Consider the following 922746-nt stretch of genomic DNA (forward strand, 5'->3'; position numbering starts at 1 on the left):
GCCGTCCACATCGCCACCCACGGCTCCTCCAAGGTGTGCGGCCAGGCCGCGGCCGAGGTGCTGGCGGGGGACGCCTGATCCAGCGTGTTCCGCCGCCCCCGGGCCGCGGGAACGGCGGAACACGCTCACAGGCCGGGCAGCCGGCCGTTGCGGAACAGGTCGACGAACAGCTGGTGGTCGGCCCTGGCCCGCGCGCCGTAGGCGTGGGCGAAGTCGACGAGCACACGGGTGAACCCGGCGGCGTCGGCACCGATCACGTTCACGATCGCGTCCTCGGTCGAGAAGTCGACCAGGTCGTGGCTGGACTCGTCGTCGGCGACGGAGTGCATGCGGGCCACGGCCCTGCCGAGGTCGCCGATCACCGAGGCGAGCTCCTCCGGCTCGTTGACGTCGCCCCAGTCGAGGTCGGCCGAGTAGGGGGAGACCTCGGCGACGAGCTGGCCGACGCCGTTCAGCGTCGTGTGGCCGAGCCAGGGATCGGCGTAGGCCTGCAGGGCCCGCTGTGACTCCGCCGTACGGTGCCCCTGGTGCCTGAAGTAGCCGCGTACCTTCTCGTCGGTGATGTACCGGGCGACGGCCGGGACCTGGGCCTGCTTCATGTAGAGGATGACGTCGTTCTCCAGGGCCTGGGTGTGGCCCTCAAGGAGCATGTTGTAGGACGGCAGGCCCGCCGAGCCGATGCCGACGCCCATGCGGAGCGCGAAGTCCTTGATCCTGTGCTCGACCGCGGGGACCGACGAGGGGAGCGTGGTGAGGTACTCCGCGAAGGCGGCCTCGACGGCGTGCCTGGTCTCCTCGTCGACCGGATAACGGCCGTCCATGATGGCGAACCTGCGCTCGAAGTTGTCGATCGTGGTCTCGACGTCGAGCAGCGCGACCCGGGTGTTGAGCCGGGCGACCTGGAGCACCCGGTGCAGCACACCGGTGGTCGTCTCCAGCGTCAGTGAGCCGATCGCCTCGTCCCCGCCCTCGGAGATGCCGGTCAGCTCGGTGAGGTAGGCCTTGGCGAACCCCGAGACCAGGTCGGTGATCACCTCGTCCGACAGCGCCTTGGCGTAGCCGATGAGCGCGACGCTGGCCACGAACCGCTTGAGGTCCCAGATGTAGGGGCCGACGTAGGCCTCGTCGAAGTCGTTGACGTTGAAGACCAGGACGCCGGAGGCGTTCATGTAGGTGCCGAAGTTCTCCGCGTGCAGGTCGCCGTGTATCCACACCCGGCTCGTCTGGTCGTCGAGGAAGGCCGTGTCGGCGAAGGAGCCGGCCATGTCCGCGTAGAACAGGCAGGCGCTGCCGCGGTAGAAGGCGAACGGGGAGGCGGCCATCTTCCTGAACTTGCGCCGGAAGGCCGGGGGGTCACGCCTGATCGACTCGCCGAACTCGGTGATCAGGACGTCGAGAATGTGCGCCGAGCGCCCATCTGTGGTCATGGTGCGCACGTTAGGGCCCACCGGCCCGGCTCCGCCAGGCGAAGACGTCACAGGGCCGTCACAGCGGCGGCTTCCCGGCAGAAGCGATGTCCGGGGAAACAAGGGGACATGCCATGGAATGAGGCGTTCGCCCGCGTCTGTTGGGGAGAGAGGACTCCGACCACGGTGTCCTCACGGGGAGAGACGGTGACGCGGCTGTGACACGACGGGGACCGGTGGTGGCCGGGCTCATGCTCAGCACGGCCCTGGCCGCGATGGACGCCACGATCGTGGCCACCGCGGTCCCGGCGATCGTGCGCGACCTGGGGGCCTTCTCCCTCTTCCCCTGGGTCATCGCGGTCTACATGCTGGCCCAGGCGGTGTGCACCCCGATCTACGGCGGGCTCGCCGACGTCTACGGCCGCAAACCCATGCTGCTCGTGGGCGCGGCGACCTTCCTGGCCGGGTCGCTGCTGGCGGGTGTGGCCTGGAGCATGCCCGTCCTCATCGTGGCGCGGGCGGTGCAGGGAATTGGGGCGGGAGCGATCCTGCCGATCACCCAGACGATCGCGGGCGACCTCTACCCACTGGCCCAGCGGGGACGCATCTCGGCGCTGATGTCCACGGTGTGGGGAGGCTCCGCGCTGCTCGGCCCGGCCCTGGGCGGCCTGCTGTCGGAGTTCGGGCTGTGGCGCTGGGTCTTCCTGCTGAACCTCCCGATCGGGGTGGCCGCGCTGGCCATGGTCACCGTGTTCCTGCGCGAGTCGGTCGAACGCCGTCCGCACCGCCTCGACCTGTTCGGCACCGCCCTGCTCGCGGCGGGCGTCGTCACCGTGATGATCGGGCTCCAGGAGACCGTCTGGTGGCTGATCGCGCCCGGTCTGGCGTTGCTCGCGGCCTTTCTGCGCTGGGAGCGGCACGCGGCCGAGCCGGTCGTGCCGCCGTGGGTCTGGCGTGACCGGATGCTGCTCGGCTCGTTCCTCGGCAGCGCGCTCGTCGGCGTGGTGCTGATCGCCCCCGCCCTCTACCTGCCCACCTACGCCCAGGGAGTGCTCGGGGTCGGCGCGGTCGCCGCCGGGTTCGCACTCGCCACGCAGTCCATCGGCTGGCCGCTGGCCGCGGGACTGGCCGACCGCCTCTATCTGAGGTACGGCTTCCGCGCCACGGCCCTGGCCGGGATGGTGCTCGTCGTCGTCTCGGCGGTGATGTTCACGCTGCTGGGCCCGGCCTCGCCGCTCGTCTACGCGGGCCTGTGCGCGTTCGTCAACGGCGCCGGGCTCGGCCTGGTCTCGGTCTCCTGCCTCGTCGGCGCGCAGTCCGTGGTCGGCTGGGAACGGCGTGGCGTCGTCACGGGCGGGGTGGTGTTCTTCCGCAGCGCGGGAAGCGCGGTGGGCACGGCGGTCTTCGCGGCGGTCGCGAGCCTGTCCCTGCTGTCGTCCGGTTCCGTCGGCTCGGTCGACGACGTCGCCGCCGCGCTGGACGGTCCAGGGGCGCAGGCCGCCCGTTCGGCCCTGGCCTTCGCCGTGCACCACGTCTTCCTGGCGATGACGGTCGTCGTGGTGCTCGGCGTGCCGGCCGTGCTGGTGATGCCGAGAAGGGGACGGCCGTTGTCCGAAACCCTTTCCAAGGCCGAGCCGGAAACCGTTTCCGAGGGCGGGGAGGACGGTGGGCGGACCCGCGCGGACCGCTGAGCCGTACGGGAGCGTTCCATTTTCCGAGAACGGTTTTCATAAGGGAGGCCGCCCAGGGCCGGGGCGGCCTCCCGCCGTTTTTACAACCATTTTGGGTCTTGTAGAGCCCGGGGGTCAGGGTTACGATCCGCATAATTATTAGGAAACTTTCCTAAAGGAAAGAGCATCAACATGCGCCGATTAGCTTCTGTGCTGGTGGTGTTCGCCATGGCGGCCGCGATGGCCGCATTGTCGATCCCCGCCCACGCAGCCGCTCGCCTGACAGCCGCCTTCACCCTCACCGGCAACCAGGGCAAGTTCGTGGTGAGCAACCCCAACAGCACCGCTGTGACCGGTTGGTCGATCACTTTCGAACTCCCCTCCGGGGTGACGGCGAGCGGTGCCCAGAATGCGACCATCTCGCAGACTGGCACCAAGGTGAAGCTGACCCCCGCCTTCTACATCAACACCGTGAAGGCGAACGGCAACACCGAGCCCTACAGCCCGACCTTCACGCTCAGCTCGGCCGTCCAGCCGACCAAGTGCACCATCAACAACGCCAACTGTGACGGCAGCGGCGACCCGCCCCCGCCGGACGCGCCCGTCACCGCGACCTACTCGGCCAGCGGGTCGCGTGGCAAGTTCGTGGTCAACAACAACACCGACGCCGCGCTCAACGGCTGGACGATCACCTTCGACCTGCCCGCCGGTGTCACCGCCAGCTCCGCCGACAACGGCTCGATCAGCCAGAGCGGCCGTTCGGTCACGCTGAGCCCGGCCCACTACAACACCAACGTCGCGGCCCACGGCTCGACCGAGCCCTACAGCCCGACCTTCACGCTCAGCAGCGCCTCCGCCGAGCCGGACAACTGCCGGATCAACGACGTCAGGTGTGACGGCGCCGCCGACACCCCGCCCGGCGTCCCCGGCAACCTGCGCTCGCCGGTCAAGACCACCAAGACCGTGACCCTGGCCTGGGACGCGGCCACCCAGGGCAGCCTGCCCATCGTCGGCTACCAGGTCTACAAGGGCAGCGACGTGGCGGCCACGGTCACCGGGACGACCGCGACCGTCTCGGGCCTGACCCCGAACACCGAGTACACCTTCACCGTCAAGACCAAGGACAGGAAGGGCACGCTCTCCGCGGCCACTCCTCCGCTGAAGGTCACGACCAACAACGCCGGTGACGACACCCAGCCGCCCACCGCGCCCACCAACCTGCGCAGCACCGGCAAGTCCTCCTCGACCGTGAACCTCACCTGGGGTGCCTCCACGGACAACAAGGAGGTCGCGAACTACGAGATCTACAGCGGCTCGACCCTGCTGACCACCTCGACCTCGACCTCGACCACGGTGACCGGCCTCTCGCCGTCCACCGAGTACACCTTCACGGTCAAGGCCCGCGACACCTACGACAACGTCTCCGACGCCAGCAACGCGGTGAAGGTCACCACCGACGACATCATCGGCAGTGGCTACGCCCGGGTCGGTTACTTCGTGCAGTGGGGCATCTACGGCCGTCAGTACTTCGTCCGCAACCTCGACACCACCGGCGTCGCGGCGAAGCTGACCCACCTCAACTACGCCTTCGGCAACATCGACCCGGTCAACCTGACCTGTCTGCAGGGTGTGACCAAGGGCACCAGCGGCAACCCGCAGGACCCGAACCAGGGTGACGGCTCCGGCGACGCGGACGCCGACTACGCCAGGCCGATGAGCGCCGGTCAGTCGGTCGACGGTGTCGGCGACACCGGCTGGGAGAAGCTGCGCGGCAACTTCAACCAGCTCAAGAAGCTCAAGGCGAAGTACCCGAACCTGAAGATCCTGATCTCGCTCGGCGGCTGGACCTACTCCAAGTACTTCTCGGACGTGGCCGCCACCGACGCCGCCAGGAAGAAGTTCGTCTCCTCCTGCATCGACACCTACATCAAGGGCAACCTGCCCACCTACAACGCCGCCGGCGGCCCGGGCAGCGCTGCCGGGATCTTCGACGGCATCGACCTCGACTGGGAGTGGCCGGGCGCGGAGGGCCACCCGGGCAACCACATCGGCGCCAACGACAAGCAGAACAACACCCTGCTGATCGCCGAGTTCCGCAAGCAGCTCGACGCCCTGACCGTCGAGACCGGTAAGCGCTACCAGCTCACCGCCTTCACCCCCGCCGACCCCGCCAAGATCGAGGCCGGCTGGGAGCTCGCCGAGGTCGCCAAGTCGCTGGACATCTTCAACGTCCAGGGCTACGACTTCCACGGATCGGGCAGCGACAACTCGTGGGAGCCCAACGTCGCCGGCCACCAGGCCAACCTGTACGCCGACAACGACGACCCGTACAACTTCCACTTCAGCGTGGAGAACGCCGTCAACGCCTACCTGCAGGCCGGGGTGAACCCCCGCAAGATCGCCATCGGTCTCGCCTACTACGGGCGTGGCTGGCAGGGGGTCGCCGACGGCGGCAAGTCCGGTGAGTGGCAGTCGGCGACCGGCGCCGCGCCCGGCCAGTTCCAGGACGAGGCCGGTACCCGTGGATACAGCAACCTGCTGGCCAGCGTCCCCGGGTGCACCATCAAGCACGACGAGCAGTCGGTCGCGACCTACTGCTACACCGGCAACGGCGGCCAGTGGTGGACCTTCGACGACACGTGGACGATCGCGAAGAAGACCGCATGGCTCCGCAGCAAGAACCTGCTCGGCGTGATGATCTGGGAGATGTCCGGTGACCCCGGCACCCTGACCAACGCCGTGGACGCGGGCCTGAAGTAATCGATCGGGGGTAATCCCCATCAGAACGGGCTGTCCCCGCGACCTGCGACGCCGCGAGGACAGCCCGTTTCGCGTGCCGGCCTGTCAGGCGTCACGGCGCCTGAACAGGGGAACGGCGACGACGAGCGGGAGCGCGATCCAGGCCAGGTAGACGGCGAAGCCGGTCCAGGGCCCCATCCCGACGGGACTGACCAGGGCGATCCGGCTGCCCGCGTTCGAGGGGGTGAGCTCCACCAGCCTCCTGCCCAGCTCGCCGGGCACGAACGCGACCAGCGTCGGCAGCACCATGAGCAGCGCGCAGGCCGCCACGATCGCGCCCGGGGTGTGCCTGATCAACGTGCCGAGCGCCAGCCCGAGCAGCCCGCCCGCGGCCAGGTAGAGCCCGGCGCCGACGATGGCCCGCAACACGCCGGGATCGGCCAGGGAGACCGCCGCCGCCCGCCCGGCGAACACGGCCTGACCGGCGAGGAAGGCGGCGAAGGAGGCGACGACGCCCACGACGAACGTGACCCCGGTGAGCACGGCGGCCTTGGCGGCCAGGAACCTCAGCCTGTCCGGCACCGCGACCAGGGAGGCGCGGATCGAGCCCGTGCGGTACTCGCCGCAGACGACGATCACCCCCAGCGTCGCCGTCACCGGAGCCGCGAGCATGATGCCCATCAGGCTGACGGAGACCGGGTCGGACAGGCGCCCGCCGTCCCCGGCGCTCACGGCGACCAGCGCCCCGGCCGCGCCGAGCGCGACCATCAGCGCCGTCACGGCGCCCAGGGTCCACACGGTCGAGCGCACCGAGCGCACCTTGGTCCACTCGGACCGCATCACGTCGATCATGAGGAGTACTCCAGACTGTCCTTGGTCAGTTCCATGTAGGCGGCCTCCAGGGTCGGCCTGACGAGGGTCAGTTCCTCGACCGCCAGCCCCCGCGCGGCGACGACGGTCCCGACCTCAAGGGGAGAGCGCCCGGTGACGCGCAGGTGGTCCCCGTGCATCTCGGCGCCGGGCAGCAACCCGGCCACCTCCGCCAGGTACGGCGAGCGCACCCGGACGTACCCCTGCGAGCTGCGCCCGATGAACTCCTCCATCCCGGCGTCGGCGATCAGCCTCCCCCTGCCGATGACGACGAGACGGTCGGCGGTCTGGGCCATCTCGCTCATGAGGTGGCTGGAGACGAAGACGGTGCGCCCCTCGGCGGCCAGGTCACGCATCAGCGTGCGGATCCACAGGATCCCGTCGGGGTCGAGCCCGTTGACCGGCTCGTCGAACAGCAGGATCTCCGGGTCTCCCAGCAGCGCCGCGGCGATCCCGAGCCGCTGCGACATGCCCAGCGAGAACCCTCCGATCCGCCGCCCGGCCACCCCGCCGAGCCCGACCGTCTCCAGCACCTCCCCGACCCGGGAGGCGGGGATCGCGTTGCTCCGCGCGATGGCCAGCAGGTGGTCGCGGGCGCTGCGCCCGCCGTGCACGGCCTTGGCGTCCAGCAGCGCGCCGACCTTGCGCAGCGGGTGCCTGAGCTCGCCGTACGGCACCCCGCCGACCGTCACCGTCCCCGAGGTCGGCCGGTCGAGGCCGAGGGTCATGCGCATCGTGGTCGACTTGCCCGCTCCGTTCGGCCCCAGGAAACCGGTCACCAGACCGGGTCTGACGTCGAAGGACAGGCCCGCGACGGCCGTGGTTCCGCCGTACTCCTTGGTGAGGCCGATGGCCCGTATCGCTGTCATGCCCCAAGGCTCTCCGGCAGGGGCGGGCGTTTCCTCCTGCCACGGGACCGTCCGCGGCGGCCCGGACCGGGAGCCGGGTCCTACTCTCCTGGTCTGACCAGGCCCCGTTCGTAGGCGACGATCACGGCCTGCGCCCGGTCCCGTGCGCCGATCTTGGCGAACAACGCCGTCACGTGGTTCTTCACGGTGTTCGGTGAGATCGCGAGCGCGTCGGCGATCTCGGCGTTCGAGCGGCCCCCGCCGATGAGCGTCAGCACCTCCAGCTCCCTCGCGGTGAGCCCGTCGAGAGGGGTCCGGCCCCGGATCCGGGCGGGCGCCTGGGACGGGGCGCCTCTGACGTGGGTGCGGATGAGGCCGAGGAGCAGACGCGGCGCCACGGCCGCCGTGCCCTCGTGCACGGTCCTGACCGCATCGACCAGTTCCTCGGGGGAGACGTCCTTGGGCAGGAAGCCGTTGGCCCCGGCCCGGAGCGCGGCCACGACGTTCTCGTCCAGGTCGAAGGTGCTGAGCACGAGCACCCTGGTCTCCGGCAGCTCCGCGGTGACGCGTTCGGTCGCGGCGACCCCGTCCAGCCCGGGCATGTGCAGATCCATGATCACGATGTCGGGCCGCAGCTCGTGGCAGCGGGTCACGGCCTCCAGGCCGTCGGCGGCCTCGCCGACCACGGTGATGCCCGGCTGGGCGTTCAGCATGAGCCGGTATCCGGTCCTGACCAGGGCGTGGTCGTCGGCCAGCAGCACGGTGATCACAGCGGCAGCCTCGCGTGGACCCGGAAGCCGCCCGCCGGTCCCGGTCCGGCGTCCAGGCTTCCCCCGCACAGCGCGACCCGCTCGGCCATCCCCACCAGGCCGAAGCCGCCGGGGGAGGGCGGGACGGTCACGGGCCCGTCGTCCAGCACCTCGATCTCGACCCCCTGTTCTCCGTAGCCGATCCGCACGAGGGAGCGCGACCCCGGGGCGTGTTTGCGCGTGTTGGTGAGCGCCTCCTGCACGATCCGGTAGACCGCCCGGTCGACTGCGGCGGGCAGCGGCACGGGCTCACCCTCGACCACCAGCTCCGCGGGCGCTCCCGCCGCGCCCGCCTGTTCGACCAGGGTGGGCAGCTCGGCCGTGCCGACCCCCGTGGCCTCCCCGCCTCCGGAGCCGTCGGCCCGTAGCACTTTCAGCAGGTGCCGCATCTCGGTGAGGGCCTGCCTGGCGCTCTGCTCAGCGGCCAGCAGCGCCTGCGTGGCCTCGGGCGGCTCCGTGGGCAGGTTCACTCTGGCCCCGCCGACCAGCGCGCTGACCACGGTGATGTGGTGGGCGACGACGTCGTGCAGTTCACGGGCGATGCGGCGGCGTTCGGCCTGCACCGCCTCCTCGGTCCGGATGCTCTCCTTGAGCCGTCGTGTCTCCGCCCTCGATCGCGCCAGCAGACCGGCGCCGGTGAGGACCAGCGGGAAGAGGGCACCGAAGGCGAACGCGCCGGAGGACTGGGGGCCCGCCGTGAGGGACGCGGAGGACGTGACGGCGTAGGCGGCCGTCACCGGGAGGAGGGAGGCGGCCAGCGCCCTCCTGGTCGTGGTGTGGCGGCCGAGGCCGTACAGGGCGATCGCCGCGAGGATCGAGAGGGAAGGAGTGATCGTCAGGCGCCCCGCGATGTCGAGCGCCGCGATCACGACGGCGACCGGGACCGGGTGGCGGCGCCGCGCCAGAAGGGGCGGGACGGCGAGCAGGAACAGCCCCGCCCTCATGGCCGTGTCCGGATCGTCGTCCAGCAGGGTGAAGGGCAGGACGATCAGCGAGGGCAGGCAGAGGAGCACGACCAGCGTCACGTCGAAGATCTGGGGACGACCCAGGAGCAGCCCGACTTTCCGCCCCGACCGCATGGGGTGATCTTAGTCGCCGGAGCCGCCGGACGGGCGGGAGAGCGGAGACGCGTCCTGGCGGGCGTGGGGGACCCGCCAGGACGCGCTCCTGCCCGGCGCGGCGATGCGAGGACCCCGGCGAGGGTTGGGGTCCTCGAACCGGTTACCCGCGCCGGGGGCCGGTGACAGGGGAGACGCGGACCTGAGGAACCCGCGCCTCCCCGGAGGGGGTGTCGCCGAAGACCGGACCCTGGTGGCGCCGGAAGAGAGGGCGGATGCCGCCTTTCTCATTTCGGACAAAAAACCTATTTCTCCACCAAAGGGTCAGATCTGTCGGTACCGAAAGCACTCGTGTGCCGTCCCCATCGCTCTGGTAGGTGTGGGGGAATCCGTGGCGGGGCGACGCGCAGCGCAGTAGGCGCGTCGGACCGCCGAGGTCGCGCCGGGACGGGCGTGGCGCGCCCACGCGGACCGATGGCACCGGCGTTCACCCCCTTGCCGACCTTTCGATGGATTTGTACCAACGATTGGATGATGCGGGTAACGAGAGGTTGGGTCAAGAGGCTGTTCCCCGGTAAAACCAAATCGTCTAGTTTTGTTGGCACAAAGGGGACTTAATGCCGCGGTCAACGCTGTATCAGCTGGTGGCCTCCGAACTCCGGAGGGCCATCTACTCCGGTGCGCTCCGGCCGGGCGATCAGCTGCCGACCGAGGTCGAGCTCATGGGCATCCACCAGGTGAGCCGCAACACCGTACGGCTCGCCCTCGGAGAGCTGGTCAACGAGGGCCTGATCACCCGCACCCCCCGCAGGGGAACCGTCGTCAGGGAACGCAGGCCGCTGCTCATCCACCCCCAGCGGGAGCTCCAGCCGCAGCCGGAGGAGACCAAGGAGGCCTTCGCCTGGGCGGTCTCCCAGGAGGGGCGCGTGCCGAGCCAGCACATCGAGGTCGCGATCGTGCAGCCCGCCGAGGAGATCGCCAGCAGGCTGGAACTGGCCGACGACGAGTTCGCCGTGGTCCGCCGCAGGCTGCGTTTCGTCGACGGCCAGCCGTACAACACCAACGACTCCTACTTCCCGCTGTCCCTGGTCGCCGACTCCGAGATCGCCCGTCCCGGCGACATCACGCGCGGCGCCAACAGGGTGCTGACCGAGCTGGGCCACCGTCAGGTCCGCATGGTCGACGACATCTGGGCCAGGATGCCGAACACCTCGGAGACCCACCGCCTGCAGCTCCAGTCGGGCACGCCGGTCGTCGTCTACATCAGGGTCGGCTACGACGAGGGCGACACCCCCGTCCGGGTCGCCGTCTCCGTGCTCCCCGCGGACAAGCACCTGATCAGGTACGAGCTGGAAAGCCGCTGACATCTCCGTGACCGCCCGGCCGGGCCGGCTCCCAGCACGCCCGCGCCGCGGGCGCCTGCCGGGCCGCCCGCCCAAGGCGGCAGGGCGCGGGCCGCTGCCCCCGCCCTCCCTGGACCCCTAGGCATTCGCCTGGGCCGGCATGGACACCGTGCGTCATCGAACGGTTACTCTCCGTGCCTCTTCACGCACCCTGTGCAACGAAGGGATCAATCATGCACTCCAACACCGTCGGTACCGTCACCGCGCGTCCGCTCGCGCTGCGCACCGCGACCGCCGCCGACCTCGGGGAGGTCCTCACCCTCCTGGCGGAGACCGCCGACTGGCTGAACGGCAGAGGCGTACGGCAGTGGCCCGCCGGAGGCTTCCCCGCCGCGCGCATAGCCCCGCTGATCGAGACGGGTGACATGTATCTGGTGGAGGGCGAGCGGGGCGTGGTGGCCACCATCGCCCTCGACGGCAACGCCGACCCCGAGTTCTGGCAGGCGGAGGACCTCCCCGGCGCCGCGCTGTACGTCCACAAGCTGTCGGTCGCCCGCTCCTGCTCCGGTCTCGGTCTGGGGCGGGCCCTGCTCGACTGGGCGGGCCTGCGGGTGGTGGCCGCCGGAGGGCGCTGGCTCAGGCTCGACTGCTCCAAGGACAATATGAGGCTCCAGGACTACTACCGGGGCCAGCGCTTCACCCACCTGCGCACCGTGGACCTCCCGCACCGCGCCTCGGGAGCGCTGTTCCAGCGGCCCGGAGGCGTGCGCGGCGGCCTCGGCACGGCGCTGCCGTTCACCGACCGGCGCGGGCTCGGCGGACGCCGTGGACCGCTTGTGAGCAGCCACGACTCCTCCCTCGCCGAACATGTCTGAACCACGGCGATCCCAGGACAAAGTCATCCGATAGCCTCACCCCATGACCGGTTCCTTGCTTGAGGTGATCGCGCTCGACGTCCGCGACGCCGTCGCGGCTGAGGAGGGCGGTGCCGACCGTCTTGAGGTCGTCGCCGACATCGCGTCCGACGGGCTCACCCCGGCGGTGGAGACGGTCGCGGCGATCTCCAAGGAGTGCGCGCTGCCGCAGATGGTGATGCTGCGCGGCGAGGCCTCCTTCCTGGCCGGGCCCGAGACTCTGGAGAGCCTGCGGCGTGACGCCAAGGCCCTCGCGGAGGCGGGCGCGGCCGGGTTCGTCTTCGGCTTCCTCGACCAGGCGGGGACGGTCGACCTCGCCGCGACCGAGGCGCTCATCCACGCCGTCGCCCCGCTGCCCTGGACCTTCCACCGGGCCGTCGACCACGCGGCCGACGTCCAGGCGGGGTGGCGGGCCGTACGGCTGCTGCCCAACCTCGCGACCGTGCTCACCTCGGGCGCGCCCAGCGGCGTCGGGGACGGCCTGCGGGTGCTCAGGACCCGCTGCGAGGCGGGGGACGGGCCACTGATCATGGCCGGTGGCGGGCTCAAGCCCACACACGTCCCGGCGCTGCTCGAATACGGCGTGCGCGCCTTCCACGTCGGAGGTGCCGTACGGGCCTCGTGGGCACACCCGGTCGAGGCGCGCAGGGTCCGTGAGTGGCGGGCCCTGATCGACTGACGTCGCCCTCCTCGTCGCGGCCCACGCGCCGGGGAGGGCCCGCCGAGCCGGGTGAGGTCACCGGCCGCCGGCGTCGAGCATGGCGTCCAGGCCCAGGAGTTTGACGCGTTCGCCCCGGCCCAGCGTCCTGGCCAGGGCGATCTCCGCGGCCTCGATGGCCAGCCAGCGGTCGTAGGTGACGGGGGAGACGCCCCGTGAGGCGAGCAGGGCGTCCAGGCCGCCGCGCGGTACGGGCGCACGGCCGGCGAGATCGGCCAGAAGCGTGCGGACGGTCTCCGCGGCGTCGGACTTGTTGGTGCCGATCACACCGGTCGGGCCGCGCTTGAGCCAGCCCGCGACGTACTCGCGGTCACGGACCCGGCCGGCCTCGTTCGGCACGGTCGAGGTCCGCTCGGAGAAGGGCACGCCGGGCAGCGGGAGGCTGCGGTAGCCGACCGAGCGCAGCACCATCCCGACGGGAAGGGTCTCGAACTCACCCGTCCCGACGATCCCGTCCTCGGTCCGCCTGGTCCGTTCGAGCCTGAGCCCCTCGACCCGGTCCCGGCCGACGATCTCCACGGGCCGCATCCAGAACCGGACCTCAAGCCGCCGGGGACGACCGGCGGGGGTGCGGGCCGCCCAGCCGCGTAGCACCTCGACGTTCCCCCTGACCTGGCGCGAAGCCCGGGACAGGTCGGCCGCCGACTCGTCCGGACGCACGTGCACGTCCGCGTTCGTCAGCTCGCCGAGCTCCCGCAGCTCCTTCAGGGTGAACTTGGCGTGCTCCGGCCCCCGGCGGCCGATCATGTGGATGACCCGCACCCGGCTGGCCGCCAGGCGGGCGAGCACCTCCTCGGGCACGTCCGTGGCGCGCAGCTCCCGCGCGGACTTGGCCAGGACACGCACCACGTCCACCGCGACGTTGCCGACGCCGACCACCGCGACCTCGGGACTGTCGAGGGTGAACCGGTCGGCCGGCACCTCGGGATGGCCGCAGTACCAGTTCACGAAGTCCGTGGCCGCCGCGCTTCCCGGCAGGTCCTCGCCCGGCACGCCCATCCGCCGGTCAACCGGCGCACCGGTGCAGTAGACCACGGCGTCGTAGCAGGCCAGCAGGTCGGCGACCGAGACGTCCCGGCCGAGTTCCACACCGCCGAGGAAGCGGACGTTCGGCAGTTCGAGGACCCGTCGCAGGTAGTCGGCGATCGACCTGATCGAGGTGTGGTCCGGGGCGACGCCGTAGCGCACCAGTCCGTACGGCGTCGGCAGCCGTTCGAGCACGTCCACCTCGACGGCTCCGGGGGCCTGCCTCGTCAGGGCCTCCGCCGTGTAGAGACCGGCCGGTCCCGAGCCGACGACCGCGACCCTCAACGGCCTGTTCTCCGGTGCCATGTCGCCTCCCAAGCGGTGACCGCCCCTGAGGGTGATTCTGTCCCACCACGGCGCCGGGCGGCCAGGGTGACGCGGCCGTTGCGCGGGCTGGGTTCCCGGCGCTCCTCTTGACCATCTCTTGGGGTATTTGGGTCATTCTTGCAGGTCAGATATGCTTTGCATGGTTATGGGGGCAATGCGATCGGGGGATCACTGACCTTGGCGGGATCGGACCATACGCTCGAATACGACTACCTCGCCGGAGACCGGCAGGAGCGGGCAATCCTTCTGCACATGGTGCTCTCCCTCCTGGTCGGCATGATCCTCGGCGCGGCCGGAGCGCTGCTCTCCTACGGGCCACAACTGATCCACTCGCTCTACGAGCCGTACGCGTACGTCCTGTTCGTCGTGATCGTGGGACGCACCGCCGCGGGATTCGGCTGGGCCGCCCTGACCAGCGCGCTGGCGAGCTTCGGCCCCCTCATCGCACTGCTGGCCGCCACGATCTTCGAGTCGGGCGCGAACCTGCTCAACTTCACCGCCAGAGGGCCGGGAATGGTCCTCGGCAGCAACGGCCCGACGGTGAACCTCACCGTCGCCACCCTCGCGACCTTCGGAGTACTCGCCTACTTCAGCGGACGACGTGACGTGTGGGGCGACCTGGCCAGCGGCGCGCTCGTTGGAATCGTCGCGATCGACGGGCTCGACAAAACCCTCCGGGGAGGCCCCGAGTACGTCCGGGGATTCTGGCCCTGGGACACCCTCCTCGTGGCCGTGTTCGTGATCGGACTGCTCCTGGCACTACGCAGGGGCCGCTCCCTGAGCCGCTGCGCCGTGGTGGCCCTGACCGTCCTCTCAGCGGCGTTCGTGTTCGCGATCGGTATGTAGTTGTGCCCTGCCTTTTTGCGCCGCCTGCGGCGGCGCGGGCTTGGGCGCCCTGAGTCGGTGTCTTCCCTCGTCGTTCGTCCGCTGCGCTCCCTCACTCCTCAGTCCAGACACCGACGCGCCCAAGCCGACACCCCTCACGCACGGCACCGGTAAGGCCCAAGCCGACACCCCTCACGCACGGCACCGGTAGGGCCCAAGCCGAAACTCCTCACGCTTGGGGCCGATTGAGTCGATCGAGCTTTCCGACGCCCGGAGTGAGGGTTTGACCTTGTGCTTTACCGGCGCCGTGTGGGAAGGGTTTCGGCTTGGGCGCGTCGGTGCTTGGACTGAGGAACGCAGGAGCGAAGCGACGGAGTGACGAGGGAAAGCGCCGACTCAGAGGCGCCCAAGCCCGCGACGCCGCCAGGCGTCGCAAAAATAATAGATAGCCTGTGGTTCATCGATCCCTGCTAGCTAGGAGTAGCCGTGCTGCTGCGCATGTCGTCGTTGTTTCTTCGAACCCTGAGGGACGACCCGGCAGACGCGGAGGTCCCGAGCCACAAACTGCTCGTCCGCGCCGGTTATGTTCGTCGTGTCGCACCCGGCGTCTACTCCTGGCTGCCGCTCGGCAAGAGAGTCCTGGAGAACGTCACGCGCATCGTGCGCGAGGAGATGGACCGGATGGGCGGCCAGGAGGTCCTCTTCCCCGCCCTGCTGCCCCGGGAGTACTACGAGGCCACCGGCCGCTGGACGGAGTACGGCGACACGCTCTTCCGTCTCAAGGACCGCAAGGGCGCCGACTACCTGCTCGGCCCCACCCATGAGGAGATGTTCACCGACATGGTGAAGGGGGAGTACTCCTCCTACAAGGACTATCCGGTGACGCTGTACCAGATCCAGACGAAGTACCGCGACGAGGCCCGTCCCCGGGCAGGCATCCTGCGCGGCAGGGAGTTCGTCATGAAGGACTCCTACTCCTTCGACCTGGACGACGACGGTCTCAAGCGCTCCTACGAGCAGCACCGTGAGACCTACATCAGGACCTTCGACCGGCTCGGCATCACCTACAAGATCTGTTTCGCCACCTCGGGCGCCATGGGCGGCTCGGCCTCGGAGGAGTTCCTCGCCCCGGCGGAGACCGGTGAGGACACCTTCGTGGCCTGCCACCACTGCGGCTACGCCGCGAACGCCGAGGCCGTCACCACGCCCGCACCCGCCGCGATCTCCGGGGAACGGCCCGCGCAGCGGGTGCTGGACACCCCGGACACGCCGACCATCGAGTCGCTGGTCGCCTACGTCAACGAGCACCACGGTCTGGACGTCACCGCCGCACAGACGCTCAAGAACATCGTGGTCAAGGTCGTCACGCCCGGTTCGGACAAGGTGGAGACGCTGGTCGTCGGCGTCCCCGGGGACCGCGAGGTCGACTTCAAGCGTCTTGAGGCCGCCCTGGCCCCCGGCGAGCCCGCCATCTTCGAGGCCGAGGACTTCGCCAAGCACCCCGGCCTGGTCCGCGGCTACATCGGCCCCCAGGTGCTCAAGGACCTCGGCATCCGCTACCTCGTCGACCCCCGCGTGGTCGAGGGCACCTCCTGGGTGACCGGTGCGAACGAGCCGGGCAAGCACGCGGTCGACGTGGTCGCCGGGCGTGACTTCGTTCCCGACGGCACCATCGAGGCCGCCGAGGTCCGTGAGGGCGACTCCTGTCCCGTCTGCGGGGCAGGCCTGTCCATCGACCGGGGTATCGAGATCGGCCACATCTTCCAGCTCGGCCGCAAGTACGCGGACGCCGCCAAGCTCGACGCCCTCGGCCCCGACGGCAAGCCGATCCGCGTCACCATGGGTTCCTACGGAATCGGCGTCTCCAGGGCCGTGGCCGTACTGGTCGAGCAGCGGCACGACGAGCTGGGCCTGGTCTGGCCCCGCGAGGTCGCCCCCGCCGACGTCCACATCGTGGGCACCGGCAAGGAGGACCAGATCGAGGTCGCCACCAGGATCGCCGAGGAACTCGACGCCAGGGGCCTGCGCGTGCTGCTCGACGACCGCCCCTCCGTCTCCCCCGGCGTCAAGTTCAAGGACGCCGAACTGCTCGGCATGCCGACGATTCTGATCATCGGCCGCGGGCTCTCCCAGGGGGTCGCCGAGCTGCGTGACCGCGCCGGAGGCGTCAAGGAGGAGATCCCCGTCGACGAGGCCGTCGAACGTGTTCTGGCGGCCTGCGGCGCCTGACCGGAAGGCTTGGACGAGGCGGGTCACCCGTGGGGTGGCCCGCCTCTTCGGCGTGCCCGCGAGGCCGTGCCGTACGGGGCGTGTGTCTAGGACGGCGGGACGGAGGAGGACGGTGCGCCGGGGGTGCCCGAGACGGTCGGGGCCGGGGCCGGGGCGGCGGGCATGCCGGGGAAGGCCTCGATCTCCGGGCGCAGTCCGTAGGAGCGGGTGACGCACTCCTGCATGGCCAGCGCGGCCATCCGCCGGACGGCGGTGTCGGAGGAGGCGGTGAGCTCCAGGTAGGCGGCCGTGACGCCCCGCTCGACCAGCGTGGCCAGCTCGACGGCCTGGGCGGGCGTCGAGGGGGTGACCGGAAGCCGGTAGGCGGGGTCGGGCTCGACCGGGACGCCACCGGACGCCGTGATCAAAGCGCGCAGCTGGTCCCTGCGGGCGCGGTGCGCGTTGAAGGCGGCGGTCGCGGTCGCGCGCAGGGAGCCGGTGGTCCTGGCGCCGATGACCCCGTAGGCGTAGACGGCCGCGTGCTCGGCGGCCAGGGCCGTCTCAAGGTCCTGGCTCCTCACAGCGGCCTCGAAAGGGCCAGGGCGTGCGCGGCCTCACAGGCGCCCATGGAGGCGATCAGCTGGGCCAGCGCGGGGGAGACCCCGTCGAGCTGACGTGGTCGCAGGGCCGCCGACTCACGCTCCATGTCACGCAGGCTCCTGACGGAGACCGCCTTCCTGGAGTCCGGCCCGGCGGTTTCCGAGACTCCCGGGGACGCCGAGGCGGCCGGAGTCGCCGGGGCCCCCGAGGGGGAGGGAGAGACCGGCGCGCTCTCGCGGGGCAGCCGGCGGCGGAGCTCGGCGAGGTGGGCCTCGTGCCGTCGTCTGAAGGGCGTCAGCCTGTCGGAGGCGGCCGAGGAGTAGAGCGCGATCGTCCGCTCCTTGCCCGTGATGAGCTGCCTGATCAGCATGATCTCCGGGTCCGGCTGCTCGACGGTGGGCGAGGGTGAGGACACGGGCCTGCCGGTGGCGCATCCGGCCACGGTCACGGCGGCCACTCCGAGAGCGCCGCCCCGCAGCAGGGAGCGCCGGGAGACGGAACGCACGGACGACCTCCGGTTATGGATGTGGCTGCTGACGCATCTAGCATCGTACGGGCTTGGAATCACAATCACCGCGCTTCTCGGACGGCTTCGCCACACCGAGTGGCGCTCTTTCCACGCCCCGGTGTGGATAGGCTGGTGAACCGCAAGGGCGAGGTCCGCCCGCTTAGATCGTGACAATGGGAGGTCGGCATGGGCAGCGCCACATCCCGCGACCGCCTGATGAAGCTGCTGGAACCTGTCGCCTGCTCCTTCGGGCTCGACCTGGAGGACGTCACGGTCACACCGGCGGGCAAGCGGCGTCTGCTGCGTGTCATCGTCGACCGTGACGGCGGCGTGAGCCTGGACGACGTCGCCGAGGTCAGCCTCGCCGTCTCCACGGCGCTGGACGACGGTGACGCGATGGGCGCGACGCCGTACGTGCTTGAGGTCTCCTCTCCCGGGGTCGACCGGCCGCTCACCGAGCCGCGTCACTGGCGCCGCGCGGTGCGCAGGCTGGTCAAGGTCGACCTGCGGGACGGCACGCTGGTTGAGGGCCGGATCGTCGCCACGGACGACACCGGCGTAGAGATCGACGTCGACGGCGTGACCCGCCGCATCGACTATCAGGACCTGACCCGAGGACGGGTGCAGGTGGAATTCCGCCGGTTTGACGACGCCGAAGACGACGGCGAAGACGGCGACGAAGGCTAAGGGGGAGCCTCGTGGACATCGACATGAGCGTCCTGCGCAGCCTGGAGCGGGAGAAGGACATCTCCTTCGACCTGGTCGTCAAGGCGATCGAGGACGCACTGCTGATCGCGTACTTCCGGAGCGAGGGGGCCGCGGCCAAGGCCCGTGCCGAGCTCGACAGGCAGTCAGGGCACGTGACCATCTTCGCCGCGGAGCTCGACGACGAGAGCGGGGAGGTGCTCAGGGAGTTCGACGACACCCCGGGCAACTTCAGCCGCATCGCCGCGACCACCGCCAAGCAGGTCATCCTCCAGCAGCTGAGGGACGCCGAGGACGAGATCAACTTCGGCGAGTTCGCCAGCCGTGAGGGTGAGCTCGTCGCGGGCGTCATCCAGCAGGGCAAGGACCCCAGGGTCGTCCTGGTCGACCTCGGCAAGATCGAGGCGGTGCTGCCGCACAACGAGCAGGTGCCCGGCGAGGAGTACGTCCACGGCGAGCGCATCCGCTGCTACGTGGTCCAGGTCAAGAAGGGCCACAAGGGACCGTCGGTGACGCTGTCGCGGACCCACCCCGGGCTGGTGAAGAAGCTTTTCGCCCTGGAGGTTCCGGAGATCGCCGACGGTACGGTCGAGATCGCGGCGATCGCCCGCGAGGCGGGTCACCGCACCAAGATCGCGGTCCGTTCCCGGCGCCCCGGCGTCAACGCCAAGGGTGCCTGCATCGGCCCGATGGGTTCGCGCGTGCGCAACGTCATGGCCGAGCTGCACGGCGAGAAGATCGACATCATCGACTGGTCGGAGGACCCGGCGGAGTTCGTGGGCAACGCCCTCTCGCCTGCCCGTGTCTCCCACGTCGAGGTGATCGACCCCGAGGGGCGCGCGGCCCGTGTGATCGTTCCCGACTACCAGCTCTCCCTCGCCATCGGCAAGGAGGGGCAGAACGCCCGGCTGGCCAATCGCCTGACCGGATGGCGCATCGACATCCGTCCCGATACACAAGCGGGGGATGCGGCCGGTTCCGCAGATGCGTCCACACGGTAAGCTGGAATATGGTGACCGGGCGGCCCCACTGAGAACCTGTGTGGGCTGTCGGGTTCGCACGGTTTCCTCCGAGCTGCTCCGCCTGGTGGTGGTCGAGGGCGTCATCGTCCCTGACCTGCGACGACGGCTCCAAGGGCGTGGTGCTTCACTGCATCCCTCCCTGAGCTGTCTCGATCTCGCCGAGCGTCGCCGAGCGTTTCCGCGCGCGTTTCGTGCCGCGGCCCCGCTTGACGTCTCGCGAGTGCGAGAACACCTGGAAGGGCTCCACTCCGAAAGGAACGGGTGAAATGGTTGCCAACTGTCATGTAGGACGCCGAGTTGATGGGCTGGTCAGATAGCTATGAGCGCCTGATGAGCATGCGGCGATGAGTACGTCTACGTAACGACGGTCCGGCGGCACAGCCTCCCGGGCCGAGTAAGGGAGTGCAGTGGCGAAGGTCCGGGTATACGAGCTCGCCAAGGAGTTCGGTGTGGAGAGCAAGGTCGTCATGGCCAAGCTCCAGGAGATGGGCGAGTTCGTGCGTTCGGCGTCCTCGACTATCGAAGCACCGGTAGTCCGCAGGCTCACGGAAGCTTTGGGCGGTCCCCCCAAGGGTTCGTCCGACAGGGGCGGCAACAGGTCGCCCAGGCCGCCGCAGGCGGCACCCCGGCCGGCCGGAGGCCAGGCCGGAAACGGCGCTCCGTCGCCGGCATCGATTCCCAAGCCGGGACCGGTTCCCAAGCCGGGCCCCAGGCCGGGTCCCGCCGCGGCACGTCCCGCGGCCCCCGCGCCTCAGGCCCCGCCGGTTCCCCAGCCCCAGCAGGCACAGCCTCAGCAGCAGGCGCAGCCTCAGCAGCCGCCCTCGCCGGTCCAGCCGCCGAGGTTCGAGGCACCCCGTCCCGCCGCCCCCGGCCCCAAGCCGGGTCCGCGTCCGGGACCGCGTCCGGGACCCGCCCCCCGTACCGAGGGCCGTCCTTCCGGCGGTCCCGGTGGCGGTCAGGGCGCTCGTCCCGGTCAGGGTGCCCCCGCTGCGGGTGGCCCCAAGCCGGGCCCGCGTCCCGGCCCGCGTCCGGGGCCGCGCCCCGGCAACAACCCGTTCTCCTCGAACGCCAGCGGCATGGGCCAGGCCCGTCCGCCGCGTCCCGGTCGTGAGGGCGGCGGCCCCGAAAGGGGTCCGCGTCCCGGCGGTCCGCGTGAGGACCGCGGGCCCCGCGAGCAGCAGGGTCAGCGTGACGGCGGGCCTCGTCCCGGCGCTCCGCGCGCGGGTCAGGCCGGTCCCGGCGGTCCGCGTCCCGGGCCTCCTTCGGGTGGCCCCCGTCCCGGTGGCGGCGCGGGCGCGGGTGGTCCGCGTCCCGGCGGCCCCCGGCCCAGCCCGATGATGATGCCCCAGGGCCGTCCGGCTCCCGCCGGCGGCGGGCGTCCCGGTGCTCCCGGCGGCGGTCGTCCCGGCGGCGCCGGTCGTCCCGGTGGCGGCGGCGGTCGTCCCGGTGGCGGCGGCTTCGCCGGTCGTCCCGGTGGCGGCGGCGGCGCGGGTCGTCCCGGCACCGGAACCGGTGGTCCCGGTGGTGGCGGTGGCGGCGGCTTCGCCGGTCGTCCCGGTGGCGGCGGTGGCCGTGGCCGTGGCGGCGGTACGGCGGGCGCCTTCGGCCGTCCCGGCGGACGTCCGACCCGTGGTCGCAAGTCCAAGCGCCAGAGGCGTCAGGAGTTCGACAACATGCAGGCCCCGGCGATCGGCGGCGTGCAGGCTCCCCGTGGTGGCGGTCAGACGATCCGTCTGTCGCGTGGCGCCTCCCTGGCGGACTTCGCCGACAAGATCGGCGCGAACCCGGCGTCCCTGGTGCAGATCATGCTGCACCTCGGCGAGATGGTGACCGCCACGCAGTCGGTCAACGAGGAGACGCTGCAGCTGCTGGCCGCCGAGCTGGACTACAACCTGCTCGTCGTCAGCCCGGAGGAGGAGGACCGCGAGCTTCTCGAGTCCTTCGACATCGAGTTCGGCGAGGACGAGGGCGACGAGGGCGACCTGGTCGCGCGTCCGCCGGTGGTGACCGTCATGGGTCACGTCGACCACGGTAAGACCAAGCTGCTCGACGCGATCCGGCACACCAACGAGGTCGCGCGGGAGGCCGGTGGCATCACCCAGCACATCGGTGCCTACCAGATCTCCACCGAGCACGAGGGCGAGGACCGGAGGATCACCTTCATCGACACCCCGGGTCACGAGGCGTTCACCGCCATGCGTGCCCGTGGTGCCAAGGTGACCGACATCGCCGTCCTGGTCGTCGCGGCGGACGACGGTGTGAAGCCGCAGACGATCGAGGCTCTGAACCACGCGCAGGCGGCCGACGTGCCGATCGTGGTCGCGGTCAACAAGGTGGACAAGGAGGGCGCCGACCCCAACAAGGTCAGGGCCCAGCTCACCGAGTACGGCCTGGTCGCCGAGGAGTACGGCGGCACCACGATGTTCGTCAACATCTCCGCCAAGAACGGGACCGGCATCGACGAGCTGCTCGAGGCCATCCTGCTCACCGCGGACGCCGAGCTCGACCTGCGGGCCAACCCGACGATGGACGCCCAGGGCGTCGCCATCGAGGCGCACCTCGACAAGGGCCGCGGCCCGGTCGCGACCGTGCTGGTCCAGCGCGGCACGCTCCGCGTCGGTGACTCGATCGTCTGTGGCGAGGCCTTCGGCCGCGTCCGGGCGATGGTCGCCGACAACGGCAAGCTGATCGACGAGGCCGACCCGTCCCGTCCGGTCCAGGTGCTCGGTCTGACCGCGGTGCCGGGGGCCGGTGACAACTTCATCGTCGTCACCGACGACCGGATGGCCCGGCAGATCGCCCAGCAGCGGGCGGCTCGCAAGCGCATCGCGGACATGGCCAGGTCCGGCCGTCGCCGTACGCTCGAAGAGCTCTTCAGCGAGATGGAGAAGGGCCAGGTCGACGAGCTCAAGCTCATCATCAAGGGTGACGTCTCCGGTTCGGTCGAGGCCCTTGAGGACGCGCTGCTCAAGATCGACGTCGGCGACGAGGTCCGCCTGCGGGTGCTCCACCGCGCCGTCGGTGCGATCACCGAGTACGACGTCAACCTGGCGGTCGCGGACGACAACGCCGTCATCATCGGCTTCAACGTGCGCCCGGAGGTCCGGGCACGCGACCTGGCCGAGCGCGAGGGCGTCGACATCCGCTACTACTCGGTCATCTACCAGGCGATCGAGGAGATCGAGGCGGCCCTGAAGGGCATGCTCAAGCCCGAGTACGAAGAGGTCCAGATGGGCACCGCCGAAGTCCGCGAGGTCTTCAAGGTGCCGAAGATCGGCAACATCGCCGGTGCGCTGGTCCGTTCGGGCACGATCGTCCGGAACAGCAAGGCGCGGATCATCCGTGGCGGTGTCGTCATCTCCGACAACCTCACGGTCAGCTCGCTGCGCCGGTTCAAGGACGACGCGACCGAGGTCCGTGAGGGCTACGAGTGCGGTATCGGTGTCGGCTACAACGACATCAAGATCGACGACGTCATCGAGACGTTCGAGATGCGGGAGAAGCCGCGCGTCTGACGCCACCGGTCCGGCACGGGCACCGTAACGGCCGAGGGAGCCGCCCACAGCGTGGGCGGCTCCCGGAGCCGCGGCGGCCCCGGGCCGGACGGCGTGCGTCAGAGCCGCGGCTGGTGACTGACCAATGTATGTAGGTGCCCTGACACTGGACATCCTGCTCGGCGACGTCCGTTCGCTGAAGCAGAAGCGCTCCGTGGTGCGTCCCATCATCGCCGAGGTGCAGCGACGGTTCCCGGGTGTGGCCGTCGCGGAGACCGGACATCTGGATCTGCACCGCCGTACCGAGATCGGGATCGCCGTCGTTTCCGCGACCGCGTCCAACTGCGGTGCGGTGCTGGACGACTGCGAGCGACTGATCGCCTTCCACCCGGAGATCGAGCTGTTGTCGGCGAGACAACGGCTCTACAACGAGGACGAGGACTAGCACGGAGCGACCGGTCGCGGAGTTGTCGTGCCCGGTCGTTACTGTGAGAAGGGGGGAGCGAATATGGACGCCGCACGCGCACGTAAGATCGCCGACCGCATCCAGCAGGTGGTCGCGGAGATGCTGGAGCGTCGGATCAAGGACCCGAGGCTGGGCTTCGTGACCGTCACCGACGCTCGGATCACCAACGACCTGAGCGAGGCCACGGTGTTCTACACCGTGTTCGGCTCCGAGGCGGAGCGGGCTGACTCGGCGGCCGCCCTGGAGAGCGCCAAGGGGCTCATCCGGTCCGAGGTCGGGCGTCAGACCGGTCTGCGTCACACGCCGACGCTGACGTTCACCCACGACCCGCTCCCTGACAGCGCCCGCCACCTGGACGGGCTGTTCGCCGAGGCGAAGGTCAGGGACGCCGAGATCGCCAAGCAGGCCGCCGGAGCACGGCACGCGGGGGAGGCGGACCCGTACCGCAAGCCCGCCGAGGAGAGCGACCTTTCCGAGGAGGACGAGGACGAGCCGGCCGAGCAGGCGGGACGCCCCGCGACGTGACCTCCGACCCGCGTGAGAGCGACCCGGTGCCGGAGCGCGACTGGGACCGGGCCGTCGAGCTTGTCTCGGCCGCGGACGAGGTGGCGCTGGCCTGCCACATCTCGCCCGACGCGGACGCGCTCGGTTCGATGCTCGCCGTCGGCATGGCGCTGCGCGCGGAGGGCAAGCGGGTCACGGCCTCCTTCGGGGAGCGCAGGTTCCGGGTTCCCCGGCTGCTGCGCTTCCTGCCCGGCCAGGAGTTGCTGGTCGAGCCGGCGGCCTACCCGGCGGTGCCCGAGCTGATGATGACGTTCGACGTCCCCGTCGCCGACCGGCTCGGCACGCTGGCCGCCAACGCGGGCAAGGCCAGGGAACTGGTCGTGGTCGACCACCACGCCTCCAACACCGGGTTCGGCACGCTCAACCTGGTCGATCCCGAGGCGGCGGCGACCGCCGTGCTCGCCGAGGAGCTGCTCGTACGGCTTGGCCTGCCGATCGGCAGGCAGGTTGCGACCTGTCTGTACGCCGGGCTGGTCACCGACACCGGATCGTTCAGGCACTCCTCGACCACGCCGCGGGCGCACGCCATGGCCGCCAGGCTGCTGGCCACCGGCCTGAACCCCGAGAAGATCGCCAGGGAGCTGTGGGACCGCTCGCCGTTCGGCTATCTCCGGGTGCTCGGCGCCGCGCTCGACCGGGCGGTGCTCGAACCCTCGACGGGGCCGGGGCTGGTCTGGACGTTCGTCACCAGGCAGGACCGGGCCGCCCAGGACCTGCCCTACGACGAGGTCGAGGGGATCATCGACGTGGTCAGGCGGACCGACGAGGCTGACGTGGCCGTGATCCTCAAGGAGGACGACGACGGGGCCTGGCAGGTCTCGACCCGTTCGAAGGGGGCCGTCGACGTCGCGCGGGTCTGCGCCGCGCTCGGCGGGGGCGGGCACGCGCGGGCGGCCGGGTTCACCTCCCACCTGCCGGTCGAGCAGACCATGGAGAGCCTGCGCGCCCTCCTGTAGTTCCCGGGCCGTGCCGCCGGCGCGGCCTCTTCGCACACAGCTCTTCTCCTGATGAGGACTCCCATGAGCACGGCTCGCGTCAAGCGCACCCCGCCGCCGAGCGGACTGATCATCGTGGACAAGCCCGCCGGGTGGACCTCGCACGACGTGGTCGGCAAGATGCGCGGCGTCGCGGGCACCAGGAAGGTCGGGCACGCGGGCACCCTCGATCCGATGGCGACCGGGGTGCTGGTGATCGGGGTGGAGAAGGCGACCAGGCTGCTCGGGCACCTGGCGCTGACCGAGAAGGGCTACGACGGCACGATCAGGCTCGGTCAGTCGACCAACACCGACGACGCCGAGGGGGAGATCGTCGCCTCGGCCTCGGCCGCCGGGATCGCCGCCGAGGAGGTCGGCAAGGGCGTCGCGGCCCTCACCGGGCGCATCATGCAGGTCCCGCCGCAGGTCAGCGCCATCAAGGTGAACGGCGAACGGGCCTACAAGCGGGCGCGGGCGGGCGAGGAGGTCGAACTGGAGGCCCGGCCGGTCACCGTCTCCGCCTTCGAGATCCTCGACATCCGGCGCGAGGGGGACCTGCTCGACGTGGACGTCTCCGTGACCTGTTCCAGCGGCACCTACATCAGGGCACTCGCCCGCGACCTGGGGACCGCGCTCGGCGTCGGCGGCCACCTGACCGCCCTGCGGCGCACCCGGGTCGGGCCGTACGACCTGTCGGCGGCCCGCACGATCGAACGGCTCGCGGCAGACTGCGTCATCCTGCCGATGGCGGAGGCGGTCGCGGCGGCCTTCCCGCGTCGTGACGTGACCGAGCAGGAGGCCGGTCTCGTCGCGCACGGTGGCAGGCTGCCCGCGGCGGGGCTGGGCGACGGGCCGATCGGGGTCTTCGGGCCGGACGGCACGCTGCTGGCCCTGGTCGAGGAGCGGGGGAGGCTGACCAGGTCGTTGGCGGTCTTCGTGCCCTGATCCCCGCGGGCTCACCCGGACGCGACCGCGACCGGCCCGGGCTTCGAGGAGATCACGGTCCACACCCCCGGAGTCACGCTCCGCGGCCGGGCACACGCCGGGTCCAGGGCCTGTTCCCGCGTCACACGACCCGGCGGCCGGTAAAAGGATCTTCTGTTCGCTCCACCGGGCTCCCCGATTGGAGCGAAGCCGGGGCGGCATGGCAGGCTTTAGGGATCGATCCGCTACAACGGGAAGAGGTCACGGTGCGAGCCTGGCACGGATTGGACGACGTGCCCGAAGACTGGGGCAGGTCCGTCGTCACGATCGGCGTCTTCGACGGGGTTCACCTGGGGCACCAGCAGATGGTCGCCCGCGCCGTGGCGCTGGCGGGGAGGCTCGGCCTTCCCTCGGTGGTGGTGACCTTCGACCCGCATCCCGAGGAGGTCGTGCGCCCCGGCACGCATCCCCCGAGGCTGACCACGGGCAGGCACCGCACCGAGCTGCTCGCCGGTCTCGGTGTCGACGCGGTCTGCGTGCTGCCGTTCACACTCGACTTCTCCCACATGAGCCCGGACGAGTTCGTGCAGACCGTGCTGGTCGACCGGCTGCACGCGGCGGGCGTCGTGGTCGGGGAGAACTTCCGTTTCGGTCACAAGGCCTCGGGCGACGTCGAGACGCTGCAGACCCTCGGTGAGAAGTACGACTTCGTCGCGGAGGCGGTCCCGCTGGTGAGCAACGGGGAGGCGATCTCCTCCACCCTCATCCGCGAACGGCTCGCCGCGGGCGACATGGAGGCCGTGGCCGTCGCGCTCGGCCGTCCGCACCGGGTCGAGGGAGTGGTCGTGCGCGGCTACCAGCGGGGCAGGCAGCTCGGCTTCCCGACGGCGAACGTCGAGTCGCCCGAGCACACCGCGATCCCCGCCGACGGCGTCTACGCGGGCTGGCTGCAGGGGGTCTCCAACGGCAACCTGCCCGCCGTCTACGGCGGGGAGCGCTGGCCCGCCGCGATCTCCGTGGGCACCAACCCCACCTTCGAGGGGGTGCCGCGCACGGTCGAGGCCTACGCGCTCGACCGTGACGACCTCGATCTCTACGGCGCCCACGTGGCCGTCGACTTCGGGCGGCGGCTGCGCGCCAACCTCAGGTTCGACTCGGTCGAGGCGCTCATCGAGCAGATGCGCGCCGACGTGGACGAGGCCCGCCGCATCACCCGCGAAACGCCGTAAAGGCTCCGGTGTCCCGCCGGGCGCGTGGGATGTGCGCGTCCGTCCGGCCCGGTGGTAATCTGGCGTGTCAGCTCTGTAACCGGTGGTATCGCACCCCGGGCGCTGGCCCGCCACGGCGACTGTAGGCACGCACGGTCGTTCGGGCACCTGTATACCCGCGTGCCCGCAGAGTCCGAGGAGAGACGTGTCGCTCGACACCGCCGCCAAGAAGCAGATCATCGGAGAGTACGCCAAGGGTGAGGCCGACACCGGCTCCCCCGAGGTGCAGATCGCGCTGCTGAGCAAGCGCATCAGCGAGCTCACCGAGCACCTGAAGCTGCACAAGCACGACCACCACAGCCGCCGCGGCCTGCTGCTGCTCGTCGGCCGTCGCCGCCGGCTGCTGAAGTACCTGCAGAACAAGGACATCGAGCGTTACCGCTCGCTCATCGAGCGGCTCGGCCTGCGCCGATAGGTTCACCGGGGAGCGGCGCTCGCGCCGCTCCCTTCATCTCATACGGGGGGTGTCGGCGCGTCGCGCCGTAAAGACACCCCCGGTGTGAGCAAACTGAATAGCCGAGACAGTGCCCCGCGTCCGCACAGCAAGCGCGCCCCACGGCGTCGGAGGGCCGGTCCTCGGTAGTGGCCCCCGGTCATCATGGCATCAGCCGTACGGAACCGGGCGCTTCAATCGAAGACCGGCGCTGCACCTACGGGGAGCCGGCAGGAAAAGACGACCCAGGCGCGAGACGCGTGCCTGGGGGACGCGGGCGACCGATCAAAGGAGGTCCCCGTGGAGGGTGTCCACAGCAGTGAAGCCGTAATCGACAACGGCTCCTTCGGCACGCGTACCATCCGGTTCGAGACCGGCAGGCTCGCGCGCCAGGCGGCAGGCTCCGCCGTCGTCTACCTCGACGAGGAGACGATGGTCCTGTCCGCGACCACGGCGTCCAAGTCGCCCAAGGAGAACTTCGACTTCTTCCCGCTCACGGTCGACGTCGAGGAGCGGATGTACGCCGCGGGCCGCATCCCCGGCTCGTTCTTCCGGCGTGAGGGCCGTCCCTCCGAGGACGCCATCCTCACCTGCCGTCTGATCGACCGGCCGCTGCGCCCGTCGTTCGTCAAGGGTCTGCGCAACGAGGTCCAGGTGGTCGCCACCGTCATGGCGCTCGACCCCAACCACCTCTACGACGTGGTCGCGATCAACGCCGCGTCCCTGTCCACCCAGCTCGCCGGGCTGCCCTTCTCCGGGCCGATCGGCGGCGTGCGGGTGGCGCTGATCGAGGGCCAGTGGGTGGCCTTCCCCACGCACTCCGAGCTGGAGAACGCCACCTTCGACATGGTCGTCGCGGGCCGGGTCCTCGACGACGGCGACGTCGCCATCATGATGGTCGAGGCCGAGTCCACCCGTGACACGCTCAAGCTCGTCGCGGAGGGCGCCGTCGCGCCGACCGAGGAGACCGTGGCGCAGGGCCTCGACGCCTCCAAGCCGTTCATCAAGGTGCTCTGCGAGGCCCAGGCCAAGATCGCCAAGGTGGCGGCCAAGGAGGTCAGCGAGTACCCCGTCTTCCTCGACTACCAGGACGACGTCCTGGAGGCCGTGACCAACGCGGTCAGGAGCGAACTGGCCGCCGCGCTGACCATCGCGGGCAAGCAGGAGCGCGAGGTCGAGCTCGACCGGGTCAAGGCGCTGGCCCTGGAGAAGGTCGCCCCCGACTTCGAGGGCCGCGAGAAGGAGATCGGCCCGGCGTTCCGGTCGCTGACCAAGAAGCTCATGCGCGAGCGGGTCATCGCCGAGGGCGTCCGCATCGACGGCCGCGGCGTCAAGGACATCCGGCAGCTCAGCGCCGAGGTCCACGTCGTGCCCCGGGTGCACGGTTCGGCCCTGTTCGAGCGCGGTGAGACCCAGATCCTGGGCATCACCACCCTCAACATGCTCCGCATGGAGCAGATGATCGACACGCTCAACCCGGAGCGCACCAAGCGCTACATGCACAACTACAACTTCCCGCCCTACTCCACGGGTGAGACGGGCCGCGTCGGTTCTCCCAAGCGCCGCGAGATCGGCCACGGCGCGCTCGCCGAGCGGGCGCTGCTGCCGGTCCTGCCGACCCGCGAGGAGTTCCCCTACGCGATCCGTCAGGTCTCCGAGGCGCTCGGCTCCAACGGTTCGACCTCCATGGGTTCGGTCTGCGCCTCGACCATGTCGCTGCTCGACGCGGGTGTCCCGCTCAAGGGCATCGTCGCGGGCATCGCGATGGGCCTGATCAACGAGGGCGACCAGTACGTCACGCTGACCGACATCCTCGGTGCCGAGGACGCCATGGGCGACATGGACTTCAAGGTCGCCGGCACCAAGGACGTCATCACGGCCCTGCAGCTCGACACCAAGCTCGACGGCATCCCCGCCTCGGTCCTGGGCGCGGCGCTGAAGCAGGCCAAGGGCGCCCGTCTGGCCATCATCGACGTGATGCAGGAGGCGATCGACTCCCCGGCGGAGATGAACGCCACCGCTCCGCGCATCATCACGATCAAGGTCCCGGTCGACAAGATCGGCGAGGTCATCGGCCCGAAGGGCAAGATGATCAACCAGATCCAGGACGACACCGGCGCCGAGATCACGATCGAGGACGACGGAACCATCTACATCGGCGCCACCGACGGCCCGTCCGCCGAGGCGGCCAGGTCGGCGATCAACGCCATCGCCAACCCGCACATGCCGGAGGTCGGCGAGCGCTACTTGGGCACGGTCGTCAAGATCGCCGCCTTCGGCGCCTTCATCTCCCTCATGCCGGGCAAGGACGGTCTTCTGCACGTCTCCCAGATCCGCAAGCTGCACGGCGGCAAGCGCATCGAGAACGTCGAGGACGTCATGAACGTCGGGGAGAAGATCCAGGTGGAGATCGCCGAGATCGACTCGCGCGGCAAGCTCTCCCTGGTCCCGGTCGAGGTCATCGAGAAGGAGGCCGCGGCCAAGGCCGAGTCCGGAGCCGACGGGGACGAGTCCCCGGCGCCCGCCGAGGACAGGCCCCGCGAGGACGCCGCCCCGCGCCGCCGTACCCGCACCCGCAGCAGCGGTGCGAGCCGTGGAGGGGAAGACCGCAACTCGTGACGACCACCACTCTGCACCCCGGCAAAGACGGTGCCGGGGTCGTGCGGCGCACCGTCCTCCCCGGTGGGCTCCGGGTGGTGACCGAGTCCATGCCGACCGTGCGTTCCGTCGCGGTCGGCATGTGGGTCGGCATCGGATCGAGGGACGAGGCCCCCGAGCACACGGGGGCCTCCCACTTCCTTGAGCACCTGCTGTTCAAGGGAACCCCAACGCGGGACGCCCTGGAGATCTCCGCGGCGATCGAGGGCATCGGCGGTGAGATCAACGCCTTCACCGCCAAGGAGTACACCTGCTACTACGCGCGGGTCCTCGACGAGGACCTGCCGCTGGCGGTGGACGTCCTCGCCGACGTGATCACCTCCTCGCTCATCACCCCGGAGGACGTCGAGGCCGAGCGTGGTGTGATCCTGGAGGAGATCGCCATGCACGACGACGACCCCTCGGACGTGGTGCACGAGCAGTTCTCCGCCGCCCTGTACGGCGACACGCCCGTCGGCCGCCCGATCCTCGGGACGGTCGAGTCGATCAAGGCGCTGTCGCGTGACCGGATCGCGGAGTACTACCACCGCTACTACCTGCCCTCGCACACGGTCGTCGCGGTCGCGGGCAACGTCAGCCACGAGTACGTCGTCGAACTGGTCGCGGCCGCCTACGAGCGGGCGGGCGCGCTCGGCGGTGAGGAGTGGCACGCCCCGCCCCGCGTGGGCGGCGCGGAGGTCCCCTACCGTTCCGGCGTCACGGTCCTCGACCGGACGACGGAGCAGGCGAACCTCGTGCTGGGCACCGCGGCCCTGGCCCGCAACGACGAGCGCCGCTTCGCCCTGGGCGTGCTCAACGCCGTGCTCGGCGGCGGCATGTCGTCGCGACTGTTCCAGGAGATCAGGGAGAAGCGGGGCCTGGCCTACTCCGCCTACAGCTACACCTCCGCCTACGCCGACACCGGCCAGTTCGGTGTCTACGTCGGCTGCCTGCCGCCCAAGATCGACGAGGTCCTCAAGGTGGCGCAGGCCGAGGTGGCGCAGGTGGTCGCGCACGGCATCACCGAGGAGGAGCTCGTCCTCGGCAAGGGGCAGATGCGCGGCGGCCTCGTGCTCGGCCTTGAGGACACCGGGTCGCGAATGTCCAGGCTGGGCAAGAGCGAGCTGGTGCACGACCGCCTGATGTCCGTCGACGAGGTGCTCGGCCGCATCGAGGCCGTCACCCTCGACGACATCCAGGCCGTGGCCCAGGAGATCCTGCGGCGTCCGATGACCCTGGCGGTCGTCGGACCCTACGCAGGCCGGGACTTCTCCCCGCTCCTGGTCTGAGCTTCCACCGGTGTGACCGGCCGCCCTGCGCGACGGCCGGTCACACCGGTGGAGATAGGCTGACCGGGTGATCAGGGTAGGAGTTCTCGGCGCCAGAGGGCGCGTGGGCATCGAAGTGTGCAAGGCCGTCGAGGCGGCCGACGATCTGGAACTCGTCGCGGCCGTCGACAAGGACGACCCCATCGAGGAGCTTGAGGGCGCCCAGGTGGTGGTCGACTTCACCCACCCGGCCGTCGTCATGGACAATCTGGCCTGGTGCGTCTCCCACGGCATCCACGCCGTGGTCGGCACCACCGGGTTCGACGCCGAGCGTCTGGCCCGGGTGCGCGGCCTGCTCGACGACAACCCCGGCGTGAACGTGCTGATCGCCCCCAACTTCGGCATCGCGGCCGTCCTGATGATGCGCTTCGCCCAGCAGGCGGCCCGCTACTTCGACTCCGCCGAGATCGTCGAGCTGCACCACCCCAACAAGGCGGACGCCCCCTCGGGCACGGCCCGCCGTACGGCGGAGCTGATCGCCGAGGCGCGTCGCAAGGCCGGGATGGGGTCGATGCCCGACGCCACCAGCGCGGAGCTCGACGGCGCCCGCGGAGCCGACGTGGACGGCGTCCACGTCCACGCGGTACGGCTGGCCGGGCTGATCGCCCACCAGGAGGTGATCCTCGGCGGTGACGGCGAGATCCTCACCATCCGCCACGACACGATGAACCGCGCCTCCTTCACCCCGGGTGTGCTGCTCGGTGTGCGCCGGGTCGGTGAGACGCCGGGCCTCACCGTCGGCCTCGAACACCTTCTGGACCTCTAGCCGGATGACGGACGTCCGCTGGGCGAGCGCCGCCGAACTGCCGGGCCTGGCCGAGGTCGAGATCGCGGCCGACGGGGTGTTCGCCCAGGTCGGCATCACCTTTCCGCCGGGGACCACGATGGTCGAGGAGGCCGGTGACCCGGCACGGGTGCTGGTCGCCGGAGACCCGCCGTTCGGGTTCGCGATGATCGGCTGGGTGGACGGCCAGGTCCACCTGGACCAGCTGGCGGTCCATCCGGCCCACGGGCGGCGGGGCGCCGGCGGGAGCCTTCTCGAAGCCGTCTGCGAGCACGCGCTCGCCGAGGGGGCGGCCGCGGTGACGCTGACGACCTTCAGGGACGTGCCGTGGAACGCGCCGTGGTACGCCCGGCGGGGCTTCGCCGTACTGGGACAGGAGGAGTGGGGGCCGGAGCTGGCAGCCCTGGTGGCCCACGAACGGGAACTGGGCATCGAGCTGGCGCCCCGGGTCGTGATGCGCAGGCTCCTGTGAGGGCGCGCCGTGCCGGGCGGGCCTCTGTGACGGTGGCACGCCCTCGCCGGGCCGGGCGGATAGCATCGCTGGTGTGAGCCGGTTTCGCGATGAGCTGTGGCGGGTGGTCGACGGTGTCTACGGACGCATCCTGGCTCATCCCTTCCTCACCGGGCTGACCGACGGGACACTCCCGCGCGAGGTCTTCCGGCACTTCGTGGTGCAGGAGACCCACTTCCTGCCCGACTACGCGCGGGCGCTGGCGGCGTGCGGGGTCAAGGCGGCCGATCCGGCGGCGGTGCAGCGTTTCGCCGCCGACTGCGCGCGTACGGTCGAGGTCGAGCACAGCCTGCACGTCGAACTGCTGACCGCCTTCGGTCTCGACCGGGACGAGGCGCGCCGGGCGGGGGCCGCCCCGACGACCGTCGGCTACGCCTCCTACCTGCTGCGCGTCTGTCACCTCGGGACCTTCCCCGAGGCGCTGGGCGCGATCGTGCCCTGCTACTGGATCTACGCCAGGGTCGGTGAGGCGCTGTTGAAGCAGTCTTCGCCGGATCCGCTCTACGCCTGGTGGATCGAGACCTACGGCGGCGAGCACTACCAGGAGACCGTCGCCGGGGTGCTCGACCTGCTCGACGAGGTCGCCGCGACGCTGCCCGAGGCCGACCGGGCGCGACTGTGCGAGCACGCGCTGACCACCGCGCGCTACGAGTGGCTGTTCTGGGACGCCGCGTGGCGGCGGGAGTCGTGGCCGATCTGAGCGGCGGTTAACCTACAGGTATGCGCCTGCGGGACCTGTGCCAGGTCGATCACCTGGGGCTGAAGGTCCTCACCGGTCACGACCTGCTCGACCGCAGGGTCCGTGGCGTCACGACCACCGACCTCATCGATCCGGGCCGCTTCCTCAAGCCCGCGGAACTGGTCCTCACCGAGCTGACCTGGCATGACGGGCCCGGCTCCGCCAGGCGGTTCGTGGCCGCCCTGGTCGAGGCCAGGGTCGCCGCGCTCTGCTCGGGCACCGCCCTCAAGGTGCCGCCCGCCGATCTCGTCGACGCCTGCGCCGAGGCGGGGCTGCCGCTGCTGGCCCTCGGCGTCGAGGTCTCCTTCGGCGCGCTCACCGAGTACGTGCTGCGTGCCCTGATCGAGGAGTACGGCGCCGCCGCCCCCAGCAGGCCGTACGGCCCGCGCAGGAGGCTGGCCAGCACGCTCGTCGACGGCGGCAGCCTGAGCAAGGTCGTCACCACGGTCGCCGGGGAGCTGGACGTGCCCTGCTGGGTACTCTCGGCGACGGGCCGGGTGGTCGTCGGCTCGCAGCCGCTGCCCGAGGGGGCCGGTGGGCGGCTGGCGCAGGCGTTCCTGTCCGCCCGTTTCCTGCCCGGTACGGCACCGCAGCCGGACGGCACCGTGCTGTCGGTCTTCCCGGTCAGCAAGGGGGCCCCGCACCGGATCGCCAACTGGTTCCTGGCCTACGCGGGTGAGCAGGTGCGGGCGGGCGGTGAGCACGAGGACCTGGTCGTCGAGCTGGCAGCCCTGGTGGCGCTCGAACGCTCCCGCCTTGAGGCGGCCCACCGCATCGAGCGCCGGGTCCTCGACCAGCTGCTGGACCTGCTGGCCTCCGGCGACGCGAACCTGCCCGGGGTGGTCTCCCGGCTGCACACCCTGCACATCGAGACCGAGCACGGCCTGCTGGCCGTCGCGCTGGCCGTGGAGGGGATCGACCGGGCGGACGAGGTGGGGGTCGCGGTGCTCGACGAGCTGCTGCGCCCGCTGGCGCCCGGCGTGGCGACCGCCGCGGACCGGCACGCCGTAGCGCTGGTGCCGCTGGCGGGCAACACCGCGGACGAGCTGACCGCGCACCTGCTGGCCGGGGCGGCCACGCTTGAGGCCGGGCTCGGCGAGGCCAGGATCACGATCGGCGTCAGCAGCGTGACCAACGGCCCGGCCACGCTGAGCGGCCTGATCGAGGAGGCCAGGCACGCCCGCACGCTGGCCGAGCTGGGTGAGGGCCGGGTCTCGGCGATCACCGGGGCCGACGTCAGCTCCCACCGCTCCCTGATCGCCGCCATCCCCGGGGAGCTGCGGCGCTCGTTCAGGACCCGGCTGCTCGGCCCGCTTGAGGAGTACGACGCAGCCCACCAGACGGACCTGCTGGAGACGCTGGAGACCTTCCTTGAGGAGTCGGGCGCGTGGGCGGCGACCGCCGACCGGCTCCACGTCCACGTCAACACGCTGCGCTACCGGCTCAAGCGCATCGAGGAGCTGACCGGTAGGTCGCTGACCTCCCTGGACGAGCGGGTGGACTTCCTGCTGGCCCTGCGGATGCGCTGATCCCACGGGCCTCACCGGGGTTACCCTGTGTCCGCATCGCAATGCGTCCTCATCCACCCCCCTTTCAGCCTGAAGGACGTGAAAGACCACATGAGACACCGACTCATCGGGGCTCTGGCCGTCGTGGGAACCCTGCTGATCCCGCTGGGAGCCGCCGTCCAGGCGGACGCCACGGTCGCCCTCCCGATCCGGATCGACGCCAACGGGCCCGGCCTCACCGACTCCTCGGGAAACCTCTGGGAGGCCGACCGGGGATACGACATCCGCTACGGCGGCGGCCGGATCCCCTCTCCCATCGAGGGCACCGTCGACGACGCGCTGTACCAGACCTACAACGCCTTCGGCGGCGGGGCTGGCTACGCCCTCGACCTGCCCAACGGCACCTACCGGGTCACCCTGAAGATGGTGGAGGACTGGGCCACGGCGGCGGGGCAGCGCCGCTTCGACGTCAGGGCCGAGGGGGTGACCGCGCTCGGCGCCTTCGACGTCTACGCGAACTGCGGCAGGCTCACGGCGTGCGACCGCTCCTTCACCGTCGCGGTCACCGACGGCCGATTGAACCTGCAGTTCAGCGCGAACGGCGGAGCCAACCACGCCACGGTCTCCGCCGTCGAGATAACCGCCGCCACGGCCACTCCCTCGCCGTCGCCCACAGCGTCGCCCACTGTGTCCCCTACAGGGTCGCCCACCCCGTCCCCCACTGTGTCACCCACAGCGTCCCCTACAGGGTCGCCCACGCCGTCTCCCGGGGGCGGCCGGGTTGTCGCGGTGTCAACGGCCTCGGGGCTCAAGACGGCGTTGAGCACGGCCCTGCCCGGTGACACGATCCGGCTCGCCGACGGGAGATACACGGGCAACTTCAAGGCCACCGTGGCCGCCAGGCCCGACGCCCGCATCACGATCACCGGCTCCTCCGGGGCGGTCCTCACCGCAGGCGGCGGCTACGGCCTGCACCTCAACGGAGCCTCCTACTGGACCGTCACCGGCGTCACCATAACCGGCGGCCAGAAAGGGATCATGATCGACGCGGCGAAGGGCGTCGTCATCGACGGCGTCACCGTGCACGACCTCGACATGGAGGGCGTGCACTTCCGCAACTCCAGCACCGACGGCGTCATCAGGAACTCCACCATCTACGACACCGGTAACGACGGCCGGGGCATGGGGGAGGGCGTGTACGTGGGCACGGCCAACACCCTGTCCGACAACAGCGACCGCATCGAGATCGCCGGCAACACGATCGGTCCGGACGTCGGCGGTGAGAACGTCGACATCAAGGAGGGCACGACGGGCGCCAGGATCGTCGGCAACACCTTCGACGGCGGCGGGCTCACCGGCGCCAACTACGACGACTCCTGGGTCGACGTGAAGGGCAACGACGTCCTCGTCCAGGGCAACGTGGGCAGGAACACCACCAACAACGGGTACGAGACCCACACCCAGCGGCCCGGATGGGGCTGCGGCACCGTCTTCCGCGACAACGTCTCGGACCTGACGGGCGCGACCGGTGACCGGCGGCTGGCGATCAACGTCACCAACCATGCCCCCGGCTGTGAGACGACGGTCCACGCGAGCAACACGGTGACGGGCGGCAACGGCCTGACGAACGTCCCGGTGACCCCGTGAGACGGCTGGAGGCCGCCGCCCGGACTCGGGCGGCGGCCTCCAGCGGGTTGGTTCAGCGGGCGGCGTAGGCGTCCAGCTCGGCGAGGTAGGCGTCCTTCAGATGGCGGGGCAGCCAGGTGATCTCGAAGGCGTTGCGTTCGAGCTGGACGAGGTCCTCCTCGGTCAGCGAGAGCTCCTCGGCCAGGACGGCCAGGTTCTCCTGGACGTAACCGGCGAAGTAGGCCGGGTCGTCGGAGTTGACCGTGACGCGCAGGCCGAGGTCGAGCATCCTGCGGATGGCGTCGGCCTTCGTCGAGTCCGTCACGTAGCCGTTGGAGATCGGGCACACGGTCAGCCCGAGCCCCCGCTCGCGGAGCGTCTCGACCAGCGCCGGGTCCTCAAGGACGTTGACGCCGTGGTCGACGCGGTCCACGCCGATCTCCTCGACGGCCTGGCGGATGTGCTCGACCGAGTTCTCCTGGTCGACGTCGCAGTGCATGGTCAGCAGGTAGCCCTCCTGCCTGGCCCGCTCGTAGACGGCCTTGAACTTGACCGGGGGGTTGCCCTTCTCGTCGGAGTCGAGGCCGACACCCACGATCCACTCCCGGTAGGGCAGCGACTCCAGCAGCGTCGCCATGGCGTACTCGGCCTGGAAGTCGCGCAGGAAGCACATGATGAGCTGCGCCCTGATCCCGAGCTGCCGCTCGGCGTCGATCAGCGCGCGGCGCAGGCCGCGGATCACGAGGTCGAAGGGCACACCGCGCGAGGTGTGGGCCTGCGGGTCGAAGAAGATCTCCGCGTAGCGGACGTTCTGCGAGGCGGCCTTGCGCAGGTAGGCCATGGCCAGGTCGTAGAAGTCGGGCTCGGTGCGCAGCACCTCCATGCCCTCGTAGTAGATCTTGAGGAAGGAGGGAAGGTCGTCGAAGGAGTAGGCGGCCCTGATGTCCTCGACCGAGGAGTAGGGCAGCTCGATGCCGTTGCGCTCGGCGAGCGCGAACTTGAGCTCGGGTTCGAGGGTGCCCTCGATGTGCAGGTGGAGCTCGCACTTGGGCAGCCCCGCGATGAAGTCGGTCATGCTCTAGCTCCAGGAGAGGATCGGGTCGACGACCTTGAGTTCGACGCAGTCCACCAGGCCGAGATCGGTGATGGCGTAGTCGGGGATCGCGGTGATCGACAGGAAGAAGAGATACATCATCGGTGAGGGCAGCGCGCAGCCCAGTTCGCGGGCCAGATCGTCCAGCTCGCTCTCCGCCTCGGCCATCTCCCGCGCGGGCAGGTCGGAGACGATGCCGCCGACCGGCAGCGGCAGCAGCCGCAGGACCTCGCCGTCCACGACGACGGCCTGGCCGCCGCCCGCCCGGACGACCTCGTTGACCGCCAGGGCCATGTCGGAGCGGGAGGCGCCGACGCAGATGATGTTGTTGTCGTCGGGGGCGGCGCTGGTGGCGATGGCGCCCCTGGTGATGCCGAAGCCGTTGACCAGGGCGACCGGCCGGTTGGCGGTCTTGCCGTACCGCTCGACGACCGTGATGTAGAGCGCGTCGTGCTCGACGGACGGTTCGACGACGCCGCCGGTCACGGGGAGCGTGACGTCGTGCCGCTTGCGGACGAAGACCTGCTCGGGGCTCATCCGCATGGCCAGCGCGGTGACCGAGGCGGCCCCTTCGGGGGCGCGCAGCACGATGTCGTCCGCGGTCAGCTCGGCGACGGGGAAGGGCCGCACCGGCGGGCGGGCGGGCGGCGCCGTGGGCGTGATCATGGCGTTGTCCCTGGCCACGAGCCTGCCACCGGCCACGACCTCACGCACCTGGAAGTCGGCCAGGTCGTCCACGATCAGCACGTCGGCGAAGCGTCCCGGGGCGATGCTGCCGACCAGGTGGTCGATCCGGTACATCTCCGCGCAGTTGATCGTGGCCATCTGGACCGCCGTCACCGGGTCGACGCCCGCCTTGACGGCCATCCGGACCAGCTTGTCCATGTGCCCGGCGGCGAGCACGTCGGCGGCGTGCACGTCGTCGGTGCAGAAGGCCACCCGGCGCGCGCCGACCTGGGAGACCACCTGGATGTTCTCCTGCAGGAAGTGGGCGACGCTGGACTCACGCACGATGGCGTAGATACCCAGGCGGAGCTTCTCCAGTGTCTCCTGCGCCGAGTACGACTCGTGGTCCAGGCGGATTCCGGCCGCGGCCAGGCCGCTGATCCGGCGCGTGTCGGACATCGGGGCGCAGCCGAAGACCGGGAGCCGGTGCCGTTCGGCCAGGTCGAGGGCCTCCATGACGGCCTCGTCGCCGTGCTCGACGAACTCCTGCACGGTCTCCCAGATGCCGACGCACTCGGGCCACTCGTGGGCCAGCCGGTGCTCGGCGGGGCCGAAGGTGTGCCCGACGGTCGACTCGGGAACGGTGTAGGGGGCCTTGGCGGGTGCCCCCCACCACACGCGCATGCCGGTGGCCGCGGCCTCGTCCAGGCAGCTCCGGACCCCGGGCAGGCCCTCGGCCACCAGGATCTGGTCCAGGCCGGAGACGACGCTGGTCGTGCCGTAGGGGACCACCAGGTCGGCGAAGCCGGTCACGGAGAGCTTGCTGCACTCGATGTGCAGGTGGCCGTCGATCAGGCCGGGGACGAGATGGCCGCCCCGGGCATCGATGATCTTCGTCTCGGGGCCACGGGGCAGGTCGGGACCGACCAGGGCGATCCGGGAGCCGCTGATCCCGATCTCCGCGGGATAGGTCTCGCCGGTCAGCACGTTGACCAGGACACCGTTGGTGATGATCGTGTCGGCGGGACGTCGTCCGTACGCGACGTCGAGCAGGGCGCGGTCGGGCATTTCGCTGCGGCCTTTCTGCGGGTCAGGCGGGGACGGGGACGGGGGCGGGGCGGCGTTCCAGCACGGCGTAGACCAGACCGGCCACGGCCACGCCCGCGAAGATGCTCAGGTCGGAGCCGCCGGTCGCCTGGGAGAGCGGTCCGGTGAAGGCCGCCGAGTTGATCCACAGCGCCGCCGCGACCATGCCCGCGGCCTGCGCGATGATCCCGTTCCAGCGGACGCCCCCACGCCCGTGGTACGGCCCGGCCTCGGCGAACAGGCCCTCGGCGTCGTAGGAACCCCTGCGCCGCAGCCAGTCGGTCAGATAGACGCCGGCCCACGGGGCCAGCCAGAGGATCAGCAGCCCGAGGAAGGTGTTGAGCATCGTGTTGAAGGAGTCGGAGAACACCGCCACACAGGTGATGGCCACGCAGATCACCAGGTCGAGCACGACCGCGGCCGAACGGTTCAGCCTGATCCCCGAGGCCTGCAGGTTCAGGCCGGAGGAGTAGAGGTCGGTGGTGTTCACCGCGAACAGCGTGACGATCGCCAGCAGCAGGTAGGGCACGACGAACCAGGAGGGCAGCGCGCCGGGCAGCCCGGAGACGGGGTCGCCCGCGTCCTTGACCACGGTGGCGACGGCCGCGCCGAGCGTCATCAGCAGCACGTACGGCACCAGCCCGCCGAGCGCGGCGTAACCGAAGACGGCCTTCCTGCTGGAGGAGGCGGGCAGGTAGCGCGAGTAGTCGCTGCCCAGCGGAGCCCAGGACAGGCCGCCGCACGACATGACCAGTGCGACCGCGACGGTGAACGTGGCGAAGTCGGCCCCGCCCCCGGCGGTGGCCTGTACCTTCGGGCCGACGAGAACGGCCATGACGGCGAACATCGCGACGAACACCCAGGTGAAGTACTTCTGGGCCTTCATGACGGCGGCGTGCCCGACGAGCGGCAGGACGAGCTGGATCAGCGCCGCGACGACGATCACGCCGACCTTCAGGGCCGCGCTCTGGGAGGCGATCCCGGCCTGGTCGAGCAGGGCCAGCGAGGCGAAGGTGATCAGCACCATGCCGCCCGCCTCGAAGCCGACCATGTTGATCCAGCCGAAGAAGCTGAGCACCCGGGCGCCCTTGGGGCCGAACGCGGCGCGGGAGACCGCCATCGTCGAGGTCCCGACGGCCGGTCCCTGAAGACTGGTCAGGCCGACCAGCGGGAAGGACAGCAGGTTGCCGATCACGATGGCCAGCACGGCCTGCGGAAAGCTGAGCCCGAGGGAGACGACGACGGTCCCGTAGACCAGGGTGAAGACTCCCATGGTGGTCCCGGTCCACAGGAACAGCAGGTCACGTGGCCTGCCGTACCTCTCGGACGGCGAGACCAGCTCGATCCCGCGTTGCTCGACGGCCACTACGCCTCCACCTGGTGCCTTGGACATTCACCTTCAGTGAACCAGGGCATGCGGCGTGCTCCCGTTGTCGGAGAACACGAGGTCAGGGGGTCCGGACTGTACCGGTCTCCAAGGTGATCGCCGGGCGGGAGGGGAGTCCTACAGGGCGTGCAGGGCCAGGCCCGCGGTGAACAGCAGGCCGAAGACGAGCTGGAAACGGCCGGTCTGCTGCAGCGTCGCGATCAGCGCCCGGCCGGTGGCACCCTGGGCGACCGCCCTGACGGGGGCGACGGCCAGCGGGGCGGCGAGCAGGGTGAGCGCGGCGAACGGCTGCCAGGGGACCAGCGCCAGCGCGAGGACCAGCGGCAGCACCAGGCACACCGAGTAGAGCGTGCGGGTACGGCCGTCGCCGAGCACGACGGCCAGGGTGCGCTTGCCCGCGGGGCCGTCGGTCGCGATGTCGCGCAGGTTGTTGACCACCAGCAGCGCGCAGGCCAGCAGGCCGACGGGGACCGCGGCGGCGACCGCGGTCCACGGCAGTGACTCGGTCTGGACGAACGTGGTGCCCGAGACCGCGAACAGGCCGAAGAACACGAACACCGAGATCTCGCCCATCGCGCGGTAGCCGTACGGCCGCGAGCCCCCGGTGTAGAACCAGGCCGCCGCGATCGACAGCGCGCCGATCAGGACAAGCCACCACGCGCGGGTCACCACGACCAGGGCCAGCCCGGCGACCGAGGCGGCCAGGAAGCAGCCGAAGGCCGCGAAGAGCACCTCGCGAGGGGTGGCCGCTCCCGAGCCGACCAGCCGCATCGGGCCGACCCTGCCGTCGTCGGTGCCGCGCACACCGTCGCTGTAGTCGTTGGCGTAGTTCACGCCGATCTGCAGGGCGAGCCCGACGAACAGGGCGAGCAGGGCCCGCCACCACACCGCGCCGTCGTAGCCGAAGGCGACGCCGGTGCCGACGGCGACCGGGACGACGGCGGCGGGCAGGGTGCGCGGGCGGGCTCCGGCGATCCACTGGCTCGGGGTGGCCATGGCTGCGAACGTCCTCTCGAAGGTCAGCTGATGTCGGTGGCCAGGCGGACCATCCGCACGGAGCGACCGATGTGCAGCACCCGTTCGGCGCCGTCCTCGCCCCAGCCGGCCGACTCAAGGAAGCCGAGCACCGCGTGGTTGTCGGCGAACGCCCACGTCACGATGGTGCGGTAGCCGTCCTCCCTGAAGTGGTCGACCGTGGCGTTCAGCAGGCGGCTGCCGTGGCCGCGCCGTATGTGGTCGGGGTCGACCAGGAAGGTCAACAGCTCCCCGGTCGTGGTCGGATCGAGGTCGGGGTCCTCCGCCGGGGCGTGCGAGGCCAGCCCGACGACACGCTCGGGACCCAGGGCCGCCGCCGCGGCCGCGATGCCGCCGGGACCGAGCGCGGGGAACGCGTCGGTGTCCAGGACGACCTTCTCGACCGCCACGAGCACCCGGTGCCGTCTGCTGGGCGGGGAGACGATCGCCTCGTCCCACTGCCGTCGCCAGAGGTCCTCGGCCGCCGTGCCGGTCATCTGCTCAAGCGGCCCCTCGGGAAGGAAGTCCCGGTAGCCGTATCTCCAGGCGCGAATCTGGGTGCTCGCCACCGCGGCGACATCATCGTGCCGAGCCGCCCGCACGCCTACGTCTGCCATTCGGCCCGCTCCCTCTCTGCCGTCTGCCGTCGCCCATGACACGCCGCCTCGCGGGTCTCGTGCCACGCGAGCGGGCATCAGGCGGGTGGAACCGTGAGGCAGCCCCTACACCGTATCGGGGAATCAGACTCAGAGATGACGCGGCTGCGTCTCGGTCTGGCGCCGTGCCCGATATGCCCGAGTCTTGGTGCGGTTGCCGCACACCTTCATGGAACACCACGAGCGCGAGCGGTTCTTTGAGGAGTCGACGAAGGCCCACTGACAGGTGCTCTCCGTGCAGACCTTCAACCTGGGCCACATGCCCTCGGCGTGCGCCTCCATCACGGCCGCCGCGATCCTGGCGAGCCCGCCGGGGACGCCGGAGGCGGCCGGTTCGAGGACCGGCCCCGCCTCGGTCAGAACGACCCGCAGCGCGAGATCGGGGAACGACCTGGGCGGGGCCGCCTCCTGGTCGCGGTCGTGGTTGTGCCGCAGCGCGGCGCGCAGGGACTCGCGCAGGTCCACGGCGGCGCTCACGTCGGTCTCGTCCGCCGTGTCGGCGGGCCTGATCAACTCGTGCCTGCCGAGCCAGGCGGTCAGCGCGGCGGGGGACGGGATCGAGTCGGTCGCGCTCTCGACGTCGTAGGTGTTCACGAAGTCGCACACCAGGTCGGCGGCGTTGCCCATGGTCAGTCACCTCTTCGAACCGCTGTTGAAACCACTGTATGTCAATAGGAGGTTTTTCTCTCCTCGACACCCGCATAATGATTTCAATGGTGTCGGCTCTCGTCTCGGCGGGCACGGGCGGCGGCGCTCAGGCCTCCTCGACCGCCGTCGCCAGCCGCCTGACCCCCTCGGTCAGCTCCGCCGTGTGCGCCGCCGCCGAGTGGCTGACCCTGATCCGGGGGCCGGGTGGCTCGGCCGGGTAGTAGATGCGTCCCGGGCTCACCAGGACGCCCGCCCGCCTGGCCCGCTCGACCACGGCCTCCTCGTCCAGATGGCGCGGGAGCCGTACCCACAGGTGCAGGCCGCCACGGGGGAGGAGGTGGATCTCCGCGGCCGGGGCGAAGGCGGCGAGCGCGCCCGCTAGGGCGTTCCTGCGGGCCGTCAGCTCGCTCTCCAGCGTGTCCAGGTGGCGGCGCCAGGCCGGTGAGCCGACGAACTCCAGAGCGGTCTCCTGCAGCGGCCTGGCGACGAAGAACGACTCGACGATCTGGCTCGCCCGCAGCCGCCGCGCCGCGGGTCCCCTGGCGACGAGGCCCGCCACGCGCATGTTGGGGGACAGGACCTTGGTGAGCGAGTTGATGTGCACCACGGTCCCGTGCTCGTCGAGCGCGGCCAGCGGCGGCGGGACCGGGGAGGTCGCGAAGTATCTGGCGTAGTCGTCCTCGACGACGAACGCCCCGGCGGCCCGCGCGACCGCGAGCACCTGCCTGCGCCGGTCGAGGGGGAGCGTCGCGCCGGTCGGGTTGTGCAGCGTCGGCTGACACAGGAAGACCCGCGCGCCCGTGACGGCGAACGCCTCGGCCAGCAGGTCGGGCCGCACCCCGTCCCCGTCCATCGGTACGGCCGTCGCCCGCAGCCCGGCGGCCCGCGCCGCGGCGAGCGCCCCCGGGTAGGTGGGTGTCTCGACCAGCAGGGGGGTGCCGGGGGCGGCCAGAGCACGCAGCGCGTGGGTGAGGGCGGCCTGCCCGCCGCTGACCACGAGGACGTCGGCGGCGGTCACGTCGCCGCCCAGTTCGCAGGCGAACCACCCGCGCAGCTCGGGCAGGCCGCCCAGCGGCGGCACCTCCCAGACGCCGGGACGTCGCATCGCCCGTGCCCCGGCCGCCGACAGGGCCCGCGCGGGGCGGATCGACGGGTTGAGGTAGCCCCCGGTGAGCGGGACGACGCCCTCGGGTGGCGGGGTGAGCAGCCCGACCACGTCGGTGTCGTCGACCACCCGGTCGCCGAGCGCGACCGTCTGCCAGGACAGGTCGGGGGCGTTCTCCACCCGCGCCTGCGCGGGGGCCACGTAGGTCCCGCTGCCCGGCCTGACGATCACCCGGCCCTCGGTGGCGAGCCTGCTGAGCGCCCTGGAGACGGTCACCGGACTCACACCGTGGACCCGCATCAGTTCGCGGCTCGACGGCAGCCTGTCGCCCGGCCGCAACCGCCCGGCCTCCTCCCTGAGGATGGCGGCCAATCGGACGATACTGCTATCGTCATTCATGAGAGATAAGAGTAGCGCTACGCTCGCCAGCCCGATAGCGGTCGGCCGGGAGACCCCGGCACCGGCACCGGCGGAGGGAGGCGCCTCGTGGCGCGGGACCCTGCTCGCGGGGCTGGGGGTGTTGACCTTCTCCGGCTCATTCCCCGGCACGGTCTTCGCGATGGAGGGGTTCGACCCCTACCTCGTCGCGATCGGGCGCGCCGTGGTCGCCGTCGTCGCGGCGGTCGTGTTCCTGCTGGTGGCCAGGGCGCCCTTACTGCCGCCCAGAGAGCACCTGTGGTCGTACCTGGTCATCGCCGCCGGGGTGGTCTTCGGCTTCCCGATTCTCAGCGGGCTGGCCCTGGACGCCGGAGCCGACACCTCCCACGCCGCCGTCGTGGTCGGCCTGCTGCCCGCCGCGACCGCCGTCTGCGCCGTCCTGCGGGGCGGGGAACGGCCGAGGCCGCTGTTCTGGGCCGCCTGCGCGCTCGGCGCCCTGTCGATCACGGTCTTCACCGTCGGCAGAGGCGGCGGCCACGTCACCGGCGCCGACCTGCTGCTGGTCGGGGCGCTGCTGTCGGCCGCCGCCGGCTACACCGAGGGAGGGCGCCTGGCCAGGCGGACCCCCGGCTGGCGGGTGATCTCCTACGCCCTCGTCGTCGCGGCCCCGCTCACGGTCCCCCTGACGGTCGCGCTGGCGCTGACCACGCAGGTGCGGCCGAGCGCGGTCTCGCTGGCCGGGTTCGCCTACGTCGGGCTGATCTCGATGTTCCTGGGCTTCATCCCCTGGTACGCGGGTCTGGCCAAGGGTGGCATCGCCAGGGCCGGGCAGACCCAGCTCGCCCAGCCGCTGCTCACCCTGCTGTGGGCCTGGCTCCTGCTCGGCGAGCCGTTCGACCCGGTGACGGTCGCCGCGGCACTGGCCGTGCTCGTGTGCGTCGCGGTGAGCCAGCGGGCGCGCTCCTGAGGAATTCCCCGAATTATCGTGGTGCTTTGTTGGGGAATGTGGCCATTCTCGGATTGCGATGTCCCGGACGGGTGCCGCGCATGCTGAAAGGACGGGGGAAAACGCCTGACGCCTGCCGATCGGAAAGTGATCCGTTTCCCCCGGCGTCGTTCGTGGGGGCCGTTCACTGTTCCGGAGGGCAACATTGTTCCCACCGTCTCTTCCCGGCACGGGAGGAGCGGTTATACGGTCAGCGAGACCGGTGCCCACGGGCAGGGGGTGGTTCCCCCACGGTCACGGGCGGGCGGGCGACGCAGGCCCTTCGGCGACAGATGGAGGACGGTCATGGCTGGAAGCCCCAAAGTCGGGGACGTGGTCGAGGACTTCGAGCTCCTCGACGAGACCGGTACGGCACGGCGGCTCGTTGATCTGGTGGCCAAGGGGCCGGTGGTGCTGTTCTTCTACCCCGCGGCCATGACCACGGGGTGCACCGCGGAGAGCTGCCACTTCCGCGACCTGGCGGAGGAGTTCGAGGAGGTCGGCGCGAACCCGGTCGGCATCAGCCGCGACGCCGTCACCCGGCAGAAGAAGTTCGCCGACACCTACGACCTGGGCTTTCCCCTGCTGTCCGACCCCGACGGGGTCGTGGCCCGCAAGCTCGGCGCACGCCGTAACTTCGCGGTCGGGCCGTTTCTCACCCGCAGGATGACCTTCGTCATCGACGTCGACCGTCGCCTGCTCGAAGTGATCCACAGCGAGACCAGCATGCTGTCCCACGCCGACCGGGCGCTTGAGGTTCTGCGGGCCCGCGCGCAGGAGTGACGGGACCGGCCGGGCGTGATTTTAGAGGTCCCGGGTGATCACACGGTGTAGCCGTGGTCATGGGGTGGAGACGCTGGGGGGGAGACGGCGAAACCTTCGCTGGACCGGCGGGAGGATAAATGGTCACCCTGGGGCTGTTCGTGCTGATCGAAGCCAAGCCCGGCAAAGAGGACGAGGTCGAGAGCTTCCTCAAGGAGGCGATCGCGCTCGCCGAGATGGAGGAGGGGACACCGGTGTGGTTCTCCATCCGCCTGGGACCGACGACCTTCGCCGTGTTCGACGCCTTCGCCGACGAGGCGGGCAGGGAAGCCCATCTGTCGGGCCAGATCGCCAAGGCGCTTGAGGACCAGGCCTCGCGCCTGTTCGCCAAGCCCCCCGCGGTCAACAAACTGAACATCCTGGCGGCCAAGCTGCCCGGCCGGTGACTCTCAGTGGGTTTCCGTGGGAGCCAGGAGATCCGCCGCGTGCCGTAACTCCGCCACGAGATACTCGGTGCCGCCCCGTCCGTCGGACTTCTCGATGATCGCGGCCAGCGCCCTGGCCGCGCCGGGCGAGAGCCGTACGGCGGGCTTGGTGCCGGCGTAGGGGATCGTCAGCAGGATCGAGGGGCCGTCCTGCTCGCCGGGTGAGTGGGGGCGCACGGTCTGGCTGGCCGTGATCGTGAGGTGCAGGCCTTTCCAGACAGTCGTGCGATGGGTCGTCGTGAGAGCGTCGCGGTTGCCGTGGTTACCGTCACACCAAGCGGGACATTCCACCGCAGAATTATTATTCATCACCGAACCATGGCTGTCGGCTGTGGGCTTCCCCGTCAGCATCTTAGGCGGGGAAGCGAGGTGTCAAGAAAGTGAATACGTGGAATTCCCCCGGATCGGAGAAAAGGCGGGATTTTTCGTTATCGGTCAGCCGTATGCGTCGTCCCGCGGCGGCGGATTCCTCCGAGGCCGGTTTCGGTCCCCGTCCGGGAAAAGGTCAGGCGCACATGCCGTACGGCCGTGCCGAAAACGGGGCGCACGGGATGGGGGAGCGCGATGCATCATGGGAGGCGCGGGCCTTTCGGGTACGCCAGGACATAAGGTGTGCCGATACAAGGAGGCCTGATCGTGATCGACCCGCACATCGCCGAGCTGCTCGGGATCGATCCCGAGGCTCCTGAGACGCGGCGCGAACTGCGGGCCGCTGAGCGCGACGTGCGGCTCATCGAGGAACTCGTCAGGTTGCGCAGGGCGCGGGGCCTCACCCAGGCTCAGGTCGCCGAGCGCATGCGCCGCACCCAGCCCGCGGTCTCCGACTTCGAGCGTCTCGGCGGCGACCCTCACCTGTCCACGATCAGGCGTTACGCCCTGGCCATCGGAGCCGAGGTCACCTACGTCGTGCGGGAGCTGGACGACCCGCCCTCGGAGCCGCTGGAGCACGTCGTCGAGCGGTAGCGGCCGTCAGGAGGGGGCCAGAGCTCGTTCGAGGCAGTCGAAGACGCGATCGAGCAGGGCGGCGTGTTCCTCGACCACCTTCTGGATGGGCTCGCCGGCGAAGACCTTGTCCACGGTGGTGACGTAGACCGTGCGGTAGGCCGAGACGATCATCGCTGCGGAGACCCGTGACCACGGGTCGTCGGAAGGTGCCCCCGCGGCCTCGGCCAGCAGTGAGCCGAGCAACTCCTCGAACTCGGCCGCCCGTTCCCTGGCCCGCGCCTGCAGCGACGGGGAGTCGATCACGACCTGCCAGAAGAACCGGTAACCGTCGGTGAACGCGCCGAAGGGGTGATTGTCCCGCAGGAGCTCCCGCTGCAGGCGCCGTAGCGCGGTCAGCGGCTCCTCACCCTCAGGGCGTTCCCTGATGGCCCTGGTGATCAGCTCGGCGGCCTCGGGGAACCGGTCGAGGAAGAGGTCCTCCTTGCGCGGGAAGTAGTTGAAGACCGTCTTCGCCGAGACGCCCGCCGCCTCGGCCACCTCGGCGACCGTGACGTTGTCGAACCCGCGCCTGAGGAAGAGCCCGGAGGCGATGTCCGAGATCGTCTGGCGTGTCCGCTGCTTCTTCCGCTCACGGAGTCCTGGCTCGCTGCTCATGCGCTGACTATAGTTGATAAAAGTTTTTAGTCGTAGTAACTTTCTAGTGGCAGTAAGAATTTTCGTGGAGGTGTGGTGTGTCGTACGACGTCGTGGTGGCCGGAGGCGGCCCTGTCGGGCTGATGCTGGCCTGTGAGCTGGCGGTCGGAGGCGTCTCGGTCGTGGTGATCGAACGGCTGACCGAGATCGACCAGACCGTCAAGGCGGGTTCGCTCAACACGCCCAGTGTCGAGGCGCTCCACCGGCGCGGCCTGCTTCCCGCGCTCCGCGCGGCGGAGGAGGAGAACCTCGCCGCCTTCATGAGGGGGAACGCCCCCAAGGGCAGGCCCCAGGGCGGGCCGAAGTTCGCGGGGCACTTCGCGGGGATCGTGCTCAGGGGGGACCTGCTCGACCCCACCGACCCCGACCTGGGCGGGAACGGCCCCGGCGACAACGTCAAGCTGGTCGGCCAGCAGCAGCTTGAGTGGATTCTGGCCGAACGCGCCGCCGAACTCGGGATCGAGGTACGCAAGGGAGTCGAGCTGACCGGCTTCGAGGCCGACGAGGACGGGGTGACCGTCACCACCACCGAGGGCACGGTCCGCGGCGGCTGGCTGGTCGGCTGCGACGGGGGAAGGAGCCTGGTGCGCAAGCTCGCGGGTTTCGACTTCCCCGGCACCGACCCCGAGATCACCGCCCACCAGGCCATGGCCGCGATGGAGGGCACGGAGGAACTGCGGCTGGGCTGGAACGCGACTCCGACCGGCGTCTACGCCTACGGTCCCATGCCCGGCCGGATCCTGACCGTGGAGTTCGGCGGCGTGCCCAAGGACCGGGACGCCCCCGTCACCACCGAGGAACTGCAGGACTCGATCAGGCGGGTCACCGGGGCGCCCGTCGTCGTGACCGGCATCAAGACCGCGACCCGGTTCACCGACAACGCCAGGCAGGCGAGCACCTACCGGAAGGGGCGGGTGCTGCTCGCCGGGGACGCCGCCCACGTCCACTCACCCTTCGGCGGACAGGGGCTCAACCTCGGTCTCGGCGACGCGATGAACCTCGGCTGGAAACTCGCAGCGACCGTGCGCGGTGACGCCCCCCAGGACCTGCTCGACACCTACACCGCGGAACGTCACCCGATCGGCGCCTGGGTGCTCGAATGGACCCGCGCCCAGATCGCGGTGATGCGTCCCGACCGCCACGCCAGGGCGTTGCGCGCGGTGGTCACCAACCTCGCGGAGACCGTGGCCGGAACCACCTACCTCGTCAAGCAGCTCTCCGGGGTCTGGCAGCGCTACGACATCCCCGGTGACCACCCGCTGCTCGGCAGGAGCGCCCCCGACCTGGAGCTGGCCGACGGTTCCAGGCTCGCCGACCACATGCACACCGGCCGCGCGCTGCTGCTCGACCCGTCAGGGGAACTCGCCGCCTCGGCGTACGGCTACCGCGACCGTGTCGAGGTCGTCGGGAGCGCGATCGTGGAAAGGCCGCAGCTCGCCGGACTGCTCGTCAGGCCCGACGGATTCGTCGCCTGGGCGGCTGACGAGGGGCACCCGAGCCCGGTCCCGCTCGGGGCGGCCCTGTCCACCTGGTTCGGAGCACCCGCCGTCACGGGCGCGGGCGGGAGCGCCGAAGCGGAGACGAGGGCCGTGGGAACGGCCTCCTGAGCGTCCGCCGGGCCCGCGCCGGACCCGGCGGACGCGGCTCATCACAGGGGGTGGTTGTAGATCAGGCGGAAACGGTCGCCGGGGATGACGATGTCGCTGGTCTCCACCGGACGGTCGCCCGCCCAGTGGGTGCGCTCCACATGCAGGACGTGGACCCCCGCGGGCAGGGCGAGGACGTCGCTCTCGGCGGGCTGGGGCACACGCGTGTAGACCTGTTCGACGATCTCGGTGACCTTGACGCCGAAGGAGGAGAGCCTCGATATCAGACCCCGGGGGTTCTCCTCGGCCGCGGGCTCGCCGAACCCGGTCGGCTCATAGGAGGTGGCCAGCTGAACCGGTCTGCCGTCGCCGCGGAAGACGTAGCGGACACGGGTCACGGGGGCCGACTCGTCCAGGCGCAGTCGCTGGGCGATGCCGGGCGGGGCCTCGGTGTGCTCGGCCCGCCACTCCCAGGTGGCGCGGGTGCCCTGCGACTGGATGTCCGCGCCGAAGGGGGCGTGGTGATCGTGGAAGCGCCAGCGGTGCAGCGGCAGCAGCACCGGCCTGGCCCTCACGTAGTGGCCGGAGCCGACCCGGCCGATGATCAGCCCCTCGGCGGCGAGCACCCGCAGCGCGTGACGTGCGGCCGTCTCGCCCACGCCGTACTTTCTGGTCAGCTGGGCGCGGGAGGGGATCGGCGCGCCGGGGGGAAGGGAGCCGTCGACGATCTGGCGGCGGATATCGGCGACGACGCGCAGGTAGACCGGATCGGAGCTTGCCACGTGTTCATCCCTGGGTTCGACAGCGTCGCCCCATCCTGACGTATTCGGTGGACAACTCACGGTAATGGCGGCGATTTGGAGTTCCAACTTTGCGGCCTCCCGGAGAGCGCGTGAAAATCTCTCAGAGACTGTGTAACGCCCGCGTAAGGAGCCTCGATTCACCTACAGAGGCCGTCGATGTGTGTACCCCCGAGCACATATCGGCGGCCTCTGTGTCTCTTTGCTCCGCCTGGCGGCGTCGCGGGTCCGGGCGCTTTCGAGCCAACGCTTTCCCTCGTCGTTCGTCCGCTGCGCTCCCTCACTCCTCAGTCCAAGCGTCGGCGCGCCCGAACCGTGTCTCTTCGCGACGCCTTCGGCGTCGCGGGCTTGGGCACCCTGAGTCGGTGCTTTCCCTCGTCACTCCGTCGCTGCGCTCCTGCGTTCCTCAGTCCAAGCACCGACGCGCCCAAGCCGACACTCCTCACACACGGCACCGGTAAAGCACGGGCTGCGCCTTCTTGCTCCGCCTTCGGCGTCGCGGGGGCTTGGGCGCTTCGGGACGGTGTCTTCCCTCGTCACTGCGTCGCTGCGCTCCTGCGTTCCTCGGTCCAAGCATCGACGGCCCAAGTCGGCACTCCTCACGTGGGGCGCCGGGGGCCTTGGGCCGGGAGGCCCTCGGGTGGGGCACCGGGGGAGGGCTTGGAGAGAATTTCTGCCTTCTGGGGTGGTGATGTTCGGGGCGTTTCCGGCTGGCGGAGGGGGCTTCTGGGGGGTTTGTCTTATTTGGTGGTTTGTTTGGAGTTCGGGGGCGGTGGGGGCTTCAACGGGGGGTTTCCGGGAGGAGGAAGCGGGGCCATGTGGGGGTTGACGAGGCAGGGAAGGGGGAAGAGGGCTTAGGCGGGGTGGCGGGGTCTACCGTTTGCGTGGTTCCGGGTAGCGTTCGGTCTATGGCAGCGCCAACTGGAACCTCTGACGCCCCCTTCGGCCGCATGCTGACCGCGATGGTCACACCGTTCACCGCGGACGGCTCGGTCGACTACGAGGGAGTGCGGCGCCTTGCCGCCTACCTGGTGGACGAACAGCGCAACGACGGCATCATCGTGAGCGGCACCACGGGTGAGTCCCCGACGACCACGGACGAGGAGAAGGAGCGCATCCTGCGCGCCGTCGTCGAGGAGGTCGGCGACCGCGCCACGGTCGTGGCGGGGGCGGGCACCAACGACACCCGCCACAGCGTCGAGCTGGCCACGGCCGCCGAGCGCGCCGGGGCCCACGGTCTCCTGGTGGTGACGCCCTACTACAGCAAGCCCCCGCAGGAGGGGCTCTACCGGCACTTCACCGCCGTGGCCGACGCCACCGGCCTGCCGGTCATGCTCTACGACATCCCGGGCCGCAGCGGCGTGCCCATCGAGACCGCCACCCTGCTGCGGCTGGCCGCGCACGAGCGGATCGTCGCGGTCAAGGACGCCAAGGCCGACCTGTTCGCCGGGTCCCAGGTGATGGCGGCGACCGACCTCGCCTTCTACTCCGGCGACGACACGCTCAACCTGCCGTGGATCTCGGTCGGAGCCGCGGGATGCGTCAGTGTTATCGGGCACGTCGTGGGCGCCGAGATCGCCACGATGATGAGCCTGTACCGCTCCGGCGACGTCGCGGGAGCGCTCGCCGTACACCGTGCGATCCTGCCGGTGGTCGAGGGCGTCATGACGCGGGCGGGCGGTGCGATCATGACGAAGGCGGCGCTGACCCTGATGGGGCGCTCCGCGGGACCGGTGCGGGCACCGTTGGCCGACGCCACGGCGGAGCAGGTCGCGCGGCTGAGAGAAGACTTGATCGCGGGTGGCGTGAAGCTGCCCGACGGAGATGTGTCATGAGAAGGAACGCGGCGGCCGGTGACGGCCGCAGAGGGGAGAAACGGAAGTTTGAGTGACAGAGGACACAGTGGCCGGCCGGTGACCGGAGTGCTCGGCGAGGGAGCAGTCCCGCCGGCGGAGAGGGCCGCCTCCACCTACCAGAGAGGCGTGGCCGGATGAGTCATCCCCACCCGGAGCTCGGGCCGCCTCCCGAGCTTCCCGAAGGCGCGCTGCGCATCGTCGCGCTGGGCGGCCTGGGCGAGATCGGCCGCAACATGGCGGTCTTCGAGTACGACGGCCGTCTGCTGATCGTCGACTGCGGGGTGCTGTTCCCCGAGCCCGACCAGCCCGGCGTCGACCTGATCCTGCCCGACTTCGAGTACATCAGAGACCGCCTCGACGACGTCGAGGCGCTGGTGCTGACGCACGCGCACGAGGACCACATCGGTGCCGTGCCGTACCTGCTGCGGGAGCGGCGTGACATCCCGATCGTCGGCTCGAAGCTGACGCTGGCGCTGATCGAGGCCAAGCTCACCGAGCACCGCATCCAGCCGGTCAAGGTCGAGGTCGTCGAGGGCGAGCGGCGCGTGTTCGGGCCGTTCGAGACCGAGTTCTTCGCGGTCAACCACTCGATCCCGGACGCGCTGGCCGTGGCGATCAGGACGCCCGCGGGCATCGTGCTGCACACCGGTGACTTCCGGATGGACCAGCTGCCCAGCGACGGGCGGCTGACCGACCTCGGCGGGTTCGCCAGGCTCGGCGCCGAGGGCGTCGACCTGCTGATGTCGGACTCGACGAACGCGGAGGTCCCGGGCTTCGTCACCAGCGAGCGGGAGATCGGCCCGGTCATCGACGAGGTGATCCGCACAGCGGAGAAGCGGGTGATCGTGGCGAGCTTCGCCTCCCACATCCACCGCGTCCAGCAGGTCATCGACTCCGCGGAGAAGCACGGCCGCAAGGTCGCGCTGGTCGGCCGCTCCATGGTCCGCAACATGGGCGTCGCCAGGGACCTGGGCTACCTGAGGGTGTCGTCCGACGTCATCGTCGACGCCAAGGAGATCGAGGGCCGGCCTCCAGAGGACGTCGTGCTGATCTGTACCGGATCCCAGGGCGAGCCGATGGCGGCGCTGTCGCGCATGGCCAACCGCGACCACCCGATCAGGGTGGCCGAGGGCGACACCGTCCTGCTGGCCTCCTCCCTGGTCCCGGGCAACGAGACCGCCGTCAACAAGGTGATCAACGGGCTGAGCCGCTGGGGCGCCCGCGTGGTGCACAAGGGCAACGCCAAGGTGCACGTCTCCGGGCACGCCGCCGCGGGCGAACTGCTCTACGTGCTCAACCTGACCAGGCCGTCGAACTTCATGCCGGTGCACGGAGAATGGCGTCACCTGCGGGCGCACGCCAAGCTCGCCGCGCTGACCGGGGTTCCCGACGACCACATCGTGATCGCCGAGGACGGCGTCGTGGTCGATCTGCTCGACGGCCGCGCGCGGATCGTGGGAGCGGTCCCCGCGGGCTACGTCTACGTGGACGGCACCTCGGTCGGCGACGTCACCGACTTCGCCCTCAAGGACCGTCGCATCCTGGGCGAGGAGGGCTTCATCTCCATCGTCGTGGTGGTCGACACCGGCACGGGCAAGCTGACCGGAGGGCCGGAGATCCACGCCCGGGGGTCGGGCATCGACCCCGACCGGCTCACGGAGGTCCTCCCGCAGATCGAGAGGGCGATCGAGGAGAACGCCGCCGACGGCGTCGTGGACATCCAGCAGGTCCGCAGGGTGGTCCGCAGGACCGTCGGGCGCTGGGTGAGCGACACCTACCGCCGCCGCCCGATGATCGTCCCCGTGGTGATCGAGGTCTGACCCGTCTCCGCCGTACGGCCAGCTCAGGCGGGCCGTACGGCATGTCGGTGGGGGCGGATCCATGGGGCTTTTGTTCCGTATGGTGAGGCTGGTACCGGCGAGCCTGCGCGTGATCGACGGTGTCGCTCGATAGCCTCGCTAGCATGGCCACCGGTACGTCTAAAGGCGCCTCAGGCAAGACTCCCGCCAAGGGGTCGGGCCGGTCCGGGTCCTCCGCGCCCCGCACGGCTCCCGTCAGGCGGGCCGCCACCACCCGGGCGAAGCCCGCCCCGCGTTCCAGAAGACCCCCGGGCCCCCAGCACGACCCGCTCGGCTGGGTGTTCACCATGATCGGCAAGCTGTTCATGGGGGTCTGGATGCTGCTGGCGGGCGGCATCGGCACCGCGGCGCGCGCCCTCGGGCAGAACGCCAGGGAGCTCGACCCGGTGCACCGCCGTGACGGGCTCGGCCTGGCGGTGTTCTCCGGGGCCGTCGCGCTGGCCGCCATCCTCTGGCGGGACACGACGGGCACGGTCTCCCAGGTGGTCAACGGGGTGATGCGCGGGACCTTCGGGTCTCTGGCCTGGCTGATCCCCATCCTGCTCGCGCTGCTGGCCTGGCGGCTGCTGCGCCACCCCGACCAGAACGCCGACACGGGCCGGATGGGCATCGGGTGGTCGGCCCTCATGATCGGCCTGCTCGGCGTCGTGCACGTGGTGCACGACACGCCGTATCCGTCGGGAGGACCAACCGACGGGATGGACAAGGTCTCGGCCGCCGGCGGCATGGTCGGCTTCATCGTCTCGGCGCCGCCCGCGAGCATCCTGCCTGCCTTCGTGACGATTCCGCTGCTGCTGATCCTGTCCGGGTTCGGCGTCCTGGTGATCACCGCGACACCGGTCCACCGGGTCCCCGAGCGGCTGGCCGAGATCAGGCACATGCTCTTCGACCGGGAGGCGCCCCCCAAGGCCAGGCCCGCCAGGAAACCCGCGCGCAAGCGTCCCGCCGAGGAGCGCGAGGGCGGCGAGACCGTCAAGCCGTACGACACGCCGGTCGTCACCGAGATGCGGGCGGGGACCGGGCAGGACCACTCCCCGGAGATCGTCCCCGGGCTCACCGAGGAGCAGCCGGAGGAGGAGGCCGTCGCCGCCACCAGGGCGGAGCCGCCTGCCCCGACCCCGGCGCCGCGCAAGGTCGAGCAGCTCGTCCTGTCGCCGCAGGCGGGCCCCTACACGCTGCCGGACATCCAGCTCCTGCGCCCGGGCAGCGCTCCCAAACCGCAGACCAAGGCCAACACCGTCGTGGTCAACGCGCTGACCAGCGTGATGGAGCAGTTCTCCATCGACGCCCAGGTGATCGGGTTCACCCGGGGGCCGACGGTGACGCGCTACGAGATCGAGCTGGGTCCCGCGGTCAAGGTCGAGAAGGTGACCGCCCTCACCAGGAACATCGCCTACGCCGTCAAGTCCGCCGACGTACGCATCCTGTCGCCCATCCCCGGCAAGTCGGCGATCGGCGTGGAGATCCCCAACACCGACAAGGACCTGGTCTCCCTCGGCGACATCCTGCGCTCGCAGGTGGCCCAGGCCGACCACCACCCGATGATCGTCGGCCTGGGCAAGGACGTCGAGGGCCGCACCATCGTGGCCAACCTCGCCAAGATGCCGCACCTGCTCATCGCGGGCGCGACCGGCGCGGGCAAGTCGGTCTGCGTCAACGGTCTGATCTCCTCGATCCTGATGCGCGCCACGCCCGACGAGGTGCGGATGGTGCTGGTCGACCCAAAACGGGTCGAGCTGAGTGTCTACGAGGGCATCCCGCACCTGATCACGCCGATCATCACCAACCCCAAGAAGGCGGCCGAGGCCCTGGAGTGGGTGGTCGGTGAGATGGACCGCCGCTACGACGACCTGGCCGCCAGTGGTTTCCGGCACGTCGACGACTTCAACAAGGCGGTGCGCACGGGCAAGCTCGTGCCGCCGCCGGGCAGCGAGCGTGTCTACCAGCCCTACCCGTACCTCCTGGTGATCGTGGACGAGCTGGCCGACCTGATGATGGTCGCCCCGCGCGACGTCGAGGACTCCATCGTCCGCATCACCCAGCTCGCCCGCGCCGCGGGCATCCACCTGGTCATCGCGACCCAGCGGCCGAGCGTGGACGTGGTCACCGGCCTGATCAAGGCCAACGTGCCCTCCAGACTGGCCTTCGCCACCTCCTCGCTGGCCGACTCGCGCGTCATCCTGGACCAGCCGGGCGCCGAGAAGCTGGTCGGGCAGGGCGACGCGCTGTTCCTGCCGATGGGCGCGAGCAAGCCGATGCGGCTGCAGAACGCCTTCATCTCGGAGAAGGAGATCGGCGACGTCGTCGCGCACTGCAAGGAGCAGATGCAGGTCGAGTACCGCGACGACGTGGCCGCCTCGGCGACCGCCAAGAAGGAGATCGACGAGGACATCGGCGACGACCTCGACCTGCTGGTCCAGGCCGCGGAGCTGATCGTGACCACCCAGTTCGGCTCGACCTCGATGCTTCAGCGCAAGCTGCGGGTCGGCTTCGCCAAGGCGGGCCGTCTGATGGACCTGCTGGAGAGCAGGAACGTCGTGGGGCCGAGCGAGGGCTCCAAGGCGCGCGAGGTCATGGTCAAGCCCGACGAACTGCCCGGACTCCTGGCCGACCTGCGGGGTCAATGACGCCCCCGACGTACGGGAGCAGCCCGATTACTGGTTGAATAGGACTCACTACGCAGCGTCGGGTGCTTTGGGGGCGTGCGGCTATGAGCATTGGTAGTGGTTTGGCGCAGGCGCGCCGGTCGGCGGGGCTGACCGTGGCGGAGCTGAGCGCGCACACGCGCATTCGTGAGGCGTTGATCCACGCGATCGAGCGTGACGACTTCTCCCAGTGCGGAGGGGACTTCTACGCGCGGGGCCACGTCCGGAACATGGCCAAGGCCCTCGGGCTCGATCCGGAGGCCGTGGTGCACGAGTACGACGAGCTGCACGGGGGCGTGCCGCTGCCGGTCAGGGCCGCCAGCGTGTTCCAGGCCGACACGCCCATCAAGATCCGTGAGAGCCGCTCGCCCAACTGGACCATGGCCATGGGTGTCGCGCTGGCCATCGTGGTGGTCTTCGGCGTGGTCAAGACCATGGGCGGGCGGGGGGAGACGCCGACGGCCGAGGTGCGGCCCGCCGTGCCCGCGCACTCCGAGGCGGGCAGGGCGTTCGACACGCCCGGGCCGACACGCAGGCCCAACTCGCTGGCCGCGGGCACGGTGAGCGGGCCCGTGGTCCTCAAGATCAGCGCGAAGCGCTCCTCGTGGCTCGACGTGAAGGACGTCAGTGGCAAAAAACTCTTCTCCGGCACGCTGGAGGCGGGTAAAACCTCCGTCTGGCGGGCGGAGAAAGGGATGAAGGTCACTTTCAGCGACGGCGGGGCCGTCTCGTTGCAGCTCAACGGCAAGAACCTCGGCGCTCCCGGGCGCCGTGGGCAGGTCGTCAACCGCTCCTACGGCCTGCGGGACTCCACACCGAGCTGACCCGGGGCCATCTGGGAACGGGGGAGGTGCATCGGTGGCCGTCAACTCCCGATACCGTAGTGTCCACCATGTCATCCCGCCGAACCGCATCGCTGATCACGCTGGGCTGCGCGCGCAACGAGGTCGACTCAGAAGAGCTCGCCGCGCGTCTTGAGGCTGCCGGTTGGCAGGTGGGCGACGACGACCCCGAGGTCATCGTCGTCAACACCTGCGGCTTCATCGACTCAGCGAAAAAGGACTCCATCGACACCCTGCTCGCCGCGGCCGACTCCGGGGCCAAGGTGGTCGCCGCGGGCTGCATGGCCGAAAGGTACGGTGACCAGCTCGCCGACGCCCTGCCCGAGGCCGCGGCCGTCATCTCCTTCGACGACTACACCCAGATCGGCGCGCGTCTCGACGACGTGCTCGCCGGCAAGTCGCTCGTCCCGCACAGTCCGCGTGACCGCAGGACCCTGCTGCCGATCTCCCCGGTCGAGCGCGCCTCGGCCCCCAAGACCAACATCCCCGGCCACGGAGAGCTGCCCGAGGGGCTGGCCCCGGCCAGCGGTCCCAGGCCGCTGCGCAAGCGCCTGGGGGACGGCCCCGTCGCCTCGCTGAAGCTGGCCTCCGGGTGCGACAGGCGCTGTACGTTCTGCGCCATCCCCGCCTTCCGCGGCGCCTACGTCTCACGTGATCCCGCCGAGCTCATCGGTGAGGCCGCGTGGCTGGCGGGTGAGGGCGTCAAGGAGCTCGTGCTGGTCAGCGAGAACTCCACCTCCTACGGCAAGGACCTGGGCGACCTGCGGGCGCTGGAGAAGCTGCTGCCCTCCCTGGCGGCCGTCGAGGGCGTCGAGCGGGTGCGGGTCAGCTACCTGCAGCCCGCCGAGCTACGTCCCGGTCTGCTGGAGGTGATCTCCTCGACCGAGGGCATCGCCCCCTACTTCGACCTGTCCTTCCAGCACGCCAGCGGCTCCGTGCTGCGGCGGATGCGCCGTTTCGGTGACCCGAGGCGCTTCCTCGACCTGCTGGAGATGATCAGGGCCAAGGCTCCCGAGGCCGGGGTCCGCTCCAACTTCATCGTGGGCTTCCCCGGCGAGACCGAGGAGGAGTTCGGCGAGCTCGTCTCCTTCCTTGAGCTGGCCAGGCTCGACGTGATCGGCGTCTTCGGCTACTCCGACGAGGAGGGCACCGAGGCGGCCTCGCTGCCGGGCAAGCTGGAGCAGGAGGTCATCGACGCACGGGTGGCCACGCTGACCGAGCTGGCCGACGAGCTCATGGCCCAGCGGGCCGAGGAGCGCATCGGCACCGAGGTCGACATCCTCATCGAGGAGGATCTCGGCGACGGCGGCTACGAGGGACGTGCGGCGCACCAGGGCCCCGAGGTGGACGGGTCCGTCACGGTCCAGGGCATCGGCCTGGTGCCCGGGCAGATCGTCAGGGCCGTCGTGGTCGACTCAGAGGGAGTGGACCTGATCGCCCGCATCAAGGCCGCGCCGTGAGCGCGCCACCGGGCCGGGGGACCGTATGACCAATTCGCCAGAGACCGGTACCGGCACGACGCCGGCGACCACGCGCCCGAAGGTGAGCGCGTGGAACATCGCCAATGTCGTGACGGTGATACGGCTGGCGATGGTCCCCTTCTTCGCGGCCTGCCTGTTCCTGCCCGGCGCGGGCTGGCGGGTCACCGCGCTGGTGGTCTTCCTGGTCGCCTCGCTGACGGACCTGCTCGACGGCGAGCTGGCCCGGCGTTACGGCCTGATCACCGACTTCGGCAAGATCGCCGACCCGATCGCGGACAAGGCGCTGATCGGTGCGGCGCTCATCAGTCTCTCGCTGCTCGACGAGCTGCCCTGGTGGGTCACGATCGTGATCCTCGGCAGGGAGCTCGGCATCACCCTGATGCGATTCGCGGTCATCAGGCACGGTGTGATCCCCGCCAGCTACGGGGGCAAGGTCAAGACCGTCCTGCAGATCGCCGCGATCGTCTCCTACATGTGGCCCGGGGTCCCCGAGCCGGTCCGTCTGGTCGTCATGGGCGCGGCCGTCGTCGTGACGGTGGGCACCGGCCTCGACTACGTGATCCGCGCGGTCAGGCTGCGGCAGGTGGCCAGGAAGGCGCGGGGCGAATGAGTCACCGTCTGCTCGCCGCGACCAGCGTGCTGTCCCTTCTCATCCGCAGAGGGGAGACGGTCGCGGTCGCCGAGTCGATGACCGCGGGGCTGATCGGCGCGGTCCTCACCGCTCCTCCGGGGGCCTCGACGGCCTTCGTCGGGGGTGTGCTGTCCTACGCGACCGAGCTCAAGCACCGGTTGCTCGGCGTTCCCGCCGACCTGCTCGACCGGGAGGGGGCGGTCCATCCGGACGTCGCGGCCGCGATGGCCGAGGGCGTCCGTGAACTCACCGGCGCCTCGTACGGCCTGGCCGTGACCGGTGTCGCCGGTCCCGAGCCGCAGGACGGCAAACCGGTCGGCACCGTGCACCTGGCTGTTAGTGGTCCTGATGGGCGGGTATGGCACCGGGATCTCCACCTCGCAGGTGCCCGTGAGGAAATTCGCCAATCGACAGTCAAGGAGGCCGTAGACCTGCTTTTAGGTGTGCTGGAGTCGAACTTGGGGGAACATTCCGGGTGATTACCGCGTTACGTCCCCAGCGAACATGCTCACCACGGTCTGCCGCAGGGTTGGTGGATACAGGTACGGTGGAGCTGTGAGTGAGGTAAAGGTCAAGCGATGATGACGGCGAGGAGTATGTACGAAGGGTCGCGTTCGAAGAACGGGCGGCACGAACCGATCGCGCGGAGTGTCGTGAAGGCGCCCGCGCCGGGGAGGGAGCGACAGATGGTCCTGCTGCGTCAGCTGCTCGGTGACGTGCTGCGGCGGCTGCGGGTGCGGCAGAGTCGCACCTTGCGTGAGGTGTCCACACTGGCTCGTGTTTCTCTCGGATATCTGTCCGAGGTGGAGCGTGGCCAGAAGGAGGCCTCCTCCGAATTGCTCGCGTCGATCTGCGGTGCCCTCGGTGTGCCGCTCTCACAGGTGCTGCGTGAGGTCTCAGACCAGTTCGCGCTGGCCGAGCTTCAGCACGCCCCGGTGCTCGCCGGTGACGTGCCCGAGCGTGAACGCCTGCCGATCGCCGAGACCGTGGTCTCCGGTGCTCTTCCGGATTCCGTCTTTCCCGAAGTCAACGACATGGTCGCTGCCTAACCGGTCACTCGTTCCGGCTGGCAGTGACGACACCAGACGATCAGCCGTTCCTGCGGCCCTCTCCCCATCTCACCGCGACTGATCCGGTTCCCACAGCGCAGGCAGGCCCGTCCGGCCCTGCCGTAGACCCAGGTGTTCCGGCCGGGGCGTGCGTCTCCTGTCGTCACCCTGTTGGGACGCTCCCTGTTCGCGTGCAGTAGCCGCTGCGCGATTCTCACCACCTTGTCCAGGTCCTCGACCGCGCCGACGGGCCGCCACGGCCACAGACCGGCCAGGAACAGCGTCTCGGCCCGGTAGATGGTCCCGATTCCCGCAAGGTTGCGCTGATCCAGCAGCGCCTCTCCGATCGTCGTCTCCGGGACGGCGGACAGCCGCCGTACGGCCTCGCCCGGATCCCAGTCCGCCCCGAGCAGGTCGGGGCCGAGATGCCCGACGACTCTCGCCTCGTGCCCGGTGGGCAGCAGATCGACCATGCCCAGCCGTACGCCTGTGGCCTGCCACTCCTCGTTGGCCAGCAGCAGGCGCACGACGTCTCCCGGGGGCGTGCCCCGTCCCGGTCTGGAGATCCGCCAGCTTCCCTCCATCCGCAGATGGGTGTGCACGGTCAGACCGCCCTCGACCCGGGTGAGCAGGTGCTTGCCCCGGGACCGGGTCTCCAGGACGGCCCGGCCGGTCAGATCCGCGGTCGCGTGGGCGGGCACGCGGAAGTCGGAGCGGGTGAGCACCCGTCCGTCGAGCGCGAGACCGAGCCGTTTCGCGGTGAGGTGGACGACGTCACCCTCGGGCACGGCGGTCTCCCGGCTGGTGCCGGCGACTCAGTCCCACGCCGAGGGGTCGGCGGCGAGCTGGCGGACCCGTTCGGGGAGCACACCGGTGGCCACGCTGTCGAGCGTGACCTCCTCCAGGATGGCCCGCTCACTGGCCCGCAGCGCGATCCAGACCTGCTGCAGCGCCTCGGCGGGGCCCCGGTAGCCGACGTGCTCGGGGCGCTCGCCCCGCACGTTGGCCAGCGGCCCGTCAACGGCGCGGATCACGTCCGCCAGGGTGATCTCAGAGGCGGCGCGAGCCAGCACGTAGCCGCCCTCGGGCCCTCTCTGACCCCGGACCAGACCGGCTCGCCGCATCTGCAGGAGGATGTTCTCTAGGTATTTGGGCGGCATGTCCTGCTCCTTGGCCAGCTCACCCACGGTGGTAGGTCCGTCACCCGCGGCGGCGAGTTCGGCGGCGGCACGTAGGGCATAGTCGACACGAGCGGATAGACGCATGTAATCGATTATCCCGCCTGCTATTGACTGCTTACGCGCGAGGTGGCGGAAAAAACGAACTCACGTCCGCAGCCTTCGGTGACGACAGGGGCTCGCAGCCACGCCTCCGCCGGCGCGGGCTGGTGGATCACGTAGTGGTGAGGGGCGATCGCGGAGGTGCGTCCCGGGAGCAGGGCCATGCACGCGGCGTGGGCCTCCTGGGGGGTTCCTCCGGAGACATGGCAGGTCAGACGTCCGTCCGCGTCGTGGGTCACCAGGTGCGGACGATCTCCGAGGGCCGCGTCGACCAGCCGTTCCACGGCCTCCAGGTTCACCCAGCACGAGTCGGTGTGGACCCAGCCCGGGCCGTACTCGACGGGCGGGACCCCGCACAGGTCCGCCACCTCCGGCAGCGGGACCACCCGCCCCGCCGCCTCGATCAGCAGTCTGACCAGGCCGGTGCCGAAGCTCTCCGCCTCGGCGCGGGACATGACGCGGGGGTCGATCCAGAACGTCAGGTCGACCTCGTCCTCAAGGCGGTTGGTCCACAGCGCCAGGTGCGCGGGGAAGGAGGCCTCGGGCAGCCACCGGCACTCGATGTCCTCCGCCGGGGGAGGCTCCCGCTCGGCCAGGGCGACCCCGCTCATGTCGCTGAAGACGCAGTCACGGGCGAAGTCGATCCCCCGCTCGGTGTTGACGGCCCCGATCAGGTTCCAGAGCGCGATCGAGTCGAACCTGGTGTGCTGGTAGCCGGTGAGGGAGGCGGTGCGGAAGCGGCGGACGGCCTCGTCGAAGGTGGGGACCTCCAGATCGGCGGTGATCAGCGCGTCCTGGGCGATCGGGCCGACGTAGTCACGCACCTCGGGGCGGATCCTGTTGCTGGTCAGCGAGGCGATCACGCAGGTCCGCTGGACGGTCCGCGCCCCGATCAGCGTCCCGAGCGCGGCGAGGGTGACCACGGACCTGCTGGCTCCCGTACGGCGCGCCACGGCGCCGAGCGCCTCGGCCGCGACGGTGGAGCGGACCCGCAGCCGGGGCCGGAGCGCCTCGGGGTCGGCGGTCTCGTCGACGGCGAACATCGACTGGGGCACCCGGCCGAGCTGGGTGCCCCAGTGCCGCAGGGCGGCGGCGGTGCGCAGCCGGGTGGGCGGGGCCTTCTCCTCCAGGGCCAGGTCGAGCGGCTGGGTCGGGCACGGCTCGGGCACGGCCTCGCCTCTGATCAGCCGTTCCCAGTCGCGCATCACGGTGGCCAGGCCGACCTCGTCGACCGAGGTGTGCGTCAGCACGAAGACCATCCTGAGGGGGACGTCCCCCTCGGTGATCACCGCGACCCGGATCGGCAGCTCGTTCTCCACGTCGAACCGGTCGCCCTGCAGGCGCAGGCCGACCTCCTCGGCCAGCCGGTCGACGGCGTCCGGTTCCGGCTCGTCCTCGACGACGTGGACCTCGACGGGCAGGGTGCCGGACCCGGAGACCAGCTGGGTGTCCCCGCGGATCGTGGCCCGCAGACTCTCGTGCCTGGCCAGCAGCAGCCCGACCGCCTCGACGACGGCGGCCAGGGTCGTCCCGTGGGGAAGGGGCGTGGTCTCACGGAAGTTCATGTGCAGAGGGGGGTCACGCAGCACGCAGCGGGCCATGTTCGCCTGGCCCATCGTGACGGGGCCGTGCCGGGTCGGTCGTCCCGCGTAGCAGGCCGAGATCCTGATGACGGTTTCCATGTCGAGACCTGCCTCGCCACACGCCGCAAGAGTCTTACTGAAAAGAATCTTTACCATTTCCCGTTTCCCGGAGTGTTCCACGCGACGGGCGGGCGTCGCAAGCCCTGATTTCACGGCGATCCCGTGCTGTGAGGGGGCGGTGGAGGCGGGTAAGTCCGGGGAAGGAGGGGGAAGGACATGCCGGAAGAGGCCCTCCTGGCCTCCCCGCACCCCCCTTCGGGGCTAAACTATCAGGAAGCTTTATTAATGAATAGAACCGCTATTCTTACCTGAATGTAATTGCGACGGGGAAACGGCGAACAAGAGAGCATGCGTATGGAGCGACGTCCTGGCGTGCCCAGGCTGCTGAGGGAGATCAACGACCGGGCCGCCCTGGAGCTGTTGCTGGATTCGGGACCGCTGACGCGGGGCCAGATCGGAGAGCTCACCGGCCTTTCCAAGGTGACGGCGTCCCAGACGCTCGCGCGCCTTGAGGAGCGCGGTCTGGTCGAGGTGGCAGGGGAGCAGGCGGGAGGAAGAGGGCCAAATGCCGCGCTTTACGGCATCATTCCCTCCTCCGCTTATGTGGCGGGTCTGGATGTGGGCCCGGAATTCGTGACCACCGCCATCGCGGATATCCACGGGGACATCGTGGCCGAGGTGACGGTCGCGCCGAACGGGCACGACGACCCGGTGGCGCTGGTGCACAGCGCGGTCGTCAAGGCGTGCCGGTCGGCGAAGGTCGCCCTGTCCAAGCTGAGGGCGGTCGTGATCGGCACCCCGGGCGTCGTCGACCCCAGGACCGGGGACGTGCGTTTCTCCTTCGACCTGCCCGGCTGGCACGAGGGAATCCACGAGGCGCTCGCCCGTGACCTGCGGCGCGACGTCAGGATCGAGAACGACGTCAACCTCGTCGCGGTCGCCGAGCGCGCCCGTGGCGCGGCGCACGGGGCCGACGACTTCGTGCTGCTGTGGGTCGGCCGCGGCATCGGTCTCGGCGTCGTGCTCGGCGGCAGGCTGCACCGGGGCCTGTCCGGCAGCGCGGGTGAGATCGGCTACCTGCCGGTACCCGGCGTGCCGCTGGCCGAGGACATCCGGGCGGTGCCCGGACGGCTGCCCTCGCTGGCGGGTGGTCTGCAGTCGCTGGTCAGCGCGGAGGCAGTGATGGAACTCGCCGCGACCTACGGCTTCAGCGGCGAGAGCGCGACCGAGTGCGTGGCCGCCGCGGTCGGGGCGGGAGAGCGGGGGGAACCCCTGCTCGACGAGATCGCCGGGCGTCTGGCGCTGGGCGTGGCCTCGGTGTGCGTGGTGCTCGACCCCGGGCTCGTGGTGCTCGCCGGGGAGATCAGCCAGGCGGGCGGAGCCGTGCTCACCTCCAGGATCGAGGAGGCGGTCGCCAGGATCTGCCCGGTCCGCCCGCAGGTCGTGCCCAGTCAGGTGATCGGGAACCCGGTTCTGCGCGGGGCCGTCCTGGCCGCACTCGACCAGGCACGCGAGGAGATCTTCGCCTCCTGAGCCGCGCGCGGGGGGTGCTCCGGGATGCCGGAGCACCCCCCGCGCGTAATGGAACGTGCCATTTTCCCGACTTGCCGGTTTCTTCTTGATCGCCCGTTGCGGTGTGAGGAAGATCGTCTATGCTGGCGCGGAAATGTCATAAAACTGACATTCTTCCGTGATCGGGGAGCGAAGCACTATGACAGCCGTCATCGCCGTGCTGCATGCCGAGGACGTGGCACTTGAGTTCCTGTCCGTCCTGAGACGGCACGCGGAGGACGACATCGGGGTCGTCATCGGGCGCCCCGGCACCCGGGTGACCCTCCCCGGTGGCCTGTCGCTGCGGGAACGCCTGGAGCTGCTCGCGCCGTTCGTCGAGCCGGGGGGCAACACCGCGGCCCTGCCGGGACCCGAGGAGGTCGCGGGCCTGCTGGGTGAGGCGACGGGGGAGGTCTGGACCCACTCCCCGGCCGACCACCGCATCCGCAGGGCCAGGTTCGGCTGGATCGTCTCCAGGGCGCTGGCGGGCCGGGCCGTGACGTACTCGGTGGGGGACAACCTGTTCCTGCAGACGGTTCCCGGCCAGGTGGCGGGGCTCACCGGAGCCGAGGCCGCCGCGAAGATCGACTTCATCAACCGGCACGCGGGGGAGCTGCTGCGCAGCCGTGTGCCCGACCGGCTCGTCACCACCGACCGGGTGCCGGTGGTCGAACGCTTCTTCACCGTCGACACCGAGCGGGCGAACCGGCTCTACGCCCTCATCTCCAGCCTGGGGGAGGACGCGGCCGTCGCCGACGACCCGTGGGAGTTCGGGCGCTCGCCGTACGAGGCGGACCGGCTGGACGTCACGGCGGCCTGGATCGGCCGATGGTGCTCTCCGGACGACGGGCCGCTGGTCGAGGTGGGGGCCTGCCAGGGTGAGCTGACCCGCAGGCTGGTCGGCAAGGGGTACGCCGTCCAGGCGACCGAGCCGAACGCCTCCTTCCTGGCCAGGCTGGGGGAACGGGACCTGGGGGCCGAGCTCTCCGCGGAGAGCCTGGAGGAGCTGGCCGCCGGGCGCTCCCGGCCTGCGGCGGCCTACCTGCTGATCGAGATGCTCTACTACGACCAGGACCTGACGCTGCTGGACGCCCTGCCGACCGACCGGATCCTGCTGGCGCTGGAGACCGAACGGCTCAACGACGTGGTCTGGCCCTGGCTCAGGGAACAGTCGGTCTGGCGGGTGGCCGAACGGGTCGAACTGGCCCCGCCGACCCTTGAGTTCGTCTGCGACGACCTGGCCTACCTGCGTAAGCGGGGCAGCCGGGGACTCGTGCTGACCAGGAACGGACAGGTGTGATGAGCTGGCGGACGATCGTGGTCTCCCCGCACTTCGACGACGCGGCCATGTCGGTCGCGGGGGTCCTCGCCAGGAGCGAGGGGCCCTCGGTGATCGTCACGGTGCTCGGCGGCGCCGCGGCGGAGCGGGAGTCGTCCTGGGACCGGCTGTGCGGGTTCGCCTCCGCGGAGGAGACGGCCCGTGAACGGCTGGCGGAGGACGCCAGGGCGTGTGAGGTCCTCGGCGCCGAGCAGGTGGCGCTCGACTATCCCGACGTGCCCGCACAGGCGCTGAGACTGGACGGGCTGGCGGACTTCCTGACCGCCGGCGTCACACCGGACACCCGGGTGCTGGTCCCGATGGGCATCGGCAACGCCGACCACGAGACCGTCCGTGACCGGGCGCTCGACGCGCTGAGCGGGCTCGGGGCGGGGGAGGTCCTGGCCTACGCGGACCTGCCTTACGCCTCGGCGGCCCGCGAGTGGGGCACCCCGGAGGCCGCGCGGGCCCTGGCGGAGCGGCAGCCGGTGCTGACGCTGGCCGGGCGGCACCGGCTGCGTCCCGAGCCGCCGGTACGGCTCGACGAGCGGGAGTGGGCGCTCAAACGGCGCGCCGTCCTGTCCTACGCCTCGCAGATCGCACCCCTGGCCTGCGAGTACGGGGAGTTCGTCGCGATGCCGGGGCCGCTGCAGCACGAACTTCTGTGGGCCCTCGAAAGCGAGTCCGCCGCGAGTCCGGCGTGATGTTCGCGGTGAACTCACGCCGGACTCGCGGCGGGCTCACAGGGTCCCGTACGGCCCGCGCGCTCAGGCCGGGGTCAGGTCCGTCACGGCGGTCCTGCCCGTGAGCAACTCGGCCACGGCCTGCCCCGAGGCGGTCGTCGCGCCGTGGGTGGTGATGTGCGTGCCCCCCGGTGTCAGCGGGCCGGGCAGGCCCATCTCGACCACGATCGCGTCGGGCCGTCCGGCCAGCAGGGTGTCGAGGCCGGCCGAGACCCAGGTGTGACGGTGCGCGTCGCGTACCACGACCACCAGGGGGCGTCCCTCGGCGGGCACCGGGAGCGGGTCCTCGGGGCCGAGCCGTACGCCGTCAGTGCCGGGGAGCAGCGCGGCCAGCGGCTCGGCCACGCCCCACGGGGTGACCCGGTCGATGGCGATGTTGGTCTCGGAGACGAACTCGACCACCTGCGGGGCCGTGACGAGAGGGAACCCCTCACCGCGGACCCGCAGGGCGCGCCTGGCCGCGGCGAGGCCGGAGGGGTCGGCTTCGGTGCCTCCGGTGACCCAGGTCGCCCGGCGCTGTTCGGCCGACCACGCGGCCAGGCGGCGCACCCGCTCCGCGGCCTCGGCCAGGCGCTCCTCGGGAAGCGTGCCGTCGATCACCGCGGCCATGATGGCGTTGCGCATGAAACCGACGACGCCCGCGCCCTTGCGTTCGCCGCCGACACAGATGGCGTCGGCACCCGCGGCCAGGGCGCGCACTGCGGCGCCGGTCACGCCGTAGCGCTCGGCGACCGAGGGCATCTCGACGGCGTCGGTCACGATCAGGCCGTCGAAGCCGAGTTCCTCCCGCAGGAGCCCGACCAGCAGCCGGTGGCTCAGCGTCGCCGGGAGTTCGGCGTCGTAGGCGGGCACCAGCAGGTGACCGGTCATCACGGCCCGCACTCCCGCCTCGATGGCGGTCCGGTACGGCGGAAGCGTGGTCGCGGCGAGTTCCTCGACCGAGTAGGAGACCGTCGGCAGGTCGTTGTGGGAGTCGACGGCGGTCGCGCCGTGCCCGGGGAAGTGCTTGGCGCAGGCGGCGACCCCGGCGGCCTGCAGGCCGGTGACCCACGCCGCGGCGTGCCTGGCGACCAGCCACGGGTCGGAGCCGAAGGCGCGGGTGCCGACGACGGGGTTGTCCAGGTCGGAGTTGACGTCGATCACGGGGGCGTAGTTGAGGGTGACACCCGCCCGCGCCAGGTCGGCGCCGATCTCGCGGGCCACCCGCTCGGTCAGCTCGGGGTCGTCCACCGCGCCGAGGGCGAGGTTGCCGGGACGGGAACTGCCGGTGAGGGCCTCAAGCCGGGTGACGTCCCCGCCCTCCTCGTCGGTGGCGATCACCACGTCCGGGTTCTCCGCGCGCAGGGCGGCCGTCAGGGCTCTGATCTGGGGGCCGTCCACGAGGTTCCTGGAGTAGAGCGCGACCCCGCCGAGCCCGTCGGCGAGCCGTCTGCGCAGCCAGTCGGGCACCTCGGTCCCCACGAAGCCCGGCTGCAGCACGGTGTCCGCAAGCCTGGCCAGCTCGGGACTCGCGCCACTCAGGCCCCCGCGAACGCTCATAACGCCTCCGTTTTTTCAACATCGTCTTTTGCTTGTTTCAGACGTACCACATGTGTAGCATTCGGATTGCGTTAATAGACAGGAAACTTTACTAATTAAAGGTTTCCTGGCGGTCCCATGCCCGTGTCGCCCGCCCGAAGACAAGTCACCCATGAGGGAGACGGACCGGATGTCGCACACCCGGCTAATCGCGCCGGTCCCTCCGCACCGTCGCCTCCCACCGCCGTCATGTCCTCGGGCCGCGTCCCAGGACGAGCCACGGAACGTGCCCGTCCTCGCGGGATCCGGGCCACAAGAGCCGGTCAAAACCGAACCAGATGAGGAGTCCCCGTGACCGACCTGTTCTCCCCGGCCAAGGAAACCGAGCCCTTAGGCCTGGAGGACCCGGTGACCGCCCAGATACGCGAGATCTGGCAGGAGGTGCTCCGTGTCGACGACATCGGTCCCGACGAGGACCTCTACGATCTCGGCGGCCACTCGCTGACCATCACCCAGATCATCGCCAGGACCCGTCGCAGACTCGGCGTCGAGGTCTCCCTGGACGTCTTCTTCGACAATCCCACCGTCGCCGGCATGGCCGAGGAGGTCACCCGGCTGCGGGGAGAGCAGGCGTGAACGCGCTTCCCTCCGCACGAGAGCTCTTCCCCGCGCCGGGGCTGTCTCCCGCGCAGGAACGCATGTGGTTCCTCGACCGGCTCTCCCCCGGCGACGGGGCCAACAACATGGTCGTCTGCGAGAGGCTGACCGGGCCGCTCGACACCGGGGCCCTGGAACGGGCGCTGAGTGAGATCGTCGCCAGGCACGAGGCGCTGCGCACCGTCTTCCCCGACCGGGAGGGCGTCCCGGAGGCCAGGGTGCTCGACCCGGAACCGGTGGTCGTCGAACACCTCACCCCGGTGGGCGAGCCGTCCCCGGAGACCCTCGCCGAACTCAGCAACCGGCCCTTCGACCTGGCCTCGGGACCGCTGCTGCGCGCGGCCCTGGCCCGCGTCGGCCCCGAGGAGCACATCCTCCACCTGGTCGTGCACCACATCGCCGGGGACGCCTGGTCGATCGAGCAGATCCTCTATCCCGAACTGGCCGTTCTCTACTCGGCCTTCGCCTCGGGACGGCCGTCACCGCTGGCACCGCCACGGCGAGGCTACTCCGACCACGTGCGGGAGCGGCGCGAACGCCCGGCCGACGTCACGAGCCCGGCGAGGGAGCTCGACGGCGTCCCGGCGCTCGAACTGCCGACCGACAGGCCCCGCCCCGCCGTACGGACGACCGAGGGGGACCTGGTGATCCACCGGGTCCCGATCGGGCTGTGGCGGCGCGTCACCGAGCTGGCCAGGACCGAGCGGTGCACCCCGTTCATGGTGCTGCTGGCCGCATACCAGGTCCTGCTGTCCCGCTACAGCGGTCAGGAGGACTTCTGCGTCGGCACCCCCGTCGCCGGGCGTGACCGGGAGGAGGACGAGGAGGTCTTCGGGCTCTTCGTCAACACCCTGGCCCTGCGCGCCGACCTCGGGGGCGACCCGGCCTTCCGCGACCTCCTCAAACGCGTACGGCGCCGCGCCTTCACCATGTACGGCCACGCCGCGGTGCCGTTCGAGCGGCTGGTCGCCGAGCTGCGGCTGGGCGGGGACCCGGCCAGGACCCCGCTGGTCCAGACGTTGCTGACACTCGGCAACCCCGAGGCCGGCTCCCTCGAACTCGACGGGCTGCGCGTCGAGCCGGTGCTGTCCGGGCTGGTCTCGGCCAAGTTCGACCTGTCGCTGAACGTGGTCGTCTACCCCGAGCACCTGCAGCTCATGTTCGACTACAGCACGGCCCTGTACGACCGGGCGAGCGTCGAACGGATGGCCGTGCACCTGGAGACGCTGCTCGGCTCCGTCACCGCGACCCCGGGCGGCCGGTTGTCCGAGCTGGAGATCCTGCCGGAGGCCGAACGCGCGGCCCTGCTCGGCGAGCCTCCCGAGGAACTGGCCTGGGAGGAGGGAGCCCTCCTGCTGGACCACCTGGTCGCCAGGCAGGCCGCCCGCACCCCGGAGGCGCCCGCCGTCGTCACCGCGGAGGCGACGCTCACCTACGGCGACCTCGACCGGGCCGCCGACGCCGTCGCCGCCGGGTTGCGTCCCCTGCTGGATTCGGGGCCGGTCGAACCGAGGGTCGGGCTCGCCCTGACCGCGAGCCCCGAGGCGATCGTCGCGCTGCTCGGCGTCCTCAAGGCGGGGGCCGCGTACGTGCCGCTGGACCCGGCCCAGCCCGTGGAACGGCTGACCGCGCTGCTGCGGGACGCGGGCGTGGCCGCGGTGATCGCGGACGAGGCCGGGTTCGCCGGGTTCATCGGGGGGCCGGTCGTCACCCGCGCCGACCTCGCCGCCTGGACCTCCCGGATCGCGCCGGCCAGAGAGCCGGCCAGAGAGCTGGCCAGGGAGCCGGTCAGGGGCAGGTCCGTGCCCAGGCACCCGGACCAGGCCGCCTACGTGATCTACACCTCCGGTTCGACCGGGAGCCCCAAGGGGGTGGTCGTCGGGCACCGGACCCTGTCCCATCTGGCCAGGTCCTTCCGCGACCTGCACGGCTTCGGGCCGGGGGAACGGGTGCTCATGGTCCCGCCGCTCAGCTTCGACGCCTCGGCCGGGGACGTCTTCCCCGCGCTGATCAGCGGCGCCGCCCTGGTGCTGCACCCCGACCCCGCCTCGCTGACCGGGCCCGGCCTCGCCGAACTGTGCGACGACCTCTCGGTCACCATGGTCGACACCGCCTGCGCCCTGTGGCAGCAGTGGGTCGAGGAGCTGGACCGGGCGGGCCTGCGGCTGCGCGGGCCGCTCACCACGATGATGGTCGGCGGCGAGAGCGTCCCGGTCGCACGGCTGCGGACCTGGGCGGGGCTGACCGGCGGGCGGGTCGCCTTCCACAACCACTACGGGCCGACCGAGGCGACCGTCTGCGCCACCTCCTACCGCACGACGGACGGCGCCGAGGTGAACGCCCCCCACCTGCCGATCGGCACGGCGCTGGCGCACACCCGCGTCTACGTGCTCGACCGGCACGGCAACCCGGCCCCGACGGGTGTGCCCGGCGAGGTGCACATCGGCGGGGAGTGCCTGGCCCACGGCTACCTCGGCCGCCCCGGCCTGACCGCCGAGCGTTTCCTGCCCGACCCGTTCTCGCCCCGGGCGGGGGCCAGGATGTACGCCACCGGGGACCTGGCCAGATGGCTGCCCGGCGGCGACCTGGAGTTCCTCGGCAGGACCGACCGGCAGGTCAAGGTCAACGGCGTCAGGATCGAGCCCGGTGAGGTCGAGGCCGCCTGCCTGGCCCACCCAGGGGTCCGCGAGGCCGTCGTCGTCGCGAGAGAGGGGCGGCTGGTCGCCTACCTCGTCGGGGAACCGGTCGGCCTGGCGCGGCTGCGGGCCTTCCTGGCCTCCAGGCTGCCCGGCTCCATGCTGCCCGGGGCCGTCGTCATGCTGCCCGCGCTGCCGCTCACCCCGCACGGCAAGATCGACCACCGGGCGCTTCCGGAACCGGACACGCGCTCCGCGCCGCCGTACGAGGCGCCGAGGGAGGGCACGGAACGGGAGCTCGCCGCGATCTGGGCGGGGCTGCTCGGCGGAGAGCCGGGACGCGGGGACAACTTCTTCGACCTGGGCGGCACCTCGCTGCTCGTGCCCCGGGTCGTCTCCGGGATCTCGGCCAGGCTCGGGGTCACGGTGCCGATGAGCGAGGTGTTCACCGCCTCCGACCTGGCCGACCTGGCCGGGATCGTGGACGGCGGGCCCGCCGAGACCGTGGACCTGCGGGCGGAGGCGGTCCTGCCGCCGGATGTCGTCCCCGGCGGGCCGGTCGTCACGGGGCCGCCCCGGCGGGTGCTGCTCACCGGCGCGACCGGCTTCCTCGGCGCCTACCTGCTGGCCGAACTGCTGCGCCGTACCGAGGCGACCGTGCACTGCCTGGTCAGGGGGAGCGAGCCGGAGGAACGGCTGCGCGCGGGCCTGGAACGCTACGGGCTGTGGGAGGAGGACCTGGCCGGGCGGATCGTCGCCGAGCCCGGTGACCTCGGCGTCCCCGGCCTCGGCCTGCCCGGCGGGCGCTTCGCGGAGCTGGCCGGGACGGCCGACCTCATCGTGCACAACGGGGCCGTGGTCAACTTCGCCTGGCCGTACCGGAGACTGCGGGCGGCCAACGTGGACGGCCTCGTCGAGGTGCTGCGCCTGGCCACGAGCGGCGGCAGGACCGTCCCGGTCCACCTGGTCTCGACCCTCGGCGTCCACCTGACCCCCGGCGAGCGCACGGTCAGGGAGAAGGACCCGCTGCCCGACCCGGAGCCGCTCACCCTCGGCTACGACCGGAGCAAGTGGGTCGCCGACCGGATCGCCGGGCTGGCGCGCCACGCCGGGCTGCCGGTCTCCGTCCACCGGCCCGCCAGGATCTCCGCCGACAGCGGGACTGGCACGGCCGCGCCGGACGACTTCCTCGGCCGGTTCTTCGAGACCTGCGCGCGCCTCGGCTCGGTGCCCGAAGGGGAACGGCTGGACATGGCGCCGGTCGACCACGTCGCGGCGGCGATCGTCCACCTGGCGCTGAGCGGGGCCGTCGGCGACTTCCACCACCACAACCCCGGCCTGCTGCGCCCCGCCGTGCTGGCGGAGGGACTGGCCGAGCGCGGCTTCCCCGTACGGCTCATGCCGAGCGAGGAGTGGCGCAGGCTCGCCCGTGACCGCGTCGCGGTCGGCGACGACCTGCCCATCGCCCTCTACCCGGCCTTCATCGCCGAGTACGGCGGGCAGGCCGGTCCCTCCTTCGACTGCTCGGCGACCGAGGAGATGCTCGCGCCCGCCGGGCTGGTCTGCCCGCCCGCCGACGCGGCGCTGCTCGGCCGCTACCTGGACCACTACGTGGCCTCAGGAGTGCTCGTGGGGGGCCGCCGTGACTGACGGTGCGGACGCCGGCGTGCGCAGGTTCGCCGTCATCTGGGCCGCGCAGCTGCTGTCGATCATCGGTTCGAGCCTGACCGGGTTCGTGCTCGGGGTCTGGGTGTACCAGCGCACCGGATCGGCGACCCAGTTCACGCTGATCATGCTCTGCGCGGTGCTGCCCGAGGTGCTGCTCTCGCAGCTCGCGGGCACGGCGGCCGACCGGCTCGACCGCAGGCGGCTGCTGATGGCGGCGGACGCCGGGGCGGCCGTGGTGACCGTCGCGCTGGCCGTACTGCTGGCCACCGGCTCGCTGCAGGTCTGGCACGTCTACGTGGTCACCGCGGCGGGGGCCGTCTTCGGCACCTTCCACATGGCCGCCTACCACTCGATGATGCCGCTGATCATGCCGAGCAGGCACCTGGGCCGCGCCAACGGCCTGATGCAGGTCGCCGACGCGGTCAACATCGCGGCCCCGCTGCTGGCGGGCACGCTGCTGGTGACGGTGGGGATCACCGGCGTCGTGGTGGCCGACCTGGCGACCTTCCTGGTCACCATGGCCGTCATGTTCGCCGTACGGCTGCCGCCCGAGGTGACCCGGCCCGGCGCGGTCACCGCCCCGGAGCCGCTCCGCGGCGACCTGGCCTTCGGCTGGCGTCACCTGCGGGCCAGGCCGGGACTGCTCCTGCTGGTCGCGCTGCTGGCCGCGCACAACCTGCTCTTCGGCGCCGCGGGAGTGCTGGTCCAGCCGCTCATCCTGTCGTTCGGCTCCCCGGCCGTGCTGGGCGCGCTGATGTTCGCCGGAGGCGCGGGCGTCTTCGCCGGGGGACTGGTGCTGAGCGCCTGGGGCGGGCCCCGGCGCAGGGTGCGGGGCGTCGTGCTGTTCACGGCGCTCGGCGGGGTGCTGCTGGCCCTGCACAGCCTCGCGCCCTCGCCGTGGCTGATCGCGGTCGTGGCGCCCGCCTTCCTGTTCACGCTGCCGTTCGTGCAGGGCACGGCGATGACCGTGGTGCAGGCCAAGACGGAACCCGCCGCGCTCGGCCGGGTGCTCAGCACCGTGCGGACCCTCACCCAGACGGCGACGGTGCTCGCCTACCTGGCCGCGGGCCCCCTCGCCGACCGCGTCCTGGAACCCGCGATGGCTCCCGGAGGGGCGCTGGCGGGAGTCCTCGGCGGCGTGATCGGCACCGGCCCCGGCCGGGGTGTGGCGGCCGTCTTCCTCATCTCCGGCCTGGGCCTGCTGGTCCTGGCCCCGCTGCTCTACCTTCAGCCCCGCCTGCGCGGGGTCGAGGCCGAGCTTCCGGACGCGCGTCCGGAGCCCGACCCCACGCGGGCCGCCCAGACCGTGTGATCCGACAGGCGTCGTGTGCTCAGCGAGGAGCCACGCGCGGAGAAGTCATGCGCGGAGAAGAGCAAGGAAGCCACGTGAACCGTGCAGATCATGCAAACCATGCAAGTCGCGCAAGGAGATAGCGATGCCGCTCTACCTCGACCCCGAGGAACTCCGCTACCAGGCACCGGGACCACACCTCGACCTGATCGGGGCGATGGCCTTCCGCGCCGCCGGGGCCGCCCAGCGATTAGGGATCTTCGAGGCGCTCACGGCCGGGCCGTCGTCCGCCGCCGAACTGGCGGCCAGGACGGGCACGGACCCCGGCACACTGCCCGTCCTGCTGGACGGTCTCGTCGGTTTCGGCTACCTCGACAGGGGGGCGCGGGGAACCTACGCCAACAGCCCGATGACGGCGAACTCCCTCGACCGGCGCGACCCGTGGAGCTACGCCCCGGCGCTGGCCTTCTGGCACGACCTGCTGGGCGAGCTGTGGGACGGCCTTGAGGAGACCGTCAGGACCGGCAGGCCACAGGCCGACTTCTACACCTGGCTTGAGGGCCGCCCGCGCACGTTGCGCGACTTCCAGACCATGCTGGACGGGATGGCCGCGGGCATGGCCCCCCTCATCGCCGAGACCGCGCCCGACCCGGGGGAGCGGCTGCTCGACGTCGGCGGCGGCCACGCCCGCCACAGCATCGCCCTCTGCCAGGTCCACCCGCGCCTGACCGCGACGGTCGTGGACCTGCCCGGCGCGATCGAGGGCGGCAGGACCCGGGTCGAGGAGGCGGGACTCGGCGACCGTGTCACCCTCGTCCCCGGCGACGTGACCACGGCCGACCTCGGCACCGGCTACGACACCGCGCTGCTGTTCAACGTCTGCCACGGCTTCGACGCGGCGGCCAACCGCGCGCTGCTCGGCAGGGTCGCCGCCGCGCTGCGGCCCGGCGGCGCGCTGCTCGTCCTGGAGACCTTCGCCGACCTGCCTGAGGGGACCTCCCCGGTCGCCGAGGCCTTCCTGCGCTCCTTCAGCCTCAACCTCGCCGTCACCCAGGGCGGCCGCCTCCACTCCTTCGCGGACGTGGCCGGATGGCTGGCCGAGGCGGGGTTCGAACACCTGGAACGTCGCGGCCTCGACGGCCCCGACGAACTGCTCGTCGCCCGTCTGGCCGGCGCCGTACGGACGACAGGGGAGGGACGATGAAACGCCGGATCCTCATCATCGGAGCGGGGCCCGCGGGCACGCTCCTGGCCTGCTACCTCGTACGGCGGGGCTTCCAGGTCGACGTCTACGAACAGCGTCCCGACCCCCGGCTCCTCGACGAGGACGAGAGCAGGTCGATCAACCTCGGCCTGTCGGCCAGGGGCATCAAGGCGCTCGACGACATCGGCCTGATGGAGAGGCTGCGGCCGCTCATCGTGCCGATGCGCGGCAGGGCCATCCACCTGCCCGGCGGCGCGCTCCCCTTCCAGCCGTACGGCGCGCACGAGGGCGAGATCCTCCACTCGGTGCTGCGCCGCGACCTCATCACCACCCTGGTCGACCACGCCGAGGCCCAGCCGGGGGTGCGCTTCCACTTCGGGCACCGGCTGGTCGACCTCGACCGCGAGGCGGCGGCCGTACGGCTCGTCGGGCCCGAGGGGGAGGAGGTCGGCGCGGCCGCGGACGCGGTGATCGGCGCCGACGGCGCGTTCTCCCGGGTGCGGGCCCGGATGCAGCACGGGCTGCGGGCCGACCTCCACCTGGAGTTCCTGGAATGGGGCTACAAGGAGCTGACCATCCCCGCGGCCGACGACGGCTCGGCCAGGACCAGGCTTGAGGCGCTGCACGTCTGGCCGGGGGAGGACGCCCTCATCGTCGCCCACCCCAACCGGGACAACTCGCTGACCGGCACCCTCTTCCTGCCCTTCGAGCGGTTCGGCGAGATCACCGACCCCGAGACGTTCCTGGCCGCGCGCTTCCCGGACACCCGGGAGCTCATGCCGTACCTCGCCAAGGAGTACGCCGAGCATCCGGTCGGGCACCTGGTCTCGGTCCGCACCTCGCACTGGCACCACAGGGACAAGGTGGCGCTGATCGGCGACGCCTGCCACGCGGTCTACCCCTTCTACGGCCAGGGGATGAACTCGGCGCTTGAGGACTGCACGGTCCTGGACCGGTGTCTCGGCGACCATCCGGACGACCTGGGCGCGGCCTTCGCCGCCTACCAGCGGCTGCGCAAACCGCACACCGACGTGCTGGACGAGCTGTCGAAGCAGAACTTCGTCGAGCTGCGCGACCGGCTCCGCTCCCCGCTCCACCTGGCCCGCAAGAAGGCCGACCTGCTGCTGGCCAGGCTGCTGCCCGGCAGATGGGTGCCGCTGTACACGATGGTCTCGCACACCACGATCCCCTACGCCGACGCGCTGGCCCGCGCCAGGCGCCAGGACGCGTCGCTGAAGGCCGGGAGTGCCGCGCTCGGGGCGGTGCTGGCGGCCACGCTCGCGTTCGCCGTGCGACGGGGGAGGGGCGGACGGCGATGCTGACCGATCCGGCAGACCCCACGCGCGCGCTCATCGAGCTCTCCGACCTGGACGGCGAGCACGAACTGGTCCGCGGGTACGGCGTGCCGCTCAAGGAGACCGTCGTGTGGGCCAGGGAGTACCTGTGCCGGCCCCACCCCGACCTGGGCAGGAAGGGACCCGTCTGCCCCTACGCCCAGACCTCGCTCGACCGGGGGGTCTTCTATCTGGCGGTGCAGCCGGGGACGCCGGACGGCGACGCGGTGGCCGGGGCTTTGGACGGCTACCGCGACTGGTTCCGCGCGCTGGTCTCCCCGCCGGGGACCTCCCCGCAGTACCGCACGATCCTGGTGCTCTTCCCCGACCTGCCGGAGGCGGAGGCGGCGCGGACGATCGACGCCGCGCAGCGGCTGCTCAAGCCGCGCTACGTCAGGGAGGGGCTGATGGTCGGGGAGTTCTACCCGGGGCCGCCGCCGAAGGCGGGGCTGTGGAACCCGGACTTCCTGCCGTTGGGCAGCCCGGTCCCGATGCTGGTGATCAGGCACATGGTGGCGACGGACTTCGCGTTCCTGCGTGAGGACCGGGAACAGCTCGCGGCCTATCTGGAGCGCTTCGGCGACCGGCCGCCCGCGGCGCTGCGCGCGGAGGTGGAGGAGGCGGCCAGGCTGCACGGGTTCACCGTCAGGGTGCCGTAACGCGGAGTTCGTGACGCTTCGGGACGAGGGGTCCGTCCCGAAGCGTGACGTACCGGGGGGCGGGCGCAGACCCGGGTGAGGGGGCCGCGAGGCTCAGATGCTGAGCAGCTCGGCGGCGGCCTGGGCGTTGGCGCGGGCGGCGCCGTACGTGGCGAGGTAGGTAGCCCCCTTGGGACGCCAGATCGGCAGCCCCATCTCAACGACCGTCGTGTCGGGACGGGCGGCCAGCACCGCGGAGACAACCGACTGGCTGATCTCGTAGCGGTGGGCGTCCTTGACCACGACGACCAGGGAACGGCCGCTGGCACGCTCCAGGATGTTCGGCACGTCCGCCTCCTCCGGCTTGACCCGGACGACCTCGGCCTGCGGCATCAGCGGGGCGAAACCCCACGGCACGTCGCCGACGGCGATGGTCGGGGGGGTCTCCATCTCGACCACCAGCGGGTCGACCAGCGGGGAGGTGGAGCCGGTGAGGGTCACGGCGCGGCGGGCGGCGGTGAGGCCGATCATGCTCTCCTCGGCGCGCTCCGGCTGGGACGAGCCGAACCAGGAACGCAGCTTGGCCACGCGCGCGGCGGAGGCCTCCAGCCGCTCGGCGGGCAGCCGTCCGTCGAGCACGGCGGCGACGATCTCGTCGACGATCGCGCGGACGTCCTGCTGGGTGGGCAGCGGGCCGAGGCAGAGCAGGTCCGCCCCCGCGGCGAGGGAGAGCACCGCGCCGCCGGCCAGGCCGACGCTCTCGGTGATGGCGTGCATGTCGAGGGCGTCGGTGACGATCACGCCGTCGTAACCGAGCTCACCGCGCAGCAGACCGCCCAGGGCGGCGGCCGACAGGGTGGCGGGCTCGGTGCCGGTCACCGAGGGCACCCGGACGTGCGCGGTCATGATGGACATGGTCCCGGCCTCGATCGCGGCGCGGAAGGGCACGAGCTCGCGCTCGCGCAGCAACTCGGCCGAGGCGTCGACGAGCGGGATCTCCAGGTGGGAGTCCTGCCTGGTCGCGCCGTGGCCGGGGAAGTGCTTGACGCAGGCGGCCACGCGGGCCGACTGCAGACCGTGCACGGCCGCGACGGTGTGCCGGGAGACCAGGGCGGTGTCCGACCCGAAGGACCGGGTGCCGATGACGGGGTTGTCGTCGGCGGTGTTGACGTCGGCGGACGGGGCCATGTCCAGGTTGATACCGCAGCGGGCGAGGTCGTCGCCGATGGAGCGGTAGACACGCCGGGTCAGTTCGACGTCGTCGACGGCGCCGAGGGCGGCGTTGCCCGGGTAGGGGCTGCCCACGTGGTAGGCGAGCCGGGTGACGTCGCCCCCCTCCTCGTCGAGTGAGATGACGGGGTCACCGGCATCGCGCAGGCGGGAGGTGAGCGCCGAGAGCTGGGCGGGGTCGGCGACGTTGAAGCCGAACAGGGTGACCCCGCCGAGACCGTTCTCCAGGTCGTGGAGAACCCAGTCGGGGGCGGTGGTGCCCTGGAACGCGACGAGCAGCGTTCCGGCTGCGAGACGTCGCAGTACCTGATCGCTGGGAGCCGCGATGAGCTCAGACATGGCGGTAGATGCTCCTTACCTGAGGTGAGTAGGGGACAAACGAGGACAGGGCTGGTACGGCCAGCTCCTTGTGGGGGCGTGGCCGTACCAGCACCGCGGGGTTAGCCCTTGACAGCGCCGGCGACGAGGCCGGAGACCATTCGCCGTTGCACCAGGAGAAAGAAGATGATCACCGGGATCGTCATCAGGGTCGAGGCGGCCATGATTCCGCCCCAGTCGACCGATCGCTGGCTGACGAAGTAGCGCAGTGCCACGGGCATGGTGTAACTGCCCTGATCGCTGATGAGGGTCAGCGCGAACACGAACTCGTTCCACGCGGTGATGAACGTGAAGATGCTCGTGGCCACGAGACCGGGGGCCACCAGGGGGAAGAGCACCTTCCAGAAGGTCGTGAAGCGGCTCGCGCCGTCGATCCAGGCGGCCTCCTCAAGAGACCTGGGCACCGCGGCGACGAAGGTGCGCAGCATCCAGATGCCGAACGGCAGCGTCAGCGCGACGTTCACCACGATGAGGCCGATCAGCTGGTCGTAGAGACCGGCTCGCCTGACCATCAGGAACAGCGGGATGAGCAGGGCCTCGGCCGGGACCATCTGCACGATGAGCAGCAGGATCAGGAACGAGGTGCGCCCGCGGAACCTGAAGCGGGCCACGGCGGTCGCCGACAGCAGGGAGAAGACGGCGCCGATGAGGACGGTGCCGATCGCGACGATGGCGCTGTTGAGCATGTAGCGCCAGATCGAGTGGCCGGCGACGCCCTCGCTGAAGACCCTCTCGACGTGCTCGATGGTCGGGTCCGTCGGGAAGGGGATGAACCGCGTCGTGAAGATCTCCTCGTTGCTCTTGAACGCGGTGGAGATCATCCAGTAGACGGGGAACACCGCGAACAGGAACACCAGGACGGCCGCGGTGTTGAGGCCGATCTTGCCGAGCAGCTTCCTGGTCTTGGGAGTCATCGCACGTCCTCCGTCTTCACGATCTGGCGGACGTAGAAGAAGGTGATGATGAGCAGGATCAGCGTCAGCACCACCGCGATCGCCGCGCCCAGGCCCATCTTGGGCGGGGAGCTGAACGCCTGGGTGAAGGCGTACAGCGACAGGTTGAAGGCGTCACGGTTGGAGGTTCCGCCCGCCAGCACGAACAACTGGGTGAAGACCTTGAAGTCCCAGATGACCGACAGCACGGTCAGCACGGAGAAGACCGGCTTGAGCAGCGGGAAGGTGATCTTCCAGAAGATGCGCCAGGCGGAGGCCCCGTCGACCTTGGCCGCCTCGTACAGTTCGGCGGCGATGCTGCGCAGACCCGCGAGCACCGAGACGGCGATGAAGGGGAAGCCGGCCCAGACCACGACCAGGATGAGCACCAGGTAGATGGTCACCGGGTCGTTGAGCCACGGCTCACCCGTCCAGTCGGCCCTGCCGAACAGGAGGTTGGACAGCCAGTCGGGCAGCGCGTTGAGCGCCCAGTTGATGACGCCGGACTCGGCGTCGAAGAGCCAGCGCCAGATGATGGCACTGGCGATCGCCGGGGTCGCCCAGGCGGCCATGATGCCGATGACCAGGAAGGTCGACATCTTCCTGCCGAGCTTGTTCAGCAGCAGGCCGACCAGGGTGCCCAGTCCCAGCGTGCAGGCGACCGTGACGACGGCGAACACGACGGTGTTGCGGAGCGAGGTCCAGAACAGCTCCGACTCGAACAGCTTCAGATAGTTGTCGAACCCGACGGACTTGGCGGGCACACCCCGGATCTGCCGCAGTCCCACGTCCTGGAAGGACATGACGACCATCTGGTACAGCGGGTAGAGCAGCAGTCCGGCGATGACCACCAGACCGGGGATGAGCAGCGCGTAAGGGACCACCCCTTCGGGCAGTCCTCTGGAGCCGCGCGGGGGCTTCGTGCCTCTGCGCCCCCGCGCCGGGACGGGGGAGGAGCCCCCGTCCCGGGCGATGGTTGAGGTGTTGGCCATGATTACTGGTTCAGGATCTCTTCGAGTTCCTTGTTGGCGTCGGCCAGGGCGGTGTCAATGTTCTTCTTGCCCTCGATGACCGAACGGGCCGCGTTCTGCAGAACGGCCTTGGTGTCGTTGGCCTCGGCCCAGTTGGTGTCGTTCGGGAAGCCCTTGGCGACCTTGAAGGTCTCCGCGAACGGCGCCTGCAGCGGGTCGGAGGCGAACTCGGCCAGCGCCTCCGGGTACAGCGGCAGCAGGCCGCCTTCCTTGGCGTAGCGGGTGCCGAACTCCTTGCCCGCGGCGACCTTCAGGTACTCGGCGGCGAGCTCCTGGTTCTTGGTGTCCTTCCAGATGGCGATGTCGTTGCCACCCTGGAAGGCGGGCGCCGGGCCGCTGCCGTCCTTGGCCGGCAGGGAGAAGAACGCCATCTGGTCGTCGCCGACCTTGTTCTTGCTCTGCTCCTTGATGGTGGTGATGTCCCAGCCACCGGTCACGAACATGCCGACCTTGTTGTTGGCGAAGCGGGTGCGGATGTCGATCGAGTTCTGGCTCAGGGCCGACTTACGCGACGCGCCGTGCTTGACGACCAGGTCGGTGTAGTACTGGAAGCCCTCCTTGAAGCCGGGCTCGGTCAGCTTGCCGACCCACTTGCCGCCCTCGAAGGCGGCGAAGTCGCCGCCCGCGGACCACACGAACGGCGAGAGCGACATGTTGGCGTCGGAGCCGCCGTTGAAGGCGAAGCCGTCGACGTCCTTGCCCTTCTTCTCCACGATCTTCTTGGCGGCGGCGACGAGGTCGTCCCAGTTCTTGGGAACCTCGATGCCCAGCTCCTTGAACCAGTCCTTGCGGTAGAGGACGGCCCGGGTGCCACCACCCCACGGCGCGGCGTAGATCTTGCCGTCGACCGTCTCGTAGCCCCACAGGTTCTGCGGGATCTGCTGGAAGTCGGGGTTGCTCTTGGCGAGGTCGGTGATGTCGGCCAGCGCGTCCTGCGCGACCCACGCCGCCACCTGGTCGTTGCCGAACTCGGTGACGTCGGGGCCCTCACCGCCGGCGAGAGCGGCGGTCCACTTGGCCTGGGCGTCCGGCCACGGCACCCACTGGAGGTTGACGTCGGCGCCGGTGACCTCCTTGAACTTGGCGTTCATGTCGGCCATGAGCTTGTTCTGCACTTCGTCCGGAGCGCCCAGGCGCCAGACGGTCAGGGTCTGGCCGGCGAACTTGGGGCCGGAGGCGGCGGAAGGCGCCTCGGACGCACCAGCGCTGTTCGAGGTGGTGGGCTCGCTACTGCTGCCGCACGCGGCAAGGCCCAGGGCGAGGGCGGCGGTGGTTGCCGTCGTGGTGGCGATTCTCGCGAACTTCACTTGAGTTCTCCCTTTCCGGCTTTCGACGGGGTAGGCGCTCAGCTGCTTTTTGGCTTGGGTCCCCGCGACCCTCTTACTCACGATCAGTGATCGGAGTTGTCGTAACCCGCGGCTCGGTCGCTCTTGCCTGCGGGCTGACTAGGGCTAAACTAACAAGAAACTTTCTTAAAAGAAACGATCGTTAGCGGATCGTGACGGGGGGAAGCCGATCTTGTCCAGACGTCCGGGAACCCCTCGGCTGCTGCGTCAGCTCAATGACCGCGCAGCCCTGGAGCTCCTGCTGTCCAGTGGGCCTCTCACCCGGGCTGAGCTGGGAGAACTCACCGGTCTCTCCAAGGTGACCGCCGGTCAGTTGCTCGCCAGACTGGAGGAGCGCAGGCTCGTCGCCATGGTCGGGGAGCAGGCGGGCGGGCGGGGGCCGAACGCGGCGCTCTACGGCGTCGTTCCCTCTTGTGCGTACGTCGCGGGACTCGACGTGCTGCCCGACCGGATCAGTGCGGGGGTGGCCGACATAACCGGCGAGACGGTCGCCGAGGTCTGCGTCGACCCCAGCGGTCATAACGATCCGGTACGCCTGGTGCGCGGCGCCGTGCAGAAGGCGTGCGAGTCGGCGGGCATCGGCATGGACCGGCTGCGCGCCTTCGTGATCGGGACCAGGGGCGTCGTCGACCCCCGCACCGGTGACGTCCGCTTCTCCTTCGACCTGCCCTCCTGGCACGAGGGCGTGCTCGCCCAGCTGCGCCGGGACCTCAACGTCTCGGTGACCATAGAGAACGACGTGAACCTGGCGGCGCTCGCCGAGCGCTTCTGCGGCGCGGCCCTGGACGTCGAGGACTTCGTGCTCGTCTGGGCGGGCGTCGGCCAGGGACTCGGGGTCATGCTCGGCGGGCGCCTGCACCGCGGCTTCACCGGCGGCGCGGGTGAGATCGGCTGGCTGCCCGTGCCCGGGGAGCCGCTGCCGACCGAGGTGACCGAACCCCAGTCGGGCTCGTTCCAGCGACTGGTCGGCGGCGACGCCCTGGCCAGCCTGGCGGACGCGCACGGCATCCGGGGGGAGTCGCTGGCCGATCACGTCAGCCAGGCCGTCACGAACGACTCCGGAGGCTTCCTGGACGAGCTGGCCGGGCGTCTGGCGGTCGGTGTCGCCGCGGTGGCCGTGGTGCTCGACCCCGGGCTGATCGTGCTCAGCGGCGACATCGGCAGGGCGGGCGGGAAGGTGCTCGCGGCCAGGGTCGAGGAGGCGGTGGCCAGGGTCTGCCCGAGCCAGCCCAGGGTCGTCGTCTCGGAGGTCATGGGCAACTCCGTGTTACGCGGGGCCCTGGTCTCGGCCCTGAACCAGGCCCGGGAGCAGGTCTTCTCCGAGACGGTGTGACAATTGCGGCTATGCACGACATCGTTCTGATCTCCGATCCCCGGGTGGCCGCGATTCCGGTCGAGGAGTCCGGGGAGCGGCTGGTCGACGTCCGGGGGCGGCTGCGGGTCGACGGGCGGATGGCCGACCGTGACGGGGCCTTCGCCCACCTCAGGCAGGGGCTGGTGGCCAGGCTTGAGGAGGCGCAGCGGCACCTCCCCGAGGGGTACCGGCTGCTGATCGTCGAGGGATACCGGCCGCCGTCGACGCAGCAGCAGATCTTCGACGAGTACTCGGCGGAACTCCGGGCGACATTTCCGGAAATGTCGCCCGAGGAGATCGTTTCGGCGGCCAGCCGCTACGTCTCACCGGTCGAGGTCGCCCCGCACACCGCGGGCGCGGCCGTCGACCTGACCCTGTGCACCGAGGACGGCGTCGAGGTCGACATGGGCAGCCCGCTCAACGCCACCCCCGAGCAGAGCGAGGGCGCCTGCTACACCGCCGCCCCCGGCATCTCCCCGCAGGCGCGCCGCAACCGCGAGCTCATGGGAGCCGCCCTCGACGCGGCGGGCCTGGTCAACTACCCCACCGAGTGGTGGCACTGGTCCTACGGCGACCGCTACTGGGCCATGACCACCGGAGCCCCCTCCGCCCTCTACGGTCCCCGCGCCCTCTGAGAGCCGGGGACAATCGACCCCATGCGGTTCGGCATCCTCGGCCCTCTGGACGTGCGCTCCCCGGCCGGTGAGGCGATCGCCGTACCCGGGCCGAGACCGCGCGCCCTGCTCGTGATGCTCCTGCTGGAACCGGGCCGGGTGGTGACCGTCGAGCGCCTGATCGACGGCCAGTACGGCGACGCCCCTCCCTCGGGCGCGGCCAACGCGGTGCAGGCCCAGGTGTCCAGGCTCCGCCGGGTCCTGCCCGCCGAGCTGGTCGAGTTCCACGGGACCGGCTACCGGCTGGCGGCCGACCCCGAGGACGTCGACGTCCACCGCTTCGAACGGCTCACCCGCCAGGGGCGGCTGCTGCTGACCTCCGGCCGCCACGCCGCCGCCGCGGACGTCCTGCGTGAGGCGCTCGGCCTGTGGCGGGGGCCCGCCCTGCAGGACCTGCCCTTCGGCGGGGCGCAGGTGGCGCGCCTTGAGGAGCTGAGGCTGACCGCGGCCGAGGACCTCGCCGAGGCCGAGCTCGCGCTCCCCGAGGCCGACCCGGTGGCCGAACTGCGGCGGCTGACGGCCGCCAACCCGCTGCGGGAACGCCCCAGGGGCCAGCTGATGCGCGCGCTGAGCGCCGCGGGACGCCAGGCGGAGGCGCTTGAGGTCTTCGAGGAGACACGGAGACTGCTGGCCGGGGAACTCGGCGCCGACCCCTCACCCGAACTGGCCGCGATCCACCTGGCCGTCCTGCGCGCCGAACGCCCGGCCCCGCCCAGGGGGAACGGCCTGCCCGTGCAGCTGACCGGCTTCGTCGGGCGGGAGAAGGAGCTGGAACGGCTCGCCTCGCTACGCGGGCACCGGCTGGTCACGATCGTCGGCCCCGGCGGCACGGGCAAGACCCGGCTGGCGGTCGAGGCGGCCGGGCGCACCCGGGACGCCCGGGGCACCCAGGGTGAGGTGTGCTTCGTCGACCTGTCCCCGCTCGCCGACCCGGCCCCGCAGGGCGGCCGGGCACCGGCCGTCACAACGACCGTCACGGCCCCCCAGGTGGCCCAGACGGTGCTCGGCGCCCTCGGGCTGCGTGAGACGGGCCTGCACTCGCTCCACGCCCCCGACCCGGTGGCGCACCTGGCCTCGGCCCTGGCCGGGCGGGAGCTGCTGCTGATCCTCGACAACTGCGAGCACGTGGTCGAGGCCGCCGCGACCCTGGTCCGCGAACTGCTCGGCGCCTGCCCCGGGCTGTCGATCTTGGCCACCGGCCGCGAACCCCTGGGCATCACCGGCGAGACGCTCGTGCCGCTGGCGCCGCTTGCCGTCCCGCCCCCTGACGCCACCCCCGCGCAGGCCGCGGCCTACCCCGTCGTCCGGCTGTTCGCCGACCGGGCGGCGGCCGTACGGCCCGGGTTCGAGACGGATGAGGGCAACGTGGCGGCGGTCGCCGGGATCTGCGCGGCGCTGGACGGGCTGCCGCTCGCGGTCGAACTGGCGGCGGCGAGGCTGCGCTCCTTCACCGTCGAGGAGATCGCCGTCCGGCTGGCCGAGCACGGCCGCTTCCGGCTGCTGTCCAGGGGCGACCGTACGGCCGCCGCCCGGCACCGGACCCTGCGCGCGGTCGTCGAGTGGAGCTGGGACCTGCTCACCCCCGGCGAGCGGGTGCTGGCCAGGCGGCTGGCCGTCTTCTCCGCGGGCGCCTGCCTGGAGGCGGTCGAGGCGGTCTGCGACGTCGAGGACGCCGCGGGCCTGCTGGCCGACCTGGTGGACAGGTCACTGGTCGAGACCGACGGCGACCGCTACCGGATGCTCGACACGATCCGGCTGTTCTGCGCGGAACGGCTGGCCGAGGCCGAGGAGCGGGAGCGGATGGACCGCGCCCACGCCCGCCACTTCCTCGCCCTGGCCCGGCGCGCGGACCCGCACCTGCGCGGGGCCGAGCAGCTGACGTGGCTGGCCAGGCTGTCGGCCGACCACGGCAACCTGACGGCCGCGCTGCGCAGGTCCGTGGCCGCGGCGAAGACGGGCGACGAGGACGGCAGGCGGACGGCGCTGCGGCTGGTCACCGCGCTCGCGGCCTACTGGTGGCTGAGCGGGCGGCGCGGCCAGGTCGGGGAGATCGCCGCCGAACTCCTCGAAACGGCCCCCGAGCCCGCGGAGGGGTTCGAGGAGGAGTACGTCATGTGCGTGGTGCACGCCGTACCCCGGGCGCTGCCCGAGCACTGGCGGCGGGCGGAGGCGACCGTGGCCGGGCTTGAGCGGCTGCGCCACCCCTTCACCGTCGCGCTGTGGGGCATGGCCGCCGGGCCCCCGCCCAAGGCCGACCTGCGCACGCTGGCGGGGTCCGACCCCTGGCTGCGGGCCCTGGAGAGGCTGAGCGTCTCGTTGCTCGCGATGCTGTGGGGCGACCCGGTCTCGGCGGAACGGGGACTTCAGGAGACGCTGACCCACTTCGACGCCATCGGGGAGCGGTGGGGGACGGCCCAGGCGCTGGACGGGCTGGCCCTGATCGCGGCCGGGCGCGGCGAGTGGGCGCGCGCCCATGACATGTGGGCCCGGGCCCTGGAGCTGTTCGAACGGCTCGGCGCCGCCGAGGAGACCGCCGACGTGCTGACGCGCAGAGCCGAAGGACTGGTGCGCCAGGGCGAGACCGCCGCGGCCGTCGCCGACTACCGGCGCGCCGGGGAACTGGCCCGCACCACCGGCAGGCCGGGCGCGGCGGCCACGGTCCACCTGGGACTGGCGGAGATCGCCAGGCACGACGGCGACCTCGCCGAGGCGGAACGCCTGCTCGGTCTCGCCCTCGACGCCTCGCAGGACGGCGACTTCGGCATCGAGGGGACACAGGCCCGCGTGCTGGTGGCGCTCGGCAGGCTGGCCGAGGCCGGGGGAGACCGGGAACAGGCCCGTCTCATGCACCGCCGGGCACTCGCCGTGGTCCACGGGTCCCCGATGGCCGCCGACCTCGCCGACGTCGCCGAGGGGCTGGCGGGGGCCGTGCTGCTCGACGGGGCGGGGCGGCAGGCGGCGGCGCTGCTCGGCACGGCGGTCGCGCTGCGCGGCATGGCCGTCGCCGGAGACCGCGACGTCGCCGGGATCGCCGGAGCCGCCCGCGACCTCATCGGCGCCGAGGCCTTCGCCGAGGCGTTCGCCCGAGGCGCCGCCATGAGCCAGGAGGAGGCCCGGCAGGAGGTGCTGACAGCGCCCGGCGCGTGGGACGGGTGACTGTCAACGCGGTGTCGGCGGGCTGTCAGCGCCCGCGCCGAAGCTCCTCACATGAAGAACACCACGGTCCTCATCTCCGGCGCGAGCGTCGCCGGGCCCGCCCTCGCCCTCTGGCTCGGCCGCATGGGCTGCACCGTCACCGTCGTGGAGAAGGCGCCCGCCCTCCGGCTCGGCGGCCAGGCCGTCGACTTCAAGGGGGCGACCCACCTCACCGTGCTCGAACGCATGGGCGTCCTCGACGAGGTACGGCGGCGCCAGACGGGCGGAACCGACCAGGAGGTCGTCGACGCGGACGGCAGGCGCCTGGCGGTCATACCCGGGGCGTTCACCGGCGGCGACATCGAGATCCGCCGCGGCGACCTGGCCGCCCTGCTGTACGAGCGGACCAGGCGGAACTGCGAGTACGTCTTCGGCGACTCCATCACCTCGCTGACCGAGACGGCGGGCGGCGTGCACGTCACCTTCGAGCGCGGCGCGCCGCGCACCTTCGACCTGGTCGTCGGCGCCGACGGCATCCACTCCAACGTGCGGCGCCTGGCCTTCGGCCCCGAGTCCGGCTACGTGAACTTCACCGGCCACTACTACGCGCTGGCCGACCTGGGCCTCGACCACCCGCCCGCGATGTACAACGAGCCGGGCAGGATGGCCGCGCTCGGCGGCCCCAAGGCTCCCGCGTTCTTCGTCTTCGCCTCCAGGCGGCTCGACTACGACCGCTACGACGCCGGACAGCAGAAGCGCCTGCTGATCGACGCCTACCGGGGCATGGGCTGGAAGGTCCCGGAGCTGATGGCCAGGCTGCGCGACGCAGAGGAGGTCTACCTCGACTCGATCAGCAAGGTGAGGATGGACCACTACGCGAAGGGGCGGGTCGTGCTGCTCGGCGACGCCGCCTACGGCAACACCCTGGGCGGCTTCGGCAGCGGCCTGGCGATCGTCGGCGCCCACGTGCTGGCCGGGGAACTGGCCGAGGCGGACGGCGACCACGTGACCGCGTTCGCGAGGTATGAGGAGATCATGCACCGCTACGCCACGGTGACCGGGCAGAGCAGCGCGGGCCCCTTCCTCGCCCCGCCCTCGCCGCTGCGCATCACCATGCGCAACTGGATGTTCAAGCGGAGCCTCCTGCTCCGGGTGATGCTGAAGGCGACCGACAGGTTCGCCAGGTCCGTCGAGCTCAAGGACTACCCGGCTCTCGCCCCTGCCGGAGGTTCCACCAGGTGACAGGGGCGGGTCAGCGGTCGGGCAGGGGGGTGCGCCAGAACAGCGGGCGGTCGGGGCCGGTGCCGATCAGCAGGCCCGCGTGCGCCGTCAGGACGGTGCAGCCGCCCGCGTCGCACAGGTCCTCCCACCCGGCGGGGCCGACGACCGGCGGGCGGGTGCGGATCCTGCCCTCGGCGTCGGCGATGTAGAGGCGGCCGTTCATCGCGGTGAGGCTCACGGCGCCGCCGGAGGGGCCCGCCAGGACCCAGTCGGAGGTCTCCGGGCGCAGCTTCCACAGCCCCTCGGCGTTCACCGCGAAGAACTCCCCGTTCACCATGCCCAGGCCGACCGGCTCGGCCGGCGCCTCGGCGAGGGTCGTCCAGCCGTCCTCCTGGTCGTCGAAGACGAGCCGCCCGTCCGCGGTGAGGCCGTACAGGCCGATGGGATGCGCGGTGGTCGCCTCCCTGGGGGTGGCCATGGCGACGACCCCGGGGGCGGTTCCCGCGTGCCGCCAGCGCAGGTTCTGGGCCGAGACGTCACGCACGAGCAGTGAGCCGTCGGGGGCGACGCCGTACAGGCGGGAGCCGAAGACCGTCAGCGCGCGCAGCGAACCGGCGCCGCCGACGATCTGCCAGCCGCCGACGGGCTCCGACAGGCGGTCGAGCACGTTGCGGGTGATCCGGTCGACCATGGGGTCGTGCAGGGCGTTGCCCCAGTTCACGGTCGAGGCGGTGAACACCGTCCCGGCGCCGAGACCGAAGACGCCCATGGTCGCCATGCCGCCCTGGCCGTAGCGGTGCCAGTGGCGCAGGTCGGCGGTGGCGAGGATGACGAAGGAGGGCGGGGTGCCGTCCCTGCCGGTCGCCAGCGGGACACCGTCCACCTCGACGAAGTCGCAGGCGTCGGTCTCGTAGCCGATGGCGCCCTGGCCGAACTTGTCGCCCTCGCCGAGCCCGGTCCCCTCGAACACCCAGTGCTCGGGGAACCTGACCGTGTAGGACTCCTCGTGCATCAGCCGCATGTACGGCCCCCACGTCCCGGCGCCGCGTCTGAAGCTGACGCCGGTCAGCGTGTTCTCCGGCCGGTTCACCGGGGCGCTCGACCACTCGACCGTGGTCAGGCCCGGTTCGACCGTGGCCATCGGGTCCATGGCCGCGTCGCGGTAGCAGACCATGGTCCGGCCGTCGTCCTCAAGACGGAACTGCCACCAGCAGGTGTTGCCGGAGAACACCGCGAGGTTGCCGCCGCGGGCGACGAACGCCTCGACGTTGTCGCGCATCCCGGCCGTCCAGTACTCGTCGTGACCGTTGACGACCAGCAGCCGGTAACCGGCCAGCAGTTCGGCGCCGTCGTGCAGGTCGAGCCCCGAGCAGTAGTCGACGTCGTAGCCCGCCGGGCCGAGCCAGCGGAGCATGCCCTCCTCCCAGCGCTCGGGCGGCGGCCCCCCGCCGGGCCGGGTGAAGGAGACCTTCGCGGCGCGGGTCGGCTCCTCGGTCCAGTAGATCGACTCCCCGGGGATGCCCGCCCGGTTGTAGGCCTGCCAGGTCGGGAACGGGATCGACAGCAGGACCCGGGAGGAGGGCCTGGCCGCCCTGACGACGAAGTAGACGTCGGAGAGCCCGTCGGAGGAGTCCTCCTCCGAGGTGAAGACCGCGCGGTAGAGCGAGCTGGGCCAGTCGCCGGGGACGTCGAGCGTCCAGACGGGGCCGTCGAACCTCGCCTGGAGCACCGGCCGGTCGGCGGCGACGTCCTCGACCGTGACCGAACCGCGCGCCGGGGCGCGTGAGGTGCGGGTCAGGTGGAAGCGCAGCGACCCCTCCTGGACGCACGAGGTGGACTCGGCGTAGGCGTAGACCGTCATCCGACCGGCTCCAGCGTCTCGTGGAAGGCCGCCTCGACCAGCAGCGACTCCAGGTCGCGCAGGTAGCGTTCCATGGCCTCCTTCGGCAGGTAACGGGTGTCGGCGGTCAGCGAGACACCCAGGCCGCCGCCCTCCCCGGTCACGTGCAGGCAGAAGCGGCAGTTGAGCTGGTCCTGGCTGAGCGGCCAGGTCAGCGTGGTCTCCTCCATCGCCAGCCGTACGGTCCGCTCGTCGTGGGAGGCGTCGACCCGGTCGATGAAGCGCATGTCGTTGAAGCAGCAGTAGGGGTGGACCCGGGTGCCCCGTTCGCGGCTGACCCGTTCGGTCAGCCGGTCCCTGTCCCCGGGGTCGTGGTAGGCGGAGCGGTAGGCGCGCAGCGCCGCGGGCTTGGCGGCCCTGAGCACCTCGGCGAAGGAGCGCCCGCCCACGTCGAGCACGAACAGGCCCTCCTGGGAGAGGGTGGTGACGGCCTGCGCGGCGTCCTGGCGGAAGCGGTTGCCGACGATGGGCAGCATCGCGCACACCTCGTGCCCGGTCACCGCGCAGACCAGCACGCTGGAGGCGGCCAGCAGCACGGTCGAGGTGCTGGTGCCGTACACGGCCGCGATCCGTTGCACGGCCAGGTCGAGCGCCCTGGAGACCAGCTGCGCGCGCCAGATCGGCGGCCCCTCGGGGGCGGCGACCCGGCGGTCGAACATGGTCGGCGGGATGCGCCGGTACTCCCGCTCCCAGTGCTCGGCGGCGAGGCGGGCGACCCGCAGGCCGGGTTCGGAGCGCTGCCAGCGGGCCAGGTCGAGCGGGGAGGGCGGCGTCGGTCCCGGTACGGCCCCGCGCAACAGCAGCAGCCGCAGGTCGGTGATCGCGACCTCGGCGCCGAGCCCGTCCGCGGCCAGGTGGCAGAAGACGAGCACGATGTGGGTCACCGTTTCGTCCTCGGCGACCACCAGCCCGACTCTGAGCGGCCACTCGCCGGCGTAGTCGAACGGCGTCGCGGACAGCTCCTCCATCAGCCGTTCCGGATCGTCACGGGAGACGGTCAGCGGGATGCTCCCGGCGGTTCCGAGGACCTGCGCCGGTTCGGCGCCCCCGTCCTGCCCGCCGGTCTGCGCCGGTACCCGTGGGGAGGGGGCCGCCCCTGGCCCCGTCCCCACGGACGTCTCAAGCCCTGTGCTCAGCCCGGCGCTCAGTCTCGTCCGCAGCGACTCGTGCCGTTCGACCAGGACGCCCAGGACCTCCGCGGCCCGCGCCACGGTGAGCGGCCTGGCCCGTCTCGGCACCGCGAGCACGCGGCCGAAGTTGAAGTAGTGGTCGTCCGGCGCCGTCTTCCTGATCGCGTCCCAGATGGCCCGCTGTCCCCAGGTCAGCGGAGCCGTACCCGATCGGCTCCCCGAGAACCGGATGTCCATGTTTTCTCTCCCCCGTTCGAAAAACGCCTCCCGACCGCTCTGTCAGGGGTGCCTCAGGGGCCGGAGTCTCCGGCCTGCGCGATGTGGCGTTCGAGCGCCCCCAGGTCGTCCAGCAGGTCGAGGCCGTCGCCGGACAGGTCGATCTCGATGCCGAACTCCGTCTCGACCGCGTCGATCAGCCGCATCTGGGCCAGGGAGGTGACCCCCAGGGCGGACAGCGGGACCGTGGCGTTCAGCGCCTCCTCGGCGGTGACGGCGCCGTCCGACGCCGAGGCCACCATCGCGGCCAGCCGTTCCCTAACCATTGACGCTCCTCCTCAGATGACGGCCACGGACGTCGTCCAGCGAGCCCCAGATCCACTCGTCGGACATGTCAGGACTTCCTTGCGCTGAGCGGGCGCAGGTCGGTCCACACCTGGTCGATGTGGGCCAGGCACTCCTCCTTGGGGCCGGAGAAGCCCTCAAGACGCCAGCCGTCCGGCAGCCGCCTGCCGTCGGGCCAGATCGAGTACTGCTCCTCGTGGTTGACCACGACGTGGTGACTCATCACGCTTCCCCGTTTCCTTGGGAGGTCTGCACGAGACCCTCGGCCTCGTCGTCGGACAGTTCCGCCAGTTCGGCGATCAGCATCTCCTCGATCGAGGCGGCGAGCCCGGCCACGGTGCCGCGCGCGAACAGCACGCGGATCGGCACGTCGATCTCGACGAGGGCGCGGATCCTGGCGATGACGCGGGTGGCGAGCAGCGAGTGCCCGCCGAGGGCGAAGAAGTCGTCGAAGGCGCCGACGTCCTCGATCCCCAGCACCTCGCCGAACACGTCGGCGACCAGCTGCTCGGCGTCGCCGCGCGGGGCGACCCGCTCCCTGGGGGCCGCCTGCGGCGCGGGCAGCGCGGCACGGTCGATCTTGCCGTTGCGGTTGAGCGGCAGCGCGTCGAGCCGCACCCACAGGGAGGGCACCATGTAGGCGGGCAGCGTCGCCCCGAGCAGCCTGGCGAGATCCTCCCCCTCGGGGGCGCCGACGGTGTAGCCGACCAGGATCCCGTCCCGTACGGCGACGGCCGCCTGGCCGACTCCGGGGCAGGCCAGCAGCCGCGCCTCGACCTCGCCGAGCTCGACGCGGAAGCCCCTGACCTTGACCTGGTCGTCGTCGCGGCCGAGGAACTCCAGCCGCCCGTCGTTGCGCCAGCGCACCCGGTCGCCGGTGCGGTAGACACGTGAGCCGCCGGGGCCGGGCACGAACCGCTCGGCGGTCAGCGCGGGCCTGCCCAGATAGCCCTGGGCGACGCCCGCCCCGGTGACGCACAGCTCACCGGGCACACCCGGCGGCACCGGCTGACCGTTCCGGTCCAGGACCAGGACGCGGGTGCCGCCGACGGGCGTGCCGATGGGCGGGCGTCCCGGGGAGCCGTCCAGCTCGGCCGTGGTCGCGATGATCGTCGTCTCGGTCGGGCCGTAGGTGTTGACCAGCCGCACCCGGTCGCCGAAGCGCTCCCGCCAGCGGGCGACCGCGGCCTCGTGCACCTGCTCGCCGCCCAGGATGACCAGCCGCAGCGTGTCCGGCCACGGGACGTCGTCGATCTGGTCGACCAGCGCGTGCCAGTAGGCCGTCGGCAGGTCGAGGACCGTGACCCCGGCCAGGTGGTCGGGCAGGGTGACGCCGCCGTCGGGAAGCAGTTCGACACGCGCCCCCGCGGCCAGAGCCGGGTAGATCTCCTCGGCGTGCGTGTCGAAACTCAGTGAGGCGAACTGCACCACCCGGTCACCGGGGTGCAGGCCGTACGCCTGGCGCATCCACGCCACCCGCGCGGCGAGCCCGTCGTGCCCGACCACCACGCCCTTGGGGGTGCCGGTCGAACCGGAGGTGTAGATCACGTAGGCGGCGGCGCCGTCCGGCACCGGCCCGGCCTGGAGCGCCTGCGGCACGGACTCGGGAACCGTGTCGAGCACGAAGGACGCCCCGCTGTCCTCGACCAGGAAGGCGAGCCGTTCGGCCGGGTAGTCGGGGTCGAGCGGCAGGTAGGCGGCCCCGGCGCGCCAGACGGCCAGCAGCGCGGCGATCGTGTCCGGGGTCCTGCCGAGCCGTACGCCGACCACGTCCCCGGGGGTGACGCCCCGCGAGCGCAGCAGCCCGGCCAGCTCACCGGCCCTGGCGTCAAGCTCGGCGTAGGTCAGCGCGCGCGTCCCGCAGCCGACCGCGACGGCGTCCGGCCGCTCCCGTACGGCCGCCGCGACCAGTTCGGGGACGGAGGGCGTCGCGGGCAGGGCGGGTCCCTCACCCAGCCGGGCCAGCAGCGCCTCGTCCTCCTCGGTGCGCAGCGGCAGCGCGGAGATCCGCTCGTCCGCGGCGCCGGGCAGCGCGGTGAGCAGCAGCCGCAGCCGCGCGCCCAGCGCCTCGACCGTCGCCCGGTCGAACAGCGCGGTGTCGTAGACCAGGGTGAGCAGCAGTTCGTGCTCGTCCTGCCAGGCCTCAAGGGCGAGTTCGAGCTTGGCCTGGCGCATGCCGTGCTCGAACGCCGACGCGGTCAGCCCGGCGAAGGCGCCGCCGTCCTGCCCGCCGTCCTGGGTGTGCAGGATGAACATCGTCTGGAACAGCGGGGTGCGGGTGAGGTCGCGTTCGGCCCGCAGCGCCGTGACCAGTTCCTCGAAGGGGACACCCTGGTGGGAGAAGGCGTCCAGGACGCCGATCTGGGTGCGTTCGAGCAGTTCGGTGAAGGCGGGGTCGCCGGACAGGTCGCCGCGCAGCACCAGCGTGTCGCTGAGGTAGCCGACGACGGGTTCGAGCTGGACCCGGTCCCTGCCCGCGGTGGCGGTGCCGACCAGGACGTCGTCCTGGCCGGTGTGCCTGGCCAGCAGCACCTGGTAGGCGGCCAGCAGCACCATGAACATGGTCGCGCCGTGCCGCCTGCCGAGCAGCGCCAGCTCACGGGCCTGCGCCGCGGTCAGCCTGACCTCGACCACGTCGCCGTCCCTGGTGCCGGCGGCGGTGCGCGGCCGGTCCAGCGGCAGGTCGAGCGGGGTGGGGTCGGCGAGCCGTTCACGCCAGTGGTCGAGCAGCGCCGAGGTGTCGCGCTCCCGCTGCCAGTGGGCGACGTCGCCGAACTGCAGCGGCACCGGGGGCAGTTCGGCGCCCCCCGAGTAGAGGTGACCCAGCTCCTCGAAGATGAGGTTGAGCGACCAGCCGTCGCCGAGGATGTGGTGGATCACCACGCACAGCACGTGGTCGTCCTCGCCGATCTCGATGAGGACGGCCCGCAGCGGCGGCCGGTCGGCCAGGTCGGCGAAGGGCCGGTTGGTCAGGCCCGCGACGAGGTCGAGCGCCTCGGCCTCCCCGGCGGCGGAGATCTCCTCGACGGGCACCGGGCCCGGCGGGTCGACGACGGCCGAGGGCGCCCCGTCCACCTCGGGGAAGCGGGTGCGCAGGCTCTCGTGCCTGGCGGTGACACCCTCGAACGCCCTGGCCAGGGCTGTCCTGTCGAGCGGTCCCCGCAGCCGCCTGACCAGGCACATGTTGTAGGAGGCGTCGTCCGGGTCGAGCCGGTTGAGGAACCAGAGCCGTTCCTGGCCGAAGGACAGCGGCTGACCGGCTCCCTCCGGCCGCGGCAGGGGCCCCTCGTCGTCCCGCCCGTCACGCGCGGGCTCGGCACCGGTGAGCAGTTCGGCCAGCGCGGCGACACCGGGCCGCAGGAAGACCTCCCTGACCGGAACCTCGATCCCGGACAGTACGGCCAGCCGCGAGGTGACCATGGTCGCCAGCAGCGAGTGGCCGCCGAGGGAGAAGAAGTCGTCGTGCGCCCCGACCGAGGGCACGTCGAGCACCTCGGAGAAGACCTGGGCGACCAGCCGTTCCGCGGGGGTTCGGGGCGCGGTCGCGCCCGTCCGCGGAGCCGCCTCGACGTCGGGCAGCGCCTTGCGGTCGATCTTCCCGTTGGGGGTGAGCGGGAGCGTGGCGACCTCGACGAGCACGCCGGGCACCATGTAGGCGGGCAGCTGCCCGCCCGCGTGCTCCCTGACGGCGTCGAGGAGTCCGGGGTCGCCCGGTTCGACGGGCACGACGAAGGCGGCGAGCCGTTCGCCGCGCACCGCGACGACGGCCTGCGCGACGCCGGGGCAGGTGTCGAGGACCGCCTCGATCTCGCCGAGCTCGATGCGGTGGCCGCGCAGCTTGACCTGGTTGTCGGTGCGGCCGAGGAACTCAAGGGTGCCGTCGCCCCGCCAGCGGGCCAGGTCCCCGGTGCGGTAGACACGTGAGCCGCCGGGGCCGGGCACGAACCGCTCTGCGGTCAGCGCGGGACGGCCGAGGTAGCCGGTGGCCACCCCGTCGCCGCCGATGAGCAGCTCGCCGGGCACGCCGATCGGGGCGGGTGAGCCCGCCGGGTCCAGCACGTGCACGACGGTGTTGGCGATCGGGCCGCCGATGACGATCTCGCCGGGCTCCTCGGGGACCTCCCAGGCCGTGGACCAGATCGTGGTCTCGGTCGGGCCGTAGACGTTGACGAGCCTTTCGACCCTGGGCCGCAGTTCCCTGGCCAGCTGGGGCGCGAGCGGCTCACCGCCGGTCAGCGCGGTCACCCTCGGCAGGTCCCCGCTGAGCAGCACCCGCCAGCCGGACGGCGTCGCCTGCACGTGGGTGACGCCCTCGTCCTGGACGAGGCGGGCGAGCGCGGCGCCGTCGCGGGCGGTTTCGGCGTCGGCGACGACGATCCTGCCGCCGGTCACCAGCGGGAGGTACAGCTCAAGGGCGGAGATGTCGAACGACAGGGAGGTCAGCGCGAGCCACACGTCCCGCGACGTCGAGCCGACCAGCGTCCGCATGGCGAGCAGGAAGTTGGTCAGCGCCCGGTGGGGCACGACGACGCCCTTCGGCCGCCCGGTCGAGCCCGAGGTGTAGAGCACGTAGGCGGTGTCGCGGGGACGGGGCCGTGTGTGCGAAACCGCCTGCGCGGGCGGCAGGTCGTCCAGGCTCGTCAGGACCAGGGCGGCGCCGGAGTCCTCGATGACGTAGGAGACGCGGGCCTGCGGGTACTCGGGGTCGACGGGCAGGTAGGCCGCACCGCTCATCGCCACGCCGAGCAGCGCGACGACCATGTCCGTCCCGCGTTCCATCCGGACGGCGACGAGCGAGTCCCGCCCGATGCCCGCGGCGGCCAGCCGCCCGGCCAGGTCGGCGGCGCGGGCGGTCAGCTCGGCGTAGGTCAGCGTGCCGACGGCCACGGCGCCGGGGGAGGCGGCGGCCTGGTCGAGCACGAGGTCGACCAGGGTCACCTCGGGCAGTTCCGCCGAGGTCTCGTTCCACTCGCCCAGCAGGGCCAGCTCGGCCTCGGGCAGCATGGGCAGCGCGCCGATCGGCGTCTCCGGGGCGGCGATCGCCGCCTCAAGCAGCCTGACGAACCTGGCGACCATCCGTTCGGCGGTCCGCTGTTCGAACAGGTCCGTGCTGTAGAGCACGGTGCCGAGCACGTGGCCGTCGGGGGTGGGGGTGAGGTCCATGGACAGGTCGACCCTGGCCCTGGTCCAGCCGTGCGGGAAGGGCTCGGCGTCGAGACCAGGCAACGGGTCGCCGGTCTCGCCGTGGGTGTGGAAGGCGAACAGGGTCTGGAACAGCGGCGTGCGGCTGAGGTCCCGTTCGACGTCCAGTTCGGCGACGAGCCGTTCGAAGGGCACGTCCTGGCGGGAGAGCGCGTTGAGCACGACCTTGCGGGTGCGCTTGAGCAGGTCGGCGAAGGAGGGGTCGCCGGACAGGTCGCAGCGCAGCGCCAGGGTGGTCGACAGGAAACCGATCATGGTCTCCAGGTCGGTGCTGTCCCGTCCCGCGGACGGTGTGCCGACGCAGAAGTCGTCCTGTCCCGTGTGCCTGGCCAGCAGCACCTGGTAGGCGGACAGCAGCACCATGTACGGCGTGCAGCGCGAGCGCCTGGCCAGTTCCGCGATCCCGGCGGCCAGTTCCCCGCCGATCTGGAAGTGCACCTCCCCGCCCTCACCGCTGCGCTGGGCGGGACGGGGCCGGTCGGCGGGCAGGTCGAGGGGCGAGACCCCGGTCAGGTGCTCGACCCACCAGCGAAGCTCGGTGTTCTCGGCGGCGCGCTGCGCGCGGGCGTGCTCGCCGTACTGCAGGGGGAGGGCCGGCAGGTCGGCGACGCCGCCGCCCGCGTAGTGGGCGGCGACCTCCGAGCACAGCACGTTCAGCGACCAGCCGTCGCCGTTGATGTGGTGCAGGACGACGCAGAGCACGTGTTCGAGCGGGCCGAGCTCGATCAGCGCCACCCGGAACGGCGGCGCGGCGGCCAGGTCGAAGGAGGTGTTGGTGACCGTGGAGACCAGCGTGCGCGCCTGTTCCTCGTCCGCCGCGGTCAGCCGCTCGACGACGATCGGAGCCGGGGGCTCGACGACCGCGACCGGTTCCCCGGCCACCTCGCGGAAACGGGTGCGCAGGCTTTCGTGCCGGGCCGCGACCGCGGTGAACGAGGCTTCGAGGGCGGCGGTGTCAAGTCGACCTTTCAACCTGTAAACATAGGATGTGTTGTAGGTTGAGTCGCCGGAGTCGAGGCGGTGAAGAAACCATAACCGCTGCTGGCCGTACGACAGCGGATACTCCGTCCAGGGCTGGCCGGGGGAAATGGTCTCTGGCTGAAGCACGCAGAGCTCCTTCGGCGGCCGCGGGATCGCACGCACATGAGCACGCCTCGTAAATGGGTATGCGAAAGCCCGCTCCGCGCATATTTGCCGAGTTGAGCACAGAAGACGAAGGGCTTCTTTCTGGAAAGAAACCTTTCAGTTAGGTCTGGGTCGTTAGTGTTACACCTCTTCCCCAGCTTCGCAAGGCCCGCCATCTCTGGGGGATCCAGGCCTATCCTGACAACCTTCCCAAAGGACTTGCGTGGCCGTGGCGATCATGTAAGACTGGCGCTCGTTTTACAATAGTAAAGATTCTTTCCTGTAGAGACCTCGGGCGCTCTTTATGCGCCGGGTTCATACATCCGATCTTTTGTGGGAGGTTCACTTGGTGAACCTGACCGTTCCCCAGTTGCTCAGAGACCGGGCCGCAGCCGACCCGGACGGGGTCGCGTTGATCGTGCACGGCTCAGCGCCGCTCACCTATCTCCAGTGGCACCAGAGGGCGACCGTGATCGCGAACGGCCTGGTAGCCCGGGGTGTGAGCAGGGGCGACAGGGTCGGTCTCGTCTTCGGGAACGCGGACTGGGCGGACTACGCGGCCGCCTTCTGCGGCGTGCTCGCGGCCGGAGCGGTCGCCGTGCCGCTCTCCGACCGCCTGGCCCCCGCCGACCTGCGCTTCATGCTGGAGCACTGCGGCGCGAGCGGCGCCGTCCACGCCGCGGGCCTCGACGCGCCCGGAGTCGGCTGGAGCGCGACCCCCGACGAGCTGCGTGCGGAAACGTCCTATGAGATCGCCGATCCCGCGCCCGGAGACCTCGCGCAGATCCTCTACACCTCCGGTACGACGGGCCGTCCCAAGGGCGTCTCGGCCACCCACGCCAACCTGGCGTACGGCTGCGGCGCGAAGCGACGCCCCTTCGCGCACTCGCGCCACCTGGTGCACGCCTTCCCGATCGGCACGAACGCCGGCCAGGCCATGCTGATCAACGCCCTCGACGCCCACCCCGCCGTGGTGACGCTGCCGCGCTTCACCCCGGGCCGCTTCGCGACGCTGATCGAGTCCTACCGGGCGGGCACCGTCTTCCTGGTGCCCGCGATGGCCATCGAACTGCTCAACGCCGGGATCGGCGACCGCCACGACCTGTCCAGCGTGCTGCTGCTCGGCTCGGCCGCCGCGCCGCTGCCCTCCGCCGTCGCCGAGGCGCTCACCGCCGCCTTCCCCAACGCGACGATCACCAACTACTACACCTCGACCGAGGCCGCCCCCGCGCAGACGGTCATGATGTTCGACCCCGAGCGTCCGGGCAGCGTCGGCCGCGCCATCGCCGGGGGCCGGGTCAGGATCGCCACCGCCGACGGCCACCCGCTGCCGCCGGGCGAGACCGGCGAGGTGTGGATGCGCTCCCCGGCCGCCCCGCGTTCCTACTACGGCGACCCGGACAGCTCCACCTTCCGCGACGGCTGGGTACGGATGGGCGACCTGGGCCGTATCGACGCCGAGGGCTACCTCTATCTCGTCGACCGCGAGGGCGACGTCGTGAAGTCCGGCGCCTACAAGGTCTCCACGATCCACGTCGAGGAGGCCGTCTACCAGCACCCCGCCGTGGTCGAGGCCGCCGCCTTCGGCGTTCCGCACCCCGTGCTCGGCACCGTCGTCGCCGTCGCGATGGCCACCAAGGTCCCGCTCGCCCCCGAGGAGCTGCGCGTCTTCCTCAAGGACAGGCTGGCCCCGCACGAGCTGCCCGCGCACGTGACCACCCTCGACGCCCTGCCGCGCAACAACGGCGGCAAGGTCGACAAGCGCGCCCTGCGCGCGAGCATGGAGCGGGTGCCGTGAACGCCGGGCACGAGGTCACGTTCACCCAGCAGGGGATGTGGGTGACCGAGCAGCTCGTCGGCGCGGGCACCGCCTACCACATGCCGTTGCTGATCGGCCTGGACGGCGACCTCGACGCGGACGCGCTGCTCGCGGCGTGCGCCGCGCTCGTCGAACGCCACCCCATGCTCGGCCAGGTGGCCGCCGAGGCCGAGGGCGGGCTGCGGCTCGTCCCCGGCGCCGACGTCCCGGTGCGCCGCCTGCGGGTGACCGAGGGTGTGGAGGCCGCGGTACGGGAGGAGATCCTGCGCGGCTTCGACCTGGAGAAGGGGCCGCTGGCCAGGTTCACCCTCCTGGAGACGGGGCCGGGCCGTCACGTGCTCGTCTTCGTCGCCCACCACCTGGTCTTCGACGGCCACTCCAAGGACGTGCTGGCCGGTGACCTGGCCGCCCTGTACAACGGGGAACCGCTCACTCCGCTGGAGTCCCTCGACCACGGCGCCCTGGAGCGGGAGCGGGTCGCCGCCCTGCTGCCCGAGGCGCGGGACTTCTGGAAGTCCCGCTGGCGGGAGCAGGGCGAGACCGTGCTGCTCGGGCGGACGCTGCGCTCCCGGCGCGCCGGCGAGGGGCGGGAGCTGAGCTTCACCGCCGCCCCCTCGGCGGTCCCCGGGCTGACCCGCTTCGAGACGTTACTGGCCGCCCTGCACGTCCTGCTCAGGGGATACGGCAACGACCGGGTGACCACCGCCGTCGACCTGTCCACCCGGCCGAAGGAGGCGGCGGGCCACATCGGCCTGTTCGTCAACGAACTGCCTGTCTCCTCGGAACCCTCCGTCGAGGAGGACTTCGGGTCCTTCGCGACCGCACTACGCGCGGGGCTGCGCGAGGTCTACCGGTTCCGTCAGGTTCCGCTGGTCCGCGCGATGCCCCGCATCCGGCCGCACGCCGCGCTGGTTCCCGTCTCCGTCAGCTACCGCACCCGCCGCGACGCCGACCCGGTCTTCACCGGTCTCGACGCCTCGGTCGAGTGGACGGTCTTCAACCACGCGGTGAGAGGCGCGCTGCACCTGCAGTGCGTCGACGGCCCCGGTGGGCTCACGGTCAGCCTTCGCTATGACCCAGAGGTGGTTTCGGACGCCCGAAAAGTGGCCGACGACCTGCGTCTTCTTCTGGAACGCGCCACCTCCGCCCCCGAAAAACCGATCAACACGCTACTGAACGACACTCTGGAGAAGAGATGGGTTCCGTCACCACCCTGACCGACCAGGTACGCGAGATCTGGGAAGAAGTCCTGGGCATCTCGCCGATCGACGAAAACGACGACATCTTCGACCTGGGCGGCCACTCGCTGACCATCACCCAGATCATCGCCCGGATGCGCAAGCGGCTCGACGTCGAGGTCTCCCTTGACGACTTCTTCGACAACCCGACCATCTCGGGGATCGTGGAGTCCCTCGGAGATGACTGAGACCCTCGACCGGCTCAGGCTGTCGCGCCTCGGCGACGACGACCTGGAACTGCTGCTCCTGGTCAGGCACTTCGAACTGAAGCTCTTGGAGCTGTACGGCAAGGGTGACCTGAACGGCACGACCCACACCTGCCTCGGGCAGGAGTACGTCCCCGTCTCGCTGACCCCGCTGCTCGGCGAACACGACCACGTCTTCAGCAACCACCGGGGCCACGGCCACTACCTGGCCAGGTTCCGCGACCCGCACGGCCTGCTCGCCGAGATCATGGGCAGGCAGGGCGCGGTCTGCGGGGGAGTCGGCGGCAGCCAGCACATCCACCGCGACCGCTACATGTCCACCGGCGTCCAGGGCGAGAGCATGCCCGTCGCCGCGGGCGTCGCCCTGCACCTCAAGCGCGCCGAACCGGGCACGCTCGCCTGCGTCTACATCGGCGACGGCACCTGGGGGGAGGGCGCCGTCTACGAGGCGCTGAACCTCGCCGCCCTCTGGCGGCTGCCGCTGATGGTCGTCGTGGAAAACAACGGCATCGCCCAGTCCACCCCGACCACGGCGCAGATGGCCGGGAGCGTGGCGAGCAGGGCGGCGGCCTTCGGCATCACCCACCACCTGGTCGTCTCCACCGACGTCAACGAGATCAGGGCCTCCCTTGAGGCGCCGGTCGCCGCGGTGCGGGCGGGCAGGCCCCTGATCGTCGAGTTCGCCACCCACCGGCTCGGCCCGCACAGCAAGGGCGACGACATCCGCCCGGCAGACGCCGTACAGGCGGCCAAGGACAACGACTGGTACGTCCGCTACGCCAACGACCACCCCGACCAGTTCCACCGGCTCGACGGAACGGTCAGGGCCCAGGTCGAGGCCATCGCGGAGGAGATCGCCGCGCGTCCGCCCTCCCGCTGGGAGGCGTCGTCTTCTCGGGGGACGTCGTGAGAGTCGGGGAGAACCTCAACGAGGCCCTGCACGGGCTGCTCGACGACGACCCCACCGCCTACGTGATCGGTGAGGACGTCCTCGACCCCTACGGCGGAGCCTTCAAGATCACCAAGGGTCTCTCGATGCGCTTCCCGGGACGGGTGATCGGCACCCCGATCAGCGAGGGCGCCCTGACCGGCGTCGCCGCGGGCCTGGCCCTCACCGGCAACACGGCCGTCGCGGAGATCATGTTCGGTGACTTCGTCGCGCTCGCCTTCGACCAGATCTGCAACTTCGCCAGCAAGTCGGTCTCCATGTACGGCAGCCGCCTGCCACTGCGGATGATCGTGCGCTGCCCCACCGGCGGCGGCAGGGGGTACGGCCCCACGCACAGCCAGAGCATGCAGAAGCACTTCATCGGCATGCCCGGCCTGTCGCTGTACGAGATGTCGCCCTTCCACGACAACCGTGAGGCCCTCGCCTCGATGCTGGGACGCGGCGAACCCTGCCTGTTCTTCGAGGACAAGGTTCTCTACACCCGGCAGATGGGCCAGACCGACCCGATGTTCCCGGTACGCCGCGACGGCGAACTGGCCATCGCCGAGGCCGACGGCAGACCCGACTGCGTGATCATCGCACCGGGCGGCATGGCGCACCGGGCACTGGCCGCGATGCGGACCCTGCTGCTCCAGGACGAGATCTCCTGCCGCCTGCTCGTCCCCTCCCGCCTCTACCCGCTGGACGTCGAGGCGCTGCTGCCGTACGTGGGCGGCGTCGTCCTCGTCGCCGAGGAGAGCACGGCGGGCGGCACCTGGGGCAGCGAGGTCGCGCACCTCCTGCACGAGCGCGTGTGGGACCGCCTGCGAGGCCCCGTCCGCCTCGTCCACTCGCGGGACAGCGTCATCCCCACCGCTGCCCACCTGGAGAGCGAGGTCCTGGCCGGGGAGTCCACGATCCACCACGCCGTACGAGAGGCCCTGCGTGGCTGACATCCGCGTCCCCAAGCTCAACAACAACGACAGCGAGTACCTCGTCGTGGCGTGGCTCGTCGAGGACGGCAAGCCGGTCAGGGCCGGTGAGCCCGTCGTGGTCCTGGAGACCTCGAAGGCGGCCGACGAGCTGGAGGCCGAGGAGTCCGGCTACCTGCACCACGGCGCCGCGCTCAACACCTGGGTCACCCCCGGCGCGCTGCTGGCCAGGATCACCGAGGAACCCCAGGCCCCGCCCGCCGAGGTCGTTCCCGACGCCGTCCCGGCGCCTGTCGTGGCGGCCCCCGCGGTTGTCACGGTCGCCCCGGCGGCTGTTCCGGCAGCCGCCTCGACGGCCGTTCCCGTCAGTGTCCCCAGCAGCGCTCCCGTCGACGCCCCGGCGCCGCGCGACCCCGTCATCACCGACCCCGCCCGCGCCCTCATCGCCGAACTCGGCATCACCCCGGAGCAGATCGCCTCCCTCGGCCTCGGCGTCATCCGCCGCGCCGACGTGGAACGCCTCGCCGGCCTCACCCAGGAACCGCCCGCCCCGCCGGTCGTACCCGAGGAGCTCGACGAGGCCGCGCGGCACACCCTCTCCCGGGTGCAACGGGCCGTCGCCAGGGCCGTCACCACCTCGCACAGCACGATCCCGGCCGCCTACACCGTCGTGAAGTTCGACGTCGGCCCCGCCCTGGAGCGCACCAAGGACCTCAGCAGGCAGGTCCGCAGGCCGGTCGGGCTCACCGAACTGTTCGTGCGGGCCGTGGCCGCCCTGCACCCCGAGTTCCCGCTGTTCTTCGCCGCGGTGGAAGGCGACGGCGCCAGGCTCTCCGACGCCCCGCGCATCGGCGTCACCTTCGACATGGGGGAGGGGCTCTACGTCCCGGTGGTCCGCGAGACCGGGACGCTCAAGGAGATCGCCGACACGCTGATGCGCTACCGCCTGGCGGCGGCCGAAGGCGACTTCAAGGAGAGGGACCTCACCGGCGCCAACATCGCCGTCACCCTCCACACCGACGCCGACGTCGTCCTCGCGGTCCCCCTTGTCTTCCCGGGGACGGTCTGTGCGCTCGCGATCACCTCGCCACAACCGGAACTCGTCCTCGGGGAGGACGGCGCGGTGACGACGAGGACCGTCGCCAACATCGGCCTCGCCTACGACCACCGACTGATCAACGGCCGGGACGCCGCACACTTCCTGGCCGCCCTCCGGACGGAGCTGCAATGACCGAGACAACGCTGTCGGACGCCAAAAGGGCACTGCTCGCCCAGCGGCTCCGGCGCCGGGAGGAGTCCCGGACCATCACGGCCCGGGACCCCTCAGTCACCCCACCCCTGTCCCACGCCCAGGAACGCCTGTGGTTCCTTGAGCAGTACCGGCCGGGGACCACCACCTACACCGTTCCCGTCGCGGTGCGCCTGCGCGGCGAACTCGACGAGGAGGCGCTGCGCCGCGCCCTCGACGAGATCGTCGTCCGCCACGAGGCGCTGCGGATGCGCTTCCTCACCACCGAGGACGGCACGCCGGAACTGGTCGTCGACGGCCCCCGCCCCGCCGAACTGCGCGTCACCGAGGCCGCCGACCTGGACGCCGCCGTCGAACTCCTCGACGACGAGGTCGCGACGCCGTTCGACCTGGAGACCGGGCCGCTGCTGCGGACCCTCCTGGTACGGCTCGCCCCCGACGACCACGTCCTGCTGCTGGCCGCCCACCACACCGTCGTCGACGGCTGGTCCGTGGACCTCATCATCCGTGAGCTGCTCGCCCTGCACGACGGCAAGACCCTCAAGCCCGCCCAGGTCGGCTACGGCGACTACGCCCTCTGGCAGCGCGGACGCGACCACCGCCGCGAGGTCGACCACTGGCGCGAGAAGCTCGCCGGGCTGCCCGCCATCGAACTGCCGACCGACCGGCCGCGCCCCGCCGAGCAGGGCTACGAGGGCGCCTCCCTCGACTTCGCCGTCGACGCCGACCTCACCGCGCGCCTGACCGAACTGGCCAAGTCCTCCGGCGCGACGCCGTACATGACGTTGATGGCGGCCTTCCAGGTGCTGCTGGCGCGCTACTCCGGGCAGACGGACTTCGCGGTCGGCTCCCCGGTCGCCGGGCGGGGCCTGCCCGAGCTGGACGACGTCGTCGGCATGTTCGTCAACACGCTGGTGCTCCGCGCCGACCTGGCCGACGACCCGGCCTTCACCGACTTCCTGGCCCGCACCAAGGAGACCGCGCTCGACGCCTTCGCCCACCAGGAACTGCCGTTCGACCAGCTCGTCAACGAGCTCAACGTCGTCCGCGACGTCAGCAGGTCACCCCTGGTGCAGGTCACCTTCGCGCTGCAGAACTACAAGGCGGGCCAGGAGGACGGGCGTATCTCCTACGTCTCCATGCCCGTCAGGACCACCCGCTACGACCTGGCCCTCTACCTCTTCGAGAGCCCCGACGGCCTGGTCGGCAACTTCACCTACAACACGGCGCTGTTCGACCCGGAGACCGTCGAACTGCTCGGTTCCCGCTTCATCACCCTGCTGAGCTCCATCGTCGACTCCCCGGACACCCGGGTCGGCGAGTTGTCGCTGCTGTCGGAGCAGGAGCGGGAACTCGTCCTGGGCTTCGGGTCGAGCACCGACCTCGTGCCGACCGGTCACGACCTGCTCCACGAGATCGTCACCGCGCAGGCCGGGCTCACCCCCGACGCCCCTGCGGTGACCCACGAGGACGACACCTACACCTACGCCCAGCTCGACGAGCGCTCCGGCCGGATCGCCGCGCTCCTGCGCAACCGGCACGGCATCGGCCCGGACAGCAGGGTCGGGGTGCTGCTCGACCAGTCCGCGGACGTGGCCGCCGCCCTGCTCGGCGTGCTGAAGTCCGGCGGCGCCTACGTGCCCCTGGACCCCAAGCAGCCCCGCGACCGCCTCGCCTACATGCTTGAGGACTCCGGGGCCGCCGTGGTGATCACCACCACGGACCTGGCCGACCTGGTCTCCGGCCCCCGGCTCGTCCTGCTCGACGCCGAGGCGCTTGAGGAGACCGCGTTCGACGATCCCGGTGTCATCCCGGGCAACCTGGCCTACGTCATCTACACCTCCGGCACCACCGGGCGCCCCAAGGGCGTCGGCGTGCAGCACCGGCAGGTGCTGAACTACCTGGCCGGGGTCAGGGAACGCTTCGCCGTCGAGCCCGCGGGCGTCTACACCCTGCTGCAGTCGCTGTCGTTCGACTTCGGTGTGACGATCTTCTACCTGTCGCTGATGACCGGTGGCGAACTGCACCTGGTCGACCCGCAGGCGCCGGTCGAGGACCTGGCCGAGCAGCTCGGCCGTACCGACTACATCAAGATGACCCCCTCCCACCTCGCGTCGCTGCTCGCCGACCCCGACGTGAACCCCGCCGAGCTGCTGCCGCGCAAGCTGCTCGTCCTCGGCGGCGAGGCCTCCAAGTGGAGCTGGGCCCGCGAGCTGACCGAGCACACCAGGGTCGTCAACCACTACGGCCCGACCGAGGCGACGGTCGGCATCTCCACCCACGCCGTCACCGACGAGGCCGAACGCGCGCTGAACCTGCCCATCGGCAGGCCGCTGCCCGGCGCCAGGGTCTACGTGCTCGACGAGCACCTGCGGCTCGTCCCGCCCGGCATGACCGGTGAGATCTACCTCGGCGGCGACCGGCTCGCCCGCGGCTACCTCGGTCAGCCCGGCCTGACCGCCGACCGTTTCCTGCCCGACCCGTACGGCGAGCCCGGCGCCCGCATGTACAAGACGGGCGACCTGGGCCGCTGGCTGCCCTCGGGGGACCTGTGCTTCCTCGGCCGCCGTGACCTGCAGGTCAAGGTCCGCGGCTACCGCGTCGAACTGTCGGAGATCGAGTCCGTCCTCACCGACCAGCCCGGTGTCGCCCACGCCGTGGTGGACCTGCGCGAGGACCGTCTCGTCGCCTACCTCGTGGGAGAGAAGACGACCGTCGGCGAACTGCGCGCCTCACTCGGCGAGCGGCTCCCCGAATACATGATCCCGGCACGCTTCGTCTGGCTGGACGAGCTGCCGCTGAAGTCGCACGGCAAGGTCGACCGGGCCAGGCTGCCCGAACCCGACGAGGAACGCCCCGATCAGGAGGCGGGTTTCGTCCCGCCGGCGACACCGATCGAAGAGGCGATCGCCTCGGTGTGGGCCGCGGTGCTCGGCCTGGTCCAGGTCGGCGTGCTGGACGACTTCTTCGACCTGGGCGGACATTCGCTGCTCGCCGCACAGGTGGTGGCCCGCCTGCGGAAGGCTCTCCCCGCAGGCGGGCGCCAGGTCAGCATCCTGGACCTGTTCAAGTACCGGACCGTGCGCGAACTGGCCGAGGTCGTCGAGGCGGGCGAGAGCGGCCCCCGGCTGCTGCTGCACCGCCTCACCCCCGCCAGGGCCACGACCTCCAACCTCGTCTGCGTGCCGTACGGCGGCGGCAGCGCGGCCATCTACCAGCCGCTGGCCGACGCGATGCCCAAGAAGTGGGCGCTGCACGCGGTCGCGGTACCCGGCCAGGAGATGGGCCTGATCGAGGAGACCCGGCCGGTGGCCGAGGTCGCCGAGGGCTGTGTCGAGGAGATCCTCAAGGGGATCAAGGGCCCGCTGACGCTCTACGGCCACTGCGGTCTCGGCGTCATGCTGACCGTGGAGATCGCCAGGCGCCTTGAGGCGGCCGGCCGCCAGGTCGACGCCATCTACCTCGGCGGCGTCTTCCCCTTCGCCAGGCCGCAGTCGGCGCTGGCGTGGATGGCGAACCTGACCGACAAGCTCCGCAGCGACCAGGTCTGGGCCAACGCCCTGCAGGCCGCGGGCCTCGACGTCGAGGACCTCGGCCGCGAGGAGCTCAAGCTGGTCATCGACAACCGGCGCAAGGGCACCAGGGAGGCCGAACGCTACTTCACCCGCCTGTTCGAGGAGGGGGTCGAGCCGCTCAAGGCGCCGATCATCTCCGTGGCGGGCGAACGCGACCCGGCGACCGAGTTCTACCAGGAACGCTTCCGCGAGTGGCACCTGCTGACCGACTCGACCGCGGCGGTCGTGCTCGACGAGGCGGGCCACTTCTTCCTCAAGTACCGCGCCGAGGAACTGTCGGTCATCCTCACCGGCACCCACAAGGCCATCGCCTCCGGCGAGACCGAGGAGTTGCGCCGTACGGCACGCTCCACCTGGTGGCTCGAAGGTGTCTCCAACCGCTCGGAGGGCGCCCCGGCTCCCGCCCCGGACGGCCAGGCCGTACCGGAGAGCGGGCCGAGGACCGGGCCGAAGCCGAGCATGCGGCGCTTCGCCGCGGTGGCGGCGGGCCAGCTCATCTCGATCGTCGGATCGTCCCTGACCGAGTTCGCCATCCCGCTGTGGATCTACATCCACACCGGCTCGCTCGTCAGGTTCGCCCTGTTCTCGGTGCTGGCGCTGGTGCCCGGCATGCTGGTCGCCCCGCTCGCGGGCACCCTCGTCGACCGCTACGACCGGCGAAAGATCATGCTCGCCGGTGACATCGGGGCCTTCAGCACCCAGCTGATCATGGGCGTGCTGCTGTGGACCGGCAATCTGGACGTCTGGCAGATATATCCGCTGCTCGTGGTGCTGTCGGTGGCGCTCACCTTCCAACGCCTCGCCTACAACTCGGCGATCCCACAGCTGGTCCCCAAGCGCTTCCTCGGTCACGCCAACGGCGTCGTACAGATGATCACCGGTACCGCCCAGCTGATCGTCCCGCTGGTCGCCGTCGGCCTGATGGCGGTGATCGGCCTGGAGGGCATCCTCGCCCTCGACGTCGCCTCCTACGTCTTCGCCATCGGGGTCCTGCTGTTCGTCCGCTTCCCCAAGACCATGGCCTGGAAGCGCAGGGAGACCCTCCTCGCCGAGATGGTCGAGGGCTGGAAGTTCTCCTGGGGCGTCAAGGGCTTCCGCGCGATGCTGTTCTTCTTCGCCTTCCTCAACGTCTTCCTGTCCCCGCTGTTCCTGCTCATCTCCCCGCTGGTGCTGGGCTTCGCCACCCTTGAGGACGTCGGCCGGGTCTCCTTCTTCGGCGGCCTGGGCGTCTTCATCGCGGGCCTGGCCATGACGATCTGGGGTGGCCCCAGGCGGCAGAGGCTGCGCGGCGTGATGCTCTCCACCCTCATCCTGTCGGTCTTCTGCCTGGTCGTCGGCTTCCAGCGCGACCTCGTCATCGTCTCCATCGGTGTCTTCGGGATGTCGTTCTGGCTGACCATGCTCAACGGCGTCTACGCCACGATCATCCAGGTCAAGGTGCCGCAGCGCTTCCACGGCCGGGTCATCGCGCTGAACACCCTCATCGCGTGGTCCACGCTGCCCATCGGCTTCGGCCTGGTCGCGCCGTACGGCAGCGCGATCTTCGACCCGCTGATGATGCCGGGCGGCGCGCTCGCCGACACCTTCGGCGCCGTGATCGGCACCGGCCCGGGACGCGGCGTCGGCCTGATGTACGTCCTGTTCGCCTTCGCCATCGCCGCCATCGCGGTGGCCGGACTGCGGATCAAGACACTGGCCAGGTTCGACGAGGAGGTGCCGGACGCGCTCCCCGACGACCTGGTCGGTTTCCAGACCGTCCAGCGGCGCCAGGAGGAACTCGCCGAGGTCGTCCCCATCACCGCCAAGAAGCAGCCAACCGGAGTGTGACCCTCTGTTCTTCTGATGCCTTTCCTGCTCTTCTGATGTTTTTCGACCGGGTTCGGGCGTGTTCCGCTGCGGTACACGACCTTCCGGTGCGTGACTTCTGAGCACGTGCCGGGGAGCCCGGGTCGCTGACCGGACTCCCGCCGGTCGGTTCCCAGCGGAAGTACCTCCCCACTGGGAACCGGCCGACGGGTCCTCCCCGCCGAGCGCCCGGCGGGGAGAAGCCCCGGCGGACGGCGAGGACGACGCGGTGTGGGGTACCCGCACTCGTCCCCGCTCCGTCCGCACCGGGGCGAAGACAGGCACGGCGGGGTGAGGTTCTCCCCGGACCCCCTTGCCGGGACACCCACCCCGCCGCGCCCGTCTCACCCGCCCTCGTCACCGAACCAGACGAGGTCGGAGTGCAGCCGCCTGGCGGCGCTCTGCGCGCTGTTCCACAACCCGTGCCCACGGCCGTCGGCCCCGATGGTCGCCGCCTGCCCACAGGGCAACGTCAGCCCGTAGGCCACCACCTCGGCCTGTTCGCCCTCCCAGCCTTCCTGAACCAGCGCGAACACGCGGGGCACGTGCTCCTCGTTGACGTTCTCCATGCCGGTACTCCTTGTTGTCGGTGCTGCGCTCTCGCCGAACTTCTTTGGACGGCTCTACTGCGCTGCAGGCAGTGGCCTTTGAGGAAGGGCAGCTCTATAGTGTTCTAGAGCAGTAGTGAAGTCAATCAGGTGATCTAGAGTGCACTAGAACAGGTGGTTAGTGATGGGTGACGGTTTTGAGGGGCTGGCCCCGTACAGGCGGATCGCCGCGCAGATCAGAGCCAGGATCGAGAGCGGTGAGATCCAGCCGGGCGACCGCGTCCCCTCGGTGAGAACGATCATGCGTGAGGAGGGTGTGTCCACCGCGACCGCCACCCGGGTCGCCGCCGTGCTGAGGGCGGAAGGGTACGCCACGTCGGTTCCCGGCATCGGGACGATCGCCGTACTGCCCAAGAAGCTCACCACGGGACCGGACCGGCTTCAGATGCTGCGGGCCACCGGAAGCGGCTACCGTCCTGGAGAACGGGTCGAGATCCTGGGTGCCGACCTCGTTCCCGCTCCCGAGGAGGTCGCCGACGCGCTGGGCGTCGAGGCCGAGACTCCCGTGATCCGGCGTCGCCGGATGTACCAGGACGACGCGGGCGCCGTGGCGTTGTCGACGTCGTGGCTTCCCGGCGAACTGGCCGAGGTGATCCCCGAACTGCTGGCCGCCGAACCGCTGCCCTCCATGACCTTCGGCCTGGTCGAGGAGCGGACCGGCCGCCGTGCCGTACGGCGGCGCGACGTCATCTCCATCAGGCCGGTGCCCGTGGACGCGGCAGAACTGCTCGGGGTGGAGGAGGGGACACTCGCGCTGACCATGACCAACCACTACTGGGACCAGCACGAGGAGACGACCGAATACGCCGTCGACTTCCTCGCCCCCGGCCGAGACCTCTCCGCCGACCACGACCTGAACTAGAGAATCGGGACTTTCAGGATGGAAGGAAGGTTTGACCGCTTCGGCTCCAGACGGCATCTCCGTTCCCGGCGTCCCGAAGGAACCAGTCCGCTCCAGGCCGAGGCCGCTGACCAGGGAATTCATCGTGAACTGGTCCTCAGGGAGGTCGCTGTGACAGCCCCTCCACCGGATGTCGCGGACGTGCTTCAGGTCACAGTGGACACCCCGCTCGTCGTACGGCGTCACCTCGTCGTGCTGGACGGTCATCCGGCGGCGACCGCTGACTCCTACATTCCGGCTCATCTGGTCGAGGGAACCCGGATCGTCCGTTCGGAGAAGATTCCCGGGGGTGTGCACGCGGCTCTCACCGAGGTTCTCGGAACGCCGCTGACCCACGCGGTGGAGGCGCTCGTGGCCCGGATGCCGGCTCCGGTCGAGGCGGAGACGCTGGAACTCCCGCCGGGTACACCCGTGGTCGAACTCGTCCGCACGATCCACGCCGACGACCGGCCGGTCGAGGTGACGGTCTGGATGTTCGACGCGAGCCGTCATCGGTTCGTCTACGACGTACCGGTGGACTGACGCCGATCTCCTGTAGAGATCCCAACGGAGGGAAGCTGTGAAGCCCGATACCCGAGACCAGTCCGAGCGGATCGCCGCCGACCTTCGTGCTCAGATCATGGCCGGGCAGATTCCGCCCGGCGCGCAGCTTCCGTCCATTCCGGCGCTGGCCGCCAAGCGTGGCGTCTCGACGACCGCCGTGCAGACCGCCTGGCGCATCCTCAAGGCGGAGGGGTACCTCGTCAGTGAGACGGGCAAGGGGGTGTTCGTGCGTGATCGTCACCAGTTCACGGTGAACGCCGCCGCGTACTTCGACCCGGCCGAACGAGGGGTCAAATACAAACTGCTCGATGTCGCCGAGGTCACGGCACCCGCCGATGTCGCCGCCGCTCTCGGTGAGGAACGAGCCGTGCTGCGGCGCCGGCTGACACTTCGCCAGGACGAGCCGGTGGAGCTGTCCTGGTCCTACTACCCGGTCAGCCTGGCCGCGGGGACTCCTTTGGCGGGACGGGGCAAAATCCGGGGAGGCGCGCCGCAGGTTCTGCACGACCTCGGTTACCCGGAGCGTGAGTTCGTGGACCGCCTGTCGGTTCGTCCGCCGACGACCGAGGAGGCGGAGGCCCTCGACATCCCGCAGGGGGTTCCCGTTCTCCGGCAGTTCCGCACGGTGTACTCCGCCGACGAACGACCGGTGGAGGTAAGCGTGATCATCAAGCCGGGACACCTCTACGAGCTGTCCTACCGTCAGTCGGTCTCCATGGACGACCGGAAGTAATTGCCACTCCGGGTCAGGACGAGGCCTGGCGTAGTTCTCGGGTGGCGGTTCGGTAGGCGTGGCCTATGTGGGTGAGCAGGCCCAGCAGTAGGGGGATCTGTTCCGGGGTGTAGTGCGCGCCGATCGCGTCCAGGTGGCGTCTCGCGGAGTCGCGGGTGGCCTCGTAGTCGCCCAAGCCGTCTTCGAGCAGTTCCACGGTGACCGTACGGCGGTCGCGTTCGCCGCGCACCCGCCGTACGTAACCCGCCTTCTCCAGGCGGTCGATCAGCCGGGTCGTCGAGGCCGACGGCAGGCCGAGTTCCTCGGCGATGGCTCCGACGGAGAGGGGGCCGCGCATCTCCAGCAGGATGACGGCGGCGACGTCGGCCGGTTGCAGGCCGAGCCGGTTGGCCACCGCCTCGTTGTGCTGCACGACCGCGATCAGGAACTCGCGGTAGATGTCCTCTTCCGGATGTTTGTGGGCCACTCAGCCAACCTACTCCAGCTTGGTATATCTTCATATCGGAGATACTCCGATTTGGAGGAAATATGGACATCCTTGTCGTTGGTGCCGGCGTGGGCGGTCTGGCCGTGGCGCGTCACCTGCTGGCCGCCGGTCATCGGGTGCGGGTTTTCGAGCGGGCCGCCGCCAGGCGGACGGGCGGGGCGGGATTGACCATGTTCAGCAACGGCGTCGCCGTACTGAACGATCTCGGTGTCAGCCTGGACGGTGTGGGAGGGCGCATCGACAGGATCGACGCGCTCACCTCCGGTGGCCGGTTGCGCACCACCATGGACCTGGTTCACACCGCCGCCCGGTTCGGGTTCGAGAACAAGTCGGTCTCCCGGAACATCCTGCTGGACCGTCTCGCCGAAGGGCTGCCCGAGGGACTCGTCCGCTACGGGACGGGCTTCCAGAGCGTGACGCAGGACGACGAGAAGGTCACCGTGACCTTCGACGACGGCACGACCGCCACCGGAGACCTGCTCATCGGGGCCGACGGCCATCACTCGGCGGTACGGCGGCAGCTCTGGGGCGAGGAGGTCGTCCGTACGGCGACCTTCGGCACCTGGCAGGCGCTCAGCCCGATCGACATCGACCTCACCCACACCAACCTCCACCTGATGATCACCGGGAAGGAGGGGGCGTGCGGGCTGATTCCCGGGGGCGACGGGCTGCTGCAGTGGTGGTTCGACGTGCGCTGGTCGCCCTCCGACCCACGGCCCGCGGAACCGCTGGCCGAGCTGAGGCGTCGCTTCGGGCACTGGGCCTCACCCGTCCCCGAGGTGCTGGCCGCCGCGCGGGAGGAGGACCTCGGGTTCTTCGGCCACCACTGGAACAGGGTCCGGACCGTCTGGGGGCAGGGCCGCGTCACCCTGATCGGCGACGCCGCCCACACCATGCCGCCGACCCTGGGCCAGGGCGCCAACCAGACCCTTGAGGACGTGTGGGTGCTCGGCCGCGAACTCGCCAAGGGTGGAGACCTTCCGGTACGGCTGCGCGCCTACGAGCGGGCCCGCTACCCGAAGGTCTCGCTGGTCTCCCGGCTGGCCAGGCGCAGTCCCGCGAACTGGCGCATCCCGCCGACGGTCGGCCGCCTGTTCCCCGAGACCTCCCAGACCACCATGCTCACCCGCTTCAGCAACCGCCTGACGGCCCTGGCGGGATGACCTACCCGCTTCCCGGGTGTCAGCGGGGGACGAACATCACCGCCGAGATGGGCTCGTCGAAGTCCCGCCGCTCCCCGGGGGCGACGGGGATGGGTGCTCCCGTGCAGTTGCGGTTGACGTACATGTTCGCGACCTCGTCGGTGCCGTTGGACACGAGCAGGACGGTTTGCCCGAACGCGGACAGGCCGATGCACCTGAGGCTCTGTGGATTGACCAGAAGGTTGGGCCGCCCGGCCTGAAGCCGGTAGACGAAGCGACCCGTCGCGGCGTAGGCCGGAAGCGCCGCGCCGGCGAGCATCGCGACGGCGCATGCGGTGGAGACGGCGGCTTTGGTGATCTGTCGCCTCATAGGAGGCACCTCCCGTGAACCTGGGGCCACTGTTTCTTCGTTTGATAACTCTCCGTAGTCGTCAATGGTCACCCGTGTCCCGTGAGTGACGGTCCGGTGTGCCCCGAAGGGCTCTTATGTCTTCCGTGGAGCTCGCTACCGGGAATCCGTGGGTCCCCGCTTCTCCGGAATTGAACGGGAGCCGGCCTCACGCCCGGTCGCGCGGAATCTCTGGACGGGTGCTTGACGCTCGAAAGGCGAGGAGAATTTCGTTTCCGCTGTTTCACCCTGGTCAACGAGCTGAGCGATCCCCCATAAAGGCCGTGGCGGGAAAAGAGGCCTTTTTCCTGAGAATGACGGAACCCCCGGTGGCCGGGGGTTCCGTTTGGGGTCCTGTGTCGGGCGGCTCACGCCGTACGCGCGCCGGTGGATCCGTACCGGGTCCGGTCCGGCCGGGCACGATCCGGGGTCAGCAGAGCTTGATGAACCAGACCGGGTCCCAGTTCGTGATGAACTTGGCTCCGGGCTCGAAGTACCTGATGGGGTTGTGCTGCTGGTCGCGGAGCTCCACACGGACGTTCTGGTTGTTGAAATAGGGCGTCGTGCCACCCCACCTCGTCAGCGCGTACTCCGCGCAGGTGTAGAACCGGAACAGAACGTACCTGTCGCCGTTGCCGGCGTTGTACCTGATCCAGGTGCAGAGCCTCTCCGGCCCGCAACTGTTGACCCAGTCGGTGGCCTGCTGCTGGCTCCAGTCGGACTTCGTGTCCCAGACCTCCGGGGCGGGGCTGACCACAGGCCAGGGGATTATGTCCTTCGTCGCGGCCGGTACGCCCTTCACGCTCGCGACATCCGCCCCGGCTGGACTGACAAGGCCCGCGAGGGCCGCGACGACAAGGGTCAGCGCTGCCAGGACGCGTTTGATAGCTGACACGTGCACTCCATCCTTGGGCGATTACCTCATCACCGATCAAATCAGAAGCAGGAGAGCGATATAGGCCGGGAAAATGCCATTTTTCGCTGGTTTACTGCCAACATTGGATCGATGAAAGGAAGGCCCTTTTCCGTGACGGCCCCCTCACGTGTCGCCATCAGGGGTCAGGCCAGGTCCCACAGCAGGCGGTAGTATGCGATGCGCTCCTCGTCAGGGGCGACACCGTAGGCCTCGTACACCAGGTGGTCGTAGCCGGGGCCGTGGTTCCACTCGGTGCTCCAGGCCGCGACCGCGAGGTCGGCCCACCGGTCGGCCACCCCGAGCGAGCCGAGGTCGACGTGCGCGGCGAACGTGCCGTCGTCGTGCACCAGGGTGTTGGGGGCGCAGGCGTCCCCGTGGCAGACGACCAGCCGGTCGATCGGCGGAGGGTCGCCGATGATCGCCCGGGCTTCGGCGAGGCCGAGATGGCGGTGTTCGGGGGACCAGTCCTGCGGCCCCTCACCGTCGGCGACGCGCTCGTCAGCGCGGGCGAGCCGCCGCTCGACGCTCCAGTCGAACGGGCACTCCGCGACGGGCAGGGCGTCGTGGAGGACGCGCAGTCCCCGGCCGATCGCGGCCGCCGCGGCTGCGGAGGCCTCCGGGCCGTCACGCCAGCGGTCGTCCACCGCGGAACGGCCGACCAGCCCGGCCGTGACCAGCCAGGAGCCGTCGGCGTCGTCGCCGTGTTCGAGGACCTGAGGGACGTTCACCCAGTGTCGCGCCCAGGTCAGGCGTTCCGCCTCGGCGGCCAGGTCGATCTCCGGGGTGCCGACGGCGATCCACTTGGCGTATCTGACGCCGCCACGCCCGTCGTCGAGCCGGAACGTCAGGCCGCCGAGCTCGTTGCGCCACACCGGGGTGATGTCGTCGTCACCGGCGAGTGTCGCGATGACGTCGGGTACGGGCACCGGGCCGGTCGGGATCTCGTCGATGTCGATAAGGCTCATGGGCCGTGATGCTTCCAGGCACGCCGTACCGGGAACAAAGGGTTTTCAGCCACGGTCACATGTCGGCCCGGGTCGTGAGCCCGCGGTCCGTGAGCACCAGGGCCAGCCCGGCCACCGAGGCGGCGACCATGATCAGGGCGAGGACGTGCAGGCGGTCGTCGTTCACCTGGGTGTGGAAGGCGAGGGAGATCAGCGCGGTCGAGGCGATCGAACCGAGGAATCCGGAGGTGCGCAGCAGCCCCGAGGCGGTGCCGAGCTGGGCGGCCGGAGCCTGGGCGTACAGGGTGGTCTGGTTGGCGCTTGAGGTCGCGGCCAGGGTGACCCCGACGGCGAGCGTGATGCCGACGACCCAGAGGATCGGGGTGTCCCTGGTCAGCGAGAGGACCCCGATCGAGGCGGCCAGGCAGCAGAACGCCGAGACGAGGAGCGGGGCGCGGACGAGGTTGCGCCGTGAGATGGGCTGCACGATCAGGACGGGAAGCGCGCTCATGGGCAGCAGGAGCAGGCCCGCCTCCTTTGAGGAGACGCCGCGTTCGGCCTGCAACCACTGGGTGAGGCCGTACAGGACGGTGTAGACGCACAGTGACGCCACGGCCCAGCGCAGGTAGGTGCGGGTGAGCGCCGGATTGGCGCGCAGCAGGCGCATGTCGATGAAGGGACGGCTCGCCCGCAGCTCCCACCACACGAGCCCGGCCCCGAGCAGTACGGCCAGGCAGAGGGCGGTCCAGTTGGGACGCGGCAGCTCCATCAGGAAGACCAGCAGGGCGGCCATCGCCCCGCCGAACCCGGCGATGCCCGCCACGTCGACGCGGGCCGCGAGCTGCCGGGGCGTCACCGGCCCCTCGACCGGCGGGTCGGCGGGAATCCACAGCAGGGCCATGACCAGGGCCGCGAGCGCGACGGGCAGGTTGACCAGGAACGTGGTCCGCCAGCCCCAGGCGTCGACCAGGACGCCGCCGATGGGAAGACCGAGGGCCGCGGTGGCGGAACCGGCGAGCATCAGGCCGCCGAGCACGCCACCGGGCGGCGCGGTCAGGCCCGCCGCCTCCGCGCGGCGCCGGACGAGCAGCATCGCCGAGGGGTAGACGGCCGAGCTGCCCACACCGATCAGGGTCCTGGCCACAACCAGGGCGGTCAGGCTCCGCCCCGTCCCGCCGACGACGCCGCCCGCCAGGACGATCAGCAGGCCGGTCAGGAAGACACGGCGGGCCCCGAACTCCTCGGCGAGCTTCCCGCCGGTCGGCTGGGCGATGGCGCCCGCCAGATAGAGCGCGGAGACCAGCACCGCGGTCCGCCCGACCGGGACGCGCACGGCGGCGGCGACCGGGACCAGCGCGGTCGCGATGAGGGAGGTGTTGACCGCGTTGATCGTCGATCCGGTGAACAACGGCGCCACGAACCGCCAGGAGAAGGCGGAGTCCCGCGTCACAGGCGCTCGACCGGGGGCGGTGCGGCCATCAGGGTCTCCGGTTGGGCGAGGACGAACCCGCCGCCGGTGCGCGCCCGTTCCGGGTGGGCCGCCTCCGGGAACCGCCTGCGGACAGCGCGACGTAGCCGCCCAGGAGCGCCAGGCCGGTCAGCGTCTGCGCCACCAGGAAGGGCAGCGGGTCGGCGGGCCGTACGGCCAGGGCCAGCAGGGCGGGCGCGCAACCGGGCAGGGCGAGGTCGACGCCGGTCAGCCCCCACAGCAGCGGCCCCGTGGGAATCGCGCCGCCCGGAGTGTCGATGACCGGCATGGAGTGGTCGATCGGGCGCCTCCTGGCCATCCGCAGCGCCGCGACCGCCAGGACGGGGCCGCAGGCCGGACCGAGCAGCGGCCACCACGTGCCCGTGCCGAGGGCACCCGAGACGCTCAGCCCGGCCAGGGCCGCCCCCAGCCAGCAGGCGCCGAACAGGGCGGGCGGCAGAGCCCGTACGGCCAGCGCGGTACGGGGACCGACGGCGAGCGCCCGCAGCAGGGCGGGATTGTCACCGTCACGGCGGGCACCGGAGGTGACGGAGACCGCCGCGGCGAGCGTGCCCATGGCCGTCAGCGCGACGGCCACCTGGGATAACCCGGCGGTCACGGCCAGGGCGGGCAGCGCGGCGGCACCGGCCAGCACCGCGAGCCGTACCGGACGGCGTCCGGCGCGGCGGGCCTCCTGCCAGGCCAGCGCCCAGGCGCCCGGCACCGGCCAGCGGCGCGAGCGCAGCGCCCGGCCCCGCCAGTGGTTGTCCTCGACCGACCAGGTCAGCGCGCCCGGGTCCAGGGTCACGGTCGCCTGGGCCACCCTTCCCGACCGGGCGGAGGCGGCCAGGATCGCACGGGCGGGGACACGGTCGAGCGCCGTCCAGGCCCGCCGTACCAGGAACGCGGCCACCGCCGCCGTACAGCAGGCGACCGCGCCGACCACCCCGGCGGGGAGAGCGGCCGCCACCCGGCCGGGCCCCGGACCCGACACGGCCATCAGTACGGCCGCCGCCACGGTGAGGGCGATCAGAGCCTGCAACCAGGCGTCCCAGGTGGGGAAGGCCTGACCGAGGACCCCCATCGCCATGCCGCCGAGCCCGGCGCCGAGGCCGATCACCAGCGCGGCCGCCAGCCGCAGGGGGAGCAGGTCGGGGGCGCCGAGCACGGCGACCAGCGTCGTGCCCAGCACCAGCCCGCCCAGGATCGAGACCACGAGCAACGTCCGCGCCGTCCCGCCCAGGACGGTACGGCGCGGCAGCGGGGAGAGCAGGCGCCAGGAGGCGTCGGCGGCGCCGAGCACCACCGGCCCGGCCGCCCTGACGACGGCCAGGTAGCCCGCGTAGGCCACGGCGACCAGCGCCAGCCCGGCTCCCACCTGCCGGGGATCGGCCGGGTGGACGAGGTTCTCCAGCACGGAGGCGACCGGCCTGCCGAGGACCGCGAGCGCCATGGCGACGCCGAACAACGTCGTGTACCGGTCCTGCCAGCGTCTCATCGCGCCGCCTCCAGCCTGACCAGGCGGGCGCCGCAGGCCTCGGCGAGGGCGAGGTCGTGGGTGGCCATGACGACGGCGCCGCCCCGCGTGGCGTACTCACGCAGGAGGTCCGCCAGGCGGTCGCGGAAGGCGGCGTCAAGGCCGCGTTCCGGCTCGTCGAGCAGCAGCAGGCGGCTCGGCCTGACCAGTGTCGCGGCCAGTGAGACCCGCTGGCGCTGCCCGGTCGACAGGGTCAGCGGGTGCAGGTCGGCGCGGCCCTCAAGGTCGAACGCGGCGAGGGCCGTCCCGGTGTCCATCCGCCCGCCACCGTGTACGGTCGCCACCAGCTCCAGGTGCTCCCGGACGCTCAGCCCCGGATACCAGGCGGGCTCGTCGCCGGCCAGCGCCACCTCGCGCCAGAATCCCGCGGTGTCCGCCGGAGGTTCGCCCAGCACCAGGACCCGGCCGTCCGCCGGGATCTCCAGTCCGGCCAGGCAGCGCAGCAGCGTCGACTTGCCCGCGCCGTTCTCCCCGATGACGGCCACGATCTCCCCGGGGCCCGCCGTCAGGCCGACTCCGCGCAGCACCGCCTGCCCGCCCAGGTCCACCCGCACGTCACACGCGGTCAGGGTCGCTTCCACGGTCACGAGTCCGGGGCGGTTTCGGTCACGCCGGAAGGGCCGGCCCAGGCCCACGGTCCTGAGGTCGTGCCGGGCGTGACGCCGCCGGGCGGGCAGGAGAGGGCGCGGGTGGTCGGACGGCTCCCGGGGAGCTCGAACCGCTGGTTTCGCGGGTCGACGCTCCAGCTGTGGGCGCCGACGATCCCAGCCGAGTGCGGCTGGCGTTGGAGGGGGTTCGTCAAGATCGGTGATTCCGGCACGCCCACAGACTAGGGCGTGTCCTCCCGCCATGAGCGGGGCCCGGCGGCGCGTGCGGTTGCGGTGGGCGGCGGAGCGAACGTAACCTTCCGGCAACGCGTTGACGGAGACGAGTAGTCCCCGGGCACGGACAGGTCGGAGAGAGCCGCCGGAAGCTGCGAAGGCGGACCTGTCCCCGGGGGTGAAGACCCTCCCGAGTGCGGGGAGAAACGGCGTGCGCGCCCAATGCCCCGCCGGCCGGCCCCCGTGATCGGGCCGTCGAGGCCGTCGTGACGGCGGCGAAAGTGCGGTGGCACCGCGAGTTCCCTTCTCGCCCGCACTCCCAAGGGATCACCACTCACTGAGTTGAGGTTTGTGATGATCTCCACATCCACTCGTACCCTGGCCGCCGAGCTTCCACGGCGAATCGGCGACCGGGTCACCGTCCAGGGCTGGCTGCACCGGGGACGGACCCTGAAATCGGTGGTCTTCCTCATCCTGCGGGACCGGTCAGGCCTGGCCCAGGCCGTCTTCACCGGCCCCGAGGCCATGGCCGAGGCCGACGGCCACCCCGAGGAGACGGTCCTGAGCGTCACCGGGACCGTGACCGCCAACCCACAGGCTCCCGGAGGGGTCGAGCTGACCTCCCCGGAGGTCGTCGCCCTGTCGGGGCCCGCCGAGGCCCCGCCGTTCGACCTCTACCGGCCCGGGGTGCCCGCGACACTGCCGACCATCCTCGACCACGCCCCGGTCACGCTGCGCCACCCGGCGCTGCGCGCGCCGCACGTCATCTCGGCCGCCTCGGTCGCGGGCTTCAGGGCGGCGCTCGACGGTCTCGGCTTCACCGAGATCCACACGCCGAAGGTGGTGGCCTCGGCGACCGAGTCGGGCGCCAACGTCTTCGCGATCGACTGGTTCGGCACCCCCGCCTACCTGGCGCAGTCTCCGCAGTTCTTCAAGCAGGCCATGGTCGGGGTCTTCGAACGGGTCTACGAGACCGGCCCGGTCTTCCGGGCCGAGCCGCACGACACCGCGCGGCACCTGGCCCAGTACACCTCGCTGGACGCGGAGCTCGGGTTCGTCACCGACCACCGGGACGTGATGGCGGTGCTGCGCGAGGTGCTGGCGGGCATGACGGAGGCCGTCGCGCGTCAGGCGGGCGAGGAGTGCGCGCTGCTGGACGTCGCGCTGCCCAAGGTGCCCGAGCGCATCCCGGAGATCCACTTCGCCGAGGCGCAGGAGCTCATCGCCGCCCACACCGCCGAGGACCCCAGGGGGGAGCCGGACCTCGCCCCGGCCCACGAGCGCTGGCTGTCGGAGTGGGCGCTGAACGAGCACGGCAGCGAGTTCCTGTTCGTCTCCGGCTACCCGATGGTCAAGCGGCCGTTCTACACCCATCCCCAGCCGGGCAGGCCGGAGTACTCCAACAGCTTCGACCTGCTCTTCCGGGGCCTCGAACTGGTCACCGGAGGTCAGCGTCTGCACCGGTACGAGGACTATCTCGCCGTCCTGGCCGCCAAGGGCGAGTCCGCCGAGCCGTACGAGGGGTATCTGTCGGCCTTCCGGCACGGCATGCCGCCGCACGGCGGGTTCGCCCTGGGGCTCGAACGGTGGACCGCCAGGCTGACCGGCGCCGACAACGTCCGCCGCGCGACGCTGTTCCCCCGTGACCTGCACCGCCTGAACCCCTGACGTCTCCCTCCCGTACGGCCCGCCCCGGTTCCCGCTGGGGCCGGGCCGTACGGCGTGGCCGCCTGGTCAGGAGGCCCGCTCGGCGCTCTCCTCCGCACCGCCGAGCAGGTGCTCCCTGCCCCAGGCGCCCAGCGGGCCCAGCGCCGCGTTGAGCGAGGCGCCCAGCGGGGTCAGGGAGTACTCGACCCTGGGCGGCACCTCGGCGTACACCTCACGGTGCACGATGCCGTCCCCCTCAAGCTCGCGCAGGTGGGAGGCGAGCACCTTCTCGGTCACCCCCGGCACCAGCCTGCGCAGCTCGCCGAAGCGGCACGGCCGTTTGTCGAGCGCCCAGAGGATCAGGACCTTCCACTTGCCGCCGATCACGTCCATCGCCGCGTCGATCCCGCAGACGTACGCCCCCGGCCTGGGTACGGTCGCCATCTCCAGCCCTCCTGCCTGCTCACTCACCCCGGGGTAAGCACCCACTTCGAAGTGCGTACTTGATCGTTCCGGGGACCGGGATCCAGCCTAGTAGGCATGAACGACAACACTTCCGGACTCACTCTGCTCGGCCTCGGCGCCATGGGCACCGCGCTGGCCCAGGCCTGGCTGACCGCCGGTCACCGGCTGACCGTCTGGAACCGTACCCCGGGCAGGGCCGAGGCGCTCGCCGGGCGGGGCGCGCGGATCGCAGGGAGCGCGGCGGAGGCGGTGGCCGCCAACCGCCTCGTGGTGACCTGCCTGCTCGACGACGCCTCGGTCGGGGAGGCCCTGGACGGCGCCGACCTGACGGGCAAGGACCTGGTCAACCTCACCACCGGCACCCCCGGGCAGGGACGCGCCCGCGCCGCCTGGGCCGCCGAACGCGGCGCCCGTTTCCTGGACGGCGGCGTCATGGCGGTCCCCCCGATGATCGGCGCCCCGGAGTCGGGGGCCTTCATCTTCTACAGCGGCTCCCGCGACCTCCTCGACGAGCACCGGGACACGCTGGCCGTACCGGCGCGGCCCGTTCACGTCGGGGAGGACGCCGGGTACGCCGCGCTGCAGGACGTGGCGCTGCTGAGCGCGATGACCGGGATGTTCGCCGGGGTCACGCACGCCTTCGCCCTGCTGCGCCGGGAGAAGGACATCTCGCCGAAGGAGTTCGCCCCCACGCTGGTGGCCTGGCTCACCGCCATGGCCTCCTACACCTACGGCATCGCCGACCATCTGGAGAGCGGCGACTACACCAGGAACGTGACCTCCAACCTCGCCATGATGGTCGAGGGCAACGCGACGATGCTGCGGACGGCCGAGGAGCAGGGGATCAGCGCCGAACTGATCACCCCGTTCACGACCTTGATGGAACGCCGCCTGGCCGACGGCCACGGCGACGAGGGCACCGCGGGGGTGGTCGATCTGCTCCTCCGCTGACCCTGGGCGGTTTGTGGGGTTTTGGTGCGGGTAACCCGGCGGAACGGAGGGGTTCCCGCGCGAAGGAGCGGACATGTCAGCGACGAAGAGAATCCTGGTCGTCGTCACCAACGTCGGCGAGTACGAGAAGGCGGGCATGCGGACGGGCCTGTGGCTGGGGGAGCTGACGCACTTCTGGGACCACGCCGAGCGGGCCGGGTTCTCCCTGGACATCGCGAGCCCGTCCGGCGGCACGATCCCGATCGACCCGGAGAGCCTGGCCCACGACGTGCTGGCGGAACTGGGCACGGAACGGCGCTATCGGGACAGGAGGTTCATGAACCTCCTCGACGACACCAGGAAGGTGGCCGACGTCGACGTCGAGGACTACGACGCGATCTATCTCACCGGCGGGCACGGGGTCATGTTCGACTTCCCGCGCAGTGACGACCTGGAGTCGCTGGTCGCCAGGTTCCACGAGAGCGGACGCGTGGTCTCGGCCGTCTGCCACGGCCCCTGCGGGCTGCTGAACGTCACGCTCTCGAACGGGGAGCCGCTGGTCAGGGACAGGGACGTCACCGGCTTCTCCTGGCCGGAGGAGGAGGCGGCCGGCCGCGACGACGCCGTCCCCTACAGCCTCCAGGAGGAGCTGAAGAGGCTCGGAGCCCACTACAGCGTCGCCGGCAGGCCGTTCGAGGCCCACGTCGTCGAGGACGACCGGCTGATCACCGGCCAGAACCCCGGCAGCGCCAGAGGGGTCGCCGAGGCCGTCGTCAGACGGCTCCAGCCCGCCTGAGCACGCCGTACGGGCTCACACGGGTGCGTTCACCGGGGCAGCAGCCGGTCGAAGAAGCGGTCGAGCGGCGCCACGTGCCGCTCCGGGTCCCGCCACCGGGCGGCCACGCTGTCGGGCAGGTGCAACTCGCCGGTCAGCACGCCGTTCCTGAAGACCCGTACCGCCGGATGGATGGCCCCGCCTCCGGCGCCGCGGGTCACCCCCTCGGGCAGCGGGAGCCGCTCGGCCCCCAGCGCGACGGCCTCCAGGTCGTCGGGGCCGGGCTCCCTGCTCTGCCACAGGCCGATGGTCACCAGATCTCCGAAGCGCTCGACGGCGTAGTCCTCGGGAAGCTCCTCGTAGCACTCGATGCCGTGCTCGGTGATCACCAGGGCGTCGACCAGGTAGCCCGCCTGCGCCCACAGGGCCGAACTGCGGTTGACCCGGTCGAGGACCGTCCCGGTCAGCGCGGGCCGGGGGACGGGGGTGCGCGGCAGCCGTACCCCGTCGTAGCGCTCGGCGAGCAGGCGGCTGAGCGTGCGCAGGTTGTAGCGGAAACCGTAGATGAACGCCGAGGAACCCCGCCTGGCGTCCCGGGCCTGCATCATGGTGCCCGCCACGTAGAGCCCGGGGAGACCGGCCGACTCCCAGTCGGAGGTGAGCGCGGGCAGCCTCCCGCCGGGGAGGGTCCGCAGCTCGTCGGCGAACACCTCGGTGTCCATCCGGAAGCCGGTGCAGCGCAGCACCGCGTCGTACTCCAGCCTCTCCGGGCCGCCGCCCGCGTGGTTGTGGACGACGTCGGCGGTGTAGACCGCGCCGTCGAAGGAGATCCGCTCGACCGAGCAGTCGAGCAGCGCGTGCAGCGAGCTGAAGTGGTGGCTGTCGAGCAGCGTGCCGTGACAGCCGCGCACGTCCCCCGGATGCCGGGAGTTCCAGGCGAGCCTGACCGGTCTCGGGCTGGCCAGATGGATCACCGAGGCGTGGTCGCGCAGCGCGTGCGCCGTCTCGAAGGCCGCGTTGCCCTTGCCCAGGATCAGCACCCGTTTGCCGAGGAACGACTCGGGATCGACCGTCATGTCCTCATACCCCTCGGCGTGCTCGATGCCGGGGATGTCGGGAACGTACGGCCCGCCCCATCCGCAGGCCCAGATCAGGCACTCGGCCTGGAACTGGCCGCCGCCCTCCGTTTCGAGCCGGAACCCCTCCTCCTTGCAGGTCACCCGGCTGATCCCGGTGCCGAAGGCGACCCGCAGGTCGTGGGTGGTGTGGAAGTCGGCGAGATAGCGCCGCAGATCGTCGGGGGAGGGGAAGTAGTCGTCGCTGTAGGCGGGGAACAGCAGGGACGGATCGTCGCTCAGCAGCGAGTTCCAGTCCCAGCGCAGCCTGAGCTCCGGATCGTCTGACCAGTCCCGGGCCCTGTTGATCGAGATCAGCCGCCGGTGCCGGGGAAAGCGGGCGAAGAAGTCACCCGCGGACCGCTCCCGCTCGACGATCACGTAGTCGGCGCCCCGTTCCTGCAGGAAGTAGCCGATCTGCAACCCCGCGGGCCCGGCGCCGACCACGACGTAACGATGTTCCTGGATCACGGGGCCGGCCTTTCTGGAGGTTGTACGGGCCCATGTGGGATACCCACCTCCGGCGAGGAGTCATCCCCGTGTGTCTCGTCCCGGCGCGTACGGCTCAGGCGAGCAGGGCGACCAGCGCCTCGCCCTTCGCGGTCGCCCTGACGCGTACGTGGCGGCCGTGTCGCTCGCGGTCCAGCAGTCCCGCGGCCTCAAGCTGGGCACAGTGGTAGGTCGCCGCGGCGGGGGTCGAGCGCAGCAGGGAGGCGACCTCGCTCATGGTGAGCGAGGCCCCGGCGGCCCGCAGGATGGCGGCACGGGCCTGCCCCAGGGTGAGGGCCAGGGAGTCGGGCGGGGCGTCCTTCTGGTCGCCGTCGTCCCACAGCACCCCCAGCGCGGGCAGCGGGTAGCCGATCCACACCATCCCGGGATCGTCGAAGGCGAAGATGCTCGCGCCGTTGCCCGACACGATCGGCACCAGGGCGAGCCGACGTCCGGCCAGGTCGAACCGCTTGGCCTGCTGGTCGGGAAGGCCGAGCGTGGTGCCGGAGAAGTGGAAGCGCGGGCTGAGGTTGCCCATGACCGTCTCAAGGCGGTCGGTGACCGTGGCGGCCCCGATCCGCTCCCGCTCCCGCTTGAGCAGGCTGTCCGCCCGGCGCCAGACCGGCCTGAACTCCTGCCACAGCACGCGCATGAGGTGCGAGTAGGCGTGGATCCACGCGCCGGGGCGTTCGACGACGGGCCGCCACTGGGCGGGGACGGCAGGCTGGAACTCCGTTTCGAGTTCGGCGAGCAGGGTGTCGGGGGAGAGGTCGGCCAGCCGCTCCAGATGGGTGTCGGCGTCGGGTTCCGACATCGAGACCGCCGGGCTGACGCAGTCGGGGATGACCGAGAAGGACGGGGCGAACAGCGGGCGCAGCACCTCGGCCGCGTTGCGCGGGGCGGCGGACATGACCGCCTTCTGCCAGTGCCGTGGGACGCCGTGTGGACGGCCCCCCAGGGTCCCGGCCGTCAGCGACAGCAGCGTGGCCCCGGGATGGAGCACGACCGAAACCTTGACCTCGTCCAGGCGCCCGAGGCGGAGTTCGGAAAACCCCTGCATAGGGTGCTCCCCTTTCGGTGCTTCCGCGGTGGATGTCCCGTCCCGCTGAAGCCATATTTTTGTCCCGATCCCGGGAGTGCGCACCTTTTAAGGATCATTTTAATGATTGTGGTTGATTTTGCCGTTCGCGATGCTTGTTCTGCGCGGCTCGAACGGGGGTGCCTCCCGTCCGGTCCGTGCGCGGGGCAGGAGGGGATCATGCGTTTCACGGGGGTTCGTACGGTTTCCTGAGCTCCGGGGGTGCTCGCCGGGGGATGACGGTGAGCGCCGTCCGGTGCCGGAGGTGACCGTCCCGCTCGACGTACCGGTACAGCCATGCCGGTACGGCCGCGCAGGTCGCGGCGAGTGGCGGGACGGGCGGGGCGCCGGTCGCCGAGGCCCGGCGAGCGCGTGGCTCCATCGCGCGCCCGAACACGGCACCGGCGCCGCAGGGGGCGGCGGACGGCTCGCCCATGAGGGATGCGGCGGGCCCAACACCGCCGTCCGCGGCCGTGTCAGCCGCCTGACGGCGTGAGCCCGAAGGGAGCCGTCAGCAGGACACGGCCGAGCGGTACGACCCCGCGGGGGCGTGGGGGCCGTACCGCCTGAACGGCGTCGCTCAACGGAGCGACGCCGTTCAGCCGTTCTTCGGGGCTCCCGGGGGTTCCTGGGTAACCAGACTTTCAGGGATATATCCCGAAAATACGTATTAAAAGCCACAGGGTGGCGGCGGTGGCTCGGGGGAAAAATCCCTAGATCGCTTTTCTGGGATGCATGTACCCCACAAAAGATCACGAATACCCTTACGTCAATATATAAAAGCGATCATGAAGGCTGTCAGTCCGGAACGGAAGAATGCCCGCGTTCGCCCACAGGTCCCTTCGCCCAGGCGGCACCGGCTCTTCCTGGCCGTCCTGCTGGTCGCGGTGGCGCTGCGTGTTCTCACCGTCATGGGCTACTCGCCGGTCGTGTGGTTCGAGGACTCCTTCGACTACGTGGGCGTCGCCGAACGGCCGCAGCCCTACGAGGTCCGTCCCAGCGGCTACTCCCTGCTGCTGTGGCTCCTGCGACCGCTGCACAGCTTCGCCGCCGTCGCGATCCTCCAGCATCTGATGGGGCTGGCGACCGGGACGGCGATCTACGCGCTCGTCCGCCGCAGGGCGGCCGGGACACGGGCGGGGTGGGCGGTGCTCGCAGCCACCCCCGTCCTTCTCGACGCCTACCAGATCTTCTTCGAGCACACGATCCTGAGCGACGTCCCCTTCACGTTCCTGGTGGTCGTCGCCGTCGCGGTCGTGCTCTGGACGCCAGGGGTCACCCCCGGCCGCGCGGCCACGGCCGGGCTGCTGCTGGCCGTCGCGGCGCTCACCCGCTCGATCGGGCTCGTGCTGCTCCCGCTGCTCGCCGCCTACCTCCTGGTCGCCCGCGCGGGCGCCCGAGCCCTGCTCACGGCGCTGGTCGCGGTCGCGGTCCCGCTCGGCGGCTACGCCGCGTGGTACGGCGCCTGGCACGGCACCCCCGCGCTCAACGGGGGCAACGGCGTGTGGCTGTGGGCCAGGACCATGCCGTTCGCCGACTGCCGGAGGATCAGGCCGCCGCAGGAGGAGGCCGTCCTGTGCCCGTCCCAGCCGGTCGGTTCGCGCCCGGCCTCGCCGTACTTCATCTGGTCGGACTGGTCGCCCCTGCGCCGGGTGCCCGGCCACCCCGTCGTCACCCGCGCGGACCTGTTCCAGCCGAGGATCGACGCCCTGGCGGGAGACCTGGCCCGGCGCGCCGTCCTCGCCCAGCCGCTGGACTATCTCCGGGTGGTCGGTGAGGATCTGCGCAGGACGCTGAGCTGGCGAAGAGGACCGGTGCCGGGTGCGGCGCCGGTCGTCTACAACCGTTACGTCCTGCCCAACACCGAAGGTCCGTTGCCCGACGGGGTCAGGATCCCCGGTGGAGGCATCAGGGCCGACCTGCTGGCCTACGGGCACGGACGGCCGGAGACCCGGGTCGTCGAGCCCGCGGCGGGGGTGATGCGTGCCTACCAGTCCTTCGGCTTCCTGCCCGGACCGCTGTTCGGCGCCCTCGCGGCGGGAGCCCTCCTGGCCTGCGCGACCCGTCTCATCCCGAACACCCGAGCCCGGAGCGCCCGAACCTGGCGAGCCCGGATCCGAGGCGTCGGAATCCAGGGCGTTCGAACCCGGAGCGCCGAAAGCCAGGGTGCCGAAAGCCGGTTCGCCCAGAGCTCGGACGCCCCGGGCTCGGGCACCCGGGATCCGGAGGCTCAAGATTCGGAGACCCGGGGTTCGGAGACCCGGGGTTCGAAGGTGCAGGGTTCGGAGACGGGCAGGAGAGCCACACCGGCCGGGGCGTTGCCGTTGGCCATGGCATTCGCCCTCATCGTGTGCCCGGTGGCCGTCACCGCCTACGACAGCAGGTACTGGCTGCCCGCCGTCCCGCTGCTCTGCCTGGCGTTGAGCCTCGCCCTCACCGAACGCCGCCCCGAACCGTCCCGGTGAAGGCCACGAAGGCCATGACGGCCCATGACCCACACCTTCGTCCGTGACGTCTCAGGGTGCCTCTCGGACCTCCGGGGGCGGACGCGATCCGCGCCGCACGCACTCCGCCGCACGGGACGGCGCCGGGTCAGGCGCGCAGACGCAACCCCCTGGGGGTCGGGTGGAATCCGGCGGATTCGAGGGCGGCACCCAGCGGGGAGTCGTTGATGGCGGTGCCGTCGGCCCGTTCGACGGTCAGTTTGCCCAGCGCCCCGTCGCGTACGGCCAGCGCGAGGGCGTCGACCGCGGGCTGCAGGACGTCGCCGTCGGCGAAGGACAGCAGGGTCCTGCCACCGCGTTCCACATAGAGAACCAGGTGCCCGTCGACCAGCACCACCAGGGAACCCGCCTTCCTGCCCGGTTTGTGAGACACCTCTCCCGGGTGCGCGGGCCACGGCAGGGCGGCGCCGTACGGGTTGGCCGGGTCGGTCGCCGCCAACACGACCGCCCGCCGCGAGGCCTCACCCCGTGGCACCGCACCCTGTGACATCGCACCCCTCGGCCCTCCGCCCCGAGCTCCCCAGGACCCTCCGCCCCACTCGCTCTCACCCCCGGGGTCCATGACCGGCGGGCCGGTCCGCCACGGGTCCGAAGACACCCCGGCGGCCGGATCGTCGAGCGAGGTGGCGGGCGGGACGGCGGATGGGGAGACGGGCGGGCGGACGGGCGGTGCCGAGGTCGCGCGCATCCGGTCGACCGCGCCGGCCAGCGCGAACTGCGCCCCGCCGAGCCCCTCGACGAAGTAACCCCTGCGGCACCGGCCGCTCTCCTCGAAGGCGCGCAGCACGGGATAGACCGCGGCGAACCCACCGGGCAGCCGTTCGGCGGCGACCGCGCCACGGGTCACCACGCCGTGCCGTTCCAGCAGGACCTCCGCCTGGGCGTGCGCGCGCTGGGTCGCGTCCTGCGACGGGGCGGGCAACGACCACCAGCGCCCGCCGACGGTCGGCGGGCCGCTCCGGCTGGGAAGCACCGCGCGCCTGCTGCGCGAAGGCGCCCTGCGGTGGGCGGGACGCCCGGTGCCGAGCGTGGCGCGCAGCGGCGCGAGCGTGTCACCGGTGATCCGCCCCGCCCACACCAGGTCCCACAGCGCGGCGGCGAGCGCGCCGTCGTCCGGGACCGCGCCCGGCATCAGGGAGCCGACCCGGCCGGACAGGTCGCGGAAGAACAACGCGCCCCCGCCGTTCAGGACGTCGAGCACCCGCTCGTGCACCGGTGTCATGGTGATCTCCACCGGATCGGGCATCAGCAGCGGGGCGGTGTCGGCGAAGTACAGCGCGACCCAGCCGTCTCCACCGGGCAGCGACCCCTGACCCGCCCAGACGACCTCGCCGGAGGAGGTCAGCTCGTCGAGCATCGAGGGGTCGTATCCGGGCACCCGCGAGGGCAGGATCAGCGTCTCCAGCGCGGAGGCGGGCACCGCCGCCCCCTGCAACTGCTCGATGGCCCCGGCCAGCGCGTCGATGGGCGGCCTGCCCCGCTGCTGACCGCCGGTGATGCCGTGCCAGGCGGGGGAGAAGGCGGCCAGGGCCTCCGGGGGAACCGGCTCGACCTCCTTGCGGAGCCTGGCCAGCGACCTGCGGCGCAGGGTCCGCAGCACCCCGCCGTCGCACCACTCCTCACCCCGGCCCCCGGGCCTGAACTCCCCGTTCACCACCCTGCCGTGGACGGCCAGGCGGCGCAGCGCGTCGGTGACGACGGCGGGCCCGAGACCGAACCTCGCGGCGGCGGTGTCCGCCGAGAACGGCCCGCGCGTACGGGCGTGCCTGGAGACGAGATCGCCGAGGGGGTCCTCGACCGGTTCGAGGAACACGTGCGGCACCCCGACGGGCAACGGCGCGCCGAGCGCGTCACGCAGCCGGGCGGCGTCCTCGATCGCCGCCCACTGCTCCTGCCCGGCGATCCGCACCCTGATCGCCCGCCTGGCGGCCTCAAGCGCGCCGAGCCAGGCCGGGTCGCCCTCACGCAGGCTCACATCCGCCGCGACCAGCGGGCCGTGTGAGCGGAGCAGGTCGGCCAGGTCCTCGGCGTCGCGCAACGGCCGGTCGAGCCGTGCGAGCTCCCGCTCGGTGTCGGCGATCACGTCGGGGTCGAGCAGCTCACGCAGGTCGGCCTGGCCGAGCAACTCGGCCAGCAGGCTCGTGTCGAGGGCGAGCGCCTGGGCCCGGCGCTCCGCCAGCGGGGCGTCCCCCTCGTACATGAACGCGCCCACGTAGTTGAACATCAGCGACGCCGCGAACGGCGACGCCTGCCCGGTCTCGACCTCGACCAGCCGCACCCGCCTGGCCGCGATGTCGCGCATGAGCCCGGCCAGCCCGGGGACGTCGAACACGTCCTGCAGGCACTCGCGCATCGTCTCGAGCACCACGGGGAAGGAGGCGTATCTTCCGGCGACGTCGAGCAGGTGCGAGGCCCGCTGCCGCTGCTGCCACAGCGGGGTGCGCCTGCCAGGCGTGCGCTTGGGCAGCAGCAGCGACCGGCCCGCGCACTCGCGGAAACGCGCCGCGAACAGCGCCGAACCGCCGAGCTCCTCGGTGACGATCCGTTCGATCTCGTCGGGGTCGAAGACCGCGATGTCCGAGGGAGGCCCGGAGAGCGTGTCGGGAACGCGCAGCACGATGCCGTCGTCGGAGTGCACCGCCTGGACGTCGGTGCCGTAGCGCTCCCGCAGCCGTCGCCCGATCGCCAGGGCCCACGGCGCGTGCACCCTGGCGCCGTACGGCGAGTGCACCACGACCCGCCAGTCGCCGAGCTCGTCGTGGAACCGCTCGACCAGCAACGTCCGGTCATCCGGCACGTAACCGGTCGCCTCCCGCTGCTCGGCCAGGTAGGACAGCAGGTTCGCGGCGGCGAGCTCGTCGAGCCCGGCCGCCCGGATGCGGGACAGGGCGGCCTCGCGCGCCGCGTCGCCGCCCCCCTCCGAACCCCGCCCCGGCCTCCGCCGCCTCCGCGTCGTGTCGGCCGGGTCCGGGCCGCCGGAGGCGGACGACTCCGTGGTCTTCCCGCCGCCCGAGTCCGCGCCCGCGGCGGACATCTCACGCAGGAACTCGCCGATCGCCCTGCCCAGCTCGGCAGGGCGGCCCGCGCTGTCACCGTGCCAGAAGGGCAGCTTGCCCGGCCGGCCCGGGGCGGGGGAGACCAGGACCCGGTCGGCCGTGATGTCCTCGATCCGCCACGAGGTCGCGCCCAGCACGAACACGTCCCCGGCGCGGGACTCGTAGACCATCTCCTCGTCCAGCTCGCCCACCCGGGAGGACTTCTCCCCGGCGAGGAACACGCCGAACAGCCCCCGGTCCGGGATCGTGCCCCCGTTGGTCACCGCCAGCCGCTGGGAGCCGGGGCGCCCGCTCAGCGTGCCCGTGACCCGGTCCCACACGACACGCGGCCGCAGCTCGGCGAACTCCTCGCTGGGGTAACGCCCGGCGAGCATGTCGAGCGTCGCCTCAAGCGCGCTGCGGGGCAGCCCGTGGTACGGCGCGGCACGCCGTACCACCGTCTCCAGCTCGTCGACCGTCCAGTCGTCGAGCGCCGTCATCGCCACGATCTGCTGGGCCAGCACGTCGAGCGGGTTGCGCGGGTAGCGCAGCTCCTCGATCCGCCCGTCGCGCATCCGCTCGGCGACCACGGCGGTCTGGACCAGGTCGCCCCGGTATTTGGGGAAGATCACGCCACGGGAGACGGCCCCGACCTGGTGACCGGCCCTGCCGATGCGCTGCAGGCCGCTGGCCACGCTCGGCGGCGACTCGACGCAGGCGACCAGGTCGACCGAGCCCATGTCGATGCCGAGCTCCAGGCTGGAGGTCGCCACCACCGCGGGCAGCCGCCCCGACTTCAGAGCCTCCTCGATCTGGGAACGCTCCTGCTTGGAGACCGAGCCGTGGTGGGCCCGCACGATCTCAGGGAGGGCTCCCTTCGAGGCACCGGCCTGCGCCATCATCGCCGCCGGGGTCGCCAGGGAGGCCGGGGGCGCGGGGGCGCCGGGGGGAGTGGGGAAGCCCTCGGCCCAGTGGGCGGGCTCCCCGGCCTCCGGCTCCGGCTGGGAGCCCGCCCCGTGCTGCCAGGCCAGCTCGTTGAGGCGGGTGCACAGCCGTTCGGCCAGCCGCCGCGAGTTGGCGAACACGATCGTCGAGCGGTGCCGCCCGATCAGGTCGAACAACCGCTCCTCGACGTGTGGCCAGATGGAGCGTCTGGGCGCGGGACCGGCCGGCCACCGCTCCTCGTCGGCGGGGTCGGCCGGCCGTACCGGGGCGTCGAGCTCGGTCATGTCCTCGACGGGGACGACGACCTCGACCTCGATCACCTTGTCCGAGGGCGGCTGGACCACCACGGCGGGCTTCCCGCCGCCGAGGAAGGTGGCGACCTCGCTCACCGGGCGCACCGTCGCCGACAGCCCGACGCGCTGGGCGCGGCGGGCGAGCAGGGCGTCGAGCCGTTCGAGGCTGAGGGCCAGGTGCGCGCCGCGCTTGGTCGCCGCGACCGCGTGCACCTCGTCGAGGATGACGGTCTCGACCCCGCGCAGCGCCTCACGGGCCTTGCTGGTCAGCAGCAGGAACAGCGACTCCGGGGTGGTGATGAGGATGTCGGACGGTTTGGCGGCGAAACGTCTGCGCTCCTCGGCGGAGGTGTCGCCCGAGCGGATCGCCACCGAGATCTCCGGCACCGGGAGCCCGAGCCGCCGGGCGGTCTGCCGCAACCCGGCCAGCGGTGCCCTGAGGTTGCGCTCGACGTCGACCGCCAGCGCCTTGAGCGGGGACACGTAGAGCACCCGGCACCGCCGGGAGGGCTCCTCCTCCGTCCGTTCCTCCGCCCGCGCCGCCAACCGGTCGAGTGACCACAGGAACGCGGCCAGGGTCTTGCCCGACCCCGTCGGCGCGACCACGAGAGTGTCGTCGCCCCGGGCGATGGACGCCCACGCGCCCTCCTGCGCGGCGGTCGGGGCGGAGAAGGCTCCGGTGAACCACTGCCTGGTCACGGGGGTGAAGAGACTGAGCGCCCCGCCCATGGGATCGGTGTCCGCCTCACGCACGTGAGATCGCCCCCTCGTCTCGTCCCGGCCGGACGGCCCGGCCACCGCTCCATGGTGCACGGCGCCACCGACAGAATCCGTCCCACTCCCTCACCCCACTGATAGGGGGAAAGATCACAATAAGTCGTCCTTAATAGCTTTTATCCAAATTTGTGATGCCAGCCGGGGCCCGGAAGTGGGGCATGAGTCAGAAAAGGTTCATCCACCATCAAGGCGGAGATAGATCCCAGGTGAGCAACCAAGCCGGTGAGCGTGCGCGATGAGCATCGACCACCCCGCCATCGAGGCGGCACGTGAACGAATCAGGGCGGAGCACCTCAGGGATCACCGTCCGCCGAGCAGCGTCAGAGGCCTGCACCACGTCGCGCTGCTCTGTTCGGACGTCGAGACCACGATCGCCTTCTATCAGGACCTGCTGGAGTTCCCCCTCACCGAGATCGTCGAGAACCGCGACTACCGAGGCTCGAACCACTTCTTCTTCGACGTGGGAAACGGCAACCTGCTGGCCTTCTTCGATTTTCCCGGCCTGGACGTCGGCCCCTACCGGGAGGTGCTCGGCGGCCTGCACCACATCGCCCTGTCCGTCGATCCGGCCACCTGGGAACGACTGCGCGGCAAGCTGGAGGCCGCCGGGGTACCGCACCAGATCGAGAGCGGCGCCTCCATCTACTTCCGGGACCCCGACGGCACCCGCCTGGAACTGCTCGCCGACCCCCTCGGCGAGATGTACGGCTCACACGTCCTGTGACGGGGGCCTTCCCGGGTGGGAAGGCCCTTGCGCCCTGACAGGTCGTGGATCCGCGCCCCCGTCGGACACCGGACGGTCGCGGCCCTGGGAATGCCGTGAAACACGGGAAACCGCCTGCTCTCCCGTCTTCGGTTCGGAAAGGCCGCACCTGAGAGGAGTTTTCGCGTGACGCGTCCTCGTTTCCATGCTCCCGGTGTGAAGTCCGGAGAAACGCCCGGATAGTACGGCCGTCGCGTTGATCTGGAGGAATGCGTATCTCGGAAGAACGTGGTCTTCGGTAGCATGGCGTGCGCTCTGTCATTCGGTCATGTCATGACCAAAAGCGCGGATAGGGTGAACTGAATCGCCGCCGAAGGTCCTTGGCCGGTCCTTTCGCGCGCCGGAAACCGCCGAAGGGGAAACCATGGTCGAGCGCGTCCCATGGATTCCCGTGACATATGCGGATCTCGTTCCGGTTTCCCGTCCGCCTGACCGCGCAGGCGACCGCGGAGTCCAAGGTCCCGCACCTGGCCGCGCACCTTTCCCGAAAGGCCCAGCCCGGCCCCCTCATCCTTCTCTCCGGGACACCGATGTCGTTCTCCTCCTCCTTGTTCCTGTGGTTCTTCATGCCGGTCACGCTGCTGGCCTACTGGGTGCTCCCCTCGCACTGGCGCAACTCCCTCGTCGCGGTGGTCAGCCTGGTCTTCTACACCTGGGGGGCGGGGCCGTACACGGCGTTGCTGCTGTCGGTGATCGCCGTGAACTACGCCATGGGCCTCGCCCTGGACTCGGAGCGGCTCAGGGAACGTCCGCGGACACGCAGGGGCCTGCTGGTCACGACGATCGTGTGGGACCTCACGATCCTGGGGGTGTGGAAGTACGCCGGGTTCGCCAGCCGTCAGATCGACGCCCTGTCGAGCGCCCTGGGACTGGGGCACAGCCCGATCGTGAGCCTCGCCCTGCCGATCGGCATATCGTTCTTCACCTTCCACCACCTGTCCTACGTGGTGGACGTCTACCGGCGCAGCAGGCCAGCCCAGCGGAGTCCGGTGCGGTTCGTCACCTACATCGCGATGTTCCCCCAGCTCATCGCCGGGCCGATCGTCCGGTACCACGAGATCTCCGAGCAGCTCTCCGACACCCGGCGTGACCGGTACGCCGACTTCGCCGCGGGCTTCCCCCGGTTCGCCCTCGGGCTGGCCAAGAAGGTGATCGTCGCCGACACGATCGCCCCGGTCGCGGACGCCGCGTTCGCCCACGCCGGAGGCCAGATCACCACCCCGACCGCCTGGCTGGGGGCCGTGGCCTACACGCTCCAGATCTACTTCGACTTCTCCGGATACTCCGACATGGCCATCGGCCTGGGCATGATGCTGGGCTTCCGGCTTCCGGAGAACTTCGACCGGCCGTACTCGGCGTACTCGGTGACGGACTTCTGGCGGCGCTGGCACATGTCCCTGTCCCGCTGGTTCCGCGACTACGTCTACATCCCGCTCGGCGGCAACCGCCGGGGCACCCTGGTCACCTACCGCAACCTGCTGGTCATCTTCGTGCTCTGCGGCTTCTGGCACGGCGCCAACTGGACATTCCTCGTCTGGGGTCTGTACCACGGAGGCCTGCTGGTCGCCGAGCGGCTGCTGGGCTGGGACCGCCCGCCGGGCACCGTCACGACCGCGGTGCTGCGTCGTGCCGTGACCTTCCTGCTGGTCGTGGTCGGCTGGGTGTTCTTCCGGGCGGAGACGATGACCGGGGCGGTCGACGTCCTCCAGGCGATGTTCGGCTGGCGGCCCGGCGGCCTGGACGAGTTCACGGCCTTCGCGCTCAACCACCAGCGGACGCTCACCCTCGCGCTGGCGCTGGGCGTGGTGCTGCTGCCGGCCTCGTTCACACTCGGCCGCCTGGTCGAGGCGGGGCGGGGCCGTACGGCGGTGGCGGCGCGCGTCGTGGTGACGTGGGTGGCCGCCCCCTACTCCGCCGTCCTGGTCGCCGCGGGCACCTTCAGCCCGTTCCTGTACTACCAGTTCTGAGAGAGAGGCCGTCGATGACCGCAGTCGAGACCGAACCGGCGACCTCGGGGACCCGGCCCCGTCGCCTCCGGGGGCGGCTGCCGACGCTGCTTGCGGCGGGGCTGTTCTTCTTCGGGCCCGCGCTGGCCTTCGCCCTGGGAGACCGGGCCGTCGAGATCGAGAACCGGAGACTGCCGGAGTTCCCCTCACTGTCGGAGGGCTGGGACCTCATCCCGAAGGCCGAGTCCTGGGCGGTGGCCCACCTGCCGCTGCGGCAGTACGCCATCCGTGGCAACGCCGCCCTGTCGGAGGGGGTGTTCGGCCAGCTCCCGTCGTACAACACCGGCAGGAAACCGACCTATCCCCGGGCGATCGAGGGCCGTAACGGCTGGCTCTACTTCGGGGACGACGTGATCGAGGCGTGCGGGCCGCGCTGGAGCGTCGCCGAGACCCTGGAGCGGACACGAAGGCTGGCCGAGATCGTGCGGAGATCGGGCAGGAGGTTCGTGCTCACCGTCGCGCCGGACAAGACCACCGCCTATCCCGACGAGCTCCCGGAGCGCTTCCTCGGCCAGGGATGCCTGCAGAGGCGCAAGAAGGAGTTCTGGGCGGCGCTTGAGGCGGCCCGCCCGCCCGGCTACATGGACCTGCGGGGCCCGCTCCAACGACTGCGCGTGGAGACCGGCGCGCCGACCTACTGGCGGACCGACAGCCACTGGAACGAGCGTTCGTGCGGACTGTACGGCACGACACTGGCCCAGACGCTCGACCCCCGGCTGGCGCGGGGAACGAGCCTGGTCAAGGTCGGGCAGGAGCCCAGGGTCGGCGACCTCGGGCCGATGCTGGGCACGCCACGCGAGGAGGTCATCGACCGGTGGTCCCTGGTCAGGCAGGGGGTACGGCGGACCAAGCAGGACGACACGCAGCTGCCCACCTCCTTCAGCACGGCCAACGCCTCCTCCGGGGCGCCGCTGTACGAGCCGAGGACCCTGCTCGTCGGTGACTCGTTCACCCGTAACTCGCTGCCGTGGATCACGCCGTACTTCGCGGACCTGACCTATCTGCGCAGTGACGCGCCCGCCAAGGCGGGACCCGGGTACGTCGCGGAGAAGGTCGCCGGGAGCGAGACGGTGGTGTTCGAGATGGTGGAGCGCTACTTCGTCGGCGGGCACGGGGAGATGCTGGACGACGCGACCCTCGCCGCGATCGAGAAAGCGCTGCGCTAGCCTCTCCGTCCTCGCGATTCGATCAGGATCCGAACATCCGTAAAGGAGTGCCGAAAGCGTTTTTGTATATGGCGTCATGTCGCCCGTGCGGCGGGCGGCCCTTTCCCGTTCGGAGGGTGATGGCTTTATCACGGCTCGTGATGAATGTTCGGTCGTCGCCTCCGTGGAATCGGATTTCTCTCGTGGGACGGGGGGACGGGCGCGGGCCACGGCGGGGCTCCTCGATCCATGGCGTCCGGCACCCGTGGCCGGGGTCATACTTGGGGGATGCGCCTGTCGGATTTCTGGGACCGGATGAAACTGCACTTCGGTGACGCCTACGCCGAGTCGTGGGCTCGCGACTACATCCTGGCCGAGCTGGGCGGCAGGACGGTGGACCAGGCGCTCGCCGACGGTTTCGCGGCCAAGGACGTCTGGCGGGCGGTGTGCGGGGTGATCGACGTCGCCCCCCGCCTGCGCTGAGGGCCCCGCCCCGGCCTCCGGGGTGCCTTCGTTCCCGGGCCGTGGGTTTCGCGCGAAACGCCGCCGGATATGGCCGCCCCTTTCCCTGCACCGATCTTGAAGCGTGTTCCCCGGGCGGACGGGCCGGTCACCGGAAAATTTCCGGGACGTGTCAACTAGCTGGGTAAATAAGCGCTTCGTGATCGTCCCGCCCATCACATGGGTGAGCGGGCCTCGCCGGCCATGCCGAACTTCGTATGGTTCCTCGTGTTGATCGACTTTTCTCGTAAGGCCGCCACCTGGCCGAATATCGTTCCGGTCGCAAATAGCGAGGGTTAAGTCACAAAAATTGGTAGATACATTGCGATCGCACTGTTGTATACCCGAGGTATGCGTATCCGGATAGTGGGGGTCTGTCCGCTGTGTCTCTTGTCGACCGCGAGCCGACCCGCCCCATGACCCATGGTCCGCCCGTCAGGGACGGGCCCGCCGGGAGGGCGCCCCGGCCGACACACGCGCGCGGCCTCCGCGTGCGGCGGCCGTACCTCGTGATCTGGAACCTTCGCGATCTCCTGACGGCCCGTGCGCGGGCCGTGCCCTCAGGCACGCAGGACGAGAGCCGCCGAAACCGCGATTTCCCAGGCCAGATACGGTGACGATGAAGAATGCCACCCAGAAGAAGACGGTCCTTCTGGCCGAGAGCCGCACGCTTCTCCGGATCGGACTGAGGGAGATCCTCGACGAGACCGGAGACATGGCGGTGACCGGTGAGACGACCGACTCGACGGACACCATCCGCAGCATCCGCGATCTGTGCCCCGAGGTCGTCGTGATGGGACCGCTCAGCGACTGCGCCGACTCCGTCGAGGCGACCAGGAAGATCGTGGCGGAGCTCCCCGGCGAGACCCCTCGCTTCCTCGCGCTCGTCGACGCCTGGGACGCCCGCTCCCTCGACATGGCCGAGCCCGAGGTGGGAGGTCTGCTGTTCACCAACGCCTCGGCCGAGGAACTGCGTGCCGCGATCAGGATGCTGTCCGCCGGATACTCCTTCCTGGCCCCCGAGGCGTGCCAGCGGACCGTCAGGACCGCCGCGACGGGATCGCCCAGGACGCCGCCGGTGACCGACATGACCAGCAGGGAACTGGACGTATTGCGCCTGCTGGCCCGTGGCTACACCAACGCGGAGATCTCCAGGGACCTGTCACTCAGCGAGAGCACCGTCAAGTCCCACGTCCAGAACGTGCTGCACAAGAAACACCTGCGCAACAGGGCGGGCGCGGTGATCTACGCCTACGAGACGGGCCTGATGAAGGTCGGGGAGAACCCCGTCCACCTGTCCCGCAGGAGGTATCCGCAGGAGGAACGCAGCCGGGCGGCCAACGCGTAACGGGAGGTCAGTCCACTTGCCCGCCCATTGGCACTTTCGCGAGATCATGCCGCTTGCCACGATGACACCCCGTGACGTTCATACGAGACAAGGCCGACAGGCGGCGCGGCATGATCGGTGCGGCGACCGCGATGTTCTGCGTCGGCACACTGACGGGGGTCTCTCCCGCGCTCCACGGCTATCCCGTGTACGGCGGGCAGGCGGTGCGCTACGCCGTCGGCGCGGTCCTGCTGTTCGCCGTCGTCAAAGCCAGGCGGCTGCCACCGGTCAGGCTGACCCGCCGCGAGATCCTTCTCGTCGCCGCCCTGGCCCTGGTCGGGCTGGCGGCGTTCAACGTGTTCGTGGTCGAGTCGACCCGCTACGCCGACCCGGCGATGGTCGGCACGATCGTGGCCACCGTCCCCATCGTCTTCGCGGTCGCCACACCGCTCATGGAGGGCAGGAGGCCGACCCCGCACGTCGTGGTCGCGGCGGTCGTGGTCGCCACGGGGGCGGCCGTCACGATCGGCCTGGGCGGCGCGACGCTCGTCGGGGTGCTGCTCGCGCTCGGCGCGCTCGGCGGGGAGGTCGGCTTCTCACTGCTGGCGATCCCGCTCCTGCCGAAACTCGGCGCCGTCAGGGTCGCCGCCTACTCGGCCGCCGCCTCCGTGCCGCTGCTGCTGATCGCCGGGGCCGTCGTCGACGGACCGCGAATGCTGCGGACGCCCACGCCCTCGGAGGCGGGGGCGCTGGCCTACCTCGCCGTCGTGGTCACCGCCTTCGCGTTCTTCTGCTGGTACGACGCGCTGCCCCGGCTCGGCGCGGAACGGGCCGGCCTGTTCTCCGGCTTCCTGCCGCTGGGCACCATCGTCGCCGCCGTCGTCCTGGGGACGGGCCACCCCGGCTGGCCGGAGTTCGCCGGGGCCGCCCTCGTCGTCGTGGGCCTGCTGATCGGGCTACAGCCGACGGGCCCCTCCATCTCGACGGCGGGCCGTCAGCCGGTCGAGCAGCGAGAGTAACGGGGCCGTCGCGGCGGTCGTCACCAGCGCCATGACCACCAGCACGACGAACAGCCGTTCGCTGAGCATCCCCAGGGCGAGCCCGAGGTTGAGCACCACCAGCTCCGTCAGGCCCCTGGCGTTGAGAAGCACTCCGAGCGAGGCCGAGTCGGGCCAGCTCAGCCCGGTCGAGCGGGCCATCAGCATCGGACCGGCCAGCTTGCCCAGCATCGAGACCACCACGACGAGCACGGTCACGCCGAGCAGTGAGGCGTCGAGCCCGCTGCGCCAGACGTCCGTGCGCAGCCCCGTGCCCACGAAGAAGAACGGCAGCAGCAGAAGCCCCGAGACGGAGTTGATCCGCTCGGTCAGCCGGGACAGGGATCCGGAGGGACAGCACAGGCCGTACAGGAACGCGCCGAAGATGGCGTGAATCCCGATCGCCGAGGTCACCGCGGAGGAGGCGAGCAGGCCCGCCAGCAGCACCAGCAGGCGTATCTCCGGCCGGTCCTCAAGCGCGGTGAGAATCCTGGCCAGCCAGGGACGGACCAGCCAGGTCATCACGACGCCGTAGGCGAGCACCAGCGTCACGGTGAGCGCCGCCCTGACCGGGGTGTCCCGGCCCGCGACCGCGGTCATCACGGCGATCAGGCACCAGGCGACCACGTCGGCGATCGCCGCGCACAACATGCTCAGCCTGCCCAGCGGGGTACGGAACATGTCCCGTTCGACCAGGATGCGGGCGAGCACCGGGAAGGCGGTGATCGACAGGGCGGAGCCGAGGAACATCGCGAAGACCACCGGGCTGGCCTGAGGGCCGGCCCAGTCGCGATACAGCAGGCTCGCCAGGAGCGCGCCGCCGAGGAAGGGACCCGCGATGCCCGCGTGGGCGATCGTCACGGCGGCCCCGCCCTGACCGCGGAAGGAGGTCTGCCTCGTCTCCTGGCCGACCACGAACATCAGGGCGATCAGCCCAAGGTCGGCCAGGCCCTGCAGGACGGGACGCACCTCGGCGGGGAAGAGCCAGGCGCTCACGCCGGGCAGCAGCGCGCCGAGCACCGAGGGCCCGAGGCAGAGCCCGGCGAAGATCTCCCCGACGACGGGCGGCTGCCCCACGCCCCTGGCCAGCCGTCCGAAGAGCCTGGCGGCCAGGATGACCACGGCTATCGCGGCGAACAGCTGGACGCTGTGCTCGACGGGACCGGAGGCGGAGGGCACCGGCCGCGCCGTGCCCGCCGAGGTCCCCAGCATCACCAGCAGGCCCACGGCCGCCAGCGCGGGCAGGATCGCGGTCAGGACGTAGACGGCGGCGCCCGCCCCGCGGCGTGAGACGGGGGCCCCCGACGGGCGGGGATCGAGCTCGACCGTGCCCGTGGGCGTCGGCGTCATCGTGCCTCCGAGGTGAGCAGACGGCGGTGGATCTTGCCGTTCGGTGTCCTGGGCAGCTCGTCGACGTGCCGGACGGCGTCGACGATCATGTGCCGGGGCAGCGAGGCCGCGCAGTGGCGCTTGATCTCCAGCAGGTTCGGGCGCTCGGCCCCAGAGGGCACCAGGTAGGCGACCAGCCTGGCGTCGATGCCGCTGCCGGTCAGCACGACCGCCGCGTCGCCGACGGCGGGATGGGCCTGCAACACCGCCTCGATCTCGCCGATCTCGACCCGGTACCCCCGGATCTTGACCTGTCCGTCACGCCTGCCGAGGAAGCGGTAGTCGCCGTCGTCCTGCAGCAGCACCAGGTCACCCGTCGCGTACGGCCCGGCCTGCGGCGCGGAGCCCCAGTACCCCAGCATCACCGTCGGCCCGTCGACGACCAGCTCACCCTCCTCGCCGGGACCTGCCACGCCCCCGTCCTGCCTGACCGCCCACACCCGGTCACCGGAACAGGCCCGCCCGATGGGGACCGGCGTGGTCCTGTCCCCGGCCACCTCGCCGACCTCGTGGAAGGTGCACACGTTGGTCTCCGTCGGTCCGTACAGATTGAGCATGCGCACCCCGGGCAGGTGCTCACGGAGCCTGCGCAGATGCGTCACCGGGTACGGCTCGCCGGCGAACAGCAGCGCGCGCAGCGCCGAGGGGCGCGCGTCGAGCAGCCCGCCGTCGCGGGCCATCAGGATCAGCGCCGAGGGCACCGAGTACCACACGGTGATCCGCCGGTCCAGCAGGAAGTCGACCAGCAGGCGCGGGGCGTAGGCCGTCTCCTGCGGGATCAGGTGCACCGAGGCCCCCGCGTGGAAGGCGACGTACAGGTCCAGCACCGACAGGTCGAAGTGGAAGGGGGCGTGGTTGGCGAAGCGGTCTGCGGGGACGGCCCCGAGCTCGGCGGCGGCCCAGCCGACGAAGGCCAGCGCGTTGCGGTGTGACAGGCAGACGCCCTTCGGCACGCCGGTCGAGCCCGAGGTGTACAGGATGTAGGCCAGGTCGTCGGCCGTCCCGTCCGGCTCCGGCAGCGGCGGCGGGGTGCCCTCGGGTCCCGGGCCGGGCGCCGGGACGTCCACGCCGTTGAGCTCCAGCGTCCGCAGGCGCTCGGGGGAGGTGACCACGGCGCGCGGCGCGCAGTCCCGCACCAGGTGGACGGCCCGCTCGACCGGGCTGAGCGGATCGACGGGCACGTAGGCGGCCCCCAGACGCAGCACCGCCTGGGTCGCGACCACGGCCCGCGCCGACTTGTCGAGCCAGAGCGCCACCCGGTCGCCCCGCCGTACGCCGGTCGCGGCCAGCGCGTGCGCCAGGCGGTCGGCCTCGGCGTCCAGCTCGCCGTAGGTCAGGGCGGCGTCCGGCCCGGCGACGGCGAGCGCCTGCGGGGCGCGGCGGGCGCTCCGGCGGACGAGTTCGTGCAGTCTCACAGCCCCAGCTCCTTGACGATCTGTTCGAGCTGGATCTCCGTGGTGCCGGAGAAGACGGTCGAGGGCAGCGCGTCCCGCAGCGCGCGCTCCACCCCCGCCTCGCCGCGGATGCCCGCCCCGCCGAAGATCTGCACGGCGTCGAGACCGGCCTGCACCGCGCCCTCGCTGACCGCGAGCTTGGCCATCGCGACGTCGAGTACGGCGCGCTCGCCCCGGTCGAGCCGCCAGCAGGCCCGCCACAGCAGCAGCCGTGCCGCCTCAAGGCGCAGCCGCAGCCGCGCGATGCGGTGCGAGACCGCCTGGTTGTCGGAGACACGGCGGCCGAACTGCCTGCGCTCCCCGGAGTGCTCGACGACCGCGTCGAGCAGCCGTTCGGTCAGGCCCAGGTAGCCGGCGAACAGGCAGGTGCGCTCCCAGCGCATCGAGGACTGGAAGATCGCCGCCCCCTGCCCCCGCACACCGAGCATGGCGTCCGCCGGGACACGGCACCCGTCGAGCCGGACCCGCGCGGCGGGGACGCTCTCCAGCCCCACCTTGCGGAACGGCTCACCGACGGTCAGTCCCGGCGTGCCGCGTGACACGGCGAACGCGCTGACCCCCATGTGCCCGAAGGCCGGGTCGGTCGAGGCGTAGACCGTGAAGACGTCCGCGATCGGCGCGTTGCTCACGAAGGACTTGACCCCGGTGATGACGTAGTCGTCGCCGTCGCGGACCGCGCGCGTCGTCATCGCGGTGACGTCCGAGCCCGCCTCGTCCTCGGTGATCGCGTTGGCGCCGACCAGTTCGCCGGAGCACAGGCCGGGGAGCGTCGCCGCACGCAGCTCCGCGCCGCCGTGCTCGGCGATGGGCATCGCGCAGGCGAACAGGTGCGCCATGGTGGCGAAGACCAGCCCCATGTCCTGGCAGCCCCGGCCGAACGCCTCCACGGTCAGCGCCGTGTCCAGGAAGCCGAGTCCGCCGCCGCCGTACTCGGCGGGCACGGACAGGCCCGTCAGGCCCAGCGCCGCGCACCGCCCCCAGTCCTCACGGGTGAGGAACCCGTTCTCGGTCACCGGCCATGTACGTGTCTTTTCCCGGACCAGCTCGTATCGCTCCCGCTGGTCGGAATCCCAGGCGAAATCCACGCTCGGAAGCTTAGGATCGGCCGCTTTCCGCTGTCCTCATCATTCCAGCGGAAGCTTCTGTCCCGGAAACGGGAAAACGTGGGGAACAAGTCTGCCCACTCGTCCTTTCCACCCCCCTACCAAATGAGGAGTCCACCTGTCCTCAGGGTGGCCGGGGAGAGGTGAAGTTCAATATTTGTCAGGAGGACAGTCAGAGCACCGCTTCGTAGTCTCATGCCGGTGGTCGTGCCCGGAGCGACGGCCACGGCGGTGTGATCGCCCGATGGGTCACCCATGAGACGGGAGCTGCGAATGAACGAGTCGGAGGTCTCCGACGTACTCCGCAAATACCTGCAGGAGAGAATCCTTGACACCTCGGACGTGGAGATCGAGCCGGAGACCCCGTTGCTCGAATGGGGAATTCTCAATTCGCTCACGACCACCCGGCTCGTCGGATTCATCAGGGAACAGTACGGGATCGAGATTCCCATGGAGGAGATGGTCGGCGGGAACTTCAAGGACCTGCGGAGCATCAGCGGTCTCGTCGTACGGCTCGGCAGCGAGTGAACGTGTACCGGTGTGCCCGTGAACGTGTCCACGAGGGGAAGGCCAATCATGTCTGACGTTGACTTCGACATCGCGATCATCGGAGGCGGTCCCGCGGGATCCACGATGGCCTCCTACCTGTCGCAGGCCGGGCTGTCCTGCGGCGTGTTCGAGGGCGCGATCTTCCCGCGCGAGCACGTGGGGGAGTCCCTGATCCCCGCGACCACCCCCGTGCTGTCCGACATCGGCGCGCTGCCGAAGATCGAGGCCGCGGGCTTCCCCAGGAAGTACGGCGCCGCCTGGACCTCGGCGATCGACGCGAAGATCCCCACCCTGGGATTCGAGGTCTCCCACGGGTTCGGGACGGCCGAGATCGACTTCAGCGAGCGTGACCAGGCCGGGGTCAACCAGGACTACACCTACCACGTGGACCGCGGGCGGTTCGACCTGATCCTGCTGCAGCACGCCGAGTCGCTCGGCGCCAAGGTCTACGAGGGCATCCGGGTGCGCCGGGTCGACTTCTCCGAGCCCGAGCCCAAGCTGGTCTTCAGCATGGGCCGCAGGGAGACGGACGTGCGGGCGAGGATGGTGATCGACGCCAGCGGGCGCAACACCTTCCTCGGCAGGCAGCTCAAACTCAAGGTCTCCGACCCGGTGTTCAACCAGTACGCGATCCACACCTGGTTCGACGGGCTCGACCGCGGCGCGCTGTCGGTCGACAAGGAGCAGAGCGACTACATCTTCGTCCACTTCCTGCCCATCACCGACACCTGGGTGTGGCAGATCCCCATCACCGAGACGATCACCAGCATCGGGGTCGTCACGCAGAAGAAGCACTTCAGCGAGGCCGGATCCGACTGGGAGACCTTCTTCTGGAGGTGCGTGGAGAGCCGCCCCGAACTGGCCGAGGCGCTGCGCGCGAGCAAGCAGGTCAAGCCGTTCAAGCCGGAGGGCGACTACAGCTACGCCATGCGGGAGATCTGCGGCGACGGCTGGCTGATGATCGGCGACGCGGCCCGCTTCGTCGACCCGATCTTCTCCAGCGGCGTCAGCGTGGCCATGAACAGCGCCAGGATCGCCTCCTACGACATTCTCGCGGCGGCGGAGCGGGGTGACTTCACCAAGCCCTCCTTCGCGAACTACGAGGGCAAACTACGCAACGCCGTGAGCAACTGGTACGAGTTCATCTCCATCTACTACCGGCTCAACATCCTGTTCACGGCCTTCGTCGCCGACCCGAGATACCGCCTCGACGTGCTGAAGATGCTCCAGGGAGACGTCTACGACGGCGGCGAGCCGGTGGCTTTGACCAAAATGCGAGAGATCACCCGCCAGGTCGAGGAGAATCCTGATCATCTCTGGCACAAGCACCTCGGCACGCTGCGCGCCCCCAGCGCGGCGCCGCAGTTCTAGCCGCAGTTCCGAACGGAAGGACCGGGAGATCCGTGAAGAAGTTCATCCTGGCGGAGAACGACCTGCCCCAGCAGTGGTACAATATCCTGCCCGACCTGCCCGCCCCGCTGCCGCCGTACCTCAACCCCGTCACGCACGAGCCGCTGCGCCCTGAGGACCTCGCGCCGCTGCTGCCGCAGGCGGTGATCGAGCAGGAGTTCTCCCCGGAGCGCTGGATCGACATCCCCGAGCAGGTGCGGGACATCTACCGGATGTGGCGGCCGAGCCCCCTGGTGCGGGCCGACCGCCTGGAGAAGGCGCTGGACACCCCGGCGAAGATCTACTTCAAGTACGAGGGCGTCTCGCCCGCGGGATCGCACAAGCCCAACACCGCGATCCCGCAGGTCTACTACAACGCCAACGAGGGTGTGCGGCGGCTGACGACGGAGACCGGCGCGGGACAGTGGGGCTCGGCGCTGTCCTTCGCGGGCAGCCTGTTCGGCGTCGCCGTCACGGTCTACATGGTGCGCGCCTCCTACGAGCAGAAGCCCTACCGCCGCTCGCTCATGCACACCTGGGGCGCCGAGGTGTTCCCCTCCCCGACCAGCCGCACCCAGGCGGGCCGCGACATCCTGGCCAAGGACCCCGACTCGCCCGGCAGCCTGGGCATCGCCATCAGCGAGGCCGTCGAGGACGCCCTGGCCCACGACGACACGAAGTTCGCGCTCGGCTCGGCCATGAACCACGTGGTGCTGCACCAGACCGTCATCGGTCTTGAGGCCAAGCGCCAGCTGGAGATGGCGGGCGACTACCCCGACGTCGTGGTCGGGTGCGTCGGCGGGGGCTCCAACTTCTCCGGGCTGGTCTTCCCCTTCATGGCCGACCGGCTCTCCGGGGAACGGCCGGGGACCAGGTTCATCGCGGCCGAGCCGACCGCCTGCCCGACGCTCACCCGGGGCGCCTACACCTACGACTACCCCGACTCGGCTGGGCTCGGGCCGCTGCTGCCCATGCGCACCGTCGGCCACGACTTCATGCCCGCGCCCATCCACGCGGGCGGCCTGCGCTTCCACGGGGACGCCCCGACCCTGTGCGCGCTGCACGAGCAGGGCTACATCGAGGCCCGCGCCTACGAGCAGAACGAGGTGTTCGCCGAGGCCGTGCGGTTCGCCAGGAGCGAGGGGTTCATCATGGCGCCCGAGTCGTCGCACGCGCTGCGCGGCGCCGTGCAGGAGGCGCTCGCGGCCAAGGAGGAGGGGAGCGAGCGCACGATCCTGTTCGGTCTGTCCGGGCACGGCCACTTCGACCTGGGCGCCTTCGACGCCTACCTGGCGGGCCAGCTTGAGGACTACGCGATCCCCCAGGCCCAGCTGGACGAGGCGCTGAGCCAGCTGCCGAAGATCGCGACGACCTGAGATGGGCGGCGGCTGGATCGACGTGCACCACCACAGCTACCACCCGCCGCTGATCGCCGAGCTGCGCCGGAGAGGGGTGACGCACATGGCACCGGGCGTCCCCCTCCCCGAGTGGACGGTCGAGGACTCCCTCAGTGTGATGGACGCCAACGACGTCCGGGCGGCGATCCTGTCGATCCTGCTGCCGGACGCCGCGCTCGGCCAGGGCGCCGCCTCCCTGGTACGGCAGGCGAACGAGTGGTCGGCCGAGCTGGTGCGCGACTTCCCCGGCAGGTTCGGCGCCCTGGCCGTCCTGCCCATGCCCGACGTCGAGACGACCCTGGCGGAGATCGAGTACGCGCTCGACGTGCTCGGCCTCGACGGGGTCGTCATGAGCGCGAGCCTGGCCGACGGCCGTTACCTGGGCGATCCGGCGTTCGCCCCGGTCTTCGACGAACTCGACCGGCGCGGGGCCGTGGTCTTCGTCCATCCGAACCCGGCCTACCGGTGCGACTGCGCCGGCGGGCCCGGGTTCGCCGCCAAGGTCCCGCCGCCGCTGGTCGACTTCGTCATGGACACCACGCGGGCGGTCGCCGACCTGCTCTTCGGCGGCACCCTCGGCCGCTGCCGCGACATCCGGTTCGTCCTGGCCCACGCGGGCGGCACGGTGCCGTTCCTGGCCTGGCGGCTGGAACTGGCGGCGACCTGGGTACTGCCGGGGGCGGGCGGGCTGGACGTGGCGGGAGAACTGCGGCGGCTGTACTACGAGACGGCCCAGGCGGCCTCGCCCGCGACACTGGCCTGCCTGGCCGAGGTGACCGGCAGGGAGAACGTCCTGTTCGGCACGGACTTCCCGTTCATGCGGGACGCGGTCGTCTCCGGGACCCTGCGTCACCTGGCGGACGCCGGGGACATCCCCTTCCTGGACAACGCCCTGGCCCTGTTCCCCCGCCTGGCGGACAGGCTCGCGGCGGGAAGGGAAGGGGCCGCCGATGCCGCGCGCCTTTGAGGACTTCCACGTCGGAGACGTCTTCGAGCTGGGCAGCCGGAAGATCACCCACGAGGAGATCGTACGGTTCGCCCAGGCGTACGATCCGCAGCCCCGTCACCTCGACCACGAGGACCTCATCGCCAGCGGCTGGCACGTGACGGCGACGTTCATGAGGCTCTACACGGAGGGGGTACTGCTGCACGCCGAGGCGGAGGTCTCCCCGGGCGTGGACGAGCTGCGCTGGCTGCGGCCGGTCAGACCGGGGGACGTCCTGACCGGCCGGGTGACGGTCGTCGGGCTCGCGGCCTCCCTGTCCAGGCCCGACTGCGGGATCCTCCAGCAGCGCGGGGAGTTCCTCGACGACCGGGAACGGCCCGTCATGCGGATCATGATCTACGGCCTGATGCGCAGACGCCAGGCCGCGAACCCCTAGCCGTCTCAGACCACGACCTGTACGGCGGGCGCGGGCCCGTGCCTGGCGATCTCCGACCAGGCACGGGCGAGCCGGTGGACGAGTTCGTCGAGGACCTCGGGGGAGAAGGTGAAGGGCAGCCTGATGTGGTTGGTGTGCCCGCCGTCCGGGTCCATCACGGCTCCGGGCACCACGTCGACGCCGTGCCGTACGGCGACCTGGGCGAAGGCCATGGCGTCGACACCGGGCAGCTCGACCCACAGGGCGCCGCCGCCGTCGGGGCGCCGCCAGCGCCAGCTCGGCAGCCGGTCCCGTAGCAGGGCGTCGATGTGGTCGAGCTGCAGGCCGAGCTCCTTGGCCCGTTCGGCGAGGATCCGGTCGAGGCGGGGCATCAGCCTGGCCGCGAGGGCCTGGTCGATCACCGGGCTGCCGATGTCGGCGAGGACCTTGCGCCGGGAGAGCCGCTGCACGATCTCGGCGGGCCCGCGGACCCACCCGATGCGCAGGCCGCCCCAGACGGCCTTGGCGAGCGAGCCGAGCGAGAGCATCTCAGTGCCGGGCGGCGCGTAGGCCGCGAGCGGCGCGGGTACGGCCCCCGGTTCCGCGTGGTAGGTCATGTAGGCGTTGTCTTCAAGGACGGGCACCTCGTGCTCGGCGGCCAGCTCCGCGATCCTGCGCCTGCGCGCCGCCGACATGAGCACCCCGGTCGGGTTGTGGTAGGTCGGCATGAGATAGAGGAGCGAGGGTTTGCGCTCCCGCAACATGGCGCCGAGCGTGTGGATCTCAGGCCCCTCCTCGTCGAGCGGTACGGTCACCAGGCGCGCCCCGGCGGAGCGGAACACGTCCAGGCAACCGGGCCAGTTGGGCGACTCGACCAGCACCGTCGCCCCCTGGCTGACGTACAGCTCGGTCACCAGGACCAGGCCCTGGTGCGCGCCCGTCGTCACCACGATCTCGTCGTGCGCGGTCGGCAGGCCGTTCCTCGTCAGGTAACCCGCGATCGCCTCACGCAGCTCAGGAAGCCCGGAGGGGTGGTAGCCGGGCCCGGAAAGCAGGTCGTCCAGGTCGTCGCGGACCAGCTCGCGCAGCGCGACGGCCAGCTCGGGCGCCGCCCCGCCCGCCGCGACCGCGACGGAGATCAGCTCGCCGGGGCCGTCGATCAGCCGCTGGAAGATGGTCATCGCGGTGCCACCGGGCACCCGCCCGTCGGCGGTCGGCCTGCGCACCTTGACGTCCGAGGCGATCCTGGTGCCGCTTCCCTGCCGGCTCGACAGCAGGCCCGCGCCCCGCAGCTCCTGGTAGGCCGCGACCACGGTCGCCCTGCTCACCTGGAGCGCGTCGGCCAGCCCGCGCTCGGAGGGCAGCCGGTCGTCGGGGAGGAGCAGGCCGTCCTCGACGGCCTGCGCCAGCGCGTCCGCGAGCTTGCGATAGAGAGGGCCTCGGCCCGACGCCCAGTCACCGAGGAGCGCGACGATGTCACGCTCGGTGGAAATACGGTCCATTTTTCCCTCTACTGGATCTGGCCACTTGTGCCAAGGGTGCCTTGGAATGGACGCAGTGGGCAATGGAAGTGGACTGGAAAATGACCAATTTTCTCTTTTTCCTGGCCGCGGCCGTGTTCCTGGCCGTGGTTGTGCCGCGTTTCGGCGCGGACACCCGTGACGGCCGGGACTGGAAACCCGCCGATCCCTATCCGCCGGAGCGCGCGGTCGTCACCGCCGTAACCGGCAGGCAGACCGGGCGGGCGCGGGCCGGACGACGTACGCCACGGCGGAGGGCGACGGAGGTAAGGGCGTCCGGCCCGCGCGGGACGGTCGGCGTGCGTCACCCGTAGGTTCCCCGGCCCCCCGGGCGGCGGCGTTTCGCCGTGCGCGGATCAGGGGCCGGGGTCGGGGGCGCTCAGCAGCCGGTCGAGGGACTCCGCGGTCCCTCGGGGGTCCCCTGCCTTCTCCCGGCCGTCGGGGGACCACAGGAAGAGCCATCCGTCTCCGGCCGGGGTGGCGAAGACGATCGTCTGTCTCAGGCTCTCCGGATGCCACACCCACAGCACCGGGTCGTCCCCGCCGACCATGCGGCTGGCCAGCCCCTGCCGCGACAGCTCGGCGGACAGGGACCCAAGGTAGGTCAGGCGTTGCTGGCTGAACGTGCTGGTCACGTCGGCACCTCAGAGTCGGCTGCCCTCAGGATCGCCCCAGGTCAGCCCCCTGACAACAGGCATGGGGGAATTCTCGGAAATATCGCCTTCCGGATGGGGTGGGTCGTCCCGCACGCCCCGGAACATGCGCTGTCGTCCGGCCTCGCTCGAACAGTCGTTCGGCTATATTGGACGCGCTGACGCTCCTCGGCGTGCTCTCCGGAAAATGTCGGTGGCACCCCGTAGCTTTCTGGCAACCGATCCAACCCGCGACCCTCCAGGGGGGCTCCCATGGCAGCTAACGACCGCGAGAAGGCGCTTGAGACCGCCCTCGCCCAGATCGAGCGGCAGTTCGGCAAGGGCTCCGTCATGCGACTCGGTGACGAGGCACGTGCGCCCATCGAGGTGATCCCGACCAGTTCCATCGCGCTCGACGTCGCCCTCGGCATCGGCGGTTTCCCGAGGGGCCGCATCATCGAGGTCTACGGTCCCGAGTCCTCCGGTAAGACCACGGTCGCCCTGCACGCCGTGGCCAACGCCCAGCGGGCCGGCGGCATCGCGGCCTTCATCGACGCCGAGCACGCCCTCGACCCCGAGTACGCCAAGAAGCTCGGCGTCGACACCGACGCGCTGCTGGTCTCCCAGCCCGACACCGGTGAGCAGGCGCTCGAGATCGCCGACATGCTGATCCGTTCCGGCGCCATCGACCTGCTGGTCATCGACTCGGTCGCGGCCCTGGTGCCGAAGGCCGAGATCGAGGGCGAGATGGGCGACAGCCACGTCGGCCTCCAGGCCCGCCTGATGTCCCAGGCGCTGCGCAAGGTCGCGGGCGCGCTCAACAACACCGGCACCACCGCGATCTTCATCAACCAGCTCCGCGAGAAGATCGGCGTCATGTTCGGCTCGCCCGAGACCACGACCGGTGGAAAGGCGCTGAAGTTCTACGCCTCGGTCCGTCTCGACATCCGCCGCATCGAGACGCTGAAGGACGGCACCGAGGCGGTCGGCAACCGCACCCGGGTGAAGGTCGTCAAGAACAAGATGGCTCCGCCCTTCCGCGTGGCCGACTTCGACATCCTCTACGGCGTCGGCATCTCCCGCGAGGGCGGCCTGATCGACATGGGTGTCGAGCACGGCTTCGTCCGCAAGTCCGGCGCTTGGTACACCTACGAGGGCGACCAGCTCGGCCAGGGTAAGGAGAACGCCCGTAACTTCCTGAAGAACCACCCCGACATCGCCAACGAGATCGAGAAGAAGATCAAGGAGAAGCTCGGCATCGGCCCCCGCCTGGACAGCCCGGCCACCCCGCCGCCCGCCGCTCCGGCCCCCGCTGCCTCCTCCGGCCGTGGCTCCAAGGCCTCGACCCCCAAGCCGGGCGACGCCTGATCCGGGCTGACCGATGACGACGGGACCTGATTCCGGTCCGGCCGGTGAGGCCGGGCCGCGAGACTGGGGTGCCTGGCCCGACTCGGAGGACACCCGGCGGGACCGGCGCGGCCGGGGCTCCTCCCGGGGCACGCGTGCCCCGGGGAGGCGCGCCGGGCGCGCGGGGGAGGGGGACGGTCTCCTGCCCGACGGTCCGGCCGAGGGGTCGGTGGCGGCCCGGGGGCCCGACGCCGATCCGCAGGCGGTGGCGCGGGCGATCTGCCTGCGGCTGCTGACCATGGCGCCACGCACCCGGGCCCAGCTCGCCGAGGCGCTCCAGCGGCGCGAGGTGCCGCAGGAGGCCGCCGAGGCGGTGCTGGAGCGTTTCTCCGAGGTCGGTCTCATCGACGACGAGGCGTTCGCCGAGGCCTGGGTGAGCTCCCGTCACACGGGGCGGGGGCTGGCCAGGAAGGCGCTCGCCTCGGAGCTGCGCCACCGAGGGGTCGACGAGGACATCGTCAAGGACGCGGTCGAACGGCTCGACCCCGAGCGGGAGGCCGAGACGGCACGCGCCCTGGTCACACGCAGGCTGTCCTCGACCCGTGGTCTGGATCCCGCGGTCAGGACCCGCAGGCTGGCGGGCATGCTCGCCAGAAAGGGCTACGGCCCCGGGCTGGCCTTCCGGGTGATCCGTGAGGCTTTGGAGAGCGAGGAGGCGGACAATTTCCCCTCCTCACCCTCTTCCATGGACGAACACGACTATTCAGAGGATTGACCCGGGAGCCGGTGGCCCCAGGCGCCCCTCCCCATTCCGTACGGCCGCCGCCCCGGTCCTGACGGGTGTCGTCGCCGTCGGCGAAACCTGAGCGGCCGGCGAGCCGGTGCGTCCTGCGGCCGTGCCGTACGGGGGAAAGGGGGGTCGCTTCACGTTCGAGTCTTTCCCGGTGCGCCTTTGCTTGCCCGTTACCTCTTTGACGCTTAACCTCGACGGCAGTGAGGAGTTACTCCGCGCAGCGCGGATTGTCATAACGGTAAATTGCGGACGAACAAGCTTCATGGATGCGGGCAGGCGACAGAGCCGGTGGGATGGGCTGATGCGGCGTCGCTCCCGGATCAACATATGTCCTGGTGATACCACCATGTGGACTTTCCGTGCCGTGCGTGTGACGCCTCGTGTCTTGCTATTGGCAACGCGAGGAGGGCGGGGCGCGCATGAATTCGGTTGTGGTCGTCACTTTGACGGTCGCGGTCGCGGTTCTCGCCGTGGCGATGATAGCCGCGCTGATCGTGTTGCTACGCCGTACCGGCGGAGCACTGGGACGGCCGAGCGGTCCCTCACCCGAGCAGCTTGAGGAGATCCAGACCGAACTTGAGGTGGCCAGGCAGGAGGCCGCCGAGATTCGCGCCAAGGCGGAGAACGACGCCGGAGACCTTCTACGCAGGTCGGAGGCCGCCGTGGAGGCCGCCGCCGGGCTGCGCAAGGAGGCGGAGGCCGAGAGCAGGCTCCTGAAGCAGGAGCTCAAGGAGTTCCGCTCCGACCTCGAACGCAGGGAGAAGCGGCTCGCCGAACGGGAGCAGCGGCTCGACGAGGAGGCCAGGCGCCAGGCCGAGCGGGCTCGCAAACTGGCCGAGACGGAGACCGAGCTCGCCGACCGCCGCGAGGACCTCGACCGGGCCGCCCAGGAACGCAGGGCCGTCCTGGAGCGGGTGGCCGGGCTCACCGGCGAGCAGGCCAAGACCGAACTGGTCAAAGAGATCGAGAACCAGGCCAAACGTGAGGCCGCCCTGATCGTCAGAGAGATCGAGGGCCAGGCCCGCAAAGAGGGGGAGAAGCGCGCCACCAAGATCGTGACACTGGCGGTCCAGCGGGTGGCCACCGAGCAGACCGCCGAGTCCGTCGTCAGCGTCCTGCACCTGCCCGGCGACGAGATGAAGGGCCGCATCATCGGTCGTGAGGGCCGCAACATCCGTGCCTTCGAGTCGACCACCGGGGTCAATCTGATCATCGACGACACCCCCGAGGCGGTCCTGCTGTCGTGCTTCGACCCGGTCCGCAGAGAGACCGCCAGGCTGACGCTGGAGAAGCTCGTCCTCGACGGGCGCATCCATCCGCAGCGCATCGAGGAGGCCCACGAGCGCAGCAGGGCCGAGGTCCAGGACCTGTGCGTGCGCGCCGGTGAGGACGCGCTGGTCGAGCTCGGCATCACCGAGATGCACCCCGAACTCGTCACCCTCCTCGGCCAGCTCCGCTACCGCACCTCCTACGGGCAGAACGTGCTCGGCCACCTGGTCGAGTCCGCCCACATCGCCGGGATCATGGCGGCCGAACTCCGGCTCGACCCTCTACTGCTCAAGCGCTGCACACTCCTGCACGACATCGGCAAGGCGCTCACCCACGAGGTGGAGGGCAGCCACGCGCTCATCGGCGCCGAGATCGCCAGACGGTACGGCGAGCACGAGGACGTGGTCCACGCGATCGAGGCCCACCACAACGAGGTCGAGGTCAGGACCGTCGAGGCCGTGCTCACCCAGGCCGCGGACGCGATCAGCGGTGGCAGGCCGGGGGCCAGGCGGGAGTCCCTCGAAGCGTACGTCAAGCGCCTTGAGCGGCTGGAGGAGATCGCCACCTCCTACGACGGCGTCGAGAAGGTCTTCGCCATGCAGGCGGGCCGAGAGATCAGGGTCATGGTCAAACCCGACGCGATCGACGACATCCAGGCCCAGGTGATCGCCCGGGACGTGGCCAAGCAGGTCGAGGAGGAGCTGACCTACCCCGGTCAGATCCGCATCACCGTGGTCCGGGAGTCCCGCGCCACGGAGTTCGCCCGATAGGGGTCGTCCAGGCGCGGGGTCACCCGGGGTGCCGGAGCCGTCAGGAGTGGAAGATCTGCTGGTAGAAGGCCAGCTCGGTGGCCAGGGCCGTGCTTCGGGTCTCGGCGCGGCGGAAGCCGTGTGACTCTCCCTCGAAGGTGAGGTAGGTGCACGGGATACCGCGCTCGGCCAGGGCGTCGGCGAAGGCCTGCGACTGCTCCGGAGGCACCACCGGGTCGGACAATCCCTGCAGCAGGAGCATCGGGCAGGTCACCTTGGAGACCATGCCCAGCGGTTCGCGGGGGCCGTACAGCGCGGGGTCCGCACCGATCAGCCAGTCGATGTAGCGGGACTCGAAGTCGTGGGTGGTGGTCACGAACGAGGCGAGCGCGCTCACCCCGTAGTAGGAGACGCCGCCCGCGAACGCGTCGGAGGCGCAGCAGGCGGCCATGACCGTCCAGCCGCCCGCGCTGCCGCCCCTGATCGCGATCCGCCGTGAGTCGGCGAGCCCCTCGGCCGCCAGCCACTCGGCCGCGGAGACCGCGTCCTCGACGTCGACGATCCCCCACTGCTCGTGCAGCAGGTCGCGGTAGGCGCGGCCGTACCCGGTGGAGCCGCCGTAGTTGAGGTCGAGCACGCCGATGCCCCTGCTGGTGAAGAAGGCCTTCTCCAGGTCGAGCGCGCTGATGCTGTGCGCGGTCGGACCGCCGTGCACGAACACCACGTACGGCGCGGGCCCCTCGCCCCTGGCCTCGGGGCTGACGGGCGGGTAGACGATCGCGTGCACCCGGCGCCCGGCTTTGCCGTCGAACTCGACGGCCCGGGGAACGGGCAGGTAGGCGGGGTCGGGCAGTTCGGTGGCGTCGCGCCGGAACTCCTCGGCGTTCCCCGTCGCGGGGTCGAGCCGGACGACGGCGCGGGGAATCGCCGGGCCGTAGGCGATCGCGGCCACCGCCCGCCCGTCGCACGACAGGGACGGGTGCCAGCCGTCGTAGGGGGTTTCGAGGTCGGTCAGTGTGCCGTCCTCGGGGTCGAGCACGCCCAGGCGCAGGTCTCCCCGGCCGTGCAGCAGGACGATCCGCCCGTCGGCCAGCGGAGCGTAGGGTGCTCCGCCGAGCTGCCACAGCGGTCCTGCGCACTCCTCCTGGAGGGGGTGGAGCGCCCGCGCGGGGGCGCCGCCGACGCCGCTCAGGTAGAGGTTCCACCAGCCGGAGCGGTCGGAGATGAAGTAAAGGCTCAGGTCGTCGCGCCAGGAGGGAGCCAGGACCGACTCCTCAAGGCCTCCGGCCACCGTCCTGGTCAGGCCGTCGGAGAGCCGGGTGACCCGTATCTCGGTGCCGTTCCACGGCATGCGGGGGTGGTCCCAGCAGACGTAGGCCAGGTGTTCGCCGTCGGGCGACAGGGCGGGGAAGGCGTAGAAGTCGCTCCCGCCGACGAGCTCGCGCGTCTCGGCCCCGCCGTCCAGCGGGATGGAGACGATCGAGCGGCTCACCCGTCCTTCGGCGTCGTGCCGCTCGCGCACGCACAGGATCCGCCCTTCGTGGACGGTCATCTCGGCGTAGCGCAGGCCGCACTCGTGCTCGGGTTCCGGCGTGAGGGGCTCGGGCTCGGAGCCGGGGGACAGAAGGTAGAGGCGCTGGTCGGCGAAGTTGGCGAACACCAGCCCCCCGCCGGGGACCAGGGCGTACGGCCGCCCGCCGTACTCGTGGACGCGGGTCCTGGCGTTCCACGGAGCCGCCAGGAGCTGCGTGCGTGTGCCGTCGGCCTCCTGCCGCACGATCGTGGTGCGGCCGCCCTCAAGGGGGCGGTCCTCGGTCCACCACATCTGGGTTCCCGACACCGTCGGGAACCCCAGGCGCAGCCCCGACCGGGCGACACCCGTGGTCGAGATGGGAGAGGGCCAGGTGGCATACGGCCGGACGACCTGCTCGGGGGACATGGCGCCATCCTGCCCGATAACCCGTCCCGTGTCGCCGGTATGGTCCTCATCCCTCGCGGCGTGCGGAAATTCGTTTCCCATGCTCACCTGATGCAGCCTCCCAAACAGTGATGATCAGCTTGTCCTGGACTCCGTCAGTCGACCGCGGAGACGCCGGGGGTCGTTCCGGACACCACGATCGCCCCGGGGGGTTCGACCGGAGCGGCCGTGGTCCTGCGGCTTCGGCGGCTGCGTCTCTCCAGCCAGGTGGCGACGGCGCCGACGGCCAGGTTGATGATGATGTAGACGATCGCGATGACGATCACGGAGGGGATGAGGTTGTTGAAGTTGGACGGCAGCACACGCGCCCCCGCGTTCAACAGGTCCTCGAAGGAGACGATGAACCCCAGCGCGGTGTCCTTCAGGAGCACCACGAGCTGAGAGACGATCGCCGGCATCATGGCCGTGACCGCCTGCGGCAGCAGGATCATCCGCATGACCTGGCCCTTGCGCAGGCCGACGGCGTAGGCCGCCTCCGACTGGCCGCGCGGCACGGCCTGGATGCCCGCCCGCACGATCTCCGCCAGCACCGACCCGTTGTACAGGACCAGGCCGACGACCACGGCGGCGAACGGGGTCACGGTGAGCCCGAAGACCGCGCTCCCGCCGTACATCACCGCGAAGATCATGATGAGCAGCGGGATCGCCCTGAAGAACTCCACCACCACACCCGCGGGGACGCGGATCACGGCGTGGTCGGACAGCCGTCCGATGCCCAGGACGAACCCGAACGGCACCGCGATCAGTGAGGCGACCAGTGCCGCGCTCAGGGTGTTCAGCAGGCCGGGCACGATCAGGTTGAGCCACACGTCGCCCCGCAGGAACGGCGTCCACAGGGCCGGGTCGAGCTGGTTCTTCTCACCCAGCTTGGCCACCATCAGGTAGGCGGCCAGCAGCGCCGCCACGACGACCAGCACCGTGAGCACGGTGTTGCGCGTCCGGGCGCGTGGCCCGGGGGCGTCGTAGAGGACGTCGGCCGAGCGCGCGTTCACCGGACCACCGCCAGCCGCCTGGACAGCCAGGTGAACAGCAGCCCGGTCGGCAGGGTCAGGACCAGGAAGCCGAGGGCGAACCCGAAGAAGATCGGGACGACCGAGTCACCGTGTGCCTCGAAGAGGGTCTTCATCGTCAGCGAGGCCTCGGTCACGCCGATGGCCGCGGCGATCGTGGTGTTCTTGGTCAGCGCGATCAGGATGCTGCCCAGCGGGGCGACCACCGCGCGCAGCGCCTGGGGCAGCACGATCAGCCTGAGGTTCTGGGAGAAGGTCAGGCCGATGGCGCGGGCCGCCTCGGCCTGGCCGACCGGCACGGTGTTGATCCCGGACCTGATCGCCTCGCAGACGAACGCGGCCGTGTAGGCGGACAGCCCGATGATCGACAGCCAGAGGTAGTTCGTGGACAGGCTCGTGGAGAAGGAGATGTCCAGCACCAGGCCCAGGCCGAGCCCGCAGAAGACGATCACCAGGGTCAGCGGCGTGTTCCGCAGGGTGTTGACGTAGACCGTGCCGATGCCGCGCAGCACGGGCAGCGGGCTGACCCGCATCGCGGCCAGGATCGTCCCGAGGACCAGGGCCGCGGCCCCGCTGGCGAGCGTGAGCCGTATCGTCAGCCAGAAGGCGCTCAGGATGGCCGGGAATTCGTCGAGGAGTGCCTGCACTCGTTCCCTCCAGGGAACCCGGGCCGGGACGCGCCCCGGCCCGGGGACGGGTCAGTAGCGCTCGATGGTCGGCGGCGTGGTGAAGAACTTACCGAACTCACCGAAGTTGGCGTCCACGGCCTTCTTCCAGCTTCCGTCGGCGAACATCTTCTCCAGAGCCTTGTTGATCTTCTCGCGGGTGTCCTTGTCCTCCAGCTTCAGGCCGATGCCGTACTTCTCCTCGGAGAAGGGCTTGCCGACGAGGCGGAACTTGCCCGGCGACCGGGCGGCGAACCCGGCCAGGATCGTCGCGTCGGTGGAGATCGCGTCCACCTGCTTGTTCTCCAGCAGCGGCAGGCAGGCGCCGTAGCCCTGCTGCTCGGTGAGGTACTGGCTCTTCCACGCCTCGCCGAACTTGTCGACCAGGCGCTTGGGCGAGGAGGAACCCTGGGCGCCGCACACCTTCTTGTTCCTCAGGTCCTCCTCACCGTTGATCGTCGTGTCGTCGGCGCGGGTCAGGATGTCCTGCCCGGTGACGAGGTACGGCCCGGCGAAGGAGATCTTCTTCTTGCGGTCGTCGGTGATCGAGTAGGTCGCGGCGACGATGTTGACCTGGCCCTGCTGGATGAACGGCTCCCGGTTGGCCGAGATGGCCTCCTTGAACTCGATCTGGTCGTCCCGGTAGCCGAGCTGCTTGGCGACGTATCTCGCCACGTCCACGTCGAAGCCCTTGAACGAGCCGTCCGGCTGTTTCTGGCCGAGCCCGGGCTGGTCGAACTTGATGCCCACGACGAACTTGCCGCCGCCGCTGCCGCCACCGCACGCGGTGAGTCCGGCCACCATGGCGGCCACCGCGACCAACACGGTTCCGGCACGCTGTACACGCATCCTGCTACCTCGTCTTCCCTTGAGAGATACCGGCGGCCCTAGTGCGTAAGGATCTTGGAGAGGAAGTCCCTGGCCCTGTCGGTCCTGGCGGAGGTGAAGAACTCCTCGGGAGTGCTCTCCTCGACGATGCGGCCCTCGGCCATGAACACCACCCGGTCGGCCGCGCGGCGGGCGAACCCCATCTCGTGGGTGACGACCATCATCGTCATGCCGTCGGCGGCCAGGCCGATCATGACGTCGAGGACCTCCTGGACCATCTCCGGGTCCAGCGCCGAGGTCGGCTCGTCGAACAGGATCATCTTGGGGTTCATGGCCAGGGCGCGGGCGATGGCCACGCGCTGCTGCTGGCCGCCGGAGAGCTGGGCGGGGTACTTCGCCGCCTGGGCGCCGATGCCGACCCGCTCCAGCAGCTCCATGCCCAGCGCGCGGGCCTCGGCCTTGCCCAGGCGGCGCACCTTGACCGGGCCGAGGGTGACGTTCTCCAGGATCGTCTTGTGCGCGAACAGGTTGAAGGACTGGAACACCATGCCGACCTCGGCCCTGAGCATGGCCAGCGCCCTGCCCTCCGCGGGGAGCGGGCGCCCGTCGAAGGTGACCGTGCCGTCGTCGACGGTCTCCAGCCTGTTGATCGTCCGGCACAGGGTCGACTTCCCGCCTCCCGAGGGGCCGATGACCACGACGACCTCCCCCCTGGAGATCGTCAGGTCGATGTCACGCAGGACGTGCAGGTTGCCGAAATGCTTGTTCACGTTCGTGAGGACGACCAGAGGAGTCGCTTCCCCGTTCTCCGTCATGAAACACAACGTAAATCCGTGATCGGCACCTCGGGCTAACCCTGAGGTACCGATCAGATCACATCCCCCTTACTCCGGGTAAAGGTTTGTTGTTTTCTGTCATATCTCGATGAGATCCACAGGCATAAAGGGCTGTTCGAGTGGTTCGGCGGGATCCTGCCCGGTGATCCCCGGCGCGGTGCCCATGGGAGGCGGGGCGGCTCGGGCCGTACCTTGGGGTCGGCGGAGCGCCTACCCTTGTCTTGAGATGACTGCCACCGTGGAGAGCGCCCGCACGTACGAGGTTCGTACCTACGGGTGCCAGATGAACGTGCACGACTCCGAGCGCCTTTCCGGCCTTCTTGAGGACGCGGGCTACGTCCCCGTGCCCGAGGGGCAGGTCGCCGACGTGGTCGTGTTCAACACCTGCGCCGTGCGAGAGAACGCCGACAACCGGCTCTACGGCAACCTCGGGCACCTGCGCCCCTCGAAGGTCGGCAACCCCGGCATGCAGATCGCCGTCGGTGGCTGCCTGGCGCAGAAGGACCAGGGGGAGATCGTCCGCAGGGCGCCCTGGGTCGACGTGGTCTTCGGCACGCACAACATCGGCTCGCTGCCGGTGCTGCTTGAGCGGGCGCGCGTCCAGCAGGAGGCGCAGGTCGAGATCAAGGAGTCGCTGGAGACCTTCCCGAGCACGCTGCCGACCAAGCGCGAGTCGGCCTACGCCGCCTGGGTCTCGATCTCCGTCGGGTGCAACAACACCTGCACCTTCTGCATCGTGCCCTCGCTGCGCGGCAAGGAGAAGGACCGCCGTCCCGGCGACGTCCTCAGCGAGGTGCGGACCCTCGTCGGCCAGGGGGTGCTGGAGATCACCCTGCTCGGTCAGAACGTCAACACCTACGGCGTCGAGTTCGGCGACAAGCTGGCCTTCGGCAAGCTCCTGAGGGCCTGTGGCGACGTCGAGGGCCTGGAGCGGGTCCGTTTCACCAGCCCGCACCCGGCCGCGTTCACCGACGACGTCATCGCGGCCATGGCCGAGACGCCCAACGTGATGCACCAGCTCCACATGCCCCTGCAGTCCGGCTCCGACCGGGTCCTGAAGGCCATGCGCCGCTCCTACCGGGCCGAGCGCTACCTGGGCATCATCGAGCGGGTCCGCGCCGCCATGCCCGACGCGGCCATCTCCACCGACATCATCGTCGGCTTCCCCGGCGAGACCGAGGAGGACTTCCAGGAGACCCTGGAGGTCGTGCGCCGTTCCCGCTTCGTCAACGCCTTCACCTTCCAGTACTCCATCCGTCCGGGCACGCCCGCGGCGACCATGGACGGGCAGGTGCCCAAGGAGGTCGTGCAGGAGCGCTACGAGCGTCTCGTGGCCCTGCAGAACGAGATCTCCTGGGAGGAGAACCGCAAGCAGGTCGGCCGGACGCTGGAGGTGCTGGTCGCCGAGGGCGAGGGCCGCAAGGACGAGGCGACCAACCGCCTGTCCGGCCGCGCCCCCGACAACCGTCTGGTCCACTTCACCCCGGGGGACGAGACGCCCAGGCCCGGTGACATGGTTCGCGTCGAGGTCACCTACGCCGCGCCGCACCACCTGGTGGCCGACGGGCCCGCTCTCGAACTGCGCCGTACCCGCGCGGGGGACGCCTGGCAGGCCAGGCAGGGCGCTGCGGCGACCGGTGGCTCCGGCGTCATGCTCGGCATGCCGTCGATCGGCCGTCCCGCCGCCCCCATGGTCCAGGACTCCGGCTGCTCCGTCCGTTCCTGAACGCCGTTCAGCGGCCCTCAAGGCCGTCGAGCACGGCGTCGCAGTAGGCGCGGCGGATGCCGTCCAGCATGTCGCAGAAGCTCTGCCGCCTGGGCTTCCTCGCGGGGGCCTCGGGCCGTCTGATCGGTTTCTTGACCTTCGGGTGCCGCGGGAGCTGACGCGGAGCCGGGTGTGTACGACCCCACGCGGTGCGCCCCTGCGGATGCGCGGGCGGCCGCAGGTGCGGACGCGCGGGCAGGTGCGCGGGCAGGCGCTCCGCCCGGTGTCCCGTCTTACGGGCCACCGGCGGCACGAGCACGGCCGCGGGCCCAGGGGGAAGCGGCGGAGGGTACGGCGCGGCCACCGGCGTCCGCGTGACGACCCGGGTGAGGCCGGGGTCCGGCCCGGGGACGGGAGGCTCGGGCGAGCCGGTGACGATCGCGACGCTGATCCCCGCCACCCCGGCGGCCACGACCACGCTCGCCAGAGCGTACGGCCACGCGTAGGGCGCCCTCCCGGAGTATGACAAGCCGCACTTCCTTCCTGAGGGCCGAAGAGCCCGGGAACCCTGAGGGCCACAGGAGCCCGGAGAGTTCGGGGCCGTCGGAGACTGGGGGACGTTTCGTGTTCCGTCCAGTTTGGCGCGCCACCCGGGGGTCCTGTGCGTGTTTTCCCTGGAGAACAGGTATTTCCGGCTCTTTCCCCGGACAGGCTTCCCGATGGGCGTGGAAACCCGGCGCGGGCGGAACGGCAAATATGGATCGATCCATTTTGCGCGCCCTATACAAAGCAACAGCGTGAAAAATCAGGAAAATGTGAGAACCGCAGTGTTGTCTCCGAGGCCGGAGGAGTGCGGGACGGTCAAAGCGCTCCGTTACTCTGACGAGGTGCTTGTCGCCGCGGCGGTCTGCCCGCATCCTCCGTTGCTGTTCCCCGAGCTGGCCGGTGAGGCCGCCCCCGAGCTCGACGGGCTGAGGGACGCCTGCGCGGTCGCGGTCGGCGGCCTGCGCGAGGCCGGGCCCGAGGCGGTCCTGGTCGTCGGCGGCGCGACCCGCGCCGGGGCGTACGGCCCGCACGCCGCAGGGAGCCTGGCCCCCTGGGGGGCCGACGTCCTGGTCGGCGCCGGGCAGCCCGTGCTGCCGCTCTCCCTGACGGCGGGCCGGTGGCTGCTCGACCGGGAGGGGATGGCCGCGACCGCCTTCCACGCCGTGCCGTTCGACGCCTCCGAGGAGGAGTGCGCACGGCTGGGGGCGCGGCTTGCCGAGGAGCACGACAGGGTCGCGCTGCTGGTCATGGCCGACGGCTCCGCCCGGCTGACCGAGAAGTCACCGGGATATCTGGACCCGCGGGCGCTGCCGTACGACGCGGAGATCGTCGAGGCGCTGGGGCGGGGCGAGGTGCCGGAGCTCGACCGGGGACAGGCCGAGGAGCTGTGGGTCCAGGGCAGGGCCGCGCTACGGGTCCTGGCGGGGGCGGGCGGTCGCCTCGACGGGAGGGTCCTGTACGCCGACGCCCCCTACGGGGTCGGCTACTTCGTCGCCGCCCTCGCGTCCAGGGCCTCCACGGCCCCCTGAGGGGTCGTCAGCCCACGACGCGGTGGGGCACGGCGATCCGTTCCAGGTCGTGTGCCAGGACGACGTCGCCGCCGAAGTGACGCCGGGCCTCGTCGAGGAAGCGGGGCTCGTCGCCGGCTCCGTAGCGTTCCGACAGGTGCGTCAGGACGAGACGGCGCACCCCGGACTCGGCGGCGACCAGGCCGGCCTGCTCCGCGGTCAGATGGCCGTAACGGGAGGCGAGCGCGGCCTCCCCGGAGAGGAACGTGGACTCGACCACCAGCAGGTCGACCCCCTCCGCGAGGGCGAACACCCCGTCGCACAGCCGGGTGTCCATCACGAAGGCGGCGCTCTGACCGGGGCGTGGCCTTGAGCACTCCGCGAGCCCGACCGTCGTGCCGTCGGGGGCGACGACCGTGCCCGTGCGCTGCAACTCCCCGATCGCGGGGCCGTGAAGACCTCGCGCGGCCAGCAGTTCGGGAACCATCCGGTGGCCGTCCGGCTCGTCGAGACGGTAGCCGTAGGAGTCCACGGGATGGGACAGCGGGCGGGCGGTGAGGGTCACCGGCCCCGCGTCGAGGCGCGTCTCGTCCCCGGAGACGGGGTGTTCGGCGATGACCGAGGTGTCGGCGAAGGCGGTGGCGTGACGCAGGCGCCGCCAGTAGACCTCCCCGCTCGCGGGGAAGACCGCCGAGACCCGGTGGGCGACCCCGTCCCTGGCGATGCGCTGGACGATGCCGGGGACCCCCAGGCAGTGGTCACCGTGGAAGTGCGTGACGCAGATCCACGTGACGTCGTGCGAGCCGACTCCCGCGTACAGCATCTGACGCTGGGTGCCCTCCCCGGGGTCGAACAGGAAGCCCTGGCCGTCCCAGCGCAGGAGGTAGCCGTTGTGGTTGCGGTGCCGGGTGGGAACCGCGCTTGAGGTGCCGAGGACGACGAGTTCGCGATGGGACACGAGCCGATGCTAGGGCCTGTTGATCGCGATCATCGGTGGGGAATACGGCTCCATGCGGCGCTCTTTCATGAAGAATGCCGTTACCTGCCGCGGCCGGCGGGGATCGGGGACGCACTTACAAGGGGGACACATGGCGGCAACCGTGGCGTTCGGGACGGTCCAGACGCCCCTGGGGGAGATGCTCGCCGCCGTCACCGAGGACGGGGTCGCCGGGGTCGGCTGGACCCACCGTAGCGGGAACCTCAGGGCACGCATGCTGGCGGGCCTCGGCCTGGCCGAGGCCGACGACCGGGACAGGACGGCCGCGGTGCTCGGCGAGCTCGCCGAGTACTACGCGGGCAGACTGCGGATCTTCCGCGTCCCCGTCGACTGGCGGCTGACCTCGCCCGTCCAGCGCAGGGTGCTCGGCACGCTGTACGAGACGGTCGGCTACGGCAGGGCCGTGACGTACGGCGAGCTGGCCACGCGCAGTGGCACGGGTGTCCCGGCGAGGGCCATCGGGTCGATCATGGGGGCCAACCCCATCCCGATCATCGTCCCCTGCCACCGGGTGGTCGCGGGAAACGGGCTCGGCGGGTTCAGCGGGGGAGAGGGCGTGGAGTCCAAGCGCTGGCTGCTCACCCTTGAGGGCTATCTGCAGCCGACCCTCGACTGGGACTGAAAGGCCCTCTCACCTCCGCGCCCACCGAGCCTGGAACCCGTCAGACGGCGGGCGGGTCGATCCTGCCCTCGTCGGAGCGGCCCTGACCCGGGTACCCCGGGGAGGCGTCCTGCCCGGGAGGCCGTGGTGTGCCGTCCGGTTCGTCGATTCTGTCGGCCATCTCCTTCGCCTTGGCGGCCGCGGTGTCGATGTGCCGGTCGTACTTGCCGCCCGTCTTCTCCTTGGCCATCCGCGCCGCCTGATCCACGCCCTGCTTGGCGAGTTCCTCGGCCTTGGCGCTGTGGTCGCCGAGCATGCTCTTGACCTTGTCGAAGATCGACATGGGTGAATCCCCCGATCCGATGTGACGAATCATCGTCATCCCATGCATACCCAGGGAGTTGACACACTTATCACCGTGCGCCAGCTACCAGTCATCGCCGTCGTGGGTCCCACCGCCGCGGGCAAGTCCGACCTCGCCGTCGACCTCGCCCTCGAACTGGGAGGTGAGGTGATCAACACCGACTCCATGCAGTTCTACCGGGGAATGGACATCGGGACGGCCAAGCTGACCCTCGGGGAACGGCGCGGGGTCCCGCACCACCTGCTCGACATCTGGGAGGTGACCAGGACCGCGAGCGTCGCGGAGTACCAGTCGCTGGCCAGGCCGCTGATCGACGACATGCTTGCCAGGGGGGTCGTGCCCATCCTGGCCGGGGGGTCGGGGCTCTACGTGCGGGCCGCGCTCGACGACCTGGAGTTCCCCGGCACCGATCCCGGCATCCGCGCCAGGCTGGAGGCCGAGCTCGAACGTGTGGGAACCGCTCCCCTGTACGAACGGCTCCGCGAGCTAGACCCGAAGGCCGCCGGGGCGATCCTGCCGGGAAACGGCCGCAGGATCGTCCGCGCGCTGGAGGTCATCGAACTGTCCGGGAGACCGTTCTCGGCCACCATGCCCTCCTACGACGCGATCTACCACAGCGTCCAGCTGGGGGTCGAGGTGCCCAGGGAGGTCCTCGACGAGCGGGTCGCCGTACGGGTCGAGCGGATGTGGGAGGCCGGGCTGGTGGAGGAGGTCGGACGGCTGGCCGCGCACGGCCTCGCCGAGGGCCGTACGGCCAGCCGGGCGCTCGGCTACGCCCAGGTTCTGCGCTTCCTGGACGGCGAGTGGACCGAGGATCAGGCGAAACAGGAGACGATCCGGGCCACCCGCAGGTTCGTCCGCCGTCAGGAGTCGTGGTTCCGGCGCGACCCACGGGTGCTCTGGCTGCCCCAGCAGGAGCCCGATCTGCTGGGCAGGGCGCTCGCGCTGATACCCCGGTAGGGCGCCGATAGAGTTGGAACATGCGATTCGTCAAGGGCCACGGCACAGAGAACGACTTCGTGATCATCCCCGACCTCGACGGCGAGCTGGAGCTCTCCGCGGCGTTCGTCGCCGCGGTGTGCGACCGGCGCGCGGGGATCGGGGCGGACGGAGTGCTGCACGTGATGCCCACCAAGCTCAGCCCAGAGGTCGCCGACCAGGCGGGCCGGGCCGAGTGGTTCATGGACTACCGCAACGCCGACGGCAGCGTCGCGCAGATGTGCGGCAACGGTGTGCGGGTCTTCGCCCGCTACCTGGTCGACTCGTGCCTGGCGGACGCCGGCGAGTTCGGGGTCGCCACCAGGGGAGGCGTCAAGCGCGTACGGCTGGCCGAGACCGGCGACGTGACCGTGGAGATGGGGCGGCCGAAGACGTTCGGCGAGAGTGCGACGACCGTTTCGGGAAAGCGCTACGAGGGGCTCCACGTCGACATGGGCAACCCCCACCTGGCATGTGTCATCGGCGACCCGGTCGCCCAGCTCGACCTGTCCCGTCAGCCCGGCTTCGACCCCGCCGTGTTCCCCGAGGGGGTGAACATCGAGCTGCTCAACCCGGTCGGGGAGCGCCGCGTGGTGATGCGGGTCTTCGAGCGGGGCTCCGGCGAGACGCGTTCCTGCGGGACCGGCGCCGTCGCCTCGGCCGTCGCCGCGGCCCGGCTGGCAGGGGAGAACACGGGCACCTGGGCGGTCGAGGTGCTCGGCGGCACGGTGACCGTCACCCTCGAGGAGGACACCAGCTACCTGGCCGGGCCCGCCGTGATGGTCGCCTCGGGGGAGCTGAACCTGTGAGCTCGCGGGAGCGCTCTCACGGCCCGGCACGGCGAACTCCACCGAACCGGGTGAATCACATGGCCAATCGGGATGGCGCAGTCGTTTGGGGCATGGTCGCCGACCTGGCAGACTGACGTCCCATGGACGTGGACATCTGGGCCTGGGTGGGCGACACCCAGCGGCAACTGCACGAAGCCGGGAACACCGGCCTGGCCATGGCGATCGGCGACGTGCCCGCGCAGGCGCTGGAGGGCCGGTACGCGCAGCTCGACGTGCTCGCGCCGGCCATCGCACAGCAGGCGCAGAACCTGGGGCTGCCCTGGCTGGAGTTCTACGCCCGCTACTGGCACCTGATCGGCCGCGTCGGCGACCGCGCCCAGGGGGCCGTCGCCCTCGCCGACGCCGAGACGCTGGTCGAACTCGCCCAGCGGGAGGACATCCGTGACTGCCCCGGAGCGCCCGGGGCCGTGACGGCGCTGGCCCTCACCCAGGCGAACACCGACGGTCCCGGCTACGCCGACGAGCGGCTGGCCGCCCTCGGCGCCCTCGGGGTCGAGCCGGACTCGCTGGCCTTCTCCTCCGTCGCGGAGCAGTACGTCTCGGCTCTGCTGGACGCGGGCCGCGTCGAGGAGGCGGTCACCTACGCCGAGTCCGCGGTCGGCAGGCTCGGCGCCGCAGACAGGCAGGCGAGCTGGGAGCTCGGTGCCGCCTCCGCCCGCGCCCTGCTGGCCGCGGGGCGCGCCCAGGACGCGCTCACCGCGCTCGACGCGGCGACCGGGTTCAAGCCCGACGACCCCGTGGCCAAGGAGCACCGCGAGGGCGTGCTGCGCTCGCTCGTGCTCGCCGTGCTCGGCAAGCCGCAGGAGTCCGTCGACGCGCTGCCCGACCTGGACGTGGTCGGCGACCACCCGCGGGTCTGGGCCGAGTGGGCGCGGGCCATCCGTGAGCTCGCCGGATTCGCGAAGATCACCAACACCTGGCAGCTCGGCCGGGTGCTCAAGCAGTGGATCGACTACTTCGCCATGATGGGCGGCTACCGCACGCGGGTCGAGCTGGCGCTGGTCGCCGGGGACCTGGCGGTGAGCAGGCAGAGCGTCTGGCAGGCCAGGCAGCTGGCCGACATCGCCGAGTCCGCGGTGGGCGAGCTGAAGTCCGCCGGGGACGCCGCCGGGAGCATCGCCGAGCGGATCGCCGCGCTGCGCACCGCCGCGGACGCGGTCGTCGAGCCGGAGGCGCCGGGTCCCGAGGCTGAGCTGGTCGAGTACTTCGACGCGGCCGACGGCTTCAACGCCGACCCCGAGCGCTGGGTCGGCTGGCTGGCCCCGCTCTCCGGCCGTGACCTGCCCGCCACCCGCAGGCACACCACCACGCTGGGCTTCCTCGGCTACCCGGCCAGGGGCGCCGACATCTACTGGACCATGCTGGTCGAGTCGGGCGACATCGAGACCGCCGACCAGCAGGACGTCTCCTACCTCACCGGTCTGCTGATCGAGGCCCGTCAGGACGAGCGCCTCGAACAGATGGCGCAGCGGCTTCCCGAGGCTCAGCGTCACCTGTCCCTGGGCCGTCTGCACCGCGCGCGGGAGCGCTGGGAGCAGGCCGCCGCCGAGGGCGAGGCCGCCGTCGCCGCGGGCGCGGGCATGGAGGCGAGCCGTCTGTGGGCCGCCGCCGTGCAGCAGAGCGGCGACAACGCCAAGGGCGCCGCGATCCTGCGTGACGCGCTCGACTCGGAGGAGATCGAGCCGGAGGACATCTGGCGGATGATCACCATGGCCACGGCCGCCGAGGACTGGGAGACCGTCCGCGCGGGCACCACCAAGCTCGGCATGCCGCTGCAGTCGACGGAGGGACCGATCGAGGAGGAGATGGGCCTGGTGCGCATCGTCCTGCCCGCTCCCGACGGCAGCCAGCGCGTGGTCATCAGCCTGCGCACCGGCCCCGCCACGGCCAGGCTGGCCATCCCGCAGCCGACCGGCATGGACTACAACGCCGGTGACCTGGTCGTCTTCGACCCGCAGCTGCTGGAGCCGATCCCGGAGAGCCAGGAGGAGCAGGAGGGTTTCATCCCGCCGTTCGCCGCGGTCAGCATGCTCCGCCCGGGTGGGTACACCAGCTGGTTCTTCGACGGCGCCGCTCCGAGCGAGGCCGACTGGACCGAGTTCAACGAGGTCATGGCCGAGCGCGGCTGGCCGATGTGGGTCTACAGCGACGACAGCTACACGGTCGCGCACCCGACCTCCGGCGAGCGGCTGCCCGGCGTCTTCGGCTGGATCGCGATCCCGCCGGACGTCACGCCGGTCGAGCTCGACGCGGTGCTCGACGACGCCACCGAGCGCTGGGTGCATCCGCTGGCCTGGCTCGACCTCGCCAAGGCCGTCGACGTCGAGGTCGAGCGGCACGAGCGCATCGTCAAGGAGTACGGCCTGTAGCCGTACCCGTATCCGTGCCCGCCCGGAGCCATCTCCTCCGGGCGGGTACGTACTCCCTGCCCGTGGGTCGCGAGGCCGTGGCGGCGGGTTCCGCGTGGCGAGTGCGGTGATCCCGGTGAATTCTCGTAACGTGAGGTAATCGTCTCACCTGAGTTAAGCATCCAGTTTCATGGAACATGCGCGCTCGTTACGTGGACATGTCACAGTTCCTGTACTCAGGTGAGTGGATGGAGGCATCTTGCAGGACATCGACCGGCTCGGCGCGGTGATCCGGGACGAGCGCCCGTGGGGTGCTTTCGAACGGTACACACTCAACGAGACGTCCACGGTGAAGATCATCGAAGTGGCGCCGGGGCAGCGGCTCAGCCTGCAGCGGCACGAGCACCGTGACGAGCTCTGGGTCGCCCTCGACCCCGGCGCGGTGTTCGAGATCGACGGTGAGCGGATCGAGCCCGCCGTCGGCGACCGGGTGCTCATCAGGGCGGGGCAGACCCACCGGCTCAGCTCGTCGGGCAAGGCGACCCGGATCCTGGAGATCGCCTTCGGATACTTCGACGAGGACGACATCGAGCGGCTTGAGGACTCCTACGGTCGCGTCTGAGGGGTTACTTACCATCGCGTCCTGAAACAGGTAATGAGGGTTACGGCGTGTGACCTTATGATTGATGACGGTGGATGCGGGTAGTTGGCCGCTTCGTCATCGCTGAAGTCGTAATTCGTCATAAGGGGTGCCATGCTGCGGTCGGCGCTTGGTCGGGGAGCGGTCGCCGCGGCGGTCGCGTTCACTCTGGCGGGATGCGGTCTCACCGGGCAGGCGGGCGGGGGGTCGTCGGCCGTCCAGGGGAAGTCCGCCGCCGAGGCCCTCGGCGAGCTGGACAGGCTGCAGGTCAAGGGGCGTGCCCCGATGACCGGTTTCGACCGCGGGGAGTTCGGCCCCGCCTGGTCCGACGTCGACCACAACGGCTGTGACACCCGCAACGACATCCTCAAGCGCGACCTGAAGGACGAGACCTTCAAGTCGGGCACTCACGACTGCATCGTGCTGACCGGGGTCCTCGACGACCCCTACAGCGGCAAGACCATCAGGTTCGAGCGCGGCCAGAAGACCAGTTCCGCGGTGCAGATCGACCATGTGGTCGCGCTGGCCGACGCCTGGCAGAAGGGCGCGCAGCAGTGGCCGGAGAACAAGCGCAAGGAACTGGCCAACGACCCGCTGAACCTGCTGGCCGTCGACGGGCCGCTGAACAGTCAGAAGGGCGCCGGTGACGCGGCCACCTGGCTCCCGCCGCGCGGCGCCTACCGGTGCACCTATGTCTCACGCCAGATCCAGGTGAAGGCCAAGTACGGTCTGTGGGTGACGTCCGCGGAGAAGGACGCCATGCGGAAGATCCTCAACTCCTGCTGACGGCCGCCCACGGTCGCATCCGGTCACGTCGCTCGCTCGTGATGTGACGGTAATAGGATCCGCCTTTGACAAATGGATATAAGGCGGACGTAAAGGATGGGCGATGGGCACTAAGGGACCGGTCGGCAAACGGAGATCGCTGCGGATCTACCTGATCGCGGTGCCCCTGCTGGTGGTGTGCGCGGTGATCCTCAGCGGCTGTTCGCGGGTGAGCACCCAGCCCGACGAGATGGTCCTGCACTACGCCGGCGGCCTCTTCGAGCCGATCAAGTTCGAGCGTTGTATCAACCCATCGAGCGGCGCGACGCTGCTCGGCCCCGGCGACACCCCCTACTCCTACCCGTTCGGGCAGCGGACCTTCGACTTCTCCGAGGCCAAGGACGCCGAGTCCAAGCCGTTGTCCGTCGTGTCCAAGGACAACGTCGAGATGACGGTGTCCGGGGTCGCGACGTTCACGCTCAACACCGAGTGCAAGACGCTGCAGCGCTTCCACGAGAAGATCGGGCTGAAGTTCCGCGCCTACTACGAGGACGGCCAGTCCGAGGGCTGGGGGCGGATGCTCAACCTGTACATGCGGGTGCCGCTCGACCGTGCGATGGACGCCGCCTCCCAGGAGTTCGAGTGGCGGGGGCTGTTCAACGACCCGAAGGTGAAGCAGGCCTGGGAGGCCCGGGTCGGTGTGCTGGCCAGGCAGTTCATCGAGGAGACGGGCGGCGCCGACTACTTCTGCAACCCCAACTACACCGGCAGCGGCCAGTGCGGTGACATCTCCCTGACCATCCAGAAGCCCGAGCCGCCCGAGGCGCTGGTGAACGCCCTGGCCGACGAGCAGGCCGCCAAGACCGAGAACATCGCCCAGGCGCAGCGCAACGCGAAGGTCCGCACCGAGATGGAGTCCATCAAGGACCTCGTCAAGGTCCTGGGGCCGCAGGGCGCCGTGCTCTGGCAGGCCATCCAGAAGGGCCAGGTCTCGGTGGTCCCGGTTCCCCAGGGCAGCAATCTCAACATCACCCCGCCCGCCCGGTAACCGGCGGGGTCACGCGCCCAGCGCGGTGCCGAAGTCGCGGGCGATCCCCCGCATGCCCTCCGCGAGCTCCTCCCGGTCGAGCGCCTCGATCCGCCCGGCCGGGCCGGAGATCGACATCGCGGCGACCGTGCGCGAGCCGTCGCGCACCCCGACGGCGAGGCAGTGCACGCCGAGTTCCTCCTCGCCCAGGTCCATGGCGTAGCCCCGCTCACGCACCCGCCGCAGCTCCTCCAGCATGCCGGGCAGGTCGACGACCGTGTTGGCGGTGCGCCTGGGCATGCCGGTGCGCCCGACCAGCGCCGCCACCTCGTCGTCGGCGCGGTCGGCCATCAGGACCTTCCCCACCGCCGTGCTGTGCGGCAGCACCCGCCTGCCGACCTCGGCGAACATCCGCAGCCTCCGGGGAGAGGGCACCTGGGCGACGTAGACGACGAAGTCACCTTCGAGCACCGCCAGGTTGGCCGTCTCACCGGACAGTTCGACCATCCTCGTGAGGTACGGCTGCGCCAGCGTCGCGACCATGCGCTCGGCGACCCCGCCGAGCCGTACCAGGGCGCCGCCGAGCGCGTAGCGGCGGTCGGACTCCTGACGTACGTAACCGCGCGCCAGCAGGGTGCGCAGCAACCGGTGGATCGTCCCGTACGGCAGGCCGGTCCCGGCCGCGATCTCGGAGAGCCCGGCCTCCCCACCCCGTTCGGCGAGCGCCTCAAGCACGTCGAGCGCCCGGTCGACCGACTGCACGGTGCCGCCAGGGGAGGCCGGGGCGGCGGCTCCGTGTCGTGCGTCGCTCATATCCGTTTTGTCCATGCGGTCCGTTCCTGTTCCTTGTTCCCGCGTTCACCACGCCCGGTCCAGTCCGCGCAGGGAGGCGTCAAGCACCTGGGCGACGTGCGCGACGGGGATCGGGTCCATGCCGCGGCGGCGGACGGCCGAGGTGATCTGCAGGGTGCAGCCGGGGTTGGCCGAGACCAGCAGGTCGGCGCCGGTGGCCAGCACCCGTTCCGCCTTGCGGTCGCCGAGGTCGCGCGCGGCCTCGGGCTGCAGGAGATTGTAGGTCCCCGCGGAGCCACAGCAGATGGACGATTCGGCGATCTCCACCAGCCTGAGCCCGGGCACGGCCGACAGCAGCGCCCTGGGCTGGGCACGGATTCCCTGGGCGTGCGCCAGATGACAGGCGTCGTGATAGGCCACGGTCAGCGGCAGCGGGTGCCGCCGGGCCACGGGGCCGAGCTCGGCGAGGTACTCCGACAGGTCCACGACCCTGACGGCCCCGGCCCGTTCCGGCCCGAGCAGGTCGCCGTACTCCTTCATGGTCGATCCGCAGCCCGCGGCGTTGACCACGACCGTGTCCACTCCCGCGCGCTCGAAGGCCGCCATCGTCCGATCCGCGAGCCGTCCGGCCTGTTCCTGCCGTCCCGAGTGCAGGGACAGGGCCCCGCAGCAGCCCTGCGCGGGCGGGATCACCACCTCGCAGCCCTCCATCGCCAGCACCCTGGCGGTGGCCGCGTTGACCTGGGGGAAGAAGGCGCCCTGGACACAACCGGTGAGCATGCCGACCGTGGCCCTGCGCGGCCCGACCGGCCTGACCCTGTGCGGCAGCCGTACCCGGGCGGGGACCGGGGGCGCCAGCTCGGCCATCGCGGACAGGGCCGGACTGATCCGCCCCAGCCTCGGGGCGAGTCTGCGGCGCACGCCCTCGGTGAGCCGTAGCGGCAGCCGCATCGCCCGCAGCCGCCGGGGATAGGGGAACAGCCGGAAGACCAGGGCACGCAGCGCCCGATCCTGGAGCGGCCTGCGGTGGACCCGTTCGACCTCGGCCCTGGTCTGTTCGATCAGCCGGTCGTACCTCACCCCGGACGGGCAGGCCGTCACGCACGCCATGCACCCGAGGCAGGCGTCGAAGTGCCCGGCCATCTCCGGGGTCAGGGGCGTGCCCTCCACGTGCTGGCCCATGAGGTGGATCCGGCCACGGGGGGAGTCCATCTCCTCGCCCCACAGCACGTAGGTCGGGCACGTCGGCAGGCAGAACCCGCAGTGCACGCAGTCGCCGATCAGCTCAGGGTCCATCTCAGATCCCTCCGACGAACCGGCCGGGGGACATCCTCCGGTCCGGGTCGAACCGCTCCTTGACCCGCCGCATCAACGGCAGCGCGCCGCTCGGCCCCCACCTGTCGATCCCCTCGTCCCGTCCGTACGGCGCGGCGAGGACGACCAGGTGGCCGCCGAGCACGCCGAGCCGGTCGCGTACGGCCGGGACGAACGCCGGGAGCGCCTCCGGCGGTGGGGCGGCCCACAGGACCCCCGAGGCGGCCGAGCCCCGGATCCGGACGGACGGCTCACACGCCGTGACCGCCCGCAGCGCGCGGCCGACCTCGGCGGGAGGCAGACGCAGCTCGCACAGCGCCCCGCCGGGGTCACCGGGCAGGGTGTTCCACCAGCCGGGCGCGCCGTTCCCGGTCCACGCAGGACGTCCACGCGCCAGTTCCCGTACGGCCGTCGCCCGCTCCCCGGCCGCCGTCCCCTCGACGAGGGCCGTGACGAGCGGCCCGTCCCCGTCTCCCGGCCAGTCGACCTCGACGGCGCAGGGTTCGGCCTGCGAGGCGGTCAGGTCGGCCACGAGCCCGTCGAGGGCCGTGAACGGGTCCGGCTCCCGGCCGAGCCCGACGGTGATCCAGCGGCGCTCCGGCGGGGACGGATGGAGGCGGAAGACGGCCTCGGTGACGACCCCGAGCGTGCCGTAGGAGCCACACAGGAGCTTGCCGAGGTCGTAGCCCGCGACGTTCTTGACGACCCGGCCGCCGGAGGTCGCGGCCGTGCCGTCGGCCAGGACCACGGTGACGCCGATCAGCAGGTCGCGGGCGGTGCCGTACCTGAACCTTCGGGGGCCCGCGACGCCGGTGGCGAGCGTGCCGCCGACGGTTCCCGCGCCGAGCGGGTTGTCCAGGGCAAGTTCCTGGGCGACGCCGGGGAAGGAGGCCAGCGCGCCGAGGGGGAGGCCGGCGCAGACCCTGACGACCAGGTCGCCGGGGGAGTGCTCGACGGTCGTCTCACCGTCGAGGGTCAGACGGCCGGTGCGGAGCAGCAGGTCGCAACGCTCGGGAGGGTTCCCCCAGGCCAGCTTCGTGCCGTCCCCGGCGGGGACGACGGCGAGGTCGTGCCCGGCCGAGACCCGCATCAGCGCAGAGACCTCGGCGGTGGTCCTCGGCAGCGCGACCCAGCGGGGCATGACCCCGGCGACGGCGTCCCCGGGCTCTGCGGGCCGGACCGTCACGCCCGTTCCGCGCAGCGCCTCGAACGGGGCCGTCATCAGAACTGCTCCGCCTGGCCGGACTCGACCAGCGGGTGCGCGCCTTTGCGCACCCCGGGGACCTCGCCGCACAGCCGTGGGGTCGGGAAGATCTTTCCCGGGTTCGACAGGCCCGCCGGATCGAAGGCACAACGCACCAGCTGCATGGTCGCGAGATCCTCGTCAGAGAACATTTTCGTCATATATCGGGACTTGTCGACGCCTACGCCGTGCTCCCCGGTGATCGAGCCGCCATGCTCGACGCAGAGGTCGAGAATCCTGCCGGAGACCAGCTCGGCACGCTCGGCCGCCCCGGGCTCACCGTCGTCGAACAGCACCAGCGGATGCAGGTTGCCGTCCCCGGCGTGGAAGACGTTGGCCACCCGGATGCCGTGCTCCAGGGAGATGCGGTCGATGGCAGCCAGCACCTCCGGCAGCGCGGTCCTGGGAACCACCCCGTCCTGCACGATGTAGGCCGGGCTGATCCGGCCGACCGCCGCGAAGGCCGACTTGCGGCCCTTCCAGACGGCCGCCCGCTCCGCCGGGTCCGCCGCCGTGCGCAGCTCGAAGGCACCGTTCTCCTCGCAGATCCGCCGCACCTCGGCGAACTGGTGCGCGACCTCGGGGGCGGGGCCGTCCAGCTCGACGATGAGCACGGCCCCGGCGCCCTCGGGGTAGGCGCAGGCGACCGCCGCCTCCGCGGCCTCGATCGCCAGGGCGTCCATCATCTCGATCGCCGCTGGCAGGATGCCGCCGCCGATGATCGCCGAGACCGCCCGGCCGCCCCCCTCGACGTCGTCGAAGGCCGCCAGCAGCGTCGTCACGGCCTGCGGGGCCCGTGTCAGCCGGACGGTGACCTTGGTGGTGACGCCCAGCGTGCCCTCCGAGCCGACGAAGGCACCCAGCAGGTCGTAGCCGGGATCGGTGTTCGACAGCTCGACGATGTCGCCGTCCGGGGTGACGACCTCCAGGGCGAGCACGTGGTTGACCGTGAAGCCGTACTTCAGGCAGTGGGCGCCGCCGGAGTTCTCCGCGACGTTGCCGCCGATGGAGCAGACCTGCTGGCTTGAGGGGTCGGGCGCGTAGTAGTAACCCAGGTCGCGGACCGCCTCGGTGATCGCCAGGTTGGTGACCCCGGGCTCGACGACGGCACGCCGGTTCGGCAGGTCGACCGACAGGATCCGCCGCATCCTGGAGGTGACGACGAGCACCCCGTCCGTCCTCGGCAACGCCCCGCCGGACAGGCCGGTCCCCGCGCCCCTGGCCACGAACGGCACGCCGTGGCGGACGCAGACCCGCACCACGGCCGCGACCTGCTCGGCGGTCTCCGGCAGCACGACGACGCCGGGACTCGCGCGATGGTGGGTCAGGCCGTCGCACTCGTAGGTGCGCAGCCGTACGGGATCGGTGATCACCGAGCCGGGGCCGAGGATCTCCAGGAACCGCCGGACCGGTTCGTCGAGGGTCTTCTCCGGCATCGCGCCTCCCTTCCCCTGCGGGGCCCGCCGGTCCCGGGCCCCGCGGTCGCGGTCGCCTCAGGGCATGCGGGCGTAGGCGGGCAGCGTCAGGAACTCGGCGAAGTCGTCGTCGAGGGCGACCTCCTTGAACAGGGCGGTCGCCTGGGCGTAGCGCTCGGCGTCGTAGCCGGGCTGCGCGGCGATCCCGGCGAGCTCCTCCTCGATGATCCGCTCGACGAGTTCCCTTGTCACCTGGGCACCGGTGTCGGCGAGCCGGATGTCGTTGTGGATCCACTGCCAGACCTGGGAACGGGAGATCTCCGCGGTCGCCGCGTCCTCCATCAGGTTGTGGATGGCCACCGCGCCCTGGCCGCCCATCCAGGCCGCGAGGTAGCGCAGCGCCACGTCGACGTTGTTGCGCAACCCGGCCTCGGTGATCTCACCCGGGGTCTTGGAGACCGCGAGCAGGTCGGCGGCCGAGACCGAGACGTCCTCGCGCAGCCGGTCGAGCTGGTTGGGCCGCTCGCCGAGGACGGAGTCGAAGACCTCGCGGCAGACCGGGACCAGGTCGGGGTGGGCCACCCACGAGCCGTCGAACCCGTCGCCCGACTCACGGGTCTTGTCCGCGGTGACCTTCTCCAGCGCGACCTTGTTGACCTCGGGGTCACGGCGGGAGGGGATGAACGCGGCCATGCCGCCGATGGCGTGGGCGCCGCGCCGGTGGCAGGTGCTCACGAGCAGCTCGGTGTAGGCGCGCATGAAGGGGGCGGTCATGGTCACCGCGTTGCGCTCGGGCAGCAGGAACTCCCTGCCCCGGGTGCGGAACTTCTTGATCACGCTGAACAGGTAGTCCCAGCGGCCCGCGTTGAGCCCCGCGGAGTGCTCGCGCAGCTCGTAGAGGATCTCCTCCATCTCGAAGGCGGCCGGGTAGGTCTCGATCAGGACGGTCGCGCGGATCGTGCCCCGCGGGATGCCGAGCAGCTCCTGGGCCCTGACGAAGACGTCGTTCCAGAGGCGGGCCTCCTGGTGCGACTCCATCTTCGGCAGGTAGAAGTAGGGGCCCCTGCCCTTGTCGATCTGCCGCCGCGCCGAGTGGAAGAAGTACAGGCCGAAGTCGACCAGCGAGCCGGAGAACGGCTCACCGTCGAGGGTGAGGTGTTTCTCCTCCAGGTGCCAGCCACGCGGGCGGACCACGATCGTCGCGAGTTCCTCGTCGGGCCTGAGCGCGTAGTCCTTGCCGCCGGCGGAGAAGTCGATGGTCCTGTCGAGCGCGTCACGCAGGTTGAGCTGGCCGTTGACCGTGTTCTCCCAGGTGGGGGCGTTGGCGTCCTCGAAGTCCGCCAGCCAGACCTTGGCCCCCGAGTTCAGCGCGTTGATCGTCATCTTGCGGTCGACGGGGCCGGTGATCTCCACCCTGCGGTCCTCAAGGCCGGGGGCGGGCGGGGCGACCCGCCACTCGGACTCGCGCACGTGCCGCGTCTCCGGCAGGAAGTCGAGGGTGCCGCCCGCGGACAGCTCCGCCTGGCGCGCCTGGCGGGCGCCCAGCAGCTCAAGGCGCCTGGCGCCGAACTCTCGCTGGAGTGTGGCCGTGAAGGCCAGCGCCTCCGGCGTGAGGATCTCGTCGAACCGGTCCGCCGACGGGCCGTGGATCTCAACGCCGTCCATGAGCGTCCTTTCCATAGGGTGGAAAAATACTTCTGAATTGTGGAATAGACGCTACTCGATGGTCACCCAGGGGGCAAAGACCGGGGTCCCCGGAGGGACTTGTCGGGGGCTTCCCCGATGGAGAGCGGGCCGTCCTCCCGGGAGAGTTGGACACGTCCCGAACAGGGGTGAACGAGGAAGGTCGGAGATGCTGTCCAAGAGGAAGAACCTGGTCGCCGCGGGGGCGCTCGCCGGGGCGGTCCTGCTGCTGTCCGGCTGCAGGCTGAACGTCGACTTCGGCGACCGGAAGCAGTCCGTCGCCACCTACACCGTCGGTGGCGGCGTCACCGCCCTTGAGGCGTACGCGGAGGTGGGGGACATCGTGATCTCCGAGAGCGGGCAGCAGGAGGTCCGGGTGACCGAGACCCGCCACTGGGGCGGGGACGACAGGAACAGCCCGAAGACCGAGCACCCCGTCGCGGGCGGCACGCTCACCCTGCGCTACGACTGCCCGGGCTCCTCGAACTGCTCGGTCGACTACCGGATCGACATCCCCAAGGGGCTCGCCGTCACCCTGGAGTCGACCGCGGGTGACATCACGATGCGCTCACTGACCGGCGAGGTGAACGCGAGCGCGGGCGCCGGCGACATCGAGGGCAACGACCTGGGAGGAAAGAGCCTCGTCGCGACCACCGGGGCGGGTGAGGTCAGGGTCAGGTTCGCCGCGGCCCCCGGCCGCGTGGAGGTCGAGACCGGCACCGGCGACGCGACCGTACGGCTGCCGCAGGGCAGCTACAACGTCACGGCGGGCACCGGGGTCGGCGAGGAGGTCGTCAAGGTCACCAACGACCCGGCCTCGCCCAACGGCGTCTCGGTGCGGACCGGCGCCGGGGACGCCAAGGTGCTGCCCGTGTGAGCCACACCGGATAACGGGATGAATACCCAGCCGTCCGCGTGGCACCATCATGGGAAGAGACACCGAGGTTCGGGCGTTCTCCCAGGAGATGACGCATACGAACCACGCACCTGAACGGAGCGACAACATAGACATTCGTGAGCCGCTGGAGATCGACCGATTCGACGACCTGCCGGAGATCGGCGAGATGGACCTGGCAGAGCGCCAGGCACTGCGCAGGGTCGCGGGGCTCTCGACGGAGCTTGAGGACGTCACCGAGGTCGAGTACCGCCGGCTGCGACTTGAACGAGTCGTCCTGGTCGGCGTCTGGACCTCGGGCACGGCGGCCGACGCCGAGAACTCCCTCCTGGAGCTGAAGCTCCTGGCCGAGACCGCCGGGTCGGAGGTCCTGGAAGGGCTGATCCAGCGCCGCCAGAAGCCCGACACCGCCACCTACATCGGCTCGGGCAAGGCGCAGGAGCTCGCCGACATCGTCGCGGCGACCGGAGCCGACACCGTGGTGTGCGACGGAGAGCTGAGCCCCGGCCAGCTCCGTCAGCTTGAGGAGGTCGTCAAGGTCAAGGTCATCGACCGGACCATGCTGATCCTCGACATCTTCGCCCAGCACGCCAAGAGCCGCGAGGGCAAGGCGCAGGTCGAGCTGGCCCAGCTCAACTACCTGCTGCCGCGCCTGCGAGGCTGGGGTGGCAACCTGTCCCGCCAGGTCGGCGGACGCGCCGCGGGCGGCGTCGGCATCGGCGGCCGAGGCCCCGGTGAGACCAAGATCGAACTGGACCGCAGGCGCATCCGCGAGCGGATGGCCAAACTGCGCCGTCAGATCGCGGAGATGACCACCGCCAGAGAGACCAAGCGGGCGCGGAGGCTGTCGCGCGAGGTGCCCGCGGTGGCCATCGCCGGATACACCAACGCGGGCAAGTCCTCGCTGCTGAACCGGCTCACCAGCGCCGGTGTGCTGGTCGAGGACGCCCTGTTCGCCACGCTGGACCCGACGGTCCGCAGGGCGCACACGCCGGACGGCAGGCTGTTCACGCTGGCCGACACCGTCGGGTTCGTCCGGCACCTGCCGCACCAGCTGGTCGAGGCCTTCCGCTCGACGCTTGAGGAGATCGGCGACGCCGACCTGATCCTGCACGTGGTCGACGGCTCGCACCCCGACCCGGAGTCGCAGCTGGCGGCCGTGCGGGAGGTGGTCTCCGAGATCGAGGGCGCCCGCGACATCCCGGAGATCGTCGTCGTCAACAAGGCCGACGTCGCCGACCCCGTGGTGCTGGCCCAGCTGGAGGCCAGGGAGAAGCCCATCGTCGTGGTCTCGGCCCGCACCGGCGCCGGGATCGACGAGCTGATGGCGCTGATCGAGCGGGAGATGCCCCGTTTCGACCAGGAGGTCAGACTGCTGGTGCCGTACCAGCGGGGAGACCTGATCTCCAGGGCGCACAAGGAGGGCGAGGTGCTGGGCATCGAGCACACCGGTGACGGCACGATCCTGCACGCCAGGGTCCTGCCCTCGCTCTTCGCCGAGCTGGAGCGGACCGCCAAGCCGGTCGAGACCGTCTGAGAGAGACCCTGAGCCCCGTCCCGCCGTTTCCCGGCGGGGCGGGGCTCTCTCACTCCGTGCCGCGCCGGAAGACCACCAGCGCCACGTCGTCCTCCCGGGCGCCGAACCGCCTGATCAGCCGTTCGCAGAACAGTTCGAGGTCGTCCTCGACCGTGTCCGCCAGCTGCCGTACGATCTCCAGGCTCTCGTCGAGGAGCTTGTCGCGGTCCTCGACCAGGCCGTCGGTGAACATCAGCACCGCCCCGCCCTCGGGAACGACCAGCCGGTCGACCCGGTAGGTCTCCTCGGCCACGCCGAGCAGGAGATTGCCCAGGCGGTCGTAGCGGGCCCGGCCGTCACCGATGAGCAACGGGGGGATGTGGCCCGCGTTGGCGACCTCCATGCACCCGGTCGCCGGGTCGATCAGCGTCAGGCACACGGTCGCGGTCATGCCCGGGTGATAACGCCGTAGCACGTCGTTGAGCAGTCCCATGGACGCGCCCAGGTCGACGGTGCCGATGAGCGAGGCCCGCAGCGCGTGACGCAGCTCCGCCATGACCGTCGCGGCCAGCAGGGAGTGCCCCTGGACGTCCCCGATCGCGATGAGCACGCGTTCACCGAGCCGCAGGACCTCGTAGAAGTCGCCGCCGACCTCCACGTTGTCCACCGCGGGCTGGTAACGCCAGCTGATCTCCAGACCGGGAACCTCGGGAATCCTGGCGGGCAGCAGGCTGCGCTGCAGGGTGAGGGCTATCGCGTGCTCCTCGGCGTAGGCGCGCAGCGCGTCGAGCGCCAGGGCCAGCGCCTGGCCGAGCTGCCGCAGGACGTTCGACTCGTCCTGGCCCAGCTCCGGCGTCGCCTCGACGCCGAGGAAGACCGGCGGCCTGCCCCCCTTCGTACGGCAGAGCACCCCCCGCACGTCGCCCTTGAGGTCCGCGTCGGGGATCAGCCGCAGCCAGTCGCTCGCCAGGACGGTGAAGACCCGGGTTCCCGCCGCGTTGCCCAGCGACATGGCGTCCAGCGCGGGCAGGGTCGTCGCGGTCACGTTCCGGGAGACGGCGCTGCCAGGAGGCAGCGCGGTGTATCTGCGGACGCGCCCGTCGGGCGGCAACGCCAGAGCGCCCGCCTGCCTGCCGAGGATCCTTGAGGTGCCCTCGACGGCCGTGACGAGGAGTTCGTCGAAGGTGTCCGCCGAGTTCATCGCGAGGGTGACCTCGGTGAGCGCGGCCAGCCGTTCGGCGATCCGCTCGGCCCGCTGCCTGGCCCGGTAGTAGCGCAGCGTCGCCTCGACCGTCGCGGCGAACTCGTCGGGTTCGACCGGTTCGGCCAGATAGGCGTCCGCCCCCCGTTCGAGCCCGTGCGCCCGGTCGGCCGGGGTGATCGCCGCCCCGGAGATCTGGACGACCGGGATCGAGGCGGTCACCGGATCGGCCTTGATCTGCTCGCACACCTCGTGCCCGCTGATGTCGGGCAGCCGTACGTCGAGGACGACCAGGTCGGGCCGAAGCTCCCTGACCTTGGCGAGCGCCTCGACGCCGCCCGTCGCCTGCAGTACCTCGTGTCCCGCGCGCCGCAGCCAGCTCGACAGGATGTACAGCTTGGTCGGGGTGTCGTCGACGACGAGCACCCTCGCCTGCGCCTGGTTCACCGTGCCTCCGCCTGCTCCAGGGCGCGGCGCAGGGCCGCGAGCAGGCTGTCCCTGCGCAGACCCTGCTTGGGGACGACCGCGCTCGCCTCCTGCGGGTACTGGTGCGAGCCCGCCGCGGTGACCACGACGACCGGCACCCGCCGCAGCCGCTCGTCCCGCGCCATCCGCTGCAGCAGGGCCCCGCCGTCCAGCCTGGGCATGAGGAGGTCGACCAGGGCGATGTCCGGCGGGTTCGCCGCCATCGTCTCCAACGCCACCAGGCCGTCGGCGGCCTCGTCGACGTGCGCGGCGACCCCGGAGAGCATCCGCCGTACGGTCGCGCGGAACTCCGCGTCGTCGTCGGCGACGAGCACCCGCCCGACGGAGGGCATTGCGTCGTCGCGGCTGGGCAGTCTGAGCGTGACCGTCGTCCCCGCACCCGCCACACTGGACAGCCTGAGCGTGCCGCCCATCGCCTCGACCAGCCTGCGGGCGTACGGCAGGCCGAGCCCGGTGCCCTTCGTCCTGACCTGGATCGGCCCCGGCACCTGGTAGAACTCCTCGAAGACACGCTCCTGGTGCTCCTCGGGAACGCCGATCCCGGTGTCGGTGACCAGCAGGACGACCTCGTGGGTCGCGGCGTCGAAGCTCACATCGAGCGTGACCTCGCCCTCCTCGGTGAACTTCAGCGCGTTGGACAGCAGGTTGCGCAGCACCCGGGTGAGCATCGTCTCGTCGACGAGCATCTCCCGCGCGTCGTGCGCGATCCGCGTCGTCAGGCGCACCCGGTTGCCGCCGGTCGGGCGCAGTGACATGCGCAGCCGTTCGGCCAGGGCGACCAGGTCCACCTGGGACGGTTGCGGGTCCAGCCGTCCCGCCTGCGCCTTGGCCATGTCGAGCAGCTCGCTCACCAGGTTGAGGAGCGTCTCCGCCGAGGAGCCGATGAGCTGGATCTGGTGGAGCTGCTCGTCGGCCAGTGGCTCCCCGCCGGGGCCTACCAGGAGCCGCACCAGGCCGATGATCGAGTTGAGCGGGGTGCGCAGTTCGTGGCTGACCGTGGCCCAGAACCGGTCCTTGGCGGCGCTCGCCTCCCTGAGCTGGGCGGACTTCTCATCCAGCTCGGCGTAGAGCGCGACGACGCCGCGGTTGGTCTCCTCAAGCTCCTCGGAGAGCTGGTTGTACAGCGCGAGCACACCCTGGTTGGTCTCCTGCAGCTCGGCGTTGAGCTGGATGACCTCCTCCAGGGTCGCGGCCAGCTCGTGGTTCTGCTGGCGCAGCTCGTCCAGGGCGGTCGTGGGGGTCAGCTTCGCGAGCCTGGCGCGTATCTCCTCGACCGACGGCCTCGGCCGGCCCGGAGGAAGCCGTTTGAGCATGCTTATCGTTCCCCTGGCGGGACTCAGCTCGATCGCGTCGACGAGACGCCCCGCCAGCGCCACACCGTCCGCCGTCTGGACGGCGGCCTGCTCGGGCAGGCCGATCCTGACGACCAGGCTGTCCTGCCCCAGAAGGAAGGTGGCGAACGTCTCCGTCGTCTCGCCCAGCACCTCGCGGCCGATCTCACTCAGCGCCGTGGCCATGCGGATCTGGTCCTGGGTCTCAAGGCCCACGGCCTCGGCGACGTCGCGGCCGAGCTTGCGCATGGCGAACACGTCCCGCTCGTCGCGGACGGGGACGCTGATCAGCTCCTCGCCGTCGGGTACCGAGCCCCCGCGGTTCACAGAGCGGGCCTCACGGCCACCACGCAGGCGTCGTCCCTGCGCGTGCCCGCGTCCCTCAGCAGCGTGGCGGCGACCACCGAGGGGGCCCGGGTGGCGAGCCCCGGGTAGGCGGAGATGTCCCAGCGGTCGGACAGGCCGTCCGAGTGGAGCACGACCACGCTGTGCGGCGGCGCGGTGTACTCGTACTGGCGCAGGGTCCTGGCCTGGTGGCCCGCGATCCCCGGCACCGAGATCATGCCCTGCCTGCCGTCGTGACCCGCGATCCAGGCGGAGACGTTGCCCAGGCCCGCGAAGCCGACCGTGCCCGTGACCCGGTCGACGCGGGCGACGGCGACGGCGCCGCCCCTGGTCTGGCCGAGCCCCCGGTGGAGGCGTTCCAGGATGTCCCCGGGCGCCAGGGCGGCGTGTTCCGTGAACAGCCGTACGGCCTTCCGCGAGGCGTGGGCGGCGGCGGGGCCGTGGCCGAGGCCGTCGCAGAGCATCACGGTCACCGAGGTGCCCGAGTCCGAGGCCGCGAACGCGTCACCGCAGACGCTCTCCTCGCCGATCGGGCGCGTCACGCCGCTGACCCGGCAGGCAGGCTTGGGGCTCTGACGTGCGGTGAAGTACATGCCGAGCACAGTGCCCCGTCCCGGTACCGAGTGAACCTCGTAGCCGGTGGCCATCCGCGCGATGCCGCCCATGCCGATGCCGAGGGTTCCCGCCGTCGAGTAGCCGTCGCGCAGGGCGCGGGCGACGTCGCGCATCCCCGGCCCCCGGTCCACGGCGACGACCTCGACCGCCGAGCCGAGCTCGGGGTGGGGACGGATCAGCATGGTGCCCTCGACCGCGTGCTTGACCAGGTTGGAGGCCGCCTCGCTCACGGCCACGGCGACCCGTCCGGTGTCCTCCTCGTCGAACCCCCGGTTCTCGGCGAGCACGACCGCGGCGCGGCGCAGGGAACCGATGGCGCTGGCGTCCTCGGCCCTGGCCCACACGTCGTCCTGGGAGACGATCACCTCGCCCATTTCGTCACCGTGATGAGCGTGCCCTCTCCTGGAGCCGACTTCAGGTCGAACTCGTCGACCAGCCTGCGGGAGCCGCTGAGCCCGAGCCCGAGGCCGCCGCCGGTGGTCCATCCGTCGGTGAGGGCCTGCTCGATGTCCGGAATGCCGGGCCCCTCGTCGCTGAAGGTCAGGCGCAGCCCCTTACGCAGACCGTTGTGCACGATCTCGACGCGGACCCGGCCGCCGCCCGCGTAGACCAGCGCGTTGCGGGCCAGCTCGCTGGCCGCGGTCACGACCTTGGTCTGGTCGACGAGGGACAACCCCACGTCCACGGCCACGGTCCTGACGTGCTGGCGTACCAGGACGACGTCGCTGTTGCCGTTGACGGGCAGCTCTGCGGGGGTGGTCACCGGGCGGCCGTGGCGATCTGGGCGCCTTCGAGATGGTTCAGCAGTGCGACACCCTTCTCAAGGTTCAGTGCGGTGCGCACGCCACCGAGGGAGAGCCCGAGCTCCACGAGGGTGATCGCCACCGCGGGACGCATCCCGACGACCACCGTCTCGGCGTCGAGCATGCGGGAGATCGCCGCGATGGTCGCCAGCATGCGCCCGATGAACGAGTCGACGATCTCGACGGCGGTGATGTCGATGATCACTCCTCGGGCCCCCGTCGCGACGACCTTGTCGGCCAGGTCCTCCTGCAGGGCCAGGACGCCCTGGTCCTGCAGGTCGATCTGGATGGAGACGATCAGGATGTCTCCGAGCTTGAGGATGGGGACGCGGTCCATCATCCCTCCTCGGTCCGTACGGCGACGCGGGTCTTCCTGCTGGCGAACTCCACGCCACTGCGCCGCAGCGCGTGCGCCAGGGCGTCGGCGAGGGAGGCCTTGGTCACGATGTCACCGAACTCGATGCCCAGGGTGACGATGGTGTGGGCGATCTGTGGGCGGATGCCGGAGATCACACACTCCGCGCCCATCAACCGCGCCGCGACCACGGTCTTGAGGAGGTGCTGGGCGACCTGGGTGTCCACCGCGGGCACACCGGTGATGTCGATGACGGCGTGTTCGGAGCCGGTGTCGACCAGCGTCTGCAGCAGCTTCTCCATCACCACCTGGGTCCTGGCCGAGTCGAGCGTGCCGACCAGCGGCACCGCGACGATGCCCTCCCAGAGCTTGACCACCGGGGTGGACAGTTCGAGGAGCTGCTCCGCCTGGTCGACGATCACCTTCTCCCTGGCGGCGGCGTAGTTCTCTATGGTGAACAACCCCAGGTCGTCGATGAGCCGGGAGAACCAGATGAACCCCCGCAGGGCCTCGGGGGAACCGTCCGTCTCCACGCTCTCGTAGACCGCCTCCTTCAGGCCGAACACCACGACGGCGGTCTCCGAGGGCGTGAAGCCCTGGCGGGCGCGGCTGCGGGACAGCTCGGCGAGCAGGCCGTGCAGGTCGCTGGAGCCGCCCTCCTCACCGAGTGACCGCCGTAGCGCCTGGAGCAACTCGTGCAGCTGTCCCCTCAGGGCGGCACGGTCCACGTTGCCCGCCGAGGAGGAACCCGCTATTTCCTGCCAGCGCCGGAGGACGTCCTCCTCGTTGTCCTGCAGCAGCTGTTCTATGCGACGCCGACCGGCGTCTGCGGAGACGGACAAGATGACTCCCATGCGTACGGCTGACAGACGGCTCGCACGAAAGGCTACATGGCATGTCCGTTTTGGAAGCCGGGCAGAGGTTCCCCCGGCATGGTCCGCCGGTCCGGCGAGGGGCTTCGCGCCGGTGCGTGACTCGCGGACGTTCGAGAGGTGTGATACCGAGACCTGGTTCCAACAGCCTAGATAGATGGCTTGTCCTATTTCAATGGAAAAGCTTGCCTTGATGGGGCTTTGTGGGATGCACTATTGGTCTCTGAAAATCGTACAAAAGCCCCAAAAGCGACAGTGGTCGGGCAAGGTTTGGATTGCTACCATAAGGCAAATCCAGCGGAGAGCTGGGGTGCAAGTTGCCTCGGTGACCGCTGTTACGGATGGATGAGAAGTGGCTTGAGCTGCGCAGATGCGTTCAGGTCGCACGGGGCCGTGCAGCCGGTGGTTCGGGTGTGGCCACGGTGAAGCGGTGGTTCTTCCCAATTAGCCTGTACAGCGAGCTCACTTGTGAAATAACGTAACTGAACTGAAATCGCCTGATCATGATCTCGGCGATACTGTCGCCGCACAACGATATGCGGATGAGAGCAGGAGACCCCCGATGTCGTCCGGACTCACAGCGAACCCAGCAGGCATGACGCTCCGCGTCCGCCAGGCCGGTTTGCCGTCTCCGGAAACGGCGTCCCTCCCGATGTCCTTCCCTGCGTGCAAGGCTGTGATGCGATGACGGTCCGCCTTCTGACCAACATCGGCCGGCTCTGGACCGGTAACGATGTGTGCAGCAATGCCGCGATCCTGGTGCACAACGACCGGATCGCCTGGGTCGGGCGAGCCGCGGACCTGCCACAGAGCGTTCCCGGGGTGGTCGACGACATCGTCGACGTCGACCACGTCGAGAACCTTGGCGGTGCGCTGGTCACACCCGGCTTGATCGACGCCCACACCCACCCGGTGTACGCGGGCAACCGCTACGCCGAGATGGCCATGCGCTCCGGCGGCTCCAGCTCCTCGGCGATCACCGCGGCCGGCGGCGGCATCGGCTCGACCGTCACGGTGACCCGCGGCACCGACCCCTGGACCCTGTGCAACGGCGTCCGCGAACGCCTGCGCGAGTGGCTGCTCGCCGGCACCACGACCGTCGAGGCCAAGACCGGTTACCACCTCACCCGCGACGGCGAGCTCGCCGACGTGCGGCTGCTGCGCGAGCTTGAGAAGGAACCGATGATGCCGCGCGTGCACGTCACCTTCCTCGCCGCGCACGTCGTCCCGCCGGAGTACTTCGGCCGTCAGCGTGACTACGTCGAAGCGGTGGGCGCCTGGTGCGCCGACGCGGCGGCGGCCGGTGCCGACAGCGTCGACGTCTACTGCGACGAGGGGCACTTCACCACCGACGAGGCCCGCTGGGTCCTGGCGTCCGGCCGCAACGTCGGTCTGCTGCCGCGCGTGCACGCCGGGGCCTACAGCCGTCGCGGCGCGGTCCAGCTCGCCGCCGAACTCGGCTGCGCCTCGGCCGACCTGCTGCACCACACCTCCGACGAGGACATCTCGATCCTGTCCCGCTACGGTGTCCCCGCCGTGGTCTGCCCGGGAACCGCGCTCCAGCGCGGCAGCCTGCCGCCGGTCAGGCGCATGCTCGCCCAGGGCGTCACCGTCGCGCTCGGCAGCGACCACAACCCGGGGCACTGTGGGATCACCTCGATGGCCCTGGTCATCAGTCTCGCGGTGGCGGCCTTCGGGATGAGCGTCAACGACGCGCTGCGCGCGGCGACGCTCGGTGGCGCGACCGTGCTCGGCGTCCCCGACCGCGGCGTCCTCGCCCCCGGCAGACTGGCCGACATCGTCCAGTGGGACGCCGACCACGAGGGTGCCTTCGCCTGGGCGTTCGGCCTCAAGCCGCGCCGGGTCTGGCGCGGCGGCACCCCCGTCCAGTAGGTCTTCCCCCGGTCCCCGGCACCTGCCGGGTGGCCGGGGTCACCGGTGACCTCCCGCGCCTCTTCCCATGGGGCGTGTTTCCCGTGCTCCGCCCCGTAGACCCCCACGGGGGACGGCGTCACGCGACTCAAGGGTTTTCCACAGGCGGTTCGTGAGACGTGGGGTTTTCCCCAGAACCGCGTTCGGTGGCCGGAGGGGCCACGGCGTCGCCGTACCGTCCTGGGCGTGCGGACAACAGATCAGGCCACCGAGCGGTTCACGGCCGGGGCACGGCTACGGCTTCTGACGGTCTCGGGCCCTCGCGAACCGGCCACCTTCCCCTCGCTTGCGGGGCGTCCCGGGGGCCGTGAGGCCCTGTTCCCCGAAGCCGGGGGCGGGACGGGGCCGTCATACGCCGGGGTGGCCTTCGGGGACGACCCGCCTTCCGCGGGCGGAGACGGCGAAGCCGCTCCGGACGGCGGTCCCAGGGGCGGAGGCGGTCCTGCGAGCTGGTTGCGGTCGGCCCCGGTGCCGCCGTTCCCGCCCTCCTTCGAGGCCCTCCGTACGGCCGTCGCAGCCCAGGGGCCGGTGCTCGGGCTCAGCCGTTCCGGGCTGCGAGCCCTCGTGCTCGTCGCGATCGTCGCCGCCGCGGTCGCGGGCGTCCACCTGTGGCTGTCCCGGCCGGAGTCTGAGCCCCTCGCGCCGCCCGCACCGATCGCCGGTCCGTCCCCGGCCTCCCAGGAAACGGTGTCCCGTCCGCCCTCCGCACCGCTCACGACGGCGGTCCGGGCCGCGACCGGCCCTCCGGGGGTCCCCGAGGTCACCGTTCATGTCACCGGCAAGGTCCGTCGCCCCGGAGTGGTCACCCTGCCCGGCGGCTCCCGCGTCACCGACGCGCTCCGGGCTGTGGGAGGTGTGCGCGGAGGCGCTTCCTCGGGCTCCCTCAACCTCGCGCGCAGGCTGGTCGACGGAGAGCAGATCGTCGTCGGAGCGCCCAGGGCTCCGGGGGCCGTCGGCGCGATCACGCCCGTCCCCGCCGACCCGGCGGCCGTCGTCCTCGACCTCAACTCCGCGACCCCGCAGCAACTGGAACAGCTACCCGGGGTCGGTGAGGTGCTGGCCCAGCGCATCGTCGAGTACCGCGACGGCCACGGGGGTTTCCGGGGGATCGAGCAACTACGCGAGATCAGCGGCATCGGCGATCGGAAGTACGCCGACCTGAAGGACAGGGTCCACGTATGACCTGGTTGACCGGGCAGGCCGCGAACCCCGGCCAGGACACAGGCCAGGACACACCTGCGCGGGCGCACACCCTGCATCTGGTCCTGCCCGCCCTCGCCTCGTGGATGGCCGCTCTCGTGCTCGTGGGCTGCCCCGCGTCCATCGGGGCCTGCGCGGCTCTGACCGCCCTCGGTGGCGCGCTCCTGACGGCGGTGGCGATCCGCGCCCGGGGTCGTACGGCCTGGCGTGGGGTGGCACTCGCCGTGCTGGTGTGCGTGGCGGCAGCAGCCGGTGTGGTCGCCTTCCACGTGCACGCGGCCGATACGGGGCCGGTGGCCGAGCTGGCCCGGCGGCGGGTCTCGGCGACGTTCGAGGCGGTGGTGACGGACGACCCCCGGGAACGCGCCCAGCGTGGCGGCCTCTCCCGCAGGAGCGGCTTCGTGGTGCCCGCACGCGTCGAGGTGGTCAGGCAGACGTCCGGCACGGCGGGAGAACCGGGAGGTGCGGTGAGGCTGCGGGCCTCGGTGATCTTGCTGGCCACGGGAGAGGAGTGGCGTTCCCTGTTGCCCAGCCAGCGCGTAGCCGTACAAGGGCGGTTCGGGCCCGCGGAGCCCGGAGAACTGCTCGCCGCGGTGGTGCTGGTGCGGGGGCCGCCCCGGGTGCTGAGCGGGCCGTCGTGGGTCCAGCGCGTCGCCGGAGCGCTCCGTGCGGGGTTGCGTGAGGCCTCCGCGGTGCTTCCTCAGGGCCAGCGCGGCCTGCTGCCCGCACTGGTCGTCGGGGACATGTCCCAGATGGACGAACAGGTGAAGGCCGACTTCAAGCAGGCCGGTCTCAGCCATCTGACGGCCGTGTCCGGGGCCAACCTCGCAGTCGTGGCCGGGGCGGCCGTCGCGCTGGCCAGGATCATGGGCCTGCGTCTTCCGCTCAGGGCGGCGCTCGCCGTTCTCGCCATGGTCTTCTTCGCCGTCGTCGCCCGTCCTTCGCCCAGTGTGCTCCGTGCGCTGCTCATGGGCGGCGTCACCGCCCTGGCGCTCGGCACGGGCCGCGCACGCGACGGCTTCGCGGCCCTGTCGGTGACCGTTCTGGGGCTGATCCTCTTCGACCCCGGCCTCGCGCGCTCCTACGGCTTCGCCCTGTCGGTCTTCGCGACCGGCGGCATCCTGGTGCTCGCGCCGCGCTGGCGGGACCGGCTCGCCGGGCGACTGCCCCGCTGGGCCGCGGAGGCGGTCGCCGTGCCCGCGGCGGCACAGGTGGCGGTCACCCCGGTGCTGGTCCTGATGTCAGGGCAGATCGCCCCGGTCGCCGTCCCCGCGAACCTGCTCGCGGGGCCCGCCGTGGCACCCGCGACGCTGCTCGGGTTCGCCGCCTCGCTGACCGCGCCGCTGCACATGGGCGCCGCGCGGTTACTGGCCCGTCCCGCGGGTCTGGCCACCGGGTGGATCGTCGGTGTGGCGGAACGCGCGGCGGGCCTTCCCCTGGCGGTGTTCCCATGGCCCGGTGGCCTCGCCGGACTGGCCGCGCTGCTGGTGGCCGCGCCGCTCGCCGTGCTGGCGCTGCGGCGCCGGTGGTCACGCCGGGTGGTCGCCGCGGTGGCCGTCGGGGTGCTCCTCGCCGTCGTCGTGGCCGGATCGGTCGTGACCCGTCGTTCCTCCGGAGGCTGGCTGCTGGTCGCGTGCGATGTGGGCCAGGGTGACGCGCTGCTGGTCGCCGCGGGTCCCGGTCGCGCCGTGGTGGTCGACACGGGGCCGGATCCCGTGCGGATGGACCGCTGCCTGAGGTCCATGGGGGTCAGGCAGGTCCCGCTCGTCGTCCTCACCCACCCGCACTTCGACCACGTGGGCGGCCTGGACGGGGTCTTCCGCGGCCGGCCGGTCGGAGCGGTCGTGGTCACCCCGCGCGATGTGGCCGAGCGCGAGAGCGTCCGGCTGAGCGCGGACCTGACCCGCCGGGGAGTCGCCGAGTGGACGGCGCAGCCGGGGACGCGGTGGCGCTTCGGCCCCTCGGAGCTCACGGTCCTCGCACCGTGGGACGGGACGTCCCCGCCAGGGGGAGGGGAGGGCACGACCATAAACAACGCCAGCGTCGTGCTGCACGTGCGCTGGGCGGCCGGTACCGCGTTGCTCAGCGGGGACGTCGAGACCGAGGCGCAGGCCGAGCTGCTCAGGAGAGGTCTGCCGCGGGCTGACATCCTCAAGGTCCCCCACCATGGTTCGGCGAGATATGACCCCGGCTTTCTCGCGGCCACCGGTGCTCGCGCGGCACTGATCAGCGTGGGTGCGGGCAACGACTACGGCCACCCGGCTCCCTCCACCGTCACCGGGCTGCTGGCGCTCGGTATGCGGGTCTATCGGACGGACCTGTCAGGCACGCTGACCGTGGTCGCACGGGAGGCGGGGCTGGCCGTCGTCAGAGAGAGGTGACGTCTCTGGACGACCTTCGGCCCGGATACTCCCGGAGGAGCCGGGCGCCTTCGGGCGGATGCCGACGTCTTCGAGGAATCCCGGTGCTCTGGGACGTTCCCCGAGGCCTCGGCCGCCCTGGGACGGCCTGGACGCCGTCGGGTGACTCGGACGCCGTCGGGTGACTCGGACGCCGTCGGGCGGCCCGGCGTCTTGGGCGGCCTGAGTGCTCTCGGTGTCTGTGGACGCCGATCGACGTGCCCGGCGGAGAGTTAGGCTTTGCTTCATGATCAAAACATGGGACGCCACAGCACCGGGGGTGATGAGGCTGCCGTCGGGGCGGCTCGTCCGGGGCCGGGGCCTTCGGTACCCGCTTCCCGAAGGGGAAAGACCCGTCTTCGCGCTCTACCTTCTGGGACGACGGCCTCCCGTCGTCAGCTGGGAGCACCGCTGGCTCCGCTGGCCCGACTTCTGGCTTCCGTCCGACCGGACGGAGGCCGTCGAGGCGCTGCGTGAGGTCTGGGAGCGTGCCGGAAGCGAGCGGGTCGAGGTCGCCTGCGGCGGTGGGCGTGGCCGTACGGGCACGGCTCTGGCCTGTGTCGCGGTGCTGGACGGGGTTCCGGCCGCGGAGGCGGTCGCCTACGTTCGTGAGCACTACGCCGCAGGGGCCGTCGAGACGCCCTGGCAACGCCGCTACGTGGCCCGATTTCCATGACGACGGCGAACGACGGTCTTCCGGCCTGGCCGCTACCGGACGCGCCTGAGGACCTTGTCGTCCACGAAGGGCAGTTCCACCGGGTGATCGTCGGCGCGGACCGGGTCGTGTGCCTGCCGCGCACCAGGGCGGCGGCCTCCCGGCTGCCCCGGCGCGTGGAGGTGCTGCGGCTGCTCGCGGAACTCGACCTCGGGTTCGCCACGCCCTCACCTCTGTTCGAACACGGCACCCGGGACACGGACGGGCGATCGGCCCCCGGGGACGCGCTTCTCGGATACGGCACCGGAGACGTGGACGGATGGCCTTTTCTCGTCCTCAGCCGTGTTCCCGGGGCTCCGCTCGAGGTGGACACGCTCAAGGACCCAGCCGTGGCCGAGGCCGTGGCGGCACGGTACGTCACGCTGCTGGCCTCACTGGCCGGGGCGGGTTCGGACGAGAGGGCGCGGGCCGCCCTGACGGCGCCCCGGGACCGCTGGCGGTGTTTCGCACAGGATGTCAGGAGTGAGCTGTTCGGGCTCATGTCGCAGGACGGGCGGCGGCGGGCCGACCGGGAACTCGTGGCCCTCGACGACCTTCCGCATCTCACCGACGCGCTGGTGCACGGCGACCTCGGTGTGGAGAACGTCCTGTGGGAGATCGTCGATGGACGGCCCCGGCTCGGCGGGGTGGTCGACTGGGACGAGGTCACGATCGGAGACCAGGCCGAGGACCTGGCGGCGATCGGCGCCGGTCACGGCGGGGCCTTCCTGAGACGGGTGTTCGCCCTCGGTGGCTGGTCCGGTGACACGGCGGCCCGTGTCACCGTGATCGGCCGGACCTTCGCCCTGCAGCAGGCCCTGTCCGCCTTCCGGGACGAGGACGAGGAAGAACTGGCGGACGGCCTGTCCGCCTACCGTTGAGTCCGCCGGGGTCTCCGGGTCAGACCGGGACCGCGGTCTCAAGGGGACGGTGGAACTCGGTGTCGATGTCGGCGGCGTAGAGGGAACGGCCGCAGGGGGAGCAGCGATACATGATCGGCCCCTCGTCGAGGGCCGTGCCGCAGTGCGGACAGGTGTGACGGCTGACGGTGGAATTCATTGGGAATCTCTCCTCTGTTCACCTGGAGTGTGCCGCACGCCGCCTGCGGATCGGTTGCGAATCGCTTGTCGATCGATACTCGGGTTTGTTCGCCTCGGGCGGCGCGGGTCGCCGGAGCGGGGCCGAGGAGACGCCGCACACGTGGCACAGGCCGAATCTCCGGCACTCATGCCGGGGAGCGCGTCAATCGACTGGCCGCACGTGGCATGCTGCTGGACATGGCGGCGACCAACCCAGCACCGGTGACCCTGGTAGTCGGAGACGAGGAACTCCTCGCGGACCGCGCGGTCGGCGAGGTGGTCGCCGCGGCGCGGGCGTCCGACGCGGGGGCCGAGGTCCACGACCTGGTCGGCGGGAAGGTACAGCCGGGGGAGCTGACCCAGCTGACCTCGCCGTCACTGTTCGGTGACAGGTCGGTGGTGGTGATCCGCTCCGCGCAGGACCTCGTCAAGGAGGTGATCGCGGAGATCGTCTCCTACACCGCGAACCCGTCTGAGGACACCGTGCTGGTCCTGGTCCACCCCGGCGGGGTCAAGGGCAAGGCACTGGTCGACGGCGTCAAGAAGGCCGGTGCCCACATGGTCACCGTGGCCAAGGTCACCAAGCCGGCGGAACGGCTCGCCTTCGTCAAGGCGGAGCTGAGGCGGGCGGGGCGCACCATCGGCGGTGACGCGGCGGCCGCGCTGCTCGACGCGGTGGGGAACGATCTGCGGGAACTCGCCGCAGCCTGCAACCAACTCGCCTTCGACACGCCGGGCAAGACCATCGACGAGGCGGCCGTCGCCCGCTACCACCGGGGGCGGGCCGAGGTCAGCGGATTCACCGTCGCGGACTCCGCCGTCGAGGGGCGACTGGGTGACGCCCTTGAGCAGTTGCGCTGGGCGCTGGCCACCGGCACGGCGCCCGTTCTGCTGGTGAGCGCGCTCGCCGGAGGCCTGCGTTCGCTGGCGAAGGTCGGCGGGGCGCCGCGCAACATGCGTGGCGGGCAGCTCGCCAGTCACCTCGGCATGCCTCCCTGGAAGGTCGACCGGGTACAGCGGCAGCTGAACGGCTGGGGTCCTGAGGGGATCGCCCGCGCCCTTCAGGCGACCGCGACGGCCGACGAACAGGTCAAGGGTGGCGGCGCCGATCCCGCCTACGCGCTTGAGCACATGGTGCAGATCGTCGTCGCCAGCCGTACCGGCCGTTAGCCCGCGTCGGGGGTCGAGGAGAGGCGGGCGCGGCGGAACGCCGGGAGCTGGCCCGCGACCGTCGCGGCCAGCGCCAGGAAGAAACCGGTCAGCTGGAGCGGGCTCAACGACTGGTTCAAGACGATCCAACCGGCCAGGGCGGCGGTGAGCGGGCTGAGGGTGCCCAGCAGGGAGACCTGCGGGGGCGCCAGACGGCCGACCCCGCGAAACCACAGACTGTAGGCGGCGGCCGTACCGACGAGGCCCAGCCAGGCGTAGCCGGCGACGGCGGCGCCGTCCAGCGTGGGAGGCGGCCCCTCGACGGCGAAGGCGACCGGGGCGATCATGAGGCCGCCCGCGGTGAGCTGCCAGCCGGTGAGGGCCAGGTCTCCGACGCCGGGTGGTTTGCCCCACGCACGGGTGAGGACGACCCCGGCGGCCATGCCGGTCGCGCCGAGCAGACCCGCGGCGACTCCCGTGACGTCGAGGGCGGCGTTGGCCCTCAGCACCACGAGGGAGACGCCCACGGTGGCCGCGATCGCGGCGGCGACACGGTGGAGCGAGACGGTCTCGCGGAGCACGGCGCGGGTGAGCCCGGCGACGATGAGCGGCTGGATGGAGCCGAGGACGGCCGCGACCCCGCCGGGCAGCCGGTAGGCGGACAGGAACAGCAGCGGGAAGAACAGGCCGATGTTGAGCCCGCCGAGCACCGCCGCTCGCCACCACCAGTCGCCGCGGGGCAGCGTGCGTGTCACGGCCACCAGGAGCAGCCCGGCGGGGAGCGCGCGCATCAGGGCGGTGAACAGCGGGCGCTCCGGAGGGAGCAGCACGGTGGTCACGACGTAGGTCGTGCCCCAGACCGCCGGGGCGAGTGCGGTGACGGCCACCAGGGCGGCACGGGGGGAGGGCACGGAATCTCCTTCAGAAGCCTCGACGTCAATTAACTTAGTATTGAGTTAATCGACATCAAGCTATGTGATCGCGCGGACCCTCCGAGCCGCCCAAAGGGGACAAAACAAGAACGCCGCGCCCCGTAGGGCGCGGCGTTCCGAAGAACCCTGGACTACTTGGCGGCCGCGAGGGCGGCGGCGCGCTGGGCGATCGCCGACTTGCGGTTGGCAGCCTGGTTCTTGTGGATGACGCCCTTGCTGGCGGCCTTGTCCAGCTGGCGGGAAGCGGCGCGCATGAGCACGACGGCCTCGTCGACGTTGCCCTGGTCGGCGGCCTCGCGGAACTTGCGGACGGCCGTCTTCAGGGAAGACTTGACAGCCTTGTTACGCAGCCGGGCCTTCTCGTTCTGCCGGTTGCGCTTGATCTGGGACTTGATGTTCGCCACGAAGAAGCCTCGGTGAATGTCGTCGGAGTGGGGCGCGCGGGCAGAGAGGGCGCGCCACACGCAGTTGAATAGGCTACCAATCACCCGGGTGGTCGCTCAAATCGACAACCTGGGCGTAGGAGTGTTCACCCAGCTTACCGTGTCCGCCTCCGGCCGCGTGCGCGCATCGCCGCCGGAGAGTCGTCGGAGAGCCGTCAGGGGGCCGCCGGTCTGGAAGGAGGGCTTCGGTGGCGTCAGGGGTTGAACCAGGAGTCCTCATACTCCTTCCAGTCCTCGGGTGTGGCGGCGAAGTCCACGTAGAGCGCCAGCCCGAACAGCTCCCGGCGGGTCCCGTGCGAGGTCAGTGCCAGTCTGGCGCCCTCGGCCGCCGTCGCGACGCTCTCCGCCGCGTCCCCCCAGACCACGCCGTGGTCGTGGTAGGCGGGTGCGCCGATCAGCACCGTCTTGTCGTCCGGCACGAGGCCGAGCGCCAGGGTGCCCTGCCGTACGACGTGGCCGCCGTAGAGGATCGTGGAGGGGTAGTAGGAGTCGTAGGTCATGATGGCCACCTGGTCGGTACGGGAGGCCACATCCCTGAAGTAGTCCGGGGACCAGTACTTGTCGTGGCCGATGGCCAGACGCGCGACGGGCCGGGTGAACGGGAACGGCTCGATCTGGGGCGTCGAGACGGAGAGCAGGTCCTTGCCGACGATCTGGCGGGTCCGGTCGAGCAGGTCGAGGAAGCCGGCGTCGCCGTCCCCGACCGGTTCGAAGTCGTAGTGCACGCCGTCGTAGCCCACGGCCATGACCGCGCGGGCGCCGTCGAGCACCCGCTGGCGCGCGGCCGCGTCGCCGAGGCTGAGGCGGCCGTTCACCTTCTGCCCCAGCCACGCCGAGACCCGGACGCCGGGAAGCCGCGCGTGGATCTCCTTGAGGAAGGCGGCGGCCCCGGAGTACTTCTCGGGGGAAAGCGCGCCGTCGAGGCCGAACGGGCCCGAATGGACGTACAGGTCCTTGATCCCGGTGCCGCGCAGCCGTACGGCCAGGGCCTTGACGTCGGCGGCGTCCTTGCGGCCGTCCACCCACATGTGACCGAGCCACAGGGCGTCATGGCCCGTGCTCTTCGCCCACGGGGCGGGCGTCCCGGTAAACTGGATCGTGAGGGTGGCCGCTGCCACCCCGGGCAGCACAAGGAGCACGGCCGCGACCGCCACGAGAAGGCGCAGGCCGCGTCGTGCTCTGGTCCGGGTAATCACCCGGACATGTCACCATGGAGAACGGCTGGTATGCCAGCCGTAGATCGTCGTCAATCCCGTCGAAACGGACACCGGTGCGCATTCAGCCTGGCCAGACCGATCCCGCGGTGATCCGCAACTTCTGCATCATCGCGCACATCGACCATGGCAAGTCAACGCTTGCCGACCGCATGTTGCAGATCACCGGCGTGGTCGACGACCGCTCCATGCGCGCCCAGTATCTCGACCGGATGGACATCGAGCGCGAGCGCGGCATCACGATCAAGTCGCAGGCGGTCAGGCTGCCGTGGCAGGTCGACGGCGCCGACTACGTCCTCAACATGATCGACACCCCCGGGCACGTCGACTTCACCTACGAGGTCTCCCGCTCCCTGCAGGCGTGCGAGGGCGCGATCCTGCTGGTCGACGCCGCGCAGGGCATCGAGGCGCAGACGCTGGCCAACCTCTACCTGGCCATGAACAACGACATGACGATCATCCCGGTGCTCAACAAGATCGACCTCCCGGCCGCCCAGCCGGAGAAGTACGCCGCGGAGATCGCCCACCTCATCGGCTGTGAGCCCGAGGACGTCCTGAAGGTGTCCGGCAAGACCGGCGTCGGCGTCAGGGAGCTGCTCGACCACGTCGTCGAGCGGGTCCCCGCCCCGGTCGGCGAGGCCGCCGCCCCCGCCCGCGCGCTGATCTTCGACTCCGTCTACGACACCTACCGCGGCGTGGTCACCTACGTCCGGGTCATGGACGGCCACCTGGGCAAGCGTGAGCGCATCCTGATGATGTCCAGCGGCGCCACCCACGAGACCCTGGAGATCGGCGTCATCTCCCCCGAGCCCAAGATCGCGGACAAGGGCCTCGGCGTCGGTGAGGTGGGCTACCTGATCACCGGCGTGAAGGACGTGCGCCAGTCGCGGGTGGGTGACACCGTCACCTCGGGCGCGCAGCCCGCCGCGAAGCCGCTCAGCGGTTACGAGCACCCCAAGCCGATGGTGTTCTCCGGCCTCTACCCGATCGACGGCGACGACTACCCCGAGCTCCGCGAGGCGCTGGACAAGCTGCAGCTCAACGACGCGGCCCTGGTCTACGAGCCGGAGACCTCGGCGGCGCTCGGCTTCGGCTTCCGCTGCGGCTTCCTCGGCCTGCTCCACATGGAGATCGTCAGAGAGCGCCTTGAGCGGGAGTTCAACCTCTCCCTCATCTCCACCGCGCCCAACGTGATCTACCGGGTGATCATGGAGGACGCCAAGGAGTTCACGGTCACCAACCCCTCGGAGTTCCCCACGGGCAAGGTGGACAAGGTCTTCGAGCCGATGGTCAAGGCGACCGTGCTGGTCCCCTCCGAGTTCATCGGCGCCATCATGGAGCTGTGCCAGAACCGCAGAGGCAATCTGCAGGGCATGGACTACCTGTCCGAGGACCGGGTCGAGATCCGTTACACCATGCCGCTCGGCGAGATCATCTTCGACTTCTTCGACCAGCTCAAGTCCCGCACGCGCGGCTACGCCTCGCTCGACTACGAGCCCTCCGGCGAGCAGGAGTCCGAGCTGGTCAAGGTCGACATCCTGCTCCAGGGCGAGGCGGTCGACGCCTTCAGCGCCATCGTCCACAAGGACAAGGCCTACTCCTACGGCGTCGAGATGGCCAAGAAGCTTCGCGAGCTCATCCCGAGGCAGCAGTTCGAGGTGCCGATCCAGGCCGCCATCGGCGCCCGGGTCATCGCCAGGGAGAACATCCGCGCCATCCGCAAGGACGTGCTCGCCAAGTGCTACGGCGGCGACATCTCCCGTAAGCGCAAGCTGCTGGAGAAGCAGAAGGAGGGCAAGAAGCGGATGAAGATGGTCGGCCGTGTCGAGGTCCCCCAGGAGGCCTTCGTCGCCGCACTGTCCACCGAGTCCTCCTCGGCGGACAAGCCGAAGAAGTGAGATGCGACGCCCCCGCCCGCGAGGAGCGCGGACGGGGGCGTCGGGGTGGTGCGGGCGGGGCGGCCGATGACCCAGGATCGCCGGCCCCGCCCGGTCTCAGGGGAGACTCAGCGCAGGACCTTGTAGAGCGCCGAGGTGAGGGACGCCTTGTCGTCGTCCTGGTCGATGGACCACATCATCGAGCCGCCCAGGCCCCGCAGGCGGATGTAGGCCGCCTTCTGGAGCACCGTGGCCGGGTCGTCGTAGGACCAGAACTCGTTGCCGTCGTAGAGCCAGTTGGCGCCGGTCAGCACGTCGCGGTAGCGCTTTCCTGGCTTCTTGACCAGGTTCTTGTAGTCGTCGGTGCCCGCCGCCCAGGTGCCCTGCGCGGGGCCGGTCGCGGGCTTGAACAGGCCGTTGCCGCCCGCGGTCACACCGGTCCAGCCCTGGCCGTACGCCGGGATGCCGACCACGATCTTCTTCGCCGAGGCGCCGCGGTTCAGGTAGTCGCGCACGGTCTGCTCGACGCTGTACTTCACCGTGTTGGGGTCGCGCCGGTCGGTGAACAGGTTGCCGTTGTGACCGGTGATCGGGTCCCACGAGCCGCGCAGGTCGTAGCCCTGGATGGTGGCGAAGGTGAGGTTCTTGAAGACGTCGCGGACCTCGAAGCCCGCGTCGATCTTCGGTCCGCCCGCGGGCAGGAAGGCCGTCAGCTCACTGCGCCGGTCGTACTGGTTGAGCTGGCGGCGCAGCTCGGTGGTGAACAACGTGAAGTTGTGCTTGTCCTCGGGCCTGACGACGTTGCCCTCGTTGCCCTCGCTGCCGGGCCACTCCCAGTCGAGGTCGATGCCGTCGAACACGCCCGCCCCGGTGCCGGCCGCGGTGTCGGGCAGGTTGCCGCGAAGCCACAGGTCGATGCAGGAGGCGGCCAGCTTGGCGCGGCTCTCCTCGGTGAGGACGGCGTCGGAGAAGTACTTCGAGCCGCTCCAGCCGCCGAGGGAGATCAGGGCCTTGAGGCCGGGGTGCTTGGCCTTGAGCTTCTTGAGCTGGTTCAGGTTGCCGTTCAGAGCCTGGCCTGGGGCGTCGGCGACGCCGTCCACGCTCTGCTCGGCGGGTACCGGTCGCTGCCAGTCGGCCCAGGCGTCCGAGGAGACGCACGTACCCTCGGCGCTGACGGACCCGAAGGCGTAGTTGATGTGGGTCAGTTTCGCCGCCGCGCCGCTGGTCTCCATGTCCTTGACGTGGTAGTTGCGTCCGTAGACGCCCCACTGGATGAAGTAGGCGACCCGCTTGAAGCGGTCACCGTGGCCGGTGTTGGTCTGGGCCTGGGCGGGCGCCGGGGCGGCGGTGGCCGCGAGACCGGCGGCCAGGGCCGCGGCGAGCGTGTTCCGGAGGAGTCTCTGCACGGGCTTCTCCACGTTGCCTGGGGGGCCTTGGGGGGTGGAACTTATAGGAAACTTTCCTTTAAGTTTTCCCGGATCGTAGACCTGGGCGATCTACCCGTCAACGGTCTGGCCGGATCCGGCGTACCGGGCACCGCGTCCGGGGCGGCAGACTTGGTCACGTGCCATCCACACTTCCCGACGGCGATCCGGTACCCCCCTCGGGTGACCTGCCGGAGAGCGCGCTCCACGGCCTGGGGGAGCGGCCCTTCGGCTTCTACGTCCACGTCCCCTTCTGCGTGACCCGGTGCGGCTACTGCGACTTCAACACCTACACCGCCTCGGAGCTGGGCCCCGGCGCCTCCCGCGAGGACTACGCGCGCACCGCGATCAGAGAGGTACGGCGAGCACGTGCCAACCTCGGCGAGGCCGACCTGCCGGTCCGGACCGTCTTCTTCGGCGGGGGCACCCCCACCCTGCTGCCCGCGGCCGACCTGGTCGCAATCCTGAAGGTGATCGGGGAGGAGTTCGGCCTCGCGCCGGGCGCCGAGGTGACCACCGAGGCCAATCCCGAGTCGGTCGGTCCGGCCTACCTTGAGGAGCTGCGCGACGGCGGGTTCACCCGGATGAGCTTCGGCATGCAGAGCGCCCGCGAGCACGTGCTGCGGGTCCTCGAACGGGCGCACACCCCCGGCCGCCCGGCCCAGGCCGTCGCGGAGGCCCGTGCGGCGGGGTTCGAGCACGTCAACCTGGATCTGATCTACAGCACGCCGGGGGAGAGCGACGACGACTGGCGGGCCTCACTGGCCGCCGCGATCGAGGCGGGGCCCGATCATGTGTCGGCCTACTCGCTGATCGTGGAGGACGGCACCAGGCTGGCGGCCAGGATCCGGCGAGGCGAGCTGCCGATGCCGGACGACGACGTGGCCGCCGACCGCTATCTCATCGCCGACGGCATGCTCGCCGAGGCCGAGTTCGAGTGGTACGAGGTGTCCAACTGGGCCACCTCGGAGGCGGCGCGCTGCAGGCACAACCTGCTGTACTGGACCGGCGGCGACTGGTGGGGGGTCGGTCCCGGAGCGCACAGCCACGTCGGGGGCACCCGGTGGTGGAACGTCAAGCATCCGGCGGCCTACGCCCAGCGCCTGACCTCCGGTGCCTCGCCCGCGCACGCCCGCGAGGTGCTCACCTCGCAGGACAGGGCGGTCGAGCGCCTGATGCTGGAGCTGAGACTCTCCGCGGGCTTCCCGCTTCGCGAGCTGGACAGGCCGAGGGTCGTCGCCAGAGCCCTGGCGGACGGCCTGCTCGAAGTGGAGCCGTTCAAGACCGGGCGGGCGGTGCTCACGCTGCGGGGCCGCCTGCTGGCCGACGCCCTGGTGCGCGACCTGACCTGACCGGTACGGGACTCAGCTCACGAACCGGATGTTCAGCGGGTAACGGTAGCTCTCTCCGCGGTTGGCCGCGACGGCGGCGATGATCATCAGGATGAGTGAGCCGATCCAGACCAGCGGCATCAGCAGGAAGCCGATCAGCACGAAGGCCAGCACCCAGGAGACCAGATAGGCGATCATCAGGGTGAGCTGGAAGTTCAGCGCCTCGGCCGCCTGGGCCCGCACGTAGGGGGCCTCGTCCCGCTTGGCGAGGTAGAGCACCAGCGGACCGACGAACGAGGTCAGCAGGCCCAGCAGGTGGGCGAGCATCGCCATGGTCGTGTCGTCGGTGCCCGGACGCGGGCCCTGCCCGCCGTAACCGCCGTAACCGGGCACGCCGTACCCCTGGTGACCGTACGGCCAGCCGCCCTGGGGCGGGTACCCCTGGTATCCCTGCCCGGGAGGAGGCCCGGGGTAGGGCCCGGGGGGAGGGCCTGGAGGGGGGCCGGGCTGAGGGCCGGGCCACGCTCCGTACCCAGGCCGGGGGTGCTCCTCGTGCGGGAACCGCTCGGGATTGTCGCTCATGGCCATCTCCTCGATGGGGTGGGTCAGTCGTCCTGGGCGGGGTCGGTCACGAAGTCGATCAGCCGCTCGACCGGGCCGAGGAGCTCCGGTTCGAGATCGGCGTAGGTGGTGACCGATCCGAGGATGCGGCGCCAGGCCTCCGCGGGATCGACGCCCCATCCGAGGGCGGCGATGACGCCCTCCTTCCACGGCAGGCCACGCGGCACCCGGGGCCAGGCGTCGATCCTCAGCGCCGACGGTTTGACGGCCTGCCAGACGTCCACGAACGGGTGCCCGGCGACCAGCACGTGGGGCGAGGAGACCTCGGCCGCTATCCGGCTCTCCTTGGACCCGGCGACCAGATGGTCGACGAGCACACCGAGACGACGCTCAGGGCCGGGCCCGAACTCCGCGACGATCTCGGGGAGGTGGTCGACGCCCTCGAGGTACTCGACCACGACGCCCTCGACGCGCAGGTCGTGTCCCCAGACCTTCTCGACCAGCGCGGCGTCGTGCACGCCCTCCACGTAGATCCGGCTCTCCCTGGCGACCCGGGCCCGCAGGCCCTCGACCGCGATGGAGCCGGAGGCGCTGCGCCGTGGCCCCTGGGGCCCCTGGGGTCCCCGGGAGCCCGGAGACGCGGCGGCGGGCCGTACCAGGGTCACCGTCCTGCCTTCGAGGAGGAACGCGGCCGGGTCGAGCGGGAACAGGCGCCGCCGCCCGAAGCGGTCCTCCAGGGTGACGGCCTCCTTGTCGCAGGCGACCACGGCGCCGCAGAAGCCGCTCTCGGCGTCCTCGACGACCAGGTCGGGCTCGGCGGGGACCTGGGGGATCCTCCCCTTGAGGGGACGACGCCAGTTTCCCGCCAGCACGTCACGCTCGTACATCACCGGCCGTCAGCCACCTCTCGCAGGGGATCACGTGGGACGGTAGCAAAGAGCGGGCCTCACCTGCCGTAGGCTCCGGGCTGTCCCCACTGGGCCGCCGCGGCCGCGGCCTGGCGCTTGCGGGCGCCGCTGCGCTTGACCAGCACGACGATCGTCACGATGACGGCCAGCAGGAACCCGATCCCCGGCACGCCGAACAGCATCAGCGTGCCGCTGATCACCGAGTCGGCCACGATCTCCTTGCCCACGCCGAACTTGGCGTCGACCCCGCCCGAGGTGGTGCAGGTGATCGGGTAGTCGCCCGCCTTGTCCACCCCGATCCGCAGGGCGAGCTCCCACAGCTGCCCGTCGGCGGTGACGGTCTGCTGGAAGCTCGGCCGCTGGAGCTTGACGGTTCCCGGGGCGCCCTCGATCTGGCACTCGAAGTTCGTGCCCTTGGCCGCGGCGACGTAGATGGCGGGCTTGTTCGCCGGGTCGATGCTGACGGTCGTCTTCTGGTCGGGGCCGAAGGAGGAGGTCGGGGCGGCTTCGGTGACCGCGTTGAAGAGACCGCCCGCGAAACCGACGAAGCCAATGATCACGCTCAGCACGAAGAGCAGCCACACGCCGACGATCCAGCCGACGCTGGGCTTCACCTTCGGCGGCGGGCCCTGGGGGGCGCCGTATCCCGGGGGCGGGTAGCCGAAGGAGGGGCCGCCCTGCTGGTACTGCTGTTGCTGCTGGTGGGGCTGGCCGTACGGCTGCTGGGGGGTGCCGTAACCCGAAGGGGATCCGAAATCATTGGACATATACCTAATTGTGGCCCTTACCACTTGGATAGCGATAGCAGCTGACTTGACAATGGCTTGCTCCAGGACCCGCTCCCGCCCATCCTGGTGCCGTGTTATCGCACCCCCCGGGCTGGAGCCGTACACTTGGCACTCGGGAACACCGAGTGCCAGACCTGGCGTTTCCCGTCCGAGCGCAGGTAGGAGGTGAGCACGTTGGTTGACGACCGCAAGCTGGCGGTCCTACGCGCCATCGTCGAGGACTACGTGTCCACCAATGAGCCGGTCGGCTCGAAGGCTCTCGCGGAGCGTCACAACCTGGGTGTGTCCCCCGCGACCATCCGCAACGACATGGCGGTGCTGGAGGAGCAGGGCTACATCGCCCAGCCCCACACCAGCGCGGGCCGGGTGCCGACGGACAAGGGCTACCGGCTGTTCGTCGACCGCCTCTCCCAGGTGAAGCCGCTGTCCGGCGCGGAGAGGAGGGCCATCGAGAGCTTCCTCGCGGGCGCCGTCGACCTCGACGACGTCGTGATGCGCACGGTACGGCTGCTGGCCCAGCTGACCCGTCAGGTCGCCGTGGTCCAGTACCCCACGATCTCCAACTCCAAGGTCCGCCACGTCGAGCTGGTCCCGCTGAACGAGCACCGCCTGATGTTCGTGCTCATCACCAACACCGGGCGGGTCGAGCAGCGCGTGGTGGAGCTGCAGGAGGTCATCGACGACAACCGCGTGGCGCACCTGCGCGCGGTGCTCAACGCCTGCCTGGACGGCTGCGGGCTGGCCAGTGTTCCCGACATGGTCGCCGACCTGCCAGAACGGCTGCCAGCCGAGGACAGGCCCGTCGCGGCCACCATCCTTTCGGTCCTGCTTGAGTCCCTTGTGGACCGGCATGATGAGAAGATCGTTTTCGCCGGGGCCGCCAATCTCGCGGGGGCCGACTTCACCGTCGGGCTCCGCGACGTGCTGGAGGCCCTGGAGGAGCAGGTGGTGCTCATGCGCCTGCTCGGTGAGACCTCGGACCTGTCGGCGCTGACGGTGCGCATCGGCTCGGAGAACCCCTACACGGGTCTCCAGGGCACATCCATCGTCGCCGCCGGATACGGTTCGGGTGGCAAGCAACTGGCCCGGCTCGGTGTGCTGGGTCCGACACGTATGGACTACCCGGTCACGATGGGCGCGGTGCGCGCGGTGGCACGCTACGTCAGCCAGATCCTGGCTGCATCCTAAGAGGTCAACTAAGTGGCTACTAAGAGTGACTACTACGGCACCCTGGGGGTGCGGCGCGACGCCAGCGCGGAGGAGATCAAGAAGGCCTACCGCCGCCTGGCCAGGGAACTGCATCCCGATGTGAACCCCGACCCTGAGACCCAGGAGCGGTTCAAGGACATCACCCAGGCCTACGAGGTGCTGTCCGACCCCAACAAGCGTCAGATGTACGACATGGGCGCCGACCCGTTCTCCTCGGGCGGCGCGGGCGCCGGAGGCTTCGGCGCCGGCTTCCCCTTCAGCGACATCATGGACGCCTTCTTCGGCGCGGCGGGCGGTGGCGCGGGGCGCGGTCCCCGCTCGCGGGCCCGCAGGGGCCGCAACGCCACCATCAGGGTCGAACTCGACCTGCGGGAGGCGGCCTTCGGCACGACCCGCGAGCTGGTGGTCGACACCGCGATCCTGTGCGAGGTCTGCACCGGCTCCGGCGCGGCGGCGGGCACCCACCCCGACACCTGTGACGTCTGCCACGGGCGCGGCGAGGTCTCCCAGGTCACCCGGTCCTTCCTCGGCCAGGTCATGACCTCCCGTCCCTGCCCGCAGTGCGGCGGGTTCGGTTCGATCATCCGCAACCCCTGCCAGGAGTGCTCCGGCGACGGCCGGGTCCGCACCCGGCGGACCATCAAGGTCCGCATCCCCGCGGGAGTCGAGGACGGCACCCACATCCAGCTCGCCGGCGAGGGCGAGATCGGTCCCGGCGGCGGCCCGCCCGGTGACCTGTTCCTGGAGATCGTCGAGCGCCCCCACGAGACGTTCGAGCGCCGCGGCGACGACCTGCACTGCACCGTGCAGATCCCGATGACCGCCGCCGCGCTCGGCACGATCCTGACGCTGGAGACACTCGACGGCGCCGAGGAGCTGGACGTCCGCCCCGGCACCCAGTCCGGGCAGACCATCCCGCTGTACGGCAAGGGCATCCAGCGCCTCAACGAGACCGGCAGGGGAGACCTGCTGATCCACGTCAACGTCGAGACTCCCGCCCGTCTCGACCAGGCTCAGGAGGAGCTCCTGCGCGAGCTGGCCAGGCTCCGCGGCGAGGAACGCCCGCCCGGCAAGTTCGCCCCCGGCCAGCAGGGCTTCTTCTCCCGCCTGCGGGACGCCTTCAATGGCCGCTGATCCGGCGGGCGCCCGCGGGGCCTGTGAGGGCCGATGACGGTTCCGGTCTTCCTGGCGGAGCCGGGTGACCTGGCCCGGCGGGAGTTCGTCTTCGGCGGCCCCGAGGGCCGCCACGCGGCTGCCGTACGGCGGCTGCGGGCGGGGGAGCGGCTCGACCTCACCGACGGCGCGGGGGCGGTCGCCGAGTGCGTCGTGCTCGACGCGGGCAAGGACTCGCTCCGGGTGGAGGTGCTGCGCCGCTACGAGGTCGTGCCGCCGCGCCCCCGCCTGGTCGTCGTGCAGGGCCTGCCCAAGGGCGACAGGGGAGAGCTGGCCGTCGAGATGATGACCGAGGCCGGGGTCGACGTGATCGTCCCCTGGTCCGCCGCCAGGTGCGTCACCCAGTGGAAGGGCGAGCGCGCGGCCAAGTCCCTGGCCCGCTGGCGCTCGACCGCGCGGGAGGCGGGCAAGCAGTCCCGACGCTTCCTGCTGCCCGAGGTGACCGAACCCGCGACGACCTCCCGGGTCGCCGCCCTGCTGGCGGAGGCCGCGCTCGGCGTCGTGCTGCACGAGGAGGCCGCCACGCCGCTGTCCACCCTTCCCCTGCCCGCAGGGGACGACAGCGACATCGGAGACGTCGTCGTGGTCGTCGGTCCCGAGGGCGGCGTCACCGATGAGGAGATCGCCGCCTTCCGTGAGGCGGGGGCGGTGGCCGCGCTGCTCGGGCCCACGGTGTTGCGCACCTCGACGGCGGGCGTCGCCGCCGCGGCAGTGCTACAGGCCCGTACCGGCCGCTGGTGACGGGGCTCGCCGGGGCGCGAACGCCTCAGGGACGGGCCGCGGGGGCGGGAGAGGAGTCCGTCTGCACCGGGGTCCGCTGGGGGTCCTGAGGGCACTCGCCGGCCGCGCAGGGAGCCTCGGAGGGGCCACCCGTCTCCGAGGGCTCCGGCGGGGCCGGGGTCTCGGTCGGCTCCCCACACCCCTTCTGCGTCTCCTCGGGCTCGACCGTGGTGCCGGGAGAGGTCGTCCCGCAGGTCGGCGACGGTGACGGCTTGGGAGTCCTGGACGGCTTCGCCGACGGCTTCGGACTCGGCGTCCCCGACTTCGAGGCCACCGGAGGCGCGGGAGGCGTGACGCCGGGCCTGGCCGGGGCGGGGGACGGCCCGGTGGTCCGCAGCGGAGGCCGCGACGTCGCGGACATCTCCGGGCTCGTCGGCACGGTGAAGTTGACCTCGTTGCTGTGGACCTGCTTCGTGTCGTGACGGAACTGCGGCACGACCACCACGACCGCCGCCGCGACGAGGACGGCCCCGGCGACGGAGGCTCCGGCGCGCCACCACATCAGCCCGCGGAGCCCGCGTCGCTCTATGCGGGCGCGGATGATCTCCAGACCGTCAGGGGAGGGAACGACCGAGTTCGCCTCCGCGCTCAGGGCACGGCGGAGAAGCTCGCCGTACTCGTCGTCGGGGGAGTCGGTCATGACAGTTGCTCCAGTGAGGTTCGTAGGGCGGCCATGCCGCGAGCCGTGTGACTCTTGACCGCGCCTTTGCTGATGCCCATCGCGTGGGCGATCTGCGCTTCCGACAGGTCACCGTAGTACCGCAGGACCAGGGCCTCCCGCTGCCGGGCGGGCAGGCCGCGAAGCGCCTCGATGACGGCGGACCTCTCCAGTTCGCCGATGGCGCCGTTCTCGGCGCTCGGCGCGTCGGGCAGGCCCTTCGGGGCGTACTTCTCAACGACCGCCCGGTGCCGCAGCACGGAGCGTGATCTGTTGACGACCGATTGGCGCAGGTAGGCGAGTGCCTTGTCGGTGTCACGCAGGCGGCGCCAGGCGCCGTGGATGGCGACGAACGCGTCCTGCACGACTTCCTCCGCGGTTGCCATGTCGCGGACGAGCAAAACTGCGAGACGCACAAGAGACCGATAGTGCGCGCTGTAGAGCGCGGTCACGGCCATGTCGGCGTCCCAACCGACGGGCACCGCCCCCAGCGACCTGTCGGCCACGAGGGTCTCGGTGGTCACATCAGTGGGACGCTCGGCCTTCCCAGAGGGTTTACGCTCTGCCGGTTCATTAGGGGGCATGACCCAGTCGTGTCCTCGCCAGGCGGCCACATCGTGCTAATCGCATGGGCTGTCGTTGTTGAAGTTTTGCACACTTACCTTAGCTGGGCGGATCTTTGTTCGCTGACGATGTGCCATCACCGATTGACAACGGCGCGGGGAGTGGGGAAGGGGCTTCACGGGACGGCAGGGGGATAGGGTGCCCGCATGGTGAGTGAAGCCGACTGCCTGTTCTGCAGGATCGTGGCCGGGGAGATTCCCGCGGACGTCGTCCACGAGACCGAGCGGACCCTGGCCTTCAGAGACGTCAACCCCCAGGCGCCGACCCATGTCCTGGTGGTTCCCAAGGACCACTACCAGGACGCGGCGGCGCTGGCCGCGGCCGACCACGGGCTCGCCGACGAGGTGCTCAGGACGGCGCACACGGTGGCCGAGCAGGAGGGGGTCGCGGAGCCCGGATACCGCATCGTGTTCAACACCGGTCCCGGGGCGGGACAGACCGTTTTCCACGTACACGGGCACGTGCTCGGCGGACGCGGCCTGACCTGGCCGCCCGGGTGAAAACGGGAAAGCGCGATCGGGTCGAACACGGATACGATGGCGGGGAAGTCTGAACCCGATATCTGGAGGCGAACAGGCCGAAAGGCCCGCCTATGTCCGAGACAAACGATTCCAGCAGAACGTCCCAGCCCAAGGCCAAGGGCCCCAGTAGGACCCAGGCAAAGGTGGTGATTCCGGACGACCATTCGATGGTGAGCCTGCTGGGCTCGCGTGACGAGCTGCTGCGGGTCGTCGAGGGCGCCTTCCGCGCCGACATCCACGTCCGGGGCAACGAGATCACCATCACCGGCAGCCCCGAGGAGAGCAGCGTCGTGGTGCGCCTGTTCGAGGAGCTGGCCGAACTCGTCCGAGGGGGCGCGGAACTCACACCCGACGCGGTCGAGCGCAGCATCGCGATGCTGCGCATGAGCTCGGACCGCCCGGCGGAGGTGCTCTCCCTCGACATCATCTCCTCGCGGGGCCGGACGATCCGTCCCAAGACGGTGAACCAGAAGCGCTACGTCGACGCGATCGACCGGCACACCATCGTCTTCGGCATCGGCCCCGCCGGCACCGGCAAGACCTACCTGGCGATGGCCAAGGCGGTCAGGGCGCTGCAGGAGAAGAAGGTCAACCGGATCATCCTCACCCGTCCGGCGGTCGAGGCGGGCGAACGGCTCGGCTTCCTGCCCGGCACGCTCTACGAGAAGATCGACCCCTACCTGCGCCCGCTCTACGACGCGCTGCACGACATGGTCGACCCCGACTCGATCCCCCGGCTGATGGCCGCGGGCACGATCGAGGTCGCCCCGCTGGCCTACATGCGCGGCCGTACGCTCAACGACGCCTTCATCATCCTCGACGAGGCGCAGAACACCTCGCCCGAGCAGATGAAGATGTTCCTGACGCGTCTGGGGTTCAACTCGAAGATCGTCGTCACGGGTGACGTCACCCAGGTCGACCTGCCCGGCGGCACGCAGAGCGGCCTGAAGGTGGTCCAGGAGATCCTCGACGGCATCCCCGACATCCACTTCAGCCGTCTGACCAGCTCCGACGTCGTACGGCACAGGCTGGTCAGCGACATCGTCGACGCCTACGGGCGTTACGACGAGCTGCGACGTGACGAGCCGCAGCCGATCAAGGGCGTGGTGAAGCGTCCCAGGGGAAGAACGGTGAGCGACCGATGAGCATCGAGGTCAACAACGAGTCCGGTGTCGAGATCGACGAGGGGCTCATCGTCTCGCTGGCCGGGCACGTGCTGGAGCGGATGGACATCAACCCGCTCGCCGAGCTGTCCATCCTCGTCGTGGACGAGGAGGCCATGTCGGTGCTGCACGAGCAGTGGATGGGCGAGCCCGGGCCGACGGACGTGCTCGCCTTCCCGATGGACGAGCTGCGTCCCGGTCCCGGCAGCGGCGCCCGCCAGGAGGGCGACGCCCCGGCCGACCCGGCGCTCCTGGGCGATGTGGTGCTGTGCCCGCAGGTGGCGGCCAAGCAGGCCGCCGAGGCGGGGCACAGCACGGAGGCCGAGCTTGAGCTGCTGTGCACGCACGGCATCCTCCACCTGCTCGGCTACGACCACGCCGAGCCCGAGGAGCACAAGGAGATGTTCGGCCTGCAGGGCGAGCTTCTCGAATCGTGGCGGAAGGTGCGCCCCCAGCGGTGAACTTCGCCAACGGGTGGTTGCTCTCGGCCGTCGTCCTCGTCGTGGTCGGCGGCCTGATCGCCAGTGCGGAGACGGCTCTCACCCGCATCTCGCGGGTGCGGGCCGAGGAGTTCGTGCGTGAGGGCCGCCGGGGCGCGAAGCGCCTGCAGGCGATCGTCGCCGACCCGCCGCGCTACCTCAACCTGCTGCTCCTGCTGCGCCTGAGCTGCGAACTGGTCGCCACGGTGATCGCCACGCTGCTCTTCATCGATCTGCTCGGCGACGAGGGCGGGGCGTACGCCGCCGCGGCGGCCGTCATGATCGTGATCAGCTACGTGATCGTCGGGGTCTCCCCGCGCACCCTCGGCCGTCAGCACGCCGAACCGATCGCCCTGGCCAGCGCCCCTCTCGTGTACGGCCTGACCAGGATCTTCGGTCCCCTGCCCAAGCTGCTCATCCTGATCGGCAACGCCGTGACGCCCGGCAAGGGCTTCAGGGAGGGGCCGTTCACCTCAGAGGCCGAGCTGCGCGACCTGGTCGACCTGGCCGAGGAGCGCAGGGTCATCGAGCCGGACGAGCGGGAGATGATCCACTCGGTCTTCGAGCTCGGCGACACCCTGGTGCGCGAGGTCATGGTGCCCCGTACCGACATGGTCTTCATCGAGCGCGCCAAGACCCTGAACCAGGCGCTTTCGCTCGCCCTGCGCAGCGGTTTCTCCCGCATCCCCGTCGTCGGGGAGAACGAGGACGACGTCATCGGGATCGCCTACCTCAAGGACGTCGTGCGCCGCCTGCAGGAGACCGGGGAGCAGAGCCGCTCGGAGCAGATCGACACGATCATGCGCCAGGCCTCCTACGTGCCGGAGAGCAAGCCGATCGACGAGCTCCTGCGCGAGATGCAGGCCCGCCAGATCCACCAGGCCATCGTCATCGACGAGTACGGCGGGACGGCCGGTCTGGTCACCATCGAGGACATCCTGGAGGAGATCGTCGGCGAGATAACCGACGAGTACGACCAGGAGGCGCCCAGGATCGAGTCACTGGACGACGGCTCCGTGCGGGTGACCGCCCGGCTGCCCGTGGGTGACCTGGCCGACCTGTTCGACGTCGAACTTGAGGTGGACGACGTCGAGACCGTGGGCGGCCTGCTGGCGCACGCCCTCGGCCGGGTGCCGATCGCGGGCTCGGAGGCCGTGGTCGAGGGGCTCAGCCTGACGGCCGAGAGCCTCGCGGGCCGTCGCAACCGGATCGGCACGGTCCTCGTCCGGCGGGTCGCCCCCGCCGAGCCCGACTCCGTGGAGGCCTCGGCGGGACACGACTGACCCCGCGGAAAGCGGCTTTCAAGCGGGCCGCAAGCGTCCTGCAACCGGGGCCGGGCACTGTGTTCTCACGGCGCCGCTCACGCGGAGCCGATGGGGGCCGGCACCGTGAGGGGTTCGCGGGGCCGGGACGAAAAACACGGGGGAAAGGCACGAGAGGCTCCGGCAGACAGTCTCTCGTCGCTCGCTGAAGGGTGTTCTCAACCGCATGGGGTGGTTGAGGGCACCCTTAGGCGTTTCTTGGCGATTGCCGCTTTTGGTGACAGGGAAGAAAGCGGATCGGCGGGGACAAGACATCTCGCATGTGACATCGGGGGATGAGTCATGACGCGGGGGATTCAGGTTGTTATTGCGGTCACTATCTGCGGAGCGCTGGCCGTGGGGGCGGCCGCGTGCGGTGGCGGGGCGGCGCGGGACGCCTCAGCGGGGGGCGACTCCCGGGCCGAGCTCACAAGGCTGCGGGGACTGCTGCGGGAAGGAGCGTCGCACCTTCCCGACGGCTTCTCCGCCAGGCCACGCGACGGGTGGGTGCCACCGTTCAGGGCGGTCAACCAGGACTGCAGACTCCTGCTCGACGCGGCAGCAGGCGCAGGAGCCGGTCCCGGCGGGGCACGGGTGGCCGCGACCTACCCGGGCGACAGGCTGGGCGAGCTGGCGGGGGTCAGCATGGCCTCCTACGCCGGGCAGGGCGCCGGACTGCGCTTCGCGGAGCTGACCCGGGCACTGGACGGCTGCCGGGTGGCCAGGAACTCCCTGGCGGGCAGAGGAACCGTGCTCCGGGTCTCCCGGTTGCGGCTGGGCGACACCGGGGCCGAGGTCCAGGCCAGGCGGCTGCGGGGCAGGCTCAACGGCTACCCCTACGAGATGCACGTCGTCTTCGCCCTCACGGGAAACACCCTGGTCTCCCTGGTGCACACCGGCGTCGCGGGCGTCGACGCGGGCCGTACCGGGCAGCTCACCCGGTCGCTCGTCGGCGGCGCGGCCTCGTGAACGGTCCCGCCGGGCGCGCGGGCCGGTCGTGCCTCGCCTCCCGGGGCTGAATACCCTTGTGCCGTGAGTGACACGACCCTCGACCCAGAGGACAACAAGATCATCGTGCTGGCCCGCTCCATCCGCGCCCGTAACGGCGCGGCCGAGGGGGCGGCCGTACGCGACGAGACGGGACGGACCTACTCGGCGACCAACGTGGCGCTGCCGTCACTGCGGTTGTCGGCGCTCCAGGTGGCCGTGGCGATGGCCGTCTCCAGCGGGGCCGAGGCCCTGGAGGCGGCGGCTCTGGTCACGGCGGCGGACGCCCCGGCGGAGGCGGACGTGCTCGTGGTCCGCGATCTGGGCGGGGAACGGCTCCTGGTCGCCGGTCCCGACGGAACGTTGCGTCAGAGCTGACCGTTCCATCGGGGACAATGGTTGGCGTGAGTTCCTCAGCTGCTGATTTCCGTGCCGGTTTCGCCTGCTTCGTCGGCAGGCCCAATGTCGGCAAATCCACGCTGATGAACGCGTTGGTCGGCACGAAGGTGGCGATCACCTCCTCCAAGCCGCAGACCACTCGCAGGGCCATCAGGGGCATCGTGCACCGGCCCGACGCCCAGCTCGTCATCGTGGACACCCCCGGCCTGCACCGGCCCAGGACGCTGCTGGGCGAGCGGCTGGACAGCCTGGTGCTGTCCACCCTCACCGAGGTCGACGTGATCGGCTTCTGTGTGCCCGCCAACGAGCCCGTCGGCAAGGGAGACCGGTTCATCGCCGAGAAGCTCGCCGCCGTCAGGAAGACCCCGGTCGTCGCCGTGGTGACCAAGTGCGACCTGGCCACCCGCGAGCAGATCGCCGCCCAGCTGCTCGCGGTCTCCCAGCTCGCCGAGTTCGCGGAGATCGTCCCGGTCTCCGCGGCGTCGGGCGAGCAGCTGGACGTGGTCGCGGACGTGCTGATCGACCGGCTTCCCGAGAGCCCGCCGCTGTACGAGGGGGGGCAGCTCACCGACGAGCCGGAGCAGGTGCTCGTGGGCGAGCTGATCCGGGAGGCCGCGCTTGAGGGGGTCAGGGACGAGCTGCCGCACTCGATCGCGGTCGTCGTCGACGAGATGCTGCCCCGTGAGGGCCGTGACGACCTGCTCGACATCTACGCGCACATGTTCGTCGAGCGCCCGTCGCAGAAGGCCATCGTGATCGGCCACAAGGGGACGCGCCTGAAGGAGGTCGGCAGCCGGGCCCGTAAGCAGATCGAGGCGTTGCTCGGCAGCCGGGTCTACCTCGACCTGCGCATCAGCGTCGCCAAGGACTGGCAGCGCGACCCCAAACAGCTGCGCCGTCTCGGCTTCTACGACTGAGCGTCTTCTTCACGGTCCGGAGTACGGCCGGTTTTCCCGGCCCGCGGGCCTCTCCCGGGTTTCGCCGTGCGCCGGACGCCGTCGGAAACGCCTGCGGGCGAAAGGGCGGCCGGGAGAGCCAAAAAGGGTTTTCCACGGCCGATGACCTGGTCTTGTGGTGTTTTTTCGGGACCACTGATTCGGCGATCCTGACCGGCCGGCGGGCCTTCCTGAAACCGGGGGGCATTGCCGGAGGTTTTCGCCGGTGTTTTCCCGGTACTCCGTTCGATCTCGTCTTGGTGAAGGCCCTCCTGAATCCGGGAACCCCGGCGTAGCCTTCGGGGTAAAGAGGAGGTCAAGGGCGCAGTGACCGAGAAACCCGCGCGGGGGCAGGAGCCACCCGAGCCCGAGCCCGAGCTCGATCGGCCCGAGCCGGAACGGCCGGCGGAGCCCGAACCGCCCGGGACGCCCGAGCCGTTCGAGGAACCGCCCCCCGCCACGGAGCGCTACGTTCCCCAGCCCGTCCCGCCGGAGCTCGGCGGCTCGACGGGCAGAGGGCGCAGGGTGCGGCGCTTCCGGCTGACCGCCTGGATCGCGCTGGTCCTGGCGGCCGTCGTGGTCGGCGCCTCGGTCCTGTGGGTCAACGGACCGCCGACGGAGGCCGAGCTGCGGGAGAAGGCGGGCCTGTTCGGCAAGGAGACCCTGCGGATCGGCGTCAAGGACGACACCCCGGGCATCGCGCTGCAGGACAGGAGCGGCGCACGCGTCTTCAGGGGCTTCGACATCGACATCGCGTACATGATCGCCGCGGATTTGGGCTATCCGAAGGACAGGGTCGCCTTCATGGCCATCGAGACCGAGGACAGGGCCCGTATGCAGGCCCGTGACAAGGACGGCCTGTTCGTCAGGGTCGACCTCGTGGTCGCCACCTTCAGCGTGACGCCCGAGCGGCAGAGGGACCCCTCAGTCGGCTTCTCCACCCCCTACCTCTACACCGAGCAGTCCGTGGTGACCAGGTCCGACTACGAGGGGAAGGTCACCTCGCTGGGGCAGTTGAGGGGCAAGAAGGTCTGCACGCTCGGCACCTCGACCTCGGAGGTCGAACTGGAGCGGGCGACCAGGGCGGACGTCACCGCGAAGAACCGGATCAGCGACTGCATCGAGGGACTGAAGAACGGGGAGTACGACGCGGTGACGACCGACGCGGCCATCCTGGCGGGGTTCGTCAAGGAGTCGGCCGGAGAGCTGGTCCACCACGACATCGCGCTGGAGAAGACCGAGATGTGGGCGGTCAACGCGGGCCCGAACGCCGCGCTGCGCGACCTGGTCAACCTCGCCCTCTACCGGTCCTACGCCGACCCGCAGAACCACGGCTGGGAGGACGCCTACAAGGACAACATCGAACCGATGCTCGCCGCCAGCCGCGACGTCAACGTGGCCCAGTCCGAGCAGCCGTGTGTACTTCCCCCGCCGATCCGCAGGTGGCCGTGGGAGCGGGGCCTGGCCGCGGCCCAGGAGTGTCTCTCCCGGTGAAACGCCCCCGGCGAGTCATGGCCACGCCGAGGAACCAGGAATGGCTGCTCGCGCTGCTGCCGGTCTTCCCCGTCGTCCTGCTGGTGCTGCGGCTGTGGTATGCCAGCAGGCAGGACACCCAGACGCTGCTCCTCCTCGTGCAGAGCATCAGTCCACTGGGCATGCTGACCGCCGTCCTGCTCACGAGCGTGTGGGTGCTGCCCGCGCTCATCCTGGGCGGCAGGGTGCTGGGCACCCTCTACTGGATCAGCGCGCGCCGTTCCTCGTGGCTGGTGCGCACCGCGCAGCGGCTTCCCAGCTGGGTGGTCGTCCTGGCCGTCGTGGTCGGCCTGTTCTCCTGGCAGCTGCGCTTCCTGCCGACGCTGGTGATGCTGGCACTGGCCGCGGCGGGTCTCACGGTCCGCGACCGGTTCCCGCACCACGAGGGGTTGCGCACCGCCTTCTGCTACGCGCTGCCGCTGATGATCGCGCTGCTGTCCTACGTGGTGCTGTGGCCTGCGATCGTCACGGCCTTCACCATCCACGACGTGCCGACCGCGATCCTGCTGACGCTTCCGCCGGGGGTCTCGGTGCTGCTCACCGGGCCCGTCCCCCTGATCGCCGCGCGGACGCTCACCCACGGCATCGCCATCGCCATCGCGGTCTTCGCGCCGTTCCTGATCGGGGTGGTCGTGATGCGGGCGCCGATCCTGCCGCTGACCGCGCTGCAGATCGAGGAGGAGGGCAAGCCCCGGGTGCTCGTCGGCTACCTGGTCGCGGGCGACGACCGGATGTTCACCGTCCTCGGGCGGGAGGGCGCCGTGAGCTTCGTCCGCAACGACGAGCTCAAGTCCAGGGTGCTGTGCCCCGATCCGGGCGAGGTGCCCAGGACCCAGGTCAACCTGTACGGCTGGTACGTGGAGCAGAACATGGCCTCCTGGATCGCCCCGTCCCGGCCCATGCTCCCCGTCGACTCCCGCTGCCAGGGAAGGCCACTCGGCTGAGGACCCTTGGGCCGGTCCGCGCTACTGGCGGTACTCCTCGACCTCCCGCACCGGGCGCGGGGCCGCCGAGTCGGGGTCCTCGCCGAACTCCCTGTGCGCCCTGCGCTGCCTGAGCAGGTCCCACGCCTGGTCGAGGGCCTCCTCAAGCTCCCTGATCCGGTTGTTCTCCTCGTGTGAGGAGATGCCGCCGGAGGCCAGCCGCCGCCGCAGGCCGTGTTCCTCCGCGATCAGCTCGTGGATGTGGGCGAGGATGTCGTCGTCCTTCATGGTCGATCCCCCTGTCGTCGACAGCAGCGCCACGGTAACGCCACTGTAACCCGCGACCCTCCGCGAGCCTCCCGCCGGGCGCCGCCCAGGGGACGGGCACGGCACACGCGCCGCTCACACCCCACACGTCCCGCGATGTGAGACCGCGTCTCAGGTATTCGCAACCGTCTGCTAACGTGCTAGGCATGCTGCGCGGGCTGCTTCTTAGCTGCCGCGACGAGGGCCTGTAACAGGCCGGCTCCCTCGTCGCGGAGCGAGCCATGCGTGTCGGCCGTGATCGTCTTTCCAGCCGAGGAGCCTCATGTATCCGCAGCAGCAGCCCAGTTCCATGCCCTTCGCGCGCTATCAGCCCTTCGACGCCGTACGACTGGACGACCGCACCTGGCCGGGGAAGGTCATCGAGCGCGCCCCCCAGTGGTGCGCCGTGGACCTGCGTGACGGCAACCAGGCGCTGATCGACCCGATGGACTCCCACCGCAAGCTCAAGATGTTCGAGCTGCTGGTGGGAATGGGCTACAAGGAGATCGAGGTCGGCTTCCCCTCCGCCTCGCAGACCGACTTCGACTTCGTCCGGCAGATCATCGAAGAGGGCCGGATCCCCGACGACGTGGTGATCCAGGTCCTCACCCAGGCCAGGGCCGAGCTGATCGAGCGGACCTTCGAGTCGCTGCGCGGCGCCAAGCAGGCCATCGTCCACCTGTACAACTCGACCTCGACGCTGCAGCGCAGGGTCGTCTTCGGCCAGGACAGGGAGGGCATCACCGCGATCGCGGTCGAGGGCGCCAAGCTGTGCAAGAAGCTCGCCGCCGAGCTGGAGGGCACCGAGATCTACTTCCAGTACTCGCCCGAGTCCTTCACCGGGACCGAGCTGGAGTACGCCGTCGAGGTCTGCAACGCCGTCAACGACGTCTGGCAGCCGACCCCGGAGCGCAAGGTCATCGTCAACCTGCCCGCGACGGTGGAGATGGCCACGCCGAACGTCTACGCCGACCAGATCGAGTGGATGCACCGCAACCTGGCCTACCGCGACTCGATCGTGCTGTCGCTGCACCCGCACAACGACCGGGGCACCGCCGTGGCCGCCGCCGAGCTGGGCTACATGGCCGGGGCCGACCGCATCGAGGGCTGCCTGTTCGGCAACGGCGAGCGCACCGGCAACGTGTGCCTGGTCACGCTGGGCATGAACCTGTTCTCGCAGGGCGTCGACCCGCAGATCGACTTCTCCGACATCGACGAGGTCCGCCGGGTCACCGAGTACTGCAACCAGCTGCCTGTCCACCCGCGCCACCCCTGGGGCGGCGAGCTGGTCTACACCGCCTTCTCCGGCTCCCACCAGGACGCCATCAAGAAGGGCCTGGAGCACATGGAGCGCGACGCCGCCGCCGCGGGCGTGCCGGTGGACGACTTCACCTGGGCGGTGCCGTACCTGCCGATCGACCCCAAGGACATCGGCCGGACCTACGAGGCGGTCATCCGGGTCAACAGCCAGTCGGGCAAGGGCGGGGTCGCCTACATCATGAAGGCCGACCACCATCTGGACCTGCCGCGCCGCCTGCAGATCGAGTTCTCCCGCGTCGTGCAGGGCCGTACCGACGAGATGGGGGGAGAGGTGAGCCCGGCCCAGATGTGGGAGGTCTTCACCGACGAGTACCTCCCCAACCCGGCCAGCCCGTGGGGGCGCCTGGGCCTGCTGGCCCACCGTACGGTCTCCAGGGGGGACGACAAGGACGCCATCGGTGCCGACCTGCGCGTCGACGGTGAGATCCGTGAGGTCGAGGGCGTCGGCAACGGCCCCATCTCGGCCTTCTGCGACGCCCTGAGCGGGATCGGAGTCCAGGTCCGTGTCCTGGACTACGCCGAGCACGCGATGAGCGCGGGAACCGACGCCAAGGCGGCCTCCTACATCGAGTGTGAGGTCGATGGACAGGCCCTGTGGGGTGTCGGCATCGACGCCAACACCACGACCGCGTCCCTGAAGGCCATCATCTCCGCGGTCAACCGCGCCGGTCGTTAGGACCTGTCCCGGGGTTTCCCGTTCGAAGAAGGACGCCCGCCCGGCGTGATCCGCCGGGCGGCGCACCCGGGAGGCCGCCGATCGGGCGGTCGCGCCCCCGTTGTTCCCGGTGTCCTCAACCTGGCCGCGTCCACGGCGAGATCCGCCCGTGGCGCGGCCGAGTCATGTCCGGTCCGCCTCCTCGCAGGCCCCGGATTCCGGCTTCCGTTCACAGTCCCTGTCGCAGCCCCTGTCGGCGGGCAGCCGTTCGAGCTCCTGCTCCGCCCACAGCGCCCAGTCCCGCTGCATGGCACTGAAACGCATCCCCCATTCGAGCGCGAGCCTGCCGTACACCGACAGGCCGTCGTCCATCGCGCTGATCATCTCCCGCAGGGGGGCCAGTTTGCCGATTCGCTCCTCGCCGAGTTCCGCCTGCCGTCGCAGGTAGGCGCCGGCCTGTTCGTGGGAGACCTCGCCGAGGAAGAAGACACGCAGGAGCATCTCGCTGCGCCTGGCCAGGGGGCCGGGGTCGGTCTCCGTCAGCCAGCGCCGCAGCTCGGCGCGCCCCGCCTCGGTGACGGCGTACTCCTTGCGGCCCCGCGGGCCTTCCGAGGTCACCTCGACCAGGCCTGTGCTCGCCAGACGGCCGAGCTCGGCGTAGACCTGGCTCTGCGTGGCGGGCCACACGTTGGCGAGGGAGATGTCGAAGGTCTTCAGCAGGTCGTAGCCGCTCGCGGGTCCCTGGCTCAGCAGGCCGAGCAGTGCGTGTCGGAGGCTCATGCCTCGATCCTACATTCCTGTGTTGACATGTCATTACAGGAAGTTCTACCTTTGACCTGTCTGCATAGGAATGTCGAGCGCGAAGAGAGCGAGTCATGGTCCGCAGTTTTCTTGGGTTCCTCCCGTGGATCGTCTACGCCGTGATCGCCACCGGTGACGAGTGGCGTTGGGGGGCCCTGGCCGGGCTGGTGATCGCACTCGGGCTCATCGTCGTGGACCGCCGTTCCGGCAAGGACTGGGACCAGATGGTGATCGAGACCAGTGCCGCGATCTTCTTCGTCCTGAGCGCGGCCGTCTCCTTCGCCGGTCCCTCCTCCTCGCTCATCCCGTACGGCCCGGCCCTCGTCAACGCCTGGCTGGCGCTCACCGCCTGGGGGTCGCTGGCCATCCGCAAGCCCTTCACCCTCGGCATCGCCAGGAGCATGGCCCCTGAGGAGATCTGGCGGACTCCCCAGTTCTACCGGGTCAACGCGGTCATCACCGCGGTGTGGGGTGCCGCCTTCGTCGTTGCCGCGGTGCTGCTGGCCGTACTGCTGAGCGTCGCTCCGCACGCCACCACCGCCGTCATCGCCGTCAAGATCGTCACCTTCGTGGTGCCCATGGTCTTCACCGCCCGTTATCCCAAGATCGCCGCGGCCCGGTTCCGGGGCCAGGCGGCCTGACCGTCCTCGCGATTCCCACCGAGTCATCTGGAGCAGAACGTGACCACCACTCCCGGGATCTCCGGAACCCCCGCCTACCTCAGCGGTGACCTCGCCCCGGTCCCCGACGAGATCGGCGCCTTCGACCTGCCGGTCACCGGCACCCTGCCTCCCGAGCTGACGGGCCGTTACCTCCGCAACGGGCCCAACCCGCTGCCCGGCCAGGACTCGGGGCACTGGTTCGCCGGGGCGGGCATGATCCACGGTGTCAGGCTGCGCGACGGCCGCGCGGAGTGGTACCGCAACCGCTGGGTCCGTACCCGCTCCTTCACCGAGGGCGCCAGGCTCCTCGGCCCGGACGGCCTCGACAGGACCGCCGTCAGCGCCAACACCTCGGTCATCCGGCACGCGGACAGGATCCTCGCGCTGGTCGAGAGCGGCTTCCCGTACGAGATGACGCCCGAGCTCGACACGGTCGGGCCGTGCGACTTCGGCGGGAGGCTGACCACGGGGATGACCGCCCACCCCAAGCTGGACCCGGTGACCGGTGAGCTGCACTTCTTCGGGTACGGCTTCATGCCGCCCTACCTGACCTACCACCGCCTGTCGGCGGCCGGGGAACTGGTGGAGAGCCGTGAGGTCGAGGTGCCCGGGCCGACGATGATCCACGACTTCGCGATCACCGAGAACCATGTGATCTGGCTCGACCTGCCGGTCGTCTTCGACATGGAACTGATCGGGAAGAGCCTGCCGTTCCAGTGGAGCGACTCCTACGGGGCCAGGATCGGCGTGATGGACCGCGCGGGGAAGGTGACGTGGTTCGATGTCGACCCGTGCTACGTCTTCCACGTGGGCAACGCCCGTGAGGACGCCTCGGGGCGGGTGGTGCTCGACGCGATCCGCTACACGCGTGAGTCCTTCGTCTCCATCTGGGGCAGGATCGGTGGCGCCGCCAATCCCGCGGCCGAGACCGGGGGAGCGGTGCTGCACCGCTGGGTGCTCGACCCGGCGACCGGCGGGGTGACCGAGGAACAGCGCGACGACCGCGCGGTGGAGTTCCCCACGTTCAACGAGGACCTGCTGGGCCGTGACAGCCGCCTGCTGTACACCGTCTCCGACGACGCGGTCGTGAAGTACGACACCGAGACCGGTGCGACCCTGGTCAGGGACACCGAGGGGCGCCCCGGTGAGGCGATCTTCGTGCCCGCGGCGGACACGGCGGCCGAGGACGGCGGCTGGCTGATGTCGATCGTCACCGACCACTCGGGGGAGGGCTCCCGGCTGCTCGTCCTGGACGCGGCGGATCTGGAGTTCGTCGCCTCGGTCCGGCTTCCCCGCCGCGTCCCGGCGGGTTTCCACGGCTCCTGGCTGCCGGACCTGTAAGCCGGACGGCGTTTCCAAGGTTGACCCGGGAAGGGGCCTGCGGGGGCGGGTCCCTTCCCGCTTTGCGGGTGAAGCGCTGTTTACCGCCGAGGGCTATGAGGACCTCGCAGAACCGGGAATTTGGCGGGCCCCATGGTATTGCGTAGGAAAGTTTCCTATCCAATACTTCGTCTAGATGCTCTGTCGTCGACGCGAGTCCCGCTATCGGTGGCGGACCGTTGAGGTCAAATGGTCCTGCGGGAATATCGGCACAGCTGGGAACGAAAAGCCGAAGGCCTTTTCCCTATGGAGACAGTCATGCCTGGACGTGTTCTCACTTTGCTTTCCGGTGCCGTGCTGGCCGCCTCGGCGGTGCTCACGGTCGCCGCCCCCGCACAGGCCGCCGTCGTCGAGCGCGGCGAGAGTCCGATCACCACGGGTGAGTACTGCATCGCCCGGATCGACTCCCGCTCCGTCGTCGGTCTCTACGAACGCGGCTCCCTCAACTGCTACGGCTACGTCGGGGGGCGGTTCGCCTACCTGGGGACGGGAAACGCCTACGACGCCTGCCGGTCGAGCAACCCGGGCCGGGTGATCGTCGGTGTCAAGGAAGGCCTGCCGTCCCACTACCTGATCTGCCTGGTCGAGGTCTGAAGTCTTTCCGGCGGTCCTTCGGGATCAGCGGAGAACGGGAAACACCAGCCATTTCCTTTCTGATTGGAGACAGCTATGTCCCGACGTGTTCTCACTTTGCTCTCCGGTGCCGTGCTGGCCGCCTCGGCGGCGTTGTCGGTGGCCGCCCCCGCGCAGGCCGCCGTCGTCGAGCAGGGGCAGGGGCCCATGAACACCGGTGAGTACTGCGCCGCGAAGGTCAGCTACGGCTCAGAACTGGGTTTCTACGAGTACGGCTCCATCAGGTGTTACTCCACCGACAGGAATGGGCGGCTCGTCTACAAGGGGTCGGGTGACCCGGTCGCCGCCTGCCGGTACAGCCACCCCACCAAGGTGGTCGTCGGGGCCAAGGAGGGTCTGCCCGGTCACTACCTGATCTGCCTGATCCAGGAGTGACATGGTTGTGAGGGCCGCCCGGACGCCTGTCCGGGCGGCCCTCACAGGCGGGGGTGCGCGCCCCCGCCCGTCGTGACCGCTAGCAGCTCAGCTTGTCACCCGGGTCGACCCCGAGGATCGCGGCGAAGCGCTTGTAGGCGTCGATGCGGCTCTGCACCTGCCTGGGGTTGCCGCCGTCGCACTCCAGGCGGCCGTTGATGCTGCGGATCGTCTCACCGAACCCGGCGCCGTTGACCATGGCGTTGTGCGGGGTCATCGTGCCGGGGCCGTTCTGGGTCATCCAGTACCAGATGCCGGTCATCCAGGCGACGGAGGCCTCGGTCTGCACCAGGTTGGGGTTGTTGAGCAGGTCGATGCCCAGGGCGTCGCCGGCGGCCTTGTAGTTGAAGTTCCAGCTCAGCTGGATCGGGCCCCGGCCGTAGTAGGAGGAGATGCCCGCGGGGCAGCCGAAGGGCTGGTCGGTGTCGCAGTAGTGGGGGTAGTTGGCGGTGTTCACCTCGACGATGTGGACCAGGCCGCCGGTCTCGTGGTTGATGTTGGCCAGGAAGGCCGCGGCCTCCTGCTTCTTGACCGTGTCACCGCCGGTGCCCGCGAATGCGGGGTAGGCGCTCAGTGCCGTGACCAGGCCGTTGTAGGTGTAGAAGGGGTTGCGCTTGGGGAACATCTCGTTGAACTGCGCCTCGGTGACGACGAAGTTGCCCTCGCTCGCCTCACAGGCGCCCTGGTCGGTCCAGATGCCCGACGGGCCGCCGGGGGTGTTGCCGCGCGTCCACCACTTCGCCCGCCAGTTGTGGCCCTGGTAGGAGGCGGTCAGGCCACCGGCGTAGCCCTTGGCGGAATCCCAATCACTCGCGCAGATGGGCGCGGCGGAGGCGGTGGAGGCCGAGGCGGGGGAGGCCAGGGGAACGGCGGCCAGCACGCCGGCGACCGCCATTGAGAAAAGGGATGACGTGAGGCGGTTTCTCGGCATTCTTTCACTTCCTTGCATGACGGAAAAAACGAGCACGAAACGACAAGAGACCGGCCCCGGGGTGGACGGTGACACCGCGGACGGGCTCCACAGGAGGTCGCCGTCGCGGGATTGACGACAATTAACAGGAATTTGAATTCTTGCGTCAATAGGTAGGACGCAAAGTTCCGCATAGTGCGCACCCGCCGCCCTCCCCGGGGGTCGCGCGGGCCGTACCGCGGGGTCGGGAGGAGGGGCGTGCCCCCTCTACGCCGAGTTGACCGGGGCGGTTGGTGGCCGATTCGGGATTCGGGGTAGCTGACCATAGGAGGGGCCGGAGGAGCCGGGGGAGGAGTGAGCCGTGGAGTACGAGGAGTTCATCGGCACCCTGAGGCGGTACGCCGGTCTGGGCGAGGACGAGGCCGAACGCGCGGTGCGCGCGACACTCGGGACGCTGGGTGAGCGGCTCTCGGTCGGCGAGGGGCTGCTCGGGCGGTTACCGGAGCGGGTGCGCGCGTGGATGCGCACCGGCAGGGCTCCCGAGCCCTTCGACGTGGACGAGTTCCTGCGCCGGGTCGCCGAGCGTGAGGGGGTCGACGTCGAGGTGGCGGCGCGGCACGCGCGGGAGGTCTTCTGGCTGCTCGGCGAGGTGACCGCGCCCGGGGCGATCGACGGCGTGGCCGCCTGCCTGCCGGAGGACTTCGACTCCCTGGTGGCCGAGGCCCGGCGGCGCGGCGTCCGGGTGATGCCCGCGGAGGAGTTCCTCGCCAGGGTCGCGAGCCGCGCCGGGCTTGAGGCCGCCGACGCCCACCGCGCGACCGAGGCGGTGCTGGAGACGCTCGCCGAGTGCGTCGCCGAGGGCAGGGCGGAGAACCTGATCGGCGAACTGGCCGTGCCGCTGCACGAGCCGCTCAAGCGGGGGGCGGCGGAGGGACGCGCGGAGAGCGTGCGGATGCCGCTTGAGGACTTCGTGCTGCGGGTGGCCGAGCGGCAGCGGGCGGACGGTCAGGACGTGCGGGGGCACGCCAGGGCCGTCTTCACCACGCTGCGCGAGGCCACCACGGAGCGGGGCTTCCTCGACGTCATGGCGGGCCTGCCCGACGAGTATCGGACACTGCTCACCGGCCGGTGACTCAGACGGGCAGTCCGAGCAGGGCCGCGTGGCAGCGCATGGTGTGTTCGAAGGCCGTCGCGGGGTCCAGGACCGCGTTGTTGAACTGGCCGAAGATCTCGAAGCTGACCCAGCCGAACAGCCCGGTCCAGGCGAGCAGGGCGCGGGAGATGACGTCGTCGGGGACCTCGGGGATGACGTCCCGCACCCGGCCCGCGTCGTCGCCGAAGGACGCGGGCGGGGCGGGAAGGCCGCCCGGCGGGTTCAGGACCCCGGCGCCGTGGGCGTCGGAGACGATCCGCCCGTAGACCACGGTGTCGCGGATCGCCGCGGCGACGGTGTCGACCGGCGCCTTGTAGCCGGGCACCGGCGAGCCGTACAGCAGCGCGTACTCGTGCGGGTGGGCCAGCGCCCAGTCCCGTACGGCGTGGCAGACCGCCAGCCACCGGCCGGTGTGGTCCTCGCGCGGGACGGCGGCGTCCGCCCGCTCCACGGCCTCTCCGAGGGCGTTGTAGCCGTCGATGATCAGAGCCGTGAGCAGGTCGTCCCGGGACGGGAAGTAGCGGTAGATCGCGGAGGAGACCATGCCCATCTCCCGGGCGACGGCGCGTAGTGACAGGCCCGTCGCCCCATCCGTGGCCAGCTGGCCTCGTGCGATGTCGGTGATCTCCCTGGTCAGTTCGGCGCGGACACGTTCGCGCGCCGTGCGGCTTGAGCTCATGTCCGGACCATATCAGAGCGATGCAAGAAAAAGAGAGCACTGCTCTTGACTGGCGTGACCGATCTGAGAGAGCATTGCTCTCGAAACGGAATGGCAATCTGCAAGGAGTCCCCCGATGCTGTCCCTGGCCAAGAACGTCAACCTCCTCGTCATGTTCCTGCTTGAACTGGGCGTTCTCGGTTCGACCGCCTACTGGGGCTTCACCGTGGGGTCGAACTGGCCGCTGCGGCTGCTGCTCGGACTCGGCGCGCCCGCCCTGTTCATCGCGGTCTGGGCGGTCTTCGGCGCCGCCAACGGCGCGATGATCCCGCTCACCGGGTTCGCCAGGGTGGCCCTTGAGGTCCTGTGGTTCGGCGGCGGCGCCGCGGCGCTGGTCATGGCGGGCCGCGTGGCCCCCGGCGTCGTCTTCGCCGCCGTCTACGTCGTCAACGCCGTGCTGCGGCTGGTGTGGAACCAGTGACCGCGCACAACGAGGGAAAGGGAACGGACATGGGCAAGCACGTCGTCGCGGGAGCCGGACAGGTCGGCTCGCAGGTCGCCGGACTCCTGGCCGGGCAGGGACACGAGGTCGTCCTCGTCAGCCGCTCGGGATCGGGCCCCGACCTGCCGGGCGTCACCCGGGTCGCCGCCGACGCGGCCGACGGGAGGCGGATGACCGGCCTGGCCAGGGGCGCCGACGCCCTCTACAACTGCGTCAACCCGCCCTACCACCGCTGGGCGCAGGATTGGCCGCCGCTGGCGGAGTCGCTGCTCTGCGCGGCACGGGAGAGCGGGGCGGGATACGTCATCCTCGGCAACCTCTACGTCTACGCCGCTCCCGGACGGCCCATGCGGGAGGACGACCCGCTCACCCCGCCCAGCGCCAAGGGGGAGATCAGGGCGCGGATGTGGCGGCAGGCGCTGGAGGCCCACCGGGCGGGCCAGGTCCGGGTGACCGAGGTGCGGGGGTCGGACTACTTCGGACCCGGCTGCCTCGACCAGTCACATCTGGGGGAACGGCTGGTGCCCCGGCTGCTCGGCGGGAAGACGGTGCGTATGATCGGCGACCCCGACCAGCCGCACAGCTGGACCTACGTGCCCGACGTGGCCGCCGCCCTGGTGACGGCCGCCACCGACGACCGCTCCTGGGGCCGCGCCTGGCACGTCCCGACGACGGAGCCGATCACGGCGCGCCAGGTCGCCGAGCGGATGTGCGAGATCGCGGGCGTCAGGAACCCCGGCGTCAGGTCAATGCCCCACTGGATGATCCGCGCAGGAGGGCTCGTGTCCCCCATGCTCGCCGAGCTTGAGGAACTGCGTTACCAGTTTGTCCGGCCCTTCGTCATGGACTCGGCCGACTTCCAGACGACCTTCGGCGTGACGCCGACCCCGATGGACGAGGCGCTGGCCGCGACGATCGCCTGGTGGCGCGACCGGCCGGCCAGGGCGGCGTGAGCCGTACGCTCTGAGCATGAAGATCGCCATGATCGGCCTCGGGGACATCGCGCGCAAGGCCTACCTGCCGGTGCTGACCGCGCTCCCCGGCCTCGACCTGCACCTGTGCACCCGTGACCGCGCCACCCTCGACCGCCTCGGCGACGCCCACCGGATCGGAGGCCGCCTCACCTCGGTCGGCGAGGTGATCGACGCCGGGGTCGAGGCGGCCTTCGTGCACGCGGCGACCGAGGCCCACGTGGAGATCGCCGAACCGCTGATCGAGGCCGGGGTGCACGTCTACCTGGACAAGCCGATCGCCTACACGCTGGCCGAGTCCGAGCGCCTGGTACGGCTCGCGCGCGACCGGGGGGTTTCGCTCTTCGTGGGGTTCAACCGCCGCTGGGCGCCGCCGTACACGGACCTGCTCGGCCTGCCCCGCCAGCTGGTCGTGATGCAGAAGAACCGGGCCGACCTCGCCGAGGACCCCCGGGTGGTCGTCCTCGACGACTTCATCCACGTCGTGGACACCCTCAGGTTCCTGGTGCCCGGACGGGTCGACCACACCGGGATCAGGACCAGGGTCAGGGACGGCCTGCTCGAACACGTGACGCTCGAACTGTCCGGAGACGGCTTCACGGCCTTCGGGATCATGAGCAGGGTGAGCGGCGCCGCCGAGGAGACGGTCGAGGTGATGGGCGGGGGAGTCAAGCGGCGGGTGGTCAACCTCGCCGACGTGATCGACCACGCCGGCGCGGAGACCCTGACCCGGCGCGGAGACTGGACCCCCGTCTCCCGCCAGCGTGGCATCGAACGTTCCTGCCTGGAGTTCCTCGGCGCGGTCCGCGCCGGCACGCCGGTGGACGCGCGGGACGCCCTGGCCACCCACGCCCTGTGCGAGGAGATCGTGACCGCCTGCGTGGGGTGAGTCGTCCCCTGGGTGTGTCGATGCCGGTTTTCTGGCCGAAGGTGGGAGACGATGCCATGGGCGGTGAGAAGCCGTCTCATCCTGTCTGTGGCGGTTGCCGGGCATCCATGATCCCCCCGTGCGGAAACCGGCCGTGACGTCACGGATTTCCAGCGAGGGGGAGAAGTGACTGAGCGGAGTGCTCGATCGGGCGCCGCGCTGACCGCGGTGTTCCTGGCGGTGATGTTGCTCGGCGGCTGCGGCACCGGCGCGCCCTCGGCCATGGCGCCTCCGGCGAGTAAGGCTCCGGCGGCCGGGGCGCCGGCGGGCGGGCAGGCCAACGGGCCGGTCGGCGCGCAGGGGGCGGGGGTCGCGCCGTCGCCGACGGTCTCCGGCGACAACTCACCCTGCCCGACGACGGGCAACACCAAGCGGTTCGCCAAGACGCGCTTCGCCCTGCACGCCGGGCTCGCGCTGGGCGCCTTCCACCGCTACATCTACAAGCCGCTGCGGGCGGGCGGGTTCAAGGAGGGCGCGGACAAGCGCAAGCGCACCTTCGTCAAGGCCGCCATAGCCGGGCTGTTCGCCCTCCACGAGCTCAAGGTGGCCAAGAGGTTCGCCGAGGCCAACCCGGCGCTGTGCCACGCGGTGCAGAGCGTGACCAACAGCTTCGCCGCCCTGACCAGCAAACTGAAGGGCGGGACGGCGACCGAGAAGGACCTCGACGCCAGCAAGGACGTCTTCGGCGAACTGCAGCGGCAGGCCACCGGCAGCGGCTTCGGCTTCAAGGAGAAGAACGTCACGGTCCCGGGCGCGGGCTGAGCCGGGGCGGAACGACGACGGGGCCGGTCCTCTCAGATCCGAGAGGACCGGCCCCGTGGCGTTCTCCGGTCTTTTCCGGCCTTTTCCGGGAGGCCCCGCGCCCCGTACCCCGGCGGTACGCGGCGCGGGACGTCTCTTCCCCGCAGGCCCGCGCCGTCAGCGCTGGGCGAGGTACCGCCGGCCCAGGTCGCGCAGACGCTCGTGGGCCGACTCGTAGACGCCGCCCCCGCCGAGGTAGGCCTTGGGGAGCTTGGCGACCATCGTGTAGTTGCTGTCGCAGACGTTGCCGACCGGAGCCTCGCCGATCTGGCTGACCAGCTGGTAGGCGTCCAGCGTCTCCAGGCCGGTGACCTCCGAGGTCCAGGTGACCAGGTCGTGCTGACTGATCCGGTAGGCGTCCTCAAGCGGACGGGCCGAACCGGTCGACATCAGGCTGTGGTCGTCCTCCAGGCGCGGCCACGGGGTGGTGACGCCCTTGATCAGCTCGACCGCGACCACGGTGTTCATCGCCGACTCGATGGCCGTGCCGCACACCTCGCCGTGGCCCTGGCGGGCGTGCCCGTCGCCGACGGCGAACAGGCCGCCCGGCACGTTGACGCCGAGGTAGACGGTCACCCCGGCACGCAGCTCCGGGGTGTCCATGTTGCCGCCGTGGGCGTCCGGGGTGATGGTCATCCGGGCCTCGGACGCGCCGGGCGCGACGCCGACCGTGCCGTGCATCGGGTCGAGCGGCAGGTCCACGGTGAAGTCGCTGTTGCGGGCGTGGTAACGCGCCACACCCGCGGCCACGTCGATGTCGTAACGCCAGACGACCTCGTCGAGCGGCGGGGTCAGCATGGCGGTGGTGTGCGTGCCGGTCAGCGCCCCGAAGTGCGGGAACGTCGCCGACACGGCCCAGTCCCTGGCGGGCTCGATGGAGACGAAGTGCAGCGCCAGCGTGTCTCCGGGCTCGGCGCCCTCGACGTGGAAGGGGCCGGTCACCGGGTTCAGGTAGGGGAACTCGCAGACCTGCGAGGGCAGGTCGTCGACGGAGCGGACCCGGCCGCCGAAGCAGTCCTCGGTGTAGAGCTCGAGGATCGTGCCGGGCTTGACCGTGCCGACGGCGGGCCTGCCGCCGAAGGTGTAGCTGAGTTCCTCGGGGGAGGGACGGTAGGAGACGACGTTCACCGCACACCCGCCTGGCTGAGGCGCGTCACCGAACCGGGGAGGGCACAGGTGGAACCCTCCTCCACCTCAAGAAAGATCTCGTGCATCTACTGTCCTTGTGTGAATCGGAAGGGGGCGTGACGCGGGGGGTGTGCGGCGACGTCGCGGGGGACCTACTTCAGGGGGGCGTCGTGCGACTCGCCGAGGGCGGCCAGCAGGGGGCGGCGGCCGTAGGCGAAGAAGGTGGCGAGCACCAGCAGGCCGATGGCGAGCCAGACGATGCCCACGACCTGCGCGGCGATGCTGGCGTTGATCACCACGTAGACCAGGATGCCGAAGCCGATCAGCGGGGCGAGCAGGTGCCGCCACAGGTCACGGCTGCGCTTCTTGAAGAAGTAGTGCACGATCACCGACAGGTGCAGCGCCAGGAAGGCGGTCATCGCGCCGAAGTTCACCAGGCCGCTGATCAGGGCGACGCCGTCCTCGCGGTTGGCCAGGAAGATGCCGACCGCCAGGGAGACCAGAGCCACCAGGATGGTGGCGTTGACCGGCACCTTGGTCTTGGGGTGGATCTTGGAGAGGAAGGCGGGCAGCTGGCGGTCACGGGCCATGGCGTACAGCAGACGCGAGGTGGCGGCCTGGGCGACCAGGGAGTTGGCGAAGCCCCAGGCGATGGCGGTGGAGATCGCGGTCAGGATGCTCAGCCAGTGGCCACCGGCGAACTCGGCCATGTCGTAGAAGGCGGTGCCGTTGGGGTCGCCACCGCTCAGCAGCTGGCTGCGGTTGGGGGTGAGCAGCGCGCCGATCCAGGTCTGCACGATGAACAGGGCACCGGCCAGGCCCAGGGCGGCGATCATCGAGCGGCCGATCTTGGCGCTGTCGACCTTGCTCTCCTCGGCCAGCATGGAGATACCGTCGAAACCGAGGAAGGAGAGCACCGCGACGGAGACCGCACCGAAGGCCAGCGGCCAGGAGAAGGTGTCGGGGTTGAACAACGGAGTCAACGCGCCGGTCTGCGCCTTGCCCTGAAGGAGCGCGAACAGACCGATGATGATGAAGATCGCGAGCACGACGAGCTCGGCGATCAGCATGTACCTCGTGATCCGCGCGGTCATCTGGATGCCGGTGTAGTTGACGACCGTGTTGAGGACGACGAACACCAGCAGCCAGGCCCATACCGGCAGCGGTACGAACGACGCCATCGCCAGGCTGGCGATGAGGTACAGCAGCGCGGGCACCAGCACGTAGTCGAGCAGCATCGCCCAGCCGGCGATGAATCCGACGGGACCGACGATTCCCCGGCCCGCGTAGGTGTAGACCGAACCGGCCATCGGGAAGGCCTTGGCCATCTGCGCGTAGGAGAACGCGGTGAAGGCCATGGCGACCATACCGATGATGTACGCGAGTGCGACCATGCCACCGGACGCCTGGAAGACGCTTCCGAAGATCCCGAAGGGCGCGATCGGGACCATGAAGATCAGTCCGTAGATCAGCAGGTCATTGAAGCTCAGCGTCCTTCGGAGCTCCTGCCGGTAACCGAACTGTTCCAGGGAGGGGTCAGTAGTCATGGAACTACTCCTAAAAGAGATGTTGCAAGCGTCACTTTAGGACGAATCCTTGAAAAGGAAAAGTTTGCAGAGGCAACTTTTTATCGAACGATGTCGAAATCGAGACCGTCCGCTCTGCCGATGTGGGCGCCACGCCGTACCCCGTGGTCCTGGAGGGTCAGGCGTCCCCGCGCGGTGACGATCGAGGTGCCGTCGGCGACCTCGTCAAGCGCGGGCACGTGGAGGGTTCCCGCGCGTCTCGCGAGTGCCGCGAGCATCAGCACCGCCTCATAGCAGCCCTGGCCGTGCCCGTTGAGCAACGGCGCATTTGATCCGAAACGGCGAGTGTAACGCTCTCCCAGACTCAAGCTGTCATCGGTGACGAGACTGGAGAAATACCCCATAGCGCCGTATAGCTCGCCGGTGTCGTCGCCGCCGATGCCGAGCAGGCCGTGCTCCTCCAGCGCCCCGCAGAGACGGGGGAAGCCGAGGCCTGCCGCGGTGAAGGCGCGGTTGAAGTCGACCAGGTCACTGCCGATCAGACTGAGAAGCACGGCATCCGGCCTGCTGGCCACCAGGTGGTCCAGAATCCTGCTCAGGTCGGGCTTGCCGTACGGGACGTAGCGTTCGCCGACCACCGACGCCCCGCGCGAGGCGAGGTAGCGCCGGGTGGCCCCGTGAACCAGGCGCGGCCAGATGTAGTCGTTGCCCAGCAGGAACCACCGCTTGGCCCGCCGCAGCTCGATCAGCCAGTCGAGCCCCGGCTTGAGCTGCCGTTCCGGTGTCTCCCCGAGGAAGTAGACGCCGGGGGAGTGGCCGCCTCCCTCGTAGGGAGGGGCGTAGACGAACGGCAGGCGCCCGGCGAGCGCCCGCACGATCGAGATCCGGACGTCACTGCCACAGGTGCCGACGACCGCGTCGATCACCTTGCCGCGCGCCAGTTCCCCGACCTCGGCGGCCACCTCCTCCGCGGGTCTCCCTCCGTCGATGAGGACCAGCTCGACCGGTCTGCCGAGAATGCCGCCTGTGAGGTTCACCTCGTCGGAGGCGAGGACGGCGCAGTTGATCGCGCATGGACCTACAAGCCCGAGGACCCCGGAGATGGGGACCACGAGCCCGACACGTAGGGCGACCCCTTGGAGGAGCTGAGCTTCCAGGGGTTCGATCACGGGTGTGATGGCTTCTGCCACATTGCAGAGTATCCTCCTGAAAGGACGGGTATGGGAGGCCCGTTACTCACCCGGGATACAGACGGGAGCTTCACATGGTGACGACCGGGCTGGGATCCTCGCTGGCCTACCTGCTCAGCCGAGCTGAGCGTAGTGTCAACCGGGGTCTCGCCGCCGCGCTCACCGCTGAGGACGTCAGCGTCGAGCAGTGGCGCATACTTCGTGCCCTCGCCGACGATTGCGGTCACTCGATGGGGGATCTGGCCGAGACGGTTCTGATGCCGCATCCGACGCTCACCAAGGCGATCGACCGGCTCATCGACCGCGCGTTCGTCTATCGCGGTCACGACCCCGCCGACCGCCGCAGGGTCGCGGTGTTCCTCGCCGACCGTGGTGCCGAGCTGCTCAACCGCGTCGAGGGATCGGTCGCGGAGCACCACAGGGAGATCGAGGCCGCCTACGGCACCGAACGCACCGAACAACTCATGAGCGAGCTCGAACGACTGGTCAGGGCCCTGAACGAGGCCCCCGCGGAGCGGCCGTCGGACCGGCTCGCCGAGCGGCCTGCGGGCAGGCTCGCCGAGCGAGACGGCACCGCCGTTCCCGCGCTGCGCTCCTGAGCGTTCCCCCGCCGCCCCGAGGGCGGCGGGAGGTCTCACGGCCCGGCCCCTAGGGGGACCGGGCCTTCGCCCTGCCTCGGGGCGGGACACGGAAGGCTTACGGCAGGGGGTCTTGGAGCCGTGCCCCGTGCGCCCGGGCGACCCGCCCGACGGCGACGGCCCAGGCGGCCTGACGCAGGGTGATCCCGCGCTCGGCGGCCGTCGCCGCGATCGTGTCGAAGCACCGCCGGGCCAGGTCGGGACGGGCGGCGAGCACCTCGCCCGCACCCGTCAGGACGTCGGGGACCACGACGGTCCCCGCCTCGGCGAGGACCGCGTCGGCCCCGGGGGACAGCAGGCCGTCGGCCGCCTCGACCACGACAGAGGCCCTGACGTCGCGGGCCAGATCCGCGGTGACCGGGGCGGCCAGGACGAGCGCGTCCACCCCGAGCCCGAGAGGCTCACCGCCGGAGGGCGTGACCACCCGGAAGCCCTCCTCGGCCAGGCGCAACGCGGCCAGCCGGGCGGTTTCGCCCGGGCCGTGCACCGCGACCGTACGGACGCCTTCTCCCAGGACCCCCAGCACGGCCGCCGCCACGGCCTCGCCGGCCGCTGTGCCGGTCACCGTGCCGACCGCTGTGCCGACCGCTGTGCCGGGTGCCGAACGGCTGTCGGCCATCCAGGCGGCGATCCGCTCGTCGGCGTCCGGGTCGGGCGTGGGGACCTCCCCGTCGGAACCGGCGATCGTCATGATCTCGTTGACGTATCGCCTGGTCACCCGCTCCAGCTCCCGGGCGTCCAGCCCCGCGGGGTCGACGCGGACACCTCCCCTGGCCCCGCCGTACGGCACGCCCGCGAGCGCGTGCTTCCAGGTCGTGACCATGGCCAGCGCGGTGACCTCCTGGAGGCCTGCCGAGGGGGCGAAGCGCGTGCCGCCCCTGGCCGGGCCGAGGACGGTGCTGTGCTGCACCCGGAAGCCCTGGACGACGTCCATCCGGCCGTCCTCGCGGCGGACCGGCACCGAGACGGTCAGGGAGCGGCGGGGGGAGGCGAGCATCGCGCGCAGGCCGTCGTCCAGCCCGAGCAGGAGCGCCGTCTCGTCGAGACGGCGCAGGGCGGCTTCGAGGGGATCGTGGTCGGTGAGGGCGGTCGCCGGCGTCTTTGACGGCACCATGAGGGTCATGAGGGTCAGGCCTCCATGCGGTGAGCGGAGCGCCATTGCTCCACCCTTGATGGTTTGTGGTGATCACACTATTTATGGGTTCTTTGCCATGTCATGATGGATATGTTGCGGACTGATGGCCGTTTTTTGTGCGTTTCCCCAATGGGATGGGACAGTCGTTATCCGAACGGTCCGCCGGGCAGAGGCACACCTCGAAACGGCGGGAACCAACCGTTCCGCGATGGCCTGAGGGGATGAACGTGCCGGAACTTGTGGTCGGTCCGCTGCTGCGTCATGTGGACGCGACGAGCGCCTCGATCTGGGTCGAGACCAGCGTGCCGTGCGAGGTGACCGTCGAGGCGGACGGGGCCCGGGCGAGTTCGCCGACCTTCTCCGTCCACGGCCACCACTACGCCGTCGTGGACGTCGAGGGCGAGGGGGACTACCGGGTCCGTCTCGACGGGGAGGTCGTGTGGCCGCCGCCCGGCCGCCCGGCCGGTCACATCCGGTTCCTGGATCCGGGCGGCCCGAAAAGGGTGATGTTCGGCTCGTGCCGGACCAGTGTGCCGCACGACGCCCCGCACACCCTCTCCCACGGCGTGGACGTGCTGCGCGCCTACGCCCGCGTCCTGGCCGGCAGGCCCCCAGGGGAGTGGCCCGACCTGCTCCTGCTGCTCGGCGACCAGGTCTACGCCGACGAGCCGTCCGCCGAGATGCTCGAGTTCATCGCCGCGCGCAGGGACAGCGAGCCCAGGACCGAGATCGCCGACTTCGAGGAGTACGCCGAGCTGTACCGGATCGCCTGGACCGATCCGGAGATCCGCTGGATCCTCTCGTCCGTGCCCACCGCGATGATCTTCGACGACCACGACCTGCGGGACGACTTCAACACCTCCGCCGACTGGCGGGAGAAGATGGCCGGGGTCCCCTGGTGGCACAGGCGGGTGGTCTCCGGCCTCGGCGCCTACTGGATCTACCAGCACCTGGGCAACATGTCACCGGCCGAGCGCGCCGCCGACGGGCTGTTCCGTGAGCTGCGCGCGACCGAGGGCGACGGGGGAAAGCTGCTCGACGCCTTCGCCGAGCACGCCTACGAGGTCCCGGTGGACAGCAGGTGGAGCTACTGCCGCGATCTCGGCGACACCCGTCTGATCATGCTCGACTCCCGCTGCGCCAGGCAGCTCACCCCCGGAGACCGGCGCATGATCGACCCGGTCGAGTGGGAGTGGCTCGTCGAGCAGCTCGACAGGGACGGCGCGGAGCGCTTCGTGATCGGCACCTCGGTGCCGTTCCTGCTGCCCGCGGGCATCCACCACGTCCAGAACTGGAACGAGGCCCTCGCCCAGGGAGCCTGGGGAAGATTGGTCGCCCGCTGGTCGGAGGCCCTGCGCCAGGCCTTCGACCTCGAACACTGGGCGGCCTTCCGCCGTTCCTTCGAGGACCTGTCCCGGCTGCTGGCGAAGGTCGGCAAACCGGTCATCCTGCTCTCCGGTGACGTGCACTACTCCTACGTGGCCAAGGTGGACGGGCTGCCCGTCCACCAGCTCGTCTGCTCGCCGATCCGCAACCCGCTGAGCCGTACGCTCAGACTGGCCAACATCGTCGCGCAGTTCGGCCTGGCCACCCTGGTCGGCGGCTGGCTCGCACGCCTGGCGCGCATTCCCAGGCCGCCGTTCGCCTGGCGGGTGACCAACGGTCCGTGGTTCTCCAACGCGCTGGCCACCCTGTCCCTGGACACCACGCCGCCCTCGGCCCGCTGGGACACCGCGACCATCTCCGGGGACGACGTCTCCGAGATCACCACCGTGCGCCTCACCTGACGGCTCACCCGGTGTGGACCGGCTCCCGTTCGGGTACGGCGGCCCGCCGTACCACGGGCAGGGCGCGCAGGCCCAGGGCACCGGCCAGGGCGAGCACGACGACGTACAGGATGACGGCGTCCGAGACCAGCGGGGCGATCCACGGCCGGTAGACCTCGGCGATCCACCGGGTCAACGGTGTCGGCTGCAACCGCAGCAGGGCGGTCGCGCCCGGCAGGTAGACCAGCCCGGTGACGACGCCCCTGACGAGCAGCGGCCCGTCGAGCCGGGAGGCGGGCATCAGGGCGAGCAGCGGGAACAGCATCGCGTCGTACCAGGGGTGCTGCACCGGCGAGGTGAGCAGCCAGCCCAGGCACCACGCCAGCGCGGGCCGTACGGCGGGCAGGCCGGGCGGTCCCTGCGGCAGCCGCCAGCACAGCAGGAGCGCGGCGATCAACGCCGCGCCCAGGGCGAGCCGCCCTTCGAGCTCCACGGCCTCGGGCCCCAGGTTCTTGACGAGCACCTGCCACGGGTCGGCCAGCGAACGGTCGCCGACCTTGCCCGCCACGTTCGCCAGCGCCTCGGGACCCTGCGTCGCGTACAGCGTGACCAGCGCGGTGAACGCGCCCATCCCCAGGGTCAGGAACGGTCCCGCCCGGTGGCGGGCGGCCCAGGCGAGCCCGGCCCCGGCCAGCACGAACGGCGCCTTGACGGCCGCCGCGGCGCCCAGCAGCGCCCCGGAGACCAGGCCGGAGCCCATCCCCGGCCTGCGCAGCGCGAACAGGGCGGCCACCAGCAGGAACGCGCCCAGACCGTCCATGTGGCCGCCGAGCACCACGTGCCACAGCATCAGCGGGTTGAGGCTCCACAGCAGGTGCGCCCTGACCCGCCGGTCGCGTTCCGGACCGGCGAGCCGGTCGAGCATGACCGCCGACAGCAGGAACGCCAGGGCGAGGATGACCTTGAAGGCGAAAACGGTCGCCGCCATGGAGTCTCCGCCGAGCCGGGAGGCCGCGAGCTGCGCCCAGGTGGCCAGCGGGCCGTAAACCGAGGGGGTGTTCCGCCAGGCGAGCGGGGTCAGGTCGCCGACCGGGTCGCCGATCCCGTGCAGCCAGGCCGGGGGAGTCACGTACGGGTCGTGCCCCAGGGCGGCGATCCGCCCGTAGACCGCGTAGTTGAGCACGTCCGTCGACCCGGCGGGCGGTACGAGCGTCAGGAGGACGACGACGAGCGGCGTGCCGACCGCGAACAGGCCCCGCACGGGGAGCCACCCGCGGCGCAGCGCGTACAGCGCGGCGCACGTCCCCAGGCCCCCGATGAGCAGGGCCACCCAGCCGAGCTGGATCACCGGCGTCTGCGGCGGGTCCAGGCGCAGGGACCAGGGCGGCGCACCGGCGCCCAGCTCGGGAACCGTCGCGGACGGCCCGAGCAGGGAGACGGCGAGCATGGCCGCGACGGAGATCGCGACCATGAGAAGCCCCGCGGGGCCGGTGAGCCGCGCGCGCAGGGGCGGCCTGACGCCGGGGCCCGGCCCGGTCAGGAGAGAACGCCGACCAAGCCCACCCGACGCCGCCACCTGCCGACCCCCCCGAGTCACCGCCCGCGCCGCGTCCGCCGGGGTGGCCTGTACGGCGGCTTCCACGGCGGCGGCGTGATGTCCACTCCAGCCTAGATCGCCTGGAACGTAACCGAGGCCGGTGATCTCCTACTTCGCGAACTCCGTCAGGGCCTCGGCGAGCCGGTCGACGGCCCACAGGAGGTCCTCCTCGGAGACGACGATGGGTGGGGCGAGACGGATCGTCGAGCCATGGGTGTCCTTGGCCAGCACCCCCAGGCGCATCAGCGCCTCGGAGACCTGCCTGCCGGTGGCCAGGGAGGGGTCGATGTCGACGCCCGCCCACAGGCCACGGCCGCGTACGGTGACCACGCCCCGGCCGACGAGGGCGCGCAGCCTCTCGTGCAGCACCGCGCCGAGTTCCCTGGCCCGCGCCTGGTACTCGCCGGTGCGGAGCATCTCGACGACCGCGTTCGCGACCGCGCAGGCCAGCGGGTTGCCGCCGAAGGTCGAGCCGTGCTGGCCGGGCTTGATGACGCCGAGCACGTCCTGGTCGGCGGTGATCGCCGAGACCGGGACGACACCGCCGCCCAGGGCCTTGCCCAGCACGTAGACGTCGGGCACGACGCCCTCGTGCTCACAGGCGAAGGTCTCACCGGTACGGCCGAGCCCCGACTGGATCTCGTCGGCGATCATCAGGATGTTCTCCGCCGAGCAGAGCTCGCGGACCTGGGTGAGGTAGCCGTCCGGCGGGACGAGCACGCCCGCCTCCCCCTGGATGGGTTCGAGCAGCACCGCAACCGTGTTGGGGCCCACGGCCTCGCGGATCGCCTCGATCGAGCCGTACTTCACGATCCTGAAGCCGGGGGTGTACGGGCCGAAGCCGTCGTGGGCGTCGGGGTCGGTGGAGAAGCTGACGATCGTGGTGGTACGGCCGTGGAAGTTGTCCTCCATCACGATGATCTCGGCCTGGCCGTCCGGCACGCCCTTGACCTCGTAGCCCCACTTGCGGGCCACCTTGATCGCGGTCTCCACGGCCTCCGCGCCGGTGTTCATCGGCAGGACCATGTCCTTGCCGGTGAGGTCGCCGAGACCGGCGGCGAAGGCGGCGAACTGGTCGTGGAAGAAGGCACGGCTGGTCAGGGTGAGCCTGGCCAGCTGCTCCTGGGCCGCTTCGATGATCCTCGGGTTGCCGTGGCCGAAGTTCAGTGAGGAGTAGCCGGACAGGCAGTCCAGGTAGCGCCTGCCCTCGACGTCGGTGACCCAGGCGCCCTGAGCCTCGTGGATCACGACGGGGAGGGGGTGGTAGTTGTGCGCGCTGCGGCGCTCGCTGAGCTCGATGAACTCTTCTGTGCTCGTCATCGGTCCGTTCGCCGTTCCTTGCCTTTTGTTGCGTTCTGTCTGCTTTATCCCCGAATTTCCAGGGTGCAGCACTTGGGTCCTCCGCCCGCCTTGCGCAGTTCGGCCAGCTCGACCGGCACGACCTCGAAGCCGCGCCGCTTGAGTTCCAGCTGCAGGCCGGTCGCCTCGGCGTTGATCACCACGTGGGTGCCGTCGCTGACCGCGTTGAGGCCGAGCACCACGGCGTCGTCCTCGGTGGCGACGACGGCGTCGGGGAACAGGTTCCTGAGCACCTCCTGGCTCCCCGGGGAGAAGGCCTCGGGGAAGTACGCCACGTTGTGCCCGTTCAGCGGGAAGAGCGCGGTGTCGAGGTGGTAGAAGCGGGGATCGACCAGCCGCAGCGAGACCACCGGGCGGCCGAGGAACTCCTGCGCCTCCCCGTGCGCCGCCACCTCCGTGCGGAACCCGGTCCCCGCGAGCACCAGATGGTCGAGGGTGAGGAAGTCGCCCTCACCCTCGTTGGTGAACTCGGCCTCACGCGCGGCGGTGTAGCCGTTGGAGGTGAACCACTCCAGATAGGCGGGGCCCTCCGCGGCCCGCTCGGGATGCGTGAAGCGCGCGCCGTACACCCGGCCGCCCACGACCAGGGCGCCGTTGGCGGCGAAGACCATGTCGGGCAGGCCCTCCACCGGGTCGATCAGGCTGACCCGGTGGCCGAGCTCCTCGTAGACACCCCTGAGCCCCTCCCACTGGCGGATCGCGACCTCACGGTCCGCGCCCGCCTCCGGGTCCATCCACGGGTTGATCGCGTACTCGACGGCGAAGTGGTCGGGCCGACACATGAGGTAGTGCCTCGTCATTGAGAACCCCGTAAAGGATGTTGTGGTGGGAGACGGCACCAGCCTAGAAACGGGGCATATTCGGGGCCAATAGCCTGATCTTGCGCGTTGCCGCAGGTCTCTTGCGTGATTCAGGCGAGGAACGGCGATTCGTTGCGCGATGTCAGCAAAGGGGCGTCGATCAGCCGGGAGAGCACGATGGAACTCTTCGTACGGACCACGAAGGGCTCGGCGGCGATGCGCTCGATCACCTGCTCCACATGGCGCACGTCGGTGGCCCTGATGTGCAGCAGCGCGTCCGCCTCACCGGTGATGGTGCACGCCGAGACGACCTCGGGATGCCGGGTGACGGCGACCCCGATCTCCGACGGCGAGGTCTTGCCCGCGCAGAACAGCTCGACATAGGCCTCGGTGGTCCAGCCGAGCGCCGTGGGCTCGACCCTGGCGGTGAACCCGGTGATCGCCCCCACCTCGCGCAACCGGTCGACCCGGCGCTTGACCGCCGAGGCGGACAGGCCCACCCGCTGCCCGATCTCGGCATAGGTTGCGCGGGCGTCCTCGACGAGAGCCCCGATGATGTCACGATCCAACCGGTCCAGTTCCACGCTGCTTTCTAACACAGCACGAGGGCCGCGACGCGCGTCGCGGCCCTCGCTGGAGAAGCGGGATCAGGCGGGTTCGGCCTCGCCCGTCGTCTGCTCAAGGGCCTCCTCAGGGGAGGCCTCAAGGTCGTCGGAGGCCTGGGCCAGCGCGGAGGCCTTGTCCAGACGCACCCAGCTCGTCACGCTCTCCACGGCGAACAGCACGCCGAGGTACAGCGTGAGCACGGCGACGACCCAGGTGGCGGCGCCGAACGCGGCACCCGCGCCGATCGCCAGCAGCCGCAGCTCCCAGCCGAGACCGGCCTTGAACACCCAGTCGGGCGGCCAGATGCTCTGCCGCGTCCGGTAGACCGTGTCGTAGGTGTGATAGCCGACCACGTAGAGCAGCACGAACAGCAGCCACTTGGGCACGTCGGCGGCCAGGCCGACGAGGATGATCGTCAGGAACTCGGCCGCCCTGATCAGCGGGGGAACCAGCCAGTCGAGCTTGCCCAGGTGGTCACGGGCGGCCGTCGGCAGCACCAGGACCAGCATGACCAGGGCGGGCAGGAGCAGGATCGGCCCCTGGGTCAGCACCCCGGCGACCGCGACCGCGACGATCACCACGAGCGCGGCGAGCGCCCCGGGCACCGGGGGCAGCCCGGGCCCGATCCGGCCGCGCAGCGCGGCGACGAGCGGGCCGTCGTCGCGGTAGGCGAGCAGCCGGGCGGTCTGGACGCGCAGCCGCTCCAGATAGGGGTCGGGGGCGGGGGTTGTCTGCGGCTGGGTGATCATGCGAGCGACCTCATCAGGCGTCCGGTGAGCGTGTAGGCGGTGGCGACGCCGCCCCAGATGATCAGGGTGATGAAGGTGATCCTGGCGTCGAAGAAGGCGCTGACGAGCGCGATGGCGGCGAAGCGCTCGCCGATCGGGAAGACGACCATCTTGCGGGCCCAGTAGACGGCCCTGTTCCTGCCGGCCTTGCTCCACATCTTCAGCAGGCCGCGGATGCCGCCGCTACGGGCGATCTTGCGCTGCTCCAGCGCCGCGCGCAGCTCGGTGTCCGGGCTGATCGACAGCGGCATCGAGGGCAGCGGGGCGGGAGGCCTGCGCCGGTTGGCCGCGCCGAAGGAGAAGTCGAGCAGGTGCTTGACGGACTGCAGGGCGATCGCGGTCAGCGCCAGCGTCCACACGTCGCCGACCCCGGAGACGGCCGCGCCGATCGCGAGCCCGGCGAAGACCACGTACTCCTTGAACCGGTCGAAGGTGGCGTCGAGCCAGGCACCGAGCACGCCGAACTTGCGGGCGTAACGCGCGACCTGGCCGTCCACGCAGTCGAAGACGAACGCGAAGTAGATCAGGATGGCACCCGCGATCATGCCGGGCCGCGCGCCGGTCGCGAAACACGCCGCGGACGCGACGCCGAGCGCGATCGAGATCAGTGTGACCTGGTTCGGGGTGAGCCCGCGCCTGGCCGCCCAGCGGGCGATGAAGCGCGAGTAGGTGCTGACGAAGTAGGTGGTGAAGAAGCCGTCGGCGCCCTTGACCGCGTTGTTCAGGCGGGCCCTGTCCTCGTCGAACCCCGCCATCTCGGCGACCGCCTGCACGGCCTCCTCCGGGGTGTTCAGCCGGCGGAAGAACAGGTCACGCCTGCCCCGGATGCCGACCGAGACGCCACGCCGTACCAGGCCGAGGACGAGGAGCTGGACCAGGTCGTCCTCGGGGCCGAACAGGTGGGCCATGTCGGCCAGCTCACGGGCCGCCTCGGCCAGCGTGGCCGCGTGTTTGTGGTGCAGGTGCAGCGGGCCGAGCAGGACGGAGTTCGGACGGGTCACCGCGTGGAAGGCGGAGCCGACCGAGATCACCCGGGACTTGCTCGCCCGCACCCTGACCGGCAGGCCCTCCAGGCTCCGGTCGCCGATCTCCGGCAGCGCCTCGTCGATCGGGACGTCGGGGACGATGAAGTCGCCGTTCTCGTCCTCCTCACGGGGCTCCTTGGTGATCAGAGCGAGCGCGCCGCGTTTCGACTTGGTGATCTGGTAGATCAGCTCGTCGTGGATCAGCGAGTTCGCGGGGAGGATGAGCAGGTTCTCCGTCGCGTCCTCGACCGCGTCGGCGACGGCGCGCAGGTCGTCCGCGAGATTCGCGGTCTCGACGAGGCGGCCGGGAAGACCCCGGTGGACCGCGGCCTCGCCGGAACGGACGATCGTCACCGGCGCGGGATCAAGGGAGGCGATCTGTCCGTGCAGCTTGCCGATCACCGTGGGGGAGCCGGGGAGCGCGGGCAGGGTCAGCGCGGCGGGCGGCGTCGGCTGGCCGAAAGCGGTTGAGGTGCCGGGTGAAGAACCCAGCAGGACCACGCGGGGCATGGCACCCTTTCGTACAGGGATGGGGTGAAACATGGCATGGGGAACTCGCCAGGGGCCAAAGTTTAATGAGTTTTAGGTGAACAACACGCACTCGTGATCCTTCCGTTCCCGTTGATCATGGTTGGACCGGCATGCCGCCATGCCATCTAGACTGATCCGGTGAGCCTGTACCGTGACGAGGGCATCGTGCTGCGCACGCACAAGCTGGGCGAGGCAGACCGCATCGTCACCGTCCTGACCAGGCGAACCGGAAAGATCCGGGGCGTCGCCAAGGGTGTGCGGCGGACCATGTCGCGCTTCGGCGCCCGCCTTGAGCCCTTCACCCACGTGGACCTCCAGCTCCACACCGGCCGCACGCTCGACGTGATCACCCAGGCCGAGACCATCCGCCCGTACGGCGAGGCCTTCGTGGCCGACTATCCGCGCTACACGGCGGGCAGCGCGATGCTGGAGACCGCCGACCGGCTGATCATGGCGGAGAAGGAACCGGCCCTGCGGCAGTTCCTGCTGCTGGTCGGAGGCCTGCGCACGCTGGGCTCCGGAGAGCACGAGGCCAGGCTCGTGCTCGACGCCTACTTCCTGCGCTCACTGGCCGTCGCGGGCTACGCTCCCGCCCTGGAGGAGTGCGCCCGGTGCAGGACGACCTCGGTCAGGGCGTTCGCCATCGTGGCCGGGGGAGTGGTGTGCGGGGCCTGCCGCCCGGCGGGCGCCGCCGTACCGGCGGGGGAGACCATCGCGTTGATGGTCGCCCTGCTCAAGGGCGACTGGCGGAGTGCGGACGCCTCGGAGAGCAGGCACCGCACCGAGTGCAGCGGCCTGGTCGCCGCCTACCTTCAATGGCACCTCGAACACGGCATACGCTCGCTCCGGCATGTGGAGCGGGAGCGCGCAGAAAGGGAACCCGCCACGTGAACGTCCGTCCCCCGGTGCCTCATCCGTCCGGAGCGACCCCGCCGCCCATCCCCCGCGACCTCGTGCCCCGGCACGTGGCGATCGTGATGGACGGCAACGGCAGGTGGGCCAAGCAGCGCGGCCTGCCGCGCACCGAGGGGCACAAGGCCGGTGAGTCGTCGCTGTTCGACGTGATCGAGGGCGCGATCGAGCTGGGCATCCCCTACCTGTCCGCCTACGCCTTCTCCACGGAGAACTGGAAGCGCTCGCCGGACGAGATCCGGTTCCTGATGGGCTTCAACCGCGACGTGATCCGCCGCCGCAGGGACGAGCTCAACGCGATGGGGGTGCGGGTGCGCTGGGCGGGCCGTCCGGGACGGCTCTGGAAGAGCGTCATCAAGGAGCTGCAGGACGCCGAACGGATGACCGAGGGCAACTCGACGCTGACCCTGCAGTTCTGCGTCAACTACGGAGGCCGGGCCGAGATCGTGGACGCGGCGCTGCGCCTGGCGGAGGACATCGCCGCGGGCAGGGTCAAGCCGGGCAAGGTCAAAGAGGAGACCTTCGCCAGATATCTCGACGAGCCGGACATCCCCGACGTCGACCTGTTCGTGCGTTCCTCCGGCGAGCAGCGCACCTCCAACTACCTGATCTGGCAGATGGCCTACGCGGAGATGGTCTTCCTGAACCGCCTGTGGCCCGACTTCGACCGCCGCGACCTCTGGGAGGCGTGCGAGCTGTTCGCCAAGCGTGACAGAAGGTACGGCGGAGCCGTGCCGAACCCCGTGGCGCAGGCCCCACTCCCCTGAGACCGGCGTTCCGGGGCCGCCCCCTTCCGGGTCAGGGGCGGGCGACCCGGTCCTGTCAGGCCTTGACCTCGCGCAGCCGTCCCGTCTCGACCTCGTAGACGAAGCCGCGGACCGAGTCGGTGTGCGGGATGAAGGGGTCGTTCCTGATCCGGCTGATGGACTGCAGGACGTCCTCCTCCAGGTCGGGGAAGGCCTCGGGCGCCCAGTCGGGCTTCGTCCCGACCTCGGCCTGGATCTGCCGCTTGAACTCGTCGTCGGTGAAGGTGAGCATGCCGCAGTCGGTGTGGTGGATGAGGATGATCTCCCGCGTGCCGAGCAGGCGCTGGCTGATGGCCAGGCTGCGCCGCTCGTCCGCGGTCACCACACCGCCCGCGTTGCGGATGACGTGCGCGTCGCCCTCGGTGAGGCCCAGCAGGCCGTAGGGGTTCAGCCTGGCGTCCATGCAGGCCAGCACGGCGACACCGCGTGCCGGGGGCAACGGCAGGTCTCCCTTGTCGAACGCCGCGGCATAACGCTCCGCGTTGGCGAGAAGCTCGTCGGTGACGCTCATGAAATCTCCTGTCATTCCTCAGGGAAACGCCACAGGCAAACCTACCTTTATTTCCTACTGAGTCAATAGGTAATTACGGAGAGTGCCTCCTCCGCCGGGAGGCCCGGGCGGCGCGGGTGGCACGGGCGCCCAGGGCGCGCAGATACGCGACCAGCTCCGGCGGTTCGCACACCTCGAACTCGCAGCCGAGCATGAGCAGACGTGCCGCGGTCCACTCCAGCGTGTCGGCCGGCCCGCGCAGGCGGCAACGGCCCTCGTCGACCGGCTCGACGCGCCCCACCGTGCCGCCGAGCCGCCGGGCCACCTCCTCGGCGGGAAGACGCAGGATCGCCACCACCTCGTACGTGGGCGCGGACGAGTGCAGTTTGTCGGTGACGAACGCGGCCGCGTCCTGCTCGGGCGGCACCCGGGCCGGGACCCGCACGCCGGTCGCCAGCGGGTCACCGATCCGGTCCACACGGAAGCTCCGCCAGTCGTCGCGGTCGTTGTCGTAGGCCAGCAGGTACCACCGGCGCCCGGCCGTCACCAGGCGGTACGGCTCGGCCAGGCGCCTGCTCTCCGTGCCGTCCGCCGACCGGTAGGCGAAGCGCAGCCGCTCATGGTTGGCGGCGGCCCCGGCGAGCACCACCAGGGTCCGCGGATCGACGGGCGGGCCGTCTCCGGCGCCCATCGGTACGGTCGCCGCGGCGAGCGTGCCGACCCGGTGCCGCAGCCGGGACGGCAGCACCCGCTCCAGCTTGGCCAGGGCCCGTACGGACGCCTCCTCGATGCCCTCCACCGGATGTGAGGCCGCGGTGCGCAGGCCCACGGCGATGGCCACCGCCTCCTCGTCGTCGACCAGCAGCGGCGGCATGGCCGTGCCCGCGGCGAGCCGGTAACCGCCGGCCGCGCCCATCGTCGCCTGGACCGGATATCCCAGCTCGCGCAGGCGGTCGATGTCGCGGCGGACGGTCCTGGGACTGACCCCGAGGCGTCCGGCCAGCTCACTGCCGGGCCAGTCACGGGGGGTTTGGAGCAACGACAGCAGTTCGAGCAGCCGCGCGGACGTGTCACCCATGGCCCCCAGCATGCCCGACCATGTAGGACAGATCCCGACCTACATGGCTCCTATCGTCGTCCTGTCGCCACGACCTGTCGGGAGAACCATGAACACCGAGATCCGCCCCTTCCTGATCGACATCGCCCAGGCCGACCTGGACGACCTGAACGACCGCCTCGGTCGCGCCCGCTGGCCCCGGCCGCTGCCCGGCGAAGGATGGACCCGAGGGGTTCCCACCGGCTACCTCAGGGAACTCGCCGCCCACTGGCGCGACACATACGACTGGCGTGCGCACGAGGCGCGGCTGAACGCGTTCCCGCAGTTCATGACCGAGATCGACGGCCAGGAGATCCACTTCCTGCACGTGCGCTCGGCCGAGCCCGGCGCCCTGCCCCTCGTCCTCACCCACGGCTGGCCGAACACGTTCGCGGAGTTCGCCCGGCTCATCGACCGCCTCACCGACCCCCGCGCCCACGGCGGCGACCCCTCGGAGGCGTTCCACGTCGTCGTCCCCTCCGTGCCCGGCTTCGGGTTCTCCGCGCCACCACGCGGGACCGGCTGGAACGCGGCGCGTGTGGCGCGGCTCTGGGCGGGGCTGATGCGCCGCCTCGGCTACGAGCGGTACGGCGCGCAGGGCGGGGACTTCGGGGCCTACGTCGCGCCGGAGGTCGCCAGGGCCGCACCGGGCCACGTGGCCGGTGTGTATGTCCTCGCCGGCCTCGGCTTCCCCACGGAGAAGGACCTGCCGGAGATGACGGAGGAGGAACGGGCGGCCTTCGCCCGGCTCCAGGAGCAGGACTGGATGAACGGCGTCGACCACCACGCGCTGTTGCGCGCGGCGCCGCAGACCTTCGCCTACGGATGGCACGACTCACCGGTCGCGGCGCTGGCCTGGACGACGCAGAAGTTCCACGAGTTCAACGCCTCGGGCAGGCCGCTGGAGCAGGTGATCGACCGGGACCAACTGCTGACCAACGTGAGCCTGTACTGGTTCACCGGAACCTTCGGCAGCTCGGCCTGGCCGTACTACGAGAGCACCGGCTTCGGCTGGCCGCAGGGCCAGGCCGCCGTGCCGACCGGCGTCTACAGCGGCCCGCCCGGCATCCGCCGCCTGGCCGAGCGCCACAACACCATCCTCCACTGGCCGGAGGACAATCCGCCCGGTCACCACTTCATCGCCATGGACCGCCCGGCCGACCTGGCCGCCGACCTCCGGGCCTTCTTCGCCAAAGTTCGCTGACCCCAACGCTCTCCGGGTGCACCGGCGCCGTGCGTGAGGGGTTTCGGCTTGGGCGCGTCGGTGCCTGGACCGAGGAACGAAGGAGCGCAGCGGATGAGCGACGAGGGAGGACACCGACCCGAAAGCGCCCAAGCCCGCGCCGCCGCCAGGCGGCGCAAAGAGACACAGCGGACTACGCCCGGCGCCGCGCCCGGTAGGCCGCCACATGCATCCGGTTCCCGCAGGTGCGGCTGTCGCAGTACACGCGGGAGCGGTTGCGTGACTCGTCCACGAAGACGTTGTCGCAGTCGGGCGCGGAGCAGGTGCGCAGCCGTTCCCACTCGCCTTCGACGAGCAGGTGGGCCAGCGCGACCCCCAGGTCGGCCGACAGGTGCTCGCCGACGGAGGCGCCGGGGGCGAAGTAGTGGACGTGCAGGGGGTGTCCGTCGTGCTCGGTCAGCCGCGGGGTGATGCGGGTCCCGCTCAGCAGCGTGTTCAGCCGGATGACCGCCGTCGCCTGGTCGGGGGCGGTGAAGACCTTGTGGAAGGCCTCTCGTGCCGCGCGCACCTGGTTCAGGTCGGAGGAGCAGAGCTCACCGACACCGCTGACCTGGTGGCGCTCCACGAACTCACCGAGCTCCCGCAGGTCGGTCAGCCTGTCGGGGCCTCCGGTGGCGGGGGAGGTGTTGATGAGGTCGACCACGGTCGCGAGTGAGTGCACCATGTCATGTCCGAATGGCATGTTGACTCCTGAGGATGGCGGTTTCGGCGTGGGAGGGCGCGTCCGGCGACTCGCCGTCTCGGACGATTATCCCCCGTAACGCGGGCGTGAGGGGCTTTTCACGGTACGTCAGCCACGCCGTGGCCGGGGCGGTCGTCAGGAGTGACTCACCGCCGCGTGCGTCCTGGCGGCGGTCGAGCAGGAGGCACAGGTGCCGAAGACCTCGACCGTGTGCGTGACGTCGGTGAAGCCGTGCTCGGCCCCGACCGTCTCGGCCCAGCGCTCGACCGCGGGCCCGGCGACCTCGACGGTCCTGCCGCAGCGGCGGCAGACGAGGTGGTGGTGGTGGTCGCCGCTGGCGCAGGCGCGGTAGACGGACTCACCGTCGTCGGTCCTGAGCATGTCGACGTGGCCGCTGTCGGCCAGAGCCTGCAACGCCCGGTAGACGGTCGTCAGGCCTATCTTGGCGCCCTCGGCGCGCATCTCGGCGTAGACGTCCTGCGCGCTTCGGAAGCCCTCGCTGTGGCGGAGGACGTCATGGACGGCATCGCGTCTGCTGCTCATGGATTGGACTCCTGTGGTCGGCTTCGGCGTACGAATCTACCGAGCGCGAGGGCCAGGACGAACCCTCCGAGCGCTATGACAACAATGATGGCGCCCGATGGCACCTTGACATAAAAGGAGGAAGTAAGCCCGCTGACCGTGGAAACCATCCCGAAGACCATGGACAGCAGCATCGTGCTCCTGAAGCCCCGGGTGAGTTGCTGGCTGGTGGCGACCGGGACCACCATCAGGGCGCTGACCAGGAGCAGGCCGACCACGCGCATCGCGATGACCACGGTCAGCGCCGCGGTGACGGCGATCAGCAGGCTCAGGAAACGCACCGGCAGGCCCGACGTCCTGGCGACCTCCTCGTCCTGGCAGAGCACGTACAGCTCGCGGCCGAAGAAGACGACGACGCCCAGGACGGCGACCGCGAGCAGGGCGATCACCCAGACGTCCTCGACGCTGACGCTGCTGATCGAGCCGAACAGGTAGTACAGCAGGCTGGAGTTGCTGCCTCCCGGGGCGAGTGAGATGAGCAGCACGCCTCCGGCGATGCCGCCGTAGAACAGCAGGGCGAGCGCCACGTCGCCGCCCGTCCTGCCACGCTCACGGACCAGCTCGATGGCCACCGCGCCGAGCACCGAGACCACGACGGCGGTCAGCACGGGGGCGGTGCCGGTCAGGAAGCCGAGCGCGACACCGGTGAGGGCGACGTGCCCGATGCCGTCGCCGAGCAGGGCCAGCCTGCGCTGCACGATGAAGGTGCCGATGGCCGGGGCGGCGAGGCCGACCAGCAGCGCGGCGATCAGTGCCCGCTGCATGAACTCGTACTGCAGAAGGTCCATCACGACGTCGGTCTCCAGTCGAGCGAGCTCAGCGGTTTGCCCGCCTCATGCGGGTGGACGTGGTCGTGACCGGGCAGCGCGTGCGCGCCGACCGCGTGGGGCGGCGCGCCGTCGTGGCACACGAATCCGTTCCTGAGCACGACGGCCCGGGTGATGAGCGGTTCGAGCGGGCCGAGTTCGTGGGCGACGAGCAGGACCGTCTTGCCCTGGGCGACCAGGGAGGTCAGGGTGTCGGCCAGCAGCTGCTGGCTCTGGGCGTCGACACCCGCGGTCGGCTCGTCCATGACGAAGGTGTCGGGCTCGCCCGCCAGGGCGCGGGCGATGAGCACCCGCTGCTGCTGCCCGCCGGACAGCGCCTGGACCGGGTCGCCCGCCCTGTCGGCCATGCCGACGGCCTGTAGCGCCCTGGAGGTCGCCTCCTTGTCGGCGGCGCCGGTCAGGCGCAGGCGCCGCTGCCTGGCGATCCTGCCGGAGGCGACGACCTCGCGGATGGTGGTGGGCACGCCGCCGCCGACCGAGAGCCGCTGGGGCACGTACCCGATCCGCCACCACTGCCTGAACCGGGCGGGCGGCGTGCCGTACAGCAGGGTGGTGCCGCCGGACAGGGGGGCGAGGCCGAGCAGGGCGCGGATGAGGGTGGACTTGCCCGAGCCGTTCGCGCCCAGCACGGCCACCACCTCACCGGCTCCGATGGTCAGGTCGACGCCCCGGAGCACCGGGCGGCGGTCCAGGCTGACCTGGCCGCCGCTCATGCTGAAAACCGTTTCGATGGATGTCACGTGTCGCCTTTACGAGCAGCCGAGCGCCGTCTGGAGCGCACTGAGGTTCTGGCGCATGGCGGACAGGTAGTCGCCGTTCGCCGGCTGGCTTTCGACCGGGTCCAGGACGGCCGTCTTGGCGCCGATCTCCGTGGAGAGGACCTCGGCGACCTTCGGGCTGACGAGGGCCTCACTGAAAATCGTAGTCACTTTCTCCTGCTTGGCCACTTTCGCCACCTCGGCGAGCCGGGCGGGGGAGGGCTCGGCCTCCGGGTCGATGCCGTTGATCCCGATCTGGCGGAGCTTGTAGCGGTCGGCGAGGTAGCCGAACGCGGCGTGACTGGTGACGATCGCCGTCGAGGAGCACCCGCTCAGGCCCCGTGACATCTCACCGTCCAGGGTGGTGAGGTCGGCGACGGTCGCGGCGGCCCGGTCCCGGTAGCCTTTGGCGTGGGCCGGGTCGGCCTCGGCGAGCCTGTCGCCGAGCTTGGTGGCGATCATGGCCATCCGGGAGGGGTCGAGCCAGACGTGCGGGTCGTGGGCGGCGTCGCCCGTCTCACCCTCGCCCTGCTCCCCGGCCGAGGAGGGGATGGTCTTGACCAGGGAGGCGACGTCGAGGCCCCGGCCGGCCGCGTGCTGTTCGACGGCCTCGTCCACCGCGGGCTGCACGTCCTTGACGTAGACGACGAGACCGGTCGCCTCGATGCCGGCGACCTGGGCGGGGGACAGTTCGAGGTCGTGCGGTTCGACTCCGGGTTTGGTCAGGGTGGTGACGGTGGCGTCGGGGCCGCCGATCCGCTCCGCCAGCCACTGCAGGGGGTACATGGCCGCGGTGATGTCGGTCTTGCCTCCCTGTGCTCCGGCCGGTCCTGCCTGGCCGGAGCCGCAGGCGGTGGTGACGGTGAGGACGGCGGTGAGAGCGGCGAGCAGACTTGCTGTGCGCATGTGCATACGTCGGGAGGAGCCGGACATCATGCTCACCAGTATGCGCGTAAATGAAAATGGTTGTCAAAATCGTCTAGAACGCCCCGAATCTGTCGGCGACCAGCAGGAGCAGGAAGGTCAGCAGGGCGACGCGCAGGACGCGCCCCCTGACGCCGAGCGAGGGCCACGACATGTAGGCCAGCCAGCCGACGAACCCGATCACCGGCAACACCGCGATCCCGCCGAGGAAGGACGGCACGGCGAACCCGGCCAGCAGCAACGCCACCAGGACCACCGGCAGGATCCAGCGGGGAAGCTGGAAGAGGAAGACGAGCGGGGCCGCGCTGCGCCGTTCGACCTCGCGCCGCAGCCCCGTGGCTCCGGGCGTGAAGAACTGCTCGCCGGGCGGCAGCGGACGGGGGCCTCTCGCCGCGCCCCGGGTGGGGCGGGGCCTGGCCATCGGGTGTGCGGGGCGCTCACGGCGTTTTTCGGCCACGGCCCGAGCCTAACGCCGTGACCCCTCCCGGCGGCAGCTCCCGCACCGGTGCGCGGCGGCGGGCCGGGCTCTGGCATTCTGGGCGGATGCTCGCTCTCATCCGCTACTCGGTGCCCGCAGGCCGTACCGGGGAGTTCCTCGCCCAGGCGCACGACATCGTCGACACCCTGGCGGGGCAGCCGGGATACGTGCGCGGGCGCGTGGTCAGGTCGGTGGACGAGCCCGAGTTGTGGGCGCTGGTCAGCGAGTGGGAGGGGGCGGGGTTCTACCGGCGCGCGCTCGGCGCGGCCAGGATGGCGATGTACCCGCTGATGCCCCTGATGCTCAACGAGCCCAGCGCCTTCGAGGACGCCGAACGTCCGTAGGACCCGCCGCACGGGCGGCGAGGGGGCAATGCGCGTCTGGCGCAGGTGCGGCTCCCCTAAGCTGGGGTCTCGACCAATTCCTCGCCGACCTCCAGCCGGATGGAGATTTTCCCTTATGGCACGCCGTACGGACATCATGGACACCATCGTCAGCCTCGCCAAGCGACGTGGGCTCGTCTACCCCTCCAGCGAGATCTACGGTGGCCTCCGGGCCTCCTGGGACTACGGCCCACTGGGGGTGGAGCTCAAGAACAACGTGAAGCGGCAGTGGTGGAAGACCATGGTGCAGGGCCGCGACGACGTCGTCGGTCTTGACTCCTGCGTGATCCTCGCCCGCGAGGTGTGGCAGGCCAGCGGCCACGTGGAGACCTTCACCGACCCGCTGACCGAGTGCCAGTCGTGCCACAAGCGCTACCGGGCCGACCACCTTGAGGAGGCCTACGCCGACAAGCACGGCAAGCAGCCCGCCGAGGGCCTGGCCGACATCACCTGCCCCAACTGCGGCAACAAGGGCGCCTTCACCCAGCCCAAGCAGTTCAGCGGCCTGCTGAAGACCTACCTCGGCGCCGTCGAGGACGAGTCCGGCCTGGCCTACCTGCGCCCGGAGACCGCGCAGGGCATCTTCATCAACTACCTCAACGTGCAGCAGTCGGCGCGCAGGAAGATCCCGTTCGGCATCGGCCAGATCGGCAAGTCGTTCCGCAACGAGATCACTCCCGGCAACTTCATCTTCCGCACCCGCGAGTTCGAGCAGATGGAGATGGAGTTCTTCGTCAAGCCGGGCAGCGACGAGGAGTGGCACCAGTACTGGATCGACGAGCGTTTCCGCTGGTACACCGACCTGGGCATCACCCCGGAGAACCTGCGTCTGTACGAGCACCCCAAGGAGAAGCTCTCCCACTACTCCAAGCGGACCGTCGACATCGAGTACCGCTTCAACTTCACCGGTGGCGAGTGGGGTGAGCTGGAGGGCATCGCCAACCGCACCGACTTCGACCTGACGGCCCACGGCAAGGCCTCCGGCACCGACCTGAGCTTCTTCGAGCAGGAGACCGGCGAGCGCTACGTCCCCTACGTGATCGAGCCCGCCGCCGGTGTCGACCGCGCCACGCTCACCTTCCTGATCGACGCCTACACCGAGGACGAGGCGCCCAACGCCAAGGGCGTCATGGAGAAGCGCACGGTCATGCGGCTCGACCACCGCCTCGCGCCGGTCAAGGTCGCGGTGCTGCCGCTGTCGCGCAACGCCGACCTGTCGCCGAAGGCGAAGGACCTGGCCGCCCAGCTGCGCCGCCGGTGGAACGTCGAGTTCGACGACGCGGGCGCCATCGGCCGTCGCTACCGTCGTCAGGACGAGATCGGCACGCCGTTCTGCGTCACGGTCGACTTCGACACCCTTGAGGACCACGCGGTGACCATCCGCGAGCGCGACTCGATGACCCAGGAGCGCGTGGCCCTCGACAAGGTCGACGCCTACCTCCGTCAGCACCTCAACGACTGACCCACCCGGCCCCCGCCCCGGCGACCACGGGAGCGGGGGCCGTCTGTGTCCGCGGGGGGTCGGCGTCCTGAGGCCCGGAGCCGCCCGGGACGACCGGCCCGACCAGAGGCGCGACCCCCTGATGCACGGCGACGCAGACCACGAGCCGGTCCTCCGGCCACTCCTCCCGTAACGGGACGAAGGCCAGCGTGGCCAGCCGGTCTCCGGCGGGACTGTTCTCGAAGAGCGGCTCAAGCCGTCCCCGGCACCCCCGCGCGGCCGTCTCCCGCACCTTCGCCTCGCCCGGCCAGATCCCGGGGGGTAACAGGAACCTGGCCAGCACCTCGCCGTCGTGCGGTGCCGAACAGCTCACCAGGGGCAGGATTCCGCTGTTCTTGTCGGAGGTCGTGCTGTCGGAGACCTCGTTGACGCAGGTGCCGAGCCGGACGTCGTCGATGTAGGTGACGGCGCCGGGCTCCTGTGACCGTTCGGCGGAGGCCGGGCCCGAGGAGGCCAGGACGCCCGGCCCGGGGCGTGACAGCAGACGCGGCACGAGAACGGCCAGGCCGGCGAGCAGGGCGGCCAGCGCGAGCGTCCCCGTCAGAACCCAGGCGAGGACCCTTCTCGTACGGCGTCCCGTCCGCACGGCCCGCTTCGGAGGGCCGGCCTGCTCCCCGGCGCGGGCCGCCCAGCCGGGCCGTCCCGCCTCCCACGGCGGCCTGGCCGTCTGTCGTTCCTCCTCGCGGCTGTCCGGCCTGGCCCAGGGGTGGTCGTTCCTCGCTTCGCCACTACTCATCACAAAGGTGACAATCCCATGCGAAGCCGGGGTGAGCCAGGAGATCTTCGACAATCGGGACCCGGTCGTTTCCCGTGTGGCCCCGGGAGCGTGTGTGACGCGCGTTACATCGGATGCGCGGGAGGGCCGTTCCGTACCCCATACAGCATGGGTTGAACCCTCCGTGAACGCGTTTGAATGCTGAGACAATTGGTTTATACCAATTGGTTTATACCAATTCTTGGGGTGGTCCATATCACTGCGGCTTTGCTGCTCATTTAAATTGGATTAGACCGCTATGTAGCCTTCTACCTGGGCAAACGCTCTTTCGTGGGGTGGGTGGCGTTTCGTCTTCTTCTGCGTCGGTAGAGTCCAACCAAGGCGGGACCACACGTCATTTGAAGTCGCAGAAGGAGCAACCGTGCCCAAGTACGTTTACGACTTCACCGAGGGCAACAAAGATCTCAAGGATCTGCTCGGCGGTAAGGGGGCCAATCTGGCCGAGATGACCAATCTCGGGTTGCCGGTGCCCCCCGGCTTCACCATCACCACCGACGCGTGCCGCCGTTTCCTTGAGGACGGCGGGCTCCCCGAGGGGCTGGAGGAGGAGATCTCCCGGCACCTGGCCGCGCTGGAGGGCCGGATGGGCAGGCGTCTCGGCCAGGCCGACGACCCCCTGCTGGTCAGTGTGCGCTCCGGGGCCAAGTTCTCCATGCCGGGCATGATGGAGACCGTCCTGAACATCGGGCTCAACGACCAGTCCGTGCACGGCCTGGTCAAGCAGGCGGGGGGCAACGAGCGTTTCGCCTGGGACTCCTACCGGCGCCTCATCCAGATGTTCGGCAAGACCGTCCAGGGCATCGACGGTGAACTGTTCGACGAGGCCCTGGAGGAGCTCAAGAACGGCCGTGACGACCTGGAGCTTGAGGCCGCCGACTTCCAGCGCCTGGTCGAGACCTACAAGGGCATCGTCCGCGAGCAGACCGGCCAGGACTTCCCCGCCGACCCGCACGAGCAGATGCGCATGGCCGTGATGGCGGTCTTCGAGTCGTGGAACGCCCCGCGCGCCGTCCTCTACCGCCGTCAGGAGCGCATCCCCGCCGACCTGGGCACGGCCGTCAACGTGTGCTCGATGGTGTTCGGCAACTGCGGCATGGACTCGGGCACCGGCGTCGCCTTCACCCGCGACCCCGGCAGCGGCCACCAGGGCGTCTACGGCGACTACCTGCAGAACGCCCAGGGTGAGGACGTGGTCGCGGGCATCCGCAACACCATGCCGCTGCAGGATCTGGAGCGCATCGACAAGTCCGTCTACGACGAGCTCATGAAGATCATGGAGACGCTGGAGAACCACTACCGCGACCTGTGCGACATCGAGTTCACGGTCGAGCGCGGCAAGCTGTGGATGCTGCAGACCCGGGTGGGCAAGCGGACGGCGGGGGCGGCCTTCCGCATCGCCGTACAGCTGGTCGACCAGGGCCTGATCGACCTCGACGAGGCCGTGACCCGGGTGAACGGCGCCCAGCTGGCCCAGCTGATGTTCCCGCGCTTCGACGGCGACGCGAAGAGCGCCAGGATCACCACCGGGATGAACGCCTCGCCCGGCGCCGCCGTCGGCAAGGCCGTCTTCTCCTCCGCGCGGGCCGTCGAGCTGGCCGCGGCGGGAGAGGCCGTCATCCTGGTCCGCCGCGAGACCAACCCCGACGACCTGGCGGGCATGATCGCCGCCCAGGGCGTGCTCACCAGCCGGGGAGGCAAGACCTCCCACGCCGCGGTCGTCGCCCGGGGCATGGGCAAGACCTGCGTGTGCGGCGCGGAGGAGCTTGAGGTCTCCACCAAGGAGCGCAGGTTCACCGCCCCCGGCGGCGTCGTGGTCTCCGAGGGGGACGTCATCTCCATCGACGGATCGAGCGGCGCGGTCTACCTCGGCGAGGTGCCCGTCGTCCCCTCCCCGGTCGTCGAGTACTTCGAGGGCGCGACCGACCAGGACGACGAGCTGGTCGCGGCGGTGCACCGCATCATGACCCACGCCGACGCCGCCAGGCGGCTGAAGGTGCGGGCCAACGCCGACAACGCCGAGGACGCCTCCCGTGCCCGCAGGTTCGGCGCCGAGGGCATCGGGCTGTGCCGTACCGAGCACATGTTCCTCGGGGACCGCAGGCAGCTGGTCGAGGACCTCGTCCTGGCCTCCTCGGAGGAGGAGCGCGACCGGGCGCTGGCGGCCCTTGAACCGCTGCAGAAGGCGGACTTCGTGGAGATCTTCCAGGCGATGGCGGGCCTGCCCGTCACGATCCGGCTGATCGACCCGCCGCTGCACGAGTTCCTGCCCGACTACACCGAGCTGTCGGTCAAGGTGGCCCTCGCCGGGGACCAGGCCGAGGAGAAGGACCGCAGGGTGCTGGCCGCCGTCAAGCGCCTGCACGAGCAGAACCCCATGCTCGGCCTGCGCGGTGTACGGCTCGGCCTGGTCATCCCCGGCCTGTTCGCCATGCAGGTCAGGGCGATCGCCGAGGCCGCCAAGGCCGTGGAGGGCGCCCGCGCCGAGATCATGATCCCGCTGGTCGGCGCGGTCCAGGAGCTGGAGCACGTCAGGGACGAGGCGCGGCGGATCCTGGCCGAGGTCGGTGTCGAGGCGCTGGTCGGCACGATGATCGAGGTGCCCAGGGCGGCGCTGACCGCGGCGCAGATCGCCGAGGCCGCGGAGTTCTTCTCCTTCGGCACCAACGACCTGACCCAGATGACCTGGGCCTTCTCCCGGGACGACGTGGAGGCGGCGTTCTTCTCCAAGTACCTGGAGCTCGGCGTCTTCGGCGTCTCGCCGTTCGAGTCGCTGGACCGCGACGGAGTCGGCAGGCTCGTGCGGATCGCGGCGGAGGAGGGACGCGCGACCAGGCCCGACCTCAAGCTCGGCATCTGCGGCGAGCACGGCGGCGACCCGGACTCCATCCACTTCTGCCACCAGGTGGGGCTCGACTACGTGTCCTGCTCGCCGTTCCGCATCCCCGTCGCCCGTCTTGAGGCGGGCCGCGCGGCCCTGGTGAGCACGGGTTCGGACACCCGCTGACGGATCGTGCGCCCCGGCCTCCTCCCCGGAGGAGGCCGGGGTTTCCAGGAGTCACCAGGTGTTTCCACGACGTTTCGCATAGGTGGCACCTTTCCTGGATAAAATCACTGCACTTATGCACGCTTATGACGAGCATGACCAGGCCAGATGGGTGCCGGAACCGCCCGGCAACCCCGAACGAAGCCCGTTCGAACGCGATCGGGCGCGGGTGCTGCACAGCGCGGGGCTGCGCAGGCTCGCCGCCAAGACCCAGGTGGTCGGACCGGCGGAGACGCTCGGCAGCGGGCAGCACATCCCGCGCACCCGGCTGACCCACTCCCTGGAGTGCGCGCAGATCGGCAGGGAGATGGGCCAGGCCCTGCGCAGGGACCCCGACCTGGTCGAGACCGCGTGCCTGGCCCACGACCTGGGGCATCCGCCGTTCGGGCACAACGGGGAGACCGCCCTCAACGAACTGGCCGCCGGGTGCGGCGGGTTCGAGGGGAACGCGCAGAGCCTGCGCCTGCTGACCCGTCTTGAGGCCAAGGTCCTCACCGAGGACGGCCGCAGCGCCGGGCTCAACCTCACCCGGGCCTGCCTGGACGCCGCGACCAAGTATCCCTGGACCAGGGAGCGAAGCCCCAAGTACTGCGCCTATCCCGAGGACATGGCGGTCTTCGAGTGGATCAGGCGGGGCGCCCCCGAGGGCAGCGTCAGCTTCGAGGCCCAGATCATGGACTGGGCCGACGACGTCGCCTACTCGGTGCACGACCTGGAGGACGCCCTGCACTCCGGCGCCGTCATGCCGCAGGTGCTGCGCGACCCGGCGGAGCGCGGGGGCGTCTGCGCGACGACCCGTGCCTGGTACGCCCCCGACGCCGAGCCCGCGGAGCTCGACGACGTCCTCGGCGGGCTGTTCGCCCTGCCGCTGTGGCCCCGGCACTTCGACGGCACGCTCGCCGACCTCGTCGCGACCAAGGCGCTCACCAGCTCCCTCATCGGTCACCTGTGCCGCTCCGCGCAGGAGGCGACCCGCGAGGCGTACGGCGAGGCCGCGGGGCGCCACGGCGCCAACCTGGTCGTCCCCCGGCGCACCCGCCTCGAATGCGCCCTGCTGAAGGGGCTGACCGCGCACTACGTGATGACCAGCGACGCGCACAGCGCCAACCAGGCCAGGCAGCGTGAGATCGTCCGTGACCTCGCCCACCTGATCATGCTCGGCGCGCCGCTCACCCTGGAGCCCGCGCTGCGTCCCGCCTTCACCAGGGCGGAGACCGACGCCGGGCGGCTGCGGGTGGTCGTCGACCAGATCGCCTCGCTCACCGACACCTCCGCGCTCACCTGGCACCGGCGCCTGTCCGGCGGCTGAGCCCCGGCCCGTGGTTCAGTGGTGGAACCCCGGCCTGTGCTCCGCCCCGCCGCCCCGGTGGAGCCGGTCCAGGCAGCGCCGGATGTCCTCGGCGAGCAGGGAGGCCTCGTCACGGCCGATGCCGTGCCTGATCAGCACCCGCTGGACGACCGTCTCCTGCCGGTCGGGCGGCAGCGGGTATGAGGGAACCTGCCAGCCCCTGGCGCGCAGCTGTTCGGACAGGTCGTAGAGGGTGAAGCCGGGGTCGGGACCGGCCAGGGTGTAGGAGACCGCGGGCAGGGCGCCCCGGCCGTCGTAGAGCAGTTCGAACGGCCCCATCTTGGCGATCCGGTCGGCCAGGAACCGCGCGGTGTCCAGGCACGCCTGCTGGACCCTGCGGTATCCCTCCCGGCCCAGCCGCAGCATCGTGTAGTACTGGGCGACGATCTCGCCGCCGGGACGGGAGAAGTTGAGGGCGAACGTCGGCATCTCACCGCCCAGATAGCTGACGTCGAAGATCAGGTCCTTCGGCAGCAGGTCGGCGGAGCGCCACACGATCCATCCGACGCCGAGCGGCGCCAGGCCGTACTTGTGGCCGGAGGCGTTGATGGAGGCGACCCGTTCGAGCCGGAAGTCCCACGGCAGGTCGGGCTGGACGAACGGGGCGACGAACCCGCCGCTGGCGGCGTCCACGTGGATCGGCACGTCCAGTCCCGTCTCGGTGTGGATCGCGTCGAGTTCCCCGGCGATGCCGGCGACCGGTTCGAAGTCGCAGGTGTAGGTGACGCCCAGGATCGCCACGACGCCGATCGTGTTCTCGTCGACGTAGTCGCGTAGCTGGTGCGGGCGCAGACCGGTCGCGTCACGTTCGAGCGGCACCTGCCGCAGCTCGACGTCGAAGTAGCGGGCGAACTTCTCCCAGCAGACCTGCACCGGGCCGCAGACCAGGTTGGGGCGGTCGGCCGGCTTGCCGTCCTCCTGGCGGCGACGGCGCCATCTCCACTTGAGCGCCAGCCCCCCGAGCATCGCCGCCTCACTCGACCCGGTCGTCGAGCAGCCCATCGTGCCCATGCCGTCGGGGGAGTTCCACAGGTCGGCCAGGATGTGCACGCACCGGGACTCGATCTCGGCCGTCTGCGGGTACTCGTCCTTGTCGATCATGTTCTTGCCGAGGCAGAGATCCATCAGACGATGGGTCTCCTCGTCGCTCCAGGTGGTGCAGAACGTCGCCAGGTTCTGCGCGGAGTTCCCGTCGAGCAGGAGTTCCGAGCTGACGAGGTCGTAGACCGCGCGTGGTTCGGCGGGGGAGTCGGGAAGGCGGCGTTTCGGCAGCGGCCGTTCGCTCAGCGGCGAGGTGTACACGTCGTCCCAGGAGGTGACCTTGTGCAGGGGCATGTGGATCTCCTGTTCGCCGGGTCAGGCCCGGTCGGCGGTACGGTGCCGGGGTCCATCGGCTACCTACCCGACCGGCAAACGCCACAAAGTCCGACGAAATTCACGAAAGGTCCAAGAGGGGTTGCGGCGCTCGTTCGCGGCTGGCGTTCCGATATGTCGGGAAACCTGTGGTTTATGGCCGGATCAAGGATTGTCGGGGTTTCCCGGTCATGATTACGTGAACCCATCGGGGACGGGCGCGCGTTCCGGTGACGCGCACGGGACGCGACGCCCTTCAACCAGTGAGGGGAACCCATGCGAGTCTTCAGCGGGCTGCTCGTCGGTGTGCTCGTCGCCACCGCCCTGGCCCTGTTACCCACCTCCGCCGCTCAGGCCCAGGTGTGTCAGCACCGTACGGGCGTCAGCCATGGCGGCGGGATCTTCCCGAACACGTTCACCGAGGACTCCGTCTGCGGCAACCAGACGGGAGCCCCGGTCCACGCCACCCCGGACGGCTCGTCGCCGCAGGTGGGGGTCATGGACACCGCCCAGAGCTGGTTCCTGTGCTGGACGCGCGGCCAGCAGCACGGCGGTGGCAACAACGTGTGGTACTACACCCAGGGCGACCGGGTGGTGAGCAACCCGGAGCGGCACGGCTACGGCTTCGTGCCCGCGCTCTACCTGAACACCTCACTGGACCCGGACGACGCCAGGCTCGCCCAGTGCCCGTCGCTGCCCGCCGATCGCTCGACCGCCTACATGGTCTACGACCGCGTCACCGGCACGTCCGTGCGCAGCGAGGAGCACAAGAGGTTCCGCTCCGCCTCGCTGGTGAAACTGCTCATCGCCCTCGACTACCTCGAAACCCTCGGCCCGGGTACGGCGGTGCCCACCGCCGACGCCCAGCTGCTGCAGAGCATGCTGCGTTCGAGTAAGGACAACGCCGCGAGCACCCTGTGGGAGCGTGGCGGCTGGGAGACGATCGTGAGCCGGATGGTGACCAAGATCGGCCTGACCGACACGGCGCCACCGGCCGACCGGGGGATGTGGGGCTACACCGAGATCAGCGCCGCCGACGTGGTGAAGATCTACCGCTACATCCTGGAGAGAGCGGACCCGTCCTTCAGGAACCTCATCATGGGACACCTGCGCCAGGCCACCCGGTGCGCGGACGACGGCTGGGACCAGTACTTCGGCATCCCGAGCGCCGTCTCCGCCCCCTGGGCCGTCAAGCAGGGCTGGTCAGCCTTCGACGAGGACCCGCGGTGCCCGGTGGCGGCCGGTACGCGGAGCCCGTCCGCCCGTACGGCGAGCGTCGACCTGGCCAGCCCCGCGATGCACACCTCCGGGACCCTCTGTGCGAACGACCGGAAGATCATGGTGGTGCTGACCCTCAACCCCCTGGGCACCACCTGGGCCGACGCCGCCTCCCGCATCACCACCCAGGCGGGGACCCTCTACGCGGCGGCACCCTGCTGACAGGGCGAACGCGGAAGCCCGGCCTGTGGACCGAAACGGCCCACAGGCCGGGAAGGTGCGCGCCCGGATCTCATCCGGATGAGACCGGTGGAGCGGGCCTGGGAGAGGCGCTCGTCAGACCGGGGAGAGAATCCTCCCCGGAACGGGCTCACCATACTTTGTAAAGGCGGTTTCCGGTGACCGCCGTCGAGGCCCGGAACCTCCCACGCCGTGGCTCCCCGACCGGGACGGCCGGGGGGCGAGGACGGCTCCGGGGTCCGTTGATCGCGTATCTTCGCGCACATGCCGCAGGACACCGCGTTGGCATACGGTGAGGCCCGCGCTCTCGTCCGCCGGGCGGCGGGAGAGGTTCCGGACCCTCGCGCCTGCGCCGTCATCGACGACAGGGTCGGAGCCGTCCGGTGGGTTCGCCAGGAGGATGACTCAGGTTCAGGGTCCGAACCCCCCGGGCCCCCGGACCTGTCACCGGATGACCCGTACCGGGGACGAACGTGCCGACATCACCCGGTGGCTGCGGCGTGAGGTGCCCGCCGAACCGGCTGCGGCCAAGGAGCGGCTGGAGCGAACCGGTGCCTGAACGGCGTTCCCGAGGCCGCCCCGTACGGGCTACCAGCCCACGGGGAAGGCGCGGGTGCCGAAGACCACCCCGTCGTAGTCGAAGGGCAGGTCGTCGTCGTCTCCGATGACGTGGAGAGCGGGCAGGCGGTCGAAGAGGGCGCGGTAGGCGATCTCCAGTTCTGCGCGGGCGAGGTTCTGGCCGAGGCACTGGTGGACGCCGTAGCCGAAGGCCAGGTGGTTGCGGGCGCCCCGGCGGATGTCGAAGTCGTCGGGCCGGTCGAAGACCCGGGGGTCGCGGTTGGCCGATGCGCCGAGCACGAACATGCCCTCCCCGGCCCGTACGGCCTGGCCCCCGATCTCCATGTCCCGGGTGGCGACCCGGTCGAAGCCCACCCAGTCGACGATCGAGTGGTAGCGCAGCAACTCCTCGACGGCCAGGGGCCAGCCGGTGGGGTCGGCGCGCAGGGCGGCGAGCTGGTCCGGGTGACGCAGCAGGGTGTGCACGCCCAGCGGGATCATGTTCGCGGTCGTCTCGTGCCCGGCGATGAGCAGCAGGAAGACCATGCCGACCATGGCGTCGTGGGTCAGCTCGCCGGTCTCCCGCCGCGCGGTGACCAGGCGTCCGATGAGGTCGTCGCCCGGCTCGCTCTCCGCCTCGGTGATCAGCTTGTCGAGGTAGTGCCAGACCTCGATGGCGGCGGCGATCCCGTCGGCGGAGGAGCCGACGCCGGTGTCCATCATCTTGCGGGTCCTGGCCCGGAAGAAGTCGCGGTCGGCGTAGGGGACGCCGAGGAGCGCGCAGGTCACCATGGACGGCAGGGCGAAGCCGAAGGCGTCGACGAGGTCGGTCGGGGAGCCCGCCTTCAGCATGTCGTCGATGAGCAGGTCGGTGGCCTCCTGGATGGCCGGGCGCATCTCCTTGACCCGTCGCACGGTGAACTCGGGGATCAGCATTCGCCGGTAGAGACTGTGCTCCGGCGGATCCATGTCGATGAACTGGCCGGCCTGGAACCTCCTGCGGATCTCCAGCTCCTCCTCGGAGGGGTCGTCGGGCCGCATCGCGGGCATCGGATGGCCGGGGGACGCCGGATCGGTGCTGACCGTGGGATCGCTGAGCACCTGCTGCGCCTCGGCGTGCCGGGTCACCAGCCAGACCTCGCCTCTGGCGATCCTGGCTCTGACGAGTGGGGCCTGTTCGCGGAGCCGTTCGTACTCGTCCGGCGGAGAAAAAGGACAAGTGCGAGAAATTGGGAAATCTGTCGTCATTTGATCTTGCTCCCAAAGGGCCGCCACATTTGTTCTTTTCGGAGAACGTAGCAAAAGTTACCTGTCTGTCAAGGTGTCGCTTTTGGGTGGCCGAAAAGATGATATTTATTTATTAGAGTGGTTTTTCGGATTTGGGATGAGGGTGATGATCAATCGGCCGGCGGCGCGGTGAATGAGCCGGTCACAGGGGTCATTCCGCTCAATGGAAGGCCGTTCCTGAATGCCGGAAGGCCACGGCGGGTCGCCGTACTCATGGAAACCGTGATATCCCGGCGCGGCTCTTGCGGTCCGCGCCGGCCGTGTGAACGGTGAAAGGCGCCGGAAACCCCGTCCCCGGCGGAGAGGATCCGCGGGAACGGGGTCAGTTGCCCAGGGGAATCTTCTCTTCGGGCGTCGGGGACGGCTTCTCCGGCTTGTCCGTCGAACCGGGCTTGGCGGCGCACAGGGTCGAGCACTTGGGGGAGGCGCCGACCCGGTTCATCACGGCCCGCGACTCCTCGGCGGGCGAGAGCGTGCGGTTGCCGTCCAGCCAGGCGTCCAGGTAGTTCCACGGCGGGACCATGCCGCGCCGTACCCACCAGAGGGAGTGGTCGGTCTTCCAGGAGATCGCGAAGTAGAGGTTGCTCGCGGTCGAGCGGGCGTTGCCCGAGTTGCCGACCTGGCCGAGGACCTGACCTGCGGAGACCCTGACGCCGGGCTTGATCCCCGGGGTGATCCTGTCCAGGTGGCCGCCGAGGTAGCGCACGCCGTCGTCGCCGATGACCGTGACGAAACGGCCCTCCCGGTCGGGGCCCCGGTCGGTCGAGGGCTTCCACCGGTTCTTGGCGTTGACCTCGTCGACCACTCCGTTCACCGGGGAGACGAACGAGCAGCCCTTCCCGGTCCAGATCGTGGTCTTCGGCAGCACGAGAAGCCTGCTCTCGTAGCTCACCCTGCAGTCCTTGACCGGGAAGACGTAGCTGAAGTTCGACAGCTTCGGCGGTGGGACCCGCACCGGGTCGTCACCCGCCGGCCGGGTCACGCTCGCCTGCGCGGCGGGCGTCGGGGACGGGGTGGGAATCGTCGCCGTGACCTTGCCCGGCCCCGTGGCCGCGACCTCCGCCGCGGGGGGAAGGGTGCTGACACCCGCGACCCCTCCCGGGGACGCGCAGGCCCCGGTGGCGAGCAGAACGCCCACCGTCACACTCAGTCGAGCTATGTGCCCCGATCGCATGATCTCCACCAGGCTAACGTTATCGATAACCAGCCTTTACCTTTGTAGCCGACCTTCCGTTTGGTCACGACCTGTTCGGGAAAGTCGGCGTCCCAGCCGAGGCCGCTCCGGGGCGCCCCGGGATGTCGGAGGACCGCACTAGACTCACGGCGTGGCAGGCCGGATCAGTGACGAGGACATCGCGCTCGTGCGGGAGCGCTCGCCGATCGCGGACATCGTGGGTGAGCACATCCAGCTCCGCAACGCGGGCGGCGGCAACATGAAGGGACTGTGTCCCTTCCACGACGAGAAGAGTCCCTCCTTCAACGTCACCCCCGCCCGCGGCTACTGGTACTGCTTCGGCTGCGCCGAGGGCGGCGACGTCATCACCTTCGTCCGCCGTCTTGAGCACCTGTCGTTCGGCGAGGCCGTCGAACGGCTGGCCAACCGGGCCGGCATCCAGCTGCGCTACGAGCAGGGCGGCTACGTCCCCGGGCGCGAGCAGGGGGAGCGCAGCCGCCTCATCGAGGCGCACCGGGCGGCGGCGGAGTTCTACGCCGAGCGGCTCTCCTCCCCGGAGGCCGCGGCCGGGCGCAGGTTCCTGTCCGAGCGCGGGTTCGAGCGGGCCGACGCGGAGCACTTCGGGGTCGGCTACGCGCCCGCCGAGTGGGAGGCCCTCTCCCGGCACCTGATGGCCAGGGGCTTCACCGCCGCGGAGCTGATCAAGGGCGGCCTGGCGAAGGAGGGACGGCGAGGGCCGATGGACCGCTTCCGCGGCAGGCTCGTCTGGCCGATCCGCGACATCACCGGCGACGTCATCGGATTCGGCGCCCGCAAGCTGAACGACGCCGAGGACGGCCCGAAATACCTCAACACCCCCGAGAGCCCGCTCTACAAGAAGAGCGAGGTCCTCTACGGCGTCGACCTGGCCAAACGGGAGATCTCCAAGCGGTCCCAGGCGGTGATCGTCGAGGGATACACCGACGTGATGGCCTGCCACCTGTCGGGGGTGCCGACGGCGGTCGCCACCTGTGGCACCGCCTTCGGCCAGGAGCACATCAAGGTGCTGCGGCGGCTGCTGCTCGACCAGTCGGGCTCGCAGGGCGAGGTGATCTTCACCTTCGACGGCGACGCCGCGGGGCAGAAGGCGGCGCTGCGGGCCTTCGCCGACGAGCAGAAGTTCGTCACGCAGACCTTCGTCGCGGTCCAGGGTGACGGGCTCGACCCGTGTGACCTGCGCGTCACCCGTGGCGAGGCCGCGGTCCGCGACCTGGTCGCCAGCCGGGAGCCGCTGTTCGCCTTCGCCATCCGCAGCGTGATCCTCCGCCACGACGTGAGCACGAACGAGGGCAGGCTGTCCGCGCTGGACGCCGCGGCCCCGATCGTGGCCGGCATCAAGGACAGGGCGCTGCGCCAGCTGTACGCCGTCGACCTCGACCGCTGGCTGGGCTTCAACAACGAGCAGTTCGTCGTGGACCGCATCGCCGAGATCTCCGTCGCCGCCCAGGGGGCGCCGCAGCGCCCGCAGCGGCCCGCCGGGCCGCGCAAGGTCGCCGAGCTGACCGACCCCGCGGTGCGGACCGAGGCCGAGGTGCTGAAGCTGGCCGTGCAGCGGCCCGCGTTGCTGGGGCCCGGTTACGACACGATCGGCGCCGAGGCGTTCACGTTGCCCGAGCACGTCGCCCTGCACAAGCTGATCCTGGAGGCGGGCGGTACGGCCACGGCGGGCCCCGGCGGGCGGGAGTGGGTCGACCGGCTGCTCGGCCTGGCCACCGAGGCGCTGCGCCCGCTGGTCACCCGGCTCGCGGTCGAGGGGCTGCGCGTCGACCTGGACGACGAGGAGAGATACGCCTCGGGGATGCTCACCGCGCTCGAACTGATCTCGGTCGAGCGAGCCGTCGAGCAGCTCAAGTCGCAGATGCAGCGGACCAATCCCGTCGAGGAGCAGGAGGGGTTCAACCGGCTGTTCGCCGAGCTCGTCGCGCTCGAACAGCAGCGCCGGGTGCTGAAGGATCGTGCCTCGGGCAGCTGATCACGTAATGTGCTTTGATTTCCATACGGCGATTCGACCAAACCCCAATAAGGTCTCGGTTCGATAATGATCGCCGCCTTACCTTCGGTGACAAAAATAGGTCTGCCATTTAGGGGACCGAATACAGCAGACTGTCTCCCGTGGGTGCATCGGTGCTGCCAAGTGGGCCGCCATCGGTAGACCAGGTGGCCGACCTCGTCGCGAAGGGAAGAGAGCGCGGAAGCGTCACGGTCGATGACGTAGCCGCCGCCCTCGACAAATCCGAGCTGCCGTCGGACGCGCTTGAACGCGTCGTGCGCATGCTCGCCGAACACGGAGTGGAGGTCCTCGAACCACAGGGCGACGAGGACGCCGTCCGGTCCGATGAGGAGGATGTCGGTAAGAGAGCCCCGACCAGCGATCTGGTCCGCATCTACCTGCGGGAGATCGGCCGGGTGCCCCTGCTCACGGCGGAGGAGGAGGTGGAGCTCGCCAAGTCCATCGAGGCGGGACTGTTCGCCGAGGACAAGCTGACCAATCTCGTCTCAAGAATGTCCTTCCCCGAGTTCAGGGAGCTCGTGTGGGAGGGCACACGGGCCAAGCAACGGTTGATCGAGGCCAATCTGCGGCTCGTCGTCTCGATCGCCAAAAGGTACGTCGGGCGCGGGATGTTGTTCCTGGACCTCATCCAGGAGGGCAACCTCGGGCTCATCAGAGCGGTCGAGAAATTCGACTACACCAAGGGATACAAGTTCTCCACGTACGCCACGTGGTGGATTCGCCAGGCGATCACACGGGCCATCGCCGACCAGGCGCGCACCATTCGCATTCCGGTGCACATGGTCGAGACCATCAACAAACTGGTCCGTGTTCAGCGCCAGCTCCACCAGGACCTCGGCCGGGAGCCCGCGCCCGAGGAGATCGCGCTGGAGATGGACCTGCCGATCGAGCGTGTGATCGAGATCCAGCGCATCGCGCAGGAACCGGTCTCACTGCAGTCGCCCATCGGCGAGGAGGACTCCGACCTCGGCGACTTCATCGAGGACGCCGACGCCGTCGTGCCGATGGAGGCCGCGGCCTTCATCATGCTCCAGGACCAGCTCGACGACATTCTCGCGACGCTGTCCGAACGGGAGCAGCGCATCATCCAGCTGCGCTTCGGCCTGGCGGACGGGCACCCCAGGACGCTGGAGGAGGTCGGCAGGGAGTTCGGCGTGACGCGGGAGCGCATCCGGCAGATCGAGTCGAAGACGCTGGCGAAGCTGCGTCACCCGACCCGCGCCCAGATGTTGCGCGACTACCTGGACTGAACGTCCCGTACGGCGGAGGCCCCCGGGGAACCCGTTCCGGGGGCCTCCGCCGTACCTCGTGAGGCGTTGGTCCTTTGCCGGGAAACGAGCGGGTTCGAGGGGTTCCTCCCTGCCGTTCCTGATGAGGATCGCCGGGTGCTTCGGCACGTCGCCGAGGCTGTGACGTGCGGTTACAGGATTATGGATGCTTCGGGAAAGATCTTCGGGGAGCCGTCCATGTCCGTTGTCCTTCGTCCGGCCGCGGCCTGCGGCCTGCTCGCCCTCGTCCTGACCGCGTGCGGCACGGCCGGCACCGGCACCGGCGGCGCCCCGGTCGTCCCGGCCGTTCCCGCCGCCGCGCCGCCGGGCGAACACGCCGGCCAGGAGGTGCTGGAGGCCGCGCGCGTGGTCGGGGAGTACCGGACCTACGCGGAGAAGCGGATCTACGACGCCATCGCCAAGACCGCCAAGTTCGTCAACGCGGTCAAGAAGGGCGACGTGGAGAAGGCGAAGGCCCTCTACGCGCCGAGCAGGGTCGGCTGGGAGAGCGTCGAGCCGGTCGTGGGGGCCTTCCCCGAGATCGACACCAGGGTGGACTCGCGGGAGGCCGACCTCAGCCAGGGCGAGGAGTGGATGGGCTGGCACCGGCTGGAGAAGGCGCTGTGGCGGGCACCGCAGACCCTCAGCAGGGAGGCCGCGTACGGCGACACCCTGCTGGCCGATCTCAGCAGGCTCAGGGCCCTGCTGCCGCAGGCGGAGATCACCGTGGCCTCCATGGCGGCGGGGGCGAAGGAACTGCTCGACGAGGTGGCGATCGGCAAGGTGACCGGTGAGGAGGAGACCTTCTCGCACACCGACCTGTGGGACTTCAAGGCCAACGTGGACGGCGCCTTCGAGGTCTACCGGCTGCTGCGGCCGATGGTGTTCCGGCGTGACCCCAAGCTCTCGGCCACCCTGGACACCGAGTTCGCCGACATGCGGGCCCTGCTCGCCAAGCACGCCAAGGGCGACGGGTTCGCCGCCTACAACGACCTGTCGAAGGAGCAGATCAAGGAGCTCTCCGACGGGCTCAACGCGCTGGCCGAGCCGTTGTCCAATCTGGCCGCGGTGATCGCGGGCTGAGCTGGGCCGGTCTCAGCGGCCTCTCAGCGGCCTTTCGGTGGCCTTTCGGTGGCCTTTCAGGGGCCTTTCAGGGGCCACCGTCCCCTCCGTCTCCCCCCATCCCGTCCCCGCCGGTTCCCCCCGCGCCGCCCTGGCCTCCTGAGCCTCCGGCGCCCCCTGAGCCCCCTGGGCCCCCTGAGCCGCCGTCAGCGCCCCCACCGTCGCCGCCCCGGCCCTCTCGTCCATCCTGGCCGTCCCGGCCGTTCTGGCCGCTGTGTGGCGCCTCGCCGGGCGGGGTGGTCGCGCGTCCGGTGCCGGGCGTCCCCGACATCCCGGGCGTCCCGGGTGCTTCCGGTACCGCCGGTGTCCCTGGTGTTCCGGAAGGGGGGACGTCGGCGAGGGCGGACGACGGCTGGAGGAACGCCGGGGAGGGCACGCCCGCGGCGCCGGTGACCGCCAAAGACAACCTCCCGATCATGATTTTCCGCTTTATATCCATAAATGCCCCCTTTTTAGTCTTCTGCCCGATAGATGTGTGTCGTACGCCGAATGGCCGATAGGGCGGGCCGATGGGAAACGGTCCTCGGGGACGCGTGGACGGTCGGGTAGAGACATGCCAGAAGCATGCAGAAGGGGCGAAGGGCTGTTCTCCCGGCGAATACTGGCCCAGACTGGGCGAATGGAGGGGCGGACAGCGGTGGACGATGTCGCACTCGGACGCGAGGCGTGGTCCGTACTCGACGCCAATCGCGCGGGCGCCGTGACCGTGCCCGCGCCCGGCCTCTATCCGCACCAGTGGAACTGGGACTCGACCTTCGTCGCGATCGGCGTCTCCCGCTGCGACACCCGCAGAGCGGGCACGGAACTGCTCAGCCTCCTGGCCGGGCAGTGGCACACCGGGATGGTGCCCCACATCGTCTTCAACCGGGGTCTCGCCGACGCCTACTTCCCCGGTCCCTCCGTCTGGCGGTCCGGGGAGCATCCCGCCGCCCCCAACGGGGTGCCGACCTCCGGGCTGACCCAGCCGCCCCTGCACGCCCTGGCCACCTGGTGGATGTGGCGGCACGCGAGGAACCGCGAGGAGGCGCGCGGCCTGGTCCGCAGGCTGTACCCCATGCTTGTGGCCCAGCACGACTACCTCGCCACGGCCAGGGACCTGGGAGGGGGAGGACTGGCCGCGATCGTCCACCCCTGGGAGTCGGGGATGGACGACAGCCCGGTGTGGGACGCCCCGCTGGACGCCGTGACCCAGGCCTCCGGCGCCCACGGGGAGGAACCGTTCCCCGACCGCTACGTCTGGCTGGCCCAGCGCTACCGCGACTCCGGCTACGACCCGGCCTACCTGCGCGCGGAGCATCCCTTCGCGGTCGAGGACCCGCTGTTCAACGGGATCTGGCTGGCCTCCTGCCAGGCGCTCGCCGAGCTGGCCCCGCTGGCCGGGGCCGATCCCGCGCCGCACCGGGAGGCGGCCGAGCGGATCCGCGCCGGGCTGCTCGAACGGCTCTGGGGCGGTGAGGCCTTCCACGCCCTCGACCTGCGCTCGGGACGGCTCAGCCCGATGTGCACCGTGGGCGCCTTCGGGCCGATGCTCGACCCCGGCCTGCCCGCCGACCGGGTGGCCAAGCTGGTCGGGGTGCTCGAATCGGCCCGGTTCATGGGGGCCGCCGGATATCCCGTGCCCAGCTGTGAGATCCGCGCCACCCAGTTCGACCGGTCGCGCTACTGGCGAGGGCCGTCCTGGGTGAACACCAACTGGCTGCTGCGGCGGGCGGCGGCCGTGCACGGGCTGGACGGCCTGGCGCGGCTGCTCGGCGTCTGCACCCTGCGCCTGGTACGGCAGGCGGGCTTCAGGGAGTGCTTCGACCCCTTCGACGGCAGCGGCAGGGGCAGCAGGGACTTCTCCTGGTCCGCCGCGCTCACCCTCGATCTGCTCGCCGATAACGTGGAGGGATGAAGCTCTTCAATCGGACGCCCGCGGGGGTCCGCGCGGCCGTGGCGCCGACCGACCGGGTGCTCACCTACGCCGAGGGGCCCGAAGGCTACGTGGTCGCGACCGACAAGGCGCTCTATCTGGGTGAGACCAGGCTGCCGTGGTTCCGGATCGACCGGGGGGTGTGGGACGAGGAGGGGCTGACGGTCGTCACCACGGAGGGGCGGACGCTCCGGGCGCCGCTGCCCGAGCCGGGGCGGGTGCCGGAGGCCGTGCGGGAGCGGGTCATGGCCTCGATCGTGGTCAGTCAGTACGCCCCGCTGGACGCCAGAGGGGGAGTGCGGCTGGTGGCGAGGAGGACCGACGACGACCAGATGATCTGGGAGTTCGTCTTCGACGCCGGGATGGACCCGCAGGACCCCGGTCTGCGCGCTCTCGCCGAGCAGGCCCTGGAGGAGACGCGCCGCAGTTTCGGCGTCTGAGGGCGTCCCACGACCGGCTTTTCTCGGTACGGAACGCGAAAGGAGCCCGCGCGGGTCCGGTGGGCGCCGTGACCCGCGCGGGCGGCGGGGTCAGTGGGGGGTGACGGCCTTCTCCTCCCGTGGCCATCCGGTGCCCGTTTCGTCGTGCTCTTCCGGCCCCCTGCCGTCGCGCGGCTGCAGGAACGGCAGTTTGTCCCTGGCCACGTCACTCACCTTCGTCCTGGCCACGTCGGTGGCCCTGGAAACCTGGGCGCCGACCAGCCCCGCGGCCTCCTGGACGGCGGGGTTGTCCGAGACCCGGCGCGCCATCCGCTTGAGCTGCTCATAGCGCTCCCGGCCTGCGCGGCTCCCAAGGATGTAGCCGACCGCGAGGCCTACACCGAACATCAGTCGGTAACGCATCTCCACCTCCACAAGCGTCCTGGGCGGGACCCTACCCGCGGATCGTGAGTTGTCTCGGCCCTACCCCGGAGCATCGATGCGACACACACTCCCGGAGTGCGCTAATCTATTCCTGCGCCGCAAGGAGCGGGGGAAAACCCCAGGTCCGAACAGCGCGAAGCACGATCCCGTGTAGCTCAATCGGCAGAGCAGCCGGCTGTTAACCGGCAGGTTATAGGTTCGAGTCCTATCGCGGGAGCCATCAGGAAGGCCCCGGGAGCACAGCTCCCGGGGCCTTCGCCGTTTCGTGTCCTATTTCGCGGACAAATCCCGGTGAATCACGGAAAATAGGGGGCGCATCGCCTCGTGTCCTTCCGCTCGCACTCGGTGACCGGGCCGTGGGCGCCGTACCGCAGTGGGATCACCGCCGGGCCGGAGACATCACGCGGGACATCACGCCGAGGGAACCGTGCCGCCCGGAACGGCATGCCGTACCCGTTAGACGTATACAGGTGGTTTTTCTGTGCCGACTTGGCCGAAACCCCGGCGCCAGACGCCGGTGAGGGAACAGGGAGCACGCGCGCAGGGCTATGCGGGGGCCCACCGGGACGACGGGAGGGCGCCGTGGCAGCCGCCTTCCCAACCGGTGGCCCCGCCGGTGGACGTGACGGCCGCCGAGGAGTTCCTGACGCTGTTCCACGAGGAGAACCCGGACGCGGGCCCTGTGAAGCCCAGGCTGCGCGAGGTGCGCGCCGAGATCGCCGCGACGGGGACCTACACCCACACGCCGAAGGAACTCGTCTTCGGCGCCCGGGTGGCCTGGCGCAACAGCGACAGGTGTATCGGGCGGTTGTACTGGAAGTCGCTGCGGGTACGCGACCGGCGCCGGGTGAACACGGTCGAGGGGGTCGCCGTCGAGTGCGTCGACCATCTCCGTGAGGCCGTCTCCGACGGCCGGATCCGGCCGATGATCACGATCTTCGCCCAGGACCGGCCGGGGGCGCCAGGGCCGAGGATCTGGAACGAGCAGCTCATCCGTTACGCGGGGTACGCGATGGACGACGGTTCGGTCGTCGGTGATCCGCGCAACGCCGGGTTCACCACGATGGCCCGTAAACTCGGCTGGCCGGGCGGCCGGGGCACGCCCTTCGACGTGCTTCCCCTGGCGGTCTCGATGGGCGACGGGCCGCCTGTGCTGTCCACGATCCCCGGGGACGCGGTGCTCGAGGTGCCGCTGTCCCACCCGGCCTATCCGTGGTTCGAGCGGCTGGGGCTGCGCTGGCACGCCGTACCGGCGATCTCGAACATGTGCCTGGAGATCGGCGGGGTCTGCTACCGGGCCGCGCCGTTCAACGGCTGGTACATGGGGACCGAGATCGGGGCGCGCAACCTCGCGGACCCCGACCGCTACAACCTGGTGCCCCTGGTCGCCGCGCGGCTCGGCCTGGACACCCGTAACGAGCGTTCGCTGTGGCGCGACCACGCGCTGGTCGAGCTGAACGTGGCGGTCCTGTACTCCTTCGACAGGGCGGGGGTCACCATGACCGACCACCACGCCGAGTCCAGGCGCTTCCTGACGCACGTGGCGCGGGAGGAGAGCGCGGGCAGGACCTGCCCGGCCGACTGGAGCTGGATCGTCCCGCCCATCTCGGGGGCCGCGACCCCGGTCTTCCACCGGTACTACGACCAGGAGCGGCTCTCGCCGAACTTCGTCACCCACCCCGACTCCAGGGAGCGGTCGGCGGGCCGGTGGAGCCCGGGGCGGTGACGTCCTTCTCAGCGGTTCCCGGAGACCAGGGAGAGCCAGTGCGGAGGTGAGGCGAAGGGGGCCGTCCTGGCGGTGACGGCCTCCATCAGCGCGGCGGCCGAGGCGCGGGCGCCCTCCACGATCTCCCTGGGGTAGGCGTAGCGGACCTGGTGCTCCTCGAACTCGTCCTCGTCGTCCAGGAGCACCCGGCCGTCCTTGCGCATGCGGATCACGTCGAGGTCGAGGTCGACCATGGTCACCTCGTCGCCGTCCCAGCGCGGCACGGTCGAGACGTCACAGTAGATCTCGGCCTTGTACGGCGCCGCGTTGAAGGTGGCCGTCCACCAGGCGTCACGGGGGAAGAGGATCACGAACGGCTCGTCCCAGACGACGGGCGGCTCCTGCCCCCGCCTGCCGCTGCTGCCGGGCGGGCAGCCGACCCACACGCCGTGTTCGTCCTCGCCGAGGAGCAGGGCCGGGTGGTTCCAGTGCAGCGAGCCGTCGTACTTGCGGTAGACCACGCGGACGATCTCATGAGACATCCCCCGACTTTAAGGGTTGACAGAGATCTATGTATTTCCTACCGTCTAACTAGGTTAAGAGTGTCAGTGCAAAGCCCCGGCTCGCTGACCGGCAACCCTCGCACCGCGGCGGGGTGCCCCCGGGGAGGACCGGGTGGCACGGTCGGCGTGCCGCAAGCGCGGACCCGCACGGGTCACCGAGGCATGCCCTGGGAGTGTCACATGTCCGAGATCACACTCAACTACGCCAGCCCAGTGGACCTGGACACCCACGGCCGCTACCGGCCCGGTGGCAGGCCCGGCCCCCGCTACCCCTTCCAGGGACGGATCACCGACGACGGCACGGGGGAGTTCCCCGCCGAGGCCGGGCGCTACCACCTCTACGTCGCGGCGGTCTGCCCCTACGCGCAGCGTACGGCGATCGTGCGTTCCCTCAAAGGGCTGCAGGACGTCGTCTCGCTGTCCTACGTGGACGACGAGCGGGACGGCAGGGGGTGGGCGTTCCGCGAGCGGCGCGGCGCCGACCCGGTCAACGGCTTCGCGACCCTCAGGCAGGCCTACGAGGCGACCGAACCCGGATTCGACGGACACGTCTCCGTGCCGGTGCTGTGGGACCGGCACGGGGGGCGCATCGTCAGCAACAACTTCCCGGACATCACCATCGACCTGGGCACACGCTTCGGCGGCGATCCCGAGGCCGACCTCTACCCCGAGGAACTGCGGCCCGAGATCGACGCGCTCAACGCGCGCGTCTACGAGTACGCCAACACCGCCGCGGGCCGGGTCTCCGCCGCCACGACCGAACCGGAGTACCACCGGGCGAGGAAGGCCGTGATCGGCTTCCTCGACGAACTCGACGCCAGGCTCGCCGGCCGCAGGTTCCTGTTCGGCTCCGCGATCACCGAGTCCGACGTACGGCTCTGGCCCACCCTGGTCAGGTTCGACGTGAGCGACAACCCGTCGGCCAGGATCAGCGAGCGCCCGCTGACCGCCTTCCCCAACCTGTGGGACTACGCCAGGGACCTCTACCAGCACCCCGCCTTCCGCGAGAACACCGACCTCACCGTGCTCGCCTCCCCCATGGGGGAGACCGACCCGTGGCGGGTGCCGGTCGAGCCCGCCACCCCCGACTGGGACCTGCCCCATCGAAGAGCAGCGCTGTGACGGACCGTACGAGAGGGGAGTGGTCGGCGTGAGCGCCTCCATCGCGATCGTCGGCGCCGGGCCGACCGGCACCTGCCTGGTCGAGCGGATCTGCGCCAACGCCGCCGAACTGCTCAGCTGGCCGTCGCTCGACGTCCACGTGATCGACCCCTACCCGCCGGGCGGCGGCAGGGTCTGGCGCGAGCGGCAACCCGACCTGCTCTGGATGAACTCCGCCGCCGCCGACGTGACGCTCTTCACCGACGAGTCCGTCCGGTGCGTCGGCCCGATCCGCCCCGGCCCCTCGCTGGCCGAGTGGCTCGGCTGCGACCCCGGACGCTTCGTCCCCCGGCCCGTGCAGAACGCCTACCTCACCCACGCCTTCCGGCGAGCCGTGGACACCGCCCCCCGCGGTGTCCGGGTGCACGTGCACCGGACCCGGGCACTCGACCTGACCGACGTCCCGGGAGGCCAGGCCGTACGGCTTGAGGACGGGACGACCCTTGAGGTGGGCGCCGTGATCCTCGCGCAGGGACACGGCGACGTCACCCCGGCGGCGGAGGAACGCGGGCTGACGGCCCTGGCAAGGGAGAGCGGCCTGCGCTACCTGCCGACCGGCTACACCGCGGACCTCGACCTCGGCCTGGACCGGCTGCCCGCCGGTGAACCGGTGATCGTGCGCGGCCTGGGACTGGCCTTCGTCGACCTGATGGTGCTGCTCACCTCGGGAAGGGGCGGCCGGTTCGTCAGGGAACACGACGGGGAGCTCGTCTACCTGCCCAGCGGGCGGGAACCGCTGCTGCACGTGGGGTCACGGCGCGGTGTGCCGTACCACGCCAAGACCGCCTACCGCTTCCAGGGGCTCCGGCCGCCCGCGCCGCGCTTCCTGACGGCGGGGGCGCTGGGGGAGGGGCCGTGGAACTTCCGGCGGGACGTGTGGCCCCTGGCCGCCAAGGAACTCGCCTTCGCCTACTACCACGAACTCCTCAACAGCCATCCGAAACGGGTCAGGACCGGTTGGCCGGAGTTCGCCGAACGGTTCGCCGCAGAGGAATGGCGCAGCCCCGGGATGCGGCTGCTGATCCGCAAGGCCGTACCCCGGCACGCCGACCGGCTCGACCTGGACCGGCTCGACCGGCCGCTGGAGCGGATCCGCTTCGGCGACCAGGCGGGACTGCGGCGGTGGATGGACGGCTACATGGCCGCCGACCTGCAACGACGCTCCGACTCCGCGTACAGTGCCGACCACGCCCTGATCCTCGGATTACTGTCCGTCAACGGTGTCCTCGCCGAACGGGGAATCTCCGACCGGTGGTTCGAGGGCTTCTTCAGCTACGTCGCCAGCGGTCCGCCCGGCCCCCGGCTTGAGGAGCTCAAGGCCCTGGCCAGGGCGGGCGTGGTCACCTTCCTCGGCGCCGACGTCAGGGTCGAGCACCGCGGCGGGCGATGGGTCGCGCAGAGCCCCACCCTGCCCGGCGCCGTCACCGCCAGGTCCCTCGTCGAGGCCAGGCTGCCCGCACCCAGCGTGAGCCGCTCGACCGACCCGCTGATCTCCGCGCTGCGCGACCGCGGCGAGATCGACGAGTCGTCGGGCCTGCTGAGGGTACGGCCCGCCGACCGCCGCCTGCTCGACCGCCTCGACACCCCGCACCCCCGCAGGTTCGCCTTCGGCCCCTGGGTCGTCGGCGGACGGGTCACCGGCGGCTTCGCCAGACCCGGCCTCGACGCCCCGCTCTTCCGCCACGCCGACGCCCTGGCCCGGATCGTGCTGTCCGAGGCCGTCACCACCGAGATCAGACATGTCGCCTGAGGCGGCGCACGACTCCCCGAGGAGAAGGTAAGTGAAAGCGCAACGGGGCGTCCTGGCTCTGGCCGGGGTGCTGACGCTCGCCGCGTGCGGAACCGAGACCGGGGCCGCGAACCCGGCCTCAGGCGGCGGCACCGAGGGGGACTCGCTGGTGTGGGCGATCGAGACGCAGCCCATCACGTTCAACCCCCAGCAGTGGGGCCAGAACAAGGCCAGGCTGCTGGTGCACAACCAGTTCGACGCGCTCGTCGCCAGGGGCAGGGACGGTGAGTTCCTGCCGTGGCTGGCCACCTCGTGGGAGGTCTCCAAGGACGGCCTCACCTACACCTTCAAGCTCAGAAGGGACGTGACCTTCCACGACGGGGAGAAGTTCGACGCGGCCTCGGTCAAGGCCAACCTCGACCAGCTCGTCGCGCCCGGGTACAACCCCGCCGTCGCCGGCATCCAGCTGCGTGAGTACTCCTCGGCCGAGGTGACGGACCCCTACACGCTGAAGATCACACTCAAGGCGCCCGACGCCCTGTTCCTGGACTTCCTGGCCTCGCCGTACGCCGGACAGGTCTCCCCGAAGTCGCTGAGGAACGCCAAGGACCTCAAGGCGGGCGGTCCCGACCTCGTCGGCACGGGACCGTTCATCCTCGACCGGTTCACCCCCGGCCAGGAGGCCCACTACCGGCGCAACCCCGCCTACAACTGGGCGCCGCCCAACGCCGCGCACCAGGGACCCGCCTACCTGGCGGAGATCACCTACCGGTTCCTGCCGGAGGCGGCGGTCCGGGTCGGCGCGCTCACCTCGGGACAGGTCCAGGTGATCGAGGGAGTGCCCGCCACCGAACTCGGCCTGCTCAAGGCCGACCCCGGTGTGAGGGTGGAGACCAGCCTCAACTCGGGCAGCGCGTTCTCCTACTACTTCAACGTCTCGCACCCGCCCTTCGACGACAAACGGGTGCGAGAGGCCTTCAGGGACGCCGTGGACGTGGACACCGTGCTCAACTCGGTCTACCAGGGCACGGCCAGGCGAGCCTGGAGCATCGTCGGCCAGGGCAGCCCGCAGTTCTACGACGCCTCCCTGGAGAACACCTACGGCAACGACACGCGACGGGCCAACGAACTGCTCGACGAGGCGGGCTGGACCGAACGCGACGCCGAGGGCTTCCGGGTCAAGGACGGCAAGCGGCTGACCGTCCGATCCGTCGAGTCGGCCCCCTACGTCAGGGACCGCCGCGACGTCCTCGCGCAGGCCGTACAGGCCGCGGTCAAACAGAGCGCGGGCATCGACTTCCAGCCCAAGGTGGTCGACCAGGGCACCCAGCAGAAGGCCCTGGAGGACGACCAGTACGAACTGTTCCAGAACTCGCGCGGCGACACCGACGCGGGGGCCGCGCTCAACCTGATCCTGCCGAAGGGCGCCGCGATCAACCGCACCCACTTCGAGAACGCGGACCTGGACAAGCTGCTCGCCGAGGCCTCGACCACCTCCGACCAGGCCAGACGCAAGGAGCTCTACGCGAGGGCACAGCGGACCGTCGTCGCGGAGGAGGCGCTGCTGCTGCCGCTCTACGTCCCGGCGGACCAGGTCGCCTACGGCGCCGGGGTCACCGGGATCACCTTCGAGCCGGTCTCCGGCACCCCCAACAGTGCTTACGACGTCCGGACAGGCACGTGAGCACCCTCACACTCACCCGGCGGCGGGGGCTGGCCGCCGCCGGGTGGACCGGCCCGGTGGTCAGGCGGCTCGGAGCAGGACTCGTCGTGCTCTGGGTCGCCGCCACCGCGGCCTACGCCGCGCTGTTGCTCGTCCCCGGCGACACCGTGGACGTCCTCATCGCCGACGGCCTCGACACCCCGCAGCGGCGGGCCGCGATCGTCGCCGAATGGGGGCTCGACCGCCCCGTCCCGCAGCAGTACGCCGACTACCTGCTGCGGCTGCTGCACGGAGACCTCGGCCGCTCCTACGTCCTGCAGCGCGACGTCGCCGAGATCCTGTCCTCGCAGGTCTGGCCGACCGTCAGGCTCGCGCTCACCGCGGCGGCCTTCGGCGTCGCGATCGCCCTGGTACTCGCGCTGACCACCGCGGGGCGCCGCTCCTGGGCCGGCGGGCTCGCCGGACTCTCCGAGCTGACCGCCGCCTCGGTCCCGCCGTTCCTGGCCGGTCTCCTGCTCCTGGCCGTCTTCTCCTTCACCCTCGGCTGGTTCCCCGTCTCCGGCGACCGCGGCTTCGCCTCCCTCGTGCTGCCCGCCCTGGCCCTCGGCCTGCAGATCGCCGGAACACTCGGCCAGGTGCTGCGCGAAGGCCTGGAACGGGCGCTTGAGGAACCGTTCGCGGTGACCGCCCGCTCGCGCGGCATCACCGAGTGGCGACTCGTCGCCAGGCACGCCCTGCGGCACGCGCTGCTGCCCGCCGTGACCCTCACCGGCTGGTTCGTCGGCGTCCTGCTCGGTGGGGCGATCGTCGTCGAGGCCGTCTTCGGCAGGCCCGGCCTGGGCCAGATCACCCTCGTCGCGGTCACCGGCAAGGACATGCCGGTGGTCATGGCGGTCATCATGCTGGCCGCCGCGGTCTACGTGACGGTCAGCACCCTCGTGGACCTCGCCTACCTCGTGATCGACCCCCGGTTGAGGAAGGGCCGATGACCGTCTCCGACAGGGAACAGGCCACGGCGCCGCCGCCGACCGGCGACGGGCCGGCTCCCGCCGTCGTCCCACGCCGGTACGGCGTGCGCCCCGGACAGGCGGTCTCACTGCTCATCCTCGCCGTCGTCGCGGTCGCCGCCCTGGCCCCGGGCCTGCTGAGCGACGCCGACCCGCTGGCCGCCGACCCACTGCACGCGCTCGCCCCGCCGAGCGCGCCGCACTGGTTCGGCACCGACCACCTCGGCCGCGACGTGTTCTCCCGGGTCGTCCACGGCGCGGGGTACTCGCTCGGCATCGGCGCCGCGGCCATCCTGTTCGCCACCGTCCTGGGCACCGTCCTCGGCGCGCTGGCCGGGCTGTCCCCCCGCTACGTCGACGAGCCGCTCAGCCGGCTGTTCGACGTGCTGGCCAGCTTCCCCGAACTGCTGCTCGCCATGCTCGTCATCAGCGTCACCGGCCCCGGCGCGGGCAACGTGATCATCGCGATCGGACTGGTCCAGCTGCCCAACTACGCCCGCGTCATCAGAGGGCAGACCTTCGTCGTACGCCGCTCCGGCTACGTGGAACAGGCCGTCACCCTCGGACTGCGCCGGCCGGTCCTGGTCGCACGGCACGTGCTGCCCAACATCCTGGGGCCGCTGCCGGTACTCGCCACCATCGGCATGGGCACCGCCATCATCGCCACCTCGGGACTCAGCTTCCTCGGCATGGGCCCCCAGCCACCCGACCCCGAATGGGGCTCGATGCTGGCCGAGGCACGCAACTACCTGCGTGTGGCCTGGTGGACCGTGCTCTTCCCCGGCCTGTCCGTCACGCTGACCGTCGTCAGCCTGACCGTGGTCGGACGACGCCTCCAACGCCGTTTCGAGGGGAGACTCCCGTGAACCTCATCGAGATCGAGGACCTGCGTGTGACCTTCCCCAGGGCGGGGGTCGAGGCCGTCAGGGGAGTGAACCTGTCGATCGCCGAAGGCGAGTGCGTGGCGATCGTGGGGGAGTCCGGATCGGGCAAGAGCGTGACCGCCAGGACCCTGGTCGGGCTGACCGGACAGGGCGCGACCGTGACGGCGGGAAGGTTCGACGTCAGGGGAAGGGACGCCCGCCGGTTCGGGCCACGTGACTGGCGCAGGCTGCGCGGGCGCTTCGCCGGGCTCGTACTCCAGGACGCCCTCGTCTCCCTCGACCCGCTGCGCACCGTCGGCGCCGAGATCGCCGAGGTGCTCGCCGCCCACGACGTCGTGCCCCGGGCGGGCCGTAGGGAAAGGGTGCTCGAACTGCTCGACGCGGTCGGCGTCCCGGAACCTGGGCTGCGGGCCGGGCAGTACCCCCACCAGCTGTCCGGCGGGCTGCGCCAGCGAGCGCTGATCGCCTCGGCCATCGCGGCGGGCCCGCCGCTGCTCATCGCGGACGAGCCGACCACCGCCCTCGACGTCACCGTACAGGCCCAGATCCTGCGCCTGCTGGCCGCGCGCAGGGCCGAGGGCACCGCGCTGCTGATGATCAGCCACGACCTGGCAGTCGTCTCCTCCATCGCCGACCGGGTGCTCGTCATGAAGGACGGCGTGGTCGTCGAGGAGGGACCGACCGGCCGGGTGCTCTCCGCCCCGGAGCGGGACTACACCAGACTGCTGCTGGCCGCCGTACCGTCCGCCGCCTCAAGGGGAACCCGCCTGTCGGCCATCGCCACCGGCGGCGTCCCGCTGCGCACCCCGCTGCCGGAACGGAAGGTCGACCACGGCTCACCGGTCGTCGAGGTCAGAGGCCTGTCGGCCGAGTACGGCTCCCGCCGGGTGGTCGACGACGTCTCCTTCGAGGTCCACGCGGGAGAGACCGTCGGTGTCGTGGGGGAGTCGGGGTCGGGCAAGACGACCGTCGCCCGGCTCGTGATGGGCCTGATGAGGCCCGTCGCCGGGCGGGTACGGCTGGACGGCTCCCCCTGGTCGGAGCTGTCCGAACGGGAACGCCGCCCCCGCCGCTCCGTCATCCAGGTGATCTCGCAGAACCCGCTGGACTCCTTCGACCCCCGATACACCGTCGGCCGCCTCGTCGCCGAGCCTCTCGGCGGGCCGGGACGGGAACGCGCCGCCGGGGTCGCCGAACTGCTCGAACGGGTCGGGCTGCCCGCGGACATCGCGGGACGTCACCCTCGGGCGCTGTCCGGCGGCCAGCGGCAGCGGGTCGCCATCGCCAGAGCCCTGGCCCCCCGGCCACGGGTGCTCGTCTGCGACGAACCGGTCTCCGCGCTGGACGTCTCCGTACAGGCCCAGGTGCTCGACCTGCTCGGCGAGATCCAGGCGGCCGACGGGACCGCCCTGATCTTCATCTCGCACGACCTGGGGGTCGTCCACCACATCAGCGACCGGGTCGTGGTCATGCGCGAGGGACGGGTCGTCGAGGACGGGCACGTGGACGAGGTGTTCTTCCTGCCCAGGCACGACTACACGAGGGAACTGCTCGGCGCGGTGCCCAAACTCGCGCCCACCTCCTGAGACGTTTCGGCGCTGTCGCGTTCTCGGAGCGCCACGTTGTCCTCCGCCGGTCCACCGGCGGCCGTCTCGCTTCCTGGTCGCTGTCGTGTTCCCGGGTGGCCGTCTTGCTTATGTTCTCGGAGGCGGCCGTGTCGTCTTTTGATGTCCGCGGGGTTTTGGGACGCTTCGAGAGCGCCGTTCCGGTTCCCGGACCGGTCGTCCTCAGGCCAGGCGGCGGGCACCCGCCGACGGGACCGCCGGGTGGATCCCGGGGGCGGCCCAGCCGCGCTCGGCGTAGGCGGCGCTCACCGACTCCCGTACGGCCTCCACCCGCTCGTCGGGGACCAGTGCGATGACCGAGCCGCCGAAGCCGCCACCGGTCATCCTGGCACCTCTGGCCCCGCCCCTGACCGACGCCTCGACGGCCACGTCCAGCTCCGGGCACGAGACCTGGAACTGGTCGCGCAACGACAGGTGGGAGGCGTTCAGCAGCGCGCCGATCTCCCGCACCGCCCCGGCCCTCAGCAACCCGATCAGCGCCTCGACCCGGTGATTCTCCGTCACGACGTGCTGGACCCGCCTGCGTTCGTCGCCGTCGAGCCTGCCGAGCGCGCCCGCCAGATCCGTGACGTCGCGCAGGGAGGCCACCCCGAGGCGCTTGGCGGCGTTCTCACACTCCTGGCGACGGCGGGCGTACTGGCCGTCGGCCAGCGCGTGACGCACTCCGGTGTTGACGATCAGCAGCCGCAGGCCGTGCCCGGCAGGGTCGAAGGGGACGTTCCTGGTGGCCAGGCTCCGGCAGTCCATGAACAGCGCCCGGCCCTCCTGCGCGAGCGCGGAGGCGGCCTGGTCCATGATCCCGCACGGCATGCCGACGAAGTCGTTCTCCGCCCGCCGCGCGGCCAGCGCCACCCGCATCCCCTCCAGGCCGAGGCCGTACAGGTCGTTGAGGGCCACGCAGACGGCCACCTCCAGCGCCGCGCTCGACGAGAGCCCCGCGCCCTGTGGCACGTCCCCGTCGACGACCAGGTCCGCCCCCCGCACCGGATGCCCGGCCTCGCGCAGCGCCCAGAACACTCCCGCGACGTAACGCGCCCACCCCTCGGCCTCGTCCGGACTCCCGAGGGTCACGACCCCGTCGGCCTGCAGCGAGCGGAGCCTGATGAGGTCGTCCCGTCTGGGGGAGACCGCCGCGGTGACCCCCCACGGGACGGCGAACGGCAGTACGAACCCGTCGTTGTAGTCGGTGTGCTCACCGATGAGGTTCACCCGCCCCGGGGCGTGCCACACCCCCTCGGGCTCCGCCTGGAAGGTCTCACGAAAAGCCTCAACAACGCGCATGATCGAACATCCTCCAACAAGGTCCCCCCGTAGGGTAGCGACTCCACCGAAACCCGGCGTCGCCGTTCAAGGTCACATCTTGGCCCCGTCCCGCTCGGCCGATGTGCGAACGGCGCCGACCTTTGGTTGAATGCGGCAGTACGGCGTGCGCGAGGGGCGGTAGCTCAGCCGGTTAGAGCAGGGGACTCATAATCCCTGGGTCGCGGGTTCGAGTCCCGCCCGCCCTACCCTCATGAACTCCTCGGAATAGCCCCTCTGAACTGGCAATATGCAGATGGTCCGGCACCGAACGGCGCCGGACCATCGCCGGTCCACCCTTGAAATGATCTCCTGCCGGACCATCCGAGTTGATCATGAAGCCTCTGGAGTCCAATCCGGCCCGCCGGTGGCGTACAGTTCACCTCCCGGCCGCCCTGGTACCCACCTGCCAACGGCGGCCGGGTTGCGCTCCGAACGCATGCATGCCCCAGGCCGGAGCCGGGGCCTGCGCTGAAGAACTACGAATGCATCAGGAGCGCGAGCGGGTCTTCGCGACCGTAGATGGCCGCGAAGACCACCACCAGGATGGTGATGATGATGACCCGTACCTGCCGCCCCCAGCTCTCGGGGACGGACACGCTGATGGAGAAGTTCTTGCTGTCGGACACAGGGGCTTCCTCGCTGTCGTGGGACGCGGACGGTTGCCGGACCTGGGGACCGCTCAGCGGAAGAGCGCTACACTGGACAGCGTTGACATGCCAGAACAGCACTTGGACCCAGGTCCGGTTGTTCTACGAGGGCCCGACTCCTTTGCTGAGGAGTCGGGCTTTCTGGTTGTTGAGGGCAACAATACAGCCTCTCCGGAGATATGGTGCATCTAGTCATTCATCATGACTCGGACCTGCGGAAATGTTCTATTTTCATTTCTGAAACAGTTTCATCGCCAACGCGAATCCTCTGGATCTGCTTGGCCAGCTTTAATTGGCTGTAGTTTCCTGTAGTTTCCTGTAGTTTCCTGTAGTTTCGGTGGAGCCCGGTGGAGTTGGGTGGAAGTCGGCGAGCTTGGCGAGCGGGCGAAGTGGCAGTTACTGAGATTGAACTCGTGGTGTCGTAGGTTCTGACGTGCCTTGATTACCGGGTACATCGGCATCATGAGGTACGCGCAAGGCGGAGGACTGTCCGCCGACGGAGGGCGTCCCGCGAACGACTACGGCTTCAGGCAGCCGAGAGGTTCGCGCGGGATGAACCCAGCATGACCATCGCCCGGGACCTGCGGATCAGCGTCCGCTCCGTTCAGCGATGGAAAGGGACTGGCAAACCGGAGGGACCGGAGCGTTGCGCTCGCACGGGCTGACCTCCCTGCCTCGGCTCGGTGAGCGGCAACTCGCCGTCTTGGAGCAGGAACTGGTCAAAGGGCCCGTCTGGCACGGCTGGCCGGACCAGCGCTGAACCCTGACACGCATCAAGACCGTGATCAGCCAGCGTTTCCGTCTGACCTACCCCCTCCAAGGCATGCGCAAGCTGCTGATCCGTAACGGCTACTCCTGCCGGGTGCCGGCCCGCCGCGCCTTGGAGGGCGATGAGGTGGCGGTGACCGGGTGGGTGAAGGAGATCTGGCCGGACGTGGAAGATCCGCGGCAGCGCTCGGCGCCTCGAACGTCTTCGAAGACGAGACCGGCCTGTCGATGACGCCGCCCATCGTGCGTACCTGGAGTCCGCGCGGTCAGACCACGGTCATCACCGTGCGCAGCCGTTCCCGCCGCCGGATCTCGATCGCGGCGCTGGCCTGCTACAAACCCGGGCAGTGCTCCCGGCTGATCTACCGGCCTCGGCTGGACACCCGCCCTGACGGGCGCAAATCCTTCGCCTGGAGCGACTACCGCGACCTGCTGATCGCCGCCCACCGGCAACTCGGCGGCCTGATCGTGCTCGTCTGGGACAACCTCAACACCCGCCTGATCGCCGGGATGCGTGCCTTCATCGCTGATCAGGACTGGCTGACCGTCGTCCAACTGCCCACCTACGCCCTCGATCTGAATCCGGTCGAGGGCATCTGGTCACTGCTGCGGCGCTGCTTCCTGGCCAATATCGCCTTCACCAGCCCAGAGCACCTCATCCGCACTGTCCGGCAAGGACTGCGCACCATCCAATACCGCAGCGACCTCATCGACGGCTGCCTCGCGGAAACCGGCCTGTCCCTCACATCGGCATAGCCGCACACGACATCACGAGTTCAACCTCAATAACGCTTCCATCACGGCCTCAGCCTTGGGGCTACCAGTGCGCCTATATGTGGGCCCATCCACGTTGTCCACAGCTGCCCCTCAAAATCGTGCAACGATTTTCGTCGGCGACTCGCGGAAGCATGACCGAAATCACGCCAGGAGCTTATCTACGTTAGAGGGCGAACCACCGGCCCGCGATCATTCCGTGATTCTAGGCCAAGAGCCGAGGATAAAGGTTTAAGGTGTGCTAAACGATCCTGTATGGCCACCGAGTTCAGATCGGTCAGCACAACCGACGAGGATCCCGGTGACCGTTTCCCACAGGTTGCCATATCGCCGCAGTCTCGTGATTTTCCTAAATCACAGTGGAGCTACAGCCAGATAGCATTATCCCAGGAGCCGCAGGAGTAGTCGCCACCGGCTTCGGTAAGGCACTCTTTGACCTGAATCATATCAGAACCGATACTGAGGTTTACTCGGGGATAGCTAACGGCCTTTTCCTGGTATGCGCTAGTGCCGGAGGCGCTGACGCTATAGGGAGACGTAGTTCCACCAGCAGCAAGGCCAAATCGGATATAGAGACGGGCGCCGTGGCTGTCGCTGGCAGTGTCGGTGACCGCGATGATGACCTGAGCATTGTTGTTACTGTCAGTAACAAAGGTCCCACGCCCGTAAACGCCAACTACATCTCCCGCCGTCCCACTTGCAGTCCAGTCGGGGGTGATCACGGCGGCAGCCGGTGTGGCACTTACGACAACAGCGCCGAAAGCTAATGCTCCTGCAGTTAAGGCAAGGGCTGATTTCTTCATCGAGAGTCCTTTCATGTACGCCAGACTAAGCAGACTTAAGCAATGCCTAGTACGCGGTGGCCGCCACGGGGAATGGGTGCCACGCGGCGAAGGTCGAGTGAATCCTTAGGTCATCACCTCATGAACGTATTCCTTCGGCCTGATCCTCAGCATGCCAAAGAGATGTCAAGAAAATCAAGAGGTATGTTATGACCACATGCAAGCTTTCCACATTCGAACTGACAGGATGCCCTTGCCACCGTGACGCCGCCCTCGTCGACGAGACCGTCTCGGGCAAGCCAGATCAACTGGCTAGTCTTCGGGAAACCTTGCGGAATGCATACTTCCCCGGCCTCTTGGGCAGGCGAGACGGAAGGGGCCAGCACCGCCTCGGACCACCTGGCTCACCCAACAACATCGCGACGGCTATCACGTGGCTCGACGTCGCTCGCTGTGGGGCCTCAGCAGCTGGGCGGCGGCATTGCCCTGCTGCCGTCTAGACGAGACGCGGGAGAGCCGGAAATGGGAAGGTGATCGTTTCTGATTTATTTCGAAAATCCCGGAGCGATTCCGGACGCCGTTTATTCAAATTAAGGATATCCGTGTTATTCCTATGATTCAGGAACTCTTAGAGCACCTACTGAGGTTGAACTCATGGTGTCGTAGGTCCTGACGTGCCTTGTTTGCCGGGTACATCGGCATGATGAGGTACGCACAAGGCCGGAGGACTGTCCGCCGAGCGAAGAGCGTTCCGCGAAAAGCTGCGACTGCAGGCTGCCGAGAGGTTCGCCCGCGATGAACCCAGCACGACCGTTGCCCGGGACTTGCGGATCAGCCTCCGGTCCGTTCAGCGATGGAAAGGGACTGGCAAACCGGAGGGACCGGAGCGTTACGCTCGCACGGGCCTGCCTCCCTGCCCCGGCTCGGTGAGCGGCAACTCGCCGTCTTGGAGCAGGAACTGGTCAAAGGGCCCGTCTGGCACGGCTGGCCGGACCAGCGCTGGACCCTGTCCCGGGTCAAGACCGTGATCGGCCGGCGCTTCCATCTGACCTACACCCTGCAAAGGGCGCGCAAGCTGCTGATCCGCAACGGCTACTCCTGCCAGGTCCCGGCCCGCCGCGCTCTGGAGCGAGATCAGGCGGCGGTGACCGGGTGGTGACGGATCTGAACGGAGATGATCTTGCTGTGGATCAGAAGGTGGCACGGTGGCTGAGGCCGTGACGATCGCGGACTTCGGTGCGCGGCATACGGGCCGGGACGGTCGCTGGCAAGGCTCTCCTCCGTCGAGCCTTGCCACCGGGCGACCATGGCTGAGGTGACAGCAACATCCCCATATACCGACCAACCCGCGTCACCATCCACACACGCCTGATCCCAGGCCCGACCTGCCGAGGGGAGGTGGTTGTCCCGCCTGAAAGTGAACGGTTAGGCTGCCGCGCCGCTCTCGGTGCTCGGGCCTGGCGGTCCTGAGCCCCGGGTCGGCTTGCCGCCGGATGACGTGATGACTGGCTGGCCTTGGGGGCGGGACATTCGCGGGATGATCTTGCAAAAGATGCGGGCTGTTCGTAGCGTTCGCGCAGATCACACCATGCGAACTGGCCGTACGGCCGCTGCTCTCCTAAAGCGGGTGTCCTGGACGAAGGTTGCTCGGAGCGTTTAACGCTCTGGATGCACCTGGAGAAGACTCAGGCGCCTTGTAGCGATGGCTCTTCCCAATGCCTTCCCCGGCCGGGCACGTCAGTTCGGCAGAAGAGGTGTTTATGCAGGTAGAAGGTATGCCCTGTTGAGGGCGCGTGGGTGTCTCATAATCCCTGGGTCGCGGGTTCGAGTCCCGCCTGCCCTACCTCTTGCGACCATCAGGAAAGCGCCTCTGACCTGGTGTTTCCCGGCCAGGGTTCTCGGTCGTGCGTGGCTGTGCCGAATACGTGCCGGAGTTTCTAGGAGGCCGTCGGTTCACACGGTGGCCCGGTTTATGGCGTGAGGTTCTGCCGGTGCTGCCAGGCGAGGTCCAGTACGGCCGCGCCCGCGGCCTGTATCGGCTCGTGGTGGACGTATCGGCTCACCTGGTCGGCCTGGAACGGGATGCCGGCGACCTCGACGACCCGCCCCTCGTCGTTGTCGTTGACGATGTCCTCGAAGAGCTCGTCGAACACCTCCGCCTCGATCACGGTGACGGCCAGGATGTCCGCCGCGAACGTCAGCGGGTCGATCCCCAGGCCAAGGACGAAGGAGCGGAGGCGACCGTCGGCCTTCACCTGCTCCATCCGCCGGTAGAAGGGCCAGGACCCGTAGGAGAAGGCCTCGCCGTACACCTCGGAGCGCCCCAGGAACTCCTCGCTGTACTCCCGCGCCATGCCTTTCCAGAGGTCGAAGTCCTGGCTGGACGACGCGGCGCTGATCTGCTGGAAGACGCCCACCGGCATGACCTGGTAGAGGCCACCCGCGTGCGCGACCTTGGCGGGGTCGCGCCAGTGCAGGACGAATGTCATGTCTCCGGTCCGGTCCTGCCGCAAGGTCAGCATTGAGACGGCGGGGAGCACGACGCGTCTACTCAGGTCGGTGGGGTCTCCGACGAGGGACCGGAAAGGGAGCCGTTCTTCATGGAGAAGCCGGGCCGACGCCAGTTCGTGCGCCGCGGTCTCCCCGACGTTGACACCGTCGAAGTAGGAACCGCCGGTGAAGCTCAACGTCGGCCACGACACGTCAAGCAACCGGTAGCACGGCCGGTTCTCGAACAGGGCGGGTCTGTCGTGACGGGCGATGGCCTCGGAGTAGTTCGCGCTGTCCTCAGGAAGGGCCGGACGGGCTTCCGGCTCCTCGCCCGTCACCACCGGGGAAGGAGCCTGATCGCTCCACTTCAGGGTGACCCGGTCGAGGGGGAGCGGCTCGTTCAGCAGCCAGTCCTCACGGGTCAGCAGGGGCGTCGCCCCCACCCGCCGGTAGCCGTCATGGAATCGACCGGCGACGCGAGCGAGGTCGTGGCGGTGACCGTTCATGTAGCCACGTACGTCCCGCCAGGCCGGGCGGGAACCGGTCGGCCGCTCATTCACACTCATCGTGCCTCCGGGGCAGAGGTGGCGTCGGCCACCAACTCTAGGCAATGCCTGATAAATGATCATCTCGGACGCGGTTGGGTGATCGTCCGTGGCGCGACGAGTGAGCTGACCGACAGGGCCTGGCAACGGATCGAGCTCCCGCCGGCCGCGAGGGACTCCAGGGGAGACGCCCCCTGGCGTGACCTGCCGTGAGGTCGTCAACGGGCTCCTGTGGCCGGAGCCCCTGGTTGAAGGTATCCCCGAGCGCTACGGTCCCTGGCAGATCCGTTACGAACGATTCAAGCGCTGGGACGAGGACGTCGCCTGGGCCAGGGGACTGGAAGAACCGCAGGTTAAGGGCGGCATCGGCTCGACCATCGCCTGCCTCACCAGCACGCCGTCGGAGCCAGAGAAGGGGAAGACGCGGAACAATCGCAAAGACGACAGGCCCTCGGACGCTCCCGCAGCGGACTGACCACCAGGCCCCACCTGACCGGCGGCGACATCGCCGGCGGCACCGTCTTCGACGCGGTCACGGCCGCCTTCCGGCTGCGCCGCGTCGACCGGCCCCGCACCCGCCCGGATCGTGTGCCGGGCGGCAAGGGCCACTCCTTCAGGAAAACCCGGCGGCACGGTATCGAGGCGGTCGTCCTTGAGCGCGGGAAGCAGGTCGCCAACCGCAAACGCAAGGGCAGACGGCATGCCGTGTCACAGGGGCGCGGGTGCCTCATGGTCTCCGGACCGTGGGTTCGAGTCTGCCTCTCCTGCCTCTCACGACCACCGGGAAAGAGCCCCTGGCCTGGTGTTCCACGGCCAGGGGCTTCGCCGACCTTCCGGTTGTGCCGGTCCTCCGCAGAGATCTATGCCGCTCGGGGTCGCATCAGTCGTACAGGGTGGTGCTTCGGTACCACACCGTGCCCGGGAAGTTGACCGAGGACACCTCGCCCACCCCCACCCGGGGGCCGGTCATGGCGACCCATCCCACCGCGGGGTTCACGTGCACGCCGCTCACGTAAACCGCTTGTGTGCCTGTGCCGCCCGTGCACTTGCTGTGGACGACGTACCCCTCCTGCCAGGTGGTGCAGCCCGTCAGGGTGGCGTGGGCGGGGGACGCGGTGCCCACCAGCAGCGACGCGGTGAGCAAGGCGGTGGCGGACATGGCCGTAAATCGACTTCTCATGTGTGCTTCCTCCGGTTTCAACGGCAAAGCCACTTCCGGTATGAAATTGTCCTAAATGGACAATACGGACCAGGAGGAGCCAGGCAAGCGCTTTCTGTGCCTTCACCAGGCTGAGAACGCCCTGCGGTGACGCCTTGTCGTTTCTGACAATCCGTTTTGACTTCGCCGCCCACGAAATCGTCGGGATGGTCAAGGGCCGGCTCGAATGACCCGGCCTGCTGAACGGTTTTCTCTGCGGGGCCGGACCGGCGATCCCTGACCTGGCCTTCCGGCTCTCTCGTGAGAACGGGAGCGGCGGGGTCCGAGACCGGACGGCCTCGGACGGTTCGCGTGGATGCCCGTGTCCTCGCCGTGGTGTGGGATGGCGATATGTGACGGATCGGGAGGGATGACTATTGGCAGTTGTCTTTGTGAAAATTACCGTCAGTTCATGATGCGACGGATATCTCTTCTGTTGATCTTCGGCCTTCTTCTGTCCACTCCTGGAGTGGCCTTCGCCGAGACGGGCACCCCCATCTACGTCGGCGACTCCTTCGGGACCAACGGCCGCTGCACGGTCGGAGCGGCCGTTCCCGGCGGGTTCGTCACCTCCGGGACCTGCGGCTCTCCGGGCGAGACCGTGCGCGCGGCGAACGGGGCGGTCGTGGGGACCGTCCGTGCCTCGACCCACCCCATCCCCTCCAGTGCCTGGGTCAGCGTGACCTCCGCCTGGGAACCGGTCGGCGTCCTCAGAGTCCCCGGCGGCCGTGACCTGCCGGTTCGTGGCAGCACCCCGGTTCCCGTCGGCTCCCAGGTCTGCGGCTTCGGCGGTACGACCGGGTGGCGGTGCGGCACCCTGCTCGGCAGGAACGCCTCGCTGAGCCTGCCCCAGGGAACGGTGACCGGCCTGCTCGTGACCAGCATCTGCTTCGAGCCCGGCACCCCGCCGGGATCTCCCCTCTACGCGAACGGCCAGCTGCAGGGAATCCTGCTCGGCTTCTCCGGCAACTGCAGCGCGGGAGGCCGTTCCTACTACGTGCCCATCAACGAGATCCTGCGGCGGTACGGACTGACCCTGCTCACCTCCCCCTGACCTCCGGACACCGGAGCACGCGTGACCGGCCATGATGAGGGGCCGTCCAACGGGAACCCGGGGGGCGGCCTCTCGTCATGGGGAGCGGGCGAGAACCCGGAGCCCGGGATCGGGTGAAGGAGGGTGACCAGTTCTCACGAACGGAGCCCACGTTTGATCGCCCAAACCGAACCGGACGACGCGGAGGTGATCGCCCGCGCCCGGCGTGATCCCGCAGTGTTCTCCGTGTTGTTCGACAGGCACGCTCCCGCGCTCCATCGATACGTGACCCGCAGGCTGGGCGAGTCGCTGGCCGACGACGTCGTGGCCGACACCTTCCTCGCGGCCTTCCGCAGGCTTGGGCGTTATGACACCGCCCACCGAGACGCCCGCCCGTGGCTGTACGGGATCGCCGCCAACCTCATCGGTAAACACCGCCGCGCCGAGGTCAGGGCGTACCGGGCGCTGGCCAGGACCGGGACGGACACGGTGGCGGAGAGCTACGCGGACCGGGTGGAGGCTCGCGTCTCGGCCTCGGCGGCACACCGGGAGCTGGCCGAGGCGCTCGCGGTGCTCTCACCGCAGGACCGCGAGGTGCTGCTGATGGTGGCCTGGGCCGACTTCAGCTACCAGGAGGTGGCGTTGGCCCTCGGCGTACCGGTCGGCACGGTGCGTTCGCGGCTGCACCGAGCCAGGAGGAAGACCCGTGCGGCGCTGGGTGCCGATCCGTCAGCCGTCGTTGAGGAGGACACCCGTGGATGACCTGAAGTTGCTGAACGGCATGCGAGCGGACGCGCCCGAGCCCGGCGCGGACCGGCTGGACGCCCTGCGCGCCCGTGTGCTGAGGCCTCGCCGCCGGTTCCGGCTCGTACCGTCCCTGCTCGTGACGGTCAGTGCGGCGGCCGGCGCGGTGGCCGTCGCGGTGGTGGTCAACGGCGCCGTCCCGCCGCCTCAGGGAGTACGCCCCTCGGTCGCCGTCGAGACGAGGCCCATGAACGCGGCGGTCGTGCTGGTACGGGCCGCCCAGGTGTCCGAACGGCGCGCGCTCACCCCGGAACCACGCGCCGACCAGTGGCTGTACCGGAAGAACATGGTCAAACAGCCGAACGACGCGGCGCCCGAGACGCAGGAGTCCTGGACCCGTTACGACGGCACGCGGCGGGCCGTACGGTGGGGGCGGGGACCACTGGAGCAGTTCGGTTCCACGCCGGACCCGGACGACGACGACCTGACCCCGCGTGAGTACGTGGCCAGGCTGGCCGGACTGCCCACCGACCCCGACCGGCTGCTTGCACACGTCAGGAGCGACCGGCACTGGGAGACCAAGCCCAGGTGGGACACCGGCGAACCCCCGGACGCGCGGGCCTTCCGGGTGCTGTCGGTCTACCTCGACCAGGAGGTGCCGGTGCCGCCCAGGCTGCGTGGGGCGATCTTCCGGGCCCTCGCCAGGATTCCGGGCGTGCGGGTGGACTCCGGCGTGCGCGACGCGGCGGGCAGGGCGGGCATCGGGATCGCCTACGAGCGGGGTGCCCCGGGAGTCGGCACCGAGCACGACACGGACGGTCAGGTGATCTCCAGGTCGTACCTCGTCCTTGACGCCACGACGTACGAGTTCCTCGGCACGCGGGTGGACTACGTACGGGACGAACTCATCAACGGTGAGATCGCCTTCCCGGCGGGCAGCTTCTACGCCACCGCCGAACTCGCCAAAGGCATTGTGGACAAACCAGGCAAACTTCCCGGTTCGTAGGTGTGAACGGACAACCTTGCCCGCCGAGGCCTGCTGGACGTGCTTTCGCGTCGTCTCGGCCATGGCCTCTGGCCGGAAAGCGGATGGCCGTGACATCCGAGCCGCGGGAGCCAGGCTGTGTCCCGGCGGATGGTACGGCGGAGCCGGGTGGTCCACGGCGGTGGGACGTCGACCAGATGCGGCGGTTCCATCCGAGCCGGCGAACCGGGAGGGTCGGCTACTCGGGAAAGCACATCGGGCCGACGCCGGGAGAGTCGGCGTTCCGGTATCCCGTGTTCAAGGCCCGAATCGACGACTATCTCGGCGCGATGGTCCCGGAGGCGCTGGGCGTGGACGAACGGCTCGTCGACAAGTACTCGGCCGTGGAACTCCGTACCCGGGACGCGGAGCGGCCGTTCGGGCCGGAGGCCATCTCCGTGGGGACCCTGCACGCGGCCGGTGTGCCGGCCGCGTTGTTCCAGCCGGCCGTACTCGACGGGCAGGCGGAACTGGTGGCCGTCGAGGAACCGGAGACCGCGCTCCACCCCGCTGCGGCGGGGGCGTTGTTCGACGCGTTGACGGAGGCGAGTGAGTTCGTCCAGGTCGTGATCACCACTCAGAGCGCCGAACTGCTCGACCGGGACGGCATCGATCCGGCCTCCGTCCGGGTCGTGGCGATGGAGAACGGGGTGACCGTGGTCGGCGAGATCGACGGGGTCAGCCGCACCCTTCTCGAAGAGGGGCACGCCATCCTTGGCGAACTGTTGCGCGACGGTCAGCTCCGGCCGGAGACAGGCGCATGAGCGGCCCGGTCACGATCGCCTCCATCGTGGAGGGCGACGGTGAGGTGTCCGCGCTTCCTGTCCTGCTTCGCAGGATCGCCGGGGCGCTTTCGCGTTGGGACGTACGGATCTCTCCGCTCCGCCGTGTCCCCCGCAGCGGACTTGTCGCCCGTGGCGGGGTCGAGAACGCGGTCCTCCGGGCGTCCTACCAGCTCACCGGTGCGGGGGAGGAATCCTGCTGCTGATCGACTCAGATGACGACTGTCCGGCCGCTCTCGGTCCCAGGCTTCTTGAGACGTCGAACGGCTTCTGCTGGGAAGGCCGTGATCTCCCGGAAGCGTCGAACTCCGTGCCCTGTGCCGGAGTCTTAGTCGGTATGAGGTCCTGGGGTTCTCTTGGGTGGTTGGTCGTGGTGGCGGTGTTGCTCGGATTGCTGGTGGCGGGGGGCGTGTGGTGGGCGCTGACCGCGGTGGGGGAGGCGTTGTGGAGCGACATACCGATATTTCACCCCTTCCCTGATGGCGGCCTCTGACGTTCCCCGGGTGCGGCGCGTCCCAGGGGACGCGCCGCACGGAGGTCAGGCGACCTTGGGGGAGGGAGCCTTCCAGGTGTTGCAGGCGCCGGGCTTCCCCGATCCGTAGCCGGTCTTGAACCAGGCGAGACGGTTGGCGGGCTTGCCGTACCACTTGGGGATGAACTTGCCGTACTCCTTGGGCGTTCCCGCGGAGAGCAGACGCCCCCAGTCGCGGGCCGTACGGCCGAGGCTCCTGACGGACACTCCGGCCAGGCAGTCGGCCTGCTGGTAGAAGCGGTGGGTCTGCTCGTTCATCTCGGCCTCCTCGCCGTCGTAGCGCAGTGCCCACCAGGCCTCGCTGATGCCCGTCTGCGTCTGGACGAACCCGGCGTAGGCGCGGGCGACCCCGACGAGGACGGGCAGTTCGGACTTGGCCTTGATCCAGTCGGAGCGCAGTTGCACCTCGACGGAGCGGTTGCAGCCGGCGGCGAGGGAGCCGGACACCTTGATGCCGGTGTAGCAGGGGCTGTGCTCGTAGGTGTCCTTGATCGTCACCTCGGCCGGGACGAAGTCCTTCACCCGCTTGCCCCAGGCGGTGTTCAGGCAGCCGACGACCTTCTTGAGGTAGGCCGTCGTTGAGGCCTTGGTGGTGCCCTTGACCGCCTTGCAGGAGATCGAGGGCAGGGCGGGCACCGTGTAGAGCGGGTTCTGGGTCAGCTCGGGCGCGCCGACGACGGGGTACGCGGACGCGGTGACCGGGGTGGAGAACAGCAGAGCCAGGACTCCGGCGGAGACCGTCAAAACACGGCGAGTTGTCATAGATCATGATCGTAGGGAGCGGTAATCCCGCACGGACACGTCGTGATCATGTCGTGCTCCAAGGTCTCCAAGGACCCCAGGCCTCCGAGAACCCCAAGCATCCTAAGCACCCCAAGGACTCCAGGGCTCTCAAGGCCCCGGTCTCCAGACTTCGGTCTCCAGGCTTCGGGGTCCTCGGGGCTCCAAGATCCCAAAGCCCCGAGGACCCCGAGGCTTCAAGACCCCCGGGGTTCCCGCCGGTGGGATGTCACTGCCTGCGGCGGAGGTTGCCGTCGTCGAGGCGGGCGTTGACCAGTTTGCCGATAAGACCGATGAGCTGGTCGCGCTCGGCGCGGGTCAGCGTCTCCGCCCAGTAACGCTCCCTGGCGTTGTACACGGTGAACGCCTCGACGAAGGCGGTCCTGCCCTTCTCCGACAGGGTGACGACGTGGGTCCTGCGGTCGCGTTCCGACAGGCGGCGCTCGATCATCTCCTGGCCGACGATCTTGTCGAGCAGGGCGGAGGCCGCGGCCCTGCTCATCCCGGAGAGCCTGATCAGGTCCCGGGACTCCATCTCCCCGTACATGTAGAGGATCAGCAGCAGTTTGAGCGTGGGGGCGGCGACGGCGTCGGCGCGCCTGAGGGTGGCGGACAGGTCGTAGAACACGAGGCTCGTCGCGCAGTGCAGCGTCATGCACAGCCGCATGGCCTCGTCGTCGACCCCGGGGATCTGCGGGGGGACGGACTCGACCGCCTGGCCGATCAGGGACCACATGGTGGTGTCCTCCACGGCGTCGGGCGCGGTCTCGGCGTTCGGTGCGCGGTCACTGGGCAACGGCACGGCTCCGCTTGTCTGGGTGGTGGGAACGATCAGGACATTCAACCATCATGATGACTGCCAATGTATTGACGGTCAATCTATTGACAAATTTTGCGGCGCTGCCCACGCTGGTCGAACCCAACCGAGAGTACGGAGACACCGCCGCATGATGAGGTATCACTCCCTGGGCGTTAACGGTCCCAAGGTGTCCGCGCTGAGCATCGGCTCCTACCACACCTACGACCGGATGCGTCACGAGGACATCGTCGAGTTCCTGACGACCGCGAGGAACGCGGGGGTCACGTGGTTCGACGTGGGCCACTACACCTCGGCCGCCCGGCCGGACGATCCGGTCTCCGAGACCGACATGCGGTTCGCGGCGGCGCGGGACGCGGCGGGCATCGCCAGGGAGGACTACTTCCACACCGAGAAGCTCTGGTACGGCGGGCCGCGCCCCTCCTTCCGCGACCAGCTCGCGGAGTCCCTGCCCCGGGCCAGGGTGGACGCGGCCGACTGCGTCATCTACAACCCGGACACGGCCTACTACTTCCAGACCGTCGTGGACATGAAGGACATCGTCCGTCAGATGGCCGGGCTGGTGGAGGCCGGGCTGACCAGGTACTGGGGCATCAACCACGCGACCCCCGCCGAGATCGACGAGGCCTGCGCCTACGCGCACCAGGAGGGCATGCCGCTGCCCAGCGTGCTGCAGCTGCCGTACTCGGCCATCGCCAGGAAGATGGGCGAGGACAGTGAGCTGGCCGAGGTCATGGAGCGCTGGGACCTGGTCATCCAGACGACGAACGTGCTGGCCGTCGGTGTGCTGGCCGGGCGGCGCGCCGCCGGCAGCGAGCGCCCGCTCGGCCCCACGGGCATGACCAGGCACGCCGAGAAGGTCCGCGACGCGTTCGCCGCACGGGCGGAGGCGCTGGGCGCGACCGCCGCGCAGCTCGCGATCGCCTTCGCCCTCACCCACCCGCGTACGGCCTCGGTGCTCTTCGGAGCCAGCAGCGTCGGACAGCTCAAGGCCAACCTCGGCGCGCTCGACCTGGTGAACAGGCTGGGCACGGAGGGCGTGCGCGCCGCCGTCGCCGACCTGCCACAGAACCCGGACGAGCTGCGGGTCGGAGAGATCGACACCGAGCCCGCCGTGGGCTGACCCGCGCGCGAGCGCACCCGTCGGGGGACAAGCTCCAACCATCTGTTTTGAAGAAAGGCCGACCCGTGAGCCCAACCACCACGCGCATCCGACGCCTGATCGCAGTCGCCGGTGCCACCGGTCTCGCGCTGGCGATCACCTCCTGTTCCAGCGAACGCGGCACGCAGAAGACGGCCGCGGGCGGCGACAAGGCGGGGACGTTCGTCTTCGCCGCCGCCTCAGAGCCGGTCGCGCTGGACCCGGCGTTCGTCGCCGACAGCGAGAGCACACGGGTCGCCAACCAGATCTTCGAAGGTCTGGTGTCGATCAAGCCCGGCACGGCCGAGCCCGCGCCGGGCCTGGCGACCTCCTGGTCGCAGACCGACGACGGCCTGAACTACACCTTCCAGCTCCGCAAGGGTGTGAAGTTCTCCGACGGCACACCCTTCGACGCCGAGGCCGTCTGCTTCAACTTCGAGCGCTGGTACAACTGGAACGGTCCTTTGCAGGCCGAGAACATCAGCAACCTGTACCAACTGGTCTTCGCCGGCTTCAAGACCAGCGACAACCCGGCGCTCACCAAGAGCATCTACAAGAGCTGCGCCGCCGAGGGCGACGCGGTCACCATCACGCTGACCCGCCCCTACGGCAGCCTCATCCCCGCGCTGGCCATCTCGTCGTTCGCCATGCAGAGCCCGGCCGCCCTGAAGCAGTACAAGGCCGACGACCCCGGCGCCTCCGGCGACGTCCGGCGCAACGAGTACTCATCCGCCCACCCCACCGGCACGGGACCGTACCTGTTCGAGTCATGGGAGAAGGGACAGCGGCTGACGCTGCGCGCCAACCCCGGCTACTGGGGCGGGAAGCCGAAGATCGACAAGATCGTCGTACGGATCATCCCGGACGGCACCGCCCGGCTGCAGGCGCTGCAGAGCGGTGAGATCGACGGCTACGACCTGGTCGCGCCCGCGGACGTGCAGGGGCTGTCCGGCGCGGGCTTCCAGGTCCTGCCCAGGGAACCGCTCAACATCCTCTACCTCGGCATGAACCAGGCCGACCCGCTGCTGGCCGACATCAGGGTCCGCAAGGCGATCGCCCACGCCCTGGACAAGCAGGCGATCGTCTCCCAGACGCTGCCCGCGGGAACCAAGCCCGCCGAGCAGTTCATCCCGCCGCCGGTCAACGGCTACGCCGACAGCGTCGCCACCTACGACCACGACCCGGCCAAGGCGAAGAAGCTCCTCGAAGAGGCGGGCGCGGTCGGCAAGACGGTCACCTTCAACTACCCGACCGGTACGTCGAGGCCGTACATGCCGAGTCCGGAGGACACCTTCGTGGCGATCCGCACCCAGCTTGAGGCCGTCGGGCTGAAGGTCAACGCCGTACCGGAGAAGTGGAGTCCCGAGTACCTGGAGAGGATCAAGGCCAAGACCGACCACGGCCTGTACCTCCTCGGCGGGACGGGCATCATGAACAGCGCCGACACCTTCCTCGGCATCTTCTTCGGCCGCAAGACCGTCGAGTGGGGCTTCGAGGACAAGAAGCTGTTCGAGTCGGTCGCCGCGGCGCGCAGCGCGCGCAACCTCACCGAGCAGGGCGAGAAGTACGCCACGGTGAGCAAGGAGCTCATGGACCTGCTGCCGGGCATCCCGGTGGCCCACCCGGTCCCCTCGCTCGCGCTCTCGCCCAGGATCTCCGGTTACGTCACCAGCCCGCTCGCGGCCGAGGTGTGGAACAACCTCCAGATCAAGGGCTAGGGAACAGACGACATGATCGCCTTCGTCGCCCGGCGCCTGGCCCTGGTCGTGCCGGTGCTGTTGGGCCTCAGCCTGCTGCTGTTCGTGTGGCTGCGGCTGCTGCCCGGGGACCCGGCGCGGGCACTGCTCGGCGAGCGGGCCACCCAGGAGGGGATCGACCGGGTCAACCACCTGTACGGGTTCGACCGGTCGCTTCCCGAGCAGTTCCTGCTCTTCCTCGGGCGGCTCGCGCGGGGCGACCTCGGTTCCTCCATCAGGACGGGCCAGAGCGTGGTGGACAGCTTCCTTGAGCGTTTCCCGGCGACCGTCGAACTGGCGGTCGCCGGGCTCGGCCTCGCGGTCGTGGCCGGCATCCCGCTCGGCTACCTCGCCGCCCGCCGCAGGGGCGGTCCGCTGGACCACCTGTCCGTCGGGGCGTCCCTGCTGGGGGTCGTGGTCCCGGTGTTCTTCCTGGCCTACCTCCTGAAGTACGTCTTCGCGATCCGGCTCGGCTGGCTGCCGACGGCGGGACGCCAGGACGTCAGGCTCGACGCGACCCACCCGACCGGCCTGTACGTGCTGGACGGGGTGCTGACCGGGGAGTGGGACGCCGCCTGGGACGCCCTGCGCCACCTGATCCTGCCCGCGATGGCCCTCGGGGCGATCCCGCTGGCGATCATCGTGCGGATCACCAGGGCCTCGGTGCTGGAAGTGATGAACGAGGACTTCGTCCGCACCGCGCGCGCCAAGGGCCTGACCCGGGCCGTGATCCGGCGCAGGCACGTCATGCGCAACGCGCTGCTGCCCGTCTCCACCACGATCGGCCTGCAGGCCGGTGCCCTGCTGGCCGGGGCGGTGCTCACCGAGACGGTGTTCGCGCTCAACGGGGTCGGGGAGTTCCTGTTCACCGCCGTCAACCATCTGGACTATCCGGTGCTCCAAGGATTCGTGCTGTTCATCGCGGTCATCTACGCGATCGTCAACCTGCTGGTCGACGTGTCGTACGCGGTCATCGACCCCAGGGCGAGGCAGCGATGAGCGCCCCGACCGCCGCAGCCGTCCCGGCGCGGGCCGGCGGGACGTGGGGGGTCGCGCTGCGCCGCCTGCTCCGACGCAGGTCCGCGGTCGCCGGAGGCGTCATCGTGCTGTTGTTCACGGTGATCGCGCTCGCCGCGCCGCTGCTGACGCCGTACGAGCCGGGCAGCGCCGAGTGGGCGGGGAGGATCACCCCGTCGTCGGTGCCGGGGCCGGGCCCCGGCCACCTGCTCGGCCTCGACAGCTTCGGCTCCGACCTGTTCACCCAGCTCGTGTACGGCGCGCGGCAGTCGCTGGTGATCGGTGTCACCGCGACCGGGCTCGGCCTGCTCGTCGGGGCGCTGGTCGGCCTGCTCGCCGGAGGGCTCGGCGGCTGGGTCGACACGTTGGCGATGCGGGTGACCGACGTGATGCTGTCGATCCCCGCGCTGCTGCTGGCGGTGAGCGTCGCCGCCGTGATGGGCCGCAGTCCGGTCGCCGTGATGATCGCCATCGCGGCGGCGCAGGTTCCGGTCTTCGCCCGCCTGCTCAGAGGGTCGATGCTGGCCCAGCGAGGCCTGGACTACGTGGTCGCGGCCCGCTCGGTGGGCGTGCCGACGAGCCGGATCGTGTTCGGCCAGATGCTGCCCAACTCGGTCGGTCCGGTGATCGTGCAGGCCACCCTCGTCCTGGCGACGGCGACGATCGAGGTGGCCGCGCTGTCGTTCCTCGGCCTCGGGCAGGCCGACCCGACGGTCGCCGAGTGGGGCCGCATGCTGGTCAAGGCACAGGCCAGGCTGGAGAGCGCCCCCCATCTGGCGCTGCTGCCCGGCGCCTGCATCGCCGTCACGGCGCTCGGCTTCACCCTCGTCGGTGAGGCCCTGCGCGAAGTCCTCGACCCGAAGACCACGAGGTGACCATGTCCCTGCTCGACGTACGGAACCTCCGGGTACGGTTCGCCTCCGCCCAGCCCGCGATCGCCGCCGTGGACGGCGTCAGCCTCACCGTCGAGGCCGGGGAGGTCGTGGCGCTGGTCGGCGAGTCCGGCTGCGGCAAGTCCGCGACCGCGCTGGCGCTGCTCGGGCTGCTGCCCGCCTCGGCGCGGGTCGAGGGCGAGATCGTGTTCGACGGCGAGGACCTGACCACGCTGAACGACCGGCAGCTGTCGGCCAGGCGCGGCCGTGACCTGGCGATGGTCTTCCAGGACCCGATGACCTCGCTCAACCCGGTCGTGCCGATCGGCGTGCAGATCACCGAGGTCCTGCTGCGGCACACCGACCTGTCGAAGGCGGCGGCCGGGGCCCGCGCGGAGGAGCTGCTGCGCGAGGTCGGCATCCCCGACCCGCGCCGCAGGATGCGGCAGTACCCGCACCAGCTCTCCGGCGGCATGCGCCAGCGTGTCATGATCGCCACAGCGATCGCGTGCGGCCCCAAGCTGCTCATCGCCGACGAGCCGACCACGGCGCTCGACGTCACGATCCAGGCCCAGGTCCTCGAACTGCTGGCCAGGCTGGCCCGGGACCACGGCGCGGCCCTGCTGATGATCACCCACGACCTGGGCGTCGTCGCGGGCCTGGCCGACCGGGTCAGCGTGATGTACGGCGGGCGGGTCGTCGAGACGGCCTCGGCGGAGGAGCTGTTCCGCAGGCCCATGCACCGCTACACCCGTGGCCTGCTCGCCTCGATCCCGGCTCTCGACTCCCCGCGGGACACGCCGCTCACCCCGATCCCCGGCTCGCCGTTCGACCGGCTGCCCTGGGAGTCTGGGTGCTCGTTCGCGTCCCGGTGCGCGGTGGCCGACGAGGCCTGCATGGTCCCCGGCCTGCCCATGACCGAAGACTCTCCCGGCCACCGGTTCCGGTGCGTCCACCCGGCGGGCGACGCCCCCGTCCCCGTCTCCGCCGCTGTCACGGCGCGGGAGTCCGCCGCCCCCGCCGAGGGGGAGAGCCCCGAGCCGCTGGTGCGGATCAGCGACCTGCGGGTGCGCTACCCGGCCAGGCGCGCCGCGGTCACCAACCGCCCCGTCGAGTACGTCCGCGCCGTGGACGGGGTCAGCCTGGACCTGCCGAAGGGGCGGACGTACGGGCTGGTCGGGGAGTCGGGCTGCGGCAAGTCAAGCCTCGGCCGCGCGCTGCTGCGTCTCGAACCGGTCGCCTCGGGCAGAGTGCTCTTCGACGGCGTCGACCTGGCCGGGATGCGGGAACGCGCGCTGCGCCCGATGCGCCGCCGGATGCAGATGGTCTTCCAGGATCCGATGGCCAGCCTCAACCCGCGCCAGAGCGTCGGCGACATCCTGGAGCTGTCGCTGCGTGTGCACGGCGTGCCCGGCGGGCGCGGGGAGCGGCGCGCCAAGGTGCTGAACACGCTGGACCAGGTCGGGCTGCCACGCACGGCCGAGCACCGCTACCCGCACGAGTTCTCCGGCGGCCAGCGCCAGCGGGTCGGCATCGCCAGGGCGATCATCCTCGAACCCGACCTGCTGATCGCCGACGAACCGGTCTCCGCGCTCGACGTCTCGGTCCAGGCGCAGATCGTCAACCTGCTCCAGGAGGTCAAGCGGACGCTGTCGCTGACGACGCTGCTGATCGCCCACGACCTGGCCGTGGTGCGGCACATGAGCGACACGGTCGGCGTGATGTACCTCGGCAGGCTGGTCGAGGAGGCGGACTCGGGGGAGCTGTTCGAACGCCCGCTGCACCCCTACACCGTGTCGCTGATGTCGGCGGTTCCGCTGCCCGACCCGGTGGCCGAGGCGCGGCGGGAGCGGATCATCCTCAGCGGGGACCTGCCGAGCCCGGCCGCCCCGCCGAGCGGCTGCCCCTTCCACACCCGCTGCCCCTTCCGCAGGCAGACCCGCTGCGCTGAGGAGGTCCCGCAGGTCAGGGAGGTCGTTCCGGGGCACCGCGTGGCCTGCCACTGGGCGGAGGACATCGCGGGCCTGGCGTGAGGACCGCGCCGTACGGACGGCGCCCCCACCGCCCGACGGGGCTTCGGCCGGTGGGGGCGCCGCCCTCTCCCGCCACGGCCTCCGCCGGGCTCCGCGGGCGTAAACCATGTGCGAACTGTCGGTGGGGCAGGCAAGAATGCGGAGCATCATGGTTATCTCCCCAACGCTTCCGTTCACCGCCACGACGTCGCTCAACGGCGACATCGTGGTCTTCTACGTCGGCCCCGAGCCCCGCATGACGGCCGAGCAGGCGCTCGCCTTCGCCGACCTGCTCCGCGACCTGGCGACCGAGCCCGCCTGTCTCAGCTGACCGGGAGGGCGGGGACGGCCGGTCTTCCGGTCGTCCAGCCCGCCTCAAGGACCACCTCGACCTGGTCGTCCCCGTTGCCCGGCTTGCCGGTGACGGTCGAGGACAGCACCTGTGAGGAGACGGGGTCGATGACGAGGGTCCGCCGCACGGCCACCGGGAGCCGTGTGGCGCCTGCGGTCTGCAGGGTGAAGGAGAAGGCCGCCCCGGCCCTGCCCCTTTCGTCCTTCGTCTCACCGAGATAACGCACCTCGGGCAGGTCGGCGAGCGCCCGGTAGGCGGCGGCGCGCACCTTCGGCGGCGACGGCTTGCTCCACAGCAGGCCGCTGAGCGCGTCCGCGACGACGCCGTCGAGAGAGCCGCCCGGCGCGTCCCTGACCAGTTCGGCGACCTGTTCCCGCAGGGCGCCGGGGTCGGTGGGCAGCGCCCTGATCTGTTCGAGGGTCATCGGCTTTCCCGCCATGCTGAACGCCGTCCCGTCGGTCACGGCCCTGAGCCGGCCCCGGTCGGGTGCGGCGGACAACGTCCCGCCGGGCACCGGCCACGTGGCGGGGGAGCCGTCACGACGCCAGGCCTCCTCGTCGGCCTCGCCCGCCGGGCGCGCGCCCAGGGAGCGGGTCCCGACCCAGATCCCGTCGCCGTCCTCGGCGACCCACTGCTCGGTGAGCCGTGACTCGACGACCCGGTAACGGTCGCCGTCGCGGCCGAACGACTCCGGGTAGGTCCGCCGGTTCAGCTTGCTGACGTGCCAGTACGGGCCGTCGGCGGCGATGTCCGCCTCGGCGGTCACCGCGGCGGCCAGCAGGATCGACCGCCCGGAGCCGGTCGCGCTCTCCGTGACGTACGGCGACGCCGCCGAGGAGGGCGCCCGCCCCGGTCCGGCGGTCGTGGCCCCCGTGACCACGACCGCCACCGCCACCGCCGTGGCCACCACCGTGCCCACCGTCGCCGTGGCGGCGAGCACCCCGGTGATCCCCTTGACGAACCTCAGGCGTGGCCGCCTGGCCTCGGCGTCCAGGGCCTGGCGCACTTTGGCCTTGAGGATCGGGTCGGGCCGTGGCTCGCCGTACAGCTCGCGGAGTGTCTCCAGCTCATCCACGGCGGGTCTCCTCGGGGTCGAGCATCGGATTGGTCTCACCCAGGACGGCGCGCAGCTTCCGCCTGGCCCGGTTCAGGCGTGATCCCACGGTTCCGTAGGGGATGCCCAGGGCCGCCGCGACCTCCTCGTGGCTGAGGTCGGCGAGGGCGACCAGGAGCAGCACGTCGCGGTCACGCTGGTGGAGTTCGGCGACGGCGGCGGCGAGACTCGGCCGCAGGCTCTCCGCGCTGACCCGCGCCGCGACGCGATCCTCGTGCCCGGGGGCGTCGGGGGCGGGGCCGTGCCGGCCGAGCGCGCGCAGCGTGCGCACCTCGACGCGGCGCTGCCTGCCGATGAGGTTGGTCGCGATGCCGTACAGCCAGGCGCGGACCCCGGCGCGGGACGGGTCGTAACGCGACCGTTTGCGGAACGCCGTGAGAAAGGTCTCCGAGACGATGTCCTCCGCGACGTCGTCGCCCAGCCGCTGGGCGGCGTAGCGGTGGATCTCGGCGAAGTGGGCGTCGAAGATCGCGCCGAACCATTCGGCCTCGTCGAGGGAGTGAGGCACGGCCTCGGGGCTCCCCGTACGGACGGCCCATGAGATCGAGGTCACGAAGGTCTCCCGTTTCCAACGCGGTCGGCGGTCACCCCTTCTCACCCGATCCACCGGATCGCTTTCACGGACTCGCCCTCAGCGGGTTCCCGCAAGGATGTCGCGGGCGTCCATGAGGGCGAAGCCGAGCAGGTTCAGACCCCGCCAGGTGGCCGGGGAGGCGGCGCGTTCGTCGTCGGCGGTCAGTCCGATGCCCCAGATCGGGTCGACGGGACTGGCCTCGACCAGGACCCGGTCCCGGGTGCCGAGCAGGAAGTCCCCCAGCTCCGGGTGCGCGCCGAACTTGGCGGCGTTGCCGCGCACGACGGTCGCATACCGGTGCTCTGCCCACACGGCCTCGTCGAAGCCGCGGACCTCGCGGCCGAGTCTTTTGGCCTCGCCGGGGTGCGTGGCCGTGAGGATCGCCGCCGCCGTCTCGTCGTCGCCGAACAGCCACGCCTTGTGCGCCATCATGTGGTGCTCCGCCGAGGGGAAGAGGTGCTCGCCGCCGCCGAAGGCGTTCTCCGCCGGGAAGGGCGCCCGCCACCACTGGCTGAGGCATCCGGCACCGGCGCCGCCCCCGCGCGGCGGCCGGTGGCCCCAGAAGAACAGGTAACGCAGCCGTCCGCCGTCACGCTCGGCGGCGACGGCCTCGGCGATGGAACGCGGCAGTCCGGTCAGGTCGGGCACCGTCACACCCTGCCACGCAGGGTCGGCACGCGGCCAGCGGTTATCCGCGCGGGCGACCGGCCGGGTAGGGCGACGGCCTCCGCCCGTGCCGCGCCGTGTCACGGCCGCAGGCCCCGTACGCCGAGGGGCCGGCGCGGTGCCTCAGCGTACGGCGACGGCGTAGGCGAGCAGCCACTCGACGCACTCGGTGACGTGCCTGGCGTGCGTCAGGTCCCGGCCCCAGGCGTACAGGCCGTGCCGGGCCACGATCACCGCCGGGACGGCCGCGTCGTGGGCCTCCTCGAAACGGTCTCCGAGCTCGGCCATGTCCTGGCTGTTGGCGATCACCGGGACGACCACCTCGTCGTCGTGCGCCAGCCGTCCGATGCCCTTGAGCATCTCGATGTCGCGCAGCGGCACGCCTGCGGGCCAGTGGTGCCCGGCGACGACGGCGTTGACGGTGTGGACGTGCACGACCGCGCCCGCGCCGGTCAGCGCCGCGACCCGGGCGTGCAGGCCCGCCTCGGCCGAGGGCCTGCGCGGTTCGACGCCCTCGACCGGCACCGTCTCACCCGAGGGGCCGACGACCGAGACGTCGGCGGCGGTCAGCTCACCCTTGTCCAGGCCGCTGGCGGTGACCGCCAGCCGCAGCGGCTCACGGCTGACGACCTCGGAGAGGTTGCCCGAGGTGCCGCGCATCCAGCCGAGCCCGGCGAAGCGCGCCGCCTCGGCCGCCAGCCGGGCACCGGCCCCGAGGACCAGCTCCGCCGTACGGAAGTCCCGCCCGGCGCTCATCGCGACCCCCCGAAGCCCGGCTCCCCGAAGCCCAGCTCTCCGAAGGACGCGACGACCGGGTGCGGGCCGAAGTCGGCGTTCTCACTTGGTTCGCCAGGACGGCGCAGGCCCGTGGTCCGCCAGCCCGCGGCGGCGGCCGCGTCCAGTTCGGCGGGCACGTCGGACAGGAAGAGCAGGTCCGTCCCGCCGAGTTCGGCGGCGATGCGCCGGTAGGACGACGCCTCCCGTTTCGGCCCCGCGTTCACCGTGTCGAACCACCCCTCGACGAGGACGGACAGGTCCCCGTCCCCGGTGTGCGCGAACCACGGGCGCTGGGCGGAGACCGAGCCGGAGGAGAAGACCGCCAGACGCCTCCCCTCGGCGTGCCAGGCGCGCAGGGCCGGGGCCACGTCGGGGAAGAAGTGCGCGGTCAGCTCGCCCGCCGCGAACCCCTCCGCCCAGATCCGCCCCTGCAGCGTCTTCAACGGCGTCGCCTTGACGTCGTGGTCCATCCAGTCGTGCAGCACCTTCACGACCTCCTCGGTCGTGGCGCCGCCGATCTCCTCGACGGCGGCACGGACCTCGGGGTCGTCCCGGTTCGCCTCGATCCACGGCCCGAGCCTGGGCCTGGCGAAGGCGTAGAGCCCCACGTGTACGGACTCGGTGGAACTCGTCGTCCCCTCGATGTCGAGCACGGTCCATCCGGTCATCGGGCGAGCACCTCCACGAGGTCGGGGGCGTGCGACGGGGCGTCGGTTTCGATGCCGTGAACCATCAGCTCTCCTCGGTGTGGCCGGAAACGGCGAAGTGGTCGCGGACACGGGACGGCTCGTAGACGCCGTGCTCGGTCACGATTCTGGTCACCAGGCGCGGCGGGGTGGCGTCGAAGGCCGGGTAGTAGCCGACGACCCCCTCCGCCGCGGTGCGCCGCCCCAGCACGTGCAGCACCTCGTCGCCGTCACGCCGTTCGATCACGACGTCGTCGATCGTGCGAGCCTGCGGGTCCGGCGCGTCGATCAGCGCGTGGTACGGCACGCCGAAGGCGTTCGCGGCCAGGGCGACCCCCAGTGTGCCGACCTTGTTGACCACGTGACCGTCGAGCGTGACCCGGTCGGCCGCGGTCAGCGTCACGTCGGCGAGCCCGTCGGCCAGCGCGGCCGCGACCATCCCGTCGGTGATCAGGGTCGGCCGGTAGCCCATCTCGACGAGCGTGGCCGCGGTGAGCCTGGCCCCCTGCAGGTAGGGGCGGGTCTCGGTGCAGACGAACTCCAGGTGCTTGCCCGCGGACCGCGCCGCCCGCACGGTCGCGATGAGGAAGGCGTCGGCCCAGCAGTGGGTGAGCACCCGCGCGCCGTCACCGAGCAGGCTCGCCGCGTGACGGCCCAGGGCGGCGCTGCGCTCCCGGTAGGCGGCGTCGTGCGCGTGGGCGGCCCGGGTGACCGCCTCGACCAGCTCCGTGCCCGAGGCCGCCTCCGGCCCGTCGAGCACCACCCCGAGCACTCCCTGTACGGCGTCGCGGATGTGGTTGTTCGTCGGCCGCGTCGCGATGAGCCTGGCACCCGCCCGGCGCAGGTGGGCGACGGCCTCCTCGGGCGGTTCCCGCCGGGCCTCGCGGGCGGCCAGGACGAGTCCGGCGGTCGCCGCGAACAACGGTCCCGAGCTCTGCGTGACCATCCGTTCGATGGCCGTCGCGACCTCCTCGCTGGTCGTGCAGCGCACCCAGCGCACCTCGAACGGGTAGACGCGCCGGTCGAGGATCTCCACCGCGTCGTCGGTGATCCTGACGGAGTCGGCCAGGACGGGGGTGTCACTCATTGAGGCCTCCATGAGACGTCGCCGTCCACGGGCGGCCGGGTACCGCCCGGCGTCATCACGACGACGGCGACCCGGCCCCTGCCCGCGCTCATGCCCTCACTGAACAACGTCACGCCGCCCGGCGCCAGCCGTGCCCCGCCGGGCATCCGTGTGTTCCCGGCCTCCGGAAGGTACGGCCGCACAGCGGTGCCGGCGCACGGGTGAGCGTCCCGCGGGACGCGGGGTCAGACCGCCGCGGGCGCCCGCATCAGCTCGGCGCGGTAGCGGGCCAGGGCCGAGGGCAGGCCGATCACGACCACACCGACGAGTCCGCCGCCGTCGTGGTAACCGACCGCGACCTCCCCGCCGAGGTCGCCTTCCAGCACCCGGATGTCGTCGCCGAGCCCCGGGGCGCCGAAGGACTGGATGCGCAGGTCGTACTGGTCGCTCCAGAAGGTCGGCAGCGGCGTGAACGGGGCCGGATCGTGCCCGGCCTGCCCGAGGTCGGCCAGCAGGGTCGGCACCGCGCGCTTGGCCGTGTCCGTAGGAACGCTCCAGTGCTCGACCCGCCGGGCGACGTCGTCGTAGCGGGGGTTGGGGAAGCGCGCCACGTCGCCGACCGCGACCACGCCGGGACGGCCCTCGACCCGCAGCGCGTTGTCACAGAGCACACCGTCGGACAGGTCCAGGCCGTTGCCCCCGAGCCACTCGGTGTTGGCCGTGGAGCCGACCGCCTCGACGACCACGTCGGCCTCGGCCACGGTCCCGTCGGACAACTCGGCCCCCGCGGGGGAACCCTCCCCGAGGAAGCGCCTGACCGTACGGCCCAGCAGGAACCGCACCCCCTCCTCCTCGTGACGGCGCCGGAGCGCGGCCCCCAACCCGGCGCCGAGCGGGCGGAGCATCGGCTCGGCCTCGGGGGCGACCACGGTGACCCGGCAGCCGAGCACGCGGGCGGTCGCCGCGACCTCACAGCCGATGAACCCGGCTCCGACGACCAGCACCCTGGTCCCCGGCAGCAGCCGCGCGCGCAGCGCCGCCGCGTCCTCAAGCGTCCGCACCACGTGCCGCCCCTCGGGGCCGGGCACGGGCAGCCGCCTCGGACGCATCCCGGTCGCCACCACCAGCCCGTCGTAGCCGATCTCGGTGCCGTCGGCGAGCCGTACGGCGCGCGCGGCCAGGTCGGCCGAGGCGATCGGGACGCCGAGCCGCCATATCACGTCGGCCACCGCCGGGCGGAGCCTGAAGGCGACCGCCTCGTGCGTGACCTCCGAGGCCAGCGCCTCCTTCGACAGCGGCGGCCGGTTGTACGGCAGGTGCCGCTCGTCGCCGACCGCGACGATCTCCCCGGTGAAACCGCCCGCCCGCAGTCGTTCCGCCGCTCGCAGGCCGCCCATGGAGGCGCCCGCGATCACGATCCGGCTCGCTGCCACCGTCACCCCTCGACCGTGATGGCCTGCAGCGGGCACACGTCGGCGGCCTCCTCGACGGCGTCGCGCAGCGCCTCGTCCACGTCGGGCTCGTAGGCCAGCCGGCCGTTCTCGTCGAGCCGGAAGACCTCGGGCGCGGAGAAGACGCACTGCCCGTGGTCCTTGCAGACGCCCATGTCGACGATGACCTTCATTTCACTACTCCTGGTGATACGGGGAGGGACAGGGGTCGGTGCGGCGCCGGGAAACCGCCCGCACGGCAGGCCCCGGGCTTCGGCGATCCGCCGATCGGCGCCTTGAGACCCCGCACGGAGAGGTGGTCCACCCACACCGTCCCCGCCGTCGGGCGGGCACCGACCCGCTCGCCGCCGATCCGGTGGTCGTTGCGGACGGGGACACCGGCGACAGTGGCCATCCGCTTCTCCTAACCGTTTGACTCCAAACAAACTAGGACCTGCCAATGGCGACGGTCAAGGCCGGCGACAGTTCGTTTGGAGTCAAACGAACTGCTCGAACAATGTCGCGATTTTTCGTGGCATGTCGGTGAACTCGCAGGTCGGCGGGAGGGGTAGGGGGAGGTTCCGCCGTTCGCCCTGGTTTCACCGGCGGCATGCGGGCCGGGTTTTCGATCCGTGGGAATGGGCTCTTGCGTCAACTTCATTTGAGCACATACGATCCCGGCCACGTGGTTCGTACGGGTACGAACGAAACATGTCTCCGTGCCGCCCCATGCTTCTGTTCTGTCCCAATGGAGGGTCGCCATGGCCGTCAACGAATCGGCAGCCACCCCGGCCACGCTGTCACGCCGACGGATCGGCGTGCCGGACATCGTGTTCTTCGTGGTTGCCGCGTCCTCCCCGCTGACCGTCGCGGCGGGTGGAACCCCACAGAACTTCGCGACCACCGGTGTGCTCGGCGTGCCGTTGATGTTCCTCATCCTGGCCGCCGTGCTCGCCCTCTTCTCGGCGGGATACGCCGCGATGAGCCGTCACATCTCCAACGCGGGCGCCTTCTACGCCTACATCACCCACGGTCTCGGCCGTGTCCCCGGTGTCGGCGCCGCCTTCGTGGCGCTGGTGGCCTACAACGCCATGCAGGTCGGGCTGTACGGCCTGCTCGGCTTCAGCACCTCGGGATTCCTCTCCGGCACCCTGGGTGTCGAGGTGCCCTGGTGGATCGTCTCGCTCGTCTTCCTGGCGGTCATCGCCCTCCTCGGCTACCGCAGGATCGACCTCAACGCCAGGGTGCTCGCCGTCCTGCTGGTGTGCGAGGGCCTGCTCGTCCTGGTCTTCGACATCTCCCAGATCTCCACCGCCCCACAGGGGCTGTCGCTGGAGCCGTTCGGCTGGAGCGCGCTGACCACGGGAGCGGTCGGCGCCGCGTTCCTGTGGACGATGGCGGCCTTCATGGGTTTCGAGTCCGGGGCGATCTACAGCGAGGAGTGCCGGGACCCGCGCAGGACCGTCAGCCGGGCCACCTACATCGCCGTCGCCGTGATCGGTGTCTTCTACGCCTTCACCGCCTGGGCGACCGCGATGGGAGCCGGGCCGGGCGACGTCATCGCCGCCTCCCGCGAACACGGCCCCGAACTGGTCTTCGTGCTCGGTGAACGGGCGCTCGGCCCGGCCTTCTCCACCCTCGGCCAGGTCTTCCTGATCACGGCGGTGTTCGCCGCCACGCTCTCCTTCCACAACGCGGTCGCGCGGTACTTCTTCGCGCTCGGCCGTGAGGGCGTGCTGCCGCAGAAGCTGGGACTGTCGCACCCCAGGCACGGCTCGCCGTACATGGGGTCGGTCAGCCAGACCGTCTTCGCGGCGGTCGTCGTGATCGCCTTCGGCCTGTTCGGCGGGGACCCGATGGGCACGCTGTTCAACTGGTTCACCAACCTCGGCGCGCTGGGCGTGATCCTGCTGCTGGTCGCCACCTCGGTCGCGGTCGTCGGCTTCTTCCGCAGGGAACGACGGGGGGAGAGCGCCTGGAACGTGGCGATCGCCCCGGTGCTGGCCGGGCTGGCGCTGTTCGCCGTCCTGTACGTCGCGTTCACCAACTTCTCCGCCCTGCTCGGCACCCCGCCGGACTCGGCGCTCAACTGGGCGCTGCCCGCCGTCGTGGTGCTGGTCGGCGTCGTCGGCCTGGTCTACGGCGCCTACCTGCGGTCCGCCGATCCGCGGGCCTACGCGCGGATCGGGCAGGGGGCGCCCGTGCGGGACTGACGGCCGTGTGCGGCGGCGCCGATCGGGGGATCGGGGCTCCGGCAAGGGTGACCTATACTTGTTCGGACCCATACGATCCATCCTGAGCTGCGAAAAGTCCGCTCAGAGGTGGTTTTTTCCTGGCCTTTGCGTCCTTTTCGGGACTGACGTCGAACATATGGTTCGAGGCCAAATGAGGCGAGTCGAGGGAGACACCGTGAGCATGGATTCCGTGGAAGGCGCCGCCGGCCATCCGGGGGAGCGGGACGCCGCCGTCCTCAACAGCTTCCCGACCGGCGCCGAGCTCGACAGCTACCTGCTCGGCGCGGGTCCCTACTACCTGCTCGAAACCGACCCCGTCCAGGAGTGACGGGACGTCATCCGAACACCATCCGGAGGAGATCCATGCGCCTCGACGAGGTCGACCTGGCGGACAACGACAAGTTCCTGGACGGCGACACCCCCTGGCGCATGTTCGACGTGCTCAGGGCCGAGGCGCCGGTGCACTGGCAGGACGAGGGCGAGTACGGCAGCGGCTTCTGGTCGGTGACCCGGCACGCCGACATCGTGGCCGTCGACCGCGACGCCGAGACCTTCACCTCGACGAAGTTCACCAACCTCGAAGAGGTGGACGAGCGCCAGGCGACCATCCGGCGCTCCCTGCTGGAGACCGACGGCCCCCGGCACGGCGTGCTCCGCCGGATCCTGCAGCGCCAGTTCACGCCCCGCGCGATCGCCGGATACGAGGTGTTCCTGCGCGGCCTGACCGCCAGGACCCTGGACGCCGCCCTGGCCAAGGGCACCTTCGACTTCGTGAAGGAGGTCTCGGCGGACTTCCCGATCAACGTGCTCGCCAAGATGCTCGACGTCCCCGAGGACGACACCCAGCAGCTCATCGACTGGGGCAACCGCATCATCGGCAACACCGACCCCGACTACGCCGACGTGCTGCTGCACAGCCAGGAGAGCGAGAAGTACCGCGACCTGCCCTTCCGCAGCCCCGCCTCCCTTGAGGTCTTCGAGTACGGCCGGGAGCTGGCCCGCAAGCGCCGGGGCGGCGACGGCACCGACCTGGTCAGCAAGCTCGTCAACGAACCGACCGCGGACGGGGTCCCCCTGTCGGAGCGCGACTTCGACAACTACTTCCTGCTGCTGGTGGTCGCGGGCAACGAGACCACCAGGCACGCGATCACGCACTCCATGCGCGCGCTGATCGACAACCCGGGCGAGGCCGAGCGGCTCCGCCGGGACCCGTCGCTGATGCCGGGCGCCGTCGAGGAGTTCCTGCGCTGGGCCTCCCCGGTCTACCACTTCCGCCGTACGGCCACGCGTGAGGTGGAGATGCACGGCAGGCGGATTCGCGAGGGGGACAAGGTCGTCATGTGGTTCGCCTCGGGCAACCGGGACGAGCGGGTCTTCGACGACCCCTACCGGTTCGACGTCACCCGCGCCGACAACGACCACATCACCTTCGGCAAGGGCAGCCCGCACTTCTGCCTGGGCAACGCGCTCGCCAGGCTGGAGATGCGGGTCATGTTCGAGGAACTGCTGCCCCGGATCTCCGACATCAGGCCGGCCGGCGAGTCGCGCCGCGTCCGCTCGAACTTCGTCAACGGCATCAAGACCCTGCCGGTCACGGTCACCCTGGCCTGACGACCACTCCGTGAGGCCCGGATCCACCGGGCCTCACGGAGTGGGTCCTGCAGCGGACCCTTCAGCGGACCTTCAGCGGACAGGGTCGAAGTCCCGCAGGGCGGCGGGCTGCCTGCCCGTGACGATCTGCTCGGCGAGCAGACGCCCGGTGACCGGGCCGTGGGTGAGCCCCCACATGCCGTGCCCGCCCGCGACGAACCTGCCGGGCGCGTTCGTCGCCCCGACGAGGGGACGGCCGTCGGGGGTGACGGGACGCGGGCCGACCCACGCGTCGGTGAGCCCGTCCCACGAGACGCCGGACAGCAGCGGCTTGGCCGAGGCGATGATCGCGTCGATGCGTGCCCGGTCGAGCGGGGCGTCCGCGTCACGGAACTCCATCGTCCCCGCGACCCGCAGCTTGTCCTGGTACGGCGTGCACGCCACCCGGACGGCGGGCAGGTAGACCGGCCCGGGGACGGGCTTGTCGGTGGGGACGGTGAAGGAGTAGCCGCGTCCCGCGCGCACCGGGACCCGGACCCCCCAGGCGGCGCCGAGATCGTTCAGCCAGGCGCCGGTCGCCAGGACAACGGCGTCCGCGACGACCGTCTCCCCGGCCCCCGACCGTACGGCCAGGCCGCCCGCCTCCTCGTGCACCCCGGTCACCCGGAAGCCGGAGCGGATGACGGCGCCCTTGGCGACGACCGACTCGGCCAGCGAGTGGGTGAACCGTCCCGGGTCGACGTAACGCTGGTCGTCGAGCCGGATGCCCGCCCGTACCTTGGAGGACAGCTGCGGCATCTGCTCGCGCAGGGCGTCGCCGTCGAGCGCGGTGTAGTCGATCTTCAGGCCGGAGCCGTCGATACGCCTGAGCTCGTGCAGCAGGCCGGTGGCCTGCCGTACGTTCTCGAAGGCCGCGGTGATGGGGGCCTTGATGGTCGGGGCCTCGACACCGTTGGAGGTCAGGGTGTCGAACGCCGCGAGGCACTCCTCGTTGAAGGCGAGGTTGGCGCGAACGGCGCGGTTCCACGACCTCCAGGTGCAGTTCGCCGCGAACCGGGTGAGGAAGGTCCACAGCCTGACGTCGGGGGTGGCGGGCACGTGCAGCGGCGCGCCGGGGTCGAGCAGGGAGCGCAGGCCGTACTTCAGGACGCCGGGCTCGTTCAACGGGATCGCCAGGCCGGGGGAGAGCCAGCCCGCGTTGCCCCACGAGGCGCCCGCCGCGACGCCGTCGCGGTCGACCACGGTGACCTCGACCCCGTGCTCCCGCAGGAACCACGCGGTGGACAGGCCCACCACACCGGCACCGATCACCACGACCGAGCGCGGCCCACCGTCGACACCCATGACCACTTCTTTCGCTTCTTGAGGGGTTCCTACCATTCGAGCATCGTTGGAACAGAGGAAAAATGAACTGTATGCCGCGGACAAGTGGATCGGGGAGGTTTGACGGACAACGACAAAGACCGAAGATCAGGGGCGGCCGACGGCCAGGGCGATGATCATCGCCAGCCGCTTCTCCGGCACGTCGAGCCGCAGATCGGTGATCTCGGCCATCCTCCTGAGCCGGTATCTCACGGTGTTCGGGTGCACACCGAGACGTTCGGCGGCGGCGGCCAGGTCCCCCTGCGCCTCAAGCCAGGCGCGCAGCGTCGCGATGTGGCGGGTGCCGTGCTCGGCGTCGTGCCTGGTCAGGTCGGCGACGGGGCCCCGGGAGGGGACGCGCCCCGCAGAGGCCGCGGCCCGTAGCCGCTGCAGCAGGATCTCATCCCACGACTCGTCGTAGACGACCGCGACGCCGCCGCCGGGCCGGGCCGCCCGCAGGGCGAGGCTCTCGTCGGCCTCCTGCCTGCAGGAGGGCAGCTGCGCCGGGTCCGCGGTGCCGCCGACGCCCGCGAGCACGGTGACCTGCCGGGGCAGCACCCGCACCATCGCGGCCAGCCAGTCCAGGGCGGGGGTCACGTCGTTGCCGCAGGGCAGCAGCGTGTACAGGGTGTTGCCGAACAGCGTGCTGCGCCCGGGCCGTGACCAGCCGAAACCGGTGGTGGCCCGCTCGAACGCCAGCAGCACCGCGGCGTGCCGCTCCTCGGCGATGTGCGCCTGGAGCGCGATCACCCGGAACCGTCCCCTCGGCAGGCCGAGCCTGGTGATCACCGCGTGGGCGTCGGCCGTACCCTCCAGCAGGCGGATGACCAGGTCGGACTCTACCTGGCGCTCCAGGTCGGCGCTGACCCGGGAGCGCAGCAGGTGCAGCGCCACCGCCCGGGCCCCGTCACCGAGGACCGTCCTGTGCCGTTCCGGCAGGGGCCGTTCACACTCGACCCAGATCGACCCCAGCAGCTCACGCCCCGCCCGCACGGCGACCACCATGCGGCCCCTGAGGCCGTGCTCGGGGGAGGGGCCGACGAACAGGGGCTCGTCGGAGGTCGCCAGGTGCGCGAAGACCCCCTTGCCCTCGAACAGCCGTCGTACGGCATCCGGCACCCGCCTGCCCAGGATGGTCTCAAGCCGGGCCGGGTCCGCGGTCTGCTGCGAGCCCGAGTAGGCCAGGACGCGGGACATCTGGTCCTCGATCGTCACCGCGGAGCCGACCTCGTCGGCGAGGGTGTCGGCGAAGGCGAACAGGTCGGTTGGCCCCCGCCCGGCGTCGGTCTCGCGCCCTTCGAGCACCAGGCCGTAGACCACCCCGGACAGCTGGCTCCAGGAGACCTCGGGCTCGACCAGCAGCACGGCGATGCCGGCGCCCACGGCCTCGGCGAGCACGGCCTCGTCGAGCGGCGGGCTCACCCGCACCAGCATGGCGACGGCGCGCGCCGCCCGCGCCAGGCGGACCGCCTCGGCCGCCGAGTCCACGCCGACGGCCAGGAACACCTCACCCGTCGCGGGACGGGCGTCGGTCGGGTCGTGCACGACCACACTGCGCAGCTCGACGTCCCGGGATGCCGGGGCGCAGCACAGCCGGGCGCCGTACCCGCCGAGCACGTTGACCAGCCGGTCCAGCCTCAGCATCCGGTGCGTCCGGGAATGCGGCCTCTGGTGCGTTCCACACCCCGATTCTCCCCCGTCCCCGCCGTTCCCCGGTCGTGTCGGGGGAACGGGTCCGCAGACCTCCCGAAGGCCTACGGTGAGGACATGCGCCTGACCGCCTTCACCGACATATCACTTCGTATCGTGATGCGGTTGGCCGTGGCACGGGAAGAGGACCTGCTCACCACCCGTACGGTCGCGCTGGGGCTGGCGGTGCCGTACTCACACGCGGCGAAGGCGGTGGCGCGCCTGGTCGAGCTCGGCCTGGTCGAGACCAGGCGGGGACGCGGAGGCGGGCTCCGGCTCACCGGTGCGGGCCGGGACGCCTCGATCGGCGGCATCGCCCGCGCGCTGGAGAGCGGGGGAGACCTGGCCGGATGCGAGGACGACCCGCCGTGCCCGCTGCGGGCGGCGTGCAGGCTCCGTACGGCGCTGGCCGAGGCCAGGGAGGCGTTCTTCGCCTCGCTCGACCGGATCACCGTCGAGTCCCTGGTGGCCTCCCCGACCGGCCCCGCGCTCGTCCTACTCGGACGGGGTCCGGGGCAGGAAGGGCGGGAGGGGGACCTTCGTCCCTAGAGGAGATGGCTTTCGGCCCCAGTGGCCGGTGGAGATGACGGGCTTTAATTTGTATGTCAGATGAATATTTAACTTCCTCCCGTTCTCTCCCATCCCCTCCCCTGGAGGCCACGTGCTTTCCCCGGAGTCCGCCGAGACCGTCCGCGCCACGCTTCCCGTCATCGGAGCCTCGCTCGACGCGATCACCACGCGGTTCTACGCCACGATGTTCGCCGACCGTCCCGAGTTGCTCGACGGCCTGTTCAACCGCGGCAACCAGGCCAGCGGTGAGCAGCGAAGGGCACTGGCCGGGTCCATCGCCTCCTTCGCGACCGCGCTGCTCGACCACCCCGACGAGCGCCCCGACCGGCTGCTCGCCAGGATCGCGCACAAGCACGCCGCGGTCGGGGTGACCCAGGACCAGTACGTCATCGTGCACAAATACCTCTTCGGGGCGATCGCCGACGTGCTCGGCGACGCGGTGACCCCCGAGGTCGCGCAGGCGTGGGACGAGGTCTACTGGTTGATGGCGGGCGCGTTGATCGCCATGGAGGCCCGCCTGTACGCCGAGGCCGGAGCCGGCGAGGGGGAGAGGACCTGGCGGCGCTGGAGCGTCGTCGAACGCCGCGAGGAGACACCCGACGTGGCCTCCTTCCTGCTGAGGCCGCTCGACGGGGAACCGGTGCCGCCCGCGCGGCCGGGACAGTACGTCAGCGTCCGGGTGCTGATGCCGGACGGCGTCCATCAGCTCCGTCAGTACACCCTGTCCGGTGGGCGGGACGGCCTGCGGCGGATCACGGTCAAGCGGGTGCGCGGTGACGGCTCGCCCGCGGGCGAGGTGTCCGGTCTGCTGCACGAGACGGTGCGAGCCGGTGACGAGCTGACGCTGTCCGCGCCGTTCGGGGAGGTCACGCTTGAGGACGGCGACCGCCCGCTCGTGCTCGCCTCGGCGGGCATCGGGTGCACCCCGATCGCCGCGATGCTGGGGCACCTGGCCGAGACCGGTTCCGAGCGTCAGGTCATGCTGCTGCACGCCGACCGCTCCCCGGCCGACCACGCGCTGCGCGAGGAGACGGCCGAGCACCTCGGGTCGCTGTCCCGCACCGAGAGCCTCCTGTGGTACGAGGACGGGGCACCGGAGGGGGCCAGGACCGGGCTGATGGACCTGGCCGGAGTCGAGGTGCCCGAGGGCGCGGTCGCCTACCTGTGCGGGCCGCTGCCCTTCATGCGCCGGGCGCGTACCCAGCTCATCCACGCCGGGGTGGCGGCGCGTGACGTCCACTACGAGGTCTTCGGTCCCGACCTCTGGCTGGCGGACGAGGACGCCTAGGACGACAGAACGGCCACCCGGTGGCCGTCCGGCGGGTGCCGGGCGGCCGCGGGTGGCCGTCCCTTTCTCTATGTGGTGTCCCGGCTGGCGGGATCGTGATGGTCCAGGGGGTGCGTCAGCCGTGTGGACAGCGGGTCAGCGCTTCTCGGTCCTGAGGGAGACGATGGTCCCCGGCGGGAGGTAGGCCGTCGAGGTGGCGCCCGCGGAGACCCACGGCCCCACGCTGTAGACGTAACCGACGGAGGGGTTGGCGTGCAGGATGGTGACGCCGACCCGGTGCTGACCGGTGCCCGAGGCGCAGTAACTGGAGGCGTAGGACCCCGAGGTGGAGACGTTGCAGCTTTCGGGGGCCGCGCTGGCGCCGGAGGCCCCGCCGATCAGGAGCGCGCCGGTGAGCAGGGTCGCCGCGGACAGGGACAGTGCCCGGATACGGGGTTTCAAGAGCGTTTCCTCCGGGGGGTGGAGAGAGGTGGGGGGTGATTCGCGGGTACGGCGGAGCCGCCCGCGTGGCGGCCGGAGCGTGTGCTCCGGTGTCCGCTCTCCTGGGGTGGCACACACCAGGGAACGGAGGCTGGAGGGTCAGCGCGCGGGCGCGCCGACGAAGACGGCCGTGCTGGAGTTCGTGGTGGAGGAGATCCGCCCGGCGGGCTTCAGGGGAGCGATCGCCCATGTTCTGGCTTTCACGTCTTCTTCCTCCGCGGGGGGACTTGGAGTGTCGGAAGCGCCGATCGGGCCTTTCCTTTAGGAAAGTTTCCTAAATAGGAAGATACTTGCCTGGGAAGATGAGTCAAGGGCCGACGGCACAGTAGTTTCGGCCGACCGTGAATCCCCCCGGAACCGGCTATCGGACGTGTTCCCTCGGCCGCTGCCCGGAGAGCGTGGGAAGCGGTGAGGCGGAGTCCAGCGGGACCTGCTGCCCGCGTACCAGGTCGAGCTGGACCGTCTGGCGCGGCAGCAACGCGTCCAGCAGCCAGTCGCCCGCGATGCGCGTCCTGCCCCCGGGGATCGCCAGCAGGTGATACCCCCTGGCGACCACCTTTGCGGGCAGCCCGGAAAGGGGCACCCCCAGTGGGTCGGCGGCGGCCTTGACCCCGCCGAGATCGACGACGAACCCGAGGTCGTGGTGCCGGTACGGCTCCCGCTCCGCCCTGCCGTAGGAGGCGGCCAGGTTGAGCGCGGCCCGCGCGCCCTGCCGTACGGCGTGCTGGGCGGTCATCGCGGTGTACTCGCCCGGCCTGGTCAGATCGGGTACGGCCGCCGCGTCCCCGCAGGCGAGGATCTCGGGATGGCCGGGGACGCCGAGATACTCGTCGACCAGCAGCCTGCCCCGCTCCGTCGGCAGCCCGAGCGACTCGACCAGCGGGTCCGGCCGGACGCCGACGCACCAGATCAGCGAGCGGGTCGGCACGAACTCCCCGTCGGAGAGCCTGACCCCGTCCGAGGTCGCCTCGGCCACGCTGGTGCCGGTGCGGATCTCGACGCCGCGTTCGGCCAGGGTGTGGTGGGCGACCCGGGAGAGCCGCTCGTCCAGGTCGGGCAGGATGCGCGGGGCGAGATCGGCCAGAATCCAGCGGACCGGCTGTTCGCGCAGCCCGGGGCGGCGCCGCCAGGTGTCCAGCGCCAGCAGCTGCCCCTGGGCGGCGACCTCGGTCCCGGTGTATCCGGCGCCGACGACGACGAACGTGCACCGCGCCCGGCGCTCCTCCCGGTCGTCGGAGGCGTCGGCGAGCTCGATCTGCCGGATGAGATGGTCACGCAGGTAGAGGGCCTCGGCGAGGCTGCGGAAACCGTGGGCGTGCTCGGCCACCCCGGGAACGGGCAGCAGCTTGTTGACGCTGCCGACCGAGAGCACCAGGCGGTCGTAGCCGATCTCACGGCTTCGCCCCTCGGGGTCGACGCACCGCACCCGCCTGCCCGCCACGTCGATCGCCTCGACCGAGGCGAGCAGGTGCCGTACCCCGGGGCAGACGCTCGTCAGGGGAATCGCGATCTTGCGTGGGTCGAGGATCCCGGCCGCGACCTCCGGCAGCAGCGGGAGATAGAGGAAGTAGTCGGTCGGGTTGATCAGGACGATCTCGATCGCGCCGCGCGCCATCCGGGAGAGGGTCCGGGCCGCGCTGAAGCCCGCGAAGCCCCCTCCCACCACGACGATCCGTTGCCGCTTGCCCATGTCCGGCCTCCTCCGGTGGTGAATCCCGCCCTATCGGCCCTGCCCGCCACACGCGGCGTCAAGCGTCGGAGGGGCGTAACGCCCGTGTGAAAAACGGTGAACGTCGTCCGGCAAGGCTCACCTCGGATCGGGCTTTACCCGTGAACGACATGCCATCCCTTGTTCATGAAACTTATGCCTGATAGAACGGACGGGCCGTGGCCAGGAAGGCCCGGCGACGGAAAGGACGGCCGATGGGCGACCTCGTCATCGTCAACTGCACCGTGGTCGACAGCAGGGCGGACGGCACGACCGCCGAGGGCGCGCGAGTGCTCACCGACGCGGCCGTGCTGGTCAGGGGAGAGCGCATCGTGCTCACCGGCCCCCGGGAGGAGGTCCTGCCCCACGCCGAGGGGGCGAGGGTGATCGACCTGGACGGCGCCCACCTCACGCCGGGCCTGGTCAACATGCACACCCACTTCTCGCTGTCGCTGCCTGGCGGCGCCGGGGAGGGCGTCAAGAACCTCAACCCCCACGAACTGGCCCTGCACATGGCCGACGGGGCCCGGCGCACCCTGCGCTGCGGCGTCACCACCGTGCGGTGCGTGGCGGAGAAGGACCACGCCGACTTCGCCCTGCGCCGCGCCATCGAGGCGGGCACCGCGACGGGACCGCGCATCTTCACCGCGGGGCAGGCGCTGGTCTGCACCGGCGGCCACGGCCACGAGGGCTCGGACACCCTGGAGTGCGACGGCGCCGACGGGTTCAGGCGTGGCGTCCGCACGCAGCTCAGGGCGGGCGCCGACCTGATCAAGGTGATGATCTCCGGCGGGATCGCCGGGGAGCACGAGCGCATCGACACCCCGCAGCTGTTCTCCGACGAGATGGCCGCGGTGCTCGCCACCGCCCACGCCTGGGGGCGCAAGGTCACCGCGCACGCCGGCCCCGCCCCGGTGATCGCCGAGGCCGTGGAACTCGGCCTCGACTGCGTCGAACACGGCTACCAGCTCACTCCGGAGGTCGCGGCGGCGATGGCGGCGCGCGGCACCGCCCTGGTGCCGACCCTCATCGTCACCAGGTGCAAGGAGTTCTTCGACGAACTCGGCGTGCCCGAGTGGATGCAGTGCCGCTCCCTGGGGGCCGGCCCGCGCCACCTGGAGAGCTACGCCATGGCCCTGGAGGCGGGCGTCGAGATGCTGCTGGGCAGCGACATGCCGCCCTTCTGGAACTTCGAGGGCACCAACGCGACGGTGCGGGAGCTTGAGCACATGTCGGAGGGAGGCCTCGGCCCGGCCCGCGCGCTGTACGCGGCCACGCTGGGCCCCGCCCGCTGGCTCGGCGCCGCGCAGGACATCGGCACCGTCGAGGAGGGCCGCTACGCCGACCTCGTCGCCATGGACGCCGACCCGCTGGACTCGGCGTCGGCCTTCCGCACGATCCGCTGGGTGATGAAGGGAGGCCGGGTCGTCCGCGACGACCGGGCCGGAGAGGCGAACCATGTCTGAGAGCGCGTCCGGGACCGCGAGCGCCGACGTCGAGGCGATCTCGACGGGCATCGACGACATGTACGAGGCGTTCCTGCGGGGTGACCGGGCGCGCTTCGACGCCCACCTGCACGCCGAGGTCACCGTCTGGGAGACCCATCTGCCGGGGCCGCTGCGCACCCGCGCCGAGCTGGATGCATATCGTGAAGAAAGGGACCAATCGGGCGCCCGGCCCGTCCTCGACGGGCTGCGCGCGCAGGACAGACGGATCGACGTGTGGGGGGACACCGGCGTCGCCCGCTACGTGCTCGTCGCCGAACCGCCGGGCGCCCCCGCCGAGTACAGCAGGGTGACCGACGTGCTGCGCCGTACCGGTGACACGTGGCTCATCGTCCACCACCACGCCGAACTGCTCGGACCCTGAGGCCCTGAAAGGAGACGTCACCGTGGAGAACCCCGTGGAGAACACGGAAGACGGCGACATGGAGCTCTACGACCTGCGGGTCGTGGTCGACCGCATCGAGGGCAGGTCCGTCTGCGGGATGGAGGTCGGCGACTGTTTCACCCTGGAGAACAGCGCGCACCTGCGGCTGCCCGACGGAGGGCACTTCTGCGTGTACGCGCTCGCCTCGGTGCTGCCCTTCCTCGCGGCCAAGCAGCGTGACCTCGCCTCGGGGGACTGGCTGGCCCAGGACTCCCTGTTCGCCTGTCCCGACCCCGAGGAACGGCTGGTGATGCGGGTCGAGCGCACCGGCCGCCGCAGGATGAACTCCGCCGACCTGACCTGAAGGAGCCCCCATGACCGTCGCCGAGATCGGCCTCGGCCTGCAGAGCGACAAGAGGGCGGGCGACTACGCCAGGCTCGCCCGCCGCGCGGAGGAGCACGGCTTCGACGTGCTGAGCGTGTTCGGCGACCTGATGTACCAGCCCCCGATCTTCCCGCTGCTTGAGATGGCCGCCGCCACCCGCCGGGTACGGCTCGGCCCGGCCTGCCTCAACCCCTACTCGGCGGCGCCGTACGAGATCGCGGGGCAGGTGGCGGCGCTCGACCTGGCCTCGCACGGCCGGGCCTACCTGGGACTGGCCAGGGGCACCTGGCTCGGTGCCGTCGGCATCGCCCAGCCCAGACCGCTGACCGCGCTCGACGAGGCGGTGAAGGTGGTCCACCTGCTGCTCGCGGGCGACCGGGAGGGGTTCGAGGGGGAGATGTTCCGCCTGGCCCCGGGCACCGCGCTGCGCTACGCCGTGCACAGGCCGCGCCCGCCCCTGCTGCTGGGCGCGTGGGGGCCGAAGGGGGCCGCCCTGGCCGGGCGGATCGCCGACGAGCTGAAGGTCGGCGGCAGCGCCAACCCGGCGATGGTCCCGGTGATGCGCGAGCGGGTCGCGCGCGGCGCGGCGGATGCGGGGCGCGACCCCGCCGACGTCGGGCTGGTGTTCGGCGCGGTGACCGTCGTCGACCGGGACGGGGCGGCGGCCAGGGCCAGGGCCCGCACCGAGGTCGCCATGTACCTCGCGGTCGTCGCGGACCTCGACCCGACCGCGAACGTCCCCGCCGACCTGCTGGCCCGGGTCAAGGAGCTGGTCGACGCCGGGCGGCACGAGGAGGCCGGGCGGCTGATCCCCGGCGACCTGCTCGACCTGTTCGCCTTCTCCGGCGATCCCGAGCACGTCGCCGCGCAGGCGCAGGCGCTCATCGACGCCGGGGTGCGGCGCGTGGAGTTCGGCACCCCGCACGGCCTCACCGACGACGGCGGCGTCGATCTGCTCGGCGGCGCGGTGCTTCCGCTGCTCGACCGTTCCCCGCGTGTCGTGGCCGGTTGAGCACGAGGGGGTCACGTTCCGTCATGTCGAAACCCGATCCGCCGATAACCTTCGGTGCATAAGGCGAAAGGCGCTAATCACCTCACAGTCCTGATTTCAGGAACGTTCAGCAAGCGTGAACATATAGCTGAACGAAGGAGGCCACATGACGACGAGGCGCACCAGAGGCCCGGGGGCAGGCCGGGTCGGGGTGATGGACAAACGCGGGCGCGCCGACCGGGCGGCGGCCAACGCGGGCGCGCCCACACTGGAGTTCACGGCACGGACCCCCTACGACGAGTACGTCGGCACCGAGGTCCTGCACGGCCTGCAGCGGACGGTCACCGACGTGCCCGAGGAACTGGCGTTCCTGGTGACCACCCAGGTCATGGAGCTCTACTTCGGCCTGCTGCGCGCGGAGTGGACCCTGGCCAGGGGGCTGCTCGACGAGGACGACGTGACCGGGGCCACCACGGTGATCGTCAGGAGCGTGCGCCACTTCGAGGCGCTCAACGCGGCCTGGACGGCGCTCGGCTGGATGACCCCCGCCCAGTTCAACTCCTTCCGCGACGAGCTTGGCGAGGCCTCGGGATTCCAGTCGGCGATGTACCGGCACCTGGAGTTCCTGCTGGGCAACAAGTCGGAGTCGCTGATCCGCCCGCACCGCCGGGACCCGAAGGTCCACCAGGAGCTGCTCGACGCCCTGCGGGCCCCGAGCCTCTACGACAGCACGCTGGCCCTGCTGGCCAGGAGGGGCTTCGACATCCCCGTGCGGCACGACCTCGCCGCGGAGTACGTCCCCAGCCCGCTGGTCGAGGCGGCCTGGGTCAGGGTCTACGCCGAGCGGGGGCCGGGCGATGAGCTGTGGGCCCTGGGCGAGGCGCTCACCGACCTGTCCGAGCGCTTCTCCGACTGGCGTTACCGTCACCTCATGGCGGTGCGCAGGTCCATGGGGGCCAAGCCGGGCTCGGGCGGTTCGAGCGGGCTGAGCTGGCTTGAGCGCAGCCTGCGCCGGGAGGTCTTCCCCGAGCTGTGGTCGGCCAGGACGGCGATGTAGCGGTTCAGAAGAGCCGGGGGGTGACCACCGAGACCACGGTGGTGACCCGGTCGGTGTCGTTGTACATGCTGTGCGGGACCGCGGACCTCAGGTGCACGCTGTCACCCGGGTACAGGCGGTGCTCGACGCCGTCGACCTCGTAGATCAGCTCGCCCTCCAGCACGAAGGCGAACTCCTCACCCGGGTGGCCGTAGGCGTCCTCGCGCCGCCCGCCGGGGGCGATGCGCACCAGCAGCGGTTCGAGGACGAGGTTGCGGCCACGGGCGGAGAGCATGCGGTAGGTCTGCTGTCCCGAGATGTACTCGGTGGCCCCGGCCTGCGCCCGGGTCAGGGTGAAGTGGCCGGGCGGCTGCGGGGCCTGCGGCTCCTCCTGCCGGGGCTCCTCGCCGAAGAAGTCCCCGACGCTGCGGCCGAGCGCCGCCGCGACGCCGTTCAGGGCGGTCAGGCCGATGGCGGAGATGCCCCGTTCGACCTGGGACAGGAACCCGATCGAGAGGCCGGAGGCGGCGGCGAGCCCGCGCAGCGTCAGGCCGCGCTCCTTGCGGAAGCGCCGCATCCTGGCGCCGACGTCGCCGTGGACCCCCGCTCTCGCGTCGCCCTGGTGCTCCGGCACGGCCACCGGCTCTCCTCCTCCGCCTTGTTCGCTCCCGCCAAACATAGTTCACGGAGCACGGCGGTACGGCCCGCGGGCTCAGACCCGCAGCATCGCCGCCATCGGCGGTTCCTTGCCGGTGAGGTACCAGTCGCCGATCCAGACCTCCTTGGCGTCGGTCGGGTCGTGGGTGGCGAAGGTGCGGGCGTTACGCCAGAAACGGTCGAAGCGGTACTTGTTGGCCGTGCTGCGCGCGCCCGTGAGATCGAAGATCTCCTGGGTCACGCTCAGCGCCGCCCGGATGCAGGCGACCTTGACGCCGAACGCCTCCACGAACAGCTCCGTCGGGTCCTCGTCGAGGTCGCACCGCTCGATCCTGCGGGCGGTGTCCAGGAGGAAGGCGCGGGCGGCGCGCAGGTCGACCGCGCAACCGCCGATACGGCGGCGGACGAGGACGTCCTCCGTCGCGCTCTCGAACTCGGGGAAGCTCGGACGGTCCAGCTTGCGCACGTAGTCGAGGGCGGCGTCGAACGCGCCGAGACCGGGCCCGAGCATGATCGCCGCGTGCATCAGGAAGACGTAGGACAGGAAGGACGGGGAGGCGCCGTTGCCGTTGAAGTGGTAGCCGTCGGGGACGAACACCTCGTCGTAGACGATGGTCTGGCTGTGGGTGCCCCGCTGGCCCATGGTGTCCCAGTCGTGCTTCATGGTCACGCCCGGCTGGTCGAGGGGGAGCAGCGCGTTGTAGCGGCCCCTCCTTCCCTCAAGGGTGAGGCCGACGGAGGCCCACCCGCCCCCGCCGCTGTTGGTGTTGAACGCCTTCGTGCCGTTGACGACGAGACCGCCCTCGACGCGCCTGGCCGTCACGGGTCCCGGCGCCCCCGCCTCGGAGTTCGAGGCGCAGAGCCTGACACCCTCGTCGCGGATCAGGCGGGCCATCTCCACCTTCGTCGACTCGGGCAGCGTGTTGCCCTCCCGGAAGATCTCGAAGGTCACGAGCGCCTGGACCACGAAGTTCATCCCGGCCGAGGAGTCGCCCGCCATGATGTCCAGGGCGATCCTGAAGAAGTCCTCGGTGTACAGCTCGGGCCTGGCGTCGTTGATCCCGCCGAACCTGTGGGGCAGGCAGAAGGCGAACAGGCCCTCCTCCCAGATCCGCCGCATTGCGAACGTGGTGTCGACGTTGGCCGCGTCCACCTCGGCGGCGCTCTCCGGCAGTTCCTTGCGCAGGAGCGCGGCTCTGCGGGTGAGGTCGGTTATCCGTTGTCTGACGGTGTCCTCACCATTCATAGCGGAAGTCGCCCCGTTTTCCTGAAAAGTCATGACCTCTCCCGTCTTGCGGTCGTATACCCGACGAGCAGCTGGAACCCGGGCCTTCGACCTGCGCGCACCGCCGCGCCGGGACGTCCGTCAACCGGCCGGGCCGCGCCGCCCGGTGGGGTCCGGACCGGACGTCGAGGCGACCGTCCGCCGGACCTGCCGCGCGAGAGCCGTACCCGCGCTTCGAATTAAGTAAAATCCGTATTCGGATTCTAAGTCAAGGCTTGACCGAAGTGCCCGGCTGTCGGTTGCGCGGTATTGACGGAGCGAGGAGAGCGCCGGATACTCGAAAAAGAATACTGATTCGGATTGACCGATGTCGTCGGTCCGGGTCCCCGCCCGCACGACCGGCCGAACCCCCTCCCCACAGAGGAGACAGTGGAATGCAGCCCTTCGTCGTCGGACTCGGGGGCACGACACGCGCCTCCTCAAGCAGCGAGAACGCCCTGCGCCTCGCCCTCGACGCCGCGGCCTCCGCCGGGGCCAGGACCGAGCTGTTCGGCGCCGACTACCTGTCCGGCCTGCCGATGTACGACCCGGCGCGCCCACCGGGAGGCCCGGGGAGGCGCCTGGTCGAGGCGCTGCGCTCGGCGGACGGTGTGATCGTCTGCTCTCCCGGCTACCACGGGTCGGTCTCCGGTCTGGTCAAGAACGCCCTCGACTACGCCGAGGACCTCAGGGACGACGCCCGCCCCTACCTGACGGGCCGCGCGGTCGGCTGCGTCACCACCGCGTACGGCTGGCAGGCGGCCGTCACGACGCTGCAGGCACTGCGCACCATCGTGCACGCGCTGCGGGGCTGGCCCACCCCCCTCGGTGCGGCCCTCAACGTCGCCGAGGGTCGTGACGGGCGCGGCTGGAGGCCCGACGAGCGGGTGCTCACCCAGCTGCGCACCGTGGGACTCGAGGTCTGCGGGCGCGGCGTCGTCCCCCCGCCGCGGGGGGTACGCGGCGCACATCAGAACGGATCTTCGGATACTGCTACGGTGGGAACGCGCTGACAACCGGACCGAGGGGCGACGGCACCGCTGACGGCGACACCGACGGCAACACTGTCGGCAGCACCGACGGGGCCCCTCGCGCGTCCACGCTGGGCGGAGGGAATGGCATGTCGGGAGGCCCGGCGACCGCCCCCGGGAAGGGCGGCCCCGAGGACCACGCGGGGGGCAGCTGGCTGCCCGGCCTGCACGAGGGTCTGCTTGAGGAGCCCCAGCAGCGCCGCAGCCGCCGCTCCGCCCTGCAGATCCTCGACGCCGCCAGAACGGTGCTGGCGCGCGACGGCGTCGACGGCTTCACGATGGCCGCGGTCTCCGAGGCCTCGGGCATCTCCATCGGCGGGATCTACGGCCGCTTCGACGGCAAGCAGGGCCTGATGCGGGCGGTCGGGGACATGATCCTCACCCGCCTTGAGGACGACCTCACCGAACGGCTGGGGCGGGCCGAGACGACCCTGGCGGACGTGGTGCTCGCGTTCGTCACCTGCCTGTCCGAGGACGTCGCCTCCCAGGCCGTGCACCCCCTCGCCGAGCACTCGACGGACGACGAGCCGCTCAGGGCGCGCAAACTCCGCGCCCGTGAGCGCATGTTCGCCTCCTTCAGGCTGGCGGTGCTGCGCCACGAGGACGAGATCAGGCACGAAGACCCGGAGGCGGCCCTGCTGACGGTCTTCCACATGTGCCTGAGCAGCTTCCTGACCGCCTACGACCTCGGCGGCGGGCCGGGGCTGCCGAAGTCGGCGGCGCACCTGCGCGACGAACTGGCCCGAGCCGGTCTCGCCCACCTCACCTCCCCGGCTCCCCGGTCGTAGACCACGTCATCGGGCCCGCGACCGGAGCGCCGGCGAGCCGGGCCGTGTCACCGCCGAGGGCCGGATCGGGGAGCGTCCGGCTGAGGCCGCCGAACCCCACGGGCCCGGCGGCGCGGTCCGGGTCGCGACGGGGTCCCAAGCCCTGGCACGGAACCGGGCACCCGGCCGTGAGCGGCGTGACCACAGGCATCACCACAGGTGCTGACCTGCGGTGATGCCGCCTGTTGCCCCTCGCGCCGGGCGGGGTATCGCTCATGACATGAGCTCATCACCCAAGGATCCCCTGCCGGATCTCGACCCCTTCGACATCTTCGACACCGAGGCGGCCCGCCTCGACCGGTACTTCTCCGGACTCGACGAGGAGGGCTGGAACCGCCCCTCCCGCGCGGCGGGCTGGTCGGTGCGCGACGTCCTCGGGCACCTGGCGGGGGAGGAGCTGTACAACCACGCCTGCCTCGACGACGACCTCGACGGGTTCTCGGCGATGCTCAGGCGCGAGGGGGTCGAGGGCGGGTTCAACGCCTTCAACGACTGGTGCGTGCGCCGCCGCAGGGACCTGCCCGTCGAGGAGGTGCTCCAGGAGTGGCGCGAGGCCAACGGCGAGACCCGCGCGCGCATGCGGGCACTCGGCCGGGAGGCGTCGCTGCCGACCCTGGCCGGGCCGTACCCCGTCGGGCTGCAGACCTTCCACTACGACTCCGAGTACGCCACCCACGCCGACGACGTCGGGGCGCCCGTCTCGGAGGAGGAGGCCGACGACCGGGCCTGGTGGCGGGCCAGGGTCGCGGTCTTCGTGCTCGCCGAGCAGGGCTCGCAGGCCCAGGTCGAGCCGACCGCGGAACGGATCTGGGTGTACGCCTACGGCACGGCCACCCAGCTGCCCGTACCGATCTTCGTCGAGGCGACCGTCGGCAGGCTCCCCGACGACTACCCGATCGACCGCAAGGTCAGAGCCGCCCTGCGCTGCCTGGCCTGACCCCGCGGCCCCTCCGGCAGGCCGTACGGCTCGCCCGTCCTCAGGACGCCAGGAGGTGCGCGTTCGGCCTGCGCGCGGCCTCGGCCAGCCCCGGGATCTCCAGCACCGTGACGCCCGCCGCGGTGAGTTCCTCGGCGCCGCGGCAGTCGACGAACAGCAGGGGCTCCCGCCAGGCCAGCACGACCCGCCGCACCCCGCTGCCGATGATCAGCGTGCTGCAGGGCACCGGGCGGGAGTGGCGCACGCTGCACGGCTCCAGGCTGCTGTAGACGGTCGCGCCGGGCAGCCGGGGGTCACCGGGGGAGACCCTGGAGAGCGCGACCTCCTCGGCGTGCAGGTGGGGGCCGGTCTCCCGGGAGTGCCCCCTGGCGATCTCCACGCCGTCCGCGCCGACCACCACGGCGCCGACCGAGAAGGCGGTCGAGGAGGGCGGGCAGAGCCCGGCCAGGTCACACGCGAGCCGCAGCCACTCGTGGTCGTCCAACTCTCCCCCTCCGGTGGAACCCGTCCCCGCAACGCTACCGGCCCTGTCCGTGGTGCTCAGGTTCCCGGGTGGTCCTCCTGGCTCCTGAGGTAGGCCAGCACCGCGAGGACCCTGCGGTTGGTCCCCTCGTCCGGCGGGAGTGAGAGCTTGGCGAGGATGTTGCCGACGTGTTTGCCCACGCCCGTCTCCGAGATGGACATCATCCTGGCGATCGCGGTGTTCGAGTGGCCCTCCGCGACGAGCGCCAGGACCTCGCGCTCACGCTCGGACAGTGCCGAGAGCGGGTCGTGGTGGCGGCGCAACAACCTGCGCACGACGTACGGATCGACCACGGTGCCGCCGTCGGCCACCTGGCGCAGTACGGCGGCGAACTCCTCGACGTCGACGATCCGGTCCTTCAGCAGGTAGCCGATCCCCCTGCCCTCCCCGGAGTCGATGAGCTCGTAGGCGTAACTCTGCTCGACGTACTGGCTGAGCGCGACCACCGCCAGCCCGGGACGGGCGCGGCGCAGCTCGACGGCGGCGCGCAGCCCCTCGTCGGTGAAGCCGGGAGGCATCCGGATGTCGGTCACCACCAGGTCGGGGGAGTGCTCGGCGACGGCGGCCACGAGCGCCTCGGCGTCGCCGACCCCGGCGACGACCTCGAAGCCGAACCTGGCGAGCAGCCCGGCGAGCCCCTCCCGCAGGAGCACGGCGTCCTCGGCGACGACTACTCGGACGGGTCGTTCTGACCGCAAGGGATCTCCACACGTAGCAGGGTCGGTCCGCCGGGCGGGCTGGACATCAGCATTCTGCCGCCGGCGACGGAGACCCGGTCCGCCAGGCCGGTCAGACCGGTTCCCTCCTGCGGGTCCGCCCCGCCCCGGCCGTCGTCGGAGATCTCGACCACGAGGAGGCCGCCCGGCGCGCTCGCGGTGAGGGCGGCGCGCGTGGCGCCGCTGTGCCTGGCGATGTTGGTCAGCGCCTCCGCCGCCACGAAGTAGGCCGTCCCCTCGACGTGGGCGGGCAGCCGTTCCGGAAGGTCGGCGCGGACGGTCACCGGCACCGGGCAGCGGTCGGCGAGTTCGTCGAAGGCGGCGGCGAGCCCCTGGTCGGACAGTACCCGGGGGTGGATGCCGTGGATGAGCTCCCGCAACTCGGCCATGAACTGTTTCGCCTGGCCGTGGGCCTGCGCCATGGCCTCGGCGGCGGGGGAGCCGGGCGGGACGTCGAGCCTGGCCATGCCGATCTGCAGGGTGAGGCCGACGAGCCGTTGCTGGGCGCCGTCGTGCAGGTCGCGCTCGATGCGCCGCCGTTCGGCCTCGAAGGCGTCGACCAGCCGCGCGCGGGAGCGTGAGACCTGCACCAGCTGGGCGCGCAGCCGTTCGCCGGGGCCGCCCTGGAGCAGCGCCCGCGCGAGCGCCGCCTGCGCGCCCGCGAGCACCGCGATCGGGTAGGGCAGCAGCGGCAGCAGCACCAGGCCGGCCAACGCGTACGGCAGCGCCTCACCGAGGCCGCCGACCTCGGTGAAGCCCAGGGAGACCGGGTCCATCTCCCCGGCCACCAGGAAGGGGGCGGTCAGGAACGAGACCGTCAGCAGCGCCAGCAGCAGTACGACGGCGTAGACCACGGGCCCGGCCGTGGCGAGCAGGAGGGCGTAACCCAGCTCGCGCCAGGTCGCCGCCTCGGTGTAACGGGTCCGCAGCCACGGCCACGCCCCCGGCGCGGGCGGCGCGCGGTGCCCGGAGACCAGCGGCGGGGAGCCGACCATGCGTGTGCGCAGCCGTTCGACCCTGGCCAGGGCGGTCGCCACGACCGGCCAGAGGGCCACGAGCCCGGCGCCGAGCAGGATGAGCGCGACGGCGGAACCGGGGGACAGCGGCCGCCCGCGCGCCTGCCGCAGCAGCACCAGGCCCCACGGCCACGCGAGCGCCCCCAGCGCCAGCACGGCCCCCGCCGTCAGCGGAATCCCGGTCAGCAGGTAGCCCGCGGAGCGCCACGGCCAGCCCGTGGCCAGGAAACGGCGGTCGGTGACCGCCTCAAGCGGGGTTCTCGGTTCTCGGGACGGCACGCGCCCCACGCTAGCCCGCTGGCTCGTCCCGTCCCATCCGTCTGGCGGTAGTTCCCGGGTACGGCCGGCCACCCCCGGATCGGGTGTTCCGGCGTAGTGACCGTGGCCCGGGGCGGGTGATGTGCTGACGCGGCGTCCGGGACGGTCCCGGATGTGAACGGAAACGAGAGAAAGGCGGAACGGCGGTGGCGTGGAAGGACAGGGGCGTGCTCGCCTACCTGCTCATCACCTTCGGGGTCTCCTGGGCGGGGATGTTCGCCGTACGGCTGCTGCTGGGGATGTCCCTGGCAGACCCGCTGGCGCAGTTGTCGATGGCCTTCGTCCCGGCGATCGCGGCGTTCGTCGTACGCCGCTGGGTGACAGGGGAGGGGTTCGGCGACGCGGGCCTGGCGCTCCGGCTGCGAAGTGCCTGGCCCTACTACCTGGCCGCCTGGTTCGGCCCGCCCGCGCTGGTGGTCATGTCCGCCGGGATCGCCGCGGCCACGGGACTGGCCGACCCGAGCCTGGCGTCGTTCGACGACGTGCTTCCCGGCCTGCCGGGGTGGGCCTTCCTGCTGCTGCTGGTCGGCCTGATCCCCCTGCTGTCCCCCCTGTACTGGGGGGAGGAGTTCGGCTGGACCGGCTACCTGCGGCTGCGCCTTTTTCCCGGCCGCCCGGTGCTGGCCTCCGTCGTGACCGGCCTCATCTGGGGCGCCTGGCACTACCCCCTGGCCTTCCTCGGGTACGTCGAGTACGCCGACGTCGTGGCCGGGCTGCTGATCTGGACCGTCTCCTTCCAGTTCCAGGAGATCCTTCTCGGCTGGCTCCGCCAGCGCAGCGGCAGCATCTGGCCGTCGAGCCTGGCGCACGCGGGCAACAACATGGTCCTGTTCCTGCTGGTCGGCATGTTGCTGGGGAAGGAGGGCGCGCGGTTCGGCGGTTCGGCGACCGACCTGATCGTGATGGGCCCGCTCGTCCTGGCCTCGATCCTGGTCGTCGTCGGCGGGCGGGGGAGGCGCTCCCCGAGGAACGCCGTCACCGGGAGCGGCAGGGCCGCAGGAGCCGTCGGGGCCGGCTGACCGGACGGCGGTTCACGGCGGCCCCAGCCGGTGTCTCACGCCCCGGAAGTGTTCTTTGCCATGCGCCCGTTACTGTGGATTGAGAGCTGGTCACAGAGGGATGTCATGACTGGTCACAGGGGGGCGCCATGAAACGCATCATCGCCGTCACGGCTCTTGTCATGGTCACCACGGTCGGGCTCGTCGTCACCGGGACCGGCACCGGGACCGCGGCGCGGGCGCTGCCGAAGGACAACGGCAGGACACCGGTGAGCCGGTCACAGTACGAGACGCTCCTCAACCAGTGCTCCTACGCCGCGACGGCGCGGCGCAGGGCCGAGTGCCGGGACACGGTCAGGCAGGACTACCGGGCGGGCGGCGAGGAGAACCCGGACCTGGACTGCCGTGAGTACTCCGGGGTCTCCGTGTGCGGCAGGTTGCGGCTGAGCCCCGCCGAGCGGGCGTGCGTGCGGGACTCGGTCGCCAAGGGGTTGACCTACCGCCGCGCCGAGGTCGAGTGCTACGCGTTCACCTGACGGGCGGCCGGGGCCCGGTCAGGGCTTCCACTCCTCCTTCCAGCCGGGACGCAGGCGGTAGCCGTACGCCGTCTCGGTGAGCGCCTCGGTGAGCACCTCGTCGCGGATGGCGGCGACGGCCAGGGCGTGCGCCTCACCCGCGGTGAGGCTCTCGCCCTCGCGGATGCGGCCTTCGAGCCCGTCGAGGACGGCCCGGTTCCTGGTGAACATCTCGACGATCCTGATCTTCGCCTCGCTGTTCGAGCGGATGTGGTCGATGAACCCTCGGCCGCTTCCCGGGCCGAGGGTCCTCTCCCCGAGGGTGGCGACGAGGTCGGTCTCCGCGGCGAGGGCTTCGGCTCCGGCGACCTCGCGCCTGATGGTGTGGAACAGCCAGCCCGCGATCTCGGCGGTCACGTCATCTCCTTGGACATGCGCTGCCCCGGCGGCAGTCGCGATTATTTACGATCATTAATCGCAATTCCGGTCCTGTCGACAGGGGGCGGGTCGCCCACCGTCACGGCAGGACGGGCCCGGCGGGACGGGCCGATGGCCGGTCTTCGCCACCCGCCCGTCCGGACTCGCTCACGAGGCGGTAGCGTAACGACCAGATGTAGTGATTTTTCGGTGATTCGCCTGATGGTTGGGCATTTTGGGCTCGGGGGGAACTCCTCTGTCGTCCCACGCGTCATTCCGGTGTGAATCCCCCGACACCGAGAGGCATCGCCTGTGCGTAGCTCGTTCTTCGGAAACCTCGACCAGGGGCAGGTTCCCGGTCACTTCGCCCTGCAGAACGCCAAGATGCTGCGGGTGCACCTGAACGGGGAGGTTCTGGCCCGGCAGGGGTCGATGGTCGCCTTCCAGGGGCAGATGGACTTCGACTACGAGGGCGGCGGCGTGGGCCGCCTGCTGAAGAAGATGGTCACCGGGGAGGGCGCGCCCCTGATGCGCGTGCGGGGCCAGGGCCTGCTCTTCCTGGCCGACAACGCCGACGACGTCCACCTGTTCTACCTGGAGAACGAGGCGATCACCGTCAACGGCAGGAACCTGCTGGCCTTCGATCCGCAACTCACCTGGGACATCCAGCGGGTGCAGGGCGCGGGCATCGCCACCGGCGGTCTGTTCAACACCACCGTCCAGGGCACCGGGTGGGTGGCCGTGACCGCGCACGGGGCTCCGGTCCTGCTCGACGCCTCCCGTATGCCCACCTACGCCGACAGCCAGTCCGCGGTGTGCTGGAGCACGGGTCTGCGCGTCGGCGTCAACCGCACCTTCAAGGCCTCGGCGCTCATCGGGCGCGGCAGCGGCGAGGCGGTCCAGCTCGCCTTCCAGGGGCAGGGGTTCGTCCTGGTCCAGGCGAGCGAGGGCCCGATCGTCCCGCAGAACGGCGGCTGACACCCCGGCGGGAGATCCCGGCCGGGGTCACCGGGGCGGCGCGGGACGGGCGGCGCGCCGGAAGAAGGCCGCGATCGCGTAGGGGTCGACCGGGTCGGTGAGCAGGGCGAGCATCTCCTCCCGGCGTGCCGGGTCCACCTTGAAGGGATGGCCGAACACGTGCGGCCCGGTCCCGTCGTCCAGCAGCCTGGTCAGCATCAGGTCGCCCGGACGCGCCTGGGAGGGCAGCAGTTCGTCGGCCAGCGTGACCGGCCGCCCGGCCTCGTCCGCCGCGTCGCGCAGGGTGATCCGGTCGTCGTGGACGCCCAGCACCTCCCACAGGCGCAGCGGCGTCCCGCGCCACGAATCGAGCAGCCGGACCTCGTCCTCGCGCAGCCACTCGCCCCGCGCGTCGAGGAACTCGCCGACGACGTCGTTCTCGAACAGCGCCAGGTCGGCCAGGGCGGGCTCGGCGACCCGGACGCTCAACCCGACCAGGTCGTCGATCAGGCGGCGCCTGGCCGGGCGGTCTCCGTAGGCCAGCAGGCCGCGGAACAGGTGCGCGGCCCGCGCGGGCAGCGGATCACCCGGGTCGGTACGGCACGCGGCGTACTCGGCCGCGTCCCGCTCGGCGGGAGCCAGCCCCGGCGACAGCGCCAGCACCTCGGCGATGATCCCGGACGCCTCGAACGAGCGGCCCTCGCCCTCGGCCGATCTGGCGGCCAGCAGCAGCGCCGCGGGGTCGGTGCGCGGCAGGGCCTCGACGAGCCGCGCGGGCAGCGGCTCCCGTTCGACCTCGTCGGCGATCCTGGTGAGCACCGCCGCCGAGCGGCCCAGGTAGGTCAGCGCCCGCGACAGGTCGGCGCCCTCCCCGTAGGTGCGCAGCGCGCTGCGCACCAGGGCCAGCCTGACGACGTCGAGCGGGGCGAGGTCGGCGACGGAGTCAGGCTCCCACGGCGCGCCCACGATGCCGACCCGGCCGCCCCGGACCTCCAGCGAGGCGCCGTTCAGCAGCGGGGCGAGCGGCGGCAGCGGATCGGCGAACGTCTCGGGGTCCTTGGCCAGCAGACCGAGGACCGCGACGTCGATCGAGACCCCGGGGCTCGGCTCAAGTCCCTCGGCGAAGGCGCGAAGCGCCTCGAAGGCCCGCTGGGCGAACTCCTCGGTGACCCGGACCGCCCGCTCGGCGGAGAACCCGGCCAGCGTCGTGGTGGACAGCTCGAACCCGCCCCCGCGCAGACGCAGCGCGACCACCTCCTCCGGCCGCACCGCCGAGAGCCAGCCCTCAGGCCCGGTGAGGTACGGCTCGCCGGCCTCGACCACGGTGCGCACCGTGCCGCCCCCCGCGAGCGGCAGCCCGTCGCCGTCGGCGAGACGGGCCCACAGCCGCAGGTCGTCCACGGCCCGCAGCGTGCCGTCCGTCAGCTCGGCCCTGGTGGCCAGGTGCGTCAGCACCGCGCCCTCGCTCAGCGTAAGAAGCTCACTCACCCGTCCATTGTTCTCGACGTTCCCGATCCGCCGCACCGGGCCCCGGCCGGGGCCGGAACGTCAGGACGCCGCCGTCCCTTCGGAAAGGGGCGGCGGCGTTCGGGGACGGGGGGTCGGGACCCGGCCGTTCTGGCCGGGCGGGTGGTGAACGCGGGGGGTACGGGTTCTCCGCGGGCTCCGCGCCGGATGTCTCATCGTCGCGTCACGGAGAGGTGCCGAAACGCGGGTTGTCGGCGAGCCACGCGGCGTAGCGGACGCTCTGCCGTACCGCGTCGGCGTGGGCCGCCTTGGCGTGCTCGACGATCGAGGCGGCGGCTCGCGCACCCGGGCCTTCCGGATGCCAGCCGAGCAGTTGCCGCCACCGCAGCGGCGCGTCCACGAGCGGTACCAGCGCCACTCCCGGTGTCGGCTGGAAGGTCGCCTGGCACAGCACGACCGCGCGGCCGACCTTGGCCAGGTGCATGCATGTCGCCACGTCCGTCTCGTAGATGGTCTGCGGCGTGAAGCCCGCGCGGGCGCACGCCGTGGCGAAGCAGTCCCCGAAGCAACTGTCACCCGGGGTGACCGCCCAGCTCTCGCCTGCCAGTTCGGCCAGTGTCACCTCCTTCCGATCCACGAGGGGATGGTCCTCGTTGAGCAGGACGAAGACCGGGTCCATGCCCACGGTCAGCCACACCACCGGTCCCTCGACCGGCGGGGCGCTCTCCCCGCAGGCGCCGATGAGCGCGAAGTCGATCCGGCCGAGCATCACCATCGTGGTCAGCTCCCTGGCCGACCACGAGGTGTACGTGCTGACCGGTGTCGACGGCCACGCCCTGGCGAGCCGGTCGACCAGCCCGCCGAGAATGGGACCGTTGGTGGCTCCCAGCCGGTAACGGGGGATGTCACCGGTGGCGTTGGCGAAGCGGACCGCCTCCTCCTGGAGTTCCCTGGCGGCCGGCAACAAGACCATCGCCCTGGACAACACCAGTTCCCCGAGAGGTGTGGGCCGCGCACCGTTGTGGTCGCGTTCGAAAAGAGCTCCCCCGAGCACTCGCTCAATCCGTTTGAGCTGCGCGGTCAGCGCGGGCTGTGCCAGCCCGAGATGGCTGGCAGCTTTGGTGACGCTCCCGGCCTCTGCGACCGCGCGCACGATCCTGAGGTGTCGGAGCTCGAGATCCATACCGGGAAGGTAAGGCTAAGACGTTATGGCCGCAATGCAAACCGTGTCACGAAATCTGACTCAATTTCGTGAAAGCGCTCCAATGAGAAGGGAACAAGGAATGCCGAGAGGTGCGGCGCAGGCGGGACGGGGCAGGTGGAGGCCCGTGACAACGGGAGCCGATCCACGCGGTCCCACCGGGGAAGACCTGCTCCGAGAGCCCTGTCATCCGCACGTTACTCGCAATGGGACGTTTATGCACGCATCGGGCGAAGTGTCGATAGATCACACCAGAGAAACACGAACATGAATATCTCCGTCGCCATACGGGCCGGGGCGTAGGCCGTACACGACGCCGCGGGTCCCGGCCAGGGCTCCTGGAAGGCCCGCAGGGGGCCCGCAGGGGGCCGTGGAAAGGCTTTCGGGGATCACCCGGAGTAACACGCCCGAAAGGGGTGAGACAAGGTCCTGGGGCCGTAAGCCGATCCGGGAAGGAGAGCGGAGCATGAGCGAGGAACGACAGGCGGACGTCCAGGCGCTGTCCACGACCGACACCCGCGTCTACGAGGCGGTGGCCGTGCTCGCGGTCGACACCAGGACCGCGAGCGTCGAGGAGATCGTCCACGCCACCGGCCTGCCGGAGCAGGCCGTACGGCACAGCGTCGAGACCCTCACCAGGGCGGGCTGGCTGACGGCCGACGGCGGGTCCTACGCCATCGGCCGTCACGACTGGAGCGTCGAGCGCTGACCTCCCGGACGGGTCCGCGCCCGCCGGGCCGTACGGTCAGGACCGCCAGACCTTGGCCACGACCTCGGCGACGTCGGGGGCCTGGGCGAGGCCCGCGGCGAAGGCCGGTCGCCACAGGGTGGGGTTGAGGATGTCGATCCCGAAGACGGAGATCGCCGCCTGGTCGGGTGCCACGTGGGCGACCGCCGCGTCCCCGAGCGTGGTGACCTCCGCCTCGAAGCGCTCCCTGGTCTCCAGATGCGCCAGCGGCTCGACGACGACCACCGCGGAGCTGCCCGCGGCCAGGTCGGCGTTGGTCACCGAGCGGACTCCGCCGTCCATGTAGTGGCGCCCGCCGATCTCCACGGGCGGGAACACGCACGGCACGGCGCAGCTCGACGCGACGGCCGAGGACAGCGGGACACCCGAGTGACGGTCCCAGACCACGAACCCGCCGGTCGCGGTGTCGACCGCGGTGACCAGCAGCCGGCGCTCCGGCCACTCCTGCACGGGCAGCCGCCTGCCGATCTCCTCGGTCCTGGCCCCGGTGTCCCCGGTGCCGAGGGCGAGCGCGCCGACCCGCCGCCTGGCCTCCTCCGGGTCGAGGGAGGAGTCGTGGAGCAGGCCGAAGACGGTCATCACCGCCTCGGGGTCGACCTGCGGGGACGCGGCGGGCTCGGCCTCCGCCTGCGCGACGACCGCCTCCTCCAGGTCGACGCCGGTGGTCATGAGGGTCCCCACGACCGATCCGGCGGACGTGCCGATCACGAGATCGGCCTCACCCAGGTCAAGGCCCGCCCGCCGCAGGCCGGTCACGATGCCCGCCTCCCACGCGATTCCCGCGATTCCTCCGCCGCCAAGCACCAGTGCTCTCGTCATGTCCCCATTGTCGCGGTCGCGGGGAGTGTCCGCCCGAGTCGCGCATCCCCGACCGGTTCGAGCCCCCGGGAGGACGATCCACGCCGGATGGGGAAAGGTCGTGATTCCAGCGCGCAACCTCAATCAAGGTGAAGGTCGCGTTAGAGTGGAATGTGTCCGCGAACATGGAGCTCACCGTCGGCCAGCTCGCCTCGCGCAGCGGGGTCGCCGTCTCCGCCCTTCACTTCTACGAGGCCAGAGGCCTGATCAGCAGCCGCCGTACGGCCGGCAACCAGCGCCGTTTCAGCCGTGACACGCTGCGCAGGATCGCCTTCATCCGGGTCTCGCAGCGGGTCGGCATCCCGCTGAGGACGATCCAGGACGCGTTGTCGGCCCTGCCGGACGAGCGCACCCCGACCCGCGACGACTGGGCCAGGCTCTCGGCGGCCTGGCAGAGCGAGCTGGACGACCGCATCAGGCAGCTGCAGTTGCTCAGGGACGGCCTGACCGACTGCATCGGCTGCGGCTGCCTGTCCCTCGACCGCTGCGCGCTGATCAACCCCGACGACAAGGCGGCGGCCGGCGGCCCCGGCTCACGGCTGATGCTGCGCCCACGGGAGTGCCCGGTGGACTGCGACCCGCCGAAGGCCGGGGTCGCCTGAGGACCGTCCTCAGAGGCCGTGCGCGCTCAGCCAGAGCCGGTTGGCGCGCTGGTCGGCCATGGCGCGTCCGACGTCCTGGCCGGGGCCGGGCGCGTCCTGCTCGACGACCAGCCAGCCCTCGTAGTCGCGCAGCTCGCGCAGGACACCCGCGAGGTCGACCTCGCCCGCCCCGAGCGGGGGGAAGGCGTCGCCCGCGATGACCGCGGCCAGGTCGCCGCCTGCGGCCCGCGCCCGGTCGCGGGCCCGCCTGCTGGCGTCCTTCAGGTGGACCTGCCTGATCCGGTCGCCCCACAGCCGCAGCGCGGTCACGGGGTCACCTCCGGCGAGCCAGAAGTGGCCGGTGTCCAGGCAGATCGAGACGTCGGTGAGGTCGAGCAGCCTCTCGACCTCCTCGGGGGTCTCCACGAGAGTGCCCAGGTGGTGGTGGAAGACGGGTTCGAGACCGCGGTCCCGGCAGCGGTCGGCGGCCTCCTGCACCCGTGAGGCGAAGTCGGCCCACGCCTCGCCGGGCAGGCCGGGGGCGACACCCTGGGCGAACCGCCTGCGGTGCGGCGGACAGGCCAGGGTCAGGCGGGGGGCGAAGCGCGGGTCGGCCACCGGAACGCTCGCGAAGATCGCCAGCGCCGTGTACAGCCCGGCCAGTCCGGCGGCGAAGGCGTCCTCGTCGTCGTAACGCAGGTCCACCTGGCCGCCCGCCAGGCCCATCCCGGTCCTGGCCAGCCGGTCGAGCAGTCCGCCGCCGGTGCCCAGGTAGCCGATCGGCCCCGAGTCGATTCCCTCGTAACCGGCCTCAGCCAGCCCGTCGAGCAGGAGGTCGGGGCTCGGTGTACCGCCCCCTGCCCGGTTGATCCCGAAGTTGACGGGCGCGTTCGCGACCTTGATCGACATGGCCTATGTCGTGCAGGTCAGCCAGCGGAGGGGGTTGTCATGGGTGATCATGCGGATGGCGCCCTCACCGATGCCCGCCTCGCGGAGCCTGGGCAGGAGGGTGCGGAACAGGTGGCTGTAGCCGGCGCCGCCGTACCGCTCGATCTCGGAGACCCTGGACAGGCCGCTGCTGAGCAGCAGCCTGGAGGCGTAGCCGTCCTCGATGAGGTCGAGGGCGTCCCGCAGCCGGTCGCCGCCCATGGAGGTGAGACAGACGTAACCGCCCGACTCGACGACCTTGTGCGCGGTCATGGGGTCGGTGCCCGCGTCGGCGACGCTGATCCGGTGCGCGGGGACCCCCTCGGACAGGAGGATCTCCAGCAGGGGCAGGCCACCGCGCTCGGAGACGGCCAGGGGCAGGCCGGAGGCCAGGGAGGCCCTGGCGGCGGCGACCGCGAACCGCTCCTCGGCGGGGGTCGGCTCCTCGTCCCAGGAGCCGATCTCGCCGATCACCCCGGGACGGGAACCGGTCCCGTCGAGGCCGTTGTCGATCTCGTCCATCAGGTGGGCGGTGAGCGTGTCCACGTCGGCGGTCAACGCCCACGGCGGGCTGAACGGCCCGGCGAAGAAGCCGGTTCCGGCGATCACGGACACCCGGCTGCACGCCGAGATCCTGGACAGGGTCGCGGCGTCGCGACCGGTTCCGATGGAACTGAGCTCGACCACCAGGCCGAGCCCGTCGGACCTGCGCAGTTCGCGCAGCTCCACGGAGGCCGCGTCCTCCTCGTCCAGCCAGCGGTGCGGGTCGGACGGGACACCCGCCGCCCAACGCAGGTCGGCACGAAGGCGCTCGCGGGGCAGGACCGAACCGGTGATGGCGGACACGGCGCAGGGGCCGCTCACGGTCCTCACACTGACGGTCTTGACAAGGGGAGCCTCAGACATGGACGGACATTAACCCACTTTTGGGGCTAAAATCACCCAATTCACCAGGGTTTTTACCTTTGACTTGTCAGGGCCGTTTCGGGGTCTCGTCATCCCCAAGGGCGCGTAACGCCCGGTCGCGGCCGGAAAACGTCGGTCACCCCGGCTAGGGTCCCTCCCATGATCGCGACCTCACCGGAAACCCCGCTCTCCGCCGTCGGCCGGATGGTCCTGCCCGTCGGCGACCTCGACGTGGCGCTCTCCTTCTATCGCGACGTCCTCGGCTTCGCCGTGCTCCACGACCGGACCGACGACGGCTACCGCTACCTGCACGTCGGGCTGCCGGGGCAGGAGCCGGTCGGGGTGTGGCTCATGCCCGCCGCCGGCCGGGAGCGGGCACCCGGCGGCAGGCCGTCGCTCGTGCTCTACACCACCGACCTCGGTCGCCTCTCCCGGCGCCTGGGTGAGTACGGCGTGCGGGTGTGGAACGAGCGGGAGGACGCCGAGAGCCGTTCGCTGCACCTGGCCGATCCTGACGGCAACACGCTGATCGTCGCCGAGCTCAAGAACTGAGGATTGAGCGCGATCCACTCGAAGGCGCCTATTCTTTGACGAAACCAACGTCCAGGGGATCGAGTGGCCACTTCCAACGGGATGCATGACGAACGCGACGCCTCCGGGCGTCCGTCCGAGACCGGAGACGCCGACGTCCTGAAGGACGAGGCGGCCCGGCGTTCGGGCATTCACGGCTGGCTCGACGGTGTCAGGTCCACCAGAACCGGCCGCCTCACCCTCAAGATCGTCATCGGGGTCATCGGATCGGTGCTGGTCGTCGCCGGCCTCATCATGGTGCCCTTCCCCGGGCCCGGCTGGCTGGTCGTCTTCGCGGGCCTGGCCGTGCTGGCGACGGAGTTCCACTGGGCGCACCGCCTGCTGCAGTTCGGCAGGCGGACGCTGGCCGCCTGGACCGCCTGGCTCGGGCGCCAGGGCTGGACGGTCAAGATCCTGGTGGTCCTGGCCGCCGCCGTGACCGCGACGGTGATCGTCTACTACGGTCTGAGGCTCAGCCTTCACATCGACCTGATCGCCGAGGCGCGCGCCTTCCTGAGCCGCTGACCTCCGGCCACGCTCACGGTACACGCCCGGCCGGACGGGGATGGCGACGATCAGCCCCGCCCGGCCCGCGTGTCTCCGATTTCTCCCGTTCCCCATTGGAATCACCCCCAACCATCCTCTTCTTGGTCCTCTTTGGGCGAATCCCAGCAGTCCGTTCCCGAAGGCCGCCCTTGTCAGGGAAACCGATTCGGTATAGATCACAAACTATGAGTAGCTCCCGCCCTAGGCTGCGCCCGTGCCTGTGACTCCTGGAATCAACAAAACGCTCGGTGGCGCTGTCATCGCGGCATGCCTGACCGTGCTCGCCCCGTCCGCGGCCCACGCCGCCCTGCCGGCGGACGTCACCCTGCCCGACACCGGGGTGACCGTCAGGGAGAGCTCCGCGGACCCGCTAACGGTTTCCTCCTACACCCTCGGCAATCTCGCCTACCTGCGCAGAGGTGAGGCGTTCGCCAAGCAGAAGGGGTACCAGGAGATCACGGTGGCGCCGGGCGGGACCAAGGCGCTCGCGGTGCCCAGCTCCTACAGCTCGGGGCACGACTCGGTGCTGCTGGCCGACCTGGTCTCGGAGAAGGCCGTCAAGATCCAGACGGTGCAGAAGCCGTTCGTCGCCCACTTCGCCCACTGGTCCCGCGACGGCCGCAAGGTGGTCCTGACCGTCCAGCGCAAGGCGGCCGGAGGCTGGACGACGACCGGGTTCGTGATCGTCGACGTGGCCGCGAAGACCGCCCGCACCGTGACCGTCTCCGGGGTCGACCCCGCCGCCACGTTCCGCTGGACCCCGGACAACGCCCAGCTGGTCGCCGCCCACCAGGGTGGCGTCCGCTTCTACGGCCAGGACGGCACGGCCAGGCGCACCCTGGCCAAGACCGGCGCCCCGGGCGGAGGAGAGGACGTCTTCTCCCCCTCAGGCAAGGGGCTGATGACCTGGTGCCCGGCGAGCTACGCCGAGGACGTCTGCGTCTGGGACCGCAGCTCGGGCAAGATCGCGGTCAAGGTGAAGGGCGTCAAGCCGAAGGCCCTGCTCGGCTGGTGGGACGAGCGCAGCTTCGTGGCCGTCCTGCCCGGCTCCGGCGTCTACAAGGTCGTGGTCGTGGACGTCAAGGGCAAGGGCCTGCGGGTCCTGGCCGACGTCTCGGCGCGCGACTGGAACAGGAAGATCTATCTGAGCTACACCCGTAGCTGACCGCTCCGCCGGGCGCCGCCTCGCGGTGCCCGGCCGTACGGGACCGTCCCGGGACGCATGGGCGCCGTCCGGCGGGTCATGGAGGCGCGGCGCGCCTGATGGCTCAGAGGTACAGGCCGGTGCCGTTGTCGGTCTGCGGAGTGGCGATGGCGTGCAGGTCGCGCTCGCGCATGACGAGATAGAGCTGCCCGTGCACCTCGACCTCGTACTGCTCCTCGGGGTTGAACAGGACCTTGTCGCCGACCTTGACGGAACGGGCGTTCGCCCCCGCGCCGCAGACCTCACCCCAGACCAGCCGGTTGGCCATCTTCACCGTCGCGGGAATGACGATGCCCGCGGTGCTGCGGCGCTCCTCTGACTCCTGCTCGATCTTGACCATGACACGGTCGTGGAGCATCTGAATCTCGAATTTCGGGTCACCCACAGTAGAAGCTTATGGGAACGGCGCCCCCGGGCCACCGGTGATCCGGCGGACCCGTCAGGCGCAGGGCCCAGGCGAGCCTTGAAGTTCCCCGAGGGGCCGAAAGTAGGATTTTCCGCTATGACGTCCTCTGAGCTCGTGAACGACTTCGTCGCCTGGCACCTGGAGAGCAACCCCGTCCAGGCCACCCTGCTGGGGGCCGAGGGCTACGACCGGACCCTCGGCGACCTCTCCGAGGCGGGCTTCCTGGCCAGGGAGGGAGAGTCCCGGCGCTGGCTCGAACGCCTCGCCAGGGCCCCCCAGGAGGAGGGGTTCGAGGAGGAGATCGACCGCGAACTCGTCGTCTCGACGCTGCGGGGCGCCCTGGCGTACGAGGACTGGCCGACCTGGCGGCGTGACCCCGCGGTCTACGTGGGCACGGTCTTCGGCTCGATGTTCAGCCCGTTCCTGCAGCGCCTGGCGCCCGAGGCCGAGCTGGTCGAGGCGGCGGTGGCCCGGCTGGCCGAGGTCCCCGGCGTCCTGGCCGCCTGCCGGGCCAACCTCGACCCGGCGCTGGCCTCCGAGCTGCTGGTCAGGCGGGGGCTCGGTCAGGCGCGCACCGCGCGTAACTTCCTCACCGTGACGGTCCCCGGCCTGGTCGAGGACGAACGGCTGCGCGCCCGCCTGGCCGAGGCGGCGGAGCCCGCCGCCGCGGCCTTCGACGACCTGGTCGTCTTCCTTGAGGGCTTCCGGGCGGGCGGCACCTGGCGGATGGGGGAGGAGCTGTACTCCAGGCTGCTGTACGAGCGGGAGACACTGGGGTACGGCGCGGCCGAACTGCTCAAGCGCGGTCAGGAGGCCTACGAGGAACTGGACGCGCAGATGCGGGAGGTCGCGCTTCGGCTGCCCGGCGGCACCGAAGACTGGCACGCGGCCGTCACCGCGCTCCAGGACGACCACGCGCCGACCCTTGAGGACATGCGGGCCGAGTACGAGGCCGAGACCGAGCGGGCCAGGCGGTTCGTGCGCGAACGCGGCCTGGTGACGTTCGCGGAGGGGGAGGAGTGCCGCGTCGTGCCCTCTCCGGAGTTCCAGCGGCCCATCCTCGCCGTCGCCTCCTATCTGCAGCCTCCGCCGCTGTCCGCCTCCCGGATCGGGCACTTCTTCGTGCCCTTCACCCCCGACTCCTTCACCGGGGAGCAGGTCCGCCAGCGGCTGCGCACGAACGCCAGGGCGCAGATGCCCTCCATCGCCGTCCACGAGGCCTACCCCGGTCACCACTGGCACCTGTCCTGGGTGGCGGGCAGCCCCCGCCGGGTCCGCAAGCTGTTCCGCACGCCGTACTTCGTCGAGGGCTGGGGCCTGTACGTGGAGAAGGTCATGCGGGAGCAGGGCTACTTCACCACGGCGGCCCAGGAGCTCGCCCATCTGGACTTCCGGCTCTTCAGGGCGGCCCGCATCATCGTGGACACCTCGCTGCACTGCGGTGACATGACCGTCGAGGAGGCCGAGGAGTTCATGACGACGAGGTCCACGCTCACCCCGGGGACCGCCAAGGGCGAGGTGGACCGCTACTGCGCCTGGCCCACCCAGGCGCCGTCCTACCTGACGGGCGCCCTGGAGATCGACCGCATCCGGGACGACTACCTGGCCGCGGGACGGGGTGACCTGCGCGCCTTCCACGACAGGCTGGCGGGTTCCGGCGGCCTCCCCCTCGGCCTGGCCCGCAGGGTCGCCCTGGAGGGGTAGGACGTCGGCCGGGTCCTCGGCGAGGCAGGGGATCCGGCCGACGTGGGTGTCAGGCGGGCAGGCCGGACTCGATGGGCAGGCCCGCCTCGGCCCAGTCCTGGATGCCCTCGCGGTACTTGCGGACGTGGGTGTAGCCGAGCGCGGTCAGTCGCCTGGCCACCGCCTCGCTGTTGCCGCAGGAGGGGTTGGAGCAGTAGGTGACGATGGCGGCGTCCTTGTCGGGGAGCAGCCCGGCGGCGCGCTCGGCGACCTCGCTCTCGACCAGGGCGATCGCCCCCGGCAGGTGCTGCTGCGCGTAGTACTCGCCGCCGAGGGTGTCCAGAACGATTACGGAACCCGCCTCGATCGCGGTCCTCAGCTCGTCGCGGGTGATCAACTGGGTCATGACCGGCCTCTCGAAGGATAAATGGACTATAGTCCGTTTGTGTGAACAGGAGAGAAATTAGCGGACCGCAGTCCGCTTCGTCAAACGAGCCGCTGCGCGTGCTGATGGGCGAGCCGCCCAGGGAACGCGCCGACGCCGCGCGCAACCGTACGAAGGTGCTGGCCGCCGCGGCGCGGCTGTTCCGCGAACGAGGTGTGGACGGCGTCTCGATGGACGCGGTCGCGGCCGAGGCGGGCGTGGGCAAGGGGACGCTGTTCCGCAGGTTCGGCGACAGGTCGGGCCTGGCCGTCGCGCTCCTCGACGAACGGGAACGCGAACTGCAGGAGGCGATCCTGGCCGGTCCCGCACCCCTCGGGCCCGGCGCGCGGGCCGCCGAACGGCTGACCGCGTTCGTCGAGGCCTACCTCGACTATCTGCTGGCCCACCTCGACCTGGTCAGGATGTCGGAGACCGCGAGTCCCGGCGCCCGCTACCGCATCGGCGCCTACCGGTTCTGGCACCGGCACGTGGCGATCCTGCTCGCCGAGGCCCGTCCCGGCTGCGACGCCGACCCCCTGGCCCACGCCCTGCTCGCGCCGCTGGCCGCCGAGCACATGACGGCCCTGGTCGCCGAGTACGGCCCGGCGCGCGCCAGAAAGGCCGTGCGCGCGCTCGTCACGGGGTGAGAATCGTGCAGCCGAACGTGCAGGCGAACGTGCAGATGCCCGATTCGCCCTGGACTGTCGGAGAAGCGGTGTCAGACGTAGGTGCCGCGGACCTCGACGATGTCGGCGAGCGGGAACTCCAGATAGTCGCCGGCCTCCTCGCACCAGGCGTCCAGTGTCCCACCGCGCAGCTCACCGTGGCTGATGGTCGCGGTCAGTCCGTCGGCCAGCGTGATCGCGGCCCGCACGCCCCGGTCGACCACGAAACCGAGCAGCGACTGCTGGGCGGTGGGCAGGCGGGAGGCCATGCGGCCGATCACCGCCCACGTCCTGCCGTTGCCCCGGGCGCCGTCCCCGGTGGCCAGCAGCCGTCTGGCGTGCTCACCCGGGTCCGGCGGGGTGTCGAGGACCGGGTAGGGCGGTTGCTCGAACTCGGCCACCCGCCCCCCGGGCAGCAGGATCAGCCGCCCGCCCTGGGGCTCCTCGATCCGGGCACGGCGGACGGTGATCTCCCCGGTGTCCTCGACCGGGACCGGGGCGTAACCGTTCTCCCGCAGCGCGGCCAGGGTCTTGGCCGCGGGCACGGAGCTGGCGAGCACGGTCGGCGCGAGCAGCCTGAGCCCCAGCCTGCCCAGCCGCCGGTGACCGGCGATCTCGGCCAGCAGCACCGGGTCGGAGGCCTGGACGATGCAGGCGACCGTGGTCACGGTGACCTCGCCGTGCCGCCTGGCGATGTCGCGCACGAGATAGTCGAGCGGCTGCGGCACCGTGCCGACCTCGGCGAGATCGGCCAGCAGGTCGTCGGCGGAACATCCGGCGTCCATCGCCCGCCGTATGCTCGCCGGGCTGAAGCGCCACACGGAGGCGGCGCCCCTGGACTCGCGGTCGGCGGTCCGGTCGAGCAGTTCGGCCAGTTCGGCGGAGGGGGGACCCGTCACCACGGCGGTCAGGTCGGCGCCGAACAGCGCGCTGCGCCGTACGCTGGCCAGGGCCCTGATCGAGCACTCGGCCAGGAGCGGGTCGTTCTCGACGAGCGGCACCGAGTCGTCGTTCTCGTCACCGGCCGTCTGCAACGCGGCCAGCGCGCGCCCCAGGTCGGTGATCGTGTCGTAGGCGACCAGGCCGAGCATCCTGGCCTCCTCAAGCGCGGCGGGGGCGCACTCACCCAGCAGCGGGCGTTCGAGCAGCGGGGCGTGCCAATGGGCCGCCTCGACGAGCCCGGCCTGGTCTGCGCACGCCGTACTGGCGGGCAGGCGGGCCAGCACGCCCAGCACCGCCCGTCTGGCGCGGGCGACCATGATCCCCGCGGGGTCGTCGCCGAGCACCGTGCCGTATCTGCCGTCGATCCGGCGCAGCGACGAGCGTTCCATGCGCCACCAGGCGGCGAGCAGCACCCGGAGCCTGGCCGCCGCGTCGTCCAGCCGCCAGCGGTCGAACTTCTCGGTCGGCACCAGGCCGCCCGCCGTGTCGTCCCAGGCCAGCAGCCGGGCGACCGCGCAGATCTCCAGCAGCAGCCGGGTCTCGTCCTCGTCGCAGCCGATGTCCTTGGCCAGCCTGCGCACCTCGCGTACGCCGACCCCGCCCGCCTTCAGCAGCGGCAACGGGATCTTCGCGGTGTTCTCCAGCATCGCGGCGCAGCGTTCGACCACGTGGGGCGCCGCCAGGGTCATCAGGTGGTCGACGGCCTCGGGGTCGACGGGGACGGTCGCCAGGTCGGGCGGGACGGGGGTGAACGGGGGGTGGTAGTCGGCCCCGCGCAGCGCGAGCGCCACCTCTCTGGGCATCTCGGCGGTGTTCCAGCTCGGCCGGAAGAGCAGGCCGTGGTCGCCCGCCCACTTCTCCGGGGAGCCGGGGACCACGAACCGGCCGCCGTCGACGCCACGGGACGGGCCGTCCCAGGCGAACTCGTCGAGCAGTCTCCTGGCTCCCTCGGGAGCCCGTTCCAGCAGGGCGGCGAGGCGGCCCGGGTCGGAGAGCACCTCGATGATCTTGATGACCGTCTGGCGCTTCTGGCCGTTGGGCAGGCCGAGGGCCCTGGCCAGCGCGCGCAGGGCGTCGGCGCTGACGGTCCACGAGTTCAGGTAGTGGGCCAGCGATTCGCCGAGGCCGCACGGGGCCGTCCAGCAGCGGGCCAGGCCCCCGGCGAGCCGGATGCGTCCCTCGTCGTCGGGCCAGGCCAGGGCGTGGTCGGACAGCAGGTCGATCCAGGGGGCGGTCTCGGCCTCCGAGACGCCCATGAACCCGGCCAGTGTCTCAAGGTCGACGCGGTCGCCCAGGGCCAGGGCCGCCTGCGCGACCTCGAAGGAGGGCAGTGGAAGAGCGCGCATGACCGCGGAGATCGCGGATCCGTTGCCCAGCCGCTGCGCCAGGGTGTCGAGGCGCCGCGGCCACGGTGCGGCGATGGCGTCCGGCCGGTTGGCCAGGATTCGGGTGAGCCGTTCTTCGTCGAGGGTCTTCAACCAGCCGAGCAGGTGATCGTCCATCTCGCAGCTCTCTGCAGGAATCTCACACGGGGACTCTCCGTGAGCCATGAACATCCACGGTAATGCAGAGGGCGTCGCCAGGGGACGCACCGCGCAGAATGCGACAGGTTCACAGGATGTTCACCGTGTCACCGCCAGGTCAGCACATGGTCACCGCCAGGTCACCGTCGGGCCGGCGGTGGATCGGCGACGGGCGGGAGGCCGGGATCGGCACGGGTTTGGCCGGTCCCGGGGCCGCTCGCGGGGGTGCGTCACGGGCCCGGGACCGGCCGGCGCCAATGAGGGAAGAGGCGGCGCCGTCCGGGATGGTCTTGGCGGGGGTACGACGGGGGCGTCAGCCGAGGACGGCCCAGACGATCTTGCCGTAGGGGGCCAGGGGAGCCCAGCCCCAGCGCACGCTCAGCGACTCGACGATGTGCAGTCCGAGCCCGCCGATGTCCAGGGGTGACGGATCGCGCAGCGCGGGAAAACCCGATCCCGGGTCGTTGAGCGCACAGGTGACCAGACCTCCCCGGCGTAGCAACGAGAGCCTGATGGGTTCCTTGGCGCGTGACTCGGCCAGGCGCAGGCCGTGTCTGAAGGCGTTGGTGGCCAGCTCGGAGACGATGAGCTCCATGTTCTCGACCAGGTCGGTGAGCTTCCAGCCGGTGAGTGTCCCCGTGGCGAAGCTGCGGGCGGAGTGCACCGACTCCGCCTGCGGGGGAAGCACGAAGGTGGCGCTCGCCATGGCCGCTGATCCGGAGAGGAGATCGCGTGCCGTATCGGGCCACCAGCCGACGGGGGGCCACCAGTCGAGCGCCGTCCAGGAGGTCCGGGAGAGCGCGGTGTGGGCGGACTGCACAGCGATCATCATGGTGCAAACTCCCGTGCAGGTGCAAGAGCGAATGCACGTGCATAAGGTGCGTGCAACCGCTACGGTTACCCATGAAATCGGCAATCGGACAGAAAGGGGATCTTGTCCGCGGCTGGGAAATCTTGGGCCGCGAAGTGACAGACTGTCGATCAGGAAAGCGAGCGAGGAGCAACCACGTGTCCATGGACCCGCCCGGTACCGGTTCCACCGTTCGGCGCATCATGCTCGGCGCAAGCCTGCGTCGCCTGCGTGAGGAGAAGGGGCTTCCCCGTGAGGTGGCCGGATTCCACATCCGGGCCTCGGAGTCCAAGATCAGCCGGATGGAACTGGGTCGCGTCGGTTTCAAGACACGAGACGTGGAAGACCTGCTCACCCTGTACGGCGTGCTCGACGACGCAGAACGGCGCGGCCTGCTGGAGATGGTCCGCGAGGCGAACACCCCCGGCTGGTGGCACAAGTACGGCGATCTCCTGCCGAACTGGTTCACCACCTACGTGGGGCTGGAGGAGGCGGCGAACGTGATCCGCACCTACGAGGTGCAGTTCGTTCCCGGCCTGCTGCAGACGGCGGCCTACGCGCGCACCGTGATCCGGTTGGGCTACCCGGACGTGCCGGAGGCGGAGATCGAGCGTCGTGTGCATATGCGCATGCAGCGTCAGGAGCGCCTGACGAAGAAGGACGGCCCCCGCCTGTGGGCCGTCATCGACGAGGCGGCCCTGAAGCGCCCTATCGGAGGACGGGAGATCATGCGCGAACAGCTCCAGCACCTGCTGGAGGTGGCCGCGCTGACCAACATCACCATCCAGGTGATGCCCTTCCGCTTCGGCATGCACGCGGCCGAGGGTGGTGCGTTCAGCATCTTGCGGTTTCCCGAGTCCGACCTGTCGGACGTCGTTTATGTCGAGCAGCTCTGGGGTGCCCTCTACCTGGACAAACGTGAGGACATTGATCCATACCTCACGGCCATGGAGCAGCTGTGCGTGGAAAGCACCACGCCTGGGGGCACCGCCGAGATCCTCGGCGACCTTCTCAGAGAGATCTAAATGAACCACACCTACAACGGCATGCCCGCCACGGACCTGGCCGGGGCGAGTTGGCGTAAGAGTCGTCACAGCAACTCGACGGGCAACTGCGTCGAGCTGGCGGAACTGCCCGACGGCAGTATCGCGGTCCGGAACTCCCGCTTTCCCGGGGGTCCGGCACTGATTTACACCCGCGACGAGATCCGTGCGCTGGTGCTCGGGGTGAAAGACGGGGAGTTCGACAGCCTTACGGTGTAACGCCGTTTTCACATCGGGGCGAGTGGTTAACCTCGCCGTGTCGATGACGTAACCCGGGGAGCGGGTCGGCGGGGAAGAGTGTGAGCCAACAGCGAATGGGGGCTCAAGCCATGCTCGACCGGATGACCCTGTATCCCGTGGCCGACGACGTGCTGTTCGCACCAGGCGGTCGCGTCGTGATCCGCACATATGGTGTCGCCTCGCAGGCCACAGGCGACGGTGCGACCACTCCGGTGTCCTACCGCACATGGGTCACCGGAGTACGCGACCAGCCCTGCCACTGGAGATGGAGGCACTGCGAGGAGGCCCGCGCGGGCCACCAGGAAGTGCTGATGTGGTTGACGGGCCGCGGACCGCGGCCCGGCTCTCAGACGGGGGCGTTCCAGGTGAGCGCCACCGGTTCGCCGTGTTCGAAGCCCAGCCGGGAGTAGGTCCCGGTGTCCAGGCGGAACAGGCGGCCGTCCCGCGCGGGAAGTCCCAGCCAGCGGGCGCACAGCACCCGCAGCAGGTGACCGTGCGCCACCACGGCGACCGTGCCGTCCGCGGCGCGGGCCCGGGAGATCACCCGGTCGGCGCGCTCCGCGACCTCCTGCGCGCTCTCACCGGGATGCTCGGCGTCCCCGGGGACGACCCCGTCGCGCCACAGGTACCAGCCGGGGCGCGTGCGCCGGATGTCCACGGTCGTGATGCCCTCGTAGCCGCCGTAGTCCCACTCCCACAGGTCCGGGTCGACCTCGTAATCCGTCAGTCCGGCCAGCTCCGCCGTACGGCGGGCCCGCGACGCGGGGCTGACCAGGGTCAGCCCGAAGGACCTGCCCCCGACCAGCGGAGCGAGCGCCCGCGCCTGCTCCTCACCTCTGGGGGTCAGCGGCAGGTCGGTACGTCCCGTGTGACGCCCGTCCCTGCTCCACTCGGTCTCACCGTGCCGCAGCAGAATCATCTCGTCCATATGTGATCCATCATGCCGGTACGGCCTCCTGGTTCTGGTGGGGTGGGTCCCTGATGAGCGCGCGACCGGCGGAAGGGGTCGTGAGAAGCTGGGGCCGTGACGATATCTGTGGGTTTGGTGGGCGCGGGGCCGTGGGCGGAGATGGTGCACGCACCGGTTCTCGCGGCCGGACCGGACACGCGCCTGGTCGGTGTGTGGGCGCGGCGCCCCGAGGCCGCGGCCCGGTTCGGGGTCCCGGTCTACGAGCGGATCGAGGAACTGTTCGACAACTGCGAGGCGGTCGCCTTCTCCGTGCCGCCCGCCGTACAGGCCGAGCTGGGGGTGCTCGCCGCGCGGGCGGGCAAGGCGCTGCTGCTGGAGAAGCCACTCGCCGCCGACCTCGACGGGGCCAGACGGCTCGCCGAGGCGGTCGCCGAGGCAGGCGTGCCCTCCCAGATGGTCCTGACCTGGCGTTACTCCGCGGCGACCAGGGCCTTCCTGGCCAGGGTCTCGGCCATCGAGCCCTTCGGCGGCAACGCGGTCAGTGTCTCCGGCTCCATGCTGGGCGGCGACTTCGCCACCCCCTGGCGACTCGAACGAGGCGCGATCCTCGACATCGGCCCGCACATGATCGACATGTTGGACGCCGCGCTCGGCCGGATCACCGGCGTGCGCGCCCACGGCAACCCGCGCGGCTGGGTCGGCCTGCTGCTCGAACACGAGACGGGCGCGGTCAGCGAGGCGTCGCTGTGCATGAGCGTTCCCGGCGAGACGCCGCCCTCCAGGGTCGACGTGTACGGCAGGCTCGGCAGCGAGCACCTCGACGGGAACCGCCTCGGCTCCGACTCGTTCGCCGTCATGCTCTCCGAGTTCGCCGAGACCGTCGCCCGCGGCGGCGGCCATCCCCTTGACGCGGCACACGGCCTACGCCTCCAGGAGGTGATCGCCGAGGCCGAACGGGAGCTGGAGGATCAGGCTTGACTGTGTCTCTTTGCTCCGCCTGGCGGCGTCGCGGGCTTGGGCGCTTCGGGTCGGTGTCTTCCCTCGTCACTGCGTCGCTGCGCTCCTGCGTTCCTCAGTCCAGACACCGACGCGCCCAAGCCGGCACTCCTCATGCACGGCACCGGGTTCGCGGATGTTGGGAGGGCGGGCTTGACGGAGGAGAGGATCGGGGGGATTGATAGCGTTGGTTTGTTGCACAGCGTGTAGCGAAGTCCGGTGTGAGCCCGGCGCTGTCCCGCAACTGTCATGGTCAGGGGAGCGTTCTCCCTGATCGAGCCAGGTCGCCTTCCGCTGTGCCGACGCTGTCTGCCCTCGTGGAAAGGGTGACCCCGTCCCTTCACGGGTCTCTCCTGTTCCGATGACCGAAAGGATCCCCCCGAGTGAGGCCCGTACGTATCGCCCTCGTCGGCGCGCTGTCCGGTGTGCTTGCCCTGTCCGGATGCGCCGGGAGCACCGAAGGCGCCGGAAACACCGGGAGCACGGCCGACCCGTCCGCGACGACGGCGCAGTCCCCGCAGGGGGCGGCCTTCCCCGTCACCGTTCAGGCGGGCAACGGCCCGGTCGTCGTCCAGAAGCGTCCGGAGCGCATCGTCTCGCTGTCGCCGACCGCGACCGAGAACCTCTTCGCCGTCGGCGCCGGCCCCCAGGTCGTCGCGGTGGACGACCAGTCGAACCACCCCGCGCAGGCGCCGAAGACCACCTTGTCCGGGTTCAAGCCGAACGTCGAGGCGATCGTCGCCAAGAAGCCCGACCTGGTCGTGCTCGCCAACGACATCGACGGCGTCGTCGGCAAGCTGGGCGCGCTCGGCGTCCCCGTGCTGGTCGAGCCCGCGGCGGCCAAACTCGACGACGCCTACGACCAGATCACCGACCTGGGCCTGGCCACCGGCAACGTGGACCGGGCCGAGGAGGTCGCCGACGGCATGAGGAAGCAGATCGAGGCCCTCGCCGCCGAGGCTCCCAAGGACAAGAAACTGACCTACTACCACGAACTGGACAGCACGCCGTACTCGGCGACCTCGACCACCTTCATCGGCCAGATCTACGGGCTGTTCGGGCTGACCAACATCGCGGACAAGGCCCCCGACGCGGCGGGCGGCTACCCCAAGCTCTCCGCCGAGTTCGTCGTCAAGGCCGACCCGGACATCGTCTTCCTCGCCGACACCAAGTGCTGCGGCCAGTCGCGGGAGACCCTCGCCAAGCGTCCCGGCTGGTCCGGGCTCTCGGCGATCAAGAAGGACCGGGTCGTCGCCCTCGACGACGACCTCGCCTCCCGCTGGGGTCCCCGCGTCGTCGACCTCGTCAAGCAGGTCGGCGAGGCCGTCCGGAAGACCGCGACCAGTTAGGTGACCGATCTCTCCCGTCCCTCAACGGGCTCGTCCTCGCCCGAGGTGGCCCCCGGCCTTCTCCGGACGGCGGGCAGGCGGCTTCCCCGCCGGACCGCGGGACCGCGCCCGTTCGTCACACTGGCGGCCTGCCTGCTGCTGCTGGCGAGCATGCTCGCCGCCCTGCTGGTCGGCGCGGCGGACATCGCGCCGCGCGGCGCCGCGCTGCAGTTGCTCGACTGGCTGCCGTTCGTCTCCGCCGACTCCGGGCTCGCGCCGGTCGAGCGGGCGTTGCTGCTGGAACTCAGGCTGCCCAGGGTCCTGCTCGCCGCGATCGTCGGCGGACTGCTGGCCTGTGCGGGCGCCGGATACCAGGGCGTGTTCCGCAATCCGCTGGCCGACCCCTACCTGCTGGGGGCCGCCGCCGGGGCGGGCCTGACGACGACGGCGGTGATCGTGTTCACGACCGGCGAGGGGGACACGCTCCTGGTGCCCGGCGCGGCGTTCGCCGGGGCGATCGGCGGTGTCCTGCTCGCCTACGCGCTGGGCAACGTCGCGGGGAGGGGCGGCGGCACCGCGACGCTGGTCCTGGCCGGGGTCGCCGTGACCTCCTTCCTCACCGCGGTCCAGACGTTCCTCCAGCAGCTCGACGTGGAGGAGCTCCAGCGCGTCTACGGCTGGATCCTCGGCAACGTCGGCGGCGGCTGGGAGCAGGTCAGGCTGATCCTGCCGTACGCGGCGGTCTCCGTCGTGGTCATGCTGCTGTACGGCAGGCTGCTCGACGTACTGTCGGTCGGCGACGACGAGGCGGCCAGCCTCGGCGTGAACGTCGCCAGGGTCAGGCTCGTGGTGCTGCTGGCCGCCTCGCTGGCCACCGCCTCCGCCGTGGCGGTCAGCGGGCTCATCGGCTTCGTCGGCATCGTCGTCCCACATGTGGTCCGTCGCCTGGCCGGGGGGTCCTACCGGGTGGTGCTGCCGTTGTCCCTGGTCGGCGGGGCCGTCTTCCTGGTCCTGGCCGACCTGGCCGCCAGGACCGTGATCGCCCCGGCCGAACTGCCCATCGGGGTGGTCACCGCCTTCGCGGGGGCGCCGTTCTTCGTGGCCGTGCTCCGCCTCACCCGGCGGGTGGAGACATGAGCCGCGTCGAGGCCAGGGGGCTCGGCGTCGTCCTCGGCGGGCGGGCCGTGCTGTCCGGTGTGGACCTGCGGGCGGGCGCGGGGGAGTGGCTCGCCGTCATCGGGGCCAACGGCGCGGGCAAGTCCACCCTGCTCAGGGCGTTGGCCGGGCTGCTTCCCCACTCGGGTGAGGTGCTCGTGGACGGCGCGCCGGTACGCGGGCTCAAACCGAGGGAACGGGCGCGACTGCTGGCCTACGCCCCGCAGACCCCGGCGCTCCCCGGGGACATGACGGTCTTCGACTACGCGATGCTCGGCCGCACGCCGTACATCCCGCACCTGGGCAGGGAGAGCCGGGAGGACCGGGAGGTGACCGCCTCGGTGCTCGACCGGCTCGACCTGTCCCCGCTGGCCGCCCGCGCGCTCGGCCACCTGTCGGGCGGGGAGCGCCAGCGGGTCGTGCTCGCCAGGGCGCTGACCCAGCGGGCGTCGGTGCTGCTGCTCGACGAGCCGACCACGGCCCTGGACCTGGGACACCAGCAGCAGGTCCTCGAACTCCTCGACCGGCTCAGGCTGGCCGACGGCCTGACCGTGGTCACGACGCTGCACGACCTGAGCGTCGCCGGGCAGTACGCCGACACGATGACGCTGGTCGCCGACGGTGGGGCCGCAGCGGCGGGCACTCCCGCGCACGTCCTCACCGAGGAACTGATCGGTGAGCACTTCGACGCCCGGGTCCGTGTGGTGGCCGACGCGGGCGGCAGACCACAGGTCCACCTGGAGCGCCCGTGAGACTCGGACTGAGCCGTCGTGAGGAGGACGGGGCCAGGCTGGCCTCGCTGCTGTGGGAGTGCGGCCCCGGCTGGCGGGCGATCTCCTCGGCGATGCTGGGCGGCGGCATCGGACCGGTCGAGTGGGTGCTCAACGCCCAGGTGGCCGGGGGCTACTCGCGGATGGACCCGGTGGCGCACCTGCTGGAGATGGCCCCGCCGGGGCCCGGGGTCGGCATGCTGACCGCGGCGGCCGTGGACCGGTTCACCACGGCCGCAGACGGGGGAGTCGAAGTCGCGGCGACCGTCGGCCTGCGCGTGCCGACCTGGGCGGCGGCCCCCGAGGGAACCCCCGACCCCGAGCTGGCGCCGATGTACCTGCCGGGGACGATCAACATCGTCGTCGCCGTCCCGGTGGCGATGACCGACGCCGCCCTGGTCAACACCGTCATGACGGTCACCGAGGCCAAGTCCCAGGCGCTGGCCGAGGAGGGCTTCCCGGGTACGGGCACCGCCTCGGACGCGGTCTGCGTCGCCGTACGGGAAGAGGGGCGGGCCGAGCTGTTCGGCGGCCCGCGCTCGACCTGGGGCGCCCGCGTCGCCCGCGCGGTGCACGCCGCCGTACGGCAGGGCGCCCGTGACTGGATGGGCAGGAACGGCCAGGCGGCTCGGGAACCATCTTCAGGACTGTCCGAAATGTAGGGATTGGTAGTTGATCTAGGCGTTGTTTTCGGGGGTCTGGCGGGATGTGTCCTGGTCGAACGGTGATTGTTTGTCTACTGAATACTTATCCGGGTGATGTTCTATTGACTTCTGCACTACGGTTGCCACGCTTGTCCTAATCCCCCCTATGGAGTGGCTATGCGGCGATTCGTCTTGGCTCTCGCGCTCCTCGGCGTCGTCGTCCCCGTGGCCGCCGCGACGGTCCCCGCGTTCGCGCACGAACATCCGAGTGGCATCACCGACCTGGTGACCCCGGCGGTCGTCAGGGTCGAGGCCAAGGCACGCGTCGACATCACCCTGCTCGACCACATCGGCGAACTGGTCCACGTCGAACGCTCCTACGACGTGCCGATCGGTGAGGGCACCGGCACCGTGGTCAACCCCGAGGGCGCCGTCGTCACCCTCACCAGGGTGGTCAGGACGGACAAGGACGTGGCGGTCCACGCCGCCAACAAGATCTTCGCCGAGCACCACAAGGTCAAGATCCCTGACGACTTCAAGCGGCACACCCTGAAGGACAAACTGCTCAACCACCACCTGCAGGAGTGCTACCCGCCGAAGCTGCCGACGGCCACCTGCATCGTCGACGTCACCACCGAGATCCGTGTCTTCCCCAACATCTCCCGGCCGGACGACGAGGGCTTCAAGGCCGAGATCACCCGTGTGGGGGACAAGCCGGACAGTCCCGCCGTGCTCGTGCCGGTCGGACGCGCGGACGCCAGCGCGGGCCTGCCGACGGCGCCGCTGGCGGCCCAGGTGCCGGACAAGGACTCCTGGCCGGTCGCGGTCGCCGGATTCACCAGACGGCCCGCGGCGGGCCTGCCGGAGACCGTGGACATCGCCCACCTGAGCGCCGGAGGCGCGGGCGAGGGCGGCAGAGGGTTCCGGGACCCGGAGAACAAGGTGGACGAGCCACGCAAACTGGGGGCGCTCGTCGACCGGGGCCTGCGCGGCGGCCCGGTGATCGAGGACAAGAAGGGGGAGGTCGTCGGCCTGCTCGTCGGAGGAGGCGAGGACGGCCGCATGATCGGGGTCCGGGAGGTCACCAAGGCCCTGGCCGAGGCCAGGGTCATTCCCAGGAGAGGGCCGATCGACGCGGCCTTCGAGCAGGCGCTGACCCGCTTCCACACCCACTACTACGGTGACGCGGTCCCCGCCTTCCAGCGTGTCCTCGACCTCTACCCGGGGCACGTCCTGGCGGCGGCGCACCTGAAGACGTCCCAGCAGAAACGCGGGACCGCCGAGGACGAGGGGGCCAGACGGGCCGCGGCCGCCGCCGGTGACAGCGCCGCCGGACCTCCCCTGTGGCCCTTCCTCGTCGTGGGAGGCGTGCTGGTGCTGGCCGTGCTGGCCGGGGCCTTCCTGCTGTGGCGCCGGAGGGGGAACGAAGAGGAGGAGGCCGAGGAGGAGCCGGTACGGAACACGCCGCCCCCCGGACCGCGGCCCGCACCCCGCCCTGAGCCTCGCCCCGGGGCACAGGCGGACAGGCGCGGGGCACCGGACGAGACGGCCGACGCCACCGTCGTGGTCGGCCGTTCCTTCCCCGCGCTGCCCAGGACGACCACCGCGCCGGGCACTCCCGTGCTGGTCGCGCGGGACCCGGGCGGCGGGCCCGGCACCAGGGAGACCGCGACCAGGCCGGACACCGTCCCCGTCAAACAGAAGTACTGCACCGCCTGCGGGATGCGGCTGGGGCCCGCGCACCGCTTCTGTGGCTACTGCGGCCACCCCACGGAGGCGTGATGGCCCAGAACGACAGAGCCCTGATCGGCCAGGAGGTGGCCGGATACCGCGTCGAGGACCTGATCGGCAAGGGCGGCATGGCGGTGGTCTACCTCGCCATCGACTCCCGGCTGAACCGCAAGGTGGCGCTGAAGGTCCTCAACCCGCTGCTGGGCGAGGACGAGCGCTTCCGCCAGCGCTTCGTGCTGGAGTCGCGGACGGTCGCGAGCATCGACCACCCCAACATCATCCCGGTCTACGAGGCCGACGCGGCCGAGGACGGCACGCTCTACATCGCGATGCGCTACGTGGACGGCCCCGACCTGCGGCGCCTGTTCTACGACCGGGGGCTGATGCCGGTCGGCCAGGCCAACAGGATCTTCGCCCAGGTGGCGGCGGCGCTGGACACCGCGCACGCGCACGACCTCATCCACCGCGACGTCAAACCGGCCAACATCCTGATCGCGGGCCACACCGAGGGCGACCACGCCTACCTCACCGACTTCGGCATCACCAAGCACCTCACCTCGCTCTCCGGGCTGACCCAGACCGACCAGTTCATCGGCACGCCCCGCTACATGTCCCCCGAGCAGATCAACAAGGAGCGCGTCGACGGACGCTGCGACCAGTACGGCCTGGCGTGCGTGGTCTACGAGGCGCTGGCCGGGCGGCTGCCGTTCCGGCGGGACAACGAGATCGCGCTGCTGTGGGCACACCTGGCCGAGACGCCGACCCCGCTCAGCTCGCTGCGGCCCGAGCTGCCGATGGAGGTGGACGGCGTCATGGCGCGGGCGCTGGCCAAGTCACCCGAGCAGCGCTACGACACCTGCACGCAGTTCGTCACCGAGCTGCGGGACGCGATCAGCGGCCAGTCCTACCGGCTCGCGGAGGCGGCCCCCCAGGACCTTCAGGCCTCCCGGACCTCCCAGGCCGAGCCGGAGGCACCCACGAGGAGGCCCGCGCCGGAAGCCTCGCGGAAGGCCTCCCCGCGCAAACGCGGGAAGGGGCGGGGGATCGTCGTCGGCGCGGGCGTCGCCGTGGCGGCCGTCGTCGCGCTGGTCGCGGTGCTCGCCACCGTCCTGAGGGGCGGCGGCGAGTGGACGCCGTACGCGGGATCGTCCGCGGTGCCGGTCGCCTTCGAGCATCCGCCGAGCTGGACCCCCCGCGCGCACGCCGACGTGTTCGTGGTCGCCTCCCCGAAGGCCGGGGAGTTCGACGCGCTGTTCGGCACGCCGGTCACCGCCGACTGGGCGGCGGTCAACGAGATCATCAAGGCCTCCCCGGCGGAGGCGACCGGGATCTACGCGCAGACCCTCGACACCCTCGACCCGCGGAGCGGGGCCCAGCAGCTCCAGGAGACCCTGCAGTCCTCGCTGCCGGGCACGGTCAACGTCTCCTCCGAGGTCGTCCAGGTGCTGGTGGGCGGCAAGCCGGCCGTACGGCTCGAAGGCTCGATCACCGACCCGCAGCGCGGCGGCAGACTGGACTTCACCGGATGGGCCGTGGAACGACCGGGCAAACCCGCCCTCATGATTTACTTCTGCGCGCCGGGCACCTGTGACAGCTCGCTGGCCAATCGGTTCGTGCGGAGCGTGTCCTTCGGGACCTCCTGACTTGTGGCCCACTTGTAAGCCACTTGCCTGGGCGTTTTGTCCTGTATGCACGGAGGGCGGAAGGGATTAGTCTCCCCGCATGGCGGTTCCCTCTCCCCTCCTGCGACGCTCCGGCGCCGCTTTCCTCGCCCGGCACCTCCGCACGGTGCCCAGGGCTGATCTGCTGATCGGCCTGGCCGTCATCGCACTCGGCACGCTGGAGGCCTTCACCGTCGCCGCCGACCACGGCGCGGCGCAGACCCCCGAACTGTGGTGGATCGGTCAGGCGCTCGTCACCGGGGTACTGGTGTGGTTCCGGCGCAAGGCGCCGGTCGCGGTCTTCATCCTGATGATCCTCGCCCAGTACGCCTGGCACCGGCAGGGCTACGAAGGCTGCCAGACCTGGCAGCTGGCCTCCCTGCTGATCGTCTTCCACACGGTCGCCGCCGAGCTGCCCGTCAAGCCGGGCCTGGCCTGGGCCGTGACCGGCATCCTGGTCTTCGACTCCGGTGCCGTCGACCACCGCCTGCTGCCCTTCGACGAGGTCATCTTCCTCACCGTCATCTTCGGTGCCGCCTACCTCACCGGCCTGGCCGTGCGCGCCTACGCCACCAGGGCGCACCGTCTGGCCGCCCACGCCGTACAACTGGAACGTGACAGGGAACGCCAGGCCGCCGAGGCCGTCGCCCAGGAACGCACCCGCATCGCCCGCGAGCTGCACGACGTGGTCGCCCACAGCGTCAGCATGATGGTCATGCAGGCCGGGGTGATGCGCCGGATGGGAAGCCCGCACGAGGACATGCTGCTCGGCATCGAGCGGATGGGCCGGGAGGCGGTGGACGAACTGCGCGTCATGCTCGGCGCGCTGCGCATGCCGCTCGACGAGGCCATCCCGCAGCCGGGACTCGACCTGCTGGCCGGCACGGTCACCTCGCTGGCCTCCTCCGGGCTGCGGATCAGCCTCGACGTCGTCGGCGATCCGGTACGGCTGCCCCCCGGCCTCGACCTGTCGGCCTACCGCATCGCGCAGGAGGCCCTGACCAACGCGGTCAAGCACGGCGGCGAGTCCGAGATCACGATCACCATCACCTACCACGGTGACCACATCGAACTTGAGGTCCTGGACGGCGGCGGCGGAGCCCCGTCCGAGCTGTCGACGGGCAACGGCCTCGTCGGCATGCGCGAGCGCGCCGCGCTCTTCGGCGGCCGCTTCGAAGCGGGCCCCCGCCCGGAGGGCGGTTTCCGTGTCCACGCATCCCTGCCTATCTCCCACCAGGAGGTGTTCGCCGATGAACGGATCAACTGAGACGAGCATTCGTGTCGTGATCGCCGACGACCAGGCCATGGTCCGCGCCGGGCTGAAGCTCGTCGTGGAGAGCGAGGCGGGCATGGAGGTCGTCGGGGAGGCGGCGGACGGGCTCGAAGCCGTCTCCGTCGCCCGCCGTACCCGGCCTGACATCGTGCTGATGGACATCTCCATGCCTCGCATGGACGGCCTCACCGCGGCCAGGCAGCTCCTCGGCCAGCCCGCCCCGCCGAAGGTGGTGATGCTGACCACCTTCGACACCGACGAGAACCTCTACGCCGCGCTGCGCGCCGGGACCAGCGGGTTCCTGCTGAAGGTCTCGCCCCCCGAGCAGCTCGTCGAGGCCATCCGGGTCGTCGTCGGCGGTGACGCGCTGCTCGATCCGGCGGTCACCACCCGGGTCATCGCCTCCTTCGCGGGCCGCCACGACCCGGCGCCCCCGCCGCAGCTGGCCGAGCTGACCCCGCGCGAACTTGAGGTGCTGCGCTTCCTGGCCAGAGGCATGACCAACGCCGAGATCGCCGGGGAGCTCTTCGTCGGTGAGGCCACGGTCAAGACGCACGTCGCGCGGGTGCTCATGAAGCTTCATCTGCGGGATCGGGCTCAGGCCGTGGTGTTCGCGTACGAGTCGGGCGTGGTACGGCCGGGCGCGTCCGTGGGGTAGTGGGAGACCCACTCCGTGCGGCTCATCCTGAGCATCTTGACGCCGAGTGAGCCGATCGCGACCGCGCTGGCGCCCCACAGCGCGACCGAGGCGGGGCCGTACGGAACGACCAGGGAGGTGCCGTAGCCGATCGCGACGACGAGCGGCACCCACCAGTGCGCGAACCCGGCCCGCCACACGCCGGCCAGCAGGACCGGCATGCCGAAGATGGCGAAGAAGAGCCAGGGCATCTGGAAGCCGAAGACGACGCCGGGCAGGTTCAGCATCTCGTCGAGGATCTTGGCGGCCTGCTCGGGGGTGTTGCGCTGCCCCAGCCACCACTCCACCGGATCGATCATGAGCATGCCCGACAGGTTGATGTAGCCGAGCGCGGTGAGTGGGCCCACGATGTGGCCGAAGACCACGGCCCTGCGGCGCATCACATGCAACAGGGCGATGGCGGCCAGGGCCATGAGCAGGTAGGACCAGTGGTACAGAGCCGACTGGGCCTGGGCCAGGGCCGGGTTGTCGCCGTAGCTGACGGCCTCCCGGTCGTCGCCCCAGGTGCCGGGGTCGATGATGACGGCGATCGTCTGCAGGAGGGGCGCGACGATCAGCAGTGTGCCGGACGCGATACGCCTGAAGTCGGCTGAGTCCTTGAACATCGGGAATTCCTTGCTGTGCCTTGCTGTGCGGAACCAATGCAAGGAAGGTAGGCCCGTCCCCGGCGCCGGGTCGTCCGCCGGGGGAGGGACCCACTCTCCACCCGGCGGCGTATCATCCCGCGACGCCGTTCCTTAGAAACAGGTCGGAGCGCTGCCCGGCAGACAGGGGCACTGGTTCCCGCCTCCGTCGCTCACCTGTCCGGAACGTGCCCGGATGACGTATCCCGCGTTGCCCGAGCCGGTGTTGCCGGCCGGAGGGAGCGGAGGAAGGGCCGGGGCGCCGCTCCTGGCCTCGTTCACGACGTGCATGCCACCCCGGAGGGGGCGAGGCCGTTCATCAGGGTGGCTATCAGGGCGTCGGCCGTGGCGGGGGGAACGTCGGCGGGGACGGGGGCGCCGCGCAGGAGGCGGGGGAGGACCAGTTCGTGGCAGACGCCGACGAGTAGCGTGGCGGCGGCCTCGGGGTCGGCCGAGGGGGTCAGGCGGCCGAGGTCGCGTTCCGCGCGCAGATAGCCGGCGAGCATCGCCTGCAGCCCCCTGCCCTCGCCGAGGGGGTTGGGCAGCGCGTCGAAGCGGGCGAGCACCTCGGGCTGGGGGAGCAGGCCCGCGAAGGCGGGCAGGAAGGCCCTGTGCAGGGCGAGACCGTAGGTGAGGCAGGCGCGCAGGTTGCCGGCGACGGTGCCCTCACCCGGCCTGGCGGGCAGCGGGCCGAGGTCGCGCTCGACCGAGCGGACGTGGGCGTGCAGCGCCAGCGCCAGCAACTCCTCCTTGCCCTCGAAGTGGTTGTACAGCACGCCGTCCGCGACCCGTGCCGCACGGGCGATGTCGCGGACGGTGAGTCCGGTGGTGCCGCGTTCGGCGATGAGCCGTCCGGCGGTGGCGACGAGGTGTTCGCGCAGGCTCAGGCCGTCGGTGCCGTCACGCAGGGCGGCCGCTTTTCTCGGTGACATCACCCCGCATCCTAGTGAGCCGGGTGGGTCACGGCCGGGTGGCGGTGATCAGCCAGGCGGCGCCGCGCAGCCGTACGGCACCGGACCGTTCGAAGGGGCGCATCGCCTCGGTGAGGGCGTCGAGGGCGTGGGAGGCCGACTCCTGATGGACCTGGCCGAGCATGAAACGGACGGGACCCCAGGCTCCCAGGAAGGCCGCCGCGTCCTCGGTGTCCGCCCCCCATGTCTGGGGAGCGTCCACGGGGGTCGCGGCCACGTTCTCGAAGCCCGCGGCGGTGAGCACCTCGTGGACGCGGACGGGGTCGGCCAGTGACTCGGGGCCGGGCCCGCCGGGTTCTGTCGTGGCGGGGCGACGCGGCAGGTGCGGGGTCATCGCGGCGAGGACGCGGCCCAGGTCCTGGTCGTCCAGGTTCCGCAGCGACAGCATGGCCAGGCGCCCGCCGGGGCGCAGCGCGCGGCCGATGTTGGCGAACGCGGCGACAGGGTCGGCGAAGAACATGATCCCGAACCGGCTCGTCGCCACGTCGAACCGGCCGGAGGGCAGCGGGTGGACCTGGGCGTCGCCCTGCTCGAAGGTCACGTTGGCGACGCCCTCGGCGTCCGCGCTCGCGCGGGCCCGCGCGAGCATGGGGGCCGACAGGTCGAGGCCGGTCGCGTGGCCGTGCCGGGCCAGCCGGGCGGCCAGCCTGGTCACCCGCCCGTTGCCGCAGCCGACGTCCAGCACCGTGTCCCGCTCCCCGACGGCCGCCGCCGCGAGCAGGGGTTCGTTGAAGGCGTCGTTCACGGCGTCGTAGCGGTCCTGGTGGTCGGCCCAGTGGTTGCCCTCGTAGCCGTTCCAGGCCTCGGACTGGCGGACGTTGACGACGGAGCCCATGCTTCCTCCCGAACTGATATGAACGAACGTTCATGAACGTTCGTTCATGATGGGGCGCGGAGCGGGAGGGTGTCAACCGCACGTGCCCCGGGCTCTTCGCCGATTAGGTCTTACTGGAAAGCTTCTTTGCTTTTACTCTCGATGCGTGGATCTCCAGGTTCGTCATCTGAGGGTGCTGTGTGCGATCGCGGACAGCGGGAGCATCTCCAAGGCGGCCGTGACCCTGAAGATGTCCCAGCCCGCGCTCACCGCTCAGCTGCGCCGTATCGAGCAGATGTTCGGCGACCCCCTGTTCGACAGGGGCCCCGAGGGCGCCCGCCCGACCATGCTCGGCGAGTGGCTGCTCGTCCGCTCCCGCTCCCTGGTCTCGGCCGTCGACGAGTTGGAGCGGACGGCCAGGCGTTACGCGCCCCCGCAGGTGGAGACGGCGCCGATCCGGGTCGGCTGCGCCCCGACCCGGCTGCGGATCTACCTGGCCAAGACCCTCCGCAGGCTGCTGCCCGGCGCGGAGATCAGGCTGCTCACCGAGCAGACGATCGACACGTTGCCCGGCCTGCTCGAATCGGAGCGGATCGAGCTGGCGACCCTCGACGACTATCCGGACCACCGGCTCTGCGCGCCGCCCGGCGCGGTGTACACCGCCATCGCGGTGGAGCCGCTCTTCGTCGGCCTGCCCGCGGGCCACCCGCTGGCCGAGCACGAGGAGGTCGAGCTGCGCGACCTCGCCGAGGAGGACTGGGCGCTGCCGACCCCGCTTGAGTCGGGGCCCAGGGAGTACTTCTGGAACACCTGTGCCGCGCACGGCTTCGCCCCGCGCGTGGCCTACGGCGTCAACCTGGAGGTCGGGGTCGACCTGGTCGCGGAGGGGCGCTGCGTCAGCCTGTTCCAGGCGACCGTCCCGGCCAGGGAGGGCATCGCGATCCGCCCGCTGGCCGGCTCGCCCCTGCGCTTCCGGCACCTCATCGGATGGACCGCTCCCGGGCCGATCACCGCGCACGCCGACGCCCTGGTGCGGGCGCTGACCACCACCTACTGGACGGAGTCGCAACGGGCTCCCGCCTACCGGGACTGGCTGGAAAGGCACGGGCCGCTGAAGCGGTTGTGAGCCGTAGTCTCGCGGCGTGATGACCAGGAACTCGCACTGCTCCTTCTGCGGCAGTGCATACGCCCTCGACCAGGCGTGGCCGCGCACCTGCTCCTTCTGCGGCAACACCGCCTACCTCAACCCGCTGCCGGTCGCCGTGATGCTGCTGCCCGTCGACGACGGCGTGCTGGTGATCCGCCGCGGCGTCGAACCGCACCGGGGCGGCCTCGCCCTGCCGGGCGGCTTCGTCGACGTGGGGGAGTCCTGGCAGCAGGCGGCGGTCAGGGAGCTCCGCGAGGAGACGGGGGTCGTCGTCGGCGCGGACGACGTCCGGCTCCTCGACGTGCTCAGCGCCCCCGACGGCACCGTGCTGATCTTCGCCATGGGGCCGGAGACCTCCTCCGCCGCGCTCCCGCCGGTTGTGCCGACCGATGAGACGACGGAGTGGCTGACGATCGACGGGCCACGCGAGCTGGCCTTCCCGCTGCACACCAGGGTCGTGGCGGACTACTTCGCCGCTAGGTGACCTCCCGGGGCGGGCCCGCCGCGTCGGGCCCGCCCCCCATCCCGTACGGCCACGTGTATTGGTCCGTCCGAAACCTCCTCCCCGGGGGCCTCGCCGTGCCCTTGCCCGGGTGATCCACACCGCTCCTGCCGTAAGAGGTGTGTCAATATTCGGGCATCTTGTGTATATTTTCCGTCGTTGGCTCACATCTGAGGGAGGATTTATCGTGCGAGCGTTCCCACGGGTGCTCTTCGACGAGGCACACAACGAGTCATGGACCATCCGCAGGGACGTGGCCGAAACGATGAATCCGGGGCATCCCGACGACAACAGCTACGCCCGCGCCGCCGAGACGCTGCGCCGCCTCGGGCACACCGTGGCCGCGCACACCGGCGGACCGATCACCCCGGCCCTCCTCGCCGGGCAGGACGTCCTCGTGATCGCCCACCCCTCCGCCGACCGCTGGGAGCGCACCACGGGCCTGGGCAGCCCCGTCCTGCCGGTCGAGGAGCTCGACGCGATCGAGGACCACGTCACGGCCGGAGGCGGCCTGGTCGTGCTCGCCGAGTGCGAGCAGGAGAAGTACGGCAGCAACCTCGCCGAACTGCTCGGCCGCTTCGGCGTCACCGTCGAGCACACCACCGTCCAGGACCCCGGGAACTCCCACAACGGCGTGGCCTCCTGGGTCCTCGGCGTCCCCGGCGACCCCTCGCAGCGGGAGGACCCGCTGGCCGGGGCGCGCAGGGCGTGCTTCTACCGGGCGGGCGTCCTGACCGGCCCCGAGCACGCGAACGTGCTGTTCCGGACCTCGCGGACCGCCGACCCCGCCGACGCGCCCCTGGCGCTGGCCGTACGGCACGGCGAGGGCAGGGTCGTGGTCGTCGCCGACTCCGACCTGTTCGGTGACGACTCGATCGGCGACTACGACCACGCCGTGCTCTGGGGCAACCTCGTCACCTGGGCCGCCCGGGTGCCCGTCCCCGCCGGGCGCCGGGAGACCCAGGAGGTCCAGGAAGTCTCCGTGGTCCGCGAGTCCTTCCAGGCACTCAAGGCGGCCGTCGAGGCGCTCCAGCCGCTGCAGGCCAAGGACGGCTCCGTCGAGGGCGACCGGGACAGGGCGGTCGAGCTGATCGCCGAGATCGTCGAACACGTCGCACGGCTCGCCCCGTGCTTCCCCCACGACGAGGCCTACCTCACCGCGGTGGTCGCCGACCTGCGCAAGTGGGTCGAGCAGGGCCTGGGCGTCCCCGACTTCCTGGACTCCCTCGACGCCTTCCACCCCGACACCCAGCGGATCGACGGCCTCGAACACCTGGTCGTCTTCCCGATGTACACCCAGAACGGAAGCGTCCGCCGCCACCTGGAGGCCGTGCTGATCCGCACGGTCTGGCCCGAGTGGCTGGCGAACCTGGAGAACGAGCGCTACGACAACCCGCTCTTCGTGCCGATCGCCTTCGAGGACTTCACCTCCGGCTACGACACCAACTCCGCCGTCCTGTTCCCCGAGACCGTCGCGGTGCGCCAGACCCCGGCCCGTTTCACCTGGGGCGGCATCTTCTGCGACCGGGAGGCCGCCCGCTTCCGCGCGGTCAGCGGGGCCGCCGCCGAGACGCTCAAACTCGCGCTGCCGCCGGACGCGGCGCGGCTGGTCGCCTCGCAGGAACTGGCCCAGGACACCTTCGTGCTCTGGGACCTGATCCACGACCGCACGCACAGCCACGGCGACCTGCCGTTCGACCCGTTCATGATCAAGCAGCGCATGCCGTACTGGCTCTACTCCCTTGAGGAGCTGCGCTGCGACCTGACCGCGTTCGGCGAGGCCGTGAAGCTGGAGCGGGAGGGCGTCCCGCACGCCCGCTACGTCCAGATCGCCATCCTGTTCGACCGGCTGTTCCGCTTCCCGATCACCGGTGACCGGGTCCGCAACTACGACGGTCTCGGCGGGCAGCTGCTCTTCGCCTACCTGCACCGCAACGACATCGTCAGGTGGACGGACAACCGGCTCAGCGTCGCCTGGGACCGGGTCGCCGACGGCGTCGCCGACCTGCGGGGCGAGGTGGAGAAGCTCTACCGGGACGGAATCGACCGCTCCAAGCTCGCCCACTGGCTGGCCGCCCACCAGCTCGTCGCCGCCTACGTGGAGCCGCACCCGGCCTCCGTCTGGCACCGGGGGGTGGACGCGCTGCCGGTCGAGGGCTTCCCCAAGGCCGTGGTGGACGCGGTGCTGCCCGACGAGTTCCCCCTGAGCATGTTCTACGAGGCCCTGCGCCGTAAGCTCGGCGATGTCGTCGAGTCCACGAGGGGAATCCGGGCATGATCATTCTGGTGACGGGCGCGGCCGGGCCCGCGGGCAGGGCGGTCGTACGCCGCTTCACGGACAAGGGACACACCGTCATCGGTGTCGACAGGTCAGGCGCGGAGGGCACCCTCCCGGTCGACCTGCTCGACGCCGAGGCGGTCAGGCGGCTGGCCGCCGACGTCCAGGCCGAGCACGGCCGGCTGGACGGCGTCGTGCACCTGGTCGGCGGCTGGCGCGGCTCGAAGACCTTCGCCGAGACCAGGCTTGAGGACTGGGACCTGCTGCACGACCTGCTGGTCCGCACCCTGCAGCACGTCACCCTCGCCTTCGAGCCGCTGCTGAGGGCGAGCGGACGGGGCAGGTTCGCCATCGTCTCCGCGCTGGCCGCCGAACGGCCGACCCAGGGCAACGCCGCCTACGGCGCCGCCAAGGCCGCGGCCGAGGCCTGGACCCTGGCCTTCGCCGACGCCCTTGAGGGCTCGGGCTCGACGGCGAACGTCCTGGTCGTCAAGGCCCTGGTGAACCAGGCCATGCGGGAGGCCGCCCCCGAGCGGACCTTCCCCGGGTTCACCGACGTCGACGACCTCGCCGAGGCGATCGACGGCCTGTGGGACACCGACAGGAACGGCGAAAGGATCGTCCTGGCCCCGTGAGGCGGGACGGCGAGAACGACGCGGGCGGCCGGACACCGAAAGGCGGCCGCCCGACCAAGGGGAAGAAGTGACAGACGCCATCCGCAGACACGACCCGCTGGTCAAGGGATTCGCCAGCGACAACTACGCCGGAGTGCACCCGGAGATCCTCCAGGCCCTCGTCCTGGCCAACGAGGGGCACCAGATCTCCTACGGCGAGGACGTCTACACCGAGGCCCTCCAGGAGGTCTTCCGCGGCCACTTCGGCCCCCTGGCGCAGGCGTGGCCGGTCTTCAACGGCACCGGGGCCAACGTGGTCGCGCTGCGCGCGATGACCGCCCCCTGGGAGGCGGTCGTCTGCGCGGAGTCCGCGCACATCCACACCGACGAGGGCGGGGCCCCGGAACGGTCGGCCGGCCTCAAGCTGCTCACCGTCGCCACCCCGGACGGCAAGCTCACCCCCGAGCTGGTCGACACCCAGGCCTGGGGTTTCGGCGACGAGCACCGCGCCCAGCCCAGAGTCGTCTCGATCACCCAGGCGACGGAGCTGGGCACCCTCTACACCCCCGACGAGGTCAGGGCGATCTGCGAGCACGCCCACCAGCTCGGCATGCTCGTCCACCTCGACGGCGCCCGCGCGGCCAACGCGGCCGCCGCGCTCGGGGTGCCGCTGCGCGCCTTCACCACGGACGCCGGGGTGGACGTGCTGTCCTTCGGCGGCACCAAGGCCGGACTGATGTTCGGCGAGGCGATCGTGGTCCTCAACCCCGACGCCGTCAGGGGGCTGCGCTACCTGCGCAAGAGCGCGATGCAGCTCGCCTCCAAGATGAGATTCGTCTCGGTGCAGTTCGAGGCGCTGCTCGCCGGTGACCTGTGGCTGCGCAACGCGCGCAACGCCAACGCCATGGCCCGCAGACTGGCCGACGCCGTACGGGAGATCCCCGGGGTCGAGGTGCCCAGGCCCGTGCAGGCCAACGCCGTCTTCGCGGTCCTGCCCGCCGAGGTGACGCAGCGGCTGCAGAAGCGTTTCCGCTTCTACACCTGGAACGAGGCCGCCGGGGAGGTCCGCTGGATGACCGCCTTCGACACCACGGAGGCGGATGTGGACGCCTTCGCCGCCGCCGTGGCCGAGGAGATGCGCGCGCAGGCGTGAGGACACGCGGCCCGGTCCCGTACGGCTGACGCCGGGGGAGAGTCGCGCGGGGACGGGTCAGGACTTCCTGCCCGTCTCCTTCTCGTATGCGGTCAGCTGCTGTTCCAGAGCCTTCATGAGTTCGAACACCTGGCTCGGGGGGATGCGGATCCGGCTGACGATCCTGGTCGGCACACTGACGAAGTGCTGGCCCGACGAGGGGTCGTTGGCGAGCTGGGGCGGCCTGGTGATCACCGCGAAGTCCAGGACGAAGCCATCTTCGGTGTGCCACACCGATGCGAAGTTGGCGTACTGCCCGGCCTCGACCTCGGCGGAGATGCTCACCTCCAGGCGGTTCTCCGGTTCGTCGTTCACCATTTCTGTTCTATCTCCTCCGGCCAGGTTGCTCAATGCTGCCCTGGCCGGGGGAACGGGCGGCGCAGGGGCGCGCCGACCTCGTCGAGGCGGACGCCGTACAGGGGGTGGGCCCGGGAACGACCGGGGAGAGCTAGAGGATCGAGGGCAGTGGCCTGGCCCCGCGCTGGGCCAGCATGTCGGTCATCAGCTTGATCTCTCCCGTCTGGCCCGCGACGATGTGCCGCGCCAGGGTGGCCACCTCGTCGCGGTCCGACAGTTTCAGCAGCCCCTCGCTCATCTGCACGCCGCCCTCGTGGTGGCGGATCATGAGCTGAAGGAAGAGGATCTCCTGCTCCTTGCCCGTGGCCTCGCGGAGCCTCTTGAGCTCCTCCTGGCTGGCCATACCGGGCATCGCACCCGGGGCCGCCGCCGTTACGCCGTGGCCGTGACCGGACATCCAGGCCATCGGCGGGCGCTCGGTCGACTGGTTGAGCCCCCACTGCTGGAGCCAGCCGCCGAACATCCCGCGCTGGGCGGTCTGCGTGACGATGATGTCGTAGGTGAGCACCCGCAGGGGATCGTTCGTCGTGTCGTCCCGCATGATGAAGGCCATCTCGACGGCCTGCGAGTGGTGCGTGGCCATGTCACGGGCATAGCCGGCTTCGGCAGAGGAGTCGGTGGGGGACTGCCTACCCCCCAGGAACAGCACGGAGCCGACGAGCGCGAAAACGATGACTATCGCAAGGATCGTCCACGGTCGACGTGATCTGGGGCGTTCTACGGGGGTCTCCATCGCCTAGTCAGCCTACCGGTTACCAGCTGTGGGGAGGGAGTGCGGTACTTATTCCCGCTATACGTAGGTAGCGCATAAGGTGACTCGGACATGGTTTGCCCCCTGGAGGATTGATGATCAAGGAAGAGGCACGGTCGAGACGTGAGCGTCTCAACCAGATGCGTGAACAGCAGAAGCGCCGTGAGCGCCGTGCCGGGATCATCATGTGGGGGGCCGGAGGCCTGGTCGTTCTGCTGCTCGTCGGAGTGGTCGGCTTCTACCTCGTCAACGAGCGGGCGCAGACCTCACTGGATTCGGTGACAAGCGCCAAATACGCGGGCGGATCGCACAAGGAAACCAAGATCAAATATGCGGAGAACCCCCCGATGGGCGGGGAGCACAACTCCGTATGGCAGCGCTGTGGCATCTACGACGAGCCCGTGAACAACGAGAACGCCGTGCACTCCCTGGAGCACGGCGCGGTGTGGATCACCTATCGGCCCGACCTTCCCAAGGACCAGGTCGAGACGTTGAAGAAGGCCGCATCGAGCGACTACATGCTTCTCAGCCCCTACCCGGGTCTCCCCAAGCCCGTCGTGCTGAGCTCCTGGAACAAGCAGCTGCAGCTCGACAGCGCGGACGATCCGCGACTGGCCAAGTTCGTCGCGAAGTACAAGAACAGTCCTGAGACCCCCGAGCTCGGCGCCTCCTGCGAGGGTCCGAACAGCGTCGACAAGCCCGCGTCGCAGAACCCCATTCCCGACGCCACGCCCGCTCCCTCCTCAAGCGCCTCCTGACGACAGGGAGGGCGGCGACCTCGCCGCCCTCCCGCCACGCGGGCGCCGAGGGTCACGAGTGGTCTCTCAGGGGGCGCAGGACCACTCCCACCACGGCGTCGGCGGGTACGTAACCGTACTGTCGCGAGTCTCCGCTGCCGTCGGGATTGTCTCCCAGGAGCACCAGACTGGCCGGGGGGACCACCGCCCCGGCCCCTTCGAAGGGAAAGGGCACCGGATCTCCGGGGATCGCCGCGACCCGTTTGATGACCCGCCGGACGCGCAGTGCCTCCCGGGGACCCAGCTCTCCGGGAACGGGCCGTATCCACTCAGGCAGGTCGACGACGGCCACCTCACCCGCCCGGATCCGGCCTCCCCGGCGGCGCCGTACCAGTAGCCGGTCGCCGTGACGGTAGGTGGGCGTCATGCTGGGGCCCCGCACCGTGACCACCAGGTATCCCCGGCGCAGCCGGTTCAGCCAGCCCGCGAGGCAGGCCAGCGCGACAAGGGCCAGCGCGGTCCGGATCATGTGAGCGTCGTCTCGTAGCCGCGGGCCTGCAGGGAGAAGAGCCGGGAGTAGACGCCGCCCTCGGCGACGAGCCGGGCGTGGTCGCCGCACTCGATGATCTCCCCGTCGGAGAGGACCGCGATCTGGTCCGCGTCGCGGACCGTGTTGAGGCGATGGGAGATCAGCAGGCTGGTACGGCCGCCGCGGTGCTCGCGGAGCCGGGCGTGAACCTCGGCCTCGGCCTCCGCGTCGAGACCGGAGCTGGGCTCGTCGAGGACGAGCATGTCCCGGTCGTCCCGAAGCAGCGCCCTCGCCAGCGCCAGCCGCTGCCCCTGCCCGCCGGACAGCAGCATGCCCATCTCGGGGTGCTCCTCGTCGATCCCGGCCAGGAACATCCGGGTCAGCATGGTGTCGTAGCCGTTCGGCAGCGCGGCCAGCACCTCGTGCACCCCGGCGCGTCGCGCGGCGGCCTCGATCCGATCTCGGTCCTCCAGCCGGGCGAGGTCACCGAGGCCGATGTTCTCCGCCGCGGAGAGCTCGTACTCCACGTAGTCCTGGAACACCGTGCCGATCCGTTCCCGCAGCTGGGCGGGGTCGGTGTCCCGCAGGTCGACTCCGTCCCAGCGGACCTGGCCGCGGGTGGGGTCGTAGAGCCTGCAGAGCAGCTTCACCAGTGTGCTCTTGCCCGCGCCGTTCAGCCCGACCAGCGCGGTGGCCCGGCCCGCGGGAATGGTGAGGTTCACACCACGCAGCACCCACGGCTGGTCGGGACCGTAGCGGAACCAGACGTCCCGGAACTCGACCCCTCCCGTCAGCGCCGGTACCGGGCGGGGAGAGGCCGGGACCGGCAGATCGGGTTCGACCGTGGTCGCCACGTGGTAGTGGTCCAGCATGAGCAGCGCCTGGTAAGAGGCTCCCAGCTGACTGATGATCGCGGACAGGGAGCTCTGGACCCCGGCGACCGCGGCCACGAGCACCGTCACGTCACCCACGGTGAGTCGTCCGGCCCGGGAGGCCAGGACGGCCCAGATCAGCCCGCCGCCCGCGACTCCGGCCCCCAGGAGGGCCAGGAGGATCTGCACTCCCAGCTCGCGCCGGTCCAGGGCGCGGTTGACGGCGTTGGTCGAGCGCAGCTCGGAGAGCATCCGGTTCCTGAAGAAGTCCCCCAGTCCGAAGAGACGGACCTCCTTGGCCTCCCGCGGGGAGCTGAGCAGGTTCGCGTAGAAGTACTGCCGCCGCTCGGCGTAGCCGGTCCGCCACATCGCCCCCACCCGGCGCCGGCCCAGCAGGACCTCCGCCCGCGTGGTGGGGATCGCGGTGACCGAGACGGCCAGCACCAGCCAGGGGTTGATCAACAGCAGGGTGACCAGGAAACCGGTCAGGGTCAGCAGACTCCTTCCGATGCCGGTGGCGCTGTTCAGCAGGTGCACGGGGCCGGTGCTGCCCGCCTGCTGCGCCAGGCTGATCCGATTGTGGAAGTCCGGGTTCTCCAGGGTCGCCAGCCCCCGCAACCGGTCGTTCATCGCGGTGTAGAGCCGGTCGACCGCGACCGTCCGCACCCGCCTCCCCACCTCGGCCTCGGTGTACTGGGACAGCCGTGGCACGACCACGGCGCAGACCCCCGCGAGGGCGAGCGCCACGGCGGCCCAGACCAGGGCCGTGCCGGAGACGCCGCCGACCAGGCCGTCCAACGTCAGCCGGGTGAGCCAGGCGACCACCACCGGCGCGAGCCCCGCGGCGGCCGAGAGCAGCACCAGCACGCCCAGCGCCGCCGGAGCGGCCGCCAGCGTCAGCCGCGCCGCCATGAGGGTGTGGCCGAACGCCGCTTTGGGGGTGAGCCCGGCCGTCGCTCCGGCCTGCCTCACATCTCCGCCGGTACGGCCACGGCACCTCGCCCGGTGTGGGTCACCGCGCCGTCCGCGCCGAGACGGCACATGGCGGGGTAGGCGGAGGTCTTGAAGGCGGCGGCCAGCGGCCCGCGATCCCGTTCGATGACGACCATGACGTTCTCCCGGAGCTGCGACACCATGTCGGCGGCGACCTCGTCCGTCGGCGCCACGATCACGGCCAGCGCCTGCCGACGGCCCTCGGGCAGCGCCCGCGCCGCCGCGGCGAACCTGGGAAGCCACTCGTGGCACGCGTCGCAGGTCGGGGAGAAGAACCCCACCAGCCCACCGGCCAGCTGTGCCCCGGTGACCGCCTCGGCGTCCACGGTGCGGGCGGTGAAGAGACCGGGGCGGGTCCCGGGACCGGTGATCGGCTCGATCATGGACTTCGGGTGGGTCAGGCCGTCGAGACGTTCTGTGTGGTCCCGTAGCCGGCGGATCACGCCCAGCGTGAGGACCAGATTCAAGACGGTGACGACGACACAGAGAATCACGGCTGCGGCAACAAACATGTCCACTGCTTTCTTCACTTCGATTTGTTCGGGTGGTACGGAGACGGGGCGAACAGGGCGACCAGATCGTCCAGGCGGATCACCAGGGACGCGACGGTGAGGGCGGCGATCACCGTGACCACGGCGAGGGCCGGCTCCGTCGGCCCGGCGGGGGAGAGCAGGGCCGTCAGCAGGCCGGCCACCGCCACCACGATCAGGACGAGGTTGCGCGCCAGGTGCACCGGTCCCAGCGGTGTGCCTCCGGCCCCGAAACAGCGGCACGGGGCACGTTCACCCCGGCGCAGCGCCGCGGCGATCGCGATCGTGAACCCGGTGGTCGTCACGGTGGCGAGGGCGAATCCCGCCGCGGCGGTTGCGGGAAGGAGGGTCAGGACGACGACGGCCAGTTCGGCGGCGAACGCTCCGAGGGCGACCGGCCGCCGCCACCTGCCCACGCGGGGAGGCAACAGCAGGCCGGTCGATCTCGTGAATTCGGCAAACGCCTTACCGGGCCGTTTGCTGATCGCCGCTACGGCGAAAGTGCTCGCCACGAGCACCTGGCAGCCCAGGGTGACGAGTGCCATTGGTCGTTTAGGCGGGGACTAGGAGCAGACGCTGCACGTGATACGGCGGGCGCTGTCCTCGCAGAGGCACAGCTTGGTCAGGCCACCTCCGCAGGGAATCTCGTAGAGACACGGCCCCGTGTAGGGGTAGGAGCCACAGGGGCAGCTCGCGGCCGCGCTCGACGCGGGCACGAACCGGCTCAGCAGCCGGTCCCCCAGGATTCCCAATTTGTTAAGCATGTCGCAGACCCTTCCTCCGGCCGCCGGTTCCGCGCGTGAGAGATTAATATGCGGCCGGAGTGGTCTCCGGGGCGGCACGTTGTTCACGCTAACCGCCGCTTATCGGCAAAACAATAGATTCTTGCCGAAGAATGGCAATTGCAATTCCGGGAGGCCGGTTATTCATTGATTTGGAAGGATGTGGTTTCGAATTCCCGACTCTCCTGTCGGGTAACCTGGGCGGACGTGAGCCCCGGGGCCGCGGGGGGCCCGCAGGAGGCCTTCGTCCGGCCTGGTCGGGGGTCGTGAGCTGCGGACATTCGCTCGCCTCCCGGGGCGTCCCGCATGGCGACCATGGCCTTTCCGTGGCCTTTCCGTGTCATGGCGGGCTCCCGCCCTCCCCGGGGTGTGACCCGGCCGTCCGAACCGGTCGCGTTTTTCCAGCTTTTCGGCCCGCCGGTTCGGACTGTTCCGCCCTTTTGGGGCATCACTTCCTGCTGTTTTCTCTGCCCGTTTGGCGGATGGGCGGAGTGTCACCGGACGTGCCATTTCTGTGACGTTTCTGTGAATGGCTTGGAAAGCATTTCCGTATGGAAATCATTACTTTATGTGAGCGCATTGTCCGATGAATGGGCGGGTCGGTCAAGCATTTGTGCAATGTGAAATGGTTCACAGATTGACCGCTTTGGGAGAGGGTAACGCGGTGCCGGTTTCCGGGACGGCGGGGCTGACAGGGCGCCGAACAGCCCCGCACGGCGTGCCGGGGGTGGTCCTGAACCACCGGACTATCGGAGTACCCGCTCCAGCGGAACCGCCTCCAGGCCGTGGGCCTCGGCCACCGGCTGGTTGGTCAGGTGCCCCTCGTGTGTGTTGAGGCCGGGAGCCAGCACGGGGTCCTCGCGCAGCGCCTGGCGCCAGCCGAGGTCGGCGATGGCCAGGACGTAGGGCAGGGTCACGTTGGTCAGCGCGTAGGTCGAGGTGTGCGGGACGGCGCCCGGCATGTTGGCCACGCAGTAGAAGATCGAGTCGTGCACCCGGTAGGTCGGGTCGGCGTGGGTCGTCGGCCGGGAGTCCTCGAAGCAGCCGCCCTGGTCGATGGCGATGTCCACCAGGACCGAGCCCGGCCTCATCCGTGAGACCAGTTCGTTGCTGACCAGTTTCGGGGCCTTGGCGCCCGGCACCAGCACCGCGCCGATGACCAGGTCGGCGTTGAGGACCGCGCGCTCGACCTCGAAGCTGTTGGAGGCGACCGTCTGGCAGTGGCCCTGGTAGATGACGTCGGCCTGGCGGAGCCTGTCGATGTTCTTGTCCAGCAGGACCACCTCGGCCTGCATGCCGAGCGCGATCACCGCGGCGTTCATGCCGGAGACCCCGGCACCGATCACGACCACGCTCGCGGCGTGCACACCGGAGACGCCGCCCATCAGCACCCCGCGGCCGCCCTCGGGCCGCATCAGGTGGTAGGCCCCGACCTGGGGGGCGAGGCGCCCGGCGACCTCGGACATCGGGGCGAGCAGCGGCAGGGAGCCGTTGGCGTTCTGCACGGTCTCGTAGGCGATGCCGGTGACCCCGGACTCCAGCATGGCCCGGGTGCAGGCCTCGGAGGCGGCCAGGTGCAGGTAGGTGAAGAGCACCTGCCCCTTGCTCATCCGGTGGTACTCCTCGGCGACGGGCTCCTTGACCTTCAGGACGAGGTCCCCCTCGGCCCACACGTCGTCGGCCGAGTCGATGATGACGGCGCCGACGCTCTGGAAGTCGGAGTCGGGAATCGACGACCCCGCTCCGGCGTCCTTCTCGATGAACACCTGATGACCATGCCGGACCAGCTCCTGGGCGCCGGCTGGGGTCAGGGCCACACGGTACTCGTGGTTCTTGACCTCGCGGGGAACAGCGATCTTCACGGCTCCTCCAGATTCGTGCACCTATGTCACCTTCACTCTGCGTTCCCGAGAAAGAGGGCACTACGCGCAAGGTGCAATGAATCGCTCATCGTTGATAACACGCTGTCAAACTGCGGAAGTCGTCATCTTTCTGGATGCCCGATTGACCGTCCGATTACCGGGGATTTTGAGTGATCGGTAGGCTCGTTCGCGAGGGACGCGACGATACGGGGACGAAGACGATGGAGATGCGCACCGGTCCTGGCGGCACGGACGACCCGCCGGTGCCGCAGGGGCCTCCACCCGCCCGTCACGGCCATCACCAGGGCCGTCACCAGGGCGTCCGGCCTGACCCGACGGGACCGGGGCGCGGGAACGGGGACAGGTCCGGCCCGCCGGGCGGCCGAGGCCGTCCCACGCCCCCCGGAGGGCCCCGCGACCCACGGGACCCCCGCGACCCCCGAGCGGCCGGATACGCCCCGCAGCCGCCCCGCGCCACCAGGATCACCACGATCGCCCTGGTCGTCGCCCTGGTCATCGTCGTGCTGACCGCGGGCGTGCTCGGTACCCTCGCGGTGCTGATGACCCGCAACCCCGACCTGCCGCTGGGCGCGACGCCGCCCCGGCGGCTGGCCGTACCCATCCACTTCGCGCCGGTGACGGGCGCCCAGCAGGGGCCGTGCACCGACCCCGACGCCAGGCCCGACGACCTCGGGCAGGTCTGCTACACACTGGCCGCCGGGGTCAGCGTGGACGCGGTGCGCAGGATCGAGGCGGTCCAGGACCGGGGCGGCTCCTACTCGGTGAAGATCGTGTTCGCGCCCACCTTCCGCGACCAGATCAACGACCTGACCCAGGAGACGGTCACGCAGCAGATGGCGATCGTCGTCGGGGAACGGGTGGTCGCGGCCCCCAGGGTCGCCCAGGTGATCACCGAGGACAGTCTGAGCATCGCGGGCTCCTTCACCAAGGAGCAGGCCGACGCCATGGTCGCCCGGCTGCTCGGTGCCGCGAACGCGCAGCCCTCGGCGACCCCGGGAACCACGACGCCTCCCACGACGGCGCCCATCACCCCACCGGCCACGAACGCGCCCACCGGTCAGGCACCACAGACCCCGGCCGCCACCACGGGAACCACCACCGGGCCCACCACCGGGCCCACCACCGGGCCCACGACGGGAGCCGCCGCGCCCGCCGCCGGGGCGCGGGGGACCGATCCTCGCTATCCGGACTGCGCGAGCGTGGCCAGGGCGGGACGCGGCCCCTACTTCAAGGAGACCCACAAGGAGTACCACTGGTACCCCGACAAGGACGGCGACGGCGTGGCCTGTGAGGAGGGATACCTCCAGGCCCGCTAGAGCAATCCCTGGACGGCCTCTATCGCGAAGTAGAGGGCGAAGACCAGGGTGACCGCCCACAGCAGCCACGGAATCCGCCCGGCCCGCCCGACGGCCGCCTGGACGACCGTGTAGGAGATCACCCCGGCGCCCACGCCGTTGGTGATGCTGTAGGTGAAGGGCATCAGCGCGATCGTCAGGAACGCCGGTACGGCCAGCGTCAGGTCCTCCCAGGGGATGTTCCTGGCCTGGGTCATCATCAGCGCGCCGACGAGCACCAGCGCCGGGGCCGCCGCCGCGGCGGGCACGACGGAGGCGATCGGGGTGAAGAACAGGCTCAGCGTGAACAGGGCGCCGGTCACCAGCGCCGCCAGGCCGGTCTTCGCGCCCTCGCCGACCCCGGCCGCCGACTCGACGAACACCGTGTTGGCCGAGGCGCTGGACAGGCCGCCGACGGCCCCGGCCACGCCGTCCACGGTCAGGATCGCGCCGAGGCGGGGCACCCGGCCCTGCTCGTCGACCAGTCCCGCCTCGTCGCTCACCCCGATGATCGTGCCCATCGCGTCGAAGAACCCGGACAGGACCAGCGTGAACAGCACGACCGTCGCGGTCACCGGCCCCGCCTGGGAGAAGCCACCGAAGAGGTCGAACTGCCCGACCAGTCCGAAGTCCGGCGCCGCGACCACGCCCTCGGGCACCCGGGGCACCACGACGCCCCAGCTCGCCGGGTCGATCCTGGCGACGGAGTTGACGACGATCGCCAGCACGGCGGTGATCGCGATGCCGATCAGGATGGCGCCCCTGGTCCTGCGCACGTAGAGCACGATCATCAGCAGCAGGCCGAAGCAGAAGACCGTGACCGGCCAGCCCGTCAGGTGTCCCGTCCTGCCCAGCTGCACCGGCGTTCCTGTGCCGCGTGCCACGAACCCGGCGTCGACCAGCCCGATCAGCGCGATGAACATTCCGATGCCCACGCTGATCGCGTGCTTCAGGGCCAGCGGGATGGAGTTCATGATGAGCCTGCGCAACCCGGAGACCGCGAGGAGCACGATGACCAGGCCCTCCAGCACGACCAGACCCATCGCCTGGGCCCAGGTCATGTGCGGGGCGGCCTGGTAGGCGACGACGGCGTTCAGCCCGAGCCCGGCAGCCAGGCCGAAGGGGGCGTTGCCGACCACTCCCATCAGCAGCGTGCTCACCGCCGCCGCGAGGACCGTCGAGGTGGTCAGCTGCGTGATCGTCAGCTTCGCGCCGGTGACGTCCGTCGCCCCGCCCAGGATGATCGGGTTGAGCAGGATGATGTAGGCCATGGCCATGAAGGTGGTGATCCCACCCCTGACCTCGCGGCCGACCGTCGAACCACGCGCCGACAGTTCGAAGAACCGGTCCATGAGCCTCCCATCGCCCTGAAGGACGATCGGGTTCCTACCCCCGCGGTTCCGGCGCGATGTCATGGGCCACGGCCTGGACCGTTCCATTTCATTGCGGAGCCGTACGGTCCGGGCGGGAAGCGGGGATGGACGGAAGGTGACGTGCGGAGATGATTCGCCCTGTGCAGGGGGGTTCGGGTGGGTTAGGATCGGCGCACCGATTCCAGGCGCTGGAGCGTTCCTTCGCCGTGCGACATCCGACGGGGCCTCGGCCGGGCGTTCCTCTTCCGGGAACCGGAACGGCCCGCCGCCGTATCCGCCGGATCGCGATGCTCACCGGTCGGGATCTCTCCACGGTGACGGGCCGTGCCGGTCTGGTACCGGCTTTACAGGCGGGCTGACCCGCTGCTAGTCGGGATAGCTCCAGCTCGTCTTGTTCTCCTGGTTGAGCTGCAAAGAATACTGACTGGTGCTCTGCGAGGGGGAAGACGAATCAGCACTTGCAGTCGTAGCATTGCTCATGGCTGCAAATGTGGCCGTAAATAGGACGGCGAGGGCAGACAAAGCGAGGCGTCGGCGCACGGGGGAGGCTCCTGTCGTGGGTTCTGCTGCTCGAACGATATCTTTCAAGGGGTAACGTGGCTGGTCAAGACTTGGTGGGGCAACGCATCAAGACCGTCCGACGTCAACGTGGTCTTTCCCAGGCGCAACTCGCCCATCCGGAACTATCCGACAGTTATGTGTCGCTGATCGAGAGCGGCAAGCGTACGCCCACTCCGGCGGTCCTTGAGCTGCTGGCCGAGAAGCTCGACTGCTCCCTCACCTACCTGATCAACGGCGTGACCGCCGAGCAGATGCAGGAGATCGAGCTGGGCCTCGGCTACGCCCGGCTGGCCATGGAGAACGGCGAGGTCGGCGAGGCGCGCACGCGTTACGCCGAGCTTCTCGCCGACAGCGGCCTGGCGGGCCTGCCCCAGCACAGACAGGACGCCGAGTACGGCCTGGCCCTGGCCACGGAGGCCTGCGGCGACCTCGACGGCGCGATCGCCCTGCTCAACGGCCTGCGCGAGAACGACCCCGCCACGATGAGCCCCGAACGCCACATCGCCGTGGCCGTCGCCCTGTCGCGCTGCTACCGCGAGCAGGGAGACCTGGCCCAGGCGGTGAACGTCGTCGAGGAGATCCTCGGCGGCGCGGTCAGGCCCGCCTGGACCGACGGCCTGATGAGACTGGGCGGCCAGCTGCTGGCCGCCTACGTCGAGCGGGGCGACCTGCTGCGGGCCAGGCAGTTCTCCGCCGAGGTGCTCGCCGCGGCCGAGGTCCTCGGCACCCCGCAGGCGCTCACTCTGGCGCACTGGGGCGCGGCCATCGTCGCGGTCGAGAGCGGGCGCGGCGACGAGGCCGTCACCCACGTCGAGCGCGCCCTGGCCATCCAGTCCGAGTACGGCGACCCCCGCAGACTGGCCCGTCTCCGCAACGACTACGCCCAGGTCATGCTGACCGTACGGCCCATGCAGGCGGGCGCCTGGCGTGAGCTGCTGGCCAAGGTCGAGAAGGAGCTCTCGGAGAGCTCGGCCAACCCCATGGACAAGATGCGCTGCGCGATGAACCTCGCCCGCGCCGAGCTGCTGCTCGCCAACCCCCAGCGGGCCGGAGAGCACATCAAGGCCGTCTGCGACATGCTCGACGGGATGCCCAGGCCGCTGCAGATGGAGGCACGCCTGCTGCACGGCCAGACCTCCGCCGAGCTGGACGGTCAGCAGCGGGCCCTGCACGAGCTGCAGGCCGCGGCCGAGGCGCTCGACAAGCTGCCCGCGACCCGCTACACCGCCCACGCCTGGCTGACGGCGGCGCGGGTCCTGGAGCGCATCGACGAGCCCGTCCGCAGCGTGGACGCCTACAAGAGGGCGCTGGCCTGCGTGGGGCTGTAGGAACCGCTCCGTTCCGCCGGGCTCACGGGTTCGGCGGAGCGGAATGGAAAAGGTGACATCCGAAAGGCCATGCCCGGGGATTGCCGGGCATGGCCTCGGACGTTTTACGGACGGCCGCAGAGGCGGGTCGCCGGCGCGTGCAGACACGGAGGTAGGGACCGCATGAGGGCGTCGGTAGCCTTGGGGGTGCCATGAAGACTTCCCCTGCCGCGGCAGCCCTCACGCTCCTGGCCGCTCTCCTCCTCGGTACGGCTCTCGCCTCACCCGCCCTGGCGCACGACTCGCTGAAGAGCAGCGACCCCGCCAAGGGCGCCACGGTGGACGGCCTGGACCGGGTGAAGCTGACCTTCACCTCCAAGGTCAACTTCCCGATCGTCGTGGTGCACGCCAAGGAAGGCGCCGCCTACCAGGAGGGCAAGCCCGTCATCGACGGGCCGGTCGTCACCCAGCGGCTCAAGCCGGGCCTGCCGCCCGGGGAGTACGTCATCGCCTACCAGGTGGTCTCCTCGGACGGGCACCCGATCGACGGGGAGATCCCCTTCACGCTGAGCGGCTCCGGTGATCCGTCGCCCTCGCGGAGCGCCCCGGCCGCCGACCCCGGCACCGAGCCGAGTGCCGCGCCGGCCGCCGAGGCCGCTCCCTCGTCACAGGAGGCCGCCCCCGTCGCCCAGGCGGCGCAGGAGCCTTCGAGGGGCATCCCCGGCTGGGTGTGGATCGTCGTCGGCGGTCTCGTCGGAATCGGCATCGGGCTGATGTTCAGCCTGCGCGGGAAGAGGCGGTCATGAGCAGGCGGGAGCGGGCCGTGCCCGCCGTGGAGGAGACGGCGGACAACGGGAAGGTCGTCAGGATCGCCCTCGCGAGCGCGGGTGTCGCCGTCGTCGCACTGGTGATCGCCATGATCGCCGGAGGCGCCGCGACCCCGCGCGTCATCCCCGGTCTGCCGGACGAGGGCGCGTTCACCCGCTGGGGCCTGCCGCTGTCGAAGATGCTGATGGACGTGTCGGGGGTGCTCACCGTCGGCGTGCTGCTGGCCGCGACGGTCTTCCTGCCCAGCGACAAGGGACTGCTCGGCAAGCCGGCCCTCGCCTACGTCAAGGGCGCCTCGTGGCTCGCGCTCGCCTGGGCGGCCTCGGCCGCCGCGACGATGATCTTCAGCCTGTCCGAGGCGCTCAGGGTCCCCGTCGCCGACGTGCTCGGCGGCGACGAGCTGACCAGCTACGCCAGCCAGATCTCCCAGGGCATCGCGCTCACCCTCGTGGTGCTGTTCTCGATAGCGATCGCGCTGTTCGCCCGGGGGACGATCACCGTGGGGGCCTGCGGAGGGCTGCTGGTGCTGGCTATGGCCACGCTGCTGCCCCCGGCGCTGACCGGGCACTCCTCCTCGGCCCCCAACCACGACCTCGCGACCACCGGGGTGGCCGCGCACCTGCTCGCCCTGGCCCTGTGGGTCGGCGGCCTGGCGGTGCTGTGCTTGCACGCGCTGCGGCGGCAGCCGCTCCTGGAGACCGCGGCCACGCGCTTCTCCACGCTGGCACTGTGGTGCTTCGTCGCCGTCGGCCTGTCCGGCCTGTTCAGCACGGTGGCCAGGCTCACCTCGGTCGAGGAGCTGTTCACCTCCGCCTACGGCCTGATGCTGCTGGCCAAGACCGCGGCGTTCGCGGTGCTCGGCGTGTTCGGCTGGTGGCACAGGAAGCACACGCTGCCGCAGCTCTCCGCGGGGACGCCCAGGGTGTTCGCCCGGTTCGCCTCCGTCGAACTGCTCATCATGTTCGCGACCGTCGGCGTGGCCGTCGTGCTCGCCCGCACCGCCCCGCCCGAGGAGGTCCTGCGGACCGACCCGGTCGTCGACCTGCTCGGCTACCCCCTGCCGCCGGAGATCTCGGTGGCGAACCTGGCGTCGCTGTGGTGGTTCGACCTGTTCACCGGCACCATGATCGCCCTGCTCGGCGGCTTCTACCTCGCCGGGGTCGTACGGCTGTCCAGGCGCGGCGACCACTGGCCCGCGGGCCGTACGGCCGCCTGGTTCGTCGGCCTGCTGATCCTGGTCCTGGCCACCCAGACCGGGGTCGCCCGCTACGCCAAGGTGCTGTTCAGCGCGCACATGGCCGAGCACATGACGCTGGCCATGCTGGTGCCGATCTTCCTCGTCCTCGGGGCTCCCGTCACGCTGGCGCTGCGCGCCCTCAAGCCCGCCGCCCGCAGGGGCGACCGGGGTCCCCGCGAGTGGCTGACCACGATCCTGCACAGTAGGTTCGTCCGGTTCGTCACCCATCCGGCGATCGCCACCGCGATCTTCGTGGTCTCGACCTACGCGCTGTACTTCACCCCGCTGTTCACCGCCGCGATGGAGGAGCACCTCGGCCACATGGCCATGACGGCGCACTTCCTGCTGAGCGGCTGCCTGTTCTTCTGGGTGATCATCGGGATCGATCCCTCACCCCACACGCTGCCCCACGTGGCCCGGCTGATCGTCCTGTTCGTCACGATGCCGTTCCACGCGTTCTTCGGTATCGCGCTGATGAGCATGGGGACGGTCATCGCCGCCGAGTGGTACGACCAGCTCGGCCGTACGTGGGGCGCCTCCTCGGTGGCCGACCAGCAGACCGGCGGCGCCATCGCCTGGGGCTTCGGGGAGATCCCGACGCTGATCGTGCTGATCGCGCTGGCCTTCCAGTGGTGGCGCGACGACGACCGCAAGGCCCGCAGAGCCGACCGCAGGGCCGACGCGGCCGCGGCCCGCACCGGGGGCACCGGCGACGCGCAACTCGACGCCTACAACGACTATCTGGCCAGGCTCAACCAGCGCGACAGCTCCCAGTGAACCGTGGCCGTCTCCACGGCCCGCTCCGCGGTATGCCTCACGGCGGCCGAGTCCGGTCGCCCGGACGTCAGGTGATCCTGTCCACCAAGGCCATTGGCGGCTCCGGCAAGTAACCTGGAGGAAACGGGGATCAGCACCACCGCGACGGCACACCGATCGCCACGCGCCGTACCCGGACACATACGGGGGTCCACGTGTCCGACAGGGAGGCCGGTGACCGCCGTACGCGGCGGAAGGGGTGAGCAGTGGCCAAGGAACTGAGCATGCACGCGGACCGAACCCTTGCCCGGGTCCTTGAGGAACACCTGACCGGGTGGGCGCGCGACAACGACGTCACCGTCGAGATCTGGGCGCTGCCCGCCCGCGACGTGCCGGCCGAGGTCACCGGCGCCCTCCTGGCCACCCTTGAGGAGGCGCTGTCCAACGTCCTGCGGCACAGCGGGGCCGACGTCGTCTCCGTCGCGGTGACCCTGGGACAGGCGGGCCTGCGCATGACGGTCAGCGACAACGGGGCCGGAGTGTACGGCTCCGCCGTCGGCAGGGGGGTCGCCGCCATGCGCGGGCACTTCGCCGGCGTCGGCGGGACGCTCAGCGTCAAGGGCGTCCCGGGCGGGGGAACCACCGTCACCGGGACCGTTCCCATCGGACGCCTGGGACGCTGAGCGGGCCGCCCGGGAGACGCCGGGCGCGGCCGTCAGGGAAGCGTGAGGATCTCGTGGCCGCTCTCGGTGACCAGGATGGTGTGCTCGAACTGGGCGGTCCGCTTACGGTCCCGGGTCACCGCGGTCCACCCGTCGGGCCAGATCTCGTAGTCGATCGTGCCGAGCGTCAGCATGGGCTCGATGGTGAACGTCATGCCGGGTTCGAGGGTGACCGCCAGCGACGGGTCGTCGTAGTGCGGGACGATCAGCCCGGAGTGGAAGGTCGTGCCGATGCCGTGCCCGGTGAAGTCGCGCACCACGCCGTAGCCGAACCGCTTGGCGTAGGCCTCGATCACACGGCCCGCCACGTTGAGCTGGCGTCCGGGGGCGACGGCCTTGATGGCCCGGTTGGTCGCCTCGCGGGTGCGCTCGACCAGCAGCCGGGACTCCTCGTCGACCTCGCCGACCAGGAAGGTCGCGTCGGTGTCGCCGTGCACGCCGCCGATGAACGCGGTGATGTCGACGTTGACGATGTCGCCGTCGCGCAGCACGGTGTCGTCGGGGATGCCGTGGCAGATCACCTCGTTGATCGAGGTGCACAGCGACTTGGGGTAGCCGCGGTAGCCGAGAGTGCTGGGGTAGGCGCCGTGGTCGCAGAGGAACTCGTGGCCGATCCGGTCGAGCTCGTCGGTCGTGACGCCGGGCGCCACGTGCCTGCCGACCTCTTCGAGCGCCTGGGCGGCCAGCTTGCCCGCGACCCGCATCCGCTCGATGATCTCGGGGGTCTTGACGTCGGGCTCCCCGGTCTTGGGGGATTTCTTCCCTACGTACTCCGGCCGTTCGATGTGGGCGGGAACCTTTCGGGTGGGCGAGATCCGCCCGGGCTGGAGCAGTGTCGTCATGGTCCCCCAGTCTAGTTGCGGTTCTCACTGGGCAGGATTGATCGTATGAGCGATCGATGGTGGTTCTGTCTCACGCACATGGCGGTCGAGCCCGACGAGGGCTGCCCGAACAAGGACCGCATGGGTCCCTACGAGACCCGGGAGGCCGCGGCCAACGCCCTGAAGACCGCGGCCGAGCGCAACGAGTCCTGGCGCGCGCAGGACAAGGCCTGGGACGACGACTGAGCGGACGCTACCGCTCCTCGACGACGGCGTAGGCGCGGACCGGGAAGGTGCCCAGGCCCACGACCATCGGGGGAGCGGCGTGGAGGCGGAACCCGGTGTCGGGAAGCGCGGACAGGCCGGTCATGTGCTCGACGATCGGGATGCCCGAGCCGAGCAGAAGCGTGTGAGCCGGGCGCTCGCCCCTCGGCGGGGTGTCGTCGATGTTCAGCGAGTCGATCCCGACGAGGGCCGCCCCCTGCTCCTGCAGCCACCGCGCCGCCTCCGGTTCGAGGTAGGGGTGGCCGTGGAAGTAGGCCTCGGTGCCGAAGTGCCGGTCCCAGCCGGTGTGGACGAGCACGGCCCTGCCGCGCACCTCAAGACCGGTGAACCGGTCGGCTCCGACGGACCGTTCCCCCTCGGCCCTGACGACCAGTCCGGGAAGGTCGGCGACCGCCTCCAGCGGCACCCCCGACAGGTCGGGGCCGTCCGGGTAACGGTGGTAGGGAGTGTCGAGGTAGGTGCCGGTGTTGGCGGCCAGCTCGACGGTGCCGATGTGGAACTCGGTGCCCGGGGCGTAGACCTCGCGTGAGGCCTCCCTGCTCAGGTGCACACCGAGCCGGGGTCCGGGGACGCCCGGGTAGGTGAGCATGCCGTCGGTGATGCGGTGGCTCAGCTCGATCAGCCGTGTCATGGGAGACCCATCGTCCTTCTGTCGTTTCGGGCGTTTCTGAGCACGGCGGTCAGCCCGATCGCGGCCCAGACGACGTTGAGGATCGCCGAGGGCCACGCGGAGTGCCAGGCCGCGTTGACCATCAGGGCGGCCGACCCGGCGAGGTTGATCACCTGGTACGGCAGGCCGTCCCCGGCCATCCGGGACGAGGACACCATGGCGTAGCCGTACAGCATGACGGCGGCGCCGGACCAGCCGAGGACGTCGACGAGGAGGGGCACCGGATCACGCCCCGGTGGGGAGGGTGCTCATGCCTCCATGGTCCCGGCCTCCCTTGTTGAAGCGCAAATAAAGTCTTCTAAACAGGAGCGTAAGCTGAGCTGCATGGAAATCGATCCGCGGCGGCTGCTGGTGCTCCACGAGGTGGCGGTCCGCGGCGGTGTCATGCGGGCGGCCGAGGCACTGCACCTGACCGCCTCCGCGGTCTCCCAGCAACTCGCCCAGCTCGAACGGGAGGTCGGTCTCGCGCTCATCGACCGTTCGCAGCGCAGGGTCGCCCTCACCCCCGCGGGCCGGGTGCTGGCCGGATACGCCGGGCGGATCGAGGAGGAGCTCAGCGAGGCCAGGCGGGAGCTGACCCGCTTCACCGAACTGCTGGCCGGTCCCGTCTCGATCGCCGCCTTCCCCACGGTCATCCGGCACCTGGTGCTGCCCGCCCTGGTCACCCTCGCCGAGCGCCACCCCCAGGTCGCCCCCCGCGTCCACGAGCTGTACGGCGCGCCCGCCCTGCGGGAGCTCAGGCTCGGCGGGATCGACCTGGCCATCACCGAGCAGGACGCCGACGAGCCCGTCCCCACGCACTCCGCGCTCGTCTCGCACCCGCTCTACGTGGACGAGTACCGCATCGTGGCGCCTCCCGGCTGGGCGGAGATCCCCCGTGCCGTCACGGACCTGGGCGGGATGCCGTGGATCGCCGGACCGGCCGACCAGGCCTGCGGGCAGGCGCTCGAACGGCTGGCCGCCCTGCACGGGTTCACCCCGCGCAGGGCGCACGTCATCGAGGAGTTCCCGCCCACCCTCTCCATGGTCGCGGCGGGGCACGGGGTGGCGATCGTCCCCTCGCTGGCCCTGCTGGAGGTCCCCGCGGGGGAGGTCGTGGTGACCGGCATCTCCAACGTGGGAGCCCGCAGTCTCAGCGTCGTGACCCGGATCAGCCGCGCCCGCTCGGGAGAGCCGGGACCGGTGCAGGCGGTGGTCATCGCCGCGCTCAGGGAGGCGGCGCAGGCTCTCGGCGCCCGGGTCGGCAAGCGCTACGGGACGCCGCGACGACGGCGCTTCACCTGGGGCACGGACGGTGGAGGGGCAGGGGCGGTCAGTAGGAGGGGACCCGGGGGCCGCTGACCCGTTCGAGCAGCCTGGCCAGCCTGTCGCGCAGGCCGGGCCGCCTCCCGGTCTCACCCGCGGCCAGGCTGATGAGGTGCTGGGCGCCGTCGAAGGAGAGCGGTGCCCGCTCGGTGACGGCCAGCGCGTCGTGGGCGAGGCCCTCAAGCTCGGGGTCGCCGCCGTCGAGCGCCAGGACGGTCGCCCCGACACGCCGGGCGTCGCTGACCCGTTCGAGCAGGGGCGCCGGGGCCCGCTCCTCGGCCACGACGAACAGCGTCTCGCCCCGCCTCGCCCGCTCGATCCGGTCGAGCCCCACACGCAGGTGCTCGGGGGCGTCGGGGGCGGGGGCCCAGCGCACCAGGGTCGGAGCGAGCTGGGGAAGCCCGGCGAGCCTGGCCTCGTCACCCAGGTGCGCGGCCAGGTGCCAGGGCTCCTCGCCGGGCGTGCCGACGACCAGCAGTCCGCCGGGTGAGCGCGTCGCGCGCAGCGTGAGACCGAACTCGCGGGTGCGCTCGACCCAGCCGGAGGAGGAAAGGATCTCACGTAGGATTTCCGCTGACCGAGAGTCCATCCCTCCATGGTGCCCCCCGTCGCCCCGGTACGGCCCGAGGAACACGACCCTGGCATGATCTGGACAGACAACGCCGGGCAGGGCTGCCGTGAGGGCAGACAGTGAGCGGGGAGCGACCAGTGAGCACCGATCTTCCAGACGTGAGCGGCATCTCCATCGGAATCCTTGGCGGCACCGGTGACCAGGGCAAGGGACTGGCCAGGCGGTTCGCCCTGGCGGGCAATCCGGTGCTGATCGGCTCGCGCAGCGCCGAACGCGCCCAGGAGGCCGCGGCGGGTCTCGGCGGCCAGGTGAGCGGCGCGGACAACGCGACCGTGGCGGCCCAGGCCGACGTGGTGATCGTGGCCATCCCCTGGGACGGCCACCGTTCCACCCTTGAGTCCCTGCGCGCCGAGCTGGCGGGGAAGATCGTCGTCGACTGCGTCAACCCGCTCGGCTTCGACAAGCAGGGGGCCTACGCGCTGCCCGTGGAGGAGGGCAGCGCCGCCCAGCAGGCCGCCGCCGTGCTTCCCGACAGCCGGGTCGTCGCCGCCTTCCACCACGTCTCCGCCGTCCTGCTGCTCGACCCGGAGGTCGAGGAGATCGACCTGGACGTGCTCGTCCTGGGTGACGACCGCGAGGCGACCGACACCGTGCAGGCGCTGGCCTCCCGGATCAACGGTGTGCGCGGCGTGTACGGCGGCCGCCTGCGCAACGCGCACCAGATCGAGGCGCTGACCGCCAACCTCATCTCGATCAACCGCCGCTACAAGGCCCACGCCGGGTTGCGCGTCACCGACGTCTGAGTCTCGTCACCGGCCGGGTCCTGTCGCGCGGGGCGCCCCCGGGCGACCGCGGAGATCCACACGAACAGGCTTCAGATCCAGCCGACGTCCTGGGCGATCCTGATGGCCTCGACCTTGTTCCTGGCGCCGGTCTTGGCGATCGCCCCGGTCAGATAGTTGCGGACCGTCCCCGCCGACAGGTGCAGCCTCGCGGCGATCTCCTCGGCGGGGGCGCCGAGCGCGGCCTCCCTCAGCACGGTCGTCTCCCGCGGGGTCAGCGGGCTGGCGCCGTAGGCGAGGGCGGTGGCGACCAGTTCGGGGTCGAGTACCCGCAGGCCCTGGGCGGTCCGGCGGATCGCGTCCGCCAGCCGGTCGCCGGGGGCGTCCTTGACCAGGAACGCCTCGATGCCCTCGGCCAGCGCCCTGCGCACCTGCCCCGGCTGACCCATCGCGGTGAGCACGAGCACCCGGCAGCCGGGCAGCCGTTCCCGCAACTCGACGGAGGCGGTGATGCCGTCGACGACGGGAAGCTCGATGTCCAGCACCGCGACGTCAGGACGGGTCCGCAGCGCGGCGGGCACGATCTCGTCGCCCCCGGTGACCTCGGCGACCACCTCGATGTCCGGTTCGAGCCGCAGCAGCGCGACCAGCGCCGCCCTGATCATGTGCATGTCCTCGGCCAGCAGCACCCTGATCACGCGGGCACCTCCATCGCGAGCCGGAACCCGCCGCCCTCGGTCCGGCCGGCGCTGACCGAGCCGCCGAGTCCCTCCGCCCGCTCCCGCAGGCCGGTCAGCCCGTTGCCGCGCCCGGCCCCTCTGCGGGCGCGGTCGTTGACCAGTTCAAGGCGCACCGCGCCCTCGTCCGCCGAGGTGCTGATCGAACAGGTCGTGGCCTGGCTGTGCCGTACGACGTTGGTGACCCCCTCGCGCACGGCCCAGGCGAGGGCCTCGTCCACCGGGCGGGGGACCGCCAGTTCGGCCAGGTCGGTCCGGCAGCTCACGCCGGAGGCCTCAAGCAGCGCGACCGCCCGGTGGACCTCCTGCGCCAGTGACATCTCCCGGTATCCCCTGGCCACCTGCCGCACCTCCTGCGCGGCGTCCCTGGCCACGGCCGCCAGCTCGGCCAGCTCCGTCTTGGCCGCCCCGGGGTCGGCGTCCACGAGCCGGTGGGCGAGGTCGCCCTTGAGGGCGATGGCGGTCAGGCTGCTGCCCAGGCCGTCGTGCAGGTCACGGGAGATCCGCAGTCGTTCCCGCAGCACCGCGGCCTCGGCCAGCTCCATCCTGGCCTTGGCGAGCTGCTCGCTGACGACGGCCAGCCGCACCGCCCCGTAGGTCACCCCGCTCGTCACGATGACGGTGACCAGGTTGTACAGGGCGAGCGGCACGCTGCCGCCGGAGACGACGAACCCCATCCCCAGGTCGATCACCCCGATCACGGCCATCACGGGGATCGCCGCTCCGAGCCGCAGCCTGAGGAGCACCGCGGAGGCCAGGATCGTCTGCATGCTCGACGCCCAGTTGTAGCCGAGGAAGGGCGAGAGCGAGAACAGCACCGGGATCGTCCCGTAGGTGACGGCGATCTCGACGATCAGGGCGACCGGCACGCCGCGCGGCTCCCGCCCCCGCAGTGCCCGCCGTACCACCAGGTGATGCGGAACCAGGAAGGCGAGGGCGGCCACCGTCAGGATCACGGCCTCCAGGGGGGTCGTGACCAGAGAGAAGATGACCAGGGTGAAGCCGACGGCGATGACGTAGACGGTGCCCACGGCCACGTGCTGGGGGGTGATCCGCATGTCAGGAACCTACCAACCTACGATTTCCTGCTCTCCCAGCGGAACCTGCGGACGATGACGAACGCCCCGATCGCCGCCCAGACCGCCAGCTTCAGCGTCGGTACGGCGGCCGCCCGCAGGTCTTCGCCCAGGCTGCCGTGCGCCGCGTAGGCGGTGCGGGCCATGTCCACGATGGCGTCGGTCGGCAACAGGCCGAGGACCGTGCCCACCCAGCCGGGCAGCACCTGCATGATGGGGCCGAAGCCGCCCGCGCCGAGTCCCGCCAGCAGGAAGAACGGCATCGCCATCGGGGCGGCCAGCTCGCTGCGCGGCACGGCCACGGTGAAGGCCGCGCCCAGCAGGCACAGCACGAGGGCGCCCGCGACCACGGCGAACAGGTACAGCAGCGGATCACGCGGCACCGGCAGGCTCGTCAGCCCGTACAGCGCGACCGAGACCAGCACGGTCAGCGCCGTGCTCTGCAGGACGAGGTTGGCGATCTCCCCGCCGAGGATGTCGCGGTCGCTGAGGCCGGTGGCCCGCAGGCGCTTGAGCAGGAGCTGGTCGCGCCGGACGCACAGGGTGACCGTGGTCTGCTGGAACGTCGAGATGACGAGGACCGTGGTCAGCATCCCCAGGTGCATGTTGACCAGGAGCTCCTGGCTGCCGGCCCCCAGCCGGTCCATCAGCAGCGGCATCCCGGTGCCGAGCAGGAGGAACAACGCCACGGACGTGCTCAGCGCCGTACGGTCCCGCCAGAACAGGCGGCCGTTGAAGCGGGCGACGACCGCCAGGTCGCGTGCGGACACGGTCACACCACCTCCTTCTTCTTCGTCTCGTCGGTCTTCTCGCCGGTCGCGAGGTCGAGGAACAGGTCTTCGAGCGTCGCCGTACGGACCTCGAAGCCGCGCAGGCGCAGGCCGTGACCGGCCGCCCAGTTCAGCAGGGCGTGGGCGGTGAGGTCGGGGTCGGGGACGCGGTAGACGGCGAGGTCGCCCTCCGCCGTCGCGCGGGGGACGGGCAGGTCCTCCAGGCGGGTCGAGGGGGGCAGCTCGAGGGCGACCCGGCCCGTCTGGGCGGCCAGGGTCTCGGCCATCCCGCCGCCCGCGACGACCGTCCCACGGTCCATGATCACCATGCTGGAGGCCAGGCGCTGCGCCTCCTCCAGGTAGTGCGTGGTGAGCAGGATGGCCGTGCCCTGCCCGGCCAGCTCCAGGATGATCTCCCAGGTGTCCCTGCGGGCCCTCGGGTCCATCCCGGTGGTCGGCTCGTCGAGGAAGAGCACGTCCGGCCTGCTCAGAATGGCCAGAGCGAGGTCGAGACGGCGCTTCTCCCCGCCGGAGAGCTGGCGCACCCTGGTGCCCGCCTTCGCGTCGAGCCCCGCCAGCCCGAGCGCCTCGTCCCTGGGCCTCGGGGCGGCCACGAAGTCCCGCCAGGCGTCCACCGTCTGCGCCACGGTCAGGTCGGGGAAGAACCCCGCCTCCTGGAGCATGATGCCGCTGCTGCGGCGCATCTTGACCCGGTCCTTGACCGGGTCGAGGCCGAGCACCCAGACCGTGCCCTCGTCGGCCTCCTGGAACCCGGCCAGCACCTCGACCGTGGTGGTCTTCCCGGCGCCGTTGCGCCCGAGCAGGGCGAAGATCTCTCCCTGCGCCACCTCGAACGAGACGTCCCTGACGGCCGTGAATTCCCCGTAGCTCTTCCTGAGCCCGTCCACCTGAATCGCTGTCACAGCTCAAAGCATGCGGTTCCGGCTGCCGCTGCGGCAGTGAGGAATTCACATGTCTGGCGCATCAGGGCAAAGTCCTCGGACCCTCCTCGACTAGGTCCACGGCGTGGTGGACATCCTTGACACATGACTGAACTTCGCCCGGAGACGCGCACCGTCCACCTGCCCAGGCCGTCGCTGAACGGCAGCCGCCCCATCGCCGTGCCGATCTACCAGACCTCGGGCTTCTCCTTCGAGGACCCGGCCGTGTTCGCCGACGGGATGAACCGTCCCGACGGGGCCTTCGTGTACGGCAGGCTGTCCAACCCGACCGTCCGCTCCCTAGAGGAGGCCGTCGCCGGGCTGGAAGGCGGCGTCGGGGCGGTCGCGACCGCCTCGGGCATGGGGGCGATCAACTCGGTGCTGCTCGGGCTGCTCAAGCCCGGCGACCACCTGATCGCGCAGAAGCCCCTGTACGGCGGCACCGCGGCGATGCTCAACGACCTGGCCTCGCGCTTCGGCATCGAGGTCTCCTACGTCTCGGAGGACGACCCGCAGGCGTTGCGCGCCGCCGTACGGCCGGAGAGCAGGCTGGTCTACCTGGAGACCATCGCCAACCCGGTGACCCAGGTGGCCGACCTGCCGGGGATGTGCGCCGCCGCCCGTGAGGCGGGGCTGGTCTCCGTGGTGGACAACACCTTCGCCTCACCGGTGCTGTGCCGTCCGATCGAGCACGGGGCCGACATCGTGGTCCACTCGACGACCAAGTACCTGAGCGGGCACACCGACGTGCTCGGCGGCGTCGCGGTCTTCGCCTCGGAGGAGCTGTACCGCAGGGTGTGGCACTTCGCGGTCGAGCTGGGCGCCACCGCCGACCCGTTCGCCGCCTGGCTCACCCTGCGCGGCATGCAGACGCTGCCGCTGCGCATGGAACGCCACTGCGCCAACACCCGGGAGCTGGCCCTGCGCCTGGACAACCACCCCGCGGTCGTCGCGGTGCACTGGCCCGGCCTGCCCTCCCACCCCTCGCACGCCCTGGCCAGGAAGCTGCTGCCCGACTTCGGCGGGGTCTTCTCCTTTGACCTCGTCGGCGGGCGGGCGGCGGGCGAGAAGTTCATGAGCTCGGTACGGCTGGCGCTGCTGGCCCCGTCACTCGGCGGCGTCGAGACCCTCGTCCTGCACCCGGCGACCACCTCGCACCGGTCGCTGACGCCGGAGGAACTGGCCCGGCACGGGATCGGCGAGGGCACGGTCCGGGTCGCGGTCGGCATCGAGCACATCGAGGACCTGTGGGACGACTTCTCCCAGGCGCTCTCATGACGATCCGCTGAGGGGTGTACGGCCCGGCGAACACCGGGCCGTACACAGTGGGTCAGCGGTGGACTAGCAGCGGGTCAGCGGTAGCTGTGCTCGACGGTGGGGAAGGCGCCGCCGGTCACCTCGTCGGCGAAGGCGCGTACCGCCCGGTCCATCTCGCCCGCGAGGTCGGCGTACCGCTTGACGAACTTCGGCGGGTTGGGGGTCAGCCCCATCAGGTCCTGCCAGACGAGGACCTGGGCGTCGGTCGCGGGACCGGCGCCGATGCCGACCGTCGGGATCGACAGGGAGGCGGTGACCCGCTCGGCGAGGTCGCCGGGGACGCACTCCAGGACCACGGCGAAGGCCCCGGCGTACTCCAGGTCCTTGGCGTCGGCCATCAGCTCGTCACCCGACTGGCCGCGCCCCTGCACCCGGTAGCCGCCGAAGGCGTTGACCGACTGCGGGGTCAGGCCCAGGTGGGCCATCACCGGGATGCCCGCCGAGACCAGGGTCTCGACCTGGGGGAGGACCCGGCGCCCGCCTTCGAGCTTGATCGCGTGGGCGCCGGCCTCCTTCATGAAGCGGGCGGCCGTCTCCAGCGCCTGCTGGGGAGAGGCCTGGTAGGAGCCGAACGGCAGGTCGGCGACCACCATCGCGCGGGAGGAGCCGCGCACCACGGCCGAGGTGAGCGGGAGGAGCTCGTCGACCGAGACCGGCAACGTGGAGTCGTGGCCGTAGACGACCATGGCGGCCGAGTCGCCGACGAGCAGCACCGGGATGCCTGCCTCGTCGAAGACCCTCGCCGTCATGGCGTCGTAGGCGGTGACCATCGGCCACCTCTCGCTCCGTTCCTTGGCCGCGGCGATGTCGCGGACGGTGACCCTTCGCCCGGCCTTGCCGCCGTAGAGGGCGGTCGGCTGGCCGGCCGTGGAGGGCGCGGAGGAGGGCCCGGAGGAGGGCATGGACGAAGACACAGAAGAGGGCATGGAAAGCCTCCAGTGAAGTCTCGAGGCGTCCCTGTGACGTCCCCGGACTGCTTCCGATGATTGCACGCGGACGTCTTGATAAACACCCCCGGCCCCGACCGTAATCCGGTGCGGAGCGTGTCAGTGCCATACGACACAATACGTGGGGAGGTAAGCAATCAAATGGCATTGGAGCCTTACCGTCGTCTGCTGTCCGTTCCCGGTGTGCGGTCGTTGTTGCTGGTGGGGATGGTCGCCCGGATTCCGGCGACCGCGACCGGGATCACCCTGACCCTGCACGTGGTCAACGGGCTGGGACTCGGATTCGCCCAGGCGGGACTGGCCGCGATGGCGAGCGCCGTCGGCACGGCCGTCGGCTCGCCGCTCGCGGGACGGTTCGTCGACCGCAGGGGGCTGCGGCCCGTGATCCTGGTGACCTCGCTGGCGCAGCTGGCGTTCTGGGCGACGGCCTGGGCGCTGCCGTTCCCCGCGCTGCTGGCCGCGACGGCGCTGGCCGGGCTGCTCAGCCTGCCGCTGTTCAGCGTGATCAGGCAGTGCGTCGCGGCGATGGTCCCTCTCGAACAGCGCAGGCTCGGCTTCTCCCTCGACTCGATGATCATCGAACTGTCCTACATGACGGGTCCCGCGCTCGGCGTCCTCGGCGTCACCCTGATCGGCAGCACGTGGACGATGTGCGTGGTCGGTGTCGGGCTCGTCGGGGCGGGTGCGACGTTGTTCGCGCTGAACCCGCCCGTGCGCTCGGCGGAGGAGGCGCGGGAGATGGCGGAGGCCGGGGAGCGGGTGTCCAGGCGAGCCTGGCTGACCCCGGCGTTCGTCGGCCTGCTCGGCACCGTGTGCGCCGCGACCTTCGTGCTCACCACGACCGAGCTCTCGCTGGTCGCGGTCATGAAGCAGGCGGGCGACACCGCCTGGACGGGCCTGGCGATCGGCGTCTGGTGCGCTTACTCCCTGCTCGGTGGCTTCGTGTACGGTGGCCTGCCGCGGGGCTTCTCCCCGCTGCTGCTGATCGGCGCCATGGGCGCGCTCACCATCCCCGTCGGGCTGGTCGGCGACGACTGGCGCTGGCTGATGGTGGCGCTCGTCCCGGCCGGGGTGCTGTGCGCGCCGGGATTGTCGGCCACGGTCGATACCTTGAGCCGCTGGGTTCCCGCGGGGGCACGCGGTGAGGCGATGGGCCTGCACGGTACGGCACTGCTGATCGGCGGCGCCGTGTCGGCGCCGATGGGCGGGGCGCTCATCGACTCCTGGGGGCCGGGCTGGGCCTTCGCCGTAGCGGGCCTCGTGGGGGTGGCGATGGTGCTGCTCGCCCTGCCGTTCTGGCGACGAACCGGTGTCCGGGTTGAGGAATCTGTGCCGGTTTCCACGTGAATCTGCCGGAAATATCCGGCAAATACGAAACGCAACGGTTGCGTATCGTATGATCTACCGATACGGTACTGTTTCGAAACTTTTGTGTATCGAAACGGGGCATCCATGGAACACCAAACCGGCCACCCGAGACGGTGGCAGATCCTGGGGGTGCTGGTCTTCAGCCTCCTGGCGGTCGTGCTGGACAACACGATCCTCAACGTCGCGCTGAAGACGATCGCCGACCCTCAGGAGGGTCTGGGGGCCACGCAGAGCCAGCTTGAGTGGGCGATCAACTCCTACACGCTCGTCTTCGCCGGTCTGCTGTTCACCTTCGGTGTGATCGGCGACCGTACCGGCCGTAAGCGCATGCTGTTCATCGGCATGGTGCTCTTCGGCCTGGCGTCGCTGGCCAGCGCCTACGCCCAGGACCCGACCCAGCTGATCGTCGCGCGCGCCTTCATGGGCGTCGGGGGCGCCGCGATCATGCCGGCCACCCTCGCGATCATCTCCAACGTCTTCCCCCCGCAGGAACGCGGCAAGGCGATCGGCGTCTGGGCGGGAGGCGTCGGCATCGCTGTGGCGATCGGCCCGATCACCGGTGGCCTGCTCATCGAGCACTTCTGGTGGGGTTCGGTCTTCCTGGTCAACCTGCCGATCGTGCTGGTCAGCATGGTGCTCATCGCCCTCGTCGTGCCCGAGTCGCGTGACCCCAAGCCCTCCAGGCTCGACCCGGTCGGCGTGCTGCTGTCCATCATCGGCCTCGTGGCGATCACCTACGGCATCATCAGGGGCGGTGAGCTGGCCACGGTCGCCAGCGCCGAGGTGCTGGTCCCGACGATCCTCGGTGTGGCCGTGCTCGCGGCCTTCGTCTGGTACGAGCGCCGCATCGACCACCCGGCCTTCGACGTCCGCTACTTCTCCAACGTCCGTTTCTCCACCGCGGTCGGCATGATCGGCATCGTGTTCTTCGCGATGATGGGCGCGATGTTCTTCCTGATCTTCTACCTGCAGATCGTCCTCGGCTTCACCCCGATGGAGTCGGGCGCGCTGATGATCCCGTTCGCCGCGGCGCAGATCATCTTCGCCCCGCTCAGCCAGCAGATGGTCAGGCGCTTCGGCAGCAAGGTGAGCGCGACCGTGAGCATGGTCGTGGTGGCCGCGGCCCTCGGTTCGTACGCGCTGATGGACCAGAACACCCCCGTCCTGCTGATCGAGATCGTCTTCTTCGTCCAGGGTGCGGCGATGGCCAACATCATGCCGCCCGCGACCACCACGATCATGGAGGCGCTGCCCAGGGAGAAGGCGGGCGTCGGCTCGGCCATGAGCAACACCATCCGCCAGGTCGCGGGCGCGCTCGGCGTTGCCCTGCTCGGCTCGCTGCTCTCGGCGACCTACCGCGACGAGATCGCCCCCAGCCTGACCGGTCTGCCCGCCGGGCTCCAGCACGTGGCGGGTGAGTCCCTGACGGCCACGATCGGCGCGGCCAAGGCCCTCGGCGAGCGCGGTGCCGCGCTGATAGAGCCCGCCAAGCACGCTTTCCTCGACGGAATGCACGTCACCTCGCTGGTCTCCGCCGCCATCGCGCTCCTCGGCGCTCTGGTGGTGCTCAGGTGGCTGCCGGGAAAGAACGCCCCGGTGACGGTCGCGGAACAGCACGATCTCGATAAGGAACCGGCCGGCGTGTAGGTAATGTGGACATACGATGACCACGACGGATGAGACTCAGGCGGCCCGTCCCGCGGGCCGCCCCCGCAGCGCCAGGGCAGAGAAGGCGATCATTGAGGCGACCCTCGATCTGATCAGCGAGAGCAGCGGCCTCGGTGAGCTGTCGATCGAGGCGATCGCCGCCCGCGCGGGCGTCGGCAAGACGACGATCTACCGCCGATGGTCCAACAAGGAAGATCTGCTCGTCGACGCCCTCGCCGCCCTCAAGGCGCCACTGCCCGCGCTGGCGGGCAGGTCGCTGCGCGAGGACCTGGTCGCCTGCGCCGAGGTCTTCCTGCAGGAGGCGCGCAACGCGCGGTCGCGGTGCGTGATGAACATCGCGATGAACGAGACCGAACGGCATCCCCGCCTCGTGCAGCGCATCCACCAGGCGACCATCGCGCCGCGCAGGGCCGTACTGACCGCGCTGCTGCAGCGTGGCATCGCGACCGGCGAGCTGAGGGCCGACCTCGACGTGCCGGTCTCCATCGCCTCGCTGATCGGGACCGTGGTCTGGTACGTCAGGGGCTTCGGCCCCGATCAGGAGGATCTCCCCGAGGGGACCGCCGAGCGGGTCATCGACCATCTGCTCGTCGGCATGTCCCCTCGCTGATCCCCGCCTCACCGCCCGGGCTTCACCCGGCGGGCAGGGCGCCGATCCGTGCCCGCAGCCACGGGCGCACCAGGGGCAGGACCGTGGGAGGCTGCATGGCCCCCATGTGGTCGAGCCCGTCCAGGACCGTCACGTCCCAGCCGAGGGCCTCGATCTCGGCCCGCCGCCCGGCGACGGCGCTCGCGATGCCCACACGCACCCCGCCCCAGCGCTCGCCGTACTCGATGTCGTCGGCCGATCCGACGAAACAGAGCCTGGGGCAGGTGATCCGGGCCTGGGCTGCCAGGTCGTCGAACCCCCGCAGTTCCTCGTACAGCGTGACGAACTGCCTGGTCTGGTCCGGCGACAACGTCACCTCGACCGACGACCAGTCGTCCTTCTCCGGCGGCCCGGAGGGCTTCTCGGCGGCCTCTCCGGTGGCTTTTTCCACGGCTTTTTTCGAGGCCCCGGCGAGCGCCATCTCATGGGTCGCCATGGTCACCCGCAGCATCTCCGCGTACGGCCCGCCGAGTGGCGGGAAACCACCCATGACCAGGGCGGACAGCCGGTCGGTCCTGAGCGCGAGCTGGAGTCCGCTCAACGCGAGCCAGGAGTAGCCGTAGTAGGCGAAGCGGTCGGCCCCCGCGGCGTCGGCGACGGCGAGCAGGTCGCGGGCGATGTTGGCGGGGGTCAGGGTGCCGGGCTTGGGGTTGGCCAGGACATGGTTCTCGTAGTCGAAGGCGACCACCGTGAAGGCGTCGCGCAGGCCCTCGATGAGGGAGCGGCCGAGTGCGGGGTCCGTGCCCCAGGCGCGCATCGCCTCGGCCTGGGGCCCCTCGGCGGGGAGGGGGTTGACGGGCAGCAGCAGGACGGGTCCCTCGCCGTGGACCTCCACCTCGATGGGACTCGCGTCGTGCAGGGTCACCGTGGGCATGGGCGTCTCTCCGGTTCTTCCAGCGGCGGCGGGAATTCCGTACGCCGTAAGGAGTTGATGGGCGCAAGAATAGCTTATGCCGTAAAGAGTTGCTGCCCGGGATGCGGAGACGAGTTCGCCGCCGCCCCGGGCCGGGACGACGGCGAACGACCCCCCTCACGTCACGAGGTGGTGAGCGGGGTCTCCTTCCGGTCCTCGGAGACCACGTGGGCGTCCGGGCCGGGGAACACCATGGTCTCGTGCTCGTCGTGCTCCCAGTGCACCATGTAGGGCGGGGAGCCGTCCTCGTGGACAAGCCCCACGACCACACCGATCCGCCGGGTCTCCCCGTGCCGGGTGCCCTCGACGACGAGCCTGTCACCTACCTTTGCCTTCATCTGATCTCCCCCTGTCTCCTGGATTCCGGCGGGCCGCCGAGCGCGGGCGGACGGGTGGAGGGGAGTTGACGGCGCCCGCTCGCCGCCCGCCGGACCACCGCGGCCGATCTCAGCCCCCTCCCCGGCCGCCGGTGACCCTCCCTGCGGTGATACCCACCCCGCAAAGCTCATGCACGGCCCCACCGGAGTCGTTCAGGCAGGTCAGAGGGGAGTCTCGCGCCAGCGGTTGGTGATCGGCAGACGACGGTCGCGGCCGAAGTTCTTGGCCGTGATCTTGGGACCCGGGGGATACTGGCGGCGCTTGTACTCGGCCAGGTCGACCAGGCGGATGATCCTGGCGACCAGAGCGGGGTCGTGACCGGCGGCGACCAGCTCGGCCGATCCCATGTCCTCCTCGACGTAGTCGTGCAGGAGGGGGTCGAGCACGTCGTACTCGGGCAGGGAGTCGGTGTCACGCTGGCCGGGGCGCAGCTCCGCGCTCGGCTCCTTCTCGATGGAGTTCTCCGGGATGGGCGGGCGCGCGAAGCCGTACAGGAACTCGCCCGACCTGCCCGCCTGGGCGTTCCGCCAGCGCGACAGCTCCCAGACCAGGGTCTTGAGCACGTCCTTGATGGGCGCGAAGCCACCGGCGGAGTCGCCGTAGAGGGTGGAGTATCCGACCGCGAGCTCGCTCTTGTTGCCGGTCGTCAGCACCAGGTGACCGTGCTGGTTGGACAGGCCCATCAGGATCATGCCGCGTACCCTGGCCTGGAGGTTCTCCGCGGCCAGCCCGGACAGCTCGATCTCCTTCTCGAAGGCGTCGACCACACCGGAGATCGGGACGACCCTGGAGTTGATGCCCTGCCGTTCGACCAGCTCCCTGGCGTCGCTCAGGGAGTGGTCCGAGGAGTAGCGGGAGGGCATCAGCACCGCGTGCACCCGCTCGGGGCCGATCGCGTCCGAGGCGATCGTCGCGGTCAGCGCCGAGTCGATCCCCCCGGACAGGCCGAGGATGACCGACTGGAAGCCGTTCTTGCGCACGTAGTCGCGCACCGCGAGAACCAGTGCCGAGTAGACCTCCGCGGTGTCCTCCATGGGCTCGGCGACCGAGGGCGCCAGCGGCTCGTACGGTTCGAGCGAGCGGGCGGACAGCTCGATCCGCTCGACCGTGATGACCGTCCCGTCGCCCGCCTCGGTCTCGAAGGTCCCCAGGCCGCCGAACCGCGCCTCGGGCAGGTCGAGATCGACGACCAGCAGCTCCTCGGCGAACTTCGCGCCCCGCGCGACCAGCTCACCCGAGGCCGAGACGACCAGTGAGTCACCGTCGAAGACCAGCTCGTCCTGGCCGCCGACCTGGTTGACGTAGAGGAGGGCGCAGCCCGCCTCCCTGGCCCGCCGTGCGACGAGCTCAAGCCGCACGTCGTCCTTCTCCCGCTCGTACGGCGAGGCGTTCGGCGTGATCAGCAGCCCGGCGCCCGCCTCGGCGACCACGGCGACCGGCCCGCCCTCCTGCCACAGGTCCTCACAGACGGCGATGGCCACGTCCACCCCGTGCAGCCGGAAGATCGGCAGCCGGTCACCGCGCACGAAGTAGCGGTACTCGTCGAAGACCCCGTAGTTGGGCAGGTGGTGCTTGGCGGTCCTGACCACGACCCGGCCCCGGTGGATGAGGGCCGCGGCGTCCAGCGGGGCCCCCTTCGGCAGGCCGAGCCTCGGGGAGAGGTTCGCCCGGTCCACGTAGCCGACCACGACCGGCATCTCGCCGAGCCCCTCCTCGGCCAGCCGCGTCGCGAGGGCCTCGACGGCGGCGAGCGAGGCGTCGACGAAGGACGCCCGCAGCACCAGGTCCTCGACCGGGTATCCGACCAGGGACATCTCGGTGAAGACCGTCAGATGCGCGCCACGCTCGGTGGCGCGCCTGGTCCACTCGACGATCCTGTCGGCGTTGGCCGCCAGGTCGCCGACCTCGGGGTTGGTCTGGGCAAGGGCGATGCGCAGTTGAGCCACGTGTCCCACCCTATTGGGGCCCCGCCCTCCGGCGCGGCGGGGGCCGTACGGGTGGGTCAGCCGATGACGCTGAGCAGACCGAGGTTCTTGGCCTGCGGGATCTCGCCCACGCGCTGGCTCACCTTGTAGGTGTCGGGGTCGAGCACGACCCAGGTGTTGGCGCTCTTGCCCTTGACCCGGACCACGAGGGTGCCGTCGGTCAGGAACCTGGCGCCGATCAGTGTGCCCCGCACCGGGATGGGGATCTTCCTGCCGGTCCTGGTGTCGTAGAGCGACGGGGTGTAGGACAGCGGCCAGGAGCCGTCCCCGCCGGGGGCGTTCTTGCCGATCGTGTTCACCACGACCCGGTCGCCGTTGGGGGACAGACCGTCGACGTGGTTGGCGAGCCGGATCCCGGGGACCCTGGTCGAGACGTGCGAGACGGTGTTCAGCAGGTAGACGCCGTCGGTGTTCCCGGCGTATCCGGCGAGCGTCCTGCCGTCGGCCGACCAGGCCAGGTGGCACACGCCCGCGGTCTTGCCCGCGATCACCGGCCTGCCGCCGCCGGCGCCGACCAGCGCGACGGTCGCCTTGTCCGAACCGCCCCTGGTCACGTAGGCGATCCGCTTGCCGTCCGCGCTCCAGGCGGGGGTCAGGCACGGCCCCACGTAGGCGGCGTTCGTGGCGACCACCTTGTCGCCGGCCGCGCTCTTGACGTGCAGGCGCCCCTTGCCGTCGATCCAGGCGACCTTCCCGCCGCCGGGCGCCGCGGCGAACTGCCCGGCGAAGGAGGAGCCGCCGACGGCCAGCTTGCTCAGGCCCCCCTGCTGGGTGACCACCTCGACCCCCGCGCCCTTGTAGCCGAAGAAGACGGCCCCCGGAGTGGTGGCGGCCCGGGCGGGGGCGGGGACGGCGGCGACGGACACGACGGTGGACGCGGCGAGTACGGCGCCGACGGCCAGGGCCAGGTGCTTCACGCGAAACTCCTCGGATAATTTCAGCAACGCCATGTCAGACACGCGGGAGCACCGGAAAGTTCACACTCAGGCGGCGGAGATCGGCAGCACGGCCTCGACGACCGTACCGCCTCCCGGCGCGGCGCCGATCACGCACGTCCCGCCCAGCTCCGCGGCGCGCTCACGCATCGACAGCAGGCCGACGCCCGCACGGCGCCCCTCGGGCAGCCCGCCTCCGTCGTCCTGGACGCGGACGACCAGCGACTCGCCCCGGCGCAGCGAGACCACGGCGGAGCTGGCGCCCGCGTGCTTGCGGACGTTGGTGAGCCCCTCCTGCGCGATCCGGTAGGCGGCGACCTCGGTGGCCGCGGGCAGGTCGGACAGGTCGCCCTCGGTCTCCACGGCCACCTCGGGCCCGCCGTCGGCGGCCAGCGCCCGTACGGCCCCGGCCAGGCCGAGCTCGTCGAGGGTCGGCGGGCGCAGGCCGTAGACCAGCTCCCTGATCTCCTGACCGACCGTGTCCATGCCCTCGCGCAACTCGGCCAGGAGCCGGTCGGCCGAGGCCGGGGCGGAGCGCAGGCTGATCCTGGCCATGTTGATCGACATCGCCATGTCGGTCAGCGCATGGCCGAGCCCGTCGTGCAGGTCCCGCCGCAGGCGCCTGCGCTCCTCCTCACGGGCGGTGAGGATGCGCTCGCGGGAGCGCCGCAGGTCGGCGGTCATCGTCACGGCGTGCACCACGTCCGCCACGTACGGCGTGACCACGGCGATCAGCCGGTCGTTGTGGGCCGCGGCGAACCTGCGGGGGCCGGGCGCGCCCAGCAGCAGCCGTCCGACGGGCTCGCCGTGCCAGACCAGCGGTACCACGCGGGGGGCGGGTCCCAGCAGGCCGATCTCGACCCTCCTGCTTCCCGGGGCCCGCGCCTCGACCGCCACACCGGTGACGCTCAGGCCGTCCTTGACGGCCGCGGCCACGGCGGCCAGCGCGTTGGCGGGCTCGGCCTGGCCGACCTCCCTGGTCAGCCGGGCGGCCAGGGCCGCCGGATCTCCGTGCGTGCCGTACATGAGACGGTCGGCCCAGCGCCTGAGCATCCCGCGCAACGGGTGGAAGAACACCCCGGCGAGCAGGGCGGCGGCCAGGCCGCCGATCCGGTCGTAGCCGGACAGGGCGAACCCGGCGATGGCCCCGGCCCCGAAGTAGACCACGCTGACCGCGGCGATCAGCCCGGCGGCCACGAAGGCACGGCTGATCACGGTGTCGATGCCGTACAGGCGGTGGCGCAATACGGAGAAGGTGATGGCGATCGGGATCAGCCCGGTCCACACGGTGGCCGTCAGGACCCAGTCCTTCCCGGCGAGCATGCAGACGATGTAGACGGCGAACGCGCCCAGCGGCCAGGCGATCTGGCGGCGCATCACCGGGTCGGCCCGGCGCAGGCGCAGCACCAGGGAGAGCATCGCCAGCACCGCCATGCCCATGATCATCCCCAGCATGACGTTCTGCAGCGCCGCGTTGTACGGCCTCAGCGCCTCGATCGCCAGCGGGTTGGGCAGCCGGGCGGGCAGCGGGTAGCCGTCCAGGGGCGGTGTGGGCCGTACGACCAGGCGGAACGCCTCGACGGCCATCACCACGCCCGTCAGGACCACGACAGGACGCCAGCGCCGGGAGGGCAGCCTGCCGTCGGGGGAGTAGAGCGGCAGCAGGACCGCCAGCGTCAGCCCGCCGACGGCCCAGCCGATCCCGGCGGCGTAGCGGTATGTCCCGGCCGCCATCAGGTCGCCCTGGGCCCCCGAGCGCAGCATCAGGGCGGTGCCCAGGACGTTGACGGCGCAGGCGATCCCGCCTACGCACATCAGCCACGCCGCGGGCGGGCGGGACCGGTGGGCCAGCAGGAAGGCGCCGACCAGCGGGAAGGTCAGGGCACACGACAGGTCGGGGGAGACGAGCAGCCCGACGCCCCACTCGGACGGCAGGTCCCAGGTGACCACCAGCGCGGCCACCGTCAGCGCGGAGGCGGCGGCCGAGAGCGCGATGACCACCAGGCGCGGCCGGGAGATGGCCCGCCGCCCCCGCGCCGCCCGCCCGGGCACGTCCACGGCGGGGGCCGTTCCGGGGACGTCGGGGGGGCGGCCGGGAGGTGTCTCGACCGGCATCGTCACCTGCCCACGTCACCCGGGTTGACCAGGCCCGACTCGTACGCGGCGACGACGAGCTGGGCGCGGTCGAACAGTCCCAGGTGGTCGAGGAGCCTGGCCACCGACTGGGCGACCGACCGTTCCTGGACGGCCAGGGTCGCCGCGATCTGCCGGTTGGTGAGCCCCCTGGCGATCAGTTTCATCAGGTCGAGGTCGGCGTCGCCGAGACCGGCGAGGCCGGGAGGAGCCGAGGGGTTGGCCCGCCCGGCGAAGCCCGCGATCAGGCGGGTCGTGACGGCGGGGTCGATCAGCGCGTCACCGGCCTGCGCGGCGCGCATCGCGCTGATGAGCTGCTCCGGCGCGGAGGTCTTGAGCACGAACCCGCTCACCCCGGCCCGTAGCGCCGCGTAGAGGTTGTCGTCCGTGCCGAACGTGGTCATCATGATCACCTTCGGCGGGGCCTCGTCGGACAGGATGCGCCGCGCGGCGGTCAGGCCGTCGAGACGGGGCATCTGGATGTCCATCAGCACCAGGTCCGGGTGGGTCTCACGGACGACCGTGATGGCCTGTTCGCCGTTCTCCGCCTCACCGACGAGGTGGAAACCGGGCTCGCTGTCGAGCACGACGCGCAGACCTGTGCGGACCAGGGCCTGGTCGTCGGCCACGACCACGCGCAGCGTGGGGGCGGCGGGAAGGACGGGGGCGGCGGGCCGTACGGTGACGGTCTCCCTGACGGACGGCGCGTCCCCGTGCGGATCCAGGTGGGCGGCCTGCGAGAGCATGTCTGATTCGAGCCGTTGCAGGGTCGCGCCGAGATCGAGGCCGAGCTCCTCGCGGAGCGTCGTCCTGGCGCGCCGGAGCGCTCCCAGGGCGTCGCCCTGCCTGCCGCCCCGGTAGAGCGCGAGCGCCAGCAGCCGCCAGGCCTCCTCCCGCAGCGGGTGCGCCGAGACGTGCGCCTCCAGGTCGGCGACCAGCGCGCCGGAGCGGCCGAGCGCCAGCCCCGCGTCCGCGCGGCGTTCGAACGCGATCAGCCGCAGTTCCTCAAGGCGGCCCGCCTCGGTCATCGCCCAGGGCAGGTCGGAGAACTCGGCCAGCGCCGGTCCCCGCCACAGCGACAGGGCCTCTCCCAGCCGTTTCCACACCGTCGCGGGGTCGCCCTCGGTCTTGACGGCGTCCTCGAACATCCAGGCGTCCACCTGCTGGGCGTCGGCGCGCAGCGCGTACCCCGGCGGCGCCGAGACCAGCACCTCCGCCTCCTCCCTGGGGGCGCGGCCCGGTTCGAGGGCGCGCCGCAGCCGCGAGACGTATCCCTGTACGGTTGACAGGGCCTGAGTGGGGGGTTCGCCCGGCCAGAGCTCGTCGATGAGCATGCTTACGGGCACGGCGCGACCGCCCGCGACGAGGAGGCGGGCCAGCACGGCCATCTGGCGTTGGCCGCCTAGATCGATCACCGTGTCGCCGTGGCGAGCCTGGAACGGTCCGAGAGCACGAAATATCAGCATCGCAGGGTAAGCGTAGGGCTAGCAGGGCTAACGTCATACGGTAATACCCACCATCGTTCGCATCCTGTGAGAAATCACCAAAGATCAGGTCTCCGCGTTCGCGTTCAACGGGAGCACCGCCTCGACCACCGTCCCGCCCTCCGGCGGTGAGGTGATCACGCAGGTGCCGCCGAGTTCGGCGGCCCTCTCCCGCATCGACGAGAGTCCGACCCCGGAGCGCCTGCTCGCGGGCAGGCCGATGCCGTCGTCGCTCACCCTGACGTTCAGGTGCTCTTGCCCGTCCCGGTCCGGTGCGACCCGTTCGAGGACGACCCGCACCACCTGGGCCCCGGCGTGCTTGCGGACGTTGGTGAGCGCCTCCTGGACGATCCGGTAGGCGGCGACCTCGACCGCGGCGGGCAGCCCGGCCGGTTCCCCGCTCACCTCGACCCCGGGGCCCGCCATCTGCCTGACGGCCCCGGCGAGCCCGAGGTCGTCCAGGGCGGGCGGGCGCAGGCCGTAGACCAGGTGCCTGATGTCGCTGGTCACCGCGTCCATGCCGGAGCGAAGGTCGCTGAGCACGCGTTCGGCGGCCTCGGGGGAGGTGCGCAGCGAATGCCTGGCCATGGTGATGGACATGGCCATCCCGCTGAGCGACTGGCCGAGCCCGTCGTGCAGGTCCCGCCGCAGGCGGCGGCGCTCCTCCTCCCGGGTGGCGACGATCCGCTCGCGGGAGCGCCGCAGCGCGCCGACCAGCCTGACCGCGTGGGCGGCGTCGGCCACGTATGGCGTGAGCGCGGCGATCACCCGTCCGTTGTGCGCGGCGGGCAGCCGCCTGGCTCCGGGCGGTCCGATCAGCAGGTCGCCGACGTGCCCGCCGTGCCAGACCAGCTCGACGTCGCGCACCACCTCCCGCAGCTCGCCGACCGTCACCTCCGCGGGCCCGCCGCCCGGGAAGCGCACCGCGACCCCGGTCACCGCCAGGCCCTCCCGGAGCACCTCCAGCGCGGCGACCAGCCCGCCGGCGGGATCGACACGCTGCAGGCGCCGCCGTAGCCCCTCGGCCAGCGCCACCGGGTCGCCCCTGCTGCCGTAGAGCAGGTTGTCCGCGCCGCGTTGCAGCAGACGGCGCAGCGGATGGAAGAACGCCCCGGCGCAGAGCGCGGCGAGCAGTCCGCCGACCGGGTAGACGTCGGACAGGAACAGGCTGGAGGCCGCGCCCGCCGCCATGTAGACGCCGCCGATCACACCGACCAGTCCCGCGCCGACCAGCGTCCGGGTGACCAGTGTGTCGATGCCGTAGAGCCGGTGGCGCAGCACGGAGAAGGTGATCGCGGCGGGGATGAGCAGGACCGTGAACGAGGTCAGCCACCACAGGGGGTTGCCGACCACCCAGGGGATGATCACGGTGGCCATCGCCAGCAGCGGCCACAGGATCTGCCTGCGCTCCTCCAGCCCCGCCCGCCGGAACCGTACGGCCAGCGAGACGAAGGCCAGGACCATCGCCACGTTGCCGAGGTACTCCATCAGCAGATGGGCCTGCCAGGGGAAGGTGGAACGGTCCCGTGTCTGAGGGATCAGGAACTCGGCGCGCAGCGTGTCGACGGTCAGCACGACGACGGTGAACCAGATCAGCGGCCGCCAGCGGCGGGAGGGCAGACGCCCGTCCGGGTACAGCAGCGGCAGCAGCACACCCAGCTGCAGGATCGTGAGCTTCCCGCTCACACCGGCGACCGTCCAGATCTGCTCGGGAAGGCCGAGGTGCCCGACCGCGTTCAGCAGCGCGAGGTTCGTCGTCAGGCTGTTCAGCGCCGAGCACAGCCCGCCCAGGCACAGCAGCCAGCCGATCATCAGCCGGGGCCGCTGGAACACCAGCAGCGCCCCGAAGATCGGGAAGGCACTGCCCGTGACGTCCTCGGGCGCGAACGGCAGTGGCGTGTAGGAGGGCTGCGGCAGTTGCGCCGTCACCCAGATGTTGCCCCATTCCATGGCCACGGAGACGGCGGCGATCAGTACCGCCGAGATCCGCGCCCTGACGGGCGTCACCGTCGGGAAAACCCGGCTCAGCCCGCGCATCGCCTCGGCCCTTCCATGTCGTGCTCAAAAGGACCTTAACCGGCACGAACCACAAAAGAATCAACCAATGATCAACGTGAGAACCTCACCTTCACGCCCCGGCGCGCCGGGTGAGGGGAAGGCCGCCTTTCGCCACGCGGGTGCGGACGCGGGCGAGGGCGGCGCGAACCTCACGCCGTGACGTCGTATCTCTCTGACTCAAGGAGCCATTCGAGCTGGGCCCTGGGCGCGGTGAGGAAGGCGCAGGCGACCTTGCTGGCGTTCCTCGCCTCGACGGGTGTGAGCCCGAACTCGTCGAACAGTCCGGGCAGCCGGCGCGCGGCGGCCCGCAGGTCCTCGGAGCGCTCGGCGATCCGGTCGTTCACCCAGGCCACGGCCTCGGCGTCGGACAGGCCGAAGGCGTGCGCGGCGACCATCACGTAGTTGTGCACGTCACCGTTGGCCCGCTCCTTGTGGTGCGAGGCGACGTCGTTGCACCAGGCGGTGACGTCGTTGCAGGCGTCGACCAGCGTCCGCCAGGTCCGGCACTCCCGCAGCTCGGCCGGGACCTCGACCCCCAGGCACGGTTCGACCAGGTCGAACAGGTAGGGGCCGACCGTTCCCCTGCGCAGCACGGGGTACTCCGTGATCGAGGGCACCCGCCCCGCGCACCGGTTCTCCGCCTCGGTACGGCACGCCACTCCCTGGGCCGCCAGCCCGTGGGCGAAACGTTCCCGCCAGCGGCGGCTCATCCTGGGGGCGGTCGCCCCCCACAGGTCGCGGAAGGCCGCCTCGACCGGGGAGACCCCCTCCGGCCTCGGCGTCCTGACCGGGAGCGGGGACGGGATCCGCGTCATGACCGGTGCCGAAGGCCTCGGCCGTGCGGCGGTGAGCGACGCCGTCATGGCCGTTCTGGCCGCCTGCGTCTCACCGTGGACGGCCTCCGCGGTGTGGCGGACCAGACGGGAGAAGGTGGCCTCCACGATCCCGGCCGCCCGCCCGGCGGGTTTCTCGTCCCACTCGTCGTCGAAGTGGAACAGCCAGGTCAGCCATTTGGCGAACAGGAGTGTCGACTCGGTGCCGAACCCGGCGAAGGCGCGGCCCGCCATCCGGTCGAAGCGCGCGAGCACGGGAGTCTCAAGCCCGATCTCGCGGGTCCAGTCCGCCAGTGAGGCCGTGATCCGGTCGATCGAGGCGTGCATGCGGCACGGGGCGGCCATGACCGGAACCCGGTCGACGAGGGGCAGCAGCAGAGCCGCGGCGACCGAGGAGGCCCGTCCACCGGTCCTGGTCGCCGTGTCGATGACGGACACTACAGCGAACCGCCGGGCCGGGAGGGGAGCGTGTAGTAGGCCCTGGTCGCCTCGACCAGCTCGCCGACCGAGACCCCGCGCTCGTGCTCCAGCCGCTCGAAGGCGGTTTCCGCCTCACCGCACGGGGCGCCGAACGCGCTCAGCAGAAGCCGGAGCTCGGCTGCCTCGACGACACCGTCGCCGTCGGTGTCGCACATCTCCGCGACCGCCTCCGCGGCGGGGCGGAGCACCGCGTCGAACCGCGCGTCCTCGGAAAGGACCGAGGACATGCCGGTTCTGAACTCCTCCGGGGAGATGGCGCCGTCGCCGACCTCACCGGAGAGGGCTCGCCAGACCGACTCGAACCCGTCGACCAGTTTGCTGCCCGCGGCCGAGGTCGGCGACTCGCCGAAACCGACCAGGATCAGGGCACCCAGGCCGAGTAGGTCGTCACGCTCGACCCGCCCGTTGCCATCGGCGTCCAGTTGCCCGAAGGCATGATCCAACCTGCTCTTGAGAAGCTCTGTGCTCATCCTACACCTCCACGTTACTTGTGGGACACAGGCGGTTACTCTAGGTGACGATAGCGACGGGATTCCAGAAGTCCCTCCAGGTAAGCCCTTGGAATCGTCAAGAAGGCACAGGCCACCTGGATCACCTCACGGGAGGCGTCCAGGCCGAGGCCGTGGCGTCCGACGAGCGGGGGCAGGACGCGGGCGGCGGCCCACAACTCCTCCATGCGCTCGACCACGCGGTCGACCGCCCGGGCCTGGGCGCCCTGCGGGAAGGCCTCCGCCCGCGCGGCGGGAACCGGAGGAACGGGCGGAGAGGACGGGGCGGCCATGACCGGCAGGCGACCAGTCAGCAGGGCGTCACACCAGGTCACCACGTCACCGCCCGCCTCGGTCGCCGCGCGCCATCGGCGGCTCTCCTGGAGCGTGGCGGGCACCTCGACCCCGAGACACGGTTCGGCCAGGTCCAGCAGCTGCCGCCCGAACCCCGCCCCGGCCGGTACGGCGAGTCCCGAGACGAACCGCTCGCGCCACCTCCGGCTCATCCCGGGAGCGCAGGACCCCCACAGGTCGGCGAAGGCCCGTTCGACCGGAGCGTGCCCCGGCTCGCCGCCCCCGGCGACCGCGAGCACCCCGGGAAGAGCCGCGGGTTGGCGGCGCAGCCGGGTCAGCAGGGTCAGCCAGCGGGCGAACAGCGTGGCCGTGCCGGTGTCGTGCCGGGCGAACGCCCGCCCGGCCAGCCGGTGGACCTCCTCCGCGGGGTCGGCGTCCAGGCCGGTCCTGCGCGCCCAGTCGATGACCGCCGCCTCGATCCGGTGCGCGGACGGGTGCATGGGGCAGGGCGCGGACAGCGCCGCCAGCCGTTCTCTGAGCGGGACTCCGGGCGGGACCGCCCCCCGTGGAGCGTTGAGCCGGGTACGCATCGTTCTCCCCCAGAAGGACGTCGGCGGGACGTGGTGTGCGAGGGCAGGGCCGCCGGAGGGCGGAGCCGGGAGCCCGTCACGGCCCGGGGTGTCCCACCTCGCCGTGGCGCGGCCGCCGCGGGCTATCGGGACGGCCGTTCGGATGATCGGCCGTACGGTGTCCCCGATCCCGGCCCGCCGGTGCGCGCGGGCCGGTGGCCCGCATTGTTTCGCCTGGTCACCGCAGGTTCCAGTACCTCTCGCGCCGGGCGTGTCCCGCTCTCGCGGCGACCTCTCGCCGCCTCCGCGGGGCCGTACGGCGGGGGCGGGGACACGAAGGGACACAACGGGTGACACAGGAAGGGCAGGAAAGGGGCGAAACGGCGTCTCGCCGCCTTCTCCGTAACGTGTCCGAAACACTGAGCGGGCAGACTGGTAGAAGGCCAGGCGTGTGCCCGCAGACGTGCACCGTGTCGGCCTCGGCAGTGGAGGAGAGAGGCTTTGGACCGCCAGCAGGAGTTCGTTCTCCGTACCCTTGAGGAGCGCGACATCCGGTTCATCCGGTTGTGGTTCACCGACGTGCTCGGGTTCCTGAAGTCGGTCGCCATCGCCCCCGCCGAGCTTGAGGGGGCCTTCGCGGAGGGCATCGGCTTCGACGGCTCGGCGATCGAGGGCTTCGCCCGCGTCTACGAGTCGGACATGCTCGCCAAGCCCGACCCCTCGACCTTCCAGATCCTGCCCTGGCGCAGCGAGACACCCGGTGTGGCCAGGATGTTCTGCGACATCCTCATGCCGGACGGCTCACCGTCGCACGCCGACCCGCGCTGGGTGCTCAAGCGGACCCTGGCGAAGGCCTCCGACATGGGCTTCAGCTTCTACACCCACCCCGAGGTCGAGTTCTTCCTGCTGAAGGACAGGCCGGAGGCGGGCAGGCGGCCCGAGCCGATCGACGACGGCGGCTACTTCGACCACACCCCGCACAGCTCGGGACACGACTTCCGGCGCAGCGCGATCATGATGCTGGAGTCGATGGGCATCTCGGTCGAGTACAGCCACCACGAGGGCGCCCCCGGTCAGCAGGAGATCGACCTGCGCTACGCCGACGCGCTCACCACGGCCGACAACATCATGACCTTCCGGCTGGTCATGAAGGAGGTCGCGCTGGAGCAGGGCATCTGGGCGAGCTTCATGCCCAAGCCGTTCACCGAGCACCCCGGCTCCGGCATGCACACCCACATGTCGCTGTTCGAGGGAGACCGCAACGCCTTCTACGAGCCGGGGGCCGACTACCAGCTCTCCAAGGTCGGCCGGTCCTTCATCGGCGGGCTGCTCGCGCACGCCGCCGAGATCACCGCCGTCTGCAACCAGTGGGTCAACTCCTACAAGCGGCTGTGGGGCGGAGCCGAGGCCATCGCCGGGGCGGGCGGCGAGGCGCCGAGCTACATCTCCTGGGGGCACAACAACCGCTCCGCCCTGGTCAGGGTGCCGATGTACAAGCCCCACAAGAGCGGCTCGACCCGCATCGAGTTCCGCTCGCTCGACTCGGCCTGCAACCCCTACCTCGCCTTCGCGGTGATCCTCGCGGCGGGCCTGAAGGGCATCGAGCAGGGATACGAGATGCCTCCCGGCGCCGAGGACGACGTCTGGGCGCTGACCTCGGCCGAGCGCCGGGCGCTGGGCATCCAGCCGCTGCCGCAGTCGCTCGACGAGGCCATCGCCGTGATGGAGCGCAGCGAACTGGTCGCCGAGACCCTGGGCGAGCACGTCTTCGACTACTTTCTGCGCAACAAGCGCGCCGAGTGGAGCGAGTACCGCCGCCAGGTCACCGAGTTCGAACTCGGCCGTTACCTTCCGGTGCTGTGACGGTCTCCGGGGTGCGGCAGGGGGCCGTACCCCACCTGCCTCACGCGGGGGCGTCCCGGGCGCGGTAGAGTTCAAGCGCGCGGGCGGTTCCGGCGCCCGTACCCTGTGACCCCCGATCATGCGGGCTGCTTCGGCGTGCCCGCGACCGGCCGGTCCGCGGGGCGCGGGCCGGGCGAGGTTTCGCGGCGACGACCGGCGGGCCGTCCCCGAAAGACTCGTCGGCAAGGACGCGCCCCCCGCGGTTCCCCTCAGGACGGCGGGTGGCAAGGCGCCGTTGATCCGCTCGTCACCGTCACCTGGTTCGCCGGTCCCGTGGCGGCTCCGGTAAAATCAGTCGGTCCATTTATAGGGATTTTTCGAGGACAAATCGCCGTAAAGGGCGATTAGGAGGTGCCGTATGACAACGGCTGCCGAGCTGCAGACCGTGGTGACCGTCCCGGCGCGTTTCCGTGGGCCCGAGGGCTCAGCGAACGGCGGATGGATCGCGGGTACGGTCTCCCAGGCGTCGCACGGCGCCCGGCACGACTCGGCCGTCGAGGTCACACTGCATGCCCCCACACCGCTGGAGACCGAGCTCTCCCTGCGGCACCTGGCCAACAGCGCGACCCTCACCGACGGGGAGACCCTGCTTGTCGAGGCCATCCCGGTCGCCGAGCGGCTCAACGCCCCCGACTTCGTGCCCTTCAACGAGGCCGCCCGCGCTGAGAGCGGTTTCGCCGGGATCACCGGCCACCCCTTCCCCGGCTGCTTCGTCTGCGGCCTGCGCGACCCGGGGGACGGCCTGCGGATCTTCCCCGGCGCCGTGTCCGGCGGCGAGCTGGTCGCCGCGGGCTGGCGGGTGCCGATGACCGTCACCGACGAGGACGGCGTCGTCCCCGACGCGCTCGTCTGGGCTGCCCTCGACTGCGCTACCGGCTGGGCCCACTTCGGACCCGGTGAGTCGGCCCTGCTCGGCAGGCTGACCGCCAAGGTCGAGCGGCGCGTCTACCCCGGCGGCACCTACTCCGTCGTCGCCCGCGCCACGGGCCGCGAAGGCCGCAAGCTCTTCGGCGAGAGCGCCGTCTACGAGGTCGACGGCACCCTGGTCGCCGCCGCCAAGGCCGTCTGGATCACCTCCGCCTGAGGTCGTACGGGACCGGGGGCCGCACCCCCGTATCCCATTGAAGACCGATATGGGGTCTGGTACGGCTTTCGCCGATAATTGCGGCATGAGAATCACCGTCGTCGAGAACGAAGCCGGAGCGGGCCTGGGCGCCTTCGCCGGATGGCTGGCCGACAGCGGCGCCGAGTGCGAGGTCGTCCGCCCCCACCTTGGAGAGCCGATCCCGCGGCGGGCGCGGGACGGCCTGATCGTGCTCGGCGGGACGGCGGCGGCCTGGGAGGACGAGCGCTTCCCCTGGCTGCCCGAGACCCGCGCCCTGATCAGGTCCTCCGTCGAGAACGGCGTGCCGACCCTGGGAGTCTGCCTGGGCGCCCAGCTGATGGCGCTCGCCTGCGGCGGCTCCGTCGAACGCGGTGAGCACGGCCTTGAGGTCGGCGTCACCGAGGTCGTCCCCCTCCCCGCCGCCGCCGACGATCCCCTGTTCACCGGGTTCGGCCCGGTGCCCGCCGTGCAGTACCACGGTGACGCGGTGACCCGGCTGCCCGAGGGAGCCGTGCCGCTCGCCGTCGGCGATCCCTACCCCAACCAGGCCTACCGCCTGGGCGAGAGGGCCTGGGGGGTGCAGTTCCACCCGGAGGCGGATGTCGAGGTCTTCACCGACTGGACCGGCCACTCCGCCGAGCACCTGACCGGGCTCGGCCACTCGGTCGAGGAGCTCAACGCGGGGGTCAAGGCGGCCGAGGAGGACCTGACCCGGACCTGGCGGACCTTCGCCCGGCGTTTCGCGGCCGTCGTGGAGTCCGCCGGGGAAGGCACGGACGCCGCCGGCTGATCGGCGCGGCCGTACCGGGCGGGGATGACGGGGCGGTGATCGGGGAAGGCCACACCCGTGCCCGGTGACCGTGGACGAGGGAGGGTGAGCGCCGTGCCCCGGATGGAGACGACCGCGGGACGGATGGCCAGGCTCGGTTTCGCCGACGCGGCCAGGGCGGACCGGCTGTTCGGCGAACTGGGCACGCGGGCGGCGCGCGAGGCGGGCCTGCTCGACCCGCTGCTCGACTCCCTCGTGGCGACCGCCGACCCCGACCTGGCGCTGACCTCGCTCAACCGGCTGGCCGAACGGGACGAGGAGGCCGTCGAGGCGCTCACCGCCGACCCCGTCCTGCGGGCGCGCCTGCTGGGCGTCTTCGGGGTCAGCGCCGCGCTCGGCGACCACGTGGTCAGGCACCCGGAACACCGGCACCTGCTGGACGGCGCGCGGGACCTGAGGCGTCCCGCCGCACCCGAACTCCGCGCCTGCCTGCTGCGGGCGGTCGGCGCCGACCCGGCGGACCCCGAACCCAGGGCGGCGGTCACCGGCACCGAGACCCTGGTCGCGCTGCGGGTTGCCTACCGGGCCCGCCTGCTGTGCCTGGCCGCCCGTGACGTCCTGGGCCAGGCCTCGCTCGCGGAGGTCGCCGCCGAGCTGTCCGACCTGGCGGGAGCCGCGCTTGAGGCGGCGCTGGCCGTGGCCCGGGCCGAACACGCCGACCCGGGAACCGTACGGCTCGCCGTCATCGGCATGGGCAAGTGCGGGGCGCGGGAGCTCAACTACATCAGCGACGTGGACGTCGTCTTCGTGGCCGAACCCCGCCAGGGCGCGGAGGAGACCGAGGCCATCCGGCTGGCCACCCGCCTGGCCCAGGGCATGATGCACGTCTGCTCGGCGGGCACCCCCGAGGGGGCGCTGTGGGAGGTGGACGCCGCGCTGCGTCCGGAGGGCAGGTCCGGGCCGCTGGTGCGCACCCTCGCCAGCCACCGCGCCTACTACCGCCGCTGGGCCAAGACGTGGGAGTTCCAGGCGCTGCTGAAGGCCCGCCCCGTCGCGGGAGACCTCGAACTGGGCGAGCAGTACGTCTCGATGACGAACGAGATGGTCTGGCAGGCGGCCACCAGGGACCGGTTCGTCGAGGACGTGCAGGCGATGCGCCGCAGGGTCGAGGCCCACGTGCGCGGTGACGAGGCGGATCGTCAGATCAAGCTCGGGCCCGGCGGGCTGCGCGACATCGAGTTCGCGGTGCAGCTGCTGCAGCTCGTCCACGGCCGCCTCGACCCGCTGCTGCGCCGCCGCGCCACGCTCCCCGCGCTGGCCGCGCTGTCCAGGGGAGGCTACGTCGGCAGGGACGACGCCAGGGCGCTGGCCGAGGCCTACACCTTCCTGCGCCGGGTCGAGCACCTGATCCAGCTCTACCGGCTGCGCCGTACCCACGTGGTGCCGGAGGGGGAGGGCGACCTGCGGCGGCTCGGGCGCGGGCTGGGCATGACCGTCGATCCGGTCGGGGAGTTCACCGTCCGGTGGCGGCGGCACGCGATGGAGGTCAGGCGCCTGCACGAGAAGCTGTTCTACCGGCCGTTGCTGCAGGCCGTGGCCCGGCTGCCCGAGTCGGAGGACCGGCTCTCGACCTCCGCGGCGCAGGCCCGTCTTGAGGCGCTCGGCTACGCGGACCCGGCCGGGGCGCTGCGCCACATCAGCGCGCTGACCAGCGGGGTCTCCCGGCGGGCCGCGATCCAGCGGACCCTGCTGCCGGTCATGCTCGGCTGGTTCGCCGACGCCCCCGACCCGGACGCGGGCCTGCTCGGCTTCCGCCAGGTCTCCGACAGGCTCGGCGCGACCCCGTGGTACCTGCGGCTGCTGCGCGACGAGACCGCCGTCGCCTCACGCCTGGCCAGGCTGCTGGGCACCAGCCGCTACGTGACGGGTCTGCTGCTGCACGCCCCGGAGGCGGTCGCGATGTTCGGCTCGGACGCCGACCTGGCCCCCCGGCCCCCGGAGGCGCTGCTGGCCGAGGCGCGGGCCACCGTCGGGCGCTACCCGGGTGAGGCGGAGAGCGCGGTCGCCGCCGCCCGCGGGCTGCGGCGCAGGGAACACGTCCGTACGGCCGCCGCCGACCTGTCGGGGCTCCTCGACGTGGAGCGGGTGGGGCAGGCGTTGTCGGCGCTGAACGACGTGACCGTCCAGGCCGCGCTCGACGCCGCGATCGGCAAGGTCGAGATGGAGCGGCGAACCCCGCTCCCCACCAGGTTCGCGGTGATCGCGATGGGCCGTCTCGGCGGCCTCGAATGTTCCTACGGCAGCGACGCCGACGTGATGTTCGTGCACTCGCCCCTGGAGGGGGCGGCGGAGCGGGAGGCGACGGAGGCGGCCTTCGCGGTCGCCAACGAGCTGCGCCGCCTGCTGGCGCTGCCCGCCCCCGACCCGCCGCTGCTCATCGACCCCGACCTGCGCCCCGAGGGCCGTCAGGGGCCGCTGGTGCGCACACTGGCCTCCTACGCCGCCTACTACGGGCGCTGGTCGTCCCCCTGGGAGTCCCAGGCGCTGCTGCGCGCCCGCCTCTCCGCCGGGGACGCCGCGCTCGGCGCGGAGTTCCTCGCCCTGGCCGACCCGGTGCGCTATCCGGCCGGGGGCATCCCCGACGCGGCGGTGCTGCAGATCCGCAAACTGAAGGCCAGGATGGAGGCGGAACGGCTGCCCCGGGGAGCCGATCCCGCCCTGCACACCAAACTGGGCAGGGGAGGCCTGTCGGACGTCGAGTGGGTCGCGCAGCTGCTGCAGCTGCGTCACGCGGGGCCGCTGCCGTCGCTGCGGACCACCCGGACCCTGGAGACGCTGCGCGCCGCGCTCGCCGAAGGGCTGCTCTCCGAGGCGGACGAGGCCGCGCTCGCCGGGGCCTGGCGGCTCGCCTCCCGCGTCCGGGACGCGATCATGCTGGTCAGGGGCAGGGCCGCGGACTCCATCCCGGTCGACGTCCGTGAACGCGCCCTCATCTCCCGCACCCTCGGCTATCCGCCCGACGACAGCGGGGACCTCGTCGAGGACTACCGCCGGGTCACCCGCCGCGCCCGTCTGGTCATGGAACGCGTGTTCTACGGCGAGTGAGCGTTTTACCGGTTTCCGGTGATGTTGTTGCGCCTCCAGGGACGGACGTGTATCAACGGTGCGGGTGATCTACTGTGATATCGGTATACGTTGACCTGGCCATCGGCCTGGTGCTGGCCTTCCTGCTGCTGTCGCTCCTGGTGAGCGGTGTCAACGAGGCCATCGTGAGACTGCTCGGCATCCGCAGCAAGTTCCTGTGGGCCTATCTTCGTGACACGCTCGACGGCGGGCGGGGCAAGGGCGTCTCGTGGATTCCGTCGAAGGTCCTCGACGTCTTCGCGCGGCTCCCCTTCTCCAGGCACGATCCGAGGCCCGTGCACGATCCCGAGCCCGCGCCGCCGGTGGTGGAGCCCGTGCCGGTCGATCCCGAGGTGGTGCTCGCCACGGAGGCGCCCGCGCCCGCGGTCGACATGACCAAGCGGCTCTACGAACGCCTGCAGGAGATCGACCGTCCCGAGGGTGCCAGGACCAGCATCGCCGACATCCCGCCAGAGCGGTTCGCCTGGGCGCTGCTCGAACTGGTCGCCGCGGAGAAGGAGGGCGTCGAGGGGCTGATCGCCAAGCTGGAGGCCGTACGCAGCCCGCTCGCCGGACACCTGAGGGGTGTCTGGGAGGGTGCCCAGCGCGACATGGGCAGGTTCCGCAAGGGCGTGGAGGACTGGTTCGACGGGGAGATGCAGCGGCTGTCGCGGCTCTACCGTCGTTACGTCAAGTGGGTGGTCTTCACCCTGGCCGTGGCGCTGACCCTGCTGTTCAGCATGGACTCGCTGGAGTACGGCAAGACCCTGCTGCGGGACAACGCCTACCGGGCCGCGGTCGCGGCCATCGCGGGCGGTGGGGAGAGCACGGCTGAGCTGAAGGACTCCCTGAGGGACAGGTGCGCCGTCGCGGGGTCCGTCGAGCCGTACTCCTGTGTGACCGAGGTCTTCAGCTCTCCGGCGCTGGTCAAGATCTTCGACCACGCGGTGATGAGCGTGACGATCCCCGCGGGCGACTCCGGCCCCTCCTTCACCTTCGACGCCGGCGCCTGGTGGAGCCGTCTGACCACGATCGGCCACTGGCCCGGTTATCTGATCACGGTGTTCGCCCTGCTGTTCGGAGCCTCCTTCTGGTGGGACATCCTGCGCAGGCTCACCGGCATCCGCGGCAGCCGTTCGAGTTGATAAATGGAGGGTGCCTCCGTATGGTTGGGTGAACCGGAGAGTGCCTCCGGTAAAAATCCTTCGGGGGAGCGCGACCCATGAGTGTGGATCTCGGGCGTATCGGCGTGTGGACCTTCGCCTTCGACGGCAGGCCCGCGACCGAGGTGCGGGAGGCCGTGGCCGAGCTGGACGAGCTGGGCTACGGCGCGATCTGGTTCGGTGAGGCCTTCGGCAGGGAGGCGCTCACCCAGGCGGCGCTGCTGCTCGGGGCGACCGGGCGGCTGGCCGTCGCCACCGGCATCGCCAACGTCTTCCTCCGGGACCCGATCGCCATGGCCGCGGCGGAGCGCACCCTCGCCGAGGCCTTCCCGGACCGCTTCCTGCTGGGCCTCGGCGGGCACCGCACCGTTGACCAGCCCGCCGGTCTCCTGCCGCACCACGGCCGTCCCGTGCCCACCATGCGGGCCTACCTGGACGCGATGGACCAGGTGCCCCTGCAGAGCCCGGCGCCGGCCGAGCCCTCGCCCCGCGCCCTGGCCGCCCTCGGCCCCGGGATGCTCAAACTCGCCGCCGAACGCACCCGAGGTGCCCACACCTACTTCGTGCCGGTCGAGCACACCGCCAGAGCCAGGCAGGTCATGGGGCCGGGAGCGCTGCTCGCGGTCGAGCAGACGGTCGTCCTCGACCGGCCCGAGCGCGCCCGCGAGATCGCCCGCGGCTTCGTCGCCGGGTACGGCCAGGCGCGCCACCAGGTCGAGAACCTCGAACGGCTCGGCTTCGGGGAGGACGACCTGGCCGGGGGCGGCAGTGACCGGCTGGTCGAGGCCCTGGTGGCGTGGGGGGACGCCGGGGACATCGCCGGACGGGTGCGTGAGCATCTCGACGCGGGCGCGGACCACGTCTGCGTCCAGGTCCTGTCGGCGGGGGAGGACCTGCCCGTCCGGCAGTGGCGCGAGCTGGCCCCGGCCCTGCTGGAGCTTTGAGCTTGAGCGAGCATTTCTACATATAGCGGAAATATCCGGCGAAATCCTTGACGGTGGTGATCGGGTCGATCCTGATCCTCGTCCCGGTTCGCAGCGCGTTGATCATCTTGCCGTCGCCGACGTAGACGCCCACGTGGTGGGTCTTCACCCGGTCACCGAGCCTGCCGTAGAACACCAGGTCACCGGGGCGCGCCGCGGAAGCGGGAATCCTGCTCAGCCGCCGGATGTGGTCGTCGGTGTTGCCGGGCCCGAGCACGTCCCCGCCGTAGGCGAGCGAGTAGACCCACCTGACGAGTCCCGAGCAGTCGAGCCCCCGCGTGGTCGTCGCCGGGCACGGCCTGATCGATCCCCGGTAGCCCGTACAGGTGCCGAAGGAGGGCCCGGGAACCTCGTCGTGGCCGCCGCCCCAGGAGTACGGGATCCGCCCACCCCGCCAGCCGGGCTGTTCCTGCCCGGCCTTGATCGCGTAGGCGATGGTGGTCACCCGCTTCAACAGGGCGGGCAGAACCGGCACCGACCCCCCGCAGACCAGCAGGGTCCCCATGAGCACGATCGCGAGCATCGGCCATCGTGGAGAGGCCCTCCGGCGTTCCCGCCCATCGCGGTCGTCAGGCTGCTTCCGGGGCATTCCGTTACGGTACCGCCACTTCTGTCCGAGTGATCCACCCGTTGAAGCCGTTGGCGCGACGCGTACGTCGGATGCATCTCTTTGGCAATCGGGCGAACCTGTCAGAAGGCGAGCTGGAGCACCGCGGAGCCGACCGTCGCCCCGACGGAGGCCAGCAGCAGCCAGAAGCCCCAGCGGATGAGCAGATACTTTCTCAGGACGATCACGCTGACCGCCCTGATCTGCTCGGCCAGTTCGATCAGGTCGCCGTCGGTACGGTCGCGCAACGCCTTGGCGATCTCCTCGGCGGAACGGTAGCGCCGGACGTCCCCGAAGTAGGTGATGCCGAGGGGTCGTCTGGTGATGCGCGGGTACACCGCTTTCGCCAGGCAGAACAGGGCGGCCAACGCGCACCCCGCCCCCGCCCACCACAGCCACTGCAGGGCCGTGTGCAGCCTCAGCGGTGACCAGTTCCCCGCGAGCAGGCCACCGGCGACCGCGCCGATGCCCACCCCCGCGACACCCAGCAGCACCTGTGCCTTGGCGTCGGCCCGGTTGAGCTCCTCACGGGCCTCGGCGAGCATCCGGCTGCCGTGCGCGCGCGCACGGGTCTCGGGATCGGACGGCACCGGCGTGGCCGTCCTGGTCATCCACCGGAACACCGTGTCCCCCTGATTGAGCGAACCCCGGCAACCGCCGCGAATACGGCGAAGCGCGCACGACAAGATCGCACTCTACGCGACACCCGGCGGCATGTGGCAGCGGAATCCGCGAGGCGTCGCGGGAACAGACGAACCGGCCGAGGCGGATGCCCTGGCCGGTGGAGAGCCGTGCGCATCAGGCTCGGACGGTCAGGCCGCCGCCCGGCAGGGGATCGGTTTCCCTCGACGCGACGACCTTCGGGAGCGGCGAAACGCCTCGGGCGAGCGGTTCGGTTCCGCCTGGATCCGACGGACTTTCACCTCGGGCGGACGTCGGTGAGAGTCGGTACCGCCCCAAGGTCGCGTCAAGCCCCAGGATGTCGAGCCATGGACCTGGTTCTCGGCATCGACGCGGGCGGCACGTCGTCCCGCTGTGCGGTTCGCACCCTCCATGGAGACCCCGTCGGCTACGGCCGCTCCGGGGGCGGCAACCCTACCGCGCACGGAGCGGCCGTAGCCCGCTCGAACCTCGCCTCGGCGGTGCGTCAGGCGCTGGGCGCCCACGATCCGGCGTCGGTGCGCGCGGCGGTCGCCGGTGTGGCCGGATCCTCCGCCTCTCCCGATGACCTGACCGAACTCTGGGCCGCGCTGGGACTCGGCGTCTCACCCCGCGTGGTGGGAGACGTCGAGATCGCCTTCAGCGCCGGAACCGCGGCCCCCTCGGGAACGGTGCTGATCTCAGGGACGGGGGCGATCGCCGCGCACCTCGCGGACCGGTCGGTCACGGCCGTCTCCGACGGCTACGGCTGGCTGCTCGGCGACACAGGCTCCGGCTTCTGGCTCGGTCGGCAGGCGGTCGGCAGCGTGCTCGACACCCTGCGCCACGGCGTGCCCCCGTACGGAACACTGGCGGAGACCGTGGTGGAACGGCTGCTGGGAGCCGTGGGGACACCACCCGGCCCCGATCGGGTGAACGAGGTGATACGGGCGGTCCACGCCCGCGCGCCCCTGGCACTCGCCGAGCTGGCGCCACTCGTCACCGCCGCGGCGCAAGCCGGGGACACCACCGCCACGAACCTGATCACGCGGGCGGCCGTCCACCTGGTCGAAACCGTCGCCAAGGTACGCGCGCCGGGGGACACCGGCCCGATCGTCCTGGCGGGCAGCCTGCTGACCGGAAACGGTCCGCTCGGCCACGCCGTACGGGACCGGCTGACCCGGCGCTGGAACGCCCCGGTGACGACGGCGGGCGACGCGGCGTGCGCCGCCGCGTGGCTGGCCGCCCGCGACCTGGTGCCCGACCCCGACGCCCTGCACGCCCGGATCATGCGGGCATGACACGTTCCTCCCCGCCGTGCGGGGAGGAACATCTGTGAAAGGCCGCCCGGCGACCTTAAACAGCAGCGTTTTCGCAGGTCATGGCACTTATCTACACATCGTAGTAAAGCTCGAACTCGTGGGGGTGGGGACGCAGGCGGATGGGGTCGATCTCGTTCTCACGCTTGTAGGAGATCCAGGTCTCGATCAGGTCCGGGGTGAACACACCGCCTTCGAGAAGGTAGTCGTGGTCGGCCTCCAGCGCGTCGAGCACCTCACTGAGCGAACCGGGAACCTGCGGAATGCTGCGGGCCTCCTCCGGAGGAAGCTCATAGAGGTCCTTGTCCACCGGCTCCACCGGCTCGATCTTGTTGCGGATGCCGTCGATCCCGGCCATGAGCTGCGCGGCGAAGGCGAAGTACGGGTTGCAGGACGGGTCGGGCACCCGGAACTCGATGCGCTTGGCCTTCGGGTTGGACCCCGTGATCGGGATGCGGATGCACGCCGAGCGGTTGCGCTGGGAGTAGACCAGGTTGACCGGAGCCTCGTAGCCGGGGACCAGACGGTGGTAGGAGTTCACCGTCGGGTTGGTGAAGGCCAGCAGCGACGGGGCGTGCCTGAGCAGGCCGCCGATGTAGTAACGGGCGGTGTCCGACAGGCCCGCGTAGCCGACCTCGTCGTAGAACAGCGGCGCGCCGTCCTTCCAGAGCGACTGGTGGCAGTGCATGCCGGAACCGTTGTCGCCGAAGATCGGCTTGGGCATGAAGGTGACGGTGTGGCCGTACTCGATGGCCGTGCTCTTGACGATGTACTTGTAGAGCATCATCGTGTCGGCGGCCTTGAGCAGCGTGTTGAACCGGAAGTCGATCTCGGCCTGCCCGGCGGTGCCGACCTCGTGGTGCTGCATCTCCACCGGGATGCCCGCCTCGATGAGGCGGCGCACCATCTCCGAACGCAGGTCGGTGAAGTGGTCCATCGGGGGGACCGGGAAGTAGCCGCCCTTGTAACGCGGCTTGTAGCCGAGGTTGCCGCCCTCCTGGGCCTTGCCGGTGTTCCAGGCGCCCTCGATGGAGTCGATGTGGTAGTAGCTGGCGTGCGCGCTGGTCTCGAAGCGGACGTCGTCGAAGATGTAGAACTCGGCCTCCGGGCCGAAGAAGACCGTGTCGGCGATGCCGGTCCCCTTGAGATACTCCTCCGCCTTGCGGGCGACGTTGCGCGGGTCGCGACTGTAGGCCTCACCCGTCAGCGGGTCGTGCACGAAGAAGTTGATGTTGAGCGTCTTGTGCCGGCGAAAGGGGTCGAGCACGGCCGTCGAGGGGTCGGGCAGCAACAGCATGTCCGACTCGTGGATGGCCTGGAAGCCGCGGATCGAGGAGCCGTCGAACATGAGGCCGTCGGTGAAGACGTTCGCCCCGAAGTTCTCCGTGGGGAATGTGAAGTGGTGAGTCGTCCCGGGCAGGTCCGTGAACCTGACATCGACGAACTGCACCCCCTCGTCCTTGATGAACTTGAGGACGTCGTCGGCGGAGTTGAACACGCGAACCTCCCAAGGGGGACGAGCTTTCAGCTCGAAAGTAGGCTTGAGCCGTTACCGCCCCGTGTCTCATTTGTTTCACCCGTGTTAAGGAGAATCGCCCCACGTTAGTCCTGGAATGCGGCCGTACCGGGCGGATGAACGCTTCCTTTGCCGGACTTTTCACGTGCGGGAGGCGAGCGTGCACTCCTCCTCGCGCGGCTCCCGGTCGAGCTCGTAGGGGTCGACCGGGGCGCCGGTGGCCTTGGAGAGCTCCTTGTCGGGGACGGAGTCCTCGTAGTACGGGTGGACGAAGCCGTCGTCGACGTCGCAGCGGGCACCCGTGACGGCCCCGCCGTTCCACTTGACGGGCCACACCACCAGCCGGCCGTTCTCCCGGTAGGCGATCACCTCGCCGACGCTGTGCACGATGATCCGCTCGCCCCGCCCGGTCTCCCCCGGCCGTCGTACGGCGTAGACGAACAGGTAGTTCACGGTGATCTTCGCCCCGGTGCGGCCATCCTCATGGAACGAGGCGTACTTCGTCCGCCCGTTGACCTTGATCACGTCGGTGGCCAGTTCGGCGGCCTTGGGAGCCAGGCTGGTGACCCAGTATCTGGTGTTGAAGTGACCCTTCTTCGGCTTCCTGTTGTCCAGGTCCTTCAGGAACCACTCGCGCTGCTCCGCAGGGAGGAGCCTCGCCAGCGCCGTCGGCCTGCCACCCGCGAGAGTCTTACGGTCGAGATGGGTCGCCGCGAGCATGTCCCGGGTGCTCTTCAAGGCGGTGGCGACGTCCTTGCGGCTCAGGCCGCCCGTCGCCCGGGCCTTCGGCGACGTCAGTCCCTTGACACCCTCGGCGTAGTCCTTGGCGGGAGACCCCTCGAACGGGGAGACCGGCTCGGGGGTGACGGGGACGGGCTCGGTCTCCTCGGGAACCGGGCCACCGTGGTCCTCCCGCACCTGAAGGAAACGGGCGGAGAGGGCCTCGCCCACCGGGGCGACCCACCCGGGCCGGTAGACGGCGACCAGCCCGGCGGCCACGACGAGGACGAACGCCGCGAGTAAGGTGATCCGCCGCCCGCGGCGACGCCTGTAACGCGGCAGGTGAGACCACGCCTTCTCCATCCTCCGCCGCTCCTTGCGCTCGATCTGCGAGGTCAGGGCCTCGAAGCGCCGGTTGATGTCGTCGTTGTCAGTCATTGGGGGTGCTCCGGGAGGGGAGGGCGAAAAAGATCATGACCATGATGTACCGATCGCATGGCCGATGCGGTCGTTTGGGGGAGTTCGAGGGCGACCACGGGGGCGGATACCGTTGAACCATGAACAGCAGGCAGCAGCCCCGTTGGACCCAGACCTGGCTCGGCGGCGTCAGATCCGCCGGAGTCGACCTGGGCTACCCGGGGGAAAGGCTCGGGCTGCCCCAGGAGGGCAGCGGATCGGTCGCCGGATTCGGGCGCAGGATCGGCGCCCTGGTGATCGACTGGCTGATCTGCACCTGGGCCATCACCCAGGGACTCCTGCGGATCGACCCGACCCACCAGAGCTGGGTTCCGGTCGCGGTGCTCGCCGCCGAATACCTCCTGCTCGCGGGCACCATGGGCATGACCTTCGGCATGCGCCTGACCGGCATCAGGATCGCCGCGCTCAACGGCGGGCGCGCCCCGTTCCCCTCGATCCTCGTGCGAACCGTGCTGCTGTGCCTGGCCGTACCCGCCCTGATCTGGGACCGCGACCAGCGGGGCCTGCACGACCGCGCCGCCGCGACCGTGGTCGTCCGTATGTGAGTTACGGCCGCACGCAGGTGAAGATGGCCGTCCCCGGCAGCAGACGGCCACGCAGCGGGCTCCAGCCTCCCCACTCACGCTCGTGACCGACCGGCCACTCCGGCTCGGTCAGCCCGCGCAGCACCAGGCCGGAGGCGACGATGTGCCCCACCCAGTCGGCCATCGTGCGGTGATGCTCGACGTAGGAGGCCTTCCCGTCCGCACCGACCTCCACGTACGGCGAGCGGTCGAAGTAGGACCGGTCGGAGGTCAGTCCGGCGGGGCCCGGATCGTCGGGGAAGGCCCAGCGGATCGGATGACTCACCGAGAAGACCAGGAGGCCCCCCGGACGCAGCACCCGGCGGACCTCGGACAGGACGGCACCGGGATCGGCCACGAACGGCAGGGCGCCGAAGGCCGAACAGGCGAGGTCGAACGACTCGCCGGCGAACGGCAGCGCCTCGGCGTCGGCCTGGACGACCGGCAGCCCGGAACCACTGTCCAGATCGATCCGGTGAGAGTGCTGAAGCTGCCGGAACGACAGGTCGAAGGCGACGACCCGCGCCCCCTGCCCGGTCAGCCACCGCCCGCACTGGCCCGCGCCACAGCCGATCTCCAGCACGTCCCTGCCCGCGACGTCGCCCAGCAGCCGGGCGTCGGCCTCGTCCAGACCCTCCGGGCACCAGACGAACCCGCAGTCACGCAGGAAACCGCCGTGCTCGGCCTGGTACTCGTCCGCGGCGCCGTCCCACCAGCCGCGGTTGGCCCGCGAGGTTTCCTCGGCGCCCACCCGGCGCCGGTCGATCCCCGCCACGTCCATCAGCGCATCTTGGGGCGGGGCATCTTCGCACCGCGCGGCAGCGGGCCCTTGGGCATCGGCAACGTCTGCGGCAGGGCCTTGAGCCTGTTGTTGACCTCGTAGACCGCGGGCTTCTTGAGGTTCCTCGGCAGCTTCATCAGGTGCCGCTGCAGCTTGGCGATGGGCACCTGACCCTCGCCGTCACCGGACTGGATGTCGTAGACGGGGACGTCCAGGGCGACACGCTGGACACGCTTCTTCTCCGCGACCAGCATCTTCTGCACCCGGGAACCCGGCCCCTCGGAGACGAGGATCACACCGGGAAAACCGACCACGCGGTGCACGATGTCCTGATCACGGTTGACCGCGACGGCGGGAGCGACCTCCCACGTGCCACGCATGCCCTGCAGGATCGCGGCGGCCGCGCCGGGCTGGCCGTGCAACATGGAGTACTGCGCGCGCTGGGCGAGCTGGCCGAAGACCACCAGGCCGACGGTCAGCGACAGCATCAATCCGATGAAGATCAGATACCAGATCGAGCCCGTGACCAGGCCGATCACGACGCACAGCGCGAACGTGCCGAGCGCTGACGCGTAGACGATCGGCATACCCTTCGGGTTCGCCTGCTTGATGATCCCCGCGATCATACGGAGCTGCTTGATGCGCCCCGGGCGCTCTTGGTCTTCGGGCTTCTTCGCCATGACTTGAGGATACAAATTCCGGGGTCAAGAAATGAAAACGTGACCTGCCGTCCCACGGGAGTCCCGATGACCGGGAACGATCACCGGGCCCCGCGGACGACGACGGTCAGGCGTACCTGCGGGCCTCGATGGCCTGCTGGTACAGACGGCCCGCCCGGTAGGAGGAGCGGACCAGCGGACCCGACATGACCCCGGCGAAGCCGATCTCCTCGGCCTCCTTCTGGAGCTCGACGAACTCCTGGGGCTTGACCCAGCGGTCCACCGGGTGGTGGCGGGGGGTCGGGCGGAGATACTGGGTGATGGTCAGCAGGTCACAACCGGCCTCGTGCAGGTCACGCATGGCCTGCACGACCTCCTCCCGCTCCTCGCCCATGCCGAGGATCAGGTTGGACTTGGTCACCAGACCGGCCTCACGACCCCTGGTGATCACTTCGAGGGAACGCTCGTAACGGAACGCAGGACGGATCCGCTTGAAGATCCGCGGCACGGTCTCGATGTTGTGCGCGAAGACCTCGGGCTTGGCGGAGAAGACCTCCTCAAGCTGCCCCCGGTCGCCGTTGAAGTCCGGCACCAGCAGCTCGACACCGCACCCCGGCAGCAGCGCGTGGATCTGCCGCGCGGTCTCGGCGTACAGCCAGGCACCGCCGTCCGGCAGGTCGTCACGGGCCACCCCGGTCACCGTGGCGTACCGCAGGCCCATCTGCTGAACCGACTCGGCCACCCTGCGAGGCTCGTCGGTGTCGTACTCGGCGGGTTTGCCGGTGTCGATCTGGCAGAAGTCACAGCGCCGGGTGCACTGGTCGCCACCGATCAGGAAGGTGGCCTCCCGGTCCTCCCAGCACTCGTAGATGTTGGGACAGCCTGCCTCCTCGCAAACCGTGTGCAGCCCCTCGCGTTTCACCAGTGACTTGAGCTCGGTGTATTCCGGCCCGGTCTTCAGCCGGGTCTTGATCCACGGGGGCTTACGCTCGATGGGGGTCTGGCTGTTGCGCACCTCCAGGCGGAGGAGCTTTCGGCCTTCAGGAGCAACGGTCACATCGTTCAGCTTATGTCCAGCGGGAAGGAGGCCGCGCGCGGGGTTGGGTCCCTGTCCCTTTGCTCCGCCTGGCGGCGTCGCGGGCTTGGGCGCCTTTGAGTCGGTGCTTTCCCTCGTCTCTTCGTCGCTTCGCTCCTGCGTTCCTCGGTCCAAGCACCGACGCGCCCAAGCCGGGTCTCTTTGCTCCGCCTTCGGCGTCGCGGGCTTGGGCGCCCTGGGTCGGTGCTTTCCCTCGTCTCTTCGTCGCTTCGCTCCTGCGTTCCTCGGTCCAAGCACCGACGCGCCCAAGCCGGGTCTCTTTGCTCCGCCTGGCGGCGTCGCGGGCTCGGGCGCTTTCGGGTCGGTGTCTTCCCTCGTCTCTTCGTCGCTTCGCTCCTGCGTTCCTCGGTCCAAGCACCGACGCGCCCAAGCCGGGCACTCTTCGCGCACGGCACCGGTAAGGCACAAGCCGATGCTCCTCGTGGAAAGCGGGAGGAGACGGTTCTCATGCTTGGTGGGGAAGGCTCGGGCGAACCCCTGGGGGCGGCGTTGAGGGTCCCGGGGGATCAGCGGCGGAAGAGGTCTTCCTCCGGGAGGTCGAAGGCCTGGGCGCCCAGGGCTTCCACCAGGCGTTTCTCGGCGTACGGCGTGACCTCGTCGACCACGATCCTGCGGCCCGTCTCCGCTGACAGCGAGGAGACCCCGGCGTCGCTGATGCCGCACGGGACGATGCGGTTGTACCAGCTCGGGTCGTTGGAGCAGTTGAGCGCGAAGCCGTGCATCGTCACCCCCCGGGTGACGCGGATGCCGATCGCGCCGAGCTGGCGGTCGGGGAGGCCGTGGGAGGGGTCTCCGGCGACCCAGACGCCGCTGCGCCCCCCGACCCGCCCCGCCTGCACGCCGAAGTCGGCGCAGACCCGGATGAGGGTCTCCTCCAGCAGTCCCATGTATGCGGTGACGTCCAGCCGGTCACCGAGCTTGATGATCGGATAACCGACGAGCTGGCCTGGACCGTGCCAGGTGATGCGGCCTCCCCGGTCGACGTCGATGACCGGGGTGCCGTCCGTCGGCCGCTCGTGCGCGGCGGTGCGCTTGCCGGCCGTGTAGACCGGAGCGTGTTCGAGGAGAAGACAGGTGTCGGGAATCTCGTCGGCCACGCGCCGGGCGTGAATGCGCCGCTGAAGATCCCAAGCCTGCTCATAGGGGAAGTCAACGCCAAGACGAACGATCGCCAGCTCAGTCACGCTTAAAGAGTAGTTGACCCGCTCATGCTCAAGTCGTGAGAAGCCGAGGCTCGATGCGGAACTCCTTGACCCCGCCCTGCCCGTCGTGCTCGATCCGGTAGGCGTAACCCTTCGGGTCGACGCTCACGGCCTGGATGAACTCGGTGCCGACGTAGTGCAGCGCCACCCCCTCGTCAGCGGCGTAACCACCGGGCAGCTCACCGGAGGCGACCGACTCGTGCAGCAGCGCACGACGCTGCGGCTCGGAGTTGTAGTGCACGCCGCACGAGTACGGCAGCAGCCCGAGGCCGTCGGCCCACACCCGCAGCTCGGGCCCGAAGGAGTCGGTGTTGCCGCCCACGTGCCAGCACAGCGCCCCCGCGCTCTGCCCGGCCAGCACCACACCCGCCCGCCACGCCTCCTCGAAGGCCTCGTCGAGGCCGTGCAGCCGCCACAGCGCCGCGAGGTTGGCAACGCTGCCGCCGCTGACGTAGATGACGTCCTGGCTCAGCATCCACTCGCGCGGATCGTCGACGTTGGGCATCGGGAAGACGGTCAGGTGGCTGATCTCGACGTCCCAGGCCCGGAACGCGCCGTACATGCTCAGCAACCACTGGGAGTCGTCACCCGTCGCGGTGGCGAGCAGACCGAGTCTTGGGCGGTCCTGGCCGGTCAGGTCGAGGGCGTACCGCAGCAGGGCGCTCGCCTCAATGACCCCTTGCCGTCGTGAGGCGCGGAAGGAACCGCCCCCGATGGCGAGGATGTGAGACTGCCCGGACCTGCCCATAGGTGATCTCCCAGCTGATGTGGTGGAAACAGGGACCCTAGAGTACGGCGGACAGTGCGTCGCCGAGACGGATATGCCGGAACGTGTGCCCCACCTCGGTCAGGCGCCGGGGGATCACCCGCTGCCCGGTGAGCACCCCCTCCTCGGCGAACCCGCCGACGACGGCACGCAGCGCGAACCCCGGTACGGCCAGCGGCATGGCGGGCCGCCGTACGGCCTGGGCGAGCGTCTTGGTGAACTCCGCGTTGGTGACCGGGTGCGGCGCGGTCAGGTTCACCGGCCCGGAGAGGCCGGGGTCGCGCATGACGCGCAGCACGGCCCCGACCCAGTCGTCGGCCGTGATCCACGACCAGTACTGGCGGCCGGACCCGAGCGGCGCGCCCAGCCCCATCTTGAAGATCGGCAGGATCCTGGGCAGCATGCCGCCCTCGCGGCTCAGCACCAGGCCGGTGCGCAGCAGCGCGACCCGGATACCCGCCTGCCGCGCGGGTTCGGTCTCCGCCTCCCAGGGCACGACCACCTCCCGGGCCAGGAACCCCTCGCCAGGCGGGGACGTCTCGTCGACCTCCCTGTCTCCGGTGTCGCCGTAGAAACCGATCGCGGAACCGGAGAGTAACGCCTCGGGCCTGGCGTCCACCCTGGTCAGCGCGTTGACCAGGGTCCTGGTGCCCTCGATGCGGCTGCGGGCGATCTCACGCTTGACGTCGGCGTTCCACCGCCGGTCGCCGATGCCCGCCCCGGCCAGGTGCACCACGGCCCGCGCCCCGTCGACGGCCGCCGGGTCCAGGATCCCCTTCGCCGGGTTCCAGAACGCCTCATCAGGCCCGTGAGGCTCACGCCGTACCAGTCGGACCACCCGCGCGCCCTCGGCCCGCAGGGCCTCGGTCAGGGCCGAGCCGAGCAGGCCGGAGGAGCCGGTCACGATGATCGTCATGTCGTTCAATCTAAACAACCTCCCCCGGGGTTTTCGGGAACCGGGCGGTCCGCGGACGCAGATGTCTCTCCGGAGGAGGAAAAAGGCCGGGCCGGCCCGCGAGAACGCGGACCGGCCCGGAAACGCGAAGCGGAGGCTAGACGTTGAGGCCCAGCTGGTTCTCGAAGCGGCCCTCCTCAAGACGACGCTTGATCGTCGTCAGGAAGCGGGCGGCGTCGGCGCCGTCGACCAGGCGGTGGTCGTAGCTGAGCGCGAGGTACACCATCGAGCGGACGGCGATGACCTCGCCCTCGGGGGTGTCCAGGACGACGGGCCGCTTGACGACCGCGCCGGTGCCCAGCATGCCGACCTGCGGCTGGTTGAGGATCGGCGTGTCGAACAGCGCGCCACGGCTGCCGGTGTTGGTCAGCGTGAACGTGCCGCCGCCGAGCTCGTCGGGGCTCACCTTGTTGGTGCGGGTGCGCTCGGCCAGGTCGGCGATCTTACGGGCGAGGCCGGCGATGTTGAGGTCGCCCGCGTCCTTGATCACCGGGACGATCAGGCCGCGCTCGGTGTCCGTCGCGAAGGCCAGGTGCTCGGCGTCGAAGTAGGTGACCTCGTTGGTCTCGCTGTTGATCGTGGCGTTGAGCTTGGGGTGCTGCTTGAGCGCCTCGATCGTGGCCAGCGCGAAGAACGGCATGAACGAGAGCTTGACGCCCTCGCGCCGCTGGAACTCCGCCTTCGCGCGGTCGCGCAGCTGGGCGACCTTGGTGACGTCGACCTCGACCACGGTGGTGAGCTGGGCCGAGACCTGCAGCGACTCGACCATGCGCTTGGCGATGGTCTGCCGCAGCCGCGACATCTTCTCGGTACGGCCACGCAGCGTGGTGTCCACCGCGACCGGCTCGGGGGCCGGGGCGGCGGCGGGCGCCTGAGCGGGGGCGGCGGCCTGCGGGGCGGGGGCCTGCGGGGCCGGAGCGGCCTGGGCCTGGGCCGCGGCGGCGCGCTCACGCTGGCTGCGGGCCGCCTCAAGCACGTCCTGCTTGCGGATGCGACCGCCGACACCGGTGCCGGTCAGCGTCTCCAGGTCGACGTTGTGCTCGCCGGCGAGCTTGCGGACCAGCGGGGTGACGTACGGGCTCTCACCGGAGACCGGCTCGGCGGCAGGGGCGGGAGCCTGCGGAGCCGGAGCAGCCTGCGGAGCAGGAGCGGGGGCAGGCGCGGGAGCCGGGGCCGGGGCGGGAGCCGGGGCCGCGACAGGCGCGGGCTGCGGGATCGAGGAGATCGGCTGAGCCGGGGCGGGCGCCGGAGCGGGCTCGGGCTCGGGGGCCGGGGCGGGAGCCGGGGCGGGCGCCTCGGTCTGCACGGCGCCCTCGGTGGCGTTCTCGTCGATGATCGCCAGCTCGGCGCCGACCTCGACGGTCTCGTCCTCGCCGACAACGATCTTGGTGAGGATGCCCGCGGCCGGGGAGGGGATCTCGGTGTCGACCTTGTCGGTCGAGACCTCCAGGAGCGGCTCGTCGGCCTCGACGCGCTCGCCCTCCTTCTTCAGCCAGCGGGTGACGGTGCCCTCGGTTACGCTCTCGCCGAGCTGGGGCATCTGTACGGACTTCGGCATGATGACTTCTCTCGTGTTCCGAGTGAGGGCTTCGAACTAGCTGTGAACGTGCAGAGGCTTGCCGGCCAGGGCCAGCATCGCCTCACCGACGGCTTCGGACTGGGTCGGATGCGCGTGGATGAGCTGCGCGACCTCGGCGGGCAGCGCCTCCCAGTTGTAGATCAGCTGACCCTCGGTCACGAGCTCGCCTATACGGCGGCCGACCATGTGCACGCCGAGAACGGGCCCGTCCTTCTCCGAGATGATCTTGACGGCGCCCTGCGTCTGCAGGATCTGGCTCTTGGGGTTGCCCGCGAGGTCGTAGGTGAACTCGACGATCTCGTGACCCCGCTCCCTGGCCTGGGCGGAGGTGATGCCGACCGAGGCGACCTCGGGGTCGGAGTAGGTGATCCTGGGGACACCGGCGTAGTCGATCGGCACCGGGTTGAGCCCGGCGATGTGCTCGGCGACCAGGATGCCCTCGGCGAAGCCCGCGTGGGCCAGCTGCAGGGTGGGGATCAGGTCTCCGACGGCGTAGACGCCGGGGACACTGGTCTGGCAGTACTCGTTCACCACGACGGTGCCCCGCTCGACGGCGACGCCCGCCTCCTCGAAGCCCATGCCCGTCACGACGGCGCCACGGCCGACGGCGACGAGCAGGAGCTCGGCCTCAAGGGTCTTGCCGTTGGCGAGGGTGACGACGACACCGGTGTCGGTGGTCTTGACACCTTCGAAGAAGACGCCGAGCTCCTGCTTGATGCCCCTGCGGCGGAAGGCGCGCTCCAGCAGCTTGGAGCTGGACTCCTCCTCAAGGGGAAGCAGGTGCGGCAGGCCCTCGACGATCGTCACCTCGGCGCCGAAGGAACGCCAGACGCTGGCGAACTCGACGCCGATGACGCCACCGCCAAGGACGATCACCGAGGCGGGCACCCGGTCGAGCTTGAGCGCGTGCTCGCTGGTGATGATCCGCTCACCGTCGATCTCAAGGCCGGGCAGCGACCTGGGCGCGGAGCCCGTCGCCAGCACGACGTTGCGGCCCTCGTAGACGTCGGAGCCGACGGCGATCCGGTTCGGGCCGACCAGGCGGCCCTCACCCTCGACGATCGTGATGCCCTTGCTCTTCAGCAGGCCCTGCACGCCCTTCCAGGCACGCGTGACGATCTTGTCCTTGAAGGCGTGGACCGCGGGCACGTCGATGCCCTCGAAGCGGGCCTTGACGCCGTAGGTCTCGCTCTCCCGCGTCTCGTCGGCCACCTCCGCCGAGTGCAGGAGGGCCTTGGTGGGGATGCAACCCCGGTGCAGGCACGTGCCGCCGATCTTGTCCTTCTCGATGAGGACGACCGTCTTGCCAAGCTCGGCCGCCCGCAGAGCGCAGGCGTACCCACCGCTACCGCCCCCCAGGACGACGATGTCGTACGGGCCGCTGCCATCAGCCACAGGAAAGCTCCTTGTCGGATCGAAATACCTTCTCGCGGTCGCGCCCGCTCCGTGTCCCGGGGGCCGCGGACACCCGTCGGTGTCCGCGGCCGTGTCCCGGGGCGCTCGGTTCGCCGCCGTGCCGCTGCCCGCCCCTGGCTCTGCCGCCCGTGGCCTGGCCTCGGCAACCGCATCTTTTCATCTGTCTGTGCCGCTCGTGACCCGCACGGGTCAGCCCGCGTAACGCTCCGCGAGGCCGACGAGGGTGCGGGTGATCGCACCGGTGCCGCCCTTGGGGGTGTAGCCGTGCGCCTCGCCCTTGTTGAAGGCGGGGCCCGCCATGTCGATGTGGGCCCAGCGGACGCCGTCGGGCACGAACTCCCGCAGGAAGATCGCCGCGGTCAGCATGCCGCCCCAGCGCTCGGGGTGCAGGTTGGCGATGTCGGCCACGGGGGAGTCGAGACCCTTGCGGAGTTCCTCGGGCAGGGGCATGCCCCAGGCGCCCTCGCCCTGCTCGCCCGCGACCTCGACGACCTCCTCGCGCAGCGCGTCGTCGTTGGACATGACCCCGGAGGTGCGCCAGCCGAGCGCGACGAGCTGCGCGCCGGTGAGGGTGGCGACGTCCACGATCACGTCGGGGGAGTCCTGCGCGGCCCTGGCGATGCCGTCGATCAGCACCAGGCGGCCCTCGGCGTCGGTGTCGAGCACCTCGACGGTCTTGCCCGCGAAGCTGGTGAACACGTCGGAGGGGCGCTGGGCGGTGCCGCTGGGCATGTTCTCCGCCAGGCAGAGGTAGCCGACGGCGTTGACCTTGAGGCCCAGCTTGGCGATGGCGACGAGCGCGCCGAAGACCGCGCCCGCGCCGCCCATGTCTGACTTCATCCAGTCCATCGAGGCCGACGGCTTGAGCGACAGGCCGCCGGAGTCGAAGGTGATGCCCTTGCCGACGAACGCGACCGTCTTGGCGGCCTCGGGGTGGCTGTAGGCGAGGCGGACCAGGCGGGGCGGGTTGGCCGAGCCCTGGCCGACGGCCACGATGCCGCCGTAGCCGCCCTCCTTGAGGGCCTTCTCGTCCAGCACCTCGACCGAGAGGCCTGCCGCGGAGCCGGTCTGCTCGGCGATCTCGGCGAAGCGGGCGGGCCACAGGTCGGAGGGCGGGGTGTTGACCAGGTCGCGCACGAGAGAGACCGACTCCGAGACGGTGACGGCCCGCTCGACCGCCGCCTGGGCGTCCTCGGCGCCGCTCAGCACGGTCAGCTCCCCGACCGGGGCGGGCTGCTCGCCGTTGGTGCGGTACTTGGTGAAGGAGTAGGCGCCGAGCAGGCCGCCCAGCGCGAGAGCTCCGACCTGCCGGGCGTCCGCCGCGGGCAGGGCGAGCGCGACGCGGGCCGTGCCCGCCAGGGCGCGTACGGCCACGCCGGCCGTACGGCGCAGCGCCTCGGCGTCGTAGCCCGCACCGTCGGCGGGGGCGTCGCCGAGGCCGACGACCACCAGGAGCGGGGCGGCCAGCGCGCCGAAGGTCGGAACCTTGGCGACCTCGCCGGATCTGCCCTTGACGCCTATGGCGTCGAGTGTCGCGGCCAGCTTGCCGTTCAGCGCATCGTCCAGTCCCTCGGCGCCGGGGGCGAGACGGGGGCCGTCCTCACCGGAGTGGACGCCGACGACCAGCGCATCGGTTTCGAACGAGACGACGTTGTCAGTTGAATTCACCCGCACAGTGGTCACGCGCCCGATGCTAGCCGTGCTTGCGCCGTACGCATAAACGAGGGTTCGTCCTATGAATTGACTGGACGGCGATGAAGCTACTCGAATTAGCACCATTCGGGCGATGGTGCTAGTGTCGCTATCACTATGTTGCTCTCTTTGGATCTCAACGATCCGCGACCGCTGCACGACCAGGTCGCGGGGGCGGTCCGCCGCGCCATCGCGGATGGCTCCTACCGGCCGGGCGATCGGCTGCCGCCCGCCCGGGATCTGGCGGACGCGCTGGGCATCAACGCCAACACCGTGCTGCGCGCGCTGCGCGACCTGCGGGACGAGGGGCTGCTGGAGTTCCGCAGGGGCCGGGGGGTCAGCGTGCTCAGCAGGCCGGACGCCAGGGCCGTGCTGGCGGAGGCGGCGCGCGAACTGCTCGCCGAGGCCGACCGGTACGGCTACGGCCCCGAGGAAGTGATCCACATCATCAGGGAGCTGACATGACCCCTCGCGCCACGGCTCCCGACCCGCTCGTCTCTACGGAAGGAGGCGCGATGACCTCCAAGGGCCGCGCCGCCCTCGCCCTCGGCTGGGGCACCCTCGTCACCGCCGCCGTCGCCGGCGTCCCGCTCGCCCTGCGGGACCGTCTGCCCGACCCGCTCGCCACCCACTGGAGCGGCGCGGGCACCCCGGACGGGCACCTCTCCTTCACCGCCTCCCTGTGGGCGGGCCTGGCCCTGTGGGGGGTCGCCTGGGTCGTCCTGACCGCCCTCGCCCTGTGGGGACCGGCGCTCGACACCCGCCTCGGGCGTGCGAGCTGGTCGGGCTTCCTGTTCGGCTGGGCCGTGCTGGCCGTCGGCGTGCAGGTCTCGACCGTCGCCGCCAACCTCGACGTCGCCGACTGGCGTCAGGCCGGGTTGCCCCCCTGGCAGGTGGCCGTGGTCGTCTTCGCCGCGCTCGCGGCCGGCGTGCTGGCGGGGGCGCTGGGCAGGGGCGGTCCCGACCCGCGCCGTGACCCGGACGCCCTGCCGGCCGTGCGACTGCGTCCTGGGCGGCGCTCGGTCTGGGTGAGCCGCGCGAGCAACGGCTGGCTGGTCGGGCTTTCCCTGGTGGCCCTGGCCGGAGCCCTGGTCTGCGCGGGGCTCGCCGTGATCGGGCTGCTGTCCGGGCCCGGCCTGGTCGCCCTGGCCGGGCTGTCCGTGGCGGCGCTGCTCGGGCTGGCCACCTGCTCGACCCGTGTCCGGGTCGACGAGAACGGCCTGCGCGTCGGCCTCGGCCCGTTCGGCGGCCTCGCGCGCCGTACGCCCATCGACAGGATCGAGTCCGCCTGGGTCGAGACGCGCAGCCCGGCCGAGGTCGGCGGCTGGGGGATACGGGGCCTGCCCGGCACGGGCCGGGTCACGTTCATGCTGCGCGGCGGCGAGTGCCTGGTCATCCGGCGCGTCACCGGGGGCGAGTTCGCGGTCTCCGTCGACGACGCGAGCCACGGCGCCGCCCTGCTGAACGCCTACGTCGCCGAAGCCGCCCACTGACTCGCGGGACACGTCCGCGAACCCTCCAAGGAAGTGGTGTCATGCCCCGTCGTTCCACGGATCTGTGGTTGTTCCTGATCGTCACGTTCGGCCTGTCCTGGCTTTTCGCCCTGCCGGTCTGGCTGACCGGTTCCCCGCTCGGCTCCCCGTCGCTGGTGGTGACGGCCGCCGTGATGATGTTCACCCCCACGCTCGGCGTCCTGGCCGTCCGGACGTACGGCAGGCGCCGGGGCGAGCCGGGCACCACCTGGCGTGAGTGGGCGGGGCGCACCGGCCTGACGCTGGGGGAGCGGCGGGGCCGTACGGCGGCTCTCTTCGCGCTGGCCTGGTTCGGCGTGCCGCTGCTCGTGGTCGTGGTGATCGCGCTCAGCGCCGCCCTGGGGCTGTTCGGTCTCGATCTCGACGGGTTCAGCCTGTTCAGGCAGAGCCTGGAGCAGGCTGCCCCGGGACGGCTCCTGCCGTCGTCGCCGGAGGCGCTGGTCGCCGTCCAGATCGCGCTCGCGGTCTTCCTCGCGCCGCTGGTCAACGTCATTCCGGCCTTCGGCGAGGAGTGGGGCTGGCGGGGGTGGCTGCTGCCGAGGCTGATGCCGCTGGGCACCTGGCGGGCGATCCTGGTCTCCGGGGTGATCTGGGGGGCCTGGCACGCCCCGCTCACCCTGCGCGGCTACAACTACCCGGAACTCGGCGCCTGGGCGGCCCCCTTCTTCGTGGTGTTCTGCGTCGCCTTCGGCGCCCTGCTCGGCTGGCTGCGCCTTCGCTCGGGCAGCGTCTGGCCCGCCGCCGTCGGCCACGGCGCCCTGAACGCCTCCGGAACCCTGATCCTGCTGGTCGCCGACGCGGCGCACCCGCCGAACCTGGTCGTCGCCGGGATCACCGGCCTGGTGGGTTCGGCGCTGGTGGCCGTGCTCTCGCTCCTGCTGTTCACCCGCGCCCCGGTGCGGCCCGCCGTACCGGCGCCGAACTGAGTCAGCCGCCCGTCGCGCACACCACGAGCGCCGCGGCGGTCGCGGTCTCGACGAGCGCGCCGAGCACGTCCCCGGTGACGCCGCCGAGCCGTCGTACGGCCCGCCGCCGCAGGGCCCAGGCCGCCAGCAGGCCCACCAGGACGGCGAGGACGGCTCGCGGACCGGCCAGGGCGGCTCCCAGGAGCGTCAGCGCCGTCACCGCGAGCGCGGGGCCGGGCCGTACGGTGCCGGCCACCAGGCTGCCGAGTCCGCCGGGGCGGGCGGCGGGCACCCCGGAACGGCAGGCCCAGGTGAGGGCGAGTCTGCCCGTGGCGCACGCGGTCACCAGCGCGGCGGGGCCCGTTCCCGAGGCCGTCACCTGCGCCAGGGCCGTCACCTGGATCAGCAGGGTGAGGACCAGCGTCACCACACCGAACGGCCCGATGTCGGATTTTTTCATGATGTCGAGCGCCTGTTCGGCGGGTTTGGCGCTGCCCAGCCCGTCGGCCAGGTCGGCCAGCCCGTCCAGGTGCAGGCCCCGGGTGAGCAGCGCCAGGGCCGCGACGGCCAGCGCCGAGGCGAGCGGGGGAGCCAGGCCGAGCCACACCGCCACGGCGAGCACGGCCGCGCAGGCACCGCCGAGCAGCGCCCCGGCGAAGGGGGCGACCGTCATCGCGACGCCCCCGGCCCGGCGGTCGACGACCCCGATCCCGGCGGGCAGGACGCTCAGCGTCCCGGCCGCCAGGCGCAGGCCGTCGGCGAACGTCGAGGGCCGCCCCTCCGGCGGCGGGTCACCGGGCACGGTCGTCGGTCCTCATCAGGCGGTCCTCATCAGACGGGCAGGGGCATCGGGCGGCCCGCGACGACCAGGGCGACGTCCTCGGACTCGGCGGCCAGCCGCCGGTTCAGCGCGCCGAGGGCGTCGCGGAACATCCGGCCGCTCGCCGTCGCGGGCACCACGCCGAGCCCGACCTCGTCGGAGACCGCGACCACCCGGCGGCGGACCCGCCGCCAGGCCTCGACCAGCTCGTCGAAGCGGGCCTCGACCGCGGGAAGGCCGTGATCACCGGACCAGGCCCCGCACTCGTCGAAGACCGCGGCGACCCAGGTCCCGAGCCCGTCGACGAGCAGCGGAACCGGTGAGTCACGCAGCAGCCCGGCCAGGTCGGTGCTCTCGACCGTCTCCCAGCGGGCGGGCCTGCGTTCCCGGTGCGCCCTGACCCGGTGGGCCCACTCGTCGTCCCCGTCGCCGCTCGGGCCGGTCGCCACGTAGCGGACCTCGGGTTCGGCCGCCAGCCTCAGCTCCGCCTCGGCCGACTTGCCCGAGCGGGACCCGCCGAGCAACAGCGTCCGCCGGGGAGGCGCGCAGGGGGCGGGCGCGGGCTCGTCCAGGTCGAGGACCGTCCCGTCGGGTACGGTCCGCACGCCCCACAGCGCGGTCCGCCTGGCCAGCTCCGCCTCGGAGGGCACCCGGTGGTCCAGGTGCGCGGCGACCACGTGGGTCGCGTCGGTGACCAGGCCCCGGCGGCGCAGGCCGCCGAGCAGCTCGGGCCGGTCGAGCACGTCGACCAGCACCAGGTCGCACGCCCGCCCGGCGGGACCGTCCAAGGACCGGACGTGGGGCGGGACGGCGTACAGGACGCGGTGGCCGCCGGGGCAGGTGAGCAGCAGGCCGCCCGGGTCGGCGAAGACCCGGTGCCCCGCCGGGAGGGGGCCGCCGGACAGATCGTGCGGGAGCCGTACCGCTCCGTCGAGGACGATCTCGGCGGGGCGCCGGTCGCCGGGGGAGAGGCGGGAACACGAGGCGCATCCGCATCCGGGAACCGGCCATCCCTCGGCGCCCGCCGTACCGGAGAACAGGACCTTCACGGGCCCAGCGTACGGCCAACCCCCGGGGCGGCCTCGGGCGATGTAGGGTTCGCTGAGCCGCCGGAAAGACGTCGGGAAGACACCGGAAGGCACAGCCGGACCTCTGAGAAGGAGCGCGTGGCATGACGTGGCACTGGCGTTACGAAGACGCGAACGGCGGCGAGGTGACCGAGGGGGTCACGCCGTCCGACGCGTTCCCCAGCCAGGCGGACGCGGAGTCGTGGCTCGGCGAGAGCTGGCGTGAGCTGCTCGACGCGGGTGTCGAGAGCGTCACGCTCCTTGAGGACGGCCGGGTCGAGTACGCGAACATGTCGCTGCGCCCCGAGTGAGCCGTGCTCTCCCGTGGCTCCTGCCGGGGCCACGGGAGAGGGGTGAGCTAGGGGCGCTTCTGCGGGCTCACGGTCTTGGCCGGGTCGCGTTCGGCCACGGCGCCGATGATCTCGTCGATCCTGGTGAGCACGTCCTCACCCAGCTTGACCCCGGAGGCCCCGACGTTGTCGCGGACCTGCTCGGGCCTGGTCGCGCCGACGATCGCCGAGGACACGTTCGGGTTCTGCAGCACCCACGCGACCGCGAGCTGGGCCATGGTCAGGCCGAGGTCGGAGGCGATCGGCTTGAGCTGCTGGACCCGGGTGAGCAGGTCGTCGTCCATCATCCGGGAGATGAAGCCGCCTCCGGTGGGGTCGGTGGCCCTGGATCCGGCGGGCGGGGGCTGACCCGGGAGATACTTGCCGGTGAGCACGCCCTGGGCGATCGGGGACCAGACGACCTGGCCGAGGCCCTCCTTCTCGCACAGCGGCACGACCTCGGCCTCGATGACCCGCCACAGCATCGAGTACTGCGGCTGGTTGGAGACCAGGCGGTCGAAGCCCATGTCGTCGGCGATCCGCAGCGCCGCGGCGATCTGGTCCGCGGTCCACTCGCTGACGCCGACGTAGAGGACCTTGCCCTGCCGTACGAGGTCGTCGAAGGTCTTGAGGGTCTCTTCGAGCGGAGTCTCGTAGTCGAACCGGTGGGCCTGGTAGAGGTCCACGTAGTCGGTCTGCAGGCGGCGCAGCGAGCCGTGGATCGACTCGGTGATGTGCTTGCGCGACAGGCCGCGGTCGTTGGGGCCGCTTCCGGTCGGCCAGTAGACCTTGGTGAAGATCTCCAGGGACTCGCGGCGCACACCCTTCAGCGCCCGGCCGAGCACCTCCTCTGCCTTGGTGCCCGCGTAGACGTCCGCGGTGTCGAAGGTGGTGATCCCCTCATCGAGGGCCGCCTGCACGCACTCCTTGGCGGCGTCCTCCTCGACCTGGGAGCCATGGGTGATCCAGTTGCCGTAGCTGATCTCACTGACCTTGAGGCCGCTACGGCCGAGGTGACGGAATTCCATGCCCTGACCCTAGTAGGCGTCATAGAACAGAGGGATTCGGGATACTCTGCCCGGCGTGTCGCGGTTGATCACTTCTAGATGGGTACGGCTCGCACTGGTGGCCGCCGTGGTGACGGCGGTCGTCGTGGCGGTCCTGCGCCTGCGCCGCCCTCCGGCGGTCCGGCGTCAGGAGGGCCTTCCCGAACCGTCCCGCGCCGAGACCGCCGCGGCCCCCGGCGTGCGGGCGGCCCCCGAACCGAGGGCGTGGCCTCCCGCCCCGATCCTCGGCACGCCGAACGCAGAGATCCTCAAGGGGTACGCGACCGTCACCAGGCCTCCCGCCTTCCTCACCCGGCAGGCCGTACCGCGCACGCCGCTCGACGGGGCCGCCAGGCGCGTGCTGACCCGCTGGGCCGCGGCCGCGTGCGCGCTGGGCCTACTGGCCGTGGGCGCCCAGGTCCTGGACGACGCGGTCTTCTCCGGCAGGAGGCACGCGGGGGAGCCGTGCGCGGGGGAGACGGTCTGCCAGAGGGCCGCGGCGCCGGTGACGGAGATCCTGGAGACGCCCGCGCCGGCCGTCCCGGACGCCGACTGCGACCCGGCGGCGCGTACCCCGCACCGCAGGCCGGTCAGCCCCAGGGTGACCAGGGCGGTCGACCGGCAGTGGAACAGGATAGAGAGGTGGCTGAGGGCCAACACCCCGCGGACCTACCGCGCGCTCAGTGCCCCCGCAAGGTCCGGGACCATCGCCGTCGCCGAGGCTCAGATGGGCCTGCGCCTGCCCGACGACCTGCGCGCCTCCCTGCTGCGGCACAACGGCGGGGCGCCTCTCCTGATGGGGGAGAGCCCGCTGGACGTCAGGGGGATCCGCGACACCTGGCGGACGCTGTGCGAGGTCGACGGCGTCGACGGATACACGGGTGAGGAGATCGGCGAGAGGTCGGAGTGGTGGGACGGGCGGATGATCCCGTTCACCGCGGACGGCACCGGTTGCCATCTGCTCATCGACTCGGTCGCGCGCGACGTGGGAGGAAAGTGCGAGGACGAGCCGATCGGCTTCACGCCGGGCGGGGTTCGCCTGAGGTCCTACTACGCGCTGCTGAAGGCGACCGCCGACGCGCTGGAGACCGGCGGGAGGATCGGCTACTGGAGGCCGAGGGCGGCCGGCGGCGCGCTGGACTGGGAGATCGTCGACGCCGGAGCCGAGGCCGAGTACGCCGATCCGTGACATGCCGTGACATGCCACGGGCCCCGGTCCGTGTGGACGGGGCCCGTTCCGCGTTCTACTTCTTGGGCGGGACCGGCTTGCCGCCGGGCAGGAGGGTAGGCGGCGGGAAGCGCAGCTTGCGGATCTGCAGCGCGCGCATCGCGGCGTAGAAGCCGATGCCCTTGAGGTTGTCCGAGGGGAACTTCTCCTCGGCCAGCCGCTTGATCTTCCAGCCCACCCAGATCGAGGTCATCAGCACGCCGATCATCATGAGCGGCCAGCCGATCGTGATGACGGCGACGTAGATCTGGCCGCGAATCTGCTCGGGGAAGGGGACCCAGGTCACCAGCAGGATGAACAGGGAGAAGGGCAGGAAGTACTGACTGGGCAGGCGCCGGGAGTCGACCCAGTCCCGGGCGAACTTGCGGGCCGGGCCCCGGTCACGCGCGGGGAAGTATCGCTCGTCGCCACGCAGCATGCCCTCGCGGGCCTTGACGCGCTCGGTGGCCTGGCGCTCACGGAGCTGCCGGTAGGCCTCCTTGCGGTTCTGGGGGGCGTTCACCGGCTGACGGCGGCGCCCCTCGGCGTCGCGGCGCTTGGGTGTGGGACGCCCCTTGCCCGCAGGCTTAGGATCGTTGACGGAGACGGGGGAGTCGTCCGCGGTGGTCTGGGTACGTCGGAACACATCGTCAGCCTACCGGGAGTGCAACTTAGTGACGCCCTCGTGCGTTATGCGTAGGGTGAACCTAGGTGGCTCCGGTGCTTAGCTTGGGGGGCTGGAATCACTGGGGTGACCCGAAGCGCATTTGAAGAAGGGGACGGCCGACGCGCATGAGCGTGATGAAGAGACTTTCAATGATCTTCAAGTCCAAGGCGAACAACGCCTTGGACAAGATGGAGGATCCGCGCGAGACCCTCGACTACTCCTACCAGCGTCAGTTGGAGTTGTTGCAGAAGGTGCGCCGTGGTGTGGCCGATGTCGCCACCTCGCGCAAGCGGGTGGAACTGCAGATCAACCAGATCGAGGCTCAGGCACGCAAGCTTGAGGAGCAGGGCCGTAAGGCGCTGGGGGTCGGCCGTGAGGACCTGGCCCGTGAGGCGCTGACCCGCCGGTCGAGCCTGCAGACCCAGATCGCCGAGCTCCGGGTGCAGCACGACAACCTCCAGGGCGAGGAGGAGAAGCTCACCACCGCCTCGCACCGCCTGCAGGCCAAGGTCGACTCCTTCCGTACGCGCAAGGAGACGATCAAGGCGACCTACACCGCCGCCGAGGCGCAGACCCGCATCAACGAGGCCTTCTCCGGCATCTCCGAGGAGATGGGCGACGTCGGCCTGGCGATCCAGCGGGCCGAGGACAAGACCGCCTCGATGCAGGCCCGCGCGGGCGCCATCGACGAGCTGCTCGCCAGCGGCGCGCTCGACGACTTCAGCGGCCAGCGCGGCGACGACATCCAGGCCGAGCTCGACCGCATGGGCGGCGGGCACGACGTGGAGCTGGAGATCGCCCGGATGAAGGCCGAGCTCGGCCAGGGCCCCGCGCCGAAGAGCGCGATCGAGCAGGGCCCGTCCCAGCAGGGCTACCAGCAGCAGCCTCACCAGCAGCCGCAGCAGCAGCCCCAGGGCACCCAGCAGTTCCGCCAGCCGGGGGAGGGGCTGTGATCGTACGAATCATGGGCGAGGGGCAGATCGCCATCGACGAGGCCGACCTCGACGTTCTCAACACCCTCGACGGCGAGCTTGAGGCCGCCATCGCCGCCGAGGACGAGGCCGCCTTCCGGAGCAGGCTGCACGACCTGCTCGACAAGGTCCGCCACGTCGGCAAGGCGCTTCCCGACGACAGTCTGGAGCCGTCCGAGCTGATTTTGCCTCCGGCAGACGCTTCCATGGACGAAGTGCGGGAGATGCTCGGTGATGAGGGCCTGATTCCCGGATAGTTTGGGCATATGGCACATACCCGGTTCGCCCCGGACCGGGGCCTGACCAACCGCATGGTCCTGACCATGTTCCTGCTGGGCCTGCTCTACGTCGTGTTCGTCGGCGTACTGGTGGCGCTGGGCGTCCAAGCCGTCGTGGTGCTGCTCATCGCGGGTGCCATGCTCCTGGTGCAGTACTTCATGTCCGACCGCATCGCGTTGTTCGCGATGCACGGGCGTGTCGTCGGCCCCCAGGAGGCGCCGGAGCTGCACGGCGTGATCGACCGGCTCTGCGCCATGGCCGACATGCCCAAGCCGCGGGTGGCGATCGCCGACTCGGACGTCCCGAACGCGTTCGCCACCGGCCGCAACCAGAAGAACGCCGTGGTCTGCGCGACCACGGGCCTGCTGCGGCGCCTGGACCGCGCCGAGCTCGAAGGCGTGCTCGCCCACGAGATGTCCCACGTGGCCCACCGTGACGTCGCGGTGATGACGATCGCCTCATTCCTGGGCATCGTCGCCGGGCTGATGACCAGGGTCGCGCTCTACAGCGGTCTCGGTGGGCGCAGGGACAACCAGAACGGGCCGCCGATCGGCCTGATCGTGATGCTGGTCTCCGTCCTGGTCTACGCGGTCAGCTTCCTGCTCACCCGCGCCCTGTCGCGCTACCGCGAGCTGGCCGCCGACCGCGCGGGGGCGCTGCTGACCCAGCGGCCGTCGGCCCTGGCCAGCGCGCTGGTCAAGGTCTCCGGTGACATGGCCCGTATCCCGACCAGGGACCTGCGCGAGGCGGAGCCGTTCAACGCGTTCTTCTTCGTCCCCGCGCTCGCGGGTCGCGCGGGAGCCTCCCTGGCCTCGCTGCTGGCCACCCACCCCCCGCTCGACCGGCGTCTTGAGCAGCTGCGGAGGATCTCCGGCCAGCTCGGCCAGGGGGTGTGAGCCGGTGGCCAGATGGTGGGACGCGCTGCTTGGCCGTACCGACCCCGTCAAGCCCGACCTGGACGCGCTGTTCGCGCTGCCGTCGGCCGCGGTGACCCTGCAGGCCGCGACCGGCCTTGAGCCGAACGGGGTGGGGTCCGTCTGCTTCCGCTCCGCGGAGGGCGGGGCGTTCAGCGCTCTGGAACACGACGTCGTGGAACTGCTCGCCACAGGCGAGGGACCGCCGGTCGAGGAGGTCAGGGACTCCTACGGCTACACCTGGCTGGTGGTGCGCCGTGACCCCGGCGCGCTCGGCGGCCTGGTCACCGACCTGCACGCGGTCAACTCCTCCCTGGAGGTGGCGGGCTTCGGCCCGTCCCTGCTCTGCTCGCTGGTCACCTTCACCGGCTCGGCCTCCCCGGGAGGGGGGATCGCGTTGGTCTACCTCTACAAACGGGGCACCTTCTACCCGTTCGCGCCGATGCCCGGCCGGCGCAGGGACAACCCGCTGGAGCTTCAGGTGCGCGGCGCGCTCGCCGGGGAGCTGAAGATCGAGCCCGACCTCGGCCGCTGGTTCCCCCTCTGGGGCGCCCCCGGGCTGTGACCGGTGCGCTCCAGGCGAGGTGTGACGAAGGCCGCCGCCCTGGCGTTCCTCCTGGCGGGCCTGTGTTACACGGCCTGGGCGCCGCTGCAGTTCCTCAACCCGCGGGTGGACCGTTCCCTCTCCTATCTCAGCGAACTGGCCGCCGTGGACCAGCCGTGGTCGTGGCTGGTGCGCTGCGCCGACGTGCTGGCCGGGGCCGCCTGTCTGGCCGGGGTCGCCCTGGCGCCCGACGAGCGTCCCGGTGGGGCGGGCGCGGCCGGCTGGCTCGGCCTGGCGATGTTCGGGACGATGACGGTGCTGGACGCGGGTGTCTTCCCGCTGGACTGCGCGGTGCTGAGCGACCCCTCGTGCGCCGCGGCGGAGGCGGCGGGCCGTCTGTCCGTCTCCCACACCGTCCACGCGGCGGTCAGCTCCCTGGCCCTCGCGGGGGCCGGGCTCAGCCTCGTCGCGCTGCCGGTGAGCGCGCTGCGGCGGCGCCGCCTGCTCCCGCTGGGGTACGGCGGTGCCGTACTGGCCGTTCTGATGGCCGCCGCGACGGCGTGGACACTCATCCTGGTCGCCGAGGCGGAGGAAGGCGTGCCCGGTGTCCCCGTCGGTCTCGCCCAGCGTCTGCAGGTCGGGGTCGTGGCGCTCTGGCTGCTGCTGGCCGGGGCCGCGCTGTGGCGCGACAGGACACGCGTGGTCCCGCAGAGGTCGCACGTCCTGCTCCAGGGGACGGGAACGCCGCCGGTGGTGATCTGCGCGGGAATGGCCGGGGCGTGGTTCCACTGGGACCGGGTCGCCGAGGACCTTCGCTCCGACCACCTGGTGATCCGTTTCGACCGTCCCGGCCTCGGGCTCAGCTCGGGCCACCCGGGGCCGCCGTCCCTGGCCGAGGAGGCGGGACGGATCGCCGCGCTGGCGCGCAGGCCGATCGTGGTCGGTCACTCCGTCGCGGCCTTCCACGCCGAGGCCTTCGCCAGACTCAACCCCGGCCGGGTCGCGGGCCTGGTCCTGGTCGATCCGAGCTGCGAACGGCCGGCCGGGCGCGGGGGCGGGACGCGGGCCGCACGGGGGGCCGTGCGCGGTGCCGTGCAGAGGGCGCTGCCCGCACTGGGCGGGACGTTCGGCGCGACCGTGCTCGCCCGTCTGGTCCTGCCTCCGGCGCACCGCCTCCTCATGGGGCAGCACGAGGAGGCCGGGCTCGTGTACGGCAGGGGCCGGGTGCTGGCCGCGGCACTGGCCGAGTGGCTCGCCTACCCGGAGATGGCCGCGGAACTCGACGAACTACGCCGCGCCCGCCCCCTGCCCCCGGTCCCGGTCGTCGTGCTCAGCGCGGGATCCGGCGACGCCTGCCACCGCGACCTGGCCCGGCTGCTCGGCGCCCGGCTGGTCCCGCTGGCGGACAGCGGGCACGAGGTACAGCTCGACCGGCCGGAGGCGGTCGCCGAGGCGGTCAGGACACTCGACGTCCCGCGCGACACACCTCCCGTGGCCGGGCGCTGATGCACTGACCGTGACTATTTGCCGTCACAATGGAGCCTAAAAGGCCCCTAAAGGGAGGGTAGGTATGCCGGACCTTGCGTCCTTGCGGTCTGGAGATCCCGAGCAGGTCCGGGAGTACCGGCTCACCGCGCGGCTCGGCGAGGGCGGGCAGGGAACGGTCTACCTCGGCGTCTCCCCGACGGGTGCCCAGGTCGCGGTCAAACTGCTGCGGGCCGATCTGGCACAGGACGTCGAGGCGATGGAGCGCTTCGTCCGCGAGGTCAGCACGGCCAGACGGGTCGCGCCGTTCTGCACCGCCGCGGTCATCGACACCGGGATGGACCGTAACCGCCCCTACATCGTCAGCGAGTACATCGACGGCCCGACGCTGGCGGAGGTCGTGGCCGCCGAGGGGCCGCGTGAGGGCTCGGCGCTGCACCGCCTGGCGATCGGCACGGTGACCGCGCTCGTCGCGATCCACCAGGCGGGGATCGTGCACCGGGACTTCAAGCCGTCCAACGTGCTGCTGGCCCCCGACGGGCCCCGGGTGATCGACTTCGGCATCGCCAAGGCGCTGGACCGGACCTCGACGCTGACCGCCACGGCGATCGGCACCCCCTCCTACATGACGCCCGAGCAGCTCGCCGGGGAGACGGCGGGGTCGCCCGCGGACATGTTCGCCTGGGGCTGCACGATGGTCTTCGCGGCCACCGGCAGTCCTCCGTTCGGCACGGACAGCCTGCCCGCGATCTTCAACCGCATCATGAACCTTGAGCCCGACCTGCGGGCCATCGCCGACCCGGCGCTGCGCGAACTGGTCGGCCAGTGCCTGGCCAAGGACCCCGCCGTACGGCCGAGCGCGGGGGACGCCCTGCTGCGGCTGCTCGGTCACGCGGGCACCGTACCGGGCGGCATGCCAGGCACCGCGGCACCGGCGGCGCCAGGGGGCATCCTCGCCGAGGGGTCGGCCGCCGCCGCCCAGCGGACGGGTCCCGGCGGGTACGGCCAGGCGCCCCCTCAGCAGCCCCGGTTCCCTCAGCAGCACCACCAGCAGCCCGGACCGCCCGTCCAGGAGGCCTACCCGCAGGCTCCGTTCTACGGCCGTCCCGACCAGACGGGGCCCGGCGCGCTGGGAACGGTCCCGGCGGGACGGCCGTCCTACCCGGTTCCCGGGCCCGGTTACCCGCAGTCGCCCGCGCCGGGCTACCCGCCCCACGGGGCGGCGCCGTACGGGAACAAGGGGCGGCGGGGGGTCTGGATCGCGCTCGCGGCGGGCCTCGTCGTCCTGCTGGCCGGGGGCGGCCTCGCGCTGACGCTGGTGAACGGGGAGCCGGAGACGGGCAGCGAGACGGGCGTGATCGACGTCGCGGAGACCGGTGACCCGGTGAAGCCGGACCGGAGCGACGCGCCGCCGACGCAGGACCCCACGGTCGCCGACCCGCCGCAGCAGACGAACAAGATCAAACTGCCGGGCAGTTCGATCACGCTCCACGAGAACCCGGACGACCCGATCAAGCTCACCGCCTACAGCCTCGACTGGGACAAGACCCTCTACACGCGTTCCCGGGCCGGCGCCTTCAGCAAGAACGACAAGTACTTCCAGTACGTGGTCAACACCGAGGGCACCAAGGCACTGGGGGTCGACAGGCAGTACGACTCGGGCAACTACGCCGTCGTCTCCCTCGTCGACCGGAGCGACAACTCCGTGACGCCGCTCAGGATCGCCAAGACGCCGGTCTACGCGACCGTCCCCCAGTGGTCCCCGGACGGCACCCGTGGCCTGGTGACGCTGTACGAGTCGGCGGGCAAGACCAGCAAGGAGTACGGCTACGCGATCATCGACATAGCCAAGAAGAAGGTCAGGACCGTCCGGGTCAAGGAGAAGGACGCCGGGAAGTGGAGCTACTTCTGGCGGGGGGACGGCAAGGCGGTCGGCACCTGGGCGCTCACCGGCAAGACCAAGCGCATCCGCTTCTACGACCTGCAGGGCACGGTCCTGCAGACCCTGCTCGACGTGGGCACCCCGCTCACCGTCGAGGGCGACGACGTCTCCCCCTCGGGCACGTTGATCATGACCTACTGCAAGCAGGACAACAAGAAGGTCTGCGTCTGGTCCACCGTCGCCGACGCGGACGCCCAGCACCGGGTCCCGTTCGAGACCGACCGGCTCATCGGCTGGTACGACGACACGCACATCGCGGGCTGGCGGCGCAAGGGGAGCGGCTACGAGGCCGTGGTGATCGACTTCGAGGGACGCGTCAAGCGGGTCCTGGCCACCACGACCAACGCCGAGGAGTACAAGAAGCAGTACATGCGCTTCACCCGCGCCGACTGACGGTCCGATCCCCAAGTCTCCGCAAGACACGGCGGACGGCGCCGGGCTTCTCCCCGGCGCCACCGCTCCGCCGTGGTGCCATGAGCCTATGATCAAGTTGTCTCACATCACGGCCGCGGGGGCCGCCGTGGCCGCCGCGGTGTTCGTCACCGCGGGGCCGCTCGGCGGGGCCGCGTCCGCAGACACCGCTTTCGGCACCGCTTTCGACACCGGGAGGACGGTCATGGAGGAGAACCGAGACCAGGTGACGGTCGTGGGGGAGGGCAGCGTCTCCTCGGCCCCCGACGTCATGCGCCTGAACACCGGTGTCGAGGTGCGCCACGCGAGCGCGAGCCAGGCCTTCGCCGAGGCCAGGGCCGCCGCGGCCAGGCTGACCACGGCGCTGAGGGGGGCGGGCGTCGCCGCCGAGGACCTGCGCACGAACGAGTTGTCCCTGGGGCCCGAGTACGAGACCTACCCCAAGGTCTCCGCCTACCGGGCGGCCCAGGGCGTCGAGGCCGTGGTGCGTGACCTGGAGAGCGCCGACAGGGTCATCGAGGCCGCGGTGGCCGTGGGTGAGGAGGTGCGCCTGAACGGCCTGTCCTTCGAGGTCTCCGACAGCCGTGGCGCGCTCGGGGCGGCACGCGACCTGGCCTTCGCCGACGCCAGGGCCCGCGCCGAGCAGTACGCGAGGCTGGCGGGCCGCCGGCTGGGCCGGGTCGTGGCGATCGCCGAGGAGAACGTCACCCCGCCCAGGCCGGTGTCCTACGGGGCGGGGTTCGCCGCGGAGAAGGCCTCCGTCAGCCCCGGCCAGCAGACCGTCTCCGTCAGCGTCAGGGTGGTCTACGGGCTCGGCTGAGCCCCGCTGGAGCCCGCCCGGGGCCCCACAGCGGGGCCCCGGCGAAAGAGGGTCAGGGCAGGGCGAGCATGCGGTCCAGGGCGACCTTGGCCCAGCGGGTGGTCTCCGGGTCCACGGTGATCTGGTTGACCGTCTGGCCCGCCGCCAGCGACTCCAGCGCCCACACCAGGTGCGGCAGGTCGATCCGGTTCATCGTCGAGCAGTAGCAGACGGTCTTGTCGAGGAACGTCACGTTCTTGTCGGGGAACATCTGCCCCAGCCGCTTGACCAGGTTCAGCTCGGTGCCGACCGCCCAGGACGACCCGGCGGGGGCCTCCTTCAGCCTGTTGATGATGTACTCGGTCGATCCGACGTAGTCGGCCTTGGTGACGACCTCGTGCCTGCACTCGGGGTGGACCAGCACGTTGACGCCGGGGATGCGCTCACGCACCTCGTCGACGCACTCGGCGGTGAAACGGCCGTGGACCGAGCAGTGCCCCTTCCACAGGATCATCTTGGCGTTCTGGAGCTGCTCGGCGGTCAGGCCGCCGTTGGGCCGGTGCGGGTTGTAGACGACGCAGTCGTCGAGGGACAGGCCCATCTCCAGCACCGCGGTGTTGCGCCCCAGGTGCTGGTCGGGCAGGAACAGCACCTTCTCCCCACGGGAGAAGGCCCATTCGAGGGCGCGCCTGGCGTTGGAGGAGGTGCACACGGCGCCGCCGTTGCGCCCGCAGAAGGCCTTGATGTCGGCGCTTGAGTTCATGTAGGTGACCGGGACGGTCGTCTCGGCGATCCCGGCGTCCTGCAACGCCTCCCAGCACTCCTCGACCTGGTCGAAGGTGGCCATGTCCGCCATCGAGCACCCGGCGGCCATGTCGGGCAGCACGACCTTCTGGTCGTCGTTGGTGAGGATGTCGGCGGACTCGGCCATGAAGTGCACGCCGCAGAAGACGATGTACTCGGCCTGCGGCCTGGCCGCGGCGTCGCGGGCCAGTTTGAAGGAGTCGCCGGTCACGTCGGCGAACTGGATGACCTCGTCACGCTGGTAGTGGTGGCCGAGGACGAAGACCCGCTCCCCGAGCGCCGCCTTGGCCCGCCTGGCACGCTCGACGAGCGCCGGGTCCGAGGCGGTCGGCAGCTCCCCGGGACAGTCGACACCGCGCTCGCTGTGCGGGTCTGTCCCCCTGCCGAGGACGAAAAGCGGAAGGCCGGTCTCGGTGGTCGTCACGACCACACCCCCTTATCGTCGAACTGACGACTAATGATGACACACGCCTCCGGGGGTTTTATTCCGGGGTGGGGAAGGGCCGAAGCCCCAGGAATGTGTAGCGGTCTGCACGTGTTGGTAGCGTCTAAGAAGGACGTCACACACAGACAGCCGACCCGTCCGGGCGGCTGACGCAGACGCGGGAGTCACCACATGTCGGTTGAGAGCAGCGAGACCAAGACGCAGGGCCTGGTCCTCAGTGACGCGGCCGCGGCCAAGGTCAAGAGCCTGCTGGAGCAGCAGGGCGAGGAAGGCCTCAAGCTGCGCGTGGCCGTGCAGCCCGGTGGCTGCTCGGGCCTGCGCTACCAGCTCTTCTTCGACGACCGTTCGATGGACGGCGACGTCGTCTCGGACTTCGACGGTGTCAGCGTTGTCACCGATCGGATGAGCGCGCCCTACCTCGGTGGCGCGACCATCGACTTCGTCGACACGATCGAGAAGCAGGGCTTCACGATCGACAACCCGAACGCCACCGGTTCCTGTGCCTGCGGCGACTCGTTCAACTAACGGACGCACGCGGACAGTCCGCGGCAAGTGACATACGGCGGCCCCGCGGGGTGAGATCTCTCACCTCGCGGGGCCGCCGTGCGTCCATGTGGTCACGTATTCTTGCGGGGCTCCAAACCCCGTCCATCCAGAAGATGCTGACAACGAGGAGAATGACCCCGTGCGCATCGCCGTCACCGGCTCCATCGCGACCGACCACCTGATGACCTTCCCGGGGCGCTTCGGCGACCAGCTCATCGCCGACCAGCTCGACCGGGTCTCCCTGTCGTTCCTCGTGGACGACCTGCAGGTCCGCCGCGGAGGCTGCGCGGCCAACATCGCCTTCGGCATGGGCAGCCTGGGGCTGCGGCCCGTCCTGGTCGGCGCGGTCGGCACGGACTTCGCCGACTACCGCTCCTGGCTCGAACGGCACGGTGTCGACTGCGACTCCGTGCACACCTCCGAGGTCCACCACACGGCCCGGTTCCTGTGCACGACCGATGACGACCACAACCAGATCGCCTCGTTCTACACCGGCGCGATGGCCGAGGCCAGGCTCATCGAGCTGGGCCCCATCGCCGAACGGCTCGGCGGCCTCGATCTCGTCCTGATCAGCCCCAACGACCCCGAGGCGATGCTCAGGCACACCGACGAGGCCCGGGATCGGGGCATCCCGTTCGCCGCCGACCCCTCCCAGCAGCTCGCGCGCATGCCCGGTGAGGACATCAGGAGGCTCGTGGACGGCGCCGCCTACCTGTTCGGCAACGACTACGAGCGCGGCCTGATCGAGCAGAAGACCGGCTGGTCGGACGAGGAGATCCTGGAGCGGGTCGGCGTCCGCGTCACCACGCTCGGCCCCAAGGGCGTGGTGATCGACCGCAAGGGCGAGCCGTCCCTGCACGTCTCGCCCGCCCCGGAGAACGGCAAGGCCGACCCGACCGGCGTCGGCGACGCCTTCCGGGCCGGATTCCTGTCGGCCCTGGCCTGGGGCCTGTCGCTGGAGCGCTGCGGCCAGCTCGGCAACCTCACCGCGACCCACGTCCTTGAGCGTGTCGGCGGCCAGGAGTACGAACTCGGCCAGGAGGAGTTCCTCAAGCGCCTCGCCGCCGCCTACGGCGCCGAGGCCGCCGAGGAGGCGGGCCGTTTCGTACGGTGCCACCACGCCTGAGATCGCACACCGCCCCTCCCGCGCGCCGGGAGGGGCCGGTCAGTAGTTGCGCCGCACGTGGATGGCCCAGCCTCCGTCGGGAAGCTCGTAGCTCGCCACGTGGTGGTGCGACTTCAGCCTGCACCAGGCCGGGATGTCGGTGAAGGCGGCGGGATCGTCGGCCAGGACCGAGACGATCGCGTTGCGCGGCACGTAGTTGATCTGCTCGGCGAGCATGATGATGGGAATCGGGCATTTCTTGCCCAGCGCGTCGATGGTCAGCGCGGGAGGCTGGCCCGCCTCCGCCTCAGCCGCCTGGATGGACGTCATGGAGCGCTCACTCCCCACATCTTGGTCACGACTTGACTCCCGCGTCCTCACGAATCCTCCTCACCGCGTCCGGCAGGACGGTGAGGAAACGGTCGACATCCGTCGCGGACGCGCCCTGGGGCAGCGATACCCGTACGTTCCCGTGCGTAAGCACGCCCATGGCCTCCAAAACATGCGACGGACGAAGCGTACTGGCCGTGCAGGAGCTGCCAGATGATACGGCGAACCCTGCCTTGTCCAATTCTGTCAGTAACGCTTCACCTTCGACGTAAAGACAGGAAAAGGTGATGATATGCGGTGCCCGGGAGACCGGGTCGCCGATCACCTCGACGTCCGGGACGAGCCGGGGGACCTCGGCCCTGATCCGGTCGACCAGCGCGGACAGGCGCGCCGACTCCCTGGCGGATTCGGCGGCCACGGCGCGCAGCGCGGCGGCGGCGGCCACGATCGCGGGCACGTTCTCGAACCCGGGGACCCTGCGCCGCTCACGCTCGTCCTCGGGCAGCGGGCTGCGCCAGCGGGTGCCCTTGCGGACCGCCAGCACACCGACCCCCGCGGGGCCGCCCCACTTGTGCGCGCTGGCCGTCAGCACCGACCAGCCGCCGGGCGTCGGCATCCGGCCCGCGGTCTGCGCGGCGTCAACCAGCAGCGGCACGCCCGCCTCCGCGCACGCCGCCGCCGCCTCGGCGACCGGCTGGAGCGTCCCGACCTCGTGATTGGCGCTCTGCAGGCAGGCCAGCGCCGTGCCCGGCGCCAGTACGGCCTCGCGGAAGGCGGCCGGGTCGACCGCGCCGGTGAGGCCGACGCCGACCGTCTCGACGCTGCCCCCGTCGCGTTCGTGGACCTCGGCGGCGTGCAGCACACTGGAGTGCTCGACGGCGGAGGTCACCAGGCGGCGCCCGGTCCTGCGCCGCCCGTGCAGGGCGCCCAGCACGCCGAGGTGCACGGCCTGGGTCCCGGAGGAGGTGAAGGAGATCTCGTCGGGGCGGGTTCCCAGGGCCTCGGCGACCTCTGTACGCGCCTGTTCCAGTAACATCCTTGCCCGGCGGGCGGGGCCGTACAGCCTCGCCGGGTCGACCCAGCCGGCGTCGAGCGCCGCGATGAGAGCCTCGCGTGCCTGAGGGTGCAGCGGCTCTGTCGAGGCCGCGTCGAAGTACGCCACGTCCCAATCGTCGCATCACACGCGGCGCAATCGGGGGCTGCGCGGGGGGGCGAGGGTGGTCCGCGCTAATGTGTCCCCCAGCGTAAAGCTGTGAACTACAAGTTGTGAACATGAACAAACGACCGCCCAGGAGCGATTTCTGGGCTTCATCTGTGGGGTAGGCGATCCGTGAGTCCGACCCGCCGTTCCGCACGGCGTCCGTTGGCCCGCCGCCGGGTGCCACGCGCTGCCGCTCTGGCGCTGCTGCTGGTTTCCGTGTCGGCGTGCAGTGCTGAGAACATCGCCGGGGAGTGGTCTCGTGGCGGTATGACCGAGGGCATCACCAAGCAGGCCGATACCGTCCAGAGCCTGTGGAACGGCTCCTGGATCGCGGCACTCGCCACCGGTTTGGTCGTGTGGGGCCTGATCCTGTGGTCCGTGGCCTTCCACCGTAAGAGGAAGAACTCCAAGGAGAGCCTGCCTCCGCAGGTGCGCTACAACCTCCCGATCGAGATCCTCTACACGGTTGTGCCGATCATCATGGTCGGCGTCTTCTTCTACTTCACCGCGCGGGACCAGAACTACATCAACGCCGTCTCCGGCAAGGCCGACGTCAAGGTCAAGGTCGAGGGCTTCCAGTGGAGCTGGCGCTTCACCACCGACTACAACGGCAAGAAGGCCGAAGTGGTCGGCATGCCCGTCAGCGACTACCGCCAGGGCCCGCGGCTGGTGCTTCCCGCGGGCAAGAAGGTGGAGTTCGACCTCGTCTCGCCCGACGTCATCCACTCCTTCTGGGTTCCCGCCTTCCACTTCAAGCGGGACGTCATCCCCGGAGTGGAGAACAAGTTCGAGGTCGAGACCCTGAACAAGTCCGGTGTGTTCGCGGGCCGCTGCGCCGAGCTGTGCGGTACCGACCACAGCCGGATGCTCTTCTACGTGGAACTCGTCAGCCCAGCCGAGTTCGACAAGTACATCGCTAGTCAGGCGGGTGCCCAGTGACCGCACTTCAAGAGCCCATCGCTCTGACCCCGGTGACGACCCGCAAGGGCTCGGTCGTCGCGAAGTGGATGTCGTCCACCGATCACAAGATCATCGGACACCTCTACCTCATCACCTCGTTCGTGTTCTTCCTGATCGGCGGCGTGATGGCGCTGATCATGCGGGCCGAGCTGGCGCAGCCGGGGCTGCAGCTCACCAGCAACGAGCAGTTCAACCAGCTGTTCACCATGCACGGCACGGTCATGCTGCTGATGTTCGCGACGCCGCTGTTCGCGGGCTTCGCCAACGAGCTGATGCCGCTGCAGATCGGCGCCCCGGACGTGGCCTTCCCGCGTCTGAACATGGTCAGCTACTGGCTGTTCCTGTTCGGCAGCACCATCGCCCTGTCGGGCTTCCTCACCCCGGGCGGCGCGGCCAGCTTCGGCTGGTTCGCCTACGCCCCGCTGTCGGACGCGATCCACTCGCCCGGTATCGGTGGCGACCTGTGGATCGTCGGTCTGACCATCAGCGGTCTGGGCACGATCCTCGGCTCGGTGAACTTCATCACCACGATCGTGTGCATGCGCGCTCCGGGCATGACGATGTTCCGCATGCCGATGTTCACCTGGAACATCCTGCTCACCTCGATCCTGGTGCTGATGGCCTTCCCGGTGCTGGCCGCCGCGCTGCTGGCGCTCGAGGCCGACCGCAAGCTCGGCACGCACATCTTCGACTCGGCCACCGGTGGTGCCATGCTCTGGCAGCACCTGTTCTGGTTCTTCGGCCATCCCGAGGTGTACATCATCGCGCTGCCGTTCTTCGGCATCGTGACGGAGATCCTGCCGGTCTTCAGCCGCAAGCCGCTGTTCGGCTACATCGGCCTGGTCGGCGCGACCATCGCCATCGCCGGTCTGTCGATCACCGTGTGGGCGCACCACATGTTCCCGACCGGCCAGGTGCTGCTGCCGTTCTTCTCCTTCATGACGTTCCTCATCGCGGTCCCGACCGGAGTGAAGTTCTTCAACTGGATCGGCACGATGTGGCGGGGACACCTGTCGTTCGAGTCGCCCATGCTGTTCTCGATCGGCTTCCTGGTGACCTTCCTCTTCGGTGGTCTGACCGGCGTCATCCTGGCCTCGCCGCCGCTGGACTTCCAGGTGTCGGACTCCTACTTCGTGGTGGCCCACTTCCACTACGTCGTCTTCGGCACCGTGGTCTTCGCGATGTTCGCGGGCTTCTACTTCTGGTGGCCCAAGTTCACCGGCAAGATGCTCAACGACACGCTGGGCAAGGTCCACTTCTGGACGCTGTTCATCGGCTTCCACACCACGTTCCTGGTGCAGCACTGGCTCGGCGCGGCCGGCTTCCCGCGCCGCTACGCCGACTACAGCCCGGCCGACGGCTTCACCAACCTGAACATGGTCTCCTCGGTCGGCGCGTTCCTGCTGGGCGCATCGACGCTGCCGTTCCTGTACAACGTGTGGCGGACCCACAAGTCCGCCCCCAAGGTCACGGTGGACGACCCGTGGGGCTACGGCAACTCGCTGGAGTGGGCGACCTCCTGCCCGCCGCCGCGGCACAACTTCACCTCGCTGCCGCGCATCAGGTCCGAGCGCCCCGCGTTCGACCTCAAGTACCCGCACATCACCTCGGCCTCGCGTGAGCTGGAGGACAACCGATGAAGGTCCAGGGCTGGCTGTTCATCCTCTGCGGCATCTTCTTCGCCGCGGTGGACGTCGTCTACTGGTTCTGGTCAAGGGAACCGGTCGGCACGACGGCGATGGCGATCTCGGTCGGCTTCGCCTTCATGATCGGCTACTACCTCATGTACACCGCCCGCCGCATCGGCGAGCAGCCTGAGGACGACAAGCAGGGCGAGATCAGCGACGGCGCGGGGGAACTCGGCTTCTTCAGCCCGCACAGCTGGTGGCCGCTGTTCGTCTGCCTGGCCGTCTCGCTCACCGCGGTCGGCCTGGTCATCGGCTGGTGGCTGTTCCTGATCGGTGTGTTCGCGGTCATCATGAGCATGATCGGGTTCGTCTTCGAGTACTACCGGGGTCACTTCTCGCACTGAGCGCGTCGCCACCCCAGGCTTCCGGAAACGGGCCACGGAGATTCCGTGGCCCGTTTTTTGGTGTTTATTGGGGACCCACACCCATCGCCATATGTGGCGCTCCGCTTACTACGGGTAATAACAGGATCACCGGACCGGTCCTGAACAGGGGAGTACACGTGGGGCACGTGGGACAGACGATGCGTGGTTCGATTCCGGGGGCCGGGCTACTGGCCCTGCTACTGGTGGCCTCATGCTCGGACGGTTCCACCACCGCCGCGCGCGGGCCGGCGGGACCCGTGTCGCACGCGGACGCGGCGGTCAGTGTGGTCCCCCTCGACAGGGCGGGCAACGTGCCCACCCACGCGACCGTCCTGGTGGCGGCCAGCGGGGGGACACTCAGGAACGTCACCGTGAAGGGCCCCAGGAACTCCCTGACGGGTGTGCTGAGCGCCGACGGGACCCAGTGGCACAGTCAGGACACCGCGCTGCCGGGGACGACCTACGAGGTCACCGCGGTCGCGGTGAACCCGGGAGGAAAGGTCAGCGAGACCCACACCTCCTTCTCCACGGTCAAGGCGGAGAAGACCTTCGAGATCAAGGAGTTCCTCCCCGACAAGGAGCTGACGGGCCTGACGGTCGGGGTCGGCATGCCGGTCATGATCACCTTCGACCAGCCCATCACCGACCGCGTCGAGGTCGAGCGCAACCTGGCGATCCGCTCCTCGAAGCCGGTCCTCGGGGCCTGGCACTGGTTCGACGACAAGACCGTGCACTTCCGCCCCAAGACGTTCTGGCCCGCCAACACCACCGTCCGCGTCGACGCCAACCTTGAGGGCGTCAGGGGCGGCAGGGGCGTGTACGGCAAGCAGAACCAGAGCATCCGCTTCAGGGTCGGCCGCTCCCAGATCACCCGGGGCAGCACCCAGACCCACCACCTGACCGTCAGGCGCAACGGCAAGGTCGTCAGGCAGATCCCGATGAGCGCGGGCCAGGGCGGCGCCTGGAAGTACTACACGACCAGCGGCGTGCACCTGGCCATGTCCAGGGAGCCGGTGACCATCATGACCTCGCCCGGCATCGGCCCCGGCTCTCCCGGCTACTACCAGATGACCGTCTACAACACCGTCCGCATCTCCAACAGCGGCGAGTACGTGCACAGCGCCCCGTGGTCGGTCGGCTCCCAGGGGTACTCCAACGTCAGTCACGGCTGCGTCAACGTCAGCCCGGACAACGCCGTCTGGTTCATCAACAACACCCTCATCGGTGACCCGATCATCATCACGGGCACCCCTCGCCCGCTTGAGCCGACCAACGGCTGGGGCCACTGGCAGGAGGACTGGAAGCAGTGGCTGAAGTGGAGCAGCGTCAAGTACTTCACCACCGACTCCCTGTGACGCCTGAAGGCCGCTGAGAGGCCTTTTGCGGCTCTCGGGTCAGGAATGCGGCCAGGCCGTTTCCGGGGCTCCGTGAGCCGTACAGGGGCGTCCCAGGGCGGGCGGGGCTCGTCGCCGGCTCCGGGCGGAGACAGACAACGGGGCCCGGACACCTGATCGGTGTCCGGGCCCCGTCGTGTGGCGAAGCTTGTGACGGCCTCTAGTGGGTCAGGGACCTGTCGTCCCCGCCCGAGCCGACCTGCGCGTGCTCGCCGTGCTCGACGCCGTGACCGTGGCCGTCGTCCAGCGGGATCTTCTCGCCGCCGTAGGCCTTGCTCATCTTGGCGCGGAGCCTGCCGAGCGGGCCGCGCATCCCCTTGGGCGGGATGCCGTCCTTGTCGGTGTCGGTCCCGGCGATGGTCGGAACCGGGGCCTTGCCCCGCAGGTGCGCCTCGATGGAGGACTCCGGCGGAACGTGGACCTCGATGTACTCACCGTGGGGCAGACGCTTGATGACACCCGACTCCACGCCGTGCCCGATGATCGCCGCGTCGCTGCGCTGCAGGCCGAGGCAGATCCGGTAGGTGACGATGTAGGCCACCAGCGGGCCGAGGAAGACCAGGACCCGGCCGATGTAGGTCGTCCAGTTGAGCGAGACGTGGAAGACCGAGGAGATCTCGTCGTTCGCGCCCAGCAGCCACAGCACACCGTAGAACGTGATGGCCGAGATGCCGATCGAGGTGCGGTGCGGGTTGTTGCGGGGACGGTCGGCGACGTGGTGCTCGCTGCGGTCCCCGGTGACCCACTGCTCCAGGAAGGGATACAGGGCCAGGCCGGTCATGATGATGCCCATCGGGACCAGCGCCGGGATCAGCACGCTCATCGGCAGCGTGAAGCCCAGGACGTTGATCTCCCAGGAGGGCATCAGACGGAGCGAGCCCTCAAGGAAGCCCATGTAGAAGTCGGGCTGGGAACCCGCCGAGATGTCGGCGGGCGTGTAGGGACCGAACAGCCAGATCGGGTTGATCTGGGCGAAGGTGCCCAGCAGCGCGATCACGCCGAACGTGAACATGAAGTACGCGCCCGCCTTGGCCATGAAGGCCGGGTAGAACGGCGCGCCGACCACGTTCTCGTTGGTGCGTCCCTTGCCCGGCATCTGGGTGTGCTTCTGCACCCACATGAGGACCATGTGGGCGGAGATGAGCGCGAGCAGGATGCCGGGGATGAGCAGGATGTGCAGCGAGTAGAACCGGGAGATCACGTCCTCGCCGGGATACTCGCCGCCGAAGAGGAAGAAGGTGATCCAGGTGCCGACCAGCGGCAGCGAGATCGCCACACCCTCGGTGATGCGCAGACCCGCGCCGGAGAGCAGGTCGTCGGGCAGGGAGTAGCCGGTCAGGCCCTCGGCCAGCGCCAGCGTCAGCAGCAGCACGCCGATGAGCCAGTTCAGCTCGCGCGGCTTGCGGTACGCACCGGTGAAGAACACACGGAGCGCGTGCACCATCATGCCGGCGACGAACAGCAGGGCCGCCCAGTGGTGCATCTGCCGCATCAGCAGACCACCGCGCACGTCGAAGCTGATCTGCAGAGCCGAGGCGTACGCCTCGGACATCGTGACGTCCTTGAGCGGTTCGTAGGAGCCTTCGTAGACGACGTGCGCCATGGAGGGCTTGAAGAAGAACGTCAGGAAGGTGCCGGTCAGCAGCAGGATGATGAACGAGTAGAGCGCGATCTCACCCAGCAGGAACGACCAGTGGTCGGGGAACACCTTGCGCAGGTTGCGCTTGAGGAAGTTTCCCGCGCCGAGCCGGTCGTCGAGGAAACCGCTCGCGCCCGCGATGGGCTTCGGAACCGTTCCGGTGCTCATGCGTGGCCTCCCTTCTCACGGACCTCGGCCTCGGCGTCGCCGCGTTCCCAGAAGCTGGGTCCCGGCGGGACGGCGAAGTCGGCCGTGGCGACCAGGTAGCCCTCGCTGTCGACGGCGATGGGCAGCTGGGGCAGCGGCCTGGCGGCCGGACCGAAGATCACCTTGGCGCCGTCCGCGGCGTCGAAGGTGGACTGGTGGCACGGGCACAGGATGTGGTGGGTGGTCTGCTCGTACAGGGCCGCGGGGCAGCCGACGTGCGTGCAGATCTTGGAGTACGCCACGATCCCGTCGTGCGTCCAGTTCTTGTTCGTCCCGGACTTGATCTCCTCCGGGCGGAACTTGATCAGGATCAGCGTGGCCTTGGCCAGGGCGTCGAGGTCGTGCTCGTAACCTTCGGGCACGACCGACAGGATGCCGCCGGGGGAGTTGAAGTCGGCCGCGCGGATCGGCGCGCCGGTTCCCTCGACGACGAGCCTGCGGTCCTTGCCGTCCTTGGTCTTCTCGCCCCAGACGGTGTGCCGCAGCTTCTCGGGGAAGTTCTTGTAGCGCGGGCCGAGGTCGCGCAGCAGCACTATCGGCAGCACGCCCAGCGGGGCGGCGGCCAGCAGGAGCGTACGGCGCAGCAGCGGCCGCTTGGTGATGCCGCTCTCGGCGGCGCCCTGCAGGAAGGTCTCGCCGACCTGCCCCCTGACCTCGGAGGAGGAGGCCATCGTGTGGCGCTCCTGGACCAGGCTGTACTTCGGCATGACCATGCGGACCCAGAACACGATGCCCGCCGCGAGCGACAGCAGCGCCAGGGTCAGCGAGCCGCCCAGCGCCAGGGTCGAGGTCTTGGTCGTCTCGACGTCGCCCACCTGGAAGATCACGTAGGAGGCGACGAAGGCGACCGCGGCCAGGAAGGTGATGAGGAAGCACAGGGCCGCGGCCCGCTCACCCTTCCTGGCGGTCTGCTCGTCCTGCAGGTTCACACCCGGGACGTCGGCTGCGGCTTCGGTGCGCTCCTCCTCGCCCAGCAGGGAGGTGGCCGTCGCGGGCGCCGGGGTGCCGATGACGCGGTGTGGCACGCGCCCCTCGGGCTGTTCGATGTCGTGGTTGTTGTCTGTCATTGGTGGGCCTGTCGCTTCTTGGCGGTGATCCAGATAGCGGCCAGGGCGAGCAGGCTGATGCCCGCGATCCAGGCCACGAGACCCTCGGTCACCGGACCGATGCGGCCGAGGCCGGCGCCGCCCGGGTTGGGCTCGTCACGCACGCCCACGATGTAGGCGATCATGTCCCGCTTCTGGTCGGGGGTGATGATGCTGTCGTTGAACACCGGCATCGCCTGCGGGCCGGTGACCATGGCCTCGTAGATCTGCTTCGGGGTGGCCTCGTTCAGCGGCGGGGCGTACTTGCCCTGGGTCAGGGCACCCCCGGCGCCGACGAAGTTGTGGCACTGGATGCAGTTCGCGCGGAACAGCTCGCCACCCTTCGACTTGTCACCCTTGGCCGGGTCGACCTGCTCGTCGGCGGGGACGGTGGGACCGCCGCCCAGCGACTGGATGTAGGCGGAGAGCTGCCGGACGGTGTCCTCGTTGACCCAGGGCGCCGTCGGCTTGCGCGGGGCCTGGGCGCCGGGGTTGGCCAGGGGCATACGGCCACTGCTGACCTGGAAGTCCACGGCGGCTGCGCCGACGCCGACGAGCGTCGGGCCGTTCTTGGTGCCCTCGGCGCTGAGGCCGTGGCAGCTGGAGCAGCTCTGCTCGAAGAGTTTCTTACCCTCGGCGACGTCGTCGGCCCTGCCGGACGCGATGGCCGCGTCAGCCCGCTCGCTCGTCGGAGCCGCGAGGGTGTAGAACCCCCCGAGCAGCCCAAGGGCAAGAAGCAGGACGGCGTATCTCGCGAGGGGATGCCGCCGCCCAGCGGTGATCCTATTCACAGAGATCCCCGATTCCTTAATGAATGCCGTAGATGGTCACGAAAAGGCCGATCCAGACCACGTCGACGAAGTGCCAGTAGTAGGACACGACGATGGCGCTGGTCGCCTGCTCACGGGTGAAGCGCTTCGCGGCGTACGTGCGTCCCAGCATGAACAGGAACGCGATCAGTCCACCGGTCACGTGAAGGCCGTGGAAGCCCGTGGTCAGGTAGAACACCGAGTCGTACGCGGAGTGCGACAGGGTGTGCCCCTCCTCGACCAGCTGGCTGTACTCGTACAGCTGGCCGGCGACGAACACGGCACCCATCAGGAAGCTGACGATGTACCAGAAGCGCAGCTTGGCGACCTGGCCCTTCTCAGCCGCCCACACGCCCAGCTGACAGGTCACGCTCGACAGGACCAGAATGATCGTGTTGACCAGCGAGAACTGGACGTTCAAGTGAGCCTCCGGCCAGGGGAGACCCTGGCCGAGACTGACCGACCGGATGGTGAAGTACATCGCGAACAGCGCCGCGAAGAACATGAGCTCAGAGGACAGCCAGACGATCGTCCCGACGCTGACCAGGTCTGGCCTGCGGGACGAATGCGCTGTCGTCGTCGTTGATATTGCGGATGCTGTCGCCACGGGCAGCATTATTGCGGTTCTCCTGGTCGGGTCGCCGCACGACCCCCCACTAGGGGGTCCCCGCGCTCCCTAAAACCGGGCTTATGGCGCATTTATCTCATGGATGCGTCCGGTCTGGGTCTCCGGGCGAGCCGCCCGGTACCATCCCAGGTGACCATACATCGACAAGGGATAGTGAGCGCCACCGTGAGCACCGACGACAAGATGAGGGTCCTCGTCTACAGCGACGACGCGAGCACTCGCGAGAAGGTGCGGCAGGCGATCGGCAGGCGTCCCGCCGCCGACGTGCCCCTCGTGGAGATCGTGGAGTGCGCCACCCACGCGAAGGTCGTCCAGCACTTCGACTCGGGTGAGATCGACGTCGCCGTGCTCGACGCCGAGACCCAGCCCGCGGGAGGCATGGGGGTCGCCAGGCAGGCCAAGGACGAGGTGTACGACTGCCCGCCGATCTGCCTGCTGATCGCCCGCCGCGACGACCGGTGGCTGGCCGAGTGGTCCCGCGCCGAGGCCGTCGTGCCGCAGCCGATCGACCCGGTCGTGCTGGCCGACACCGTCGCCGACCTGATGCGCCGCCGCCTGTCGACCCGCCTGACCGCCCGGTAGACCGAACCCCTCTGGAGACCCCACATGGACGCGCGCACCACCTGGCCCGCGTTGTTGTCCGCCCTGCTCGCGGGTGAGCACCTCACCGCGGACGAGAGCTCCTGGGCGATGAACGAGATCATGTCCGGTTCGGCGACCTCCGTGCAGATCGCGGGCTTCGCCGTGGCGCTGCGGGCCAAGGGGGTGACGGTCGCCGAGCTGACCGGGCTGACGCGCACCATGCTGGAACGGGCGACCCCGCTGACGGTCGAGGGGCCCGTCGTCGACGTTGTCGGCACCGGTGGCGACCGTGCCCACACCGTCAACGTCTCCACGATGGCCGCCATCGTGGCCGCCGCGGCCGGCGCCCGGGTCGTCAAGCACGGCAACAGGGCCGCCTCCTCCCTCTGCGGGGCCGCCGACGTGCTGGAGCACCTGGGAGTCGTGCTCGACCTGACGCCGGAGAACACCGCCAGGGTCGCCGTCGAGGCGGGCATCTCCTTCTGCTTCGCGCCCGTCTACCACCCGGCGCTGCGCTTCGTCGGGCCGGCGCGCAAGGAACTCGGCATCCCGACCGTCTTCAACTTCCTCGGGCCGCTGACCAACCCCGCCAGGCCGCAGGCCCAGGCCATCGGCATCTTCGACCCGATCATGCTCCCCGTGGTCGCCGGCGTGTTCGCCGAGCGCGGCGTCTCCGCCCTGGTCTTCAGGGGCGACGACGGTCTCGACGAGCTCACCACCGCGACGACCTCGACCGTCTGGATCGTGCGTGACGGCACCGCGAGGAAGACCGTCTTCGACCCGGCCGTGCTCGGCATCCCCAGGTCCGACCAGGACGCGCTGCGCGGCGGGGACGTGGCCTTCAACGCGCAGGCCGTACGCGACCTGCTGGGCGGCAAGACCGGGCCGGTCCGCGACGCGGTGCTGCTCAACGCCGCCGCGGCCCTGGTCGCCTACGACGCCGCGGGCGACGACCTGGACGCCGCGATGGCGGGCGCCTACGCCAGGGCGGGACAGGCCGTCGACTCCGGCGAGGCCGGGGCGCTCCTCGACCGCTGGGTCGAGGTCAGCCAGGCTCTGAAAACGCCCTGATCCGCGAGTCCTCCCCTCCCGGGCGGACGCAAGATCCTCCCGTGAGGGGATGTCGCGCTGGTCGTGGCCGCCCTAGATTGCGCCCATGTGGCGTGTTGACCTTCCTGCCTGGCGAGTGGCGCTCGGCCTGCTTGTCCTCGCGGTCGTCTGCCTCTCGCTGGCCGCGGCGAGGCTGGCGCGTGAGCGACGCCTGCTGCTGCTGAGCCTGGCCGCCGAGCGCACCAGGCTGGCCGGGCAGCGGGAGGCGCTGAGCCGTGCCGCGGCGATGCGGGAGCGCGCCCGCATCGCCGGGGAACTGCACGACGTGGTCGCCCACGGGGTCAGCATGATGACGCTCGGCGTCGGCGCGGGCCGGATGATCATGGAGAAGGACCCCGCGAGGGCCCGCGAGACACTGCGCGTCGCCGAGGAGTCGGGCCGTCAGGCGCTCGTCGAGTTACAGCGGATCCTGAGCCTGCTGAGCGTCGAGGGCGCCCCCGCGGCGACCAGGCACCCCCAGCCAAGGCTGTCCGACCTGTCCGACCTGCTGACCCAGGTCCGTACGGCGGGCCTGCGGGTCGAGGTGGTCGAGGACGGGTCCCCGGCGGAGGTCGGCCTGACCCTGGAACTGGCGGCCTACCGGATCGTCCAGGAGGCGCTGGGCAACACGCTCAAGCACGCGGGAGCCAGTACGGCCCATGTCACGCTGCGCTGGCGTCCCGGCTTCCTCGACGTGCTCGTCCGCGACGACGGCCAGGTGGTTCCTCCGCCCGCCGGGGCCGGCGCCGGGACGGGGCTGCTCGGCATGCGTGAGCGCGCCACGATGTTCGGCGGGAGCCTGGAGGCCAGGCCGATGCCCGAAGGGGGGTTCGAGGTGCGGGCCCGCCTGCCGACAACGGGCGAACTACGCCCGGGGGCCCGCCTGCCCACCTGAGGGGCCGGTCAGTCCGACTCGCCCAGGCCGATCGAGAAGGCGGCCTCGAGGTCGTGCCGGGAGTAGGTGCGGAAGGCGATGTGCGTCTCGGTGCGCAGCACCCCGGCCACCTTGTTCAGCCTGCCGGGGATGACCTCGGCGACCTGCTCGTAGGCGGGGACGCGGACGATGGCCAGCAGGTCGTACTCCCCGGTTATGGAGTAGACCTCGCTCACCCCGTCGAGCTCGGCGATCGTCTGGGCCACCTCGGGGATCCGGTCCACCTCGGCGTTGATGTGCACGATCGCGGTGACCACTGGCTCTCCTCCTGGTTGGGAACTGCTCCCACGACGCTATCAGCGCCCCCTGCGGCCCTCGCCGTCCCCGTACTGCTCACGGGAGCGGTAGGCCAGGTCGATGCGGGACCTGAACCGTCCGGCGCCGCCGATCGGCAGGCTCCAGCCGCCCTCGACCTGCACCAGCCGCACCCCGGGGGCCTCCAGCCAGCGCAGCACGCACTCGGTCTCCTCGGCCCCGGCGGCCGGGACCGGGCCGGGACCGGGCACGACGGTCTCCGCCGTCGCCACCAGCGCGTCCACGAACGGGGTCGGGTGGGCGCCTCTGGGCATCACCCCGGCCGAGACCAGCCTGCCGTGCCTGACGACGTGGATCTCCCAGTCGCCGCCCGTCAGCGGGGCCGCGGCGACCAGCTGCGGCAGCGAGGTCAGCCCGCGCAGCCGCTGCATGCGCGCCGAGACGCGCACGTAGGAGGCCAGCCGGTCGCGGTCCGCCGCGGCCTCCTCGTAGCGCTCCTCACGGGACAGGCGCTCCATCCTGGCCTCGATCGCGGAGAAGACCTCCGAGGCGTCCAGCTCCATCGCCCTGCGGGCGGCCGCGGCGTGCAGGCCGTACTCCTCGACGCTCTGACGGCCCTCGCAGGGGGCGCCGCACCGGCCGATCCCGGCCAGTGCGCACGCGGGCCGGCCCGTGCGGAGGGTGATCCGCTCCGTGCACCGGCGCAGGGGGATCGCCTCGTGCAGCGCGGAGCGGGCGTCCTCGGCGGCGCGGACGCTGCCGAACGGGCCGAGGTATCCGGCCCCGTCGTCCTTGACCTCGCGCACGACGGACAGGCGGGGGAAGGGCTCCTCGGTGAGTTTGAGCCAGACCATCCGCTCGGGGAAACGCGACCTGCGGTTGTAGCGCGGTTTGGCCGAGCCGATCAGCCTGAGCTCTCTGACCTCGGCCTCAAGGGGGGTGGCGCAGACGATGGTCCTGATCCGCTCGGCGACGGCGACCATCTCGCGGATCCTCGGCCGGGTCTCGGCGGCGGTGAAGTAGCTGCGGACACGGTTGCGCAGGTTGGTGCTCTTGCCGACGTAGAGGGGCTCGCCCCGATCGTCCTCGAACACGTAGACCCCCGGCTCGCCGGGCACCCCGTTGGCCAGGTGGCGTTTGCGGCGTTGCTCGGGCGTCGGCGCCCGCACGAAGCCCTTCAGCTCCTCCAGCGTGTGCACCCCGAACGAGCCCGCCCGCTCGATCAGGGCGTGCAGCACGTCCACGGTCGCCCTGGCGTCGGCGAGCGCGCGGTGGCACGGCTCGGTCCTGCTGAAGACCCTGGCCAGGGTGGAGAGCTTGTAGTTGGGGACCTCGTCGCGGGTCAGCAGCCTGCGGGCCAGCACGACGGTGTCGACCACGGGATTGCCGGGCGGGGGGTAGCCCAGGGCCGCGCAGGCCGCCCTGACGAACGACAGGTCGAAGCCCGCGTTGTGGGCGACGAACGTGGCGCCCCTGGCGAACTCCAGGAAGGAGGGCAGCACCGAGTCGATCCTCGGCGCGGCGGTCACCATGGCGTCGGTGATGCCGGTGAGCACCGAGATGAAAGGCGGGATCGGTGAACCCGGATCGACCAGCGTGCCGAACTCGCCGAGCACCTCACCGCCGCGAACCTTGACCGCGCCTATCTCCGTGATGGCGTGCTCGTCGGCGGAGACCCCCGTGGTCTCCAGGTCGAACACGACGAACGTGATCTGCTCAAGCGGCGTGCCCAGTTCGTCAAGCGTCCCCTGCACGGCGTACTCCACGGCTCACGACCATAGGAGCATCGACCGACATTTACCGCTCCGGGGTCCGCCTGGCGTCGTTCCCCCTTGGTGTTCCGGCAACCCTCACGTAACCCTCATCTCACCGCGCGGGCACCATGGGGCACGAGAGGCTCAGATGGGCTCACTCGTCCCGTACGGCCGCGCCCGCCGCCCACAGCGCCAGCCCGAGCACCCCGAGCACGATGCAGGCGAAGACCTCGTAGCCCTCCAGCAGGCCCACGCGGTGCACCAGGAACCACTCGCGGCCGAGGCTCCCCGGCCCCCCGAACTCGCCGATCACGCCGCCGGCGGCCTGGACGACGCAGACGCTCCCGAGGATCCGCAGGGTCGCTCTCATGCCCTCGATGGTGACGCGGGGACCGGATGGGCCGCGTCGGCCGAAAGTCGGCGGAACGTCGACTTTGGTCGGTACCGGACGTTCCGGATGGGTCCTACCCTCGGACAACGTGACGGAGTATCGGTGGCTGCTGCCCGCGGTCCTGCACGGCGACCTGGCGGGAGAGCGGTCCCCGACGCGGCGTTCGGCCCGCGACTGGGGTGTCGACATCGTCGTCTTCGTCGTGGCCGCGCTGCTGGGGCTCGCCACCGCGCTGGCCATGCGACCCGGAGGTTCGACCCCGTACGCCGTCGTCCTCACCGACCAGATCGTCGGGGCCGCCGCGTGCGCGCTGCTGTGGCTGCGGCGCCGCTGGCCGGTCGGCCTGGCCCTCGTCATGGTGCCCGCCGCGCTCGCCTCGGGCATCGCCTCCGGAGCCGTCGCCGTGGCGCTCTTCACGGTCGCGGTGCACCGCCCCTTCAAGACGGTCGCCGCGATCACCGGGTTGCACGTCCTCGCACTCGTCCCCCAGCTGTGGTGGCGGCCCGACCCGGAGGTCTCCTACTGGGGGGCGATGGCGTTCTCGGTGCTGTCCTACCTGCTGCTGATCATGTGGGGCATGTTCGTCAGGGCGAGGCGCCAGCTGGTGCTCTCGCTGCGCGACCGCGCAGAACGGGCGGAGGTCGAGGCCGAGCTGCGGGTCGAGCGGGCCAGGCACATGGAGCGCGAGCGCATCGCCAGGGAGATGCACGACGCCCTCGCGCACCGCCTGTCGCTGCTCAGCGTGCACGCCGGGGCCCTGGAGTACCGCCCCGACATCCCCCGCGACGACCTGGTCAGGACGGCGGGAGTGCTCAGGACGGGGGCGCACCAGGCGCTCCAGGACCTGCGGGAGGTCATCGGCGTGCTGCGGCTCGGCGGCGAGGAGACCGCCCCTGACCGGCCCCAGCCGACCCTCGCCGACCTGGAGGGCCTCGTCGAGGAGTCCAGGCTCGCGGGCATGGAGGTGACGCTCGACATGCGGGTGGCCGAGCCGGGCAGGGCGCCCGCAGGGCTCGGCAGGAACGTCTACCGGATCACCCAGGAGGGACTGACCAACGCGCGCAAGCACGCGACCGCGGCCCCGGTCGACGTCACCGTCAGGGGAGGGCCGGGAGACGGGCTCACCGTCGAGATCGGCAACCCCACGACCTCCGGGCGGGCCATCCCGGGCAGCGGGACGGGGCTGATCGGGCTCACCGAGCGGGCCGGGCTCGTGGGCGGGCGCCTCGCCTACGGTGTGGGTGAGGACGGCAGGTTCCGGCTCAGCGCGTGGCTGCCGTGGGCCACGTGAGGCGTACGGCGGGGCGATGACGGCCGAGGTGACGGGGTGTGGTTAACGTGGCGGACATGAGTTCCCCGCCCGCGGGTCAGGCGATCCGCGTGCTGATCGTGGACGACGACGCCCTCGTCAGGGCCGGGCTGTCGATGATCCTCGGCGGCGCCCCCGACCTGCTCGTCGTCGGCGAGGCGGGGGACGGGCTTGAGGTACCGGAGCTGGTTGCCGCGCACCGGCCGGACGTGGTGCTGATGGACATCCGCATGCCCAGGGTCGACGGACTGACCGCGACCGAGCGGCTGCGCGCCGCCCCCGCCCCTCCCGAGGTGGTCGTGCTGACCACCTTCCACGCCGACGCCCAGGTGCTCCGGGCCCTGCGGGCCGGGGCGGCGGGGTTCCTGCTGAAGGACACCCCTCCGGCCGACCTGGTCGCCGCGATCCGCAGGGTCGGCGCGGGCGAGCCGATCCTGTCGCCCGCCGTCACCAGGCAGCTCATCGCGCACGTCTCCGACGTCGGCGCGGGCACCCGCAGGGAGCAGGCGCGGGCGTCGCTCGCGGTGCTCAGCGAGCGTGAGCGCGACGTCGCGCTCGCCGTCGGCAGGGGAAGGTCGAACGCGGAGATCGCCGCCGAGCTCTACATGAGCGTGGCGACGGTCAAGGCGCATGTCTCCCGGGTGCTGACGAAGCTGGAACTGAACAACCGGGTCCAGATCGCGCTGACCGTTCACGACGCGGGTCATTTGATCTGACCTGTTCTGATCTGAATTGGCCAGGTATGGACACGACCGTGCCGGGCATGGCCGGGGCACCTGGCCGGACACCCGCCGCCGATGTCACGTTCGCCTGGGAAGGGGGGCGGCGGATGTCGGCCAGGTCGGTGCCCGGGTGAGGTAGCCGTACCCTTGACGTGAAGACCGATCCGAGTAGGGGCCGTGATGAGTTCAGCCGGAGAGGGCCTGTCTCGTCCACTGCCCGAGCAGGTCCGCTTACACGTCGTGGAGCTGGCGTCCCAGGTTCTGGGGTCGATGCCGCAGGCAGTGATGCCCGCGCCGCTACGGGGGATCGCGAAGTTCGACCCGAGGAAACGGGCCAGGCTGGGCGGCGCGCCGATCGCCGCCCAGCTGGAGACCGACAAGAAGTTCCGCGAGCTGGTCGCGGAGACACTGGCCGCGAGCTGGCCCGAGCTGGTCGAGAGCCTCGCCGAGGGTGTCGTGCCGCCCGCGGCCGAGCCGGTGCTGGTGGCGGCCGCGGCCTATCTGACCAGGCCACCCGGCTGGGTGGAGATGGTCGAGACCGCCCGCGCCGACCTTGAGCGCTCCGCCGCCGTCGCCGAGGGGTCGGCGCAGGAGCAGACGCTCACCCGGCTGCGCGAGCAGCTGGCCGCGCAGAAGGCCTCGGCCAAGGAGGAGGCCGACCGGCTGCGCGAGCAGCTCAAGGGGTCCAGGTCCGAGATCTCCGACCTGCGCCGCAGGCTGCACGACGCCAGGGAGCGCACCAGGGCCGCCGAGGCGCGGGCCGCCGAGATGGAGGAGGCCGCGCAGGAGGCCAAGGCCGCCGCGACCGCCGCGGGGAGCGCGGGGGAGAGCGAGCTGCGGCGCCTGAGGGAACGGGTGGCCGACGCCGAACGCCAGCTTGAGGCCACGCGAAGGGCCGCCCGTGAGGGCCGCAGCGTGGAGGACACCAAGGTCCGCATGCTGCTCGACGCACTGCAGGACGCCGCGGCCGGGCTGCGCAGGGAGCTGGCGCTGCCGTCGAGCATCCACCGGCCCGCCGACTCCGTCTCCTCTGTCGCGCCGGGCAGGCACGGGGTCCAGGCGGTGCCCGCGCGGGCCCTGGCCGACGACGACCCCGCCCTGCTCGACCAGCTGCTCGCGCTGCCGCAGATCCATCTGATCGTGGACGGCTACAACGTGACCAAGACCGGGTACGGCGCGCTGACCCTGGCCGACCAGCGCAATCGGCTGCTGACCGGGCTCGGCGCGTTGTACGCCCAGACCCGCACCGAGCTGACCTGTGTCTTCGACGGCGCCGAGCTGAACGGCCCGGTGCCGGTCTCCGCGCCGCGCGGCGTCCGGGTGATGTTCAGCTCCCCCGGGCAGATCGCCGACGACCTGATCCGCCAGCTCGTGCGGGCCGAGCCCGTCGGACGGGCCGTCGCGGTCGTCTCCTCCGACCGCGAGGTGGCCGAGTCGGTCCGCCGGATGGGCGCCAGGCCCGTTCCCGCGGTGCTGCTCCTGCGCAGGCTCGGACGCGCCTGATCCGTCCTTCCCGGCTCGGGCCGCCTCCTGGCTGACATCTACAGGTAAAGAACAAAACCGCCAAAAAGGTGAGCTGACCCTTACCGGTTCTGTACTATTTCGCCCCAGGTCTTTACGTGGTCTTTGCGTGGGGAGGCGGCGTCGTGGCCGTGGCGGGTGTGCCGGTTGGGTTCGTGCGTGTGCCGATGGCTGCGGGACTGGCCTTGGCCCTGCTCGTGACTCCGATCGGGAGTGCGGCGGCCAAGCCGAAGCCGACGGTCGCGCAGACCAAGCAGAAGCTGGCCAAGCTCAACGAGCAGGCCGACCAGCTCGTCGAGAAGTACAACCAGGCGGGCGAGAAGTGGAAGAGGGCCCGCAAGAAGTACGCGGACCTGAACGCCGACCTGTCGAAGCAGTCCGCGAAGGTCGCCGGGCTCCGCGACGACCTCGTCACCATGGCCGTCACCACCTACCAGGGCGGCGCCATCGGCTGGCCGAACCTCGTCGGTGAGGTCAACCCCAACCTGGTGCTGAGCGGCCTGGCCACGGCCGACCAGATCTCCGCCTCCCGTGCCGAGAGCCTGCACGCCTTCGACGAGGCCAACAAGACGCTGCGTGACAACCGCGACAAGGCCAAGCAGGCCTTGGCCGACGCGGACCAGACGCGCGACGAGCTGGCCGAGGAGAAGGAGAAGGTCGAGAAGATGATCAAAATCCAGACGAAGGTGCTGCGCGACCTCGGCACCTTCAGGCCGGGTGACCCCAACAGCACCGGCATGCAGTACAACGGCTCCGCCTCGGGCAACGCCAGGGCCGCGCTGACCTTCGCCTTCGCCCAGCTCGGCAAGCCCTACCGGTACGGCGGCACCGGCCCGGACAGCTGGGACTGCTCGGGGTTCGTGCAGGCCTCCTGGCGCAGCGGAGGCGTGAGCCTGCCCCGCACCACCTGGGAGCAGTGGAGCTGGGGCGCCAAGCGCAAGGTCTCGCTGAGCGACCTCCAGCCGGGGGACATCCTCTTCAGCCAGGGCCTGGGGCACGTCGGGCTCTACGCGGGCAACGGCAAGATCATCCACGCTCCCCAGACCGGGGACGTCGTCAAGGTCGTCCCCCTCTCCTCCTACGGCGGCCGTCTGCTCGGGGCCGTCCGTCCCTGACCCCCCTTGGCCCCGTCCATGTCCACGGGGCCTCTGGGGGCCGTCTGAACGCCTTCGCGACCGCGGGCCGTCCGTTCCACGGGCGGCCCGTTTGGCATGCCCGGGATCGCCGGAGTGGTCCTGTTCGACGCCCTTGTAGGTGAAGGGGCGCTTTGGGAAGTCACTGATAAATGTGATTTATGTGACACTTGTTGTGCTTCTCTGGAAGATCGTTTCGAATGTGACGAGGGTCATATTTATAAGATCGTGATGCCGCACTATCAGGCCTTTCGTAAACATGAAAACCTTTTTGTGGATCTTCGTATTTGATGGGGTCTTTGCCGGGGCTTGGTGATCGGGGTACCTTCTGGCGGTCGCAGTGAGCAAGCCATGCCACCGCGTCGAATGCCGGTCCTGCGGGCCGGTGTCCGTATAGATATCCAGTCGGCCGCCGTTCCCCGAAGGGATCGGTTCCCATCACGGCGGCCCGCCGAGTTCGTGCAGCCAGGAGGCACGGAGCCGGGGAACCATCGGCCCTTGACATGTGGCCCGGGGTGAATCGACGCGTTTGTCGTCGTAGGGCGTCTTCCCAGCCCGAACCCGTCAGCTAACCCGGTAGGCATCAGTGGAAGTCCCAAGGAGAAATCCTGTCTACCACCCTGCAAAACCCCCGTTTGTCGCGCTTTTTCCGCCTTTACCTGGGTGGATTCGTCCTCACGCTGACCGCCTCAACCGGAGCGGTGGCACTGGGGCCGGCAACAGCACAGGCGACGACGGATACCGCGGTCGCGGTTCAGGCCAGGAGTACGGCGAAGGACACGTCGAAGAGCGCATCGAAGGGCACGTCGGAGGGCACTGCCGCGAACACGGCGAAGGCCCGTGTCAAGCGCACGGCGAAGGCCGCGACGAACCGGGCCGCACGGCAGCGGTCCAGGGCCAGGACGGCCGTGGCGACGGCCAGGAAACAGATCGGCGATCCGTACCGGTGGGGTGCCTCCGGTCCCGGAGCGTTCGACTGCTCGGGCCTGGTCCAGTACGCGTGGCGCAAGGCGGGCGTCTCCCTCCCCCGGGTGACGGGCAGCCAGTACCGCGCGGTCAGGAAGAAGGTCTCGTGGAGCAAGTTGCACCTCGGTGACCTGCTGTTCTTCTACGGCAAGGGCCACGTCGGCATGTACGTCGGCCACGGCAAGATGATCCACTCGCCGAGCAGCGGCAAGTCGGTCAGGATCGTGACGTTGAAGGGGTACTACAGGTCCGCCTTCGCAGGAGCGGTCCGTCCCGGCACCTGACAGCGGCGGACGGCCCCGCCCATCCTCCCGCGGATGGGCGGGGCCGCCGCCTGCCGGGGAACGTTCCGGCCGGGGCGTCGGCTAGCATCGGCTGCCATGTCCGTCCCGAAGGGGCGCCGCGCCGTGCTCGCCGGGATGCTCGCGCTGGCGGGCGCCGGGCTCGGCGGGGCGAGGCCCACGCCGCAGACGGCCCGCGACCTGTGGCCCGGCGCCGCCGAGGTGGTCCGGGGCGAGCGCTCCCTTGTCGTCGGCCACCGTGTCCCGCCCGCCGAACTGCGTGATCTCGCGGCCAGGGCCGACCGCGCCTGCCGTACGATCGCACGGGTCTGGGGGCCGGTCAGGGCGGTGGTCGTGGTCCCCGCGACCGACGACGAGGCCGCGGAGCTCGCGGGGACGGCGCGGACCGGCGGGCTGGCCGCGCTGGCGACCGCGGACCGGGTGGTCGTGGTGCCGACGGGATACGCCAGGCTCAGCGAGACCGGCAGGGACGTGGTGATCACCCACGAGCTGACCCATCTGGCGACCGGCGCCACCAGGGGCGGGCGGGTCCCGATGTGGCTGTCGGAGGGGTTCGCCGACTACGTGGGCTACCGGGACGCGGGGATCGCCGTCAGGACCGTTGCGGCCGAGCTCGCGGCCGAGGTGCGCGCGGGCGTCCTGCCCACGGAGCTTCCCGCCGGGGACGGCTTCGCCCCCGGCGCCCCCAGACTCGCGCAGGCCTACGAGGAGGCCTGGCTCGCGTGCCGGTACGTCGCGGAGCGCTTCGGTGAGAAGGCGCTGGTGAGGCTTTACGGTAGCGATGTCGGCAGCACGCTGGGCCTGTCGCGCGCGGAGTTCACCGCCGCGTGGCGCGACCATCTCCGGAGGGAACTCTCATGACGCGGAGCGTGGAGGAGACACCGGCGCGGGAGCGGGGCGGGGCCAGGGGAGCGGGGATCGCGCTCGCCGTCCTGGGGGCGATCACGCTGGCGGTCGTGGCGTTCACCACGCCGTGGCGGGCGCTGCCCGAGGCGGCGCCGTACGTCGCGCCGGACCCGGCCCGTGACTTCACCCCGGCGCAGATCGCCAGGGCGGAGGCGTTCGACGCCGCGGTGAGCCTGCCGTCCTACCTGTCCCTGGGCCTGACGCTGGTCGTGGCCGGGGTGCTGGTCGCCACCCCGCTCGGCGCGCGGCTGCTGGGCCGCCTGCGGGGGCCGTGGTGGCTGCGGGCGTTGCTCGGCGTGCTGGTGATCTCCGTGGCCGTCGCGGTGCTGCGCTGGCCGTTCGGCATGTGGGCGGAGACCTATCTGCGCGAGTACGGCCTGTCCACCCAGACCTGGGCGTCGTGGTCGGCCGACCGGATCAAGAACACCGCGGTCGGCGCCGTGCTGACGGCGATCATGGTGGTCGCCGTGGTCGGGCTGGCCCGCCGCTACCGGCGGTGGTGGCTGCCCGCGGCGATCGGGGCCTTCGCGCTGACCATGCTCGCCTCCTTCGCCTACCCGGTGGTCGTCGAGCCCCTGTTCAACGACTTCAAGCCCATGGCCGCGGGGGAGCTGCGCTCCGGCCTGCTCGACATGGCGGCCAAGGACGGCGTCCCGGTCGAGGACGTGCTCGTGGCCGACGCCTCCCGGCGCACGACCGCGCTCAACGCCTACGTCTCGGGGTTCGGCGCGACCCGCAGGATCGTGGTCTACGACACGCTGCTGCGGGCCCCGGCCGACGAGGTCGAGCTGGTGGTGGCGCACGAGCTCGGCCACGCCAAGGCGGGCGACGTGCTGTACGGCACGCTCGTCGGCGCGCTCGGCGCCGCCTGCGGGGCCTGTCTGCTCTACCTGATCACCTCGGCCGGTCCGGTACGGCGCCGCACCGGCGTCCCCTCGGCCGCCGACCCCAGGGCGGTCGGGCTCCTGATGGGGCTGCTGAGTCTGGCGACCGTGCTGTCGGGCCCGGCGCAGAACGTGATCAGCAGGCACATCGAGGCCCGCGCCGACGCGCACGCGCTCGACCTGACACGGCGGCCCGAGACGTTCACGGCCATGCAGAAACGGCTCGCGATCACCAACATTTCTGATTTGTCGCCAGATGTCATTGAATATCTGCTCTATGTGTCTCATCCCACGACACCGCAGCGCATCGCCATGGCCCGCTCCTGGGCCCTGCTGAACGGCGCCGGGGAACCGTGACCCGCACACTGATCGTCACCAACGACTTCCCGCCCAGGGCCGGGGGCATCCAGTCGTTCGTGCACGGACTGGCCGCGGGCCGCCCGCCGGAGACGGTGGTGGTCTACGCCCCGCGCTGGCCGGGGGCCACGGCCTTCGACGCGCGGCAGCCGTACCCGGTCGTGCGTCACCCCACCTCCCTGATGCTGCCCACCCGGCAGGTCGCCCGCAGGGCCGCCCGGCTGGTGGCCGAGTTCAAGTGCGAGACGGTGGTCTTCGGGGCGGCGGCGCCGCTCGGCCTGCTCGCGCCCAGGATGCGCGCGGCCGGGGCGCGGCGGATCGTCATGCTCACCCACGGCCACGAGGCCGCCTGGGCCGCGGTCCCGGCCGTCGGAAGACTGCTGGCCAGGATCGGCGCGCACGCGGACACGGTGACCTACCTGGGGGAGTACACCCGGCGGCGCCTGGCCAGGGTGATCCCCCAGGACCGCCTGGTACGGCTCGCCCCCGGCGTCGACACCGGCCTGTTCCGCCCCGGCGCCGGGGGTGAGGCGGTCCGCGCCGCACTCGGCCTGCGGGGGCGTCCCGTCGTGGTCTGCCTGTCCAGGCTCGTGCCGCGCAAGGGCCAGGACGTCCTGCTGCGGGCCTGGCCCCGGGTGCTCGGCGCGGTTCCCGAGGCGGTCCTGCTGATCGTCGGCGGCGGCCCCTACCGGGGCGCGCTGGAACGCCTGGCCCGGCCCCTGGGCGGCTCGGTCATGATGACCGGCCCGGTCCCGTGGGCGTCGCTGCCCGGCTACCTCGACGCGGGAGACGTCTTCGCCATGCCGTGCCGTACGAGGCTGGGGGGTCTCGACGTGGAGGGGCTCGGCATCGTCTACCTGGAGGCCTCGGCGACCGGGCTGCCCGTGGTCGCGGGCTCCTCAGGCGGCGCCCCGGACGCGGTGCTGGACGGCGAGACGGGCCTGGTCGTCGACGGCTCCCGCCCGGAGGAGGTCGCCGGGGCACTGGTCCGCCTGCTCGGCGACCCGGCGCGGGCCAGGGAGATGGGGGAGCGCGGGCGCGCCTGGACCGAGCAGGAGTGGGACTGGAGCCACGTCACCGGCCGCTTCGCCCATCTGCTCGACGCCGGGCCCTGAGCGGCCGGGTCAGGCCGGATAGGCGTGGGTCTCGGTCGCCTTGACCGAGGCCCAGATCGACTGCCCGGGGGCCAGGCCCAGCTCGGCGACCGCGGCGGTGGTGACGTCGGCTGCGACGGGCAGCGGCCCCTCCAGGTGCACGCGGACGCTGTCGCCGTGGCGTTCCACGCCCTCGATCACGGCCCGCCACAGGTTGCGCGGACTCCCGTCGGGGCGGGTCCGGTACAGGGCGACCGCGGAGGGGGCGAACGCGACGAACGCCGGGCCCTCGACGGGTTCGGCCACGCTGAAGCGCACCCCGTCACCGGTGCCGACCGTGACGTGCGAGCCTGCCGCGACGCCGCGGTGGAGGTTGAGGCCGACCAGGCGGGCGACGTAGTCGGTTCGCGGGCGGCGGGCCACCTCGGCCGGGGTGCCCTCCTGCACGACCGTGCCGTCCTCGACGACGACCAGCAGGTCGGCCAGGACCATGGCGTCCAGCGGGTCGTGGGTGACCAGGACGGTCGCGCCGTCGAAGTCGGCCAGGTGGCGGCGCAGCCGGGAGCGGATCTCCAGCCGGGTGTGGGCGTCCAGCGCGGCCAGCGGCTCGTCCAGCAGCAGCAGGCGCGGCTCGGCGGCAAGGGCGCGGGCCAGGGCGACCCGCTGGGCCTGCCCGCCCGACAGGCGCCCCGGCCTGGTCGCCGCGTGCTCCTCAAGGCCGACCCGCCTCAGCCATTCGGCGGCCGTACGGCGTGCCCGCGCCCGGCCTGCTCCCTGGCAGCGCGGTCCGAAGGCGACGTTCTCCAGGGCGGAGAGGTGGGGGAAGAGCAGATAGTCCTGGAAGACCATGCCGACCGGGCGGTGTTCGGCCGGCAGCGTGTGCAGGGGACGCCCGTCCAGGGTGATGTGGCCGTCGTCCATGGGGGTGAGCCCGGCCAGGGCGCGCAGCGCGGTCGTCTTGCCCGCGCCGTTCGGGCCGAGCAGCGCGACGACCTGGCCGGGGGCGACGGTCAGGCCGATGTCGAGGCGGAAGGAGGGCCTGGTGACGACGACGCGGGCCCGCAGGGTCATGGGGCCCTGCGGCCACCGCTCGCGCGGGCTCACGGCGTGCCCGTCCAGCGGTCACGCAGGCAGGCCAGGATGACCACGGAGACGGCCAGCAGGACGAGGCTGAGCACGACGGCCGCCTCGGGCTCGGTCTCCAGCGCCAGATAGACCGCCAACGGCATGGTCTGGGTCCTGCCGGGGAAGTTCCCGGCGAAGGTGATGGTCGCGCCGAACTCGCCGAGCGCGCGGGCCCAGCACAGTACGGCCCCGGCCAGCACGCCGGGGGCGACCAGCGGCAGGGTCACCCGGCGGAAGACGGTCAGCCGGGAGGCGCCCAGCGTGGCCGCGGCCTCCTCAAGACGCGTGTCGGCGGCGCGCAGCGCCCCCTCGACGCTGATGACCAGGAACGGCATGGCGACGAAGGCCTCGGCGACCACGACCCCGGCGGTGGTGAAGGGCAGGCTGACGCCGAGGGTCTCGTCGAGCCACCGGCCGACCAGGCCGCGCCGTCCCAGCACCAGCAGCAGCGCGACCCCGCCGACCACCGGGGGCAGCACCAGGGGGACGGTGATCAGGGCGCGCAGCAGGCGCCGCCCGGGGAAGGAGACCCGGGCCAGCAGCCAGGCCAGCGGCACGCCGAGCAGCAGGCAGGCGAGCGTGGCCAGGGTCGCGGTCACCAGCGACAGACGCAGCGCCTGCAGTACCTGGGGCTCGGCCAGCCGCGCGGCCATGGTCGGCCAGGGCGCGCGCAGCAGCAGCCCGGCCGGCGGCAGGACCAGGAAGACGACACCCAGGAGGGCGGGCAGCAGCAGAAGCCAGGGCGGGCGGCCCCGGCTCCCGTATGTCCTGCTCCGGGAGCGTGTCACGGGATCAGGGGGCCTCGAAGCCCGCCCTGGTCAGCACGTCCCTGCCCCGGGGCGACAGCACCAGGTCGACGAACCTCCTGGCGAGGCCGGGGGCGGGTGCCTTGGTCAGCGTCGCGACGGGGTAGTCGTTGATCGCCTTGCCCGCCTCGGGGAAGCCGATGCCCCTGACCCCGCCCCCGGAGGCGATCACGTCGGTCCTGTAGACCAGGGCGGCGTCCACCTCGCCGAGCTCGACCTTGGTCAGGGTCGCCTTGACGTCCTGCTCCAGGGTGACCGGGGTGACCTTGAGGCCCGCGGCGTCGAGTGCCTTGGCGGCCGCGGCGCCGCACGGCACCTGAACGGCGCACAGGGCGACCTTGACCCCGGGGCCGGTGAGGTCCTTCAGGCCGTCGACCTTGGCGGGGTTGTCCACGGGCACGGCGATCTGCAGCGTGTTGCGCACGAACGTGACCGGGGCCGCGGCCAGGGAGGCGTCGGTGACGGTCCTCATCGTGGCGGGACTGGCGGCGGCGAAGACGTCGGCGGGGGCGCCCTGGACGATCTGCTGGGCCAGCGTGGCGCTTGAGCCGAAGTTGAACCGCACCGTGGTGCCCGGGTTCTCGGCCTCGAAGACCCTGCCCAGCTCGGTGAACGTTCCGGTCAGCGACGCCGCGGCGAACACGGTCAGCGTCGTCGCCCGGCCGGAGGAGGCGTCCCGGGAGCCGCAGCCGGACAGGGCCGTCGTGAGCACGAGGGCGAGGGCGAGGACGGGGCGGAACGTGGTCGGCCGCATGGGCAACGAGGTCTCCTTACTGACCCACCGTGCGAGCGGGATCGGCGATCTCCACGACGACGTTGGTGGACTTGATCACGGCGACCGCCACCACTCCCGCCTCCAGGCCGAGTTCGTCGGCGGCCTGGCGGCTCATCAGCGAAACCACCCGGTACGGCCCGGCGGCGATCTCCACCTGGGCCATCACCGAGTCCTTGATCACCTCGGTCACGATCCCGCGCAGGCGGTTGCGCGCCGAGGAGCGCCCGGAGCCGCCGCCCGTCTCGATCTGCGAGCGGGCGAAGGCGGCCAGGTCGGCCCCCTCGACCGTCCGGTGGCCGTTGCCGTCCCGGCGGGCGGCGAGCCTGCCGGCGTCGATCCACCTGCGGACGGTGTCGGGGCTGACCCCGAGCAGCGTGGCGGCTTCGCTGATCCGAAACGTCGTCACGAACAATCACCATACCTTCGCATATTCCAGGCACAAGAGCCGGGACCTCTCGCAGGCGCGTGACCAGAGGGCGTCCTGGTGCCGCATCCGCGACGCTCGGGGTGCGGGAATGTGAAAGCCGCGGTGACCTGGCCGGTCACCGCGGCGGAGAGAGGAGAGGTCAGGGGGTGTGCACGGCGCCGCCGTACAGGGCGTCGATCCGGTCGGCGAAGTCACGGGCGACCACGGCGCGCTTGATCTTCATCGAGGGGGTGACGTGCCCGCTCTCCTCGGTGAGGTCGATGTCGAGCACGGTGAACTTCTTGATCTGCTCGGCCTTCGAGACCGCCCTGTTGGCCTCGTCGACGGCCTTCTGCACCTCGGCGTGGATCGCCGGGTCGTGGCTGAGGTCGGCGACGCTCGCCCCCGCCCTGCCGTTGGCCGTCTTCCACCGGTCGAGCGCCTCCGGGTCGAGCGTCACCAGCGCCGCGACGAACGGCCTGCCGTCGCCGACCACCATCGCCTGGCTGACCAGGGGGTGGGCGCGGATGCGGTCCTCCATCGGCCCGGGGGAGACGTTCTTGCCCGCGGCGGTGACGATGATCTCCTTCTTGCGCCCGGTGATGCGCAGGTAGCCGTCCCGGTCGAGCTCGCCGACATCGCCGGTGTGGAACCAGCCGTCGGTGTCGACGACCTCGGCGGTCGCCTTCTCGTCGTTCCAGTAGCCGTTGAAGACGTGGCGGCCCTTGACCAGCACCTCACCGTCGTCGGCGATGCCGATCGTGACGCCGGGGAACGGCTTGCCGACGGTTCCGATCTTGTTGGCGCCCGGCTGGTTGACGGCGGAGGGCGCCGAGGTCTCGGTCAGGCCCCAGCCCTCGTAGACCTCGATGCCGACGCCCCTGAAGAAGTGCGAGAGCCGCTCACCCAGCGCCGAACCGCCGGAGACGGCCGCGGAGAGCCTGCCGCCGGTGGCCGCGCGGAGCTTGCCGTACACCAGCCTGTCGAACAGGGCGCGTCTGAGGTTGAGCCCGAACCCGGCGCCGCCCGCCGACTCGGCGCGGCTCCAGGCGATGGCCGTCGTGGCGGCGGCGTGGAAGATCTTCCCCTTGCCCTCCACGGTGGCCTTCAGCTCGGCGGCGTTGTAGACCTTCTCGAACACCCTGGGCACGCCCAGCAGGAACGTCGGCCTGAAGCCCCGCAGGTCGGGGGCGACGTTCTTCATGTTGGGGGAGTGGGCCAGGACCGTGCCCGTCTCCAGCAGCACGAGCTGGATCATGCGGGCGAAGACGTGCGCGAGCGGCAGGAAGAGCAACGCCGCGCTGTCGGCGCTGAACAGCGGTTCGAGCGGGCCCGCCGCGACGTTCCTCGCGGTGAACAGCAGGTTGTCGTGGGTCAGCGCGCAGCCCTTCGGGCGGCCCGTCGTGCCCGAGGTGTAGACGATGGTCGCCAGGTCGTTCCCGCCGCGCCCGCTCCTGCGCTCCTCGACCGTCCGCTCGTCCACCCCGGCGCCGTCCTCGGCCAGTTTGGCCAGGGCCCCGCCCTCGATGTTCCACACGTGGCCGAGCCCGGGAAGGTCGGCCGTGGCCTCGCGCACCGTCTCCTCGTGCGCGTCCAGCTCGACGAAGACCGCCCGCGCGCCGCTGTCGGAGAGGATCCACCTGACCTGGTCGGCCGAGGAGCTCTCGTAGATCGGCACGCCGACGGCCCCCGCCGTCCAGATCGCGTAGTCGATCACGGTCCACTCGTAGCGGGTCCGCGACATCAGGGCCACCCGGTCACCTGCCTCGACCCCGGCCGCCACCAGCCCCCTGGCCACCGCGAGGACCTGATCGCGGAACTCGCCCGCGGTCACGGCGACCCAGTCGTCGCCGGACTTGCGGCGCAGCGAGACCCTGCCGGGCTCCCGTTCGCCGCGCAGGAAGACCGTGTCGGTCAGGCTGGAGGAGAGGGGGACATCCACGAGCACGGGGACGCTGTACTCACGCACGGGTGACTCCAGAGGACGCGCGGTCGGCGGACGCCTGGAGGTCGTCACGGCGGATTCCTCACCAGGCGTTCCCGGGGGCGGTCTCACGGTATCAGCCCCGCCGGGCGTGACCTCCTGATCGATGTCCGGCCGTCCGTGTCGCGGTGCCCGAGACGGCATCCGGGACGGCGGGGCGCGGGCGACCTAGGATGGCGGAATGCGGGTCCACGTCGTCAGCGATGTACACGGAAGAGCGGACGCCCTGGCCCGCGCGGCGGACGGCGCCGACGCGCTGGTCTGCCTGGGAGACCTGATCCTGTTCGTCGACTACGCCGACCACTCCCAGGGCATCTTCCCCGAGCTGTTCGGTGCCGAGGCGGCGACGAGGCTCGTCGGGCTGCGGACGGCCCGCCGCTTCGACGAGGCCAGGCGGATGACGGCCGAGCTGTGGGCCTCGCTCGACGGTGATCCCGCCGACCACATCGAGCGCCTGGTGCGCGGGCAGTACGCCGAGATCTTCGCCGCGATGCCGACGCCCGCCTACATCACCCACGGCAACGTGGACGTGCCGCGTTACTGGCCGGACTACGTCCGGCACGGGCACCACGTGCTCGACGGGCAGAGTGTCGAGATCGGCGGCCTGCGCTTCGGCTTCGTCGGCGGTGGGCTGCGCACGCGGTACCGGACGCCGAACGAGATCGACGACGAGGAGTTCGCGCGCAAGGTCGAGGCGGTCGGCGAGGTGGACGTGCTGTGCTGCCACATCCCCCCGGCCATCCCCGAACTGCTCTACGACGTGGTCGCCCGGCGCTTCGAGCGGGGCAGCGAGGCCACCCTTGAGGCGATCAGGCGCACCCAGCCGCGCTACGCGCTCTTCGGCCACGTCCACCAGCCGCTGGCCGCCCGCACCCGCGTCGGCAGGACCGAGTGCCTCAACGTCGGGCACTTCCGCGGCAGGGGAGTGCCCTTCGCGCTTGAGTGGTGAGCCGGAGATCGTCGCGGAACGGTCGAAAGAGTACGGTGAACCCATGGCTGACCGCACCACCTCGAACATCGTCATCGCCGCAGACCGGCCCACTGTCATGAAGGTGATCGCCGACTTCCCGGCGTATCCCGAGTGGGCGGGACAGGTGAGGACGGCGCGCGTCCTGTCCACCGGGTCCGACGGCCTGCCGGAGACCGTCAGGTTCTCCCTGGACGCCGGGGTGATCAGCGACGAGTACACCCTCGGTTACGTCTGGCACGGGGACGAATCCGTCGATTGGAGTGTCACCGAGACGGGCAGGATGATCTCTGGGCTCACCGGGAGTTACCGCCTGACCGAGACGCGTGGCGGTACCGAGGTGACCTACGAGCTGGCGGTCGATCTCAAGGTTCCGATGATCGGCATGGTCAGGCGTAAGGCGGAGAAGGTCATCATCGACACCGCCCTGAGAGGGTTGAAGAAGCGCGTCGAGGGTTCCTGACCCAGGGGGAGGGTTCGTGACCAGGATCCTGCTGTTCACCGGCAAGGGTGGTGTCGGCAAGACGACCGCGGCGGCGGCGACCGCCGTACGGGCGGCAGGGGAGGGTCTGAAGACGATCGTGGTCTCGACCGACACCGCCCACTCGCTCGCCGACGCGCTCGGCGTCGACGCCAAGGGTGAGCCGGCCGAGGTCGTCCCCGGGCTCTACCTGCACCAGGTGGACACCCAGCGGGCGCTCGAACGCCAGTGGGGCGAGCTGCGCGACTACGCCAGGGGACTGTTCGCCGAACTCGGCCTCGACGAGATCACCGCCGAGGAGATCACGGTGCTGCCCGGCGCCGAGGAGGTCCTCGCCCTGCTGCAACTGCGTGAGCACGCCCGCGCCGGGGCGTGGGACGTGGTCGTCGTCGACTGCGCGCCGACCGCCGAGACGCTCAGGCTGCTGGCCCTGCCGGAGGCCCTCGACTGGCACGTCAACCGGCTGCTGCCCGCGGGCAGGCGGCTGCTGCGCGCGGTCGCGCCGCTGGTGCGCAGGGTGGCCCAGGTCAGCGTCCCCGACGACCAGGTGATCGGAGCGGGGGAACGGTTCCACCGCGGCCTGCTGGAGGTCCGTGAGCTGCTCACCGGCCCCTCGGCCAGCGTCCGGCTCGTGCTCACCCCCGAGGCGGTCGTGCTCGCCGAGGCCCGCCGTACGCTCACCTCCCTCAGCCTGTACGGCTACCGCGTGGACGCGGTGATCGCCAACCGGGTCTTCCCGGGTGAGGGCGCCGATCCGTGGCGCAGCGGGTGGGTGCGGGCCCAGGCGGCGCGGCTGGCCGAGGTCGCCGAGTCCTTCGCCCCGCTGCCCGTGCACACGGTCCCCTACCTTGAGGCCGAGCCCGTCGGCCCCGCGGCCCTGGCCCGGGTCGCCGAGGCCATGTACGGCCAGGCCGATCCGTTCGCCCCGCCGCAGGGCGATCCGCCGCTGCGGATCACCCCGGAGGGAGAGCTCGTCCTGGCGCTGCCGCTGGCCGACAGGAGCCAGGTGAACGTGGCGCGCAAGGGCGACGAACTGATCGTCGACGCGGGCTTCCACCGCAGGGTTCTGGCGCTGCCCGCGGCCCTGGCGCGCAGAGCCGTACGGGAGGCGGTGCTCCGCGACGGCCTTCTCCGGGTACGGTTCGAGACGGGAGGGCCTGATGACTGAGAAGACCGAGAACACGACGACGGGAACCGGCGCCACGGGCGACGGCAGGGACCCGCTGGGCAACGCGGCCGAGGAGGCGTTCAAACTCTTCGAGACGATCCAGCAGAAGGCGGCCAAAGAGTTGCGGAAGGGCCTGGTCAAGGGCACGATCGGCGGGCTCGGCGGCGCCTTCACCGGTGGTTTCACCGGTGGCGGGAGAAGCCGGGACGTGTGGGAGGAGGCGGTCTCCGAGCACGACGAGTACATCTGCCGGGCCTGCCCCGTCTGCCGGGCGATGGCCGCGCAGCGCGAGGCGGGCGGCGCGGTCGTCGATCACCTGACGCAGGCGGGCAGTGAGCTCTTCGCCGCGTTCAGGTCGGCCGTCGACGGGCTTAACCGGCCCTCGCCGGGGCAGCGGGCGCGTGAGCGTGAGCGGGAGACCCCTGTGGAGCACATCGACCTGGGATGAGTCCGGGGAGAGAGGACGGGTAATGGCGCTGACCATCGGCGTTGACATCGGCGGCACCAAGATCGCGGCGGGCGTCGTGGACGAGGACGGCCGCATCGTCGAGCATCTCCTGCGGCCGACCCCGGCCACCGACCCCGAACGGGTCGCGGAGAGCATCGCCGAGGTGGTCGGGGAGCTGGCCGAGGGCCGGGAGGTCGAGGCCGTCGGGCTCGGCGCCGCGGGTTTCGTCGACGAGACGCGCTCCCTGGTGCGGTTCGCGCCCAACCTGGCCTGGCGCGAGGAGCCGCTGCAGAAGAAGGTCTCCGCCCTGGTCGGCCTGCCCGTCGTGGTGGAGAACGACGCCAACGCCATGGCGTGGGGCGAGGCGAGGTTCGGCGCGGGACGCGGCGAGAGCCATCTGGTGTGCGTCACGGTCGGCACCGGCATCGGCGGCGGCATCGTCTTCGACGGCGCGCTCTTCCGCGGCCGCTGGGGCATGGGAGCCGAGCTGGGCCATATGCAGGTCGTCCCCGAGGGCCGTCTGTGCGGCTGCGGCAACCTCGGCTGCTGGGAGCAGTACGCCAGCGGCAACGCCCTGGTCGCCGAGGCCAGGCTGATCGCCGGCGCCGATCCCGGCCGCGCCGCCACGCTGCTCGAACTCGCGGGCGGGACGCCGGAGCTGATCGAGGGCAGGTTCGTGACCGAGGCGGCCAGGAGGGGCGACGACGCCGCGCTCGCCGCCTTCTCCTCGATGGCCGACTGGCTGGCCCAGGGATTGTGCGACCTGACCGCGATCCTCGACCCCGGCTGCTTCGTCCTGGGCGGGGGCGTCTCGACCGCCGCCGACCTGTGGATCGACCGGGTCAGGGAGGCGTTCGCCGCCAACGTGACCGGCCGGGGGCACCGCCCGATCGCCGAGATCCGCCTGGCGGAGCTCGGCGCCTCCGCCGGACTGGTCGGAGCCGCGGACCTGGCCAGGATCCGCTGAGGGAGCCGCCGACGGCGCCGCTCAGGATCGCCACCTACAACGTCCGTTCGATGAAGGACGACCAGGCCGCGCTCGGGCGGGTGATCACCGCCCTGCGCGCCGACGTGCTGTGCGTGCAGGAGGCGCCGAGGTTCTGGCGCTGGCGCCGCAGACGTGGGCGGCTGGCCGCCTCGGGAGGCATGTCCGTGGTCGCGGGCCGCCGCCTGGGCGGGGTGGCGGTGCTGACGGGCCCCGCCGTACGGCCGCTGCACGGGCGGGGGCGGCTGCTGCGGTTCTTTCCCGGCCTCGAACAGCGCGCGATCGCGATGGCCGTCGTGGAGTACGGCGGGCACCGGGTCGCGGTCGGCTCGGTCCACCTCGACCTCGACCCGGCCGCGAGGGCCCACCACGCGGGCCAGGCGCTCTCCATGCTCGGGGAGGTCGCCGAGCGCTTCGGCGCGCTGCCCGTGCTGGCCGGGGACGTCAACGAGGAGGCGGGGGAGCCGGCCTGGCGGCTCATCACGGAACGGCTGACCGACTGTTACCCGCTCGCGCCGCGCGGAGACGGCCTCACCTTCCCCTCGCGGGCGCCGCGCGTGCGCATCGACGCGGTCTTCGCGGCGCCCGGGGCGCGGGTGATCTCCTGCGGTGTGGCCGGGGCCGATCCCGGTGACCTGCGGCTGGCGACCGACCACCTGCCGGTGCTCGCGGAGCTGTCGTTCTCCGGCGAGAGGCCCGGCTGAGGGGCGCGACGGGGGCGCCGAGATCGGGAAAGGACGGGGCCGGGGCCTCTCCCCGAGATCCCCGTCGGGAGGGCAACTACAGCGGGCACGCACACGGGCCGTGCCGGGCGCCGTACCATTTGGGGCATGACCCGTCGCCTTCCGCGGCGTGCGCTGGCGCTGTGCGCGGGAGGACTGCTCCTGACGGCCTCTCTGTCGCCGCCCGCCCACGCCGACCCCCGTCCCGCCTCCGTCGCGGAGGCGTGGCAGGCGCCGACGAGCGCGCGGCTGAGCAGCGACGGATCGCTGTCCGACGTCGCGGGCGTCTCGGCCTCCGACATCTGGGCGGTCGGCCAGGAGAGCGTGTGGGACATCTGGCAGAGCCGCGGCGCGCTCACCCACTGGAACGGCAGCACCTGGACCGAGGTCGGCATCCGCAACGATCCGACGGGCGCGGGGCTGTTGCGTTCGGTGGCCGCCGCGCCCGGCCAGGTGTGGGCGGTCGGTGAGGGCCACGACGGCCTGCCGTACCTCGCCTCGGGCAGCGGGACCACCTTCGACCGGGTGGTCGTCGACAAGCTGCACGTCGGCGACTGGCTCGCCGGGGTCGCCGCGCTCCCCGGACGGATGGCCGCGGTCGGCCGCCGGGGCGAGCAGCCGCTGGTCCTCACCCAGACCGGCACGAAGTGGAAGCTCACCCAGATCAAGGGCAGGGGCACCCTGTACGGCGTCGCGCTGTCCGGCAAGGGCGACGGGCTGGCGGTCGGCGACACCGGCACGGGGCCGCTGGTCGTCCGGCTGTCGGGGAACCGCTGGAGGCAGGTCTCCGTCCCGGCGGTGCCCGGCGGCTACCTGCGGGATGTCTACTTCGACTCGCCGAAGCGGGCGCTGGCCGTCGGCGGCGTCTACCTGAGGTCGGGCGGGGTCGGCCCGCTGATCCTGTCGTGGAACGGCAAACGCTGGTCGAGGGTGAAGGCCCCCGGCGACGACGTGCGCCTGTACGGCGTGACCGGCGACAGGAAGGGCCGTTTCTGGATCTCCGGTGTGGACATGGAGCGCCCGGGAGAGGCGTTCCTGCTCACCTACGACGGTCACAGGGTCAAGACGGTGCGCGGCGCGGACGGCGCGGCCCCCAGGACGATCAGGCTGCAGTCGGTGACCTACCTGACGGCCACCGGGACGGTGTGGACCGTCGGCCACGTGGTCGACGCCTCGGGCCGCTACACAGACGTGGTCGAGCGGTTCGGCGCGGCCGGGCGGCCGGTCGAGCCCTGAGGCCCGCCCCGGCTCCCGGGGCGCGCGGGATCGGAGCCGGGCCGTTGCGTCGGCCCGTCCTCAGACGACGGCGCCGTCGTCCCAGCCGTCGGTCGGCGGGCCGTCGCCCATCCGCACGACCAGCGCCACGAAGCCGCCGATGAAGGCCGCCACGGCGGTGAACAGCATCCACCCCTGCAGCCGCCAGCTCAGCGCCGCGCTCAGCAGCAGGTAGGCGGGGCCGCCGAACAGGGCCAGCCACGCGAGCTTGGTCGCGGTGTCGGTCTTGGGCAGCGGAGGCGGTGGCGGAGGGACGTAGTGCCCCTCGTCGTCCTCGGTCTCCGTCTCGCCGCCCCGGCCGAGGCCCGCGAACTCCTCGGGCAGCGGCTGGCGCGCCTCCTCCGGCGGTTTGACGACCCTCCTGGGAGGGCCGGCGGGGAGGTTCTCGCTGTCCGGCCACGGCTGATCGGCCGAGTCCAGCTCGGAGGTGTCGTTGAAGGAGGCGACGATCTGACGCCAGACCTCGTCCTCATCGCTCTGGGGTGTCACTTAGCTGGCCCGTCCCTCCCGGAGACCACGCATGCCCCGCCTGCCTTCACTCTCCCTGCAAGGGTACAGAGGCGTTCGCGTTGATGAACTCCAGGCTCCCCGCAAAGATCCGGTCCGCGTCGTTGTCGAGGGTGGCGACGTGGTAACTGTCGTTGAGTTCCACAACATCAAGGTTCCCCCCGGTTAGCTTTTCACGCAAAATGCGCAAACTAGTTGGTTTCACCACATGGTCCTGCGGGCTGTGAAAAGCCAGTACCGGTTGGGTGACCTTGTGCAGTTCCGACTGGGTCAGCGCCCACAGCCGGGGGAGGGTGGCGGCGGCCTTGACCGGGGTACGGCTGTAGCCCAGTTCCCTCGCCCCCTCCTTCTTGATGTCCCCGGCCACGCCCCGCACCGAGGAGACGAACAGCCCGAGCAGCGGCGCCAGGGCGAGCATGGGGACGTCGTTGGCGATCGACGGGTTGACGACCACGACCCCCCTGATGCCCGTGCCGTGCACCTCGGCCAGCCGCAGCGCCATGCAGCCGCCCAGGGAGAGCCCGGCGGTGAAGACCTCGTCACAGTGGCCGCGCAGGCCCGCCAGCGCCCTGTCCAGCTCGGCGTACCAGTCTTCCCAGCGGGTGTGGCTCATCTCCTGCCAGGTGGTGCCGTGGCCGGGCAGCCGGGGAAGCTCGACGCTCAGGCCCGCGGCGGCCAGGTGCTCCGCCCAGGGACGCAGCGACTGCGGCGACCCGGTGAATCCGTGACAGAGCAGAACCCCGACCCGTCCCCCTCTGTGGTGGTACGGCTCCGCGCCGGGCATGACTGGCATCGCAGCTCCTTGTAAGGTTCGCCCGATCGTCGCACGACTGGGGCGTGTTTTGCGAGAGGTCGATATGTGTGGTTTGGCGATGTAGGTGGTCCGTCCGGGAGGTGGGAGGATTGCTCCAGGTCCCACATGCCGACCGAAGGAGCCTCGCGTGTTCTACTGGGTGGTGAAGGCCATCCTCTGGCCCTTCCTCCATTTCATCTTCCGCCCGTGGGCGGAGGGGGTGGACAACGTGCCGAGAGAGGGCCCGGTGATCCTGGCCGGCAACCACCTGTCGTTCGCCGACCACTTCTTCGGGGCGCTGTTCCTGCCCAGAAAGGTCATCTCCCTCGGCAAGTCCGACTACTTCACCGGACGCGGGATCAAGGGCGTGCTCAGCCGGGCCTTCTTCAGCGGCGTCGGCACCGTCCCGATCGACCGCTCCGGCGGGAAGGCCAGTGAGGCGGCGCTGCGCACCGGCAAGCGCATCCTGACCGAGGGACAGGTCCTGGCCATCTACCCCGAGGGGACCCGCTCGCACGACGGGCGCCTCTACAAGGGCAAGACCGGCGTGGCCAGGCTGGCGCTTGAGTCGCGTGTCCCGGTCATCCCGTGGGCGATGGTCAACACCTTCGAGATGATGCCGCCGGGGCGTCCCCTGCCCAGGCTCGGCATCCGCCCCGGCGTGAAGTTCGGCAAGCCGCTCGACTTCTCCCGTTACTACGGGATGGAGGAGGACCGCCTGGTCCTGCGCGCCGTCACCGACGAGATCATGTACGCCCTGATGGAGCTGTCCGGCCAGGAGTACGTCGACAAGTACGCCGCGAGCGCCAAGGTCGAGGCCGCCCGTGCCGCCAGGGAGGCGGCCAAGGGAGGCCGGGGCTGAGCGCCGCTCAGTCAGGCAGACGCTCACGGATCCGGCGGATGTGCTCGGGCGTCGTACGGCAGCAGCCCCCCACGAAGGAGGCGCCGGCCGCGTGCCACTCCGCGGCGGCGGCGCCGTACTCGGCGGGGTCGGCCAGGCCCTCCCAGCGGTGCTCCGCGGCGTTCCAGGTCTCACCGGAGTTGGGGTAGACCACCACGGGCACGTCCGTGACCTCCTTGATGAGGGAGGGGACGTGGCTCGGCGCGACACAGTTGACGCCGGCCGCGACCACCCCCGGGTGACCGGCGAACAGCGCGGCGGCCTGGCGCAGCGGGGTGCCGTCACTGATGTGACCGCCGTCGCGGCAGGAGAAGCTCACCCACACCCGGGTCTGCGGCGTCTCGTCGAGCAGCCGCCGCAGCGCCCGTGCCTCGGCCAGGGACGGGATGGTCTCGCAGGCCAGCAGGTCCGCCCCGGAGCCCGCCAGGATGTGCCAGCGGTCCCGGTGCCAGGCGAACAGGCCGTCCTCGTCGAGGTCGTAGTCGCCGGTGTACTCGGCGCCGTTGGCCAGGGCCGCGCCGTAGGGGCCGACGCTGGCGGCGACCGCGCCCCGGCCGGTCGCGTCCCTGGCCTCGGTCGCGAGCCGTACCGAGAGCAGGATCAGCCGCTCGGCCTGGACGGCGCTCAGCCCGCGCCGGACGAAGGCGGGAACGCTGGCCTGGTAACTGGCGGTGGTGGCGACGTCGGCCCCGGCGGCGAAGTAGTCGAGGTGCGCCTGACGGATCACCGAGGGGTTCTCGATCAGGAGCTTCGCCGACCAGAGCTCGTCGCGCAGGTCCGCGCCGAGCGCTTCGAGATGTGTGGCCAGCCCGCCGTCGAGAACCGTCATTCCATCACTTTATGGGTGTAACGGGTGGCCGGGGAGGACGCCCCCTCCCCGGCCACCCGGCGCTCAGCCGATCCGGCGCAGGGCCTCGGCCAGGCTGGACAGGCCGACCGGGCCGAGTTCAAGGGCGGAGGTGTGCCAGCGGCGCAGGTCGAAGGCGGCGCCCAGGCGCGTCCTGGCCTCCTGCCTGGCGGCCAGCCAGGCCCGCTCCCCGAGCTTGTAGGAGATCGCCTGGCCGGGCCAGCCGAAGTAGCGGACGATCTCGGCGTGGATGCGGTGCGGTTCACACCTGCCCCGCTCGCCCAGCACCTCGCAGGCCTTGGCGAAGGTCCACCGCGACCCGTCGGGCAGCGGCAGGTCCAGATGGACGCCGATGTCCACGACGACCCTGGCCGCCCGGAGCGCCGACCCGGCGAGCATGCCGAGGCGGGTGCCCGGCTCGGTGAACCAGCCCAGCTCGTCGGCCAGCCGTTCGGCGTACAGCGCCCAGCCCTCCCCGTGCCCGCTCACCCAGGAGTTCCTGCCGAAGCGGGACAGGCTCTCCCCGGCCACCTTGGTCGCGCCGAACTGCAGATGGTGCCCGGGAACGCCCTCGTGGAAGACCGTGGTCAGCTCCGGCCAGGTCTCGAACCGGTTCCTGTCCTCACTGACCGGCCACCACGTACGGCCCGGCCGCGACAGGTCCTCACTCGGCGAGGTGTAGTAGGGCGCCCCGGAGGAGGAGCCGACGGCCAGCGTGACGTCCACCCGGCGCAGCGGCTCGGCGATGTCGAAGTGGGTGCCGTGCAGCCTCTCGACCGCCCTGTCGTGACGTTCCTGAAGCCAGTCACGGTAGGCGTCGCGGCCCACGACGTACTGGGTGTCGTTGAGGATCTCCGTCGCCTCCTCGACCGAGGCGCCCGCCTTGACCCGGTCGGCCTCGACGGCGAGCTCGGTCTCGATGCGTTCGAGCTCGGCCCAGCCCCACTCGTAGGCGTCCACCAGGTCGATGTCGGCGCCCAGGCTGATCCTCGCGGCCGCCGCGTAGCGCTCCGCGCCCACCGCGTCGGCCTCCTCGGCCATGGGCGCGTAGTCGTCACGCAGGTAGCGGGCGATCCGGGCGTAGGCGGCGTGGGCGGCGGCGACCCCCCTGGCCAGATCCTGCCGCACCGGCCCGTCGCCGTACCGGGCGAGCAGCGGATTGTGGGTGCCGCCGTCGGCCAGCAGCCGGGCCTGGGTCGCCGACTCCAGCGCCTGGCGGCGGGCCGCCCGCAGTCCCCTGGACAGGCCGGTCTCCAGGCTCGTCCGCCAGCCGTCCAGCATCTCGGGCATCGCCGCCAGCCTGGCCGCCACGTCACGCCACTCGTCGTCGGTGCCGTTCGGCAGGAGGTCCACGCTGTCACGCAGGTCGTTGACGAGCCCGAAAGGCGCCTGCACCGCGCGCAGCGGCTCGCCGAGTTCGTGCCAGGCGCGTTCGGCCTCAAGACGTTCCCGCAGATGGGCGGCCGCCCGCACATCCGCCTCACCCTGGGGGCGCAGGGTGGCGAGCCTGGTCAATGTCTCGCTGATCAGGGCGGCCCGCGCGGCGTGGCCGTCCGGGCCGTAGTCCGACGCGGCGGCGAACTCGACGGCGATGCCCGCCGCTCCGGCGGCGACCGGGTCGAGCGCCGCCGAACGCGAAACATATTCATCACAAAGAGAGAAAATGGGACTGGTCACGCGGGAACTTTAACCAACCTGACCTGCGGCTAATCGCCTGTCGCATAACGTCCTGACCCTTATAAGAGGAAGCTATCCCCTGTGGTGGCGGCGCGTTATACCCTCCATATGAAATAGGTTATATCTCCTAAGAAATGGCCGTTATCGCCTCCAGAAAGAGCGGCGTTTTCCGGTACGGCCCAGCTCCTCCAGCCCTTCGAGGGTCTCGCGCCACAGGTCCTCCACGTCCCCGCCCGCCCGGAGCCGTGCGACCAGGGCCTCAAGCCCGGCGTGACCGCCCAGGGAGACCGCCAGGGCGGCGAGCCTGCCCGCCAGGTCCTCCAGATGACGCAGCCGGTCGGCGGCGGGCAGGGACGCCGCCTCCCGCAGCCCGCGCAGCTCCCCGGCGAGCAGCTCACCGAGCGGCGCGGGCGCGGGAGGAGCCACCGGGGCGGGGCCGGCGAGCCGGGGGCGGGGGCCGGGTGCGGCGACACGTGGAGCAACGGAGCGCGGAGCGGCGGCGCCCGGCGCGGGAGGCGGGACGGGGGCGCCCCCGAAGCTCGCCGCCGCGAACCCGGGCGCGGCGCTCATGGGGGCGGCCATCCCGGTCAGCGACATCGGCGCCGCCGCCGGGGGAAGCGGCCGCTCCCACCCGCTGGGCGGCTCGACCGGCTGGATCACCCGGTGCCCGGGGCCGCCCTCGGCCACCACCCGGCTGTCGACCGCGACGAACGCGGTGAACCGGCAGAGCACGCCGTACCTCAGGGAGACCGCGACGATCTCCTCCTCCAGGGAGTGGTCCCCGGCGGCGTAGCGATCCTCAAGCGCCCGCAGGCGCTCCCGCGCCCAGATCGCCCGGGTCGCCCCGGTGGCCGGGCCGTCCGCCACGCTCCCCGCGACCCGCCGCTGCCAGGCGTTCCCGGCGGCGTCGGTCCCCCGTACGGCCAGCGAGCCCTCGGCGGCGCCCCGGTAACGTCCCCTGACGACGAGCGGGACCCCCGGGTAGAGCGAGTCGAGACGGCTGACGCCGTCCGGGAGCAGGCCGAGCCCGTCGGCCTCCAGGGACAGGCCGGTGACCACAGGAGAGCCGATCCTGCGGTGGATGTGCTCCATGGCCTCGTCGAGCCTGTCCTCCGACTCGACCAGCTCGCACCGGCCCGCGCCGATCCCGGCCAGCCTGCTCAGGAACCCGGCGTTGACCGCTCTGTCGATGCCGACCGTGTGCACCCGCGTCCCGGCCAGGCGGGGGGCGAGCCGTTCCAGGATCTGGTCCTCGTTGCCGACCTGGCCGTCGGTGACGAGCACCAGGACACGGTCTCTCCCGCCTCTCCCGCCGGAGGCGAGCAGACCGGCCGCCCGTTCGAGGGGGGCCAGCATCTCGGTGCCGCCCCGCGCCTCAAGACGCGCCAGGTGCTCGACCGCGCGGTAGCGGTTGCGGTCGCTCGCCTCGGACAATCCCTCGCCGAGTCCCTCGGGACCCTCGACGACGGTGTCGAAGGACAGCACCGCGAACCGGTCACCGGTGGTGAGCGTGTCGACGATGCGGGCCGCCGCGCGCCGGGCCGCGACCATCTTCCAGCCGGTCATGCTGCCCGAGCGGTCCAGTACCAGCACGACGTCCTTCGCCCTGTCCGTGACCTGGGCCGGGCCCGGCACGACGGTCAGGGTGAACGTGCCCTCCCCGGAGCCGTCCTCGGGGTCTTTCCCGGGGTCGGGGACCAGGGCCAGCGAGGTCGAGGCGTCGAAGGCCAGGCGCAGGACGAAGTCGCGGTCGAGACGCTCGCCGGGGCGCAGCCGTACGGTGTTCCCCTCCTCCTGGACCACGTGCAGGCTGGAGCGGATCTCGCGCAGGTCAAGACCGGCGGGGTCGATGGAGACGGCCAGCGACAGGCGGACCGGGTCGGGGAATCCGGGCAGCAGCACCGGGGGTGTGATCCGGGAGGCGTCGGGCACCGCGTCGGTGTCGCACGCCCAGCCGTCACCCGCCCGTTCACCGTCCAGCGGGGCGCCGGGAACGTAACGGGGAGCGACGACCAGCGGGAAGCGGAAGGTCGCCGCGCCGTCCTCGTAGGGGAGCGGCTGGTCGAGCCCGAGGCGTACGGTGACCCGCTCGCCGGGCACGATGTTGCCGACCCTGATGGTGAAGACGTCGGGCCGGTCCTCCTCGGCGATCGCGGCCCGCCTGCCCTCGGCGACGGCCCGGTCGTAGTCGGCCCTGGCCTGGCCGCGCTCCTTCAGGACGCCCTCGACGACCCGGCCGTCGGCCTCCATCGTGAAGGAGGTGACGGCGGCGCGGTCGGGCAGCGGGAAGACGTAGGTTGCCTCAAGCGCCACCTCGTGCGGGTTGCGGAAGGTCTGGACGACCTCGACCCCCGCGGCGAGGCCGCAGACGCCCGCGGTCACCTCGACGCTCTCCAGCGGCAGGTTGCCCCGGTCGGTGACGAGGGCCCCGAGACCGGCGCCGGGGACCGGCTCGCACTCCTCGGGGCGTAGCGCCGTGATCTCGGTGATCATGGTTGGTTCCCTCCGTGATCGGGGTTGTCGGGTTTGCCGGGGATGCCGGGGGCGCCGGGGACGTCGGGGACAAGGCCGTGCTCGCGCAGCACCGCCAGGAGCGTCTCCGCGGCGGCGCCGATGTCGGCGAGCACGCCGGGGGAGAGGGGATGTCCGCCGTCGAGCAGCAGCGTCACCCCGGCGGCCAGCCGTACGCCGTTGACCTGGGCGGGGACGGGCCGCGCCCGCGGCCGGGGGGCGGATGTCCTGGGTGGTTCGGCCCAGAACCTCGGGCGCGCGCCTCCGCCGCCCGCAGGGCCCGCAGGAGGGCCCGGAGAGCTCGGAGAGGCCGGCGAGGGGAGGTCGGCGACGGCCTCAAGGGTCTGGTCGCTCGCCCCGGCCAGCTCGGCCTGGATCTCGGCGATGGTCAGCCCCTCGGCCTGGCGGCGTTTGACGGCGACGAGCTGGAGCAGGTGACGCCTGCCGTACAGGGCCACGCGGCCCCGGCGGGACGCGGGCGGGTCGAGCAGGCCGATCGTGGCGTACCACCGGATGAGGCGTTCGTTGGGCACGTCCCTGACCCGCCCGTTGAGCTGGGCGGTCGGGGACAACGCGGCGGAGGCCCGCTCCGCCAGCTCACCGATGGTCCATTCCATATGACGATAGTGACACTGTCACAATGACAGTGTCAACATAAGGGCCATATTGATGGGTAGGGACGTTTCCGTACAAAACGGAAACCGATCCTGCAAGCAGGGGGAGGACACCACATGTCCGCGATCACCAGTTCGCTCAAGGGCGAGGACAAGAAGGTCGTCATCACCGCGCTCCAGGGCGCGCTCGTGGATCTTCTGGAGCTGTCACTGCTGGGCAAGCAGGCCCACTGGAACGTGATCGGCCACCATTTCCGCTCGCTGCACCTGCAGCTCGACGAGATCGTCGCCTCGGCCAGGGAGTACGCCGACACCGTCGCCGAACGGGCGGTCGCTCTCGGGGGCAACCCCGACGGGCGCGCCTCGACGCTCGCCAAGACCAGCGAGCTGCCGGAACTGGAGGCCGGTTACATCAACGACGGCAAGGTCGTCGCCGCGATGACGGACATCCTCGGATCGATCATCCGCAGGATGCGTGAGCGCGTCGAGGCGACCGAGAAGGCCGATCCGGTGACCCAGGACATCTTCATCGAGATCACCCAGAAACTGGAGGAACAGCACTGGATGATCGAGGCCCAGCGCTAGGACCTGTTCCGTGGGTCGCCGCCTGGGCGGCCGCGGTGGACGTGAAGGATCCACAGAACAGGTGCCGTATCCGCTCGGGGGCGCTCCGGACCGTCGTGGCCGGGGCGCCCCCGCGTCATCGGAAGTCGGCCCGGTTCGCGCTCGCCCACTCGGCGAACTCGCGGGCGGGGTGGCCGGTGATCCGTTCGACGGTGTTGGTGACGGGCGCGGGAACGCCGACGGCCGAGGCGGTCACCTCAAGGAGCGTCCGCAGGACCGGCTCGGGCATCCGGGGGTCGCGCCGTCCGAGCGCCTGCTCCACGGTCAGCTCCTCCACCTCGACGGGCGCGCCGACGGCCTCGCCGAGGGCCGCGACGACCTCACGCAGGCGCATCGACCGGGGGCCGGTGAGCACCTGCCTCCGGCCCCGGTGCGCCTCCTCGGTGAGCAGGCGCGCGGCCACCTCGGCGACGTCGTCGATGTGGACGGGGTTGACCTGCGCGTCGGGATGGGCGATGCCGACCCGCCCGGTGGCGCGGATCTCCCCGGCCCAGTCTCGGCGGGCGTTGGTGGCCAGCCAGCTCGGATACAGCACGGTGTGCCGCAGGCCGGACTCCTCCAGCGCCCGCTCGGCCGCCCGGTGGACGAGGCCGATGGGCCGGTCGTACTCCCCGGCCTCGTAGGCGGCGGGGGAGGACAGCAGCACGACGTGCCGCACTCCCGCCTCGGCGGCGATCCTCAGGAAGGCGCCGGTCTCGCCTCTGGTGGGGTAGAGGAACATCGTCTCGACGCCCCGCAGGGCCTGCTCGGCGCCGCGCGGGTCGGTGACGTCCAGCTCGGCGGGCTCGGCGCCCTCGGGCAGCCGCAGTGCGGAGGTGTCCCTGGCCGAGCCGCGCACCCGGTGGCCGCCCTCGGCGAGCAGGGTGAGGAGACGGCCGCCGATGTTGCCCCGGGCGCCGGTGACGAGGATGGTCATGATCGATTCCCCCTGTACGACTACGATGGATTTGCTTTGGAAGCCAAATATCTTTGTTCGCAAAGGTAATTTGTGAGGGGTGGGGCATGTCAAGCGGAGACGAGGGGCCCGGACTGGGCGTCGACGACGCGATCCGGGCGTTGCTGCTGCTCATGCCGCGCATGGTCGGGCGGGCGAAACGGCTGCCGGTCCCCGAGCCGCTCCAGTCGCTCGCGCTGGGGCCCCGGCATCTGTCGCTGCTGTCCTACCTGCTGTTCGACGGGCCGATGACGGTGAACGAGCTGGCCGCGCGCCTTGAGGTCGCGCCGACGACGGTGAGCCTGATGGTCGGTGAGCTGAGCCGCAAGGGCGTCCTGGAGCGGCGCGAGGACGACGACGACCGGCGCCGCAGGATCGTCAGCATCGCCGCGGCCGGTCGCCCGGCGATCGACGACTGGCTGGCCAGGGGGGCCGTCGCCTGGCGCAGGGCGCTCGAACCGCTCACCCCGGAACAGCGCCGGATGTTCCTCGACACCCTGGGCGCCTACCAGCGCGCCGTCGAGGAACTGTCGTGACCGGGCGGCCGGTAATGTGACGACTGTGGCAATGGGCAACGCGGCTCGCAGACTCGCCCCGCTGGGCGGGCTGCTGCTGGTCGCCGCCGTCCTGTGCGGTCTGATCGTCATGCACGGGGTGCAGCCCTCGCCCGGCCCGGCACCCACGGCGAGCGTTCTGACCATGGGGCTCGGCCACGCCTCCGGCGCCGGTGCCCCGATGCCGGACTCCTCCCACGAAGGTCACATGGGCGGCCAGGTCTGCCTGGCCTTCCTGCTCACCGGGGCGGCACTCCTGCTCCTCGCCGCCGTGACGGTTCTCGGCCGGCCGGTGCCGACGCGGGCCCGCTCGCTCGTTCGCGGGCTGCCGCGCGGGCCCACCGCCCGCCCCAGAGGGCCGACCCTCGCCCAGCTTTGTGTGATCCGGGTGTAGAAGCCGCACTCGGCGGTCCGTTCTGACCGTCGAGCGCCGACTTCTCATTCACCTTGTTGAACACGAAGGGTGTTCGTCATGAAGCGCATCGTCATTCTCGCACTCGTTCTCGCGGCGGCCGGTCTGCCGGCCACCGGCTGTGGCTCCACCGGGCGCACCACACTCGCCGTGGAATCCGCCCCGGACGCGCCGGCGGCCTCCACTCCGGCCGCCGACCACAACGGCAAGGACGTCATGTTCGCCCAGATGATGATCCCCCACCACCGCCAGGCGGTGGAGATGGCGAAGCTGGCCGAGGGCCGGGCCGCGAGCGACCAGGTCAAGGAGCTGGCCGGGAAGATCGAGGCGGCCCAGGAGCCGGAGATCCGGACGATGAGCGGCTGGCTCACCGCCTGGGGCGCGCAGGTGCCGGGTGAGCGGGGCACGCCCATGGACCACGACATGCCCGGCATGATGTCCGGCCAGGCCATGGAGGAGCTCAAGGGGCTCAAGGGCGCCGCCTTCGACAGGGCGTTCCTGACGATGATGATCCAGCACCACGAGGGCGCCGTCGCCATGGCCGGGCAGGAGCAGGCGGAAGGCGTCCACGAACCGGCCAGGCGGATGGCCGCCGACATCGTCGCAGGCCAGTCGGCGGAGATCGCCACGATGAGGCGGCTGCTGCGATAGCCCCGGGGGACCGGGCGCCCGCCGCGCAACCCGTACGGCGGGCGCCGTCCCCGGACCAGGGCATGGGATAATTCTGCAGGTCAGGCAGCTTCGCCTGCTTCCCCCCTGGCCGAGTGACAGGGGGAGCGGGCATGGACATCATTCCTCGGGCGGTCGTCATCCCCAAGGAGACCGACCATCTCGAACAGGGTAAGTACGGCCCCGTCTTCCCGAGGACCCCGGCGTGCTACGGGTTCACGATCATCGCCGACGTCAAACCGGGGCGGGCCGAGGCGATCAGGGACCACGGCCACACCCTGGCCAGGGCGCTGGAGGCCGACCCGCACCTGCTGGCCCCGCTCAAACTGCACTACCTGCGCTGGGTGCTCTTCGACGACGACACGCGTTTCATGTACCAGGGGATCTTCGACACCGACTTCGACAAGTACACCGAGGACGCCGTCGCGCTGTTCACCATGTCGGGGGTGAGCACGGCCTTCGAGAACCTTGAGGGCTTCCCCGAGGACTGGCGGACCAACCCCGAGGCGTTCGTCAGGTTCGTCCGCGAGCACCACTGCCCGAGCTTCATCGAGTACGGGGAGTACCCCTACGTCACCGCCGACGAGATCAAGAAGGCGCTGCGGATCAAGAGCGCCCTGTCGGAGATGCTCGACCAGATGCAGTGAGATCCGAGCCGTGAGCCGCCAGGGCGGGCCGGGCGCCAGGCGTGTCCCGCCGTACAGGGGAGACGAGATGAGCCGGTCAGCGACCGCACGCACCTACAACCAGAACCACGTGCCGCGTCCGTACACCCCCGGTGGGCGGCGGGTGAGCGTCTACGTCTCGTGGAGCTATCCGGCGGAGGCGGGCAGGAACCCGGCCGAGCTGGACAACCGCTTCTCCACGATGACCGAGGTCCGGCGGACGGCCTGGCCCGCCTACGAGGATCCGAAGTGGTCCGACCCGCTGCGCTTCCAGCAGGGTGTCGCCGGATCCCTTGAGCTGTTCTTCTGGGGCTGGCTGCCGTTCCAGCGGTTCGCCGAGGAGGTCACCGGGCACCCGGTGCCGGTGTACCAGCGCGTCGACCAGGCGGGCTTCCCCACCCCGCTGGACGAGCGGGTGCTGGCCGACACCGACACCCTGCTGGTGTTCGGGCTGGACCACATGATCACCGGGCAGGAACCGGCGCCCGAGGAGGTCGAGGCCGTTCGGGCCTTCCTCGCCCGGGAGGGGACCCGCCTGGTGCTGGGGCCGCACCACGACGTCGGAGCCTCCGACGACCTGGCCGTCCGTGAGAGGGAACACCGCCACCACGGTGACCCCCTGGTGCCCCGGCAGCAGCGCTTCGCCCGCTACCTGCGCTCCCTGATGGGAGAACTCGGCATCCCGGTGGAGAACCGCTACGGCCTGCGCCCCGCAGTGAGCGGACCCAAGCAGATCGCGCCCCTGACCATCGCCCGGGACCTGGACGGCGCGGGATGGCTGGAGGGGGTGACCACCCTCAACTTCCACATGCATCTGCCGCACTACGCCGTGACGACCGACGACCCGGACGTCGTCCGTGTGCTGGGCCGGCAGCCGATCGACCTGACCCGGCCGACACACCCCTTCACCGAGGAGGGCAACACCGAGTTCGACGTGGTCCTGTGGATGCCCCCGGGCGGCGACCGGGCCGGTGACGTGCTGCTGGCCGACTCCACGGTCTTCAGCTCGCTGTTCGGCGGCGACGAGAGCCTGCGCGCCTTCTGGCGGAACATCGTCACGGACCGGAGGGGGACATGACCGGGCGGGCGGTGGCCGTACTCGAACTCGACGACATCCAGCGTGGGGTGCTCAGCCCCCGGCCGAGCCCGTACGCGGCGACCTACGTCCTGTTCCGCATCGACGACCGCGCGCACGGCCGGGAGCTGATGCGGCGCCTCAGCACGGCGGTCACCTCGGCCGCCGACACGACCAGCCCCCTGGGGGAGACCTGGGTCAGCGTCGCGCTCACCCACCACGGCCTGGCGGCGCTCGGGGTGCCGAGGGAGTCGCTGGAGACCTTCTCCTGGGAGTTCGGGCAGGGGATGGCCGCCCGCGCCCGCGCGCTGGGCGACGTCGGCGAGAGTGCCCCGGAGAACTGGGAGACCCCGCTGGGCACCTCCGAGGTCCACGTGGTGCTGGTGGCCCTCGCCCCCGACGACACGCGGCTGGAGGCGGCCCTCGACCGAGCCCGGCCCGCCTACCACGCCCTGCCGGGCGTCACGGCGATCTGGCGGCAGGACTGTCACGCGCTGTCGACCGAGACCGAGCCGTTCGGCTACCGCGACGGCATCAGCCACCCGGCCGTCGAGGGCAGCGGCATCGCCGGGTCCAACAGCCTGGAGACGCCGCTCAGGGCCGGGGAGTTCGTGCTCGGCTACCCCGACGAGCTGGGTGGTCTCCAGGTCCCGCAGCCCGAGGTGCTGGGGCGCAACGGCAGCTACGCGGTCTTCCGCAAGCTTCACCAGCGCGTCGCCGCGTTCCGGCGTTACCTGCGTGACAACGCGGCCGATCCGGCGGACGAGGAGTGGCTGGCGGCGAAGATCATGGGCCGCTGGCGCAGCGGCGCCCCGCTGGCGCTCAGCCCCGGCCGCGACGATCCCGCTCTGGGCGCCGATCCGTCCCGTAACAACGCCTTCGGCTACGAGCGGGACGACCCGGCGGGGTTCACCACTCCCGGCGGCTGTCACATCCGCAGGGGCAATCCCCGCGACGCGGCGGTGGCGGGCGTGCCGAGGCTGCACCGGATGATCCGGCGCGGCACCGCCTACGGCCCGCCGCTGCCCGAAGGGGTGCTGGAGGACGACGGGGCCGACCGCGGGCTGATGTTCGCCTTCATCGGGGCGCATCTCGGCAGGCAGTTCGAGTTCGTCCAGTCCGAGTGGATGAACGACGGCGTCTTCTTCGGCGCGGGCGGTGAGCGCGACCCGGTCGTCGGCTCCGGTGACGGCTCCGGCGACTTCACGATTCCCCGCAGGCCGCTGCGGCGCTGCCTGAGGGGACTGCCACGGTTCGTGGTCACACGCGGCGGTGAGTACTGCTTCATGCCCTCGCTGAGTGCCCTGCGCTGGCTGGGCGAACTCGGCGGCTGACGCACGGCGCAGGGCCGGAGGTTCCATGAACGCGCTGCAGCCACTGTTCAACGCGATCACCGTGATCTTCATCGCGGTCACCATGTTCGCCGGGGGCCTGGCGACCACGTTGTCCGCCTTGCGGGCGGTCCTCACCGACCTGCGGTTGCTCGCGCTGGCCCTGCTGGCCAACCTGGTGGCCGTCCCGTTGCTCGGCTGGGGTCTCGCGGCGCTGTTCGCCCTGCCCACCGCGGGTTTCATCGCCCTGATCCTGGTCGCGGCCTCCCCGGGCGGGCCGTTCGGGGCGAAGCTGAGCGTGGTGCAGAAGGGGGATGTGAGCGCGGGTACGGCGACGCAGGTGCTGCTGGCCGCGGTGGCGAGCCTCACCTTCGGCCCGATGAGCACGGCCGTCCTCAGTGTGGCCGACGTCGGCGCCAGGATCTCCCTGGACGTCGCCGCGCTGGTGCGGACCGTGGCCGTCCTGCAGCTGGTGCCGTTCGCCGTGGGGCTGGTGGTGCGTCACTGCGCGCGCTCCACGGCGCGTTCGTGGCACCCGGTCGCCGCCCTGGTGTCGAACGTGACGTTCCTGATGGTGCTGGCCGGCATGCTGCTGGGCAGCTGGCACGACGTCGTCGCGCTGCTGGGCTCGCGCACCCTGCTCGCGGGGTTCGTCCTGGCCGTGGCCGCGTTCGCCGCCGGCACCCTGCTGGCCACCGGGCCGTCCGCGCGCCGTACCACCATGGGGTGCGTCACGGCGGTGCGCAACGTGGGGCCTCCGCTGGCCGCCGTCGGGATCGCCTTCGACGACGCGCAGGCCATCCTGGGAGCGCTCGCCGCGGTGCTGATCAGCGGCCTGGTGGCGGTCCTGCCGATCGCCGCGGTGCTCGGTCACCGGCGAGGCGACCTCACCTGAGGAACCGGAGGTCAGAGCAGGCGCTCCAGGAAGACCATGACCGTCATGGTGACGATGCCGGCGACGATCAGATCGACGGACCAGCGCAGGTTGCGGTGCTTGGTGCGGGCGACCCGGGCGATCCACAGGGCGTCGGTCGCCAGGAACAGCTCGTAGTCCGAGGTCTCGGTGTTCATCCGCTCGATCAGGGCCTGTGGTGTCGGCACGTCGGCGTAGCCGAGGACCCGCAGCCCGCCGCGTCTGGGGGACAGCGGGCGGATGGTGAACAGGATCAGTGTGACCGCCACGGTCAGCAGGATCAGCGCCAGGACGACACCGAAACGCCCGATGCCGGGGAAGCGGGCCGGGCCGGTGAGGATGAGGGTGACGAGCACGCCGTAGGCGACGCCCGCCCATGACAGCAGCAGGCCCGCTCTCTTCTCGCTCGCGCTGATCAGCTCGGCGCGGGCGGAGACGACGGCGGCGTCGAGCCGTTCCCTGAGGAGCGGGGACATGGATGCGTGTCCCGCGCGGCTGCCGTTCCCGGAGTGGCCACTGGATGTCACCGGTTCGTGGGTCATGCCTCCCCTTTTCTCCGCCTGGCTCGGGGGCGCGAACCGGGCGTACGCCGGGTTCCAACCACTGTAGGAGGGGGCGAAGCGGGTGATGTCAACGTCGTGGTAAAGCGTTCGTGCCGCCCAGGGAACGAAACGTGACGGCCCTGATTCGTCACGGACTCCTCGGGGCGTGTGTATGGCTTCACCGGATCGGCAGGCGGGCGGTCATTCCTGGAGCCTCGCCTCCCGGCCCGGCCGGCGCCGGGTGTGAATGACGGATGGAACGCCGTGGAGGTTCCTTTACGCTCCCATGTCAATGCTGAGCGTGACCGTTGGTGCGGTGGTAGCGTGACATTGCCTTCACAAAAGCGCAAGCTTACGAAAAAAGGCAGTTGAGAATATCCGCATTTACCTGGAATTGGTCCCATAAGGGGAAACGGTCGCAAAGGAGAGTGAGATGGCCGCGAAGAGAGGGCCGACGCTGCGGGCGCAGTGGCTCGGAAAGCACCTGAAGGAGTACCGCGACGCGGCCGGGCTGACGCTCAGGCAGGCGGGTGACCATCTCCAGCGTGACGCGGCGACCATCAGCCGCCTTGAGTCGGGCATCATCCCGGCCCGGGTGTCCGACGTCATGGCCCTGCTCAACCTGTACGAGATCGACGACGAGCGGATCCGTGACGGGCTCGAACAGCTCAGCCGTGACATCTGGCGCAAGGGCTGGTGGGACGGCTTCTCGGCCGACTCCCTCGGCGGCATGCTCGACCACGCCTGGCTGGAGGCCCGGGCCAGGGCCGTCTACTCCTACGCGGCGATGGTCGTCCCCGGCCTCCTCCAGACCCGTGACTACGCCTCGGCGATCATCACGGCGGGGGCCACGGGGGCCTCCGCCCGTCAGGTCGAGCAGTGGATCGCGTTCCGGATGGCCCGGCAGGACGTGCTCGACGGGGAGGCGCCGCCGAAGCTGATGATCGTCCTCGACGAGGGCGTGCTTCACCGGGCGGTCGGCGGCCCGAATGTGATGCGTGCTCAGCTGGAGCACCTTTTCGCGGCCGTCTCCAGGCCGAATGTGACCCTTCAGGTCCTGCCGTTCGCGATCGGGGCGCACGCCGGAGTGGACGGCGCCTTCACGGTTTTCCGCATGCCCGAGCCCTACTCCGACGTGACATACGTGGAGACCAAGGCAGGGGCCGTCTACACCGAGGCGGACGGTGCCGAAAACTTCGTCCAGGCATACGATTCGCTGCTGAACGCCGCGCTTACCCCGGATGATTCCGCGACCGTTGTCAAGAACGCGGTCGACCGATTCAAATGAGACGACAGGGAGAAGCAGATGATCACCCCCGAGGAACTGTCGGGTGTCGCCTGGCACATCAGCTCGAAGAGCCCCGACACCGGCGGTCAGTGTGTGGAGGCCGGACCGCTGGCGGACGGCAGCGGCCGGGTGGCGGTGCGGCACAGCCGTCGCCGCGACGCCGAGGTGATCGTCTACACCCGCGCCGAATGGCAGGCGTTCGTCGGCGGCGTCAAGGACGGTGAATTCGACTTCCCGGTCTCCTGACCGGTGCCTGACGGCGGCGCCCCTCGCCCTGGCCGGACCCCCGGGGGATGGGGTGGCACGGCGCGGGCGACGTCCCCGGCGGCCGTCGCGCGCCGGGCCTCCAGTCGGCCGGGTCGCGGGTGCCGTACCCGGGACGCCGCCGCGTCACCCGGATCGGTTCCGTCGCGGACGTCAAGGCCTCGTGGAACTCCTGAGCCACTCCTGCCGGGTGATCGCGTACTCGACCTCGCCGTGCTCGCTGCCGGGAAGCGGCTCCTCCCACTCCAGATGGAACGTGCGGACGTGCCGCATGCCGACCGAGGCCATCGTCGCGCGGGAGGCGGCGTTGACCGCCATCGTCTCGGCGAAGACACGGTTCAGCCCGAGATCCTCGAAGCCGTGCCGGAGCAACTCCCGTGCGCCCTCGCTGGCCAGGCCCTGACGCCAGTGACGGCGCAGGAGGCGGTAGCCGAGCTCGGCCTGCCCCTCGACCGGGCCCTGGTCGGCCCGCTGCGGTGGTTCGAGGATCCACCAGCCGACGAACCGCCCGTCCACGGAACCGGCCCAGAACCCCAGGCCCGGCACCCGGTCCGCGGCGGCGAGCCGTTTCCGGTGGAAGCGCTCGACCTCCTCGCGGGTACGGGCCCGGCCTTCGAGATAACGCATGACCTCGGGGTCGGAGTCGAGCTCCACCTCGTCCTCAAGGTGCTTGTCGGCCAGCGGGACGAGAAGGATGCGGCCGGTGCGTAACGTCGTCTGGGACATGAAAGGCATTCTCCCCGACGTTACCCGGACATGAGGGCCGAGATCGCGATGGCGGCCAGGGCGCAGGGCAGGAGGATCGAGACGGCGAGGACGGCCCGCCGGGCGGCCACGTAACCGACCGGCACGAGGCCGTCCCGGCGCGGTGACACCCGCCACGGCCTGCGGGGATCGGCGGTCACCGGGCGCCCCTCGGGCAGCTCGTCCGGTACGGCCAGCGGCAGGTCGACCAGCCAGGCGACCAGCCGGGCGACGGCCACGGCGTCGGAGGGAAGGCCCGACGCCAGGTAGCGGGTCTCGCCCGCCGTGGAGGACAGCTCCCTGACCATGTTCCCCATGCCCATCGTGCGGAGCCAGCCGGACACCTCACCGTCTCCCGGGCCGGCCCCCCGGCCGACGCCCGTCCGCACCAGCAGGTCGGCCTTGCTGACGACGACCGCGACCCGCCGCTGCCCGCCCCCGCCGGGACGGGAGGCGAGCTCGTTGCGTACCCGCTGGAAGGTGTCGGCCGGGTCCTCCGAGGAGAAGGAGACCCCGGCCGCGGTGAGCATGTCGCGTTCGGCCGTGGTCAGGCCGCCCCGTACGAGTGGCAGTGCGAACGGGTCGACGACCAGGACCATCCGCTCCCCGTGCGTCAGGTAGCCCATCGCCTCGACCGCGGCCGCCCCCGTGTAGTGCTCGCCGGAGGGGTCGAACAGGTACATGATCCGGTTCCCCCTGCGGGACCCGGTGGGAAGCGAGACGTCCAGCGTCATGGCCGTCGGCAGGGGAGTGGGCGTCTTGGACACCCTGCCCTGCCGCATCTCGTCCCGGTGGCGGGTGAAGGCGAGGCCGTCCTGACGGGTCACGAAGCTCGCCCGCCCGCCGTTCGCCTCGACCGCGGCGTGCAGCGCGGCGATCGCCAGCGTCATGAACGTCGTCTTACCCGCGTCGGGGCCGCCGACGAACGGCAGCGGCTCGGCCCTGGCCCGTCCCGTCCTCGGCGACAGCGGCCTGCCGCACCCGGGGCAGTACCCCGCCAGCCGGTATCTGCCGAGGAGGATCGTCGTGGGGAGCCGGGCGCCGCACACGCACACGTGCCGGAACGCGCCGTCCCCGTTGGGGCGCAGCCGCCGGTGCCGTTCCCCGCAGGAGGGGCAGGCGTACTCGGGAAGCGTCAGCCGTTCGTAGCAGTCGGCGTTCTGGCAGACCTGCAGGACCCGGTGGACGGCGGTGAAGGCCAGGTCCAGGCCGCGCAGCACCAGGACGCAGGGCAGCCACACCAGCAGGGCCACGCCCGCGACCAGCGCGTACGCCGCGAACGACACGGCCAGGGCGAAGGCGAGCACGACCATGCCCAGCACGACGCCCGTCTCGACGCCGAGCCACAGCGGGAACAGGAAGTACACCTGCGGCCGTTCCCGCCACCGCTGCCCGACCCAGTCCCGGACGGCCCCGGCCCTGGCGACGACGACCGGGCGGCTCGCCCTGTCCAGCGCCGCCCAGTCACGCCATATCTGCCGCAGCGCGTAGATCCGGTAGGCGGGATCCCCGCCCTGGCCGCCGGGGCGGGGAACCGCGGCGGCCGTACGGGAGAGCAGCACCCGGCAGGACCGGTGGACGTGGTACCCGGCGGCGGTGAGGACCGTGACCGCCAGCGCAGGCCCGGCACCGGCGAGGAAGGGGAACACGACGACCGCGATCACGACCCAGATCGACACGGCTCACTCCCGCTTCCACACCAGCCGGGGACGCAGACGTTCCCACAGGGCGGTTCGCGGGCGCACCAGCTCCTCGTAGCCCCGCAGGAGGTCGGGGTCGTGGGCGAACCTGGCCCGCACGGAGCCCAGGGGCGACCCGCGCGCCCACGCGTCGAGCCGTTCTGATCCGGCCCCGCCCAGCCGCAGCCTGACCGTGACCTCCAGGAGCCTCGCCTGCTCCTCCCGCGACCTGACGCGTCTCAGCCACAGGTCGACCAGCCACGCGGCGGCCCGGTGGGAGGCGGTCATGACGACCTTCGCCCGGAACTCGGGCCCTCTGGCGTCCAGGACTCCCAGCACCGCCTTCGCCACGGCCCCGCGCAGCTCGGGACCGGCGGTCTCCCTGGCGTCGAGGAGCCTTTCGAGCGGTCCGGCCAGGTCACCGGGCCGGACCGCGCCGGAGATCTCCGCGACGACGACCACCAGCTCGGCGCTCCCGGCGGGAGCGGTCGACGTCACCAGTCTCGCCAGCCTGGCCGTCTCCTCCCGCGGCCCGCCGCTGAGGAACGCGCGCCCCGGCAGCTCCGCCAGGACCGGGGAGACCCCGGCCGAGGCGCCCAGCCGTTCCGCGAGCGCCCCGCACTCGGCAGGCGTCGGCGGCCCGGCCCAGATCTCGCGCAGCACCGTGTCACGTCCGGGTTCCGGCGCCAGCCGTACCAGCCGTTCCGTCGCGTCGATCCTGCCGAGCGCGCCGCGCCGCACCAGGCGGTTGAGGACGGCCGCTCCGGTACGCGGGGCGCGTGTCAGGTCGGCGGGCGCGAGCAGGTCGCAGACCTCGTCGGTCAGCAGCCGGGCCCGCACCTCCTCGGGCGCCGTCTCCAGCCCGGCGAGCGCGCCCTCGACAAGCCTGCCGCGCCAGCCGTACGGCATCCGCCCCGCGGCACGCCGGAGATCACCCGCCCCGGCACGGACGAGCGCGGCGGCCCGGCGTTCCAGGTCGCGCCCCGGTACGGCCAGCCCCGCCTCGACGGCGAGCAGCGCCACGGCGGCGAGACCGGTCAGGCTCTCCGCCCCGCCCAGCGCGTCCCGCACCCGGGGTTCGAGCGCCCGGCGGGTCGCCGCGCGCAGCCGTACGGCGGGCAACGGCAGCTCGGGGTCCCGCAGGGCCAGCGCCACGCACCGGGCTGCGCAGCGGTCGGCCGTGTCCGGCGGGCCGGTCGCGCTCGCGGCGGCGGCGAGCTCGTACTCCATCCGGCCGGCGGCGCCCTCCAACGCCCGCCACACCCAGGCGGGGAGACCGGCCTCCAGCAGACGTGCCGCGTCCAGCTGCTCGGCGCGGGTGACGGTGACGTCGCCGTCGCAGAAGGCCACGAGGGCCGCGGCGGCCTCGGGGTCGGTACGGCCCAGCTCGGCCATGCCGTCCAGCGCGGCCATGTCCATCCGCCGCCAGCGGTCCACGACCGTACGGGCCAGGCGGCCGGTCCCGGAGCCGGCCGCGGGCCGGGTGAGATCGACCACCTCGGCGTCCAGGTCGGAGGGGAGCCAGACGTCCGGCGTGGTCCCCACGATGATCTGCGAGGCCGCCGCCGGATCGGCGCTGTAGGTGGCGAACGACAGGCCGAGGGCGACGGCCTGCGGCAGCGAGTAGGAGATCACGGTGATCCACCGGACGATCTCCTCGACGTCCCCGGCCACCAGGACCAGCCGCCCGTGCCCCCGGGTCAGGGCCCGCACCGTCGTCTCCAGCAGGAAACCGAGCCGGGCGTAACCGCCGTCGCCCTGGCCCGCGAGCCACTCCCCGAGGGATTCGGGGTCGGCCGTGCCGCCGGGGACGATCTCGGTCAGCTCGGGCAGAGCCGTCTCCGGGGAGTCCTTCCAGAAGGGGGCCCGCCACAGCTCCACCGGTCTCAGGCCGGTCAGCTCGCCGGGGGAGACCACCAGGGCGTGCCCGAGGAAGTTGCCGTAGCGCCCCGAGTAGTCCCGGCCGAGATGGACGCAGCGGGTCAGCACCCGGTGGGAGCCGAGGAGGTCGTAGGTCAGCGCGACGGGGAAACGCGACGCCTCCCGCTCGGTCGGGGCGAGCGGGGCGCCGGGCGGCGGCCGGTAGGTCAGCAGAGGGGCGACACGCGACCGCAGGCCCTCGGGCAGCCCCGGTGTCTCCGCGACGAACTGGAACCCCGCCCGGCCCGTCGGGCCCGCCGCCACCGAGGTGTAGTGCAGCTGCCAGGCCACCGCCTCACCGCCCCGCGCGCAGTATGCCGAACCGGTACAGCAGCCACAGCAGCGGATCCTCGACCCGGTAGGGGCGCACGCCTCCCGGCCCGACCCTGCCGGTCCCCAGGTCGGGCTCCCCGCCGAGGGCGGAAAGCCCGAACAGCGCGTGGCCGGTGTAGTGCTGGCCCAGATACCGGTCGATCGCGCCCGCCTGCCACCGGTCGAGCAGCGCCCGCACCTGCTCGTGCACCGCCTCCCGGTCGTCGAGGTCGAGACGGCCGGTGCGGGGCCGGGCGCGGTGCAGGGCCGACTGGCGGCCGAACTCGGGCCGCAGCGCGTCGATCTTGCTGAGCGCCACCGCCACCGGGATCCGCAGCCGCCGCGGGAACCATCCCGAGAGCCACCCCGAACGGTGCCGTTCGCGCAGCAGCTCGGTGACCCTGGCGAGCACGTCGAGGGGGTCGTCGCCGGGGTCGCCGTTCACCGGGGGGCCCGCGCCGGGAAGCCCGAGCGGGTCGAGGAGGACGACGACGCCGTCCGCCGCGCCGAGGTAGGACAGGTACAGCTCACTGCGGTCGCGGCTGCGCAGGTCCTCACCCGCCGCGTCGAACAGGACCAGCGCCAGCGAGCGCGTCCTGTCCCACCTGATCCGGAACTCCCGCCCGAACAGCCGCACCGCGCGGTCGAACGACCAGACGGTCCTGGACAGCAGATAGACCAGGGGCCCACCGGGCTCGGTCTCCGCCGAGCGGGTCGCGCCGAGCAGCCGGTTCTCCTCGTAGAGCGGGCGGGCGAAGTCACGCCGGTAGCGTTCGATGGTCCGTTCGTCGCAGCCCATGAGGGTGGTGTTCAGCTCCTCGCCGACCTGGTTGGCCAGTTCGTGCAGCAGGACGGTGAGGTAGGTGCTCTTCCCCGAGCCCTTCGCCCCCACCAGGGCGACGATCCTTCCCGGCCGCCGGCAGTACTCCGCGGGCAGCGGGCCGTGGCACCGGGGGCAGACCCGGCGGCCGGTCGGCCGGTGACAACGGGGACATTCGGCCCGGCTCCCGGGACGGGGCACCGCGAACGCGGGAGGCAGCGAGACCCCCGAGGCCGAGCCGAGATGGCGGGCCAGGACCTCGTCGGGCTCGGGGTCGCAACCTCCCCTGCGCCCCGAGGCTCCGACGCACCGGAACTCGATCCGGCCGGGACGCAGCCTCGCGAAGCAGTGCGGACAGGTGACCACGGCTCACCCCACCCTCAGCCGCCGCACCGGCGGATCGACGAGTTCGGCCTCGCCCTCGGCGAAACAGCGCAGCCAGTACGGCCCCGCCCGGCCGGGCACCGGCGCCTCCAGAGTGACCGGGACCTCCAGGTCGCTCCACTCGGCCAGGACGACGCCGTCGGCGGCGGAAACGGGCTGGACGCGGCCCCGCCGCAGCACGAGAGACAGGCGTGCCAGCCGTACGGGGCGTTCGCAGGTGAACGTGAGCACCAGGCGGCGCCGCCAGGGCGGTCCCTGCCACATCACGTCGTAGCGCACCGGCGGCCTGGCGGGCAGCCGTACGGAGGACACCGGCCCGAAGACGTGTCCCCCCTCAAGGAACAGGGCCGGGGCCACCTCGACGGTCAGCTCCTCGTCCTCGGGGACGGTCAGCCGGACGCCGCCCCGGCCGCGGTAGAGCGCGGAGGAGACGATCCGCTCCCGGCCGTTCCAGCGCACCAGCGCCTCGCTCACCTCGGACGGCCAGGCGAACCCCACGTACACGACCTCGCCCCGGCGTTCGGCGGTGAGACCGGCGACGGGCGGCAGGCTCACGTGCTCACGGTGGCCGCCGATCGTGGCCAGACCGCCCAAGACGGTCACCGCGAGCAGGACGGCGCCGACCCCGGCGGGCCGGACCGTCAGGCCGTCCCGGTGCGGGGAGGAGGGCACGGTACGACTCGCCGCGCGCAGGCCGGCCACCGGGACCGTCGTTCCCGGCGGCCAGGGCGGCTCACCCGGCAGGGCGACGATCTCCAGGACGCCGGTCGTGGGCGCCTGGCAGCGCACGAGGAACGCCCCCGGCTCCTCGGGGTCGGGTTCGAGGGCGAACGCGCGGACCGCCTCCGGGCGCAGGAGGAGTGGTTCGGCGCCCGAGGGCGCGGCGGCGGCCTCGCCCCGGCGGGCGACCACCTCGTAGCGCAGGGCGGTGTCGACGGCGGGGGCCTCGTCGAGGAGGGAACATCCGGCGACGACGGCCAGCGGGACGCCGTTCCTGCGCACCTCGTAGCCGATCTCCCCGACCCTGGACGCCGAGGGCTCCCACGAGACCAGGACGCCCTCCGCGCACGCCTCGGCCGTGACCGGCCCGGCCGGGTGCGGGGCCAGCCTCGCCTGGAGCTCCCCGGCCTCCGGCAGGCCGGGCACGCTCGCCAGCGCGTCCCGCAGCATCAGCCAGGCCCGGTCGGGGTCCGTGCCGTCCCGTACGGCCTCGTCCCTCAGGCGCACGGCCGTGTCCAGCCTGGTCTGGGCCTCGGCCACCAGGTCGCCGACCTCTCCGGCGATCGCGGCCACGTCGAGGGTCCGCGCGAGATCGACGGCGCCGACGACGTCCCCTCCGTCGATCAGCTCCTTGAGCCGGGCCGCCGTGTCACCCGGCGCGCCGCCGTAGCGGCTCTCGTGCCGGACCGCGAAGACCAGCCCGCGCGCCTCGTCGAGGGCCAGGCCGAGACGGCCGACGGCGTACCGCACGAGGGTGCCGTCGTCGGCGTGTTCGCGGGCCCGCTCCCGCACCCGGGTCACGAGGTCGTGACGCACCAGCTCAGCCGGGTCGGGTACGGCGCCCAGCGCGGTCAGCACGGTCTCGGCCTGGGTCGTCAGCGTCCCCCTCGGCTCGGCCGCCCACCTCGCCCGCACCCCTTCGAGGGCGTCACCGCCGAGCGGTGTCCCGTCCGGCAGGGAGAAGCCGCCGAGCACCCGCGTATCCCGGCAGGCGTCACCGAGCACGAAACGCGCCAGATGCCGTTCGCCCAGCGTGTCGAGGGCCGCGCGGACCTCGCCGTAGCCCGCGTACGGCGGGGCCTGCGGCAGCCGGTCGGGCTCGCGCGCCTCGATCCTGAGCTCGCCGCACAGCGCGAGGGTCTCCTCCGCCCCGAGTCCGGTGTCCCGCGCGATGCGTTCCACGACGTCGGGAAGGACCAGGCGCAGGCGGCCCGCGGCGGCCCGCAGACGCTCCTCGGCGTCCGCGCGCCGCCTGGCCGCGTGCTCCGCCGTCTCCGCCAGGGCCGTGCGCAGCGGGCCGAGATCCCCCCGTTCGGCCGCGGAGAAGATCTCCCGGTACCTCCCCTGGTCGTCGGCCTCAAGCCGGTTGACGAGCCGTTTGAACTTCAGCTGCCCCCTGGCCAGCCGCCAGCTCTGCCGTACCCGCCTGACGGTCTCGGTGACCTCGGCGGCGCTCATCGTCTCGTCCACCCGGTAGCGCGCACGCGGATCGTCGGGGAGCGCGCCACCGGGGCGGCGGGCGGGTTCGAGGACCTCCTCGACGTACCGGTCGTGGTCGAAGGCCATCGGGGCCGCCTAGCCGACCCGCACCTGGGACAGCCATGTGCGGGACTCCGCGACCTTCTCCTCGGACATGCCTCCTATCTGGACCCGCAGGTCGAGCCGTTCGCCGGTCTCCCGTTCCCTGGCGGTCACGTGCAGCAGGCCCGAGGAGTCCAGGTCGAAGGCGACCTCGATCGGCCAGCCCCTCGGCTTGCCCGGCGGGATCGGCAGCTGCCCGGTGGCGATCCTGACGTTGTCGTCGAGGCGCGGCGACTCGGCGGCTCCCGCCTGCTCCACGATCTCGACGGTGACCACGGCCTGGTCGGGGACGACGGTGTAGAACTCCTCCGTCACGGACGTGGGCAGGGGGTCGTTGGCGTGCACGAGGTGGAGCACGTGCGGTGTCTCGCTGTTTCCGCCGGTCAGGACGATGCCGAAGCCTCGGGAGGCGACCGTCCTGATCGTCGTGTTCTCGATCAGCTCCCGCCGCTCCGCCGTCAGCCCGGCCTGGGCGGCGACCGCCTCGGCCCCGGCGTGGTCGCCCGAGCGCAGCAGGCGCCGGTAGGTCTCCTCGAAGGCGTACAGCGCGGCCCCCTTGGCGACCGCGAGGTCGGGGTCCTGGATCAGGACCGGGACCCCGAACGCCCGCCGCAGCGCCTCGGCGACGGCGGGCATCTTCGTGGAGCCGCCCACCAGGATGAACTGGTCGTAGTCGCGCACCCCCTTGGCCGCCGCCGTCTCCATCGTCCGCCTGGTGATCTCCACGGTGCGGTCGAGAAGGTCCCTGGTCAGCTCCTCAAGGGTCTCCCTGGTGAACTCGACCCTGGCGACCCTGCCCTCGTGGGCGACCCGCACGACGTGCCGGTTCCTCGACGAGAGGGTCCTCTTCAGGGCCTCGGCGTCGACCCGGAGCTGTTGTTCGGCCTGCGGGTCGTCCAGCGGACTGCCGACGTCGGGGTGCTCCAGGGTGAACTCCTCGACGAGGTGCTCCATCAGCCGTTCGTCCCAGTCGGTGCCGCCCAGCTCGCGGTGGCCGTCGGTGCAGACCACCTTGATGCTCCCGCCCCTGAGCGTGATGACCGTGGTGTCGAAGGTGCCGCCGCCCAGGTCGTAGACGAGGATCGTGCGGTCGAGTTCCGGGTTGAGCAGACCGTAGGTGATGGCGGCGGCCACGGGCTCGGAGATGATGTCCACGACGGTGAGCCCGGCGATCTCGCCCGCCTTGCGGGTGGCGTCGCGCTCGGCCGCGCCGAAGTCGGCCGGGACGGTGATCACCACGTCGCGCACGGCCTCCCCGGTCGCGACCTGGGCGTCCTCGGCCAGTTTCCTGAGGATGAACGCCGAGATCTCCTCGGGGGTGTAGGTCCTGCCGTGTCTCCTGTGCGGGGTGCCGTGCGCCATCTCCCGCTTGATCAGGCTGACCGCCAGGCCGGGTTCCAGGACGGAGCCGTCCCTGGCGGCCGCGCCGACCACCACGTTGTCCGCCGACTCGAAGAACACCACGGACGGGACGGTGTCGGTGCCCTCCAGACTGCGCAGCACCGTGGGCCTGCCGGTCTCGTCCACCCGGGCGATGCAGGAATAGGTGGTCCCGAGGTCGATGCCGTAGGCGGTCATCCGGCGCCCCCGCCGCTTGCGCGGAGCTCCGCGACGACGGCAAGCGGCTCGGTGAGCAGCCGGCCGGGCCTGCGGATGAGGTGGCTGAGCTGCCGGTGCCCCAGGCGGAGCACGGCGTGCTCCCCGCCGGCCGCGGCGAGCAGGACCGGCCCGACGAGCAGTACGGCCGGCGTCGTGCCCTCCAGGACCTCGACCAGCTCCGCCGCGAGGTCCGAGCCGGGGGCCTCCCGGTCCGTGGCGCGGCGCAGCTCGGCCTCCAGCTCCTCGGAGGTGGCGGCCCTGCCCGCGTCCGCCGCCCTGATCGTGACCGTCTGGAACCACGGGTCGGTGACGGGCTCGGACTCCCCGGCGACGGTCCATCCGCAGGACCGGACGAACCGGTCGAGGGCGTCCCGGACGTCGGCGTGGTCGTCCTCCCGCCCGAGACAGAGGACGACGCGCTGTTCGAGGGGCGGCTCACCGCCCATGTCGGCCAGCAACGCCGAGCGCTGGTCGGTCAGGGCCCGCTTCAACTCGGCCTCGACGCGGCCTCCCGACGGTCCCCGGGCGATCTCCGGCCGCCGTGGGCCGTTCAGCGCGGTGCTGATCACCTCCTGCGCGACCTGGAGCGGCATGTACTGCAGGATTCCCTCCGCGTTGCCGCCGACGTAGGTCGGCACGCCTATCTCCTTGAGGTGGGACATGAACCGCTCCATGGCGACGTGGTCGGCGCCGAGGAGCCGGACCTGCTCCTCAAGGATGACGGCCTCCAGCCTGCGGCGTTCCCGCTCGGTCCTGATCCGCTTCCGGTTGATCTCCTCCTCGATGTCGGCGTTCTCGTTCTCGTGCTGGAGCCGCTGCTTCCGGGTGCGCGCCTCGACGTTGGCCTTGCGCAGCTCGTGGATGGTCGTGTCCTCGGGCTCGAACTCGCCGATGGTGGTGCTGATCGCGGTGACCTGCCAGTCGCCGAGCGCCTCGCGCACCTGCCCGGCGAGTTCGAGCCGGATCGGCTCGGGACTGTCGAGGAAGTCGAGGGTCAGGCGGCCCGCCGCCGCGCGCTGGAAGTAGCTCTCGACCGTCTGGGCCAGGACCTTGTCGATGAACCGCCGCACCGGGGGGTCGTCCTGGGCGGTCTTCTGCTCGCCGACCCGGCTGACCAGCACGGGGGCGGCTCTGGCCGGGATCTGGATGGTCTGGCTCATGTCGAAGCGCACCCAGTAGCCCTCGACGTTGATCCGGATCTGGTCCAGTGAGGAGTCCAGGTTGGTCGGCCGTTTCTGCTCCGGCCTCTTCCAGTCGAGGACGAGGACCCGGGTGGGGATCTGCACGACCCTGGCGAACCAGGGGTTGATCCGGTAGTCGCCGCCGCCGAGGGTCTCCTCCTGCACCCCCCGCTGTCCCCCGCCGTCCAGGAAGACCGTGGGGAGCTGGAAGCTCGCGTGCCCCGGCACCCGGCGGCCGAGCGCCCCCTCCTCCTCTCCCGCGGGTTCGCCCTCACGGACCACCACGACCCCGGTGGTGCCCTCCGGAATGGTGATCTCCCTGAGGTCGTCGTCGGTGAGGCCGTGCCTGCCCTCCACGGGGGTGTTCACGGTGATCACTTCGAACAGCTCCGTGTTGATGGCGTAGGAGGCGCCGCCCCGCAGGACTCCGGGCTGCCTGCCCCGCGTTCCGCCGTTGCGCAGGAACGCCACGCCGTCCTGGAAGTCACGGCACTCGACGTGCGGGGCGAGGTTCCTGACGGGGGAGGGCGGGGCGCCGTCCCTGGCCACGACGACGCCGATCGTCCCGAGCGGCACCTCGGTCCGCCTGACCACCGTGACCTCGTACAGGACACCCGGCAGCACGTGGATGCGGTCCGACTGCAGGACCGCCGCCTGGACGCCCGGGGAGGTCTCCTGGACGCGGATCTCGCGGCCCTCGTCCTCCGGGTGTATCCGGCCGACCCTGCGGCGGACGATGCCGATCTCTCCCTTGGAGAGCTTGACGACGAGCCCGGACATCATCGCCGCCCTCTCATCTTCCTCAGTCGTAGATGGACCGCCATCGCCGTCTGCCTCCACTGGTCGTGCCAGCCTCGGTGGTGTTCGAGCTGCGGGTTGCGCAGCGTGGGGAAGAAACCCGCGGGGAGCGGCTCCGGCGGCACGAACTCCCCGTATCTCGGCGTCGCCTGACGGCCCCTGCGCCAGCCGAGGGCGTCGGCCAGTGCGAAGAAGTCACCGGCGTGCCCGGCGGGCGTACCCGGGGGAGGGCCGCCGTAGCGGGCCAGCTGCGCCCCGAACCCCTGCGTCCCGCCCATGGAGCGGGCCCAGACCGCGTCCACCTCCTCCAGCAGGCCGTACGGCAGGAGCTCTCCGTCGAGCCGGCGCATCCAGCCGTCCCCGAGACGTCCGGCGGCGTCGAGGAGAAGGGTCGTCGTCCAGATGTCGGCGTGTTCGAGGCCGCCGCCGTCCAGGAGGGAGGTGAGTTTCCTTACCGAGGCCCTGCCGGTGACGTGTGGAACCGGGATCGGCGCCCTGGGCGGTGTCCTTCGAGGCGGTGCCTCCCAGGACGGTGCTCTCCGAGGCGGTTCTGCGGGTGGCGGGGGAGCCGTCCCGGTGGCCGCGTCACGGACCTCCCGCAGGACGCGCAGGTAGTCCTCGCCGGGCATCGCGCCGTCGCGGGCGTCACAGTGCCGGGTGGCGCCGAGGATGTAGAGGGGTTCCCCGCGCAGGAGGACGGGGAAGAACCTGCGGTTGCGCCGCTGGCCCTCCAGGACCTCTCCGATCACCCGGCTGGATCTCTCGGCGTCGGGTGAGACGAGCACGATGACGCCCAGGGCCTGGGAGATGCGCCGCCTGGTCTCCTCGACGGAGTCGTCGCCCCACCTCACATGGGCGTCGTGCCACACGGGCACCCCCTGGAGACGCAGGTACTCGCCGAGCCGCTCCGCGTAGGCGGCGTCCTCGGCGCAGGAGGAGAGGAAGAAGGCGGGACCGGTGGCCTCCTCCCCCGGCGGGGGAGAGCTCGGGGCGGTCCTGAGCCACTCCTGCAGCCCGGCCCGGACACCGGGGCCGGTCAGCCGCGTGGACAGGGCGGTGACGATCCTGGTGAGCCGGTCGTCTCCGTGAGGTTCCGCGCGGAGCTCCTCGGCGACGAACCTGATGGCGTCCCACGGGGAGCGGAGGTCCCTCGGCCGGGGAATGCCGGGAAAGGTCCCCATGACCAGTTCCGTGAGGTCGGCGCCGGTCCCGGCGCCGTGGACGACCGCCCGCAGCCGGACCCGCGCGTCCCTGGACAGCCAGGGGAGGTCGAGGAGGTCGTCGATGTCCTCCCAGTGGCGGCGGATCGTCTCGACGGGAATCATGCGGCCGGTGCGACGGCTCTCGGTGTGTGAGGCGTCCGAGATCACGCCGAGGACCTCGCCGCTGTTTTCCTCGTATACGCCGGAACCGCTGAACCCCTCCCGGGGAAACTCCGCGTGACCCGTGGCGGCCTCGATGTGCAGCCATTCACCGATTCCGTGTGAGGAGGTCACCCGTAGCCGGAGAACCGATCCGAAAGGACCCGCGTCCCTCGGAAAACCGTGAGCGTTCAACTCGGCGGCGGTGCCGGGCCGGAGAGAGAACCTGGCCGGAGAGAGATCGACCTTTTCGGGCAGTTCGAGAACGGCGATGTCGCCGGGGTCTCCGGGACGTCGCCAGGGACCCGTGTACGAGACGCCCACGGGGATGTTCTGGAGGTCTCCCCGGCCCGTCTGCACGAAGCTGACGGTGAGGTCCGAGCAGCCCCACACGAGGTGCGCGCAGGTCAGCAGGTGCCCGGCGTCCACCAGGACGCCCGCGCCCGTGACCAGTGACCGGTCACGTTTCCCGGTGATCCGGGCCCGCCACGTGGTGAGCACGGCTCATCCGCGGTGCTCGTGGTTGTGCGTCCCCGACCACTTGACCCTGACGGTGAGGTTCCCCTCGACGGACGCCTTGGCGATGACGGCCCCCGCCTCCGTGCCCAGCTTCACGCCGAACTCGACCTCGACCTCGTCCGGGCCGATCGCGCTCTCACGGAAGGTCCTCAGGGCGGTCTCCGCCGCGCCCCTGACGTGTTTGAGGGCCTCTTCGAAGCGTTGTCTCGCGTCGTAGATGACCCGGTCACCGGTCGAGGAGACCGGGACCCAGTCCGTGACGTACTCCTCGTCCGTTTCGACGACCACCGTTCCGCCGTCGATCTCCCACCGTACGAGCTGTTTGGCCATATGTCCTCGTCTGTATCCGTCACTGGATGACCCGCCCCCGAGGAATACCGGTCTTAATATCAAAATATAACAAGATCAATATTTCCGTAAAGAGGAATATGGGCTGCTCGACTCGATGCAGAATTTTCCTGATATGGCCCGAAATCTGCACTTTATGGGACTAGTCGGGGATGCTTCCAGCCGGAGGATTTCCATCATGGCCGGAATCCTCGTTCAGTCCCGCGACGCCAAGGGAGCCTGCCGGGCCAGGGCACGTGCCGGAGGCAGGAGAAGCGACAGCAGTACGGCCACCGCCGTCGTCAGCAGGGCCGTACGGGGAGAGGTCAGCTCGGCCAGGAGCCCGGCGAGGGCGGCTCCCGCGGGCTGCCCGCCCCAGGCGATCATTCTGGCGGTGGTGTTGACCCTGCCCTGGAGGTGGTCGGGGGTCCGCTCCTGCCGTTCGATGATGCCGTTCAGGCTGACCAGGCTGTTGGCCGCCTGCCAGACGGCCAGCACCGCCAGCCCCACGACCAGGTGCTCGGTCAGGGCCCACACCACCAGCAGCATCCCCACGGCCGTCAACGAGGTGAGGGAGATCGCGGGGGTGCCGAAACGCAGCCGCAGCCGGGGTACGGCCAGGCCCGCGGCCATGGCGCCGGCCGCCGTCGCGGCGAACAGCAGGCCGATCGCCGGATCGGCGGGCCCGAGGCCGAGCCGTTGGACCGCCACGACGACCAGCAGCCCCATCACGGCCCCCTCGGCGAGGCTGTTGCCGACGCCGAGGAAGGTCAGCGGCCCGACCACCGGGTGGGCGCGGATGTAGCGGACGCCGTCGAGGACCTCGGCGCGCAGATCACGGCGAGGCCTGGGCCCCGGCTTGGCCGGCGGCAGCCGGGCCAGCAGCAGCGCCGCCGCCACGTAGCTCAGCGCGTCCAGCCCCATCGCCGGGGCCGCGCCGGTCGCGGCGACCAACACCCCCGCCAGGGCGGGGCCGACGAGCGAGACCAGGGTGCTCCAGGTCATCAGGACGCCGGTCGCCCTGGCCACCCCCTCCCGCCCGACCAGCGCGGGCAGCGCGCCGAACGCGGCGGCGTCGAAGAACACGAAGGACGAGGCGGTCGCCGCGGCCACGACGAACAGGTGCGGCGTGGTGAGCAGCCCCAGCGCGGCGGCCAGCGGGACACTCGCCACCAGCAGCGCGCTGAGCAGACTGGTGAGGGTCAGCACACGGCGGCGGTCCCACCGGTCGGCGAGCGCCCCCGCGGGCAGGCCGAGCAGCAGATAGGGGACCGCCTCCATGGCGGTGAGCAGGCCGGTCAGGGCGGCGTCACCGGTGCGCTGGTAGAGCAGCATCGGCAACGCGACAAGGGTGATCGACGACCCGGCCCACGAGATGATCCGGGCGGCGAGGTAACGGCGCATCAGAACACGTCCGGGTGCAGGGCGCGGGCGATCGTCTGGGCGCCGTCAACGGCACGCAGCCCCGAGTAGTCGGCGGCGGGCGTGGCGACCAGGCGGCTGTTCCTGACCGCCCTGGTCTGCCCCAGGTGCTCACGCAGCCACTTCTCGGCCGAGGCGCGGTCGGCCTCGTCGGTGTAGTGGTAGACGATCGTCTCCGGGTCGGCCTTGGCGACGGCCTCCACGGAGACGACGTCGAAGTTCTTGCCCGGGGGGATCAGCCCGTCGAGCACGTTGGCGCCGCCCGCGACGCGCAGGATGTCGGAGTACAGGCCGCCCGCCAGGCCGTACAGCTGCCTGTCGAAGACCTGCACCATGGCGGTGCGCACCGGGGCGTGTCCGTCGAGGCGGCGACGCAGGCCGTCAAGGGCCCTGGTGACGTCGCGTTTGGCGCCTGCGGCCTGTCCGGGCACGCCGAGCAGCCCGCCGAGGGCGTCGAGGTCGCGCCCGATGTCGGCGAGGGTCGCCGAGCCGGTGGTCCCCGGGCAGAACGCGGCGTCGACGTAGACGGGCACGCCCAGCGCGGCCAGTTCGGCGATGGTTGGCAGCTTCCTGCCGTCGAAGTTGTACTCCCCGTCGGCCAGGATGAAGTCGGGACGGGCGGCCAGCAGCGTCTCCTTCGACACCTCACCCCCGGACAGGACCTTGACCCCGGCGTAGTCGGCGGCGTAGGCCGGCTTCGGCGCCGACTGGCCGGCCCACACCTGGCCCGCGAGCCGGTCCTTGACCCCCAGGGCGAGCAGCAACTCGGTGTTGGACGGGAAGAACGACACGATCCGCTTCGGCCGGCTGTCCACCTGGACACTCCGCCCGCAGTTGACGACCTGGGCGGGGAAGACGCCCTCACCGCGCGGAGCCGAGGGGGCGGCGGATGTGGCGGGGCCGGCGCCGCAGCCCGCCGACAGGGCGAGGAGGGCCAGGGCGCACAGGGCCGTTCGTGGCGTTCTCATCGGGGGTCTCCAGTTTCCTTGAGGGTGTCCTTCAACGGGGCGAAGGTGAGGTTCGGCCGGCCGGTGAGCGGGTTGACGCCCAGGTGGGAGCGGACCCCGAACACCTCGGCGAGCAGGGCCGGGGTCAGCACCTCGCCGGGGGAGCCGTGGGCGACGACCCGGCCCGCCTCAAGTACGTAGAGCCGGTCGCAGTAGGCGGCGGCGAGGTTCAGCTCGTGCAGCGCCGCCAGCGTCGTCACGCCCAGGGAACGGACCAGGCCGAGCAGCTCGAACTGCGCGTTGACGTCGAGATGGTTGGTCGGCTCGTCCAGCACGAGCAGGGCGCCCCGCTGGGCCACGGCGCGGGCCAGCAGCGCCCGCTGCCGTTCCCCTCCGGACAGCGTCGAGTACAGGCGCTCGGCCATACCGGTCATCCCGACCCGTTCGAGGGCGGCGGTGACGATCTCCCGGTCGGCCGAGGGCGAGGTCCGGTGCGGGGTACGGCCGGTGGCCACGAGTTCGGCGACGGTGAAGTCGAAGCCGTCCCCGCCGTGCTGGGCCACGACGGAGATCCGCCCGGCGGACTCACGGGCCGTCAGGGCTCGCCACACGTCGTCTCCGCCGACCAGCACCGTGCCGTCGTCCGGACGCAGCGCCCGGTACAGCGCGCGCAGCAGCGTGGACTTGCCGCTGCCGTTCGGGCCGATGAGTCCGACGAACTCGCCGGGCTCGACCCGCAGCGCGACCCCCTCGACCCCGCCGAGCGGCAGGTTCAGGCCGGTGACCTCCACTCGCATCAGGACACCGCCCCTTCCCTGCGCAGCAGCCACAGGAAGAACGGCGCACCGATCGCGGCGGTCAGGATGCCGAGCGGAAGTTCGAGTGGCGGTGACAGGATGCGGGCGGCCAGGTCGGCGAGGACCAGGAACAGGCCGCCGCCCAGCGCGACCAGCGGCAGGGCGCGGCGATGGTCGGGGCCCGCGAGCAGCCGTACGGTGTGCGGCACGATCAGCCCGACGAACGCGATGCCCCCGGCGACCGAGATGACGGCCGCCGTCAACAGCGCGGCGACGGCCAGCAGCGTCAATCGGAACCGGTGCACGGCGACGCCGAGCATGGCGGCCGTCTCGTCGCCGAGCAGCATCGCGTTGAGCCGTTTGCCCTGCGCCGTCAGCCACGCCGTACAGGCCACGACCACCGCGCACGGCGCGGTCAGGTCGTCCCAGCCCGCGCCGGAGACCGAGCCGAGCAGCCAGAACAGGATGCCGGAGAGCTGACCGGGCTGGGCGCGCAACTGGAGGTAGCCGGTGGCCCCCTGCAGCAGGTAGGACAGGGCGACCCCGGCCAGGATCAGCCGGGTCGGCGCCAGGGTGCCGCGCCTGCTGCCGAGCAGCAGCACCAGGGCGAGCGTGGCGCACGCCCCCACGAAGGCCGCCCCCGGCACGCCGAGCCCGGCGACGCCGCCCAGGGTGATGACCGCGACCGCGGCCAGCGACGCCCCCGAGGCGACCCCCAGGACGTAGGGGTCGGCCAGCGGGTTGCGCACCACCGCCTGCAGCACGGCTCCGGCGACGGCGAGCCCGGCCCCGGCGACGAGGGCCAGGACGGTCCTCGGGGCCCGGGAGTTCCAGATGATCTCGTCGTCGATGCCGCTGACGTCCGCGGGACGCCGCCCGGTCGTCAGGTGGGCGACGACCGTGTGCCACACATCCGCGGCGGGCAGGTCGACGGCGCCGAGGCTGACGGCGGCCACCATCGCGAGCGGGACCGCGACCAGCAGCAGCGCCACCGCCAGCGGGTGGCGTCGCACGGAGATGAGACGGGAGGAGGCCAAGGGAGACTCTCTCTAGTGGGGCAGAGGCAGGCGACGGCGGGGACGGCCGCCCAGGGTCTCCGCCAGCCGGGTGCCGCCGAGGAACGGCAGCCCGGCCGCGGTGTTGGAGTAGGTGCCGGGCACCACGACCCGCACCACGCGCAGGCCCGCCTCCCGCACGTCCGGGGTGGTCACCTCGGCGCACAGCGCCTGACGGCCCAGCCGTACGGCCAGCTCGCGGGTGTCCCCGGGTGGTGGCACCGCCCGGGCGGGCACGTGCTCGGCCAGCGCCTCGGCGAGCTCCTCCTCGAACTCCTCCTGGACGGCCGGGTCGAGGTACAGCTGGAGGTGGCAGCCGTAGTCCACGACGTCGGCCAGGTCGGACCGGTAGGACGAGCCGTAGGCACGGTCGGCCCGCCACGGCTTCAGGGGACTGCGCGGGTCGGCGGCCACCTGGCAGTACGGCCCCGCGGGGTCGTCGAGCCCGGCGGTGAACAACTGCAACTGCAACGCCTCGCCGTAGGCCTTGACCATCGCCTCCTGGGCCTCGCGCCGTACGCCCATGCCGAGAGTGAGATGGCCGGTCTCCCGGTCGCGGACCAGCGCACCGGTCACGTGCAGACCGGTGGCGGTGGGGAAGCCGAGGAAACGCACGTGCAGCCGCCGCAGCGGCCCGGTGGCGAAGTCGGCCAGCCAGGGCGGCGGGGTCAGGGCGCGCAGCCCGGCCCGCCCGTGCCAGGCCAGCGTCATGGCGTCGCGCTCGGCGATCTCGTACAGGGCGCCCCGGACGGCGTACCCACGCGTCGGCCCGGCGGCCAGTCCGGCCTGGATGACCGGGTTGACGCGGGGCGTCGGCGGGGTGACGTCGGCGGAGAAGTACGACACCCACACCAGCCCCGCCGGCACGAGCGTCCCCCGGCCGTCGAGCAGGTCGACCGCCTCCGTCCATTCGACCGGCAGGTCACGGGTGAACGGCGCCAGGGGGAAACCGGGGGCGGCGTGCTGGGCGGGGGAGTACAGCGCCAGGTCCTCGGGGTCGAGGGCACGGGCCCCCTGGGCGGTCAGGTCGGCGTGGGAGGCCAGGACCAGCCGGGGAGGGACGAGGTTGCCGCAGTAGCGCTCCGCGGCTTCGCCGAACGCCGCGCCGCGCGCGGCCTGCGGGTCGGCGAAGGCGTATCCGGCACCCGCGGAGTCGCAGGGCCACGGGCCGAACCTGTTGGTGTCCGAGAGCACCGCGGTGACCAGCTCGAACGAGGCGGGTAGATGGCCGGGAGTGGCGGAGCGGACCAGGGAGCGGACGATCCCGGTGCGGGAGTCGAGCAGCGAGGAGTACGCCCCTGTTTCCAGGGCGGTGGGAGCAGTCATGTCAGGCCAGGGGGAGAGGGTGGGGGAACAGGTCGTCCTCGTCCAGGACGCGGGAGGTGAGGCCGAGCTTTTCCGGCACCTCGTACAGGCGTCCGCCGCCGCGCAGAGGGAAGGCCGGTGGGGCGTTTCCCACCAGGCCGGGCACCAGGACCCGCACCACGCACAACCCCGCCGCGGCCACGTCGGGGGTGGTCAGGTCCACGCTGTAGGCGGTGAGCCCGGCCCCTGCCAGCCGGTCGAGATAGCTCGCCGCGTCGGCCGGGGGCAGGTCGTCCAGGTGGGGGCCGGGAGCCGCGCGCAGCCGGGCCAGAGGTTCGCCCTGCATGCGCGGGTCGAGGTAGAGCTGCGCGACGGCGGGCAGGTCGGTCAGGTCGCGGTAGTCCGGGCGGAAGGCGTCCCGGTAGGAACGGTCGGCCCGGTAGGGCCGGAACACGTGCTCCTCAAGCACTCCGGCGGCCACGGCCTGCCACACCGCGCCCCGCGGGTCGGCGAGCTGGAGCGTCAGGGAGTACAGGCCGAAGGCCTCGACCAGCGCCTTCGCCGCCGCCTCACGGGGAGTGGCCCGGCAGGCGCCGCCGAAGGCCACGATCCCGCCGGCGAGGTCCTCAAGGAAGGCCGCCATCACCGGCACACCGAACGGTGACGGTACGGCCAGCAGCCGGACCCGTGGTTCCTGTCTCCCGTCGCCGAGGGCCGCGGTGACCGTCTCCGGATCGGCCACGGCCTCGCAGGCGGCTCCGCTCGACCACCAGATCGTGGTGGCGTCCCGCTCGAACAGCTCCTCAAGGGCCGCCCGCTCCGCGTGCTCCCGGCCGCGCCCGGTGGCGATACCCGAGTACGGCAGGGCGTGGGTCGGCGGCTCGGCGGCACGAGGACCGTGAAAGTAGTCGAGCCAGACCAGGGACGCGGGAACCAGCATCCGGGAGCCGTCACGCATGTCCCGCGCCGGAGTCCAGGCGACCGGCAGGTCCCGGGTGAACGGGACGAAGGGGAAACCGGGTTCGCGGTACTGGGCGGCCGAGTACAGCGGGATCGTCTCCGGGTCCAGGGCCGCCTCGGTCAGGTCACGCCAGGAGGAGACGGTGAGCCCGGAGGGGACGGCGTTGCCGCAGTAGCGTTCGACGGCCTCCCCGAGCGCCGCGGCGCGGGCGTGCGACGGGTCGCCGACGGTCGCGCCGAACCCGTGCCGGTCGGCGGTCCAGGGGGCGAACCGCCGGGTGTCGGCGACGGCGGCGCCGTATCCGGTCCACCAGCGGGGCAGGCCGGGGCGGCGGGGCTGTGGTTCCAGCGCGGTCAGCACGCCGGTACGGGAGTCGACCAGCAGGTCTTCCGGGTTGTTCACGCGTTCTCCAGGTCTTGCGGGCTTCTCGGGGTCTCCAGGACCAGGCGGGCGGCGCGGACCCGTTGGCGGACGGGGGCCGTCGCGGTGGTCGTGTGGCGGTCGGCGCCGGTGCCGAGGGAGCGGGCCAGGCGCGGGAAGTCGCTGCCGGTGATCTCCAGGCGGAGCCGGGACCCGGCGGGCAGGCACGCCCAGACCGGGCTGAGCGCCAGACGTCCCGAACTCGCCGCCCTGCCCCTGGCCAGCTCGAACACCTGGTCGTCCACGGTGTGCTCGGCGAGCCGTACGATCCAGTCGGCGTCGGGGGCCGAGGCGGTGACGTCCAGGTGGACGGCGACCGAGGTGAACGACAGCGGCGCGGTCAGCGGCGGAGTGCTGAAGCGCAGGATGTCGGGCCGCCCGTCCAGGGCGCGGCGGTCGGTGCCGGGGGCCAGGGACGGACACGGGTCGGCCGGGTCGTACACGAAGGCGCCGGCCGGACCGATCCCGGGGACCTCCTCAAGACTTCCATCGGGCGAGCCGTCCCCGGGAACCTCGTCGACACCCTTACCGGGGTGGGCGTGCAGCACGCGTTCGCGGGTCGTGGCCGGCCAGGGCCGCCAGGAGGCTCCGCCGACGGGCAGGACCATGTCAGGGCCGGGGTCCTCGCCCGCCAGGCAGGCGCGGATCCACGCGACCTGCGCCGCGCCCAGGTCGAACAGCGCCTGGGGGCCGTGCTCCCGGTCGATGTGCCGGGTCCGTCCGGTGAAGGCGAGGTCGTGCCCCCACGGTCCCATGATCAGCCGCTGCGGGGGGCGCGGGGTGCGGGCGGAGCCGACCGTCCGCCAGTGCAGGACGGTCTCGTCGGCCAGCAGGTCGTACCAGCCGCCGACGTGCAGCCCCGCCGTGGGCAGCGCGGCCAGCTCCTCCTCGGTGATCTCCTCGGCGGGGCGGTGGTCAGGACCCCGCAGGACGACCCCGGCCCAGCCTGGCAGGCGCACGCCGAGCCGTTCGGGCAGGCCGGTCACCGGCAGACGGGCCAGCGCGTCTCCTTCCTTGAGGAGGAAGGCGGCGAGGCCGTCCCTGCTGGTACGGCTGTCCGCGCGTTCGAGCCACCAGGCCGCGTGCTCGGCCAGCCGCAGCACGCCGTCCTCGAACTTGGTGCGGTGCAGCGCCATGGACGGACCCATGCTCACCACCGCGGGCACCGTCTCGGGGCGTTCGACGGCCAGCGCCCAGGCGGTGTACCCGCCGTAGGAACCGCCGTAGCCGACCAGCCGGCCGTCGCTCCACTCCTGGGCGGTGATCCAGTCGGCCAGGGCGGCGCCGTCGCCGCGCTCGTTGCGGTAGCACTCCCAGGCGCCGTCGGAGTCGTGGCGTCCCCGCACATCCTGGACCACGTAGCCGAAGCCGCGGCTGACCCACCCCGCCCCCTCCGCCAGGTGACGGCCTCGCCCGTACGGAGTGCGGGTGACGACGGTGGGGACGGGCCACGAGGAAGGGTCCGGCAGGCGGACGTCGAGGGCGAGCAGGGTGCCGTCCCAGCCGGGCAGCCGCAGGTTGAACCGGTTCATCGGACCGGCAGCGGCAGCACCGGGTGCCGGTCGACCCGTCCGGAGGCCGGATCGACCACGAGCTGGAGCCCCGCGGTGGCGGGCAGGTCACCGGTCCACCAGGTCAGCAGGTCGTTGACCAGCAGGCCTGCGGCGACCGCGATCGCGCCGGGGTTCGGCCACGGCACCGGCGGAAGCGGCACCGTACCGGCGGCGCCCTCGTCGAGGTAGGTCCACAGCCCGGCCAACTCGTCGGGCAGCGCCGCCGCGGCGAGTCTGCGTCCCCGCAGGTCCCGGTAGGAGGCGGTACGGCCTGGCACGGTCATGGGGCCCACGACCAGCCTGCGGCCCTCGACGTGGCAGCGGTGCCTGACGGCGCCGTCGTCGTCGAGGCGCAGCCAACGCCCGTCAGGGAGCCAGCCCGCGCACTCGACCAGCGCGTCCGCCGCGGCCGGGTCGTCCACGGCGAGCGCGTTCCCCGTGCCGGCGAGCAGCCGTACGGTCTCGGCGGCCACCGGCCCGTCCCCGCGCACGCACACCCGAAGCGGCTCCTCGCTCCCGGAGGGAGCGTCGGTGAGCACGCCCCGCTCGCGCAGAGCGGTGGCCAGCGGTTCGAGGTCGGGGGCGTTCCCACCAAGGTAGGACTGCTCACGCATGCGTTCGAGCAGGTCGGCCCGGCCGGTCAGGCGGGTGAACCGCTCGTTCTCGTCGCACGAGCGCCACGTCCCGTCCGGGCCGACGTACAGGTGGTGGCCGGGGGTGATGGACTCCATGGGCTGTTCTTCTCCGCGACTCGCAAAGGGGGAAGGATGGGATGGGCGGACGGCCCGCACTGGGAGCGGGCCGTCCGTTCTGGAACTCAGGCGTTCCAGGTGAAGGGGGTGTGGACGAGGGCGTTGGTGCCCGGCCCCTGGAGAGCGGGCAGCGCCGTGGCGGGAGCCAGCTCCTCGAAGCCGAACGGTGTGTGGACGAGGGCGTTGGTGCCCGGTCCCTGCAAGGCGGGCAGCGCCGCCGCGGAGGTCAGCTCCTCGAAGCCGAGATCCGTGTTCATGGTTCTCCTTTCGACGGTGAAAACGGTTGTCGTTTTCGGGGAGAACCATAGATCGCCGAATCCGGCCATCGCAAGAGGGGTAAAAGCAGCTCTTTTCCTTACTTTCGGCTTGGCTGTTGTTACTGTGGGTAATCGACACGGTGGTGAAAAGATCCCGTGAAGGCTCGTGACATGACGTTTTCGGCGGGGAGGGAACGCTTTCCGGTAGGCCGGTTTTCCCGAATATCCGACCGGATTTTCGCCCGCCCGGAAAGGCATTCCGGGCGGCCGGTTATCCGAAGGGCGGTCGGGGCGTTTCGCCAGTTCGCCACGGGCGACTCGATGGTCGCCGTGCGGTCCGGATCTCGTCTTCGGCGACGCCTCGGCCACTCGGGGGCATCGGGAAACGCGCCTTTCCCCGGCCGGGGGAATTCCCGCCTGGAAAACAGGGCCGGGGCCGTATGGGGCGGCCGGGAGATCGGCGGCGGTCGGTGTGCGGAGTCGTTCCGCGGGCAGGTCCGTCGAAGGATCTCCTCCACCGTGCGACACGTCCGCGGGGTCGCGGTCTCGGGTGGGGGCCGTCCTGGCGCTCGCGGCGATCCGGGGGTGACCGGCGCGGCGGATGGTCTTCTGCGGTCGTCGCCGAGAGCCTTGTCCCGGGGTTCCCGACGAAACCATGGAACGTTCCACATCGACGAAGGGAGACGTCATGGTGAGACACCTGCTCGCCGCCGCGATCCTGGCGGCGGCGACGATGGGCCCGGTGCCCGCGCGGGCCGGCGTTCCGGGGGGCGGCGCGGCCGAGGCCCCCTGGGGGACGATCTCCTACCGGAAGACCGGCGGTTTCGCCGGGATCCGTCAGACGCTCGTCGTCGACGGGAACGGCCTGGCCCGCGGCGGCTCGGCGGGCGCCACCAGGACCTTCAGGCTCACCCCGGCCGAGCTCGGCTCCCTGCGGCAGGGGCTGGACCGTATCAGGACGTGGTCGTCCTCCACGGCGGGCTGTGACGTCCCCGACCACTTCACCTACACCCTGGAGTACCACGGCAGGAGCGCCACCCGCTGTCACGAACCGCCCGCCGACTGGCGGCCCGCGATCGCCCGGCTCGACGAGGTGATCGCCCGGCACGTCACCGCCCCGGCCACCTCCGGAGACTGAGTCCGGGACGGCCGGTCGCGCCCCGCCGTACATGGGGCGCGACTTAGGGGTTATGGGTGGTTTGTCGCCAAGAAAAAGGGTTGTCGGAATAGCCGGTTTCTGACACAGTGCCCGCGTGCTTCCCCCCGTCGCGGCCCCTACCCGTCTGTGGACCAGGAACTTCCGCCTCTACTTCGTCGCCCGCATCGTGTCGATGCTGGGCGACGCGATGTTCCCGGTCGCCCTCTCGGTCGCGATGCTCTCCCTCGGCTACGGGGTGAGCGGTGCGGGGTTCGCACTGGCCGCCTGGATGGGGGCCTTCGCCCTCTTCGTGGTGTTCGGCGGAGTGCTGGCGGACCGGTTCCACCCCCGCCCGCTGATGATCGGCTCGGACGCGGCCCGGTTTCTGATCCAGGGCTCGCTCGCGCTCTATCTGGGGCTCGGCCATCCGCCGGTGTGGTTCGTCATCGTCACCTCGGTGCTCGGCGGGATGGCGACCGCGATGTTCCAGCCGGGCGTCTCCAGCCTGGTGCCGCAGGTCGCCGCAGACCCGCAGCAGGCCAACGGGGTGCTGAAGGTGAGCGAGGGCCTGTCCACGATGGCCGGTCCCGCCATCGCCGGAACGCTCCTGGCCGTGACCTCGGCGGGCTGGGTGTTCGCCATCGACGCCGCGACCTTCGCCGTCAGCGGGATCTGCCTGGTGGCGCTGCGGCTGCCCGCCTTCGAGGTCGACCGGTCGGCCACGACCCTGCAGAACCTGCGCACCGGCTGGAAGGAGTTCCGCTCCCGGTCCTGGCTGTGGGGGGTCATCCTGATCTGGTGGGTGCTGGGGGTGTTCGTCTGGGGGCCGATCACCCCGCTCGGCGCGGCCTCCATCATCGCCGCGCACGGCAAGGCGGCGTTCGGCTTCGCCGAGGCCGCGTTCGGAGCGGGCTGCGTCCTCGGCGGGCTGGCCGCGCTCAGGCTGCGCCCCTCCCGTCCCCTGTTCGGCGGCGCGGTCGCCATGTTCCTCTTCCCGCTGATGCCGCTGGCGGCGGCGCTGGTCCCCTCCCTGCCGCTGCTCATGCTCGGCTACGGCGTCAGCGGCCTCGGCTGGGCGTTCTGGGGCGTCCAGTGGGCCACGACCGTGCAGACCCACATCCCCGCCGACCGCCTCAACCGGGTGGCGGCCTACGAGATCGCCGGGTCGATCCTGGCCGTCCCGTTCGGTCAGGCGATCGCCGGTCCCGCCAGCGCGCTGTTCGGCATCAGGGACATGCTGCTGACCGCCGCCGTGATCGCCCTTGGCTGCGCCGCGGCCCTCGTCGTCGCCTGGCCCATCCGCCGCCTGCCCCGCCTCGGCAAGGGGTCCTGAGAGCCGTTCAGAGCAGGTGACGGGCCAGCCCCGCGATCGGGTGCGGCCGCGCCAGCAGCTCGCGCAGGGCGTCGAGCTCGGCGCCCCAGGAGTCCCTGGGGCCGCCGAGGCCCTCGCCCGTCAGGCCCGCCTGCCGTACGGCCCGCTCCCAGATCCTGTCGTCGCCGGTGCCCGCGGCGCCTTCGAGGCCCTCCAGCGCGCTCGGCCCCCCGGCCTCGGTGACCAGCGACGACAGCAGGTGCGGCCAGTTGACGGTCAGCGCCGCGAGCTTGGCGACCTCGGCGTCGGAGGCGGGCGCCGCCCCGGCCAGCGCCCGGCGGTAGGTCAGGAACGAGTAGAACCGGAAGACGTTCACATAGCGCTTGATCTGCCGTGGGTTGGAGAACGTCAGCGCGGGCAGCACGAACTCGATCGCCCGGTAGGCGTTCTCGTCGCTGTAGAGGTCGTCGAAGACCCGGTCGGCCGCCTCGCGCGCCGCCGAGGACAGGCCGCCGACCATGTCGCGGCTCTCGACGCCCAGCCTCTCCTGCGCCAGCCTCGCCGCCTCGTCCAGGGTCGTGGCCGTGGGCCGCAGCGCCCAGATCGCCTCCTCAAGACGGCTCACCTGGACCGGGTCCGGCGGCTCCGCCGGGCCGGGCAGCGGGTCGGCGATCGGCGGGTCGGCGGGGGAGCGCGGCGGCGCGACGAACGGCGCGTCCTGCCCCTCCGCGGGGTCGGGCACGCCCAGCAGGGCCCGGACGAAGGCGGGCAGCCGGTCGGCGTCGTCGAGCAGCGGCACACTCAGCGGCAGCTGCACGATCTTCTCCAGGAACCGCCACCCCAGCCCGGCCCCGGAGGCGGGCCTCGCCTCCGTCAGGTCCCGGTAGGCGGCCTCGACGTGCGCGACCACCGCCTCGGGCTCCATCGCCAGCACGAAGACGCAGTTGGGGAACTCACCGGCGAGGAACAGGTTGATCGCCTCGATGACCTGCGCGACCGTCCCCGGCGAACACCGGTCGAGGTCGTCGACGAACACCACGAGCGGCCGTTCCTCGGTGGCGACCAGGTCGAGCACGTGCCGCATGTCCGTCTGCACCAGGTGCAGGAACCCGGTCCTGGACCGGTAGCCGGGGCCGGTCACGGCCTCGGCGAAGAGCCCGCCCGCGTCCCGGGCCAGCGGGTCCGGCCTGCGCACCAGCTCGGCGAAGGCGTTGTCGGCCGACTCGCCGAAGAACCGCGCCAGCCGTACGGCTCCCGCCCCGAGCACACCGGCCGAGCCCACGGTGCCGACGGCGGCGGCGAGGTGCCGGATCATCTCTCCGGCGGCGGGCAGCAGCGCCGAGGCCGCCAGCAGCGCGCCGGTCAGCACGAGCCCGGCGACCAGGCAGAGGGCGGGCGGCGCGAGCCGGGTCAGCGCCAGCCGGTAGGCGCGCCGCCGGACCGCCTCCCTGTCGATCCTGGCCAGGTTGAGCCGCAGCCAGAAACGCTCCCGTTCCGCCCTCGGCAGCCGCTCGGTGACCTGGCTGATGATCTCGTGGGCGAGCCCGGCCCAGACCTGCTCGCCGTTCTGGTACATCCAGGGGTTGAACCAGACGGTCGGGCGCCAGTCGGCCTGCCGTACGGGAAGGTGGCCGGGTTCCGCGCGCACCGCGCCCTCCCCGTCCTCCGCCCGGCGCCGTCCCGCGTGGGCGAGCACCTCGGCGTTGGTCGGCGTCCTGCCCGCACGGGCGCCGGGCGGGCCGATTCCCGGCAGGTGGATCCTCGCCGGGGTGTTCCCCGCGGCCCCCGGGTCCAGCAGGTCCTGGATCATCCGCATCAGGGAGGTCTTGCCCGCCCCCCACGGCCCCTTGACGCCGATGGTGAGCGGGGGCCGGGTCTCCGGGTGCCTGACGAACGCGGCCACGGCCTCCGCGTAGAGCCGGTGCCCGAGCTGGTCCTGCGTGGTCCACCGGTCGGCCGTCAGCCGGGCCCTCGGCGGTACGGCCCGCAGCCCCGCCCGTCTGCGGCGCAGCAGCGCGGAGGTCTGCGCGCGCTCGGCGGGCGTCAGCCGTGAGTAGCCGAAGGCCCGCACGTCCGGGTGGGCGAACGTGGTGTGCTCGCCGAGCAGCCCCCACCGGCCGAGCTCGGACGCGTCGCCGAAGACCTCCTCGACCGACTCGTCCTCGGCCAGCAGCGAGGCCACCCGCAGCAGCCGTCTGCCCGCCTCGCTCAGGTGCAGCTCGTAGACGCGCCTGACGACCTCGAACCCCGACGCGGGCGCCACGGCGCCGCCGAGTCCCGCGGCGGCCCGCGCGAGGGCGGCGGGGACGGCCCGGGCCGGGCCGGGACCGCCGGTCAGCGGGACGTCGGCCACGGCGCCGTAGGCGATCAGGATGGGGACGCGGGCGGCGCAGGCCGCCGCGTAGCGCTCCAGGGCGTAGGCGTGCAGCTCGCCGACGGTGATCACGCCGTCGCCGTCGAGGTCGGCGGCCCTGGTCGCCAGCCCCTCCGCGATCACGTCCGTCAGGCTCCGCGCGGGCCCCCTCGGCGCCTCGCCGACCTTCAGCGTCAGTGTCAGGGCCGCCGCGGCCATCCTGGGCTCACCGGCGACCGCGAGCCGCCGCACGGGGGAGGCCGTCTCCTCCAGGGCGCTCCAGCCGAAGTCGACGACCAGCAGCACGGCCGTGGCAAGTGACCGGCCGACCCGCCTGCCGAACGCGCCGATCATGGCTCCCAGCTGCCTGGACGTCCAGCCGCCGTCCGAGGGCAGCCGGATCAGCAGCAGGTCGTCCTCCCTGGCCGAACCCAGGAACTCCCACACCCGCTCGCCGTCCCACCGCGCGCCCCGGCCGTACTCGGCCTCGACGGCGAAGCCCTCGGCGCGCAGCGCGCCCGCCAGGCGGGCGTCGGGACGCGCGGGGGCCTCCTGAGAGGAGGGGTCCGGCGCGTCGAGAAGGACCAGGGCCCGGCGGCCGCCCTCGGCGGGAACGGCCCGGGCCGCCGGATCGGCGAACGTGAGTCCCTCGCTCAACGGTGCCCCCGCTCTGACGACGGTGTGATCTCCACTGTGAACGCCCGGGTGGCGGTGATCGGGGACATCGGGCATGAAACGCCCGGTTTTGGGAAACGCTTGCTCTCCGGTTTCCGCAAAGTTTGAGCGGGGGGAGTCGCCCTGTTCACGTGGGTCCGATCGACTGGCCGTCTACCGTGAAGGTGACGAGGAGGAGCGATGCTTCGCCGTACGTTCGTGCGCACCGGGGAGCCCGCGCCGGGAACGGCCTTCGCGGGACCTCTGCGGTGGGGCGCCGCCGGCGCGGACGCCTCCCGCGGCGGCCTGGCCGTGCTGTCCGGCCCGTACGGCCCGCCGGGGCCCCCGGACGCCAACGGGGTCGTGCTGCCCGAGGGCTTCTCCAGCCGGGTCGTCGCCCGCACCGGCCACCGGGTCGGCGGGGTGCTCTGGCACCCGGCCCCCGGCGACGGCGCCTGCTTCCCCGACGGGGACGGCTGGGTCTACGTGTCCAACTCGGAGATCCCGCTGCTCGGCGGCGCGACCGCCATCAGGTTCCGGCCCGACGGGAGCGTGCACGGCGCCTACCGTGTGCTGTCGGGGACCGACCTCAACCGCGCCGGGGCCGCGACCCCGTGGAAGACCTGGCTCTCGTGCGAGGAGACCGCGCGCGGGCAGGTCTTCGAGTGCGACCCGTACGGCGTGCGCGCCGCGATGCCGCGCCTGGCCATGGGCCGCTTCAGGCACGCGGGAGCGGCCTGCGACCCGGTCAACCGGGTGGTCTACCTGACGGAGGACGAACCGGACGGCTGCCTCTACCGGTTCGTCCCCGCCTGCTGGGGAGACCTGACGACCGGCAGGCTGGAGGTGCTCTGCGTCCTGCCGGGCGACGGTTCGACGGCCTGGCGGCGGGTGCCCAACCCCGCCGCGCTGCTTGAGGCGACCCGCCACCAGGTGGACACGGCCCACAGGTTCCAGGGGGGAGGCGCCTGCCACTACTCGGCCGGGGTGTGCCTGTTCACCAGCGGCGACGACGGACGGGTCTGGGCCTACGACACCCTGCGGGAACGGCTCGAAACCGTCGAGACCGCGGAGGCCGGGGACCTCATGGAACTCGTCCTGGCCGGTCCCGGGCGGACGGCCGCCCCCTTCCTGCGGGTCGAGGGGCACCCCGGCTCGGAGATCACCGGCCCCGCCCTCTCCCCGGACGGCGCCCGCCTGTACTTCTCCTCCCAGCGCGGCCGCCGGGACGACGCCGCGGGCACCGACGGCGTCACCTACGAGATCACCGGCCCCTTCCCCCGCTGACGGCCCGGTGGAACCGTACCGTCGCCTCCTTCCCCGTGGATGCCCGGATTCCCTCCATAAAATACCTATCAAAATAGAAGGAATTAATACGGGAAGGGGCCGGCTAAAGGTCCATGACCCAGGTCTCCTCGACGACGCCACCCATGGTGTGCTCCTCGACCCGCTCGAAGCCCGCCGTGCGGTAGATCCGCCGGGCGTCGGTCAGCACGTCCCTGGTGCACAGCATGATCCGCCGGTAGCCCGCCTCGCCCGCGAAGCGCAGGCACTCGTCGACGAGCCGCCCGCCGATGCCCATCCCCCTGGCGGAGGGCTCGACGAGCAGCAGCCTGAGCTGGGCCGTCTCGTCGTCCCTGCGGACGCAGAAGACGCAGCCGACCCGGTCGCCGTCGACCTCCGCGATCCACGAGGCCTCCCGCCTCGGGTCGTACTTCTCCGCGTAGTCGGCCACGAGCCTGGCGACTCTGGCCTCGAAGCACAGGCCCCAGCCGAACTCCTGGCTGTAGAGCACCCCGTGCCGCTGCACGACCCAGCCCAGATCCCCCGGCCGGGGCGGACGGATGACGTACGGCGCCGCGCTCCTGTTCCTGGAGAGGATCTCCCTGATCGTCGTCATGCTCGCGGCGAGCCGGTCGCGCTCCTCCCCGGTCAGTCCTTCGAGCAGGTCCCGGACCTGCGCGGCCGAACGCTCGTCGACGTTCGTGAACGCGATCCTGCCCGCCTCGGTCAGCGCGACGATCTGCCGCCTGGCGTCGGCGGGCGAGCGCTCACGGGTGACCAGCCCGTCGGTCTCGAAGCGCCCCAGCATCCGGCTGAGGTAGCCGGAGTCGAGTTCGAGCAGCCGCCGCAGCTCGCCGGTCTCCATGCGGTCCCGCAGGTTGAGCTCGCACAGGACCCTCACCTCCGTGAGGGAGTAGGGGGTGTTGACCATGTCCCGGTGGAGAGCGCCGATGACCTCGTTGTAGAAGTGGTTGAACGCGCGTATCCGCGCGACGAGGTTCTCCATGGTTGACACGATCAACTTTCCCGTTGTCCAGGTCAATGAAGGCCCCCGCGAGGGGCATGGAGCCACGAGCGGGACAGGGGATCGCATCCGGGAAAAGCCGGGTGCCCAGGGGCCGAGTCGCTGCGCTAAGTTCGCAGACTGGCCGAGAACGGTTGAAGATTTCGGGCGGCCCGGGCCGCCCGACCCAGTGACGGGAGCATGATGGCTGAGGTCGCGTACATCGGCGGATACACCCCCGACACCGGGGGATCGGGCACGGGGATCACCGTGGTCGAACTGGGCAGTCTCACCAGGCTCGGCACCACGCCCGCCAGCGGGCCCTCCTTCCTCGCGGTCCACCCCCGCCTCCCGATCCTGTACACCGTCGGGGAGAGCGAGCGCGGCACCGTCGGCGTCTACGCCCTCGGCGAGGGCGCCCCCACGCCCCTCGGGCAGCGGCCGAGCGGCGGCTCCTTCCCCTGCCACCTGTCCGTCGACCCGTCGGGGAGGCTGCTCGCGGTGGCCAACTACGGCGACGGCACGGTGAGCGTGCACCGCGTCGGGGCCGCGGGCCTGCTGACCGAGCTGTGCTCCTTCCCCTACCGGGACGGCTCCCACGCCCACCAGACGGTCTTCGGCGCCGACGGCGTCCTCTACGTGCCCGATCTGGGCGCCGACGAGGTGCGCCGCTACCTCACCGACCCGGACGACGACAGGGTCGTCCCCCACCCCGACGGCCCGGTACGGCTCGCGCCGGGCATGGGTCCCCGGCACATGACCCGTTTCGCGGACCACTGGTACGTGGCAGGGGAGCTCGACGGCACGGTCCGTGTCTACGACGACGCCTGGAACGAGGTGGCCGCGGCCCCGTCCAGCTCGGCGCCGGGTACGAACTATCCCTCCCACCTTGAGGTCTCCGGCGGGTTCCTCTACGTCGCCAACCGGGGCCCGGACACGGTCTCCGTCCTGTCCCCGCACACCCTGGAGCCGGTCGCCGAGGTCGCCTGCGGCGGGTCGTGGCCCAGGCACTTCGCCATCGCCGACAACCGGATGTACGTGGCCAACCAGCGTTCCGACGGCGTCGCCGTGCTGGTGCTCAAGGACGGCGTCCCGCAGTCCGACCCCGTGGTGTTCGCCACCGGGACCCCCGCGTGCGTGCTCACCCTGCCCTGAAAGTCGCCCTGAAAGTCGCCCTGAGACCGTCCTGAGGGGCCCTGGAACGTCCTGGGGCGTGTGCGGACCAAGATCCGGCCAAGTCCCCGGACGATCACGGACAGGCCTCCCCGGTGGGGAGGGTTCCCGTGATCATGCTGGATGTCATGTTCCGAGCGTTCACTCATCTGACGGTCACACTGGCTGTGATCACCACGGTCGCGGCGGTCGCCGGGTGCGCCCCGGCGACCGGCACCGTGTCTGGCACTGTGTCCGGCACTGTGACCATGGCCCCTGATCTCCCCGGCGCCCCGGCCGGTGGCGGGGCGCTGCCCGTGAAGGGCTCACCCGCGGCGGCCGGGGCGGCCCTGGAGGGCACGGAGCCCCCGGCGACGGCGACAGCGACGGCGACGGCGACGGAGCCGAACCCGACCGTGGCCGAGAACGCCAAGCCGGGCGACCCGCTCTGGCAGGCCACCCCCAGGGGCGGCGAGCACGAGATCGAGGGCTACGCCGACAAGGTGAGCGTGCTGCCCGGCCAGACCTTCCGGCTGCGCGTGTCCACCACGGCCGCCCACTACACCGCGACCGCCTTCAGGATGGGCTGGTACGGCGGCGCCGGGGCCAGGAGGGTCTGGCGGTCGGACAAGCTGCCGGGGACGGTCCAGGAGCCCGCCAGGACGATCCCCGGGACCCGCACGGTCACCGCGGCCCACTGGAGGCCCGGCCCGGTCGTCGACACCGCGGACTGGCCGGAGGGCTCCTACCTGATCCGCCTTGAGGCCTCGACCGGCGGCAGGCGGTTCGTCCCGATCACGGTGCGGTCGGCCTCGACCGAGGGACGCCTGGTCGTCGTCAACGGCGTCACCACCTGGCAGGCCTACAACCTCTGGGGCGGGCGCAGCCTCTACCAGGGGCCGGGCGGCTTCGAGGACAGGTCGACGGCCGTCAGCTTCGACCGTCCCTACGACACCTCGGGCGCCAGGCTGTTCCTCGACATGGAGCGCCCCGCGATCGAGGTGGCCGAGCACAGCGGAGCCCCGCTGGCCTACATCACCAGCCTCGAACTGGAGGACGACCCGCACATCCTCGACGGGGCCAGGGGGCTGGTCTCCCTCGGGCACGACGAGTACTGGTCGGCCGGCATGCGCCGTACGGTCGAGGACGCGCGGGACCAGGGCGTCAACCTCGCCTTCCTCGGCGCGAACGCCGTCTACTGGCGCATTCGCTTCGCCTCGACGCCGCTCGGCCCCAACCGCCTGGTCATCTGCCACAAGGACGGCAGGGTCGACCCGACCACCGACCGCTGGCGGGTGACCGAGCCGGAGAGCTCACTGACCGGCCCGATGTACACCTGCTTCCCGGCGGAGGCCACCTACGTGGTCCACACCCCCGACAGCTGGGTCTTCGAGGGGACCGGCGTACGGCGCGGCACCTCCTTCCCCGGCCTGGCGGGGGTGGAGACCGACGAGGTGCTGCCCACGATGCCGCTGCCGCGCCCGATGGAGGTCCTGTCCGTCTCCCCGGTCGACTGCAGCGGCAGGCCGACGACGGCGCACAGCGCCTACTACACCGCGCCGAGCGGCGCGGGCGTGTTCAGCACGGGCACGATGCGCTGGGTCTGCGCGATGCGCGGCTCCGCCTGCGGCCACGGCGTCACCGACCGGGCCGGGGCCTTCGTCCGCGCCGCGACGACGAACGTGCTGCGGGCCTTCGCCGAGGGCCCGGCGGCCCTCAGGCACCCGGCCAGGGACAACCTCGCCGCGCTCGGCCTGAACCCGGTACGGAGGGCCGGGGACCAGGTCCGGGACCGCGCCCGCGACGCCGCGAAGAACCGCGTGCCGATGAGCCGCTGGAAGCGCCACCGGGCCGGGCACCGCCCCGCCGCGCGCGGCGCCCGGCACGACCGGCACCGGTTCACACCCAGGAACGGGCACGGCCGACGGCCTTGAGCCAGCGGGCGTAGGCCGCCTCGGCGGCCTCGTGAGCCTTCTCGTCCCGCCCGGCGGGCTCGAAGCGCCGGTCCAGGGTCCACGTCTCGCGCAGCTCGTCCGCGCAGGACCAGACACCGGTGCCGAGCCCGGCCAGGAAGGCCGCCCCGAGCGCGGTGGTCTCCTGGACCGCGGGCCGTTCGACCGGCACACCGAGCTGGGCGGCCTGCGTCTCCATGAGCAGGTCGTTGCCGCTGGCCCCGCCGTCGGCCTTCAACGAGGGCATCAGCAGGCCCGCCGAGCCCGTCATGACCTCGACGACGTCGCGCACCTCGAACGCGATCGCCTCAAGCGTCGCCCTGGCCAGGTGGGCGGCGGTCGTGCCCCGGGTGAGGCCGAGGATCGCGCCCCGGGCGTCCGGGTCCCAGTACGGCGCGCCGAGCCCGGTCAGCGCGGGCACGAAGACCACGCCGCCGCTGTCGGGGACCGTACGGGCCAGCGCCTCCGACTCCGGCGCGTGGCCGATCAGCCCGAGCCCGTCGCGGAGCCACTGCACGGCGGCTCCGGTGACGAAGATCGAACCCTCCAGGGCGTAGGTGATCTCACCGGAGGGCGACTGCCACGCCACGGTCGTCAGCAGCCCCCCGCCCGGCCGTACCGGCTTGGAGCCGGTGTTGATCAGCACGAACGACCCCGTGCCGTAGGTGCACTTGACGTCGCCGGGGGAGAAGCACGCCTGACCGAACAGCGCCGCCTGCTGGTCGCCCGCCATGCCGCCGATCGGCAGGCGGAGACCGAGGAAGGAGTCCGGGTCGGTCACACCGATCACCCCGTGGTTGGGGACGATCTCCGGCAGGGCCTCGCGCGGCACCCCGAAGAACCCGCACAGCTCCGCCGACCACCCGCCGGCCTCCAGGTCGTACAGCAGCGTGCGGGAGGCGTTGGAGGCGTCGGTCACGTGCCGGGCGCCGCCGGTCAGCCGCGCGACCAGATAGGAGTCGACGGTGCCGACGACGGCCTCGCCGGACAGCACCCGCGCCCAGGAGCGGGGGTCGTTCTCGGCGATCCAGGTGAGCTTGGTCGCGGTGAAGTACGGGTCGAGCCGAAGCCCGGTCAACGCGCTGACGCGGGGCTCGTGCCCGGCCTGGCGCAGCCGCGCGCAGATCCCCGCGCTGCGGCGGTCCTGCCAGACGATCGCCGGGCGTGGCGCGGCGAGGGTGTCCGAATCCCACACCACCGCGGTCTCGCGCTGGTTGGTGATCCCCACACATGTCGGCCTCGTGCCCGTCCTCTCCAACGCCATACCACAGGCCGCCAGGGTCGCCCGCCAGATTTCCCCGGGATCGTGTTCGACCCATCCCGGTTCTGGGAAGTACTGAGGGAACTCCTGGTAGCCGCGGGAGTCGACCCGGCCGTCCTCGGTCACGACCAGCGCGGTGACCCCGGTCGTCCCGGCGTCGATGGCGAGAACCGACATATGAGGGACTCCTTCGATTTGGTCTAGACCATTGGCGTGTCGGCAGGCAGAATGCGTTGCGTCGGCGTCCGAAAATCCCTCGACCGCCGGCCGCGTCACCCCATTTAAGTCTGGCCGTCTTGCCTCGGAACCACCACCGGAGGATGCCATGCGTATTGGAGTGCTTACCGGGGGCGGCGACTGCCCCGGCCTCAACGCCGTTATCCGCGCCGCAGTGCGCAAGGGCGTGAGTGTCTACGGTCACGAGTTCGTCGGTTTCCGTGACGGGTGGCGAGGGCCGCTCGAAGGCGAGACCATGCCGTTGGACGTCCAGGCGGTCCGTGGCATCCTGCCACGCGGCGGGACGATCCTCGGCTCGTCGCGGACCAACCCGATCAAGATCGACGGCGGTGTCGAGCGAATCAAGGACAACCTCGCCGCCACCGGGGTCGACGCGCTCATCGCCATCGGCGGCGAGGACACCCTCGGCGTCGCCAAGCAGCTCTTCGACAAGGACGTCAACGTCGTCGGAGTGCCCAAGACCATCGACAACGACCTCAACGCGACCGACTACACCTTCGGCTTCGACACCGCGGTCAACATCGCGACCGAGGCGATCGACCGGCTGCACACCACCGCCGAGTCCCATCACCGTGCCCTGATCTGTGAGGTCATGGGCCGTCACGCGGGCTGGATCGCCCTGCACGCGGGCATGGCGGGCGGGGCGAACGTCATCCTCATCCCGGAGAAGCCCTTCGACATCGACCGGGTCTGCGCCTATGTGGAGTCACGCTTCAAGACCCGTTACGCGCCGATCATCGTGGTCGCGGAGGGCGCGCACCCGATCGAGGGGCAGATGACCCTGCAGGCGAACGAACTCGACTCCTTCGGGCACGTCCGCCTCGGCGGCATCGGCGAGATGCTCGCCAAGGAGATCGAGAAGCGCACCGGCAAGGAGGCCAGGACCACGGTCCTCGGGCACATCCAGCGCGGCGGCACACCCACGGCCTTCGACCGGGTGCTGGCCACCCGGTTCGGGCTGCACGCCATCGACGCGGTGCACGAGGGGCGCTTCGGGACCATGGTCGCGCTGCGCGGCACGGACGTGGTCACCGTCGGCCTCGACGAGGCGACCAGAGAGCTGAAGACCGTGCCGGTCAGCCGTTACGAGGAGGCCGAGGTCTTCTTCGGCTGACGGGCCGGGAAACCGGCGGGATCGACGGGCGGCGCACCGGTGACGGGGCGCCGCCCACGCCTTGTATCGGCCTGCAAACGTTCTGCAACCCCCCGGGCATACCGTCGGGCCGCGGATGCGCGACGATCCGCTACCTCTCCATGTACGGCTTGCGCCTCAGCAGCGGCCCGTCCGGGCGCAAGCCGTACATCACCTGTCCTGGGCGTCGAACAGGGAGGGACGTCGCTGCTCGGCGGGGGCGTTCTGCCCGGTGTTCTGCACGGTGTTCTGCGCGGCGGGGGCGCTCGCCGCGGCCGCGGTCGCGGCGTGACGCGCGGTGGTGCGGCGGTTCTCCAGCTGGGCCAGCAGTTCGGCGTCCGTACGCATCTCCTGCTCGGAGGGCGCCAGGATGACGGCGAGCAGCAGGCCCAGCGTCAGCAGGCTGACCGCTCCCAGGACCGGCAGCATGAAGTCGATGCCGCGCGCGCCGTCGACGGGCGTCAGGGAGATGCGGGGGCGCACCTCCATCGCGAACATCCCGACGTAGTGCATGCCGCACACCGCGACACCCATGATGAGGGCCGCGCCCGCGGTGGCGAGCGTCCCGTCCGTCTTGACGCTGAACCAGAGCGCCACGGTCGAGGCGACCATGGCGATGACGACCGACAGGGCGATCAGCGTCACGTCGTAGTAGACGGTCGCCGACATGTTCATCGCGGACACGCCGAGATAGTGCATCCCGGCCACGCCGACTCCGGTGACCATGCCGCTGACCACCAGCCGGGACGCGCTGTAGTTCTTCGAGGAGACCAGGAAGAGCCCGCCGCCGACGATGACGACCGCCAGGAGCATGGAGACGCTCGTCAGGAGCACGTCGTAGCGGATGGGGTTGCCGCCGACCGTGAAGCCCATCATGGCGACGAAGTGCATGACCCAGATGCCGGTGCCCCCGATGGAGAGGGCTCCTCCGACCAGCCAGCGCGCCCGCGCGGGCCCGGTCGCGGCCCGTGCCTTGGCGGTGAGCGCCAGGCCCAGCATGCACCCGATGGTCGAGACGATATAGGCCGCGATGGGGGTGACCAGGCCATATGAGAAGTGGTCTACGTGGGACATGTTCCAATTTCTGAGTCAGTGGGTGATTTGTTGGATTATGGCAGTTGTTGGTCGTTGTGCGTAAAAGAGGGGGTTTCGCGGAAGAGAAGGGAGGGTTGCGGGTGGCGATAAGGTCCAGGAGTGACGGGGATCGAGGGTCCGTTCTGGCGGGTCATCGCGGTCTTCCGCGTCGCCTCCCTGGTCTACGCGGTCCTGTTGCTGCTGCGCGCGGGCGGATACGCCCACCCGGTGACCGGCTGGCTGGTGATCTGCGTCATGGCGCTGTGGAGCGCGGTGGCGACCTTCGCCTACTCCTCACCCGAACTGCGCGGCCGTACGCTGCTGGCCGCCGACATGGTCGTGACGCTCGGCTGCCTGCTGGCCACCCCGCTGGTCCAGGGCGCCTACCGGACGGGCAGCCTGCCGGTGACCGGCACCTGGATGGGCGGCGCCGTACTGGCCTGGGGCGTGTACGGCGGGCGCCGCGCCGGGGCGGTCGCGGCCCTGGTCGTCTCAGTGGCCGACCTGTGGCTGCACGACCTGCGCGGATCCGGTGTCGGCTTCGAGAACCTGCCGATCAACGGCAGCGTGCTGCTCTTCCTCGCCGGGGTCCTGGTGGGGCACGTCGCCCAGCTCGCCAGGAGGGCCGAGGCGCGCCTGCAACGGGCCATCGAGATCGAGGCCGCGGGGCGCGAACGGGACAGGATCGCCAGGGACATCCACGACTCGGTGCTGCAGGTGCTGGCGCTGGTCCAGCGCAGGGGCCAGGAGATCGGCGGGGAGGCCGCCGAGCTGGGCAGGCTCGCGGGCGAGCAGGAGGCCGCGCTGCGCGAGCTCGTCAGGCTCCGCCCCGAGCCGCCCCGCGACGGCGTCGCCGACCTGCGCGTCCTGCTCCAGGCGTACGGCTCGGCCTCGGTGACCGTCTCGGTCCCCGCGACCCCCATGTCCCTGCCCGAGACCGTCGCGAGGGAGCTGGCCGCGGCGGTCGGCGCCGCCCTGGACAACGTGGCGGGGCACTGCGGCCCGCACGCCCCCGCCTGGGTCTTCGCCGAGAGTGACGACGGCCTGATCACCGTCACGGTCAGGGACGAGGGGCCGGGCATCCCCGCCGGACGCCTTGAGGAGGCCGCCGCGGCCGGGCGGCTCGGCGTCGCCCAGTCCATCAGGGGCCGCGTCACCGATTTGGGCGGCACGGTCACGATCATGTCGTCCCCCGGCGAGGGGACGGAGATCGAGATGTCCGTCCCCGTCCGGTCTAGGCTTGGCGGATGCGCGTGATGGTGGTTGACGACCACCCGATGTGGCGGGACGGCGTGGCCAGGGACCTCACCGAGGCGGGATACGAGGTCGTGGCGACGGTCGGCGAGGGCGCTCAGGCGCTCAGGGCCGCGGCCGCGGTCAGGCCCGAACTGGTCGTCCTCGACCTGCGGCTGCCGGACCTGTCCGGGGTCGAGGTGGCCAGGCGGCTGGCGGCGCACGACCCCCAGCCCCGCATCCTGGTGCTGTCGGCCAGCGGCGAGCAGGAGGACGTGCTTGAGGCGGTCAAGGCGGGAGCCTCCGGATACCTGCTCAAGTCGGCGAGCAGGCAGGAGTTCCTCGACGCGGTCAGCCGTACCGCGCAGGGCGACGCGGTCTTCACCCCGGGCCTGGCCGGGCTCGTGCTGGGGGAGTACCGCAGGCTGGCCGCCCAGCCGGTCCCCGCGGACGGCCCCCGGCTGACCGAGCGGGAGACGCAGGTGCTCCGCCTGGTCGCCAAGGGACTGTCCTACCGGCAGATCGCCGAGCGTCTGGTCCTGTCGCACAGGACCGTGCAGAACCACGTCCAGAACACCCTGAACAAGCTCCAGCTGCACAACCGGGCCCAGCTGATCCGTTACGCCATCGAGAGGGGGCTCGACGGTCCCGGGGGCGACTAAAGTGAGTTGTCTTTATCAGGTAACGCGCGACACTTGGCGTTGTGGCGCGGTCCTGAGGGCTCCCGCCGCGTGACGGCGGTGCCGTGCGCCCCTTTTCCCCTCGAAGTTCCACCGGAGGTTACGCCATGACGATGTCGGCCTTGGGCGAGCCCTGCGTTCTGCTCAAACTGGGCGAGGTCGTCCTCAAGGGAAACAACCGTGAGCTCTTCGAACGCACCCTGCAGTCCAACATCAAGGCCTCCGTCAAGGACCTGGACTTCAAGGTCGATCTGCGGCAGCGTCACGGAGTCATCGCGCTCTTCCTGCCGGAGGGCTCGGGGGTCGAACGGGCCGACGCGGTCGCCGAGCGCGTCGGGAACGTGCCCGGCCTGGTCTGGATCCACCGCGCGTGGCGGGTCGCCAAGGACCCCTCTGCGGTCACCAAGGCGGCGATCGAACTGCTCGCCGACCGGGAGGACGTCCGGCGGGGCGTCTCCTTCGCGGTCCGCTCACGCCGTCGCGACAAGCGCTTCCCGCTGACCTCGATGCAGCTCGACCGGACCGTGGGCGGCGAGCTCAACGACATCTACGGCCTGCCGGTCGACCTGAAGAACCCGCAGCTCGTGGTCTCCATCGAGGTCGACCGTGACGAGGTCTTCGTCTTCACCGGCGGGCAGCCGGGCCAGGGCGGGCTGCCGGTCGGCACCAGCGGCAGGGGCCTGGTGCTGATGTCCGGCGGCATCGACTCCCCGGTCGCGGCCTACCGGATGATGCGCCGGGGCCTGCGAGTGGACTTCCTGCACTTCTCCGGCATCCCGTTCACCACCTCGGAGTCGATCTACAAGGCGTACGCCCTGGCCAGGGCGCTGGACAAGTTCCAGGGCAGGTCCCGCCTGTGGGTCGTCCCCTTCGGCAAGGCCCAGCAGTCCATCAAGGCCTCGGGCCAGGAGCGGCTGGCGGTCATCTCCCAGCGGCGCCTGATGCTCAAGACCGCGGAGGAGGTCGCCCGCCGCCTCAGGGCCGGGGCGCTGGTCACCGGCGACTCGCTGGGGCAGGTCTCCTCCCAGACGCTGCAGAACATCACCGCCCAGGACGACGCGGTCGACATGCCGATCCTGCGCCCGCTCATCGGCCTCGACAAGACGGAGATCATGGCGGAGGCCCGCCGCATCGGCACCCTGCAGATCTCCGAGCTGCCCGACGAGGACTGCTGCACGCTCCTGGCGCCCCGCAGGGCGGAGACCGCCGCCAAGATCGCCGATCTGAAGCAGATCGAGCGACGCCTGGACGCCGAGGAGCTCGCCGTGCAGCTGGCCGGTTCCCTGCAGGAGTACAAGCTGCAGGTGTGAGGCCTCAGACGGGCTTGAAGGGGTCGTGCTCCGTCAGGAGCTTCTCCAGCCGCGCCCGGTCGACGCGGCTGGTGACGTCGGTCAGTTCCTGACGGTCGCGCACGCACTTGGCCAGGGTGAAGGCCGAGGTGACGACGTACAGGACGCCGATGCCGAGGAAGGCGCGAACCCAGGCCTCGACCGGGAGGTAGGCGACTCCGATGGCGACCGCCGAGACGGAGACGCAGAAGGACAGGACCGACTGGATGTAGAAGGCGCCGGTGTGCCGTGGCTGGATCGTCTTGGTCATGCCCCAACGATCCCCGGCCGCCGGCCGTGACACCTGGGTGTTCCTACTTAATTACCGGTGAGTACGATGCTACTGGCGAGTACGGCCCACGGGCCGGGCCGTACTCGCCGGTGGTCGTCAGGCGGTGGCGAGGGCGTCGCCGGTCGCCGTCTTGCCGAGCAGCGGGGGCAGGGCGCGCATCACCTCGGAGAGCTCCTCAAGATCACTCTGGACCAGTGCCTGCGGGCCGTCGCACAGGGCCAGCTCGGGCTGCGGGTGCACATCGATGATCACTCCGTCCGCCCCGACGGCGATGGCCGCCCGGGTCAGCGGGAGCACAAGGTCACGCCGTCCGCCCGAGTGGGACGGGTCGATGATGACCGGCAGGTGGGAAAGCCGCTGGGCCACCGGAACCGCGGAGACGTCAAGGGTGTTGCGGGTGGCCGTCTCGAAGGTGCGGATGCCGCGCTCGCACAGCACGATGTCGAGGTTGCCGCGCTGGGCGATGTACTCGGCCGCCATCAGCCACTCCTCGATGGTGGCGTTCATGCCGCGCTTGAGCATGACCGGCTTGCCGATCCCGCCGACCGCCTGCAGCAGCGCGAAGTTCTGCGCGTTGCGGGTGCCGATCTGCAACATGTCCGCGTAGGAGGCGACAAGTTCGACGTCGTGGGCGTCCACGACCTCGGTCACGATGGGCAGCCCGGTCTGCTCGCGCACGTCGGCGAGGATGCGCAGGCCCGCCTCGCCCAGTCCCTGGAAGGCGTAGGGGGAGGTGCGGGGCTTGTAGGCGCCCCCGCGCAGCAGGGTCGCACCCGCGGCCTTGGCCATGAGCGCCGCGTCGAGCGTCTGCTGCGGCGTCTCGACCGCGCACGGGCCGGCGATCAGGGTGACCAGGCCCGGCCCGATCGGCACGCCGCCGACCCTGACCGTGGAGCGCTCGGGGTGGTTGTCCCGGCTGACGAGCTTGTAGGGGGCCGTCACCCTCATCACCTCGGCGACTCCGCGCATGCCCTTCAGGTTGAGCGCGCCGAACTGCTCCACGTCGCCCACGAGGCCGATGATCGTACGGCTGACGCCACGGCTGACGAAGGCGTCGCCGCCCGCGGTGCCGATGATCTCCACGATCGCCTCGATGTCGCCCTGTGTGGCGTCGGGGCCCATGACGATGACCATGTCTCTCCTTCGCTGATCCGGTGGAAGTTCCGGGAAAACGAAAGGCCCCGAGTCCGTTGTCCGGACCCGGGGCCTTCACGTTCGCCTGGCTGTCTAGCGCAGCATCTGGAGGCGAACGGTCCGACCCACGGGTCCGTCGCCATACCAAAACCAGAACGCAGTACGCATCGCGGGCAATAGTAGCGCACCGCCGGGAGGCGACGGCGAGGGGCCGGGGAACCATGGCGGGCCCGTGAACGCCGGGTGACACCGGCGACGCGTTAGCGGGTGGCCGCCGCGAGGGCGGTGGACGCACGATGGCAGGATTGCCCCGAGTGATCGGGGCGCGACGGCGAGGGGAGTGATGGTGGAGCAGCCCGAACCTCCGGGGGAGGATGCGCGCCTGCCTCCCGGCCAGTACGTTCCCCGGGGCTATCCGGTGATCCACTACGGGAGGGTGCCCACCTTCCGGCCCGCCTCCTGGCGGCTGCAGGTGATGGGGGCCACGGCCTCCGGGGAGCCGCACGGCTTCACCTGGCCCGAGTTCTCCGAGCTGCCCCGCACCACCGTCGTCGCGGACTTCCACTGCGTCACCAAGTTCTCGGTCATGGGGAACGAGTGGCGCGGCGTCTCGGCCGCCACGCTGATGGAGCTGGTCCCTCCGGCCCCCGAGGTCAGGCACGTCATGATCTGGGCCGAGTACGGCTACAGCGCCAACGTGCGGATGAGCGACTTCGCCCGCGACCACACGCTGTTCGCCCTCGAACTCGGCGACAAGCCGATCACCCCGGAACGCGGCTTCCCCGTCCGCGCCCTGGTTCCCCACCTCTACGCCTGGAAGAGCGTCAAGTGGGTGCGCGCCATCGAGTACCTCGTGGAGGACAGGCGCGGCTTCTGGGAGGAGCGCGGTTACCACAACGTCGCCGATCCGTGGCGGGAGCAGCGCTACTCCTATCAGGAGGAACCGGGTGAAGGGCCGCCGTGATCGGCGTTCTTGCCTGATTGACAGGCGGGTTTGACTACGGTTTCCCGCATGTCGACCAGTGTCTGGGCGCTGCTCTGCGCCGTCAGGACTCTCCTGGGATTCGTTGTGCCGGGCCGTACCCCCGTCTTCCCCCGGCGCGCGGGCGGCTCACCGGACGAGGCCACCTTCGCGACCCTGCACGTCGCCGCGCTGGCGGCCCCCTCCCTGCGCGCGGGCCTGACGCGCGACTCGGCCCGCAAGACGATCAGGCACCTGCGCGCCCTGCTGGGCGCGGGCGCCATCGCGGTGACGGACGTGGACGGCGTGCTCGCCTGGGACGGCGAGGTGGACTGCCAGCGTGAGCACGCCCCGGGCCACGCCCGTGCGGTCCTGGCCTCGGGCAGGCCGCGTGTGGTGACCGGGCACGCCCTGTCCTGCGACGTCCCCGGATGCGCGATCAGAGGGGCGGTCGTCGTCCCGCTCACCGTGGACAGGCGGGTCGTCGGAGCGCTGGCCGCCTACGACTCGGCCGTCGGCCCCTCACTGGTCAGGACCGTCACCGAGGTCGCCCGCTGGGTGTCGTGCCAGCTCGAACTGGCCGAGCTGGACTCCTCACGGCGGCGTGCGATGGAGGCGGAGACCCGGGCCCTGCGGGCGCAGATCTCCCCGCACTTCATCTACAACTCGCTGACCACCATCGCCTCGTTCGTCCGCACGGACCCGGAGCGGGCCCGCGAGCTGCTGATGGACTTCGCCGACTTCACGAGATACGCCCTGCGCCGTGAGCGTGACTTCACCACCCTCGCCGACGAGCTGCACTGCGTCGACCGCTACCTGCTGCTGGAGCGCGCCAGGTTCGGGGAACGGCTCCGTTTCACCGTCAGGGTGGCCCCGGAGGTGCTCTCGGTCCCGGTGCCGTTCCTGTGCCTGCAGCCGCTCGTCGAGAACGCCATCAAGCACGGCATGGGCGAGACCGGGGGGTGTGGTGAGGTGCGGGTGCTGGCCTCGGACGCGGGCTCAGAGGCGCACGTCAGCGTTGAGGACGACGGACTCGGCATGGACCCGGAGCGGGCCAGGCTGCTGCTGGGCGACGACTCGCGGAACGAACGGGGTGAGGGCGGGATAGGCCTGGCCAACGTGGACGTACGGCTGCGCCACATCTACGGCGAGGACTACGGGCTCGTCGTGGAGACCGCGCCCGGCGCGGGCACCAAGGTGCGGCTGCGCCTTCCCAAGCTCTCCTGCCGGGCATAGCTAATTGTAGTCATCTCGTTACGCTAAGTTTCCTCTTCCCTTGCGAGAAGGCGGCCGTAGCGGGCAGCGTGGGGCCATGTTGAGAGTCCTGGCTGTCGACGACGAGGTCCCCGCGCTGGAGGAACTGGCCTACCTCCTGCGTCAGGACCCCCGCATCGAGCACGTCTTCACCGCCTCGGGAGGGGTGAACGCGCTGCAGGACATGGTCCAGATGATCGGGGCGGGCGAACGGCTCGACGGAGTCTTCCTCGACATCAGGATGCCCGGCCTCGACGGCCTCGACATGGCCCGTCTCATCGGCGGTTTCCCCAACCCGCCCCGGCTGGTGTTCGTCACGGCGCACGAGGACTGCGCCGTCCAGGCCTTCGAGCTTGAGGCGGTCGACTACCTCCTCAAGCCCGTCAGGCCCGACCGGCTGGCGGAGGCCGTACGGCGTCTCGAATGCGCCGCGCAGGCGTCGGAAGGGCCGGAGATCGACGACGTCATCCCGGTCGAACTCGGCGGCAGGACCAGGTTCGTCCCCCAGCAGGCGGTCAGGTTCGCCAAGGCGAAGGGCGACTACGTGCGGCTGCACACCGTCGACGGCGACTACCTGGTGCGCATGTCGCTGGCCGCGCTCGAACGCCGCTGGGCCTCCTCCGGTTTCATACGTGTGCACCGCAGCACGCTGGTCTCCGCGCGGCACGTGAGCGAACTGCACTTCGACGGCGGCCGGGTGACACTGCGGGTGGGCGCGGAGACGCTGCCCGTCAGCCGCCGCCACACCCGCCGGGTCAGGGAGCGGCTCGTCCGTCAGCTCCAGGACCGTCCGGCCTCCCAGGGGACGCTCGGTTGATGTTTGTCAGGCGCTGCCTGACGGTATAGGCTCGCGGCGATGCTTGTCAGGGTGGGCCTGACAGCCATACGTGTGGAGGGTCGTATGCCCGTGACGTCTTTCGCCGAGCAGGAGATCCACTGCTCCTTCTGCGCCAAGCCGAAGACCGAGGTGGAGAAGGTGATCGCCGGTCCCGGCGTCTACATCTGCAACGAGTGCGTCGACCTCTGCGTCGCGATCCTCGCCGAGACCCGGACGTCCACGGCCGAGCAGGGCGAGCCGGAGAAGCCCGGCGAGGCCGGCGGGCGGGAGAAGCCGGAGGAGGAGGTCCCCGGCATCCCCTGGCCCGAGGGCATGACCGAGGAGGAGATCCTCGCCCACCTGCCCCGCGTCGCGGCGGCGAGCGCCAGGGTCGAGGGCGACCTGCGGGCCTGGATCGAACGGCTGCGCGGGCGCGGGGTCACCTGGGCCAGGATCGGTGCCGCCCTGGGCATGACGCGTCAGTCGGCCTGGGAGCGCTTCTCCGGCGAGGAGTGACCCCTCGCGGGCCGGGGTGGTCCGGCCGCGAGGTATCGTAATTGCGAAAATTCGCAATTACGTAGGTGTGTCCCCCCGGGCCGCGCCGCGATCGAAGGGATGACGTGAGTACGGCTTTCGCCGCGGCGATCAGAGAACGGGCGCGCCAGGCCTGGCAGGCCCTGCAGCAGGCCCGTGAGGACGACGACGTGCACGCCGGCCTGGCGGCCAAGAACGAGTGGGAGGACGTCCGGCGTCTGGCCCGCGAACACGGAGTGAGCCTCGACCTCGGCCCCCAGGCCGAGGAGGAGGCGGACTCGTGATGTCGGTACCGCTGTACGAGGCCAAGGCGGAGCTGTTCCGGCTGCTGGGGCACCCGGTGCGCATCCGGGTGCTGGAGCTGCTGCAGGACGGCCCCAGGCCGGTACGGCAACTGCTGGCCGAGATCGAGGTCGAGCCGACCGGCCTGTCCCAGCACCTGGCGGTGCTGCGCCGTTCCGGGCTGGTCACCGCGCAGCGCGAGGGCAGCACCGTGGTCTACGCGCTGGCCGGTGGGCGCGTCGCGGGCCTGCTGCGGGCGGCGCGCGAACTCCTGACGGAGAAGCTGACCGGGCAGAACGAACTGCTCGACGAACTGCTGCGGGACAGGGCGGGGAGCGGCACGTCGTGAACACGGTGGTTTCGCCGGGTGGCCGCCTGCGCGCGCTGCTGCCCGGCAGGGCGGACATGGCCGCGATGGCCCGCCGCCCGGGCAGGGACCTGCTGGCCGGGCTGACGGTGGCGATCGTGGCGCTGCCGCTGGCCCTCGGGTTCGGCATCTCCTCGGGACTCGGCGCGGCGGCCGGGCTGGCCACCGCGGTGATCGCGGGCACGGTCGCCGCGTTCTTCGGTGGATCCGGCCTGCAGGTGTCCGGCCCGACCGGGGCGATGACGGTGGTGCTGGTGCCGATCGTGCACGAGCACGGCGCCTCGGGAGTGCTGACCGTCGGCGTGATGGCCGGGCTGCTGCTGATCGCGCTGGCGCTGGCCCGTGCCGGACGGTACATGGCGCTGGTGCCCGCCCCGGTGGTCGAGGGTTTCACCCTCGGCATCGCCTGCGTGATCGGGCTCCAGCAGGTCCCGGCGGCGCTCGGCGTCCCGACGCCCGAGGGGGAGAAGGTCACGGTCGTGGCCTGGCGGGCCGTGCTCGACTTCGCCGCCGACCCCGGGGGATGGGCCCCGGCGATCGCGGCCGGGGTGGTCGCGACGATGCTCGTGGGCGCCAGATGGCGGCCGACCGTCCCCTTCTCCCTGCTGGCCGTGGCGGGCGCGACCGTCGTGGTCGAGCTGACCGGGATCGAGGCGAGCCGGATCGGCGAACTGCCCGCCGGGCTTCCCGCCCCCTCACTGTCCTTCCTCGACCCCGCGGCCCTGGGGTCGCTCCTGGCCCCGGCCGTCGCGGTGGCCGCGCTGGCCGGGCTTGAGTCGCTGCTGTCGGCCGCGGTCGCCGACGGAATGAGCGTCAACCACCGGCACGACCCCGACCGGGAGCTGTTCGGGCAGGGACTGGCCAACGTGTTCGCGCCGATGTTCGGCGGCGTCCCGGCGACCGGCGCGATCGCCCGTACCGCCGTCAACGTCCGCTCGGGCGCCCGTTCGCGGCTGGCCGCGCTGGCGCACGCCGTGATCCTGGGCCTGATCGTGTTCACCGCCGCCGGGCTGGTCGCCAGGATCCCGCTGGCCGCGCTGGCCGGGGTGCTGCTGGCCACCGCGATCCGGATGGTCGAGGTCGGCTCGGTCGTCGCCATGCTGCGCTCGACCCGCGGCGACGCCGTGGTGCTGGCGCTGACCGCCGTCGCCACCCTGGCGCTCGACCTGGTCCAGGCGGTCATCCTCGGCCTGATCGTGGCCGGGGCACTGGCGCTGCGGGCCGTCGCCCGCGACGTCCGCCTTGAGGCCATGCCGCTGCGGCCCGACCTGCCCGGTGACCACACCGACGAGGAACACGCCCTGCTGGCCGAGCACATCGTCGCCTACCGCCTGGACGGGCCGCTGTTCTTCGCCGCGGCCCACCGTTTCCTGCTGCAGCTGTCGGAGGTCGCCGACGTCTCGGTGGTCATCCTGCGCATGTCCAGGGTCACCACCGTGGACGCCAGCGGCGCCCTGGTCCTGGCCGACGCCATCGGGCGGCTACGACGGCGCGGCATCACCGTCTACGTCTCGGGCATCCGCGACGGCCACCACCAGCCGCTGAACGCCCTGGGTGTCATCGCGGACCTCGACGAGGCCGGACACGTCTTCGCCACCACCCCGCAGGCCATCGCCGCGGCCCGTGACCACCTCCATCGCACCGGGGTGCTGGCCGCAGGACCGGCCTGACCGGCCGGGGGGAGGCGTCCCAAGGAGGGGCTACCGCTCGTCGTCCGGGCGCTGCCGCTCGTCGCCTCCGAACGCTCCGTACATCGACGACTACGCACCGTTAATCGCGCTGGTCAAAAAATGGTGAGTCGTCCTCGGAGCACCCCCTCTAGTGTTCCGTACGTCGGAGAGCCAAACCCGCGGCACCGGAGAGGGGGAGAGAGCCGAAAGGCTCGAGAACACCTGGTGCGCGGAAACCCGAGGTGACCTCCAAGCGCGGTCACCCATTGCCGGGCCCCCAACCGGGGGGAAGGGGGCCCGGCGGCCTCCGGTGTGACGGGACGCCCGCGCCGACCCGCGGGGGCGGGTCCGAGCGATCCGGTCACGCGCGGGGGCGGCCGGATTGCGGGCGGCGGCGTCCCGTCACACCCGGGGACCCGAGGGCACCGGTGCCCGGCGGAGACCCTTGAGCGTCTCGATGTCCTGGCGGGCGGCGGAACCGGGGGTCTCGACGCAGACCGGCACCCCCGCCACCACCGGATGACACAGCAGGTGACCGAAGGGCCGCACGCCGATGTGGCCCGTGCCGATGTTCGCGTGCCGGTCCTTCTTGGAACCGCACACGTCCATGGAGTCGTTGGCGTGGACCAGCCCCAGCCGTCCGGGGGCGAACCCGTGCAGGGCGTCGAGGGTCTCGGCGACCCCGGCGGCGGTGGACAGGTCGTGCCCGGCCGCGAAGGCATGACAGGTGTCCAGGCAGACACGGGCCCTCGGATGCCAGTCGAGGGCCGCGAGGTAGGGCTCCAGGTCCTGGACGGTCGCGCAGAGCATCGCGCCCTGTCCCGCCATCGGCTCGAGCAACAGGTCCGGGCCGTCGTCCGGGATCTCGTCGAGCAGCGGGAGCAGACGCTCACGCAGCCTGCGCAGGGCCTTCTCACGGGGGTCGGTCACCGCGGACCCGGTGTGGACGACCACCCCCCGGGCGCCGATCGCGCGGGCCCGCCGGAGGCAGTGCCGTACGGTGTCCGCCGACCGGTCCAGAGTCTGCTGGTTGGGGGAACCCATGTTGACGAGGTAGGGCGCGTGCACGAAACACGGCATGCCGGACTCACGCAACAGGGCGTCCTCGGCGGGGTCGCCCTCGGCGAGCGCCCAGCCGCGCGGATTGGTGACGAACACCTGGATCACCTCGGCGCCGATCTCCGAGGCCGCCCGCAGGCCGCCCGTGGCCAGGCCACCGGCGACGGAGACGTGTCCGCCGATGAGGGACACGGAACTCATGGTGGAGCCAGTCTAGGGGCGTCCCGTCCGGGGACTCGCACCCGTCACCCATGTCCCGGCGGCGTGGTGTGATGATGGGCGTCCAGCACGCGGAAGGCGGCGCACGCCGTCGTCCGCCCGTTTTTCGCCGCAGGGGAGCAGGGTTGTCTCAGTCGCCGGGCCACGTCGTCGTCGCCCCGGACAAGTTCAAGGGGTCGCTGAGCGCGGCCGAGGTCGCCGCGCACGTGGCGAGGGGGCTCGGCCCCGGCGTCACCGTGGTCACGCTGCCGGTCGCGGACGGCGGCGACGGCACCGTCGAGGCCGTCGTCGCGGCCGGGTTCACCCGGGTGGAGATCCAGGTCGCGGGCCCCACGGGAGAGCCGGTGCGCGCCGCCTACGCCTGGCGGGAGGCCGCCCAGGGCGAGCCAGGGCCGACCGCGGTCGTCGAGCTGGCCGAGGCGTCCGGACTGCGCGTACTGCCCCGGCGGGGAGACGGCCCCGGCTTCGCCCCCCTCACCGCGACCACCCGCGGCACCGGCGAACTGGTCGCCGACGCCCTGCGGCGCGGAGCCCGCCGGATCGTGCTCGGCCTCGGCGGCAGCGCCTCGACCGACGGCGGGACGGGCATGATGCGGGCCCTCGGCGTCCGCTTCCTGGACGCGGAGGGAGCGGAACTGCCCGAAGGCGGCGCGGCCCTGCGCGAACTGGACAGGATCGACACCTCGGGGACCGTTCCCCTGGAGGGCGTCGAGTTCGTCGTCGCCTGTGACGTGGACAACCCCCTGCTCGGCCCGTACGGCGCCGCCGCCGTCTACGGCCCGCAGAAGGGCGCCGGTCCCGAGGAGGTGGAGCTGCTGGAACGGGCCCTGGCCAGGCTCGCCGCCGTCGCCACGCACACCCACGGCCTGGCCGGTGCCGTCGAGCACGACGGCGTCGTCCGCTCCATGGGCGTGGCGGGCATGCCGGGCGCGGGCGCGGCGGGTGGAACGGGCTTCGCGGCCCTGGCCTTCCTGCGTGCCGCCTTCAGGCCCGGCATCGAGTATCTGCTCGACCTGCTCGGCTTCGACCGACGGCTCGACGGCGCCCGCCTCGTCATCACCGGCGAGGGCGCGCTGGACGAGCAGACCCTGCGCGGCAAGGCGCCCGCCGGGGTCGCCTCCGCGGCGGCGAAGGCGGGGGTGCCGGTCGTCGCGGTGTGCGGCCGGTGCGACCTCGGCGAGGAGGAGCTGAACGCCGCGGGCATCACGGCGGCCTATCCGCTCACCGCCGTCGAACCCGACCCGGCCGTGTGCCTGGCCGAGGCGGGTCCCCTGCTCGAACGGCTCGCGGAGACCGTCGCGCGCGAACGGCTCTGACCCCGCCCGCCCGGAGGCCTCTCAGTGCCCCCTCAGTGCCCCCTCAGCACCTCTTTCAGTGCCTCTTTCAGTGCCAGATGGTGACCTGGGTCCCGGACGGCACCTGCTGGCCGCCCGGCGGGCGCTGGGCCAGGACCCTGCCCCTGCCCAGCCCCTTGCGCACGGTCACCTTCATCCCCGCGGCGCGAAGCTCCTCGCGCGCCGCCTTGACGTCCTTGAACATCACGTTGGGGACGACGGCCAGGGGCTGGGCCACGTCTCCGCCGTCGTCTCCCGGCACGGAGTTGTTGATCTCCCAGGGCCAGTGCCACTGGGGGTTGTTGCACAGCGACACGGTGAGCCTGATGGTCGCGCCCGCGTCGATCTCCGCGTTCGGCTGCGGGTCCTGGGCGATGACCGTGCAGGGCTGGGCGGCGTCGGTCTGCTCGACGAACTCGGGCACGAAACCCGCGCCGCGCAGCAGGGCGTCGGCCTGGTCGCGAGGCATGCCCTTGAGATCGGGCGCGACCAGGCCCGCGCTCACCAGCAGGTCGATCTTGGTGCCCTCCTTGACCCGGTTGCCCACGGCGGGGACGGTCCGCATGACCTGCCCGCGGGGCACGGTGTTGCTGGGCTGCTTCTTGACGTCGTCGACGGTCAGCGTCACCCTCGCCAGGTCCGACCTCGCCTGGGCCTCGGTCATGCCGATCACGTTGGGCACCACGACCCGCTTGGGGCCGTCCGAGGGGAACAGGACGATCTTGGACTGCTTGTCCACCGTGGTGCCCGCGATCGGATCGGTCCTGATCACGTTGCCCTTCTGCACCTTCTCGTCGTTCTCCGGCTTGCCGATCTCGACGAGGAAGCCGAGAGCCCTGGCCTCGCTCTGGGCGACGTTGACGTTCTTGCCGGTGAGCACCGGGACGACGATCGTGGTGTTCTGGGAGAACAGCCAGCCGGTCACCCCGACCGCGATCACCATCACCACGGCCAGCGCGACGAGGTACCAGTTCGGCCGGAACCCCCTGCGCGCGGGCGCGGGCGGGCGCGGGTGCGGGTCGGCCGCGGGGCCGGTGAGCAGGTCACCCCGTGGCTGGATCAGCGTGTGGTTGACGCCTCCCGCCGCGGGGGCGGCGGGAGGCTGACGGAACCCGGCGGCGGCCGTGTGCCCTCCGGTGGGCCCGGTCGGCTGCCCTCCCGCGTGCCCGGCCACGGGGGCGCTGTCCCTGGGCAGCGTCCGGTGCGCCTCGACCGCGGCGACCAGCAGCGCGGTCGCGTCCACGGGGCGCAGCGCGGGGTCGCGCGCCGTCGCCTGGGCCACCAGCGTGTCCAGCAGCGGCGGAATGTCCGGCAGCAGCGAGGAGGGCGCGGGCACGGTGTCGTGGACGTGCCGGTAGGCCACCGACATCGGCGTCTCACCCTCGTACGGCTGATGCCCCGTGACCAGCTCGAACAGCATGATCCCGGCGGAGTAGACGTCGCTGCGGGCGTCGGCGGAGCCGGAGGTCACCTGCTCGGGCGACATGTAGCCGATGGTGCCGATCATGACACCGGTGCGCGTCTGGTTCGTCGCCTCGATCGCGCGGGCCAGGCCGAAGTCCACGACCTTGACCCGCCCGTCGTCGGCGAGCAGCACGTTCTCCGGCTTGACGTCCCGGTGGATCATCCCGGCCTGGTGGGCGGCGCCCAGCGCGGCGAGGACCGGGATCATGACCTCCAGGGCCTCGCGGGCCGGCAGCCTGCCCCGCTCGCGGAGCACGTCGCGCAGGGTGCGCCCGGGGACGTACTCCATCGACAGGTAGACGTTGCCCCCGTCCGTGCCCTGGTCGAACACGTGCACCACGTTGGGGTGCGACAAACTCGCCACCGACTTGGCCTCGCCGATGAACCTGCGCACGAACGCGGGGTCCTCGGCGAGAGTGCGGTGCATCACCTTCACGGCGACCGTGCGGTCGAGCCGGACGTCCAGAGCCAGGTATACGGTCGCCATCCCGCCCCGGGCGATCCGGGACTCGACGCGGTAACGCCCGTCGAGGAGTTTCCCGACCAGGGGGTCCGTAAGCGTCGTGTCCACCCGGCAGAGTTTACGGGCGATTTGGCGCCCACAGGGTCGGCGTGTTCGAAACCGATGCGGAGAAGTTGACCGATCCCTAAGGAGTCATGGGGGATGAGGCCTCGGCGTACCTGCGGCGCGGGATACGGCCCGCGGCCCTGGCCGTACGGCCCGCGACGACCGCGGAGCGCATGGCGCGGGCCATCAGGTCGGGACGCCTCGCCCTGGTCACGGCGGTCGCGAGCAGGACGGCGTCACAGCCGAGCTCCATCGCCAGCGCCGCGTCGCTCGCGGTGCCGATCCCGGCGTCGAGGATCACCGGAACGCCCGCCGCCTCCACGATGAGTTCGATGTTGTGCGGGTTCCTGACGCCCAGACCGGAACCGATCGGCGCGCCGAGCGGCATCACCGCCGCGCACCCGGCCTGTTCGAGCCTGCGGGCCAGGGCGGGGTCGTCACCGATGTAGGGGAGCACGACGAAGCCCTCGGCGACCAGCCGTTCGGCGGCGTCGAAGGTCTCGATGGGGTCGGGCAGCAGGGTGCGCTCGTCGGAGATGACCTCCAGCTTCACCCAGTTCGTCTCCAGGGCCTCCCTGGCCAGCCGCGCGGTCAGCACCGCCTCCCCCGCGGTGAAGCAGCCCGCGGTGTTCGGCAGGACCTTGATGCCGCGCCTGCGCAGCACGTCGAGCACCGAGCCCCGCGCGGACGGGTCCAGGCGCCGCATCGCGACCGTGGTCAGCTCGGTGCCCGAGGCGGCCAGCGCCTGTTCGAGGACGTCGAGCGAGGGGGCGCCCCCGGTGCCCATGATGAGCCGCGAGGAGAACTTCTCCCCGCCGATGACCAGGTCGTCGTCCGGGTTCGTCAGTGTGTCCTCAAGCATGTCCCTCAGCCTCCCTGCACCGCGGTGAGCACCTCGACCCGGTCGGCCTCGGCGAGCGTCGTGGAGTCCCACGCGCCGCGTGAGACCACCTCGTCGTTCACCGCGACGGCCACGCCGCTCCTGGCCTCGGTCAGCCGCTGTACGGCCAGCGCCACGGTCGCCCCCCTGGGCAGCTCGTGGGCGGTTCCGTTGATCGTCACGTTCATCGGTGCTCCTGGAAACGCAGTGGAGAGCAGATCGCCCGCAGTTCGTCCTCCTCGCCGGGTGGCGCGCCGGGGGAGTGCGCCTCGGACGAGGACGGTGGGAAGAGAAGGTCGGCGGTGAGCGGGGCGAGCAGGACGCCGCCTCTGTGGTGGCCGGTGGCCAGCGACAGACCGGCGGCGGCCGACGGCCCGACCAGCGGCAGGTTGTCCGGGGTGCCCGGACGCAGGCCCGCGACCACGTCGTGGACCTGGAGCTCGGTGACGCCGGGAACGAGCTCCCGCGCGTCGCGCAGCAGCTCCCACAGGCCTCCCGCGGTCACCCGGGTGTCGAAGCCCATCTCCTCCTGGGTCGCCCCGACGACCACCTCCCCGTCGCCGCGCGGCACCAGGTAGACGGGGGAGCCGTGCACCACGCCGCGCACGCACCGCCCCAGGATCGGGGTGGCCGAACGCAGCCGCATGATCTGTCCCTTGACCGGCCGCACCGGCGGCACCGCGTCGGGCGGCAGCCCCTCAAGGCCGCCCGACCAGGCGCCGGCGGCCAGGACCACCAGGTCCGCGCCGATGGTCTCGCCGGAGGCGAGCCGTACGCCGGTGACCCGCTCCGCGGCGTCGGTCGTGAGCCCGGCGACGCGGGAGCGGACCAGCGCGCCGCCGCGCCGCTGCAGCGCCGTCAGCAGCGCCTTGACGACCCTTCGCGGGTCGACCCAGGAGTCGCCGCCGGCCAGCAGGCCACCGCGCACCGACGGGGCGAGCATCGGCTCCAGGCGGCGGCACTCGCGGCCCGTGAGCCGTTCCGCGGGCAGGCCGAGCTTGTCGACGAAGGCGGCCAGCTCGTCGAGCGCGGCCAGATCGTCGGAACCGAAGGCGACGTCGAGCGTCCCCAGGGCCCGGTAGTCCAGGTCGAGGCCGCCGTCCTCGGTCAGGTCGGCGGCGAAGGCGGGCCATCTGGCCAGGGAGGCCAGCCCGAGGCGCAGCAGGGGCTCCTCGGTGTAGGTCACCTCGCTGACCGGCGCCAGCATGCCCGCCGCCGCGTGCGAGGCCCCCGAGCCGGGGTCGGGGTCGGCCACGGCCACCCGTGACCCCCTCCTGGCCGCACGCCAGGCCACGGAGAGCCCGGCGACGCCTCCGCCGATGACGAGCACGTCGAAGTGGTGTGACATTCGTACCCTCCGCTCCCTTCGCCGGCATGACCCGGATCAGGTTCCTGGCGGTCGAGGGCCGCTGACGGTCACGCCGGGATCATCGCCGCCGGACGCGCGCCCCGTGCGCCGGCACGGTGTATCAGCACGTCAAATGGCCTTCGATGGTCCGCGTCGCCCCGTAGCCCTCCTCTCAGCCCGGTGCGCTCCGGGCTCCCGCGCGTCTGCTCGCTTCCACCTTAAGGGCTGTGGTGACGCCCTCACTGCGTTGGATGCGAGCTAAATACCGTTTTCGTTATCAAACAGCTAATGGCAGAGGATCGGGCAGGGCGCTTAGGCTCGTGAGTTGTGAATCATGTCGTGGTGGTTGGCGCCGGCCTGGCCGGCGTGCGCAGTGTCGAGGCGTTACGAGCCCGAGGGTTCGCCGGCACGATCACATTGATGGGCGAGGAGGCACACCGCCCCTACGACCGTCCCCCGCTGTCGAAGTCCGTCCTGCTGGGGGAGACGGACTCCACGGTCGTCGACTCCGATCTCGACGCGCTTGAGGTCGACTTCCGCCCGGGGGTGGCCGCGAAGGGACTGCGGCCGGGCGTGGTCGAGACCACCGAGGGCGAGGTGGCCTACGACGGACTGGTCATCGCCACCGGCGCCCGTCCCGTCCGGTTGCGCGGCGACGGCGAGCAGCACGTGCTTCGCACCATCGACGACGCGCTCGCCCTGCGCGAGCGGCTCGTCGCGGGCGTGCGCGTCGCCGTCATCGGGGCGGGCTGGATCGGCGCCGAGGTCGCCACCGCCGCCCACAGGGCGGGCTGCGAGGTGACCGTCGTCGAGGCAGCCGACCTGCCGCTCTCCCAGGCCCTGGGGGCCGTCGGCGGGCACACCGCCCGCTGGTACGAACAGGCGGGCGTCGAGCTGCGCCTGGGCGTCCAGGTCGCCTCCGTCGACCACGACGGGCTCACCCTGGCCGACGGCTCACGGGTCAGGGCGGACGTGGTCGTCACCGGCGTCGGCGTACGGCCCGCCGTCGAGTGGCTGGCGGGCTCCGGTGTCGAGCTGGACAACGGCGTCGTCACCGACGAGCACCTGCGCACCTCGCTGCCCGGGGTGGTCGCCGTAGGCGACTGCGCCGCCTGGTGGTCGCGCCGCTACGACCGCCGCCTGCGGGTGGAGCACTGGGACACCGCGCTGGGCGCCCCGGAGGTCGCGGTGGCCGCGCTCATGGGCGGAGACGCGGTCTACGACCCGGTGCCCTACTTCTGGTCGGAGCAGTTCGGCCACATGGTGCAGTACGCCGGGCACCACGACGACGGCAACGACGGCGAGCGCCTCGTCCTGCGCGGCGACCCGGAGGGCGGCTCCAGGTGGGGGGCCTGCTGGGTCCGCGGCGACGGCAGGCTGGCCGCGGTCCTGGCGGTGAACCGCCCCCGCGACCTCCTGCAGGGGCGCCGTCTCATCGAGGGCGGCCAGCGGCTCGACGCCGTTCGCCTGGCCGATCCGGCGGTGGCGCTGCGCGACTGCACGGTCGCTTAACCTGCCCACCGGGTGTTTGGCGGAAGGCACGATGTGGTAGTGGTGGATTCGTGACGCTTTCTGTTGCGCAGATCGACCGGGAAACAGACCAACTGGTGGGCGAGTGGCTCACCTTGACCGAGGTCGCCAGGAGACTCAACCTCAGCGCCGGTCGCGCGAAGCAACTTCTCAAGGACCGCAAGCTCATCGGAGTGCGAAGGGGCGGGGGCGAGCCACAGGTTCCCGCCGCCTTCCTCGGCAAGGACGACGTGGTGAAGGGGCTGCCAGGCACGCTCACCGTGCTGCTCGACGCCGGATACGACGACGTCGAGTCGCTCCGGTGGCTCTTCACCCCAGACGAGACCCTCCCGGGGTCCCCGGTGGACGCGATAGTCGCGGGCCGCCACACCGAGGTCAAGAGACGTGCCCAGGCGCTCGCTTTCTGACGCCCGCCTCTACCTCTGCACCGACGGGCGCCGTGAGCGCGGAGACCTGGCCGACTTCCTCGACGCCGCCCTCGCGGGCGGGGTCGACATCGTCCAGCTACGTGAGAAGGGCCTTGAGGCCAGGGAGGAACTCGCCCTCCTTGAGGTCTTCCGCGAGGCCTGTGACCGCCACGGCAAGCTGCTCGCGGTCAACGACAGGGCCGACATCGCTCACGCCGCCCGTCCCGACGTGCTCCACCTCGGACAGGACGACCTGCCGGTGCGGGCCGCCCGCGACATCCTCGGCGACGACATCCTCATCGGGCGTTCCACTCACGCCCCGCAGGAGGCCTCAGCCGCGGCCGTCGAAGCGGGAGTCGACTACTTCTGCTGTGGTCCCGTCTGGCCGACGCCGACCAAACCGGGAAGGCACGCCCCCGGCCCCGCGCTGCTCAGGCACGCCGCGGCGCTGGAGACGGAACGCCCCTGGTTCGGCATCGGCGGTGTCGACCTGTCCAACCTCGACGAGGTCATGTCGTACGGCGTGCGCCGGGTCGTGGTCGTGCGGGCCATCACCGAGGCGGACGACCCGAAGGCCGCCGCCGGGGAGTTCAGGCGGCGCCTGACCGCCGGGCTCACCTGATCCGCATCCGACCGGTCCGGGCCCGGTGGACGCCGGGCCCGGCCTCAGGTGCGACGTGACGTCGCGGCCACGGCCAGATCGGCCAGGGCCGTACGGGACCGCGGGGTGATCGGGGCGCCGTCGAGCGAGACGAGGGCGTGGTCGAGATATTCCTTGATCATGCTCTCGCACGCCGCCAGGGCCCCGGTCTCCTCGATGATCTGACGCAGCCTGGCGACCCCGGCGGCGTCCAGGTCGGGGTCGCCGAGCGTCTCCTCGACCGTCCTGGCCTGGAGCGGGGTGGCCACGGCCAGGGCACGGGCGACGAGCATCGTCCGCTTGCCCTCCCGCAGGTCGTCCCCGGCGGGCTTGCCCGTCTCCGCGGGGTCGCCGAACACGCCGAGGACGTCGTCGCGGAGCTGGAAGGCGATGCCGACGCTACGGCCGTACTCCTCGCAGAGCCGGTCGATCCACGGCTCGACGCCCCGCGCGGCCAGCACCAGGCCGAGCCTGAGCGGCTGCTCGACGGAGTACTTGCCGCTCTTGAAGAGGGCGACCCGCAGCGCGCTGTCGAAGGTGTTCTCCTCGTGCGCCTGCTCCAGCAGGTCGAGGTACTGCCCGCACATCAGCTCGGTGCGCATGTGGTCGTGGATCCGCTGGGCAGCGGCCAGCGACTCCACGGGCAGCCCGCTGTTGCGCCACATCTCCCCGGACCAGATGAGCAGCAGGTTGCCGAGCAGGATGGCGGCGCCCTCGCCGAACTGCCCGGCGGAACCGCGCCAGCCCGCCTTCTCGTGCATCGCCTGGAACCTGCGGTGCGCCGACGGCATGCCCCTGCGCAGATCGCTGGCGTCCATGACGTCGTCGTGCACGAGGGCGCTGGCCTGGAGCAGCTCAAGGGAGGCCGCGGCGGTGAACAGCGCCGGATCGTCCTCCCCGCCCGCGCCGTGCCAGCCCCAGTAGCAGAAGGCGGGCCGCAGCCGCTTGCCGCCCGCGAGGAACTCCTCGGCCGCGGTGAGCAGCGGGACCAGTTCGGGCGCGCCGACCAGGGGGCGCTGCCGGTCGACGAACTCCCTGAGGGATCGATCCACTTCGGAACGGATGGTGTCGAGAGCAGCCGCGGAAGGGGTCATACCCCGAGATTATCGGCCCGGAGGTGCGAGGTTATGCCCGCGGTGTCCCCGCCGGGGCCCGGCAGGAGGAAGGGTGTTGAACCGATCACGGTTGTGGCGCTCCGTCGGGCGGCCAGTACCCTAGGGGCATGGCTCTGGGTCGCTCGTCAGTCTTCCCCGAACGTGTGCCCACCGTCCGCGAGCTCCTCGCCGCCGGTGGCCGTTCGTTCTCGTTCGAGTTCTTCCCACCGAAGACGGACGAGGGGGAGCGTCAGCTCTGGCGGGCCATCCGGGAGCTTGAGGCCCTGCGGCCGACGTTCGTCTCGGTCACCTACGGCGCGGGCGGCGGCACCCGCGACCGGACGGTGGAGATCGTCGAGCGGCTCGCCCACGAGACGACGCTGACCCCGGTCGCCCACTTCACCGCCGTCAACCACTCCCTGCGTGAGCTGCGCCACCTGATCGGCAGGTTCGCCGGGGCGGGCGTGCGCAACATCCTCGCCGTGCGGGGCGACCCGCCCGGCGACGTGACGGGAGAGTGGATCCGCCACCCCGAGGGCGTGCAGTACGCCGAGGAGCTGGTCAGGCTCATCCGCCAGTCCGGCGACTTCTGCGTCGGCGTGGCCGCCTTCCCCTACAAGCACCCCAGGTCCACCTCCGTCGAGGCCGACACCGAGCACTTCGTGCGCAAGTGCCGGGCGGGCGCCGACTACGCGATCACGCAGATGTTCTTCCGCGCGGAGGACTATCTCAGGCTGCGCGACCGGGTGACCGCCCGTGGATGCGAGACCCCGATCATCCCCGGCATCATGCCCGTCACCCAGATGAGCACGATCGCCCGTTCCGAGCAGCTCTCCGGCGCGCCGTTCCCGCCCGAGGTCGCCGCCAGGTTCGAGGCCGTCGCCCACGACCCGGCCGCGGTGCGCGACCTGGGCATCGAACACGCCGCCGAGCTGTGCCAGACCCTGCTCGACGAGGGCGCGCCCGGCATCCACTTCATCACCTTCAACCGGTCGAGCGCGACCCGCGAGGTCTTCCAGGCCCTCGACGTCACGACCGGGGCGGACGACCGGCTGGCGGTCTAGGCGTACTGGGCCAGCGGGAGCGGGGTGCCCAGGATCGCGTAGCGCTCCTGGCCCCCCGGGAAGACGAACCCGGTCAGCAGGTCGCCGAAGCCCAGGCTCCGGTAGAGATGACGTGCCGCCGTCTCCTGGTCACGGGTCGACAGTACGGCGGTGCGCTCCAGGCGCCCCGCGCACAGGCCGGTGACCATCGCCCGGCCCACGCCCTTGCCCTGGTAGTCGGGGTGGACGTGGACCTCGGCGAGTTCGAAGGCGTCGTCGAGCCACTCGCGGGTCCTGGCCTGGCCGTCGTGCTCGGTGATCGCCTGACGGACGACGCCGTGCCACCACTGGCCGGGTTCGCCGTGGAAGCCGTAGGCGAAGCCGACCATCCTGCCGTCGGCGCGTTCGGCGAACAGGCAGGTGAACCGGGAGTAGGAGGCGTGGCCTCTCATGATCGCCCTTCGCCCGGTGAGCTGGTCGGCGGGCGGGAGCATCGCCGCGGTGTAGACGTCGAGGACCGCGTCGAGGCTCACGGCGAACTCCTCGGGGCCGACCCGTCGCAGTTCGATCACGCAACGCACCCTAGCAGGACGACCACCATGAGGATCTGAGAGGTTCGTCAGGGTTTGGCGGGTGTCCGCCTGGCGTTCAGCGCTCGACCTCGACCGGGGTCCCGCCGGTGACGCGGAGGAGTTCGGCGAAGGAGGTCGGGAAGACCGTGTGCGGGTGGCCGGCCGCGGCCCAGACCACCTCGTGCCTGTCGAGCCAGACGTCGACCAGGGTCCTGATCGGGGCGGGATGTCCCAGCGGGGCGACGCCGCCGATGACCTGGCCGGTCGCCGCGCGGACGAAGTCGGGGGTCGCCCGCCGTACCCGCGCCGCGCCGACCTTCTCGGCGACCAGACCGGTGTCCACCCGGTGGGCACCGCTGGTCAGCACCAGGAGCGGCCGGTCGTCGGCGTCGAAGATCAGGCTGTTGGCGATGGCGCCGACCTCGCAGCCGAGCTGCGCCGCGGCGGTCGCCGCCGTCGGCGTCGCCTCGTCGAAGACGACGATCTCTCCGGTGACGCCGTGCTCTCTCAGAGCCGCGGCGACCTTCTCGATGTTGGGATGCAACTTTTCCGGCACCCGGTCACTCTAAACGGGTTGACCATCGATTACCTCTTCATAACCGTTGCCGGAGAGTGGATGGTTGGTGCGCTATGGTCCGTTGTTCGGGCTTGACTGACAGGAGGGGATGATGGTGATGGGGGTTGGAGGACGGCTCGGAGTGGCCGCCCTGGTGACGGCGGGGGCGACGCTTCTGGCCTCTCCCGGTGTCGCGAACGCTCAGGTCGTCACCTCCGCGGCGACCGCGGTCACGGCCCAGGCGGCGCCGGGGTTCGTCGCCCCCGGCCAGACGCTGAGGCTTGGGGCGAAGGGGACCGCGGTCAAGGCGCTGCAGACCAGGCTGCGGGAGCTGGGCTACCTGCCGGGCACGGCCGACGGGCGTTACGGCGGCACGACGCTGACCGCGCTGTGGGCCTTCCAGAAGATCAACGGCATCGCGCCGACCAGCACCGTGACCAGGAAGACCTGGAACGCTCTACAGAACCCCAGGTCGCCGAAGGTGCTGGTGCCCAACGGCAAGCCGACCAGGGTCGAGGTCAACCTCACCCAGCAGGTGATGACCCTGTACGTGGACGGCAGGGTGAAGCTGATCAGCCACATCTCCTCGGGCAGCGGGATTCCGTACTGCGAGACGGCCACCTGGGAGGGCAAGACCCAGAAGTTCTGCGGCAGCGCCCGCACGCCGACGGGCGACTACAAGACGACCTGGCGCAGGAACGGCTGGCACAGGTCATACCTTGGTCAGCTCTACAACCCGATCTTCTTCAACGGCGGTATCGCCCTGCACGGCGCACTCTCGGTGCCGTTGGCCCCGGCCTCCCACGGCTGTGTGCGGCTGCCGATGAACGTCGCCGCGGTCCTGCCCGGCATGCTCGGCACGGGAGTCCCGGTGCACGTCCGGGGCAGATTCGTTCGCTGACGGAGTGAACACGGTTCTTCGTGCCCCCGGTCCTTCAAGGGCCGGGGGCACGGTCGTTCCCGGGGTCGCCGCGGGGGCGCGGGAAAGGGCGCCGTGGCGGGCCCGCCTTGACGGCTGTTTCCCCGCCCTGTGAACACCGGGCCGTGTTCTCGTCATGGGGAACTCGTGGGCAACGCGGAACGCGCGGCGCCCACGACTCCCGGCCACCGAGATGCCGCAGAAAACCGCACAACGCTCAAACTCCACCTTGAACATTTAAAGCAGGCACAGGCCTATAAATCAGCCAATGCGACAGGGAAAGGGGTATGGAGGCGGCCGTGCGTCCGCTGGGTGAGGGAGGGAAGCCGGGGATGTCCGAAACCCCTTGGCCGTGACCGCCCCGGCTTGTCCGCGCGCGACCGGCGACTCTCCGGCGGTTCTTCCGGGGTGGGTGATTCGTATGGTTCCAGGCTGCCCGGTGGTGTCGAACTTTTGTTCGTGCGTTTACTTGACACTACCAGTGATCGAATTTATGTTCGATGTGATGACGTGGGGCTCGCGGTCCACGTCCAGGGTGGTTGGCCTTTCCGGGACCGTCGGCCACGGCGGCCCGGCCGGGCCGGGGCGGGCGGGGAGAGGGGAAGCTCCTCGTCCGGCCGCCCGGAGGATTTGTCGGTGGGGTCTGCGAGTGTTGACCTGACCGGCGGATTCGCCGGGAGCCGCTTGCGACCAAGGAGGCTGAAGCACATGACCCCTCGGCTCAGCGATTCCGATGGGCCCCGGCTCTCGTCCACGGTGCGGGCGCACCTGGCCGACGCGCGCGACTGTCTTGAGGAGGCGGGCGCCGCCCGGACCCCCGCAACCCGATACGTCGCCGCCCACCTGGCGGCGCTCAGAGCCGCGGCCGCGATCCTGGCCGCGCGGCCACGGCCCATGGACGGCCGCAGGCGCCGTCTGCGCAGCGCCTGGGAGCTGCTGCCTGAGGCCGAGCCCAGGCTGGCCGAGTGGGCCCCCTACTTCGAGACCAGCGCGACCAAACGGGCCGCCGCCGAGGCGGGCATGACCCGCATGGTCTCGGCGAGGGACGCCGAGGAGCTGATCTCCGAGGCCGAGCGGTTCGTCGTCACGGTGGAGACCCTCCTGGGCCTGCCCGCCCAGACCACCCTCCCGGCCCGCGTCCCTCTGGCCGGCTAGCGGCTCTAGGCCGCCGATGAGGCCAGCGGGCGGGCGGCGCGGTGGCGCAGCAGGAGCATGGCGGCGTCGTCGTTCAGCGGCTTGCCCACGTGACGCAGCAGGTCGGCGCGTAGCGCGTCGAGGGCCAGCTGCGGGTCGGAGCCGTTCAGCAGGTGCGCCCTGTCGGCCAGCGGATAGAACCGGCCCGTCCCGTCGCGCGCCTCGATGACCCCGTCGGTGTAGAAGAGCACCTGGTCACCGGGTTCGAAGCCGATCTGGTACGGCACGGCCTCGGCCCCCTTCAACGACGCCATGCCCAGCGGAAGGGCCTCGTCGGGCGGGTCGGCGAAGGAACGGCTGCCGTCGGCCGCCAGCACCATGGGCGGCGGATGACCGCAGTTGATGACGGTGATGGAGGTGCCCTCCTGCGCCTCGCCGAGATCGGTCAGGTCGGTGATCTCGGCGAGTACGGCGGTGACGAACTGCTCGCCCGACAGCTCCCGCGACAGCGCGTTCTCCAGGCGGGCCACGACGCCCTGCAGCTTGGCCTCGTCGTGGGCGGCCTCCCTGAAGGCGCCGAGCACCACGGCGGCGGTCTCGACGGCCTCCAGGCCCTTTCCCTGGACGTCTCCCACGATGATGCGCACCCCGTGCGGGGTGGTCACCACCTCGTACAGGTCGCCGCCGATGCGGGCCTCGGCCGTGGCGGAGGTGTAGGAGACGGCCACGCCGATCCCCGGCCCGGCGCGGCGCGGGACCGGCCGCAGCAGCACCCGCTGGGCGGCCTCCGCGACGGAGCGGACGTCGGCGAGCTGACGCTCGTGCCGCAGGCGTCCCGCGCTGGCCAGCACGCTGGCCACCGTGACACCGAGGATGGCGGCCATGGTGATGTTGGTGCGGGGCGTCCACAGGATGTCGTTGTAGACGCCGAGCGCCACGCACAGGGCCAGTGCGATGAGGCCGGAGACCGTGGTCCTGGCCAGGCCGCAGGCCACGCTGGCGAAGGCGGGGCCGAGGGCGAGCAGCGGCAGCAGCCCGGAGGTCGGCCCGGAGCCGAAGTCGATCAGCGCGACCAGGGCCATGACGACGAACGGCAGCAGCCTGAGCGTCTCCTGGGTCCTGGTCGCCCCGACGGAGGTCAGCAGCCGAAGGAACGCCCGGGTCTTGGTCGAGCCCAGGGCCGCCTTGAGTGAGGCGAGACGGCCTTCAGGGCGCGGTCGAGAGTGATCGTGACGATCCTCTCCCCGGGCCATGTCCACCACATCTCGTTAAATGCCATGTTTGCCTTTTCCTACCACAGCGATGGTGATCCGTGGCGGCGTGCGGGCCATGTTCTAACGAGAGAGGAAGACCACGGCTCGCGGGCACGCCCAGCCGCGCGTGCCCGCGACCGGACGGGTCGTCAGAAGGACTCGACGGCCCTGCGGGCCTCGGGGTCGAGCACACCCCAGGTGATGAGTTCCTCGGTGAGCTCACTGGGGGACTTGTCGTAGATCACGGCCAGGGAGCGCAGGTCCTCCTGACGGATGGACAGCACCTTGCCGTTGTAGTCACCACGCTGGCTCTGGATGGTGGCGGCGTAACGAGCCAGCGCACCCGCCTTCTCCTTGGGCAGCTGGGCAAGACGCTCAAGGTCGATCACAAGCTTCGGCGTGGGGCCAAGAGGGCTCGGCGCGCTGCCCCCGGGCAGGAGCTCATTGACCGGAACCCCGTAGAAGTCGGCCAGCTCGGCCAGCTTCTGCACCGTGACCGCACGGTCCCCACGCTCGTAGGAGCCGACGACAACGGCCTTCCAACGACCGCGGGACTTCTCTTCGACTCCGTGCAGGGACAGGCCCTGCTGAGTGCGAATCGCGCGGAGTCTTGCACCCAGCGACTTGGCGTATTCAGACGGCATCGTGTGGCCCCCCGGCTCGGTTATGTACTGCTTTCAGTTGATTGTCCTCCCTCGCAACTTATGCCCCAACCACCGGGTTGGCCTGGGGTAGGCACCTTCGGTGACTGATGCGTCGGGGTTTACCCGATAACGCCGCGAGGTGTGGTTACGGACAGTGACGGTAAAGCTGTGGGCGCCTAAGGTCAAGCTGATTGGAAAAAAGATGTCGAATCCGATCCGATGTGGTCCGCCTCAAACGCCGTGCTTGTCCCATGGCGGATAGTGAATCATCACCGTTTCCCGCGCCGTCCGGCGGACCCTCGCTTCCCGGCGGGACTCCTGGGCACCATCATCACCGGACAGGGGGCCGAACGTATGATCTTCAGCGAGACGTCGCCGGGGAAGACCCGCCGCAGGGGCCCGGTCTCGCTGGAGGCACAGATCAACATCGCCCCCTCGCAGTCGGTGCCCGCCAGCGCGGCGGCCACGTCTCTGCCCTCAAGCACCTCCACGTCGACCCGGACGTCGTCGTGCCCCCGGACGATCTCGTCGAGGTCGGCGGTGACCTTCTCCCTGATCCTGCCGAGCATCTCGGCCTCGACCCCGCCCCGCCGTCCCCCGCCCAGCACGAGGGTGACCAGGCGCAGCGGGACGTCCATCCGCCCGGCCAGCTCGAAGGCCTGCCGTACGGCCTCGTCGGAGGCGGGGTCGCGGCGGTAGGCCACGGTCAGCCTCCGCAGGGCCGGCGGATGGCTCTCGGCGTACCCGCGGGGCGCGAGGGCGACGGGCACGGGGGAGGTGTGCAGGAGCTGGTCGGCGGTGCTGCCGACCCGGATGCGGCCCTTACCGCCTCCGGGGGCGGGGCCGATGACCACCGCGTCGGCCTCCAGCCGCCCGGCGAGCTGGACCAGCCCCCTGCCGCTGCCCCGGTGGCCGTGGGAGACGAAGTCGACCGGCACGTCCCGCACGCCGGCCAGCAGCTCGCGGGCCTGCTCCAGGACGGTCTGCGCCTGCGCGGCCACGTAGGCGCGCCACTCGGCGTCGATCTTCCCCGGTCCCGGGGTCGGCCAGGTGGGCACGTGGACGTGGGCGACGGTCAGCCGGGCCCCGGCCCGCCGGGCCAGCAGTACGGCCAGCGTCAGCCCGTCCTGGCCCCGGCCACCGGGGACGAATCCGGCGAGGATGTGCTCGATCTTCATCGGACGCTCCTGCTGAGGCGTGAGTGGCGGTAGCCGTACAGGAAGTAGGCGAGCAGGCCGACGGTCATCCAGATCGCGAAGGCGAGCCAGGTGACCCCGGCGAGCCCCAGCATCACCACCACGCAGAAGATCACCCCGAGGACCGGTGTCAGCGGGAAGAACGGGGTCCTGAAGCTGCGCGGCAGGTCCGGCCGGGTGTAGCGCAGCACCAGCACGCCGACGTTGACGATGGCGAAGGCGAACAGGGTCCCGATGCTGGTGGCCTCGGCGAGCTGGCCGAGCGGGATGAACCCGGCCAGCAGGGAGACGAACGCGGCGACGATGATCGTGTTCGCGACCGGGACCTGGCGGCGTGGATCGATCCGTTCGAAGATCCTCGGCAGCAGGCCGTCGCGGGACATCGCGAACAGGATGCGGGTCTGGCCGTACAGCACGGTCAGCACGACGCTGGCGATGGCGATGACCGCGCCGAAGGAGATGATCAGGCCCGCCCAGGTCGAGCCGGTCGCGCGGTCGGCGATCAGGGCGAGACTGGCCTCGGTCGTGTCCGGGTCGAACCGCTGCCACGGCATGGCGCCGACGGCGGTCAGCGCGACCAGTACGTAGACGACCGTGACGATGAGCAGGGACAGCAGGATCGCCAGCGGCAGGTCGCGCTTGGGGTTCCTCGCCTCCTCACCGGCGGTCGAGGCGGCGTCGAAGCCGATGTAGGAGAAGAAGACCTGCGAGGCGGCGGCGGTGATCCCGGCGACGCCCAGCGGGGCGAAGGGGGTCAGGTTGCCGCTCTCGAAGGCGGTGAAGGCCACGACGCAGAAGAACGCCAGCACCGCGATCTTGATCAGCACGAAGACCGCGTTCGCGGCCGCGCTCTCCGAGGCGCCGCGCAGCAGCAGCCAGGTGGCCAGCAGGACGATCAGGACCGCGGTGACGTTGACCACCCCTCCCTGGTCGCCGGGGGAGTGGGTGACGGCGGCGGGCAGCTGCCAGCCGAACAGGTCACGGAGGAAGTGGTTGAGGTACTCGCCCCAGCCGACCGCGACCGCCGCGACGGAGACGGCGTACTCCAGCATCAGGCACCAGCCGCACACCCAGGCGACCAGCTCGCCCAGCGTCGCGTAGGCGTAGGAGTAGGAGGAGCCGGAGACCGGGATGGTCCCGGCCAGCTCGGCGTAGGACAGCGCGGAGAACAGGGCCGTGACGGCGGCCAGGGCGAAGGAGACGACCACGGCGGGGCCCGCCTTCGGCACGGCCTGGCCGAGGATGACGAAGATGCCGGTGCCGAGTGTGGCGCCGACACTGAAGAGGGTGAGCTGCCACAGGGTCATGGTCCGGCGCAGCTCGCCGCCCTCGCCGTGACCGCCCTCGGCGACGATCTGCTCGGTGGGTTTGGTGCGCAGCAGCCGCCGTACCACGGAGTCCACGTGATGTCCTCCTCGAAGAGACAGGTCAAAGGGTGCTGGCCAGCGGCCAGGTGGCGTTGGGAGTGACGATGGTGCCCGCCTCGCCCTCAAGGATCAGCTCCGCCTCGTCCAGCCTGCCGATCGCGGCCATGTCGCCGGTGGTCTCGACGAACCGGCAGGCGGCCTCGACCTTGGGGCCCATGGAGCCCGCAGGGAACCGTTCTGCGCGCAGCTGGTGGGGAGTGGTATGGGTGATCTCCTCCTGCCGCGGGGTGCCGAAGTGCCTGGCGACCCGCGGCACGTCGGTGAGGATCATCAGGACGTCGGCTTCGAGGGCCTCGGCCAGCACGGAGGCGGTCAGGTCCTTGTCGATGACCGCCTCGACCCCCTGGAGCTGTCCCCGGTCGTTGCGGATCACCGGTATCCCGCCACCGCCCGCGCAGATCGCCACGACGCCGTCGCGGACCAGGCGGCGCAGCAGCCGGGTCTCCACGACCCGCTGCGGGACGGGGGAGGGCACGACCCGGCGCCAGTGCCGTCCGTCCGGCTTGACGGTCCAGCCGTACTCCTCGGCCAGTCTCTCCGCCTCCGCCCGCTCGTAGACCTGGCCGACGAACTTCGTCGGGTCGTCGAAGGCGGGGTCGACCGCCGAGACGAGCGTCTGGTTGACCGTGGCGGCCACCTGCCGCCCCGGCAGCGCGTTCTGCAGGGCCTGCAGCATCCAGTATCCGATCATGCCCTGGGTCTCGGCGCCGATGGTGTCCAGGGGGTACGGCCTGGCCAGGTTGGGGTCGTTGGCGCTCTCCAGCGCCAGCACGCCGACCTGGGGGCCGTTCCCGTGCGTGATGATCAGCTCGTGCCGTTCCGCGAGCCGGGCCAGCGAGGCGGCGGCGACCCGGACGTTCTCCCGCTGGGGCAGCGCGTCGGGGCTCTGCCCCCTGCGCAGCAGCGCGTTGCCCCCCAGGGCGGCCAGGACGCGCATCCTCAGTCTCCCAGGGTGGCGACCATGACGGCCTTGATCGTGTGCAGCCGGTTCTCCGCCTGGTCGAAGACGATCGACAGCGGGGACTCGAAGACCTCGTCGGTGACCTCGAGGGCGTCGTGGCCGGTCTTCTCGAACAACTCCTCGCCGACCTTCGTCTCCCGGTCGTGGAAGGCGGGCAGGCAGTGCATGAACCTCACCCTGGGGTTGCCGGTCGCCTCGACGACCGAGGCGTTCACCTGGTACGGCATGAGCAGCTTGACGCGCTGGTCCCACACCTCGTCCGGCTCGCCCATGGACACCCACACATCGGTGTAGAGGAAGTCCACGCCCCTGACGCCCTCGGCGACCTCGTCGGTGACGGTGATCCTGGCGCCGGTCGCCTCGGCGAGGTCCCTGGCGGGCCCGGCGACCCCCGTCTCCTCCGGCCACAGCTGCCTGGGAGCCACGATCCGCACGTCCATCCCCATCAGCGCGCCGGTGACCAGCAGCGAGTGGCCCATGTTGTTGCGGGCGTCGCCCAGGTAGGCGTAGGAGATCTCGCGCAGGGGCTTGTCGCTGTGCTCCCGCATGGTGAGCAGGTCGGCGAGCATCTGGGTGGGGTGCCACTCGTCGGTGAGGCCGTTCCAGACGGGGACGCCCGAGTAGGCGGCCAGTTCCTCGGCGTAGGCCTGCCTGCTGCCGCGGTACTCGATGCCGTCGAACATCCGGCCGAGCACCCGCGCGGTGTCCCGCACCGACTCCTTGTGGCCCATCTGGGAGCCGGAGGGGTCGAGGTAGGTGACGTGCGCGCCCTGGTCGTGCGCGCCGACCTCGAAGGCGCACCGGGTGCGGGTCGAGGTCTTCTCGAAGATCAGGGCGATGTTCCTGCCCCTCAGGCGCGGCCTCTCGGTGCCCGCGTACTTGGCCGCCTTGAGGTCGGCCGCGAGGGTGAGGAGGAACCCGAACTCCTCGGGGGTGAAGTCGAGCTCCTTGAGGAAGCTGCGGTTGCGCAGGTTGAATGCCATGTGCCTGTCCCTGGTGAGAGGTCAGATGCCGTCGCGTTCGAGGGGGCAGCTCATGCACCGGGGACCGCCGCGGCCCCTGCCGAGCTCACTGCCCCTGATGGTGGTCACCTCGACGCCGTTGGCGCGCAGGTAGTTGTTGGTGGTGGTGTTGCGCTCGTAGGCGATGACCACGCCGGGACTGATCGCCAGCACGTTGCAGCCGTCGTCCCACTGCTCCCGCTCGGCCGCGTAGACGTCCTGCGTCGGGGTGAGGATCCTGATCTCGTCCAGGTCCATGGCGCGGGCGATGGCCCGGTGCATGTCCTCGGGCGCGTGATCGGTGATCTTGAGTTCCTTCTCCGTGTCGCCGGGTTCGACGGTGTAGGAGGGCAGCATCCCGAGCCCGGCGAACTTGACGAACACCCCGACGTCCACGCTGGTCATCACGGTGTCCAGGTGCATGAACGCCCGTGCCTTCGGCATGTTCAGGGCCACGATCCGTTTCGCGCCGCCCTTGGCGAACAGGCTGCGCGCGAGCATCTCGACCGCCTGCGGCTGCGTGCGCTCGCTCATCCCGACCAGTACGGCCCCGCGGCCCAGCACCAGCACGTCGCCGCCCTCGATGGTCGCGGGCGCGGCGGCCATGCCCGGCATCCACAGGTTGAAGCCGCCCTCCTGCGGCCTGTCGAAGCCCGGGGCGAACATCGGGTGGAAACGGTAGATCGCCTCGTAGTTCACGGTCTCGCGCTGGCGGGCCTTCTTGCGCATCGCGTTGACGGAGACGCCGTCGTAGATCCAGCAGGAGGTGTCGCGGGTGAACAGGTGGTTGGGCAGCGGGGGCAGGACGAAGTCGTCGGGGCCGAGGGTGTGGAAGGCCAGGCTCTTGGGGTCGGTGCCCCGTTCGACGAGTTCCTGCTTGGTGATCCCGCCGGTGAGGTAGAGCTGCAGGTCGTCGGAGTGCATGGCGTCCAGCGCGTTGCGCAGGGCGTCCACGGCCATGGGGCCGAAGAAACGCTCCTCGATGACGTGGTCGAGGATGTACTTGCGGGCCTCGGGGATGTCGATCGTCTCGCGCAGCAGGTCGCCGAGGAGGTGGACGGCGACCCCGTGCTCGCGCAGCACCCGCTGGAACTCCTCGTGTTCCTCGACCGCGCGCTGCACCCACAGCACGTCGTCGAAGAGGAAGTCGTCCTTGTTCGACGGGGTGAGCCGCTTCAGGGACAGCTCGGGCCTGTGGAGCAGGACCCGGTGGAGCCGCCCGACTTCGGAGTCGACGTGAAAGGTCATCTCTCTTCCTCCGTGCTGGCCTCGTGATGGCCGGTCGGTCAACGGTCGTGCCCGGCCGCCGGTACGGCGGCCTCACCTCCCGGGCCGTACCCGCCGCGTCTGGCCTTGGTCCAGATGTAGACGGGGATGCCCACCAGGAGCATCAGGAATCCGACGAAGATGGCCTGGGTGCCGGCGCCGTACGTCATCCAGAAGGCGAACAGGACGGCGAGGGCGGTCACGGCCAGGTCGCGGCCGAGCCTGGCCCCCTTGACCTCGCGGGCCCCGGTGACCAGCCAGAACAGCTGGGCGCAGGCGGAGAAGAAGTAGGGGATGACGGTGGTGAAGGTGGCGATGAGCAGGATCCTGTCGAAGCCGCCCTCCGAGCCGAGATAGTTGTAGAACACGACCAGCGAGGTCAGCGCGGTCCCGGCGACGATGCCGACCCAAGGGGCGCCGCGGCGCGACCGCCGGGCGAAGACGGAGGGGAACAGGCCGTCCCTGGCGGCGGCCATCGGCATCTCCGCCACGAGCATGGTCCAGCCGTTGATGGCGCCGATGCCGGAGACGATCGCGCAGGCGGCCATGACGCCGCCGCCGACGCTCCCGCCGAACATGGCGTTGATCGCGTCGGCGAAGGGGGCGGTGGAGCCGACGAGCGCCTGGTGCGGGACGACGCCGAAGACGGCGACCGTGCTGAGCATGTACATCGCGGCGCAGATCAGCACGCCGTAGACGCTGGCCCTGCCGATGTTGCGGGCCGGGTCCCTGACCTTCTCCGCGACGATGGTGACGCTCTCCACGCCCGAGTAGATGAACAGCGCCAGCGCGCCCGCGGTGGACAGGGCCGCGATCCAGGAGCCGCCGGTCGCCACGAAGGGGCCGAAGTCGGCGCCCCGCATGAAGAACAGGCCGACCACCGCGACGAAGACCAGCGGGACGAACTTCAGCACCGTGGTGACCAGCGCGAAGACGCCGATGTTCCGCACACCGCTCAGGTTGATCAGCGCGGGGACCCACAGGGCGACGAGCGCCAGGGCGATCCGGGCGGCGGGGGAGTCCCAGCGCAGGAAGTAGCCGACGTAGTTGACCCAGACGACGGCGATGGCGGCGTTGCCGATCCAGGCGGTCAGCCAGAACGACCAGGCGTTCCAGAAGCCGGAGAACTCGCCGAAGGCGTCCTTGGCGTAGGCGTACGGCCCGCCGCCCTCCGGCAGGCGCGCGCCGAGCCTGCCGAACACCACGGCGAGCGCGACGGCGCCGATCGAGACCAGGGCCATGGCCAGGATGCTGACGGTGCCGTAGGCGGCCAGCGAGGCGGGCAGCAGGAACACGCCCGTGCCCACGATGTTGCCCACGATCAGGGCGATGGCCGCGGGCAGGCCGAGTTTGCCGTGTTCCCCGGCGATCTCCTCGGCCGCCTCGTCGCGGATCACTCCTTCTTCTGCGGCGGTGCGCCCTCGCGGACGGTCGCCGAAGGAATCTCCCATCCCACGCCCCCTGGCACGCATCCCCCGCACTGCCCGTTTCGGGTGCCGATAACCAATGGGGTCCCCAACGGGGAAAGGTGTGAAACCCGTCCTACCAGGGCGGACGGCGCGCGGAGCCGGAGGTCAGCCGCGGGTCAGCGCGTGGGTGGGGGAGGGGGCGACCTCGGCGGCCGAACCCGAGATCGGGGGAAGCAGCACGGCCATGATCGCCATGATCGCGGCCAGCAGGGCGACGGGGATCAGGACGCCGGGGAAGGCGCCGCGGCGGGCGGGCAGGGGCTCGGCGGTGACCGCGCCGGTCGCGAACGACGACAGCGTCTCGGCCAGGAGGGGGTCCTCGCTGTAGATCCGGTCGGCGATCCCGTCGAGGGCGCGCTTTTCGCGAGCGGACAAGCCCATGGTTCTCGATTCCCCGGTGGCTGACGATGACCCGAAGGATTTTAATGGCACTTTGTCGGGTTTTGCCAAGCTAGGGAGGTAGATCTTCGTCCATCCAGAGATGTTGATCAATACCATGAAATATCCAGATTGTAGGCATATGGGCTATATGTGTGGTTTGTCGTGATTGGAGGGTCAAGGGGGTGCTTCAGGAGCATCGCCGGGCGGCTGCTAACGTGAGGACGTCAGCTTCCTTTAAGACCCGTCCCGTGAGGCGGGAAAGGTGGTGTTCGCATTGGCTGATGCCGTTTCGCATGCCCGCGGGGGCGCGCACGCGGTCCTCGAAGGACCCGACATCAATCGCGCGCTGATCCGCATCTCCCACGAGATCCTCGAACGCACCAAGGGTGCCGAGGACATCGTCCTGCTGGGGATCCCCACCAGGGGCGTTCACCTGGCCCGCCGCCTGGCTGGCTACATCAGGCAGTTCGAAGGCCGTTCCGTGCCGGTCGGGTCCCTCGACGTCACCATGTACCGCGACGACCTGCGCCTGCGGCCCGCCCGCGCGCTCGGCCGCACCGAGGTGCCCGCCGACGGCATCGACGGCAGGATCGTCGTCCTCGTCGACGACGTCCTCTACTCGGGCCGCACCGTCCGCTCCGCCCTCGACGCCCTCAACGACCTGGGCCGTCCGCAGGCCGTCCAGCTCGCCGCCCTGGTGGACCGGGGCCACAGGGAGCTGCCGATCAGGGCCGACTACGTGGGCAAGAACCTCCCGACCTCCAAGTCCGAGATCGTCAAGGTCTACCTGGAGGAGAACGACGGCCGCGACGCCGTCCTGCTGCTGAAGGAAGACGACAAGTGAAGCGGCACCTGATCTCGGCGGCCGACCTGAGCCGTGACGACGCCCTGCTGATCCTGGACACCGCCGACGAACTGGCGAAGATCTCGGAACGTTCCATCAAGAAGCTGCCGACCCTGCGGGGCCGTACGGTGGTCAACCTCTTCTTCGAGGACTCCACCCGCACCCGCATCTCCTTCGAGGCCGCGGCCAAGCGCCTGTCCGCCGACGTCATCAACTTCTCCGCCAAGGGGTCGAGCGTCTCCAAGGGGGAGTCGCTGAAGGACACCGCGCTCACCCTGGAGGCCATGGGCGCCGACGCCGTCGTCATCAGGCACGGCGCCTCGGGCGCCCCGCACCGCCTGGCGAACTGGGTGCGCGGCAGCGTCGTCAACGCCGGGGACGGCACCCACGAGCACCCGACCCAGGCCCTGCTCGACGCCTTCACCATGCGCCGCCGCCTCGGCTCGCTCGACGGCAGGAAGGTCACCATCGTCGGCGACGTCCTGCACAGCAGGGTCGCCCGCTCCAACGTGCTCCTGCTGGCCACGCTCGGCGCCGAGGTGACCCTGGTCGCCCCGCCGACCCTGCTGCCGGTGAGCGTCGGATCCTGGCCCTGTGAGGTCTCCTACGACCTCGACGCCGTGCTGCCCAAGTCCGACGTGGTGATGATGCTGCGCGTGCAGCGCGAGCGGATGAACGCCGCCTTCTTCCCCACCGAGCGGGAGTACAGCCGCCGCTACGGCCTCGACCGCGAGCGCGTCGCCCGGCTGCACGACGAGGCCGTCGTGATGCACCCCGGCCCGATGAACCGGGGCATGGAGATCGCGGCGGAGGTGGCCGACTCGCCCCGCTCGACGATCGTCGAACAGGTCACCAACGGTGTGACCACCCGCATGGCCGTCCTTTACCTGCTGCTCGGCGGCGCCGACCTCGGAGGAGAGATCCAGTGAAGACCATCGTCATCAAGGGCGCCAGGATCCTCGGCGGAGAGCCCGCCGACATCCTGATCCGCGACGGAGTCTTCGCCGAGATCGGCCAGGACCTGAGCGGGGACGAGACCGTCGACGCCACCGGGCTCATCGCGCTGCCCGGCCTGGTCGACCTGCACACCCACCTGCGCGAGCCGGGCCGCGAGGACGCCGAGACCGTGGAGAGCGGCACCCGCGCCGCCGCGCTCGGCGGTTACACCGCCGTGCACGCCATGGCCAACACCGACCCGGTCGCCGACACCGCGGGCGTCGTCGAGCAGGTCTGGCGCCTCGGCCAGGAGGCGGGCCACTGCGACGTGCGCCCGGTCGGCGCCGTCACCGTCGGGCTCGACGGCGAGCGCCTGGCCGAACTCGGCGCGATGGCCGACTCGGCCGCGCGGGTGCGCGTCTTCTCCGACGACGGCAGGTGCGTCTCCGACGCGGTGCTCATGCGCCGCGCCCTGGAGTACGTCAAGGCCTTCGACGGCGTGGTCGCCCAGCACGCCCAGGAGCCGCGCCTGACCAAGGACGCGCAGATGAACGAGGGCGCGGTCTCCGGCAGGCTCGGGCTGACCGGCTGGCCCGCGGTCGCCGAGGAGGCGATCATCGCCCGCGACTGCCTGCTCGCCGCGCACGTCGGCTCACGCCTGCACGTGTGCCACCTGTCCACCGCGGGCTCGGTCGAGATCGTCCGCTGGGCCAAGTCGAAGGGCTGGGACGTCACCGCCGAGGTGACCCCGCACCACCTGCTCCTGACCGACGACCTCGTCGAGGACTCCCCGGTCGGCTCCTACAACCCCATCTACAAGGTGAACCCGCCGCTGCGCACCCGCGCCGACGTCGAGGCGCTGCGCGCGGGCCTGGCCGACGGCACGATCGACTGCGTCGCCACCGACCACGCCCCGCACCCGGTGGAGGACAAGGAGACCGAGTGGGCCGCCGCGGCCATGGGCATGATCGGCCTGGAGACCGCGCTGTCCGTCGTGCAGGAGGCCATGGTCGAGACCGGGCTGCTCGACTGGGCGGGTGTGGCCGAGCGCATGTCGTCCGCCCCGGCCAGGATCGGCCGGGTGGCCGAGCACGGCGGGCCGATCGAGGTGGGGGCCCCGGCCAACGTCACCCTCTACGACCCGGCCGCGCGCGCCGAGGTCGACCCGGCCGGATACGCCTCCAAGAGCCGCAACACCCCCTACCAGGGCAGGAGCCTGCCCGGCAGGGTCGTGGCGACCTTCCTGCGCGGCAGGCCGACCGTCCTGGACGGAAAGATCGCGTGAGGCCCGGCCCGAGCGGGCCTGCCGTACGGCTGTGCCGTCCCGGCGTCGCCCCCGCGGCGTCAGGGCGCCGTCGCGACCCCGCAGCCGCAGGGTGTCGCCGCGGGTGGCGCGAGGCCGTCCCACATCATGGAGAGACACCTCTCAGGTGCGCCAGATATTTCATACTTTGCGGAGCAATGACCGAGATGATCGGGGTGTTCGAGTGACCGCAGTGCTAGTGCTGGAAGACGGCCGCGTCTTCCACGGGACCCCCTACGGGGCCCAAGGTGAGACCTTCGGCGAGATGGTCTTCAACACCGGGATGACCGGCTACCAGGAGACGCTCACCGACCCCTCCTACCACCGCCAGATCGTCGCGATGACCGCGCCGCACATCGGCAACACGGGGGTCAACGACGAGGACCCCGAGTCCTCGCGCGTCTGGGTCTCCGGCTACGTGGTCCGCGAACCCGCCCGCATCCCCTCCAACTGGCGTTCGAGGCGCTCCCTCGACGACTACCTGAGGGACCAGGGCGTCGTCGGCATCGCCATCCCCGGCACCCGCGCCCTCACCCGCCACCTGCGCGAACGCGGCGCCATGCGCGCGGGCGTCTTCTCCGGCGAGGCCCTCGCGCCGGTGGAGGAGCTCCTCGCCCGGGTCAGGAACAGCCCCGCCATGGAGGGCGCCGACCTCGCCGAGGCCGTCTCGACCGCCCAGCCGTACGTGGTGCCGGCGGTCGGGGCCAAGCGCTTCACCGTCGCCGCCGTCGACCTCGGCATCAAGGCGATGACCCCGCACCGGATGGCCGAGCGCGGCTGCGAGGTGCACGTCCTGCCCGCCTCCAGCACCGCAGAGGACATCCTCGCCCTCGACCCCGACGGGGTGTTCTTCTCCAACGGCCCCGGCGACCCGGCCACCGCCGACCACCAGGTCGAGGCGCTGCGCGGCGTCCTGGAGGCGGGCAAGCCGTTCTTCGGCATCTGCTTCGGCAACCAGATCTTCGGCCGCGCCCTCGGGCTCGGCACCTACAAGCTGCGCTACGGCCACCGCGGGGTCAACCAGCCCGTCCAGGACCGCCGCACCGGCAAGGTGGAGATCTCCGCGCACAACCACGGCTTCGCCGTACGGGCCCCGCTCGACGGCTCCTTCGACACGCCGTACGGCCCGGCGGAGGTCAGCCACGTCAACCTCAACGACGACTGCGTCGAAGGACTGCGGCTGATCGACAGGCCGGCCTTCAGCGTCCAGTACCACCCGGAGGCCGCGGCGGGCCCGCACGACTCCGCCGGGCTGTTCGACCGCTTCTGCGCCCTGATGGAAGCGACGCAGGAAGAGACAGGGAACACGACGAGGGGGAACAAGGGTGCCTAAGCGTACGGACATCCAGTCGGTCATGGTGATCGGCTCGGGGCCGATCGTGATCGGGCAGGCCTGCGAGTTCGACTACTCGGGCACCCAGGCCTGCCGCGTGCTGCGCGCCGAGGGCTTCCGCGTGATCCTCGTCAACAGCAACCCGGCCACGATCATGACGGACCCCGAGTTCGCCGACGCGACCTACGTCGAGCCGATCACCCCGGAGATCGTCGAGAAGATCATCGCCAAGGAGCGCCCCGACGCGCTGCTGCCCACCCTGGGCGGTCAGACCGCGCTCAACACCGCGATCGCCCTGCACGAGGCCGGTGTCCTGGCCAAGTACGAGGTCGAGCTGATCGGCGCGGACGTGGACGCCATCCAGGCGGGCGAGAACCGCGAGATGTTCAAGGACATCGTGACCAAGGTCGCCGCCGAGCACGGTCTCAACGCCGAGTCGGCCCGCTCGTTCGTCTGCCACACCATGGACGAGTGCCTGGCCGCCGCGGGCGAGCTCGGCTACCCGCTGGTCGTGCGGCCCTCCTTCACCATGGGCGGCGTCGGCTCCGGCTTCGCCCACGACGAGGAGGGCCTGCGCAGGATCGCCGGCGCCGGCCTGGACGCCTCCCCGACGACCGAGGTGCTCCTTGAGGAGTCCATCCTCGGCTGGAAGGAGTACGAGCTGGAGGTCATGCGCGACAAGGCGGACAACGTCGTCATCGTCTGCTCCATCGAGAACCTCGACCCGATGGGCGTGCACACCGGCGACAGCGTCACCGTGGCCCCCGCGCTGACCCTCACCGACCGCGAGTACCAGAACATGCGCGACGTCGCCATCGCGGTCATCCGCGAGGTCGGCGTCGACACCGGCGGCTGCAACATCCAGTTCGCGGTGAACCCGGCCACCGGGCGCATGATCGTCATCGAGATGAACCCCCGCGTCTCCCGCTCCAGCGCCCTGGCCTCCAAGGCCACCGGCTTCCCGATCGCCAAGATCGCCGCCAAGCTGGCCGTCGGCTACACCCTGGACGAGATCCCCAACGACATCACCAGGGAGACCCCGGCCTCCTTCGAGCCCTCGCTCGACTACATCGTGGTCAAGGTGCCGCGCTTCGCCTTCGAGAAGTTCGCCGGGGCCGACCAGACCCTGACGACCCACATGAAGTCGGTCGGCGAGGCCATGGCCATCGGCAGGTCCTTCCCCGAGGCCCTGCAGAAGGCCCTGCGGTCCCTGGAGAAGAAGGAGTCGACCTTCACCTGGGCCGGGGAGCCCGGCGACAAGGACGCGCTGCTGACCGCCTGCCGAACGCCGCACGACGGCAGGCTGCGGACCATGCAGCAGGCCATCCGCGCGGGCGCCACGGCCGAGGAGCTGTTCGAGGCGACCGCGGTCGACCCGTGGTTCCTCGACCAGCTCTACGCGATCGACGAGATCGCCGCCGAGGTGCGCCAGGCGGAGGACCTCACCGCCGAGATCCTCGTCAGGGCCAAGCGGTACGGCTTCAGCGACACGCAGATCGCCGAGCTGCGCGGCGCCGACGAGCCCGGGATCCGCGCCCTGCGGCACGCGCTGGGCGTACGGCCCGTCTACAACACCGTGGACACCTGCGCGGCCGAGTTCGCCGCCCAGACCCCCTACCTCTACTCCACCTACGACGAGGAGACCGAGGTCCCGCAGGGCGAGCGCCCCAAGGTCCTCATCCTCGGCTCCGGGCCCAACCGCATCGGCCAGGGCATCGAGTTCGACTACGCCTGCGTGCACGCCTCCTTCGAGCTTTCGGCCGCCGGGTACGAGACCGTCATGGTCAACTGCAACCCGGAGACCGTCTCGACCGACTACGACACCTCCGACCGGCTCTACTTCGAGCCGCTCACCCTGGAGGACGTCCTGGAGGTCGTCCACGCCGAGCAGCAGAGCGGCCCCGTCGCGGGCGTCATCGTCCAGCTCGGCGGCCAGACCCCGCTCGGCCTGGCCCAGGCGCTCAAGGACGCCGGGGTGCCGATCGTCGGCACCTCGCCCGAGTCGATCCACCTCGCCGAGGAGCGCGGCGCGTTCGGCCGGGTCCTGGCCGAGGCCGGGCTGCCCGCGCCCAAGCACGGCACCGCCGTCACGGTCGAGGAGGCGCTGGAGATCGCCGAGGAGATCGGCTACCCGGTGCTGGTCCGGCCCTCCTACGTCCTCGGCGGCGCGGGCATGGCCATCGTCTACGACGACAGCACGCTGTCCACCTACATGGCCAGGGCGGGCGCGGCCAGCGACCACCCGGTCCTGGTGGACAAGTTCCTCGACGAGGCCGTCGAGATCGACGTGGACGCCCTGTTCGACGGCGAGGAGCTCTACCTCGGCGGCGTGATGGAGCACATCGAGGAGGCCGGCATCCACTCCGGCGACTCGGCCTGCTCGCTGCCCCCCATGACGCTCGGCAGTCACGACATCAAGCGCATCCGCGCCGCGACCGAGGCGATCGCCAGGGGCGTGGGCGTGCGGGGCCTGCTGAACGTGCAGTACGCCCTGTCGGCCAACATCCTGTACGTCCTGGAGGCCAACCCCAGGGCCAGCCGTACGGTGCCGTTCGTCTCCAAGGCGACCGCGGTCCCGCTGGCCAAGGCGGCGGCCAGGGTGATGATGGGCGCCACCGTGGCCGAGCTGCGCGCCGAGGGCATGCTCCCGGCGGAGGGCGACGGCGGCACCCTGCCGCTCGACGCGCCCATCGCGGTCAAGGAGGCCGTGCTGCCGTTCAACCGGTTCAGGGGCGTCGACACCGTGCTCGGCCCCGAGATGCGCTCGACCGGCGAGGTCATGGGCATCGACGAGTTCTTCGGCACCGCCTACGCCAAGTCGCAGGCCGCCGCCTACGGCTCGCTGCCCACCAAGGGAAGGGCGTTCGTCTCGGTCGCCAACCGCGACAAGCGCGCGATGGTCTTCCCGGTCAAGGCGCTGGCCGATCTCGGCTTCGAGATCCTCGCCACCGAGGGGACCGCCGAGGTGCTGCACCGCAACGGCGTCCAGGCCAAGGTCGTGCGCAAGCAGAGCGAGGGGCCGGGGCCCGACGGGGAGCCGACCATCGGCGGGCGCATCCTGGACGGTGAGGTGGACCTCATCGTGAACACGCCCTTCGGCAGCCCCGGCCAGTCCGGACCCAGGCTGGACGGCTACGAGATCCGCACCGCGGCGGTGCTGCGGGGCGTGCCCTGCATCACGACCGTCCAGGGGCTGGCGGCGGCCGTACAGGGCATCCAGGCCATCGTCCGCGGTGACGTGGGCGTGCGGTCGCTGCAGGAGCACGCGCGGCGGCTGCGGGGCTGAGCCGGCCCGGTTCGGCCCGGTGGTCCTCCCGCGGCGGACGAGGACCGGTCCCGGGCGTGGAGAATGAGGAGCCGGACGCGGACCGCGGGCGCGTCCGGCAGGCGGGACGGGTGAGCGGCGGCAGGCCGCGGGCCCGCTCCGCGCCGTGCGAGGGACCGGACGTCACGGAGACGAGAACACCTGCGGGGTCGACGCCTAGGCGGAGGTGAGAGAGACGGCTGTTACTCCCGTGCAGGTGACGGGCACGGTGCTGACGACGCGCCGGGTCGACGCCTACCACGCGCTGACCGTGGTCGCGCCCGGCGTCGCCGAGCGGTTCAGGCCGGGCCACTTCGTCTCGGTCGCCGTCGGCGGGCCGCAGACGTCGATGCTGACGCGCCGGGTCTTCTTCGTCCACGACGTCAAACCCGACTACGGCGGCACGGTCGAGTTCGTCTTCACCGTCAGGGGGCCGGGCACGGCCTGGCTCGCCGAGCGCCGCGCCCGCGACACCCTCGACCTGGTCGGCCCGCTCGGCAGGCCGTTCCCGCTGCCCCGCGACCCCGCGACCTGCGTCCTGGTCGGCGCCGAGTACGGCTCGGCGACACTGTTCACCGTGGCCGACGCCCTCCAGCAGCGCGGCTGCCGCGTCGACTTCGTGCTCGGCGCGGCCTCGGCCGACCGGGTCTTCGGCGCGCTGCGCGCCAGGAGGATGGGAGAGACGACCACCCTGACCACGGAGGACGGTTCCCTCGGTATGCGCGGCAGAGTGGCCGACGTGCTGCCCGGTGTGATCGCCGACGTCAGGGCGGACGCGGTCTACGCGTGCGGCCCGATGGAGACGCTGCGCGGCGTCACCGCCGTCGCGGTCGAGTTCGACATCCCGGTGCAGGTGGCCGTCGAGGAACGGATGGCCTGCGGGATCGGCGTGTGCATGACGTGTGTGCTGCCGGTCATCGGAGACGACGGCGTCACCCGGATGGTGCGCTCGTGCGTCGAAGGACCGGTCTTCAGAGGCGAGCGCGTCCGCTTCGACGACGTGGGGACCATCCCGTTCGACGCGCTGGGAGCGCCGGGTGGGGGAACACGGAATGTCGGTTGACATGCGGACCTACCTGGGGCACGTGGAACTGGCCAACCCCATGACCACGGCCGCGGGGTGCGCCGCCTCGGGGGCCGAGCTGGCCCAGTTCTTCGACCTGGCCAGGATCGGCGCCCTGACGACCAGATCGATCACCATGGCCCCCAGGGCGGGCAGGCCGACCCCCAGGGTCGCCGAGACCCCCTCGGGGCTGCTCAACGCCGTCGGCCTGCAGGGGCCGGGCATGGACGCCTTCCTGGAACGCGAGCTGCCCTGGCTGGCCCAGCGGGGGATAAGGACCGTGGTCTCCATCGGGGGCGGCACCGTCGCCGAGTACACCGCGCTGGCCCGCAGGCTCACCGACGCCCCCGGGGTGACCGCCGTCGAGGTCAACCTGTCCTGCCCCAACATCGAGGACCGGGGCAGGGTCTTCGCCCGTGACGGGGCCGCCTCCGCCGAGGTGGTCGCCTCCGTCCGCTCGGTCATGCGTTACGACGTGCCGGTCGTGGCCAAGCTGTCGCCGGACGTGATGGACATCGTGAGCGTGGCCAGGGCGTGCGTCGACGGCGGCGCCGACGCCCTCTCGATGATCAACAGCCCGATCGGCATGAGCATCGACACCGAGGCCATGCGGCCCTCCCTGGCCGCGGTCACCGGCGGCCTGTCGGGACCGGCCATCAGGCCGCTGGCCGTACGCTGCGTGTGGCAGGTGCACGCGGCGCTGCCCAGCGTGCCCATCATCGGCATGGGCGGCGTGCTGACCGGCAGGGACGCCTTCGAGCTCATCCTGGCGGGCGCCTGCGTCGTCGCCGTCGGCACCGCCCTGTTCCACGACCCCTACGCCTGCCTGCGTGTCCTGAGAGAGCTTGAGGAGCTCCTGGCGGCGCGCGGTTTCCACCGGCTGGCCGACGCGGTCGGGCTGGCCCATCGCCCGCCGGGCGCTTCCGCCCGGAACCGGATAGACCTGGAGGAGAGTTCCCTGTGACGCCCGCACCCATCGCCGTAGCCCTGGACGCGCCCGACCTGGAGACCGCAGCCCGCTGGGCGGGCATGGTCACCCCGCATGTCAGCACCGTGAAGGTCGGACTCGAACTCTATCTCCGCTACGGCCCCGAGGTGATCGCCTCGGTCAGGGGCGCCAGCGGCGTCCAGATCTTCCTCGACCTCAAGCTGCACGACATCCCCAACACGGTCGCCGGCGCGGCCAGGGCCGTGGCACGGCTCAAGCCCGCCATCCTGACCGTCCACGCGGCCGGAGGCCCCGCCATGATCAGGGCGGCCGTCGAGGCGCTGCCCGACACCCGGATCGCGGCCGTGACGGTGCTCACGTCGCTGTCCGCGGCCGATCTGGAGCGCGTCGGCCTGGAGGGCTCTCCCGACGACGCCGTGCGCCGCCTGGCCTCGCTGGCCGTGGGCGCGGGTGCCCAGGCCCTCGTGTGCTCACCCCGCGAGGTCGCCGCGGTGCGGGCAGAGGTCGGCCAGGACGTCACCCTGATCACCCCCGGCGTCCGCCCCGCCGGTTCTGAGACTCAGGACCAGGCAAGAGTAGCGACTCCGGAGAGGGCTTTGGCCGACGGGGCCGATCTTCTGGTGATCGGCCGCCCGATCACCGGCGCCGCCGACCCCGGCGCGGCCGCCGCGGGAATCGCCGCCGCGCTGCGCAGAGCCCTCTCCTCGGCCGGTGGGAACGCCTGATCCGGGATGTGATCCACGCCCCCGTAAAACACGGAGTTGAGGGTTGTTTCATCGACACTCGGCGACTTTCACGCTACACAAAGTGACGAAGTAGATTTTCTAAGGGAAGAAACTGGTCTTGACGTTGCTTGAAGCGCGATGACCAGCTAGTTTCCCTTCCCGTCCGAGTACATCGACAGGAAATTCGAGGTGACCCGGCGTGGCTCTTCCTCCCCTTACCCCTGAGCAGCGCGCCGCAGCCCTAGAGAAGGCTGCCAAGGCCCGCCGAGAGCGTGCCGAGGTTAAGAACCGCCTGAAGCACGGCGCTATCTCTCTGGCTGAGGTGCTCAAAGACGGGCAGGCTGACGACGTCATCGGCAAGATGAAGGTGTCGGCTCTTCTGGAGTCGCTCCCCGGCGTGGGCAAGGTCCGCGCCAAGCAGCTGATGGAGCGGCTTGGCATCGCAGAGTCCCGCCGCGTGCGGGGCCTGGGAGCCAACCAGCGGGCGTCCCTTGAGCGTGAGTTCGGCGGGGCCGAGGGCTAGTCTCGGTCCGGTACGGACACGCTCATCCGCGCCTGGCGCGGGAACGGCATCACGGGGGGTTGTGGAGTTGACCGGAACATCGTGGTCCGACGGGAGTCGGGCTCCGGGGAAGACCGCTGAGAGCGGGTCCGGCGGCTCCGTGTCCCCGGTCGAAGGTCCGGAGGGGGCTGGAGCCTTCCCCGGGCCGACCGGCAACCGCCTGACGGTCCTCTCAGGGCCGTCAGGCGTTGGCAAGTCCACGGTCGTCGCCGAGCTTCGGCGGGCACACCCCCAGGTGTGGCTGTCGGTCTCGGTGACCACCAGGAGGCCCCGGCCGGGTGAGACCCACGGGGTCGAGTACTTCTTCGTCGACGACGAGGAGTTCGACCGCCTGGCCGCCTCGGGCGAGCTGCTCGAATGGGCGGAGTTCGCGGGCAACCGGTACGGCACGCCGCGCGGCCCCGTGCTCGCCAAGCTCGCGGCCGGGGTGCCCACGCTCCTGGAGATCGACCTGCAGGGGGCCCGTCAGGTCCGGGCGAGCATGCCGGAGGCACTGCTGGTCTTCCTCGCCCCGCCGAGCTGGCAGGAGCTGGAGAAGCGCCTGCGGGGCAGGGGCACCGAGCCCGAGGACGTCATCGCCCGCCGCCTGGCCGCGGGCCGGATCGAGATGGCCGCGGAGCAGGAGTTCGATCTCTCCCTGGTGAACACGTCCGTCCAGGAGGTATGCCACAGGCTGATAGCCTTGTTGGCTGATGCTCCCGAGGCTTCGAGCCCCGGACGTTCACCTAACTAGGGGAAAACACAACGTGGCAACGAACGCGGCCTACTCCGAAGGCATCACCAACCCGTCGATCGACGCCCTGCTGGAGATCGTCGACAGCAAGTACAGTCTGGTGATCTTCGGTTCGAAGCGCGCCCGTCAGATCAACGCCTACTACTCCCAGCTCGGCGAGGGCCTGCTGGAGTACGTCGGGCCGCTCGTGGAGACCCACGCCCAGGAGAAGCCGCTGTCCATCGCGCTGCGCGAGGTCAGTGAGGGTCTGCTGACCTCAGAGCCGATCGAGGGCTAGTCCCGCCGATGCGGACGCCTGGCGAGGGCGAGACCGCCCTCCCCTCCTCCCTCGCGGAACCATCCCGGACGGAGCCCGTCCCGGCGGAGCAGGCGGTCCCCGGCCCGCGCCGCCGACCGGCCGTCGTCCTGGGGGTCGGCGGCGGCATCGCCGCCTACAAGGCCTGTGAGCTGCTGCGCCTGTTCACCGAGTCGGGCCACGACGTGCGCGTCGTGCCCACCAGGCAGGCCCTGCGCTTCGTCGGCGAGCCCACCTGGGCCGCCCTGTCCGGAAACCCCGTCGCCGCCGACGTCTGGGAGTCGGTGCACGAGGTGCCCCACGTCAGGATCGGCCAGGGCGCCGACCTGGTCGTCGTCGCGCCCGCGACCGCGGACCTGCTGGCCAGGGCCGCCCACGGGCTGGCCGACGACCTGCTGACCAACACGCTGCTCACCGCGCGCTGCCCGGTCGTCCTCGCGCCCGCGATGCACACCGAGATGTGGGAGCACCCCGCGACCCGCGCGAACGTGGCGACCCTCCGCGAGCGCGGCACGCTCGTCGTCGAGCCCGCCGTCGGCCGCCTCACCGGCGCCGACACGGGCAGGGGACGGCTGCCCGACCCCGTGGAGATCTTCGAGTTCTGCCGGGGCGTGCTCGCGGGCAGGCCCGCCGACCTCGCGGGCCGCAGGCTGGTGGTCTCGGCGGGGGGCACCCGCGAGGCCATCGACCCGGTCCGCTTCCTGGGCAACCGCTCCTCCGGCCTGCAGGGCTACGCGCTGGCCCGTACGGCCCTGGCCCGCGGCGCGGAGGTCACCCTGGTCGCCGCCAACGTCGCACTGCCCGATCCGGCGGGGGCGACGGTCGTCCGGGTCGAGTCGGCACTCGAACTGCGCGAGGCCGTGCTGAAGGCGGCCGAGGAGGCCGACGCCGTGGTCATGGCCGCCGCCGTCGCCGACTTCAGGCCCGCGCGGCGGAACGAGTCGAAGGTCAAGAAGACCTCGGCCGATCCCGACCCTATCCATTTGGTGAAAAATCCGGACATCCTTGCTGAGCTGGGTGAGCGCCGGAGGCAGGGGGAGGGGCCGAGCCCGCGGGTCATCGTGGGGTTCGCGGCCGAGACCGACGACGTGCTCGCCAACGGGCAGGCCAAGCTCGCCCGCAAGGGCTGTGACCTGCTGGTCGTCAACCAGGTCGGGGAGAATCTCGCCTTCGGGACACCTGACAACGCGGCGGTCGTGCTGGCCTCGGAGGGCGGCCGGGTCGAGATTCCGCGCGGCCCCAAGGAGGCCCTGGCCGACGTGGTCTGGGACCTCGTCGCCGAACGCCTGGCCTGACTCCCTTGCCGGAGATCGGCCGGCGGCGGATACTGCGTCCGGAGCGACCTGGAACGTCACGCCCGGAGGGTTCCCGACCATGCCGGTCTCCGCTGCCGTCAGGGCGCGCTGCCGCGCCCTGCTTCCGCCGGGGGAGGACATCAGTTACGTCCTGCCCGCCCTCTCCGTGAGCTCGCCGGGGACGGCGGCCTTCCTCATCGTGGTCACCGACCGGTCGATCCTGGTGATGTCCACCAAGTTCTTCGACCACGGCATGCCCAGTTCGGTCTACGCGACGCACGCGCGCCGTACCCGGCTCGGCCCGGTCGAGTTCTCCTCGAGCGCGGCCATCGAGTTCGGCGGGATGGTCTTCGAGATCGACGAGGAGTACGCGGCGGTGGTGTGCGCCGCGGACGCCGAGGTCTTCGCGCCGGAGACGCTGCCCGCCGACCCCCTGCCCGACCTCTGAACCCTGCTCTCCGGTCGCCGTCCGTAGCGTGATATCCCGGTAAATGGGTTGGTTTAGTGTGATTTTGGGCTGGTTGGACGGCAAGGCGTCAGGATTCGGGCACGCCGGATTCAGGGTGATTTCGCGGCGCCGTACCTGGTGGGGCTAGAATTCGGCGAGCGCTTCGGGTGCCGTGTGCCCCGAAGTCCCAGACGCCAGCAGCCGCTGCATGAGGAGCCACTGACTTGTCCCGTCGCCTGTTCACCTCCGAGTCGGTCACCGAGGGCCACCCGGACAAGATCGCCGACCAGATCAGTGACGCGATTCTCGACGCCATGCTCAAGGGAGACCCCCGGAGCCGTGTCGCGGTCGAGACGCTGATCACCACCGGTCAGGTCCACGTCGCCGGAGAGGTGACGACGGAGACCTACGTCGACATCCCCGGTCTCATCCGGGCGAAGATCCTCGAAATCGGTTACGACGCCTCGCACAAGGGCTTCGACGGCGCCTCCTGTGGCGTCTCGGTGTCCATCGGCGCGCAGTCGCCCGACATCGCCCAGGGCGTCGACGCCGCCTACGAGGCCCGTGAGGGCGAGGGCTCCGACGAGCTCGACCGCCAGGGCGCGGGCGACCAGGGCCTGATGTTCGGCTACGCCTCGCGTGAGACCCCCGAGCTGATGCCGCTGCCGATCCAGCTGGCCCACCGCCTGGCCGAGCGCCTGTCGGAGGTCCGTAAGAACGGCACCGTCCCCTACCTCCGCCCCGACGGCAAGACCCAGGTCACCATCGAGTACGACGGCGACAAGCCGGTCCGCCTCGACACCGTGGTCGTCTCCACCCAGCACGCGGCCGAGATCGACCTCAAGGAGATGCTCGCCCCGGACATCAAGGAGCACGTGGTCGACCCGGTGCTCGCCGGTCTTGAGATCGAGACCGAGGGCTACCGGCTGCTGGTCAACCCCACCGGCCGTTTCGAGATCGGCGGCCCGATGGGCGACGCCGGTCTGACCGGCCGCAAGATCATCGTCGACACCTACGGCGGCATGGCCCGTCACGGCGGCGGCGCCTTCTCCGGCAAGGACCCGTCCAAGGTCGACCGCTCGGCCGCCTACGCCATGCGCTGGGTCGCCAAGAACATCGTGGCCGCGGAGCTGGCGGACCGCGCCGAGGTCCAGGTCGCCTACGCCATCGGCAAGGCGCACCCGGTCGGCGTGTTCGTCGAGACCTTCGGCACCGAGAAGGTCCCGGTCGAGAAGATCCAGGAGGCCGTGCTCAGCGTCTTCGACCTGCGCCCGGCCGCGATCATCCGCGACCTCGACCTGCTCCGCCCGATCTACTCGGCGACCTCCGCCTACGGTCACTTCGGTCGTCCCGAGTTCTCCTGGGAGGCCACCGACCGCGCCGACGCCCTGCGCAAGGCCGCCGGTCTCTGACCCCGCAGGCACGGCCCCCGCGAGCATCCCTCGCGGGGGCCGTGCCGTTTTTCCCGGCCTTCTCCCCGTGTGGTCCTGACCGTGTCCGGCTCCGCGTGCGAGGCCGGAGGCGTGGCGGTGACCGGCTGCGTCCCGCCTTTCACGGGTCAGGAGCGCACATATGGAGCCTGACCACCAACTGTGTCCCCTGAACCGTCCAATTCTGTGTAACTTCTCTTTTGGAGATCTTGGGGGAGAGACGTGATCAGGCGGTTTGGGACAGGCGAACTGCCCATGGAGGCGACAAGCTTCGTGGGCCGCAAGGAAGAGCTTCGTCAGGTCAGGCGTCTGCTCCAGGTCTCCAGGCTGGTCACCGTCACCGGGGTCGCCGGCATCGGCAAGACCCGGGTGGCGGTCAGGGCGGCCTCCGAGGTGCTCGCGACCTTCGCCGACGGCGTCAAGTTCGTCGAACTGGCCGGGGTGAGCGACCCCGACCGTCTCGAACAGGCCGTGGCGTACGCCCTCGAACTGGTCGACCTGTCCGTGAGGCCGGACACCGAGGTCCTGGTCGAGCACCTCCGCGACCGGCAGATGCTCCTGGTCCTCGACACCTGCGAGCACCTCGTGGACGCCTGCGCCCGGTTGGCCCAGACCCTCCTGGAGAGCAGCCCCAACCTGCGCATCCTGGCCACCAGCAGGCAGTCGCTCGGAGTGCCCGGCGAGCACATCGTCGCCCTGCCGCCGATGGCCCTGCCGGGGCCGCGCGCCATGAAGTCGGTCGGCGCGCTCTCCCGGTGCGAGTCGGTCACGCTGTTCCTCGAACGTGTCGCCGCCGTCAAGCCGGACTACGCCCTCACCGGGGAGAACGCCGAGGAGATCGCGGAGATCTGCACCAAGCTCGACGGGATCCCGCTGGCCATCGAACTGGTCGCCGTCCGGATGCGCGCCTTCACCCTCGGCCGGGTCCGCGACCTGCTGGACGACCGGCTCTGGCTGCTGTCCGGCCGGGTGACGGCCAGCAGGCACCCGACGGTCGGCGCGACCGTCGACTGGAGCCACGACCTGTGCACCCCCGACGAACGGCTGCTGTGGTCGCGGCTGCCGATCTTCGTCTCCGACTTCGACGCCGCGGCGGCGGAGGGGGTCTGCGCCGACGAGGCGCTGCCTGCGGAACGGATCCTGCCCACCCTGCTGGGCCTGGTGGACAAGTCGATCGTGATCCCGGTCAAACGCGAGGAGGGCACGGCCTACCGGCTTCTGGACATCATCAGGGAGTACGGCGCGGCCAGGCTGGCCGAGACCGGGGACGAGGGATGGCTGCGCCGCAGGCACCTGCGCTACCACTTCGAGCTGGCGCTCAGGGGCAAGGAGTCGGGCCGGCACGGCGACCAGGTCGAGTCGTGGAGCCGGGTCCGCAGGCAGTGGCCCAACATCCGCGCCGCCCTGGACCTGTGCGTCCAGGACCCCGAACTGCGTGAGACGGGCCTGATGATGGCCGCGGGCCTGTGGTACCTCTGGGTGGCCTGCGGGATGCTCAGGGAGGGCCGCGACCAGCTCGAAAGGCTGCTCGCCCAGCCCATGCCGGGCAGTCAGGCCTGGTCGTGGGGGCTGCTCACCCTCGTCTACATCGCCAACGCCAGAGGCGACCTGGACGAGGCGCGGCTGCTGCTGGAACGGTGCAGGGCGCACAGCCCGCCGGGGACGCCGGGCGCCGAGCTGGTCGAGCTGGTCCAGCTCAAGATGAACGGCACACTGGCCTCGGTCGAGGGCGACCCCCGGGCCGCGGAGGACATGCTCGGCACGGTGATCGAACGGCTTCGCCCCAACCGGGAGCTGCCCGAGGTGCTCCTGCCCGCGATGGTCGAGCTGGGCACCTGCCTGGTGCTCGGCGGCGAGCCCGAGGCGGCGGGCCGGATCCTGCTCGAATGCCGTGAGCTGTGCGACGAGCTGGGAGAGGTCTGGGCGAACGCGCACGCCGACTACGTCCTCGGCCTGGTGGCGCGGACGGAGGGCGACGCCGCCAGGGCGGTCGGGCACGCCCGCGACTCCCTGCGGGTCAAGACACGCTTCTCCGACACCATGGGCGTCGTCTCCTGCCTTGAGCTGCTGGCCTGCGCCGCGGCCGACGAGGGCGACCTGGCCAGGGCAGGGCGGCTGTTCGCCGCGGCGCGCGCGGAACGGCTCGACAAGGGGCTGATCGAGCAGGGCTATCCGGTGGTGATCGAGGAGAGCGCCCGCTGCGCCCAGCGTGTCGCCGCGGAGCTGCCTCGAAGGGAGGCCGAGCAGGCGGTCAGGGAGGGGGCCGCGCTCGGCTCGGAACGGGCGATCGCCTACGCGCTCGGCGAGGACGTGGCCACGGGGCCCGCCGTACGGGACTCCCGCTGGGCGCCGCTGACCCGCAGGGAGCGCGAGGTCGCGGAACTGGTCGCCGAGGGGCTGACCAACCGGCAGATCGCCCACCGGCTGGTGGTCGTCCAGCGCACGGTCGACTCCCACGTCGAGCACATCCTCGCCAAGCTCGGTTTCTCCGCGCGCACCCAGATCGCGGCCTGGGCGATCAGGCAGCGCAGGGGACACGTGTGAGGTCCGGCCGCACGGACGGCTGACCGGACATCAAGTACAGGTGGGCATGAAGTGTCCGCGTGTACAGGTATGCCTTGAGAGCCGGCGATTTTGCTGGACGTGAATGTTCTGGTCGGCGTGAATTTTTTGCCGTAGACGGATGTTCCAGAAGAGCACGGCCGATTCGGCGCCAAGGGCGTTCGCCTTTCGCCGGGCACGGCACCAAGCGGAAGCGGAGGATGAACATGGTGCGGGGGCCGGGAAACCTGCCGGTTGACCTGTCCAGTTTCGTGGGACGGGCGGAGGAGCTGGCCGAGGGCCTGCGCCACCTCACAGAGGCCAGGATCATGACCGTCACAGGACCCGCGGGCGTCGGCAAGACCCGTACGGCCCTGCGCCTGGCCGCCAGGCTGCGCCGCCGCTTCCCGGGCGGGACCTGGCGGGCCGAACTGTCCGGTACAGCCGACCCGGTGACCACACTGGCCGAGGCGCTCGAACTGCCCCGGACGTCGTCCGCCAGGGAGATCGGGGCCGCCCTGCGCGAACGGCGCCCGCTCGTCGTCCTCGACACCTGCGAGCACATTCCCGGTGAGGTCGCCGCGCTGGCGGAGGACCTGCTGGCCGAGGCGCCCAGGGCCGCGATCGTCGTCACCGGGCGCAGGCCGCTCGGCCTGCCGGGGGAGCGGGTGCTGCAGCTCGCGCCGTTACCGCTCACCTCGGCCGTGCGACTGTTCGAGGACCGGGCGATAGCGGTCGACCCCCGGTTCGCGCTGACGCCGGCCACGGCGCCGATCGTGGCGGAGATCTGCGGCAGGCTCGACGGGCTGCCGCTGGCTATCGAGCTGGCCGCGACCCTGGTGCGGTCCATGCTGGCCAGGGACCTGCTTGAGGAGCTCAGGCACCGTTTCACCCTGCTGACCGGGGTCAGCAGGACCGTGCTGCCGCGCCACCGTGACCTGCGGGCGGCCGTCATGTGGAGCTACGACCTCTGCGACGCCGAGCAGCGCGAGCTGTGGGCCCTGCTGTCGGCGCTGCCGGGCTCCTTCGGCCTGGCGGACGCGCGCGCGGCGTGCCGGGGACACCTCCCCGGGGAACGGGTGGCGCCCGTCCTGGCGAAGCTGGTCGAGGGGTCCGTCGTACTTCGCGAACCAGGCGAGAGGTACCGGATGCTGGAGGCCTACAGAAGGGTCGGCCTCGAACCCTCGGGAAGCCCGTGGCGGCCCGCCGTACAGCGTCCGCTGCGGGGCGGGGGACGGCTGCCCTCCCCCCGGCAGCCGGGCGGGACGGCCAGGCCCGCGGGCACACTGAGCGCCAGGGAGCTCCAGGTGGCCAAACTGATCACCGAGGGGCTCTCGAACCCGGAGATCGCCGTACGGCTTGACATCGCCAAACGCACCGTGGACGCCCACGTCCGCAACATCCTCGCCAAGGGCGGCCTCGCCTCCCGCACCCAGGTCGCCGCCTGGGTCGCGGAAAGCGATTATCAGTCCTCGACATAGGCACATCGCCCGATGCGGAAGGGGGGTGGCGGCGGTCATCATGGTGGTGGCCAGTGGGACACCGTGTGCTCCAGCGTTCCGCAGCGTCGGGTGGTCTTGAGGGAGGGGTCCCCTTCCACCTGAAGTATGTTGGGGTTTTCCCTGTGTCGGGCGTGACCCACTGGCCGAACCCCTCCCACGTCTGGCGGGACGGTCCCCGCGCATCTGGTAGGACAAGTGGGTGACCCACACCAGCCTCCCCGCGGACGACGGCGCCCTGCTTCCGCTCGACGCCGTGCGTCGCGGGCCCGTCCCCGCCGCCAGGTCCGCCAGGGGGGTGCCGGAGCCGGCCGCGACGCTGCCGGTCGCACGGGTCGTCGTGGACACGCCGCTGCCGCACCTGGACCGGCCGTTCGACTATCTCGTGCCCGCGTCCATGGACGCCGAGGCGGTCCCGGGCGCGCGGGTCAGGGTCAGGTTCGCGGGCAAGCTCGTGGACGGCTTCCTGCTCGAACGGGCCGAGAACACCGAGCACGAGGGCGGACTGGCCAGGCTTGAGCGGGTCGTCTCGCCGGAGCCGGTGCTCGCCCCGGAGATCGCCCTGCTGGCCAGGATCGTGGCCGACCGCTACGCGGGGACCATGGCCGACGTGCTCAGGCTCGCCGTCCCGCCCCGCCACGCCAGGGTCGAGGCCGAGCCGCAACCCCAGCGGGAACCGGCAGAGAAGCCGTCCGGGGAGAAGACCGGCGGAGACCTGGGGCCGTGGGCCGGCTATCCGGAGGGGGCGGCCTTCCTCACGGCCCTGGCCCAGGGCCGCTCACCCCGCGCGGTGTGGAGCGCGCTGCCCGGGACGGGACAGGACGGCCTCGAATGGCCGAGGGCGGTCGCGGTCGCCGTGCGGGAGACCCTCCGGGGGGACAGGGGCGCCCTCGTCGTCCTCCCCGACGGCAAGGACGTCGCGATGGCCGACGCCGCGCTCGGCGCGGTCCTGGACCCCGGGACGCACGTCGCGCTCACCTCGGACCTGGGCCCCGCGGAGCGCTACCGGCGCTGGCTGCGTGTCCGCAGGGGCCACGTGCGCGTCGTCGTGGGCACCAGGGCCGCCGTCTTCGCCCCGGTCAGGGATCTGGGCCTGGTGGTGATCTGGGACGACGGCGACGATCTGCACGCCGAACGGCTCGCGCCTTACCCGCACGCCAGGGAGGTCCTCGCGCTGCGCGCCCACCACGGCAGGGCGGGACTGCTCATCGGCGGGCACGCCCGTACGGCCGAGGCCACCAGGCTCGTCGCCACCGGCTGGGCCGGTGCCATCGTCGCGGACCGGGAGACGATCAGGGCCAGGGCGCCCAGGGTCCGCCCCGCGGGGGACGACGCGGAACTGGCCAGGGACGAGGCGGCGCGGGCGGCCAGGCTGCCCAGCCTCGCCTGGCGGGCGCTGCGCGCGGGCCTGGAGACGGGGCCGGTGCTGATCCAGGTCCCCCGGCGGGGATACCTGCCCGGCCTGGCCTGCCAGAGTTGCCGGACCACGGCCAGGTGCGGGCACTGCGGAGGGCCGCTCGCGCTGCGCGGGGGACACGCCATGCCGTACTGCCGCTGGTGCGGCCGGATCGCGGGACAGTGGCGCTGCCAGTCCTGCGGCGCGGCGCGGATGCGGGCGCAGGTGGTCGGCGCCCGCCGTACGGCCGAGGAACTGGGCAGGGCCTTTCCCTCGGTGCCGGTCAGGACCTCGGGCAGGGACGGGGTGCTCGCCGCGGTCGGTGACGCGCGTGCCCTGGTCGTGGCGACCCCGGGGGCCGAGCCCGTCGCGGAGGGCGGCTACGCGGCGGCGGTGCTGCTGGACGGCTGGGCCATGCTGGGCAGGCCCGACCTGCGGGCCGCCGAGGAGACGCTGCGCCGGTGGATGAACGCGGCCGCGCTGCTGCGGCCACGGGCGGAGCTGGTGGTGCTCGCCGACTCCTCGGTGCCCGCCGTGCAGGCGCTGCTGCGCTGGGACCCGGCCACCCACGCCGAACGTGAACTGGCCGACAGGACAGAACTCCGTTTTCCCCCGGCGGTAAGGATCGCCACCCTGACCGGGTCCCCCGGCGCGGTACGGGAAATACTCGGCGACGTCGAACTGCCCGGGCAGGCGCAGGTGCTCGGGCCCGTCCCCCTCGACACGCCAAGGGGCGACCAGGTGCGGGAACGTGCCATGGTACGGGTCCCGCAGGCGGCGGGGGCGGCGCTGTCCGCGGCGCTGAAGGGGGCGGCGGGAGTACGCTCCGCCCGTAAGTCACCGGAGGTGGTCCGGGTGTGCATTGACCCCCTGGACGTCATTTGAGTTGTTTCCCCGATTCGCGGTGCTGACAGTAAGCCGTTAATTTTCCTCTGTGTCGATCGAATGGGTGAATCAGGCCGTAGACGATCTGCGCGCGTGGGGGCGTGCGCACGGCCTGGCCGTTGACGTGGACGAGGTACGTCTGCTCTGCGACTACGCGAGCGACTATCTGGACGTGAACGAGCTGGGCGACTTCACCCCGGGCACCTTCGAGGAACTGCTGCTCAACATCTACCCGCGGAAGGTCATCGCCCCGCCGGAGAGCGCCCCAGAGACCGTCGCCGCCGCCCGTACCCTGGTCGACTTCCTCCTCGCGACCGAGGAGATCGGCGGCAAGATGGCGACCAGAATGCGATCCGTACTGGACCGAATCGAACCGGAGATGCCGATCGCGCTCGCCGACACCTCCCGGTTCGGCATGGCCAAGAGCCTGTTCAGCGCGATGGGCGCCGAAGCCCTCGAACAGGGCTTCTCCCTCACCCCGGCCGAACGGCCCGCGGCGCAGGCCGTCCGGGAGGAGAGCGAGGACGGGCCGTGCGACTGCCCGGGATGCGCCCCCCTGCCCCCCGTACGGCTCGCCGCCCGCGAGGCACTGGCCGAGGCGGCGCTACGGGTCCCCATGGTGACCGACGCCCGGCGGCTGGTGCAGTGGATGCTCGCCGGAGGCCGCACTCCGACCGTCAAGGGGCGCCTCAGAGTCCGCGACGCCGCCGAGGCCACCGCCCAGCTCTCGGTCGCCGAACCCGCCCTGCTGTGGGACCTGGCGGTCTACGCGGGCCTGGTCGAGATCGAGGGCACCGCCGTCTTCGACGCCGACGACCTCGACCCGCTCGACGTCTGGGCCTCGGTGGTCGAGTTCGTCGTGGAGAAGGAGACCGGCGGCGCCGTCACCGGCAATCCGGCCCTCGACGAGGAGCTCTACGGCCTGTGCGACGTGCTCTACCGGCTGCAGACGCCGATGCCGGTCCCGCTGCTGATGGAGTACGCCCAGGAGGCCGGGCTGACCGACGAGGCCGAACTCGACCCTGAGGAGGCCATCGGGCGCCTGGCCTACTGCGGCGTCGTCGAACCGGACCGGATGGAGCTCGCACTGACCCCGCAGGCCGTGTGGGCCCTGCGGGAGCTCTACACCGGGCTCGGCATCGACGCCCCCGAGGCCGCCGACCTGGCCGCCGTGGACGCCTCCGAACTCATCGAGGGACTGCTGTCCGGCATCCCCACGGAACTGGCCGAGGCCGAGATCGAGGAGTGGCTGCGGAGCAGAAGCGCGGCCGAGGCCGCGGCCGAGCTCCTCGGCGCCGTCACCGGCGCCCCCTCCGTCGCCAGGGGGATCGCCGTGACGATCGTCGACAGGCTCGGCCCCGAGGCCGAACGGGCGGTCAGAGGGCATCTGCAGGAGGCGGAGCTGCGCCCCCACGTCATCCACTGGCTGTCGGCGCGCGGCCTGCCCGCCCCGGCGCTCACCCAGGAGGAGGTCCTGTGGATGAGCGTGGACACCCTCGCCCTGGCCGTCTCCGCGGCCGAGGACGACCCCGAGACGTTCGCCGAGAACATGGCGGCGTCCGGTCCGCCCGCCCATATGATCGACGAGATGTGGCGGGTCGACCACCCGGACGTCGTGCAGGTCCTCGAACTGCTCGGCCGCTCCCTGCACGACCAGAACGTCGCCAAGGCCGCGCGCAAGGCAGCCTTCAAGGCCAGATCGCGCGCGATCGGCTAGCCGTACACCCGTGGGGCCTGAGTGCAGTAAGTTTCACGAGTGGCAAAGAGCGGGAACACGGGCAACGTCTTCGACCTCGGCGAGTTGCGCAGGCTCGTCGGCGAGCTCGGGGCGGCACCCGGAGAGCTGCGCGCGGCCGTGCTCGACGCGGTCGGCGCCACCGAGGCGGACGGCGACTGCGACTGCTCCGACTGCGGCACCGAGGTGCTGAGCTTCCCACCGGTCGAGCTGGCCGCCGACGGCGAGCTGGCCGAGGCCGTGCTGAGGGTCCCCCTGGTGCTGGACGCCCAGCGGCTGGCCGTCTGGACCGGCACCAGGCCGGTGACCCCGGAGGGCCTGCTGCCCGACCCCTTCCTGGCGTGCGCCGAGCTCGGCCTGCCCGGCCCGGCGCGGTTGCACCTGCTGTGGGTCGTCGCGGTCAACACCGGCATGCTCCGCATCTCCAGGGGCATGGCGACGGAGGGCCCGCTGGCGCTGTCGGCAGAGCTGCCGCACCGGGCGATGCTGGAGTTCTGGGACGGCGTGGTCATGGACGTGCTCGACCGGGCGGACGAGGGCCTCACGGGCTCCGCCGTGGTCGACGACCACCTGGCCGAGATGCTCGCCACGATGTACGCGGTGAGCGACGGCCTGTCCGCCGCCACCCTCGTCAAGGGCATCCTCCAGTCGCACGAGGTGGCCTGCCAGGCCCGCCCCGCCGAGATGCGGGCGCTGAGCGCCTCCCTGCCCGGCGAACTGGACGCCGCGCTGTCCCTGCTCGGCTACTGCGGTCTCATCGAGCCGTCCGAGACGGGCAGGCCGAGGCTGACCCCCCTGGGCGTCTGGGCCGTCCGCCAGGACCTCATCCGGGAGGGCCACGACGCGCCGACGGGGGCCGAGGTCGCCGTCTTCGCCGACCTGGGCGCCACCGAGCTGGTCGACGCCATCATCAAGCGCTCCGCGGCCCCCAGCGCCGTCACCGTCTGGCTTGAGTCCCGCACCCCGGAGACCGCCGCCCGTGAACTGGTCAGGGTCGCCGCCTCGGGTACGGCCGGCCAGCGCGGCACCGTCGGCACGATCCTCGAAGAGCTGGGCCCCGAGGCGGAGGCCCCCCTCAGGGAGGCGCTCCAGGAGCCGTCCCTGTGGCGTTACGCCGCCTCCTGGCTGCACATCCGCGACCTCCCGGCCCCGGCCCTCGCCCAGGAGGACCGCACCTGGATCGCCGTCGACACGCTCGCCTCGCTGGCCCAGCTCGGCAGGACGGCCGAGGCGATCCGCGAGTTCGACGCGCTCGAACCCGGTGAGGACCTGGTCAGGCTGGCCGAGGAGATGGCCGCGGCCGACCACCCCGACACCATCGCCGTGCTCGACCTGCTGGGTGCCCGTCACCCGGACCCCACGGTCGCCAAGGCGGCCCGCAAGGCGGCGATGAAAACCCGCTCCCGTTAGTCCGGCGGCGCCCGAGGGGCGCCGCCGGACTAACGGGGTGCCTTTTTGCGCCGCCTTCGGCGTCGCGGGCTTGGGCGCGCCGACGCTTTCCCTCGTCGCTCATCCGCTTCGCTCCTTCGCTCCTCAGTCCAAGCGCCGGCGCGCCCAAGCCGAGACCCCTCACTCCCGGCACCGGTAAAGCACAAGATCAAACCCCTCACTCCCGGCACCGGGGCGTCGGAACCGACTCTGAACGGGACGGCCGACAACGTCCGAGAGCGAGGAGTCCAGCGTGGACTTACCGGCACCGGGAGCGAGGGGTTGGCCTGTGCCTTACCGGTGCCGTGTGTGAGGAGTGTCCGGCTTGGGCGCGTCGGTGCTTGGACTGAGGAACGCAGGAGCGAAGCGACGGAGTGACGAGGGAAAGCACCGACTCGGAGGCGCCCAAGCCCGCGACGCCGCAAGGCGTCGCAAAGAGACACAGCGCCCAAGCCCGCGACGCCGCCAGGCGGAGCAAGGAGACACAGATACACTGAGGCTTCCGAAAAGCACTGAGGAGATCCCTGTTGGCCATTCAGCCGATCCGTCTTTTCGGCGACCCGGTGTTGCGTACGCCGGCGGAGCCGGTGAAGGACTTCGACAAGGAGCTGCGCAGGCTCGTCAAGGACCTCACGGACACGATGATGGACGCGCCGGGGGCCGGGCTCGCGGCGCCGCAGATCGGGGTCGGCCTGCGGGTGTTCACCTACTACGTCGACAACCAGCTCGGTCATCTGATCAATCCCGACCTCGACCTGTCCGAGGAGAAGGACGAGGAGGGTGAGGAGGGCTGCCTGTCCTTCCCCGGTCTGTCGTTCCCGACCCCCAGGGCGATCAGGGCCGTGGCGACGGGGTTCAACATGCACGGTGACCCCGTCACGCTTGAGGGCACCGACCTCATGGCGCGCTGTTTCCAGCATGAGACCGACCACCTCGACGGGGTGCTCTTCATCGACCGGATGGACCTCAAGCAGCGCAAGCTCGCGATGAGGGAGATCCGCGCGGCCGAGTGGAGCGGTCTGTCCGCCCCCGCGTTCAAGTTCTCCCCGCACGCGACCCACGGGAAGGCTCTGTAGGAACCTTGCGTCTGGTCTTCGCCGGAACTCCGGAAACCGCCCTGCCCTCGTTGAGGGCCCTGCTCGACTCGCCGCGCCACGAGGTCGCCGCCGTCGTCACCCGCCCGGACGCCCAGTCGGGCCGGGGCCGCAAGCTTCAGCCGAGTCCGGTCGCCGAACTGGCGCAGGAGGCGGGGGTGGAGATCCTCAGACCGGTCAGGGCGGGGGACCCCGAGTTCCTCGACCGGCTGCGGCTGATCGCCCCCGACTGCTGTCCCGTCGTCGCCTACGGGGCTCTGCTGCCGCAGAGCGCCCTGGACATCCCGCCTCGCGGGTGGGTCAACCTCCACTTCTCGCTGCTGCCCGCCTGGCGGGGCGCCGCGCCCGTGCAGCACGCCGTACTGCACGGTGACGAGATCACCGGCGCGGCCACCTTCCAGATCGTCAGGGAGCTGGATGCGGGACCGGTCTACGGCGTGGTCACCGAGGAGGTCAGGCCCGCCGACACCAGCGGGGAGCTGCTGGCCAGGCTCGCCGAGTCGGGCGCCGGGCTGCTGGCCGCGACCCTCGACGGCATCGAGGACGGCACGCTGGAGGCGGTGCCCCAGCCCGCTGAGGGGGTGAGCCTCGCCCCGAAGATCACTGTGGACGACGCCAGGGTCGACTGGTCGGCGCCGGCCATGCGGGTCGACCGGCTGATCCGGGCCTGTTCCCCCGCTCCCGGCGCCTGGACGGAGTTCCGCGGCCTGCGGGTCAAGCTCGGCCCGGTGCGGCCCGCGCCCGGGGCGCCCTCGCTCGCCCCGGGGCGGATCGCGGCCTCGAAGAACACGGTGCTGGTCGGCACCGCGACGCACCCGGTCGAGCTGGGTGAGGTGCGGCCACAGGGCAAGCGCGCGATGAGCGCGGGGGAGTGGGCCCGCGGCGTGCGGCTCACCGAAGACGATCGGCTGGGCTAGGACATGAACGAGCGGGGGAGCGGTGGCCGCCGTGCGGCGGGCCACTCACGGGACGATCAGACCGCCTCTCGCGGCGGAGAGCGGCGGGGGGCGGGTCGTGGAAGCAGGCGCCCGCGCCCGCCGAAGCCGGTCCGTGACGAGGCCAGGAACGTCGCCTACGACCTGTTGCGCGCGGTGGACGAGCGGGACGCCTACGCCAACCTGCTGATGCCCGCCCTGCTGAGGGAGCGCCGCCTCTCCGGGCGTGACGCGGGCCTGGCGACCGAGCTGGCCTACGGGACGCTGCGCGGGCTGGGCACCTACGACGAGGTCATCGCCGCCTGCAGTGACCGTCCCCCCGAGGACCTCGATCCGCCGCTGCTCGACGCGATCCGGCTCGGTGTGCACCAGTTGCTCAAGACGCGTGTCCCGCCGCACGCCGCCGTCGGCACGACCGTCGACCTGGTGCGGCTGCGGGTGGGGACAGGCGCGTCGAAATACGCCAACGCGGTGCTCAGGAAGGTCGCGGGCCGTTCGCTCGACCAGTGGGTCCCGATCGTGGCTCCCGATCCCGGGCAGGATCCGGTCGGCCACCTGGCGGTCGCCCACAGCCACCCCCGGTGGATCGTCAACGCGCTGCGCGACGCCGTCGGCGGTGGTTTCGACGAGACCGCCGCCCTGCTGGCCGCCGACAACGAGCGTCCCCGCGTCACCCTGGTCGCCCGTCCCGGACGGGCCTCGGTCGAGGAGCTCCTGGCCTCGGGCGCCGAGCCCGGCGAGTACTCCCCGTACGCGGCCTACCTGAAGGAGGGTGATCCGGGCTCCATCCTGGCGGTGGCCGAGGGGCGCGCCGCCGTACAGGACGAGGCGAGTCAGCTGGTCGCGCTGGCGCTGACGCGGGTCCCGGTCGAGGGCGGGGACAGCCGCTGGTTCGACATGTGCGCCGGTCCCGGCGGGAAGGCGGGCCTGCTGGACGCGCTGGCCGTACGGGGCGGGGCGAGGCTGCTGGCGGCCGAGCTGCAGTATCACCGCGCCCGTCTGGTCAGGCAGGCCACCCGTCAGGCCGCGGTGGTCGCCGCGGACGGTACGGTGCCCGCCTGGCGGCCGGGTGTCTTCGACCGGGTCATGGTCGACGCGCCCTGCACCGGTCTCGGCGCGCTGCGCCGTCGCCCCGAGGCGCGCTGGCGCCGTGATCCCCGTAGCCTTCCCGAGCTGGGCACGCTCCAGCGGGAGCTGCTCTCGCACGCCCTGGAGGCCGTCCGTCCCGGAGGGGTCGTCGCCTACGTGACCTGTTCGCCGCATCTGGCGGAGACGGTGGCCGTCGTGGGTGACGCGCTGCGCGGCCGTGCGGACGCCGAGGCGCTGGACGCCCGTGCCTTCCTGCCCGGCGTCGAGGGGCTGGGTGAGGGGCCGTACGCGCAGTTCTGGCCGCACCGCCACGGTACGGACGCGATGTTCCTCGCCCTGCTGCGCCGCCGGTAACGGGATTTGAACTCTTTGTGAAGATAGGTTAAGGAAGTCCGAATCTTGCCCCCACGTTGAGATGAATATCGGTTCTGCGGACAATGCAGGAAATCGCCGATGGGACGTGGGGATTTACTGATGTGTGGAATCTCCGGGTGGGTGGACTTCGAGCGTGACCTTGGGCCGTCCCGGGACGTCGCGCAGGCCATGACCGACACGATGGCCTGCCGGGGGCCCGACGACGAGGGGTTGTGGACGGCCCCGCACGTCGCGCTCGGCCACCGCAGGCTGGCCGTCATCGACGTCGAGGGCGGGCGTCAGCCGATGGTCGCCGACCAGGACGGTGAGCCGCTTGCCGTCCTGGTCTACAGCGGGGAGCTGTACGACTTTCCCGAGCTACGCGCCGAGCTGGCCGCGCGGGGCCACCGCTTCCGCACCCGGAGCGACACCGAGGTCCTGCTGCGGGCCTACCTGGAGTGGGACGAGGACCTTCTCGACCGCCTGAACGGCATGTTCGCCTTCGCGATCTGGGACGTCCGGCGTCAGGAGCTGCTGCTGGCGCGCGACCGGATGGGCGTCAAGCCGCTGTACTACCACCCGACCCCCTCGGGGGTGCTGTTCGGTTCGGAGCCTAAGGCGATCCTCGCCAACCCGCTCGCCCAGCCCGCCGTGGTCGACCTCGACGGCCTGCGGGAGATCTACGCGTTCAGCAAGACGCCCGGACACGCCGTCTACCGGGGAATGCACGAGGTGCGGCCAGGCCAGGTGATCCGGGTGAGCCGTGCGGGCCTGAGCAGGCGGTTCTACTGGCGGCTTGAGGCCCGCGAGCACCCCCACGACCTCGGGACGACCGTACGGACGGTGCGCGGGATGCTGGAGGACGTCGTCGGGCGCCAGCTGGTCTCCGACGTGCCGTTGTGCACCCTGCTGTCCGGCGGCCTCGATTCGAGCACGGTCACCGCGCTGGCCATGGACCGGCTGCGGAAGGACGGCAAGGAGGGGGTCCGCTCCTTCTCCGTCGACTTCGCCGGCTACGACGAGAACTTCACCCCGGACGCGATTCGCTCGACCCCGGACACGCCGTACGTCCTCGACGTCGTCCGGCACGTCGGCTCCGACCACACCTCCATCGTCCTGGACCCGGCCGACCTCATGGACCCCGCCGCGCGCGCCGCCGTACTGCGGGCGCGGGATCTGCCGCTCGGGCTCGGCGACATGGACACCTCGCTCTACCTGCTGTTCAGGGCGATCAGGGAGCACTCGACAGTCGCGTTGTCCGGGGAGTCGGCCGACGAGGTCTTCGGCGGCTACCGCTGGTTCCACGAACCGGCCGCGGTCGGCGGCGACACCTTCCCGTGGCTGGCGATGCCGGGCGTCGAGCGGTTCAACGGGGTGGTCGGGATCCTCGGCGAGGAGCTGCTGCGGGAACTCGACCTGCCCGCCTACCGCGCCAGGCGCTACCGGGAGGCGCTCGACGAGGTGCCCAGGCTGCCGGGGGAGGGCGGGCTGGAGCGGCGGATGCGGGAGATCGGCTACCTGAACCTGACCCGCTTCGTGCAGAACCTCCTCGACCGCAAGGACCGGATGAGCATGGCCGTCGGCCTTGAGGTCCGGGTGCCGTTCTGCGACCACCGGCTGGTCGAGTACGTCTTCAACATCCCCTGGTCGATCAAGAGCTTCGACGGGCGCGAGAAGAGCGTGCTGCGCGCCGCGGCGGCGGACATCCTGCCCGGTTCGGTGCTCGAACGCCGAAAGAGTCCCTACCCCACGACCCAGGACCCCGCCTATGACCAGGCCCTCAGCAAGCAGGTCGCCGGGCTGCTCGACCGGGGTGGGGTCGCGGCCGCGCAGCTGGCCGACCTCGGCAGGGTGCGAGCCGTCCTCGACCGGCAGGAGGGGGAGGCGGACCTGGACGGCAGGGCGGCGCTGGACGGCTTCCTCGGGCTCAACGCCTGGCTTGAGGAGTACGACGTGCGGCTCAAACTCTGAGCGCGCGCGGGGGCTCCGCCCGCCCGGTGACCGGAGGGCGGCGCCCAATAGACTCGGCCGCACTATGGCCGTACAGATCTCGCCCAGCATCCTGTCCGCCGACTTCGCCCGCCTCGCGGAGGCGGCCGCGGCGGTGCCCAACGCCGACTGGTTGCACGTGGACGTCATGGACAACCATTTCGTGCCCAACCTGACTCTTGGCCTGCCCGTCGTCGAGTCGCTGCTCAAGGCGACCTCGACGCCGCTCGACTGCCACCTGATGATCGAGGACCCCGACCGCTGGGCACCTGCCTACGCCGAGGCGGGGGCGGGCAGCGTGACGATCCACGTGGAGGCCGCCAAGGCCCCGGTGCGCACCCTGCGGCAGATCCGCGCCGCCGGGGCCCGCGCCGGGCTCGCGCTGAACCCCGCCACGGCGGTCGAGCCGTACGAGGACCTGCTCGGCGAGGTCGACATGCTGCTGATGATGACCGTGGAGCCCGGCTTCGGCGGCCAGCGGTTCCTGGACATCGTGCTGCCCAAGATCCGCCGGGCCCGCGGGCTGATCGACGGGCACGGCGGCCAGATCTGGCTGCAGGTCGACGGCGGGGTCTCGGCCGAGACGATCGAGCGCTGCGCGGAGGCCGGGGCCGACGTGTTCGTCGCGGGCAGCGCCGTCTACGGCGCCGCCGACCCGGCCCGTGCGATCGACGAGCTGCGGTCGGCGGCGGAGAAGGCCTGACGGCCTCCAGACGTTCGAAGGCCCCGGGGACGCCGTCGGGCGGCCCCGGGGCCTTCGAGAAGCCGCGAGAGTGCGTGGAGCGGGCGGGCTAGCCCTGCAGGGCCGGGTCGAGGATCACACCCTCGCCGCTGACGGTCGGCTCCTCGGGGAAGTGGCAGGCGGTCAGATGCCCCTCCTTGTTGCCCTCCAGCCGGACCAGGGGCGGCTCCTCGGTCGCGCACTTGTCCTGTGCCTTCCAGCAGCGGGTGCGGAAACGGCAGCCGGACGGCGGGTCGATGGGGGAGGGCACGTCCCCGGCGAGGCGGATGCGCTCGCGGGCACCCGCCTCCGTGGTCGCCTCGGGCACCGCCGACAGCAACGCGTGGGTGTAGGGGTGCCGGGGGCGCTCGTAGAGGGAGGACCTGTCGGCTATCTCGACGATCTTGCCGAGGTACATGACCGCGACCCGCTGCGAGAAGTGCCTGACGATGGCCAGGTCGTGCGCGATGAACAGGAACGCGATCCCCAGGTCCCTCTGGAGCTGCTGGAGCAGGTTGACGACCTGCGCCTGGATCGAGACGTCAAGCGCGGAGACCGGCTCGTCGGCGATGATCAGCTTGGGGTTGAGGGCCAGCGCGCGGGCGACCCCGATGCGCTGGCGCTGACCGCCGGAGAACTCGTGCGGGAAGCGGTTGTAGTGCTCGGGGTTGAGACCGACGGTCTCCAGAAGCTCCTTGACGCGCTTCTCCCTGCCACCGGGCGGCTCGATGCCGTTGATCTCCATCGGGCCACTGATGATCGTGCCTACGGTGTGGCGGGGATTGAGCGACGAGTACGGGTCCTGGAAGATCATCTGGATCTCGGACCTGATCGGCTTGAGCTCCTTGCGGCCTGCGTGCGTGATGTCGTGGCCCCGGTAGCGGATGGAGCCCCCGGTGGGTTCGAGCAACCGGGCGGCGAGCCGTCCCGTGGTCGACTTCCCGCAGCCGGACTCGCCGACCAGGCCGAGGGCCTCACCGGTGTGCACGGTCAGGTCGAGCCCGTCGACCGCGTGCACCTTGCCGACCTGCCGCTTGAAGATCAGCCCGCCCGTCACCGGGAAGTGCTTCTCCAGCCCGGACAGCTCCAGCAGTTCCTCGCTCACGCGTCCTCCCTCGCAGACGGCGTCCGCGAGCCGCCAAGCCCGTTCACTGGCCGTCCTTGCTTCACTTGTGGATCTCCCGCTTCTGGGCGAGGGTCAGATAGCACGCGTCGCCGTGGCCGCGGTGCGGGGACAGTTCGGGCCGCTCACCCTTGCACAGCTCGGGTCCCGCCTGGTCCATGTAGTCGCACCTGGGGTGGAACGGGCAGCCGGAGGGAACGTTGAGCAGGCTCGGCGGGGTGCCGCGGACCGGCTTGAGCGGGATGTCGACCGAGGAGCTCAGCCGCGGCATCGAGCCGAGCAGCCCCCAGGTGTAGGGGTGACGCGGGGTGTCGAGGACCTCCTTGACCGTGCCGCGCTCGACGGCCCGGCCCGCGTACATCACCAGCACGTTGTGCGCGGTGTTGGCGACCACGCCCAGGTCGTGCGTGATCATGATGATGGAGGTGCCGGTCTGGTCCTGGAGCTCCTTGAGCAGGTCCAGGATCTGGGCCTGCACGGTCACGTCAAGCGCGGTGGTCGGCTCGTCGGCGATCAGCAGGTCCGGGTCGCAGACCAGGGCCATCGCGATCATCGCGCGCTGCCGCATGCCGCCGGAGAACTGGTGCGGGTAGTCGTCCACACGGGTCTTCGGCTGCGGGATGCCGACCCGGGTCAGCATCTCGATCGCGCGGGCCCTGGACTCGGACTTGCTCGCGCCGGTGTGCTTGCGGTAGACCTCGCCGATCTGCCTGCCGATCGTGTGGTACGGCGAGAGCGCGGTCAGCGGGTCCTGGAAGATCATCGCGACCTTGTTGCCGCGAAGCTTCTCCATGGTGGACCGGGAGGCGCCGATCAGCTCCTGACCGTCGAGGTGGATCTCACCGCTGATCTTGGTGGTCTCCGGGTTGTGCAGGCCGAGCACGGTCAGGTTGGTCACCGATTTGCCGGATCCCGACTCGCCCACGATCCCCAGGGTGGTGCCCTTCTCCACGTCGAAGGAGAGCCCGTCCACCGCGTGGACGAGGCCGTCCTCGGTGTGGAAGTCGACGGTCAGGTCACGGACCGACAGGAACGGGTTCGACACTTCTTCCAGCTCCTAGCTCAGCCGCACGCGGGGGTCGATGACGGCGTACAAGACGTCCACGATGATGTTGAACACGACGATGGCGCCTGCGGCCACCATCACCGTCGCCATCAGCATAGGCAGGTCCGAGCTCCAGACGGCCCTGATGGACAGCTGCCCGATTCCCTGCAGGCCGAAGGTCTGCTCGGTGATGATCGCGCCGCCGATCAGGGTGCCCAGGTCGACGCCGAGGATGGTGACGATGGTGATCAGGGTGCCGCGCAGCGCGAACCTCATCACGACCGAGCGGTTCTGCATGCCCTTGGCCCGAGCCGTCCTGACGTAGTCCTCGGAGAGCTGCTCCACCATCGTCGAACGGGTCATACGGGTGTAGTTGGCGGTGAAGATGATCGCCAGCACCACCCAGGGCAGCATCAGCCCCATCGCCCAGTCCAGCGGGTTCTCGGTGATGGGGACGTAGCGCGGCTGCCGCAGGATGTGGTTGTGGTAGACGAGGAAGTACAGCGCCAGCGTGCCGACGAAGTAGATCTGCAGCGAGGCGCCGATCAGGGAGGAGACGCTGGCGATCTTGTCCAGCGCCTTGCCCTGCCTGAGCGCCGCGACGATACCGGTCGCCACTCCGAACAGGAGGAAGACGATGGCCGCGCCGATCGTCAGCGAGACGGTCAACGGCATGCGGTCGAGGATCGTGTCCAGCACCGGGGCCTTGTTGACGAAGGAGAACCCCAGGCAGGGGGCGGCGCAGTTGCCCAGGCCCTCGTAGTCGCGGCCGACGAAGATGCCGGCGACCCAGGTCAGGAACTGCACGAACAGCGGCTGGTCCAGTCCCAGGTTGTGCCGCGCCTGCTCCAGCAGCTCGGGCGGGCAGACCTTGCCGCAGGCGAGCCGGGCGGGGTCGGCTGGAACGGCGAAGAAAAGGAAGAACGTGCACGCGGCGATGATCAGCAGGGTGACCACGGCGCCGAGGGTGCGGCGAGTGATGAATCGAAACATGGCCCGTTTCCCGACGGTTGCTGGGAGACCGCCGCGGGGGCCGTGAAGCCCCCGCGGGCCGTGGCCCCGCCTGTCAGCGGGGCCACGGCCTTTGCCGTCTCTACGGCTTCACGAAGATGGTGTCCGGCTGAACGATCCACTGCTGCGGGTCGATCTCGGCACCGCCCACCTTGGAACCGTGGAGCATGGTGGCGATCCGGTTCTCCGCGACGACCAGCGGGGTGATCGTCTCCTGGATCTTCTTGTCGAGCGCCATCCACGCGGCGTTGGCCGCGTCGATGTCCGTCATGGCGGTGATCTTGTCCATCTCGGCGGTGAGCGCCGGGTCCTTCAGGTGCGAGTAGTTGGGCGCACCCTCGGCGACCGGGCCGAAGATGATCGGGAGCACCGTGGAGCCGGACGGCCAGTCGGCGCCCCAGCCGCCCCAGTACATGTCGAACTGGTTGCCGAGCTTGCCGATCGAGTCGTAGTAGGTCTTGCGGTCGAGCGGCTTGGCCACGACGTTGATGCCGGCCTTCGCCAGGGCGCTCTTGATCGCGACGGTCACCTGCTCCTGGACCGGCGTCTGGTTGTAGGCGTAGACGATGGTCGGCGTCGGGGTGCTGGTCTGAGCCAGCAGCTCCTTGGCCTTCTCGACGTCACCCTCGGGCTTGGTCTCCTTGTTGAACAGGTCGTAGGACTGGTAGCCGACCGTGGTGTTCTCGTTGAGAATCGTGGTCGGCAGCGCCGCGGCGGCCGGGCCGCCCATGACCTGCTGGATCTGCTTGGACGGCCAGGCGTAGTTGATGGCCTGACGGACCTTGGGGTCCTTCACCCGGTCAAGGTTGAAGTAGTAGTAGTTGCCGTACGGCGAGGGGCTGTTCATCCGGCGGGAGGCCAGGTTGGGGTCGCTCAGCACCTGCTGCAGACGCTCCGGCGGCGTCGAGGCGTAGAAGGTGAAGGCGGTCTGGTCGGCGCCGGAGTCCGCCATGAGGCGGTCGGTCACCTGCAGGGCCTCGAAGCCGAACTCAAGGTGCCACTTGTCCGGGTAGGCGCCGCGGATCGGGTCGGTCGCCGGGTCCCAGTTCGGGTTGCGCTCAAGGTCCATGGTCTTGTCGACCACGTGCGACTTGATGATGTACGGCCCGCTGGAGACAGGCTCCTTGTCGTACTGCTCCTTGGTGTCCTTGGCCTTGGGCACGATGCCGTAACCGGCCATGGCGAAGGCGTAGGCCGCGTCGGCGTGCGGCGTCTTGAACTTGTAGATGATCGTCTTGTCGTCCGGCGTCTCGATCGCGTCGAGTTCCTTGCCGTCGTACGGGCCGGGGTAGGCCTTCTTGAAGTCGACGTCGGTCAGCCACTGCTGGATGTAGGTGGGGCCCTGGGTGACGAACGGCGCGAAGGTCCGCTCCATGCTCCACTTGACGTCCGCGGAGGTGATCGGCGTGCCGTCCTGCCACTTCACGCCGTCCTTCAGCGTGAACTTCCAGGTCTTGCCGCCGTCGGACTGGGTGCCGGTGTCGGTGGCCAGGTCGCCGACCAGCTTGAACTCGCCCTTGGCGACGCGCTTGTAGCCGGTCAGGGTGCGGGAGATCAGCCGGGCGAAGTTCGCCTCGGTGTTGACGTAGATCTGCGCGGGGTCGAGGTGGGAGAAGTCGTCACGGTCGATCATCGTGACCGTTCCGCCCTTGACGACGCCCTCCGGCGGGATCGCGGGGCCCTTGGAGTCCTCCGCGGTGCCCTGGGTGATGACCGCGGGCTTGTAGGCGGCGGCGGGGGCCGAGGAGGCACCGTTGGAGCTGCCGGACGGCTGGGCGGCCGGAGCCCCCTGGTTGCCCTCGGCGCAGGCGCTGGTGACGGCCAGCACACCGATGGCCAGGACGGCCACGGCTGACCGCTTTCTGACTGTCATCTCTCTCCTATCTGTTCAGCGCTTGAGCTGGGGCTAGCGCTTGAGCTTGGGGTCGAAGGCGTCGCGGACGGAGTCGCCGAGAAGGTTGAAGGCGATCACGAAGATCACCAGCGCGACGCCCGGGAAGATCAGGTACGTGATGTCGTTCTGGTAGACCTCGGTACCGCGCCGGAACATCCTGCCCCAGTCGGGGATCGGCTCGATCATGCCGACGCCGAGGAAGGACAGGGCGGCCTCCGAGGTGACCAGCGCGGGCAGCAGCAGCGTCGCCTGGATCAGGATCGGCGTCCACAGGTTGGGCAGCAGTTCCTTGAACACGATCCGCGCGGGGGAGGCGCCGGTCACCCGGGCGGCCTCGATGAACTCGCGTTCGCGGAGCGTGAGGACCTGGCCGCGCAACAGGCGGGCCAGACCGGCCCAGCCGAACAACGTCAGCACGAGCACCAGCGTCACGGCGCGCAGCCAGACCGGCGTCTCCTGGTCGGGACTGACGAAGAGGTTCTCCACCACGGGCATGAACGCGATGATGAACAGCACCGAGGGGAAGGACAGCACCGTGTCGATCACGCGGCCGATGACGTAGTCCGTCTTGCCGCCGGAGTATCCGGCCACGATGCCGATCACGATGCCGATCAGCGTGGTGAGGATCGTCGTGATGAGCGCGATCAGCAGCGAGGTCCTGATTCCGTAGACCAGCTGGGTGAACACGTCACGGCCGAGGTTCGGCTCGATGCCGAACCAGAACTCCGAGCTGATGCCGCCGTTCGGGGCGATCGGATAGCCGAAGTCATTGAGCAGGCCCGGGGTGTCCTGGCCGTAGAGGGTGTACGGGTCCTTGCCGTACAGCCAGGAGATCACCGGTGCGAGTATCGCCACCAGGATGAAGAAAATCACCACGATGGCCGAGGCGACCCCGGTCCGGTCACGGCGGAAGCGGAGCCACATCAGCTGCCCTGGTGAGCGGCCCACCGTTTCCGGTGCCTTCACCACGGGCGCCTCATCGGCGGTGGTCGCGGCAGGTGCAGGGATGGTCATCGTGCGGGAGCCCCCAACGAGCATGACTGAGCGGGATCTGGGGGAACCATTGCAAAACAGTCAGGGGCAAATCAATGGCCTAGCTGTTACTTGTTTTTTTGTTGTGCAATATAGATCAGGTTGTGGCTGCAATTCCATTGACCTGGGTGGGGGGTCGGATGGAATGATGAGATTCCCCACCGTCTCTTATTCACGGATTTGTGACATACCTATGACACGACCATGACGGTCTGTGTGGTCGTCGTGTCACCTCTCGTCGTGTGGTGTCCGCAGGTGGGGCGGAAGGCGGTCCGGCCGCCGGGTGGGTGCGTGAACGCGTGTTGACTACGGGTGACCCGTCCGGGTCCCGCTCGGCCCCCTGTGGCCCCGCGCCCCCTTCGCCCCTGTTCCCTTCGTACCACCGTGCCCGGCCCGGGCGCGAGGGTGCGCGGCGTGCCTCTCCCCGATGTCCGGTTGTTCCATCTGGTGGGAGGGGGACACGTCATCTTTTGCCGGACGTGGCACACTGGAGGGAGAGCAGCGTGCTCCGGGGTCGGTGAAATTCCGAGCCGGCGGTTACAGTCCGCGACCCGTCCGAAGCCATCGGCCGGTTGACCTGGTGAAACTCCAGGACCGACGGTCAAAGTCCGGATGGGAGGAAGCGCGCGGGCGGCAGGGACGTCCCTTGGTGGGGCGCCTCGCCGCCAATGGGTGTACGTGCCTGTGATCCCCCGGGGCCCGCCGTGGCAGAAAGCTACCGGCGAGTAGGAGTCCCGGATGTGTGGTCGGGCGCACCCGCGTCAGCCGACCGGCCTGCCCGCGCGTGGTCGCGGCGCCGCCGGTCCCCTCTTCCGTCTCGCCCGCCGTGTCCCCGCGATCTCCACGGCCTCTCCCGGTGAGCCCCTACGGCCTGGCCGGCTTCCACGTGCCCACGTCCTGGGAAACGCCCGCCGTACCGGCTCCCCGGTCCCGGCAGGCCCCGTGAGGCCAGGAAGACGGGCGGCCCCGCGCGGGTTCACTCCCGATGTCATCTACGCACGCCCTGCGAAGGAGCTGTGAATGTTCACCGGAATCGTTGAGGAACTCGGCGAGATCGCGGAGATCGAGACGCTGCGCGACGCCGCCAGGCTGTCGATCCGCGGCGGGGTCGTCACCGGCGACGCCGGGCACGGCGACTCGATCGCCGTCAACGGGGTCTGCCTGACGGTGGTCGACGTCGAGGGGGAGGTCTTCACCGCCGACGTGATGAAGGAGACCCTGGACCGCAGCAGCCTGGGGGCCCTGCGCCCCGGCTCCAGGGTCAACCTGGAGCGCGCGGTCCGCGCCGACCAGCGCCTCGGCGGCCACATCGTGCAGGGCCACGTGGACGGTACCGGCGTGCTGCTCGCGCGTGAGCCGGACGAGCACTGGGAGGTCGTGCGGATCTCCCTGCCCGCCGCGCTGAACCGCTACGTGGTGGAGAAGGGCTCGATCGCCGTCGACGGGGTCAGCCTGACCGTGGTCGGCGTGGACGACGAGGGCTTCTCCGTCAGCCTCATCCCCACCACGCTGCGGCTGACCACCCTCGGCGCCAAGCAGCCGGGCGACCCGGTGAACCTCGAAGTCGACGTGATCGCCAAGCACGTGGAGCGGCTCGTCGGCGCCTACGCCCCCGGGAACGGGTCATGAACTGGGTGAACGAGGGCTTCCAGCTTCTCGGGGTCAAGGTCCTGTGGACCGACCTGGTCGGCAACGTGGCCGCGCTGGCCACCGTGCTGCTGGCGATCCGCAGATCGATATGGACCTGGCCGGTGCAGCTCACCGCCGCGGTCCTGCTGTTCGTCACCTCCCTCAGCGCCCACATCACCGGCAACGCCCTCAAACAGCTCATGTTCGGCGGCCTGGCCGTCTACGGCTGGTGGCGCTGGACCCGCGGCACCCGGGCGGGCCAGGGCCTGGCCGTACGGCCCGCGACCGGCTGGGAACGGCTGGCGATGGCCGCCACGATGCTGCTGGGCACGGCCGTCGTCGGCGTGCTGTTCTTCGTGACCAAGCTCTCCTGGGGCGCGCTGGTGCCGCCGCCGAGGGGCTATCTGCTGGTCGCGGCGGACGCCTACATCTTCGTCGGCAGCGCCGTCGCCACCTGGGCCCAGGGGCGCGCGCTGGTGGACTTCTGGATCATCTGGGTGGCCGTGGACCTGGTCGGCGTGCCACTGGCCTTCAGCTCGGGTCTCGTCGTCTCGGGGGCCGTCTACGGGGTCTTCTTCGTCCTTGTCCTCATCGGACTCTTCAACTGGCTCAAGGAGTACCGGTCCAGGACCGTGCTCGTCCCCAAGGAGGCTGTGTGACCGAGCTTGACCCCATAGAGCGGGCGATCGCCGACATTCGCGAGGGCAGGCCCGTCGTGGTGGTCGACGACGAGAACCGTGAGAACGAGGGTGACATCATCTTCGCCTCGGCCAAGGCGACACCGGAGCTGCTGGCCTTCACCATCAGGCACACCAGCGGCGTGATCTGCGTCTCGCTGCCCGGTGAGGACCTCGACCGGCTCGGCCTGCCGTTGATGGTGCACGAGAACAGGGAACGCCTGCGCACCGCCTACACGATCAGCGTCGACGCCCGCGACGGGGTGACCACCGGCATCTCCGCCTCCGACCGCGCCAGGACGATCCGCACCCTGTGCGACTCGGCCACCGAGCCCGACGATCTGGTACGGCCCGGCCACGTCTTCCCACTGCGCTACCGCGAGGGCGGCGTGCTGGTCAGGCGCGGCCACACCGAGGCGGCCGTGGACCTGGCCAGGCTGGCGGGGCTGCGGCCCTCCGGAGCCCTCGCCGAGGTCGTCAACGACGACGGGACCATGAAGCGGCTGCCCGAACTGCGCGAGTTCTGCGACGAGCACGACCTGGCGCTGGTCTCCATCGAGCAGCTGGTCGAGTTCCGGCGCCGCACGGAACGGATGGTGAGCAGGGTCGCGGAGACCCGCCTGCCCAACGCGTACGGGATGTGGCGCGCCTACGGCTACGCCAGCGCCCTGGACGGCGGCGAGCACGTCGCCCTGGTCTACGGCGATCTGGAGGACGGGGAGAACATCCTGGTCAGGGCGCACTCCGAGTGCCTGACCGGGGACGTGTTCGGCTCCCTGCGGTGTGACTGCGGGGTCCAGCTCGACCACGCGATGTCGGAGATCGCCGCCGAGGGCCGTGGTGTCGTGGTGTACCTGCGCGGGCACGAGGGCCGTGGTATCGGGCTGCTGGCCAAGCTGCGGGCCTACGGCCTGCAGGACGCGGGCAGCGACACCGTGGACGCCAACCTGGAGCTCGGCCTGCCGGTCGACGCCAGGGAGTTCTCCAACGCCGGCCAGATCCTCGCCGACCTGGGGGTGAAGTCGGTCAGGCTGCTGACGAACAACCCCGCCAAGCTGCGGGGCATGGACGGCTACGGGGTCAAGGTCCTCGGCCGTGAGCCGATGCCCGTGGCGATGAACCCCCACAACGAGAGGTACCTGACGGCCAAGCGCGACCGTCTGGGCCACGAGATCAACAAGGAGAACGTATGAGCGGCGCGGGACGTCCCCAGGCCGAGGCCGTCGAAGCGGCCGGGCTGACCGTCGGCATCGTGGCCGCCCGCTGGCACGAGAAGATCACCGATCAGCTCGTGGCGCGGGCGGTGCTGGCCAGCGCGGACAGCGGGGCGAGCGCGACGGTGATCCGCGTCGCCGGGTCCCTGGAGATCCCGGTCGTCGCCCAGGCGCTGGCCAGGCGCTGCGACGCCGTGGTCGCCCTGGGCGCGGTGATCCGCGGGGAGACCGCCCACTTCGACTACGTCTGCGAGTCGGTCACCTCGGGGCTCACCCGTGTCTCGCTCGACGAGGGAACGCCGGTCGGCAACGGGGTGCTGACGTGTGACTCCCTCGACCAGGCCCTCGACCGCTCCGGACTGCCCGGCAGCCACGAGGACAAGGGCTACGAGGCCACCGTCGCGGCCCTGGAGACGGCGCTGCTGCTGCGGGACCTCAGGGACGCCTGAGGTCCCCGAGCGTCTTGGACGCGGGGCCGGCCGGGGCGTGCGGTAGGTTTCCTATCGCCGTGACCGGTGCTTTTCCCGAAGGAACGTGATCTCCAGGTGAGTCAAGAGAACGTCTCGCCCCCCGAGCTGCCCGTCGTGTGGCGGCCGAGGAAGGGACGCGTCGTGGCGTACGGCTTCGCCGGTTTGATCATCGTTGGAGCCGTGGTCCTGGCGATCCTCCTGCCGCCGCCGTTCACCGTGGTCGACAAGGTCGCGATGGTGGTGCTCGGCGCCGCCGTCGCCGGGGTGCTGCACCTGCTCGGCCGCTGCCGGGTCGAGGCGGACGAGACGGGCGTCACCCTGGTCAACGCGCTGCGGGTGCACCGCTACGAGTGGCCGGAGGTGCTCGCGGTGACGCTGACCGACAGCGAGCCCTGGGCGAAGATCGACTTCACCGACGGCGCGACGATCGGCGCCATGGGGCTGCAGGGCTCGGAGAAGGAACGGACCGTCCAGCAGGTCCGTCAGCTCGCCGCGCTCATCAGGGAACGCGGCGAGGCCAGGGACGAGGGCGGCAACGGCGGACGGGCCGGGGACGACGACTGAGGCCCGGCCTGCGAGGCCGGGCCGGAGACGACGCCGGGCGTCTCAGGTCTCCTCGGCGAAACGCTCGGCCATACCCGTCTCGCCCGCGACCAGCAGAACCGTGTTCCCGTGGATGGCCGTGTCGGAGGTGGCGTAGGTGAACCTGCCGCCGGGGCTCTTGATCCCGACCACGGTCACGCCGTACTTCGTGCGGATGCCCAGCTCGCCCAGCGTCCTGCCAACCGCCCAGCCCGGCGCCTTGGTCTTGACCAGGGCGTAGCCCTCGTCGATCTCGACGTAGTCGAGCATCCGCCCGGTCACCAGGTGCGCGACCCGCTCTCCCATGTCGTACTCGGGCTGCACCACGTGGTGCGCGCCGACCCGGTCCAGGATCCGGCTGTGCTGGCGGCTGATCGACTTGGCCCAGATGTCCGGCACACCGAAGTCGGCCAGGATCGAGGTGGTCAGGATGCTCGCCTCGATGTCGCCGCCGATGCCGACCACGACCCTGCCGAACTCCTCGACGCCCAGCTGGGTCAGCGCGTCCGGGTCGGTCGAGTCCGCGCAGGCCACGTGCGTGAGCTGCCCGGACAGCTGCTGCACGATCTTGGGGTCGCTGTCCACGCCGAGCACCTCGACGCCGCGCTCGGCCAGTTCGAGCGCCAGCGCGCTGCCGAACCGGCCGAGGCCGATCACCGCGACCGCGTCGCCGCGGTCCTTCCTGTCAGCCAACGAGAGGGCCCTCCTCCGGATAACGGAACCTGCGGGTCTGGACGTGCAGCGCCAGCGCCGCGCCGAGTGTCACGGGCCCCAGTCTGCCGACGAACATCAGGACCGTCAGCACCAGGTGTCCCGGGGCGCCGAGATCGCCGGTTATCCCGGTGGACAGGCCGACCGTGCCGAACGCCGAGACCACCTCGAACAGCACCCGGTCGAGCTTGAACGGGGTGAGGGCCATCAGGACGAACGTGCCCAGCGCCACCGAGGCCACACTGAGCAGGGCGATGGTCAGCGCCTGGCGCTGGAGTTGCTCGGGCAGGCGGCGGCGGCCGACCGTGACGTCGGGCTCACCGCGCAGCTCGGCCAGGATGACGTAGCCGAGGAGCGCGAACGTCGTCACCTTGATGCCGCCGCCGGTGCTCGCGCTGCCCGCTCCGACGAACATCAGCACGTCGCTGATCAGCCAGGTGGTCTCGTGCATCTGCGAGACGTCCACGGAGTTCATGCCGCCGCTGCGGGTCATGGAGCTGTGGAAGAACGCCGCCATGATCCGCTGCCAGGGCGGCAGCCCGCCCAGGGTCGCGGAGTTCTCCCACTCGGTGAGGGCGACGGCCAGCGCCCCGCCGAACAGCAGGACCGCGGTCATCCCCACGGTGATCCTGGCGTGCAGCGACCAGAGCCTGGGACTGTGCCAGCTGCGGCGGAGCGCGGTGTAGACGGGGAAGCCGAGCCCCCCGACGACCACGGAGATCGCCAGCGGCAGGCAGATCCACGGGTCGTGGACGAAGCGCACGACGCCGTCCGGCCACAGGGTGAAGCCGGCGTTGGTGAAGGAGGAGACCGCGTGGAAGAGCCCCTGGTACAGGGCGCGGCCGGGCGACTCGCCGTATCCGATGAGGAAGCGGGCGGCCAGCACGGCCGTGGTCAGCGCCTCGGCGGCCAGCGTCACCTTGGCGACGCCCGCGATCAGGCGGCGCACCTCGCCGGGACCCAGGGTCCGGGTCTCGGCCTGGGCGTTGAGCCTGGCGCGCAGGCCGAGCTTGCCCGAGACGACCAGCGCCAGGATGGAGGCCATCGTCATGATCCCGAACCCGCCGATCTGCATCAGCGCCAGGATCACCAGCTCACCGAAGACCGACCAGTGCGTCGCGGTGTCCTGTACGGCCAGGCCGGTCACGCAGACCGCCGACGTCGCGGTGAAGAGCGCGGACGTCCACGACGCCGCCCGCCCGGCCTCGACCGCGACGGGCAGCGACAGCAGCGCCGAGCCCGACATGACCACGACCAGGAAGGCGGCCACGACGACCCTCGACGGCGTGTTGATCCGCCGCAGAACGTTCTTCACGAGGGGTGAGAATACGCCGGGGAGACGACCGCCACGTCCGCCCCACGTGCCCTGTCCCGTCAGTGGCCCCCGCGGCGTAGCCTGAGGTGATGCTGAGGGGGACGGTCAAGACCTCTGACGTGGAGTCACCGGGACATCTGGGGGAACTCCTCGATCGGTGCGCCTACCTCGCGGACGAGGGGCTGGCCACGGCGGCGTTCCTGGCGCTGCGGATGGGCCGCCCGCTGCTGCTCGAAGGTGAGGCCGGGGTCGGCAAGACCGAGCTGGCCAGGACGCTCGCCACGGTGCTCGGCGCGCCGCTGATCAGGTTGCAGTGCTACGAGGGGCTCGACGGCCCCCAGGTGCTCTACGACTGGGACTTCGCCCGCCAGCTGCTGCACCTCAAGGCCGCGGAGGCGAGCGGGATCACCGACGCGGCGCGGCTTGAGGGGGAGGTCTACGACCGGCGCTTCCTGATCGCCAGGCCGTTGCTCAAGGCGGTGGAGACCCAGCCGAGCGTGCTGCTCGTCGACGAGGTCGACCGGGCCGACGTGGAGTTCGAGGCGATCCTGCTTGAGGTGCTGTCCGACTTCGCGATCTCCATCCCCGAGCTCGGCACGGTCCGGGCGCAGAGCCCGCCGGTCGTCGTGCTGACCTCCAACCGCACCCGCGAGCTGCACGACGCGCTGAGACGCCGCTGCCTCTACCACTGGCTCGAACACCCCTCCTTCGAGCGGGAGGTGACGATCCTGCTGCGCAGACTCCCGGGCTGCTCCAGGGCCCTGGCCGAGCAGGTGGCCGGGGCCGCGGGGCGGCTGCGCGAGGCCGGTCTGGTCAAGCCGCCCGGCGTCGCCGAGAGCCTCGACTGGGCCGAGGCACTGCTGACCCTGGGCGCCAGGGAGCTGGACCCCGGCCTGGCCGCGGCGACGCTGGGCGCCCTGCTCAAGCACCGCGAGGACCACGAGACGGTCCTTGGGAACGGATTCTTCGATGTCTCCCGTGGCTGAGGGCCCCCTGGAGGAGCCGGCGGACACAGTGGAGGACGCGGTGGAGGACGCGGGGCGCGACCTGGTCGCGGTCATGACCGGGTTCGCCAGGACGCTGCGCGCCGCCGGGGTGCCCGCCGACCACGAGCGGACCCAGGCCCTGTTGCGCGCGCTGGCCGTCCTCGGCGCGGCCGTCCCGCGCGGGGTCTACTGGGCGGGCAGACTCACCCTGTGCGCCTGTCCCGACGACCTGCCCCGCTACGACCGTGTCTTCGACGCCTACTTCGGCGGCACGCGGGCACGTCCGGTTCCCCCGCCCACGGTCAACGTCACCCGGGGCGTCACGACCCTGACCGGCACCCGGGGACAGGCGGGGGACGGTGAGGAGCGGGCGGCGGCCGCCAGCCCGGCGGAGGTCCTGCGCAACAGGGACGTGGCCGCGATGACCGGTGCCGAGCTGGCCGAGGTACGACGCCTGCTCGCCCTGCTGCGGGTGGATCGCGAGCGGCGCGGGTCACGACGGTTCGGCCCCTCCCGCAGGGGGCGCCTCGACGGCGGGGCGACGATCCGCGAGACCCTGCGGCACGGCGGCCAGACCGTACGGCTGCGCCACCGCGCCCACCGCACCAGGCCCCGCGGGGTCGTGCTGCTCGTCGACGTCAGCGGCTCCATGGCCCCCTACGCCGACACACTGCTGCGCCTGGGACACGCCCTGGTGCGCGCGGAGCCGAGGGCGACCGAGGTGTTCAGCGTGGGCACCCGCCTGACCAGGATCACCGCCGAGCTGCGCCTGCGTGACCCGGCGGCGGCGATGGAGGCCGTCTCCGCCGCCATCCCCGACTGGAACGGCGGAACCCGCCTCGGTGAGGAACTGCGGAGCCTCCTGCGGCTGCACGACGCGGCGGGCGCGACCGTCGTCATCGCCTCCGACGGGTGGGAGCGGGGCGACGCCTCGCTGCTCGGCGCGCAGATGGCCAGGCTGTCCAGGACCGCCCACCGGGTGATCTGGGTGAACCCGCACAAGGGGCAGGAGGGCTACCGCCCGCTCACCGCCGGGATGCGGGCGGCGCTGCCGTACGTGGACGACTTCGTGGCCGGGCACAGCCTGGCGGCCTTCGAGGCGCTGGCCCGGCTGCTGGGAGGGCGGAATGCGTGACATCCTCTCGCAGATCACGCGCTGGTGGGAGGCGGGTGAGACGTTCGGCCTGGCGACCGTGGTCGAGACCTTCCGCAGCGCGCCCCGGCCACCGGGAGCCTCGATGGCCGTCCTCGGGGAGGAGGCGGCGGGCAGCGTGTCCGGTGGCTGCGTCGAGGGAGCCGTCTACGAGCTGGCCCGTGAGGTGGCCGCCTCGGGGACCCCGGTGCTGCGGCGCTACGGGGTGAGCGACGACGACGCCTTCTCCGTCGGGCTGACCTGCGGGGGGATTCTGGACGTCTTCGTCGAGCCGGTCTCGCGCGGGACGTTCCCCGAGCTGGGGGAGGTCGCCGCGGCGGTGCGGGAACACGAGCCGGTCGCGGTCGCGACCGTGCTGTCCGGCCCGGGCGCCGTCGGGGCCCGCCGGGTGGTCGGCCCTGAGCGCGCCTCCGGCTCGCTGGGCCCGGCCAGGCTGGACGACGCGGTCGACGACGACGCCCGCGGCATGCTCGCCCAGGGTCTCACCGGGATCCGCCGGTACGGCCCGCACGGTGAGCGGCGCCTCGACGACCTGGCGGTCTTCGTGCACTCCTTCGCCCCGCCGCCCAGGATGCTGGTCTTCGGCGCCATCGACTTCGCCGCCGCGGTCGCCAGGATCGGCAGGTTCCTCGGCTACCACGTGGTGGTGTGCGACGCGCGTCCCGTCTTCGCCACGGCCAGGCGCTTCCCCGAGGCCGACGAGGTGGTCGTCAAGTGGCCGCACGACTACCTCAGCTCGGTCACCGTGGACGAGCGGACCGTGATCTGCGTGCTCACCCACGACCCCCGCTTCGACGTCCCGCTGCTGGAGGTGGCGCTGCGCACCCCGGCCATCTACGTCGGGGCGATGGGCTCACGCCGTACGCACGAGGACCGGCTGGCGCGGCTGCGCGAGGCGGGCCTGGGGGAGGAGGAGCTCGGGCGGCTGCGCTCGCCGATCGGCCTCGACCTGGGCGCGCGGACACCGGAGGAGACCGCGGTCTCCATCGCCGCCGAGCTGATCCAGCTGCGCTGGGGCGGCTCGGGACGGCCGCTGAGCGACGGCTCGGGCCGCATCCACGCGCCCGGCCGCCGGACATGACGCGGGCGGCGAGCGCGGGGCTGCTGCTGGCCGCAGGCGGCGGTTCCCGGCTCGGCACCCCCAAGGCGCTGGTCGAGCTGGACGGTGAGCGGCTGGTCGACCGGGGGGTCAGGCTGCTGCGTGAGGGCGGCTGCCATCCCGTGGTCGTCGTGCTCGGGGCCGCGGACGCTCAGGTGCGCGGGGCGGTCGTCGTGCGCAACCCGGACTGGCGGAGCGGCATGGGCTCCTCACTCAGGACCGGCCTGGCGGCGCTTCCCGGTGACGCGGAGCGGGTGGTGATCGCCCTGGCCGACCAGCCGTCCATCGGGCCGCGGGCCGTGCTCCGGCTGGTCGAGGCCGCGCGCCTGGGGGCCTCCGTGGCCGTCGCGACCTACGCGGGCAGGCGGCGGAACCCGGTGCTGGTCGCCAGGGAGCACTTCGCCGAGGTCGCCGGGCTCGCGGCCGGTGACGTGGGCGCCAGGGCCTTCCTCAGAGCGCACCCCGAACTGGTCGTCGAGGTGCCCTGCGACGACGTGGGCGACCCGGCCGACATCGACACCCCCGGCGACCTGGAGGCCTGGCGACGGCGGGGCTGAGATCAGGGGGTCTCCCGGTGCAGCCGGAAGGAGGCGACGGCGGCGCGGTGGTCACTGCCCGCCGCGGCCTCGACGCCCGCGGTGGCCGCGGTGAGGCCCCGGTAGAGGATGTGGTCGGGCCTGGTCACGGGGAAGGAGGCGGGCCAGGTGAAGCCGAACCCGGTCCCGGCCTCCTGCTGGGCGTCCAGGAGCGGCGGCACCAGGCCGGAGCGCTTACGGTCGGTCGTGGCGGTGTTGAGGTCGCCGAGCAGGAGAAGGCGCCGGCTGCCGTCGCGCTCGACGAGCCTTCCCGCCTGGGTGAGGGTCTCGTCCCGCTGGGCGGTCTGGCCGGGACGGGCCGAGGCCAGGTGCATCACGTAGACGGTCAGCCTGCCCTTCGGCGTCTGGACGACCGCCCGCAGCGCCCTGGCCCAGCCGAGCCCGATGTCCACCCGGCGAGCCTGCAGGATCGGGAACCTGCTCCACAGGCCGACCGTGTTCACCTGGTAGCGGTGCGGGAAGCGGTTGTCGAGCTCCTTGGCCGCGGGACCCCCCTCGGTCAGCTCCTGCACGGCGACCAGGTCCCGTCCGCCGGAGACGGTCCGTACGGCCTGCGCCGAGTCGCCGTTGGCCGCCCCCACGTTGATCGTGGCGACCGAGACGTCGCTCGGGCCGCCGGGGACGGCGCGCAGCAGCGTGGGGCCGAACATGATCCCCCAGACGGTCGCGGGCAGCAGCGCGGCGACGATCACCGGCCACGACCGGGTGACCAGGGCGCCGAGCAGCAGGAAGGGGACGGTGACGCCGAGCCAGGGCAGCAGGCTCTCCAGCACCGGGGTGAACCCTCCCAGGTCGGGCAGGAGTCCGTGGCCGCCGAGAACGAGGGCGAGCGCCCCCGCAAGCACCATGATCGCCCGCCTCAGCACACCGCTCCTCGTCCGCGCCACCATCGCGGGCCGTCCACCCCCGCCCGCACGGGCCTCCCGAGCCCGAGACCCGTACGCTACCGGCCTCGTGCGGGCGGCGCGGGTCTTGGAGCGGGCCGGAGGGAGTCGATAGCCTTCTGGGCAGAGAGAACGGAATAACATTCGGTTCCTGTGGTGCGGGAAGGACGATCCTGACGATGCGTATCGGTATGGCCCTGAGTTACGCGGGGGGCTTCAAGGAGACCGTGGACGAGCTGGCCGACTACGAGAGGGCGGGGCTGGACATCGTCTTCGTCGCCGAGGCGTACAGCTTCGACGCGGTCAGCCAGATGGGCTACATCGCGGCCAGGACCGAGCGGCTGCAGATCGCCTCGGGCATCCTGCCCATCTACTCGCGCACCCCCGCCCTGCTGGCCATGACCGCGGCCGGCATGGACTACGTCTCGGGCGGCCGTTTCACCCTGGGCATCGGCGCCTCGGGGCCGCAGGTGGTCGAGGGCTTCCACGGCGTGCCGTACACCGCGCCGCTCGGCCGCACGCGGGAGGTCGTCGAGATCTGCAGGCAGGTGTGGCGGCGCGAGCGCCTGGAGTACGAGGGAAGGCACTACACCCTTCCGCTGCCCGAGGGGGAGGGGACGGGGCTGGGCAAGTCGCTGAAGCTCGTCAACCACCCCGTCCGCGAGCGCATCCCCATCGTGATCGCGGCCATCGGCCCGAAGAACGTCGAGCTGTGCGCCGAGCTGGCCGAGGGCTGGGAGCCGATCTTCTACATGCCGGAGAAGGCCGCCGAGGTCTGGGGGGCCTCCCTGGCCGCGGGAGGGGCCAGGCGCGACCCCTCGCTGGGAGCCCTCGACGTCATCGCCCAGGCCCCGCTGGCCATCGGTGACGACGTGTCCGGCCTGGTCGACCTCGGACGTCCCGTCGCGGCCCTCTACATCGGCGGCATGGGCGCCAAGGGCAGGAACTTCTACAACGACCTGGCCCGCCGCTACGGCTACGAGAAGGAGGCCGAGGAGATCCAGGACCTCTACCTCGCGGGCAAGAAGGAGGAGGCGGCCGCGCTGGTCCCCAGGGAACTGCTTGAGGCCGTCTCGCTGATCGGGCCGGAGGGTCATGTGCGCGACCGCCTGCAGGCGATGCGCGACTCCGGCGTCACAACCGTCAACGTCACCCCGCTCGGCCGTACCCACGCCGAGCGCGTCCGGCTCGTCGAGAAGGTCGGGGAACTCGCCTCCTGAGCCCTGTCCGGGCCTTCTCTGGCCGGGGAGAACGTGATACTGATCACAGGTATAGATGAAATTTCCTACCAGAATAGGTGGTTTCACGCCCTGTGAGGTTCTCCCCGGTGACCCCTCTGCTCGTCGGGCGGCCGTATGTGGATCTGTGCCGCCTGAACGGCCAGCTCTGTCACTGAACGCATTTCCCGCTCCCCTCCCGCCCCGCGCGGGCACGTTCTCACGTCGGAGTCGCGTTCATGAAGAAAGTCTCCTTCTCCCTGCAGTTGCTGCTCGGCCTGGTGGCCGGTGCCGCACTCGGCTTCCTCGCCCGCGCGGGCGAGATCGCCTGGCTGACCACCACCCTGACCGAGGTCGGCAGGCTCTTCGTCCAGCTCCTCAAACTCGCCGTCCCGCCGCTCGTCCTCACCGCGGTCGTGGTCAGTGTCGCCAACCTGCGCAACGTCGGCGGAGCCGCCAGGCTCGCGGGCAAGACACTGCTGTGGTTCCTGGTCACCTCGCTGATCGCGGTGGTCATCGGCCTCGGCCTCGGCCTGGTCATCAACCCCGGCGAGGGCGTCACGATCTCCACCGCCGGGGCCAAGGCCCCCGACCTCGACGGCGCGGGGACCTGGCTCGACTTCGTGACCGGGATCATCCCGACCAACGTCGTCACGGCCTTCACCGAGCTCAACGTCCTGCAGATCGTCTTCATCGGGGTCGTCCTCGGCGCGGCGGCCCTGGCGGTCGGCGAGGCGGCCGAGCCGTTCCTCGTCCTCAGCCGCTCGGTGCTCGAACTGGTGCAGAAGGCCCTGTGGTGGGTCATCAGACTGGCCCCGATCGGCACCGCGGGCCTGATCGGCAAGTCCGTCGCCGCCTACGGATGGGACCTGCTGGCCCCGCTGGCCAAGCTCGGAGCGGGCGTCTACGTCGGCTGCCTGCTGGTGCTGCTGGTGAGCTACCCGCTGCTGCTCGCCCTCGTCGGCCGGGTCAGCCCGCTGACCTTCTACCGCAACGCCTGGCCCGCGATCGAGCTGGCCTTCGTCTCCCGCTCCTCGATCGGGACCCTGCCGCTGACCCAGCGGGTCACCGTCGAACGCCTGGGCGTCGACCGCGACTACGCCTCCTTCGCGGTGCCCTTCGGGGCGACCACCAAGATGGACGGCTGCGCCGCGATCTATCCCGCCCTCGCCGCGATCTTCGTGGCCCAGGTGTACGACGTCCCGCTCGGCCTCGGCCAGTACCTGCTGATCGCGTTCGTCTCGGTGGTCGGCTCCGCCGCGACCGCGGGCCTGACCGGCGCGGTCGTGATGCTCACCCTCACCCTGAGCACGCTCGGCCTGCCCCTTGAGGGCGTCGGCCTGCTCCTGGCCGTCGACCCGATCCTCGACATGATCCGTACGGCGACGAACGTGGCCGGGCAGATCGTGGTGCCCGTGCTCGTCGCCCGTTCCGAGGGCCGTCTCGACGAGGCGGTGCTGAACGCCCCGCCGCTGCCCCTGGACGAGACGTCCGCCAGACCGCTGGTCACCGGGGGCGCCCCCGCCCCCGCCTGACGCCCCGAGATGGCGGGCGGCACCTGCGGCCCGCCACCGCCTCTCCCGCCCGCCGCCGCCCAAGGTGTGGCGGGCGGGGGTGGAGACAGGGGCGGAGGAGGTCAATAGCATGCGAGGCATGACCGCCACCCACGCCACGCGCCGTACGCGTCTGGCGGAGCTGCTGCCCGCCCACGACGTGGACGCCGTCCTGGTCACCCGGGGGGTGAACGTGCGCTACCTGACCGGCCTGGCGAGCTCGAACGCCGCGGTGCTGGTCACGGCGGACGGCACCGCCACGCTGGCCACCGACTCCCGCTACACGGAGACCGCCAGGCGCCTGTGCCCGGATGTCGAGGTGCGCCAGGAACGCGACGTCGCGGGAAGCCTGGTCGCGACGGCGGCGGGCCGGGTCGGCGTCGAGGCGCACCACATGTCCGTGGCCGACTACTTCCGTCTCGGCGGGGACCTGCCGCGGCTGAGCGGGCTGGTCGAGTCGGTGCGCAGGGTCAAGGACGAGGAGGAGATCGACCTCATCCGCACCGCCTGCGCGCTCACCGACCAGGCCTTCGGCGACGTGCTGCCCAGGCTGCGGCCCGGAGTGACCGAACGGGAGGTCGCCAGGGCGCTGGAGACCCGGATGATCGAGCTGGGCGCGGACAAGCCCGCCTTCGACTCGATTGTCGCCTCGGGCCCGAACGGCTCGATCCCGCACCACTCGCCCTCGGAGCGTCCCCTGCAACGGGGAGACCTCGTGACCATGGACTTCGGGGCGCTGTACGACGGCTACCACGCCGACATGACCAGGACCGTGGCGATCGGGGAGCCCGCCGCCTGGCAGCGGGAGCTCTACGACCTGGTCAGGGCCGCCCAGCGGGCCGGCCGCCACGCCGTACGGCCGGGCGCGCTCACCCACGAGGTGGACGCCGCGGCCCGCGACCTGATCACCGCGGCCGGGCACGGTGAGCGCTTCGGGCACGGCCTGGGACACGGCGTCGGGCTGGAGATCCACGAGGTGCCGTTCCTGGCTCCGCCGAAGCCAGACAGCGATGCCGGGCACGCTAGACTAGAGGATCGAGTTCCGGTCACCGTCGAGCCTGGTGTCTACCTGCCGGGTATGGGCGGCGTCCGCATCGAGGACACGCTCGTGACGCGTGATGCCGGACCGGAGCTTCTCACACGGACGACCAAAGAGCTGCTTGTCCTTTAAAGAGCGGCCGTACGCAGGAGAAACTAGTGGCGACGACGAACGACCTCAAGAACGGCCTGGTGCTCAAGCTCGACGGCGGTGAGCTCTGGACGGTTGTGGAGTTCCAGCACGTCAAGCCCGGCAAGGGCGGTGCGTTCGTCCGCACCAAGCTGAAGAACATCAAGTCGGGCAAGGTCGTCGACAGGACCTTCAACGCGGGCGTCAAGGTCGAGGTGGCCAACGTCGACAAGCGCGAGATGCAGTTCTCCTACATGGACGGCGAAGAGTTCGTCTTCATGGACACCGAGACCTACGACATGCTCAACGTCTCCCGGGTGGCCGTCGGCGACAGCGCCAACTACCTGCTGGAGAACATGCTCGCCACCGTCGCGGTCAACGAGGGCAACGTGCTCTACGTCGAGCTGCCCGCGGCCGTCGACCTGATCATCGCCGAGACCGAGCCGGGCCTGCAGGGCGACCGCTCCACCGGCGGCACCAAGCCCGCCAAGCTGGAGACCGGCGCCGAGATCAAGGTGCCGCTGTTCATCACGACCGGTGAGAAGGTCAAGGTCGACACCCGCACCGGCGAATACCTCGGCCGCGCCTGATGTCCGCACGGGGTAAGGCGCGCAGGCGCGCGCTGGACATCCTCTTCGAGGCCGAGGCGCGCAGCCAGGACCCGCTCGCGGTTCTGGCCGAGCGTCTCGAAAGGGCGGAGCCGCCCGTCAACGAGTACACCGCGACCATCGTCGAGGGCGTGTGCAGGCACCGCGCGCGCATCGACGAGCTGATCACCACCTACGCCGAGGGATGGACGCTCGACCGCATGCCCGCGGTCGACCGCAACCTCCTGCGCGGCGGCACCTACGAGCTGCTGTGGATGCCCGACGTGCCCGAGGGCGTCGTCATCAGCGAGTGGGTCGGGCTGGCCTCCGAGCTGTCGACCGACGAGTCCCCGCAGTTCGTCAACGGCCTCATGGCCCGGTTCAAGCAGCTCAAGCCGTCCCTGGCGCTGTAGGTCACATCCGTGGGGAGGACCCCTCTCCGGTCCTCTCCACGGACGCGCCCGCGGGAGCCGTGAACGGACCTTTCCGTTCCGACCTCCTGAACCACGCGGCCCCGGTCCGAACTCCTTCCACGCCGGGGAAAGAGCAGATCGAGCCCGGCCCCGGTTCCTCCCCGGACGGCACCGGGTACGGCCCGGCGTAGGCTGGGGCTCGTACCGCGAAAGAGGAGGCGATCTTAAGTTGCGCGCCGTAGGCATCTCACGCCCGTCGGCCACTCCGGCGGTCCGCACCGCCGTCGTGTGGGACGTGTTGCGGGCAGTGCTCGCCGACCGGGTGGCCGCGACCGGCAGGGATCGGCTCGACATCGTCGACGCCGGAGGGGGCACGGGCGGCTTCGCCGTACCGCTGGCCGGGCTCGGGCACGCCGTCACCGTCGTCGATCCCAGTCCCGACTCGCTGGCCGCGCTCGAACGCCGGGCCGCCGAGGCCGGGGTCGGCGTTCGCGCCCTGCAGGGGGACGCGGCCGACCTGAAGGAGATCCTCCCCACGGACGGGGCGGACCTGGTGCTGTGCCACAGCGTCCTGGAGTACGTCGAGGACCCGGCGGGCGCCCTGGGCGCCATCGCGGGCCTGCTGCGCGAGGGGGGCGCCATCAGCGTGCTGGCCGCCAATCCGCTCGCCGCGGCCCTGCATCGTTCCATCGCGGGCCGGTTCGAGGAGGCACTGCAGGTCCTGGACGACCCGCAGGGGCGCTGGGGCGACCGCGACCCCACGCCGCGGCGGTTCACCCGCGAGACCCTGGCCGTGCTCCTGTCCGCCGCCGGGCTCACCCCCGGTGAGGTCCACGGTGTGCGGATCTTCGCCGACCTGGTGCCCAGCCGCCTGCTGGACGGGGAGCCGGGGGCCGCGCGCGCCCTGGTGGCCCTCGAACAGGCCGCCGCGGCCCACCCCGTGCTCAGGGACATCGCCACCCAGCTCCACGTCCTCGGCAGAAAGTGAGTTCTCGCCGAACGTGTGTTCCCATGTGTTTCGTACAATGGCCTCGTGTCGAGGAAACAGCAGGTGCCGCGTCCGGTCTCGGCGCTGGGCACGGACGACACCGGTTGTCCGATCCTCCACGTCGACATGGACGCCTTCTTCGCCAGCGTCGAGTTGCGTGAACGTCCCGAACTGCGCGGCCTGCCCGTCATCGTGGGCGCCCCCGGCCCGCGGGGGGTGGTGCTCAGCGCCACCTACGAGGCCAGGCGGTTCGGGGTGCACTCGGCCATGCCCATGATCCGCGCCCGGCGCCTGTGCCCCAGGGCCGTGATCATCCCGCCGAGCCGGGGAAAGTACTCCGAGGTCTCCAGGGGCGTCATGGAGATCTTCCGGACCTTCACCCCCGAGGTCGAGCCGATCGCCTCCGACGAGGCCTTCATGGACGTCGGCGGAGCGCGCAGAAGGCTCGGCCCGCCCGCCGCGATCGCCGCCATGATCCGTGAACGGGTCGCCGGCGAGCACGGGATCACCTGCTCCGTCGGGGTCGCCAACAGCAAGTTCGTGGCCAAGCTCGCCTCACAGCACTGCAAGCCGGACGGCCTGATGGTCGTCCCCTCGGACCAGGTCGTCGACTTCCTCCACCCGCTGCCCATCGCGGCGTTGTGGGGCGTGGGGGAGCGCACCGAGCGCTCCCTGGCGCGCCTGGGCGTCAGGACGGTCGGCGACCTCGCCAGGATCCCCGTCGAGACCCTCCAGCACGAGCTCGGCCAGGCCGTGGGAACCCACCTGGCGGCGCTGGCCTGGGGCCGTGACGAGCGCCGGGTCACCCCGCACACGCCGGACAAGAGCATCGGCGCCGAGGAGACATTCGCCACAGACGTCGACGACCCGGAGCGGATCCACCGGGAGCTGCTGCGCCTGTCGGAGCGGGTCGCGGCCAGGCTCAGACAGGCCGGTCACGCGGGCCGCACGGTCAGCGTCAAGCTCCGCAGGGCCGACTTCACCACCATCTCCAGGTCCCGCACCCTCAGAGAGCCGACCGACGTCGCCCGCGTCCTGTACGCCACGGCCCGCGACCTCTACGGCGCCTCCGGCCTGCTGGGAGTGCGGTTGCGCCTGGTCGGGGTGCGGGTCGAGAACCTCGTGCCGGCGGCCGGGGTGACCAGGCAACTCGGCCTGGGGGAGCGCGAGACGGGCTGGCGGGAGGCCGAGCAGGCGATGGACAGGGCGGCCCGCAGGTTCGGTCAGGATGCGGTGCTCCCGGCGTCGCTTGTTCGCCCGTCGTTTGGTGAAATAGATCTATGACACAGCCTCCGGTTTGGACTACGTTGGACGTTTTCTTTCGTCTACGTCTACAGCCTCGTATTCTGGGGATAACCGACCGCGAGGTTCGGACACCCCGTGTCGTCCGTCACCGTCTTCCCCGTACTGGGGCTGTCCTTGGGAGGCGCCGTGCCGCTCTCTGAGCACGAGCAGCGCTTGCTCGACCAGATCGAGCAGGCCCTCTACGCCGAGGACCCGAAGTGGGCCAATACCGTAAGGATCAGTGATCCACGCAGCCATTACAAGCGCCGCCTGGTGAAGGCCTCCATCGGCTTCGTCCTGGGCGTCGTCCTGTTGATGGTCGGCGTCGTGAACTACATCCCGCTCGGAGTCGGCGGTTTCGTGGTCATGCTCGCCGCGTGTCTGTGGGGTCTGTCCAGCTGGAAGCGCATGAACGGCTTCGGTGAGACCTCAGGGGCCGGCGGCCCCTCCCGCCAGACGGGCAGGGCGGGCCGCAGGAGTGGTCCCAAACCGAGTTTCATGGAACGGATGGAGGAGCGCTGGCGCCGTCGTAACGACGAGCGCTGAGCCTCTCCCCGCACCCTCTGGGACGGCACGCCCTCGGGGCACGGAGTCCGGCCGGGTCCCGTGCCGACTGGACCGTGCCACCTGGGTCATGCCGTCCGGACGTCTCCCCGAACCGTCCCCCGTGACCGCCTCCCTGTGACCGGTCTCCGGCCGGTGCCGCCGAACGGACCACGCCCGCGCCCGGATCTGTCCGGACGCGGGCGTGTGGGCGCTTCGCGGTGGGGGTCAGGCCTTCCTGCCGGTGAGGCGGAGGTTCTCCAGCCGGTCGAAGACGTCCAGCAGACGCGTGCCCAGGGTCCGCATCCCGGTCAGCGTCGAGGGCGGCAGCAGCACCGCGCGGATCCTCCTGCCCCGGGGCGCCGAGGCCGCCAGCGCCCGCCGTACCACGCGCAGGTCCTCACGCGGGGAGCCGGTCTCGCCGGGGGTCCTGGCGAAGAGCATCCGCTCGGCCGAGGCGGCGATCCGCGTCACGGCGGCCTCCGCGTCCGCGTCGAACCCGTGCTGGGCGCTCAGCCGTACGGCCAGTGCCCTGGGGGTCTCGCTGGGCGCGCGAGACACCCCGTAGTCGTACAGCGTGTCACCGAGCTCCGCCCAGACGGCCGTCGTCGCCTGCTTCCACAGTCCCGTCCTGACCGTGACGGTTCCCGGCGCCTCCGCCAGAACGACGGCCGGTCGTGCCGCGCGGGAGCAGATCCGGCGGCGGTGCCCGCGCAGCCGCAGCCGCAGCATCGCCGGGATCAGCACGATGAACGCCACGGCCGCGACACCGAGGCCGATCCTGACCGCGAGAGGGGTCTCCTCCTCGACCACGATGGGCCCGCTGCCGCCGTAGTCGAGCTCGGGCCTGCGGTTGCGGGGGTTGCTCGCCGACCCGTTGGCCAGGTCGGAGGAGCCGGAACCGATCGCGGGAGCGGCCGAAGGCTGGTCGCCGGGCTCGTTCGCCGCCCGCGCGCGGCTGTAGGAGGGAACCGTGGCGCTGCCCTGCCCGGTGAGACCGGTGGGGGTCGGCTCGAAGCGCAGCCACCCCGTCCCCTCGAAGTAGAGCTCGGGCCAGGCGTGGGAGTCGTGCGTGCCCACCTGCCAGTGGTCTCCGACCCTGCTGCCGCCGGTGTAGCCGACGGCCACCCTGGCCGGGATGTGGAGCACCCTGGCCAGCACCGCCATCGCGGCGGCGAACTGCTCGCAGTATCCGGCCTTGTTGCGGATCAGGAAGTCCGTCAGCGCCTGCCCGCCGTGTCCCTGAGCGGCCAGGGTGTAGACGAAGCCGCCCTTGCTGGTGAAGAACTCCTGCAGCCGGACCGCCCGGTCGTAGGGCGTCCTCGCGTCCTTGGTCTCCCTCGCCGCCAGTTCCTTGACCTCCCTGGGCAGGTCCCTGGGCAGCTGCAGGTAACGGTCGGTGATCTGCTGGGGCGCGGCCGCGGCCGACCTCAGCCTCTCCGCGGTCGGCCTGGGCTCGTCGCTGACGACCGTGTAGGTCATCCCCTCCGCGGTGTCCTCGGTGGAGAAGACCATCAGGGAGTCACGGTCCGGCCGCCAGTCGCCCTCGATCCCGATGCGGTTCGGCGGGTACGGCAGCGGCAGGAACTCCAGCCCCTTGAGGGTCTTGCTCACCGTGATCCTGGTCGTCACGGTCGCGACGGGCGTCTCACGGCTCTGACCGGGAGGCGGGGGCAGCGGCCCGCGTGAGATCCGGTCCTCGGGAAGGCCGCTGGGCCCCGCCATCGTCCACTGCTGGCCGTCGAAGATGTCCAGCGAGTACATCCGCAGGTAGCGCGGCAGGTTGTCACTGGTGGTGTAGCTGAGGACGTCGGCGTTGGCCGGCAGCGACAGCGAACCCCGCAGGCCGACGATCGGGTTGGAGATGCTGATCGAGTTGTTGCCCTTCCCCCTGCCGTTGCCGACGCCGAAGCCGAACAGCGGGGAGGGTTCGAGTGTGGGCAGCAGCGCGGGCAGCAGGACGGCCAGCACCACCGCGGTGAGCCCGATGCGCTTGCCGGACAGGCGCAGCGGGCCGACGTCGGCGACGGTCCGCGCCGTCACCGAGGCACGGCGCACCAGTACGGCCCTGCCCCAGTGACCCACGCGTTCCCTGCCGTCGGCGACCAGCAGCCCGAGGTAGCCGGCGGCCGCGACGATGAACGCGGGCCAGCTGACCGGCTCGGTCGCCACCGCGGCGGGGACGGTGAACAGCGCCAGCAGCGGCAGCCCGCACAGCGCCGCCCTGCGCGCGCGGGAGGCGAGCAGGTCCACCAGGACGGCGATCAGGGCGACGCCCCCGCAGGTCAGCAGGGTGATGGAGGTCGTCGCGGGCACGGGCGCCGCGAAGCGCTGGATGTCGGCGAAGCCGCCGACCAGCATCCTGGCCAGCGCGACGACCGACTCCCTGGTCGGGACGACCCTGCCCCACGCCTTCTCCGGGGTGAAGACGGCCGTCAGATAGATCCAGATGGCGACGACCTGGCCGAGCGGCGCCAGCCAGCCCGGCAGGCTGTAGCGGCTGGCCGGTACGCCGACCGCCGTCACGACGACGACGGCCCCCAGACTCGCCCAGAACCAGGCGCCCCCCTGGAAGAGGGGGTAGAGCGAGACGGTGACCGCCATGGTCGCCGCGCCCGCCGCGATCGGAAGTCTCATGAGCCGCCCCCACTGAGTACGAATCGCCCGCCCTGCGCCGCCTTCGGCCACACGTTCGCGATCGTCGCGCCAGAGGGCAGTGGCACGACACGCCATCCGGCCCCGGCCAGCACGGCCTGGGCCGCCTGGTGGCCCTCATCGTCGCCGAGTTCCGGCCGTTCCCAGCCGGCGACGTCCAGCAGCACGGCGACCCCGGTCATGTTGCCGTGCCTGAGCCGGGCCAGTTCCCGGGCCTGCTCGGCGTCGACCGTGCCGAGCACGGCGACGATCAGGCCCTCGCCGCCGCCCTGCCGGAGAGCGGCCACGCCGTACTCCAGGGAGCGGGCGGAACTGGTGCGCATCTCGGCGAGGGTGTCGAGCAGCGCCCAGCTCAGCCCGGTCTCCGGAAGCCGTTCCGCGCCCTGGTCGGTGACCAGGCGCAGGCCGAGCCCCTCGTGCGCCAGATGGAGCCCGATGGAGGCCGCGGCGGAGACCGCGACCTCGAAGGAGGAGCGGGGTCCCTCACCCCGGTGGGCGTACCTGCGGGTGTCCAGCAGCAGCGCGCCCCTGCTCTGCCACTGCTGCTCCTCACGCCGCACCATCAGCTCGCCGTACCTGGCGGTCGAGCGCCAGTGCACCCGCCGCAGGTCGTCGCCCTGCCGGTACTCGCGCGGCGCGACGTCGTCGTCACCGGCCGCCGCCACACTCCTGGTACGGCTCTCGCCCCCGCCCGCGAGCTCCCCGGAGAGGCGGACCCGGGGCAGCGGGACGACTTGGGGCGTCACCACGAGCGTGTCGCTGATGGTGAAGGACCTGGTCAGCTCGACGAGGCCGAACGGGTCGGTGATCCGCACGGTGAGCGGGCCGATGCCGAACCGGCCGCGCAGGTCGGACCTGACCCGGTAGTCGATCTCGCGGATTCCCAGCGCCTCCACCCGGTCCAGGACGAACCTTGGACGGGCGCCCAGGGCGTACGGGACGGTGTCCTCGATCATCAGCAGACCGGTGGGCAGCCGGGTGACGTTCTCCAGGCGCAGCGTCACGGTGGTCTCGCCGCCGACCGGGACCCGGGGCGGGTCAAGGCGGCGCGCGCAGCTCAGCCGGTAGCGGGTGCGGCTGACCACCATCGCCGCGAGCAGCGGCAGCGAGATGATCAGCACCCCGATCCTGAGCAGGTCGTGCTCGCCGAGGAAGAAGGCGCACAGCAGCGCCGCGGCGCCGGAGGCGAGAAATGACCAGCCGCGGGCGGTGAGCGCTCTGAGGCCCGAGGTCACTTCGTCTGGACCTCGGGCACGGGCACCCGGCGAACCAGGTCTGCCACCACCTGCTCCGGCATGCGTCGCTGCCCCTGGGCCTCGACACTGGGCAGCAGCCGGTGCGCCAGCACCGGCACGCACAGGTCCTGCAGGTCGTCGGGAATGACGTAGTCACGCCCGGCCAGCGCGGCGTGCGCCCTGGCCGCCCTGACCAGCTGCAGGGTCGAGCGCGGGGAGGCGCCCAGCCGCAGCTCGGGGCTCTGCCGGGTCGCGGTCACCAGGTCGACGGCGTACTTCTTGATCGGCTGCGAGACGTAGACCGCGCGCACCGCCTCGATGAGCGCCCGCACCTCCGCGGTCGTGGCGACCGGCTCCAGCTTGTCCAGCGGCGAGGCCGCCCCGTGAACGTCGAGCATCTCCAGCTCGGCGCCGGGTTCGGGGTAGCCCATCGCGATCCTGGCGGTGAAGCGGTCGCGCTGCGCCTCGGGGAGGGGGTAGGTGCCCTCCATCTCGATGGGGTTCTGCGTCGCGATCACCATGAAGGGGCTCTCCAGCGCGTAGGTCGCGCCGTCCACGGTGACCTGGTGCTCCTCCATGCATTCGAGCAGCGCGGACTGCGTCTTCGGCGAGGCGCGGTTGATCTCGTCCCCGACCACGATGCTGGCGAAGACCGGGCCGGGCTTGAACTCGAACTCCCGGGTCTGCTGGTTGTAGGCGCTGACCCCCGTGATGTCGCTCGGCAGCAGGTCGGGGGTGAACTGGATACGGCGGACCGGACAGTCGATGGAACGGGCCAGGGCCTTGGCGAGCATCGTCTTGCCGACACCGGGCACGTCCTCGATGAGGAGGTGCCCTTCCGCGAGGAGAACGGTCAAGGTCAGGCGGACGGCGTCCCCCTTGCCCTCGATCACCGACTCGATCGCCTGGCGGATGCGATGCGCCGTGACGACCAGATCATCGAGCCGAGGTGAGATGTCATGGGTTACTGCCACCAGGCCTCCATGAAGCTGCGGCGGTTTCACGCCGGGGGTTGGTATTTGGGGGTCTTTATAGGCCCTTTTCCATTGTGCGTACCGACACTACGACGCCCGAGGTTCCAGAGCGACTCTATGTGGGTATTAGGGCTGTTTCCGGGTGGACAGCCACAGTGTGTGAGCTGAGCGTTCTGTTCGTGTGGAGGACGTGTCCGGATCTTGTGACGGGCCGTGGGGCAAGGCCTTCCGGCGGTCGCGCGCTCCACTTTCCCTCTGCGGTGCCGCCGATTGGTTCATTCCTCGATTGTCCGACTATCGCTTACCTTCTCGACACGCCCGTGACATACCGGAGGCGCCTTGCCCCTCCACTCCGCTCCACCTGTTCTGAGCTGGGAAAATGGCGGCGAAACCCATCGTTAAGAGCCGCGGAATCAGTTGACGGTGGAGAGAAGTGGAGTATGGTGGTGCGCAGTGGAGGGCAGGGGCCACAGCGCCAGGTGCTCCGCTAGGCACGGGAGGTGAGGCCGATGTTCCTCGGCACCCACTACCCGCGCCTCGATGACAAGGGACGGCTGTTCCTGCCGGCGAAGTACCGTGAGGAGCTGGCGGAGGGTCTGGTGATCACCAAAGGCCAGGAGCGCTGCCTCTACGTTTTCCCCGTAGAGGAGTTCCAGCGCATAACCGAGGCTCTGCGCACAGCGCCGGTGACCGCCAAGGCGGTCCGTGACTACAGCCGCGTCTTCTTCGCGAGCGCCTCCGACGAGGTCGCCGACAAACAGGGTCGGGTCACCGTCCCGCAGGCCCTGCGCGACTACGCCGGACTCAGCCGTGACTGCGCCGTCATCGGCGCCAACACCCGGCTGGAGATCTGGGACGCCCAGGCCTGGGACAAGTACCTGGCCGACCAGGAGCAGGCATTCTCCGACCTGTCGGAGGAGGTGCTGCCAGGGATTCTGTGACTGCACGGTCGACTCATCGGTGAAAACGTCGTTCGGCGAGGTCTCCACCCGCAACCACATGTTCGTCAGCTGATGCACCTTCCCCGGTGTCAGGTGGCGACGGAAAGCGGGTGCGGATGGGGACCTGGCCGGACGGCCCCCGGGGGTGGGAGCCAGGAGAAAGACACCGATGGGCGTCCGCCGCGTGACCGCGCGGGAGACGCGGCGAGAGGGGGGTTGGCGCTTCATGCGCGCCGAAGACGACAAGAGGGATTCCCAGGGCCGGGGCGGCCATGTTCCCGTGATGCTCGACCGGGTGCTTGAGCTGCTGGCGCCCGCGCTCTCCGGACCCGGCTCCGTCGTGGTCGACGCCAACCTCGGCCTCGGCGGTCACGCGGAGGCGCTGCTCGCGGCCCACCCCGCGCTGCACCTGGTCGGAATCGACCGGGACCCCACCGCCATCGAACGCTCCACCGCCAGGCTCGCGCCGTACGCCGACAGGATCACGCTGGTCAAGGCCGTCTCCGACGAGCTGGCCGAGGTGCTGGCCGACCTCGGGCGCCCCCGGGTCAACGGGGTGCTGTTCGACCTGGGTGTCTCCTCTCCTCAGCTCGACGAGGCCGAGCGCGGCTTCGCCTACTCCTACGACGCGCCGCTGGACATGCGGATGGACGGGGGGCAGGAGCTGACCGCGGAGATCGTGGTCAACACCTACCCGATCCCCGAGCTGATCCGGATTCTCCGGGATTACGGCGAGGAGCGATTCGCCCCGCGTGTCGCGCACCTAATCGGCAAGGAACGGGCCAAGGAGGCCATAACGTCGACTAAGCGGCTTGCGGAGATTGTCCGTGAGGCCATCCCCGCCGCCACTCGACGAACCGGGGGCAACCCCGCCAAAAGGACCTTCCAAGCGTTGCGGATCGAGGTGAACGCGGAGTTGACGGCACTGGAACGCGCCCTCCCCGCGTCGCTCGACGCGCTGACGCTCGGCGGGCGCGTGGTCGTGCTCGCCTACCACTCCCTTGAGGACCGGCTGACCAAACGGGTCCTCGCGGCGCGGACCAAGGAGACGGGCCCTCCAGGGCTGCCCGTCCCGCTGCCGGCTCACCAGCCGCGGTTCGCCCTCCTGACAAGGGGAGCCGAGCTCCCGAGCGAAGAGGAGGTCGCCCGCAACCCGCGGGCCGCCTCCGCCCGGTGCCGGGCGGCAGAGAGGATTCGTGAGGCAGTTGACGAGGAGTGAGCAAGACGTCCGCCGCGGTGCACCGGTCCGCGGCGGGCGGCCCACGCGCGTTCCCCGCACGACGCCCCAGGTGCGCAGGACGCGTCCGGCCAGGAACGTTCCCGCGACGGCAGCGGCGGGGGCGGCCAAACCGTCCGCGGCCCGCGGGCGGAAGGCGCCGCGCACGCCGTTCGTGCTGCTCGTCATCGGCCTGCTCTGCGGTGGCCTGGTCAGCCTCCAGCTGCTGAACACGATCCTCAACCAGGACTCCTTCAGGGCCACCGAGCTGCGTAACGGCAACAACCAGCTCCGCCAGAAGAAGGAGTCGCTCAAGCACCAGAACGCCCTGATGGACACCCCGGAGTGGCTCGCGGGCAACGCCGAGAAGCAGGGACTCGAACCCGACTGGGACAACCCGAACGTCATGGTCCCCGGCCGCCCCACTCCGGGAACGCCCAAGGAGGGCGCCCCGGTGGGGGCCGCGGGGGAGAGCCCCGTGGGCGCCGCCGGAAACGACGGCCAGACGCCCGCGGGGCAGGAGCGAGCGCCGGGCACGGGCCGGTGAGAGAGGCCGGCGGGCGGGGTCCGAGACCCGGCAGAGGCGGCTCGGGCGGCGGTTCCGCCGGAAACCCGGGCCGCAGGGGACCGGGAGGGCCGGGCCGTACCGGCAGACCCTCGGGCCAGGACGGCGCGGGGAAGCCGGGGCCGCAGGGCCGCCCTCCCCGCCAGGACGGGCAGGGTGAGCCCGGCCGCCCCCGGCGCCCGGAGGGACAGGGCGGCCACGACGGCGGCAGGCAGCAGGGTTCAGGACGGCCAGGCGCCCCCGGCCGTAAGGACGGTACGGGCAGGCCACGCCCCGACGGCTCGACCGGCAGGCCGGGCGGTACGGCACGGCAGGGCGGGCAGGGAGCCCAGGGTGGCTCCGGCAGGCAGGGCCGCCCGGAGGGCGCATCGGGCAGGCCGGGTGTTCCCGGTAAGCAGGGCGGTTCCAAGGGCGCTTCCCCGAACAGGGGCACCGGGTCCCAGCCGGCGGGCAGGCCGCGTCAGGAACGGCCGGCGGCCGGCCGGGGCGGACCTCAGAGCGGGTCTGCGGGCAGGCCCGCGAACGGGCAGCCGGGCCGTCCCCGCCAGGCAACCCCCCAGGACGGCTCCACGCGGGGCGGCAGGCCGGCGGGCCCCAGAACGACCGGGTCACGGGCGGAGGCTCCTCCCCCCGGGCAGGCACGCCAGGCGCGCCGGACGCCGGCGTCCGGGCCGGGGCCGGTGGGCGGCGGTCCCGCGCGACCGAGGGCGGCGGGGCAGGCACGCGCGGAGGCACCGGGCAGACCGGGCCCGCCGCGAGGCCCCAGGCCTCCGCGGCCCTCGCCCTTCTCCCAGATGGTCCAGGGGCTCGTCTCCAGAGCCGGCTGGACGGGTGATCCCGGCTCCGGCAGGGGCAGGCCTCCGGCACGTCCGCCGGCCGTACTGCGCCTGGGCAACCCGGGACGGCGGATCAGCATCGGCCTGATCGGGATGACCTTCGTGCTGTCCATCTTCGCCGGGCGGCTGATCCAGCTCCAGGGCCTCGACTCCAAGGTCTACGCGGCCAAGGCGGCCGAGCGGATCAGGCCGGAGAAGCTGCCCGCGCGGCGTGGGGCGATCACCGATGTCAACGGCCACGAACTCGCGCTGACCCTGGAGGCGCGCGAGATCTTCGTCGACCCCGGCGTGGTGACCACCCCGCAGCAGCGCGACCGGGTGGCCACGGCCCTGGCCGCGGAACTCAGTGTGCCCAAAGAGCAGATCATGGCGAAGTTCGCCGCGGGCGGCCGCTACCAGCAGGTGGCGGCGGCGGTCGACCCCGTCGTCGCCCAGCGGATCATGGACCGTGACTTCAAGGGCGTCGGCAGCAAGCACCGTTACCGGCGCGACTACCCGGGCGGTAACCTCGCGGGCACCCTGCTGGGCTTCATCGGCGCCGACGGCAGCGGCCTGAGCGGGCTGGAGAGCACCTACAACAAACTGCTCGCGGGCCGTGACGGGGAGCAACTCGTCGAGACGGGCGCCGGGGGGCAGCGCATCCCGATGACCGGCAGCACGCTGCAGACGCCGGTGGACGGCGGGAGCGTGCGCCTGACCATCGACCGCGACATCCAGTGGGCCGCGCAGAAGGCCATCGCCGACCAGGTCAAGGCCGTCGGCGCGCGCACGGGCAGCGCCATCGTCCTGGACGCGCAGAGCGGGCACGTGCTCGCCATGGCCAACGCGCCCGAGCTCGACCTGAAGAACTGGCAGAAGACCGCTCCGGAGGACTGGGTCAACCGCTCGGTGACGGACGTGTTCGAGCCGGGCAGCACCAACAAGGTCATCACGGCCGCGGCCGCCCTGGAGTCCGGGGCGGTCAACCCGGACAGCGTGTTCTCGGTCAGGGACAACATCCGCTGCGCCGACCAGGTGCTCAGGGACTCCCATCCGCACCCGGTCGAGCGGCTGACCTTCTCCGGTGTCGTGGCCACTTCGAGCAACGTCGGCACGATCCTGGCCGCGCAGAAGGTCGGCGACCAGAAGCTCTACGAGATGCTGAAGCGCTTCGGCTTCGGCACCAGGCCGGGCACCGGCCTGCCGGGCGAGGAGGCGGGACTGCTGCCCGACTGGCGCAAGTGGTCGGGCAGCCAGCGCTGCACGGTCGCCTACGGTCAGGGCGTCTCGGTGACCGCGCTGCAGACCGCCAGCGTCTACCAGACCATCGCCAACGGCGGGGTACGCGTGACCCCGCAGATCGTGGCGGGGACGACCGGCGCAGAGGGCGCCTTCACCCCCGCCGCGCCCGCCGGGCGGACCCGGGTGATCGGGCAGGACACCGCGGCGCAGATCTCGGGCATGCTCGAGGCCGCCGTGAGCGAGGAGGGCACCGGTAACCTCGCCGCCATCGACGGTTACCGTGTGGCCGGTAAGACCGGTACCGCGATGCGCTATGACGCCAAATGTCAGGGCTACTGTGGATACACTGCGACATTCGTGGGCTTCGCCCCCGCGGACAAGCCCCGCCTGGTCGTTCTCGCGGTGGTCCAGGACCCCCACAGGGGGTACTACGGTGGGGAGATCGCCGCTCCCGTCTTCAAGAAAGTGATGACGTTCGCGTTGAAGAGCAAGAAGATCCCGCCGACCGGAACCAAGCCGCCCGCGGTGCGGATACGCGCCGGGGAATGAGCAGGGAAGGTACGCTCTCGCCGTGCGTTTCCCGTCGTCCATGCGACCTTCGAACAACTCATCCCGCCCGCTCTCGGGACTGGCGAGCCTGCTCGGCGTGCCCTCGGGCGCGTCACGGGCGCCGCTGGCCCCGGTCTCCGGGGTCACCATCGACTCGCGTCAGGTCCAGCGCGGCGATCTCTACGTGGCCCTGCCGGGAAACACCTCCCACGGCGCGGACTTCTCCGCGCAGGCTCTGGCCGCGGGAGCCTGCGCGATCCTGACCGACCCCGACGGGCGTGAGGCGGCGGCCGCGACCGGCCTGCCCGTCCTCGTCGTGCCGGACCCGCGCGCCGTCCTCGGCAGGGTCGCCGCCTGGGTGTACGGCAGGCCCGCCGACGCCGTGACGGTCATCGGTGTGACCGGGACAAGCGGCAAGTCCACGATCGCCTTCATGCTGGAGGCGGGGCTGCGGGCCGCGGGCCACCGGGCGGGCCTGATCGGCGGCGTCGAGATCCACGCGGGCGAGCTGTGCCTCACCCCGAAGCTCACCACTCCCGAGGCCAGCGACCTGCAGGGATTGTTCGCCCTCATGCGGGAGCAGGGCGTGACGGCGGCGGCGATGGAGGTCTCGAGCCACGCCCTGGCGCTGGGCCGCGTCGACGGGGTCTTCTACGACGTCGCGCTGTTCACCAACCTGTCGCAGGACCACCTCGACTTCCACAAGGACCTCGACGACTACTTCGCCGCCAAGACCCGGCTCTTCACCCCGGAGATGAGCCGGGTGGGCGTCGTCAACATCGACGACGCCCACGGGCGGGAGCTCCTGGCCGTCGGCAAGATCCCGATGACCACCTTCTCCGCGTCGGGCGCGGCCGAGGCCGACTGGCGGGCCGTGGACGTCCGCCTGGACGCCGAGGGCAGCGCCTTCCGCGTGGTGGGCCCGGGAGGTGTCGAGGAGGAGGCGACGGTGGCCCTGCCGGGGCCGTTCAACGTCGCCAACGCGCTGGGCGCGATCGTCGCCCTCGTCGAGTCGGGGGCGCCGCTGCGCGCCGCGATCGCGGGCGTCGCGACGCTGACCGGGGTGCCGGGCCGGATGGAACGGGTGCCGGGCGGCGACGGTTTCCAGGCGATCGTCGACTACTCCCACAAACCCGGCGCGGTCGAGTCGGTGCTGAACGCCCTGCGCGAGGTCACCACGGGCAGGCTGACCGTGGTGCTCGGCTGCGGCGGTGACCGCGACAAGGGCAAACGGCCGATGATGGGGGAGGCGGCGGCCAGGCTCGCGGACGTGGCCATCCTCACCAGTGACAACCCGCGCTCCGAGGACCCGCTGCGGATCCTCGCCGAGATGCTGGACGGGGTCCTCGCCGTGTCCCCGCACGAACGCGCACATGTGATCATTGAGCCGGACCGGGCCGCCGCCATCGACCTCGCCGTCGCCGGGGCGGGCCACGGCGACGTCGTCGTCGTGGCGGGCAAGGGGCACGAACAGGGCCAGTACGTCGGGGACCAGGTGCTCCCGTTCGACGACAGGCGGGTCGTCGCCGACGCGATCGTCAGGCGACGCGACCGGCCCGGGCACGCAAGCACGTATGGAGAGTAGGGAAGACTCATCATGATCCCGTTGCCGCTGGCCAGGATCGCCGAGATCACCTCGGGCGCCCTCGCCGGCATGGCCGATCCCCGTGCCGTGGTGCGCGGCCCGGTCGTCATCGACTCCCGGGCCGTGGAGCCGGGGTCGCTGTTCGTGGCAATCAAGGGCACGCGGGCGGACGGGCACGACTTCGCAGCCGGGGCCGTCGAGGCGGGAGCCACCGCGGTTCTGGCCTCCAGGCCCGTCGACGCCCCCGCGGTCGTCGTCGGCGACATCCTGGCGGCGCTCGCCGCGCTGGCCAGCGCCGTGGCCGCCGAGCTGCCGCTGGCCACCGTCATCGGCGTGACCGGGTCGGCGGGCAAGACCACGACCAAGGACCTGCTGGCCCGGCTCGCCGCCAGGCTCGGTCCGACGATCGCCCCCGTCGAGTCGTTCAACAACGAGATCGGCCACCCCCTGACCGTCATGAGGGCCGATGAGGAGACCCGTTACCTGGTGCTCGAACTCAGCGCCAGGCACGCGGGTCACATCGCGGACCTCGCCCGCATCGCGCCGCCCAGGATCGGTGTCGTCCTCAACGTCGGAACCGCCCACCTGGGCGTCTTCGGCGGCAAGGAGGCCATCGCGCAGGCCAAGGGTGAGCTGGTCGAGGCACTGCCCGCGGACGGCGTGGCCGTACTGAACGCCGACGACCCGCTGGTCGCCGGGATGGCCGGGCGCACCGCCGCCCGCCTCACCTGGTTCGGCAGGGGGCCGCGGGCGGCGGTGCGCGCCGAGGAGGTGACCCTCGACGAGCGGGGCCGTGCCCGTTTCACGCTGCGCACCCCGTCGGGGACCGCGCCGGTCGCCCTGCGTCTGTACGGCGAGCACGCAGTGGAGAACGCGCTGGCCGCCGCGGCCGTCGCCTACGAGCTCGGCCTGCCGGTCGCCGCCATCGCCGAGGAACTGTCAGAGGCCGAGCCGCGCAGCCGCTGGCGGATGGCGGTCAGCGACAGGCCGGACGGCGTCACCGTGATCAACGACGCCTACAACGCCAACCCCGACTCCATGCGCGCGGCCTTCGGCGCCCTGGACGCCCTGGCGGGCGGCAGGCGCAGGTTCGCGGTCATCGCCGCCCTGCGGGAGCTCGGTGAGGACGGCGACGCGCTGAACGCCGAGGTCGGGCGGATGGCCGCGAGCTCGGGCCTGGAGGCCCTGTTCGTGGTCGGCTCCGACGCCGCCCCGGTCCTGGCGGGCGCGGCGTCCGTCACGGACGCGCCCGAGGCGGGGGCACCACCGGGGGCACCTCGGCAGGCGCTGCCGGGAAGACCGACCAGAGTCGTTCACGTGGCCGACGTCGAGGAGGCCTCGGCCGGGCTCGAGGCGCTGCTCGCCCCAGGGGACGTGGTGCTGATCAAGGGGCCGCGCGTCACCGGCCTCGAACGCGTCGCGCAGGCCCTGACCGGGGGTGAGCGCCAATGATGGAGATCCTCATCGCGGCGGCGGTCGGACTGCTGCTGTCGATGTTCGGCACTCCGCTGGCGATCCGTCTGTTCTCCAGGCGAGGCTACGGCCAGAGCATCCGTGAGGAGGGGCCCTCCGGCCACCACGACAAGCGCGGCACGCCGACCATGGGCGGAACCGTCATCGTGATCGCGGCGCTGCTCGGCTTCACCTGCGCCCACCTGTACAGCAGGACCCTGCCGACCCCCTCCGCGAGCCTGGTGCTGTTCCTGATGACGGGCCTGGGCGCGGTCGGTTTCCTCGACGACTTCATCAAGATCTACAAGCAGCGCAGCCTCGGCCTGCGCAGCGGCGCCAAGGCCCTGGGCCAGCTCATCGTCGGCGCCGTCTTCGCGATCCTGGTGACCCGCTTCCCCGACGGCCACCTGATCACCCCGGCCGACACCCGCGTGTCGTTCCTGCGGGACTTCGGGCCCTCCATCGGCATCGTCGGGTTCACGATCTGGGTGCTCATCATGATCGTGGGCTTCTCGAACGCGGTGAACCTCACCGACGGCCTGGACGGCCTGGCCAGCGGCGCGACCGGCGTCGTGCTCGCCTCCTACGTCCTGATCGGCAACTGGCAGCTGCGCAACAACTGCACCACCCAGCTCGGGCCCAACTGCTACTGGGTCCGTGATCCGCTGGACGTGGCCGTCGTCGCGGCGGCCGTGCTCGGCGCGTTGCTGGGCTTCCTGTGGTGGAACGCCCCGCCCGCCAAGATCTTCATGGGCGACACCGGGTCGCTGGCGCTGGGCGGTGTGATCGCGGGCCTGGCCATCACCACCCGCACCCAGCTCCTGCTGATCATCCTGGCCGGTATGTGCGTGCTCATCACCCTGTCGGTGATCATCCAGGTGGGCTCGTTCAAGATGACGGGTAAACGCGTCTTCAGAATGGCCCCCCTCCAGCACCACTTCGAGTTGTCCGGCTGGGCAGAGACGACCATCGTGGTCCGTTTCTGGCTCATCGCGGCCCTGTGCGCCGCCGCCGGTCTCGGGCTGTTCTACGTGGAATGGATGCCGAAGCAGTGATGATCTGCGTCGCCGGACTCGGCGTCTCGGGCGCCGCCGCCGCCCGTGCCATGGCCGCCAGGGGAGAGAAGGTGGTCGTCGTCGAGAGCGGCGACGGCGAACGGGTCAGGAAGACCGCGGCCGAGCTGGCCGAGGCGGGCGTCGAGGTCCGCCTCGGCGCCTCCACGCAGGAGCTTCCCGAAGGCACCGGCCTGGTGGTCACCACCGGCTGGCCGCCGGGTCACCCGTTGATGCTCGCCGCGGCGCGGGCGGGCGTCGAGGTCGTCAGCGAGGTCGAGCTGGCCTGGCGGCTGCGGCCCGAGGGCGCCGCGCCGTGGCTGGCGCTGACCGGCACCAACGGCAAGACCACCGCGGTCAGGATGCTCACCTCGATGCTGAAGGCCGCCGGGCACCGGGCGCTGGCCGTCGGCAACGTCGGCACCCCCGTCGTCGAGGCGGTCACCGGCCCCTGGGACGTACTGGCGGTCGAGTTGTCCAGCTTCCAGCTGCACCGCTCGCCGGGTCTGGCCCCGCACGCCGCGGCCCTGCTCAACGTCGCCCCCGACCACATCGACTGGCACGGCTCCCTTGAGGAGTACGCCCGGGTCAAGGGGGAGATCTTCGCCAGGGCGGGCACGGTCGTCTACAACGCCGACGACGACTGGCCCGCCCGGCTGGCGCTGCCGTACCTGGGGGTGGGGTGGGCGGTGGGGTTCACCCTCGGCGTGCCGGGGCCGGGACAGGTCGGGGTGGTCGAGGACCTGCTCGTCGACCGGGCCTTCGTGGCCGACCCGGTCCGTGCGGCCGAGGAACTCGCCTCCCTGTCCGACGTCAGGCCCTTCGCGCCGCACAACGTGGCCAACGCCCTGGCCGCCGCGGCGCTGGCCAGGTCCTACGGGGTCCCCCCCGAGGCCGTACGGCGGGGCCTGCTGGACTTCGTCCCCGACCCGCACAGGATCGCGCACGTCGCCCGGGTCGGCGAGGTCGACTACGTGGACGACTCCAAGGCGACCAACCCGCACGCCGCCGCGGCCTCCCTGGCCGCCTACCCGTCGATCGTCTGGGTCGCCGGAGGGCAGCTCAAGGGCGCCGAGGTGGACGACCTGGTACGGCGGGCCGCCCCCCGCCTGCGTGGCGCGGTGCTGCTGGGTGCCGACCGTGAGCGAATTCGTCAGGCTCTGGCGCGACACGCCGAGAATGTTCCGGTGGTTGAGGTGGCGGGGCAAGACACTGGGGTCATGGACCGCGTCGTCACCGAAGCCGCCAGGCTCGCAGCCCCCGGGGACACCGTGCTGCTGGCTCCGGCGGGAGCCTCCCTCGACATGTTCGCCGGCTACCCAGCGAGGGGGGAGGCGTTCGCGCGGGCCGTACACCGGCTCGCGGACGGACGTGACGGCGGGCCGGAGTGAGCACCGCGGCGCAGGAGGACGTCGGTCGCCGCAGGACCGCGCGCCGCGCGGAGGCCGGGGGGACGGCGAGGACACACGAACACCTGACCGCCTTCCGTGAGCTGCTCAACCGTCCCCTGACCTCCTACTATCTGATCCTCGGCTGCAGTGCGCTGCTGCTGGCCCTGGGTCTGATGATGGTGCTCTCCGCGTCGAGCATCGAGGCCATGCAGGAGATGGGGAGCCCGTTTTACTGGTTCTTCAAGCAGTCGATCTCGGTCGGCCTCGGCATCCCGCTCATGTGGATCTGCTCGCTGCTGCCCCAGCGGTTCTTCAGGCTCGCCGGATACCCGTTGATGGTCCTGTCGGTGCTCGCGCTGGTCCTGGTGCTGTTCGTCGGCACCTCCCAGCTCGGCGCACAGCGCTGGATCGACCTGGGCCCCGTCTATCTGCAGCCCTCGGAGCCGGCCAAGCTGGGGCTGCTGCTGTGGGGCGCCGACCTGCTGGCCCGCAAGGCGCGGGGCGGGATGATCGAGTGGCGCAACCTGTTCATCCCGCTGATGCCGGGCACCGTGATCCTGGCCGTCATGGTCATGCTGGGCAGCGACCTCGGCACCACGCTGGTGCTGCTGTTGATCTTCCTGTCGCTGCTGTGGGTGGTCGGCGCCCCGCTGCGGCTGTTCGGCGGCGTACTGGCGGTCGCCTCGCTCGCGACCGTCATCATGATCAGCACCGAGGGCTACCGCTCGGACCGCATCGAGGGCTGGCTCAACCCGTGGGCCAACGCGCAGACGACCGGCTACCAGGCGGTCCAGGGACAGATCGCGATCGGCAGCGGCGGCTGGTTCGGGCTGGGACTCGGGTCTAGCAGGGCGAAGTGGGGCAGACTCCCGCACGCGGAGAGCGACTTCATCTTCTCCATCCTCGGTGAGGAACTCGGCCTGATGGGCACCCTCGTGGTGATCGCCCTGTTCGGTCTGCTCGGCTACGCGGGACTGCGGGTGGCGACCAGGGTCAAGGACCCCTTCGTCCGTCTGGCCTCCGCGGCCGCCGTCGCCTGGATCGCCGGGCAGGCGATCGTGAACATCGGGGCGGTCATCGGGGTGCTGCCCATCACCGGCATCCCGTTGCCCCTGGTGTCCTACGGAGGGTCGGCGCTTCTGCCGACCCTGGCCGCCCTCGGCATGCTGCTCTCCTTCGCCAAACAGGAACCCGGAGCGCGCGAGGCTCTCGCCCTGCGTGGCCCCGGACCGGTTGCGCGGGGCCTAAGCTGGCTTGGCCTGGGTGGTCCGGCGCGGAAACGACGGCCGGCCCGAGAGAGACGATAAGTGAAAGGACCGACATGAGGGTGGTCCTCGCAGGCGGCGGGACGGCCGGTCACATCGAACCGGCGCTGGCTCTGGCCGACGCGCTGCGCCAACTGGACCCGAACATCGGGATCACCTGCCTCGGCACCGAGCGCGGCCTGGAGACCAGGCTGGTGCCCGCCCGGGGCTACGAGCTACAGCTCGTGCCCGCCGTCCCGCTGCCCAGGGCCCTCACGCCCCAGCTGCTCACCGTGCCGGGACGCCTGGCCGGGGCCATCAACACGGCCGCGAGCATCATGGAGCGGGTCCAGGCCGATGTGCTGGTCGGCTTCGGCGGTTACGTGGCGACCCCCGCCTACCTGGGGGCGCGCAGACGTGGTGTGCCGATCGTGGTCCACGAGGCCAACCCGAGGCCGGGCCTGGCCAACCGGCTGGGCGCCCGGCTCACCGACCACGTGTTCACCGGGCACCCGAACACGCCGCTGCCCAAGGCGCAGCACGTGGGCATCCCGCTTCGCCGGGAGATCGTGGGGCTGGACCGGCTCTCCATGGGGGACAAGGCGCGTTCCTGGTTCGGTCTTGAGGCCGACCTGCCGACGCTGCTGGTCACCGGCGGCTCGCAGGGTGCGCGGTCCCTCAACGGGGCCGCCCTGGGCGCCGCCGCCGCGCTGCGCCGGGCGGGGGTGCAGGTGCTGCACGTCATCGGCCCGAAGAACACACTGGAGTACGAGCCTCCTCGCGGTGACCCGCAGTACGTCGTGCTGCAGTACGTCGACCGGATGGACCTGGCCTACGCGGCGGCCGACTTCGCGCTGTGCCGGAGCGGCGCGATGACCTGCGCCGAGCTGACCGCCGTCGGCCTGCCCGCGGCCTACATCCCGCTTCCGCACGGCAACGGCGAGCAGCGGCTCAACGCCGAGCCGATCGTGCAGGCGGGCGGCGGTCTCATGGTCGACGACGCGGACCTGTCGCCGGAGTGGATCATCCAGAACGTGCTGCCGATCCTGTCCGACCCCGAGCGCGTGGTCGCCATGTCGGAGGCCGCGGTGCGGATGGGCCGCAAGGACGCCGACGTGACGCTCGCCCGCAGGGTGCTGCAGATCGCGGCAGAGGCGAAGCGGTGAGCCGGGAGCGAGCGGGAGTGACCCACGGGCGGGAACGAGCCCGGCGGAGTGAGTGGAGTGGTCGGCTGAGGGACGAGGCCGGCCGCGGAGCGAGCGAGCGGGGGGAGTGACCCATGGGAGGGGAACGAGCCCGGCGGAGTGAGTGGAGTGGTCGGCTGAGGGACGAGGCCGGCCGCGGAGCGAGCGAGCGGGGGGAGCGGTTCATGGCGGGAAGGCGGGTCCTCGAAGGGCGGGAACGCCCGCGCGGCGGACGAGGAGGGGCGGACGAGCGATGAGCCTGGTCAAACTGGTCGACCCGGTCGCGGCCGAGGATCTCGGCCGGGTGCACTTCATCGGGATCGGCGGCGCGGGGATGTCCGGCATCGCCCGCATCCTGCTCAAGCGCGGCGTGCCCGTCTCGGGCAGCGACTCGCGCGGCTCGGAGCTGGTGACCGAGCTGCGCGAGCTGGGCGGCAGGATCCACATCGGTCACGCCGCCTCGCACATCAAGAACGTCGACACCGTCGTGGTCTCGACCGCGATCCGCGACTCCAATCCCGAACTCGGCGAGGCGCTGCGGCAGGGGTTGCGGGTGATCCCCAGGGCCGCCGCGCTGGCCTCCGTCATGGCGGGCCGTACCGGGATCGCCGTCGCGGGGACCCACGGCAAGACCACCACGACCTCGATGCTCACGGTCGCGCTGCAGAAGTGCGGCACCGACCCGTCCTACTGCGTCGGCGGCCAGCTGGTGACCACCGGTCTCGGCGCGGACGAGGGCGCGGGCGGGGTGTTCGTCGCCGAGGCCGACGAGAGCGACGGCTCCTTCCTCATGCTGGCCCCCGACATCGCGGTGGTGACCAACGTCGAGCCGGATCACCTGGACAACTACGGCGACCCCAGGGCGGTGTACGACAGCTTCGCCAGGTTCACCGAGCGGGTAGGACGATCGATGATCGTCTGTGCCGACGACCCCGGCTCGGCGGCCCTCATCCCCATCGCCCGCGCGCGCGGCCTGAAGGTGACCACGTACGGCGTGGCGGAGGAGGCGGACCTCAGGATCACCGATGTCGTCCCCGACGGTCTGGGCGTGTGCTTCACGATCGTCGGCCACGGGGAGGTCAGGCTCTCGGTCCCGGGCCGTCACAACGCGCTCAACGCCGCGGCGGCCGTCGCGGTCGCGGCGGAGCTCGGGGTGTCCTTCGACGAGATCCGGGACGGGCTGGCCGCCTTCACCGGGGCCAAGCGCCGTTTCGAGGCCAAGGGCGAGGCGGGGGGAGTGGCGGTCTTCGACAGCTACGCCCACCACCCGACCGAGCTGGCGGCCGACCTGCGGGCGGCGCGTGACGTCGTGGCGTCCTTCTCCGGTTCGGGGCGGGTGATCGCGGTCTTCCAGCCCCACCTCTACTCGCGCACCAGGTTCTTCGCCGACGAGTTCGGCGTCGCCCTCGGCCTGGCCGACGAGGCGGTCGTCCTGGACGTCTACGGCGCCCGCGAGGATCCGGAACCGGGTGTCTCCGGCGCCATGGTCGCGGAAAGGGTGCCGCTCCCCGGGGAACAGGTGGTCTACGCGCCGCAGCGGGAGAGCGTCCCCGCCCTGGTCGCCGGGCGTGCCAGGCCGGGCGACATCGTGCTCACCATGGGCGCCGGTGACGTGACCGAACTCGGCCCCCTGATCGTGGCGGAGCTGGCCGTACGGTGACCCGGGCCGGGGGGCGGGACGGGGTGAGGCGGTGAACGGCGTGTGGCGGCCCGCCTTCCTGGCGCTGCTCACGGCGGGGGTGGTCGGCAGCGCCGCCTGGCTGGTGTTCCTCTCCCCTGTCCTGGGGGTGCGGGACATCCAGGTGGTCGGCAACCTGACCGTCCCCGCCGAGCAGATCCGGCAGGCGACGGGGGTGGCCGACGGCGCGCCGCTGGCCACCGTCGACGTGGCCGAGGTCACGGGCAGGCTCAGGCGGATCAGGCAGATCGAGTCGGCCTCGGTCAGCCGGGACTGGCCGGGCACCCTGAGGGTGAAGGTGGTCGAGCGCGAGCCGGTGGCGGCGATCCCGGTCGGCGGGAAGTTCGCGGTCGTGGACCGGCACGGCGTGGTCACCGAGGTCGCGGTCACCAGGCCGCCGATGCTTCCGCTGCTGCGGGTCGACCGTCCGCAGACGGGCGACCCGGCCACGTTGGCCGCGCTGAGCGTCATAGGCGCGCTGCCGCCGAGTCTGGCCCCGAGGGTGGCGGAGGTTCTCGCGCCCTCGTCGGAGACGGTCTCGCTGCGCCTCAAGGACGGCAGGGAGGTCGTGTGGGGAGGTCCCGACCGTCCGGCCGACAAGGCGGACATCCTCCTCACGCTGCTGAAACGTCCTGCCGACAGCTACGACGTGAGCTCCCCGGACGTCGTGACGGTGAAGTGATCCACGGCAGGACGGGCCTTCCGGGAAAAGGACGGCCCGCGACACGCCGGACACGCCTTGCGGCGCGGTTAGTTGACCCACCTGGAGGCAACTCCTACTGTCCGTATCACTCCTCAGGTTGACATAAATCTAAATCTCAACTTGAGGGTGAGGGTTTTGGAAACGACGGCACGGGCCCCGTGCCGCATGAAATGGCAAGTCAACGAGCGGAAAGGCCCCTCGTCGTGGCAGCACCGCAGAACTACCTCGCGGTCATCAAGGTTGTAGGAATCGGCGGAGGCGGAGTCAACGCCGTCAACCGGATGATCGAGGAGGGACTCAAGGGCGTCGAGTTCATCGCCATCAATACCGACGCCCAGGCGCTGCTGATGAGTGACGCCGACGTCAAGCTCGACGTCGGACGCGAACTCACCCGCGGCCTCGGCGCGGGGGCCAACCCCGAAGTCGGGCGCAAGGCGGCCGAGGACCACCGTGAGGAGATCGAAGAGGTCATCAAGGGCGCCGACATGGTGTTCGTCACCGCCGGAGAGGGCGGTGGCACGGGCACGGGCGGCGCTCCGGTCGTGGCCAACATCGCGCGCTCCCTCGGCGCGCTGACCATCGGTGTGGTGACCCGGCCCTTCAGCTTCGAGGGCAGGCGCCGGGCGATGCAGGCCGAGGCGGGCATCGAGACGCTCCGCGAGGAGGTCGACACCCTCATCGTGATCCCCAACGACCGGTTGCTGTCGATCTCCGACCGGCAGGTGAGCGTGCTCGACGCCTTCAAGGCGGCCGACCAGGTGCTGCTCTCGGGTGTCCAGGGCATCACCGACCTGATCACCACCCCCGGTCTGATCAACCTGGACTTCGCCGACGTGAAGTCGGTCATGTCCGGGGCGGGCTCGGCCCTGATGGGCATCGGGCACGCGCGTGGCGACGACCGGTCGGTCGCGGCGGCGGAGATGGCCGTTTCCAGCCCGCTGCTTGAGGCCAGCATCGACGGCGCGCACGGTGTGCTGCTGTCGATCGCGGGCGGCTCCGACCTCGGTCTCTTCGAGATCAACGAGGCGGCCCAGCTCGTCTCGAACGCGGCGGCGCCCGACGCCAACATCATCTTCGGTACGGTCATCGACGACGCCCTGGGTGACGAGGTACGTGTCACGGTGATCGCGGCCGGGTTCGACGAGCCCGTGGCGGAGGACAAGAAGGAGGCCGCGGCGCAGCCACCGCCGCGTCAGCAGCCCCAGGCACGCCCGGCCCAGGCCTCCCCGCCTCCCTCCGTGGGCGTGCAGATGCGCCCGCCCGCGCCGACGGTGAAGGCCGAGCCCAGGGTGGAGCCGAGGGCCGAGCAGCCCGCCGCCCAGGTCAGGCCGGTGGTCAGCACGCCTCCGCCGCCCGTCGTGGAGACCCCGCCGCACCACACGCCCCAGCCGGTCCAGCACGTTCCCCACACGCCGCCCGCGGCTGAGCAGGCCGAGCCGCCCAGGGCGGAGGAGCCTCTCACCCCGCCGGTGTCGATCCCGCGTCCGGCGCCCGAGCCGCCTCAGCCGACCCCGATCTCCGCCAGGGTCCCCGACCCCGCCAGGCGGCGTCAGGTGGTCTTCGAGGAGCAGGAGGAGGAGCTCGACGTCCCCGACTTCCTGAAGTGACATTGCTCACGGCCAGGCGGGCGACGGGTCACCTGGCCGTGGCGGGAAGAATGGGCTCCGCCGGTTTCCCAGCGTTCGAGCGGCGGAGATGTGACGGAGACAACACGACGTGACGAGATCGCGGCCGGGATGGCCGTGGTCGAGGCGACCATCACCGAGGCCTGCAAGGCCGCGGGCCGTACCCGCGAGGAGTTGACGCTCGTCGCGGTGAGCAAGACCTACCCCGCCTCCGACGTGCGCCTGCTGGCGTCGCTCGGGGTGCGGAACGTGGGGGAGAACCGTGACCAGGAGGCCTCCGCCAAGGCCCGCGAGTGTGCGGACCTTGGGCTGACCTGGCACTTCATCGGTCAGTTGCAGACCAACAAGGTCCGTTCCGTGGTCGGCTACGCGGACGTCGTCCACTCGGTCGACCGCCCACGCCTGGTGACCGCGCTCAGCCACGAGGCGGTCCGGGCGGGCAGGGAGATCACATGTCTGGTGCAGGTGGCCCTGGACGACGACCCGGGGCGAGGCGGGGTCGTTCCCGCCCAGGTCACGACCCTGGCGGACGCCGTCGCAGAGGCCGGGGGGATACGCCTCGGCGGGGTGATGGCCGTGGCACCGCTGGGGCAGGAGCCCGGCAGGGCGTTCGCGAGGCTTCGGGAGATCGCGGAGGCCGTACGGGCGGACCACCCGGAGGCGGTCGTCATCTCCGCGGGGATGAGCGGTGATCTGGCGGAGGCCGTCGCGAACGGCGCGACACACCTGCGTGTCGGTACGGCGTTGCTCGGTCGTAGAAAGCCCTTCGTCAGGTAATGTCCCTCCAAGTGGACCTTGGCGTCCACATGCCCACACAGAGGTCGTTCGGTGGTGAGCTCCAAGGGGGTGCGGCTACCGCCCCAGACAGGTCGAGGTAAGGCGGAGGAAGAAGTAGCGATGGCCGGCGCGATGCGCAAGATGGCGGTCTACCTCGGTCTTGTCGAGGACGACCGTTATGAGAGGTACGACAGCTATCCCGACGACGAGTACGAGGATTTCGAAGACTCGCGCAGACCCGGCGAGGAGAGGCCTGGCACGGTCCACGACCGTGAGGACGAGACCGACCCGGGGGTTCCCGCCCCGAGGCCCTCGACGGCCGTTCTGGAGCGCCGTACGACCGATCTGGCACGCATCACCACGCTTCATCCCAGGACCTACAACGAGGCCCGTACGATCGGTGAGCATTTCCGCGACGGTACTCCGGTCATCATGAATTTGACCGAGATGGTTGACAGTGACGCGAAGCGCCTTGTGGATTTCGCGGCAGGTCTTGTCTTTGGCCTACACGGCAGCATTGAACGTGTTACCAACAAGGTGTTCCTGCTGTCCCCTGCCAATGTCGAGGTGACCGCTGAGGACAAGGCTCGAATAGCGGAACGCGGGTTCTTCAACCAGAGCTAGAGTTCCACCATGAACAGTTACCGGCCGGACGGGTCCGTACGAGACCGGGGGCGGCGGAGCAGCGGAATGGAGGTGGGTACGGGCCGTGGGGATCATTAGCGAGATCGTGGTCGCCGTCCTGTCCCTCTACCTGGTTCTGCTGATCGGCAGGATCGTGCTTGAGATGGTGCAGTCGTTCGCCCGCCAGTGGCGTCCCACCGGGGTCGTCCTGGTCCTGGCGGAAGTCGTGTACACACTGACTGACCCACCCCTCAAGTTCCTCCGACGTTTCATTCCACCACTCCGGTTGGGTACGGTGGCCTTTGACCTAAGCTTCACCATGCTGTTCATTGGGGTCTTGGGCTTGATCCAACTCGTGTCCGCGCTTCGTTGATCGGGTACCGTCCTCCGGACAGACTCCAAGCGCGCCAAGGAGACCGAAATGCCGCTGACGCCCGCTGATGTGCGGAACAAGCAATTCAGTACCACCCGGCTGAGGCCGGGCTACGACGAGGAGGAGGTTGACGCCTTCCTCGACGAGGTCGAGTCCGAGCTCGACCGCCTCATCCAGGAGAACGAGGAGCTCCGCGCCAAACTGGCGGAGTGCCTCAGGGGCAAGGTGCCCGGCGGGATGGGCATGGCCATGGCGCCCGCCCCGGTGGCCGAGCCCAAGCCCGAGATGATGATGCAGCAGCCCGAGCCGATCAGGCCCCCCGAGCCGGCGCCGCACCAGCAGCCCGTCCCCGTCGCGATGGGCATGCCCCCCGCCGAGGACAACATGGACACCGCCGCGCGCGTCCTCGCCCTCGCCCAGCAGACCGCCGACCAGGCGATCGCCGACGCCCGCCGGGAGGCGGACGAGACGGTGACCAGGGCCCGCCGCGAGGCCGACGACATCCTCGGGAAGGCGCGCCGCCAGGCCGAGCAGGTCATCGGCGACGCCCGCGCCCGCGCCGAGACGCTTGAGCGTGACGCCCAGGAGCGCCACAGGCAGGCCATGGGGTCGCTGGTGCAGACCCGTGACGAGCTTGAGCGCAAGGTCGAGGAGCTGCGCAGCTTCGAGCGGGAGTACCGCAGCCGTCTGAAGCTGTACCTGGAGAACCAGCTCGCCGAGCTGACCGTCGCCGCTGAGGGCAGTGGTGGGTTCCCGATCGTGGGCGGCCCGCCCGCGATGTCCCACGCCGGCGCCCCCGGTGTCCAGCCGTCCATTCCGGCCGCCGCCAGCCCGTTCGGCGGAGAGCCCGCGCAGCACTCGGGCGCCTTCCAGGGAGTCGACGGCCCGCACAACGACCGCCGCTGACGACCGCCGCCGCTAGGGTTTCGGGTCATCCGTCTGACCCGTATCCAGGAGTTCCTCTGTGATCCTTATCAGCGCTGGGCTGGTGCTCACGGCCATAGTCCTGCTCATCGCAGGGTTCGTGATGTCCCAGCCGTTCCTGGTCATGTGGTCGATCGCGGTCAGTGTGCTGTCCGCGGTCTTCCTGGTGATCGGTGCGTTGCTACGCCGCCACGAGTTGTTCCCCGCTGGCGGACGCGGCGGGGCAGCTCCGCCGCCCCCGCCGAGGGGATCGGTCCCTCCGGGGCCGCCCGTGCCGAACCAGCCCGTCATGCGGACACCGCCGCCTACGGTGCCGCACGGTGTCAGGCAGACGGTTCCCGACGCCCCCCAGCAGGGGCCGGGCCGTACGGCGGCCGCGAGGCGGGGTCACCTCGGTGACGACGCGATCGTCCTGGTGATCCCGGGCCGTAAGCGGTACCACGTCGCCGGGTGCCGCCAGCTGGCCGGACGGGATCATGAGGAACTCACTCACGAGGAGGCGCGGGAGGAGGGCTTCACGCCCTGCACCACGTGCCTGCCCGAGTTCACCGGAGGACTCCAGCAGGGAGCCCCGCCGGAGATTCGGGAACCCGTGTCCCCTTCCCCCCGGGGGCCGGGCTCCTCCGACCGGGCGGACGCCGCAGAGGCGGGCGTCCGTGACCCGGCCGGACTCGCCTCCCACGCCGCGGTCCCGCCGGACGTCCGCGACACCCCGGTGACCCGCCCCTACGTCCAGAGTCCCTCGGCTCCAGCCGAGCAGACCCGCAGGACGGAGCCGGAGCCGGGCCCCGCGCAGCCGCCCTCGGCAGGACAGCCGGACCGGCCACAGACCGAGGAACGGGTGGTACCGCCTCGCACCGCGGAAGCACCCGCCCACCCCCAGCCTTCGCAGGCCCCCGCCCCCGGTCCCGAGAAGACAGAGGACTCAGGGGAGGCGGAGGACCCCAACGCCACCAGTTGGTTCAGCCGTGACATCGTCCGGCACCTGGTGCCCGACGACGCCTCGGCTGAGTCCAAGGAGCCCGCGACCGGCCAGGAGAAGAAGGGCGTCCCCGCCGAGGCAGGCGACCGGGAAGCGGCCGAGGCTCAGAAGGAGCCCGCGGAGCCCGCCCGGAAGACGACGTCCCCGGCCAAGGCGGCCGAGCCCTCCCAGACCGAGTCCGCTCCTGTGAAGCCCGCCTCCACGGAACCGGCCGTCACGAAGCCCGCCGACGCCGGACAGGCCCCCGCGGAGGGAACCAAGCCGGTGGAGCCGGCCGAGACCGGACCCGGGCGCGCCGGGCGGCCGGTGCCGGTCGGCTCCACCTCGGCGGCCCCCGAGCAGGCCGCCGTACCCGAGAGTCCCGCGAAGCCGGAGGCCCAGGCGCCGGACGCGAAGGAGACCGGAGAAGGCGGTGCCGCGCCGGAGAAGAAGCCGGACGCGGGCGAGCCCGAGATGGTCAAGATCATCGTCGGCACCCGCCGCTTCCACAGCCCCACCTGCCCCCTGATCAGGGGCCTGGACGCCATAAAGGGCGTCGAGGGCAGCGGCCTTGAGACCATCTCCCTTGCCGACGCCGAGGCGGCGGGCATGCGCAGCTGCTCCGTCTGCCGGCCGATCACCTGAAGAACCTGAGGGTCCCCGGAAGCCCCGGAAGGCATGCTCTCCCGTGAGACGGACAAGGGGGCGGGTGGCGTATGACGCCACCCGCCCCCTTGGTTTCCCGAGCCGGATCAGACGCTACGGCGGAGCTTGAAGGTCAACCCCAGGTCGGCGTCGTGGTGGACGGGGAGGTCCTCGGCTGTGCCCTCGGTGCCCTCGGTGCCCTCGGTGAGGGAGTCGGCGAGGATCTCACCGGCGACCGTCGCGCCCTGGGCCCGCAGGGCCTCGGCCAGCTCGGCGTCGGCGGCCGACCACCACACCTCGATCCGGTCGGTGATGGCCAGACCGGTGGACTTGCGGGCGTCCTGGAACAGACGGATGGCGTCGCGGGTCAGGCCCGCCCGGCGCAGTTCGTCGGTGATGGCCAGGTCGAGCGCGACGGTCTCGCCGGTGCCGGTGCCGATCGCCCCGGTCTCCACCGCCCAGCCGGCCTTCGGCTGCTCGGTGACGATCACGTCCTCGGTCGTCAGCTCGACCGTGCCCAGCTCACCGGCCTCGACCGTGACGGCCGATCCGGAGCGCAGCGCGCGGGCCAGCCCGGCCGCGTCGGCCGCGCCGACGGCCGAGGCGACCAGCTTGGTCTGCGAGCCGAACCGCTTGCCCAGGGCCCGGAAGTTGGGCTTGACGGTGAAGGAGACCAGATCGGCTCCGACGGCGCCGAGGTCCTCAAGCCGCTGCACGTTCAGCTCGTCGGCGATCAGGTCGCGCAGCTCCTGGGAGAGCGCGCCCCAGCCACGGGCCCCGACCAGCGCGCGGCCGAGGGGCTGGCGGGTCTTCACCCCGCTGGAGGCACGGGCCGAACGGCCCAGCTCGACCAGGCGGCGCACCAGAGCCATCTGCTCCGACAGCTCCCCGTCGAGCAGCTCCTCCTTCACCGTGGGCCAGGTGGCCAGGTGGACGGAGGAGGGGGCCCCGGTGTCGCGGAGCACGTCCCAGACGTAGTCGGTGACGAACGGCGTCACCGGTGCCATCAGGCGGGTGACGGTCTCCAGGCACTCGTACAGCGTGGCGAACGCCGAGGTGTCGCCGGACCAGAAACGGCGGCGCGAGCGGCGTACGTACCAGTTGGACAGGTCGTCGAGGAAGTCGGCCAGCCGCCGCCCGACCCTGGCGGTGTCGAACTCCTCCATCGACGCGGTGACCTCGGCCACCGTGCGGTGCAACTCGGCCAGCGCCCAGCGGTCGATCAGCGGGCGCTCGCCGTACGGCAGGGCCTCGGGGAGCTGGGACGGCGACCAGGACTCGGCGTTGGCGTAGAGGGTGAAGAAGGAGGCGGTGTTCCAGTAGGTCAGCAGGACCTTGCGGACGATCTCCTCAAGGGCGCCGTGCCCGACCCTCCGGGCGGCCCAGGGGGAGCCGGAGCAGGCCATGTACCAGCGCAGCGCGTCGGCGCCGTGCTTGTCCATCAGCGGGATGGGCTGCAGCACGTTGCCCAGGTGCTTGCTCATCTTGCGCCCGTCCTCGGCGAGGATGAGGCCCAGGCAGAGCACGTTCTCGTAGGACGACCTGCCGAAGACCAGCGTGCCGACCGCCATGAGCGAGTAGAACCAGCCACGCGTCTGGTCGGTCGCCTCGCAGATGAACTGCGCGGGGTAGGCCTGGGTGAGCATCTCCTCGTTGCGGTACGGCGCGCCCCACTGGGCGAAGGGCATGGAGCCCGAGTCGTACCAGGCGTCGATCACGTCCGGTACCCGGCGTGCCTCGGCCCCGCAGGTGGGGCAGGGCAGCGTCACGTCGTCCACGTAGGGGCGGTGCGGGTCGAGGGCGGAGACGTCCTGGCCCGCCAGTCTGCCGAGCTCCTCCATCGAGCCGACGCAGGTGATGTGGGAGTCGTCGGCCGAGCAGACCCACAGCGGCAGCGGCGTGCCCCAGTAACGTGACCGGGACAGCGCCCAGTCCACGTTGTTGCGCAGCCACTCGCCGAAGCGGCCCCACTTGATCGTCTCGGGGTACCAGTTGGTCTTCTCGTTCTCGGCGAGCATCTGGTCCTTGACCGCGGTGGTGCGGATGTACCACGCGGGCAGCGCGTAGTACAGCAGCGCGGTGTGGCAGCGCCAGCAGTGCGGGTAGCTGTGCTCGAAGTGATCGCCCCGGTACAGCAGGCCGCGTTCCCGCAGGTCGGCGGTCAGGCCCTCGTCGGCGTCCTTGAAGAACTGGCCGCCGACCTGGGGTACGTCGTCCAGGAAACGCCCGTCGGGACCGATCGGGTTGACCACGGGCAGGCCGTACCGGTTGCAGGTGGTCATGTCGTCGGCGCCGAAGGCGGGCGCCTGGTGAACCAGGCCCGTGCCGTCCTCGGTGGTGACGTAGGTGCCGAGCACCACGTAGTGCGCGCCGGGGATGTCGACCAGGTCGAAGGGGCGTGAGTAGGTGGTGTGCTCAAGGTCGCCGCCCAGGAAGGAGGCCAGCACCTCGGCGCCCTCGCCCAAAGCCGCGGTCAGCAGCGGTTCGGCGACGACCAGCACCTCGTCGGAGCCCGCGGGGCGCGCCGCGACGTAGGTCACCTCGGGGTGCACGGCCACGGCGGTGTTGGACACCAGCGTCCACGGGGTGGTGGTCCAGATCAGCAGCGAGGCGCCGAGCTCGGCCAGCGGGCCGGAGGTCGCGGGCATGCGGACGTAGACCGACGGGCTGGTCACGGTCTCGTAGCCGCCGGGCTGGCCGAGTTCGTGGTCGGACAGGCCGGTGCCGCAGCGCGGGCAGTACGGCGTGATCCGGAAGGCGCGGCTGAGGAGGCCCTTGTCGAAGATGACCTTGAGCGACCACCAGACGGACTCCACGTAGGAGGGGTCCATCGTGCGGTAGGCCTGGGAGAGGTCGATCCAGTAGCCCATGCGCTCGGTCAGCTCTTCGAAGGCGTCCACGTGCCGCAGCACCGACTCGCGGCACTTGGCGTTGAACTCGGCGATGCCGTACGCCTCGATGTCCTTCTTGCCGGACAGGCCGAGTTCCTTCTCGATGCCGACCTCGACCGGCAGGCCGTGACAGTCCCAGCCGGCCTTGCGGGGCACGTTGTAGCCGAGCATGGAGCGGTAGCGGGGGAAGAGGTCCTTGAAGACGCGGGCCTCGACGTGGTGCACGCCGGGCATGCCGTTGGCGGTCGGCGGGCCCTCGTAGAAGACCCAGTTGGGGCCGTCGGCGTTCTGCTCGACCGAGCGCTCGAAGACCTTGCCGTCCCGCCAGCGGCCGAGCACCTCGTGTTCGAGCGCGGGCAGATCGACCTGCGCGGGAAGAGAGCGGAAATAGGCGGACATGACCGGGCTGGACCTCCACGCTGGTGCTGGCAGTGGCGTGGAGGGACGAGACCGTACGGCCCCGCGGTACCACCCTCCTTGACCTTCGCGAGAAGGCCCTCTTCCTTTGAGTCTGCTGCCGGTTCTACTGGGCGGCGCCGTTCGCGCGGCCGTTCCTCCGGCGGCTCAGGGGTGATCTTCCCTCCGGGCATCGCCCCGGGCTCGCACCGTCCCCGGGTCGCTCGTGCGAGGGGCTCGGAGGTACTCGTCCCCATCAACGCCTTGCAGGCTCACACCCTAACGTACGTCCCCGCGCGAAACTTCCCGATTTTCTCCTGCGATGTCAAGGCGCGGGCGGAATCCGGTGAGGGGGACCGGATGTTACGGGAGTGGTAAACATCCCGGCGGGTCGTTTGCCGTTCCGTTATGGGGGACCTAAGCTGCCCGCACCGTTTACCACACCGGATACGGTCCGATCGAGCAAGGAGGCCGCCATGGCCGCGACCGTACGCGCGGACGAGAGCGCGGTAGCCCCGTCGGGGAACGGCGGCACCGTCACCTGGACGGCCGAGGAGCTCGCCGAGGTCCGCACGAGGCTGAGCGTGGAGATCGACGAGCTGAACGAGGAGATCCTCAAGGCCGAGAGCGAGATCGCCTCGGGTGACGTCACGGACGGAGCCGGGGACGATCAGGCGGACGCGGGCGCCCGGACGTATGAGCGGGAACGTGAGATCGCCCTTACCCTGAATTCGCGCGACCTGGTCGCGCAGAACGAACGGGCGATCGCCCGGATCGACGCAGGGACCTACGGAGTGTGCGAATCGTGCCACAAGCCGATCGGCAAGGAGCGCCTTCAGGCGTTCCCGAGGGCGACGCTGTGCGTGGCCTGCAAGCAGCGGGAGGAGCGGCGCTGACGGGAGAGGCCGCCGGCTCGCGGACGTCTCCGCCCAGGAGGCGGCGTGTCGCGCTGCTGGCGGCTCTCGCGGTGGTCGTCTACGGCCTTGACCTGGCGACGAAGACGGCCGTGCTGCGGACCCTGGAGGGCAAGGACCCGCTCGTGCTGATCCCCGGGCTGCTGCAGTTCCGGGTGATCTTCAACGCGGGGGCCGCGTTCAGCATCGGCACCGGCATGACCATCGTCTTCACGATCATCGCGGCCGGCGTCGTGGTGGCCATCCTGCGTACCGCGCGCAAGCTGCGCAGCCTGCCGTGGGCCGTCACACTCGGCCTGATGCTCGGCGGGGCGCTGGGCAATCTGACCGACCGGCTCTTCCGTGCTCCCGGCGGGCTGCAGGGGCACGTCGTCGACTTCGTCGAGGTCTTCCCCAGCCATTTCCCGGTGTTCAACGTCGCGGACTCGGCGATCGTCTGCGGCGGGATCCTGGCGGTCTTCCTCGCCTGGCGCGGCTACCAGCTCGACGGCACGCGCGACGGCGGGCAGGAGACGGCGCCGGAGACCCACAAGGCCGAGGAAGGTTCCCAGGACAGGGCGGAGAGCAGGAATGATGGCTGAACAGCGGAGTCTTCCCGTCCCCGACGGGCTTGAGGGCGAACGCCTCGACGCGGCCCTGTCCCGGCTGTTCGGGTTGTCGCGCACCCGTGCGGCGGAGCTGATCGTCGACGGGGACGTGCTGGTCGACGGCTCGCCCGCGGCCAAGTCCGACCGGGTCCACGCCGGCGCGTGGCTGGACGTCACACTCCCGCCCCCGCCGAGCGCGCCCACCCCGGTCGCCGAGCCGGTCCCCGGAATGACGATCGTCTACGAGGACGACGACATCGTCGTGGTCAACAAGCCGATCGGGGTGGCCGCCCACCCGACCACGGGCTGGACCGGGCCGACCGTGATCGGCGGCCTGCTCGGCACCGGGCACCGGGTCGCGACCAGCGGCGCCGCCGAACGTCAGGGCATCGTGCACCGCCTGGACGCCAACACCACCGGCGCGATGGTCGTGGCCAAGAGCGAGCACGCCTACTCACGGCTGAAGCGGGCCTTCAAGGAGCGCACCGTGGACAAGCGCTACCACACGCTGGTCCAGGGGCACCCCGACCCGCTGCGCGGCACCGTCGACGCGCCGATCGACCGCCACCCGGCGGGGGACGGCCGTTTCGCGGTCGTGGCGGGCGGCAAGGACTCGGTCACCCACTACGACACGATCGAGGCCTTCCGGGCCGCCTCGCTGCTCGACATCAAGCTGGAGACCGGGCGGACCCACCAGATCAGGGTCCACATGTCGGCGCTGCGCCATCCGTGCGTCGGCGACATGATGTACGGCGCCGACCCCACGCTGGCCGCGCGGCTCGGTGTCTCCCGCCAGTGGCTGCACGCCGTCTCCCTGGCCTTCGAACACCCCGTCACGGGCGAGTGGATGACCTTCACCACCGACTATCCCGACGATCTCGCGCACGCGTTGAAGGTCGTCGGCGAAGAGTCCCGGTAGCCAGGTAGGGGTCAGGAGAGCACGGCGAGGGCGTTCAGGGCGTCGCCCGGGGCAACCTCGCCCACCGGCTCCTGCTCCTGGTCGTCCTCGGGGGCCGGCTCCTGAGTGTCCTGGCCGCCTTCCTCGGGCGGACCGGCCTCCTGCCCCTCGTCCCCACTCTTGTCTGGTTTGTCATCCTTTGGGGGCTTTTCTTTCTTCGGGGGAGCGGGGGACTCGCTCGGCTTCGGCTTCTCAGTCCTCTCGGGCTTCTCCGGGCTCTGTGGGTTCTGTGGCTTCTCGGGCGGCGCCTCGGGGACGGTACGGCGGTCGTCGCTCTCCTGCGTCCGCTCGGGGGCGGGGTCCTTCCTGGCCGGCAGCCGTGCCTGCTCCGGCTTCGTCGCGGGGGTGCGCCCGCTCGGAGAGACCCCGGCCGGGGTGACCGGTCCCCGGGTCGCCGGGGGAACGGAGTTCATGGCGACCCAGGCCGCCGCGCTCGCGGTGGCGGTGACCGCGAGCGCCGCCGCGGCCACGACCGCCGCCCCTCTCCGCGGTCTCCGGGGGGCAGGAGGGCCGGACGCGGCCGCCTGTCCGGTCACGGCCACGCCCACGGGCCCGGCCACCGGTCCGGTCTCCGGCGGTGAGGACGGTGAGGGCGGTGAAGGCGGCGCGGGGACGGGCAGGTCGATCGGCATCGTCTCCTGCGGGGCGATCCCGTTCACGATGGAGCGCAGGCCGACCTGCACCTCCTCGGCGGACATCCGCTCGGCGGGGTCCTTGCGAAGCAGTCCGTGGATCACCGGCCCGAGCGGCCCGGAGAGCCGCATCGGGGCGGGTTCCTCGTGCATGACCGCGCTGAGGGTGGCCAGCGGGTGGGCGCGTTCGAAGGGGGAGCGTCCCTCGACCGCCACGTAGAGCGTCACCCCGAGTGACCACAGGTCGGAGGCGAACACCGCAGGTCCTCCGCCCGCCCGTTCCGGCGCGATGAACGCCGGGGTGCCGATCAGGGCGCCCGTCCTGGTGACGGAGGAGTCTCCTTCGAGCACCGCGATGCCGAAGTCGGTCAGCACGGCCCGGCCGTCCCTGGCCAGCAGTACGTTGTCCGGTTTGACGTCGCGGTGCAGCACACCCGCGTGACCGGCGGCCACCAGCGCCCCGAGCACGTCGAGCCCGACGCGGGCCGCCCTGCAGGCGGGCAGTGGCCCGTCCTCACGGACCACCGCCCCGAGCGTCCTGGACTCGACGAGCTGCATGACGATCCACGGCCGTCCGCGCTCCTCGATCACGTCGTAGACCGTCGCGACGCCGGGATGGCCGATCCTGCCCGCGGCCCGCGCCTCCCTGAGCGTCCTGATCGTGAAGACCTCACGCTCCGGGCCGGTCAGGTCGGGAGAGGGGATGACCTCCTTGACCGCGACGTCACGGCCGAGTACCTCGTCCTTCGCCCGCCAGACCGTGCCCATTCCCCCGCGGCCGATGGGTTCGATCAGCCGGTAACGCGTGCCGATGACCTCTCCAGAGTCGGACATGGGCCTCGTCTACCCGTGATGTGTCCCGGTATTCAGGATGAACTACGCAGATCACCGCAATAGTTGGCGCCGGGGGTCGCCGTCACGCTCCGGGTACGGTTCCCGCTCAGCCGATCAGCCACCGCAGCGCCGCGGTGACGACGGCCGCACCGGCGAGCACCACCAGGAAGGGCGCGCGCAGCAGCAGCGCGACGACGGCGGCGCCCAGCCCGGCGGTGCGCGGCCAGTCCAGATACAGCGACTGACCGTGGGCGAACATCTGCACCGCGATCAGCGCGGCGAGCAGCGCGACCGGGACCAGCGCGGCGAAACGCTGCACCCTGGGGTGGTCGAGCAGCCTGCGCGGCGCGGAGATTCCGGCCAGCTTCAGCGCGTAGCACCCCGCGCAGGTGGCGATCACGGCCCACCACACGGCACTCATCGGGGCCTCCTCAGGGTCACCGCGAGTACGGCGGTCGCGGCGATCAGCACGGGAACCCCGGGCGGGGCGAAGGGGGTCACGGCCAGCGCGATCGCGGCGCCCGTCCCCGCGACCAGTCGTAGCGCGCCGGTCTCCCGGCCGCCGCCGGTGAGCCTGGGCCACAGGATCGCCAGGAAGGTCGCGGGCCCGACCACGTCGAGGCCGAGCAGCGCGGGATCGGCCACCCAGGAGGTGCCCGCCGCACCGAGCAGGGTGGTGAGGTTCCAGGTCAGGTAGAGGCTGGCGAACGTGACGAGGAAGCCCGTCCTGGCCGACTCCTCGTCGGGCTGGGCCAGGGCGACCGCCGTCGTCTCGTCGATCACGCCGTGGGCGGTGACGAACCTGGCACCGCCCCTGGCGCCGAGCACGTCGGCCATGCGCAGGCCGTACAGGCTGTTGCGGGCTCCCAGCAGCAGGGCGCCCGCGGTGCCCGCGACGAGGTTGCCGCCGCCCGCGATGACGCCCGCCAGGGCGAACTGTGAGGCTCCGGTGAAGGCGAACAGGCTCAGCACGCATGCCTGGGCGACGCTCAGCCCCGCGGTGACCGCGCTGGCGCCGAACGCGACGCCGGACAGCCCGACCGCGATCCCCACCCCCAGTCCGTCCCTTGTCGCTGAGGAACGAGTGGATATTTCCATGATGGTGAGGTTATGTGGAGTTTTCTGCCTCGGTCTTGTACGTTCCTGCACGTTGGTAGGCGGCCGGAGGGACACCGACGACCCGCTTGAAATGCCTGGTCAGATGCGCCTGGTCGGTGAAACCGACGTCCGCGGCGACCTGGGCCGCGGGTACCCCGGCGTCGAGCAGGCCACGCGCCCGGCTGACCCGCAGCGTGTTCAGGTAGGCGTGCGGCGGCAGCCCGGTGACCGCCTTGAAGGCCCTGATCAGCCCGAACGGCTTCGCCTTCACGGCCAGCGCCAGGTCCTCGATCGTGGGCGGATCGATGAGTCTCTCGTGCAGGATCTCCCGCGCGAGCCGTACGGCCAGGTCGTTGCCGACGGAGCGCGTCTCCGGCGGACGCCGGGCGGCGTGCAGGCGCAGCAGCGTGCCGAAGGCCGTACGGGCCAGCGTCGAGGAGGCCAGGCTGTCGCCGCGCTCGGCGGCGTCGTGCGCCCTCCTGAGCAGCGCGGCACCGCGCGCGCTGGAGACGACGGGTTCGGGGAAGTACGGCGTGCCCCGCCCGGCGAGCAGTTCCTCGGCGATCCCGGACAGGACCTCGACGGAGGGGTAGAGCATCCGGTACGCCCAGCCGTCCGGCTCACCCGCGTGACCGTTGTGCGCCTGGTCGGGGTCGACCAGCACCACGCTTCCCGCGCCCGCGCGGTGCCGGGCGCCCCGATAGTCGAACTCCTCGATCCCGGTCAGGATCACCCCGATCGCGTAGCCCGCGTGGGCGTGCCGGGTGAACCGATGGGTCACGTATCTCGCCTTGAGCAGATCGACCCCGGGCAGCGCCGGATTGCGCCAGAAGCGTGCCGCCTCCAGGCTTCCGCTCCCCGGCTCCAGCCCCGTCTCCGTCTCCAAGGACCGCGGTCGTGTCTCCAGTGGTGTCTCCCGGCCCGACCCCCGGCCGGTCACGGACGGAAGGTCTCGGTGAACCTGTCGAAGAACGCCCGGTCCCACTCGGACTCAGGACTCTCCCAGTAGATCGCGTAAGGACGGCCCGTGATCGTGTGGAACCCCCGGTCCAGGACGTGTGTCCGGACGCCGTTCTTCAGGTAGGTGAACTCCCAGTCGGCCGCCTCCACACCACGGTATCGCAGCGGGGTTATGCCGATGCGTTCGTAGCCCGGCCAGAGCTTCTTGACCACGCGGTCCTTCTCAAGGTTCTCCCAGTGTTTGACCGGGTCCTTCTCCGGATCGGCGGTCGACTCGATCCACAGCAGGGCGGACGAGCCGGGCCTCCTGAACTCCACCCGGTCACGCCCGGAGAAGCGCTTGCTCGTCCAGCCGCGCGGCAGGGCAACGGTGAAGCCCATCACCGGGTCCTTGTAGTACTGCCAGCCCTCGGGCAGCCTGGACGGGCGCACCGTTGGGGAGGCGGTGGGGGACGGGCGCGGGCTCTTCGACGGCTTGGCGGACGGAATCGACGGGGCGGAGGTGGCGGGGGGCGTCGGGGTCGCGGTCCGGCCGGCGCCGAAGTTGTCCGCCAGCAGCCACCCTCCGGCGCCGAACCCCGCGACCAGTACCGGTATCCCCACGATCAGAACCGCCCGCCGTACGGCCGGCCGTCGCGGGGACGCCTGCGAGCCGGGCGCGGCACGCCTGCCCCGCCGTCTGCCGGGTCCCTGGTGGGCCGGTTCGGTGCCGTGGGGGAGGCCGGGAAGGGGGCCGCCGAACGGGTTTTCGGGCAGCGGGTGTCCGCCCTGGCCGTGCGAGGACGGATCGCCGGGATGAGCCTGGCCACCCGGGTGATAGGCCTGGAAGGGGTCGTTGGGGTAGGACGGCCGCCCGACCCGGGTCGCGTCGTCACGGTAGGGGGAATGTGCCGGATCTCCCGGGTATGGCGCCTGCCCGGCGGACGACGGGTCGCCGTGAGAGGCCCCGGCCTGGCCGGTGTGCCACGAGGCCGCCTGTCCCGGCCCCACCGGCTGCCCGGCCGGCTGCCCGGTCCACGGGGAGGCGTCCCACGGGGCCGCGCCCGGCCGCGTTCCCGGCTGGGGTCCTGGTTGCGGCATCGGTTGCGGGCCGGGCTGGGGTGCCGCCTGCCGCCAGGGCTCGCCGCCGTGGCGAGGATCGGCTGTGTGCCCTCCCGCGTACGGGCCCTCGTTCGGGTGCGGGAAGGCGCCGTTGCCGGTGTGGGGCGCCTCCGCCGGGTGGGGGCGGCCGTGCCGGGGGGCCGGGCCCGCCTGGGGAAGGCGGTCGTCCGTACCCGCCGCGGCCCCCGGGGCCTCGGTGCAGGCGCGGGTGAGCAGCGCCTCGGCCGCGTCGGCGGTCAGCCGGGCCGCGGGCTCCCTGGCCATCAGGCCGAGGATCGCCGAGACGAGGGAGCCGGTGTGCGACATGGGGCTCGGCTCGCCGTTCAGGACCGCCATCATGGTCGCCGCGGCCGTCGGCCGTTCGAACGGCGGACGTCCCTCAAGCGCCGCGTACAGCGTCGCCCCCAGCGACCACAGGTCCGACTCGGGGGTGGCGGGCATGCCGTGCAGCCGCTCCGGGGGCAGGAAGGCCGGGGTGCCGACCATCCCCCCGGTGCGGGTGATCCCGGTCTCCTGGGTCATCGAGGCGATGCCGAAGTCGGTCAGCACCACCCGGCCGTCATCGGCGAGCAGCACGTTCTCCGGCTTGACGTCCCGGTGCAGCACCCCGGCCGTGTGCGCGGCCCGCAGCGCGCCGAGCACCTGCAGCCCGACCTCGGCGACCCGCGACGGGGGCAGCGGCCCACCCCGGCGCACCACCTCGCCCATGGAGCGCGAACGGACCAGCTGCATGACGATCCAGGGCCTGCCCTCCTCCTCGACCACGTCGTGCACGATGATCACAGAGGGGTGGTCGAGCCGTCCGGCGCTCCTGGCCTCCCGGATCGTCCGCCGGTTCAGGTCGGCCCGCGCGGCCTCGTCGATCCCGCGGTAACGAACCTCCTTGACCGCCACGACCCGGTCGAGAAGCTCGTCGTGGGAACGCCAGACGACGCCCATCCCGCCTTCGCCGATGGGTTCGAGCAGGCGGTACCGGCCCGCGACCTTCCGTTCGGTCATTCTCTCCAGCCCCTCCCAAACCCACGCATCGTAGCCGGTCGGGAGGCTCGCCTACTTTTTCGAGGAGAAGGTCTCCGTGAATCCCTTGAAGAGGGCGAGGTTCTTGTCCCACTCGTCGGCCATGGTGTGCCAGTAGATGGCGTAACCCCTGCCGCCCTCGGTCACGAAGCCCCGGTCGATCACCCGCGCCTTACCGGCGCTCGTGTCCCAGGTGAACTCCCAGTCGGCGGCCTTCTTCATGTAGTCGACCTTCTCGATCCGGATGCGCTTGTAACCGTTGAAGTTGCCCCTGCTGTAGCGCTCCTGGTCCTCCCAGTCCTTCTTCGGGTCGGAGTTGGGAGTGTTGGTGTACTCGATCAGCAGGTAGCTCACCCGGTCGGGGCCGCGGAACCACACCGAAGGGCCGGAACGCCTGTCGACGTCCCACCCCTTGGGCAGGCCGACGGAGAACCCGTTGGAGTCCTTGTGCGTGCGCCAGCCCTCGGGAAGCCCGGAGTCCTTCTCCTTGTCTTCCTTCTTCTTGTCGTCCTCATCGTCTTCGTCGTCCTTGGTGGGACTCTCGACGGGGCCGGGACTCGCGCTCTGGGAGGGGGAGTGTTCGGAGATCGGCTCGGTGGTCGTCTCCGCGGGCCGGTCGGCCGCCCCCACGGTCTCACTCGACTCACTCGTCCTGGGCTCCGGCAGCCCGACCTCCCTGCCGTAGCGCATTCCAAGATAACCCGCGACGAGCACGATGATCACCAGTACGGGCACCAGCAGCAGCGACCACCGCCGCAGCGGTGGCATGGAGTCCCAGCTCCAGGAGGGCTTCCCCGTCCCGGAGGGCGACGTGGGGAAGAACTCCGCCGCCGAGGGCGGCGGAGTGACGGGCGGAACGGCGGGGGGAGCGGAGGAGGGCTCGGGCCGCGAGACGGGGACCGGCGGCCGTACCGGTGCGGGCTCACGTCTGGCCGAGGGCTTGGAGAGCGGCGGCTGAGCCACCTTCCCGGCCTGGGCACGCGGCGGCGCCGGAGTCGCGGAAACCGGCTTCGCGGCGGGCTTCGGCGTGACCTTCCGCGTCGCGGCGGCCTGCTGGGCCTGCTGCGAAGCCTTCGGCACGGCCTGCCGCGGGGCATTCTGGGCGGGTTCGGCGGCCGGTTTCCGCGCTCCCTGCGCGGCGGCTCCCTGCCCCGTGCCGGAGGGCCGGTCCCTGCGCGCCTGCGTCGGAGGCTCCTCCGCGGGGGAGGCCGGGGCGGGCGCGGCGGAGCCCAGCTTCAGCCCCGTCGCGGGCACCCCCTCCGGGCGGTACCGGATGTCCGGATCGGTCTCGGCACCCGCCTCACCCGCGACGGCGGGCATGACGGTCGTCCTCGCGGGCTGCCGCCGTTCCTGAGGCCCCTCGGCCACCTGGCGCAGCAGCCGGGCCGCCTCGTCGTAGGACATCCGCAGCTCGGGGTCCTTGCGCAGCAGCCCCTCAAGCACGGGCGCCAGTGGCCCGGCGTGGACGGGGGGCTCCGGCTCGTCGTTCAGCACCGCGTGCATGGTCGGCAGCGCCCCGCCCCGATCGTGTGGGGGCTTGCCCTCCACGGCGGCGTACAGCGTCGCCCCGAGGGACCACAGGTCTGACTCGCGTTGCGCGGTGCCGGTCTTGATCCGCTCCGGCGGGATGAACGCGGGCGTGCCCGCGATCCCCGTCATGGTCAGCGCGGTCTCCGTCTCCAGAGTCGCGATGCCGAAGTCGGTCAGGACCACCCGGCCGTCGTCGGCCAGCAGCACGTTCTCCGGCTTGACGTCCCGGTGCAGCACCCCCTGGGCGTGGGCGGCGCGCAGCGCCTCAAGCACCTGCGACCCGATCTCCGCCACCCGCCGGTACGGCAGCGGCCCCTCCTGGCGCAGCACCTTGCCGAGCGAGCGGGACTCGACCAGCTGCATGACGATCCAGGGCCTGCCGTCCTCCTCGACCACGTCGTGGACGACGACCACGTTCGGATGCGTCAGCCGTCCCGCCGCCCTGGCCTCCCGCTTGGTGCGGCGGTTGAAGTCCTCCTGGCTGTCCTCGCCGAGCATGTCGGCGTAGCGGACCTCCTTGACGGCGACCTCACGGTCGAGGAACTCGTCGTGCGCCCGCCAGACGATGCCCATGCCACCACGGCCGATGGGTTCGAGCAGGTGGTAACGGGAGGCGACGCGACGTCCCTCAGGCTGTGCTTCGGCCATCGATCGCACCTCCCCCTCTCTTGGCCCCTTTCCGGAACCACCGAATACTCTCATAGGCCGAGGAGGGTGATCGACTCTCCGGAGATCTGGATCTCCCTCCCCCCTGCAGCCCCCTGGCCTGCGAGTGGCGCCTGGGGCGAGGATGCCCTATCGTCGTTTTCATGACGTTCTACTTCGTGTTTACCGAGCCGGCTCCGGGGAGCCGGTCGTGACAGCGTGACGTAGCGACCGTTCGGAGCCGGCACCAGGCAGAGACAAGGTCTCTGCCTTTTTTGTTTCTTACGATTCGCCGGCCCGGGGATGCGTGCCGGCTGAGCATGGGAGCCGAGATGTCGTTGACCGCAGACCTGGAGCGAAACCTGGAACGCGGAGCCGTACGGGTGGGGACGCTCAGCGTGGGAGCGGGACCGGCCGTGGTGATCGGCGGAGAGGGTGCCGACGCCCGCTGGATCAGCCTGCGCGACCACCACGGGCGGGTGCCCGCGGCCCAGACCGTGGCCGAGGCACGCGCCGGGTGGTCCGGGCCGCTGCTGGTCGAGCCCTTCTCCGCGGCCGATCTGCCGGAGATCGCGGCCCACGCCGACGGGATCGTGATCGGTGCGGCATGGATGCAGGACTTCCAGCTGGTCAGGGCGGTGGCCAGACTCGGGCTCCCGGTGCTCGTGCAGCGGGGGCCCGCCGCGACCCTCCAGGAGTGGCTGGCCATCGCCGACTACTGCGTGGCCGAGGGCAACGACCAGGTGGTGCTGTGCGAGAGCGGCAGCCGTACGCACCAGGCGGACACGACCCTGGACCTGGCCCTGATGCGGGCGGCGCGGCGGACTTCGGGCCGCCCGGTGCTGGTCGGCCTCGGCGAGGACCCCTCGCTGGCCGCGGCGGCGGTCGCCGCGGGGGCCGACGGCCTCCTGCTCGACCCCGGCGCTCCGGAACAGGCCGCCCTGGACGCCGGGGAGGTCGCGCGGATCGTCGGCGTGGTCGTCCGCAGGGAGACGCCGGGCTCGGTGCCCGAGGCGCGTGGCGCCATCGACCGGGTGGACGCCGTCCTGGCCGTCCTGCTGGAACGGCGCGCCGAACTGGCGGGGACCATCCAGCGGCTCAAGCCCGTCGGCGGCTTCGCGGGGCGCGACATGGACCGTGAGCGCCGTCTCGTCGCCGAGATGGCGCGCCGCGCCCCCACCCTCGGTGAGGAGCGCCTGACCCCCATCATGAACGCCGTCATCGAGGCGGGGCTCCACCTCGCCGAGGAACGCGCCGGGACGCGCCGGGACTGACCGGGACTCACGGCTCAGGCGCGGGACGGAGGGCGAGACGGCGGCGGGCGGTCGCGGTGAGGCGGATCAGGCGGGCGGTCTCCTCGGTGAGGATCTCGCGGCCGCGCTCCGTCAGGTCGTAGTAACGGCGGTGACGGCCGTCGACGACCTCCTCGCCCGCCATGGTCACCAGACCGTCCGTGGCCAGCCGGTCCAGGGCGCCGTACAGCGTGCCCGCGCCGAGCCGTACCCGTTCCTCGGACAGTTCCCGCACCGTCTTGGTCACGCCGTATCCGTGCAGAGGCCCCTGTGAGAGGGCCAGCAGGATCAGATAGCTCTGCTCGCGTAAGCCCACGGTCGATATATATCGTGCAACGTACTATTGATCAAGAGGTGTTCCGGTGGAACGGCGTGAGCCGACGATCCGCCACCCGGCGGCGATCCCGGCGACCAGCAGCGGGACGCAGAAGAAGGCCACCCGCTGGTCGGCGTCGGCGAACGGCATCAGCAGCACCACCAGGCCGAGGAAGGCCAGACTGCCCCAGCCCGTGTACGGCGCGCCCGGCATCCGGAAGGAGGGGCGCACGAGCAGACCCTTCCCGGCCGCCTCACGCAGGCGGATCTGGCACAGCAGCAGGGTCCCCCAGGTGGTGACGACGCCGAGGGAGGCGACCGCGGTCGCGATGTTGAAGGCGCGCTCCGGAACGAAGTAGTAGAGGACGACCCCGGCCACGAACACGCTCGCCGTGATGAGGATGCCCCCGTAGGGGACGTGGCGGGAGCCGATCCGGCCCGCGAACGCCGGGGCCTCGCCCTTGACGGCCATGGCCCGCAGGATGCGCCCCGTGGAGTACAGGCCGGAGTTGCACGACGACAGGGCCGCGGTGATCACGATGAGGTTCATGACGTCGGCGGCCCAGGGGGCGCCGAGAGCGGCGAAGACCGTCACGAACGGCGACTGGCCGGGGCCGTACGCGGTCCATGGCAGGACCATGGCCAGCAGCAGCACCGAGCCGACGTAGAAGATCGCGATCCGCCAGATCACACCGTTGATCGCCCTCGGGATGACCTGCCTGGCGTTCTTCGTCTCACCGGCGGCGATGCCGACCAGCTCGATCGCGGAGTAGGCGAAGATCACCGACTGCATGCTCATCAGGACCACGGGGAAGCCGTTGGGGAAGAAGCCCTTGTGCGCGACGAGGTTGCCCAGGCCCGCGGTGCCGCCGCCCAGCGAGGTGCCGAAGGCGACCAGGGCCAGGGCGACGACCAGGAAGGCGCAGATGGCCAGGACCTTGAGCATGGCGAACCAGAACTCGAGCTCGCCGAAGAGCCGTACCGACAGCAGGTTGACGACCAGCACGGACGCCAGCGCGATGAGCGCGGTGAGCCAGCGGGGGAAGTGCGGGGCCCACAGTCCCACGTAGGTGGAGATGGCGGTCAGTTCGGCGATGCCGGTGAAGGCCCAGTTGACCCAGTACATCCAGCCACTGGCGAAGGCGGCCCACGGGCCCAGGAAGTCGCCCGCGTACTCGACGAACGACCCGGAGGACGGTTTGTAGAGCACCAGTTCACCCAGGGCCCGCATGACGAAGAAGGCCACGAGCCCGCAGGCGGCGTACGACAGCACAAGGGCGGGACCGGCCGCCTGCAGCCGCCCGCCCGCCCCGAGGAAGAGGCCGACGCCGATCGCGCCGCCGATCGCGATCATCTGCACCTGGCGATTGCCGAGCGCGTGGACGTAGCCCTCGTCCGTCTTCATGGGTCCCCCCCGCCAGTCACCAGGAAACGACGTTACGGACAGTATCCAATCGTCGCTCAGGGTGTTCGCGCCGGGTGTCCCGAAGGCCGGAGAAGGACGCCGGCCTCCCCTCGCTCTCACGTTCTGCGCGAGGGTTTCCGGGAGGTCAGTCTTTCGCGGAGGGCCCGGCGCTCTCCTGCCGGTCCTCCGGGGAGAACAGGAGGGTGGGCTCGGAGAGGATGTCCCGGCCCGTCTCGCTGCGGTAGATCACGTCGACACTGCCGAAACGGGCCGTGGAGTAGTCGAATCCGAGCAGGGCCGAGGCCTGGCGGACCGCGGCCTCGTCCGGCCCCTCGACCTCGACGAAGGTCGGCAGGCCGGGCCAGGTGTCGATGTCGAAGACGACGTCGCCGAGTTTCCACTCCTCCCGGTAGTTCTCCTGGTAGCGGGCCTCCCGGAGGCCGAGACGCCGCAGGATCTCGGCCATGGCCCGCGCGTCGCCCACCTCGGTCTCGACCTCGACGGTGCCGTCGATGACGGTGGCGTCCGTGACCTGCTTGAGCGTGAGGGTCGAACGGCCCCCCTCGTCGCGCAGCCGGAGCCACTGGCCGTCGCCGAAGACGTCGCTCTCGAAGATCCTCCTGGTCAGGAGGGTGCGGGGGAACACCTGGACGGCCCCCAGGGAGATCAACCTGGTCCGGAGGTCGGCGACTTCGACGGACAGGAACGTGGCCTCGTACTCGTGCTTCATGGTCTCTTTCCTCCGGTGCCGGTCGTCCGGACGCGCGGGTCCTTGCGGCAGGCGGTCCGATGGGGCTCGCCCGGGGAACCCGTCCGTCCTCAAGATCAGCAGGATCTCACGACCATGGGAGGGCGGAGCGACTCCAGACCGGATGCCGGGCGTCGCGTGGATCCGATGGTCCCGGCGGTTTCCTCTGGCTCTCCTGGCCCTCCTGGCCGGAGGTAAACGGTGAAGTACGGGGCGGGGCCGTGTCACCACGTATACGTGTTTTCCTTTTCCCGTCGTGCACCGATTGCACGGTGGGATTCTTCGATTTTGACCGGGCGGAATATTCGGGAGGAGAAAGCGGATTCCTCTGCCCCTCGCGGCTTCTCTGGCTTCGAGGAGAGGCCGCCGCTCGGCGCGCGGCCCCGGACGCCGTGGGAGGTGCGCATCGCCGCCCGCGCCGACGATGCGGGGCCACCCGTGGCGAACCGGTGACCGGCCACGAGGCGGTGGCATCCGTTTCGCCCGCCACGGCATTCGGCCAGACACGCGACGAGTCGCGGGCGGACCGGTACGCGGTCGTTCGGCGGCGATTGTCATTCCTGAGAACGAACGTCGATTCGTCCGGAAAGGGGAGGCCCCGGGGCGGTGATTTTGTGATCGTGATGAGGTCGTGTTCCCGGTTCCGAGGAGATGGCGAATGGCGGCCTTCATGAGGCGTCGTGGGGTTGTGATCGTTGGGCTTGGGCTGAGCGCCGCGCTCGTGGCGGGCGCCGCCCTGCCCGCGCAGGCGGCGGAGCCGCCGGAGTCCGGCCCGGTGGCGCCGCAGGATCTCGACCGCGAGGGACTGGAGGCGACCCTTGACGCGGTCCGTGACGCGGGCATGTACGGCCTCTACTCCAGCGTCCGGAACGGCAGGCAGGCGTGGGACGGGGCGGCCGGGGTCGCCGACGTGGAAACCGGCAGACCGGTACGGCAGGGCATGCGCCACCGGGTCGGCAGCATCACCAAGACCTTCACCGCGGTCGCGATCCTCCAGCAGGCCGGGAAGGGGCGCATCGACCTGGACGCGCCCGTCGCGCGTCATCTGCCGAGGCTGCTCCCCGCCGACCTCGGGCGGAGGGTCACGGTGCGGATGCTGCTCAACCACACCAGTGGCATCGGCGACTACGTCCTGGGCGCCTTCCCCTCCCTGGCCCAGGGGTCGGCCGCGAGCCTGGACGAGGAGCGCTTCCGTTCCATCGCGCCGGCGGAACTGGTGAGGCTCGGCCTGCAGGCCCAGCCGACGGGGGAGCCCGGGGAGCGCTGGTCCTACTCCAACACGAACTACGTCATCGCGGGGCTGTTGCTGGAGGCGGTGACCGGCGAACCGGCGCAGCGGTACATCACCCGTGAGGTCATCCACAGGGCCGGGCTGCGCGAGACCTCCTTCCCCCGCACGCCGGTCATCCCCGGGCCGCACTCCAAGGCCTACGAGTCGCTCTACGGGCTCATCGACCCGCCGCGTGACTACAGCGTCTACGACATGTCGTGGGCGTACACCGCGGGCGCCGTCGTCTCGACGACCGGCGACCTCGACCGGTTCTACCGGGCGCTGCTCGAAGGCAGGCTGCTGCCCAAGGCCCAGCTCGCCCAGATGCAGACCACGGTGCCCGTCACCGACGGTCAGGGCAACGTCCTGATGAACTACGGTCTGGGCGTCTACGCCCAGGATCTGCCCTGCGGCCGGTTCTGGGGCCATGACGGAGGGGTCTTCGGCATGGGCACCTTCTCCCTGTCCAGCCAGGACGGCCGCCGCCAGATCTCCCTCGGGATCAACCTGATGAAGTACCAGCGCCTCGACGCCCAGGGGATTCCGCAGCAGCATCCGATCGACCAGGCGCTCGGTGATCACATGCTGCGGGCGCTGTGCGGTCCCGGTGCCGCCCTGGCCCGGGGAACGGCCCTGGTGCCCTTCCCGACCCAGCAGGTCCTGGTCAAGAGGTAGGCCTTCGGGGCCGTCCCGCGCGGGGGCGGCCCCGGGGCCCCTCAGCGGGCCCGGTGGCCGGGACCGGGCCGGTGATGTCGCTGCCGCCGGTGCGGCTGTTGCTGCCGCTGCTGGTGGCGGGGTTTCCTCCAGTGGGCCCTGCCGCCCCGGTAGCCGTGGTCGGCGCCGAGGCTGTGCCGTTCGTCCGGCTCCCCGGCGTCCTGCCCGTCCGCCCCGCCGTCCCCGTCACCGCCCCCGTTCCGGCCGTCGCGTTTCTTCTCGGCCTCCAGCAGTTTGTCCATGCCCGGGGTGTAGCCACCACCGAAGCGTGACATGTCCGGGTGGTGGAAGGAGGACGCCTCGACGTCGCGCAGGGCGGCCTCCATGGAGGAGACCCAGATGGGGCCCGGCAGGGAGGCGCCCTGCACCTGCCCGTAGTACTCGCCGCCGATCGTCACGTCACGCAGCGGGTAGCGGTAGGCGCCCCTGATGTCGCCGACACTGACCGCGGCGGCCAGGTCGGGGGTGTATCCGGCGAACCAGGCGGAGGTGTAGCCGTTGTTCGTGCCGGTCTTGCCCGCCGCGTCGCGCCCGATGTCCTGTCCCGTCATGGTTCCCCTGCTGAACACCCCGGACAGCACGTGGTTGACCGCGTCGGCCACGTCACGCTCGATCGCCTGCACACAGCTCGGCGGCACCGGGACGTGCGTGCCGTCCCGTTCGACGATGTCGACGATCGCCATCGGCCTGCAGTAACGGCCCCGCGCGCCGAACGCGGCGAACGCCGCCGCGACCGTCACCGGGTCCATCTCGTTGACCCCGAGCGTGAAGGTCGGCACCTCGCGCAGCGGCGTGCCGTCGGCGCGGACCACGCCGAGCGCCTTGGCGGTCTTGACCACCTGGCACAGGCCGACCCGGCGCTCCAGCATCATGTAGAAGATGTTCACCGACTTCCAGGTGCCCGTCGAGATGCTCTGCGGTCCGCCGCTGCCCTCGCCGCTGGCGTTGAAGATCTGGCTGCGCGGGTCGTTCACCCGGTGTCCCCGGCAGTCGAAGTAGCCCCCCGAGGGCACGAACCTGCCCGGCGTCATGAAGCCGTCGTCGAAGCGCCAGCCCCTGGCCAGGGCGGTCGCCAGGGTGAACGCCTTGAAGGTCGACCCCGCCTGGAAGCCCTGCCCGCCGCCGTGCGCCATGTCCGCCGGGAGGTTGTAGGTGGTGCTCGGGCCGTTCCTGGCGTTGCCCGAGTTGACGCCGTACCTCTTGCTGGCCGTCATCGCCCTGATCCGGCCGGTTCCCGGCTCGACCATCGCCTCCGCGGCGACCTCGGTGTCCTTCGGCGAGACGTGGGAGGAGACGGCGTGCTGCGCGGCCCGCTGGGCCGTCGGGTCGAGGGTGGTGCGCAGCACGATGCCGCCCCTGGCCAGCAGCCGTTCCCGCGCGGCCCTGGTGGGGCCGAAGGCGGGGTTGGTCACCAGTTCCTTGTGGACGTAGAGGCAGAAGTAGGGGTAGGCGCTCCCGGCGCATCCGCCGGGCTCGGGCCGCATGCGGATGTCCAGCGGGGTGCGTTTGACCGCCTCGGCCTGCGCCACCGGGATGTCGCCGAGCTGGGCCATCCGGTCGAGCACGATGTCCCTGCGCTCCCGCAGGCGGTGCCTGCGCTGCGGGCCGAGAGAGGGGTCGGTCGAGTACGGCGTCCGCACCGCCCCCGCCAGCGTCGCCGCCTGCTTCAGGGTCAGGTCGGCGGCCGAGACGGAGAAGAACCGCTGGGCGGCCGCCTCGACCCCGAAGGCCCCGGCGCCGAAGTAGGCGATGTTGAGATAACGCTCCAGGATCTCCGCCTTGGAGTACTTGTCCTCCATGGCCAGCGCGTAGCGCAGCTCGGTGATCTTGCGTCTGAGGCTCGGCTCGCGGGCCCTGTCCCGTTCGGCGTCGGTCTCGGCGCTCTCGACCAGGATGTTCTTGACCAGCTGCTGGGTGAGGGAGGAGCCGCCCTGCCGTACGCCGCCCGCCTGGGTGTTGGTCACCAGGGCCCGCAGGGTCCCCTTGATGTCCAGGCCCGCGTGCTCGTAGAAGCGGGAGTCCTCGATCGCCACGATCGCCTGGCGCATGGCCGGGGCGACCTGGTCGAGCTTAACGATCTTCCGGTTCTCCGTGTAGAACTGGGCGAACTGCTTGCCGTTCCTGTCCAGGAGGATCGTCCGCTCGGGGAGCGGGTCCTCCCTCGGGCTGGGGGGCAGGTCGATGAACAGGTGTGTGACCGTGTTGGTGGTGATGCCCGCGCCGCCGACCGCCGGCAGGGCGATGGCCGCGACCAGGAGCCCGCCGAGCACGCCGCAGGCCGTCAGGCCCCACAGGCACCCGGCGAGCCCGCGTCTCACCTCGGATGATCGAAATGTCACAGACAGTAACGTGCGGCCGGACGGGCTGGGGCAAACGCCCGGCCGTGAATCTTTACCCTTCCCCGACCGCTTCCCTGCTGACCTGCAGACCCAGGGAGGCGAACTGCTCGAACGGGCGGTGGTAGCCCCGCTCGATGTGGTGCACGCCGCGTAGCGTCGAGGTGCCCTCGGCCGCCGCGGCGGCCAGCACGGCGGAGAAGCCGGCCCTGATGTCGGGCAGCGTCACGTCGGCGCCGCGCAGCTTCGACACGCCCCGCACGACCGCGGAGTGCTTGGCGTTGGTGTCGTGGTAACGGCAGGCGGGGCCGCCGAGGCACACGTCGAAGACCTCGATCTCACAGCCCATCCGCTGCAGCGCGGGCACGTAGACCAGCCGGTTCTCGAAGACCGTCTCGTGCAGCACGGACATGCCCTGGGCCTGGGTGAACAGCACCATCAGCGGCGTCTGCCAGTCGGTCATGAACCCCGGGTGCGTGTCGGTCTGCACCGCGGCGGCCCGCAGCCCCTCGGGGGCCGAGGCCGAGACGTAGTCGTCGGTGATGTCCATCTCCGCGCCCATCCTGGCGAGGGTGGTGATGGCCGTCACCAGGCGGTCCTGCGGGCAGCCGTGCACCCTGACCTCGCCACCGGTGATCAGGCCCGCGGCGAGGTAGGAGAAGGCCTCGATCCGGTCGCCGTTCAGCCAGGTCGAGGCGCCGCGCAACCGCTTGACGCCCTCGATGACGATGCGCCGGTCCGGGCTGAGCTCGATGCGCGCGCCCATCCGCTGCAGGAACAGAGCGAGCTCCACCACCTCGGGCTCCATGGCGGCGCCCTTGAGGACGGTCTTGCCCTCGGCGAGCACCGCCGACATCAGGATCGTCTCGGTGGCGCCCACACTGGGATAGGGAAGCTCGATCCGGGTGCCGCGCAGCCTCCTGGCCTTGGCGTAGACCCCGGTGTCGCTCACCTCGACCTCGGCGCCCATCGCGCGCAGCGCCTCGACGTGGAAGTCCACGGGCCTGCGCCCGATCGGGTCGCCGCCGACCAGCGGTACGAACGCCTCGCCGGCCAGGTGCAGCAACGGGCCGAGCATCAGGATGGGGATGCGGTTGAGGCCGGTGAACGCCGCGGGGACGTGCGGGTTGATCCGCTCTCCCCGGGCGACCCTGATCTCCCTGGGCGTGATCTCGACGTCGATGCCGAGCGCCCGTAGCATCTGCGCGGTGATGCCGACCTCACCCACGTCGGGGGCGTTGTGAATCGTGCTCTCCCCGGCGCCGAGCATCGCGGCGACCATGTGCTTGGACACGGCGTTCTTGGAGCCGCGGACCTCGACGTCGCCGCGGAGCGGTCCGGAAGGCTCGATCAGCCACACCTCTTCGTTCACCCGGACAGCGTAACGGGATTCGCCCTGACTCTCCGGGAACACGACCCGGGATCGGTAACATCGGGCACATCAGCACAGACATCAGTACAGCGGGTAGGGGGAGACTTTGCGGCATGCGCGCGACTTCGCCGTCACCGTACTGGCCCTGGGGATCCTCGGGGTGGTGGCAGGTGTCCTGTGGTCGACGCTCGCGCCGCGCCCGCCGTACGTGATGACCGGGCAGGGCCCGCTGCTGGCGGATCCCTCCACCCAGGCGCTGATCGCGGACGACGGCCTGTTCGCGGCCGTCACCGGCGTGATCGGGCTGGCCTGCGGCGCCGTCGGCTACAGCCTCTCGCGCCGGGGCAGGCCGCTGGCGATCGTCCTCGGCCTGGCGGCGGGGGGCCTGCTGGGGTCCTACCTCGCGAGCCTCACCGGAGGGGCCGTCAACCTGGCCCCGGCGGCCGACGTCGTGGCCTCCGGCACCTCCGTCTCCCTGTTCCCCGGCCCGCTCGCCCTGACCGCCACCGGAGTCATGTTCGCCTGGCCCACACTGGCGGTCGGCCTGTTCTTCGTGCTTGAGGGCGTCGCGGGCTACCGTGACTCGCCGCTGCGCACGCCGTTCGGCGGCCGGGACCCCTACGGCCCGCTGTCCGGCTACGACATCAGCGGGCACTGACGATCACCCGGGCGGGGGAGGCGGGATCACCCTCGCGGCGGGTTCGGCCGTCCTGGGCGCCGCACTACGTTCCTCTGCCATGACGACGGCGAGACGTATGTGGTTCGGAGCGGCCCTGGTGGCCGTGGCCCTGGTCCTGGCGGGACTGAGCACCCTGGCGTTCCTGCGGGCGGGCGAGACGGGGGAGCGGCTCGACGGGCATCGGCAGAAGGTGTCCGACCTGCTCGCCGAGGCGGAGACCGTCAAGGAGAAGGACCAGAGGCGATACGACGAGCTGACGGCGGAGGCGGAGCGCTACCTCGGCTTCGCCGGGACCGACGACGAGGAGCACCGCTCCCAGTTCACCTCCGCCGCGCTCCTGGGCGCCGGGGCCTCCGCGAGCCTGGCCGGATGCCTCATCCTGTTCCTCGTGCGCACGCGTGCTCCGAGGCCCCGGCGGGCCTGAGGGGGGCGTTCAGCGCAGGTCCGGCCTGCGCGCGCCGTGGCCGGTCGCCTGTTCGAAGAGGCGGGCCAGGCGCAGCACGCCCAGGTCGTCGAACGGCCGTCCGACGATCTGCACGCCGACCGGCAGGCCGTCCCGGGTGAAACCGCAGGGCACGGAGATCGCCGGGGCGTGCAGCACGCTGATCCAGTAGGCCGAGCGCATCCACGCCAGATAGTCGGGCATCGGTTCGCCGTCGATCTCCGAGACGTACGGCTCGCCGACCGGGAACGGAGGCACCTGGCTGACCGGCGTCAGCAGGAAGTCGTGGTCGCCGAAGAAACGGCCCATCCGCCGGTACAGGCCGCTGCGCAGCCGTTCCGCCCTGGCCAGGTCGGCCCCGGTGACCTTCAGGCCCTGTTCGACGTTCCAGCGCACGTTGGCCCCGAGCCGCTCGGCGGGCATGCCGCCGTAGGACAGCGCGTAGTACCAGGCCCGGTAGACGCGGAAGGCCTCCTCGGCGTCCGACAGGTTGAGCCTGACCTGCTCGACCCGGGCGCCGAGCCCTTGGAGGACCTCGGGGGCCGACGCGGTGACCCGGGCGGTCTCCGGGTCGACCGGCAGGCCGCCGAGGTCGGGGCTCCACGCGATCCGCAGCCGCGCCGGGTCGATCTCCAGCGACCCGGCGAACGCCTGCCCGCTCTCGGCGATCGAGAGAGGGGAGACGGCGTCGAAACCGGAGATCACGCTCATCAGCAGCGCCAGGTCCGTGACGGTGCGGGCCATCGGCCCCGGCACGCCGAGGGTGAACCACGCGGCGGTGGGGGAGGGGGCGGGCACGCGTCCCGGTGTCGGCCGCAATCCGACCACGTTGCAGAATGAGGCCGGATTGCGCAGCGAGCCGCCCATGTCGGAGCCGTCGGCCAGCGGGATCATCCCGGCCGCGAGCGCCGCCGCGGCCCCGCCGCTGCTGCCGCCCGCCGAACGCGACAGGTCGTAGGGGTTGCGGGTCACGCCGAACAGTTCGTTGACCGTGTGGGAGCCGGTGCCGAACTCGGGGGTGTTCGTCTTGCCGACCGTGATCGCCCCGGCCTCGCGCATCCGCCGTACCAGGATGGAGTCGCGGGGCGGGACGTGGTCGGCGAACAGCGGCGAGCCGTAGGTGGTGCGGATGCCCGCGGTCTCCGTCAGGTCCTTGTGCGCGACCGGCAGGCCGTGCAGCGGGCCGCGCGGGTGGCCCCGCGCCAGGTCGCGGTCGGCCTGCTCGGCCTCGGCGAGCGCGCGCTCGGCCGCCAGCGTGACGATCGCGTTGACGCGCGGGTTGACCTCCTCGATCCTGCGCAGGTGCGCCCGCAGCAGCTCCACGGCCCCCACCTGCCGGGTCCGCAGCAGCTCCAGCATCTCCAGGGCGGTCAGGTAGAACATCAGCCCGTCTTGCCGATGGGGGCCGTGACGGCCTGCGTCAGCCGTACCAGCCCGGCGGGGGCCGTCTCGATCTGCAGGCCCCTGCGCCCGGCGGAGAAGTAGATCGTGTCGAACTCCAGGGCGGAGTCGTCGACCACGGTCGGCAGCCGCCTGCGCTGGCCGAGCGGGCTGATCCCGCCGACCACGTAGCCGGTGACCCGCTCGACCTTGGCCGCCTCGGCCATGGCCGCCCGCTTGCCGCCCAGCGCCGCGGCGAACGCCTTCAGGTCGAGCTTGCCCGCGACCGGTACGACCGCGACGGCCAGAGCGCCCTCGACCTCGGCGACCAGTGTCTTGAAGATCCGCTCGTACGGCACGCCGAGCGCGTCGGCCGCCTCCTCACCGTAGGCCTGGGAAGCCGCGTCGTGCTCGTAGGGGTGGAGGGTGAAGCCGATCCCGGCCTGGGCCAGCGCGACCGTCGCCGGAGTGCCCTGGCCGCCCTTGTTCCTGCTCTTGCTCACGGGGGGGAGTCTAACCACCACGAAAAATCTACAACGTAAAGGACGTGTCCGTATGATGGTACGGAACAAGACCGGGTGCCGGACGTCCGTAGACTGGGCGGGTGATTTCTCGTACCGACCTGCGCGGGTCCCTGCCGAGGGACCTCCGCGCCGTGCTGCCCCGTGCCGAGCTCGACGTCGAAACCGCCCTGGAAGCGGTCCGGCCGATTTGCGAGGACGTGCATCATCGTGGGGCCGCGGCCGTACGGGAGTTCACCGCCAGGTTCGACGGTGTCGAGCTGGACTCCACCCGGGTGCCCGCGGAGGCGATCGCCCGCGCGCTGGAGGACCTCGACCCCAGGGTCAGGGCCGCCCTTGAGGAGTCGATCCGCAGGGCCCGCCTGGTCCACCGCGACCAGCGCCGCACCGACGTCACGACCCAGGTCGTGCCGGGCGGCACCGTCACCGAGCGCTGGGTCCCCGTCGAACGGGTCGGCCTGTACGTGCCGGGCGGCAGGGCGGTCTACCCGTCGAGCGTCGTGATGAACGTCGTGCCGGCCCAGGAGGCGGGCGTGCCCTCGCTGGCCGTCACCTCCCCCGCCCAGAAGGAGTTCGGCGGCCTGCCGCACCCGACGATCCTGGCCGCGTGCGCGCTGCTCGGGGTCGAGGAGGTCTACGCCGTCGGTGGGGCCCAGGCGGTCGCGATGTTCGCCTACGGCACCGAGGAGTGCGAGCCGGTCACCATGGTCACCGGCCCCGGCAACATCTGGGTCGCCGCGGCCAAGCGGCTGCTCAAGGGCGTCATCGGCATCGACTCCGAGGCGGGCCCCACCGAGATCGCGATCCTCGCCGACGCCACCGCCGACCCGGTGCACGTGGCCGCCGACCTGATCAGCCAGGCCGAGCACGACGTGATCGCCGCCTCGGTGCTGGTCACCGACTCGGTCGAGCTGGCCGACGCCGTCGAGCGTGAGCTGCCCGGCCAGGTGGCGGCGACCAAGCACGGCGAACGCGTCACCGAGGCCCTGTCCGGCCGTCAGTCGGGCATCCTGCTCGTCGACGACATGGAGGCGGGGCTGCGGGTGGTCGACGCCTACGCCGCCGAGCACCTGGAGATCCAGACCGCGGACGCCGCCGCGCTCGCCGCCCGGGTGCGCAACGCGGGTGCGATCTTCGTCGGCGCCCACGCGCCGGTCTCGCTCGGCGACTACCTCGCGGGCTCCAACCACGTGCTGCCGACCGGCGGCTGCGCCTGTCACTCCTCCGGTCTGTCCGTGCAGACCTTCCTGCGCGGCATCCACGTCGTCGACTACAGCCGCGAGGCGCTGGCGCGCTCGGCCGCGCACGTGTGCGTGCTCGCCGACGCCGAGGACCTGCCCGCGCACGGCGCCGCCGTACGAGCCCGTTTCGGATGGGAGATCCCCGATGAGGCTTGAGGACCTGCCCATCCGTGACGACCTGCGGGGACGCACGCCGTACGGCGCGCCCCAGATCGACGTCCCGGTGCGGCTCAACACCAACGAGAACCCCTACGGCCCCTCCGAGTCCCTGGTCGCCGACCTGGCCGAGGCGGTACGGTCCCAGGCGGGCGAGCTCAACCGCTATCCCGACCGGGACGCGGTCGCCCTGCGTGAGGACCTGGCCGCCTACCTCGGGCACGGCCTGACCCACGAGCGGGTCTGGGCCGCCAACGGCTCCAACGAGGTCATCCAGCAGATCCTGCAGGCCTTCGGCGGGCCGGGGCGCTCGGCGCTCGGCTTCGAGCCGTCCTACTCGATGCACCCGATCATCACCACCGGCGCCTCGACCGAGTGGATCGCCGGGTCGCGTGAGGACGACTTCGGGATCGACCCGGACAAGGCCATCGCCGCGATCGAGGAGCACCGGCCCGCGGTCGTCTTCCTGACCTCGCCGAACAACCCGACCGGTACCGCGCTCGACCCCGAGGTCATCGCCAGGATCGTGGAGGCGGCGCCCGGCATGGTCGTCGTGGACGAGGCCTACTTCGAGTTCGCCCGTGAGGGAACGCCGTCCGCGCTGACGCTGCTGCCGGGCAACCCCCGGCTCATCGTGACGCGGACCATGTCCAAGGCGTTCGCCATGGCCGGGACCCGGCTGGGCTATCTCGCCGCCCACCCGGCGGTGATCGAGGCGCTGCTGCTGGTGCGGTTGCCGTACCACCTGTCGTCGCTCACCCAGGCGGCCGCGCGCGTCGCGCTCGCCCACCGCGGGGAGCTGCTCGGCACCGTCGACACGCTGCGCGCCGAGCGCGACGCGACGGTCGGATGGCTGCGGGCCAAGGGCCTTGAGGTGGCCGACTCCGACGCCAACTTCGTGTTGTTCGGCCGTTTCACCGACAGGCGCACCGTCTGGCGGGACATGCTCGACCGCGGGGTGCTGATCCGCGAGGTCGGGCCGCCCGGATGGCTGCGCGTGTCCATCGGAACGACCGAGGAGATGGCGGCCTTCCGCGCCGCCCTGGAAGGAACCCTGTGAGCAGTTCTGCCGGAGCCGAGCCCACCCGGCGCCTCGGCCGCGTCGAGCGCGCGACCAAGGAGACGTCCGTGCTGGTCGAGGTCAACCTCGACGGCACCGGATACGTCGACGTGTCCACCGGGGTCGGCTTCTACGACCACATGCTGAACCAGCTCGGCAAGCACGGTCTGTTCGACCTGACCGTGAAGACCGAGGGCGACCTGCACATCGACTCGCACCACACGATCGAGGACACCGCGCTCGCGCTGGGCGCCGCGTTCCGGGAGGCACTGGGCGACAAGTCGGGCATCAGGCGTTACGGAAACGCGTCGTGCCCGCTGGACGAGGCCCTGGCGCAGGTCACGGTCGACCTGTCGGGCAGGCCGTACCTCGTGCACAGCGAGCCAGAGGGAATGGCGCCGATGATCGGCTCCGCCTACGACACGACGATGACCAGGCACATCCTGGAGTCGTTCGTCGCGCAGGCCGCGATCTGCCTGCACGTCCACGTGCCCTACGGCCGCAACGCGCACCACATCGTGGAGGCGCAGTTCAAGGCGCTGGCCAGGGCGCTGCGGGAGGCCAGCGAGCCCGACCCCCGCGCCAGCGGCGTGCCGAGCACCAAGGGCGTCCTGTGACCGGCAACTGGACGGCCGTCGCCATGGCCTTCGTCGCCCTGTTCATGGTGGGCGGGATCGTGTCCTTCCTCAAGCAGGGCCTCAAGAAGGGCGCGCTGCTCCTGGGCGCGCTCGCGGCCCTGGCGACCACCGCGGCGGTGTTGTGGTGGTGAGGGTCACGGTTCTCGACTACGGGTCGGGCAATCTCCGCTCCGCCGAGCGGGCACTGGCCAGGGTCGGCGCGACCGTCACGGTCAGCTCCGACTACACGCAGGCGCTGGAGGCCGACGGCCTGGTCGTCCCCGGCGTCGGCGCCTTCGCGGCCTGCATGGCGGGACTGCGGGCCGTACGGGGAGAGCGGATCATCGACCGTCGCCTGTCCGCGGGCAGGCCGGTCCTCGGCATCTGCGTCGGCATGCAGATCCTCTTCGAGACGGGCATCGAGCACGGGGTCACGACCGAGGGCTGTGGCGAGTGGCCGGGCACCGTGGAACGGCTCGACGCGCCGGTCCTGCCCCACATGGGGTGGAACACCGTCAGCGCGCCCGAGGGCAGTGTGCTGTTCGACGGGCTCGACCCGCAGACCCGCTTCTACTTCGTCCACTCCTACGGCGTGCGCGACTGGGAGCTCAAGGCGGGCCCGGGGTTCACCGACCCCCTGGTCACCTGGTCGGAGCACGGCGTGCCGTTCGTCGCCGCGGTGGAGAACGGCCCGCTGACGGCCACCCAGTTCCATCCGGAGAAGTCGGGCGACGCGGGGGCGCAGCTGCTCACCAACTGGCTCGGCACCCTCGGGTGACGCCTTTCTCGCCGAGGTCGTCGTGAGCAGGGAACGGGCCAGGCGCAGGGCGGAACGCGAGGCCGAGCAGGCCAGGCAGGCCGCCCTGCGCGCCGTGCGGGAGGCCAGGCTCGCCCGGCGGCGTGAGCTGGCCGGGCGGGTCACCGCGTTCCTGCCCGGCAGGCCCGTCAGAATCGCAGCCCAGCGCGGCATCAAGGCTCGCCGCCGCAGGGCCCAGAACGGCGTCGTGGCGGTCCTGTTCCTCATCGCGCAGGTCATCGCCTGGCTGTTGTGGTCCTCGTGGACCGCACGGTTCGGGGTCTTTGTTATTTCTGTTCTTCTCGTACCGCTTTTTGTCACTCTCGTCTTCGACCGGAGGTCCTGATCAGATGTCGCTAGAGTTGCTGCCCGCCGTGGACGTCGCGGACGGCCAGGCGGTCCGCCTGGTCCAGGGGGCGGCAGGCACCGAGACCTCCTACGGCGACCCGCTGTCCGCCGCGCTCGCCTGGCAGGAGGCGGGCGCCGAGTGGATCCATCTGGTCGACCTCGACGCGGCCTTCGGCCGGGGCTCCAACCGTGAGCTGCTGGCCTCCGTGGTCGGCGCGCTCGACGTGAAGGTCGAGATGTCCGGCGGCATCCGCGACGACGCCTCCCTGGAGTCGGCGCTGGCCACCGGCTGCCGCCGCGTCAACATCGGCACCGCGGCGCTGGAGAACCCCGTCTGGTGCTCCAAGATCATCGCCGAGTACGGCGACCGCATCGCGATCGGCCTGGACGTGCGCGGCACCACCCTGGCCGCACGAGGCTGGACCGAGGAGGGCGGCGACCTGTGGGAGGTGCTGGAGCGGCTCGAGCGCGACGGCTGCCCCCGCTACGTCGTCACCGACGTCACCAAGGACGGCACGCTGCGCGGCCCCAACCTCGACCTGCTCCGCGAGGTCTGCTCCCGCACCGACCGGCCGGTGGTCGCCAGCGGCGGCGTCTCCTCCCTGGACGACCTGCGCGCCCTGGCGGAGCTGGTCCCGCTCGGCGTCGAGGGCGCGATCGTCGGCAAGGCGCTCTACGCCCAGGCCTTCACCCTTGAGGACGCCCTGGCGGCGGTCAGATGACTGTCGCGGTACGTGTGATCCCCTGCCTGGACGTGGACGCCGGGCGGGTGGTCAAGGGGGTCAACTTCGAGAACCTCCGTGACGCGGGGGACCCGGTCGAGCTGGCCCGCCGTTACGACGCGGAAGGGGCCGACGAGCTGACCTTCCTGGACATCACGGCGTCCAGCTCCGACCGTTCCACGACCTACGACGTGGTGCGCAGGACCGCCGAACAGGTCTTCATCCCGCTGACCGTCGGCGGGGGAGTGCGCTCGGTCGAGGACGTGGACAGGCTGCTGCGGGCGGGCGCGGACAAGGTGGGACTGAACACGGCCGCCATCGCCAGGCCCGAACTGCTGACCGAGGCGTCCCAGCGGTACGGCGCGCAGTGCATCGTGCTGTCCGTCGACGCGCGCCGGGTCGTGGACGGCCCGCCGACTCCCTCCGGGTTCGAGGTCACCACCCACGGAGGACGCCGGGGCACCGGGATCGACGCGGTCGAGTGGGCCCGCAGGGCCGAGGAACTCGGCGCCGGGGAGATCCTGCTCAACTCCATGGACGGCGACGGCACCAAGAAGGGCTACGACCTGGAGATGATCCGCGCGGTGCGGGCGGTGGTCTCGGTGCCGGTGATCGCCAGCGGCGGGGCCGGGGCGCTTGAGGACTTCCCCCCGGCCGTCGAGGCGGGGGCGGACGCGGTCCTGGCGGCCTCGGTGTTCCACTTCGGGCAGTTGAAGATCGGCGAGGTCAAGGACACGCTCCGGCGGGCGGGGCATCCGGTTCGCTGACCTCACCGCCGAAGGCGGAGGGAGGGGCGCCAGGGCGGGTTCCGGCGGGCGGGAGACCGGGAGAACGCGGGACCACGGGTGAGCCGTGATCCCGCGTGAAGGTCCGCGGACCACCCCGGATCAGGTCCCGGCGGCGGAGACCGGCGGGAACCGCATCCGGGTCACGGCATCAGCCGTACTGCTGGAACCACGCGTTGACCGTGTGGGCCTTGGGGCTGAGCGTGATGACGGCACGGTAGGTGCCGGCCGGTACGTTGCGGATGCGGTGGTACATCTTCCCCCCGACGCAGTAACCGCTGCTTGATCCGCCTGCCGTTATCCAGAGGCCCGCGTACCTGCGCTGGATGTAGGCCTTGGCACGCGTGCCGTCGCCGCCGTTCCAGCACTGGACGACGATCTGCAGCACCTTGGCGCGGGTGTTCCGGGAGGGGCTCTGCAGCTTCTTGGTGTTCGCTCTGCCGCTCCAGAGGGTGGACCAGCGCGCCTGCGCCGAAGCGTGGACCGCCTCACCGGCCGAGGGGAGGGAGGCCGCGGCCGGCGCGAGCGCGGTTCCGGGGGCGGCCGCGTGGGCCGCCCCAGGAACGAGGAGACCCGCGGCGAGTACGCCGGCGGCGATGGTGGCGGAAAGATTTCTCATCATGTCGCCCTTTCCAATCGTTGTCCCAGGGGGAACGTCGTCTTCCTGGGTCGGAACATAGGACGGAAGATGTTGAGAACGCGTTGAGGATCGGTTGAGGTGGCCGTCCGAACCCGGGTCACCCGCTGGGACGGCCGGGGATCCAGGCGGACGGCTCCACTTCCGGCGGACACGACCGACGGTCCGCGGGGGCGCGGATCCCGGAGCACGTGACGGCCGTGGCAGGTGTGGGCCTCGACCACCTCCTCGGCGCCGGAAGCCGTGCACCGGGCCGCAGTTCGGCGTGAGGAGGCCGTAGGAGAGCCGGTGGGCTCCTACCGCCGTGATGGATTCTCACCGGACGATCCACTACGGAACCGGTGACTATGCTGGTGGGCATGACCGCCATGGCACCGACCAGCACAGCGCCCGACCTGTCGTTCCTGCTGGACCACACCGGCCATGTCCTGCGGACCCGGATGTCGGCCGCGCTCGCCGAGATCGGGCTCACGGCCCGCATGCACTGTGTGCTGGTGCACGCCCTTGAGGAGGAGCGCACCCAGATCCAGCTCGCCGAGATCGGTGACATGGACAAGACCACGATGGTGGTGACGGTCGACGCCCTGGAACGGGCCGGTCTCGCCGAGCGCCGCCCGTCCGGCACCGACCGGCGGGCCCGGATCATCGCGGTCACCGAGGAGGGCGCGCGGATCGCCGAGCGGAGCCAGCAGATCGTCGACCGTGTGCACCGGGAGGCCCTCGCCACGATCCCCGACGAGGAACGGGAGATTCTTCTGCGGGCCCTCGGCCGTCTGGTGACCGGCCATCTGGCCACCCCCGTGGAGAACCCCCAGCCGGTACGGCGCGCCCGGCAGCGGACAACTTAGATCCGAAGAAAATCGTCTATTACAAAACAATCTGCTACGGTCTCTCTTGTCGTCCTCATTCGACAGGAGAGAACCCATGTCCGTCACCTCCGCCCCTCCGGCAACCGGGTCACGCTGGATCGCCCTCGGAGCGATCGCCACAAGCCTGCTGATGACCGTCCTCGACGGCAGCATCGTGACCGTGGCGATGCCGGCCATCCAGAACGACCTGGGCTTCTCCCCGGCCGGACTGAGCTGGGTGGTCAACGCCTACCTGATCGCGTTCGGCAGCCTGCTTCTGCTGGCCGGACGACTCGGTGACCTGATCGGCCGCAAACGCGTCTTCCTCGCGGGCACCGTGGTGTTCGTCGCCTCCTCGCTGCTGGCGGGGGTGTCCACCGGCGCCGAACTGCTGATCGTGGCCCGCTTTCTGCAGGGGGTCGGCAGCGCCGCGGCCTCGGCGGTCGGCCTGGGCATCCTGGTGACGCTGTTCCCCGACCCCGGGGAGCGCGCCAGGGCGATCGCCGTCTTCAGCTTCACCGGCGCGGGAGGCGCCACCCTGGGATCGGTGCTCGGCGGCCTCCTCACCGACGCCCTCACCTGGCACTGGATCTTCTTCATCAACCTGCCGATCGGGATCGCGGCGCTCGCGGTCGCGGCGTCCGTACTGCCCGCGGACCGGGGACCCGGCCTCTCCGCGGGAGCCGACGTGCCCGGCGCCCTTCTGGTCACCGGCGGCCTGATGCTCGGCATCTACACCGTGGTCGGGGTCGAGGAGCACGGCTGGCTCTCTGCGCGCACCCTCGGCCTCGGCGCCCTCACCCTCGCTCTGCTCGCCGGGTTCGTCGTCCGCCAGGCCACCGCTAAGGCCCCGCTCATGCCGCTGCGGATCTTCAGGTCGCGCGGTGTCTCCGGGGCCAACCTGGTCCAGGTCCTGATGGTCGCCGCGCTGTTCGCCTTCCAGTTCCTCCTGGCCCTGTATCTCCAGCGGGTCCTCGGGTACGGCGCCGCCCAGACCGGCTTCGCGATGCTCCCCGCGGCCGTGGTCATCGGCGTGGTCTCCCTGGGGGTCTCCGCCAGGCTCAACGTCCGCTTCGGGGAGCGCAGGGTGCTGCTGGCGGGGCTGGTGCTCCTGGTCGCGCTCCTCGGGCTGCTCACCCGGCTTCCGGTGCGCGCCGACTACGTCACCGACCTGCTTCCGGTGATGCTGCTGGCGGCGGGCTTCGGTCTCGCGCTCCCCGCGCTGACCACGCTCGGCATGTCGGGCGCCGGGGAGGAGGACGCCGGACTGGCATCCGGGGTGTTCAACACCACGCAGCAGATCGGCATGGCCCTGGGCGTCGCGGTGCTGTCGACCCTGGCGGCCTCCCGCACCGGGGACCTGCTCGCCGGCGGCGCAAGCCAGGCCGAGGCGCTGACCGGCGGCTACCGCCTGGCCTTCACCGTCGGCGCGGGACTCCTCGCCACGGCCCTCGTCGTCGCCCTCCTCGTGCTGCGTGAGCCACGCCGTACCAGGTGACCTCAGAAGACGCGGAAGTGGTTGAACAGCTCGTAGGAGACGTCCTCGGCCGCGAAGGCGCGGGCCTCGGAGCGTTTGACGGCCAGGTAGGCGGAGGAGCGGAGCGGGCCGAGGGCGTTCATCAGCAGATCGTCGGCCTCCAGGGCGTCCAGGGCCTCATCCAGCGACCGGGGCAGGCGGGGCACGCTCCCCTCGGGGAGGGTGGCGGGGTCCACGTCGACGGCCTCGCCGGGGTCGAGCCCCCTGCGGATGCCGTCCAGGCCCGCGTGGATGACGGCGCCGAGGGACAGGTAGGGGTTGGCGGAGGAGTCGGAGGGCTTGATCTCCAGATTGGCCGACGCCTCGGCCGCCCCTCGCATGGGGGAGCAGATCCGCACCGCGGCCTCCCGGTTGTCCATGCCGTAGCAGGCGTAGGCGCTCGACCACATCCTCGGGGCCAGCCGCCGGAAGCTGTTCACCGAGCCGCAGGTCAGCGCGGTGAGCGCGGGAAGGTGCGCGATGAGGCCGCCGATGAACCGGTAGGCGGTCGCCGACACGCCGTACCGGTCGGCGGGGTCGCTGAAGATGTTGGAGCGCAGTTCGGGGTCCCACAGGGAGATGTGCAGGTGCGCCCCGTTCCCGGCCTGGTCGGCGATCGGCTTGGGGGCGAGGGAGGCCCACAGCGACATGCCGAAGGCGACGCCGCGCACGGTCTCCCGGTAGATGACCTGGTTGTCGGCGGCGCGCATGGCCGGGGCGTGGCGGACGGACAGCTCCTGCTGACCGTGGCCGAGCTCGGGATGGTAGTGCTCGACCCGCAGGCCCTGCGCCTGCAGGGCGCGGATCAGGCGCATGGCGTAGTCGTGGGCCTGGTCGAAACCGGACGTGGCGTAGCAGAGGCTGTCGTCGAGAGGAAGGAGCCTGTCCGGTTCCCCGTCCGTGCCGGGGACACGGCGGCCCAGGGTGAACTCGGGTTCGAAGGCGGCGACCGCGACGAGCCTCTCCTCGGACAGGGCGGCCACGGCCTCGCGGAGGAAGGTGCGCGGGCACGCCGCCCACGGGGAGCCGTCGATCTCGCACAGGTCCGCGAGCATGGCTGCGGCGCCGGGGGCGTGGGGAAGGGCGACGAAGGTGGACGGATCCGGAACGAGACGGACCTCACCGACCGGGCCGAGTCCCTCGACCTCCTGAAGCTGGTCGAGCATGTTCATCGCCATCATCGCCACGGTGTGCCCGATGCCGGAGCCGAGCCGTTCCGCCAGCCGGGAGCGTGAGGCGGCCTTGCCGCGGATCACACCGCCGTGGTCGGCGTACAGGAAACGGACCAGCTCGATGCCCTCCGTCTCGACGCGTTCGAGGACGCGCCGCTCTTCGGGATCGAGAGGATGAACCCCGGTGACGCTGTAGCGCTCTGCCATGCTTCCTGCGTAACACGTCTCGGAGAACGGTGGAAGCACATCGCGTGGCGACGTGGCGTCACGGGGTACGCGGTCCCGCGTACGGAATGCGGAAACGCCGGAGAAACAGGTCAGGGGTGGGGCAAACCCCCACCGTCGGTCAGCTCAACACACGTGTGAAGAACAGCGACAGTTGGTCCGCCGCCCTCACGATCCCGTCGAAGACTCCGTTCACCGCGTTCGCCGCATCGGCGGGCCTGGTGAACAGATAAAAGGCCACGAACGCCACCGCTACATAGGTGGCGACCTTCTTGACCTGCATGGGGGGCCTCCTGCTGCTCCAGTCCCAGCCGTTATACCCGGATTTTAATGATCTTTGGCATCTTCGGCCCGGGTGGCTCCCGGATTTTGATGATCATACCTGTTGAGCGGTGGGAATCCATGGCCAGATCGTGAGATTGGCATGAGTCACCTCCGCAATGGTGCGGTGGCGAAGCGGTTCTGTCCAATCCCGAATGCCAGATATACCGCTAGCGTTAGGGCGCCGTGAAGATCGTTGACGCCCGGGCAGGGGGTGTGACCAGCGAACCGGCCCCTCGCGCCGGCCGTGGAACCTCTCCCTCGTGCTGAGGCCCCTGAAGACCCCTGGCAGCCCTACGCCTCGACCGCGGCGGCCTCCCGCGCGTCGTCCGCGGACTCGGCGGGTTCGAGGGCGGGGGCGGGCGTGGTCGCGGCGGGGCTCACACGCCCGCCACGCAGCGGCAGCAGGCACAGGGGTACGGCGATCGCCGTACCGGCCAGCAGCAGGCCCGCCACGCCCAGGGTGAGGGCGTCGGGTCGTACCAGGGGCTGGCCGCGCAGTGCCTGCCAGGTCACCAGCGCCACCAGGCCGGTGTAGGAGGCTCCGGCGGTCAGGACCAGGCGCAGCCGGACGGCCTGGTCGCGGATTCCCCGGGTGAGCAGGGCCACCAGCGGCAGGGCCTGCAGGGCGTGCATGCCGAAGAAGTGCGGCACGCGCAGGTCGCCGCCGGTGGTGCTCCAGCCGAGCAGGGACAGGCCGGGACCGCCGTCGGGGACGCCGACGCCGTGCGCGCCGAGGACCGTGGTGGTGACGTCCGCGAGCTGGGCGGAGGTCGGCGGGAGCATCAGGACGGCCACGCCGAGACCGGCGGCCGAGACGACGAGCCCGACGCGGATCGCCCAGGTGTCGGCCGGGGTCGCTTGGCGCTCACGCAGCACCAGGAAGGCCGCGGCCAGGTTGACCAGCATGAGGAGCATGACGGTCGTGCCCATCAGGGCGTACAGGGAGGAGTCCAGCGCGGTGGAGAAGTTGAAGTGGCTGCGCCGCCCCCGGATGACCTGGCTGATGATCACCGTGATCTCGACGACGCACGCGATCGCCATCACGTTGCCCAGCAGCCGGCTCGCGCGCTGCGCCGTACGCCTCAGGGACAGCAGCCAGGCCCAGGTCAGCCCGTAGGCGACGAAGGAGAGGGTGAACTTCAGGGGCTTGAGCCAGATGGGCAGGCCGTCCAGGGTGCGGTGGTCGAGGAGGACACCGAAGAGGGAGATCACGGACAGGACGGCCATGATCGCGGACATGAGGAGGAGCGGGCGATGCCAGCGGGTCATCCAGAAGATCCTTCAATAGATAACGGATTTATCCGTTATCTATAGCTAAACTCAGGTGCGATCACAAGAGGAGGCAGTTGCGGTGCGGATGGCGGACCTGAGTCGGGCGACGGGTGTCTCGGTCCCGATGATCAAGTTCTACCTGCGGGAGGGGCTGCTCCCCAGCGGGGAGCGAACAAGTCCTAACCAGGCGAAATACGGCCAGGAGCACGTGCGGCGGATCAAGCTGGTACGGGCCATGGCCGACTACGCCGGTCTGTCGATCGCTGAGATTCGCGACGTGCTCGGTCATCTCGACGACCCCTCGCACGGTCTGCACGACCGTCTCGGTCACGCCCAGACGAGCATCACGCCCAAGCGCGAGCCGGGGGAGGGGGAGGAATGGGCCGCGGCGATGCGCGAGGCCGAGGAACTGATCGCCCGGCACGGCTGGCGGCATCACCCGGACAGTTCTCCGATGCGGAGCGTGGCCGGGGTGCTGCTGACCCTGCGCGGGCTCGGCTACGACGGCATCCTCGACCGGCTCGACGACTACGCGGAGGCGGCGGGCACGATCGCCAGGGCCGACGTCGCGGGCATGGCCGAGGAGCCGAACCTGGAACGCATGATCGAGATCGTCGTTGTCGGGACCTCGCTCGGGGACGCGCTGGTCGCGGCGCTGCGCCGGGTCGCGCAGGCCAACGTCTCGGCCCGTCTGTTCGGCGACGACTGGAAGGTCGCACAGTGGGAGAACGTGGACTGGGAGGACGTCCGGCGGCAGGGGGGCGCCTTCGAGGGGCCTGCTCCCGAAGGGGAGATCTGCGGTGGGCCGGAGGCCTGAGTGTCCCGGGCGTGGCGGACTTGGGCAACGCCCGCTGTGTGGTGTCTTAGTACGAAAAATCACTTCAAGTAAGTCTCATAGAGACATCAACTGAAAAAGCAGATTCATGTCAACTGAGTATGTCAGGGTTGACGGGCGTATGTGGCGGCTTTAATGTCTGACACTGATCAGGTCATCTTGGTAAATCGGTCAGTATGTACGACGGGGTAGCTTTTTGTGATCAACGGGGAGTTGAGGGGGTGTGCCGTGCGGGTCAGGCGTTGTGTCGGGGTGACCGCTGTTTCTGCCGCTCACCGATGATGTGACCGGTCATGACCGACCAGGGGGGTCGGTGTCCTTGATACGGGCCTTCCTCCCGTGTGTCATCTCGCTTCGGGCGTTCTCCGACATCAAAGGACATTGACATTGGCTGTGAACTTCCTCCCGGTAAAGCCTTGTCTGCGAGCCTCCCTTCGCATCGGTGAGAAGGGTGAGGCGGAATTGCATACCCCCTCGGGGGTTCTGGAGGTCGAAGTCCCGGAGGGCATGAGCAGGGACGATTTTCTCGACCTGCTCAGGCGTCTCGACGGCAGCAGGACCATCGAGGACCTGGAACGCGAGACCGGCCTCGACGGTGAGGCGGTACGCGAGGTCGTCGAGCCCGCCGTGGTGCAGGGGCTGATCGACGAGGGCGCCGCCGTGCCGGCCTTCTCCCCGGGTACGGCCGCCCTGGCCCGCCTTGAGGGCCTCCTCAACCATCTCCTTGAGGACCTGGTCCTCACCGGCCCGTTCTGGAGGCGCATCCTGGAGCGCCCGCAGCGGTTGCACCCCAACGTCTTCTTCGGCTTCGGGCTGGAGAACTGGTTCCTGCTCTCCAGGGAGAGCGAGCTCGGCTCAGCCGTACGGGCTCTGGCGGAGAACGCCGACCTCAGAGGGGCGCTCGACGACTTCGACCGCAGGGGAAGGCGTCACGACGACGTCGCGGTCCACGCCTTCAGGTCTCTCGGAGCCACGCGCGGCGACCTGCTGCGCGCCCGTCCGCTGCCGACGACCGCCGCCCTGATCAAGATGCTGTCCTGGTGGGCGCGGACCGACCCGCTGTTCTTCGTCGCCACGATCGGCGTCATCGAGGAGCGTCTCGAAGCGGAGGACGAGGGGCCCGCCGCCCGCTGTCCCTTCCTGGCCGCCTGTGACCGGGTGGGGCTGACCCCCGGCTTCGTCGAACCGATGCGCGCGCACGCCAGGGCCGGGGCGGCCCGTCGTCACGGGGCGCTCAGCCGCGCGCTGTTCGCCCGGATGCCCGGGATCGACGAGGGGACGGAGCAGAGCTGGCAGGCCAAGGCGCACCTGTTCATGGAGACGTACGCGGGCTTCTGCGACGGGGTCCTGGACCACTACTCCGACCCGCATCGCCCGCTGCTGCGCCTGTGCGGCTGACCGGCGTTCACGCCGGTGCCGGTCACAGGTCCAGCGGCGCGCCCAGCAGCCGGGAGACGGCCTCGTCGCCGCCGATCGTCTCGACCCTGGCGTGCCGCTGACGGCCGAGGCAGAACAGCGTCAGCTCACCCGCGGTGCCCCGCACCTCGACCCGGGGGCCTGCCCGGCCGCCGCCGAGGACGACGCCGCCGCCGGTGCGGTGCAGCACCACGCCGACCGGGGACCTGCGCAGTTGCAGGCGTCCCACGATCCGCAGCCGCCTCCAGAGGACCTCGTCGAGACCGGGGGGAAGCTCGCGTGGCTCCCAGTCTGGACGGGCGCGCCGGACGTCCTCGTGGTGGACGAAGAATTCGAGGGGGTTGACCAGTTCGTCCAGCCGGGGAACCAGGCGGTAGACGCCTCCGGGGCCGGTGCGGATGAGCCGGGTCAGGCCCGCGTAGCCGTACCTGGCCTTCAGGGACTCCTGGACCGAGGCGGTGCGGCGGGCCAGCGGGGCGAGCGCGATGCCACCCGCGGCGTCCGGGCGCCTCTCCCGCAGCACGAGATGGGCGGCGAGGTCGAAGGTCGTCCAGCCCTCGCAGAGGGTCGGGGCGTCCTGGCCGAGCCGGTCGAGCAGGTCGGCGAGCGCGGCGCGTTCGGCGCTGGCATGCGTCATCCGGCGATCCTAACAATGCCGCGTCGTGACAAATCGTGATATGCCCGACACTTGGTGAAGCCGGGGCCGGAAGCGGGTGAACCTCGTGGCCTCCACGCCCGAGAGGTGTCACTGATGCTACGAAAGCAGTTGATCCATGGGCGTGGGGGAATAAGTGCTTGATTGAGAGTGATAGTCACATAAGTAGTGACAACCTCAACGAAAGGACACCCCCCGAGTGGCGAGCAAGGTGACCTCCGCCGTCATGCGTCAAGGGTTCCGCGTCCTGGGGGTGGCCATCCGGTCCGAGAGAGGGGTCTTCGCCGTCGCGGTCCTGTCAAGCGCCGTCTACGGTGTCATGACGGTCGCCTCCGCGTGGGCTCTCGGGTGGGCCACCCAGAACCTCGTGCTTCCCTCCCTCGCCGAGGGCCGGGTCGCGGACGGCGCGCTCACCACCGCCGTCCTCCTCATCCTCGGTGTCGCGCTGCTCAAGGCGACGGGCGTCGCGGGACGACGCTACTTCGCGGGCGTCATGCAGTACCGGATGCAGGCGCGCTCCCGCAGGGAGGTCACCCGCCAGTACCTCAGGCTCCCCCTGGCCTGGCACCACAAGCACCCGACCGGCCAGCTGCTGTCCAACGCCAGCGCCGACGCCGAGGCGGCCTGGGCGCCGCTCGCCCCGTTGCCGATGGCCGTCGGCGTGGTCGTCATGCTGGTCACCGCGGCCGTGGCGCTGGTGGCCACCGACCCGGTCCTCGCCCTGGTCGGGTTCCTGATCTTCCCGGCCATCGCCGTGCTCAACTTCGTCTACCAGCGCAGGCTCAGCCCACTGGCCACCAGGGCCCAGCAGCTGCGCGCCGAGGTGAGCGAGGTCGCGCACGAGAGCTTCGACGGAGCCCTGGTCGTCAAGACCCTCGGCCGTGAGGACGAGGAGACCGCCAGGTTCCGCGCCGGAGCCGAGGAACTGCGCGACGCCAACATCGCCGTCGGCCGGGTGCGGGGCCTGTTCGACCCCCTCCTCGAAGCACTGCCCATCCTGGGCGTGCTCGCCGTGCTGCTGGTCGGCGCCGGACGCCTGGAGAGCGGGGCGATCACCCCCGGCGTGCTGGTCCAGGTCGCCTACCTGTTCACCCTGCTCGCCTTCCCCATCCGCGCCCTCGGCTGGGTCCTGGCCGAGCTGCCCCGCGCCGTCGTCGGCTACGAGCGGGTGCGGGCCGTGCTCGACACGACCGGCTCCATGGAGTACGGCTCGGCGACCCTGACCGGGGAGAAGCCCGCGGGCCTGCGGGTACAGGGCCTCGGCTACTCCTACGGGGACTCCGCGGTGCTGCACGAGGTCGACCTCGACGTCCCGCCCGGCCGTACGGTGGCGCTGGTCGGGCCGACCGGCTCGGGCAAGTCCACGCTCGCCCAGACCTTCGTCCGCCTGGTCGACCCGGCGCGGGGGGCCGTTCTCATCGACGGGGTCGACCTGCGCGAGGTGGCCCGCGGCGGGGTCAGCGAGGCGGTGGCACTGGTACCGCAGCAGACCTTCCTGTTCGACGACACCGTGCGGGGCAACGTCACCCTCGGCCTGCCCGTGGGAGACGAGGAGGTCTGGGCGGCGCTGCGCCTGGCCCAGGCCGACGGCTTCGTCAGCGCCCTGCCCGGAGGGCTCGACACCAGGGTCGGCGAGCGGGGCACCTCCCTGTCCGGGGGCCAGCGCCAGCGCCTGGCCCTGGCCCGCGCGCTGGTCCGCCGCCCCAGGCTGCTCGTCCTGGACGACGCGACCTCCAGCGTCGACCCCCAGGTCGAGGCCAAGATCCTGCAGGGTCTGCGGGACACCGCCCAGGCATCGACCGTGGTCGTCGTCGCCTACCGGATGGCCACCATCGCCCTGGCCGACGAGGTCGTCTACCTCGAACACGGCAGGGTGACCGACCAGGGCCCGCACGAGCTGCTGCTGCCGAGGTGCGAGGGGTACCGCAACCTGGTCACCGCCTACGAACGTGAGGAGGCCGAGCGCGAGGCGCTCGACGCCGAGGAAGCCGAGAAAGAGGAAGAGGTCAGCGCGTGAGTTCGCTCCACGGCGTCGAAAGGTCGGCGCTGGCCACCGTACGGCACGGCCTGTCGCTGACACCGGAGTTCCGCAAGGGGATCGCCGGGACGCTCGCGCTCGCCGTGCTGGCGACGATCGGCAAGGTCATCGTCCCGATCGCCGTCCAGCAGACCATCGACACGGGACTGAAGGGCGCGGTCCCCGACCTGCCCTACATCCGCGGCGCCGTGCTGCTGTGCGCGGCGGCCGTCGTGCTCACCGCGCTGTGCGCCTACCTGATGAACGTACGTCTGTACCAGGCGACCGAGGCCTCCCTCGCGACCCTCAGGACACGCGGCTTCCGGCACGTGCACGACCTGTCGGTGCTCACCCAGAACTCCGAGCGGCGTGGCGCCCTGGTCTCCAGGGTCACCGGGGACGTGGACCAGATCAGCGTCTTCATGCAGTGGGGCGGGCTGATGATCATCATCGCCCTGGGCCAGCTCCTCGTCGCGACCGTGCTGATGTTCGTCTACTCCTGGCAGCTCGCCCTGACGGTCTGGCTGTGCTTCCTGCCGCTCATGATCGTGCTGCCGCGCTTCCAGCGGTGGCTCTCCGGCGCCTACACGCAGGTGCGTGAGCGCGCGGGCGACATGCTCGCCGCGGTCGGCGAGTCGGTCGTCGGGGCGGCGGTGATCAGGGCCCACGGCTCGGAGGCCCGCACCGCCGAGCGGCTGGATGTGACCATCGAGGCGAACAAGGCCGCGCAGGCCCGCACCCAGCGCATCGTCGCCACGGTCTTCCCGGTGACGGAGATCGTCGCGGCGCTGGCGACGACCGCGGTCGTGCTGATCGGCGTACGGCTGGGCGTCGCCGGCGACATCACCGCGGGGCGCCTGATCGCCTTCCTGTTCCTGATCACGCTGTTCGTCTCGCCGTTGCAGACCGCGACCGAGATGCTCAACGAGGCGCAGAACGCCATCGCCGGCTGGCGCCGCATCCTCGGCGTGCTCGACACGCCGCCGGACGTCGCCGACCCCGGCGAGGACGGCGTCGAGCTGCCGCGCGGCCCCATCTCCGTGTCCTTCGAGGAGGTCGGCTTCTCCTACCCGGGTGGCGCGCCGGTGCTGACCGGCGTCACGGTGGACATCCCGCCGCGCTCGCGGATCGCGGTCGTGGGGGAGACCGGTTCGGGCAAGACGACCTTCGCCAAGCTGCTGACCCGCCTGATGGACCCGGTCACGGGCCGGGTCACCGTCGACGGGCACGACCTGCGCGGGGTCCGTTTCTCCTCGCTGCGCGAGCGCATCGTCATGGTGCCGCAGGACGGCTTCCTGTTCGACGGCACCCTGGAGGAGAACATCCGCTTCGGCCGTCCCTCGGCGACGAGCGAGGAGATCCTGCTCGCCCTGACCGAGCTGGGGCTGGCCGACTGGCTCGAAGGACTGCCCGAGGGCCTGGCCACCCCGGTCGGTCAGCGGGGGGAGTCCCTGTCCGCGGGGGAGCGCCAGCTCGTCGCCCTGGTCCGCGCCTACCTGGCCGACCCCGACCTGCTGCTGCTCGACGAGGCCACCTCCGCCGTCGACCCGGCGACCGAGGTACGCCTGGCCCGCGCGCTGGACGGGGTGACGCGGGGCCGTACCGCGGTCTCCATCGCCCACCGCCTGTCCACCGCGGAGGCCGCCGACGAGGTGCTGGTCTTCGACGGGGGCCGCATCGTCCAGCGCGGCCCGCACGCCGAGCTGGTCGGCGAGCCCGGCGTCTACGCGGGCCTGCACGCCTCCTGGGTCTCGGCCGCCAGATCCTGACCACGGGTTCCCGGGCGGCGGCGCGCCGCCCGGGGCCGTCACTTCGCCGTCTGCCTGGGCAGGCCGGGCGGGTTGACCAGCGACTCGGGGATGGCCTCGTTGGAGAGGTTCCAGCGCTTGAGCACCTCGCCGTACTTGCCGTTCCCGATGAGTTCGTTGATCGCGGCGTTGAGCGGTTTGACGAGGCCGTTGTCCTTCTTGGTCATGGCCGCGATCAGGCCCTGCAGGTCGGGGCCCGCGCCCGAGACAGTGCCGACGATCTTGGTGTCGCCGCCGACGGCGTCCTGGTAGGAGAGGGAGGGGTTGGGGCCGAAGTAGGCCTCGATGCGGCCCGACTTCAGGGACAGCAGGGCGTCGACGTACTTCTGGTAGTTCTGGATCTGCGCGGGCTTCAGGCCCGCCTTCTGGTTCTGCGTGTCCCAGTCGACCAGGATCTTCTCCTGGTTGGTGCCCGAGCCGACCGCGACCCGGCGCCCGGCGATGTCCGAGGGCTGCTTGATCGAGGTGATCGGGCTGTTCTTCGCCGTCTGCCAGGCGAGCTGGTCGACCCGGTAGGTCGCGAAGTCGTAGATGTCCTTGCGCTCCTCGGTCACCGTGACGTTGTTGAAGGCCACGTCGTACTTTCCGGACTTCACCGAGAGGAACAGGTTCTCCCAGGAGGTGACCTCCTCCCTGGCCTTCAGGCCGAGGACGTCGGCCACGATGTGGGCGATGTCGGTCTCCACGCCGATGACGGTGCGGTCGTCGTCGGCGAGGAAGGTCAGCGGCGGCGCGCCTTCCCCGCTGAAGCCGACGACCAGTTCACCCTTCGCGCGGATCGCCTCGGGCACCTGGGCGGCGATCGCGTCGACCTTCTCCGCCCGGATCCGGTTCTGCTGCGGAGAGATGTTGATCTTCGAGCCACCGGTTCCCGCGGGGGCGGAGGCCTGTTCGGCGGGCTTGGCGTCGCTCCGGGGGGCGGCGGAGGTGGTCCCGGTCGAGCCGCAGGCGGCGGCGAGCAGAAGCGGTGCGGTGAGGAGGGCGGGCTTGAGCCTGGAGAGGAACGACATTTCAGTCCTGTTTTTCTGGGAATCGCAGGGAGGGGTTGTCACGGATCAGAGGACCTTGCTGAGGAAGGAACGGGTCCGTTCGTGCCGGGGGGAGTCGAGAACCTGGGCGGGCGGGCCCTGTTCGACGACGCGCCCGTCGTCCATGAAGACGACGGTGTCGGCCACCTCGCGGGCGAACCCGATCTCGTGGGTGACGGCGATCATGGTGGTGCCGCTCCTGGCGAGGTCCTTCACCACGTCGAGCACCTCGCCGACCAGTTCGGGGTCGAGCGCGGAGGTCGGCTCGTCGAAGAGGATGACCTTCGGCTCCAGGGCGAGCGCGCGGGCGATGGCGACCCGCTGCTGCTGCCCTCCGGACAGCTGCCCGGGGTAGGCGTCCTTCTTGTCGGCCAGGCCGACCCGGTCGAGCAGCCGTACGGCCAGCCGGTGCACCTCGGCCCTGGGCCTTCGCTGCGCGGACAGCGGCGCCTCGACGACGTTCTCCAGCGCGGTCAGGTGCGGGAAGAGGTTGAAGTGCTGGAAGACGAACCCGATTCGGGTCCGCTGCCGCAGGATCTCGCGTTCGCGCAGTTCGTAGAGCCTGTCGCCGGACTGCCGGTAGCCGACCAGCTCACCGTCGACGCGCACCGATCCGCTGTCCACCTTCTCCAGGTGGTTGACGGTGCGCAGCAGGGTCGACTTGCCGGAGCCCGAGGGGCCGAGGATCACGGTGACCTCGCCCCTGGCGACCCGCAGGTCGACGCCGCGCAGGACCTTCAGGGGGCCGAAGCTCTTGTGCACGCCCCGCAGGTCGACCATCACGGCGCTCATCTGCGACCCCTGGCGTAGTGACGTTCGACGTAGTACTGCGCGACGGACAGCACGGAGGTGATGATCAGGTACCAGACGGTCGCGACGAGCAGCAGCGCGATGACCCTGCCGTTGCGGCTGTAGATCACCTGGATCTGGTAGAAGAGCTCGGGCAGGGCCATGATGTAGACCACCGAGGTGCCCTTGACCAGGCCGATGATCTCGTTGCCCGCGGTGGGCACGATCGAGCGCATGGCCTGCGGAAGGACGATCCTGAACAGCTGTCTTCTCCAGGGGATGCCCAATGCGGCGGCGGCCTCGCGCTGGCCCGGGTCGACCGAGAGCAGCCCCGCCCTGACGATCTCGGAGCAGTAGGCGGCCTGGTGCAGCCCGAGCCCGAGCACGGCGGCGGTGACCGGGCTGATCAGGTCCATGGTCCCGATGTCGAAGAAGGAGGGGCCGAACGGAACGCCGAAGGAGATCCGCTGGTACAGCAGCGCCAGGTTGTACCAGAACAGCAGTTGCAGGATGAGCGGGATCGACCGGAACAGCGCGACATAGCCCCAGGCGACCGAGGACAGCAGCGGGTTCCTCGACAGGCGCATGATCGCGAGCACGGTGCCGAGCAGGAAGCCGATGCCGATGCCGAGCACGGTGAGCTGGAGTGTGAACAGCACGGCGTGCAGCACCGAGGGCGCGAACAGGTACTCCCCGACGACGTTCCAGTCCCAGGCGGGGTTGGTGATCAGCGCGCTCGCCGCCATGGCGAGCAGCACGCCGACCCCGGCCGCCGCCGCCCACCGGCCGGGATGCCTGGTGGTGACGACCCGCAGCGCGGGCGGGGCGTCCGGGCCTGCCGTCCCGGCGTCCGTGTCGTCCTGCGGCCGGGTCTCGACCGCGGGGCGGCTCACCGGCCCGCCAGACTGGTCGCCGGGTACTGCCGGGACTCGGCGGCCTCACGCTCGCGGTCCCGCTTGGCCACCTCCTCGCGGACGATGGGGATGACGTGACGGCCGAAGTCGACGGCGTCCTCAAGCAGGTCGTAGCCGCGCGCGGACAGGATCTCCACGCCGAGGTCGTAGTAGTCGAGCAGCGCCTGGGCCACGGTCTCCGGGGTGCCGACCAGGGCGGTGGAGTTGCCCGCCCCGCCGGTGGCCGCGGCGGTCGGGGTCCACAGCGCGCGGTCGTACCTGTCGCCCCCGGCGGCGATCGCGACGAGCCGTTGTGAGCCCGCGTTCTCCGGGGCGTGGCCCGCGGGCAGCCGCCGGGAGGAGGCACCACGCGACTTGATCGCCTCAAGCGTGCGGGCCGCCTTCTCCCAGGCCTTCTCCTCGGTCGGCGCGATGACGGGCCGGAAGGCCACCTGGAACCTGGGCAGGTCCCTGCGCCCCGACGCGAGCGCCGCGCTCCTGACCGCGGCGATCTGCTCGGCGGTCTGGGCCAGCGGCTCGCCCCACAGGCAGTAGATGTCGGCCTCGGCGCCGCCCGCCGCGTACGCCGCGGGGGAGGAGCCTCCGAAGGAGACCAGCGGACGGGGCTGCTGCACGGGGAAGACGTCGGACAGGAAGTCGTCGAAGCGGTAGTGCTCTCCCTCGTGGGAGAAGGGGGTCCTGGACGTCCAGCCCTTCTTGACGATCTGGATGTACTCCCGGGTGCGCCCGTAACGCCGGTCCTTGGACAGGCGGTCGCCCTCGCGGGCCTGCTCGCGGTCGTTGCCCCCGGTGATGAAGTGCACGGTCAGTCTGCCGCCGCTGATCTGGTCGAGTGTGGCGAAGGTCTTCAGGGCGAACGTCGGGTAGGAGACGTTCGGCCGGTGGGCGAGCAGGAGCTGTATCCCCTCGACCTGCCCGGCGACGAGGGCGGCCACCTGCGCGGGGTCCGGCGAGCCCGAGCCGTAGGCGAACAGGATCCGGTCCCAGCCGTACTCGTGGTGGGCCCGCGCCAGCCGTAGCGTGAACTGTCTGTCGAACACGGGCCCGGAGCGGGGTCTGGTCTCCGATCCGTCGTTCGTGGCGCCTATGCCTAGGAACTCGACGGGCATGACTGAGGCCTTTCTGGCAGGTCGTCTGGGCGGGGGCGTCCGGAGCGGGGACGGCGGCACGGTGGCTCGCGGTGGCTCGCGGTGGCTCGCGGTGGCTCGTGGTGGCGCGCGGCACCGGATGGGCGGGGCCGGTGGCGCGAGGTCAGTGGCGACAGGAACGGGACAGCGCGCGGCACGGCGCGAGGTGACCGCGGACCGCCGGTGGGAGCTCAGCCTGCATGGCCTCACTCCAACACAGGAACCAAATCCCGTCAAGACCTACTGGTTTAGTGGGTTTATTGTCATGGGGGAAGTGAGGAGGGATGAACAGTGGCCTACAAGACGTCAAATGGGCTGTTGATGTCCTTATGTCGGGGATTAACGTGCTGAGATGGAGGTAAGGGAGCCGCGGGACCACCGCCCCGGGCTCCCGCCGGGGGGAAGCGGGAAGGACGTCCATGACCGATCTGGTGGGTGAGGAACCCGCGCGGGGCAGCAGGTACCCCGTGCTCGACGCGCGCTCCGCCGCGTCCCGCAGCGACCTGCTCGACGAACTGCCGAACCTGCGGGTCCTCGACGACGACGATGACGACCCCGTGCTCGTACGGCTGGACGGCACCCCGGTGGACACCTGGCGGGAGAGGTATCCCTACCCGGAGCGGATGGACCGTTCGGAGTACGACAGGACCAAGCGGCTGCTCCAGATCGAGCTCCTCAAACTGCAGTACTGGATCAAGGACACCGGCGGGCGGCTGCTGATCCTGTTCGAGGGGCGCGACGCGGCGGGCAAGGGCGGCACGATCAAGCGGTTCATGGAGCACCTCAACCCGCGCGGGGCCACCGTGGTCGCCCTGGAGAAGCCGAGCGAGCGTGAGAGCACCCAGTGGTACTTCCAGCGCTACGTCTCCCATCTGCCCGCCGCGGGGGAGATGGTCTTCTTCGACCGCTCCTGGTACAACCGCGCCGGGGTCGAGCGCGTGATGGGCTTCGCCACGCCCGGGGAGTACACGGAGTTCATGGAGCAGGCGCCGGCCTTCGAGCGCATGCTCGTCCGCGACGGCATCCACCTGGTGAAGTTCTGGTTCTCGGTCTCCCGCTCCGAGCAGCGCACCCGTTTCATCATCCGCCAGGTCGACCCGGTGCGGCAGTGGAAACTGTCGCCGATGGACCTGGAGTCGCTGGACAAGTGGGACGAGTACACCCAGGCCAAGGAAGACATGTTCCTGCACACCGACACGGAGGAGGCGCCGTGGACGGTGATCAAGAGCAACGACAAGAAGCGGGCCAGGGTCGAGGCCATGCGCTACCTCCTGAGCCGGTTCGAGTACACCAACAAGGACCACGAGATCGTCGGCGGGCCCGACCCCAGGATCGTCGTGCACGCGGCCGACCTGTTCGACGACGACCGCACCCGCTGACCGCCGGACGCGGGACCTCCGCCCAGGTGCGGCACAATTGCCACATGCCCCTTGACCCGGCCATCGCGGCCCGACTGAAGCGCACCGCCGACGGACTGGTGCCCGCCGTGGTCCAGCAGCACGACACCGGCGAGGTGCTCATGCTCGCCTGGATGGACGACGAGGCGCTGCACCGCACGCTCACCACCGGCCGTGCCACCTACTGGTCGCGCAGCCGCCGGTCCTACTGGGTCAAGGGCGAGACCTCGGGCAACGTCCAGCACGTCAGGTCCGTCGCCCTCGACTGCGACGGCGACACGATCCTGCTGAAGGTCGACCAGGTGGGCGCCGCCTGCCACACCGGTGACCGGACCTGTTTCGACGCCGACCGGCTGGCGGTGACCCCGGCGTGAGAGCGGGCCGGGCGCTGTGGACCTGGGTCGCCGCGTGCGCGGCGGGCGCGGGCCTGGTGCTGCTGGCCGCGGGCCGCGACTGGGTCACGGTGAGGTACGGCACGCGCGCCGTGCCCGTCTCCGCCGCCGAACTCGCCCCCGCCCTGGCGCCCGCGGCCTGGGCGGCGCTGGCCGCGGTGGTCGCGGTGCTCGCGACGCGAGGCGTGTGGCGCAGGGTCATCGGCGTCGTGATGGCGCTGTGCGGGGCAGGGGTGATCGTCGCGGTGGCAGCCGGCGGCGGAGCCGACGCCGGTCTCGCCGCCGCGGCCGGGCACGCGCCCATGGCCGCGGCCGCCGAGACGGCGCGGGCCACCGGCCACCTCCTCTGGCCGGTGCTCGCCGGGGCGGGCGGCCTGGTGCTGCTCGCCGGGGGAGCGGTCGCCGCGCTGTGGAGCGTGAACTGGCCCGGCATGTCGGAGCGCTACGAGCGCAGGGGCGCGGCTCGGGGGAGCGAGGCCCTCACGCGCGCCGGAGCCTCGGGCAGCGGCCGGGCCATGTGGGACGCCATCGACCTCGGCGCCGACCCGACAGCCGACCCCGCCACTGATTCCCCCACTGATTCCGCCACGGACTCCACCGCCGAGCCCGCTGCCGACCCAGGACGGGACGGGCGCTGAGCCGCGCCGTACGGTCACAACTTGCCCACGGACTAGGCGGCCCGCCGCCGCGATGATCTGATTTCGCTAGGATTTCGCCGCAACGTGTGTAGAGGGAGTAATTCATGAGCTATGGGAATCAGCCCGGTGGGTACGGGCCCCCGCAGGGCGGCTACGGGCCACCCGGCGGGTACGGCACGCCGCCCGGCGGTGGTTACGATCCCTATGGCTACGGAGCGCCGCCGCCCCGAGGCAACAACGGCATGGCCATCGCCGCTCTCATCATGGGCATCGCCGGGCTCTTCGTCTGCGGCGTGACCTCGATCGTGGGCATCGTGCTCGGTCACATCTCGCTGGGCCAGATCAAGCGCACCGGCGAGGAGGGGCGGGGCATGGCCATCGCGGGCCTGGTCCTGTCCTACTTCGGCGTCGCCTGCTGGCTGGTCGTGCTGGTGGTCTGGCTGGTCGCGATAGGCGTCCTGGCGGGCTCGGCCACCTACGGCTACTAGGACCCCCCGACCGTTCCCCGCCGGGGCGTCGCCGGTCATCCGGCGCCGCCTTGAGTATCGTTGCCGGTGACAGTCGTCGCGGGAGAAGGGGTGCGGGCGGGCAGATGGTGACCGGCGGGGCCGCGAGGGCGGGAGAGCCGAGAGCACGGCGGATGCGAGCCGTGCTGGCGCCACTCGGCCTGGCCGTGGCGGCGGGTGCGGCAACCCTCCTGGTCGCGCTGGTCGATCCCGGCGAGCCGGGGCACTATCCCGCCTGCCCCTTCCTCACCCTCACCGGGCTGTACTGCCCGGGTTGCGGAGGGCTGCGGGCGGTGCACGCGCTCACCCAGGGTGACCCGGCCGCCGCACTGGGGTTCAATCCGTTCGTCGTGATCATGATCCCCGTGGTGGTCCTGCTGTGGGGACGCTGGGCGTTGTTCTCCTGGCAGGGAAGACGAGATGCCGGAAAAGTTATAAATCCTGCCTATGTATGGGCATTTCTTGGTTTAATGATCGTTTTTTGGATAGTGCGGAATGTTCCCTTTGGGGAATTCTTGGCCCCATAGTCACCTATAGGCGTCACCCGGTGGCGGGGCGACCACGGCAAGGCCGATAGCATCGGCGAGACAGGGCAATCGATCGGGAGGGGCCTTACTCGTGAGCGAGTGGAGTGAGCGGACCATGCGTACGGCAGCGTTCGCCGACATGACCTCCGAGTTTCGCGAGGAGGACAGGTGAGCGTACTGGAGGAGATCCTCGAAGGAGTCCGCGCGGACCTGGCCGACCGGCAGCAGACGGTGTCGCTGGCGCAGCTCAAGGAACGCGCGGAGCGGGCACCCGCCCCCCGCGACGCCTACGCCGCTCTCGGCGGCGACCAGGTGGCGGTCATCGCGGAGGTGAAGCGCTCGAGCCCGTCGAAGGGCGCGCTGGCCGCCATCGCCGACCCCGCCGCGCTCGCCGGTGACTACGAGTCCGGTGGCGCCCACGTCATCAGCGTCCTGACCGAGCGTCGCCGCTTCGGCGGCAGCCTGGAGGACCTGGCCGCCGTCCGCGCCGTGGTCGACATCCCGGTGCTGCGCAAGGACTTCGTCGTCACCTCCTACCAGCTGTGGGAGGCCCGTGCCTACGGCGCGGACCTCGTGCTGCTGATCGTGGCCGCGCTCGAACAGAACGCGCTGGTCTCCCTCATCGAGCGGGCCGAGTCGATCGGGCTGGCCCCGCTGGTCGAGGTGCACACCGAGGAGGAGCTCGACCGGGCGCTCGCCGCCGGAGCGAAGATCATCGGTGTCAACGCGCGCAACCTCAAGACCCTCGAGGTCGACCGCGAGGTGTTCGCCAAGATCGCCCCGAAGATCCCGGACGGTATCATCAAGATCGCCGAGTCGGGTGTGCGCGGTCCCCACGACCTGCTCGCCTACGCCAGGGCGGGGGCGGACGCCGTCCTTGTCGGCGAGAGCCTGGTGACCGGCAAGGACCCCAGGGCCGCCGTGGTCGACCTGGTCACCGCCGGAGCCCACCCCGCATCCCGACCAGAGGGACAGTGAGCACGTGACAGTGACAGACGGCATCCTCACCTCCGCGGACCTCGCGGGCAACGGCGTCCACGGCGACGACCCGGACACCGACGGCAAGTTCGGCGTCTTCGGTGGGCGCTACGTCCCCGAGGCCCTCATCCCCGCGCTGGACGAGGTGGCGGCCGAGTACGAGAAGGCCAGGAACGACCCCGCCTTCCTGCGGGAGTTCGACCACCTGCTGCGCACCTACGCGGGCAGGCCGACCACCCTCACCGAGATCCCCCGCTTCTCCGAGCACGCGGGCGGCGCCCGGATCGTGCTCAAGCGCGAGGACCTGACCCACACCGGCGCCCACAAGATCAACAATGTGCTCGGCCAGGCCCTGCTCACCAAGCGGCTCGGCAAGAACCGCCTGATCGCCGAGACGGGCGCGGGTCAGCACGGCGTCGCGACGGCGACCGCCGCGGCCCTGATGGGCCTGGAGTGTGTGATCTACATGGGGGCCGTCGACTGCGAGCGCCAGGCGCTCAACGTCGCCCGCATGAAGCTGCTCGGCGCCAGTGTCGTCCCGGTGACCAACGGCAGCCAGACCCTCAAGGACGCCATCAACGAGGCCTTCCGCGACTGGGTGGCCAACGTCGACCACACGCACTACCTGTTCGGCACCATCGCCGGACCGCACCCGTTCCCCGAGATCGTCCGCGACTTCGCCCGCATCATCGGCGTCGAGGCCCGCCGCCAGATCCTCGACCTCGCGGGCAGGCTGCCCGACGCGGTGGCCGCGGCCGTCGGCGGCGGTTCCAACGCCATCGGCATCTTCCACGCCTTCCTTGAGGACCAGGACGTCCAGCTGCACGGCTACGAGGCCGGCGGCCGCGGCAAGGAGACCGGCGAGCACGCCCTCACCCTCACCGAGGGCTCCATCGGGGTCCTGCACGGGTCGCGCACCTACGTCCTGCAGGACGAGGAGGGCCAGACGATCGAGTCCCACTCGATCTCCGCGGGCCTCGACTACCCCGGTGTCGGCCCCGAGCACGCCTGGCTCAAGGACACCGGACGCGCCGCCTACCACGGCATCACCGACGCCGAGGCCATGGACGCCTTCGCCCTGCTCGCCAGGACCGAGGGCATCATCCCGGCCATCGAGTCCTCGCACGCGCTCGCCGGAGCCCTCAAGCTCGGCCGCGAGCTCGGCCCCGAGGCGCTCATCCTGGTCAACCTCTCAGGCCGGGGCGACAAGGACATGGGCACCGCCATGAAGTACTTCAACCTCTGACGACCGACTTGCTTCCCCTCCGCCCCGCGGAGGGGACGGAGGCCACGACCGACAACGGAACCAACGATGACGACTCTTCAGACGGTGTTCGCCAAGGCTAAGGCGGACGATCGCGCCGCCCTCATCGGATACCTCCCCGCGGGTTTCCCCACGAAGGACGGCGCGATCGCGGCCGCGACCGCCATGGTCGAGGCCGGCTGCGACGTGATCGAGATCGGCCTGCCGTACTCCGATCCGCTCATGGACGGCCCGACCATCCAGGACGCCGTGCACCGGTCGCTGATCAACGGCACCCGCATCGCCGACGTGCTGCGCACGGTCGAGGGGGTGGCCAAGACGGGCGCCGCCACGCTGGTCATGACCTACTGGAACCCGATCGACCGCTACGGCGCCGACCGGTTCGCCCGTGACCTGGCCGCAGCGGGCGGGACGGGGACCATCACCCCCGACCTGACCCCGGAGGAGTCGGGGCCGTGGCGGGAGGCCAGCGCGGGGGCCGGAATCGACACCGTCTTCCTCGTCGCACCCAGCTCTCCCGAGACACGCATCAAGGCCGTCGCCGAGTGCTGCACGGGCTTCGTCTACGCCGCCTCCCTGATGGGCGTCACCGGGGCGCGCGCCACGGTCGGTGAGGCCGCCGAAGGCCTGGTCGAGCGGACCCGCAGGCAGACCTCACTGCCGGTCTGCGTCGGCCTCGGAGTCGGCACCGGCGAGCAGGCGGCCCAGGTCGCCCGCTACGCCGACGGCGTCATCGTCGGCTCGGCGTTCATCCGCCGCCTGCTCGACGCCCCGGATGAGGCCTCGGGCCTGGCCGCGGTCAGGGAGCTGGGAGCCGAGCTGGCGGCGGGCGTGCGCGCCTGATTCGCCGCTGAAAACCGGGCTTGCCCGGGACACGCCTGAAATCTCATACGACGCGGCCGTCCACACAGGACGGCCGCGTTCTTCGTACGGCGCCGCCCCATGGAGCCGGGGTGTCGTCATGCCCGCCGACCTGCGCGGAAGGCTGCGGCGTACCCTGGAAATGCGTACGCTGGAAGCGGCGCATCGGCCCCGGGGGTGCGAGACCTCTCTCCCGGTTCAGTCCGAACGCTCCCCCCGTTGACCTGAAAACGCCGCGAGGACCGTGCCTCGGCTACGATTTCCCAGTTCGAACAGGCTCGGCCCGCCGATCGCACAGGCGCAGGGACATGGGGGAAACCGGGACGGTCATCGAACCTGGAGGGTGTGTGCCAGTGGCGGAGGAGCCGAGGCGGCGGCCATGCCGTCCCCGCCTTCGCGCCATGCCACGCCCGGCCGGACACCCGGCGAACGGGGGACCGGAGTTTCGGGACCCTCACGGAGCGCGTTACGGTCGGCCGATTGACTTACCCGACGCTTATCCAGCACGTGATGGGGTTCCTCAGGAACGCGTGTAGCCGCCGGCGACGGCCGCGACGCAGGTCCGGAATGGGAGACGATGATGCTCGTGACTTCTGAAAAGCAGGCCCCCCCGAGGTCGCGCAGAGCTAGTTCGACGCTACCCTGGGTGACGACCGTCTCGCGGTTGGTGCTGGCGGGGGTGCTCATTGTCGCAGGTTGGGGCAAGATCGGCACGCCTGTGCTTTCCGTCCAGTCGGTCAAGGCGTACGAACTGCTTCCAGACTCGCTTGCCACGGTGGTCGGCTACGGCCTGCCCATCCTGGAGATCGTCATTGGGGTGTTGCTGGTTGTCGGACTGCTCACCCGCGTCGTGGGCGGCATCTCCGCGCTGCTCATGCTGGCGTTCGTCATCGGCATCGCCTCCGTGTGGGCGCGCGGCCTGCGGATCGACTGCGGCTGCTTCGGCGGCGGCGGCCAGCTCAAGCCGGGGGTCGAGCCCGACTACCTCGTCGACATCCTGCGGGACTCCGGTCTCTTCGTTCTCGGCGTGCTCGTCGCCCGGTTCGGTCCGGGACGACTCGCGCTGGACTCCGCGCTCGGGCTGGCCCCTGAGCGGGAGTCGTACGACGAGGTGGACGGCGAGGAGGAACCACGGAAACAGGAGGATCACTGATGGGCAAGGCCGCACGGGAGCACTCGGTGCGTGAGCGGATCAAGGCACAGCGGGAGGAGCAGCGGCAGAAGGAGCGGCTCAAGCGCGTCGCGACGGTGACGACCGTGGTGGTCGTCGCCCTCGGCGCGATCGGAGCCGGATGGTGGTACGCCGCCAACGGCAGCAAGCCCGAGGAGGTCACCCAGGCGCTCGCGCCGATCACCGCCTCCCCGGACGGCTCCGTCGTGATGGCCGTCGCGGGCGTCGAGAAGCCGGTCCTGGACGTCTACGAGGACTTCCAGTGCCCCGCGTGCAGGGCGATGGAGCAGACCAGCGGGCCCACCATCAAGAACCTGGCCGCCGAGGGAAAGGTCAAGGTGGTCTACCACCCCATCACGATCTTCTCGCAGGAGATGAACCAGGGCGTCACCAGGGGTAACTCCCTGCGTGCCGGGGCCGCCTCCCGGTGCATCCCCGGAGGGACCCCGTGGTCGAAGTTCCACGACAAGCTGTTCAAGGAGCAGCCCTCCGAGACCGTCGAGGGCTTCAAGGTGGACGACATGGTCGACTGGGGCAGAGACGCAGGGGTCACCGGCTCGGCCTTCGCCACCTGCGTGACCACCCAGCAGAAGGCCCAGGAGCAGATCGACTACAGCACCAGGACCATGCAGGCCGCCAAGCTCAGCGGCACGCCGACGCTGAAGATCAACGGGACCGAGATCGGCAACGACGTCGCGTTCAAGCCCGCGGATCTCCGTAAAGCCGTTCTCGATGCCGCCAAGTAGCCCGCGACACGGTAACGTCACCTGACATGCCCCTCGCCTCGATTCCCAGCCCCTCGCAGGGGGTCTGGTACCTCGGTGTAATCCCCATCAGGGCCTACGCGCTGTGCATCGTGCTCGGCGTCATCGTCGCCGTCGCCATCGGCGAGCGCCGCTGGCGCGCCCGTGGGGGAACGCCGGGCACCATCGTCGACCTCGCCGTCTGGGCCGTGCCGTTCGGCCTGGTCGGCGGGCGTCTCTACCACGTCATCACCGACTGGCAGCTCTACTTCGGGCCTGACGCCCCTCACACGCCCATCGAGGCGCTCTACATCTGGAACGGGGGGCTGGGCATCTGGGGGGCCGTCACCCTGGGCGCGCTGGGCGTCTGGTTCGGCTGCCGCAACCGGGGAATCTCGGTGTCCGCGGTCGCCGACGTCGTGGCCCCGGCCATCGCGGTCGGCCAGGCCATCGGCCGGTTGGGCAACTACTTCAACCAGGAGCTGTTCGGCAGCCCGACGACCCTGCCGTGGGGCCTGGAGATCGACCCCGACAAGCCGGGCACGCTGCCGGGGGTCTCCACCTACCACCCCGCCTTCCTGTACGAGATGGTGTGGGACCTGGGTCTGGCCCTCGTGCTGGTCTGGGCGGGCCACAGGTTCGCCCTCAGGCACGGCCGGTTGTTCCTGCTCTACATCGCGGGCTACACCCTGGGCCGGTTCTGGATCGAGGGGTTGCGCATCGACACCGCCCACCACATCCTCGGCCTGCGGCTCAACCAGTGGACCTCCATCGTGCTGTTCGTCGCGGCACTCATCTGGTTCTGGAGCACCAGGAACAAGACCGGTGAGGAGCGGGTCGTCGGGGTGACGCAGGACCAGGAGGCCGGCGATCCGGCCGACCCCGCGCACGCCGCCGACCAGGCGGACGAGCACGAGACCGGGCCGCGGGCGGAGTCCGAGGACGACCGGCCCGCCGATTCCGCGCCCCCCTCGGAGCAGGCCGGCGGGCAGGACGGGCAGGATGGAAAGGCGGAGTTCGTGTCCGCCTTCGCCCAGACGGGCGCAGAGACCGACCCCGCCCACGGGTCCGACCAGGCCGACGAGGCCGAGACGGCCGTGGCCGACGGCGAGCGCGCAGCAGGGGAGAAAGGCACGGCGTGAGCCGGGTCTCCCCCCGCTAAGGAACCAGGCGAAGAAAGAGGAACGATGAGTCAGGGCGGCGCCCAGGAGCGCGCCGAGATCCACCACGCCCACCGGGATGTCAACGGCGGCTGGCTGCGGCCCTCCGTCTTCGGGGCGATGGACGGGCTCGTGTCGAACTTCGCGCTGATCGCCGGTGTCGCGGGCGGCACGACGAGCACCCAGGTCGTCGTGCTGGCGGGCATCGCGGGCCTGGCGGCGGGGGCGTTCTCCATGGCGGGCGGCGAGTACGTCTCGGTCGCCAGCCAGCGGGAGCTCGCCGTCGCCGAGATCGACGTCGAGCGGCGTGAGCTGGAACGCAACCCCGAGGCCGAACTGCGCGAACTCGCCCAGCTCTACGAGTCGCGCGGTGTCCAGCCCGAGCTGGCGGCGGAGGTGGCCAGGCAGATCTCCCTCAATCCCGACAAGGCGCTTGAGGTGCACACCAGCGCCGAACTCGGCGTAACCCCGGGGGACCTTCCCTCGCCCAAGGTCGCCGCGGTCTCCTCGTTCCTGTCCTTCAGCGTCGGCGCGGTCCTGCCGCTGCTGCCGTACCTTCTCGGGGTCACCAGCCTGGTCGGTTCCGCGATCGTCTCGTGCCTGGCGCTGTTCGGGGCGGGGGCACTGGTCTCCAGGGTCACCGCGCGCAGCTGGTGGTACAGCGGGCTGCGCCAGCTCGGCGTCGGCGCGCTCGCCGCGCTCCTGACCTTCGGCCTCGGCCACCTGCTGGGCGGGGGCGGCCTGTGAACGCGCCCAGCCCCCAGGCCCCGACCCCGTCGCGCAGACGCCGGCGCGGCTCCTCCAGGACGGCGCAGCCCGTGGAGGGCGGCAGACTGCGGGAGCTGGGGCTGAGCCGCCTCCAGCAGCGGCTGCTGGTGATCGGCGGTTCCGTCGTCGGAGTGATCGTCACCGCGGTCGTCCTGGCCTTCGTGATCTCCGCGGTCGGCAACGACTTCGTCCCCGAGCGGGCGACCGCCGCCGCCATCGTGACCCAGCCGAGGCCCGACACCTACAAGGGATGGAACTCGCCGAAGCTGTTCGCGCCCATCGAACGGAACACGGCCGACCCGGCGCCGCTCACCCTCAAGGAGATCTTCCCCGTCAGGACCCTCAAAGAGGGTGCGATCACCCTGAAGCTGGGCGCCACCAAACTCGACGCGACCTGCTCGGCGGCGGTCTGGGGGCGGGAACTGGCCGACCAGCTCACCAGGTCGGGCTGCACCCAGGCGCTGCGGGGCACCTACACCAGCGCGGACGGCCGCTACGTCGCGCAGTACACCCTGTTCAACCTGCGTGACACCGCCGCGGCCAACGAACTGGTCCAGTCCCTGACCGCGGGCTACCGGGGAGGCTGGCCACAGCCGCTGGGGCAGGGCGGCAGGGCACCGTTCTCCTCCTCCGGTTACAGCGAGGGCAGCGGCAACGCCATGGGCCACTACGCGGCCCTGGTCTGGATCGGCCGCGCTGACGGCGCCGATCCCGGCGAGAAGGACGACTTCGTCTCCCTGTCCCTGGCGGTCAGGGGCGCGGAGAGGGCCGTTTTCCGCCGTGTCGTCGCGGTGAAGCCCGCCGCGTCCCCCTCGTGACCCCACGGACAGTAGGCTCATCGGTCATGCGTAAGTGGATCATCGCCGTCGCCGTCGTGGCCCTCGCCGCCGCGGGGACCGCGGTGTTCCTGTGGTCACGGGCGGGTACGGACACCCAGCGCCCGGCGACCTTCAGGGCCGAGCGGACCACGGCGCACTACGACCCCATCGCCACCCGGGCCGCCGATCCCGACCCGCTGACCGTCGCGGAGGTCTTTCCCACGGGTTCGGTGAGCGCGGGCGGCGTCACGCTCACGCGCCAGGGCACCGAACAGCTGACCGACTGCGCCTCGGCGGTCTGGGGTGGGGCACGGGAGGCCGTGGCCGGATGCACCCAGGTGTTGCGCGCCCGCTACGCGACCCGTGACGGCCGGGTCCTCGGCCAGTTCGTCGTCTTCAACCTGGCCGACTCCGCCGCCGCCGACCGGCTCGTCGGCGTGCTGGGCCGTGACGGTTTCGTACGGCCGGTCCCGGGTGCCCCGGAGGGCTTCCAGGGGGCCGCGGGCTGGGCACAGGCCCGCGCCCTCGGCCACTACGTCACCGTCAGCTGGGTCGCCCCCGTCGGGAACACGGGGCAGGGGGCGGGTAAGGCCGACCTGACCTACCCGCAGGTGGCCGTCGACAGCCCCAGCCTGCTGCTCCAGCACCGTCTGGTGCGCTGAGCGCGCTCAGTCCGCGGGCACGGGCGCGGTCAGGGAGCGCGCGACCGCGTCCTGGAGCTCCCGCAGCCGGTGCGCGGGCAGTTCGAGGACGGTGACGTCCTGCGCCCACGGCGCGCTCAGCGCGACGAGTGCCCTGGCCTGCCGTTTGGTCAGCTCACCTCTGACCGAGATGAGAGCCTCCCGCCAGGTGTTGGCGACCTTGCCGTGGGCGTTGTCCAGGACGCGCCGCAGGACGCGGCCCTCGTCGGTCTGCGGGGGCGGCAGCCGTACGGCGTGCACGGTCCGGCCCTCGGCGGTCAGCTCGTAGACGGCCGACAGCTCGGCGGGCAGGGCGGTGGGCGGCTCGGCCAGTGTGACCTGGACCCGGCGGGCGCGGGTGGCCAGCAGCAGCCGGGGCAGCGCGGCCTCAAGCCCCGCGGGCACCGCGATCGCCACCTCGGCGGGGTCGGTGGCGTACGGCTTGGCGAGCCAGGTCGACAGGCGGGCCCTGGGGGTGCGGGGCAGCACCTGGGCGGGCCAGTCCCCGACCAGCACCTCGGGACTCCCGGTGACCGGGGGAGGAGGAGCGGATGAGGCCGCCGACTCGACCGCCTGGGGGCCCTGGGTGTAGATGGCGGCGCTGAGGCCCTCGACGCGGGCGGCGACGGCGGGCCAGGTCTTCGTGGTCGGCCGCAGGACGTACAGGTCGGCGGCCGAGCCGATGGCCTCGGCGCCGAGATAGCGGTTGAAGTCGGGGTAGATCGCCTCGTTGACGAGGTTGAGGGCGGACAGGGCGTTCTGCACCTTCAGCGCCAGGGCGGGAGTGCGTTCGCTGGCGCCGTAGGCCAGCAGGACGCGGCCCTGGTCGCGGTCGCGCAGCCCCTCGGCGGCGCGGGCGACGAACAGCCCGACCCCCTCGGGCGTGTAGGGCGGGTCGGTGATCGCCAGGTCGGCCCATCCGCGAGCCGAGGCGGGCAGGCCGAGGCGCAGGTCGGCCCAGCGGGTGCGCACCGGCAGGCCCAGGCGTCCGGCCTGCTCGGCGATGTAGCCGAGGATGCGCTCGTCGATGTCGGCGACGGTCACCTCAAGGCCGGGGCACAGCGCCGCGACGGCCAGCGAGGTCAGGTCGTGGTCGCCGACGCACAGCAGGCGGGCGCCGTCGAGCCAGAACCTCGCCTCAAGCAGCAGGGCCCGCCTGACCACGGTCTCCGCGGTCGCCGACACGTGGTCGAGCGTGTGACGCCCCCGGGGCGCGCCGGTGATCAGCTTCTCCATCGTGGCGACCAGGCCGGCCTGCTCGGGCAGCAGGTGGGCCACCGGGTCGGCGGGCGCACGGGACACGGGCGCCTCGGGCAGGGGGGCCCTGAGCCTGAACCGGTCGCCGGAGCGCTCCAGGTCGAGCTCGCGCAGCAGGGACTCGACCGTCCGCCGTGACGTCGCGGTCAGCCTGACCAGATCGGCGAGGGTCCACCAGCGGCCGTCGCCCAGCGCGGCCAGCACGGCCCTCGGTCTCCTGCCGTCGACTCCCGCCCGCGCGAGGAGATCCGCAATCGCGTCCATGCGCCAACCTTAGGGCGCCCGATGGAATGCCGTGCCGTACGGGCATGTTGACTGAAGTGGGCAAACCTGTACTAAATGGTCGCTATGCGGACCGGGTAGGTAGCTTTCCGGCAGGGTACGGTAATGTCTACCCACCACGCAGCAGGGCCAACGTCGTCCCTAGCTTGATCCAGAGCAGCGAGACGACGGGAGGGATTCGATGCCTGCTGCCCACCTCGGTTTCCCCGAGCCCCAGGGCCTGTACCACCCTTCGAACGAGCACGACGCCTGTGGCGTCGCCATGGTCGCCGACGTCGCGGGCCGCCGCAGCCACGACATCGTCACAAAGGCGCTGACGGCCCTGTGCAACCTCGACCACCGGGGAGCCCAGGGAAGCGAGCCCGACACCGGTGACGGTGCTGGCATCCTCACGCAGATCCCCGACACCTTCCTCCGCGCGGAGGCGGGCTTCCCGCTCCCCGAGGCGGGCTCGTACGCGGTCGGCACCGCCTTCCTGCCCGCCGAGGCGGAAGCCCGCCACGACGCGGTACGGCAGATCGAGCGGATCGCGGACGAGGAGGGCCTCACGGTCCTCGGCTGGCGCGACGTCCCGACCGACCGGGCACTGCCCGGCCCCAGCGCCCGTGCGACCATGCCGCACTTCGCGCAGCTGTTCGTCTCCTCCCCCGGAGGTGAGAGCGGCCTCCAGCTGGACCGGATCGCCTTCTGCCTGCGCAAGCGGGCCGAGCACGAGACGAAGGTCTACTTCCCCTCGCTCAGCTCACGGACGATCGTCTACAAGGGCATGCTCACCCCCGGCCAGGTCGAGCCTTTCTTCCCCGACCTGAGCGACGAGCGCTACGAGACCGCCATCTCGCTGGTCCACTCGCGCTTCTCGACCAACACCTTCCCCTCCTGGCCGCTGGCGCACCCCTACCGCTACGTCGCCCACAACGGCGAGATCAACACGGTCAAGGGCAACCGCAACTGGATGCGTGCCCGCGAGGCCATGCTGAGCACCGCCGCCCTGCCCGGCGACCTGTCGCGGCTGTTCCCGATCTGCGACCCGGACGGCTCCGACACCGCCTCCTTCGACGAGACGCTCGAACTGCTCCACCTCGCCGGACGCGAACTGCCCCACGCCGTGCTGATGATGATCCCCGAGGCGTGGGAGAACAACACCGAGATGGACCCCGCACGGCGGGCCTTCTACGAGTTCCACTCCACCCTCATGGAGGCCTGGGACGGCCCCGCCTCGATCACCTTCTCCGATGGCACCCTCGTCGGCGCGGTCCTCGACCGCAACGGCCTGCGCCCCGGCCGGTTCTGGGTGACCACCGACGGCCTCGTCGTACTCGCCTCGGAGGCGGGCGTCCTCGACATCCCCGCGCAGGACGTGGTCCGCAAGGGCCGCCTGCAGCCCGGCAGGATGTTCCTGGTCGACACCGCCCGCGGCAAGATCATCGAGGACGACGAGATCAAGGCCCGGCTCGCCGCCGAACTGCCCTACGGCGACTGGCTGCACGCGGGCCTGGTCCGCTTCGAGGAACTGCCCGCCCGCTCGCGGGAGATCCCCACCCACGAGGCGCTCATCAAGCGGCAGCAGACCTTCGGCTACACCGAGGAGGAGCTGCGGATCATCCTGGCGCCCATGGCGACCACGGGCGCCGAGCCCATCGGCTCCATGGGAACCGACACCCCCGTGGCCGTCCTCAGCGACCGGCCCAGGCTGCTGTTCGACTACTTCAGCCAGCTGTTCGCGCAGGTCACCAACCCGCCGCTGGACGCCATCCGCGAGGAACTCGTCACCTCCCTGGCCAGCACGCTCGGCCCCGAGGGCAACCTGCTCGCCCCCGAGCCCTCCTCCTGCCGCCAGCTCGTGCTGCCCTACCCGGTGATCGACAACGACGAGCTCGCCAAGATCATCCACATCAACGACGAAGGCGCGCTGCCCGGCTTCCGCCCGCACGTCGTCTCCGGCCTCTACGAGGTCCACGGCGGCGGCGAGGCCATGCTCCACCGCATCGAGGAGATCCGCACCGAGGTCTCCGCGGCGATCGAGGGCGGCGCACGGATCATCGTGCTGTCCGACCGGGGCTCCTCCGACGCCCTCGCGCCCATCCCGTCGCTGATGCTCACCGGCGCGGTGCACCACCACCTCATCGCCGAGAAGACCCGCACCCGGGTCGGCCTGGTCATCGAGACCGGCGAGGCACGTGAGGCCCACCACATGGCCCTGCTCATCGGCTACGGCGCGGGCGCCGTCAACCCCTACCTCGCCATCGAGACCGTCGAGGACATGATCGCCTCCGGCGTCCTGAAGGTCGAGCGCGACAAGGCCGTACGCAACCTCATCAAGGCGTACGGCAAGGGCGTCCTGAAGGTCATGTCCAAGATGGGCGTGTCCACCGTCGCCTCCTACACCGGCGCGCAGATCTTCGAGGCGCTCGGCCTCGACGAGAACGTCATCGGCACCTGCTTCACCGGCACCACCTCCCGCCTCGGCGGCGTCGGCTTCGACGTCCTGGCCGGGGAGTCCGCGCTGCGCCACGCCCGCGCCTACCCCAGGGCGGAGAACGCCCACCGCAGGCTTGAGGTCGGCGGCGAGTACCAGTGGCGCCGCGAGGGCGAACCCCACCTGTTCAACCCCGAGACCGTCTTCAAGCTGCAGCACGCCACCCGCTCACGCCGCTACGAGATCTTCAAGGAGTACACCTCCCTCGTCGACTCCCAGGCCGAGCGGCTGATGACCCTGCGCGGCCTGTTCACCCTCCGTGAGGGAGTCCGCGAACCGGTCCCGATCGACGAGGTCGAACCGGTCAGCGAGATCGTCAAGCGCTTCTCGACCGGCGCCATGTCCTACGGCTCCATCTCCAGGGAGGCGCACGAGACCCTCGCCGTCGCGATGAACCGCCTCGGCGCCAAGTCCAACACCGGCGAGGGCGGCGAGGACCCCGACCGGCTCCACGACCCCGCCCGCCGTTCGGCCATCAAGCAGGTCGCCTCGGGCCGCTTCGGCGTCACCTCCGAGTACCTCGTCAACGCGGACGACCTGCAGATCAAGATGGCCCAGGGAGCCAAGCCCGGCGAGGGCGGCCAGCTGCCCGGCCACAAGGTCTACCCCTGGATCGCCAAGACCAGGCACTCCACCCCCGGCGTCGGCCTCATCTCGCCGCCGCCGCACCACGACATCTACTCCATCGAGGACCTCGCCCAGCTCATCCACGACCTGAAGAACGCCAACCCGGCCGCCCGCGTGCACGTCAAGCTCGTGGCGGAGGTCGGCGTCGGCACGGTCGCGGCGGGCGTGTCCAAGGCCCACGCCGACGTCGTGCTCATCTCCGGCCACGACGGCGGCACCGGCGCCTCCCCGCTCACCTCCCTCAAGCACGCGGGCGCCCCCTGGGAGCTCGGCCTGGCCGAGACCCAGCAGACGCTGCTGCTCAACGGGCTGCGCGACCGCATCGTCGTGCAGGTCGACGGCCAGCTCAAGACCGGCCGTGACGTGATCATCGCCGCGCTGCTCGGCGCCGAGGAGTACGGCTTCGCCACCGCCCCGCTGGTCGTCTCCGGCTGCGTGATGATGCGCGTGTGCCACCTGGACACCTGCCCGGTCGGCGTCGCGACCCAGAACCCCGAGCTGCGCAGGCGCTTCAGCGGCAAGCCCGAGTTCGTCGTCAACTTCTTCGAGTTCATCGCCGAGGAGATCCGCGAATACCTCGCCGCCCTCGGCTTCCGAACCCTCGACGAAGCCGTCGGACACGCGGAACTGCTGGACACCGCCCCCGCCGAGCAGCACTGGAAGGCCTCAGGCCTGGACCTCACGCCGATCCTGCACCGCCCGGAACTCCCCGAGGGAACCGCGCTGCGCCGCGTCACCGAACAGGACCACGGCCTGGAACGAGCCCTTGACCACACCCTGATCCAGCTCGCCGAAGGCGCCCTGGCCAACGGCGACCCGGTCACGCTCGACCTGCCCATCCGCAACGTCAACCGTACGGTCGGCACCATGCTCGGCCACGAGGTGACCAAGCGGTACGGCGGCGCGGGACTGCCCGACGACACCATCGACGTCCGCTTCACCGGCTCAGCGGGCAACTCCTTCGGAGCCTTCGTGCCCAGGGGCGTCACCCTGCGCCTGACCGGCGACGCCAACGACTACCTCGGCAAGGGCCTGTCCGGCGGCCGGATCACCGTGAGGCCGCACGAGGAGGCCCCCCTCGACGGCCACATCATCGCCGGAAACGTCGGCCTGTACGGAGCGACCTCCGGCGAGGCCCACATCCGCGGCGTCGTCGGCGAACGCTTCTGCGTACGGAACTCCGGGGCGACCGCCGTCGTCGAGGGCGTCGGCGACCACGGCTGCGAGTACATGACGGGCGGCAGGGTCGTCGTCCTCGGCCCCACCGGCCGCAACTTCGCCGCAGGCATGTCCGGCGGCGTCGCCTACCTCCTCGACCCGGAAACCGCGCGGATCAACCGCGAGATGGTCGAGATCGAGGACCTGGACGAGACCGACGCCGACACACTGCGGGAGATCGTCGAGACCCACCTGGCGGAGACCGGCTCGCCCGTCGCCAAGGAACTCCTGGCCGACTGGGACCCGGCCCGCTTCCGCAAGATCATGCCGACCGACTACAAGCGGGTGCTGCGCGCGGCCGAGGCCGCCAGGCGCGAGGGCAGAGACATCGACGAGGCGGTCATGACGGCCGCGGTGCAGGGATAAGGGGGTACACACCGATGGCTGACCCGAAGGGTTTCCTCACTCACGGACGCGAGCTGCCCGCCCGCCGCCCGGTCGACGTGCGCATCCGCGACTGGAAGGAGGTCTACCAGGACTTCCCCAGGCCCGCCCTGACCAAGCAGGCGTCCCGCTGCATGGACTGTGGCATCCCGTTCTGCCACAACGGCTGCCCCCTGGGCAACCTCATCCCCGAGTGGAACGACCTGGTCTACCGCGACGACTGGCGCGAGGCCGTCGAACGCCTGCACGCCACCAACAACTTCCCCGAGTTCACCGGCCGCCTGTGCCCCGCGCCCTGCGAGGCCGCCTGCGTGCTCGGCATCAACTCGGACCCGGTGGCGATCAAGCGCGTCGAGGTCGAGATCATCGACCGCGCCTTCGACGAGGGCTGGGTCACCCCCCAGACCCCCACGGCCAGGACCGGCAGGAAGATCGCCGTCGTCGGCTCGGGGCCCGCGGGCCTGGCCGCCGCCCAGCAGCTCACCAGGGCCGGGCACGACGTGGTGGTGTTCGAACGCGCCGACCGCGTCGGCGGCCTGCTGCGCTACGGCATCCCCGAGTTCAAGATGGAGAAGCGGCACATCGACCGCAGGCTCGCCCAGATGCGGGCCGAGGGCACCGAGTTCCGCACCGGCGTCAACGTCGGCGTCGACGTCACGGCCGCCCAGCTCCGCGCGGAGTTCGACGCCGTCGTCCTGGCCGGCGGCGCCACCCTGTGGCGGGACCTGCCGGTCGCCGGACGCGACCTCAAGGGCGTCCACCAGGCGATGGAGTACCTCCCCCTGGCCAACAAGGTCCAGGAGGGCGACCACACCGTCTCGGCGATCGACGCCAAGGACAAGCACGTCGTGGTCATCGGAGGCGGCGACACCGGAGCCGACTGCATCGGCACCGCGATCCGCCAGGGGGCGGCCTCCGTCACCCAGCTGGAGATCATGCCCCAGCCCCCGGCCGAGCGCCCCGGCAGCCAGCCCTGGCCCACCTTCCCCATCCTGTTCAAGATGGAGAGCGCCCACGAGGAACTGGCCGACGGCGGCGGCGACCGCGTCTACGCCGTCTCGACCACCGAGTTCGTCGGCGACGCCGACGGCAACGTCAAGGCACTGCGTCTCGTCGAGGTCGAGGGCCCCGCGAACGGCTTCAAGCCGATCCCCGGCACCGAACGGGAGATCCCCGCAGACCTCGTCACCCTCTCCATGGGCTTCGTCGGCCCGGAGAAGGCCGGCCTGCTCCAGGACCTCGCGGACTCCGCCGACGGCGAGTTCTTCGACGCCCGGGGCAACGTCGCCAGGGACAAGGGCTACATGACCTCCGCCGAGGGCGTCTTCGTCGCCGGAGACATGGGACGCGGCCAGTCGCTGATCGTCTGGGCGATCGCCGAGGGCCGCTCCGCCGCCGCGGCCGTCGACCGCTACCTCACCGGCCAGACCGCCCTGCCGACGGCGATCCCGCCGACCGCCAGACCCCTGGTCTGAACACGACCCGGCGTTCCCGGTACGGCTCTGCGCCCGCCGTACCGGGAACATCGGTTTGCTTTGCAGGTCGGATGGCTTGAGGATGATTCTCCTGGCTCCAACGGATGTGGAGGATCGATGAACCGCTGGCGCGCACGCCTGACCGGGGCGGCAGCCGTCGTCGCCGTGGTTGCGGGTCTCACCGCGGCCGCCCCCGCGAACCAGGCCACGGCCGGCGGCGGGGCGCTGCGCGACTACCTCGTCTTCTACGCCGACGGCGCACGGACCGGAGCGGTCAAGGCCGTCGAGGAGGCCGGGGGAACCCCGCTCTCCACCGAACCCAAACTCGGCTACGTCGTCGCCAGAGGCCCCGCCGCCGGCTTCGTGGAGAGCCTCGCCGGTGACCCCTCCGTCGCCGGAGTCTCCGGCGACCGCAGGATCGGCCACGCCGCCTCCGTCCCCGCCACGGCGACCGGGGTCAACGTCTCCGACATCAGGACCATCGCCCTCAGCGGCGGCGAACCCCTCGCCGGACGGCAGTGGGACATGAAGATGATCGGCGCGACCGCCACCGGATCGCACGCCACCGCCCCCGGCGACAAGCGGGTGCTGGTCGGCGTCATCGACACCGGCATCGACGGCAAACACCCCGACATCGCCCCGAACTTCAACCGCGACCTCAGCCGCAACTTCGTCACCGACATCCCCAAGGACCCCAACGGCAAGGAACTCGACGGCCCCTGCGAGTTCAAGGGCTGCAAGGACCCCGTCGACCGGGACGACGACGGCCACGGAACCCACGTGGCCAGCACCATCGCCTCCCCGATCAACGGCCTGGGCGTCGCAGGTGTCGCCCCCGGCGTCTCCCTCGTCAACCTCCGCGCGGGCCAGGACTCCGGGATGTTCTTCCTCAAACCCAGCATCGACGCCCTCACCTACGCCGCGGACAACGGCATCGACGTGGTCAACATGAGCTACTACATCGACCCGTGGCTGTTCAACTGCACCGCCAACCCCCGCGACTCCAAAGCGGAACAACTCGAACAGCGCGGCGTCATCACCGGCATGCAGCGCGCCCTCGACTACGCCCGCGCACACGGCGTCACCCTGATCAGCGCGATCGGCAACGAGGCCACCGACCTCGGAAACCCGAAGACCGACCTCATCAGCCCCGACTACCCCCTCGACGCGCAGCGCACCCGTAAGATCGGCAACTCCTGCCTCAGCGTCCCCGCCGAGTCCAAGGGCGTCATCTCGGTCTCCGCAGTCGGCCCGACCAAGCGCAAGGCCTCCTACTCCGACTACGGCCTCGAACAGACCGACCTGGCGGCCCCCGGCGGCGACGCCGCCGACGGCGAGAGCGGCCAGGACATCACCAGGACCGTTCTGGCGGCGGCCCCGGAAAACGTGCTCCGCGCCGAACACCTCATCGACGCCGACGGCAAGCCGCGCAGCGGCTCCGTCGTACGTGACTGCCAGGCGGGAACCTGCGCCTACTACCAGTACCTCGCCGGCAGCTCCATGGCCGCCCCGCACGCCACCGGCGTCGCCGCCGTGATCATCAGCCGCTTCGGCAAACCGTCCAAGGACGGCGTCACCATGCGCCCCGCCGACGTTGAACGGCTGCTCTACGCCAGCGCGACCCGCACCTCCTGCCCGAAGCCCCGCCGCTACGTCTACCAGGGCTTCGGCGACGAGGCCGCCCACACCTGCCAGGGCTCCAAGTCCCGCAACGGTTTCTACGGCCGCGGCATCGTCGACGCCGCCAAGGCCGCGACCATCGCCCCCTGACGTTCCGGGCGTCACACCCACACGGGCCGGTGACGCCCCGCGAGGGCGCCTGAACCGGGGCGGAGCCGCGTCCGCCCCGGCCCTGTGAGGCCGGCTGCCACACCCGCGGCGTTGCAACCGTCCATACGACGACGTACGGCACCGCCCCGTCGGGACCCGCTCCGTCCCACCCCGCCACCGGCAGGGGGGCAGGCCCCTGACCGCCCGCGTCGCCGTACACGGGCACCAGGCCGGAGCGCCGCCACGGCTCACCGCCGCCGGTGCGGCACGACGACCGCGAACCCCCTCGACCACGTACGGCAGGACCAGCACCGATCGCATCGGACGCCCCGAAGAAGTCCGACGGGCTCATCCCGCCGGCCGGATGGAGATCGCCGTACCCGGCCGGTCCCGACGCCCGGCCGTACGGCACCGCCGCGACCGAGACCCCTCGGCCATCATGGTCCGCGCCCGCGTTCACAGGCCACGACTCCGGGCCGCCGCCTCAACACCCCCGGCGCCCCACAGGCGTTCAACGGGAACACCCGGGTCCGCACCGGTGACACGATGTCATCGAGTTTTTCACCCCTGCTCCGGCCAACGTAACGACCAAGTGGTCTGTACCAATTAGGGTGGGACCCGTGACTCGTCGCGCAAAAATCGTCTGTACCCTCGGCCCCGCCACCTCCTCCCCGGAACGCCTCCGCGAACTCATCGCCGCAGGCATGGACGTGGCTCGTTTCAACCTCAGCCACGGCAGCCAGGAACTGCACAAAGAGGTATACGACAGGGTGAGGGAGGCCGCCGCCGAACTCGGCCGCGGTGTGGGCGTGCTCGCCGACCTGCAGGGCCCCAAGATCCGCGTCGGAAAGTTCGAGGAGGGCCCCGTCCGCCTCGGTTTCGGAGACGTCTTCACCATCACCACCGAGGACGTCCCCGGTGACCGCGAACAGGTCTCGACCACCTACCTCGGCCTCCACAAGGACGTCCGCCCCGGTGACAGCATCCTCGTCGACGACGGACGCGTCCACCTGGAGGTCACCCGCATCGACGGCCCCCGCGTGACCACCCGCGTGATCATCGGCGGCATGATCTCCGACAACAAGGGCCTCAACCTGCCCGGAGTCAACGTCAGCGCCCCCGCCCTCACCGACAAGGACGAGGCGGACCTCCGCTGGGCCCTGCGCACCGGCTTCGACCTCATCGCCCTGTCCTTCGTCCGGCGCCCCTCGGACGCCGACGTCGTCCGCAACATCATGGAACAGGAAGCCGTCCGCCTCCCGCTGCTCGCCAAGATCGAGAAGCCCCAGGCGGTCGAACGGCTCCCCGAGATCATCGAGGCCTTCGACGGCATCATGGTCGCCCGCGGCGACCTCGGCGTCGAACTACCCCTCGAAGAGGTGCCGATCGTCCAGAAACGCGCCATCCAGCTCTGCCACGAGAAGGCCCGGCCGGTCATCGTCGCCACCCAGATGCTCGACTCCATGATCTCCGCCCCCCGCCCGACCCGCGCGGAGGCCTCCGACGTCGCCTACGCCGTCATGGAGGGCGCCGACGCCGTCATGCTCTCCGGCGAGACCTCCGTCGGCAACTACCCCATCGAGACCGTCCAGACCATGAGCCGCATCGCGGTCGCCGCGGAGAAGACCTCCCTGCACGCCACGCACAGCCTCGACCGGCTGCCCGAGACCACCGGAGGCGCCATCGCCCGCGCCGCGGCCGAGGTCGGCGCCATCGTCGGGGCCAAAGCCCTCGTCGCCTTCACCATGTCCGGCGAGACCGCCCGCCGCCTGGCCCGCTACCGCTCGCCCATCCCGCTGCTCGCCTTCACCTCCGCCCCCCACGTCCGCAACCAGCTGGCCCTCACCTGGGGCGTGGAGACCTTCGAGGTGCCCTTCGTCCACCACACCGACGACATGGTCCGCCAGGTCGAGGCCTCCCTGCTCGCCAACGCCCGCCTGGAGAAGGGCGACAAGGTCGTCATCGTCGCCGGATCCCCTCCCGGCACCGCGGGCTCGACCAACGCCCTGCGCGTCCACACCATCGGCGCGGCCGTCTCCCACCCCGCCTGACCAACCGCACCCAACCGGTACGGCCGGCGCCCCGACGCCCGCCGTACCGGCATCGTGGGCCAACGGCGGGTCAACCGTCGTACTCCCACGTCCGCAGGAACAACCTCCTGCCCTTCTCCTCACCGGGAATCGGCGGCGCCTCCGTCAGGGAGTAACCCGCCGCGCCCGCCACCGCCGCGCTCGCCGTGTTCTCCTTCTCGATCTCCAGCAGCAACCGGTCGATCCCCAGCGTGCCCCGGGCGAACTCCGTCATGACCCGCACCGCCCGCACCGCCAGCCCACGCCCCCGATGGGCCGCACCCACGCTGTAACCGATCTCCGCGACCCCCGAACCGGGCTCGCTCCACATCAGCAGCACCTCACCCAGCGCCGCCCCCGAGCCTTCTGTGATGGCCAGCTGGACGGCCTGCCCCGCCGCCCGGCGCTCCCGCGCACGCTTCAGATAGAGCCGGGCGGCCTCCAGATCGAACGGGGAGACCAGAGGCGTCCAGTAGGCCACCTCGGGATCGTCGAACAGGCCGACCATCGTCTCCAGGTCATCGTCCTCCCACTCCCGCAACACCAGGCCGTGCCCGCTCAGGCGGAGCTCCCCCGGGACGACACCACCAGTCATGTCTGCCTCTCAGATCGAAGGGCCGCAACCGCCGACTCTTCCCGATGCCTCCCCTCAGCGGCAAGTCGTCCACGCGGACCGTCAGTGCTTCGGGCCGACGAACTCGTCCAGCCTCTCGACGGCCTCCCTGCGGGCGACGGAAACGGTGTTCGGCTTGGGACGACTCCAGGCGACCCCGAGCATGTCGAGGGTCTCCTCACAGAGGGTGAGAATGTCACGGGATTCGTTGACGAAGAGGTAACGCGGATATTCGTACCACTGTGACCGGCCGCCGAACTCTCGCCGGACCCGGTTGTTCGATCTGCATCCGTCGGAGTGGAAAAGGCCCCGTGCAAGGCTGCCGGGATTGGCCTCGACGATCTCTCGCTGCCAGCTCTCCAGACTGATCCGGCGTTCGTGTTTCTTTCCCGGCCCGTGCTGGGGGAACAGGTGAGGCCAGTGCTTGGAGAAGCAGTTGATCTCTGTGCATCCCTGGCGGGGGAGCCTGCGGACCTTGTTGCCCGGTCTGATGACGGTGAGGGCTTGGACGCACTCCTCCTGGAGCCCGGGCCAGGCGTCCGCGCACATGATCCGTAGTGACCACACCTGTTTCGCGGGGTCTCCGACGGCACTGATACAGCCGTCACCGAGATAAAGGCCCAGAAGGTAGGCGTAGACGTCACCGGGTGTGGGAGGCTGCGGGATCTCCTGACACCGGGGACACGAGGCCGTACGGGAGGGCGGACGGTCGGGATGGTCCCGCCACTGCCTGACCGTCGCCCGGGAAACACCCGTCTGGCGACTGACCGAGCTTATGGTCTGCCCGGAATCGAGCAGCCGGAGCACTCTCTGACGCACAGTGAGGTGATACATGCGGAGAGTTTCGCAGGAGGGTGCGACAAAAACGCGCGGTGCGCCGAGGGGTCTGACCTTTGGTGCCCTGAGTGGGATTCGAACCCACACTAGATGGTGTTTGAGACCATTTCCTCTGCCGTTGGGATATCAGGGCATATTTCCGGACTTGTCCGGATTGTGTGCCGGTGGTGAGCTTACCCAGAACTGGATCGGCTGTGGGCACCGGCGTGGTTCTAATCTAGCGGACATCGGTACTCTCTTGCTCGTGAGTACGCAGCGGCGAGTGGTGATCGCGGAAGACGAGGCTCTGATCCGCCTCGACCTGAAGGAGATGCTGGAGGAGGACGGGTACGCCGTCGTCGCGGAGGCCGGGGACGGGGAGGCCGCCGTCGCGCTGGCCGCCGAGCACCGGCCCGATCTGGTGATCCTGGATGTGAAGATGCCCATCCTGGACGGAATCTCGGCCGCCGAGCAGATCGTGTCGCGGCGGATCGCCCCGTGTCTGATTCTCACGGCGTTCTCCCAGCGTGATCTGGTGGAGCGGGCGAGGGACGCCGGGGCCATGGCGTATTTGGTGAAGCCGTTCACGAAGTCGGATCTGGTGCCCGCGATCGAGATGGCGGTCAGCAGGCACGAGGAGATCGTGGCGCTTGAGCGGGAGGTGGGGTCGCTCTCTGATCGGCTGGAGACGCGCAAGCTGGTCGAGCGGGCGAAGGGCCTGTTGATGTCGGAGCACGGGTGGAGTGAGCCGCAGGCGTTCCGGTGGATTCAGAAGGCGTCGATGGATCGCCGGTTGAGCATGCGTCAGGTGGCGCAGATCGTGGTCGACGGGGTGTCCGGGGCCGGGGGTGCGCCGGGGGAGTGAGGGGCGGGCCCGGTGGGGAGGCCCCCCTTCCTTTAGGAAGGTTTCCTGTTTGTTAAGCCCGCGCGGCTCCGGTGACCCCGGTCTGACGCGGGCTTTTGCATCTTCGAAGTGATCTATGTGAGGGTGGTGATGCGCGTGGTGACCATGACTTTTGTCAGTTATAGCTGAAAAGAATCGGTGTAATAACGAAATAGTTACGGTGGCCTGTCCTGTATCGACCCGTGACATCCGCTGGCTGTACTAACCGACACAACCCCCTGGCCACTCCGTCAGGGAGGGCATCTGTGAACCCGCTCCCCATGAGGGGTCGGGCGAAAGGAAGGCAACCTTGCGGCCCAAGACTGCTCGCCTCGGTGGAGTGCTCGCTGCCGGTGTGGCGCTCACCCTCGGTCTCGCTGCTTGTGGTAACAGTGGCTCTGGGACCCCGCAGTCGGACGGTGGCTCCAGTTCCGCCGACTCCGCTGCCGGGACCGTCAAAATCGGTTTCATGGGTGACCTGACCGGCGCCAACGCGGGTATCGTCATTCCGCCGTGGAACGGCGCGAACCTCGTCGTCGACGAGTACAACAAGACGAACCCGGCTGTGAAGATCGAGCTGGTCAAGTACGACAGCCAGGGTGACGCCTCCAAGGCCGTCGCGCTGGCGCAGCAGGCCATCAAGAGCGACAAGGTCGCCGGCCTGATCGGCCCGGCGTTCTCCGGTGAGTCCGCGCAGGTCGCGCCGGTGCTCGAAGAAGCGGGTGTTCCGAGCATCACGGCCTCGGCGACGAACGCCAAGCTCGCGGAGAACGGCTGGAAGTTCTGGCACCGTGTGCTGCCGAACGACGGCGTTCAGGGTCCCGGTATCGCGGACTTCATCGCGGGTGCGGCGGGTGCGAAGAACGTCTTCGTCATCGACGACAAGTCGGAGTACGGCAAGCCGCTGGCCGACGCGGTCCGTACGCAGCTCGGCACCAAGGGTGTGAAGCTGACCAACGACTCACTCGACCCGGCCGAGAGCGACTTCTCCTCGGTGGTGAACAAGGTCGCGGCGGCCAAGCCTGACGCGATCTTCTTCGGTGGTTACTACGCGGCGGGCGGCAACCTGCTCAAGCAGCTGCGTGACAAGGGCGTGAAGGACGCGAAGTTCTTCTCCGGCGACGGTTCGCTGGACAAGGGCCTCATCGACGGCGCCGGCGCGCAGAACGCCGAGGGCGCCCTCGTCGGCTGCCCCTGCTACATCGCCACCCCCGATGTCACCGACCCGAAGGTGAAGAGCTTCGCCGACTCTTACAAGGCGAAGTTCAACGCCGACCCGGCGATCTACGCCTCTGAGGGTTACGACGCCGCGTCCGTCTTCGTCGAGGCGGTCAAGGCGGGCAACACCACCACCGACAAGATCAACGAGTTCATCAAGACCGTTGACCTGGCCGGTGTCTCCAAGCAGGTGAAGTTCGGCGACAACGGTGAGGTCGTCGCCAAGGACATCTACATCTACCAGGTCAAGGGCGGCGCCATCACGCTGCTGGGCAAGGCCACCGAGGCCAAGCTGGGCTAGGGACGGACCGCGAGAAGAGAAGGTAGTTGGCGCACGGGGAGCGGGATCGCCGAAGCGCGGTCCCGCTTTCTGTGTACTTCCACCAGAGTCCACGAGGTTCTGCTGGAAGCGGTGTGCTACCGGCAGTGCAGGCGACCCCCGCTAGAAGTGGTAAACCCTAGTGCTCAATGACTTCATCAATCAGTTCTGGCCGGCCACAATCGACGGCCTGGCCTTCGGTTCGATCTACGCCCTGATAGCGCTCGGCTACACCATGGTGTACGGCGTGCTGCGTCTGATCAACTTCGCGCACTCGGAAGTGTTCATGATCGGGACCTTCGGCGCGATGTTCGTCCCGTTCGTGTTCGGCATAAGTTCACCTCTGACCGGCATCGCGCTGGCCGGGGTGATCCTGCTGATGGTCGTGGCCGGGATGCTCGCCTCCGCGGGAACCGCGGTGGCGCTGGAGCGGATCGCGTACCGGCCGTTGCGCAAGCGTGGGGCCTCCCGCCTCGCGGCGCTCATCTCGGCCATCGGTGCCTCGATCTTCCTGCAGGAGCTGTTCGCGCTCCTGGTGATTCCGAACGTCTTCAACCGCCCGCAGCAAGGCCGCATCCAGATGGGCCTTCCCCGGTTGATGGAACGGAACGAGCTTTTCTCGATCTTCGGCCACTCGGTCCGGGCGGACCAGGTGCTGGTGATCGTGGCGGCGGTCGGCATGATGATCGCCCTTGACGCCCTCGTCAACCGTACGAAGATCGGCCGTGGTATCCGCGCCACCGCGCAGGATCCGGAGGCGGCGGTCCTCATGGGCGTCGACATCAACAAGATCGTCCGGATGACGTTCCTGATCGGCGGCGGCATGGCCGGTGTGGCCGGGGCGCTGTATCTGATCTCGTACGAGAACACGTACTACTACATCGGCTTCCTCTTCGGGATCAAGGCGTTCACCGCGGCGGTCCTGGGCGGCATCGGCAACCTGCGCGGTGCTCTGGTGGGCGGTGTGGTGCTCGGCCTCGTGGAGAACTACGGGGCGATCTTCGCGGGCTCCGACTGGAAGCACGTGATCTCCTTCAGCATCCTCGTCTTGGTCCTGATGTTCCGCCCCACCGGAATCCTCGGTGAATCACTCCAGCAGGCGCGCGCATGAACCAGAAGAATTCACTGGCAGATTTCCGTCACAGGCTCAGCCAGTACGGCGACGCCGTACACGAGCGCTGGCTGAACACGCCGGGCTGGCAGCGCTGGGTCGTCTACGTTCTCCTGATCGTCGGGGCGCTGCTGCTGCCCTCGGAGAGCATCGGCTCGTTCATGTCGCCCTACACGGACTGGGCGAGCATCCTGTTCTTCCCGATCGGCACCTATGTGGTGCTGGCCATCGGGCTCAACGTGGTCGTCGGTCAGGCGGGCCTGCTCGATCTGGGGTTCGTCGCGTTCTACGCGGTCGGCGGCTACGCGATGGCGTTGATCGGCACCAGGCTCGGCTGGAACTTCTGGCTGATCCTGGTCGTCGGCATCGGGCTGTGCGCCCTGTCGGGCATCACGCTGGGCGCTCCGACGCTGCGGCTTCGCGGCGACTATCTGGCGATCGTCACGCTGGGCTTCGGTGAGATCATCCGGATCACGGCGCGTAACACCGACGCGATCGGCGGCCCGAACGGCGTCCGCGGCATCCCGCACCCGCCGAGCTTCCCCGACATCACGATCGGTGACGTGGCGATCTTCAAGTACGGCGTGCTCGACCCGCGGCCCTACTACTACCTGCTGGTCGCGCTCGCGGTCATCGTGATCATCCTGGTGAAGCGCTGGGAGAAGAGCCGGGTCGGACGGGCCTGGGCGGCGATCCGTGAGGACGAGGACGCGGCCGAGGTCATGGGTGTGCCGACGTTCCGCTTCAAGATGCTCGCCTTCGCGATCGGTGCCTCGATCGGCGGCGCGATGGGCGTGCTGTGGGCGGCCAAGGCCATCTCGATCAACCCGAACGACTTCCAGTTCCTGCTGTCCGCGACGATCCTGGCCGCGGTGGTCATGGGCGGCGCGGGCAACCTGCCGGGTGTCATCCTCGGCGCGTTCGTCGTGGCGTGGCTGCCTGAGCGCTTCCGTGGCCTGCAGGACTACCGCATGCTGATCTTCGGCGCGGTGCTGGTCGCTCTGATGATCTTCCGGCCCGAGGGGCTGCTGCCCTCGCGTCAACGCAAGGCGGAGCTGCAAGAGGGATCGGGCGGGATGGGAAGCCTCGGCGCAGAGGTGTCCGGTCCCGAGTCGCATGGTGAGGAGGTGGCCTCCCGATGAGCACCGAGGTGAGCGGGACGGCCGGTGGGCGCGGTGGCCGAGCGATGCTGGAACTGCAGGGTCTTGTCATGCGGTTCGGCGGCGTCACGGCGCTGCGCGAGGTCGATCTGACCATCGGCGAGGGGGAGATCTTCGCTCTCATCGGTCCGAACGGCGCGGGCAAGACCACGGTCTTCAACGTGGTGACCGGGGTCTACCAGCCGACGGAGGGGCAGGTCCTCTTCCAGGGCGAGCGGATCAGCGGTGTCAAGCGCTTCAGGATCACCAAGCGGGGCGTCGCCCGTACGTTCCAGAACATCCGGCTGTTCCACAACATGACGGCTGTGGAGAACGTCATGGTGGGCGCGGACGCGCACCACCGTTCGGGCATGCTGAGCGTGGCTCTCGGGCTTCCCGCGCACCGCAGGGCGGAGCGTGAGGGGCGCGCGCTGGCGTTGGAGCTGCTCGACTTCGTCGGCATCTCGCACCGGGCGAACGACCACGCCAAGAACCTGCCCTACGGTGACCAGCGCAGGCTGGAGATCGCCCGCGCGCTGGCGACCAACCCGAAGTTGCTGCTGCTCGACGAGCCCGCCGCCGGTATGAACCCGGCGGAGAAGGTCGCCCTGCAGCAGCTGATCCGCGACATCCGCGACGCGGGGCGGACGATTCTCATCATCGAACACGACATGAGCCTCATCATGGGCATCAGCGACCGTATCGCGGTGCTGGACTTCGGCCAGAAGATCGCCGACGGCCTGCCGGACGAGGTGCGGAGCGACCCCCGGGTCATCGAGGCGTATTTGGGGGCTCCCGCAGATGCTTCTTGAGGTCAAGGACATCCACGTCCACTACGGAAAGATCGCGGCGCTCAAGGGCATCTCGGTCGAGGTGAACGAGGGCGAGATCGTCACGCTCATCGGCGCGAACGGGGCGGGCAAGACCACGACCCTGAAGACGATCTCCGGTCTGCGTGGCCTGACGTCGGGCAGCGTCGTCTTCGACGGCCAGGACATCAGCAAGATGCCGGGTCACAAGAGGGTCCTGGCGGGCCTGGGGCAGGCGCCTGAGGGCCGGGGGGTCTTCCCCGGTATGACGGTGCACGACAACCTGCTCATGGGTGCCTACACCCGTTCCGGTGACTTCGACGCGGACCTGGCCGAGGTCTACGAGCTGTTCCCGAGGCTCGCCGAGCGCAGGACGCAGATGGGCGGCACGATGTCCGGCGGTGAGCAGCAGATGCTGGCCATCGGGCGCGCGCTGATGGCCAAGCCGAAGGTGCTGCTGCTCGACGAGCCGTCGATGGGGCTGGCGCCGCTGATGGTGCAGCAGATCTTCTCGATCATCGAGGAGATCAACCGCCGTGGGACCACGGTGCTGCTGGTCGAGCAGAACGCCCAGCAGGCGCTGAAGCTGGCGCACCGGGCCTACGTCCTGGAGACCGGCAAGGTGGTCAAGAGCGCGCCCGCCGCCGACCTGCTCAACGACCCCGACGTGCAGGCCGCCTACCTGGGCGGCGGGCTCGGGCACGAGGCCTAGGAAGGGGTTCCACGTCCTCGCCGCGCGTGTGCGGCGAGGACGTGCCCGGCCTAGCCCAGGGGGACGGTCGCGCCCTGGGTGGTGCCGCCGACGCCGAGGGGCGGGTCGCCGTACAGGCGGACGCCGGTGATCTTCGCGTCCTTGGGGACGTCGAACCACAGGTCCATCTCGATCCTGACCTCGGCGCCGAGCGGGAGGGTGTCCGGCTGGCGTTTGATGGCCTGGGCGAACCTGTCGACGGCGTGGGCCGTGCCGTCGGCGGTGAGGAGCCGCTGGCGGCCGGCGACGAAGCGGGAGTTGGTGCGGCCCGGGTTCTCGGCGACGATCCGCACGACCACGTACTGGCCCTTGGCCTGCCACTCGCCGTGGCTGCCGACGAACCCGCTCAGGCCGGTCTGCAGGCCGATCACCTGGAAGCGGATGTCGCCGTCCGTCACGGGCGCGGCGGTGACCGGGTGCTCGCCCGGCCGTACCGGGCGGGGCGTCAGCTGGTAGGTGGGCGAGGGGGAGGGGGCCGCGGAGGGCTGCCCCGAGCACGCGGTGAGGAGCGCGGTGGCCAGGACGGCACCGGTCAACGTCTTTGGGAGGTTGCGCACACCGGGCAAGGTAACCGAGGCGTGGGCTGTTCCTCAATGCACTTTCCCCATGGATTCGGGGAGTTTCGTAGCGGCCTTTACCCCACCTGAAGTGCGAAGATAGAATATTTGCACCGTTTTGTGGCTTGGTGATTTCCTGTCCCGGACCGTATTGGGTGGCAGTGTTGACCACTCGGCGTCCGAAGGTGTCAAGGGCCTGGTGGGGCATGATACCGATCATGGTGGCGCCGAAAGGGGTTGTTGTCCGAATCGTGTTGTAGCGGTGATCCATACGTCCGTACGGGTGGGCAGTATTACCCGGAGGTAACTGTCCACGATGTGACTCTGACCGAAGGAGGCCTTGTGGGCCTGAGTTTTGTTTCCCGTCGTGTGCTCGCGGCGGGGGCGGTGGTGGTCGCCGGCACGTTCGGCCTCGCGGCCTGCGGTACCGAGAACACCGGAGGTTCCTCCGCGAGCGCCCCCTCGGAGGGCGGCGTGAAGGTGGTCCACCCTGGCAAGCTGACCACCTGCACGAACCTTCCCTACGAGCCCTTCGAGTTCAAGGAAGGGGACAAGACCGTCGGCTTCGACATCGACATCGTCGACCTGGCGGCCAAGAAGCTCGGCCTGACCCAGGACGTCGTCGACATCGACTTCGCCGTCATCAAGAGCGGCGCGGCGATGGCCGCGGGCAAGTGCGACGTGGCGGCGGCGGGCATGACCATCACGCCCGAGCGCAAGGCCAACATCGACTTCTCCGTTCCGTACTTCGACGCGACCCAGGCGCTGCTCGGCAAGAAGGGCATCGGGATCAAGACCCTTGAGGAGGTCAAGGCGAAGAACCTGCGCCTGGGCGCGCAGGCCTCGACCACGGGCCTGGAGTACGTCAGGAAGAACGGCTTCGACCCCAAGGAGTTCGCGGACTCGCCCAAGGAGCTGCTCGGCCTGCAGTCCGGCCAGGTCGACGTGATCGTCCAGGACCTGCCGGTCGTGCTGGCCTGGCTGAAGAAGCCGGAGATCGCCGACAAGTTCGAGCTGCTCGCCAGCCTGGACACCGGTGAGCAGTACGGCATCGGCCTGAAGAAGGGCGCCGACCCGGCGCTGCTCAAGGCCGTCGACGAGGCGATCACCACGGCCAAGGCGGACGGAACCTACGAGAAGCTCTACGTCAAGTGGTTCGGTAAGAAGCCCGGAGAGCTCGGCTGATCCATGACCGACCAGTCAACGACGGCTGAGAAACCGGGTCCGGCGGGGCGCGCCCGCAGGACCCGGCTCAGTCCGCGAAAGAGACAACGCGTCAGCCGGGCCGTCCAGTACGCCGTGCTGGTCGCCGTGGCCGTGTTCCTCGTCCTGCGCATCGACTGGAACAGTCTGGCGCAGAACTTCGCCAAGCCGGAGATCGCCGCCGAGGCGTGGCCCGAGGTGATCACGGTCGCGCTGAAGAACACGATCATCTACTCGGTCGGCGGTTTCGTCTTCGCCTTCCTGTTCGGCCTGCTGCTGGCCCTGATGAGGATGTCGTCGGTGCTGCCGTACCGATGGCTCGCGATCGCCTACATCGAGGTCTTCCGGGGCCTGCCCGCGCTGCTCATCTTCCTGCTCATCCTGTTCCTGCCACAGGCGCTGCCCGGCTTCCAGGTGCCCGGCGACACCTACGGGCAGGGCATCCTGGGCCTGACGGTCGTCGGGTCCGCCTACATGGCCGAGACGCTGCGCGCGGGCCTGCAGGCCGTTCCCAAGGGCCAGATGGAGGCGGCGCGCTCGCTGGGCATGTCCCACGCTCGCGCCACGGTCAGCATCGTCATCCCGCAGGCCGTGCGGATCGTCATCCCGCCGACGACCAACCAGTTCGTGTCCCTGCTCAAGGACTCCTCACTGGTGCTGTTCCTCGGCGTGACCAGCGAGTACGTCGAGCTCACCAAGTTCGGCAACGACCTGGCCTCCACACACGCCAACGCCACGCCCATCCTGGTCGTCGGCATCACGTATCTGCTCGTCACGATCCCGCTGGGTTACCTCGCGAACCGGCTGGAGAGACGGCAGGGGAGGGGACGGCGATGACCGAGCCGACGACCCAGGCGGCCGCCCCCGTGGCGCACGCGGTCGAGATCAGGGACCTGCACAAGCGCTTCGGCAGGCTGGAGGTGCTCAGGGGGATCGACTTCGCCGTCGACCCCGGCCAGGTGGTGTGCGTCATCGGCCCCTCCGGGTCGGGCAAGTCGACGCTGCTGCGCTGCGTGAACCTGCTGGAGCAGCCGACCTCGGGCAAGGTCGTGCTCGAAGGCGTCGAACTGACCGACCCCGACGTCGACATCGACGCGGCCCGGCGCCGTGTCGGCATGGTCTTCCAGCAGTTCAACCTCTTCCCGCACATGACCGTGCTGCAGAACGTGATGATCGCCCAGCGGCGGGTGCTCAGGCGCGGCGCGGCCGAGGCCGAGCGGATCGCCAGGGAGCACCTGGCGAAGGTCGGCGTCCTGGAGAAGGCGGCCTTCTACCCGGCCCAGCTGTCCGGCGGCCAGCAGCAGCGGGTGGCCATCGCCAGGGCGCTGGCCATGAACCCCGCGTTGATGCTCTTCGACGAACCGACCTCCGCGCTCGACCCGGAGCTGGTCGGCGACGTGCTCACGGTCATGCGCAAACTGGCCGAGGAGGGCATGACGATGCTCGTGGTCACCCATGAGATGGCCTTCGCCAGGGACGTGGCCGACCGCGTGGTCTTCATGGACGGAGGCGTGATCGTCGAGGACGGCCCCCCGGACCAGGTGATCGGCTCACCCCGGTACGAACGGACCAGGAGCTTCCTGCGCCGGGTGCTCGACCCCACGCACACCGACGTGTGACCCTCGGCCCCGTACGGCCCGAGCCCGGAAGGGCCCGGGGCGGGCCGTACGGGGCCGAGCGAACACGAGCCCGGGGAGAGCCTTTGGCGCCGCGCAGGACTTCCCCGACCCTGCGCGTTTTCTACTCGGCTCCCCCACGGGCATCGATGTCACCCACCGTAGCGACTCCTGTGGCAAGAGTGCAAAAAGGGGAGGTCGGGTAATGATCGAAAACCGGTGAGTTCCCGTTCAGGCGTCGCGCAGCATGCAGGTCAGGCGTGAGCTGCACACCCTGCGGTCCCGCTCGTCGGTGATCTCGATCTCGTAGGTCGCCACGCTCCTGCCGCCGTGCACCCGGGTCGCGACGCCGGTGACGTGGCCGGAGCTGACGGCGCGGTGGTGGGTGGCGCTGATCTCGATGCCGACCGCGACACGCCCCTGGCCTGCGTGCAGGGCCGCCCCGATCGAGCCCAGGGTCTCGGCCAGCACACATGAGGCCCCGCCGTGCAGCAGGCCGTACGGCTGGGTGTTGCCCTCGACGGGCATGCGGCCCGTGACCCGCTCGGGGGAGGCCCCGGTCAGCTCGATGCCCATCCGTTCGACGAGCGCGCCACCGGCGCCGCCGAGGGTCTCTTCGAGGATCCGGGCGACTTCCTGTGGGTCTGTCATGGTCAAGGGGGCGTCTCCTTGTCGCGGGACCAGCGTTTTCTGTCGTATCAGGAGACTAGGCTTCCCCTGTGCCGAAGAACGAAGCGACCCCCTCGCGTCCGTGTCTGCTGCTGCTGGATGGACACTCCCTGGCATACCGGGCCTTCTACGCCCTGCCCGAGGAGAACTTCTCCACCACGACGGGGCAGACGACCAACGCCGTCTTCGGGTTCACCTCCATGCTGGTCAACGTGCTCCGTGACGAGCGGCCCACGCACGTGGCGGTCTGCTTCGACCGGTCAGAGCCGACGTTCCGGCATACGGAGTACCCGGAGTACAAGGCCAACCGCAGCGCGGCCCCGGACAGCTTCCGCAGCCAGATGAGCCTGATCCACGAGATGCTCGACGCCCTGCGCGTGCCGTACCTGTCGCTGGCCGGATACGAGGCCGACGACCTGATCGCCACGCTCGCCACCCGCGCCGCCGCGCAGGACATGAACGTGCTGGTCGTCACCGGTGACCGCGACGCGCTCCAGCTGGTCGACGAGCGCATCACGGTGCTGATGACCAGGGTCGGCATCAGCAACATGACCAGGTTCACGCCCGAGGCCGTGCTGGAGAAGTACGAGCTCACCCCCGCCCAGTATCCCGACTTCGCGGCCATCAGAGGCGACAGCAGCGACAACCTCAGGAACATCCCCGGTGTCGGCGAGAAGACCGCGGCCAAGTGGATCCGCGAGTTCGGCTCGCTGGAGGAACTGGTCAACCGGGTCGACGAGGTCAAGGGCAAGGTCGGGGACAAGCTGCGCGACCACCTCGACCAGGTCCTGCTGAACCGCCGTCTCACCCAGCTCACCCGGGACGTCCCGCTCGAAGCCGAGGTCACGGCGCTGACGGTCGGCCAGGGCGAGCGCGCCGAGATCGACAAGATCCTCGACACGCTGGAGTTCAGGGGCGAGCTGCGCGACCGGCTGTTCAAGACCCTCTCCTCGGCCGAGCCGGAGACGGGCGAGGGCTTCGAGGTCGAGACGGTCGTGCTCGGGCCGGACGAGGTCGGGCCCTGGCTGCGGGCCATGCCGGAGGGCCGGGCGGGCCTGGCCTTCCGGGGTTCCCACGGCAGCGGCACCGGGCGGGTCGACAGCGTCGCGATCGCCGCGCCCGGCGACGGCGGGCGCGGCGCGGCCTTCATCGACCAGACGACGCTCACCGAGGCCGACGAGGCGGCGCTGCGCGAGTGGCTGTGCGACGCGTCGCGGCCCAAGGCCGTGCACGACGCCAAGGGGCTGATCCTGGCGCTGTGGGCCCAGGGGATGGACCTGCGCGGGCTGACCAGCGACACGGCGCTGGCGGCCTACCTGGCGATGCCCGGCCAGCGCTCGTTCCCGCTTGAGGACCTCGTCCGGGTCTACCTGCGCCGGGAGTTGCGCGGGGAGGAGGACAACAGCGGCCAGGCCAGCCTGTTCGACGACCAGGAGACCGACGCCGCCCACGACCTCGGGCTGCGGGCCATGGCCGTGCGGGAGCTGGCCGACGCCCTTGAGGACTTCCTCGAACCACGGGGCGGCACCCACCTGATGGGCGACGTCGAGCTGCCCCTGGTGACGGTCCTGGCCGAGCTCGAACGGGCTGGGATCGCCGCGGACGGTCCCTACCTCAGCGGCCTGGAGGCCGAGTTCGGCGCCGCGGTCAAGCAGGCCGTCGACGCCGCGCACGCCGCCGTCGGGGAGCAGTTCAACCTGGGCTCGCCCAAGCAGCTCCAGGAGATCCTGTTCGTCAAGCTCGGGCTGCCCAAGACCAAGAAGATCAAGACCGGTTACAGCACGGACGCCGAACAGCTGGCCTGGCTGGCCACGCAGACCGACCACGAGCTGCCGGCCATCATGCTCAGACACCGTGACCAGGCCAAGCTGCGCGTCACGGTCGAGGGGCTGATCAAGGAGATCGCCGACGACGGCCGGATCCACACCACGTTCAACCAGATCATGGCGGCCACCGGGCGGCTCAGCTCGGAGAAGCCCAACCTGCAGAACATCCCGATCCGCACCGCCGAGGGCCGCAGGATCCGGCAGGGCTTCGTGGTCGGCCAGGGCTACGAGACCCTGCTGACCGCCGACTACAGCCAGATCGAGCTGCGGATCATGGCCCACCTGTCCGGCGACGCGTCGCTGATCGCGGCCTTCGAGTCCGGGCACGACTTCCACCAGGCGACCGCCGCGCGGGTCTTCGACATCGAGCCCCAGCAGGTCACCGGTGAGATGCGGGCCAAGATCAAGGCGATGAACTACGGCCTCGCCTACGGACTGTCCGACTTCGGGCTCTCCGGGCAGCTCGGCATCCCGGTGCAGGAGGCCAGGGCCCTCAAGGACGAGTACTTCGAGGAGTTCGGCGGCGTCCGCGACTTCCTCAACGCGATCGTCGTCCAGGCCAGGCAGGACGGCTACACCGAGACCATCATGGGCCGCCGCCGCTACCTGCCCGACCTCAACAGCGACAACAGGCAGCGCAGGGAGATGGCCGAGCGGATGGCGCTCAACGCGCCGATCCAGGGGTCGGCGGCCGACATCATCAAGGTCGCCATGCTCGGTGTGCACGACGCGGTCAAGGAGGCCGCTCTGCGCTCGCGGATGCTGCTCCAGGTCCACGACGAGCTGGTGTTCGAGGTGGCGCCGGGAGAGCTGGAGACCCTGCGTGAGCTGGTCGTCGACCGGATGAACGCCGCCTACTCGCTGCGCGTCCCCCTTGAGGTCTCCGTCGGGGTCGGCCGCACCTGGGAGGACGCGGGCCACTGAGGGCCGCCTTCCCGGTTCGATCCTCCGCACCCGCCCCGCGACGTTCCGCGGGGCGGGCGTCGTCATGATGTGGTTCCCGTGCGGACACCCAGTGGTGACCAGGTAGATCATTGGTTGTTTGCCCGGCCTGCCCGAGTCTGTTCTAGGGTGGTAATCCAGTCGAGATCTCGATGGGTACGGGAGTTTTGTGCGGAGTTCAGCGCCACTGACGCAGATCATCATGCTCGCCAACGTGGTGGTTGTGATCACCGCGGTGGTGGTGCTCCTGGTGCGCCCCGACGCGGCGCCGACCTCCGTCTCACTGGCGGGTACGGCGACGCCGCTCAGCACACCGCCGGTGACACCGCCCGCCCAGACCCCCTCCCCGCCGCCGTCGCCCGGCCCCTCGCCCGCGGTCACGCTGCCCTCCGCGGAGCTGCCGCCGCCGGTGGTGGCCTCGCCGGAGTTCGCCCGGCAGGTCAAGGCCAACGAGGCCGGAGTGGTCCCGGTGCTGATGTACCACCGCATCCAGAAGAAGCGGCTGGCCTCCATCGACAGGACCCCCGCCCAGGTGCGCCAGGAGATGGAGCGGCTGGCCAGGGACGGCTACGTGCCGATCACCGCGCACGAGTTCGTCACCGGCGACATCCGTGTTCCGGCGGGCAAGCACCCGGTCGTGCTGACCTTCGACGACGGTCACCCGAGCCACTTCGCGCTCGACAAGGCGGGCGTGCCGCTCAAGGACACCGCGGTCGGAATCATCTATCAGGTGGCCAAGAAGTACCCAGATTTTCGGCCTGTCGCGACATTTTGGGTAAATCATCAGCCCTTCGGGCTGCGGGACGCGCGCGCCCAGGAGAACGCGGTGCGGTGGCTGGCCTCGCGCGGCTTCGAGGTGGCCAACCACACCTGGGACCACCCCTACCTGCCGGGCCTGTCGAAGAAGCGGGTCGCCGAGCAGCTCGTCCGCGTCCAGCGGATGCTGGCCAAGTACGGCGCGGGCACCCCGGACACGCTGGCGCTGCCGTTCGGCGCCATGCCGCGCAAACGGTCGACCGTCCAGAAGGGCAAGTGGGACGGCACCTCCTTCGCCTTCAAGGGCGTCTTCCTGGCCGGCGCGCAGCCGTCGGTCTCTCCGTTCACCAAGGACTACGACTGGCGGGCGATCCAGCGGGTCCAGAGCAACGGCAAGAAGGGCGAATGCCGTAAGTGGTGCTCGCAGTACTGGCTGGAGTGGCTCAACAAGCACCCGGGCAAGCGGTACACGGCCGACGGGGATCCCGAACGCATCTCCGTTCCACGGGAACTTCGGGGTAATATCAGCCCGCAGTGGAAGCAGCGGATCAATGCCTACTGACGGCGTTGAGCCATGGCTTTGTCATCGGTGTGTCGTGCTACCGGATTGACCAGGCTCGTCTGTTCTCATATGCTGATCGCTGCGCTGTGGGCTCGCGTGTGTCTCGGACCGAGTGGGCTCGCGCTCGATCAGGCCGGTGGATTCCCGGCTGAACGATAAGAGGCCTGCCGCGTGTTCGCCACATCGACATCTGTCCGCGTTCGGAGCAATTCCACACATGACGAGCAGCACTGAGGCCACCTCGAGCACCCCGCAGGTAGCGGTCAACGACATCGGCTCCGAGGAAGAGTTCCTCGCAGCGATCGACCTGACCATCAAGTACTTCAACGACGGCGACATCGTCGAGGGCACCGTCGTCAAGGTCGATCGAGACGAAGTTTTGCTCGACATCGGCTACAAGACCGAGGGCGTCATCCCCTCGCGTGAGCTCTCGATCAAGCATGATGTCGACCCGGCGGACGTCGTCGAGGTTGGCGAGCACGTCGAGGCCCTTGTCCTCCAGAAGGAGGACAAGGAAGGCCGTCTCATCCTGTCCAAGAAGCGCGCCCAGTACGAGCGCGCCTGGGGCACGATCGAGAAGATCAAGGACGAGGACGGCATCGTCACCGGCACCGTCATCGAGGTCGTCAAGGGCGGCCTGATCCTCGACATCGGTCTGCGCGGCTTCCTTCCCGCCTCGCTGGTCGAGATGCGCCGGGTCCGCGACCTGCAGCCCTACGTGGGCCGTGAGCTCGAGGCCAAGATCATCGAGCTGGACAAGAACCGCAACAACGTGGTCCTGTCCCGCCGTGCCTGGCTGGAGCAGACCCAGTCCGAGGTTCGCCAGACGTTCCTCAACACCCTCCAGAAGGGCCAGGTCCGCAAGGGCGTCGTGTCCTCGATCGTCAACTTCGGTGCCTTCGTGGACCTCGGTGGCGTCGACGGACTGGTTCACGTCTCCGAGCTGTCCTGGAAGCACATCGACCACCCCTCCGAGGTCGTCGAGGTCGGCCAGGAGGTCACCGTCGAGGTTCTCGACGTCGACATGGAGCGCGAGCGGGTCTCGCTGTCGCTCAAGGCGACGCAGGAGGACCCCTGGCAGCAGTTCGCCCGCACCCACCAGATCGGCCAGGTCGTGCCGGGCCGCGTCACCAAGCTGGTGCCGTTCGGCGCGTTCGTCCGCGTCGAGGAGGGCATCGAGGGCCTGGTCCACATCTCCGAGCTGGCCGAGCGCCACGTCGAGATCCCCGAGCAGGTCGTCCAGGTCGGCGACGAGATCTTCGTGAAGATCATCGACATCGACCTCGACCGCCGCAGGATCTCGCTGTCGCTCAAGCAGGCCAACGAGAGCGCGCTGGGCGCCGACGTCGAGTTCGACCCCACGCTGTACGGCATGGCGGCGACCTACGACGACTCGGGCAACTACATCTACCCCGAGGGCTTCGACTCCGAGACCGGCGAGTGGCTTGAGGGCTTCGACCGCCAGCGCGAGGAGTGGGAGCGGCAGTACGCCGAGGCCCAGACCCGCTTCGAGGCGCACAAGCGTCAGATCGAGGAGGCCCGCAAGGCCGAGGCGGAGGCGGGCGAGGCAGCCCCCACCTCCTACTCGGGCGAGACCCCGGCCTCCGGTTCGAGCTCCTCCGCTCCGGCGGCGGGCGCTCTTGCCTCCGACGAGGCTCTCGCCGCCCTGCGGGAGAAGCTCGCGGGCGGTCAGAGCTGACCTCTTCCAGTGGTTGATGTGGCGATCTGAAGATCCGAGGAAGGGCCCCGCTCAGGCGGGGCCCTTTTTCGTTCCCGCCGGTCCGCCCGGGGCGCGCTCCCGGCCTGTCCGGTGCCGGGGGCCGGGTTCACCCGTCGCCGGTCACGCTAGGGTTGGCGGGTGACCATGATCGGGCGGGCGGCCCCCGCGGACGCGGGAGAGATCCTCACGGTCCAGCGGGCCGCGTACGTGAGCGAGGCCCAGCTCTACGGCGATCCGTTCATCCCGCCTCTGGTCGAGTCCGCCGAGCAGGTCGAGCGGGCGATACGGACCGGTGTCGTGCTCGTCGCCAGGCGGGACGGACGGATCGCCGGGGCGGTTCGCGGGCAGATGTCCGGCACCACCTGCCTGGTCGGCCGCCTGGTGGTCGCGCCCGACCTGCAGGGCGGGGGTGTCGGCGGCGCCCTGCTGGACGCCCTTCACGGGGAGATGGGCTCCGCCCTGGCGTTCGACCTGTTCACCGGGCACCTGTCGGAGGGCAACCTGCGGCTCTACCGCCGGCGCGGCTACCGTGAGACCCACCGGGAGCGGATGAGCGACCACCTGACCCTGGTCCACCTGCGCAGGCAGCGGTAGCGGCGCGTATTCTGCGGACCATGTTGAAGGTGGGGCTCACCGGAGGGATCGGTTCCGGCAAGAGCGAGGTGTCACGGCGTCTGGCCGCCAGGGGCGCCATGGTGATCGACGCCGACATGATCGCCCGTGAGGTGGTCGAGCCGGGAACCGAGGGGCTGGAACGGATCGTCGCGATCTTCGGGCCGGACGTCCTGCGCGAGGACGGCTCGCTCGACCGGGGACGGCTCGGCTCGATCGTCTTCGCCGACTCCGAGAAACTGGCCTCCCTCAACGCCGTCGTGCACCCGCTGGTCGGGGAGCGCGTCGCCGAGCTGCAGAGCCAGGCGGACGAGGACGCCATCGTCGTCTACGACGTGCCGCTGCTGGTCGAGAACAACCTCGTCCCGATGTACGACGTGGTCGTGGTCGTCGACGCGGCCGACGAGACGCGCGCCGGACGGCTGCTGACGCTGCGCGGCATGACCGAGGCCGACGTCAGGGCCAGGATCGCCGCCCAGGCGAGCCGTGAGGAGCGGCTGAGGGCCGCCGACGTCGTGGTGCCCAACGAGGGGTCCCTGGAGGAGCTGGAGGCCCGGGTGGAGGCTCTGTGGGCCGATCTGGCCGCACGCGCGAAGGCCTGAGCGCGAGGGCGTACGGCTGGGCTCCGCCTATGGGACGAGAAAGGACGATCCTCTTGGATGAGGACGCCTTACCGTAAATCGTCCAATCGGCTCAGGTGGCCGGGGGATCCGCTCCTCTACCGTCGAGTTACTTTCATCGGCGGCGGGGGGCGACGTGCGGGGCGTTCGAGGTGTGGGCGGGATCATGGCGGCCGTGACGGCCGTCGTTCTTCTCCTCGCGCCGTTGCTGTCGCCGAGCCCCGGCCTGCCCGGGCCGGGAAGCCTGATGCCCGGCGGGACGCCCGAGGGCCTCCACCTCCAGATCGCCGCCCATCCGGACGACGACCTGCTCTTCATGAGCCCCGACCTGCTGAGGCTGCTCGCGCGTGGCGCGAGCACCGTCACCGTCTATCTCACCGCGGGGGAGGGGACGGCGGGGGTCGGCGACGGGCACCCGCCCAGGCGGTACAGCATCGACAGGCAGCGGGGGGTCAGGGCCGCCTACGCCTGGGCCGCCGGGGTTCGTGACCGGTGGCGGCGGAACCTGATGACCGTGGGCAGGATCCGGGCCGAGGTGGACACGCTGGCGGACCGGCCACAGGTCCGGCTCGTCTTCGCCGGACTGCCCGACGGCGGCGACCCCAGGGCGGACGGCGGAAGGAGCGCCCTGAGCCGCCTGTGGGCCGCCTCAGAGGACCTGAGCTGCGTGCGCCCCTTCACCAGGCCCTCCGTCTGCCTGTCCCGCTCCGACGTCCTGGAGGCGCTCCGCGGGCTGATGCGGGTCTTCCGGCCTTCGGTGCTGAACACCCTCGATCCGGACCCGCCGCCGGGCGTCGCCGACCACCCCGACCACATCGCCGCCGCGAGGTTCGCGGCGGCGGCCGCCCCGCCGGGCGTCAGGGTGGTCGTCTACCGGGGCTACACCACGCTGCCCCTGCCCCCCAACCTCACCCCCGCCGAACACGAGATCAAGCGCGAGGCCTTCGCCGTCTACCGGGGACACGACTACCGGGCGGGCTCGGGCCGCCGCTATGACGCCTGGCTGCAGCGGATGTACCGCGGCCCCGGCGCGGCCTCGCCGTGAGGGACGTCACGGCGAGGGGTGGCGCGCCCGGGGGGCGTGGGGGCGGGGGAGCGGCCCCGGTCGGCGGGAGGCGGCCGCCGGGGCGCAGCCGTGAAAGGCGGGTCAGAACCAGCCGCGGCGCTGGGCCATCGAGTGCAGGCCCGCGCGCAGCGACTGCTCCACCTGGCCGGGGTGGTCGTCGTAGTGGACCGTGAACCGGTTGTAGGTGTCGTGACTCGAGGTCAGGAAGCCGCCGCGCTTGTCGGCCTCCAGGATGACGTCCACCGCCCGCGGGCCCGCGATGAAGGTCAGTTCGAGCTCGCTGAAGTGCCGGGAGTACTCGGGGCCGACGTAGTACTCGATCTCCTGGAAGAACGGCATCCGGGAGCCGTGCAGCGTGCCGCGCTCCAGGTCGGCCTTCTTGAAGCGGAAGCCCATGTTGTCGAGCGCGCCGAGCACGTGGTCCTGGGCGGGCAGCGGGTTGACGAACAGCGCGTCGAGGTCGCCCTTGTCCAGCGCCCCGGCCAGGGACAGCTCGGTGGAGACACCGAGCTGCATGCCGCGCAGCGGGTGGCCGCCGATGGCGCTGATCGGGGTCTCCCACGGGACGGGGATCTCGAACGGGGCCGACTGCGGCGCTCCCGCGGCCAGGTGGAAGGAACCGGTGATCTGCTGGCGCAGGAAGCTGTAGGTGGTCTTGTACTCGTTGTCGCCGCTTTCGACCTCGACGACCGCGGTGAAGTCGATGAAGATGCCCTCCACCCGGTAGTCGGAGCCGCCGCCGCGGAAGTTGACCTGTCCGCGCAGGGTCTCGCCGGGGCGGACGTTGGAGTTCAGCAGCACCGTGTCGACCTCGACGCCGGCGCCGAAGGCGGCCATGAGTTTACGGAACACCATTGGGGGACTCCCGGGGTTGAGATGTTTCAGTTGGGTTCAACGGACGGTTTGGCCTGGCCGTTCCCCGCGCCGCCGTCCGCGCTGAGCTGCGGCAGGAGCTGGGCGAGGAGCAGGGTGGCCAGCGGAGAGGTCTCGCCTGAGGCGCCGCCGGTGCGCACGACGATCGGGCGGGGGGCGTTCTCGGCGAGCTTGGCGCCCACGTCGAGACGGCGGCGGGCCAGCTCGTACTGGAGCACGGCGCGGTTGTCACGGTAGGAGTCGGCGAGCCTGCGCAGCCCCTTGGCCTCGTTCTCCGCCGAGGTCAGCTCGGCCCTGCCCCTGGCCTCGATCTCCCAGCGCACCCGCTGGGCCTGCGTCTCGTGCTCCTCCAGCATGCGGGCGACGTCCTTGCGGGCGGTGTTGGCCGCGGCCCTGACCTCGACGATACGGGCGTCCCTGGTCTTCTTGGCCCGCTCGATCTCCATGAGCAGGGTGTCGATGCGGCGCTTGCGGGTCAGCTCCCACTCACGCTCGAAGGCCGACAGCTCCTTGGCGACCTTCTCCCGGGTCGCCAGGTGCTGCTGGTACTGGTCGGGCAGCTGCACGTCGGGGATGTTCGCGCCGGTGATGCGCACGCCGTACCTGCCGAGCTGGCGGGTCAGCAGCTCCTGCATGTCTCCCACGTCGGAGCCGCGCAGGTCGTAGGCCCGCTCGGTGTGGACCCTGCGGCTGCGCTGGCGGATGGCGTCCTGTACGGCGCTGCTGAGCACGAGGTCGAAGTTGCCCGCCCCGATCGTCCTGACGAAGGCGACCGGATCGACGATGCGGAACTTCAGGAAGAACTCGATCGACTTCAGCGGCACGTTCTCCGCCGTCGGGCAGGCCGCGATCGGCGCCGAGTAGGGGATCTCGGTCGAGGTGTCCACGACCGCGTCGACCCGGTCCCAGGGCAGCCACAGGTAGTGACGGCCGGGGGGCAGGGTGCCGACGATCGCCCCCCACCGGCTGCGCACGCCGGTCGTGCCCTCCTCGATCTCGACGATGGCCCTGCGCCACAGCCAGACCAGGGCGGTCAGCAGGAAGAACACCGCGCCCACGGCGGCCAGGGCGGACAGGACGCCGCCACCGCCGAGCAGAGCGGTGCCCACGAGGTAGAGCGCGAACATCAGCAGCGCGACCCAGGCGAAACCCCTGCGGTCCTTGGGGATCACGACCGGGACGATCTGGCCGGACTCGCCGCCGCGCAGCAGCTGGCGGATCTCCGACCAGGAGGCCAGCGATTCCTTGATCTTGGAGAACTCTCTGCTCATCTTCAGGCGTCTTCCTGCGCGGCGGGCGGTACGGCGTGCGGGGCGTGCGCGGGCTCCCCATCGGTGACCTGGGCGGTTTCCCGGCCGGCGCCCTGGTCGGCGCCCTGACCGGTCTCCTGGCCCGCGTCCTGGCTGAGCAGGGCGGTGATCTCGGCCTCGCGGTCCTCGACACGGCGGCTGATCTCGGTGATCCGCGCCCGGATCGCGGCGGTGTCCGCCTCGGAGAACAGCCGGGCCTCCCCGCCGCCGACGAGCTGCCCGGCCAGGGCGAGCAGGTCGATGTCCGTCGTCTCACCGACCTGCACCACGCGGGGCAGGTGGGCGGCGACGGATTCGAGCCTGTCGAGCAGGTCCTGCTGGAAGCGGTGGTCCAGGATCTCCGGCGCCTGCGCCGCGCTCAGCGCCCTGATGTCCAGTGCCTGGGCCTCAAGCAGCGCCGCGTTGGCCTTCGCCGTCGACTCGGCCTCGACCAGCCGCTGGCCCGCCTGGGCCTTGGCCTGGTTCGAGGCGCGTTCCAGAGCGGTGTCCATCCGGGCCTGGTAGCCCGCGATCTCCGCGTGGATGGCCGAGAGCTGCTCCTGCAGCCCGGCGAGCTCCTTGACCAGGTCGCCCTCGTTCTGCTCCTTGCGCAGCTGCAGCTCGTACTCGTAGGTGTAGGCCTCCTTGGCGACCCTGATCATCTCCGGCGCCGCCAGGTCCATCCGGTACTCCTGGCTGGAGGGCTCGGCGTGGGTGATGTTCACGTCGGTGAGCCGTACGGCGGGCAGGAACTGCTGGTTGAGGCTGTCCAGCATGCCCAGGGTGCTCTCGCCGACCAGGTCGTAGATGTCCTCGGCGCGCTGGGCGTAGATGAGGGAGCGGGTCACCTCGCTGATCGCGTTCTGCAGCTTGGCCTGGAAGCCGCCGACCGAGCCGAGGACGAAGATGAACTCGGCCGGGTCCTCGATCCGGAACTGCAGGAAGAGGTCGACGCTCGCCTTGACGCCCTGCTGGGTCGGGGCCTCGCGGATGGGGGCGTTGAAGGGGTACTCACGGGTGGTGTTGACGATGTAGCTGACCCGCTTCCACGGGTTGAGCAGCGTCACCCGCCCGGGTTCGGCGATCTGGACGAGCTTGCCGAACTTGGTGATCAGCGCCTTGCAGCCCTCGGGGACCATGACGACGCTGCGCCGCCACCACAGGAACGCCGCGGCCAGCACCAGGACGGCCCAGTAGTGCGGGCCGAACAGCACCCGCGCGCCCTCGGGCAGGCCGTTGGCGATCAGGCCGACCAGGCCGAGCCCCGCCAGGACGACCAGAGGGATGACGACCCGTGCCGTGGTGCTCTTGGGGATCACCACGGGGGAGATCACGTGGACCGCCTCGCCGTTCTGGCCGCTGCCGCTGAAGCTGCGGTTGACGATCTCCCCGGCCTCGTTCAGCGAGGCGCTGCGGGCTTCGATCAGCGTGCCGACGGACGCGCCCTGCTCACGCGCGGCGAGGAAGTCGGTGGGGTTGAGCGTGAAGCCCTGTTCCCCTGCCTGTCCCGTCACCTGACCGGTGAGCTGGCCTGCGACCTGCCCGGCGATCTGGCGCAGGTCTCCGCCCTGGCCGTACGCCTGGGCGGCCGCGACCGCCGCCTGGATGGCCTCTTTTGGCCGCGACATCACACCTCCGTGGGTCTTGTCCGAAAGCCCGATATATCACGCTTTGTGATTGCCTGCAGGGATGCCAGTAAAGAACATGTGGCTTGCGGATGGCTTGACAGCCGATTGAACGGGTGCTGAACGCCGTGTTCTACGGGGCTCCCGGAGAGGGGACGGGAATGTCGGTGGGGCGTCCTACAGTGGGTGAGGTGAGGCCGGTAACAGATTTGCAGCGCAAGGTGGCCCCCTTCGAGGTCGTCACCGACATGACCCCCTCCGGCGACCAGCCGGCCGCGATCGCCGAGCTTGAGCGGCGGGTGAGGGCGGGTGACAAGGACACCGTCCTGTTGGGCGCGACGGGCACGGGCAAGACGGCCACGGTCGCCTGGCTGATCGAGCGGCTGCAGCGGCCGACCCTGGTCATCCAGCCGAACAAGACGCTCGCCGCGCAGTTCGCCAACGAGCTGCGGGGGATGCTGCCCAACAACGCGGTCGAGTACTTCGTCTCCTACTACGACTACTACCAGCCGGAGGCGTACGTCCCGCAGAGCGACACCTACATCGAGAAGGACTCCTCCATCAACGAGGAGGTCGAGCGGCTGCGCCACTCCGCGACCAACTCGCTGCTGACCCGCCGCGACACGGTCGTGGTCGCCTCGGTCTCGTGCATCTACGGCCTGGGCACCCCCCAGGAGTACGTCGACCGGATGACCGCCCTGAAGGTCGGTCAGGAGATCGAGCGCGACACGCTGCTGCGGCGCCTGGTCGACATGCACTACACCCGCAACGACCTGGCCTTCACCCGCGGCACCTTCCGGGTGCGGGGCGACACGATCGAGATCATCCCGAAGTACGAGGAGCTCGCCGTACGGATCGAGATGTTCGGTGACGAGATCGAGAAGCTGTCCACCATGCACCCGCTGACCGGTGAGGTGATCACCGAGGACGAGGAGCTCTACATCTTCCCCGCCTCCCACTACGTGGCGGGCCCCGAGCGGATGGAACGGGCCGTGCGGGACATCGAGGCCGAGCTGGCAGAGAGCCTGCAGCGGATGGAGCGCCAGGGCAAGCTCCTTGAGGCCCAGCGGCTGCGCATGCGCACCACCTACGACCTGGAGATGATGCGCCAGATCGGCACCTGCTCCGGCATCGAGAACTACTCGCGGCACATGGACGGCCGATCCCCGGGTAGCGCGCCGAACACCCTGCTCGACTACTTCCCCGAGGACTTCCTGCTGGTGCTGGACGAGTCGCACCAGACGGTCCCGCAGATCGGCGCGATGTACGAGGGGGACGCCTCCCGTAAGCGCACGCTCGTCGAGCACGGCTTCCGGCTGCCCTCCGCCCTGGACAACCGCCCGCTGAAGTGGGAGGAGTTCCTGGAGCGGATCGACCAGACGGTCTACCTCTCGGCGACGCCCGGCTCCTACGAGCTGGGCCGCTCCGGCGGCGACGTCGTCGAGCAGGTGATCAGGCCGACCGGCCTGGTCGACCCCGAGGTGGTCGTCAAACCCACGAAGTCGCAGATCGACGACCTGGTCCACGAGATCAGGACCCGCGCGGAGAAGGACGAGCGCGTCCTGGTCACCACGCTGACCAAGAAGATGTCGGAGGACCTCACCGACTACCTGCTCGAACTGGGCATCAGGGTCCGTTACCTGCACAGCGAGGTCGACACGCTGCGCCGCATCGAGCTGCTGCGCGAGCTGCGGCTGGGCGAGTACGACGTGCTGGTCGGCATCAACCTGCTCCGTGAGGGCCTGGACCTGCCGGAGGTCTCCCTGGTGGCCATCCTCGACGCCGACAAGGAGGGCTTCCTGCGCTCGGAGACCTCGCTGATCCAGACCATCGGCCGCGCGGCCCGTAACGTCTCCGGCCAGGTCCACATGTACGCCGACCGGATCACCCCCTCCATGGAGCGGGCGATCGAGGAGACCAACCGGCGCCGGGCCAAGCAGACGGCCTACAACGAGGCCAACGGCATCGACCCCCAGCCGCTCCGCAAGAAGATCGCCGACATCCTCGACTCCCTCAACCGGGAGGACGCCGACACCGCCCAGCTCCTCGGGGGCAGCGGCCGTCAGCAGTCGCGCGGCAAGGCCCCGGTCCCCGGCTTCGCGGTCAAGCAGGCCGGTCAGCACGCCAGGGCGATCGCGGGGGAGATGCCCAGGGCGCAGCTTGAGGCCCTGGTCGAGTCGCTCACCGAGCAGATGCACCAGGCGGCGGCGGACCTGCAGTTCGAGGTGGCCGCCAGGCTGCGTGACGAGATCAAGGAGCTCAAGCGCGAGGTCCGCGACATGCGCGAGGCGGGGGTCTCCTGACCCGGCCCGCCGGAACCCGGGCGGGTGCCGTACGGCCCCGCCCGCCTCGGCGGAGCCTCTCAGCGGTGGTCTGAGCGGCGCTCGTCGTCGGGGAAACGGGGCACCGCGGTGCGCCGGTAGAGCTCGTCGATCTCGTCCAGGGGGTCGGGAGCGCGGCGGCGTGCCTCGATCTCCAGGTCGGTCCGGTCCCGGATGTCGTCGATGCCGTTCGCGGAGTGCGTCATCTGGTCGTTGAGCAGGTCCGCCCGGATTCTGGCGCACGAGGTGGTCAGCTTGGCGTGGTGCTCGCGCAGACGGCCGAGGGCGGCGTGGTCGACGTAGGCGGAGTTCCGGCTGTGCCGGGCGTAGAGCGCGAGCTGGCCGTCCAGCTGGTCGGCGTGCACGCCGATCTCGGCCACCAGCCGCGGCAGGTCACCCAGTCCCCATCCGGCCTGGAGCGCCTGGTCGACGGCCTGCCGGGTCAGGGAGACCTCCTTGCGCAGGTCCAGGCGCATCCGCTCGGTCTCACCGGCCTGGCCCGGGTCCATCGCCGCCACCTGGGAGGCCACCCGCTCGGTCACCTTCCTGGCCTTCTTCGTGGCCTTCTTGCCGAGCTTGACCAGGAGGTAGACGCCCACACCTCCGGCGAGAAGGAACAGCACCATGAGCACCAGCACGATGGTGAGGAAAGTGGTGATCTTGATCACCTCCCGGCGGGGGAAACAGGTGTTTCGAGCATAGCCCGCCTGTCCGTGCACACGGGGGTTCGCGACGTGCGAGGGGCCCGACGGGACCCCGCCGTGCACCCCGCCGGTGTCCGCCTCGGGGCGCCGGGGTTCAGACGGGACTTCGCCGCAGGGCGCGGCGGCGCCGTAGGCGGCGGACGGTCCACCAGGCGAACACCGCGAGCACGGCAACCGCGATCACGACCAGGACCGGGAGGAAGATCGCGACCAGGGCCATGGCGAGAGACCCCACGTCCTCCATCGTGCTCACCACCGGTGCCCCCACCCCGGCGGTCGTGGCGTTGACCACCGGTCTGGCGGTCGCCTTCATCACGTGCACCGCGAGCGCGACGCCGATGCCGAGCACCCAGCCGGCCCAGGGGTTGTGGGTCATCCAGTCGGAGCCGTCGAGCCGGGCCGCGGCCTCGGTCGCGCTGAAGACCACGCCGCCGGACAGCGGGCGGATCACGGTCTGGATCATGTCGTTGACGCTGTCGACCACCGGGACCTTGTCAAGGACGAACTCGGCGACCAGCAGCACGCCGACGATCGCGAGCACCCAGCCGTTGGCCAGCCAGGCGAACTCCGGCTGCAGCCGCACCTGGTCGGTGAGGTTGGCGAGCAGGCCGACGACCAGCAGCGGTATGTAGGCGTTCAGCCCCGCCGCGGTGGAGAGTCCAAGGCCTGTCAGTGCCGCGAGCATCGTGCCTCCGTGGTGTCTCGGTCCTCCCATTCAACGTCCTCGGGACACCGGTGGATCCCGCCGGGTTCCGGTGCCGGGCGAAACGGCGGCGGGGGCGTGTCCGTGATGGACACGCCCCCGCCTGTTCCCGCGGGCTACTCCGAAACGGGGATCCGGAGGATTTCGCCCTTGCCGGGCGCCATGGCCTTGTCGGCCACATAGACGGCGCCGTCGGGGCCTACGGCCACGCCGAGGGGGGTGGTCAGCGTGCCGGGCTTGAGAAGCTCGGTACGGGTGCCGTCACCCTCGACGCGGTAGACGGTGGTCTTGCTCATGCCGTTGGCGGGAAGCGGTCCGGCGGACCCCAGGACGATCAGCCGCCCCTTGGCGTCGAAGGTCACGTCGGCGACCGTGGTGAAGCCGCGTGCGGCGGTGGTGACCTTGCCGTCCTTGAGACGGAGGACCCGGGCCGCCCCCTCGGGGTTGGGGAATCCGCCGTGCTCGGCGACGTAGTAGGCGCCGTCGGGGCCCTTGGCGATGCCCATCGGCACCGACTGCATCGGAATCTTGCTGCCCTTGGGCATCTTGAGCGCCGGGGGAGCGGCGACGGACCTGGCGTGCAGGACCGCCTCGGTGCTGACCCTGCCCTTGCGGTCGACCCGCAGCACGGAGTTGCCGCCGGTGTCGGTGACCAGCGCGCCGCCGCCGGGCAGCGGGGCGAGGCCGAACGGGTAGGAGTCCACGGCGCTGCCCTTGTCCTTGCGGTCCGGGTTGTGCCTGGTCTCGTGGGCGGCCAGGTCGGCGAAGGACAGCCGCCTGCCCTTGGTGGAGAGGGTCAGCAGCGTGCCCAGGGTCCTGGCCTTGGGGCCGAGCTTGGCACGGAAGGCGGTGTCGCCGGAGAAACCGACGGTCACCAGCAGGTCGCCCTTGGGGGTGAACGCCACGTCGTGCGGGCCGAGGGCGAACGGGCCGCTGGCAGCCGAGGGCAGGCCGCCGACCAGCACGGAGGTCTTGCCGTCCTTCAGGACGCTGATCCGCCCGGTCAGGCCGAAGCACATCTTCTCCGCCTTCTCCCCCTTCTTGGCGGGGGTCATGGCGCACTTGACCTTGCCGCCGTGACCGGACTCGGCGATGTAGAGGGCACCGTCGGGACCGAAGGAGATGCCGCGCGGGCTGTCGAGGCCCTTGGCGACGACCTCGGGCGCGCCGCCGTCCGCCCGTGCCGCCGTCACCGGACCGGCCGTCACGGCCAGTGCCGCGACTCCTCCTGTGGCAGCAGCGAGCAGCCTGCGGCCGATACGAACTCCGCTCAACGCAATCCCCTCCACGATCCCCGCCATATCCGTCAAGCCGGGGCGAACACCCGGAAAGCTACGAGCTTCTTCGGGTCGCTCACAAGGAAAAAACGCCACAATCCACCCTGCTGTGCGGCGATTTCCCCCGGGCGGGTGACCGTCCCTCCGCCTCCCGGCGGACGACCCCGCAGGCGCCTCTCAGCCGACGGCCGACGGACCGGCCCCGGGCGCGGGGGTCACGGCGGTGTCGAGCCCGCCGGCGCGGCCGACGCGCCGAGGGCCCGGTCCGCGGCCACGGTCCCGGCACGGCCGGCCGAGGTGCCGTCCAGGTGGGGCGGCAACCATCCCCGCCCCGGCACGTGGTGGCGCACGACCCGGGCGGGCACCCCGGCGATCACGCTGTGGTCGGGGAACTCGCCGCGGACCACGGCGCCGCCCGCGACCACGCACTGCCTGCCGATCCTGGTCCCCGGCAGGATGATCGCGCCGGTGCCGAGCCAGGAGCCCGAACCGATGACCACCGGGTTGTTGCGCGGCCACTGACGGCCGATCGGCGTCTCCGGGTCGTCGTAGACGTGGTTCTGGTCGGTGATGTACACGTAGGGGCCGGTGAAGACATGGTCGCCGATGTCGATCGACTGGTGTCCCACGATGTGGCTGCCCCTGCCGATCGAGCAGCTCTCGCCGATCCGCACGATCGAGACGGGGCCGAGGTCGACGCCGGGGCCCATGCCCGCGGAGATCGACACCCGCTCGCCGACCAGGGTGTGGGCGCCGATCTCGATCCAGGCCTCGCCGAAGACGGCCCCCATGGGGAAGGCGAGGCACGCGCCCTCGCCGATGCGGCGGAAGCGGTAGCCCGCGGGGCTGGTGGCGCTCACCGCGCCCACGGTGCGGACCGCGGACCAGACACGGTGCACAAGGCTGCCCATGGCACGCCGTACCACACCACGAAGTGACATAGCGGCCCAAGGTACCGTCAGGTCATATGACGGCGAAATGCGGGTCAGGGGATGTACGGGCCGATCACGGGAACCGTTTGATATTCTGAGAGCCCGTGGACATGTAGGCCGTCAGCAGGACGCGCCGACTGATCTATGACGACCACGGGAGACTCCTTGCGCAGCGCCGCACACACCAAGCATCTGTTCGTCACCGGCGGCGTCGCCTCCAGCCTCGGCAAGGGACTGACGGCCTCCAGCCTCGGCCGCCTCCTGAAGCTGCGGGGCCTGCGGGTCACCATGCAGAAGCTCGACCCCTACCTCAACGTGGACCCCGGGACGATGAACCCGTTCCAGCACGGCGAGGTCTTCGTGACCGACGACGGAGCCGAGACCGACCTCGACGTCGGCCACTACGAGCGCTTCCTCGACACCGAGCTGCACGGCTCCGCCAACGTCACCACCGGCCAGGTCTACTCCAACGTCATCGCCAAGGAACGCCGTGGCGAGTACCTCGGCGACACCGTCCAGGTCATTCCGCACATCACCAACGAGATCAAGGACCGCATCCGGGCCATGGCGGGCCCCGACGTCGACGTGGTCATCACCGAGGTCGGCGGCACCGTCGGCGACATCGAGTCGCTGCCCTTCCTTGAGGCGGTCCGCCAGGTCCGCCACGAGGTGGGCCGGGACAACGTCTTCTTCCTGCACGTGTCGCTGCTGCCGTACATCGGGCCGAGCGGCGAGCTGAAGACCAAGCCGACGCAGCACTCGGTCGCCGCGCTGCGCAGCATCGGCATCCAGCCCGACGCGATCGTGTGCCGCTCCGACCGGCCGATCACCAACTCCCTCAAGCGCAAGATCAGCCTCATGTGCGACGTCGACGAGGACGCGGTCGTCTCCGCCGTCGACGCGTCGAGCATCTACGACATCCCCAGGGTGCTGCACTCCGAGGGCCTGGACGCCTACGTGGTGCGCCGCCTCGGCCTGCCCTTCCGCGACGTCGACTGGAAGGAGTGGGAGCAGCTCCTTCGCCGGGTGCACCGCCCGGCGAAGGAGGTCACGATCGCCCTCGTCGGCAAGTACATCGACCTGCCCGACGCCTACCTGTCGGTCACCGAGGCGCTGCGCGCGGGCGGCTTCGCCAACGACGCCCGCGTCAACATCCGCTGGGTCAAGAGCGACGACTGCGAGACCCCCGAGGGCGCGGCCCGTGAGCTCGACGGCGTCGACGGTGTGCTGATCCCCGGCGGATTCGGTGTGCGCGGCATCGAGGGCAAGCTGGGCGCCGTACGGCACGCGAGAGAGACCAAGATCCCGCTGCTCGGCATCTGCCTGGGCATGCAGTGCATGGTCATCGAGGCCGCCCGCAACCTTGCGGGCGTCGAGGACGCGGGCAGCACCGAGTTCGACCCCGAGACCACCCACCCGGTCATCTCGACCATGGCCGACCAGGAGGACGTCGTCTCCGGCGAGCGCGACATGGGCGGCACCATGCGCCTCGGCCTGTACCCCGCCAAACTCTCCGAGGGCTCCCTGGCCCGCCAGCTGTACGGCATGGCCAAGGTCGAGGAGCGCCACCGGCACCGCTACGAGGTCAACAACTCCTACCGCGAGCAGCTTGAGAAGATCGGCATGGTCTTCTCCGGGCTCTCGCCGGACGGCCGTCTCGTGGAGTACGCCGAGCTTCCCGTCGACGTGCACCCGTTCTTCATCGGCACCCAGGCGCACCCCGAGTTCCGTTCCCGCCCCACCCGCCCGCACCCCCTGTTCAAGGGTTTGATCGGGGCGGCCCTGACCTACGCCGACATCCGCGGCACCGCGGCCAAGGCGGGCAGGAGCAAGTGAGCGACACCGTCAAGGCCCTGAACGCCGGGGACGTCGTGGACGTCCCCGAGGAGTGGAAGGTCGTCTCCTCGGTCAGGCACTTCAGCGGGCGCGTCATCACCGTGGTGACCGACGCCGTGGTCATGCCGGACGGAGAGGTCGTCAACCGTGACTACGCGCTCCACCCCGGCTCCGTCGCGGTGGTCGCGCTCGACGACCAGGACCGTGTGCTGCTGCTCAGGCAGTACCGCCACGCGGCCGGGCACCTGCTGTGGGAACTGCCCGCGGGCCTGCGGGACGTCGAGGACGAGCCGCTGCAGGAGGCGGCAGCCAGGGAGCTGGCAGAGGAGGCGGGCTACCGGGCACGGACCTGGCACACCCTGGTCGACGCCTTCACCTCGCCCGGGATGACGGGGGAGCGGACCAGGATCTTCCTGGCCAGAGACCTCAGCCTCATCCCCGAGGGGGAGTTCGACTTCGTCGGACGACACGAGGAGTCCGACATGCCGGTGGTCTGGATCCCCCTGTCAGACGCGGTTCGCCGTGCCCTGGCGGGAATGATCCACAATTCCCAAGCCGTGGCCGGTATTCTCGCCGCATACGCCGCTTCGGCGGATGCTTTCGCCTCGCTGCGGCCCGCCGACGCACCGGAGGCATGACAGGAGGAGCCCTGAGCGAGACGGAGGTCGTCCTGGCCAGCTACCTCGCCCACCTGGCGGTGGAGCGGGGCCTGGCGGCCAACACCCTGGCCTCCTACCGTCGTGACCTCCTTCGATACCTGGAACACCTGAGGAACCGCGGCCGCGCCACCTTCGGCGAGGTCGCGGAGGCCGACGTCGCCGCCTTCCTCACCGCGCTGCGGGAGGGAGACGAGGAGCATCGGGCGCTCGTGGACAGCTCGACGGCGCGCGCGGTCTCCTCGGTGCGGGGTCTGCACCGCTTCGCCCTGCGTCAGGGCGTCTGCGACCACGACCCCACCCGCAGGGTGCGTCCGCCGCGCCAGCTCAGGCGCCTGCCCAAGGCGATCAGCGTGGACGAGGTCGAGCGTCTGATCGCGGCCTCGGGTCCGGAGGGGGCGCCGCTCACGATGCGCAACCGGGCGCTGCTCGAACTGCTGTACGGCACGGGCGCCCGCATCTCCGAGGCGGTCGGGCTCGCGGTCGAGGACGTCGACCTGAGCCCGGCCAGCCAGCGGGTGAGGCTGCGGGGCAAGGGCGGACACTCCCGTTTGGTGCCACTCGGCCGTTTCGCCAGGGAGGCGCTCAGGGTCTACCTCACCCGCGCCCGTCCCGGCATCGCCGCCCACGGCAGGGGTGGTTCGGGGCTCTTCCTCAACGCCAGAGGCGGAAGGCTCACCCGGCAGGGGGCCTGGGAGGTGCTGCAGGCGGCGGCCGAACGCGGAGGGCTGGCGGGAATCTCCCCCCATATCTTGCGACATTCGTTCGCAACACACCTCCTGGACGGGGGCGCGGACGTTAGGGTGGTTCAGGAACTACTCGGCCACGCCTCGGTGACCACCACCCAGGTGTACACCCTGGTCACGGTCGACAAACTCCGTGAGGCCTGTGCCGCCGCGCATCCGCGCGTGCGGCATTGACCTTTGTCGTGTCCGGGCGTGCCGCCTTGCCGCATACGTGTTGACGCCATAGTGTCCGTCCGGACGGTCCGGTTCGAGGCCGTCAGGGAGGTTCGACTGGTGACTGTGACCACCGACGGTTCTGGCCGGGGGACGGCCCCTGGAAACCCCGAGAATCCATGGGGGGACACCAAGACCACCGGCACCCCCCGGAGCGGGGGCGTTCTCGGCCCCACCGGGCGGCCTCGCCCGGTGTTCCCCGACCCATCCCCTCGTACGGTGCACGGACCGGCGCGCGTCGTGGCCATGGTCAACCAGAAGGGCGGCGTCGGCAAGACGACCACGACCATCAACCTGGGCGCGGCGCTGGCCGAGGCAGGGCTGAGGGTGCTGCTGGTCGACTTCGACCCGCAGGGCGCCCTGTCCGTCGGCCTCGGCATCAACCCCCACCAGCTCGATCTGACGGTCTACAACCTCCTCATGGAGCCGCAGATCACCGCCAGGGACGTGCTGATGGAGACCGGCGTCGAGGGCATGGACCTGCTGCCGAGCAACATCGACCTGTCGGCGGCCGAGGTCCAGCTCGTCACCGAGGTCGCCCGCGAGCAGGTGCTCGGCAGGGTGATCAAGCCCCTGCTGCCCGAGTACGACGTCTGCCTGATCGACTGCCAGCCGTCCCTGGGTCTGCTCACGATCAACGCGCTGGCCTGCGCGCACGGCGTCATGGTGCCGCTGGAGTGCGAGTTCTTCGCCCTGCGTGGTGTCGCGCTGCTGATGGACACCATCATCAAGGTCCAGCAGCGCATCAACGAGGACCTGGTCATCGAGGGCCTGCTCGCCACCATGTACGACGCGCGCACCCTGCACGGCCGTGAGGTGCTCGCCCGGGTGGTCGAGGCGTTCGACGAGAAGGTCTACCACACGGTGATCAACCGGACGGTCCGCTTCCCCGACGCCACGGTCGCCGGAGAGCCCATCACCAGCTTCGACCCCTCCTCACTCGGCGCGAGCGCCTACCGGGAGCTGGCCCGCGAGGTCCTCGCCAGGTGGAACGCCGAGTAACCACCCCTCACCCGCGGTGACCGGGGTCCCGGTGCGGGACAATGACGGGATGACCGAGCAGGCACAGACGGCCGACGACACCTTCAGAGTGCACCTGGAGGTCTTCGAGGGTCCCTTCGACCTGCTGCTCGGCCTGATCTCCAAGCACAAGCTGGACATCACCGAGGTCTCGCTCAGCAAGGTCACCGACGAGTTCATCGCCCACATCCGGGCCAGGGGCCCCGAATGGGACCTCGACCAGACGAGCCACTTCCTCCTCGTGGCCGCGACCCTGCTCGACCTCAAGGCGGCGAGGCTGCTGCCCTCGGGAGAGGTCGACGACGAGGAGGACCTCGCGCTCCTTGAGGCCAGGGACCTGCTGTTCGCCCGCCTCCTGCAGTACCGCGCCTACAAGGAGGTCGTGAAGGTCTTCTCCTCCCGGATGGCGGAGGAGGCCCTGCGCTTCCCCAGGATCGTGCCGATGGAGGCGAGGTTCGCCAACCTGCTGCCCACGCTGGTCCTCGGCGTCGGCCCAGAACGGCTGGCGGAGCTGGCCCGGCGCGCCTTCGCACCCAGGGTTCCCCCCGCGGTCTCCGTCGCCCACATCTACCAACCGCTCGCCAATGTCCGCGAACAGGCGGCTATCCTTGTCCAGCGGCTGCGGCGCATGCGCCGGGCGACCTTCCGCGCTCTCACCTCCGACTGCACGGGCACCTTCGAGGTTGTCGCTCGTTTCCTGGCCGTCCTGGAGCTCTACCGGGAGGCGGCGGTCTCCTTCGAGCAGGTCGAGCCCCTCGGCGAGCTGCATGTGACCTGGACCGGCAGTGACGACGGTGATGTGACCGTCGCCGACGACTACGACGCGAGCGCGGGTAAGGAGCCCTCCGATGACCGATGAGGCGTCCGGCCCCGGCCTGCGCGCCGGGCTTGAGGCGATCCTGCTCGTGGTCGACGAGCCGGTCGCCGAGACGATCCTCGCCCAGGCGCTGGAACGGCCCGTTCCCGAGATCTCCGCCGCGCTTCGGGCGCTGGCGGCGGAATACACGGCCCAGGGCCGGGGTTTTGACCTGAGAGAGGTCGCGGGCGGCTGGCGGTTCTACACGCGGGCCGGATGCGCGGCCCTTGTCGAACGGTTCGTCCGTGACGGCCAGCAGGCGCGGCTCACCCAGGCGGCGCTTGAGACGCTGGCCGTGGTCGCCTACCGCCAGCCGGTCAGCCGGGCCAGGGTGGCGGCCATCCGAGGGGTCAACAGCGACGGCGTCATGCGCACGCTGGTGGCCAGGGGGCTGGTCGAGGAGGCCGGCACCGATCCGGAGGGGCAGGCGTTGCTCTACCGGACGACTTCATATTTCCTTGAGCGGATGGGCCTGCGGGAGCTCGAAGAGCTTCCGGAACTCGCGCCCTTCCTGCCAGACGACGTGGAAAACCTAGAGGAGCAGAAGCAGTGAACAGCAGGCGTGGTACCCCGTCCGGTGATGGACGCGGTCGAGGCCGTGGCGGCGCCCCGCGCGGTGGCGGCTACCGCGGGAGCGGCGACTCCAGAGGCGGATCGCAGGGCGGTTTCCGCCCGGACGCCTCCCGAGGCGCCTCCCGTGGCGGTCCCCGGAGCGACGATCGCGGTGGTTTCCGCGCCGATCGCGGCGGGTTCCGTTCCGAGGGCCCGCGTCGCGATGATCGGGGTGGCTTCCGCTCCGAGGACCGTGGCGGCTTCCGCGCGGAGCGCGGCGGGTCACGCGGCGGGTTCCAGTCCGACGAGCGCGGCGGCTCACGCGGCCGGTACGGCAGGCCGGAGGGCGGTTTCCGGCAGGATTCCCCTCGTCGTGATGACCGGGGTGGGTTCCGTTCCGAGGACCGTGGTGGGTTCCGTTCTGAGGGTCCGCGTCGTGATGACCGGGGCGGTTTCCGTTCCGAGGACCGGGGTGGGTTCCGTTCTGAGGGTCCGCGTCGTGATGACCGGGGCGGTTTCCGCTCTGAAGACCGTGGTGGGTTCCGTTCTGAGGGTCCGCGTCGTGACGATCGGGGTGGGTTCCGTTCTGAGGGTCCGCGTCGTGACGATCGGGGTGGGTTCCGTTCTGAGGGTCCCCGTCGCGATGACCGTGGTGGGTTCTCCGACGAGCGCGGCGGCTCGCGCGGCCGGTACGGCAGGCCGGAGGGCGGTCCGAGGGAGAACCGCGGTGGCGGTTCCCGAGGTCGTTACGGCAAGACCGGCCGTGGCGCGGAGGTCCGTACGATCGGCGGCGGCCGGGCCGACTCCTACGGCGAGCGCCGTCCCGCGCCCGCCAAGGGCGCCTCGGCGAAGGACCGGCAGGGCCAGAAGCCCGCTCTGCGGCCCGGGGGGATCGAGAACGACCGGTTCAAGACCGCCCGCCAGCCCAAGCGCGACTTCGACTTCTACGACTCCGACTACGTCGACGAGCGCGACACCACCGAGGTCCCCGGCGGTGTGCGGCTGCAGAAGGTCCTCGCCCAGGCGGGCGTCGCAAGCCGCAGGGCGTGCGAGGAGATGATCGGCGCGGGCAGGGTGACGGTCGACGGCCAGACCGTCCGCCGTTTCGGCGCCAGGGTCGACCCCGCCAAGCAGGTCATCCACGTGGACGGCAAGCGTCTGCCGACGATGCCCGACCTCGTCTACCTCGCCATCAACAAGCCGCTCGGCGTCGTCAGCACCATGTCCGACCCCGACGGCCGCCCCTCGCTGGCCGACTACGTGGCCGACCGCACCGAGCGGCTGTTCCACGTGGGCCGTCTCGACACCGAGACCGAGGGCCTCATCCTGCTCACCAACGACGGGGAACTGGCCAACCGGCTCACCCACCCCAGCTACGGCGTGCAGAAGAAGTACTGGGCGAAGGTGCCGGGCAGGATCGAGCGTGACCTGGGCCACCGCCTGAAGAAGGGCGTCGAGCTTGAGGACGGCATCGCCAAGGCCGACTCCTTCAGCATCGTCCAGGAGCACGGCCAGCAGGCCCTGGTGGAGATCGTCCTGCACGAGGGGCGCAAGCACATCGTCCGCCGCATGCTGGAGGAGGTCGGGCACCCGGTCATCGACCTGGCCCGTATCGAGTTCGGCCCGGTCAAACTCGGCAGGCTCAAGCCGGGGACGATCCGCGCGCTGACCCTCAAGGAGGTCGGGGAACTCTACGCCGCCGTGGGTCTGTGACCCGAGGCCGGTAACCTTCCCCGACATACACGTTCAGGACACGAAGGAGCGACGATGGTGCGGGCGATCCGCGGGGCGGTCCAGGTCGACGCGAACGACAGGGACGCGATCCTGGCCGGGGTGACCGAGCTGGTCACGGAGGTGATGGGACGCAACAGGCTCACCACCGACGACGTGATCAGTGTGATCTTCACCGCGACGCCCGACCTGAACGCCGAGTTCCCCGCCCTGGCGGCACGCAAGCTCGGCTTTCACGACGTCCCGTTGATCTGCGCCTCGGAGATCGACGTCCCGGGCGCGCTGCCCCGCGTCGTACGGCTGATGGCGCACGTGGAGACCGACCGGCCGCGTCAGGAGATCCACCATGTCTACCTGCACGGCGCGGCGGCCCTGCGGGTCGACATCGCCCAGTGACCCCCGTCCAAGCGTCACGCCGGAGGAGTGCGTGTGAACGGCCTTGAGAGCGTCCTCGTCGTCGGCACGGGCCTGATCGGTACCTCGGTCGCCCTCGCCCTGCGCGGCCACGACGTCCCCGTCCACCTGGCCGACCGCGACGCGGGAGCCGTACGGCTGGCGCGGGAACTCGGCGCGGGCGTCGAGTGGGACGGGCGGCGGGTCGGGCTCGCGGTCGTCGCGGTCCCGCCGCACCTCGTCGCCGACCAGATCGCCCGTCTGCAGCGGGAGGGCGCGGCGCGCTTCTACACCGACGTGGCCAGCGTCAAGCGGCTGCCGATCGAGGGAGCGGCGGCGCTCGGCTGCGACCTGAGCACCTACGCGCCGGGGCACCCCCTGGCGGGCAGGGAGCGCTCGGGCCCGGCGGCGGCCAGGGCCGACCTGTTCCTGGGCAGGCCGTGGGCGCTGTGCCCGACGGAGGAGACCTCGCCCGACGCGGTCGAGGCTCTGCGCGGCCTGATCAAGCTCTGCGGCGGCGAGGCCGTCGAGGTCGGCGCGGACGAGCACGACAGGGCCGTCGCGGTCGTCTCGCACGCCCCGCACGTGGCCGCCTCCGCGGTGGCCGCCAGGCTCGCCGAAGCCTCCGGGACCGCGCTCGGCCTGGCCGGTCAGGGGGTCCGTGACGTCACCCGCATCGCGGCGGGGGACCCGGCGCTGTGGACCGGCATCCTGTCGGGCAACGCGCTGCCGGTCGCCGACGTGCTCGAGGCGATCGCGGACGATCTGGCCACCGCCGCCGCCGCGCTGCGCGCCGCCGCAGCCCCGGCGGACGGGAACGCCGGCATGGACGGCGTCACCGGCCTGCTGCGCCGCGGTGTGGTGGGCACGACCAGGATTCCCGGCAAGCACGGCGGTCCCGCGCGTGCCTACGCGAGCGTCCAGGTCGTCATCGGCGACCGCCCCGGAGAGCTGGCCCGGCTGTTCCAGGTGGCCGAGGCGGCGGGTGTCAACATCGAGGACGTCCGCCTTGAGCACACCCCGGGGCTGCCCCTGGGCGCCGCCGAACTGCAGGTCCAGCCGGAGGCCGTACCGGCCCTGTCGGAGGCGTTGCGGGCGGGCGGCTGGCAGCTTCCCTAGAAGCGGTCCCCGCGGCCCGTTCACGGCGGCCGCGGGTCGTCCGATGCGCGATCGCCTCGCCGTTCCCGGTAGCCTCGTACGGACAACTGAAGCGGGCTGCAAGGGAGAGGCGTCGTGACCGGACTGGTCGTCGCGATGGACGGTCCTTCGGGGTCGGGCAAGTCGAGCGCGTCGCGCGGGGTCGCGCGGGCGCTCGGGCTGCGTTATCTCGACACCGGGGCGATGTACCGGGCGATCACATGGTGGATGCTCCAGCAGGGCGTCGATCTCTCCGACCAGGAGGCGATCGCCGCCAGGGCGCTCGGCCCGGTGCTGACGCTCGGCACCGACCCGGACGCCCCCTCGGTCGCCGTGGACGGCGCCGATGTGGCGGCTCCCATCCGCACCGCCGAGGTCACCGCGGCCGTCTCCGCGGTCAGCGCGGTGCCCGAGGTGCGGCGCAGGCTGGTGGCCGAGCAGCGTGAGATCATCGGCGAGGGTGGCATCGTCGTCGAGGGCCGCGACATCGGCACGGTCGTCGTCCCGGACGCCCCGGTCAAGATCTATCTGACCGCGAGCGCCGACGCCAGGGCGCTGCGCCGTACGGCGGAGCTGGCGGGCACCACGGTGCAGGCGCAGAAGGCCGCGATGGCCAGGCGCGACACCCTGGACTCCACACGCAAGGCGGACCCGCTCGCGATGGCGGCCGACGCCGTAGAACTCGACACAACGGCGCTCAACCTCGACGAGGTCGTCGCCGAGATCCTGCGTTTGATTAAGGAAAAGACGTGACAGGGGAATTCGAAGAAGACAGCGGCTGGATCGACGCGGGGCCGGTCGATTCAGGTACCGGGGAAGGCTCAGAGGAGGACTGGCAGGACGCCGGTCCTCAGCCGGTCGTCGCCGTGGTCGGGCGCCCCAATGTGGGCAAGTCCACGCTGGTCAACCGGATCATCGGCCGCCGTGAGGCGGTCGTTGAGGACGTACCGGGCGTGACCCGGGACCGGGTCACCTACGACGCCACCTGGCGTGGACGGCGCTTCACGGTCGTCGACACCGGAGGCTGGGACCCGGACGCGACCGGTATGGCGCTGAGGATCGCCGAGCAGGCGCAGGTGGCCGCGGAGCTGGCCGACGTGATCCTGTTCGTGGTCGACGCGACGGTCGGCGTGACCGACGCCGACGAGATCGTCGGGCACGTGCTGCGCTCCTCGGGCAAGCCGGTGATCCTCGCCGCGAACAAGGTCGACAACCAGCAGATGGAGCTTGAGGCCGCCGGGCTGTGGTCCCTCGGCCTGGGCGAGCCCCACCCGGTCTCGGCTCTGCACGGCCGGTCGAGCGGTGACCTGCTCGACGTGGTCCTCGACAGCCTGCCCGAGACGCCGCCGCAGCGCTTCGGCGAGGAGCGGGGACCGCGCAGGGTGGCCCTGCTCGGCAAGCCGAACGTGGGCAAGTCCTCGCTGCTGAACAAGCTGGCGGGGGAGGAGCGCGTCCTGGTCGACCCGATGGCGGGCACCACCCGCGATCCGGTCGACGAGCTGATCCAGCTGGGCGGCAAGACCTGGCGTTTCGTGGACACCGCGGGCATCCGCAGGCGTGACCGCGAGCTGAAGGGCGCCGACTTCTACGCCAGCATGCGCACCAGGTCGGCCCTGGAGCGCTCCGAGATCGCGGTCGTGCTCATCGACGCCAGTGAGACGCTGACCGAGCAGGACCTGCGGATCATCTCCCTGGTGATCGAGTCGGGGCGGGCCATGGTCGTGGCGTTCAACAAGTGGGACCTGCTCGACGAGGACCGCCGCTACTACCTGGAGAAGGAGATCGACCGTCAGCTCGTCCGCGTTCCGTGGGCGCTGCGGGTCAACATCTCCGCCAAGACCGGCTGGCACGTGGACAGGCTCGTCCCCGCTCTGGAGAAGGCGCTGGAGTCCTGGTCGACCCGGGTGCCGACCGCCCGCCTCAACGCCTTCCTCACCGAGCTGGTCGCGGCGACCCCGCCCCCCGTCAGGGGCGGCAAGCAGCCCAAGATCCTCTTCGCCACCCAGGCGACGACCGAGCCGCCCAGGTTCGTGCTGTTCACCTCAGGCTTCCTTGAGGAGACCTACCGCCGGTTCATCGAGCGCAGGATCCGTGAGGAGTTCGGCTTCGCGGGCTCCCCGATCGAGGTCACGATGAAGATCAGAGAGAAGCGGCAGGGCCAGAAGAAGAAGTGACCCGTTCACCGGGTACGGCGCGCCGTACCCGGTGAACGGACTCAGCGCAGGCTCTTGAGGTGGGTCACGACCGGGCTGTAGGCGGCTTCGAGCTCCCGCAGCTGGTCGTCGGTCAGCAGGTCGATGAAGTGCTGCCGTACGCTGGCCACGTGATGCGGGGCGACCTGCTGGATCGTGGCCCAGCCGTGCTCGGTGAGCACCGCGAAGGTGCCGCGCCTGTCGTCGACGCAGGTCTCCCTGGCGACCAGTCCGGCCGCCTCCATCCGGGAGATCTGGTGGGACAGGCGGCTGCGGGACTGGATCGTGGCGTCGGCGAGGTCGCTCATGCGCATCCGGTGGCCCGGGCTCTCCGAGAGGTTGACCAGGATCTCGTAGTCGTTCACCGAAAGCCCGAAGGTCTGCAGGTCACGATCGAGGCGGTGCTCAAGTAGTTTGTGCGCGGCCAGATGAGCACGCCAGGCCCGCTGCTCCATCGTGGAGAGCCAGCGGGGCTCCTCGTCGTTCACTGCTGCTATCACCCGTTCCTCGCTCGTCGTGCTGGAGGCCGCCACGGGTTGGCCGTTTCGCCCGCCGTGCCGTGATCGCTCCTGGCTCATAGAGCAGAACTTACCTCAGACGGTGGTTACGACCTCCTCGTAGGTCAGGCGGGGAAGGCGGTCGAACCAGGCGTCAGGGCCGGGCCTGCCGATGTTGACGACCGCCAGCACGGTGTGGGCCTCGTCGAGGAACTCCTTGTCGACGCCGGCGGCGTCGTAGCCCGCCATCGGGCCCGCGGCGAGACCCGCCGCGCGTACGCCCAGGATGAAGTAGCCGACCTGCAGCGCCGCGTTGAACGTCGCGGTGCGGGAGCGCAGCGCCTCGTCGGCGGCGAAGGCGTCCCTGGCCTGCGGCCGGTGCGGGAAGACCTTGGGCAACTCCTCGTGGAAGTCGAGGTCGGCGGCGAGGATGGCGACCAGCGGGGCGGCCGCGGTCTTGGCCTGGTTGCCCGGCGCCATCAGGCGGACCAGGCGTTCCCGGGCCTGCGGCGAGCGCACCAGGACGACTCGCAGCGGCTGCTGGTTCATCGCGGTGGGGGCGTACTTGACCAGGTCGTAGATCGCTCGCACCTGTTCGTCGCTCACCGGTTCCGTGGTGAAGGTGTTGGCCGTACGGGCCTCACGGAAGAGCAGGTCCTGGGCCTCGGGAGAGAGCACGAGCGACATGTTTCACCCCTTGTGGGTTATATGCACGGTTTCTAGCGTTCTCTGCCGTCAACATAGGTGAAGATTCAACTATTCCACGGTGGGCAGGAGACGTGCGTCACGACCGGACGGCGGGGAGGAGGTGAAGAGTGGAGGACAAGCAGGAGAGCCTCGGCACGGTGATCGTCGCGGGGCTGGCCAACCTCGCCATCGCCGTGGCCAAGCTGGTGGCGGGACTGGTCAGCGGCTCCTCGGCGATGCTGTCCGAGGCCGCGCACTCGGCCGCGGACACGGTCACCGAGGTCCTGCTGTTCATCGCGGTGCGCAGGGCCGGACGCCCCGCGGACGCCCGCCACCCCTTCGGGTACGGCATGGCGGGCTTCTTCTGGGCGCTCATGGCCGCCTTCGCCACCCTCATCGGCGGAGCCGGGTTCTCGATCACCCATGGCGTGCACGAGATCGCCCACGGCGAGGAACTGGCCGACCTGAGGCTCTCCTACCTGGTCCTGGCGATCGCCTTCGTCGTCGAGGGGATCTCCCTCCTCAAGGCCCTGTCGCAGGTGCGCGGGCAGGCCAGGAGACTGCGGGTCAGCCCGGGGCGCTACGTCGCCAGGACCCCGGACACCGCGCTCAAGGCCGTCGTCTTCGAGGACGCCGCCGCGCTGGTCGGCCTGCTGATCGCCGCGGCCGGACTGCTCGGCTACCAGGTGACCGGATCCTCCCTGTGGGACGGCGCCGCCTCCGTGGTGATCGGCCTGCTGCTCCTGGGCGTGGCGCTCAACCTCATCCGCGCCAACGCCTCCCTGCTGATCGGCCAGTCGGCACCGGCACGGGTCGAGCGGGAGATCAGGGCCGAACTGCTCGCGATGCCCGAGGTCGAGGCGGTGGTCGAGCTGCTGACCATGATGCTGGGCCCCGATGAGATCATGGTCGCCGCCCGGGTGGACTTCGTCGACGAGAGCACGGCGGGCGCGCTCGAACGCGCCGCGGACCGGGTCGAGCGCACGCTCGCCGAACGCTTCCCGGCCATCTCACAGGTCTTCCTCGACCCGACTCCCGGGGAACAGGCCAAACGTGGCCGGGCGGTCGGTGACGACGCTGACCGCGACGCCTGAGGCGGTGCGCCACTCCAGCAGGTGCCTGCCCTCCCACTCCAGGCGCCGCCGTCCGTCCCCGGCGCCGTCGAGGGGAAGCGCGGACAGGTCGGCCGAGCGCAGGCCGTCGAGAGCGAGTTCCCCGCGCTTGATGAGGGCCTCCTTGCGGACCCACAGACGGATCAGCGACTCGTTGTCGGCGACCAGGGCCCTTTCTGCGGGGGACAGCGCCTGTGCCGCCAGGGACTCCTCAAACGGGCCCCCGGGCACCCGCTCGGCGTCGACGCCGATCCGCCCCGGGCCCGCCGCCGCGCACACGTACCCCCCGGTGTGGGAGAGGCTGACGCCGAGCTCGGGGAACTCCGCCAGGGACGGCCTGCCGTGCCCCGGGCCACAGCGGTCGCAGTGCTGCAGCAGCGTCAGCTCCTCCTCGGGCACTCCGGTCACCCGGGCGGCGCAGCGCCGTACCAGGAGGTGGGCGGCCACGAAGTCGCGGCGGTGGGCCTCCTTGAGGAAGCGCGCCGCCCGCTCCCGCTCCACCTCGGTGAGCAGGTCCAGCGCGGCGGGGGAGTAGATCTCGTCGGTCGGACCGGCCAGCACCAGGCAATCAGGCATCCGCCCAGACTAGGGCCCGTCCGGGCGGCGGGTCGTGGGTGCCTGGGTCAGGAGAGGAGCCCGGCCATCCACTCCTCGATCTCGTCCGGGCGGCGGGGCAGCCCGGAGGACATCAGGCGGGCGCCGTCGGCGGTGATGACGAGGTCGTCCTCGATGCGCACGCCGATGCCGCGCAGTTCGGGAGGAAGGGTCAGGTCGTCGGGCTGGAGGTAGAGGCCGGGTTCGACGGTGAGCACCTGCCCCTCCGCGAGCACGCCGTCCAGGTAGGTCTCGGCACGGGCCTTGGCGCAGTCGTGCAGATCGATACCGAGCATGTGGCCGCTGCTGCACAGCGTGTAGCGGCGGTACAGGCCGCTGCCGGGTTCCAGGGCCTCGTCGGCGCCGATCTTCAGCACTCCCCAGTCGTGCAGCCCCTCGGCGATGACCCGCATGGCCGCCATGTGGAAGTCACGGAACCTGGCGCCGGGGCGCAGGGTGGAGATCGCCGCGTCCTGCGCCTGCAGGACCAGCTCGTAGACCTGCCGCTGGACCGGGCTGAAACGGCCGGAGAGCGGCAGGGTCCTGGTGATGTCGGCGGTGTAGAGGGAGTCGGTCTCGACGCCGGCGTCCAGCAGGAGCAGGTCGTCGCCGTTCAGGGCGCCGTCGTTGCGGATCCAGTGCAGAACGCACGCGTGCGCGCCGGAGGCCACGATGCTGTCGTAGCCGACGGCGTTGCCTTCGAGACGGGAGCGGAGCCCGAAGACCCCCTCCAGGTAGCGCTCGCCGCGCCGGTGCCGCATCGCCTGGGGGAGCGCCCTGACCACGTCCTCGAAGCCGCGGACGGTCGCCTCGACGGAGAACTGGAGCTCGGCGACCTCCCACTCGTCCTTGATCAGCCGCATCTCGGACAGGAACGTCTCAAGCTCCGCGTCGCCCTCGTGCGGGGAGACCAGGGCGTCGACGGAGGCGTCGATCCCGCGCAGCACCCTGGCGGGCCCGGTGAGCGCTTCGCCGAGGCGATCGATCGGCGCGCAGTCGATCAGGTAGAGCGACTCGGCCTCCGCCAGGTCGGGGCGCCTGCCGACCCAGAACTCGCCGTAGCGGCGGTCGCGGTAGAACTCCTGCCCGGCCCGTCCCGGTGCCGAGCGCGGCGAACGAGGACGCAGGAACAGGGTCGCGGTCCCCGAGGGCTCGACGACCAGGACGTCGTCCGGCTCCTGGTCCCCGGTCAGGTAGGCGAAGGCGCTGTGCGCCCTGAACCGGTAGTCGGTGTCGTTGCTGCGGACCTTGAGCGTGCCGGACGGGATGACCAGCCGCTCGCCCGGAAAGCGCGCGGCCAGTGCGGCACGGCGCTTGGCGGTGTAGGCGGCCTGCGGCAGCGCGGCCAGGTCGTCCCGGTGGGTGTCGGCCCAGCCCGTGCCCATGAACGCGGCGAGGGCCTCGGAGACCGGTAGGTCGTGGCTGCCGGTGTTGAGCTTGTCGGTCATCGTTTCCCCGTGGTGAGATTGTGGTATTTCACACGTTACTAATCTGAGGCGGGACGCGCATCCCACCACCATGTGTGACATAACGGTCGCAGGGGCCGCCCTGCTCATGCTTAGGGCGCACCCGGCCAGGGCAAAACCCAGGGATACCCCAGCCACGCCGAACCGAGGTGGTTTCCATGCTGATTGGGAAGATTCTGCAGGCCAAGGGCTCCGTGGTGACGACCGTCCGCCCCGACGCGACGGTAACAGACCTGCTCGGGCTGCTCGCCGAGCACAACATCGGCGCCGCGGTGGTGTCCGAGGACGGTTTCTCGATCGTCGGCATCGTGTCCGAGCGTGACATCGTACGGCGGCTGCACGAGCACGGGCCCGGCGTGCTGGGAGCCCCGGTCTCCTCCATCATGACCACCGAGGTCCGTACCTGCTCGCCGGACGCCAACGCCGACGACCTGCGCCAGACCATGACGACACACCGCATCCGGCACGTCCCGGTGGTCACCGACGGGCGGCTCACCGGGATCGTCAGCATCGGCGACGTGGTCAAGAGCTCCATCGAGACGCTGGAGACCGAGCGGGCCCACCTCGTCGACTATCTCCACCGCTGACCCTCTCCGGGTGGGGTCCCGGTGCGGACCCCACCCGGACCGCTATCGCACGATCACCTTGCCGGTCTCGACGGTCAGGCCCTTGACCTGCGGTGTCGAGGTTCCCGTCGTCACCGTCCCGGTTCCCGGGCTGACCCCCCTGACCTTCAACGTGTAGGTCAGGCTCCCGCCCGGGGCCCCGGGCACACTGGTGACCCGCAGGTCCCCGGTGGGCGGCCCCGAGATCCGGCCGCCCGCCGTACCGTCGGCGTTCTCCGCGCCCACGGTCAGGCCCAGGTCCCCGGACGGGGCGCCGGGCGGTCTGTCCGGATCGTAGGTGTAGGTGATGTCCTCGGTGCCGTTGAGCCCGACCCACTGCTGGAACACCTTGGTGTCCGGGGTGCCGCGGACCTTGAGCCGCCATTCGATCACCAGCCACTTGCTGGGGCCGTCGGCCAGCGTGCCGACGTAGACGCCGGGCGCGTCGGTGCCGTCCAGATCGGTCCAGTAGGGGGCGATCACGTTGTTCGGCGCCGCCGGGTCGGGCAGTGACTGCGGGACGGGACTGATGTCGGCCGGATCCGAGGTGCCGCCCGCGACCGTGTAGCCGTTGGAGACGACGCCGATCCTGGTGTAGGTCCTGCCCGCGTAGGTGAACGCCGGGACGGTGAAGTTCAGCGCCTGCTCGTCGCCGATCGGCGTCGGCTTGACCCCGAAGGCGTCCAGCGGGAGGTACGGCGCGGGCCCGGTGCCGGGCGCGACGTCCGGCCTGTCGGGCTGCCTGGGGGCCAGGGTCGCCCTGGTCGTGGCCAGCTGCGAGCCGATCTTGACGGCGCCGGTCACGCCGTTCAGCCTGAGCCTGCCGTCCAGCGTGCTGACCGCCGTCACCTCGGTCTTGTCGAAGGTGTCGTTGCGCACGGTGACCGTGCAGGTCGCCTCCTCGGTGCCGCGCCGGATCACCGAGGGAGCGCAGTTCTGCTCGACCGGGACGGCCCCCTGCCTGCGGAGGAACGCCACGGGAAGGTGCAGGTCACGGCTACCGCCGATCTCCTTGAGGTCCACCCGGCCGAAGTACTGCCCGTCCGGCAGCTCGGGCGCGGCGATCACGACGCTGACCTTCGCGCTCCTGCCCGGACCGACGCTGAGGATCGGCGGCAGCACCGTGACGCTCGCCCCGTTCACCGTCGTGCCGGTGGCCCGGTAGAGGAGGGTCCTGTTCGTGACGTTGGTGACCGTCCGCCTGACCGTGAGGACACCCGGCATGACCGGGGCGTTCACCGAGGGCAGGTTCAGGTCGACGCGGTTCAGCTCGTCGGCCGCCGAGGCGGCGAAGTTCCGTGCGCTCTCGCTCAGGGTCAGGCCGGGATCGCCCGCCCTGGTCAGGTCGACACGGCCGCCGCCGACGTCGAAGGGGTCGGCCGGGGTGAGGCGGTCCTGCTTGGTGACCGTGGTCTTCGCCGTGGTCACCAGGGCCGACTTGACCTGTCCCGGAGTCCAGTCCGGGTGCAGCGCGAACAGCAGGGCCGCCGCGCCCGCCACGTGCGGCGCCGCCATCGAGGAGCCCGACATGACCTGGTACAGGTTGCCGGGCGGGCCGCCGGACGGGCTTTCCAGGACCGGCGTCTGCCCGGCCAGGATGTGCAGGCCGGGCGCGCCGACGTCGGGCTTGAGGAAGTCGCCGCCGGGGCCGCGCGAGGAGAAGGAGGTCATCACGTCGCCCTGCGCGGCGGCCTTGGCGCCCTGGGTGAACGTCGCGGTCGCCCCCGGGTTCGCGGACAGGAAGGCCAGCATCGCGTCGGCCTCCGGCTTGCCGAGGTGGATCGCCGGGAGCCAGTGGTTGTCGGCCATCGGGTCGAGCGGCCTGGCGTCGTAGACGATCAGGCCCGCGGCGCCGCCCTGCCGTACGTTGTGGCCCTTGAGAATCCGGTCGCCCGCGCTGTCACAGGCGACGATCTTCCCGGTGAACAGGCCCGCGGGCGCGGGCGCCGAGCAGGAGGCGTTCGAGTATGGCGCCGCGGAGGCGAGCACCACCGGCAGCGGGGAGGCGACACCCGTCGTGACGGACAGGCCCTTCAGCGTCGCGCTCGCCCCGTCCGCGCCCGCCAGCGTGATCGCCGACTGGAACGTACGGCTCTGCGTCGAGGCCGCGACCGTGGTCACCCACGGGCCTGTGTGGTTGACGGTCCCCGCCTTCGGCCCCGTGTTGCCCGCGGAGGCCGCGACGAACACTCCCGCCGCGTAGGCGTCGAGGAAGGCAAGTTCGACCGGGTCGCTGTAGGGGGAGGCGCCGCCCGAGACGGAGTAGTTGATCACCTGGACGCCGTCGAGGATCGCCCGGCCGACGGCCTGCGCGGCGTCGGAGGGGAAGCAGCCCTGCTGCCCGCAGACCTTGTAGACCGACACGTGCGCGGCGGGGGCGACGCCGTGCAGCGGGCCCCGGTCGACACCGAGCAGGGTGGCGCCGGAGACCGGGCCGCCTGCGGCGGTGGTCGCGGTGTGCGTGCCGTGGCCGTTCGAGTCACGGGCACTGTCCGGGTACGTCTCCCCCGGATAGGCGGAGTTGTAGGTCTCCAGGAAGGGCGCACCGCCGATCAGCTTGCGGTTGCAGGTGAACGGGTCGGTCCGCGGGGTCAGCGGGTTGTCGCCGAAGGCGCAGGCACGCGGAGTCCCGTCCTTGGTAGGGGGAACCGCGGGCAGCGTGCCGGGGTCGGCGAACTGGGGGTGTTCCGGCCAGGCGCCGGAGTCGAGGACGCCGACGACGACGCCCTTGCCCGAGGAGGAGGCGCCGCCGAGCCTGCCGTAGACCGTGGGCGCCCCGATGAAGGAGGCGCTCGAGTCGGTCAGGAGTTGCTCCGGTTTGTCCTCCTGCACGGCGGCGACCCCGGGGAGCCGGGCGACCAGGGCCGCCTTACTGGCCGGGATGCGCAGCGCGATCCCGCCGTAGACGGTCCGCAGCCGCTGTCCGGCCTTGGCGCCGGGGACCTCTCTGGCCAGCGCGGTCAGGAAGTCGTCCTCGACCCGCTCGATGTGCCCGGTGTACCTCCTGGCCTCGGCGCCGCGGACGTCGAGGGCCCTTCCCGTCTCGGCGGGGCTCGTCGCGGGCAGGCCGTCGAGCCCGCCCCGGTAGGCGGCGTAGGAGTCGTAGTCGAGTTTGACCATCACGTTGACGGTCGCGTCGGAGGTGGAGCGCAGCAGCGCCTGGTCGCTCCTGGCGATCCTGCCGGTCTCGGACCTGGCGCCCTGCATCGGCTCGCCGCCGGTCAGCGGGGTCACCGTCCACTTCCCCCGGCCGGGAGGAGAGGGAGCCGGGTCCGCGTGAGCCGGCGGGATCATGATCGCGACGAGCCCGGCGCCCGCGACGGCCGCGACCAGGCGCCGGGTCCGTGGCGAGGGGGACGTGCTTGACAACTGGGGACCTCCTTGGGGGACGCGTGAGCGTGTCACACCGCAAGGAGGCGCCCGGTCACCCGCCGCGTCCGGGCGCGGTTGAGGAGGCCTCGGCTCTCCCCGCTGGGTGACGAGGGAACGGCCGCCCGATATGGGCGGCTGATCATGAATGGGAGCCTAGCTAGAGCCCCTTTGTTTGCCTAGATACGGAAATTTCGGCAATCATCGAGATAGCTGGCCCGGTCCCGGGTGGGCTCGTCCGCGAGCACGTGCGATGAGAGGCTGGAACCGTGAAACTGAAGCTGGACCTCCACCCGATCTTCAACCGCGGCGGTGAGATCGACCGGGCACTGCGGGACATCATCGACGAGGCCATCAGGAAGCGGGCGACCGAGGTCGAGATCATCCCCGGCAAGGGGTCAGGTCAGCTCAAGAAGAAGGTCCTGCGTTTCCTCGAACAGAAGGAGATCAAGGCCCTCTACCACCGCATCGACAAGGACTCCAAGAACCACGGCCGCCTGTTCGTCTACTTCAGGCACAAGTAGACCCGCCGGCTGTGACGCCGCCTTCGGCGCGCTCACCCAAGCCTGGCCGGGCGCTGCGCCGGGCCAGGCAGGACGGCCTGCGCCACCTCGGGCCGGACGGCACCTGACCACATCGGCCGGATCACCGCCGACCGGCCGTACTTCTCCGGCAGGCATCGCCGTGCCCGCCTACGCGGACTCGGCGAACACGCGGACGCCCGGCTGAAGAGCTGGAGGATTCTCAAGCTACGCCGCGGCCCCGGCAAGACCGGTCACCTCTGCGAGGCCGTCGCCGTCCTCCAGAGTCACGGAGGCGCGCGGACCACCCGAGGACGGGAAGGACTCACCGTTGTGAGACCGTGCCGGGGCTCCAGGAGCGGGTGCTGAGGACGAGGCGGTAGCCGTCAGGGTCGGTGAGGGTGGCGCCGTGGGCGTCCCAGTAGGGGCTGTGGGCGGGAACACGGACGCCTCCCGCGGACAGGAGCCGGTCGAGCAGGGCCTGGCCGACGGGGGCGGCCAGGTCGAGGGAGGGGCGCGCGATGCGGATCCGGATGGAGGCGTCGATCGTCATCGGCGCTCGTCCGTTCCGGCGATCTTGGCGGTGGTGACGGCGACGCGGTTCCAGGTGTTGACGGTGAGGATGACGGCGAGCACGTGGGCCAACTCGGCCTCTTCGAACCGGGCGGCGGCTTCGGCGTAGACCTCGTCGGGGACGCCGGCGTCGGCGATCAGGGTGACCGCTTCGGTCAGGGCCAGCGCGGCCTGTTCCCTGGAGGAGAAGAAGTGCTTCGCCTCGCGCCAGACCCCGATCATGTGGAGACGAAGGTCGTCCTCACCGGCCTTGCGGGCGTCGGTGACGTGCATGTGCAGGCAGTAGGCGCAGCCGTTGAGCTGGGAGGAACGGATCTGGATCAGCTCGGCCAGGGCGGGGTCGAGGCCGTCGCGGGCGGCGGCGTCGAAGCCGATCAGGGATCTGAACGCCTTCGGGGCGGCGGCGGCGAAGTTGAGGCGGGGCGCGGTGTCCGTCATGCGCACTAACCTAGGGAGTTGATAGACCGCTCAGGAGGTGCATTCCACTGTCGGAATCTTGGGTCAATTCGGCGGAGCGCATCGGTTCTGACCTGCATCTTGAGCTGGACGGAACCGGATCACGGCGAGCCGCTCTCGGGCGGGCGCTGCGGGCGGCGATCCAGGACGGGCGGCTCGCCCCGGGGGTGCGGCTGCCTCCTTATCGATCGCTCGCGGTCGACCTCGGAATCGCCAGGAACACGGTCGCCGACACCTACGCCGAACTGGTCGCCGAGGGCTGGCTGACCGCGAGGCAGGGCTCGGGAACCCGGGTCGCCGAACGCGCGGCTCCCGCGAAGACGGCGCGGGTGCCGAGGAGGCCGCGGGCCGTGCCCGCCGCCCCGGCGCACAACCTGTCGCAGGGGCAGCCGGACGCGTCGTCGTTCCCCAGGAACGCCTGGTCCGCCTCGACCCGCCGTGCTCTCGCCGCCGCGCCGAACGACGCGTTCGGGCCGGGTGATCCCCAGGGGCGGATCGAGTTGCGCACCGCGCTCGTCGACTATCTGGCCCGTGCCCGTGGGGTGCGGGCCGTTCCGGAACGCATCGTGATCTGCGCCGGTTTCGCCGACGCGCTACGCCTGCTGTTCGGCGGTGGCGTGCTGCGCGGCCCGCTGGCCGTCGAAGCGTACGGCCTGGCGTTCCACCGTTCCCTGCTGGCCGCCGACGGGGTCAGGACGGTGGCGCTCGGCTTGGACGACCACGGCACCAGAACCGAGGACCTGGCCGGGCGACGGGGTGTCCGCTCGGTGCTGCTCACCCCCGCCCACCAGTTCCCCATCGGCGGTCCGCTCACCCCGGCACGCCGCAACATCGCCGTCGACTGGGCACGCGAGCGCGGCGGCGTCGTGATCGAGGACGACTACGACGGCGAGTTCCGGTACGACCGGGAACCGGTGGGCGCGGTCCAGGCGCTCGATCCCGAGCACGTCCTGTACGTCGGTTCGACGAGCAAGAGCATCTCGCCCGCCCTCCGGCTCGGCTGGATGGTGCTCCCCGAACGTCTGGTCGACCCGGTCCTGGCGGTGAAGGGCCAGCGCGAACGCTGGACCGGCGTCGTGGACCAGCTCACCTTCGCCGACCTGATCGTCTCCGGCGCCTACGACCGCCACATCCGCCACATGCGCCAGCGTTACCGGGAACGCCGCAACCGGCTGGTGGAGGCCCTCGCCGGTCAGGCTCCGCACATCGAGGTGGCCGGCATCGCCGCGGGCCTGCACGCCGTCCTGCGCCTGCCGTACGGCACCGAGGCCGCCACCTTGAGGGCCGCCGCCTGGCGCGGTGTGTCCCTGGACGGCCTGGCCGGATTCCGGCACCCCGACACCCCCGCCGACCTTGAGGGCCTCGTCGTCGGCTACGCGACCCCGTCCGACCACGCCTACGCCGCCGCCCTCGCCGCCCTCTGCGAGATCCTTCCACCCGCCCCGTGAACCGCAGGGACGGCGAAAGCCCCGTCCGGGGACGGGGCGGTGACCGGGCTCTCAGCGAGGGCCGCGGAGCCGGAGGGCGAGGAGGGCGGTGAGGGCGATGCCCGCGACGGCGATGGTGACGGCGGTCTGGAGGCCGCCGGTGACGGCGGTGGGGGAGGGGGCGGCCGGAGAGAGGGTGACGGCGACGATCGCGGCGCCCCCGCCGCCGAGTAGGAGGAAGCCGCCGAAGGCCACCGCGTAGGCGCTGATCACCCACTGCAGGCTCTGGGCGGAGAAGCCGAGATCCGAGCCGATCTCGGGCGGCGCCACGTACACGATGTTGTAGTCGATCGAGACGATCAGCTGTGCGAACGCCAGCAGCGCCAGGGTGAGGCCCGGCCGCGATACCGGGTGCGGTCAGAGCGGTCATGATGGAGTCCCTCTTCGCGGAGGGGCTTCAGCGCCGGGCGAGTTCCCGCTGCCAGACGGGGCTGTCGAAGTAGTGGTTGTCGAAGCGCTCGGAGCTGTCGCGGATCTCCTGGACGGAGGCTTCGCCGTGGTGGACGCGCTCAAGCAGCCGGTAGTAGTCGAACCGGTCCATCCCGGGCGTGAAGACGACGAGCATCTCGGCCTCGGACCCCGCCGACGGGGCGAACGCGTGCGGAACGGTCGGCGGAACGGTGAGGAAGTCGCCCTGGCCGAGGGTCACGACCGTGTCGTTCAGCAGGATCCGCATCGAACCGCGCAGGACGTAGAACATCTCCGTGGCCCGGGTGTGGAAATGCGCGGGCGCACCCGGCGACCCCTTCAGGAACGTCGCCTTGTTGGCGGTCAGCGCACCGCCGGTTTCCCCGGAGTCGGCAAGCAGGGTGATCAGGCTGCTCGCGCCGTCCCGCAGGGCCTCGGCTTCGAGGGACCGGACGAGAACGGGCTGGTCAGCGGTGGCGAAGTTCATGATCTCTCCGATGTTCGGTGATACCGCAGGAACGTTTCTCCGTGGCGGCACAACCGAATCTAGGGCCCGAAAAGACCCATCGCATGGTTCATTTTGGCTATGAGAACATGGGTCAATCTACGTCCGGTCCCTCTGTGCGGACCCTGCGGAGGGGAGCGCGGCGGAGCCGTCCCGGGCGCAGGCCGAGCACGAACACGCCGGGACCGCCCCCGTACGGGGGCGGTCCTTCTCGGACGCCGGGCCGTTTGCGGGCCGTTCGGGGCGGGCCGGTGATGACGGTCGAACAGCGGGTCCGGCGTGCGGGGTAGAGGTGGTCGAAGAGGGGTGCCGCTTCGGGCACAAGCGGGCCCGGTCCGCCTCGCGGAGGTGCCGTGTGGCGGGGGCCGAGGCGTCCACGGCCAGAGCCGGGAAGGTTCCGTGCCGGACGCTCGTACGGTGGTCCTTTCCCGGCCTGTGCGGTCCACGGGTCCTTGATTTTGATCTACATTGTAAAGGGGCGGGCCCCGGCGCCGGAGACACCGAAGCCCGATTGGAGATCGTCAGGCGTGGGGGCGTTCGTCGACCAGGGGGATCAGTTTGCCGGTTCTGGGGTTGGTGGCCAGGTCCGCGGGCCGTACCCACTCGATGCTCAGGGGGTGGACGAACCCCTTGGCCGCGTACTCGGGGTACATCGGGCGGGCCTCGTGCACGGCCTCGATGAAGTGCCTGGTCAGGGCCTCGGACGGTTCCTCGGTGTAGGCGAGACGGAGCACCAGGCCGTCCTTGTTGTCCCAGCGGCGCTGTACCAGCTGCATCCCGGCCAGCACCCGGTCGGTGTCGGCCGCGACGATCACCTCGCGGACGTCCTCGGTGCGCATCGTCACCATCGCCACCCTGGCGCCCTCCGTCGTCCTGCCGACCAGCCGGAACCGGCGGCACTCGTCGTCGATCCACTCGGCCCGGTCGCCGACCGGGTAGCGGATGATCGGCATCAGGGTCCGGAACAGGTTGGTGACGAGCACCCGGCCGGGCACGCCGGGGGTGGTGATCGGTTCGCCGGTCACCTCGTCGACCAGCTCGACCAGCGTCCTGTTGGGAAAGGCCTCGTGCACCCGCACGTCGTCACCGACGACCGGGGCGCCGACCAGCCCGGCGTCGACGGAGGCGTACCCGAGCGAGGCGATCACCGCCCGGGGGAAGGCCTTGGCCAGGTGCGGGCGCAGGTCGTCGAAGAGGAGGTCGCCGCCGAACAGCAGCAGTTCGACCGACTCGGCCGTCAGCCCCCTGGCGTTCATCGCGTCGGCGACCCCGCTGAGCTTCATCGGCGGTCCCGCCAGCACCTCGACGTCGAAGGCCGCGATCAGGTCGGCGATGTAGTCGTCCGGCGCGGAGCCCGCGACGGGCAGCCGGACGTTCTCGACAGGGGCGTGGTAGAGGGCGTTGTCGATGTAGAGGAACCCTCCGTACAGTTCGCCGGCGAAGAACAGGTTCGCCACCCGGTGACCGGGTCTCAGGCCCGACCTGACCATGCCCGCCCCGAAGGCGCTGACCGAGTCGGTGTGCTCGGTACGGGTCCACGGGGAGAACTTCGGCGCGCCGGTCGTGCCGCCGGAGGTGTAGACCCCGGCGTCGGTCAGCGGCCCGGTCAGCAGCCGGTTGTCCGGCCAGGTGTTCGCGGCCCAGAAGGCCGTCTGGTCGATGATCGGCAGCAGGGTGAGGTCCTCGGTGCCGTGCGGTACGTCACGGTAGAGGTCGGCGTAGAAGGGGGAGTTGCGCCGGGCGAAGTCGATCAGGTCGCGCAGCGGTTTGGCGGGCATGTGCCGCTCCTTCCGGGAGAGGGGTTCAGATCAGGGCGTGGGCCAGGCTGGGGATTCGGGCCAGCACCCGGCGGCGGTAGAACCACCAGTTCGTGGCCAGGAACACGCCGTAGGCGGCCAGGAACAGGTAGAGCGCGACGTCCACGGAGCCGGTCCGCGAGAGGGAGACGGCGAAACCGCGCGGGATGAGGAAGCCGCCGAAGGCGCCGACCGCGGAGGCGATGCCGATGGCGGCCGCGGCCTCCCGCCTGGCGCGCAGCCGGGCCTGCTCGCGTTCCACGCCGTCGGCGACGTCACGTTCCGCCTGGGCGGTGAAGATCGCCGGGATCATGCGGTAGGTGGAGCCGTTGCCCGTCCCCGAGGCGACGAACAGCACCATGAACGCGCCGAGGAAGAGCGGGAAGCTGCGCGTGCCGAGTCCGGCGAGGGCACCGGTGGCGCCGGCGGCCATGGCGGTGAAGGACCACGCGGTGACCCTGGCCCCGCCGTGACGGTCGGCCAGCCAGCCGCCGAGGGGGCGGGCCAGTGAGCCGACCAGGGCGCCGAGGAAGGCGGAGTAGGTGGCCGCGGCCTCGGGGAAGGTCGCCTTGACCAGCAGCGGGAACGCCGCCGAGTAGCCGATGAAGGAGCCGAAGGTGCCGATGTAGAGGAAGGACATGACCCATGTGTGTCCACGGCGGAAGGCACTGCTCTGTGAGGCGAAGTCGGCCCTCACCACGGCCAGGTTGTCCATGAACAGGTAGGCGCACAGGGCCGCCGCCAGGATCGGCACCACCCACACCGCACCGGCGTTGGCCAGGCCGAAGGCCGCGACGAGCGGGACCGTCAGCTGCACCACGGCCACTCCGAGGTTGCCGCCCGCCGCGTTCACGCCCAGCGCGAAGCCCTTGCTCCGTTCCGGGTAGAAGTAGGAGACGTTGGCCATGGAGGAGGCGAAGTTCCCGCCGCCGAGCCCGGCCGTGGCCGCGGCCACGAGGAACATCCAGTACGGCGTGCGCGGGTCGGAGACCATCCAGGTCAGCAGCCCGGCGGGGACGAGCAGCAGGAGCGCGCTGGCCACGTTCCAGTTGCGCCCGCCGAAGGCCGAGACCGCGAAGGTGTACGGCAGCCGCAGTGCGGCGCCCACCAGGTTGGGCACCGCGACCAGCCAGAAGAGCTGGTCGACGTCGAAGGGGAAGCCCGCGGCGGGCAGCAGGACGACGACGGCGCTCCACAGCAGCCACACCGTGAAGCCGAGGTGCTCGACGACGATGGAGAACAGGAGGTTCCTGGTGGCGACGCGGCGTCCGGTCGCCGCCCAGAAGCCGGGGTCCTCCGGTTCCCAGTGGTCGATCCAGCGTCCGGTTCTGCGGGTCTTGGGGCGTCTGTCGTTCATGTAGGGGTTCCTGTCGTCTCGTGTGGATCGGCGAGGCGTCGTACTTTTGGCAGGCAGTCACCGCACCCCGTGCTCGCCCTGGTCGCGCGGACCAGCGCGGTCACGCCGCCGCCTGTGGCGCGGGCCGCGCGGGTCAGGTCGTCCTTGGTCACCGAGTTGCACCGGCAGATCACCGTGGAGCCGGGCAGGCGGGCGGGGTCGTCGTCGACGGCCGGTGGCGGCGTTCGTCCGAGCAGCAGGGCGAGCCGGTCGGCGGGTGCGGGCCACCCGGTGTCGTACAGCTGGGTCAGCGTCGCCCCGACGCCGGGCAGCCCGAGCACGATCGCCCCGGTCACCCGGTCGCCGTCGAGCGTCAGCTTGGCGTAGGTCCCCCTGGCGGGGTCGGCGTAGCCGAGCACCTCGGCCTCCCAGCTGTCCAGCCCGAGGTGCGAGGCGCCGAACACGGTGAGGTCGACGTCCCCGGCGCGCAGCCGGGTGACCGGAGGGCTCGCGCGGTAGCGTGCCGTGGGGCCGACGCCGGTGAGCAGGTCGGCCAGCACCGCCGCCTGATCCCAGGCGGGCCGCAGCAGGCCGGACGGCGCATCACCGGTCCGGGCGCAGTCGCCGACGGCGTGGACGTACGGGTCGGCGGTGCGCAGCCGGTCGTCGACCGGAACGCCCTCCGCCGAGCCCAGCCCGGCGGTGACGGCCAGGTCCGTCTCGGGGCGCACCCCGGTGGTCACCACCGTCAGCGCGGCCGGGACGAACGCGCCGTCCTCCAGCTTGACGCCCTCGTCCGGGTAGTGCCTGACCGCGGTCAGGCCGGTCACGACCCGTACTCCCGCCGCGTGGCACAGCCGGGCCAGGATCATCCCGGCTGTCGGGTCCAGATGGCGTTCCATCAGGTGGGGCGCGGGATGGATCAGCGTGACCCCGGCGCCGCGCCTGCCCAGCGCGAGCGCGGTCTCCACGCCGAGCACCCCGCCGCCGAGCACGGCGACCGGGACTCCGGGGCCGGTCACGGCCGCGATCCGCGCGCAGTCGTCCAGGCCGCGCAGGGTGGCCACGCCCCGCGCGGGCTCACCTCGCTCGCCGGTCAGCCCGCCGACCGGCGGCAGCCACGGCCTGCTGCCGGTCGCCAGCACCAGGGCGTCGTAGCCGATCGGAGGGCCGTCCGCGAGGTGGACCACGCGCGCCGCCCGGTCCAGCCGTACGGCGACGGCCCCGAGCAGCAGCCGGACCCGGTTGTCCCGTGCCCACTCCCGTCCGTGCAGGGCGATGCCGTCGGCGGTCATCGTGCCGTCCAGCACGCCGGGCAGCAGCACCCGGTTGTAGGCGGGACGGGACTCGGCACCCACGACGGTCAGCTCGACCAGCTCGCCCCGTGGGTCGCGTTCCCTGACCAGCTCGGCCAATCGGGCTCCGGCCATGCCGTAACCGACGACCACCACCCTGCGGGGACTCACGACCCCTCCTCGTGGGCGGGGATCTCACGGGCGGAGGATTCACGGGCGGAGGATTCACGGGCGGGGGTGAGCCGTACCGCGCACGCCTTGAACTCCGGCATCCCGCTGACGGGGTCGAGCGCCGGGTTGCTGATCAGGTTGGCCCGGCCCGCGCCGGGGAAGTGGAACGGCACGAACACCGTGTCCGGCCTGATCCCCGGCGCGCAGCGCACCTCGGCCTCGACCGCGCCCCGCCGTGAGACGACACGGGCCAGGTCGCCGTCGGCCAGCCCGGCCCGCCGGGCCGTGTCGGGATGCACCTCCACGTACGGCGCGGGCGCCACTCTGACCAGTTCGGCGACCCGGCGGGTCTGCGCGCCGGACTGGTAGTGCGCGAGCGTCCGGCCGGTCGTGGCGACCAGCGGGTAGACGGCGTCGGGGGACTCGGCGGGTCCCCGGTGCTCGACGGGTGTGAAGCGCGCCCGGCGGTCGGGGTGGGCGAAGCCGTCCAGGAACAGGCGGGGCGTTCCCGGATGGCCGGGTTCCGGGCAGGGCCAGTGCGGTGTCTCGCCGGCTCGCAGCCGCCGGTGGCTGAGCCCCGAGTAGTCCGCCGCGCCGCCGCGGGAGGCCAGGGCGAGTTCCGCGAACACCTCCTCGGGATCGTCGGGGAAGCGCTCGGCGGGCTGCCCGAGCCGTACGGCGAGCTCCCGCAGGACGGTCAGGTCTCCGCGGACCCCCTCGGGGGGAGGTACGGCCCTGCGCCGCAGCAGCACCCTCCCCTCCAGGTTCGTCATCGTGCCCTCCTCCTCGGCCCACTGGGTGACCGGCAGCACCACGTCGGCCAGCAGCGCGGTCTCCGACGGGACGACGTCGGCGACGACCAGCAGGTCGAGGGCGGCGAGCCTGCGTGTCACGTGCGCGGCGTGGGGCGCCGAGACCACGGGGTTGCTGCCGAACAGCAGCAGAGCCCTCGGCCCGGTCGAGGTGCCCAGCGCGTCCAGCAGCTCGTAGGCGGAGCGGCCGGGACCGGGAAGCTCCTCGGGGGCGACGCCCCACACGGAGGCCACGTGCCGGCGCGCCGCCTCGTCGTCGAGGCGCCGGTAACCCGGCAGCTGGTCGGCCTTCTGCCCGTGCTCACGGCCACCCTGCCCGTTGCCCTGCCCGGTCAGGCAGCCGTAGCCGGAGCCCGTACGCCCCGGCAGCCCGAGGGCGAGTGCCAGGTTGATCCAGCCGGAGACGGTGTCCACGCCGTTGGAGTGCTGTTCGGTTCCCCGGCCGGTCAGGACGTAGGCGTTACTCGCCCCGGCGAGCAGTTCGACGGCGGCCCGCTGGTCGGCGCCCGCGACCCCGGTGACCCGTTCTGCCTCCTCGGGACGCCAGCGCGCGGCGACGCGCCACGCCTCGGCGAACCCGCCGGTCCGCGCGCCGACGTAGTCGTGCCGCAGGTGCCCCCCGGCGACCGCCGCGTGCAGCATGCCGAGCGCCAGCGCCAGGTCCGTGCCCGGCCTGGGCGCCAGGTGCAGCGAGGCCAGTTCGGCCGTCGCGGTGCGCCGGGGGTCGACCACGACGAGACCGCCGTGGTCCCTGGCCCGGCGCAGATGCCGGACGAACGGCGGCATCGTCTCGGCGACGTTGGCCCCGACCAGCATGACCGTCTCCGCCTCCCGCAGGTCGGTGACCGGGAACGGCAGCCCCCGGTCGAGGCCGAAGGCCCGGATGCCCGCCGCCGCGGCCGACGACATGCAGAACCGGCCGTTGTAGTCGATCTGCGAGGTGCGCAGGGCGACCCTGGCGAACTTGCCGAGCAGGTAGGCCTTCTCGTTGGTGAGGCCGCCACCGCCGAAGACGGCGACCGCGTCCGGCCCGTGCCGTTCACGCAGTTCCCGCAGCCGCCCGGCGATCAGGTCGAGGGCCTCCGGCCAGGTCGCGGGCCGGAGCGGCTCGTCCCTGCGGCGGCGGACGAGCGGGTGGGTGAGCCGGTCGGGGGTGTCGAGCAGCTCCGCCGCCGTCCACCCCTTCTGGCACAGGGCGCCCTCGTTCACCGGGAAGTCCCTGGGGCCGACCCGCGCGCCCGCCGGTGGGAGCGGAGTCAGGGTCATCCCGCACTGCAACGCGCAGTAGGGGCAGTGCGTCCCGGTGCTCGTGCTCATCACGACACTCCACCGGGCCTGCCGGAGACCGTCACGCTCTGGCCGCGGAACTCCGCGACGATCTCGCCGCAGGGGCGCCGCACGGTCACGTCGTAGACGCCCTGCCTGCCGTACCTGGTGCGTTCGACGGCCTCGGCGAGCAGTTCCTCACCGGCCTCGGCCGGGCGCAGGAACGTGATCTGCGCGCTCTGCGCCAGCGTGACCGGGCCGCGGGCGTTGCCGGCGTAGGCGAAGGCGGCGTCGGCCAGCAGGAACAGGTAGCCGCCGTGGGCCAGGCCGTGGCCGTTCAGCATGTCCTCGGAGATCCGCATCCGCAGCCGGGCCCTTCCCACGGAGACCTCCTCGACGGTGATGCCCAGGGAGCGGCACACGGCGTCTCCGGCGCCGCCCCCACAGCTGCCCCCACCGTTGGCCGCGCCGTTCACCGGGCCGCCCCGTCGGAGCCGGAGACCCAGGTCCCGGCCAGTTTCTGCACGGCGGAGCCGTCCGGGTCGGCGAGTTTGTGCGACAGGTAGGCGGTGACCCAGTCGCTGGTGGGGATGCGGAACGGCGGCGCCTCGGCGGTCAGCGCACGCACCACGACCTCGGCCACCTCCCAGCGGGACTGGCCCGCCCCCTCCCACCCCTGGCCGGTCACCCAGGCCAGGTAGTCGGAGAAGGTCTCCGCGTACGGTCCCGAGGCGGCGCGGACGGTCTCCCTGTTGACGCCGGGGAAGATCCCGAACCGGGTGCCGGGCACGAAGCCGGGCACGACCACGCCGACGCGGACCCCGTGCCGGGCGGCGACCGGGGCCAGGCTCTCCATGAAGCCCTCGACGGCCGCCTTGGCCGCCGCGTAGGCCTCGTTGAAGGGCTGTCCGACGACGCCGTGCACGCTGCCGACGGTCAGCAGGCGGCCCCGGCTGGCGCGCAGCAGCGGCATCGCGACCCGGCTGACGGCGACGACGCCGAAGAAGTTCACCTCCAGGTTGGCCCGCAGGGCCTCCAGGGTGGACATCTCCATGGTGGGGTCGAAGTTGGAGATCCCGGCGTTGTTGACCAGGGCGTCGAGGCGTCCGTGGGTCAGCCGTACCTCCCGCAGGCAGGTGTCGACGGAGCCGGCGTCGGTGACGTCGAGGCGCCGCACGTCCAGGGTGACCCCGGCCTGGCCGGCCGCCTCGCGCAACTCGTCCGCCCGGCCCGGGTCGCGCATCGTGGCGACCACGGTGAACCCGGCCCGCGCCGCGCTCACCGCGGTCGCCAGGCCGATGCCCGAGGAGGTTCCCGTGACCAGCAGGACTCCGCGCCGGGGCGTCACGACGCGCTCCCGGACAGCTGAGGCTCCTCCTGCTGTTCGGCGGCGGCCCGGTCGAGCAGCGCCTGGACGCCGGAGGCGGGCACGAAGGAGAGCGCGGCCAGCAGCGTGCCGCCGACCATGACGGCCTTGGCGGCGTTGAGCACGCCCAGGTCGCCGGTGAGCAGGGTGACCGCCAGTCCGCCCACGAGCGCGGCCAGCGGGATGACCCCCCACGTCGCGGTGCGGAAGGCCGCGTGTGTGACGCCCTGGTTGTCGGCCGTCATCCGCGACTGGCGGATCGGGGCGCTGCAGACGTTGATGCACGACATGAAGAAGCCGTAGCAGCCGAACGTCACCCCGATGACGGGCGCGGCGGGCAGCGCGGGTGCGGCGAGGATGCCCAGGCCGACCAGGCAGTGCAGCAGGAGCGCCCAGGCCAGCGTACGGCCGAGGCCGAGCCGGGCGCCGATCCTGGGCGCGACGAGCGCGCCGAGGACCGCGCCCACCGCCGCGGCCGACATCGCCGCCCCGAACACGCCGACCGGGACGCCGAGGCCCTGGTAGGCCAGCACCGGCAGCACCGTGACGAAGATGGGGCCGCCCGAGTTCAGCGTCACCGCGGCGATCACCACCCGGCGCAGCACCGGGTCGGTCCAGTTGAGCCGGAATCCCAGGACCAGCCGTGACCAGATGGAGCCGTGCTGGACGGTTCCCGCCCCCCAGGGCCGCATGGTGCGGAAGCAGGCGGCCGAGACCAGGTAGCTGGCGGCGTCCACGAGCAACGCGGCCACCCCGAGCGCGTGGTACAGGCCGGCGGCGATCGACGGGCCCGCGACCTCGGAGACGGTCCTGCTGCCCTCAAGCCGGGAGTAGGCCCTGACCAGCTTGTCCTCGGGGACGGTGGTGGGCACCGCGACGAGGTAGCCGACGTTGAAGAAGATCGTCGCCCCGCTGACCAGCGCCACGCAGACGAACAGCACCGGGGTGGACAGCACGCCGAGCCAGTAGGTGACGGGCATGGCCGCCACGGCGGCCAGCCGTACGAGGTCACAGGCGACCAGGGTCCTGCGCCGGTCCCAGCGGTCGACGAGTACGCCCGCGACCGGCCCGAGCAGGGGGATGCCGAGGTACTGCGCCATGGCGACCACGCCGACCTCGAACGGCGAGGCGTGCAACGCGAAGATCATCAGGGTGGGGACGACGAACACCGTGATGCGGTCACCGACGAGGCTGATCGTCTGGCCGCCCCAGAACAGGTTGAACTCCCGGCCGAGAGAGGTCCTCGGCCTCACGGCTCCTCCCGCACCACGAAGGAGGCGGTCTTGCCGGTGCGTTCGTTGCCGACCAGCGCGTCGGCGACCGTGACCCGGAAGGACCCCGGGTCGTGCTGGAAGGCGGTGCTGATGGTGAAGGTCGAGGACATGAGGTCCTCTCGCAGCCGTACGGCCAGGCCCTCGGGAGCGTTCGGGGCGGTGAGCAGCAGCACCTCGACGGAGGAGACCCGGCCCCGCCGCTCGTTGACCAGGACCTGCGCCCGCAGGACGCCGGGCTCCCGTTCCGCCCGCGCGACGATGTCGTCCACGTGGAGCCCGAGTCCGCGCACCTGGACCACCGAGTCACGGCGGCCCAGGACGCGCAGCGCCCGGTCGGGCCTGCCGCACTCGCACGTCGTGAACCGTCCGGCGTCGCCGGTCCGGTAGCGAAGCACCGGGTTGAGCATGTCCGGGTTGAGGGTGGTGAAGTCCAGCAGTTCGTCCTGGTCCACGTGGACGAGCTGTTCGGGCAGCAGGTGGAAGACGTCCGCCGGGCAGTCGGGGGTGTTGGTGCCCGCGACCCAGGTCTCGGTGCTGCCGAACATGCCCCAGCGGCGCGCGTCCGGCGCGACCTCGGCGAGGTCCTCGTCGAGCTGCGGGTGCCAGGCCTCGCCGAGCCAGAGCACCTTGCGCAGCGCGGGCAGGCGGATTCCGGCCTGCCTGGCGTGCGCGAACCACAGCCGCAGCACGCTCGGGGTGCCGCCGAACGCGCTCACGCCCCTGGCGGCGAAGAACGACAGCCAGTCGCCGTACTCCGGCGCGGAGACCGAGCCGAGCGCGATGACCTCGCAGCCGGACAGGTCGGCGAAGGCGGCGGCCAGGAAGTGGGCGCCCCACATCCGGCCCGCGCCCCAGCCGTTGACGAAGACGTCGTCGCGCCCGAGCGGTCGCCACTGCTCGTGGACGCCGCGCATGTAGAACCCGGTCGGAGCGTGGCCGACCTTGGGCTCTCCGGTGCTGCCGCCGCTCTGGAAGAGCCAGGTCGCGCCGTGCTCCGCCCGGGGCCTCAGGTGCGCCAGGGCCACGTTGAGGTCGTCCTTGACCAGCGGGGGCAGCGCGGCGAGGTCGTCGAGGGTGAGCACCTTGCCGTGGCCGGCGTAGCGCGGCGCCAGCGCGGGCACGTCCCTGAGCCGTTCCAGGGAGCGTCGTGCGACGTCGAGGCGGGGCTCGGCGGCCTCCGGCGGCAGGGAGAACGATTCGGTCATGTCGTCACCGGCTTTCGTGGGTCGTCGAGGAGTCCCGCGTCATCCAGCGGGTGTGGGCGTCCCGGTAGGCAGTCCAGCGCGCCCGGGTGACGTCCCGCTGCACCGCCCGGCCCGGGTCGCCGAAGTCGGGGGCGATCACCCCGTCGGGTTCGAGCTCGGAGAACCAGAACCGTTCGCCGTCGTGGAGGAAGTCGACGCAGAAGAACGGGATGGGCAGTTTGCGGTGGAAGTAGGCCGTCGCCTCCGCCAGTTCGGGCGGGACGGGCGCGAACTCCATCGCGCCGCCCCGGCTGGCGTTGGCGACCGGCGACCCGGCCTCCGGGGTCCGCTTCAGCACCGCGTACGGCCTGCCGTCCACGACGTAGACCCGGTAGTCGACCGTGCCGTCGCCGAGGTAGGGCTGGAGCACGAGGGTGGTGTCGCCGCCCTGCGCCAGGCTGGCCAGGCCTCTGACGTCCTCGGGGCCGCGGGCCAGGTTGACCCCGCCGCCGCCGCACCACCCGGCGGGCTTGACGATGGCCGGGTAGGTGAGGCCGTCCAGCGCCACCTCGTACAGGTGTTTGCCCACGTCCCGTCCGCTGCCGACGCGGATCGTGGGGATCGGCGGGATGGGGGAGTCGTGCAGGTGCAGGACGGTGGCGAGCTTGTCGTTGGCGATCGGGGACAGCCACGGCGGGAACGGCAGGTAGAAGCCGGCCTGTTCGAGCACGGCGTACAGGCCGTACTGGTTGAACACGTCCATGTCCTGGTAGGGCAGCGAGTACAGCGCGGTGATGAAGAGCGTGTCCTGCGGGGTGACGAGCTCGTCGTCCACGTAGACGCGTGGCTTGCCGGGTTCGAGGCCGTCCACGGTCACCGCCTCGGGGGCGTGCCTGGTCCAGGTCAGGCCGAGCTCCTCGGCCACCTCGGCGTACATGTCCCAGAAGTAGTGGCGCCACATGGCGCCGGTCCTGGACGACTCCCGGTCGGGGAAGATCCAGCACATACGACGCAGTGTGCTCTCGGGGGGCAGGGTCATCGTCGTCCCTCTCCTCGGGTCCACCAGAGGCGGCCCGGCTCGGGCAAGGTGTCGATCGGGTCGTAGAAGGGGAAGCGGTCTCCCGGGGCGGAGGGTCCGTCCCGGCCGGGGCCGACCCCGTGGTTGCCGGTCCAGTGGGAGACGCCGCGTTCCCGGTCGTACTCGGCGACCTGGTGCACCCAGCGTTTGCCGACGTACGGCACGTCGCACACGATCCGTGGCGTCGCGTAGCCGGGCAGGTAGCCCATGAGGGACTCCTGGAGGCGCTGCGCCTGGTGCAGCGGCGTCCGCCAGTGCTCGGCGTTGGGGATCATGTCGCAGAGGTAGAAGTAGTACGGCAGGATGCCCGCCTCGCCCTGCAGGGCGAAGCACAGGTCGAGCAGGTCGGCCTGGGTGGCGTTCACCCCGCGCAGCAGCACGCCCTGGTTGCGCACGTCCCGCACACCCGCGTCGAGCAGGGCGCGGGCCGCCTCGGCCACCAGCGGTGTCACCGAGCGCACGTGGTTGGCGTGGGTGTGCACGGCCAGGTTCACCCCGCGGGCACGGGCGACGGCGGACACCCGGCCGACTCCCTCGACCACGTCCGGCCGCAGCCAGTGCTGTGGCAGGCCGACCAGCGCCTTGGTCGCCAGCCGGATGTCCCGTACGGACTCCAGCTCGAGCAGCCGCAGCAGGAACGCCTCAAGCCGGGGCCAGGGCACGTTGGCCACGTCACCGCCGGAGACCACCACGTCCCGCACGCCGGGGGTGCGCTTGAGGTAGTCCAGCATCAGCTCCTGCCGGTCGACCGGCCTGAGGGCGAGGCCGGCCTTGACGACCTGCGGGGTCGAGGTGCCGACCAGGTCCATCCGGGTGCAGTGCCCGCAGTACTGCGGGCAGGTGGACAGCAGCTCGGCCAGCACCTTGGTCGGGTAGCGGTGGGTCAGGCCCTCCACGGCCCACATCTCCGCCTCGTGCAGTGAGTCGCGCCGCGCGAGCGGGTGGCTCGGCCACTCGGGGTGGCGGTCGGAGCAGACCGGCAGCATGTAGCGGCGGACCGGGTCGGCCAGGAACGCCTCGGTGAAGGAGGCGGGGCCGGTCACGGCGTCCGGCGCCATCACGTTGAGCAACTGCGGGGTGAGCAGCGTCGGCATGGTCGCGAACCGTTGCGCGTCGGCGGCCAGGTCGGCGTAGAAGGACTCCTGGAGCAGGTCGCCGACGACCGCGCGCAGCTGCGCGGCGTTCTTCACGCAGTGGGCACGCTGCCACTGGGCGTCGCGCCACAGGTCGTCGCCGACGCCGCGCCAGCCGGGCAGCCGCCGCCAGTCGGGTTCCACGAGGGGCCGCCGCGTGTAGACGTACGGCCGGGAGGCCTCGCCGTTCATGCGGAGGATCACCCGGCCAGCAGCGTCGCGTGCCGGGTGCGCAGTTCGCGCTTGAGCACCTTGCCGGTCGGGCCGAGCGGTACGTCCGCCTCGTCCCGTGCGACGACCACCGCGGCGAGCGTGGCCAGGCCCGCCTCCGCGAGGGCCTTGTTGGCGCGTTCCCGCACCTCGTCGGCGGTGACGTCGCCCGCCTCCGCCTGGGGGACGACCACGGCGATCGGGCGCTGTCCCTCGCCGGGCCGTCCCGGCACGCCGATGACCGAGCAGTCCTGGACGAGGTCGGCGCAGTCGGCGATGAGGACCTCCTCGACCGGCAGGCTGTAGACGGGACCGTCCACGGTGTCGATGACGTCCATGGTCCGGTCGAGGTGGTAGAAGTTGCCCTCGCCGTCCCTGCGGGCCACGTCCCCGGTCAGCCAGTAGCCGTTGAGCTCGAAGCTTCCGGTCAGCTTCGGGTCGTTCCAGTAGCCGGGGGTCCTGGAGGGGGTGATGACCGCCAGCAGGCCGACGGTGCCGTCGGGCACCTCCTCACCGTCCTCGTCCAGCACCGCCGCGCGGGTCACGGCCTCCTGCGCCTTGCCGACGCAGCGGTCGTTCCTCGGCGTCTCCGGCGTGGTGACCTGGCCGAACAGCGCCATCCCCATCTCCGAGGAGCCGAGGCCGTCGACGAACTGGGAGCCGGGCAGTGGCCCGTCGGAGGCGGCCCCGCCGGGCAGCAGCCACGGCTTGATCAGGCCCGCGGGCCGTTCGCCGAGCCGTACCAGGCGCCTGATGTGCCCGTGGTGCGCGCTGTCGCCGGTGTTGAACCAGGAGTGCACCTTGGCGGCTCCCTTGACGGGCAGGTCACCGGTGGCCAGTTCGACGAACGTCCTGGGGAAGGAGGCCAGCATCGTCGGCTGGAAGGCCTCCATGACCGGTTCGACGGCCACGCGCCGCCAGTCCGACATGACGACGGTCGGCAGCCCGAGCAACACCGCGGTGAGGAAGTAGCTCAGCCCGCCCGCGTGGGTGTGCGGCATGAGCGACATCAGCCTGTCGTACGGCTCGGCGGGGAAACGCACCATCCTCGGCTGTTTGCCGTCCCAGAACTGCAGGTGGCCCAGGATCGTCGACTTGGGGACGCCGGTGGTGCCGGAGGAGTGGATCAGCCCGACGACGTCGTCGGGGGCGTGCCGGTAGGGCTCGCCGTCAGGCGTGCCGGAGCCCGCGTCGTGGGCCCGCACCTCGGAGGACGGCGCGACGAACCGGGGCCGCTCCCGCGGGTTGTTCCGGTAGGCGGCCTGCAGCCGGGTCGTGTCGTCGGCGACGACGCCGACGGCCCCCACGTGAGCGAGGTAGCCGGCCATGATGTCGGGCCGCATGGCGTCGTTGACCATCGCCGGGACGGCGCCGAGGGAGGTGAGCGCCAGGAAGTGGATGAGGGGTTGGAGCCCCTCGCCGACCACGACGCCGACCGGCTCGCCGGGCCGTACGCCGTTGGCCCGGTACCACCCGGCGTAGCGGTCCCGCAGCGCCGCCAGGTCGGTCAGGCTGTGGCCGCGTAACACGACCCGGCCGAGGTGGTCGTCGTGGTGGCTGTAGACGAAGGGGACGTCCCGGTTGGGGTTGGCGGCCAGGGCGTGGTCCAGGAAGTTGCCCGCGCCGAGTCCCGGCTCGGTCATCAGCCTCCGCCGGACCTCCAGGGGGGCGATCGAGGTGGTCTCAGACATGCTCGTCTCTCCTGTCGTAAGTCGTGATCACTTCTGCGGCGACGCGGTGACCCGACCGGATGGCGCCCTCCATCAGGCCGAAGAACTCCGTGCTCGTCTCGGTGCCGGCCCAGTGCACCCGTCCGTGCGGGGTGACCAGGTGTGGGCCGAGCCGTGTCCAGTCCCCGGGGCCGAACAGGGCCGCGTAGCATCCCCGGCTGTAGTCCTCGTTGACCCAGTCGGTCACGTGGAAGCCGGTCGGCTCCGGCAGTCCGGGGAACAGCCGCGCGGCCTGCTCGAACGCCCGCGCGCGTTGCTCGCCGGGGGACAGCCGGGCGAAGTCGTGCGCCTGCCTGCCGGTCACGAAACCGGTCAGCACGCCGATCGCGCCGTCGGGCGGCGAGTCGTCGACCGTGGACAGCAGCGGCCCGCGCGCGTTGACCGACCAGCCGGACAGGCCCCGTTCGCGCCAGGCCGGGCTCGGATAGACCAGGTGCACCTTGACCGCGCAGCCGGGCGCCGTACGCCCGCCGGAGCGGGGGACCGGCAGCGCGGGGTGGTGGTCGACGGCGTCGGCGAGCGACGGCGGCACCGCGACCACCACGGCGCGGGCCCGCAGCGAACCGGCCGTGGTCGTCACCGTCACGCCCTCGTCGTCCTGGTGGACGGCGCGCACCGGCTCGCCGAGCCGTACCCGGTCGCCGAGCCGTCCGGCCAGCAGTTCGCACAGCCGGTGCGCGCCACCGGCGACGCGGTCCTCCTGCGCGCCGCCGGCGAAGGCGTTGAGATAGCGGACCCCGCCGCCCGAGCGCAGGTAGAACCCCATGTGCAGGACCGAGACGTCCCGGGGGTCGGCGGCCATCATCTCCCCGAGGAACAGCGGGAAGAACAGCCGCGCGTCGGGGTGGTGCAGGTGCTCACGCGCCCACTCGTCCGCGGTCGTCGCGTCCAGCCGTACGGCGTCCGCCGACAGCCAGGGCGCGTCGGCGCGCACCGCGCGGGTCAGCTCGTCCAGCGCGTCGAACAGCTCGCCGAGCGCGACCGCCGACAACGGAGGGAACCGTCCGGGCCTGGTACGGCCGTCGCCGTCGTCGCCGAGCGCGAAACGGCTGTCGCCGGTCATGGCGGTCGGCGTGGTCCGCAGGCCCACCTGCGCCATCAGGGCGGTCAGCGCGGTGTGCCGTTCCCCCAGGTAGGCGGCGCCCGCGTCGATCCAGCTGCCGGGGGCGGCCTCGACGCCGTGGACACGGCCGCCGACCCGTTCGCGTGCCTCGACGACGGTGACCTCGACGCCCCGCGCGGCCAGGTCGGTCGCGGCGGTGAGCCCGGCCAGGCCCGCCCCGACCACGACGACGCTCATGCCATGCTCGCGATCTTCTTGGCCAGGGCGTCCGGCGTCGGGGCGGTCATGAAGTCGTCGAAGTCCAGCTCGACCCCCCAGGACCGGGCGACCGCGCTCAGCACACGGGTGGCGAGTAGCGAGTCTCCACCCATGACGAAAAAGTCAGAATCGGCCCTTACATCGTCATTTTCCAGCACACGCCGGAATATGTCGGAGATGGCGTCTACGTTCATGGAATGCATTGCTCCTTCAATTGGCTGAGGACGCGTATCGCCGGTGCGAACCCGCTCGATCGACCTTTCCGCTGGCCGTATAGGCGAGTTCGGGAACGACGGTGATCCGGCTGGGCACCAGATGACCGGGCACCCGGGCGCGCAGATAGTCCAGGACGTCTCCGGCGAGCGTCGGGGCGTCGGCGGGCGAGCGGGGCACGACGTAGGCGGCGAGCGTCGTGTGGTCGGCGACGGTCGCGCCCGCGACCGCCACCGCGCCCACCCTCGGGTGGCCGGAGATCTGGGCCTCCACCTCGCCCGGATCGACCCGGACACCACGGACCTTGAGCTCGTGGTCGAGCCGTCCCTCGTGGACGAGCGTCCCGTCTTCGGTCCGGCTCACCCGGTCGCCGGTGTGGAAGCAGCGCTCGGGGCCCCCGCCCAGGTCCGCCTCGGCGAACCGTTCCGCGGTCGCCTCGGGCAGGTCGCGGTAGCCGAGCGCCAGCGAGGGGCCGCCGACGAGCAGTTCGCCGTCCCCGGTGACGTGCTGGCGGACATGGGGCAGGGGGCGCCCGATCGGGACCCGTTCCCCCGCCGTCCACGGCCGGTCCCTGCGGGGCGCGAGCGGGCCGTGCAGGTCGACGGCGTGGGTGATGAGCGTGGTCTCCGTGCACCCGTAGGTGTTGACCAGCCGGATCCCGTCGGTGCCGAGCGCGCACCAGTCGGCGAGCCGTACGGGGCTGACGGCCTCCCCGCCGATGACGACCGTCCGCACGCAGGCCGGCAGCACGGCCCCCTCCTCGGTCAGGTGGCGCACCAGCTCGTGCCAGAACGCCGAGGGGAGGTCGAGCAGGGTGATCCGCTCGGTCTCGATCATCCGTAGCAGCCGGGGGAAGGAGCCCGAGTGGGCCCGCTCGTCGAAGACCAGCGCCGCCCCCGTGGTGAGCGCGGGCAGGATCTCCTCCAGGCAGGTGTCCCAGTTCGGCGACGCGAACTGCAGCACCCGGTCCTCGGGGGTCAGCCCGAACAGGGTCCGCAGCTCACCGGTCACGGTGGAGATGGCCCCGCGCGGGGTCACCACGGGCTTCGGCGCCCCCGTTGAGCCGGAGGTGAACAGGACGTACGCCGGGTCGTCGGCGTCTGCGGTGTCCCCCGTCCCGGGCACGGCCCCCGGTAGGGCCTCCCCCGGTACGGCCTCCCCGGGGGAGGGAAGGGCGAGCGCGCGCACTCCCGGCGGTGCGGGCGCGTCCGGGTCGGGAGTGAGCAGCAGGCGGCACCCGCTCGCCGCCAGCAGCGCCCGCCGCCTGGGCTCCGGGTGCGCCGGGTCGACGGGGCAGTACGTGCCGCCCGCGGCCAGGACGCCGAGCAGGGCGGCCACGGTCGCCGCCGAGTGCGAGGCGACCACCCCGACCGTCCCGGGGCGGGGGCCGAGCCGCCCGGCCGTCGCGCGGACCCACGCGGCGAGCTCGGCGTAGGTGAGGGGGTGACCGTTGTCCGCCGTCGCGAGCCGTTCCGGATACCGTTCGGCCGCGTCCGCGAACGCCCTTATCACGTCGGGATGCGAATAAGGCACTCTTGCCTCTTTCTGAGTTAACACGCCAAATGGTGTTTTGCAGTGAATTCGGGGGATCGCGTTCATGCTGTCGAGGAGCGCTGGATGTGGACTTGATGCGGCCTGGATTTCGGCTGGACTACATCTCGTGTTTCTCGCATGGCTGCCTGTGACAACGATGTGACAGACGGAGAGCGAAATGTCAGAAAGGTGCCTGGGGCACGTTCTGAAAATCGGGCTGCTCGGAGCGGTCCAGGCGCGTTGCGAATGCCGGGAGGTCCCCCTCGGCCCGCCGCGGCAGCGAGCGGTGCTGGCCCTGCTCGCGCTGGAGGCGGGTCGTACGGTCCCGATGGAACGGCTGATCAGAGGTTTATGGGGGGAGCGGGCACCGGCGGGGGCGCGGGGCCTGGTCCAGGGATACGTCTCGCGGCTGCGGCCGGCCCTCGCCGGGATGGGCGTCACGATCGCCTACGCGCCGCAGGGCTACCTCCTCGAACTCGCGGCCGAACAGGTGGACGTCCACGAGTTCCGGATTTCGGTCACCAGGGCACGCTCTCTCGACACCGACGAGGCGCAGGCCGTCGCCCTGCGGCGCGCCATCGCGCTGTGGCGGGGGGAACCCCTGACCGGAGTCTCCGGAGGTGAGCTGCTCGACGGGCTGCGCGAGACCCTCACCGAGGAACGGCTGGCCGCCACCGAGGAGTGCCTGAACGCCGAGGCGCGCGCGGGCCACGCCACGGTGCTGATCCCCGAACTGATCGCGCTCGTGGCCGAGCACCCCTTCAGGGAGGGACTGGTCGGCCTGCTCATGCTGGCCCTGTGCCGGGCGGGCCGCAGGGCCGACGCCTTGGAGCGATACGAACGCACCCGGCGCCGTCTCGTCGAGGAACTCGGCCTCGACCCCGGCCCTGAGCTGCGGCAACTGCACCAGACGATCCTGCGCGGCACCGTCCGCGGGACCGGGACCGTTCTTCCGCCGTCCGCCGAGGCGGACGCGGTCCCCGCCCAGCTGCCCGCGGAACCCGGCCAGTTCACCGGCCGCGCCGCCGAACTGACCCTGCTGGACTCGGTCGTGACCGGTGACGACACGGTGGCGATCTCGCTGGTGACCGGCACGAGCGGCGTCGGCAAGACCGCCCTGGCCGTCCACTGGGCGCACCGGACCCGCTCCCGCTTCCCCGACGGGCAGCTCTACGTCGACCTGCACGGTCACTCACCGCGACGGCCGCTGCGCCCGATCGAGGTCCTCGGACGGTTCCTGCGCGCGCTGGGCGTTCCCGCCGAGCGCGTGCCCGGCACCGTGGAGGAGGCGGGCGCGGTCTACCGCAGCCTGCTCGCCGACCGCAGGGTGCTGGTCGTGCTGGACAACGCGGGCAGTGTGGAGCAGGTCCGTCCCCTCCTGCCCGGCGGCAGGCGCTGCGCCACGGTGGTCACCAGCAGGGAACACCTGGCGGGCCTCGTCGCCAGGGACGGCGCGGTCCCGGTCCCGCTCGGCGTGCTCGCCTCGGACGAGGCGGTCACCCTGTTCGGCAAACTCCCGGGCGGCGAACGGTTGTCGGCGGAGCCCGAGGCGGCCGGGGAACTGGCCAGGGCCTGCGGTTACCTGCCGCTGGCGCTGCGCGTCGCCGCGGCCGACGTCGCGGGCGGGCCCGTGGGGGAGACGGCGGGCCGGGCCCGCAGGCTCGCCGGCGCCAGGCTTTCCGTGCCCGCCGCCGGGGAGGCGCGTGAGATCGCGCGCGGCGCGCTCGACAGCTCCTACCGCCACCTCGACCCGCCCGCCCGGCGTCTGTTCCGGCTGCTCGGCATGGTCCCGGGGCCCGTCTTCACCGCCGAGGCGGCCGCCGCGCTCGCGGGCACGCCCCCGGGCGAGGCCGACCGCCTGCTGTACGGCCTCGCCGCCGCGGGGCTCGTCGAGGAGACCGAACCGGGCCGCTACGCCCTCCACGACCTGGTCCGCGAGTACGCCCTCGAACGCGCCTGGGCCGAGGACCCCGAACCCGAGCGCGCCCGAGCCCTGGACGCCCTGCTGGCCTGGTACCTGCGCGCCGTCCGTGAGGCGGGCGAGGAGGCCTGCCTCGCGGAGGCCGCCACCGTACCGGCGCACATGACCGCCGTCCTCTGAGCGGGCGTTTGCTCTCGTGGGCTCTGTCCGGTTCATGTTCGGGTGCCGCGCCAGGCCGGGGGTGTTCGACGGCGAGGCGGCGGGACACGGACCGAGGTGAGGAGCGGGCGCCCGAAGCCGGCAGATCCGGATCGGCTCGCGTTCCTCACCGACGGGTGACCCCGGCGGTCGCGGACAGCCAGGCGAGCGCGGCCAGCGCCAGCGCCGTCGCGACGGCGAACGTCGTCCCCGTCCCGGCCGGCATCGTCAGCCCGCCGACCGCCGTGCCCGTGCTGATGCCGAGATAGATCGCCGATGAGTTCAGCGCCACCAGCAGCGGCGCCTGAGCCGTCGCGGCCTCGATCAGCCGGTACTGCTGCGGCGGGGTCTGGCACCAGCTCGCCGCGCCCCACGTGACGGCCAGCAGGGCGACCGCGGCGGGCGCCCGCACGCCCGTGACGGCCAACAGCGCGAAGGCGGCCATGGTCACGGCCATCAGCGTGTAGCCGGTGGCCAGCGTCCTGACCGGGCCGATCCGGTCGGCGGCGAAACCGGCGGCCAGGTTCCCCGCGACGGCGCCGAGGCCGTAGGCGGACAGCGCCCACACGGCGCCGGAGCCGGTGACGCCCAGGGCGCCCAGTGCCGGGACGGCGAAGGCGTAGGCGGTGTAGGCGGCGGCCATGCCCAGGGCCGTCAGCGGCAGCACAACGGCGACCCCGGGCCGGCGCAGCGCCGCCAGCCTGGTCCGCAGCGGCACCGGGACGCCTCCGGGAAGGGGCGGCGTCAACGCGCCCGCGGCCAGCGCGGTCACCAGGCACAACGCCGCCACCAGGCCCAGGGCGGCCCGCCAGCCCATCACCGCGCCGATCGCGCCGCCGAGCGGCACGCCCAGCGCGGTCGCCACCGTCAGGCCGCCGACGACCACGGCCAGCGCCCTGGCCCGCAGCTCGGGACGGACCAACGCCGCCGAGACCGCCCCGGCGGTCGGGGTGTAGGCCGCCGCGCCGACCGCCGCGAGCACCCGGGTGACCAGCAGCGACGGCAGATCCGGCGCCAGTGCGGAGCCCGCGTTCGCCACCGCCAGCAGCACCAGCGCCGCCACCAGCAGCGCCCGGCGCGGCAGCCGCGCGGTCACGGTCGCGACCACCGGCGCCGAGAGCGCGTAGGCCGCGGCGAACACCGTCACCGCCTGCCCCGCGCCCGCCGTCGAGGCGCGCAGCGAGGCGGCGACGTCCGGCAGGAACCCGGCCAGGACGAACGCGTCCGTGCCCACCGCGAACGTTCCCAGGGCCAGCACCCACGTCCGGCCCAGGCCGCCGAGGGCGGCCGGCCGCGATATCGAGACATTTGACATCCCGATTTACCTTTCAATGAGGCCCGGCCGGCCGGCCGGGCGCGATGGATCTCCTCGTGCCGGAGGACCGGGGTCAGGAAAGGGTCTGGCAGAACCGGCGCACCCGCGCCGGGGCCGACGCGGGACTCACCGCGATGAGATCCGCCAGGGTCTGCGCGGCCAGTTCCCGCCGCCACGCGAGCTCCGCCCTGCGCATCGCCTGCGCGACCCCGCACGGACGGGCGAACTCGGAGCCCGCGGCCTCGGCTCCGGCGCCGCGCTGCCGGATCTCGGTGCAGCGGAACGCGTCCTGCCGTCCCTCGATCGCGGCCACCACGTCCATGAGGCTGATCTCCTCGGGCGTCCGCGCCAGCGAGTAGCCGCCGCGCGGCCCCGGCGAGGAGGACAGGATTCCCGCACGCACCAGTGGCTGGAGACGCTTCTTCAGGTACTCGGGCGGCAGCTCGAACACCTCGGCCAGCCGTCCCGTCGACACCGGCGCCTGATCTCCCAGCCACGCCAGGGCCAGACAGCAGTGCAGACCCCACTCGACGCCCTCACCCATCAACATAACCGGGATATTACACATCCCGGTTATCCCGTCGACGTCGGCCACCGGCTCGCTCGTGTGCACACGCTGCTGATCTACGCTAAGGTTCACGGTGTCCGAAGGACAACCGGGACGTAGCGCAGCTTGGTAGCGCACTTGACTGGGGGTCAAGGGGTCGCAGGTTCAAATCCTGTCGTCCCGACCAGGTTTCCACTGGTCAGCGAGGGTGTCTCTCACATGAGAGGCACCTTTTTCGCGTTCTGAGGCACCAACTGAGGCACCGGCGTCCCACAAGAGGGCCGTACTCCCGCGCGCGCAGGGCGCAGCTTCCTGAGAGGGGTGCCGAAGAACGGCCTCCTCGTCGCGCGGCGGGTCACGCACGTCCCTGCCGTCCTCATCGGCTTCGAACCAGGGCCGCCCCTGCTTGAGCACCACGGGCGCCCCGCCGCGCCGGGTGCCCTCGGCGCGGCGTCGAGATTCGGGATGTCCGGTGAATCGGTTCTCTGTGGGTTTCGGCGAACCGTTGGTCGTCGCTGTGGGTGGCAGGCCTCTCGCCTGAGGAGACCGACGGGGCCGATCCACGGCGGGCCGCCAAGTGTGGCGAGACCCGCGAACGACTCGGAGATCGGGAGGGCGACGTCCGCCTCAGCCGGCCAGCCTGGCGACCAGGCGGACGAGGGTGTCCCGGGCGGTCTCCGTGCCCTCCGCCATGATCATGCGGGCGAGCTGCGGGGTGGCGTACCACCATCCGGCCAGGGCGACCACGGCGTAGAGCAGTTCCCTGGCCGCGAGGTCCGGGTTCAGGCTGCCGGCCTTCTGGGCGGCGGTCAGCGTGGCCAGCTTCGCGGCGTAGTGGGCACCGCGCCGCTCCTCGGCCGCGATGGGCCCGTCGCCGCGGTGCAGGCCCTCCCAGTGCAGCAGGCGGATGAGCTGTGGATGCTCACGGTGGTAGTCGTAGACGCGCCCGGCGTACTCCGGCAGGTCGCCGGCCAGGTGCTCGTCCAGTGGCACGGCCTCGGCCAGCCGTTCCAGCGCCGAGGTCAGCACGGCGGCGAACAGCTGCTCCTTGTTGCCGAAGTACTGGTAGATGCGTTCCTTGTTGACGCCCGCGGCGGCGGCGACCCGATCCAGCCGGGCGGCCTCGGGGCCGTGCTGGGCGAACTCCTGTACGGCCGCGTCCAGCAGGAGCTGCCGTGTCCTCTCCGTGTTCCACGCCATGGCGGCCAGCATAGCCGAAATTCCAACTGGACAGTTGGAGTCTGTCGTGACAATATCCAACCAGCGAGTTGGAAATGTGTAGCGAAAGGCACTGACATGTCCGCTGTCCCCTCCGTGCACCACCGCGCCGTGATCACCTGGCTGTCGGTCTACGCGATGATCATGCTGGTCCAGGTCGTGATCGGGCCCGTCCTCGCGCCGCTGCCGCTGCCGTTGCGCACCCTGGCGCTCACCGCGATCGTGGTCCCCGCCGTGGTGTACGCCCTCGTCCCCAGCCTCCTGCGCGTCCACGCCCACCTTCGCCGGAGCCGCCGCCTGACCACCTCGGACGACGCCTAGACCGGGCGATCCGGTCCCACCGGCATAGATCGGCGCTCCGTCCGCGTCCTTGTCCGGTGACATCGAGAGGAGGACGGGTGGATCCAGGATTTGAGGCGGACCTCAGGGAGTTCGTCATCGATCGATCGGGGGCGCTGTTCCGCACCGCCTACCTGCTGACCGGCGACCGGCACGCCGCTGAGGACCTGGTGCAGTCGGCGCTGGCGAAAACGGCGGCGAAATGGCGGGGTCTGCGGGACACCGCGGCCATCGAGGGTTATGTCCGCCGCGTCATGTACCACGAGCAGGTGAGCCGGTGGCGGCGCCGTTCCCGCATCGCGGAGGTGCCCACCGGATGGCTGCCCGAACGGATCGGCGACGGGCACGCCGAGGCGGCGGATCTCCGCCTGGTGATGCGCGAGGCACTCGCCCGGCTGACCCCCCGGCAGCGGACCATCCTCGTGCTGCGCTACTTCGAGGACCTGTCCGAGACCGAGATCGCACGACTGCTCGGCGTCAGGGTGGGGTCGGTGCGCAGCCAGATCCACCGGTCGCTGGAACGTCTGAGGGCGGCCGCGCCCGAACTGAGCACGGTGAGGGAGTTCGGATGAACATCGAGGATCTGCTGCGCGAGACCCTTTCCGACATGGCCCACGAGGAGCAGCCGCCCCCACCGGACCGGTTCGTCCAGGTCAGGCGGGGGCGCCCCCGCGGGCGCGGACTCGCCCTGGTCGCGGCGGCGGCCGTGACCGCGATGGCGGTCGGGTCCACGCTCGTGTCCCAGGGCCTGTCCTCATCCCGGGACGCCGCCGGGCAGGGTCCGGGCACGGCGTCTGTGGAGACCGGGCGGGGACGGATCACCCTGACCGTGCGGGAGGGGCTACGGCTCTCACAGGTCCTGGAGCGGCTGTCGGCCGCCACCGGAAGACCGCAGGCGGAGTTCGGGCGGGCCGCCAAGGACGGCGGGGCGCTCGGCCTGCCGTCCTACGCCAGGGGCGCGCTGGAGGGATTCGCCTTCCCCGGAACCTACGAGGTCCCGTCCACGTCGAGCCCCGGCGAGATCCTCGCCGCGATGGTGACGCGCTTCAACCGCGTGGCCGGGGACGGCGATCTGGTGGCCGGCGCCAGGCGCGCCGGCCGTACGCCACTGGAGATCCTGATCATCGCCAGCATCGTCCAGGCCGAGTCGGCCGACAAACGCGACATGCCGAAGATCGCGCGGGTCGTCCACAACCGGCTGGACCACACGCCCGGACTGAGACTGCAACTGGACAGCACCGTCCTGTACGGCCTGGGCAAGTACGGCGCCAAGGCCTCGCAGGAGGATCTCAGGAGCCGCTCGCCGTACAACACCTACGCGCGCCGGGGCCTGCCGCCCGGGCCCATCTGCAACCCGGGCGCCGACGCCATCGCGGCCGCCCTGAAGCCGGCCGCCGGGCCCTGGCTCTACTTCGTGACGACCGACCCGAAGAGGGGTGTCACGAAGTTCGCCGCCTCCGAAGCCGAGTTCCTCGAACTGACCAGGGAGTACCGCGGGAACCTCGGGAAGGCCGGGTGAGTCACGAGCCGGGGGAGCGCTCTCCCAGACGGCCCCGGGACGGGGCTCTCTCCTGCGGAAGGACACGGTATGGAACCGATGATGTCGTTCGTGTAATGAGGAGAGCGCTCCAAACGAAGAAAGGGGTATGTTCAAAACCCCCCAGAAGCGACGAACGGGCACGGCGGTTTCCGCCGGGTTGCTGATCTTCACCCTCGCGGGTTGCGCGAGCGCTCCGACCACCACCATGAACGCCACCCAGATGGTCGAGGCGCTGGCCAAACAGGGACTGCCCGTGTCCCTCACGGTGACCTACACCGCCTCCAACGACCCGAACAAGTTGCTCGGGAAGCCGAACGGTTACACCTCCAAGGCCTCCTTCACCGACCAGCGGGTCGACGCCGCCAAGGTCCCCGGAGCCAAGCAGGGTGACGTGGGCCTCGGCGGCAGCGTCGAGGTCTTCGCCACGGCCGGAGACGCGGAGGTGCGCGCCAACCTCCTGAAGGAGAGCGCGCAGAAGGTCCCGACACTCGCCGAGTACAGCTACGTGAAGGGCCCGGTCGTGGTGCGGGTCTCGAAGGAGCTGATGCCGATGGACGCCCAGGAGTACGAAGGGGCACTCGGCAAGCTCGTCAAGTAGTCCGGCGGACCCGCGAGGCGCGTCCGGTGAGGTCCCGACCCCCCACCTGGGTCCTCACCGGACGGCCGGGCCCGACGCCTCGGCCGGCCGCCGCCCGGAGCCCGGCCTCAGAGTTTGCGGAAGGTCCTGGACTCCTCCGCCGAGGCCAGTACGGCCCGCAGGGACGCCCCCGTGCTCGCTGAGACGACCGCCGCGACGGCGCCCTCGACGAACGGCACGTCGGCGACCACGACCCCGGGGGCCTCGAAGAGGCGGGCCGTCAGGACCGAGCCGCCGAGGTCGGGGATCAGGATCACCCCGTCCCCCTGGTCGACCCGGGAGATCGCCGCGGCCACCAGGTCGGCGCTGTTGCCCAGGCCGCCGTCGGACGCGCCCCCCGCGGGAGCCAGGGGTACGGTGACGCCGCAGATCTGGGCGGCCAGCGTCGCGACCTCCGAGGCGAGCGGCCCGCTGTGGGAGATGAGGACGATGCCGACCATCGGCGCCCTACCCCTGCCCGGGATCGTTCACGGCCGAGAGCAGGGCGGCGAACACGAGCGCGCAGGAGGCGGCGCCGGGGTCCTCGTGACCCGCGCTGCGAGGGCCGAGATAGCTGGCCCTGCCCTTACGGGCCACCATCGGGATCGTGGCCTCCGCTCCCGCGAGGGCGGCCGAGGCCGCCGCCTCGAACGCCTCCCGCTCTTCGGCGACGGCTCGGGCGGCGGCGGGTGACGCGGTGGCCGACTCAAGCGCCCTGACGGCCGGGGCGAGCGCGTCCACCATGGTCTTGTCACCCTCCGCCGCCGACCCCAGCCGCGTGACGCCGTCGAGGCCGGCCCTGAGCGCGCGGGCCAGTTCGGCGGGGGACACCTCGGGAGAGTCGCCGAGAGAGCCGAGGTGCCTGCCCGCCTCCCGGAACGCCGTGCCGTACAGGGGGCCGGAGGCGCCGCCGACCCTGCGGATCAGCGTGCCGCCCACCAGACGGAGCAGGGCGCCGGGGCTGACCGGTGGCTCCTCGGCCAGCGCCTGTACGGCGGCGCCGAAGCCCCGGTCGAGGTTGACGCCGTGGTCGGCGTCGCCGATCGCGGCGTCCAGTTCGGTGAGCCGTTCCCGGTTCGCGCGCACCGTCTCGGCGATCCCGGTGATCCACCGGGTGAGGAGGGCGGTGTCCATCAGCGGCCCCAGCGCAGGGCGGGGGTCTGGACCGGGGCGTCCCACAGGCGGGCGAGGTCCTCGCTCAGCAGACAGGCCGTGACGGAGAAGCCCCGCATGTCGAGGCTGGTGACGTAGTCGCCGACCAGGCTGCGCGCCACCCGCGCGCCCCTGCCGGACAACCGCTCGGCGATCTCGGCGAAGACGATGTGGAGTTCGATGAGCGGCGTGCCGCCCAGGCCGTTCACCATGACCAGGACGTCGCCGGAGAGCGGCATGTCCTCATTGACGGCGTCGAGCGCGACGGCGGCCAGTTCCCGGGCGTCGCGCATGGCGGCGCGTGACCGTCCGGGCTCGCCGTGGATGCCGACGCCCAGCTCGATCTCGGTCTCGCCCAGTTCGAAGGTCGGCCTGCCCGAGACGGGAGTCGTGCAGGCCTCCAGCGCGATGCCGAAGGAGCGGCTCCTGGCGTTGACCTCCCGGGCCACCCGCGCGACCTCGGCCAGCGGCGCGCCGCCCTCCGCGGCGGCTCCGGCGATCTTCTCCACGAAGACGGTCGCGCCGGTGCCCCTGCGGCCCGCGGTGTCCGGGGAGTCGCGCACGGCCACGTCGTCGTCGACGAGCACACGGGCGATCTCGACGCCCTCCTCGGCGCACAGGTCGGCGGCCAGTTCGAAGTTCAGGACGTCGCCGGTGTAGTTCTTCACGACGTGGAGCACGCCCGCGCCGCCGTTCGCGGCGGCGGTCGCGGTGACCATCTGGTCGGGCACCGGGGAGGTGAAGATCTCGCCGGGACAGGCCGCGTCGAGCATGCCGTACCCGACGAAGCCCGCGTGCAGCGGCTCGTGGCCGGAGCCGCCGCCGGAGACCAGCCCGACCTTGCCCGGGGTGGGACCGCAGGCACGGGAGACGATCCGGCCGCCGGGGTCGACCCTCAGGTCGGGGTGGGCGGCCGCCAGCCCGCGCAGCGCGTCCGTGACGACCGTTTCGGCGCTGTTGATGAGCTTCTTCACATTCCTTAGCTCTTCCCGTTCCCGTGTCGTGGCAAGCACGGCGGTGCGGAACTCTCGGCGGGGCGGGGGTACCGGGGGAGGGGGAGGACTGAGGTACGGTTCAGCCATGGCTGAGATCGTGTACCCCCCGGTCATCGCGCTGGCGAAGACCCTGTTCCGCGCGCTGGACCTCAAGATCCATGTCGAGGGCGCGGAGCGGATTCCGCGGACCGGCGGCGCGGTGCTCGCCAGCAACCACATCAGCTATCTGGACTTCATCTTCGCGGGCCTGGCGGCCCTGCCCGCCGAGCGTCTGGTCCGCTTCATGGCGAAGAAGGATGTCTTCGACCACCGGATCTCGGGTCCGCTGATGCGCGGCATGCACCACATCCCGGTGGACAGGGCCGCGGGTGCCGCCGCGTTCGGCGCGTCGCTGAAGGCGCTCAAGTCGGGTGAGGTCGTCGGGGTGTTCGCCGAGGCCACGATCAGCCGGTCCTTCACGGTCAAGGAGATCAAGAACGGCGCGGTCAGGATGGCCGTCGGCGCGAAGGTGCCGCTGATCCCGATGGCCCTGTGGGGCACCCAGCGGCTGTGGACCAAGGGGCGGCCCAGGAGGCTGCTGCAGCGGCACGTGCCGATCACGGTCCTGGTCGGCGAACCGCTGGAGCCCAGGCGCGGTGACGACTACGACGCGGTCACCGCCGAGTTGCGCAGGAGGATGGCCGAGCTGCTCGACCGGGCGCAGCGGACCTATCCGGAGATCCCGCCGGGCGCGTGGTGGCAGCCCAGCCACCTCGGTGGCGGCGCCCCGACTCCGGAGGAGGCCGCCAAGCTGGACGCCGCGGAGGCGCAGGCGAGACAGGGCGACGACCTGTCCTGAAGGCCCGCCCCGGGAGGTCCGCAAGCCGGTGTCAGGTGGGCCACAAGCGGTGTGGTCCACGCTGATCCCATGAATGACGTGTTCGACAACCTCGCCGAGGCCTTCCAGCCCGCCCCGTCGCCGGGGCCGGGGCGTACTCCCGGGCCGGTGGGGATGGCCGTGCTGATGATCCTCTGGGCGGCGCTCGGCCTGGCGCCCTTCGTCTTCGCGGTCGAGGATCTCAAGCTCGCCACGGGGAGGACCGGCTCCCCGGGAACCCTGACGGTCGTCTCGTGCGCGCCTCTGGGGCAGGGGCGTTACGACTGCCGGGGCAGCTTCGTCCTGGACCGCACCGGTGAGACGGTGCAGGTCGCCGCCTCACCCGACTCGACGGTCGGCGACGTCAGGCGCGCCCGGCTCACCCCGGAGGGCGACCGCGCGGTCCCGGCCGGCACCTCGGGTGTGCTGGCCGCCCTCACCCTGCCCTTCCTCGGTGTCGGGGTGCTGGGCTTCCTGCCGTACGCGCTGCTGTACGTCCTGCGGGTACGGCGTGGCCGGCGCCCGGCCGTGGCCGTCGGATGCCTGCTCACGGCCGTCTCTCTGGCCGGTCTCGTCGTCGGCGTGGTCGCTGCCTATTCGTGATGCTTAGAGGTATTACGAGGGGCGTGATCTGTATGGCATTGGTCATGGTTTTTGGACCGTTCCTGGTTTCTCATTAAGAACCGGCCGAATAGTCGTAAATTTTGCGAATTGAGAGAGGGGGTGGCGCCCGGAAGGAAGTTTCTGTTCGGGATGGCAAGGAGGGGACGATTGGTATTTTTGGGCGAGATGTCCAGCAGGTAAATCCGGTCAAATGTGATATTTCGCTATATGCCTCATGAGTCGCGCGTGTCACCTGATCGCGCACTATAACGATGCACTAACGACGGATATCCCCTCTATGGAAAACTTCCTGAAGTTCATGAGAATCAAGGGGTATCTCCCTGCTGTCTCGCGAACGGGGAATCGGGGGCCGTCGGCTGACGACGGTGAGGCATCGCGAACGTTCAGGAAATCTGACCCTGCTGTCCGGTGTATTGCTCGACTCCGAGAATGGATGCCCGATGAGCCGTTTGACCGCCCTGCGTAGCAGGTTCGTGGACGCTCCTGACTCCCTGGGTGCCAAGGCCCGCGCGCGCCGCTGGCAGTGGCTGGCGCGGGTCTTCCCCGACGTGGGCGACATGACGGTCATCGACCTGGGCGGTACGGCCAGCGCCTGGCTCCGTTCGCCGGTCAAGCCCGCGCGTGTGCACATCGTCAACCTCTCCACCCCGCCCGCCGAGCTGCCCCCGTGGGTGACCGTGGAGAACGGCGACGCCTGTGATCTGCGCGCCGCCACCCACGGCCGCTACGACCTGGTCTTCTCGAACGCGGTCATCGAGCACGTCGGCGGCCACGCCAGACGGGAGAGCTTCGCCGAGGCCGTCTACGACCTGGCCGACCGGCACTGGGTGCAGACGCCCTACCGCTACTTCCCCGTCGAGCCGCACTACGTCTTCCCCGGGTTGCAGTTCATGCCGATGGCGGTGCGGGCGGCGACCGTGCGGCGCTGGCCCCTGGTGCACACCCGCCCGGCGGACCGGGCGAGCGCGGTGCGCTCGGTGGCCGAGATCGAACTGCTCAGCAAGACCGAGATGCGGCACTACTTCCCGGACTCGGAGCTCCACTACGAGTGGATGGCCGGTCTGGTGAAGGCCCTGATCGCGATCAAGCGTTGAGTTCGCGGATGGACCGTGCCAGGACGACGGCCCTCCAGCGGAGACGGGGCCGTGCAGGGGTGATATGGACCTCGCCGTTTTGTCCGGGTACGGTCGGCGCGTGACGTTTTCGATCGTGGCAAGGGCCGGTGACGCCTACGGGGTCGCCGTGGCGAGCAAGTTCCTGGCGGCCGGGGCGATCGTGCCCGCCGCGGAGGCGGGCGCCGGAGCGCTGGCGACCCAGGCGTGGGCCAACGTCGCCTTCCGGCCGCAGGGACTGGCGCTGCTGCGTACCGGGACGCGGGCCGAGGACGCGGTGGCCGGGCTGATCGCCTCCGACCCCGGGCGGGACCAGCGTCAGCTCGGCGTGGTCGGAGCCGACGGCGCGGGCGCCACCTTCACCGGGCAGGAGTGCCCCGCCTGGGCGGGCGGGGTCAGCGGTGACGGCTACGCCATCCAGGGCAACATCCTCACCGGCCCCGAGGTGGTCCGGGAGATGGAGGCGGCCTGGCTGGCCGCCGCGGAACTGCCCCTCGCCGAACGGCTGGTGGCCGCGCTGGCCGCGGGCGACGCCGCCGGCGGCGACAGCAGGGGCAGGCAGAGCGCGGCGGTCTACGTGGTCGAGGCGGGCGCGGGCTACGCGGGCTCGGGCGACGTCGCCTGCGACCTGCGCGTCGACGACCACCCCGACCCGGTGACCGAACTGCGCAGGCTGCTGGACGTCCACGAACTGCTGTTCGGCAGGCCCGACCCGGAGAGCCTGCTGGAGATCCGGGGAGAGCTGGCCGAGGAGATCGAGGCCCGCCTGAAGGAGCTGGGACACGACACACTCGACCAGTGGGCCGGGGTCGAGAACCTGGAGGGCAGGCTGGTCGAGGGCAGGATCGACCCGATCGTCCTGGCCCGCCTCAGGGGAGACGCCTGAGGCGGCCGGGCCCCTGCGAGGACGGGGTCACCAGGGCGTCCCCACGCCGGGACACCCTGGTGACGACGCCGTACGGGATCAGTGGGCCACCACGGTGGCCGCGGTGGTGAGCCGCTCGTTCAGACGCCGGGTGGTCAGGACCATCGCGCACCGCTCGGCGGCGTAGGTCAGGGCCATCCCGTGGTGCTCGGCGGAGAAGTCGGCGACGGCGTCGGCGACGAAGAAGACCTGCGTGTCGCTCATGAACGCGTCGCAGGCGGTCATCAGGCAGCCGATGTGGGCGTAGATCCCGGTGACGACCAGCTGGTCCCTGCCGGTCTCCGTCATCAGCTCGCGCAGGCGGGTGCGGTGGAAGGCGCTGTAGCGCCACTTCACGAGGTGGACGTCGTCGGGACCCGGGGCCAGGGCCGGGATGATCTCCTGGGCGCCGGGCTCCGGGCCGATCCCCGCCCCCCAGAAGTCCTGCAGCAGGCCGCGCTGCGTGCGGGTCTGCCCGCCGGGCTGGGCCGAGTAGACGACGGGGACACCGAGCCGCCCGGCGGTCTCGCGGAGCGCGGAGACGTTCGCCACCAGGTCGGACATCGGCGACGCGCCCTGGGTGAACGCGCTGACGAAGTAGTTCTGCATGTCGTGCACGAGCAGCAGCGCACGCCGTGGGTCCGGCGTCCACTCCACCCGGTTCTCGGGCAGCCCCTCCTCTCCCGGCATGGGATAGGGGGCGATGGCGGGAATGGCCACGTCGTTCCTTTCTTCGGTCGTCAACGGGTTCTGAGCCTGACCTTGCTGACCTTGCCGACGGCGGTCGTCGGCAGCGTCTCGGTGAACTCGATCCGGTCGGGGATCTTGTAGTCGGCGAGGCCCCGCTCCCGCAGGAAGGCCTTCAGCTCGGGCACGCCGACGGGGGATCGGGTCACGACGTGGGCGCAGGACCGTTCGCCGAGATAGGCGTCGGGGATCGCCACGACCGACACGTCGTGCACGGCCGGGTGGGCGAGCAGGTGGTTCTCGACCTCCTCGGCCGCGATCTTCTCGCCGCCCCGGTTGATCTGGTCCTTCGCCCGTCCCTCGACGACGAGGTGGCCGGTCGGCGTCCGCCGTACGATGTCGCCGGTCCGGTAGAAGCCGTCGGGGGTGAAGGCGGTCGCGTTGTGCTCCTCGGCGCGGTAGTAGCCGCGGATCGTGTACGGCCCGCGGGTGAGCAGGTGGCCGGTCTCCCCGGGGGCGACCGGGGAGCCGGAGTCGTCAACGATCAGGATCTCGTCGTCGGGTGAGATCGGCCTGCCCTGCGTGGTGACGACGATCTCCTCGGGGTCGTCGAAGCGGGTGTAGTTGACCAGTCCCTCGGCCATCCCGAAGACCTGCTGCAGGGCGCAGCCGAGGGCGGGGCTCACCCTGCGCGCCGCCTCCTCGCTCAGCTTCGCCCCGCCGACCTGCAGCACGCGCAGGCTCGACAGGTCGTGCTCGGCGCGGCGGGCGGCCTCGACCCACAGCAGCGCCAGCGGCGGCACCAGCCCGGTGATCGTCACACCCTCCGCCTCGATCAGCGGGAAGCAGGTGTCCGGCCCAGGGTGGGGGGCCAGCACCGCGCGTCCCCCGGCGTACAGGGCGCCGAAGACGCCGGGGGAGCTCATCGGGAAGTTGTGCCCGGCGGGCAGCGCGCACAGGTAGACGCTCGTCTCGTCGAGCCCGCAGATCTCGGCGCTGGCGCGGAAGCTGTAGATGTAGTCGTCGTGGGTGCGGGGAATGAGCTTGGGCAGCCCGGTGCTGCCGCCGGACAGCTGCAGGAAGGCCACGTCGGAGGGGACCGGGCCGGGGATGTCCGTGGGGCCCGCGCCGTCCGCGCGCAGGGAGTCCAGGGCGACGTGCCCACCGGGGTCGCCGTCCACGATCACGTGCGGCACCTTCAGCCCCTCGGCGAGCCGCCGGTGGTCGAAGCCGTCGTGGACGTCGGGGATGACGTACGCCGCGGCCTCGGTGAACTCGCAGAAGTAGGAGATCTCCGAGGACCGGTGGGCCGGGAGCGCGAACACCGGCAGCGCCCCGATCCGGAACAGCGCGAAGCAGACCTCGTAGAAGGAGATCCGGTTGGGGAGCTGGACGACGACCCGATCACCGGGGCCGATCCCGAGCCCGAGCATGCCGGTCGCCAGCCCGTCGGCGCGCTCGTCCAGCTCGCGGTAGGTCACCCGCTCGCCGCCGCCGACCAGGGCGACGCGGTCGCCGTGCGCCGCGGCCCGTTCGCGGAGCAGACCGCCGAATGTCTCGCCGCGCCAGTATCCGGCGGCGCGGTACCGCTCGGCGAACTCCGGCGGGTACGGCACAACGCTCATCGTGGTTCCCGTCAATCGTGGGTTGAGGCCTGCGCGCCGAGACCGAGGGCGTGCAGGAGGGTGCGGAACTTCGCGGAGGTCTCGTCGAGTTCGGCCTCGGGGACCGAGCCCGCGACGATGCCGCCGCCCGCGAACAGGCGGACCCCGGTCCGCGACACCTCGGCGCAGCGGATGGTGACGGCCCACTCGCCGTCGCCCGAGGCGTCGCACCAGCCGACCATGCCGGTGTAGAAGCCGCGGTCGAACGGCTCGATGTCGGCGATGGCGGCGCGGGCCGCCCCGGTGGGCGTGCCGCAGACGGCCGGGGTCGGGTGCAGCGCGACGGCCAGGTCGAGTGAGGTCGTCGCCGGGTCGTTCAGGCGGCCGCTGACCCTGGTCGACAGGTGCCACATGGTGGCCGTGCAGACGAGTGAGGGCTCGGCGGGCACGCTGAGCGCGCGGCAGTGCGGGGCGAGCGCGTCGGCGACCGCCTCGACGACGACGGCGTGCTCCCGCTGGTCCTTGGCGGAGCAGAGCAGGGCCGCCGCGCGGCGGCGGTCCTCCTGCGGGTCTGCGCTGCGCGGCGCCGACCCCGCCAGGGGGTTGGCCACCACGGCCGGCCCGGTACGGGAGACCAGCAGCTCGGGACTCGCGCCGACCAGGGTCCTGTCACCGGGCAGCGGCACCGCGAAGATGTGGCCGTGCGGGTCGCGGCCCGCCAGGCGGCGCACCATCGTCACGACGTCCACCGGTTCGGGTCGGGTCAGCTCCAGGGACCGGGCCAGGACGATCTTGTCCAGGGCGCCCCGTTCCAGCAGGTCCAGGGCGCGCCGTACCCCCTTGCGGTGGTCGGCCGGGCTGGGGACCGCGACGATCCGCCACGGCTGCCCCGGTTCGGCCTCCGGCGGGTCGCAGGGGACGAAGGGGTCGGCCCACCGGGCCCGCTCCGGCGCGACGAGGTGCGCCGCACCCGGCTCGTCGAACGGGATGGCGCCCATGACGAGACCCGCCCGCTCCCGCACGCGGCCCGCCAGCTCGCGCAGCGTCGCCGCGGGGGGCACCACGTCGGCGCACCCCTGGCCCAGCAGCGTGTGCTGGGGGGAGGAGAAGAGGGAGGAGAGCCCGGGACGGTACCCGTGCAGCAGCTCGGAGGCGGTGACCGCCTCGTATGCGATGCTCAAAACTAGCCTTTCCTACAGAAGTCAGGCTCGCAGCGTGGCGCCGCCGTCCACGTACAGGTCCTGCATGGTGATGTGCCGCGCACGGTCGGAGGCGAGGAAGGTCACGGCGTCCGCGATGTCGGAGGGGTCGGCGACCCGGCCGAGCGGGATGCCGACCCTGAAGGTCGCGGGATCGCCCTCAAGCACGGAGCGCCGGTCGAGCCCGGCCTGCATCACGGTCTCCGTCGAACCGGGGGAGACCACGTTGCAGCGGATGCCGTGCTCGGCGAGTTCGAGCCCGAGGCAGCGGGTGAACATGGCGGAGGCGGCCTTGGAGGCGGCGTAGGCCGCCATCCCCATCCGGGGCACGCCGCCCGCGTTCGACGCCACGGTGATGATCGTCCCGGAACGGCGGGGAACCATCCTGCGCGCGACGGCCCTTGAGACGTGGAAGACGCCCGAGGCGTTCACCGCGAACACCCGGTTCCAGTCGTCCTCGCCGAAGTCCGTCACCGCGCCGGTGCGCAGGATGCCCGCCACGTTGACCAGGACGCCGATCGGGCCGAGGAGGTCCTCGACCTCCGCGACGACCGTCTCCATCCGTGCGGGGTCGGTGACGTCGGCGACCAGCCGGGTCACCTTCTCGTCCCGGTCCTCCCAGGGTTCGGGAAGGAGGTCGACCCCGGCGACGGCGGCCCCCGCGCGGGCGAGCGCGGTCGTCACGGCCGCTCCGATACCTCGTGCGGCACCCGTCACGAGTGCCACGGCACCCGAGAGGCCGGGCTCGTTCATCGCTCTGCCCTCACTGGTCAACTTAGGTAAGCCTAAACTTAGGTAAGCCTAAATTTACCTTCCATGTCCCGACAAGGTCTGTCAAGAGATCGACTGTTGTGATCTGGTTCACACTGGATTGCCCCTTGACGTCCGTCTTGACGGGATAGATCTTAGGTAAGACTTACCTAAGTACTTTAGGTGGATTTTGGGCCCTTCCATTACGCATGCCCTTTTTCTGAGGGGGGCTCAGCCATGCCCAGACACGAGGAGCGGAATGTCGGAACCCCCCGCGGAGAGACCACGGTCTCGGCGGCCACTCGACCTGGTCGGCGTCGGATTCGGTCCGGCCAACCTCGCCCTGGCCGTGGCGTTGCGAGAGCACGGCACGACGGGAACGGCTCTGGAGGCGGCGTTCTTCGAGCGCCGTGAGCGGTTCGGCTGGCACCCGGGAATGCTCATCGAAGGGGCGACGCTGCAGGTCTCCTTCCTCAAGGACCTCGCGACCCTCCGCAACCCCGCCAGCGAGTACGGCTTCCTGTTCTACCTGCACGCCAAGGGCAGGCTCGCCGACTTCGTCAACCACAAGACGCTGTTCCCGACCCGCGTCGAGTTCAACGACTACCTGGAGTGGGTCGCCGCGCTGTTCGCCCACCAGGTCACCTACGGCACCACGGTGCGCGGTGCCCGGCCCGTGTGGGACGCCCACGGCGACGCCGGGCGGATCGAGGTCCTCGGCGACGACGGCCAGGTCCTCGGCCACACCCGCAACCTGGTGCTCGCCCCCGGCCTGCGGCCCCGGCTGCCCAAGGGCGTGCACCTGTCCGAGCGCGTCTGGCACAACGCCGACCTGCTGACCCGGCTGGCCGGGCTGCCCCCGCTCACCCGGCGGCGCTTCGCCGTCGTCGGCGCGGGACAGAGCGCCGCGGAGGTCACCGACCACCTGCACCGGACCTACCCGGAGGCCGAGGTCTGCTCGATCTTCACCCGGTACGGCTACAGCCCCGCGGACGACAGCCCGTTCGCCAACCGGATCTTCGACGCCGAGGCCGTGGACGAGTTCCACGCCGCCCCCGAGGACGTCCGGCGATCCCTGCTGGACTACCACGCCAACACCAACTACTCGGTCGTCGACCTCGAACTCATCGAGGAGCTCTACCGGCGCGCCTACCAGGAGAAGGTCGTCGGCCGGGAACGGCTGCGCATCCTCAACGTCTCCCGCGTCGCGGGCCTGGACGAGGTCACCGACGGCGTGCGCGTGCACGTCGACCACCTGGCGACCGGCACGAGCACCGTCCTCGACTGCGACGCCGTGGTCTTCGCCACCGGCTACCGCCCCGTCGACCCGGCCGAACTGCTCGGTGACCTGGCCGGGCACTGCCGCCTCGACGACGAGGGACGGCTGCTGGTCGGCGCCGACTACCGCGTGCTCACCGACCCGTCCGTCAAGGCCGGGATCTACCTGCAGGGCGGCACCGAGTACGCCCACGGCCTGTCGTCCTCCCTGCTGTCCAACGTGGCCGTCAGGGCGGGGGACATCGTCCGCTCGATCGCGGGCGGCCCCCGCGCGAGCGGCCTGCCCGGCGTGGACTCCGCGTCCGTGGCCGCCCTCGGCTAGACAGCCCGCCCCCGACCACCCGACGAGAAAGCAACGGTCACCCCATGTCGCTGAGCCACGAGCGCGTCCGGGAGGACGTCGCCGACGTCCTGTCCGAGCAGCCGGCCGAGATCTCCGACGACGAGAACCTCCTCGATCGCGGACTCGACTCGATCCGCGTGATGAGCCTCGTCGAACGCTGGCGCGCGGCGGGCGTCAGCACCACCTTCATCGAACTGGCCGAGCAGCCGACCGTCGCCGCCTGGTGGCGGCTCATCAGCGACCGCATGGAGGACGGCGGCCGGTGAGCCGGGCCGACGGCGCCTGAACCACGTTCGGCGGGCCGGGCCGCAGGCGCCCGGGATCCGCCATGGAAGACGAGATCCGAGAAAGAGGTTCCCCTTGCCCGCGGACGTGCTCGCGCTGACCGGCGCGCAGCTGGGCGTCTGGTACGCCCAGCGCCTCGACCCCGCCGACCCGAGCTTCAACGTCGGCCAGTACGTCGAGCTGTGCGGACCCCTCGACCTGGACCTGTTCGGCGAGGCCGTACGGATCGGGGTCGGCGAGACGCAGGCCCTGAACGTGCGGATCGTGGACGGCCCCGACGGGCCGTGGCAGGTGATCGGCGAGGCCGCGGACTGGGACTTCGGCGTCGTCCGCTGCGACCCCGAGGAGGCGCTGCGCGCCATGCGGGCCGACCTCGCGACCCCGGTCGACATCCTGACCGGGCCGCTGGTCGCCGAGACCCTCTACGAGGTCGGCCCCCAGCGCTACCTCTGGTACCAGCGTTTCCACCACATCCTCATGGACGGCTACAGCTTCGCCCTGCTGGCCGGGCGGGTCGCGCAGATCTACACGGCGCTGGCCGCGGGCAGGCCGTACGGGGACAGCCCGTTCGGGCGGCTGGGGGCGGTCGTCGGCCAGGAGGTCGACTACCGGACCTCCGGCGGGCGCGAGCAGGACCGCGACTGGTGGCGCGAGCACCTCGCCGACCGGCCGGAGGTCGCGGAGATCACCTCGGGGACCTCCACGTACGGCTTCCTGCGCGAGCGGGCCGAGTTCCCCGGCCAGGCGCTGCTCGCCGTCGCCAAGGAGGCGGGCGGGACCTGGGCCGACGCGGTGACCGCCGTCACCGCCGCCTACACCTGGCGGATGACCGGCGCCGCGGACGTCGTCCTGGGCATGCCGTTCGCCGGACGGTTCGGCGTGGCGTCGATGCGCGTGCCGGGCATGACGGTCAACGTCCTGCCGGTCAGGCTCCTCCACGAGGCGGAGACGACGCTCACCGGCCTCGTCCGCCAGGCCGCCGCCGAGATCGTCGCCGTCCGGGCCCACCAGCACTACCGGGGCGAGGACCTGCAGCGCGACCTCGACCTGGTCGGCTCGGGACGCAGGCTGTACGGCCCCTCGGTCAACGTCAAGGCCTTCGACTACGAGCTCTCCTTCGCCGGGGTCGACGGCGTCACCCGCAACCTCGCCGCGGGCCCCGTCGACGACCTGGAGTTCTCCTTCTACAAGACCCCCGACGACGTCCTGGTCGTCGAACTCGACGGCAACCCCGGCAGGTGCACGCCCGAGACCCTCAGGGCGCACCTGCGGCGCTTCCTCGCCTTCGCCGACGCCATGACCGCGGCGCCGGGAACGCCGGTCGCGGAACTGCCGCTGATCACCCCGGCGGAACGCGACCTCGTCGTCGACGGCTGGAACGCCACCGGGACGCCCGTCACCGGCGCGACCCTCGCCGAGGCGTTCCGCGCCCAGGCCCGCAGGACGCCGGAGGCGGTCGCGGTCCGCGACCTGTCCGGCACCGGGAGCGGTCTCAGCTTCGCCGAGCTCGACGCCCGCTCCGACCGGCTGGCCGCGCTGCTGCTCGGCAGGGGAGCGGCCCCCGAGCGGACCGTCGCCCTCGAACTGCCCCGCGGCACCGGCATGATCGTCGCCCAGCTCGCCGCCCTCAAGTCCGGCGCCGCCCACCTGGTGCTCCCCACCGACCTGCCGGAGGAACGGCGCGCCTTCCTGCTGGCCGACGCCGGCCCGGTGCTCGTGGTCACCCCGGAGACGCTCGCCGAAGCCGAAACGGGGGCGGAGACCCTCCCCGAGGTGACCGTACGGCCCGCCTCGCTGGCGTACGTGCTCTACACCTCCGGCTCGACCGGCCTGCCCAAGGCCGTCGCCGTCACCCACGCCACCCTCGCCAACCTGTGGGAGCACCACCGCGTCACCCTGCACGCCGGACCCCGCAGGAAGGTCGCGCACTCCTACGCCTTCTCCTTCGACTCGGCGTGGGGGCCGTTCCTGTGGATGGTCTCCGGGCACGAACTGGTCGTCCTCGACGAGCACGAACGGCGTGACCCCGCCTCCTTCACCGGGCTCGACGTCATCGACGTCTCCCCGTCGTTCTGCCTGCAACTGGCCGACGCCGACATGCTCGACCGGCCGGGACACCCCGGGCTCGTGCTGCTCGGCGGGGAGGCCGTGCCGCCCGCGCTGTGGCGGCGGCTGCGCGAGACCCCCGGTGTGCGCGCACACAACCTGTACGGCCCGACCGAGTTCACCGTGGACGCCCTGTGGGCCTGGCTCGACGACAGTGAGGAACCGGTCGTCGGCCGTCCCGTCGGCGGGGCCAGGGCCTACGTGCTCGACGCCCGCCTGGCCCCGGTGCCGCCCGGCGTGACCGGGGAACTGTACGTCGCGGGCGGCGGCCTGGCCCGCGGCTACCTGAACCGGCCCGGCCTGACCGCGGAACGGTTCGTCGCCGACCCCTTCCAGCCGGGCGGGCGGATGTACCGCACCGGCGACATGGCCCGCTGGCGCCCCGACGGGACCCTGGAGTTCCACGGCCGCACCGACGACCAGATCAAGATCCGCGGCCACCGCGTCGAGCTGGGCGAGGTCGAGGCCGCGCTGGCGGCCGTGCCCGGCGTCACCCAGGCCGCGGCCGCCGTGCGCGGCGGGCTGCTGACCGGCTACGTCGTCGGCGACGGCCTGGAGGCCGCCCGGGTGCGGGGCACGCTGGCCGCCCGGCTGCCCGGCTACATGGTGCCCGCCGCCGTCGTCGTGCTCGCCGCCCTGCCGCTGACCGGGCACGGCAAGCTCGACCGGCGCGCCCTGCCCGCCCCCGAGTTCACCGCCACGGGCCGCCCGCCGCGCGACGCGACGGAGGAGACGCTCTGCGGGATCTTCGCCGAGGTCCTCGGTCTGCCCGAGATCGGCATCGACGACAACTTCTTCGAGCTGGGCGGCGACAGCATCACCTCCATCCAGGTCTGCGGGCGCGCCCGCAAGGCCGGGCTCGCGGTGACGCCCCGCCAGGTCTTCGAGCTGAGGACCGTCGCCGGTCTGGCCGCCGTCGCGGGAGCCGTACGGCAGGCCCGCCCCGACGACGGCGTGGGGACCGTCCCGCTCACGCCCATCGTCGCCTGGCTGCGCGACCTCGGCGGCTCGGTCACGGCGTTCCGGCACACCGCCTCCGTGGATCTTCCCGAGGGAGTCACCGGCGAGCGGGTGCTTCAGGCGGTGCAGACCCTGCTCGACCACCACGACGCGCTGCGCGCCCGCCTCAACCCCGACTGGACCCTCGACGTCCGGCCCCCCGGCGCGGTCGCCGCCGCCGACGTCGTCGGTACGACCGCCGGCCCCGGGGACGACCTCGACCCGGCGGCGAGCCGCATGGTCGCCTTCACCCACGAACCGGGACGGCTCACCGTCGCCGTCCACCACCTCGTCGTGGACGGCGTCTCCTGGCGTGTCCTGCTGCCCGACCTGCGGGCCGCCCTCGAAGGACGGCCGCTCGAACCGGTCGGCACCTCGCTGCGCACCTGGGCGGCCACCGTGGCCGACCTGGACGTCTCCGGCGAACTGCCCTACTGGACCGGGGTTCTCGACCGGCCGGGACCGAGGCTCGGCGCGCGCAGGCCAGGACCCGGCGACACCGTCGGCACCGCCGTGCGCTCCGTCGTCACCGTGCCGCCGGGCCGTACGGCGCCGCTGCTGGCCGCCGCGGCCCGCTGCCGCGCCGGGATGGACGAGTTGCTGCTGGCCGTCCTGGCCAGGGCCGTCGGCGGGGACGAACTGCTGGTGCAGACCGAGGGGCACGGCCGTGACCTGATCGACGACCTCGACCTGTCGCGCACCGTCGGCTGGTTCACCGTCGAACACCCCGTCCGCGTCCGTCTCGACGGAGCCGCGACCCCGGCCGGCACCCTCAGGAGGGTGAAGGAGGCCGTCAGGTCGGTGCCCGGCGGCGGGCTCGGCTACGGCGTCCTGCGCCACCTGCGCGGACTGCTCGACGGGCTGCCGCAGCCGCAGATCCTGTTCAACTACCTCGGCCGTTTCGCCGCGGGCGCCGCCTTCACCGCCTCCGACGACCCCGCCATGCCCACGCCGTACGCCCTTGAGGTCAACGCCTTCCTGCACGAGACGCCGCAGGGACCCTCGCTGGCCGTCCACCTGTCGAGCCCGCCCGGCGTGCTCGACCTGGACGACCTCGGCGCGCGCTGGGACGCCGCCCTCGACGAACTGGCCGCGACGCCCGACGCGCTCGTCCCGTCCGACCTGCCGCTGGTCGCCCTCACCCAGCGGGAGGTCGACCGCCTGCCCGGGGACGCCGCCGACGTGCTGCCGCTCTCGCCGCTGCAGGAGGGCCTGCTCTTCCACGCCAGCGCCGACGAACTCGACGTCTACACCTCGCTGACCCACCTCGACCTCGAAGGGCCGGTCGACGGGCTGCGCGGGCGGATGGAACGGCTGCTCGCCCGGCACGACAGCCTGCGTGCGGTCTTCCTGTCCGACGGCTTCGACCGGCCCGTCCAGGTCATCCCGGCCCGGGCGGAACTGTCCTGGCGGGAACTCGACCTGTCCGGCGAGCCGGAACGCCTCGACGAGGTCGAACGCGCCGAACTGGCCCACCGCTTCGACCTCACCCGCTCGCCGCTGCTGCGCTGCCTGCTCGTACGGCTCGGCCCTGACCGCCACCGGCTGCTGCTGACCGGCCACCACATCGTCGCCGACGGCTGGTCGACCCCGCTCATCGTGCGCGAACTGGTCTCGGGAACCGCCGAACCGGCGCCGCCGTACCGGGACTACCTGGCCTGGCTGGGCCGCAGGGACACCGAGGCCGACGCCGCGGCCTGGCGCGAGGCGCTGGCCGGGCCGGTCGAACCGACCCTGGTCAGAGGCGCAGAAGCCGCGCGAACCCCCGTCCCGCCGCGTGAGGTGGCCGTCGAGCTGCCCGCCGCCGTGGGGGAGCGGCTCGGCGTGTTCGCCAGGCGGCACGGCCTGACCCTCAACACCGTCGTCCAGGGGGCCTGGGCGATCCTGCTCGGCGTGCTCACCGGACGCGACGACGTCGTCTTCGGCGCGACCGTCTCCGGCCGTCCCGCCGACCTCGACGGCGTGGAGAACATGATCGGCCTGTTCAGCAACACCGTCCCCGTCCGGGTGCGGCTCGACCCGGAGGAGGCGGCGCTCGCCGCGCTCACCAGGCTCCAGGCCGAACAGGCCAGGCTGCTCGACCACCAGTACCTCGGCCTGGCCGAGATCCAGGCCCTCGCCGGGGCCGGGACGCTCTTCGACACGCTGCTCGTCTTCGAGAACTACCCGGCCGGGCAGGGCGTGCCCGGCGGTGAGGTCACCGTGACCGGCGCAGGCAACCGGGGCCACACGCACTACCCGCTGACGCTGCTCGTGCTTCCCTCGGGCAACCCGGTGCTCGGCCCCGACGGCGGCGGGCCCCGCTTCGTCCTGGAGTACCGGCCGGACGCGTTCGGCGACGACGAGGCCCGAGCCGTGGCCGCCCGCTTCGCCCGGGTGCTCGCGCAGCTCACCGCGGAGGTCGTCGTCGGCGAGATCGACGTGCTGATCGAACGCGAGAGCGTCCTCGGCGACTGGATCGCCACCGAGGCGGAGATCCCCGCAGGCACCGTCGTGGACGTCTTCGAGGCGCAGGTCGCCGCGACCCCGGACGCGACCGCGGTGGTCTCCGGCACGACCGCCCTGACCTTCGACCAGCTCAACCGGCGCGTCAACCGGCTCGCGCACGCCCTGACCGGGCTCGGCGCCGGGCGGGAGACGCTGGTCGCGCTCGCGCTGCCCCGCTCGGCCGACCTGGTCGTCGCGCTGCTGGCCGTGCTGAAGACCGGGGCCGCCTACCTGCCGATCGACCTCGACTACCCGGAGGAGCGGCGGCGGCTCATGCTCGCCGACGCCCGCCCCGTGCTCGTCCTGACCAAGCTCCCGGAGACCGACGACGGCCCGGAGACCGACCCCGTCGTCGAACGCGACCCCGCGCAGCAGGCCTTCGTCATCTACACCTCCGGCTCGACCGGACGCCCCAAGGGCGTGCAGATCGCCCACCACGGCCTGATGAACCTCTACCGCGACCACCGCGACACCGTCTTCGCCAGGGCGGTCGAGGCGGCGGGCGGGCGGCGGCTGCGCGCCGCGCACACCGCGTCCTTCTCCTTCGACTCCTCCTGGGAGCAGCTGCTGTGGCTGCTGTGCGGCCACGAGCTGCACGTCTTCGACGAGGAGACCCGCCGCGACGCCGAGGCGACCGTCGCGCTGGTCGCCGAACGGCGCATCGACACCCTCGACGTCACCCCGACCTTCGCCGAGCAGCTGCTCGACTGCGGCCTGCTCGACGGTGAGCACCGGCCCGTGCTCGTGCTGCTCGGCGGCGAGGCCGTGCCCGACGCGCTGTGGCGCCGCCTGCGTGAGACCCCCGGCGTGCTCGCGCACAACTACTACGGCCCGACCGAGGACACCGTGGACACCCTCGGCGCCGACCTCGCCGACAGCCCCACCCCGGTCGTCGGACGGCCCATCGCCAACACCCGCGTCTACGTGCTCGACCGCAGGCTGCGCCCGGTGCCGCCGGGCGTCCCCGGCGAGCTGTACATCGCCGGGGCCGGTCTGGCCCGCGGCTACCTGAACCGGCCGGGCCTGACCGCGGAACGGTTCGTCGCCGACCCCCTCAGGTACGGCGAGCGCATGTACCGCACCGGGGACCTGGCCCGCTGGCGGCCCGACGGCACCCTGGAGTTCCTCGGCCGCACCGACGACCAGGTGAAGGTACGCGGCTACCGGATCGAGCTGGGCGAGGTCGAGGCCGCGCTCACCGCGCAGCCCGGGGTCTCCCGCGCCGCCGTGATCGTCAGGGACGACCGGCTCGTCGCCTACGTCGTCGCCGACGGGCCGGTCGACCCCGGCGCGCTCGGCCTGCCCGCCTACATGATCCCCGCCGTCGTCACCCTCGACGCGCTGCCGATGAACGTCCACGGCAAGCTCGACCGCGCCGCCCTGCCCGCCCCCGGGGTGAGCCGTACGGCGGGCCGCGCGGCCAGGGACGAACGGGAGGAACTCGTCCGCGGCGTGCTCGCCGACCTGCTCGGCGTGCCCGCGATCGGCGCCGACGACGACTTCTTCGCCCTCGGCGGCCACTCGCTGCTGGCCGCCCGCGCCGTCAACCGCATCCGGCGCGCCCTGGGCACCGGCCTGGCGATCAGGGACCTGTTCGAGGCACGCACCGTCGCCAGGCTCATGCCCAGGCTCGGCGGCGCCGCCCGCGCGCCGCTCACCCGCATGCCGCGCCCGGAACGGGTGCCGCTCTCGGCCGCCCAGCGCCGCCTGTGGTTCCTGCACCACCTCGAAGGCCCGAGCCCGGTCTACAACATCCCGCTGCGCCTGCACCTGACGCCGGGCGCCGACGCCGCCGCGCTGCGCGCCGCCTGGCACGACGTGACCGGCCGCCACGAGATCCTGCGCACCGTCTACCCGGACGCCGAAGGCACGCCGTACCAGGTGGTCCTGGACGTCCGGCCGCCGCTGACGACCGTGGCGAGCACGGCGGAGCGGCTGGCGGACGACCTCGCCGAGGCCGAGGAGTACGGCTTCGACCTGCCCGCAGAGCCGCCGCTGCGCGGGACGCTGTTCACCCTCGGCGACGGACGGCTCGTCCTGTCGGCCGTCTTCCACCACATCGCCAGCGACCAGTGGTCGGAGGGGGTGTTCCTGCGCGACCTGGCGAGCGCCTACGAGGCAAGGCTGGCCGGGCGGGAACCGGAGTGGCCCGACGTCCTGCAGTACGCCGACCACACCCTCTGGCGCCGGGACGTCCCCACCGAGGAGGACGAGCGCCACTGGCGGGAGGCGCTGGCGGGCATCCCCGACGAGCTGGCGCTGCCCTACGACCGGCCCAGGCCGCACACCCCGACCCACCGGGGCGCGACCGTACGGCTCCGCCTGCCCGACGACGTCCACCGGGGCGTCGCGGCGCTGGCCGGGCGCGGCGGCGCGACCCCCTTCATGGTGCTGCAGGCCGCCGTCGCCCTACTGCTGGGCAGGCTCGGCGGCGGGGACGACATCCCGCTCGGCGTACCCGTGGCGGGCCGCCCCGACGAGGCCCTCGACGACGTCATGGGCCTGTTCGTCAACACGCTCGTGCTGCGCGCCGACCTGTCGGGCGATCCGTCGTTCGACACGCTGCTCGGCCGGGTGCGCCAGACGGAACTGGCCGCGCTCGCCCACCAGGACCTGCCGTTCGAGCGGCTCGTCGACATCGTCGCCCCCACCAGGTCACTGGCCAGGCACCCGCTGTTCCAGGTCATGACCCAGTACCACCGGGCGGAACCCGCCGTCGCCCTCGGCGAGCTCGAACCCGACCTGAGCGTCCACGCCCGCTTCGACCTGGCCTTCAACGCCGTGGACGACGGCGAGGCCACGCACCTGTCGATCATCTACGCCCGCGACCTGTTCGACGACGCGACCGCCCACCTGCTCGGCGACCGGCTCGTCCACGTGCTGCGCCAGGTGCTGGCCGACCCGGCGCTGACCGTCGGCGCGGTCGACGTGCTGTCCCCCGCCGAACGCGGCCGGATCACCGGCGAGTGGAACGACACCGCCCGCGAGGTGCCCTCCGGCACGCTCAGCCGCCGCATCACCGCCCAGGCCCGCCGTACCCCGGACGCCCTGGCCGTGGCCGCCCCCGAGGGGCCTGAGGGGAGGACCTGGCTTGAGCTGACCTACGCCGAGCTGGAACGGCGCGCCGACCGGCTGGCCTGGGAACTCGCCGAGGGCGGCGCCGGTCCCGAGACGATCGTCGCGGTCTCCGTCCCCCGCTCGGCGGAGCTGATGGTCGCGCTGCTGGCCGTGCTGAAGACCGGGGCGGCCTACCTGCCGATCGACCCCGACTATCCGGCGCGGCGGCGTGAGCTGATGCTCGACGACGCCCGCCCCGTCCGGCTGCTGACGGCCGCCGACGTCCCCCGTGAGGGCGGGGACCGGCCCTTCCCCGACGCCTCGGCCCCCGGCGGCCCGGCCTACGTGATCTACACCTCCGGCTCGACGGGACGGCCGAAGGGCGTGGTGGTCGAGCACCGGGCGATCGTCAACCGCCTGGCCTGGATGCAGGCCGAGTACGGCCTCACCCCGGACGACCGGGTGCTGCAGAAGACCCCCGCCGGGTTCGACGTGTCGGTGTGGGAGTTCTTCTGGGCGCTCTGCGAGGGCGCCGCCGTGGTCCTGGCCGCGCCCGGCGACCACCGCGACCCCGCCAGGCTCGTCCGGCTCATCCGGGAGCGGTCCGTCACGGTCGCCCACTTCGTGCCGTCCATGCTGCGGGCCTTCCTGACCGACCCCGGCGTGCCCGGCTGCGTGAGCCTGCGCCACGTCGTCTGCTCCGGCGAGGCGCTGCCCGCCGACCTGGCCGCCGACTTCAGGAGGGCGCTCGGCGCCGGGCTGCACAACCTGTACGGCCCGACCGAGGCCGCCGTGGACGTCACCTACCAGGAGTACACCGGTGACCCCGGAGCCGCCACGGTCCCGATCGGCCGCCCGGTGTGGAACACCGGCGTCCACGTGCTGGACGCCGCGCTGCGCCCGGTGCCGGTCGGCGTCCCCGGCGAGCTGTACCTGTCGGGCGTCCAGCTCGCCCGCGGCTACCTCAACCGGCCGGGCCTGACCGCCGAACGGTTCGTCGCCGACCCGTCCGGGCACGGCGAGCGCATGTACCGCACCGGGGACCTGGCCCGCCGGCGCCCCGACGGCACCGTCGAGTTCCTCGGCCGCACCGACGACCAGGTGAAGATCCGCGGGCAGCGGATCGAGCTGGGCGAGGTCGAGGCCGCGCTGCGCGCCCTTCCCGGCGTACGGCAGGCCGCCGCGGCCGCCGTCGAGGGCCGCCTGATCGGCTACGTCGTCGGTGCTTCGGACGGTGCGCTCGACCCGGCGACGCTCCGCGCCGAACTGGCCTCGTGTGTCCCCGCCCAGCTCGTGCCCTCGGTGATCGTGCCGATCGACGCGCTGCCGCTCTCCGTCAACGGCAAGCTCGACCGCCGCGCGCTGCCCGTCCCCGCCGCGCCCGAGGCGCCCGCCGCCGCGAAGCCCGCCAGGCCCGGCGAGGAGACCATGGCCGCCGCCTTCGCCGAGGTGCTCGGCCTGGGCGCGGTCGGCGTCGACGACGACTTCTTCGGCCTCGGCGGCGACAGCATCATGTCCATCACCCTGGTCGCCAGAGCCCGCGCCGCCGGGCTGAAGATCACCGCCAAGGACGTCTTCGAGCACCCGACCGTCGCCGGGCTCGCGGCCGTCGCCACGGCGGCGGAGCCCGCCGCCGCGACGCCCGCGGAACCCGAGGAGGAGGCGGGCGGCCCGCTGCCGCTGCTGCCCGTCATGCACTGGCTGCGCGAACAGGGCGTCCCGGTCGAGGACGTGCACCAGGCCAGGCTGCTGCGGGTGCCGCCCGCGCTCGGCGTCGAGCGGATCACCGCCGCCTTCGACGTCCTCGCCCGCCGCCACGACGCGCTGCGGCTGCGCCTGGCCAGGCCGCACCCCGCGATCTGGTCGGCGGAGATCACCCCTGAGGCGGCCCCCTTCGAGGTGCGCCGGGTCACCGGCCTGGCCGGTCTCGAAGCCGAGTACCGCGCCGCCGTCGGACGGCTCGACCCGGCGACCGGCGCGGTCGTCCAGGTCGTCTGGTTCGACCTCGGCGAGGAGCCGGGCCGCCTGCTCGTCGTCGCCCACCACCTCGTGGTGGACGGCGTCTCCTGGCGCTTCCTGCTGCCCGACCTGGCAGCCGCCGTCGAGGGCCGCGACCCCGCCCCCGTCCCCGTCTCCCTGCGTCGCTGGTCACGGCGGCTGAGCGAGGAGGCGCACACCCCCGGGCGGCTCGCCGAACTCGACCACTGGCTGGCGGCCGTCGCCCCCGGCGCCACCCGCCTGGCGGTGACGCCCCAGGCGTCCCCGGTGTCCGCTACGGCGCCCGCCACGCACGAGACCGTCCTGGACACCGCGCTCACCCGGAGCCTGCTTTCGGCCAGGGGCGGGATGAACGCGCTGCTGCTCACCGCGCTCGCCCTGGCCCTGCCCGGCGACGGCCCGGCCCTGGTCGAGCTGGAGGGCCACGGCCGCGAACACGCCGAACTCGACCTGTCGCGCACCGCGGGCTGGCTCACCGCCGTCCACCCGGTACGTCTCGACCCCGGGGCCCCCGGCGGCACAGCCGGCACGGTCACGGCGTTCAAGCGGATCAGGGAACAGCTGGCCGCGGTGCCCGACGGCGGCCTCGGCTACGGCCTGCTGCGTCACCTCAACCCGCAGACGGCCGCCGTGCTCGCCGCCGCGCCCCGCCCGGAGATCCTGTTCAACTACCTGGGCAGGTTCGGCGTCGGCGGCGCCGAGGACTGGGGCATCGCCGACGAGACGCTCCCCGAGATCGGGACCGGCGTCTCGCCGTACGGGCTTGAGGTGGACGCCGTCACCCAGGACAGGGCCGAGGGGCCGACGCTGCGGGTCACCTGGACCTCGGCCGTCCTCGACGGCGCGGAACTGGCCGGTCTGGCCGGGCGCTGGGAGGCGGCGCTGGCCGAACTCGGCGCCCCCGGCGCCCTCGACGACGCGCTGACCCCCTCCGACCTGCCGCTGGTCTCCCTCACCCAGGCGCAGATCGACGAGCTGCCCCCCGGCACGGCCGAGGTGCTGCCGCTCGCGCCGCTGCAGGAGGGCCTGCTCTTCCACGCCACCGTGGACGAGGGCGCGCTCGACGTCTACACCGTGCAGAACTTCCTCGAACTGCGCCGCCCGATGGACGCCGGACGGCTGCGCGAGGCCTGGCGGCGGCTGACCGCCCGCCACCCCAACCTGCTGGCCGGGTTCCGGTACGACGGCCTCGACCGGGCCGTCCAGTTCGTGCCCAGGACGGCGGAGCTGCCGCTGACCGAGATCGACCTGACCGGTCTCACCGGGCGGCCCCTCACCGGGCAGGAGGCGCGGGCGGAGGGCATCGACCTCGGCTTCCTCACCGACCCGGCGCAGCGGGACGCGGTCGCGCGGATCCTGACCGAGGACCGCGCCAGGCGCTTCGACCTGACCAGGCCGCCGCTGGTGCGCTTCACCCTGGTCAGGCTGGCCTCCGACCACCACCTGCTGGTCATGATCCACCACCACATCCTGTGGGACGGTTGGTCGGAGGGGCTGTTCCTGCGGGAGCTGTTCGACCTGTACGACGGGCGAGAGCCCGAGCGGGTCACCCCCTACCGGGACTATCTGGCCTGGCTGTCGCGGCAGGACACCGGCGCCGCGTTCGAGGCCTGGAAGCAGGCCCTGGCCGGGCTCGCCGAGCCGACGCTGCTGGCCCCCACCGGGGGCGAGCTGACCGCGGTCGTGCCCGACGCCGTGCTGGCCGAACTGCCCGACGGGTTCGGCCCGAGCCTGGTCGCCCAGGCCAGACGGCACGGCCTGACACTCAGCACCCTGCTGACCGCCGCCTGGGGCATGGTCCTGGCCGGGGTCACCGGCCGCTCCGACGTCGTGTTCGGCAGCACCGTCTCAGGACGGCCCGCCGAGATCCCCGGCGTCGAGTCGACCATCGGCCTGTTCCTCAACACCGTCCCCGTGCGGATCACCCTCGACGCCGACGAGTCCCTCCTGGACCTGCTCACCCGCCTGCAGCGCGGCCGCTCCGCCGTACTGGCCCACGAACACCTCGGGCTCGGCGAGATCCAGCGGGCGGCGGGACTCGGCCAGCTCTTCGACACCCTGTACGTGCTGCGCAACTTCGGCGACGACGAGGAGGAACGCCTGCGCGTCACCGCCTCCTACGGCATCGCCGAGATGGACAGCGTGGACGGCACCCACTACCCGCTGACCCTCGTCGTCACCCCGGACGAACGGCTCAAGGTGTCGCTGGCCTACCGGCCCGACGTGTTCGACCGGCCGCTCGCCGAGGCGATGCTCGCCCGCTTCACCCGACTGCTCGAACAGATCGCCGGGGACCTGACGACACCCGTCGGCCGTCTCGACCCGCTCGGGCCGGACGAACGACGGCTGGTGCTCCAGGAATGGAACGCCACCGATCACCCGCTGCCGGACAAGACCGTGGCCCGCCTCCTGGAGGAACAGGCCGCGCGCACCCCCGGCGCCGTCGCGCTGGTCTTCGGCAGGGAACGCCACACCTACGCCGAGCTCAACGCCCGCGCCAACCGCATCGCCAGGATGCTGGTCGGCAGGGGCGCCGGGCCGGAGCGGATCGTCGGGCTCGCGCTGCCGCGCTCGGCCGACATGGTCGCCGCGCTGTTCGCGGTGCTCAAGACCGGCGCCGCCTACCTGCCGCTCGACCTGGACTACCCGGCCGACCGGATCGAGCACATGATCGACGACGCCGGGCCGGTGTGCGTGCTGCGCCCCGGGGACCTGGACGGACTGGACGGGCTGCCCGGCGACGACCTGGGCCTGGAGTTCCCGCTGAGCCACCCGGCGTACGTCATCTACACCTCGGGCTCGACGGGGAGGCCGAAGGGTGTCGTCGTGCCGTACGCGGGCCTGACCAACATGCAGTTCAACCACCGCAGCGAGATCTTCGACCCGGTCGTGGCCTCGGCGGGACGGCGGCTGCGGATCGCGCACACCGTCTCCTTCTCCTTCGACATGTCGTGGGAGGAGCTGCTGTGGCTCGTCGAGGGGCACGAGGTGCACGTCCTGGACGAGGAGATGCGCCGCGACGCGCAGTCGCTCACCGCCTACTGCGCCGAGCACCTCGTCGACGTCGTCAACGTCACCCCCTCCTACGCCCAGCAACTCGTCGAACACGGCCTGCTCGAAGGGCACGTCCCGCCGCTGGTGCTGCTCGGCGGCGAGGCCGTCGGCCACGCCCTGTGGGAGACGCTGCGCACCACGGAGGGGACACTCGGCTACAACCTGTACGGCCCGACCGAGTACACCATCAACACCCTCGGCGGCGGCACCGGCGACAGCGTCACCCCCATCGTCGGCCGCCCGATCTGGAACACCCGCGTCTACGTGCTGGACGACCGGCTGCGCCCGGTCCCCGTCGGCGTCGCGGGCGAGCTGTACGTCTCCGGGATCGGCCTGGCCCGCGGCTACCTGAACCGGCCCGGCCTCACCGCGGAGCGCTTCGTCGCCGACCCCTTCCAGGACGGCGAGCGCATGTACCGCACCGGCGACGTCGTGCGCTGGCGCGGCGACGGCAACCTCGACTTCCTCGGCAGGGCCGACGACCAGCTGAAGATCCGTGGATTCCGGGTCGAACCCGGCGAGATCGAGGCCGTCATCGCCGCCGAACCCGGCGTCGGCCAGGTGGCGGTCGTCGCCCAGCCGGGCCCGGTCACCCGCCTGGTCGCCTACGTCGTGCCCTCGGGGGACGGCCCCGGCGACCTGGCGGCGTCCCTGCGGGAGCTGCTGCCCGGCTACATGGTGCCCTCGGCGTTCGTCACCCTCGACGAGCTGCCGCTGACCATCAACGGCAAGCTCGACCGCAAGGCGCTGCCCGCCCCGGACTTCGCCGCCGCCGTCTCCTCCCGCGAGCCGCGCGACGAACGCGAGGCCGCCCTGTGCCGGGTCTTCGCCGAGGTGCTCGGCCTGCCCAGGGTCGGCGTCGACGACAGCTTCTTCGAACTCGGCGGCCACTCGCTGCTGGCCATGCGGCTGGCCGCCAGGATCAGGACGGAGCTCGGCACGCCGCTCAAGCTGGCCACCGTCATGGCCGCCCCGACCCCGGCGGAGCTGGCCGTACGGCTGGCCGGGGGAGCGCCGGGCGGATTCGACGTGATCCTGCCACTGCGCGCCTCGGGCGACCTGCCGCCGCTGTTCTGCGCGCACCCGCCCGCCGGGTTCGCCTGGCTGTACGGCGGGCTGCTGCCCCACCTCGACCCGCGCAGGCCCCTGTACGGCATCCAGGCGCCCCAGCTGACCGGGGAGGACTTCGCCCCGGTGACCATCCGCGACCTGGGCCGGGCCTACGCCGACCGGATCGCCGCCGTCCAGCCCGCCGGGCCGTACCACCTGTTCGGCTGGTCCTTCGGCGGGCAGGTCGCCTACGCGATCGCCACGGCGCTGCGCGAGAGGGGGCAGGAGGTCGCCTTCCTCGGCGTGCTCGACACCTTCCCGATGGACGCCGAGGAGGAGCCGAGCCGCACCCCGCAGGAACTGGACGAGCTCAGCCGGGCCGAGACCGAGGAGTTCCTGCAGGGGCTGCGCGAGTCGGCGGGTGTGCTCGCCGACTTCGACGACGCCACGGTGCGGGCCATCGCGACCGTCCACCGCGCCTGCATGGACCTGCTGCTCGGCGCGGACTACGCCCGCTACGACGGCGACCTGCTCGTCGTCACCGCCACCAAGGACCGGGTGGAGACCGGTGACCACCTGCAGTGGGCCGCCCACGTGGACGGGGAGATCGTCAACCACGACGTGGACTTCACCCACGCGGAACTGCTCACCCCCAGGGCGCTCACCGTGATCGGCCCCATCGTGAACCGCGCGCTCAACGAGATCCAGACCACGAGACCAGCACAGGAGAACCCCCGATGACCAATCCCTTCGAAGACGCCGACGCCCGCTACCTGGTGCTGGTGAACGCCGAGGGGCAGCACTCGCTGTGGCCCGCCTTCGCCGACGTGCCCGGCGGCTGGGAGAGCGTCCACGGCCCGGCCTCCCGCGCCGACTGCCTGGCCTACGTCGAGGCCAACTGGACCGACATGCGCCCGAAGAGCCTCGTCGCCGAGATGGGCGGCTGAGCTTGCCGCTCTCCGATCCCTCCTCACCCCGGCCACCCCGGCCCTCCTCGCTGCTGCGCCAGTGCCTGCTGGCGCAGCGGCGCACCCTGGCCGCCGCCGTCGTCTCGGCCGTCGTCAGGCAGGTCGCGCTGCTGGCCATCCCCTGGTGCGTGCAGCGCGCCGTCGACGACGGCATCTCCCGCTCCGACGTCGGTACCACGATCACCTGGGCGCTGGCCGTCCTGGCCGCCGCCGCGGTCCAGTGGGCCGGGCTCGCCGGCTGGCAGTGGTGGGCGAACCTGGCCGACGCCCGGGCGGGCGTCACGCTGCGGCACCGCCTGGTCCGGCACGTCGCCGCGCTCGGCGACGACGACCTGGCCGGGCGGGGCGGCCGGGGCGACCTGGCCATGAGCGTGACCCGGGATGTGGACCTGGTGCGCATCTGGGTGCACGGCCTGACCACCTGGGCGGTCATCGCCACCACGTTCGCGGTCGTGCTGCCCGCCCTGGCCACGCTCGAACCCGTCCTGCTCTACGTGACGCTCGCCATGATCCCGCCGCTGATCCTGGTCAACGTGGTGTTCTCCCGCAGGTTCGAGCCCGCGCTCGCCGAGTTGTCCGACGCGCACGCCGCCCGCGCCGACGCCGTCGCGGACCTGCTGACCGTCGGCGGCGCGCTGCGCGGCCTCGGCGGCGCCGACGTCCTGCTCGGCAGGCACCGCGCGCACAGCGCCCGCGTCACGGAGACGACCATGCGCGCCGCCCGGATCTCGGCGACCTGGTCGGCGCTCGGGCCGATGATCCCCCGCCTGGCGGTGGTCGCCGGGATCGGCTTCGGCGGCATGGCGGTGCTCGCCGGAGACCTCACCGTCGGCGGCCTCGTCGCGTTCACCACGTGGATGGTCACGCTCACCCTGGCCGTCGGCGTGGCCGTCGAACGCTTCGCCGACCGGGGCCAGGCCGTCGTCGCCGCCCGCCGCATCGCCGAGGTCCTCGCGCTGCGCCCGGCGCTCGACCGGCCGTCCGACCCCCTCCCGCTGCCCGCGGACGCCGTCCTCGCCTGCGAGGACGTGACGGTCGTCCGAGACGGGCGGCGGGTGCTCGGCCCGCTGTCGCTTTCGGTGAAGCCGGGGGAGCTGCTGGCCGTGACCGGGCCGAGCGGCTCGGGCAAGTCGACGCTGCTGCGGCTGCTGTGCCGTCGCGCCGACCCCTCGGAGGGGACCGTCTCCTACGGCGGCCTCGACCTGCGCGCCGCCGACCCCGACGAGGTGGCGGCGAGCCTGGTCCTGGTCTCCCAGCGGCCCGTGCTGGTCTCCGGGACCGTCGCCGACAACCTGAGGCTCGGCCGTGACCTGGACGAGGACGACCTGCGTGCCGCCTGCCACACCGCGGCCATCGACCTGCCTCTCGACGCGGAGGTCGGCGAGCGCGGCGGGGCCCTGTCCGGCGGCCAGGTGAAACGGCTCGCCCTCGCCCGCGCCCTGCTCGGCCGACCGGCCGTGCTGCTGCTCGACGACGTCACCTCCGCCCTCGACGAGACGACGGAGGCGCACGTCCTGGACCGGCTGCGCCGCTGGTCGCCGCGGACCGCCGTCGTCTTCGTGACCCACAGGGCCGCGGTCGCGGACGCCGCCGACCGTGTGCTCGACCTCACCGGAGCGGAGGTCTCCCATGGCTGAGGTCGTCATGCTGTCCGACGAGCCGTCCACCAGGAGGCTGCTGCGCCGCGCCTGGCCGTACCTGCGGCCGCACTCGGGCAGGATCCTGCTCGCGCTGCTGCTCAGCCTGGCCGAGAGCGCCGCGCTGGTCGCCCTGGCGCCGTTCATCGGCCTGGCCGTCGAGGCGCTGACCGAAGGCGACCGCGACCGGCTGCTCACGGCCGTCGCGCTGCTGGCCGGGCTCGTCGTCGCGCAGGCGCTGCTGGCCAGGTTCGCCGCGACCACCCTGGCCGACGCGGGAGAGCGGGTCGCCAGGGAACTGCGCGAACGCGCCGCGGAACGACTCGCCGGGGCGCCGCTGCGCTTCATCGAGGCGCACCGCGACGGCTCGCTGCTGCAGCGCGCCACCGGGGAGATCGCCGAGCTGGCCATGTTCGTCCGCACCGCGCTGCCGAACCTGCTCGGCGTCACCGCGACGCTGGCCTTCACCGCCGTCGTGCTGCTCGGCTACTCCTGGCCGCTGACCCTCGTGGTCGTCGCGGTCTTCCTGCCCCCGGCGCTGCTGATCACCCGCTGGTTCGCCAAGGACGCCGGTTCCGCGTTCGGCGCGCACGCCGGGGCGGAGGCGACCATGGCGGGCACCTTCGCCGAGACCCTCGACGCGCGTGAGGAGCTGCGCTCCGCGGGCGGCATGCCCGCCTGGCTGGCCCGTTTCGACCGGGACAACCTGGCCGCCCTCCTCACCCAGCGCCGCACGGTCGTGGTGGAGAACAGGATCGGCGCGATCACCCTGGTCGAGGGGGCGGCCATGGCCGTGCTCCTGGGCTTCGGTGCCTGGCTGGCCGTCGGAGGGCATCTGAGCGTCTCCACCGCGGTCGTCTTCGTGCTGGCCGGGCGCAACCTGTTCGAGGGGTTCGGCGACCTGTCCCAGCTCGCGGGGGAGATGCAGACCGTGAGGGCCGGGCTGGCCCGGCTGCTCGACCTGCTGTCGGCGGGCGCCCCCGAGCCGGGCGGGGACCGGCCGCTGCCCGCCAGGGGAGAGCTGCTGGCCGAGGAGGTCACCTTCCGCTACGAGGACGAGACAGAGGTGCTGCGCGGGGTCTCGGTGCGTTTCGCAGAGAACGCCCACGCCGGGCTCGTCGGGGAGACCGGATCGGGCAAGACGACCCTGTCCAAGCTCCTCAGCGGCCTCTACCGGCCCGACTCGGGGCGGGTCACCTTCGGCGGCGTCGATCTCGGCGAGGCCTCGCCGGAGGAGGTGCGCAGACGCATCGCCCTCGTGCCGCAGGAGGTCCACATGGTCTCCGGCTCGGTCGCCGACAACCTCGCCCTCGCCAGGGGCGAGCCGGGACGCGCCGAGATGGAGGCGGCCTTCGAGACCCTGGGGATCGGCGCGTTCCTCCGAGGGCTGCCCCGGGGGCTGGACACCCCCGCCGGGGACCTGTCGGCGGGGGAGAGGCAGATCCTCGGGCTGGTCAGGGCCGTGCTCGCCGACCCGGCCGTGCTCATCCTCGACGAGGCGACCGCCGACGTCGACCCGGTCACGGCCCGCAGCCTGGAGACGGCGCTCGCCCGGCTGCGCGACGAGCGCGCGCTCATCGTCATCGCCCACCGTCCCGCGACCATCGAGCTGCTGCCACGGCTGGTCGGGCTGCGCGCGGGCGCGCTCGACCCCCGGTACGAGAACTGACCGGGGCCGCCCGTAGCCGGGTGACGGGCGGCCCCGACTTGACGTGAAGGAAACCTGACTCTTTACTTAGGTTTGCCTTACCTAACAATAGTGATCCAGGAGACGCGGGATGCATCTCACCAGGGCCGTTCTCGGCCTCCTCACCGCCGGGCTGGTCGCCCTGACCACCGCGTGCGGTCCCTCCTCGGCCCCCTCCCCGGGCTCGGCGAGCGACCCCTCAGGGGCACCCGCCGCCACCAGGACCGTCCAGACCGTCCACGGCGCCGTCCAGGTCCCCACCGAGCCCAAGAGAGTCGTCTCCCTGCTCAACACCACCGCGGCCGTCCTCGAACTGGGCATCACCCCCATCGCGGTCCTCCAGGAGGCCGAGAGCGACTACTCGCCCGAGGACTGGGCGAAGGTCAAGACCATCCCCGTCATCGGGACCGACGAGACGTCGATCAACTACGAGCAGCTCGCCCAGCTCCAGCCCGACCTCATCGTCAGCACCCAGCGCAGGGAGGAGGACTTCGGCTACGACAAGCTCAGCGCCATCGCGCCGACCGCCTTCTTCGTGACGGAGAACCCGGCCGACGTCCGCAAGGCCCTGCCCGAGATCGCCGACGCGCTGGGTAAGAAGGACGCGATGGCCGGGAAGATCGCCGAGTACGAGGCGAAGATCGCCGAGATCAAGTCCAAGTACTCCGCCGTCCTGGAGAAGACCACCTGGGACTACGTCGAGGGCGGCCCCGAGGGCTTCGTCGCCAACTCCCCGGTCTCCTGGCCCGGCCTGTTCATGGAGGAGACCGGCCTGAAGTTCTCCAAGGTCGCGACCGACGAGCGCGCCAACCGCGGCGTCCGGCTCTCCTACGAGCAGATCTCCCGCTTCAAGGACACCTCCGTCCTGCTGTACGGCGCGCAGCCCGACGGCGGCGTCGACCCCGCGACGCAGAAGCTGCTCGACCAGGGATCGTGGAAGCTGCTGCCCGCCGCGAAGGAGGGGCACGTCTACCCGATCAAGTACGGCTACCAGTACAGCTACAAGGGCGTCCTGGAGATCGTCGGCCAGCTCGAAGCCATCCTCGCCAAGCTCGCCTAGGGATCGTCAGTTCACAAGGACGTTCACCGGAGCGTTCACAAGGAGGAAGAGGACCGAGTGGACCTCCCCTTACCATCGGTGACCCGCACCGCGTCCGCGAAGGCGCCGTCATGACCGCCGGGGAGGGCGTCGGACTCCTGGCGCCCCCGCCGGTCAGGCCGAAGGGAGGCCGGGCGCGCGGTACGGCGCTGCGCTCCGCGGGCGCGCTGCTGGCCTTCCTGCTGCTGGTCCTGGCGGTGCTCGCGAGCCTGGCCATCGGCTCGAAGGCCATCCCGGCCGGAGACGTCGTCAGGCTCCTGCTGCACCCGGACAACTCGGACGCGGCCCACGTCATCCACGACCTGCGCGTCCCCAGGACCCTGCTCGGGATCGGGGTGGGCGCCTGCCTGGCCCTGGCGGGCGCGCTCATGCAGGCGCTGACCCGCAACCCGCTGGCCGACCCCGGCATCCTGGGCGTCGAGGCGGGCGCGGTCATCGCCATCGCGGCGGCCATCGGCCTGTTCGGGCTGCAGGACCTGGGGGGCCTCGTCTGGTTCTCCTTCGCGGGCTCGGCCGCCGCCGCGGTCGTCGTCTACCTCATCGGCTCAAGCGGGCGCTCCGGCGCCACCCCCGTACGGCTCGCCCTGGCCGGGACGGCGGTCAGCGCCGCCCTGGCCTCGGCGACCCAGGCGATCGCGCTGACCGACCCCGAGGCCTTCAAGCAGTACCGCTACTGGGGGACCGGAGCCCTCAGCGGCCACGACATGACGGTCGTGACCAGGACGGTCCCCTTCATGGTCGTCGGCCTGGTCGTGGCGATGTCGCTGGGCAACTCCCTGAACGCGCTCGCGCTCGGCGACGACGCGGGACGCGCCCTGGGAGTACGGCCGGGCCGTACCCGGGTGCTCGGTGTCATCGCCGTCACCCTGCTGTGCGGCGCGGCGACCGCGGCCGTCGGGCCCATCGGGTTCGTCGGCCTGGTCGTGGCGCAGGCCGCCCGGCTGGCGGTCGGTCAGGACAACCGCTGGGTGCTGCTGTACTCGGTGCTGCTCGGCCCCGTGCTGCTGCTGGTGTCCGACATCGTGGGCCGTCTGGTGCTGTGGCCCGCGGAGCTGGAGGCCGGGGTGGTCACCGCCTTCGTCGGCATGCCGGTCTTTCTCGCCCTCGTCCGCCGCAGGAGGATCGCCCAGCTGTGAACGCGCTCAACACCACGAAGCGCCCCGGGTTCACGGTCACCCTCCCCGGGCGTCGCGCCTCCTTCCGCGTCGGCCTCCGGGTCGTGCTGACCGGGGCCGTGCTCGCGGCGGCCGTGACCACGCTGACCGTCCTGGCCATCGGGACCGGGCAGTACCCGATCGCCCCCGGGGACGTGCTGCGCGCCCTCGCGGGCAACGGCCAGCGCGCCCACATGTTCGTCGTCGAGACGCTCAGGCTGCCGCGCGTGCTGACCGGGCTGCTCGTCGGCGCGGCCCTCGGCCTGGCGGGCGCGGTCTTCCAGAGCCTCACCCGCAACCCGCTGGGCAGCCCCGACATCGTCGGTTTCACCACGGGCGCCGCGACCGGCGCGCTCATCCAGATCATCGTGCTCGGCGGGGGGATGGTCGCCGTCGCGGGCGGCGCCCTGGCCGGGGGCCTGCTGACCTCCCTCGTCGTGTATCTCCTCGCCTTCAGGGACGGGGTACAGGGCTACCGGCTGATCCTGGTCGGCATCGCCGTCAACGGGGGGCTGGTGGCGACCAACATCTACCTGATCGCCCGCGCCGAGTTCGCCGACGCCCACGTCGCGGCGACCTGGATGACCGGCAACCTCAACGGGCGCGGCTGGGGTCATGTGAACCTGCTGGTCGGCACGCTCCTGGTCCTCGTCCCCGTCACGCTGGCCTTCGGCAGGCGGCTGAAGTTGATGGAACTCGGCGACGAACTGGCGACCGCCCTGGGCGTGCGGGTGGAGAGCTCCCGGCTCTGGCTCATGCTGCTCGGGGTCGCCCTCACCGCCGTGGCGACGGTCGCCTCGGGGCCCATCCCGTTCGTCGCGCTCGCCGCCCCCCAGCTGGCCCGAAGACTCGCCAGGTCCGCCGCCCCCGTCCTGGTCCTGTCGGGCCTCATGGGCGCGCTGCTGCTGGTCGCCGGTGACATGGCCGCCCAGCGCCTGCTGGCCCCGACCCAGCTTCCCGTCGGGGTGATGACCGGCTCCCTCGGCGGTGTCTACCTGGTCTGGGTCCTCGTCTCCGGCTGGCGCAAACGCTGACCGCCCGGGTCTCCTGTACGGCCCGCGCCAGGGCTGGGGGTCCGAAGCGCGGGCCGTACAGGTAAGCCCGGCAGCCCCTCGCCGGAGTCACCCGTACGGCCGGTTTCCCGGGGTTTCCCGGCGTTTCCCGGGGGCGGACGGGAAACGCGTCCGATCCGCGGCTTCGTATCCCCGAATCACTCGCTCATTCGGCGCCGGACCGGGACGGGCGGTCGCCGGAAAACCCCTGGAAGGGCCCCGTGGCCTGGGCTCGCCGGGTCTTTCTCCGGCCCGAATCGGGTGACCTTTTCCTGGGATATGTCCGCCATGACATTCCGTCAAGTATCGATATTTCTCATTTTTCACTCAATAACCAATATGGGTGATCTATGGGTATAAACTGCGACTGTTCCTGGTTTGGTGTTGTCTTTCCATCTTTGCCGTGTTCGGTAGACCCGGTGGGATGGCAGGCGACGCGGCTCTCCCGGCGGGGCGCGGACGGCACCACCCGCGCGTGGACATCCGAGATCACGGACGGCGTGGGCAGGTGGGAATGACGACGGTCGGCGAACCGGATCAGTCCGCCCGGGACGGGAGACGGCCGCCGCCGGGCCCGCCCGGCGGAGCGGCGCGGTGGTACCGCCGGGACCCGCTGGGGTTCGTCGAGTGGGCGGCCCGCGAACGGGGCCCGATGTTCCGGCTTCCCGACGACGGGTCGCTGTGCGTGGCCGACCCGGTCGAGGCCCGGCGCATTCTGCACGACCCCGAGGGCGACTACGACGAGGTGTCCGACTTCTTCCACGTCCGCGGCGGCCGGTTGGGGCCACGGGCGACGCAGGTCGCGATCGGGCGGGCGGCACGTGCGACACTGCGCGCCCACCTGACCGCCGGCCGCGAACGGCTGCCCGCCGTCGTGGCGGAACTGGGGGAGGACAGCGAGTGGCCCTCGGCCGGACGCGTCGCCGCGTACCGGTTCCTGGACGAGGCGCTGCTGCGCCCGGACAGCCCGGCGGCGCTGCGGGAACTGATGACGCGGGTGGTACGGCGCGGCGTCCTGATCCGCTTCGGCGGCCCGCTGGCACGTACGGCGCAGCGGGCACTGTGGGCGCGCGTGGTGCGGGCGGTCGCCGACGAGGCGCGCGCCAGGCGGGCCCGGACGGAACGGCGGCCGGAGCCGCCCGGCGACCTGCTGGACGCCGTACTCGGAGCCACCCCGCCCGGCACGCCCGCCACCCAGGTCGCCCAGGTCTACCTGCTGCTGTTCCGGACCTCGGTGGCACCGGTCGGCCACGTCGTCGCCTGGGCGCTGCTGGCGGCCGCGACCGAGGGCGTCGACCTGGCGGAGGTGCCCGCGGAGTCGGCCGTACGGGAGTCGCTGCGGCTGTGGCCCGTGGCGTGGCTGCTGGGCCGCCCGGTGCGCCGCGCTCACCGGGTCGGCGGTGTGCCCCTGGAACCGGGGGAGAGCGTGTCGGTCTGTTCCTACCTGCTGCACCGCGACGACCGGTACTGGCCGCAGGCCACCCGGTTCCGGCCCGGCCGCTGGGACGGCTCCGGCCCCCACGGACCCTACCTGCCCTTCGGCGGCGGCCCGTTCGCCTGCGCCGGGGCCTCCGTCGCCCAGACCCTGGCCGTCGACCTGCTCTCCGCCGTGACCGACGGCGCCCGCCTTGAGGTGCGCGGCGGCCGGGGACGTCCCCACGTCGCGGGCATCATCACCCCTCCCGGATTCCGGCTGCGCCGTACCCCCACCGGGCCCTGACCGCCGACGGTCACCAGAAGAGGAGGTGAGTCCATGAGGAAGCTGATGCGCCGGGTCACCGGCCGCCGGGTCAACCGGCAGGCGTGGCGCGTTTGGTAGGTCCCCCACCGGCCGCGCCGGGCCCGACGGTCCGGCGCGGCCCCCGGCCGGCTCACCGGAGGCGCGCGTGACGCATGAGGACGAGACGCTGGCGGCGTACGAGGGCATCGCGCCCCGCTACGACGAGCTGAACGCGGGGACGGACACCACCGGGCTGGTGGCGCGCTACGTCGAGATGGTGGGCCGGTACCGCCCGGGCGGGCGGCGGCTGCTGGACGCGGGCTGCGGGACAGGCCGCAGCAGCGTGGCCTTCCGCGAACGGGGGTTCGAGGTGACCGGCTACGACCTGTCACCGGCGATGGTGGCCGCGGCCCGGCGCCGCCCCGGAGCCGAGGGAATCCGGTTCCTGGTGGGACGGCTGCAGCAACCCCCGCCAGGACTGACCGGCTTCGACGCGGTCACCTGCGTGGACGTGCCGATGACCTACCTGACCTCCGAGGACAGGCTGTGCCAGGCGATGGCGGCCGCGCGCGACCAGCTCACCGAGGGCGGGGTGCTGGTCTTCGACATGAACACCATCGGGTACTACCGGCGCGTGTTCGGCGCCCCCACGGTCGTCGACCGGGGGGACCGGTACGTGGCGTGGTTCGCGGAGTCCCCGCCCATCGAGGCCGACACGGTGGTGGTCACCCGGTTCGACCTGTTCGAGCGGTCGGGGACGACCTGGCGGCGGGTCTCGATGCGGCACGTGCAGCGGCACCACTCCGACCGGACGGTACGCCGGGCGGCCGAACGGGCCGGGCTGCGCGTCGTCGCCACCCGAGGACTGGTGGAGACCTCGGCGCGGGAACCGGCCGACGAGGAGAGTCACGACCGGATCCTGTACGTGGCCCGCCGCCCGGCCTGAACCCCGCAGACCCGGTTCCCCGGCCCTCGGCCACCACGGTCACTTGTCCACCCCGGTGCTCATGATGCCGCGCACGAACGTGCGCTGGAAACAGATGAAGAGGATCACCGGGACGGCGATCGTCATCATGGCGCCGGCCTGGATGTAGGCGGGTTTCGTCGAGTACAGGCCGTTGAAGGCGGCCAGGCCCACCTGCAGCGGCTGGAGCTCGGGCCGGCCGGAAAGGTAGACGAGCGGGGTGAAGTAGTCGTTCCAGGTGTAGACGAAGTTGAACAGGATGACGGCGGTGATCGCCGGCCACGCCTGCGGCACGATCACCGAACGCAGCGTGCGCAGCGGTCCGGCACCGTCGATCGAGGCCGCCTCGTCCATCTCACGCGGGATGGTCAGGAAGTACTGCCTCAGCAGGAAGACGCTGTAGGCGTTGGCGAAGAAGGTCGGCACGAGCAGCGGCAGCCAGGTGCCGACCCAGCCGATCTGCACGAAGATGGTGTACGTCGGGATCAGCGTCACCGCGGTTGGCAGGAAGATCGTGGCGATGAGCAGGGTGAACAGCGGCCCGCGGCCGGGGAAACGGAACCGGGCGAAGCCGTAGGCGACCAGCGTGCACGACAGAACGGTCCCGATCGTGCTGATCACCGCCAGCGTGATGGTGTTGAGCAGCAGCCGGGGGAAGTCGATCAGTCGCCAGACCGCGGCGTAGTTCGACCACTGCGGTGCCAGCACCCAGCTGGGTTCGAGGGTGCGCCAGGAGCCGCGCCAGACGACGGTTCCCTTCTCGGGAGCCGCCGGGTCGAGGAACTCGCTCTCGGCGCGCCCCTTCTTCACCAGGGCCAGTTCGCGGACCGCGCCGTCGAGCGGCACCCGGTACACGTCGTACTGCCGGCCCTCATGGGTGAAGGTGCGCGGGTCGGACGGCAGCAGCGGCGCGTGCGCCTGGCTGATCTGCCGCTCGCTCTTCAGCGACGACAGCGCCATCTGGGCGAGGGGCGACAGGAACGCCACGACGATGCCGAACATCACGATCGTCATCAGCGCCGTCCGGATGCGGCGGGCCGCGTACGGGGTCACCGGGTCACCTCTCACTCGTGTAGTGGACCCAGTGCCTGGACAGCCGGAACAGCACCAGGGTCACGACAAGGGTGATGACGAACAGCAGCCACGCCAGCGTCGATCCGTAGGACATCTCCTGATAGGTGAAGAAGGTCTGGTACAGGTAGAGGTTGAAGAAGCGGGTCGCACCGCCGGGGTCGCCGCTGCCGTCGAAGAGCACCAGCGGGATGAGGAAGTACTGCATGACCTCGACGACCGCGAGGATCATCGTGTAGAAGATCACCGGCGACATCATCGGGACCGTCACGTGCCACAGCTGGCGCCACCATCCGGCACCGTCGAGCCGGGCGGCGTCGTACAACTCGGTGGGGATGCCGCGCAGCCCCGCCAGGTTGATGATGATGCCCGAGCCGAGCCCCCACAGGCCGATCATGACGAGCCCGGGGATCACCCAGCTGGGGTCGCTCAGCCAGCTCGGCGCGTCTCCGACGCCGAGCACGCGCAGCGCGGTGTTGATCCATCCGTCGTCGACCAGCATGTTCTGCCAGATCAGCGCGCTGGCCACGAACGGCACGACGTACGGCATGAACAACAGCACCCGCAACAGCCCGGTGCCGCGCACGTACCTGCTGTTGACCGCGACCGCGAGCAGGAACGGCAGGACGACGACCAGCGGCAGCCAGAGCAGGGCGAAGCGGGCGGTCACCCACAGCGAGGCCCACGCCTGCCGGTCGGCGAAGAGCCGCTGGTAGTTCGCCAGGCCGACGAACATGAGCGGCTCCCGCTCGGTCAGCGAGATGTTGAGGAAGGTGAAGACGAACGTGGCCGCCATCGGGACCGCCGTGAACGCGAGGAACCCGATGATCCACGGAAGGACGAACAGGAGCCCGTGCCGGGCCTCCCTGCGGGCCACCCAGGATGTGGTCTCGCTCCTCATGAGCGGTTCCACACGTCCTGGATCTCCTCGCGCATCGCCTTGAGCTGGGCGTTCATGTCGAGCCCGCCCTGGGTCATCCAGCGGCTCCTGTAGGTGCCGAGGATGGTGAGCGTCTGGTTGTACTTGGGCGTGTACGACTCCGAGTGGGGGTTGTCGGCGAAGGCCACGCTGTCCTTGGCGACCTGCCAGTCGACCTTGTTGGGGAACTGCCCGGCCAGCTTGGCGAAGAAGGCGTCCTGGTCGGCGGTGCGGGCGGGCATCGCGCCGTACGCGGAGAGCAGTTCCTGGGAGGCCGGGCCGACCAGGTAGCTCAGGAACTCGAAGGCCTCGGCGGGGTGCTTGCTGCCGGCCAGGATCCGGAAGGTGTCCGCGCTGGTGGGTGAGGTGGTCCTGCCCTTGTAGGAGGGCATCGCCGCCAGGTCCCAGTCGTCGCCCGCGCCTGCCACGCCGTAGGTGGACCACAGGAAGTTGACGCTCATCGCGACGTGCCCGGAGAAGAAGGCGGCGCCGTCCCCGTTGAACTGCTCGGTCTGGAAGACGGGACCGGTCATGATGAACCGGTCCTTCCACATGCCGTCGTAGAAGAAGCGCCAGGAGTCGGCCCAGGCGTCGGGGATCTTCACGGTCTTGCCGTCGCCCGTGTCCAGTGATCCGGCGGCGAAGGCGGCGCCCTGGTAGCGCAGGTCGTCACGGGCCGGTTCGAAGCCGTACTGCACGATCTGGCCGGGGTCGAAGCCCTCCTGGGTCGCGTCCTTGCCGTTCTTGTCGACGGTGAGCTTGAGGGCCAGCTCCCTGAGCGTGTCGTAGTTCCACTCGCTCTGGCGGCCGTCGGGCCAGGTGTACTTCTCGCCGTACTTGTGCGGCGGCTCGGCCAGGCCGGCCTCCTCGAACATGTCGGCCTTGTAGTACAGGGTCGAGGGGTAGATCGCGAACGGGACGCCCTCCTGAACGGAGCCGATCCGGTAGAGGTCGGCGCTGCCCTTGGCGTAGGGGCTGAGGTCGAAGCCGCTGGACTTGATGAGCGGGGCCAGGTCGAGCCACTGGCCGTGGAAGGCGGCCGCACCGCCGACCCCCACGGGACCGGCGAGGTCGGGCACGTTGCCCGAGGCGATCTGGGTGGCGAGCGTGTCGCGGGCGGAGTCGTAGGTGACGACCTCCAGCTTGACCTTGATCCGGCGCTGGGAGGCGTTGAACCTCTCGATCACCTTCTGCTGCGCCTTGACCTGTTCGGCCTGTTCACCGGTGCCGAGGCAGCAGTACCAGCGCAGCTCGACAGCCGCGTCGTCACCGCCGGGAGGGGCGTCTGCTCCACAGGCGGCCAGCGTCGTGGCCAATAAGATCGCGGCCAGGGTGTGCCATAACCGATTCATGTGTCTCTCCCTAGGCTGGGGGGTCCGGGGGGCGGGTGATGGAGAGCTCAAAAGAGAGGCGGGCTCTGTCACCTCTCACGTAACTGCGGGTGAACTCGATGGGCTCGTCGCCGGGGCCGAAGGCGACCCCCTCGACGAGCATGGCGGGGCGTTCCACGGGCTGGTCGAGCAGCCGGGCCTCGTGGGCGCGCAGCCGTACCGGCTCGATGACCTCGCGGGCGCGCACGATCCTGGCGCCGTAGTGCGCGCCGAGCAGGCTGTAGAGGGAGTTGCGCTCAAGATCGTGGTCGAGCAGCCCGGCGAAGCGGCCGGCCGGTAGGTAGACCTGCTCCAGGATCAACGGCTCGCCGTTGGCGATGCGCAGACGTTCGAGATAGACGACCTGCGCGCCGGGCGCCAGGGCCAGCGCGGCGGCGACCATCTCTCCCGGCATCTCGATCCCGGAGGCGACCAGTCTGGTGTCCGGGTCCAGGCCGTGCATGTTCATCAGGTCGGCGAAGCTCTGGCTGGTGCCCAGATCGACTTCGAGCCGGGAGTGCTGGACGAACGTGCCGCGCCCGCGGGTGCGCTCCAGACGGCCCTCGCGGGCCAGCTCGGCCAGGGCCCGCCGTACCGGGATGAGGCTGCATCCGTAGCGGCGGGCCAGCTCTCTCTCCGGCGGCAGACGGTCTCCCGCCTGCCATTCCCCCTCGTCGAGCGCGGCGCTCAGGTCCAGGTAGACCTGGTGGTGGAGGGGGATCGGACCGGCTTCGAGCCGATAGCGGGCCATCGGGAGTTCGCTTCCTTCCGAAATCTGCCGAGCGGTTGATTGCTTATAATGTTGTCAGCAATACTGATCACGGCCGCTACCTCTGTCAAGGCGGCACCCCCCGAATCAGAGGCAGGTAGAAGGCGTGACGGAGTCACCCCGAACCCAACCGGCGCCCTGGCGAGTGGCGCTGACCTTCGACGTCGAGCACGGCGACCATCCCGCCCACCCGGACGGCACCCGGCACGTGCTCGAGACGCTCACCGAGCGCGAGGCCGTGGGGACCATGTTCATCCAGGGGCGCTGGGCCCAGGCGAACCCCGCGCTGGCCAGGGACCTGGCCGCCCACGGTCACCTGATCGGCAACCACTCCCACCACCACGCGCCGATGAGCTGGCTGTCGCCCAAGGCCTTCGACCAGGACGTACGGCTCGCCGAACGCGCCATCCGCCGCGCCACCGGCCACGACCCGAGCCCCTGGTTCCGCTGCCCGTTCGGCGACGGCAGCGATGACCCGGCGATCCGGTCCGCGCTGGACCGGCTCGGCTACCGGGAGACGAGCTGGCACGTGGACCCGTTCGACTGGCGCGGCAAGGCCACCGGGCCGGGCGTCGCCCGCCTGGTCGTGGAGGAGGCCGTCGCGCACGGCGACGGCGCCGTGGTGCTGCTCCATCCGTGGACCAAGGCAACCGGCCGTGCCCTGCCGCTGGTCATCGACGGTCTGCGCGCCGCCGGTGCCCGCCTCGTTCGCATGGACGAACTCGCATGAACCGCCCACCGCGCCTGGCCATCGCCGGGACCGGCTACATCGCCGACTACCACGCACGCGCCGCCGCCGGCGCCGGCGCCGTGCTGGTCGCCGCGGTCAACCACCGGCCGGAGTCCCTCGACGCCCTGTCACAGCGGTACGGCATCGCCCGCCGCTACCTCGACCTCGACCGTCTCCTGGCGGACGGCGACGTGGACGGCCTCATCGTGGCCACGCCCAACTCCCTGCACGCCGAGCAGGCGGTCAAGGCGCTGCGGGCCGGGGTCTCGGTGCTGCTGGAGAAGCCGATGGCGCTGAGCGTCGCCGAATCCCTGGCCATCGCCGCCGCGGAAGGCCCGCGTGCCCGGGTGATGCTCGCCCACTGCCTGCGTTTCGACGAGCAGGTCGGCTGGCTGCGCGACCTGGTGCGCGACGGGACACTCGGCAGGCCCGTCCACACCACCGCCTACGCCGTCCACGCCGGGTTCGGCCCCGAGGGCTGGTTCACCGACCCGGCGCTGGCGGGCGGCGGCGCGCTCATGGACCTCGGCGTCCACGCCATCGACGTCACCCGCCACATCCTCGGCGACCCCCAGCCCGTCAGCGTGAGCGCGCACTGCGGGACGCACTACCGCGACCTGCCGGTCGACGACACCGCGATCCTCACGATCGTCTGGGACAACGGGGTCACCTCCGGCGTGGAGTCGGGCTGGTGGCATCCGCACACGCCGGGGCCGACGGGGAGCGTGCGCGTGTCCGGCACCGAGGCGTACGCGCAGACCTTCCCCGGCACGCTGGTACGGGCCGGGCAGCCGAGCGCGGAGGCGTTTCCCGGCGAGCTCACCGAAGCGGCGCTCCAGCGTAGATACGACGCCCAGATGCGTGCGTTCCTGGACACTCTGGCCGGGGCCGTCCCCACCCCCGGTGCGTCGCACGGCGTCACCTCGATGCGGATCATCGAAGCGGCGTACCAGAGCGCCGCCCACGGGCGGACCGTACATCTTGGGAGGGACCGATGAGGTCGTTGTTCGTGGAGTTCCCGGGTCCGGGCGAGGTGCGGGTGGCGCATGAGGACGTCGACCCTCCGGGCCCCGGCGAGGTGCTGTGCCGTACCACGCTGTCGCTGATCAGTCCCGGCACCGAGCTGGCCTGCCTGCACGGGGAGTTCGACCCGGGCACCAACTGGGAGGAGTGGGTGCGTCACCCGTTCCGGCCCGGCTACAGCATGGCCGGGGTCGTGGAGGCGGTCGGCGAGGGCGTCACGACGTTGCGGCCCGGCGACCGCGTGCAGAGCTACGCGCCCCACCAGGAGCTGGTCACCCTCACCGAGCGCGAGGCCCGGCCGCTGCCCGGCGGCGTGACGGACGAGGAGGCGGTGTGGATCCCCCTCGTCGTGACCGCGGCGGCGGGCGCCGCCAGAGCCGCGATCACCATGGGCGAGACCGTCGTGGTGCTGGGGCTCGGCCCGGTGGGCCAGCTGGTCGTGCAGTACGCGGTCGCGCACGGAGCCTGCCGCGTCGTCGCCGTCGACACCGACGCCAGGCGGCTCGACCTGGCGCGGGCGAGCGGGGCGAGTGACCTGCTCGCGGGCACCGCGGCCGACGCCCTCTCCGCCGTCGCCGACCTGACCGGCGGCCGGTTCGCCGACGTGGTCTTCGACGTCACCGGCAACCCCGCCGTGCTCTCCCAGGCGGTACGGCTGGCCCGCACGCTGGGTCGTGTCGTCCTGCTCGGTGACACGCCCACACCGTCCCGGCAGACGCTCGGTCCCGGCGTGGTCAGCAACTCGCTGACCATCCTCGGGGCGCACGCCGACCTCGTCTCCGACGACCCGTCGGCGGGCCCGCTCAACCGTGACGCGGTGACCGAGCTGTACTTCCGCCGTCTCGCCTCGGGAACGTTCAGAACCGCCGAAATGATCTCCGAACGGGTGTCCCCCGTGGACGCGGAGTCCGTCTACGCGCGCCTGCGAGACGGCGGAGCACCGGCCGGAGCGCTCTGCTTCGACTGGACGGCATGAAGGAGGAACGGTGACCGGCCGGCGGTGAGTCCCTTCCTTCGGCCGGGCGTGAACCCGGTTCGGCCCGGCCGCGACCGGGTCCGTCGACGCCTCGGGCGGCGGTGGGGAGGAGGCGGGTGCCGGCGGTCGGAGCTCACTGATCGCCGCCGGCGCCGCGTAGGCGCTCGGCCGCGCGGATCATGTCGTCGCTGAGCCGGTTGAGGATCGCGCCCATGGTTTTCAGCCGGGCACCGGCGGGGGTGGCCGGACCGAGGACCTCGGCACCGCCGTCGGCGACCTCGGCGAGTCGGGCGTTCCTGCGGGCGCTGGCCAGCCACGACCGGTGCCAGATGTCGCCGTCGATGACGTAGCGGTCACGACGCCGCCGGGAATCGCGTTCGCGCCGGATCAACCGCTGCTGCTCAAGTTGGGTGACGGCCTTCGAGACGGAGGCCGGGCTGACCTGGAGCCGCTGGACGAGTTCGGCGGCGGTGAGGCTGCCGCTGTCGGTGGTGTAGAGGCAGGCGAGCACCCGAGCGGTCATGCGGGGCAGTCCGGTGTCCACCAGCATGGTGCTGAAGTCGTCTTCCAGTTGCCTGATCGTCTCCGGATTCCGTCCCTGCCCGTCTCTGACCGCCGGCGCCGGCTGGGACTCGGCGGACCTGTTGCGGTGGGCCCGGATCCCGGTCGCGTGGTGGGCCCGGTCGGCCTGGTAACCGCCGGCCCCGCCGTTGCGGATGACCTCGCGGGTGACGGTGGAGATCGGGCGTCCGAGGCATTTGGCGATCTCGGTGTAGGTGAGCCCTTCGGCCAGTCCCCTGGCGATTTCCCGGCGTTCCTCGTATGTCAGTCTGCCGCCTGGCATCGGCGCTGCGCCTCCTCCCGTTGAAAACAAATATTGCATTCGCTGGCAGCTCATTGCAAGTAGGGATTTTGCATTCACCTTCATTGTCATTGCAAAACGCCGGGTGAATGTCTCGGATTTTATTGACGGCGCCCTGAATGCAAACTAGCTTTTGTGTCTGTAAAACACGCGCTGTCTCGTGTATCGGAGTTCGATGTGATCGCATCCCTCCTTCTCGCCGCCGCGCTCGTGGCGGGCCCTGCCCAGGTACAGCCCGCCCTCGATCGGGCCGTATCCGAAAACGGGGCACCCGGCATCGCCGCCGAGGTACGCGAGGGGAACAAACGGTGGTTCGGTTCGGCGGGGTTCTCAAACACCGAAACGGCTCGCGGGCGCCGCCCGAACGAGCGTTTCAGAATCGGCAGCGCCACCAAGGCGTTCACCGCCGCCGTGGTACTGCAACTGGCCGGAGAGGGCAGGCTGAGCCTGGACGACCGTATTCAGCACTGGCTGCCCGGACTGGTGCGGGGCAACGGATACGACGGCGGAAGGATCACCGTCCGGCAATTGCTCAACCACACCAGCGGAATCTTCAACTACGGCAACGACCCCGAATTCTTCGCCAAGGGGCGGGGCGCCGCGTGGTTCGAGCACCGCTACGACGTCGTCACGCCGGAGGAACTGGTGGGGATCGCGTTGCGCAACCCACCGTACTTCGCCCCCGGCGGGGGCTTCGCCTACTCCAACACCAACTACATCCTGGCCGCCATGATCGTGGAGAAGGCGACAGGCAGGACCTTCGGTGACGAGGTGACCCGGCGGATCATCCGGCCGTTGCGCCTGACCGGGACATACCTTCCCGGAACGGAGGCGAGGATCCGAGGTCCGCACCCCGTGCACTACTCCACCCTGTTCTCCCAGGAACCCAACCCGGCGATCTACGACGCCGGCGACATGAACCAGTCCGCCGCCTGGTCGGCCGGCGGGATGGTCTCGACGGTCGGTGACCTCAACCGGTTCTTCGGCGCGCTGCTGGGCGGCCGATTACTGCCCGCCGCCCAGCAGAAGGAGATGTTCACCACCGTCGAGACCAAGGGCGGGCCCGCCTGGATCCCCGGCACCCGTTACGGACTCGGCGTCTTCACCCAGAGACTGTCGTGCGGCACGTGGGTCTGGGGTAACGCCGGTGCCACCTACGGATCGTGGACGTACGCCATGGGGCGGCGAGACGGCAGGCACATGCTGGCCACCGAGATCAACGGCGACTGGAGCGGGCTGAACGTCTTCGCCGACGTCCTGTCGGCCGAGTTCTGCCCGGTCGGGTCCCGGTGAGCCCGCCGCCGTCATCCGGGGATCTGGCCTTCTCGCGCAGGTCAGGGCATGACGATCGTTCGGGGCGGGGGTCAGGCGGCCCGGTCGGCGGCGGTCAGGGAGGCGATCAGCTGGGATCTGGCGCGGGCAACGCGGGAGCGTACGGTGCCGACCGGGCAGCCGATCAGTTCGGCGGCCTCGCCGTACGGCACCCCGACCAGCTGGGTCAGCACGAAGGCCTCGCGGCGTTCACGCGGGACCCTGGACAGCAGGTCGGCCAGGGCGACTCCGTCCTCGCGTCCGGGAAGCCCGAGGGGCTGACGGCGTTCGGCCGCCGACTGCCAGTCCGTGAGGTCGGCGAGGAGCGGACGGCGGGCCGCGGACCGGAAGCGGTCGATGACGACCCGCCGGGCGATGGACAGCAGCCAGGTCCGGGCGGAGGAGCGGCCCGCGAAACGGGGCAGGGCGAGCAGGGCCCGTACGAAGGTCTCCTGCGTCAGGTCCTCCGCCGCGTGGGTTCCGGCCAGGTGGGCGACGAAGCGCAGTACGTCCGGGTAGACGGCGCGGGCGAAGGCCTCGACGGTGTCGGGCGCCCCCGCACGCGCGGCCAGCGCGAGCGCCGTCACCTGCTCGTCGGAGAGCCCGGAGAGCCCGGAGAGCCCGGGGGAACCGGAGACGACAGAAGGGCAGGAGGCGGCGGAGGGTTCGGATAAGCCGACAGAGGCGGGGGAGGCGGGGAGGTCCGCTGAGATCGAGGAGACGGCTGGTACGGCAGGAGGCATGGGGGTTCCTTCGACGCTGGTCGAGACGGAGCCGCGGGCGTCAGGGCGTGCTCGCCGGGCGGGCCGATCGACGGCTTAGGGGGATCCGGCCGGGTGAAAGGGCATGCCGGAGGCGGGGGCGGACGTGTCCGGGCACGGTGAAGTGCCCGGACACGTCCAGGCGCGACAGGGAGCACCCCGGACGCGGCCACGCCCGGCCACGGGGAGCGGGGACACGCCCGGGCACGACGCGCGGGGCGCCGTGCACCCGGCTGTGACGAGTGGGCCGGGCCGTGGACGGGCTCGGCGGCGGTGTCGGCTCCCCCCCCGGCTCCCCCTGGCTCCCCGCGGCTTCGGTGAGGGAAGCGGGGCCACCCGGTCACGGAGCCGGGGGGCACCTGGCCACGGAGGGCCCGGGGAACGCGTCCGGCCCCGAAGGACGTCCGGTCCCGGAGGGCCCGGGGAAGCGCCCGATCACGAAGGGCCGGCGAGGACACCCGATCGCGAAGGAGCGGGGAGCGCGCCGGTCATGAGAGGGCGGGAGAACCTCCGGTCGGGGGAGGACTCCGGTCGTGACAGGGGGGAAGGCCCGGGGCCGTGGGGGCTCAGCCGGTGGGGGCGGGCAGGGGTGGGCCGCGGCGCCGTAGCGCGGGAAGGACGTCCCGCCCGCCGTACGGCGTGGCCTCATGGGTGGTCACCGGCCGCCGGACGGGGGCGACCACCTCGGTGGGGACGGTGAGGAGCAGCCGGATCACCGGCAGGCGGCGGCCGTACAGGCGGATCATCAGCCACACCGCGCTCTCACCGCGGTACAGCCACCAGCCGGTGCCCAGCGCGACGGCCAGGTGGACCGCGGTCATGCCGGAGGTGGGATGGCCGTGGTCGCCGAGGATCGTGGTGTGCGGCCCGTGCGCGGCCCGGCTGAACAGCTCGTGCAGCAGGAGCTGCACGCCACCGGTGGCCGTGAGCACCACCTCGGGGCCGCGTTCACGACCGCCGAGCGGGTAGGCGACGCAGAAGGAGACGACGACGCCGAGAATCCCGAGGAACGGCGGGACGAGACCGCCTCCGGCCAGGGCGTGGCCGCCCGCGGAGACCACGGTGCACAGCGTCGCGAAGACGATGGCACGTGGCACGCGAAGCGCCGACGCCGCGAGGGTCACACCCGACATCCTGACATCCGGGTGGCCCGCCGAGAAGGCCGTGATCGTGGATCACAGCCTTTCTCTCCAGAATCGCCCCACTGAATCCGAATTTATCGGGCATAGGGCTATAGAGGCCCACAAACCTACCGTCAGGAGGGGTGACGATGACGAGAACGGAGACAGGCAGGACGGTCCGGGACCTGATGCACCCGGACGCGCGGTGCGTCGGTGAACACGACAGTCTGCGTACGGCCGCGCGGATGATGCGCGACCTGGATGTGGGCGCGCTGCCGGTCTGCGGGGACGACGACCGGCTCAAGGGGATCATCACCGACCGTGACATCGTGATCAAGTGCTGCGCAGAGGGCGGGAACCTCGACGAGACGACGGCGAGTGAGCTCGCCCAGGGGCTGATCTGGATCGACGTCGAAGGCAGCGTCGACGAGGCGCTGACCATGATGGAACGGCACCGGATCAAGCGTCTGCCCGTGATCGAGAACCACCGCATCGTCGGCATGATCAGTGAGGCCGACCTGGCCAAGGGCCTGCCCGACGACAAGCTCGCCGAGTTCGTCCACCAGGTCTACGGCCGGCGGTGAACCGGGGCCCGTCCGCCGGAGTCCGTGAGGGCGACGGCGGGCGGGCCGGTCCGTGCGCGGGGCCCCCTCACCACGAGGTAGGGCCGGTCAGCTGGGCGATGTCCGCCGAGGTGACGCTCATCAGCCTGCCGGACAGGTCGGCCAGCGCCCTGGCGGCGGCGAGCTCGTCGCCGATCTCGGCCACCGGATCGTCGGACGGGTTGCGGCGTGCCCGGCCGATCCCCGCCAGTTCCCCGGCACCCGCGATGGGCAGGACCGCCCTGGCGAAGGTCTCGTCGCCGTCCTCGGTGATGGAGACCCGGACGTCCCACTGCTTGGATCGCATGATCTGAACCCCCGTTCTTCGTGACGGTGGCGGCGCCCGCTCTCCGGGCGCGAAGCCGTCACCTCCATTGTCGGAGCCGTACGGCGTGACCATCAGGGACGAAGGTCCCGCCCTTGGGGGACGGGCTCCCCTAGGACCCGTTTTGCGGATCTTTCCGCCTGCCGCGGTCGCCCAGGCGGCGCCCCGCCGCGTTGTCGCCCCACCCCACGAAAACGCTCCGCGTTTGCCGCGGGGCCCGGGGAGAATCTGTCGCCCATAACTCCGTTATGAGCTCCTCCTCCGCCTCGCGGGGCATCCACCTGGACGATCCTCGCCACGGCGAAGATCCACAAAACAGGTCCTGGGCGGGGCGTCGTGCCCTTGGGAAAACGGGAAACGGGGCGATCCCGTTTCCCGTTTCCCGGCATTCGTTCTCCACGGGCCCGCGACGGGCCCGTCGTGAGTTCTCTAACGCGAGGTGGTGGAAACCGGCAGGCGGGACTCCTCCCGCTGTTCCTCGTGCCCCTCGCGCCGGGGGAGGGTCGCGGCGACGACCAATGTCCCGGCGATCAGGACGACGTTCTTGACGACGAACTCGCCCTCCATTGTGAGCATGAGCGGGTTTCCGTCCTTGAACGCGACACCCGGGTGGAGCACCAGGACCAGGAACGTGCCGAGGAGGTGGAGCAGGAGCACGGGCAGGAACGGGCGCAGCCACCGGCCAGTGAACAGCGCCAGGGCCACCGCGACCTCGAACACGCCCAGGGCGGGCACCACGAACGACGCGGGCAGCGGCACGAAGGACAGGGTGTCGGCGACCAGGGCGCCGACCGGGCTGACGTTCGCCACCTTCAGCACGCCGAACCACAGGAACACCAGGCCGAGCGTCCCTCGCATGATGACCGGGAAACGCCGGTGGAGAATGGCGGCGACTCGCGACTTGACATCGGTTAGGGCGCTTGGTATACGCCCTTGATGGAGATGTGACCCTTTAGTCCGATACATGGTTAACTCCGATGGCTGGGGGGTTTGCCGGGTCTAATATAGCCTGCCCTTTTCTTTCGGAAATTGTAGGAAATGGGGTCTTAGGTCACGGTTGTTGAGTTGCCAAAGCGGGGGACGGAGATTTTCCCGCGACCCGCGAATTCCCCCGTACGGTTTCAGGCGGCCCGGGGCGATGGGAGAACGATCCCGCGAACCCGCCGGCGGGCCCGAATATGGTTGTCGCTCCGCCATCGGATGCGCGTAGGGTTGGGGACGCAGTCGGTTCGCCCTGCCCGCCAGGCAGACGCGTCGTAAGAGGGAACCCGGTGTGACTCCGGGACTGCCCCGCAGCGGTGAGTGGGAACGACCGCCGTCAAACGCACTGGATCCGGCAGATCGGGTCCGGGAAGCGACGGCCACTAGGTGTCAGGGCGAGACAACGGCCCGGACGTGCCCGCGAGTCCGAAGACCTGCCACTGCCCGCGTGCGACCACGCACGCGGTGACCTCGGTGACCTCGCGGGTGGGTCGGCGGCATGGGACGGGCCTGGTGCGCCCGCCTCTCCTTCGTCTCTCCCCTCGGGGCACCGGAGTCCTTTCGTGACTCGCGAAGGAGAGTTCCGTGACCGAGACTTCCTCCCCCACCGTGTACGGCTACCCCCGTCAGGGGCCGGACCGTGAGCTGAAGAAGGCGATCGAGGGCCACTGGGCGGGCCAGGTGACCGAGCGTGACCTGCTGGACGTCGCGGCCGGGCTGCGCGCAGGCAACTGGCGGCACCTGACGGAGGCGGGGGTGCGGGAGGTGCCGACCGGCGACTTCTCGCTGTACGACCACGTCCTCGACACCACCGTCATGGTCGGCGCCGTCCCCCCGCGTCACCGAGCCGTCGTGGAGACGGAAGGCCCCCTGGCGGGATACTTCGCCATGGCCCGGGGCACCCAGGAGGTCGCCCCGCTGGAGATGACCAAGTGGTTCGACACCAACTACCACTACCTGGTGCCGGAGCTGGGACCTGACACCGTCTTCGCCGCGGACCCGGCAAAACAGGTCGGCGAACTGCGCGAGGCCGTCGCGCTCGGGCACACCGCGCGCCCCGTGCTCGTCGGCCCCGTCACCTACCTGCTGCTGGCCAAGCCCGCCCCCGGCGCGGACCCGGCCTTCGAACCCATCGGCCTGCTCGACCGGCTGCTGCCCGTCTACGCCGAGGTGCTCGCCGCCCTGCGCGCGGCCGGTGCCGAGTGGGTGCAGCTCGACGAGCCCGCGCTGGCGCAGGACCGCGACCGGGCGGTGCTCGACGCCGCCGCCCACGCCTACCGTGAGCTCGGCACCCTGACCGACCGGCCGAAGATCCTCGTCGCCGGTTACTTCGACCGGCTCGCAGACGCGCTGCCGGTCCTGGCCAGGGCGCCGATCGAGGGCCTGGGACTGGACTTCACCGGCCCGGCCGCGGCCAACCTGGAGGACCTGGCCCGCGCGGGCGGTCTGCCCGGCAAGCGCCTGATCGCCGGTGTCGTGGACGGCCGCAACGTGTGGATCAACGACCTGGGCGGGTCGCTGGCGACCCTGGCCACCCTGCTCGGCCTGGCCGGCCGGGTGGACGTCGCGCCCTCCTGCTCGCTGCTGCACGTCCCCGTCGACCTCGGGCTCGAACACGGCCTCGACCCGCGGGTCGGCCGCTGGCTCGCCTTCGCCAGGCAGAAGGTCGCCGAGGTCGTCACCCTGGCCACCGGGCTCAGCGAGGGAACCGGGGCCATCGCCGGACGGCTGGCCGCCAACCGGGCCGACCTGGCCTCACGCGAGGCCTCCACGCTCACCCACGACCCCGGGGTCAGGGCCCGCGCCGCCGCGGTCACCCCCGCCGACACCCGCAGGCCCCAGCCGTACGGTGAGCGGGCGGCGGCCCAGCGCGCCCGCCTCGGCCTGCCGGAGCTGCCCACGACCACCATCGGCTCCTTCCCGCAGACCGGGCGGCTGCGGGCGGCCCGCGCCGACCTGCGCGCCGGGCGGATCGACCAGGACGCCTACGACGAGCTGATCGCCTCGGAGATCCGCTCGGTCCTGGTCTTCCAGGAGCGGGCGGGCATCGACGTCCTGGTGCACGGAGAGCCGGAACGCAACGACATGGTCCAGTACTTCGCCGAGCGGCTCAACGGCTACCTGGCCACCCAGCACGGCTGGGTGCAGTCGTACGGCACCCGCTACGTGCGCCCGCCGATCCTGGCCGGGGACGTCTCCCGCCCCAGGCCGATGACGCTGCGCTGGACGACCTACGCCCAGTCCCAGACGGGGCGACCGGTCAAGGGCATGCTGACCGGCCCGGTCACCATGCTCGCCTGGTCCTTCGTCCGCGACGACCAGCCGCAGGCCGAGACCGCCCGCCAGGTCGCCCTCGCCCTGCGCGACGAGGTCGCCGACCTGGAGGCCTCGGGCATCGCCGTCATCCAGGTGGACGAGCCCGCGCTGCGGGAGACACTGCCGCTGCGCGCGGCCGACCGGCCCGCCTACCTGGCCTGGGCGACGGAGGCCTTCCGCCTGGCCACGAGCGGGGTGCGGGCCGACACCCAGATCCACACCCACATGTGCTACGCCGAGTTCGGTGAGATCCTGTCCGCCATCGACGACCTCGACGCCGACGTGATCAGCCTGGAGGCCGCCCGTTCCCACATGCGGGTCGCCGGCGAGCTGGCCGGGGCCGGGTATCCCCGCGAGGTGGGGCCGGGCGTCTACGACATCCACTCCCCGAGGGTGCCGGACGTCGAGGAGGTCGCCTCCCTGCTGCGCGAGGGACTCGGCGGCGTCCCGGCCGGGCGGCTGTGGGTCAACCCCGACTGCGGCCTGAAGACCCGTGGCTGGGGCGAGGTCCGTGTCTCCCTGGACAACATGGTCGCCGCGGCCCGGGTGGTCAGGGCGGAGGCCGGCTGACCCCTCCTCCGGGCCCGGCGCGCGCCGGGCCCGGAGGCTCCCGGTCACGACAGGCGTTCGGCCGCGAGCCGCCGCACCTCAGACCGCACGATCTTGCCCAGCAGGGTTCTCGGGAAGCCGTCCAGGCCCAGGTCCTCGACGGGGACGAACCTGCGCGGCACCTTGAAGGTGCTGACGAACCTCAGCAGCGTCGCGCGCCAGCCGTCGACGCGGGCGACGGCACCGGGCAGCAGCGTGTAGACGAGCACCGGCTCGGCCCCCGTCACCGGGTGCGGCAGCGCCACCAGGACGGCGTCCTCGACGCCTTCGAGGTGCGAGACGACGTTCTCGACCTCGGCGGGGTAGAGGTTCTCGCCGTTGACGACGACCATGTCGTCGAGGCGGTCGACGATCGACAGCTCCCCGCGTTCGTCGAGGCGTCCCAGGTCGCCGGTGCGTATCCAGCCGTCGTCGATCCGCTCCCCGGTGAGGCCGGGGGCGTCCTGGTAACGGGTGAACACGTTGTCCCCGCTCAGCAGCACCTCGCCGCTCTCACCGGTCGCGACGTCCCGCCCGTCCCGGCCGGCCACGCGGACCCGGGAGCAGTCCAGGGGCAGCCCGGCGCTCCTGGGGTCGCCGCTCTTTCTCCCGCGTGGTTCGACCGTGGCGATCGAGGCCGTCTCGGTCATGCCGTACACCTGGTGGACGGGCAGGCCGAAGGTGGCCTCGAAGCGGTGGATCAGCTCGACGGCGAGAGGGGAGCCTCCGGCGAGGACCCCCTTCAACCGGCCTGCGACCGGTCGTTCCGGCCGTTCGACCAGGTGGGCGAGGTAGGCGTTGACCACAAGCGTCCACGTTGGCTCGTAGCGGTCGACGTAGGTCCAGAACCGCGCCAGCGCCGCCTCCGGGCGCACGCACACGGTACGGCCGCCGCACCACAGCGGGGTCAGCGTCGGGAAGACCTGCCCGCCGGCGTGGAAGAGCGGGCCCACGTTGAGGAAGACGTCGTCCTGGCCCGCCCGCGCCCATCCGGCCAGGGACCGGGAGCCCGACAGCAGGCTCCGGTGCGACAGGACGACCCCCTTCGGGGTGCCGGTGGAACCGGAGGTGTAGACGATCTCGGCGTCGGCCGCGCCGTCGCCGCCGGAGAGGATCGGCCGCCTGCCGTACGCCTCACCCCGCGCGAGCAGGCCGGTCAGCAGGGACTCCTCGTCGTCGGTGCCGATCCACTCCGGGCGTCGCCGCAGCTTCACGGCCGTGGCCTCGCGGCCGAGGACGAGCGCGGGCCCGCAGTGCGTCAGGAGCGTTTCGAGTTCGGCGGCGCCCGCCTTCGGGTTCAGCGGCACCAGCACCCGCCCTGAGGCGACGACGCCGAGGAAAAGCAGCGCCGCCAGCGACGAGTTGTGCATGACCGTCGCCACCCGCGCCCCGGCGGGGACGCCGCGTTCCTCGAACAGGGTCGCGCATCCCCTGGTGAAGGTCAGGACGTCCGCGAAGGAGAAGACGCGGCTCTCCGGCTCGACGGGCAGCAGGTAGGGGCGCTCGCCGTACCTGGCGGCGGCCGAGGTGACGAGGCCGAGCAGGGTCGTCGCCGCGGGGAGGGACGGCCCGGTCACGGCCGGCGGGGCGGGTCCGGGCAGGGCGACGCTCCGGGACCCCTCCCGCAGGGCACGTCGTACGGCGGCGCACAGGTGGCTGACCGTGGGCGTCTCGAAGACGACGTCGACGACGTTCGCGCCGAAGGACAGTTCGAGGCGCGTCACGATCTCCACGGCGGCCAGTGAGTCCATCCCGGCTTCCATGAGGTCGTCGTCGGGACCGAGACGGGAACGGTTGAGGGCCTCGGCGCAGATGGAGGTCACCCGCGCCTCAAGATCGGTCGTGGCCACCGAAGAACGCCTCCGTTCAATTCACGGACCGTTCTGCCGCCGCGCCGGTCCCCTTTTCTCTCCCGCGGTGATATTCATCCGTCGCCCCACGGACGGTCAGAAGTGACGTCGCGATGATCCGCGGATAACCGGGATCATGTGCGGTGGTTCTTCGCGGCGGTGTCACACCGCCCTCGGAGAATGCGCCCGAAACGGCCCGCTGTCAACGATGGAACAGTTCCCGCGGTGCTGATTCGGGTTTTCGTTTCTTTCTTTCCGCATGGGGTACGCCGGGCCGGTGAAATCCGGGGAGCAGGGGTACGGGCCGACACGAGGACCATTTCGACCCTGGGGCGGGGTAATGGCCACGGCACCGCTCGGCGGCGATTTCGACCCCTTCTCGCCGGAGATCACGGCGGGTCCTTATCCCGCCTGCGCCGGCCTCCTCCGTTCCGGCGAACCCGATCGCGCGCCCGCCGCGCGCCTGACACCCCGTCGTACCCGACGCCCGCCGGGTCCGGGGCCGCGGGGCGGGAATTCCGGTCCCGGGGCGGACCGGAAAAGGCGGAGCCGAATATCGGAATAAAAAGCCGCCCGAAACCAGGGGTCCCGGAATCCCCGGCTTTTTGTGTTACCTGTGAAACGTGTGTTACCAGAGTGGCCTGATGGATTCGGTATTCCGTGACGGATCAAGCACCGTACGACGGTTTTGGGCGCTCCCTGGTATCGGTCTTGACCGTGTGTTAGCATTCCTCCGACTAAAGGCCTGTAAGGGAATTTTATGGCCGTTGACCGCGAGGACGCCGGCTGGTCGGTTCGGTTTCCTGTGTCGTAAGAATTACCGCTCGCGTACTTTTTCTGGAGAAAGCATCAGGCCTGTTTCGGCATTGGAGGGTGACGGTGACCCGGAAAGTCGCGGTTCTGGACGACGAATTGCTTGTGGTGCGAACACCCGAAGAATTCCATCGTGCGCCGGGCGACTATCAGAAGATGCTGATCAGCCAGGTCATGATCAACACAGAGGGTGAGCTGTCCGGCGGCGACGACTACACCATGGTCTTCCTCCCGCTGGCGCCGAACGCCGAGGAACGCCAGGTCTGCGCCGAGCGCGCGGTCGAGGAGTACGACCACTACAAGATCGGAAAGCGGATCCTCGCCGAGATCGGCGTCGACACCACCTACATGGAGCAGCAGTCGCTCGACGAGCGCAACCTGTTCGCCGACCAGGGACTGCACACCTGCACCACCTGGGCCGAGCGGGGCGTGTTCTCCTACATCGGCGAGGAGGCGGCGCTGCTGATGATCCGCGAGTTCGCCGAGAGCAGCTACAAACCGTGGGCGGAGGCGGTGCGCACCATCATCCTCGACGAGAAGGTGCACATCGCCCACGGCGCCCGGGTGTGCAGGAACCTCGCCACCACCGAGGAGGGCAGGCAGCAGCTGCAGGCCGCGCTCGACCGGCTGTGGCCCACCTTCATCGGCGTCTTCGGCAACCCCAACTCCAAACGCGCCGAACTGGCCATCAGGTACGGCCTGCGCCAGACCACGAACGCCGAGGCCCGCGACCAGTGGATCAAGACCGTCTCGGCCCGCGCGATCAACCTCGGGTTGCGCGTACCGACGACCCAGGCGGGCTGACCATGGCCACGGTTCCGCTCACCCTCGCTCCCTACAACCCTCCGGAGCCGGAACGGCGCGCCGCCAAGGTACGGCTGCGCGAACTGCTCGCCGACCGGCCGGACCTCGCCGAACGTGTCCAGGCCATCCGTGAGATGGGACGCCGGGTCCGCGCCTGCGAGGTCCACCTGACCACCACCTGCAACATCCGCTGCAAGGGGTGCTGGTACTTCGAGGGCGGTTTCGACGCCGCCGTGCCCGAGACCTCCGACATCGGCCTGATCAGGGCGTTCGTCGAACGGCTCGACGCCTCGGGGGTGACCCAGGCCACGCTGATCGGTGGCGAGCCGACCCTGGTGCTGAACCGGGTCCAGCCGTTCGTCGAGCTGCTGCCGTACATCACCATCTCCACCAACGGGCTGCGCCCGCTGCCGAGGGAGGGCTTCGAGAACGTCGCCGTCGCGATCAGCCTCTTCGGCGGCGGCCCGCTCGACGACGACCTGCGCGCGCACCGGCCCAACGGCTCGACGTTCACCGGCCTCTTCGACAAGGCGCTCGGGCACTACCGGGACGACCCGCGTGTGACGTTCGTCTTCGCGCTGTCGGAGGACGGCCTGCGCCATGTCGAACCGACCGTGCGGGCCATCGCCGACAACGGCAACCAGGTCACCTTCAACTTCTACAGCGCGCACGGCACGGACCATCCGCTGCGCATCGAGAACGAGAAGAGAACCCTGGCCGAGGCGCTGCGGGTCAAGGAGCTGTTCCCGGAGACCGTGGTCTCCCACCCCTACTTCATCGAGACCCTCATCACCGGGCGCACCCACTGGGGAGGCCGGTTCGGCTACGACGTCTGCCCGAGCATCAGCGTCGAACTGCCCGAGCACGCCGCGCGGGTCGGCAACGGCCACCCGGTCATCGACGGGTTCGCGGTCTACGGCGCCGACTACAAGACGCTGCAGTTCTGCTGCACCTCGGGAGACTGCGGCGGCTGCCGCGACAGCCAGGCCGTCTACACCTGGCTGGTCGTCAGCCTCAACCGGTTCCTGGACAGCCCCGAGCGGCTGGAGACGTGGACCGGCCTGGCCGAGGCCTACTGGCGGCAGTGGTACTGGTCGCAGCGTCACTCGCCGAACTTCGCGCGCCGTACCGCATCCGCATCCGCCGAGTGAGACAGGCCCAGTGAGACAGAAGGGAAAGACAGGCATGACGAGTGAGGCCGCCCCGTCCGCCATCCGGGACTTCATCAACAAGGAACTCGTCGACCTCGGGGTCGAGGAGGACGCGCTCGACGCCGACGCCAGGTTCGACGAACTGGACATCGACTCCCTCGACGTCGCCGACCTGATGACGTCGATCAAACGTGACTACGGCGTCGTGATCCCGCGCCGAGACCTGGTCGGGATCACGCTCGGCCAGCTGGTCGACCGCGTCGTCTCCGAGCGGGCCGCGGCCGTGCAGGAGGCCGCCGAGGCGGGGTGACCGGCACCGGGTGAGGACACCGGCGGCGCGCAGGAGAACGAGAACCCCCGAACGGAGACATGCAGGTGTCCGGACTTTTCACGGGCAGGAAGTATCTCATCACCGGAGTGCTCAACGAGGAGTCCATCGCCTGGCACGTCGCCGCCGCGCTGCAGGCGCAGGGCGCGGACGTCGTGCTCACCTCCTTCGGGCGTGCCCTGCGCGTCACCCGCAAGGCGGCGGCCCTGCTGCCGTCGCCCGCGGACGTCCTCGAACTGGACATGACCGACGACACGCACTTCCAGGCGGTCGCCGAGGAGGCCGCGGAGTGGGACCGCCTCGACGGTGTGCTGCACAGCGTCGCCCACGCGCCCGCCGACGCGCTCGGCTCCGGTTTCCTGACCACCCCGGCGGCCAGCGCGCTCGACGGTTTCCGCGTCTCCGCCTACTCCCTGCAGCAGCTCGCCCAGGCCCTGGCCCCCGTGCTCGCACGGGCGGAGAACGGCGGCGCGATCGCCGGGATGACCGTGGACACCGGCAGGGCGCTGCCCGGCTACGACTGGATGGGCGTCTACAAGACGGCCCTTGAGTCCGTCGCCCAGTACCTGGCCCTCTATCTCGGCCCGTCGGGAATCCGGGTGAACCTGGTCGCCGCGGGCCCGGTCGAGACCGTCTCGGCCTCGGGGGTGAGCAGCTTCGGGCGGCTGGCCGACCACTACGAGCGGTGGGCGCCGCTCGGCTGGGACCGCAACGACCCGTCGCGGGTGGTCGGCGCGGTGCTGTTCCTGCTCTCCGACCTCGCCAGGTACACGACCGGACAGGTGCTGTACGCCGACGGCGGGATGCACGCGGTGACCGGCGGCGTCGGCGTCCCCGGCCCCGCGGCCCCCTCCGGGCGGCGGTGAGCGCCGCACACGGGCCGAAGCCACCGACGACCGGTCGCGGGGCGTCGGCCGCCACGACTGGTTGAAGGAGGTCGGCATGCGTCTCCTCGTCAAGGGAACGGCCGGACCGCTCGCCGGGGAGCTGGACATCCCGGTCTCGAAATATCACGCGCACCGCGCCCTCATCCTGGCCTCCCTGGCGCCGGGGACCAGCCGCATCCACGGCCTGACCGACGCCGGGCACGTCCGGCACACCGTCGCCGCGCTGCGGAGTCTCGGCACGTCCATCAGGGTGGAGGGGGACACCTTCGTCGTCGAGGGCGGGCCGTACCGGCCGAGGGACGGCGTGGTCTCGGTCGGCAGCTCGGGCACCACCCTGTACTTCCTGACCCCGCTGGCCTGCCTGGCCGAGGCGCCCGTCACGATCACCGGGCAGCGCTACTTCCGGCGCAGGCCGATCAGGCCGCTGCTCGACGCGCTCGCCGCGCTCGGCGTGACCGTCGAGGCGCCGACGGGCTGCCCGCCCATCTCGGTCCTGCCGCACCGCCCCTCGGGAGGGCGGGTGAGCGTGCCGGGCACGCTGTCGCAGTGGATCTCCGGCCTGCTGCTCCTGGCGCCCTTCGCGACGGGCCCCAGCCTCATCGAGGTCACCGGGCCGTTCAACGAACGCTCCTACGTGGACCTGACCGTGTCGATGATGCGGACCTTCGGCCTGACCGTCGAGGTCGGCGACGACGGCCGCGCCTTCGCCGTCGAACCGGGCCAGCGGGCGCGTCCCGCGACGGTCACCCTGCCGCCGGACATCGGCTCGGCCGCCTTCGGGATCGCGGCCACCGCGCTGCACCCGTCGGACGTGCTGCTGCGCGGTCTGCGCACGACGAGCGCCGCGGAGACCGACCACCCGGAGGCGGACCTGCTGGACATCCTCACCCGCATGGGGGTGCCGTTGCTCCGCGACCCGGACAGCGGGTTCGTGCGGGTGCGTCACGACGGGCTGCGCCTTGCCCCCGTCACGGTCGACTGCCGTACGGTCCCGGACGCGCTGCCGGTGCTGAGCGCCCTCGCCTGCCACGCCGAGGGCACCTCGGTGCTGGAGAACGTGGCCCACGTGCGGCTCAAGGAGTCCGACCGGGTGACCGCGATGCTGCAGCTCAACCGGATGGGGGCACGGCTCGGGCTGCGCGGCGAACGGCTGGTCTGCCACGGGGTGGAGAGCCTCGCCGCGGCCGACCTGTCCTCCTTCAACGACCACCGGGTGCTGATGGCGCTGGCGGTGGCCGCGTCGAGGGCCGACGGGGAGAGCAGGCTGACCTACCCCAACGCCTACCGGATCTCCTACCCGCGCTTCCTCAACGAGATGAACACGGTCGGCATGTCCATGACGGTGCAGGCCCCGGAACGGGGGCCCCGGGCGACACAGGGGACACAGGAGACACGGACTCCCCGGGTCGATCCCGGCAGGACGGCCGCCACGACCGTCGGCGCGCTCGTGCGCCGCAGGGCGGGGGAGCGGCCGGACGACGTCGCCGTGGTCGAGACCGCCTCGGAGGGCCGCGGGGAGCGCGTCCTCACCTGGCGGGAGCTCGACGAGCGCGCCGACGCCGCCGCCGCACTGCTGCTCGACCTCGGCGTCGAACCGGGCGAGCCGGTCGCCTGGCAGCTGCCGAACTGGGCGGAGTTCCCCGTCCTGGCCCTGGCGACGGCCCGCGTCGGGGCGCTGTGCTGCCCGCTCATGCCGATCTTCCGTGAGCGGGAGATGTCCTTCATGCTGGGCGCCTCCCGGGCGAGGGTCCTCGTCGTCGCGGAGCGGTTCCGGGGGCGTGACCACGCCGCCGAGATCGCCGGGCTGCTCGCGCTGCCGGGCGCGCCACGGCTCGACCACGTCGTGGTGGCCGGTGGCGAGGGGCCCCTGCCGTACGGCACGGGCACGACCGCGTGGCACCGCTGGGAGGAGGCGACGGCCGGGCGTTCCCCCGGCCGCGCCGTGATCGACGCGCGCGGGCCCGCGCCGACCGCGCTGGCCCAGCTGCTGTTCACCTCGGGCACCTCCGGCACGCCCAAGGGGGTGCTGCACCGGATGGACGCGCTGACCAGGGCCGCCATGATGGAGGTCAGGCACCTTGGCCTCACCCGGCGGGACCGGGTCTTCGTCCCCTCCCCGCTGGCCCACCAGACCGGGTTCCTCTACGGAATGTGGCTGGCGATGGCGCTGGGCGTCCCGCAGGTCCTGCAACCCGTCTGGGACGGCCGGGCCGCGCTGGACGCGCTGCGCCGCTGGGAGTGCACCTTCACCCAGGCGGCGACCCCGTTCCTCGGCGACCTGCTGGGCGCGGTCGAGGAGACCGGACGACGCCCGGAGGCGCTGCGGATCTTCGTGGCGACCGGCGCCGCGGTCCCGCGCGCGCTGGCGGAACGGGCCACCCGGACGCTGGGCGCCGCGGTGTGCGGCGCGTGGGGCACGACCGAGACCGGCCTGGGCACCCTGTCGGCGCCCGGCGACGAGGAGGCCCTGGTGTGGGGGACCGACGGACGGGCCCTGACCGGGGTGCGCGTCCGGGTCACCGACGACGCTGGCCGGGTCCTCGGCCCCGGCCAGGAGGGCAACTTCGAGGTCACCGGCAAATGCCTGTTCGAGGGCTACCTCGACCAGCCGGAGCAGACCGCGCAGGCCATGACCCCCGACGGGTGGTACCGCAGCGGCGACCTCGCCGTGATCGACGAGGCCGGGTTCGTCCGGATCACCGGGCGGGTCAAGGACGTGATCAACCGGGGCGGGGAGAAGGTGCCCGTCGCCGAGATCGAGCAGCTGCTGCACACCCACCCGGCGATCGGCGACGTGGCGATCGTCGCGATGCCCGACGAACGGCTCGGCGAACGGGCCTGCGCCTACGTCGTGGCGACCGGCGAGGTGGACCTCGGCGAGATGCGGCGCTTCCTCGACGAACGCCGGGTGGCCAAGCAGTACTGGCCGGAACGCCTTGAGCTCGTCGGGGAACTGCCCCGCAACCCCGCGGGCAAGGTGCAGAAGTTCCTGCTGCGCGAACGGGCGAGACAGCTTGACGGTGTCGACAGTGAGGTGCATGGGTGATGTGGAGCGGTGAGAGCGCCTTCCCGGCGTTGCTCAGGGAGGCCGAGGCGTTCGTCCGCGGCCCGGGCGAGGAGTACGCGGCCGAGATCGAACGGACCCGCGCCGTCCCCGCGCGGCTCTGGGAGGACCTGCGCGAACGCGGCTTCCTGCGCCTGGCCGCGCCGGTGGAGTACGGCGGGCGCGGCGTCCCCTTCTCCCGCTACCTGGAGGTCCTCGAACTGATCTCCATGTCGCACGCCTCGGTGCGGATGATCGTGCACGTGTGCAACGGGGTGTGGCGGTCCATGGACCGTTTCGCCACCGACGAGCAGCGCAAGGAGTTCGTGCTGCCGCAGATCGCCGGGGACATCAGGGTCGCCTTCACGCTGACCGAACCGGACGCGGGAACCGGCGCGGACCTGCGCGCCAGTGTGACCAGGCAGGGGGACACCTACTTCCTGTCCGGCAGGAAGCACCTGATCACCTTCGGGGTGAGCTGCGACTACTGGCTGCTGTTCGCGCGCCTTGAGGGCACCGCGGGCAAGGAGGGCACGGTCGCGCTGCTGGTCGAGCGCGGGGCGCCGGGCGTGACGGTCGAGGCCATGCCGGACACCATGGGCGTGCGCGGCACCGACCACGCCAGGCTGACCTTCGACCGCACGCCGGTCCCGGTCGCCAACCGGCTCGGCGAGGAGGGCCAGGGCCTGGAGGTCGCGCTCGGCGGATTCCTCACCCCCAGCAGGATCGCGGTCGCGACGACCTGCGTCGGGCTGGCGAGGAGGGCGCAGGAACTGGCGGCCGAGCACGCGCGGGAACGCCACACCTTCGGCAAGCCCCTCGCCGCCCGGCAGGCGATCGCGTTCGCCCTCGCCGAGAACGCCGCCGACATCGAGGCGGCCCGCCAGCTCACCCTGTACGCGGCCCGCCGGTGGGAGGACGGCGACGAACGGGCGGGCACGCTGTCGTCGATGGCCAAGCTCACCGCGGTCGACATGCTGACCAGGGTCACCGACAAGGCGCTGCAGGTGCACGGCGGCATCGGGTACTGGGAGTCGAGCCCCATCGAACGGGTCTACCGGGACGCCCGGGCCCAGCGGTTCGAGGAGGGCACCAACGAGATCCAGAAGACCGTGATCGCCAGGGACGTACTGAGGGCGGGAAATTGAGCATCTATCAGGACAAGATCGTCGTGATCACGGGAAGCTCGCGCGGCATCGGGCGGGCCCTGGCGCTCACGCTCGCCGCGGGCGGCGCGACCGTCGTGGTCAACTACAAGAAGAACACCGCCCTGGCCGAGCAGACCTGCAAGGAGATCGAGCAGGTGGGCGGCAGGGCGCTGGCCGTGCGGGCCGACGTCGAGCAGCCGGAGGAGATCGACAGGCTCTTCGGCACGGTCGGCGAGACCTTCGGCAGGCTGGACCACTTCGTGTGCAACGCGGCGGCCAGCGCGTTCAAGAACATCGCCGACCTCAGGCAGCACCACCTCGACCGCTCCTACGCGATGAACGTGCGCTCCTTCGTGCTCGGCGCGCAGCACGCCGTACGGCTGATGACCGGCGGCGGGCGGATCGTCGCGCTGTCCAGCTACGGCAGCATCCGCGCCTACCCGACCTACGCCAACCTCGGCGCGGCCAAGGCGGCGATCGAGGCGTGGGTGCGCTACATGGCGGTGGAGTTCGCGCCGAAGGGCGTCAACGTCAACGCGGTCAACGGCGGCATCATCGAGTCCGACTCCTCGGAGTACTTCTACAACATCCCCGGCATGGCGCCGCTGCCCGGAGTGCTGTCCAAGATCCCCAAGGCGCGGATGGGAACCGCGCGGGAGGTCGCCGACTGCGTCGCGTTCCTGCTCTCGCCCGCCTCCGAGTACGTCACCGGGCAGACCCTCGTGGTCGACGGCGGCCTTTCGGTGATCGCGCCGCCCTTCCACGAGGACCTGACACCCCCGCTGGCCTGGGATGACTGACCTGCGGCACGTCCTGTCCCCGGGGCGGATCGGGCGGCTCGAACTCCCGCACCGCGTCGTCATGGGCGCGATGCACCTCGGCTTCGAGGCGCGCGACGACGGCGGCGCCGCGCTGGCCGCGTTCTACGCCGAACGGGCCAGGGGCGGCGCCGGGCTGATGGTCACCGGCGGCGCGGCGGTGAGCGCCGAGGGCGCGGGAGGCCCCGGGTACGGCGTGCTCGGCGACGCCGCCTTCCACGCCCGGCTGCGGCGGGTCACCCGGCGGGTGCACCGGGAGGGCGGGCTGATCGCGCTGCAGCTGTTCCACGCGGGCCGTTACGCGCGGCCCGCGCCCTCCGGGCCGCCGCCGGTCGCGCCGTCCGCCGTGCACAGCCGCTTCTCGGGGCGCGAGCCGTACGCCATGACCCCGCAGCGGGTCCGCGGGACCGTCGAGGACTTCGCACGCGGCGCCGCCCTCGCGCGTGACCTCGGGTTCGACGCCGTCGAGGTGATGGGGTCCGAGGGATACCTGGTCGACCAGTTCCTCTCGCCGCTGACCAACCTCCGCGACGACGAGTGGGGCGGCGACGCCGTACGGCGCGGGCGTTTCGGCGCCGAGGTCACCCGGGCGGTCCGCACGGCCGTGGGGGAGGACTTCCCGGTCGTCGTCCGTTTCACCGGGATCGACCTGATGGACGGCGGCACCCCGCAGGAGGACGTCCTGGCCTTCGCCAGGGCGCTCGCCGCGGCCGGGGCGGACGCGCTCAACGTCGGCGTCGGCTGGCACGAGTCCCCGGTGCCCAGCGTGCAGGCCGTCGTGCCGCCCGGGGTGTGGACACCGTTCGCCGTCCGGGTGAAGGAGGTCGTCGGCGACCTTCCGGTCATCGCGGGCAACCGGGTGAACCGCCTGGAGACCGCCGAGGCGATCCTCGCGGGGACCCCGATCGATCTGGTCTCCATGGCCCGCCCCTTCCTCGCCGACGCCGGCCTGGTCTCCGCCGCGCGGCGGGGCCGGCCGGTGAACGTCTGCCTGGCCTGCAACCAGGCGTGCGTCGACCACTCGCTGACCGAGCGCGAGGTGTCGTGCATGGTCAACCCCAGGGCGGGCCGGGAGTCCGTCCCCCGGTGGTCCGTCCGCCCGGTACGGCCTCGCACCGTCGCGGTCGTCGGCGGCGGGCCCGCCGGGCTGCAGGCCGCCAGGAGGGCGGCGCTGGCCGGGCACCGGGTCGAGCTCTACGAGGCGGCCGAGGCCCTCGGCGGCCAGTTCCGCATGGCGCGCCAGGTGCCGGGCAAGGCCGACTACGGCGGGACGATCGCCTACTTCGCCGCGGAACTGGCCCGGCTCGGCGTCCGCGTCCACCTCGGCCGCGCGATCGGGGCCGCCGACCTCGGCCTGCTGCGCTCCCACGACGGCGTGATCGTCGCCAGCGGCACCCGCCCCCGCCGGGTGGACGTCCCCGGCGCCGACCTGCCGAACGTGCTCACCTACCCCGAGGCGTTCGCCCGCCTTGCCCGGGAGGGCCTGGAGGGGCGGGTGGCGATCGTCGGCGGTGGCGGCGTCGCCGCCGACCTGGCCCACCTCCTCAGCAGAGGCCACGGCCCGCTGGGGGAGGACGAGCGCTTCCTGCGCCGCCACGGCCTGGCCGCCGGTCCCGTGCCGGTCACCGCGCGGGCCGAGGTCACCCTCGTGCAGCGCGGCGCCCGCACCGCCGGGCGCACCGGCAGGTCGACCCGGTGGGCGGTGCTGGCGGAGCTGCGCGAACAGGGCGTGCGCGTCCTGCGTGAGACGGCCTGCCTGCGGATCACCCCGGCCGGGGTGTGGATCGCCGGGCCGGACGGCGCCGAACGGCTCGTCGAGGCCGAGACGGTCGTCGTCGCCGCAGGCCAGGTCACCGACCGGGCGGTCCCCGCGCTCGCCGGGGACGCCGGGGTGTGGCACCGCCTCGCCGGCGGGGCGAGGGACGCCGAAGGGCTCGACGCGGTGCGGGCCTTCGCCGAGGGGTTCGCCGCCGCGGCCGAGTTCGACGAGCGGGGGCCGGGCGCGCTTGAGCCCGCCGGTCCGGGAAACCGTGGAGGGACTGTCAATGGATAACGGGCACGAGGTGGTGATAACCGGGATCGGCGCGGTCACCCCGGTCGGGATCGGCAGGGAGGAGACCTGGCGCAACCTGCTGGCCGGGCGTTCCGGCGTCGGCCCCGTCACCGCGTTCGACGCGAGCGGGCTGCCGACCAGGATCGCGGCGGAGGTCAAGGGTTTCGACCCGGCCGCCTACCTCGACGCCAAACGGGTCCGCCGCTCGGCCCGCTTCTCCCAGTTCGCGGTCGCCGCGGCGCGCGAGGCCGTCGCCGACGCGAAACTGGAGATCGGCCGGGACAACGCCGCCAGGGTCGGGGTGGTGGTCAACGCCGCCGTCGCCGGGTTCGACACGGTCGAGACGGCGACCAGGGGGTTGCTGTCCCCCTCGCCGGTCACGCCCAACAGCTACTTCGTCCCGTCCTCGCTGACGAACATGCCCGCCTGCGAGACGGCCATCGACCTCGGCGCGCACGGCCCGGTCAACGCCAGCGCGCTGGCCTGCGCCAGCGGCCTGTACGCCCTGCTCGACGCGCGGCGGCTCATCCTCTCCGGTGAGGCGGACGCGGTCGTCTGCGGGGGGACGGACGCCGCGATCACCCCGGTGATGTTCGCGGGCCTGGTCGGCATGGGCGCGATGTCGGAGCGCAACGACGACCCCCGGGGCGCCAGCAGGCCCTTCTCCGCGGACCGGGACGGGTTCGTGTTCGGGGAGGGGGCGGTGATCATGGTCGTCGAGTCGGCCGAGCACGCCGCAGGACGTGGGGTCACACCGTACGCCGCCGTCGCGGGCGGGGCGCTGACCTGCGACGCCTTCCACATCAGCGCGCCCGACCCGTACGGCGGGCACGCGGCGGAGGCGATCGGCCAGGCGCTGCGGCGCGCGGGGGTCCAGCCGGGGGACCTCGACTACGTCTGCGCGCACGGCACCTCGACCGCAGCCAACGACGCGACCGAGACCAGGGCCATCCGCACGGCGCTCGGCTCGGCCGCGGACCGGGTCGCCGTCAGCGCCCCCAAGTCGATGGTCGGCCACCTCATCGGGGCGGCGGGCTCCCTGGGGGCGATGGTGTGCGCGATGGCGATCCGCGACGGGGTCGTGCCGCCGACCATCAACCTGGAGGTGCCCGACCCCGCCTGCGACCTCGACTACGTGCCAGGCGCCGCGCGGCGGACACCGGTCCGCGTCGCGGCCACCAACGCCTTCGGGTTCGGGGGGCAGAACTGCGTGGCCGTGTTCAGCGGCCTAGAATAAGTCGACACCCGACAGGAGGCATTCATGAACGATGGTTTCCAGCTCCTTCGCACAACGCATCCCCTTCCCGCGGCCGAACGGGAGGAAATCCTCGCTGCTCCGGGTTTCGGTCGTTTCTTCACCGACCACATGGCCTCCGCTACGTGGACGCCGGAGACCGGCTGGCATGACTTTCGGGTAACCGCTCTCGAACCAATTCCAATGCACCCCGGCGCGGCCGTCCTGCATTACGCCCAGGAGATTTTCGAGGGCCTCAAGGCATTCAGGCACGACGACGGGAGCATCTGGCTCTTCCGGCCCGACCTGAACGCGCGCCGTTTCGTGAACTCGGCCAGGAGGCTGGCCCTGCCCGTGCTGTCCGAGGAGCTCTTCGTCGCCAGCGTCGAGGCGCTGGTGCGCGCGGACGAGGCGTGGGTGCCGCCGTACGAGGGCGGGCGGAGCCTGTACCTCCGGCCGTTCATGTTCGGCTCCGAGGCCTTCCTCGGGGTGCGCCCGGCCGCGCACGTCACCTACGGCGTCATCGCCTGCCCCGCGGCCTCCTACTTCTCCTCCGGTCTCAGCGGCGTCAAGCTGTGGGTCAGCGAGAACTACGCGCGGGCGGGCAAGGGCGGCACCGGCGCCGCCAAGTGCGGCGGCAACTACGCCTCCAGTCTCGCCGCCCAGGTCGAGGCCCAGGAGCAGGGCTGCGACCAGGTGCTCTACCTCAGTGACGACGAGGAGCGCTACCTGGAGGAGTCGGGCACGATGAACCTCTTCCTGGTCACCGCCGACGGCGAGCTGGTCACGCCGGGCCTGGGCACGATCCTCGACGGCGTCACCAGGGACAGCGTGCTCGAACTGGCCGACGAGCACGGCCTGAAGCCGGCGCAGCGGCAGGTCGGCCTGGCCGAGCTGCGTGAGGGCTGCGCGAGCGGGGCGATCACCGAGATGTTCGCCTCGGGAACCGCCGCGGTCATCAACCCGATTCTCGGATTCAAGGGAAGAGAATACGAGCAGACCGTCGGCGGCGGCGTTCCCGGGGAAGTGACGACAAGTATGAGGAATCACATTCTGAACATTCAGTACGGCCTGGCCCCCGACACCCGCAACTGGCTTCGCCGGGTGATTTAAAGGTGGCGTCCGCCTTATCGGGCCGGGAAACGGAGAATGCGCCCTCGGGACGTGTCGCCGTCATCGGGATCGGAATACGCGCGCCGGGTGGCGTGACGGACACCGCGTCATATTGGGACGCCATTGTCCGGGCCCGCGACCTGACCGGTGACTTACCGGCCGACCGTCGCGAGGCCTTCGGCGCCGAATGGGATGACGTGGTGACCCGAGGTGGTTACCTGGACAATCCCTTCGATTTCGACGCACGGTTCTTCGGCATGTCGCCGCGTGAGGCCCGCACGGTGGACCCCCAGCACAGGCTGCTGCTCGAAGTCGTCTGGGAGGCGTTCGAGGACGCGGGCACACCGCCGGGCGCAGGGGCGGAGGCGACCGGTGTGTTCGTGGGCATAACCGGCCAGGACTACCGGCACTGGCTGTCCGGGGAGCCCAACTCGTACTGGACGGTCGGCAACGGCCACAGCTTCTCCGCCGGGCGGATCGCGCACACGCTGGGCCTGGGCGGCCCCGCCGTCGCCATGGACACCGCCTGCTCCTCCTCCCTCGTCGCGATCCACACCGCCTGCCGGGCCCTCACCGCGGGCGACTGCGACCTGGCCGTCGCCGCCGGGGTCAACCTGGTCCTGTCCCCCCGCACGACCAGGGAGGTCGGCAGGACCGGGGCGCTGTCCCCGGACGGTGTCTCCCGGCCGTTCGACGCCGCCGCGAACGGGTTCGTGCGCGGTGAGGCGTGCGGGGCGGTCGTCCTCAAACGGCTGGACGACGCGCTCCGCGACCGTGACCGCGTCCACGCGGTGATCGACGGCAGCGCGATCAACCAGGACGGCCGCTCGGCCACCTTCACCGCCCCCAACGGCGACTCCCAGGCCAGGCTCATCGGGTCGCTGCTGGCCAGGATCGGCCTGACCGGCGCGGACATCGGCTACCACGAGGCGCACGGCACCGGGACCCAGCTCGGCGACCCGGTCGAGATGCGGGCCGTGACCACCGCGCTGCGCACCGGCGGAGGCGTTCTCCACGTCGGCTCGGTCAAGGCCAACCTCGGCCACACCGAGTCCGCAGCCGGGGTGATGGGGCTGGTCAAGGCCGTCCTGTGCCTGGAGAACCGGTTGATCCCCCCGCAGGCGGGCTTCGAGACGCTCAACCCGCGCATCGACCTGACGGGGACAGGCGTGGTCGTCCCGGGACGGGCCCTGCCCTGGGGTCCGGAGGCGGGCGCGCGGGCCTCGGTCTGCTCGTACGGCATGAGCGGAACCAACGCCTACGCGGTGCTCTCCGCGGCGCCCGCCCCCGGCCCGGTCCCCGTCCGGGACACCGGTCCCGTGCCCGGGTTCACGATCTCCGCCCGCACCCCGGCCGCGCTCGGGGAACTCGCCGGCCGGTACGGCGAGCACCTGGCGGGGCTCGCCGAGGACGGCTACCCGGCCTTCGCCCACACCGCGACCCACGGCAGGACACGCCACGCCCGCACGGTGTGGGTCGGCGCGGACTCGGCGGCGGCGGCGTGCGAGGCCGCCGAGGCGTTCGCGCACGGCCTCGACCATCCGGCCGTGCGCCCGCTCGCCGAGGACGAGCCGGCACCGTGGCCCGCCCCGGCCGGCGCGCGCGTCGTCGCGTCGCTGCCGTCCTATCCCTGGCAGCACGTCCGGCACGTCGTCGAGAGGGACGGGGGACAGGCATGACACGGCCACAGGAACGGGTGGGGGAGCACGCGCCCCTGAGCCCGCGCCTCTCCCTCGACGAGGTGCGCGGGCTGGTCACGGAGTTCTGGCCGGACTCCGGGCTGTGGGTGAGCGAGGTCTCGCCGTACCGGGTGGTCGTCACGGCGGGACCGGAGGGGCTGGAGTGCAGGCCGGGCGGCACCCTGTCCGGCCCGGCGATCTTCAAGGCGGCCGACCTGTCGTCCTTCCTGGCGATAAACGCCTACGCGGGCAGGGTACTGACCGGGGTGCTGACGCACGGCAGCGTCAGCCTGCTCGAAGCGGCGGAACCCGGCCCGCTCACGGTCGTCGTCGAGGTGGTCAGGCTGGGCCGCCGGACGGCGGTGGCGAACGGGCGGATCAGCGACGCCGAGGGCGGGCTGATCGCCGTGACGACCATGCAGTTCGCGCTGCCCTCCCGGCAGGTGCTCAGCCCCGGTCCCTGAGGAGGCGCGGACCGACGTGGTGGCGGAGCTCCGGACGAGCCGCTCCAGCCCTTCCCGACCGGTGTGCGGCCCAGGCCGCCCGGTGTCGTCGTGCGTCCGGCCACGGGGATCTCCCCGCGAAGGCCGTACGACCCGGATGACGGGGTAGGGGCGCGGTACGGAAGAGGGCGCAAGAGGGGACCAAGGTCCCTGGCCGACCACGTGAAGGACGGAAATGCTCATGGACATGGACACGCTGCGGGAAGTCGACATGTACTGGCGGGCGGCGAACTATCTGTCGGTCGGGCAGATCTACCTGCTGGACAACCCCCTACTGACCGAGCCCCTGGCTCCGGAGCACATCAAACCCCGGCTGCTCGGGCACTGGGGCACGACCCCCGGCCTGAACTTCTGCTTCGCCCACCTCAACCGGATCATCACCGGCAGGGACCAGGACATGATCTACATCGCCGGACCCGGGCACGGGGGGCCTGCGGCGGTGGCGCACGCCTGGCTTGAGGGCACCTACACCGAGCGCTACCCGGCCGTCACCCGTGACGAGGCCGGGATGCGGCGGCTGTTCCGCCAGTTCTCCTTCCCCGGCGGCATCCCCAGCCACGTCGCCCCGGAGACCCCCGGCTCGATCCACGAGGGCGGCGAACTCGGCTACAGCCTGGCCCACGCCCACGGCGCGGCCTTCGACAACCCGGACCTGGTGGTGGCCTGTGTGATCGGGGACGGTGAGGCCGAGACCGGCCCGCTCGCCGCGAGCTGGCACTCCAACAAGTTCACCGACCCCGTCCGCGACGGGGTGGTGCTGCCGATCCTGCACCTGAACGGCTACAAGATCGCCAACCCCACGGTCCTGGCCAGGATTCCCGAGAGTGACCTGGTCAAGCTGCTCGAAGGGTACGGCTACCGCCCGCACCTGGTCTCCGGGGACGACCCGGCCGCCATGCACGAGCTGATGGCCGCGACCATGGAGACGGTGTTCGACGAGATCGCCGCCTACAAGGAGGACCGGGGCGGCAGACTGCCGATGATCGTGCTGCGCTCCCCGAAGGGATGGACCGGGCCCGCGGTCGTGGACGGGCTGCCGGTCGAGGGCACCTGGCGGGCGCACCAGGTGCCGCTGGCCGCGGTCCGCGACGACGCCGGGCACCGGGCGATGCTTGAGGAGTGGATGCGCTCCTACCGGCCGGAGGAACTGTTCGACGAGCTGGGCCGTCCGGTGGCCGAGATCACCGTCACCGTGCCGGAGGGCGAGCGACGGATGAGCGCCAGCCCGCACGCCAACGGCGGTGTGCTGCTGCGCCCGCTGACGCTGCCCGACTTCCGTGACCACGCGGTGCAGGTCAAGTCCCCGGCCGTCGAGTCGTCCGAGCCGACCCGGGTGCTCGGCGGGTGGCTGCGCGACGTGATCGCCGCCAACCCGGAGACCTTCCGGCTGCTCGGGCCGGACGAGACGGCCTCCAACCGGCTGTCGGCGGTGTTCGAGACCACGGCCAAGGTCTGGGAGGCCGAGATCCTGCCGACGGACGAGCACCTGGCCCCCGGCGGACGCGTGATGGAGGTGCTCAGCGAGCACCTGTGCCAGGGCTGGCTCGAAGGGTATCTGCTGACCGGCAGGCACGGCCTCTTCAACTGCTACGAGGCGTTCATCCACATCGTGGACGCCATGTTCAACCAGCACGCCAAGTGGCTTGAGTCGTCCAGGAAGATCGGCTGGCGGGCGCCGGTCGCGTCGCTGAACTACCTGCTGTCCTCGCACGTGTGGCGTCAGGACCACAACGGGTTCAGCCACCAGGACCCGGGCTTCCTCGACGTGGTGGTGAACAAGAAGGCCGAGGTGGTGCGGGTCTACCTGCCGCCGGACGCCAACACGCTGCTGTCGGTCGCCGACCACTGCCTGCGCTCGCGGGACTACGTGAACGTGGTCGTGGCGGGCAAACAGCCGGTACTCGACCTGTTCCCCATGGACGAGGCGATCGCGCACTGCACCAGGGGGCTGGGCATCCTGGAGTGGGCGGGCACCGAGCACCGGCCCCAGCAGGATACGGCCGCCGAGGCCGGGCCGGACGTGGTGCTGGCCTGCGCCGGGGACGTGCCGACCCTGGAGACGCTGGCCGCGGCGGCGCTGCTGCGCGAGCACCTGCCCGAGCTGAGGGTCCGGGTGGTCAACGTGGTCGACCTGATGCGCCTGCAGCAGCCGTCGGAGCACCCGCACGGGATGCCGGACGCGGAGTTCGACGCGCTGTTCACCCCGGACAAACCGGTGATCTTCAACTTCCACGGTTACCCCTGGCTGATCCACCGGCTCACCTACCGGCGTACCAACCACGCCGGGCTGCACGTGCGGGGCTACAAGGAGGAGGGCACGACGACCACCCCGTTCGACATGGCGATGCTCAACGACATCGACCGCTACCACCTGGTGATGGACGTGATCGACCGGGTTCCCGGGCTGGCGGTCAGGGCCGCGTGGCTGCGCCAGCGGATGGCCGACACCCGGCTGCGGGCGCGGGCCCACACGCGGGAGTACGGGGAGGACCTGCCGGAGGTGCGTGACTGGGCCTGGCCGTACTGAACCGTAAATATCCGGAAAGACCCTTGCTTTAGGGATTTTTGCCGCTGTGTCCACCTATGTCGGGAAATGAGAGAGGGGGATGGAACCCACAACAGGGAGGAACCCATGAGCACACCGATGCGCCGTGAGCAGAGAGGCCTCGTTCCGGAGCTGTTCGACTGGCTTGAGCTTCCCTTCGCGGCGCTGCGGCCGCCCGCGGCACAGCCCATCAAGTTCGAGGACTACGTCAAGGACGACCGCTACGTCCTGCGGGCCGAGCTGCCGGGGATCGACCCGGGCAAGGACGTGGAGATCACGGTGTCGAACGGGGTCCTGACCGTACACGCGGAACGGCGCGACGAGCACCGTGACCAGCACAGGACGGAGTTCAGCTACGGCTCCTTCACCCGTTCGGTCAGCCTCCCGCCGGGAGCCGACGAGAACGACATCAAGGCCACCTACGACAAGGGGATCCTGGAGGTCAGCGTCAGACGCGCCGGGCGCGAGCGGGAGGGCAAGCGCATCCCCGTCGAGTCCCAGACACGGCAGCAGCAGAAGAAGAGCTGACCGGGCGAGAGGCGGGGGAGGGCACCGGACGCCTCGCCTCCGCCGGGCGCGGCGGGATCCGGACGGGGTTCACGAGGCCCGGGCGTGCGGGCCCGCCGCGCGCTCCGCGCGCAGCACGCCTCCGACGACCTCGCCGTCGACGGTCTCCTGTTCGAGCAGGATCGCCGCCAGCCGGTCGAGGGCGCCGCGGTGGGTGCGCAGCAGGCCGACCGCGCGCCGCTCCGCCTCGGCGAGCAGGCGGGCCACCTCCTCGTCGATGACCTGCTGGGTCCGCTCCGAGTACGGCCTGCGCGCCAGGGTCTCGGCCTCCTCACCCAGATACTGGGGGCTCGACGAGGAGTAGCCGACGGGGCCGAGGGCCGGGGAGAGGCCGAAGTCGCGCACCATGCGGGTGGCGATCTGGGTCGCGCCCGCCAGGTCGTTGGCCGCGCCGGTCGAACCCTCACCGAAGACGACCAGCTCGGCCGCCCGGCCACCGAGCCGTACGGCCAGCAGGTCGGCCAGGTAGCTCTCGCCGTAGAGGTGCCGTTCGGCCTCGGGAAGCTGCTCGGTGACACCGAGGGTCATGCCCGCGGGCAGGATCGTCACCTTGGCGACCGGGTCGGCGTGCTCGCACAGCGCCGCGAGCAGGGCGTGCCCCGACTCGTGGACGGCGACCGCGTGCCGCTCCTGGGGCAGCAGGGCGTTGGAGGTGTCCCTGCGGCCGAGCAGCACGCGGTCACGCGCCGCGCCGAGGTCGCCGGGGGTGATGGTGGTACGGCCCGCCCTGACCGCGTTGATCGCGGCCTCGTTGACGAGGTTGGCCAGGTCGGCGCCGGAGAAGCCGGGGGTGGCGCGGGCGACGACCCCGAGGTCGGCGTCCGGGGCGAGGTGTTTGCCCGTCGAGTGGACGGTCAGGATCGCCGCCCGCTCGGCCTGGTTGGGCAACGGCACGGTCACCTGACGGTCGAAGCGCCCCGGCCGCAGCAGGGCCGGGTCGAGGGTCTCCGGCCGGTTGGTCGCGGCCAGGACGACGATCCCGCTGCCCTGGTCGAAGCCGTCCATCTCCGCGAGCAGCTGGTTGAGGGTCTGCTCACGCTCGTCGTTGCCCCCGGTCACCGTCCCCGAGCCCCGGCGGCCCCCGATCGCGTCGATCTCGTCGATGAACACGATCGAGGGAGCGCGCTTGCGCGCCTCGTCGAACAGGTCGCGCACCCGGGAGGCGCCGACGCCGACGAACATCTCCACGAACCCCGAGCCGGTGACCGACAGGAACGGCACCTCCGCCTCACCGGCGACGGCCCTGGCGATGAGCGTCTTGCCGGTTCCCGGCGGGCCGACCATGATCACGCCCCGGGGTGGCTTGGCGCCCGCGGCGGCGTACCGCTCGGGCGCCCGCAGGAAGTCGATCATCTCGCTGATCTCCTGCTTGACGCCGTCGTACCCGGCGACGTCGGAGAACCTGGTGGTCGGGCGCTCCGCCTCGATGATCTTCGCCTTGGAGCGGCCGAAACCGCCGATGCCGCCGATGCCTCCGGAGAGGGACTGCTGCGCCTGCCGTCCCGTCCAGGCGAACAGGCCGATGAGCAGCAGCAGCGGCAGGAATCCGATCAGGGCCGACCAGAGGGAGCCTCCCGACTGGGTCGCCGTGGTCTGGACGTCCTTGGCACGCAGCCGGTTCTCCAGCTGGGCGGAGTTGGGCGCGGTGGGGATCTGGCTGGTGAACCTCGTGCCGTCCTTCAGGGTGCCGGTGACCGCGCCCTGGTCGTCGATGGAGACGGTCTTGACCTGCCCGGCGTCCACCCTGGTCAGCAGGTCGCTGTAGGAGTACGGCGCGGGCGGGTTCCCCCCGAGCAACAGCGGGACCAGCAGCCAGACCAGGACGATCAGCGTGCCGATCGGCAGCAGCCAGCTCCGCCAGCCACCGGAGGGCGGCGTCGCGGGAGGCGGCGGGTCCTTCGAGGGACCCGGGTTCGCCTTGCCCGTCAGGTGCCGGCCGAACAGCCGCATCGGGGTGATCATCCGCAGGCCTCCATGTCGGCTCCCCCCTTAGGGCCAGTCTCCGGCCGGGAGACGGGTTCCGGCAGGGCCGAAAGACCCGAATCAGCCCAGGTGCCTGACCCTGACCACCCCGGGGACCGTACGGGCGAGCAGGTCGGCGATGTCGTCCACGCTCGCGGCGTGACGGCCGCGCAGCTCGACCATCCCGTCACGCACCACGACCTCCCAGGACGGTCCCGCGGGGTAGCGCTCACGCAGCGCGGCCAGCACGTCGGCGCGGATGTCCTCGTCGGGACGGGCCAGCAGGGCGAGCAGGTCACGGCGGCTGAGCATGCCGACCACCCGATCCCCCCTGGTCACCGGCAGGCTCTTGACCCGCCTGCAGATCATCAGGTCGATCGCCGCGGTGACGTCGGTCGTCTCCGTCACGGTCGTGACCTCGGAGGTCATGACGTCGGCGACCGTGTACGGCGCGGGCGCCGAGTGCCCGAGCACGATCCTGGCGCTGGAGCGGGGGTCGCGCTCGAACTCACCGCGCAGCAGGTCCATCTCGCTGACGACCCCCGCCAGGCGGCCGTCGCCGTCCAGCACGGGCGCCGCGGTGACGTCGTGCCCGTACAGGACGCGCACCGCCCGCCGTACCGGATCGGAGGGGCCGACCGTGACCACGTCCGTGGTCATCACCTCCCGGACCAGCATGGTCGTCACCCGCCTCTCGTCACTCCCGCGGTCATGTGTCCTCACCGCCATCCCAGCCCGGAACGCCGGCGGGACGGTAGAGGCGGAGGTCCTCACCTGGGCTTCCGCCAGGGGCGCCGGGAGGGAAGCCCTGCCGGAGCGAACCCGCCCACCGGGGGCGGGCACCCGGCCCGGCCGCGGGAGGAGGAACCACGGAGCCCGAGCGCCGGGCCCTCCTCCCGCGGCCCGCTCCTACCGTCGTCCGCCGTCGTCCGTCGCCGGGCAGCGCAGGCCCCGCGACGGCACGGTCAGTGAGATCAGGTAGTCGTCCATCGCCTTCGTGGTGCACTCGGTCATGCCGTAGACGCCGTGTCCCCAGCCCTCGTAGGTGAGCAGCACGGCCCTGGGGCCGAGCTGGCGGGCCGCGTTGGCCGACCACGTGTACGGCGTGTCGGGGTCGTGCAGGGAGTTGGCGAGCAGCAGCGGCGCGGTGCCCGTGTACCGGAGCCGGTGCTGCGGGTTGTTGACGGGATGGCCCTGGCAGATGGGCATGTCCCCCATCGGCATCGGGTTGTAGCGCATGTCGGGGGCCAGACGGTTGGCGCCGCGCAGCAGCCGCTCGTACTCGGCGTAGCTCCGCACCGACAGGTCGTGGTCCTCACAGAGGATCGCGGTCGGCAGTTCGGCGAGTTCCCCGCCCACGGGCCCGTTGCCGGGCGGGGGCGGCAGGTCGGACGGCACGGGGCCGCCGTCCAGGGCGAGGATCACCTGGGCCAGCAACTGCCAGGCGGGTCCCTCGTTGAGCACCACACCGAGCCAGAGGAGGTTGTGGGCGCTCAGCGGGCGGTCGGTGACGCCGGGGTAGTAGAGCTCCCCGCGCTGGGCCTTGGCGATCAGCCCCTGCCACACCTGCCGGACGTCGCGTCCGTTCAGCGCGCAGGAGGCGTCCCGGTCGCACCAGGCGACGAACTCGTCGAAGGCGTCCTCGACGCCGGCCGCCTCGGTCTCCTGGAACGCCCTGACGCCGAGACTGTGGTCCATGTTGCTGTCCAGCACCATGGCCCGGACCCGCCGCGGGAAGAGTTCGGCGTACATCTGCTGGGCGAGCGTGCCGTAGGAGACCCCGTAGGAGGTGAGCCTGCTCTCCCCGAGGGCGGCGCGGATGGCGTCCATGTCGCGCGCCACGTTGACCGAGTCGACGTGGTCGTACACGGGGCCGGTGCGCTGCCTGCAGTCCGCGCGCAGCGTCCTGTTGTAGGCGATCCACCTGTCGTAGTCGGCCTGGCTCTTCATGATCGGGTCCGGCATCCGGTTGTACACCGACGCCGAGCAGACCACCGCGTTGCTGCGGGCGACGCCCCGGGGGTCGTAGCCGACGACGTCGAAGCGCCGCCGGATCTCCTCGCTGAAGCCGGGGGCGCGCAGGACGTCGTTCACGCCCGATCCGCCGGGCCCGCCGGGGTTGGTCAGGAGGGAGCCGATCCTGGCCGAGGGGTCGGTGGCCCTGCGCCGGGCGAGGGCCAGGTCGATTGTGTCCCCGTACGGTTTCGACCAGTCGACCGGGACGGTCAGCGTGCCGCACTCGATGGCCGGGTCCTCCTCGCACGGACCCCAGGTGATGCCGTTCCCTCCGGTGGTGTCGGCCGCCTCGGCCGTCGTGAGGGGGCACAGGGCCGTCATGGCGGGGCACAGGGCCGCCACCGCCACGAGGACGACGGCGAGTTTGGAGAGTCCTCTCCGCAACGTTGCTCCAATCGTCGATTGGCAGATCAAGCCGTTCGTGCGGCGGGGGATCGGTCCTGGCCGTGCCGCGCGTGGCCGCATCGGAGGCTCACCGGATGCCGGCCCCTGGACCGTGGGGGCGATCCCGGGCCGCAACGGGGCCGTTGACATCTGTCTCGTGTTGATCTTCTGGCATGCTACCGACCATTACCGCCATGTGCGATAAATCGCATTTGAAGCTGATATATCGCCACAATGGGTGGTCGTCGGGTGGCGCTCAGGTCAACCGGGGGAACGGGTGAGCGAGCGGGCGGCGCGGGCCAGGTGGACCGCCATCGCGCAGAACGTGAGAACCCAGGCCGCCAGCCCGAACCACACCTCGACGTCGCCGAAGGCCGTCACCAGGCCGAGACCGGCCGCCTCGCCCAGACCGTGGGAGGCGGCGGCGTAGGTGCCCAGCGGGAAGACCAGGCTCCACATCCCGGGCCCGTAGCGCAACGGGACGCCGCGCCGTACGTGCCGCCACCAGCCCGCCAGGAGCAGGGCGAAGAAGACCCAGGTCGCGAACCCCCAGAAGACCACGCCCACGTGCAGGGCGAAGTCATGGACCACCTCGGCGGCGGGCGCCTCCCGCATGCCCGCGATCTTCGCCGCCGCGACGACGCTGATCGCGTTGGCGCCCATCGCGACCCAGTAGGGCGGGTTCAGCTCGTCGGCGTCCATCTCGAACAGCATCAGCCGGAAGCACACGACGACGCCGACCAGCAGATAGAGCCACATGGAGATCGACCAGACCGCCACGGCGAACAGCGCCAGGGCGTCGCGGGGACCGGCCCCGGCGCGTTCGAGCGTCGCGGCGAGGATCGCGACGGACTGCCCGCCGACGACCCAGACGAACCAGGTCCCGTTGGCCCGCGCCAGGGCCTTGACGCTCTCGTGCCGCAGCACGCTCGCCCAGGGAACGAGGTAGGCCAGGACGAGCCAGCTGAGCGCGCCGACGACGAGGAACACCGTCGCGACCCCGAGACGGCCGTCCATGGCGATCCGGGTGCCGAGCAGGTCGGTCGCGGCGACGAAGGTGAAGAAACCGAAGGCCTTCGCCGGATCGCCCAGGTCGCGGGCCGTCTCCGCCCGGCAGCCGAGCAGCCGCCACCCGGACAGGACCAGCAGCACGGCGTAGCCCGCGATCCCCACCCAGAGCAGGACGGCGGAGGGCACCTTCAGGCCCATGGCGCGCGTGTCGACCGAGATGATGCCCGTCGCCATCACCATGGCGAAGTAGGCGGGCTCCAGATTCCGCACCGCGGCCCGCCGTACGTCCCCCGGGGACGGCAGGCGCATCTCAGGCGGGTCCGCCGATCCTGCGCCATCTGCGGCCCGCCGTACCGGGCTCGGGTGGCAGGATGACCCCGCGGCTGCGGTAGACCACGAACGGCCGCCACAGGTACCACAGCGGGAAGCTCCAGGCGTGGACCAGGCGGCTGAACGGCCAGACCGCCCACAGGACCCAGGCGGCCGTCGCGTGCAGCCGGTAGACCGCGGGCGCGTTCGCCACGGCGGCGACGTCGGGCGAGCCGGTGAACAGGCCGCGGAACCACGGGGCCACGGTGAGCCGGTAGTTGTATCCCGGCCCCAGCAGGTTCCACCAGATGGTGGGCACGACCCCGGTGATCACGATGACCAGCAGCAGCACCAGGGCGACGTAGTCGATCTTCGCCGTCGTGGCCCTGACCCGCCGGACGAGCATCCTGCGGCCGGCGAGGATGACGATGCCGACCACCACCACGACCGCGGCCAGCCCGCCGCCGACGGCGGAGAACCACCGGTAGACCTCCTCGGGAATCCCGAGGGCGTGGGTGAAGGAGGCCGGGACGAGAATGCCCATGACGTGCCCGAGGATCGCGGCGAACGCCCCGTAGTGGAACAGCGGCGCCCCCCATTTGAGCAGCCGGCGTTCGAGGAGCTCGGTCGAGTAGCAGTCCCAGCCGAACCTGTCGTAGCGCCACCGCCACACGTGACCGACCACGAAGACGGTCATCGCGACGTAGGGCAGCACGACCCACCAGAACACGTCCAGGGCGCCGGTGCCGTTCATCGTGCCTCCTGTCCGCCGGTCAGGCCGGAGAGGTACTCCGGGGGCGCGAACGGTTCGAGCCCGACCTCCTCACTGGGCGGGCCGCTCTCCCACAGCGCCCGCACCGCCCTCAGCTCCGCGCGCCGCAGCCCGGGAAGCAGCGCGCAGACCGCCTCGACGACATGCGTGTACGGCGTGCCCGCCGCCTCAAGCGACCGCCTGAGCAGGTCGAGGTCGGCACGGCGGCGGCGCAGCAGCGCCATCCCCTCCGGGTGGAGGGCGGCGAACTCAAGCACGAGCGGCAGGAAGTCGGGCAGCTCCTCCTCGCAGGGCAGCAGCCCCGCCCGCCGGTAGGCGGCCTTGTAGGCGAGCATCGCCATCCCGCGCCCGCGCGTGTCGCCGTGCCGGTGGTAACTCAGGTAGAGGGCGCAGCGGTGACGCAGGTCGAAGGTCTCCACGTAGTGCCCGACCACCTCACCGGGCGGTTCGGTCCGCAGCCAGGCCAGGAAGGTGGCGAACCTCGCCCGCGCGGCCCTGGGCGTGGCACGGGCGGCCTCGTCGAGCCGGTCGGTCCCCTCGAACAGGGCGGGTCGAGGGTACTGCAGCAGCACCGAGGCCAGCTTGCACGCCGTCTCGGCCGCGTTCACGTCGCCTCCCCCTGAGCCTCGGGGAACTGGGCCTCGGGGAACTGGGCGCCGGGGAACAGCCGCGACGGGTCGCCGGTGCCGTCCCAGCCGAGCAGGTTGGCGTGCAGCCGCCCGTCCTGCCCGCGGAAGACGGGCGCCTCCCCGGCCGGGGCGGAAGGCGGTCCGTGGCCGCCCATGCCGGGCCCGCCCTCACCGTCGAGGCTGCAGAACAGCTCCTGGTGCTGAGCGCTCAGCGCCCCGGCCTCCTCGGCGTGGACCTGCGGGATGACGTAGCGGTCCTCGTACTTGGCGATCGCCAGCAGCCGGTACAGGTCGTCCACGTCGTCGGGGGTCATGCCGACCGAGTGCGGCACCTCCTCCCCGGGGTCCCTGCCGAGCTGTACGGCCCGCATGACCGCCCTGACCGCGGCGAGCCTGCGCAGCACCAGGCGCACGGTCTCCGTCCTGCCCGCGGTGAAGAGGTTGGCCAGATACTCGACGGGCACCCGCAGCGCGTCGATGGCGGCGAAGACCCGGTCGGGGTCGGCCGGGTCGTAGCCCTCGGCGTGCGCGACGTCGGCGACCGGCGACAACGGCGGGATGTACCAGACCATGGGCAGCGTGCGGAACTCGGGATGCAGCGGCAGCGCCACCCGGTGCCGTACGGCCAGCGCGTGCACCGGGGAACGCACGGCCGCCTCGATCCAGTCGTCCGGGATGCCGCAGCGCGCGGCCTCCGCCCTGACGTGCGGGTCACCCGGGTCGAGGAACACCGACAGCTGCGCCTCGTAGAGGTCCTGCGGGTCCGGCGTCGAGGCGGCGGCGAGCACCGCGTCGGCGTCGTAGAGCAGCAGCCCGAGATAGCGCAGCCGTCCCACGCACGTCTCCGAGCAGATCGTGGGCTGGCCCGACTCGATCCTGGGGAAGCAGAACGTGCACTTCTCGGCCTTGCCGGTCCTGTAGTTGAAGTACACCTTCTTGTACGGGCAGCCGGAGACGCAGAAGCGCCAGCCCCGGCACCGGTTCTGGTCGACCAGGACGATGCCGTCCTCCTGCCGCTTGTACATCGCCCCCGACGGGCACGAGGCCACGCACGAGGGGTTCAGGCAGTGCTCGCAGATGCGCGGCAGGTAGAACATGAAGACCTGCTCGAACTCCATCCGCACCCGCTCCTGGAGCCCTTCGAGGTCGGGGTCGCCCGGGGCGTGCTCGGGCGCGCCCGCCAGGTCGTCGTCGAAGTTGCTGCCCCACCGGATGCGCATGTCCTCACCGGTGAGGGTGGAGACGGAGTGCGCGCTGGGGTTGACCGTGCCCAGCGGCGCGTCGATGACGGTGCGGTAGTCGTAGGTCCACGGCTCGCCGTAGTCGTCGATCGTGGGCAGGTCGGGGTTGTAGAACATCTCCAGCAGGCGGCGCAGCCTGCCGCCCGCCCTGAGGGTGAGCCGCCCCTTTCCGTCCAGTTTCCAGCCGCCCCGCCACTGCCGCTGGTCCTCGTACCGCCTGGGGTAGCCGACCCCCGGCTTGGTCTCGACGTTGTTGAAGTAGACGTACTCCAGGCCCGGCCGGTTGGTCCAGACCTGCTTGCAGGTGACCGAGCAGGTGTGACAGCCGATGCACTTGTCGAGGTTCATCACCATCGCGACCTGCGCCATGACGCGCATCAGAACCGCACCTCCTGTGACCGCCTGCGGATGACGACGAACTCGTCCCGCTGGAACCCCGACGGGCCGTAGTAGTTGAAGGCGAACGTGAGCTGGCCGTACCCGCCGATCATGTGGGTGGGTTTGACGATCACCCTGGTCAGCGAGTTGTCCGCGCCTCCGGGCCAGCCGGAGATCTCCGAGTGGGGGGTCATCAGGTTGCGGTCCTTGGCGTGGTACATGAAGACCGTCCCCTCCGGCATCCGGTGGGTGACCACGGCACGGCAGGCGACCACGCCGTTGCGGTTGTAGGCCTCGATCCAGTCGTTGTCGGCGACCCCGATCCGCTCGGCGTCCTGACGGCTCATCCAGATGACCGGGCCGCCGCGGAACAGCCGCAGCATGTGCAGGTTGTCCTGGTACTCGGAGTGGATCGACCACTTGGAGTGCGGGGTGAGGTAGCGCACCGTCACCTCGGGGCGGCCGTCCTCGCCCAGCCCCTGGGAGCCGAACAGCCGGGCGTAGTTGAGCGGCGGACGGTAGTTCGGCAGCATCTCGCCGTACTCGGCGAGCCAGTCGTGGTCGAGGAGGAAGTGCATGCGCCCGGTCAGCGTGTGCCACGGTTTGCGGCGCTCGACGTTCATCGTGAACGGCGAGTAGCGCCGCCCGCCGTTCTCCAGGCCGGACCACTCGGGGGAGGCGAACACGGTCCTGGGCTGGACCTGGGTGTCGGTGAAGCTGATCCGCCGTCCCGCGTTCTCCTCGGCCAGGTCGGCGAAGCTCACCCCGGTGCGCTCGCCCAGCGCCCGCCACCCCTGGACGCCGACCTGCCCGTTGGTGCTGCAGGAGAGCGCCATGATGGCCTCGGCCATGTTCACGTCGCGTGCCAGCGAGGGACGGCCGTCGCCGGGTCCGCCGCGCACCAGGCCGTTGTCGCGACCGAGCTGACCGACGGCGGCAGAGGGCACCCAGGAGATGCCCTTGCACGCGGTGCCGAGGGTGTCGACGAGCGGGCCGAGCGCCGCCATCTTGCCGGCCACGGCGCCGTAGTCCCGTTCGATCGTGACCAGCTTCGGCATCGTCACACCCGGTACGGGCTCGCACTGCCCCGCCTTCCAGTCGAGCACCCTGCCGCCCGGCTGGGCCAGCTCGTCCGGGGTGTCGTGGGCCAGCGGCGAGGCCACCACGTCGGTGCGGGTGCCCAGGTGCACGGCACCGAGCCGGGACACCTCCTCGGCGATCGTCATGAACGCCTCGAAGTCGCTGCGCGCCTCCCAGGGCGGGGCGATGGCCGGGTTGAAGGAGTGGATGAACGGATGCATGTCCGTGGTGGACAGGTCGTACTTCTCGTACCAGGTCGCCGCGGGCAGCACCACGTCCGAGTAGGTGCAGGTGCCGGTCATCCGGAAGTCGATCGTGACGAGCAGGTCGAGCTTGCCGCGCGGTGCCTCCGCGCGCCAGGTCACCTCCGCGGGCCGTACGGCGGGCGGTGACTCCTCGGCCCTGACCGCGTCGACGGTGCCGAGCAGGTGCCGCATGAAGTACTCCATGCCCTTGCCCGAGGAGCCGAACAGGTTGGCCCGCCAGGCGATCAGGACACGCGGGAAGTTGCGCGGGTCGTCGGGGTCCTCGGCGGCGAAGCGCAGCCGTCCCGCCTTCAACTCCGCCACGACGTGGTCGGCGACGGGCCGTCCCGCCCGCGCGGCCTCGTCGGCGAGGTCGAGCGGGTTGCGGTCGAAGGCGGGGGCCGCGGAGGTCCAGCCGAGCCGCTGGGCCTGCACCACGCAGTCGGCGAAGGAGCGGCCCTCGAACAGCCCGGGCCCGAGCGGGCTGGACAGCTCTCCCGCGCCGAACAGCTCGTAGCGCCACTGGTCGGTGTGCAGGTACCAGTACGGCGTCGCGGCCGTCTGCCGGGCGGGCCGCTGCCAGTCGAGCGCGAAGGCGAGCTGCGACCAGCCGGTGAGCGGGCGGATCTTCTCCTGCCCGACGTAGTGGGCCCAGCCGCCGCCGTTGACCCCCTGGCAGCCGCACAGCATGATCAGCGTGAGGAAGGCCCGGTAGGTCTGGTCGGAGTTGCACCACTGGTTGGTGCCGCCGCCCATGCAGATCATCGACCGGCCCCGGGAGACCTCCGCGTTGCGGGCGAACTCCCTGGCCACCCGGGTCGCCGCGGCGGCGGGCACCGAGGTGATCGCCTCCTGCCAGGCGGGGGTGAACGGCTCGGGGTCGTCGTAGCCCGCGGGCCACCGACCGGGCAGGCCGTCGCGCCGTACGGCGTAGTGCGCCATCACCAGGTCGAAGACCGTCGTGACCAGGTGGCCGCCGACCCGCGTCACCGGGACCCCCCGGCGCACGCTCGTGCCGCCCTCGGTCGCCCCGGTGTCGAAGCGGGGCAGGTCGACGGCGAGCGCGTCGGTGTGCCTGCCGTACAGGGTCAGCAGGGGGTCGACCCCGCCCAGGCCGAGGTTCCAGCGGCCCTTTCCCTCCTCGCCGAAGCGGAAGCCGAGCGAGCCGTTGGGCACCTTCGGCGCGCCGTCCGCCGCGTCGAGCAGCACCTGCTTGTGCGCGGCGCCCTCACCGGTCTCGCCGATGTCGGCGGCGGTCAGGAAACGGCCGGGCACGTGGGCGTCACCGCGTTCGGTCAGCGTCACCAGCAGCGGCAGGTCGGTGTAGGACTTGACGTAGTCGGTGAAGTAGGGCACCTGGCGGTCGCGGAAGAACTCCGAGAGCACGACGTGCCCCATGGCCATGGCCAGCGCGCCGTCGGTGCCGGGACGGGCCGCCAGCCAGTCGTCGGCGAACTTGGTGTGGTCGGAGTAGTCGGGGGAGACCACGACGACCTTCTGCCCCCGGTACCGCGCCTCGGTCATGAAGTGCGCGTCCGGGGTGCGGGTGATGGGCAGGTTCGTCCCCCAGACCATCAGGTAGGAGGAGTTCCACCAGTCACCGGACTCGGGCACGTCCGTCTGGTCGCCGAAGACCTGCGGCGAGGCGATCGGCAGGTCGGCGTACCAGTCGTAGAACGACAGGATGGTGCCGCCGATCAGCGAGAGGAAGCGCGTCCCGGCCGTGTAGGACACCAGCGACATCCCCGGGATGGGGGAGAAGCCCGCCACCCGGTCGGGACCGTACTCCTTGATGGTGTGCACGTGTGCGGCGGCGATCAGCTCGCTCACCTCGGGCCAGGTCGAGCGGACGAACCCGCCCTTGCCCCGCGCCTGCTTGTACCGGGCGGCCCGTTCGGGGTCGCCGGTGATCTCCGCCCAGGCCAGGACCGGGTCGCCGAGCCGCTCGCGCTCCTGCCGCCACATCTCCAGCAGGGGCCCCCGCACGTACGGGTGGCGCACCCGGGAGGGGGAGTAGGTGTACCAGGAGAACGCCGCGCCCCTCGGGCAGCCGCGTGGCTCGTACTCGGGGGAGTCCGTCCCGGTCGAGGGGTAGTCGGTCTGCTGGGTCTCCCAGGTGATGATCCCGTCCTTGACGTAGACCTTCCAGGAGCACGATCCGGTGCAGTTCACCCCGTGGGTCGAACGCACCACCTTGTCGTGGCGCCAGCGCTCGCGGTAGAACTCCTCGGCGCCCCGGCCGTCGACGTGGTACAGGTCGTGCCGATCCCGCGAGGGCGTACCCGTGGTGAAGAACTGCGCGGCGCGCAGCAGCGCCTCGGCGGGCTTGCCGCCGGGCGGTGGAGGCGGGGAAACCGCCGGTTCTGCCATAAGATCACCCCGATTTAATACGGTATGCCGGAAAGGCAATACCGCTTGATTCTTTGGGTGAAATATGGCGATTAAATTGCTTTAATGGATTTAAGGGGAGATGTTTGGCTTCGGGTTGCTGACCAGGGGAAACGCCGGTTTCCTGGAGGGTGGTTGGCCCTTCCGTGGCCGGTTCCCGCGCTGCGGGTTTGCGTTTCCCGCCGGAAGAATTGGCGGCCTCGTTGAGGAGAAACGGGTGTGGGGGCCGCGATCGGGGAAACGGGAGGGCGGGGCGCACGCCCTCCCGTGGGTCGGGTCCGGGCTAGCGGACCTGGACGTCGACGCAGTTGTAGAAGGCGTTCACGGTGTCGGCGACGTTCCAGACGGCCAGGATCTTGTGGCGGCCGCCGGGAAGCCCGCTGATGGTGTGCGAGATGTTCGACGGCGGCTGGGTGTTGCCCTGGTTGAAGGTCTTGAACAGGGCGCCGTCGACGTAGTACTGCCAGGTGCTGGTGCGGTGGGCGGCGGTCAGCCGCCACTGGAAGGTGACCGTGCTGGAGACGGCCGTCGCGGGCCAGCCCTTGCCCTCGTTGTCAAGGACACGCCATCCGCTGCCGCCGCTGCACAGCCTCGAGCCCTTGGGGGCCTCGACGCTCTGCGGCTCGTACTCGAGTCCACCGCATCCGCTGACCCGCCTGCTGGCGCACATGTCCTGCCTGCTGGGCGGGGAGGTGATCCAGCCGTGGGCGCTGGCCGGGGCCGCGGTGGTGAGAACCACCGTCAGCGGTACGGCCAGCAACACGGACAGGGCGGTGATCAGGCGCTGCCTGATACTCATTGGGGCTCCTTTCAGCCGACGCGCCCGGGGGGTTGTGGCGCGCGCCGTCGGTGCCGTTGGGGGGTGTACGGCGTCACCGGGGGCGGTGACGCCGTCGGCAGCATAACTCGATCCGTGCCTAACTGTTAAGATTCTTGTCAGTTAATTTTGCCTGTTGCCCACTTGCCGGACCCTTCCTGGCGGCCGGTTCCGGAACGGTGCCAGGCCCGTCGAGCCGGTGCCCGGCACCGTTCCGCGCACCGTCCTGTCAGGTGCCGGTCAGGACCGGGGGCACCGAGACCGCGGGGGTTCCCTCCCGGTTGTGCCCGGCGGCCCACGAGGTCAGCGCCGTACGGCAGGCGTGGTCCAGATGCCGCAACCCGGACAGTTCCAGCTCGATGTGCCGGTCACGAGGCAGCGCCTCCAGGGTGTCGAGCATCTTGGGCAGCCGCAGGAAGGTGGCGTTGCCGCTGAGCGTGACCCTGATCGGCCCGTCCGGGGTCTCCTCATCCACCTCCAGATGGATGTGCGAGGTCTCCCAGGCGGTCTTGACCACCGCCATGAGCAACCCGATCAGCACCCCCTCGAACAGGTTGAGGGCGACGACCGCGACCGCGGTGCACACCAGGACCACCGCCTCGCCCCGGTGCCGCCGCCACAGCGAGAGCAGCTGCGTGGTCGGGATGAGCTTCCAGCCGGTGTGCACCAGGACGCCCGCGAGCGCGGCCAGCGGGATGACCTCAAGCGCCGCGGGCAGCAGGGCGGCGAACAGCAGCAGCCACAGCCCGTGCAGCACGCGGGACACCTTGGTCCGCGCGCCCGCCCGCACGTTGGCCGAACTGCGCACGATCACCGCCGTCATCGGCAGCGCGCCGAGCGCCCCGCAGACGGCGTTGCCCACTCCCTGGGCCATCAGCTCCTTGTCGTAGTCGGTGCGGGGGCCGTCGTGCATACGGTCGACGGCCGCCGCGCTGAACAGGCTCTCGGCGGAGGAGATCAGGGTGAACGCCACGACGGTGCCGAGGAAGCCGAGCTCGGCGAGCGGTGCCAGATCGTCGAGGCCGGGCGGCCTGATCGCGCCGAGCAGGCCGTTCACCTCAAGCCTGGCCACCGGCAGGCCGAGGAGCGCGACGGCGGCGGTGGCCAGCGCGACCGCGGCGAGCGGCGCGGGGACCATCCGGGCCCGCGCGGGCAGCCGCGGCCACAGCGCCAGCAGCACGACGGTGCCCGTGCCGACGGCGACGGCGGCCAGGACACCGGGTGAGGTGAGGGAGCTCGCGGCCAGCGCGGGCAGGCCCGCCAGCTTGCCGAGACCGGAGCCGGGGGCGGCGACGCCGGCCATCGCGTACAGCTGCCCGGCGATGATGGTCAGCCCGATCCCGGCGAGCATCCCCTCGACGACGGCGATGGAGATGGCACGGAACCAGCGGCCGAACCGCAGCGCCCCGAGCAGCAGTTGCAGGAGCCCGGCCGCCAGGACGAGCGTGCCGAGGGCGGGCAGGCCGTAGAGCCGTACGGCCTCGAAGACCAGGACGGTCAGGCCCGCGGCCGGGCCGCTGACCTGCAGGCTGCTGCCGGGCAGCAGTCCGGTGACCAGGCCGCCGACGATGCCGGTGATCAGCCCGAGCTCGGCGGGCACACCCGAGGCGACGGCGACGCCGACGCACAGCGGCAGGGCGACGAGGAAGACGACGACGGAGGCGGCGACGTCGCCACGCAGGGTCGAGGTTCTCAGCATGGTGGTCACCGTCACAGGGGCAGGAACGTGTCGTGGCCGGGACGGTGGGCGAACACCATGCCCGTGTGCACCTCGTAGAACCAGCCGTGCAGCCGCATCCGGCCCTCCTCGATCCGCCGCCGCACGGCGGGGTAGGCGTGCAGCCGGTCCAGCTGGGCCAGGATGTGCTGCTTCGTCGCCGACCCGAGGTCGGTCCGCTCGTCGCCGAGGGAGTCGGCGGCGTGGGCCAGCCAGCCGCCCATGGCGGGGACGGCGGCCAGGTCGTCGCGGCGGACCACGGCGCCGACCGCGGCGCAGTGCGAGTGACCGCAGACCACGATGTCGCCGATGTCCAGGGCCTCGACCGCGAACTCGATGGTGGCGGCCTCGCCGGAGGGGCGGTCGAGGTCGTAGCGGGGCACGATGCCGCCCGCGGTGCGCAGCTCGAACAGCTCACCGGGGCGCGCGCCGGTGATCAGGGACGGGACGACACGGGAGTCGGAGCAGGTGATGAAGAGCGCGAGCGGGGCCTGACCGGCGGCGTGCCGGTCGAGCCGCTCCCCGGCGACGGCGGCGCGGGCGGGGAAGGAACGGGCGTGCTCGATGAATGCGTGCATGCGAAAGCCCTTCGGACAGTCGTTGCTTCGGACACGTCGGTGAAGCGGAGGTGGTCGTGAGGACCGGGGAGCCGGGCGTGCCCGAGGGCACGCGGGACACGCGGACGTCCGGTGCTCGCGACCGGCGGCGCGGGCCCGTGGGCCGGCTCACTCGCCCGGCCTGGGGGAGGGCCGGGCTCGCTCCCGAGGCGCCTCCGGCCGGTCAGGCGCGGAGGGCGGCAGGGGAGGACGGGCGAGGGGCGGTTACCGCCTTCCTCGCAGGGGGGATTGAGCGGTGCGCGTCGCACCGCGGCGCCGTCTCACGCGGCCCCGGCTCGCGCCTCACACGTCCGCCCGTCCAGCGGGGCGGTGGCGGGGAAGGAGGCCGAAGCGGGCACCCGGGAGACGGCGGGCCCTGTCAGCAGCGGAACACCTGCAGCCGGGACTGTGAGGGAGCCGCGACGGCCGTTTCGCGCCGCCCGGCTCCGGGACGTGAGAGAGACCGCGCCGACGTCTCCGGAGAAGGGAGCGCCGTCGTCGTGTGCTGACCCGGACCGCGCAGCGGGGACAGGCACTGCGGCCCGCCCGCCCATCGCGCGGGCGCCTGGTGACGGCAGCCACGGGTGGGCAGGTCGGTGCCGCCGTGGTCGGGGTTCGGCTCGGCCTCCCGGCCCGGGCCTCTCGGAGTCGCCGAGACTCCCGGGGCGGAGGCGGAGGCGGCCCTGACGGTCCGCGCCGTGCCACCCGTGCCGCCCGAGGTGAAGATCGTCATGAAGGCGGAGACGGCGCTCGGCGGCGCCGTCCTGCGGTCGCCGTCAGGAGCGACGACGACGTTCGTCAACAGGAAGGCGGTCACCACGGCCATGATCCAGGCCGGCACGTGACGCGCCACGACAAACCTCCATGACATTAGCGTTATCGTCGCTGAGACGACTTTCACCGCAAATGCTAATCGACAGAACGGGCCGTTCCCACGATTCATCGCAGGCATAATTCCGTGACCGGCTGGTTACGCTGGGCGTAACTATGAATGTCCGGGATGTGCGCGCAAAGCGGGATCGGGGTGGAGAAGTGAAGGGCTGTCCGGGATAAAAGACGAGGTCTGCTCATCTATGCGGCCTCTCCGGGGTTCGGGCCCCGCCGGGAGGGCGCCGCGTTTCCCCGGGGGATGGCGGCCGTTCCCTCTTTGCCGCCGCCTATTTCCACGGCGTTTCCCACCGTCCGGCGCCTCTTTCCTCGGTGTGGCGGGTGTCGTGTGACGGAAATCACACGATATACCACCCCAAAAAGGCGCAGGTATATAGCGATTAGCCAGCACTTATGGCCTTTTAGGTCCCTATCAAGGGGGAAGCGTGTAAAGGGGTATTTGGTGTTTTTGTCAGACGCTTCCCGGGGTCACCCGCGGGCAGAGGCCGTCCCCGGCGGGCCGGCGAAGGTCGAAAGTGTCGGCGTCGCTGGCTAGTGTCCCCAGCCGTGGAGCACTGGGACGAGATCAGGAAACTGATCGAGGAAAGACGCGCCGACCGGCTCGCCGGGCGGATCACGACGCTGGGCGCCGAGGCCCGCAAGGAGGTCGCGGCCCGGCTGCCCGGCCTGCTGAAGGAGCTGCGGGGCCGCTCCGACCGGTGGGACGACTCCCTGGTCCGCCACGGCACCGCGCTGCGGGTCGCGGGCGCGGGCACCCTCGGCGGCGCCGCGGCCGTCGCGTCCTGGCTGTACCGGCGCGACTTCGCCCCGCAGTGGGCGGGTCCCGACAACGACGTGCACCTCGTCCTGGCGGTGATCGCCGACCGCCCCGCCGCCTGGCGCGCCGACCTTGCCCGGCGGCTCGCGTTGCGCACCCGCACCCCCGACGACCGGGGAATGACACTCGCCCTGACCCTGCTGCGCGAGACCGGCGTCGAGCCTCCGCCGCACGACCCGCTGGTCGCGGGCTGGGTGAGCCGCAGGCCCACGCGCCTGGCCGCCGACCCGCTGCTCGGTCACCTGCTGCCCAGGTTGTTCGAGGCCCAGGGGGCAGGCCGGGCCCTGCGGGGCGAGAAGGAGCCGGACAGGGGCTGGCTGGCCGCCCTGTCCGGGCTGGCGGAGACGGGCAGGGTGCGGCGCGAGACCCTGGTCGAGGGCTGCCTGCGCCGCTTCCTGCTCGGCGGGACCGCCACCGACCTGCGCTTCTTCATCCACCTGCACGAGGCGCTCGACCCCTCGCCCGAGGAGGTCGCCTCCCACACGCGCGACTACCTGCGCCTGCTGGCCGTCTCCCCCGGCCCGGTCGCCACACTGGCCGTACGGCGCCTGCGCGGGCACGATCTCACCGCGGACGACCTCGCCGAGGCGTGGGACTGCCTGCTGTTCCGCCAGGAACGGGTCCTGGTGCGCGCCGGACTGTCATGGCTCGACCGTTCCGTACGGCGTGACCCCGCCCTGGCCGGGGTGGCGGCCGCGCCGCTGGCCAGGGCCTTCGCCGCGGAGTCCGTGGAGCTCCAGGCCAGGGCCGTCGAGCTGGCCCTCGCGCACGCGGGCGCCATGGGTGCGCAGGGACGCTCCCGCGTGCGCGAGTCGGCGGCCCTGCTCGCCCCCCACCTCGCCGACCGGGCCGCCGCCGTCTTCGAGGAGGGCCACGGCACCGGTACGGCTCCGCGTCCCGGGCCCGTGTTCGCTCCGCCGCCGCTGCCCGAGCCCGCGGAGGGTTCCCCCATCCTGCCGCCCCCGCCCGCCTCGGCCGAGGAGCTGGCCGAGCTGCTGGAGCGGCGGGACGACTCCTGGCAGTCGTGGGAACGGCTGCTGGCCGGGTTCGTCACCCTCGCCGTCCGCGACCGGGTGGCGCTGACGGCCGCGCTGCGCCCCTGGCTGCTCGGCGAGCCCGCCTGGCCGTACCGGGAGGAGACCTGGGAGCGGACGGACCAGTGGCTCTGGGGAGCCGTCCGCTCCCTGAGCACGACCGGCTCGGGCCGGGGCGCCTGGCGGACCCTCATGCCGTCGAAGGATCTGGCCGCCCCGTACGTCCTGCTGCTGCACCGCGCGGCCGAGGTCCTGCGCGCGGTCGAGGAGGACACCCTGCCGCCGGTACTGCTGGCCACGCCGACCCACGAGACCGGGCACGTGGCGGCGGCCGAGCTGGTCGGGCGGATGGAGGTCGTCGAGGCGGCCGGGGCGCGGCCGCTCGCCGCCGACCTGCAGCAGGCGCTGCTTCGGCTGCCGCGCGTCCCCGACCCCGAGGCGGCGGAGCGGGCGGCCCGGCTGACGTCGGCCGCGGGCGAGATCCTCGCCGGGTGGATCCGCCCCGGGGGCACTGCCGGGGCCGCCACAGGGGCCGCCGTCGAGGCCGAGGTCGAACTCGGCTGGACGACGGAGAACGAGGGCGGGCGGGACGGCACACGCCCGGTCCCGGTGATCACCGCCCCGCCGACCGGCCTGCCACTGGTCGACCTGATGTTCCGCGCCCCCGGGCACGGCGCCGGGGCCGGGCACTCCGGCTGGTGGCCCTCGACCCTGCCCTCGCACCGCGAGGTGGCCGCCGCGCACCTCGTGCCCTACACGCTCAGGCGTTCCTGGGGCGCCCCGGCCGCCGGGCCGGAGCAGATCCGTGACCTCGTCAGGGCGGAGGGACCCGCCGGAGCGGCGTTCTCCGCGGTGCTCGCCCGCTTCCTCGCCGACCCGCGGGCACCGGAGGCGGTCGACGCGCTCGTCGAGGCCGCCGCCCGGGACGGGCTGCCCACCGGTGAGATCGGCCGTCAGATCGGGTTCCTGGTGACCGCGGGCGAGGTCAGGGTGACCGACGTGGCCGCCGCGCTCGACACGGCGGCCAGACGGGGCGCCCACGAGAGCGTGTGGCGGATCGCCGCCGCCGCGCTGCCCGCACTGCTTCCCGCCCTCGGCGAGCGTCCGCGCAACGGGCTGGCCGGGTTCGTCATGCTCGCCGCCACGGTCGCCGGGTGGTGCGGCGCGCGCGGCGAGATCCCCCAGGTGCGCGACATGGCGGCACGCAAGGGCGGCAGCGGGCTGCTCCGCGAGGTCCGGGCGCTGCACGACCTGCTCACCGGCGGCACCGCCAAGAAAGGATGATCATGGAATCCGGATACTGGCGCTCCCGTCACGAGGAGGGGCACGGCATGCGGGCCGCCGTCGGCGACCTCGTCCGCGCCGCGGCGGAGCCCGGCTGGTCACGGCTCACCGTCCGGCACGCCCAGGTCGGCACGCGCACGAGGACCACCGTCCTGCGCGACGGCCACGAGATCACCGTCGAAGGGCTCGCCGAAGACCTCGCGGGGCCGTTCAGGCGGCTGCGTGAGCTGTCACACCGGGCGGGGGAGGGCACCTGGTTCACCTGCGAGCTGTCCTTCTCCCCGGGCGGCAGGGGCTACACCGGCCACGTCGACTCCCGGGCTCAGCCGTTCGAGGGCGTGCCCGCGACGGCGGCGCTGACGGAGCTGACCCTGTTCCCCCGCGACGAACCGCCGGACTGGCTGCTGGCCGCGCTGCCGACCGCCGCGCCCCTCGGGCTCACCGTCGCCCACGGCGGAGACCACGGGCGCCGCAGCCCCGGCGAGCCCCCGCCGCCCTCCCTGCCGGTCACCGGCGAGCTGTCCTACCTCCCCGAGGCCACCATGACCGCCCGCTCCTTCGAGCACACCTGGGAGTACGGCCAGCCGACGGTCTTCCTGCGGGAGCGTCCCGGAGACCGGCAGGCCGGGCATCTGCTGGTCTCCCGGCACCGGGACACCTTCTGGATGGCGCGTCACGGCATGCGCGGCAGCGGCGAGGGGCTGCGCGCGGTCACGCTGGACGGCCGGGTGCTCCGGTTCGAGCTGTCCCCCAGGACGGCCGACACCCTGGAGACCGAGACCGTCTTCGAGATCAGCCTCGACCTGCCACAGGAGACCGTCGGCGAGATGCGCGCCGCCCTGTCCGGCATCCTGCGGGCCGTCACCCGGGCGCCGGAGCTCACCGGACTGTGATCCTCAGGGCGCCCCCCGCTCCAGATACTGCAGCACCGCGGCCACCCGCCGGTCGGTGCGGTCGCTCGGCGCCAGGTCCAGCTTGGCGAAGATGTTGCGGATGTGCTTGTGCACCGCGCCCTCGGTGACCACCAGCCGCTCGGCGATGGCCGTGTTGCCCAGTCCCTCCGCCATGAGCGCCAGCACGTCCAGCTCACGCGGGCTGAGCCGGTCGAGCCGCCTGCCGGGGCGACTGTGCGACAGCAGCTGTGCGACCACCTCCGGGTCGATGGCCGTCCCGCCGCCCGCCACGCGGCGCAGGGCCGTCATGAACTCCTCGACCCGCCCCACCCGCTCCTTGAGCAGATAGCCGAGGCGGGAGCTGCCGTGGATCAGCAGGTCGGTGGCGAAGGCCTGCTCGACGTAGGCCGACAGCACCAGCACGGCCAGGTCCGGCCTGCGGCGCCTGGCCTCGACGGCGGCGACGATGCCCTCGTCGGTGTGGGTCGGCGGCATGCGCACGTCGACGACGGCCACGTCCGGCTCGTGGGTGTCGACGGCGTCGAGGAAGGCCTTCGGGCCGTCCACGGCGGCCACCACGTCGAGCGACTCGGCGCGCAGCAGCAGCGCGAGGCCCTCGCGCAGCAGGGGGTCGTCCTCGGCGATCACGATCCGCATGGCAGGCTCACCTTCAGCGTGGTCGGTCCCCCCGGGGGGCTGGTCATCATGAACGTCCCGTCGTGGGCCTCGGCCCGGCGGCGGATGCCGACGAGCCCGGACCCGGCGCGCTCGTCGGCGCCGCCGTGACCGTCGTCGGTGATCTGGACGAGCAGCCGGTCGCGCCGCAGGCTCAGGGCGACGGAGACACGGCCCGCCCCGCTGTGCCTGGCGACGTTGGTCAGCGCCTCGGCCACCGTGAAGTAGGCGGTGGCCTCGACCGAGGCGGCGCACCTGCCCGGCAGGTCGGCGGTGACCGTACAGGGCACCGGGCAGGCGGCGGCGAGTCCGGACAGGGCGTCGGCCAGGCTCCTGTCCTCAAGGACCGGCGGCAGGATGGTGCGCACCACGGCGCGCAGCTCGGCCAGGGCCTGCTCGGCGGCGCCCTGGGCGCGTTCGAGGATCTCCCCGGCGCTCGCGGGGTCGCGGGCCACCGCCCGGCGGGCGGCGCCGAGCAGGACGGTGACGGCCACGATCCGGTTCTGGGTGCCGTCGTGCAGGGAACGCTCGATCCGCCGCAGCTCGGCGGCGTGCGCGTCCAGCGCCGCGGCCCGGGTCGCGGTGAGGTGCGCGACCCGCAGGGCGAGGTCGCCGCCGGGAGGCGCGCTCAGCAATCGCCGTCCCGGCCAGGACTGCAGCCGCTCCAGGCCCGGGATGACCAGCAACGAGAGCGCGGTCCAGCCGACGGCGAACACGCACACCGCCAGCGCGCTGCGCTGGTCGCCGACCCGCCAGAGGTTCAACGCCGCGTCCTCCGCCTCACCCGGCGGCAGCAGCCGCCACCACAGCGGGAAGGTGAGGTCGCGCACCGCGGCGAGCGGCAGCGACATGGCGACCACACCGGTCAGCAACCCCAGCGTCGAGTGGCAGACGACCCAGCCCAGCTCTCCCCGGACACCTGGGTCGGCCAGGGCGGCGCGCAGCCCCGGAGGCGGCGGCCCGGGGCCGACCAGCTCGGGATCCCGCTGCGACAGCCGGACCCGTTCCCGGTCGGCGACGACGCGCAGCCCGCGCAGCGCGACGGGCGCCATCGGCAGCCCGACCCCGACCAGGCACAGCAGCGCGACCACGGCGAGCCAGAGCAGCGCGGTCAACGCCAGGATCCCGGTCCCCACCCCGCCGACGAGGTGATCGAGCGCGTCGACGGTGGCGCGGGACCGGGAGAGCAGGCCTTCCAGGCGCGTACGGCGGGCCGTCACGGGAGGCCTCCTGGAACACGGCCCGCCGGGACACGGCTCGGGTGGGCCGTCGCCGGGTCACCGGGCGCCAGCACGGCCCGTCATATCCTCGTCCGCCTTCTCGTCCCGTCTCTTCGGCCACGCCCGGTGATCCGTCACCGGGATCTTGCGAACCTACATGTCATGATTTAACCAGTCGGCCACGGCGGCCGGGGCTCCATCGCGACCGGTTACCCCGGACGACGGGTCAGGGGACGAGGGAGACCTCGGGGAAGCGGGCGTCGGGGGCCTCGAACAGGGTGGTCGCCTTCCTCCGCAGGTGCAGGTCGAAGAAGGCCGCGACGTAGGCCCGCTGGGCGGCGACGGACCGGACCGGGTCGATCGTGCCGACGAAGTCGGCGACGGGCACCTTCGGCACCGTCTCCGCGATCTTCGGCAGCAACGCCTGCAGGTCGGTGAACGAGCCGTGCGCCGCCCCCTTGAACCGGAGCTCCCGCTTCCAGCCGGTCGAGGCGTCCCAGAAGGACTTCCAGCTCGGCTCGCTCGCCCGGGTGTGCGCCTCGGCCGCCAACTGCATGAACGGCTTGGCGACGCCGCTGTCCGCGACCCCGCCGACGTAGCCGCCGTCGAGGTTGACGCCCGCGTCCACACGTGGGTCGTCGTGGACGAGCTGCGCCGCGACCGACCCGCCGAGGGACTGGCCGAGCGCCCCGACCCGGGACAGGTCGGGGGCGCCGCGAAGCCCCGCGGGCTCCCCCGCGCCGAGGGCGTCGCCGCGTCCCAGGGCGGCGATCCGGCCGAGGACGAACCGCATGTCCGCCAGACGGGCCCGCGAGTGCCGGTCGAGCAGCTTGGCGATGACGCGCGGGGTCAGCTTCGAGGGCAGCGGCAGCGCGCGCACGACCCGCCCGCCGGGGAACTCCACCTGGTCGGCCTCATAGGTGTGGTCGACGGTGACGACCAGATAGCCGCGGGAGGCCAGGTCCTCGACGAGGGAGGTGCCGAGGGTGCGCGGCCCGCCGTCCCCGGAACCGAAGAGCACGACGGGCAGCCTGCCCGCGCCGCGGTCGACCGGCGCGCCGGGGCGGGCGTGGGTCGGGGTGGCGGCCCAGTTCACCGCGCCCGCCGGAACGCCCATGGGCGGCGCGGAGTGCCGGTCCCAGTCGGCCGCGGCCAGGGGAGCCATGTGGGGGGCCGTGCGCGGGTTCCCGCCGGTGCCCCTGGCCGGGTACCACAGGCTGACCATCAGCTCCCGGTAGGGCTTCGACCTGACCAGCGGGTCGGGGCGGGACCGGTCGACCAGGCGCACGGCGAAGGTGCCGACGGGGTACGGCCCGCCGGGCGCGGGCAGCGTCATCGTGACGGGGGCACCGTCCGAGGCGTGCGCGGCAGGGACGGCGGAGGCGGCGACGGGCGCAGAGAAGGGCGCGGAGAGGGGCACAGAGAGGGGCGCGGAGACAGGAGCGGCGAGGGGAGCCGCGGCGACCGCGGTCAGCGCCAGACCGGCGACCGCCGAGGCGATCGTGCCGAGGGACATGTGGGACTCCTTACGAGTGGTGGATTCCTGCGCCGACGAGGCTGGCAGCGGGACACGGCCCCGGGCCAGCGGCATACGGCTGATCCACACCTACGACTTCCGGCTGAGGTGCCCGGACGCTCCTCCCTGAGAAGGATGGGGGGAGAACCAGCAGGACAAGTAGGGTGAGCGGCATGAAAAGAGGCGACCGCCCGGTGGCCTGGCTCACGGATCCGATCCGATGGCCGTCCCTGGCCGCCGACGCGCTGCCGGCCGCCGTGATCTTTCTCGTCACGCTCGGACCCGGCCAGGTGCTCTCCCGGGGAGAGCCGTGGACGTTGTTGCTCCAGGTGGCCCTGACGGCGCCGCTGCTGTGGCGGCGTCGCGCGCCGCTGACGGTCTTCTGCGCGGTCGGCGCCGCCGCCGCGATCCAGTGGGCCGCCGGCGTGCAGCTTCCCGCCGACGTCGCACTGCTGGTCGCCCTCTACACGGTCGTCGCCCACCGTCCGTGGCGGTGGGCGCTCACGGCCGCCCTCGTCCTGGAGGCCGGGGTGGTGCTGGCCGCGGCGCGGTGGGCGCCACCGGGCCAGTTCCCGTTCTCGGTGGCCGCGCTGACCGCGATGGCCGCCGTCGCCGTCACCACGGGTCTGTGGGCGCGGGCCCGGCGGGCGTACGTCGCCTCGCTGGAACACGACCGTGAACAGCGGGCCAGGCTCGCGGTCGCCGAGGAACGTGCCAGGATGACCCGCGACATGCACGACATCGTCACCCACAACCTGTCGGTCATGGTGGCCCTGGCCGACGGCGCCGCCCACGTACGGCACCGCGCGCCGGAGCGGGCGGCCGACGCGATGGAGCGGATCGCCGGCATCGGAAGGCAGGCGCTTGAGGACATGCGCCGCTCTCTCGGTGCCGGCGAACCCGGGGCGGGCGAGTTCGGCGCCGGCCCCGCCGAGCGGGCGGACGCCTCGCGCCACCCGGCGCCCGGGATCGACCAGCTGGGCCCCCTGGCCGACCGGATGCGCGCGGCCGGGCTGCCGACCAGCCTGCGGGTCGCCGGAGACCCCGGGACGATCCCTGCCGCCGCCCAGCTCACCGTCTACCGGCTGACCCAGGAGGCGCTGACGAACACGCTCAGGCACGCGCCGGGCGCGACGGCGGAGGTCCGCGTCCGGCTGACGCCTCGGCGCGCCGAGGTGGAGATCGTCGACGACGGCCGCCCCGGACGGGCGGCGGACGGGACGCCGGGGCGGGGCCTGACCGGGATGCGCGAACGGGTCGCCGCCTACGACGGGACCCTGCACGCGGGACCGGTGCCCGGCGGCGGCTGGCGGGTGGCGGCCGACCTGAACCTGACAGGGGAGAGAGGACCGTGACGATCCGGTTGCTGATCGCCGACGACGAGTCACTGCTGCGGATGGCCTTCCGGATGGTGTTCGAGGCCGAGCCGGACATGGAGGTGGCCGGGGAGGCGGGCGAGGGCGAGGAGGCCGTCAGGATGACCCGGCGGCTGCGCCCCGACGTGGTGCTGATGGACGTTCGCATGCCCGGTCTCGACGGGATCGAGGCCACCCGGAGGATCGTCAGGGACTGCCCACGCTCACGTGTGCTCATCCTGACCACCTTCGACCTGGACGAGTACGCCTTCGCCGGACTGAAGGCAGGGGCGGTCGGCTTCCTGCCGAAGAACACCCGGCCCGCCGAGCTGCTCGGCGCGATCCGCGACGTGGCGGCGGGGGAGGCCGCGCTGTCCCCGAGGGTCACCCGCCGCCTGCTTGAGAGGTTCGCCCCCCAGCTCACACCGTCCGTGTCCGAACGCGACGAGCGGCTCGCGCGGCTGACCTCCCGCGAGTACGAGGTGCTGGTCCAGGTGGCGCGCGGACTGTCCAACGCCGAGGCCGCCGTGGCGCTGAACCTGGCCGAGGCCACCGTGAAGACGCACCTCAGCCACGTTCTGCTGAAACTCGGGCTGCGCAGCCGCGCCCAGGTCGTGGTCTTCGCCTACGAGAGCGGCGTCGTGCGCCCCACGACCCTCCACGACTGACGGCCACCGGTCAGCGCTGCGGCGGCGTCACCCGGGCGCAGGCCAGGTCGGCCGACATCCTGGCCGCGGTCTCGACGAGCGCGGGCAGGACCTTCTCGACCAGGGCGGCAGAGGTGGCGCGGTCGACGTGGGTGGCGACGTTGACGGCGGCGACGACCCGGCCGTCCCGGCCGCGCACCGGGACGGCGATGGACCGCACCCCCTCCTCGAGCTCCTGGTCGACCACGGCGTAGCCGTCAACGGCCGCGCGCCGTACGGCGGCCGCGAACTCGGCCGGGGAGGTGACCGTGTCCCGGGTCAGCGGGCGCAGGGCGATCGAGGCCAGCCGCTCCTGAGGCAGGTCCGCCAGGAGCACCCTGCCCATCGACGTGGCGTACGCGGGGAAGCGGGTGCCGACGACGATGTCCACCCGCATGATCTTCGTCGTGGGTACCCGGGCCACGTAGACGACGTCGTCGCCGTCGAGCACCGCGACCGATGTCGACTCGTGGATCCTGGCCGCCAGGTCCGCCAGGTGCGGCTGGACGATCTCGCCGAAGGAGAGTCCCGAGAGGTGGGCGTATCCGAGCTCCAGGACCCGGGGCAGCAGGACGGAGCGGGAGCCCTCGGTGCGGGCGTATCCCAGCCGCTCCAAGGTCTGCAACACCCGTCCCACGGTGGCCCTCGGCAGAGCGGTCACCCTGGCGACGTCGGCGGGGGACAGCCCGCCGGGGACCGTGCCGAGCGCCACGAGCACGGCCAGGCCACGGGCGAGTGACTGCAGGTAGGCCGCCCCCAGCGCCTCCTTCGCCGGGCGCGAGACGTCCACGGCGGGGGGAGGCGGCACGGGACGGGCGGGCGGCGGGACGGCGGCCAGCGCGGCCTCCATCCGGGCGGCCGTCTCACGCAGCCTGGCCACCGCGTGGGCGCGCAGCCCGGCCATGGTGTGCCTGCTGGTGTGGCTGACCACGCTCAGCGCGCAGAGCGCCTGACCCGCGGCGTCCCTGACGGGGACCGCGACCGCGATCAGACCGGGTTCGACGAGCTGGTCGTCCTCGGCCCACGGCGTGCCCTGGTCGTCGAGGAGGGCCAGGCCCGCCGCGCAGCGGTCCGCGGGCAGCAGGTCCCCGACCCGGAAGGCGACCGAGACGGCGCGCCGCCGGGTGAACTGCCCGAAGAAACGCACCCCGTCCCCGTCGGGCACGGCCAGCGAGACCGACTCGTCCAGCTCGGCGGCGAGCCGTTCGGCGTGCGGGGCGAGGACCTCACGCAGGCCCGCGCAGACGAGGTAGGCCTCACCCAGCTCCATCAGGCGCGGGGCGAGCAGCACCTCGCGCTCCTCCGCCCTGAGGTAGCCCAGGTGGACGAGGGTCGCCAGGACACGGTCGACCGTCGACCTGGCCAGGCCGGTGGCGCGGACCAGGTCGGTCGCGCGTGTCCGCCGCCACGGCTCGGTGGTGAGCGCGCGCAGCACGCCCAGCCCCCGCTCCAGGGTTCCGGCCGGTTCCATTCGGTGTCCCTTCTCGGTCCCTTCTCGTCCGTCGCAGGCACTTTGACAGGAACTACTCCGGACCGCATACTCGACACAACAATAGTGAACTAAAGTTCACTCAACGAACATCTCGGGCGGGTGGAACACACGTGCGGAGAGACAAGGTGGTCGCCACGGCGGCGGACGCGCTGGCCGGGGTCGGCGACGGGGCGTCGTTCGCGGTCGGCGGCTTCGGCCTCAGCGGCATCCCGAACGTGCTGATCCAGGCCCTCTACGAGACCGGGGTGACCGGCGTCTCCGTGGTGTCGAACAACTGCGGGGTGGACGGCGGCGGCCTCGGCCTCCTGCTGGCCGCCCGGCGCATCGCCCGGGTGACCGCCTCCTACATCGGCGAGAACAAGGAGTTCGCCCGGCAGTACCTCGCCGGTGACATCGAGGTCGAACTGACCCCGCAGGGCAGCCTGGCCGAACGGCTGCGCGCGGGCGGCAGCGGCATCCCGGCCTTCTACACCCCGGCGGGTGTCGGCACCCCGGTCGCGGACGGCGGCCTGCCGCTGCGCCACGCCCCCGACGGCTCGGTCGCCGTCGCCTCGCCGCCCAAGGAGGTCCGCGAGTTCGACGGCAGGTCATACGTGCTCGAACGCGGCATCACCACCGACTTCGCGCTGGTCAGGGCAGCGAAGGGGGACAGGCACGGCAACCTGGTCTTCAGCAAGGCCGCCAGGAACTTCAACCCGCTGGCCGCGATGGCCGGGCGTGTCACCGTCGCCGAGGTCGAGGAGCTGACCGAGCTCGACCCCGACGAGGTCCACCTGCCGGGCGTGTTCGTCCAGCGCGTGCTGGTGCTCACCCCCGAGCAGGCGGCGGACAAGGCCATCGAGAAGCGGACCACGTCATGACCTTCGAGGAGTCCCGATGAGCTGGAGCCGTGACGAGATGGTCGCGCGGGCGGCGGCCGAACTGCGCGACGGCGACCACGTCAACCTCGGCATCGGCCTGCCCACCCGCATCCCCTCCTTCCTGCCGCCGGACGTCGAGGTCGTCCTGCACTCGGAGAACGGCATCCTGGGCGTCGGCCCCTACCCCGCCGAGGACGAGGTGGACCCGGACCTGATCAACGCGGGCAAGGAGACGGTCACCGTACGGCCGGGCGCGTCGTTCTTCGACTCCGCGCTGTCGTTCGGCATGATCCGCGGCGGTCACATCGACGTGGCGGTGCTGGGGGCGATGCAGGTCTCCGAAGGCGGCGACCTGGCCAACTGGATGGTCCCCGGCAGGCTGGTCAAGGGCATGGGCGGGGCGATGGACCTGGTTCACGGCGTCCGCAAGGTCATCGTGATCACGGATCACACCGCCAAGGACGGTTCCCCGAAGCTCGTACGGCGGTGCTCGCTGCCGCTCACCGGCAGGGCGTGCGTCAACCGGGTCATCACCGACCTCGGCGTCCTCGACGTCACCCCCGAAGGACTGAGGCTCGTCGAGACCGCCCCCGGTGTGAGCGTCGAAGAACTGCGAAGCCGTACGGACGCGGACGTCCTGATCTGACCGTCCGGAGGACGAGGTGTGTTCCGGCGCCGGTCAGCGGCCTTCACCCGGGCGGTGGACGCTGAGGTCGCCGTAGGCCGACAGGCCGCGGGCCAGGTCACCGGGTTCGTGCCGCAGGGTGGCGTCCAGGAAGGCGAGGGTGGCCGCGGCGACGACGCGCGGGCTCTCGGCACGGCCCAGGGAACCGACGATCGACGGCACAGGCGGCAGGTACAGGGGACCGTCCATGAAGGTGAGGTGCGCGGCGCCGGGAACGGTGAGCCGGTAGTTCGTCGCGGTGCCGGACTTGAGGGCCTCGGTGAGGCGGGGGATGTAACGCGGGTCGGTTCCCGGGGTCACGGCCTGGGTCAGCGCGAGCGCCGGCTGGTTGAGGGCGGGGGAGGCGGGGCCGTGGGGGTAGCCGTCCAGGTCGATGACGGCGTCGAACCGGTTGTCCTGCCGGGCGGCCTGCAGGGCGGCGGCACCACCCATGGAGTGGCCGGTGACCGCGACCCGGCCGGTGTCCAGGCGTCCGGCCAGCGGGTCGGTGATCTCGCCTCGATCCAGTCGCTCCAGCTGTGTGAGGACGAAGCCGAGGTCGGAGGCCCGGACGGCCGTCCAGCCGACCGCCAGCCTGTCGTCCTTGTCCCGGTCTCCGGTGGAGGCGGTCCTGGCGTGAATCGTCCGGCCGTCGGCGAGGACGACGGCGGCGGAGTCGTACGGGTGGTCGAGGGTGGCGACCACGTAGCCGTGGCTGGCCAGTTCCTCGGCCCAGGCGGTGTTCTGGGTGCGCACCCCGCCCGACCCGGGAGAGAACAGCACGACCGGGAACCGTTCGCTCCCCCCGGCCACCGGGGCGTCGAAGACGGAACGGGAGCGGGCACGCGGGACGCCGTCGATCAGGAAGCCGGGCAGGCCGACCTGGCGGGCGAGGGTGCCGGAGACGACACGTGCCTCCTGCTCGGTGCGTCCGAGGTACTGGGCCCGCCGCGCGCCCGCGGGGCTCCTCCGCGCGGGATACCAGAGCTGGACCACGACCGTGCGCCGGTCGTCCGGATCGGCGGTGAAGCTCTCGGGCCGGTGCGGGTCGGTCCACTGCGCCACCCGGGTGCCGACCGCGAAACGGCCTGACGGCTCGGGGAACACGGGAACCGGGAAGGCCCAGGCGGCCACCGGACCCCCGGCGATCAGGCAGGCGCAGACCGCCGACCCCGGCAACGCCAGCCACCACCGGGCCCGCCACGCCGACCGGCCGGTACGGCGTCCCAGCAGGGGAGCGAGGGCGAACGGAAACGCCACGGCGGCGCCCGCCAGCACCGGCAACATCTGCCAGCGGAGCCCCGTCACACCCAGCGCGATCGCGGACAGCACGAAGACCGTCCCCGCCGTGATCGTGACGTACGGGCGGGCGGGCGAGGCAAGCCAGCGCGCCACCACCAGCGCGAGGGCGCCCAGCAGGGAAAGAAGTTCCAGCGGGGACATGTACAGCCCCGCGATGATCTCGGTCACCCGGCCATTCTCAGAGCAGGGCACACGGCGCCACATCGACCCCAAGGCTCCATAACGTGCGACCGGAGTCGCACCCGGCGCCTCGCCCGTGCGACCACGGTCTCAAGCACCGGACGAACGGCCGCCCAGCCGGCATCGCACCACCGCCAACCGGTTGGTCACACACCGCTGACGGAGAAGGCGGCGATCGATGCCCTACCGGCCCTCAGCGTGAGGAGTGTCGGCTTGGGCGCCGTCGGTGCTTGGACTGAGGAACGCAGGAGCGCAGCGACGCAGTGACGAGGGAAAGCGCCGACTCGGAGGCGCCCAAGCCCGCGACGCCGTCAGGCGGAGCAAGGAGACACAGTGACGAGGGAAAGCGCCGACTCGGAGGTGCCCAAGCCCCGCGACGCCGTCAGGCGGAGCAAGGAGACACAGTCCGCGACGCCGTCAGGCGGAGCAAAGAGACACAGCCGTCATCCCGCGCCGGGTCCGGCCGCGCGGGT

General features: G+C 71.1%; 828 protein-coding genes, 4 tRNA genes and 4 riboswitches (2 of these 836 only partly in view). Of the genes, 469 read left to right on the top strand and 363 right to left on the bottom strand.

Annotated elements, in window-relative coordinates; all coding sequences use genetic code 11:
• On the top strand, positions 1-78 hold the end of the coding sequence (locus ABT340_RS00240; RefSeq protein ID WP_352008431.1) for a glycoside hydrolase family 3 protein. Its footprint begins 1428 nt before the window's first position; only the last 78 of its 1506 coding nucleotides appear in the window; the start codon falls outside the window, past its left edge; it ends in the stop codon at positions 76-78.
• Positions 79-125: 47 nt separating this feature from the next.
• Here the strand turns inward: ABT340_RS00240 and ABT340_RS00245 are convergent, their stop codons facing one another.
• On the bottom strand, positions 126-1427 hold the full coding sequence (locus tag ABT340_RS00245; RefSeq protein WP_352008432.1) for a DUF2252 domain-containing protein: 1302 nt from the start codon (positions 1425-1427) through the stop codon (positions 126-128).
• Between the two features lie 197 nt (positions 1428-1624).
• Here ABT340_RS00245 and ABT340_RS00250 point away from each other — a divergent pair, with 197 nt between their 5' ends.
• Together ABT340_RS00250 and ABT340_RS00255 are read left to right on the top strand one after the other, a co-directional pair.
• A complete protein-coding gene (locus tag ABT340_RS00250; RefSeq protein ID WP_352008433.1) occupies positions 1625-3097 on the top strand; it encodes an MFS transporter in 1473 nt (490 codons plus the stop codon).
• Positions 3098-3268: 171 nt separating this feature from the next.
• Positions 3269-5836 carry a glycosyl hydrolase family 18 protein gene (locus tag ABT340_RS00255; protein ID WP_352008434.1) on the top strand — a complete coding sequence of 856 codons (2568 nt, stop codon included), beginning with the start codon at positions 3269-3271 and terminating at the stop codon, positions 5834-5836.
• Between the two features lie 84 nt (positions 5837-5920).
• Here the strand turns inward: ABT340_RS00255 and ABT340_RS00260 are convergent, their stop codons facing one another.
• The 4 genes from ABT340_RS00260 to ABT340_RS00275 form a co-directional block, all read right to left on the bottom strand.
• Entirely contained in the window at positions 5921-6667 is a 747-nt protein-coding gene (locus ABT340_RS00260; RefSeq protein WP_352008435.1) for an ABC transporter permease, read from the bottom strand.
• Positions 6664-7554 carry an ATP-binding cassette domain-containing protein gene (locus tag ABT340_RS00265; RefSeq protein WP_352008436.1) on the bottom strand — a complete coding sequence of 297 codons (891 nt, stop codon included), beginning with the start codon at positions 7552-7554 and terminating at the stop codon, positions 6664-6666. The genes ABT340_RS00260 and ABT340_RS00265 overlap by 4 nt, the downstream gene beginning before the upstream one ends.
• Before the next feature lie 80 nt (positions 7555-7634).
• Entirely contained in the window at positions 7635-8303 is a 669-nt protein-coding gene (locus ABT340_RS00270) for a response regulator transcription factor (RefSeq protein WP_352008437.1), read from the bottom strand.
• Positions 8300-9421, bottom strand: a complete 1122-nt coding sequence (locus ABT340_RS00275; protein WP_352008438.1) for a sensor histidine kinase — start codon at positions 9419-9421, stop codon at positions 8300-8302. The genes ABT340_RS00270 and ABT340_RS00275 overlap by 4 nt, the downstream gene beginning before the upstream one ends.
• Positions 9422-10017: 596 nt before the next feature.
• Between ABT340_RS00275 and ABT340_RS00280 the strand changes: the two genes are divergently transcribed.
• The 3 genes from ABT340_RS00280 to ABT340_RS00290 all read left to right on the top strand — a co-directional run bounded on the left by ABT340_RS00280 (position 10018) and on the right by ABT340_RS00290 (position 12336).
• Positions 10018-10764 (top strand): GntR family transcriptional regulator, encoded by a 747-nt coding sequence (locus tag ABT340_RS00280; protein ID WP_352008439.1) that lies wholly within the window; start codon positions 10018-10020, stop codon positions 10762-10764.
• A gap of 212 nt (positions 10765-10976) precedes the next feature.
• On the top strand, positions 10977-11618 hold the full coding sequence (locus ABT340_RS00285) for a GNAT family N-acetyltransferase (protein ID WP_352008440.1): 642 nt from the start codon (positions 10977-10979) through the stop codon (positions 11616-11618).
• A 43-nt stretch (positions 11619-11661) separates the two neighbouring features.
• A complete protein-coding gene (locus ABT340_RS00290; protein WP_352008441.1) occupies positions 11662-12336 on the top strand; it encodes a copper homeostasis protein CutC in 675 nt (224 codons plus the stop codon).
• Between the two features lie 57 nt (positions 12337-12393).
• On the opposite strand, the gene ABT340_RS00295 is transcribed toward ABT340_RS00290, so the two are convergent.
• Complete coding sequence (locus ABT340_RS00295) at positions 12394-13707, bottom strand: FAD-dependent oxidoreductase (RefSeq protein ID WP_352008442.1); 1314 nt, start codon at positions 13705-13707, stop codon at positions 12394-12396.
• A gap of 273 nt (positions 13708-13980) precedes the next feature.
• On the opposite strand from ABT340_RS00295, the gene ABT340_RS00300 reads away from it, so the two are divergent.
• On the top strand, positions 13981-14574 hold the full coding sequence (locus ABT340_RS00300; protein ID WP_352008443.1) for a hypothetical protein: 594 nt from the start codon (positions 13981-13983) through the stop codon (positions 14572-14574).
• A 465-nt stretch (positions 14575-15039) separates the two neighbouring features.
• Positions 15040-16782, top strand: a complete 1743-nt coding sequence (locus ABT340_RS00305; protein WP_352008444.1) for a proline--tRNA ligase — start codon at positions 15040-15042, stop codon at positions 16780-16782.
• An 86-nt stretch (positions 16783-16868) separates the two neighbouring features.
• Here ABT340_RS00305 and ABT340_RS00310 read toward each other — a convergent pair whose 3' ends face one another.
• Positions 16869-17342, bottom strand: coding sequence for a ferritin-like domain-containing protein (locus ABT340_RS00310; RefSeq protein WP_352008445.1), 474 nt, complete (start codon positions 17340-17342; stop codon positions 16869-16871).
• Positions 17339-17866 carry a hypothetical protein gene (locus tag ABT340_RS00315; RefSeq protein ID WP_352008446.1) on the bottom strand — a complete coding sequence of 176 codons (528 nt, stop codon included), beginning with the start codon at positions 17864-17866 and terminating at the stop codon, positions 17339-17341. Before ABT340_RS00315 ends, ABT340_RS00310 begins: the two co-directional genes overlap by 4 nt.
• Positions 17867-18055: 189 nt before the next feature.
• Here ABT340_RS00315 and rimP point away from each other — a divergent pair, with 189 nt between their 5' ends.
• The 17 genes from rimP (at position 18056) to ABT340_RS00400 (ending at position 36873) form a co-directional block, all read left to right on the top strand.
• Entirely contained in the window at positions 18056-18556 is a 501-nt protein-coding gene (gene rimP / locus ABT340_RS00320) for a ribosome maturation factor RimP (RefSeq protein WP_352008447.1), read from the top strand.
• Positions 18557-18567: 11 nt separating this feature from the next.
• A complete protein-coding gene (gene nusA, locus ABT340_RS00325; RefSeq protein WP_352002912.1) occupies positions 18568-19575 on the top strand; it encodes a transcription termination factor NusA in 1008 nt (335 codons plus the stop codon).
• On the top strand, positions 19559-19861 hold the full coding sequence (locus ABT340_RS00330; protein WP_352009435.1) for a YlxR family protein: 303 nt from the start codon (positions 19559-19561) through the stop codon (positions 19859-19861). The genes nusA and ABT340_RS00330 overlap by 17 nt, the downstream gene beginning before the upstream one ends.
• A gap of 142 nt (positions 19862-20003) precedes the next feature.
• Complete coding sequence (gene infB, locus ABT340_RS00335) at positions 20004-23111, top strand: translation initiation factor IF-2 (RefSeq protein ID WP_352008448.1); 3108 nt, start codon at positions 20004-20006, stop codon at positions 23109-23111.
• Between the two features lie 124 nt (positions 23112-23235).
• Positions 23236-23535 (top strand): DUF503 domain-containing protein, encoded by a 300-nt coding sequence (locus tag ABT340_RS00340; protein ID WP_352008449.1) that lies wholly within the window; start codon positions 23236-23238, stop codon positions 23533-23535.
• A 63-nt stretch (positions 23536-23598) separates the two neighbouring features.
• Positions 23599-24081, top strand: coding sequence for a 30S ribosome-binding factor RbfA (gene rbfA / locus ABT340_RS00345; protein ID WP_352008450.1), 483 nt, complete (start codon positions 23599-23601; stop codon positions 24079-24081).
• The gene (locus ABT340_RS00350) at positions 24078-25076 is read left to right on the top strand and encodes a DHH family phosphoesterase (RefSeq protein ID WP_352008451.1); all 999 of its coding nucleotides are present in this window, start codon (positions 24078-24080) and stop codon (positions 25074-25076) included. Before rbfA ends, ABT340_RS00350 begins: the two co-directional genes overlap by 4 nt.
• 63 nt (positions 25077-25139) lie before the next feature.
• Positions 25140-26039, top strand: a complete 900-nt coding sequence (truB, locus tag ABT340_RS00355; RefSeq protein WP_352008452.1) for a tRNA pseudouridine(55) synthase TruB — start codon at positions 25140-25142, stop codon at positions 26037-26039.
• Between the two features lie 245 nt (positions 26040-26284).
• Positions 26285-27247, top strand: coding sequence for a bifunctional riboflavin kinase/FAD synthetase (locus ABT340_RS00360; protein ID WP_352008453.1), 963 nt, complete (start codon positions 26285-26287; stop codon positions 27245-27247).
• A 184-nt stretch (positions 27248-27431) separates the two neighbouring features.
• A complete protein-coding gene (gene rpsO / locus ABT340_RS00365; protein WP_352008454.1) occupies positions 27432-27701 on the top strand; it encodes a 30S ribosomal protein S15 in 270 nt (89 codons plus the stop codon).
• Between the two features lie 318 nt (positions 27702-28019).
• Complete coding sequence (locus ABT340_RS00370) at positions 28020-30338, top strand: polyribonucleotide nucleotidyltransferase (RefSeq protein WP_352008455.1); 2319 nt, start codon at positions 28020-28022, stop codon at positions 30336-30338.
• Positions 30335-31645 carry a M16 family metallopeptidase gene (locus ABT340_RS00375; RefSeq protein WP_352008456.1) on the top strand — a complete coding sequence of 437 codons (1311 nt, stop codon included), beginning with the start codon at positions 30335-30337 and terminating at the stop codon, positions 31643-31645. Before ABT340_RS00370 ends, ABT340_RS00375 begins: the two co-directional genes overlap by 4 nt.
• 67 nt (positions 31646-31712) lie before the next feature.
• The gene (dapB, locus tag ABT340_RS00380; protein ID WP_352008457.1) at positions 31713-32450 is read left to right on the top strand and encodes a 4-hydroxy-tetrahydrodipicolinate reductase; all 738 of its coding nucleotides are present in this window, start codon (positions 31713-31715) and stop codon (positions 32448-32450) included.
• Positions 32451-32454: 4 nt separating this feature from the next.
• Complete coding sequence (locus ABT340_RS00385; protein ID WP_352008458.1) at positions 32455-32940, top strand: GNAT family N-acetyltransferase; 486 nt, start codon at positions 32455-32457, stop codon at positions 32938-32940.
• 73 nt (positions 32941-33013) lie between these two features.
• Entirely contained in the window at positions 33014-33679 is a 666-nt protein-coding gene (gene tenA, locus ABT340_RS00390) for a thiaminase II (protein WP_352008459.1), read from the top strand.
• A gap of 20 nt (positions 33680-33699) precedes the next feature.
• Positions 33700-35247 (top strand): PucR family transcriptional regulator, encoded by a 1548-nt coding sequence (locus tag ABT340_RS00395; protein ID WP_352008460.1) that lies wholly within the window; start codon positions 33700-33702, stop codon positions 35245-35247.
• Between the two features lie 90 nt (positions 35248-35337).
• Positions 35338-36873 (top strand): malectin domain-containing carbohydrate-binding protein, encoded by a 1536-nt coding sequence (locus ABT340_RS00400; protein WP_352008461.1) that lies wholly within the window; start codon positions 35338-35340, stop codon positions 36871-36873.
• A 52-nt stretch (positions 36874-36925) separates the two neighbouring features.
• Here ABT340_RS00400 and ABT340_RS00405 read toward each other — a convergent pair whose 3' ends face one another.
• From ABT340_RS00405 to ABT340_RS00435, 7 genes are all read right to left on the bottom strand, one after another.
• Positions 36926-37927 (bottom strand): adenosine deaminase, encoded by a 1002-nt coding sequence (locus ABT340_RS00405; RefSeq protein ID WP_352008462.1) that lies wholly within the window; start codon positions 37925-37927, stop codon positions 36926-36928.
• 3 nt (positions 37928-37930) lie between these two features.
• Positions 37931-39679, bottom strand: coding sequence for an adenine deaminase C-terminal domain-containing protein (locus ABT340_RS00410; protein WP_352008463.1), 1749 nt, complete (start codon positions 39677-39679; stop codon positions 37931-37933).
• A gap of 22 nt (positions 39680-39701) precedes the next feature.
• A complete protein-coding gene (locus ABT340_RS00415; protein WP_352008464.1) occupies positions 39702-41063 on the bottom strand; it encodes a purine-cytosine permease family protein in 1362 nt (453 codons plus the stop codon).
• A gap of 138 nt (positions 41064-41201) precedes the next feature.
• A complete protein-coding gene (locus ABT340_RS00420) occupies positions 41202-42080 on the bottom strand; it encodes a 1,4-dihydroxy-2-naphthoate polyprenyltransferase (RefSeq protein WP_352008465.1) in 879 nt (292 codons plus the stop codon).
• A 23-nt stretch (positions 42081-42103) separates the two neighbouring features.
• On the bottom strand, positions 42104-42715 hold the full coding sequence (locus ABT340_RS00425) for a GNAT family N-acetyltransferase (RefSeq protein ID WP_352008466.1): 612 nt from the start codon (positions 42713-42715) through the stop codon (positions 42104-42106).
• Positions 42716-42844: 129 nt separating this feature from the next.
• Complete coding sequence (locus ABT340_RS00430; RefSeq protein ID WP_352008467.1) at positions 42845-43381, bottom strand: CGNR zinc finger domain-containing protein; 537 nt, start codon at positions 43379-43381, stop codon at positions 42845-42847.
• A 127-nt stretch (positions 43382-43508) separates the two neighbouring features.
• A complete protein-coding gene (locus tag ABT340_RS00435; RefSeq protein WP_352009436.1) occupies positions 43509-44888 on the bottom strand; it encodes an aminotransferase-like domain-containing protein in 1380 nt (459 codons plus the stop codon).
• A gap of 16 nt (positions 44889-44904) precedes the next feature.
• Between ABT340_RS00435 and ABT340_RS00440 the strand changes: the two genes are divergently transcribed.
• The 3 genes from ABT340_RS00440 (at position 44905) to ABT340_RS00450 (ending at position 47078) form a co-directional block, all read left to right on the top strand.
• Positions 44905-45852, top strand: a complete 948-nt coding sequence (locus tag ABT340_RS00440; RefSeq protein ID WP_352008468.1) for a DMT family transporter — start codon at positions 44905-44907, stop codon at positions 45850-45852.
• Between the two features lie 324 nt (positions 45853-46176).
• Complete coding sequence (locus tag ABT340_RS00445; RefSeq protein ID WP_352008469.1) at positions 46177-46653, top strand: peroxiredoxin; 477 nt, start codon at positions 46177-46179, stop codon at positions 46651-46653.
• Between the two features lie 119 nt (positions 46654-46772).
• Positions 46773-47078: a putative quinol monooxygenase gene (locus tag ABT340_RS00450; protein ID WP_352008470.1), complete on the top strand. Its 306-nt coding sequence runs from the start codon at positions 46773-46775 to the stop codon at positions 47076-47078.
• A gap of 3 nt (positions 47079-47081) precedes the next feature.
• On the opposite strand, the gene ABT340_RS00455 is transcribed toward ABT340_RS00450, so the two are convergent.
• Positions 47082-47408, bottom strand: a complete 327-nt coding sequence (locus tag ABT340_RS00455) for a hypothetical protein (RefSeq protein ID WP_352008471.1) — start codon at positions 47406-47408, stop codon at positions 47082-47084.
• A 345-nt stretch (positions 47409-47753) separates the two neighbouring features.
• On the opposite strand from ABT340_RS00455, the gene ABT340_RS00460 reads away from it, so the two are divergent.
• Positions 47754-48080: a helix-turn-helix domain-containing protein gene (locus tag ABT340_RS00460; protein ID WP_352008472.1), complete on the top strand. Its 327-nt coding sequence runs from the start codon at positions 47754-47756 to the stop codon at positions 48078-48080.
• Positions 48081-48086: 6 nt separating this feature from the next.
• On the opposite strand, the gene ABT340_RS00465 is transcribed toward ABT340_RS00460, so the two are convergent.
• Positions 48087-48716: a TetR/AcrR family transcriptional regulator gene (locus ABT340_RS00465; protein WP_352008473.1), complete on the bottom strand. Its 630-nt coding sequence runs from the start codon at positions 48714-48716 to the stop codon at positions 48087-48089.
• Between the two features lie 77 nt (positions 48717-48793).
• Here ABT340_RS00465 and ABT340_RS00470 point away from each other — a divergent pair, with 77 nt between their 5' ends.
• Positions 48794-50362: an FAD-dependent monooxygenase gene (locus ABT340_RS00470; protein ID WP_352008474.1), complete on the top strand. Its 1569-nt coding sequence runs from the start codon at positions 48794-48796 to the stop codon at positions 50360-50362.
• 41 nt (positions 50363-50403) lie between these two features.
• Here ABT340_RS00470 and ABT340_RS00475 read toward each other — a convergent pair whose 3' ends face one another.
• A complete protein-coding gene (locus tag ABT340_RS00475) occupies positions 50404-51123 on the bottom strand; it encodes a GntR family transcriptional regulator (protein WP_352008475.1) in 720 nt (239 codons plus the stop codon).
• A 926-nt stretch (positions 51124-52049) separates the two neighbouring features.
• Between ABT340_RS00475 and dapA the strand changes: the two genes are divergently transcribed.
• The 8 genes from dapA to ABT340_RS00515 all read left to right on the top strand — a co-directional run bounded on the left by dapA (position 52050) and on the right by ABT340_RS00515 (position 61504).
• The gene (gene dapA / locus ABT340_RS00480) at positions 52050-52976 is read left to right on the top strand and encodes a 4-hydroxy-tetrahydrodipicolinate synthase (RefSeq protein WP_352008476.1); all 927 of its coding nucleotides are present in this window, start codon (positions 52050-52052) and stop codon (positions 52974-52976) included.
• Positions 52977-53131: 155 nt separating this feature from the next.
• Positions 53132-54817 (top strand): ribonuclease J, encoded by a 1686-nt coding sequence (locus tag ABT340_RS00485; RefSeq protein WP_352008477.1) that lies wholly within the window; start codon positions 53132-53134, stop codon positions 54815-54817.
• 143 nt (positions 54818-54960) lie between these two features.
• Positions 54961-57483 (top strand): DNA translocase FtsK, encoded by a 2523-nt coding sequence (locus tag ABT340_RS00490; protein WP_352008478.1) that lies wholly within the window; start codon positions 54961-54963, stop codon positions 57481-57483.
• 83 nt (positions 57484-57566) lie between these two features.
• Entirely contained in the window at positions 57567-58325 is a 759-nt protein-coding gene (locus ABT340_RS00495) for a helix-turn-helix domain-containing protein (RefSeq protein WP_352008479.1), read from the top strand.
• Positions 58326-58393: 68 nt separating this feature from the next.
• A complete protein-coding gene (rimO, locus tag ABT340_RS00500) occupies positions 58394-59803 on the top strand; it encodes a 30S ribosomal protein S12 methylthiotransferase RimO (RefSeq protein ID WP_352008480.1) in 1410 nt (469 codons plus the stop codon).
• Positions 59804-59828: 25 nt separating this feature from the next.
• Positions 59829-60434, top strand: a complete 606-nt coding sequence (pgsA, locus tag ABT340_RS00505; protein ID WP_352008481.1) for a CDP-diacylglycerol--glycerol-3-phosphate 3-phosphatidyltransferase — start codon at positions 59829-59831, stop codon at positions 60432-60434.
• Positions 60431-60934, top strand: a complete 504-nt coding sequence (locus ABT340_RS00510; protein WP_352008482.1) for a CinA family protein — start codon at positions 60431-60433, stop codon at positions 60932-60934. The genes pgsA and ABT340_RS00510 overlap by 4 nt, the downstream gene beginning before the upstream one ends.
• Positions 60935-61141: 207 nt before the next feature.
• Entirely contained in the window at positions 61142-61504 is a 363-nt protein-coding gene (locus ABT340_RS00515) for a helix-turn-helix domain-containing protein (protein ID WP_352008483.1), read from the top strand.
• On the opposite strand, the gene ABT340_RS00520 is transcribed toward ABT340_RS00515, so the two are convergent.
• The 3 genes from ABT340_RS00520 to ABT340_RS00530 are packed head-to-tail and all read right to left on the bottom strand — an operon-like array spanning position 61501 to position 64466.
• A complete protein-coding gene (locus ABT340_RS00520) occupies positions 61501-62292 on the bottom strand; it encodes a DNA-formamidopyrimidine glycosylase family protein (RefSeq protein ID WP_352008484.1) in 792 nt (263 codons plus the stop codon). The genes ABT340_RS00515 and ABT340_RS00520 overlap by 4 nt on opposite strands.
• A gap of 27 nt (positions 62293-62319) precedes the next feature.
• Positions 62320-62769 carry an RrF2 family transcriptional regulator gene (locus ABT340_RS00525; protein ID WP_184719254.1) on the bottom strand — a complete coding sequence of 150 codons (450 nt, stop codon included), beginning with the start codon at positions 62767-62769 and terminating at the stop codon, positions 62320-62322.
• Between the two features lie 20 nt (positions 62770-62789).
• Positions 62790-64466, bottom strand: a complete 1677-nt coding sequence (locus ABT340_RS00530; RefSeq protein ID WP_352008485.1) for a condensation domain-containing protein — start codon at positions 64464-64466, stop codon at positions 62790-62792.
• Positions 64467-64781: 315 nt separating this feature from the next.
• On the opposite strand from ABT340_RS00530, the gene ABT340_RS00535 reads away from it, so the two are divergent.
• From ABT340_RS00535 to ABT340_RS00545, 3 genes are all read left to right on the top strand, one after another.
• On the top strand, positions 64782-65960 hold the full coding sequence (locus ABT340_RS00535; protein WP_352008486.1) for an ROK family transcriptional regulator: 1179 nt from the start codon (positions 64782-64784) through the stop codon (positions 65958-65960).
• A gap of 178 nt (positions 65961-66138) precedes the next feature.
• Positions 66139-67278: a hypothetical protein gene (locus tag ABT340_RS00540; protein WP_352008487.1), complete on the top strand. Its 1140-nt coding sequence runs from the start codon at positions 66139-66141 to the stop codon at positions 67276-67278.
• The gene (locus tag ABT340_RS00545; RefSeq protein ID WP_352008488.1) at positions 67278-68000 is read left to right on the top strand and encodes a PIG-L deacetylase family protein; all 723 of its coding nucleotides are present in this window, start codon (positions 67278-67280) and stop codon (positions 67998-68000) included. Before ABT340_RS00540 ends, ABT340_RS00545 begins: the two co-directional genes overlap by 1 nt.
• Positions 68001-68063: 63 nt before the next feature.
• Here ABT340_RS00545 and ABT340_RS00550 read toward each other — a convergent pair whose 3' ends face one another.
• A complete protein-coding gene (locus tag ABT340_RS00550; protein WP_352008489.1) occupies positions 68064-69578 on the bottom strand; it encodes a glycoside hydrolase family 3 protein in 1515 nt (504 codons plus the stop codon).
• Between the two features lie 330 nt (positions 69579-69908).
• Between ABT340_RS00550 and ABT340_RS00555 the strand changes: the two genes are divergently transcribed.
• The 6 genes from ABT340_RS00555 to ABT340_RS00580 all read left to right on the top strand — a co-directional run bounded on the left by ABT340_RS00555 (position 69909) and on the right by ABT340_RS00580 (position 79006).
• On the top strand, positions 69909-70193 hold the full coding sequence (locus tag ABT340_RS00555; protein ID WP_352008490.1) for a phosphopantetheine-binding protein: 285 nt from the start codon (positions 69909-69911) through the stop codon (positions 70191-70193).
• Positions 70190-74500, top strand: a complete 4311-nt coding sequence (locus ABT340_RS00560) for a non-ribosomal peptide synthetase (RefSeq protein WP_352008491.1) — start codon at positions 70190-70192, stop codon at positions 74498-74500. Before ABT340_RS00555 ends, ABT340_RS00560 begins: the two co-directional genes overlap by 4 nt.
• Positions 74493-75830, top strand: a complete 1338-nt coding sequence (locus ABT340_RS00565; protein WP_352008492.1) for an MFS transporter — start codon at positions 74493-74495, stop codon at positions 75828-75830. The genes ABT340_RS00560 and ABT340_RS00565 overlap by 8 nt, the downstream gene beginning before the upstream one ends.
• 124 nt (positions 75831-75954) lie before the next feature.
• Positions 75955-77013 (top strand): methyltransferase, encoded by a 1059-nt coding sequence (locus tag ABT340_RS00570; RefSeq protein WP_352008493.1) that lies wholly within the window; start codon positions 75955-75957, stop codon positions 77011-77013.
• Positions 77010-78335: an FAD-dependent oxidoreductase gene (locus ABT340_RS00575; RefSeq protein ID WP_352008494.1), complete on the top strand. Its 1326-nt coding sequence runs from the start codon at positions 77010-77012 to the stop codon at positions 78333-78335. The genes ABT340_RS00570 and ABT340_RS00575 overlap by 4 nt, the downstream gene beginning before the upstream one ends.
• Positions 78329-79006 carry a DUF6875 domain-containing protein gene (locus ABT340_RS00580; protein WP_352008495.1) on the top strand — a complete coding sequence of 226 codons (678 nt, stop codon included), beginning with the start codon at positions 78329-78331 and terminating at the stop codon, positions 79004-79006. The genes ABT340_RS00575 and ABT340_RS00580 overlap by 7 nt, the downstream gene beginning before the upstream one ends.
• 93 nt (positions 79007-79099) lie before the next feature.
• Here the strand turns inward: ABT340_RS00580 and ABT340_RS00585 are convergent, their stop codons facing one another.
• From ABT340_RS00585 to ABT340_RS00600, 4 genes are all read right to left on the bottom strand, one after another.
• Positions 79100-80554 (bottom strand): glycoside hydrolase family 3 protein, encoded by a 1455-nt coding sequence (locus tag ABT340_RS00585; RefSeq protein ID WP_352008496.1) that lies wholly within the window; start codon positions 80552-80554, stop codon positions 79100-79102.
• Between the two features lie 101 nt (positions 80555-80655).
• A complete protein-coding gene (locus tag ABT340_RS00590) occupies positions 80656-81507 on the bottom strand; it encodes a carbohydrate ABC transporter permease (RefSeq protein ID WP_352008497.1) in 852 nt (283 codons plus the stop codon).
• Complete coding sequence (locus tag ABT340_RS00595) at positions 81504-82517, bottom strand: carbohydrate ABC transporter permease (RefSeq protein ID WP_352008498.1); 1014 nt, start codon at positions 82515-82517, stop codon at positions 81504-81506. The genes ABT340_RS00590 and ABT340_RS00595 overlap by 4 nt, the downstream gene beginning before the upstream one ends.
• A 2-nt stretch (positions 82518-82519) precedes the next feature.
• Positions 82520-83863 (bottom strand): extracellular solute-binding protein, encoded by a 1344-nt coding sequence (locus ABT340_RS00600; RefSeq protein WP_352008499.1) that lies wholly within the window; start codon positions 83861-83863, stop codon positions 82520-82522.
• A 211-nt stretch (positions 83864-84074) separates the two neighbouring features.
• On the opposite strand from ABT340_RS00600, the gene ABT340_RS00605 reads away from it, so the two are divergent.
• From ABT340_RS00605 to ABT340_RS00620, 4 genes are read left to right on the top strand one after another with little or no spacing between them, the layout of a single operon-like run.
• Complete coding sequence (locus tag ABT340_RS00605) at positions 84075-85235, top strand: ROK family transcriptional regulator (protein ID WP_352008500.1); 1161 nt, start codon at positions 84075-84077, stop codon at positions 85233-85235.
• Between the two features lie 11 nt (positions 85236-85246).
• Positions 85247-85891 carry a M15 family metallopeptidase gene (locus ABT340_RS00610; protein WP_352008501.1) on the top strand — a complete coding sequence of 215 codons (645 nt, stop codon included), beginning with the start codon at positions 85247-85249 and terminating at the stop codon, positions 85889-85891.
• Positions 85892-85912: 21 nt separating this feature from the next.
• Complete coding sequence (locus ABT340_RS00615; protein ID WP_352008502.1) at positions 85913-89086, top strand: AfsR/SARP family transcriptional regulator; 3174 nt, start codon at positions 85913-85915, stop codon at positions 89084-89086.
• A 51-nt stretch (positions 89087-89137) separates the two neighbouring features.
• The gene (locus ABT340_RS00620) at positions 89138-90307 is read left to right on the top strand and encodes an FAD-dependent monooxygenase (protein WP_352008503.1); all 1170 of its coding nucleotides are present in this window, start codon (positions 89138-89140) and stop codon (positions 90305-90307) included.
• Between the two features lie 10 nt (positions 90308-90317).
• Here the strand turns inward: ABT340_RS00620 and ABT340_RS00625 are convergent, their stop codons facing one another.
• From ABT340_RS00625 to ABT340_RS00645, 5 genes are all read right to left on the bottom strand, one after another.
• Complete coding sequence (locus ABT340_RS00625) at positions 90318-92147, bottom strand: N,N-dimethylformamidase beta subunit family domain-containing protein (protein ID WP_352008504.1); 1830 nt, start codon at positions 92145-92147, stop codon at positions 90318-90320.
• Complete coding sequence (locus tag ABT340_RS00630) at positions 92144-93553, bottom strand: condensation domain-containing protein (RefSeq protein ID WP_352008505.1); 1410 nt, start codon at positions 93551-93553, stop codon at positions 92144-92146. The genes ABT340_RS00625 and ABT340_RS00630 overlap by 4 nt, the downstream gene beginning before the upstream one ends.
• Before the next feature lie 53 nt (positions 93554-93606).
• Complete coding sequence (locus ABT340_RS00635) at positions 93607-93858, bottom strand: acyl carrier protein (RefSeq protein ID WP_352008506.1); 252 nt, start codon at positions 93856-93858, stop codon at positions 93607-93609.
• Between the two features lie 68 nt (positions 93859-93926).
• A complete protein-coding gene (locus tag ABT340_RS00640) occupies positions 93927-94100 on the bottom strand; it encodes an MbtH family protein (protein ID WP_352008507.1) in 174 nt (57 codons plus the stop codon).
• The gene (locus tag ABT340_RS00645) at positions 94100-100222 is read right to left on the bottom strand and encodes a non-ribosomal peptide synthetase (protein ID WP_352008508.1); all 6123 of its coding nucleotides are present in this window, start codon (positions 100220-100222) and stop codon (positions 94100-94102) included. The genes ABT340_RS00640 and ABT340_RS00645 overlap by 1 nt, the downstream gene beginning before the upstream one ends.
• Positions 100223-100553: 331 nt before the next feature.
• On the opposite strand from ABT340_RS00645, the gene ABT340_RS00650 reads away from it, so the two are divergent.
• Genes ABT340_RS00650 through ABT340_RS00680 form a run of 7 tightly spaced genes read left to right on the top strand, consistent with a single transcriptional unit; the run spans position 100554 to position 111978 of the window.
• Positions 100554-102002: a class I adenylate-forming enzyme family protein gene (locus tag ABT340_RS00650; protein WP_352008509.1), complete on the top strand. Its 1449-nt coding sequence runs from the start codon at positions 100554-100556 to the stop codon at positions 102000-102002.
• On the top strand, positions 101999-103240 hold the full coding sequence (locus ABT340_RS00655; RefSeq protein ID WP_352008510.1) for a condensation domain-containing protein: 1242 nt from the start codon (positions 101999-102001) through the stop codon (positions 103238-103240). The genes ABT340_RS00650 and ABT340_RS00655 overlap by 4 nt, the downstream gene beginning before the upstream one ends.
• Positions 103219-103449 (top strand): phosphopantetheine-binding protein, encoded by a 231-nt coding sequence (locus tag ABT340_RS00660; RefSeq protein WP_352008511.1) that lies wholly within the window; start codon positions 103219-103221, stop codon positions 103447-103449. The genes ABT340_RS00655 and ABT340_RS00660 overlap by 22 nt, the downstream gene beginning before the upstream one ends.
• On the top strand, positions 103442-104377 hold the full coding sequence (locus ABT340_RS00665) for a thiamine pyrophosphate-dependent dehydrogenase E1 component subunit alpha (protein ID WP_352008512.1): 936 nt from the start codon (positions 103442-103444) through the stop codon (positions 104375-104377). The genes ABT340_RS00660 and ABT340_RS00665 overlap by 8 nt, the downstream gene beginning before the upstream one ends.
• Complete coding sequence (locus tag ABT340_RS00670) at positions 104374-105348, top strand: alpha-ketoacid dehydrogenase subunit beta (RefSeq protein ID WP_352008513.1); 975 nt, start codon at positions 104374-104376, stop codon at positions 105346-105348. The genes ABT340_RS00665 and ABT340_RS00670 overlap by 4 nt, the downstream gene beginning before the upstream one ends.
• Positions 105341-106558: a 2-oxo acid dehydrogenase subunit E2 gene (locus ABT340_RS00675; protein ID WP_352008514.1), complete on the top strand. Its 1218-nt coding sequence runs from the start codon at positions 105341-105343 to the stop codon at positions 106556-106558. The genes ABT340_RS00670 and ABT340_RS00675 overlap by 8 nt, the downstream gene beginning before the upstream one ends.
• The gene (locus ABT340_RS00680) at positions 106555-111978 is read left to right on the top strand and encodes a non-ribosomal peptide synthetase/MFS transporter (RefSeq protein WP_352008515.1); all 5424 of its coding nucleotides are present in this window, start codon (positions 106555-106557) and stop codon (positions 111976-111978) included. The genes ABT340_RS00675 and ABT340_RS00680 overlap by 4 nt, the downstream gene beginning before the upstream one ends.
• 362 nt (positions 111979-112340) lie before the next feature.
• On the opposite strand, the gene ABT340_RS00685 is transcribed toward ABT340_RS00680, so the two are convergent.
• Entirely contained in the window at positions 112341-112565 is a 225-nt protein-coding gene (locus tag ABT340_RS00685) for a hypothetical protein (RefSeq protein WP_352008516.1), read from the bottom strand.
• A 163-nt stretch (positions 112566-112728) separates the two neighbouring features.
• Between ABT340_RS00685 and ABT340_RS00690 the strand changes: the two genes are divergently transcribed.
• The 3 genes from ABT340_RS00690 to ABT340_RS00700 are packed head-to-tail and all read left to right on the top strand — an operon-like array spanning position 112729 to position 114781.
• Positions 112729-113466 carry a GntR family transcriptional regulator gene (locus ABT340_RS00690; RefSeq protein WP_352008517.1) on the top strand — a complete coding sequence of 246 codons (738 nt, stop codon included), beginning with the start codon at positions 112729-112731 and terminating at the stop codon, positions 113464-113466.
• Positions 113467-113484: 18 nt separating this feature from the next.
• Positions 113485-114027: a GntR family transcriptional regulator gene (locus tag ABT340_RS00695; RefSeq protein WP_352008518.1), complete on the top strand. Its 543-nt coding sequence runs from the start codon at positions 113485-113487 to the stop codon at positions 114025-114027.
• A 37-nt stretch (positions 114028-114064) separates the two neighbouring features.
• On the top strand, positions 114065-114781 hold the full coding sequence (locus tag ABT340_RS00700; protein WP_352008519.1) for a GntR family transcriptional regulator: 717 nt from the start codon (positions 114065-114067) through the stop codon (positions 114779-114781).
• Between the two features lie 13 nt (positions 114782-114794).
• Here ABT340_RS00700 and ABT340_RS00705 read toward each other — a convergent pair whose 3' ends face one another.
• Positions 114795-115247 (bottom strand): MarR family winged helix-turn-helix transcriptional regulator, encoded by a 453-nt coding sequence (locus ABT340_RS00705; RefSeq protein WP_352008520.1) that lies wholly within the window; start codon positions 115245-115247, stop codon positions 114795-114797.
• Positions 115248-115309: 62 nt separating this feature from the next.
• Between ABT340_RS00705 and ABT340_RS00710 the strand changes: the two genes are divergently transcribed.
• On the top strand, positions 115310-116431 hold the full coding sequence (locus tag ABT340_RS00710) for an FAD-dependent oxidoreductase (protein WP_352008521.1): 1122 nt from the start codon (positions 115310-115312) through the stop codon (positions 116429-116431).
• A gap of 19 nt (positions 116432-116450) precedes the next feature.
• Here ABT340_RS00710 and ABT340_RS00715 read toward each other — a convergent pair whose 3' ends face one another.
• From ABT340_RS00715 to ccmA, 6 genes are all read right to left on the bottom strand, one after another.
• Positions 116451-116780: a hypothetical protein gene (locus ABT340_RS00715; RefSeq protein ID WP_352008522.1), complete on the bottom strand. Its 330-nt coding sequence runs from the start codon at positions 116778-116780 to the stop codon at positions 116451-116453.
• Positions 116781-117228: 448 nt separating this feature from the next.
• A complete protein-coding gene (locus ABT340_RS00720; protein WP_352008523.1) occupies positions 117229-117693 on the bottom strand; it encodes a hypothetical protein in 465 nt (154 codons plus the stop codon).
• A 164-nt stretch (positions 117694-117857) separates the two neighbouring features.
• Positions 117858-118679, bottom strand: coding sequence for an aminoglycoside 3'-phosphotransferase (locus ABT340_RS00725; RefSeq protein WP_352008524.1), 822 nt, complete (start codon positions 118677-118679; stop codon positions 117858-117860).
• Positions 118680-118734: 55 nt separating this feature from the next.
• Positions 118735-120108, bottom strand: a complete 1374-nt coding sequence (locus ABT340_RS00730) for an MFS transporter (protein WP_352008525.1) — start codon at positions 120106-120108, stop codon at positions 118735-118737.
• Between the two features lie 28 nt (positions 120109-120136).
• Positions 120137-121624 carry a DUF6297 family protein gene (locus ABT340_RS00735; protein WP_352008526.1) on the bottom strand — a complete coding sequence of 496 codons (1488 nt, stop codon included), beginning with the start codon at positions 121622-121624 and terminating at the stop codon, positions 120137-120139.
• Complete coding sequence (ccmA, locus tag ABT340_RS00740; protein ID WP_352008527.1) at positions 121621-122244, bottom strand: heme ABC exporter ATP-binding protein CcmA; 624 nt, start codon at positions 122242-122244, stop codon at positions 121621-121623. Before ccmA ends, ABT340_RS00735 begins: the two co-directional genes overlap by 4 nt.
• 594 nt (positions 122245-122838) lie before the next feature.
• On the opposite strand from ccmA, the gene aspS reads away from it, so the two are divergent.
• Entirely contained in the window at positions 122839-124152 is a 1314-nt protein-coding gene (gene aspS, locus ABT340_RS00745) for an aspartate--tRNA(Asn) ligase (RefSeq protein ID WP_352008528.1), read from the top strand.
• Positions 124153-124218: 66 nt separating this feature from the next.
• Here aspS and ABT340_RS00750 read toward each other — a convergent pair whose 3' ends face one another.
• Positions 124219-124575: a winged helix-turn-helix transcriptional regulator gene (locus ABT340_RS00750; protein WP_352008529.1), complete on the bottom strand. Its 357-nt coding sequence runs from the start codon at positions 124573-124575 to the stop codon at positions 124219-124221.
• A 96-nt stretch (positions 124576-124671) separates the two neighbouring features.
• On the opposite strand from ABT340_RS00750, the gene ABT340_RS00755 reads away from it, so the two are divergent.
• Together ABT340_RS00755 and ABT340_RS00760 are read left to right on the top strand one after the other, a co-directional pair.
• Positions 124672-125547, top strand: a complete 876-nt coding sequence (locus ABT340_RS00755) for an NAD(P)-dependent oxidoreductase (RefSeq protein WP_352008530.1) — start codon at positions 124672-124674, stop codon at positions 125545-125547.
• Between the two features lie 73 nt (positions 125548-125620).
• A complete protein-coding gene (locus tag ABT340_RS00760) occupies positions 125621-126322 on the top strand; it encodes a type 1 glutamine amidotransferase domain-containing protein (protein WP_352008531.1) in 702 nt (233 codons plus the stop codon).
• Between the two features lie 29 nt (positions 126323-126351).
• On the opposite strand, the gene ABT340_RS00765 is transcribed toward ABT340_RS00760, so the two are convergent.
• The 3 genes from ABT340_RS00765 to ABT340_RS00775 all read right to left on the bottom strand — a co-directional run bounded on the left by ABT340_RS00765 (position 126352) and on the right by ABT340_RS00775 (position 129419).
• Positions 126352-127887: an NAD(P)-binding domain-containing protein gene (locus ABT340_RS00765; RefSeq protein ID WP_352008532.1), complete on the bottom strand. Its 1536-nt coding sequence runs from the start codon at positions 127885-127887 to the stop codon at positions 126352-126354.
• A 94-nt stretch (positions 127888-127981) separates the two neighbouring features.
• On the bottom strand, positions 127982-128965 hold the full coding sequence (locus ABT340_RS00770; RefSeq protein WP_352008533.1) for a MarR family transcriptional regulator: 984 nt from the start codon (positions 128963-128965) through the stop codon (positions 127982-127984).
• 205 nt (positions 128966-129170) lie between these two features.
• Entirely contained in the window at positions 129171-129419 is a 249-nt protein-coding gene (locus ABT340_RS00775; protein WP_352008534.1) for a hypothetical protein, read from the bottom strand.
• Positions 129420-129771: 352 nt separating this feature from the next.
• On the opposite strand from ABT340_RS00775, the gene ABT340_RS00780 reads away from it, so the two are divergent.
• Positions 129772-131448, top strand: a complete 1677-nt coding sequence (locus ABT340_RS00780) for a hypothetical protein (RefSeq protein WP_352008535.1) — start codon at positions 129772-129774, stop codon at positions 131446-131448.
• Between the two features lie 127 nt (positions 131449-131575).
• On the opposite strand, the gene ABT340_RS00785 is transcribed toward ABT340_RS00780, so the two are convergent.
• Entirely contained in the window at positions 131576-136489 is a 4914-nt protein-coding gene (locus ABT340_RS00785; protein ID WP_352009437.1) for an ATP-dependent helicase, read from the bottom strand.
• Positions 136490-136772: 283 nt separating this feature from the next.
• Between ABT340_RS00785 and ABT340_RS00790 the strand changes: the two genes are divergently transcribed.
• The 6 genes from ABT340_RS00790 (at position 136773) to ABT340_RS00815 (ending at position 143298) form a co-directional block, all read left to right on the top strand.
• Positions 136773-137261 (top strand): VOC family protein, encoded by a 489-nt coding sequence (locus ABT340_RS00790; RefSeq protein ID WP_352008536.1) that lies wholly within the window; start codon positions 136773-136775, stop codon positions 137259-137261.
• Between the two features lie 437 nt (positions 137262-137698).
• Positions 137699-139267, top strand: coding sequence for an MBOAT family O-acyltransferase (locus tag ABT340_RS00795; protein ID WP_352008537.1), 1569 nt, complete (start codon positions 137699-137701; stop codon positions 139265-139267).
• Between the two features lie 14 nt (positions 139268-139281).
• A complete protein-coding gene (locus ABT340_RS00800) occupies positions 139282-140472 on the top strand; it encodes an alginate O-acetyltransferase AlgX-related protein (protein ID WP_352008538.1) in 1191 nt (396 codons plus the stop codon).
• A 267-nt stretch (positions 140473-140739) separates the two neighbouring features.
• Positions 140740-140934: a DUF3046 domain-containing protein gene (locus ABT340_RS00805; protein ID WP_352008539.1), complete on the top strand. Its 195-nt coding sequence runs from the start codon at positions 140740-140742 to the stop codon at positions 140932-140934.
• Between the two features lie 637 nt (positions 140935-141571).
• Positions 141572-142300, top strand: coding sequence for a response regulator transcription factor (locus ABT340_RS00810; RefSeq protein ID WP_352008540.1), 729 nt, complete (start codon positions 141572-141574; stop codon positions 142298-142300).
• Positions 142301-142371: 71 nt separating this feature from the next.
• Entirely contained in the window at positions 142372-143298 is a 927-nt protein-coding gene (locus tag ABT340_RS00815; RefSeq protein ID WP_352008541.1) for a DMT family transporter, read from the top strand.
• On the opposite strand, the gene ABT340_RS00820 is transcribed toward ABT340_RS00815, so the two are convergent.
• The 3 genes from ABT340_RS00820 to ABT340_RS00830 are packed head-to-tail and all read right to left on the bottom strand — an operon-like array spanning position 143236 to position 147244.
• Positions 143236-144666, bottom strand: a complete 1431-nt coding sequence (locus ABT340_RS00820; RefSeq protein ID WP_352008542.1) for a cation:proton antiporter domain-containing protein — start codon at positions 144664-144666, stop codon at positions 143236-143238. The genes ABT340_RS00815 and ABT340_RS00820 overlap by 63 nt on opposite strands.
• The gene (locus ABT340_RS00825) at positions 144663-146120 is read right to left on the bottom strand and encodes an amino acid adenylation domain-containing protein (RefSeq protein WP_352008543.1); all 1458 of its coding nucleotides are present in this window, start codon (positions 146118-146120) and stop codon (positions 144663-144665) included. The genes ABT340_RS00820 and ABT340_RS00825 overlap by 4 nt, the downstream gene beginning before the upstream one ends.
• Positions 146117-147244 (bottom strand): acyl-CoA dehydrogenase family protein, encoded by a 1128-nt coding sequence (locus ABT340_RS00830; RefSeq protein WP_352008544.1) that lies wholly within the window; start codon positions 147242-147244, stop codon positions 146117-146119. The genes ABT340_RS00825 and ABT340_RS00830 overlap by 4 nt, the downstream gene beginning before the upstream one ends.
• A gap of 291 nt (positions 147245-147535) precedes the next feature.
• Here ABT340_RS00830 and ABT340_RS00835 point away from each other — a divergent pair, with 291 nt between their 5' ends.
• From ABT340_RS00835 to ABT340_RS00855, 5 genes are read left to right on the top strand one after another with little or no spacing between them, the layout of a single operon-like run.
• Positions 147536-147790: an acyl carrier protein gene (locus tag ABT340_RS00835; protein WP_352008545.1), complete on the top strand. Its 255-nt coding sequence runs from the start codon at positions 147536-147538 to the stop codon at positions 147788-147790.
• 48 nt (positions 147791-147838) lie between these two features.
• A complete protein-coding gene (locus ABT340_RS00840; protein WP_352008546.1) occupies positions 147839-149182 on the top strand; it encodes an NAD(P)/FAD-dependent oxidoreductase in 1344 nt (447 codons plus the stop codon).
• Between the two features lie 32 nt (positions 149183-149214).
• On the top strand, positions 149215-150576 hold the full coding sequence (locus ABT340_RS00845; RefSeq protein ID WP_352008547.1) for a TrpB-like pyridoxal phosphate-dependent enzyme: 1362 nt from the start codon (positions 149215-149217) through the stop codon (positions 150574-150576).
• A 1-nt stretch (position 150577) separates the two neighbouring features.
• Positions 150578-151564, top strand: coding sequence for an amidohydrolase family protein (locus ABT340_RS00850; RefSeq protein WP_352008548.1), 987 nt, complete (start codon positions 150578-150580; stop codon positions 151562-151564).
• Positions 151548-151979, top strand: coding sequence for a MaoC/PaaZ C-terminal domain-containing protein (locus ABT340_RS00855; protein WP_352008549.1), 432 nt, complete (start codon positions 151548-151550; stop codon positions 151977-151979). The genes ABT340_RS00850 and ABT340_RS00855 overlap by 17 nt, the downstream gene beginning before the upstream one ends.
• Before the next feature lie 5 nt (positions 151980-151984).
• On the opposite strand, the gene ABT340_RS00860 is transcribed toward ABT340_RS00855, so the two are convergent.
• Positions 151985-153460: an aminotransferase-like domain-containing protein gene (locus ABT340_RS00860; protein ID WP_352008550.1), complete on the bottom strand. Its 1476-nt coding sequence runs from the start codon at positions 153458-153460 to the stop codon at positions 151985-151987.
• An 80-nt stretch (positions 153461-153540) separates the two neighbouring features.
• On the opposite strand from ABT340_RS00860, the gene ABT340_RS00865 reads away from it, so the two are divergent.
• Positions 153541-153792, top strand: a complete 252-nt coding sequence (locus ABT340_RS00865) for a hypothetical protein (RefSeq protein ID WP_352008551.1) — start codon at positions 153541-153543, stop codon at positions 153790-153792.
• A gap of 42 nt (positions 153793-153834) precedes the next feature.
• Here ABT340_RS00865 and ABT340_RS00870 read toward each other — a convergent pair whose 3' ends face one another.
• Positions 153835-154113 (bottom strand): hypothetical protein, encoded by a 279-nt coding sequence (locus ABT340_RS00870; RefSeq protein WP_352008552.1) that lies wholly within the window; start codon positions 154111-154113, stop codon positions 153835-153837.
• Between the two features lie 270 nt (positions 154114-154383).
• Between ABT340_RS00870 and recA the strand changes: the two genes are divergently transcribed.
• The 3 genes from recA to rny all read left to right on the top strand — a co-directional run bounded on the left by recA (position 154384) and on the right by rny (position 158289).
• Positions 154384-155478 (top strand): recombinase RecA, encoded by a 1095-nt coding sequence (gene recA / locus ABT340_RS00875; RefSeq protein WP_352008553.1) that lies wholly within the window; start codon positions 154384-154386, stop codon positions 155476-155478.
• 13 nt (positions 155479-155491) lie between these two features.
• Positions 155492-156232, top strand: a complete 741-nt coding sequence (gene recX / locus ABT340_RS00880; RefSeq protein WP_352008554.1) for a recombination regulator RecX — start codon at positions 155492-155494, stop codon at positions 156230-156232.
• A 437-nt stretch (positions 156233-156669) separates the two neighbouring features.
• A complete protein-coding gene (gene rny, locus ABT340_RS00885; protein ID WP_352008555.1) occupies positions 156670-158289 on the top strand; it encodes a ribonuclease Y in 1620 nt (539 codons plus the stop codon).
• 40 nt (positions 158290-158329) lie between these two features.
• Here the strand turns inward: rny and ABT340_RS00890 are convergent, their stop codons facing one another.
• From ABT340_RS00890 to ABT340_RS00910, 5 genes are all read right to left on the bottom strand, one after another.
• Entirely contained in the window at positions 158330-160207 is a 1878-nt protein-coding gene (locus ABT340_RS00890) for a S9 family peptidase (RefSeq protein ID WP_352008556.1), read from the bottom strand.
• A gap of 134 nt (positions 160208-160341) precedes the next feature.
• On the bottom strand, positions 160342-161238 hold the full coding sequence (locus tag ABT340_RS00895) for an amino acid ABC transporter permease (protein WP_352008557.1): 897 nt from the start codon (positions 161236-161238) through the stop codon (positions 160342-160344).
• Positions 161235-161903 (bottom strand): amino acid ABC transporter permease, encoded by a 669-nt coding sequence (locus ABT340_RS00900; RefSeq protein ID WP_352008558.1) that lies wholly within the window; start codon positions 161901-161903, stop codon positions 161235-161237. Before ABT340_RS00900 ends, ABT340_RS00895 begins: the two co-directional genes overlap by 4 nt.
• Positions 161904-161954: 51 nt before the next feature.
• A complete protein-coding gene (locus tag ABT340_RS00905) occupies positions 161955-162770 on the bottom strand; it encodes a glutamate ABC transporter substrate-binding protein (RefSeq protein ID WP_352008559.1) in 816 nt (271 codons plus the stop codon).
• Between the two features lie 38 nt (positions 162771-162808).
• Positions 162809-163564: an amino acid ABC transporter ATP-binding protein gene (locus tag ABT340_RS00910; RefSeq protein ID WP_352008560.1), complete on the bottom strand. Its 756-nt coding sequence runs from the start codon at positions 163562-163564 to the stop codon at positions 162809-162811.
• Between the two features lie 247 nt (positions 163565-163811).
• On the opposite strand from ABT340_RS00910, the gene miaB reads away from it, so the two are divergent.
• On the top strand, positions 163812-165311 hold the full coding sequence (gene miaB / locus ABT340_RS00915) for a tRNA (N6-isopentenyl adenosine(37)-C2)-methylthiotransferase MiaB (RefSeq protein ID WP_352008561.1): 1500 nt from the start codon (positions 163812-163814) through the stop codon (positions 165309-165311).
• 7 nt (positions 165312-165318) lie between these two features.
• Here the strand turns inward: miaB and ABT340_RS00920 are convergent, their stop codons facing one another.
• The gene (locus tag ABT340_RS00920; RefSeq protein WP_352008562.1) at positions 165319-165819 is read right to left on the bottom strand and encodes a hypothetical protein; all 501 of its coding nucleotides are present in this window, start codon (positions 165817-165819) and stop codon (positions 165319-165321) included.
• 358 nt (positions 165820-166177) lie between these two features.
• On the opposite strand from ABT340_RS00920, the gene ABT340_RS00925 reads away from it, so the two are divergent.
• Positions 166178-166864 (top strand): class III extradiol dioxygenase subunit B-like domain-containing protein, encoded by a 687-nt coding sequence (locus ABT340_RS00925; RefSeq protein WP_352008563.1) that lies wholly within the window; start codon positions 166178-166180, stop codon positions 166862-166864.
• A gap of 7 nt (positions 166865-166871) precedes the next feature.
• On the opposite strand, the gene ABT340_RS00930 is transcribed toward ABT340_RS00925, so the two are convergent.
• Positions 166872-167801: a ribonuclease Z gene (locus ABT340_RS00930; RefSeq protein ID WP_352008564.1), complete on the bottom strand. Its 930-nt coding sequence runs from the start codon at positions 167799-167801 to the stop codon at positions 166872-166874.
• A gap of 130 nt (positions 167802-167931) precedes the next feature.
• On the opposite strand from ABT340_RS00930, the gene ABT340_RS00935 reads away from it, so the two are divergent.
• Entirely contained in the window at positions 167932-168462 is a 531-nt protein-coding gene (locus ABT340_RS00935; RefSeq protein WP_352008565.1) for a methylated-DNA--[protein]-cysteine S-methyltransferase, read from the top strand.
• Positions 168463-168502: 40 nt separating this feature from the next.
• Here the strand turns inward: ABT340_RS00935 and ABT340_RS00940 are convergent, their stop codons facing one another.
• Positions 168503-168784: an antitoxin gene (locus ABT340_RS00940; protein ID WP_352008566.1), complete on the bottom strand. Its 282-nt coding sequence runs from the start codon at positions 168782-168784 to the stop codon at positions 168503-168505.
• A 75-nt stretch (positions 168785-168859) separates the two neighbouring features.
• Here ABT340_RS00940 and miaA point away from each other — a divergent pair, with 75 nt between their 5' ends.
• The 6 genes from miaA to ABT340_RS00970 all read left to right on the top strand — a co-directional run bounded on the left by miaA (position 168860) and on the right by ABT340_RS00970 (position 175435).
• Complete coding sequence (gene miaA, locus ABT340_RS00945; protein WP_352008567.1) at positions 168860-169765, top strand: tRNA (adenosine(37)-N6)-dimethylallyltransferase MiaA; 906 nt, start codon at positions 168860-168862, stop codon at positions 169763-169765.
• Between the two features lie 20 nt (positions 169766-169785).
• On the top strand, positions 169786-170592 hold the full coding sequence (gene dapF, locus ABT340_RS00950) for a diaminopimelate epimerase (RefSeq protein ID WP_352008568.1): 807 nt from the start codon (positions 169786-169788) through the stop codon (positions 170590-170592).
• Between the two features lie 122 nt (positions 170593-170714).
• Positions 170715-173003 (top strand): tetratricopeptide repeat protein, encoded by a 2289-nt coding sequence (locus ABT340_RS00955; RefSeq protein ID WP_352008569.1) that lies wholly within the window; start codon positions 170715-170717, stop codon positions 173001-173003.
• Positions 173004-173241: 238 nt separating this feature from the next.
• Positions 173242-173604 (top strand): phosphomannose isomerase type II C-terminal cupin domain, encoded by a 363-nt coding sequence (locus tag ABT340_RS00960; protein WP_352008570.1) that lies wholly within the window; start codon positions 173242-173244, stop codon positions 173602-173604.
• Between the two features lie 132 nt (positions 173605-173736).
• A complete protein-coding gene (locus tag ABT340_RS00965) occupies positions 173737-174408 on the top strand; it encodes an HNH endonuclease family protein (RefSeq protein ID WP_352008571.1) in 672 nt (223 codons plus the stop codon).
• Between the two features lie 103 nt (positions 174409-174511).
• Positions 174512-175435, top strand: a complete 924-nt coding sequence (locus ABT340_RS00970; RefSeq protein WP_352008572.1) for an SPFH domain-containing protein — start codon at positions 174512-174514, stop codon at positions 175433-175435.
• A gap of 9 nt (positions 175436-175444) precedes the next feature.
• Here ABT340_RS00970 and ABT340_RS00975 read toward each other — a convergent pair whose 3' ends face one another.
• The 5 genes from ABT340_RS00975 to aceB are packed head-to-tail and all read right to left on the bottom strand — an operon-like array spanning position 175445 to position 181843.
• The gene (locus ABT340_RS00975; RefSeq protein WP_352008573.1) at positions 175445-176227 is read right to left on the bottom strand and encodes an IclR family transcriptional regulator; all 783 of its coding nucleotides are present in this window, start codon (positions 176225-176227) and stop codon (positions 175445-175447) included.
• Positions 176228-176272: 45 nt separating this feature from the next.
• Positions 176273-177502 (bottom strand): (Fe-S)-binding protein, encoded by a 1230-nt coding sequence (locus ABT340_RS00980; protein ID WP_352008574.1) that lies wholly within the window; start codon positions 177500-177502, stop codon positions 176273-176275.
• Position 177503: 1 nt separating this feature from the next.
• Entirely contained in the window at positions 177504-178742 is a 1239-nt protein-coding gene (locus tag ABT340_RS00985) for an FAD-binding oxidoreductase (RefSeq protein WP_352008575.1), read from the bottom strand.
• On the bottom strand, positions 178742-180199 hold the full coding sequence (locus ABT340_RS00990) for an FAD-linked oxidase C-terminal domain-containing protein (RefSeq protein ID WP_352008576.1): 1458 nt from the start codon (positions 180197-180199) through the stop codon (positions 178742-178744). The genes ABT340_RS00985 and ABT340_RS00990 overlap by 1 nt, the downstream gene beginning before the upstream one ends.
• 57 nt (positions 180200-180256) lie before the next feature.
• Positions 180257-181843 carry a malate synthase A gene (gene aceB / locus ABT340_RS00995; RefSeq protein WP_352008577.1) on the bottom strand — a complete coding sequence of 529 codons (1587 nt, stop codon included), beginning with the start codon at positions 181841-181843 and terminating at the stop codon, positions 180257-180259.
• A 187-nt stretch (positions 181844-182030) separates the two neighbouring features.
• On the opposite strand from aceB, the gene ABT340_RS01000 reads away from it, so the two are divergent.
• On the top strand, positions 182031-182738 hold the full coding sequence (locus ABT340_RS01000) for a DUF4097 family beta strand repeat-containing protein (protein ID WP_352008578.1): 708 nt from the start codon (positions 182031-182033) through the stop codon (positions 182736-182738).
• A 187-nt stretch (positions 182739-182925) separates the two neighbouring features.
• Positions 182926-184293 (top strand): GTPase HflX, encoded by a 1368-nt coding sequence (gene hflX / locus ABT340_RS01005; RefSeq protein WP_352009438.1) that lies wholly within the window; start codon positions 182926-182928, stop codon positions 184291-184293.
• A gap of 49 nt (positions 184294-184342) precedes the next feature.
• Here hflX and ABT340_RS01010 read toward each other — a convergent pair whose 3' ends face one another.
• From ABT340_RS01010 to ABT340_RS01035, 6 genes are read right to left on the bottom strand one after another with little or no spacing between them, the layout of a single operon-like run.
• Complete coding sequence (locus tag ABT340_RS01010) at positions 184343-185920, bottom strand: SpoIIE family protein phosphatase (protein WP_352008579.1); 1578 nt, start codon at positions 185918-185920, stop codon at positions 184343-184345.
• Positions 185917-187617 (bottom strand): ATP-binding response regulator, encoded by a 1701-nt coding sequence (locus tag ABT340_RS01015; RefSeq protein ID WP_352008580.1) that lies wholly within the window; start codon positions 187615-187617, stop codon positions 185917-185919. Before ABT340_RS01015 ends, ABT340_RS01010 begins: the two co-directional genes overlap by 4 nt.
• Positions 187614-188624, bottom strand: a complete 1011-nt coding sequence (locus ABT340_RS01020) for an ATP-binding protein (RefSeq protein WP_352008581.1) — start codon at positions 188622-188624, stop codon at positions 187614-187616. The genes ABT340_RS01015 and ABT340_RS01020 overlap by 4 nt, the downstream gene beginning before the upstream one ends.
• Positions 188612-189013, bottom strand: coding sequence for an anti-sigma regulatory factor (locus ABT340_RS01025; protein WP_352008582.1), 402 nt, complete (start codon positions 189011-189013; stop codon positions 188612-188614). Before ABT340_RS01025 ends, ABT340_RS01020 begins: the two co-directional genes overlap by 13 nt.
• The gene (locus tag ABT340_RS01030) at positions 189010-189390 is read right to left on the bottom strand and encodes an STAS domain-containing protein (protein ID WP_352008583.1); all 381 of its coding nucleotides are present in this window, start codon (positions 189388-189390) and stop codon (positions 189010-189012) included. Before ABT340_RS01030 ends, ABT340_RS01025 begins: the two co-directional genes overlap by 4 nt.
• A complete protein-coding gene (locus ABT340_RS01035) occupies positions 189390-190250 on the bottom strand; it encodes an STAS domain-containing protein (RefSeq protein WP_502992377.1) in 861 nt (286 codons plus the stop codon). Before ABT340_RS01035 ends, ABT340_RS01030 begins: the two co-directional genes overlap by 1 nt.
• 714 nt (positions 190251-190964) lie before the next feature.
• Between ABT340_RS01035 and hutI the strand changes: the two genes are divergently transcribed.
• The 5 genes from hutI (at position 190965) to ABT340_RS01060 (ending at position 197386) form a co-directional block, all read left to right on the top strand.
• Positions 190965-192173: an imidazolonepropionase gene (gene hutI / locus ABT340_RS01040; protein ID WP_352008585.1), complete on the top strand. Its 1209-nt coding sequence runs from the start codon at positions 190965-190967 to the stop codon at positions 192171-192173.
• A 225-nt stretch (positions 192174-192398) separates the two neighbouring features.
• On the top strand, positions 192399-193394 hold the full coding sequence (locus tag ABT340_RS01045) for a helix-hairpin-helix domain-containing protein (RefSeq protein WP_352008586.1): 996 nt from the start codon (positions 192399-192401) through the stop codon (positions 193392-193394).
• Complete coding sequence (locus ABT340_RS01050; protein WP_352008587.1) at positions 193391-195793, top strand: ComEC/Rec2 family competence protein; 2403 nt, start codon at positions 193391-193393, stop codon at positions 195791-195793. The genes ABT340_RS01045 and ABT340_RS01050 overlap by 4 nt, the downstream gene beginning before the upstream one ends.
• 265 nt (positions 195794-196058) lie before the next feature.
• A complete protein-coding gene (locus ABT340_RS01055; protein WP_352008588.1) occupies positions 196059-196487 on the top strand; it encodes a protein-tyrosine phosphatase family protein in 429 nt (142 codons plus the stop codon).
• Positions 196484-197386, top strand: coding sequence for a phosphotransferase family protein (locus tag ABT340_RS01060; protein WP_352008589.1), 903 nt, complete (start codon positions 196484-196486; stop codon positions 197384-197386). Before ABT340_RS01055 ends, ABT340_RS01060 begins: the two co-directional genes overlap by 4 nt.
• A gap of 19 nt (positions 197387-197405) precedes the next feature.
• Here the strand turns inward: ABT340_RS01060 and ABT340_RS01065 are convergent, their stop codons facing one another.
• Positions 197406-197564, bottom strand: a complete 159-nt coding sequence (locus tag ABT340_RS01065) for a hypothetical protein (RefSeq protein ID WP_352008590.1) — start codon at positions 197562-197564, stop codon at positions 197406-197408.
• 218 nt (positions 197565-197782) lie between these two features.
• Between ABT340_RS01065 and holA the strand changes: the two genes are divergently transcribed.
• On the top strand, positions 197783-198754 hold the full coding sequence (gene holA / locus ABT340_RS01070; RefSeq protein WP_352008591.1) for a DNA polymerase III subunit delta: 972 nt from the start codon (positions 197783-197785) through the stop codon (positions 198752-198754).
• On the opposite strand, the gene ABT340_RS01075 is transcribed toward holA, so the two are convergent.
• The 3 genes from ABT340_RS01075 to ABT340_RS01085 form a co-directional block, all read right to left on the bottom strand.
• Positions 198751-199644, bottom strand: a complete 894-nt coding sequence (locus ABT340_RS01075) for an EamA family transporter (protein WP_352008592.1) — start codon at positions 199642-199644, stop codon at positions 198751-198753. The two genes, holA and ABT340_RS01075, sit on opposite strands and share 4 nt — an antisense overlap.
• A 152-nt stretch (positions 199645-199796) precedes the next feature.
• Complete coding sequence (rpsT, locus tag ABT340_RS01080; RefSeq protein ID WP_352008593.1) at positions 199797-200069, bottom strand: 30S ribosomal protein S20; 273 nt, start codon at positions 200067-200069, stop codon at positions 199797-199799.
• A 233-nt stretch (positions 200070-200302) separates the two neighbouring features.
• Positions 200303-201304: a glycoside hydrolase family 18 protein gene (locus tag ABT340_RS01085; RefSeq protein WP_352008594.1), complete on the bottom strand. Its 1002-nt coding sequence runs from the start codon at positions 201302-201304 to the stop codon at positions 200303-200305.
• A 74-nt stretch (positions 201305-201378) separates the two neighbouring features.
• Between ABT340_RS01085 and lepA the strand changes: the two genes are divergently transcribed.
• Complete coding sequence (gene lepA, locus ABT340_RS01090) at positions 201379-203220, top strand: translation elongation factor 4 (protein ID WP_352008595.1); 1842 nt, start codon at positions 201379-201381, stop codon at positions 203218-203220.
• A gap of 107 nt (positions 203221-203327) precedes the next feature.
• Here the strand turns inward: lepA and ABT340_RS01095 are convergent, their stop codons facing one another.
• Positions 203328-204605, bottom strand: a complete 1278-nt coding sequence (locus ABT340_RS01095; protein ID WP_352008596.1) for a glycoside hydrolase family 18 protein — start codon at positions 204603-204605, stop codon at positions 203328-203330.
• A 158-nt stretch (positions 204606-204763) separates the two neighbouring features.
• Here ABT340_RS01095 and hemW point away from each other — a divergent pair, with 158 nt between their 5' ends.
• On the top strand, positions 204764-205975 hold the full coding sequence (gene hemW, locus ABT340_RS01100; RefSeq protein ID WP_352008597.1) for a radical SAM family heme chaperone HemW: 1212 nt from the start codon (positions 204764-204766) through the stop codon (positions 205973-205975).
• 12 nt (positions 205976-205987) lie between these two features.
• Here the strand turns inward: hemW and ABT340_RS01105 are convergent, their stop codons facing one another.
• Genes ABT340_RS01105 through ABT340_RS01115 form a run of 3 tightly spaced genes read right to left on the bottom strand, consistent with a single transcriptional unit; the run spans position 205988 to position 208190 of the window.
• The gene (locus ABT340_RS01105; protein ID WP_352008598.1) at positions 205988-206536 is read right to left on the bottom strand and encodes a DUF4870 domain-containing protein; all 549 of its coding nucleotides are present in this window, start codon (positions 206534-206536) and stop codon (positions 205988-205990) included.
• A 23-nt stretch (positions 206537-206559) separates the two neighbouring features.
• Positions 206560-207402: a DUF3097 domain-containing protein gene (locus ABT340_RS01110; RefSeq protein ID WP_352009439.1), complete on the bottom strand. Its 843-nt coding sequence runs from the start codon at positions 207400-207402 to the stop codon at positions 206560-206562.
• 59 nt (positions 207403-207461) lie between these two features.
• A complete protein-coding gene (locus ABT340_RS01115) occupies positions 207462-208190 on the bottom strand; it encodes a hypothetical protein (protein WP_352008599.1) in 729 nt (242 codons plus the stop codon).
• Between the two features lie 195 nt (positions 208191-208385).
• Here ABT340_RS01115 and hrcA point away from each other — a divergent pair, with 195 nt between their 5' ends.
• The 3 genes from hrcA to ABT340_RS01130 are packed head-to-tail and all read left to right on the top strand — an operon-like array spanning position 208386 to position 211334.
• On the top strand, positions 208386-209399 hold the full coding sequence (gene hrcA, locus ABT340_RS01120; protein WP_352009440.1) for a heat-inducible transcriptional repressor HrcA: 1014 nt from the start codon (positions 208386-208388) through the stop codon (positions 209397-209399).
• 12 nt (positions 209400-209411) lie between these two features.
• On the top strand, positions 209412-210554 hold the full coding sequence (gene dnaJ, locus ABT340_RS01125) for a molecular chaperone DnaJ (RefSeq protein ID WP_352008600.1): 1143 nt from the start codon (positions 209412-209414) through the stop codon (positions 210552-210554).
• A gap of 33 nt (positions 210555-210587) precedes the next feature.
• Positions 210588-211334 carry a 16S rRNA (uracil(1498)-N(3))-methyltransferase gene (locus tag ABT340_RS01130; RefSeq protein WP_352008601.1) on the top strand — a complete coding sequence of 249 codons (747 nt, stop codon included), beginning with the start codon at positions 210588-210590 and terminating at the stop codon, positions 211332-211334.
• A 25-nt stretch (positions 211335-211359) separates the two neighbouring features.
• On the opposite strand, the gene ABT340_RS01135 is transcribed toward ABT340_RS01130, so the two are convergent.
• Both ABT340_RS01135 and ABT340_RS01140 read right to left on the bottom strand, forming a co-directional pair.
• Positions 211360-212013, bottom strand: coding sequence for a hypothetical protein (locus tag ABT340_RS01135; RefSeq protein ID WP_352008602.1), 654 nt, complete (start codon positions 212011-212013; stop codon positions 211360-211362).
• Positions 212010-212489 (bottom strand): SigE family RNA polymerase sigma factor, encoded by a 480-nt coding sequence (locus ABT340_RS01140; RefSeq protein ID WP_184719763.1) that lies wholly within the window; start codon positions 212487-212489, stop codon positions 212010-212012. Before ABT340_RS01140 ends, ABT340_RS01135 begins: the two co-directional genes overlap by 4 nt.
• Positions 212490-212804: 315 nt before the next feature.
• On the opposite strand from ABT340_RS01140, the gene ABT340_RS01145 reads away from it, so the two are divergent.
• The 9 genes from ABT340_RS01145 to ABT340_RS01185 all read left to right on the top strand — a co-directional run bounded on the left by ABT340_RS01145 (position 212805) and on the right by ABT340_RS01185 (position 220917).
• Complete coding sequence (locus ABT340_RS01145) at positions 212805-213155, top strand: histidine triad nucleotide-binding protein (protein WP_352009441.1); 351 nt, start codon at positions 212805-212807, stop codon at positions 213153-213155.
• 92 nt (positions 213156-213247) lie between these two features.
• On the top strand, positions 213248-214321 hold the full coding sequence (locus ABT340_RS01150; protein WP_352008603.1) for a PhoH family protein: 1074 nt from the start codon (positions 213248-213250) through the stop codon (positions 214319-214321).
• Complete coding sequence (gene ybeY, locus ABT340_RS01155) at positions 214318-214800, top strand: rRNA maturation RNase YbeY (protein WP_352008604.1); 483 nt, start codon at positions 214318-214320, stop codon at positions 214798-214800. Before ABT340_RS01150 ends, ybeY begins: the two co-directional genes overlap by 4 nt.
• On the top strand, positions 214797-216101 hold the full coding sequence (locus tag ABT340_RS01160; protein ID WP_352008605.1) for a hemolysin family protein: 1305 nt from the start codon (positions 214797-214799) through the stop codon (positions 216099-216101). Before ybeY ends, ABT340_RS01160 begins: the two co-directional genes overlap by 4 nt.
• Before the next feature lie 321 nt (positions 216102-216422).
• Entirely contained in the window at positions 216423-217088 is a 666-nt protein-coding gene (locus tag ABT340_RS01165) for a hypothetical protein (protein ID WP_352008606.1), read from the top strand.
• A gap of 63 nt (positions 217089-217151) precedes the next feature.
• On the top strand, positions 217152-217484 hold the full coding sequence (locus tag ABT340_RS01170) for a cytidine deaminase-like protein (protein ID WP_352008607.1): 333 nt from the start codon (positions 217152-217154) through the stop codon (positions 217482-217484).
• Between the two features lie 17 nt (positions 217485-217501).
• Positions 217502-218422: a GTPase Era gene (era, locus tag ABT340_RS01175; protein ID WP_352008608.1), complete on the top strand. Its 921-nt coding sequence runs from the start codon at positions 217502-217504 to the stop codon at positions 218420-218422.
• 345 nt (positions 218423-218767) lie between these two features.
• Positions 218768-219934: a transporter substrate-binding domain-containing protein gene (locus tag ABT340_RS01180; RefSeq protein ID WP_352008609.1), complete on the top strand. Its 1167-nt coding sequence runs from the start codon at positions 218768-218770 to the stop codon at positions 219932-219934.
• Complete coding sequence (locus ABT340_RS01185) at positions 219931-220917, top strand: hypothetical protein (RefSeq protein WP_352008610.1); 987 nt, start codon at positions 219931-219933, stop codon at positions 220915-220917. Before ABT340_RS01180 ends, ABT340_RS01185 begins: the two co-directional genes overlap by 4 nt.
• Positions 220918-220938: 21 nt before the next feature.
• On the opposite strand, the gene ABT340_RS01190 is transcribed toward ABT340_RS01185, so the two are convergent.
• Positions 220939-221184, bottom strand: coding sequence for a DUF2630 family protein (locus ABT340_RS01190; RefSeq protein WP_352008611.1), 246 nt, complete (start codon positions 221182-221184; stop codon positions 220939-220941).
• Positions 221185-221485: 301 nt separating this feature from the next.
• On the opposite strand from ABT340_RS01190, the gene leuA reads away from it, so the two are divergent.
• Positions 221486-223198: a 2-isopropylmalate synthase gene (gene leuA, locus ABT340_RS01195; RefSeq protein ID WP_352008612.1), complete on the top strand. Its 1713-nt coding sequence runs from the start codon at positions 221486-221488 to the stop codon at positions 223196-223198.
• A gap of 162 nt (positions 223199-223360) precedes the next feature.
• Here leuA and ABT340_RS01200 read toward each other — a convergent pair whose 3' ends face one another.
• On the bottom strand, positions 223361-223957 hold the full coding sequence (locus tag ABT340_RS01200) for a PadR family transcriptional regulator (protein WP_352008613.1): 597 nt from the start codon (positions 223955-223957) through the stop codon (positions 223361-223363).
• Positions 223958-224052: 95 nt separating this feature from the next.
• On the opposite strand from ABT340_RS01200, the gene ABT340_RS01205 reads away from it, so the two are divergent.
• The 4 genes from ABT340_RS01205 to ABT340_RS01220 all read left to right on the top strand — a co-directional run bounded on the left by ABT340_RS01205 (position 224053) and on the right by ABT340_RS01220 (position 227028).
• A complete protein-coding gene (locus ABT340_RS01205; RefSeq protein WP_352008614.1) occupies positions 224053-224619 on the top strand; it encodes a hypothetical protein in 567 nt (188 codons plus the stop codon).
• A gap of 39 nt (positions 224620-224658) precedes the next feature.
• Positions 224659-225981: a carotenoid oxygenase family protein gene (locus ABT340_RS01210; RefSeq protein ID WP_352008615.1), complete on the top strand. Its 1323-nt coding sequence runs from the start codon at positions 224659-224661 to the stop codon at positions 225979-225981.
• A 297-nt stretch (positions 225982-226278) separates the two neighbouring features.
• Positions 226279-226614 (top strand): hypothetical protein, encoded by a 336-nt coding sequence (locus ABT340_RS01215; RefSeq protein WP_352008616.1) that lies wholly within the window; start codon positions 226279-226281, stop codon positions 226612-226614.
• 75 nt (positions 226615-226689) lie between these two features.
• Positions 226690-227028, top strand: a complete 339-nt coding sequence (locus ABT340_RS01220; RefSeq protein WP_352008617.1) for a hypothetical protein — start codon at positions 226690-226692, stop codon at positions 227026-227028.
• 79 nt (positions 227029-227107) lie between these two features.
• On the opposite strand, the gene ABT340_RS01225 is transcribed toward ABT340_RS01220, so the two are convergent.
• Positions 227108-227962 carry a glycoside hydrolase family 19 protein gene (locus ABT340_RS01225; protein ID WP_352008618.1) on the bottom strand — a complete coding sequence of 285 codons (855 nt, stop codon included), beginning with the start codon at positions 227960-227962 and terminating at the stop codon, positions 227108-227110.
• A gap of 376 nt (positions 227963-228338) precedes the next feature.
• Between ABT340_RS01225 and ABT340_RS01230 the strand changes: the two genes are divergently transcribed.
• Positions 228339-229109 (top strand): DUF2267 domain-containing protein, encoded by a 771-nt coding sequence (locus tag ABT340_RS01230; protein WP_352008619.1) that lies wholly within the window; start codon positions 228339-228341, stop codon positions 229107-229109.
• A gap of 1 nt (position 229110) precedes the next feature.
• Here the strand turns inward: ABT340_RS01230 and ABT340_RS01235 are convergent, their stop codons facing one another.
• Positions 229111-229809, bottom strand: coding sequence for a TetR/AcrR family transcriptional regulator (locus ABT340_RS01235; RefSeq protein WP_352008620.1), 699 nt, complete (start codon positions 229807-229809; stop codon positions 229111-229113).
• Between the two features lie 115 nt (positions 229810-229924).
• Between ABT340_RS01235 and ABT340_RS01240 the strand changes: the two genes are divergently transcribed.
• The 4 genes from ABT340_RS01240 to ABT340_RS01255 all read left to right on the top strand — a co-directional run bounded on the left by ABT340_RS01240 (position 229925) and on the right by ABT340_RS01255 (position 232951).
• On the top strand, positions 229925-230269 hold the full coding sequence (locus tag ABT340_RS01240; RefSeq protein ID WP_352008621.1) for a YrdB family protein: 345 nt from the start codon (positions 229925-229927) through the stop codon (positions 230267-230269).
• Between the two features lie 29 nt (positions 230270-230298).
• A complete protein-coding gene (locus tag ABT340_RS01245) occupies positions 230299-231243 on the top strand; it encodes an NAD-dependent epimerase/dehydratase family protein (protein ID WP_352008622.1) in 945 nt (314 codons plus the stop codon).
• A gap of 16 nt (positions 231244-231259) precedes the next feature.
• Complete coding sequence (locus tag ABT340_RS01250) at positions 231260-232150, top strand: Gfo/Idh/MocA family protein (RefSeq protein WP_352008623.1); 891 nt, start codon at positions 231260-231262, stop codon at positions 232148-232150.
• 165 nt (positions 232151-232315) lie between these two features.
• Positions 232316-232951: a hypothetical protein gene (locus ABT340_RS01255; RefSeq protein ID WP_352008624.1), complete on the top strand. Its 636-nt coding sequence runs from the start codon at positions 232316-232318 to the stop codon at positions 232949-232951.
• Between the two features lie 156 nt (positions 232952-233107).
• Here the strand turns inward: ABT340_RS01255 and ABT340_RS01260 are convergent, their stop codons facing one another.
• The 3 genes from ABT340_RS01260 to ABT340_RS01270 all read right to left on the bottom strand — a co-directional run bounded on the left by ABT340_RS01260 (position 233108) and on the right by ABT340_RS01270 (position 236834).
• A complete protein-coding gene (locus tag ABT340_RS01260; protein WP_352008625.1) occupies positions 233108-234118 on the bottom strand; it encodes an acetamidase/formamidase family protein in 1011 nt (336 codons plus the stop codon).
• 152 nt (positions 234119-234270) lie between these two features.
• Positions 234271-235665 carry an APC family permease gene (locus ABT340_RS01265; protein ID WP_352008626.1) on the bottom strand — a complete coding sequence of 465 codons (1395 nt, stop codon included), beginning with the start codon at positions 235663-235665 and terminating at the stop codon, positions 234271-234273.
• An 80-nt stretch (positions 235666-235745) separates the two neighbouring features.
• Complete coding sequence (locus tag ABT340_RS01270; protein ID WP_352008627.1) at positions 235746-236834, bottom strand: substrate-binding domain-containing protein; 1089 nt, start codon at positions 236832-236834, stop codon at positions 235746-235748.
• Positions 236835-236908: 74 nt separating this feature from the next.
• Here ABT340_RS01270 and ABT340_RS01275 point away from each other — a divergent pair, with 74 nt between their 5' ends.
• Positions 236909-237433, top strand: coding sequence for a MarR family winged helix-turn-helix transcriptional regulator (locus ABT340_RS01275; protein ID WP_352008628.1), 525 nt, complete (start codon positions 236909-236911; stop codon positions 237431-237433).
• Between the two features lie 97 nt (positions 237434-237530).
• On the opposite strand, the gene ABT340_RS01280 is transcribed toward ABT340_RS01275, so the two are convergent.
• Positions 237531-238595, bottom strand: coding sequence for a Glu/Leu/Phe/Val family dehydrogenase (locus ABT340_RS01280; protein ID WP_352008629.1), 1065 nt, complete (start codon positions 238593-238595; stop codon positions 237531-237533).
• Between the two features lie 239 nt (positions 238596-238834).
• On the opposite strand from ABT340_RS01280, the gene ABT340_RS01285 reads away from it, so the two are divergent.
• Positions 238835-240394, top strand: coding sequence for an alkaline phosphatase D family protein (locus ABT340_RS01285; RefSeq protein WP_352008630.1), 1560 nt, complete (start codon positions 238835-238837; stop codon positions 240392-240394).
• A 4-nt stretch (positions 240395-240398) separates the two neighbouring features.
• Here the strand turns inward: ABT340_RS01285 and mptB are convergent, their stop codons facing one another.
• The 6 genes from mptB to ABT340_RS01315 form a co-directional block, all read right to left on the bottom strand.
• Positions 240399-241844, bottom strand: a complete 1446-nt coding sequence (gene mptB / locus ABT340_RS01290) for a polyprenol phosphomannose-dependent alpha 1,6 mannosyltransferase MptB (RefSeq protein WP_352008631.1) — start codon at positions 241842-241844, stop codon at positions 240399-240401.
• Positions 241845-242078: 234 nt separating this feature from the next.
• Positions 242079-243290, bottom strand: a complete 1212-nt coding sequence (rocD, locus tag ABT340_RS01295; RefSeq protein WP_352008632.1) for an ornithine--oxo-acid transaminase — start codon at positions 243288-243290, stop codon at positions 242079-242081.
• A gap of 44 nt (positions 243291-243334) precedes the next feature.
• Positions 243335-244129 (bottom strand): dimethylargininase, encoded by a 795-nt coding sequence (gene ddaH / locus ABT340_RS01300; RefSeq protein WP_352008633.1) that lies wholly within the window; start codon positions 244127-244129, stop codon positions 243335-243337.
• A 110-nt stretch (positions 244130-244239) separates the two neighbouring features.
• Entirely contained in the window at positions 244240-244713 is a 474-nt protein-coding gene (locus ABT340_RS01305; protein WP_352008634.1) for an Lrp/AsnC family transcriptional regulator, read from the bottom strand.
• Positions 244714-244776: 63 nt separating this feature from the next.
• Positions 244777-245484, bottom strand: coding sequence for a DUF5941 domain-containing protein (locus ABT340_RS01310; protein ID WP_352008635.1), 708 nt, complete (start codon positions 245482-245484; stop codon positions 244777-244779).
• Entirely contained in the window at positions 245481-247058 is a 1578-nt protein-coding gene (locus tag ABT340_RS01315; RefSeq protein ID WP_352008636.1) for a CDP-alcohol phosphatidyltransferase family protein, read from the bottom strand. Before ABT340_RS01315 ends, ABT340_RS01310 begins: the two co-directional genes overlap by 4 nt.
• Positions 247059-247217: 159 nt before the next feature.
• Between ABT340_RS01315 and recO the strand changes: the two genes are divergently transcribed.
• Entirely contained in the window at positions 247218-247970 is a 753-nt protein-coding gene (recO, locus tag ABT340_RS01320) for a DNA repair protein RecO (protein WP_352008637.1), read from the top strand.
• A complete protein-coding gene (locus tag ABT340_RS01325; RefSeq protein ID WP_352008638.1) occupies positions 247967-248758 on the top strand; it encodes an isoprenyl transferase in 792 nt (263 codons plus the stop codon). The genes recO and ABT340_RS01325 overlap by 4 nt, the downstream gene beginning before the upstream one ends.
• A 55-nt stretch (positions 248759-248813) precedes the next feature.
• Here the strand turns inward: ABT340_RS01325 and ABT340_RS01330 are convergent, their stop codons facing one another.
• Both ABT340_RS01330 and ABT340_RS01335 read right to left on the bottom strand, forming a co-directional pair.
• Positions 248814-249308, bottom strand: coding sequence for a beta-class carbonic anhydrase (locus ABT340_RS01330; protein WP_352008639.1), 495 nt, complete (start codon positions 249306-249308; stop codon positions 248814-248816).
• 73 nt (positions 249309-249381) lie between these two features.
• Positions 249382-250365, bottom strand: a complete 984-nt coding sequence (locus ABT340_RS01335; protein WP_352008640.1) for a helix-turn-helix transcriptional regulator — start codon at positions 250363-250365, stop codon at positions 249382-249384.
• 88 nt (positions 250366-250453) lie between these two features.
• Between ABT340_RS01335 and ABT340_RS01340 the strand changes: the two genes are divergently transcribed.
• Complete coding sequence (locus ABT340_RS01340) at positions 250454-251587, top strand: epoxide hydrolase family protein (RefSeq protein WP_352008641.1); 1134 nt, start codon at positions 250454-250456, stop codon at positions 251585-251587.
• 172 nt (positions 251588-251759) lie between these two features.
• Here ABT340_RS01340 and ABT340_RS01345 read toward each other — a convergent pair whose 3' ends face one another.
• The 6 genes from ABT340_RS01345 to ABT340_RS01370 all read right to left on the bottom strand — a co-directional run bounded on the left by ABT340_RS01345 (position 251760) and on the right by ABT340_RS01370 (position 255856).
• Positions 251760-252308, bottom strand: coding sequence for a CGNR zinc finger domain-containing protein (locus tag ABT340_RS01345; protein WP_352008642.1), 549 nt, complete (start codon positions 252306-252308; stop codon positions 251760-251762).
• A gap of 135 nt (positions 252309-252443) precedes the next feature.
• Entirely contained in the window at positions 252444-252851 is a 408-nt protein-coding gene (locus tag ABT340_RS01350; protein WP_352008643.1) for a Fur family transcriptional regulator, read from the bottom strand.
• Positions 252848-253681 (bottom strand): metal ABC transporter permease, encoded by an 834-nt coding sequence (locus tag ABT340_RS01355; RefSeq protein ID WP_352008644.1) that lies wholly within the window; start codon positions 253679-253681, stop codon positions 252848-252850. Before ABT340_RS01355 ends, ABT340_RS01350 begins: the two co-directional genes overlap by 4 nt.
• Entirely contained in the window at positions 253678-254430 is a 753-nt protein-coding gene (locus tag ABT340_RS01360; protein WP_352009442.1) for a metal ABC transporter ATP-binding protein, read from the bottom strand. The genes ABT340_RS01355 and ABT340_RS01360 overlap by 4 nt, the downstream gene beginning before the upstream one ends.
• Before the next feature lie 36 nt (positions 254431-254466).
• Positions 254467-255381 (bottom strand): metal ABC transporter substrate-binding protein, encoded by a 915-nt coding sequence (locus ABT340_RS01365; RefSeq protein ID WP_352008645.1) that lies wholly within the window; start codon positions 255379-255381, stop codon positions 254467-254469.
• 73 nt (positions 255382-255454) lie between these two features.
• Complete coding sequence (locus ABT340_RS01370) at positions 255455-255856, bottom strand: DUF6703 family protein (protein WP_352008646.1); 402 nt, start codon at positions 255854-255856, stop codon at positions 255455-255457.
• Between the two features lie 86 nt (positions 255857-255942).
• Here ABT340_RS01370 and ABT340_RS01375 point away from each other — a divergent pair, with 86 nt between their 5' ends.
• Complete coding sequence (locus tag ABT340_RS01375; protein WP_352008647.1) at positions 255943-256221, top strand: antibiotic biosynthesis monooxygenase family protein; 279 nt, start codon at positions 255943-255945, stop codon at positions 256219-256221.
• 115 nt (positions 256222-256336) lie between these two features.
• Complete coding sequence (locus tag ABT340_RS01380; protein ID WP_352008648.1) at positions 256337-257722, top strand: glycine--tRNA ligase; 1386 nt, start codon at positions 256337-256339, stop codon at positions 257720-257722.
• On the opposite strand, the gene ABT340_RS01385 is transcribed toward ABT340_RS01380, so the two are convergent.
• Entirely contained in the window at positions 257712-258497 is a 786-nt protein-coding gene (locus tag ABT340_RS01385) for a hypothetical protein (RefSeq protein ID WP_352008649.1), read from the bottom strand. The two genes, ABT340_RS01380 and ABT340_RS01385, sit on opposite strands and share 11 nt — an antisense overlap.
• Before the next feature lie 400 nt (positions 258498-258897).
• Here ABT340_RS01385 and ppdK point away from each other — a divergent pair, with 400 nt between their 5' ends.
• Positions 258898-261540: a pyruvate, phosphate dikinase gene (gene ppdK / locus ABT340_RS01390; protein ID WP_352008650.1), complete on the top strand. Its 2643-nt coding sequence runs from the start codon at positions 258898-258900 to the stop codon at positions 261538-261540.
• A gap of 115 nt (positions 261541-261655) precedes the next feature.
• A complete protein-coding gene (locus ABT340_RS01395) occupies positions 261656-262888 on the top strand; it encodes a deoxyguanosinetriphosphate triphosphohydrolase (protein ID WP_352008651.1) in 1233 nt (410 codons plus the stop codon).
• A gap of 15 nt (positions 262889-262903) precedes the next feature.
• Here ABT340_RS01395 and gad read toward each other — a convergent pair whose 3' ends face one another.
• Positions 262904-264262 carry a glutamate decarboxylase gene (gad, locus tag ABT340_RS01400; RefSeq protein WP_352008652.1) on the bottom strand — a complete coding sequence of 453 codons (1359 nt, stop codon included), beginning with the start codon at positions 264260-264262 and terminating at the stop codon, positions 262904-262906.
• Between the two features lie 294 nt (positions 264263-264556).
• On the opposite strand from gad, the gene ABT340_RS01405 reads away from it, so the two are divergent.
• Positions 264557-265720 carry a hypothetical protein gene (locus ABT340_RS01405; RefSeq protein ID WP_352008653.1) on the top strand — a complete coding sequence of 388 codons (1164 nt, stop codon included), beginning with the start codon at positions 264557-264559 and terminating at the stop codon, positions 265718-265720.
• Between the two features lie 606 nt (positions 265721-266326).
• On the opposite strand, the gene ABT340_RS01410 is transcribed toward ABT340_RS01405, so the two are convergent.
• Both ABT340_RS01410 and ABT340_RS01415 read right to left on the bottom strand, forming a co-directional pair.
• The gene (locus tag ABT340_RS01410) at positions 266327-267424 is read right to left on the bottom strand and encodes a cytochrome P450 (RefSeq protein WP_352008654.1); all 1098 of its coding nucleotides are present in this window, start codon (positions 267422-267424) and stop codon (positions 266327-266329) included.
• Between the two features lie 481 nt (positions 267425-267905).
• Positions 267906-268721 (bottom strand): M23 family metallopeptidase, encoded by an 816-nt coding sequence (locus ABT340_RS01415; RefSeq protein ID WP_352008655.1) that lies wholly within the window; start codon positions 268719-268721, stop codon positions 267906-267908.
• A 187-nt stretch (positions 268722-268908) separates the two neighbouring features.
• On the opposite strand from ABT340_RS01415, the gene dnaG reads away from it, so the two are divergent.
• From dnaG to ABT340_RS01440, 5 genes are all read left to right on the top strand, one after another.
• Positions 268909-270768: a DNA primase gene (dnaG, locus tag ABT340_RS01420; protein ID WP_352008656.1), complete on the top strand. Its 1860-nt coding sequence runs from the start codon at positions 268909-268911 to the stop codon at positions 270766-270768.
• Positions 270769-270953: 185 nt separating this feature from the next.
• Complete coding sequence (gene rpoD / locus ABT340_RS01425) at positions 270954-272057, top strand: RNA polymerase sigma factor RpoD (RefSeq protein WP_352008657.1); 1104 nt, start codon at positions 270954-270956, stop codon at positions 272055-272057.
• Between the two features lie 216 nt (positions 272058-272273).
• Positions 272274-273158, top strand: a complete 885-nt coding sequence (gene efeO / locus ABT340_RS01430; RefSeq protein ID WP_352008658.1) for an iron uptake system protein EfeO — start codon at positions 272274-272276, stop codon at positions 273156-273158.
• A gap of 658 nt (positions 273159-273816) precedes the next feature.
• A complete protein-coding gene (locus ABT340_RS01435) occupies positions 273817-275091 on the top strand; it encodes an MGH1-like glycoside hydrolase domain-containing protein (RefSeq protein WP_399174932.1) in 1275 nt (424 codons plus the stop codon).
• Positions 275088-275549 (top strand): hypothetical protein, encoded by a 462-nt coding sequence (locus ABT340_RS01440; protein WP_352008660.1) that lies wholly within the window; start codon positions 275088-275090, stop codon positions 275547-275549. The genes ABT340_RS01435 and ABT340_RS01440 overlap by 4 nt, the downstream gene beginning before the upstream one ends.
• A gap of 90 nt (positions 275550-275639) precedes the next feature.
• On the opposite strand, the gene ABT340_RS01445 is transcribed toward ABT340_RS01440, so the two are convergent.
• Complete coding sequence (locus tag ABT340_RS01445) at positions 275640-275951, bottom strand: YtxH domain-containing protein (RefSeq protein WP_352008661.1); 312 nt, start codon at positions 275949-275951, stop codon at positions 275640-275642.
• Between the two features lie 165 nt (positions 275952-276116).
• Here ABT340_RS01445 and ABT340_RS01450 point away from each other — a divergent pair.
• Together ABT340_RS01450 and ABT340_RS01455 are read left to right on the top strand one after the other, a co-directional pair.
• A tRNA-Asn gene (locus tag ABT340_RS01450) sits at positions 276117-276192 on the top strand.
• 396 nt (positions 276193-276588) lie between these two features.
• Positions 276589-277698, top strand: a complete 1110-nt coding sequence (locus ABT340_RS01455) for a nitric oxide synthase oxygenase (RefSeq protein WP_352008662.1) — start codon at positions 276589-276591, stop codon at positions 277696-277698.
• 8 nt (positions 277699-277706) lie between these two features.
• Here ABT340_RS01455 and ABT340_RS01460 read toward each other — a convergent pair whose 3' ends face one another.
• Positions 277707-278219 carry a DUF402 domain-containing protein gene (locus ABT340_RS01460; RefSeq protein WP_352008663.1) on the bottom strand — a complete coding sequence of 171 codons (513 nt, stop codon included), beginning with the start codon at positions 278217-278219 and terminating at the stop codon, positions 277707-277709.
• A 52-nt stretch (positions 278220-278271) separates the two neighbouring features.
• A riboswitch (SAM riboswitch) is annotated at positions 278272-278384 on the top strand.
• Between the two features lie 36 nt (positions 278385-278420).
• Here ABT340_RS01460 and ABT340_RS01465 point away from each other — a divergent pair.
• From ABT340_RS01465 to ABT340_RS01490, 6 genes are read left to right on the top strand one after another with little or no spacing between them, the layout of a single operon-like run.
• Complete coding sequence (locus tag ABT340_RS01465) at positions 278421-279362, top strand: glutathione S-transferase C-terminal domain-containing protein (protein ID WP_352008664.1); 942 nt, start codon at positions 278421-278423, stop codon at positions 279360-279362.
• Between the two features lie 28 nt (positions 279363-279390).
• The gene (locus ABT340_RS01470; protein WP_352008665.1) at positions 279391-281151 is read left to right on the top strand and encodes an FAD/NAD(P)-binding protein; all 1761 of its coding nucleotides are present in this window, start codon (positions 279391-279393) and stop codon (positions 281149-281151) included.
• 31 nt (positions 281152-281182) lie between these two features.
• Entirely contained in the window at positions 281183-282814 is a 1632-nt protein-coding gene (locus ABT340_RS01475; RefSeq protein WP_352008666.1) for an ABC transporter substrate-binding protein, read from the top strand.
• Complete coding sequence (locus tag ABT340_RS01480) at positions 282811-283782, top strand: ABC transporter permease (protein WP_352008667.1); 972 nt, start codon at positions 282811-282813, stop codon at positions 283780-283782. Before ABT340_RS01475 ends, ABT340_RS01480 begins: the two co-directional genes overlap by 4 nt.
• Positions 283779-284666, top strand: coding sequence for an ABC transporter permease (locus tag ABT340_RS01485; RefSeq protein WP_352008668.1), 888 nt, complete (start codon positions 283779-283781; stop codon positions 284664-284666). The genes ABT340_RS01480 and ABT340_RS01485 overlap by 4 nt, the downstream gene beginning before the upstream one ends.
• The gene (locus ABT340_RS01490; protein WP_352008669.1) at positions 284663-286270 is read left to right on the top strand and encodes a dipeptide ABC transporter ATP-binding protein; all 1608 of its coding nucleotides are present in this window, start codon (positions 284663-284665) and stop codon (positions 286268-286270) included. The genes ABT340_RS01485 and ABT340_RS01490 overlap by 4 nt, the downstream gene beginning before the upstream one ends.
• Positions 286271-286471: 201 nt before the next feature.
• Here ABT340_RS01490 and galK read toward each other — a convergent pair whose 3' ends face one another.
• The gene (galK, locus tag ABT340_RS01495; protein ID WP_352008670.1) at positions 286472-287590 is read right to left on the bottom strand and encodes a galactokinase; all 1119 of its coding nucleotides are present in this window, start codon (positions 287588-287590) and stop codon (positions 286472-286474) included.
• Between the two features lie 153 nt (positions 287591-287743).
• On the opposite strand from galK, the gene ABT340_RS01500 reads away from it, so the two are divergent.
• Positions 287744-287817 (top strand) — tRNA-Ile (locus tag ABT340_RS01500).
• Between the two features lie 270 nt (positions 287818-288087).
• Here the strand turns inward: ABT340_RS01500 and ABT340_RS01505 are convergent.
• Positions 288088-288237, bottom strand: a complete 150-nt coding sequence (locus ABT340_RS01505; protein WP_352008671.1) for a hypothetical protein — start codon at positions 288235-288237, stop codon at positions 288088-288090.
• 449 nt (positions 288238-288686) lie between these two features.
• Here ABT340_RS01505 and ABT340_RS01510 point away from each other — a divergent pair, with 449 nt between their 5' ends.
• From ABT340_RS01510 to ABT340_RS01525, 4 genes are read left to right on the top strand one after another with little or no spacing between them, the layout of a single operon-like run.
• Positions 288687-288923, top strand: a complete 237-nt coding sequence (locus ABT340_RS01510; protein WP_352009443.1) for a helix-turn-helix domain-containing protein — start codon at positions 288687-288689, stop codon at positions 288921-288923.
• Entirely contained in the window at positions 288869-289018 is a 150-nt protein-coding gene (locus tag ABT340_RS01515; RefSeq protein ID WP_352008672.1) for a hypothetical protein, read from the top strand. The genes ABT340_RS01510 and ABT340_RS01515 overlap by 55 nt, the downstream gene beginning before the upstream one ends.
• A 21-nt stretch (positions 289019-289039) precedes the next feature.
• Positions 289040-289258, top strand: coding sequence for a helix-turn-helix domain-containing protein (locus ABT340_RS01520; protein WP_352008673.1), 219 nt, complete (start codon positions 289040-289042; stop codon positions 289256-289258).
• The gene (locus ABT340_RS01525; protein WP_352008674.1) at positions 289168-289782 is read left to right on the top strand and encodes a transposase; all 615 of its coding nucleotides are present in this window, start codon (positions 289168-289170) and stop codon (positions 289780-289782) included. Before ABT340_RS01520 ends, ABT340_RS01525 begins: the two co-directional genes overlap by 91 nt.
• A gap of 383 nt (positions 289783-290165) precedes the next feature.
• Here the strand turns inward: ABT340_RS01525 and ABT340_RS01530 are convergent, their stop codons facing one another.
• On the bottom strand, positions 290166-290618 hold the full coding sequence (locus tag ABT340_RS01530; protein WP_352008675.1) for a hypothetical protein: 453 nt from the start codon (positions 290616-290618) through the stop codon (positions 290166-290168).
• 725 nt (positions 290619-291343) lie between these two features.
• Here ABT340_RS01530 and ABT340_RS42425 point away from each other — a divergent pair.
• Both ABT340_RS42425 and ABT340_RS01535 read left to right on the top strand, forming a co-directional pair.
• The gene (locus ABT340_RS42425; protein WP_502992424.1) at positions 291344-291610 is read left to right on the top strand and encodes a helix-turn-helix domain-containing protein; all 267 of its coding nucleotides are present in this window, start codon (positions 291344-291346) and stop codon (positions 291608-291610) included.
• Positions 291529-291741 carry a helix-turn-helix domain-containing protein gene (locus ABT340_RS01535; RefSeq protein ID WP_352008676.1) on the top strand — a complete coding sequence of 71 codons (213 nt, stop codon included), beginning with the start codon at positions 291529-291531 and terminating at the stop codon, positions 291739-291741. The genes ABT340_RS42425 and ABT340_RS01535 overlap by 82 nt, the downstream gene beginning before the upstream one ends.
• 811 nt (positions 291742-292552) lie before the next feature.
• Here ABT340_RS01535 and ABT340_RS01540 read toward each other — a convergent pair.
• From ABT340_RS01540 to ABT340_RS01550, 3 genes are all read right to left on the bottom strand, one after another.
• On the bottom strand, positions 292553-293638 hold the full coding sequence (locus tag ABT340_RS01540; protein WP_352008677.1) for a hypothetical protein: 1086 nt from the start codon (positions 293636-293638) through the stop codon (positions 292553-292555).
• Positions 293639-293905: 267 nt separating this feature from the next.
• Positions 293906-294319, bottom strand: a complete 414-nt coding sequence (locus tag ABT340_RS01545; RefSeq protein ID WP_352008678.1) for a hypothetical protein — start codon at positions 294317-294319, stop codon at positions 293906-293908.
• 178 nt (positions 294320-294497) lie between these two features.
• Positions 294498-294797: a hypothetical protein gene (locus tag ABT340_RS01550; RefSeq protein WP_352008679.1), complete on the bottom strand. Its 300-nt coding sequence runs from the start codon at positions 294795-294797 to the stop codon at positions 294498-294500.
• A 430-nt stretch (positions 294798-295227) separates the two neighbouring features.
• Between ABT340_RS01550 and ABT340_RS01555 the strand changes: the two genes are divergently transcribed.
• The 5 genes from ABT340_RS01555 (at position 295228) to ABT340_RS01575 (ending at position 298604) form a co-directional block, all read left to right on the top strand.
• The gene (locus ABT340_RS01555; RefSeq protein ID WP_352008680.1) at positions 295228-295869 is read left to right on the top strand and encodes a S1 family peptidase; all 642 of its coding nucleotides are present in this window, start codon (positions 295228-295230) and stop codon (positions 295867-295869) included.
• Positions 295870-296022: 153 nt separating this feature from the next.
• Positions 296023-296610, top strand: a complete 588-nt coding sequence (locus ABT340_RS01560) for an RNA polymerase sigma factor (RefSeq protein WP_352008681.1) — start codon at positions 296023-296025, stop codon at positions 296608-296610.
• The gene (locus ABT340_RS01565) at positions 296603-297598 is read left to right on the top strand and encodes a CU044_5270 family protein (RefSeq protein ID WP_352008682.1); all 996 of its coding nucleotides are present in this window, start codon (positions 296603-296605) and stop codon (positions 297596-297598) included. Before ABT340_RS01560 ends, ABT340_RS01565 begins: the two co-directional genes overlap by 8 nt.
• A gap of 272 nt (positions 297599-297870) precedes the next feature.
• A complete protein-coding gene (locus tag ABT340_RS01570) occupies positions 297871-298380 on the top strand; it encodes an AAA family ATPase (RefSeq protein WP_352008683.1) in 510 nt (169 codons plus the stop codon).
• A complete protein-coding gene (locus ABT340_RS01575; protein ID WP_352008684.1) occupies positions 298377-298604 on the top strand; it encodes a hypothetical protein in 228 nt (75 codons plus the stop codon). Before ABT340_RS01570 ends, ABT340_RS01575 begins: the two co-directional genes overlap by 4 nt.
• A 332-nt stretch (positions 298605-298936) precedes the next feature.
• On the opposite strand, the gene ABT340_RS01580 is transcribed toward ABT340_RS01575, so the two are convergent.
• Positions 298937-299692 (bottom strand): neutral zinc metallopeptidase, encoded by a 756-nt coding sequence (locus tag ABT340_RS01580; protein WP_352008685.1) that lies wholly within the window; start codon positions 299690-299692, stop codon positions 298937-298939.
• 247 nt (positions 299693-299939) lie between these two features.
• Positions 299940-300512, bottom strand: coding sequence for a MarR family winged helix-turn-helix transcriptional regulator (locus ABT340_RS01585; RefSeq protein WP_352008686.1), 573 nt, complete (start codon positions 300510-300512; stop codon positions 299940-299942).
• A gap of 184 nt (positions 300513-300696) precedes the next feature.
• Between ABT340_RS01585 and ABT340_RS01590 the strand changes: the two genes are divergently transcribed.
• The 6 genes from ABT340_RS01590 to ABT340_RS01615 all read left to right on the top strand — a co-directional run bounded on the left by ABT340_RS01590 (position 300697) and on the right by ABT340_RS01615 (position 307636).
• On the top strand, positions 300697-301650 hold the full coding sequence (locus tag ABT340_RS01590) for an aldo/keto reductase (RefSeq protein ID WP_352008687.1): 954 nt from the start codon (positions 300697-300699) through the stop codon (positions 301648-301650).
• Between the two features lie 65 nt (positions 301651-301715).
• Positions 301716-303386, top strand: coding sequence for an ABC transporter substrate-binding protein (locus ABT340_RS01595; protein WP_352008688.1), 1671 nt, complete (start codon positions 301716-301718; stop codon positions 303384-303386).
• A gap of 12 nt (positions 303387-303398) precedes the next feature.
• Positions 303399-304403: an ABC transporter permease gene (locus tag ABT340_RS01600; RefSeq protein ID WP_352008689.1), complete on the top strand. Its 1005-nt coding sequence runs from the start codon at positions 303399-303401 to the stop codon at positions 304401-304403.
• A complete protein-coding gene (locus ABT340_RS01605) occupies positions 304400-305296 on the top strand; it encodes an ABC transporter permease (protein ID WP_352008690.1) in 897 nt (298 codons plus the stop codon). Before ABT340_RS01600 ends, ABT340_RS01605 begins: the two co-directional genes overlap by 4 nt.
• A gap of 2 nt (positions 305297-305298) precedes the next feature.
• Positions 305299-307326, top strand: a complete 2028-nt coding sequence (locus tag ABT340_RS01610) for an ABC transporter ATP-binding protein (RefSeq protein ID WP_352008691.1) — start codon at positions 305299-305301, stop codon at positions 307324-307326.
• Between the two features lie 148 nt (positions 307327-307474).
• Positions 307475-307636, top strand: coding sequence for a hypothetical protein (locus tag ABT340_RS01615; RefSeq protein WP_352008692.1), 162 nt, complete (start codon positions 307475-307477; stop codon positions 307634-307636).
• Here ABT340_RS01615 and ABT340_RS01620 read toward each other — a convergent pair.
• The 8 genes from ABT340_RS01620 to ABT340_RS01655 all read right to left on the bottom strand — a co-directional run bounded on the left by ABT340_RS01620 (position 307629) and on the right by ABT340_RS01655 (position 314164).
• Positions 307629-308732, bottom strand: coding sequence for a CU044_5270 family protein (locus tag ABT340_RS01620; protein ID WP_352008693.1), 1104 nt, complete (start codon positions 308730-308732; stop codon positions 307629-307631). The genes ABT340_RS01615 and ABT340_RS01620 overlap by 8 nt on opposite strands.
• On the bottom strand, positions 308725-309324 hold the full coding sequence (locus ABT340_RS01625; RefSeq protein WP_352008694.1) for an RNA polymerase sigma factor: 600 nt from the start codon (positions 309322-309324) through the stop codon (positions 308725-308727). Before ABT340_RS01625 ends, ABT340_RS01620 begins: the two co-directional genes overlap by 8 nt.
• A 78-nt stretch (positions 309325-309402) precedes the next feature.
• The gene (gene ybiA / locus ABT340_RS01630; protein WP_352008695.1) at positions 309403-309999 is read right to left on the bottom strand and encodes a riboflavin biosynthesis intermediates N-glycosidase; all 597 of its coding nucleotides are present in this window, start codon (positions 309997-309999) and stop codon (positions 309403-309405) included.
• 135 nt (positions 310000-310134) lie between these two features.
• Positions 310135-310767, bottom strand: a complete 633-nt coding sequence (gene mtnB / locus ABT340_RS01635; RefSeq protein WP_352008696.1) for a methylthioribulose 1-phosphate dehydratase — start codon at positions 310765-310767, stop codon at positions 310135-310137.
• Positions 310764-311456 (bottom strand): acireductone synthase, encoded by a 693-nt coding sequence (gene mtnC, locus ABT340_RS01640; RefSeq protein WP_352008697.1) that lies wholly within the window; start codon positions 311454-311456, stop codon positions 310764-310766. Before mtnC ends, mtnB begins: the two co-directional genes overlap by 4 nt.
• 64 nt (positions 311457-311520) lie before the next feature.
• On the bottom strand, positions 311521-312561 hold the full coding sequence (locus tag ABT340_RS01645; protein ID WP_352008698.1) for a s-methyl-5-thioribose-1-phosphate isomerase: 1041 nt from the start codon (positions 312559-312561) through the stop codon (positions 311521-311523).
• Positions 312562-312785: 224 nt separating this feature from the next.
• Positions 312786-313979, bottom strand: a complete 1194-nt coding sequence (locus ABT340_RS01650; RefSeq protein ID WP_352008699.1) for an NAD(P)/FAD-dependent oxidoreductase — start codon at positions 313977-313979, stop codon at positions 312786-312788.
• Positions 313976-314164 (bottom strand): ferredoxin, encoded by a 189-nt coding sequence (locus ABT340_RS01655; protein ID WP_352008700.1) that lies wholly within the window; start codon positions 314162-314164, stop codon positions 313976-313978. Before ABT340_RS01655 ends, ABT340_RS01650 begins: the two co-directional genes overlap by 4 nt.
• 567 nt (positions 314165-314731) lie before the next feature.
• Here ABT340_RS01655 and ABT340_RS01660 point away from each other — a divergent pair.
• The 3 genes from ABT340_RS01660 (at position 314732) to ABT340_RS01670 (ending at position 317815) form a co-directional block, all read left to right on the top strand.
• A complete protein-coding gene (locus ABT340_RS01660; protein WP_352008701.1) occupies positions 314732-316183 on the top strand; it encodes an APC family permease in 1452 nt (483 codons plus the stop codon).
• Positions 316184-316385: 202 nt separating this feature from the next.
• Complete coding sequence (locus ABT340_RS01665; RefSeq protein WP_352008702.1) at positions 316386-316532, top strand: hypothetical protein; 147 nt, start codon at positions 316386-316388, stop codon at positions 316530-316532.
• Positions 316533-316567: 35 nt separating this feature from the next.
• The gene (locus ABT340_RS01670; RefSeq protein ID WP_352008703.1) at positions 316568-317815 is read left to right on the top strand and encodes a cytochrome P450; all 1248 of its coding nucleotides are present in this window, start codon (positions 316568-316570) and stop codon (positions 317813-317815) included.
• 72 nt (positions 317816-317887) lie between these two features.
• Here ABT340_RS01670 and ABT340_RS01675 read toward each other — a convergent pair whose 3' ends face one another.
• The gene (locus tag ABT340_RS01675) at positions 317888-319138 is read right to left on the bottom strand and encodes an NAD(P)/FAD-dependent oxidoreductase (protein ID WP_352008704.1); all 1251 of its coding nucleotides are present in this window, start codon (positions 319136-319138) and stop codon (positions 317888-317890) included.
• A 126-nt stretch (positions 319139-319264) separates the two neighbouring features.
• Positions 319265-320800, bottom strand: coding sequence for a PucR family transcriptional regulator (locus ABT340_RS01680; protein WP_352008705.1), 1536 nt, complete (start codon positions 320798-320800; stop codon positions 319265-319267).
• A 123-nt stretch (positions 320801-320923) separates the two neighbouring features.
• Here ABT340_RS01680 and ABT340_RS01685 point away from each other — a divergent pair, with 123 nt between their 5' ends.
• Both ABT340_RS01685 and ABT340_RS01690 read left to right on the top strand, forming a co-directional pair.
• On the top strand, positions 320924-321394 hold the full coding sequence (locus tag ABT340_RS01685; RefSeq protein WP_352008706.1) for an RrF2 family transcriptional regulator: 471 nt from the start codon (positions 320924-320926) through the stop codon (positions 321392-321394).
• Between the two features lie 112 nt (positions 321395-321506).
• Entirely contained in the window at positions 321507-322703 is a 1197-nt protein-coding gene (locus ABT340_RS01690; RefSeq protein WP_352008707.1) for a globin domain-containing protein, read from the top strand.
• 135 nt (positions 322704-322838) lie between these two features.
• Here the strand turns inward: ABT340_RS01690 and ABT340_RS01695 are convergent, their stop codons facing one another.
• Positions 322839-323144 carry a hypothetical protein gene (locus ABT340_RS01695; protein ID WP_352008708.1) on the bottom strand — a complete coding sequence of 102 codons (306 nt, stop codon included), beginning with the start codon at positions 323142-323144 and terminating at the stop codon, positions 322839-322841.
• Between the two features lie 400 nt (positions 323145-323544).
• Positions 323545-324873, bottom strand: a complete 1329-nt coding sequence (locus tag ABT340_RS01700; RefSeq protein ID WP_352008709.1) for an NAD(P)/FAD-dependent oxidoreductase — start codon at positions 324871-324873, stop codon at positions 323545-323547.
• Between the two features lie 233 nt (positions 324874-325106).
• Between ABT340_RS01700 and ABT340_RS01705 the strand changes: the two genes are divergently transcribed.
• The 5 genes from ABT340_RS01705 to ABT340_RS01725 all read left to right on the top strand — a co-directional run bounded on the left by ABT340_RS01705 (position 325107) and on the right by ABT340_RS01725 (position 329193).
• Positions 325107-326357, top strand: a complete 1251-nt coding sequence (locus ABT340_RS01705) for an amidohydrolase family protein (protein ID WP_352008710.1) — start codon at positions 325107-325109, stop codon at positions 326355-326357.
• Positions 326350-326760 (top strand): DUF4440 domain-containing protein, encoded by a 411-nt coding sequence (locus ABT340_RS01710; protein ID WP_352008711.1) that lies wholly within the window; start codon positions 326350-326352, stop codon positions 326758-326760. Before ABT340_RS01705 ends, ABT340_RS01710 begins: the two co-directional genes overlap by 8 nt.
• Positions 326761-326794: 34 nt before the next feature.
• Complete coding sequence (locus ABT340_RS01715) at positions 326795-327124, top strand: TIGR04076 family protein (RefSeq protein ID WP_352008712.1); 330 nt, start codon at positions 326795-326797, stop codon at positions 327122-327124.
• 10 nt (positions 327125-327134) lie between these two features.
• On the top strand, positions 327135-328157 hold the full coding sequence (locus ABT340_RS01720; RefSeq protein ID WP_352008713.1) for an LLM class flavin-dependent oxidoreductase: 1023 nt from the start codon (positions 327135-327137) through the stop codon (positions 328155-328157).
• Positions 328158-328302: 145 nt separating this feature from the next.
• Positions 328303-329193 (top strand): tryptophan 2,3-dioxygenase, encoded by an 891-nt coding sequence (locus tag ABT340_RS01725; RefSeq protein ID WP_352008714.1) that lies wholly within the window; start codon positions 328303-328305, stop codon positions 329191-329193.
• 4 nt (positions 329194-329197) lie between these two features.
• Here ABT340_RS01725 and ABT340_RS01730 read toward each other — a convergent pair whose 3' ends face one another.
• On the bottom strand, positions 329198-329812 hold the full coding sequence (locus ABT340_RS01730; RefSeq protein ID WP_352008715.1) for a helix-turn-helix domain-containing protein: 615 nt from the start codon (positions 329810-329812) through the stop codon (positions 329198-329200).
• A gap of 72 nt (positions 329813-329884) precedes the next feature.
• Entirely contained in the window at positions 329885-331075 is a 1191-nt protein-coding gene (locus ABT340_RS01735) for an acyl-CoA dehydrogenase family protein (RefSeq protein ID WP_352008716.1), read from the bottom strand.
• 413 nt (positions 331076-331488) lie between these two features.
• On the opposite strand from ABT340_RS01735, the gene ABT340_RS01740 reads away from it, so the two are divergent.
• The 3 genes from ABT340_RS01740 to ABT340_RS01750 all read left to right on the top strand — a co-directional run bounded on the left by ABT340_RS01740 (position 331489) and on the right by ABT340_RS01750 (position 333888).
• On the top strand, positions 331489-332106 hold the full coding sequence (locus ABT340_RS01740; protein ID WP_352008717.1) for an NADPH-dependent FMN reductase: 618 nt from the start codon (positions 331489-331491) through the stop codon (positions 332104-332106).
• A gap of 107 nt (positions 332107-332213) precedes the next feature.
• Positions 332214-332912 carry a TetR/AcrR family transcriptional regulator gene (locus tag ABT340_RS01745; RefSeq protein WP_352008718.1) on the top strand — a complete coding sequence of 233 codons (699 nt, stop codon included), beginning with the start codon at positions 332214-332216 and terminating at the stop codon, positions 332910-332912.
• A gap of 259 nt (positions 332913-333171) precedes the next feature.
• On the top strand, positions 333172-333888 hold the full coding sequence (locus ABT340_RS01750) for a maleylpyruvate isomerase family mycothiol-dependent enzyme (protein WP_352008719.1): 717 nt from the start codon (positions 333172-333174) through the stop codon (positions 333886-333888).
• Between the two features lie 40 nt (positions 333889-333928).
• Here ABT340_RS01750 and ABT340_RS01755 read toward each other — a convergent pair whose 3' ends face one another.
• From ABT340_RS01755 to ABT340_RS01765, 3 genes are read right to left on the bottom strand one after another with little or no spacing between them, the layout of a single operon-like run.
• Positions 333929-334372, bottom strand: a complete 444-nt coding sequence (locus tag ABT340_RS01755; protein WP_352008720.1) for a cytidine/deoxycytidylate deaminase family protein — start codon at positions 334370-334372, stop codon at positions 333929-333931.
• 56 nt (positions 334373-334428) lie between these two features.
• Positions 334429-335109 (bottom strand): response regulator, encoded by a 681-nt coding sequence (locus ABT340_RS01760; protein WP_352008721.1) that lies wholly within the window; start codon positions 335107-335109, stop codon positions 334429-334431.
• The gene (locus ABT340_RS01765) at positions 335082-336422 is read right to left on the bottom strand and encodes a sensor histidine kinase (RefSeq protein ID WP_352008722.1); all 1341 of its coding nucleotides are present in this window, start codon (positions 336420-336422) and stop codon (positions 335082-335084) included. Before ABT340_RS01765 ends, ABT340_RS01760 begins: the two co-directional genes overlap by 28 nt.
• Positions 336423-336607: 185 nt before the next feature.
• On the opposite strand from ABT340_RS01765, the gene ABT340_RS01770 reads away from it, so the two are divergent.
• Positions 336608-337480 carry a CPBP family intramembrane glutamic endopeptidase gene (locus ABT340_RS01770; protein ID WP_352008723.1) on the top strand — a complete coding sequence of 291 codons (873 nt, stop codon included), beginning with the start codon at positions 336608-336610 and terminating at the stop codon, positions 337478-337480.
• Positions 337481-337608: 128 nt separating this feature from the next.
• Positions 337609-337995: a hypothetical protein gene (locus ABT340_RS01775; RefSeq protein WP_352008724.1), complete on the top strand. Its 387-nt coding sequence runs from the start codon at positions 337609-337611 to the stop codon at positions 337993-337995.
• An 18-nt stretch (positions 337996-338013) separates the two neighbouring features.
• Here ABT340_RS01775 and ABT340_RS01780 read toward each other — a convergent pair whose 3' ends face one another.
• On the bottom strand, positions 338014-338391 hold the full coding sequence (locus ABT340_RS01780; protein ID WP_352008725.1) for a hypothetical protein: 378 nt from the start codon (positions 338389-338391) through the stop codon (positions 338014-338016).
• A gap of 312 nt (positions 338392-338703) precedes the next feature.
• On the opposite strand from ABT340_RS01780, the gene ABT340_RS01785 reads away from it, so the two are divergent.
• A complete protein-coding gene (locus ABT340_RS01785; RefSeq protein WP_352008726.1) occupies positions 338704-339369 on the top strand; it encodes an AIM24 family protein in 666 nt (221 codons plus the stop codon).
• 27 nt (positions 339370-339396) lie between these two features.
• On the opposite strand, the gene ABT340_RS01790 is transcribed toward ABT340_RS01785, so the two are convergent.
• Positions 339397-340836, bottom strand: a complete 1440-nt coding sequence (locus tag ABT340_RS01790) for a hypothetical protein (RefSeq protein WP_352008727.1) — start codon at positions 340834-340836, stop codon at positions 339397-339399.
• A gap of 202 nt (positions 340837-341038) precedes the next feature.
• On the bottom strand, positions 341039-341998 hold the full coding sequence (locus ABT340_RS01795; RefSeq protein ID WP_352008728.1) for a LysR family transcriptional regulator: 960 nt from the start codon (positions 341996-341998) through the stop codon (positions 341039-341041).
• A gap of 484 nt (positions 341999-342482) precedes the next feature.
• Between ABT340_RS01795 and ABT340_RS01800 the strand changes: the two genes are divergently transcribed.
• Positions 342483-342725, top strand: coding sequence for a helix-turn-helix domain-containing protein (locus tag ABT340_RS01800; RefSeq protein WP_352008729.1), 243 nt, complete (start codon positions 342483-342485; stop codon positions 342723-342725).
• Between the two features lie 36 nt (positions 342726-342761).
• On the opposite strand, the gene ABT340_RS01805 is transcribed toward ABT340_RS01800, so the two are convergent.
• Positions 342762-343583 carry a patatin-like phospholipase family protein gene (locus ABT340_RS01805; RefSeq protein ID WP_352008730.1) on the bottom strand — a complete coding sequence of 274 codons (822 nt, stop codon included), beginning with the start codon at positions 343581-343583 and terminating at the stop codon, positions 342762-342764.
• Positions 343584-343747: 164 nt separating this feature from the next.
• Here ABT340_RS01805 and soxR point away from each other — a divergent pair, with 164 nt between their 5' ends.
• On the top strand, positions 343748-344224 hold the full coding sequence (soxR, locus tag ABT340_RS01810) for a redox-sensitive transcriptional activator SoxR (protein WP_352009444.1): 477 nt from the start codon (positions 343748-343750) through the stop codon (positions 344222-344224).
• Positions 344225-344233: 9 nt separating this feature from the next.
• Here the strand turns inward: soxR and ABT340_RS01815 are convergent, their stop codons facing one another.
• Both ABT340_RS01815 and ABT340_RS01820 read right to left on the bottom strand, forming a co-directional pair.
• The gene (locus tag ABT340_RS01815) at positions 344234-345112 is read right to left on the bottom strand and encodes a sugar phosphate isomerase/epimerase family protein (protein WP_352008731.1); all 879 of its coding nucleotides are present in this window, start codon (positions 345110-345112) and stop codon (positions 344234-344236) included.
• Between the two features lie 3 nt (positions 345113-345115).
• Entirely contained in the window at positions 345116-346036 is a 921-nt protein-coding gene (locus ABT340_RS01820; RefSeq protein WP_352008732.1) for a phosphotriesterase family protein, read from the bottom strand.
• A 159-nt stretch (positions 346037-346195) separates the two neighbouring features.
• On the opposite strand from ABT340_RS01820, the gene ABT340_RS01825 reads away from it, so the two are divergent.
• The 3 genes from ABT340_RS01825 (at position 346196) to ABT340_RS01835 (ending at position 348317) form a co-directional block, all read left to right on the top strand.
• Positions 346196-346588: a VOC family protein gene (locus ABT340_RS01825; RefSeq protein ID WP_352008733.1), complete on the top strand. Its 393-nt coding sequence runs from the start codon at positions 346196-346198 to the stop codon at positions 346586-346588.
• 63 nt (positions 346589-346651) lie between these two features.
• On the top strand, positions 346652-347131 hold the full coding sequence (locus ABT340_RS01830) for a TIGR02611 family protein (RefSeq protein WP_352008734.1): 480 nt from the start codon (positions 346652-346654) through the stop codon (positions 347129-347131).
• Between the two features lie 235 nt (positions 347132-347366).
• Positions 347367-348317 (top strand): TolB family protein, encoded by a 951-nt coding sequence (locus ABT340_RS01835; RefSeq protein WP_352008735.1) that lies wholly within the window; start codon positions 347367-347369, stop codon positions 348315-348317.
• A 103-nt stretch (positions 348318-348420) separates the two neighbouring features.
• Here the strand turns inward: ABT340_RS01835 and ABT340_RS01840 are convergent, their stop codons facing one another.
• Entirely contained in the window at positions 348421-348741 is a 321-nt protein-coding gene (locus tag ABT340_RS01840; protein WP_352008736.1) for a GroES family chaperonin, read from the bottom strand.
• Between the two features lie 117 nt (positions 348742-348858).
• Between ABT340_RS01840 and ABT340_RS01845 the strand changes: the two genes are divergently transcribed.
• On the top strand, positions 348859-350466 hold the full coding sequence (locus ABT340_RS01845; protein WP_352008737.1) for a DUF885 domain-containing protein: 1608 nt from the start codon (positions 348859-348861) through the stop codon (positions 350464-350466).
• A gap of 49 nt (positions 350467-350515) precedes the next feature.
• Here ABT340_RS01845 and ABT340_RS01850 read toward each other — a convergent pair whose 3' ends face one another.
• Entirely contained in the window at positions 350516-350851 is a 336-nt protein-coding gene (locus ABT340_RS01850; RefSeq protein ID WP_352008738.1) for a rhodanese-like domain-containing protein, read from the bottom strand.
• 104 nt (positions 350852-350955) lie between these two features.
• Here ABT340_RS01850 and ABT340_RS01855 point away from each other — a divergent pair, with 104 nt between their 5' ends.
• On the top strand, positions 350956-351516 hold the full coding sequence (locus ABT340_RS01855) for a TetR/AcrR family transcriptional regulator (protein ID WP_352009445.1): 561 nt from the start codon (positions 350956-350958) through the stop codon (positions 351514-351516).
• Between the two features lie 71 nt (positions 351517-351587).
• Here ABT340_RS01855 and ABT340_RS01860 read toward each other — a convergent pair whose 3' ends face one another.
• Together ABT340_RS01860 and ABT340_RS01865 are read right to left on the bottom strand one after the other, a co-directional pair.
• Positions 351588-353978, bottom strand: a complete 2391-nt coding sequence (locus tag ABT340_RS01860) for a helicase-associated domain-containing protein (protein WP_352008739.1) — start codon at positions 353976-353978, stop codon at positions 351588-351590.
• Between the two features lie 334 nt (positions 353979-354312).
• Positions 354313-354831 (bottom strand): ATP-binding protein, encoded by a 519-nt coding sequence (locus tag ABT340_RS01865; protein ID WP_352008740.1) that lies wholly within the window; start codon positions 354829-354831, stop codon positions 354313-354315.
• 182 nt (positions 354832-355013) lie between these two features.
• Here ABT340_RS01865 and ABT340_RS01870 point away from each other — a divergent pair, with 182 nt between their 5' ends.
• Both ABT340_RS01870 and ABT340_RS01875 read left to right on the top strand, forming a co-directional pair.
• Complete coding sequence (locus ABT340_RS01870) at positions 355014-355874, top strand: Sco1979 family transcriptional regulator (RefSeq protein ID WP_502992425.1); 861 nt, start codon at positions 355014-355016, stop codon at positions 355872-355874.
• Entirely contained in the window at positions 355875-356111 is a 237-nt protein-coding gene (locus ABT340_RS01875; protein WP_184715044.1) for a DUF397 domain-containing protein, read from the top strand. It begins immediately after the preceding gene.
• 367 nt (positions 356112-356478) lie between these two features.
• Here ABT340_RS01875 and ABT340_RS01880 read toward each other — a convergent pair whose 3' ends face one another.
• Positions 356479-357060 (bottom strand): histidine phosphatase family protein, encoded by a 582-nt coding sequence (locus ABT340_RS01880; RefSeq protein WP_352008741.1) that lies wholly within the window; start codon positions 357058-357060, stop codon positions 356479-356481.
• Positions 357061-357156: 96 nt separating this feature from the next.
• Here ABT340_RS01880 and ABT340_RS01885 point away from each other — a divergent pair, with 96 nt between their 5' ends.
• The 9 genes from ABT340_RS01885 to ABT340_RS01925 all read left to right on the top strand — a co-directional run bounded on the left by ABT340_RS01885 (position 357157) and on the right by ABT340_RS01925 (position 367258).
• Positions 357157-358020: a Gfo/Idh/MocA family protein gene (locus ABT340_RS01885; RefSeq protein WP_352008742.1), complete on the top strand. Its 864-nt coding sequence runs from the start codon at positions 357157-357159 to the stop codon at positions 358018-358020.
• Between the two features lie 401 nt (positions 358021-358421).
• A complete protein-coding gene (locus ABT340_RS01890) occupies positions 358422-359387 on the top strand; it encodes an ABC transporter substrate-binding protein (protein ID WP_352008743.1) in 966 nt (321 codons plus the stop codon).
• Positions 359388-359537: 150 nt separating this feature from the next.
• Complete coding sequence (locus ABT340_RS01895; protein ID WP_386190274.1) at positions 359538-360503, top strand: FecCD family ABC transporter permease; 966 nt, start codon at positions 359538-359540, stop codon at positions 360501-360503.
• A complete protein-coding gene (locus ABT340_RS01900; RefSeq protein WP_352008744.1) occupies positions 360500-361273 on the top strand; it encodes an ABC transporter ATP-binding protein in 774 nt (257 codons plus the stop codon). The genes ABT340_RS01895 and ABT340_RS01900 overlap by 4 nt, the downstream gene beginning before the upstream one ends.
• The gene (locus tag ABT340_RS01905) at positions 361270-361953 is read left to right on the top strand and encodes an adenosylcobinamide amidohydrolase (RefSeq protein WP_352008745.1); all 684 of its coding nucleotides are present in this window, start codon (positions 361270-361272) and stop codon (positions 361951-361953) included. Before ABT340_RS01900 ends, ABT340_RS01905 begins: the two co-directional genes overlap by 4 nt.
• A gap of 159 nt (positions 361954-362112) precedes the next feature.
• On the top strand, positions 362113-363717 hold the full coding sequence (locus ABT340_RS01910) for a zinc ribbon domain-containing protein (RefSeq protein ID WP_352008746.1): 1605 nt from the start codon (positions 362113-362115) through the stop codon (positions 363715-363717).
• On the top strand, positions 363717-365309 hold the full coding sequence (locus ABT340_RS01915) for a serine/threonine-protein kinase (protein ID WP_352008747.1): 1593 nt from the start codon (positions 363717-363719) through the stop codon (positions 365307-365309). The genes ABT340_RS01910 and ABT340_RS01915 overlap by 1 nt, the downstream gene beginning before the upstream one ends.
• Before the next feature lie 79 nt (positions 365310-365388).
• Positions 365389-366594, top strand: coding sequence for a sensor histidine kinase (locus tag ABT340_RS01920; protein ID WP_352008748.1), 1206 nt, complete (start codon positions 365389-365391; stop codon positions 366592-366594).
• Positions 366578-367258 (top strand): response regulator, encoded by a 681-nt coding sequence (locus ABT340_RS01925; protein ID WP_352008749.1) that lies wholly within the window; start codon positions 366578-366580, stop codon positions 367256-367258. Before ABT340_RS01920 ends, ABT340_RS01925 begins: the two co-directional genes overlap by 17 nt.
• Here the strand turns inward: ABT340_RS01925 and ABT340_RS01930 are convergent.
• From ABT340_RS01930 to ABT340_RS01940, 3 genes are all read right to left on the bottom strand, one after another.
• Positions 367198-367902 (bottom strand): hypothetical protein, encoded by a 705-nt coding sequence (locus ABT340_RS01930; RefSeq protein ID WP_352008750.1) that lies wholly within the window; start codon positions 367900-367902, stop codon positions 367198-367200. The genes ABT340_RS01925 and ABT340_RS01930 overlap by 61 nt on opposite strands.
• Positions 367903-368198: 296 nt before the next feature.
• Positions 368199-368852, bottom strand: coding sequence for a TetR/AcrR family transcriptional regulator (locus ABT340_RS01935; protein WP_352008751.1), 654 nt, complete (start codon positions 368850-368852; stop codon positions 368199-368201).
• 28 nt (positions 368853-368880) lie between these two features.
• Entirely contained in the window at positions 368881-369726 is an 846-nt protein-coding gene (locus ABT340_RS01940) for a class I SAM-dependent methyltransferase (RefSeq protein WP_352008752.1), read from the bottom strand.
• 145 nt (positions 369727-369871) lie between these two features.
• Between ABT340_RS01940 and ABT340_RS01945 the strand changes: the two genes are divergently transcribed.
• From ABT340_RS01945 to ABT340_RS01965, 5 genes are all read left to right on the top strand, one after another.
• On the top strand, positions 369872-370831 hold the full coding sequence (locus ABT340_RS01945) for a LysR family transcriptional regulator (RefSeq protein WP_352008753.1): 960 nt from the start codon (positions 369872-369874) through the stop codon (positions 370829-370831).
• Positions 370832-370850: 19 nt separating this feature from the next.
• Positions 370851-371336, top strand: a complete 486-nt coding sequence (locus ABT340_RS01950; RefSeq protein ID WP_352009448.1) for an NUDIX domain-containing protein — start codon at positions 370851-370853, stop codon at positions 371334-371336.
• 205 nt (positions 371337-371541) lie between these two features.
• Positions 371542-373632: a DUF6421 family protein gene (locus ABT340_RS01955; protein WP_352008754.1), complete on the top strand. Its 2091-nt coding sequence runs from the start codon at positions 371542-371544 to the stop codon at positions 373630-373632.
• Complete coding sequence (locus ABT340_RS01960; protein WP_352008755.1) at positions 373629-374267, top strand: SDR family NAD(P)-dependent oxidoreductase; 639 nt, start codon at positions 373629-373631, stop codon at positions 374265-374267. The genes ABT340_RS01955 and ABT340_RS01960 overlap by 4 nt, the downstream gene beginning before the upstream one ends.
• Before the next feature lie 67 nt (positions 374268-374334).
• The gene (locus ABT340_RS01965) at positions 374335-375399 is read left to right on the top strand and encodes a threonine aldolase family protein (RefSeq protein ID WP_352008756.1); all 1065 of its coding nucleotides are present in this window, start codon (positions 374335-374337) and stop codon (positions 375397-375399) included.
• Between the two features lie 57 nt (positions 375400-375456).
• Here the strand turns inward: ABT340_RS01965 and ABT340_RS01970 are convergent, their stop codons facing one another.
• Positions 375457-375756, bottom strand: coding sequence for a DUF3467 domain-containing protein (locus ABT340_RS01970; protein WP_352008757.1), 300 nt, complete (start codon positions 375754-375756; stop codon positions 375457-375459).
• A gap of 130 nt (positions 375757-375886) precedes the next feature.
• Complete coding sequence (locus tag ABT340_RS01975; protein WP_386190252.1) at positions 375887-376528, bottom strand: DUF305 domain-containing protein; 642 nt, start codon at positions 376526-376528, stop codon at positions 375887-375889.
• A 113-nt stretch (positions 376529-376641) separates the two neighbouring features.
• On the opposite strand from ABT340_RS01975, the gene ABT340_RS01980 reads away from it, so the two are divergent.
• Positions 376642-377304, top strand: a complete 663-nt coding sequence (locus ABT340_RS01980) for a thioredoxin-like domain-containing protein (protein WP_352008759.1) — start codon at positions 376642-376644, stop codon at positions 377302-377304.
• Positions 377305-377356: 52 nt separating this feature from the next.
• Here ABT340_RS01980 and ABT340_RS01985 read toward each other — a convergent pair whose 3' ends face one another.
• From ABT340_RS01985 to ald, 6 genes are all read right to left on the bottom strand, one after another.
• Positions 377357-377812 (bottom strand): S26 family signal peptidase, encoded by a 456-nt coding sequence (locus ABT340_RS01985; protein ID WP_352008760.1) that lies wholly within the window; start codon positions 377810-377812, stop codon positions 377357-377359.
• Positions 377809-379656, bottom strand: coding sequence for an ABC transporter ATP-binding protein (locus ABT340_RS01990; RefSeq protein WP_352008761.1), 1848 nt, complete (start codon positions 379654-379656; stop codon positions 377809-377811). Before ABT340_RS01990 ends, ABT340_RS01985 begins: the two co-directional genes overlap by 4 nt.
• Complete coding sequence (locus ABT340_RS01995) at positions 379653-380144, bottom strand: thioredoxin domain-containing protein (RefSeq protein ID WP_352008762.1); 492 nt, start codon at positions 380142-380144, stop codon at positions 379653-379655. The genes ABT340_RS01990 and ABT340_RS01995 overlap by 4 nt, the downstream gene beginning before the upstream one ends.
• 59 nt (positions 380145-380203) lie before the next feature.
• A complete protein-coding gene (locus ABT340_RS02000) occupies positions 380204-380752 on the bottom strand; it encodes a MauE/DoxX family redox-associated membrane protein (protein ID WP_352008763.1) in 549 nt (182 codons plus the stop codon).
• Positions 380753-380770: 18 nt separating this feature from the next.
• Positions 380771-380971, bottom strand: coding sequence for a hypothetical protein (locus tag ABT340_RS02005; protein WP_352008764.1), 201 nt, complete (start codon positions 380969-380971; stop codon positions 380771-380773).
• Positions 380972-381735: 764 nt separating this feature from the next.
• Positions 381736-382851: an alanine dehydrogenase gene (ald, locus tag ABT340_RS02010; RefSeq protein ID WP_352008765.1), complete on the bottom strand. Its 1116-nt coding sequence runs from the start codon at positions 382849-382851 to the stop codon at positions 381736-381738.
• A 221-nt stretch (positions 382852-383072) separates the two neighbouring features.
• Here ald and ABT340_RS02015 point away from each other — a divergent pair, with 221 nt between their 5' ends.
• Positions 383073-384188, top strand: coding sequence for an excalibur calcium-binding domain-containing protein (locus tag ABT340_RS02015; protein WP_352008766.1), 1116 nt, complete (start codon positions 383073-383075; stop codon positions 384186-384188).
• On the opposite strand, the gene ABT340_RS02020 is transcribed toward ABT340_RS02015, so the two are convergent.
• The gene (locus ABT340_RS02020; protein WP_352008767.1) at positions 384185-385558 is read right to left on the bottom strand and encodes an NCS2 family permease; all 1374 of its coding nucleotides are present in this window, start codon (positions 385556-385558) and stop codon (positions 384185-384187) included. The genes ABT340_RS02015 and ABT340_RS02020 overlap by 4 nt on opposite strands.
• Positions 385559-386193: 635 nt before the next feature.
• Between ABT340_RS02020 and ABT340_RS02025 the strand changes: the two genes are divergently transcribed.
• The 4 genes from ABT340_RS02025 (at position 386194) to ABT340_RS02040 (ending at position 390951) form a co-directional block, all read left to right on the top strand.
• On the top strand, positions 386194-387468 hold the full coding sequence (locus tag ABT340_RS02025) for a helix-turn-helix domain-containing protein (RefSeq protein WP_352008768.1): 1275 nt from the start codon (positions 386194-386196) through the stop codon (positions 387466-387468).
• 191 nt (positions 387469-387659) lie between these two features.
• A complete protein-coding gene (locus ABT340_RS02030; RefSeq protein ID WP_352008769.1) occupies positions 387660-388253 on the top strand; it encodes a copper resistance CopC family protein in 594 nt (197 codons plus the stop codon).
• The gene (locus tag ABT340_RS02035) at positions 388250-390289 is read left to right on the top strand and encodes a bifunctional copper resistance protein CopD/cytochrome c oxidase assembly protein (RefSeq protein ID WP_352008770.1); all 2040 of its coding nucleotides are present in this window, start codon (positions 388250-388252) and stop codon (positions 390287-390289) included. Before ABT340_RS02030 ends, ABT340_RS02035 begins: the two co-directional genes overlap by 4 nt.
• Before the next feature lie 263 nt (positions 390290-390552).
• Positions 390553-390951: an ATP-binding protein gene (locus tag ABT340_RS02040; protein ID WP_352008771.1), complete on the top strand. Its 399-nt coding sequence runs from the start codon at positions 390553-390555 to the stop codon at positions 390949-390951.
• A 32-nt stretch (positions 390952-390983) separates the two neighbouring features.
• Here the strand turns inward: ABT340_RS02040 and map are convergent, their stop codons facing one another.
• Complete coding sequence (map, locus tag ABT340_RS02045; protein ID WP_352008772.1) at positions 390984-391832, bottom strand: type I methionyl aminopeptidase; 849 nt, start codon at positions 391830-391832, stop codon at positions 390984-390986.
• Positions 391833-391877: 45 nt separating this feature from the next.
• Between map and ABT340_RS02050 the strand changes: the two genes are divergently transcribed.
• Positions 391878-392057: a hypothetical protein gene (locus ABT340_RS02050; RefSeq protein ID WP_352008773.1), complete on the top strand. Its 180-nt coding sequence runs from the start codon at positions 391878-391880 to the stop codon at positions 392055-392057.
• Positions 392058-392064: 7 nt separating this feature from the next.
• Here the strand turns inward: ABT340_RS02050 and ABT340_RS02055 are convergent, their stop codons facing one another.
• Together ABT340_RS02055 and ABT340_RS02060 are read right to left on the bottom strand one after the other, a co-directional pair.
• A complete protein-coding gene (locus ABT340_RS02055) occupies positions 392065-392727 on the bottom strand; it encodes a cyclase family protein (RefSeq protein WP_352008774.1) in 663 nt (220 codons plus the stop codon).
• Positions 392724-392987: a CBU_0592 family membrane protein gene (locus tag ABT340_RS02060; RefSeq protein ID WP_352008775.1), complete on the bottom strand. Its 264-nt coding sequence runs from the start codon at positions 392985-392987 to the stop codon at positions 392724-392726. Before ABT340_RS02060 ends, ABT340_RS02055 begins: the two co-directional genes overlap by 4 nt.
• Positions 392988-393090: 103 nt before the next feature.
• Between ABT340_RS02060 and ABT340_RS02065 the strand changes: the two genes are divergently transcribed.
• On the top strand, positions 393091-394107 hold the full coding sequence (locus ABT340_RS02065) for a LysR family transcriptional regulator (RefSeq protein ID WP_352008776.1): 1017 nt from the start codon (positions 393091-393093) through the stop codon (positions 394105-394107).
• On the opposite strand, the gene ABT340_RS02070 is transcribed toward ABT340_RS02065, so the two are convergent.
• The gene (locus tag ABT340_RS02070; protein WP_352008777.1) at positions 394079-394660 is read right to left on the bottom strand and encodes a hypothetical protein; all 582 of its coding nucleotides are present in this window, start codon (positions 394658-394660) and stop codon (positions 394079-394081) included. The two genes, ABT340_RS02065 and ABT340_RS02070, sit on opposite strands and share 29 nt — an antisense overlap.
• A gap of 119 nt (positions 394661-394779) precedes the next feature.
• Between ABT340_RS02070 and npdG the strand changes: the two genes are divergently transcribed.
• Positions 394780-395445 (top strand): NADPH-dependent F420 reductase, encoded by a 666-nt coding sequence (gene npdG / locus ABT340_RS02075; protein ID WP_352008778.1) that lies wholly within the window; start codon positions 394780-394782, stop codon positions 395443-395445.
• A gap of 71 nt (positions 395446-395516) precedes the next feature.
• Here the strand turns inward: npdG and ABT340_RS02080 are convergent, their stop codons facing one another.
• The 4 genes from ABT340_RS02080 to ABT340_RS02095 are packed head-to-tail and all read right to left on the bottom strand — an operon-like array spanning position 395517 to position 398930.
• Complete coding sequence (locus ABT340_RS02080; protein ID WP_352008779.1) at positions 395517-396122, bottom strand: response regulator transcription factor; 606 nt, start codon at positions 396120-396122, stop codon at positions 395517-395519.
• On the bottom strand, positions 396119-397219 hold the full coding sequence (locus ABT340_RS02085; RefSeq protein WP_352008780.1) for a sensor histidine kinase: 1101 nt from the start codon (positions 397217-397219) through the stop codon (positions 396119-396121). The genes ABT340_RS02080 and ABT340_RS02085 overlap by 4 nt, the downstream gene beginning before the upstream one ends.
• A gap of 17 nt (positions 397220-397236) precedes the next feature.
• Positions 397237-398013, bottom strand: a complete 777-nt coding sequence (locus ABT340_RS02090; RefSeq protein ID WP_352008781.1) for an ABC transporter permease — start codon at positions 398011-398013, stop codon at positions 397237-397239.
• Positions 398010-398930 carry an ABC transporter ATP-binding protein gene (locus tag ABT340_RS02095; RefSeq protein ID WP_352008782.1) on the bottom strand — a complete coding sequence of 307 codons (921 nt, stop codon included), beginning with the start codon at positions 398928-398930 and terminating at the stop codon, positions 398010-398012. The genes ABT340_RS02090 and ABT340_RS02095 overlap by 4 nt, the downstream gene beginning before the upstream one ends.
• A gap of 123 nt (positions 398931-399053) precedes the next feature.
• Here ABT340_RS02095 and ABT340_RS02100 point away from each other — a divergent pair, with 123 nt between their 5' ends.
• A complete protein-coding gene (locus ABT340_RS02100; RefSeq protein ID WP_352008783.1) occupies positions 399054-400226 on the top strand; it encodes a trans-sulfuration enzyme family protein in 1173 nt (390 codons plus the stop codon).
• A 74-nt stretch (positions 400227-400300) separates the two neighbouring features.
• Here the strand turns inward: ABT340_RS02100 and panB are convergent, their stop codons facing one another.
• On the bottom strand, positions 400301-401167 hold the full coding sequence (gene panB / locus ABT340_RS02105) for a 3-methyl-2-oxobutanoate hydroxymethyltransferase (RefSeq protein WP_352009449.1): 867 nt from the start codon (positions 401165-401167) through the stop codon (positions 400301-400303).
• A 186-nt stretch (positions 401168-401353) separates the two neighbouring features.
• On the opposite strand from panB, the gene ABT340_RS02110 reads away from it, so the two are divergent.
• The 3 genes from ABT340_RS02110 to ABT340_RS02120 all read left to right on the top strand — a co-directional run bounded on the left by ABT340_RS02110 (position 401354) and on the right by ABT340_RS02120 (position 404858).
• The gene (locus ABT340_RS02110) at positions 401354-402559 is read left to right on the top strand and encodes an MFS transporter (RefSeq protein WP_352008784.1); all 1206 of its coding nucleotides are present in this window, start codon (positions 401354-401356) and stop codon (positions 402557-402559) included.
• A gap of 105 nt (positions 402560-402664) precedes the next feature.
• Positions 402665-404227, top strand: a complete 1563-nt coding sequence (locus tag ABT340_RS02115; protein ID WP_352008785.1) for an MFS transporter — start codon at positions 402665-402667, stop codon at positions 404225-404227.
• A 16-nt stretch (positions 404228-404243) separates the two neighbouring features.
• Positions 404244-404858, top strand: a complete 615-nt coding sequence (locus ABT340_RS02120) for a TetR/AcrR family transcriptional regulator (RefSeq protein WP_352008786.1) — start codon at positions 404244-404246, stop codon at positions 404856-404858.
• A 22-nt stretch (positions 404859-404880) separates the two neighbouring features.
• Here the strand turns inward: ABT340_RS02120 and ABT340_RS02125 are convergent, their stop codons facing one another.
• The 10 genes from ABT340_RS02125 to ABT340_RS02170 all read right to left on the bottom strand — a co-directional run bounded on the left by ABT340_RS02125 (position 404881) and on the right by ABT340_RS02170 (position 417468).
• Positions 404881-405771, bottom strand: a complete 891-nt coding sequence (locus tag ABT340_RS02125; protein WP_352008787.1) for an alpha/beta fold hydrolase — start codon at positions 405769-405771, stop codon at positions 404881-404883.
• A 161-nt stretch (positions 405772-405932) separates the two neighbouring features.
• On the bottom strand, positions 405933-406148 hold the full coding sequence (locus tag ABT340_RS02130; protein ID WP_352008788.1) for a DUF1918 domain-containing protein: 216 nt from the start codon (positions 406146-406148) through the stop codon (positions 405933-405935).
• 201 nt (positions 406149-406349) lie between these two features.
• Positions 406350-408134 (bottom strand): NAD+ synthase, encoded by a 1785-nt coding sequence (locus ABT340_RS02135; RefSeq protein WP_352008789.1) that lies wholly within the window; start codon positions 408132-408134, stop codon positions 406350-406352.
• 56 nt (positions 408135-408190) lie between these two features.
• Positions 408191-409090 (bottom strand): TolB family protein, encoded by a 900-nt coding sequence (locus ABT340_RS02140; protein WP_352008790.1) that lies wholly within the window; start codon positions 409088-409090, stop codon positions 408191-408193.
• 66 nt (positions 409091-409156) lie between these two features.
• Positions 409157-411223, bottom strand: coding sequence for a sensor histidine kinase (locus ABT340_RS02145; protein WP_352008791.1), 2067 nt, complete (start codon positions 411221-411223; stop codon positions 409157-409159).
• Positions 411224-411225: 2 nt separating this feature from the next.
• Positions 411226-412656, bottom strand: coding sequence for a BTAD domain-containing putative transcriptional regulator (locus ABT340_RS02150; protein WP_352008792.1), 1431 nt, complete (start codon positions 412654-412656; stop codon positions 411226-411228).
• A gap of 135 nt (positions 412657-412791) precedes the next feature.
• Positions 412792-414762, bottom strand: a complete 1971-nt coding sequence (locus ABT340_RS02155; RefSeq protein ID WP_352008793.1) for a sensor histidine kinase — start codon at positions 414760-414762, stop codon at positions 412792-412794.
• A 170-nt stretch (positions 414763-414932) separates the two neighbouring features.
• On the bottom strand, positions 414933-416054 hold the full coding sequence (locus ABT340_RS02160; RefSeq protein ID WP_352008794.1) for a terpene synthase family protein: 1122 nt from the start codon (positions 416052-416054) through the stop codon (positions 414933-414935).
• Complete coding sequence (locus ABT340_RS02165; protein WP_352008795.1) at positions 416054-416566, bottom strand: EF-hand domain-containing protein; 513 nt, start codon at positions 416564-416566, stop codon at positions 416054-416056. Before ABT340_RS02165 ends, ABT340_RS02160 begins: the two co-directional genes overlap by 1 nt.
• A 35-nt stretch (positions 416567-416601) precedes the next feature.
• Positions 416602-417468, bottom strand: coding sequence for a hypothetical protein (locus tag ABT340_RS02170; RefSeq protein WP_352008796.1), 867 nt, complete (start codon positions 417466-417468; stop codon positions 416602-416604).
• 480 nt (positions 417469-417948) lie between these two features.
• Between ABT340_RS02170 and glnA2 the strand changes: the two genes are divergently transcribed.
• The 6 genes from glnA2 to ABT340_RS02200 all read left to right on the top strand — a co-directional run bounded on the left by glnA2 (position 417949) and on the right by ABT340_RS02200 (position 426453).
• A complete protein-coding gene (glnA2, locus tag ABT340_RS02175; RefSeq protein ID WP_352008797.1) occupies positions 417949-419310 on the top strand; it encodes a gamma-glutamylpolyamine synthetase GlnA2 in 1362 nt (453 codons plus the stop codon).
• Between the two features lie 397 nt (positions 419311-419707).
• Positions 419708-420433 carry a hotdog fold domain-containing protein gene (locus ABT340_RS02180; protein WP_352008798.1) on the top strand — a complete coding sequence of 242 codons (726 nt, stop codon included), beginning with the start codon at positions 419708-419710 and terminating at the stop codon, positions 420431-420433.
• 85 nt (positions 420434-420518) lie between these two features.
• Entirely contained in the window at positions 420519-421244 is a 726-nt protein-coding gene (locus ABT340_RS02185; RefSeq protein WP_352008799.1) for a type 1 glutamine amidotransferase, read from the top strand.
• A 102-nt stretch (positions 421245-421346) separates the two neighbouring features.
• Positions 421347-424328, top strand: a complete 2982-nt coding sequence (locus ABT340_RS02190; RefSeq protein ID WP_352009450.1) for a bifunctional [glutamine synthetase] adenylyltransferase/[glutamine synthetase]-adenylyl-L-tyrosine phosphorylase — start codon at positions 421347-421349, stop codon at positions 424326-424328.
• Between the two features lie 74 nt (positions 424329-424402).
• The gene (locus ABT340_RS02195) at positions 424403-425491 is read left to right on the top strand and encodes a hypothetical protein (RefSeq protein WP_352008800.1); all 1089 of its coding nucleotides are present in this window, start codon (positions 424403-424405) and stop codon (positions 425489-425491) included.
• A 77-nt stretch (positions 425492-425568) separates the two neighbouring features.
• Positions 425569-426453, top strand: coding sequence for a TIGR03620 family F420-dependent LLM class oxidoreductase (locus ABT340_RS02200; protein ID WP_352008801.1), 885 nt, complete (start codon positions 425569-425571; stop codon positions 426451-426453).
• Positions 426454-426469: 16 nt separating this feature from the next.
• Here ABT340_RS02200 and ABT340_RS02205 read toward each other — a convergent pair whose 3' ends face one another.
• Together ABT340_RS02205 and ABT340_RS02210 are read right to left on the bottom strand one after the other, a co-directional pair.
• Positions 426470-427081 carry a C40 family peptidase gene (locus tag ABT340_RS02205; RefSeq protein WP_352008802.1) on the bottom strand — a complete coding sequence of 204 codons (612 nt, stop codon included), beginning with the start codon at positions 427079-427081 and terminating at the stop codon, positions 426470-426472.
• A gap of 101 nt (positions 427082-427182) precedes the next feature.
• The gene (locus tag ABT340_RS02210) at positions 427183-427722 is read right to left on the bottom strand and encodes a Pycsar system effector family protein (protein WP_352008803.1); all 540 of its coding nucleotides are present in this window, start codon (positions 427720-427722) and stop codon (positions 427183-427185) included.
• A gap of 366 nt (positions 427723-428088) precedes the next feature.
• Here ABT340_RS02210 and ABT340_RS02215 point away from each other — a divergent pair, with 366 nt between their 5' ends.
• Entirely contained in the window at positions 428089-429039 is a 951-nt protein-coding gene (locus tag ABT340_RS02215; protein WP_352008804.1) for an N-acetylglucosamine kinase, read from the top strand.
• Between the two features lie 91 nt (positions 429040-429130).
• On the opposite strand, the gene glnA is transcribed toward ABT340_RS02215, so the two are convergent.
• A complete protein-coding gene (glnA, locus tag ABT340_RS02220; RefSeq protein WP_352008805.1) occupies positions 429131-430555 on the bottom strand; it encodes a type I glutamate--ammonia ligase in 1425 nt (474 codons plus the stop codon).
• 159 nt (positions 430556-430714) lie between these two features.
• Positions 430715-431731: a hypothetical protein gene (locus tag ABT340_RS02225; RefSeq protein WP_352008806.1), complete on the bottom strand. Its 1017-nt coding sequence runs from the start codon at positions 431729-431731 to the stop codon at positions 430715-430717.
• Positions 431732-431850: 119 nt separating this feature from the next.
• On the opposite strand from ABT340_RS02225, the gene ABT340_RS02230 reads away from it, so the two are divergent.
• Complete coding sequence (locus ABT340_RS02230; protein WP_352008807.1) at positions 431851-432315, top strand: RDD family protein; 465 nt, start codon at positions 431851-431853, stop codon at positions 432313-432315.
• A gap of 1 nt (position 432316) precedes the next feature.
• On the opposite strand, the gene ABT340_RS02235 is transcribed toward ABT340_RS02230, so the two are convergent.
• From ABT340_RS02235 to ABT340_RS02275, 9 genes are all read right to left on the bottom strand, one after another.
• Positions 432317-433114 (bottom strand): class I SAM-dependent methyltransferase, encoded by a 798-nt coding sequence (locus tag ABT340_RS02235; protein WP_352008808.1) that lies wholly within the window; start codon positions 433112-433114, stop codon positions 432317-432319.
• A complete protein-coding gene (locus tag ABT340_RS02240; RefSeq protein ID WP_352008809.1) occupies positions 433114-433794 on the bottom strand; it encodes a DUF4191 domain-containing protein in 681 nt (226 codons plus the stop codon). Before ABT340_RS02240 ends, ABT340_RS02235 begins: the two co-directional genes overlap by 1 nt.
• A 106-nt stretch (positions 433795-433900) precedes the next feature.
• Complete coding sequence (lipA, locus tag ABT340_RS02245) at positions 433901-434830, bottom strand: lipoyl synthase (protein ID WP_352008810.1); 930 nt, start codon at positions 434828-434830, stop codon at positions 433901-433903.
• A gap of 545 nt (positions 434831-435375) precedes the next feature.
• Positions 435376-436053, bottom strand: coding sequence for a lipoyl(octanoyl) transferase LipB (gene lipB / locus ABT340_RS02250; protein ID WP_352008811.1), 678 nt, complete (start codon positions 436051-436053; stop codon positions 435376-435378).
• Between the two features lie 28 nt (positions 436054-436081).
• Positions 436082-436819, bottom strand: a complete 738-nt coding sequence (locus tag ABT340_RS02255) for a Type 1 glutamine amidotransferase-like domain-containing protein (protein WP_352008812.1) — start codon at positions 436817-436819, stop codon at positions 436082-436084.
• A gap of 37 nt (positions 436820-436856) precedes the next feature.
• On the bottom strand, positions 436857-437753 hold the full coding sequence (locus tag ABT340_RS02260) for a TIGR01777 family oxidoreductase (RefSeq protein WP_352008813.1): 897 nt from the start codon (positions 437751-437753) through the stop codon (positions 436857-436859).
• A 136-nt stretch (positions 437754-437889) separates the two neighbouring features.
• Positions 437890-439350: a 2-oxoglutarate dehydrogenase, E2 component, dihydrolipoamide succinyltransferase gene (gene sucB, locus ABT340_RS02265; RefSeq protein ID WP_352008814.1), complete on the bottom strand. Its 1461-nt coding sequence runs from the start codon at positions 439348-439350 to the stop codon at positions 437890-437892.
• 36 nt (positions 439351-439386) lie between these two features.
• The gene (gene lpdA, locus ABT340_RS02270; protein WP_352008815.1) at positions 439387-440766 is read right to left on the bottom strand and encodes a dihydrolipoyl dehydrogenase; all 1380 of its coding nucleotides are present in this window, start codon (positions 440764-440766) and stop codon (positions 439387-439389) included.
• Between the two features lie 210 nt (positions 440767-440976).
• Positions 440977-442470: a leucyl aminopeptidase gene (locus ABT340_RS02275; protein WP_352008816.1), complete on the bottom strand. Its 1494-nt coding sequence runs from the start codon at positions 442468-442470 to the stop codon at positions 440977-440979.
• Positions 442471-442608: 138 nt separating this feature from the next.
• Between ABT340_RS02275 and ABT340_RS02280 the strand changes: the two genes are divergently transcribed.
• The 3 genes from ABT340_RS02280 to ABT340_RS02290 are packed head-to-tail and all read left to right on the top strand — an operon-like array spanning position 442609 to position 444937.
• Positions 442609-442944 (top strand): GntR family transcriptional regulator, encoded by a 336-nt coding sequence (locus ABT340_RS02280; protein WP_352008817.1) that lies wholly within the window; start codon positions 442609-442611, stop codon positions 442942-442944.
• A gap of 50 nt (positions 442945-442994) precedes the next feature.
• A complete protein-coding gene (locus ABT340_RS02285; RefSeq protein WP_352008818.1) occupies positions 442995-443972 on the top strand; it encodes an SdpI family protein in 978 nt (325 codons plus the stop codon).
• Positions 443973-444013: 41 nt separating this feature from the next.
• Complete coding sequence (locus tag ABT340_RS02290) at positions 444014-444937, top strand: CPBP family intramembrane glutamic endopeptidase (RefSeq protein ID WP_352008819.1); 924 nt, start codon at positions 444014-444016, stop codon at positions 444935-444937.
• A 1-nt stretch (position 444938) separates the two neighbouring features.
• Here ABT340_RS02290 and ABT340_RS02295 read toward each other — a convergent pair whose 3' ends face one another.
• Positions 444939-445718 carry an adenosylcobinamide-GDP ribazoletransferase gene (locus ABT340_RS02295; RefSeq protein WP_352008820.1) on the bottom strand — a complete coding sequence of 260 codons (780 nt, stop codon included), beginning with the start codon at positions 445716-445718 and terminating at the stop codon, positions 444939-444941.
• Positions 445719-445747: 29 nt separating this feature from the next.
• Entirely contained in the window at positions 445748-446785 is a 1038-nt protein-coding gene (locus tag ABT340_RS02300) for a bifunctional adenosylcobinamide kinase/adenosylcobinamide-phosphate guanylyltransferase (protein WP_352008821.1), read from the bottom strand.
• Between the two features lie 122 nt (positions 446786-446907).
• On the opposite strand from ABT340_RS02300, the gene ABT340_RS02305 reads away from it, so the two are divergent.
• Entirely contained in the window at positions 446908-447114 is a 207-nt protein-coding gene (locus ABT340_RS02305; RefSeq protein ID WP_352008822.1) for a hypothetical protein, read from the top strand.
• Between the two features lie 47 nt (positions 447115-447161).
• Here the strand turns inward: ABT340_RS02305 and ABT340_RS02310 are convergent, their stop codons facing one another.
• Positions 447162-448160, bottom strand: a complete 999-nt coding sequence (locus tag ABT340_RS02310) for an aldo/keto reductase family protein (RefSeq protein ID WP_352008823.1) — start codon at positions 448158-448160, stop codon at positions 447162-447164.
• Positions 448161-448224: 64 nt separating this feature from the next.
• On the opposite strand from ABT340_RS02310, the gene ABT340_RS02315 reads away from it, so the two are divergent.
• Positions 448225-449367 (top strand): SMI1/KNR4 family protein, encoded by a 1143-nt coding sequence (locus ABT340_RS02315; protein ID WP_352008824.1) that lies wholly within the window; start codon positions 448225-448227, stop codon positions 449365-449367.
• A 55-nt stretch (positions 449368-449422) separates the two neighbouring features.
• Here ABT340_RS02315 and ABT340_RS02320 read toward each other — a convergent pair whose 3' ends face one another.
• Positions 449423-450031, bottom strand: coding sequence for a DUF3043 domain-containing protein (locus tag ABT340_RS02320; RefSeq protein ID WP_352008825.1), 609 nt, complete (start codon positions 450029-450031; stop codon positions 449423-449425).
• Positions 450032-450201: 170 nt separating this feature from the next.
• Between ABT340_RS02320 and ABT340_RS02325 the strand changes: the two genes are divergently transcribed.
• From ABT340_RS02325 to ABT340_RS02355, 7 genes are all read left to right on the top strand, one after another.
• A complete protein-coding gene (locus ABT340_RS02325; protein ID WP_386190060.1) occupies positions 450202-451005 on the top strand; it encodes a PspA/IM30 family protein in 804 nt (267 codons plus the stop codon).
• Entirely contained in the window at positions 451002-451280 is a 279-nt protein-coding gene (pspAA, locus tag ABT340_RS02330; protein ID WP_352008827.1) for a PspA-associated protein PspAA, read from the top strand. Before ABT340_RS02325 ends, pspAA begins: the two co-directional genes overlap by 4 nt.
• 9 nt (positions 451281-451289) lie before the next feature.
• Positions 451290-452198, top strand: a complete 909-nt coding sequence (gene htpX / locus ABT340_RS02335) for a zinc metalloprotease HtpX (protein WP_352008828.1) — start codon at positions 451290-451292, stop codon at positions 452196-452198.
• Between the two features lie 4 nt (positions 452199-452202).
• On the top strand, positions 452203-452781 hold the full coding sequence (gene pspAB, locus ABT340_RS02340) for a PspA-associated protein PspAB (RefSeq protein ID WP_352008829.1): 579 nt from the start codon (positions 452203-452205) through the stop codon (positions 452779-452781).
• A 21-nt stretch (positions 452782-452802) separates the two neighbouring features.
• Positions 452803-454266, top strand: a complete 1464-nt coding sequence (locus ABT340_RS02345) for an alpha/beta fold hydrolase (protein ID WP_352008830.1) — start codon at positions 452803-452805, stop codon at positions 454264-454266.
• A gap of 82 nt (positions 454267-454348) precedes the next feature.
• Positions 454349-456580, top strand: coding sequence for a serine/threonine protein kinase (locus ABT340_RS02350; protein WP_352008831.1), 2232 nt, complete (start codon positions 454349-454351; stop codon positions 456578-456580).
• Between the two features lie 88 nt (positions 456581-456668).
• Complete coding sequence (locus tag ABT340_RS02355) at positions 456669-457418, top strand: SIMPL domain-containing protein (protein WP_352008832.1); 750 nt, start codon at positions 456669-456671, stop codon at positions 457416-457418.
• 52 nt (positions 457419-457470) lie between these two features.
• Here the strand turns inward: ABT340_RS02355 and nadA are convergent, their stop codons facing one another.
• Positions 457471-458625, bottom strand: coding sequence for a quinolinate synthase NadA (gene nadA / locus ABT340_RS02360; protein ID WP_352008833.1), 1155 nt, complete (start codon positions 458623-458625; stop codon positions 457471-457473).
• Between the two features lie 192 nt (positions 458626-458817).
• Here nadA and erpA point away from each other — a divergent pair, with 192 nt between their 5' ends.
• Both erpA and ABT340_RS02370 read left to right on the top strand, forming a co-directional pair.
• Positions 458818-459171: an iron-sulfur cluster insertion protein ErpA gene (gene erpA, locus ABT340_RS02365; RefSeq protein ID WP_352008834.1), complete on the top strand. Its 354-nt coding sequence runs from the start codon at positions 458818-458820 to the stop codon at positions 459169-459171.
• 160 nt (positions 459172-459331) lie between these two features.
• Complete coding sequence (locus tag ABT340_RS02370; RefSeq protein WP_352008835.1) at positions 459332-460318, top strand: carbohydrate kinase family protein; 987 nt, start codon at positions 459332-459334, stop codon at positions 460316-460318.
• A gap of 39 nt (positions 460319-460357) precedes the next feature.
• Here the strand turns inward: ABT340_RS02370 and ABT340_RS02375 are convergent, their stop codons facing one another.
• Entirely contained in the window at positions 460358-460627 is a 270-nt protein-coding gene (locus ABT340_RS02375; RefSeq protein ID WP_352008836.1) for a sulfurtransferase TusA family protein, read from the bottom strand.
• A gap of 25 nt (positions 460628-460652) precedes the next feature.
• On the bottom strand, positions 460653-461789 hold the full coding sequence (locus tag ABT340_RS02380) for a cysteine desulfurase family protein (RefSeq protein ID WP_352008837.1): 1137 nt from the start codon (positions 461787-461789) through the stop codon (positions 460653-460655).
• A gap of 216 nt (positions 461790-462005) precedes the next feature.
• Between ABT340_RS02380 and ctaC the strand changes: the two genes are divergently transcribed.
• The 4 genes from ctaC to ABT340_RS02400 all read left to right on the top strand — a co-directional run bounded on the left by ctaC (position 462006) and on the right by ABT340_RS02400 (position 466196).
• Entirely contained in the window at positions 462006-462767 is a 762-nt protein-coding gene (gene ctaC / locus ABT340_RS02385) for an aa3-type cytochrome oxidase subunit II (protein WP_502992426.1), read from the top strand.
• Entirely contained in the window at positions 462764-464428 is a 1665-nt protein-coding gene (ctaD, locus tag ABT340_RS02390) for an aa3-type cytochrome oxidase subunit I (RefSeq protein WP_449343614.1), read from the top strand. The genes ctaC and ctaD overlap by 4 nt, the downstream gene beginning before the upstream one ends.
• A complete protein-coding gene (locus ABT340_RS02395) occupies positions 464425-464820 on the top strand; it encodes a cytochrome c oxidase subunit 4 (protein ID WP_352008839.1) in 396 nt (131 codons plus the stop codon). The genes ctaD and ABT340_RS02395 overlap by 4 nt, the downstream gene beginning before the upstream one ends.
• Positions 464821-464999: 179 nt before the next feature.
• Positions 465000-466196: a L,D-transpeptidase gene (locus tag ABT340_RS02400; RefSeq protein ID WP_352008840.1), complete on the top strand. Its 1197-nt coding sequence runs from the start codon at positions 465000-465002 to the stop codon at positions 466194-466196.
• A 199-nt stretch (positions 466197-466395) separates the two neighbouring features.
• Here ABT340_RS02400 and qcrB read toward each other — a convergent pair whose 3' ends face one another.
• The 4 genes from qcrB to ctaE are packed head-to-tail and all read right to left on the bottom strand — an operon-like array spanning position 466396 to position 470591.
• On the bottom strand, positions 466396-468042 hold the full coding sequence (qcrB, locus tag ABT340_RS02405; RefSeq protein ID WP_352008841.1) for a cytochrome bc1 complex cytochrome b subunit: 1647 nt from the start codon (positions 468040-468042) through the stop codon (positions 466396-466398).
• Positions 468039-469148 (bottom strand): cytochrome bc1 complex Rieske iron-sulfur subunit, encoded by a 1110-nt coding sequence (gene qcrA / locus ABT340_RS02410; RefSeq protein WP_352008842.1) that lies wholly within the window; start codon positions 469146-469148, stop codon positions 468039-468041. Before qcrA ends, qcrB begins: the two co-directional genes overlap by 4 nt.
• Complete coding sequence (gene qcrC / locus ABT340_RS02415) at positions 469145-469957, bottom strand: cytochrome bc1 complex diheme cytochrome c subunit (RefSeq protein WP_352008843.1); 813 nt, start codon at positions 469955-469957, stop codon at positions 469145-469147. Before qcrC ends, qcrA begins: the two co-directional genes overlap by 4 nt.
• A gap of 16 nt (positions 469958-469973) precedes the next feature.
• A complete protein-coding gene (gene ctaE / locus ABT340_RS02420) occupies positions 469974-470591 on the bottom strand; it encodes an aa3-type cytochrome oxidase subunit III (RefSeq protein ID WP_352008844.1) in 618 nt (205 codons plus the stop codon).
• Between the two features lie 195 nt (positions 470592-470786).
• Here ctaE and ABT340_RS02425 point away from each other — a divergent pair, with 195 nt between their 5' ends.
• From ABT340_RS02425 to ABT340_RS02435, 3 genes are all read left to right on the top strand, one after another.
• Positions 470787-471185, top strand: a complete 399-nt coding sequence (locus ABT340_RS02425) for a response regulator (protein WP_352009452.1) — start codon at positions 470787-470789, stop codon at positions 471183-471185.
• Between the two features lie 24 nt (positions 471186-471209).
• Positions 471210-472256 carry an anthranilate phosphoribosyltransferase gene (gene trpD / locus ABT340_RS02430; RefSeq protein WP_352008845.1) on the top strand — a complete coding sequence of 349 codons (1047 nt, stop codon included), beginning with the start codon at positions 471210-471212 and terminating at the stop codon, positions 472254-472256.
• 85 nt (positions 472257-472341) lie between these two features.
• Entirely contained in the window at positions 472342-473169 is an 828-nt protein-coding gene (locus tag ABT340_RS02435; protein WP_352008846.1) for a sensor histidine kinase, read from the top strand.
• Positions 473170-473177: 8 nt separating this feature from the next.
• Here the strand turns inward: ABT340_RS02435 and ABT340_RS02440 are convergent, their stop codons facing one another.
• The 3 genes from ABT340_RS02440 to ABT340_RS02450 all read right to left on the bottom strand — a co-directional run bounded on the left by ABT340_RS02440 (position 473178) and on the right by ABT340_RS02450 (position 475587).
• Positions 473178-473465: an Lrp/AsnC family transcriptional regulator gene (locus ABT340_RS02440; protein WP_352007292.1), complete on the bottom strand. Its 288-nt coding sequence runs from the start codon at positions 473463-473465 to the stop codon at positions 473178-473180.
• Between the two features lie 39 nt (positions 473466-473504).
• Complete coding sequence (locus ABT340_RS02445; RefSeq protein WP_352008847.1) at positions 473505-475229, bottom strand: DEDD exonuclease domain-containing protein; 1725 nt, start codon at positions 475227-475229, stop codon at positions 473505-473507.
• 142 nt (positions 475230-475371) lie between these two features.
• Positions 475372-475587 carry a hypothetical protein gene (locus tag ABT340_RS02450; RefSeq protein WP_352008848.1) on the bottom strand — a complete coding sequence of 72 codons (216 nt, stop codon included), beginning with the start codon at positions 475585-475587 and terminating at the stop codon, positions 475372-475374.
• A 109-nt stretch (positions 475588-475696) separates the two neighbouring features.
• Between ABT340_RS02450 and ABT340_RS02455 the strand changes: the two genes are divergently transcribed.
• The 4 genes from ABT340_RS02455 to ABT340_RS02470 all read left to right on the top strand — a co-directional run bounded on the left by ABT340_RS02455 (position 475697) and on the right by ABT340_RS02470 (position 480275).
• Positions 475697-476899 (top strand): sensor histidine kinase, encoded by a 1203-nt coding sequence (locus ABT340_RS02455; protein WP_352008849.1) that lies wholly within the window; start codon positions 475697-475699, stop codon positions 476897-476899.
• Positions 476900-476955: 56 nt separating this feature from the next.
• Positions 476956-477633, top strand: a complete 678-nt coding sequence (locus ABT340_RS02460; RefSeq protein ID WP_352008850.1) for a response regulator — start codon at positions 476956-476958, stop codon at positions 477631-477633.
• A gap of 186 nt (positions 477634-477819) precedes the next feature.
• On the top strand, positions 477820-479142 hold the full coding sequence (locus ABT340_RS02465) for an NYN domain-containing protein (protein ID WP_352008851.1): 1323 nt from the start codon (positions 477820-477822) through the stop codon (positions 479140-479142).
• Positions 479143-479327: 185 nt separating this feature from the next.
• A complete protein-coding gene (locus ABT340_RS02470) occupies positions 479328-480275 on the top strand; it encodes a C40 family peptidase (protein WP_352008852.1) in 948 nt (315 codons plus the stop codon).
• A gap of 457 nt (positions 480276-480732) precedes the next feature.
• Positions 480733-480891, top strand: a riboswitch (cyclic di-AMP (ydaO/yuaA leader).
• 156 nt (positions 480892-481047) lie between these two features.
• Here ABT340_RS02470 and ABT340_RS02475 read toward each other — a convergent pair.
• The gene (locus ABT340_RS02475) at positions 481048-481302 is read right to left on the bottom strand and encodes a hypothetical protein (RefSeq protein ID WP_352009469.1); all 255 of its coding nucleotides are present in this window, start codon (positions 481300-481302) and stop codon (positions 481048-481050) included.
• Here ABT340_RS02475 and ABT340_RS02480 point away from each other — a divergent pair.
• The 4 genes from ABT340_RS02480 to ABT340_RS02495 all read left to right on the top strand — a co-directional run bounded on the left by ABT340_RS02480 (position 481202) and on the right by ABT340_RS02495 (position 484823).
• Positions 481202-481543 (top strand): C40 family peptidase, encoded by a 342-nt coding sequence (locus ABT340_RS02480; RefSeq protein ID WP_352009453.1) that lies wholly within the window; start codon positions 481202-481204, stop codon positions 481541-481543. The genes ABT340_RS02475 and ABT340_RS02480 overlap by 101 nt on opposite strands.
• Positions 481544-481639: 96 nt before the next feature.
• Positions 481640-482422 (top strand): gluzincin family metallopeptidase, encoded by a 783-nt coding sequence (locus ABT340_RS02485; RefSeq protein WP_352008853.1) that lies wholly within the window; start codon positions 481640-481642, stop codon positions 482420-482422.
• Positions 482419-483708, top strand: coding sequence for a M48 family metallopeptidase (locus ABT340_RS02490; protein ID WP_352008854.1), 1290 nt, complete (start codon positions 482419-482421; stop codon positions 483706-483708). Before ABT340_RS02485 ends, ABT340_RS02490 begins: the two co-directional genes overlap by 4 nt.
• Positions 483705-484823, top strand: coding sequence for a glycosyltransferase family 4 protein (locus tag ABT340_RS02495; protein ID WP_352008855.1), 1119 nt, complete (start codon positions 483705-483707; stop codon positions 484821-484823). The genes ABT340_RS02490 and ABT340_RS02495 overlap by 4 nt, the downstream gene beginning before the upstream one ends.
• A 9-nt stretch (positions 484824-484832) precedes the next feature.
• Here the strand turns inward: ABT340_RS02495 and ABT340_RS02500 are convergent, their stop codons facing one another.
• The 5 genes from ABT340_RS02500 to ABT340_RS02520 all read right to left on the bottom strand — a co-directional run bounded on the left by ABT340_RS02500 (position 484833) and on the right by ABT340_RS02520 (position 489883).
• On the bottom strand, positions 484833-485873 hold the full coding sequence (locus tag ABT340_RS02500; protein ID WP_352009454.1) for an ABC transporter ATP-binding protein: 1041 nt from the start codon (positions 485871-485873) through the stop codon (positions 484833-484835).
• A 29-nt stretch (positions 485874-485902) separates the two neighbouring features.
• Positions 485903-486715: an ABC transporter permease gene (locus ABT340_RS02505; RefSeq protein WP_352008856.1), complete on the bottom strand. Its 813-nt coding sequence runs from the start codon at positions 486713-486715 to the stop codon at positions 485903-485905.
• A gap of 4 nt (positions 486716-486719) precedes the next feature.
• Entirely contained in the window at positions 486720-487487 is a 768-nt protein-coding gene (modA, locus tag ABT340_RS02510; protein ID WP_352008857.1) for a molybdate ABC transporter substrate-binding protein, read from the bottom strand.
• A 16-nt stretch (positions 487488-487503) separates the two neighbouring features.
• Positions 487504-487914 (bottom strand): TOBE domain-containing protein, encoded by a 411-nt coding sequence (locus tag ABT340_RS02515; protein WP_352008858.1) that lies wholly within the window; start codon positions 487912-487914, stop codon positions 487504-487506.
• Between the two features lie 160 nt (positions 487915-488074).
• Entirely contained in the window at positions 488075-489883 is a 1809-nt protein-coding gene (locus ABT340_RS02520) for an AMP-dependent synthetase/ligase (protein ID WP_352008859.1), read from the bottom strand.
• Between the two features lie 196 nt (positions 489884-490079).
• Between ABT340_RS02520 and ABT340_RS02525 the strand changes: the two genes are divergently transcribed.
• The 7 genes from ABT340_RS02525 (at position 490080) to ABT340_RS02555 (ending at position 495905) form a co-directional block, all read left to right on the top strand.
• Positions 490080-490847, top strand: a complete 768-nt coding sequence (locus ABT340_RS02525; protein WP_352008860.1) for a metallophosphoesterase family protein — start codon at positions 490080-490082, stop codon at positions 490845-490847.
• Between the two features lie 43 nt (positions 490848-490890).
• Positions 490891-491328, top strand: coding sequence for an SRPBCC family protein (locus ABT340_RS02530; protein WP_352008861.1), 438 nt, complete (start codon positions 490891-490893; stop codon positions 491326-491328).
• Positions 491329-491344: 16 nt separating this feature from the next.
• On the top strand, positions 491345-492514 hold the full coding sequence (locus ABT340_RS02535) for an ArsA family ATPase (RefSeq protein ID WP_352008862.1): 1170 nt from the start codon (positions 491345-491347) through the stop codon (positions 492512-492514).
• The gene (locus tag ABT340_RS02540; RefSeq protein WP_352008863.1) at positions 492507-492962 is read left to right on the top strand and encodes a DUF5304 family protein; all 456 of its coding nucleotides are present in this window, start codon (positions 492507-492509) and stop codon (positions 492960-492962) included. The genes ABT340_RS02535 and ABT340_RS02540 overlap by 8 nt, the downstream gene beginning before the upstream one ends.
• A gap of 22 nt (positions 492963-492984) precedes the next feature.
• On the top strand, positions 492985-493929 hold the full coding sequence (locus ABT340_RS02545) for an ROK family glucokinase (protein ID WP_352008864.1): 945 nt from the start codon (positions 492985-492987) through the stop codon (positions 493927-493929).
• 50 nt (positions 493930-493979) lie between these two features.
• Entirely contained in the window at positions 493980-494651 is a 672-nt protein-coding gene (locus ABT340_RS02550; protein WP_352008865.1) for an endonuclease/exonuclease/phosphatase family protein, read from the top strand.
• A gap of 126 nt (positions 494652-494777) precedes the next feature.
• Positions 494778-495905 carry a hypothetical protein gene (locus tag ABT340_RS02555; RefSeq protein WP_352008866.1) on the top strand — a complete coding sequence of 376 codons (1128 nt, stop codon included), beginning with the start codon at positions 494778-494780 and terminating at the stop codon, positions 495903-495905.
• A gap of 60 nt (positions 495906-495965) precedes the next feature.
• Here ABT340_RS02555 and ABT340_RS02560 read toward each other — a convergent pair whose 3' ends face one another.
• Positions 495966-496433: a hypothetical protein gene (locus ABT340_RS02560; RefSeq protein ID WP_352008867.1), complete on the bottom strand. Its 468-nt coding sequence runs from the start codon at positions 496431-496433 to the stop codon at positions 495966-495968.
• Between the two features lie 46 nt (positions 496434-496479).
• Positions 496480-497244 carry an alpha/beta hydrolase gene (locus ABT340_RS02565; RefSeq protein ID WP_352008868.1) on the bottom strand — a complete coding sequence of 255 codons (765 nt, stop codon included), beginning with the start codon at positions 497242-497244 and terminating at the stop codon, positions 496480-496482.
• Positions 497245-497392: 148 nt separating this feature from the next.
• Here ABT340_RS02565 and ABT340_RS02570 point away from each other — a divergent pair, with 148 nt between their 5' ends.
• Complete coding sequence (locus ABT340_RS02570; RefSeq protein ID WP_352008869.1) at positions 497393-498106, top strand: lysophospholipid acyltransferase family protein; 714 nt, start codon at positions 497393-497395, stop codon at positions 498104-498106.
• A 7-nt stretch (positions 498107-498113) separates the two neighbouring features.
• Here ABT340_RS02570 and mmuM read toward each other — a convergent pair whose 3' ends face one another.
• From mmuM to ABT340_RS02590, 4 genes are all read right to left on the bottom strand, one after another.
• Positions 498114-498974: a homocysteine S-methyltransferase gene (mmuM, locus tag ABT340_RS02575; RefSeq protein WP_352008870.1), complete on the bottom strand. Its 861-nt coding sequence runs from the start codon at positions 498972-498974 to the stop codon at positions 498114-498116.
• A gap of 63 nt (positions 498975-499037) precedes the next feature.
• On the bottom strand, positions 499038-500669 hold the full coding sequence (locus ABT340_RS02580) for a DUF885 domain-containing protein (RefSeq protein ID WP_352008871.1): 1632 nt from the start codon (positions 500667-500669) through the stop codon (positions 499038-499040).
• A gap of 141 nt (positions 500670-500810) precedes the next feature.
• Positions 500811-503162: a VIT domain-containing protein gene (locus tag ABT340_RS02585; protein WP_352008872.1), complete on the bottom strand. Its 2352-nt coding sequence runs from the start codon at positions 503160-503162 to the stop codon at positions 500811-500813.
• Positions 503159-503797 carry a helix-turn-helix domain-containing protein gene (locus tag ABT340_RS02590; RefSeq protein ID WP_352008873.1) on the bottom strand — a complete coding sequence of 213 codons (639 nt, stop codon included), beginning with the start codon at positions 503795-503797 and terminating at the stop codon, positions 503159-503161. The genes ABT340_RS02585 and ABT340_RS02590 overlap by 4 nt, the downstream gene beginning before the upstream one ends.
• Before the next feature lie 114 nt (positions 503798-503911).
• Here ABT340_RS02590 and ABT340_RS02595 point away from each other — a divergent pair, with 114 nt between their 5' ends.
• Positions 503912-504379, top strand: coding sequence for a Dps family protein (locus ABT340_RS02595; protein WP_352008874.1), 468 nt, complete (start codon positions 503912-503914; stop codon positions 504377-504379).
• Between the two features lie 115 nt (positions 504380-504494).
• On the opposite strand, the gene ABT340_RS02600 is transcribed toward ABT340_RS02595, so the two are convergent.
• Complete coding sequence (locus ABT340_RS02600) at positions 504495-505334, bottom strand: NAD(P)H-binding protein (RefSeq protein ID WP_352008875.1); 840 nt, start codon at positions 505332-505334, stop codon at positions 504495-504497.
• An 86-nt stretch (positions 505335-505420) separates the two neighbouring features.
• Between ABT340_RS02600 and ABT340_RS02605 the strand changes: the two genes are divergently transcribed.
• The 7 genes from ABT340_RS02605 to ABT340_RS02635 all read left to right on the top strand — a co-directional run bounded on the left by ABT340_RS02605 (position 505421) and on the right by ABT340_RS02635 (position 510953).
• Positions 505421-505888 carry a MarR family winged helix-turn-helix transcriptional regulator gene (locus ABT340_RS02605; RefSeq protein ID WP_352008876.1) on the top strand — a complete coding sequence of 156 codons (468 nt, stop codon included), beginning with the start codon at positions 505421-505423 and terminating at the stop codon, positions 505886-505888.
• 16 nt (positions 505889-505904) lie between these two features.
• The gene (locus tag ABT340_RS02610; protein WP_352008877.1) at positions 505905-506300 is read left to right on the top strand and encodes a DUF6153 family protein; all 396 of its coding nucleotides are present in this window, start codon (positions 505905-505907) and stop codon (positions 506298-506300) included.
• 78 nt (positions 506301-506378) lie between these two features.
• Positions 506379-506969 (top strand): DUF305 domain-containing protein, encoded by a 591-nt coding sequence (locus ABT340_RS02615; protein ID WP_352008878.1) that lies wholly within the window; start codon positions 506379-506381, stop codon positions 506967-506969.
• A 131-nt stretch (positions 506970-507100) separates the two neighbouring features.
• A complete protein-coding gene (locus ABT340_RS02620) occupies positions 507101-507634 on the top strand; it encodes a hypothetical protein (protein ID WP_352008879.1) in 534 nt (177 codons plus the stop codon).
• Between the two features lie 67 nt (positions 507635-507701).
• On the top strand, positions 507702-508730 hold the full coding sequence (locus ABT340_RS02625) for a hypothetical protein (RefSeq protein WP_352008880.1): 1029 nt from the start codon (positions 507702-507704) through the stop codon (positions 508728-508730).
• Positions 508727-510061: a Dyp-type peroxidase gene (locus ABT340_RS02630; RefSeq protein ID WP_352008881.1), complete on the top strand. Its 1335-nt coding sequence runs from the start codon at positions 508727-508729 to the stop codon at positions 510059-510061. The genes ABT340_RS02625 and ABT340_RS02630 overlap by 4 nt, the downstream gene beginning before the upstream one ends.
• Before the next feature lie 25 nt (positions 510062-510086).
• Entirely contained in the window at positions 510087-510953 is an 867-nt protein-coding gene (locus ABT340_RS02635; protein ID WP_352008882.1) for a bile acid:sodium symporter, read from the top strand.
• 11 nt (positions 510954-510964) lie between these two features.
• Here ABT340_RS02635 and ABT340_RS02640 read toward each other — a convergent pair whose 3' ends face one another.
• Positions 510965-511447: a Pycsar system effector family protein gene (locus ABT340_RS02640; RefSeq protein ID WP_352008883.1), complete on the bottom strand. Its 483-nt coding sequence runs from the start codon at positions 511445-511447 to the stop codon at positions 510965-510967.
• A gap of 499 nt (positions 511448-511946) precedes the next feature.
• Between ABT340_RS02640 and ABT340_RS02645 the strand changes: the two genes are divergently transcribed.
• Positions 511947-512801: a helix-turn-helix domain-containing protein gene (locus ABT340_RS02645; RefSeq protein WP_352008884.1), complete on the top strand. Its 855-nt coding sequence runs from the start codon at positions 511947-511949 to the stop codon at positions 512799-512801.
• Positions 512802-512819: 18 nt separating this feature from the next.
• The gene (locus tag ABT340_RS02650) at positions 512820-513047 is read left to right on the top strand and encodes a DUF397 domain-containing protein (RefSeq protein WP_352008885.1); all 228 of its coding nucleotides are present in this window, start codon (positions 512820-512822) and stop codon (positions 513045-513047) included.
• A gap of 171 nt (positions 513048-513218) precedes the next feature.
• On the opposite strand, the gene ABT340_RS02655 is transcribed toward ABT340_RS02650, so the two are convergent.
• From ABT340_RS02655 to ABT340_RS02740, 18 genes are all read right to left on the bottom strand, one after another.
• Complete coding sequence (locus tag ABT340_RS02655) at positions 513219-513791, bottom strand: GNAT family N-acetyltransferase (protein WP_352008886.1); 573 nt, start codon at positions 513789-513791, stop codon at positions 513219-513221.
• Positions 513792-513811: 20 nt separating this feature from the next.
• Positions 513812-515488, bottom strand: a complete 1677-nt coding sequence (locus ABT340_RS02660; RefSeq protein ID WP_352008887.1) for a TRAFAC clade GTPase domain-containing protein — start codon at positions 515486-515488, stop codon at positions 513812-513814.
• Positions 515489-515491: 3 nt separating this feature from the next.
• Positions 515492-517699, bottom strand: coding sequence for a GAP1-N2 domain-containing protein (locus ABT340_RS02665; protein ID WP_352008888.1), 2208 nt, complete (start codon positions 517697-517699; stop codon positions 515492-515494).
• Positions 517700-517703: 4 nt separating this feature from the next.
• Positions 517704-518906 carry a hypothetical protein gene (locus ABT340_RS02670; protein ID WP_352008889.1) on the bottom strand — a complete coding sequence of 401 codons (1203 nt, stop codon included), beginning with the start codon at positions 518904-518906 and terminating at the stop codon, positions 517704-517706.
• A gap of 3 nt (positions 518907-518909) precedes the next feature.
• Positions 518910-521210, bottom strand: a complete 2301-nt coding sequence (locus ABT340_RS02675) for a hypothetical protein (RefSeq protein WP_352008890.1) — start codon at positions 521208-521210, stop codon at positions 518910-518912.
• Positions 521211-521219: 9 nt separating this feature from the next.
• Positions 521220-522803: an Hsp70 family protein gene (locus tag ABT340_RS02680; RefSeq protein WP_352008891.1), complete on the bottom strand. Its 1584-nt coding sequence runs from the start codon at positions 522801-522803 to the stop codon at positions 521220-521222.
• Entirely contained in the window at positions 522800-524788 is a 1989-nt protein-coding gene (locus ABT340_RS02685) for an SPFH domain-containing protein (RefSeq protein ID WP_352008892.1), read from the bottom strand. Before ABT340_RS02685 ends, ABT340_RS02680 begins: the two co-directional genes overlap by 4 nt.
• Positions 524785-526665 (bottom strand): TIR domain-containing protein, encoded by a 1881-nt coding sequence (locus tag ABT340_RS02690; protein ID WP_352008893.1) that lies wholly within the window; start codon positions 526663-526665, stop codon positions 524785-524787. The genes ABT340_RS02685 and ABT340_RS02690 overlap by 4 nt, the downstream gene beginning before the upstream one ends.
• Positions 526666-526668: 3 nt before the next feature.
• Positions 526669-527013 (bottom strand): CU044_2847 family protein, encoded by a 345-nt coding sequence (locus tag ABT340_RS02695; protein ID WP_352008894.1) that lies wholly within the window; start codon positions 527011-527013, stop codon positions 526669-526671.
• Between the two features lie 213 nt (positions 527014-527226).
• Positions 527227-528414 carry an MFS transporter gene (locus ABT340_RS02700; protein WP_352008895.1) on the bottom strand — a complete coding sequence of 396 codons (1188 nt, stop codon included), beginning with the start codon at positions 528412-528414 and terminating at the stop codon, positions 527227-527229.
• Positions 528414-529400, bottom strand: coding sequence for an ABC transporter substrate-binding protein (locus ABT340_RS02705; protein WP_352008896.1), 987 nt, complete (start codon positions 529398-529400; stop codon positions 528414-528416). Before ABT340_RS02705 ends, ABT340_RS02700 begins: the two co-directional genes overlap by 1 nt.
• Positions 529397-530176 (bottom strand): ABC transporter ATP-binding protein, encoded by a 780-nt coding sequence (locus ABT340_RS02710; RefSeq protein WP_352008897.1) that lies wholly within the window; start codon positions 530174-530176, stop codon positions 529397-529399. The genes ABT340_RS02705 and ABT340_RS02710 overlap by 4 nt, the downstream gene beginning before the upstream one ends.
• Positions 530176-531189 carry a FecCD family ABC transporter permease gene (locus tag ABT340_RS02715; protein ID WP_352008898.1) on the bottom strand — a complete coding sequence of 338 codons (1014 nt, stop codon included), beginning with the start codon at positions 531187-531189 and terminating at the stop codon, positions 530176-530178. The genes ABT340_RS02710 and ABT340_RS02715 overlap by 1 nt, the downstream gene beginning before the upstream one ends.
• A 36-nt stretch (positions 531190-531225) precedes the next feature.
• The gene (locus tag ABT340_RS02720; RefSeq protein ID WP_352008899.1) at positions 531226-532557 is read right to left on the bottom strand and encodes a YcaO-like family protein; all 1332 of its coding nucleotides are present in this window, start codon (positions 532555-532557) and stop codon (positions 531226-531228) included.
• Between the two features lies 1 nt (position 532558).
• Positions 532559-533899, bottom strand: coding sequence for a YcaO-like family protein (locus tag ABT340_RS02725; RefSeq protein ID WP_352008900.1), 1341 nt, complete (start codon positions 533897-533899; stop codon positions 532559-532561).
• Positions 533896-535449 carry a CocE/NonD family hydrolase gene (locus tag ABT340_RS02730; RefSeq protein WP_352008901.1) on the bottom strand — a complete coding sequence of 518 codons (1554 nt, stop codon included), beginning with the start codon at positions 535447-535449 and terminating at the stop codon, positions 533896-533898. Before ABT340_RS02730 ends, ABT340_RS02725 begins: the two co-directional genes overlap by 4 nt.
• Complete coding sequence (locus ABT340_RS02735) at positions 535446-536201, bottom strand: hypothetical protein (RefSeq protein WP_352008902.1); 756 nt, start codon at positions 536199-536201, stop codon at positions 535446-535448. Before ABT340_RS02735 ends, ABT340_RS02730 begins: the two co-directional genes overlap by 4 nt.
• A gap of 86 nt (positions 536202-536287) precedes the next feature.
• A complete protein-coding gene (locus tag ABT340_RS02740) occupies positions 536288-536479 on the bottom strand; it encodes a streptamidine-related RiPP repeat protein (protein ID WP_352008903.1) in 192 nt (63 codons plus the stop codon).
• Between the two features lie 688 nt (positions 536480-537167).
• Between ABT340_RS02740 and ABT340_RS02745 the strand changes: the two genes are divergently transcribed.
• Together ABT340_RS02745 and ABT340_RS02750 are read left to right on the top strand one after the other, a co-directional pair.
• Positions 537168-537617: a hypothetical protein gene (locus ABT340_RS02745; protein WP_352008904.1), complete on the top strand. Its 450-nt coding sequence runs from the start codon at positions 537168-537170 to the stop codon at positions 537615-537617.
• Positions 537618-537732: 115 nt separating this feature from the next.
• Positions 537733-538950 carry an MFS transporter gene (locus ABT340_RS02750; protein WP_352008905.1) on the top strand — a complete coding sequence of 406 codons (1218 nt, stop codon included), beginning with the start codon at positions 537733-537735 and terminating at the stop codon, positions 538948-538950.
• Positions 538951-538957: 7 nt separating this feature from the next.
• Here the strand turns inward: ABT340_RS02750 and ABT340_RS02755 are convergent, their stop codons facing one another.
• On the bottom strand, positions 538958-541939 hold the full coding sequence (locus ABT340_RS02755; protein ID WP_352008906.1) for a KAP family P-loop NTPase fold protein: 2982 nt from the start codon (positions 541937-541939) through the stop codon (positions 538958-538960).
• A 198-nt stretch (positions 541940-542137) separates the two neighbouring features.
• Here ABT340_RS02755 and ABT340_RS02760 point away from each other — a divergent pair, with 198 nt between their 5' ends.
• Positions 542138-543223, top strand: a complete 1086-nt coding sequence (locus ABT340_RS02760; protein WP_352008907.1) for an alkaline phosphatase PhoX — start codon at positions 542138-542140, stop codon at positions 543221-543223.
• A gap of 103 nt (positions 543224-543326) precedes the next feature.
• Here ABT340_RS02760 and ABT340_RS02765 read toward each other — a convergent pair whose 3' ends face one another.
• Complete coding sequence (locus ABT340_RS02765) at positions 543327-544226, bottom strand: bifunctional helix-turn-helix transcriptional regulator/GNAT family N-acetyltransferase (RefSeq protein WP_352008908.1); 900 nt, start codon at positions 544224-544226, stop codon at positions 543327-543329.
• Between the two features lie 201 nt (positions 544227-544427).
• Between ABT340_RS02765 and ABT340_RS02770 the strand changes: the two genes are divergently transcribed.
• Positions 544428-545378 (top strand): lactonase family protein, encoded by a 951-nt coding sequence (locus ABT340_RS02770; RefSeq protein ID WP_352008909.1) that lies wholly within the window; start codon positions 544428-544430, stop codon positions 545376-545378.
• Between the two features lie 146 nt (positions 545379-545524).
• Positions 545525-547309, top strand: a complete 1785-nt coding sequence (locus ABT340_RS02775; RefSeq protein ID WP_352008910.1) for a N,N-dimethylformamidase beta subunit family domain-containing protein — start codon at positions 545525-545527, stop codon at positions 547307-547309.
• On the opposite strand, the gene glpK is transcribed toward ABT340_RS02775, so the two are convergent.
• Complete coding sequence (gene glpK / locus ABT340_RS02780) at positions 547275-548765, bottom strand: glycerol kinase GlpK (RefSeq protein WP_352008911.1); 1491 nt, start codon at positions 548763-548765, stop codon at positions 547275-547277. The two genes, ABT340_RS02775 and glpK, sit on opposite strands and share 35 nt — an antisense overlap.
• A 148-nt stretch (positions 548766-548913) precedes the next feature.
• Here glpK and ABT340_RS02785 point away from each other — a divergent pair, with 148 nt between their 5' ends.
• Positions 548914-549939, top strand: coding sequence for a 6-phosphofructokinase (locus ABT340_RS02785; protein WP_352008912.1), 1026 nt, complete (start codon positions 548914-548916; stop codon positions 549937-549939).
• A gap of 189 nt (positions 549940-550128) precedes the next feature.
• Here ABT340_RS02785 and ABT340_RS02790 read toward each other — a convergent pair whose 3' ends face one another.
• Positions 550129-551031, bottom strand: a complete 903-nt coding sequence (locus ABT340_RS02790; protein WP_352008913.1) for an MHYT domain-containing protein — start codon at positions 551029-551031, stop codon at positions 550129-550131.
• Between the two features lie 120 nt (positions 551032-551151).
• On the opposite strand from ABT340_RS02790, the gene macS reads away from it, so the two are divergent.
• The 3 genes from macS to thiI all read left to right on the top strand — a co-directional run bounded on the left by macS (position 551152) and on the right by thiI (position 554254).
• Entirely contained in the window at positions 551152-552288 is a 1137-nt protein-coding gene (gene macS, locus ABT340_RS02795; protein ID WP_352008914.1) for a MacS family sensor histidine kinase, read from the top strand.
• Positions 552288-552926 carry a response regulator gene (locus ABT340_RS02800; RefSeq protein ID WP_352009455.1) on the top strand — a complete coding sequence of 213 codons (639 nt, stop codon included), beginning with the start codon at positions 552288-552290 and terminating at the stop codon, positions 552924-552926. Before macS ends, ABT340_RS02800 begins: the two co-directional genes overlap by 1 nt.
• Positions 552927-553051: 125 nt before the next feature.
• Positions 553052-554254, top strand: a complete 1203-nt coding sequence (thiI, locus tag ABT340_RS02805; RefSeq protein ID WP_352008915.1) for a tRNA uracil 4-sulfurtransferase ThiI — start codon at positions 553052-553054, stop codon at positions 554252-554254.
• Positions 554255-554258: 4 nt separating this feature from the next.
• Here thiI and ABT340_RS02810 read toward each other — a convergent pair whose 3' ends face one another.
• Both ABT340_RS02810 and aroF read right to left on the bottom strand, forming a co-directional pair.
• Positions 554259-554543 carry a YiaA/YiaB family inner membrane protein gene (locus tag ABT340_RS02810; RefSeq protein ID WP_184714681.1) on the bottom strand — a complete coding sequence of 95 codons (285 nt, stop codon included), beginning with the start codon at positions 554541-554543 and terminating at the stop codon, positions 554259-554261.
• A gap of 117 nt (positions 554544-554660) precedes the next feature.
• The gene (gene aroF, locus ABT340_RS02815; protein WP_352008916.1) at positions 554661-555698 is read right to left on the bottom strand and encodes a 3-deoxy-7-phosphoheptulonate synthase; all 1038 of its coding nucleotides are present in this window, start codon (positions 555696-555698) and stop codon (positions 554661-554663) included.
• A 343-nt stretch (positions 555699-556041) separates the two neighbouring features.
• On the opposite strand from aroF, the gene ABT340_RS02820 reads away from it, so the two are divergent.
• The 7 genes from ABT340_RS02820 to ABT340_RS02850 all read left to right on the top strand — a co-directional run bounded on the left by ABT340_RS02820 (position 556042) and on the right by ABT340_RS02850 (position 561583).
• A complete protein-coding gene (locus ABT340_RS02820) occupies positions 556042-556662 on the top strand; it encodes a molybdopterin-dependent oxidoreductase (protein ID WP_352008917.1) in 621 nt (206 codons plus the stop codon).
• A 48-nt stretch (positions 556663-556710) separates the two neighbouring features.
• Positions 556711-557895, top strand: coding sequence for a histidine kinase (locus tag ABT340_RS02825; protein ID WP_352008918.1), 1185 nt, complete (start codon positions 556711-556713; stop codon positions 557893-557895).
• Positions 557896-557971: 76 nt separating this feature from the next.
• Positions 557972-558730: a LytR/AlgR family response regulator transcription factor gene (locus tag ABT340_RS02830; RefSeq protein ID WP_352008919.1), complete on the top strand. Its 759-nt coding sequence runs from the start codon at positions 557972-557974 to the stop codon at positions 558728-558730.
• A gap of 84 nt (positions 558731-558814) precedes the next feature.
• Positions 558815-559246 carry a ClpX C4-type zinc finger protein gene (locus ABT340_RS42430; protein ID WP_502992391.1) on the top strand — a complete coding sequence of 144 codons (432 nt, stop codon included), beginning with the start codon at positions 558815-558817 and terminating at the stop codon, positions 559244-559246.
• A gap of 104 nt (positions 559247-559350) precedes the next feature.
• A complete protein-coding gene (locus ABT340_RS02840) occupies positions 559351-559548 on the top strand; it encodes a hypothetical protein (RefSeq protein ID WP_352008920.1) in 198 nt (65 codons plus the stop codon).
• A complete protein-coding gene (locus ABT340_RS02845) occupies positions 559548-559895 on the top strand; it encodes an ArsR/SmtB family transcription factor (RefSeq protein WP_352008921.1) in 348 nt (115 codons plus the stop codon). The genes ABT340_RS02840 and ABT340_RS02845 overlap by 1 nt, the downstream gene beginning before the upstream one ends.
• Positions 559896-559951: 56 nt before the next feature.
• Positions 559952-561583 (top strand): SulP family inorganic anion transporter, encoded by a 1632-nt coding sequence (locus ABT340_RS02850; protein WP_352009456.1) that lies wholly within the window; start codon positions 559952-559954, stop codon positions 561581-561583.
• 402 nt (positions 561584-561985) lie between these two features.
• Here the strand turns inward: ABT340_RS02850 and ABT340_RS02855 are convergent, their stop codons facing one another.
• Entirely contained in the window at positions 561986-562843 is an 858-nt protein-coding gene (locus ABT340_RS02855) for a deoxyribonuclease IV (protein WP_352008922.1), read from the bottom strand.
• A 143-nt stretch (positions 562844-562986) separates the two neighbouring features.
• On the opposite strand from ABT340_RS02855, the gene ABT340_RS02860 reads away from it, so the two are divergent.
• Entirely contained in the window at positions 562987-564177 is a 1191-nt protein-coding gene (locus ABT340_RS02860; RefSeq protein ID WP_352008923.1) for a glycerate kinase, read from the top strand.
• A 67-nt stretch (positions 564178-564244) separates the two neighbouring features.
• Here ABT340_RS02860 and pknB read toward each other — a convergent pair whose 3' ends face one another.
• The 4 genes from pknB to thiO form a co-directional block, all read right to left on the bottom strand.
• Positions 564245-566230, bottom strand: a complete 1986-nt coding sequence (pknB, locus tag ABT340_RS02865; RefSeq protein ID WP_352008924.1) for a Stk1 family PASTA domain-containing Ser/Thr kinase — start codon at positions 566228-566230, stop codon at positions 564245-564247.
• 76 nt (positions 566231-566306) lie between these two features.
• On the bottom strand, positions 566307-567089 hold the full coding sequence (locus ABT340_RS02870) for a thiazole synthase (RefSeq protein ID WP_352008925.1): 783 nt from the start codon (positions 567087-567089) through the stop codon (positions 566307-566309).
• Positions 567090-567094: 5 nt separating this feature from the next.
• A complete protein-coding gene (gene thiS / locus ABT340_RS02875; RefSeq protein WP_352008926.1) occupies positions 567095-567295 on the bottom strand; it encodes a sulfur carrier protein ThiS in 201 nt (66 codons plus the stop codon).
• Positions 567292-568455 (bottom strand): glycine oxidase ThiO, encoded by a 1164-nt coding sequence (thiO, locus tag ABT340_RS02880; RefSeq protein WP_352008927.1) that lies wholly within the window; start codon positions 568453-568455, stop codon positions 567292-567294. The genes thiS and thiO overlap by 4 nt, the downstream gene beginning before the upstream one ends.
• Positions 568456-568782: 327 nt before the next feature.
• On the opposite strand from thiO, the gene ABT340_RS02885 reads away from it, so the two are divergent.
• From ABT340_RS02885 to thiE, 3 genes are read left to right on the top strand one after another with little or no spacing between them, the layout of a single operon-like run.
• The gene (locus ABT340_RS02885) at positions 568783-569967 is read left to right on the top strand and encodes an NAD(P)/FAD-dependent oxidoreductase (RefSeq protein ID WP_386189992.1); all 1185 of its coding nucleotides are present in this window, start codon (positions 568783-568785) and stop codon (positions 569965-569967) included.
• 50 nt (positions 569968-570017) lie between these two features.
• Positions 570018-570392: an Rv2175c family DNA-binding protein gene (locus ABT340_RS02890; RefSeq protein WP_352008929.1), complete on the top strand. Its 375-nt coding sequence runs from the start codon at positions 570018-570020 to the stop codon at positions 570390-570392.
• Positions 570370-571014, top strand: a complete 645-nt coding sequence (thiE, locus tag ABT340_RS02895) for a thiamine phosphate synthase (RefSeq protein WP_352008930.1) — start codon at positions 570370-570372, stop codon at positions 571012-571014. Before ABT340_RS02890 ends, thiE begins: the two co-directional genes overlap by 23 nt.
• A 44-nt stretch (positions 571015-571058) precedes the next feature.
• On the opposite strand, the gene ABT340_RS02900 is transcribed toward thiE, so the two are convergent.
• On the bottom strand, positions 571059-572126 hold the full coding sequence (locus ABT340_RS02900) for a polyprenyl synthetase family protein (RefSeq protein WP_352008931.1): 1068 nt from the start codon (positions 572124-572126) through the stop codon (positions 571059-571061).
• 128 nt (positions 572127-572254) lie between these two features.
• Between ABT340_RS02900 and metF the strand changes: the two genes are divergently transcribed.
• Complete coding sequence (gene metF, locus ABT340_RS02905; RefSeq protein ID WP_352008932.1) at positions 572255-573190, top strand: methylenetetrahydrofolate reductase [NAD(P)H]; 936 nt, start codon at positions 572255-572257, stop codon at positions 573188-573190.
• Here the strand turns inward: metF and ABT340_RS02910 are convergent.
• Both ABT340_RS02910 and ABT340_RS02915 read right to left on the bottom strand, forming a co-directional pair.
• The gene (locus ABT340_RS02910) at positions 573187-573741 is read right to left on the bottom strand and encodes a GNAT family N-acetyltransferase (protein ID WP_352008933.1); all 555 of its coding nucleotides are present in this window, start codon (positions 573739-573741) and stop codon (positions 573187-573189) included. The two genes, metF and ABT340_RS02910, sit on opposite strands and share 4 nt — an antisense overlap.
• Before the next feature lie 76 nt (positions 573742-573817).
• Positions 573818-574297: a YbaK/EbsC family protein gene (locus ABT340_RS02915; protein ID WP_352008934.1), complete on the bottom strand. Its 480-nt coding sequence runs from the start codon at positions 574295-574297 to the stop codon at positions 573818-573820.
• 118 nt (positions 574298-574415) lie between these two features.
• Here ABT340_RS02915 and ABT340_RS02920 point away from each other — a divergent pair, with 118 nt between their 5' ends.
• Positions 574416-575198 (top strand): L,D-transpeptidase family protein, encoded by a 783-nt coding sequence (locus ABT340_RS02920; RefSeq protein WP_352008935.1) that lies wholly within the window; start codon positions 574416-574418, stop codon positions 575196-575198.
• A 726-nt stretch (positions 575199-575924) separates the two neighbouring features.
• Positions 575925-576371 (top strand): SAV_6107 family HEPN domain-containing protein, encoded by a 447-nt coding sequence (locus tag ABT340_RS02925; protein WP_352008936.1) that lies wholly within the window; start codon positions 575925-575927, stop codon positions 576369-576371.
• Between the two features lie 5 nt (positions 576372-576376).
• Here the strand turns inward: ABT340_RS02925 and ABT340_RS02930 are convergent, their stop codons facing one another.
• From ABT340_RS02930 to ABT340_RS02970, 9 genes are all read right to left on the bottom strand, one after another.
• On the bottom strand, positions 576377-577603 hold the full coding sequence (locus tag ABT340_RS02930) for a PP2C family protein-serine/threonine phosphatase (protein ID WP_352008937.1): 1227 nt from the start codon (positions 577601-577603) through the stop codon (positions 576377-576379).
• Between the two features lie 149 nt (positions 577604-577752).
• On the bottom strand, positions 577753-578247 hold the full coding sequence (gene bldD / locus ABT340_RS02935; protein WP_271219163.1) for a transcriptional regulator BldD: 495 nt from the start codon (positions 578245-578247) through the stop codon (positions 577753-577755).
• A 269-nt stretch (positions 578248-578516) separates the two neighbouring features.
• The gene (locus ABT340_RS02940) at positions 578517-579425 is read right to left on the bottom strand and encodes a universal stress protein (protein ID WP_352008938.1); all 909 of its coding nucleotides are present in this window, start codon (positions 579423-579425) and stop codon (positions 578517-578519) included.
• Positions 579422-580846, bottom strand: coding sequence for an amino acid permease (locus ABT340_RS02945; protein ID WP_352008939.1), 1425 nt, complete (start codon positions 580844-580846; stop codon positions 579422-579424). Before ABT340_RS02945 ends, ABT340_RS02940 begins: the two co-directional genes overlap by 4 nt.
• 25 nt (positions 580847-580871) lie before the next feature.
• Positions 580872-581807 carry a carbamate kinase gene (arcC, locus tag ABT340_RS02950; RefSeq protein WP_352008940.1) on the bottom strand — a complete coding sequence of 312 codons (936 nt, stop codon included), beginning with the start codon at positions 581805-581807 and terminating at the stop codon, positions 580872-580874.
• A gap of 2 nt (positions 581808-581809) precedes the next feature.
• The gene (argF, locus tag ABT340_RS02955; RefSeq protein WP_352008941.1) at positions 581810-582814 is read right to left on the bottom strand and encodes an ornithine carbamoyltransferase; all 1005 of its coding nucleotides are present in this window, start codon (positions 582812-582814) and stop codon (positions 581810-581812) included.
• A 21-nt stretch (positions 582815-582835) separates the two neighbouring features.
• A complete protein-coding gene (locus tag ABT340_RS02960; RefSeq protein WP_352008942.1) occupies positions 582836-584080 on the bottom strand; it encodes an arginine deiminase in 1245 nt (414 codons plus the stop codon).
• 38 nt (positions 584081-584118) lie between these two features.
• Positions 584119-585549, bottom strand: coding sequence for an amino acid permease (locus ABT340_RS02965; protein ID WP_352008943.1), 1431 nt, complete (start codon positions 585547-585549; stop codon positions 584119-584121).
• Between the two features lie 123 nt (positions 585550-585672).
• Positions 585673-585942 carry a DUF3040 domain-containing protein gene (locus ABT340_RS02970; protein ID WP_352008944.1) on the bottom strand — a complete coding sequence of 90 codons (270 nt, stop codon included), beginning with the start codon at positions 585940-585942 and terminating at the stop codon, positions 585673-585675.
• Between the two features lie 280 nt (positions 585943-586222).
• Between ABT340_RS02970 and pyrR the strand changes: the two genes are divergently transcribed.
• From pyrR to rpe, 24 genes are all read left to right on the top strand, one after another.
• Positions 586223-586792, top strand: a complete 570-nt coding sequence (pyrR, locus tag ABT340_RS02975; RefSeq protein WP_352008945.1) for a bifunctional pyr operon transcriptional regulator/uracil phosphoribosyltransferase PyrR — start codon at positions 586223-586225, stop codon at positions 586790-586792.
• Positions 586789-587721, top strand: coding sequence for an aspartate carbamoyltransferase catalytic subunit (locus ABT340_RS02980; RefSeq protein ID WP_352008946.1), 933 nt, complete (start codon positions 586789-586791; stop codon positions 587719-587721). Before pyrR ends, ABT340_RS02980 begins: the two co-directional genes overlap by 4 nt.
• Complete coding sequence (locus tag ABT340_RS02985) at positions 587718-589013, top strand: dihydroorotase (RefSeq protein ID WP_352008947.1); 1296 nt, start codon at positions 587718-587720, stop codon at positions 589011-589013. Before ABT340_RS02980 ends, ABT340_RS02985 begins: the two co-directional genes overlap by 4 nt.
• Positions 589014-589215: 202 nt before the next feature.
• The gene (gene carA / locus ABT340_RS02990) at positions 589216-590364 is read left to right on the top strand and encodes a glutamine-hydrolyzing carbamoyl-phosphate synthase small subunit (RefSeq protein WP_352008948.1); all 1149 of its coding nucleotides are present in this window, start codon (positions 589216-589218) and stop codon (positions 590362-590364) included.
• Positions 590357-593650, top strand: coding sequence for a carbamoyl-phosphate synthase large subunit (carB, locus tag ABT340_RS02995; RefSeq protein ID WP_352008949.1), 3294 nt, complete (start codon positions 590357-590359; stop codon positions 593648-593650). Before carA ends, carB begins: the two co-directional genes overlap by 8 nt.
• Positions 593651-593855: 205 nt before the next feature.
• Complete coding sequence (locus ABT340_RS03000) at positions 593856-594731, top strand: dihydroorotate dehydrogenase electron transfer subunit (RefSeq protein WP_390037082.1); 876 nt, start codon at positions 593856-593858, stop codon at positions 594729-594731.
• On the top strand, positions 594721-595695 hold the full coding sequence (locus ABT340_RS03005; protein ID WP_352008950.1) for a dihydroorotate dehydrogenase: 975 nt from the start codon (positions 594721-594723) through the stop codon (positions 595693-595695). Before ABT340_RS03000 ends, ABT340_RS03005 begins: the two co-directional genes overlap by 11 nt.
• Positions 595692-596405 carry an orotidine-5'-phosphate decarboxylase gene (gene pyrF, locus ABT340_RS03010; protein ID WP_352008951.1) on the top strand — a complete coding sequence of 238 codons (714 nt, stop codon included), beginning with the start codon at positions 595692-595694 and terminating at the stop codon, positions 596403-596405. Before ABT340_RS03005 ends, pyrF begins: the two co-directional genes overlap by 4 nt.
• A 199-nt stretch (positions 596406-596604) precedes the next feature.
• The gene (gene mihF, locus ABT340_RS03015) at positions 596605-596928 is read left to right on the top strand and encodes an integration host factor, actinobacterial type (protein WP_184714603.1); all 324 of its coding nucleotides are present in this window, start codon (positions 596605-596607) and stop codon (positions 596926-596928) included.
• A 139-nt stretch (positions 596929-597067) separates the two neighbouring features.
• Positions 597068-597700, top strand: a complete 633-nt coding sequence (gene gmk, locus ABT340_RS03020) for a guanylate kinase (protein WP_352008952.1) — start codon at positions 597068-597070, stop codon at positions 597698-597700.
• Positions 597701-597713: 13 nt separating this feature from the next.
• Positions 597714-597977, top strand: coding sequence for a DNA-directed RNA polymerase subunit omega (gene rpoZ / locus ABT340_RS03025; RefSeq protein WP_352008953.1), 264 nt, complete (start codon positions 597714-597716; stop codon positions 597975-597977).
• 8 nt (positions 597978-597985) lie between these two features.
• The gene (gene coaBC, locus ABT340_RS03030) at positions 597986-599290 is read left to right on the top strand and encodes a bifunctional phosphopantothenoylcysteine decarboxylase/phosphopantothenate--cysteine ligase CoaBC (protein ID WP_352008954.1); all 1305 of its coding nucleotides are present in this window, start codon (positions 597986-597988) and stop codon (positions 599288-599290) included.
• 79 nt (positions 599291-599369) lie between these two features.
• Entirely contained in the window at positions 599370-599738 is a 369-nt protein-coding gene (locus ABT340_RS03035) for a hypothetical protein (RefSeq protein ID WP_352008955.1), read from the top strand.
• Between the two features lie 224 nt (positions 599739-599962).
• The gene (metK, locus tag ABT340_RS03040; protein ID WP_352008956.1) at positions 599963-601150 is read left to right on the top strand and encodes a methionine adenosyltransferase; all 1188 of its coding nucleotides are present in this window, start codon (positions 599963-599965) and stop codon (positions 601148-601150) included.
• Between the two features lie 273 nt (positions 601151-601423).
• Positions 601424-603712 (top strand): ATP-binding protein, encoded by a 2289-nt coding sequence (locus ABT340_RS03045; protein ID WP_352008957.1) that lies wholly within the window; start codon positions 601424-601426, stop codon positions 603710-603712.
• Positions 603713-603930: 218 nt separating this feature from the next.
• On the top strand, positions 603931-605190 hold the full coding sequence (locus ABT340_RS03050; RefSeq protein ID WP_352008958.1) for a helix-turn-helix transcriptional regulator: 1260 nt from the start codon (positions 603931-603933) through the stop codon (positions 605188-605190).
• A gap of 220 nt (positions 605191-605410) precedes the next feature.
• A complete protein-coding gene (locus tag ABT340_RS03055) occupies positions 605411-607489 on the top strand; it encodes a primosomal protein N' (RefSeq protein ID WP_502992398.1) in 2079 nt (692 codons plus the stop codon).
• A 49-nt stretch (positions 607490-607538) separates the two neighbouring features.
• The gene (locus tag ABT340_RS03060; protein ID WP_352008959.1) at positions 607539-609206 is read left to right on the top strand and encodes a hypothetical protein; all 1668 of its coding nucleotides are present in this window, start codon (positions 607539-607541) and stop codon (positions 609204-609206) included.
• A gap of 39 nt (positions 609207-609245) precedes the next feature.
• Positions 609246-610634 (top strand): hypothetical protein, encoded by a 1389-nt coding sequence (locus tag ABT340_RS03065; RefSeq protein WP_352008960.1) that lies wholly within the window; start codon positions 609246-609248, stop codon positions 610632-610634.
• 545 nt (positions 610635-611179) lie between these two features.
• Positions 611180-611728 (top strand): peptide deformylase, encoded by a 549-nt coding sequence (gene def / locus ABT340_RS03070; RefSeq protein ID WP_352008961.1) that lies wholly within the window; start codon positions 611180-611182, stop codon positions 611726-611728.
• Between the two features lie 5 nt (positions 611729-611733).
• The gene (gene fmt / locus ABT340_RS03075) at positions 611734-612663 is read left to right on the top strand and encodes a methionyl-tRNA formyltransferase (protein ID WP_352008962.1); all 930 of its coding nucleotides are present in this window, start codon (positions 611734-611736) and stop codon (positions 612661-612663) included.
• A gap of 3 nt (positions 612664-612666) precedes the next feature.
• A complete protein-coding gene (locus ABT340_RS03080; RefSeq protein ID WP_352008963.1) occupies positions 612667-614124 on the top strand; it encodes an RsmB/NOP family class I SAM-dependent RNA methyltransferase in 1458 nt (485 codons plus the stop codon).
• A gap of 120 nt (positions 614125-614244) precedes the next feature.
• The gene (gene asnB, locus ABT340_RS03085) at positions 614245-616095 is read left to right on the top strand and encodes an asparagine synthase (glutamine-hydrolyzing) (RefSeq protein WP_352008964.1); all 1851 of its coding nucleotides are present in this window, start codon (positions 614245-614247) and stop codon (positions 616093-616095) included.
• Positions 616096-616159: 64 nt separating this feature from the next.
• On the top strand, positions 616160-616816 hold the full coding sequence (gene rpe, locus ABT340_RS03090; RefSeq protein ID WP_352008965.1) for a ribulose-phosphate 3-epimerase: 657 nt from the start codon (positions 616160-616162) through the stop codon (positions 616814-616816).
• An 88-nt stretch (positions 616817-616904) separates the two neighbouring features.
• On the opposite strand, the gene ABT340_RS03095 is transcribed toward rpe, so the two are convergent.
• The 5 genes from ABT340_RS03095 to ABT340_RS03115 all read right to left on the bottom strand — a co-directional run bounded on the left by ABT340_RS03095 (position 616905) and on the right by ABT340_RS03115 (position 622921).
• A complete protein-coding gene (locus ABT340_RS03095) occupies positions 616905-617939 on the bottom strand; it encodes an ABC transporter ATP-binding protein (protein WP_352008966.1) in 1035 nt (344 codons plus the stop codon).
• Between the two features lie 61 nt (positions 617940-618000).
• Positions 618001-619002, bottom strand: coding sequence for an ABC transporter ATP-binding protein (locus ABT340_RS03100; RefSeq protein WP_352008967.1), 1002 nt, complete (start codon positions 619000-619002; stop codon positions 618001-618003).
• Between the two features lie 12 nt (positions 619003-619014).
• On the bottom strand, positions 619015-619995 hold the full coding sequence (locus ABT340_RS03105) for an ABC transporter permease (protein ID WP_352008968.1): 981 nt from the start codon (positions 619993-619995) through the stop codon (positions 619015-619017).
• 100 nt (positions 619996-620095) lie between these two features.
• Complete coding sequence (locus ABT340_RS03110; protein WP_352008969.1) at positions 620096-621886, bottom strand: ABC transporter substrate-binding protein; 1791 nt, start codon at positions 621884-621886, stop codon at positions 620096-620098.
• Positions 621887-621919: 33 nt separating this feature from the next.
• The gene (locus ABT340_RS03115; RefSeq protein WP_352008970.1) at positions 621920-622921 is read right to left on the bottom strand and encodes an ABC transporter permease; all 1002 of its coding nucleotides are present in this window, start codon (positions 622919-622921) and stop codon (positions 621920-621922) included.
• A gap of 517 nt (positions 622922-623438) precedes the next feature.
• Positions 623439-623569: riboswitch (FMN riboswitch) on the top strand.
• A 390-nt stretch (positions 623570-623959) separates the two neighbouring features.
• Between ABT340_RS03115 and ABT340_RS03120 the strand changes: the two genes are divergently transcribed.
• The 5 genes from ABT340_RS03120 (at position 623960) to ABT340_RS03140 (ending at position 627493) form a co-directional block, all read left to right on the top strand.
• Positions 623960-624568 carry a riboflavin synthase gene (locus ABT340_RS03120; RefSeq protein ID WP_352008971.1) on the top strand — a complete coding sequence of 203 codons (609 nt, stop codon included), beginning with the start codon at positions 623960-623962 and terminating at the stop codon, positions 624566-624568.
• The gene (locus ABT340_RS03125) at positions 624565-625227 is read left to right on the top strand and encodes a nicotinamide mononucleotide transporter family protein (protein ID WP_352008972.1); all 663 of its coding nucleotides are present in this window, start codon (positions 624565-624567) and stop codon (positions 625225-625227) included. The genes ABT340_RS03120 and ABT340_RS03125 overlap by 4 nt, the downstream gene beginning before the upstream one ends.
• Entirely contained in the window at positions 625224-626438 is a 1215-nt protein-coding gene (locus ABT340_RS03130) for a bifunctional 3,4-dihydroxy-2-butanone-4-phosphate synthase/GTP cyclohydrolase II (RefSeq protein ID WP_352008973.1), read from the top strand. The genes ABT340_RS03125 and ABT340_RS03130 overlap by 4 nt, the downstream gene beginning before the upstream one ends.
• Positions 626435-626908: a 6,7-dimethyl-8-ribityllumazine synthase gene (gene ribH / locus ABT340_RS03135; RefSeq protein WP_352008974.1), complete on the top strand. Its 474-nt coding sequence runs from the start codon at positions 626435-626437 to the stop codon at positions 626906-626908. Before ABT340_RS03130 ends, ribH begins: the two co-directional genes overlap by 4 nt.
• A gap of 96 nt (positions 626909-627004) precedes the next feature.
• Positions 627005-627493: a PH domain-containing protein gene (locus ABT340_RS03140; RefSeq protein ID WP_352008975.1), complete on the top strand. Its 489-nt coding sequence runs from the start codon at positions 627005-627007 to the stop codon at positions 627491-627493.
• A gap of 42 nt (positions 627494-627535) precedes the next feature.
• On the opposite strand, the gene ABT340_RS03145 is transcribed toward ABT340_RS03140, so the two are convergent.
• On the bottom strand, positions 627536-628204 hold the full coding sequence (locus ABT340_RS03145; RefSeq protein WP_352008976.1) for a potassium channel family protein: 669 nt from the start codon (positions 628202-628204) through the stop codon (positions 627536-627538).
• Positions 628197-629537 (bottom strand): TrkH family potassium uptake protein, encoded by a 1341-nt coding sequence (locus ABT340_RS03150; protein ID WP_352008977.1) that lies wholly within the window; start codon positions 629535-629537, stop codon positions 628197-628199. Before ABT340_RS03150 ends, ABT340_RS03145 begins: the two co-directional genes overlap by 8 nt.
• A gap of 89 nt (positions 629538-629626) precedes the next feature.
• Between ABT340_RS03150 and ABT340_RS03155 the strand changes: the two genes are divergently transcribed.
• The 4 genes from ABT340_RS03155 to ABT340_RS03170 are packed head-to-tail and all read left to right on the top strand — an operon-like array spanning position 629627 to position 633332.
• Entirely contained in the window at positions 629627-630523 is an 897-nt protein-coding gene (locus ABT340_RS03155; RefSeq protein ID WP_352008978.1) for an AAA family ATPase, read from the top strand.
• Entirely contained in the window at positions 630507-631658 is a 1152-nt protein-coding gene (locus ABT340_RS03160; protein WP_502992401.1) for a vWA domain-containing protein, read from the top strand. The genes ABT340_RS03155 and ABT340_RS03160 overlap by 17 nt, the downstream gene beginning before the upstream one ends.
• Entirely contained in the window at positions 631651-632757 is a 1107-nt protein-coding gene (locus tag ABT340_RS03165; protein ID WP_352008980.1) for an XdhC family protein, read from the top strand. Before ABT340_RS03160 ends, ABT340_RS03165 begins: the two co-directional genes overlap by 8 nt.
• Positions 632754-633332, top strand: coding sequence for a nucleotidyltransferase family protein (locus tag ABT340_RS03170; RefSeq protein WP_352008981.1), 579 nt, complete (start codon positions 632754-632756; stop codon positions 633330-633332). Before ABT340_RS03165 ends, ABT340_RS03170 begins: the two co-directional genes overlap by 4 nt.
• A gap of 2 nt (positions 633333-633334) precedes the next feature.
• Here ABT340_RS03170 and ABT340_RS03175 read toward each other — a convergent pair whose 3' ends face one another.
• Positions 633335-634237: an endonuclease/exonuclease/phosphatase family protein gene (locus ABT340_RS03175; RefSeq protein WP_352008982.1), complete on the bottom strand. Its 903-nt coding sequence runs from the start codon at positions 634235-634237 to the stop codon at positions 633335-633337.
• A 197-nt stretch (positions 634238-634434) separates the two neighbouring features.
• On the opposite strand from ABT340_RS03175, the gene ABT340_RS03180 reads away from it, so the two are divergent.
• From ABT340_RS03180 to ABT340_RS03215, 8 genes are all read left to right on the top strand, one after another.
• Positions 634435-635475, top strand: a complete 1041-nt coding sequence (locus ABT340_RS03180) for an LLM class F420-dependent oxidoreductase (RefSeq protein WP_352008983.1) — start codon at positions 634435-634437, stop codon at positions 635473-635475.
• 236 nt (positions 635476-635711) lie between these two features.
• Positions 635712-637007, top strand: coding sequence for a dicarboxylate/amino acid:cation symporter (locus ABT340_RS03185; RefSeq protein WP_352008984.1), 1296 nt, complete (start codon positions 635712-635714; stop codon positions 637005-637007).
• 118 nt (positions 637008-637125) lie between these two features.
• The gene (locus ABT340_RS03190) at positions 637126-638196 is read left to right on the top strand and encodes a M24 family metallopeptidase (protein WP_352008985.1); all 1071 of its coding nucleotides are present in this window, start codon (positions 637126-637128) and stop codon (positions 638194-638196) included.
• 26 nt (positions 638197-638222) lie between these two features.
• Complete coding sequence (gene efp / locus ABT340_RS03195) at positions 638223-638783, top strand: elongation factor P (protein WP_352008986.1); 561 nt, start codon at positions 638223-638225, stop codon at positions 638781-638783.
• The gene (gene nusB, locus ABT340_RS03200) at positions 638783-639193 is read left to right on the top strand and encodes a transcription antitermination factor NusB (protein ID WP_352008987.1); all 411 of its coding nucleotides are present in this window, start codon (positions 638783-638785) and stop codon (positions 639191-639193) included. The genes efp and nusB overlap by 1 nt, the downstream gene beginning before the upstream one ends.
• A 229-nt stretch (positions 639194-639422) precedes the next feature.
• Positions 639423-640181: a class I SAM-dependent methyltransferase gene (locus ABT340_RS03205; RefSeq protein WP_352008988.1), complete on the top strand. Its 759-nt coding sequence runs from the start codon at positions 639423-639425 to the stop codon at positions 640179-640181.
• 45 nt (positions 640182-640226) lie between these two features.
• On the top strand, positions 640227-641465 hold the full coding sequence (locus ABT340_RS03210; protein ID WP_352008989.1) for a DNA polymerase IV: 1239 nt from the start codon (positions 640227-640229) through the stop codon (positions 641463-641465).
• A 147-nt stretch (positions 641466-641612) separates the two neighbouring features.
• Positions 641613-642011, top strand: a complete 399-nt coding sequence (locus ABT340_RS03215; protein WP_352008990.1) for an SCO2097 family morphological protein — start codon at positions 641613-641615, stop codon at positions 642009-642011.
• A gap of 225 nt (positions 642012-642236) precedes the next feature.
• On the opposite strand, the gene ABT340_RS03220 is transcribed toward ABT340_RS03215, so the two are convergent.
• The 3 genes from ABT340_RS03220 to ABT340_RS03230 are packed head-to-tail and all read right to left on the bottom strand — an operon-like array spanning position 642237 to position 646872.
• Positions 642237-644645 (bottom strand): transglutaminase TgpA family protein, encoded by a 2409-nt coding sequence (locus tag ABT340_RS03220; protein ID WP_352008991.1) that lies wholly within the window; start codon positions 644643-644645, stop codon positions 642237-642239.
• Positions 644642-645898 carry a DUF58 domain-containing protein gene (locus ABT340_RS03225; protein ID WP_352008992.1) on the bottom strand — a complete coding sequence of 419 codons (1257 nt, stop codon included), beginning with the start codon at positions 645896-645898 and terminating at the stop codon, positions 644642-644644. The genes ABT340_RS03220 and ABT340_RS03225 overlap by 4 nt, the downstream gene beginning before the upstream one ends.
• On the bottom strand, positions 645895-646872 hold the full coding sequence (locus ABT340_RS03230; RefSeq protein ID WP_352008993.1) for an AAA family ATPase: 978 nt from the start codon (positions 646870-646872) through the stop codon (positions 645895-645897). The genes ABT340_RS03225 and ABT340_RS03230 overlap by 4 nt, the downstream gene beginning before the upstream one ends.
• 509 nt (positions 646873-647381) lie before the next feature.
• On the opposite strand from ABT340_RS03230, the gene mraZ reads away from it, so the two are divergent.
• The 18 genes from mraZ to ABT340_RS03320 all read left to right on the top strand — a co-directional run bounded on the left by mraZ (position 647382) and on the right by ABT340_RS03320 (position 668418).
• Complete coding sequence (gene mraZ / locus ABT340_RS03235) at positions 647382-647813, top strand: division/cell wall cluster transcriptional repressor MraZ (protein ID WP_352008994.1); 432 nt, start codon at positions 647382-647384, stop codon at positions 647811-647813.
• Between the two features lie 226 nt (positions 647814-648039).
• A complete protein-coding gene (gene rsmH, locus ABT340_RS03240) occupies positions 648040-649032 on the top strand; it encodes a 16S rRNA (cytosine(1402)-N(4))-methyltransferase RsmH (protein ID WP_352008995.1) in 993 nt (330 codons plus the stop codon).
• Between the two features lie 70 nt (positions 649033-649102).
• Positions 649103-649576: a cell division protein FtsL gene (gene ftsL, locus ABT340_RS03245; RefSeq protein ID WP_352008996.1), complete on the top strand. Its 474-nt coding sequence runs from the start codon at positions 649103-649105 to the stop codon at positions 649574-649576.
• A gap of 947 nt (positions 649577-650523) precedes the next feature.
• Positions 650524-652200 (top strand): peptidoglycan D,D-transpeptidase FtsI family protein, encoded by a 1677-nt coding sequence (locus ABT340_RS03250; RefSeq protein ID WP_449343616.1) that lies wholly within the window; start codon positions 650524-650526, stop codon positions 652198-652200.
• A 40-nt stretch (positions 652201-652240) separates the two neighbouring features.
• On the top strand, positions 652241-653785 hold the full coding sequence (locus ABT340_RS03255; RefSeq protein WP_352009458.1) for a UDP-N-acetylmuramoyl-L-alanyl-D-glutamate--2,6-diaminopimelate ligase: 1545 nt from the start codon (positions 652241-652243) through the stop codon (positions 653783-653785).
• Between the two features lie 12 nt (positions 653786-653797).
• Positions 653798-655237, top strand: coding sequence for a UDP-N-acetylmuramoyl-tripeptide--D-alanyl-D-alanine ligase (locus ABT340_RS03260; RefSeq protein ID WP_352008998.1), 1440 nt, complete (start codon positions 653798-653800; stop codon positions 655235-655237).
• Entirely contained in the window at positions 655234-656292 is a 1059-nt protein-coding gene (gene mraY, locus ABT340_RS03265; protein ID WP_352008999.1) for a phospho-N-acetylmuramoyl-pentapeptide-transferase, read from the top strand. The genes ABT340_RS03260 and mraY overlap by 4 nt, the downstream gene beginning before the upstream one ends.
• The gene (gene murD, locus ABT340_RS03270) at positions 656274-657680 is read left to right on the top strand and encodes a UDP-N-acetylmuramoyl-L-alanine--D-glutamate ligase (protein WP_352009000.1); all 1407 of its coding nucleotides are present in this window, start codon (positions 656274-656276) and stop codon (positions 657678-657680) included. Before mraY ends, murD begins: the two co-directional genes overlap by 19 nt.
• Positions 657677-658987, top strand: a complete 1311-nt coding sequence (gene ftsW / locus ABT340_RS03275) for a putative lipid II flippase FtsW (protein WP_352009001.1) — start codon at positions 657677-657679, stop codon at positions 658985-658987. The genes murD and ftsW overlap by 4 nt, the downstream gene beginning before the upstream one ends.
• 14 nt (positions 658988-659001) lie before the next feature.
• Complete coding sequence (murG, locus tag ABT340_RS03280; RefSeq protein WP_352009002.1) at positions 659002-660090, top strand: undecaprenyldiphospho-muramoylpentapeptide beta-N-acetylglucosaminyltransferase; 1089 nt, start codon at positions 659002-659004, stop codon at positions 660088-660090.
• 271 nt (positions 660091-660361) lie between these two features.
• Positions 660362-661768 (top strand): UDP-N-acetylmuramate--L-alanine ligase, encoded by a 1407-nt coding sequence (gene murC / locus ABT340_RS03285; protein ID WP_352009003.1) that lies wholly within the window; start codon positions 660362-660364, stop codon positions 661766-661768.
• Between the two features lie 31 nt (positions 661769-661799).
• Entirely contained in the window at positions 661800-662468 is a 669-nt protein-coding gene (locus tag ABT340_RS03290; RefSeq protein WP_352009004.1) for a cell division protein FtsQ/DivIB, read from the top strand.
• Between the two features lie 224 nt (positions 662469-662692).
• The gene (gene ftsZ / locus ABT340_RS03295) at positions 662693-664096 is read left to right on the top strand and encodes a cell division protein FtsZ (RefSeq protein ID WP_352009005.1); all 1404 of its coding nucleotides are present in this window, start codon (positions 662693-662695) and stop codon (positions 664094-664096) included.
• Positions 664097-664225: 129 nt separating this feature from the next.
• Positions 664226-664891 (top strand): YggS family pyridoxal phosphate-dependent enzyme, encoded by a 666-nt coding sequence (locus tag ABT340_RS03300; protein WP_352009459.1) that lies wholly within the window; start codon positions 664226-664228, stop codon positions 664889-664891.
• A gap of 120 nt (positions 664892-665011) precedes the next feature.
• Positions 665012-665515, top strand: a complete 504-nt coding sequence (locus tag ABT340_RS03305; RefSeq protein WP_352009006.1) for a cell division protein SepF — start codon at positions 665012-665014, stop codon at positions 665513-665515.
• 85 nt (positions 665516-665600) lie between these two features.
• Complete coding sequence (locus ABT340_RS03310; protein WP_352009007.1) at positions 665601-665888, top strand: YggT family protein; 288 nt, start codon at positions 665601-665603, stop codon at positions 665886-665888.
• 48 nt (positions 665889-665936) lie between these two features.
• Positions 665937-666794 carry a DivIVA domain-containing protein gene (locus ABT340_RS03315; protein ID WP_352009008.1) on the top strand — a complete coding sequence of 286 codons (858 nt, stop codon included), beginning with the start codon at positions 665937-665939 and terminating at the stop codon, positions 666792-666794.
• 58 nt (positions 666795-666852) lie between these two features.
• On the top strand, positions 666853-668418 hold the full coding sequence (locus ABT340_RS03320; protein ID WP_352009009.1) for a hypothetical protein: 1566 nt from the start codon (positions 666853-666855) through the stop codon (positions 668416-668418).
• Between the two features lie 107 nt (positions 668419-668525).
• Here the strand turns inward: ABT340_RS03320 and ileS are convergent, their stop codons facing one another.
• Positions 668526-671708, bottom strand: coding sequence for an isoleucine--tRNA ligase (ileS, locus tag ABT340_RS03325; RefSeq protein ID WP_352009010.1), 3183 nt, complete (start codon positions 671706-671708; stop codon positions 668526-668528).
• A gap of 473 nt (positions 671709-672181) precedes the next feature.
• Here ileS and ABT340_RS03330 point away from each other — a divergent pair, with 473 nt between their 5' ends.
• From ABT340_RS03330 to ABT340_RS03340, 3 genes are read left to right on the top strand one after another with little or no spacing between them, the layout of a single operon-like run.
• Positions 672182-672601 carry a TraR/DksA family transcriptional regulator gene (locus tag ABT340_RS03330; protein ID WP_352009011.1) on the top strand — a complete coding sequence of 140 codons (420 nt, stop codon included), beginning with the start codon at positions 672182-672184 and terminating at the stop codon, positions 672599-672601.
• Positions 672565-673200, top strand: a complete 636-nt coding sequence (gene lspA / locus ABT340_RS03335) for a signal peptidase II (protein ID WP_352009012.1) — start codon at positions 672565-672567, stop codon at positions 673198-673200. Before ABT340_RS03330 ends, lspA begins: the two co-directional genes overlap by 37 nt.
• Positions 673193-674125 carry an RluA family pseudouridine synthase gene (locus tag ABT340_RS03340; protein WP_352009460.1) on the top strand — a complete coding sequence of 311 codons (933 nt, stop codon included), beginning with the start codon at positions 673193-673195 and terminating at the stop codon, positions 674123-674125. Before lspA ends, ABT340_RS03340 begins: the two co-directional genes overlap by 8 nt.
• A gap of 11 nt (positions 674126-674136) precedes the next feature.
• Here the strand turns inward: ABT340_RS03340 and ABT340_RS03345 are convergent, their stop codons facing one another.
• The 6 genes from ABT340_RS03345 to ABT340_RS03370 form a co-directional block, all read right to left on the bottom strand.
• Entirely contained in the window at positions 674137-675630 is a 1494-nt protein-coding gene (locus ABT340_RS03345; protein ID WP_352009013.1) for a serine/threonine-protein kinase, read from the bottom strand.
• 106 nt (positions 675631-675736) lie between these two features.
• Positions 675737-676051, bottom strand: a complete 315-nt coding sequence (locus ABT340_RS03350) for an AzlD domain-containing protein (RefSeq protein WP_352009014.1) — start codon at positions 676049-676051, stop codon at positions 675737-675739.
• Positions 676048-676728, bottom strand: coding sequence for an AzlC family ABC transporter permease (locus ABT340_RS03355; protein WP_352009015.1), 681 nt, complete (start codon positions 676726-676728; stop codon positions 676048-676050). The genes ABT340_RS03350 and ABT340_RS03355 overlap by 4 nt, the downstream gene beginning before the upstream one ends.
• Positions 676729-676738: 10 nt before the next feature.
• The gene (locus ABT340_RS03360) at positions 676739-677614 is read right to left on the bottom strand and encodes an AraC family transcriptional regulator (protein WP_352009016.1); all 876 of its coding nucleotides are present in this window, start codon (positions 677612-677614) and stop codon (positions 676739-676741) included.
• A 50-nt stretch (positions 677615-677664) separates the two neighbouring features.
• Complete coding sequence (locus tag ABT340_RS03365) at positions 677665-679788, bottom strand: serine/threonine-protein kinase (protein ID WP_352009017.1); 2124 nt, start codon at positions 679786-679788, stop codon at positions 677665-677667.
• 51 nt (positions 679789-679839) lie between these two features.
• Positions 679840-681984: a serine/threonine-protein kinase gene (locus ABT340_RS03370; RefSeq protein WP_352009018.1), complete on the bottom strand. Its 2145-nt coding sequence runs from the start codon at positions 681982-681984 to the stop codon at positions 679840-679842.
• Between the two features lie 329 nt (positions 681985-682313).
• On the opposite strand from ABT340_RS03370, the gene ABT340_RS03375 reads away from it, so the two are divergent.
• Positions 682314-683255, top strand: coding sequence for a chorismate mutase (locus ABT340_RS03375; protein ID WP_352009019.1), 942 nt, complete (start codon positions 682314-682316; stop codon positions 683253-683255).
• 7 nt (positions 683256-683262) lie between these two features.
• On the opposite strand, the gene ABT340_RS03380 is transcribed toward ABT340_RS03375, so the two are convergent.
• The 3 genes from ABT340_RS03380 to ABT340_RS03390 all read right to left on the bottom strand — a co-directional run bounded on the left by ABT340_RS03380 (position 683263) and on the right by ABT340_RS03390 (position 685723).
• Positions 683263-683589 (bottom strand): PadR family transcriptional regulator, encoded by a 327-nt coding sequence (locus tag ABT340_RS03380; RefSeq protein ID WP_352009020.1) that lies wholly within the window; start codon positions 683587-683589, stop codon positions 683263-683265.
• A 24-nt stretch (positions 683590-683613) separates the two neighbouring features.
• The gene (locus tag ABT340_RS03385; RefSeq protein ID WP_352009021.1) at positions 683614-684993 is read right to left on the bottom strand and encodes an amino acid permease; all 1380 of its coding nucleotides are present in this window, start codon (positions 684991-684993) and stop codon (positions 683614-683616) included.
• A 145-nt stretch (positions 684994-685138) separates the two neighbouring features.
• Positions 685139-685723 carry a class IV adenylate cyclase gene (locus tag ABT340_RS03390; RefSeq protein WP_352009022.1) on the bottom strand — a complete coding sequence of 195 codons (585 nt, stop codon included), beginning with the start codon at positions 685721-685723 and terminating at the stop codon, positions 685139-685141.
• A gap of 706 nt (positions 685724-686429) precedes the next feature.
• Between ABT340_RS03390 and ABT340_RS03395 the strand changes: the two genes are divergently transcribed.
• Positions 686430-687686 (top strand): serine hydrolase domain-containing protein, encoded by a 1257-nt coding sequence (locus ABT340_RS03395; RefSeq protein ID WP_352009023.1) that lies wholly within the window; start codon positions 686430-686432, stop codon positions 687684-687686.
• A 41-nt stretch (positions 687687-687727) separates the two neighbouring features.
• Here the strand turns inward: ABT340_RS03395 and ABT340_RS03400 are convergent, their stop codons facing one another.
• Positions 687728-690064 (bottom strand): transglycosylase domain-containing protein, encoded by a 2337-nt coding sequence (locus ABT340_RS03400; RefSeq protein WP_352009024.1) that lies wholly within the window; start codon positions 690062-690064, stop codon positions 687728-687730.
• A gap of 52 nt (positions 690065-690116) precedes the next feature.
• Positions 690117-691433 carry a UDP-N-acetylglucosamine 1-carboxyvinyltransferase gene (gene murA, locus ABT340_RS03405; protein ID WP_352009025.1) on the bottom strand — a complete coding sequence of 439 codons (1317 nt, stop codon included), beginning with the start codon at positions 691431-691433 and terminating at the stop codon, positions 690117-690119.
• 106 nt (positions 691434-691539) lie between these two features.
• On the opposite strand from murA, the gene ABT340_RS03410 reads away from it, so the two are divergent.
• Positions 691540-692091 carry a hypothetical protein gene (locus ABT340_RS03410; RefSeq protein ID WP_352009026.1) on the top strand — a complete coding sequence of 184 codons (552 nt, stop codon included), beginning with the start codon at positions 691540-691542 and terminating at the stop codon, positions 692089-692091.
• A gap of 79 nt (positions 692092-692170) precedes the next feature.
• Positions 692171-692536, top strand: coding sequence for a hypothetical protein (locus ABT340_RS03415; protein ID WP_352009027.1), 366 nt, complete (start codon positions 692171-692173; stop codon positions 692534-692536).
• Between the two features lie 9 nt (positions 692537-692545).
• On the opposite strand, the gene ABT340_RS03420 is transcribed toward ABT340_RS03415, so the two are convergent.
• Together ABT340_RS03420 and ybaK are read right to left on the bottom strand one after the other, a co-directional pair.
• On the bottom strand, positions 692546-693937 hold the full coding sequence (locus ABT340_RS03420) for an amidase (RefSeq protein ID WP_352009028.1): 1392 nt from the start codon (positions 693935-693937) through the stop codon (positions 692546-692548).
• On the bottom strand, positions 693937-694437 hold the full coding sequence (gene ybaK, locus ABT340_RS03425; protein WP_352009029.1) for a Cys-tRNA(Pro) deacylase: 501 nt from the start codon (positions 694435-694437) through the stop codon (positions 693937-693939). The genes ABT340_RS03420 and ybaK overlap by 1 nt, the downstream gene beginning before the upstream one ends.
• A gap of 101 nt (positions 694438-694538) precedes the next feature.
• Here ybaK and hisD point away from each other — a divergent pair, with 101 nt between their 5' ends.
• From hisD to hisF, 8 genes are read left to right on the top strand one after another with little or no spacing between them, the layout of a single operon-like run.
• A complete protein-coding gene (gene hisD / locus ABT340_RS03430; protein ID WP_352009030.1) occupies positions 694539-695852 on the top strand; it encodes a histidinol dehydrogenase in 1314 nt (437 codons plus the stop codon).
• On the top strand, positions 695842-696912 hold the full coding sequence (locus ABT340_RS03435) for a histidinol-phosphate transaminase (protein WP_352009031.1): 1071 nt from the start codon (positions 695842-695844) through the stop codon (positions 696910-696912). Before hisD ends, ABT340_RS03435 begins: the two co-directional genes overlap by 11 nt.
• Positions 696840-697529 (top strand): imidazoleglycerol-phosphate dehydratase HisB, encoded by a 690-nt coding sequence (hisB, locus tag ABT340_RS03440; protein ID WP_502992403.1) that lies wholly within the window; start codon positions 696840-696842, stop codon positions 697527-697529. Before ABT340_RS03435 ends, hisB begins: the two co-directional genes overlap by 73 nt.
• Positions 697526-697681: a CG2302 family histidine operon protein gene (locus ABT340_RS03445; RefSeq protein ID WP_352009033.1), complete on the top strand. Its 156-nt coding sequence runs from the start codon at positions 697526-697528 to the stop codon at positions 697679-697681. The genes hisB and ABT340_RS03445 overlap by 4 nt, the downstream gene beginning before the upstream one ends.
• Positions 697672-698307: an imidazole glycerol phosphate synthase subunit HisH gene (hisH, locus tag ABT340_RS03450; protein WP_352009034.1), complete on the top strand. Its 636-nt coding sequence runs from the start codon at positions 697672-697674 to the stop codon at positions 698305-698307. The genes ABT340_RS03445 and hisH overlap by 10 nt, the downstream gene beginning before the upstream one ends.
• A 22-nt stretch (positions 698308-698329) precedes the next feature.
• Positions 698330-698671: a hypothetical protein gene (locus ABT340_RS03455; RefSeq protein WP_352009035.1), complete on the top strand. Its 342-nt coding sequence runs from the start codon at positions 698330-698332 to the stop codon at positions 698669-698671.
• 4 nt (positions 698672-698675) lie between these two features.
• The gene (gene priA, locus ABT340_RS03460; RefSeq protein ID WP_352009036.1) at positions 698676-699395 is read left to right on the top strand and encodes a bifunctional 1-(5-phosphoribosyl)-5-((5-phosphoribosylamino)methylideneamino)imidazole-4-carboxamide isomerase/phosphoribosylanthranilate isomerase PriA; all 720 of its coding nucleotides are present in this window, start codon (positions 698676-698678) and stop codon (positions 699393-699395) included.
• A complete protein-coding gene (gene hisF, locus ABT340_RS03465) occupies positions 699392-700162 on the top strand; it encodes an imidazole glycerol phosphate synthase subunit HisF (protein WP_352009037.1) in 771 nt (256 codons plus the stop codon). The genes priA and hisF overlap by 4 nt, the downstream gene beginning before the upstream one ends.
• A gap of 169 nt (positions 700163-700331) precedes the next feature.
• Here the strand turns inward: hisF and ABT340_RS03470 are convergent, their stop codons facing one another.
• Complete coding sequence (locus ABT340_RS03470; RefSeq protein ID WP_352009038.1) at positions 700332-700802, bottom strand: hypothetical protein; 471 nt, start codon at positions 700800-700802, stop codon at positions 700332-700334.
• 374 nt (positions 700803-701176) lie between these two features.
• On the opposite strand from ABT340_RS03470, the gene ABT340_RS03475 reads away from it, so the two are divergent.
• Positions 701177-701665 (top strand): MarR family winged helix-turn-helix transcriptional regulator, encoded by a 489-nt coding sequence (locus tag ABT340_RS03475; RefSeq protein ID WP_352009039.1) that lies wholly within the window; start codon positions 701177-701179, stop codon positions 701663-701665.
• Positions 701666-701741: 76 nt separating this feature from the next.
• Positions 701742-703163 carry an MFS transporter gene (locus ABT340_RS03480; RefSeq protein WP_352009040.1) on the top strand — a complete coding sequence of 474 codons (1422 nt, stop codon included), beginning with the start codon at positions 701742-701744 and terminating at the stop codon, positions 703161-703163.
• A gap of 2 nt (positions 703164-703165) precedes the next feature.
• On the opposite strand, the gene ABT340_RS03485 is transcribed toward ABT340_RS03480, so the two are convergent.
• From ABT340_RS03485 to ABT340_RS03495, 3 genes are all read right to left on the bottom strand, one after another.
• A complete protein-coding gene (locus ABT340_RS03485; RefSeq protein ID WP_352009041.1) occupies positions 703166-704560 on the bottom strand; it encodes a glutamine synthetase family protein in 1395 nt (464 codons plus the stop codon).
• A gap of 139 nt (positions 704561-704699) precedes the next feature.
• Positions 704700-704861: a hypothetical protein gene (locus ABT340_RS03490; protein WP_184714415.1), complete on the bottom strand. Its 162-nt coding sequence runs from the start codon at positions 704859-704861 to the stop codon at positions 704700-704702.
• A 332-nt stretch (positions 704862-705193) separates the two neighbouring features.
• On the bottom strand, positions 705194-706171 hold the full coding sequence (locus tag ABT340_RS03495; protein ID WP_352009042.1) for a hypothetical protein: 978 nt from the start codon (positions 706169-706171) through the stop codon (positions 705194-705196).
• A gap of 88 nt (positions 706172-706259) precedes the next feature.
• Between ABT340_RS03495 and ABT340_RS03500 the strand changes: the two genes are divergently transcribed.
• Both ABT340_RS03500 and ABT340_RS03505 read left to right on the top strand, forming a co-directional pair.
• A complete protein-coding gene (locus tag ABT340_RS03500; protein ID WP_352009043.1) occupies positions 706260-706991 on the top strand; it encodes a MerR family transcriptional regulator in 732 nt (243 codons plus the stop codon).
• A 525-nt stretch (positions 706992-707516) separates the two neighbouring features.
• Positions 707517-708407, top strand: coding sequence for a hypothetical protein (locus ABT340_RS03505; RefSeq protein WP_352009044.1), 891 nt, complete (start codon positions 707517-707519; stop codon positions 708405-708407).
• Positions 708408-708429: 22 nt separating this feature from the next.
• Here ABT340_RS03505 and ABT340_RS03510 read toward each other — a convergent pair whose 3' ends face one another.
• Entirely contained in the window at positions 708430-709062 is a 633-nt protein-coding gene (locus ABT340_RS03510; RefSeq protein ID WP_352009045.1) for a TIGR03085 family metal-binding protein, read from the bottom strand.
• Between the two features lie 244 nt (positions 709063-709306).
• On the opposite strand from ABT340_RS03510, the gene ABT340_RS03515 reads away from it, so the two are divergent.
• On the top strand, positions 709307-711097 hold the full coding sequence (locus ABT340_RS03515; RefSeq protein ID WP_352009046.1) for an ABC transporter ATP-binding protein: 1791 nt from the start codon (positions 709307-709309) through the stop codon (positions 711095-711097).
• Positions 711094-712866 (top strand): ABC transporter ATP-binding protein, encoded by a 1773-nt coding sequence (locus ABT340_RS03520; RefSeq protein ID WP_352009047.1) that lies wholly within the window; start codon positions 711094-711096, stop codon positions 712864-712866. Before ABT340_RS03515 ends, ABT340_RS03520 begins: the two co-directional genes overlap by 4 nt.
• A 38-nt stretch (positions 712867-712904) precedes the next feature.
• On the opposite strand, the gene ABT340_RS03525 is transcribed toward ABT340_RS03520, so the two are convergent.
• From ABT340_RS03525 to ABT340_RS03540, 4 genes are read right to left on the bottom strand one after another with little or no spacing between them, the layout of a single operon-like run.
• Positions 712905-713915, bottom strand: a complete 1011-nt coding sequence (locus ABT340_RS03525; RefSeq protein WP_352009048.1) for an ABC transporter substrate-binding protein — start codon at positions 713913-713915, stop codon at positions 712905-712907.
• A 45-nt stretch (positions 713916-713960) separates the two neighbouring features.
• Positions 713961-714725: an amino acid ABC transporter ATP-binding protein gene (locus tag ABT340_RS03530; RefSeq protein ID WP_352009049.1), complete on the bottom strand. Its 765-nt coding sequence runs from the start codon at positions 714723-714725 to the stop codon at positions 713961-713963.
• Positions 714722-715615, bottom strand: coding sequence for an amino acid ABC transporter permease (locus ABT340_RS03535; protein ID WP_352009050.1), 894 nt, complete (start codon positions 715613-715615; stop codon positions 714722-714724). Before ABT340_RS03535 ends, ABT340_RS03530 begins: the two co-directional genes overlap by 4 nt.
• Entirely contained in the window at positions 715612-716676 is a 1065-nt protein-coding gene (locus ABT340_RS03540; RefSeq protein ID WP_352009051.1) for an LLM class flavin-dependent oxidoreductase, read from the bottom strand. The genes ABT340_RS03535 and ABT340_RS03540 overlap by 4 nt, the downstream gene beginning before the upstream one ends.
• Positions 716677-717182: 506 nt before the next feature.
• Here ABT340_RS03540 and ppk2 point away from each other — a divergent pair.
• From ppk2 to ABT340_RS03610, 14 genes are all read left to right on the top strand, one after another.
• The gene (gene ppk2 / locus ABT340_RS03545; RefSeq protein WP_352009052.1) at positions 717183-718142 is read left to right on the top strand and encodes a polyphosphate kinase 2; all 960 of its coding nucleotides are present in this window, start codon (positions 717183-717185) and stop codon (positions 718140-718142) included.
• 44 nt (positions 718143-718186) lie between these two features.
• Positions 718187-718534, top strand: a complete 348-nt coding sequence (gene hisI / locus ABT340_RS03550) for a phosphoribosyl-AMP cyclohydrolase (RefSeq protein ID WP_352009053.1) — start codon at positions 718187-718189, stop codon at positions 718532-718534.
• Positions 718531-719190 (top strand): Trp biosynthesis-associated membrane protein, encoded by a 660-nt coding sequence (locus tag ABT340_RS03555; protein WP_352009054.1) that lies wholly within the window; start codon positions 718531-718533, stop codon positions 719188-719190. The genes hisI and ABT340_RS03555 overlap by 4 nt, the downstream gene beginning before the upstream one ends.
• A 104-nt stretch (positions 719191-719294) precedes the next feature.
• Complete coding sequence (locus ABT340_RS03560) at positions 719295-719678, top strand: DUF4190 domain-containing protein (RefSeq protein WP_352009055.1); 384 nt, start codon at positions 719295-719297, stop codon at positions 719676-719678.
• A gap of 152 nt (positions 719679-719830) precedes the next feature.
• Complete coding sequence (locus ABT340_RS03565) at positions 719831-720223, top strand: DUF2752 domain-containing protein (protein WP_352009056.1); 393 nt, start codon at positions 719831-719833, stop codon at positions 720221-720223.
• A gap of 168 nt (positions 720224-720391) precedes the next feature.
• Positions 720392-721201: an indole-3-glycerol phosphate synthase TrpC gene (gene trpC, locus ABT340_RS03570; RefSeq protein WP_352009057.1), complete on the top strand. Its 810-nt coding sequence runs from the start codon at positions 720392-720394 to the stop codon at positions 721199-721201.
• 22 nt (positions 721202-721223) lie between these two features.
• Positions 721224-722447 (top strand): tryptophan synthase subunit beta, encoded by a 1224-nt coding sequence (gene trpB, locus ABT340_RS03575; protein ID WP_352009461.1) that lies wholly within the window; start codon positions 721224-721226, stop codon positions 722445-722447.
• Positions 722448-722513: 66 nt separating this feature from the next.
• Positions 722514-723308: a tryptophan synthase subunit alpha gene (gene trpA / locus ABT340_RS03580; RefSeq protein WP_352009058.1), complete on the top strand. Its 795-nt coding sequence runs from the start codon at positions 722514-722516 to the stop codon at positions 723306-723308.
• Positions 723309-723972: 664 nt separating this feature from the next.
• The gene (locus tag ABT340_RS03585; RefSeq protein WP_352009059.1) at positions 723973-724479 is read left to right on the top strand and encodes a DoxX family protein; all 507 of its coding nucleotides are present in this window, start codon (positions 723973-723975) and stop codon (positions 724477-724479) included.
• Positions 724479-725243 (top strand): DsbA family protein, encoded by a 765-nt coding sequence (locus ABT340_RS03590; RefSeq protein ID WP_352009060.1) that lies wholly within the window; start codon positions 724479-724481, stop codon positions 725241-725243. Before ABT340_RS03585 ends, ABT340_RS03590 begins: the two co-directional genes overlap by 1 nt.
• 26 nt (positions 725244-725269) lie before the next feature.
• Positions 725270-726382, top strand: coding sequence for a prolipoprotein diacylglyceryl transferase (gene lgt, locus ABT340_RS03595; RefSeq protein WP_352009061.1), 1113 nt, complete (start codon positions 725270-725272; stop codon positions 726380-726382).
• Between the two features lie 45 nt (positions 726383-726427).
• The gene (locus ABT340_RS03600) at positions 726428-727147 is read left to right on the top strand and encodes a VIT1/CCC1 transporter family protein (RefSeq protein WP_352009062.1); all 720 of its coding nucleotides are present in this window, start codon (positions 726428-726430) and stop codon (positions 727145-727147) included.
• Positions 727144-727986, top strand: coding sequence for a hypothetical protein (locus ABT340_RS03605; protein ID WP_352009063.1), 843 nt, complete (start codon positions 727144-727146; stop codon positions 727984-727986). The genes ABT340_RS03600 and ABT340_RS03605 overlap by 4 nt, the downstream gene beginning before the upstream one ends.
• A 26-nt stretch (positions 727987-728012) precedes the next feature.
• A complete protein-coding gene (locus tag ABT340_RS03610; RefSeq protein ID WP_352009064.1) occupies positions 728013-728648 on the top strand; it encodes a hypothetical protein in 636 nt (211 codons plus the stop codon).
• 6 nt (positions 728649-728654) lie between these two features.
• On the opposite strand, the gene ABT340_RS03615 is transcribed toward ABT340_RS03610, so the two are convergent.
• Positions 728655-730187 (bottom strand): bis-aminopropyl spermidine synthase family protein, encoded by a 1533-nt coding sequence (locus tag ABT340_RS03615; protein WP_352009065.1) that lies wholly within the window; start codon positions 730185-730187, stop codon positions 728655-728657.
• Between the two features lie 199 nt (positions 730188-730386).
• Here ABT340_RS03615 and gltB point away from each other — a divergent pair, with 199 nt between their 5' ends.
• The 4 genes from gltB to pyk all read left to right on the top strand — a co-directional run bounded on the left by gltB (position 730387) and on the right by pyk (position 740206).
• Entirely contained in the window at positions 730387-734892 is a 4506-nt protein-coding gene (gene gltB / locus ABT340_RS03620) for a glutamate synthase large subunit (RefSeq protein ID WP_352009066.1), read from the top strand.
• A 14-nt stretch (positions 734893-734906) separates the two neighbouring features.
• Positions 734907-736385, top strand: a complete 1479-nt coding sequence (locus tag ABT340_RS03625) for a glutamate synthase subunit beta (protein WP_352009067.1) — start codon at positions 734907-734909, stop codon at positions 736383-736385.
• A gap of 117 nt (positions 736386-736502) precedes the next feature.
• Positions 736503-738155: a S8 family peptidase gene (locus tag ABT340_RS03630; RefSeq protein WP_352009068.1), complete on the top strand. Its 1653-nt coding sequence runs from the start codon at positions 736503-736505 to the stop codon at positions 738153-738155.
• A gap of 620 nt (positions 738156-738775) precedes the next feature.
• Positions 738776-740206: a pyruvate kinase gene (gene pyk, locus ABT340_RS03635; RefSeq protein ID WP_352009069.1), complete on the top strand. Its 1431-nt coding sequence runs from the start codon at positions 738776-738778 to the stop codon at positions 740204-740206.
• A gap of 70 nt (positions 740207-740276) precedes the next feature.
• Here pyk and ABT340_RS03640 read toward each other — a convergent pair whose 3' ends face one another.
• The 3 genes from ABT340_RS03640 to ABT340_RS03650 all read right to left on the bottom strand — a co-directional run bounded on the left by ABT340_RS03640 (position 740277) and on the right by ABT340_RS03650 (position 741807).
• A complete protein-coding gene (locus ABT340_RS03640) occupies positions 740277-740819 on the bottom strand; it encodes a GNAT family N-acetyltransferase (protein ID WP_352009070.1) in 543 nt (180 codons plus the stop codon).
• A gap of 81 nt (positions 740820-740900) precedes the next feature.
• Complete coding sequence (locus ABT340_RS03645) at positions 740901-741656, bottom strand: helix-turn-helix domain-containing protein (protein WP_352009071.1); 756 nt, start codon at positions 741654-741656, stop codon at positions 740901-740903.
• A gap of 75 nt (positions 741657-741731) precedes the next feature.
• A tRNA-Leu gene (locus ABT340_RS03650) sits at positions 741732-741807 on the bottom strand.
• Positions 741808-741936: 129 nt separating this feature from the next.
• On the opposite strand from ABT340_RS03650, the gene ABT340_RS03655 reads away from it, so the two are divergent.
• The 6 genes from ABT340_RS03655 (at position 741937) to ABT340_RS03680 (ending at position 747844) form a co-directional block, all read left to right on the top strand.
• Complete coding sequence (locus ABT340_RS03655; protein ID WP_352009462.1) at positions 741937-742518, top strand: ANTAR domain-containing response regulator; 582 nt, start codon at positions 741937-741939, stop codon at positions 742516-742518.
• A 373-nt stretch (positions 742519-742891) separates the two neighbouring features.
• Positions 742892-744055, top strand: coding sequence for a branched-chain amino acid ABC transporter substrate-binding protein (locus tag ABT340_RS03660; protein ID WP_352009463.1), 1164 nt, complete (start codon positions 742892-742894; stop codon positions 744053-744055).
• Between the two features lie 160 nt (positions 744056-744215).
• Positions 744216-745184, top strand: coding sequence for a branched-chain amino acid ABC transporter permease (locus ABT340_RS03665; protein WP_352009072.1), 969 nt, complete (start codon positions 744216-744218; stop codon positions 745182-745184).
• Positions 745181-746326 carry a branched-chain amino acid ABC transporter permease gene (locus ABT340_RS03670; protein ID WP_352009073.1) on the top strand — a complete coding sequence of 382 codons (1146 nt, stop codon included), beginning with the start codon at positions 745181-745183 and terminating at the stop codon, positions 746324-746326. The genes ABT340_RS03665 and ABT340_RS03670 overlap by 4 nt, the downstream gene beginning before the upstream one ends.
• A complete protein-coding gene (locus ABT340_RS03675) occupies positions 746323-747135 on the top strand; it encodes an ABC transporter ATP-binding protein (protein WP_352009074.1) in 813 nt (270 codons plus the stop codon). Before ABT340_RS03670 ends, ABT340_RS03675 begins: the two co-directional genes overlap by 4 nt.
• Positions 747125-747844 carry an ABC transporter ATP-binding protein gene (locus ABT340_RS03680; RefSeq protein WP_352009075.1) on the top strand — a complete coding sequence of 240 codons (720 nt, stop codon included), beginning with the start codon at positions 747125-747127 and terminating at the stop codon, positions 747842-747844. The genes ABT340_RS03675 and ABT340_RS03680 overlap by 11 nt, the downstream gene beginning before the upstream one ends.
• 50 nt (positions 747845-747894) lie before the next feature.
• On the opposite strand, the gene ABT340_RS03685 is transcribed toward ABT340_RS03680, so the two are convergent.
• Positions 747895-748440, bottom strand: coding sequence for a DUF4352 domain-containing protein (locus tag ABT340_RS03685; protein WP_352009076.1), 546 nt, complete (start codon positions 748438-748440; stop codon positions 747895-747897).
• A 342-nt stretch (positions 748441-748782) separates the two neighbouring features.
• Here ABT340_RS03685 and ABT340_RS03690 point away from each other — a divergent pair, with 342 nt between their 5' ends.
• From ABT340_RS03690 to ABT340_RS03700, 3 genes are read left to right on the top strand one after another with little or no spacing between them, the layout of a single operon-like run.
• Positions 748783-749625, top strand: coding sequence for an ABC transporter substrate-binding protein (locus tag ABT340_RS03690; protein ID WP_352009077.1), 843 nt, complete (start codon positions 748783-748785; stop codon positions 749623-749625).
• A gap of 3 nt (positions 749626-749628) precedes the next feature.
• Positions 749629-750480 carry an amino acid ABC transporter permease gene (locus tag ABT340_RS03695; protein ID WP_352009078.1) on the top strand — a complete coding sequence of 284 codons (852 nt, stop codon included), beginning with the start codon at positions 749629-749631 and terminating at the stop codon, positions 750478-750480.
• Positions 750477-751262: an amino acid ABC transporter ATP-binding protein gene (locus tag ABT340_RS03700; protein WP_352009079.1), complete on the top strand. Its 786-nt coding sequence runs from the start codon at positions 750477-750479 to the stop codon at positions 751260-751262. Before ABT340_RS03695 ends, ABT340_RS03700 begins: the two co-directional genes overlap by 4 nt.
• A gap of 228 nt (positions 751263-751490) precedes the next feature.
• On the opposite strand, the gene ABT340_RS03705 is transcribed toward ABT340_RS03700, so the two are convergent.
• Positions 751491-751910 carry a PaaI family thioesterase gene (locus tag ABT340_RS03705; RefSeq protein WP_352009080.1) on the bottom strand — a complete coding sequence of 140 codons (420 nt, stop codon included), beginning with the start codon at positions 751908-751910 and terminating at the stop codon, positions 751491-751493.
• A gap of 68 nt (positions 751911-751978) precedes the next feature.
• Between ABT340_RS03705 and polA the strand changes: the two genes are divergently transcribed.
• The 6 genes from polA (at position 751979) to ABT340_RS03735 (ending at position 760011) form a co-directional block, all read left to right on the top strand.
• Positions 751979-754678: a DNA polymerase I gene (polA, locus tag ABT340_RS03710; protein WP_352009081.1), complete on the top strand. Its 2700-nt coding sequence runs from the start codon at positions 751979-751981 to the stop codon at positions 754676-754678.
• Positions 754679-754865: 187 nt separating this feature from the next.
• The gene (locus tag ABT340_RS03715) at positions 754866-756014 is read left to right on the top strand and encodes a polysaccharide deacetylase family protein (RefSeq protein WP_352009082.1); all 1149 of its coding nucleotides are present in this window, start codon (positions 754866-754868) and stop codon (positions 756012-756014) included.
• Between the two features lie 217 nt (positions 756015-756231).
• Positions 756232-757713: a 30S ribosomal protein S1 gene (gene rpsA, locus ABT340_RS03720; protein WP_352009083.1), complete on the top strand. Its 1482-nt coding sequence runs from the start codon at positions 756232-756234 to the stop codon at positions 757711-757713.
• A gap of 165 nt (positions 757714-757878) precedes the next feature.
• The gene (locus tag ABT340_RS03725) at positions 757879-758328 is read left to right on the top strand and encodes a GNAT family N-acetyltransferase (protein ID WP_352009464.1); all 450 of its coding nucleotides are present in this window, start codon (positions 757879-757881) and stop codon (positions 758326-758328) included.
• Positions 758329-758348: 20 nt separating this feature from the next.
• Positions 758349-758948, top strand: coding sequence for a dephospho-CoA kinase (coaE, locus tag ABT340_RS03730; protein ID WP_352009084.1), 600 nt, complete (start codon positions 758349-758351; stop codon positions 758946-758948).
• Between the two features lie 193 nt (positions 758949-759141).
• Positions 759142-760011 carry a PIG-L family deacetylase gene (locus ABT340_RS03735; protein ID WP_352009085.1) on the top strand — a complete coding sequence of 290 codons (870 nt, stop codon included), beginning with the start codon at positions 759142-759144 and terminating at the stop codon, positions 760009-760011.
• Positions 760012-760113: 102 nt separating this feature from the next.
• Here the strand turns inward: ABT340_RS03735 and ABT340_RS03740 are convergent, their stop codons facing one another.
• The 3 genes from ABT340_RS03740 to ABT340_RS03750 are packed head-to-tail and all read right to left on the bottom strand — an operon-like array spanning position 760114 to position 763822.
• Positions 760114-760887 carry a sporulation protein gene (locus ABT340_RS03740; RefSeq protein ID WP_352009086.1) on the bottom strand — a complete coding sequence of 258 codons (774 nt, stop codon included), beginning with the start codon at positions 760885-760887 and terminating at the stop codon, positions 760114-760116.
• A gap of 26 nt (positions 760888-760913) precedes the next feature.
• Positions 760914-762176, bottom strand: coding sequence for an SPFH domain-containing protein (locus tag ABT340_RS03745; protein WP_352009087.1), 1263 nt, complete (start codon positions 762174-762176; stop codon positions 760914-760916).
• A 2-nt stretch (positions 762177-762178) separates the two neighbouring features.
• On the bottom strand, positions 762179-763822 hold the full coding sequence (locus tag ABT340_RS03750) for an SPFH domain-containing protein (RefSeq protein WP_352009088.1): 1644 nt from the start codon (positions 763820-763822) through the stop codon (positions 762179-762181).
• Between the two features lie 188 nt (positions 763823-764010).
• Between ABT340_RS03750 and uvrB the strand changes: the two genes are divergently transcribed.
• Positions 764011-766122 (top strand): excinuclease ABC subunit UvrB, encoded by a 2112-nt coding sequence (uvrB, locus tag ABT340_RS03755; protein ID WP_352009089.1) that lies wholly within the window; start codon positions 764011-764013, stop codon positions 766120-766122.
• 59 nt (positions 766123-766181) lie between these two features.
• Here the strand turns inward: uvrB and ABT340_RS03760 are convergent, their stop codons facing one another.
• The 4 genes from ABT340_RS03760 to ABT340_RS03775 all read right to left on the bottom strand — a co-directional run bounded on the left by ABT340_RS03760 (position 766182) and on the right by ABT340_RS03775 (position 769765).
• Positions 766182-766808 carry a hypothetical protein gene (locus ABT340_RS03760; RefSeq protein WP_352009090.1) on the bottom strand — a complete coding sequence of 209 codons (627 nt, stop codon included), beginning with the start codon at positions 766806-766808 and terminating at the stop codon, positions 766182-766184.
• Between the two features lie 130 nt (positions 766809-766938).
• The gene (locus ABT340_RS03765; protein WP_352009091.1) at positions 766939-767529 is read right to left on the bottom strand and encodes a DUF4126 domain-containing protein; all 591 of its coding nucleotides are present in this window, start codon (positions 767527-767529) and stop codon (positions 766939-766941) included.
• Positions 767530-767663: 134 nt separating this feature from the next.
• Positions 767664-768821, bottom strand: coding sequence for a ScyD/ScyE family protein (locus ABT340_RS03770; protein ID WP_352009092.1), 1158 nt, complete (start codon positions 768819-768821; stop codon positions 767664-767666).
• A 218-nt stretch (positions 768822-769039) separates the two neighbouring features.
• The gene (locus ABT340_RS03775; protein WP_352009093.1) at positions 769040-769765 is read right to left on the bottom strand and encodes an acyltransferase; all 726 of its coding nucleotides are present in this window, start codon (positions 769763-769765) and stop codon (positions 769040-769042) included.
• Between the two features lie 156 nt (positions 769766-769921).
• Between ABT340_RS03775 and pyrG the strand changes: the two genes are divergently transcribed.
• From pyrG to der, 11 genes are all read left to right on the top strand, one after another.
• The gene (gene pyrG / locus ABT340_RS03780) at positions 769922-771592 is read left to right on the top strand and encodes a CTP synthase (protein WP_352009094.1); all 1671 of its coding nucleotides are present in this window, start codon (positions 769922-769924) and stop codon (positions 771590-771592) included.
• Positions 771589-772230, top strand: coding sequence for an NUDIX domain-containing protein (locus tag ABT340_RS03785; protein WP_352009095.1), 642 nt, complete (start codon positions 771589-771591; stop codon positions 772228-772230). Before pyrG ends, ABT340_RS03785 begins: the two co-directional genes overlap by 4 nt.
• Positions 772227-773168, top strand: a complete 942-nt coding sequence (locus ABT340_RS03790) for a site-specific tyrosine recombinase XerD (protein WP_352009096.1) — start codon at positions 772227-772229, stop codon at positions 773166-773168. The genes ABT340_RS03785 and ABT340_RS03790 overlap by 4 nt, the downstream gene beginning before the upstream one ends.
• Before the next feature lie 99 nt (positions 773169-773267).
• A complete protein-coding gene (locus tag ABT340_RS03795; RefSeq protein ID WP_352009097.1) occupies positions 773268-774209 on the top strand; it encodes a ParA family protein in 942 nt (313 codons plus the stop codon).
• 49 nt (positions 774210-774258) lie between these two features.
• Positions 774259-775086: a segregation and condensation protein A gene (locus tag ABT340_RS03800; protein WP_352009098.1), complete on the top strand. Its 828-nt coding sequence runs from the start codon at positions 774259-774261 to the stop codon at positions 775084-775086.
• Positions 775076-775636 (top strand): SMC-Scp complex subunit ScpB, encoded by a 561-nt coding sequence (gene scpB, locus ABT340_RS03805; protein WP_352009099.1) that lies wholly within the window; start codon positions 775076-775078, stop codon positions 775634-775636. The genes ABT340_RS03800 and scpB overlap by 11 nt, the downstream gene beginning before the upstream one ends.
• A 995-nt stretch (positions 775637-776631) precedes the next feature.
• Positions 776632-777348, top strand: a complete 717-nt coding sequence (locus tag ABT340_RS03810) for a pseudouridine synthase (protein WP_352009100.1) — start codon at positions 776632-776634, stop codon at positions 777346-777348.
• 54 nt (positions 777349-777402) lie between these two features.
• Positions 777403-777762, top strand: coding sequence for a chorismate mutase (gene aroH / locus ABT340_RS03815; protein WP_352009101.1), 360 nt, complete (start codon positions 777403-777405; stop codon positions 777760-777762).
• Positions 777763-777795: 33 nt separating this feature from the next.
• Positions 777796-778878 carry a prephenate dehydrogenase gene (locus tag ABT340_RS03820; protein WP_352009102.1) on the top strand — a complete coding sequence of 361 codons (1083 nt, stop codon included), beginning with the start codon at positions 777796-777798 and terminating at the stop codon, positions 778876-778878.
• A 135-nt stretch (positions 778879-779013) separates the two neighbouring features.
• Positions 779014-779649: a (d)CMP kinase gene (gene cmk / locus ABT340_RS03825; RefSeq protein WP_352009465.1), complete on the top strand. Its 636-nt coding sequence runs from the start codon at positions 779014-779016 to the stop codon at positions 779647-779649.
• Positions 779646-781070 carry a ribosome biogenesis GTPase Der gene (gene der / locus ABT340_RS03830; protein WP_352009103.1) on the top strand — a complete coding sequence of 475 codons (1425 nt, stop codon included), beginning with the start codon at positions 779646-779648 and terminating at the stop codon, positions 781068-781070. Before cmk ends, der begins: the two co-directional genes overlap by 4 nt.
• Positions 781071-781111: 41 nt before the next feature.
• Here der and ABT340_RS03835 read toward each other — a convergent pair whose 3' ends face one another.
• Complete coding sequence (locus tag ABT340_RS03835; protein WP_352009104.1) at positions 781112-781666, bottom strand: MarR family winged helix-turn-helix transcriptional regulator; 555 nt, start codon at positions 781664-781666, stop codon at positions 781112-781114.
• Positions 781667-781681: 15 nt separating this feature from the next.
• On the bottom strand, positions 781682-782272 hold the full coding sequence (locus tag ABT340_RS03840) for a malonic semialdehyde reductase (RefSeq protein WP_352009105.1): 591 nt from the start codon (positions 782270-782272) through the stop codon (positions 781682-781684).
• A gap of 128 nt (positions 782273-782400) precedes the next feature.
• Between ABT340_RS03840 and ABT340_RS03845 the strand changes: the two genes are divergently transcribed.
• Positions 782401-783366, top strand: a complete 966-nt coding sequence (locus ABT340_RS03845; RefSeq protein ID WP_352009106.1) for a cation diffusion facilitator family transporter — start codon at positions 782401-782403, stop codon at positions 783364-783366.
• Here ABT340_RS03845 and ABT340_RS03850 read toward each other — a convergent pair.
• Both ABT340_RS03850 and ABT340_RS03855 read right to left on the bottom strand, forming a co-directional pair.
• Positions 783283-783960 carry a 4'-phosphopantetheinyl transferase superfamily protein gene (locus tag ABT340_RS03850; RefSeq protein WP_352009107.1) on the bottom strand — a complete coding sequence of 226 codons (678 nt, stop codon included), beginning with the start codon at positions 783958-783960 and terminating at the stop codon, positions 783283-783285. The two genes, ABT340_RS03845 and ABT340_RS03850, sit on opposite strands and share 84 nt — an antisense overlap.
• Before the next feature lie 47 nt (positions 783961-784007).
• Complete coding sequence (locus ABT340_RS03855; protein ID WP_352009108.1) at positions 784008-785426, bottom strand: aminopeptidase P family protein; 1419 nt, start codon at positions 785424-785426, stop codon at positions 784008-784010.
• Positions 785427-785602: 176 nt separating this feature from the next.
• Between ABT340_RS03855 and ABT340_RS03860 the strand changes: the two genes are divergently transcribed.
• On the top strand, positions 785603-786031 hold the full coding sequence (locus tag ABT340_RS03860) for a CBS domain-containing protein (protein ID WP_352009109.1): 429 nt from the start codon (positions 785603-785605) through the stop codon (positions 786029-786031).
• Between the two features lie 42 nt (positions 786032-786073).
• On the opposite strand, the gene ABT340_RS03865 is transcribed toward ABT340_RS03860, so the two are convergent.
• Complete coding sequence (locus tag ABT340_RS03865; RefSeq protein WP_352009110.1) at positions 786074-789418, bottom strand: S8 family serine peptidase; 3345 nt, start codon at positions 789416-789418, stop codon at positions 786074-786076.
• A gap of 269 nt (positions 789419-789687) precedes the next feature.
• Between ABT340_RS03865 and ABT340_RS03870 the strand changes: the two genes are divergently transcribed.
• Positions 789688-789942 (top strand): Smr/MutS family protein, encoded by a 255-nt coding sequence (locus tag ABT340_RS03870; RefSeq protein WP_184714345.1) that lies wholly within the window; start codon positions 789688-789690, stop codon positions 789940-789942.
• Between the two features lie 322 nt (positions 789943-790264).
• On the opposite strand, the gene ABT340_RS03875 is transcribed toward ABT340_RS03870, so the two are convergent.
• Together ABT340_RS03875 and ABT340_RS03880 are read right to left on the bottom strand one after the other, a co-directional pair.
• On the bottom strand, positions 790265-790492 hold the full coding sequence (locus ABT340_RS03875) for a VOC family protein (protein ID WP_352009111.1): 228 nt from the start codon (positions 790490-790492) through the stop codon (positions 790265-790267).
• Positions 790489-790950 (bottom strand): carboxymuconolactone decarboxylase family protein, encoded by a 462-nt coding sequence (locus ABT340_RS03880; protein ID WP_352009112.1) that lies wholly within the window; start codon positions 790948-790950, stop codon positions 790489-790491. The genes ABT340_RS03875 and ABT340_RS03880 overlap by 4 nt, the downstream gene beginning before the upstream one ends.
• A 104-nt stretch (positions 790951-791054) precedes the next feature.
• Here ABT340_RS03880 and pdxR point away from each other — a divergent pair, with 104 nt between their 5' ends.
• Positions 791055-792416, top strand: a complete 1362-nt coding sequence (pdxR, locus tag ABT340_RS03885) for a MocR-like pyridoxine biosynthesis transcription factor PdxR (RefSeq protein ID WP_502992427.1) — start codon at positions 791055-791057, stop codon at positions 792414-792416.
• 51 nt (positions 792417-792467) lie between these two features.
• On the opposite strand, the gene ABT340_RS03890 is transcribed toward pdxR, so the two are convergent.
• The 16 genes from ABT340_RS03890 to ABT340_RS03965 form a co-directional block, all read right to left on the bottom strand.
• A complete protein-coding gene (locus ABT340_RS03890) occupies positions 792468-792725 on the bottom strand; it encodes a hypothetical protein (RefSeq protein WP_352009113.1) in 258 nt (85 codons plus the stop codon).
• Positions 792726-792852: 127 nt separating this feature from the next.
• Positions 792853-793350: a cupin domain-containing protein gene (locus ABT340_RS03895; RefSeq protein WP_352009114.1), complete on the bottom strand. Its 498-nt coding sequence runs from the start codon at positions 793348-793350 to the stop codon at positions 792853-792855.
• 539 nt (positions 793351-793889) lie between these two features.
• Positions 793890-795146, bottom strand: coding sequence for a phenylacetate--CoA ligase family protein (locus ABT340_RS03900; RefSeq protein ID WP_352009115.1), 1257 nt, complete (start codon positions 795144-795146; stop codon positions 793890-793892).
• A 25-nt stretch (positions 795147-795171) separates the two neighbouring features.
• Positions 795172-796521: an MFS transporter gene (locus ABT340_RS03905; RefSeq protein WP_352009116.1), complete on the bottom strand. Its 1350-nt coding sequence runs from the start codon at positions 796519-796521 to the stop codon at positions 795172-795174.
• Entirely contained in the window at positions 796518-797966 is a 1449-nt protein-coding gene (locus ABT340_RS03910; protein ID WP_352009117.1) for an FAD-dependent oxidoreductase, read from the bottom strand. The genes ABT340_RS03905 and ABT340_RS03910 overlap by 4 nt, the downstream gene beginning before the upstream one ends.
• Positions 797963-800095: a molybdopterin oxidoreductase family protein gene (locus tag ABT340_RS03915; RefSeq protein ID WP_352009118.1), complete on the bottom strand. Its 2133-nt coding sequence runs from the start codon at positions 800093-800095 to the stop codon at positions 797963-797965. Before ABT340_RS03915 ends, ABT340_RS03910 begins: the two co-directional genes overlap by 4 nt.
• Positions 800095-800466 (bottom strand): hydroxyphenylacetyl-CoA thioesterase PaaI, encoded by a 372-nt coding sequence (gene paaI / locus ABT340_RS03920; RefSeq protein WP_352009119.1) that lies wholly within the window; start codon positions 800464-800466, stop codon positions 800095-800097. Before paaI ends, ABT340_RS03915 begins: the two co-directional genes overlap by 1 nt.
• A gap of 50 nt (positions 800467-800516) precedes the next feature.
• A complete protein-coding gene (locus ABT340_RS03925) occupies positions 800517-801392 on the bottom strand; it encodes an SDR family NAD(P)-dependent oxidoreductase (RefSeq protein ID WP_352009120.1) in 876 nt (291 codons plus the stop codon).
• The gene (locus ABT340_RS03930; RefSeq protein ID WP_352009121.1) at positions 801389-802663 is read right to left on the bottom strand and encodes an MFS transporter; all 1275 of its coding nucleotides are present in this window, start codon (positions 802661-802663) and stop codon (positions 801389-801391) included. Before ABT340_RS03930 ends, ABT340_RS03925 begins: the two co-directional genes overlap by 4 nt.
• Positions 802660-803889, bottom strand: a complete 1230-nt coding sequence (locus ABT340_RS03935; RefSeq protein ID WP_352009122.1) for an AMP-binding protein — start codon at positions 803887-803889, stop codon at positions 802660-802662. Before ABT340_RS03935 ends, ABT340_RS03930 begins: the two co-directional genes overlap by 4 nt.
• Before the next feature lie 4 nt (positions 803890-803893).
• A complete protein-coding gene (locus ABT340_RS03940) occupies positions 803894-804907 on the bottom strand; it encodes an ATP-grasp domain-containing protein (protein WP_352009123.1) in 1014 nt (337 codons plus the stop codon).
• Positions 804904-806271 (bottom strand): KamA family radical SAM protein, encoded by a 1368-nt coding sequence (locus tag ABT340_RS03945; RefSeq protein ID WP_352009124.1) that lies wholly within the window; start codon positions 806269-806271, stop codon positions 804904-804906. Before ABT340_RS03945 ends, ABT340_RS03940 begins: the two co-directional genes overlap by 4 nt.
• Before the next feature lie 8 nt (positions 806272-806279).
• Positions 806280-807980 carry a class I adenylate-forming enzyme family protein gene (locus ABT340_RS03950; RefSeq protein WP_352009125.1) on the bottom strand — a complete coding sequence of 567 codons (1701 nt, stop codon included), beginning with the start codon at positions 807978-807980 and terminating at the stop codon, positions 806280-806282.
• Complete coding sequence (locus ABT340_RS03955; protein ID WP_352009126.1) at positions 807973-809319, bottom strand: flavin monoamine oxidase family protein; 1347 nt, start codon at positions 809317-809319, stop codon at positions 807973-807975. The genes ABT340_RS03950 and ABT340_RS03955 overlap by 8 nt, the downstream gene beginning before the upstream one ends.
• Positions 809316-809543 carry a phosphopantetheine-binding protein gene (locus ABT340_RS03960; protein ID WP_352009127.1) on the bottom strand — a complete coding sequence of 76 codons (228 nt, stop codon included), beginning with the start codon at positions 809541-809543 and terminating at the stop codon, positions 809316-809318. Before ABT340_RS03960 ends, ABT340_RS03955 begins: the two co-directional genes overlap by 4 nt.
• 7 nt (positions 809544-809550) lie before the next feature.
• Complete coding sequence (locus ABT340_RS03965) at positions 809551-811086, bottom strand: amino acid adenylation domain-containing protein (protein WP_352009128.1); 1536 nt, start codon at positions 811084-811086, stop codon at positions 809551-809553.
• A gap of 178 nt (positions 811087-811264) precedes the next feature.
• On the opposite strand from ABT340_RS03965, the gene ABT340_RS03970 reads away from it, so the two are divergent.
• Positions 811265-813187 (top strand): AfsR/SARP family transcriptional regulator, encoded by a 1923-nt coding sequence (locus ABT340_RS03970; protein ID WP_352009129.1) that lies wholly within the window; start codon positions 811265-811267, stop codon positions 813185-813187.
• 145 nt (positions 813188-813332) lie between these two features.
• On the opposite strand, the gene ABT340_RS03975 is transcribed toward ABT340_RS03970, so the two are convergent.
• Positions 813333-814520, bottom strand: a complete 1188-nt coding sequence (locus ABT340_RS03975; RefSeq protein WP_352009130.1) for an MFS transporter — start codon at positions 814518-814520, stop codon at positions 813333-813335.
• 73 nt (positions 814521-814593) lie between these two features.
• Positions 814594-815070: an RrF2 family transcriptional regulator gene (locus ABT340_RS03980; RefSeq protein ID WP_352009131.1), complete on the bottom strand. Its 477-nt coding sequence runs from the start codon at positions 815068-815070 to the stop codon at positions 814594-814596.
• Between the two features lie 107 nt (positions 815071-815177).
• Between ABT340_RS03980 and ABT340_RS03985 the strand changes: the two genes are divergently transcribed.
• Positions 815178-815254 (top strand) — tRNA-Pro (locus ABT340_RS03985).
• 440 nt (positions 815255-815694) lie between these two features.
• Here ABT340_RS03985 and ABT340_RS03990 read toward each other — a convergent pair.
• Entirely contained in the window at positions 815695-816267 is a 573-nt protein-coding gene (locus ABT340_RS03990) for a TetR/AcrR family transcriptional regulator (RefSeq protein WP_352009132.1), read from the bottom strand.
• A gap of 96 nt (positions 816268-816363) precedes the next feature.
• On the opposite strand from ABT340_RS03990, the gene ABT340_RS03995 reads away from it, so the two are divergent.
• The 4 genes from ABT340_RS03995 to ABT340_RS04010 all read left to right on the top strand — a co-directional run bounded on the left by ABT340_RS03995 (position 816364) and on the right by ABT340_RS04010 (position 818762).
• Positions 816364-816606, top strand: a complete 243-nt coding sequence (locus ABT340_RS03995) for a putative antibiotic biosynthesis monooxygenase (RefSeq protein ID WP_352009133.1) — start codon at positions 816364-816366, stop codon at positions 816604-816606.
• A gap of 77 nt (positions 816607-816683) precedes the next feature.
• Positions 816684-817196 carry a SigE family RNA polymerase sigma factor gene (locus ABT340_RS04000; RefSeq protein ID WP_352009134.1) on the top strand — a complete coding sequence of 171 codons (513 nt, stop codon included), beginning with the start codon at positions 816684-816686 and terminating at the stop codon, positions 817194-817196.
• Positions 817193-818143: an endolytic transglycosylase MltG gene (gene mltG, locus ABT340_RS04005; protein ID WP_352009135.1), complete on the top strand. Its 951-nt coding sequence runs from the start codon at positions 817193-817195 to the stop codon at positions 818141-818143. The genes ABT340_RS04000 and mltG overlap by 4 nt, the downstream gene beginning before the upstream one ends.
• A gap of 127 nt (positions 818144-818270) precedes the next feature.
• Positions 818271-818762: a hypothetical protein gene (locus ABT340_RS04010; RefSeq protein ID WP_352009136.1), complete on the top strand. Its 492-nt coding sequence runs from the start codon at positions 818271-818273 to the stop codon at positions 818760-818762.
• 107 nt (positions 818763-818869) lie between these two features.
• Here the strand turns inward: ABT340_RS04010 and ABT340_RS04015 are convergent, their stop codons facing one another.
• Genes ABT340_RS04015 through dhaK form a run of 3 tightly spaced genes read right to left on the bottom strand, consistent with a single transcriptional unit; the run spans position 818870 to position 820906 of the window.
• Complete coding sequence (locus tag ABT340_RS04015) at positions 818870-819241, bottom strand: PTS-dependent dihydroxyacetone kinase phosphotransferase subunit DhaM (RefSeq protein ID WP_352009137.1); 372 nt, start codon at positions 819239-819241, stop codon at positions 818870-818872.
• Between the two features lie 7 nt (positions 819242-819248).
• On the bottom strand, positions 819249-819914 hold the full coding sequence (gene dhaL, locus ABT340_RS04020; RefSeq protein WP_352009138.1) for a dihydroxyacetone kinase subunit DhaL: 666 nt from the start codon (positions 819912-819914) through the stop codon (positions 819249-819251).
• Positions 819914-820906: a dihydroxyacetone kinase subunit DhaK gene (dhaK, locus tag ABT340_RS04025; RefSeq protein WP_352009139.1), complete on the bottom strand. Its 993-nt coding sequence runs from the start codon at positions 820904-820906 to the stop codon at positions 819914-819916. The genes dhaL and dhaK overlap by 1 nt, the downstream gene beginning before the upstream one ends.
• A 106-nt stretch (positions 820907-821012) precedes the next feature.
• On the opposite strand from dhaK, the gene ABT340_RS04030 reads away from it, so the two are divergent.
• The 4 genes from ABT340_RS04030 to ABT340_RS04045 all read left to right on the top strand — a co-directional run bounded on the left by ABT340_RS04030 (position 821013) and on the right by ABT340_RS04045 (position 824405).
• Complete coding sequence (locus ABT340_RS04030) at positions 821013-821765, top strand: lysophospholipid acyltransferase family protein (RefSeq protein ID WP_352009140.1); 753 nt, start codon at positions 821013-821015, stop codon at positions 821763-821765.
• 69 nt (positions 821766-821834) lie between these two features.
• Complete coding sequence (locus tag ABT340_RS04035; RefSeq protein ID WP_352009141.1) at positions 821835-822386, top strand: hypothetical protein; 552 nt, start codon at positions 821835-821837, stop codon at positions 822384-822386.
• Positions 822387-822847: 461 nt separating this feature from the next.
• The gene (locus ABT340_RS04040) at positions 822848-823501 is read left to right on the top strand and encodes a class I SAM-dependent methyltransferase (RefSeq protein WP_352009142.1); all 654 of its coding nucleotides are present in this window, start codon (positions 822848-822850) and stop codon (positions 823499-823501) included.
• Between the two features lie 100 nt (positions 823502-823601).
• A complete protein-coding gene (locus ABT340_RS04045; RefSeq protein WP_352009143.1) occupies positions 823602-824405 on the top strand; it encodes a DUF1028 domain-containing protein in 804 nt (267 codons plus the stop codon).
• A gap of 78 nt (positions 824406-824483) precedes the next feature.
• On the opposite strand, the gene ABT340_RS04050 is transcribed toward ABT340_RS04045, so the two are convergent.
• From ABT340_RS04050 to ABT340_RS04065, 4 genes are read right to left on the bottom strand one after another with little or no spacing between them, the layout of a single operon-like run.
• Complete coding sequence (locus ABT340_RS04050; RefSeq protein ID WP_352009144.1) at positions 824484-825143, bottom strand: isochorismatase family protein; 660 nt, start codon at positions 825141-825143, stop codon at positions 824484-824486.
• Between the two features lie 20 nt (positions 825144-825163).
• The gene (locus ABT340_RS04055; RefSeq protein WP_352009145.1) at positions 825164-826735 is read right to left on the bottom strand and encodes a (2,3-dihydroxybenzoyl)adenylate synthase; all 1572 of its coding nucleotides are present in this window, start codon (positions 826733-826735) and stop codon (positions 825164-825166) included.
• A gap of 11 nt (positions 826736-826746) precedes the next feature.
• Positions 826747-827895, bottom strand: a complete 1149-nt coding sequence (locus ABT340_RS04060; protein WP_352009146.1) for an isochorismate synthase — start codon at positions 827893-827895, stop codon at positions 826747-826749.
• 21 nt (positions 827896-827916) lie between these two features.
• The gene (locus tag ABT340_RS04065; RefSeq protein WP_352009147.1) at positions 827917-828666 is read right to left on the bottom strand and encodes a 2,3-dihydro-2,3-dihydroxybenzoate dehydrogenase; all 750 of its coding nucleotides are present in this window, start codon (positions 828664-828666) and stop codon (positions 827917-827919) included.
• Between the two features lie 256 nt (positions 828667-828922).
• Here ABT340_RS04065 and ABT340_RS04070 point away from each other — a divergent pair, with 256 nt between their 5' ends.
• From ABT340_RS04070 to ABT340_RS04120, 11 genes are all read left to right on the top strand, one after another.
• Positions 828923-830263 (top strand): lysine N(6)-hydroxylase/L-ornithine N(5)-oxygenase family protein, encoded by a 1341-nt coding sequence (locus ABT340_RS04070; protein WP_352009148.1) that lies wholly within the window; start codon positions 828923-828925, stop codon positions 830261-830263.
• 44 nt (positions 830264-830307) lie between these two features.
• Positions 830308-830550 carry a phosphopantetheine-binding protein gene (locus ABT340_RS04075; protein ID WP_352009149.1) on the top strand — a complete coding sequence of 81 codons (243 nt, stop codon included), beginning with the start codon at positions 830308-830310 and terminating at the stop codon, positions 830548-830550.
• Positions 830551-830644: 94 nt separating this feature from the next.
• Positions 830645-846061 carry a non-ribosomal peptide synthetase gene (locus tag ABT340_RS04080; RefSeq protein ID WP_352009150.1) on the top strand — a complete coding sequence of 5139 codons (15417 nt, stop codon included), beginning with the start codon at positions 830645-830647 and terminating at the stop codon, positions 846059-846061.
• On the top strand, positions 846058-846267 hold the full coding sequence (locus ABT340_RS04085) for an MbtH family protein (protein WP_352009151.1): 210 nt from the start codon (positions 846058-846060) through the stop codon (positions 846265-846267). Before ABT340_RS04080 ends, ABT340_RS04085 begins: the two co-directional genes overlap by 4 nt.
• 2 nt (positions 846268-846269) lie before the next feature.
• On the top strand, positions 846270-847925 hold the full coding sequence (locus tag ABT340_RS04090) for an ABC transporter ATP-binding protein (RefSeq protein WP_352009152.1): 1656 nt from the start codon (positions 846270-846272) through the stop codon (positions 847923-847925).
• Positions 847918-849594 carry an ABC transporter ATP-binding protein gene (locus tag ABT340_RS04095; protein WP_352009153.1) on the top strand — a complete coding sequence of 559 codons (1677 nt, stop codon included), beginning with the start codon at positions 847918-847920 and terminating at the stop codon, positions 849592-849594. Before ABT340_RS04090 ends, ABT340_RS04095 begins: the two co-directional genes overlap by 8 nt.
• 109 nt (positions 849595-849703) lie before the next feature.
• Positions 849704-850672, top strand: coding sequence for an ABC transporter substrate-binding protein (locus tag ABT340_RS04100; protein WP_352009154.1), 969 nt, complete (start codon positions 849704-849706; stop codon positions 850670-850672).
• Positions 850673-850782: 110 nt separating this feature from the next.
• Positions 850783-851847: a FecCD family ABC transporter permease gene (locus tag ABT340_RS04105; protein WP_352009155.1), complete on the top strand. Its 1065-nt coding sequence runs from the start codon at positions 850783-850785 to the stop codon at positions 851845-851847.
• Complete coding sequence (locus ABT340_RS04110) at positions 851844-852899, top strand: FecCD family ABC transporter permease (protein WP_352009156.1); 1056 nt, start codon at positions 851844-851846, stop codon at positions 852897-852899. The genes ABT340_RS04105 and ABT340_RS04110 overlap by 4 nt, the downstream gene beginning before the upstream one ends.
• A gap of 532 nt (positions 852900-853431) precedes the next feature.
• Complete coding sequence (locus tag ABT340_RS04115) at positions 853432-854637, top strand: cytochrome P450 (protein WP_352009157.1); 1206 nt, start codon at positions 853432-853434, stop codon at positions 854635-854637.
• Between the two features lie 166 nt (positions 854638-854803).
• On the top strand, positions 854804-855583 hold the full coding sequence (locus ABT340_RS04120) for a class I SAM-dependent DNA methyltransferase (RefSeq protein ID WP_352009158.1): 780 nt from the start codon (positions 854804-854806) through the stop codon (positions 855581-855583).
• A gap of 39 nt (positions 855584-855622) precedes the next feature.
• On the opposite strand, the gene ABT340_RS04125 is transcribed toward ABT340_RS04120, so the two are convergent.
• From ABT340_RS04125 to ABT340_RS04140, 4 genes are read right to left on the bottom strand one after another with little or no spacing between them, the layout of a single operon-like run.
• Positions 855623-856654: a carbohydrate ABC transporter permease gene (locus ABT340_RS04125; protein WP_352009159.1), complete on the bottom strand. Its 1032-nt coding sequence runs from the start codon at positions 856652-856654 to the stop codon at positions 855623-855625.
• A 4-nt stretch (positions 856655-856658) separates the two neighbouring features.
• Positions 856659-857573 carry a carbohydrate ABC transporter permease gene (locus ABT340_RS04130; RefSeq protein ID WP_352009160.1) on the bottom strand — a complete coding sequence of 305 codons (915 nt, stop codon included), beginning with the start codon at positions 857571-857573 and terminating at the stop codon, positions 856659-856661.
• Positions 857570-858943, bottom strand: coding sequence for an ABC transporter substrate-binding protein (locus ABT340_RS04135; protein ID WP_352009161.1), 1374 nt, complete (start codon positions 858941-858943; stop codon positions 857570-857572). The genes ABT340_RS04130 and ABT340_RS04135 overlap by 4 nt, the downstream gene beginning before the upstream one ends.
• Before the next feature lie 10 nt (positions 858944-858953).
• Complete coding sequence (locus ABT340_RS04140; protein ID WP_352009162.1) at positions 858954-859712, bottom strand: GntR family transcriptional regulator; 759 nt, start codon at positions 859710-859712, stop codon at positions 858954-858956.
• A gap of 124 nt (positions 859713-859836) precedes the next feature.
• On the opposite strand from ABT340_RS04140, the gene ABT340_RS04145 reads away from it, so the two are divergent.
• Genes ABT340_RS04145 through ABT340_RS04155 form a run of 3 tightly spaced genes read left to right on the top strand, consistent with a single transcriptional unit; the run spans position 859837 to position 862459 of the window.
• The gene (locus ABT340_RS04145) at positions 859837-860460 is read left to right on the top strand and encodes a polysaccharide deacetylase family protein (RefSeq protein ID WP_352009163.1); all 624 of its coding nucleotides are present in this window, start codon (positions 859837-859839) and stop codon (positions 860458-860460) included.
• The gene (locus ABT340_RS04150) at positions 860457-861458 is read left to right on the top strand and encodes a Gfo/Idh/MocA family protein (RefSeq protein ID WP_352009164.1); all 1002 of its coding nucleotides are present in this window, start codon (positions 860457-860459) and stop codon (positions 861456-861458) included. Before ABT340_RS04145 ends, ABT340_RS04150 begins: the two co-directional genes overlap by 4 nt.
• Positions 861455-862459, top strand: a complete 1005-nt coding sequence (locus ABT340_RS04155; RefSeq protein WP_352009165.1) for a zinc-dependent alcohol dehydrogenase — start codon at positions 861455-861457, stop codon at positions 862457-862459. Before ABT340_RS04150 ends, ABT340_RS04155 begins: the two co-directional genes overlap by 4 nt.
• 133 nt (positions 862460-862592) lie before the next feature.
• Here ABT340_RS04155 and ABT340_RS04160 read toward each other — a convergent pair whose 3' ends face one another.
• Complete coding sequence (locus tag ABT340_RS04160; RefSeq protein ID WP_352009166.1) at positions 862593-863303, bottom strand: GbsR/MarR family transcriptional regulator; 711 nt, start codon at positions 863301-863303, stop codon at positions 862593-862595.
• Positions 863304-863498: 195 nt separating this feature from the next.
• Here ABT340_RS04160 and ABT340_RS04165 point away from each other — a divergent pair, with 195 nt between their 5' ends.
• Positions 863499-864614 (top strand): serine hydrolase domain-containing protein, encoded by a 1116-nt coding sequence (locus ABT340_RS04165; RefSeq protein ID WP_352009167.1) that lies wholly within the window; start codon positions 863499-863501, stop codon positions 864612-864614.
• A gap of 71 nt (positions 864615-864685) precedes the next feature.
• Here the strand turns inward: ABT340_RS04165 and ABT340_RS04170 are convergent, their stop codons facing one another.
• The gene (locus ABT340_RS04170; RefSeq protein WP_352009168.1) at positions 864686-865375 is read right to left on the bottom strand and encodes a sigma-70 family RNA polymerase sigma factor; all 690 of its coding nucleotides are present in this window, start codon (positions 865373-865375) and stop codon (positions 864686-864688) included.
• Positions 865376-865959: 584 nt separating this feature from the next.
• Positions 865960-866517 (bottom strand): hypothetical protein, encoded by a 558-nt coding sequence (locus ABT340_RS04175; protein ID WP_352009169.1) that lies wholly within the window; start codon positions 866515-866517, stop codon positions 865960-865962.
• Between the two features lie 146 nt (positions 866518-866663).
• On the opposite strand from ABT340_RS04175, the gene ABT340_RS04180 reads away from it, so the two are divergent.
• Positions 866664-867098 carry a CBS domain-containing protein gene (locus tag ABT340_RS04180; RefSeq protein WP_352009170.1) on the top strand — a complete coding sequence of 145 codons (435 nt, stop codon included), beginning with the start codon at positions 866664-866666 and terminating at the stop codon, positions 867096-867098.
• 67 nt (positions 867099-867165) lie between these two features.
• Here the strand turns inward: ABT340_RS04180 and ABT340_RS04185 are convergent, their stop codons facing one another.
• Together ABT340_RS04185 and ABT340_RS04190 are read right to left on the bottom strand one after the other, a co-directional pair.
• Entirely contained in the window at positions 867166-867423 is a 258-nt protein-coding gene (locus ABT340_RS04185; RefSeq protein ID WP_352009171.1) for a dsRBD fold-containing protein, read from the bottom strand.
• Positions 867424-867870: 447 nt separating this feature from the next.
• Complete coding sequence (locus ABT340_RS04190) at positions 867871-868299, bottom strand: hypothetical protein (RefSeq protein WP_352009172.1); 429 nt, start codon at positions 868297-868299, stop codon at positions 867871-867873.
• Positions 868300-868648: 349 nt separating this feature from the next.
• Positions 868649-868878: riboswitch (cobalamin riboswitch) on the top strand.
• Between the two features lie 129 nt (positions 868879-869007).
• On the opposite strand from ABT340_RS04190, the gene metE reads away from it, so the two are divergent.
• Complete coding sequence (gene metE, locus ABT340_RS04195) at positions 869008-871308, top strand: 5-methyltetrahydropteroyltriglutamate--homocysteine S-methyltransferase (RefSeq protein WP_352009173.1); 2301 nt, start codon at positions 869008-869010, stop codon at positions 871306-871308.
• 44 nt (positions 871309-871352) lie between these two features.
• Here the strand turns inward: metE and ABT340_RS04200 are convergent, their stop codons facing one another.
• Positions 871353-873176, bottom strand: coding sequence for an AMP-binding protein (locus ABT340_RS04200; RefSeq protein WP_352009174.1), 1824 nt, complete (start codon positions 873174-873176; stop codon positions 871353-871355).
• A gap of 969 nt (positions 873177-874145) precedes the next feature.
• On the opposite strand from ABT340_RS04200, the gene ABT340_RS04205 reads away from it, so the two are divergent.
• From ABT340_RS04205 to ABT340_RS04270, 14 genes are all read left to right on the top strand, one after another.
• Positions 874146-874793: a Phenylacetic acid catabolic protein gene (locus ABT340_RS04205; RefSeq protein WP_352009175.1), complete on the top strand. Its 648-nt coding sequence runs from the start codon at positions 874146-874148 to the stop codon at positions 874791-874793.
• A gap of 2 nt (positions 874794-874795) precedes the next feature.
• Complete coding sequence (locus ABT340_RS04210; protein ID WP_352009176.1) at positions 874796-875944, top strand: radical SAM protein; 1149 nt, start codon at positions 874796-874798, stop codon at positions 875942-875944.
• Positions 875945-875978: 34 nt separating this feature from the next.
• Positions 875979-876254 (top strand): acyl carrier protein, encoded by a 276-nt coding sequence (locus ABT340_RS04215; RefSeq protein ID WP_352009177.1) that lies wholly within the window; start codon positions 875979-875981, stop codon positions 876252-876254.
• Positions 876255-876319: 65 nt separating this feature from the next.
• Positions 876320-877138 (top strand): enoyl-ACP reductase FabI, encoded by an 819-nt coding sequence (gene fabI, locus ABT340_RS04220; protein ID WP_352009178.1) that lies wholly within the window; start codon positions 876320-876322, stop codon positions 877136-877138.
• A 76-nt stretch (positions 877139-877214) separates the two neighbouring features.
• Entirely contained in the window at positions 877215-880205 is a 2991-nt protein-coding gene (gene aroA, locus ABT340_RS04225) for a 3-phosphoshikimate 1-carboxyvinyltransferase (RefSeq protein ID WP_352009179.1), read from the top strand.
• Entirely contained in the window at positions 880205-881350 is a 1146-nt protein-coding gene (locus tag ABT340_RS04230; RefSeq protein WP_352009180.1) for an acyl-CoA dehydrogenase family protein, read from the top strand. Before aroA ends, ABT340_RS04230 begins: the two co-directional genes overlap by 1 nt.
• Positions 881347-882150 (top strand): SDR family oxidoreductase, encoded by an 804-nt coding sequence (locus ABT340_RS04235; protein WP_352009181.1) that lies wholly within the window; start codon positions 881347-881349, stop codon positions 882148-882150. Before ABT340_RS04230 ends, ABT340_RS04235 begins: the two co-directional genes overlap by 4 nt.
• Positions 882143-884221 (top strand): oxidoreductase, encoded by a 2079-nt coding sequence (locus tag ABT340_RS04240; RefSeq protein WP_352009182.1) that lies wholly within the window; start codon positions 882143-882145, stop codon positions 884219-884221. Before ABT340_RS04235 ends, ABT340_RS04240 begins: the two co-directional genes overlap by 8 nt.
• Entirely contained in the window at positions 884214-885458 is a 1245-nt protein-coding gene (locus tag ABT340_RS04245) for a beta-ketoacyl-[acyl-carrier-protein] synthase family protein (RefSeq protein ID WP_352009183.1), read from the top strand. The genes ABT340_RS04240 and ABT340_RS04245 overlap by 8 nt, the downstream gene beginning before the upstream one ends.
• A gap of 24 nt (positions 885459-885482) precedes the next feature.
• Positions 885483-886568 carry a branched-chain amino acid aminotransferase gene (locus ABT340_RS04250; RefSeq protein ID WP_352009184.1) on the top strand — a complete coding sequence of 362 codons (1086 nt, stop codon included), beginning with the start codon at positions 885483-885485 and terminating at the stop codon, positions 886566-886568.
• A 2-nt stretch (positions 886569-886570) separates the two neighbouring features.
• Positions 886571-888247 carry a beta-ketoacyl synthase N-terminal-like domain-containing protein gene (locus ABT340_RS04255; protein WP_352009185.1) on the top strand — a complete coding sequence of 559 codons (1677 nt, stop codon included), beginning with the start codon at positions 886571-886573 and terminating at the stop codon, positions 888245-888247.
• Positions 888244-888711, top strand: coding sequence for a PaaI family thioesterase (locus ABT340_RS04260; protein WP_352009186.1), 468 nt, complete (start codon positions 888244-888246; stop codon positions 888709-888711). The genes ABT340_RS04255 and ABT340_RS04260 overlap by 4 nt, the downstream gene beginning before the upstream one ends.
• A gap of 226 nt (positions 888712-888937) precedes the next feature.
• Positions 888938-891277, top strand: a complete 2340-nt coding sequence (locus tag ABT340_RS04265) for a phosphoketolase family protein (RefSeq protein ID WP_352009187.1) — start codon at positions 888938-888940, stop codon at positions 891275-891277.
• A 105-nt stretch (positions 891278-891382) separates the two neighbouring features.
• Positions 891383-891823: an Hsp20/alpha crystallin family protein gene (locus ABT340_RS04270; RefSeq protein ID WP_352009188.1), complete on the top strand. Its 441-nt coding sequence runs from the start codon at positions 891383-891385 to the stop codon at positions 891821-891823.
• A 69-nt stretch (positions 891824-891892) separates the two neighbouring features.
• Here the strand turns inward: ABT340_RS04270 and ftsH are convergent, their stop codons facing one another.
• From ftsH to ABT340_RS04330, 12 genes are all read right to left on the bottom strand, one after another.
• Positions 891893-893824, bottom strand: coding sequence for an ATP-dependent zinc metalloprotease FtsH (ftsH, locus tag ABT340_RS04275; protein ID WP_352009189.1), 1932 nt, complete (start codon positions 893822-893824; stop codon positions 891893-891895).
• An 81-nt stretch (positions 893825-893905) separates the two neighbouring features.
• On the bottom strand, positions 893906-894502 hold the full coding sequence (locus ABT340_RS04280; protein ID WP_352009467.1) for a CBS domain-containing protein: 597 nt from the start codon (positions 894500-894502) through the stop codon (positions 893906-893908).
• Between the two features lie 231 nt (positions 894503-894733).
• On the bottom strand, positions 894734-896224 hold the full coding sequence (locus ABT340_RS04285; protein ID WP_352009190.1) for an alpha/beta fold hydrolase: 1491 nt from the start codon (positions 896222-896224) through the stop codon (positions 894734-894736).
• Between the two features lie 261 nt (positions 896225-896485).
• Positions 896486-897544, bottom strand: a complete 1059-nt coding sequence (locus tag ABT340_RS04290; protein WP_352009191.1) for a tellurite resistance/C4-dicarboxylate transporter family protein — start codon at positions 897542-897544, stop codon at positions 896486-896488.
• A gap of 1 nt (position 897545) precedes the next feature.
• Positions 897546-898298: a respiratory nitrate reductase subunit gamma gene (gene narI / locus ABT340_RS04295; RefSeq protein ID WP_352009192.1), complete on the bottom strand. Its 753-nt coding sequence runs from the start codon at positions 898296-898298 to the stop codon at positions 897546-897548.
• Complete coding sequence (narJ, locus tag ABT340_RS04300) at positions 898295-898924, bottom strand: nitrate reductase molybdenum cofactor assembly chaperone (protein WP_352009193.1); 630 nt, start codon at positions 898922-898924, stop codon at positions 898295-898297. Before narJ ends, narI begins: the two co-directional genes overlap by 4 nt.
• Positions 898921-900564, bottom strand: a complete 1644-nt coding sequence (narH, locus tag ABT340_RS04305) for a nitrate reductase subunit beta (RefSeq protein ID WP_352009194.1) — start codon at positions 900562-900564, stop codon at positions 898921-898923. The genes narJ and narH overlap by 4 nt, the downstream gene beginning before the upstream one ends.
• Positions 900564-904259: a nitrate reductase subunit alpha gene (locus ABT340_RS04310; protein ID WP_352009195.1), complete on the bottom strand. Its 3696-nt coding sequence runs from the start codon at positions 904257-904259 to the stop codon at positions 900564-900566. Before ABT340_RS04310 ends, narH begins: the two co-directional genes overlap by 1 nt.
• 301 nt (positions 904260-904560) lie before the next feature.
• Positions 904561-905076 (bottom strand): lytic polysaccharide monooxygenase auxiliary activity family 9 protein, encoded by a 516-nt coding sequence (locus ABT340_RS04315; RefSeq protein ID WP_352009196.1) that lies wholly within the window; start codon positions 905074-905076, stop codon positions 904561-904563.
• Between the two features lie 247 nt (positions 905077-905323).
• The gene (locus tag ABT340_RS04320) at positions 905324-906793 is read right to left on the bottom strand and encodes a SulP family inorganic anion transporter (protein WP_352009197.1); all 1470 of its coding nucleotides are present in this window, start codon (positions 906791-906793) and stop codon (positions 905324-905326) included.
• An 11-nt stretch (positions 906794-906804) separates the two neighbouring features.
• On the bottom strand, positions 906805-907389 hold the full coding sequence (locus ABT340_RS04325) for a carbonic anhydrase (RefSeq protein ID WP_352009198.1): 585 nt from the start codon (positions 907387-907389) through the stop codon (positions 906805-906807).
• A gap of 397 nt (positions 907390-907786) precedes the next feature.
• Entirely contained in the window at positions 907787-908260 is a 474-nt protein-coding gene (locus tag ABT340_RS04330) for a hypothetical protein (RefSeq protein WP_352009199.1), read from the bottom strand.
• A 581-nt stretch (positions 908261-908841) separates the two neighbouring features.
• Here ABT340_RS04330 and ABT340_RS04335 point away from each other — a divergent pair.
• Together ABT340_RS04335 and ABT340_RS04340 are read left to right on the top strand one after the other, a co-directional pair.
• Complete coding sequence (locus ABT340_RS04335) at positions 908842-911430, top strand: DUF7824 domain-containing protein (RefSeq protein WP_352009200.1); 2589 nt, start codon at positions 908842-908844, stop codon at positions 911428-911430.
• Between the two features lie 2 nt (positions 911431-911432).
• Complete coding sequence (locus ABT340_RS04340) at positions 911433-912323, top strand: hypothetical protein (protein WP_352009201.1); 891 nt, start codon at positions 911433-911435, stop codon at positions 912321-912323.
• 3 nt (positions 912324-912326) lie between these two features.
• Here ABT340_RS04340 and ABT340_RS04345 read toward each other — a convergent pair whose 3' ends face one another.
• The 3 genes from ABT340_RS04345 to ABT340_RS04355 form a co-directional block, all read right to left on the bottom strand.
• On the bottom strand, positions 912327-912980 hold the full coding sequence (locus ABT340_RS04345; protein ID WP_352009202.1) for a response regulator: 654 nt from the start codon (positions 912978-912980) through the stop codon (positions 912327-912329).
• Positions 912968-914218 (bottom strand): sensor histidine kinase, encoded by a 1251-nt coding sequence (locus ABT340_RS04350; protein WP_352009203.1) that lies wholly within the window; start codon positions 914216-914218, stop codon positions 912968-912970. Before ABT340_RS04350 ends, ABT340_RS04345 begins: the two co-directional genes overlap by 13 nt.
• A gap of 226 nt (positions 914219-914444) precedes the next feature.
• The gene (locus ABT340_RS04355) at positions 914445-915734 is read right to left on the bottom strand and encodes an alpha/beta hydrolase family protein (protein WP_352009204.1); all 1290 of its coding nucleotides are present in this window, start codon (positions 915732-915734) and stop codon (positions 914445-914447) included.
• Positions 915735-915907: 173 nt separating this feature from the next.
• Between ABT340_RS04355 and ABT340_RS04360 the strand changes: the two genes are divergently transcribed.
• On the top strand, positions 915908-917089 hold the full coding sequence (locus ABT340_RS04360) for a sensor histidine kinase (RefSeq protein ID WP_352009205.1): 1182 nt from the start codon (positions 915908-915910) through the stop codon (positions 917087-917089).
• Positions 917086-917757 (top strand): response regulator, encoded by a 672-nt coding sequence (locus tag ABT340_RS04365; RefSeq protein WP_352009206.1) that lies wholly within the window; start codon positions 917086-917088, stop codon positions 917755-917757. The genes ABT340_RS04360 and ABT340_RS04365 overlap by 4 nt, the downstream gene beginning before the upstream one ends.
• Before the next feature lie 10 nt (positions 917758-917767).
• On the opposite strand, the gene ABT340_RS04370 is transcribed toward ABT340_RS04365, so the two are convergent.
• Positions 917768-919246, bottom strand: a complete 1479-nt coding sequence (locus ABT340_RS04370; protein WP_352009207.1) for an IclR family transcriptional regulator domain-containing protein — start codon at positions 919244-919246, stop codon at positions 917768-917770.
• A 131-nt stretch (positions 919247-919377) separates the two neighbouring features.
• On the opposite strand from ABT340_RS04370, the gene ABT340_RS04375 reads away from it, so the two are divergent.
• The gene (locus ABT340_RS04375) at positions 919378-920127 is read left to right on the top strand and encodes a CoA transferase subunit A (RefSeq protein ID WP_352009208.1); all 750 of its coding nucleotides are present in this window, start codon (positions 919378-919380) and stop codon (positions 920125-920127) included.
• 16 nt (positions 920128-920143) lie between these two features.
• Positions 920144-920773: a CoA transferase subunit B gene (locus ABT340_RS04380; RefSeq protein WP_352009209.1), complete on the top strand. Its 630-nt coding sequence runs from the start codon at positions 920144-920146 to the stop codon at positions 920771-920773.
• A 33-nt stretch (positions 920774-920806) separates the two neighbouring features.
• Here the strand turns inward: ABT340_RS04380 and ABT340_RS04385 are convergent, their stop codons facing one another.
• Together ABT340_RS04385 and ABT340_RS04390 are read right to left on the bottom strand one after the other, a co-directional pair.
• Positions 920807-922261, bottom strand: coding sequence for an alpha/beta hydrolase family protein (locus tag ABT340_RS04385; protein ID WP_352009210.1), 1455 nt, complete (start codon positions 922259-922261; stop codon positions 920807-920809).
• A gap of 455 nt (positions 922262-922716) precedes the next feature.
• Positions 922717-922746, bottom strand: partial view of a hypothetical protein gene (locus tag ABT340_RS04390; protein ID WP_352009211.1) — the end only. 201 nt of this gene lie beyond the right edge of the window; only the last 30 of its 231 coding nucleotides appear in the window; its start codon lies beyond the right edge, outside the window — the gene reads right to left on this strand; it ends in the stop codon at positions 922717-922719.

This window comes from Streptosporangium sp. NPDC000239 (genome assembly GCF_040300765.1).
GTDB lineage: Bacteria > Actinomycetota > Actinomycetes > Streptosporangiales > Streptosporangiaceae > Streptosporangium.

Excerpts from the sequence above, each read along its gene's own strand:
- ABT340_RS00245 (WP_352008432.1), bottom strand. The coding sequence starts at position 1,427 with ATGACCACAGATGGGCGCTCGGCGCACATTCTCGACGTCCTGATCACC.
- ABT340_RS00255 (WP_352008434.1), top strand. The coding sequence starts at position 3,269 with ATGCGCCGATTAGCTTCTGTGCTGGTGGTGTTCGCCATGGCGGCCGCG.
- ABT340_RS00260 (WP_352008435.1), bottom strand. The coding sequence starts at position 6,667 with ATGATCGACGTGATGCGGTCCGAGTGGACCAAGGTGCGCTCGGTGCGC.
- ABT340_RS00265 (WP_352008436.1), bottom strand. The coding sequence starts at position 7,554 with ATGACAGCGATACGGGCCATCGGCCTCACCAAGGAGTACGGCGGAACC.
- ABT340_RS00275 (WP_352008438.1), bottom strand. The coding sequence starts at position 9,421 with ATGCGGTCGGGGCGGAAAGTCGGGCTGCTCCTGGGTCGTCCCCAGATC.
- ABT340_RS00280 (WP_352008439.1), top strand. The coding sequence starts at position 10,018 with ATGCCGCGGTCAACGCTGTATCAGCTGGTGGCCTCCGAACTCCGGAGG.
- ABT340_RS00285 (WP_352008440.1), top strand. The coding sequence starts at position 10,977 with ATGCACTCCAACACCGTCGGTACCGTCACCGCGCGTCCGCTCGCGCTG.
- ABT340_RS00290 (WP_352008441.1), top strand. The coding sequence starts at position 11,662 with ATGACCGGTTCCTTGCTTGAGGTGATCGCGCTCGACGTCCGCGACGCC.
- ABT340_RS00295 (WP_352008442.1), bottom strand. The coding sequence starts at position 13,707 with ATGGCACCGGAGAACAGGCCGTTGAGGGTCGCGGTCGTCGGCTCGGGA.
- ABT340_RS00300 (WP_352008443.1), top strand. The coding sequence starts at position 13,981 with ATGGTGCTCTCCCTCCTGGTCGGCATGATCCTCGGCGCGGCCGGAGCG.
- rimP (WP_352008447.1), top strand. The coding sequence starts at position 18,056 with ATGGGCAGCGCCACATCCCGCGACCGCCTGATGAAGCTGCTGGAACCT.
- ABT340_RS00330 (WP_352009435.1), top strand. The coding sequence starts at position 19,559 with ATGCGTCCACACGGTAAGCTGGAATATGGTGACCGGGCGGCCCCACTG.
- ABT340_RS00340 (WP_352008449.1), top strand. The coding sequence starts at position 23,236 with ATGTATGTAGGTGCCCTGACACTGGACATCCTGCTCGGCGACGTCCGT.
- rbfA (WP_352008450.1), top strand. The coding sequence starts at position 23,599 with ATGGACGCCGCACGCGCACGTAAGATCGCCGACCGCATCCAGCAGGTG.
- truB (WP_352008452.1), top strand. The coding sequence starts at position 25,140 with ATGAGCACGGCTCGCGTCAAGCGCACCCCGCCGCCGAGCGGACTGATC.
- ABT340_RS00385 (WP_352008458.1), top strand. The coding sequence starts at position 32,455 with ATGACGGACGTCCGCTGGGCGAGCGCCGCCGAACTGCCGGGCCTGGCC.
- ABT340_RS00395 (WP_352008460.1), top strand. The coding sequence starts at position 33,700 with ATGCGCCTGCGGGACCTGTGCCAGGTCGATCACCTGGGGCTGAAGGTC.
- ABT340_RS00400 (WP_352008461.1), top strand. The coding sequence starts at position 35,338 with ATGAGACACCGACTCATCGGGGCTCTGGCCGTCGTGGGAACCCTGCTG.
- ABT340_RS00405 (WP_352008462.1), bottom strand. The coding sequence starts at position 37,927 with ATGACCGACTTCATCGCGGGGCTGCCCAAGTGCGAGCTCCACCTGCAC.
- ABT340_RS00410 (WP_352008463.1), bottom strand. The coding sequence starts at position 39,679 with ATGCCCGACCGCGCCCTGCTCGACGTCGCGTACGGACGACGTCCCGCC.
- ABT340_RS00420 (WP_352008465.1), bottom strand. The coding sequence starts at position 42,080 with ATGGCCACCCCGAGCCAGTGGATCGCCGGAGCCCGCCCGCGCACCCTG.
- ABT340_RS00425 (WP_352008466.1), bottom strand. The coding sequence starts at position 42,715 with ATGGCAGACGTAGGCGTGCGGGCGGCTCGGCACGATGATGTCGCCGCG.
- ABT340_RS00430 (WP_352008467.1), bottom strand. The coding sequence starts at position 43,381 with ATGGGCAACGCCGCCGACCTGGTGTGCGACTTCGTGAACACCTACGAC.
- ABT340_RS00440 (WP_352008468.1), top strand. The coding sequence starts at position 44,905 with ATGAGAGATAAGAGTAGCGCTACGCTCGCCAGCCCGATAGCGGTCGGC.
- ABT340_RS00445 (WP_352008469.1), top strand. The coding sequence starts at position 46,177 with ATGGCTGGAAGCCCCAAAGTCGGGGACGTGGTCGAGGACTTCGAGCTC.
- ABT340_RS00450 (WP_352008470.1), top strand. The coding sequence starts at position 46,773 with ATGGTCACCCTGGGGCTGTTCGTGCTGATCGAAGCCAAGCCCGGCAAA.
- ABT340_RS00465 (WP_352008473.1), bottom strand. The coding sequence starts at position 48,716 with ATGAGCAGCGAGCCAGGACTCCGTGAGCGGAAGAAGCAGCGGACACGC.
- dapA (WP_352008476.1), top strand. The coding sequence starts at position 52,050 with ATGGCAGCGCCAACTGGAACCTCTGACGCCCCCTTCGGCCGCATGCTG.
- ABT340_RS00485 (WP_352008477.1), top strand. The coding sequence starts at position 53,132 with ATGAGTCATCCCCACCCGGAGCTCGGGCCGCCTCCCGAGCTTCCCGAA.
- ABT340_RS00490 (WP_352008478.1), top strand. The coding sequence starts at position 54,961 with ATGGCCACCGGTACGTCTAAAGGCGCCTCAGGCAAGACTCCCGCCAAG.
- ABT340_RS00495 (WP_352008479.1), top strand. The coding sequence starts at position 57,567 with ATGAGCATTGGTAGTGGTTTGGCGCAGGCGCGCCGGTCGGCGGGGCTG.
- rimO (WP_352008480.1), top strand. The coding sequence starts at position 58,394 with ATGTCATCCCGCCGAACCGCATCGCTGATCACGCTGGGCTGCGCGCGC.
- pgsA (WP_352008481.1), top strand. The coding sequence starts at position 59,829 with ATGACCAATTCGCCAGAGACCGGTACCGGCACGACGCCGGCGACCACG.
- ABT340_RS00510 (WP_352008482.1), top strand. The coding sequence starts at position 60,431 with ATGAGTCACCGTCTGCTCGCCGCGACCAGCGTGCTGTCCCTTCTCATC.
- ABT340_RS00515 (WP_352008483.1), top strand. The coding sequence starts at position 61,142 with ATGGTCCTGCTGCGTCAGCTGCTCGGTGACGTGCTGCGGCGGCTGCGG.
- ABT340_RS00525 (WP_184719254.1), bottom strand. The coding sequence starts at position 62,769 with ATGCGTCTATCCGCTCGTGTCGACTATGCCCTACGTGCCGCCGCCGAA.
- ABT340_RS00530 (WP_352008485.1), bottom strand. The coding sequence starts at position 64,466 with ATGGAAACCGTCATCAGGATCTCGGCCTGCTACGCGGGACGACCGACC.
- ABT340_RS00535 (WP_352008486.1), top strand. The coding sequence starts at position 64,782 with ATGGAGCGACGTCCTGGCGTGCCCAGGCTGCTGAGGGAGATCAACGAC.
- ABT340_RS00540 (WP_352008487.1), top strand. The coding sequence starts at position 66,139 with ATGACAGCCGTCATCGCCGTGCTGCATGCCGAGGACGTGGCACTTGAG.
- ABT340_RS00545 (WP_352008488.1), top strand. The coding sequence starts at position 67,278 with ATGAGCTGGCGGACGATCGTGGTCTCCCCGCACTTCGACGACGCGGCC.
- ABT340_RS00550 (WP_352008489.1), bottom strand. The coding sequence starts at position 69,578 with ATGAGCGTTCGCGGGGGCCTGAGTGGCGCGAGTCCCGAGCTGGCCAGG.
- ABT340_RS00570 (WP_352008493.1), top strand. The coding sequence starts at position 75,955 with ATGCCGCTCTACCTCGACCCCGAGGAACTCCGCTACCAGGCACCGGGA.
- ABT340_RS00575 (WP_352008494.1), top strand. The coding sequence starts at position 77,010 with ATGAAACGCCGGATCCTCATCATCGGAGCGGGGCCCGCGGGCACGCTC.
- ABT340_RS00580 (WP_352008495.1), top strand. The coding sequence starts at position 78,329 with ATGCTGACCGATCCGGCAGACCCCACGCGCGCGCTCATCGAGCTCTCC.
- ABT340_RS00585 (WP_352008496.1), bottom strand. The coding sequence starts at position 80,554 with ATGTCTGAGCTCATCGCGGCTCCCAGCGATCAGGTACTGCGACGTCTC.
- ABT340_RS00590 (WP_352008497.1), bottom strand. The coding sequence starts at position 81,507 with ATGACTCCCAAGACCAGGAAGCTGCTCGGCAAGATCGGCCTCAACACC.
- ABT340_RS00595 (WP_352008498.1), bottom strand. The coding sequence starts at position 82,517 with ATGGCCAACACCTCAACCATCGCCCGGGACGGGGGCTCCTCCCCCGTC.
- ABT340_RS00610 (WP_352008501.1), top strand. The coding sequence starts at position 85,247 with ATGCACGACATCGTTCTGATCTCCGATCCCCGGGTGGCCGCGATTCCG.
- ABT340_RS00615 (WP_352008502.1), top strand. The coding sequence starts at position 85,913 with ATGCGGTTCGGCATCCTCGGCCCTCTGGACGTGCGCTCCCCGGCCGGT.
- ABT340_RS00620 (WP_352008503.1), top strand. The coding sequence starts at position 89,138 with ATGAAGAACACCACGGTCCTCATCTCCGGCGCGAGCGTCGCCGGGCCC.
- ABT340_RS00625 (WP_352008504.1), bottom strand. The coding sequence starts at position 92,147 with ATGACGGTCTACGCCTACGCCGAGTCCACCTCGTGCGTCCAGGAGGGG.
- ABT340_RS00630 (WP_352008505.1), bottom strand. The coding sequence starts at position 93,553 with ATGGACATCCGGTTCTCGGGGAGCCGATCGGGTACGGCTCCGCTGACC.
- ABT340_RS00635 (WP_352008506.1), bottom strand. The coding sequence starts at position 93,858 with ATGGTTAGGGAACGGCTGGCCGCGATGGTGGCCTCGGCGTCGGACGGC.
- ABT340_RS00640 (WP_352008507.1), bottom strand. The coding sequence starts at position 94,100 with ATGAGTCACCACGTCGTGGTCAACCACGAGGAGCAGTACTCGATCTGG.
- ABT340_RS00660 (WP_352008511.1), top strand. The coding sequence starts at position 103,219 with ATGGGTTCCGTCACCACCCTGACCGACCAGGTACGCGAGATCTGGGAA.
- ABT340_RS00665 (WP_352008512.1), top strand. The coding sequence starts at position 103,442 with ATGACTGAGACCCTCGACCGGCTCAGGCTGTCGCGCCTCGGCGACGAC.
- ABT340_RS00680 (WP_352008515.1), top strand. The coding sequence starts at position 106,555 with ATGACCGAGACAACGCTGTCGGACGCCAAAAGGGCACTGCTCGCCCAG.
- ABT340_RS00685 (WP_352008516.1), bottom strand. The coding sequence starts at position 112,565 with ATGGAGAACGTCAACGAGGAGCACGTGCCCCGCGTGTTCGCGCTGGTT.
- ABT340_RS00690 (WP_352008517.1), top strand. The coding sequence starts at position 112,729 with ATGGGTGACGGTTTTGAGGGGCTGGCCCCGTACAGGCGGATCGCCGCG.
- ABT340_RS00695 (WP_352008518.1), top strand. The coding sequence starts at position 113,485 with ATGGAAGGAAGGTTTGACCGCTTCGGCTCCAGACGGCATCTCCGTTCC.
- ABT340_RS00710 (WP_352008521.1), top strand. The coding sequence starts at position 115,310 with ATGGACATCCTTGTCGTTGGTGCCGGCGTGGGCGGTCTGGCCGTGGCG.
- ABT340_RS00715 (WP_352008522.1), bottom strand. The coding sequence starts at position 116,780 with ATGAGGCGACAGATCACCAAAGCCGCCGTCTCCACCGCATGCGCCGTC.
- ABT340_RS00725 (WP_352008524.1), bottom strand. The coding sequence starts at position 118,679 with ATGAGCCTTATCGACATCGACGAGATCCCGACCGGCCCGGTGCCCGTA.
- ABT340_RS00735 (WP_352008526.1), bottom strand. The coding sequence starts at position 121,624 with ATGAGACGCTGGCAGGACCGGTACACGACGTTGTTCGGCGTCGCCATG.
- aspS (WP_352008528.1), top strand. The coding sequence starts at position 122,839 with ATGATCTCCACATCCACTCGTACCCTGGCCGCCGAGCTTCCACGGCGA.
- ABT340_RS00750 (WP_352008529.1), bottom strand. The coding sequence starts at position 124,575 with ATGGCGACCGTACCCAGGCCGGGGGCGTACGTCTGCGGGATCGACGCG.
- ABT340_RS00755 (WP_352008530.1), top strand. The coding sequence starts at position 124,672 with ATGAACGACAACACTTCCGGACTCACTCTGCTCGGCCTCGGCGCCATG.
- ABT340_RS00760 (WP_352008531.1), top strand. The coding sequence starts at position 125,621 with ATGTCAGCGACGAAGAGAATCCTGGTCGTCGTCACCAACGTCGGCGAG.
- ABT340_RS00770 (WP_352008533.1), bottom strand. The coding sequence starts at position 128,965 with ATGCAGGGGTTTTCCGAACTCCGCCTCGGGCGCCTGGACGAGGTCAAG.
- ABT340_RS00775 (WP_352008534.1), bottom strand. The coding sequence starts at position 129,419 with ATGGGCGAGCCGTCCGCCGCCCCCTGCGGCGCCGGTGCCGTGTTCGGG.
- ABT340_RS00780 (WP_352008535.1), top strand. The coding sequence starts at position 129,772 with ATGAAGGCTGTCAGTCCGGAACGGAAGAATGCCCGCGTTCGCCCACAG.
- ABT340_RS00785 (WP_352009437.1), bottom strand. The coding sequence starts at position 136,489 with ATGGGCGGGGCGCTCAGTCTCTTCACCCCCGTGACCAGGCAGTGGTTC.
- ABT340_RS00790 (WP_352008536.1), top strand. The coding sequence starts at position 136,773 with ATGAGCATCGACCACCCCGCCATCGAGGCGGCACGTGAACGAATCAGG.
- ABT340_RS00795 (WP_352008537.1), top strand. The coding sequence starts at position 137,699 with ATGCGGATCTCGTTCCGGTTTCCCGTCCGCCTGACCGCGCAGGCGACC.
- ABT340_RS00800 (WP_352008538.1), top strand. The coding sequence starts at position 139,282 with ATGACCGCAGTCGAGACCGAACCGGCGACCTCGGGGACCCGGCCCCGT.
- ABT340_RS00805 (WP_352008539.1), top strand. The coding sequence starts at position 140,740 with ATGCGCCTGTCGGATTTCTGGGACCGGATGAAACTGCACTTCGGTGAC.
- ABT340_RS00810 (WP_352008540.1), top strand. The coding sequence starts at position 141,572 with ATGAAGAATGCCACCCAGAAGAAGACGGTCCTTCTGGCCGAGAGCCGC.
- ABT340_RS00820 (WP_352008542.1), bottom strand. The coding sequence starts at position 144,666 with ATGACGCCGACGCCCACGGGCACGGTCGAGCTCGATCCCCGCCCGTCG.
- ABT340_RS00835 (WP_352008545.1), top strand. The coding sequence starts at position 147,536 with ATGAACGAGTCGGAGGTCTCCGACGTACTCCGCAAATACCTGCAGGAG.
- ABT340_RS00840 (WP_352008546.1), top strand. The coding sequence starts at position 147,839 with ATGTCTGACGTTGACTTCGACATCGCGATCATCGGAGGCGGTCCCGCG.
- ABT340_RS00850 (WP_352008548.1), top strand. The coding sequence starts at position 150,578 with ATGGGCGGCGGCTGGATCGACGTGCACCACCACAGCTACCACCCGCCG.
- ABT340_RS00855 (WP_352008549.1), top strand. The coding sequence starts at position 151,548 with ATGCCGCGCGCCTTTGAGGACTTCCACGTCGGAGACGTCTTCGAGCTG.
- ABT340_RS00860 (WP_352008550.1), bottom strand. The coding sequence starts at position 153,460 with ATGGACCGTATTTCCACCGAGCGTGACATCGTCGCGCTCCTCGGTGAC.
- ABT340_RS00865 (WP_352008551.1), top strand. The coding sequence starts at position 153,541 with ATGACCAATTTTCTCTTTTTCCTGGCCGCGGCCGTGTTCCTGGCCGTG.
- recA (WP_352008553.1), top strand. The coding sequence starts at position 154,384 with ATGGCAGCTAACGACCGCGAGAAGGCGCTTGAGACCGCCCTCGCCCAG.
- recX (WP_352008554.1), top strand. The coding sequence starts at position 155,492 with ATGACGACGGGACCTGATTCCGGTCCGGCCGGTGAGGCCGGGCCGCGA.
- rny (WP_352008555.1), top strand. The coding sequence starts at position 156,670 with ATGAATTCGGTTGTGGTCGTCACTTTGACGGTCGCGGTCGCGGTTCTC.
- ABT340_RS00890 (WP_352008556.1), bottom strand. The coding sequence starts at position 160,207 with ATGTCCCCCGAGCAGGTCGTCCGGCCGTATGCCACCTGGCCCTCTCCC.
- ABT340_RS00905 (WP_352008559.1), bottom strand. The coding sequence starts at position 162,770 with ATGCGTGTACAGCGTGCCGGAACCGTGTTGGTCGCGGTGGCCGCCATG.
- ABT340_RS00910 (WP_352008560.1), bottom strand. The coding sequence starts at position 163,564 with ATGACGGAGAACGGGGAAGCGACTCCTCTGGTCGTCCTCACGAACGTG.
- miaB (WP_352008561.1), top strand. The coding sequence starts at position 163,812 with ATGACTGCCACCGTGGAGAGCGCCCGCACGTACGAGGTTCGTACCTAC.
- ABT340_RS00935 (WP_352008565.1), top strand. The coding sequence starts at position 167,932 with ATGGCGGCAACCGTGGCGTTCGGGACGGTCCAGACGCCCCTGGGGGAG.
- ABT340_RS00940 (WP_352008566.1), bottom strand. The coding sequence starts at position 168,784 with ATGTCGATCTTCGACAAGGTCAAGAGCATGCTCGGCGACCACAGCGCC.
- dapF (WP_352008568.1), top strand. The coding sequence starts at position 169,786 with ATGCGATTCGTCAAGGGCCACGGCACAGAGAACGACTTCGTGATCATC.
- ABT340_RS00955 (WP_352008569.1), top strand. The coding sequence starts at position 170,715 with ATGGACGTGGACATCTGGGCCTGGGTGGGCGACACCCAGCGGCAACTG.
- ABT340_RS00965 (WP_352008571.1), top strand. The coding sequence starts at position 173,737 with ATGCTGCGGTCGGCGCTTGGTCGGGGAGCGGTCGCCGCGGCGGTCGCG.
- ABT340_RS00970 (WP_352008572.1), top strand. The coding sequence starts at position 174,512 with ATGGGCACTAAGGGACCGGTCGGCAAACGGAGATCGCTGCGGATCTAC.
- ABT340_RS00975 (WP_352008573.1), bottom strand. The coding sequence starts at position 176,227 with ATGAGCGACGCACGACACGGAGCCGCCGCCCCGGCCTCCCCTGGCGGC.
- ABT340_RS00980 (WP_352008574.1), bottom strand. The coding sequence starts at position 177,502 with ATGGACCCTGAGCTGATCGGCGACTGCGTGCACTGCGGGTTCTGCCTG.
- ABT340_RS00985 (WP_352008575.1), bottom strand. The coding sequence starts at position 178,742 with ATGACGGCCCCGTTCGAGGCGCTGCGCGGAACGGGCGTGACGGTCCGG.
- ABT340_RS00990 (WP_352008576.1), bottom strand. The coding sequence starts at position 180,199 with ATGCCGGAGAAGACCCTCGACGAACCGGTCCGGCGGTTCCTGGAGATC.
- aceB (WP_352008577.1), bottom strand. The coding sequence starts at position 181,843 with ATGGACGGCGTTGAGATCCACGGCCCGTCGGCGGACCGGTTCGACGAG.
- ABT340_RS01000 (WP_352008578.1), top strand. The coding sequence starts at position 182,031 with ATGCTGTCCAAGAGGAAGAACCTGGTCGCCGCGGGGGCGCTCGCCGGG.
- hflX (WP_352009438.1), top strand. The coding sequence starts at position 182,926 with ATGGACCTGGCAGAGCGCCAGGCACTGCGCAGGGTCGCGGGGCTCTCG.
- ABT340_RS01020 (WP_352008581.1), bottom strand. The coding sequence starts at position 188,624 with ATGGGCGAGGTGATCGTCTCCCAGGACGACGTGTGGGCCAGGGCCGAG.
- ABT340_RS01030 (WP_352008583.1), bottom strand. The coding sequence starts at position 189,390 with ATGGACCGCGTCCCCATCCTCAAGCTCGGAGACATCCTGATCGTCTCC.
- hutI (WP_352008585.1), top strand. The coding sequence starts at position 190,965 with ATGACGGTCCGCCTTCTGACCAACATCGGCCGGCTCTGGACCGGTAAC.
- ABT340_RS01050 (WP_352008587.1), top strand. The coding sequence starts at position 193,391 with ATGACCTGGTTGACCGGGCAGGCCGCGAACCCCGGCCAGGACACAGGC.
- ABT340_RS01055 (WP_352008588.1), top strand. The coding sequence starts at position 196,059 with ATGATCAAAACATGGGACGCCACAGCACCGGGGGTGATGAGGCTGCCG.
- ABT340_RS01060 (WP_352008589.1), top strand. The coding sequence starts at position 196,484 with ATGACGACGGCGAACGACGGTCTTCCGGCCTGGCCGCTACCGGACGCG.
- ABT340_RS01065 (WP_352008590.1), bottom strand. The coding sequence starts at position 197,564 with ATGAATTCCACCGTCAGCCGTCACACCTGTCCGCACTGCGGCACGGCC.
- holA (WP_352008591.1), top strand. The coding sequence starts at position 197,783 with ATGGCGGCGACCAACCCAGCACCGGTGACCCTGGTAGTCGGAGACGAG.
- ABT340_RS01105 (WP_352008598.1), bottom strand. The coding sequence starts at position 206,536 with ATGAGCGACAATCCCGAGCGGTTCCCGCACGAGGAGCACCCCCGGCCT.
- ABT340_RS01110 (WP_352009439.1), bottom strand. The coding sequence starts at position 207,402 with ATGTACGAGCGTGACGTGCTGGCGGGAAACTGGCGTCGTCCCCTCAAG.
- ABT340_RS01115 (WP_352008599.1), bottom strand. The coding sequence starts at position 208,190 with ATGTCCAATGATTTCGGATCCCCTTCGGGTTACGGCACCCCCCAGCAG.
- ABT340_RS01130 (WP_352008601.1), top strand. The coding sequence starts at position 210,588 with ATGACGGTTCCGGTCTTCCTGGCGGAGCCGGGTGACCTGGCCCGGCGG.
- ABT340_RS01135 (WP_352008602.1), bottom strand. The coding sequence starts at position 212,013 with ATGACCGACTCCCCCGACGACGAGTACGGCGAGCTTCTCCGCCGTGCC.
- ABT340_RS01140 (WP_184719763.1), bottom strand. The coding sequence starts at position 212,489 with ATGGCCGTGACCGCGCTCTACAGCGCGCACTATCGGTCTCTTGTGCGT.
- ABT340_RS01150 (WP_352008603.1), top strand. The coding sequence starts at position 213,248 with ATGTCCGAGACAAACGATTCCAGCAGAACGTCCCAGCCCAAGGCCAAG.
- ybeY (WP_352008604.1), top strand. The coding sequence starts at position 214,318 with ATGAGCATCGAGGTCAACAACGAGTCCGGTGTCGAGATCGACGAGGGG.
- ABT340_RS01165 (WP_352008606.1), top strand. The coding sequence starts at position 216,423 with ATGACGCGGGGGATTCAGGTTGTTATTGCGGTCACTATCTGCGGAGCG.
- era (WP_352008608.1), top strand. The coding sequence starts at position 217,502 with ATGGTTGGCGTGAGTTCCTCAGCTGCTGATTTCCGTGCCGGTTTCGCC.
- ABT340_RS01190 (WP_352008611.1), bottom strand. The coding sequence starts at position 221,184 with ATGAAGGACGACGACATCCTCGCCCACATCCACGAGCTGATCGCGGAG.
- leuA (WP_352008612.1), top strand. The coding sequence starts at position 221,486 with ATGTATCCGCAGCAGCAGCCCAGTTCCATGCCCTTCGCGCGCTATCAG.
- ABT340_RS01200 (WP_352008613.1), bottom strand. The coding sequence starts at position 223,957 with ATGAGCCTCCGACACGCACTGCTCGGCCTGCTGAGCCAGGGACCCGCG.
- ABT340_RS01205 (WP_352008614.1), top strand. The coding sequence starts at position 224,053 with ATGGTCCGCAGTTTTCTTGGGTTCCTCCCGTGGATCGTCTACGCCGTG.
- ABT340_RS01215 (WP_352008616.1), top strand. The coding sequence starts at position 226,279 with ATGCCTGGACGTGTTCTCACTTTGCTTTCCGGTGCCGTGCTGGCCGCC.
- ABT340_RS01220 (WP_352008617.1), top strand. The coding sequence starts at position 226,690 with ATGTCCCGACGTGTTCTCACTTTGCTCTCCGGTGCCGTGCTGGCCGCC.
- ABT340_RS01225 (WP_352008618.1), bottom strand. The coding sequence starts at position 227,962 with ATGGCGGTCGCCGGCGTGCTGGCCGCCGTTCCCCTGGCCTCCCCCGCC.
- ABT340_RS01235 (WP_352008620.1), bottom strand. The coding sequence starts at position 229,809 with ATGAGCTCAAGCCGCACGGCGCGCGAACGTGTCCGCGCCGAACTGACC.
- ABT340_RS01240 (WP_352008621.1), top strand. The coding sequence starts at position 229,925 with ATGCTGTCCCTGGCCAAGAACGTCAACCTCCTCGTCATGTTCCTGCTT.
- ABT340_RS01245 (WP_352008622.1), top strand. The coding sequence starts at position 230,299 with ATGGGCAAGCACGTCGTCGCGGGAGCCGGACAGGTCGGCTCGCAGGTC.
- ABT340_RS01250 (WP_352008623.1), top strand. The coding sequence starts at position 231,260 with ATGAAGATCGCCATGATCGGCCTCGGGGACATCGCGCGCAAGGCCTAC.
- ABT340_RS01265 (WP_352008626.1), bottom strand. The coding sequence starts at position 235,665 with ATGACTACTGACCCCTCCCTGGAACAGTTCGGTTACCGGCAGGAGCTC.
- ABT340_RS01275 (WP_352008628.1), top strand. The coding sequence starts at position 236,909 with ATGGTGACGACCGGGCTGGGATCCTCGCTGGCCTACCTGCTCAGCCGA.
- ABT340_RS01280 (WP_352008629.1), bottom strand. The coding sequence starts at position 238,595 with ATGACCCTCATGGTGCCGTCAAAGACGCCGGCGACCGCCCTCACCGAC.
- mptB (WP_352008631.1), bottom strand. The coding sequence starts at position 241,844 with ATGGTCGCGATCTCCGTCGCGGCCATGCTCGCCGTCTCCCTGCTCGGG.
- rocD (WP_352008632.1), bottom strand. The coding sequence starts at position 243,290 with ATGACGAGCACAGAAGAGTTCATCGAGCTCAGCGAGCGCCGCAGCGCG.
- ddaH (WP_352008633.1), bottom strand. The coding sequence starts at position 244,129 with ATGACGAGGCACTACCTCATGTGTCGGCCCGACCACTTCGCCGTCGAG.
- ABT340_RS01310 (WP_352008635.1), bottom strand. The coding sequence starts at position 245,484 with ATGATCACCCAGCCGCAGACAACCCCCGCCCCCGACCCCTATCTGGAG.
- ABT340_RS01315 (WP_352008636.1), bottom strand. The coding sequence starts at position 247,058 with ATGCCCCGCGTGGTCCTGCTGGGTTCTTCACCCGGCACCTCAACCGCT.
- ABT340_RS01330 (WP_352008639.1), bottom strand. The coding sequence starts at position 249,308 with ATGAGCGTCACCGACGAGCTTCTCGCCAACGCGGAGCGTTATGCCGCG.
- ABT340_RS01335 (WP_352008640.1), bottom strand. The coding sequence starts at position 250,365 with ATGGGTGACACGTCCGCGCGGCTGCTCGAACTGCTGTCGTTGCTCCAA.
- ABT340_RS01340 (WP_352008641.1), top strand. The coding sequence starts at position 250,454 with ATGAACACCGAGATCCGCCCCTTCCTGATCGACATCGCCCAGGCCGAC.
- ABT340_RS01345 (WP_352008642.1), bottom strand. The coding sequence starts at position 252,308 with ATGCCATTCGGACATGACATGGTGCACTCACTCGCGACCGTGGTCGAC.
- ABT340_RS01350 (WP_352008643.1), bottom strand. The coding sequence starts at position 252,851 with ATGAGCAGCAGACGCGATGCCGTCCATGACGTCCTCCGCCACAGCGAG.
- ABT340_RS01360 (WP_352009442.1), bottom strand. The coding sequence starts at position 254,430 with ATGAGCGGCGGCCAGGTCAGCCTGGACCGCCGCCCGGTGCTCCGGGGC.
- ABT340_RS01365 (WP_352008645.1), bottom strand. The coding sequence starts at position 255,381 with ATGCGCACAGCAAGTCTGCTCGCCGCTCTCACCGCCGTCCTCACCGTC.
- ABT340_RS01375 (WP_352008647.1), top strand. The coding sequence starts at position 255,943 with ATGCTCGCTCTCATCCGCTACTCGGTGCCCGCAGGCCGTACCGGGGAG.
- ABT340_RS01380 (WP_352008648.1), top strand. The coding sequence starts at position 256,337 with ATGGCACGCCGTACGGACATCATGGACACCATCGTCAGCCTCGCCAAG.
- ABT340_RS01385 (WP_352008649.1), bottom strand. The coding sequence starts at position 258,497 with ATGAGTAGTGGCGAAGCGAGGAACGACCACCCCTGGGCCAGGCCGGAC.
- ABT340_RS01395 (WP_352008651.1), top strand. The coding sequence starts at position 261,656 with ATGCACGCTTATGACGAGCATGACCAGGCCAGATGGGTGCCGGAACCG.
- gad (WP_352008652.1), bottom strand. The coding sequence starts at position 264,262 with ATGCCCCTGCACAAGGTCACCTCCTGGGACGACGTGTACACCTCGCCG.
- ABT340_RS01405 (WP_352008653.1), top strand. The coding sequence starts at position 264,557 with ATGCGAGTCTTCAGCGGGCTGCTCGTCGGTGTGCTCGTCGCCACCGCC.
- efeO (WP_352008658.1), top strand. The coding sequence starts at position 272,274 with ATGTCCGTTGTCCTTCGTCCGGCCGCGGCCTGCGGCCTGCTCGCCCTC.
- ABT340_RS01435 (WP_399174932.1), top strand. The coding sequence starts at position 273,817 with ATGGAGGGGCGGACAGCGGTGGACGATGTCGCACTCGGACGCGAGGCG.
- ABT340_RS01440 (WP_352008660.1), top strand. The coding sequence starts at position 275,088 with ATGAAGCTCTTCAATCGGACGCCCGCGGGGGTCCGCGCGGCCGTGGCG.
- ABT340_RS01445 (WP_352008661.1), bottom strand. The coding sequence starts at position 275,951 with ATGCGTTACCGACTGATGTTCGGTGTAGGCCTCGCGGTCGGCTACATC.
- ABT340_RS01460 (WP_352008663.1), bottom strand. The coding sequence starts at position 278,219 with ATGTCTCATGAGATCGTCCGCGTGGTCTACCGCAAGTACGACGGCTCG.
- ABT340_RS01465 (WP_352008664.1), top strand. The coding sequence starts at position 278,421 with ATGTCCGAGATCACACTCAACTACGCCAGCCCAGTGGACCTGGACACC.
- ABT340_RS01485 (WP_352008668.1), top strand. The coding sequence starts at position 283,779 with ATGACCGTCTCCGACAGGGAACAGGCCACGGCGCCGCCGCCGACCGGC.
- galK (WP_352008670.1), bottom strand. The coding sequence starts at position 287,590 with ATGCGCGTTGTTGAGGCTTTTCGTGAGACCTTCCAGGCGGAGCCCGAG.
- ABT340_RS01515 (WP_352008672.1), top strand. The coding sequence starts at position 288,869 with ATGGAAAGGGACTGGCAAACCGGAGGGACCGGAGCGTTGCGCTCGCAC.
- ABT340_RS01530 (WP_352008675.1), bottom strand. The coding sequence starts at position 290,618 with ATGAAAGGACTCTCGATGAAGAAATCAGCCCTTGCCTTAACTGCAGGA.
- ABT340_RS01540 (WP_352008677.1), bottom strand. The coding sequence starts at position 293,638 with ATGAGTGTGAATGAGCGGCCGACCGGTTCCCGCCCGGCCTGGCGGGAC.
- ABT340_RS01545 (WP_352008678.1), bottom strand. The coding sequence starts at position 294,319 with ATGCCGTCTGCCCTTGCGTTTGCGGTTGGCGACCTGCTTCCCGCGCTC.
- ABT340_RS01550 (WP_352008679.1), bottom strand. The coding sequence starts at position 294,797 with ATGAGAAGTCGATTTACGGCCATGTCCGCCACCGCCTTGCTCACCGCG.
- ABT340_RS01555 (WP_352008680.1), top strand. The coding sequence starts at position 295,228 with ATGATGCGACGGATATCTCTTCTGTTGATCTTCGGCCTTCTTCTGTCC.
- ABT340_RS01575 (WP_352008684.1), top strand. The coding sequence starts at position 298,377 with ATGAGCGGCCCGGTCACGATCGCCTCCATCGTGGAGGGCGACGGTGAG.
- ABT340_RS01580 (WP_352008685.1), bottom strand. The coding sequence starts at position 299,692 with ATGACAACTCGCCGTGTTTTGACGGTCTCCGCCGGAGTCCTGGCTCTG.
- ABT340_RS01600 (WP_352008689.1), top strand. The coding sequence starts at position 303,399 with ATGATCGCCTTCGTCGCCCGGCGCCTGGCCCTGGTCGTGCCGGTGCTG.
- ABT340_RS01605 (WP_352008690.1), top strand. The coding sequence starts at position 304,400 with ATGAGCGCCCCGACCGCCGCAGCCGTCCCGGCGCGGGCCGGCGGGACG.
- ABT340_RS01610 (WP_352008691.1), top strand. The coding sequence starts at position 305,299 with ATGTCCCTGCTCGACGTACGGAACCTCCGGGTACGGTTCGCCTCCGCC.
- ABT340_RS01615 (WP_352008692.1), top strand. The coding sequence starts at position 307,475 with ATGGTTATCTCCCCAACGCTTCCGTTCACCGCCACGACGTCGCTCAAC.
- mtnB (WP_352008696.1), bottom strand. The coding sequence starts at position 310,767 with ATGAGCGCCGGGCGGGACTTCCGTACGGCGGAGCTGGTCCTCGGGGCC.
- mtnC (WP_352008697.1), bottom strand. The coding sequence starts at position 311,456 with ATGACCGGATGGACCGTGCTCGACATCGAGGGGACGACGAGTTCCACC.
- ABT340_RS01645 (WP_352008698.1), bottom strand. The coding sequence starts at position 312,561 with ATGAGTGACACCCCCGTCCTGGCCGACTCCGTCAGGATCACCGACGAC.
- ABT340_RS01655 (WP_352008700.1), bottom strand. The coding sequence starts at position 314,164 with ATGAAGGTCATCGTCGACATGGGCGTCTGCAAGGACCACGGGCAGTGC.
- ABT340_RS01660 (WP_352008701.1), top strand. The coding sequence starts at position 314,732 with ATGGCCGTCAACGAATCGGCAGCCACCCCGGCCACGCTGTCACGCCGA.
- ABT340_RS01665 (WP_352008702.1), top strand. The coding sequence starts at position 316,386 with ATGGATTCCGTGGAAGGCGCCGCCGGCCATCCGGGGGAGCGGGACGCC.
- ABT340_RS01670 (WP_352008703.1), top strand. The coding sequence starts at position 316,568 with ATGCGCCTCGACGAGGTCGACCTGGCGGACAACGACAAGTTCCTGGAC.
- ABT340_RS01675 (WP_352008704.1), bottom strand. The coding sequence starts at position 319,138 with ATGGGTGTCGACGGTGGGCCGCGCTCGGTCGTGGTGATCGGTGCCGGT.
- ABT340_RS01680 (WP_352008705.1), bottom strand. The coding sequence starts at position 320,800 with ATGCTGAGGCTGGACCGGCTGGTCAACGTGCTCGGCGGGTACGGCGCC.
- ABT340_RS01685 (WP_352008706.1), top strand. The coding sequence starts at position 320,924 with ATGCGCCTGACCGCCTTCACCGACATATCACTTCGTATCGTGATGCGG.
- ABT340_RS01700 (WP_352008709.1), bottom strand. The coding sequence starts at position 324,873 with ATGGGCAAGCGGCAACGGATCGTCGTGGTGGGAGGGGGCTTCGCGGGC.
- ABT340_RS01705 (WP_352008710.1), top strand. The coding sequence starts at position 325,107 with ATGGGCGACCTCGTCATCGTCAACTGCACCGTGGTCGACAGCAGGGCG.
- ABT340_RS01710 (WP_352008711.1), top strand. The coding sequence starts at position 326,350 with ATGTCTGAGAGCGCGTCCGGGACCGCGAGCGCCGACGTCGAGGCGATC.
- ABT340_RS01720 (WP_352008713.1), top strand. The coding sequence starts at position 327,135 with ATGACCGTCGCCGAGATCGGCCTCGGCCTGCAGAGCGACAAGAGGGCG.
- ABT340_RS01725 (WP_352008714.1), top strand. The coding sequence starts at position 328,303 with ATGACGACGAGGCGCACCAGAGGCCCGGGGGCAGGCCGGGTCGGGGTG.
- ABT340_RS01735 (WP_352008716.1), bottom strand. The coding sequence starts at position 331,075 with ATGAATGGTGAGGACACCGTCAGACAACGGATAACCGACCTCACCCGC.
- ABT340_RS01740 (WP_352008717.1), top strand. The coding sequence starts at position 331,489 with ATGCAGCCCTTCGTCGTCGGACTCGGGGGCACGACACGCGCCTCCTCA.
- ABT340_RS01745 (WP_352008718.1), top strand. The coding sequence starts at position 332,214 with ATGTCGGGAGGCCCGGCGACCGCCCCCGGGAAGGGCGGCCCCGAGGAC.
- ABT340_RS01750 (WP_352008719.1), top strand. The coding sequence starts at position 333,172 with ATGAGCTCATCACCCAAGGATCCCCTGCCGGATCTCGACCCCTTCGAC.
- ABT340_RS01775 (WP_352008724.1), top strand. The coding sequence starts at position 337,609 with ATGAAACGCATCATCGCCGTCACGGCTCTTGTCATGGTCACCACGGTC.
- ABT340_RS01795 (WP_352008728.1), bottom strand. The coding sequence starts at position 341,998 with ATGGATCTCGAGCTCCGACACCTCAGGATCGTGCGCGCGGTCGCAGAG.
- ABT340_RS01800 (WP_352008729.1), top strand. The coding sequence starts at position 342,483 with ATGAGCGAGGAACGACAGGCGGACGTCCAGGCGCTGTCCACGACCGAC.
- ABT340_RS01805 (WP_352008730.1), bottom strand. The coding sequence starts at position 343,583 with ATGACGAGAGCACTGGTGCTTGGCGGCGGAGGAATCGCGGGAATCGCG.
- soxR (WP_352009444.1), top strand. The coding sequence starts at position 343,748 with ATGGAGCTCACCGTCGGCCAGCTCGCCTCGCGCAGCGGGGTCGCCGTC.
- ABT340_RS01815 (WP_352008731.1), bottom strand. The coding sequence starts at position 345,112 with ATGTCGATCAAGGTCGCGAACGCGCCCGTCAACTTCGGGATCAACCGG.
- ABT340_RS01820 (WP_352008732.1), bottom strand. The coding sequence starts at position 346,036 with ATGTCTGAGGCTCCCCTTGTCAAGACCGTCAGTGTGAGGACCGTGAGC.
- ABT340_RS01825 (WP_352008733.1), top strand. The coding sequence starts at position 346,196 with ATGATCGCGACCTCACCGGAAACCCCGCTCTCCGCCGTCGGCCGGATG.
- ABT340_RS01845 (WP_352008737.1), top strand. The coding sequence starts at position 348,859 with ATGACGTCCTCTGAGCTCGTGAACGACTTCGTCGCCTGGCACCTGGAG.
- ABT340_RS01850 (WP_352008738.1), bottom strand. The coding sequence starts at position 350,851 with ATGACCCAGTTGATCACCCGCGACGAGCTGAGGACCGCGATCGAGGCG.
- ABT340_RS01855 (WP_352009445.1), top strand. The coding sequence starts at position 350,956 with ATGGGCGAGCCGCCCAGGGAACGCGCCGACGCCGCGCGCAACCGTACG.
- ABT340_RS01860 (WP_352008739.1), bottom strand. The coding sequence starts at position 353,978 with ATGGACGATCACCTGCTCGGCTGGTTGAAGACCCTCGACGAAGAACGG.
- ABT340_RS01865 (WP_352008740.1), bottom strand. The coding sequence starts at position 354,831 with ATGATGATCGCTGTGCAGTCCGCCCACACCGCGCTCTCCCGGACCTCC.
- ABT340_RS01870 (WP_502992425.1), top strand. The coding sequence starts at position 355,014 with ATGGACCCGCCCGGTACCGGTTCCACCGTTCGGCGCATCATGCTCGGC.
- ABT340_RS01875 (WP_184715044.1), top strand. The coding sequence starts at position 355,875 with ATGAACCACACCTACAACGGCATGCCCGCCACGGACCTGGCCGGGGCG.
- ABT340_RS01880 (WP_352008741.1), bottom strand. The coding sequence starts at position 357,060 with ATGGACGAGATGATTCTGCTGCGGCACGGTGAGACCGAGTGGAGCAGG.
- ABT340_RS01895 (WP_386190274.1), top strand. The coding sequence starts at position 359,538 with ATGCTCGCCGCCCTGCTGGTCGGCGCGGCGGACATCGCGCCGCGCGGC.
- ABT340_RS01900 (WP_352008744.1), top strand. The coding sequence starts at position 360,500 with ATGAGCCGCGTCGAGGCCAGGGGGCTCGGCGTCGTCCTCGGCGGGCGG.
- ABT340_RS01910 (WP_352008746.1), top strand. The coding sequence starts at position 362,113 with ATGCGGCGATTCGTCTTGGCTCTCGCGCTCCTCGGCGTCGTCGTCCCC.
- ABT340_RS01915 (WP_352008747.1), top strand. The coding sequence starts at position 363,717 with ATGGCCCAGAACGACAGAGCCCTGATCGGCCAGGAGGTGGCCGGATAC.
- ABT340_RS01920 (WP_352008748.1), top strand. The coding sequence starts at position 365,389 with ATGGCGGTTCCCTCTCCCCTCCTGCGACGCTCCGGCGCCGCTTTCCTC.
- ABT340_RS01925 (WP_352008749.1), top strand. The coding sequence starts at position 366,578 with ATGAACGGATCAACTGAGACGAGCATTCGTGTCGTGATCGCCGACGAC.
- ABT340_RS01930 (WP_352008750.1), bottom strand. The coding sequence starts at position 367,902 with ATGTTCAAGGACTCAGCCGACTTCAGGCGTATCGCGTCCGGCACACTG.
- ABT340_RS01935 (WP_352008751.1), bottom strand. The coding sequence starts at position 368,852 with ATGTCACCGAGAAAAGCGGCCGCCCTGCGTGACGGCACCGACGGCCTG.
- ABT340_RS01940 (WP_352008752.1), bottom strand. The coding sequence starts at position 369,726 with ATGGGCTCCGTCGTCAACGTCCGCCAGTCCGAGGCCTGGAACGGCTAC.
- ABT340_RS01950 (WP_352009448.1), top strand. The coding sequence starts at position 370,851 with ATGACCAGGAACTCGCACTGCTCCTTCTGCGGCAGTGCATACGCCCTC.
- ABT340_RS01960 (WP_352008755.1), top strand. The coding sequence starts at position 373,629 with ATGATCATTCTGGTGACGGGCGCGGCCGGGCCCGCGGGCAGGGCGGTC.
- ABT340_RS01970 (WP_352008757.1), bottom strand. The coding sequence starts at position 375,756 with ATGGTGAACGACGAACCGGAGAACCGCCTGGAGGTGAGCATCTCCGCC.
- ABT340_RS01975 (WP_386190252.1), bottom strand. The coding sequence starts at position 376,528 with ATGGAGACCCCCGTAGAACGCCCCAGATCACGTCGACCGTGGACGATC.
- ABT340_RS01980 (WP_352008759.1), top strand. The coding sequence starts at position 376,642 with ATGATCAAGGAAGAGGCACGGTCGAGACGTGAGCGTCTCAACCAGATG.
- ABT340_RS01985 (WP_352008760.1), bottom strand. The coding sequence starts at position 377,812 with ATGATCCGGACCGCGCTGGCCCTTGTCGCGCTGGCCTGCCTCGCGGGC.
- ABT340_RS02000 (WP_352008763.1), bottom strand. The coding sequence starts at position 380,752 with ATGGCACTCGTCACCCTGGGCTGCCAGGTGCTCGTGGCGAGCACTTTC.
- ABT340_RS02005 (WP_352008764.1), bottom strand. The coding sequence starts at position 380,971 with ATGCTTAACAAATTGGGAATCCTGGGGGACCGGCTGCTGAGCCGGTTC.
- ABT340_RS02015 (WP_352008766.1), top strand. The coding sequence starts at position 383,073 with ATGGAGATGCGCACCGGTCCTGGCGGCACGGACGACCCGCCGGTGCCG.
- ABT340_RS02020 (WP_352008767.1), bottom strand. The coding sequence starts at position 385,558 with ATGGACCGGTTCTTCGAACTGTCGGCGCGTGGTTCGACGGTCGGCCGC.
- ABT340_RS02030 (WP_352008769.1), top strand. The coding sequence starts at position 387,660 with ATGAAGACTTCCCCTGCCGCGGCAGCCCTCACGCTCCTGGCCGCTCTC.
- ABT340_RS02035 (WP_352008770.1), top strand. The coding sequence starts at position 388,250 with ATGAGCAGGCGGGAGCGGGCCGTGCCCGCCGTGGAGGAGACGGCGGAC.
- ABT340_RS02040 (WP_352008771.1), top strand. The coding sequence starts at position 390,553 with ATGCACGCGGACCGAACCCTTGCCCGGGTCCTTGAGGAACACCTGACC.
- map (WP_352008772.1), bottom strand. The coding sequence starts at position 391,832 with ATGACGACACTGCTCCAGCCCGGGCGGATCTCGCCCACCCGAAAGGTT.
- ABT340_RS02050 (WP_352008773.1), top strand. The coding sequence starts at position 391,878 with ATGAGCGATCGATGGTGGTTCTGTCTCACGCACATGGCGGTCGAGCCC.
- ABT340_RS02055 (WP_352008774.1), bottom strand. The coding sequence starts at position 392,727 with ATGACACGGCTGATCGAGCTGAGCCACCGCATCACCGACGGCATGCTC.
- ABT340_RS02065 (WP_352008776.1), top strand. The coding sequence starts at position 393,091 with ATGGAAATCGATCCGCGGCGGCTGCTGGTGCTCCACGAGGTGGCGGTC.
- ABT340_RS02070 (WP_352008777.1), bottom strand. The coding sequence starts at position 394,660 with ATGGACTCTCGGTCAGCGGAAATCCTACGTGAGATCCTTTCCTCCTCC.
- ABT340_RS02085 (WP_352008780.1), bottom strand. The coding sequence starts at position 397,219 with ATGCGGATCACCCCCCAGCACGTGGCCGTGGGCACCGTCTACGTCATC.
- ABT340_RS02100 (WP_352008783.1), top strand. The coding sequence starts at position 399,054 with ATGACTGAACTTCGCCCGGAGACGCGCACCGTCCACCTGCCCAGGCCG.
- panB (WP_352009449.1), bottom strand. The coding sequence starts at position 401,167 with ATGCCCTCCTCCGGGCCCTCCTCCGCGCCCTCCACGGCCGGCCAGCCG.
- ABT340_RS02110 (WP_352008784.1), top strand. The coding sequence starts at position 401,354 with ATGGCATTGGAGCCTTACCGTCGTCTGCTGTCCGTTCCCGGTGTGCGG.
- ABT340_RS02115 (WP_352008785.1), top strand. The coding sequence starts at position 402,665 with ATGGAACACCAAACCGGCCACCCGAGACGGTGGCAGATCCTGGGGGTG.
- ABT340_RS02120 (WP_352008786.1), top strand. The coding sequence starts at position 404,244 with ATGACCACGACGGATGAGACTCAGGCGGCCCGTCCCGCGGGCCGCCCC.
- ABT340_RS02125 (WP_352008787.1), bottom strand. The coding sequence starts at position 405,771 with ATGCCCACGGTGACCCTGCACGACGCGAGTCCCATCGAGGTGGAGGTC.
- ABT340_RS02130 (WP_352008788.1), bottom strand. The coding sequence starts at position 406,148 with ATGAAGGCAAAGGTAGGTGACAGGCTCGTCGTCGAGGGCACCCGGCAC.
- ABT340_RS02145 (WP_352008791.1), bottom strand. The coding sequence starts at position 411,223 with ATGCCGGTCGAGACACCTCCCGGCCGCCCCCCCGACGTCCCCGGAACG.
- ABT340_RS02155 (WP_352008793.1), bottom strand. The coding sequence starts at position 414,762 with ATGCGCGGGCTGAGCCGGGTTTTCCCGACGGTGACGCCCGTCAGGGCG.
- ABT340_RS02165 (WP_352008795.1), bottom strand. The coding sequence starts at position 416,566 with ATGAGCACAGAGCTTCTCAAGAGCAGGTTGGATCATGCCTTCGGGCAA.
- ABT340_RS02170 (WP_352008796.1), bottom strand. The coding sequence starts at position 417,468 with ATGCGTACCCGGCTCAACGCTCCACGGGGGGCGGTCCCGCCCGGAGTC.
- ABT340_RS02180 (WP_352008798.1), top strand. The coding sequence starts at position 419,708 with ATGACAACGGCTGCCGAGCTGCAGACCGTGGTGACCGTCCCGGCGCGT.
- ABT340_RS02185 (WP_352008799.1), top strand. The coding sequence starts at position 420,519 with ATGAGAATCACCGTCGTCGAGAACGAAGCCGGAGCGGGCCTGGGCGCC.
- ABT340_RS02190 (WP_352009450.1), top strand. The coding sequence starts at position 421,347 with ATGGAGACGACCGCGGGACGGATGGCCAGGCTCGGTTTCGCCGACGCG.
- ABT340_RS02200 (WP_352008801.1), top strand. The coding sequence starts at position 425,569 with ATGAGTGTGGATCTCGGGCGTATCGGCGTGTGGACCTTCGCCTTCGAC.
- ABT340_RS02205 (WP_352008802.1), bottom strand. The coding sequence starts at position 427,081 with ATGCCCCGGAAGCAGCCTGACGACCGCGATGGGCGGGAACGCCGGAGG.
- ABT340_RS02215 (WP_352008804.1), top strand. The coding sequence starts at position 428,089 with ATGGACCTGGTTCTCGGCATCGACGCGGGCGGCACGTCGTCCCGCTGT.
- ABT340_RS02225 (WP_352008806.1), bottom strand. The coding sequence starts at position 431,731 with ATGACTGACAACGACGACATCAACCGGCGCTTCGAGGCCCTGACCTCG.
- ABT340_RS02230 (WP_352008807.1), top strand. The coding sequence starts at position 431,851 with ATGAACAGCAGGCAGCAGCCCCGTTGGACCCAGACCTGGCTCGGCGGC.
- ABT340_RS02235 (WP_352008808.1), bottom strand. The coding sequence starts at position 433,114 with ATGGACGTGGCGGGGATCGACCGGCGCCGGGTGGGCGCCGAGGAAACC.
- ABT340_RS02240 (WP_352008809.1), bottom strand. The coding sequence starts at position 433,794 with ATGGCGAAGAAGCCCGAAGACCAAGAGCGCCCGGGGCGCATCAAGCAG.
- ABT340_RS02255 (WP_352008812.1), bottom strand. The coding sequence starts at position 436,819 with ATGGGCAGGTCCGGGCAGTCTCACATCCTCGCCATCGGGGGCGGTTCC.
- ABT340_RS02260 (WP_352008813.1), bottom strand. The coding sequence starts at position 437,753 with ATGACGATCATCGTGACCGGCTCCTCCGGCCTGCTCGGCTCGGCCCTG.
- sucB (WP_352008814.1), bottom strand. The coding sequence starts at position 439,350 with ATGCCGAAGTCCGTACAGATGCCCCAGCTCGGCGAGAGCGTAACCGAG.
- ABT340_RS02285 (WP_352008818.1), top strand. The coding sequence starts at position 442,995 with ATGACCTCCAAGGGCCGCGCCGCCCTCGCCCTCGGCTGGGGCACCCTC.
- ABT340_RS02290 (WP_352008819.1), top strand. The coding sequence starts at position 444,014 with ATGCCCCGTCGTTCCACGGATCTGTGGTTGTTCCTGATCGTCACGTTC.
- ABT340_RS02305 (WP_352008822.1), top strand. The coding sequence starts at position 446,908 with ATGACGTGGCACTGGCGTTACGAAGACGCGAACGGCGGCGAGGTGACC.
- ABT340_RS02310 (WP_352008823.1), bottom strand. The coding sequence starts at position 448,160 with ATGGAATTCCGTCACCTCGGCCGTAGCGGCCTCAAGGTCAGTGAGATC.
- ABT340_RS02325 (WP_386190060.1), top strand. The coding sequence starts at position 450,202 with ATGATCTTCAAGTCCAAGGCGAACAACGCCTTGGACAAGATGGAGGAT.
- htpX (WP_352008828.1), top strand. The coding sequence starts at position 451,290 with ATGGCACATACCCGGTTCGCCCCGGACCGGGGCCTGACCAACCGCATG.
- ABT340_RS02355 (WP_352008832.1), top strand. The coding sequence starts at position 456,669 with ATGATCAAGTTGTCTCACATCACGGCCGCGGGGGCCGCCGTGGCCGCC.
- erpA (WP_352008834.1), top strand. The coding sequence starts at position 458,818 with ATGTCGGTTGAGAGCAGCGAGACCAAGACGCAGGGCCTGGTCCTCAGT.
- ABT340_RS02375 (WP_352008836.1), bottom strand. The coding sequence starts at position 460,627 with ATGACGTCCATCCAGGCGGCTGAGGCGGAGGCGGGCCAGCCTCCCGCG.
- ABT340_RS02395 (WP_352008839.1), top strand. The coding sequence starts at position 464,425 with ATGAAGGTCCAGGGCTGGCTGTTCATCCTCTGCGGCATCTTCTTCGCC.
- ABT340_RS02400 (WP_352008840.1), top strand. The coding sequence starts at position 465,000 with ATGCGTGGTTCGATTCCGGGGGCCGGGCTACTGGCCCTGCTACTGGTG.
- qcrB (WP_352008841.1), bottom strand. The coding sequence starts at position 468,042 with ATGAGCACCGGAACGGTTCCGAAGCCCATCGCGGGCGCGAGCGGTTTC.
- qcrA (WP_352008842.1), bottom strand. The coding sequence starts at position 469,148 with ATGACAGACAACAACCACGACATCGAACAGCCCGAGGGGCGCGTGCCA.
- ctaE (WP_352008844.1), bottom strand. The coding sequence starts at position 470,591 with ATGCTGCCCGTGGCGACAGCATCCGCAATATCAACGACGACGACAGCG.
- ABT340_RS02425 (WP_352009452.1), top strand. The coding sequence starts at position 470,787 with ATGAGGGTCCTCGTCTACAGCGACGACGCGAGCACTCGCGAGAAGGTG.
- trpD (WP_352008845.1), top strand. The coding sequence starts at position 471,210 with ATGGACGCGCGCACCACCTGGCCCGCGTTGTTGTCCGCCCTGCTCGCG.
- ABT340_RS02435 (WP_352008846.1), top strand. The coding sequence starts at position 472,342 with ATGTGGCGTGTTGACCTTCCTGCCTGGCGAGTGGCGCTCGGCCTGCTT.
- ABT340_RS02450 (WP_352008848.1), bottom strand. The coding sequence starts at position 475,587 with ATGAGAGCGACCCTGCGGATCCTCGGGAGCGTCTGCGTCGTCCAGGCC.
- ABT340_RS02460 (WP_352008850.1), top strand. The coding sequence starts at position 476,956 with ATGAGTTCCCCGCCCGCGGGTCAGGCGATCCGCGTGCTGATCGTGGAC.
- ABT340_RS02465 (WP_352008851.1), top strand. The coding sequence starts at position 477,820 with ATGAGTTCAGCCGGAGAGGGCCTGTCTCGTCCACTGCCCGAGCAGGTC.
- ABT340_RS02470 (WP_352008852.1), top strand. The coding sequence starts at position 479,328 with ATGGCTGCGGGACTGGCCTTGGCCCTGCTCGTGACTCCGATCGGGAGT.
- ABT340_RS02485 (WP_352008853.1), top strand. The coding sequence starts at position 481,640 with ATGTCCGTCCCGAAGGGGCGCCGCGCCGTGCTCGCCGGGATGCTCGCG.
- ABT340_RS02490 (WP_352008854.1), top strand. The coding sequence starts at position 482,419 with ATGACGCGGAGCGTGGAGGAGACACCGGCGCGGGAGCGGGGCGGGGCC.
- ABT340_RS02500 (WP_352009454.1), bottom strand. The coding sequence starts at position 485,873 with ATGACCCTGCGGGCCCGCGTCGTCGTCACCAGGCCCTCCTTCCGCCTC.
- modA (WP_352008857.1), bottom strand. The coding sequence starts at position 487,487 with ATGCGGCCGACCACGTTCCGCCCCGTCCTCGCCCTCGCCCTCGTGCTC.
- ABT340_RS02525 (WP_352008860.1), top strand. The coding sequence starts at position 490,080 with ATGCGGGTCCACGTCGTCAGCGATGTACACGGAAGAGCGGACGCCCTG.
- ABT340_RS02530 (WP_352008861.1), top strand. The coding sequence starts at position 490,891 with ATGGCTGACCGCACCACCTCGAACATCGTCATCGCCGCAGACCGGCCC.
- ABT340_RS02540 (WP_352008863.1), top strand. The coding sequence starts at position 492,507 with ATGACTGAGAAGACCGAGAACACGACGACGGGAACCGGCGCCACGGGC.
- ABT340_RS02545 (WP_352008864.1), top strand. The coding sequence starts at position 492,985 with ATGGCGCTGACCATCGGCGTTGACATCGGCGGCACCAAGATCGCGGCG.
- ABT340_RS02550 (WP_352008865.1), top strand. The coding sequence starts at position 493,980 with ATGAAGGACGACCAGGCCGCGCTCGGGCGGGTGATCACCGCCCTGCGC.
- ABT340_RS02555 (WP_352008866.1), top strand. The coding sequence starts at position 494,778 with ATGACCCGTCGCCTTCCGCGGCGTGCGCTGGCGCTGTGCGCGGGAGGA.
- ABT340_RS02565 (WP_352008868.1), bottom strand. The coding sequence starts at position 497,244 with ATGCCAGTCATGCCCGGCGCGGAGCCGTACCACCACAGAGGGGGACGG.
- mmuM (WP_352008870.1), bottom strand. The coding sequence starts at position 498,974 with ATGACGGTTCTCGACGGCGGGCTGGCCACACATCTCGAAGCGCTCGGC.
- ABT340_RS02585 (WP_352008872.1), bottom strand. The coding sequence starts at position 503,162 with ATGATCACCGAGATCACGGCGCTACGCCCCGAGGAGTGCGAGCCGGTC.
- ABT340_RS02590 (WP_352008873.1), bottom strand. The coding sequence starts at position 503,797 with ATGGAATGGACCATCGGTGAGCTGGCGGAGCGGGCCTCCGCCGCGTTG.
- ABT340_RS02595 (WP_352008874.1), top strand. The coding sequence starts at position 503,912 with ATGTCCGCGATCACCAGTTCGCTCAAGGGCGAGGACAAGAAGGTCGTC.
- ABT340_RS02600 (WP_352008875.1), bottom strand. The coding sequence starts at position 505,334 with ATGACCATCCTCGTCACCGGCGCCCGGGGCAACATCGGCGGCCGTCTC.
- ABT340_RS02605 (WP_352008876.1), top strand. The coding sequence starts at position 505,421 with ATGTCAAGCGGAGACGAGGGGCCCGGACTGGGCGTCGACGACGCGATC.
- ABT340_RS02615 (WP_352008878.1), top strand. The coding sequence starts at position 506,379 with ATGAAGCGCATCGTCATTCTCGCACTCGTTCTCGCGGCGGCCGGTCTG.
- ABT340_RS02620 (WP_352008879.1), top strand. The coding sequence starts at position 507,101 with ATGGACATCATTCCTCGGGCGGTCGTCATCCCCAAGGAGACCGACCAT.
- ABT340_RS02625 (WP_352008880.1), top strand. The coding sequence starts at position 507,702 with ATGAGCCGGTCAGCGACCGCACGCACCTACAACCAGAACCACGTGCCG.
- ABT340_RS02630 (WP_352008881.1), top strand. The coding sequence starts at position 508,727 with ATGACCGGGCGGGCGGTGGCCGTACTCGAACTCGACGACATCCAGCGT.
- ABT340_RS02635 (WP_352008882.1), top strand. The coding sequence starts at position 510,087 with ATGAACGCGCTGCAGCCACTGTTCAACGCGATCACCGTGATCTTCATC.
- ABT340_RS02640 (WP_352008883.1), bottom strand. The coding sequence starts at position 511,447 with ATGTCCCCGCTCCTCAGGGAACGGCTCGACGCCGCCGTCGTCTCCGCC.
- ABT340_RS02645 (WP_352008884.1), top strand. The coding sequence starts at position 511,947 with ATGGCCGCGAAGAGAGGGCCGACGCTGCGGGCGCAGTGGCTCGGAAAG.
- ABT340_RS02650 (WP_352008885.1), top strand. The coding sequence starts at position 512,820 with ATGATCACCCCCGAGGAACTGTCGGGTGTCGCCTGGCACATCAGCTCG.
- ABT340_RS02655 (WP_352008886.1), bottom strand. The coding sequence starts at position 513,791 with ATGTCCCAGACGACGTTACGCACCGGCCGCATCCTTCTCGTCCCGCTG.
- ABT340_RS02675 (WP_352008890.1), bottom strand. The coding sequence starts at position 521,210 with ATGGCCTTCGACCACGACCGGTACGTCGAGGAGGTCCTCGAACCCGCC.
- ABT340_RS02680 (WP_352008891.1), bottom strand. The coding sequence starts at position 522,803 with ATGACCGCCTACGGCATCGACCTCGGGACCACCTATTCCTGCATCGCC.
- ABT340_RS02685 (WP_352008892.1), bottom strand. The coding sequence starts at position 524,788 with ATGATGTCCGGGCTCGTCGTCAAGCTCTCCAAGGGAGAGATCGGCATC.
- ABT340_RS02695 (WP_352008894.1), bottom strand. The coding sequence starts at position 527,013 with ATGGCCAAACAGCTCGTACGGTGGGAGATCGACGGCGGAACGGTGGTC.
- ABT340_RS02700 (WP_352008895.1), bottom strand. The coding sequence starts at position 528,414 with ATGCGCCGTTACCTCGCCGCCCGGATCATCTCGTGGGCCGGGTCGTCG.
- ABT340_RS02705 (WP_352008896.1), bottom strand. The coding sequence starts at position 529,400 with ATGAGAACGCCACGAACGGCCCTGTGCGCCCTGGCCCTCCTCGCCCTG.
- ABT340_RS02710 (WP_352008897.1), bottom strand. The coding sequence starts at position 530,176 with ATGCGAGTGGAGGTCACCGGCCTGAACCTGCCGCTCGGCGGGGTCGAG.
- ABT340_RS02720 (WP_352008899.1), bottom strand. The coding sequence starts at position 532,557 with ATGACTGCTCCCACCGCCCTGGAAACAGGGGCGTACTCCTCGCTGCTC.
- ABT340_RS02730 (WP_352008901.1), bottom strand. The coding sequence starts at position 535,449 with ATGAACCGGTTCAACCTGCGGCTGCCCGGCTGGGACGGCACCCTGCTC.
- ABT340_RS02735 (WP_352008902.1), bottom strand. The coding sequence starts at position 536,201 with ATGGAGTCCATCACCCCCGGCCACCACCTGTACGTCGGCCCGGACGGG.
- ABT340_RS02740 (WP_352008903.1), bottom strand. The coding sequence starts at position 536,479 with ATGAACACGGATCTCGGCTTCGAGGAGCTGACCTCCGCGGCGGCGCTG.
- ABT340_RS02745 (WP_352008904.1), top strand. The coding sequence starts at position 537,168 with ATGGTGAGACACCTGCTCGCCGCCGCGATCCTGGCGGCGGCGACGATG.
- ABT340_RS02760 (WP_352008907.1), top strand. The coding sequence starts at position 542,138 with ATGCTTCGCCGTACGTTCGTGCGCACCGGGGAGCCCGCGCCGGGAACG.
- ABT340_RS02765 (WP_352008908.1), bottom strand. The coding sequence starts at position 544,226 with ATGGAGAACCTCGTCGCGCGGATACGCGCGTTCAACCACTTCTACAAC.
- ABT340_RS02770 (WP_352008909.1), top strand. The coding sequence starts at position 544,428 with ATGGCTGAGGTCGCGTACATCGGCGGATACACCCCCGACACCGGGGGA.
- ABT340_RS02775 (WP_352008910.1), top strand. The coding sequence starts at position 545,525 with ATGTTCCGAGCGTTCACTCATCTGACGGTCACACTGGCTGTGATCACC.
- glpK (WP_352008911.1), bottom strand. The coding sequence starts at position 548,765 with ATGTCGGTTCTCGCCATCGACGCCGGGACGACCGGGGTCACCGCGCTG.
- ABT340_RS02785 (WP_352008912.1), top strand. The coding sequence starts at position 548,914 with ATGCGTATTGGAGTGCTTACCGGGGGCGGCGACTGCCCCGGCCTCAAC.
- ABT340_RS02790 (WP_352008913.1), bottom strand. The coding sequence starts at position 551,031 with ATGTCCCACGTAGACCACTTCTCATATGGCCTGGTCACCCCCATCGCG.
- ABT340_RS02800 (WP_352009455.1), top strand. The coding sequence starts at position 552,288 with ATGGTGGTTGACGACCACCCGATGTGGCGGGACGGCGTGGCCAGGGAC.
- thiI (WP_352008915.1), top strand. The coding sequence starts at position 553,052 with ATGACGATGTCGGCCTTGGGCGAGCCCTGCGTTCTGCTCAAACTGGGC.
- ABT340_RS02810 (WP_184714681.1), bottom strand. The coding sequence starts at position 554,543 with ATGACCAAGACGATCCAGCCACGGCACACCGGCGCCTTCTACATCCAG.
- aroF (WP_352008916.1), bottom strand. The coding sequence starts at position 555,698 with ATGGTCATCGTCATGGGCCCCGACGCCACACAGGGCGACATCGAGGCG.
- ABT340_RS02820 (WP_352008917.1), top strand. The coding sequence starts at position 556,042 with ATGGTGGAGCAGCCCGAACCTCCGGGGGAGGATGCGCGCCTGCCTCCC.
- ABT340_RS02825 (WP_352008918.1), top strand. The coding sequence starts at position 556,711 with ATGTCGACCAGTGTCTGGGCGCTGCTCTGCGCCGTCAGGACTCTCCTG.
- ABT340_RS02830 (WP_352008919.1), top strand. The coding sequence starts at position 557,972 with ATGTTGAGAGTCCTGGCTGTCGACGACGAGGTCCCCGCGCTGGAGGAA.
- ABT340_RS42430 (WP_502992391.1), top strand. The coding sequence starts at position 558,815 with ATGCCCGTGACGTCTTTCGCCGAGCAGGAGATCCACTGCTCCTTCTGC.
- ABT340_RS02845 (WP_352008921.1), top strand. The coding sequence starts at position 559,548 with ATGTCGGTACCGCTGTACGAGGCCAAGGCGGAGCTGTTCCGGCTGCTG.
- ABT340_RS02850 (WP_352009456.1), top strand. The coding sequence starts at position 559,952 with ATGGCCGCGATGGCCCGCCGCCCGGGCAGGGACCTGCTGGCCGGGCTG.
- ABT340_RS02855 (WP_352008922.1), bottom strand. The coding sequence starts at position 562,843 with ATGAGTTCCGTGTCCCTCATCGGCGGACACGTCTCCGTCGCCGGTGGC.
- ABT340_RS02870 (WP_352008925.1), bottom strand. The coding sequence starts at position 567,089 with ATGCTTGAGGACACACTGACGAACCCGGACGACGACCTGGTCATCGGC.
- thiS (WP_352008926.1), bottom strand. The coding sequence starts at position 567,295 with ATGAACGTGACGATCAACGGAACCGCCCACGAGCTGCCCAGGGGGGCG.
- thiO (WP_352008927.1), bottom strand. The coding sequence starts at position 568,455 with ATGTCACACCACTTCGACGTGCTCGTCATCGGCGGAGGCGTCGCCGGG.
- ABT340_RS02900 (WP_352008931.1), bottom strand. The coding sequence starts at position 572,126 with ATGACCCCTTCCGCGGCTGCTCTCGACACCATCCGTTCCGAAGTGGAT.
- metF (WP_352008932.1), top strand. The coding sequence starts at position 572,255 with ATGGCTCTGGGTCGCTCGTCAGTCTTCCCCGAACGTGTGCCCACCGTC.
- ABT340_RS02920 (WP_352008935.1), top strand. The coding sequence starts at position 574,416 with ATGGGGGTTGGAGGACGGCTCGGAGTGGCCGCCCTGGTGACGGCGGGG.
- ABT340_RS02925 (WP_352008936.1), top strand. The coding sequence starts at position 575,925 with ATGACCCCTCGGCTCAGCGATTCCGATGGGCCCCGGCTCTCGTCCACG.
- ABT340_RS02930 (WP_352008937.1), bottom strand. The coding sequence starts at position 577,603 with ATGGCCCGGGGAGAGGATCGTCACGATCACTCTCGACCGCGCCCTGAA.
- bldD (WP_271219163.1), bottom strand. The coding sequence starts at position 578,247 with ATGCCGTCTGAATACGCCAAGTCGCTGGGTGCAAGACTCCGCGCGATT.
- ABT340_RS02940 (WP_352008938.1), bottom strand. The coding sequence starts at position 579,425 with ATGAAGATCGAGCACATCCTCGCCGGATTCGTCCCCGGTGGCCGGGGC.
- arcC (WP_352008940.1), bottom strand. The coding sequence starts at position 581,807 with ATGCGCGTCCTGGCCGCCCTGGGGGGCAACGCGCTGCTGCGCAGGGGG.
- argF (WP_352008941.1), bottom strand. The coding sequence starts at position 582,814 with ATGGCATTCAACCTGCGCAACCGCAGCTTCCTCAAGGAGCTCGACTTC.
- ABT340_RS02960 (WP_352008942.1), bottom strand. The coding sequence starts at position 584,080 with ATGACCTTTCACGTCGACTCCGAAGTCGGGCGGCTCCACCGGGTCCTG.
- ABT340_RS02965 (WP_352008943.1), bottom strand. The coding sequence starts at position 585,549 with ATGGGAGATTCCTTCGGCGACCGTCCGCGAGGGCGCACCGCCGCAGAA.
- ABT340_RS03005 (WP_352008950.1), top strand. The coding sequence starts at position 594,721 with ATGTCGGTTGACATGCGGACCTACCTGGGGCACGTGGAACTGGCCAAC.
- coaBC (WP_352008954.1), top strand. The coding sequence starts at position 597,986 with ATGCGGACGCCTGGCGAGGGCGAGACCGCCCTCCCCTCCTCCCTCGCG.
- ABT340_RS03035 (WP_352008955.1), top strand. The coding sequence starts at position 599,370 with ATGCCGGTCTCCGCTGCCGTCAGGGCGCGCTGCCGCGCCCTGCTTCCG.
- ABT340_RS03045 (WP_352008957.1), top strand. The coding sequence starts at position 601,424 with ATGGAGGCGACAAGCTTCGTGGGCCGCAAGGAAGAGCTTCGTCAGGTC.
- ABT340_RS03050 (WP_352008958.1), top strand. The coding sequence starts at position 603,931 with ATGAACATGGTGCGGGGGCCGGGAAACCTGCCGGTTGACCTGTCCAGT.
- ABT340_RS03080 (WP_352008963.1), top strand. The coding sequence starts at position 612,667 with ATGAACGAGCGGGGGAGCGGTGGCCGCCGTGCGGCGGGCCACTCACGG.
- asnB (WP_352008964.1), top strand. The coding sequence starts at position 614,245 with ATGTGTGGAATCTCCGGGTGGGTGGACTTCGAGCGTGACCTTGGGCCG.
- rpe (WP_352008965.1), top strand. The coding sequence starts at position 616,160 with ATGGCCGTACAGATCTCGCCCAGCATCCTGTCCGCCGACTTCGCCCGC.
- ABT340_RS03105 (WP_352008968.1), bottom strand. The coding sequence starts at position 619,995 with ATGTTTCGATTCATCACTCGCCGCACCCTCGGCGCCGTGGTCACCCTG.
- ABT340_RS03110 (WP_352008969.1), bottom strand. The coding sequence starts at position 621,886 with ATGACAGTCAGAAAGCGGTCAGCCGTGGCCGTCCTGGCCATCGGTGTG.
- ABT340_RS03115 (WP_352008970.1), bottom strand. The coding sequence starts at position 622,921 with ATGACCATCCCTGCACCTGCCGCGACCACCGCCGATGAGGCGCCCGTG.
- ABT340_RS03120 (WP_352008971.1), top strand. The coding sequence starts at position 623,960 with ATGTTCACCGGAATCGTTGAGGAACTCGGCGAGATCGCGGAGATCGAG.
- ABT340_RS03125 (WP_352008972.1), top strand. The coding sequence starts at position 624,565 with ATGAACTGGGTGAACGAGGGCTTCCAGCTTCTCGGGGTCAAGGTCCTG.
- ribH (WP_352008974.1), top strand. The coding sequence starts at position 626,435 with ATGAGCGGCGCGGGACGTCCCCAGGCCGAGGCCGTCGAAGCGGCCGGG.
- ABT340_RS03155 (WP_352008978.1), top strand. The coding sequence starts at position 629,627 with ATGCTGAGGGGGACGGTCAAGACCTCTGACGTGGAGTCACCGGGACAT.
- ABT340_RS03160 (WP_502992401.1), top strand. The coding sequence starts at position 630,507 with ATGTCTCCCGTGGCTGAGGGCCCCCTGGAGGAGCCGGCGGACACAGTG.
- ABT340_RS03165 (WP_352008980.1), top strand. The coding sequence starts at position 631,651 with ATGCGTGACATCCTCTCGCAGATCACGCGCTGGTGGGAGGCGGGTGAG.
- ABT340_RS03170 (WP_352008981.1), top strand. The coding sequence starts at position 632,754 with ATGACGCGGGCGGCGAGCGCGGGGCTGCTGCTGGCCGCAGGCGGCGGT.
- ABT340_RS03180 (WP_352008983.1), top strand. The coding sequence starts at position 634,435 with ATGCGTATCGGTATGGCCCTGAGTTACGCGGGGGGCTTCAAGGAGACC.
- ABT340_RS03185 (WP_352008984.1), top strand. The coding sequence starts at position 635,712 with ATGAAGAAAGTCTCCTTCTCCCTGCAGTTGCTGCTCGGCCTGGTGGCC.
- ABT340_RS03190 (WP_352008985.1), top strand. The coding sequence starts at position 637,126 with ATGACCGCCACCCACGCCACGCGCCGTACGCGTCTGGCGGAGCTGCTG.
- nusB (WP_352008987.1), top strand. The coding sequence starts at position 638,783 with ATGTCCGCACGGGGTAAGGCGCGCAGGCGCGCGCTGGACATCCTCTTC.
- ABT340_RS03220 (WP_352008991.1), bottom strand. The coding sequence starts at position 644,645 with ATGAGACTTCCGATCGCGGCGGGCGCGGCGACCATGGCGGTCACCGTC.
- mraZ (WP_352008994.1), top strand. The coding sequence starts at position 647,382 with ATGTTCCTCGGCACCCACTACCCGCGCCTCGATGACAAGGGACGGCTG.
- rsmH (WP_352008995.1), top strand. The coding sequence starts at position 648,040 with ATGCGCGCCGAAGACGACAAGAGGGATTCCCAGGGCCGGGGCGGCCAT.
- ABT340_RS03250 (WP_449343616.1), top strand. The coding sequence starts at position 650,524 with ATGACCTTCGTGCTGTCCATCTTCGCCGGGCGGCTGATCCAGCTCCAG.
- ABT340_RS03255 (WP_352009458.1), top strand. The coding sequence starts at position 652,241 with ATGCGACCTTCGAACAACTCATCCCGCCCGCTCTCGGGACTGGCGAGC.
- ABT340_RS03260 (WP_352008998.1), top strand. The coding sequence starts at position 653,798 with ATGATCCCGTTGCCGCTGGCCAGGATCGCCGAGATCACCTCGGGCGCC.
- mraY (WP_352008999.1), top strand. The coding sequence starts at position 655,234 with ATGATGGAGATCCTCATCGCGGCGGCGGTCGGACTGCTGCTGTCGATG.
- murD (WP_352009000.1), top strand. The coding sequence starts at position 656,274 with ATGGATGCCGAAGCAGTGATGATCTGCGTCGCCGGACTCGGCGTCTCG.
- murG (WP_352009002.1), top strand. The coding sequence starts at position 659,002 with ATGAGGGTGGTCCTCGCAGGCGGCGGGACGGCCGGTCACATCGAACCG.
- murC (WP_352009003.1), top strand. The coding sequence starts at position 660,362 with ATGAGCCTGGTCAAACTGGTCGACCCGGTCGCGGCCGAGGATCTCGGC.
- ABT340_RS03300 (WP_352009459.1), top strand. The coding sequence starts at position 664,226 with ATGGCCGTGGTCGAGGCGACCATCACCGAGGCCTGCAAGGCCGCGGGC.
- ABT340_RS03305 (WP_352009006.1), top strand. The coding sequence starts at position 665,012 with ATGGCCGGCGCGATGCGCAAGATGGCGGTCTACCTCGGTCTTGTCGAG.
- ABT340_RS03315 (WP_352009008.1), top strand. The coding sequence starts at position 665,937 with ATGCCGCTGACGCCCGCTGATGTGCGGAACAAGCAATTCAGTACCACC.
- ileS (WP_352009010.1), bottom strand. The coding sequence starts at position 671,708 with ATGTCCGCCTATTTCCGCTCTCTTCCCGCGCAGGTCGATCTGCCCGCG.
- ABT340_RS03330 (WP_352009011.1), top strand. The coding sequence starts at position 672,182 with ATGGCCGCGACCGTACGCGCGGACGAGAGCGCGGTAGCCCCGTCGGGG.
- ABT340_RS03340 (WP_352009460.1), top strand. The coding sequence starts at position 673,193 with ATGGCTGAACAGCGGAGTCTTCCCGTCCCCGACGGGCTTGAGGGCGAA.
- ABT340_RS03345 (WP_352009013.1), bottom strand. The coding sequence starts at position 675,630 with ATGTCCGACTCTGGAGAGGTCATCGGCACGCGTTACCGGCTGATCGAA.
- ABT340_RS03350 (WP_352009014.1), bottom strand. The coding sequence starts at position 676,051 with ATGAGTGCCGTGTGGTGGGCCGTGATCGCCACCTGCGCGGGGTGCTAC.
- ABT340_RS03355 (WP_352009015.1), bottom strand. The coding sequence starts at position 676,728 with ATGGAAATATCCACTCGTTCCTCAGCGACAAGGGACGGACTGGGGGTG.
- ABT340_RS03365 (WP_352009017.1), bottom strand. The coding sequence starts at position 679,788 with ATGACCGAACGGAAGGTCGCGGGCCGGTACCGCCTGCTCGAACCCATC.
- ABT340_RS03370 (WP_352009018.1), bottom strand. The coding sequence starts at position 681,984 with ATGGCCGAAGCACAGCCTGAGGGACGTCGCGTCGCCTCCCGTTACCAC.
- ABT340_RS03375 (WP_352009019.1), top strand. The coding sequence starts at position 682,314 with ATGTCGTTGACCGCAGACCTGGAGCGAAACCTGGAACGCGGAGCCGTA.
- ABT340_RS03385 (WP_352009021.1), bottom strand. The coding sequence starts at position 684,993 with ATGAAGACGGACGAGGGCTACGTCCACGCGCTCGGCAATCGCCAGGTG.
- ABT340_RS03390 (WP_352009022.1), bottom strand. The coding sequence starts at position 685,723 with ATGAAGCACGAGTACGAGGCCACGTTCCTGTCCGTCGAAGTCGCCGAC.
- ABT340_RS03415 (WP_352009027.1), top strand. The coding sequence starts at position 692,171 with ATGACGACGGCGAGACGTATGTGGTTCGGAGCGGCCCTGGTGGCCGTG.
- ABT340_RS03420 (WP_352009028.1), bottom strand. The coding sequence starts at position 693,937 with ATGTTCTACCTGACCGCCCTGGAGATGCTGGAGCTGCTGCGGACCCGG.
- ABT340_RS03435 (WP_352009031.1), top strand. The coding sequence starts at position 695,842 with ATGAGGCTTGAGGACCTGCCCATCCGTGACGACCTGCGGGGACGCACG.
- hisB (WP_502992403.1), top strand. The coding sequence starts at position 696,840 with ATGGCTGCGCGTGTCCATCGGAACGACCGAGGAGATGGCGGCCTTCCG.
- priA (WP_352009036.1), top strand. The coding sequence starts at position 698,676 with ATGTCGCTAGAGTTGCTGCCCGCCGTGGACGTCGCGGACGGCCAGGCG.
- hisF (WP_352009037.1), top strand. The coding sequence starts at position 699,392 with ATGACTGTCGCGGTACGTGTGATCCCCTGCCTGGACGTGGACGCCGGG.
- ABT340_RS03470 (WP_352009038.1), bottom strand. The coding sequence starts at position 700,802 with ATGATGAGAAATCTTTCCGCCACCATCGCCGCCGGCGTACTCGCCGCG.
- ABT340_RS03475 (WP_352009039.1), top strand. The coding sequence starts at position 701,177 with ATGACCGCCATGGCACCGACCAGCACAGCGCCCGACCTGTCGTTCCTG.
- ABT340_RS03480 (WP_352009040.1), top strand. The coding sequence starts at position 701,742 with ATGTCCGTCACCTCCGCCCCTCCGGCAACCGGGTCACGCTGGATCGCC.
- ABT340_RS03485 (WP_352009041.1), bottom strand. The coding sequence starts at position 704,560 with ATGGCAGAGCGCTACAGCGTCACCGGGGTTCATCCTCTCGATCCCGAA.
- ABT340_RS03490 (WP_184714415.1), bottom strand. The coding sequence starts at position 704,861 with ATGCAGGTCAAGAAGGTCGCCACCTATGTAGCGGTGGCGTTCGTGGCC.
- ABT340_RS03495 (WP_352009042.1), bottom strand. The coding sequence starts at position 706,171 with ATGACCCGCTGGCATCGCCCGCTCCTCCTCATGTCCGCGATCATGGCC.
- ABT340_RS03500 (WP_352009043.1), top strand. The coding sequence starts at position 706,260 with ATGGCGGACCTGAGTCGGGCGACGGGTGTCTCGGTCCCGATGATCAAG.
- ABT340_RS03505 (WP_352009044.1), top strand. The coding sequence starts at position 707,517 with ATGAGCAGGGACGATTTTCTCGACCTGCTCAGGCGTCTCGACGGCAGC.
- ABT340_RS03510 (WP_352009045.1), bottom strand. The coding sequence starts at position 709,062 with ATGACGCATGCCAGCGCCGAACGCGCCGCGCTCGCCGACCTGCTCGAC.
- ABT340_RS03515 (WP_352009046.1), top strand. The coding sequence starts at position 709,307 with ATGCGTCAAGGGTTCCGCGTCCTGGGGGTGGCCATCCGGTCCGAGAGA.
- ABT340_RS03525 (WP_352009048.1), bottom strand. The coding sequence starts at position 713,915 with ATGTCGTTCCTCTCCAGGCTCAAGCCCGCCCTCCTCACCGCACCGCTT.
- ABT340_RS03530 (WP_352009049.1), bottom strand. The coding sequence starts at position 714,725 with ATGAGCGCCGTGATGGTCGACCTGCGGGGCGTGCACAAGAGCTTCGGC.
- ppk2 (WP_352009052.1), top strand. The coding sequence starts at position 717,183 with ATGACCGATCTGGTGGGTGAGGAACCCGCGCGGGGCAGCAGGTACCCC.
- hisI (WP_352009053.1), top strand. The coding sequence starts at position 718,187 with ATGCCCCTTGACCCGGCCATCGCGGCCCGACTGAAGCGCACCGCCGAC.
- ABT340_RS03560 (WP_352009055.1), top strand. The coding sequence starts at position 719,295 with ATGAGCTATGGGAATCAGCCCGGTGGGTACGGGCCCCCGCAGGGCGGC.
- ABT340_RS03565 (WP_352009056.1), top strand. The coding sequence starts at position 719,831 with ATGCGAGCCGTGCTGGCGCCACTCGGCCTGGCCGTGGCGGCGGGTGCG.
- trpA (WP_352009058.1), top strand. The coding sequence starts at position 722,514 with ATGACGACTCTTCAGACGGTGTTCGCCAAGGCTAAGGCGGACGATCGC.
- ABT340_RS03590 (WP_352009060.1), top strand. The coding sequence starts at position 724,479 with ATGGGCAAGGCCGCACGGGAGCACTCGGTGCGTGAGCGGATCAAGGCA.
- lgt (WP_352009061.1), top strand. The coding sequence starts at position 725,270 with ATGCCCCTCGCCTCGATTCCCAGCCCCTCGCAGGGGGTCTGGTACCTC.
- ABT340_RS03600 (WP_352009062.1), top strand. The coding sequence starts at position 726,428 with ATGAGTCAGGGCGGCGCCCAGGAGCGCGCCGAGATCCACCACGCCCAC.
- ABT340_RS03610 (WP_352009064.1), top strand. The coding sequence starts at position 728,013 with ATGCGTAAGTGGATCATCGCCGTCGCCGTCGTGGCCCTCGCCGCCGCG.
- ABT340_RS03615 (WP_352009065.1), bottom strand. The coding sequence starts at position 730,187 with ATGGACGCGATTGCGGATCTCCTCGCGCGGGCGGGAGTCGACGGCAGG.
- gltB (WP_352009066.1), top strand. The coding sequence starts at position 730,387 with ATGCCTGCTGCCCACCTCGGTTTCCCCGAGCCCCAGGGCCTGTACCAC.
- ABT340_RS03625 (WP_352009067.1), top strand. The coding sequence starts at position 734,907 with ATGGCTGACCCGAAGGGTTTCCTCACTCACGGACGCGAGCTGCCCGCC.
- ABT340_RS03630 (WP_352009068.1), top strand. The coding sequence starts at position 736,503 with ATGAACCGCTGGCGCGCACGCCTGACCGGGGCGGCAGCCGTCGTCGCC.
- ABT340_RS03640 (WP_352009070.1), bottom strand. The coding sequence starts at position 740,819 with ATGACTGGTGGTGTCGTCCCGGGGGAGCTCCGCCTGAGCGGGCACGGC.
- ABT340_RS03670 (WP_352009073.1), top strand. The coding sequence starts at position 745,181 with ATGAACCAGAAGAATTCACTGGCAGATTTCCGTCACAGGCTCAGCCAG.
- ABT340_RS03675 (WP_352009074.1), top strand. The coding sequence starts at position 746,323 with ATGAGCACCGAGGTGAGCGGGACGGCCGGTGGGCGCGGTGGCCGAGCG.
- ABT340_RS03680 (WP_352009075.1), top strand. The coding sequence starts at position 747,125 with ATGCTTCTTGAGGTCAAGGACATCCACGTCCACTACGGAAAGATCGCG.
- ABT340_RS03695 (WP_352009078.1), top strand. The coding sequence starts at position 749,629 with ATGACCGACCAGTCAACGACGGCTGAGAAACCGGGTCCGGCGGGGCGC.
- ABT340_RS03700 (WP_352009079.1), top strand. The coding sequence starts at position 750,477 with ATGACCGAGCCGACGACCCAGGCGGCCGCCCCCGTGGCGCACGCGGTC.
- ABT340_RS03705 (WP_352009080.1), bottom strand. The coding sequence starts at position 751,910 with ATGACAGACCCACAGGAAGTCGCCCGGATCCTCGAAGAGACCCTCGGC.
- rpsA (WP_352009083.1), top strand. The coding sequence starts at position 756,232 with ATGACGAGCAGCACTGAGGCCACCTCGAGCACCCCGCAGGTAGCGGTC.
- ABT340_RS03725 (WP_352009464.1), top strand. The coding sequence starts at position 757,879 with ATGATCGGGCGGGCGGCCCCCGCGGACGCGGGAGAGATCCTCACGGTC.
- coaE (WP_352009084.1), top strand. The coding sequence starts at position 758,349 with ATGTTGAAGGTGGGGCTCACCGGAGGGATCGGTTCCGGCAAGAGCGAG.
- ABT340_RS03740 (WP_352009086.1), bottom strand. The coding sequence starts at position 760,887 with ATGGTGTTCCGTAAACTCATGGCCGCCTTCGGCGCCGGCGTCGAGGTC.
- ABT340_RS03745 (WP_352009087.1), bottom strand. The coding sequence starts at position 762,176 with ATGAGCAGAGAGTTCTCCAAGATCAAGGAATCGCTGGCCTCCTGGTCG.
- ABT340_RS03750 (WP_352009088.1), bottom strand. The coding sequence starts at position 763,822 with ATGTCGCGGCCAAAAGAGGCCATCCAGGCGGCGGTCGCGGCCGCCCAG.
- ABT340_RS03765 (WP_352009091.1), bottom strand. The coding sequence starts at position 767,529 with ATGCTCGCGGCACTGACAGGCCTTGGACTCTCCACCGCGGCGGGGCTG.
- ABT340_RS03775 (WP_352009093.1), bottom strand. The coding sequence starts at position 769,765 with ATGTCACTTCGTGGTGTGGTACGGCGTGCCATGGGCAGCCTTGTGCAC.
- ABT340_RS03790 (WP_352009096.1), top strand. The coding sequence starts at position 772,227 with ATGACAGGAGGAGCCCTGAGCGAGACGGAGGTCGTCCTGGCCAGCTAC.
- ABT340_RS03800 (WP_352009098.1), top strand. The coding sequence starts at position 774,259 with ATGACCGAGCAGGCACAGACGGCCGACGACACCTTCAGAGTGCACCTG.
- scpB (WP_352009099.1), top strand. The coding sequence starts at position 775,076 with ATGACCGATGAGGCGTCCGGCCCCGGCCTGCGCGCCGGGCTTGAGGCG.
- aroH (WP_352009101.1), top strand. The coding sequence starts at position 777,403 with ATGGTGCGGGCGATCCGCGGGGCGGTCCAGGTCGACGCGAACGACAGG.
- cmk (WP_352009465.1), top strand. The coding sequence starts at position 779,014 with ATGGACGGTCCTTCGGGGTCGGGCAAGTCGAGCGCGTCGCGCGGGGTC.
- ABT340_RS03835 (WP_352009104.1), bottom strand. The coding sequence starts at position 781,666 with ATGAGCCAGGAGCGATCACGGCACGGCGGGCGAAACGGCCAACCCGTG.
- ABT340_RS03840 (WP_352009105.1), bottom strand. The coding sequence starts at position 782,272 with ATGTCGCTCGTGCTCTCTCCCGAGGCCCAGGACCTGCTCTTCCGTGAG.
- ABT340_RS03850 (WP_352009107.1), bottom strand. The coding sequence starts at position 783,960 with ATGCCTGATTGCCTGGTGCTGGCCGGTCCGACCGACGAGATCTACTCC.
- ABT340_RS03855 (WP_352009108.1), bottom strand. The coding sequence starts at position 785,426 with ATGACCGACAAGCTCAACACCGGCAGCCACGACCTACCGGTCTCCGAG.
- ABT340_RS03860 (WP_352009109.1), top strand. The coding sequence starts at position 785,603 with ATGCTGATTGGGAAGATTCTGCAGGCCAAGGGCTCCGTGGTGACGACC.
- ABT340_RS03875 (WP_352009111.1), bottom strand. The coding sequence starts at position 790,492 with ATGACGATCGACGCCTCCATCCGGATCCGCATCGCGCGCCCCTCCCTC.
- ABT340_RS03880 (WP_352009112.1), bottom strand. The coding sequence starts at position 790,950 with ATGACGGACACCGCGCCCCGCCTCAACTTCGCCGCCGCCGCCCCGAAG.
- ABT340_RS03895 (WP_352009114.1), bottom strand. The coding sequence starts at position 793,350 with ATGAACTTCGCCACCGCTGACCAGCCCGTTCTCGTCCGGTCCCTCGAA.
- ABT340_RS03900 (WP_352009115.1), bottom strand. The coding sequence starts at position 795,146 with ATGCCCGCCAAACCGCTGCGCGACCTGATCGACTTCGCCCGGCGCAAC.
- ABT340_RS03905 (WP_352009116.1), bottom strand. The coding sequence starts at position 796,521 with ATGAACGACAGACGCCCCAAGACCCGCAGAACCGGACGCTGGATCGAC.
- ABT340_RS03915 (WP_352009118.1), bottom strand. The coding sequence starts at position 800,095 with ATGAGCACGAGCACCGGGACGCACTGCCCCTACTGCGCGTTGCAGTGC.
- ABT340_RS03935 (WP_352009122.1), bottom strand. The coding sequence starts at position 803,889 with ATGACCGAATCGTTCTCCCTGCCGCCGGAGGCCGCCGAGCCCCGCCTC.
- ABT340_RS03940 (WP_352009123.1), bottom strand. The coding sequence starts at position 804,907 with ATGACCCTGCCCCCCGAGAGCACACTGCGTCGTATGTGCTGGATCTTC.
- ABT340_RS03945 (WP_352009124.1), bottom strand. The coding sequence starts at position 806,271 with ATGAACGGCGAGGCCTCCCGGCCGTACGTCTACACGCGGCGGCCCCTC.
- ABT340_RS03950 (WP_352009125.1), bottom strand. The coding sequence starts at position 807,980 with ATGTCTGAGACCACCTCGATCGCCCCCCTGGAGGTCCGGCGGAGGCTG.
- ABT340_RS03955 (WP_352009126.1), bottom strand. The coding sequence starts at position 809,319 with ATGAGCGTCGTCGTGGTCGGGGCGGGCCTGGCCGGGCTCACCGCCGCG.
- ABT340_RS03960 (WP_352009127.1), bottom strand. The coding sequence starts at position 809,543 with ATGCATTCCATGAACGTAGACGCCATCTCCGACATATTCCGGCGTGTG.
- ABT340_RS03970 (WP_352009129.1), top strand. The coding sequence starts at position 811,265 with ATGTCAGAAAGGTGCCTGGGGCACGTTCTGAAAATCGGGCTGCTCGGA.
- ABT340_RS03975 (WP_352009130.1), bottom strand. The coding sequence starts at position 814,520 with ATGTCAAATGTCTCGATATCGCGGCCGGCCGCCCTCGGCGGCCTGGGC.
- ABT340_RS03980 (WP_352009131.1), bottom strand. The coding sequence starts at position 815,070 with ATGTTGATGGGTGAGGGCGTCGAGTGGGGTCTGCACTGCTGTCTGGCC.
- ABT340_RS03990 (WP_352009132.1), bottom strand. The coding sequence starts at position 816,267 with ATGGCGTGGAACACGGAGAGGACACGGCAGCTCCTGCTGGACGCGGCC.
- ABT340_RS03995 (WP_352009133.1), top strand. The coding sequence starts at position 816,364 with ATGTCCGCTGTCCCCTCCGTGCACCACCGCGCCGTGATCACCTGGCTG.
- mltG (WP_352009135.1), top strand. The coding sequence starts at position 817,193 with ATGAACATCGAGGATCTGCTGCGCGAGACCCTTTCCGACATGGCCCAC.
- ABT340_RS04010 (WP_352009136.1), top strand. The coding sequence starts at position 818,271 with ATGTTCAAAACCCCCCAGAAGCGACGAACGGGCACGGCGGTTTCCGCC.
- ABT340_RS04015 (WP_352009137.1), bottom strand. The coding sequence starts at position 819,241 with ATGGTCGGCATCGTCCTCATCTCCCACAGCGGGCCGCTCGCCTCGGAG.
- dhaL (WP_352009138.1), bottom strand. The coding sequence starts at position 819,914 with ATGGACACCGCCCTCCTCACCCGGTGGATCACCGGGATCGCCGAGACG.
- ABT340_RS04030 (WP_352009140.1), top strand. The coding sequence starts at position 821,013 with ATGGCTGAGATCGTGTACCCCCCGGTCATCGCGCTGGCGAAGACCCTG.
- ABT340_RS04035 (WP_352009141.1), top strand. The coding sequence starts at position 821,835 with ATGAATGACGTGTTCGACAACCTCGCCGAGGCCTTCCAGCCCGCCCCG.
- ABT340_RS04040 (WP_352009142.1), top strand. The coding sequence starts at position 822,848 with ATGAGCCGTTTGACCGCCCTGCGTAGCAGGTTCGTGGACGCTCCTGAC.
- ABT340_RS04055 (WP_352009145.1), bottom strand. The coding sequence starts at position 826,735 with ATGAGCGTTGTGCCGTACCCGCCGGAGTTCGCCGAGCGGTACCGCGCC.
- ABT340_RS04065 (WP_352009147.1), bottom strand. The coding sequence starts at position 828,666 with ATGAACGAGCCCGGCCTCTCGGGTGCCGTGGCACTCGTGACGGGTGCC.
- ABT340_RS04070 (WP_352009148.1), top strand. The coding sequence starts at position 828,923 with ATGTCGGAACCCCCCGCGGAGAGACCACGGTCTCGGCGGCCACTCGAC.
- ABT340_RS04075 (WP_352009149.1), top strand. The coding sequence starts at position 830,308 with ATGTCGCTGAGCCACGAGCGCGTCCGGGAGGACGTCGCCGACGTCCTG.
- ABT340_RS04085 (WP_352009151.1), top strand. The coding sequence starts at position 846,058 with ATGACCAATCCCTTCGAAGACGCCGACGCCCGCTACCTGGTGCTGGTG.
- ABT340_RS04095 (WP_352009153.1), top strand. The coding sequence starts at position 847,918 with ATGGCTGAGGTCGTCATGCTGTCCGACGAGCCGTCCACCAGGAGGCTG.
- ABT340_RS04100 (WP_352009154.1), top strand. The coding sequence starts at position 849,704 with ATGCATCTCACCAGGGCCGTTCTCGGCCTCCTCACCGCCGGGCTGGTC.
- ABT340_RS04105 (WP_352009155.1), top strand. The coding sequence starts at position 850,783 with ATGACCGCCGGGGAGGGCGTCGGACTCCTGGCGCCCCCGCCGGTCAGG.
- ABT340_RS04115 (WP_352009157.1), top strand. The coding sequence starts at position 853,432 with ATGACGACGGTCGGCGAACCGGATCAGTCCGCCCGGGACGGGAGACGG.
- ABT340_RS04130 (WP_352009160.1), bottom strand. The coding sequence starts at position 857,573 with ATGAGGAGCGAGACCACATCCTGGGTGGCCCGCAGGGAGGCCCGGCAC.
- ABT340_RS04135 (WP_352009161.1), bottom strand. The coding sequence starts at position 858,943 with ATGAATCGGTTATGGCACACCCTGGCCGCGATCTTATTGGCCACGACG.
- ABT340_RS04140 (WP_352009162.1), bottom strand. The coding sequence starts at position 859,712 with ATGGCCCGCTATCGGCTCGAAGCCGGTCCGATCCCCCTCCACCACCAG.
- ABT340_RS04150 (WP_352009164.1), top strand. The coding sequence starts at position 860,457 with ATGAACCGCCCACCGCGCCTGGCCATCGCCGGGACCGGCTACATCGCC.
- ABT340_RS04155 (WP_352009165.1), top strand. The coding sequence starts at position 861,455 with ATGAGGTCGTTGTTCGTGGAGTTCCCGGGTCCGGGCGAGGTGCGGGTG.
- ABT340_RS04160 (WP_352009166.1), bottom strand. The coding sequence starts at position 863,303 with ATGCCAGGCGGCAGACTGACATACGAGGAACGCCGGGAAATCGCCAGG.
- ABT340_RS04170 (WP_352009168.1), bottom strand. The coding sequence starts at position 865,375 with ATGCCTCCTGCCGTACCAGCCGTCTCCTCGATCTCAGCGGACCTCCCC.
- ABT340_RS04180 (WP_352009170.1), top strand. The coding sequence starts at position 866,664 with ATGACGAGAACGGAGACAGGCAGGACGGTCCGGGACCTGATGCACCCG.
- ABT340_RS04185 (WP_352009171.1), bottom strand. The coding sequence starts at position 867,423 with ATGCGATCCAAGCAGTGGGACGTCCGGGTCTCCATCACCGAGGACGGC.
- ABT340_RS04190 (WP_352009172.1), bottom strand. The coding sequence starts at position 868,299 with ATGCGAGGGACGCTCGGCCTGGTGTTCCTGTGGTTCGGCGTGCTGAAG.
- ABT340_RS04205 (WP_352009175.1), top strand. The coding sequence starts at position 874,146 with ATGCTGATCAGCCAGGTCATGATCAACACAGAGGGTGAGCTGTCCGGC.
- ABT340_RS04210 (WP_352009176.1), top strand. The coding sequence starts at position 874,796 with ATGGCCACGGTTCCGCTCACCCTCGCTCCCTACAACCCTCCGGAGCCG.
- ABT340_RS04215 (WP_352009177.1), top strand. The coding sequence starts at position 875,979 with ATGACGAGTGAGGCCGCCCCGTCCGCCATCCGGGACTTCATCAACAAG.
- aroA (WP_352009179.1), top strand. The coding sequence starts at position 877,215 with ATGCGTCTCCTCGTCAAGGGAACGGCCGGACCGCTCGCCGGGGAGCTG.
- ABT340_RS04230 (WP_352009180.1), top strand. The coding sequence starts at position 880,205 with ATGTGGAGCGGTGAGAGCGCCTTCCCGGCGTTGCTCAGGGAGGCCGAG.
- ABT340_RS04240 (WP_352009182.1), top strand. The coding sequence starts at position 882,143 with ATGACTGACCTGCGGCACGTCCTGTCCCCGGGGCGGATCGGGCGGCTC.
- ABT340_RS04245 (WP_352009183.1), top strand. The coding sequence starts at position 884,214 with ATGGATAACGGGCACGAGGTGGTGATAACCGGGATCGGCGCGGTCACC.
- ABT340_RS04250 (WP_352009184.1), top strand. The coding sequence starts at position 885,483 with ATGAACGATGGTTTCCAGCTCCTTCGCACAACGCATCCCCTTCCCGCG.
- ABT340_RS04260 (WP_352009186.1), top strand. The coding sequence starts at position 888,244 with ATGACACGGCCACAGGAACGGGTGGGGGAGCACGCGCCCCTGAGCCCG.
- ABT340_RS04265 (WP_352009187.1), top strand. The coding sequence starts at position 888,938 with ATGGACACGCTGCGGGAAGTCGACATGTACTGGCGGGCGGCGAACTAT.
- ABT340_RS04270 (WP_352009188.1), top strand. The coding sequence starts at position 891,383 with ATGAGCACACCGATGCGCCGTGAGCAGAGAGGCCTCGTTCCGGAGCTG.
- ftsH (WP_352009189.1), bottom strand. The coding sequence starts at position 893,824 with ATGATCACCCCGATGCGGCTGTTCGGCCGGCACCTGACGGGCAAGGCG.
- ABT340_RS04280 (WP_352009467.1), bottom strand. The coding sequence starts at position 894,502 with ATGCTGGTCCGGGAGGTGATGACCACGGACGTGGTCACGGTCGGCCCC.
- ABT340_RS04290 (WP_352009191.1), bottom strand. The coding sequence starts at position 897,544 with ATGCGCCTGCCGTCCCCGGGGGACGTACGGCGGGCCGCGGTGCGGAAT.
- narI (WP_352009192.1), bottom strand. The coding sequence starts at position 898,298 with ATGAACGGCACCGGCGCCCTGGACGTGTTCTGGTGGGTCGTGCTGCCC.
- narH (WP_352009194.1), bottom strand. The coding sequence starts at position 900,564 with ATGCGCGTCATGGCGCAGGTCGCGATGGTGATGAACCTCGACAAGTGC.
- ABT340_RS04310 (WP_352009195.1), bottom strand. The coding sequence starts at position 904,259 with ATGGCAGAACCGGCGGTTTCCCCGCCTCCACCGCCCGGCGGCAAGCCC.
- ABT340_RS04315 (WP_352009196.1), bottom strand. The coding sequence starts at position 905,076 with ATGAGTATCAGGCAGCGCCTGATCACCGCCCTGTCCGTGTTGCTGGCC.
- ABT340_RS04320 (WP_352009197.1), bottom strand. The coding sequence starts at position 906,793 with ATGCTGAGAACCTCGACCCTGCGTGGCGACGTCGCCGCCTCCGTCGTC.
- ABT340_RS04325 (WP_352009198.1), bottom strand. The coding sequence starts at position 907,389 with ATGCACGCATTCATCGAGCACGCCCGTTCCTTCCCCGCCCGCGCCGCC.
- ABT340_RS04340 (WP_352009201.1), top strand. The coding sequence starts at position 911,433 with ATGGAATCCGGATACTGGCGCTCCCGTCACGAGGAGGGGCACGGCATG.
- ABT340_RS04345 (WP_352009202.1), bottom strand. The coding sequence starts at position 912,980 with ATGCGGATCGTGATCGCCGAGGACGACCCCCTGCTGCGCGAGGGCCTC.
- ABT340_RS04355 (WP_352009204.1), bottom strand. The coding sequence starts at position 915,734 with ATGTCCCTCGGCACGATCGCCTCGGCGGTCGCCGGTCTGGCGCTGACC.
- ABT340_RS04360 (WP_352009205.1), top strand. The coding sequence starts at position 915,908 with ATGAAAAGAGGCGACCGCCCGGTGGCCTGGCTCACGGATCCGATCCGA.
- ABT340_RS04370 (WP_352009207.1), bottom strand. The coding sequence starts at position 919,246 with ATGGAACCGGCCGGAACCCTGGAGCGGGGGCTGGGCGTGCTGCGCGCG.
- ABT340_RS04380 (WP_352009209.1), top strand. The coding sequence starts at position 920,144 with ATGAGCTGGAGCCGTGACGAGATGGTCGCGCGGGCGGCGGCCGAACTG.